Here is a 922746-nt window from a genome sequence, read left to right as displayed (position 1 = left end):
AGACGATGAAGTACTTATTAATCCGCATATTTGCCCTCGTTTCGTGGTTAAGTGCGACAGTTACTTGGGCTGCCCCAGTTTGGCTTGATGTCGATTGGAATATTGTCAGTTCTGAGCCTGAAGCTAGCTATTATCTTGCTGAACCTATGGTTGAAAGTGATGGTGTATGGCCCGTCTCCGTCTATTTCCAAGGTGGTGAAATACTCAATTTCAAAGGTACCTTGAATAGCGCTGATATCTCTACAGGGAAATCGGTGGGTGACTATGAGATCTATCGTGAAAATGGAAACCTACTGACAACGGGTGGCCGCAATGACAAGGGGCAGTACGAAGGGTTAACCCGTTTATATGACGAAAACGGCGTGCTAATTGAAGAAGCTGATTTTCTTGCGGGTAAAAGGCATGGAATAAATAGAAGTTTCTATCCAGATGGTAGCGTTGAAGAAGAGTATACGAATCGTAATGGCATCAAAGAGGGAGAGAACATCCATTACTTCGCAGATGGAACGGTGTCACACCGCTTTCACTTTGTGGATGGGAAATCCGATGGCGTTCAATGGTATTACTACCCGAGTGGTGCCATTCGTTACAAGGTCCACTACAAGATGGATAAAGTGCATGGCGAATACACTAGCTACTATAAAAACGGCCAACTTTCGCATCAGCTCCCGTATGTAAATGACAAGCAAGAAGGGGTGGGTTATTCCTACAACGAAAAGGGGTTCGTGTACTTAGAAACGCCATATAAAAAGGGGAAGAAGCATGGTGTTGTTCGTGGCTGGTATGTAGAAGACAAATTGCGCTATGAAGAAAACTACGTTGCGGGAAAGCAACACGGTGCGGTGACTCACTATTATGAATCGGGCAACCTAGAGCGCGTTAACCACCTCGTTAAAGGAAAACAGCGCGGTACTCAGCGCTTTTATTTCGATCAAACTGATGCTCTGCAAGAAGAATCCATCATAAACGATCATGGCAATGTCACGTCCAAACTTCGATTCAACAAAGATGGTGACATCAACTATGAATATGTGGCCTCTTACCCCAACCAAAGAGAAATCAGCGATGAGAAGAAATATCGCGACGGTGTGCTGATTTCGCGTATTCAAACAAATGCTCAGAAGAAGTGGGAGTTGGAAGAGCGCTTTGACAACAATGGCCAGCTAACTCGTCGCTCGGAAGAGGTTAACGGAAAACGAAACAAGGCTTTTATCCAATTGGATGTCTACACAAACAACATAGAAACGACCCATTACCAACATGGGGTGCGCCATGGCAAGCGCCTTGTTGTTTCGTCAACGGGTGAACCAGTAGAAAGTGGCACTTACCATCAGGGTAAGAAAAGCGGTGCTTGGGTTATGCACTTCGATGGCACCGTACGCACTGAGAACTACAACCGCAAAGGCCAATTACATGGCGAACTGACCCAGGTGAACGCGAGTGGTCAGCAAACCACGTCGGAGCATTACCTCAATGGCAAACGTCATGGCTTGACCGAAAACTATAACAACCAAGGCATGTTACTCGCTAAGGGGAACTATGTTGGTGGTCAAAGAGACGGCCAATGGCAACATCAAGAAGACTATGAGTACGATGTTGTGATTTGGTCAGGCGAATATCAACAGGGCAATAAAGTCGGAAAGTGGTTTGCGCAATCAGCGGCGGGTTATGAATTGGGTCGCCAGCAGTTTGATACTCAAGGTCGTAAGCAAGGAACATTCTACTACTTTGGCGAAAGCGGCGATGTAAAACGCGTTGAGCGTTATGTCGATGGTGAGCTGGATGGCGATGTCGACACTTATGGAACCGATGGTCATATTTACGAGACGCAACGTTATGACATGGGTACATATGTGAAGAACAATGACGAAGACAACTCGTCGTCATTCCTGTTTGGTGACGACAAGTAACCATAGACATAGCACGTGCAATATCTTGGCACCCAAAAGGGTGCCATTTTTAATGTGAAACCCATTTAGTCAAAAGCATAAACGAGGGATTGATGCGCTTTTTTACTCTAATTTCACTCATGATTATATCGTTGAGCATGATTTCACCCGCTTTTGCCGAACGAGTATTACTTGATGCCAATTTAAAGGTAGTGACGGGTGATAAGAAAGCCACGTACTACATGACGGAGTCACTGACAGAGAAAGAAGGAAAGTGGCCTGCGGTGGTCTATTTTATTGACGACGACACTGTCTATTTTAAAGGTGGCTTCAATGGAAAAGAACCTGCGAAAGCAAACATCGTGGGAGACTATGAGTTCTATACATGGCTTGGGGCTATTAAGTTTAAGGGACACAAAAATAGCGAAGGCAAAGAGCACGGATTGAAGCAGACATACTCATCTGGCGATTTAAATAAAGAACAACACTATGTAAACGGTGTTTTGAATGGGGCGCAAAAGGTCTTTTATTCAAATGGTCACGTGTCTGAAGAATTTGAAATGCTGAATGGAAAACAAACGGGTGAAAGTATCAGCTATCAGTATGACGGTTCTGTCAGGTCTTTGACCACATGGCTGGATGGAGAGCAGCATGGGCCAATGTTTAGCTACTACCCAAATGGCAATGTCAATGACGAGATGAACTTTCAACATGATCAGCGCCATGGAAAATACCGAGCGTACTATTTTGACGGTCAGCTAAAGAGTGAAGGTCAATCCGCATTTAGTCAGTATGAAGGTGTGTTTAATCGGTACGACCAAGACGGGAACAAAATTCAACAGCAAAACTACAAGAACAATGTAGAGCACGGTGTGACGCTGAATTGGCATGCCAACGGCCAATTGTCTTCTAAGCAACACTATGTCGCTGGTGAACTACACGGCGCTTCCACTGAATATGACGAAGCCGGAAATACCACGAAAACATTTATTTATGTAAATGGAAAGAAAGTGGGTGAGCAGCGTGTGTTTCACAAGCAAAGCGATATGGTCGAGTTCATTTATGAATACAACACTGACAGTCGTTTGATCGCGAAAAAAGAACTCAATCAACAAGGCGAGAAAACCTTCGATCTTTCTGTGAGTTTCAATGAAAACGGCGAACGCATCAGTGATGAATATCGATATCGAAAGGGTGTTGTCATTTCAAGGCGTCAGGAAGATGAAAGTAAGGCTTGGAAGCTGACTGAGTTTTTTGACGAAGGCGAGCTAACCCATCGCACAGAAACCATTGATGGCAAATACCACAACCTGTATTTCACTCAACTCGTGGATCATAAAGCGAGGAAGCAGCACTATAAACAAGGTGTTCCTCATGGCAAGTTTTCGGTGACGCAGTTTGGCGAAATCATCGAACAAGGTGAATATTTTGAGGGCGCGAAATACGGTTATTGGGAACATGATTGGGATGGTAAGCGCGTCTTTAATTATAACAAGAAGGGCGAATATCATGGTGAAGTTAAAAAATACTACCGATTGGGCGGGTTAGATCGATTGGACACCTATGCCAACGGTATTCAACATGACCCTCAGAGTCATACATGGAAGACGGAACGCTTTGGTCGAAAGGTAACTTCATGGATGGCAAAGAAGAGGGGGAGTGGCAAACCATTATTCCTCGAAAGAGTAAGACTGCAATGTGGACGGGTCTTTATCGCTCAGGTGAGAAAGTGGGTATGTGGACAGGACAATATCCTGATGGGACCGATGCTGGCGAAGTGATGTTTGATAAATGACATCTGGTTTTCTTTGAAGCCTTAATAGGGCTTAACAAATTCTTGTGTGTTTAAAGCCCGACATGGACGTGACCACCCAACATAAACTCACCCGTGCTGGTGGTGAGGTCAAAGGATGTATTGGCTTCAAGCCCAAACGACTAGCACTTAAGCCTTCGGCGATATGCTTGTGCATGTTAATCGCATGCGGAGTGGGCGAGAGCATAATAGTAGGAAGGGCAGTCATGTCAAAATTGAGAAACCGAGTACGGCACAGAGCTCGGTTTTTACGTGCGTTTTATAAACCTGAAATGTCTGCGAAAACCAAATAGTCCTCAATCAACCCATTTTTCACATCTAAGAACGTAGAGAAAACGGCTGAGTATTCACTGCCATCTAATCTCACATAGTCCACGGTACCAAAACAACTGATACGAGTAGAATCCGTATGATCAGAACCTTGAAACATAATGTCATCGATGGTGTGTTTCATGGATTCTATGCTGGAAAAAAACTGGCGATTCCCCTCCAAAATCTGAGCTTTGTTCGTCACTTCTGGGTAGTTACCCAGACGAAAACGACTCTGCTCACTCAGTGCGGCGTTTAGATAATCGACGTCTTTATTGTCTACGGCTTGGTATAAGTTGCGTACTAGGGTGTCGACTTGTTGGTTGTCCATGCTGTTCTACCTCTATTTATGCGTTGGTTGTTATTTTGTTTGTCTGTTTCTTTTCAAGCTCACCACTTTCGCCGCCATACATGTTTTTCTCTGAAGGCTTTTCGCTGTTGTACTGAATAAACTCAAACTGAAAGCCGGCGGGATCGTTGTAATACACCGTTTGTCGGAAAGGATGGTGGCGGCCTTTGATATCAACGCTAAAGCCTTTTAGTGATAAGCGGTCAATGATGCTTTCAAGGTCGTCCACCACAAAACCGATATGTGCGACGCCTGGCTCGATGCCTTTGACACTTCGAATGTTACCGACGGCACTGTCGTTTAGCGTCAGGTAATAATCATCGTCGCCGACGTGCAGCCAATGACGCGTGGAGGCATTGTCACCAAAACCCCACGTCATATCGCCTTCCCCACGCACTCGCCATTGCGGAAATGCAGTGAGTAAGAATGCCAGTGTGGGTTGAATGTCTTCCATAACAAGGTTTACATGTTCTAAGCGCACCATAGGGATCTCCAATTTGCAGCTGGTATGTGCTAAGTCGATGGTGAAACTTTATACCGAGGACCTTGTATTAACAATATGGTTACATGTAGACTCTGGGTTGAGTTTTTCTCAACAATAGAGTGGGTGGATTTTTTGGATACGATTAATGCGATCCCAATTTTTGTCGCAGTCGCGGACAGTGAGGGCTTCTCTCGTGCCGCGCAAGTGCTAGGTGTTTCTAAATCGGCGGTGAGTAAGCGCATCACTCAGTTAGAGGAGCAACTCGGAGCGCGTTTGTTCCACCGAACAACAAGAAAGTTAAGCCTTACCGAGGCGGGGGAGCGATATTATGAATATGCCGCTCAAGCCAACCGTGCAGCGCAGCAAGCCGAAGATGCGGTGGGTGAAATGCAAGGTGAGCCAAAGGGACGATTGAAAATCCTGTTGCCGATGACGATTGGCCAATTGCACATTGCGCCGCTTATTCCTGCATTTCTTGAACAATATCCTCAACTAGACATTGACCTTATTTTGGATGACAGTGAAATTAATCTCGTTGAGCAGGGCTTTGATCTGGCGATACGCACGGGCGGAGAGTTATCAGACTCTACGTTAGTGGCGCGCCGTTTGGTGCCGTTACATAGCGTCGTGTGTGTTTCCCCGTCTTTTTATCAAAAAAATCAACATCAGCTCAAAACGCCTCATCAGCTGGTGGATGTGAATTGTCTTATTTACAGCTATTCCAACAATGCGTATGTATGGCAGTTTAAGTCCGTAACTGGAGATGTGCTTAAAGTGAGGGTGACTGGTAATTATCGCGTGAACAATAGTGCCTCGCTTCGTGATGCAGTGATGGCGGGAACGGGAGCGGGCAGGTTACCTACTTTTGTCGTCGGAGATGCTATCCAAAAGGGCGAGTTAATCGCATTATTTCAAGACTATGAAATGCCCTTTAAAAACCTTTATGCCGTTTACCCAGAACGCCACTATTTACCAGCGAAAGTGAGGGTGTTCCTAGATTTTATTGTCGCAAAATTGGGCAACGGGACTGCACATTGGGATAACTTTCAGTCCAATAGCGTCAAATGAAAAAGCGGTAAGACAGCAGGATAGAAAGCGACCTAAAACGACACAGCATAAAATGAAAGACAACTACTTGGCTTCGCTTTCAACGCGTTCAATCTCTTTCCAAAGCTCTTCTGCTTCTGCGGTTATAAAAGCATAAGCATGCATATCGCCGTTACGCTGTGCTTGCATGGCGCGTTCTAAGGTTGCGTTATAGCGCGTGCGTAGTTTCTTTGTTGGGTCTTTCTTGAATAATGAAAACATAAGTACACCTTTCAATTACGTCATAACAGTGGCTACGTTTGCCAACGGTTACAAGATCACCATAAGATCATTGTAGTCATGATATGCATCGCAATACGACGGTTTGATGGACGCAGTTGCTCAATATGGTAACGATGGTAAATGACATTTATCTTCGATAAATCGTGTTTTTCATCGTGACTTGGGTGTTTTAAACGACTAAATGCGCTTCATTGTTGTTGGTTCTTTACTTCTTTCGTCTGTCCCACTATTGTGCCTCAATCACTGTCGCCCCAAGTGAAAAGCATGTTTGCGGGGTTATTCACGTACGAAGGTGGAATGAAGATACCGACAAGATTATTGCCATTGGTTGAGGATGGCATGGTTGATGAAGTGATTTCTCAGCTAATGAGTGGCAAAGAAGCTGACGTTTTTGTTGTTTCAAGCAACGGAAACATTTGCTGCGCCAAGGTGTATAAAGAGATCGATCAGCGTAGCTTCAAGAAAGCCGCCGCGTATCGTGAAGGACGCAAAGTCCGTGATAGTCGCCGTGAGAGGGCGATGTCTAAAGGCTCTAAATTTGGCCGAGAAGAAGCAGAAAAAGTGTGGCAAAACGCCGAAGTGGATGCGCTGTATGCGCTGTCCGCAGCAGGTGTTCGTGTTCCTACGCCGTACGGTTGTGTTGACGGCGTGCTATTGATGGAACTGGTCACTGATGACCAAGGCAGCGTTGCACCACGCCTGAATGATGTCACCTTAACGAAAGAGCAAGCGTTGAGGGATCACGGTACCGTGATCCAAGATGTTGTTCGAATGCTTTGTGAAGGCATTATTCATGGTGATTTATCGGAATTTAATGTACTGGTTGATCATCTTGGGCCTGTCATTATTGACTTGCCACAAGCGGTCGACGCATCAGCAAACAACAATGCTAAATGGATGCTAGAACGTGATGTGAATAACATGACGAACTATTATGGCCAATATGCGCCTGAGCTTATCGGTACGCAATACGCGAAAGAGATGTGGGCTTTGTATGAAGCTGGCGATCTCACGCCAAATACCGAGTTAACGGGTGTATATGAAGACGATGGCGAGGACGCCGACGTTGATGGTTTGATGGCCGAAATTAATGCTGTGATGGAAGAAGCGAGATTACGAAAAGAGCGTCGGCTGGAAGCAGAATCTGACCAAGAGTAATCTTCTTCTCTGTTTTGAATATATAAAAGACCAGCATTCGTGCTGGTCTTTTTTTGTGCTAGTCAAAGCATGATCACCAAAGTGATGTGTTCTTTGAGACAGCTATTTTTTTGCTTAATCAGCACGCGTGTTTAGCGTGTTGTAACCCGCCCAAATTCGGGTCGCTGTTGTTACCCAACAGAGTGCACCAAACGTCCAAGCAATTTCCGCAAAGTAGTTCGGGAAAAGACAAAACAGGACTAAACACGCAATGGTTTCTGTGCCTTCAGTGAGCCCACCAATGTAATAAAGTGATTTGCTTTTATAAACGGGGTTTTCGATGTTTCGCTTGCTCGCCATGATGGCAAACGCCAGAAAGCTCGAACCTGTCCCCATAAACGAAAACACAAGAAAGGTGGCCGCGACGGCGTTTTGTTCAGGGTTTGCCAAGGCGAATGCAAACGGGATCATGGAATAAAACAGAAAATCGAGCGTGATATCAAGAAACCCGCCTGCATCGGTAATGCCTTGCCGACGCGCTAGCGCACCATCGAGCCCATCAAATACCCGGTTTAGCACAATAAACAAAAGCCCTAACCAATAATGCTCCATCGCAATAGCGGGGAGTGCCAGCATGCCGATCAGAAAGCCGGATACGGTCACCTGATTGGCGGTTAGGCCAATCTTGTCAGGCAGCTTGGCGGCTTGTTTGAGGGGCCAGCGAATAAGGGTAATGGCATAACGATCAAGCATGTTTTTGCTCCGGTCTAAGGAAGCCAACGCGAGGGGATGATGCAGATGGTGCGTTTTCAGGCGCAACGGGCCAATTCAGCAATGTGCTTTCCACGGGGACATCATCTTCATCGTGCGTCACCATCACGGCCGCGATGTTTCTGTTCTTGATTTGTTTAAACACGAAGGCACGAAATGATTTTCGAAGCGGTTTGTCGAGTTTGCTGAAAGGCTCATCCAACAGGATCACTTTTGGGTGTGATAGTAGAGTACGCATTAGGCTGATTCTCGCGCGTTGACCGCCGGAAATCTGATCGGGCGCTTTGTAGGCAATATCTCCCAGTTCGATTTCTTCTAGCGTTGCGAGGGCGCGTTCTTTTTTCTCTGTGGCGCTCATGGTATCGGGTAAACCGAACGCCAAGTTCTGCCACACGCTAAGGTGCGGGAAAAGCAGATCATCTTGAAACAGAATACCGACGGCACGCTTTTCTGCGGGCAATGCCAAAATGCTTTTATCGTTAACGCGAATATCGCCCTGACAACTGAATTCAGGCGAAAGATGACCTGCAACGGCGCTGAGTAATGTTGATTTACCGCAACCACTTGGGCCCATGATCGAGAGAATGTCGCCGTTCTCGACGTCAAAAGACATGGCTTGAAGCAATGTGGATTGCTTAGATTTTATAGTCAGGTTTTGTACGGACAAACTCATTCATTGTGTCTCTTGTTTGTTCTTGCTTTGCAAGGCGACGACGAGGGTCGGCGAATCGGCTGGCAGCGAGTGCAAGGCCAAAAAATACCAGAGGTAGAAAGGCTTGGATTAAGCCATATACCGCGCTGATGCGGCGGTCTTGTCCACTGGCGAGGCTAACGGCCTCTGTGGTTAATGTGGTGATACGTCCTGCACCTAACAGTTGCGTCGGCAAATATTGGGAGAAACTGACGCTAAGACCGACGGCCCATGCGAGTAAAATGGCAGGCAGTACAATGGGTAGTTTCACTGCCCACCATGCTTTTGTGGCACTGTGACCTAAGCTTCTCGCCGTTTGTGTCAGACGTTGATCGAAAGAACGCCATGGGCCATCTAACGCTAAGTACACATACGGGAATGCAAAGAGAATATGCGCCCAAATCGTAGCAGGGACATGCCATTGCCCCGGCAGAATGTAGATCGCGATTTGAATACCAAACAAGATAGACAACTGAGGGATCAACATGGGAATGGCAATGACCAACTGCGGCACTGATTGATGGTATTTGTCTCGATACTCCAAACACCCTACTGCAAAAATCAGCGCGACGGTGGCAGAGACTAAGCCAAGGATCAGGCTGTTTGCCGCGAGCGCTAATAAGTTCGACGCTTCTTGTTCCCAAAAGCGCGTGCTAAGACGTGTCGGCCAAATATCCGGAAAGCGCCAGCGAAATGCAAAAGACCACACCAACAAAATAGGGATCATCAAAAAGGGCAGTACCGCGACCAGCTTGAACAAATGTTTACCGGGAAGATGAAACATTTTGCTGCCGCTAAATTGCCAGTTTTGCCAGCCGCAAATCAATATGAACTCTAGCAGTCGATATATAGACAGTGTGCCAAAGCACAATATAAACAGCGTAATCGCCCCTGCGGCTGCGCGGGGGAGTTCTAGTAGGTCAGGGTCATTGAACCATTGCCACACCAACACAGCGAACGTAGACGGTGAAGAAGGGCCAAGGATCATGGCAACATCAACCACTGACAAGCCGTAAGCCAGCACGGCGTAGATCGGGAAGCGCATTTTGGGTAGCCATTGAGGCAATACCACTTTTAGCCATGCTGCGCTTCGGTTGTAGCCTAAACTTTGCGACGCCGCGAGTAAGCGATCAACCTGCATTTGGCGTAGTACCGACAAGCTCATTAACAGCAAGAAGGGCGTCTCTTTTATCGCAAGGGCGATTACTAGCCCGATACCGTTGCTGTCTTGCACCAAGGACCATGTGTAGGGCGTTGTTTCTTGCGTAAACAGTGCGAAGAAACGAAACAACCAACCAGAAGGGGCGAAGGTGAGGGCAAAGCCAATGGCAAAAGCGACGTGGGGCATGGCGAGCAGAGGCGAGAGCCATTTTTCTATTCGGCTCCATCCTGATGTTCCCCAGCAACGCTGCAATATCAGAAAGGTAATCAGTACCGCTAATAAGGTAGCGGTTACGCCTGTAAAAAGCGTGAGTTGCAGGGCTTTTCCGCTACCCGGCCAAGCCATCATGGCATACCAGCCATCAAGATTGGGTTCGGTTAACCCTAAAACGGGAAGGTAGCTGGTGGCAGAAAGCAACACGCCACCCAGCCCCGGAATTAAGGGTAAACAACACACTGTCAGCGTCATCAGATACAGCAGACGTAACATATTTACCCCTTAGCAATTGATAATGTTTGGTACATTATCGTTACTGGCCGTAACGCTCAAGCCATGCTTTTTCTAGCGCGACTTGCCAGCTTGGGTGCGGTTCAGCCTGAGACTTGAACAGTGGCTTGCTGCCAACGCTGGTTAGCGAAACAACCGCTGGATCGCCCCAGATGTCACTGTTCGCTTTGCGAGACTGTGCTTCTTCACTCATCAAGAAGTTAATCGCAACCAGTGCGCCTTCTTTGGCATTGGCATTCCATGGAATACCCATAAAGTGAATGTTCGACAGTGCGCCGCTATCAAAGGCAAAGGTTTTTGCTGATGGCGCGAGGGTGCCGTTTTTAACCGCCGTTTCTGCCGCGTTCGGGTTGAAGGTAATGGCTAACAGTAATTCACCATCATCAAGCAATTGCATGGTTTCTGTGCTGCCAGCAGGGAATTGTTTGCCATTTCTCCACGCAACCGCATGTAACTCATCCAAATACGCCCAAAGTGGCGCGGTGATGTTGCTAAACTGGGCTTCATCAACCGGTTGATACAGCGGTGTTGTGTCAGTGGCTAACTCAAGCAGAGCGGCTTTTAAAAAGCTTGTACCGTGGAATTGCGGTGGCTTCGGGTAGGAGACTTTCCCCGGGTTGGCTTTTGCCAGACTCAGCATTTCGACAAATGAGGTAGGTGGATTCGCCAGTGTTTTCTCATCATGAATAAACACTAATTGACCCACACCCCATGGTGCTTCAAGGCCTTCTGTGGGTTCTGTGAAGTCTTCTTTTACAGGAAGCGATTTATCGACAATTCGCCAATTAGGAAGCTGCTCTGTAAACGGTCCGAACAATAGACCGTTTGCTTTCATAGATTTGAAGTTCTCACCGTTGATCCAAACCATATCGACACTGCCGCCTTCGGTTTTACCTGCGGCTTTCTCAGCCACTAAACGGTTAACGGTTTCTGCAATGTCGGACACTTTAACGTGTTGAATAGTGACACCGTAACGGATTTCAAGCTCTTCATTTGCCCAGCGTAGGTAGGCATTGATTTCTTGGCTGCCACCCCACGCATTAAAGTAAACCGTTTGCCCCTTGGCATCTTTCTCAATCTGTTCCCAGTTAGACGGGTCAGCAGCCATGCTGACCGAACTAAAAGCGAGCGCACATGCAGTGACGATTGATGTGAAGTTCATTGTGCTTAATCTTCCTTTTTGATTGGTTGTGAGCCATTGCTTTTTGACTCATTACGCATCCAAGCGTGAAATTTCTCTACCCAAACAAGCAAACCCTGCGGCGCATTGTTTTGCTTCCAAACACCTGCTGTGTATTTCGTCGCTTCACTCATGGTGGGATAGGGGTGAACCGTACCAAGAATTTTATTCAAACCGAGGCCATGTCGCATCGCAAGGGTAAATTCTGCGAGCAAGTCCCCAGCATGTGAGCCGACAATGGTCGCGCCGAGAATCTTGTCTTTGCCTTTGGGGGTGATGACCTTAATAAAACCATGATCTTCACCATCAGCAATGGCGCGATCCAAATCGTCAATGCCGTAGTGGGCAATCTCGTAATCAATCCCTTGGGCAATGGCTTCTTTTTCATTAATACCAACACGTGCCACTTCGGGGGCGGTGTAGGTGGCGGCTGGCATGACAGAGTAATCGGCCTTAAATTTCTTAAAGTCACCGAACAGAGCATTCACTGCGGCATACCATGCTTGGTGACCCGCAGCGTGAGTCAGCTGGAATGGGCCTGCAACATCACCCACCGCAAAAATGTTGGGGTAATTGGTTTGCAGATAATCGTTCACCTTGACGGTACCGCGCTCGGTAAGTTCAACACCGATGTCTTCAAGGCCAAAGCCTTTGGTATTTGCAACGCGACCAAGAGCGAGCATAACATGATCAAATTCAACGACGACTTCTTCTCCGTTCTTATCAAGATAAGCGCGTTGCTTGTCGCCATCTTTCTCAAAGCGGGTCGCTTTGTGCCCAAGAAGGATATTTACGCCATCTTCCGTTAGACCTTTGACGACTAACGCTGCGGCGTCCGCGTCTTCACGAATAAGCAGTTGGTCAGCCATTTCTACCAAGGTGACGTTCGAACCAAGGCGAGAGAAACTCTGCGCAAGTTCTGCGCCGATAGGACCACCGCCGAGTACCAAGAGTTTCTTAGGCAGTTCTTGTAGCTCCCACACGTTGTCAGAGGTCAAATAGCTCACCTCTTGTAGGCCAGGGATGCCTGGAACGAGAGGACGAGCACCCGTTGCGATAACAATGTTCCTTGTGGTCAAGCGTTCTCCGTTTACCTCTACTTCCCACGGAGAGAGGATTTTCGCTTCACCTTGAATACATTCCACACCAAGCTTTGAATAACGCTCTACGGAGTCATGAGGTTCGATATCAGCGATCACTTGATGTACTCGACCCATCACTTGTTTGAAATCGACCGTCGGCTCACCCGCATTCACCCCAAACTCTTTGGCGCGGTTGATTTCGTGCACAGAGTGTCCCGCGCGGATCAGGGCTTTGGATGGGACACAACCCGTGTTTAAACAGTCACCGCCCATTTTGTGTTTTTCAATCAAAGTGACTTTGGCTTTCACTGCCGCGCCGATATAGGTCGTGACCAAACCGCCAGCACCCGCGCCAATGGCAATCAGGTTTCGGTCAAAGGTGACGGGCTTTTGCCATTTCGCGTACACACGGCGTTTTTGGATAAAGTTCATAATGACCTTTGCAATAATTGGGAATAAACCGAGCAGCACTAACGACAGCAACACACCGGGAGACACAATGCCGCTCAATGAATCAATTTGTGCCAATTGCGTACCGGCGTTGATGTAAACCGCTGTACCCGGCAACATGCCGATTTGGCTCACAACGTAAAACGTTAGCGTGCGGATTGGCGTTAAGCCCATCAGCAGGTTGATAATGAAAAACGGAAAGACAGGAATTAAACGAAGTGTCAGCAAGTAGAAAGGACCATCATTTTTGATGCCTTCGTTAATGGTCGAAAGCTTGTTGCCAAACTTGTTTTGAATAGAGTCCTTCAATAAGAAACGGCTAACCAAAAACGCGAGTGTTGCGCCAATTGAGCTGGCAAAAGAAACCAGCAGTAATGCCCACCAAAACCCAAACAAAGCCGCACCGAGTAGTGTTGCGATTGCGGCACCGGGCAGAGAAAGGGCAGTCATGGTGATATACACCAGGAAGTAAACCAAACTGGCGGTGAGGAAATTCTGTGAAATGGAGTCTTTCAATGCTTCATGCTGAGCTTTGGCATTGTCGAGTGTAAAAAGTGCACCCAGATCAAAAGCAAACCAAGTTACAAATATGGCTGCAATGACAAAGATAATGCTCAACTTCTGTTTGTTCATTTGAAATCCTTTCGTAATAACGTTGTTCAACACCGTCAGGAATGTTCGTACCCTGTGAAATTAGTCACTGTGTTAACTATGGCAAAAGTTTAAAACTGGATTGAGAAAAAACGTATTATCTCAATGAATTAATACAATTATTTACCGACTCTGTGACCCGACAATGTTCTTGCGACAATCGACAACACGTGACGCATAAGTTTCCGACCGTTCCGTATTTTTGCTTGGTGATAAAGACCTGAGGGCAGAGAAATTAATTACATGCTTCCTCAAATTTTTCGATGCTCGGGGCATTTTTAGGCTGCTCGTCTAGAAGGGAGTGTACGGTAATTTGATGAATATTAATGATTTAACGTTAGGAATGGGCATGACGACAACGAATGCATGTTGGTTGAATTTTCGAGTTATAGCGGTGACTTATCGTTGGTTTAAAGAATGGTCGTCACGACAGCCTGAAAGACGCAGAGAAGCCATAAACTAGAGGCAGTACTTAGAATACTGAACAATAAGCAAAGACAAAGGAACAATGGCTAGGGTAGTTGCACCGCCGATATGGTAGTTCCTGTGCCAATATCGCTGCGCGAAACTGTTCATTTTTAAACCCCATATAACAACGGTCGCGTTAATGCCAAAGAAGACAATGACCAAAATCGTTAAAAATGAAGGGGCAAACATACCCTGTTCAAGGGCTGCATAAAACGAGATCGGCAATAAGAAGCAAAAAAACACTGCCCACTTGAATCGTCTAGGCCATTTGCGAAAATGGTCTCGAAATATTCTGTCTATTTGATCGGGAAACGGCTTGCTGTAATGCATCTCATTGTTGCCATTCATCTATCTTGTCTTTTTGGCTTAGTTCAAATTTCGAACAATTGATAATCAACTGAGTGCATTTGTTGTCATCAATGTGACATGTGTCACATTAATGGTGTTCTTGAGGTTTTTTGGCGGTTTAATACAGATCTGAAGAAATGAGAGTATTTTTGACTGAAAACATAGCTTGTCCCGCAGCCAATAAGCAATGGAACATGATGTTATTTTCGGTTTAGTGAGCCTTATTGTCGTAAAAATGCAGTAGGAAGTGTCATGTTTTGAGTGTGAATACAGTATGGAGTGCGATTAGGTTGGCGTTGATAGGGTACTGGTGACAATTAAAACTGAGAAAATGGATATCTAGACCAGTCAGAACAATCTCAAAAAGGAGTGTTGTACTGACTGGATGAAAGCTGGGTTTTGAGGCGTTACTGGTGCAAGGTTTGCAAAAGTTCGTCACGGCGTTGAGGCGTAATCACTGACCAGTGTTTACCTTCTATCGCGCCTTCCAGTGCCCAAAGTAGCTCAAGGCTAAGCGTGTCTTGGTGTGATTTCTGCAAAGCTCGATAAGCTCTCACGGCGCCCTGTGTTTGCAACTGTTCGACAGAATCGATACCTGCTTTTTTTAGCATTCGCTCTGTGGCGAGTCGCAAGTTTGGCAGATCTTTGATACGCGTTGGCGCCGCCGTCTTTTTTTCTTGCTGATCGTCTCTGGCAATGGTGAGTGCTGTCGTGGCATAGGCCATTAACTCGTCAGATTTTACCCACCAATTTTCAGGCACAGCATAGTATTTAGTCACAACAGGGAAGCCGCGTTTTTTGTAGACGTAAGGGCTCATCGCCAGATGTTTGAATTCAGCTTCATTCGTTTGACCAGCACGAAGGTGAAGCTGATCATTAACAACCAGTGCGAACATCGTCTCATCGCAAAATACACCAAACCCACCAAACATAGAGCGGGATTTGATTTTGCCAAGGCATTCGAAGAACTTCAGTGTGTTTTTTAGCGTTGGTTTATCCATGTGACTAATTCTCAATCAATACGTTCCTGGATGAATGGTCAAGGAGCAACGTAGCAAAGCTAATTCAGAGAATTGTCAACGAACCAGAAATATCCGGTATGTGAATGCTAACGTCATCGGTAGCTCCGCTACCACCAACACATAAAATCAGTGTTGTGAGGCCGGAAGCTTTGCGTCCCACGCTTTCGCGATGGTTTGCCTTTTTCTTGACGGGTTTTAGCTTAACTGAATCGCATCATTTTGTCGTTATTGCTGGTCTCATAAAGTGTGATCTTGGTTCAGATAGAATCTTATTGATGTGATTGATAATATCCGGTTGTCTTTGTAATTGAAGTATTTTTGACCAAGATGACTACTTTATAGCTGGGTTTAAGGGTAGCACTAGAAAACTAGGCAATTTACCCTTTAAGAGGTGAGTCGCAATAATGAGGTTGAGTCAGTCGGAAAACTTGCCAGTTAATAAAAAAAGCCCAACCGCAAAAAGTGGTCGGGCTTTTAGAGAAGTACCGCGAGAGCGCGTATTTTACTCGGCGTTGATATTTTTCACCGAACTGCGAATGATGAGCTCTGGTTGCATAACAAAAATCTGCTGTTCGTTCTCTTTATTGGCGAGACGTTCCAATAACAGTTTGATTGCAGTTTTACCCAGTCGATTTTTCGGCTGATGAATTGTCGTCAACGGTGGTGAGAAAAATGCGGCTAGATCAATGTTATCGTAGCCAATAACAGAAATGTCGTTAGGAATGTCTAACCCGGCCTGACGGAAGGTACTGATTGCAGCCAGTGCCATGATGTCATTAAAGCAAAAAACAGCCGTTGGGCGGTCTTCTTGGGCCAATAATGCTTTTGCCGCTTCAACTGCGGAGTCACACTCAAAATCGGCTTCTACAATCCAGTTCGGATTTTCTTCAATGCCAGCTTCTGCCAACGCAGTTCTAAAGCCTGCCAAGCGCGTCTGACAGGTGAGTTTATCTAACTGACCTGAAATACAGCCGATTTTGGTATGGCCGTTGTCTACAAAGTACTTGGTCGCGATATAGCCACCGAGTTCGGCATTGTCTTGAATGCAGTCGGTGTTGACATGTTGCGTGCCCCAATCCATCACAACCATCGGCAGATCTTTCTTTTTCTCTAATAGAATAAGAAGTTCTTCATTCAAGTCAGAACACATCACCAACAGGCCATCTACGCGTTTTTCTGCCAACATGCGCAGGTAGTCGCGTTGCTTCGCTAAGTTACCTTCGGTGTTACACAAGATAAGCGTGTAGCCTTCTTTGTAGCAGTATTCTTCTACCCCATGTACAACTTCCGCAAAGAACGGATTGGTAGATTTGGTGACCAGCATGCCAATCGTGCGCGTTGAGTTACATTTCAAGCTGCGCGCAACTGCACTCGGTGCATAGTTTAAGTCGTCGACTGCGGCCCATACTTTCTTGGTTGTGTTTTCTGCGACAAAGCGTGTTTTATTGATCACGTGTGAAACGGTTGTCGTAGATACACCAGCCATGCGTGCGACATCTTTAATTGTTGCCATTGGGTAATCTTCTTATCGTTTTCATTAGCAGCTTGAGAAATAGTGGCTGCTCAACATGTTTACGCCGCTATGCTAAGCGGCGTAATGGATTCGTTCTTTCTATAGGCGGAGAGACGGACTCTCATCCCCTTGTCGTCGAGGTTTCATCGACACTGCCAGCAACTTGCTTTCCATCAAGTGTGGGAGAAGGGGGGAACGCTGCGGCGGCACTATGACGAGGCGTTTGTAATGTTACAGAAATTTCTCAATGCCAATCGCTTGCGTTCACAGTTTACTGGCTCATGACCGCGCCCGCAATTATTCAATTGAAGCGACTCGCGTAAGCTTGATGCGTATCAAGCTTGCGAAATAGCGGGTTTTTTCTGTTTTCCAAGCTCAAAAAAAGAAAAAACCGGGCTTGCCCGGCTTCATTTATCATAACCAAACACTTCAAAATGCTTGTTTAGCGAGAATTTGTTTGGGTATAGATAGGCACCTTTTTATTCGCCTTTAAGGAACAAAAGATCCAGTGTGATAAATGCAGTGAGCAATGCACCAGCGGCTTTATAAAAACCGAATTGATCAAACTGGTTTAGCGATTTTTGGAAACTACCTAGCCACGGCATGACCATGGTTTCCAAAAATATTTGCTGTTCTTGCATCATGGATTCTTGTTGGTCTTCTTCGGTTTCCTTGTTGGCAAGAATGACCAAGTTCCCTATGAAATCAAGCACAACCGCAAGATGGTCAAACGGTTCATTGAAATCTTTACGTTGAGCAATGCCGTACTTTTCCATCCATTGACCCATCTCTTGCGCGGGCTTATCGTTCAACAGACCGGTTTCACCAATATAAATAGACGCATAAGGCAATGCGCCTGTTTTTGGTGTACTGAGGAATAAACCACAGAAATCAGCGGCTAGCTCGAGTTGTGCATCTTCGCGGAGCTTTAGCGCGGCAAGCGCGTTGCGAAATTCAACGATCGGTGCTTTCAATTCCTCGGTCATGGCTAACGCGGAAAAATAGTTATCCATGTTGCTGCCGTGGTAATTATTCAAATCATCTTGCGTTAATTCACTGGCGAAAAGGGAAGACATCCACCAGTAAAATTCTGCACGTTGTTCGTTAATGGCAATAAATTCTTGCATTGTCATTCCGTTAGTTGAAAAAAAGCACTTTAAGTCTATCTAACATAGAGCAAAAAAGGGCAGCTAAGCTGCCCTTTTCTTCATACTGTCTCTTATGCGATATCCATCGCCGGGAACAGTGGGTTAACGCCGTCAACGTTGATTGGGCCGTTGAAGCCTGTTACTGCAGGTGCTTCACCAGTGTACTTCTCAATCTCAACCAGTGCTGTATGCGCAGAGGTTGCTTGCGCTAACTTAGAGGTGCCGATGTCTACAGTCAGTACGTTTGGATCGCCGTAAGTACAAAGTGTACCCGGCTTGCCGCCTTCAAGTGGCGCATACCAAGCACCTTCTTCAATACGACATACGCCAGCTTTATAGTCGTCAGTCACGACTGCGCCCGCAAGGACCTGACCACGTTCGTTGAATACACGAACCACATCACCAGAAACAATGCCACGTGCTTTTGCGTCAGCAGCGTTGATGTAGCAAGGCTCACGACCCGCGACTGCGTAAGTGTCACGGAACGCGTCTGACGAACACAATTGCGAGTGCAGACGGTAGTTAGGGTGACAGCTTTGCATGTGCAGCGGGTAGCGCTTTGACTTAGGACCGCCATGGCTACGCTCTACTTTTTCGAACCACATAGGGTGACCCTGACAGTCGTCGTAACCCATGTCTGCGATTGTCTTACAGTAGATCTCGATCAGACCTGATGCTGTGCCCAGTGGCTCAAGATCAGGTTCATTACGGAATGCTTGGTGACGAACCCACTCGGTACCTTGAGGGAAGGCAATAAATTGTTCTTCTTCCCAGAATTTAACGAAGTTTGGCATGCGAACGCCAATACCACGGCCTTGCAGACGTGCACCGTTATAGATCTCTTCGATCCATTCCATTTTGGTTTTGCCACCGGTGAACGCTTCTTCGCGATCAAAACGGGTGCACAGCTCGCGGAAGATATCGAAATCGTCTTTCGCTTCAAACATTGGCTCTACGATTTGTTTCATCGCAATAATGCCTTTGTTCGAGTGGTTACCGAATGACTCGATGTCGTTACGCTCGTAAGTTGTCGTTGCAGGCAGAACGATATCAGCAAAACGGCAGCTCGCAGTCCACTGATGGTCAATAGACACGTAGGTTTCCAAGTTACGCCATGCCTTGATCATTCGGTTACGATCTTGGTGCTGGTGGAACAGGTTACTACCACAAGAAATGGCCATCTTAATGTGCGGGAATTTGACTTTTTGGCCATTGAAATCAATGGTATCGCCTGGGTTTTCAAGGCAGTCAACAATGCGCGCAATCGGGATGAAACTTGAGTAACCGTTGTAGCTACCGTTGTGGATAGGTTCAACGCCTGTTACTGAGTTGAAGCCAGACATTAGCGGGCCAGCTGAAGTCACGGTACCTGCATCGTTATAGTGCCAGCCGAAACCGAAACCACCACCAGGTAGACCAATTTGTCCCAGCATTGCCGACACAACGACGATCATCCATGCATATTGCTCACCGTGCTGCATGCGCTGCAAACACCAACCCGCCATGATCTGTGTACGACCACCTGCCATGATGCGCGCGAGTTCGCGGATTTCATCAGCTTGAATGCCACAGATTTTCTCTGCCCATTCTGGGGTTTTCGCCACGCCGTCTTTCTCACCCAATAGGTAAGGAAGGAACTTGTCGAAACCTGTGGTGTAGTCAGCCAAGAACTGCTCATCGTGCAGCTTCTCGGTATACAGGGTGTGCGCTATTGCTAACATCAGAGGCACGTCAGTTTGTGGGTTAACCGCAATCTGCTTGCCACCGAAGTACTTGTATGAAGAGGTTTTCACAGGGTCAACGTGGATAACGTTGATTTCGCCTGCTTTCACTTTTTCAGCCAGTTGCTGGTAGTAACCGTATACGCTGTGGTCTGGGATCTGCCAGCCAACTTGCAGGTTCTTAACCGGGTCGTTGCCCCAGATCACGATAGTTTTCGCGTTTTCCAGAACGACAGGCCACGATGTTTGCTGCTCGTAAACTTCCATTGCGCCAGCAACGTAAGGTAGAACAACTTGCGCAGAACCCGTTGAGTAGTCACCCATTTTCGCTAGGAAGGAGCCATGCAGACCAATACCACGGTGCATCATGGTACCCGCAACGTTCAGTTTACCGACTGATTGCCAACCAGTATTACCGGCGTACAGTGCGCTAGGGCCATAGGTGTTCTGAACACGCTCAAGCTCGTGATGGAAGAAATCAAGAGCCTGAGACCATGGCACACGGACGAAACGGTTTTCACCGCGTTGTGTCGTGTCTGATTTCCAGCCGTGCTTCAGCCAATCGATGCGTACCATTGGGTACTTCACGCGAGAAGGGTTGTAGACCACTTCGCGAACCGCGTTAAGCATTGCGGTTGGGTGTGGGTCGTGCTCAAACGGCACGGTGTCAATCCAGATGCCGTTTTCTACTTTGGCGCGGAATGCACCCCAGTGAGAACCGTGTATCACGTCGCCAGTGAACGTGGTTTTTACGTCAGTTGCGGCCATTGCTGAACGCGGTGCTAATAGGCTACCGCCGATAACAGCACCCGCACTGGCGGTTAACATGCCAGAGAGAAAACGACGGCGGGTAATGCCTTGTAGTTTTTCAGTCGCCATGTAGGAATCCTTATTCTTTAAAAGTTGGTTGGACAGGTGTCAAAACACCTGTCCATTATTTGTTCTTGATTGCGGACTTGTTCGCGGACAGTCCTTACCGATTAGTGCGCGCCAGCACCGCCGGTGTCGCTACCGTGGTTCTGCAGATATTTCAGCAGAGTACGCTCTTCGGTTTTGCTCAAGCGGTAATACGCGCTCATCGCTTTCAGGCTCGAAATCCAGCCATTCGCTGTGAAGTGGCCTGGTGCAGGTGCTGCGTGGCAAGAGTTACAAGAAGAGGAGTACATTTCAGATGCATAGTCCCAAACAGGATCAATGCTCTCTAACATGCCGTCTTTGGTGATGTAGGCATTCACCGCAACTTGCTTCCAAGCAATATTGGTTGCTGCATCAACTTCTTCTGAAATCACGGTTTCAGTCGTTTTCACGTCACCACGAATGGTCGCTTTGAATACACGTTTACCCATGTACTCGGTCATGACGCGGCCTTTACCGTTGGTTTCGATCCAACCTTGAATGCGCACTTTCAGCATGTCGCCTTCTTCGCCAACGACATCAACTTCAGAAGCCGGCAGCAGTTGACCTTCCACTTTGCCATTTGCATCGGCGGTGGCGAACAGGCTCTTTTCTTCCAGCGAGTAAAGCTTCGTCGCACCAGCAGGGGCAATAGCAGAGGCTGCAAGTGTTTCGAATGTCTTACGGAAGCCACCTGCCATGTTTGGCAGTTCGTGAGCAATACCTTTGTGACATTCAACACATGCCATGTTTTCTTTCGCGGCAGGGATCATCTCTTTCATCGCCTGAACCGACTGTTTGCTGTGATCCATTGCGTCGTAAGAGTGACAAGTCGTACAGGTTTTGTAGTTCTCGTCAGCCATGCGATCCCAGACTTTCTGGGCGAGTTCAAGGCGATGCTCCTCAAACTGTTCGGGAGTATCGATTTTGCCAGTGATAAAGTGGTGATATAGGTCTGTCACTGCGCCCATTTTACGCATGACTTTGCCAGCGAAATCTTTTGGCTGGTGGCAGTCAACACACTCAGCGCGAATACCTTTCGCATTGCTGAAATGGACAGATTGCTTATATTCTTCGTAGTTCTGCTGCATGGTGTGACATGACGTACAAAATTCCGTGGTAGAGAACACCTCAAAGGTTTTGTTCATCGTGACCACACCTGCGACCGCAATGACGGCACCGACCAGAACCAGCGCAATGATTGGATACTTGCGACTCGGCTTCATCAGCTTTTGCAATAGCTTTTTCATAAAAATGGATACACCCATAATGTTCTTGTAGTTAGTGATGGGCCATTCCCTGAAACGTGTTCGGAAACCCAGCCTGCGCACTTTATCTACGTGTTTTGATGCGTTATTTCGAGTGGCGCATAGTAACGATTGGATGTGAATATGGTTACGCACCAAAATGAACGGGTTTGTTCGTATTATGAAAGGATGTGAACGGATGGTTGAAAAGTTTAGTGATGCGAGTGTTATGTGCTTCTAAATCCGCTAAATATGCAGAATATGGTGGGTAACTCGCAAAAAATTAATCACCGACTATTAATCCTGTGCTGATTGCGATCTGAAAAATATGCAACAACCATGAGATAAATCAATTTTAGGGTTACCTTTGCTGGTACAGTGCCCGCCTTCATGACGATTTGTGAACAGGGCTGCATTGAGTTATCACATACTGGTCGTAGATGACGAAGTGGTTACCCGCACTATGGTGGGCGGATACTTCGAAAAACAAGGATATAGTGTCAGTCAGGCCGCTGACGGCAAGGAAATGCATAAGATTATGAATGAACGGCACGTTGACCTTGTCCTTTTGGACATCAACTTGCCGGGTGAAGACGGATTGATGTTAACGCGAGATCTTCGTAGTAAATCCGATGTGGGCATTATTTTGATCACTGCGCGCACCGATAGCATCGATCGTATCGTCGGCTTAGAAATGGGCGCGGATGACTACTGCACCAAACCGTTAGAGCTCAGAGAGCTATTGGTACGGGTGAGGAATTTGCTTTGGCGTATATCTCGCAGCAATACTGCAATGCTTGTCGAGAGTTTGCCGCCAGAAAATGATAAAATCGTTAACTTCAGCGGTTGGACCTTCGACATTGAACGCCGTGCTCTCAGCAGAGAAGACGATACAGTCAAGTTAACCAAGGCCGAATATGAAATGCTGGTGGCGTTTACTGCTAACCCAAATCGGGTATTGAGCCGCGAGCGTATTTTGAACCTTATTAGCCATCGCGTTGATGCGCCGAACGACAGAACCGTTGATGTGCTGGTTCGGCGTCTAAGAAACAAAATAGAAGCAGAACCCAAGAAACCACAGTTGTTTATTACTGTGCATGGTGAAGGTTACATGTTCGCAGGGCGATAAACGTCTCTGCGATCCGAGAGAGCTATGAATTACATTCCCTTTGAAGAATACAAACGTAAGTGGATTTTCACTCATCAGTCGATGCCTGTTGCGGAAGAAGACTACGCCGAAATTAAACCGATGACGGAAGCGCGTGGCGCGCAACTGTGGCGAGATTTCGTGAGTACCGAGAGCCCAACCCCCGATCATTTTGGCAAAGGCGATTGGGCGGCGACACAAAGTGTGTGGGAAAGCAGCGTGAACTGGCAGACACCATGGGAAGATGAAGCGGAACTCCCTGAAGAGTTTCTTGCGCATTTCCCTTGGGAAGACAATGTGGTGGTTTACTTTTGCTATGAAAAAAATAACGTCATCGAAACGCGCTGGAGTGTGTTTAAGAAATATTGGAAGAACTTCCTGTTCTACGATGACAAACCCTTGTTGATTGGACGTAAGAATAAACAAGTGGCGATGTTTGAACAAAATGGCATTGTGAAACTTGGTAACAGACCTTAGTTGCTAGTCAGCTTTTCCCATTTACACATTGTCTATGTCGACTGTTGTTACTGTGACAGAAAACACAGGTGAATGTAGATGAATAGCGGTGCTTAGAAGTGCATAGCGCTAAACAGAAAAAAGCAGAAGCAACGAGGCTTCTGCTTTTTTTGTGCTTAGCATCTTGGTGAGCGACAAATAGGGTGGTCAGGGAAGCGGTTTAAAGCGTAATAATTTCATTCCTAGATAGTTCGCCTCGCTCGAAATACGCCAAGTTCGACAACGTGGTTTCTGCAATATTACCCAAGGCCTCTTCCGTTAAAAAAGCTTGATGTCCCGTAAAAAGCACATTGTGGCAGGCAGAGAGACGCCGAAAGATATCATCCTGAATCACGTCATTCGACTTGTCTTCAAAAAACAGATCCTGTTCATTTTCGTACACATCTATGCCTAGAAAACCAATTCTTCGGCTTTTCAATGCGTCAATGGCGTCTTTAGAGTTCAATAACCCCCCGCGGCTTGTGTTAATGATCATCACACCATCGCGCATTCTTTCAAACGCGGCCTGGTCAAGCATGTGATAGTTTTCATCGGTTAACGGACAGTGCAAGGTAATCACATCTGCTGCGTTATAGAGTTCATCCAATGACACGTATTCTGCACCCAGTGCGATAGCTTTTGGGTTTTCAAAGGGATCATGAACCAAGAGTTTCATGCCCAGCCCTCTGAGAATGCGCAATGTCGCTATGCCGATTTTTCCTGTGCCTATTACGCCAACGGTACGGTTGTGAAAGTTGAAGCCAGTGAGCCCTTCAAGGTTAAAGTTAGCATCACGTGTGCGTTGATAGGCGCGATGAATATGCCGATTAAGGCTTAACATCAGCCCCACCGTATGCTCGGCGATAGATTCTGGGGAATACGCGGGTACACGGACAACTTGTAAGCCGAGCGCTTTAGCTGCTGTAAGGTCGACTTTATCAAAACCTGCACACCGCATCGCAATCACTTTCACGCCATGTTTAACCAGTTCCTCCAATATCTCCGCGTTTAAGTCGTCGTTGACGAATGCGCAAATGGCCTCAAACCCCGCGAGAAGTTGTGCTGTTTGAGTGGTCAACCTGAAATCAAAATAACTGATCTCGTGATGGAAGTTTTCGTTCCATGTGTCGAAAGACTGCTTGTCGTAAGATTTGGTGCTAAAAACGGCCACCCTCATGGTCGGACTCTCTCTTTGCTATTGTGATGTGCTATTTAAAAACCATGGCTGACTCGCGACATTCGTTCAATGCCCGATAATGGGATTTCACTCAATTAGTGCCCAGTTTGTCTTTCACATTTAAATTGCCTTTTGGCGTGAAACTTGCAATTGTTTTTGACATTGCCACAGGCTAAAAACGAATAAGAAAAGGGACTTAGCATGAAGAGGGTACTTGGGGTCGTAACGATATTGTTGGTGTTAAGTGGCTGCTCTTACGTGCCAACGTATGGCGTGCACGGAAAGTTGTTATCGACAGAGCAACAAATTGTTGACTGCCAATACGAAACGGCACTCGATACGTTGCAGCGATTTACCGTGGTGGGCAGTTCGAAAGAAAAAGCGCGGGCATTTGAGTTCATGGGTGTGGTGTATCAAGAAAAAATGGATTTAGAAGCTTTCAACCATACTGTCGACCGTTATTTGTTTAACTCGGTAGGGCGTGGCGAGGATCGTGCTGTTGTTATTCAAAACTGGAATGAAACGCGACGATATATTCGTGAAAAGCGCGTTTATGTACTTGGGCAAGCCGAATGCGCGACCAATTTTGTGACATCGGGCTGATACCAAGATCTCATTTATCTGTGATCTTGTTTCCACCCTTTAATGTGGATCGCATTTTTAATGCATCTCACTAATAGATAAAGGAACTTTATTAATTACCTCACAGTTTTCTTATTCATCAAGTACTAAATTAGTCCTGCGTTCAAAATCAGTCAGTAATGCTGGCCGCCACTTATAGACTGATTTTTAACCACAACGACTTTCATTTCTTTCTGGTTTGGTTGTATAAACTGAAGGAAATAAATGAGAGGGCGGAACTCTAAATCCGCCAGTAAAAACACGAGGAAAACCAGTGTCGGTATTGGCCTATTGACGCTGGTTTTTTTCATTTCTGCCGTTTGTGATTTTCCGAAGCTGAAGCCAAAGAAAAAGCGGCAATGATCAGCCGCTTTTTTGCTCAGATTATCCGATTACGAATTGCGATAGGGCTTACCTGCTTTTTCCATCACACCCGCATACTCTTTGAAGATCTCGACCACGCGTTTGTTACGTGGGCTGGTTTCTGCAACTTCGTCCCAGAACTTGTAAGCTTCAACTTCCACTTGGCGCCACTCTTCATCTGGAATGGTGGTTAGCTGCATTTTAGTGCCTTGGGTTCTAAGCTTGGCTTCGCCGCCCCAGTACCAATGCTGACGATAGTAGTGGGATGTATCCATCATCATATTGAATAATACTTTCAGGTGTTCTGGCAGGGCGTCCCAACGCTCCGAGTTGGCAAAGAACGAGCCGCACCATGCCCCAGAAATATTGTTGGTTAAGAAGTAGTTAGTCACATCTGCCCAGCCGACGGTGTAATCTTCTGTAATGCCTGACCATGCAATGCCGTCCAGTTCGCCTGTTTGTACGGCAACTTCTACGTCTTCCCATGGCAGAGTGACGGGAATAACACCGAAGCGTGACAGGAATCGGCCTGCGGTTGGGAAGGTGAAAATACGTTTACCTTTCAAATCCGCCAGACTGTTAATGGGTTCAACAGTGGCAAAGTGGCAGGGGTCCCAAGAGCCGGCACTTAGCCACGTGACACCTTTCACTTCGTCATAAGCTTCTTTCCAGATCTCCTTTAAACCGTACTCTTCAAAAAGCACAGGCACATCGAGGCTGTATCTTGTTGCGAAGGGGAAATACCCACCAAACACGGCAATGTCCACGGGTGCAGCGATTGAGTCATCGTCACTTTGTACAGCGTCGATGGTTCCTCTTTGCATTGCGCGGAACAACTCACCCGTTGGGACAAGCTGGTCGGCGAAATACAACTCGATCACCATCTCGCCATTGGCTGCAAGGTTAAAGGCATCAACAGCGGGTTTGATTACGTGTTCTGCTAGTGCTGGCCCAGCATAGGTTTGCAAACGCCAACGAATAGGTTCTTTGGCGGAAACTACGGCAGGTGCGCCCAATATTGCCGTTGCACTGCCCGCACTAACTATCCCTGCTTTCTTCAAAAAATCGCGTCTATTGCTCATAGCGGTGTCCTTTTCACGTCTAAGTTAGATGTTGCATTTTTAGGTCTTACATTCTTGCTTGTCTCACTTTTGAGTTTAGAACTGGTTTCAATTATCGGCTGTAATGCCATTCAGGAAGCCACAATGCGACCTGAGGGAAAATCATCACAATGGCTAACGCGCACATCATGATGATGACAAAGGGAATGATGGAGCGATAAATATCAGTGAGCGACACCTCTGGAGGCGCCATTGCTCGCATCAGGAAGAGGTTGTAGCCAAATGGCGGCGTCATGTAGGCAATCTGACAAGTGATGGTGTAAAGCACGCCATACCAAATCAAATCGAAGCCGAGTAGTTTCACCAGAGGCACGTATAGCGGCGCGACAATCACCAGCATGGCGGTGTCATCAAGGAATGTACCCATGATGAGATAAGAAAGTTGCATCAAGATAAGAATTTCCCAAGGCGTTAAACCCAGTCTCTCAACGAACAAACCTTCTATTGCTTTGACTGCACCAAGGCCATCAAACACGGCACCAAAACACAGCGCGGCGAGAATAATCCACATGAACATGCAGCTAATGGCGAGGGTTTTGCGCAGGGTATTTTCTATGACTTCTTTCGTCATGCGACGCTTGATAATGGCCGCGACCGTCGCCGATAACGCACCAACCGCAGAGCTTTCCACCAAGCTGGTGACGCCCATGAGAAAGAGGCCAGTCATGGAGAAGAAAATAGCCAGCGGCAACACACCTGCGCGCAGTAACTTAAGTTTCTCTGCCATGGGTACATTGCGTTCTTCTTCTGAAAGCGCAGGACCAAGTTGGGGTTGAAGCTTGCAGCGGATAACGATGTACAACACGAACATGGCGGCCATGAGTAAACCTGGGAACACGCCTGCCAGCCAAAGCTGCCCAACAGGTTGTCGCGCGATCATGCCATATAGCACCAGTACCACGCTTGGGGGAACGAGTATCCCAAGAGAGCTACCAGCTTGAATAACCCCTGTGACCATGATCTTGTCATAGCCTCGCCGAAGCAGCTCGGGAAGGGCGATACTGGCACCGATGGCCATGCCCGCCACACTTAGGCCATTCATGGCGGAAATGGCGACCATCAACAAAATGGTGCCGATAGCTAGCCCACCATGGATGGGGCCCATCCAAACATGGAACATTTTGTACAAATCTTCTGCGATGCCAGACTCGGACAGCATGTAGCCCATATAGATAAATAGCGGCAATGTGAGCAGCGGATACCACTTCATCAGTTTCATTGCGGCGCCAAAAGCGATTTCAGACCCGCCATCTCCCCACAGAAATAATGCGGCGATTACCGCGACAGAGCCGATGGCGGCAAACACGCGTTGACCTGTTAGCAGCATCAGCATCATGGAAGAAAACATCAGCAGTGCGATTAATTCATAGCTCATTGCGCGTCTCCTTCTGCAGATCGACGGGCGGATCGAGAGGGGCGCGCAGTTTGGCGATGTCTTTGAGCATGACGGCAGTGGCCTGCAAGATCATAAGGAAGATACTCACGCACATAGTGATTTTGATGGGGGACATATAAGGACGCCATGCAGAGTAGCTGCGTTCGCTATATTCCAACGCATACGAGGTGCTGGAAATGCCCCCGTAGAGTAATACGCCAAGATAGAAGAGAAGGAAAAGCACGGTGACACAATCCACCAAAGTTTTAGTGCGAGGCGACCAGCTTCCATAGAGTAAATCCATACGAACGTGGCTATTCAGTTGCATGGAGTAAGGGACACCCAGCATGTAGTAAGCCACCATGACAAACTGTGCCATTTCGAGTGTCCACAGAGATGGGAAAAAGAAGGTTTTGGTGACAGACGAATACACGAGAATGCCGAGCATCAGAAAAATGAGATACATGGCGAATCGACCGACATAGTAGTTAATCGATTCTACAAATCTCACATAAGCCGCCAATGGTGAGGGAAGGTACGCTAGTGTGTCATCGGCTTCTTCGCGGGTAGAGTCCATGAATCATGTCCTTATGATTATCACTCGCTACTGGCTTAATTTTTTGCTGCTTGGTGCAAAAAATTCAATAGCCATCGGGTGACGTTGTCGCTGTCCGACGTTTGGGTCAGTGATGCTTGACCGTTATCGATGACAGCTTCGGGAATGCGATCGCGCCTGGCTTCCATTAAATCGAAGGAGTAGGCACGGCTGAATTCAGGGTGTCCTTGAATGGCAAGAAAGTGGTTGTCCACGGTGAACATACCGATGGGACAAAATTCACTTCCTGCTAGGTTTTTACCTTTGTCTGGCAGAGTGACGACCTGGTCTTGATGGCTGACCACCAAGGAAAAATCGTTGCCGTCTGAATCAATCCAATCTTGTTTTGTATTGAGTTGACTGGTGGCAATACCGACGCCCCAACCCCGTTCAGAACGTGCGACTTCGCCGCCCAATGCTCTGGCCATCATTTGATGACCAAAACAAATGCCCACCGTTGGCTTTCCTTGCGTAAAAAGGGTGCGAACAAAGGCTTCAAAGGTTTTGATCCACGGTAAGTCGTCATAAACGCTATAGCGACTGCCGGAAATAATGTAGCCATCGCAGTCATCAATATTTTTCGGATAATTTCCATCGATGACGCGATAAAATTGCAGCGATAAACTCGGGTCCGCACGCAGCAAAATGGCGGCAAACATATCGGGATAGTTGTTATGTACTGGCTGAAGTTCAGCCTTTACATCGTCACAGAGTAAAATGCCAACCTGCATAAATCCTCGTTATACGCCATTTCCGTTCACAGCATCTGAGAACAACTGGCTGTATTGCGTGGCGGTAAATGAAATGGGGTTGCCGCCCGCTGAAGGATCATGCAATGCCATGCTTCCGACCAACTCGGCGTCTTCATCTGAGAGGCCAATCTCTGCCAATGTGTGAGGAATACCCACAGATTTTCTCAATGCCAGTACCCAATTCAGCACAGTGTCTGTGCCGGATTCTTGTATGTCGAGATCAAGGTAGCGAGCCAGTCGTGTCATTTTTTCTTCGATTTGTTCGCGGTTGGCATTGAGCACATAGGGCATCAAAATGGCGTTCAGCAAACCATGGTGACTGTTATATAGCGCGCCAAGGCTGTGGGCGATGGCGTGCATCGCACCCAGACCTTTTTGAAAGGCCGTCGCTCCCATGCTTGATGCCACTAACATTTGGGTACGGGCTTCTATATCTGCGCCATTTTCGACGGCTATCGGCAAAAAGTTTTTGACCAAGCGAATGCCTTCAATCGCAATCCCTTCTGCCATTGGGTGATAGAACGGCGAACACAAGCCTTCAAGATTGTGAGAGAGGGCGTCCATTCCAGTAGCTGCAGTAATATGTGCAGGCAGACCAACCGTCAGTGTTGGATCCAGAATCACCTGTTGTGGCACCATGGCGGGATGGAAAATGATGATTTTTCTCTTCTCCTGCTCATTGGTGATTACGGACGCGCGGCCGACTTCTGAGCCAGTGCCTGCAGTGGTAGGAATTGCGACCACTGGCGCAATTCTTTCTTCGTTAGCGAGCATCCAGTTATCGCCCACGTCTTCAAAATCCCACAATGAGCGTGATTGCTGCGCAGACAGCGCAATAGCTTTAGCGCAATCGAGTGCGGAACCACCACCAAAGGCGATCACGCCGTCATGATTTCCTTCAATGAATGCGCGATTTCCATCTTCAACATTTTGGCCGGTTGGGTTGCCTTGAATGTCGCTAAACAATGTGGCCTCAAAGCCTGATTGCTGACAAAGCGTCATCACTTGTTTTGTCATGGGTAGAGCGGCAATACCGGGATCGGTGACCAGCAGTGGCCTGCGCATTCCCGCCTTCTGACAGGCGTCCGGCAGATTTTCTAACGCGCCTTCACCAACGACCATGGCGGTTGGGTAATTCCAAGATGAGATGCTCATGGTTTGCTCCTAAACGCGCTTGAAGTGAAAAGATTTTGGCCGAGTCAGTTGCTCGAAGCCTATTTGCGAGAGTGTGCAGCCACGTCCGCTGTTTTTTACGCCAACCCAAGCCAATGCGGGGTCGAGGTAATCACAGCGATTTAAAAATACGGTGCCAGCATCAACGCTATCTGCCCATTGCTCGCCTTGCGCTTCGTCTTGGGTAAAAATTGCTGCCGTTAAGCCAAATTCACTGTCATTCATTAAGCGAATTGCTTCGTCGTCGGTTTTAACTTTCTGTATACCAAGCACGGGGCCGAAGGTTTCTTCCGTCATGACACGCATGGAATGATCAACGTTGATTAACAACTGAGGCGCAAGATAGGGCGTACCCAATTGGTCAGCAGGGAAGTCGGCTGCATCAATCAGTCCTTTCGCGCCTTGGGCAATGGCTTCGGCTGTTTGTCCGCGCACAAAATCTGCGGATGCTGTTCTGACGAGTGGACCTAAGTTGGTTTTTGGGTCATCGGGACGACCAAGTTGGTATTGTTTGACCAGATCAATGGATTGGCTGACGACATCGTCATAAACACTTTCATGAACGTACAAGCGCTCCATGCCACAGCATGATTGACCTGAGTTGAAGAAAGCGCCATCAATCACGGTGTCTACCGCATTTTTGATATCGGCGTCGTGACGAATATATGCAGGGTCTTTGCCACCTAACTCTAGGCCAGTACTGATAAATCGACCTGCAACCGCACGCTCAACCACCTTGCCGCCCGGCACTGAGCCAGTAAATGCAATGTGTCGAATACTTTCTTGTTGCATAACGGTTTCGGTATCTGCGTGGGAGAGATGCAAATATTGGAAGACACCTTCGGGAATGCCTGCTTCTATAAACGCGGCGACCATACGTTCTGCGCACAGTGGTGTTTGTGCAGAATGCTTGAGAACAACGGTATTGCCCGCTAGCAACGCAGGTACAATTGCATTCACCGCGGTGAGATAGGGGTAATTCCAAGGCGCAATCACGAAGACGGTGCCAAGTGGAACGCGCTTGATGTAGCGACGAAACCCTTGTTTTTCTGGGAGCATGATCGGTGCAAGCGCTTCTGGCGCAATCTTGATCATGTGTGTGGCGCGTTCTTCAAAGCCGGCCACTTCGCCCTTGGTGTAGGCAATGGGACGTCCCATCATCCAGCTCACCTCTTCTGCAATCGCATCTTGGTTAGCCACAAAACACGCCACGGCTTTTTGACAAATGGCTTGTCTTGCTTCTAGTGGTAATGATTGCCAGTGCGTTTGCGCCGTTTGCGCTTTGTCTAAAGTATCGTTGATCTGCGCCGAATTCGCGTAAGGGCGTTCGACATACACACTGCCATCAACCGGTGTGATTGTTTGAAAACGTTCCATGTTTAGCACCTAGATAATTTCGAAATAACGGTCTAATTCCCAATCGGTCACGTGTTTGCGGAACTCTCTTTCTTCCCATTCTCGTGAGGCAGCAAAGTGTTCAACAAAGGCTTCTCCTAGCATGGATTTGGCAGCATCTGAGTGTTTGAATGACTGCGCTGCTTCCCAAAGCGTACGAGGGAGCTGAAGTTCCTGTGGATGCGTCATTTCATACGCATTACCGATGATGCGGTCATAAGGTTCGAGTTTGTGTTCAATGCCATACAGACCGGAGGCCAGCGCTGCAGCGAGTGCGAGGTAAGGGTTCGCGTCTGCTGCGCCTAGACGATATTCAATGCGCTGAGATTTTTCAGAACCAGGAATAACACGTAGTGACGTGGTGCGGTTTTCGACGCCCCAGGTTGCATCGGTTGGTGCCCAAAAGCCGGGGATCATGCGTGAATAGCTGTTAATCGAAGGTGCAATCATGCACAAAAACTGTGGCATGAGGCGCTGCTGTCCTGCCAAAAAGTGGCGCTGGATATCACTCATGTTCAGTTCAGCATCTGGCGCATAGAACGCGTTTTTCCCACTGGTTTTGTCTCGCAGCGAAATGTGAATGTGACCGCTTTGACCGGGGTAATCGTTACTCCACTTCGCCATAAAGGTTGCCATCATGTCGTTTTTCTGAGCGAGCACCTTCATGTAGGTTTTGAACAACGCCGCTTTGTCGGCTGCATTGAGTGCGGAGTCATAGGCGAGCGCCGCTTCGATCACGCCAGGACCTGTTTCTGAGTGAATGCCTTCAATGGGGAAATCCATGGATTCACTCATGGCGAGAATGGCTTTATACAAACCGGAATAGGTTGAATTACGAATCATTGAATAGCCGAACCAATCGGGCGTGATGGTTTTGAGGTTTCGGAAGCCTTTCTCACGCACTGATTGAGGCGTTTCATCGAAGATAAAGAATTCGTATTCGAGCGCAGCGTAGGCGTCAAAGCCCATTGCTTCGGCTTTATCGAGTACGCGTCTGAGGGTCGCACGTGGGCACACGGCTTCAGCCGCGCCTGAAAATTCTGCAATAAACAGCACCATGCCGTCTTCGTCGAGCACTTCACGGCAGGTTTCAGGCAAGATCCGTGCAGGGGCATCAGGATAGCCTGTGTGCCAGCCTGTGAATTTCACGTTGTCATAAAGCTGGTCTTTAACATCCCAGCCTAAAACCACATCACAAAAAGCAAAGCCGCCGTCTAAAGATGAGAAGAATTTCTCTTTCGACATGTACTTACCACGCATGACGCCATCGCTATCGAAAAGTCCCACTTTGACATGAGTGAGTTTTCTCTCTTCGACGATGTGCTTTGCGTCAGCGATTGTTTTTACTTCGCGCGCTTCCATTCCCGCTCCTATTTTTGCCAATATCATGCTTGCCGAACGGCTCGATAAACGCTGTTTCGTTACTGAATCCAACTTATGGCTTACTGATCAACGATAGTAGACGCGGCCAGAACCACGGGCTTTACCTTCAGAGTCTGGCGTTCGGTAACGGACTAATGAAATTAAGGTAGGAGAGGATGCAAAGAAACTGCCACAACAATCACGTTAAGTAAGGCAGCACTATAAGCAACACTAATAGTAGGTCGTGGCGTTAGACGGTTGAGTATCGACCAATGCGGATTTTCCCATCCAGCCATGGGTGATCTTGTCGAATTTTGGCTAAGTAGTGCTGGCGAAGTATTTTGCAGCTGTCATTCGCCAATGTTTCTGGAAGATTACCCAATTCGTTTCTACGAGCGATTAAAGTCAGGTATCTGAAAAATGTGTCTTTTTCAGGTAATGGTAAGCACGTGATTTGCTGTCGGAATAGCTCGCCTTGCATCAAACACAATGGGGTAGTGAGCGCCCAACCAAGACCTTGCGCTACGGCGGATAAAACCGCATAAGTATTGTCTAGTTGCATACGGTCGGGAGCGTCTAATCCCTGTTGATGTAGGTAGGTTTCAATCGATTGACCAATAAGGCTTTGTTCGCTGTAGCGAACCATGTCTAAATGTTTGCTCATGGCGGGTAATGAAGTACATAAATCGGGGAATCTTTCGTGAAACTGTCGAGGTATGACTAAAACGAAGGGTTCTTTGAGAATTTGGCAACGTCTGAGGTTATCTTGTTTTTCGAGCACATCATCAGAAATGATAATATCAATACTGCGACTCAGTAGCCCTTGCTGGTGGAGATGGGAGTAACCCGTCATCATGGTCCAGTTTTCAGTGTGCTTTTTAATGACCTCAATCAGCGGTTGTCCGACGGTCGCCGCGAGTGAATCAACCATGGCGATTCTGACCAAATGTAAGCTGTCGAAACTGCCTTTGGTGACTTCATGCTGCGTTTTGTAAGCTTGCTCTAAAAGATGCACGGACTGATCATAAAAGTAACGACCCGCGACAGTAAGCTCTATAGGGCGCACACTGCGATCAAGTAATTTTACCCCAAGGTTGGTTTCTAGGTTGGCCAATATCTGTGATACCGCCGATTGTGACATGTTGAGTTGAGACGCCGTTGCCGTCATGTTGCCGCTTTTTGCCGTAGTGACAAACACATCCAGTGCTTTTAGTTCAAATCCCAGTGGCTGCATCTTCACTTCTCCTGCGTGACTCATTCCTTGTCGTGCTGCTGGATATAAGCGTAGCAATCAAGGCGAAAGCGAGGTGTTTTTTCAGTGAGTTAGCTATCGCAAAAATGAAAAAGCCGCGCAAGGCGGCAATGTCGATTGGTCATTTATCAGTGTTTGAAAACGACGACAATATTAGCCAAGAATACGTCGCGTCATCGCCATCAGTTCTGGGTAGGCAAGAGTGCTTTGTTTGGCGATATCGCGCTGCTCATCGAGTACATCTTGTAAGATCGCTGTTGTTGTGAGCGGGTTAGCCAGTACCACGCGAAATACATGCGTAGAACGTCTATCAAGGTAGTTTGGTGTCAAGGTGGTGCGCGACACAAAATTCTGTCCCGCTTCGCGTTGTCGTTTTTGAATGAAAACCGTCAGATCGTTAAGTCGTTTATGAATGGCATCTTTTTGATCGGGTGTCGCAATAGCGAAAGCGCGGCGAACATCTTCAGGTACATAGCGATAAGTCAGCAAACACAGTTCGGGTTCACTGATCAGCTCAAAGTCAGGCTGCTCCGCAATCAGGTTGGCAAAGTAGTTCGCTTTCTCAACACTTTGGTCGATCAACAATTCATAACCTTGTCGGCCAATAATATTGAGGCTGGCAAATAGCAGCATGGCCATTCCGCCACGCGACCCTTCTAGCGTATGGCTGCCTAAATCTTTTGAGCCTTTGCGCAAGATGTAATCAGCATGGTGTTCAATGGCTGACACCAGTGAAGGGTCTTTGAATATCACCATGCCCGCGCCCATTGGCACGTACATTTGTTTGTGTGCATCAATGGTGACGGAGTCTGCGCGTTCAATGCCGTTTAACTTAGGGCGTTGATTGTTGGACAGCAAGCTCGCACCACCCCAAGCCGCATCAACATGAAAGTGCATACCTTCACGCTCGGCAATATCTGCCATGGCATTTAATGGGTCGATGTTGCCTGTTTCGGTTGTGCCTGCCACGCCAACCAGCGCGAAAGGTTTAATATTCTTCGCTTTCAGCGTTTCAACGGTTTCTTCCAATTTGTCGATACGAATGCGGTTGTGCTCGTCTGTTGGCACTGCGATCAGTGATTCGCGACCGATACCCAACACATCTGCAGATTTTTTCAGGGAGTAATGGCCGCGTTCTGACACGATAATGGCCAGATCGTCATAACCATAGTGCTTTATTGCTCGGAAAAGACCTTCTTCCGCGACACCTTTGAAATCAGCGTTTGCTTTTAGGGCTTCGTTTCGGGCTACCCAAAGTGCCGTGATGTTGGCGATTGTACCGCCTGAACAAAATGCGCCTAACGAGTGTTCGGCGCTGTGCATCCAATTGTCATAGAAAGGCTTGTCACGTTGATAAATAAGGTTATGCAGCATGCCTAGAACTTGGCGCTCTAACGGGGTAAATGCCTTTGACGTTTCAATTTTCACCGTGTTCTGATTGAGCGCAATCATGATCTTGGAGAGCGGCATCAGGAAGTAAGGGAGTGCTGATGTCATATGTCCAATAAAGCGAGGAGAAGACGTATGGACTGATTGCGCAACCAGTTTTTCCAGCAAAAACTCGGTGTGATCGGACACGAATGAAGGTTGTTCAGGCACATTGGCATCACTGAAGTCTTTTTCTATTTCAGTCAGTGAGTAATCGGTAGCAATAATATGATCTTGCAAGAAACGGTTAAGATTTTGCGAGATTGCTTGCTCGATAGTGCCCAAGGTCGAATGGGGGGCTTCCGGCACAGTGAAAATGCGGTGAAGGCTCTTGAGTGACGCTTCTGCCTTCTTTTTCTCATTTACCATTTTGGGATGCTTACTTAAAAATTGATCTACTTGGGTTGCGCGATACTACATGACTGCGAAAACAGGGCGAAACATATTATGAGTATGGCGTTGTATATTCTGGTGTCATTACACAGAAAAGGGAGTTCACATTGAACTGCCTTTTCTGTGGCGCGTGATTAAGACTGCTTATCACATTGGGTTTCCGCCAGATTCTTCATCTCATTGTTGTAGCGTTCAAGCGGTACTTTGATTTCTTTAGGTTGGCTGAGCAAGTCCGCCAATGCAGAACGAAGGTCATAGTTACCTTGGTGAGCTTGTCCTTGACGGAATTCGAACACTTTTTTCGCGGCGTCTGCCAGCACACCGGATGAATTGCTCAATGTTTTGATGTCTTCTTGGGTCAAGTTCAACCAAGATTCCACAGGCGCATCAAAGTTAAGCTTGCTTGGGTCATTCTCTACATAATAATCAAAGGCTTCATCATTTAACATGAAGTGGTTTCGGCGGCCTTCGAGGAACCAGTTTGCAACATCGTCTAGCTTAGGATCTTTCTTGATCGTTAGATCAACCAGACTCTCGTACCATGAAATCGAAGCGTTTACATAGTTATGATATTTCTGAGTAGCGCATAGAGGATCAATCTGATTGATGTCCTTGGCGACAGCAATTCCTGGAAGAAGAGTAGCTAAAAGAAGCAGGGCTGAACGACTCATATCGCAAATCCTTTTTAGTCGAAGGTAATAGCCGTGAAGAACGGCTTATTTTTATAATTGTCATGGTAATGGTATACCCAAACTTCCTCAAGGTGCATGTTTCATCGAGAAAATTTCAAGGCACACTCATTGAGCGACTTGGGTGACATTTTAAACAATATTATCCCCGTACACTGTCGCCATGCGTTTTCTTACCCGCTGAGTGGGTAGTAGGGGGAGTAGCAATGGCACTGTGTTCGCGTTTGTAACGCCAGGTAGGATGCTTAAAGTTTGTCTGCTAACACCGCCGCGCGAATATGACGCATAGTTTCGTCGATATTAACTTCATCGTCATTGTAATAGCGTGAAATAACATCAAAAAGGGCGACTTGAGAGGCTCGCCCTATTGCCATGTTGTGTGACAAACTGGCGACCAAATTATCGGTCGCTGCTGCACGCAAAAATGCTTGCATGGCATCTTGAGCACAGGGATCGAAACGGGTCATGTTGATATCAACACGCACAGGGATTGAACCTTTACTTAGGTTAAATTCCTCTTGAAAGTCGGGTTCTAGGATAAGCTTTGCCAACTCTTTCTGAGACGCTGTTTGTTGTGGGTCACTGCTTTTGAAAAACACAAAGCTGTCGATGTTAAAAGAAAACTGATTGGCAGTGCTGGGCGCGGGTATACACACAAAGTCTTTACCCGAGACTTTGTTGGCGGCGAGGAACTCTCCTTTGGCCCAGTCGCCCATCATCTGCATGGCAGCTTTCCCTTCGATGACCAGTGACGTGGTATCACTCCAATTTCTTCCGGGGCTATCAGCGTCGGTATATTGCTTCATTCGACGCAGCGTCAGCAATGTCTCGCGCATTTTTTCACCCGTGAGCAAGTCCGAATTGTGTTCACTAAATGCTTTGCGGAAATCATCAGTACCCATCACAGCCAAAGCGATGGATTCAAACAAGGTGGTTTCTTGCCAGGCTTCGCTTCCTAGTGCGAGTGGAATGAAGCCTGCTGCTTTGATTTTTTCAGCGGCAATAAAAAATTCATCCATTGATTGTGGTAATTCAGCGCCTGCTTGTGCAAACACGTCAGGGTTCGCCCAAAGCCAATTGACACGATGAATATTGAAAGGGGCAGCAACATAATGACCATCGACTTTCAGGTAGTCAGACACGCGAGCGGGCACCAGTTCATTCCAACGCTGTTCTTCGGCCACATCATCAATGTTAACGAGAAAGCCTAGCTCTCCCCATTCTTGAATTTCAGGGCCTTTAATTTGTGCCACATCCGGTGGGTTGCCTGATAACGCGCGAGTGCGAAGTGTATTGATGGCGCTTTCTCCCGCACGACCTGCGACCGCGAAATCTTTCCACTTATGGCCTTTTTCTTTCATCATATCTTTTAGCGCGTTGACCGCCAGCGCTTCGCCACCACTTGTCCACCAGTGCAGCACTTCCACTTCGTTATTCGTCTTGGAGGGTAGAGCGCTTATATCTGGGGTTTTATTGATATCTTCATGAGTGTCTGAGGCGACAGGGAAAGCGAGGCTCAGTGCGAGTATTAGAGGCAAGAATCTCATTGGTCTACCTTCGGGAACGCGATATCAATTTGAAGGCCGCCAGTGGCGCGGTTGGATAAGATAAGCTCTCCGCCATGCGCACGAATGATATTTTTAGCAATGCCCAAGCCAAGGCCTGTTCCATGAAGGTCTGTATGCAGCCGGAAATACGGGTCAAACACCTTTTTGAGAAACTCCTCGGGAATACCAGGGCCATTGTCGAGCAAGGTGATATCAAGTGACTTGTCATTGTCATGCACGTAGACGATGACTTCGTCGCCATATTTCACCCCGTTGTCGATAAGGTTAGTTAAACAGCGCTTAAACGCGAGCGGTTTGCAACTGAAAGGCCGCTTCTGTTCGCCACGAATAATGACGCGTTGGCGTTGTTGATTATGGATTTCAGCGATACTGGTGATGATTTTCAACACATCGATTTGGGAGACGTTTTCATGGATGTCGGTGTCTTTTACCGTTTGCAACGCACCTTTCACCATGATTTCGAGTTCATCCAAATCTTTATTGATTTTGGCGGCTTGCACTTCGTCATCTATCAGTTCAGCGCGCAGGCGAAGTCGGGTAATTGGCGTTTTTAAATCGTGTGAAATCGCGCCAAATAATTTCTCCCTGTCATGCATGTAGCGTTGCATGCGCTTTTGCATCAGGTTAAAGGCGCGAGTCACTGTGGTGATCTCACTGGCGCCTTCTTCTACCAGCTCAGGTTGTTCTATGTCTGTGCTTAAGCGGTTGGCGGCTTGCGCTAAACGTTTAAGAGGACGGGTCTGGTTGCGAATTAAAGTAAAAGTAAACACCAATAGTAGGGTGGTAATTGCAAACAAGAATACAATTTGGTCGGCGTTGACTAAGTCATTTCCTAGCGTGATATATGGCGCTGGCAACACCGCGGCAATGTAGACCCACTGGTCTTTGGTTAGCTCGATTTGTACCACCAAAATTGGCGGATTCAGCGGCTCCAAGCTTAGGGTATGGTGGGCCCATGATTTAGGAAGATCGGAAAGCAGTAAGCTGTTATTTAGTACGCGGAGCGTTTCAGGACGAGAGAATTCAACATGAATGGCATCGACCTTTGGTAGCTCTTTTCGCAGCACCTCTTCAATTGTTTTCACCGCTTCGCGTTTAGCAAAACTTTCTTCGACAGGCACGATGTGGATTTCTTCCGTGTTAAATGAGACGAAGAAACGCGCCCCCCCCATATTTCGCAGCTGATCGAGAGCAATATGGCGGTATTCAACCGGCAGAGATTGAAAGAATGTTGTCGTGGAGGCAAACATCTGCGCCATGCTTTCTGACGCGGATTTTAAGCCGTCGACTTCGCGTTGCTTCGATTGGGTATACCAGTAAAAACTGGCAATACTCTGCGCGAGGATGACGGACAGCACCGTTAAGATCAGCGTTCGTGAGAGCAGCGAACGCGGCCAGAAGTATTGTTTAAGATTCATACGTGATATCTGCAACGAAAATGTATCCGTTGCCGCGCACCGTTTTTATGATCGTGGATTGACGGCCGTTGTCTTTCAGTCGCTGGCGAAGACGACTGACTTGCACATCAATTCCTCGCTCTTGTGGCTGCGCTTCTCGGCCTCGCGTTGCGTTAGAAATCGCATTGCGATCCAACAGAGTGTGCGGGTTTTCGATAAACAGCATCAGCAGTGCAAAATCGGCAGATGTCATTTCAACATCTTGGCCTGTGACCTGATGGTTGAGACGTTGAGTGACAGGGTCAAGTCGCCATTGCGCAAAGCGAATTGCTTTTGGCTTCGACATTGTTGTTTCTTGTAGCTGCTGTGTGCGGCGAAGCAAGGCACGAATTCGCGCGATAAGCTGTCTTGGACTAAACGGCTTGGCAATGTAATCGTCCGCCCCGAGTTCTAGCCCAATGATCTGATCCATTTCATCGGATACCGCGGTGAGCATAATGATCGGGACACTGGAATCTTGACGAACGTATTTACACAGCGTAAAGCCGTCGTCACCCGGTAGCATGACATCGAGAAGAATAAGGTCGGGATACTGCACAGCAAGCTTGGCTTTCATTTCTTGTCCGTTTTGCGCCGTTGTGACGCTATAGCCGGATTTGGACAAGTATTCCTGAAGCAGTTCGCGGATTTCTAAATCGTCATCCACCACTAGGATCCGCTTCTGATTAACCATTGAAGGTGTACCTCTTATTCTTCTTCGTAAGCCGCGTATTATCTTAGAGAACAGAGGGGAGTGCTAGCGCGAAACACGCAAATTAAGGAGTTAGTGACGAAACAAATCAGGCTTGATGAAGGACTGAGCGGTGATGGGATGTGAAAAAAACGCAGACTTTACGGGCAGATTTAATGGCTTGATGTCTACCAAAAATAAGCTTTTGCCCATTTTTTAACCGACGTAAAAATATTTTTAACATTTTTTATTTCTGGTCATATTCGACCTATTCGCAATATGCATCAGATTGCTCAAAATTACTGGTGATATTTCAATCAATTAGAACACCTATTTTAATGGGTCTCATATTGCCAGGTCATTCCACAAATGAGACTCATATTGCATATTTGGCACATCGGTCTATCGCGTCTAAGTTCTAACCAAGGAAAAAAAGATTAATGACTTTAGGTGGTTTGAATGGCAGATGAGATTGCTTACGGAACGCAAGCTGACGATGTGATTGCAGGCTCTGCGCTCAACGATAAGATCTATGGTGGCTTGGGTGATGACGTGATCACTGCTGGTGGTGGTGACGATGTAGTGATGGGTAACGGCAGTGGCACTGCGCCTTCCCCATCTGACGTTCAGCTATCACATGCGGATGACAGCAGCCTATTCAGCATTCAAGGCGATGGACCCATCAAGCTTGAGTTAAGCAGCATCGTTAGCTCGGCGGGTTTCAAAAGTAGCTTAGGGTACTACGTGCTCGACGAAAATGGGCTCGTACTTGAAGCACAAATTTTGGCAGATAATGTCAAAGAAGTATCTGGCGCTTCGGTGACAATCACACCTGCTTTAAACGCTGATGCTGTCGGTATGTTTCTCGTTCCTAATGGCTACAACGTTGGTTTCGACAACGGATCGGTCGAACTCGATCTTGTTTCTAGCCCCCCTCAAGTTATTCAAGATGGCGTTAGCGCCAATGTCTTTGTATCCAATTCAGAACTTAATGGCGATGGTGGAGACCACGAGCGATTTGATGGTGAAACATCGGGCTGGGAAGACTTATGGGGCTTAGGCGACCGCGATTATGATGATGTTCTGTTTGATGTTTCCGCTATCCAAGCGGTTGTTAGCACGGACAACGACACCATAAAAGCTGGCGATGGTGATGACGTTGTTTATGGCGAAGAAGGCGATGATACGCTGCTTGGACAACGTGGTGATGATCTCCTGAACGGCGGTTCAGGTGATGACGTTCTCAAGGGCGGACGGGGAAGTGACGAATTACAAGGCGGCACGGGTGACGATCAACTCTTCGGTGGACGTGGCGCGGATAGCCTTTTTGGTGGTGACGGTAATGACACCTTAAATGGCGGTCGAGGTAACGATTTACTTCAAGGCGGCAATGGCGATGACACCTTGTCAGGTGGTAAAGGGCAAGATGAGATTTATGGCGCTCAAGGCGACGATATTCTGAATGGTGGCAATGGAGCAGATCGCCTGTTTGGCGGTGATGACAATGACACCGTAAGAGGCGGAAACGGCAATGACTACATCAAAGGTGATGCTGGCGATGATGCGTTGTTCGGTGGTAATGGCAAAGATGAAATGAAAGGTGGTGACGGCAACGACACGCTGAACGGTGGAAGAGGCAGTGATGTTCTCTATGGCGACAATGCTGACAACACTACCCGAGGCGACAACTTGCTCTTCAACGGTGACTTTGAAGCGTGGGGTGACGACGCCGGTGCCAAATGGGGCTTGTTCAATGATGAAGATGTTGCAGGTTGGAGCACGCCAGATAACGTTAAAATGGAACTGCAACAAGGCGGTTTCGGCGGCGGGCCATCTAATGACAACACCAACACGGTGATGGAGTTAGATACCAATAAGAACGCAACGGTGCAGCAGACGATCAATGTTGAGTCTTTTGCTCAAAATGATGAAATCCCTCTTGAGCTGAGTTTCGATTACGCTAATCGCTATAAAGGCAGTGATACTGAAACGAGTCCTTTTTCTGTGACGATCACCGATCAAGGTGGCAATGTCATTTATAACCAATATTTTGATAATACGCAGTCAAATGCGAGCTTTGTGTCTTACGACGCCTTATTTGTTGTGCCCGTTGGCACAGAGAACATTACCGTTACGCTGCAAGGTGAAGGTAAATCGGACGGCTACGGCGCTCTTATCGACGGTATTTCGATTACTGAAATATACGAAACCGTCCAGGTCGATGGCATTGTTTATGAGTTCACTGGCAATGCGGATGTTATCAATGGTGGTAATGGCAATGACCGTATTTTCGGCGAAACGGGTAATGACACTTTAAACGGCGGTCGCGGTGCGGATTACCTGAATGGTGGCATTGGTGATGATGTGCTTGCGGGTGGTCGTGGTAACGACGAATTGCAAGGCGACCTCGGCAATGACGTCCTCAAGGGTGGCCTAGGTGCTGACGCACTTTATGGCGGCGACGGTGACGACAGCTTAAACGGTGGCAAAGGTAAAGATGTGCTCCAAGGCGGTAATGGCGATGACATTGCCCGTGGAGGACAGGGCAACGACGAGGTTTACGGCGGCAGCGGCAATGACCAGCTATACGGTGGCCTCGGCGCTGACCGGCTCTTTGGTGGGGCTGACGATGATGCTATTTATGGCGGTAAAGGCAGTGATTACCTGAAAGGCGATGCTGGCGATGATGTGTTAAACGGTGGTCGTGGCAACGATGAATTGAAAGGTGGTACAGGCGACGATGCACTCTATGGCGGTTTGGGTAATGATCTACTGATTGGCGAATCCGGCGACGATATGCTTGTTGGCGGCAAAGGCGCAGATGAATTGGACGGCGGCGAAGGCAATGACACGTTAAATGGCGGTCGAGGCAATGACGTTATTCACGGTGATGAAGGCAACGATGTCTTGTTGGGTGGTCGTGGTAACGATGAACTCCAAGGCGGTGAAGGAAACGATACACTGAAAGGCGGCCTTGGTGCTGACAAACTCTACGGCGCTGAAGGAAACGACAATATCTCCGGTGGAGATGGTAACGACATTGCTTACGGTGGTGTTGGCAACGACATCGTCAAAGGTGGCAAAGGCGATGATACCTTGTCAGGCAGTGAAGGTGACGATGTTGTCTTTGGTGGTGATGGCAACGATAAATTGTCTGGCGCTAATGACAATGACACACTGGTCGGTGGTCGCGGTAATGACGATATTAATGGCGGTAGCGGTGACGACTTGATGCTAGGTGGTGACGGCAATGACGTTCTGTCTGGCAGCAGCGGCAGTGATATCGCTTATGGTGGTGAAGGAAACAACGCCATCCAGTTAGGCAGCGGCAATAACGTCGTCGCCTATGACGGCAAGGGTAATGATACGGTTGTCGATTTCAGTGCGAGAGATGACAAAATCGTTATACCTCGTTCAATTGGCATGCTGTCACTTGCAGCGCTTGGCTTGGCTCAAGATGGGGTGGATACCGTGCTTACCATTGGTGATTATTCGCTTCGACTGGAAAACGTCGATGTGGAAGACATCACTGAAAGTAATATCGAGTTTGTCAGCGATGAAGACTTTGCTGAGATTCTCAGTGTCGACAGTGTGCTTGCAGTTGAAGAGCAAGCTGTTGTCGCTCAGCTTGACGGCAGTTTCCTTGCAACAGGTAGCCTGCTGAGTGAAGACAATACGATTGGCCACTGGCATATTAAATCCATACAACTTGATAGCACCGTTTATGAAGTGTCAGATTCAACGGTCGTGATTCAAACTGAGCATGGTGAGTTGACTGTGTTTGGTAAAGACGACCCTCGTCACATTGAAGGTGAATACGCCTACCATCTCAATTCTAGTGCCGTAGCAGAAGAAGCGCTGGAGCACTTCGATCTGAAACTGGAAAACGATATTGGTGATATGACAGACGCGACCTTCGATATCGTGGCGGGAGAAGACGCAGACGATGTCCTCAATGACCTCGCATTTGACGCCGTCATCGACGGTACGGCTGGCAACAACTTACTGGTGGGTAACAGCGATGACAATGAGATCAATGGTTTTGCAGGTAACGATATAATTGATGGTGGCCTGGGCAACGACCTGATTTCGGGTGGTGCGGGATCTGACAACATGTATGGTGGTGAAGGATCAGATACCTTCGTCTTCCTCAAACAAGATGGAGGTGAGGGGACTGTTGATGTCATCCAGGATTATTCGCCGTCTCTCGACCTGCTCGATTTCAGTGACTTACTCGATACCATCGAAAGCGAAGACCTCAGCAGTTACCTTGTTGCCTTGGAAAACAACGAGGAAAACGAAGCCACATTGTCTCTCGCATCGAACGGTGAAGATGTTGATCAACAAATCACCTTCAGCAATTTGTCGGTAGCTGATTTGGCTGATGCATTCGACATGCCAGTGAATTCAACAGGACAGGATGTGATCAGTAATATGCTGGAAGAGAATAAGATCCTCATTAACAGCTTCTAGATGTGTCTGTTGAACAATAAAGTGTTCAGCGACATAGTGACACAAATAAAAACCCCGGCGATGTCGCCGGGGTTTGTTTTTCTAAGTGGGGATTATTTGTCCGCTTTCATGGCGATACGAATGCACCATGCAGCGCCACCCCAAGTGATGCCAAAACCTATTAGCATCATAATGATTGCACCTGTTGTCATGCGTTAGCCTCCTGTGCTTCTGCTGAATTTTTAGCAGGCGAAGAAACGATATTGATGATGACACCAACAGCAATCAGTGCCGCCGTTAATCCCCAACCCAACATCAGTAGGTCGCTTTGTGCGTAGCCGCCGTAACCTTCGTTGAACGTGTTCACAAGGTTTGTACCAACGATCCAAGCCAGCATCAGTGGGCTAACAAAGCGAACACACACTTCTAGCCATGCGCCAACAGAGAACTCCGATACCTTATTGACGTAAGCGCGGATGTCAGAAACTTTCACCAACCAGCCGATAATCACCAGCTCAATCAAGCAGCTCGCCAACAACGCCACGTTATTCATGAAGTAATCGACCAGATCCAGCAGCAACAGGCCGCCGTTGGTTGCAAACGCCATGGAAATAACCGCACCGATACCACATACCGAAGAGGCTGCGACTTTACGACTAACGTTTAGCTTATCGATGATGGCAGAGGTCACCGCCTCAATGATAGAGATGTGCGAGCTAAGACCCGCTACAACCAGCGCCAGGAAGAACACAGGGCCAAGGATGTAAGGAGCCGGTAACAGGTTAATCGCTTGCGGCAATGTCACGAACGCCAAACCAACACCACCGCTGACGACTTCGGTCACTGCTTTCCCTTGTTCCAAGGCCATGTAGCCAAGAATAGAGAAGATCAGTACACCCGCAAGGATGGAGAAACCACAGTTGATCAGAACAGTCATGAACGCATTGTTTGTTACGTCAGACTTCTTCGGCAGGTAGCTTGAGTACGCCAACATGATGGCGAAACCAACAGACAGTGTGAAGAAGATCTGGCCGTATGCCGCTGACCATACCTTAGTGTCAGTCAGTTTGCTGAAATCAGGCGTAAACAAGTAGTTTAAGCCATCAACAGCACCCGGTAGGAAAGCAACGCGCAGTACAAGCAGCAGAACCATAACAAACAGTAAAGGCATCATGATCTTGCTAGCACGTTCGATACCGCCTTTCACGCCTGTGAATACAGCCGCAAAGGTGATCGCCCAAGCCAGTGCCATTGGCAAGGCAATGTGCAACTGCCAGTTACCTAAGTTACTTGGTGAGTTATCACCTAGCTTCAGATACTCACTGAAGAAGAAGGCATTGGTATCAGTGCCCCAGCTCTGATCGAATGCAAAGCCAACGTAAGACATTGCCCAACCGATAACCGCTACATAATACACCGCGATGGTGGCGGCAATACCGACTTGGAACCAACCTAACCATTCAAACTTGGTGTTTAGCTTTGAAAATACGACAGGTGCAGAACCGCGAAGTTTATGGCCAAGACCAAACTCCATGATCATAAAGGGAATACCAGCAGTCAGCATCGCAAAAAGGTAAGGAACAAAGAATGCGCCACCGCCGTTTTCATAAGCCATATACGGGAAACGCCAAATATTTCCCAATCCAATTGCAGAGCCCACTGCCGCAAGAATAAAGCCTGCGCGTGAACCCCATTGTTCTCTTTTCATAACGTCTCCTTGTTGTTGAGAACACCAGTCCTTTTTCCCCATGCAGTTGTTTGTTAACGCAAGTGGGAGGTGTTTTGCTTCATGATGCCATTGTGGTTTTTGGTGATTATTTTCCAGAGGCACCAAAAGCAGGTGTGTATCAACGATCTTGTGTTTGTCATCTATTCCCATCACTCAAGACAAAATAATCATCTATTGGTGAGGTTATTAGCAGACTAAGCATTGGTAATAGGTAAATCAATAGCGCATATCTTTTATGTTTGTGCTGTTATCGTCCTAATAATTCCGATTTGGCGGGGAGGGGCAGGTTGATTGACGATGTAAATAAACCATTAGTAGTTTATTGCACTGAAGTTACGATGGGTGTTAGTGGAAAGTTGTTATTTGGTAAAGCTATTTGATTGGTCTAATTTTAACCAAAATTTGAGGTTTGGGTCGAAATTGTTGCTTAGTGCTTAAATAGTAAGCTTATCATCGTTATTTCTTTGGTTTTATCCAGAGGATAAAAATTTATGGTTAAAATTTAATCATCATAACCATCTAAATAATAGCGTGAAAAATTGTAATTATTCAAAATTGTTAACACTATGCATGGTTAATGAAATGTTGCATCAATGGAGGTTTTTATACTCATTCTATATGTGCTCATAGTGCGTTTTTTTGTTGAGTTTAGTCATAAATAGAAAGTAATTATGCATCCCAGTGAGTATTTCAAAACGTTTCATTTAGATGGCTGACATAAAGCGAATTATACTGATTGGGCCATGATATTAAGGGGTTTGCTTTGTGTCACAAATTGAAACAAATGATGCAAGAGAAGGACGATCTGAGATGGGGTTGTGAATATTCTGGCTTGCGCTGTTAAACTGCTTACATTATGAATGTGTAAATTGTGTGTTATCAGTTATTTTTGGCAAGGAGAAGCAGAATGGATATTAACTTGAAAATCGCACTCGCCACCGTCTTCGTTGCACTTGGCGGTATTCTCACTTTTGCTTCGGTAGCAATCGTGTTTTCATAGCGTTTCGTGCCATAAATTGATAGCTCTGTGCGAGTAGCCCTAGGTACAATGTGAGTACCTGATTAAACCTTCTTGTTAGAGGTGATTGTGCAGAGCTCCAAAGACAGTGATCCACAAACGTCTTTCCCGTCTTCATTGGACTACATTCGTACGCCCTCAACGCCGACAGCTGGTCGAAAAAAACGTATAGCCCTTGTTGCTCAAGGCGGGGGTCAGCGTGGCATCTATACGGCGGGTGTTCTCGATAGCTTTCTCGATGCTGGCTTTGACCCTTTTGAAATCTATATCGGTACGTCCGCCGGTGCTTTGAACATCTCTTCTTATCTCACTCGACAGCGTGGCTTTGGCCATCGTTTCATCACCGAGTACACCACGCAAGATCGTTTCTTCAATCTACTTAAATATGTGCGAAGACAACAGTTTATGGATTTAGATTGGGCGCTCGAAATCATGGGGCCAACACACCCCAGTGGTTTAGAGTTCGAGAAAGCGAAGGCCGTGTTAGCAAATCGCTGTGCCTATGCTTGTGTCACGAACACCAAAACGTTGGAGCCTGATTACTTTCATCTTTTTGAAGATGATTGGATAAGCGTATTAAAAGCCACTTGTGCTATTCCGATGCTTTACCCGTCTAGTGTTCAAATCAGTGATCAATATTATGTTGATGGCGGGGTCAGCGGGGCCATTCCGGCGAGAGAAGCGTTTAACCGCGGTGCAGATGTCATCGTGGTAATCAGAACGGAACCCGTTGCTCAAGATAGAACCCACATCAGTTCTACTTTCATTGAAAACATTCGAAGCCGAGTGGAGACTCGATTGCCTGAGTATCTGACTCGTCTCAGCATGGATGATCGGTTTGAGCGGCTATCTGAATTTCATCAGCAACTGTCTTTGCGTTTGGAAGAGGTCAAGCTGCGCTACAAAGAACATTCACATGAGCCACTTTGGGCGAAACTAAAAGAAATGATGCCGAAGAGTGCGCACAAAAACGGAGGAAGGTGGCTTTACGGAGGTGATGCCATCTATCGGTTACACGCCATGTCTGGGCAGAAAGTGAATAGCGATATGTTGGAAATGATGACCAAGCACTTTCATAGCTATCAAGATGCCATTCATTTTATGTCTAATCCTCCACATCGTGCCGAATTGATTCAAATCTGTCCGAGCACACCGCTTGCGAGTAGTGCCTTGTTAAGCAAGCCTTTTCAACTAGAGCATGACTATCAAGATGGGTTAGTTGCGGGGCGTCGTTTTATTGATGAATATGCGTTAACCCTCAATGATGTTTCCACGGTCACACGCTAAAGTAGAAAGATAAACAAAAAATAGTTGTGCGGATATCAAGGAAGATACGTTGACCGAATTTGAAAAAATGCAGCAGGGCAAACCTTATAGCCCTGCTGATACAGAGCTCACCCAATTTCGATATGCCTCACGCAGGCTTTGCCAGCAACTGAATAACATTGATCCCGCCGATGCTGATGCGCAAGACATGGTCGTCACTAAATTGTTTGCCAGGCGCGGTAAAGGGCTTGCTGTTGAAGCGCCTTTTACATGCACCTACGGCATGAATATCCACATCGGAAACAACGTGGCCATTGGGCCAAACTGTACCCTGATTGATAGTGGCCATATTGAAATAGGCAATAACGTATTGATTGGCCCCGGAGTCGGGATTTACTCCATTACACAAAGTTTACTCCCGCTTGATGTACAAAATGGAGAGCATGAAATTTCATTGCCTATAATTATTGGTAACAATGTCGTGATTGGTGGTAACAGTGTTATCAAAGCGGGTGTCTCGATCGGTGAAGGGGTCGTGGTTGAGGCGGGTTCCGTGGTTGATGGCGATATTGAGCCTTTTGCCGTAGTCGCTGGCAATCCAGCCGCCGTTATTCGGCGCTTACGCTGAGATGTTGGCAGTGCTTGGCACTTCTGTTACGATTGCTCGCCACACCATTTGAAGTGTTACATTATAACAATTCTAGGATGATGGTGTTGCAGTATAGGGCAGTACATATTCGGCTAACACCGAAAAAAACAGAGAATTACAGTCGATGGCAAAAATTAGAGCACGAGTCCCGTTGAATGTTGGTATTGGGAGCAATATTCCAGCAGAAATCCTGTCATTTGACGGTCTGAACTCGGATCAAGAGCACGTCGCGATAATCTTCAGTAGTGCTGATCAGCAGCCGATCGCGCCTCTGGTCAGAATGCATTCCGAGTGTCTCACCGGCGATGTCTTTCATTCTTCACGCTGCGATTGTGGCGAACAACTTGAAGAAACCATCCAGAAAATGGGCGAGCAGGGCGGTATTTTGCTGTATCTCCGCCAAGAAGGTCGTGGCATTGGGCTTTACAATAAACTGGATGCGTATGAGCTACAAAGCCAAGGAATGAATACTTACGAAGCCAATAATCATCTTGGTTTTCCCGATGATCTTAGAAGCTTTGAAGATGCCGCTGACATGCTAAAAGCATTGGATACCACCACAGTGCGTCTGATCACAAACAACCCGAAAAAGATAAAAGAGATACAAGAGTTCGGTATCAATCTCGAAGCGGTTGTTGGCACGCAAGCCCATATAAAAGATGGCAATAAAAAATACCTCAAAGCGAAAATTTCACACGGTCACCACAAGTTGTCCATTGATTAAGCAACTCAATGACAATGACCGAATAGTGTATTGATAGAGCGGGTATATAAATTCGTTTGAATGAGCAGCGCATGGCGCTGCTTTTTTTATGTACAGAGTTTGGTTGGATTCTACCCAACGCTATATTGCCCATCGCTGATAAAACAAACGCATTATAAAAACTAATCCTTTCTATGATTTCTTATCGTGTATGAAACACGTTTTTTATGTTGTTTGATTCCGCTCTCACCACTACTATCTGCCAAAAATAAGCGTCGGCAACTGTATTTTCTGAATCCAAAAGTCACTTGGGTATCGCAATATCACTTCTCGAATCGCCGAATCGCATTAAAGAAACTTGTTAATTTTTGCTTGTCACGGGGAGCGCTGGTGATGTCTGCGACAACGCCTATATCTAGAATTCTACTCATGATCATCATTTTGGCTGCGGTCGGACAGATGACACAAACCATGTACATTCCATCAATGGCCTTGATGGCAGACGACTTTCAAGTTTCGCCTGCTATGCTTCAAGCGGTAATGGCGTGTTACTTGATTCCCTATGGCCTATCTCAGTTTGTTTATGGGCCGTTGTCTGATCGTTTTGGCCGAAAACCTATTATTTTGACAGGTCTTGTCATTTATCTGGTTGGTACAGCTATTACATTGGCAGCGTCGTCGTTTGATATGTTCCTTTTGGGCAGTGTGATCCAAGGCGCGGGTATTGGTAGCGGCGGAGCCATGGCGCGCACGTTAACCCGAGATTGCTTCGAAGGCAGCCGTTTACATCGCGCAAATAGCTTGGTCAGTGTCGGGTTGATTTTCTCCCCACTGATTGCTCCTGTGTTGGGTGGCTTCTTGAGTGTCCACTTCCAGTGGCAAGCAAGTTATGTGTTCCTGCTTGTCTTGGCGGCAGTGGTGTATCTGATCATGTCCGTTTACTTTCAAGAGACTTTGCCGCCTGAAGCTCGTCGTCGTGATTCAGTGATCAAAAGCTATCACCATGTCATGAGTAATCGTCAGTTTCAGGGGTATCTAATTTGTCTGATCGCAGTGTTTTCGGGTATCTCGGTATTTGAAGCGGCAGCCGGTGTGATACTTGGCAGTACGCTAGCGCTGAGTGCAACCACAGTGAGTCTGTTGTTTGTCCTTCCTTTGCCTGGCTTTATGTTGGGTTCTTGGTTTTCGACCGTGATTGAAAGCCGCTGGTCGGCTTCGAAATCTCTTTTACTGGGTTCAGTCATACTGCTACTTGGTGCGTTGATTGTATTTGTACCCGGTGTTAACGGTGTTATTACGATTGAAACCTTGATCGGTGGTGCGTTTGTGTACTTCATGGGCTCAGGTATCTTGTTCCCCGCAGCGACCACGGGTGCTGTGTCGCCGTTCCCGAGACATGCCGGCACAGCTGGTGCGGTGTTAGGTGGCGTGCAAAATATGGCGGCAGGCTTCTTTACACTGTTGGCGGCAAAAATGAACGTCAACGACCAGTTTTCACTGGGCGCAATTTTGCTGACCATGGCAGTCGTATCTGGCCTTGGGCTGCTTCTGTGCCGTCGTCAGAAAATGGTGCCAGATTTACCCGTCACTGCTTAACAGCTTATTGCCTTGTTAAATTCACGGGCGATTCAGTTCGTGATCGTGCGTACAAACGGCTCAGGCTAAAACAATAAAAAGCAGGGTATCCCTATGGGATTCCTGCTTTTTTTGTTTTTCGCGAGTATTGTGTAAAAGTAACCACACAAACGGAGATGATTTTTTTGCATGAAATAATTGCGACGCAAATCAAATTCGGGCAGTCTGTACGCCCTGTAGCGGAGTCTGAGAGGAAAAGGAGGTCCATATTCACTCCCGCTGAGTTAATCAGATAGGCGGTAAACACGCAATGAATTCAAACAGACAGTCAGATTGGCTGGGTCACCCTCGCGGCTTGTTCCTTCTGTGCGGCACAGAATTGTGGGAACGTTTCTCTTTCTACGCCATGCGCGCCATTTTGGTGCTTTACCTCACTGATAAAACAATCAACGGCGGTCTCGGATGGACGACACAAGACGCGCTGAATCTCTATGGTATCTATACCGGTTTAGTTTACCTGACCCCTGTGTTGGGTGGATGGCTGGCGGATAACTTCCTCGGTCAGCGCCGCTCGATCATCATTGGTGGTGCACTGATGGCCATCGGGCAGTTCACACTTGCCTTGCCAAATAGCGTTATTGACCCATTTGAATTGCAAGCCTTTTATGTGGGTTTGGGCTTCTTGATTGTCGGGAACGGTTTATTTAAACCCAATATTTCAACCATGGTTGGTCAACTGTATGGGGAAGGAGATAACCGTCGAGACGGCGCGTTCACTATCTTCTACATGGGTATAAACTTGGGTTCGTTGCTGGCCGGGATCATTGCGGGAACAGCATCAATCCATTACGGATGGAAAGCAGGTTTTCTATGCGCAGGCGTAGGTATGCTGCTCTCTCTTGTTGTTCAATTGCTGTTTGCCAATCGTTTATTGGGCAAGATTGGCGTTGAACCTGCGGCAGTGGAACAGCGCCGCCAGTCTGGTTCAACACAAAAGCAACCGCTGACAAAAGTGGAACGTGATCGCCTTAAAGTCATCCTAGTAATGAGCTTGTTTGTGATCATTTTCTGGGCGGGATTTGAACAAGCGGGTGGTTTGATGAATATCTATTCTCAAGACTACACCAACCGAATGCTTGGTAGTTTTGAAGTGCCTGCGGCTTGGTTCCAATCACTGAATCCTATGTTCATCATTGTTTTTGCACCACTTCTGGCGTTGTTTTGGCGTCGACTGGGTGCGAGTGAACCGAGTTCACCGATTAAATTTGCCATGGCAATGGGCTTCTTGTCGTTGGGGTTTGTATGCATGATCGGTGCTGCCCTTCAACAAGGTGCTGACATGTCCATTAAAGCGTCAATGTGGTGGTTAGTCGGAGCCTACTTCTTCCATACACTTGGCGAGTTGTGTTTGTCGCCGATAGGGCTGTCTTTGATCACTAAGCTGGCACCATTGAGACTGATGTCAGTCATGATGGGCACATGGTTCTGCGCGAATGCTGTGGCTAACTATGTGGCGGGGTTTGTTGGAAGCCATGTCGGAGATGCGGGTCCTTTGGCCATTTTCAGTGGTATTGCGATCACGTCAGCCGTGGCCGGTGTTTTACTGATTCTGTGCTCGAACAAGCTTGTTAGTTGGATGCATGGTGCGGAAGGTGCGTTAGCACTAATTGACGAAACCATGACAGAAACAGACAAAACGTTAACAGAAAAACCTGCGGTTGTAGCGTAACCTTATTATTAATTATATAGGCCATCGCCAGATGGCCTATATGTCGACCTCCCCATACATTAAATGGGCAAGGTCACAAATGGCGAGTTATCCATACAGAAATCAGTCATCAGTACTGATTGGACTGCCATGCGTTTCTCATGCTGCCTCAGCCTTTTCTGCTTGCAGGTTAATTTTTCGCCACATCTAGGCCTTATATTCCCATTAAATGCGGCTTCCAGCCTTGCTCCGATCTACTCGATCAACCAATCTGTCATGGAAGTATCTGAGGCGCAATCGAGAAAGTGCATTAAGAGTTTGTGTTAGAGATGTTGTAGGCGCCCACCTAAATACTCACATACGTGAAACTATCAATAGGACAACTATTCGGAGAAAAAGGCCAAACCTGTTGTGAAACAGGGACGGAAAGTTGCGGATCTCTTTGATGTTGAAGATAAAGAGATGGCTGTGCTGCCTCTTGCTTTGGTTAGCAAATAAGAGGAAATAACAATGGCAAATATCATAGGTACTGGCGACATCGACCGACTCAATGGCACACTTGATGATGACTATATCGAGGGGCGAGCGGGAGATGACGTCATTTATGGTGATGTAGGATCTTCTTCAGGAAACGGTTCAACGGGCGCAGTGTTCATCTTGGGTGACGATTTTAGTGCTGCAAGCGGTGATTTCTACTATTTCTCAAATTTCCCCCCAACGCTTAATTTCACAGGTTCGACGACCACTGCTACGTTCAACGATGACGATGCCCAGCTGAATGGCGATGATGCGTGCAATGAGTACTCAGATGACAAATCTCAGACTGTTGAAATTGGCGGTCAAGAGTATGGCGTCAACGTTGATTTCGGCCTGAAATACTGCGATGCATCTGGCAACATTTACACCTTTGCAGTGGTTGATGTTGATACCAATGGCTCTGGCAATCATTGGGGTGAGGTAGGTGAAAGCGGTAAGATGCTGATCCAAGTCGATGGCCCAGAAATTACGGGCAGCACGCAGTTATCTCTTGTTCCAAACTCTTACCACAACATTAGCAGCTTAGATTACTCGTCAATCACTGAACCTGAGCCAGTTGACCCAACAGTTGGTGGTGATGATGTGATCACTGCTGGTGATGGAGATGACACTGTCTATGGTCAGGGCGGAGATGACTACATTGAAGGCGACAACGGTCAAGATTCGCTGTATGGCGGGGAAGGCGACGATGTGATCTACGGCAATACCGCGTCTCCAAACTTTAACGCTGACCCGTGTGTAAATGTATTCCAGATGGGTAATGACTTTACCAAGCCTTCAGGTGGTGAGTTCCATACCTTCTGTTTCCCAGACAAACTCGCGTTTGATGGTAGTTCAACCAAAGTGACTTTCCAAGATGATGATGGAAAGCTAAATGGCGACAACTACTGTAACGAATATTCCGACGACAAGACGCAAACAGTGACCATCGACGGCAATACGTATTCCGTTAACCTCGATTACACGCTGAAATACTGCGATACCGAAGGTAATGTCTACAAGTTTGCAATCATCGACGTTGATCTAGATGGCAATGGTCATCACTACAGCAACCTTAATGAAAACGGTAACCTTCTTCTTCAACTTGAAGGCCCTGAAATCACAGCGTCGACCCAGTTGTCTTTGGTACCCAACTCATACTGCAACATCAATGAGATTGATTATTCATCCATTTCTGAAGAAACGACCCAAATATCTAACGATGAAGATTTCATAGATGGCGGTGCAGGTAATGACACCATCTATGGTCAGTGGGGCGATGATGAGATCCATGGAGGCACCGGCGATGATGTGATATATGGCGGTCAGATTGGTCGTCAAACTCTTGATCTCGACCGTGGCGCTGATGGCTATTGGGATGTAAGTAATGGCGATGCTGTTACGTTAGATCTGTCTAATATCACTTCAAGCGCGTCTTACAGTAACAGTGTTGGTTACTACGTATTGGACGAAAATGGCAATGTGCTGGCGGCATACGTCATGGCTGACAACGCCAAGTTGGATAGTGCGGCGCAGGCAGTTATCGATGTTGAAGGCGCAGCGAAAATCGGCCTATTTATCATTCCAGATGGCGACACGAAAGGCTTTAACGAAGGCGAAGTCACATTGAGCTTTTCCAGCGGTAGCCCTGTGTTTGGTCAAGGTAGCCTCACCGCAGGTGGTTATGTGTCAGAAACCGGTAAAAACGGTGACCGCCTAGATCATGAAATCAATTCTGGTGAAAACTCTTGCTGGGAAGATCTGTGGTGTCTTGGCGACAAAGACTTTAACGACGTTGTGATGAAAGTGAACGCAACGCAGGTCGTTGAAGAAAGTGATGCCGATACGATTTATGGTGAAGAAGGCAACGACACCATTTATGGTGGTGACGACAATGACCACATCATGGGGGGGGTAGGTGACGATATCCTGTACGGCCAAAATGGTGACGATATCATTGAAGGTGGCGAAGGTAACGACCAAATCTTTGGTGGTCCAGGTAAAGACGAGCTTTATGGTGGTGCTGGTGATGACTATTTAGATGGCGGCCCTGGCAGCGATGTGAAAATCGATGGTGGTACAGGTGTTGATGAATACCGTGGTAGTGCGGGTGACGATGTCTTCGTCTTCGGTGAAGATGACTTTGTTGGCCTGACAACCACGAACTCTGCGGGCACTGTGATCAACAAGTCCATGTATAACGCTGACAATGGCTTCGACCAAATGTTGGTTACCGGCGATGCAAACGTCGATTTTACCGGTGTTTCCTACCAGTCTGACTCGTCGATCACGGGTAACGTGATGGCACAAATTGAAGCAGTCATTGGTGACGAAGGTGATCAAGTTATCACTATCAACCCAAATGAAATCTGGTCTCAATCTGACGCACCATTTGGTGAAGACTTGGGTACACCAGACGATTGGGATGGCTTTATCGCGCACCTTGGTGCCGGTGATGACACTTTCAATCTTAATGGTACACCTTGGAGTTATGACGCGAATGGCACGGTGAACGCGCCAATCTCAGCCGAGATGATCAGCATTCTAGGGCTGAGTAATGCACAAGTGGGTGAATTGAATGCCTATGTCCTTACGCATGATTTCGAAGATCGTACTATCACTGTATGGACTGATGCAGAAAACGTTACCTTGAATGGTACTGATATTTTCTAGCTTTGACTGACTAGCTTGTCTTTTGCAAGCGACATAATGAAAAGGGAGGAACAATTGTGTTCCTCCCTTTTTGATCATTCACGATGGCACGGGGTATAGATACTGTCGATACCCGAATTACTATTTCAATCCATTGTCTCGTTTTCCAAATACAGCACGGTGGCGGCAACACGAGAATCAACGTTAAGTTTTTTTAGTAGGTTTTTGAGGTGAACTTTCACCGTTGCCTCTGAAATGTATAGGCTCTCAGCGATCTGTTTGTTACGAAGCCCTTTGGCGACTTGTTGCAGTATTTGTAACTCTCGCTCAGTCAGATGGGTGAGCGGGGAAGCGTTTTGTTCGTTATTAGCGAGGTTGGCTTCTACCTCCTTGCTGAACGCTTTTTTACCCGTCATGGCAACTTTCAGTTTTTCAATCAATTCTTCCGGTTCGCTGTCTTTCAGCAAATATCCATCAGCGCCAGCTTGGACAATGGCATGAATATCATTAGGGCTATCAGATACTGTCAGTATTACGATGGTTGCTGTGCAGCCTTCATACCGTAGGGCTTTCAGAGTATCCAATCCAGACAGGCCTTTCATGTTGAGGTCGAGAACAATTAAGTCGGGCTTTGATCGAGAGACTTCTGCGATGGCATCTGTTCCATTGCTTGCTTCAGACACTGTATTGAACTCAGGCTCAAACTTTAACAGTTGTGATATACCCTTTCGCATCAGTGGGTGGTCATCAACAAGCAGTACATTCCATGTATTCATAAGAACAATCTCCTAGGCGAAGTCAAATGTCAGTACAACACGGCAACCTTGTGAAGGCGCCGAAAGGATTTGGATGTTACCCCCTAGCATGTTAGAGCGCTCTTGCATGATGTTGAGACCATAGTGATTGGGTTTTTCATCAGTAGGGCAAAAGCCTATACCATCATCCATGATTTCGACATAAGCATGGTTGTCGTGTTGATGACAGCGAATCGAGATAGTACTGGCGTCGGCATGTTTAATTGCGTTAATACAAGCCTCGCGAATAATCTGCAGAAGATGCATTTGGTGCTGCACGTCCATGGAAAGTGTGTCCAATGTCGATGACATTGTGATTTCCGCGCTTGTTTGACCTTTCAACGCCATCACCATTTCGTTAAGCGCTAAGCCAAAATCACTGTGCGACAACGATAATCGAAACGCATTGAGTAGTTCTCGCAATTGATCATAAGCAATGCGCAGTTGCTCGCCGATCTCTTCGGCAATGGATTCGCATTCTTTTGCATCGGATCGTTGTAAATGCCGCTTGAGTAAACTGGTCTGAATTTTAAGGTAAGAAAGCGATTGAGCAATGGAATCGTGAAGTTCGCGCGCCAATGTCGCACGCTCTTCCATCACCGCCAAATGCATTGCTTGCTTTTGCGCATGATTGTAATGCACACCGCGCGCGAGAATGGATGCAATATTCTCGAGAAGCACTGAATCAACAACGTCATCTTTACCTTGCCACGTTAATGTTCCAAGCGCTTCGTCGTCCAAAAGCAAAGGCAGGGAGTGCCAATGTTGGTCGTCTGCCTTTCCTGCACGTATTTGCCATTCTGATTGATTGGGGCTTGTCACGGTAAGTGTCAATGCCGAGATGCCATCGGCTTGCATTGAGATATCGAGAATATTTTCGAAGCTTTGTCGTGTCAAAAGACTCGATGAAAGCTGGGTTGAGCAATCATAAAGTACGTTCAGTGAACGATTGGCTTTGGTCAATTTGTGAGTTTTTGACTCAATTCTGGATTCAAGATTGGCATAGAGTTCTTTGAGTTCACTCGCCATGATGGCAAAACTCTTTGATAGCACACCAAGTTCATTGTTTCTTGTTGGTGGTAGTGCGACGTCAAAAATTCCATTCTGAATTCGCTGGCTCGCCGTTACTAGCATGTTCAATGGCTGGACGATGCGTCGTTGTGTGTACTGAATTAAAAACAGCACCAAGGCTAAGATCACGCCCAACCCAATACTGCCAACCAGAGCCAACACTTGAAGCTTATTTTCAGAGTGCTGCTGAAGCGTAAAGACGAACTGATCAATGTCGTTGACGAATAATCCTACTTGCTCAAGGTAAAACGCTCGGTCGGGGCCTTGAAGCTCAGGACGAAGAAGTAGCCAGCGCGAAATCAATGCGTTGTAACGAGCTCGAATTTCCTGAGGAACCGCCGGATTATCGAGCAATTGAAGTTCAGGAGAGAGCAAGGATCGTTGAAAGGATTCAATGTGTTCAGGTAAGCGAGGGGAATCACGCACAATGTCATACGCAATGCGATAACTTTGCATTCGCAGTGAGCCAGAAGTGTTGATGGCCGCGGCGTCATTGAGGCTCGAAGCAAGAGAGATAATGGAGAAACCCGTGATCATCACCGCCAACAAAAGCATGGCGACCAGAGATCGCGCCACGATGGTAGTAACCGATTGTTTAACTGTTATTTCCGTTGTTTCGTTAGGCATAAAATTTCAGTGTCTGAGCGTGATGGTTTAATAATGTGACGCGAGCCATGAGCGAAAATTGATCTAGCGCAATAGACCCCTCTATATACCCCTTTAGGGGTATATAACCTATTCCTAATTATCTCTAACGTGACATCAGAAAGACGTGAAATATTGAAATTACACGTGTTATAGGTTGAAGGTTAAAATGGTAGACCAACGTCGTCGCTTCTTTTTACGAAGCGCTCAGAGTTCCCAGCAACAGCCACTACCTTGGATAAGGGACAGCGAACTGTTTACCGAGCATTGTACGCGATGTGGAGAATGCCAGCGCGCCTGCGAAGAAAATATCATTGTCTCCGGTGATGGTGGATTCCCTTCGATAGATTTCAATAAAGGAGAATGCACGTTTTGTTATGAATGCGCACAGCATTGCCCCGAACCGTTATTTCTTCCTGAAACACACCTCCCTTGGAAGCAAGTCGTCTCGATTAAAGACAGCTGCTTAGCCAAACAGAATATTGAATGTCGCAGTTGCAGCGATGCATGCGATACCCGAGCAATTCGTTTTCAACATCGATTGGGAAGTGTCGCACAACCCGAAATTCAAATTAGCGACTGTAGCGGGTGTGGCGCATGTATTGCGCCATGCCCAGTCAATGCCATCTCCATGGAGCAACACCCATGAACGAATATCACGTTACTAGCCTTGTTGTGCACGCAGCAGCAGATCAAACAGAACAAGTAAAAGTACGCATTGAGGCACTGCCGGGCACCGAAGTGCCTGCCATGAATGAGATTGGGAAATTGGTCGTGGTGGTGGAAGGGGAAAGTCGCGGCGCACTGTTGGACATTTTCGAACAAATTAAAGCGTTGCCGGGTGTCCTTGCAGCAACGTTAGTTTTTCATCAGGTTGAGAATGAATCGCCTGAAAACAAAATTGAAGGAGTCGGGTAATGACACTGACACGCAGGAAGTTTCTTAAAGCGAATGCAGCCGCAGCTGCTGCTACCGCTGCGGGCATCACCATTCCCGTTTCTGTTGCACATGCGGCGGGAAATGATGAGCAAGTTAAATGGGATAAAGCACCGTGCCGCTTTTGTGGTACAGGCTGTGGCATTCTTTTGGGGACCCAAAACGGGCGCATTGTCGCCTCACAAGGTGATCCAGAAGCGCCGGTAAACCGCGGTTTGAGCTGTGTGAAAGGGTATTTTCTTCCAAAAATCATGTATGGAAAAGACCGCCTGACTCAACCATTACTACGCAAAAAAAACGGCGTGTATGACAAAGAAGGTGAGTTCACCCCAGTCAGTTGGGATGAAGCACTGGATTTGATGGCTGAAAAATTCACGACGGCGATTCAGACAAATGGCCCGACTACGGTAGGTATGTTTGGTTCTGGCCAATGGACCGTGTGGGAAGGCTATGCAGCGTCAAAACTGATGAAAGCAGGTTTCTTGACGAACAACATTGACCCGAATGCCCGTCATTGTATGGCATCGGCGGTTGTTGGCTTCATGCGTACTTTCGGTATGGATGAACCAATGGGTTGTTATGACGACATAGAACAAGCCGATGCGTTTGTTTTGTGGGGCTCTAACATGGCAGAAATGCACCCAATCCTTTGGTCTCGCTTAGCTGATCGTCGTTTATCCGCGAATCATGTCAAAGTTGCCGTACTCTCCACCTATGAACACCGCAGTTTTGAGCTGGCTGACAATGGCATGATTTTCACGCCACAAACTGACTTGGCCATTCTTAATTACATTGCCAACTACATCATTCAAAACGACAAAGTCGATAAAGACTTTATCGCGAAGCACGTTAACTTCCGCCAAGGTGCAACAGATATTGGTTATGGCCTTCGCCCGACCAATCCGCTTGAACAGAACGCAAAAAATGCTGGCAGTGGCGCGTCAGATCCGATCGACTTCGATGCGTTTGCCAAATTTGTCGCTGATTACGACGTTGAATCTGTGTCCAAGCTGTCAGGTGTGCCCGAAGACCAACTGATTGCACTCGCAGAGCTTTATGCCGACCCGAAAGTGAACGTAGTGTCCTATTGGACGATGGGCTTTAACCAGCACACACGTGGCGTGTGGGCGAACAACCTTTGCTACAACATTCACCTTCTGACGGGTAAGATTTCTAAGCCAGGTTGTGGCCCATTCTCGCTGACAGGCCAGCCTTCTGCTTGTGGAACAGCGCGTGAAGTGGGTACGTTCTCTCACCGTCTGCCTGCTGACATGGTAGTGAATAATCCCAAGCACCGTGCATTTGCAGAAGCAAAATGGAAACTGCCGGAAGGCACGATCCCACCAAAACCCGGATATCACGCCGTGCTGCAAGATCGCATGTTGAAAGACGGCAAGCTCAACGTGTACTGGGTGATGTGTAACAACAACATGCAGGCAGGCCCAAATATCAATGAAGAGCGTTTGCCGGGTTATCGCGACCCACGCAATTTCATCATTACGTCTGACCCTTATCCAACCGTCACCGCCATGGCGTCTGATTTGATTCTGCCAACAGCGATGTGGGTAGAGAAAGAGGGCGCTTACGGTAACGCCGAACGTCGTACTCAGTTTTGGTATCAACAAGTGAAAGCGCCAGGCGAAGCAAAATCTGATTTGTGGCAATTGGTTGAGCTCTCTAAGCGCATCAAGGTTGCTGATGTTTGGCCTGCAGATTTGATTGCCAAACAACCGGATTTTCAAGATAAAACCTTGTACGACATTTTGTTTGCGAATGGACAAGTCAACCAATATGGGTTGGATGAAATTCCAGCAGACCGCCTGAATGATGACGCTCGCGATGCGGGATTCTATATCCAGAAAGGCTTGTTTGAAGAATATGCGGCATTTGGTCGCGGCAAAGCCCATGACCTTGCACCCTTTGAGGTTTACCACAAAGAGCGCGGTTTACGCTGGCCTGTGGTTGATGGCAAAGAAACGTTGTGGCGCTACGCAGAAGGGCACGACCCGTATGTGAAAGCGGGTGAAGGTTTTGCGTTCTACGGTAAGCCTGATAAAAAAGCCGTTATTTTTGCCTTGCCGTATGAACCTGCGGCAGAAGAGCCTGATGCTGACTATGACCTTTGGCTTTCCACGGGTCGTGTCTTGGAGCACTGGCACACGGGTACCATGACACGACGCGTGCCAGAGCTTTACAAGGCGTTCCCTGATGCGGTTGTCTTCATGCACCCGTTAGATGCCAAGAAGCGCGGATTGCGCCGAGGCGATGCGGTGAAAGTGATCTCACGTCGTGGTGAAGTTGCCACACACGTTGAAACTCGTGGACGTAACCGTGTTCCAGAAGGATTGGTGTTTATGCCATTTTTCGATGCAGGACAACTGGTTAATAAGCTAACACTGGATGCGACAGATCCGCTTTCGAAAGAAACGGATTATAAAAAATGTGCGGTCAAGATCGTCAAGGTTTGATCCCGCAGCCAGTGTGAAACACCCAATAACTGTGCGTGTTGCTAATAGGAACACAGCAACACGTATTAGCAGAATGATTTGATTCCGAAAGGATCCGAGCATGAAAAAGAAAATCACGTTTACGCTGTTACTTGCCGCGCTGATCAGCACAATGGCAGTCGCGCAGGTCACCTCTTTAAGAGGCGATCAAGAGATTGGTGCCAATAACGAGGTGCCAAACATTAAAACCGTTCCAAAAAATCAGGATCGCTTTGCGCTTAACTATGTGAACCAGCCACCTATGGTGCCCCATGCTGTTGATGGCTATCAGGTTAATCAGTCTAATAACGCGTGCCTGCAATGCCACGATGTCGATGTTTATCGTAAAACTGGCGCTCCACGTATTAGTCCTACGCACTTTATGGACCGAGATAATAAAGTGCTGACAGAAGTGTCTGCTCGTCGTTATTTCTGTCTACAGTGCCATGTTCCTCAGGTGCAAACTGACGTGTTGGTAGAGAACGAGTTTGTTCCTGCTGGCAAATTTGGACAGTAGGGGGAGTCGGGATGAAATTACCGGGATTTATCACTAAAGCGTGGAAATGGTTTCGAACACCAAGCCACTTTGCTATTGGCACTGTTCTCATTTTGGGCTTTGTTGCAGGCATCGTGTTCTGGGGTGGTTTTAACACGGGCATGGAGATGACCAACCGAGAAGAGTTCTGTATTGGTTGTCATGAAATGCAAGAGAACGTGTATCAAGAATACGTGGGCACCATTCACTACAGCAACCGCAGTGGCGTGAGGGCAACATGCCCAGATTGTCATGTGCCAAAAGAATGGGGGCCGAAAATGATTCGCAAAATTCAGGCAAGTAAAGAGCTCTATGCCAAAGCGTTTGGCATTGTGTCGACGCCACAGAAATTTGAAGACCACCGTTTGGAAATGGCGACACGTGAGTGGAATCGCATGGAGGCTAATAACTCACAAGAATGCCGAAACTGCCATAACTTTGAATTTATGGATTTTAGCGCGCAAAAATCAGTAGCAGCCAAAGTGCATGATAGAGCTGAAGAAGCAGGACAGACGTGTATTGATTGCCACAAAGGGATTGCGCATAAGTTACCGCGTAATCATGATGCAGGTAAAGAATTCAAATTCTCAGCCTCAGGTAACTAAATCAGTTTTGTGCCCATGTGTTGCGGTGATACGTGACGTTTAGGCATAAAGACAATGCGTATAAAGACAAGAAGGCCAGCGTTATGCTGGCCTTCTTCTTTTGGTCTTAGTTAGGCTGCGCGCTTCCAGAGTAAGTGACAGAATTTCTGCTCTGTGTCGCGACTCACCAACATGCGAACCAGCACATCATTCAATTCGTCTTCATTGGCTAAACCAATGCGAACTTCGACAAAAGTATCGCGATCAACGTCAAACCCGACGTGTTCTTCCCAATCTGCGCTGGCTTCGACCACAATGGCTGCGCCATCTTCGTCGAAACGTGCTTGATAGGCGAGAAGATCGTCATAATCTAGGTTGTCTTCAGCCATTTCATAAAAAATCTCAAAGGCAGTTTCTAGCGTTTCGTCGATAGAAAGTAGGGAAGAGTCCATGGTGATTCCTGGTTGGTATAAACAGGCGGCATTATATACCCAAGCTACCTTAAATTGAACGCGATGAGCGACGCCGAATCCCGCCTTTTGAGCCCGAATGGCGATATCTCAGTGGGATCAAAATATAGTTTCTAGTCGGGACATGATAAATATCGTCTATTTCGTGAGCTAACATCTCGTTTTTGCGGGAAATTAGTGCTGAAACTGGCTATGTTTCAAGGTGCGAAGCGTGCAAACTCGCTTTAAAATACCCACTTTAAATTGTCGTTTACGTGTCTGGTAAATGTTCAGATGAATAAGGAAAGGTACTGGTTTGTATAAGGCGAAACCCCGCAGCGGATTGTTGGCTGAAATAGATCGGAATGCTCCCCTGCAAACTGAGTATGTAGAGCCCATTGCTGCATCAGTGCGTCAAATCCGTGGCGTGCTGGGTGATACGCTTCATAGTCTTTATTTGACGGGCGATGTCGCGCAGCGTTGTGCTGGTGAGAAAGCGGATCTTTCACTGACTCTCGTGACGACACGCGCCTTGAACGTGCAAGAGTTCACGTCGCTTAATACCGTCCGCTGGCGTTTGGAGCAATCAAGTGACGCGGTAAAGCGTGTCGAATTTGATGTCGTGCCGTTCAAAGAAGTGACAACGCTTGCCAATATCTTCCGTTGGGGTTTCTTCATCAAACATTGCGCACTTTGTATCAGCGGTGACAATCTTGCAGATAGCTTTGGTCACTTTGAAGTGAGTTGGGAAGTGTCGAAAGCGATGAATGAAGATCTTGGCGTTAAGCTAAAAGAGCTTCGTAAGAAGATTGCGGTAGCGACCAAGTGGGGAGCGCAGCTTGATGCTTCAGAGGATGCCGCCAAACGACTAATAAGAGCGGCTTTCGGACTGGTTGCTTATAAGGAAAACCGCTGGGAGCAAGATCTTAATATCTGCGCTGAGTATTTTAATAAGCACTACCCAGATAAATCGGTAGAAATGGAGCGGCTTTTCTACTTGATTGAACGAAAACCCGTTAAGAAACGTGCTGTTGTTGCCTTGATGGACAGTTTTGGCCAATGGGTGCAGTCTGAATACGCCAGTATCGACCGAAAAATTGGATAATTATTCATTGGCGTGATTTCAAATAATCCGGCGTTGTGTTCATTTTAACCGGTATAACTCCTTGATATTACTCTCCAGCAGGATAGTCAATGTTACAGTTTTTAACAATTAATGAGTTAAAAATAAACAACATTGGCCTTCGTCTTGGTCATTTGCATTGCCTTGTGCGAATTATTCAAAATAAGTGACTATTTATGGTTTACATGCGCAAAGAGTTAAATTAATCTTGCGCTCAATTAGTCACATATTGTGAATATATATTTCGTTCAACGCATCGCTCAGGAAGTATTGCCATGCAGAAAACTCAAGATTTACCGACAACATCATCGTCGACACGGAACGTGTTGATGTTCCTTATTCCCTCGCTGCTTGGCGTGCTTTTGTTTATGACGCCAGTGATGATTAATGGTGGCTTCACCATTCCTATCGCAGTACTGGCTAAAACACTGCTTGGCTTACTGGGCCAAAGTGCGCCAATCGTGGTGACGTCTATTATCGTCGTGAGCGCATTAGGTTCCGTGTTGGCAGTGGCGACCAAGCCACGCTTTATCACGGAGTCAAAATTCTTATCTGGCCTATTTTTGTCTACCCCTGTTTGGCTGGTTGTGCGTTTGCTGGGCGCGACGTTTGTCTTGATGGCTTACTTTGGTGTTGGCCCAGAACACGTTACGGGCGGCGCAACAGGTGGATTTGTGTTGGGCGATCTGCTGCCAACACTGTTATCTGTGTTTGTATTCGCAGGCCTGTTCCTGCCATTGCTGACTAACTTTGGCTTACTGGAACTGATTGGTACTTTCATGACACGTATTATGCGTCCATTGTTTGGTCTGCCTGGGCGTTCAGCGGTTGATTGTGCAAGCTCTTGGCTGGGTGACGGTAGTGTCGCGATTTTGATGTCGAGTAAACAATATGAGCAAGGCTACTACACCGAGCGTGAAGCGGCGGTTGTGGGTACCACCTTCTCTGTTGTTTCAATCAGCTTTAGTTTGGTGGTTATTGCGCAGGTTGGCTTGGAGCACATGTTTGTGCCTTTCTATGCCACAGTGTGTCTTGCAGGTTTCGTTGCCGCTATTGTTGTGCCGCGACTCCCGCCGCTGTGCTGGAAAAAGAACACGCTGATCAACGGTGAAGAAAAAGGGCTTGAGCATGAAGCGCTGCCAGAAGGCGAGACCTTATTTTCTTACGGCGTTAAATCTGCAGTTAACCGCGCATCGCATATTCGCTCATTGACTGATGTTCTGAAAGAAAACGTTTAGAAAACGCAGCTGACATGGTATTCGGTGTTTTGCCTGTTGTGATGGCGATTGGTACTTCGGCGTTGATTATCGCGGAATACACGCCAGTGTTTACCATTCTAGGTATGCCATTTGTACCTTTGCTTGAGCTTCTGCAAATTCCAGAAGCGGTTGCCGCCTCAGAAACGATGCTGGTGGGCATTGCGGACATGTTTATCCCTGCGGTACTGGCAGCAAACATTGATAATGAAATGACGCGCTTTGTGGTTGCTACGCTGTCTGTCACTCAGTTGATTTACATGTCGGAAGTGGGCGCATTGCTATTGGGTAGCAAGATCCCCGTTAAAGTGTGGGAACTGGTGATGATATTCATCCTGCGTACGCTAGTAACACTGCCTGTTATTGCCGGTGTGGCGCATTTGGTTTTCTAAACGGTCAGATGCCTAAATTCAGGTGTTTGCATTGAAAAAATAGCGACCAGATGGTCGCTATTTTTTTGTGTCATGTGCTCGTTCCTAGTTCCTAATTCTTTCCTGACGTAACTGGGCGAAAGCTAGTTGGTCGTTTTCTCTTTTATATCAGCTTCTAGTGTGCTTTTATCGGCCACTAATGCTTTTTTTGCCGCATCTGTTTGTGCTTCTGAGTCCTTAACCGCTTCACTTTCATCGACTGACGCTTGTTTTTTCGCCGACTTTTCCATGCCATCCATCTTCTGTTCAGCGTCTTGCATCAATACTGCTGATTCAGCCTCTGCTTCTTTTCCAAGGTTTTCGAGTTCTTGAACTCGCGCTTGCTCGACGATTTCTGCTTTTTGTCCTGCGGTCTCATCAGCAGTCGCGTAAAAAGGGAGGGCAAAAGCAATAGAGGAAACCAGCAGTAGGTTATGAGTTTTCATTCATCGTTCTCCTTAGAGAGGTTAACGTAACGTGCGGAAAAAAGGTCACTCTAAAAATACTTATCGGATCACTGATGAACGCGTCTCATCTTCGCAACTCAGAGATGGTTTATGATGTGACTATTAGACTCGACAGGCAGAGGTGTGATTAAACATTATGAAAATCATTCTATTACATGGGCTGTATATGCATGGTGTCGCCATGCTTGTTTTGGCAAAGCGATTAACTGAGTCGGGGCATCAAGTCTTCAACTTGAGTTATAAAACCATCAAGCCTGATCTGGCGCAGATGTTCACTACGATGGATGAGTTCATTGATGGTGAAGACACCGCTATTGTTGCTCATTCTATGGGCGGGGTAATGGCCAAAACCTACTTAGACGTCGACAGCCCAATGAGCCACCATGTGAAAACAGTCATCACTTTGGGAACGCCGCACAAGGGTTCCCAAGTGGCGGCATTCTTTGAAAAACATGGGGTGGGGGATGTGATGTTCCAACGTGCGGCTCAATACTTGATGCCAGATGAAACGCCTCGTTGGTCTTCGGCGGCTGCGCTTTACAGCATCGCAGGTGATTTGGCGATTGGACCCGCATCGGTTTTGCTGCGTGGTCAGAAGTCAGACGGTACTGTGTTGTTAGAAGAAACGATGATTGATGGAATGACGAGTCATGAAGTGTATCCGCTCACCCATACTTCGTTGATTTTTGCTAAACGAGTGAGTGATAGGGTGATTGAAATTTTGAAGTGACCCGCTTAGGTTGTGTTAAGCGGGTCTTTTGTTGTTGTGTCGCGTTCGATTAATTGATCGGAGTCTTCTTATTTAAGTCATTGGCATCATAAATAAAGAATAGATCGAACGGCCTAAAATTTGAGTAGGCTTTCGGATGGCGAAGCTTGCGCCCATCTCGCTACAAATGAACCGTCAGGATCGTATTCCTTTGTTTGTTTCTCCAGGTTAAAATGACGTTGACCGCGTGGGTCTGCGCCCACCCCTGCCAAGTATTGCCAGTTCCCATAGTTGGCAGCCACATCGAAATCAATAAGCTGCTGCTCGAAGTAGGCTGCGCCAAATCGCCAATCAACGCCCAACTCATTCACTAAACAACTCGCCACAATTTGTCGGCCTCGGTTTGACATATAACCGGTTTGGTTGAGCTGCCTCATACAGGCGTTCACGATAGGATATTCGGTGGTGCCTTGCTCCCATGCTTTGAATTTCTCGCAATAAAACGAAGTGAGCGGGCGTTTTTTCTTTATACCATCAAAGGCGAACATACGCGCGCCATGATAGTGCATCATCCATTGGAAATACTCTCGCCAAAGCAGTTCCGCAAACATGGACTGCGAGGATTCATCTTTGCCATGACGATATTCATAATTGTCGAGTTCTGCGACGACCATTCGAGCAGAGATAGACCCATTCGCAAGCCAAGCAGACAACCGAGAAGAAAATTGCCAGCCATCAAAGCCATTTCGTGTTTTCTTATAATTTTTTAGCCCCTGTGACTTCCAAAAAAACTGATTGAGTTGCACAAGCGCGGAATCCTCGCCGCCGTGGTAAGGCGTCAGGTCATAAACAAATTCTTGCCCTCCCCATATGTCGCGACGCTCTTGAATGGCCGCAGGTAAAGAATCCGGTGCGCTTATAGGTATGCAGGGTAGTGTGTTCTGCTGCTCAATATGCTTGCGGAACTGGGTGAAGCTCTGAGGGAATGTTGATTGCTCAAACGGTAATTGGTTACGAAGAAAAAGGGTGAAGCTCTCGCTTACACTCACTTCACACGGCAAGACACGTTTGAGATAGGCGACTTGTTGTCTTTCATAGACACCGGGGTGATCAGTCATGGCAACGTAGTTAATTTGGTGTTGTTTACACAAGGCGGGAATGATTTCCAAAGGGTTGCCCACTTTAACCACAAGGCGTTGTTTTCGTTTTTTGAGTTCTCTTTCTAACGCTCGCAGTGATTGGTACAAAAACTCTTCTCTGAATCGACCAAGATGTCGAGATTGATGACGTGTGGGTTTTAACCATGCGGGGTCTATGACATAAACCATGAGGGCATGAGTACAGCGCCGGGAGAGTGCAACTAATGCGGGATTGTCTGCCAGTCTTAAATCATGTCTAAACCAAATGAGCCCTTTCATGTCGTCTCTCCTTAAAAACGATGATGTTTCGCGAACAAGTTTGGCGTGATTTTCGGTTTGCTGATACACCTCCTTTATAGAGTGGGACGCACCATGTGTAGGTGAAAGGTCAAATTGATATAGACAGTCCATAGTTGTGAGAAAACCGTCTCATCCATAAAGCGTAGCGCAGCATGAGCAAAATCAAGCGTGGCAGGAAATGAAATGTGTGCGAGATCAACTTGATGACAGATAGCCCGCCAAAAAAGCGTTCACAAGGCTGACGAATTGAATGAAAATTTATGTAAATGAACCTGCTTAATACTTCCTATTACTACCTTTGTCCTGCCAATGTGAATAAATATGAGTTCATGCATAAGTCTTGTGTAGACGGAGTGTCAGCCTTTTTTACGGTTTTTGACTCAATGTACTCGTCAAGGGCTTATCTGTGACGTTGGTTTCTCTACTATTGGTTGAGAAATGAGCGTCATAGAGAGAAGACCGTGAGTGACAAACAAATATCAGACTCAGTAAGAAAAGCACTGTTGGGGATTTCGGGTATCCGTGAAGAAATTGACAACCAACGCGTCTATTTCTACCAACATGGCAGGCTATTTAGCATTGTTGATAGCGATGGTTTACAGTTCGTTGTGGGCGAAGAGTGTCTAAAAGAAGCACTAAGGTTGCCAGGGGCAGAATTGGAACAGCCTGGAGGCAAACGCTGCAAGGGAGTGATTCGAGTATCAGCGGAAAGATGTACGGAAACTGATATTGATTTTTGGCTCTTGCTGGCATTGCCCACTATTCAAGGAACCATTGACCCCATTACTTTCCATTAGTGGGGTTCATGAAGAGCGCAGCATCTCTCTGGTTGGCGCTTCTCAACACAATTTGACGCAAGAAAAAAAAGGGCAATTCAGCCCATTTTTTATGTCGATTTTTCCGTGTTTTTTATTCAAGAAGACGTATAAATCGTCCACTTTTTAATCACGCTTTTTTGCTTGTTAACCACACTCGCAGTGACGCGTCGACTCAGTATCTCTGTCTGTTTTTTAGATGTCGTCACAACAGGATCAGATTCGCCAAAACCCATGATCTGAACCCTGTTTGGTGCAATCCCCTTACGCAATAACGCTTTTTCGACCACTTGCGCTCGCAGTTTTGACAGCGCGAGGTTTAACTCCGTACTGCCAACGGGACTGGCATAGCCTTTAAGTTGCACTTTAGTTTGCGGAAATTTATTCATAAACCGTGCGAGATCATCCACTTCACTTCGGAAACTGGGCGGGATTTTAACGGAGTTATTGGCGAAGAGAATATGAAGGTCATCTCTGGCGACTGTTTCCAGTACTTCAGAGCATCCGTTGTTATCGATTACGGCATTGTAGGGCGTGTCTGCGCATTCATCTCGCGCATTGATCACACCGTCATCGTCTGCGTCTAACAGATCGGCGTTTTGCTCAGCCACAGGCGGCTGAGCAACTGACATCGAGCAGCCTGATACCAGGCTGCTTGATGCAAAAAGAGCAAGTAGTATCCACTTAACACTGAACTTGGCCTTGGAGGGCCATACAACGTTCTTCATTGTGTTTCTCCTTCCTTACCGTAAACGGAGGTCTGCCATTCTTCTGGGGTCTCAACGCGTAGTTCAGAAAGCAACAACCCCGTTGCATTTAATACGCGATACTTCGCGAAGATGCCCGCATAGGTGGCATCAATATAAGATTTCCTTGCATCGAAAAGCTCATTTTCAGTGTTCAGCAGATCAAGTAACGTGCGACGACCAATAAGGTATTGCTTCTCATAGGCTTGAAGCGTTTTGGCTGACGCATCTACGTGCTGCTCCAAAAATTGCGTTTGGCTTTCAGCAAGGTGTTTGGCTGTCCATGCAAGGCGCGTGCTTTCATTCAATAAACGGTGAGCGTTATTGCGAATGTTTTTGGCCTTGTTCACTTGATAGGCAGCACTGCGTGATTCAGCCGCATCGCTTCCGCCGTTAAACAGGTTATAGCGCATACGCAGCATGGCTTGGAACTCGTCAGTATCACCAGGCGTACCATCCAACTCTTCGCCCCATTCCTGTGATGCTTCAATGGAAAAAGTGGGATAGAAGTCGCCTTTGGCCTGCTCATACTGGAATCTCGCCGCGTCGACATCATTGAGCGCGACTTGAATCACTGGGTTATTGTCTTTTGCGATGGTCAGCGCTTCGACCAGCGAAGGTGGAATGTACAAGGCATCCACTTCTGGCGTCACCAAGGCTCTCGGCGTTTCGCCCACAATGCGTTCAAACTCAATGATCTTGTCTTCATGATTGCTCTGCGCATTCAGTAAATTGGTGTGCGCTTGCGCAAGACGACCTTGAGCTTGAGATAAATCTGCCGTAGAGCTGATACCAGAATCCGTTCGACGTTTGATATCCGCGTGAAGTTTTTCATGAGTTTTCAAGTTTCGTTGTGAAAGGTCCAGAATCGCTTCCGTTCTTATCACCTCTAAATACGCTTCAGTGACACTTAGGGCTGTGTCTTGAGCGTCTGCAAGCATCTGGAAGCGCTGGGCTTCCGCTTCAGATTTTGTTCTTTTGATATCGTTGTAAGTAATGGCACCGTCCCAGATGAGCTGGCGCAAACTTAAACGAACATCACGAGGATGAAAGGTCCCTTTGGTGCTGTCGTTGTTGTAATCGGAATAACCAATACCAGCATCTACATCCACGGAAGGAAGGTAACCGCCTTGCGAGGCATCTATGTCCGCTTCGCGGCTCTTAAACTCGTTATAGGCTTCTCGAATCAACGGGTTTTGGGAAAGTGTCGCTGCCACGGCCTGCTCTAAAGACTGTGCTTGTGCTAGTTGTGGAAAGCTAAGCACCGCTGCGGCTATCAAGATAGCGTGAAGTTTATTTTTTTTTGCTTCTCCCAATGGAAAAGGTGTGTTGAAAATTCGCAGTCTATTGCGGGTGATACGTTGCTTCATGAATACTCCCTCAAAGCGATGTAGACCGTTTGTAACTCATAATGAAAGGGCCAAAATAAACGGCGATGGGCAAATGTCGCGGCGAATGCATTTACCAAGAAGACAGGTATCCAATTCCTACATTGAATGAGCACCACGGTTGCTCGAATCGATTGGTTGTCTTCACCATCACAAACAGCGAGAAACCCTTGGTTTACCCGCAAATTCAAAAGTAGGGCAAGTTGAGGAAGATTTGACCCCCAAGCACACGCTTTATCGCGTTTCTATTGCAAATGAGACAGGTAGAGGTAAGTAACTAGCGACCAAACTTACCTAAGTACAGAAATTTCGTGAAGTCAGCCAATAATCAACGGGCCAAGCGTCCAGATGTTGATCGCTGACCTCTTGTTGTCGTTTCAGTATGTCTTTGCGTATCCCTGATTCTTTATAAGGTTAAATTGCGCATTTTGAGAGGCTGAGATGCAAGGGTTTCAATGTGTGAGTGATACGGAATGGCTGAAAAAGTAGAAGACAACACGGTTCTTGGCTCGAACGCGTCAAATGCCCAACTTTCTGTAACCGGTGGTCAGGTTTATGTCATTAGAGAAGACGTTGCCACTCCGGTTCCATTTGCTCAATCAGTGAAGCCAGACGATCTCATTGTCGCAGGGGCGGGAGCGTCGTATGTCGTGATGGTAAAGGGTGAACCCGTGCTGGTTCATGAGCCCTGTGCAACCTGTATTCAAATCCGAGACGAAGGCATTGAAGTCATAGGTTTAATCGGGAATGTCGACATTCAACAGAACGTACAAGCCATTACCTTATTAGAAGATGAAATTGCCGCGCTACAAAAAGCCATTGTCACAGGAACCGACCCAACAGAAGTGTTTGAAGAGCCCGCCACTGGCGTGACTGGATTGAGTTCGTCGATATCTGGATTTGCTGTCATTCAATACGACTATACGAGCGTTTTGCCTGAAGCGGGATTTACGACTAGTTATACCTCGCCAGTGCCAATACTTGAGCAGGAAGATGATTTCGCCCTTATTCCGGCTCTGGGTGGAGAAACCCTCGATCTTACGCTGGTCGAAGGTGATTTGGCTCCGCAAGCGGGCGATCAAGCGTATCCCATAACAACCATTTCTTCAGTGCTTATCCCTGCGAGCTCGCTGGCGTTAGATGCAGATAGTTTTGTGATTGAACCAACGTTGCTCTCGGCACTGCTTGCAGAACTCACGGCAGACACTAAAAGCGGTGGGCAAGCGCTGATTTATAATGTGTCAGACGATGGCAAAGTCATCACAGGTAAGATCGGAAATGAAACCATTCTCACGATTTCTGTGGATGGCGAAGCGGCAGGCCGCGGCGTTGAGTTGACGGTCACGGTCACACTCAATGGGCCATTAGATCATCGTTCAGGTGACACCAGTGGGTTGGTCACGGTCAGCCGTGAAGCGATTGACATTGCGCTTGCCGTGCAAGGGCAAGATACCAGTGGTAACCCACTAGATAGACCTATTGATATCAATATCGCCATTCTCGACGGTGCCGCCCCGACCGTTAACCCGCAGAATATTACGCATAACGAAAATATTCTGGATTATGTGTCAGAGCCTATCCCGCTCAATGTCGGCGTAAATAGTGATTTACTCGAGTCAGTGCGTTTTGTCTCTACGCCCGCGCTGGTGGCGCAGCTTGAGAGCATCACCAGTAATGGCGCAGCGACCGTGTATTCCATTAGTGGTGATGAAATCTTAGTGTCACTGGCGTCTGACTCAACAGTCACGGTATTTGCCATCAATTTGGTCGAATTATCCCCTTCAACTGATTCAACGGAAGACCGTGGGGAAGGTGTCGCTGGGTCGTATGGCTATGTCCTGACTCAAAATGCCTCTATCGACCAAAAACGGGGGACTGACACTGAAACCGTGCCTGTGACCGTGGTTGCCATTGACCAAGATGGTGATTCGGTGACTGGCCAGTTTAAAGTGAACTTGGTTGATGGCGACAACGCCAGGGGTGATTCAGCAGAAATCACGGGCGGCTATAAGGTGATTGAAGGCATTTCTGGCGATGTGGCCCAAACTGCCAAAGGGGAAATTACGATAAACGCCGCTTCTGACAAGCTGTTATCGGACACTTTATTTATTTCAAACTTGGATGATAACAATGGCATTCCGGGCTTGATCGCCGAATTAAATCAGCTCACGTCAAATGGCGAATCGATCAGCTTTTCGATTCAAAGTGGCACGGGTTCAAATGTGGTGGAGCTGCTGGGCACCAAGGCCGATGGCACAGAGGTCATTCGCCTGACGTTGACAGCAACAAAAGCGTCAGGGGCGGGGGCAACGGGCGTAAATATTGCCTCAAGCTTTGAATTATACGAGCCGTTGGATGAAACAAATCAGGCGCTGTTCAGCAGCAACCGCTGGGTGAGGCTCGTCAGTAATCGAGATGATGACAAAGAGGTAGAATCATTCCAAATCCAAGTCGAGTTACAGATACGTGATTCTGATAATGACTTACTTGATGCGCCAATTTCGGTGACGTATGCGGTGCAAGATGGCGTAGGGCCTGTTATTCGGGTCAATGATGTGACCATCGACGATCCCGGCTTTGGCGCACCTGCGAATGAAGCCATTGGCAGCTTGGGCTTGGAAACAGGTAGTGACAATATTACATCTGTGGTTTGGGATCTAACGGACGCATTTTTTGCCAGTATTGAGGCGCTGAAAAGTGATGGGAATGCCCTCAAACTTCTATCCAATGTGGGTGAAATTAACGGTACGTCGAATCCGATCGCGGTGGGGTATGTCGACGTAAGCGGCAATACCATTACGGTGCTGTCGATTGCTCTGACACCCGCCTCAAGTGAATATGTAGTGACACTGTCACATGCCATTGACCAACCAGACAGTGAGGCTATCACGCTCGCGCTGGGCGTAAAGGTAACGGACTCTGATGACGACAGCACCTCTAGTGCTTTCAATGTCACCATCAAAGATGGACCAGCCCCAAGTGTTGATCCGGTTGATGCTAGCTTGACGGATCCCGTCATTGGCCAACTGAGTGAACAGACAAACCTCAGCTTGGGGTTAACTCAAGGCTCTGACGCAGTGAAATCCATCGTGTTCACTGCATCACCCGCACTCGACACTGCTCTCGCCAATATCACCAGCAGCGGATACAAAACCACTTACCAACCCGATCCGCTGTCATCCGTGACGGACACGATTAACATCGTGTTGGACGACCCTGCGCTATCTGCCACATCTAAACCTGCGAATGGTGCACAAGTATTGACGATAAAGCTCGACGTGGATACAGAGGGTAATCCAACCGGCAGCTACACAGTGACGCAGTATGCCGCGGTTGATGAAAGTTCCGCGCCATTGGTCTTGCCAATTGGGGTGAAAGTCGTGGATACCGATGGGGATGAAGCTACCGGTCAATTTACTATCACGCTTAACGACGATGATGACACGCCTTCGATTGTCGGTGTTGGTGAAACGATATCTCTGACAGAGCCGGATCTAACGCCGACGGGAAGCCAAACAGGCTATCCCGAATCGTCATCAGGTACAGCGTTTATAAGGGCGATAACCGACAGGCTGCTACCATCAGAGGTGCGTATAGATAGCACGGTAGTGACGGCACTCTTGACGGATCTCAATGCCGTACTGACCAGCGGCGGTGAGCCTGTTGTGTTCACCTATGACGACACAACGGGAACATTGACGGGTAAGGTGAGTAACGAATTGGTTATGACACTGTCACTGTCTGCCGTGCAAAATGCAGATGGATTTGGTCTAGATATCACACCGTCACTGACGTTGCACCAACCGCTTGATCACCTCACCAGTGCGTCAAATAATACTTTGGTGACGTTTGATGGTGATGCGATTGCCATCAATGTTCAGCTCCAAGCACAAGACTCTGACGGCGACGTTCTTCCGTCTGTTGCTACGTTTGACCTTGTCATTCAAGACGGTCAACCGCCTGCGATCACTCAAGCGCCGTCATTGAGCGTGGAAGAAAGCGACATTAACGCCAGCGGCAGCTTACAAACCTACAACCGACCAGGCACGACACCTGGAGGAGTCGGTGATGACCAAGATACCGCAGCAGGTAAACTGGTGATTGATTCTGGTAGTGATGCCATCAAAGATGTTTCACTTGATTTGTCAGCGTTTGCTTCGGTGAACAGCAACAACAGCCAGAACTCATCAGGCAATAGCATTCCCTTAAGCTCTCATGGCGAAGCTGTCACACTCGAACTCACCAAAAACACTGAGGGCACTAAGGTCTATACCGGCATGGCGGAAGAAAGTCGCCCCGTTTTCACGCTCACCGTTCTTGCCGATGGTACATATACATTCGCTTTACTTGGTGCGCTTGATCACCCGCGAGGGGATGATAAAAACAGCTTGGGCATTAACTTTCCCATTGTCGTTACTGATAGTGATGGTGACACCGCAACAAGCAATATTACTGTGAATGTGCTCGACGATGTGCCGTTCTCGCTCGAAACAGACGGTGTTGGTGTTGGCGGGGGAAGCGTCACTGCGGTGGAAGGAGAGTCGTCTTCTCGAGTGACAATTATGCCGTCACGTAATCGTGGCGCCGATGATGCGGCGATCAAATCGGTCACCATCAATGGCGAACAGCATGAGCTGACACAGGGGCTCAATAATCACTTTACCGTCACCCAAGGCCCTGGAGGCCAGGTGCTTGGTATGTTGTTAATACAAAGCAGTGGCAACATTCAATTTACTGCCGCTGAAAACGTTGACCATAGCGGTTCGACGAACAATAGAATCACTGAAACCTTTAGCTATGAAATATTAGATGGTGATGGCGATATCGTTGTGGGTTCAACTGAAATTGTGATCGTTGATAGCTCACCGGTACTGATCGTCAACAACGCGGCGGGCATTGAAGATCAGGGTCGCGAGGGCGACCCAAATGATGATGTTGTCTCGAACCCTGCCGATGGTATTCCTATCGCCATGACCATCAATTCGGGAGATAGCGATCAAGGTGAATCAGTTTTTCGTGTTGTTGTTACCCTACCTGCCAATGCACACGGCACGTTCTACGCTAACGGTGCCGTGCTAGCAATTACCGACAATCAAGTGGTGTTACCCGCCAATTTGTTTTCTCCAAATGCACAGAATCAACTTTGGACGTTGCAAGGCGTCACTTTCGTACCTGACCAAGATTACTCAGCATCTTCAGGTGTGCCGACGTTTTCTGCGACAGGTTATGTCACTAACACTGATGGCTCAGAACGGCAGTTGGGCACGCAAACATTCACTATCACCGTGGAAGGTATTGCCGATGTGCCGCAGTGGGATGACAGCACCGTGTTTTACTACAACATTGACGAGGATAGCGATGGCGCAGCGTTAGATCTTGCCGCGGAACTGCAAGATAACGATGGATCGGAAACGTTAAGTTATATCCTTACCCTTCAAAGCGGTAGCGGGACTTTGGTGTTAAATGACGAGACCTTGACGCCAACTAACGGCCAGTACGTGGTAGCGTCATCTGACATTAATGATGTGGTTGTTAAACCCGATGCGAATTTCTCCGGTGATCTGACGTTAACCGTCACGGCGCAAAGCAAAGAAACCGCCAATTTTGTTTCGGGCGAGCAAACCGCAGATTCAGTTACCCGCACGATTACTGTTGCGGTCAATCCTGTTGCTGATACCACCACCTTGAAAGTCACGCGAGTCAGCGGTGAAGAAGACGAATTGATCAATTTGTCATCTCATATCAGCTTGACCGACACCGCAGACCTGGACGGCTCCGAAGCCTTATTTGTGCGGATCAGTAATGTGCCTCTTGGGGCTAAGCTGCTCCTTGCTGACAACAGCGAAGTGCCTGCAGTGGGAGGCGTATATGAAGTGGCTTACAGCGACATTGGCGGTTTACGCTTGCAGCCGCCACCGCAGAGTAACGTTGATTTCTCGCTGACAGTGACTGGCGTGGTTAAAGACTCTGCCGTTATCTCTAATGCGCAAGGGGTCAGCAGTACCGTTACCCAAGAATTCGAAACCAATCCCAAAACATTGCCAATCGGGTTGAAAGGGGTGGCTGATGTACCTGTTATCAGTGCAGACCTAGGCGATATTTGGCAGCCGATTATCGAGAACGGCGTTGATACAGGCATTGAGACCACCATTGATGAAGACAGCTCCGTGGCTTTGTCTTTCCAACTGAAATCAGGTGAAGAAGGCACGGCATTGCCTGGTGACAATTCTGAGACGCTAACGACGCTGGTAACCAATATCCCGAAAGGTGTCACGCTGCTTGATACCAACGACAATGCGATTAATCTTGTCTACGCAGGTATTGGCGCAAACGGTGAGGCGCAATATCAAGCCAAAGTGGATGGCCTGTCGGACATCAAACTTGTGCCGCCACTTGGCAGCACTGAAGACATTACGTTAACTGTGACTGTGATTGTCACCGAAGATGACGGTGATTCGCTGACCGTCAATAAAGAAGTCCTGGTTCATATTGAACCCAAGATTGATGCGGTCGATTACACCTTGAACAGCCGTGGAAGTGAAGATCAAGATGTGGTCGTTAATTGGCGCCCCGGCACGGATCAAGGTTACACGGACAACAATGAGACGATCACCGCCATCACATTTAACATGGCGACAGATGCAATTTCTGCCGGATATACCCTGACCATTTCAGGGGAATCGTCACCGCTGACGTTCTCGAATGGCAGTGTGGTATTGACGGCGTCTCAAATGACCGCGTTGCTCAATGGTGCCAATCTTTTGCTTCGGGCGCCAGAGAACGTCGATCAGGACGAAAACATCGATCTCTCTGTGAGGCTTACTGTCGTACAAACTGATACGGATTCGAGCGCCACAGACACGGCAGTCATCACAGGCACCCTCGATGTTCGTATTATCGCGGCGGTGGAGGGGGACGGAAAAGTCGAGCTACTGAATAGTTCGAATCAGCCCGTTAGCACTGTGGATGGCGATGGCAGCGGCACTATTTCCTTAGCGTCGGCGGATCATCGTTTGGCGTTTGTTACCCCAGAAGGAATAAATACCGACGGCAGCAGTGCTGAAATCATTACGCAGGTGGTGATTAGCTTTGTAGCGGATGCTAATGGCACGCCGCTGACGGGAGCCGATCAATCCTATTTTGATCAGTTCTACATCGAGGGAGGGATCAACAATGGTGATGGTAGCTGGACAGTGCCTCAAAGTGCATTAGATTCATTGACGATATCCACGACTAAGCCCATCACCGAGCCTGTATTCATTAAAATATCTGCCTTAGTGCAAGATCAAGGTGATGCGGGTGAAGGGGATGCCAGTGGTCAGGTGGAACAAGCGCCACTGATCCTCGAATTAGATTTCGTAGGAAGTGTTAGTAGCACTCAAGAAGCAGGGGCTGTCACGGTCGAAACCCAAGATATCACCGGCGTAGAAGATACCGCACTGAATTTAGGCACCCAGTTGGACGGTTTAATAAAGGTTGATCCCGCGAACGCGAGTTCGGACGAGTTAACCATAGTGATCAACAGCGCATCGTTGTCAGCAATTGGCGCTAGCGTGTCGGGCATGGAATTCAACTACGAGACCAGTGAATACGTCGCCAAAGTCAATGTGTCTGCAGACGGCTCGGTCGATCTATCCGGTATCACCTTAACGATGCCAAAACACTTTGCGGGAGATTTTTTGTTGCCTGTGAAGCTTGTGACAACCGATCAAGTGAGTGGCGACACCAAGGAAACAGATACCACATTGTCTGTTTTGATAGCCCCAGTTGTGGATGGTATTTCTACCACCGTCACGGTAGTTGAAACCAATGGTTTAAACAGCGATGAACAACCTGTCGATGATGAGGCAGAGTGGGTGCCAGTCGCCAATAAAGCGTTGGAAGATGGCATTATAGAACTGGATCTCAGCGCGAAATTGGTGGATACCGACACTGCGGCAAGTTCCGGTGTCGAAAGCATTACCTCAGTAACACTCATCGTTGATAGCGCAGTGGGCTTTTTTGTGGATGCCAATGGAGAAAACCCGCAAAGCAGCATCACAATAAGTGCCGCCGAACTTGGCAGTATTCACTTCAAACCCGTGGAAAATTACAGCGGCCCCGTCACGCTAGATGTGAAAACTACGGTGGTTGATACTGCCGTCAACGATGATACAGGCAAGCCCAATTCAACGGCCACAAACACACTATCCACTGACGTGTCATTTGATGTATTACCTGTCAATGATCCCATCATGTTTAGCGGTAATACTCAGCCTATTACAGGTACGGAAGACGAACATATTGCCTTGACGGGAGTGACGGCGACCTTAAAAGACATTGATGGCTCGGAAGAAATCGTCTCCGCAAAAATCTCCGGTGTGCCGGATGATTTCCAACTGGTTTCGACGGGTAGCCAACTCGTGCAAAGCAGTGGTAACGGAAATTGGAGCATCAGTGTTCCAGCAGGCAGTGAATCGCTTAATCTTGATGATATCTCTTTTATTCCACCTGAAAATTTCAGCGGTACCATGACGGTCGAACTGGTGGTTTACGCCAAAGAAAAAGCACTGACAACGCCAGTGCAATACACAACAAGTGTCACTGTGGTGGTGGATCCCATCGGCGACGGTGTGGACACTGACATTGTCACCTCAGTATCCGGCACTGAGGATGAAAACATCACGTTGTCCCTCGACATCAGTGTGATTGACAACAAACTCACTTACGACGGGTCAGGTTTGTCGGTTACGGAAAATGCCCCTGAGAATATCAAGGTGGTGTTAACCAATGTGCCTGATAGCTCAACCATTAGTTTCCCTCCTGGTGTGACGTCTGACAGTTCTGTCGAGAAACAGTCTGACGGTAGTTGGATTGTGATTGCAGAGCAAACCACGCTTTCATCGCTCATTTTCACGCCCGGTGATGCCAATGAGCTCAATTGGGACGGCAAGCTCAATGTGTCTGTTCGTGCAGTGGATAATGGCGTTGAAGCAGAAAGTTCGTTGTGGGTAAATCAAATCATTGATGTGACCGTGTCGCCTGTCAACGATGCCCCAGATCTGACGGTGCCTGCCACAGCACTGAATACCGAAGAAGAAGCCGTGCTTCTGATTGAATCCATTCAAGTAAAAGATGTCGACGCGAAAGACGCCAGTGGTGGCGTTATCACTGTGCGTTTGAGTGCAGTAGATGGCACGATCAATATCTCCAGTGCATCTCCATTGCCTTCTGGCATTACTGTCTCTGGTACTGGGACAAACACCATGACGCTTGAAGGTGATTTAGACAAGATCAATACGCTGTTGGCATCGGGCGTGACCTATACGGGGATAACCAATTTTTCTGGACAAGACACCATCACTGTGACGGTGAATGACAATGGCAACACAGGCTCGGGTGGCGCGCTGACAGACAGTGAATCAATCACGGTTAATGTCGCGCCCAAACCCGATGTGCCCACGTTATTGTTGAATTCGGCACAAACCGCTTCCGTTGGAGGGAGCATATCAGCGGTTATTCCTTTGCTGGGCTTGGCTGCAGCGTTGACTGATCCATCCGAAACATTGTCAGTGCAAATCCGAAATATTCCCGCTTCGCTCGCGTTTGTGGATGCAGACGGTAATTCTGTCGGTACAGGGCCTACGGGCGGTGTACTGACGATCACGCCTGCCGAGTTGGCACAGCTCTATGTGACAGGCAACGCCGCCGTTACAGCGTCTGTTGAAGTGGTTGCAATTTCAACCACCACCTTGGGTGAAATCGCGCAATCTTCACCCGTCACGTTGGCAATAAACGTGACCAATCCAGATGATGGGCCGATATCGGCGCAAGATACTGATGCAGAAAACACGGTGATATCGGGCGCAGAGGGTGCAACGCTGCAAGGTGGTGCAAACGATGACACTCTAATTGGCGGTTTGGGCGAGGACATTCTCACCGGCGGGGACGGTAACGATACCCTTTGGGGAGGAACACAAGGCGGTAGCGACAGTAACCTCGACAGGTTTACGTGGTCGAGCGCTGATTTGGGTTCGGTTGGGAATCCTGCTGTCGATACCATTGGAGACTTTAACCCTTCAACGGATGTGATCGATCTCAGTGCGGCATTGAGCGTCACTCATCTTGCGAATGTTGACGATCTCACTCAACAGCTATCGCTGACAGAAATCAACGGAAACGCACAACTCAATGTGTTAAATAGTGGCGACGTGCTTCAGGAAATTGTGTTAACCGGCGTAAATTTGGACGCATTGGTTAATGGGTCATCTTCAGGTATGTCACAGTCAGATATGCTCACAGCAGTGATCAATAGCGGGGCGCTGTATCTAGGGGACAACGTCGGCACTGGCGCTGATGATAACCTTGTCACACAATCTTCCGGTGAAAGCCTGTTTGGAATGGACGGCGATGACACGCTGCAAGCAGGACAGGGCAACGATATTCTTACCGGTGGTGAAGGGAATGACCTTTTTGTGTGGCTTGAAGCTTCACTCAGTTCGCCTGCCAATACCGATACAGTGACAGATTTGACGTTAGGTCAAGACAAGCTCGATTTAAGCCAATTACTGCCTGATTTTGGATCGTCACCGACCAGCAATGACCTGCTGCCTTACTTTGATCAAGCATCAGTTGAAAGCGATGGCACGATCAATCTTTCTGTGATTTCTGGTAGTGACACACAGAATATTGTTTTACAGAACATGGACATTTCTAGCTCAGGATTAGACCTCGTATCAGGTGCGCAAACCAGTGAGATAGTGTCTGCACTGTACGAGCAGCAAGTGTTCAAATTGGAATAGCATTGGTGGCAATTGGTTAAAATTGCTGCAAATAATTTCACCTATTGAGTCGATTGTTTTTATATTGAGACTATGCTGATAGAGAACCTTGTCTATTTGGCCTCTAAATGCATCGAGATTTGGCATGAGCACAGAACACAAAACTTCAATCTTGACTGAAAGCGGTACCAATGAGCTTGAAATTATCGAATTTCGACTCGAGAAAACCTTGCCTGATGGCACAAAGAAAGTGTGTTACTACGGAATAAATGTCGCCAAGGTTCGCGAAGTCATTCGTGTTCCAGATACGACGGATTATCCAAACGCACAACCTAATGTCCTTGGCGTATTTTCGCTGCGCGGAAAGTTGATCCCTTTGGTTGATTTAGCTGGATGGCTAGGTGTACCAACTAAAGACGAAATCGACACCAAAGTCGTGATCGTGACGGATTTCAATCGAATGTCGAATGGTTTTCTCGTCGACAGCGTCAGCCGTATTCATCGAATATCTTGGGAGGAGGTGGAATCGCCTAGTTCTTTCTTAGAAGCGTCAGACCAAGATTGTGTGGTTGCCGTGGTTCGACAGGACAGCAACCTCATCATGATTTTGGATTTCGAGAAAATCATTGCTGATATCAACCCAGAGCTCAGCATGGAAAAATACGATGTCACGCAAGACAAGCGCGTGGTTATCGATGACGCCATGGTTGCCAAACGCGAAGCCAAGACCATCATGGTGGTTGATGATTCCGCGTTTATCCGACGTTTGATCGAAAATACTCTTCGTTCAGCGGGTTACAACGTGATCACCGCAAAAGACGGGCAAGAAGCGCTAGACTCGATGATTGAATTCGTCCGCTTGTGTACTGAAGAAAACTTGCCGATCACTGAGTTTGTTGATGGCGTGGTCAGTGATGTTGAAATGCCAAAAATGGATGGCATGTATCTCGTCAAAAAATTGCGGGAAATCGAAGAATATAAGGCCATGCCGATTGTCATGTTCTCGTCACTGATGAGTGATGATAACCGCAAGAAAGCGATGGACCTTGGCGCGAACGACACCATTACCAAACCTGAAATCGGACGTATGGTTGGTTTGATGGACAGCTTTGTTTTGAAAGAATGAATCCTCGCCCTGTCAATCACGCGCGATAAGACAATAAGTACTGAGATGGCGAGTGACGAGAAAAATCGAGAATAAACAAAGAGAAAAGCGCCTTTCAAGGCGCTTTTTGTATTTCTGTTTGACGGATCCCACGGTGTCAGCCGCGCTATGCTTCGCGACGAATTAGGGGTTACCTAGCGGATTGAAAGGGTATTTTCGGTAGGTGTAAAACACCATGGCAAAGAACACTAATGCACTAGCAAGACGAATAACGACATCAAGCCCTGGCCACATCATTAAACCGCCTAAAGCAAAAGCCACAGCACGCAATGGCCAATTGATAGGACCTTCTAAATAGCCTTCTAGCCCTGCTACCAAAGCCCACGTACCAATCACTGCAAACAAGGTGACTTCAAGGACTTGTTGAAGATCGCCGGAAACGAGTGGGGTATAGGCCATCAATAGCGGCACTAAATACAGCCCTTTGGCGATTTTCCACGCTTTGAAGCCTGTCGCCATGGGTGGGGTTTTGGCGATGGTTGCCGCGGCAAACGCCGTCAAACACACTGGCGGTGTAACGTTACTGTCTTGAGATAACCAGAAAATGATCAAGTGCGCTGCCAACAATGACATACCTACCGTTGCTGCACCTAAGCCTTGTTCGAGCAAAGTGGCTTTGAAGTCATCCGGTACTTTGCCAAGTAACTCAATAGCGGCCTCAAAAGACATGGGGGCGCCCAACGCGGCAAATTGCTCTGGTGCAATCAGCATGAAAATGGTTTTCGCTTCTTCGGGTAACTGACCGGTGGTCAGAAGCTCCATTAATTGTTGTTCCGCAATCAAACCATAAATGGCAGGTGCAGAAAGGGTGCCAAGAACAATATACGAGGCCGTCACAGGTAAACCCATACCGAGTATCAGCGATGCAAGGGCCACCAATACCAGCATCATAAACAAGCTACCGTTGGCCCAGTCGTTAATCATGATGGAAAAGGTATTGCCGATCCCCGTGGTGCTGATGACATTCACCACCAAGCCAATGCCCGTCAGCAATACCGCTGTGGTGGCCATGTTTCGTGCGCCTTGCGCTAACGCATCAAAAATATCTGCAATCCCCATACGATTCGGAGAAAGCCAAGAAGCAACCACCACTGAAATGATCGAAATACCTGCTGCATAAGTTGGCGTAAAATCTTGAACTAAGAGCGTGACCAATACCACCAAGGGGATCAGATAATGCCAGCCTGAGGCCAGCACTGACAACATAGATTGGGTTTCCGTTTCGACATGATGTACGCCTGAACGCTTGGCTTCAACGCGCACAAAGAAAGCTACCGAGAGAAAGTAAATCAGCGCAGGTGCAAACGACACAGCAATGATTTCCACGTACGGTATTTGTGTGTAAGACGCCATAATAAAAGCGCCTGCACCCATGACGGGAGGCATCAATTGCCCACCCGTGGAAGCTGCTGCTTCAACCCCAGCGGCGAACTTTGGCGGAAACCCCGCTTTCTTCATGAGAGGTATGGTAATGACACCCGTCGAGACTGTGTTTGCCACACTCGACCCTGATACAGAACCCATTAATCCTGAGCCGAGTACAGCGACGAAACCGGGACCCCCAATGATTTTCCCTGCCGCTGCACGGGAAATATTGATGATGTAGTCGCCTGCACCTGATTTTACTAAAAACGCGCCAAATAGAATGAACATGAAGACATAACTCCATGATATTCGAGATATGGGGCCAAACATGCCCTCTGAACTATAGAAAGCCCGGTACAGAACGGTCTCAGCCGACAAGCCGGGGAAGGAAAAAATGCCGTCAATCCAGCTTCCCCACCAAACCACGTAAGTCAGTGCCACCAAAATCAGGCAGGGGATAAACCAACCCATGGTGCGCCGGATAAGTTCTAGCGCGATCAAAATCGCAATGATTGAAAACACCCAATCAGAAGTCACAAAGGTAACGCCGCGTTCGTATAAGGCGTCTTCGCTAAAAATGATATAAATCAGGCAAGCAATTGCGGCGATAGCAATCCCAATGTCGATAGCCAATGCGAACTTACTTTTGCGCCATTTCGCCGCCGCTGGGTAGGTAAGGGCACACATAGCAGAAAAGCCCGCAAAGTGTGCGGCAGAAACCCAAAGCTCCGGCAGCGTGGCGAGCGTGTTAAACCAAATATGAACCAGTGAAAGCACAATCCCCAGCACGGTGACACATCGTGTCAGAAGTGGAAAATCGGTGCGCTGAGTGAGCTCAAATTGCGATAGAGAACTCTCGAGTTCTGATGAAGTGCTGGAGTCGGAAGAATGGTTAGTCATGTTCCCTCAAACGTGCTGATGATCTGCACGACGTCCTTTGGAGTGGAAGTGTGTTGAGCAATGCTTTGTTAACCCCAAGAGAATAGCGATACAAACTTAGGAACAAAGCGATATAAACCTAGGTACAGAGCGTTAACGGCGATAAATAAAGGCGGTAAAGGCGCGCTGACCGAGAGGCCAGCGCGCAAGACTTAGTTTGCGATCAACTGCGCAGGAATAGTCAGCCCTTGTTCTTTGTAGTAACGCGCTGCACCAGGGTGGAGCGGCACAGGCAGGCCATCAATGGATTTTTGCAAAGACATGGCTTTGGTTGCTTTATGAATACCGTTCAAAAACGCGAGGTTTTCGTAAATGGTTTTCGTCAGCAAGTAAACGTCTTCATCACTGATGTCACTGCGAACAGCAAGGAAGTTAGGTTGTGCAATGGTTTCTACTGCTTTGGTTTGACCCGGATAGGTGTTCGGTTCAATCACGAAGCGTGTCCAAAGGTTATAATCACCATTAGCTTCTTTCATTTCTTCTTCGGTGAAATTCAAGATAGTGATTTTGTCACCTATTGACGCATACGCGCGAGTGACTGCGCTTACTGGCACACCCGCTGGCGTGTTCATTCCATCAACCGTACCATTTTGCATCGCATCCGCACTTGCGCCGTAGCCAAGGTAAGCGAAATCCATTTTGTCGGTATTGATATCTAGACCGCTCAGGATCTGTAAGCCTGAACCTTCTGTACCAGAGTTTTTCTTACCGATAGAGAACTTGTTGCCATCCATTGCTTTCATGTCAGCCATGGTGCCTGTTTTTGCCAAGTCGCTCAGTACCACGAAATGCTCGACGTTTTGCCACAGCATAGAGACAGAGCGCAGTTCTTTCTGTGGACCCGATTGTTTTAGCTTTCCTTCGCCATTCCAAGCCCAAGCGCCATATAAGCCTTGGAGAATGGCAAACTGTGCTTCATTCTCACGCAGAAGCTTAATGTTCTCGCCTGAACCCGCTGAACTAATCGCCGAAAGAGAGAAGTCATATTTAGGCGCGAGTTTTACTTTACTCAATGTTGCCAAGGCGACACCCACGGGGTAATACGTGCCGCCTGTTGAAGCGGTAGCCAAAATGTAGTCGCGGTCTTCTGCTGCCGCACCGTTTATTCCGGTCAACATGATGGCAGTAGATAGCGAAAGCGTTTTAATCAATGCGTTGATTTTCATACAACTCTCCAATGTAAGAAGGATCCTTGGTCTGCATACTTATCAGTGGCGATATTTATTGTGATGGCATCGCCTCTGAGAACGAGAAATAAACACCGAAATGATAGCTGAACTTGTAAAAATTTTGTTAAGTGAGTTCGTTAAACATTAGCGTCCTCTCAGTTTTCCTTCTGAAATCACTGATGCATAAGACTTTAGTCTGCACTGCGCTTTGGCTTATGATGACAGCTAACAAAGAGGGAGTTGAGGATGGCAAAGCCGAATAAAAAGCTACCCACGCGTTCGGTGGACATTGTGTGCGGCAAGTGCAAAGCGTTACTGTTTAAATACAAGAAAGGCGGCAAAGGCGCGTTAGTGAAGTGTTTTAAAGAAAGAATTGTGGTCGATTACACAACCAGCCCATGTACATGTCCAAGCTGCGACATGGTGTTTGCGCGAGAAGCATTGGTGCGCGGAACGCCAGCCTACAAGATCATCGGCAGCAAAGCAGTGTTGAAGTAGCTAAGCAAAAAGGGCAGAAGGAAATAGAGCGCAGGGCAAGATAGAGGTCGTTGGCACTGCGCAAGGGCAGTGCCAACAAAAAGCGTTTAGATACCAGCACGTTTAAACAGGCCAGCCATTAGCTTCGAGTTAGATTTCACACCCGTAGATTTAGACTTGAATTCACCTGCCAGACGCGTATCGCCAATTTCACGTGCGATATGTTGCATCGTCAAATACATGTCTTTCGCTGATTTCATGCGGTTTGAATCGTTCAGCGGTGCCAGCAGCTTCACCATCTCAGCACCAGACATTTTGTTGTCGATGGCGTGCGTTTCAATAGAAGAAAGCAGTTTATCCAAATCCACGGTGGCATCTGAGCTTTCAACGCCTTCTTTCTTCATCGCTTTCAGGTTACGGCGACGGATCTGCTTAATAATGAAAGATGGACGGCTAATCGCTTTGTAGCCCCAGAAACCTGCTGCGATAACAAGTGCGATACCGCCGACCACGTATGGCCAGATAGGGCCAGAAGATTCAGCAACGGTTTGGACTGTAGTCACTACCTCAACGGCAGTAGAAGGTACATCAGACATCTTTTTACCTTAGGGTTCTATTTGATTGGGCGTAGTGTCGCACTGTAGTACGAAAATACACTGTCGTGCTTCACATTAAAGGAAACAGGCACTGCAATGGAAGTCCGTTTGAGGGATTTTTATGCGATTCGAATGTTAACACACTGATAAGACGCAGCTTGCGTTAATTTTGAGTGAATAACGTGCGGTAAAAAATGAATGAATAAGGTTTCATCCATGTTGCTATTGAGCGTACTAATGACGACATCGGGTAGTCGTTCTTCACAAAAGCTATCGCCGACCTTCGTAAACGGAATAGCTGATCATCACCAAGTAGCCGTAACAGCGATGACTTTTGGCCGAGTGACTACTCAATGCCTCTGTCATCCAGCCATTTCTGCCAATCTCGCATTCTTGCGGTGAGGTTAGCGGAAAGTACTGCGAACTTACTGCCGAGTTTCATTCGATCGTTGGCGGTATCTTGATCACCGTCTAATGCCAGTTCTAGGATCGCGCCTGCTTCGCGATGAAAAGCGGCATGCAATTCGACGACTTCACTGAAAAAATCACTTTTCTTATGTTCTTCGTCGATACGATAGTGAAGCCATTTTCCAAATGAACAGTTAATGTCCTGTTTGACCTTGTCTGGTGTCGACTCGCACTCGCCAGTATTGATCGCAGTTCTAAGCTTTTGTTTCCATGCACCATGCGCACCCACTGCGGCATCGATTTCCATTCTAATGGACATGTACTTTTTCTCACACTTGAGGCTGTTTGTTTAAGCATAGTCGTATGACTTTGTTTTGTTTAGGATGCGGTGGCAACTAGATGCACTATAACATCAGCATCATATGTCATTAGCCCGATATAACAGCGGTGCCATATATAAGCAGCACCATTTATCAGCAGCACCATATAACATCGATACTACATGCCACCGAGGCAGATGTACTTGGTGTTGAGATACTCGTCTAGGCCTTGGCGAGCACCTTCACGGCCTATGCCCGATTGTTTCACGCCACCGAAAGGTGCAACTTCTGTCGAAATAATCCCTTCATTAACACCCACCATGCCGTAATCGAGCGCTTCTGCCACGGCGAAGATACGGTTAAAGTCTTTGCTGTAGAAGTAACTTGCCAGACCGTATTCGGTGTCATTCGCCATGTCGATCAACGAGGCATCATCGTGGAAGCGAATAACGGGCGCGATAGGACCGAAAATCTCTTCCTGAACAATGCTCATGGTGTGTTCGACGTGGGTTAAGACGGTTGGTGCGAAAAATTGCCCACCGAGATCGTCGCCACCTGCGGTGATATTCGCCCCTTGTGCCACGGCATCGTTCACTAACGTTTGTACTTTCTTCTTGGCGTTGTCATCAATCAGTGGGCCAATGGTGATGCCATCATCAAGGCCGTTGCCAACACTCAGCTTGGAGACTTCAGCGGCAAACTTGGCGACAAACTCGTCATACACAGAATCGTGAACATAGAAGCGGTTGGCGCACACACACGTTTGACCCGCGTTGCGAAACTTCGATGCGAGTGCACCTTTTACAGCAGCATCAATGTCTGCGTCATCAAACACAATAAACGGCGCATTTCCGCCCAATTCCATTGAAACGCGTTTTACGCTTTCGGCGCTTTGGCGCATCAGAATCCGACCAACGTGGGTAGAGCCGGTAAAGGATATTTTTTGAATTTTTGGGCTGCTACAAAATAGCTCACCTACCATCACGGCATCGCTGCTGGTGACAATGGCTAACAGACCCTCGGGGAGTCCGGCTTGTCGTGCTAATTCAGCCACAGCGTAGGCGCTTAATGGCGTTTGCGCGGCGGGCTTGCCAATAAAGCTGCATCCTGCGGCTAATGCTGGTGCAGCTTTTCGCGTGATCATTGCGATGGGGAAGTTCCAGGGCGTGATAGCAGCTGCGACACCGACCGGTTGGCGAATGGTCATAATGCGGCGGTCAGTCAATGGTGTTGGAATCGTTTCGCCATACGCACGCTTACCTTCTTCGGCAAACCATTGAACAAAAGATGCGCCATAGGCTACTTCACCGCGCGATTCAGCCAGCGGTTTACCTTGCTCAAGCGTCATAATACGCGCCAGGTCTTCTTGGTTATCCATGATGAGCTGATACCAGCGGGAAAGAATTTCAGCGCGCAGTTTCGCCGTGGTTTTCGCCCACGATTTCTGCGCAGTTTCGGCTTTTTCAATGACCTTTTCGATGGCTTCACGGTTGTGAGAAGGGACGTAGCCCAACACATCACCTGTCGCGGGGTTATGGACAGCTATCGCATTGTTCACGTTTTCGCACAGAGAAGAGAGTAGGGAGAGATTTTTTATCTGTTCCATCATTGGCTTCCATTGTTAAACCGAGGGTTTAAATTCTAGCCTAACTGCGTCGCAGTATCGGTGCAATAACCAACGCGAGCCTAAAACTAAAACATAAGAGGAAGGTGTAGATAATGTGAAGTGTGCAATATATCGAACGAATTGCATTTGAACGTGATGGTGCGATTGAGAACACCCGTGGTTGACGAGTAAGGTGCGGGAGATCATCAAAACAAGGCCAGCGATGTCGCTGGCCTGATTAAATTGTTCACTTATGGTTTATTTGGCGACGTTGCCTGCCACATTCATGATGTCCCACGTTCTGGCAAACGGTGGTGCATAGGCAAAATCCATCATACCAAGCTGGCTGGTGGTGACGCCCATAGTGATAGCCACAGCCATTGCGTCGATACGGTGTACCGCGCCTTTGTAACCAATCAACTGTGCGCCAAGAATGCGCTTGGTTTCCGCTTCGTAAATCAGCTTCATGTGCATATCCGACTGACCCGCACAATAATTGGTGTGGCATTTATCTTTGATAGTGAGGGTCTTCACCATGAAGCCAGCATCCGTCGCTTCGCGCTCGGATAGTCCAGTACGGCCTGCTTCTAGCCCCAATACACGCACACAACTGGTGCCGAGTGAGCCTTGGAATTGCAATGGTTCGCCATCGATTTGCGCAATGTTGTCGCCCACCAAGCGGCCTAGCTTGTTTGCGCCAGTTGCCAGCGGGATGTATTGGTTACGTTGCGAAATCGAATTCCAGATAGCGGCGCAATCGCCTGCTGACCACACATCTGGCAAGGAGGTTTTTCCTTCACGATCAACCACGATGGCGCCGTTTGGCAGGGTTTCAATGCCTGTTTCTTGCAAGAATGCAGTGTTCGGTTTCACACCAGTACACACCACCACCAGATCCGTGGCGTATTCGCCTTTGTCTGTTATCACGCCAGAGACTGCGGTATCACCTTCTATTGTCATCAGTGATTCTGACGTAAGAATTTCGACGCCCGCTTTTTCCAGCTCCGTGTGAATATGCACACTGATTTCTGCATCAAAGGCATCAGGGATTAAGCGCTCTGCGCGTTCAATCAAGCGAACCTGCTTACCTTGGTGGAGCATGGCTTCCGCCACTTCCAAACCGATAAAGCCAGAACCAATGATGGTGACGTGTTGGCAGTTAGCGTCTTGAATTGCTGCTTTTAGCGCTATGCCATCGTTCATCACGCGTAGCGTGTGTACGCCGTTTTTTTGTAGGCCTTCAACGGGCGGCAACACTTCACGAGCGCCAGTAGCGATCATTAATCTGTCGTAGTGCGTCACGAACACGTCGCCGTTATGCGAGATTTCGAGTTTTTTGACGTCAGCGTCGACCTTAGTGACGCGATGTCCCGTGTTCACCGTGATGCCACGCTCTGCGAACTGTGCTGGGGTGAATTCCGACATGTAACCGCTGTCACTAAATTCATCCGCCACGTAATAGGGCAGGCCACAAGCACCAAATGAGATGATTTCTGACGCTTCATAAACAATGATTTCAGCGCTTGGATTCACTCGACGAGCTTTGGCTGCAGCGCTCATTCCCGCGGCTTCACCGCCAATGATGATGATTTTCATGTTGCATTCCTCATGGGCATATTGCCCTGAAAACAGGAATTGGGAGCTAACGCTCCCAAAATATTATGTGACGACTAATGAGCCTATCGAGATAGCTACGCGGTAGCGTCTTCACCATCTAGGTTCAGTGGCTTGTCATCGTTGAACACGGCCATATCGGTTTGACCCATCAGTTTGCTGGTCACAGATCCTGCAGTGACAGAACCTGATACGTTAAGCGCGGTACGACCCATATCGATCAGCGGCTCGATAGAGATCAACAGACCTGCAAGCGCGACAGGGAAATCCAACGCGGATAGAACAATCAATGCGGCAAACGTTGCACCGCCACCAATGCCAGCGACACCGAACGAGCTAATGGTGATGATGGCAATCAGCGTGAAGAGAAAGCCAATATCCAGCGGGTTGATGCCCATGGTTGGCGCAATCATTACAGCAAGCATGGCGGGGTAGATACCCGCACAACCGTTTTGACCAATGGTTGAACCGAAAGAAGCGGCAAAGTTGGCGATACCATTTGGAATACCCAATGCTTTTTCTTGTGTTTGAACGTTCATCGGAATTGACGCTGCGCTGCTGCGTGATGTGAAAGCGAACGTCAGAAGAGGCATGATTTTCTTCAAGTGGCGAATCGGGTTTAGGCCGAGCATCGCGATGATCGCTAAGTGAATCGCGAACATGGTAAACAGCGCACCGTATGACGCCATAACAAAGCTTGCTAGGTTAACGATATCCGCGTAGTTAGAGCCAGAAATCACTTTGGTCATTAGCGCCAGAACACCGTAAGGCGTCAAACGCAGTACCAGTGTCACGATGCGCATAACGATAGCTTTTGCCACGCCAACGAAGCTCTCGAACGACGCAAAGACGTCTGGTTGCTTCTTCGCGATACCTGTTGCGGCTATGCCAATAAAGATAGAGAAGATAACGACTGCAATAGTGGATGTTTTACGCGAACCTGTCATATCTAGGAACGGGTTCGCAGGAAGGAATTCTAGGATCATGTTAGCGAAAGACAGGCTTTCTACGCGACCCAGATTGGTTTCTAGCGATTGACCGCGTGCGACTTCCGCCGCGCCAGCCGTTAGGCCTTCTGCAGTAAGACCAAACATCAACGACCAAGCAATACCCACAAGCGCGGCAATCATGGTGGTCACCACCAATACGCCAATGCTCATGCCACTAATCTTGCCGACAGACGAACCGCCTTTGAGCTTGAGGATGGCAGAAATGATCGACACCATCACGAGTGGGATGATGATCATTTGAAGCAGTTTCACGTAGCCTTTACCGACAATGTCGAAGTAGTCGATGCTAGTTTTAATAATGTCGGAGCCTGCACCGTAGTAAAGCTGTAATAAGCCACCAAATACGACACCTAAACCCAAACCAGCAAAAACACGTTTGGTAAACGGTACATGCTTAGCTTGTAGTGTGTACAAAAAATAGATAAGTGCGGTGAATATCGTGAGGTTCAATATAACGCTTAAGGCCATTCTTAAATCCTTAATTTCATTAGCGGGATAAATGTAAAATAAATTCGCCTTTCTTCCTATTCTTTATACTCGAAAGAATATGGAATACTCAGTGAGTGAATATCTTGCTGCTCTTCCGTCTAACCTCTGACGGTGTGCCAGTCTGAATAGCCCTTACGCTGGTTAAGGCCGCGATGATAGGGCAGTCATTCGTGCATATAAAACAAAACCATATAACTAAAAGCTATATGTTATAAAGTGAACAGCATTTGACTGTTTATAACTCAGATGTAATTTTATTATGTGCGATATTGTTATTGAATTGTTTGAAAATTTAATAGCAAAAGTAACATTGTTCGTTTGTCCGATTAATTAAAATTCTCCTAATGGTTAACGTTGTTTTTTCTTTTAGTGATAATTTTGTTTCCTAATTATTTAAGAAGGAATATACGACGGTTTTCGATTGTTTTGCGTGACGACTATCGACAATTTTCCATCCGATATGTGCATGCATTTATTTGCCTATCTTCTTTCAATGATTATCGTTTGTTTTTTCACCACCCTCACTTTCAATCTCGCATTAAATATTAATTAAATCATTAGGTTAGTGTTTGTTGAGGGTTTTGGTTTTAACCCTCTGTGTACGAAGAAAGATTACCGAATTGCGTGGTGTATCACTTACAAAATTCAATGTGATCAAGATCACCTAAACTTGCAATGTTGGGGGGGAGTTTTGAGCTAGATTGTTACTTACACCTTGCATAAAGTCGGGTGATCAGACGGCAGCTATCGATAGGCTGACGGCGAATCTATTGGTAAATAATAAAAATAATTTCGTGAGTGGCGGTGACAGTTAGAGGGTACATCTATGAAAAATTTGCGTTTATCGGCGTTAGCCGTTGTGCTAGTAAGTTCCATCACAGCATGCCAATCCACATCAGAACCTGCTCAGATAGCCAGTGAAACCAATGGGGTTTCACAACAAAGCCAAAATACGCTTCAAATCTACGAAAAAGCGAAATCGGATTACGCCCGTTGGCTAGCCAAAATGGAAGAGAGCAAGGAACTTCGGTTATACAGTAAGGATGCTGTTGAGGATTTGTTTGACGCGTGGGAAGACGCGGTTGATGTCTACGAAGATTTTGATTCAAACCCAGCCAAAGCGACAGAAAACTACTCCGTATTTTCTTCGGGTACTTATGCGCAAACTTTTGATAAACTTATGGTTAAAGTCGCGATGCTCCATGCGGAGTTATTGACCTTAAAAGAAACCGCAGACAGTTTACTGGCGGAAGCCATCGCAGAAATGGCCTATCTTGATACGATCAATGCAGACGTAGTATTTGCATCCCGTTACAGCCGGATAGCCAGAGATTATCGCGCGTTGTTTGAGTATGTGGCTGATAACGATCTCGATGATGCTCAAGTCAAACAAGTGCAGTTTTTAGATAAGGCAAAAGCGTTAGAAGTGGCCGTGGCACTACAAATCAATGTGGTTCCCTTGAATAATGAACTTGTTCTGCTGCGTAGAGAGGGCTTCAAATCTGTTGCGCCCATTAGCTATACCAAAGCTGGAGCGACGTTAGAGCAAGCTGAAGCCGTGGTAACGGCCGATCCGCGAGACATAGCGGCAATTGAAAAAGCGGTGTTGGCGGTCAAGTTTGAGATTGGTCATCTCAAGCATATTGGCTTGGAAGTGAAGCGGTTTAGAAATATCGATGACGGAAAATTTGAACCGTTGATTTTGGATCTCGAAAATCAGCTTCATCGTATTGCTCAAGCGTTTGAAAAAATTGATCTTCGTGATAAGCCGATCAAACAACAAACTGACGCGCTGGCGAGTAAGGCAGAAGCGTTAGCGCAGACATTGAACAAGACACCTGACGTCGACCCTGAATTGAAGCAATTGATGGCGAAGCTTGAGTCGGTCAATACAAATCTGTCTTTAGCGGAGCAAGACAAGGAAACCTTGTCTGCACAAGTCACCACCCTTGAAGCGAAGAAGGCGTCAGATGAAAGTTTGATTGATGACTTACGCATGGTGATCGACACCATCAAGCCTAAAGATGCTAACGCAGCCGCTGCGAGTGATCCCGTTTCTGCGCCGAGCAACGGTACTGACACATCGAGTACAGAGAAACCTAAAGTGTGAGTGTCAGCTCGATGGTAGAAGTAAAACAAGAAAGCGCCCATTGCGGCGCTTTCTTGCTTCTTAGGAACAGGTTATGAGCGGAGGTTATGGTCAGATATTTAAACCATCGGCCTCAAGCAACAAGATAATAGTGATGATTCGCTTTCTTCGCCAAAACACCGTCGTTCATCATATCTTCAAACAAAGTATCCACATCGTCCGTTGGCAGTAAGAAGTGTCTACACACCGCTTTTTTTGAGCAAGTTATCACGCCGTTTTTAACGGCCAATTCTACTCGTTGTGCCAAGGTTAAGTCAGCGTCATCTTGCTGCTTATCATTATCACTGTCCGCGTTGACTACGCTGTCGATAGCTGGCTTGTGCTCTAGATAACCCACAGGTTTACTTATGGTTTCTGGTGTAATGTCAATTTCAGCATGGTGCTGATAAAAACGACGGAAACGTGTTTCTTCACCAATCACACCAACGAAAAATGCGGCGAACAAATCAAGCAGAATAGACAAGAACACCACTAAGCCAAACTGAGCGGTTTGCTGAGAAACTTGAAACGCATTCGCAAGGCTATCAATCAAACCAATTGCGGACCCTTGCGCGACAGGAGGCAGCGAATCACGCTCTTCCGCCAAGAGGATCTGCTCTTCACGCAGGGTGTTGTTTTGTGCCTGAATGCGGCTAACGCCCGTCGCGATACGCTCCATTTGTATGTACTTTTCTGCCGCCAAGTTATTCAAGTCAATTTGCTTTTCAATGGCGTCGATCTGGCGGTTATATGCGTCGACTTTGGCTTGCTCAATCGCGATAACGCTTTGCGCTTTGTTGGTAGCACTATTAATGCCGCCAATACTGCCGCCGATCGAAATGGCGGCCAATACGAGGTAAAACACCAACGCGGTGAAAGAACCCATGTAGTTACGATGGGCACGACGTTCGCCAAATTCGTACCAAGCGTAGAATTTTCCAGCCTCAAAAATGATCGCCAACGTACCGAACAATGCTTTCATCATCGGGCTGTCATCAATCGAAAGGAAAAGCAGTAGTGAAAATACCGTTGAAGTGACCACGGCTGCGCCAGTAAAGCTGTAGACGCTGATCATGGCGAAAGGGCCTTTAGGGTAGCGATACCCGAGCATAGTTTTGTAGTGCATAGTTATCTTTCAAGTCACGGTATGAAGGGCGAGGAGGATACCCCATTGACGCTACACCTTCCGCAACTGTGACCTAACTAACAGTTTGACTGCTTGTTTCACCGCCAAATCGTTAGTGTTTTATACGATTTATACTGCGTGACGACAAACTACACGCAGAAATAGGGCTAGTAACCTTGCTCAGATTGCATCGCCCAAAGGTGTGCGGCAACTAAAGCACGCCAGGGCGAAAACGCGTTAAGCCATACCTGTGTTTCCTTTTCCGACGGTTTTTCTTCGCTGTTGAGTAAGCGTTGTAGGTTTCGGCGCACCGCCACATCGCCATGCAATGAACCATCCAGCCAGCCGAATCCCCGCAACAAGGTATAGCTGACTGTCCATGGCCCTACGCCTTTTATTGCCAGTAGTTCACGCGCGACAACCTCAGGATCTGCGGTCAACGACAAATCTAGTTCGTTGTTCACTAGCATTTGGGCAACGCGCTGGATAGTGGTTGCTTTGCTGTTGGAAAATCCGCAACGGCGATAGGTGTCAATTTCCGTGTTAGCAAGTGTCGCCGCATCGGGTGAACACCAAATGCCGCTGCTGTGTCCTCGTCCGGTTGCTTCAATGAGTCGTCGACGAATAGAAACGGCCGCTTCCACGCTGATTAACTGTCCGGTAATTGCCCATGTAATCGCTTCAAAGGGTGTTGTTGTTTGCGGAATTCGCAAACCACGATGGTGTTTCAGCAAACGCGAAATTTCAGGGTGGGTTTGATAGTGCGCTTCAAACGCGTTGATGTCTTGATTCAGGCCTAGCATGTGAGTAAGCAGAGCGGCTAGTCTGTCATGATCTAGCGAGGAAGCGGAGCTATCCGCGTCTATTTGGAGGGTTGCAGTATCTTTGTTCAAAGAGAGGCTAAGACAACAAGGAATTCCATTAATCAGCATACCTTTCCGGATCAGGTTACCTTCCACTTTTTCTGCAAGCTCGGTTTTATCTCGCTTGTGAAATGCAAGAAAATCACTGTGCCTAAAGTTACTTGGTAGTGACGTTGTCACGCTTTGAGTGGTGGTCATGAGCTTAACTCCTAGAGCAGGGTGAAAACAGCCTAAACCGGGCAATGATACAAGGCGAGATAATTCAGCCTAACGCACTATAACTGAATATAATTTGTTTAATCTCTACAAGCTTGATCACAGAAAGCGGCAAAGACGAGTTGCCAAGCACTGAGTCAGGATTGAGGGGCTTTCCCGTCATCGTTAGATCTATCAGTTTCATTGAATTAACGTAATAATCACGGCTAATTTCTTATTATTGATGAGAAATTAATTTTTTTTGACTGTTATTATTTCCGAATTCTTAACAAGCATCTAGATGTTGCTTGGGTATGTTACGACACGGAGGTTAACGATGAATTATTTCTTACTGGCATTAAAAAACTTTGCGGTATTTTCTGGTAGAGCAAGAAGGAAAGAGTACTGGATGTTTATCCTGTTCTATCTGATTTTCTCTATTGTTCTTACAATTGTTGATCAAATACTGGGGAGTGCGTTCCTCTCTTTGATATTCTCGTTGGCTTTGCTTGTCCCAAGTATCAGTCTTACCGCCAGAAGGCTTCATGATACGGGTCGAAGTGGTTGGTGGCAGTTGATTGCATTGATTCCTTTAGTTGGCGCGATTGTCATGATTGTTTTTCTCGTGCAGGACAGCAAAGAGGACAATGAATACGGTGTAAACCCAAAAGGGACTGAAGCAGGCATTACTGCTTAACAAGCCGATCTATTCGTGACAATTACAAACACTGTCGTTGCTTTTCATATGGCTTTGGCAGTGTTTTTTGTATCAAATGGATTTGTCTAACAGGTGTTTGTGATATGTGGAAAATATTACTGATTGGTTTGATGGCAGTGTATATCTCGGGTTGTGATTTTCCGTCGGAATCCATGGATAAGAAGTTCGGTGAGCAAAATTTTAGTTCTGCGATATCTTTGATTGAGTTGCATAAAGTGCGTAACGGTAGCTATCCACAACGTCTTGATGACCTGGAGTTTCTCGGAGATTGGGATGCTATTTGGCTTTCATCTGTTGATTACAAAAAAACAAAAACTGGGTATAACTTATTTGTTACCAAAGGCTGGATGTCAGAGCCTGAACTAGAATTATCGGTGAGGTTTAAGCAAGGCTTAGGCATCGAAGAATCAAACATTATCTGGGTCAACGATTAACCCCAACCGTTCATGTGGGCTCATCTCCTCAATTATTTCATGCCAATATAACGCCTTTCTGGTCGGCCAACACTGCCGTAATTCACCTGAGCTTCCAGTTCTAAAGTGCTAACCATATATTCAAGATAGCGACGAGCAGTAGTGCGGCTTGCGCCAATCAAGGTGCCGACTTCTTCGGCGTTGAGTGGTTCTTCAGAATCCGCAAATACTGCTCGAATTTTATCCAGCGTGATGACATCAATACCTTTGGGGAGTCGTAGGGAGTGTGTATTGGTTGTGCTATCTGTTGTCGGTGCAGATGTCATGCGCTGAGGCAGAAGGGTGTCGACATCCGTTTGTGCCAATGACTCCATGGCACGAAGCTTCTCTAAGTGCGCCGCGTATTGTGCTATCACTTCTTGCAGGCGCTCAAATACCAAAGGCTTGAGAATGTAGTAGAAAACGCCACTGCGCAGCGCGTCTCGCAATGTATCGACCTCTTTGGCGGCAGTGATCAAAATGACATCCGTGGCGCTGTTGTTCGCACGCAGCTTTCTCAGCAAATCTAGCCCAGTACCGTTGGGGAAATGGTTATCGAGCAGCAGTAATTCGGGTTTGAAAACGTCCACAAGGTCTGCCGCATCTTCCAATGTATGGGCGATGCCAACCAGTTCTACACCGTCTATGCGGTCTAAAAAGCGTTTTTGTATTTCTGCAATCTGAATATCGTCTTCAGCGATAACGACGCGGATGTTTTGGGCCATAGGTACAACTCATTCCTTGTTGGTCTTGCTTATTCCTGTGTACTTAAGTCTAGCTGGCGTTGGGTGTTACATACTCAAACGAATCCTGGATCTTGAGGTTACTCGGGTCTTGCTTTGGGAATGTACACCGTGAATCGACTGCCGACAGTATCTGCGGGTTCGAGCAAAATTGTGCCCCCCAGTTTCTGCAACAGCTTTTCGACGAGATGAAGCCCAAAGCCGTGGCCTTCACCTTTTTTGCTGGTGACGCCCTTACGGAAAATATTCTCTTGGTCTTTTTCCGCAATGCCAGCGCCTTCGTCTTCAATTTCAAAAATAAGGTCGTTACCTAAGTCAGTCATTGATAGTCGGACGTCGAATTTACGGTTTATTAGTGTGGCTTCAAGGGCATTGTCTATCAGATTGCCAATGATACTCACCAATTCTTCACGCGGTATGTGATCGGGGATCTCCTTCATACTGCTTTCTGGGTCAATATCTAGGTTCAAACCCAGTTCCTTGGCGCGATTGTATTTGCCCAGCATACAGCCTGCGAGGATAGGGTCGGGTACGGCCTCCACCAACAATTGAATGAGGGCTTGATGGCTTTGGCTTTCTTGTCCGATCAGCGCTAACGCTTCATCTGTGGCGCCAAGTTGAATGAGTCCGGCAATGGTGTGGAGCTTGTTGGAATACTCGTGAGATTGGCTGCGTAGCGTATCGGCATATTGCTCGATTTGGCTGAGCTTTTTACTGATAGCATCTAGTTCATCTTTACGACGGAAGCTCGATACCACACCCGTAATTTGCCCGTTTTGTAACAACGGTAGCCGGTTCACAATTAAGTTTCTGTCTTGTAGCCACACGTCTTTATCTATTTGCGGTTCGCCAGTTCGTAACACGTCCATCAGGCGGCTGTCTGGTAATACTTCTTCGATTGGACGCCCAGTCAGTTTGGTGTTGGCGTCCAGCCCGAGTGTATCAACAGCGGCACGGTTGAAAGTGGTAATGTTTCCTTGTCCATTCACGGCAATAATGCCTTCGCGAATTGATTCCAGCGTCGCGTTTTGCTCTTGGAAAAGACGCCCAATCTGCTCGGGTTCTAATCCGAAGATGGCTTTTTTGAAATGAGAGGCGAACCAAAGCCCGGTGAGCACGCTGAGCCCAAAACTGAGCAAAATGACAAGGTATAAGGTGTCGCGATAGCGGTTGATCGTATCTTCCACTGACGAGAGCATAAAGCCGACCGAGATAATGCCTACCACGTTTTCGTTGCTGCTATCAAAGATCGGCGCTTTACCGCGCACCGAAGCCCCAAGGCTGCCTGTGGCTTTTTGAATATAGGGCTTACCGTACACCAGAGCGGGTTCGTTGTAATCGCCTTCATCATCGTACATCGGTTTACCGACACGCTTCCATGAGGGGTGCGCGAGACGAATGCCGTTTCTGTCACCAATGACCACAAATCTCGCATCGTTCACTGATGCCAAATCGATAGATATCGGTTGCAACCATTCACTATCACGACTTTCTACGGCTTCAATCACATCGGGCATGGAGGCAATGGTTTTTGCCACGTGCAGCGCGCGTAGGCCAATTTGTTCATCGAGCGATTGGCTTAAATAGACAAGGGCAAAAAAGCCAATAAAGCCCGTTTGTAGAATGGCCATCATGCCGAGAATGAGCATCATGCGGGTTTTGAGTTTTAGCGAACGTAGTGAAAGCATCGGCTTTAAGGTGTCCTTAGTACAACGATGGTGCGTCGCTTTAGCGTGTAGTTTTTAGCTTGGCGCGAACCGCTATTATCTATCCTATTGAAATAGTGATTCTTTGTGGTCTGTCACGCAAGTGAACAATATGAACAAAATGTTTTTAATAGTTTAAAAAAACATTAAATCCACAAGGTTTCCAATATCGGTTCCAGCCAATAGGTTTAAGGGGTAGGACAACAATAATTATCTCGTCCAAAGGACGGAACGACACGAGGAAATACCTATGATTTCACAAATGTTCGGTAAAAAGCGCTCCTTCATCGCAGCCCTTGCGCTGACATCTGCACTGAGTGCGGGTATGGCCAATGCGGCAGTTGAAGAGATTCACTTTCTGATCCCAGGTGGAGCAGGCGGTGGTTGGGATGGTACAGCGCGTGGTACTGGCGAAGCTTTGTCAAAATCGGGTTTGGTTGAAACCGTTTCATTCGAAAACATGTCAGGTGGCGGCGGCGGTAAAGCCATTGCGCATCTTATCGAAGTTGACGGACAAGCCGACAACACACTGATGGTGAACTCGACCCCTATTGTTATCCGCTCTTTGTCGAAAGTGTTCCCTCAGTCTTTCCGCGATCTTAAGCCGATTGCTGCAACAGTGGGTGACTATGCAGCATTTGTAGTGCCCACCAGCTCAAAGTATCAAACATTCCAACAGTTAATGGATGACTACAAAGCTAACCCTCGTTCAGTGGCGGTTGCTGGCGGCTCAGCGCGCGGCAGTATGGACCACTTAGTCGCAGCCATGGCATTCAAAGCCGCTGGCGGTGATCCGAAACGTGTGAAATATGTGGCTTACGATGCAGGTGGCAAAGCGATGGCGGGCATCTTGTCTGGTGAAGCTCACGTGCTGTCCACTGGTTTCAGTGAAGCACTGGCGCTCAAAAACGCAGGTGAAGTACGCATTCTGGCAATGACAGGCGATGAGCGTTCTGCCGCGGCAGCAGATGTACCAACGTTGAAAGAGCTGGGTTATGACGCGAGCTTTATTAACTGGCGTGGATTCTTTGGTTCGCCGGGTTTGTCTGATGCAAAAGCAGACGAGTACGCAGCGGTACTGGAAAAAATGTACAGCACCGATGAATGGACAGTGGTTCGTGACCGCAATGGTTGGACAGAAGTGTTCAAGCCTCGTGCAGAGTTCACGACTTTCCTAGAAGGCCAAGAGCAACAAGTTGGCGACCTAATGCGTGAGCTGGGCTTCCTTCAATAATATAAATATTAACGGGTCGATAATATCGACCCGTTCTTAGACGTTTAAGACGGGCTCGCCCGTCTGTTGTTACATCCAAGGAGTTTTTCATGGTTGTCACTAAAGACCATATCGGTGGTCTCATTTTTCTCAGTCTTTCAGTGGCCTATGGTTATTACGCTCGCCACATCCCAATGTTGCCGGGCGATGAATACGAACCGTTTAACGCACAGACACTGCCTATTGTTCTTTCTTATATGGGCGGCTTGCTAGGTGTGCTTATGCTAGGCACGGCACGTCGTGATACGGCAAGTAAGCTGTCTTTTGCAGGTCTCGATTTCCTGCTTGTATCTAAATTGCTTCTGCTCATCGTTGCGTTTGCATTCGCACTGGAATGGATTGGTTTTGCACTTTCTACCGTTTTCTTTTTGGTGGTCGGTTACTGGATCTTAGGTGAACGACGACCTAAAACACTCTTCATTGCTTCCGTGCCGTTTGCCGTTGGCATCTGGTTTATTCTCGCCAAGCTGCTGGATATCTATCTCGCGCCGGGTCGCTTGTTCATGATGATCTTTGGAGGCCAATAATTATGTGGGACGGAATCACAACAGGGTTAAGCACCGCGATCATGCCTTTCAACATCATGATGGTGGTGGTGGGCTGTTTTGCCGGTACGTTCATTGGCATGCTGCCGGGCTTAGGCCCAATCTCAGCGGTGGCGCTGATGATCCCTATTACATATAGCTTGGACCCAGCGTCTGGCATCATTTTGATGGCAGGTGTTTACTACGGTGCGGTTTTTGGCGGTTCGACATCGTCGATTCTGATCAATGCACCGGGTTGTTCAAGCACCGTTGTTACCGCCTTTGATGGCTACCCAATGGCGCAAAAACGCCAAGCTGGTAAAGCATTGGCGCTGGCAGCGTACTCTTCATTCACTGGCGGTACGATCGGCGCCATCATTCTGCTGTTTGCAGCGCCTGCGTTAGCAACGGTGTCACTCAGTTTCCAGTCTGCCGATTACTTCGCGTTGATGGTACTGGGTTTGACCGCTGTGTCAGCCTTTGCTGGAAAAGGGCAGGTACTGAAAGCGATGGCCATGACCGTGTTCGGTTTGATGATTGCGACCGTAGGTACGGATGTTATCTCTGGTGCGCCTCGCTTTACATTTGGCAACCTCGATTTGGTTGATGGAGTCAGCTTCCTCTTGCTGGCCATGGCGACGTTCGCGCTTGCTGAAGTGGTGATGACGGTACTTAAAGGTCAGCACAAAGAAGAAGAGCCAGACATGGACATGGCGTCGCTGGGTAGCATGAAACTCAGCAAGGAAGAAATTAAAGAAGTCGCACCAACTGTCGCGCGCTCTTCTATTTTCGGCTTTATTGTCGGTGTGTTACCGGGCGCGGGGGCGACCATTGCGTCATTTCTTGCCTATGGCCTTGAACGTAACCTTGCACCGAAGCGTTTAAAAGAGCAGTTCGGTAAAGGGGCATTGCGCGGATTAGCAGCGCCGGAGTCGGCCAACAATGCCGCTTCTACAGGGTCTTTTGTGCCATTGCTCACGCTGGGTATTCCGGGTTCAGGTACAACAGCCATCATGCTGGGTGCGTTGATCGCCTATGGCATACAGCCAGGGCCACGTCTTTTCATTGATAATCCAGACGTGTTTTGGTCGGTGATCATTTCGATGTATTTCGGTAACTTGGTTTTGTTGATATTGAACTTGCCGTTGATTCCGTATATTTCGCGTTTGCTTGTTATTCCTCGTCCTATCTTGATACCCCTGATTTTGTTTTTCTCAATCACAGGCGTGTATCTGGTGAGTTTTAACACCTTTGATATCAATATGATGGTACTGATTACTGTTGTCGCGATATTCCTCAGGCTGTTGGATTTCCCCATGGCACCCATGCTGCTCGGTTTCATTCTGGGCGGGATCATGGAAAACAACCTCAGTCGGTCACTTACCATTTCTGATGGTAGCCTGAGCTTTCTGTGGGAACGTCCAATGACATTGAGCATTATCAGTATTTCAATCTTTGTGCTGATATTGCCATTGATTCGAGTGGTGCTTGAAAAAATGGGCTTCGGCGCGAAGGCTTTGGAAACTAAGGTTCAAGTCGATCGTAACGATGGTTAATTTCGGATAGTAGGCGATACGTTTCTCTACAATGCCATCTCTTAGATGGCATTTTTATTTGATCGATTATGTACAGTGTTTTATTGTTATGGGTGTTGCGTGACAAAGAAGAAGCGGTCATTGTCTAAGCATCGTGGATGTGTGACAATTTTTGACATTGCCGTGTGATTTGACCTGATTGCACTAAGCCGAAAGAACACACTCAGGGCAGCAAGGTTGCTGTTGACGAAACATGAAAGAGGATATCTAGATGAAGCGAATCCAGTGGTTTGTCTTATCAGCACTTTTGAGCCTTCCTTTGGCCGTAAATGCCGAAGAAAGTAGTTGGGACAAAGCGAAAGAATCTGCTGCAGAAGCGTGGGATTCTGCAAAAGAAGCTGGCGGAAGCGCATGGGATGCCACCAAAGAAAAAAGTGGTGAGTTACTTGATAAAGCCGAAGAAGGCAGCAGCAGTCTTTGGGACAGTACCAAAGAAAAAAGTGCAGATGTTTGGGATAAAACAAAAGAAAAAAGCGGTGAACTTGCAGAAGAAGCCAAGAAAAAAGCGGATGAAGTTCTCACCCCTGAAGACAAAGAGCCCGCTCCAATCCCAACCCCCGCACCAGTGAAACCGCTCGAGCCTGACAATGCACCAGATCTTAACCAGTCAGCCTAATGAATAACTGTTAAACATTGCGCTATAAATCAATTAACTAAAGCAGTGTCCTTGCGTTAGTTCGCTATGTGCGTTCAATTGTTAACATCCAGATTATATTTAGGGATATTTCAAGGAGATTGCTTTGTGATTAAACGTGTTGGTAACACCGTGATTCAAGACGTTCACCGCGCAACGTGTCATTGCGGTGGCGTAGAGTTGGCGCTTTCTCTTCCTAACGGCATTGATAAGCCGCGACGTTGTGATTGTTCAATATGCCGACGCAAAGGGGCGATTGTTGCATCGGTTAAACTTGATGGTATTCGTATCGTGAAAGGTGAAGCCTTGCTCAAGCTTTATCAATTCAACACCCAAACCGCAAAGCACTACTTCTGCTCAGAATGCGGGATTTATACGCACCACCAGCGTCGTTCTGACCCAACTGAATATGGTTTCAATGTGGGATGCCTTGAAGGGGTTAATCCATTTGATTTGGGCGACGTAGTGACGAATGACGGTGTAAATCACCCGGCGGACAAACCAGGCTAAATATTTTTCAGAGCAAAAAGGGTGCGAATAAATCGCCCCCTTTTTGCTCACTCACTTCTCATTCACTTTTCATCCACCTTTCAATCATTTATTGCTCGCGCTTCGTTCGATCGTATTACACGTCTTTGGCTGGCGGGAGGCTCTGACCTGATTGCATATGAAGATGTACATCTTGTTGTGGAAAAGGAATGGAAATACCTTCTTTATCAAATCGCACTTTTACTTCTCGGGTTATATCCCAGTAAACGTCCCAGTAATCATCGGTTTTGACCCAAGGGCGAACGATAAAATCGACCGATGAGCTATTCAAAACATGAAGTTTGATCATAGGCTCTGGTGCACGAAGCACAGAAGGGTGGTTGTTCACAATGTCGTTTAGCACTTCTTCAACGTGCGGGATGCTGTCGCTGTAACTCACACCAAATACCATGTCGACCCGACGTACCCGCTCATGCGTCACGTTCTTAATCACATCGCCCCAAATTTTACTATTCGGCACAATGATAATTTGGTTATCAAATGTTTTGATCGTGGTATTCACTAAACTCATGTGGCTGACCTTGCCTTCCACACCGCCAGCAGCGACAAAGTCACCCACATCGAACGGGCGGTAAATAAGTAGCATCATGCCCGCCGCGAAGTTAGATAAGGTGTCTTGCAATGCGAAACCGACAATCACACCGGCAATACCGAAACCAGTGAGTATGGGGGTTAGGTTCAGGCCGATTTGAGACAGAGCGATCAGGATACCAATAAACCAAACCGCTTTACCGGACATGGAAATGAAAAATTCCTGCATGAGCTGCGAGAATTTGAGGTTCTTTGAAACGACGGCGCGCTTAACGACTTTTCGGGTGAGTTTCGCTATCTGCCGCGCAATCAATAAGATGATCAAAAATACGATGAGTTGGAATATGTGCTGCGGTGCATTTTCTATCACCCAGTCCCATAGCTTGCTCGACCACGTTTTGACTATGGACAGCAGCACGTCGCTGCTGAGCAGGTCTTGGGTCACGTTACCCGTCACTTCAAAAAATAGGCGTTTGTATTCTGCAGTGGGTATCCCAACATTGTCCGCCAACTCAATCATGACTTTTAGGCTGCTGGTGGTGATGTCCATTCTTCGCTGGGACATGAGCTTAGAAAGTTGAATGCTGGCTTTCTCAGCTTCAGGCGCCACTTTAAGTTGAGCGTCGTCTGCACTCAGTTGTTGTCTAAGGTATTCGACATTCGCGGCGAGTTGCTCGGCTCTTTGTGTAATGACCTTGGTGAGGTTTTGCTCTTCTTGGGGCTGGAGGGCATCGAGCTTCTTGAGCCATTGAATATTCTGTGATGTTTCTTCGTACATGCTGTCGAGGTATTTACGAGATTCCTCATACTCTGCAAGTAAGGCAAACTTGTCTTCATTTTTGGCGTTATTAAGCTTTTCAGATAACTCAGCAGCACGTTGTGTCAGGTATTTAACCCCATCGTTAGCGTAGGTCTGCTGCTGCCTGATTTGTTCAACAAGAAAAGGCGTATCGATTGACCCACTTTTGACGCCATTGGCGATCAAGTCTCTCAACTGCTCGTTTTTTTGAAACATCTGTAGTTGCAGCGCGAGCTTATCATCACCGCTCACTTGTTTTTGTAGGGTAACAAGCGTGGTGAGTTCTTTATGCAGGGTGTTGATTTGGTCTTCGGCGTTTGCAGCGCGGGTTTCGCTGGCGGTTGCTGGTGCTTCGGTACTTGCTAAGGCAGGTTGAGTGAATGCAAAAAGAATCACGAACAGCGTTGCAGCAACAGAAAGGGGGACGCGTAAGTTCATTGAAACGGCTCCATCGATTCAAAGCGATTAGGTGAGAAGTATGGCATTTTGTATGCCGACTGGCATTGAATCTCCCTCTCATATTTGATTAGTTTGGATATTTGGAGCGTGATCTTGATTTGATAACGTCGCAAGGGCGCTGGGATCAAAAATCAAAGCGTCTAATCGAGAGCCATCTTCACTTTTTGTGTGCAATAGCCTGATAACCTTATGAAACATGATTGTTATTGCAGCCATGTTTCATAACCATGCACAGTTCGCGGTCGTGCTTTTTCAAAACCAATGGAAGGCAGTAAGATGCGACGAATTATTTTTAACCAAAAAGGTGGCGTGGGTAAATCAAGTATTACGGTCAATCTTGCAGCCCTCAGCGCTGCAAGTGGTAAGAAAACCCTGCTGATTGATTTAGATATTCAGGGAAACAGCAGTCACTATCTGGGCATTGATATCAACGGCAAAAATGACAGAAGCGTGGCTGATCTGTTTGATCAAACCGTTTCATGGTTTTCGGTTTCAACGCCTATCAAACAATTCCCTCAACCTACAGCGTATGAAAACCTCGATATTATTCCGTCTAGTCCACGCCTTGCGGCACTTGAGCCTGAGCTTGAACGTCGTTATAAAATATACAAACTGCGTGAAGCTTTAGATGAGCTAGAAAGTGAATACGATAGGATTTATATCGATACACCGCCCAACCTGAATTTCTACAGTAAAGCGGGCCTAATCGCTGCACACAACTTACTGATCCCATTTGATTGCGACACATTCTCGCATCAAGCACTGTTGACCTTGATGGATAACCTTGCAGAGCTTCGTAACGATCACAATCGTAAACTGGCGCTTGAAGGGGTCGTGGTCAATATGTTCAACGCACAGGCTAAGTTTCCGGCTTTAATCATCGAGAACGTGCGTGAACTGGGTTTGCCATTACTTGAGCCGTTTATTCCGCAATCGGTGAAAATGAAAGAATCCCATTATCATCAAAAACCGCTGGTTCATTTTGCACCGCAGCACAAGTTGTCAAAAAGTTTCGCGGAGTTATACGCCAAGCTAGAAGCGCCCATTGAAGAAACGACAACTGAAGAAACGGCCATTTGAGTTATAACCCGTAGAAGTATGTTATCTGTTTTACGAAGTTGATAAGCAAACGGGTATCTCAAGTGATGGATTGACGTAACCTTTGACAAAGTTACATTATGGCGTAACATTTAATTATGTTACTTAATGGTGTAACTCGAGGGTGAGATGAAAAAGCACTATGCAGGGGTGATCACTGGAGACATTGTGGGCTCGACAGACATGAGCGAGTCCACCCGTCAGGCTTGTTTGGCCGCCTTAAAACGCTGCTTTGAAGATTTTGGCGAGCGCGATGTTAGCGGCGAAACGGTCGGCGAGATATATCGTGGCGATGCATTCCAGCTCTACACCAATACCCCAGAACGCGTGTTCGACATGGCGATGACCATTCGCATTGCGCTCAAAAGCATTGATGGTTCTGCTGACGCGAGGTTGTCACTGTCTGTGGCGCCAGCAACGCAAAGAGAACTTCCGGTCAGAATGGCCAATAATTCCGACGCGTTTATATTGTCAGGCCGACGCTTGGATACCATGAAAAGCCAACGCTTGGCATTCACGGCTGATGAGATTGATTTTGCCAGTGACGTGAACTTGGTGGTTTCCCTTCTTGACGATCACATCACGCAACTGACCACTAAGATGGCAGTAGCATTGTCTGTTTGGATGAAAAATCCAACAGCCCAGCACACGGTTCTTGCACAAAAGCTCGGCATAACTCGAAGCGCATTCACAAGAATCATAAACCGAGCCCACTACGCGCGTATTGAAGAAACCAGTAAGTGGTATGCTGATAGACTTTCACGTTATCAGCGTGCTACGGAGGGGTAGGTATGGTATTAACACTGCTACTGGTGTTAGTTGTTGTTCACGTATGTTTTGAGTTCTATCTCTTTCCTGTCATCGCTCGGCGTGCGCGCCACGTTTACCTTTCCGTGCTCATTGAAAGTGTCCTTTCGCTTGTCGTCTTGTACCTGCTTAACATTCCCTTGCTTTGGTCTTTATTGGGTGCGCTGTTCATTGGGTTATCTAGTGTCGCCATTTCAGTTTGGTTCCGCGCGAGCCCAACCGGACTTCGCTATTTGGTGGTTAAACAGCTGTTACATCTTCTTGTTCTGCTTATTGTTGTGCTGTTTGTTGTCGAATCTGAAGAAAGGGTGGCGGCAAAAATCGTGCTTGATCAAACCGATTGGTGGATGTTGTTTTGCTGGGGAACGGCGTATTTATTGGCAATGAAACCATCCTCCGCGGCGATTGCGTTGCTCTTGCAAAACTGGACCGACGAAGTCACAAGCACGGAATCGAGTGGAACCAATAAGCCACTTAAAGATGCGGGTGCGTACATTGGCTATTTTGAGCGCATTCTTATCGTGACCTTTGTTTTATGGGGGCAGTTACCAGGTGTGGCATTGGTGCTAGCGGCAAAATCGGTATTTCGTTTTGGCGATTTAAAAGATCACGGAAGCCGAATGTTTACCGAATATGTCATGTTGGGAACATTCGCCAGCGCACTGTTTGGCATAGGTTGCGGGTTACTCGGCGGGTACTTAAGCAAGTTCTAACGACATTACGAATTGAATGCAGATTGCGTTATTGTTTTCTTTCTCTTTCTCTTTCTGTTTCTCTTTCTGCTCTTCAGAAGTAATACGTTAGCGTGATTTCGCCGTAGCTGTCAGGTTCTAGCCCATAAAAAAAATCGTTGGCTGACATTGCGGATAGATCAAAAAATGTCGCTTCTAGGTCAATATTTTGAGTGAGGCGGCGGGTCAACGTGATTTCAATAATATTGCTGCCATGATCGAGGTCGTGAAGAACGGAAAGGCTGATTTCAGTGGAATCAACGTCATTCAGCGAGGTGTGCACTGCCAGCAACACATCATGTTGGTAGAGTGAAAGCAGATCTTCGCCCAATGTGTTATCACTGTACTCTGCGACCCACCTGAGATCTGCACCGCTATCAAAGACACTAAACACGCTATATTCGCCAGCGATGACATACTGAGTGGTTTCATCAAAGTCGCCGCGAAGAGTAGGGGCATCAGACACATTTAGCACTTCAAATTTAGTCAGCAAATTGCCCATTACCCGCTGCACTTCCATTCCGATTTGTGTTCCTACCGTATAAATGGGTGCAAATTCCCCCGCCTCCACCACAAACGCGGGCTCTCGGTTAATCCCATGGAAGCCCAATAACGCGATATCCATGTCGTCAAAAGAATACGCGTACCGTGCAGCGAATCCTGGGTAATAGGCGTGTTGGCTATCGCGCCATTGAACGTTCTCGCCATCAATATCAAAACCAGCAGAAAGGCGTTCAGAATACTCACGAAAACGTCGTTTGGGCGTATAAGGCAGATAGTAAAATGTTGCTAATCCTTCGCCGACATAGCCGGAAATGTTCACCATTGATTGGCCGAGTGATTGGTCTCCGCTAAAGTCGGTGCCGAGATCTTTTTGATTGAGTATGTTAAGGATCTGCGCGCCTTCACTTGCCCCCCAAAATACAATGTCATATCCCGCGGTAATTTCTACTTGGTCAACGTATGTATTAAAACGGCTTTTGAAGGGGTCAACAAATACGCTTTGATTGTCGTGATTTCGTGCGCGTAACGCGGGCTCTAGTATCAGCGTTGTGTCTTGCAATACATCGAAATCAAAGCGAGGAACAACGTCAATGCCGGTTTGGTTGGAAGGTAAACCATCACGGGACTCCCAAAAATGCCGATAACCCAACAAGATCTCTCCTGTTGGTGACTGCGCCCAACTAACACTGATGTTTAGCGCCGAAATAAGGATGAAACAGAACGAGATAAGGTGGCTGACTCGCGCTAATTGTTGCTTCTCAATATTGAGCGATTGCGTAAAAACCATCCTAGCCCGCCTGACATATCTACAATTCCTGATATATTGAATAATAAGCTGTATGACATGAAAAGTGAAACCCACAGGAGGAGAAATGTATGTCCAGTATTGTCTCAGGGCTGATTAATTTTGGTTATAACCGCACCTTTTTAGAGCCAGTTTGGACCGTCTTTCTACTTGTACTTCTTTCGATTGCTGTGATTGATCCACAGCAGTTGTCGGTCTCGCTGCTGTTTATGGGCGACACGTTTGTGTTGATTGTTCCCTTCATTTTGGCTTCATCATTGATATATGCCTATGTAACGGCAACACAAGCAGACAGCCTGATCGCTGATGCGCTTCAAGGGCGGCCAAGCGTCGTGATCCTCACCGCGGCGATGTTTGGTGCATTGTCGCCGTTCTGTTCTTGTGGTGTCATTCCTCTGATTGCAGCAATGCTTGCGATGGGTGTGCCACTCGCGCCAGTGATGGCCTTTTGGATTGCCAGCCCCATTATTGATCCCGTTATGTATCTTTTGACTGCTGGGATTGTCAGTTGGGAATTCGCGACGATGAAGGCGTTGGGCGCTATCGTATTGGGATTGGTTGCAGGCTGGTCCGTGTATCTGGCGCAAAAGGCAGGCTATCTCGTTAATCCTTTAAAACCTTCCGTGACGGGGGATACGACACCCCTAAGCCACGTGGATAAACCTGTTTGGCGATTCTGGGAAGAAGTGCCGCGTAAAGCGGTATTTATTGAAAAGACCACCAATATCATGACGCTTCTATTGAAATGGCTAGCACTGGCCTTTTTGCTCGAAAGTTTGCTGGTGGCCTATGTGCCTACAGAGTGGGTGACGTCTTCATTTGGTGGAGATACACAAACGCCTATCTTATGGGCGGCGATCATCGGGGTTCCCGCTTACATCAATGGGTATGTCGCTGTCCCGCTTATCGCAGAGCTGATTAACAAAGGCATGCAACCGGGAGCTGGCATGGCGTTCTTGATAGCGGGTGGCATAACATCCATTCCAGCCATGATTGCCGTCGTCGCCGTGGCGCGTATTCAAGTGGTGATATTTTATGTTAGCTTCGCACTTATTGGCTCGTTTGCTTGGGGGCTCATTTACCAATTATGGGTTTAGGTAGCGCTTAAGCAATGAATATTGACTTGGCCACGTTTCTGGCATCATTTGTGGTCCCCACACTGACGACATTGGTTTTCTTTGTGCTTTCAGCTGCACTGAGCCTGCTGTTCGCCGTGATATATGTTCTGTGTGGGAGAAGCCATTCTCTCTTACTTCGTATGACGTCAAACGTTTTGATTGAGGTATCCCGCGGTGTGCCGACGGTGGTATTTGTCCTTTTGATGGGGAACGTAGGGCTGTCCCCCTATTTTTCTGGACTGGATATTGAAGGGGTGATCCCTGGGGTTGCATGGGGATTTAGTGTTGCGGCGACCTTTATTATTGTGGGTCTTGCTTTTTCAAGCTCAGGGCATTTAGCAAAAATCATCGAAGCCGCGATTTCAACCATTAAGCAAGATACCCTCGAGTATATGGCGACGCTTCAACTCGGCACATGGGTGAAAATAAAACTGGTTTTTCTTGAGTGCGCGCCAGCACTTGTACCAACGGTGTCGGCTAGACTCGTCCATCATCTGCACAACACAGCGTTTATTTCGATGTTTCCCATTACCGGTATTTTTGCAGCGATGAGAACGGGCGTGGTTGAAACGGCGCTGGTGATCCCCTACTTAGTGTTTGCGACGATACTTTTTGTACTGCTTGGTTCAGGCGTACACATCACAGGGAATTTGCTCGCTAAGCGGCTACGGCGTCGATCTGACGTCGATCCTACCCTCAGTTTGACTGGTTAAAACCTTTTTGCAGGCTGGTGACCAATTCACTCACCATATCGCTTTCTCCGCCACAGCAGTGTTCGAGTAAAAAGGTGAGAAGTACACCGATCGTCTCCATATTGACGAAATAGCGGATCATTCGACCTTCACGTTTTCGGCGAACCAACTTGGCATTGTGCAGAATAGAAAGGTTGGTGGACATGGTATTTTGTCGAATGTTCAGACTATCAGCCACCTCTCCCGATGATAGGCCTTTTTCCCCAGCTTTAATTAACAGCCTGAATACATCCAGTCTTGTCTCTTGAGCCAATGCGGCGAATATTTTTGCGGATTCTTCAGAATTCATAGTTATAGATATTGCTGTAAAAAATAAACAGACCGTGAGCAGGCGTCACAAGTTACATCCACTTTCACGAAAGCTGTAAACCTTAGCTTTATCAACACATCGGACGTGTGGCTAAGTGAATACTAGCATGCTCGTGCTAAAAACACACAGTTTCACAAACCATTGAACCAACGGGGCATTCTCATTGTTCTTATAATTGATATCAATATATCTGTATATCTAGATATAATGAATATACAAGTATCTAAACATGGTACTTAATGAACTAAACAGTGAGTAGGGGCTTCGGTGTATGGAAGGTGGCTTTGACATAGCTCAGAAGATGTTATTTGGTCTGCCTCATGCGCAGCCTGGCGGCCTCGTTCTGACATGGTGTCTATTTATTACCACGATAAGCATGTCTGTTCCGCTGTCATATTTGCTGGTTTGTGCTTGCAATAAGCGTCATCGATTCGTGGTTACGTCCGATACAAGTTTTGCCTTGCTGAGAGCCATACCGCCGCTGGTGATTATCTTTACCATCGACTTCTTCTTGCCACTAGAGACGTTCGTGAAGGGCATTCTAGCGTTAACACTCTATTCCATGTCGCACCTTGTGCCGATTTTTTCTAAGTACATTCATATGTACCCCGAAAATTTAGAGCGGGTCGAAAACGTGCTCAAACTGGGGCTGCTCGCACGGTATGCACGCCTGAGAGCTCACTGGGTTTTTAAAAAGAGCTTTCCTGCAATTCATACGCATTTTGTCTCACTTTTCAAAGACACAAGTATTGTCATCTTGATCGGGTTGCTTGAGCTGAGCGCGCTGACCAACCTGCTTGCGAGTCGTGCTTATCAATTGTCAGATTGGCTGACCATCTTTGGCATTTGCTCTGCGCTTTATTTCATCAACGTGCAGTTTTTAAACCTTATCGGCGAAAGACTGCGCCTCACGGTTTTTCGGACATCACACCGAATGACTCGAAGCATCAACTAAGGAGAGTTTATGTTCCCCAGAATTGTTTTCGCTATCTGCACATTGCTAACCCTTGTTTTTACCCCTGTTCACGCTGAGGAAACTGGCTCAGTTATCGATAAAGTAAAAGAGCGAGGCGAGGTCGTTGTAGGTATCCGCCAGGATAATCCTCCACACTCTTTCATCAACGAAAAAGGCGATTGGGTGGGGTTTGACGTCGATATTGCAAATGCCGTAGCCGATAAGCTTGGCGTCAAAATGAAACGGATCCCCGTTGATGAAATCACGCGGATAACCTATCTGCAAAATGGGAAGATCGATATCGCGGCGGCATCCATGAGTCATACATGGAAACGTGATGACGCTGTGGATTTCTCGCAAACCTATTTCTGGTCAGCTCAGACGTTTTTAGTGAGGACCGATGGGGCGAAATCGCTTGATGACTTGGTGGGTAAAAAAGTAGGCATGAACCGAGGAAGTCATTCAATTAGTAACTGGAAACATTGGCTAGAGAAAAACGGACATCAGGTCAATGAAGAAGACATCATCGAATTCGGAAACAAGCAAATAGCGATGAATGCGGTACTTGCTGGGAAAATTGATGGCTGGGCAGAAGATGCAGAAGTGCTTGTCAGCTATGCCAATCCTAATCCGGCACTCACGGTATTGAACGGAGAAGCGATTGGCATGAAACAAGATGGTCTCGGCGTGATTCAGAACGACAGCAAAATGCGTGACGCCGTGAATCGGGCTCTACAGGAAATCGAATCAAGCGGGGAGTACCTCACAATATATAACCGTTGGTTTGGACCTGACAGTGAAACCCCTATGCCGCTGGAAAATCGCATTGTGGTCTGGCCGCAAGGTTAGATCGGGAGAATATGAATGTTTTCACGTCAGTCGATACCTGTGCCAAATCTTTCTCAGCCAGCGCTATGCATTGAAGAAGCGAAGGTTAGCGTGACGTCTTCTGCTGCACCGCGGTTTTTTGGTGATTGGTTTTCAAACGCGCCAATTCAAGAAGCGGTGTCAGTGCTTAATGGCGTCAATCTGACTGTGCCGACAGGTGCGTGGTACATGCTGGTTGGCCCCAGTGGTTGCGGTAAGTCGACCCTGCTGAGTGTGCTGAACAACTTAACGCCGCTCAGTGGTGGGCGGGCTCTCAAGTTTGGTGTGCCAGTCGATTGCTGGTGTAAAAAATGGGAGTGTTGTCCGGGTACCCGAACCGGAACGGTTTTTCAGACACCTGCGTTATTTGATCAGCTTACTGCCATTGAAAACGTGTGCATGGGATTTGAATGCCGTGAGAAAAGTACGCTTCACGATAAACAACAAAAAGCGCTATCTGTGATGGAAGAACTGGATGTTGCGCAGTTTGCAAACCGATTCCCCACAGAACTTTCTGGCGGACAGCAGCAGCGGGTATCCATTGCACGAGCGTTGGTCGGAGACCCAGATTTGCTGTTGATGGATGAACCGCTTTCAGCACTAGACGATGCCAATGCACAGAAAGTGAATCAACTCCTCCTCGCAAGACAGCAGTCTGGCACCACGATACTCATGGCGTCTCATCGTCTAGATGGCTGCTTGGAAGCCTGCACCGCCAGAGTCGACATGAACGGCGGCGTTATCACGGAAATTCAAGCGTGTAATCACATGCCTTCAGCAATAAAGAGCGCAGATGCTGTTGCTCAACACCTCGTCATCACAAGGAATCAAAGTGTATGGAATTGAAATCGAAAGATACCCGGTTGTTCGATGTGCAACTGACCTACCAAACAGATTACTTATTCAAGAACGTCGCCAGCGAGCATGGCAACCCTGCAGGGGAGCCTTACATGAGCGACGAACCTGATCCCGTGGGAACGAACAGCGGCCCATCAACGCCGGCGCTGCTCGGCAGTGCAGTTGGACATTGTCTGTCTGCGTCGCTCTTAGAGCATATGCGCTTTCACGGCGCAAAAACCGACGAAGGATGTATCGTCACTGACGCGCAAGTGACTGTGCACAAAGGCGAAGAAGGGTATCCCCGCATCCGCGAAATCAACGTGACGATAAAGGCAAACGATGGCGGTGGTCTGAGCACTCAGAACCGAGCATCCATTGATCGGAACTTTAAGAAGCACTGCACGGTATCCGCTTCTTTATCGCCGGCTTTCCCTATCAACGTCACCGTCCAGTGGACATGAAGGAGAAAAGACGTGTCAAACCTTATGAATGAAACGCAACGCCTTGAAAGTCAGGCGTACAAAGACTTGCTGGCTTATGTCATATCCAACACCATTTCCGGCGAAATTATGGCCGTCAATAACTACACCACCATGGTGCCGCTGATTGACGACGTTGATGAAAAAATCCATGTCGTTAAGCAGGCGAGGGACGAGGGTGGGCATATCAATGCACTGTCGAAGCTCGGCAAACACATTGATTTTCCAACAATGAAAACCATGGTGGAGCCACAGTGGAAAGAGATCGGTCGTTTCGTTAAAGAGCGTGCCAGTGTCGGAGATTTAACCTCTTGCATCATTGCGCAGGACATCATGGTCGAAACCTTCGCCACGGTGGCTTATACCGCGCTACAGCGCAATACGGATAAGTACACCAGCAGTTTGGCGGCGAGTATTCTCGTCGAAGAAATGGCTCACCTACAACATGGCGTGGATGAGATACAGCGCATGCTCGATAACGATGAAGAAGACGTACATCGCGCATTTGCATTGGCGCATAAGGCGGTGATGCCAGCCATGATGAGCATGGTGAATTACAACTGCTTTAGCTTGTGCGATCAGCTCAGTATTAAATGCTCCACCGTTTCGTTGGGCGTTATTGAGCAAGACCTCGATCAATTGCGCATTGATGCCATCGATACCTACATGGAAAAAATCGATCGTATTGGCTTTGATCCAAATCGTGTGGCGCCGTTACTTTCCTCGCTGGTGGATGATGATTCATCCAAATGGCAACCCAAAGACAAAGCAGATATTTCAGGAAACCGCTGTTGTCACTAAGGTGGCAGCCGGGTGAAACATAATGTTTTGCCCGGCCTTAACAAGGAAGGATGCCAATGCGAATTCTCGTGCTCGGTGCGAATGGCTATATTGGACGGTTAGTGGCGGCCGCCATATTGATGGATGCCAGACACCAAATTGTGATTGCGTCCCGAGATCCGGCGACGTTTGATGAACTGCAAGCTGACATTGTAAAACTTGCGCGCGAAACGCTTGAAGCCTCAGGGGCAATACTGCCTTTGAGTGATGACGAGATTGCTGCCCTGTTCGACACCGTTTGCTTTAACGATGACCTCTTTGACTCACCAGAGATCGAAGGTGTTGATACCGTGATAAATTGCATCGGATCCGTGGAATACTTCAACGAAGAAAACCTCAATGCAGTGAATGTGGCGCTCACGGGCTGGATACTTGAGCAGTCAAAAGCGAAAGGAATAGACAGGCACGTATACATTTCGACCGCCTTTGCGCCCGCAGTCAGTGATGGCTTTATTGAAGAGCGGATTTATGGTGACGAGGGCGATGACCCCACCATGTATACCCGCACAAAGCGCAAAGCCGAACGCTTGGTGTCAGAGTCTGGGTTAGATTATCTCATCATCCGCCCTTCGGTGGTGATAGGCGACAGTCGAACAGGGAGCTATGCAGGAAAGCGCTACGGCATATACCAGCTTTGGGATGGCGCAAAACGTTTACTGCCAAACAATATTGATTTGATGCGCCTTGCCTGTCCTGATGCCCAAATGAACTTTGTCCATCAAGACGCGTTCATCTCCGTCATGCGTTACGCATTGTCCCAGCCGTTCCAAGGCAAGATCATTAATGTGGTGTCTGATTCATCACAAGCGCCCACCATGAAAGATTTGTGGTCACTATTGTTTGACGAAATCGGTCAACCCAACACATTGGAATGGGCACCAGATAATGATTCGCTCGATTATCAGGGTCTTTCTCCGCGTGTTCGTGCTTTCAATGCGTTTTGTCGTACCAACCTTGAAATAGCGAGTCGAAATTGGACGTTCGACCGCTCCGCCATCAATGCCATGAAAGCAGACGGTGTGTCTTTTTCTGACGCATTACTACCCAGTATTCGAATCTGCCAAAAGCAATTCATGACATTGTATGACGAGAAAAAAGGGCGGGTGTTTAATGAGTGAGCACAAAAATAAGCCACTGGGCATTGAAAAACGGCTAATTTGCTTGGTTTCATACGTGCTTTCTCATACCAAAACCACCTTGATTGTCGTGTTGGGCGCGATATTTTTGTTGGCGGGAGGTCTCGCTAAACTGGAGGTTAATAATTCCGCTCGGGTTTTTCTCGCTGTCGGTTCACCAGAAAAAGTTGCACTGGATGAGCTTGAGGCGAATTACTCCAAAGATGAAAATGTCATGTTTGTGTTGGTTCCGCCGGAAGGCGAGTCAACTACCAGCCCAAAAACACTGACATTGATACGTGAACTGACGGATGAACTTTGGTTGTCGCCTTACGCTCGTAAAGTCACATCACTGGTGAACTTTATCGATCCCATCGCCGATGCTGATGGCGGCGGCATGATTGTCGATGACCTCATTTTATCTGGCGAAGAACAAAGCCCCGAGACGCAACAAACGCTGGCACGTTTTTTTGAACAACGCCCAGATGTGGTAGGAAATCTGATTGCCAAAGATGGCAATGCAGCAACGGTGTTTTTGACTGTCGCCATGTCGAGTGACGATTTACAGGCTGTGAAAACCGTGGCCCTTCATGCCCGAGAGCTTCAGGCTGCGTATCTAGAGCGATACCCTGACTACCAGATTTACCTCACCGGACTGGTCATGCTCGACTATGCCCTGAATGAAGCAAGCGAAGCGGATTCTGGCTCTTTGGTTCCCGCGATGATATTGCTGGTGTTGATACTCATTGGTGCCTTGTTCCGTGCGTTGGTTCCTTCGCTGACTGTGCTGATGGTGATCCTGCTGAGCATTCTTGGCGCTGTGGGTGCGGTGGCATGGATGGGGTTCCAGTTAAACACCGCATCGGGCGCAGCACCGTTGATTATATTGGTGTTGGCGGTCGCGAATGCTGTCCACATTATTGCCAAAACCTACCAACTACGACACGTGATGCCTAAGGTTGATCCACATAAAGTGGTGCTTGCGGCTATGGCTTACAACGTGGTCCCACTGTCGTTGACTAACTTAACGACGTTTGTTGGGTTTATGAGCCTTAACTTTTCAGATGTCGAACCGTTTGGCGAACTCGGCACCATTGCCGCGCTGGGGGTGTTAACGAGCCTCGTGGTCAACCTGACGTTGACACCACTCGTTTTACTCGCATGGCTACGTCGCCGCAACAAACCATTGCCAGCACTGCCTAAGATTCATTTTGGGAAGATGGCCAAGCGTGTGTGCAACAATGCCAGCTGGATTTTGTTTGTGTTTTCAACCCTAGCGGTGACCGCGCTACTGGGCTTGCAGCTCATCACGTTCAATGACAATTTTGTAAAGTACTTTGATGACAGAAACAGTTTCCGTGTTCAGACTGACTTGGTTCAGGATCATTGGGGTGGAATGGGGCTAATCGAGTATTCCTTCGATGCGCCTGAAGGCAAAACAGTGGCTGATCCGGATTACTTAAAACAAGTGGCCGCGTTTGCTGATTGGCTTCGAGAGCAGCCACATGTGAATGCCGTGATAGCCTTGCCAGACCATCTTGCGCGGTTGCATCAGGCGTTTAACAATACACCGTCAGCCGAGCTGCCAGACGACCCGTATCTTAGTTCTCAACTTCTAACAACCTATGAAATATCAGCGCCTTATGGGCATAGCCTGAGTGATCGCGTTACGCCGGATTATGCCTCGTCTAGGTTGTCGATCATGACAGACAACCTTTCATCTGCTGACACTATCTCTATTGAGCAGGCGGCAGAGGATTGGATGCAACAAAATGCGCCACTCCTCTCGGGTCAGGCCGGCACTGGCCTATCATTGGCCTTTGCGTATGTGTCAGAGCGCAACAGTGTGTCGATGCTTTTGGGTAACCTCACAACCATTGTCACCATTTCAATCTTACTTTCACTCGCTTGGCGGTCTTGGACAATGGGGCTATTTAGCTTAGTGCCGAACTTGCTGCCGATCCTCATTGTGCTTGGAATGTGGGGTTACTTTGTGGGTGAGATTAATCTTGCTGTCTCTGTTGTTGGTGCAATGGTCATGGGTATCGTTGTGGATGATACCGTCTACATTCTTACCAAATATCAAGACTCGCGACGGCAGGGGAACTCTGTTGAACAGGCCGTCGTGGATGTTTATTCAGGCGTAGGGCTGGCACTTATGGTTACCACCCTTGTCATTGCGTTGGGCTTTGCGGTAATGGCAACGTCTAGCTTTGCCATTAATGCCAATCTTGGTTTGTTAGCATTGGGTGTGGTGATCACTGCGCTGCTGTACGATTTTCTGTTTGTTCCCGCACTGCTGATCACAGCAGACCGCATGTTGCGACAACACACTGTTCAGGAGGTTTAATATGCGAAGGTTTACCCCCTTGATGCTTTCGGTGACGCTGCTCCTAATGTCTCCCAATCTATTGGCCAATGATGCCGAGAAGGGAAGGGAAATAGCGGAGAAGATGGATCAGTCCTATAGCGGTTATGGCACTTCAAGTGCTGATGGCGAAATGATCTTATATCTCGGTAATCGCGAGGTTAAGCGGTCGTTTCGTAGTCTGACGCTTGAAGATCTGGGTAACACGCCGAGTGAATACAATGTGCTGGTGTTTGAGTCACCTGGCGACATGCGAGGCATTGCATTGCTCACTCATGCCAGAACTGAGCCTGACGATGATCATCAGTGGCTCTATTTGCCCGCCGCGTCGCGTACTAAACGTATTTCCAGTTCGAATGTCTCTGGCAAGTTTGTTTCTTCGGAATTTTCCTATGAGGATCTCGCCAAACAGGAATTGAATGAATATACCTACAAATGGCTCAGAGCAGAGCCATGCCCAGATAGCACACTGAGCTGCGAAGTCATCGAAAGCTATCCAATGAATGAAAATTCCGGATACAGCAAGCGAGTGATTTGGGTGGACACGGAACACAACCGAGCTCAAAAAGTCATCTTCCATAATCGCCGTGGTGTCCATGAAAAAACGTTACTGTTGTCAGACTATATCTTGCCCGACAAGGGGCGCTGGCGACCGCTCAATTTGGATATGACCAATGAACTTAACGGGAGAAGAACCGTCATGGTTTGGTCGAATTACCAATTTGGTGAACCATTGAATAAGAATGATTTTAGAAGCCAACGTTTGCAGGCCTTGTCGAGATAAGTGAAAGAGGGGAGTTTCAGGCTTGGCAAAAAGGAAATGAAACGGGCTCAGTAATGAGCCCGTTTTCTTTAATCGTATTTCGACTTCTTTTTAACAGACGTTGCCGTGAGAGCATAAAGGCCACGTGGGTTAAGAATGGTTAGAGAGCAACTTTCTCGAGCTGACGTTGCTTCCAAATTGACGCACCGATACCGATTGTCAACGACGCCAAAATGACACCCAGTGACACAGGCGTCGCGATAGCAAATGGCGTTTCAATCAACAGCATCTTCGTACCAATAAAGCACAGCATAAATGCCAACGTATGGTGTAGATACGCGAACTTGTTCAGCATGCCGCCAAGCACGAAATACAGCGAGCGTAAGCCAAGCAAAGCAAACACGTTAGCCGCTAGCACCAAGTACGGCTCTTGCGTTACCGCAAAGATAGCAGGGATAGAATCAAGCGCGAACATCACGTCTGTCATCGCAATCACCATCACAACCACCAGCATTGGGGTTGCCAAAATGCCGAGCGTATCGCGAGTAAACAGCTTGTTGCCGTCGTAATCAGGACTCACGCGCAAGAAGCGCTTCACTAGTCTTACCGCAAAGCTGTCAGAAAACGACTCGTTTTCTTCGCCATGCTGACGCCACATTTGTACGCCCGTCCAGATCAAGAAGAAACCGAACAGGTACAGCACGACGTGGAATTGTGCGATAAGCGGAGCGCCCAGTGAAATCATAAGGCCACGCAGCACTAATGCACCGACGATACCTAGCATCAAGATGCGAGGGACGTGATTTTCTGGCACTTTGAATTGCGCAAAGATCAGGGCAAATACAAACAAGTTATCGACGCTGAGAGATTTCTCCAGCAGATAACCGGTGATAAACGAGGTCGCGGCTTCACCGTTTGTCAGTTCACTGGTTGGCGCCATGTGGGGCCAAAATAGATAAATAGCACCAGCGAAAGCAAACGCAAGAGAGAACCAGAACACACTCCACATTGCTGCGCTGCGAAAACTGATTTTTCCACGTGTGATCAATAAGTCGATGCCAAGCATCAACAAGGTAAGAACTAATAGGCCTTCATAGCCTGAAAAAAGTTCACTTAGGAACATGACACCTCCGGTGCGCGGAGGAAATAGGGGTACGGGAATACCTAACCAACCGCGCAGCTATAAGCAAAATAAGCGAATAAATGGCGTTGGTCTCGTCAAAACACAGCATGGCTATGTTCTCGCGTGCCGGTAGCGGAAGCTACGTGATGACGACAGTGCGACGGAATGACTACTCCCCAAAACGGCGCGATGATAGTGCTTTTTAAGGCAATTGGAAACAAGAATATGTGGCTTAGATTAATATAATTGCAGATTGAGAGCATGCGAGCCCGTGACACTTCCTTCTATCAGATTGTTTGTGATGTGAAGGGCAATGCTGTTGCATTTAATATGATTCAAGATACACCGAGATCTGCTTCATACTGTTCTATGCAGGTTTCGCTTGAAGCACTGAAATCTAGGGTTGGAAACGTGGTGCCGCCAGTGTCATTAACTCAAAGGATTCAGAAACGAGTTGGATGTATTGATGACCGCTAATTCAGATTTCTCACGAAGAGTAACCATTTAACACTATGGGTATAGTGCGTAGTGGTGCGGTCGAAAAGGGTTAGAATCTGGCTCGTTTCTGCCTCTTTTTGAGCTAGAGTAGAAACTCATCAAAATTCCGCGCCACTGAATTTCCCATCTCTCAGCTAATGACCGATAGCGTATCTGTCGTGTTTTAAGTACTGGTTAAAGACTCAAAGGTTTGATGGTGACGGTGCATAATCTTCTATCTCACCGATTTGTCACTTTTTAACAATGTTATTTTTGCAGATCGGATCTTAGTTTTATAAAACATAACGTTACGCTTGATGGTAGAATAGCAGTTTGTTGTTATTGGACTAAATGGCGTGTTTAAACACACCATTTTTGGGTCTAATACACTGTTGTGCGTACTGAGTCCGAAATTTTTTGCACGGTTCATCAATAGGATCGTGGCTTTCGTAGTTTCGGCTTAGTAAGCGTAAATTTCTTCTTTATTGCCTTTTGGTTTTCGTATTATCAGGTTCGGCAAATTAGCCCTTATTTCCCTAAGTTCAGGCGTTTCAGAAGCTAATTTACGTTTCAATTGTTCTTTGGTTATGCCTCATTTTAGTCTGTATCAGTGTTTTCCTCGTAGCATTTTCAATCCCAATTGTGGTTAGGATATTTGGTTTATCAGTTCCAAACTAGCTGAAACCAAGCCGTTCAAATGGTGTAAAAAATGTATCTGTTTTCCATTTACTTTATCTCGCAATTTAAGAACATTTTGTTCGCTTAATTGCCATTGGTAAATTAGAATCAGGATATTAAAAATCTTGGCAGGGCAGTTCTTTACCAAATTGACCAAGCCGAAAGTAAGCACGCACAACAATCGCATCAACACGATTTATTACATTCGGCGTTCTGGGTTTGCCTTGGGTTTTGTGATGAAGGCGGTAAAATTCAGGTTGGTCTGCATGGTAATAAACGTGTTATGCCAGCGTTAGCTCTCAATCTGTAGTTTTAATATTGGAGTAATAAGTGAAGATTTTTTTAGATACGAATGTTTTTTATAACAATTGGTTTGCAAATAACCCTAATTTCAAACTCATGTTTCATTATCTTAATAATGATAGGGAAGATTTACTGCTTTCAGAACTCGTTGTTAAAGAGGTTGAAAATATTAGGAATAGAGAACTAGACGAATCTGTATTAGAGGTAGAAAGATTAGTTAAAAAGATTGAAAAACTGAATCCTAAAAAATTGCAGTTTTCCTCCGATGGGTTGGGTATAGAAACATATAATTTAAATGAAATTTTATCTGCGAAAGTGGATTGGATTAACGAGATTAACTACGACTGTATTCCACAATCTGTTGTTGTAAATAGAGCTCTTAAATCAATAAAGCCTTTCACTGGTCAAGAAAAGGGGTATCGAGATACCTTGATTTGGCTTTCTTTTCTAGAGTATTTGAAAGAAAAAGGTATAGATGATGAAGTTATTTTTATTACAAATAACAAATCTGATTTTTTCGAAATTAAAAATAAAAAAATTGAATTTCATCCAGATCTTAAAAAAGATATCAAAGATTACAAAATAGAAGCAAAGATTACCCCATATCTTAATTTATATGATTTTGTTAATGACAAAATTGATAAAGATGATCATGCAATAGACAAGCTAGCACTGATTAATGAACTTGATGATTTTTTTATAGATGAAACCGATGACTATTTAGAAAGCATGAATAACGCACAACTTTCAGAGTTATTTTCTAGAAATTTATTTTCAGACAGGTTAACAGATGTTTTGGACATTGAAGTTGTTAATTGGGATGGTGTTGAAGACCCAGAAATAAATTCAGTAAGTAAACTATCAGGTGATGATGTTTATATCAGCTGTTATTACGAAATGCGTGGGATCAATATGAAAATTGCGATTGATGAAGTTGAGTATAAACAACATATTGAAGAAATCGAATCTATATATGAGTTTGTTGAGGTTGAGATAGATAAAATTAACGGTATAGCAAACCTTCATTTTGGATTTCGTATTAATATCAACGCAACTTTCATTTATAACATCAAATCAGAAACGCCTAGGGAATTAAGTGTTGAGTATTTCAGTTTGTAAGTAGAGAGCTAACAATTGCATCAACACGATTTGCTACACTCGGCGTTGTCAGTTTGCCTTTAGCTTCAGTGATTAAGGCAGTAAAATTCAGCTAAGTCTGTATCGTAGCAAACGTGTTATGCAGGCGTTGTGCGTACTGAGTCCGAAATTTTTTGCACGGTTCATCAATAGAATCGCGGCTTTCGTAGTTTCGGCTTAGTAAGCGTGAATTTCTTCTTTGGTGCCTTTTGGTTTCCATTTCATCAGGTTCGGCAAATTAGCCCTTATTTCCCTAAGTTCAGGCGTTTCAGAGGCATTTTTACGCTTCAATTGTTCTTTGGTTATGCCTCATTTTATTCTGCATCAGTGTTTTTCTCGCAGCATTTTCAATCCCAGTTGTGGTTAGGATATTTGGTTTATCAGTTCCAAATCTGCTGAAACCAAGCCGTTCAAATGGCGTAAGAAATGTATTTGTTTTCCATTTACTTTATCTCGCAATTTAAAAACATTTTGTTCGCTTAATTGCCATTGGTAAATTAAAATCAACGCTTAGAAAATTTTGGCAGGGCAGTTCTTTACCAAGCTGACCAAGCCGAAAGTAAGCACGCACAACAATCGCATCAACACGATGCTTATTACATTCGGCGTTTTTGGTTTGAAGTGTAATTGGTTTGGTAAAGTTGGTCGTCAGCACGTGTTATGCAAGCGTTGTGCGTACTGAGTCCGAAATTTTTTGTACGGTTCGTCAATAGAATCGAGGCTTTTGTAGTTTCGGCTTAGTAAGCGTCCTTTTCTTCTTTGTTGCCTTTTGGTTTTCGTATCATCAGGTTCGGCAAATTAGCCCTTATTTCCCTAAGTTCAGGCATTTCAGTGGCTAATTTACGCTTCAATTGTTCTTTGGTTATGCCTCATTTTAGTCTTAATCAGTGTTTTCCTCGTAGCATTTTTAATCCCAATTGTGGCAAGGATATTTGGTTTATCAGTTCCAAACTAGCTGAAACCAAGCCGTTCAAATGGCGTAAGAAATGTATCTGTTTTCCATTTACTTTATCTCGCAATTTAAGAACATTTTGTTCGCTTAATTGGCATCGGTAAATTAGAATCAGGGCTTAAAAAATCTTGGCAGGGCAGTTCGTTACCAAGCTAGCCAAGCCGAAAGTAAGCACGCACAACAATCGCATCAACACGATTTATTACATTCGGCGTTCTGGGTTTGCCTTGGGTTTCGTGATTAGGGCGGTTAATTCAGGTTGGTTTGCATAGTAATAAACGTGTTATGCAGGCGTTATACGCTGTAATTTTACTTACATGTAAGCAGTAAATTTGAACCATAAACCACAGTGGTTTTCTCAACAAAAAAGCGGTTTGTTTTTGGATCGCCGCTTACCATTAAAGGTGTGCAAACAAGCCTTTGGTCGCCAGATTAAATCAAACATCCTACGGGCTGTTCGCAAAGGCGAGTAGCGAGGTGTGGCTAATCAAAAGGATAGGGTTGCAGCTTTATAACAAAGGTTTTGAAGGCGGACGAAAAAACTCCCCGCAATTTTTGTTATATCAATTTATGGCGATTAAGGTGGTATTTTCGCGTGAAGCTATCATTTTTCGCCGCTTAAAACGACGTTAGGTTACTTCATGGAAAGGAGTAACCAGTGATTAAAGTTGAATACGTACTTGATGGTACAAAGGGCGAACTTGAGCTAACTAAATTGACGGGGTTTGACGGCCTTGTTGATCAAATCGTTAAGCTAACGAATTGATCCTATTTGATTTTAACGGCCTAACCAGTTGGTTTTCTAACAGGCATACCGAGTCTTATGACTTTGTTCATTGCCTTGACGTTCGCTAACGCTTCTCCGACTTGTGCGTTGTAATCTCTTAACGTCAATTTTGGACTGAGTAACTGCTTATAGCGGTACATCGCCGTTTCTGACAATGACCGTTTGTGATAACCACTTTCTTGTTTCCACGTGGCGAGATCACCCGATTTTAAGGCGCTTACAGCTATGTTTCGAGGATGCCCTTCCTCCCAAAAACCTGCGTTACTTCTCGGAGGAATGGTGGGTGTTATCCCCTTATTTTTCAATACACGATGGCACGCTTTAGTATCATAAGCACCGTCAGCGCTCACTTGTTGAATCTTTCGACGAAGCGGATTCAACAACGTCGGTAAGACTTCATTATCACCAACACTATCCAAGCTCACTTCAGCAGCAATGGTCTCGTGCGTAGCGGCATCAATAGCGAGGTGCAACTTACGCCATACTCGGCGTTTTTCTTTACCATGCTTACGCATTTTCCATTCACCTTCCCCATACACTTTTAGACCAGTGGCATCGATGACGACATGAGCGATAGGCCCACGGCTTGGAGAACGATAGTGAACTTCGACGGTCTTTGCTCGCTTGCTAATACAGCTATAAGAAGGAGACGTCAGTGGAACATCCATGAGCACAAACAGCGAGTTAATGAATCCTTCGAGTGCTCGCAAAGGGAGCTTGAAAACTCCTTTGATCATCAATGCCGTCTCAATCGATGCATCACTAAATTGGAAACCCCGACCACGCTTCCCATGGTGTTTATTGCAGCGCCAAGATTTGATGGCAGCAGCATCAATCCAAAAGGTGACCGAGCCACGATTTTTCAGGGCTTGGTTGTATTCTTTCCAGTTGCTGATCTTGTGCTTGGATTTGCCCATCATCATCTACCTGTTTGAGGTCCTGATGATCTGATCGCGGCTATTGATATTAGTTCAATGATTTAGGAAACAACGCCGGGTTTGACTCTAAAGAGGCGGTTCTCGCTGCTCACGGGCCGGAACGAATCTCCAATAACCTTGACGAAGAGCTTCTAGTGGATGTTATGGCGGTTTTGAAGCCAGCTATAGATTCCTTAGCATCACCAGCGGTTAATGGAGCTTCTAGCGAGCCTAGGCAGCGTGCTGAAAAGTTTGGTTTTACAACGCTCCAAGGTCATATCGAAGACAATGTAATAGTGGTTCTGTAATCAATACTTATGGTTGAATAGCTGAGAACCATTCTCGTATACAGCGTGCTAACACATGTTTGAAGTTGTATATCCAAATGAGAATTAGTTACAGGGCGTCTGATGTTAATTCTCAGCGCCTTTGTTTGGTTTTGGCCTGTTAGATATGGCATATCGTCTTGGTCTTCTCTCAGAGCCTAAATAAGCTCTTAAATTAGCAAGTTTCTCTGTTGATAGAGTCTCCGTATATTTCTCCCTGTCAAATTCACGTTGTTTTAATCTGGTTTGGTTTTCGTAGGTGTATCGATAGAGCACTTTGTTAAGCAGTTTCAAATCAAGTTCGGCAGTCGTGAGAATTTGAATGTAACCGACAGTTCCATAGTTGTACTGAAACTTTAATCTCAATATCCAAATCATGGTTATTTGTTCAAATGCAGCACTGACAGGTTTTTTAATCTTCTGCATTAAATCATTGAACTCAATGGCCTCATCAAAGTTGTTGAAGAAGATAGCAGTTTGGTGAGTTGGCTTGAGAGTTTTGATGTGATTAATCAGCTTTCGCTTAGTCTTATCTTGAGATGATTCAGTCATAATTTAACCTATTGAGAATCACATCCCTCTATATCCTTATAACTACTCAATGGAATGTGACGTAGTCGAGGTTAATCAATCTACATAACATGTTGATTTTATGTATCATTCCGACAGTGATTTTGGTTGCATAAAGTCTGTGAAAGAGAAAGAAACGGATAGTAGTGCGGTGGAAATCACGTTCAGATTAACTAATTGACCTAACAATGTAATCAATCGGACGCTTTGTCGGTGCGGCAGTTTTTTAACGTGTTGTGAATACAAGGTTTAAGTTGTTTGGGTGGTTTGATAAGCGCCCATTATTACGACGTTATACGCTGTAATTTTACTTACATGTAAGCAGCGACTTTGAGCGCCAAACCACAGTGGTTTTCTCAACAAAAAAGCGGTTTGGTTTTGGATCGCCGCTCACCATTAAAAGTGTTGCAAACAAGCCATTAATGGTGAGAAAAGACCAAGCATCCCAAGGGCTGCTTGCAAAGGCAAAAGGCGAGGTTCGGCTATGCAAACAGATTGGGTGGCAGCTTTATAACAAAGGTTTTCAAGGCGGACGCAAAACATTCCCGCAAATTTTGTCATATCAATTTATGGCGTTTACGGTGGCTTTCTTGCGTGAAGTGAATGTTTTACGCCCCTTAAAACGACGTTATACGCTGTAATTTTACTTACATGTAAGCAGCGACTTTGAGCGCCAAACCACAGTGGTTTTCTCAACAAAAAAGCGGTTTGGTTTTGGATCGCCGCTCACCAATGAAAGTGTTACAAACAAGCCATCAATAGCCAGAAAAGACCAAGCATCCCAAGGGCTGCTTGCAAAGGCAAAAGGCGAGGTGTGGCTAGTCAAACAGCTTGGGTGGCAGCTTTATAACAAAGGTTTTGAAGGCGGACGCAAAACATCTCCGCAAATTTTGTTACATCAACTTATGGCGTTTAAGGTGGCATTTTTGCGTGAAGCTAATGTTTTTCGCCCCTTAAAACGACGTTAGCATACAAGGAGGTTCGGTGTTTATCCCTGCAAAGTTCAAGCAAGATAATATTGACGAAATCATCTCTGTCATGTGTGACTATCCATTTGCAACGTTAGTCGCCCAAATTGGTGCTGGTATTGAGGTTGTTCATTTGCCTGTGTCAGTTGAAAGTACAGAAAATGGTATTGTACTGAAAAGTCATATCGCTAAAGCTAACCCTTTCTGGAATATGGTCGAAGAGCACTCGAAAGTGCTGGTTATCTTTAATGGCGCACATAGCTATATTTCCCCTAGTTACTATCCGACAAAAGCCAAACATGGTCGTGCTGTACCTACGTGGAATTACGTTGTGGTTCATGCAAAAGGTGACATTAAATATGTTCATGAGCCACAGGCTGTTTATCAAATACTTGAAACTCTAACTGATGAACAAGAAGCTCAATTTGATTTTCCTTGGTCAATCTCTGATGCACCTAGTGACTTTATTGAAAAGCTACAGACAGCTGTCGTAGGTATTGAAGTGCAAGTGGGATCACTCGAGGGCAAATGGAAAGTGAGCCAAAATCAGCCTGACGAGAATATACAGGGTATTATTGACGGTTTAAAAATGTCTACAAATCCAATGGCAAGTGAAATGGTGTCACTGATTCGTCAGTGCTCTAAAAGTATGCTAACAAGCAAATAAACAGGGACGTTTACTCGTGGCGCATTTTTTCATAGAAACGCTGTGATTTAGGTGCTTCACTCAGCTTAGGCTAGTAAACGCCCGTTATTCGAACGTTATACGCTGTAATTTTACTTACATGTAAGCAGCGTATCTGAACCATAAACCACGGTGGTTTTCTCAACAAAAAAGCGGTTTGGTGTTGGGTCGCCGTCTAGCATTTAAGTGTTGCAAGCAAGCCATCAATAGCCAGAATCAATCAAGCACCCTGCGTGCTGCTCGCAAAGGAAAAAAGGCGAGGTGCGGCTATTCAAAGTGTTTCGGTTGCAGCTTTATAACAAGGGTTTTGAAGGCGGACGAAAAAACTCCCCGCAATTTTTGTTATATCAATTTATGGCGGTTAAGGTGGTGTTTTCGTGTGAAGCTATCGTTTTTCGCCGCTTAAAACGACGTTATGTTTATCAAGGATCGAATCGAATTATGAGTGTAAAATTTATAGAAATCTCACAAGATGCAGCCTGTATTCTTGAAAATAAAAATGATGATTGTTCGGGAGTATTTACTGCTGGGATTCAATCTTGCCTAATTTATATTTTTAAAACTACTGAGGCAGATGTATTGATACATGATTCTGGTCAGCTTCATATTAAAGGCATATACAATCTAGTTAAAAAATATGGTGAATTAAAAAAACTTACAGTTGTTTATGGTGCTGGTGTAAATAGTACAAACCAATCTAGATACCCTAAACTGGTTAAAATGTTGGAAATAGCACCTGATAATATCGATGTTAAATCGTCTGATTACGGTGCGTTCTCTTTATGCTTTGATCGAGAAAATGGTATTAATTTATACCCCGATAATTCTGTACCTGCGGGAGTGACTCCATTACCAGAAAAGACAAAAGTCGAAACAATAATCGAGATAAATAACTTTTTTCTACCAGTTAATGCGCAAAGCCTACCTGTAGATATTCAATATAGAAACTCTAGCTTCACAAATAACACTAAACTAAAATTTCCAATAAAAAAATTATTGAAAACAGTTCAAGAGCAACCGAAATACTTTTTCCAAAATATTGCCTTTTTAAAGAAAGGGCATGATCATAAGTTATATGTCCTCCCCCAGCTATTCTAAATTTAGCCAACAAATACAAAGTATCAAAGTTCATGTTTAGCGCATTAACACCTTTAGATGAAGAGCAACAAACTCAATCGTTTAATGAGTTTGTAAATAAATAAACATAACAAGAAATTGAACAAGGACAAAAAACAGTTGGCTTTTTGTTCACTACGTTCACTTATTTTAGCCAACTATTTTTTGCCTGTTAATTAGGCGTTAAATGTTTAAGGTGGAAAATGAATAAACTATTGATTGATGCTATTAATTTCTCGAATGAGAAAGCGGTATTATTTAAGTTTGAATCAAGAAGTAAGCTAGCAGCTTATTCAATGGGTATATACTGTACGCTAATTGAATTATCGGAGTCTTTTAGCAAGCTGGTAGAATCTCAGTGTTACTCGGGGTCACTATCTGTTTATAGAACATTTTTAGAAAATTATGTAGATTTACAAAATTTAGTTAATAATGAGCATTATGTAAATCAACTTGATTATGATAATTGCCGCCAAAAAAAGCGTAACCTAGAAGCTGCTCAAAATGATAATCCTTATCTAAAGTCAATAAAAAAGTATGCGATTGACGAGCTTCCTAAATTAGATATTGAAATAGCAGAATTGAAAGGAAGTTCAGACTTTAAGGTACTAAGTACAATTAAAGATAAATTTCAATTAGCGGGAATGGATAAAGAGTATTTTGGTTTATACCCGCTATTAAGTGCAGAATCACACTGTAGTTTAGAGGCAATATTTTCTCGACATTTTGAAAAATGTACAGAAAGTGATGAAGTGAAAATTAGTATCAATAACAAAGATAATTTACCTGATTATGATTTTTATCTGATAACAATGACTCGGTATCTAATATTTTCAGGGCAATTGATAGCCGATTTATTAGGTGGGCAGCAGAGAATTGACTTTTTAGAGAAAAGGGAAGAAATAGCGTTATCGGTGAAATAAACATTTAACAAATGCATCAACACGATTTACTACACTCGGCAATCTCAGTTTGCCGAGTGTTTCTCGTTTTAAGGCGTCAATATTAAGTATAATTGCATAGTAGTAAACGTGTTATGCAGGCGCTGAAGGATCCCCTCATAATTCGCCCAACCCTGATGAATGAGTCAGCCTCTGGTATTCGAGCATAGCCCATTGATATTGCTGTTCATTGATGCAATACCGTCGATGCTTTCTTACCTCTCGTCCCAAGCGTGGAATAGAGAGAACACGCCGATGCTTAATGGTGTTGGCTTGAAAGTCGTATTGCCATTTAGCTTTTGTCGCAATGAGACCGTTCCACCACATCAATACCTCTGCAAGCAGCGCAATCAATAACAAGATGTTGAGGCGCTTGATACAACGGGTTCGGTTATGCCGAAGAGCCAGCCCATATGCGGGACTTTTTAAGTCGCGGAACGCTTCCTCTATCTGCATTCTCTTTGCATATAAGCGTGTTATCTGAATCGCGTTTAGCGTGTCATTCGGGATATTAGTCACCAATAGCCACGGCTCGTTTGCGCTTTTGGCAAAGAGACGAGACGCCGTATGCTTCTTGCTGGTACGGGTATGACGTTGCGCTTTCCGTCCTTTCGGTGCCTGTTTAACAAGATGAGCATGACAAGCCAAAGGAGAGCGGCGTGCGAGTTGGCAAGTGCCCAGATAGGCGGGTTTGTTGTTTGCCTTGGGGTAGAGTTCTTTATTGCATTGCCAATCTTGACGGTCGAGTTTAATCGCGACTTCTCCACGGACACGGCCCAGCCAGAACCAACCTTTATCTTGTACTTGCCGGAACCAGGTGTTTCGAAAGCCTGCATCCGACACAATAATGGGTGCGGCGCCGAGAGGGAGAATGTCGTGAAGTTTATCGAGGAAACGTTGATGCGTTTTTGGTGAGTTATATTGTGCGTATTCAAACGCTTGCTCGTAAAGGGTGACAGCACGACCATCGAGAGCGATAGAGGCGCGTAAAGTCATATAGCGAAGCTGCTCTCTCACATCAGACCAATCAACCAAAATCACAGGGCAAGGGTTAGCACGTGTAATAAGGTGGGCATGCCACTTATAGATGTCATCTTTTTCACGGTGTAACTGTGCATTGCCAAGCAATCGGTCGACGCGCTTGATGGCATGTTTAGCGGTGGTCATGACGTTAAGGGAGCGGCCAAGTTTTGTGAGCGTAAGGTCAGCCCCATCAAGTGAGGATTGGGTCGCAAGTATCAGAGACTGAAGCCGTTTTTTATGAATAGTGGGACACTGATTTTGTAGAGTATCTTGTAGAATTTGAATATCGCGCATCGTTCATCCCTTTTGGTGGAATGTGGTTTTTGGCGAAATTCATTAGATCAAAAGGGTCGATGCGCGTCCTTCTCATTGTTTAGAAAAGAGAATTTGAGGGGATTCGCTAGATGCAGGCGTTATGTACTTCAAGGTGTTTCATTATTTATGTCTAAAACTGATGATAAGATTTGGCGTCAATATTACGAAAAATCTTTAGCTAAAAGTCATGCTCCAAGAACAGAGTTCGCGATAAAGCTAAACGATTCAGATGTTAAAGTCGCAATTGATCTCGGTTGCGGAACTGGTTGTGATACTTCATATATTTCACGACTTGGCTATGAGGTTCAAAGCTTTGATAACAATCCTGACTCTATTGCTATTTGTGTAGAGCGTTTCGGTGATGAGCCATTAGTAACCATTCGAGAATCAAGCTTTGAGAATTTTGAGTATCCGAGATGCGGTGTTGTAATTGCCAACTCTAGTTTATATTTTGCAGACCCTGATTTATTTATAGTGACTTGGAAACGTATCGTCGACAGTATTGAGCCTGGCGGAGTCTTTGCCGGAGACTTTATGGGGGTAAAAGACAGCTGGGCTTCTGGTTTTCGTTCTCCTACAACTCCAATGAGTAAACTTGAAGTTGAGGATTTATTTAACAATTTTGAAATAGTACGCTTTCATGAACGTGATGAAATTGGGAAAACAGCAATTGGAAAGACAAAGCACTGGCATACGTTTTCCGTAGTAGCGATAAAACGTACATAACAAATAAGAATAAGTGTCGCGCAGCCGACACTTTATTCGGGTGTTGAACAAGCCCGACGCCTCTTTATTTAGTAAATTGCTCGGATGAGCATAGGATGGATCTACGCCCGTCACTTTTGTCAGGACGCGCGTAGCCATGAAGTTAATAGATAACCATTAACTTCAATGATTTACGTTAGCGGTGCGTGTATTTCTCGGTTCGTCCTCCTCTGAGCCAGTGACGGCCATTCTCCTTATTCTGTTTGCCTTTCGGCTATCTCGGTCGCGAGACTCCGACGCAGACCATCAGGTGTTCACCACAGTGTGGGCAACGTCTTGTTACTGGCTTATTTAACGGTGGTGGCACAGGCAACATCAGACGTGCCATTTGAAGCAGCATGAGCTGAATGCTGTATCGTTTTCGCTTTGCACTGCCATGCAACAAGCCATAGTCCCGCACCCGTTGTAGGTAAGCGGCTAATGAACCGGTGAAGTCCTACTCGATGCCACTGAGATCAACATTCCACGGCATCAGATCCGTCATATCATCGGTAAGCGAACGCGTCGGCAACGCTGTAAACAGATGCCGGAAGTAATAATACGGATTGATGTCATTGGCTCGACACGTCATCACCAGACTGTACAGATTGGCACTGGCTTTCGCTCCACCGACTGAGGTTGAGAACATCCAGTTTTTTCGGCCTGTCGTGAATGGTCGGATATCCCGCTCCGTCACATTATTGTCAATGCTGATGTGGCCATCATCAAGGAAGGTCAGCAGCTTGGACCACTGATTTTGGGCGTAGCTTATCGCTTTACCCAATGCACCTTTGGGCAACACATGCTGACTATCTAGCCACGCTTTAAAATCATTCAGAATGGGCAGACTTTCTTGCACTCTAAGCTGTTGGCGGGCTTCAGCAGACAGTCCTTTCGCTCGCTTTTCAATACCGTAAAGTTTGCCGATGAAGGTCAGGGCTTTCTCCGGTTTCCCTGCTTTCGTTGACGGTGACGCTTTTTGCGCGTCGGTAAATTTACGGCGGACATGCGCCATGCAGGCGGCTTGTGTCACGTCTTTCAGTGTGTCGTAAGCACTATAACCATCTGATAGCAGATAGCCGGTGTAATCACCGAGGAACTCACGCACACAGGTGCCCGCTCGACTCGGATGATAGTCGTAAATCACCACTGGATTGGAGGTAAACTCTCCACTGCGATAGACCCACATGTAGGATTTGGATTGTGCTTGTTTGTCTTCCTCTCTGAGCACTTGCACCGTGGTTTCATCCGCGCAGATGAGTATTTCTTGTAAGAGCTGCGCTTTCATCGTGTCGATGATGACCTGCACTTTGCTGCCAAGCTGCACACACCAGTTGGCCAAGGTGGCGCGGCTGATATCGATGCCGGAGCGGTTGAGGATATCAACCTGACGGTAAAGCGGCAGTGCATCTACGTATTTGGCGGTGACCACGGCAGCGAAGGCCTCCGCACTGCCGAGGCTTTTGGGGATCATGCTCGCTGGCTTCGGTGCGGTGATGACCTTGCTGGTCTCTGCCGTCTGCTCGCACTGACGGCAGGCATATTTGGTGCGCTCATGGCGGATCACACTGACTCGCTGTGGCAGGATTTTCAACGTTTCACTGACTTCTTTGCCGCATTCATGCAAGGGCGCATCACAACAGTCGCAATATGGGGCATTGAGGGTGTGGCTTTGCACCTCACGTTCAAGGTCGGCGGGCAACGGTTTTCGACCCGTCTTACCGCGTTCGGTGGAAGGCTTGGGCAACGCATTCTGTTGCTCGGCTTCGTTGAACGTCCCTTTGGCGACTTTTTCGCTTTGGGAGGCGAAGCGCTTGGATTTACTGAGATTGAGTTGCTCAACCAGTAATTGCACTTGGGTTTTCAGGGCAGCGACTTCCTCCTCTTTGGCCTGCAACAAGGCATCTTTGGCAAGAAGCATGGCTTTAAGTTGTTCAATATCATCGGGAAAGTCGGTCATTGGGCATCATTTTACAGCACTGAATGATGCCCAGTGTGACGTCTAAAACGGATCGTTCAAGCGCAATATGACGATCAGTATCAAGCGTCACACTTCTAGCCCACTGAGGGGGCGATGGGCTTTGTTGTTCTCCAGTGATAACCCAGATAGCAGCCAATAAAGCTGGGGCTTGCTGATGGTAATAACGCCAAGAGGATTGGGATGTGGCCACTTGAAGGTTCCTTTTTCCAATCGACGATAGTAAAGCCAAAAACCGTTGGTATCCCAAAAGAGGATTTTGAGTTTATCTCGTCCCCGATTACAGAAGATAAACCAGGCTTCGCTGAACGGATCCATTTCAAGCTGCTCGGCGACAATCAGCTACAGGCCATCGATAGACTTTCGCATGTCGGTGACACCGGAGACCAGAAAGACCTTGCCAGAGGGGGTCATTGCAAGGCATCCACCCAGTGTTTGATCTGAGCGGCACTCAGTGTTGTTGGTAACTCAGCGCGAATACCATTGGCAAAGGTAATGATCACCGACTCAGCTTGCGTATCTTCATGTTCATTGAAAATGATAGGCTGAAGTGTCTGCGTCGCGTCAGGAGAACGCAATCGCTTAGACCAATAGTAGAAGGTTTGATAACTGATGCCGCTGTCTGCACAGAATTGCTTGATGGATAGCGGGCTTTGTTTTTGTTGCTCAACAACTGCTGCCCAATGGGCGCGTTTTTGCTCTTGGTTCATAGTGCCTCCGATAAAAAAGGCACTATGTCAAAGCACGTGTATTATTGGTATGTGGGGTTTATTAACCGCTTACCGTTGTAGCCCTTTGGGTAACACATGCTGAAGTATCAACATTAGGAACTGTCGGGCAGGCAAAGAGCGTGTCGCCGATTGCAGGGTCTGGCTGTCGGTGTAACGGAAGGTCACCTGATGGTCACTGATATCGATAATATCTTTATCGGGTAATACCCCGCGATACAAGTAGCGAGAGAGGTATTTCAGCGCAGATAAACCCCGACCGCCCGCCCGGCAATCGACGACCCACGTCTGGGGTATGGAAGGCGGTAACGACAACAAAGGGTGTGCGTGAATCGCGGTCAGTAACCTTGCTCGCCAGACTGATGCCAATGCCCTGTGAGAGTAGAGGAACTGCTTGTTGCCGTTGTGCCACTGCTTGCGGCGGGGGTGTAAAAACCTGCAGGCACAATGGCATGTAGGTGTGGGTGGATATCCCGTCGTCGATTATGGGTATGCAGCACCAGCGTAAAGCCACTGTCACCGCCATGTTTGCGTTGGGCAAAATCCTTGAGCGCGGACGCAGCAACAGAGAACATCAGCGAATACAAACACCTCGCGTGTGTGATAGCCATTTTTCTGAGTTCAGCAGGCACGGTGAAAGTGATCATAAAATAGTGTGTCGGCAATAACTTCGCCTCTTGCCGAGCCAGCCATTGCATGGTGTTGGTGTGTTGACACTGCGGACAATGACGGTGCCCACAAGATAGCGGCGTTCGGTCATCATGGTGACACCCCTGACAACCCCATTGCACGTGGCCTAATGCCCCTGTTCGGCAGCGAGACATGGCCATGATGGCACGAGAGATATCCGGGTTAAGCCGCCTCGGCTCGAGTTCAGCGCCATGATGATTGAGCAAGTAAAGAAAGGTGCTCATGCGTCCTCCCACAGTATCGTCAGTCCCGTTGCCAGTTGATTGACAGCCTGATGCACCTCAGCTTGTTTCATCTCAGTGAGTTGTGTGTAGCGCGCGGTGGTATTCAGACTGGCGTGACCCAGCAGGTGTTGTAATGATCGTAAATCCAACCCACGCTCGAGCAGATGGGTGGCATAACAATGGCGTAATGAGTGTGGGCTAATGGCCTTGTTGATCTTCGCGTCACGACAGACTTGCTTCATGGCTTTTTGCACCCCACCGCGGTCCATGTGGGCATCATTGCCGACACCCGGAAAGAGCAAGGTGGGATGGCGATGGGTAGACCAGTGCAGGCGTAAGACCGCGAGTGTTTTATCGGGCAGCGGCACCAAGCGGTCTTTGCCGCCCTTGGCATTGCGCACATGCACCTGATGTTGGTCACTGTCGATATCTGGCACTGACAATCGAAGTCCTTCCCCTAGGCGTAACCCCAGACAATACAAGGTATAGAAGAAGCGTTGGTAGCGAGGTTGTTGGGTGAAGGTGATGAGCAAGCCGACCTCTCTAGGGGTTAAGATATCGGGCAAGCGTTTGACCTGAGGCGGCTTAACGATATCGAGCCATTGCCATTGTTTATTAAGGGTGTAGCGATAGAAGAACTGCAAGCCATTGCGATCGAGTTTGACGGTGCTCCAGGAGTGGGTTCCGATAAGGTTCACGAAGTAGGTTTTGAGCTGTTGCTGAGAGAGATTATCCGGTGGACAATCAAAGAACTGGGCGATGCGGCGGACGGCACGGCTGTAGGCATCAATGGTGGCGGGTCGTTTGCCTTGAAGGGTTAAGTTATTGAGGTGCTGTTGATAAAGCGCATCGAAGCGCTGCTGCTGTTGACGGTTCATGGTGTCTCTCCTGTCCGCTGCCGGATTGGCAGGGTTGGGAGAAACGTAGGCGGTGTGTTGTTATTCTGCCGCATAGCGGCTTCGTTCAACAAGCGAATCAACGAGGGACGTTTACTCGTGGCGCATTTTTCATAGAAACTCTGTGATTTAGGCTTTTCAATCAGTTTGGGTTAGTAAACGCCCGTTATTCGAACGTTATATTTTTGAGGATACATTGGTGGAAAATATTGTACTTGCAGTCTTGGGCTCTGGCGGAATAGCTGCATTTTTTACTATGCTGTTTACCCGAAAGTCCCATGAAGAGAATGTTACGTTAAAATACGTTACAGATGAGCGCCGAAAATGGCGTGAAAATATTAAAGTAATAATGGGTGACTTATGTGATGCAGTTCATGCACCGCGTTTGCATGATGTCCATATCCAGAAAACCCGAAAATTAGCTACATTACTGAAACTGAACTTGAATAATGTGTCATCAGAATCCTTGGATCGAGATATTTTAAGGTTGCTTAATAAACTTTGTAAAAACCCACAATATATCTACTTTCAATGCTTGGAAAAGCAGATTTGCACATTACTCAAGCATGATTGGGAAAGGGCAAAATTAGAGGCTGACACGCGTTCAATATCAATAACCACTATTGGTCTAGCTGCTCTTGTCATTTGGGGTGGGTTTTCCACTTTACTCTTAGACAGTAAACTTGTGGATAAACTACAAAGCTATAGCTTACTAGCTGGTATATACGAAGAATTGTTGATTATTTGCTTACTCTTTGTTGTAGCTGTATTTTTTACGCCAAGATTGATTAAGAAAATACAGTTGAACAAATGTAAAAATAAATACTACAAAACAAAAATATAACAAATAAGAATAAGTGTCGCGTAGCCGACACTTTATTCGGGTGTTGAACAAGCCCGACGCCTCTTTATTTAGTAAATTGCTCGGATGAGCATAGGATGGATCTACGCCCGTCACTTTTGTCAGGACGCGCGTAGCCATGAAGTTAATAGATAACCATTAACTTCAATGATTTACGTTAGCGGTGCGTGTATTTCTCGGTTCGTCCTCCTCTGAGCCAGTGACGGCCATTCTCCTTATTCTGTTTGCCTTTCGGCTATCTCGGTCGCGAGACTCCGACGCAGACCATCAGGTGTTCACCACAGTGTGGGCAACGTCTTGTTACTGGCTTATTTAACGGTGGTGGCACAGGCAACATCAGACGTGCCATTTGAAGCAGCATGAGCTGAATGCTGTATCGTTTTCGCTTTGCACTGCCATGCAACAAGCCATAGTCCCGCACCCGTTGTAGCCCTTTGGGTAACACATGCTGAAGTATTGTAGTGGTCAACTCATTCCGGACAGTAAATTAGGCTGATTTTCAGCTTTCGCAGGTGGAAGACCACCGTTATAACTATGCGGTCTCTTCCAGTTGTAATAGCTCATCAGGTAATGGCTGATATCTTTGGATGCCTCAGCAAAAGATGCATAGCCTGTTGCTGGTATCCATTCAGATTTTAGACTTCTAAATAGCCTTTCCATTGGAGCGTTGTCCCAGCAGTTGCCACGGCGACTCATGCTTTGTGTCATCCGATACCGCCACAGGTGTTGTCGAAACTGGCGACTGCTGTATTGGGAGCCTTGATCCGAATGGAACATCACGCCACTTGGTTTTCCTCGTTGCTCATACGCCATCGACAACGCTTTTGTCACCAATGCCGCATCAGGACTGTCAGACATGGCCCAACCGACAACCCGTCTGCGATACAGATCAATGACAACGGCAAGATAGCACCAACGATGACCCGCCCATATATAGGTAATATCGCCGCACCATACTTGATTTGGGGCGTCGACAGTGAACTGACGATCAAGCTGATTGGGAATATCAGGCCGTTCAACCGTAGCTTGCTTATAGTTATGTGAACCGGGTTGCTTGCTGATGAGTTGTGCCTCTTTCATCAATCGGCGAACCTTGAATCGTCCAATCTTATGTCCGATTTCACACATCATGCCGACCAGAGTGCGACTACCCGCAGAGCTTCTGCTCAGCGTAAACAGTCGGTTGATCTCGCTACGAAGATGCAAACGTTCAGCATCAATATCATGGCGTCGTTGGCAGTGCTCATAGTAAGTCGACGTGGCGATATCGAACACAGTACAGACCAATTCTACCGGTTCTTGCTCTCTCAATTGGTCTATCAGCGCGTACGTTCGAGTTCGTCCGACATCAAGAGAGCAGTAGCCTTTTTTAGAATAGATTTTTCTCGTTCAAGTCGATGGATCCTTGCCTCTAACTCTTGGATTTTCTGCTGCTCTGGCGTTAAGGCTTTGGAAACTGGCGTACTACCGCCGCGCTCTTGTTCAAGTTGTGTGACCCAGCGTCTGAGTCCCGTTTCACCGACGTTTAATGAGCGGCTAGCCTCAGCAATTGAATACCCTTGGTCAAGTACCAAACAGGCTGCTTCTAGTTTAAATTCAGCGGAGAATGAACGACGTTGTCTTGTCATGGAACACCTCTTTCTTTAGTGGTGACTTTACCACCTTAAATGGTGTCCGGGATCATTAAACCACTACATATCAACATTAGGAACTGTCGGGCAGGCAAAGAGCGTGTCGCCGATTGCAGGGTCTGGCTGTCGGTGTAACGGAAGGTCACCTGATGGTCACTGATATCGATAATATCTTTATCGGGTAATACCCCGCGATACAAGTAGCGAGAGAGGTATTTCAGCGCAGATAAACCCCGACCGCCCGCCCGGCAATCGACGACCCACGTCTGGGGTATGGAAGGCGGTAACGACAACAAAGGGTGTGCGTGAATCGCGGTCAGTAACCTTGCTCGCCAGACTGATGCCAATGCCCTGTGAGAGTAGAGGAACTGCTTGTTGCCGTTGTGCCACTGCTTGCGGCGGGGGTGCATTGAATAGCCACCGACTCAGTAGACACATTTGTGCCTTTCTTTGCTCAAACGCAGATTATCCGAACTCATCGGTTTAGATCGCTATCTCTAAGCCGTTTCTGTCCAATAATCAGCTAGCTAAAATCCTACAAACCTGCGATCGGCTGTAGCCGGTCGCTTCTGCCATTTCTCTCAGGCTGAGACCTTTCTCTCTAAAGCTTTCACTTTCTGGTGCAGCACGCGCTAGATATTGAACTTAGCAATAGCCGAAGTGAGTTGCTGGTTAGAAGAAGAAAGTTGCTGCACATTGCTGAGAGTGGCTTCACCACTTACATTGAGTTTCTCGACCATTTCTCGAATGGTTCGAATGCTCTCACTAATTTCTTCTGATGCTTGGCTTTGAGTGCGTGTTACGTCGGTGATGTTACTGTTCAACAGGTTAATTTCTTCTACTGACGCGCTCATGATATCGAGATTGGCATCAACCGTCTTGGTTTGCTCAACATTTTGTAAGCAACTCTTCTTAGTGTTATCGATAGCGCGAACGGCGTTCGCCGTCCCTTCATTCAACTTTTGAAGCATTTCATTAATTTCAGAGGTGCTTTGTTGGGTGCGACTTGCAAGTGCGCGAACTTCATCTGCAACCACAGCAAAGCCTCGTCCTTGCTCACCTGCACGAGCAGCTTCAATGGCTGCGTTTAATGCGAGTAAGTTAGTTTGGTCGGCAATCTCGCCGATGACGGTTAAAACAGAGGCAATTTTCTCTGAGTTTTCACTCATCGCTTGAATGTCACTTTCCATCAGTGTGATTTCACTCAGTAGTGAATTAATCCCCGTAACGGATTGGCTGACTTGTTGTTTGGAGTCGGCGGTTTGTTGTTGCGTTTTTTGGGTGCAGCTCAAAGCGTCAGAGGCGCTTTCTGCCACGGTATTGACTGTCGTACTCATTTTCTCAACGCGAGAAACAACAAGCTGAGTCACTTCGCTGTGGTGGGACAGAACATCATGGTTTTCCATGGTTTTTGTTTTTACTTCTTTAACTTCTGAAGAAATTTTAGATGTCGCTTCAGAAATGCCGCCAACGATGTCCTGTAAGTTCTGAGCAACGTCATTGATGCCTTTGGCGATAACGCTGATTTCATCCTTAGTGTTTACGTCAACACGCGCAGTGAGATCGCCATTGGCGAGTTTCTTCATAGCATGCATGATTTGGGACAATGGTTGAAGCAATTTGCTGACAAGAAAAATGGTTATTCCTGTTACCAATAACACTTGAATGAGCGAAAAAATGAATGAATCTGTTCGATTGGCGACCACGGTATGGAAAGCGTGGTCCTTGTTGATAGCGACTGCGAGATACCAAGGCGTACCTTCTATAGCGGTAATGTTGAATAGATTGGGAATGTTGCCCAGTGTTAGCTCGCTGACAATTGGATTTGCAGCAAGAACGGGTAGGGCTTCAGAAGTCAGTTGAGACGACAGTTCACTTGCTGGCTTAAGCGACATTGAAGGGTCAGCACTGGCAAGTAAGGTGCTTTGTTGTCTAGGAGTATCGCCTGTGTATTTTGGCTACTAATACTGTTGATGTATTCAATGAGCTGTTTGATCTTTATGTCGCCAGCAATAACGGCGTTTTCACCGGAACGTCGAGAGTACTGCTGGGCAATAGTCATGACCAGCTCACCGGTTACAGAATCTTTGTACGGGGCGGTGATCACTCGGGAAGGGCTTGAATTGGCTTCGATATACCAAGGGCGTTTCCTTGGCACTTCGAATGATGTCTAGGCGAGGTTGAATCACTGCATCGTGATTTTGAATTGTAAAGCGAGAGGAAATTGAATTTGAAGGGCTTGATTCCGGGAAGAAGAATGCAAAAAAGCCTGCTCAATGAGCAGGCTTTTTTACTTCTTACGAAAGTGGTGGGCGATACCGGGCTCGAACCAGTGACCCCCTCCTTGTAAGGGAGGTGCTCTCCCAACTGAGCTAATCGCCCGAATAACCGCGACCAATGACTGAAGTCTTCATCCAGCTATTACCCTCCTGTTTCGGGCAATAAATTGCCTACGAATGATCCGCTTCTTGTTTTGAATCGACCATGGTTGTTATTAGGAGCTTTGTCATATAGATGTTGTGCCATTAGGCAACAAGGAAAGGTCAAATGGCTAAAGCTGTAAAAGTTGGTGACACTGGCACTGACCATGATGGTTTCCCTCCAACACCGGTGACGGCAGGCTCACCAGACGTCAAATTTGATGGAGCTCCAGCCGCCAGAGTTGGTGATCCATTAGCTTCGCATGACAAGCCTAAGCACCCTCCTCATGGTAGGGCCATAGCGTCTGGGTCTTCGACTGTTTTTATTAACGGTAAACCTGCTGCTTTAACTGGGGGTAGTGTGACTTGCGGCGGGGTAACCATAGGAAGCGGTACGGTAAATATTGGTGATTCCCCTGTTGCAGGTGAAGCGACACCCGTCAACGTTAAAGTGACCAAAGCCATTACTTCTGTTTACTTCTCGTATGGTTTAAGTCAGCAAAAGCTTTCCAGTGCGTCACGTCACTACACAGACATTAATGTACATGCAAAAACTATCGGCTATTTACCGGGTGAAACAGTTGCTATTACCTTGCAAGGTCCATTAAACAAAACGGTGTCAGGCTATGTTGATGAAAGCGGAGAGGTATGCGTGCTTGATGTATTGAAAGACGTTCATCTTGAATTTGAAGGGAAAGATATATAATGGGAGATCTATTAGCAACGGCGGGGGACTCGTCAACAACCGTCGATTTAAAACGCCCGCGATTTTCCGATCTTTGGACTGCATACTCAGAAGTGGGGTTAAAGCCTGCACCACGAGTGTATGAACTCGTCGGTGGACGTGCTCTAGAGCTATACATTGCAGATAGTATTAACTATGCGAATGCATGTGCATTGCGAATGAGCCGAGGTTTTAACTATGGTGGCTTTCCGGTTCCCAGTGGGACAATTATCGAAACCTATCCGATTTATCGTGTCAGAGGCGGTGATAATAAAGTTTACATTCTACGAGTCAAAGATCTGATTAAGTACATAGAATTTAATTGGGGTGTACCTGAATATGACATGGACCCATCTGATATTTCGGCCATCTCAGGGAAGAAAGGGCTCATCATTATAGAAGTTAGTGGTTGGGGGGACGCCTCTGGACATGCGACGCTGTGGGATGGGTCAAAAACCGGTGACAATAGCCACTACCAAGAGCTTAGCTACTATGCCCAATACGGTGGCAGTGTGGCGCCAAAAAGGATAATGCTTTGGGAATTAAAAGACTAAGTATTTCTGGGCTAACAATGCTGTTAACTTTGTCTTCTGGATGCGCTGTTTCTGGGGAGACATTGAGTGAGCAGACAATTGTAGCCAGAAATAGCCTAAAAGACTATGGTTTGGTTTCCTGTCTCATTGCTATCGACCCAACCAGTATGCTCGCGACAGACCTTGGGTACTCAAAGCGCTCGCTTTCTTTTATGGGAAAGGGAAGCCATATGATTACTCAAAATGAAGAGACCTTCGAAACGAAGAATGACCCGTATTCAGAAACCGTCGAGTTCATGCTGAAAGTGGCCGAAAAATACGAGGGTCATATGAAAAGCGGTGAGACATCAAAAAGCATTGGATGTTTTAATGTGTATCACTCCCAAAGTTTCAATGAATTTATTGCTCAGCAGGATAGGTATATTTCAACGGTGAGATAAAACACATCTGCTTAATAGCCATAGCCCATGTCTTAAAAAAATATACGGCAGAGATTAATCTTGGCTACGCTTATAGTGAAGGAAGCTGAGATGTTTCTCATAGATATTCTCGCTGTTGACGAAAGCTCTACAATCCCCCGTCTAAACTTACTGACAGTGTTGAATCTGGTTTTAACAGGTTGCCTGAACCCCTTTTTACGATAGGGGCTCAGTTACATTAGACTCATCTAAATTAGACTGCTTCGATGGTCGCACAGTGGTCCCAAAATGTAAATTAGCGAAAACTTGGGCAATAAGACTAAACCTTCGCATTAATTTTAATAATCCAAACGCAAAAAAGCCTGCTCAATGAGCAGGCTTTTTTACTTCTTACGAAAGTGGTGGGCGATACCGGGCTCGAACCAGTGACCCCCTCCTTGTAAGGGAGGTGCTCTCCCAACTGAGCTAATCGCCCGAATAATCGCAATTGGGATTCTCTAAAAGAGAGTGCGATTATTGGAATTTGGTGGGTCTAGGCAGACTCGAACTGCCGACCCCTGCCATGTCAAGGCAGTACTCTAACCAACTGAGCTATAGACCCAAATTCTGATTCCATCCTGGTTAGGGAAGGAATGGTGCGTCCGGGCAGACTCGAACTGCCGACCCCTGCCATGTCAAGGCAGTACTCTAACCAACTGAGCTACGGACGCATTACATTGTTATCTTTCGATAACGTTGTTTCTAAGGAGAAGCTTGGTGCGTCTAGGCAGACTCGAACTGCCGACCCCTGCCATGTCAAGGCAGTACTCTAACCAACTGAGCTATAGACGCATACCGTGCTGAACTTCAGCGAAGCTTTCCGTGAAAGCGGGGTGAATATTAGCGAGTAGGAGGAACGCGCGCAAGCGTAAAACCTGACTTTTTTGTGCTTCTGCGTTCGTTTGACGATTTGGTGAACAAATTGGTGCCTCTGTGTGCACGAAAGCTCAAGTATTTGGTTTCTGAGAAGTAAGGCTCAGTCTATTTTTTCGCCTGATTGCCTACTTGTAGCTGACAACGTTTGAAAAGGCTTTGCCAATAGCCGACGTGATTTTTGATGGATAGCTGAAAATCTTGATAATGAGCGCCACCCAGATAGGCATCGCTATACGCTAAAAATGGCGTTGTTTTAGGCAGTTGTCCATCCAATGCCTCAAGAGCCGGTTGTACATCAAGGTATAGACTGTTGATTTTGGAAAGATAGGGCTGTATGTCACCCACGAAAAACGTGTCAAAAACATTTCGCAGATAATTGAGTCGTGTTTTGTCGCGGTTGGCTCCGCAAATCACTTGGCTATCATCGCGCTCAAGTTGCTGTGTGATTGTGTTTAGCCAGCGCTTACTTTCATCCATGGAATAAAACAACGCACCGAGATAGCGCTGTTTTTCGATCGGTTCTTGCATGGCGATGATATTGAGGTTGGAACCGGGCGATATCATCGCATTGGTGTATGCAGTGATGGCGAGCAAGGCATCGCTATGTGGAAGAGGGGCTTCAGGCGGGATCATTGCCGAGCTTGGCGGTGTGAGCTGTTTTCGCCATGCATCACTGGCAATAAAGGTATTCCAATATACGGTTTGTATTTGACGTCGCTTATGCGCCTGAATCTCTTTTAATGTTGCAGTGAGAGTTGGGTCTTCAACCAAGTCTAAACAATGTTCTAATGTGCGGAGCAGTTTCACTTCGTAGTCCAACTGGCGAAACGCATCCTGAACTTTGCCAAGAATCGAATTTCTGTCTGCGACAAGTTGAAACAAGCCGCACTCTCTTAGTTCATAAGCATCCAATAAGCCCATGCGGACATCTTCGAGGGGCAAAACAAGATCCCGTTTTCTGGGGAGCGAAATATCAACGGCTTTATGCAGAGGAAGTCGTTCGGTATCGAGTACATTGGCGAGTCGTTGTTGATAGTTGGAGAAGTTTTCCACCGCCGGATCTGTGCCAAAGCAACCATTCAACGTCGCAACTATCAGGGTATTCACTAAAAGGAATGAGATCTTCAAGCCAGCAGTATTCCATTATTTCAAATCACTATTAACGTTTACGAAGTATATGAAAAGCAGGATCGAAAATCGTGGCACACAAAGAAAAATCCCGACATGACGTCGGGATTTGAGAAATAAGGAAGTGTTACGGTTACTTTTCAGCCATCGCCAACTGATAGGATTCAGGCTGCTTGCGAATCCAATGTAAACGCATTCCTAGCATGATCGCGGCAGACGTTAGGCCAACGATAATACCTATCCAGAAACCGTAGGCGCCCATTGGCTCCACGATCCAGTCGGTCATACCTAAGATGTAGCCCATCGGTACGCCCAGGATCCAATACGCAATGAACGTTCGCTCAAAAATAGCGCGCATGTCTTTGTAACCGCGCAATGCACCCGCAGCGACCACTTGGATGGAATCGGTACATTGGTAAATAGCTGCCAGCAACATCAGATTCGCAGCAATGGTGACAACCTCTGTATTCTTGGTATAGAGGTGAATAATAGGCTCTCGCAACAACACGGTGAGTGCTGCCGTGATCAACGCGGTGCCAAAACCAATCAGAATACCGAGTTTAGCGGCGCGTGCTGCACCCTCTATTGAGCGTTCGCCCAACTGATGACTAACACGAATGCTCACTGCCGTTGCCAAGCTCATTGGCAACATGAACACCATGGATGAAAAGTTGATGGCAACTTGGTGTGCCGCGACAACCATTGAACCTAGAGGCGCAATCAGAAGGGCAACAACGGCAAACAGAGTGACTTCAAAGAAAATGGCAGCGGCAACAGGCAAGCCCATTTTGAAGATACGCCAAAGCGCTGGAACGTCTGGTTTCGAAAATCCATTGAACGCTTCAACACGGTTAAGACGTTTGTTGACCTTGATGTAGATAAGCATTGCTACCAGCATCAGCCAGTACACGATTGCAGTTGCAACACCACAACCGACACCGCCGAGTTCTGGGGCACCGAATTTACCGTAAACGAAAATCCAGTTTAGCGGCACGTTCGCTGCCAAGCCGATAAAGCCAATCACCATTGCTGGGATAGTGAGGGACATGCCTTCGGCTAGGTTTCGTAGTGCTTGGAACAACAAGAACGCGGGTACGGCCCAACTGATGGCATGTAAGTAGCCAATGGTTTTTTCAGCCAGTGCAGGTTCTACGTCCATATAGTTAACGATGTAACCGGCGTTAATCAGCACCAAGATAATAGGCACGGACATGATCAGCGCCATGTAGATGCCTTGTTGCACTTGAAACGGAATCTTACTTTGACGGCCAGATCCATGCAGTTGAGCAATGATTGGAACCATGGCAAGCAAAATGCCGATACCGAACAGTATAGAGGGCAACCAAATGCTGGATGCAACGGCAACCGCAGCCATGTCTGTGGCGCTGACGCCACCTGCCATCACGGTGTCAACGAATCCCATTGAGGTTTGCGCAAGTTGCGCGATAAAGACTGGGATACCCAACTTAATGATGGATTTGGCTTCTAGGCGATAATTTTGCACCTATAACTCCGAAATAGAAAAGAGGCAGGAAAAAGGACAGCGAATTATACGCCTGCCGAGACTTTCGGCAATCAATACAACGGAGAAAGTACTACATATTTATATATGATGTTGACTCAAGACGGTGACACTGGCGTAAGATGTTGTTTAACGAGTTTATTGTTTGCTTTTGCTGATGACGCCGATACGGGCGTACTGTCACTAGGTATCAGTTTTCGCGATAGATAGAATAGACAAAACAGCGCTTTTTATGGGTATCAGGGGACAAACATGTTTACAGGAATCGTTCAGGCTACAGCCGATGTTGTTCATATTGACAAGAAGACAGACTTTCAAAGCCATGCCGTGCGCTTTACCGAAGAGTTATTAAAAGGGATAACTCTCGGCGCGTCGGTCGCACATAACGGCTGTTGCCTGACTGTCACTAAAGTGGATGGCGATCTTGTATGGTTTGATTTAATGCAGGCGACGTTAAACCTGACAAACCTTGGCACTTTGGTTGAGGGTGACAAGATTAACCTAGAAAGAGCCGCCAAGTTTGGCGATGAAATTGGCGGGCACTCCATGTCAGGCCACATTATGTGCACGGCGCAGGTTTCAGATGTGATTGATAGCGAGAACAATCGCCAAGTGTGGATTGAATTGCCTCAGCACATAACAACATATGTGTTTGATAAAGGCTATATAGGCATTGATGGCATCAGCCTTACGATCGGTGAGGTGAGAGATAACTGCTTCTGCGTCAATTTAATCCCAGAAACGATGCAGCGAACAAACATGGGTTGGCGCAAGGTGGGAGACAAGGTAAACATTGAAGTCGACCCGCAAACACAAGCTGTTGTTGACACAGTAGAGCGAGTGTTGGCGGCCCGCATGTAATTGCGTCACTATTTTTTGTTCTATTCAACGTGAAGCACGAGACGTAAAAAAGCCAGCAATGCTGGCTTTTGACGTAACCTATATGTGTTTGGGCAATTTAAAAAATTTGCTCGTCATCCGCGTCGACAAATAAGTTGATCGTCTTGTGCTGCGAGTCGATCTGCAAATTCAGGTGAATAGCGTGGCAGCAAGATGGGCAATCGTCATAGAACTCTTGGTCGCCACCACTTGTATCCAATGTAATGCGAATCTTGTGTCCACAATGCGGACAGTCGATCCCTCTTTCAGTATAATTTTGCATGTCCAACTCCCTATCTGAACCGCGAGCTTCTCAACATGATGGTGAAAAGGTAGCTGTTGCCTGAACCAATCATGTGTTCCCATTCTAAGAAATGAAGAATCTTTGCTCAGTGAAATAAGGTCAAACTATGACCCGAGACCAGAATTCACGCTAAAGCATTCATTTGCATAATGTGTTTGTTCGAAATGATTTTCTGGTTGTTATGGGTTACGTAACTAAACGTTGCTAGGTGTGTGCGGGGATGTCGAATTGCGATCGGCGTTCAGAGAATGGATGAAACAAGGGCGTAAATTGGTGAAAATTACGCCCTTTTCGGTGTTATCGCGTCAATATTTCCGTGGTTAATTCGTTAAGCGACGAAAGTTTGACGTCACTGATCACCCAGCGGGCTTGGTCGGCAACTGCATGTTCTGGCACAACAATGGTTCGCATTTGCGCTGCTTTCGCGGCTAATAAACCCGTAAACGAATCTTCAAGTGCTACGCAATTTTCAGGCGCAATACCGAGGCTGTCTGCGGCATTGAGATACACCTCTGGATGAGGTTTACCGTACTTCAAGTGCTCAGCTGAGTGGCACTGCTCGAACCAGTCTTCCAAATCCAGCGCTTTGAGCGTGGTTTCGATCAATCGAAGCGGAGACGAAGACGCCAGTGCAATACGAAGGTCGGCAGCTTTGCATAGCTCGAGAGCGTGAATCACCCCCGGCATAATGGGCTTGTGAATAGCGACTAGCTCGATCACTTTATCCAAAATCATGTCACACACTTGGTCACATGATGGGCCTTGCCAGCCTTGCGTTTCGAAATAGTGCTTAACGATTTGGTCGATACGGATGCCGGTGGTGTCAATGGTGTCTTGTCGGGTGAGTTGTACACCCAGTTCACTCAGTACAGCTAACTGAGCGTCTTGCCAGAAAGGCTCTGAATTAACGATCAGGCCATCCATATCAAAAATTGCAGCTTGAATCATAGGAAATATCTTCTGTCGGGCGGAAGAAAAAGCGCACTAGATCGAAAAGGGCGCCAACATGCGCCCTCAATCTAATCTAAGTCGATTCGACTCGCAAATGACTTCATTCAGTTAAACCCAGTTTATTGATCAGAGCCTCTGTCTCTTCGAGATAGTGCCCGCCAAACATCAAGCAATGGTTGATCATATGGTAGAGATTGTAGATATCTTTGCGCTGCTCAAAGCCTTCATCAAGCGGGAATACTTCATCGTAACCACGATAGAAGTCTTGCGGGAAACCGCCAAAAAGCTGTGTCGTGGCGACATCGACTTCTCGATCACCCCAATAACAGGCGGGGTCAAAGACAACCGGGCCGTTAATGGTCGCTGATGCGTTGCCTTTCCACAAATCCCCGTGAAGTAAGCTGGCTTTTGGTTGATGGCCGACAAGCCGGTCTTTTACGGCTTCAACGATCGTCTCTACGTCGCCAAACGACATACCACGTTCTTCGGCTAATTTTAGCTGCCAACCAATACGGTGATCCGCAAAAAAGTTAGCCCATTTTCTGTGCCAGCTATTTCGCTGTTCCGTTGTGCCGATGAAGTTATCAATGTCGAAACCGTATTCCAGTTGTTCACCCCACTGATGCAATCGCGCCATGTCTTTACCCAGCAAATAGGCGCTTTCGTCATCAAGCGGTTTCATGGGCAAATAATCCAACACCAATACAGCTTTCTCTTTAATCACGCCCATATAGATAACTTGCGGGACGGAAACCTCTGCACTGTTTGCTAAATGGCGCAAACCCTCTGCTTCCGCTTCATAGATTGGGAGGTTTTCACGTGAATTGATTTTGACGAAGAAACGAATTTCGCCGCTACTGATAGCGTAACATTCATTAATATCGCCACCGTCAATCGGCATTTTTTCTTCGACTTCAAACTGCTGACCGAGAGCGAGTGAAAGCTGAACAGAAAGCGAATGCCACATAGGGAACCTCTGCATTAAGCGTGCAAATTTGGTGTGATAACAAAATAGTAGCGCAATCTGTGCAGAGTGAGGTGTTGCAAAGCTTGCAATATATGATAGATATTCGGTTTTTGTAAAAAAATCAGCGGAGCCTTTACGGTAAAGGCTCCGGTATATGCTCAGTGAGAGCTTAATCAGTGGCTTTTATAATCAAAAATACGGCCATGACTATCTGATGCTTGGCAACAACTGTGCTGGCATGAACTTGTTATGGCTGGCATTTTTGAGATGATTGTTGGCACTTTCTATGTCTGGCGCAAAGTAACGGTCTTTGTCGTAGAAGCTAACATGACTTCTTAGCTCCGCTTTGACCTGCTCTAGCTGTTTTGTGCTTTTTAGTGGCGCGCGGAAATCCAAACCCTGACAGGCTGAAAGCAATTCAATGGCAAGAATACCTCGTGTGTTTTCAGCCATTTCGGTGAGTCGGCGGCCTGCGAAAGTCGCCATGGAAACATGATCTTCTTGGTTGGCAGACGTAGGTAGGCTATCAACTGACGCAGGGTGTGCGAGTGTTTTGTTTTCGCTTGCCAGTGCTGCCGCGGTGACTTGTGCAATCATGAACCCGCTGTTAACGCCGCCATTGTCGACTAAAAATGGTGGAAGCTTGCTCAGACCGCTGTCGATCAGCAATGCCATACGACGCTCAGACAAGCTGCCAATTTCTGCAATGGCGAGGGCGAGATTATCTGCCGCCATTGCGACTGGCTCTGCGTGGAAATTGCCGCCAGAAATAATGTCACCATCGTCGCTAAACACCAAGGGGTTATCGGACACGGAATTAGACTCAATTTCTAGTACGTCGGCTGAATTGCGGATCTGTTGCAAGCAAGCGCCCATCACTTGTGGTTGGCAGCGCAGCGAGTAGGGGTCTTGCACTTTTTCGCACCCTTGATGGCTGTTGCCAATTTCGCTGTCGTTTTCCAATAAATGACGATAAGCCGCGGCGGCGTCTATTTGACTGCGATGCCCGCGTACGCGATGAATGCGCGGATCAAACGGACGGCGACTTCCTAGCGCCGCTTCTACTGACAACGCACCACATGCTGTGGCGGATGCGTAAAGATCTTCCGCTGCAAATAAGCCTTCAAGCGCAAATGCCGTTGAAGCTTGTGTGCCGTTAAGAAGTGCCAGACCTTCTTTAGGGCCAAGGGTGATAGGCTCTAATCCCGCTATTTTCAGTGCAACAGCGCCAGAAATTATCTCGCCTTTATGTCTTGCTTGTCCTTCACCTAGAAGCACCGTGCTCATGTGAGCCAGTGGGGCGAGATCGCCAGATGCACCGACAGAGCCTTTCTTTGGAATACAGGGGTAGACGTCTGCGTTAATCAGCGTTGCCAATGCCTCAACGACGGAAAATCGAATACCGGAATAACCACGAGCGAGACTGTTTATTTTCAACACCATCATCAGACGGACGGTATTATCGTCCATGAAAGTGCCAATGCCAGCAGCGTGTGACAACACAATAGAGCGTTGAAGTGTTTCCAGATCCTCGGCATCAATGCGCGTGTTTGCCAACAAGCCAAAGCCTGTGTTGATACCGTAGACCACGCGCCCTTCGGATAGCACATTGGCGACAGTATCAATGCTTGGCTGCATGTGTTCTTTTACGCCGCTTGTGAAAGAAAGTTGTACGCCTTCGCGGCTGACCGCGCGAAGTTGTTTCAGGGTAAGTTCGCCCGGGGTCAATATTAGTTTGTACATGGTTATTCCTTACTTAATCACGGGCACATTTGGGACATCAAGCAACGGTAAATCCAGTTGCTGTTCTTTGGCGCAGTTGATAGCAATGCCATAGCCTGCGTCTGCATGGCGCATCACACCTGTGGCCGGGTCGTTATGCAGTACCCGTCCGACGCGTTTGGCGGCATCTTCGGTACCGTCACAGACAATGACAACGCCAGAATGTTGCGAGAAACCCATGCCCACGCCGCCACCGTGATGGAGTGACACCCAAGTCGCACCTGAGGCAGTGTTCAAAAGCGCGTTCAAGAGCGGCCAATCTGAGACGGCGTCTGAGCCATCTAACATGCCTTCGGTTTCACGGTTTGGACTGGCGACTGAGCCAGAATCAAGGTGATCTCGACCAATAACGATAGGGGCTTTCAACTCGCCATTTTTGACCATTTCATTAAAAGCTAAACCAAGACGAGCACGATCTTTTAAGCCAACCCAACAGATACGCGCGGGCAAGCCTTGGAACTGAATACGCTCTCTTGCCATGTCTAGCCATTGATGAAGATGCGGATTGTCTGGGATCAGTTCTTTGACTTTTTGATCGGTTTTATAGATGTCTTCTGGGTCGCCAGACAGTGCGACCCAGCGAAAAGGGCCAATGCCTTGGCAGAACAATGGGCGAATGTACGCAGGCACAAATCCGGGGAAATCGAACGCGTTCTCTACACCTTTTTCCAGCGCCATCTGACGGATATTGTTACCGTAATCGAGCGTCGCCGCGCCGCGTTCTTGCAATGTCAGCATGGCATTGACTTGCTCTGCCATGGAAATTTTGGCGGCATTGACTACGCCCGCTTCATCAATTTTGCGCTGTTCGGCGGCGTATTCCATGGTCCAGCCTTTTGGCAGGTAGCCATTGAGTGGATCATGCGCCGAGGTTTGGTCGGTAACCACATCTGGCGTGATACCGCGTTCCACGAGTTCTGCAAAGATGTCCGCAGCATTGCCTAACAAACCAATAGAAATAGGTGTGTTGTCGTCGAGTGATTGCTGAAGCAGGGCTAAGGCACCATCGAGGTCGATGGCCTTTTTGTCGACGTAACCTGTGCGCAGGCGATAATCTATACGGCTTTCATCGCAATCGACGGCGATCATTGAGAAGTTAGCCATGGTGGCAGCGAGGGGCTGTGCACCACCCATGCCACCTAATCCGCCCGTCAGAACCCACCGACCTTTCGCTTCGCCACCAAAATGCTTTTTCGCCACAGCGACGAAGGTTTCGTATGTGCCCTGAACAATGCCCTGTGAACCAATGTATATCCAACTTCCTGCTGTCATCTGGCCATACATCATCAAGCCTTGCTTATCGAGCTCGTTGAAGTGCTCCCAGTTTGCCCAGTGCGGTACCAAGTTCGAGTTAGCGATCAAGACGCGAGGCGCATCTTTGTGGGTAGGGAATACGCCCACAGGCTTACCGGATTGAACCAACAAGGTCTGGTCATCTTCGAGTCGAGTCAGCACGTCAACAATTTTGTCGAAACATTGCCAGTTTCTGGCTGCTCGGCCAATACCGCCGTAAACCACCAGCGCATGCGGGTGTTCAGCTACATCAGGGTGAAGATTGTTCATTAACATTCTCAGCGGCGCTTCGGTAAGCCATGACTTGGCGGTAAGCGTTGTGCCTGTTGGGGCTTCTATAGTCCGCGAGAGATCCAGACGAGGGTCGTTCATTACATCACTCCTTGAGAATGGGTAGGGCCAGAAAGGCTGCGAGCAATTGTCCAAATAAGACGGGCAGCAAGGCGAGCAGTGTGGTTATCAATGTCATATCGCGGATTAAGTTCTGCGATATCGGCAAGGGTAAGTTTCATTGTTCCGTCGCTATTTTCAGCAGACAGAATGTCTTCAATTAATGACTCCACCAGTGGGTAAGCCACGCCATGAACGGCAGGTGCACTGACGCCTGGAGCGGTTGATGCAGGAAACACGTCAATGTCGATGGTGAGGTAAAGCGCATCGACTTGGGACATAAAGCCCTGAAGTTTGTCTCGCACTGTCGATAGCGATTCCGCAGAAATATGCTTGTCTTCAATGGCCAAAACCGACAGTAATTCAGCACGATCAAAAAGGGCTTGAGTATTGCTGGCTCTGCTGACACCTATGCACGCATAGTGAAACGGCCAACCACGATGTTGGCAGAAATCGGCAATCTGTGAAAACGGGGTACCTGAACTGCCTTGAGCGCTTTGCCCTGACGGCGCACGAAGATCAAAATGAGCATCAAAATTGATGATGCCAATACGCGGTGGTGTGGTCGTGTTTTTTTGTAGGCAGTGGTTGGCGAGCCCTTGAAACGTGCCCCATGCGACTTCATGGCCTCCTCCCACTATAATGGGGAAGTGCTTTTGTCTGAGTGCATCGGTAACGTTGTTTGCCAGTAGCTTCTGAGCTTTTGCGAGATCATGATCGTCACAAGGCGTATTGCCGTTGTCGTAAAACGGACATGAGTCGTACCACGGTAGGTTTGCCAACATTTTACGAACTTCATTGGGCGCAGCATATGCGCCGACGCGACCTTTGTTGCGTGAAACACCTTCGTCGCACGCAAAGCCCATCAGCATAATGCCGGGTTCGCTCGCTTTGTCAGCAGGCTGAATTTTTTGATGAAGCCGCGCACCTTTGTCGCCGTCTTCTTCATCAATGCGACCTTGCCAAAGCGACATATCAATGGTCATTGGCTTTTACTCCATTGAGGTAGCGAGCATGGAGGCCTGTCACTCCAATCTGGTAGCTCAGTTCAGCGGGTTCGGAAAGATCCCAAACCGCAAAGTCTGCATCGAATCCGATGGCTAACTGACCTTTGTTTAGTCCCAACGCTTGGGCGGCATGTTTGGTGACGCCATAAAGGGTTTCTTTGGGAGTTAGGCCAAAGAATGTCGACGCCATGTTCATCATCAGTGTCAGGCTGGCAAACGGTGAGGTGCCGGGATTGAAATCGGTGGCTATTGCCATTGGGACGTGATTTTTTCGTAGCAGATCAATAGGCGGCTTTTGAGTCTCCCTTAGAAAGTAAAACGCACCGGGAAGCAAGGTCGCTACGGTGTTGTTAGCGGCGAGGGCTTCCACGCCACTTAAATCTATGTGTTCGATATGATCGACGGAGCGCGCGCCCATTTTGGCAGCAAGAACGCTACCGCCCAGATTGGAAAGTTGCTCAGTATGACCTTTGATTTGCAGGCCATGTGAAAGGGCCGCCTCGAACACACGCTGCATCTGTATCTTGCTAAAACCAATGCCTTCGCAGAACACGTCCACGGCATCGGCTAGATTATCTTCTGCGGCAGCGGGGATCATTTCATTGCACACCAGATCGATATAATCGTTGCCTCTTCCAGCAAACTCAGGAGGAAGTGCATGTGCGCCAAGCAACGTTGTCGTGACGTGGATGTTTGCTTCTCGTCCTACCATTTTTGCGGCGCGAAGCATTTTCAGTTCGTCATTAACCGTTAGGCCATAACCACTCTTGATTTCTACAGTTGTGACGCCGTCACTAATCAACGCTTTTGCACGTGGTAACGCGAGTTCAATGAGGGATTCAAGACTTGCTTTGCGTGTGGCATTAACCGTCGCAAGAATACCGCCACCTTGTGCGGCAATATCTTGGTAAGAAACGCCATTGAGGCGCTGCTCGAATTCGTTAGCGCGATTACCAGCGAAAACCAAATGGGTATGGCAATCAATGAGACCGGGCGTGACAAGTCGATTCTCGAGTGAGACATGTGTGAAGCCGTCTGATGGCAATGACGAACCGAGGGCGCTAATAACGCCATTTTCAACCGCAATCATCATGTTTTCTTGCACTTGGTAACCTTGTTGTTCGGTTACGTCTGTGTGCATTGAGACCAATCGGCAGTGGGTGAACATCCTTCTCATCGCGCACCTCTATTTGTGTATATACAAATGTATAGACAAATGAAGGAGCGTTTTCAAGATGCTAAGTGATCAAGTTGTGACCGCAGGTGTAAATATAAGTGGCCGGAAAGCGTTTTTGTGGCATCAAAACACAGTATTGCAGGGTTAGGTTCGTTGGCAGCGGTAGGCGAGTGGCGTGATCTTGTTTCTTGCTTGGAAAGCTCGGAAGAATGACGTTTGCGCCTTGTAGCCAAGCAGAAACGAAATTTCGGCAAGATCCATTTTCGAGTATTTGAGGTAATACTTTGCTAGGTCGTCTCGCATGCTAGCTAGAACGACATTGTACTGGGTGTTTTCGTCGTTTAATCGACGCTGTAACGTTCGGCGGCTAACAGCGAGATAACGACTGGATGTATCAATAGAGAAATCATCCGCTGGGATTGTTTTTGCTAGAAGACGACGCACTCTGGCAGTAAAGGGTTGGTAGTCACCTTCAAGGATTAGCGCATGCTCGAGCTGCGACTCTAATGATAGCCACATACTGTCGCTGACGGTTAAAAATGGCTTATGAAGATCTGCATGATGAAAGGTGATGCTATTTGTTTTCCCAATTTCTATTGGAACGCCAAAAAATGCCTCGTATTCACAACTATTCATGAGTGGCACGGTCGATTCGATCTTGTGCGGAACAATATGGTCTCGTGTTCCCATTCTCGCCAGATGAACAAAGAATGCCATTTCCAACTCAATAACCGCATCAGGGATAGGTTGATGATCGGGCAGACCTGCAAGTTGAATGCGTGTGGTCATGTCCGATTCTTTTATCTCTAGTGTCATAGGACCAATTAAGGGTTTGAAACGAGCGATTCGATGCAGCGCTTGATAGAGGTTAGCACTGCAAAGTGCGGCATAAAGTGGTGGGCTAAATGTTTCTGGACGAAGATGCGCCACAATGTTAAGGGCATAAGCCGAGGTTGCGTTGTTATTGCGTAGGTTTTCCCAAAACGCATAGTAATGCTCAACGCTCAGCATGATGTTTTCTGATTGACCTGGCGATGTCATAAACGGAAGTGGGTTGAAAGACCCTTCAACATCGTGATTGAGATCTTTGAGAAGCAGTAGCCAATTGATATTGAGTTTAAATCGCTTCATATCGTCTCCTTCGTGAATGACTTTTTTTACTATAGAAGAGAAGACGCAGAATCATGCCGAATCACAGTATCTGTTTGATTCGACATGATGGTTTAGGTAATCCGGCTTTAGTGGGCTTTCAAAAACGTAGCGAGAGCGTTTGCAACGGGTTCGACATTTTCTTTTCGCCAGTAAATATCAAAGTGTCCTTGTCCTTCCAACATTAACAAGGTTTTCGGTTCGGACGCTTTTTCATAGAAATCTTTACTATTGTCTACCGTATAAGCCTCAGAACCTAGAGCCATAAACATTGGGATGTTATCCATCAATGAAATGACGTTGAACGCGGAGAAAGTGAGTATGGCTTCTGCGCCATAAAGGTTGAGTTTGTTTTGCCAATTGGCAGATTCAGCACCGGGGTTACCAGGAAGATAATAGCCTCTCATCCCGTTGGCGATGGGTAGCACTTCGTTGCTATCGCTTTCTGGAACAGGCGAGAAGTATGTGTCGACCCCGTTTTCAAAGAAATCCTGCCTCGCTTTGCTTGTGCCACTGAGATAGTACTCACGAAGATTGGCTACCGTTTTGAACGCCGCGATGTTTTGTTCTGCGGCATTAAGATATGGGCTGATCATACCGACAGCTCTAACACGCGCATCCAATGCGGTGGCGTAATAAGCGTAGCCAGCTCCCATACAAATACCGACATTGAAGAGCCGTTGTGTATCGACTAATGATAATGTCGAGAGGTAAGAGACTGAGTTCTTGATGTCTTCCACCACCGAATAGGGATTTTCGACTTGAAGGTGTGCTCCTTCGCTGTCTCCAAAGCCTCTAGCATCAAAAGCGAGCGTGATAAATCCTCGTTGGCTAAGTGCTTCGGCATATACCTGAGCTGTTTGTTCTTTTACACCCGTGCCCGGTCTTGCAATGACCATGGCTGGAAGTGGAAGATTGCTTTCTGCTTCTTGAGGTATATACAAAAGTGCAGAAAGTGTTTCTCCTTCACTCTGAAAGGAAACAAGGTTTTTGCCTATTTGTAGCTTATCTGCGTTGGTCATACTGCTAACTCCAAACTTACGTTATCGATCCTTCTTCGAGAAAAGGTCTTATTCATGGATGTAAACGTAAGTATTAAAGACTGAAAGAACCACGAGTTTCATTGCGTGCCAAAGTTATTTCAAAGTGCGCCAAAGTGAAGAGCTAGGAATTGGCTAGTAGTTAGGAGTTGGCTAGTAGTAATGTCGATCTTGGCTAAAGACTAACGCTAGCACTGAGTTTGTATCGATTCCCGGGATGAAATAGCAGTGCTGAACTCACTAATTGGTTTTCACTCCACGTTCGTCGATGCAATAACAAGCATGGCTGGTCGGTATCGATTTTCAGCAGTATTGCAATGTGTTTGGGGGGCAAAATGGCTTCTACCGTGTGCTCAATGGTACCAAGTGGACAGTTGGCCATGAGGTACTGATTCGGCGTGATGAGAGAAAAATCTTGATTGAGGTAGTCAGGCGCAAACGCAGGGTTGATCCACCGCAGCTCAACTTGAAGCGGCACGTCATCGGCGTAATGCACAATTTCACTTTTGTATACATCACTGCCAAGCATGATACCTAGCCGCATCGCGACATTTTCGGATGCGCTGACTCGTCTGAGGGTGATGATTTCGCTGTTATGGCGTCCACCTCGCTCAGTGATTTCTTCCGCGATATTGCGGATCTCCATCAGCGGGCTTTCGACTTTTCGTTGGCACACAAAGGTGCCTAAGCGCGGTGTGCGCTCTAGCCAGCCTTCATTAACCAGATCCCTCACCGCTTTGTTAACCGTCATTCGGCTTACTGAAAATTGTTCGCACAATTCCGCCTCAGTAGGAACGCGTGTCCCTACTGGCCATTCTCGTGATTCAATTTTCTTTTTCAGGTAATCCTGAATTTGTTTAAAGCGAGGCGTAGCTGTCATATGAACACCGTGACTATTCGTATATACAAATAAGAATGTATGACTTGGCGGCGAAAATCAAGTGTGGTTTTTTAAGGGGCGAAGAAGTCATGTGCCAAGCAAGTCAGGGTGAAGATGTTGCGATTCAAAGACAAGGCTGAACTTAACATCCAATCGTCAAGCTTTTGTCTCAAATTAGTCATATTGAAAGCACAGAATGCCGTTCGATTACGGTTATATCGCTATTCTTATATCGCAAATGTTATTAGATATCGCACTTTACCCTCTAGGGAGAAAAGACCATGAAAAATATCGTCAGCTTTGGCGTTCTATTTTCGATATTCGCAACAGGCAGTGTGATGGCTGCCGACCCTGTCACTTTAGGGCCTCGTCCTTTTTATCTGGTCGCCGACATGGACAGTGGTCCGCTCAAAGAAAAGCTTGAAGCATGCTTTTCAAATTCACCGAAGAAAAGCACCTTCTCAATTGGTCATCGCGGGGCTTCATTGCAGTTTCCCGAGCACACGAAGGAATCCTATGTGGCTGCAGCGCAAATGGGCGCGGGCATCATAGAGTGTGATGTCACCTTTACCAAAGACAAGCAACTGGTGTGTCGTCATTCTCAAAACGATCTGCACACCACGACGGATGTGTTGGCTTATCCAAAATTAGCCGAAAAATGCACCGTACCATTCACGCCTGCAAATCCTCAAACGGGCGAGAAAGCAACGGCGGAATGCCGCACGTCAGATTTCACTTTGGACGAATTTAGACAACTCAAAGGAAAAATGGATGGGGCGAATCCCATGGCGACAACACCAGAAGAATACATGAAAGGCACGGCAGATTTTCGTACTGACCTGTATGCCAGTCGTGGCACCTTGATGACGCATGCAGAGAGCATTGCACTGTTGAAAAGTTTGGGCGTGAAAATGACACCTGAACTAAAAGAGCCCAAAGTTCCTATGCCCTACAATGGCTTTACGCAGCGCGATTACGCACAAAAAATGATTGATGAATACAAAGAGGCAGGTGTAAAAGCGTCGGACGTTTATCCGCAGTCTTTCAATACTGATGATGTGGATTACTGGGTCGCCAATGAACCTGAATTTGGTCAACAATCCGTCTACTTAGATTCACGTATGTACGATGATGAAAGCTGGAAGTCGTCGTTAGAAGATATGAAAGCGCTGAAAGAGAGCGGTGTGGGATATATATCGCCACCACTTTATGCATTAGTCACCGTCGATGAGAAGGGTAACATTACGCCGTCTGATTATGCTAAACATGCCAAAGCAGCGGGGTTAGGCATCATTACTTGGACGTTGGAGCGTTCTGGTCATCTTGGCAATGGTGGCGGATGGTATTACCAATCAGTGAAAGACGCGATCAATAACGACGGTGATGTCATGACTTTGCTGGACGTATTGGCACAAGATGTTGGGGCAGTGGGGGTATTTTCAGACTGGCCAGCAACCACCACGTTTTACGCAAACTGCATGGGGCTAGAATAAAAAAATGGACCCATGGCGAGTGCCAAGGGTCCGAACTGCAGCATTGCAATATCAAATATACATACGCAGGCAGTCATAGGAATAGTTCACATTTACGAGTGATTGTTTGTATGCCTGACTTAGTCGCCACCATCAATTTCTGACAGTTTCATCGCGTACTTTATATAGGCACGGCGCTCATCACTCGGCAGCTTACGATTTACGGCGAGAAACGAAATGAAGCTATCAACAATAGGCTCTAGCTGGGTTTGAGCGGGTGAAGCGCAATCAATGTACCTTGGCAAAAGCTTATGCATTTGCTCGAGTAGGCTCGGTGTAACCGTATATTGGCGGTCCATTACTTGCGCATTGGCAAGAGCACTAGACATCTTACGAAATGCGTTTTGTTCTCTGTCTTGTTGAGTGACTTGTGTTGAACAGGTCTCTGCAATGAGCTGGCTGTAATGTAAAGAGTGAGAATACAACTCGGTCTCTGCTGTTTGACTGTCAGCAAAAGCAAAGAAAGGAAAAAGTAGCGACAAGAACAGGGGGGAAGTGGACGTTGATGGCATTACAAGAAAATCTCTGTATGACGATTTAGCAAGCGACGTTTATACCATTATTTTATGTCTATTCCTTTCAAAACCCGCGGCTTTTAATCAAAAACATCCCGCCCAAGTGCTTTTTATTGCCTCAATACTTTGGCGTTTCAAAGACTGTTTTTTCCTGAAAACGTTTTTCAAGCAGCAAGGGCTTTCAGAATTCATGTAGAATGTCGCCAATTTAAATTTTGGCGTTATTGGAAAAAATGAAACAAGGTTACAGCTGTATAGGGTTAGTAAACCCAAAATCACCCGAAAATGTCGGTTCTGTTATGCGTGCTGCTGGCTGTTACGGTGTGAATTCCGTGTTTTACACCGGAACCCGTTACGACAGGGCGGCAAAGTTTTGTACCGACACGAAAAACAGAGTGTTAGATACGCCGCTTATTGGTGTTGATGATCTCAAAGCCGTTGTGCCGGTTGGTTGTATTCCAATTGCCGTTGAGTTGGTAGAAGGCGCAAAACCGCTTCCTGACTACAAACATCCTGCACGTGCGTTTTACATCTTTGGCCCAGAAGACAATTCGCTGAAGAAAGAGATCACCGAGTTTTGTGCGGAAACTATCTACATTCCTACGAATGGCTGTATGAACCTGGCCGCTTGCGTCAATGTCATCCTTTATGACCGCATGGCCAAGGGCACGAACTTTTCTGGGCACCTGTAAGGCTTTTAGATACCTGACATGTCAGGACATCTAAGGCCATAAACAACGGTGGCTATTTGTTGATTTGACATAATTGTTCCTTGATACAAATTGATCATCGACAGGGGCGCGGTTACAATCGCGTCTCGCTTCAGGTGCGCCCGTTTTGATTGGTATTAAAATGGGCACCTAACGAAGCACTCTCTAAGACGTCTATTCAATACTCCTCGAGTTCAGACGCCAATAACTAAACAAGTGTTACTTCGTGTGTAACACCACTGTAAATAGGACATAACAATGCCTGTAATTACTCTTCCTGACGGTAGTCAACGTTCTTTTGACAACCCGGTTTCTACTTATGATGTTGCTTTCGACATCGGCCCAGGTCTTGCTAAAGCTTGTATCGCTGGTCGTGTTGACGGAAACCGTGTTGATGCGTGTGATTTGATTGAACACGACGCTAAGCTAGAAATCATCACTGCAAAAGACGCAGACGGTCTCGAAATCATTCGTCACTCTTGTGCTCACTTGCTGGGTCATGCAATCAAGCAACTGTTCCCTGATGCAAAAATGGCGATCGGTCCGACCATCGACAGCGGTTTCTACTATGACTTAGACTTGGATCGCTCGTTGACCCAAGAAGACCTTGATGCGATTGAAAAGCGCATGAAAGATTTGGCAAAAACCAAATATCAGGTCATTAAGAAGAATGTAAGCTGGCAGGAAGCGCGCGATACGTTTGAATCACGTGGCGAGACTTACAAAATTGAAATTCTGGACGAAAACGTTTCTCGAGACGATCGCCCAGGACTTTACCACCATGAAGAATACATCGACATGTGCCGTGGTCCGCACGTGCCGAACATGAGCTTCTGCCAAAACTTCAAGATCTTGAACGTTGCTGGCGCTTACTGGCGTGGTAACAGCGACAACAAGATGCTGCAGCGTATCTACGGCACAGCGTTTTACGATAAGAAAGAATTAAAAGCGCACCTTGTTCGTCTTGAAGAAGCGGCAAAGCGTGACCACCGTAAACTAGGTAAGCAACTTGATCTGTACCACATGCAGCAAGAAGCGCCGGGGATGGTGTTCTGGCACCACAATGGTTGGACTGTTTTCCGTGAACTGGAAACGTTCGTCCGCGAAAAACTGACCGAATATGAATACCAAGAAGTCAAAGGCCCGCTGATCATGGATCGCGTTCTTTGGGAACGTTCTGGTCACTGGGATAAATACGCTGACTACATGTTCACCACGCAATCAGAAAGCCGTGAATATGCGCTTAAGCCGATGAACTGCCCAGGTCACGTACAGATCTTTAACCAAGGTCTTAAGTCATACCGTGATTTGCCGCTGCGTATGGCGGAGTTTGGTAGCTGTCACCGTAACGAGCCATCAGGTGCATTGCACGGTCTGATGCGCGTTCGTGGCTTCACTCAGGATGATGCTCACATCTTCTGTACGCCAAACCAAGTTCAAGAAGAAGTGACATCTTGCATTTCTATGGTTTATGACACTTACAAAACATTCGGTTTTGATGAGATTGTTGTGAAGCTATCTACACGCCCTGAACAGCGTGTTGGTTCTGACGAAATGTGGGACCGTGCAGAGAAGGCATTGGCTGAAGCACTTGAGTCAATGGACATCAAATTTGAGATTTTGGAAGGCGAAGGTGCTTTCTATGGTCCTAAGATTGAATTTACTTTGCATGATTGTTTGGATCGCGCATGGCAGTGTGGTACTGTTCAGCTCGATTTTGCTCTGCCTGAGCGTTTGGGCGCAACGTACGTTGGTGAAGACAACGAACGCCATACCCCAGTCATGATTCACCGTGCGATTTTGGGTTCTCTGGAACGCTTCATTGGCATTTTGATTGAAGAATACGCGGGTCATTTCCCGGTATGGCTGGCTCCTCAGCAAGCGATTGTCATGAATATCACAGACAATCAGGCTGATTATGTTCAGGAAGTAGCAAAAAAACTGCAAAAAGCAGGTTTTAGAGCGTCAGCGGACTTGAGAAACGAGAAGATTGGTTTTAAAATCCGTGAACACACTTTGAAGCGCGTACCTTATATGTTGGTTTGCGGTGACCAAGAAATGGAAGCCGGTGAAATCGCGGTACGTACACGCAAAGGTAAAGATTTGGGTAAATATAAAATTGACGAATTCATTTCTCTGCTCGAGAACGAAGTTCGTACCCGAACGCTCAATATTTTGGAGGAATAAGGTATTAAAGGCGCAACAAGAAAAGTCCCAGTTAAACAAAATGCTCATCGATTGAATGACGAAATTCGCGGTATTAGCGAAGTTCGTTTGACCGGCCTAGACGGCGAAGCCGTTGGCGTAGTTTCAATCGAAGACGCTCTAGCAACTGCTCAAGAGGCAGGTGTGGATCTGGTCGAAATTAGCCCTAATGCCGAACCACCTGTCTGTCGCGTGATGGACTACGGTAAGTTCATTTACGAAAAGAGCAAGGCTACGAAAGAGCAGAAGAAAAAACAAAAGGTTATTCAGGTTAAGGAAATCAAATTCCGTCCTGGTACCGATATTGGCGACTATCAGGTAAAACTACGCAACCTGGTTCGCTTTATTGAAGAGGGTAACAAGGTCAAGGTTACAATCCGATTCCGTGGTCGCGAAATGGCGCACCAAGAAATCGGTGTTGACGTTTTGAATCGCTTGAAAGAAGACACTGCTGAAATTTGTTTGGTAGAAAGCTTCCCAACGCGAATCGAAGGTCGTCAAATGATCATGGTTCTTGCCCCTAAAAAGAAGTAATTTCGGCATACAAGTAACGTAAGAGGCTATGCCTTCGGGTGTAGCCTCTTTGTTCGCCGGATTACATTGTTATTAACATGCAACAATGCGGAGTTATTCATCATGCCTAAGATGAAATCAAACAAAGGTGCAGCTAAGCGTTTCAAGAAAACTGCTGGCGGCTTCAAGTTCAAGCACGCGACTAAACGTCACATCCTGACTAAGCGTACTACTAAGAACAAACGTCAACTGCGTCCAAATGCAATTCTGCCTAAGTGCGAAGTTGCTGCAGTTGCTCGTATGCTTCCATACGCATAATTTTTCTTAGTTTATTAACGATTTAGTTTAGGAGAGAGTCCATGGCTCGCGTAAAACGTGGTGTACAAGCTCGTGCACGTCACAAGAAAGTTCTAAAACAAGCTAAAGGTTATTACGGTGCACGTTCACGTGTTTACCGCGTAGCTTTCCAAGCAGTTACCAAAGCTGGTCAATACGCTTACCGTGACCGTCGTCAGAAGAAACGTCAATTCCGTCAACTTTGGATTGCACGTATCAATGCTGCGGCTCGTCAGAATGGTATGTCTTACAGCCGTTTCATCAACGGTCTGAAGAAAGCGTCTATCGAAATCGATCGTAAGATCCTTGCTGATATCGCTGTATTCGACAAAGCTACTTTCTCTGTACTTGTTGAGAAAGCGAAAGCTGCTCTGTAATTATACAGAATAGATTTTGCAAGAAAGGGGAGCTTAGGCTCCCCTTTTTTACATCTGAAATTTGTATGCCTGATTAATGTTAACTCCAGTATTCTGAGGTTACTCAGGTATAAACCCAGTCTAATTCTCTTCGCTTTACCTCTTCAGCGTCCATTTTCACATGCTCCGATGCGGATAATTGAGTCTTCTCCTTTCATGAAAAGGCCAACTTCTTCGCGATTTACATGATTCAGCCATAAATGTGGTGATGAAATAGGCATGACAAGCACTTGATGTCACTTTCAGTTTGGCTTTAGTTCACGGTTTATTTACTATGTACCGTTACGTCTATACCAATTCTCAGAGCAAAATTCGCCGATGCGAGTCGCGATTGGTTCACGTATTTTGTTACGAGAATTGGTATATCTTTTACTCCGTAAGTAATCGCCTGAAAGGGTGGATGAGGAAACGATGCAACAACTAGAAGACATTCTATCCAGCGCAACGGCAGCTATCGAATCGGCTGACTCTGTTGTGGCTTTGGATGAGGTACGTGTTAAGTACCTAGGTAAGAAAGGCGAGCTAACTACGCAACTTCAAGCATTGGGCAAATTGCCGCATGAAGAACGCCGTGAAGCGGGCGCAAGCATCAATAAAGCTAAGCAGGCTGTTCAGCAAGCGATCTCTGAGCGTAAAAATGCGCTAGAAAGCGCTGAACTTGAAGCGAAGCTGGCTGCTGAATCTATCGATGTGACCCTGCCAGGTCGTCGCATTGAAAATGGTGGCATTCACCCGGTAACTCGTACCATTGAACGCATTGAAAGTTTCTTCGGTGATTTGGGCTTTGACGTAAAAACAGGTCCAGAAATCGAAGATGCATTCCACAACTTCGATGCACTGAACATTGCAGAAGATCATCCAGCACGTACTGATCATGACACCTTCTTCTTTAACCCAGATTTGATGCTTCGTACGCACACTTCAGGTGTTCAGATCCGTACCATGGAAGAGAGCCAGCCACCGCTGCGATTCATCGCGCCTGGCCGCGTTTACCGTAATGATTACGACCAAACGCACACGCCAATGTTCCACCAAGTTGAAGGCATGCTGGTTGACGAAAATGTTAACTTTGCGCAGCTAAAAGGCATCCTTCATGACTTCCTGTGCAACTTCTTTGAAGAAGATCTTGAAGTGCGTTTCCGTCCTTCTTACTTCCCATTCACTGAGCCTTCTGCGGAAGTGGATGTTCGTCGTAAAGACGGTAAGTGGTTGGAAATCCTTGGCTGCGGTATGGTTCACCCGAACGTACTTCGCGCAGTAAATATCGACCCAGAGAAATACTCAGGTTTTGCCTTTGGTATGGGTGTTGAGCGTCTAACCATGCTGCGTTACGGCGTGAATGACCTGCGTGCGTTCTTCGAGAACGATTTGCGTTTCCTGAAACAATTCAAGTAAGCATTGGGGTAATTGAGAAATGAAATTCAGTGAATCCTGGCTTCGCGAGTGGGTTAAGCCTGCTGTCAATAGCGAAGAACTGGCACACCAAATCACCATGGCTGGCCTAGAAGTCGACGACATTGAAGCTGTTGCCGGTGAATTCACCGGCGTAGTCGTTGGTGAAGTGGTTGAATGTGGTCAACACCCTGATGCGGACAAATTACGTGTTACCAAAGTAAACGTCGGTGGCGAAGAGCTGCTGGATATCGTTTGTGGTGCATCAAACTGTCGTTTGGGTATTAAAGTTGCAGTAGCAACCGTTGGTGCGGTTCTGCCTGGCGATTTTAAAATCAAGAAAGCGAAACTTCGTGGTCAACCTTCTCACGGTATGCTGTGCTCGTTCACCGAGCTAGGCATTAACGTTGAATCTGACGGCATCATGGAACTACCTGCAGACGCGGTTTTGGGTACTGACTTCCGCGAGTTCCTTTCGCTAAACGATGTCACCATTGATGTTGATCTGACGGCAAACCGAGCTGATTGCTTGAGCCTTAAAGGCATGGCACGTGAAGTGGGTGTATTGAACCGCGCTGAAGTGTCTGAGCCTGCGTTTGAAAACGTAGCACCGTCAATTGATGACAAGATTTCTGTTGCTATCGAAGCGCCTATCGCGTGTCCACGTTACTTGGGCCGAGTTGTTCGCAACGTGAACGTGAAAGCGGCATCGCCACTTTGGATGCAAGAAAAGCTGCGTCGCAGCGGTATTCGCTCTATTGACCCAATCGTCGACATCACTAACTACGTGATGCTTGAGCAAGGCCAACCTATGCATGCATTCGATCTTTCAAAGATTGAAGGTGGCATCGTTGCGCGTATGGCGAAGCAAGGCGAGAAATTGGTTCTTCTGGACGGTAACGAAGCTGAGCTAAACGACAACACGCTTGTTATTGCTGACCACAACAAAGCACTGGCTATTGCTGGTATCTTTGGTGGTGAGTTCTCGGGTGTGACTACCGAGACGACTGACGTATTGTTAGAAGCTGCATTCTTTGCACCTGATTCAATTCGTGGTCGTGCACGTAGCTACGGCTTGCACACGGATTCATCACACCGCTTTGAGCGTGGTGTTGATTCAAGCCTTCAGTACCACGCCATGGAGCGTGCGACACAACTGCTGATTGATATCTGCGGCGGTGACGCGGGTGAAATCGTCGGTCAAGAATCTGAAGAGAATCTCCCTAAAGCGAAAACCATTTCTCTGCGTCGCAGTAAATTGGATCGCCTTCTGGGCCACGCCATCTCTTCTGACGATGTTGTGGAGATCTTGACGCGTCTGGGTTGTGACGTAGAAACCACAGAAGCAGGTTGGACAGCGAAAGCACCGTCATGGCGTTTTGATCTGGCCATTGAAGAAGACTTGGTTGAAGAAGTAGGGCGTATCTTCGGTTACGACAACATTCCAAACCAAGCGCCTGAAGCGCACCTGACCATGAACGAATATAAAGAGGTCAACCAACCTCTGAAACGCGTTCGTGATTTGCTGGTTGACCGTGGTTACCACGAAGCGATTACTTATAGTTTTGTTGAGCCTTCTCAACAGGCGCTGATCGTGCCAAACGTTGAGCCACTGATCTTGCCACACCCAATCTCTGCTGACATGTCAGCAATGCGTTTGAGCTTGTGGACAGGTCTGCTAAACACAGTGACGTACAACCAGAAACGTCAGCAACCACGTGTGCGTCTGTTTGAAGTAGGTCTGCGTTTTATTCCTGAAGCGACAGCTGAAAACGGCATGCGCCAAGAAATGATGCTGGCAGGTGTGATTGCCGGTGCGCGTTCTGAAGAGCACTGGGACATTGCGACTAACACTGTCGATTTCTTTGACCTTAAAGGCGATCTGGAAGCGGTTCTGGAGCTAACTGCTAATGAGTTGGCATACAGTTTCAAAGCGTCTAAGCATCCGGCGCTGCACCCAGGTCAGAGCGCGGCGATTGAAGTCGACGGCAAGATTGTCGGTCACATTGGTACGGTTCACCCTGAGCTTGAGCGTAAGTTTGGCCTGAATGGTCGTACTATCGTGTTCGAAATCGAGTGGGCTGCTATCAATCAGCGTGTGATTCCGGAAGCGGTTGTGATTTCTAAGTTCCCAGCGAACCGTCGTGACATCGCGGTGATTGTTGCTGATGACGTAGAATCAGAAGTAGTTGTACGCGCATGTTTAGATACCGACAATGCACTTATCAAAGGCTCTAAGCTTTTTGACCTTTATAAAGGCAAAGGCGTTGAAGAAGGTAAGAAGAGTCTGGCTATCGCTCTGACGCTACAATCTACTGAACGTACTTTAGAAGAAAGTGATATTTCTGAGGCGGTTGCGGCAGTTGTTGCAACACTTGGCGAAAAATTCGGTGCTCACCTTCGCGACTAATGCGAAAAGTATCAATAAAAAGCAGCCTTCGGGCTGCTTTTTTTATGTCCAAAAGTTCTAACACCTATCGTTTTGATAAACCTAAGTTTTATCAAAACGATAACATACCTTGGTTTTTAACTGTTTAAAACTCGAATAAAAACATCATCTAAACAGGATTTTGCCATCGTCATGTCTCATTTCTTATGCATGACGCAAGAATGAAATCCTCATAAACAGAGCACTGTTCCAAATAATGATATGGAAAAAAGTTGGCGCAAATCAGCCAGTTGGCTTACACTGTTCGTAAGTTACTGATGCGGAATATGCTGCCCGACAGTGGAGCAAGTGAATATTTCCAATGCAGTGCAATTGGTAGTGAAGATACGATGTATCTCATTTATGTTTAACATTTCTTGAGGGAATGACCTATGGCGCTCACTAAGGCCGATCTGGCTGAGAACCTGTTTGAAAATGTCGGGATGAGCAAGCGGGACGCCAAGGACACCGTCGAAGCATTCTTCGAAGAAGTTCGAAAAGCACTCGAAGGTGGCGAGCAAGTTAAGCTGTCTGGTTTCGGAAACTTTGATCTTCGCGAAAAGAACGAACGTCCAGGCCGCAACCCAAAAACGGGTGAAGATATTCCAATTACTGCTCGTCGAGTAGTAACGTTCCGCCCGGGGCAAAAGCTGAAAGCACGCGTTGAAAACGCAAAAATCGACAAGTAATTGTTGACGTTAATTTTAGAAGAAAGTCTGTTCCGAAGACAGTTACTTCTTAGTTAACTTGCTTCTATGCCCTGGCATGTTAAGAACCGTAGCTTTTTGCTGCGGTTTTTTATTGGGTAAAAATCACGCACCACCTGATAAACATGCCTTTCAATCTCTCAATTCTTACACCACGTAATAACACAAACATGAATCCTAATATTGTTCGGGTATAGTAGTCAGCGAGATACGAAAATAATAAATTAGGAAGTTTTGAAAATGGACAGTCAACTCTCCGGTGGCTTTCTCAAGCACACTTTGTCTTCGCCGATGACATTCAAACCGTATTCATTTCAACTGCCAAATGGTCTCGATATTATTCATCATGACGTTGGCGTATTGGAGGTTTCACCAGAAAACGCGAATCGCGCCATTGTAATTTCTTCTGGTATTCATGGTGATGAAACCGCACCGATTGAGCTGGTTGATGATTTGGTGAGTGAAATACTGAGTGGCGCGTGGGTTCCTCAATCACGCACTCTTTTCATCATTGCGCATCCTGATGCGATTCATGCTCACACGCGTTTTATTGAGGAAAATTTGAACCGTCTCTTTGCTGATGTTAACGCCGATCGCAATGCAGAATGTCAGCTGGCTAATCATCTTCAAGAACATGTTCGCCGCTTCTTTGTCAATACCAAAGGCAATGATGAGAAGTGGCACTTTGACATGCACAGCGCCATTCGTGATTCCAAACACTACATGTTTGCCGTCGTACCTGCCTCAACAAAGACAACCGATGTTCGCCCTCTTATTGGCTTCCTAAAGTCGGCACAGATGGATGCCATGCTGTTAAGCCGCACGCCATCTTCAACATTCAGTTGGTGGAGTGGTGAGAATTTCGGTGCATTGGCCGCAACCTTTGAAATGGGTCGTGTCGCGCCTTTGTATCAAAACGATATGTCAGAATTCGCGCCGCTTAAACACGCGCTGATAAACTTTCTATGTGGTTGTGAAAACGTCGAAGTCGCGATTGAACATGATCTTTCTATCTATAAGGTGACGCGCACCATTACCAAAACCGACGATGCTTTCTCTTTGGCTTTTAGTAATGATGCAGCAAACTTCACTTACTTCAAGGAAGGTGAGCAGCTGGCCGAAGAAAACGGCACGGAATACGTGGCGCAAAAGGGCGGAGAGGCGGTTGTGTTTCCCAATGCCAACGTCGCGGTAGGTCAGCGTGCTTGTTTACTGGTGACACCTTTTGTTCCGGATGAATCGAAACCCCTTTTTGTTTACGTGGGAAGCGAGCCAGGACCGATTGCAATCAGTTAGCACTTTTCATTGTTCTGCGTTCTCTGTATGGTTGGCGGCTATTGACGTTTAAACTATAAAACCATGCATTTACTTCAACTTGTTCAGCGTCGCACTCGGCGCTGGCATACCGCTCTCATTACCGCTGTCGCACTGCTTATTGTGTGCTCATTGCTTTCACTGGCGGCAGGTGAGATCTGGATTTTCCCTTTCCATGTTGATTCTCCTCTAGCGCAACAATTGTTGATGGAGCTTCGTGTCCCGCGCGTTATTGCCGCCATCTTGATTGGCGCCTCTTTGGCGGTGTCTGGTGCGGTGCTGCAGGTGTTACTGGGTAATCCATTGGCAGAGCCCGGCGTGTTAGGCATTTCCGGTGGTGCAAGCCTTGCCCTTGTGCTTGTTATGTTTTTCTTCCCGGCGTTAGCCACTCAGTACGGATTAATGTCTGCTGCGATGCTTGGGGCGCTATCTTTTACTGGCGTACTGGTATGGTTAGCTCGCAAGCGAACTATGTCGACAGCAAGGCTATTACTGATTGGTGTTGCACTGGGTATTCTCTCCGGCGCCATCGTAACGTGGGCATTCTATTTCAGTTCAGACCTTAACCTTCGTCAGCTACTCTACTGGCTGATGGGAAGCCTTTCAGGTGTGCATTGGGCGCAGCTAACGCTTGCCGTGGTGGTTGTGCCTGCTGTGCTTTGGCTGTGTACGCAAGGGCATAACCTGGATCTGATGATGCTGGGTGAAGCGCCAGCGAAGCAGTTAGGATTGAATATTCAAACGCTCAGATGGCAGCTGATCTTGATGGTCAGTGTGCTTGTTGGCGCGTCGGTAGCCATGGCCGGTGTGATTGGCTTTGTCGGCTTAGTGGTTCCGCATTTTTTGCGACTTTGGCTGGGGACAGAAAACAGGTATCTTCTTCCGCTTTCAGCGCTCGCTGGTGCTTCACTGTTGTTAGTGGCTGACACGATAGGGCGTATGGCAATTGCTGAAGCAGAGTTACCTGTAGGTGCAGTGACAACGTCACTTGGTGCGCCTCTATTTATCTGGATGTTATTGAGACGCGCATGATTGAAGCTAAGAATATTGCATTAGGTACGCGTCTTCTTCCGTTAAGTTTTTCTGTTGGGCAAGGCGAGATTGTTCATCTGCTTGGCGCAAACGGAAGCGGGAAAAGCACGTTGTTGGAATTATTGTCTGGTTTAACGGAAGGCCAAGGCAACGTTTCCTTAGATGGCATCGCACTGGCAGATATAGACAGCAAAACCTTAGCAAGACAACGAGCGTATTTGAGCCAACAACAAAAGCCTGCTTTTGCCATCGGCGTTTATCAGTACCTCAGTTTAAGTTTGTCCGCGTTGACCAAAAGTAATCCCATTGAATTAGATGCGGCCGTCAAAGACATATGCTCAACCTTGAGGATTGAAGATAAGCTGAATCGCAATACTGAGCAGCTTTCGGGTGGGGAATGGCAGCGCGTAAGACTTGCCGGTGTGTGCTTACAAATTTGGCCTGATATAAACCCCGATGGAAAACTGCTTATTCTCGACGAACCAGCAAGCGCACTCGACATCGCTCAGCAAAGCGTGATGTACAAGATGATTCGTCGCATTGCTGATCGTGGTATTGCGGTGATCATGTCCAATCATGATATCAATCGAACACTCAGTGATGCAGATAGGGTGATGTTACTTAAAAATGGCCACCTTGTATCTCAAGGTAGTCCTAGGGAAGTGATGCACGTGGACACGCTGGAAGCGGTGTTTGGCACTCGCTTACGTCGAGTAGAAATTGACGGTCAACTGCTGATGTTAAACACCTAGCACGATGTCTCGCACTAGGTTTGATGATCGTTAACTTAGTGCTTGGCGTCGGCTTGCGCTTCAAGTTTTGCTTTGATGAACAATGCGTGGTCGAGATACAACAATTCCGACGTTTTTCGGATCACAGACTCTTCTAGCGGATCGAGCTTACCGTCCGCATACGCGACTTCCCACATCGCTTTGACCAAGCTGAATCGCTGTTGCTGATCTAGCTGGCGCAACTTGTCTGTGTAGTCATAGAGTGACACAGAGTTTGATGCATCGACGCGCGCTTCATTGACGAGTAAATTTGACGCCGCTTCTTCAATCCCTAATAACTCACCAAGCATTCGTGTTTTAGCTGCCTCTTCACGAGGGTCGAGTTCGTTATCGGCACTGGCGACTTCGCACAATAAACCTGCCATCGCACGTTGATAACGGTGTTCGTTTGAAGCGGCACTGCCACCTTCTTCAGTAAAGACTTCTCTTAGAATCGAAGACAGTTTTGAAAACATGTAGGTTACCTAGTGAAGTTTATTGATGAGCTTTATCAGTATGAATCAGCTTTTGAGTACATATGGCATATGGCTGAGTGAAGTCACACCCACCAATACATATAGAATAAGAGCATGAGGGATAATTTGAGAAGTTGTCAGCGACTTGCTGGTGCTTCTTATCTTTCAGACGGTGAAAAAGATGAGAGGTTCACTAAAAATATCGTCTTAGGCTCAATGACCTAGGGCAGAGCAGGGCAACACGTAACAAGAAAGCCAAACCCACAATAAAGTTTGGCTTTTTTTGAAATATTAACGGCGACTAGGACGACGACCGGTTCTTTCTTTATGCGCAGATGCAGCTTTTGCTTGGGAAAGCAAAATAGACTCAACTGTCAGCTCCATCGGCTCTCTCGGCTTTAAACCATGTGCAAAGGTACGTGAGCGAGCTGGCATCTCAAATTCAGCTTCAGACGCTTTAGGCATGCGTTTAAAGCGGTACAGGTAAAAGTTTTCTACTTTCTCTCTTGCCCATTCCGTTTTCTTTAAGTATTTCACGCTGCTAGCGATGCTTGGCTTGGTATTAAAGCAGTTCAAACGCATTGCAGTATCAAGTATTTCCCAACCGTAATGATCAACAAGCTGAGTGAGCATGTCTTCCATTTTTAGGCCATGCAGCGGGTTGTTTTGCTGCAGTTCAATTCTTTCTTGTTCAGTCATGAAGAGTTTCTCCATTACTCGTGGCTGGGATGGTGAGTTAATCCACCCTCCAAGCCACTAAGTGTTTATTCTAACGACAGTTTATGTCGCATGTTTCTACGTTGTACTTTTGCGTCGTACATTGTCAGTTTGTGGTGTTATGCCACTTGAAGCAATTTCTGTTGGTGATCGAGGTACTCATCATAAGTGCCTTGGAAGTTAACCAGCGTCTTGCCTTTCACTTCGATAATAGAAGTGGCAAGAGACGACACAAACTCACGGTCATGACTAACAAAAATAAGCGTACCTTCGTAAACTTTCAATGCATTGTTTAGCGCTTCAATCGCTTCCATGTCCATGTGGTTGGTTGGTTCGTCCATCACAAGCACATTGATGTCTTGCATCATTAACTTACCAAACAACAAGCGGTTCTTTTCACCACCTGAACAGTTCTTCGCTTTCTTGTTCACATCATCGGCAGTGAACAGCAAACGGCCTAAAATACCGCGAACCATCAAATCATCGTGTTTCACTGTGCGCCACTGCGAGATCCAATCAAAGATGCTTAGATCGTTGTCGAAGTCAGCAGTGCTGTCTTGTGGGCAGTAACCAACTGATGCGTTTTCAGACCACTTAACAATGCCGTGGTTTTGTTCGATTTCGTTCACGAGGCAGCGCAACAGTGTTGTCTTACCCACGCCATTCTCGCCAATAACGGCTAAACGAGAACCAGCTTCAAGTAACAAGTTACCTTTTTCAAACAGCAACTCGTCGTCAAAAGAGTGACCTAGATTTTGCAGTTCAAGGGCTTGACGATGCAGTTTCTTGCCTTCACCAAAATTAATAGACGGGCTCATGCGGCTAGACGATTTAACGTCGTCTAACTTAATTTTATCCATCTTCTTCGCACGTGAACTTGCTTGTTTCGCTTTAGATGCGTTCGCACCAAAACGGTTAACAAAGTCCTGCAATTCACTTATCTCAGCCGCTTTTTTCGCGTTACCTGATAAGAGCTGATCGCGGATCAAGCTAGACGCCTCAAGGAAGTACTCGTAGTTACCTGGGTAAATACGTAGCTCACCGTAATCAATGTCTGCCATGTGGGTACATACAGAGTTCAAGAAGTGGCGATCGTGCGAGATGATGATCATCGTACACTTACGCTGGTTCAACTCTTCTGCAAGCCAGTTAATGGTGTGAATATCCAAGTTGTTGGTAGGTTCATCTAGCAACAAGATATCAGGGTTGGCAAACAAGGCTTGTGCAAGTAGCACACGCAGTTTCCAGCCTGGCGCAACGTGTTGCATCAGACCAAAATGCAATTCTTCTTCGATGCCCGCTTGAAGTAGGATGTCACCCGCGCGGCTTTCGGCGGTGTAGCCACCCATTTCGGCGAATTCGCTTTCTAGCTCAGCGACCTTCATACCATCTTCTTCACTCATTTCTGGCAGTGAGTAGATACGCTCGCGCTCTTGTTTAACTTCCCATAGCTTGCGGTCACCCATGATCACGACGTCGATAACGTTGTTTTGTTCAAAGGCAAATTGGTCTTGGCTCAGTACGCCAAGCTTTAACCCAGGGGTGATTGATACGTTGCCCGAGCTTGGCGTCAGCGCACCGCTAAGAATCTTCATGAACGTTGATTTACCACATCCATTAGCTCCGATTAAGCCATAACGATTACCGTTACCGAACTTAGCAGAAATGTTTTCGAATAATGGCTCGGCGCCGAATTGCATGGTGATGTTAGCGGTTGAGATCAAAGAAGTATTCCTAGGTATATAAGATTGGCTAATCGCTGAATGAGAGTTGCCAAATCAACAGAAATTAAAGCACGAATGAATAGGCGGGGAATTATACAGATTTATTTAACAAATAACAGATGTGAGAGCTAAGTCACGTATGGGTATTTAAGACTATGTTTGTGGCGGTTGCATGGTCTATTAGCTATGCGTGTCTAGATTTGAAGTAGGCTGCATGCTGTTTGACGAAGCCCCCCTTCTTTTGCCTTAGTCACAAAGCATCAAAAAAGACGCATTTTTTCTAAAGGTTTAATGGTGTTCTACTGTGTACTAGCTCGTATCGATGTTTTATAGACGTGGTATGAAGCGCTCATCTCAATAATGTCAAAGTGACATTAAGGCACTGAAATTATAAATATTTATTTGCGAGAAATAGACGGCCAACTTGATCGGCTAAGCGAATGGACTCGCAAAGAGCATGCGCTAATCTAAACGTAGTCAACACTTGCTTAACCTCCATTCGTTAACTTTACATCCTGCAACATTGTTGCAACAATTTGAGTGTTGTAGTTGGAAGTGGCTCAAATGAATGCATATTACTCTACGTTAAGTGGTTGGATTATCCCTGTTACTCGAGCAATGAAATCGCTAGATCTCGATCCAGTGAAAACATTGGAGATGTTTGATATCGACCCTGCAGAAGTTAACGATCCGGAAGGGCGGATTTGTGTCGAGAGTCTAGGGAATCTTTTTACCTTCTGTAATAAGCGTGTGGGAAACCGTCAATTCAATATAGAAGTGGCGCGTTCTTTTCACCCTTCGGCGTTGCACGCTTTGGGTTATGCCGTGCAGTCGGCGTTCAGCTTGCAAGAAGCGTTAGAACGTGTGAGCCAGTACAAGCGAGTTGTATCGAATTGCAGCAACATGGACACCTACGAATCGGGCGATGAACTTATCGTTGAACTCGTCGTATATCGCTATACCGATAGCGGTAGATTGGTGCTATCTCCAGACCTTATCGAGTCATTTCTAGCGACACTTGTGCAGCTATCGCGAGATTTGGTAGGTGGCGATATCGACCCTATTAAGATCCAATGCACCTTTGAGCGTTCAAGTGATGATTGCCCTGTAGTTTCTGAGTTCTTCAACTGCCCAATCGAATACGGCTGCGAACGCAATGCTGTAGTGCTTGATTTAGAGCAAGCCAAAGAGCGGGCATTTGGCAATAATCCCGCCATTAATCAGTTGCACATCGAAATACTCAATAAGTTCATGAGCCGAGTGGATAAGACAAACCTGACTTACCTCATCGAAAGTAAAATCCTAGAAGAATTACCCATGGGCGCACCTTCACAAGCCGATGTCGCGAAACAACTTGGGTTGAGTTTGCGTAATTTGCAACGCAAGCTGAGCGAACAGGGCACCTGCTACAAAGAAATTCTGGATAACACCCGTAAACGATTAACACTGAGCTACATTAAACAACCCCACATGAGTATCAGCGAGATTGGCTATTTGGTTGGTTTTTCCAATGTGGCCAACTTTAATCGTGCTTTTCGTCGTTGGGAAGGGTGTGCACCTGGGGAGTATCGTCACAATTATCTTTCGACAAACTCAATGATCGAGCACATCCATCCTAGAGCTTAACGACTCACACTCCCGCCCACTTCAAAGCCAAGTCGACTGGTCTTTGATCCTCTTTTTTTACATTTCCTATCATCGTTTTAATTCTGCATCGTCGCGTGTGGGATAAGTCTTTGGCGCAAATTAACAATCAGATCTGATCTCGAATACTTCATATTGGAACCAAGCGCACTGCCGTGCCAATACAAGGAGTTCCTATGAGTAATGCAGAGCAAATCCCAGATAGTGTGATAGCTGAAAGTTTGGTAGCAACGGCAAAAACGCAAATGGTCAGTTTGTTTGATCGCCAGAAAATGGCTTTTGATAAAGACCGTTTTCCAAGTTACGAACAGAGAGTGCGTGAGCTGAAACAGCTTAAGCAGGCAATTTTGGTCAACAAACAAGATTTGCTTAATGCGCTAGAAATGGATTTTGGTTACCGCAGTCATGATGAAAGCATGTTGGGTGATATTTTCTCTTCTATTTCTTCTGTGGATTACACACTCAAGCACTTACAGCGATGGATGAAGCCACAAAAACGTGCCGTTGGCATCGTGTTTCAGCCGGCACATGCGAAGGTTGTTTATCAACCTAAAGGGGTGGTAGGTATTATTGCGCCTTGGAACTATCCGGTGTTTCTTACCATCGGGCCTTTAGTGGCGGCACTGGCTGCGGGTAATCGCGCCATGATTAAAATGTCCGAATACACGCCAAACACCAATGCTGTATTGGTGAAGTTATTAGCAGGTATCTTTGATTCCAGCAAAGTGGGCGTTACCTTGGGAGAAGCGGAAGTGGCGCAGGCTTTTTCTGGTTTACCGTTTGATCATCTTCTGTTTACAGGATCAACGGAGGTCGGTCGACATGTCATGAGGGCAGCGGCTGAAAATTTGGTTCCGGTAACACTGGAATTGGGGGGTAAATCACCCGTGATTATCGATGACAAAATCCCGCTCGGTGAAGCGGTTAAGCGCTTTATCTATGGGAAAACAATGAATGCAGGTCAAACCTGCGTGTCACCAGATTATGTGTACTGCCCTAAAAGTCGGGTGAATGAATTGGTTGCTGCCATACGGTTGCGACATGAATCGATGTATCCGTCACTTGATGGCTTTTCAAAACGAACACGCATTATCAATCGCCGACAGCATAGCCGATTAGTGGGCTATCTAGAACAAGCCAAATCACTCGGCGCGGAAGTGATCCCTTTGGGGGAAGTACCGACGGACCATGATGAATGTTATATGCCGTTGACCTTGATCATTGGAAGTGATCGAACAATGACAGTGATGCAAGAAGAGATATTTGGGCCCATATTGCCCATTATTGGATACGACGACTTGAGCCAAGTGATTGATAGTATTAATGCCAACTCGCGCCCGCTGGGGCTCTACATTCAAAGTTTCGACAAACACTTTCAGAACACGGTATTGAACAACACCCATGCAGGTGGTGTGTGTATCAATGATGCGGCATTTCATGTGGTGGTGGATGACCTACCTTTTGGGGGAACAGGTGATTCAGGCTTAGGCAGCTATCACGGTGTAGAAGGGTTTCGAACTTTCTCTCATGCGAAGTCCGTGTTCAGTCGCGGTAGGCTGTTCTTCGCTGACATGCTATTTCCACCTTACGGAACGCGACTGCATCAATGGTTTTATCGTTTTTTTGTCCGCTAATCATATGCTCTCTTCGCTAAATTAGAGAGATACCGCTGGCGAGACAGTTGCCCTAGCTTGGGTTTGGTTTGACGAAAAGGAGAATTCCCCGTGTTTCGAACTGACAGTGAAAATAACAGTAAAAACCTAGCGCACTTTATCGTGCAGGCATGTGAAGAGTACGGTGACAAAACAGCGTTCTATTGTGGGCCCGCACAACTTAGCTATCGTGATGTGGAAGAGAGATCCAGAGCGTTAGCGTGCTGGTTGCAAACTCATACCGCGTTGCAACCGGGTGATCGCATCGCCATTCAGCTGCCTAACATTCTTGAGTTTCCTATTGTCGCGTTTGCAGCATTGCGAGCGGGACTCGTGCTGGTGAATACCAATCCTTTATATACACAGCGAGAAATGCTGCACCAATTTTCTGATTCAGGCGCCAAAGCCATTGTGATTTTTTCTCCGTTTGCTGAAAAGCTTTCGGGGATTATTGATCAAACCGATATCGACGTGGTGATTTACACCACCACAGGCGAGTTGCCAAATATTGAATGCCAAAAAGACATTAATCAGACCGATTTAAACAGCGCCTTGGCTGCCTGTGAAGGTGAAACATTAATGCCTGTTATCGTTCCGCCCGATGCCGTGTGCATGTTGCAATACACTGGGGGAACCACAGGAAGGGCAAAGGGCGCTTGCTTGACCCATCACTCTGTACTTAGCAATGCGATGCAATTGTCTGAAAGGTTATCTACCACGATTGAGCCGGGTAAAGAGATCTTTGTCTGTCCGTTGCCGCTTTATCACATTTACGCGTTTGCGGTGAATTTGATCCTGTTTTTCTCTCAGGGTCATGCCAACATCCTGATCCCAAACCCAAGGGATTTGGATAGCTTCGTTGCCTTGATTAAACCCCACAAATTTACAGGTATGGCTGGCATTAATACGTTGTTCGTTGGTTTGTGCCAGCACGCGGGTTTTCGTGAGCTAGATTTTTCGCATTTGAAAATGACGGTATCGGGTGGCACCGCGCTTATCGATAGCGCCAGAATGGCGTGGAAAGAGGCGACGGGCGGGGAGATCACCGAAGGTTATGGCATGTCTGAAACATCGCCAGTGATTAGTATCAATTACCCCGGTAAAGAGCATTATGGGACAGTGGGGCAGGCTCTGATTGGAACACAGGTCGAGATCTGGGATGTAAATGATTCGCCAGTGCCGCAGGGAGATGTGGGGCAAATCGTTGTAAAAGGCCCACAGGTGATGAAAGGCTACTGGAAGAACCCTGAAGAAACCGCAGAGGTTTTAACCGTTGATGGTTACTTTAAAACCGGAGATATGGGAATGATTTTGGATGATAACTGCATTCAAATTGTTGACCGACTCAAGGACATGATTTTGGTGTCCGGTTTTAACGTTTACCCCAGCGAGGTTGAACAAGTGTTGTGTTCACATCCTGACGTTATAGAAGTCGCCGTGGTTGGTGTGCCAGACCCGGTCACTGGCGAAGCCGTCGACGCCTATATCACAGTAAAAGAATCCATTGATATTGGCGAGATCAAGCAATACTGCCGTGAGAATCTGACTGCCTACAAAATACCAAAAAAGATCACTGTCGTTAACGAACTGCCTAAATCAGCCGTGGGTAAGATTTTACGACGTGAGCTGAGGGTGAAACCCAATGCGCTTTGATTAACCAACGCAGCAAATCCTTTCTTTGTCCTTTACTGTTGCTATCGCAACAGTTTTACGCCCCAGCATGAGCCTGTTGGGGCTTTTTTTGTGAATAGTTTTAGTCCATAGAAGGTGGCACATTGAGTACCGAGTTTATGTTTCTTAAAGTGGTTCAGCGGCACATACATCAGAACCATATGTTAACGTAACGGCATAAAAAAGCCCGGTAAACCGGGCTGAGTCAAAGTGGTAACGAGTATTAGAACGGGTGCTAAACGTGTTTTTGGATGTGCTTATATAAAACGCGTATTCAAAAACATCTATTAAAAACGATAGTTCGCTTGAGCCCCAAGGATCACGAGGTAACCTTTGGTTTGATAGTCTTGCTCTCCCACAAATAAACTCGTTTCCGTATAGCTTTCGTTTGATCTATCCATGTATGCAAGGCCAAGATCAAAAGACCATTCAGCGCTGTGTTGGTAATTTAGGCCAGCGGCATACCAAAAGGCGTCTTGATCGGGAATGCTTAATGTAGTCGTGCCTGCCTTTTCATCTAATGCCACACCCGCTCTGAGTTTGATCGCTTGATTGAGCTGATATGTCGCACCAAGGGACCAGCGCCAGCTATCGTCGTACGTTTCTGGTTTGTTAAAACAGGTGCCACCAGTAACAGAACAACCCGTGCCAGTTGCTTTGAATTCGGTGTAATCACTCCATTGTGTCCATAGCGCACTGTAGTGCACAGCGAATGTATGGTTCAGTTGATGAAAGCCGGAAAATTCAACGGTAGCAGGTAAGGGGACGTCAGATTGACTGTCTACAGATCCTCCGCCGGGGATAGCGACTAAGCCAGGGGTATGGTCAGTGAAATCACCACCGAGATCCAGATCAACACCCGCGCGATAAGCCAAGCCAAAGCGATTGTTCTCATCAAGTTCAACCAATGCACCCAAATTCCAGCCTAACGCCCAGTCATCAGCTTCCCAACTAAGAATCTTACTTGAAGGAGACACAGGATTTGCTGCGCCGTAATGGCGGTTAACTTCACCGGTTGCATAGATAAGGCTGACACCTGCACCCACACTAAACATAGGATTGATACGGTAAGAGATTGAAGGATTCAAGTTTACTGACAGCAATGAGGTGTCGCCACCAATGTCACCTGCGGCAAAATCATCTTTTAAATCAGTTCCTAGCCCATAGTTTGAGTAAAAGCCAAGCCCGAAGGCCAGCTGTTCATTGAGAGGTTGGACATAGTAGGTAGAGGGCACAAATTGTGAGGGCACCGTGTCATCGGATGAAAGTGCATCTGAACTTCCTGCGACATCAATATCCGCATCGAAGTAGATCATGGCGCCGGAAATTTCGGCCTGCTTAAACAGTGCCATGAGTGCTGGATTTCGTCCCATGGCAGCCGCAGAGTCGCCAATCGCCGCTTCACCTGCGTACGCGCGTCCTAGCCCGCTGACAGAGTCAAAGGCGATCTGATAGCCAGCCGCGTTTGCATTACCAAAACTTAGTATTGATGCAACGAGCAGTGCCGCTTGTGACAACTTAACTTTAGGGGAGTGTGACATTAACATTTTGACCTCCATGGTTTCGATTAGTTAATGCAAATGCTTTCCGTGTTATAGAAAGGTGCATATTGATGTTAAGTGCCAACTGAATAATCGGTTTGTCTTGGTGTGCCAGAAGACTATCAGCAACCAAAGAATGCCTTTGTAGCGGCAGGTGTAGAGTGCCGAAATAGTGCCAAAAGGTATGATATGACGTGATTTCTTAGCAATTTGCTGCGTAGACCATACACCGTTAATTGGGGAGCATAAAAAGCGGGGAGATCGAAGGTATCGCTCAACGGCGCAAAAAAATGAGGCCATGATGATATGGCCTCATTGTATGTTGGTTCTAACCAATATTAAGCATGGATATAGCGAATAAAATATTCCATCAACTGGAACTCTTGCTGCAAGCCAGCAAAGGCTTTTTTGAAATCAGTGCCAGGTGGGCTGGTTTCAACCATTCCTTTTGCAAATTCCGCTATCTGTTCATCTTTTACTGTTTTTGAGTACGTCAGGTTTTTCTTTATTGCGACGAACACGTCTTGCTCAGGGGACGATAATTCGAACTCCTCAGCCGCAGCAAGCGATTTAGCATTGTCTGTCGTTGACGCTAATGCACGTTTTGGCTGCTTCCAAATGTTGATTTGAGACAGCGCCAGACAAGATCCCCCTGCAATGAGAAGGGTTCGCATCGTTGCTCTTCGTGTTAAATCAATTTGTTTCATATTGGGTCTCCAAAAACTTCAATGTCAAAGCCGTCGTTCCAAGTCATTAATTCCAAGGACTGACCGTGATGGTTGAAGGCATTCTCAAATCATAACTCCAGCGGCGTTCTGAGTTCTTCGCACGTATTTCGTCATCGAGATCCTGAAGTTGTGATTGGAAAACATCGAGTAACGGATAGACGTTGTAATCATGCTTGAACTGGCCTTTGGGGTATTTACCCAAAGAGCGGTGCCAGTCTTCGGGCAGATCCGTAAAGATACGAGAAAAGAAGAACAACCCTGCGCCAACATTCATCGGTGGACATACGTTGAGCCAATCTCTTTCTGAATAAGGGTGAGTCGGCTCTATAGGGTGACCACGATAAAAACCGAGTGCGCCTAACTTCATGAACGATGCCAGACTGGTGAAACCGTGGTTGACGGACATCCAGTAAACAATCCTTGCGACAATATCGACAAGTTCTTCGATTGAATCTGCATTGTCGGGGAAACCGCGAACTCTGCCTTCATGAGTGGTTTCATAAAGGAAAGCTTGAACCTCATTGTCATCACGGACATCTTGGTCAGAGTGATAATACAAGCGAAGGTAGCCATCGACCCATTCATGGATGATGGGCATTAAACGATTGTCATCATGTTGTGGGTAGTCGTCCAATTGAGAGAACGCGGGATCTTCCATTCGATCAAACGGTGTGCTGTGTTCGAAGAAGTGGTAATGGTTTTTCCTTCGCACAGTGGCGTTTAAAAATGTGGTGCTACTGAAACCAGACAGACGCTGAATAGCGCCAGTCAACAGACCGTTATAAGGGTTGCCATAAGGGTCGGCCTCGCCAATAACTTGAACACCTACCTCTTCAAAGATCCCTGTATGGTTATTGGTTACCAGCGCCATCAAGTGCGTGTCCAGCAGTGGACGCAAAGGATGGTGATTGGGGATGTTTCGGAAATAGGCAACAGGAATTGGACCGAGGTAAACGTGCGTAGACAAGTGGTCCACCACCGCGGCCATGGATGTCATTGTCGTGATGCAGTTCTTCGCCATTTGCCATGCCCAGTAGTTATCTGCTGGGGTGATAATTCTTGATGCTGGGGATTTTTGATTGCCATAGCCAAAGATATTGAGGAAGAACCAGTTGTAGTTGTCCCAAAATGAATGGCCGATAGGGGTTTGAGTTGGCTGTATGGCAATTGTTTTTAGTGTGCCTCCGTTCGATGGGATAGCGAACAAAGCAATACCGGCATGTAACCTTGCACCTGAATTATCCCAGTTACGCGGCGCAACGGTTTCATCATGAAAATCTTTGAAATCCAAAATGAACAGTCGGTCTTCTGCCATCGCTTGGTCTAAATCATCAGACTCAAAACCCGCGACGCGTTTGAAATGTTTGTTCGTAACTGGAAAGTTTCTCTGATGTTGTGTGTAAGGCTTCAGATAATTGAACACTGGCGTAGGCGCTGCCGTCATCAACCATCCAACAACATCATCAGAACGAAAATCATTGTCATATGGCGCTTTTGGCCATTGATTAATCCGCTGCTCATACTGTGGGTGCGTGGTACAAAAGTCGGGATAGAAATCCAATTCATCCACGTTGTTGCACTTTCTGCTCGGAAAAGTCAGCAGAATAGGATCCATGATTTCAAAGGTGATACGCCCTGGTCTGTTATCGGCCAGTGAGCTATAGATAACAGTGAGGAGGTTGATAAATTTTGCCGCGATATCCGGAGAAAGCACTATCGTTAAAAAGTTTTTTTCAAGATAGGCAATAGTGCCTTCAAACAGTCGGACGCCTGCAAAGTCAGGGTCAGCATCATTCACACCGAAGTTATACTCAGCTTCTTCTAAGCCACCTCGGTAACGCCACTCATTAGCATCTTGTACGTCAGTCGTGGTGACGTTTCCGTGTATAACAGCACCAGGTAACTTGGCGTATTCAAAAAAGTTATCTATTTTTGCTTGCTCAAGCGCTTGCTGCCTTTCACTCAGCGTAACGCTATCATATTGCGGCAGTGAAACCATGGGGTACGGCGCTAACCATTTCTCGTTCCCGCCAAGCCCAACCTCCGGCCCTCCTTGCACAAAATCTGTGCCGTCGTAACACTGTTTGTTGAAAAATCGAGCAGACCGGGTCAAATTGCTGGTGCTGCTGTCGGACTCTGGGCTTGGTGCATTAATTAGTGCTCTGAGCTCCGCTATTTTATCATCACTCATTGTTTCATCCCTTGATTGCTGGTGGATACGTCACTGATTGATTTCAATCGCAATAGATGGTGACGATGTCGTTTCGCCAATCACCGCAGTTTGGACTGAAAAAAATCACAACCTGTTGTTATGCAGTCATTGCGTCTATCTCAAATAACCACTGCGCAGGTGCACATTCGCAGAGGGGCTGCTTCTTATTGGTGGATATGTAATTAAGAAGCCGCTATGTCACGTTAACAACAGTCACGAAAATACCTGTTATCCAAACACGAAGAACTCTTGTCCGAACAGGCACATTAATGAAACGTTGATTCATTGCTGAATTTCCCAGACCCACATCGAGTGTAAATATTTTTTACAATTTTCATCTCTCAATAATGAGAGTGGCAGGTTAATCGATTACATTTCGTATGGGATTTAAGTGTGGGATGTGTGACTTGCTGGGCGAATAGCGATGGATGTATGTTGTTTATGCTGAACGTAGTAGCTGTCACGGTAAGAAAATATATGCCGAAGACAGGGAGCATGGCATGTTATCGCGCTTTTTTATCGCTCGCCTTGCTCACAGTGAGCAAAGATATCTAAATCTGGCTGATACAGCGCAGTGGAAACAGACATCATGCCAAGTAAGGTATGGAACAAATCATACCGTTCGGTAAAAATTGAGGTGATGGAGACTGAGGGGGCGTGATTCTCAAAAGCTTAACAGAGCAAAACTGGCCGAGGGGATCGGCCAGTGTTTTTAATCGTTTTATTTACGGCGCGAGCGTTGCTTTTCTTTTAGCGATAACTTTTGTGCACGTTTTAAGTTTTTGTGCTTGATGGCGTCAGCGCCGACATGGACTTCACCGCGTTGTTTAGCGAGTTGAACTTGTTTTTCTCGCTCTCTAAACCCTGCTATTTGTTCATCAGTGTGAGTGCCAAAACATTTCGGGCAGCTTACGCCGTGTTCAAACTGAGGACTCTGTTTGTCTTCTTGCGTGATTGGCAGGCGACACGCATTACAAAGCTCATAGTCGCTTTGTTCTAACTGATGATTAACGGCAACGCGACCATCGAAAACATAGCAATCACCATTCCAAAGGCTGTTTTCTTCTGGCACTTCTTCAAGGTATTTCAGAATACCACCTTCAAGGTGATAGACCTCGTCAAACCCTTGCTCTTTCATGTAGGCTGTTGATTTTTCGCAGCGAATACCGCCGGTACAGAACATGGCCACTTTTTTGTGTTTCTTCGGATCCATATTCTCTTTGACATAGTCGGGAAACTCACGGAAGGTTTCAGTGTGTGGGTTAACTGCGCCTTCGAATGTACCGAGCTCAATCTCGTAATCGTTGCGTGTATCAACAACAAATACTTCAGGATCGGCGATCAGCGCGTTCCATTCCGCTGGTTTGACGTAAGTGCCAACCACATGACGGGGGTCGATGCCTTCTATCCCCATGGTGACGATTTCTTTCTTCAATTTCACTTTGCTGCGGTTAAAAGGCTGCTCATCAGAGAACGATTCTTTGAAATTGATACCGGAAAGGCGTGGGTCTGCGTTGAGGTTAGCGAGGAAAATATCAATACTTTCACGAGGCGCAGCAACCGTGCCGTTAACCCCTTCTTGTGCCAGCAGTAACGTGCCTCGTATTTGGTGCTTTTCCATCAACGCCGTTAATGGCGCTTGAAGGTCTTGGTAATCTTTTAATTCAACAAACTTGTATAACGCGCAGACAACAAACTGACTCACAAGGTTTCCTTTCTGTGACTATTTGGTAATTGAGACGCATTGTAGCCGAGGTTATTGTTAACAAACATGTATAAATTGTAGGGACATTGATTAGGTGTACAGTGCAAAGAGGTGGAGGCGTGAAGGAATCAAAAAAGAAAGGCAAACTACAGCCTTTCTTTTTTAGGAAAGGGATTTAGCCGCTATGCGTTGTAGAAAATAAAATCATCATTCGAGAAATCGGTTAGCTGTGCATTGTTAAATGTGACTGCATGCGAATCGGAGAGGTTCAAAACAACGGTTGATCCGACTTGATTGATGTCTAAATCATCAAAATCATCTGCCATATTCAACAAGAACACCATGTCATTGTCTTGCTCAAAATCAACGATACGATCTTGGCTTTGCTCGCCTTCCATTAGCCCAGAGAACATGAAGTAATCTTGCCCGTCACCACCAATATAGAAATCATTGCCACTGGTACCGACGAGATAATCAGTGCCGTCATTTCCGAACAAGCGATCGTTACCAATGCCACCAATCAGAACATCGTTACCAACGCCACCAAGTAAATCATTATTACCAGCCAGACCGATGAGAATATCGTCGCCGCTACCACCTCCTAGGTAATCGTCCCCCGCACCACCATAAACAATGTCATGTCCTGTGCCACCCGTAAGGGTGTCATCACCGCCGAACGAGGCGATGTGATTGAGAAACGCCGGGTTTTCCGCAATGAATTGCTGAACGCTTGAAAGTGCCATGTTCACATCTTCAGGTGATACCCATGAGAAATCTTGCTCTTTGAGCGATTCATACAGCGCACTCAAGGTGTCTTCCAACGCCTCGGCTTCGGCTTCGAAATACTCATCGATGGGAATGTCATCCCCAAATATGACGTCATCGCCGCCAAAACCAATGATCCCGTCGTCTCCGTCCAGCCCATTTAAAAAATCACTGCCGTTCATGCCTTCAAACGTATCGTCTTCGTCAGATCCTAAAGCGACATAATCAAAGTCAATTCCATACACTGTTGTCATTGTTATCTCCATCGTGGTCCAGCTAGGTATGTCGTACGATAAAGTGTAATTGGCATGCAAATTTTGGCTGTCTCACATAGATGATAATCGTCATGATGAAGAGAGTTGATACGACCGTTCTATCGTTAAGATTGTTTCTTTCGCGATTCACTATTCCTGCTGGTAGAGCTAGTGCGGATTGGCGCATAACCCAAATGCGCTAGCGAGGTGATGAAAGCTTAACGATATGCAGTAAATACAGGGCTCTGCTAATTTCATGCTAACGCTTTATTTCAAGTGATATTCATGGATTAGACGAGAGATGAAGTGACAGAGATTGAAGAGGGCGTTTAAGAAGGTCTGTGGTAGAATCGTCGCAATTTTTAAGACGGTATTGCGCACATTTGTTCTGCGACTACGTACCGTGTATGTATCTTCATTATTAACAGCATTTCTTGGATACCGTTTTGACCGCTTCAAATCATCAAAATAACGAAAAAACCCTGTTCGCGGCACTAGACGATTGCATGATCAAAGACAGATTTCGTCTGAGCAAACGCATCAAAGGGGCACAGCGCATTAAGAAAGACGAAGCCCGTCAGGCCGTCTTTGAAGAGCTGGCTTTAGACATTGCGCGTTCAATGCAAGTGCGTATGCAACGCCTGCAATCTATGCCAAAAATTTCCTACCCTGAGCAACTGCCCGTTAGTCAGAAAAAAGATGACATTGCAGAGGCCATTGCCAATCACCAAGTGGTGATCGTGGCGGGTGAAACCGGCTCGGGTAAAACCACCCAGTTGCCGAAAATATGTATGGAGTTGGGGCTGGGTGTCTCTGGTCTGATTGGCCATACGCAGCCAAGACGTCTTGCCGCCCGTACTGTTGCGAATCGTATTGCGGAAGAGCTCGACACTGAGTTGGGCAAAACCGTCGGTTATAAAGTGCGGTTTAACGATCAAGTCTCTGCAGAGTCGAAAGTTAAGCTGATGACAGACGGTATCTTGCTGGCAGAAATACAGCATGATCGCTTTCTGAGTCAGTATGACTGCATCATTATCGATGAAGCACACGAACGTAGTCTGAATATCGATTTCATTCTGGGTTACTTGAAGCAATTGCTGCCGAAGCGCCCAGACTTAAAACTGATTATTACGTCCGCAACCATTGATCCGGAACGTTTTTCTAATCACTTCCGTGGTGCGCCCATCATTGAAGTATCTGGCCGTACCTATCCGGTTGAAGTGCGTTATCGTCCATTGGTTGAAGACAGCGATGATAACGATCGCGATCAACTTCAAGCCATTTTCGATGCCGTGGATGAGTTGCATGACGAAGGGCCGGGCGACATTCTGATCTTTATGAATGGTGAACGAGAAATCAGAGATACTGCGGATGCGTTGGAAAAGCGCAATCTTCGTGGCACTGAAATTTTGCCGCTATACGCACGTTTGTCATCGGGCGAGCAAAATCGCGTGTTCCAGACGCATTCAGGACGCCGAATTGTTCTTGCGACCAATGTGGCGGAAACCTCGCTGACTGTGCCGGGTATCAAGTATGTTATTGACCCGGGTACGGCGCGTATTTCTCGTTATAGCTATCGCACCAAGGTTCAGCGTTTGCCGATTGAAGCCATCTCGCAAGCGAGTGCCAATCAGCGTAAAGGTCGTTGTGGACGTGTGTCTGACGGTATTTGTATTCGTTTATTCTCCGAAGACGATTTCTTGTCGCGTTCAGAATTTACTGATCCAGAGATCCTGCGTACCAATTTGGCGTCCGTTATCCTCCAAATGACCGCGATTGGGCTTGGCGATATTGCGGCTTTCCCATTTGTTCAGCCACCGGATAGCCGAAACATTTCAGATGGCGTGCGTCTGCTAGAAGAGCTTGGTGCACTGAAGCAAGGCAAGAGCCACGATGAACACAAACATCTGACTGAAACGGGTCGTGCACTCGCAAAATTGCCTATCGATCCTCGTTTGGCACGCATGGTGTTGGAATCAGCACGTATGGGTGCGCTGAAAGAAGTCATGGTGATTGCGGCGGCGTTGTCGATTCAAGATCCGCGTGAGCGTCCATCGGATAAGCAGCAAGCGTCTGATGAGAAACACAGTCGATTTAACGACAAAGAATCTGATTTTGTGTCGTTCGTCAACATGTGGGATTACATCGCAGAGCAGCAAAAAGAGCTATCGGGTAATCAGTTCCGCAAGCAGTGTAAGAAAGAATACCTTAACTATTTGCGTGTTCGCGAGTGGCAGGATGTGCATTTCCAAATCCGTCAGGTTGTCCATGAACTTGGTTTTAAAATCAACCAAGAGCCCGCAGATTATCAAGCCGTACACATGTCACTGCTGGCCGGTTTGCTCTCACACATTGGCCTGAAAGATCAAGAGAAGAATGAGTATCAAGGCGCTCGTAATGCGCGTTTCGGTATTTTCCCTGGTTCTGGCATTTTCAAGAAACAGCCAAAATGGGTCATGGTGGCGGAACTGGTTGAAACCTCCAAGTTATGGGGGCGTGTTGCCGCAAAGATCCAACCTGAGTGGGTTGAGCCTCTTGCCAAGCACTTGATCAAGCGCAGCTATAGCGAACCTCATTGGGAGAAGAAGCAAGCGGCTGTCTTTGCTCATGAGAAAGTCATGCTGTATGGCATTCCTATCGTGCCTAATCGTAAGGTGAATTATGGGAACATTGATGCTGTATTGAGCCGCGAGATATTTATACGGTCAGCGCTGGTGGAAGGCGATTGGGACACCAAACACAAGTTTTACCATCAAAACCGTAAGCTGTTAGAAGAAGTCGAAGAGCTTGAGAAAAAATCACGTCGCCGCGATATTTTGGTCGACGATGACACGCTTTATGAATTCTACGACCAGCGTATTGAACATACAGTGGTCTCTGGGCGTCATTTTGATTCCTGGTGGAAGAACGTTAGCCGAGACGAACCTGAAAAGCTGAACTTCGAAAAAGCCATGCTGTTGGCAGGGGATGCCAGCCACATTACAGAGCTGGATTATCCTAATTTCTGGCATCAAGGAAACTTGAAACTCAAGCTTTCTTACCAGTTTGAGCCAGGGGAGGATCACGATGGCGTCACGGTTCATATCCCGTTACCTGTTCTGAATCAGGTTGAACCCGAAGGATTTGACTGGCAAATACCTGGGCTTCGCCATGAATTGGTGGTGGCACTGATTAAATCACTACCCAAGACGTTACGACGTAACTTTGTGCCTGCACCGAACTATGCGTCTGCATTTCTTCAGCGCGTGACACCGATGGAAGCACCGATCCTTGATGCGCTTGAAAAAGAGTTGAAACGCATGACGGGAACAACCGTGCTTCGTGATGCTTGGCAACTCGCACAGCTTCCAGAGCATTTGAAAATCTCTTTCCGCGCGGTTGACCATAAAAACCGCAAACTTAGCGAGAATCAGGATCTGTATGCGCTAAAAGAGAGCCTGAAAGAGAAAGTACAAGAAACCTTGTCACAAGTTGCCGACGATGACATCGAACAGCAGGGGTTGACGACATGGAGCTTTGGTCAACTACCACAGATGTATCAGCAAAAGCGCGGTGGCTTTGAAGTTCGAGCATTCCCAGCAATCATCGATAACAAAGATTCGGTAGGGATTAAGCTGTTCGAAACGGAAGAAGAACAACGTCAGGTCATGCAACAAGGCCAGCGTCGTTTGATCTTGTTGAACGTGCCGTCACCGATCAAATACTTGCATGACAATTTGCCAAATAAATCCAAGCTTGGGTTGTACTTCAACCCATACGGTCGCGTATTGGATTTGATTGATGACTGTATTGCGTGTGGGGTGGATAAGCTGATTGAAGCGCAAGGTGGTCTGAAATGGGAACCTGATGCATTCAACGCGTTGAAGGAATATGTTCGCGCAGAATTGGGTGACACTGTGGTAGATATTGCGAAACAGGTAGAGCAGATTCTGACAACGGCGTTCAACATCAATAAGAAGTTGAAGGGGAAAATTGACTTCACTATGGCGTTTGCACTGTCGGACATCAAGGCACAGGTCGATGGCCTTATCTTTAAAGGTTTCGCGACAGAGTGCGGTTGGAAGCGTTTGCCAGATATCCAACGGTATTTAAATGCGGTTGAACGTCGTTTGGAAAAATTGCCAATTGACCCGAACAAAGACCGTCTGCACATGCTGAAAATTGAATCCATTGCGGGTGAGTACAAAGAGTTACTCAACAAAATACCGAAAGGGCAGAAAATCCCCGAAACGGTCAAAGAAATCCGATGGATGATAGAAGAATTACGCGTAAGTTACTTCGCCCAGCAATTAGGGACTCCTTACCCGATTTCTGATAAGCGGATTAAAAATGCGATCAGCGTCATATAAGGCCTTTACAAGGCTGTTTCATATCAGACGCACCTTACCTTAAAAACAGAAAGCCAGCAGTTATGCTGGCTTTCTCACTTTTTGCCGTTGTGGCAAGATCTTCACGACAGAATGCTGACAAGCGGCAAGTACATGCCTTCAAAGTCGGTTTGATCTGGCTTAAATGATGAATATCAGTCAGCCAGAAAAAATACTAATTCTAACTTATTGAATAAAATAACCATTCGTTGCTATGCCATGGCTGGCACGAATTTTGGTACTCATTGATTACTTCCCAACGTAACAGTGACTTTTGGGAACTCGATATGAATGATGTGCTAATGAATAGGGAATAACATGTTTAGGGCAGTAAAAGCGCTGTTTGCGTTGACTTTATTTGTTTTTTCGGCAAATGCTTTTGCCTCGCATCTTCCTGGTGCGAAGACCATGTATAGCCAGCTAGAGCTATCTCATGACGTCTCTTACGATAAGTTCGAGAAAGCGTATAACCACTTCAAGGCGCACAAAGACGATACGTCAATTTTCACTTTGATTGATTACAGTAAGCCGTCTTCACAAAAGCGCTTTTGGGTGTTTGATGCGGCTAAACGAAAAACGCTTTTTTCATCTTATGTTTCTCACGGGAAAAACAGCGGTAGTCTTTATGCCAAAGATTTTTCAAATCGTGTTAATTCTCGTCAAACCTCAATAGGCGTCTATCGAGCTGCGGAAACGTATTATGGCAAACATGGTTATTCCTTGCGTCTCGATGGGCTATCGAAAGGGCTTAATGACAATGCGCGCAAGCGTGCAATTGTCATCCATGGAGCGGCATATGCTCATCCCAAAGTCATATCGAAAACGGGTCAGCTTGGCAGAAGTTGGGGTTGTCCTGCATTGCCGAGTTACCTGTCGAAGAGAGTGATTAATACCATCAAAAATGGTTCTTACATTTATGCATTTGGCTGAGATCACTCGCTTATAACATCACTAATATTGTCCGAAATTATTTGGCGCAAATCGAGAGAACGCGCCATTTCTTTGCATCAAACTGCAACAACAAATGCCTAACTATATAGGCAGTCCCACAATAATTCATTCAAGTGGCACTTCATCGTTGTATAAAGAAAATGATAAGCAAATTATTGCTTATGGAATGGCGATGAAAAAATATGTCATGGCGGGCGCTATCTCGTCGATATTGAGTTACCAAGCCTGCGTGCTCGCACAAGAGAACCAATCAAAATCGGACTTTTCAAAGCAGAGTTACTTTCTTGATGGTTTTTCTCGCCATAACCTTGACCAAGAGAAGGTTGCACTGTCAACGCATGCTTCACGACTCGTGGTTCAGTTGGCGACGGATTATCAGCAAGGGATGGCAATCGACTGGGCTGATTACCTGTTTAGTGAAAAGCTTGATGGCATTAGGGCGATATGGACTGGCGATCGGCTTATAACCCGTCAGGGAACACCGATTTCTGCACCGTCATGGTTCACTGATGATTTACCTGATTATGCTGTTGAAGGTGAACTATGGGCAGGTAGAAATCGCTTCGAGCATGTGATGTCAGTGGTTATGGATGACAAGCCTGATGACATGGAATGGGGATCCATTCGTTATATGCTGTTTGATCTTCCTAATCAGCCTCATGATTTTGTGACAAGGTTTGACGCCTTGGTTCGCTTTGTTGATCAAACGGCTGCCGAGCATATTCAATATGTGGCGCATTTTCCTGCACTCAGTGAATCTCACGTTCAATCGTTGTTAACGAAGGTTGACCAGAATGGCGGCGAAGGTTTGATGCTCAGAAAGATGACTGGTGGGTATGACTTGGGCCGCAGTGACAACGTATTGAAACTCAAACTTGCCATCGATGCCGAAGCATTGGTGATCGGGCATGTTGAGGGGAAAGGTAAGCATGAAGGGAGAATGGGATCGATTGTGGTGAAAACGGACGATGGAAAGGTGTTTAAAATCGGTACAGGTTTTACGGATAAACAAAGAGGAACCCCGCCTGAAATTGGAAGTCTTGTGACCTATCGTTACAACGGTTACACGAAAAATGGTATTCCTAAATTTGCACGTTATGTGCGTATTGATAAGAGCAAGCAATAGCCAATCATAGAAAAGTGCTGTTAGACAAAGCGATATACCTAAGTAACCTCACACTTTGCATATTAACCGTGGCAAATTTCTGAATGTGTTCAAGAATTTAACCAAGCGAGTATTTTCGTCGTTCGGTTAAGGATTTTGGGTTATGCAAAAAAAACGTCGGCCAACGATGCAAGACGTCGCCGAGATAGTCGGCGTGACAAAGATGACGGTGAGCCGCTACTTGAAATACCCCGACAAAGTGGCCAAATCGACAGGTAATAGTATTCAAATTGCCCTGGATGATGTCGGTTACATTACTAACCGTGTGCCAGGCATCTTGTCGAATCGCAGTAGTCGAACGATTGGTGTTGTTCTTCCTTCCCTTAGTCACCCAGTGTTTCAACACGTGATCAAAGGCATAGAGAAAGTAACGGAAACTGTAAACTATCAAGTGATGGTGGCGCATGGCGGATACGATGTGGATATTGAAGAGCAGCGAATTCAGTCGTTATTGTCTTTTAATGTGGATGGATTGATCCTTGCTGACAGTGAACATTCAGAGCGTGCATTGAAGATGATCGGCACGGCTGGTATTCCGTTTATTGAAGTGTTGGATGCTGATGAAGTCATGAGTACGGAAGACGACGCGAGCACAATGTCTGTTGGCATCGATAATGAGCTTGCTGCTATGTCGATGGTTACTTTGATGATTGAGCGTGGTTACGAGAACATTGTGTGCTTGAGCGCCAAAAAGGGCATTCGCACGCAGAGTAAGCTTCAGGGGTATGTGAATGCGATGGAGCAAGCGGGCTTGCAGGCGAGAAGCTTAACGGCTAAATCAGAGTCTTCCGTTTCCGTTGCAAAAAAGATGGCGCGAAAAGTGATGGAGCGCTATTCGGACACTGATGCATTTTTCTGTACTGATGATGAGTTGGCGGCCGGTGTTTTGCTAGAGTGCCAGCAACTTGATTTACGCGTGCCAGAAGATATAGGTATTGCAGGTATTCACGCATTAGATATCGGTCAGTCTATGATGCCAAGGCTGGCAAGCATCGTCACGCCAGATGTTGAAACGGGCGAGCAAGCAGCGTTGTCACTATTGGCAATGATAGAAGGGCGCAGTTTGTCGACAAAGCCCTTAGCGTTCGAGCTTGATGAAGGCGAGAGCTTACTCTCGCCAACCTAGTTGCCATTCAGGATCAGGTGACGCTGCTTTTTATCCTCGCTGGCTTGTTCGCAGTATGAGCAGTCTGGCGCTTTGTCGACACTTCATCTAATAAATACAAAATGGAACGATACGAAATACCACTGTGATGGGTTAAGCCTATTTCACAGGTTCGGCTGTTACTGAAGCCGCGAGAGCAGCCTTCTGGGATTTGCATCTTCAATGGCGCGACCGCTGCGGCATTGAGCTCAGGGGTGAAGAAGCCTTTATCACCGGCAAATCCACAACATTCGATATGCTCAGGCACGATCACTTCTTTTGCGCAGGCTTTAGCCACTTTCAATAATGTATCTGCAAGTCCCATCTTTCTGGTGCTGCATGTGATGTGTAGCATGACCGTTTCGTCTACGGGCGTGATATTAAGGTCATCAATAGCATGTTCCAGTACGAAGCTGGCTGGCTCGAACACCTCTAAAGGGAAAGTGAACAGTTCTTTGCTCAGTTTTGCGCAGGGACTGGTATCCATCAATATAGGGAGTTTTCCCATCTCGCTGGCTTGCCATAATGTCGCCTCTAAACGATAGCTTTTGTCTTTGCTGATCGTTGTCATCCCTTTGCTGTTATAGGGCATACCGCAACATTGGTTACTGAGATTTTTTGGAATGATGACATGATATCCTGCACGCTCAAGGAGTGACATTGTCACTTCTGTGAGTGGCCGATGCTCGTCACTGCCGATTTCATTGCTCATGCTTCTGCTGGCGCAAGACGGAAAATACACCACTTTTTTAAGGCTGCGCTCCGTACTCGATTTTAGCTTGTAGCGGTTTGCGGTTGGGAAACGATTTTGCCACTCGGGCGTGTTTCCCTTCGTCAGTTTGCGCAGTCCGTTAACGGTTGAACCCAGCGCTTTCTCTCCGATCGTCTTTTGTAACCATTGGTTTGCTGATAGTCCGACGCGCGTGAGTGAGGTTACTGTGGAAAAATGCTTTGCTGTCCAACGTGCAATAGGGGTGAAACGTTTGTATTTTTCAGTGCGCAATTTCTTGATGAGATCGCCAGTATTAATGCCAACCGGGCAACGCTCTGCGCACAATCCGGTAGCGGCACAGGTGTCCACACCGAGGTAATCAAATGCTTTTTGCAATTCAGCTTTTCTGGCAGGTTCATTAACGCCATCAAGACGGCGTAATTCACGATAAATCACAATCCGTTGGCGAGGCGACAAAGACAGCGTGCGTGATGGGCAGACGGCTTCACAGAAACCACACTCGATACATCTGTCCACTAAGTCATCGGCTTTGGGCATGGGTTTAAGGTGGGTGATATGCGCTTTTGGGTTGTCGTTAATAATGACGCCTGGATTTAACAGCCCTAGCGGGTCAAACAGAGACTTGATCCGTCGCATTATCTGGTAGGCGTCTGCCCCCCACTCAAGCTCAACATAGGGTGCCATGTTGCGTCCTGTGCCGTGTTCCGCTTTTAGTGACCCTTGGTATTTAACCGCCACAAGTTGTGTGACGGCATCCATGAATTTCCCATAGCGCTCAACCTCAGTTTCGCTGTCAAATCCTTGAGTGAAAACGAAGTGTAGATTCCCTTCAAGAGCATGACCGAAAATAATGGCTTCATGGTATTGGAACTCACTGAATAGCGCCTGAAGCTCACGAATTCCTCCTGCCAATCTCTCAACGGGAAAAGCGACGTCTTCGATAATCACCGTGGTGCCTGCTTGCCTGACCGCACCGACTGCGGGGAACATACCTTTTCGAATGCCCCATAACGTACCAACGGTTTCTGCTTCCGAGGTGAACGCCACTTGATGCAAAATGTCGTAAGCGGCGAGTGTCGCCATGATGGTTTTACTTTGTGTGTAGAGCGTGTCTTCATCGCTGGCGCGTGTTTCCACCAGCAGGGCACAGTGTTCTAGTGTCAGCACTGGCATGAAATCGGGCATGCCGGGGTTGTTTGCCACGGAACGAAGTGCACGACCGTCCATCATTTCGACGGCCGAAACGGGGGTTTTAGACAATGCGGTCACCGCATTAGATGCGGTTTCAATATCATCAAACACGAGCAGCGCAGAGGCTTTGAAAGGATGTTCTATCACTGTGTGGTAAGTGATTTCTGCTATGAACCCGAGCGTGCCCTCTGAACCCACCATTAAGTGCGTGAGCACGTCGATAGGGTCTTGGTAATCAATTAACGCATTCAGGGCGTAGCCTGTGGTGTTTTTGAGTCGATACTTGTGCGCAATACGTTCTTTCAAGGCGTGATTCTGTTCGACATCGGCACACAGAGATTCAATACCTTGAATCATCTCACGATGGCTGATTTTGAATTCATCGACGGATTGGGCATTTGACGTATCAAGCAAGGTACCATCGTGGAAGACGATTTTCATTGAATCCACGGTTTTGTAGGTGTTTTGCGCCGTACCGCAGCACATGCCGCTAGCATTGTTGGCGGCAATGCCACCAATCTTACAACTGTTGATCGATGCCGGATCTGGGCCGATCTTCCGCATAAATGGTGTTAGGTAACGGTTGGCGTCTGCGCCAATCACACCTGGCTGAAGCCGTATTTTGTACCCATCATCAATAATTTCGTGTTCTCGCCAGTTGTCCGTAAGCGTAATCAACACTGAATCTGAGACGGCTTGTCCAGAAAGGCTGGTGCCCGCGGCACGAAAAGTGAACGGTGCTTTCATTTCAACGCAGCTTTTGAGAATGAAAATGACATCATCGAGATCGTCCGCCTGCACAACCATTTCAGGGATTAATCGATAAAAGCTGGCGTCTGTTCCATAAGCTAACCTACGCGTGTTGTCCGTGATCAAACGCGATGAAGGAATACGTTGGTTGAGTTGATCAAGTAGCTGTGCCTTGGTGTTATTTGCCAGCGTCTGGCTCATGGTTACTCCTTAACCATAAATACGATCAATCGCTTGGGGCCATGTGCGCCGTAAGCGAGCGTTTGTTGAATATCGGCAGTTTTTGATGGCCCAGAGATCAGCAATAGGTTCGTCGGTGGGCAGCTGTCCCATCCTGCTTGTTTCCAGAACGGCGAAGCCATCAAGTCACTGAAGTTAGAAACAATGTCACATTCCCGCAGTATGGCAATATGTGTGGGTGGAACGAGTGACAAAGCTCGCGGTTCTTTTTCACCCGTGATAACGGCAAGAGTACCGGTATCCGCAATAGCGGCTGGAATGACAGTTAGGCTCGCATCAATATGATTGAACAGGTCATTTTTGATCTGATCGATAGACTGGTCGTAGGTTTTGATATCACATTCGATATCGGCGGCCTGCAGAGCCGCCGTGAATGGATTATCTCTGCCCAGCAACACGTTTTTGAAGCTATTGTCACCGAGACAGGCGACCAATTGCGCCAATAAGTTATTTTCCGAGACGCGGATAATTTCTGTGTGAGCAGTCGTCATGCATGTTGCCAAGCGATCAGCGCGAGCCTGAGCGTCGTCATCTTGCCATGCTTGCCATTCTGGTAGCGACGCGTTGACCGTTTGCTTTGGCGCTGCATTGAGTTTGCCAAATATTGCTGTGCGAGCTTGTTGGCTTTGGTTCGTCATTTTTTGCTCCCGTTACGCTTGGCAATTTTTGCTTTCAGTGACGTCGTGGCGAGTTTGGGCTTCACGCGACATTGCGTCCAGTTACCCAAGTGCTTAGGGATTGCGCCGTTCATCTTTCGGGCGATACTCAGCGCATTGTGATACAGCGAGGGATGGCTCGCTGCGAATGCAAAGCCCTTCATGGCTATCTTTTCAATATTGCTGTTGTCGGCGTCTTGACCATTTAACGCTTCATGCCCGTCGTTCGCATTGTGCTTGGCTTCTTGACGCAACCTTTGCAGCAAGGATGGAATAGGGATTCGCACAGGGCAGACTTCTTCACATGCGCCACACATGCTGGATGCGGTAATAATAGATTTGGTACTTTCAAGGCCCATCATGTGAGGGGAGATGATTTTACCGATCGGCCCCGGATAAACCGTACCGTATGCATGACCGCCAATGCGGGTATAAACAGGGCAATGGTTCATACACGCGCCGCAGCGAATGCATTGAAGCGTTTTGCGCAGTTCTTCGTCGTGGTAAGCCTGAGTGCGGCCGTTATCTAGTAAAATCAAATGCACTTCTTTTGGCCCGTCCAATTCGCCGTCTTTACGGGGGCCACTGATCATATTGAAATATGTCGTGATGTTTTGTCCCGTCGCAGAACGCGTGAGGGCGCTGTATAGCGGCGGTATATCCGATAAGAACTCAACCACTTTCTCAATGCCCGTAATGGCGATGTGGACGTCTGGGATGGTGGTGCACATGCGCCCGTTGCCTTCATTTTCCACCAAACACAGTGTGCCCGTTTCAGCCACCGGGAAATTGACCCCTGAAATACCAATTTCTGCATCTTGATAGGCTTGGCGCAGCATTTTACGCCCGGTTTTGATTAGCTCATCGACATCCGTGGTTGGTTTGAAATCACGGATGTTGTGTTCGAACGTGTCAGAAACTTGCTGCTTGTTCTTATGAATTGCCGGCATGATGATATGAGAAGGCGTGTCGCCATCGAGCTGAACAATGTATTCGCCCATGTCGCTTTCAAGGCAATGCACGCCCTGTTTTTCCATGTGGTGATTAAGGCCAATCTCCTCACTCACCATCGATTTACCTTTGACGATAAGCTTTGCTTGATGCTTCTTTGCCAACGCACTAAACAGCGCATTGGCTTCATCAGAGTTCTGCGCCCAATGAACCTGTATGCCGTTTCGTTGGCATTGTATTTCAAGCTTTTCTAGCAGGTCAGGTAGCTTGCTTAAACATCGCTGACGAATCGCTTCTGCACGGTCTCGAACCGCTTTTTCTTCATCTGCATCGGGAAAGGCTTCACGTCGCTTACCACGAAGATAATCCATGGCGCCTCGGAAGTTCTGTCTTAGCTCTTTGTCAGCGAGTGCTTCTTTTGCTTGCTGATGAAAATGCTCTGGTGTGTTATGACTCATGACGCACCTCCGTCAGCGTGTGTGCGTTTCGCCAAAAAACGAGCGATGTGTTGCCCCTTGAATGATTTACCTTGGTATTCCAGCGCGCCGTTAATGTTAAGCATGCACCCCCAATCGGCACTCACGAGTTCAATTGCGCCACTGTTGATCAGGTTGTGGGTTTTGTCTGTGACCATGGCTTCACTGATGTTGGGATGACGCACCGAAAAAGTCCCGCCAAACCCGCAACACTCTTCCTCATATGCTGCTTTTTTAATGTCCACGTTACTGAGTTGACCGAGCAAGTGCGCAGAATAATGGTGTACGTTCATTTCTCGTCTTGCTGCGCAAGAAGTGTGAACAACCACGGCGGTAGGTTCACCTTTGTCTTCGAGTTTTACGCGACACACATTGGTGAGAAATTCGGTGAACTCGAACACCCTTTGCGAAAAGGCCAACGCTTGCTGTTCAATGGGATGACCGGCGAAGAGCTTAGGGTAGTGATGAAGCATCATTCCACCACATGAACCAGAAAGGATCACGATAGGGATAGGGGAGGGAAACAGGGACATTTGATGTTGCGCCACATCGCGTGATTCTTGAGTATAGCCCGAGCTATAAGCGGGTTGTCCGCAACAGGTTTGTTTGTCGACAAATACAACCTCGATGCTTTGCTGCTCAAGGACGGAAATCGCGTCTATCCCTGTGTCTGGGTCAAACATATCGACCAGGCAGGTTGCGTAGAGATAGACTTTTGCCGGTTTCGCTGGGTAAATCCGAGCAGGTTGCATATATCGTCCTCGCAACTGGTATCCATGTATAACGCTAGCTCATCGTTTATCTATGGCTGCGCCTATTTATTAGACATTGAGAATATGCAATTGCCATATATGAATAAATAGCATTAAATGAATTAATTGTTTCCATTATGGATATAATCATGCGTTCAGATGATGTGATCTTGTTTGCGGAAGTGGCGGAGCTCGGGTCTTTTAAGCTAGCAGCAGACAAGCTTGGCTTGGCAAATTCTGTCGTGAGCAAGCGTATTCAGCGGCTTGAGATGGATTTGAAGGTTCAATTACTCCATCGAACCACACGTAAGCTATCCCTGACGGAAGCAGGAATAGCCTTGCTTCCTACTGCAAAACAGATGGTTCAGCTGAACCAAGATGTTACTGACTCTGTGACTCAACTCTCGTCTGAGATTAAAGGGCATCTGCGTGTTTCTGTTCCTACCATATCGGGAGATTTATTGCTGGCCGAAGCTATTGCTGAGTTTGTCAGCCAACACAATGGTTTAAGGATCGATGTCAAACTCAGCAACCGTTTTGTTGATTTGATTGATGAAGGGTTCGACTTAGCCATTCGTACTGGCTACCTTGAAGATTCAAGCTTGATCGCACGTCATATTATCGATTCGCAATGGTTGGTGTGTGCCGCTCCTGTGTATATAACACGGTGGGGCAAGCCGAATTCCCCAGATGCGTTGATAAACCACAATTGTTTACATTACACCTACCAAACGACAGGTGAGGGGGATTGGGAGTTCTTCGTACCTGGAACAGACAATAAACGTATCGTTAAGGTCAGCGGAAACTTTTCGACTAATAATGCAGCCGCGCTGAGAAAAGCGGCATTGGCCGGTCACGGTATTGTGTACGTGCCAAAATGTTTGGTGTATCACGATCTGCAACAGGGCACATTGATTGACTTGTTACCCCATCAAGTTGCTAAGAAACTGGGGATCTATGCTATCTACGCCTATACGCGCCATCCGCCAGAGAAACTGCGTGCATTGATAGAACATATTCGATCGCGGTATCTTGCTATGGCGCACTATTTCTAGCTTGCGGCGAAAAGTTTGATATTTTGAGTTTTTTCAATAGAAATCAGACGAAAAAAAACCGCCAGCATTGGCGGCTATTTGATCTGATGTTGGCTTGTTAGGCGAGGGAACTTGCTAGATCTCTACCAATTCCACGGGTGTTTTCGACCAAGTCTATGAAATCTTCGTTTAAACCCAGCATGCTGTATTCTAGCTGATGGTTAAGCCACGTCTGTTGCGCTTCTCTATCCGCTAACCCTTCCCAGTTGCAATCAATCTTTCTTGATAGATTAATGATGGCGGCTAGTTGTGAAAATTCGTCACCTTGCACTGCAGAGTATTGATGCGAAATTGCATCGATGAGAGTGTCGGCAAATTTCCAATTCTTTGCGAGCATGCCGCCTAACTCAGCACCGTCAGTACTTAGCACAATTTGCTGCGCTTCTGGTTTCGTTTTACCCATATCCATGTGCAGTTCGACTTTTTGCGCCTGATCGGGATAGACCGTATAGATCAACAGATCACCGATGTTGTGGAGCATACCGGCTGTAAATGCTTCGTTTTGGTCTGATTTAAGTTCTTTTGCTATCGCTTTACAAAATGTAGCGACTTCAAACGTTGTTCCCCAAAAAGCATTGAGATCTAAGCCCTCTATTTTGGGAAATGTACTCATCAGTGCAGAAGCCGTCACGAGTGTGCGAATGGGTCCTAATCCAAGACGAATAACCGCGTCGTCCACAGAAGCTACCGTTCGCCCGCGACCAAAATGTGAAGAGTTAGACAACCGTAATACACGGGCACTTATCACTTGGTCCATAGCAATTTTGGTCGAGATTTGATTCATGTCTGAGCCGTCGCTATTAACGAGATCCATGAGTTCTTGGACGACCTTGGGAATCTTAGGGAGTTTGTCTACATGAGAAAGCAACTTGTCAATTGTCATATTCGGCTCCAGTGCGATGACCGTAACTTAAATATAGAACACGGTCTCAAATGTGGCGCGAATATTTATAAGTAAGACATTGACGGGTATAAAAAACCCCGAATAACTCGGGGTCAATATTACGTATTTATTGCCTTCTATAAGATACGCGTATTGACGCGATCTAATGAATTAAACTGGCAGCGCAGATAGGAATACAGATTTTCGGCTATTAAATTTGTCGACGAGTGCATCAACGGCAGAATGTTCAAATGGACGTAGGCCGCTGCAGACCAATTTTTTTCTGCCTTCACCAATGATCTGACCATTTTCTTTGAAGCAAAAGGCCAAACTTACCGTTCCGCGCTTCCCGTTCACTTCCATCACTGAATCCGTCAGCTCAACGGTAGGCGCTGAGAAGTTTAGATGGTGGAAGTTTAGATGCATGCTTTCATAGATAACCAAAGGGCGGTCGGGGTTGATCATCACCCCGCTTTTCTCCATCAAAGGCACCATGATGTGCGGGAAATTCATGCCAGAAAATTTCACATAATGCTCTGCCACGTTAGCAGCGAGTTTTTCATCAACCAAGTTGTCGCCTTCGCGCGTCATGGTCAGATAGCATTTGTCATTCGCATCTAGCACTTCGATTGTACCGAGTGCATCTTCTTTGAACGTCAGGGACATGTTGTCTGAGATCATGCCGCCAAAAGAGATGTGCATTTTTTGGCTGATACCGGCTTTTGCCAGTAAGACAGAGAAAAGGAGATCACCTGGAACACAGAAGCGTTTTGAGTCTTCGTCGTGAATAGGATTAAAATCGCCCGCGACCAATTTAGCAAAATGGCTCGCCTGCTGACGCGTAAATGCAAACTGATTATTGTTCTGACTAAAATAGTTGTTTAACTGCATGAGCTCTACTGTGGTTTTCCACTGTTTATCTTGTAGGGCATTGTAACTGAGTCACAGGCTTGCAATGGTCTAGCCAGTTCACTGTTCAGCAAATTATATAAATAAAATTCATGGTTGTTGCCTATGTGCTTGAGTATCTTTAGCACCTACATAATGTGGCCTTGGTATATGCGGTCAAACTGGCGGGTCTGGAAGGCTTCAACCATGGTTTTTGGAAAGAAAAGCAGACTGGGCAGTCTTTCTAATGGCATCCATATTGTGCCAATCTGATTCTTGTCTGGTTGCGATGGGGCTGCTACATGACGAAAATTTGTCGCCTCAACAAACAGTTCAATTTGGTGAAGATGTTGAGGAAGGAATGTTGTATCTAGCTTATCTGCTATGACTTCTCTGACGAATAACACATCGCCCATGTCTGCTTCACCGCCAGTTTCTTCAAGCAATTCTCTCTTAAAGGCGATGTCGAGTGTTTCGTTATGTTGAATGCCTCCGCCCGGTAAAATATACCAAAGGCCACGCTCGTCTCTATGTTCGGCGAGCAGTAGGGTGTCATCGCGATAGCATACCGCTCTGACTGATACGCGCAATGGATGCATTGTTTCTCCTACGAGCAAGGGACATATTGGATTTAGCCGATAGCGTAACGCTTCTTTTCCGATGATCCAAGGCAGGATTATTTGTTGGCTGGGGCGGCTACTTTCTCTCGTTGATAAAAATGGAAAAAGTTTTTGCCGTTATTTTTGACGTAATACATGGCTTCATCAGCTTGTTCAATCAAAAGTCCAACGGCAGTGTCATTGTCTGGGAAAAGGCTAATCCCAATGCTTGAACCAACGGCAGTAGTCTGTTCATGACCTATTTGGATAGGCTGAGATATTTGGAACTGTAAGTCTGTGGCAATGTCAGAGACCGCGGTATCGTAGTTAGGGTTGTAGGAAAAACCGATCAGAAACTCGTCTCCACCCCAACGGGCGACGACATCTGAACCACGGAAAAATTGTTTAATTCGATGTGATACCTCGATGATCACTTTGTCACCCGCATCATGACCGTAAGTGTCGTTGACATGTTTGAAGCCATCTAAATCAATCATTAAAACGGCAAAGTTACGTTCTTTTTTCTCCGCCTCCATGGTTGAGTTTTCTAGCTTGGTCATGCCTGCTCTGCGATTGAGTAATTGTGTAATTGGGTCGTGTTCTGCTTCGTAAATAATATTCTGTTCACGCTCAGCACGCTCGGTAATGTCATACAGCACCACCTCTAATAAACTGTCATCAGGGTTGTTGATGTCTTCAACTTTGGAGAATAAGCAATGTACCCAACGATCTGCAGCTCTAACTTTATGCTTCAGTTGGATATCTACGGCGCTGAATTGGTTACCTGGTTTGGCCCAGAATTCTTCAATAAACTCTTTTATCACTTGTGGGTCGTTAAAATAGGCCGTGAAGTCAGTTTTGGAGAAGCGTTCGGTATCAACAATGAAGGTTTGCCCCAGGAGTCTCAGCAGCGCGGGGTTTGCGACGATGAGATGATCGGTGGCATCTATCAATCCGATACCAGCACTCGCGCGCTCAAAAATAAAGCGGAATTTCTTTGAAAGGTTCTCGGTTTGCGATCTGAGGTCGCGCTCGTTATCGATCTGATTATTTACCGCATCGAGCATATGGTTGATATCACCAACTAATGCCCCGATTTCATTGTGCTTGTGACCAAAAGGGATCTCAATACGTGTGGAATCACCTGGCGTGATCAAGTGGAATCGATTTGCCACGTTTTTCAATGGTTCGGTGAGGATACGGTTAACGATGACCAGCGTTAAAAAAGCAATGATGATTGAGTAGAGCACAAGCACGATGACTTGGATTTTCGCGAGTGCAATCGCATTGTCTTCGATGTACTGCTGGTTTGGGTAAATCAGCAGGTCTCCGACGATTTCGTTTTCATTGAATGGCGATTTGATTGGAAATATCACGGCGATGTCGGTTTGCTTTAAATCGCCACTACCTTCAAATGATGCCGATAGGCCTTCCTGACTCGTTAGTCGCGCTGCTGAAATAATGTCGTTGGCTTCTAACCCACGCAATACTTCCTCTGCGAGCTCTTTGTTTCCTAGGTACATGGCGATTGAGGCTGTTTGCTCTACCGTCGTGATAACTTGTCGAATTTGATTTCGAGAACGATCGACTTCATCGTGATAAGAAATATAGAACCAGACAATCGATGCAATGACGGAGAATATGAGTGCACCACTTGCTACCCCTGAGGCAACACGAATATGAACTCTTTTATTGAGAATCTTCAAACCGGTATACCACTTTCAGGCCTTGCGAGAGTTCTGCTTCATTGATGTACGCTATGGCGTTTTTATTATTTTTAACGTAATCAGCGGCATTTTCTGTCGACGAGATTGTATAAGGGGGTTCGGATTTACCAGCAAAGAGCAATCGCGCCCAGTACGCATTGATTTGGGCAGCAGACTTTCCAACTAATTGTCGATAAAACGCTTCTCTCTCAGGACTACTGTCTGGCAAGTCAGTGGTCAACACCATCATGCCATCTGGATAATGGCTACTGCGACCCATGTAGAGATCGATAAGCTGGCGACTAGACAGGTTAGCGAGAGGATTCTCTTGATTCACAACGACGACTAGTTCTGCACGGCTAGCAGGTATCCATGCTAAGGAAATGATTGTGAGCATTGCTAATACAAGTATCTTCATATCAGAACACAAACGTTAGGCTGATCGAGTATGTATCAATATAGTCTGGCACAGTGGCATTCAATCCTTCCACCGTGGTCAACCACGCCCCAAAATCTTGGTTGTTCAGCCATGTTCTTTCTATTTGTCCTTTTAGTGCAACCTGAGAGCTGAGATCAATTCGTGCGCCAAAGCCCAATGTTTCTTGGTTGATAACACGAGCATCGAGAAGAGATTTGGTATAGCCATAAGCCGCCGCAATGTCTGGTATTGAAAGCCCCTGTGAATTTGGTGGTGTTAAATCATATATATCTCCAACCGATTTTGTTTTAGATACAAAACCAAATGCGGTGACATTGGAGAAGGTTTTACCGACACTGAGATAACCGGCAGTGAGATCGGGGAAAAATGGCCAGTCTGCGTCTGTATAGCTAAATTCTGATTGTATGTTCCAGTCACCCGTTTCGTAGAGTACACCTAGCGAGTAGTAGTAGAAGCGAGAATCAACAAAACTAAAATCTGACGCAATAGTGCCGACTTCTGGCCAGAAAAACATGAGTGCAGGATCTTGTTCGAGTCCAGCGGTCACGCCAGTAGATGGATCGCCTTGTTTGACTTTGGTGGTTGTTGCTGTCGCTGAAAATAGCCAGTCGGTTACGGAATAGGAGAATTTTGAGCCAATCGTGGGTGACAACGTCACTTCATAAGGTTCAAGCACTGTTTCAATGGTAATGTCTGAATTACCAGCAAATAGGCGAGCTTCAAACTGTCCATTGCCCCAGGGAGTGCGATAGGCAATATCAGCACCATCAATTGAAGCGATAGGAATATTGGCATAGAAGTCAGTGATCGGCTTTGTCCAAAGGTAGGCAAACCCGACATCACGATACTCGGACAACATGTAAAGCGGCGTAGCGATTCGACCAATGCGAAACGTAAGATGTGGCGTTGCGTTGTATCTCAGAAATGCCCAAGTGACGCTTTTATCTAAATCATTTTCAATGCGATCTTGGAAAACACCTTGGACGACGAAGTCAACGTCGTCTGCAATGTTCGCATTGAGTTGAAGCCCGAAGGCTGAACCCGTATCAAACTCCCAGCCACCGTATTGTGCTTCTTTCGTCAGATCGTATTTATAACCAAAGTCATCAGTACCTGATTTAATGTAGGTTGCGTTGCCAAAACCGCTTATTTTCACGCTCTCGCTCGCCGAAACGGCAGGAACCGTCAGCAGGGAAAGTATGGAGATAAATAGGGGTTGTGTAAAACGCCGCAATGGTTAATCTCAATCTCGTATTTAAGGCATAGATTAAATATAAGACAGAATTTTGATTTCATGTGTAAATTCAGTAAATCATGTCAAATTCGACCATGGTCTAGCATGCTGAACCTGTTTTGCTCAATTCAACAATGTTATAAAGGTTAAAGATCAAATCGAGAAAGGATGCTCAATATGCAATTCCCGTATAAAAACATAGTAATACTGACAGGTGCAGGAATTTCCGCTGAGTCGGGTATTCGAACTTTCCGTGCGCAAGATGGATTATGGGAAGAGCACCAAATCGAGGATGTAGCAACGCCTGAGGGCTTTGCGAGAAACCCCGCACTGGTTCAAACTTTTTACAACCAGCGCAGAGAACAGCTTCAATCAGGTGTTGCACCTAACTTGGCGCATGAAGCGCTAGCGCGATTGGAACGCGAACTTGAAGGCAATGTCACTATCGTGACGCAAAACATCGATAACTTACATGAACGTGCAGGTAGTGAAAATGTGATCCACATGCACGGAGAATTGCTTAAGGCGCGTTGTAGCTATTCAAAACAAGTGGTCGATTGGACAGGGGATATTATGATTGATGATGCTTGTCATTGTTGTCAGATGCCATCTCCAATGCGCCCTCATGTTGTTTGGTTTGGTGAAATGCCTATCGCCATGGATAAGATCCATGATGCGTTACTCAGCGCGGATCTGTTTCTTTCAATCGGTACGTCAGGGTCGGTTTACCCGGCAGCGGGATTTGTTCATGAAGCATCGATCGGTGGAGCGAAAACCATAGAAGTCAATCTTGAGCCGAGTGCTGTTGAAAGCGAGTTTGATGAAAAACGTTATGGCAAAGCGAGTGTTCTGGTTCCGCAATTGGTTGAAGAACTACTCGCGCTTCAATCCTAGCGTCCAGATTGGACATATTGGTGCCAATCACTATTATTCGTTTGATTGTTTGCTAAAAAAAAGCGGCTGAGAAGCCGCTTTATGTTTTTGTATTATCTGCAGTCATGGGACCACATGCCAGATTATTGGCCTGCTTTTAGCCGTTGGAAATACTCTTCATACAGCACGTTTGCCGTGCCAACTGAACTTTGCCATTCGCCTTTATCCATCACTTCTTGTGGTGGATAAATGCTTGGGTCGTCTTTGAATGCTTTTGGAAGAAGCGGGTAGGCCGCTTTTACTGGCGTTGGATAGCCAATTTCAATAGCAAGACGCGCCGCAATTTCAGGGCGAAGAAGGAAGTTGATCATTTTGTGCGCAGAATCCGCATTCTTAGCTGTTGCTGGAATGGCAAGATTGTCCATCCAGAAAATCGCGCCTTCTTCTGGCCATACGATATCAACAGGTGCGCCTTCGCTACGAGCGATATAAGCAGAACCGTTCCAAAGCATACCCAGTGCTACTTCACCTGCCATGTAAGGGTTAGCAGGGAAGTCTGAGTTGAATACCAGCACGTTTGGCATGATTTTCTTCAGCTCTTCGTAAGCCTGCTTGATTTCTTCGGGGTTGGTAGTGTTTGCTGAATATCCAAGCTTGGTGAGAGCAATGTGAAAGAACTCTCGAGCGTCATCCATCATCAACAACTGACCTTCGTAGTTAGGACTCCAAAGGTCCGCCCACGAATTTACGCTGTCTTTTTCGACATAGTCGGTGTTGACACCAATACCTGTCGCACCCCAGATGTAAGGGACAGAGTACTCGTTATTTGGATCAAAAGGTTTATTGAGGTTGTTTGGATCCAAACCGTCGAAATGGCTTAGCTTGCTCTTATCGATAGGTTGTAACATGCCTTCATCACGCATTTTCTTCACGTAATACGTGGAAGGAACGACTAAATCGTAACCGTCAGGGTGCGTTTTGAGTTTGGCATACATGCTTTCATTTGACTCATAAGTTGAGTAAATGACTTTGATACCGGTTTCTTCGGTAAACTCTTCAATAACTTCAGTCGGAATATACTCAGACCAGTTATAGAAGTAGAGTTCATTTTCTGCCGAAATAGCAGTGTTTGAGAAAAGAGAGAAGGCTAGAGAGCTTCCCAGCACAAACTTAGACCAGGGTTTCATCAACAACTCCTGTGTTTTTCGTAGGTATTGGTTAGTTAGAATAACGGGTGTACGTCGTCACCCGTGACTGAAAAGTGCGAAAATCGACAGGGCAAGTGTAAGAGGAAGTCCGACACTTGCCCTTTGACGACTATCTCACCTTGTCGCGTGCCAGTAGCTGAGAGCAAATAACCAGCACGAGAGATACGATAAGCATGAGTGTAGCGAGTGCGTTCACTTCAGGCGATACGCCTACCTTGACCATCGAATAAATCTTCAACGGCAAGATTTCGTAACTTGGCCCAGTGACAAACGAGCTGACAATCACGTCATCCAATGAAAGGGTAAAGCTTAATAACCAACCTGCTGCAACCGCTGGGGCTGCAAGGGGCAGAATGATCTTGGTCAGGATAACCCACTCACTTGCTGCTAAATCTTTCGCTGCTTCAAGCATGCGTAAGTCAAAGCCATTTAAGCGGCTGTATACGGTCACCACAACAAATGGTAAGCAAAAGGTGATGTGCGACAGCAATAGGGTAAGAAAGCCCAATTGCGCACCGATCAACACAAATAGCGCCAGTAGCGAAATCGCCATCACAATATCAGGCGACATCATGACCACAAACAGCATGCCATTGACGAACTTTTTGCCACGAAAACGATAGCGATACAGCGCAACTGCGGTCAGGCTACCAATAATGGCCGCTGCCGTTGCTGAAAATACCGCAATAGTCAGTGAGTTACCTGCAGCCTGTACCAAGCTGTCGTTGCTTAGCAGTTGGGTATACCACTTGGTCGTAAAACCTTTCCATTCGATACCGAACTTACTTTCGTTAAAAGAGTTAACGATAAGAATGACGATAGGAATGTACAAGAACGCGTAGACCAGCGACATAAAGCTGGTTTTGAAGAAACGATTCATTCCAGCTCCACCTTCTTGTTCATTAGTTTGCTGACACGCCAGTAGGCCAACAGCATCAGTCCCATCAATACTGTCAGAGAAATACTCGCGGCTGAACCAAACGGCCAATCACGAACATTGAGGATCTGACTCTTGATGACATTACCAATCAAGAGGTTCTTCGCGCCGCCAAGGAGGTCTGACACATAGAACATGCCAAGAGCAGGAAGCAGAACCAATAGACAGCCAGCAATAATACCCGGCATGGTCAGCGGCAAAATAACTTTAACGAACGCTTGAAATTTGCTGGCACCTAGATCTTTCGCTGCTTCAAGGTAGCTGTTATCTAACTTCTCAATGCTTGAATACAACGGCAGGATCATGAAAGGTAGCAGGATATATACCAAACCAATCATGACCGCATATTCGGTGTACATGATGCGAAGCGGTTTCTCAATTATGCCTAGTGTGAGTAAGCCGTCATTGAGTAAGCCACGTGTACCCAAAAAGATTTTTAAACCGTAAGTGCGGATTAGGGAGTTCGTCCAAAACGGAACGATCACCATAAACAACATGAACGGGCGCATATGTTTAGGCATGCGCGCGATAATGTAAGCGAACGGATAACCAATCAATAGGCATAGCGAGGTAGCAATAGCTGCCATGTAAAAGGAATGCCAAACCACTTTCGCATAGAGCGGATCCATCAACTTGGCATAGTTGCTCAAGGTGAAAGTCATCTCTATGAGGTTTGCGTCATCGCGAGTCAGAAAACTGGTGACGATAATCATCAGGTTCGGAATTAATACGAACAGCAGCAACCAACCTACAATGACGCCAATAATGGCGTTTTGGAGATTAAGCTTCTTCATCAGGCAATACCACTTCCCAGCTTTCAACCCAGGTAATCGCCACTTTCTGATCCAATGAGTGGTCAACATCAGGATCGTCTTCGTTGAAGAATTCACTTACCATGACAGACATGCCAGATTCAAGTTCAAGCACTGAATCCAACGTCATGCCTTTGTAGTTACGTTCACGAACATAACCAACAATGCCATTGCTGGACTCTGTTGCGCTGATTTCTTCAATACGAAGATCTTCGGGGCGAAGTAGAACCTTAACTTTGTCACCAGCACCGACATCAAGTTTGCAGTAGACCTGACATTCTTGACCTTCTACGGTTGCCGTAATGCGTTGCTCATCAATGCGTGCAATAACGTGTGCGTCAAATACATTGATCTCGCCAATGAAGCGCGCGACAAACAAGTTCGCAGGTTCTTCGTAGATTTCACGAGGCGTGCCATCTTGAACTACGTCACCTGATTGCATGACGATAATGCGGTCAGACATCGATAATGCTTCTTCTTGATCGTGAGTCACGAAAATGAAGGTGATTCCCAATTTACGCTGGAGCTGTTTAAGCTCGTTCTGCATTTGCTTACGCAGTTTGTAATCCAGCGCCGAGAGGGACTCGTCAAGCAAAAGCACTTTAGGCTTATTCACAACAGCACGAGCAATCGCAACGCGTTGTTGTTGGCCGCCTGACAGCTGATGAGGATTGCGAGGAGCGAATTTCTCAAGTTGAACCATGCGCAGCGCTTCCATGACACGCGGTTCGATTTCACTTTCGGCAACTTTCTGCATGCGCAGACCGAAAGCGACATTTTCGAACACAGTCATGTGAGGGAATAGCGCATAGCTTTGGAATACGGTATTGACGTGACGTTGCTCTGCGGGGATTGCAGTCACATCTTGGTCGTCAATGATAATTTGGCCATCGTCTGCATCTTCAAGACCAGCAATCAAACGAAGTACTGTGGTCTTGCCACAACCGGACGGACCCAGGATTGTCAAAAACTCGCCGTTGTTTATCTCAAGATCAAAATTTGAAATGATCTCTTTACCATCGAAACTCTTACAGAGTCCCTTCAGTTGTACAACGGGTTTTTTCATTGGTTGTGTCGCGTTCAATTCTACTCTCTCTCCTTACACCACGGGCGATTAGCTAGAAAAAATTCCCCTAAAAAGTAGACGGCGCATGATAGACGTGCAAACCATGAAGTTAAAGCGTTTTTTTGTACTTTAGAGGCAAAATCCTGCCCAATAATTGTGTGACAACCGAGATGTGCGGAAACATCAACCAAATTCCGGCATGTGATGCCCATCGCGAAATTTCGTGAAACAGGCGTCCAGTAGTATAGCGCTTTAATTCGTTGCCTAAAAATACATCACTTTGAGACGAGTTGAAAAAATATCACCTATAACTTTATAAAGACGGAAATTTCTTAGGCTAAAGACAAAAGTTACCTTGCTATGAATAAACAACAATTGAGCAACGCACTCCATGTGGGCGGCACGTTAGAAAATGCGCTGACAGGAAACTATACCTTGAGTGCTTCCAGTGTGGTTCAGGAAGCACTCAAATTAACACAAAAGCATTTTTGGCGATTCCTACCCGCGACCTTGTTGCTGGCAGGGGCCAATGTTGCCATCTTTTTTATTGCGCTTTCGATCATGCTGGACTCCCCAGCAGTCTTGTTCGATGCCCTTTTGGGTCAGCAACCGATGACGGAGGATCTTTTGGCTTCAGGTCGAATTGCCATCTTTGCAACGACGGTGCTGAGTGCACCTTTGTATGCCGGTGCCAGTTTGATGGGGTTGAGCCACGCTATTGGTTTTCGAACCAAGCCGCGTCACATCATTAAAGGCATGGCGTATGCACTCGCCGTGACAATGGCCATGTGCTTTATTTCCGCACTGCAAAGTGTCGGTAATCAAATCATCCCGTTGCTTGGCATTTTTCTCGGTATCGCGTTTTCCATGACGATTTTGCTGATATGCGAAAAACGGTTACGTCCTTTAACTGCGATGATTGTTTCTTTTAGAGCGATCACAAAAAAACTGATACCATTGACCTTGGTTTACATCGTCATTGCCGTTCTGTTTGTGTTTTCTTACGCGACAGGCGGGATAGCGTTACTGTTTGCACTGCCGTTTATGTTTAACGTGAAAGGGGTGCTGTATCGCGAGATGTTCGGTGTTGGTATTGAAGTGACCGTGTCACAAGAAGGGGATGATGATTCTTCTTCAGGAGACGGTAACAAAGAGGTTTTCAACGCATAAATGAAGCTTTCCCATGCTGTTTTGGCTTCGGCTCTGTTTATATCTGCGTGTAGCGACGCCCCCCAAACTCAAATCACTAACTTAAATCAACTCCAACCGGCTTCTCCACCACCAGAAATGGTGCAGAAGCCTGATTTTGGTGATTACAAAATTGTTGAAGAAAAGAAAAAGGCATTCGTAGCATTCCTTAAGCCTGGTGTGACTTACATTAATGGCCTGATAGAAAACGCACGAACACGTTTAAGTAGCCTGTCCGGCGCAGCAAGTATTAACCAAGATGATCAGGCGTTCCTTGCCAAGGTCGCTGATCTCTTTAATTTACCTTTACCCGAAAATGGCCCTGATCAAGCGTGGTTTAAAGAGGCGTTAAAGCGTGTCGATATTATTCCGGCTGATCTCGTGCTAAGCCAAGCGGCAAAGGAGTCGGGGTGGGGTACGTCACGCTTTGCTCGTGAAGGTAATAATTACTTTGGACAGTGGTGTTACACTTCTGGCTGCGGCATGGTGCCAAGTGCACGTAGCCAAGGTAAAACACATGAAGTCGCCGTGTTTAAAGATACTTTCCAATCCATCCGTGCTTATTTTCTTAATGTAAACCGTAATAAAGCTTACGCGTCTTTACGTGATATTCGTGCTGACCTTAGAAAAGACGGCAAGCCGGTCACGGGAGTTGCTCTGGCTAATGGATTAGAAAGCTATTCAGAACGCGGTCAGGCATATGTCGAAGAAGTGCAAGGCATGATTCGATATAACGAAGAATATTGGAGCCAAGGATGATCAAAGGACTTACGGCTGCTGTTGTGGCAGCTGTAATTTCACTGCCTGTTGGCGCAGCGCAGATTGAATTTAGCTACAGCAAGCTGTTTACTCAGCTCAAGCATAACAATAGTGATACTCACCCTGATGTGAAAGTGGGCTATTTTATGGTGAAGCCTCAAACGGGAGAGGTTTGCACTATCACAAAAGCTTGGATGACAAAAAAGAAGCACTACGAGGAGTTTGTCATTCCCGCTTCGCAAGAGCTCCCTTTGCCGATCGATAGTAATTTGCGAAGAGTAAACCCTGATGTATTCATCGAAACTGCAGGTGATGCGTTTTGCGATGTGTCATTTCAAGTGATGGCAAAGAATGCCTTTGAGAATGAGATGTCAGTAGACGACGTTAGCGTGCTTGTGCCTCAGATGACGGCAATGATGCAGGATTTAGGCGGTATGTTCTCGTCATGGTTTATGCCAGACGTAGAGGGTGTATCGTTACACTTCGCAGAGCCGCAATCATCACTGGAAACCAGTAAAGGCCGAATTATCAATATGGAAGGCAAAGTGGCCGTTGTGCGACTGGCAGATTTACAAGACGACGAGCGCGTTTTGTTTAGCCAGCAACCAATAAAAGTGACGCCTTGGATACCGCAAAGTTAATCTGTTTTTAACGAATAAATACAACAAAGCCCGCAGTTAGCGGGCTTTGTTATTTAAGCGTTGTGTGAGTCAGCTATTAGCTAACCTGAACAACGTTGAGCGCCAAAGCAGGGTCCACTTCAATCACATCGTCTTGTGATGGGGAAACATCTGTAAATTGCTCTTTATCAAAAGCGGTATCGCCGCCGTTAATGACACCTGAATGTTGGTCAACATTTTTGAAATCAAACAATTCAAAGTCAGCCAGATGTGAAGGAACCACGTTTTGCATTGCTGTAAACATGGTTTCGATACGTCCTGGGAAGCGTCGGTCCCAATCACGCAGCATCTCTTTGATCACTTGGCGTTGCATGTTTGGCTGTGAGCCGCACAGGTTACAAGGAATAATTGGGAATTCTGCCGTTTGCGCGTAGCGCTCAATATCTTTTTCACGGCAATAAGCCAGCGGGCGAATGACCACATGTTCGCCGTTGTCAGAAACCAATTTCGGTGGCATGCCCTTTAGCTTGCCGCCATAGAACATGTTTAAGAACAAGGTTTCTAGAATGTCGTCACGGTGATGGCCAAGGGCAATCTTGGTTGCGCCAATCTCCTTCGCCGTACGATACAAAATGCCACGACGCAGACGCGAACAAAGTGAACAGGTCGTTTTACCTTCCGGTACCTTGTCTTTCACGATCGCGTAAGTGTCTTCTTCTACTATCTTGTATTCGACGCCAAGATTATCAAGATACTCTGGTAACACATGCTCAGGGAAGCCCGGTTGCTTTTGATCGAGGTTAACCGCGATCAGTTCAAATGACACCGGTGCACTTCTCTGCAAGTTTTGCAGAATTTCGAGCATGGTGTAGCTGTCTTTGCCACCACTGAGACAAACCATAATACGGTCGCCTTCTTCGATCATATTGAAGTCAGCAATTGCTTGACCCACATTTCGGCGAAGACGTTTGTTAAGCTTATTCTGGTTGTATTTTTGTGATTTGGTGAGTTCTTGATTTGACATGGTAATACTGAGTGCCTCTGAAATTTCTCTACGCCATCGAATCCGCGACTGGAAAATCGCTGTGGGCAAAAAGCCCGACCCTCGATGCTCAATGCGAAGGTTTGGCGCGTATGATACGGATTTCGGGGCAGGATGCCAGCATGATTAAAAAAGAAAAGCGCCCGCAGGCGCTTATGTACACATGTGAGTAAAGCACTATTCTTCAGACAAGTTTGGTGCCAACGGGCTGACATACCCATCTGGCTTGATGGCAAGAACATCGCAATTTAGCTGATCAATCGTGTGTTCTGCGGTATTACCAATAAAAATGGCAGACAACCCTACACGACCTGTTGTACCCAATATTACCAGTTCCGCATCGAGTTCTTTCGAAACGGCAGGGATAACATCCTCTGGCAGTCCTTCTTGGCAGAAGGTTTGCGACTCGTCTATACCGTGCTTTTGTCGCAATGCCTTCATTTCAAGTAAATGATGACCCCGAACAGCATCGGTATAAGAAGCTGGGTCGAATTCGGGTAACTCAATGGTGACGTTAACAGGTGTAGCAGGGTAGGCATTGACGAGGTTCACCTCAGCGGTGAGAAGTTTAGCCATGGCTTTGGCTTCATCAATCAACTTATCGTTGAGAGGGATGTGCGTTTCATTCTCTGAAGACACATTAACAGCGGTAAGAATTTTTCCGTATTCCGGCCAAGCATGTTCTTTCACCAGTAAAACAGGACAAGGGCATTTACGCAGTAAGTGCCAATCTGTCGGCGTAAAGATCACGGAGCCTAACTTATCGTGTTCGTGTGTGGTTTTAACCAGTAAGTCATGTTTGCTATCAAAAACTTGTGCAATCATGCTTTCGTAAGGTCGATTGTGCCAGACCACATGTGTGGTCACGTCAATGCTCTCCGTGTCATGTTGGGCAACCAAAGATGCCACCCATTCTTCGCGTTGACGAAGTACGCCTGTTCTCATGGCTTGACGCTCTTCTGATGACAGCATTGAGGTCATTTCATAGGAAAAGTCATAGATAGCAAGAAAGAGTGTAATTTTGACATCCGCAGAAGACTTTCTAGCGATGTCCAGCGCACGCGAGAGTGCGGGCTGTTCTTCGTGGTCGGGATCTATAGCCACGAGCAAGTTGGTATATCTGTTCATAACACCTCCAACTTATTGATGCGTTACTTTAATGTAACGCAATCTAGGCGGATGGCGCGATAAATTCAGAAAGATAAACGTAAAAAAAGAGAAATGGCGCGTATAGCGCCATTTCGTATTCAGTCAATTTGTCAGTATTGATTACTTACTGACACCTGCAAGGCGACTTAGCTCATCATGATCAAGAACGGTAATGTACTTACCCTTCACGCTCAACATTTCACTTTTCTGGAAACGACCAAGCAAGCGGCTGATGGTTTCCACCGTCAGACCAAGATAATTGCCAATATCACCACGTGTCATGGTCAAACGAAACTCTTTGGCTGAAAAACCACGCTGAGAGAAGCGCGTAGAAAGGCTATGTAAGAATGCAGCCAAGCGTTCTTCGGCATTTTTCTTCGAGAGCAGCAAAATCATTTCCTGATCACCTTTGATCTCGCTACTCATCAAACGCATGATTTGTTGGCGAAGTTTAGGCATTTTGCCCGAAAGGTCATCAAGGGTTTCAAACGGGATTTCGCACACCATTGAGGTTTCAAGTGCTTGAGCGAAACTTGGATGGGACATGTGATTAATGGCGTCAAAACCAACAAGATCACCGGCAAGATGGAATGCAGTAATTTGCTCATCACCTTGCTCAGTGATGGTATAGCTTTTGATCGTACCTGAACGGATTGCATACAAAGAACGAAGTGGATCACCTGCTTGAAACAGAGGCTGTCCTTTTTGAATTGGCTTCTTACGTTCAATAATTTGGTCAAGCTGATTTAGCTCACTTTCACTCAATGTGAAAGGAATGCAGAGCTGACTGATACTGCAGTCCTGACAATGGATTGCGCATCCGCCTGATTGAACTCTTTTAGTCATTATTTTGTCTTGAATCATGAGCCTGCTTAGCCAAATTGATTTGAGTCAATATTTTACCACTTCCACGTGATAAATCGACCCTTACTACAACTGATTGTATACAGAATAAGCGGTAACTATTCCGTACATTAGCAGTATTAACGATGAGAATCTTCGAAAAATCATGTTGTTAAGTAACTTCTTTAGTGACTCTGCGGAGGTGCCAACAAATAGCATTGCGGGCAGGGTGCCCAAGCCAAATGCGAGCATTATCAATAAACCATGAAACGCATTTCCTGATACAGCTGCCCAACTGAGCGCAGAATAGACAAGTCCGCAAGGTAGCCATCCCCAAACCATACCAAATGGTAAAGCCGCGAAGGGTGATTTTAAAGGAAGTAGTTTTGATGTGAGCGGAGAAATATGCCGCCACAGCCCTTTGCCTAGTCGCTCAACGTAAGACAACCCATTCCAGAATTGACCAATGTACAGCGCAAGTAAAATCATCATGATAGCGGCAGCTAGTCGCAACCAAATCAAACTTTGGCTAACGTGACTAACACCGACAATACCAGAAACAAGACCGCCACCAATTGCACCAATGATACCGTAAGATAAAAGTCTGCCGCCGTTATAGAAAAGAAGGTAAGGCAATTTATTCTGGCTGTTTGGTGTGCCGAATGAAACAGCGGCTGCTACGCCACCGCACATGCTCAGACAATGCCCGGCTCCCAAGATGCCAACCATAAACGCTGCAACAAGATCAGAGATTGGCATTACTTGTTTTCACTTCGCTCTGATGTGGCTGATGTGTTATTTGTTTCTGGCGTAAGCTTTTCATCGTCATCAAGAAGAATATTCATGCCTTGACGTTCTAGATCTTCAAATTGTTCGGATTTGACCGCCCAAATGAAGACGCCAACAGCAACACAAACAAGCATGATGGCGATAGGGATCAGAATATATAGGCTTTCCATAACTACTTGTCCTTGAATCTTTCGATGAGGTCTTTCTGGAACAGGCGCAGAGAGTTCGTGACAACGATAACAGAACTTGCGGACATGCCTGCCACTGCAACATAAGGTGCGACAAATCCCATCACAGCGAGAGGAAGAATGACAAGGTTGTAGCCTAACGCCCAAGCGAGATTCTGACGAATGATTTTTTGAGTGAACGCGGCAAGATGACGAGCATCAAGCAGCTTAGTCAAATCATCTCCGAGAAGAACCATATCAGCAGACGCTTTTGCTACATCTGTGCCGCCACCCATAGCCACAGAAAGATGTGCCCCTGCCAGAACAGGCGCATCGTTAACGCCATCCCCGATCATCATGGTGATTTGATCTTCAGGGAGTGATTTTAAGTAATCGAGCTTACCTTGAGGTGATACGCCTGATACAAGCTCATCAATACCGAGCTGATTTGCCACGGATGTCGCGGTTGCTGAGTTATCACCAGTTAACATGGTGACAGCGATGCCCGCTTCGTGGAATTTATTGATCAAGGTTTGGCTACTTTCGCGAATAGGGTCGACCAATTGAAATGATGCTATCTTTTTGCCACTGCAAGATAGCCAAATTTGATGATTGCTCGTTTCTGCTGCTCGCGTGTCAGAAAGGGCAAACTCAGGCTTACCAATGCGCCATTCCTGAGTTTGATAAGTGCCTTTAATGCCTTCGCCGATAACGTTTTCGACCTGTATCACGCCAGACGCCACGTTGATATTTTTAAATGCATCGGCGATAGGGTGATTCGCATACGATTCTAGGGCTGCTGCGATCGCTAATGCTTCACTCTTCTCTACATCGCTATAAACAGCTGTGTCAGCCAAAGTGACGTTGCCCTCGGTGAGGGTGCCTGTTTTATCGATAATCACACGATTAATCTTGGTCAAGGTTTCAAACACATGACCTCGACGAAGGAGAATCCCAAGCTTTCCGAATGTAGAGGTAGAACAAGTCAATGCAGTTGGTGTTGCCAAAGAAAGTGCACACGGACAAGTGGCGACAAGCACAGACAACATTATCCAAAACGCATCTTCAGGGCGATGGCTTTGCCAATACCACCATGTTAATGCTGAAATGAGCAAAATGACGGCGACAAAGTAACGTGCAACGATATCAGCAATTTCAGCGACACGCGGTTTAGCGAGTTGAGCTGCGTCTTGTAGCTGAACGATATGAGCGATCAAAGAGTCTTTTTTCTCCGCCGTTACTTCAACATTCACATTGCCGTCAATGTTAAGCGTACCAGCATACACCTTGTCGCCAAGCTGTCGTGACTCAGGCATGGATTCACCCGTAAGCATGGACTCATCGACGGTGGTAATACCTTCAACAATGACACCATCTGAAGGGAAGGGGTCGCCGGGGAGGACACGAACGACATGGCCAACGGTGAGAGATTTTGCTGGGATTTGTTCGCCAGAATCTAATGTTGCCAAACGCGGGATGAGTTTAAGCAGGTTTGCACTCGCTGCTGCCGCTGTTCTGCGTGCACGCATCTCAAGAAACCTTCCTACCAGCAGGAAGAACGTAAACATGGCGATAGACTCGAAAAACACTTCGCCTGTGCCGGTCACTGTCGCGTACAAACTGGCAAAATAAGCAAACAACAAAGCGATGGAGACAGGAACATCCATGCCTAACGTTCTTGCTTTTAGATTGCGCCAAGCATTGATGTAAAAAGGCATGGCGGAATACAGCAGAACTGGCGTGGCAAAAATAAGGCTAACCCAGCGAAAATAGTTACGAAATGACTCGTCCATGTCGCCAAATACTTCAAAGTACATGGCAATCGCCAGCATCATCACCTGCATGGTTGCCAATCCTGCAACCCCTAGCTTGTAGAGGTATTGCTTCATGGTGCGGTGATATTGTGCTTCTTGATTATCAGCTTCAAACGGAGCGGCTTTGTATCCTAAAGCATGAATTTTACTCAGAAGGGTGCTTAATTTTGCTTTGGACGGATCCCAGCGTAACGTGGCGCGATTCGTTGTTGTATTGACTTGAATGCGAGAGACGCCGTCTTGCGTGCTAATTTGTTTTTCGATCAACCAAGCACACGCTGCACACGAGACGCCATCGACAGAGAGTACAACTTCATCAATCCCGTTTTCATGACGGACAAATTCTTGCTGCACGTCTTCGTTGTCGTAAAGGCTGAGAGATTGAAGTTCGTCAGGAATAAGGTTGGCTTTTTCTGCTGGCGCGGTGCGATATTCGTAGTAAGAGGTTAGGCCGTTAGCAACGATGGTGGTGGCAACAGCCTCACAACCCGGGCAACACATTGTACGGTTTACGCCCTGGATCTCTACGTTATAAGAGTCGCCAGTAAGCACTGGCTCTCCACAGTGATAACAATCTTTTGTCATTCCTTGCTCTGACCATACAACTTAACTGGGTCTGAAGATGGGAAGTTTGCGCGGCCATTCAGTGCCCAGCTACCATCAAATGCATTGATTTCAACATACCAAGGCCCTTGCAGCGGTTCTACAAGAGCTAGACGATAACGACCGTTTTGGTCTGAGTTCACCATTTTCTCAATATCTTTGTCGGCGAGAGTACGGTGTTGAAAAGTCACTTTGATCGTAGGGAACTGAGCCAGCTCACCTTTGTCTAGGATAACAATGGCGTTGTCATCGGAAAGTGTTAAGCGTGCAGACAGTGACAATGCATCTGCTTGGCGAAGGCGAGAGAGATCTTGATTAATCCCTTTTCCCTCTTTGTAATAGTCTTCGGCGACGAGAGAAACCTGATTTTTACTGAAAAGTGTAAAAGTGAATAAGCTCGCAACGACGACGCTGCCGGGCAAGGCAATCAGGAACCAAGGCCAAAACTGCTTATACCATGGTTTGTTCATATCGCTTTCCTGTGTTTACGAATGTTCTTGGGTAAAAAAGCCCCCGCAAGCGGGGGCCTAACAATGACAACTTATTATTAGTTTTGCGGGTTTCCTAGCTGCCAAACATAAGCTGAAAGAAGCTGGATCTTATCTTCGTCCAGAATGTCTTTCCAAGCTGGCATCACACCTTGACGGCCATATCGAACAGTGTCTTCAACGGCTTTACGTGAACCACCAAACAACCAAATATTGTCTGTTAGATCCGGTGCACCAAATGCTGGGTTACCTTTACCGTCAGTGCCGTGACAAGCTGCACAAACAACGAAGCGTGTTTTACCTTTCGCGGCTTCTTCAGCGTTGACCTTACGACCTGAAAGGCTCAACGCATAGGCAGAAACTTCAGAAACGCCATCTTCGCCAAATGCCGCCAACCATGCAGGCATGTTACCGACGCGGCCGTGCAGAAGGGTAGCCTTAATGGTTTCTGGTTCCCCGCCATACAGCCATGCACTGTCTGTTAGGTTAGGAAAGCCAGATTGACCGCGAGCATCCGAGCCGTGGCATTGTGCACAGTTCTGAATGAATAGGCGTTGGCCAACTTTAACGGCTTCTGGGTTCTTCGCTATTTCAGTGATGTCGAGAAGCTCATCCGTACCCGGCTTGTAAGCCAGCTTGCGGAATGTTTCACCAAACACGGCGTTTGCTGCATTAAGCTCACGTGCGTATTGGTCAATCCCTTGGCTGTTTGCCAAAAGCTCACGAGATTCTTCGATGTTACTGACATTCTGCGCAGAACTCTGCCAACCAAACAAACCCTTATAGTTCCCTAAGCCTGGGTAAAGAGCCAAGTAAACCACGCCAAACACAATAGTGGCCCAAAACATATAGGACCACCATTTCGGTAGCGGGTTGTTCAGCTCACGAATACCGTCGTATTCGTGTCCCATATCCTCACCGTCAGCAATACCTTTTAGGTCTTTACTGCACCATATAACCAGTGCAGCACAACCAATTAGCGTCGCGACGACAATGACAGTGATGAATAGACTCCAAAATGTTGTCATTTGTTATCTTCTCCTGTCTTTTTAAGTCCTTTTTCCTCATCAGCGAAGACAAGGTTTGCAGCTTCGTCAAATTCCGTTTTACGACGACCGCTGTACGCCCAAAGCGCAATCACAATGAAGCACACAAAAATCACAAGTGTCCAGATACTGTGGAACGATACAATTTCCATAACAGTCCCTTACTTCATTGCATGGCCGAGAGATTGTAGATACGCAATCAACGCATCCATCTCTGTTTTTCCTTGAACGTCAGCTTGCGCGTTCGCTATTTGCTCATCCGTGTATGGCACGCCAAACATGTCTCGGAAAACCGTCAGTTTTTTCTCTGTCAGATCCCCAGTTAACACATTTTCAGCTAACCAAGGGAAACCTGGCATGTTTGATTCAGGCACAACCGCACGTGGGTTGATTAGGTGAACGCGATGCCACTCGTCAGAGTAACGTTCGCCAACACGCGCCAAATCTGGACCAGTACGCTTAGAGCCCCACAGGAATGGATGCTCCCAAACGCTTTCACCAGCAACAGAGTAGTGCCCATAGCGCTCTGTTTCGGCACGGAATGGACGGATCATTTGGCTGTGACAAACGTTACAACCTTCTCGGATGTAGATATCACGACCTTCCATTTCCAGAGCCGTGTAAGGGCGCAGGTTGTCGACAGGTTCAGTGGTTTGCTTTTGGTACAGTAGAGGGGTTATTTCCACCAATGCACCCAAGCTGATCGCAATGATCGTTAAGATTGCAAAAAGACCAACGTTCTTCTCTACAATTTCATGACGACTAGAACTCATTCGTTGGTCTCCTTATGCGGGTTCTTCAATGGCTTTCAAGCTAGCTTCCGGCGCAGTGATGGTTTTGTAGGCGTTGTATGCCATCAAAAACATGCCTGAAAGGAAGATAACCCCACCAACAAAGCGAACAAAATAGAACGGGTAAGAAGCTTCCAGCGACTCAACGAAGCTGTAAGTCAATGTTCCGTCAGTATTCACCGCACGCCACATCAGACCTTGCATTACACCTGAAATCCACATCGCGACGATATACAAAACAGTACCGACGGTTGCGAGCCAGAAGTGAACGTTGATTAGGCTCAAAGAGTACATACGCTCTTGACCAAACAATTTAGGAATAAGGTGGTAAACAGCACCAATCGATACCATCGCAACCCAGCCTAAAGCACCTGAGTGTACGTGACCAATGGTCCAGTCAGTGTAGTGGGATAGGGCATTCACTGTCTTAATAGCCATCATTGGCCCTTCGAACGTAGACATACCGTAGAACGACAGAGATACAATCAAGAAGCGAAGGATTGGGTCATAACGAAGTTTATGCCAAGCACCAGATAGCGTCATGATACCGTTGATCATGCCACCCCAAGAAGGAGCAAACAGAATGATCGACATAACCATACCCAAAGACTGAGTCCAGTCTGGAAGTGCGGTGTAGTGCAGGTGGTGAGGACCCGCCCAAATGTAGAGCGATACTAGCGCCCAGAAATGCACAATCGATAGACGGTAGGAATAAACTGGGCGACCTGCTTGCTTAGGGACGAAGTAATACATCATACCCAAGAAGCCAGCGGTCAAAAGAAAACCTACGGCGTTATGTCCGTACCACCACTGAATCATGGCATCAATGGCACCGGCGTAAATCGAATAAGACTTCATGCCTGAAACAGGGATCGCCATACTGTTGACGATATGTAACACCGCAACGGTTAGGATGAAGGCTCCGAAAAACCAGTTCGCGACATAAATATGGGATGTCTTTCGCTTAATCATGGTTCCGAAGAAAACCACAGCGTATGCGACCCATACAACCGCTATTAAGATATCGATTGGCCATTCCAATTCTGCATATTCTTTACTGGTGGTATAACCCAACGGTAACGAAATTGCTGCAGACAGAATAACTGCTTGCCAACCCCAGAAGGTAAACTCAGCCAGCTTGCCTCCGAATAAACGCGTTTGACATGTGCGCTGAACAACGTAGTAAGACGTTGCGAACAATGCACTTGTACCGAAACCAAAGATGACTGCATTGGTATGCAGTGGTCTTAGTCGGCTATATGTCAGGTAAGGAATATCGAAGTTTAGCGCGGGCCATACCAACTGAGATGCAATGAGAACACCAACACCCATGCCCACAATGCCCCACAATATTGTTACTAGGGTAAATTGACGGACAACGCGGTAGTTGTATTCCAGTTCAAGCTGCTTATCTTGGCTCATATTGCATGCTTCCACTTTTTGATTACTACACTCACGTAAAAACAACGTGACTTTTACGTCACAATGCCACCCAGGAGCAATGCAATGCGAATAGTGATTGATTTATACCCACTTGATGCATTCCATTGCTATTTCTTTGTAAAAGTGGCATTTTCGGTATCGATAATACTTCACTTAATCAGTTAAATACAGGCCTCTACCCACAGACGGTTTACCCTTAGGTAACATTTATATTAAAACTTTGAGCTCTGTAACACGGGAAAAGTAAAGATCTTATGGCTGCAGAAAAATTAACCACCGCTCGTTTAATACAAATATTAGTCGTTATGGCTGTACTTATTGCTGCTTTTGTTTGGCGAACCATTGACTATTCTAGTTCAAAAAACACACTTACTTGCACGATGTTGGCGGATAAATGCCAAGTTTCACTGAAAGGTGAAAAGGTTCATATTCAATATGATAAACAAGGGGATGCAGGGGGTTCTGTGGTGGTTTTCTCACCAGCAACACCGTCGTCTTTGCAAGTGAATGTAGATTCAGATAATAGTGTTTTGATTGCGCATGAAGTCGTCGTAATGGGTAATAAACGTGCTTATATTTATGCTTTACCTGACAGTGTTAAATATGGGGCAGCGCATAAATTCATTTTGCACATTGATCAAGATCAAATAGAAATTAACTTTTAACATTAAATTAATGTTTGTGCGATTTAAGTTAACATTTTGGCTATTGGATGACTATTTTGATCGAATTGACTGAATCTAGTAAAAAAGCAGCGACAGATGGCTTTTTTACTGCAAATCAATCTGAGGAATTCTTAAAGTAGAAAGCTTGTCTATGTACCGCTTTAGCCTGCTGTGAGGTCAAGTAGTGTGTTAGATTTGACGCACTCGTTGCAATATCGCTCTGTGTTGTGTCGTTATCCTCTTCGTCCTTGTCATTTAACGACACCAAAACATAGTTGACTCTAAATCCATTACATTTTTCGTCATCATGGGCGCGTGAACACAAAGCCAAATGTAATGCTTTAAGTGAGTCGGGCGCTTGAGGCTTCTGAGCAACAATGACATAAGTAATGCAGAGTTCTTGCCGCGGCTCTTGTGAAAGTTCTGAGGAAGTATTTTGAGGTCGAGCACAAGAAAAAAATCGCTCATCAAGTGGCATCCGAATGTCTTCGATTTCGGACTCTGAGACCATGACCACAATGCCATCGATTAATGATACGCAGCGTTGTGTCCACTCTATTTCTTCTGCAAGCATGGCTTGGTTCTTCGGTGAGCAATAGCGGTAACGCACCCTAGGTTCTTCTGCCGCAATGGCATAGCCTTCTTGATCGTCATCAGTCAGATAGACGACGATATTTCCTTTTTCGGCCAATCGCTTGCTTATACGTTGACCAAGAGGTTGCTGTGTATTAATGACGAGATATAGCTGGCTGTCCATCGCGAGCAAAATTTTGACTTACAATGTCGCAATTCTATCGTCTATTAATAGAGAATTCAGTGATTAAACGAAAAGAATGAAGCGAAAGACTGGTCATAGCAGAAGGGAGAACGCTATTATTAATTTAATTGCCGCAACACTATAGAAATCACCCATGAGAATTGCGACATCGTCGTCTACCGATTTAAATGCCGCTTCTGCCGTCAAGGCCATCAAGGAAGAGATTCGCAAGAAAATCTCGTCTCCTTCGCTAATGCTTGTCTACTACACCGAAACCCAAGACGTCCAAAGCATCAAAAATGAATTTAAGAAGCAATTTCCTGACACCTATATCATTGGGTGTTCGTCATGCCGAGGCACGATGACAGATAAAGGATATGTGGGTGACCACAACATTGCAGCTTGGGCAGTTCAAGATGAATTTGGTGCTTATGGCAGCGCGCTGTGCAATTTATCCTCAGAAAACGACGTGTTTTTGCAAGCTAAGCTAGTGCTCCAACGCGCCATTGATAGTAGTGGGCGTCCTGGAGAGCTCCCTGCGCTTATCACACTTCATACCACGCCAGGACATGAAGAGACCATACTCCGCGCGATCACCAGTGAGTTAGGCGTAAACGTCCCCATTATCGGTGGTACCGCTGCCGATGATGGAGTGAGCGGCAATTGGTCACTGTTTGATAGTGACAACGTCACGAGTAATGGTATAGCCATGGCGGTGTTTTTTCCGTCTGCTCGGGTGAGCTATTCTTTCCATAGTGGGTATGCCTCTCTAGGGGACAGTGCTGTGGCAACACGAATAGACGGCAGAACCTTGTTGGAATTAAACGGTCAGCCTGCCGCAGAGGTTTATGCAAACTGGTTTCAGAACGCGACAGGAAGAGTCATTGATAACGACGATTTGTTCGCTCAGTCAACCTTGTTCCCCTTAGGTCGACAAACGGGAACAATCCATGGCATGCCGTATTACACACTCTCGCATCCTGCGTCTGTGTCGGAGGACGGTGGCATCCAAATGTTCTGTAACCTTGGTGAGGGTGAAACCGTACATTTTATGTCTGGAACCACAGAAATGCTGGTTTCCCGTGCAGGTCGCGTTGTTGATTCTGCCAATGACCATGACAAAAATCCCCGTGATCCAATCGGAGGCATCGCCATTTATTGTGCAGGGTGTATGCTCCACGTAAGAGATTCATTGAACGATGTTGCGGCGAACATGAGTTTGTCTATGCACCAAGCTCCTTTCATCTGCCCATTTACGTTTGGTGAGCAAGGGCAGTTTCTTGGAGGAGAGATTGCTCATGGAAATTTGATGATCTCTGCAGTTTTGTTTCACAAGGATGAGTTATGACAAGCGCTGTATCAGAGAAGTTACAGGAAACGTTATTTGAATTAAATCGCGTTGAAGAACGAGAGCATAAATTCAAAGAAGAGAATCGCGCCATCCTTTCGGCGATCTCTGCGATGTCTGGTGCCAGCAATAAAATTGAAGTGTTCAATACGCTACTTAAAGTGATTGAACGTTATGTCGCGTTTGATAATGCTTTGGTGCTTACGCGTAACAAAGATACCGAAGACAGGTATTCCTGTTTAGTGTCGACGTCTCATGAAGTGGAGAAATTTCATTGGCGAGATGGTGGAACATTTTCACGTTGCGTGAACGGTCAGACTGTCATTTTATATGCCCCGGAGCGTGTTCAAGAATTTAGCTTGTTGGAGCCGATAGATTTTGAATCCTGCCGGTCTACCCTGATCACTGGTATGACAGTCAACGCCAGCGAATCAATACTATTGCTATTTTCTTCCGATAGGGGCGGTTTTGATACCAAAGCGCAGCAAGTTATCGAGCGTTTTCGCCCGTTGATTGAACGCACCATTATTGATATCGACTATCGAGAGCGTTTGCAGTGCCTCGTTTCGGTCAAGACGCAAGAATTGACAGCGAGTCGTCAGCGCTTTAGGGACTTCGCAAAAACAGCCGGTGATTGGTTCTGGGAAATTAATAACAATCTTCAGTTTACGTATCTCTCTTCTCCATCCAACGAATCGTTATCAGCCGAGCCTCAGGCGATCATGGGTCAACTCAATCGACAACCTGACGTCAAAAATAAACTGCTCGATTTAATTCAAGTAGAGGAGCCATTCTCTGAAGTCGAGTGGAAAGTCTACAATCAAGGGGCGGAGCAATGGATAAGCCTTTCTGGTCGCCCTTACTATGATAAACGCGGAAACTGTATGGGTTTTCGGGGCACCGCAAAAGACATCACGATACGGAAGCAGCGTCTGCATGAGCTGCAACAAGCCAGGCAGCAAGCAGAATCTGCTAACGCGGCAAAATCTCAGTTTCTTGCGATGATGAGTCATGAGATCCGCACGCCCCTCAATGCCGTGATGGGGTTGTTGGATGCACTACAACAATCCCCCATCAATGAAGAGCAAGAAACGTGGGTGTTACAAATGGACAAGTCTGCCCAACTGCTTCTGACGATTATCAATGACGTACTCGATTTATCGCGTGTAGAGTCAGATCGGTTTGCTTTGCACCCAGAGAACATCAATCCAAGAGAAAGCGTCACGGTGGTGTTTAATCAACTGAAAGAAGTCTCTTCGGGCAAAGACATCAAGTTGGACGTTGAGGTTGCTGACAACGTGCCCAAGCTCATCTATCAAGATGGGAACCGTTTTACGCAAATATTGTTGAACCTTGTAGGCAATGCAGTCAAGTTTACTGAGACAGGAAAAGTGCAGGTTTTCATGCACGCCGAGGGGAACACACTCAAGCTTGCCGTAAAAGATACGGGCATAGGCATAAGCCATAATAGGAAGAAAGATATCTTCCAGCCTTTTACTCAGGCGGATGGCAGTATCACACGCCGATACGGTGGGACAGGGTTAGGCCTTTCTATCTGTAAGAAACTGGTATCGATGATGAAAGGGTCTATCGACTTTGACAGTCAACCGGGTGTGGGTACGACGTTCTATATTGATATTCCTTTGATCAAACCGTTGCCACAAGAAATCGTACACAAAGACAAGTCGGAAGAGAGCAAATTGAAGCCAATGAAGATATTGGTTGCAGAAGACAGCAAAGCAAACCAAATGGTCGTCAAATTGATGCTGGAAAAAGCGGGTCATCACGTTGTAGTGGCAAACAATGGTCAAGAGGCTATTGATATGATCGACGAGGACAAAACCCAGTTTGATATTATTTTAATGGATATGTCGATGCCAGTGCTTTGCGGCATAGAGGCGACAAAGCAGCTTCGTGCGAAAGGATGTCAATTGCCGATTATTGCACTTACGGCTAATGCCATGAATGAAGATAAAGAGAAGTGTCTTCAAGCAGGGATGGATGATTTCGTTACCAAGCCAATCCGCTCTGTCGTGCTTAGACGGGCGTTACAACGTCACGTGCCTAGTCATGCTACAACCTAAGCGATTCAGTCAGGTTATTTTAGGAATAATTTGAACGCATCTCACCTGTTTATTAGTGACGTTGTCACCTATTTTTGTATTTTAATACATTAAGTTAGGGTTTTTATGATGCTTTTTGGTCTGATGTCACTACAGATCTGGTGCAACCCGCAGTAAGTAATCTCTAAACGCTATCGCAATCGGAGACAGTTTCTTTTCTTTTCGATGCACCAGATACCAGTGCCGTATTATCGGCATATTCTCAACATCAAGTACCTTCAGTCGGTTTGCCTCTAACTCAAGCTCAATGGTATGACTCGACACGATCCCCAAACTCAATCCCGCAGATACTGCCTGCTTAATCGCCTCACTCGCGCTCATTTCTGCCGCGACAATTAACGATAATCCGTGATTGTGGAAAAAACGCTCAATGGAAAAACGTGTTCCTGAACCTTGCTCACGAACGACCATGGGCTCTCTAGCAATGCGTGACAGCGGTATGTTGGTTTCTTGGCAAAGTGGATGATTAACTGGCGCGACAACAACAAGGGGATTTTCCATAAATACCGTCGCGTTCAATTCAAGCTCTTCTGGTGGCTTTCCCATAATGGCTAAATCACAGCCATTGCTCTTGAGATCTTTCAGAAGGTTTTCTCGATTGGTCACTTTGAGACTGAGTTTGATGTCAGGGTGTTGCTGGGAAAACGAAGCGAGTAAACGCGCAGCAAAGTAATTGGCTGTGCTGGCGACGGTAATATTCAACTTGCCAGTAGAAAGCGTCTTCATGCTATCAAAGACATCTTCTGCATCACGCAGTTGCTGAGATATCCGCTCGCAATAGCCAAGCAGTTCTTCGCCGGCTTCCGTCAAAAACAAGGATTTACCTAGCTGCTCAAACAAGGCCAAGCCAATGTTGTCTTCGAGTTGCTTAATCTGCATAGACACAGCGGGTTGCGTGAGATGTAGCTCTTCGGCGGCTCGTGTATAACTAGAGTGCGTTGCTACCGCTTGGAAGATGTTCAGTTGTCGCAGGGTCAGATGCATAATACGTCCTTGTCTTAATCCGCACGTGTTGTTTCAGTCATTCCCTATGTACTGAAAAGAACGCTCTCTAACCCGCTCGCTTGGTAAGAGAGGCAAACAGATTTGGAAGAACATCGGGCAGTTGCGTCACACGATCCACTACAGTGTAATGACCTTGCCCAAAGACCTGACAGACATAATTGTCCGCGTTCGGATCGATCGTCAGGCAATAGGGAATGACGCCCTGACTGCAAAGCTCCTCGACTGCACGTCGGGTATCGGCTTGAAGATAAAGCGGATCACGAACATCAATGTCGGCAGGCTCTCCATCACTTACCAATAACAGTAGTTTCTTACGTTGTGGTTGTTGAGCCAAAAATGTTTTGGCATGACGCAACGCTGCGCCCATGCGTGTCGATAGGCCGCCTTTTATGCCCGCTAGCCGTGATTTGGCAGCATCATCGTATTCATCTTCAAAGTCTTTCACTCTCTGATATTGGACATCATGCCTTCCATTTGATGAAAACCCGTGTATGGCAAACGCATCACCAATACCATCTAGTGCGCTTGCCAACATGACCGTAGCTTCTTGAGCGACATTGAGAATGGTGCGGCTCTCAATGTCGTTGGGGATAGCATCAAGTGTTGATTGTGAAAGGTCGAGTAGTACCAATACAGCGAGGTCTCGTTCTTGGCGTTTAAGGCGCAGATCAATGTTCATGTCTGGCAGTGCGCCACGTCTAAGCTCTTTCATGGCTTCAATGGCCGCGTCTAGGTCCAATCCATCGCCTTCATATTGCTTGCGTAACCGAATTAAGCCTTTAGGTTGCAGCGCTTCAACCATAGCTTTAATTCTTCGTACCAAGATTTGACGTTTGGCAATAATACGGTCGATATCTTCAGCATTACCCTTAGGTACGCGTCTCTCTGTGAGGGTTACCCATGCAGGACGATGCGCGTCTAAACCGTAGTCCCATTCTGGATAGAGAAATGGCGGAGAGGTCCGTTCTTTTGCTTCTTGTTCATTCATGCTGACATTTTCCGGATCGCCATCTCGGAAAAACTCAGATTCCAGCACCCAAATTTCTTGCGCGTTTTCATCTGCCAATTCGCAGTCAATTTCGTTCACCATCTCCATGACAGAGACCGTTCGTTTAACCTGACGTTGGTGTTGGATCTCCCACCGAATGATATCAGCAGTTGTTTGGCGCCAAAGGTATTGATTGTCGTCTCGATAGACGATTAATGGGCGCAATGAGAATGGGGCGACTGACCTTTCACATTCATCTATAACCTTAAGCTCACGAGCCAGCCAGCAGCCTAACTGTTCAATACCTTCAAAGTGCCCATCAGGCATGTCACGCTTCATCAATGCTGTGAATTTTCTGAGTGATAACTCAACGAGCGGGTGAGGGTTTGTTTCTTCAATGTCCATATTGAGTAAAGCGACGCTGATACATTGAAGCGTTAACTTAGGGTTTGAAGACTGTTGTGGAGACTGTCGTATTGAAGGCAGCGGCGAATATTGACGGAGAAGCCCTAACCACAGTGATTTAAGACCCGGGAATATCCGTATCGCCAATGCTTCAACGCGGGCATCTTCAAACAATTCAATGCATACACGTTCAAGGGCGTTGTACTCTTTACTGACACGAGGGCGGCTATATCGAAGATGAGCTGCACAATGGGCTGCCATCGCGCGATACACTTGCTTTTCTGATTTGCGACAAGGCAATGACGGTGAGTTTGAATGGTCATCGCAATCGATAGCATCCGGCAGAAGAATAACGCCATTTTCAATCGTGGCACCAGCGTTGCTAATAACACCCGAATCTACTTTCGCGTTTGTTGAATCTTCAATGGCATATCTATCAATATTGCTAATGGCCGTATAGCAACTGGCAATAGGCCGCATGAAGAATTCTTTACCCCAAACGGCGCGTAAGAAAAACTGTAATTGTCGCTGAATGTCAGAAAATAGTGTCCCACGACGTTGTTGTTGAAACACGGTTTGGCTTTCTGTCGATGATAATGAAAAGTAAGCATCAATAGCCGCAGCATTGTTTGCATGGGCGTTTACCCCAAAATTAGCCCAATACTTGAAACCAGATAAGGGCAACACATCTAACAACATCGGCGCATTGTCCAATAGCGTTTTTAGATTGCGTGGCGCCTTTAAAGCCAACGTTTCAATGAGCGCCAAATATGCAGTGAATTCTTCCCTTGAGTTTACGTGGGGCGCTACCTTCGGTAAGGACTCCAGAAACTGAATCAATCGCTCTGCACTGACCCATTTACCAAGTTCAGACAAGCTATGTAGAACGTTCTTAGTGACATTGTCACTTGTGTCACCATGAGGATATTGATAAACGTTAGGGATAGAACAAACCCAAGCTTGAATGAATATATTTGATTGTTTATTAGCGATAAATTGTTCAGTTTCACTCAAATATTGTCGCAACTCATCAGGACTAAGTAAGCGTTGAGCATTGTCTAGAGCTTCATTTACAAGCGTGTTAAGGGCACCATGGCTTTGCAATATTGCCTTGGTTTGATGAATAGATAAAACTGGCTCGTTTGTCATGGTATTCGCTCCCTCAATCACCCACTTATTCAGTTAGAAGCATCCCGATACGGTCGCATCCAAGGTCTCACGAATATCAGGGTCATCGCTCAATGGACGAACCAGGGCCATATGACACGCTGAAATAGCAGGTATCCCTTGAGAGATCAGTTGAGCGGTGTAAACCAGAAGCCGTGTAGAAATGCCTTCGGTTAACCCATGTCCCACTAAGTTTCTGGCATGATGCGCGATTTGAATGAGCCGACGCGCTGTATCTTGGTCAATGCCGGTTTCGTGACAGACAATCTGCATTTCGGTTTCTTCGTCAGGATAGGTAAATTCCAACGCGGCAAAGCGCTGCTTGGTGGACGTTTTCAGATCTTTCATCAAGGTCTGATAGCCGGGGTTGTAAGAAATCACCAGCTGGAAATCTGGATGAGCGGTTAACAGTTCGCCTTTCTTTTCTAACGATAGCGATCGCCTATAGTCTGTCAGCGAATGAATCGCGACCGTGGTATCTTGCCGAGCTTCAACCACTTCATCGAGATAACAAATTGCGCCTATACGAGCAGCGAGGGTAAGCGGACCGTCTTGCCAATATGTTCCGTTAGCATCAAGCAAGTAGCGGCCAATAAGATCAGAAGCCGTCATGTCTTCATGGCAGGAAATGGTGATTAATGGTCTACCTAAACGCCATGCCATATGTTCAATAAAACGCGTTTTCCCACAGCCTGTAGGACCTTTTAGCATCATAGGAATACGGGACTGATAGGCGGCTTGATAAAGCGTAATTTCGTTACCTGCTTCCTGATAGTAGGGTTCTTTGTCAATGGTGTATTGATGATGCGAAGGCATCGCTTGTATTGGTTGAGTCATTACTGGCCTCCGTGTTGTGATGTCATCTTGGCGGGAAAAAGGACTGGGTCAGAACGGGAGTGGATAGAATGCTCTGCCCAGTCAAAAGGACTTATCATGAAAAAATTGGCTATTCGAAACCAGGGGCCCGATAAATCACCATCGATGCCCCCTGACTTTGCGCCAAGTTGTCGTATCCCACTAATCTCACGTGGTGATCAGGGTTTAAGTTATGGCAAAGCTGTGCCTCGTTGAGAATGGTATCCACATCAGTTTCGCCAAACATCGGCAACTTCCACATATACCAATACGCACCACTGGCTTCCTCTGGCTCCGAATGCTCAATAGCAGGGTTCCAACCTTTGCTGACAATGTATTGCACTTGTCGACGGATCTGCTCGGCGGTCATCCGCGGCAGATAAGAAAACGTTTCAAATTTTCGGCTATGTTTGTCCGTCAAACGCGACGGGTAATCCATCACTTCGCTCATGGTATGGCTCCTTTAATGCTTGGTATTGTCACTCTTCACGTTATGCATAATCGACAGAGGATCAGGCATGAACGACATCCAGCTTGTCGACGGTATCAAATTCAAATTTGACCTCTTTCCATGTTTCCATCGCCGCTTTTAATTCCGGGCTATGTTTGGCGGCGGCGGTAAGAATGTCTTTCCCTTCGCGCTCAAGTTCACGGCCTTCGTTTCTCGCTTGCGTACAGGCTTCTAATGCAACACGGTTTGCCGCTGCACCTGCTGCATTACCCCAAGGGTGACCGAGTGTGCCTCCACCAAATTGGAAGATGGCATCATCACCGAAAATCGACACCAGCGCCGGCATATGCCATACATGGATTCCCCCTGAAGCCACGGGTAATACGCCGGGCATAGAACCAAAATCTTGATCGAAAAAAATACCTCGTGAGCGATCTTCTTTAATAAAACGATCACGCATGATGTCAATCCAACCCAGCGTCGCTTCTCTGTCTCCTTCGAGTTTACCCACCACGGTTCCTGAGTGAAGGTGGTCACCGCCTGATAGACGAAGACATTTCGATAGCACCCGAAAGTGAATACCATGACGCGGATTTCTATCTAATACGGCGTGCATCGCTCGGTGAATGTGCAACAACATGCCATTCTCGCGACACCAGTTAGCTAAACCCGTGTTGGCGGTAAAACCTGCCGTCAGGAAGTCATGCATGATGATGGGCATATCGAGTTCTTTGGCGAACTCGGCACGGCGGTACATTTCTTCTGGTGTAGCGGCGGTAACATTGAGGTAATGTCCTTTGCGTTCGCCAGTTTCTCGCTCAGCGCGATGAATGGCTTCCGCAACATATTCGAATCGATCACGCCAGCGCATAAAGGGTTGAGAGTTAACATTCTCATCATCTTTGGTGAAATCAAGCCCTCCGCGTAGGCCTTCATAGCAAGCTCGTCCGTAGTTCTTGGCGGATAGACCCAGTTTTGGTTTAATCGTGCAGCCAAGCAGGGCGCGTCCATATTTGTTCATTTTGTCGCGCTCAACTTGAATACCATTTGGCGGTCCGCCACAGGTTTTCACATAAGCAATTGGGAAGCGCACGTCTTCTAAGCGCAAACCTCTCAGTGCTTTAAAGCCAAATACGTTACCCACGAGAGAAGTCAGCACATTGACCACTGAGCCTTCTTCGAACAGATCGATGGGGTAAGCCACAAAAGCATAAAAAGCGGTATCGTCTCCTGGCACATCCTCAATGGCATAGGCACGTCCTTTGTAGTAGTCGAGATCGGTAAGTAGATCTGTCCATACCGTTGTCCACGTACCTGTTGATGATTCTGCCGCAACTGCCGCTGCGGCTTCTTCGCGAGGGACACCCGGTTGAGGCTCAATTTTAAAGCAGGCGAGAATATCAGTATCTGCGGGTATGTAGTCAGGCATCCAATATGTATCGCGATAATCCTTTACGCCAGCTTGATAATTTTTAGCCATAAATATTTTCCTTTTATGTATTTGGAGACTGTTTCGCCATCCACTTGTTGGCTTGGTTTAATTGTTAGCGATAAAGAGATTGAAGTGAAATAGCATCTACTTATACCTACGATAAATATTAATATCGAGTAGGGTGGTGATATATATTCTGAGAGGTGCTTATCACTATCTTATTGATTTATATAGGAGGGTTTTTATCATCCCACATTAGACAAAAGTGAATTCCCACTGTGCTGGTGGATTATCAAGTCTTTGATTTTAAGCCATATAAACCCATACCCACATGACTTATAAGTGTAACTTATCCTTATCTTTGTTATTCCTGATTGGTGTGAGTGACGTTTCCCCCTTATTGTGATTTCACTAGGGGAATGCATATTGCTTAAAAGTTTTTATTTTAAACCAGTTCGTCATCTATTCATTAAATATAAAATAAAATCCAAATAAGTTAATAGTAATGATTAATACAATATGACAGAGGCTATTTTCAGATAAAAATTTTCAAATACAGCAGCAAGGAGAGAATAATGGCATTGATCAGCTTAAGGCAATTACTCGACCACGCAGCCGAGCACAGTTACGGTGTTCCGGCGTTCAACGTGAATAACATGGAGCAAGTTCACGCTATCATGCAGGCCGCAGAAGCGTGTGACAGTCCTGTCATTTTGCAAGCATCGGCTGGGGCGCGAACTTATGCTGGCGCAGGCTTTTTACGTCATCTTATGTTGGCGGCTGTTGAGCAATGGCCCTCTATTCCGATTGTGGTACATCAAGATCACGGCGCTTCACTGGCCGTTTGCCTTCAGTCTATTCAGCAAGGATTCACCTCCGTCATGATGGATGGCTCGTTGCTGGAAGACATGAAAACGCCAGCGAGTTATGAATATAACGCCGATATCACGCGTCGAGTCGTTGAGATGTCACACGCTGGTGGTGTGTCAGTAGAAGGTGAGTTGGGTTGTTTGGGATCACTGGAAACCGGCACAGCCGGAGAAGAAGATGGCTCTGGTGCTGAAGGTGTACTTAGTCACGATCAGTTGCTGACCGATCCTGAAGAAGCCTTAATGTTTGTTCAACAAACAAGGGTTGATGCGTTGGCCATTGCCATTGGTACCAGTCATGGCGCATACAAATTTAGCCGACCGCCAACGGGCGATATTCTTGCCATTGACCGAATCAAAGCCATACATGCGATGATCCCCGACACGCACTTGGTCATGCATGGTTCTTCCTCGGTCCCTCAAGATTGGCTAGAAATTATCAACGAACATGGCGGCGAAATGGGAGAAACCTATGGCGTTCCCGTCAGTGAAATTGTTGAAGGCATTAAACATGGCGTGCGAAAGGTCAATATAGATACCGATCTTCGCATGGCAAGCACTGGTGCTGTGCGACGTTTTCTAGCGAACAATCCTAGCAATTTTGATCCGCGTAAGTTTCTGTCCGCCGCAACACAAGCCATGCAAACACTCTGTCAAGAACGCTATGAGGCATTTGGTTGCGCAGGAATGGCATCAAAAATCACGCCAATAAATTTAGAGGTCATGGCATTTCGTTATGCAAATGGCGAGCTAACGCCGTCTTTCCATTGAATCAGGATTAGAGATTGAAAATACGAGAAATACGCCAAGGAGTGCAATTATGTCAGTTAAACATCCTATTGTTGCTGTGACAGGATCATCTGGAGCAGGGACATCGACGGTGAAAAATGCCATGGAGCAAATATTCCGTCGCAATCATTTTGATGCCGCAGTGATTGAGGGCGATAGTTATCACCGCTATGACAGAGTCGAGATGCGCGAGCGGCTAAAACGCGCTTACGAAAAAGGCAAAAATTTGAGTCATTTTGGTTCCGATGGCAATGATTTCGTTGAGCTCGAAAAAACCTTTAAAGCCTATTCTGAATCGGGCACGGCACTTCGTCGATACTACATTCACAATGAAGAAGAAGCATTGCTTCACAGCCAGAAAGTCGGGACGTTTACGCCTTGGACACCCATTCCTGAAGGCTCTGATCTTTTATTCTATGAAGGTTTGCATGGTGGTGTGGTGACAGAGAAAAGCAACGTGGCGCGGTTTGTCGATTTGTTGATCGGTGTGGTACCCATTGTGAATTTAGAATGGATACAGAAAATTCATCGTGACACACATGTGCGGGGTTACAGCCGTGAAGCCGTGACGGACACCATTCTTCGTCGCATGCATGATTATGTGCACTTTATTACGCCACAGTTTTCACTAACGGATATCAATTTTCAGCGTGTTCCTATGGTGGATACCTCTAACCCATTTATCGCCCGTGATATTCCTACGTTGGATGAAAGCATGGTAGTCATTCGCTTTAGAGATCCAAAGAAAACGGGCGTCGATTTTTCGAATCTGCTTAACATGGTTCATGGTTCATTTATGTCACGTCGCAACAACATTGTCGTCCCAGGCGGCAAGATGGGATTAGCGATGGAGTTGATTATGCAGCCACTGATCGAGGAGCTGGTTTTGAACGGTTCAAATCGTGTAAGTGTTGCCACAACCCATGACAGATTCGCCAAACGCGAGCCAGCAATTTAAGGAGTTCAGTATGAGAAAGGGCATCACGTTTACACGCTTTATTATCGAAGAGCAGCGCCGAATTCCAGAATCGACTGGGGAGTTTACTTTGTTACTCAGTGCCATTGTCACCGCGTGCAAAGAAATTTCAGATGACGTAAATCGCGGCCAACTGATTAACGTCCTTGGCAGCGCCGAAACTGAAAACGTTCAAGGTGAGACACAGAAGAAACTCGATATTATCTCTAACGACATCATGTTACGCGCACTGGAATGGTCGGGTCATCTCGCAGGAATGGCCTCGGAAGAAATGGAAGAGGTCTATCCCATCCCCTCGAAATACCCCACGGGAAAATACTTGTTGGTTTTTGATCCGCTGGATGGTTCTTCAAACACCGAGGTTAATGTATCGATAGGTACTATTTTTTCGATTTTACGTTGCCCAGAAAACATTTCTGCGCCACGTGAAGAGCACTTTCTACAACCTGGCGTTCGGCAAGTCTGCGCGGGATATGTGCTTTATGGTCCCGCAACGAATTTGGTGCTCACGACAGGTCAGGGGGTTAACGGGTTCACACTTGACCAAGATATTGGCGAGTTCATCTTGACGCACCCAAAACTGAAAATCCCAGAATCGACCAGTGAATTCGCAATCAATATGTCCAATCAGCGTCACTGGGAACCAGCCGTTAAACGCTACATCGATGAAGTTGTTGCTGGAGCAGATGGTCCACGAGAACGAGATTTCAATACGCGATGGGTAGCATCCATGGTGGCAGAAGTTCACAGAATTCTGATGCGCGGCGGCATTTTCATGTACCCGAGAGACAATAGAGAGAACGTAAAAGAGGGAAGGTTGCGCTTATTGTACGAAGCCAACCCGATGAGTTTTATCATTGAACAAGCGGGCGGTGCTTCAACAACGGGTCGTGAAAGAGTGATGGGAGTTTGCCCGGATAAGCTTCATCAACGTATTCCCGTTATGCTCGGTGCAAAGGAAGAAGTAGGTCGCATTGACCGCTATCACATTGAAATGGATGAAGAAATAGAGTCTGAGTCACCATTTCGACAAGAGGCTAATTGATTCCGATCTTTATGGCGCTGATATCGCACCGGAGGTGTTATGGACTGCCGAACAGAGAGTCAGAGAAACGAAGTACTGACACATGACCACGTAGAGCAGCTACTTAACATGCCAATTGGCACAGCTTGGCAGGTACTGAGAGATATTGTCAGCCAAGCTGCCCAAGACATAATGTTACCTAAGTTTGCTTTGAACGCCTATCAACAAGAGGTTTCACACAAAGAAGATGACTCACTGGTAACGCTTGCTGATAAACAAATGCAGCAGCGTTTGACCGAGACGTTAACGAGTTACTGGCCTCACATTCCTGTATTAGGTGAGGAGCAAACTTCGCAACAGCATGCATCAGTAATAACGTACTTAGACAGCGCAGCTTGGGTGTTAGATCCCATTGATGGAACGGGAAATTTTGCCGCCGGCATCCCGTACTTTTGTACATCTTTGGCGTTGGTGGTTGAAAGCAAGGTGGTGTTGAGTCTGGTGCATGACCCAAATCGAGATGAATCGTTTTTTGCTTTCCAAGGAAGTGGCGCACATCTCAATGGACAAATATTACGACCAAGAGTCATGTTCAACAATTCACTAAATCATGCCTCAGCATTGATAGATTTTAAACGCCTACCGAATAATTTGGCATCGATACTCGCAATAGATCCGCCGTATCGTTCTCAACGAAGTTTCGGTGCAAGCGCACTTGATTGGTGTTGGATAGCGGCCAGTCGGTGTCAGGTTTATCTTCATGGCAGTCAGATGCTTTGGGATTACGCCGCGGGCGAATTGATACTACGAGAAGCAGGTGGGTGTTCATCAAGTTTTGACGGCAAAGCTGTTTTTGAAAAAAGCTTGGCGCCACGAAGTGTCATCGCTGCAATTGATCCGGATTGCTATCGCCAATGGCGAGATTGGCTTAACGGTCGGGGAGACCTACGCTTAAAACTTCAGATCGACTAGTCGAGTTTTGCTTTTCGCGCATGGAGCCCATGAGTCATGATGAGCGCGATAGCCACCCAAAAGCAACCGATTAAAGTATCGAGGAAGCGCCAACTCATCAGTTGTAAATCACCCTTAGGTAACAAGGCGAAGTTTATTGCCACCATCACAGTCACCGTGATGACGAGGCTGAAAAGTAAATAGCTTTTACGCAGACTGTACGGGATCCAAAAAGCAAACAAGGCAACAACGATGGCCAAGCCAATTTGGTCAATATAACGAACCGCAATATAGGCAATCAAAATTCCCAAAAGGGTGCCTAGAATACGATCCCAAAGATGGTGCCATGAAAGTCGATCATCAATGTGCATGACAAATAATATGGTCAAGCCAACCCAACCAGGCTGGGTCACATGCATCCAATCCGCGCTAATGGTAGCGGTCAGTATCGTTAGGGGTAAAGTGAGTCCATATAAAGGTCCATTGGTGTCTCCCTTAATGATTTGGAAAAATTCGTTGTTGGGCGAATGCGCAATCTCATCTGTTTTGTACATCCATCCTTGCAAGAGAATCAGCATTAAGGCTAGCAAGGCGCCGGCAAAATACGCGATGCCAATGGATGCCGAAGCGGGAAAACCTAATTGCGCAAGCAGCAATGCCGTGGCGAGATACTTACCGAGTAATCCCCAATAGGCATGCTCGGGTTTGGGTTGACCGGCAAGGAAGCCAAAGATCATCAGAGCAGCGATGGCAAGTTGAGAATGGCCAACCAAAGTCAAACCTAAAGCGGCAGAGACAATGACGGCGAGCACGCCGATTACGATAGCTGCCATTTGTTTGAGTGCTTGGCTGCGTGGGTCGAGTAACAACGCCAAAAGCGCGCCCAATGTCATAAAGGCAGCTCGCACATAATCTTGAGCGAGAGCGCCATACAAAATCGGCAGACTCATACCCAAAGAAAAAAGTAAGCCTCTGGCTCGCTCATAGGGAAACATATCGAATTCTGTGCTGATGAACGGTGTGATATGAGTATAGAAAGCGTCGAGAAATACGGTTGGTCGAACGTGTTTCACTATCAAGCATCCGCGTGCTTTTCAAAACAACGAGCCGATGGTGTTTGGAAATCATCGGCTCGTTGTCGGTATTGGTAAATACGCTAAAGTTAAGCTGGCAGCTGCTTGCTACTTATAATTATTAGGTGATGAAGAAGTCAGTTGGAACCAGTTTCCAGATGAACTTCTTAATACGCTAGTAATTATATACTTTATGGTAAATAGACAATTACGTTCAATAGACTGAATCTAATGAGTAAAGAGAGGAACTTGATGGCATGAGGGAAGCAGATTTCACGCTACTGCATATCTTATTTAACATAATATACATAATGCGTAGTGAGATGTGATTGATAACATAGTACGGTTTGGCCTGGATCTGGTCTATTGCTCATTCTTTCAGCGACCTTAAACCTTGCCTGTATCATCTTTGTTGGTGTTGTTTTGTTGCTGTTTCTTTTTCGTTTTTGCTGATCGCGATTTTGGTTCTAACTTTGTTGTCATGTTCTTTGGTGTTCACCGATTGATAGTTTTCATGAACTGGGTTCACTGGCTCGCGCTTGGAACTCACTATTCTCTGAACCATTGCTAACAGCATTGGCTGTTTATCAAATAAAATAGATTTTCGTTAAGTGCTTTGAAGGTTACGATATGGCGCCACCCATATCGTAACCTTCAAAGCACGAATGAATTTACGGAACGCAAGCTCGTGAGAACCGCCTGCACCAATTGAAGCGCTCCGCAGCGGCCAACGAATGAAAGCTGCACCGTGGATACCGACGCATGATAAATTGACAATAAAAGCCGGCTATGTGTGGTTCATCGATTCTCTAGATTCATTGAGGTAAAATCACCCCTAAAAAGTGACACGGTAACACTCTTGTTTATCCCGTAAAGTTAACGACTTAACCCGAACCGACACATTCACTCCTCGACTTTCAACTTGTTCGATCTCCTGCCAACCTAATTTCGCGTATAGGCCGCCGTCGAGTTGCTCGGTTTGTAGGTGCAGATGTTGAACGCCATGCGTTAATGCGATTTCTTCTATCTTAGTGACGAGTGCAGATGCGATGTGTTTTCCGCGATAAGCTTGATCAACATATACGCCCCCTATCCAATGCTCTTTGTCTGGATAGATACTCATTTCATGGAAGCGCAAATGCGCTGCACCGACAGCAATTTCTCCGTCCATGACGAGAACAAGTAGTGGGATTTTATCGGTGTTGAGGTAGTCACTGAGCTTGTTCGTGAAATCTTCTAGTGACGCGTTTGATATTACGCCCCATTCATTGAAGTACCACTTGGCGACAAGCAGCAGAAATTCAGGTCTGTCTGCGAGATAAATAAAAGTCATCGTTTTCCAACCAGGTATTTCTCATTAACAAATTATGTTGGTTATAAAAAGAGACGCTCTGTTGGAATGCCCAGATTCAAAACCAAGGCGATAAAATGAAAGCCATCGATTACACATCGTGTTTTTGCTCATACATAGTGGCAGCAACAATGGTTGCTAGTTCTTTCACAGACGTCGAAGTACTGTCGATTTCAAGATCGTATTGAAGATGAAATGCTGATGTGGCAAAACCGTGCCTCACTTCTTCCAATGTGCGATCTTCACGCTGACGAGTGCGGCGTTCGAGTTCGGCCAGTTCGCAATTCACACCAACGTAAAAACGTTCGTGCTGATCAAAGGCCAAATCCATTTGCAGCGCGCGTGTTGGTGTGGAGATCACGGCATCGAAAATGACCTTGTTGCCTGTTTTCAGTAAAGCATCAACACAAGCAAAAGCGCCTGTCATTAAAGCGTTGATATCGACAGATGGCCAATCATTCTCCTGATTGCAGCGCGCCAATACAGACGGCGGCATGGCATAAAGCAAAGTATCGATTGAGAAGTACAACCAATTATCAGGCAGCAATGTTTGTTGCAGTGCTTTTGAGAGCGTTGTTTTTCCAGCCCCTGATGGACCGTCGAGAACAATAAGATTTGGGCGCATAGAATAGACTCTTTTATTATGTTTATTGTTGAATATATGATTTGCCTATAGCCGCCCTTTTGAAAGAAATACTGCGATATGGACCTGAAAAATGCGATCCATATACATGATGTTTCATTAGTGAGTCATCCGTTTCTAGAGATGCCTCACACCTAGTACTCTCGCTAACCGCATGTTTAATAGGCTTAAATTACCAGAATTATCAAAATTAAGTCATTTGATAATCTGTCATGGTTTCAGCATCTTAAGTTGGATTATTTACCTTTAACATCTAAGTTATAGTGCATTAGACGTGTTGTTTTTAAAGCCACAACTTATTAGTGTGATGACGGGTATAAAATTCCGTTGGGGAGAAATCATCTAAGTCGATTTCAGGCTGAATCGGCTTGGCGACGACAATATACCGCATTGGCCCGTTAAATGTTAATGAATCAAACGGATAACATGTGATCAGTGTGATGCGATCATCTGGCGTATTGTCTGCCCACTCTGTTTCCGATTCATGCACGATAGCCACATCCGTCACTTGATAGTAAACCTTAGTGCCAGCGCGCGTTTCTAGGTTGAGTTCGTCCCCTAGAACTATCGAGGACAGCCCCGAGAAATGGGTGTCGTTATGGCCGAATACCACCACGTTCCCTTTTCTACCTGGTGCAGCAGTGTGTGTCTGTAACGTCGGTCCAAACGCGAGGTTTCGCGCATTCGCACCAGAAAGCACCCAACTGAACGTTTGATCTTGTAATGACAACCTCGCTATAGGATATGTATCAGCCCATGGCCAAGGCTTGTGGTTATTGCCAGTGAGTTTTTGTTGCTCCCACGCATGGCTGATAAGCAATTGCGCAAACTGCGCTTTGGCTTTGATATAGAGTCCATTGGCCATCAGCGTCACTCCACATAAAATCGCAGCTATCAGTAAACACTGAGTAGGTGTTTGTGGCAAAAAGCGGCGAATACCCTTCTTCAATATTTGTGGGTTCATGATGCTCGCCCTTCCTCGCTGAAAATGTGAAGCTTTCTATTTCCCATCATTGGCCATGCAATAACACTAAGTAATATCATGCACAAACCGAGTAGCAATAGACCCGTGCTTCCCAATCCACTTTGTAGCAATGGCTGAGAATTTTTAGGCTGATGCGGAGCGATTTGATGAGGTTTCGCCGTCTCGCTCATTGGTCGAATTGGGGTTTTATCAACGGCAACAAGGCTAGTGTGTTGGGTGACGATGTGATGATCTAATCCCAGTTGCGTGATGCGTGATTTTTTCACTTCATCTGTCAGAGATTGATTGAGCGAGATGCTTTCTATTTGGTTACGCGCCCAAAGCACGTCAATGCCATTGGCCTTTCCGGCGTTGATGTCAGCAAGACTGATCTCATACGTCCATTTCTCATCATTCAGTTGACCCGTTAACGTAAGTTTCTCGGCATCGTCGGGGATAACAAACGCCAAGGTTAGCGGTTGGCTTTGGTAAAGATCGGAAATCGGCGAAGGCCAAGCATCAAGGGGCTTTCCGTTTTGCCATTTCACGTTGATATCTTTCATGATGGGGCTTGATAGCTTATCAAACAGTGGCTTCATCACGGCGTTAACCTCACTCAAACTGCTGACGTGCGTAAACGTCCCTTTGCCACTGACAGCCGCGCGCTGCATAAACGCACTGTTAGGGGCAGAGCCAATGCCGACCGTGAATAAGCGTCGGTCTCCTCGCCCTTGGTCGATCAGTCGATAGAGTTCGTCTTCGTTGCCAATCGCCCCGTCGGTAATAAACACGACTTGATTGAGGAAGCCTTCTAGTGACGCAGAATCGTAAGCCAACGTGATGGCATCAACCATTTCCGTGCCGCCATCCGCTTGCAAACGTCGCACGCCGCTAATCACGTTTTGGATGTTGTCACTTGTCGCGGGTAGCGCATCGGCTGACAAACGTTTAGCTTTGTCGTTAAATACAATCAGATTGAAATAGTCGTCAGCGTCTAAGCGGCTCAGGGCATAGATCACCGATTCTTTGGCTTGGTCCATCGCATCACCATACATAGAACCCGAAGTATCCAGTACTAAGGTGATGTTTTGGGGGATCGGGTTAGACGTTTTTGATTGCGGCGGCATCGCCATTAGCAGGCCATAGTTCTCATTGTCGCCGTGTTGAACAAACATCGCAGCCACTGGTTCTGCCCCTGCTAACGGACGCCATGACAGTTCGAAATCTCGATCTGCAATCGCCATTTCACTGAGAGTGACCGAATAGCGACCGGCCGTAACTTCAACAACGTTGATGTTTCCTGTTTGGCTTTCGATTAACCCGACAGGCAACCCCATGTTGAGGTCAATATCGAGATTAAATGCGATAGCGTCATCGATTAATGGATCTCTGTATTCAGAGGTTATTTCGTTGGCATCGGTCACTTGAGCCGTTGCAACTGCCCAGCCGTTTTGAAGTTCTGCCAATGCTGATGAAGCCGGCTTAATGGTTTCACTGGCTTGCTCTCGTCGCGTCTCGTCAAGATTAGGTGCAGGATTTTCCGATACTGAAGACAGTGGCAACCCAGGTATATAGCGCTGCGTAAACGTGGTTGGAAAGCGAAGGCTGAATTCTCCATCTTCGTAGTGAAGCGTTTCTTGATATTCAATCTCAACGATAATGGTCTCGTTCGGTGCAATGTTTGCCATCTGCGTTGAAAACAGATTTGAACGGTGTTGTTCAATCAATGATGCTTTCTTGCCGGTGGCTGCCGCTTGATTGAAGATCTCTCGGGCTTTCTGCTTTTCTTGAATTTCGCCTTCGATAACACGCTCACCGACGCGAATTCTTAACCGATCAACGGCGGCATTTTGTGGCAACGGGAATAGATACCGCGCGTTGACCCAATCCTCGGTTGGATTAGAAAATACCTGCCTAACGGTCACACGATTGATCAGCCCATTAATCACCATGCTGGCATCGGTTGAAAACTGGGGTGCTTCTGTCCACAACGTCGATTCACTATTTGCTGACTGAATGTATAAGCCTCCTTCTTCTTCTGCAGCGAAAGCCAGTGCAGGCATGAGAAAGATGAGTAGTGCGGTGAGCAGCCAATCAGAGGTTGGCCCTTGAAAGTGAGTTCGAATGAATGTCAGGGTTAACATTGCCACGTCCTGTATCGTTTTTGATGGGCTTATTACATCAAAACAATCTGTCACTTTCGGGCGGCAATTAAGGATGAATAAAGAACAAATGTGGCAAGATTATGGCAAGCCAACACTCTAAGTTATAGTGCGCTAAGTGTTCTACTAATAACGAATTACTGGCTATATTGCTAAGTGAACAAACAAACCCGAGTAGGCATTAACACCTTGAAAGTATGCAATATTTGATACTACCTCAACGACGTTTAGTCACTAAATCTAGCGTTCTATGCATGCCACCTTGTCTTTTACCCGAAGATTTTCTAACCATGGCACATAACTATTCACAATGTCATTAATAAATCATTGTTCTGCTTTCCCTTTATTATATCGTCTACTGTTTGCCTACGACTAACTCGGTGTACCCAGTCCCGCCGTCAAACTCACGTGTAAAAGACATATTCGGAAACGAGAACAAACATACTTCGGCAGTGTGGCTGACGATACTGCCTTCCATTAAATGCCCGCCTACCATTTCGCCCTGCTTGTTTGCGACAGCAATATGAAGGTGCACATGATCGGGCGTAAGCGTGCCTGACACTGAGATAATTTCAACATCTTCATGAATGTCGATAGTGGATTTTCCGTCTGCAGTTCTGATCACAAGTCGCGATAAACACCCCACAACGGAGGCTACACACCCTGCTGGAATATTATGATATTTAATGGCGTCGAGAATTGACAGTTTGAGGTCAGCCCCTCGCGTTAAACGAAAGGCTTGAGGTGTAACGGCATGCATTATTTGAAAGACTTATAAGGGAAGACGTTGCGAATTCGTTGCTGCGCTTTGTTATCGATACTTTTCGATATGACCAATTTAACGGGTTTAAATCGATTACGATAAACTTTCACTGTTCCGGTAATCGGATTGCGCTTGGCAATCTCTGCGCAGTCGTGCAAGAGTCCGTGAGGGATTTTACCTCGTGTCTTTATGATCTCACCGTCTTTGAATTTGATGAGAAGAATGGGACGATCAATGGCGATAAACACAAACAGCGCGATAAAACTCCCCGCCAGAAAGTACTCCATGAATTCACCTTACAAATCTAACAAACTATTCAAATCTTTCTTCAACGCATCAACTTTCTTGTTGGCGTTTTGCGAACGATTAGCTTCACCAATCAAATACTCTATCGTATCTGACAATGTGGCATCGAGTTCTTGCGCTTTCACAGACAGTTTTTCCCACACACGAAAATCGAGGTCAATAGACTTCTTGCGCGTGTGCTCTTGTTCTGCATTAAAGTGACGTTTCCGCTTAGCGCGAATGGCTTGCTTGAGCTTAATATCGAGCGCCGGTGACATATGCTCACCAATCCATTCGATCACTCGAGTGGGTTCGTGTTCAAGTGCCAGAAGAGATTTAATCGATACATCTATCTCGCTGGTATCGACATAGCGGGATACATTGAAGCCCTCTTTGTGCTTCTTAACCAGATAACTCCATTTCCATCCGGCTTCGAGATTTTCAAGTTGTTGATATTTCATATTATTAATTTTTTATTGTGAGAGCTAAAGTGATGTGAAATTACAGTTACAGCGTAACAGTAGATTACTTTTTAATCAAATTTTACCTGTTATATCTTATTGATATTTTCGTCGCTTCGCTCACAAAGTGAGCCTTTATTTTTAATTATTTTCTCGAATCATGACAAGCGGTTATCTTCGCTACTTTGCAGGGTCTTATTCCTTTATAATGGATATATCTAAATCTCCAAAGGCAGAAACCCAGACGTATGCAAGAAGTTACCTGGCAGTCCGTTGTTCCCCAGTTCTCTCACGTAGAGCAGCACATTGAAAATTACGCTTCGATAGACGCCGTTGCGCCCAGTGCTCTGCAACCTCGACTGAAAAACAGCATTCAACGGCTTGTCCATGAGTCGCACTTCCCTCGCCTTTTGCTGGTCACCGCGGCCGATGTTCATGACTACTTTACGCTAACGGAGAAGATGGTGGTTGACCACCTTCCCAAACCGGACATGCCTGTTGTTATTGCTGAAAACTTTGATGAAACTCAGTTATTTGGTGCAGTTTATCCTAACAACGACAGCGTGACAACGTCACAAAAAATGGAAGGTTTACTCCATAAAGCGAATGGTGGCGTGCTGATTATTTCGCTAACCGGCATTATCAGTCAGGCCAATATTTGGAATCGACTGAAAAACGTCATTGCGACAAATACGTTGCATTGGAAAAGCGCCAAGCGAGATACCTATTGCGAATTGCCAGATCCTGAAACCATCTCTGTCAGTGTCATCGTTATTGGTGATCGTGGATTAATGGCAGACTTCGCAAGTGGCGAACCAGAGCTACACGGTATTGCGAGCTATTGTGAATACGAGCAAGACATACACCTTTCAGAAGAAAACATTGATACCTACCTTGCTGTGGTTAAAGGCTTCCAGCAGCAATTCGGCGTAAAACCTCTGACCACCGGTGCAATCAAACGCTTTATGCAGGCTGGTGCGCGTCACGCTGAAGACCAAGAGCGCATGCCCCTTTGCCCGTTGTGGGTTCAAACTATTTTGCGTGAAGCTGATTATCAATCAGTGACAGACGTCATCACTGATGAAGACTTAGATGCGGCGATTTCAGCCAAATACTTCCGTGAGTCTTATCTGCCACTTCGTGCCGTTGATGACATTCACAAAGGCCAAGTATTTATTGATACTGAAGGCGAACATATTGGGCAGGTAAACGGCCTGACCGTGGTTGAGATGCCTGGACATCCAATGGCGTATGGCGAACCGGCACGTATCTCTTGTGTCGTGCATTTCGGTGACGGTGACATTGCTGACGTAGAACGCAAAGCAGAACTGGGTGGCAATATCCACGCGAAAGGCATGATGATCATGCAAGCTTTCGTGAGTGCTGCACTGGATTTGGACGAGCCATTGCCTTACTCCGCCTCTATCGTATTCGAGCAGTCTTACTGTGAAGTGGACGGTGACAGCGCATCGTTGGCTGAACTATGCGCCTTTGTGAGTGCTCTATCTCAACAGCCGATCAACCAGAGCATTGCCATCACGGGCGCTGTAGACCAATTCGGTCGTGTACAAGCAGTTGGCGGTATCAATGAGAAAATTGAAGGCTTCTATCACATCTGTGAGCATCGCGGCTTATCCGGCTCTCAAGGTGTCATTTTGCCAATGACAAACCTCAACGCACTCTGCCTTAGTAAGGACGTCACCGAAGCCATTCGTGATGGTAAGTTCCACATCTGGGCCGTTGAAAATGTTGAAGAAGCATTCCCATTGATCACCGGTGTGCCATTTAGTGGCGAAGAGGACGATGAAGAAACCGAAACACTGCTCGATAAAATCGCGCTGCGAATCGAACTCTTCCACCATGGTGAGCATCGTCACACATCACTAATAAATAAGCTTAAAAACATGTTCAGCCGACACTGATCAGAGTTGTCTAGCGTACACGTGTACGCTAGAATAATGACATCTTTTTGCAGGAGCAGTACAATACTAATGAAACGTCACTCATATGATCGCGACGACCTAATTGCCTCAAGTCAGGGCGAGCTTTTTGGCCCTGGCCGTCCTCAGTTGCCAGCTCCAAACATGCTGATGATGGACCGAATTGCAAACATCACTGATGAAGGTGGTGATTTCGGTAAAGGTTTTATTGTTGCTGAACTCGACATCACACCTGACCTTTGGTTTTTTGATTGCCACTTCCCTGGTGACCCAGTAATGCCTGGTTGTTTGGGCTTGGATGCAATGTGGCAGCTGGTTGGTTTCTTCCTTGGCTGGATGGGCGGCGAAGGTAAAGGCCGAGCTCTGGGTGTAGGCGAAGTGAAATTCACTGGTCAAATCCTCCCTACTGCGAAAAAAGTGACGTATGAAATTCAGATGAAGCGTGTCATTAACCGTAAATTGGTAATGGGCGTTGCTGATGGCCGTGTACTGGTAGATGGCAAAGAAATCTACGCTGCGAAAGATTTGAAAGTAGGTTTATTTCAAGATACCTCTTCATTCTAAACATGCGCCAGTCTTTCATTAAACCGCCCCTGTGGCGGTTTTTTTTTGTTTAGTGCTGCAGATTCCCTCTCTTCTCGCGTTTGTCCGTTCTGGTCCGAATCAGCTTCATTCACACGGATTCCACCCACAGACTTAAGTAGAGATATCGACATCTCCAATCCTGTATTGAACAATAATTTAAACCCAATATAGTTATAGTGCATTAAACGAGTAAGAAAAAGCCCCGAATTCGGGGCTTATTTGGATGGATTGCAAGAAAGAGATTATTTCATTGACGTCGCTTTAGTATCTCGACCATCACGCCAACCGCCTAGCCATTGGCTGCGTGCGTCCGTGGCTTGATAAGGACATGTTTCAGAGGATCGACCGCTTACGCCGGCTTGATAGCCTTTAGCTTGTGCTCGCTCTAAACGATCTCGCTTCTGTCTTTTCATATTTCCGCCCTCTTATCCTTCGACAAATGTATCTTTGCGATGCGGCTTAACAGGGTCACTGTTAATGAACCGCACCATTTAAGATTCATTCAAGGTTAATAAATAATCAAGCATCGACTGGCTCATCCGACAAATATTTGTGAGGACGAGCCAAAAATGAACATTACTTTCTACGTCTCAACAGTCCACCTAGACCAAGAAGAGCAAGGCTTAGCACACCAAAACCACCACCGCTGCGAGTGATCGTATTTGTTTCGTAAGGACGAGGTGTAATATCACCGCTTTCACGTGTCAGTTTCACGGCCACCAGCGCTTCTTCGCCATCACATTTTGCGTCATGGGCTGTTGAACTATAGCCACCAGCACAATAGAAAGCAGACGCTGCAATATCACCATTTACTGCAATATCATAAGCTTCAGCGATACGGTAAGCATTCGCTCCCGTTGCACCATTGGTCAGATCATCCAACAACCAACCGCGCGTATTGTCGAAATCGGCCAAATTTGGCGCAGAGCCATGCAGGTATACATAGCCACGCTGGCGTCGAGCGCGATCACGGGAGGATTCAGTGTCTACTTTGCCTACCAACTCATTATTGTCGTTAATCGCCGCCGCAGTCGCGTTGTAGCCATTAAAGAACAATGAACTTTGAGCAGTGGTTAAAAGTGTCGTTGATGTGCCTTCATTAACAAACACATTTTCCGCGTATGCACCGTTGTTCAGCCTGTAGTTCTTAGCCACACCTACAACGACATTGTTTGCATTAATGTCGTTGGCTTCGGTGTAACTATAGATAATATCGCCATCTTGGCGGATTTCTATGCCAGGAATAAGCGACATACCCCAGCAAGTGCTAGCGGATGAATCTAGTTTTAGTGTCGCAAAACACGCATCAAAATCGGCGGTTGGCGTAAACTTCACGGCACGAGCATAAAAGTCACTATCATCATAAGTGCTAAAGCCAACCATTGTCGGCGCAGTGTCCGCCCCTACAAGCGCGGCAGCACGAACACTTGCCTGAGCGGTATCGTCTGTATTGCCAGTTGCACCATTCGGGAAGCCAGCAATAACTCGTGCATTATTGGCATCAGTCGCGCCGAGCAACCAAACAGATGCCTGATTAGCAAACTGATAGTACTGACAAGCACGGTTGCTATAGTCAACAGAGCTTGAGCAGCTATTTAAATCGGATAGACCAGAATCCTCTGGAGCCTTGTTGCTATTGTTTGGTTCTGCCATGTTATTCGTTGAGGCCGAACCAAACACAATCGTCGTGCCGTTAGCATCTATTGAGCCATTGGCATTGGTTTGACCGATTTGTGGAATAACACCTGTTGCGCTTGATGGAGGAAGAAGTTCTGTGCTTCCCGAAAAGCCTCGACGAACAAATGCACGAGCGTTATAGCTACCTTCGTCGAAATAAGGACTGCTGGAAGCCCCCATCGCCTCCCCAGAATCAGTCACCGCATTAACGACAACATTGGTAGAATCAGCATTTGGGTTTGTTAGCGTTGTACCGGAAACACCTGAACCAAACGGATTAACCTGAGAGCCATCTAAAGTAGCGACACTATTGCTGGTATAACCTGCATGCCAAGCATCAATTTCTTTGTTCAAGCCGCCAGTACAAATATTGGCATCATAGTCTTCACTATCACACACTTCACCAGATGCTTTAATGCCATACCATTGCTCATTCGCCCACGTATCGCAGGTGTTGTAGCCAAGGTAGTTAAAACAGTAACTATCCAAGTCATTATAGCTATTAATGAAATGCTCTACGTCTACCATGTAAGGCAGCTCTTGAGAGTAGTTAAGTCCCACAGGACCACTTAACACCTCAACCGCAACTTTACCGCCATTAGGCGAAATAGCAGTAGCAGCCGCTGACTGGCTTGTGGATGCGTTATCCACACGGTCGACAGAATACAATGCCGCATTGGCTGCGATTGGAAAACCAGCCATCGCAAGCGCGACAGCTGAAAGTTTAAATTTGTTGAACTGCATTACTATTCCTTCTGCATCTCTTCGAGTTCTTCCCATCGCTCAAACGCCGTTTCCAATTCAACTTCAACATCGCTCAAACGCTGCAAAATTGGCTGAGTTTCTTCGGTGCTTTTCTGGAAGAACGCAGGATCGTTCACCGATTCCTGTAACTGCGAGATTTCATTCTCTAAGTTTTCAAGAAGCTGTGGAAGCGCTTCTAGCTCTCTTTGCAACTTATAAGACAGTTTTTTGCCTGGCTTATTGTTTTCAGCTTGTTTTATAGGCGCTTCTTCTTGTGAAGCTTCCTGTTTCTTTTGTTTCTCTTGAGGTTTATCTGCACCAATCGTCTGACGATAATTGTCACGCTGCTGCATCGCATCGTGATAACCACCGACGAATTTGTGAATAACACCCTCACCTTCAAACACCCAGCTATGAGTCACTGTGTTATCGACAAACTGACGATCGTGGCTCACTAACAGCAAAGTACCCTGATAGTTGGCAAGCAATTCTTCCAAAAGTTCCAACGTTTCGATATCCAAATCGTTGGTTGGTTCATCGAGAACCAATAAATTACAAGGCTTAAGGAAGATACGCGCGAGCAGAAGGCGGTTCTTCTCACCACCAGATAAGGCTTTTACTGGCGTTCGTGCACGACGTGGGTGGAACAAGAAATCTTGCAGGTAGCCAAGCACATGGCGCTTACGCCCACCCACTTCGACTTCCATCTTGCCTTCCGCAAGGTTATCGACCACGGTTTTCTCTGGATCGAGCTTCTCTCGGTATTGGTCAAAATAAGCCACTTCGAGCTTAGTGCCGACATGAAAATTACCCGTGTCTGATGTCAGATTTCCCAACATCAGCTTGAGCAGTGTACTTTTGCCACAGCCGTTTGGCCCTATCAATGCAATACGATCACCGCGCATCACATTAAAGCTAAAGTCTTCGATTAAGTTCTTTCCATCAAACTTAAAGCTAATGTCTTTCGCTTCGAAAACAATCTTTCCTGACTTAACCGCTTCATCAACCAAAATGTTGGCATTCCCCAACACTTCTACACGTTCTGAACGCTCACGACGAAGTTGTTTCAGTGCGCGCACTCGACCTTCATTACGCGTACGACGGGCTTTAATTCCCTGTCGAATCCAGGTCTCTTCTTGGGCTAGCTTCTTATCGAATTCAGCATTTTGATCCGCCTCGACCCGAAGCGCTTCTTCTTTGCCATCTAGGTATTTTTCGTAATCACCCGGCCATGAGCTCAACTGACCACGGTCTAGATCAACGATGCGTGTTGCCATAGAACGAATAAATGCGCGGTCGTGCGAGATAAAGATGATCGCGCCTTTGAAATCTTTTAGAAAATTCTCCAACCACAAGATCGTCGCAACGTCTAAGTGGTTTGTTGGCTCATCCAGAAGCAGAACATCTGGCTCACAAACCAGTGCACGCGCTAAAGCGGCTTTACGCTGCCAACCGCCGGACAATTCAGACAGTTTCTTAGAACCGTCCAATTTCAGCGCATCAAGTACCATGGTCAGTTGATTTTCAAAATGCCAAGCGCCCGAGTGGTCGAGTTGATCTTGAACTCTCGCCAATCGATTTATGGTCTTTTCACTTGAGTCAGTTTCAATCAGTGTTAGCAATTCATGGTATTGCTTTAACAATGCCCCCGCTTCTGCTAGGCCTTCAGACACATAATCAACCACTGTGCCTTCAGCATCACGTGGAGGATCTTGCTCTAAACGAGAGACTTTTAAGTCTTGCTGACGGTTAATGCTGCCGTCATCAAGTTGCACTGTGCCGTGAATCACTTTCATTAATGTCGATTTACCTGCGCCATTACGGCCGACAAGACAAACGCGCTCATTAGGTTGCAAAGCAAATTCTGCGTGATCGAGTAATGGATTGTCGCCATATGCAAGCTGGGCGTTTGTGATGTTAATCAATGCCATGTTTAACTAACCATGTTGTTAATGCGAAAGAATCGAAAGGCCAGCTCAGTTCGTCGATCACTGAGCCGTCTTGAGTTTGATGTGAGATAACAGGAATAGTGACACCGTAACGAGAAAACAGTGTGTCGTTAAACGCAATGTCTATGACGTTCAAAGCAGCGGAGTTATCCGCTGCTTGATACAAAGCCATTGCCTCTTCACAAAGGTGACACCCTTCCGTGCTGTAGAGGATTAAGGCCATTAACCTTCCTTGTGGGTAATAATCCAACAGTTATGAATCTGCTTGTTACGTTCAAAATCCAATGGAATTGAACGATGAGTAATGTTTTGTGCTGACAAACCCAGTTCGCCGAGCGCTTCGAGATCCATCTTGAAGTTACGTTTGTTGTTAGAGAACACAATCTCGCCGTCAGTTCGAAGTAGACGTTTCAGATCAGCCATCAATTTGATGTGGTCGCGTTGCACATCAAAATTGTCTTCCATGCGCTTCGAGTTAGAAAACGTTGGCGGATCGATAAAAATCAGATCGTACTGTCCTTGATCGGACTCGAGCCACTTTAGGCAGTCCGCATGGATGTATTGATGCTGACTCCCCGCTTTACGATTCAATTCCATGTTGCGCTCAGCCCACGCGAGATAGGTTTTAGACATATCTACGGTGGTTGTTGACTTCGCGCCACCCACAGCGGCATGAACCGTTGCTGTACCGGTGTAAGCAAACAAATTGAGGAAGTCTTTACCTTTCGCTTTTTCACCCAACATTTTGCGGGTGTTACGGTGGTCTAGGAACAAACCTGTATCAAGGTAGTCTTGAAGATTAACTTCCAACGTCACGTTGTATTCGTGAACCTTCATAAAACGCTTGGCTTCTCCCAGCTTCTGATACTGGTTAGTGCCTTTTTGCTTCTCTCGGGTTTTCAAGATGACGTTGTTTGCGTTAACACCAGTCACGGCAATAGTCGCACGCACAGTGTCCATCAAACGACGACGGGCAGTCTCTTCCGGGATTGTTTTAGGCGGCGCGTATTCTTGAATAACGATATTGTCGTTATAACGGTCAATCGCCACGTTGTAATCGGGTAAATCAGCGTCGTACAAGCGATAACATTCTACGCCCTGCTGTTTCGCCCACTTCTCTAGTTTCTTGAGGTTCTTGCGTAAACGGTTAGAAAACTCTGGGGCAACATCCGGCATTTGCACTTGCACTTGGCCATCTGGTGACGTTGTCACCTCACCACGGGCAGTGATCTGGTACGTCTTCATTTCACAATCAAGTGCACCGTTACGCAGGTTATAGGTGCTCTCAGCACGCATGCGAATGCAGCTCAGGAGTTCGTTAGAACCTGAGTAGATGTGTGCGACGGAACCTTTGAATTGCGTTTTAAGCTGCACACCCAGCTGGGTGTAAAGCGCAATAAGACCCGGAGTAGTACCAAGACGCTCGCCATATGGCGGGTTACAAATGATGTGACCCGTGCCAAACCCTTCTGGGTTTTGCAGCGTAGTTGCGTCTGCTTCTTCAAACTGAATAAGGCTACCAACACCTGCGCGGTTCGCATTCGCTTTTGCCGTTTCAAGCACACGACGGTCGTTATCAAAACCAAAGAAGCGCGTTTCGCACCTTGCAGGGCCTTTCTTGGACTTAACGGTAACTTCCGCATGCACTTCCATCCACTCTTCGCGGTTGAAAGATTTCAGTGATTCAAAGCCCCAACGTTTACGTTTCAATCCTGGCGCAACTTGTGCTGCCATCATTGCTGCTTCAATCAATAACGTGCCTGAACCACACATAGGGTCAAGCAAGGGTTGCTCTGATGTCCAACCGCTTTTCATCACCAATGCCGCGGCATTGGTTTCACGCAAAGGAGCCATACCTGCTTCGGTACGGTAACCACGCTGGTGCAAGCCACTACCTACCATATCGATACCCAGCAGGCCATCTTCACGAGACAAGCGCATGTGAATACGAAGGTCAGGTTGCTCACGGTCAATGCTTGGACGCTCACGATCCGCCTTAATAAAGCGGTCTACGATGGCATCTTTAACTTTCAGCGCACCGTACTGACTGTTGCGAATTTCACGGTTAGTACCGTTGAAATCAACAGCAATTCGCTTTTTCTCGCTGAAGTATTCTGGCCAGTTAATGGCAGTTGCACCCAGATACAGGTCCATGTCATCACGTACGGCAAATTCGCTGAGTACAAGAATAAATCGTGATGCTGTGCGGCTCCATAAACAGCACTTGTAAAGGGTTTTCTCATCGGCAAGGAAACGTACGCCGGCATTAACCGCTTTAACGCTGCTTGCGCCGAGTTGTTCGAGTTCTTCTGCAAGCAGGTTTTCGAGACCGCGAGAGGTAATAGCTAAATATTGATTCATGGAAATGTATTCTGAGGGATTTTGCGCGCGATTATACCTGATTTCGTGACGTAGCGCTCTATTGGCAGCCATTTCTTTTCCATTCAATTTAGCCAAAGAGCAAGGTCTTGTAGCGCCAAGCTATACCTATTACTTATCTCAAAGCGCCATCTAAAAGCGCTATTTCAAAAGACGGCTTTTATTACACTCAACGCCTCATCTTCCCCTCACTTTCGCGTTATCCACAACGAAGAAAACTGTTTCCCACAAGAAACCATAATCACAATATGCTTTATCGTGCTGGATGGGGATTACAACCCAGCTTCAAGCCAGATTGTTAATCTATATATGTACAAATAGTAAGCGCACACTTATCCACAACATCAATGAATATGTAGAATGAAAAATAGTCTTAACGCCCCATTCATTCCTAACAAGAAAGTTACCATTCAAGCCAAATCTGGTATATACCACCGTGATAAATCAATGGCTTCTCTTTCGATAAATGGGGAAATTTAGTTATTATCGTTTCTAAAATAAACCTGTTTTCGCCAATTTATAGCGATAATTGAAAGCGGATAAACATTGTATTGATGCAAATTGCGTGAGATAGATCACTTTTATTGGTGGGAGGATTCTCGTTGATTTGAAGGGACTTTCTCACAATTGCATATAAATGAGACAGCCCTTCTTTTTCATTGATAGATGAAAGCAGGTGAATCAAAGCCTGAGATAAGGGTATTCAGACAGAGTATTTCTGTATGGCTTGTATTGAATCAATGCGAGCAAGGCTAACTCACCCCTGGTCGATACGCCATAGAGGCGCCAGCGCGAGATACAAGCTCAAAAGGATATGGGATCAGTCTTTATATCGGGGATTTTACGTGTTAAGTGGCCATTTAGCCTGTTACAGGTAGAAGTTAGAATGCTTGATGGATGATTGAGGTTTTAAGAATGGAAAGAAAAGAGGCTGATAGAACGGTTCTATCAGCCTACTAACGCATAATGACCACTGCCGTTATCGTATTGTTGTTGGTATATTGATAACCGATCATTCATTACTTTTATAGCTTCACAGAACCGCATTTGTTTTGTATCGGTCAGCGCCAATGGTGACTCGCCTGCATGCATACACAATGAAGCGATGCCTGCGTTTTCAATCACTAAAAAGGATTCACTGCCGTGCTCAGTTTTCAATGTCACAAGAGAGCCAGCTTCTGCGGCTGAGTAACCTTCTTGTTCCTGGAAAAACCAGCTTTTTGGTAGTAGCGGTTTATGGAAGCGATTTGCTGCCACTGCGTTCAAAACGAGTTCGGCCTTGCGAGGGCCTGATAGAGAAAGCGCATCTACTGCATCAAAATACGCTTGGAAAAGTGATGCGTCATCAACTGAAAATGGGGTTTCAGCAAACGCATCGGGGATGAGCTGTTTGCATTCTATGGCCACTTGGAAAACCATGTCTTCACCTAAATCCAGCATCAATGCTTGTGCTTCTTTATCGAAGTACCACTTCCATGCGTTATTAGGTTTCAACATCGTGCTCGCTCCTGCGCTTGCAGAGAATCGGTCCGTGACCACTGAATAAATTGTGCTTTGGGGAAGTGTAATCGGCTTGAGATAAAAAAAAAGGGGAAGTCATCCTCCCCCTTTACTGCACATTCTTAATTTTTTTGGTTAAATATTTCGTACGATATCTTTAACCAAACGCGGACCGTGGTAAATAAAGCCAGAGTAAACTTGAACGAGCTCAGCGCCTGCCATCATTTTCTCTTTTGCCGCCATCACTGAGTCAACGCCACCTACACCGATAATCGGTAGTTTGCCATTAAGCTCCTGATGAAGACGGCGAATCACTTCCGTGCTTTTGTTTTGAACTGGACGACCGCTCAACCCACCCGCCTCATGTGCATGAGGCATACCTTCGACCAAAGAACGATCCAAGGTTGTGTTAGTTGCAATAACACCATCGATGTTATAACGCACTAGCGCATCGGCCACTTGCACCAATTCATCTTCGGTCATATCAGGTGCAATCTTCAAAGCAACTGGAACATATTTACCGCGACTTTTCGCAAGTTCGTTCTGGCGCACTTTCAATGCAGAAAGCAAATCGTCCAGTGCGTCACCGTATTGCAGTGATCGTAATCCAGGTGTATTTGGCGAAGAAATGTTAACCGCTATATACCCTGCATGGTCATAAACTTTGTCCATGCAGATCAGGTAATCATCTTTGCCATTTTCCAATGGTGTGTCTTTGTTCTTTCCGATGTTGATGCCAATCACGCCTTCATACTTGGCCTTCTTAACATTCTCCACCAGCGCATCCACACCGTGGTTGTTGAAACCCATGCGGTTGATAATACCTTCCGCAGGAATAACACGGAACAGACGTGGTTTGTCGTTACCATCTTGTGGGCGCGGTGTGACCGTCCCTACTTCAATAGAGCCGAAACCCATTGCACCAAATGCATCAATGCATTCGCCGTTTTTATCCAAGCCAGCTGCAAGGCCTACTGGGTTTTTGAAATGCAATCCCATGACTTGAACGGGACGAGGAGGAAGATTTTGACGATAAAATACATCAAGAGGAGTGCCAGTGAAGCGAGAAAGATTCTTGATTGCCAGATCATGTGCATGCTCTGGGTCTAACTGAAAGATTGCCGATCTGGCGAGGCGGTACATCATGTAACCTCCAAAAAAAAGCCCCGAATAAACGGGGCTGTATTATCAACACTTTGTTAGCTTAATTCAAATTTAAAAGTGTAAGTTCCCGCAATGCAACGGAGAATTTAGCAAATTCATGCACTGTGCCCACTTTAAACTCGGCCACAATGCTTTCCCAGCGCCCGAGACTCACTGCATGTTCAACCATCCAGGACTCTAAACCCAACTCCGCTGACTCTCCTTTATTCATGCCTTCAAGGATATGTGCCGTCAATAAGCGTTGCTGCCAATCCAGATCTTCACGGAAAGAAGCACGTGCCAACGCTTGCCAATGGTTTTCCACGGGTTGGTTGGTAATTTGCTTGAGGAACCAGTGCAGAGAAAGTGTGTCACCCAGTACAAAGTACAAACGTGCGACCACATCGTAAGGCTTGTTCATCTGCTCTGACACCTGTGCCAGGTCGAGGCCTGCGAACAAACTACTTAAACGCGCGACTTTATTTGCAATCTCTTTTGGTACACCTAGAACAATGAACTCACTCGCCTGTTCTTCATGCTCCTCTATTTCAGCCGGAACCAAATAGGTTTCAAGATTATCAGCCAGATTCTTCACTGCAGGTTTGTAGAACGCGACTTGCTCCTCAATGCCTTTCGCTTTCATCGGATTACGAAGAATCCAACGAGATGCACGACGAAGCATACGACGACAGCGAAACATGACTGCGTACTGAATTTGTGCAGGAATTACGTTATCTAAAGCGCGAATGTCTTCGAAGGTTTTATCAAAATCAAACACTTCATTCACAATGGCGTAGGCCGACGCAATGTCTCCAACGCTCGCCCCGGTTTCATCTTGCATTCGCGTGACAAAGTTGAAGCCCATGACGTTGGACATTTGATTTGCCAAGGAAGTCGCAATGATTTCAGCACGCAATGGGTGTGTTTCCATTGCGTCGCGATAGTTACGCTGTAACTCTTGTGGAAAATATTGTGGCAGAAGTTTTCCAAAGTGCGGATCTTGGGTAATTTGCTCTACCACTAACTGCTCTTTGAGTACCATCTTGCCGTATGCCACCAGCACGGCAATTTCGGGCCTTGTCAGCCCTTTACCGTGCAGTTGACGCTCTGCAAGGGTTTCATCGTCTGGCAAATATTCTAGCTGACGATCCAGTTTGCCCTCTTTTTCCAAATAATGGATAAAGCGAATTTGTTCTTTCAACAGAGCGGCTTTCTGATTATTGGTGACAGAAATAGACTCGCTTTGACAGTAAGCATCATCCAGAACAATGTCACCGACTTCATCTTCCATGCGCTCAAGCAACTCGTTACGCTGCTTGTAGGTGAGATCCCCAGCCGCTACCAAGCCATTGAGTAAGATCTTGATGTTCACTTCATTGTCTGAACAATCCACGCCACCGACGTTATCAATGAAGTCCGTATTGACCAGACCACCATTCATAGCGAATTCGATGCGACCAAGCTGGGTCATACCTAGGTTACCACCCTCACCAATAATCTTGGCGCCAAGCTCGCTACCGTTTAGACGAAGACCGTCGTTAGCGCGATCGCCAACATCTGTATGCGTCTCAGACTCGGCTTTCACATACGTACCGATACCGCCATTCCAGAGAAGATCCACGTTGGATTTTAAGATCTGTTTGATCAACTCATTTGGTGCCATGCTCTGTTTACGTACACCGAGCATTTTCTGAATCTCAGGGGTCAATTCAATAGACTTCGCTTTACGCGAGAATATACCGCCGCCTTTAGAGATAAGCTTGGTGTTGTAATCTTCCCAGCTTGAACGAGGAAGTTTGAACAAACGATCTCGCTCTACCCATGTTTTCGCTGAATCTGGGGTCGGGTCGATAAAGATATGCATGTGGTTAAACGCAGCCACTAATCGAATGTGCTTCGATAGCAACATGCCATTACCGAATACGTCACCCGCCATATCGCCAATAGCTACACAGGTGAAATCCGTTTCCTGGCAATCAATACCAATTTCGCGGAAGTGACGCTTCACCGATTCCCAACCACCTTTGGCCGTAATACCCATGGCTTTGTGGTCATAACCGTTTGAGCCACCCGATGCAAATGCATCGCCTAGCCAGAAGTTATATTCTTCTGATACTGAATTGGCCAAATCTGAGAAAGTCGCTGTGCCTTTATCCGCAGCAACAACCAAATACGGGTCGTCCTCATCATGACGAACCACATTCACTGGTGGCGTTAATTCGCCTTCAATGATGTTATCCGTGATATCGAGCAAACCGCGAATGAAGATACGATAGCAACGCTGACCTTCCGCAAAAATTTCGTCGCGGCCGCTTAGCGAGTGCTGCTTCTTACAAACGAATCCGCCTTTCGCCCCCACAGGAACAATAACCGTATTCTTAACCTGTTGCGCTTTAACCAATCCAAGGACTTCGGTACGGAAATCTTCTTGTCTGTCTGACCAACGAAGGCCACCACGTGCGACTTTTCCACCGCGAAGGTGCACACCTTCAACGTCTGGCGAATAGACGAAAATTTCAAAGAAAGGAACGGGTTTGGGTATTTCCGGAATTTGAGAAGGTTGAAGTTTCAATGACAGATAGTCTTTAAATTCACCCGTCTCTTTGTCTTTTTGGAAATAGTTCGTGCGCAACGTTGCGAGGATCATTTCCATGTATCGACGAATAATACGGTCATCATCAAGGCTCTCTACTTTTTCAAGCTCGCCTTCAATTTGACTGATGATACGTGTTTGGTCTTTCTGACTATTCTTTGAGCCACCAAAACGCTTATCAAATAACGTCACCAAGCATTGCGCCAAATCTGCATGCGAAGTTAATGTCTCTTCGATATAAGCTTGACTGAACGGGAACGCGACTTGACGCATATATCGTGCATAAGAACGTAAAATAGTCACTTCACGCCCAGTAAGACCCGCATTTAGCACCAAACGGTTGAAGCCATCACTTTCTAGCTTACCATGCCAAATCGCACCAAAAGCCTCTTGGAAACGTTCACGTGCTTCAGACAGATCAAACCCGTTGCCGGCACTGTGAAGCATGGAGAAATCGAGGATCCAAAACACATCACCCGTCGTCGTCTGTACCTTGTAAGGTGACTCACCAATCACGCGTAAACCCAAGTTTTCGAGCATAGGCATTACGTCGGAAAGGTGGATCGCCTCATCTTTCTGAAACAACTTGAGACGGACTGAGCGAGACGTGGCGGGCTCTTCCTGAGGCCGATAAAAAAGCATATCTAGCTTATTATCTTCGCTTAGGTTTTCTAATCGCTCGATATCAGCCACCGCTGATCCCGGAAGCGTGGCTTCTTTATATGAACGAGGGAAAGCACGAAGATATCGCTTCGCTATCGGTGTACCACTGTTCTCGCCAAAGTTCGCGATCACGGATTCTTGCAAACGATCGTCCCAAGATGAGGCGGCTTCAGTCAGGTTCTGCTCCAATTTCTTCACATCAATGTCAAAGTTGTTGTTTTCAACACGCACAATGTAATGCGTTCGTGCCAGCGGACTTTCGGAGAAGAATGTATTGAATTCAACTTCTTGTTCTGAGCCGAAATAATTCTTCAATATACGTTGTGTCACGCGGCGGAATTCAGTGTTGTAGCGCTCACGGGCGACATACACCATGCACGAGAAGAAACGTCCGAACGGGTCGCGACGAACAAAGACCCGCAACATATCGCGGTCTTGTACCTGAACGATACCCATGCCGATATCCAGCATCTCAGCTTCAGAGGCTTGGAATAATTCATCGCGTGGAAAGTTTTCAATGATATTCGCCAGCGCCTTCCACGAATGTGATCCTTTGTAATAGCCGCTGATCTCGAGGATCCGCTGCACTTTGTTACGCAGAACTGGAATTGTGTTTGTCGCTTGGTTGTATGCCGCGGATGCATAAAGACCATGGAAGCGATGCTCGCCTATCACATTCCCTTTTTTGTCGAAGCTCTTCACTCCGATATAGTCCATATAAGCTGGACGGTGAACGCGAGATTTACTGCTGCCTTTGTTGATGATCAACAATTCTTTGCGAAGCGCCGTTGCTCGTGCCGATTCCGGCATTTCTGACAATTTAACGCCGGGACGAGTCAAATCCAACTTCTTGGCGGCCAAGGCCTACCTCTTTTGATGCCTTAAGCTCGTGATCACCTTCAATGGCATTAAGCTCGTAGTACTTGTAGCCCATGAAGGTGAAATTGTGCGATGCAATCCACTGAAGAAACTCTATGGCTTCTTCTTGGCGTTCTTTATCAACCGGTGGCGTGTCTTTTTTGAGTGCCGCGATCAGCGAATGCATTCGTTTTTGCATCGGCTGCCAATCATTCACGATCAGAGCAACATCCGTCAGCGTTTCTGTCAGCTCTTTTTCAAGTGCTGCCATTTCTTTCTTGCTGCTCATGCGGTCGATTTCTAGATGAAAGACAGTTTGTCGCACACCCTTTTCACCACCAATTTCAACAACATCACCTTTGGTATCTTTAACAACATGCAGCGGACCGTTGAGCATAAGGTGCGATGCAATATCAAGGCGGTTTAACGCCATTCGAACAGAGTCAACGAGGAAAGGTGCATCAGGAGTGACGATTTCAACAATCGTGTGGGTAGACTGCCAGCCATTGCCACTCAGTGTAGGGTTGAAGACCTTAACGAAAATGTTGTCTTGCTCAAAGGTGTTTAAATGATGCCACAGGCTGATAACAGCGCCGTAGAGGTCGGATTCATTCCTTTCCTGCAAATCATCATCAGAAATGGGACCCAAAATCCTTTTTGCCAAAGTTTCTACGAGTGGTTGTTGTTTCTTGTCCAGTTTTTCAGCAATGAGGTGATAAACTTTCTCAAGCAACACCGGCACAATAGGGTCACGCGCGGTCATGGTTTACTCCATATATTTTTTATGTAATCGCTATGAGTATAGAAGTTAATTAGTCTTTGCGACGTATGGAGTAGTTTACGACTTAGTTAATAAATTCGTTACATCAAATAACGTTAATTGTATTTGAGTTTTTGGATATGTGATTGACGTACGGTTTAGACTATTTGTTCGAGGGATTTAAAACGATTCGCCTCGTCTACAACCAGCCTAAAACGGCCTTTTAGACCTAATTGGCTTAGATATGGACGCAAGCGCGATGCAGGCAGTTGCAGTGTTAAACCATTGTCTGTTTTGACGACAACCGTTGATGCCACACCGGCATAATGTTGCTGAAAGGTGTGATAAGAGATATCAAGGGTAAATAAGTACACATTCGATTTCATAAAAAAAGCCGTCTCCTCTTAGACGGCTTTAAATTACTTATTCCAACAGTTTTCGCAAGTGTTGTGTTTACACTTCGAGTGCTTTGTTGATTTTCTCATAAAGATCTTTCGCGAGATTATCAAGCAAGGCCAATCGCTCAAGTTGATCTCGCATTAGCGCCTGACGATCTTGATCGAATCGCTTAAATTTCAGCAAAGGATCTATAAGCCTTGACGCGACCTGAGGGTTGGATTCATTTAGTTGAATCAAAATGTCAGACAGGAACTCATAACCAGCCCCATCTTTGGCATGGAAGTTTACCGGGTTGTTGTTGCAGAAAGCACCAACCAATGAACGGATGCGGTTCGGGTTTTTGAGACTAAACGCCGGATGAGACATCTGCGCTTTCACATTATCCAATGCACCTTGTGCTGGATTGCCCCCCTGCAACATGAACCATTTGTCCATCACCAGACCATCATGTTGCCATTTATCACTAAATGCTTGCATCAAGGTCGCTCGGCAAGCCAGTTCTGCATGATTCGCTGCTGCCAATGCCGCTGCGGTATCTGTCATGTTGTTAGAGTCGGTGTAATGCGCGGAAACGATGTCATCCCCTTGCTCAGTCAGTGCCAAATAAGCCAAACACATATTGCGCAGGCTGCGTTGACCTATCGCATCATGCGCAATGCTGTATTCCATTTGCTTCAGAGAGTGATAGATCGCGCTGAATTCATCCGCCAACTCATTAGCAAAATGCTGTTTAGTGGCACCACGAACTGCGTTAATGGCATCGACGTCAACAACGTCAAACCAGCCACCGATTTCATTTTCACTCGGCAACTGCATCACTTCTGCAATCAGTGCCGCATCAAGCTGATCACTCAACAAGACACCGCGGAATGCATCAACGACTTCTTCAGGAATGTGAACGGCTTCGCCAGCCTGCACACGAATGACATTTGCTTTGATGTGCTTTGCCAAAAGCATCTGACCTGCATCCCAACGTGCAAATTCATTACGTGCATGCACCATCAAAAACGCGAGCTCTTCATCACTGTAGGCATAATGAAGTGTGACGGGCGCAGAGAACTCACGCAGCATTGAGATAACGGGTTGTTCGCCTACATTGTCAAAGACAAAGGTCTGCTCAGACTCAGTAACGTGCAAGACATTGCTGACAACTTCTCCGTTACACTGTAACTCAATGACGTTACCATCTGAAGCATATAGCTCTACATCGAATGGGATCATCAGAGGTTGCTTATCTTTCTGATCCGCAGTCGATGGCGTGTGTTGTTTTACACGCAATGTCAGCGTGTTGCTTTCATCATCATAAACACTGGTTACATCAAGCACAGGTGTTCCAGACTGGCTATACCAAAGACGGAATTGCTTCAAATCGATTCCAGATGCATCTTCCATTGCTTTGACAAAGTCTTCACAAGTGGCCGCGGTGCCATCGTGACGTTCAAAGTAAAGCTTGATGCCTTTCTGGAACTTCACTTCTCCTAGAAGGGTATGCATCATACGGATCACTTCACTGCCCTTTTCATACACGGTCAATGTGTAGAAGTTATTCATTTCGATAACTTTGTCAGGGCGGATTGGGTGTGCCATTGGGCTGCGGTCTTCTGCAAATTGAGGACCGCGCATGGTACGCACATTGCCAATACGGTTTACTGCTCGTGAACCGAGATCTGAAGAGAACTCTTGGTCACGGAAAACCGTCAGACCTTCTTTAAGGCTTAACTGAAACCAATCACGACAGGTCACACGGTTGCCTGTCCAGTTATGGAAATATTCGTGACCTATCACCGCTTCAATACCCAGGTAGTCAGTATCGGTGGCGGTGTCTGAATTCGCGAGAACATACTTGGAGTTAAAGACATTTAAGCCTTTGTTTTCCATTGCTCCCATGTTGAAGAAATCAACGGCAACGATCATGTAGATATCAAGATCGTATTCAAGATCAAAACGATCCTCATCCCACTTCATCGAGTTTTTCAGTGATGTCATTGCATGGGTTGCACGATCTAAGTTGCCTTTGTCGACGAAAATCTCCAAGGCAACATCGCGACCACTGCGTGTGGTGAAACTGTCTGCAAGTCGATCAAAATCGCCCGCTACTAGCGCAAACAAGTAACTTGGCTTTGCATACGGGTCTTGCCACTGTACCCAGTGACGACCACTCTCTAATTCTCCAGAGCCGACTTTGTTGCCGTTACTTAGTAGAAATGGAAAGGCAGATTTATCGGCGGCAATTTTTGTGGTGAACTTGGCCAGCACGTCAGGACGGTCAAGATAGTAAGTAATTCGACGGAAGCCCTCTGCTTCACATTGTGTGCAGTATGCCCCATCGGATAAATACAAACCTTCCAATGAACTGTTTGCAGCGGGATCAATGTGTGTCTCTATCAAGAGTTCAAATTCTGTTGGCAATTGCGTTAGAACTAGCCCTTCTGACGTTTCTTCAAAATGCGGCCACGCTTCACCGTTTATCTCTACACGCTTTAGAGACAGACCATCACCATCCAAAAACATAGAATCTGAACCAATAACCTGCTGCTTCACTCGGCTTTTAGCAATAACTTGTGTGTGTGAAGCTTGAAGGTCAAAATCCAAGTCAAGATGAGTTATCGTAAAGTCAGGAGCCTTGTAATCTTTACGGTACTTGGCCTGAGGTTGTTGCGTCATGTCAGATTCCTTTTATTGCATAACGATTGACAGGCTGTTAGTCAATTCCACCAGCAGCCTGTTAAAAAATCAGAGTATTCACCTAAGATACTCACTAAGCCAGTGTATTGCTATAGCTTGGCTGAGCAGCAAATAACCAAACGCACTTTAACGTTTAGAAGAATAGATGGAGATCATATTATCTATAGGTTGACTAGACTGCCTAGTTTGACGTTAAATTTGCACCCTTAAATAAAACTGCCTGGCGCAACTGGGCGAGAATTGCCAACGTTCAGCCAACACCCGATTCGAGGTATAAAATCAGGCATGCACACACCCATTATTTCGTCATTATTAGACACGGATGCCTACAAACTAAATATGCAGCAGGCGATCTTTCATCACTACCCTGATGTTGTTGCCACTGCTGAGTTCCATTGCCGTAGCGATGAAAGTCTTGTTACATTAAAAACTCGATTGGAATTTGAAATTCAATCACTTGCGAATCTGTCTTTTACAGAGAGTGATGTGACATTTCTTTCAACTCTTGGGCTTTATCAATCTGATTATCTTACATTTCTTTCAACGTTCTCACTCAGTGCGGACCATGTCACCGTGTCGATTGAAGACAAGCAACTTGCTATTCGTATCGAAGGTAAATGGCTCGATATCATCCTATGGGAAGTGCCATTACTGGCTATAATTTGCGAGTTACGTTGTCACGAAAAATACCCAGACACACACGCCACACATGCTGTTGAATTACTCAATAATAAGTTAAACATCCTCTCGGCGCACAGTGCCTTTTCCAATGCAGACAAAGCGTTTCAGTTTGTCGATTTTGGTACTCGTCGCCGCTTTTCGAAAGCGGTGCATCATGCCATCGTGGATCATCTGGTGCATCATTCGATCCACTTTGCTGGGACATCGAACCTTTTGTTGGCTGCAAAGCATGGTATTCCCGCCGTGGGTACGCAAGCCCATGAATGGTTCCAGGCACATCAACAACTGGCGGGCGATTTAGCCGATTCACAACAAATTGCACTTAACCGATGGTTACAGGAATACCCGACAAAACTCGGCATCGCACTCACTGATTGCATTAATATGGACGCTTTTCTTAAAGACTTCACGCCGTATTTGAGTCAACAGTTTTCGGGACTACGTCATGACAGTGGAGACCCGATTACTTGGGGTGAGAAAGCGATCGCGCATTATCAAGGTCTAGATATCAATCCGATGGAAAAAACGCTGATTTTTTCTGATGGACTGACCCTAGAAAAAGCGCTCGATATCCATCACCATTTCTCAGGCCGTATTAATACGTCGTTTGGGATCGGTACGCAGCTGACTTGTCACTTACCTGAAGTAGAAACACTTAACATTGTAATTAAGCTTGTCACTTGCAATGGTAAACCTGTTGCGAAAATTTCGGATGAGCCAGGAAAATCAATCTGTCGAGACAGCAATTATCTCAACGCATTGAAGAAAGCCTTCAATATTTAATTCCTCTCATTCGTAAAAAGGGCGCTGAGAACAGCGCCCTTTCTTTTTCATTCTTTTCACTTGAATCACATCAACCACCGTACTTTACTTTGATGGATGTTCCGCTCTACTCTCATTGACGTCTTAATATCGCTTCCATACCAAAATCAGTGTTCGTTAATGTCAGCGTATTTGAATCCAATTGAAATTCTGAATCTTGCTGACCACCTCGATAGATAAGAACAAGATGGTCATTCTCTAAAAAGTAGACGCCACGATGTGTAACTTGCTGCCCTTGTTTTCCAGATACTCTCACTGAAAACAAGAAATCAGGACGTAACATCAGTGCGAGCTTTTCGACTTGCTCATCAACATCTTTACCTTTAATCACTTCGCTAAACCATGCGCCGGACAAATTGTGTGGCAAAATTTTGGTGAACCGAGCACCTTTGAGCATCAATTGATTGTGATTAAGTTGGTATTCATGGTGTTGAGAATCACCGTATTCGTCGTTCAGTACTAATGTAGAATCATCAAGATCGTAAAAACCTTTAGCTTCTTCAACACTTCCATCGCTATTCAGTAACTTCACATTGAACTGGTAGTCTGAGCTGAATGTGATATTAATCGCTTTGTATTTTACGTCCGGATCCGTTCCCGTACCTTCTTGCTGATCGGGACTAAACCAGTACCAATCGCCAATCAACAATGGGAAGTCAAATTGAGTGAGGTCTTGTGCTTTGATTGGCATTGATACAGAGAGAATTACAATAAATAGACTGATGAACTTTGTCATTGGCTTCCCCTTCGCTTGATAGCATCACTTTAATTTTAGACACATATCACTATTAGGGGCTCATTTTGTTAACGTTTCCGTTACTTCTTCTATTGAAAAAGCGGGCATAAGCCCGCTTTTCGATTGGTTACTATGAGAATCACACTAACTGTTTAGTTTTTTTGCCAAATCAAGCGTAATTAAAGCGGCTTCATCGAGGTAAGCATCCGGCTCTTCATAATCTGTTGGTACATCGTCCAACGATTTGAATGGTGGTTTATCAAGTTCCACCTGACGCTCATTCAAACGAGAAAGGCGTTTGGTATCGGCATTTTCTTGTTCGATAACACGTGCTTTTTCATTGAGTGAAATAGCATTATCGTCCTTCAAAGCCTTATATTCTGCAATGTCGCTCAGAATATAGCCAAACTCAGTGTCCGTTTTAATGCGCTCTTGGTGTGCCTTGTCCAAATTAGAGAACAAGGAATTCAATTCACCAACCTTTTTATAAGCAGCAGGATTAATGCTATCCCACGGCAATGCGTTGTCTTCAACACTTTCACCGGTTTCTTCCGGATCAACCGCTGTTGGGAATGAAATATCAGGTACAACACCTAAGTGCTGCGTACTTCCACCATTAATGCGATAGAATTTTTGGATCGTGTATTGAACATGACCTAAAGGTTTATCGCCCAAGTCATAGATCTTCTGCAGCGTGCGATGTTGCTGAACGGTCCCTTTACCAAAGGATTGCTCACCAATAATCACTGCGCGACCGTAATCTTGAAGTGCAGCAGCAAAGATTTCTGAAGCAGAAGCTGAATAACGGTTAATCAACACTGTGACTGGGCCGTCATAATAAATCTTGCTATCACTATCGCCGTTTACTTTGACGCGACCATAGCTGTCACGAACCTGTACAACAGGACCACCCTTAATAAACAAACCTGTTAGTGCCGATGCTTCGCTAAGCGCACCGCCGCCATTATTTCTCAGATCAATAACAATACCGCTTACGTTATCTTTCTTCAGGTTTGCTATTTCTTTTTTGGTATCTTCAGCGAGACCAACATAAAAGCTCGGGACAGATATAACGCCGACTTTCGCGCTTCCCTGCTCAATCACTTCAGATTTAACAGCGCGGTCTTCAAGGCGAATTTTGTCTCGCACAAGAGTGACGTTGTAACTCTTGGCGTTAGCACCTTCAGGCAAGATTTGCAGCTCAACCTTGCTTCCCTTCGGCCCTTTGATCAGCTGAACAACATCATCTAATCGCCAGCCGATTACATCTATAATCTGCTCATCATCTTGAGCAACACCAATGATGCGATCACCAGGAGAAAGTTTTTTCGATTTCGATGCGGGTCCACCAGCAACAAGCGAACGAATAACAGTAAAGTCATCATCTACTTGCAGCACGGCGCCAATACCTTCAAGAGAGAGATTCATCTCTGATTGGAATTGTTCAGCGTTTCGTGGCGAAAGGTAACTGGTATGTGGATCAACCTCACGAGAGAAAGCATTCAGATAAACCTGAAAAACATCTTCACTCTTGGTTTGAATCAATCGTTTAAGTGCGCTGTTGTAGCGCTTTGACAAGGTTTCCTGAATTTCAGGCCACGCCTTACCGGCAAGCTTAAGGTTCAACGCGTCATTCTTAACACGCTTACGCCAAAGCTCATTCAATTCGTCAGTGTTTTTTGCCCATGGCTCTTCACTGCGATCAATCAACATCTCTTCTTCTGCATCAAACGTAATTTCGTTATCCAGCAAAGCAAGCGCGTACTGATAACGCTCAAAACGTTTTTTCAATGCAGTATTGAAAATGTCATAAGCTGCGGAAGTGTCGCCAGAGCGCAATTGATCATCGATGCTCGTACGCCATTTAGACATCGCATCCACTTCTACCTGAGTCAGGAAGAGGCGATTGAAGTCTAGCGTTTCAAGATAGCGATCGAACACGTTAGAAGAAAAATCGTCATTTAGCTGGAATTGCTTGTAATGCGACGTTTCAAAACTACTCGTTATCCGCACGCTGGCAGCTTTATGCTGAGGTTCTGAAACCAGAGTAGGCAGCTCAGCGGTGGCGTAATTAGCCTCTAAGGCTTGGGTGGACGCCACCAGCATTAAGCTGGCAGCAATCACGGAAAAGCGGAATCGACAGATCATGCGTCGAAGGATCTCCTTTACGAACTGAGGTGCTCCGCTTTTACTAGCATGGTCAGACCATTGCTCAAACGAACGCGAACCTCGTCCTTGTTAAGTTCTACAATCGTAGCGGGCATGTTGCCATTACCCATATTAACGTTTACGTCCTTACCTACGACAATGTCTTCAGCCTTGAGTTCACGACGTGGCTCAACTGGCTTCTTAACTAGCTTAGTATTTTTTGCCTTAGCTGGTCGAGAATTTGCTGGGTTAGCTGTTGATTTATTTGATTTTGGCGCTCTTTTCTCTTTCGAGCTGGCTTTTTTATCGCCATTTTTCGCTGCTTGCTCTTTACGACGCTCAGCTGCACGCGTTTTGCTTTCAGCTAACGCAGTTTGCGCGTGGTCAACGTGCTCTTGCTCAAGCTCACCACAATCGTTGCCGTCAAGATCAACACGAATAGCGCCGGCTTTTACGCCGTAAAGGTAACGCCAGGAAGATGTATATTGGCGAAGTGCCGCGCGAAGTTGAGTTTTACTGACTTTAGCATCATCAGCAAGACGTTCAGCCAAGTCTTGGAATATGCCTATTTTCAGTGGGCGGGCTTCACCTTCAAGGGTAAAGCATGCAGGGAAACGTTCAGCGATATAGGCAATAACTTGCTTGCTGTTGGCTAATTTTTCAGTGTTTTCCATTTTTCTTCCTGTCTCATTGCGCAACGGCGACAACAGAGATCGTGTACGAGTTAACAAATTTAGTGCTGCGTATTATAGATACCTGTGTCCGAAAAACCACAGAGAACCTTAAATTTAGAGGTGTTTTTGCAATTCATTGACCAATAAAGTGAGTCCGGTTTCATCATGGTGATCAAATCTTGCTATTTTTGGCGAATCTATGTCCAACACACCCAACAATTTTTCGCCTTTATACAAAGGTAAAACAATTTCTGAATTACTTTGTGCATCACAAGCGATATGCCCATCAAAAAGATGTACATCTGCAATTCGTTCAACACGTTTGTGACTGAACGCACTTCCGCAAACGCCTTTTTGGTAAGGAATACGCACACACGCCGTGTTGCCTTGGAATGGTCCTAGCACCAATTCCTCGCCATCATCCAGATAGAACCCAGCCCAGTTAATGTCATCTAATGACTGAAACAGGAGTGCACTAACGTTAGCAAGGTTAGCAATAAGGTTCGATTCATTCTCAATAAGAGACACAGCTTGGCGGGAAAGCAGCGCGTAAAATTCTGTTTTACTATCCATATGTGACTACATCCAGTTGGATCAAATTGGACCAAGTTAGATAAGATAAAGATTATTGAGCAAGGGTTCAATGTTGTCACGCTAAGATGGTGCGTTAATCCAGTTATCACTTGTGTGATTGAGTGTTCTCGAAAATATGAAGCCACTCAATTTGTCTCGACGCTATACCAATGTTTTATCAAAAATTACGTGTTCTTGAATAACAGATTGATTAAGATGCACATTTGCAGCATACATGTATACCAAAGCAGCCCATGGACAGGGTCTCGATATCAACACCGCAATATTTGCCGTGTTGGGTGATAAACTATACCCAATCTATGGGTAATTCGAACGACCTTAGGGGAATAAACCGCTATGCGCGTGCTTAAATGCACCTCCTGTGATCTGCTATTGCAAGAGATCCCTGTTCAGCGGGGTTTCAGTGCTCGTTGCCCAACCTGTGACTCTCGTGTCATTAAAAACTCCTCGCTTAGTCGGTCTGGAGAAGTGGCTATTGCATTCGCCGCACTTGCTCTGTTCTTCCCAGCGCAATTGTTCCCACTGCTTTCTATTAACTTGGTGGGTGTCCCACTATCCACAACGGTAACCAGTGGTGCCATTACCTTAATGGATTCCTTCCCTTTTGTTGGCCTGCTCGTCATCTTTTGTACAGCCTTTGCCCCATTGCTTTTTCTTGTTTCCATCTTAGGCGCAAACTTGGCTTTGTCTTTCCATCATGCCAAATCTCTTTTTGTGGCCACTTATTGCCTAAAAGTCATTAAACATTGGGTCATGATCGATGTGTTTCTCGTCAGCTTGGCGGTTGCCGGCTTCAAGGTGATTGAGATTGCGGAGATATCCGTAGGGCCAGCGTTGCTTAGCTTTGTGATGTTACAAGTGCTAGTCGCCTTTTTGTTGTCTCGCATCTCCCCAAAACGCTATTGGGATGCCTACAGTAGCAACAATGAAGCGTTGCAAGATTTTGAGATGAATAAACCTAGCAATCACGTTGGCAATCGCACGTTTAAAACTGAAACGCTGATCCGCTGCCAACATTGTGGGTTAACGCAAGAGAGCAATCATCAACATTGCTTCCGATGCAGTGCAAAGCTGGAATCTCGCGTTTTTCAAAGCGTCCAAAAAACGTGGGCATCTCTGCTTGCCGCCGTCATATTTATCTTTCCTGCTAACTTCTATCCTATTTCTATTCTGTTGAGTAACGGAAAACGGTTTGAAGACACCATTTTTTCAGGCGTAGCAGGTCTGATAAAGCAAGGAATGTATGGCATTGCCATTATCATTTTCACTGCCAGTATCATCGTGCCTGTCGCAAAGATAGTTGGCCTCCTATACATCTTAATTTGTATCCACCTCAAGGTGGCAATAGGTCGCAGGCAGCGAATGCAAATGTATCGTTTCGTCAAGTGGATTGGTAAATGGTCAATGATGGACCTCTGTGTTATTGCCATCATGGTTTCACTGATTGACCGTGGCAACCTACTTGATTTTACTCCTGGGCCTGGCGCCATCGCCTTTGGGCTGGTCGTGGTGTTAACCATGATTTCGGCTGAAAGCCTCGACTCTCGACTTATTTGGGACAAACATGAGCAACGTTGAAGATTCTCAAGTGACTGAACCACAATTGAAAAAAGATAAAAGCATTTCACCTCTGTGGATATTCACCGCCCTCGCCTTCATGCTTGCGGGCTGGCTTTTGTACAAATCGGTCAATGAAGCCGGTGAGCGTATCGAAATCCACTTTACTGATGCCCAAGGCATTGAGGCTGGAAGAACCACAATTCGCTATCAAGGCCTAGAAGTCGGGATCGTTAGAAAAGTGAGGCTCTCTGACGACCTAAAAAGCATTTCAGCTCAAGCTGACATCTACCCAGAAGCAACAAAAATCCTGCGTCAGAACACTGTTTTTTGGGTTGTTAGACCAAAAGCATCAATCACAGGCATTACGGGGCTAGATGCCCTTGTGACTGGCAACTACATTGCAGTTAAGCCAGGAATTGGTGAAGTGCGAACCACTTTTGTTGCCGCAGAAGAGCCTCCTGTTAATGCCTCTGGCGATGGTAATTTACACATTCAACTGCAAGCACCGGATTTGGGGTCATTAAATATTGGTTCAGGTATTTACTATAAAAAAATCCGAGTGGGCGAAGTGGTTGACTATCGTTTAACCTCTGATAATCAAGGTGTGACAGTGTCACTCAGTGTTCAGAAAGAATACGCCAAGCTAGTGACAAAAAGCACTAAATTCTGGAATGTCAGTGGTGTCAGCGCAGACATTGGCTTAGGTGGTATTGACGTTAACGTTGAAAACCTTGCATCAGTACTCGCTGGCGGTATTGCCTTTGACTCTCCCAAAAATGCTGAACCTGCCGTTCCTTTAGACGTTTTCACACTGTACAGCTCGATTAACGATACTGACCGTGGCCTTCCTATCACTATTGTTCTGCCCAAGAACCACGGGATAACCAACTCAAACTCCCCCATTCTTTACCAAGGCTTGGAGATTGGCCGCCTTAATGGCATCCATTTTAATGACAACTTCTCTGGCACTATCGCCAAGGCCAATATTAACCCTTCAATGGCATGGACATTAACAGCGGGCACTGCGTTTATTATCGATAAGCCAGAGCTGTCTTTGAGTGGTGTGAAACACCTAGCAAACCTAGTCACTGGAAACACATTATCGTTACAACCGGGCGAAGGTGAAGAAAGTCATGAGTTCACGGCAAAGACCAGCGTAAGCATGATCGCTAACGATCCTGGTGCACTCGTTCTGACACTGAGTTCTGACAATGTTTGGGGGCTAAAAACAGGCACCAAGCTGATTTATCGTGGTATTCAAGTAGGGTTCGTCAGCAACACACAACTGAACGCTGACGACGTTTCTCTCAGCCTTGTTGTTTATCCAGACTATGCACATCTCATAAAAAGCCATTCTCGCTTCTTTGTTTTAGGCGGTATTAACGGAAATGTGAGTGCCGAAGGGATTGAATTCAGTGTTCCAACCTTCGCTCAGATGGTGGACAAAACCATTAGCTTTACCAGCGAAGGGAATAGCAAAGCAAAAACTGAATATCTCTTGTTTGAATCAGAAATTCTTGCTCGTAACGCCAAAGAAGCACTTCGAGGATTCAAGCGAATAACACTGACGGCAAACAAATTGCCGTCAGTGTCTGAAGGTAGCCCGGTGATGTACAAAAACTTCACCGTGGGAAAGGTTGAGCGTTTTGAATTGGCACAAGATAAAGTGAAAGTCTCGCTACAGATCGACAACCGTTACCATCATCTGATCACACCACACACTGTGTTTTGGAATCATTCAGGTGTGGACATCAAAGCAGGACTCTCCGGTGTTGAGATTGACACTGGTTCGCTTAAATCTATCGTCGCGGGCGGGATCTCTTTTGGTGACATCAAAGGTATCGACAACAAAACCGGTACCCATTGGAAGTTATATAACAGCTTTACCGCCGCTCAAAATTACGGATTAAAACTCACATTCACCGCTGACGATGCCAGCGGTCTCTCATCAGGAAGTAAGATACGCTACCAAGGTGTTGATGTTGGTGAAGTTAACAAGCTATCTCCTGCGTTTAAAGATGGTGGTGTCATTGTAAATGCGACAATCTATCCAGAGTTTTCAGAGCAGTTAGCACGCGCAACCAGCTACTTTTGGGTTGCTCAACCAACACTTAGCTTAACGAAAACAGAGAATCTTGATTCATTGTTTGGTGCTTACATTTCTGTCGTGCCTGGTAAAGGTGCGAAGCGTGAGTCCTTCCAGCTTCACAAAGCTGCCGAATATGCGGGCGGGTTGACGCTCATTTTGGAAAGCGAAAATCGCGATTCCGTTAATGTTGGTACCCCCATATTGTTTCGTGACTTCGAAGTCGGCGCAGTCACTGATGTGAGTTTGGGTCGCTTTGCCGACCGTGTCTTAATTGAAGTGAAGATCAGTGATGACTATAAACACCTAATAAGGAACAACACGGTTTTCTGGAACCAATCCGGTGTCGACGTTTCCATTGGTCTGACTGGCGCGACGGTTCGAAGTGGTACCCTAGAAAGTATTATAAAAGGCGGAATATCCTTCGCTACACCGGAAGGTGACAAACTGGCGAAACCCGCAAGATCCGATCAGCACTTCCTTCTTAACAAGCAACCAAAAGAAGAATGGACATCTTGGCGAACCGCTATCCCTTATTTCTAATTATCGACTAATAAATACGGGCATAAAGGCGTGGACTCCCTTGGATTCGCGCCTTTTTCTTTAACAGCAAGCGCTTCGTCTGGCGTCTCAGCCGCTTTCCTTTTACACTTCGCAGTTCAGAAATTCCAACGAGAGACCGCTCCGGTGCATCCAAATATCGACATGCCAGCATTGTTCTTGAACCAGATAGAGCAAATCCTGCCTTCCCATCTTTCCATGACGGACTTTGTTGACGCCTGTAAGCGCCCTTTGCGCCGAAGCATTCGCGTCAACACCCTTAAAACGTCGATCGAAGATTTCCAACGACGCGCGTCAGAGAAAGGCTGGACCCTCACTCCGGTTCCATGGTGTGATAACGGCTTCTGGATCGACCAGGATGAGAACGATACGGTTCCTCTCGGCAATACTGCCGAGCACATGGCAGGGCTTTTCTATATTCAGGAAGCAAGCTCGATGCTGCCTGTGACAGCCCTGTTTGAAAATGGGCTCCCACTGGAACGCGTTCTTGATATGGCTGCTGCGCCAGGGTCTAAAACAACACAGATCGCTGCTGAGATGAACAATAACGGCTTGCTCGTTGCCAACGAGTATTCAGCAAGTCGTGTGAAAGTCCTTCACGCCAACCTGTTGCGCTGTGGTGTGCACAATGCAGCGCTCACAAAATACGATGGACGCGTGTTCGGGGAATGGCTACCAGAGACCTTTGACGCCATTTTACTTGATGCCCCCTGCTCAGGCGAAGGGACTATCCGTAAAGATGCTGATGCATTTGCGAACTGGAGCTTAGAAGCGGTTAACGACATTGCGAATACGCAAAAAGATCTGATTGTCAGTGCATTCCATGCCCTGAAGCCCGGCGGCACGATGGTTTACTCCACGTGTACCCTGAGCCACGAAGAAAACCAGCATGTCTGTTACTTCCTCAAAGAAACCTTTGGTGATGCGGTTGAGTTTGAGCCACTAAACACTTTGTTTGATGGCGCAGACGCGGCTTGCACAAAAGAAGGTTTCTTGCACGTCTTCCCTCAGATCTTTGACAGTGAAGGCTTCTTCGTGGCGCGCTTGAAAAAGACCACGAGTGTTGGCAGCGAAATGATCAAAAAACGCCCTCGCAAGTTCCCATTCCTAAAAGCCAAGCCAAATGACGCAGATGCAGTGTGTGTAGCGCTGAAAGAAACATTGGGGTTAGATGCCCCCATCTCTTCCAACGTTTGGCTTCGCGATAAAGAAGTGTGGATATTCCCAGCGGCGATTGAAGCTTTGCTTCCTGAAATTAAATTCGACCGTATTGGCTTGAAACTCGCAGAGTCACATAAAAACGGATTCCGCTGGCAGCATGAAACCATCATGGCGCTGGCTAATGGCTCAGAACCGTCCTGCGTTGAACTAACAGCACAAGATGCTAAAGAATGGTATATGGGAAGAGATATCCGTCCAAGTGACGGCGTTGGGAAAGGTGAAGTGATTGTATGCTATCGAAACCAGCCAATTGGTATTGGTAAATGGGTAGGCAATCGCATCAAAAATGGCCTTCCTAGAGAGCTAGTTAGAGACATTAATCTTTTTATCGACTAGTTGATTGCAAAAGTCTCAATGATGAAACGGCACGACAGCCTTGCACAGACTAAATTTTGAAGTGTTATTAATCTCCATTAAAACCAGTTAGCGCAAGGCTCTAACGAGCCATTCCCCTAAGTCCGGAACAGGAATCGTTCCGGACTCTTTTTATCTCACGGTTCTCGTCTTTTTCAGACATACCTCATCCGCGTAAAGTCACAAACACACAGGCACAAAAAAAGCCGCCGAAGCAGCTTTTTCTAGTATCAATATCGTCTAACAAAAATCATTTGGTGAGGTGAATCCCATCTTGTTCAATGCGAATTCGACGCTCTTTGTAAAGGCTACCAATGGTTTTCTTAAACGTCGCTTTACTGGTGCGGAACAACTCAAAGATCTCGTCAGGGCTGCTCTTATCATTGACTGGCAAGAATCCGCCTTTTAGCTCTAACGTGTGCAGCACTTTCTCAGAAAGGTCATCCAGCTTACCGCGACCAAGCTTTTGCAGAGACAGGTCGATTTTACCGTCTTCACGCATTTGCTTCACATACGCTCTCAAGCTCTTACCGACGAACAATTTACCAAACACTTCCGATTTAAACAGTAAACCTGAATGTGCATCGTTGATGGCGCACTTGTAACCCAGATCAGTTTCTTCCACGATGGTGACATGAACCTGTTCGCCTTTCTCGTAGCGAGCTGGCGTTTTATCGAGAAACTTATTGAACTTGGTCGTACCAACAATACGGCCTGATGCGTTATCCATGTACAAAAACACCAAATATGATCGGCCTTCCTGCAAAGGAATACGCTGCTCGCTAAATGGGACCAACAGATCTTTCGGCAGCCCCCAATTGAGAAACGCGCCCACAGGCGTTGTGCTGATGCAATTTAGCTTCGCAAACTGCCCCACATGAGCCAGCGGCTTTTCGGTCGTCGCAATGATTTCATCTTGTGAATCAAAATAAATGAATACCTCAATTTCATCGCCAAGTCGTGTGCCTTTCGGGACGTATCGCTTAGGCAGCAAGATATTGCCGAAGTCCTCGCCACCATCGACAAACACGCCGAAATCAACTTCTTTAACAACAGTAAGAGTGTTCAACTGACCAATTTTAATCATCGAGGTTTTGCTCATTCATTTTGACTATCGCGCAGTATACGAGATTTATGCGAGCGACGGTTGTAGTAATTTGAATCCACATGCTGATTGATTCTTTATTGGGCGGTTTTACGGTGATTTATCTGTCCGACCAGCATCAAGATGCGAATTTTTAAACACAAAAAGACTGCTAACAAGAAAATAAAACAACTGTTGCTTTCCAAAACGACAAACGCCACGACAAGCGGTGGCGATTGTCGTGGCGTCTAAATGCAGCAAGTAAGCTTGGTTACTGGTAAACCAACTCCACATTGGCCGCTTCTGCAAGCTCAATGATCGAAGTATCCGTCTCTTGAGTGAGCACTTGAATCGGCTTCTCTGCCAATTGCGTTTTACGAATGGTATCTAAAATCAAACTGCGTATGGCTTCATTGTTTTTATTGAATGCATGAGGCAAAGAGGTGTCTGAAAAATCCACACCTAAAGTGAATGCAGCCAAATTGTCGACGTCGACGACGAAGCCGTCGAAATACGCCAAAAGGGGCTCGGCAAGCACAGCATTGGAAGGTAGTTGGCAAGCCACCAGCACTTTCAAGCCATTCGCGCCACGACATAGTCCCTGCTCTGCCAATAAATCAATAATGGTTGCCGCTTCGCTCGACGTACGAACAAAAGGAACAACAATTTCTACAGGTAGGTTTTTATCGCGAATGGCACTTTTAAGCACATCGCACTCCAACACGAAACCCGGTTTTCCAACCGCACTGGCAAAGCGAGAAACACCGCGTAACCCCATTGCAGGGTTTGCTTCCCTCGGCTCAGACTCGCCGCCTTTAAGGTCACGTAAAGCCAACGTGCTTTGCTCATTAAGCATGACACGGAGTGGGCGGTCAGGATTACACTGATACGTTTTATCAAGCAAGGCTACCAGGGTTTCAACAGCTTGGGATTTATCGTCCAACGAAGCAGGATGCACGCCAACAGCATTGTTGAAAAGTGGCCCTAATGCCACCAAGCCAATTGCCTGTTCGGGATTATCAAGTTGAGCGGGAGATTTAAGAACGTAAGAATAAGTCAAATCCATTTGAGACATAGTGCACCAATACTGCCTTGTAAAAATCAACGTGCCATAACGGCATAAAATAGATAGCGAACGTTTGACAGCGTATTTTTGCAACCGCCTGATTTTCGAACGTCTAATACAAAACATACCCAGACTACTGAGACGTTACAAGTGAAAAAACAAAATTGTCTTTTGTTTTACATGTTAGCGAAAGCCACAGCACAAGTTACCTGCAGATTTCCTCTGAATAGGCGAAATCTGCGGCAATAAGCAGAATAAATCGCTGAAACATAAACTCCTTGCTTTTCTAAGTACAAAATTTTGATATCTTACTGGCTTCGCAACAACGATGAAGTAAGGAAGGCAGTTTCCATGCCGATTAAAACCGACGAACTAAGAACACAACCTGTTGACACTTTGCCAACGCCAGCAGAAGTGGAAGCGGCTTCCCCACTTTCTGATACTGTTGCACTGCATATCGCGGAAGCGCGTCAACAAGCAGAAGAAATTTTAGCAGGACGCGATAACCGCCTGCTCGTCGTGGTAGGTCCATGTTCGATTCACGACCCCGATGCTGGGCTTGATTACGCAAAACGCTTGAAAGCATTTGCAGACACCCATCGCGACACGCTTCATATCATCATGCGTACCTATTTTGAAAAGCCACGCACCGTTGTTGGCTGGAAAGGCATGATCAATGATCCTCGCTTAGATGGCAGTTGTAACCTACGTGAAGGCCTATTCAAGGCGCGTAAGTTCTTACTGGATGTTAATACGTTAGGCATGCCGACAGCCACTGAGTTTCTTGACATGATCACCGGTCAATACATTGCCGACTTGGTCTCTTGGGGGGCGATTGGTGCACGTACCACTGAATCGCAAATCCACCGAGAAATGGCATCAGCACTGTCTTGCCCTGTTGGCTTTAAGAATGGCACTGACGGCAATATCAAAATCGCCATTGACGCAATCCGTTCAAGCCAAACCTCTCACTTGTTCTGCTCGCCTGACAAGCAAGGTGTCATGACTATCTATCGCACCAGCGGTAATCCTTACGGTCACGTTATTCTGCGTGGTGGTCATCAACCCAATTATCACCGTCAAGATGTGGTAAGTGCTGCTGATGATCTTAATACGTTCGATTTAGTACCGCGATTGGTCGTTGACTTCAGCCATGCAAACTGCGAAAAACAACACAAACGCCAGATCGATGTTGCAGCCGATATTTGTCAGCAGATTGTTGATGGTGACACGCACATCGCAGGGATCATGGCAGAAAGCTTTATCGAAGAAGGTAATCAAGCTGTCGATAAAGACAAGATTGATAGCCTAACTTATGGTCAGTCGATTACTGACCCATGCTTAAGCTGGGACGATACAACAACAATGCTGCAAATGCTGTCGGATGCGGTTGCCAAGCGCAATAGTTAACACCCAGCAATGCAGAATCGTCACTTTTTTATTCATTAGATAAACATCAGGAACACACTATGCCTGCTTTTGATATCGTCTCGGAGATTGACAACGTTGAGCTTAAAAACGCGGTAGACAACGCTAAACGCGAGCTTTTAACCCGTTTTGACTTTCGTAATGTGGACGCAAGTTTTGAACTCAACAAAGAAGTCGTCAAGGTTTCTGCAGAATCCGATTTTCAAGTGAATCAGATGATGGACATTCTTCGTGGCAACCTCGCTAAACGAGGCGTCGATGCCCGTGCGATGGAACCAAAAGACATGATTCACTCAGGAAAAACCTTTTTCAGCGATGTACATTTTAAAAACGGCATTGAAGCCTTAATCGCGAAGAAGCTCGTTAAGTTGATCAAAGACGCCAAGATTAAAGTGCAAACTCAAATCCAGGGCGATCAACTTCGTGTCACCGGAAAGAATCGTGATGATCTACAAGCTGTCATGAAATTGGTTCGCGAAGCGGATATGGGTCAACCATTCCAGTTCGATAACTTCCGCGACTAATCCCGCTTTCTTGCTGAATTGAGAAGCCATTTACTAATCGAGTGAATGGCTTTTTTGTTTTTTTAAACCTGTTCTAGGAAAAAACCAATGACTAACATCGTTTATATTGCCACAAGCTTGGATGGCTACATTGCCGACAAAAACGGCGGTATTGAATGGCTTCACAGCATTCCTAATCCTGAGGGCTTGGATTTTGGGTGGGCTGAGTTCATGCAAAGTGTTGATGCATTGGTGATGGGCAGAAATACTTTCGAAACCGTCTGTGGATTTGGTATTGACTGGCCCTACTCCAAGCCCGTTTTCGTCATAAGTCATACCCTCAAGTGCATTCCCAAAGCCTACGAAGACAAAGTGTTTCTTGTATCTGGAGATATCAAAGAGATTGTCACCAATCTCAACGAGCAAGGCTATAAAACGCTTTACATCGACGGCGGTAAAACCGTTCAGAGTTTTGTAGAACAAGATCTGATTGACGAACTAATTGTTACTCAAATCCCTACGTTACTCGGTGGCGGCGCACCACTGTTTGGTCTGCTTGAGCAACCTCAACAATATACGTTGGTAAAAAGCGAAGTGTTGTTGAACGCCATGGTGAAAAATCACTATCGCCGCGTGCGTTAATCAAACACCTAAAATTAAGCGAATTCGATTTGACGAGTTCGCTTTTTCAACATTACATCAGAGTAAATTGCTTCACATCCGCTTGCCTACTCAATCTCAGATGCGGCTACTTAACATCGACAATACGGCTCGCTTTTTTGTACTTAACCCGCCATCCATTCCACGAAGGTAACTCCCACCGCTTTGGCCCATCCTTTCGATTACCTTTAACATAGTGAACAACGACCATGCGTTTTGACCTAGCGTATTCGACGTCGAGCCTTAGTTCAGCCAAGGTGACCTGTAACGGGTATGTCCGAACAAAGTCGTCAAACTCCCAGGATGGAATGCCATCAAACTGAATGTCGCTTGGGTCGATCAAGTCCATGTCATCAACTGTTTCAACACCAAGCTCAGAAAGCGTCTGCTCGAGCCAAACCAAGACATCAACTGCCGGCTGTGGTTTTTCAGCAACCAAGGTTTGGAATAAATTCCAGTAAGTGATCTGATGGGATAGGTGCTCGCCAACACCATTCATCAATTCGCCGTCTAGAATCTGCTTGGCTATCGCGAGAAGTAAACTCGCGCCCTCGGCTTCACGTTCACATTGTTCGATGATTCTCCCCGCATATACGCGCTGAACCACATCAAACACTTTGCCCGCTTTTTCAATCTGCTCGGCTATTTCCAGCTCGCCCAAGTCGGCATGCGCAAGCCATAAAAAGGGCAACGGAGCCATACAGGTGGCGTACGATGTGGTTTGCTTTGCGCCTCGGCCAGCTAAGTGGAACTGATCAAATACAAGCGCCGCTTGCGGCTCTGCAAGGAAATCACTATCACGGCTGAGTACCACTACTTCACTGTCACCATTTCCAAACGCCTGTTGACGCTTCTCTCGCCTTACAAAGGCAAGCTCTGGTGCAATGTCGATGACATTGCGCAAGAAGTTTTCTCGCTGAAATCGACTGGCAGCATCCCATTGCGGCAACACCATGGCCTCTCTCAAAGACGCAGATAAACGTCTTGCTTCATCACGTGCAAGCAGATCCACATCAATGTCTTCTGACTGCTCACCGCGTAGCACAGCGATAGAAGTGACAACGTCACACTGATGCGTATTCCATGCCTTGTCGTTCTCTAACGCCATTTCACCGGGTAGACGCTTCCAAACGGTCATTGGCGTTTGCAGTATGGCGGCCAAATCACACATAGCCTCTTTGTTCGGCCTAGACGTCATACCGGATATCAAGTGGGCAAACAGAGAATCAATCGGGAGCGGATAAAGCAATTTACCATGCTCGGTCACTACGCCATTGTTATCAATTGCCCCCATAGCAATGAGTCTTGTGCGTGCGGATAGCAGAGACTTGTCGGGTAAAGGAGAAAGAAACACGAGTTGGTCTAATGTAAAACCACTACACGCTGCAGCAAGCATGGTTTCAATCAAATCTTCGCGTTCAAGCTCTGGCGGTGTAAAAGCTTCAAGCGGCGCATGTTGACCATAAAGTCGTTCACAATACCCTGCTGCTATTCGCCCAGCACGCCCTGCCCGCTGCTTGGCGCTCGCCTTGGAGATAGTGTGGAGCGCCAACGCTGTTCGACCATTGCGTTGATGGGTGCGCCTTTCCATTCCCGTATCAATAACTGTCACGATGCCAGGAATGGTTAATGAGGTTTCCGCTACATTGGTCGCCAACACAATACGTTGATTGTCGCTTTGGTTCAGTGCGTGTTTTCGATCAAGATCGGACACCGATGCATGAAGTGGAATAACATCAGCGCCGAGTCCACTCAACGCCGAACGGCACAGATTAATTTCCTTTTTCCCTGGCAGAAACACCAGTAAATCACCGCCGCGTTCCAACGCACGCTCAACCACAGGCTTTAGTCGTGATTCTATGTGCTTGCCCGATGGCATCACTTGACTGTCTGAGGCATGATAAGAAACCGTGACACCGTAACTCTTAGCGTCCGCTTTAAGTATCTCCGCATGAAAATATTGGCTAAGTTTGTCACTGTCTAACGTAGCAGACGTGATGATCAATCGGTGCTTGTTCAGTTTATTTAGTAGCGCTGCCAGCAAATCGGTTTCTGCACGTCGTTCGTGGAATTCATCAATCATCACCACATCAAACTTAGAAAGCTTATCTTCACTGAACCAACGAAGCACAACGCCTGGGGTCGCAAACACAATCTGAGTGTCATCACTAAAACGATAATCAAACTTGATGGCATACCCGACTTGCTCACCAATCTTTGCGCCTATACTTTCTGCGACAAAGCCCGTCAGTGATGTACAAGCCACACGACGAGGCTCAATCACAAGCACTCGACCAAGTTTCGATGCCCAAACAGGCAAGCGCGTGGACTTACCTGTTCCGGTGTCTGATTGAATAATCACATTGCGCTTGGCTAACGCGATTTCGACAGATGCTTGAATAGCGTCAATGGGTAGCTGAAGGGTTGATTTGATCATGGATTCATTGTGTAGGCGTTTGAATTTCAATGCGCCTAGTGTACCTCAGAACAGTGCCCAAACAGCGCCAAACGTTTCTTGATTTTCTATACACAACGAGATGAGTGGATATCCACCCGAGTTGTTTGTAGCAGGTCACTGTTTAAGGTTCAGGTGGTCGCTTTGTTTAAAATGATCTTGAACGTGCAAGGTCAACACCACTACACTGCTTAAACGGGAAGTAAATTCCCGTTTCTCTAAACACTTACCCTATTTTAATCATGTCTTCTGAAAGAATTGAGTTGTCTTCTTCATGCATAATCAAAAACGTCCACTCTACATTCCATACGCTGGCCCAGCGTTGCTTGAAACGCCGCTGCTTAACAAAGGCAGTGCGTTCTCTGTTGAAGAGCGGATGTTCTTCAATCTGGAAGGCCTACTTCCAGAAGCTATTGAGTCAATAGAAGAACAGGCAGAACGTGCCTACAAACAATATCAGCGTTTCGAAAACGATATGGATAAGCACATTTATTTGCGCAATATCCAAGATACTAACGAAACCCTGTTTTATCGCTTAGTGAATAGCCATATCAGCGAAATGATGCCGATAATCTACACCCCGACTGTCGGTGCAGCCTGTGAAAATTTCTCTGAAATTTATCGTCGTGGCCGTGGCTTGTTTATCTCTTACCCGAACCGCTACCGCATTGACGACATGCTTAACAATGCTTCTCGCCACAACGTTAAAGTTATCGTGGTGACTGACGGTGAACGTATTCTTGGTCTGGGTGACCAAGGTATCGGTGGCATGGGTATTCCTATTGGCAAGCTTTCGCTTTATACCGCATGTGGTGGTATCAGCCCCGCTTATACATTGCCAATCGTATTGGATGTGGGTACCAATAACCCACAGCGATTGTCTGACCCTATGTACATGGGTTGGAGGCATACGCGTATCACAGGCCAAGATTACGATGATTTTATCGAAGAATTCATCCAAGCCGTTCAGCATCGCTGGCCAGATGCACTGATCCAGTTTGAGGATTTCGCACAAAAGAACGCAATGCCAATCCTTGAGCGCTACAAAGATCGCGTCTGCTGTTTTAATGACGACATTCAAGGTACCGCTGCTGTTACCGTGGGATCTTTGATTGCCGCCTGTAAAGCTGCAGGCACCAAGCTATCCGACCAACGTATCACCTTCCTTGGTGCGGGCTCTGCTGGCTGTGGTATCGCTGAAGCAATTATTGCCCAAATGGTTTCCGAAGGGATCAGCGACAAAGAAGCGCGACAACACGTCTTCATGGTTGATCGCTGGGGTCTATTGATTGATGCCATGCCAAACCTGCTCGACTTCCAACAGAAGTTGGTTCAGAAATCGTCAGCAATTAAGAATTGGGAACTCGCTGACCAAAACATCTCCCTGTTAGACGTGGTGAAGAATGCTAAGCCTACGGTCTTGATTGGTGTCTCTGGTGCACCAGGCTTGTTCAGCGAAGATGTGATAAAAGCGATGCATGAACATTGCGAACGCCCGATTGTATTTCCACTGTCAAATCCAACAAGCCGCGTGGAAGCCACGCCGTTTGATATTCTGCGTTGGACCAACGGCGAAGCATTAGTGGCGACGGGAAGCCCGTTTGATCCCGTTGTTCTGGATGGCGGTAAAACCTATACCATCGCGCAGTGTAACAACAGCTACATCTTCCCTGGCATTGGTCTCGGTGTGCTGGCAACAGACGCGAAACGCGTGACTGATGGCATGTTGATGGAATCAAGCCGCGCATTGGCCGAATGTTCTCCGTTAGCAAAATATGGTCGAGGCCCACTGCTACCGCCTCTAGAAGAGATTCAGTCGGTATCGCGATACATTGCTCTCGCTGTGGCAAAGAAAGCCATTGAAGACGGTGTTGCGCTGGAACTGACCGACGACGTGTTACAAGAACGCATTGATGCGATCTTCTGGGAACCGAAGTACCGTCAGTACAAACGCACGTCGTTCTAACGCTGAATCATTAAATAATTTGAACAAGAACCGCCGTTTTCCGTAATGAAACGGCGGTTCTTTTTGTTTTTTTTCATTTTTTAGTTTAACCTTCTGGTTCCTCACTGGTTTTAGTACCTTTCTAATTGTGATGTCATTTCGAAAAGCGTCGACTGCTGTCTTTATTCTTTTTATTATCTCGCTACTCAGTATTGCGGCGATGGATCTCTGGGTCTCTTATCAAGCAAAAGATCGCATTTACGATTCGATCGCTGAAACGCCTGCTCGTCATGTTGGCTTGGTATTGGGCACCAGCAAATACATTGGAAAGACCCTTAACCCTTTTTATACCTACCGAATAGAAGCGGCTCAACGCCTTTATCTGAACAACAAAGTCGATGTATTGCTGCTCAGTGGTGACAACGCGCATCGCTCTTATAACGAACCATGGACGATGAAAAGAGATATGCTAAAAGCAGGTATTCCTGATGACCGTATCTTTCTTGATTACGCAGGATTTAGAACGCTTGATTCCATCGTACGAGCCAAAAAAGTCTTTGATGCAGACGAATTCACGCTAGTCACTCAAGCATTTCACTGTGAACGCGCCCTCTTCATTGCAGACTATTACGAAATTGATGCTATTTGTCTGGCCGTGCCAAGTCCAAAAGGGCTGGCGGGTTTGAAAATACGCGCTCGTGAAATACTTGCACGAGTAAAAGCCGTGCTGGATATCTATGTTCTAAACGAGCAGCCCAAATTCCTCGGACCCAAAGAAACCATCCCGACCGAAACACTTTCTCTTCCTGAGTAACACTCTGTCACACCCTCTCAAATCTGGTGGGTGGAAACCTACCCATTTAAAATTCACGCCATCCCAGTTTTAAACATTCAAGCAACATCTTGTTAATGATGTGGTTTAGCGCTCTCTACGAAATCATTTAGGTAGGCAATAATGCAGTTGAATTCAATTCAAACAATAAAAACCACCCTACATATTCTTAGAGGAAGTCGATATGACAGCATTAACCCTTGCTTTCAAAGATTGGCTGTTTAACAAAAATAGCCTAATTCTTATAGCCAACGTTGCACTGTTCACCCTTATGATGACCTTCCTTCCTTTCGAGAAGGACGTTGTCGTCGGTCTAAGCCTGCTTGTTTTCATCGCCGTACTTTGGCTTACCGAAGCGCTAAACGTCAGTATTACTGCGCTGCTTGTTCCGGTACTTGCCGTCGGTTTAGGGGTCTTTAACACCTCTACAGCGCTGTCAAATTTTTCCAATCCCATTATCTTTCTCTTTCTGGGTGGCTTTGCGCTAGCGGCTGCGCTTCATACCCAAAAACTTGATCAGGCCATTGCCGACAAAGTGCTGGTCATTGCCAAAGGCAAAATGAGCGTTGCTGTGATGATGTTGTTTGGTGTTACTGCTGGCCTTTCAATGTGGATATCAAACACAGCAACAACGGCAATGATGCTGCCATTGGTTCTTGGCGTACTCAGCAAGGTCAATGCAAAATCTGACCGTGGTACCTACGTGTTTGTACTTCTAGGTATCGCATATTGCGCGAGCATTGGTGGTATCGCGACAATTGTTGGTAGCCCTCCCAACGCCATTGCAGCGGCAGAAGTTAACTTAAACTTTATAGAGTGGATGAAACTAGGCCTGCCAATTACCGTCACGTTGTTACCGATCACCATTGCCGTTCTTTATTTCTTGACCAAGCCCAATTTGAACCACACCTTCGAACTGGATCACAAGCCTATTGAGTGGACCAATGCGCGTCGTCTTACTCTGGCTATTTTTGCACTGACGGTGTTCTGTTGGATCTTCAGTAAGCCAATCAACCAAATGCTGGGTGGCTTAAGTAAATTTGATTCCCTTGTCGCTATCTCTGCCATTATCCTTCTTGGCGCATCACGCGTGGTTAACTGGAAAGATATCGAGAAAACAACAGACTGGGGTGTATTACTGCTGTTTGGTGGTGGCTTGTGTTTGAGCAATGTGTTGAAAGCGACCGGGACCAGTGTGTTCTTGGCCGAATCGCTAAGCAGCTTCCTTTCATCAGCAGGCATCTTCTTTACCTTGCTGGCTGTTGTGGCGTTTGTCGTGTTTCTGACGGAATTTGCCAGTAACACCGCGAGTGCTGCTCTTCTCGTACCTGTATTCGCCACGGTTGCTGAAGCACTTGGGGTTTCACCCGTAATTCTGTCGGCATTGATTGCCATTGCAGCCTCCTGTGCCTTTATGTTGCCTGTCGCCACGCCGCCAAATGCCATTGTTTTCGCATCAGGTCACATCAAACAATCAGAGATGATGCGTGCAGGAATTTACTTGAATGTGGTTGCCATTACTGTTCTCGCAATATTTGCTTGGTTGTTTTGGTAACAGAGCCTCGCTTTCAAGGCGCAATCAACACGTAAACCATGTGGCCTTCGGGCCACTTTTGGTTTCAGTATCCTTGCTCAGGAATATGTCGCTATTGTTCACAGCGCACAGCACGCTATTTGTTTCAACAATATAACAGCGGTACACTGGCAACAGTTAAAACAAAACAAGAGACTCTCATGCCATTTGCCGAAATTACTGGCTGGGGAAAATGCTTACCTCAGGCAGAACTCACCAACAACGACATAAGCACCATCATTGACACTTCAGACGAATGGATTTCTTCTCGAACCGGTATCAGTGCTCGCCGCATCAGCCACGTCAACACATCAGACATGGCAACAATTGCCGCAAAACATGCGCTGGCAACGGCGGGGGTTGAAGGTGCTGATGTTGATCTCATCATTGTCGCCACTTGCTCTCCAGATACGCTAATTCCGAACATTGCCTCGAAAGTACAACTTGAAATTGGCGCTAAGAAAGCGGCTGCGTTCGATTTAAACGCAGCGTGTACCGGATTTTTGTATGCGCTTGAAACAGCGACGAGAATGATTCAGGCTGGCGCGTATCAACATGCCGTCGTTATTGGTGCGGAGCGCTTGAGCTGGTATCTCGATTGGAGCAAACGTGATACTGCCGTTTTGTTTGGTGATGGCGCAGGCGCCGTTGTGCTGAGTAAAACAGATAAAGAAGTAGGATTACTCGAAGCCCAACTTGGCTGTGATTCCGAAGGAAGAGATGTGCTCGCTATCCCTGCATTTGGCACCGCCATGCAGCGCTTTGAAGAAGACAGCGGCTATTTCAGCTTTAACTTCGTTGGCCGTGAAATTTTCAGACGTGCCGTAAAAGGCATGGGGGCTGCTGCAAGTGCCGTTCTCGGACGCGCTAATGCAACGGAAAGTGATATTGACTTGGTGATCCCACATCAAGCTAACAAGCGCATTATCGAAGCACTTTGCGATCACGCAAAGATCCCGTTGGATAAAGCGTTTATTAATATCCACAAGTATGGCAATACTTCGGCTGCAACCATTCCAATCGCGTTGTGTGAAGCCGTTGAAGAAGGCCGAGTGACACCAAACAGCACATTGTTGATGGCAGCATTTGGTGCAGGCCTGACTTGGGGTGCGGGCGTGATACGTTGGGGTGATCGCACTTCGCCAATTAACGTGTCGGACGCCGCACTTCCTGAGCCAGAAACATCGGCTCTGGGCTTGCTAGAAAATGCGGTTAAACACTGCAAAGCAAACGCCGAAAAAACACAGCTGTAAACTGCGCACCGCATAGAAACAAAAATGAAATTTGAAAAAAGCAGCTTATCAACGCTGCTTTTTTTTGTTTAAACCGTCATCAGTGTTTCAGCAAACACTTCCACCCGATTTCTTCCGAGTTGTTTGGCTCGATAAAGAGCGTCATCAGCATCTGCGATCATTGCAGCGATACTGGCTTCGCGCATCGATGACACACCAATACTGCATGTTAGCAATTCGCCATGAGACCATGCTGTAGACTCAAACGCGGATCGAATTCTTTCGGCTAAGAACGATGCTTGAGCTAAGTTACGCTTAGGACAGAAAATCACAAACTCTTCTCCCCCCCAACGGACAATGACATCGCTAGTGCTTGCTGATTCTCGCATGATTTTCGCCGTACTCACGAGTAGTTTGTCACCCATGTCATGACCGTAGGTGTCATTGACATACTTAAAGTGGTCAATGTCCAAACACAACACCGTGCAGCTTCTATCGTCCATCGAAGTAATATGTTTTTCGAGTTCCTGATAGATACCCAAGCGATTTCTCAACCCTGTGAGTGCATCAGTATTGGCAAGCACAGACAAGGTTTCACTTTTTTGCTTTAACGCCAAGTTAATCACTTTCAAACGGTCTGCTCGTGAACGCTCCAGATTATAGATACGCCGGCTTTGCGTGTATTTAACCGTCAATAGCGTCATGATAGTGGCAAGCCAAACAAACGTTATTCCACGAAAAAGCTGAGACTCTGAGAGCATCAGTCCCTCAAAGCGAATACCTCTGATAACAAGCTCATGCTCACCCAATATTGGCGCACTACCCGTTGCTATCTCTATCAATGAGACATTACTCAATTCTGGCCCAGCATGCTCCAGCGGTATATCTAGATCAGAGATCCACCAAGAGATAACCTGAAACGCTTTTAAAGGCAGCACGTACTCAGACATCGATCCACTCGGGTTGTATTCAAGCCCATTAAATTTCAGCGAAACAGGGTCATCAATACGAGAGTATGCCGAATTGAAGTTTCTCAGATACACGCGTAAGCGCTGATTCGGCTCAGGCGTATCGTAAGCAGCCTCAATGACCATAGAATGATAGTGCGTTAAATCAATCCCGTTTGCAGCATACGCGCTTAAACTGATCGCCACTTCACAGAAGGTCATCGGTGCGCTTTACCCAGATTGCAGTTAAGAACAACGTATCCATCGCCATCAACGGTAACACTTCCTTGTGTATCTCCCCCCATTGGGGTGTCATCAATATATTCAACCTTAAACTCTGTTGGAGAGACCGTGTAGGTTGAACGCGCACCACCAGCATAAAACCAAAAAATGGCGACGACAGACAAGAATAAAAGCACAAGGAGTACGAAAAGAGTTCGCGAAGTGTTCTGTTTCAAAATCACCTGATCAACTTATCCAATTCTTATTGATACAACTCAGATAGCTGAGGAATTATTTCACACATAACGCCGAATAGATCAGCGGTACATGAAGCCAATTTAATGTTTTGGTATGAGAAAAGGCACCTTTCACTCAGGTGCCTTTCGTTTCCAAGCGTCTCAGCTAAGACTTTAGCGCTGGATATTCAAAAATGCAGCGCCACGGACTCCGCCGGAGTCTCCGTGCTTGGCTTTGATGATTTTTGGAGGGTGAGCAATGGAAAGTAAATGCTTAGGAAGACGTTTAGGCATTTCTTCATAGATGGCATCGAAATTCGACAGTCCACCACCTAACACCACCACATCGGGATCAATACCGGTAAACAAACCAGCAAAGACCATCGCTAGCATTTCCATATAGATGTCGACGAACTCAACATCACGAGATTCACCTGCTTTAAAATCCGCAATAATATTGACCGCTTTTTTCTCTTCACCATGAAAATGCGTGTACAGCATTTCAAATCCGCGACCAGAGAGATAGTTGTCGATACAGCCTTTTTTCTCACAACCACATTCAAAAATTGGCGCATTTTTACCAAGGTGCAGCCAAGCGTCAATCGGCATGCGCATGTGTCCGAGCTCACCCGCGACATTATTCTTACCAGAAACAATCTTGCCATCCAGCACAATGCCACCGCCGAACCCTGTGCCCAGAATCAAGCCAAGGACAACCTTTTCACCTTGAAGCTCTTCATCCCACGCTTCAGACAGCGCGAAGCAGTTGGCATCATTGTTAAGCGCAACCGCTCGGCCAATTTTTGCTTCAAGATCTGCACGAAGCGTTCTACCTTTCGCAGCTGGCACATTGACCGTTAACACTGTGCCATCTTCAGCCTTTTCAATGCCGGGAATACCAAGCCCGACCGTGCCTTCACAACCAAATTTTTGGTCGTATTTCGCCACTAAGCCCGCTAGCGTTTCAACCAACAGCTCATAGTTGTCTCCGGGGGTAGGCACGCGCTCTGTTGCCTGACGCTTTAGATCATTGTCAAATGCGCCAAACTCAATTTTGGTGCCACCTACATCAAAGCCGTAATACATCCTTTACTCCGTTGTTCCTAATAGCAAAATCGTCAATCTGTTTGAATTATCCCTGTTTCAAACGGTTCTTAATGTGACTAAAGACAAAGTAACTCTTTGTGTCGTCTTTTCAGCGCTACAACTATGCGAAGTGAATCGCAAACCGTTGTTAAATTAGAGGGTTCGAAGCTCTCTATATTTATCAAGCGCAGCCGGGTCTGGGAGATTACGCTGTTTTTTCCCTGTCAAATAGTACTCACGGAACACATCAAACCATGCATCCAAACATTGGGACGCTTTGATATCCCCCGCAAGTGCCAGCACTTGTGCGGCCACCTCTGCTGTTGCAAGCTGACCTTCACCGTTCGCTTCTCTCATTTGATAACGCGATTGCGTATCGACCTTGATGCTTAGAACGGGTACCTCATCTAACCAAGGGCTCTTGCGGAATATTTTTTTCGCTTCCTGCCAAGTGCCATCAATCATGATGAAAAGAGGACGTTTTCCCGCTTTTATCACTGGCTGACTAACAACGCGGTCTTCGCTGGCATACTGTGCAGGGAAAACAACGAATGGCTGCCATATTGGGTCATTGACCAACGCCACCATCTCTTCATTGGGCGTTTTACGCGACCAAATATACGCGTAGGTATCTTCAACCGTATCCGCGATAAGACGCCCAGTATTACTCGGCTTTAATACCTCATCATCATACATAACGAGCAAAAATCCGGCGTTCGTCGTCAAGGTTTGCCTTTCTTCACAAATACATAACCTTTCAACGACCATGCAGTGAATACAGCGAACAACACTGGCCCCTCGCGCACGAAATGGCTTAGTCGATTGCGCAAGCCTTTGATCGTAGAGTTTGTGAATGGCGTGAGGTTTCATGGGATGCGCCTTAAAAGAATAAAGGCGCATTTTAATCAGAGCAGAGAGCAGTGCAACCACTTGTTTGCGCTAAGGTGCGATATGCGTGAACTTAGCGCCATCCTGGCATTACCACCAGAGGTTTAAACACACTCAGAAACAGCAGCATCAAACAGGTTTTTTACCAGACCAATATACTCTTCAAGCACGTTAATCTGAGCAAACGTAGGTTTCTGATTCCAAACCGAGCTCAATATCTCTTCTAAATCTGCAACCACTTTATCCGCTTCGCTCATCACCGCAAAGCGCAGAGGTAGTGGCATGTCTTTGTTCTGCTCGCAAATAACCATAAGTTGGCTTGCGACCAGTTCGTGGACAAGATCATCGATTGTTTCAGAACCAACCTTGTCACCTGACGCAGCGAACGCGGCCAAGTTTTCTACGAAATATTCAATTAGAGCCGCATATCCATCTGACTCAACGACCATTTAATACCTCCAATGCGTGACTTCCTACGCCCAATTTTATTGCTCTGACATGAAAATTGATACCAATTAATTAGCCATATGTCACTTATTTGAGTCATAGTACTCACAAGAGAGTCCAGTGTTACTACATTATAAGTTCGATGACGCAAGCGTAGCACTTTAACGCGTCTTTTCATGGCGAAATAAGTTGGCACCATCCTATAAAAGTTAATGCCTAAATCACGCTAAAAATGTCACCACCTGCACTTACTGGACGAAAGTGTCACTCATCAAGGATTCGTGATGTCAGAAAACCAAATCCAGCGCGATAATCAATTCCCCTTTTCCAAAAGTATCGTGGGGAAAGTGGGATTTATTATGGCAATGATGACACTTTGCGCCATGCTGCTCTCTGTATCCACCTATGTCATGCATGATACCGCCAGCACTGACACCACGAATACCCGCCAGTTAGAAATCCCACGCGCCCTACTTTCAGTCTCTATGCTACGTTTCGTCGGTGAAATGAACCGCAATATGCTTAGCTATGCCTTAGGCGAAAGCGCCTCACTCGACACCTATTTCAAGAACAAGAACCAATTTGAAGTTTCACTGAAAGAGCTGAATAAGATTCATGGTGATAACGCCAGTAAACTTCATCGTATTGAAAGTAATTACAAAGCGTTCGAAACGAAAATCGAAAGTGAGGTACTCAGACAATACGACCCACAAAGAGAAAAGTGGGCAATGAATGAAAAGAAACTGATCAAGAAAGACCTTGCACCAGAATTGAATCGTGCCATTCAAGCGCTGTTAGGGTTAGATGTTAGCAACGATACTGAGACAAACGTTGAGAACCATCAAGTCATATGGCTCATGAGAGAGGATGCAGAAGATATGATGTCTTCTGTGTATTTCTATCTCAACGGTGAAGATAACCAAATTCAACATTTCCATGAAAATGCTGCTTTCTTTTCCAATTATCTCCAGCAGTTACGGGCGATGTCCACTAACGAACAATACACGCTAAATCTTGACGAAATTGAACGAATCATCAACGACCTAGTGACACGCACCGAACGAATCTTTAGCGAGTATGACCCGCTCAAAAAGAATGAAGCCATTCATGCCCTTAAAACCATCAACAACAACGAATACAAAACACTGGAAACATCGTTAACAGAGTTTTCACGCGAGACCAGTTTCAGTGCGGCCAACTCCATGGCCAGCCTGCATAAGGTATTGAAAAACAATCAGATATCTTTTTTCGGATTGTTTGCCATCATGACACTAGTCAGTATTGCACTGACCGTTTATATCTATAAAAAAATCACGCAGCCTATCGCTAGGCTCGCTGATACCATGCGCAACCTCGCTGATGGTAATACCGAGATTCCAATCCTTTACAAAAACAGACCTGACGAAGTGGGCCAAATCTCTCACGCACTTAGCTCCTTTCGCGACCACATCATTTCGCGAAATCAGGCAAGAGAACAACTTCTCTATCAGAAAGAATTGGCAGAGGCGGCTTCAAAAACCAAAGCACAGTTTTTGGCGGCAATGAGCCATGAAATACGTACGCCAATGAACGGCGTCATTGGCATGATTGATATTTTGCGGCGCTCAAAGTTGGACGCGACACAAATGGGCGTGGCCACAACGGTTCGTGATTCGGCGTTATCACTTCTTTCTATCATCAACGATATTCTCGATTTTTCTCGTATTGAAGCAGGAAAGATGCGAATTGATGATGTTCCACTGTCATTGCGCAACATCGCGGAACAGGTGATGGACAATTTGGCAACAGAGGCGACAGACAAAAACGTATCCTTAACGCTTTACATATCTCCCTCCGTCCCAACGTGTCTCAGTGGTGATCCCACCCGCATTCGGCAAGTACTGTTTAACCTTATTGGTAACGGAATTAAATTCTCAGGTGGTCAACCACATCGTGGAGAAGTGCAAGTTTGGATAAAAAATCAACCTGAACACAACAACCACTCATCCATATCCATCGAGATTCGTGATAACGGTATTGGTATCAGCCAAGACAAACTTGAAGCGATTTTCAAACCATTTACCCAAGCTGAGTATTCAACGACTCGTCGCTACGGTGGCTCAGGCTTAGGCCTCGCAATCAGTCAGAACATTGTTTCTCTTATGGGGGGAAGTATTCGCGCTGAAAGTGAGGAAGGCATAGGCTCAATATTTACCGTAAGTTTTGAACTGCCTGTCGCTGACAACATCAACATTCCAGAAAATTGCAAAATTGACTTGCTGCGTGAGTCTGCGCAGACGCTTAGCAGCGTGATCTGCGTCAACACACTAGAAAACGGTGCCCTAAAAACTAGCATCGATAACTATCTGCAACAGTTAAATATTTCCTGTCACAGCACGTCAGTCGAATTGCTGCATCAGCAAAAATTTGAGCGAAGCGATGTGAAATACGTCGTCATCTGTCGCGATTATCTGCAAACCAAACAGCTCATGCCGCCATTTCTTTCGTCTAGTGTCGAAATTCGCTATCTCGAACTCGACATGCAACTCCCTGTCCATCGTTATGGTGGTATTGATGTGTTTGCTGTCTATGCTTCGCCATTGAAATTATCGATGCTACTCAGCGGCTTGCGTATCTGTGTTGGGCTTGAAAGCCCTGACTATCCCGCGCTTGACACCAGCACAAGAGAAGCATTCATTGAACGTACTGATCAAGAGCAAGGAACCATTCTTGTCGCAGAAGACAATGTCACCAACCAAACAGTGATCAATAAACAGCTTACTTATCTCGGCTACAAGGTGGTCATGACAGGTGATGGCTTAGAGGCTTTGCGCGCTTACCGTAAACAGGCATTCACTCTTGTGTTGACCGATTGCCACATGCCTAACATGGACGGTTATGAACTCACTCATGCCATACGTGCTATTCAAAAAGAACGAAATGAATTTGTCCCAATTATTGCGCTAACTGCCAATGCACTTGTTGGCGAGGCTGAACGTTGCATTGAGACAGGCATGAACGACTTTATAGCGAAACCCGTTGAAATTGATGTTATCCAAAAAGTACTGAGTAAATGGTGCTCTAAGAGCAAGCCCTTCGAGGAAATATCCTCTCCGACCAGTGTCGCATTAAACGTCTCTGATCCCTTGATCCACGAGACAGCGCTGCACGAGGTAGCGAACACCGAAACCGCGCGGTCTGAAAATATGATCCAAGAGACTGCTCTGCCGCAGCTAGAGGTGGAACTCGAAGCCAGTGTGCTTCAAAAGCTGTTCTGGGGAGATAAAGAAACCTACGCAGACGTTCTCGGAGAATTCATCAAGCACTGTGTGCCGGAATTAACCGACTTGGCGATGACACATGCCCCTTATGATTTTGACCAAATAAAAGCCTCTGCACACAAACTAAAAACATCATCTCGCAGCATTGGGGCATTCGCCCTTTCAGACTTGTGTATTTCGCTTGAACAAAGTGCTGATGCAAAAAGTAACGACATAGAATCGTTGATTTTCACTTTGAATGAACAACTCGATGGAACCATTTCAGCAGTTAAATCCAAACGCATTGCATTAACACATGAACTCGATCATGGAAAAGTCAGCACACCTGATGCTTGAGAACTCGGCACTTTTTCCAATTTAGTGCCACAATTGACGAGATAATTTTAAAAAAAAGAACGAGCGAGTTATTTATGAGAAAAACTAAAGTTGTGACCACGGAAGACATCCTACTGAAGCTTTGTAAGTCTGTTACTTCCGTGCTTTCGAAAGCAACAGATTCACCTGTTCACTACTCTGCCATGGTTCAGAAAATCACTAAAACCAGTTTGAAGCCTGATTTTGGCTGCTTCGTTCTCTTTGACGGCGGTTTTTCTGGTCTTGTGGTCATTAATTTCGACGCGAAAGCGGCACTTGAGCTCTACACCAAGTACATGTCGCACATGGGTATTCCAGAGGAAGAATTAGCCACTCTTCATACGTCTGACGAGGTAGCTGATGTGCTTGGCGAGTTAATGAATCAAATGGTGGGTGACTTCACGGGTAAAATAAAACGTTCGCTTCAAACCAACATTACCCAAAATCAGCCAAAAATGATGGCAATCAACAAAAACATTAATGTCACTGTTGATAGCAATATCGATCGCCCTCAGGCTCGCAGAGTGAGCTTTAGCACCGAAGATAACAATATTTTCTACCTCGAGCTTTCCATGGAGAGAACGGAGTTCATCCAACTCGAAGAATTTGAAGAAGCGGAAGAACTCAACCCTGACGATATTCTCGAGACAGAAATTGCCAAACAGCTAGAAGGCAAAGATTCAAAGAAATCCAATAGTAAGCCGCAGCAAGAAACCAATTCATTGATGGATGACCTCGGCATTTAATCTATTCACAACGGCGCAATTTGTCGTTGTGATGATTGATTGCCCATGCTCCTCAACGAGCCAAGGAGCGAGCAAATGGACGCAGCAAACATTTGGTTAGAAGATATCAAGTCATGGTATAGCGAAGGTAAAAGTTCCGGTGTCAATGGGTTGGCAAACCTCATTACGAATACGCCCTCAGTCCTTTTCGCTCCACCGATTAGCCAAACACAAAGCGATGCCATCGCTTATTTTGTCGATGGCTGTGAAAAACTACAGCGTCTTCATCAAAGCGAAGGCCGCATAGATGAAGCTTATAATTATTTGCAGTTTTGCTATGCGAAACTTCAAAGTTTGGCTTCTCATGCTGATGTCGAAAAAGAGGTTAAACGCTGGAGCCTAAAGAAACTCGACACGCTCATTGTGGGAATGATGGAATTTTGCCAACAACAGCAAGATAACGCTTGGATAAAAGAAAGTGAGGTATTGGTCGAGCTTCATGTTGCTTTTATGCAAGGACAAAACGGCCTCAACCTTTATCAATCTCACCGCTCATTTCGCTAGCAAATTGTCAGATTTGCTCGCGTAAATTGCGCGGAAAATAGATATATACAAAAAGAGTCGGCACATTGGCCGACTCTTTTATTTCCCGCTTTAACTATCTGTCAGATATTAAGCTTGTTGAGCGACAACCTGCGGCTCTTCACTGCGTTTCAGCACGGCATACAGAACACCAGTTACCACAGTACCGGCGGCGATAGCACCTAAATACAGGAGTACAGGGGTAATCGCATTCGGGATAAACAGAACAAATATTCCGCCGTGTGGTGCCATCAGTTTTGCCCCAACCAGCATCGACAAAGCACCCGTCAATGCCCCACCCGCCATACACGCTGGAATCACTCGCATGGGATCACGCGCGGCAAACGGAATGGCACCTTCAGAGATAAAGCACATTCCGAGGACAAATGACGCTTTGCCCGCTTCTCGCTCTTGCGCTGAAAATCGGCTTCTTGCTAACCACGTCGCAAGGCCCATCCCCATTGCCGGCACCATACCTGCCGCCATCACTGCCGCCATCGGCGTATACGTTTGAGACGCCAGCAGACCCACACCAAAAGTGTATGCTGCCTTGTTAACCGGGCCACCCAAGTCAAAGCACATCATCGCGCCAAGAATCACACCCAATAGCACGGCGTTAGTGGAACCCATACTGTTTAAAAATTCGGTCAGGCTATTCATGATGCCAGCAACAGGACCACCGACAACGAAGATCATCACAAGGCCAGTGATCAAGCTCGCCACCAATGGAATAATCAGTATTGGCTTCAATGCCGCCATGGAATCAGGTAGTTCGAGTTTGTCAGCGATGAACTTTGCCGTGTAACCCGCCAAGAAGCCTGCAACAATACCGCCTAGGAAACCGGCACCTGTTGAACTTGCAAGCATACCGCCAATCAAACCCGGCGCTAAGCCCGGACGGTCTGCAATCGAGAATGCAATGAAACCGGCCAGCACAGGCACCATCAATGCAAACGCACTTGCGCCACCAATTTCCATTAACGCCGCAGCCAACGTACCTTGCTCTTTAAACGCTTCGATGCCAAACACAAACGAAAGCGCAATACACAAACCACCCGCTACAACCAATGGCAGCATGTGAGATACACCTGTCATCAAGTGTTTGTAAGCGCCAGTGCGCTCATTCTTATTGGCGCTATCAGATTTCGTGCCACCGTGCTTATACACTGCCGCTTGATCAAAGGCGTTAGCCAGTTCTTGTTTGGTCTTTTTTAAGGCCGCACTGGTACTGGTGCGATATACGCGTTTGCCATCAAAGCGGGCCATGTCCACTTCGATATCTGCGCCAATAAACACCAAATCTGCCTGCGCAATTTCTTCATCGGTCAGTTGGTTTTTGGCGCCAACAGAGCCACGGGTTTCAATTTTCACCCACATGCTCTGCGCTTTGGCTTCTTCCTCAATGGCTTCAGCGGCCATAAAAGTATGCGCTACACCGGTTGGACACGCCGTAATGCCGACGATACGAATTTTTGCAGAGGCAACCTTGTCAGCATCAGTCGCTGGCGCAATATCTTTATGTGCGTAAACTTTCGCATTTGACGCTGCATTTTCTATCAATTGCGTTGAACTGCTATAGCATTCGTCAAGTGAGGCCTGATAAACCTTCTTGCCATTAAAGCGTGCCATGTCAGAAACAGGACCGACTGCGATGATTAAGTCTGCGGACTCAATATCCGATGCAGAGGCCTTCTGTACTGCTTTCACTGTGTTTTGGCATTCTATCGTTGCTTTCCACTTCAGCGCTGCCGCTGCTTTTTCCAGCATGCCTGCCGCGATGATAGTGTTTGCAATACCGCTTGGGCACGATGTAATAATGACTGCTTTCATCTTTCTACCCCTGTTTCATGATTTGCTTCTAACCGTTTTACGCTTATCTCGTTTTGCAGCGCTTCTACTTGATAAATATCCGACACGCCGACATTAATCTGTGTCACGGCGAGCGCGGATAGCGCCGTTGCAAAACTGAGTGCCTGTTCTTTTTCCCATTGATTAAGCTCAGCCCAGCACAGTCCTGCAACTAAGGTGTCCCCGGCACCGACGGTGCTGACAACCTCCATTCGAGGAGGCTGACTAGCAAACCATTCGCCCTCGCTACACCACAACACACCGTCTGCCCCGCGAGAAATGACCACATTTTGAATGCCTGTTGCCGCCAATGCAGAGCCTGCATCCTGCAGGGATTGGTAATCATTGAGTTCTCGTCCTGCCCACTGTGAAAGCTCTTCATCATTCGGTTTCACCAACCATGGAGACGCTTTCAGCCCCTCAACAAGTGCTGCATTGCTGCTGTCAAAGAACACTTTTTTGCCTTTCTCTCGCAGGGCGGCAATCCAGCCATGTAAATGAGCTGGAGTGACGCCAACAGGAAGGCTGCCAGCAATCACGAAGAGATCATTGGTTTTAGCCAATTCAAACAAGGTATTTTCGAATGCCTGCAATGAGGCCAGATCAACCGTGACTCCTGGGAAGTTCAAGTCCGTCACTCGTCCAGTGTCTTCAACTAGCTTCACGTTGATACGCGATGCGCCTGACACACGAATAAATCTGTCTTCAATGCCGAGTTGTTCAAACAAATGTGCGAAAGGGTCTTGGTTGTCATCGCCTAAGAAGCCCGTTACCGTGACTTTCGCGCCAAGCTCTGCAAGCACCTTAGCGACATTCACGCCTTTGCCGCCTGGGTTGAGGTTTGATGAATTGATTAAGTTAACGAATCCCGCTTTGAGTGTTCCCATGCTTCCGGTCATATCCAGTGCAGGGTTAAGCGTTACGGTTACCACGCCATTGTTTTTCATTTATCAGCCCTCACCCAAACCATTAGCTATCGCTTCGCCAATCGCATCTATTGCTTGCAGGGCATCAACGCCATCAGCCGTAAACTCAAGGTCATGCCCGTGCTTAACGCCTAACGCGATGACTTTCATCAAGCTTTTAGCGTTGACTTGCTTACTTTCAGAACTGACATTGGCCACCCAAATTTGTGAATCGAATTTTTTAGCGACACTCACCAACATTGCGCCAGGTCGCGCATGCAAACCGTGGGCGTTTTTAATCTTGAACGTATGACTGATACCCGCCTGACGCACTTCCGTCAGTGCTTTAATCACATCTTCAGCAGTGCTCGCAAACAGATCGTTGGTTTTTCCATTGAACAAAAGTGCACTGAGGTTATTCAATATTTCAACGTGTGCTGCACCTGACGCCGCAATAGCAATCAGCCCTTTCACCGGTTTGCTTTCCACGTCAAATGGCATGTGTACCGAAATGAAAGACAAGGCAGGTCGGTTTACGCCATTTTCGGATGAAGCGAGCCATAGCCCCTGCCCTAAATACGTGGCAGGTTTTACGAGCAAATCTGCAATGTAATCTTCATTCACCGCGTTTGCGTGCTTAAGTTTGCCCGCCGTGACCGCGAGTAATGAAATCAGGTCAGAGCCAGGAAAATCAACAGTGACCACAGAGTCATCAAAAAGAAGTCCTTTTTGCCCTTCACCGTTTAATATCGCCAGCACATCAGCCGCAGACACCGCGCTCTTCAGCGCATCTTCAACACTATCTGCAGACAACACATGGGTAAGTTGTTTCAAAATGCCTAAGTGCTCATCCGATTTCGCAGCAATACCAATAGCAAGATAAACCGTGTTGCCATCGCCCCAATCAACACCTTCGGCAAAATGATGAATCTGTACGCCAGTTTCCTTCACCAAGTCTCGCGTGTCTGTGGTGCCGTGCGGAATCGCAATGCCATTGCCGAGAAACGTCGAATTTTGCGCTTCTCGCGCAAGCATGCCTACATCGTAGCCTTCAGCAACAAGACCTTTATTTACCAAGTCTTTTGCAATATTACTGATCGCTTTTTGTTTATTATTCGCCTGCTTACCCAGGAGAATATCGCTTGGTGTGAGTTCCAACATTTTGCCTACCTCTGCCGTTAGGTGAATCATGCTCACCGGCTTTTACATACCTTGTTTATCCTTTCTCACCCACAAGCTGAATCGTTTCAGCAAGCAGGTCAAAAAAAGGGCTCCGCGCACATTTTTAAACATGCTGAAACCTTTCAGCTATTGATGCTGAATCCTTTCAGCTTATAATGCAAAGAATGATTATGATCCAATTTGCGTTTTTTTGATCACGCGCACAGAGTACGGAAATGAAAAACAATGAAGCTAGATGAAATTGCAAAGTTGGCAGGCGTTTCTCGTACCACGGCAAGCTATGTGATCAATGGAAAATCGGCCAAGTACCGCATTAGCGAACGCACACAGCAAAAGGTCATGGCGGTTGTGAATGAACATAACTATCGCCCAGACCATGCAGCCAGTGCATTACGCGCAGGAACCAGCCGTTCTTTTGGCCTTGTGATCCCCGATTTAGAGAACACCAGTTACGCCAAAATTGCCAAACTTCTAGAGCGAGACGCTAGGCAGGCAGGCTATCAACTTATCATTAGTTGCTCTGACGACAACCCTACAACAGAAATGCAGGTAGCCAACACGCTGCTCAGTCGAAAGATTGATGCCTTGATTGTTGCCTCCTCATTGCCTGCGGACAATGACTTCTACCCTGCCATTCAATCTTCAGGCACACCTGTCATCGCCATTGACCGAGCATTGGATGATGAATATTTCGCCTGTGTCATTAGCGAAGATCTCGAAGGGGCATTCGCCCTGACAGAAAAATTGATGGAAGAGAACGTTAAATCGATTGGCTTGATTGGTGCAGTCCCAGAGTTGGGCGTATCGAAGGAGCGCGAACAGGGCTTTCTCTCCGCGGCAAGTCAAGCAGGTGTTGCCACACAAGTGATTCACGGAGACCATTTCAGCCAAGAAGAAGGTAAGCGTTTGATGCTGTGCTGGTACGAGAATAACCTGTTACCCGATGCCGTGGTTACTACCTCTTATGCACTATTTGAAGGTGTACTTGATGCTATTCTCGTTCATCCCGACATTGCTAATCACACGAAATTTGCCACTTTTGGTGACAACCGCATGCTCGATTTCATCCCGATGAAAGTGCAATCTTTGCCACAGCAGTTTGAATTGATCAGTGAACATGCATTAGAACTCACCCTCAATGCCATTGCAGGCCGCTACCAACAAGGTGTGGAAGTAGTACCAAGAAAGCCGAAGTGGCGCATATGAGCCAAAAGGCAAAGAAATAGCGGCGGAAGAGGCTTAAGATCACATTTATTGAAAAAGACAAAACACTTACTGGTATACTCTTCCGCATTAAACAAAAGACAGATCAACGTCCTAAAACAGACCTTTCTTTAAAGGCATCTGAAAAGGCATGTTCAAAAAAGGCAGAGCCATGAATTTAAAAACCACAATACAAGAAGACAATAAGCAGCTTGATTTTTGTCGCCGTCACCTAGAAGTGGCCAACTTGACAAAAAACCACGAAGAAATTTCGAAACTGACTAATGAAATCAACACATTAACGCTTAAGATTTCCGAAGCTAAGTCGCAGCAACAAACTCATCTAAGTGCAAAAGCACAAAAAATCGTTGCTTTGAACTTCAATCGTGTTTTATCAAAAACCGAACAAGCCGACATGGGCAAATTGAAGAAATCTGTACGCGGCCTAATGGTTGTGCATCCAATGACTGCATTGGGTAAAGAAATCGGTGTTACAGAAGTAACAGGCTACGCACACAAGCCATTCTAATCGACCCATTATTTGCAGTGAGAATCCATCGTGCGACGCTGGGTTCTCGCTCTCTTGGCTCGTTGAAACTAATAATCCAACTCAAACAACGCGATCTTTTCAGCATCACTGTCTTCGCGACACCCTCGAAAATCAACAACGCATCCAAACAAAAAAAGCGCCAACTCTCGTCAACGCTTTTCAAAAGCTTGTGTAGCTATAGATCATTTACTTGGCGATGTTAAAGAAAGCACCGTCCTTACAAGTAAAGGTATAGTATTTCTCGCGTTCCATGTACTTCTCGAAGCCTTGACCTTCACAGTAGGTGGCGTTCAGGTCTGTCGAAATGTTCAATCGACTGTCAACAACACGTTGATCAGGGTTTGGCATAGATTCTGCCGTTTCAATCGAAGAGCAACCTGCCATTGACGCGGCAATGACCGCCATCACCATTATTTTTTTCATTGTTATTCTCGCTTTATAAAACGTAATTGGAACCATCGCTACAAGAGAGTTTCACTTCGCCAGCTTCGCTCGACACAAAATCACGAATGCCCATGCTTGAACAATACACCCTGTCCATTTCGACTATGTCATCCAGAGAAATGTCACCACGAATGATGTATGAACTTCCGCTATGACACATTACACGCAGGCCATCAACGGTTTGTGAAAACGCTTTGGCGCTGTCGCTATGACAAAGCTTTATCGCTGCTTCAATACGTTCGTCTACAGGATCCGGTGACGAAGTGCAGGCCGCAAGCGACAAAGCAAACCCTAAGGTTAGAATTGGCTTAATCATTAGACTATTTCCATGTTTACTTTATTGTCAGCCGTGACGACATCACAACATATTCAACACATTAGCACAGCCTAACTGACGGATGTAGCCCTGCACCCTATATATCCCTGAGTAACGTTAAGATCGGGGTTGAGCACCCTCTCACTGAGGAAGAAGCAACTGAAGGTTGGACTTAAGCCTGCCCGGCGTTGACGCTGCCGTGACGGGGGTTATGCCGTAGTCAGCAATGGTTTTCAGCACCAAGGCTGAAGGCGTTGAACCATATTCTTCAGCTTGCGCTTGAATGTCGTCAAGCATGGCACAATTCAACAAATTGTCGTAATTCTCAGGGAGATCATCTGCGGAGAATTCATAGCATCCATCCAGTAATGGGCTGTAGCCAATAATCTCTGGTTTAAAGTCTAGCGACTTTAATGTGCCAAAAAGATGTTCATTGAGGATCACTTGCGGACCAAAATTCGCCCCCGGATTAGGCGAAATGATCGAGTATCGATATTGAGCATAATCGAATGGCCTAAGTTGATGTTGTTCAATCACATCAACGAGCTCTAACACCCGCAATTCTTTATAGTTTGAAATGCCCAACTGTCTGACAATCCCTTCGTCCACCAAGGATGACAGTGTTTTCCAAGTATCGAGTAATGGCACGTTTAAGTCATCCACGTGCGCGTACAACACATCAAGATAATCGGTGTTGAGTCGTGTTAGTGTTTTGTCCAATGAGCGTTTGATATTGTCGGGAGAAAGACCGTCTAATTTGTCATAAGTGAATCCATCGACGGATTGAGCCCCTATTTTCGTCATCAACTCAACACGCTTTCTGTCTTTGACTTGCAGCCATTGTCCTAATACGGTTTCGCTTTCGTCCCCTTTCCCATCGGGGTGCCAACACGCATAATTATTGGCAGTATCTAAGCGACTGCCCCCCATTTCCAGAAAAGCATCAAGTACCGCGAAGCTGTCGTCTTTATTTGTGTAGGTACCGAATTTGGCCGTACCTAAAATAATGGGAAACATTCTGCCACATCCTCCACAGCCCATACTCACAGTGAACATTGAGATAGGCATGTTGCACTATTGTTAAATTGCTTTATAACAATAGCCTTTGTCTGTGTTTACAACCATTGAACGAGTCGATATTCATTCTAATCTCCGTCTAAAACAACAGATAAACGCGATAAAGAGTGATATTCAGATGATGATGACGTGGTTAAATATGAGGGATGAACTGCGCGATTCTTGAGATCATATATTGGAAGATAACTGCGCGCTGCTTAGCGCACACCTGCATGCTAATAGCCCGTTGCTTCCATGAACCCGACGCCTGTCGAAGAGCCCGCTACATTAATGGGGCCTTCCCAGTATGGAAAGGCGAACGGCAACCAATTGTTAGCGTTCACCGGAGACGTGGTTATTGTCATGTCTTCGTCCGCTATCTGAATTTGCCACTCGGTTGGCAAATGGCGTCCGGTAGGCATTTTTGAGAACGACGTAGGCACCATGTTGATGTCATCATGATCCAAAGTACGCGTGCTACCATCAGCGGCAGTTAGTGAGCCAAAACGATACGGTCCCTGCTCACTTCGTACCTGTACCACCATCAACGACTGGCCATCGTCCAACTGGAGTGAAAACCAATCCCAGCCTCGCTGATCGTCACTTAGGGCTTGTGTGCTCCACTCGCGATCTACCCAGCCTTTTCCGCTGACCTCGATATTCTCGCCATTAATGGTCACTGTGCCCTCAAATGCCACAGCAGGAACACTGAAGTAGTAGGAAGCGACATCTTTTGTCGCATGCTTTCGGCTATAACCTTGGTCGCCTTGCATGATTTCAGCTTGGCTCTGAACCATATTAAGATTAAAGCTGAAATCATTGTCTTGTGCGGTGAGCTCTGCAGGAAAAGGGGCGGCTGTTTGACTGCGCCATTCCCAGTTATCGAGCCAAGCATTGAACGGTTTGCTCGTCACACCTGTTTGACCAATGCCCCCTCGCGCAAATCGCTCAGCGGCAAACGTCTCAGTTTTTGTCGTCAATACCGCATGGGCCATAAACACATGTGTGTTATCCCATCTATCGCCTTGCTGTGCTGACAGCGCCGTGCGAAACAATGTCCACTGGACACCGTATTGGTTACCTTGCTTGTCACTTACGTTCGCTGTGACATACCACCATTCTTGTCTAAAATCGTCATGCTTGCCGTAGTCAGTTGGAAATGACAGACGATGCCCCGGTTTAACCGTTGAAAAACCGTCGCCGTCGCTCGCCACCAGCATATCAACCGCCAAACTATTTGGCACTTCGTCGTGAAGGAGTACAGAGCCAAACAATGCTAGTACACACAGTAAAACCACCGAACTCCAGCCGATGATTGTCAGCATAAAAGGTTGAGGTTTATCATCATCCCGCATTACTGTGCGTCCCTGAATGAGAGAATGGCAGACCGCTTGATGAGGCGCCAAACTGGCCACCCTCCAGCGACGAGAAGCGTTAACAACGCCCCGCCAAGTGTGGTCATATAACTAAACGGAAAATAGGACACTGACATTGTCCAGCCAAATGAATACTTCAGCACAATGTTGATCAATACCTCTGCGATAAGCAGACCCAACGGCAAGGCAAACAACGCAGAGAACAAGCCAATTAACATTAACTGGCCTCCACCTAAGAACGCCAATTCTCGGCCAGAAATTCCCATGTATCGTAGAAGCGAGTATTGACGCTGTCGTGACAGTTCGGTGGCTAGCGTGGAGAAGAACAGGCCACAAATAGCAATGATCAATGTCAGGGTACATAGCGTGTCCGTGACAAGGAACGTTCTATCGAAAATACGCATGACCCTTGCCAAAATTTCACGCTGATTACTTACCTGCGTTTCCTGCAACCCAAATTGGTTTCGCATGTTTTCGACCAACTGTGTTTCATCAACACCGTCTTTAAGCAGCGCTGCAACGCCAACCCGCCCTTCTTCATGCATCCAAGGAATTAGTGACGATCGGTTTGAAATCATCACTTGGCTGTATGGGTTACCGTAATCAAAATAGATACCTGCAACCTTCCAACCGTCACCAAATGGCGTTGGCAAGTTAATGCTATCGCCAGGGTGAACATCGAATTTCATCGCCAACGATTCACTCAACAGAATTCGTTTACTTTGATGCAGATGAGCCCAGTAATCCGGTATTGCTACTTTCAGTGCAAGCGCTTCACGTTCTTCCTTGCTGGTGCCAATAGAGTAAATTTCTACTACACCTTGAGCGGTATCAATTTCATGTCGCCACTGCACCAAGCTTTGATCAACATCCTCTTGGGCTTCTAGCCACTCAGACAGTTGTTCTGCGACCACTTTATCGGGGCGGATATAGATATCAGCAGCTAGACGTTGCTGTAACCAGCCTTCAGTTGTACTCCGAAAGCTGCCCACCATGGTTTCCATACCAATATTGGTCGCAATGGCCATCATAAATGCCATGGCAGCAATACCACGATAAGTGAGGCTTGCTGATGCATCCGATAAGAACCACCGTAGTCGGGCAATCTTGATTTTTTCAGAGATCAGTACGAAGGTTTTCCACATCAAAAATGGCAACAACAAACCGCCACTAATGAGGATTAACGCTATTAGCGTAAAACCTTGAGCCTGACTTTGAGGGGCACTATAAACCCCCATCGCCACGACGATGAAAATGGCGGCAACAATGGCTTGCCAACGGAATTCAGCGTTGGAAAAACGCACCAATGACATACGCTTAGAAAGACGAGCAGGCGGCGTGGTTAGCAAGCGATATAACGGCCAGCCTGAGGCCAGAATGAAGCCGCAAACACCTAGAAGGAAGCTATAGAAGCCCCACTCCCATTGCCAATTCAATGTGAGGTCAACGTTAGCACCATAAAGATCGCTCAGTGTCGTTGCAACGGTGGGGATAAGCTTTTGAGCAAGAAATAATCCAACAATGTTACCGCTGATCAAGCCCAGCATTAACCAAACGAGCATTTCCCCGGCAACGACCCAAGCCAGTGATTTTCTACCAACACCTAGTTGGCGCATAATGCCAACCAAAGGCTGACGCTGTGCCATCGACAACGATATTGCTTGATAGAATATAAACAAACCTACCACGAATGCTAACAACCCCATGGCAAACAAATTAAGGTGGAACGCCCGCGTTAATGGGCCAAGCTCGGCGGTTTCGGTACGAGAGAGCGTCATGGTTGGCAGCAAGAATTCACGCAATTCATCACGCTTGGCTTTGTCCATTTCACCGCAGTAAATCAGCGCAAAACCCGAGTGATCAGATAACTGGCGAATAACCGAGATATCACCAAAAAGCCGTGTACCTGCACCGATTTGGCCGCCGTCCATCATTTTAAGGGGGCCAATTTCCTTGCCGTCTTGCAAGACCAGCTTCTGGCCTTCAGTCCAACCAAAGTGATTCGCCAATTCACTGCTTACCCATTGCACACCCAATCCTTCACTAAGAGGTAAGGCACTCAAGGAAGACGTTGGATTGGCGGCATTGAAAGCAAACATCGCAATGGTATCGACGCCCATTAGTTGAATGTCTTGGTCATCCTCTGTGGACGTTCTATGAAGATCGACGGGTACACATTGATTGAACCCTTCTTTTCGCATTGAAATGTAGAGTTGTTCATCAATGCGTTTTCCACGCTCGCGGTGATGCAACACATACGGGAAAGGATTGGTAAAAAGGTTAGCGCCTTTTTTGTAACTGGTCTGTGCATGCTGGTTTATCGACATGACGCCCACCAACAAAGCGACGCCTAGGGTTAGCCCTAGCCATACCAATAAAACCTGAAACGGATGACGGCGATAATGCCCTATGAGTGCTTTAGCTACGGGTACGTACATTCAACACGCCCCCTTGCAGCGTGACACGCTGCCCTAAATAATCCGCCACTTTTTCACTGTGGGTGACCACCAATAACGTGCAATCCAGTGTTTTGGTAAGAGTCGTAAGAAGGCGCATTACTGCATCGGCGTTGCGTTCATCCAAGCTGCCGGTAGGTTCATCAGCCAGCAAAATTTTAGGTTCCATGTACAAAGCACGGGCTATTGCCGCGCGTTGCTGCTGACCACCGGAGATTTCTTCAGGATAACGCCCCAACAAGGGCATAAGATCTAGCGCTGAAATGATTTGACGCCAAAGACTGTCGTCTTCATGCAGGCCTTTTAATTGACGACAAAAGCGAATGTTATCCGCTACCGTCAAGGTAGGAAGAAGGTTGTATTGTTGGAATACCATACCGATGTAGTGACGCCGGTAACGTGTACGTTCGCTTTCTGACAAAGCATGAATGGCTGCGTTATCAATCCAGACTTGTCCCGAGTCGGGGTTGTCTAAACCACCAATCAGGTTAAGCAAGGTACTTTTCCCCGATCCACTTTCGCCCATCAGCGCAACTTGGTCGTTGTTCGCTAAAGACAACTCAGCGCCTTGCAAAACAGGATGGAACTCTCCCCCATCAAGGTATCCTTTGCAAAGTCCAAAAAGCTCTAACATTTAAACCCCTAACAATGTCCATTTATCGACACACGGACGAGACCCGCAACGATTGGTCAAGCAATTTACCCCAATATCAATCGTCAAGAAAGTTATTTGAATCAAGTGCTCACTTTGACAAACAAACTCTCACACAGATCGAACAGTTTCATTCAACATTCTTTCAATGCCCCTTCCTGCCTGCGTTTAGGGCAATGAAGCGCTGCCACGTCTCGTTTGCGAGGCAATTGAATGATATGGTTATTTCCCTGACACTGCTCTGACATTACCGAGTAACAAAGGAAAATAGTCACTTCTCATATCAAATGAGAAATATTTTTTGACATTCCAACACTAAGACTAGGGGTAGCATGCAAGCGGTCACGGGAAAAATTCTGGTTCTTGGTGCAACGGGGTACATTGGCCGTCATTTAGTCTCGGCACTACTCAGTCAACAATACCCTGTCGTAGCAACAAGTCGTGATTTATCGAGTCTGCAAAATCTTCCATGGTCTGGACACCCCAATCTCGAACTGCATCAAGTAGACCTGCATGATGGCGGCGATCTTTCATCGGTATTAAGCGACGTATCTACCGTGTTTTATCTGGTACACGGCATGGCATCTGGCTCTGATTTTTATCAGTATGAGTTAGACATGGCGCACCACATGTCACGTGCCGTCAGTAAAAGTGATGTTGAGCGGGTGATTTACCTCGGAGCGACCCAGCCAGACAACGTATCATCCAGTCACCTTGCCGCGCGAAAAGCGACGGGAAACATACTCAGAGACTCAGGCAAACAAGTTGTTGAACTTCGGGCGGGGATCATAATTGGTTCAGGCTCTGCGGCATTTGAAGTAATGCGAGATATTGTCTCTCACCTCCCTGTCGTCACGGCTCCTGCATCAATTCGTTCAGCATCATGCCCTATTGCGCGCGAAACCATGATTGGTTATCTGACCAAGCTGGTATCTCTTCCCGTTGATGGCTCTCCGACATTTGATGCCCGAGGGCCTGAAACAATCAGCTACGAAGATCAAATGCGCCGATTTGCGCGTATCATTAATAAACGCGTCGCCATCTTCAAAGTGCCTCTTTTGACGCCACGTATTGCGACGCATTGGTTGAGCTTAGTCACCACAGTTCCTAAGCCGATTGCCCAATCGTTAATACATGGTTTGGATTACGACTTGGTGCCGACTGGCGAAGACATATCTTCCATCATTCATTTACCTCAGATCAGCTTTGAGCGTGCTGTCGAGTCGGCGTTGGCAGAGGAAAGTGATGTCGTGAAAAACGACCTCTGGGGCTTCGACCCTGATGCTGTTGCTCGCTGGCACAAAGGTTATGGCTACTACCCAAAACAAGCAGGATTCACTGTCGACACGGATGCATCGGCACACGCTTTATGGCAAAAAATCTGTCATGTAGGCGGCGATGAAGGCTATTTCTTTGGGGATGCCTTATGGACGCTGCGCGCTTACATGGATGCCGCTATCAGGGGCGATGCCCTCAAAAAACGACGCCCTGATGCGGCAACACTAAAAACCGGCGACTACATCGACAGCTGGAAAGTCATCAAGTGCGAAGACAATCGTCACTTGTCACTTTTGTTTGGCATGAAAGCTCCCGGACTTGGCAGGCTCGAGTTTACGATTGTCGATCACGCGGAACACCGAAGCTTGGATATTCGTGCGTGGTGGCACCCTGCCGGTTTTAGCGGCTTGCTTTACTGGTTCGCCATGATGCCCGCCCACCTGTTTATCTTTCGCGGTATGGCGTTTGCGTTAGCAAAGAAAAGCGGCGCAAAGGTGACAACACCTTCACGCCGCTAATTTCGCCTTTTCTAGTTTCTAGTTTCTAGTTTCTAGTTTCTACAAGATTAAGGCTTCAAGCTTTCTGGCAACACCACTAAACAATCGGCCTGATTTCGAGGCCAGATCTTATATTCACCGTGATATTTGATGATCGATTTGTAATCGGTCACCTTAGTGGCGAGCAAGCCGTTAGCCAAAAATGCTTCAATGAACCAAGCTTCTGGACCGCGGACATAGAGGCTCATCGGCTTCACTAGTTCCCCTGCTTCGTTAAAGCTTTTTTCCACTGCAGCACTATTTGCCACAAAGGAATGCTGCCCATCAGAAATGACCCGCATCTTGCGGCTTATCTCTTGATCCGTATGCACCATCCAATCATTCTTTTCCAGCTCGGTAAGCAAATTATCAAACTGACCAATCGTGACAGCAACATGCTCATCGCCGTCTGGAAATTGATGATGATATACCGAAGCAATATGCAGCATTTGGCCTTTAAGATTGGCGTGTTTACCCATACTGCGACCTTGCTGAACCCAACGCGTCAGATCTTTCAGCACAACGTTGTCAAAACGCTGTTTCTTGATCGACTGCGCCACCCAGCGACAAAGAAAAGAATCTTCACTCACTGGGTTGTTTTGTATTTTTCCTGCCGCTTTCGCGTCGTTAAGTTCGCTTAACGCTGAATCCACTACGGATTTGATTTCTTTTATGTAACTCATGTTCTTATTTTTTCGCTAAACCCCAGTAAAACAGGGCGGATAAAATCGCACATGCAGCCATAGCACCGGTCATGGGCCACGCTGAATGCACAGGAATGGAGGCGACTATACCACCAACAATAGTACCGATACCAAATCTCATTGTGCCTGCTAACGAAGAGGCTGTACCTGCCAACTCAGGGTAAGCACTCAGCACACAGGCCATGGAATTACTGCCAACAATGGAAATCGTTCCGACAAAGAGCATTACCGGAATCACTGTTCCCCATAAGCCCAAACCGAAAACCTGACCGACGATCAACCCAATGCCAGCGAAGAGTTGGATCATCAAACCGATTTTCAGCATATTCTCGCTGCCCACTTTGCGCACAAACTTGCCATTCAGCATGGTAAACAGAATCAAGCACACCACGTTAAGGCCAAACAGGTAACCGAAGTTTTGGGTGCTGACACCGTAGTAATCGATGTAGACAAAAGAACCTGCCGTTAAAAAAGAGAACATGCCTGCAAACGAAAAACCAGAAGCCACGATGTAGCCAACAGATTGCTTGGTGCGCAGAATTTTCGCGTAATTACGCAAGGTCGAACCGATACGTAGCGGCGGGCGGCGATCAAGCGCCAACGTTTCAGGGATCATTGTCACCACGAGCACAATCACCAGTGCGGCGAAACCTGCCAGTACCCAAAAAATCGAACGCCATCCAAACCAAACCGCCAGATATCCCCCCATCATAGGCGCGGCCAAAGGTGCCACCGTCATGACCAAGGTAATAAACGACATGGTGCGGGCGAAATCTTCTTTATCGAACATGTCGCGAACCAGCGCTTGAATCACGACGGCAGCAGCAGCACCACAGAAACCTTGCGCAGCACGAATATAAGTCAGAGTTTCAATATCAGTGGCGTTGGCACTCACCACTGCGCCGATCAAGAACATGATGACGCCGACGATCAATACAGGACGACGACCATAACTGTCTGAAATTGGGCCGTGAATCAACTGGCCCAGAGCAAAACCCGCGGTATACGCCGCGAGTGTACGCTGAACAAGCCCCGGCGCGACACCCAACTCCCTCGCGATATCAGGCATGGCGGGTAAATACATATCGATAGCCAACGGCGTCAACGCCGCAATCGCGCCAAGGACGAGGATCAAAAGAAAGGTCAGCTGTTGAGCTGGCTGATGTACCGCATTCGTTGTCATGTACGCCTTAGAAAGAAAAGGTGAAGAAAAAAGATGCACAGTTCAAAACTGTGTCTGGCTCACATAGTAGCACTATGATTAATTCCCTTGAGGAAATAATGACTTTCTATTCAGACACAAACGGAATCGCTAGTAAATTGCAGATAATTAAGCATAAAAATTCATCGTGACAATAAAATATCTCGTCTATCGGCTTGTAGCATCCATACATGAGACTTCACCGTCGGGAAACCGAGCACAAAAAAACGCCGCGGAACAAATGCCCGCGGCGTTTTCAATCAAGATGGTTTAGTTGAACGTGCTGACTAGCGCACTTCTCGTCTAAGACATCCGATTTCGATATGACTATTTGCGAGGCATAAAGAGTGCGATTTCTTGTGCGGTTAGTGCACGGTATTGCCCAGGCTCCAGTGAATCGTCTAGCACTAATTCACCCACTGATTCACGGTGAAGGCCGACGACTCTATTGCCGACAGCAGCAAACATACGCTTCACTTGATGGTATTTACCCTCGTGAATCGTCAGCAGTGCTTCCTTCTCGCTCACTTGCTCTAGCTGTGCTGGTAGCGTGTCTGTTTTTTCTCCACGAAGCAGAAGACCTTCAGAGAACACATCCGCCGTCTCTTCTGAAATCGGATCATCCAGCACAACACGATACACTTTATCGCACTTGTGTTTAGGCGATGTCACACGGTGAGACCATTGACCGTCATCAGTCAGCAGAAGCAAGCCTGTTGTGTCACAATCTAGGCGACCTGCAATGTGCAATTTATCCGCACCGACTTCGTCTACTAGGATAAACACGGTCGGATTATGCCCGTCTTCATGAGAGCATACATAGCCCTCAGGCTTATTCATCATGATGTAACGCGGGCCAGACAAATGCAGTGAAGCACCATCGAATTCGACATCAGCATCTTCTGCAATTTTCAATGAGCCGCTCTTAACGATGTCACCATTAACTGTCACGCGTTTTTCTTTGAGTAATCTTGTTGCTTGGGTGCGGGTAACACCTACCGTTTCACAAAGAAATTTGTCTAGCCTGATCATTGTATTTTGTCCGTGATGTTCTCGATGGGCGCATTATAGGAAGTTCACGTTAAAGGTACAGCGAAAAACGTTTTATCAATCTCATATTGAACCGATGAAATTGCACTCTCGTTTCTCATGTCTATAACTAAGAGATGGCGAACTTAACAAATTCGTTACAGTCTAAACCTGTGCCCTTGGATTTATGATTATAATCTCGCACTGGTTAACATGTTGATTAGGGAAGCATTTATGAATATTACGCTGCAATCACCTTCCATAGAGTCAATGCCGCGTCTCCTCGAACTATCAAAGCAACTGCATGATCACGAGGCACTTTCTTTTGATGTGGCACATGTGACGTCTGCGTTCAATTTCTTGATTGCCCATCCCGCACATGGCGATGTGTTTCTCATCGAGCTTGATAAAAGTGAGGAACAAGAGGCGATCGGCTTTGTTGTGCTTTGCTACAGCTTTAGCATTGAACTGGGTGGACGCATCGCAGTCATCGACCAGATATACTTGTCACATGATTGGCGACGCCAAGGGGTAGGTTCTTATGTCCTACCCAATATCGAATCTCATGCACAAGCAAGAGATTGTCACGCAGTTATTCTTGAAGTAAACATCGGCAATAGCGGCGCACGTGAGTTCTATGAACAATTCGATTACATGCCTCGACGTCAACACTGCTTAATGACCAAGCGATTGTTGCGCTAATGAACTAGCCCGCTAGCTAATTATTCTGTGCCTCGCTACACTGGGCGGCCTTAAACGGCTGCCTTATTGATCGCATGTATACCCTTCGACCTTACCAAACAGACACGGTGAAAGCCGTCGTTCACTATTTCCGTCGCCATTCTACGCCCGCCGTTGCTGTACTGCCTACTGGCGCAGGTAAAAGCTTGGTCATCGCTGAGCTAGCAAAACTTGCCCGAGGGCGAGTTTTGGTGCTAGCCCACGTTAAAGAGTTGGTGGAGCAAAACCACGAAAAATACGAAGGGTACGGCCTAAAAGGCGGTATTTTCTCAGCCGGCTTAGGCCGCAAAGAAAGCGCAGATAAAGTCGTGTTCGCCTCGGTGCAATCCATGGTGCGAAATCTTGATGAATTCAACGATCAGTTTTCCTTGCTCGTTATCGACGAATGCCACCGTGTACCAGACAACGCAGACAGCAGCTACCGTAAAGTTATCTCTCATCTACAGCAGGTTAACCCCGGCATTAAAGTGCTTGGTTTGACCGCAACACCCTATCGCCTCGGCATGGGTTGGATTTATCAGTTTCATACCGCAGGTCGTGTGCGAAGTGAAAAGCCGCGCTTCTTCCATGACTGTATTTTTGAACTTCCGATCCGATTTTTGCTTGATGAAGGCTTTCTCACTGAAGCCAAGGTGCTGGATGCACCAGTGCTGAGTTATGACTTCTCGCAGCTCAAAGCCTCAACGACAGGGTTTTACAAAGAAGCTGACTTAGACCGTGTTATCGAAAATGCCCCTCGCGCGACGCCACAGATCGTCGATCAAGTCATGCAATACGCGAAAGACCGTCACGGCGTGATGATTTTCGCCGCCACGGTGAGACACGCTCAGGAAATTCTTGGACTTTTGCCACCCACTGAATCCGCGCTGGTGATTGGCGAAACCGCGCTGGACGAACGAGACAGCATTATCCAGCGCTTTAAAAAGCGAGAAATAAAATATCTGGTTAACGTATCTGTGCTAACTACCGGATTTGATGCGCCGCATGTTGACCTGATCGCCATTTTACGACCAACTGAATCAGTTAGCCTGTATCAGCAAATTGCAGGACGAGGCTTAAGACTCTCCCCAGGCAAGAAGGATTGCCTGATATTAGATTACGCTGGCAACGTTTACGATTTGTATCAGCCTGAAATTGGCGACCCTAAACCTGACAGCGACAGTGAAATCGTAACAGTTCCCTGCCCCGCATGCGGCTTCAATAACAATTTCTGGGGTAAACTAGACGACAATGCATTTCTGATTGAGCATTACGGACGTCGTTGCCAGGGCTTTTTTGAAGACGAGGATGGCGAACGAGAAATCTGTGGTTATCGTTTTCGCGCCAAGTATTGCAGCGAATGTGGCGCAGACAATGACATTGCTGCTCGTCGTTGCCATCAGTGCGACCATACCCTTGTCGACCCTGACAAAAAGCTACGAGATGCATTAAAGCTCAAAGACGCCATGATCATGGCATGCGCCGACATGCGCTTGGAAGCGGGTAAAAACAAATTCGACAAGCCACAACTTAAAGTGACTTTTGTGGGACACGACGGCGCCGAGATCCACGAAGTCTGGCCGCTTTCCACTAAACGACAGAAAGATGATTTTCTCGCAAAATTCATCAACCCGCATTTGGTTGACCGTCATCGCCCGTTTACCGATACCGCACCTTCCAAGGTCGTCAGAGCTGAGCATCGCTTACGATTGCCAGATTTTGTCGTGGCGAGGAAGAACGGTCGATTCTGGGCGATCCGCGATAAAATCTTCGACCTCGACCAATTTGCGTCACAGCAAGAAGTGAGCGACATGATCAACAGCGCAGCGTGAAACAACGTGGAACCAAAACTTGTAAATTGATTGCCACAACGTGCATAACGAACAGTAATCACTCAACGAGCCACCAAATGACGTATAACGTACCAGTTTCACTTGTGATCCCACTATCTGGGTGGTAGTATCCGCGCTCGATTTACTCGTATCTAGATTGGTCGCATTCTGGATACATATTCTCAACTCTCTATTTTAAAGAGTATATATTATGAAATTCGAAGCAGTAGTACGTACTGAGCAGGGTAAGGGTGCGAGCCGCCGCCTGCGTTTGACTGACCACTTCCCAGCTGTAGTTTACGGTGGCGAAGCCGCTCCAGTTGCTATCTCTCTTGAGCACGCTAAAGTGATCACTCAGATGGATAAGCCTGAGTTCTACGAAGCGATTACTCTAGTAATCGACGGTCAAGAAGTGAACGTTAAGCCACAAGACATCCAACGTCACCCGTTCAAACCAAAAGTTATGCACATGGATTTCATCCGCGTATAATTGCTTTTGCAGTTTGACGGCTCTTCGCTTCGCTAAGAAGTGAATGAGACGAAAAAAAGCGCCGACTATCGGCGCTTTTTTTGTGTCTGTTATTTTAGGTATTATTCTTTCAATGCCAAACTTGGCTCATATTCATCACCAAGCTCACCTATTTCCAATCTTTCTGGTTCTAGTCTCTTTTGGTTTTAGTCTTCATCACCAAACAAGGATTGTTGAGGATTGGTTTCTTCGACAGCTTGCATGGCTTCTTTCGCCAATTTCGCCTTCATAACACGCGTATAGCGCTGCTTACATAACCGCACGACATTGCGTCGCTGTTCGCTGCTAAAGTCATTCCAATGGAAACGCTCATCCCTGCTGCGTAAGCAACCTTTGCAATACCCCTTATTGTTCACCTGACAAACACCAATACAGGGGCTGGGCACCGTAAAAAAATCAAGTTGCTCCAACTTTGCACCTCATTGCCGTTAAGCTATTCATTTCATTCAAGCGACTTTCCGATCGAAAAGCAAATTTCAGCAGATATCAAACGGGATCAAGTAACAGAGTGAGTAATCGTTCCATGCGAATACCGCCCGCTACATTCACTTATCTACCTCTTTTTATGACAACCACATAGTAGGTGAATTCACCTACATAAAAGAAATATCATTGCGTTTAGTGGTCTGAATTTGTTACTTTTACCACATAACCTTTCGGGTTATCGTCATGAATCGGAATAAGTGACGAGAAGAAATGAGTAATAAAAAGGAGTAGTTATGTCGTTTTTTGTACCCGCTGCAGAATCCCAAGAACACGCAGAATCTATTTATACTGCGATAGCCAAGCATATTGATGCTCCCATCAACGACGCACGTATTGCAGCCCTGACATGGAAACATGAAGGTCAGGAAGTCATTGCCAAGGTAGGACAGGCCCTGCCAACGTGTTTTGGCTCAGACGATGAAGTTATTCTCGCCATATTTGACTGTGGTGATGTATTTAAAGTCTGCACCCCAAACCGTGGTGCGGTCTGTTTTGACCCAGTAGTCGCTTCACGCACCAACGTTTCGAACGTTGATCTCTTCTAGTACCGACGAATTTTCCAATAAAAATACCGGGGAATACCCCGGCATTTTTTCTCTGGATAAAACTTAGAACAACCCCAACTGTGGCATCGACAAAGCATCAAAGCTTTTGCCGACAAACGGTAAAATACCGTCTGCAATAGGTTTTAACTGCTTATCAACGTAATGCTGGTAATCATATTGGCTAACCAATGCTTCTAATGGCTCAGGGCCATTTAGCGTGATCACATACTCAATCCAACCGCCATGCTGGTATTGCAGCGCTCGACCGAGTTTTTCATTCACAGCATCGGCCTTACGGGCAGCTCTTACATGCGGCGGAACATTTTTCTCGTAATCAGACAGCTTGCGACGCAGCCTCTTTCGGTAAATCAACTTTTCATTATTGTGACCGCGTAACGTATCTTCGACCATGGTACGAACATAATCATCAATGTCTTCACCATCGAAAACCCGTTGATACAAGGTCTGCTGAAACTCCTGCGCCAGCGGCGTCCAGTCGGTTCTGACTGTTTCTAACCCTTTGTAAACAATGTGTCGCTCACCTTGCTTGTCGACCAAGCCGGCATAACGCTTTTTGCTGCCGGTATCTTGGCCTCGAATCGTCGGCATCAAAAATTTCTGATAATGCGTTTCATACTCAATTTCGAGCGCCGAAGGGATCTGATATTCATCCAGAAGGTGCTGATCCCACCACTGATTGATATGTGCCACCAGCAATTGCCCTACTGCGTCCGCTTCTTCGTGACTGTATTGACGCCCTAACGACACAAAGGTCGAATCAGTATCGCCATAAATAACCTTGTAGCCTTTGGCTTCAATCAAATCACGTGTCAGCTTCATGATTTCATGCCCGCGCATAGTGATTGACGACGCTAAACGGTGGTCGAAGAAACGACAACCCGATGAGCCCAGCACACCATAAAAAGAGTTCATGATGATTTTTATTGCCTGCGAAAATGCTTTTTCGCCCTGCCGTTTGGCTTCATCGCGCGCTTTCCAAAGGTTTTCAATCATGGCAGGAAGAAAGTGCGTCTCACGGTGAAAAACACCACCACGAAAACCCGGCACAGTCAGGCTTGGATCGTCCTGTTTCAGACCTTCGATCAAACCCAGCGGGTCAATCAAAAACGTACGGATAATCGACGGGTACAGCGATTTGAAATCGAGCACCAACACAGAGTCATACAAGCCAGGCTTACTGTCCATGACATAACCGCCGGGGCTGGCAATCCAGTTTTCACTGGTCAGTGTCGGCGCGACATAGCCAGCTCGGTGCAACCTAGGCATATACAGGTTGGTAAACGCTGCAACCGATCCGCCAATGCGATCTAGCTCAATGCCAGTTAAGCGGGTGCGTTGGATCAGAAACTCCATCAAATGGGTGTCCGCAAAAATACGATTCACCAACACACAATCTTGTAGGTTGTATTTCGCCAATGCGGGCTTGTCGTCCCGAAACATGCGATTGATTGAATCCATACGATCATAGGGATTATCAATCGCTTTCCCTTCACCAAACATTTCTCGCGACACCGACTCCAACGACCAAGAACGAAAACTGTATGTCGCCGTTTTCAAGCCATCAATGCCGTCAATCACCACCCTTCCCGGTAACGTAATAAAGCCTTGGCGACTGTTGTTGGAATCACGCCAATGCGCTTTTTCAGCACCTCGGCCCAAGCGCAAATCGATTTTGTTAAATGCCGCGCGTTTAATCAGTAAGCGAAAATCGAAATCGACAACGCTCCAACCCACGATCACATCGGGATCAAAGCGAATAAACCATGCATTAAGAGCTTTCAATAGCTCGAGTTCGTTATCGACCCAGTCAATCCAAGGCATCTCATCTGCATTATCAGGCGTTGGTCCAACCATGATGACGCGGCTGTCCATCTCACCGTCTAAGCCAATGGAATACAAAACGCCCTTTTCAGAACACTCAATATCCAATGAAACACGCGACAATGAAGTCGAATAGTCAGACGCTTTGGCTTTCACATTACGGTATTCGACAAAACCATTTTTCTGCTTTGCTGTACCCGTAAAGGTTAACCCGCCGCAAATAAAGCGTTCCATCAAGTAACGGTCGGTTAATCGCACGTCTGCTTCATAGGGTTCAAACTCTTCGGCTTGCAACAATCGACTCGCGCGAGTGGCATCAGAAATGGTATTGAAGTAGAACCCCGTCATCTTACGATGCAGAAAATCACACAACGCGAGTGCTTTGCAGTGAAAACGAAAGTCAGCCTCGGTCAGAGTTTGTTGCGCTGCGGACACCAGTTCGTTGGTAACAAAGAAAACTGGTTTCTCGCCTGTTATCACCAATTTTGCAGGGCCAGTATTTGTCTGCACCCAAAAAACAAGTTCGGTGACATCACCGATATCTCGGCCATGGCGGCTGATGATGAATCCTTCTTGATATTGCAAGGCGGCCTCAGAGGTTAAATTGACGCTGGCAGTATACCCAAACTCGAGCATCATCCGTTAGGTATGCTTTCGCAGACAAAGCACTGTTGAGGCCACACTCTTGGTCGATCCTCCTTGCTTTGAACTTGTTATTGCTAGACTCATTATCTATTGATAGAAATACCAACAATCAAGGATGAACCATGAATAGTCGCGTCTCTCACATTGTGGTCGTTGATGATGAACATGATGTTAGGACAGTTTTGACCGATGCATTACGCCAAATAGGTTACACCGTCACGCCCGTATCCACTGGTGAAGAGCTCTACGCGGCAGACAATGTCGATCTTGCTGTTATTGACCTGCGCCTTAACAACGAAGATGGTCTTCAACTTGCCCGGCAACTTCGCGAAAACAGTGACATACCGATCATGATGTTGACGGGAAAAGGCGACGAAACAGACAGAATCATCGGCCTCGAAGTGGCTGCTGATGACTACATGATGAAGCCGTTTAATCTTCGTGAGTTCACGGCTCGCATTAATGCGCTTTTACGTCGAAGTCAAAACGCCGGCACAAAACGAGTGTCCGTTGAAACAAACGAAACGGTTTACCAGTTTGACGATTGGACGTTATATCTCTCGCGGCGATTGCTTCAGCATGCCGATGGGCGCACACCAGAGCTCACTTATGGCGAGTTTTCGTTGCTAGAAGCCTTTATCTCCTCGCCGCAGCGGGTATTGACGAGGGAACATTTGATGGAACGAACTCATGGCTATGATTCTGACTCTCTCGATCGCACCATAGACGTGCTTGTGGTGCGTCTTCGCCGCAAAATCGAATCCAACCCTCGAATCCCTCGACTCATCAAGACCGAACGCGGATTGGGGTATTGCTTCGATGCTTCCGTCACCAAACTCGTTCCACAACCTCACTGAGCCATCCCATGAACGGAAACAGCATTCGCCCTCACTTAATGTTGACGCTTTCCGTCTTGCTTGCGCTGACCACACTCATGGCTGGCTTTTCTCTGTTCACGCTGTGGCAGAACCAATATCTGCTCGACAGAGTCACACAAACTACGCTCGCAGATACTCAGACCGCATTGAATTTATCCCAAGGTGTTGCCCAGATTGCCGCGTTGGCACCTTATACGGCCGCTTCAGCAAGGCCTCACCAAATCCAAAACGAGAAGAAACAACTTCAAGCGAGAGCAGCAACGTTGAACGACGACGCCCTAAAGCTCACCACACCTTCATACGCCCACGAGTTGGGTCAGCGGATTGGCCAAGTTGACGTGACCCTGCAAAAACTCATGTCGAACGTTGAGCGAGAATTGTATATCCGAGAAGATTTGATGGCACAGCAGTTTGCACTTGATGAGCTAGACGCCTACCCATTTGGCGCCCTTTTTATTCACGCTTTTGCGAAAGACCCTACCCGCATTTCGCAAGGCTGGATTGACCAAATCACCAATATGCTAACGAGTGACCCAGTCGCAAACGAACGAATCGCCCATGATGTAATGCCTGTTTTAGCGTCATTGACTCGAAGTAATACACATATCAACGTCCTGCGTTCAGAAAATGCCTTCCTGCTTGCTTCAATCCGCGCACAATCAGATCGCATGACCGACTATGTGCGTGAAATCGTCGCTATTCATCAGCAGGAGGTTAGCGAGCAACAACGCCTAGCTAAATCAGCGATTAATCGTGTGATGCTACTGATGGCTATGATTCTACTTTCTTTGGTGGCGGGCGTTTACTACCTCTACCGATTCAACGATAAAATGGCCAAAGATCTCCTAAGCGTAACGGATGAGATGCTAAATCTAGCTCAAGGCAACACCGAGCAAGCGCCCGTTAAGCTCGAACGACAAGATGAAATCGGAAAACTGGCCACCGCATTCTCGGCATTTCAGCTAAATGCCATAGAAAAAGAGCGCGCGACACAGGATCTTTTCCAGCAAAACGTACTCCTTGAAACCATTTTCCATGAAATGCAGGATGGCCTAAGTGCCTTTGATGCCGACAACCGCTTGCTCGCGTGGAACAGCAAATATGCGTTCCTATTAGGTATTGATGAAAACCAACTGGCGTTCGGCATGACCATTGAAGATGTGCAGGAAAAGCTTTCACTTCGTCTTCAGTCTTCCGCTGAACATGCACAGCAAAATGAAACCTACACCTCGCTAAGGCACCTTCAGCCCTTGCTGTTTGAAAGACAGTTCAAAGATGGGCGTATTATCGAATATCGTAGCCAGCCCATTCCTTCTGGCGGATTTATCACCTTGTATCGCGACCTAACAGAAAAGCGCCAAATCGATCTCGCGCTCAAACAAGCACAAAAAATGGAAACACTGGGACAACTCACTGGCGGGATAGCACATGATTTCAATAATCTACTCTCTGCCTTGAGTGGGAATTTAGAGTTATTGGATATGACAAGCACGCTCGATGACACCAGCAGGACCTATTTAAACCGCGCACTCTCTGTGACCGAAAAAGGCAGCCAGTTGATTGAGCGCCTGCTTGCTTTTAGCCGGACCCAACCTCTCCACCCCGAACCTGTCAACGTCGAGCAAACCTTGGATGAGTTGTCCGATCTCATGGAGTACTCGTTAGACGGCACAAGTCAGTTACTGATGCATGCCTCGCCACAAGACGCGCTTATCTTTGCGGATAAAAGTGGGCTAGAAAATGCGTTGATGAATTTACTTCTCAATGCCAATGCCGCCATGACACAAGCAGGAAGAGTTATCGTCACGACACGCAAATGCTGCCTACTTCACGACAAGAAAGCAGCTGTAATTATTGAGGTTGAAGACTCAGGCAGTGGTATTCACCCTGATGACATCGATAAAGTGATGGAGCCATTTTTCTCGACCAAAGAAAAGGGCAAAGGCAGCGGATTGGGTTTGAGCATGGTATATGGGTTTGTGGAGCAATCTAAAGGCGAGATTGTGATTGATTCAACTGTGGGCAAAGGCACGGCTATCAGCATGATCCTTCCTTGTTACGAGCCTGAACACCTCGCTTCAACCACGGAAAAAACCTCAATGTCTTTTATCCCAGATGCTACCAATACAACTGCACCTGCTGCCACCAGCACTATGCAAGCGCTTCACCTTGAAGGCATCACCATTTTGCTGGTTGATGACGACAATGATGTCGCGCTACCGATAAAGCAAATGCTAGAAACGCAAGGTGCTTCAGTTACGCTTGCGACTTCAGCCAAAGAAGCCATCAAGCTCAGTGAAGCGACAAAGCCGAACTATGTCATCAGTGATATTAACCTTGGCAACAAAGAAACTGGCGTCTGGCTCAAAAACACGCTGCACGTTATACAACCTAAAATACCTGTGATCTTGATGTCAGGATTACCCAAAGAACAGCTTAGTCAGCAGTTTGGCTATCAGTCAGATTGGGACTTGATCACAAAACCCGTCACTCGTCATGCGCTGTCAGCGGCACTGCTTCGCGTTATATCAATCGGTTAGCGCCTTTGTTTCAATTGTGAATGAAATATCTTTCCGTTTGAAACCGACCATTCGTTTTTGTTTGTCATTCTGTAGATGTCAATTCACAAGGAGATTTGCTATGAATTCGCTTTTACGGAAATCGCTCTTAAAAAAATCACTGCTGGCCGCCATGATTGCATCGCTACCGATGGCGCAAGCCACAGCAGAAGAAGTGCTCATCGGTCTCATCACGAAAACTAACACCAACCCTTTCTTCGTGAAGATGAAGGAAGGCGCACAAGAAAAAGCCACGGAGCTTGGCGCAAAAGTGAGTTCTTTTGCCGGCCGTTTTGATGGCGATACAGATTCACAAGTTCAGGCCATTGAGAACCTCGTGGCGGCTGGCGCGAAAGGCATACTGATCACACCGAGTGACCCACAAGCACTCGCGCCTTCGGTCAAACGTGCTCAAGATGCAGGTGTATTGGTGATTGCGCTGGACACCCCTTTCACACCACCCAATGTGGCTGACGCCACCTTCGCGACTGATAACTTCAAAGCCGGTGAATTAATTGGCGAATGGGCGAAAGCGAAAATGGGCGATGCGGCCAAAAATGCCAAAATTGCACTGCTTGATTTGAGCACAGCCAATATCTCTGTCGATGTTGCACGTAACCAAGGTTTCCTGACAGGCTTTGGCATCGACACCAAAAACCCTAACATTAACCGCGATGAAGACGACCCTCGCATTGTGGGTAACGACGTGACACAAGGTTCTGAAGAAGGTGGCCGTCGCGCCATGGAAAACTTGCTGCAAAAAGATCCCAGCATCAACCTCGTATACACCATCAACGAACCCGCTGCTGCAGGCGCGTATGAAGCGTTGAAAGCACTAGGCCGACAAGATGATGTGATGATTGTTTCTGTTGATGGTGGCTGCCCAGGGGTCGATAACGTTGAAGCAGGCGTCATTGGTGCAACCTCTATGCAGTTCCCTTTGCAGATGGCTGCGCTTGGCGTAGAAGCAGTCGTTGAATACGCGAAATCTGGCGTCAAACCAGGCGCTACACCGGGTAAAGCATTCTTCGATACGGGCGTAGAGCTGATCACTGATGAGCCCGCAACTGGCGTGGCTTCATCAACATCTAAGCAAGGTAAAACTAAGTGCTGGGGCTAATCCTCTAATGCTATAGAGAGGGCGAGATGCCCTCTCTCACTTTCTTGCGAGCACGGACGCACTCGGGAGCGCGTAATGTCATCACCACAAAATCCCTCACCTAGCGGCAACAGGCTCGCGGGTGACCAGCTTTCGAACGAAACCTTTAGTCTCGTTCAGCGCATTCAGCTTTATCTTCACAATCACCCCACAGCAGTACCCTGCCTGGTGCTGATACTTGCGGTCGCTTTTTTCTCTACCTTGGTTGGCGATAGATTTTTCCATCCGTTCAACCTGTCATTAGTGCTCCAGCAAGTGACGATTATTGGCGTGATTGGTATTGCCCAAACGCTGATTATTTTAACGGCAGGTATAGATCTTTCTGTCGGTGCTATTATGGTGCTGACCTCTGTTGTAATGGGCCGATTTGCTATCGACTTTGGGCTGCCCGCCCCTGTCGCGCTCTTTGCCGGGCTGCTTGTGGGCGCGTTGGCAGGCCTAATAAATGGCCTATTGGTGGCAAAAATCAAGCTTCCCCCGTTCATTGCGACCTTGGGGACTTGGAACATCTTTTTTGCTCTTAATCTGTGGTATTCAAACAGTCAAACCATTCGTTCTCAAGTCATCGACCAGCAAGCGCCGCTGTTACAGTGGCTTGGTAATACCGTCGAAGTGTTTGGCGCTCGCATCGCCTACAGTTCCCTATTTATGTTCGTTTTGTTCATCGTGTTTTGGTATGCACTCAATTGGACGGCTTGGGGTCGACATGTTTATGCCACAGGCGATGATCCTGATGCAGCGCGCCTCGCAGGCATTAGAACTAAACGAATTCTGCTGTCGGTGTATATCACCGCGGGCGTAGTTTGTGCCTTAGCCGCGTGGGTATTAATCGGTCGCATCGGCTCTGTCAGCCCGCAAGCAGGCTATACCGCCAATCTCGATTCCATAACCGCAGTGGTCATCGGTGGCACCAGTCTTTTCGGCGGGCGTGGCTCCATTTTTGGCACACTTATCGGCGCCCTGATCGTGGGAATATTCCGAAATGGCCTTGCGCTAATGGGCGTAGACGTGTTGTGGCAGGAGTTTACTGTCGGCGTATTAATCATTGTTGCGGTCAGTATCGACCAATGGCTGCGGAGGGTATCGTCATGAGTGAGTCAAACCAAGTACCTGTTCTACAAGCGCGAGGATTGGTTAAACGCTATGGGCGAGTCACCGCGCTAGACGGTGCAGATTTCGACTTAATGCCAGGTGAGATACTCGCCGTCATTGGAGACAACGGCGCGGGAAAATCTAGCTTAATCAAAGCACTTTCTGGCGCACTGATCCCCGATGCAGGAGTAATTACCCTTCACGGTAAGCGCGTGAATTTCAACAACCCGATGCAAGCGCGAGAAGCAGGTATTGAAACCGTATACCAAAACCTTGCTGTTGCCCCTGCTCTAAACATTGCTGATAACCTGTTTTTGGGCAGGGAGATAAGACACAATGACTGGCGCGGTAAATGGTTTCGTATGCTGGACAAAAAAGCCATGCGAGACAAAGCCAAAGAGAAACTCACTGAATTAGGATTAATGACCATTCAAGATATTACGCAGGCCGTCGAAACCCTATCAGGCGGTCAACGCCAAGGGGTAGCGGTCGCTCGCTCAGCGTTATTTGGGTCTAAAGTTGTGATCATGGATGAGCCCACCGCGGCACTTGGCGTTAAAGAGTCACGGAAAGTACTCGATTTGATCCTTGAGGTGAGAAATCGCGGCATGCCAGTGGTACTGATCAGCCATAACATGCCTCATGTATTTGAAGTGGCCGATCGGGTTCATATTCATCGCTTGGGTCAACGTGTGGATATTATCTCACCCAGCACCCACACCATGTCAGATGCTGTTGCCATCATGACGGGCGCCATGGAGCCCGGCACTTCAGAGTCTGGTACTTCAGAGCAAGCAGAAGCCCAAGCATGAAAACACTGAATGCCCTGACACTTTACCTCGTCTGCTTGTTTCCTTCATGGTCTCAGGCAGCCATCACGGCAGGTGTCAGCGTGTCAGATCTCACCAACCCCTACTTTGTCACCATGGTGCGAAGCCTTCGCGATGAACTACAAATAACGTTTGGCGATGATGTTCGCCTACTGGTTCGTTCCAGCGCTTATGATCACCCTCGCCAAGTGAGACAGCTTGAAGAATTTGTCGCCGAAAAGGTTGACGTTATTTTCCTCGTTGCGTCCGACGAACACAGAATCGGCCCTACGGTTGAACGTATCGTGACACATGGAACACCCATTTTTGCTATTGATGTGCGCGCCAAAGGAGCAACTGCGACCATTACGACTGACAATGTTCAGGCCGGACGCATTGCTTGCAAGGGGTTAGCAGAATCACTGAATGCCCAGGGAAATGTACTCATCATTAACGGACCCCAAGTTTCTTCTGTCATCGAGCGTGTGACCGGATGCAAACAAGCGCTGGTGCACTTTCCCAAGATAGTGCTCATCAGTGATCAATTGAACGGCACGGCAAGTATTGAAGGCGGATTGGAGAGCATGGCGTATGCATTACAAGCATACTCAGGGATTGATGGCGTATTTGCGATTAACGACCCGACAGCTCTTGGCGCAGAGCAAGCCATCGTACAAGCCAACGCCAACGCGCTGATCATGTCTGTAGATGGAAGCCCTGCTGGACGTGATGCCCTACTTCAAAGGCGAAAAGGCTGGATAGGCACAGCAACTCAGTTTCCAGATGCCATGAGTCGCGAAGCTGTCAAAATCGCTGATAAATGGCTCGATGAACATAAAGTCGATAGCGCAGAAGTGTTAATACCCACAAAGCTAATGAATCAAGACAATGCCGCTTCATTTAGCGCATGGTGAACAGTGACGACGAATAAGGACATGGCTCGGCGCTTTACACAAATAGTGAGGTGTCGTGTGTTAGGCGCTATGTGCTAGGGTCGATGTAAACAAGAGAAAAGCACTGAACCGATGCTTAGAGCGTTACGCTTCGTTTCAACCAGACCTAAGCGGTACTCATTCTGACCTAAGTCACTGGCGACTGTTTTCTATCCCTGCCAACGAACGTCACTGCAATACCAAGTAATATCACAGACGCAGAAATCATCATTCGCATCGAAATAGACTCAGACATCAAAAGGTGCCCCGCAAATGCTGCCATCACAGGAACTGACAGCTGCATCACCCCTGCTTGTGTCGCTTTAAAGTGCTGTATCACGCCGTACCATATGGCGTAGCCAATCGCGGAAGCAACCGCACCAGAAGCAATGGCCAGCCAAACACCCTCTTGAGAAAGCGTATTCATTGGAATATTGAGTAAGAAAAATGGAATAACAAAGAAAAGACTTAGTCTAAAGTTAATACAGTTAGCTTTGAGTTGTGGCACTTTCATTTCTTTACCCAGCACGCTATACGCGCCCCACGCCACACCTGAAATCGCCATCAATATACATCCCCACACATTTGGAGAATTTACACCAGGTGAAACAAGGTAGCCCAAACCACAAATGGCCGTTAACGCACCAATGTATTCCATGCCACTTGCGCCACCTTCGCGATAGTGACCGTAAGCAAACATGGTTAATTGAACAAAGGCAAACAAGATAAGTGCCCCCATTCCGGTATCAAGGTAGAGGTAAGCAAACGAAAACGTGGCGGCGTACAGAAACAGCATCGCTGCCGCTAACCAATGCTCAATCGCACTATGGAGCAATTGGCAATTGTCTTCCGGCGTTTTGCGCTTTGCTGTGACTAAAGAAGAAAGCAAAAACAACATCGCGGCACCAGAAACCAGCCGGATTGAAGTAAATGAAGCGGGATCGATATCCGTGTCAGACAAGGCCATACGGCAAAGCACAGAGTTTGCTGCGAAGAAAATCAACGCGAGAATCGCCATTGTTATGTTTTTAATAGAAAAAGATTCTGCTCGCAACATAGTTCCATTCACTGTAGTGACACGTGCCAATATTGACCGTGTAGCTTCTACATATCTTTCACACCTTTGAGAAAAATCAGATTTTTTGTTTGGTATGTTGAACTTTGTCAAGACTCATAGAATGAATATAATGGGCAATATCTCAACAATGTCGTTTGGAAATTCGACGTTGAGAAGGTAAAATATCGCTCCTGATTTTTAGTGGTGAAGTGAATGTCTGACGCTAAACGCAAAGCGCTTAAGAAGATTGCAAAATGTTTGGAGTTGAGTAACTCATCCAACATCAATGAAGCTGCCGCAGCGATAAAAATGGCACAGAGCCTGATGAAGAAATACGGCTTGGATCAAGACGATATTGATTTCATCCGTATGGGAAAAACCACATCAGCCACCCTGCTACCCACCTCGATCAGCGACGCTGTTCTCAAAATAATTCGAGGTATTAATACCCGCTTTGGCGTCGAATGTGTACTAACGAATCACAAAGGGCTTAAAAAAGCGGAATTCATTGGCGATGCCGATCGCGCCATTTTCGCCGCCTTCGCGTTTGATATTGTCTATCGTGAAATGAATGAACACATTGGTCAATTCCGCAATAGCTTCCAAGGTTCAGGCACCTCGCAAACAGAGATCACTCGCAGAATTGGTTCGTTCACGTTTGGCTGGCTTGATGGCGCATTAGCAAAACTGCCTAACATCGCGCCTGATGGCGATGCAGACAAAAAAATCAAAGACTATATCGACAGCCAGTTCAAGAACATCGACCGTGAAACCTTTAAGCAACAATTGAGAGATGCGATGAAGGGGATCACAGACGATTATGAGAAAGGCATGAAAAAAGGAAAACAGATTTCCGTCAGCCGCCCAGTATCTGGCAAACAAGCAGCAAAGCGCCTCTATTAGGCGCTTTTTCATTTAATCCCAACACTGCGACAACGTCACTTACCCTCCATATATCCCCTGTTAATTTCACGCAAGCCACTGAATTAACAATAATCTAACAAAAAACCTCTTTTTTTGAACAGTGTTGTATTAAAAAAGCCTGAATTTCTGTCCTGCCTATTGTATTGCGCGCTTTCCCCGCCTAGCCTAGCTTATTAAATCACCACATCAGTTGGTGGTTGAGAAGATTTGCGAAAAGCAAACTTGTGGTGGTGACTTGTTACGTAGTACTGAAGTCTCTCTTACCAAACCCTCTCTAGAAGGAATGGAGAAAACAAATGAAAAAAGCAGTGATAAGCCTTGGATTGATTGTGGCCATAAGTCCATTGGCAAGTGTATACGCTCAAGATGATTCAAACTTTTACCTCGGTGCTCGCGTCGGTTCTTCAACACTTTCAGACGCTTGCCAAGTTGGCAGTTGTGACGACAACGAAGTCGGCGGCGGCTTGATTGGTGGTTACGACTTCGGTAACGGTTTCTCAATTGAATCAACCTATGATTACCTAGGTCACTTCGACGCAAGCTATAGCCCAACACCTGGCGCTATTAGTGGTGATCTGACCGCATTGACCTTGGCGCCAAAACTGGGCTTCGGTATTACTGACCAAACTGAGCTTTACGGTAAAATTGGTGCCGCTTGGTGGGATTGGAACAGCAACGCAGGCGACCAAGACGATATTTCTCTGCTAGGTGCAGTAGGTCTTGATCACCGTGCAAGCGATCTGGTTAATGTTCGACTTGAATACCAATACATCCACGACATGGATGAAGGTTACTTCAACGCCGACAATCACCTGATCAGTGCTGGTTTGACGTTCCACTTCGGTCGTACCTCTGAGCCAGAACCAGTTGTCATGGTAGTCGAAGAAGTTGTTATTGTTGAAACAGTCGCAGAGCCTAAGAGATACGTTTTCTCTGAAGCCGATGACGTAGAACTGTTTGCGTTTGGTAAAGCAACCTTGTCAGATGGTGCTTCACAGCAACTAGGCCCGATGCTTAAACGCCTACAAGATTTTGATACCTCAACGGCTATCATCGTCGGTCACACTGACAGTGTCGGTTCAGAAGCATTCAACCAAACGTTGTCAGAAGAACGCGCACAGACTGTTGCGAACTACTTCGTCGATAATGGCATCAGTGCAGACCGTCTGAGCGTTGTTGGTGCAGGCGAAAGCGATCCTGTAGCGTCTAACGACTCTTCAGAAGGCCGTGCTAAAAACCGCCGCGTTGAAATTGAATCACCTGAGTTTTTTTACGAAGAGTAATCACACCGAGTGATGACACGCCAATGACCAGAGCCACGTTGTAATGACGTGGCTTTTTTAGTTCATGTGGTCAGAATCAAACGCCAGCAGTTGGTTCCCAGCCAACAAGCAAAGCATCAATAACCGGACGATCTTCGCTTCGCACACCCGCAACGCGCTGATAAAGCGGACGAGAACGATCATTCAAACGGGGATATTGCCAACCGTGGGTGGTTGTAACAAATGTCTGGGCGAAATCCGCAGAGTACCGCAGGCAACCTGCCATCACAGTATCAACGTAACTCTGCACCACTGGCTGAACGGTACACGGCGTAATCACCTCTTCTGTCACGTATACATAAACAGGCCCACCAATAACAAACGCATCGTCCAATACCTTAACGCGTTCACTGTCTAACAATATCCGCTTGTAACCTGCCTCACGAATATCAAAAACATCGAGCGCCGAGTCGTCAATGTGAATCAATACGCCATTGCAATAACCACTCCCTTCACGAACAACAAGTGGAGACATCTTGGCTGTACTCACTTTACTCCAATGACGTTGCAAGCCAGACACCAGCGCTGGAAACGCTTTCCCAGTCTCACCCGTCAATCGTCTAGATTCGTCATTAATCAAACTGCCATAACCAAAAATGTACATAAACCCACTTCTTCTTTGTATTTCCTACAGAATACTCGACAAACGCGTGCTAATGTCAAACGAACGAGGACATCGCTTGGCACTAAACAAGAGTAAAACACCTCAAGCGCCCTCTCAATCGACGCTTTTTCAACCAGATAACGTTTGATTGCGTCATCATCATCGAAAAATTTAAGCTCAAGAATAACAACGCCCGACAACAGCATTATCATCGTCCTGATGAGCCTACCATGTTGAAATGGTAAGAATGGAATCATTCACAGCTCACGGTTGAGATACGAGATGGAATAACACTATGAAAGCGATAGAAAAAATCGAAAAACAGTTTCAAAAGCTCTCCAGCTATTCGCATTTAGCCGCGATTTGCGGCTGGGACCAAGCTACGATGATGCCAGACGGCGGCAACGACGCACGCTCAAAAGCCATGAGCGACCTCGCTGTGCTTTGCCACGAAACACTTACAGACTCACGCATGGGTGAATGGATAACAACAGCAGAAAGTGATACGTCACTCACTAACGAACAACGAACTAACCTTCGTGAAATTAAACGCGCTTGGACTCAAGCCACGCAATTACCGTCAGAGCTGGTTGAGAAGAAATCTCTGCTTGGTTCAAAGTGCGAACATGAATGGCGCAGCCAACGCGGCAAAAATGATTGGTCTGGATTCGCAGAGAACCTGAAAAAAGTCGTAGAGGCGTCTCGAGAAGAAGCTAATACCCGCGCCATTCAAACGGGTGTCCGCCCTTATGACGCCATGCTCGACCTTTATGAACCTGGCATGACCACCGAAAAACTCGACATACTGTTTAGCGATCTTAAATCATGGCTGCCAAACCTGATTCAGAAAGTGCTCGAAAAGCAAAAATCGACGGTAATCACCGAGCCAAAAGGCCCTTTTGACACCGACAAACAAGCAGCTCTCGGCAAGCAGATGATGGAAATCCTCGGATTTAATTTCAATCACGGACGACTCGATGTCAGTGTTCACCCGTTCTGCGGGGGCGTACCTTCAGATGTTCGTATTACCACCCGTTACGACGAGCAAGATTTCACGTCTGCGATAATGGGCGTGGTTCATGAAACCGGACATGCCCGTTACGAGCAAGGCCTACCGAAAGCCTATCACGGGTTCCCAGCAGGCGAAGCCCGTTCAATGGGCATCCATGAAAGCCAAAGCTTGTTCTTTGAAATGCAGCTAGGCAGAAACTCACTGTTCGTTGACCACCTCGCCACACTATCCGCAGAAGCCTTCGACAAACAAGACGACGCTGCATTTGGCAGAGAAAACATCAACGCCCTCTACCAGCGCGTCCGACCTGGCTATATCCGTGTTGATGCAGACGAAGTGACCTACCCAGCACACGTCATTCTTCGCTTTGAAATTGAGCGCGACCTAATAGAAGGCAAGATCGAAGTTGACGATATTCCCACCCTGTGGAATGAGAAAATGCAGGAATACTTGGGCTTATCAACTGACGGCGAATACACCAACGGCTGCATGCAGGATATTCACTGGACCGACGGAAGTTTCGGATATTTTCCAAGCTACACACTAGGTGCTATGTATGCCGCGCAATTCATGGCTGCAATGCGTAAAACCGTTGATGTCGATACATGTTTAAAGACCCTCAACTTCGCGCCGATGAGTGCTTGGCTCGAAGCAAATGTTTGGTCGAAAGGCTCAACGCTGTCTACTGAAGAACTCGTAATTCAAGCGACGGGTGAACCGCTGAATCCCGAATACTTTAAGCAGCATTTGATAGCGCGTTACTTAAACAATTGATGAAATCCACCAGCTCGGCCAATGATTGCGCTGGTGAATTCTTTCAAATGGGGCTTAAAAACAGAAAAGAGGTTCAATTCATCATACACCGATGGCTGAGGCACGTTTGCACTCTATTACTGATAAATTGAAGGGAAAAAACGCTCCATAAAAATCTCTGGCTTAGAAAGTTCGGCGAACCCAATTTTTCTGTACAGGTTTTGGCCTTCAGGCGTGGCTGCCAAGGTCCACCGTCTTAACCCTTGTAGATCTGGGTGTTCAACAATGCAGTTAAGCAACCAGGTCGCTATACCTTGGTGGCGGTAATCAGGCAACACAAAAACATCAACCAGATTTGCAAACGTTGCACAGTCGGAGATCACTCTGGCAAAGCCAATTTGTCGATTCTGACTATAGATACCAAAGTTGACTGAGCGCGAGAGCGATTTTTCTACCGTTTGGAGAGGGATACCTTTGGCCCATCTTGATTCTTCACATAGAAACTGATGGATCAAAGAAACATTTAACCTCTCGATGTTGGTGTCTATCTCAAGTGCATCTTTTTGCCATTTCATGGCCACCTCCTTATTCGTATCAATGTTGAATTCCATTTCACTTAAAAACCGTAGTAGAAGCTTCAGTAAGTTCTGAGCGAAGCGCAGTCCAAAAGAGTATTGCACAGAGGAAGAACCCTCTCTTCAATTTCATCAATGACCTCTTCATAGAGCATGTCATATCCCCTTCCTACGCTATCCGCATCAATGATCTTCCTTGTGTCAATCATTGGGTCTTCGATGCCTCGTCTTCGCTCAGAAGATTGCCAACTATTTAACATGCAATCTTCAAAACTCTCACCGATTGAGTGCATGAGCCTTGTGAGGTTTGCCTTTGGATCAAACACGAGATCTTCATACCTGATGACATGTATGTTCGAACCATTTTGAAGGCGCTCTATGATGGTCTTCAGATCAGTCATGTACCATTCCATCTTTGCATCAAATGATTCTGGAACACTGTGTTTGAACTCAATTTCGGCCAAAGAAGCCAATGTATCTACAGGGTGTCGTTGGATGTAAACAATGTCGTAGCAGTCTCTCCCGAGAAGATCATCCCATTGAGGGAGATAACGAATTGAGTCAGGGTTTTTGTCCGCCCAACGCTGCTTTTGGTATTTTTTGCACAACAAATCATAGGTTTTAAGCAGCGCCTCTCCCCAAAATGGAAGAAATTCCTGCGTAGCCAATCCCTGATCTTCCAACGTGCGAAAAAGTCGATTACTCGCTAACGGATCATCAAAGCTATCTCCAAATACATTTGAAAAAAACTTTATCTGAGGTCCACAGTAAATGCGGCTGTGAGCGTCAAGCAACCGTCTCAACAGTGTTGTCCCAGACCGGTAGAAACCAGTGACTATAATCGGCGTGTTTCTCATTCAGTTGTACTCTTTATGAATGTGTACTTTGTACGGCCTTTCTAGAACTCAATGACAGAAAAATCACAGTTAAGAGAGACAATATGCTGCATGTGCCCCAGAGTAATTGCGTATTCAGACCATATAAGTATCCACCTGCAATACTGCCAACACCGCTTCCAAGCAACGAGAAAATGCCGAGTAGGCCGTACGCACTTCCTAAACTGTTGCCATCAACGCTTTGCTTTACCTGTGCATCGATATTGGGGTCTATCGTTATCTCTCCGATGGTATAAATCATAATCATGATTAGAAAAACAAACAGTGGCGGAGAAAAAAACAAACCTGCAAAAGCAATACTTGAAGAAAGGAATCCCACCTTAATGACACCGATAAATGTGGTACGTTTAGATAAGTATATATTGATGGGAATTTGCAGTAACAAAACAACGACTGAGTTGATAACAAACAGCATACTAACTGCTTGCTTTGAATATAACTCCGATGCATACATAGGCAAGCTCATTTCTAGCTGCACATAAATAACACTGAACGCAAAATAGACAGAACCAATATAAACATACTGCTTATTTCTTAAAAGATCCTTAATATTAGCAGTGAGCAGCTTTTTTTCTTCCTGTTTTTTATCCGGAATTATTACATTCTTTCTCTTTAGGTAGATAAAAACAAGTATTGGTATACAAAGGACATGAATAGCAGAGGAAACAAAAAACACAAAGAAAGCTGATAAATCAATGAGAAAACCACCAGCAACCCCGCCAATAGCGACACCTAAATTATTCACTGCACTGCGAACAGAAAAAAGTAACACTGCATTCTCTGTGGTGGAATACTCAGAAATAAGGGCCTTGGCTGACGGCACAAATAACGCAGAACTGATACCCAACAAGACCATAGAAGTAAAAACTCCCAAATGCGTAGTAGAGTACAAAAAGCCCAAATAGCTTAAAATACGCACGAGTAAAGCGAATAGCATAATGGGCAAGGGCCCGTACTTATCACTCCATACACCACCAAAGTACATAAACCCGCGCTGGCTGATAAGTTTAATGGCAAACAAAACACCAACAGACTCTATTCCAATTCTGATGACCTCAACCAAATAAATTGCCAAAAAAGGGATAACAATAAAAGAGCCGACACACACAATAAACTGCAGAAGAAATATGCATTTAGCTTCTAATGGAAGCTCCTTTATTTCAGACAGCATCTTCACTCAATCACCACATTTATTGATTGCTCAGCTTTAGACTTAAGCTTTCTAAGCGTATCTTTGCTATCTGCTCGAATTATAAAAAATCCATGACGTTCTTGAGAGTGACTAAATGCCTTAATTGTCGTGCCTTCTTTAACGTTAAACTGATATCGAAATACTTCTGAAACACTATCCAACGTGTGATTTGCGGCAATCACCAACCCCGGTTTAAAGTTTAAATAATGAATCGCAACGTGGTATTTGTCTTGGGTATGAGGTAACGTTTTTTTTCCTTCAACAAACCAGCGTGCCGTCGCAACAATTTGATTAACTTGCGTTGCGAGATCGACTAACTCCCATATTCTGTCTCCTCCCGGACGCACATGTGTTTCTATTAAGTGGCACTTACCATCTGCATCTATTTTCAATTCGGTATGACTTGCTCCATTACAAATCCCCAGCTCGGACAGCACTTCTTGAACAAAATCACCCACCTTCACTTTTGTATCAGTATGATCGATGCCGGGTACTTGATGGCCTATTTCAACAAGGCCTGTACTGCCACCAACAAATTTCTTTGTGATAGCAATAACATGGTGCTCACCATCATAACTTAGGCATTCGCAGCTATATTCATCACCATCTATAAAGGCTTCTGCAAGAACAGGGAAAGCGACACTGTTAATCTGATCAAGATGTGTAACATGAAGCACATCCTGACTACCCGTACCATTGATAGGCTTCACTATCACGCCATCTTTGTGGTTAGCAAAGAAGGCCTGAAGCTCTGCTTTGGTCGAACATACAAGGAAAGAAACAGTCCCCAGACTCGTTCCTGCTAAGTGTTCACGCATCATTATTTTGTTGCGTGTCAACATAGCCTCTTGAAGTGCTGGGCCTTTGCAGTTAAGAAAGGCGTTGTTTCCTAAATCATTGAACTAATCCCAATAGCCGCGATCAGATCATCAGGACCTCAAACAGGTAGATGATGATGGGCAAATCCAAGCACAAGATCAGCAACTGGAAAGAATACAACCAAGCCCTGAAAAATCGTGGCTCGGTCACCTTTTGGATTGATGCTGCTGCCATCAAATCTTGGCGCTGCAATAAACACCATGGGAAGCGCGGTCGGGGTTTTCAATTCAGTGATGCATCGATCGAGACGGCATTGATGATCAAAGGAGTTTTCAAGCTCCCTTTGCGAGCACTCGAAGGATTCATTAACTCGCTGTTTGTGCTCATGGATGTTCCACTGACGTCTCCTTCTTATAGCTGTATTAGCAAGCGAGCAAAGACCGTCGAAGTTCACTATCGTTCTCCAAGCCGTGGGCCTATCGCTCATGTCGTCATCGATGCCACTGGTCTAAAAGTGTATGGGGAAGGTGAATGGAAAATGCGTAAGCATGGTAAAGAAAAACGCCGAGTATGGCGTAAGTTGCACCTCGCTATTGATGCCGCTACGCACGAGACCATTGCTGCTGAAGTGAGCTTGGATAGTGTTGGTGATAATGAAGTCTTACCGACGTTGTTGAATCCGCTTCGTCGAAAGGTTCAACAAGTGAGCGCTGACGGTGCTTATGATACTAAAGCGTGCCATCGTGTATTGAAAAATAAGGGGATAACACCCACCATTCCTCCGAGAAGTAACGCAGGTTTTTGGGAGGAAGGGCATCCTCGAAACATAGCTGTAAGCGCCTTAAAATCGGGTGATCTCGCCACGTGGAAACAAGAAAGTGGTTATCACAAACGGTCATTGTCAGAAACGGCGATGTACCGCTATAAGCAGTTACTCAGTCCAAAATTGACGTTAAGAGATTACAACGCACAAGTCGGAGAAGCGTTAGCGAACGTCAAGGCAATGAACAAAGTCATAAGACTCGGTATGCCTGTTAGAAAACCAACTGGTTAGGCCGTTAAAATCAAATAGGATCAATTCGTTAGCTTAACGATTTGATCAACAAGGCCGTTAAGAAACGTTGAAATGAGAGCGGCAGGCAAGGTCCCATATTCGGTAAACGTTAATACGGCATCTACCTTCTTAAACTGATCAATTCGACTGGAAAGAAAAAGAAGTGCTTCTATGTCTGAAAATGCGCAAACATTGCCTTCAGCAAGTATTGCTTTTTGGGTGGATGTAATTCGGTGTTCTTCTTGAATCACCGTGACTGAATAGCCAAGGTTTTGAACTAATAAAAAATAGTCATCCGTTGGAGCGAGCAAAATAACATGGTGGCAAGACGTATCGTTAAGTGTGAGGAAAGGTTTCAACGAGAGCCTCCAAAGCCGATTCAAACAAAGACAGAAAAGTATCCACGTGTTCCAAAGTGAGTGTCAGTGGCGGTGTGAGCTTTAAGGTGTTGGGGCAATTTGCACACATGTTGACAAGCACGCGATTGCAAAAAAGAAAATTAAATAGGTAATAGGCTAATACGTCAGAATCAGCGCCTTTGACTGAAATGTAATGCAAAGCCCCAAAAGAGGCGGTGCTCTCTATCATGTGCGGATAGTTCTTTTTTAACGCTTTGAGTTTCTCTGCCAAATAGTGATGTGTCGTTAATCCCTTAGAAAGCACATCGTGCTCTTCCATATACGTCATTAGACTTAATGCACTGCTAACCGCAATACTGTTCCCACAAAAGGTGGAACCATGAGCTTTCTCAAAACCTGCCCTTCCAAAAAAGTGGCGATATTCGGACGAAGAAGAAAGCAAAATAGACAGAGGGCTAAAACCAGCGGTGAGATTTTTAGAAAGTACAAGATGGTCAGGTTCGATTGACCAGTTGAGAGATTGGCTTGCAAGGAAACGTCCGGTTCGCCAAACACCGGTCATGACTTCATCGACAATTAAACGCGTACCTGCTTGCTCACAGGCGGATTTAATTTTTTCTATCTGCTCTGCACTCCAGTACTGTCCTCCTCCCATCCCCTCTATAGGTTCTGTGACATAAGCAGCAAATTTTCTCGTGGAAATTTTTTCTAACGTCAGTGCCAAATCACCGCAGTGGGTATAATCAATGTGATCACACACAAAATTGGGTAACCCCTGCCGCCAATGCGCGTTGCCTGTCAGGTTCACATTGTGGATGCTCAAACCATGAAACCCGGTGCGATTGCACAGCAGGTTACTTCGCTGCGTGCTAACTTGAGCGACCTTCACCGCACACTCAATCGCTTCTGCGCCTGTGGTCATGATCCAACATTGGTGATTATGCAACGCGCTTTTCTCAATCACTTTGGAACATAAGGCGGCACTGCCTGGGGCTATACCGAAAGGCGTGATTATGGGTAAATCTTTGCAAATGTCCTCGAGAAAATTCGCCCGAATCTCTTGAGGGTTATGTCCTAAAAGTGCAGAGCCGTACCCCATAACGAAATCGAGCCATGTATCACCTTTGTCATCGGTTAAATAGCTTCCTTTCGCCTCATTAAAAACAGGACAGTGATCTAACGCTTCCAGAGCACCTACCCAGTAAGGATTAACACAGTTCCTGTATTCTTGAATAAACCTCTGCATACGACTAATTCTCAGTGGTAAAAAACGCACGCATTGACATCGGGCATAAAGGACGTTTTTCCTCGACATGGTGTCTATAAAGCTCATCCCATGCTCTGCAGTTTAACTCGAGTACAAGGAGGAAGAGCTTGATGGCTCTCTCTTGTTCTGCTTCCGATACGTAGCCAATTTGAGACAACACTAAACGAGAGATCATTTGATGATTCAGTTCATCGTTTAAATCTTCGTGTTCAAGCGATGCCCGATTTACATCATCCGGAAAAATAGACGAACTGGCCAATACGCTATTAATGATGTTCTTCTCACCGGGCAAACCTTCAGTGATCACAATCGAAAGGAAATAAGCCAATACCTCCTCATTAGCCAGCCACGTGAACACATCACAAAACGCCTGAGTCAAAGGAAGGGGGATCATGCTATCCAGATCTGTGCAATTTACGCCAAGCGTGATGCAAGTTTGCCTTTCGAAGGCCTCATGCCCTATCTCTTCCGCGTAGTAACGTCTAAACAGTGCTTTTAAGGGAAGAGGGAGTTTCTTGGCGATCGCCGGTGCAATTATTTCCACAAAGCGTTCATTAATAAAATACTCTTGGATGTAAGTCGCCCGAGCGAGTACTGCCTGATATTCAGGTTGATACAGAGCTTCCATATAGGGAGAGCTACTCACGGCAGCAAGGCAATCTCTAGCTAACTTTTCAGATGTTATACCGAGATTCAAACCCGTGTCAGCAAATTCAATCAGGATGTCCTCTCGGAAAAAATGCCGTTCGCTATCCTTACCCTGAGAACGACATACGCACCAAACAAAACTCGTCACACACTCCTGAATTTCTTTAAATTGTTCTTTAAAGACGAATCCAATTTCTAAAGTATGATTCCCGACATCTTTATTTAAAACTTCATCGAGGATTCGAGATACCACCTCCAACACAAACGAATTAGAGTACTTCCAGGAGCAAAATAGCCCCTTCAGAATCGCCAGGTAAAAATTACGCTCATTGACGACTTCATTAGAGGAAAACTCTCCTTTTCTAACGTTGTTCAGATCTATCCATATTGATTCAAGTATCTTTTCATCTATCTCTTCATCATGCTGATTTAATATCTCTAATGCTTCAAAAACAAGACTGTCAACACGTCGTCTAAACGTCTGCAAGTGGTCGAGTGATTGGTTCTCTTCTCGAATAATCCCCAGCTCATCCATTTGTTCAACGAGGTCACCCAGTTCGCTTTCTTTTTTCCCACTTAATAGCAGCTGCCAACATTCATCACGTGGATTAATTAGCCTTAAAATATCACATCCATCTAAACTCGATGCTTGAATTTCGAATGACTCACCTTGGCTTGTTATTTCAAAACACTCACCTTGTGAGGAAACTTCCGCATCTAAATAGGGGTTTTCGTATTGATGTATTGACCAACTTTCCAAAGCACTTATCCTCTTCACTGAATTTTCATGAAAATATTCTAAGCGTGTTTTCGGTATTTGAGTAATATTCAGAAATTTGACGATCTTGCCAATACATCGTTTCCACTAGTGCATGGATATTTATCTTAATTACATTCTGTTCATGATGAGATATTGCCGTATAGGGTTCCAGCAGTTCTTCTGTAATATTTTGGTGCTCACCGGACTCATTGATATCCGCATGGCGAGCAATGGGTTCGAAAAACGTTTCCGGCAACCCCAATCGATGACATGAGTCGACAAATGCACTGTTAAAACTTGGATATGGTTCTTCAAATAGAAAAAGGCATGAACAAAAACTGAGAAAGTGCTGCCTTGCTAACGTCTCTAAAGTACTGTACAACGCAAAAGTTGCAGGAAGCGGCGCTGTTGCATCAAGCTGATTTTTCGTAATCCCGATTGAAGCTGCTGTGCTATATAAAAGTTGATCGTGGTCATGTTCATCGATAAATAGCTCCATGAGAGCACGCCGTGTGCTATTTGGACATTGCTTTGAAAGTGCAGGCCCTAAAGCCATAGGAGCATTCCTGACAATGTGGAAGTATTCGAGTGCGTACCCGACAAGTTCCTGTTTAGTGACTTGCTCGGAAACCATGCGGTCATAAAGTACAGAATTACCCTTTTTATTCATCAACGCTGTAACCATGCGTTGCAGGTCTTTAACAAACTCCATTCCCGACATTACCTTATCTGGCAACGTCGGTACGGCTTCGGTCAATAGCGACAACCTGTCAAGTTCTCTAATAAGATCAGGTATATGGGATGACAACGCCGGATACTTTGCAGGCAATTCTCTCTCTGCAATCACTCCTTCCGATAAATCAGCCAAGACATTGGGAAGTTCTACAAAATCAGAAGTAGAGATTTCACATCCTTGATCTCTGTAGTTTATATGTACTGTATCTTCACTCTTGGTAATAGATACACCCTTTCGGAAAATTGGCGTGTCAAACAGGCTATCAGACATGTTCATGAATTATGTACCTCAGGATTAAACCTCAGAAAGTCGACGAAGTAGTGGCATATTTGGATCAGAGTAATATTTCCAAACCGCAGAATGAAAATCATCGTATAGTTCCACAAAAAGATGTGTTTCTCTGCGAAAACGGATCATGTCTTCTTGCGTGACAAGCGGTATCTCTTTGAATATTTCTCTCGTCAAGGCACCATGCTCCCCATTTAAATTTATAAGAGCATGATCTCTAATCGACTTAATAAAACCCTCTGGAATATCAGGTCTTGATTCCATTGCTAGAACATACGAATCAATTTTTATATCCTTCCCTTCCAATACTCCCAGCGTTGTAAAGAAAAAGAGAGGGTCATTGGATGCCCAATGCGCGAGCGCATTGCAAAGGGCCAATGTCTCTGGAAGTGGAATCGTTTCCGCCAAGTCACTTCTTGTGCAGCCTAATTCGTTTAAAGCTTTGAGGATTAATTCATCATGCCCATATTCCTCAGCGTAAAACTCATTGATCAACAATCTCGCTTTTGTACTTCCCTGATATGAAAGAACAGGGGAATCAAACCAACTCTCTCTATATAAAAAGTGGTAATTTTCAACTGCCATACCGTGAAAAATACTAACAGGTACATTCTCTGGGTTTAAACAAGCTTTCCAGAAAGGATTATTATAAAGCGTTTCATAAAGCAATTTAGATTGTATGTCTTCAATTTCCATTAGCGCTTCAATACCGCTAACATATTGACTCGCTGAATTACATGAACTCACAAGCTTTGAATCATCCAAACTTTGTACCATATCAACAATGGTCTCTTCACCTAATTCAGAAAAGTTTTTTGCGATGGTTCGAATACTTTTATTACCATCAAATTCCGATAGTAATTGATGAAGAACCTCAGAATCTATCCCTTCAAATTCAAGTTCGAACTCAGTGTTCATGGCATGAAAACAATTACCGCCATCAGGTAGGGTCATGTGTAGACTGATACATGTATTTGCATCGATCATCTTGGTCACTCCTTGATAATAATCAATTAATAGCCCTTTAGATAAGGGCTAGAGTTTTGGAGTTTTTCAACCTATAGATGACATGTAGTGGTTTAATGATCCCGGACACCATTTAAGGTGGTAAAGTCACCACTAAAGAAAGAGGTGTTCCATGACAAGACAACGTCGTTCATTCTCCGCTGAATTTAAACTAGAAGCAGCCTGTTTGGTACTTGACCAAGGGTATTCAATTGCTGAGGCTAGCCGCTCATTAAACGTCGGTGAAACGGGACTCAGACGCTGGGTCACACAACTTGAACAAGAGCGCGGCGGTAGTACGCCAGTTTCCAAAGCCTTAACGCCAGAGCAGCAGAAAATCCAAGAGTTAGAGGCAAGGATCCATCGACTTGAACGAGAAAAATCTATTCTAAAAAAGGCTACTGCTCTCTTGATGTCGGACGAACTCGAACGTACGCGCTGATAGACCAATTGAGAGAGCAAGAACCGGTAGAATTGGTCTGTACTGTGTTCGATATCGCCACGTCGACTTACTATGAGCACTGCCAACGACGCCATGATATTGATGCTGAACGTTTGCATCTTCGTAGCGAGATCAACCGACTGTTTACGCTGAGCAGAAGCTCTGCGGGTAGTCGCACTCTGGTCGGCATGATGTGTGAAATCGGACATAAGATTGGACGATTCAAGGTTCGCCGATTGATGAAAGAGGCACAACTCATCAGCAAGCAACCCGGTTCACATAACTATAAGCAAGCTACGGTTGAACGGCCTGATATTCCCAATCAGCTTGATCGTCAGTTCACTGTCGACGCCCCAAATCAAGTATGGTGCGGCGATATTACCTATATATGGGCGGGTCATCGTTGGTGCTATCTTGCCGTTGTCATTGATCTGTATCGCAGACGGGTTGTCGGTTGGGCCATGTCTGACAGTCCTGATGCGGCATTGGTGACAAAAGCGTTGTCGATGGCGTATGAGCAACGAGGAAAACCAAGTGGCGTGATGTTCCATTCGGATCAAGGCTCCCAATACAGCAGTCGCCAGTTTCGACAACACCTGTGGCGGTATCGGATGACACAAAGCATGAGTCGCCGTGGCAACTGCTGGGACAACGCTCCAATGGAAAGGCTATTTAGAAGTCTAAAATCTGAATGGATACCAGCAACAGGCTATGCATCTTTTGCTGAGGCATCCAAAGATATCAGCCATTACCTGATGAGCTATTACAACTGGAAGAGACCGCATAGTTATAACGGTGGTCTTCCACCTGCGAAAGCTGAAAATCAGCCTAATTTACTGTCCGGAATGAGTTGACCACTACAACACGCCATTAAAACTGGGCGATCTTTTTTAGGTTTGATGACTATACGTGGTTTAGCTTTCTGCTTATTACTCATATATATATCCTTCAGTAACTTCCAAATCACTTCCAAAAACTTATGGATCCAGTTCAATAGATCCTTTTACATGCAAACAGTAATTTAATACAGAAATTCATACAGCATGCGCAAACAAGACTACATGCCGTTACTCACATGAAGTGTCTAATTATTAATACTATTAGTGAATTTTATTTTTGTAGCGTTCACTGCCACGGAAGCGATTTTCTTCGAACTTGAACTGCATGGGCGACTGCGCCTCCCCCCACCTTAAACAAGGCTTTTCAGGGCCCGATAGTTCTCCTCTTTCTGCATTCGCCTCTGGTAGAGTTTGATCAGGTGAACCTGCAGTGTTCAACTCACTCCAGCAATTCCTGTCGAGTTGTAAACCAAGCCGTTATTCGCGTTGATGACGGTGATACTTTTTCCAGTTAGTTCTTCGAACTGATGCAAGGCTTCCAAGGGCTTGTCACGGCCCAGACCATCAAAAGAATCAACAATCAGAATTGAACCACGCTCAACGAGCCCCTCTTCAGGGCTTTGATGAAGATCCCTAATGCTCCGCGGGAAACATGATCGGCATGGAAGGCTGACAGACCTTCATCTGTCATCACAAGCTTTTCATTGAGCGTTAGACCATACTCTTCGCCTATCTGATTGGCGTAGTCATTCTGCCTTTCAATCGAGCCTCCAAACTTCTGCTGAGGGCTCGAAAAACTACGATAAGAATATACCTGCGCGACCAATGTCCACCTCCAAGTGTTTAATATTCAACCACTTTACCTGTAGTAGACATTTTAGGCTAGACCGATGGAAGCTTTGGGTACTTTCCTAGCTACACACTAGGCGCCATGTATGCCGCACAATTCATGCATGCCATGCGTAAAACCGTCGATGTGGATGCATGCTTAAAGAACCTCGATTTGGCGCCGATCAGTACATGGTTAGAAGAGAACATTTGGTCAAAAGGATCAACGCTTACGACTGAGGAATTAGTGATTCAAGCTACTGGGGAAACTCTCAACCCAAACCACTTCAAACAACACCTAACCAATCGATACTTAAAAGACTAAACATGGCCGCCAGCAGACAATAAAATCATGTCGTGCTGGCTCATTTTCATACACTTTCACGCTACGTGATAAACGCCATACAGCTCTCGTCTACATTAAAATTTTTCCATGATATTTATACAAGGTGCGAAACATCAACTGATTCACTTTGTATTTCCACCGTGATTCGAGACTTTGGCAAAGCTCTAATAATATACTTCGCGATGTGTTCCATAGGCGATCCCAATACAACTTTAACCTCTTCCAACCAATATATATCCAGCAGTAAGCGAATGTCATCAATCAAGTGGCCTACTTCAATTTGATTGAAAATTCCGATTTGCAGCGGCCAAGCTGTCGAAATATCTAGTACGATTAATCGCTGCTCGCAATGTGGCGAGTAGGTCTTCGTTAATGAATCTAACTCGCTCGCCGCCGTGACGATCAACGCGCACTCACCTTCACCCAAATCACATATTCGATAGCGCCTGTTGTTGAGAATCAAGCTTTGATCCATATGTCCTCTCACATAGTGGTTATCGTTATGCTCATTATTCACATAAGGCAAAAGCAAAAAAGGAATTTAAGAAATTCAATTTTGAACGCCGCCTTAACTCCATATATGAATTTGTCTAATTCATGGTTTGAATAGCCACTAAACCTTACTGTTACATTCATAGATTGCTGAACCGGAATCAGTCACTTAATTTATTTACTCTCGCTTTCTCGTTAAAGGATCATAACGAGCTATTGAGAACACTAAAAAGGGTCATCATGCTCAAGTTAATCAAACAAGAATATGTGCTGATCATCGGTATTATCGCGATTCTCTTCTTTAAATTGCTTGGTGATAACCTACTCGTAAGCGGTCTGTCATCAATTCCCTATATCCTACTCACCGCAGTATTGTTCTATGTGGTCATGACCGCCATTTTCGCCGTTGTTCGCCACTCTGATGCACTGGCGATTAAACTTGGTGATCCCTACGGCACATTAATACTGACGCTTTCCGTAGTATTACTTGAAGTCATTATGGTGTCATCCATCATGCTAACTGGTGAATCAAACTCGGTGCTCGCGCGCGATACTATGTTTGCTGTCGTCATGGCCGTACTAAACGGTTTTGTCGGTATTACTCTACTGATTGGTGGCCTGAAGTATCACACTCAAACCTATAACCTCGATGGTATCAAGGCTTACTTAGTCGCTATTATTCCGCTTGCAATGCTTTGTCTTGTGCTACCAAATTTTACGAGCGTAGACGCTTTCGGCAACATGTCATCCGGCTTAATGTGGATCTTAGTGCTCGCGTCTGTCGCGTTATATGCCGTGTTCTTATTCATTCAAACTCGTAGCCATACCGATTACTTTATTGACGCTGATAACGAGGACCACCACGACCATCACGGTCACTGCAAAGCAACTTATTCCACTCCATTATGCTGGTTGGTTATCTAATCGTTGTCATTCTACTGGCAAAAAGTCTCGCGCTACCGATTAACGATGGCATTTCCACAATGGGTGCTCCAGTAGCATTGGGCGGCTTAATTGTAGCGTTAATCATCCTTGCTCCTGAAGCGGTGGGCGCTGTCAAAGCGGCATTTACCAATCAACTACAACGGGCGATGAACCTCTTCTTTGGCTCTGTATTGGCGACAATAGCCCTGACCGTGCCAGCTGTACTGATGATCTCTAATATCATGAATGAGCCAATTCGCCTTGGTCTAGATCCTGCCGAAATGGTGCTGCTCGTCGCAACCCTATTAATGACCAGTGTCAGTTTCAGTAGCGGTAGAACCAACCCGCTCAATGGAGCCACGCATCTGGTCTTATTCTTCGTTTATATTATTTTAATGTTCGACTAAGCCGCACGCTAATTTCAGTACAAATAGTTTGGCTTTATATATTTACAGTCTTAGAAAACATGAACCACTGTAATTCTTAGTGTATCAATCAAGCAATAAGTAGGATTCACCTGTCGCCAATTACTAGTACTCTACCTATAACAACAATTAACACCTTGCCATCAATTATATTTAAATTCCACCACTAAACCTCCAACTCGGAGTTGTGAATTCAACAAACACGGATTTTAGTTTGTTTACCGGACTTCACTCAATCACCATATTAAAAACACGGCGCCACTTATATAAACAAAAGAGATTTCAATGAAAAATTTATTAGCTCTAGTCACTCTTTGCTCAGTGTCAGTATATACATTGGCAGATAAAACAAAAGGTGTGGATATGTCTGACCCTATGGCAATTTATTGAATGACTGGTGATACCGTGGTCAACTTTGCTCGAGATTGCACAGGCTTAACTAACTGCATTCCTACAGATGATGATAAGTTTGAAGTAACTTGGCGTATGTATGGGCCACAAGAATATCTACTGGCTAATGAGTGGTCTGATCCGAAACTTAATATTATTAATTAGACAGGCTATCCGCCTCTAGCGGGTCATTTTATATTTATAACCCTAGCAACTATGAATTGCGATAATTCATGCCGCGTTAGCCTAGTCATAACTCCAGTCAAATCAACAATATCTTAATGTAACAAGGACGTTACTCCCCTTTCTACTTACACGACAAAGCATCAACTGATGCTTACTGTGCCCCTGTCATCACTTTAGAATGTGAAGCGAGCTCCATATTCTTTATGTCCTATGACTTTTAAGTGCTTGAACAAAGAACGATATCCCTTATTCTTAACCTACGTTTGCGCACTAAAGTTGTAAAAGGTAACCAATGAAAGAACTTCAAGACCTAGACCTAAATTTGCTTAAGTTATTAAAGGCGGTTGTCGAAACCCGCAATACCCATAGCGCCGCGGACAAGCTTGGAATATCACAAGCAAGCGTAAGCAGAGGAATGGCAAAGTTAAGAGAGACCTTTGGTGACCAGCTATTTATTCGTAAAGCGCACGGGGTTGAGCCTTCAGAGCTAGCAGAAAAACTGGCTGAAGCGGCCGACGAAATGTTTATCCCCTTAATCAAAGTGGTCGAGTCTTATCAGAACTTTGAACCAGAAAAGTTCACGGGTGAAATCACCATCGCAATGAATATTTTCTTGCTGGATCAATATGGGGAAGGCCTATTTTCCGCTTTGAGAGAAGCTCTACCCAATGCGAACTTCAAAATGGTCTATTGGCAAGAACAAACACTCACTGACATGCTCAACGGTCAGATTGATTACATGCTGCATTTTTCCACGTTCCCTCTTCCACAAGAGATTTACCAACACAAGCTAAAAGAGATAAAGCTCAGCCTCATCGCGCGTAAAGATCATCCGGTTCTTAGCCACTCCAGTGAATGGGAAGAGATCCATCACCTGCCCATCACTCGCATATTGGTTGATGGTATCAACTCAAAAAGAGCGCCAATCGAAGATTTGTATTTAGCCAAAGGCTATAAGGCAAATATTGTTTTGTCGACACATAGCGTGACGGTTCTGCTCAACAAATTAAAAAACTCTGATGCCTTCTCCTTTGGCAGTAGTTTCATGACTGAACATGAGCCTGAGTTGAGCTGTTATCCGTTACCCGTAATCCCAAAAGAAATGCGTCAGATTCAGGTGAATGGTGGCTATTTGCAATCTAAGCGTGGCTTTCCGTTGAATCAACTCATCCATCAAACACTACAACGTTACTTTGATACTGTAATTCAACCGGAAAATAAGTAACTCGCACAAGGTACGAGTTACTCGCTTCACTAACGACCGGAGTCTTGATGAACTGCTGAGGTTTTGGTTGGGTACATGATGGTATCTTTAATTTCATACTTGTATTCGTAGCTAAAGTCAGGGAATGGAAAGGCTTGATCTTCATGCCACTGTGCCACCACTTGAGCGGCTTTTAGCTTCTGCTCAAGATTGTCATTCTGTTGTTTATCAACCAGTTGATACTGAGTCGAGTGCGCAATGGTCGCCCCAGCTTGGTCTACATAAGCTAATGCAGAAAACAAGATGTCCTCTTGTACTGCCATGAATTCTTCATGATCACGACAGCAAATATAAGCCATCATATTAATGTTGATTGAGTATTCTCCAATACCCATCAGCCTCACTCGCACTGGCTCTTTATCTGACATAGGGTGCCGAAGCAATAGCCTGCGTAGATTTACAATGAGCACTCGAAGCTGATCTAACGTTGCTTCAGGACGCAATCTTAATACATGGTCCATTCTGCGTTTGTCTCGCCGCTCGAGGTTATCAATCTCCATATTGGCAAACTCTGAATTGGGTATTGTGATCAGGGAACGCTCGAGCGTTCGAATACGTGTTGAGCGCAACCCAATACTTTCAATGGTGCCGAAGTTACTGCCATAACGGCAGAACTCTCCAATTTTCACGCCCCCATCAGCATACAGTGTGAGGCCATTAATCACATTTTCTAGTACCGGACGAATCGCTAGCGCGACGGCTAAACCACCGACACCTAGACCCGTCAAAATAGGAGAAATTGAAAACCCCATGAATTCGATGACATAAATGCCAAGAATGACAATGGTTAAACCGCCAAAAATACGGGCAAGCACAGTAATCAATGATGAATCTACGTGTTTGCCTTGATATTTTTTAAATACGTAGATATCAGCAAAGTAATTAAAAATTGCCATGATTAGCCAAGAGACATAGAAGAACTGGGCCAATAAGAATGACGTCGAGAAAAACTGATAAATCGCACCGGTTATCCAGATACCATCGTCTATCAATTTCCTCGCTAACAATAACAGTATCACAGTACAAACGAGCGAGATGATCCGCCCCGTGCGCCATTTACGCCCGCGATTTTCCCAGCGAGTGTTCCATTGAGAACCTAATAGAAAGCTCAATTTCACCAGCGCTGAGCATAAAACTAGCACGCCAGTTAACGCTAGCCACTGCCATAAAGGCAAAGGCCCATACAGCTGATTGAATGAGCGAGGCAATGATTGAATCAATTGCTTGGAAAATAATGGCCCAGGACTGAGCACAAATTCTTGGTAGTAATCACTGCGGTTTTCTACCTGATAATCAACCGTAGATATCGTTCGGTACCATCGAGGTAAACTCTGAATCGTGCCGGTGCTAAATAGAAACTGCTCAGCGTTGTCTCCCGACATTTGTTTTGATAAAACAATATCGGTATTGGCAAGACGCCAATGAGTCAACTCATCATCACTAACCTGTTGCGAATCGGGTGCACTGCTGTGTATTCCACTATCTAGCCGGTCGATAATTTCGCGTAATAACAGAATTCGTTCCATCACAACCACCGTTCGACTGCGATTAGGTAATAGTGATAAATCCATCGTGCGCATCACTTGCGAGTATGCATGCTGCGCCTCGGGCAGATGCAGCTGTTCACTTCTCCAATGATCGATCACCACCTCTGATGAAGCCATAAAGCTCACGAGAGTCTGGCTTGGGCTCGAGGTATCAGCAAATTCAAGAGAGCCACTAGCGAATACACTGGAACTAAACCAAGACAAACACATCATGAGTAATAGACGGGGTGCGTTGCTAAGCACAGTCATCACCTCCTGAGGATTGATTTCCTTTGGGCGGTTGCGGTTTATTGTCGTCATTCAGATCACGTATCGGCGCAAACCAAAGCAAAGAAGAGTAACCATGATCAGAGAGCAATTGCTGCCGGGAAGAGTGATGGTTTGCGTTCAATAACGTCGATATACAGGGAAACAATGAAGAAAATAGATGAGTCATAACAGTCTCCCTAGTAAAGAAGACACGTCCCTGTGAATTAGTAATTAATTTATGTGCGTATTGAAGAATTGCCCTAACTCTTTTAATGCATCATCTGATTCTGGCATATCAACAAAAATACCGTTCATATAATCACCATGCGACTGACCATCATAAATATGCAGCTCTGATTCGATATCAGCACCACGCAGCAAACGGTGCATACGTACAGTATCGCTGAGTAATAAGTCTCGTGTCCCAGAGACAAAAATCGTTGGCGGGAAATCATCGATTTGCGCATAAATTGGCGATAGCAGCGGGTTATCTAAAGACGCCTCACCTGCGTACAATTCAAACGTACCTTGAATGAATCCTTCACGCTGTCCAAGCGCATCAAGCCCTTCTAATGTATGCCATGAGTCAGATGTCTCTTTGAGATCAACCGCTGGTGTTCCAACGAATAGTGCCCCCGGCGTTGGAAGACCTAGTTCTTGAAGCTTAAGGGTTGTCGCCAACGTTAAGTTACCGCCAGCGGAAGTACCAAATATAGCCGTAGATTCAGCAGCCTGTGTTTTGGTTAGCTCTTTCCATACCGCGACAGCATCATCGATTGCGGCAGGGAACGGGTGCAATGGCGGCTGACGATAATCAACTGAGATAACTTGCGCACCTAGCCCATTAGCTACCCATACCGCTTCTCGTAACGCAGACTCGCCACCACCAAAGACAAACGCCCCACCATGAATATGTACTAACCATTTATCTTTATATTCAGGTGCAATATTTTTTGGCGTAACAAAGAAAGTATCGACTCCTGCAAACTGCTTCGCTTCGTAAGTCACCCCTAGCCGCTCTATTGCTTGCTGCGCCATCTCAATACCTGGAGCGTCAAATACTGTTTGTAATGCGAGCCATTCTTCCGTTGTGGATGGTACTGGAAGTGGTGGCGCGATTGTTCGATGTTCAATGATCTGCGCCAGCTCGGATGATATGCCAGCAGGGGTTGGAATTGTGCGCTCCGCCATCGTCATGTTGGCGAAGACTGCCGTGCTAGATAAGCCTAACAATAGTGCCGGAATAACGGTGCGTAATGGTTTCAATTTCATAATAACTCCAGTGGTGGATTTCAAAGCCGTTGCTGGCTAACTGAGGTCATTATTGCTGCCGAAATGCATAGATACGATGAATTAGAGAAATTCAAATTTGCCAACTAAGAACCGCCAACAATGCATTTCTCTAATTCATATTTTTTGCAGCAGATAAGTGAGATAACTCCCTCAACAAAAAAAGGAGGATGTATGAAATATTTACCCGTTTGTATAGTGTTTTTGGGCTATCTGCTATTTTCCATCACCTTGATTTCTAGCCTGGCTCTTTAATTATGCGAATTGTTCACTGAGCTGTAGTAGACATTCCATACTGGACCGATGGAAGCTTTGGGTACTTTCCGAGCTACACCTTAGGCGCCATGTATGCCGCACAATTCATGCATGCCATACGTAAACCGTCGATGTGGATGCATGCTTAAAGAACCTAGATTTGGCGCCGCTCAGTACATGGTTGGAAGAGAAAATTTGGTCAAAAGGATCAACGCTTACGATTGAGGAATTAGTGATTCAGGCGACGGGTGAACCGCTCAATCCGGAGTATTTCAAACAGCACCTTATTGAACGTTACTTGAACAACTAATGGAACCGTCCACCAGCGCGACCAAGAAGTTGCGCTGGCTTACTTTTGACAGAAGCGGCTTAGAGCTAGCGATCTAAACCGATAATTTCGGTTAAGCTGGGTTTGGGCAAAGAACTATTGAATGTGTCTACTGAATCGCCACCTTATAACAGTCCACGCGACGGAGCAGCTCTAGATCCTCGGTGCAATGTCACATTGCGTTTCTGCACTGAGATACTGATTCCGAGCCAAAAGATCGATGCCCTGTTGATAGAAAAAGTGCAGCAAATCGATAAATACCCAGTTTTCAGCCAATTTATCGCCGTCACGTCGATAGACATCAATCACACGCATATCGAAGAACTTGTCACTGGCAGGTAAGCCCATAAATCCACCGGAAGGTTTTAGCGAGAGGTTAGGCCAACCAAAAAATCCACCAAACTCCCCTTCCGCAAATTTACACACATGACCATTAAAAACACGCTCAGAGAAGCTAGACCTGAACACCCCTGAGTGTTGTTTGGCATAGCGCTCGATCGTATAGCTCGCGCCGATGCCTGTCGGCCCCCACCAGATCATGTCGTCATGCCAACTCAAGGCCAGCTCTTCTTCAAGGCTCAAGTCATGATCCCAGTTGCCTAAGTCAGTGATCATTTGATTAATCACCGACAGTGTTTTGTCTGATTTTTCGGTGTTTTGTTCATCAAACATCAAACCCGAATGGTTCATCGGTCCCGGTTGAATGAGTTGCGAACCGGTTTGTGGCATGAACGGATTCACGCCTGCTTGAACCATTAAACCGGGAATATCCATGAACATGGCTGACTGCGTGATCTTGCCTTCTTGCACTTGAGTAAATTCACAATAGCGAAGAAAACCCATGCGACCAGTTCTGGGGATACCCAGCCAATCGTTATCAAACAGCCCCATAAGATGGCCCATAGACACAACCCACATCGAACCATCAGGTGCCAAGCTGTTCTCTCCCGCCATGAAAATATCCTGACGGCGTTGCAGTTTCTTCAAGCTGGTTTTCAGCGGTTGCCAGAGTTGCTCATTGACGGCTTTTTGCCCCTCCAACTCATTGAAGGGGTGGCAACCACGCCATTGATAGTCAGCACTGCAGTGAACTTCCAGCACACTTGCCACATCTTGAACACTTGCGTCATCAAGCGTTTGATAAAACGCCAATACGCACTGCTTAGCATCTTGTAACGCTTGCGGCATCAATTACCCCTTCACCGCGCCTGCGGTTAAACCCGAAACGATTTGTTTTTGGAAGAACAGAACAAGGAAGAACAGCGGGATCATCGCAGAGACTACTGCTGCAACCGCAAACATCACGTTCCCTTCAACCTGTGTTGTCCCCAAGAAACTCGCGATTTTCGGTACCATGGTTTGGTTATCTTGGCTCAGCAGCATGCCTGTTACGGCGAAATCGTTGTAAGCGAGCAAGAAACTAAACAGGCCTGTGGTGATTACCCCAGGCCACATGACAGGGATGATCACATGTCGGAATGCTTGGAATCGCGTGCAGCCATCCACCATCGCGCTCTCATCCATGTCTTTCGGAATATTCAAAAAGAAGGAGTGCAGCATCCAGAGAGTGAATGGTTGGTTAATCGCGACCAACACAATGATTGTTGTGCCTAGGTGCCCCCATAAATTCCATTCGAAAAAGGGCAACATATAACCGGATACCAAGGTGATGTGCGGCATCGCGCGCAGCACCAAGGCAATCATCAAAATCCACAGAGAGTATCGAAAACCAGAACGGGCCAACGCATACCCACCTAGAGTGCCTATGGTGAGTGAAATAATGACAACAGAAAACACCACCACGAATGTATTGATCCCTGCAAGCCAAAAGTCTTGCTCAATCCACGCGCCGTAATACCCCTGCCCTGTAAATTCACCGCCGGTTTCGAGCAAGGTTTTCACCCCGTAAATCGCGTTCATCCAATCAGATTTCGAGAAAAAATCCGCCTGAACCTTAAACGAGCCCCATGCGGTCCAAAGGAACGGGCCGGCTGCTATTAATAGCCAAACAATCACGAACCCTATCGACAATGTTTTAAGCCAAATAGGCCTTCTACGTACTTCTTCCATGATGAACTCCTACGCCGACTTACGGTTGAAATCGCGCCATGTTCGTATAAATACAGGCATAAGTAAGATAGCCACACCGAGAATAGTGAGCATGGAGGTCGCCCCTGCGGAGCCAAATAATTGCGAATCTGTGCCGCGAAGATCGTTGAAGATCAACCAACTTAACGACGTTGCATGAGCCTCGGCCGCAAAGCCCACAATGGGCTCGAACACGCGAAAGTTATCCATCAGCTGCATCAAAGCCACAAAGGTCACCAGTGGTGCCATGTGCGGCATGACGACATATCGAATGGTTTCCCAACGTGATGCACCGTCTATCATTGAGGCTTCCAAGGTGTCTGTTGGCACCGTTTGTAATCCGGCGTAAAAGACAATGAAAGAGAATGGAATAGATGACCAAATGCCATACACAAACAGCGTTATCCATGTCAGTGCGGGTGATGCTTTTAGCGACAAGCTGTCATCTTGGAACCAGTTCTGGATGGTCGCTCCAATGACACCATCGGCATCGATCATCCAAAACAAAATTAGTGAGCCAATCAACGGCGTCACTATCATCGGGAGAAGCGATAAGAAAATCGTGGGACCTTTTATCAACTTGGGCAATGCATTCACACACAGGGCGACCACCATGCCAAAGAAAATCACACAGGGTGTAACGATAAAGGTGTATGCCAAAGTGAAAGCCAGTGCCTTGTAGAAAGGCAGATTCATCAAACCGTTTACGAAACCGCCGAGCGAATTCGTCGCACTCCACGCTTCCGACACATTTTCAAAGGCCAAATGGCTTCGATTTGTATAGGTATCTAGCCCGTTAAAGCGCCCTAGAGGTTCTTCTTCACGCAACTTCTCCGTGGCTTCTCTATCAACGGATACCGTTTTCTTACAGCCAAACGGTCCGCAGTTTTCCGTCTCAAGCACTATCTGCTCATGCTCTACATGCAATGACTGAACGAACACCGACACGATAGGCAATGCGATAAGCAAAAACATGACCAATAAAGACGGCCACATAAACTTCATAAACGTACGATGTGGCATGGACCCACTCCTTTGCCGTTAGAAAACCCCGATTCCTCTCGGGGCAACAAAATTAAAGGAAGCCCTGCTCGCGCGCAGACGTCATGTAAGCATCTTCGACATCTTTAAGTGCTTGTTCAGCGGATTCATTACCAAGTAGGAAATCGGGAAGTTCAGCACCGAGTGCAGAATGTAACAGCCCCATGTAGGGCAACATCGGATAAGGGTTGGCTTGTCGTTGTACCGTGCTGATCACGCCCATTGCCGACGCGTCTGGTTCATAACCTTCAATCAACCACACCGCTTTTTGGGCGTTTTCCTTCATCATGTCAGGGGAGATTGCTTGCACCATCACTTTGAATGTTGCCTCAGCATCTTGATCTGACAGATTACTGGCGATCGTCCAGCCGTCCCACCACAAGGTCGCGCCAGGGGTGCCATCAGCAGTAAACGCAGGCGTATTGGTTAAGACCGTTGAGCCAATAATCTCTGGCGTCGATCCTTCTCCATCTAAAATTGCAGTACCTCGAGAACCCCACATCAACGCGAAGGCGACTTTGCCTTCTTCCCAAAGGGCTTGGGTGCTATTGGAATCAAACGTCAGGAAATCAGGGTTAGACAATTCGGTCAGCGCTTTCAGCGTATTCAGCGCTTTTATTCCCTCGGCATTGTTCAGATTAGGCACTGCACTGCCAGGCTTAAAGAAACCCGTTCCAGTAGCACTGAATACGTTGATAAATTCTTCCCCAAGGTTCCAGCCTGTTTTGGTATTCAGAGCAATGGGGTATTTCATCAAACCGTCTTTTTGTATTTTCTTCGCTGTCGCGATCAATTCGTCATAGGTTTTAGGCGGCTGCGCACCGACTTTCTCTAAAACGTCTTTACGGTAAAAAAGATGTTGGGAGTTGGCCATGAAAGCCACTGCCATCACGCTGCCATCAATTTTAATCAACTGCGTCGGCTGCAAACTCTGACCATATTTCGCCACCAAATCATCAAGGGGTTGAATCAGCCCTTCATTGAGTAACGGAACAATCGAGCTGGTAGAAACAATCGCAGTAGAATATTTCGAGGGCTTGGCCTTCAGGGCAGCGGATTGAATGTCACGATGATCTTTAGACTGGTTTTTGGTCACAACAACCTTGTCTGTCGCACATCGCTCAGCCATCGCGGCGACAGCATGCAATGCCGGAAAATCATTAGACAGAATACTCACGTTTCCAACATCAACACCGCAGTCAATTTGTTCTGCACTCAGTGTATGGCTGAACAAGGTGACCAAACCCGCCGCAAATGTCCTTATCAGTTTGACTTTCATTTTCCTCTCCAACTTCTCAAGAAGGGTTTTCGTCTTACAGTAAAAAGCACTCTAAGCACGACACACTTGAAGCCAGATCTCCCTGAGACCACGACAACAAGAACTATTTTTGATTACGTATGCAAAAATAATTATGCCTAATCCAATTATTGGCAAGTAACAAAAATCATGAAATTAACCTTGCGTTAACATGGGTTAGTTACGTCGTTACCCTCTGATTATTAGATAATAAATAATAAAATCACCCTGAAGAATCAATTTATAACTGCCTGATTAACTTGAATTTCTTGGGTTTGAGAAACAAACGCATACGGATTTATTTATGTGATCACACTCAAACATACAGCATAAGCATGTTTGCTGATGCGCATTTGACTGTTTATTTTGAATACGTACCCAATCACCAAAATTCAGAATGTGTTGGAACATGGAGAGCAGTCATGGCAGAAGTGCAATTACGTCATATCGACAAGCGATGGGGAGATTTCGTCGGGGTTAAAGATTTCGACTTAACCATTCCCGATAAGGAATTTCTCGTATTGCTTGGCCCATCGGGTTGTGGAAAAAGTACCACGATGCGTATGATTGCTGGCCTAGAAGAAGCCACCAGCGGCGACATACTGATTGGCGGCAAAGTTGTGAATGACTTGGAGCCAAAGGATCGCGACGTCGCCATGGTGTTCCAAAGCTATGCGCTCTATCCCAACATGAGCGTGTATGAAAACATTCGCTTTCCACTCAAGGTAAGACATATCGACCCCGCGACGCATGATGAAAAAGTCATGCGGGCAGCGAAAATGGTCGAACTGACAGACTTTCTTCATCGTCGCCCTGCTGATCTCTCGGGCGGACAACGTCAACGGGTCGCATTAGCACGCGCTATTGTCCGCGAACCCAATGTGTTTTTAATGGACGAACCGTTATCAAACCTTGATGCAAAACTCAGAGTCTCGACACGCGCCCAAATCAAGAACCTGTCGCACGAACTACAAATCACCACCATTTATGTCACGCATGATCAGATTGAAGCCATGACTTTGGCGGATCGTGTCGTCGTCATGAGCGCGGGTAATGTGCAGCAAGTCGGCACGCCGACAGAAATCTACAACTATCCGGCAAATACTTTTGTGGCGAGCTTCATCGGCTCCCCTGCCATGAACCTTGTCAAAGGCAAGATTCATGATGGTGTGTTTACCGCTGAAAACATGACGATTAGAGGGCTAGATACCTCTTTATCTGGGGATATCACGCTGGGTTTTCGCGCAGAAGATGCCACGGTGAATCCAGTCGGTAACTCATCAGACACCACCCAAATCAGTGGTATCAGCGCCAATGTTTTCTCCATTGAATTGCTCGGTGAAGCCACGATGATCACCGTAAAAATAGGTGATGCACTCGTAGCAGTTAAAGCAAGTAAAGACTATTCCACTGAGATTGGTCATGTGTTTTCGACAAACATCCCCGCCTCTATTTGCCACCTTTTTGATGCAAGCACAGGTGAAAGACTCAACAACGGGAGCCCATCAGAATGAGAGGCTCAAGACCCGAACAAGCCAGTTTGACGAAAGGCACTGATTTGAGCCAAACCGACGAAACACGTCGCGTTATCGAATCCATGGTTGATGGACTCAATGATCATCGAATCGGTGATATCGGCGAGTTTTTCTCTGAAAGCTTTCGGTGGTTTGGCAATCGAGGATGTGGAACAAAAATTGGCCTAGAAGCCTTTCAACGCAACTGGCAAAAGCCCTTTCAAGCTGCATTTTCAGACAAAACTTGCATTGATGAAGCCCGTCTCTACATGGGCGAATGGGCCGCGGCGTTCGGGCATCAGACCGCCAAACACACTGGCACGTTTATGGGTGTCGAACCCACCAATCAAACCGTTGAAATCCGCTACATGGATTTCTGGAAAGTACAAAACGGAAAGATTGTAGATAACTGGGTGATGGTAGATTTCCCCCACGTTCTTCATCAGCTTGGCGTGGATGTATTTGATAACGAAGGCTGGGAGGCGTTCGATACCCATCAAAAAACACCACCCACACCCGCTCAATCACTTTGAATCTCTCCATTTGCTCCGTTAATGGGGAAACACGATCAATAGGAACACATAGATGGCTATTACGTACCTTAAAACGGGAAAATCTGAATCAGACAAAGTCAGCGATAACGAAAAAGTCGTTCAGATCGTTTCAGACACGTTAAAGAAAATTGAGAGCGAAGGTGACGCTGCGGTCAGAGAACTGGCCATTAAGTTCGACAATTACGCACCAGCATCCTTCCTTCTTTCAGAGCAAGATATTGCGGACTTGATTGCGAAGGTATCGCCAGAAGACATGGCGGATATTCGCTTTGCTAATGAGCAAGTGACCAATTTTGCCCAGATTCAGCGTGACTCGATGACCGACGTTGAAGTCGAAACCCTGCCAGGCGTCATTCTGGGCCACAAAAACATCCCCGTTCAAAGCGTGGGTTGTTACGTTCCAGGTGGGAAATTCCCCATGGTCGCTTCGGCACATATGTCCGTCGCCACCGCCAAAGTAGCGGGTGTGCCCCGCGTGATTGCCTGCACTCCCCCTTTTAAAGGTGAACCTAACCCTGCGGTGGTGGCAGCCATGCATCTGGGTGGCGCCGATGAAATCTATGTGCTGGGTGGAATTCAGGCCGTCGGTGCCATGGCGTTAGGAACGGAAACGATCGATCCCGTTCATTTATTAGTTGGCCCCGGAAATGCATTTGTTGCCGAAGCGAAACGTCAGCTATTTGGTCGTGTCGGGATCGATTTGTTTGCAGGCCCGACTGAAACCATGGTCATTGCAGATGACACCGTCGATGCAGAAATGTGCGCCACAGACTTACTAGGGCAAGCAGAACACGGCTACAACTCCCCTGCCGCATTAGTCACCAACAGCGAAAAGCTCGCTAAAGACACCCTTTTAGAAATCGACCGTTTACTGGAAATACTGCCCACTGCCGATACCGCCAAGGTGAGTTGGGAGGATTACGGCGAAATCATCGTGTGCGACACCTATGAAGAGATGCTCCAAGTGTCAGAAGAAAAAGCCTATGAGCATGTTCAAGTGATGACTGATCGCGATGATTGGTTCCTTGAAAACATGACTTGTTACGGCGGCTTATTCCTTGGCCCACGTACCAACGTGTCCAATGGTGACAAGGTGATTGGCACGAACCACACCCTGCCCACTCAAAAAGCGGGTCGCTACACGGGCGGTCTCTGGGTGGGAAAATACCTCAAAACCCACAGCTACCAAAAGATCACAACAGACGAAGCAGCAACAACCATAGGTGAATATGGCTCTCGTCTGTGCATATTAGAAGGCTTCGTTGGCCATGCAGAGCAATGTAATGTTCGTGTAAGACGCTACGGGAAGAAAGACGTTCCCTACGGTCAACCGGCACCACGAGGCTGATGTTTAATGACCAACGCGGCTTGCATAGCATCATGGATGAACGAGCTTACCCGCTGGCGCGAAAGCCAGCGGCGCATCAATGTCATTTCACTTCATGATATTGCGTCTGACATGTTTAGCGAAAATGCCAGCATTCACATGTGCTATCCCTTTGGCGATCAACACGGGGCCAGCGCATGGATAAACAGCAGTTATCACGCTCTCGTCACCGCTATTCCTGATGCAGAACGGCGCGACACAATTGTGATTTCCGGGCAAGACCAACAAGGAAATCACTGGGTAGGTTGTTGCGGCTATTACTGCGGCACCTTCGTTGCCCCGTTTTTAGACATTCCGCCAACGGGACAATTTGTACATATGCGATATCACGAGTTTTATCGCATTACCCCGAATGGCATCGAAGAAGTTCAGGCTATTTGGGACATCGTTGAAGTCATGACGCAAGCGAACGCATGGCCGATGGCTCCGTCGCTTGGCCGGGAAGGCTTAGTGCCCGCTCCTGCTACCCTCGACGGGATCAAGCGTGCGAACAGCGAGCAAAATGGTGATGACAGCCTTGAGATTGTCATTCGCATGCTCGAAAACCTTGGGCGTCATCCTTCTCAAGGCACCCCAGGTGTTATGAAACTGCCAGAGGCTTGGCATGATGATTTAACCTGGTATGGCCCATCAGGAATAGGCACATGTCGCGGTTTTTCTGGTTTTCGCCAATGGCACCAAATCCCGTTTTTAAACGCAATGCCCGATAGAGGCTTAGACAATGAAAACATCACACTGCATTTCTTTGCTCAGGATAACTACGTCGCGGTAACAGGTTGGCCAAACATGAGCCAAACCCTGTCTGGTGATGGATGGTTAGGCCTTGCACCAACGAATCAGAAAATCACCTTACGCAGCCTTGATTTTTGGCGCATCGAAGATAAGAAAATCAAAGAAAACTGGGTGCTTATCGATCTATTAGACATTTATGCGCAACTTGGTGTCGATGTTTTTGCGAGACTAAAAGCATTCAACACATCGAGACCGACGGGATCCGTCGTTTTGCCAAAGGAAAGGCTATGACCATATCGCTACCCATCACACCCTCTTTCGATCTCTCGAACAAACGTGCGCTTATCTCTGGTGCTTCTTCCGGCATTGGTCTTGCATGCGCAACTGCACTTGCCCGAGCCGGTGCCCATGTCACCTTGATTGCTCGACGAGAAGAAAAACTCATAGAGCTAAAAGAAGCCCTCGACCAAGAAGGCTACCAATCCGATATTTTGGTGTTGGATATCACTCAACTCGACGCGCTTGAACAAGCACTGAATCAACGAGAGCCCTACGACATCATCTTAAATTCTGCGGGCCTTGCTATTCACTCTCCCGCGCTGGAGACACAACAAAACGACTTCGACACCGTTTTCAATTTGAATGTCAAAGCCGCTTATTTCTTATTCCAATTTGCCGCTCGTCGTCTGATGGAAGCACAAAAGCCCGGCAGTTTTATTAGCATTTCGAGCCAAATGGCGCACGTTGGCGGCATCGACCGTGCCGTGTATTGCGCCAGTAAACACGCTGTTGAAGGTTTTACGAAAGCCATGGCCATTGAATGGGGCAAACAAAACATTCGCATCAATACGATTTGCCCCACGTTCATAAAAACCGAACTCACCGCAAAAACATTCGCAGATCCGGAAAAATTGGCCTGGCTGCAAAGCAGCATTAAGTTAGATCGTGTCGGTGAAGTCGAAGATTTAATGGGTGCAGTGCTTTACCTCGCTTCTGACGCATCTGGAATGGTCACAGGTACCTCACTCAAAGTCGACGGCGGTTGGACAGCAGAATAATGGCGAACGATAAGATCACCTCAGTAGATGTAGCAAAACATGCCGGTGTCAGTCAATCCGCCGTCAGCCGTGTTTTTACGCCCGGCGGTTCAGCGTCAAAAAAAACCATTGAGAAAGTCAAAAATGCAGCCGAAGAATTAGGGTATCGACCAAATGTACTCGCTCGTGCCATGGTCTCAGGAAAAAGCCGTGTGATTGGGCTAGTGGTTGCTTATCTCAACAATCAGTTTTACCCCGACGCATTGGAAAAGCTTTCAAACTTGCTACAAGAACAGGGCTATCACGTTCTGATTTTCATGGCGAACAATGTCGACAGCGTGGTTGATGAAGTCATTGAAGAAATTCTAGATTATCAAGTTGACGGCATCATTGCTGCTTCCGTAGAACTGTCCTCAGAATTAGCCGTAAGATGTCGTTCAGTGGGCGTACCTATCGTGCTGTTCAACCGTGCTCAACAAGGTGGTGAGTTCTCCTCAGTAACGTCTGATAACTTTAGCGGCGGCATGGCAGCAGCAGAATTTCTGGTGGCAGGCGGACATGAAAAGATTAGCTACATCGCGGGGCTTGAGTGCACATCAACACAGCGCGACCGAGAAATTGGCTTTCGCGCTGGCTTACAGCAAGCCGGAGTGGAATTGCACTCACGTGGCGAAGGCATGTTCGATATGGCAAAAGCCAGCGCGGCAACCAGAGCCATGTTTCAGGACGACCCGCCTGATGCCGTCTTCGTCGCCAATGATCACATGGCACTTGCCGTGATGGATACCCTGCGCTTCGAACTAGGACTGCGTATTCCCGACGATGTTTCCGTGGTGGGATATGACGATGTGTCTGCCGCAAGCTGGCCCAGCTACGGCCTCACCACCCTCGCCCAGCACGCCGATATCATGGTCAATGAAACGGTGCGTATTCTGTTGCAACAAATCAGCCATGAAAACGATACGCCGCAAAAAGTGGCTATCGGATCACCGCTCGTCGTTCGCACCTCCGCAAGAATCCCCAAAGGTTGGAAATCATGAAAGGCTTTGATAGCAAGTTCACTGACTTCCCCGATTACATTTTGTCCATCACGGAAGAGATTTGGGAAGGAAGAAACATCCACTCGCTGCATGACTACTATTCGTCAGACATTGTCGTGAGAACCCCCGCAGGTATTTCTGTTGGTAACAAGGACGTCATCGCGCAAACCAGCGCTGTACTGAACGAACTCCCCGATCGCGTGTTACTGGGTGAGGACGTCATTTGGTCAGGATCACCGGAAGAAGGCATGCTGTCTTCTCACCGCATTTTGTCACAAGCCACCCACTCTCGTGACGGGCAATTTGGGAAAGCTACAGGCAAAAAACTTTGCTACCAAGTGATTGCCGACTGCCATGCCATCAACAATCAAATCAATGATGAATGGTTGATTCGAGACCAAGGATCGATTGTTAAGCAGCTCGGTCATGATCCCAAACAATTTGCTATCAACCAAATTGATGCCGAAGGCGGTGCAGATAACTGCAATAAGCCTTTTACGCCAGAACAAGACACGTTGGGTCCCTACCTTGGTAAAGGTAATGACAACGTATGGGGTGAAGCTTACGCAGAAACCCTGAAACGTTTAATGAACGCTGAATATTCCTGCATTCCAGAGGATTATGATCGTGCGTGTCAGGTCGTACACCCCAGTGGTGAATCTGGTTATTCATGGTCTGCCGTTGAAGCCTTTTGGCTTGGCTTACGTGCAAGCTTTCCTAACGCCGACTTCGCCATTGAGCATCAAATTGGCCGAGAAGATCCGTTAATGCCACCGCGTGCCGCCATTCGCTTTTCTCTTTATGGAAAACACGACGGCTGGGGGCGTTTTGGGCAACCGGCAGGTGCGAATGTCTACGTCATGGGTGCCGCACATGTGGAGTTTGGCCCACGTGGCATTCGACGAGAGTTTGTCGTTTTCGACGAAACCGCCATTTGGAAGCAAATCGCCCTTCATACGGGATAAATATACATAAGTTCAAACAACGTCAAGAAGCAGGATTCAGAGCAGCTTATTGGGTTCAACTGAGGTTGCTAGGACAAACAAGGAGTACTAAATGAAACAACCGCAATGGGTAAGGTTTGGAGAACTCATACCGTGTCGTTCTGCATTTATCGACGCGCATACACCGGGTTCTGATCAGAAAGAAAACTTTACCATCATTGGTGGTGGTGTTTCAGAAAGTCCCGACCAACACGTTCATATTCAAGCGACACCGGGTTTTAACATTGGCGCTGCTGGCCAACCGCCGCGTTGCTTCAATTCTCTTCACTCTCACAACACAGCAGAAGTCTTTTTTGTGCTCAAAGGCCGTTGGCGCTTCTTTTGGGGAGAAACCGGAGAAGACGGTGAGGTTGTGCTTGAAGAAGGCGACATCTTTAACATTCCTACCCGCATGTTCCGTGGATTTGAAAATATTGGCAGCGATTACGGCATGATCATGTCGATCTTAGGTGGCGATAATGCAGGTGGCGGCGTCATTTGGGCTCCTCACGTCCGAGCCGCAGCCGATGCCCATGGGTTGGTGTTAGGTGAAAGTGGTCGTTTGTACGACACAGAAAAAAATGAAGCCTTGCCAACGGGCGAAAATGAAATGCCTTTACCAGAGACGGAATGGCTTAACGGTCTGCTTAAACCCGATGCAGCGACAGTGGTGAAGCATTACGTTGCGCGCTATTGGGATATGGTCGCCATGGCCGCAAAACAGCCTGTGGACGTGATTGGCGAAAAGGGATTGGTCAAAGATAGACCAGGATTCGAGGTGGATTTTCTTACCCGCACTTCAATCAACCAGCAGGCACAAACTGCCGAAAAAGATGTGGTGTTAATGGTGATGCGCGGGCATTGGGTGCTCGCTTGGGAAGACGAATCACTGACCCTCAACACAGGCGACACGGTTTGGCTGCCGGAAGGAACAGATTACAACCTTGACGTGAAGGTGTCTGGTGAAGCGAGTCTTTTCCGCGTAACACGGACTCAGGATGCTGCAGGGTTAACGTGGATGGGTGACGCATAATGAATGCTACCTCTCTTGAGCCTTTGGTGTTTCTGCCCGGCATGATGTGTGACGCACAATTATTCGCGCCACAGGTTAAATCATTCCAATCAGAGAGAAACACTATCGTGATGGATATTTTCTCTGAAAAATCAATGACATTGCTTGCCAAGGAAGTGCTCGACACTGCACCTCAACGGTTTGCGCTGGCGGGCCTTTCAATGGGCGGCATCTTGGCGATGGAAGTCTATCGACAAGCGCCCGATCGCATCAGTAAATTGGCGTTCATGGACACCAACCCTTGGGCAGAAATCGACGACGTAAAAGCGGGAAGACAGATTCATCTTGATCGTGTCGCCAACGGGGAGCTTCTGAGTGTTATGCAAGAGGTGATGATCCCCAAATACCTTCACCGAGAGCACCCCAACCCCGATATTGAAGCGTGTTGTCTTCACATGGCCAAAAGCCTCGGCGAAGCGGCCTTCGTCAACCAATCATTGGCATTGCGAGACAGGCCTGATCAACAAGAAACGCTCAAGCATGTTGATGTTCCCACCTTGATTTTAATGGGTGAAGACGATCAGCTATGCCCAAAAGACAGACATGATGCCATCAAGGCACTCATCCCTCACGCAGATTATGTGGTCATCGCACATGCTGGCCATCTTCCTACACTCGAACAACCGGAGGCAACCACGCGCGCCCTAGCGGCATGGTTGAACAGTTAATGGATAAAACGCTCTATGAATTACTGATCAGTGTGGATACACCTACTGTGTGTAACGCCATCGAAGTCGCCCAAGGAAAACGCGGATTCAATGATTTCACACGGGGAACACTGCAAGCGTCAGCGCCCGAAAGTCCTGCCATTGTGGGTTACGCAAAAACCGCGCAAATAGCGGCACTAGAACCGTCAAGATTGGCCGCAGATGAAGTGAAGAAGCTGCGAATGGACTACTACCGATACATGTCGGAAGCCCCATTCCCTTCCCTTGCCGTCATAGAAGATTTGGATTTCCCTGAGGCCATCGGCGCATTTTGGGGGGAAATAAACACCAATGTCCACAAAGGGTTTGGGCTAAGCGGCGTTTTGACCAATGGTGTGATGCGTGATCTCGGTGACTTGCCCGATGAATTTCTCGTTCTTGCTGGCTCTGTTGGCCCAAGCCATGGGTTTGTGCATATCGAAAGCATTGGCGATCCCGTCAGCGTTTTCGGTTTAAGCGTGTCACACGGAGACCTAATACATGCTGACCGACATGGCGCAGTGGTGATCCCAACAGACATCATTCCTTTGCTCGCTGACGCCATCGAAACCTTGCTCAGGAACGAACAAATTATTTTAAAAGCAGCAAGAGAAGAAAGCTTCGATTTTGAACGTTTTGAACAAGCATGGGCTGAGTTCGAACGAGTAAGAACCTAGCACTTTAATCGACACACGGTTTATTCATTAGACCAAAAGAAAATAAAACGCTCGAACACGGATACCGACAATACGAACACGAACATGGATTCGGAAACAACAACACACTGTTCATACCAAGCAGTGAAAATCATTCTACGGCTGAACAAAAGGAGTACACCATGAAACTTTCATTGATGATGACCGTCATAGCCGGATTACTCTCCACCAGCGCATCTTATGCAGATACCACCATTCGCATCGGTCACGCCACGCCAGAAGTTTCCCCTATTCATCAATCGCTTCTTTATTTTGAGGAAGAATTGGAGAAACGTTCTAACGGGGATATCGACGTTGAAATCTATCCCGGCGGTCAACTCGGCAGCGTGAGGGAAATGACCGAGCTCGTTCAATCCGGAAACATCACCATGGCAACCGGCGCGTCTGTTCATTTATCTTCCACAGTGAATGAGTTAGCTGTGCTCGACCAATTCTTGTTGTTTGCGGACGAAGACACTGCACGAAATGTGCTTGATGGCGAAGCAGGAAAATCGTTGGGAAGCGCCATGGAAAAACGTGGTTTGAAATCCATGGGTTTCATGGAATTGGGTTTCAGAAGCTTTACTAACAATCGCGCACCGCTTGATAGTTACGAGGCATTTGCAGGGTTGCGTATGCGTTCCGCCGATAACCCTATCGCAATCAGTGCATGGCGCTCCGTTGATGCAGTGCCCATCCCGCTGGCATGGGGAGAGATCTATTCATCCCTGCAGCAAAACCTGATTTTTGGACAAGAAAGTGCCCTCTCTTCCATGCTTGTTGAGCGCTTTTTTGAAGTACAGGAATACGTATCGTTGACCAATCACATTTACTGGCCTGAACTCTGGATGGCAAATCTTGAATGGTACAACGACCTCGACGAAAAAGACCGTCAATTGATTGATGAAGTGGCAAGGGAAACCATACTGCTTCAACGCGACTTAACCTTGAAGGCAAACAACGAAACGTTGGCGGCATTGAAAGAAAAAGGGTTGAAGGTAAATAGCCTACCGCTAGAAGACCGCGAACGGTTGGGCAAAACCATGAACACAGCGATTGAAGCGGACATTCGTAAAAAGGTTGGCAGCGATTTCTACGACCAGTTTATGTCGAACGTTCAACCTTAGTGGCGACACAACAAAACAACTCGTAGCAAAAATAATTCGCTCACACAGCACTTAAGGCATAGCGCATAGGGTCTCTCAAAAATTGAGACGCCCTATGCCTAACCTGTGCCGATATCGTTTCAAATTGGTTGTCATGGAGACTCATCCACCATGTTTCGGATAATCGAAAAGTACTTCGAACCTACCATCATCGTCACCAGCCTCTTCGCAATCATTGTGTTGGTGTTTGCTGATGTGATTGCACGCTTTGCCTTCTCAACCTCTATCGTTATCGCGAATGAAATCGCAAGGCTGTGCTTCGTCTACCTCATTTACTTTGGTATCAGTTACGCCATTCGTGAACACCGCCACATGCGAGTCACTTACTTTGTCGACAAGTTCTCGACGGAGAAAAAACGTATTGTGATGTTTATCAGCGAATCCATCTTCCTCATCTACTCGGTCACGGTTTGCTACTTAGGTGTACAAATCACACAGCAAGCCATCGAGCGCGGGAAAACCCTATCAGCAACACAATGGTCAACGTCTGTGCTTTATGCTGCCATCATCTTTTCGGGGTTACTGTGTAGCTTGCGACTGCTCTATTCGTTATACCACATTGGTGTTCGTGGTGATCTGAGCCTGTATAACAGCGAGGAGAAAACATCATGACCTCTCTGATTCTCTTCACCGGTTTCTTTGGCATGTTGCTCATCGGCGTGCCTATTGGCATTGCTCTTGGCTCTGCATCTCTTCTCGCCATTATGTACATCCCTTTTCTAAAACCTGACTTGTATGCATTGGGGCTCGTCAGTGGCATCAACAGCTTTACCTTGATTGCTGTTGTACTGTTTACCCTCGCAGGCAATATCATGAGCAAAGGCGGAATTTCGAAACGTTTGATCGCCGTTGCCGATACCTTGTTTGGTCGCGCACCAGGAGATTTGGGTACCGTCACGATCATGGCTTGCCTATTCTTCGCTGCTATTTCTGGCACTGGCTCTGCCACCGTGGCGGCTGTAGGTTTAGCGATGATCCCCGCTCTCGTTCAGCGAGGGTATGACCGTGCTTATGCTGGCGCAATGGTAGCCAGTGCTGGCGGATTAGGGGTAATGATCCCACCTTCCGTGGTGATGATTGTGTATGCTGTCGCGGCAGGCGTATCCGTAACCGCATTGTTTATGGCCGGCATTCTACCCGGTATCGTGATTGCTATTACCTTGATCACTTACAACTATTTTCATCGCAGACAAAGTCCTCATGCGCATATGGGACGGAGCCGCGAACCCGCAACTTACAAAGAAATATTCCATGCTCTTAATGAGGCAAAACTCGCGCTCATCATGCCCATTGTCATCCTTGGCGGTATCTATGGCGGCATTGTCACCCCAACGGAGTCATCCGCCGTGGCCGTGGTGTATGCCTTGGTTGTTTCATGCTTGGTGTATCGTGAACTTCCGATGAAGACATTGCCTAAAATCATGCTGGAATCCGCCATGCTGGTTTCCGCAGTACTCGTGATCATCGGGGCATCTGTGGCGTTTGGTCGCATCATCGCACTAGAGAAGATCCCAACAGAACTTGCTCAGTTCGTTCTATCGAGCACTGAAAACAAATATTTCGTCCTCATCGCGATACTCGTATTGCTCCTGATCATCGGGACCTTCTTGGAAACACTCGCTTCGATTGTCATTCTGACACCCGTGTTACTGCCTATTCTCACCAAACTCGACGTTGATTTGGTGCATTTCGGTATCGTGATGATCGTGGCCCTTGCCATCGGTTTCGTGACACCACCCCTTGGCGCAAATCTCTTTATGGCGGCCCAAGTTGGAGAGATACCTTTCGAGAAAATAGCCAAGCGAATACTACCTTGGGTTATCACCTTGATTGGTGCGCTTCTTCTTATCACTTTTATTCCGCAAATATCTCTATTTTTGCCGGAGTACTTTCTTGGGTACAAATAGCCTAAGCTATCGGGTGAAAGTATTGAAAATTGGAATAATAAAAATACACCACAGCGTCACAAGCAAATATAAGATCAAGCACATAAAAGCAGATCAGCAACAACTATAATAAATACCATTATTAAGAGTGACACTTTGGTTATGTCCATTTTTATTTACTCAACGCATGCATAACTGGTAAGCATTGGAATTGTTGATGAGTTCTTTTAAAACAGTATTCGGTATCGACTTACGTACATTGGCATTGTTCCGTATCGGTCTCGCCTTAATGATTCTGGTTGATCTGATCAGTAGAGCGCGTGATATCTCTGCGTTCTATACTGATGACGGGCTGCTTAGTCGCACTGCATCCATGGCGCTTTCCTCAGAGTATCGACTTTCACTTTATTGGATGAATGGTAGTGACTGGTTCGTCACGTTACTTTTTGTCATTGCTGCGTTCGTCGCTATCTTGCTCCTCGTTGGCTACAAATCCAGAACCATGGCGTTCATTAGTTGGATTTTTCTTTTCTCTATCTTGAATCGAAACAGCGTGATTGTAACCGGTGGTGACGTACTGCTCGTGGTTATGTGTTTTTGGGCAATCCTGTTACCTATTGGTGCAAGATTTTCAATAGATAGCTCGCTAAATCGTCGATATAAAACAGACGCAAATGCAGTACCTGATGACCACAGATACTTTTCGATTGTATCGGTCGCCGTTCTTCTTCAGGTGATGTATTTGTATTTTTTCACCGCATTATTAAAAACCTCAGATGACTGGCAAGTCACCATGGATGCCGCATACTACGCCGTTCATATCGAACAACTCGCCACTGTATTTGCCGTTTGGATGAGAGGTTTTCCTGAACTGTTAACCTTTGGTACTTACTTTGTTTGGTATCTAGAAATCATTGCGATATTTCTGGTTTTCTCTCCTATCTTCCACGTTCAATTGCGATTATTCACACTTGCACTGTTGATCGTCATGCACAGCGCCTTCTTTCTGTCTCTCCACATCGTGCTTTTCCCATTTATCGACTTTATGTCGCTGAGTTTACTCATTCCGGGAGTGTGTTGGGACTGGTTAGCCAAATTTAATGCCAAACCTAAGCGGAGAGACATCGTTATTTTCTATGATGAAGGCTGCGGATTCTGCAAGAAAACCTGCCTAATACTAAGAAACTTTCTTCTCCCAGACAGTGTGAAAATACACCCTGCGCAGCAGAATCCAGACATTTATCCGATCATGGAACGGGAAAACAGTTGGGTACTTCGCGATCATCAAGGTGGCTTACACACTCACTGGAATGGCGTTCAATATCTGTTTAGGGTATCACTACTATTTAGACCCATCGGCGTTGTGATGGGATGGAAACCCCTGTTAGAGATTGGAAATAAACTCTACCGTTGGATAGCCGACAATCGACACATGATGGGGCGAATAACGGAACGATTGCTGCCTTATAACGACCAAAAAGATCATGCTGGGTACGTGGAAAATTGCGTGGCCTTGGGTGCACTTTATATTGTGACTTACTACAACGTTAGCGGTGTTCAGCAGTTTCAAATTAAACGCCCTCAACATGTATCAATACCCGCTAAAGTACTTCGCATTGATCAACACTGGGGTATGTTTGCTCCTTCCCCCCTCAAATTCTCTTCGATGCCCGTCATAGAAGGTAAAACCCGAGGTGGAGTCGTGGTTGACGTTTGGAATATGAACTTTGAGCCACCTAGCCGTGTGATACCTGAACATCTATCTACTGAGTTCAAAAATTATCGTTGGCGCAAATACTTTGGAAGGCTGCATTCAAATCGTAACAAGCTCGCACTAGCAGGTTATGGCGGCTACCTATGCGAACAATGGAATAAGCAAGTATTACCCAAAGAAAAGCAGTTGGCATCTTTCACAGTTGAGTTTGAACGACTGAGAACCATGCCAAATTATAGGCCGCGTAAACCCTCAACATTAAGGGTGTGGACCCATTGGTGCTTCAAAGAATACGCAAAGAAATAGGTTCATCTGTTGCAGCAACATCTGTAATAGACGTTTTAGGCTAGACCGATGGATCATTTTGGGTACTTACCAAACTACACACTAGGTGCAAGGTAAGCTGAGCAGTGCACTGCATGGTTGGAAGCAAACATTTGGTCAAAAGGTTCGACGTTCTCCACCGATGAGTTGATGATTCATGCGACGAGTGAAGCGCTCAACCCTGAAGACTTTAATTACCCCAGAACATATCTTTCCATCAATGATACTGGCAAGTGCCAACTCCTTGCTCGCTCAACATCTCACCAACGGTACATCGCCCCAACACGTCGTATACTGGGGCGACAAAAATTCACGCCGCATACCCCACTTCGGATCGATTCCCTGTGCGCCCATAAACACCGCGCCAGTACCATAGCGTTGATTTAGACCATCAAACGCCTGCATCAACGCTGGGTTACCGGGCTGCGAGTTAAACAAGTCAGGCTGCACGTGCTTCGCATTTACCAAATCAAGCAATCCGACACCTACCTTGTAATAGCGCACGCCCTCTTGAAACAACTGCGGTACCATCGTTGCCACCGCAGAAGTGATCACCGCAGTGTCATCCGCCGGAAACGAGAAATGCTGCATCTGCTTAAAGCTCTTGGGCCTTTCATCAAACGGCGAATTTCCCGCGAACACCATCAATACAGAACAGAGCGAGCCTTGTGCTCGAAGTTTGGCAGCAGCGATTCCCGCGTGTTTACACAAAGCTTGGCGGAGCGATTCTTGATCCTGTATCCGTTCCCCCATCGAACGTGTCGAAAAGATCTGCTTTTTGTCCGCTCTGGCGACGTCCCACCCTTTGCAGACTTCGCCGTTTAACTCCCTGACCGTTCGCTCCACTTCAACGTTAAATTCCTTACGCGCAAGGCCAAGTGGCATGCGAGACAATTGCAGGGCGGTATTCACTCCTTGTAACTTCAACCTCGCGGCAATTTTTCGGCCAATGCCCCACACATCCCCCGCTTCCATGTGCGAAAGCACCGCAATACGCTCTGTTTCCGAGTCCAACACGCAGACACCGTTGTAACCCTGTAACTTTTTCGCTGCATGGTTAGCCGCTTTGGCCAAGGTCAAGGTTGCCCCCATACCTACGCCGACCGCCAACCGACACTCTTTCCATACTGCATGGCGCAGTTCCTGCCCTTGCGCACGTAAATCAAGCACCGCACTGCACCGATGAAACGACAGGAACGATTCATCGATCGAGTAGACATGCTGCTCAGGCGCAAAGCGCCCGATCACCTGCATCATGCGATCAGACAAATCGCCATAAAGCTCATAGTTCGACGAACACACAATCACCCCTGCCGCCTCACAACGGGCACGAACCTGAAAGTACGGTTTGAATTTCTCTATGCCTGCCTCTTTCGCCTGTCGGTTCGCCGCGACGACACAACCATCGTTATTAGAAAGCACAATGACTGGCTTGCCACGCCAATCAGGCCTAAACACCTGCTCGGCACTGCAATAAAAGGAATTGGCATCCACTAACGCGAACACAAAAGCGGACTCTGGCGGTGACAGCGGATAGAGCGGATCACAACACCCTCAATGGTAAAGGTGTCGTGTTGAGTGATGGCCACAGAGGAATACTTGTCATTGGCCGAGAGCAGAAGGCGACGCGAAACATCAAGTAGCTTACAGATAAACTCGCCGTTTAAGTTTGCCACAATCACATCACCATCCCTGGCGGTAACGTGCCGATCGACGATTAAAATGTCGCCATCGAAGATGCCCACGCCCTGCATGGAATCACCCGACGCTTTACCAATAAAGGTCGCGCTTGGATGCTCGACAAGCAGCTCATCAAGGCTCAAAGGCAATTGGCGATAATCGCCCGCTGGCGACTCAAAGCCAGTAATACCGGCACTAGCAAGAATAGGGATAATGGTCATAAAATATACTGTTTATATATACAGTATTCATTTTAGCGCTTTTCGTCTTACAAGCAAGATCCCACGTTTCTGACAGCCGGAAATTTGAACAGGACTAAAACGCAGCAGGGGCACAATCACGCAAAGACAGTTGAGACCGTAAATGCCATTGAAGCAGCTGAGGCTGCTTGGAAGGCGGCAAGAGACACCAACCGTTAAAGCCACAGGCAATGACAAAATCAGCGACAATCAACCCTATACAGAACGGCATCAGAACGTGAAAAACCACAGAGAGAGGAAAGACAACACCTAAACCGTTTGAGTAGACATCAAGAACCGCTTAGCGCGTGGATCTTGGATTCATGCTCGGCATGCCCATCATGTGGCGCCATCTTGACCTGAAAATTGTGCGCCTTAATTCCCGCAGCCTGAAAACGTATTGCGATTCCAGTACGAATATCACTGGCGAGATTCCAAGCTCTGGAAGCCGAATTAGTCCAACCCGCCACCCAGCATTGATAAACATCTTTATCAAGATCCATGACCCAGAATGCGGGCGCATCCTGTGAAATAAAATGCTGACTGTCTTCCACTGCCTCAATAGCCATCTGTCGTACTTGCGCTAAATCATTTTCGTAAGAAGTATAAAACTCCACATGAATCCAAATGTAAGGATCGTTGTAAGAGAAGCTCTCCAACTCCAGAGACAGCATTTTGTTGCTGGGAATGATCAACCGCTTCCAGTTCCAGAGCTTAATGATCGTGTGGTTTAGGCTGATGTCCTCCACGGTACCGTATTGGTTATCAACCATGACGGTATCCCCCACCCGGATAGCCTTAGAAAGGGAAAGCACGACAACGCGATACCAAAGACAACAAAGATGAAGAAAAAGGCTATCTTGCTGATACCGTCTCGTCCATACTCTTACGAGCCAATGACGCTTTACAACATGCAGAAAATTTCCAAGCTGTCTTTCACTTTTCCGAAACTGAGCATGAATTTTCACAGACAACATTGAAAACACAACTGGAGGAAGCCGTTAATAGCGAAGCCTTCAGTTTGATGGTTCAGCCCATCCTGTCCAAATCGTCACATCAAACCCAACACTATGAAGTGTACGCTCATATTCAACTGAACAATAAATCTATTCCTGCATCGAATTTAATTTCAGACCTTTCACGATTTTCGCTTTCTACTACGTTTGACCAATCTGTCATATTACTCGCAATAGACATATTGAAAAATGACGAAACCCTTCCACCACTTTCAATCAATTTGACGCCCAGCAGCGTCAAAGATCTGAAGGTAATATCATGGACAATCAACAACGTTCGAAAAAAAAACTCAAAGACCGTATCTACTTTGAATTTGCCGAGGTATTGGTTTGTCTGCATCTAAACGACTGTGAAAAAGCGTGTGCGATGATGAAACAAGAAGGCATCCGCTTCGGGATAGACCGGTTCGGGCAACACTTGTCCTCGATCAGTTACCTGAGATCTTTGAAACCTGATTTCATCAAGTTAGATCACTCATTTTTAGAACACAGTAACGACGACAACAACCATCTTCTACTTAAACTTATGATAAAAATGGCATCGAGTCTTGGGATAGACGTGATTGTGTCAGCCGTAGAATATCAGCAGCAATTGAAGTTGTTCTCCGACACAAACATCGATGGTTATTTTGGGTATATCTCTCCCCCAACCCCCATTGAGGAATTATCCTCTCACGTTGCCAAAAGTGCGTAACGGTGAACAGTCACGCTGCATACTATAAGCCCTGTTGTGCAGGGCTTTCTTTGCAATGCATCCAATATTAATGTCGCAGCCGCCAAGCCGTCAGTACACATTTACTTGAAAAATGAATATTCAGGAAATTCGTGTGCATCTGCAAAATGAAAAATGAAAAATCATATTATATAAAGTAGCAACCCGTATTCCGACCACTAAAAATGGGCAACAATGCTGACTTTAAGATTTTCGCATTGCTATTTTAAATATTGGCTGTTTTTAAAATTTCTTAGGTAGGTACTTACACTATTTCAGAGCTAATGAGTTTTACGGACAGAGGTTAGATGAGTAATTAGCCCACTAACAACGTTTTCTCAATATAGCGTCACAAGCCAACAACGACAAATAGCCGCTATACATAGATCGTACACTTATCTGGACTTCAACAATCAATGTCGAGGATTTCAGTATGTACGACACTATGGCGACACAAACCCCTGCAACTTCAAAACTGTCAGTTCAATGCCAACTTGAGAAGATGGCAACGCTTTCGCCTTCTGAGCAAAACAATCATGCCTTTTTGGAGCTGGTTAATGACTATATGTTTTCTACCAATCAATTCGATCTCTTCGAGAGAATCGTTTCATATCGCTCAAACGAAATCACTAAAGCACTGCCAAGTACTCAATCGAGAGGGAACCTTTTCACGACGTTGACATGCGACACAGCGAGATCCATCACTGGCGTCACACCGTTTCGTAACCTTCCCGAGATATTCCTCTCCATCGAGAGAATTGCCCTTGCTTTTTATGGCGACATCCTAGGTTGTTGGGCAGCATTTAAAGTATCCCAGCTTATTTCAGAAGCAGAAAACCATCTCGTAAAGCACTCTTCTATGCTAAGGGGGAAATCGCACACAGCGCCAGACAATGATCGCTATCGATACGAAGTGGTTACGGATATTCGAGATGATCAACGTCTATTCCTGACCAATTATTCTCCTGTTCCAATGAAGCTATCATTGGCTAACGTACTGATAAATTTAGAGACTTTTGTCAAACAGCAACACTGGTACGAGATGCTTTACTACCTTGATGTCTCTGCATACGGTGAGCACTTCATTCTTTATCAAGAGAATGACAATTCCCCCCCCTTACTCCTTTCAACAGCACTTATTCAACGATGGCAACACCGAGATAACTGGCTAACATTCGATCCATTTTTCCAAACAGAAAGTTGGACACTGATCGCATCTAATGAGAAAATCCAAACATTGGAGAGATCAGGGATATTCCTTAAGCCACTGAAAAACAAAATAAACCTTGGCTCTATTGCAGCGTTTGATTATTCGCTATTGCAAACCATCACACAAAAGCGATCAGTGTGTGAAATCATCCGAATGGCGATCGGGGGTCCACGAGAGAAATTGAATCACATTCTCTATTTAACCCTTAAATATCTGACAGTTAAATTGGCTGACATCGGTTTAGAAGCGGCTTATACCATTGTTGAACAGCCATCGATATTGGCTTTCTATGGTTCGGTTAACAACGACAGTAAAGGGACACTGCCTTACGTCTCTATATGTCAGCAAAAGGTCGAGGGAACAGAACTTACAACATATCAAGGAATCGTTTTTACAGGGCCAATGAGCCAAGCCTTTGAACACTGTAGCTTCAGAGACTACAACAAGAGAATTATAAAAATGCGTAGACAGGCGAGAACGGCGGAAAATGCCTAACCTCATCAACATAATGTCTAACAACTTCATTGCGATATTTCTCGTCGCAATTGCTGTTGTCGTTATGCTTTGGGCGGTCCACTTTGCCAGAGCATTAACGAAAAATCGGTCGGGTGTATCCCGACAGATTTACCTTCCCTATACGCTTTACACTGTTTTCATTTCGTTATGGATACTGTCTAACGCCTACTTTCAATCAGATCTATTAGTCGCTTTGGGAAGCGGAACAGCTACTATCATGGCGCTGTTAGCCAATTTGTTCTCTGGGCTTGCCTTTGCCTTCGCGTTCCTATTTTCATGTCGATTAGTATCAGAGCGTAACGCATTTCAGCTGAGTACTTGGCAATGGATACTCTTTGGTATTGCCTGCGCCATTACATTAGCCACCAATGCCATTCCAGGAATGAATGTGAGAACGGTTGATGTCTCTGGCATTGGCGATTTTGTCATTCACTTTGGTCCAGCCAGTGGCGCTTTTTTTGGCATCCTATTGCTTCTTGTTGTGCTCACACTGGTCAATTTCATTCGATCCAGCAGAAGTACAATTCGACTCAAACAGGTCAAGGCCACTTACATGGTATTGGGTATGGTTGGATTTATTCTTTCAACCTTCCTTGCGCATTTTTTGATCCCAATATTGCTCAATGATTTCTCCAAAGCATGGTTACCACCTGCACTATCAATCATTGAAGCCGTTCTTGTGGGTTATGCACTGCTTCACAATCGCTTTTATAGCAGCCGCTATATAGTACTGATCAGTTTCAGTTTTATTGCTAACGCAGCGCTTTATATCACCCCTATCGTAGTGATTAGCATTCAGGACGCTTCGATAACATCTTTGCTGTTTGCTCTTTGGACGCTGGTTACCGGTATTTTCTGGAATAAATCTCATGCAATGATTCGCCGAGGGGCTAACCGACTTCTATATAGCGAAAAAGGCAACCCGGTCGAAAGTATCTGTAACTTGATAGGCGAATTTCGCTACTCGACCGACGAAGCAGTGGTGAAACTCAATCATGTGTTGAATGCCAAATCAGGTCGCATACAAAAAGTCGCTAACAACGTGGAAACGAACGTGTATTTGTCATGTTTTGAAGGCGACCGCTCTGTTCTTGTTAAGGAAGAACTTGAGTATCAACTTAAGCACGACCGCCCAGAAGATCCGGAATGCCTTCGATCTGTCGCTCGCGAAATGATTAGCGCGGGTACATCGCTCGTATTGCCCATCACCAATGATAAAAGTGAAGTCACTCACCTCTACATGGTGTCCAAAGAAAACGAGAGCGACCTGTTTTCCAGCGAAGAAATCATGGGCTTGCAACGCCTGTTCGACGAAGCAAACCGTTTTATCGTCACCGAAGACAAAATTCGTAAATCACAGGTTCTGGCTGGCTCCATTGCCCATGAAATTCGTAACCCACTCACCAAAATCAAGTACCACTTCGAGCGTATTGACGCCGATATGTTTGGTGTGGAAAACGCCTCTCTCAGCCCCTTTGCGTCTCAAGATATGAAAAAAATCTACCAAGAGCTGGCGGAAGGGAAAAAAGCCGTGCAGCTCGGAACACGATTTATAGACGCCATACTCGATGAACTGCGCGGAGATGGGATCAGTACCGAACTCTTTGAACACTACTCTGCCGTTGAATTAACGGTGCAGGCGCTAAGAGATTTCAGCTTTTACAGCGACAATCACAGAAACAGGATTAATATCAATACGCACGATGATTTCCTTTTTCGTGGCAGCGACACACTTTACAGTTTTGTCTTGTTCAACTTGCTAAAAAATGCGATTCATTACTTTGATGCGTTCCCGAATAGCCGTGTGAATATTCATTTTCGAAAATCTACGGACTATAACGAAATTCATCTAATTGATACGGGACCGGTATTTCAACAGAGCACCAAGCACACATTTTTGATGAGCTCTACACCAAAGGCAAAGATCAGGGTAACGGGCTGGGGCTTTCTTACTGTAAGCGAGTTATGCAGTCTTTTGGTGGTGACATTACTTGCCGATCGTTAGCCGGAAAATTCACAGAGTTTGTTCTCTCTTTCCCTTCGATCGACCAACAAGTCCATGATGATAAATCCGTGGCAATACTTATCGATTATATGATGGGTAAATCGTGTCTTGTTATTGGCAACATACAATCACAGGCTTGGCTCACTGCAGCGTTAGAAATACTCGGTGCAGACGTCATTCTCGCGCAAAACATCAAACCTGGATTTAGTAATCTTAGTCAGCAACCTGTTGATTTCATCATGATGGAGCGCATGTTACTCGAGCAAGACATCGACTTGGTCAAGGCACTCAGAGCAGGAGAGTTTGGCTACCAAGCCCAAGTTACCCCAATTTTGATCTACAACACCCCAGAGAATGAAGACTCTGAACCGCCAACAGGTATCTATGCGTCCAATTTGGTTCAAGGGCATTTAGACGGCATTAACCAAAAGCCGACATTCCATCGATCACTCGCGGCATTGATCGATGAAGGCAGCTTGGTGAAATTGGGAAGTTTGATTGGAAAGCGAGTATTGGTAGTTGACGATATGCAAGTTAACCGCTTGCTGGTTCAAGCTTATCTCACCACCGAAGGGGTTACAGTTGTTCAGGCGGCATCTGGCGAAGAAGCCATTCAAAAGATCACCAACGAGCCTTTTGATCTAATCGTGATGGATATTCACATGCCAGGAATGGGTGGTATTGAGGCCACAAAGGAAATACGACGACTACGACATGACATTCCAGTCGTGGCACTTTCCGGTGAGTACAGTGAAGATGCAATCATCGAGATTCAAGAGACCATGCACGATCACCTCGTTAAACCAATCACTAAACAGCAATTAATCAAGATGCTGAAAACTTGGTTAGTGCAAGACACATCAAGTAATAAAAGAGCCAAGACGCTGAACTAAATGTATCAGCGCTCATGACGCTAGCTTTACTCAAGATTTTATAAGCAAATCGACGGTTACCCAGGCTTTATCTGCTCACAAATCGCTTTAACGTCGGCAAACGGATAGTGACCAAACTTACCAAAACCTGCTGTTTTACCTAAACGAAGCCGCCCTGTCAGTGGCGTCGCGATGCCGCATAGGTATCTCGCAATGGCGTGAGAAGTGACAGCGTCATCTTCCGCAGCATTGAGTAACGGCTGGCTTGCACGTTGGAGATCAGATAACTCCAATGGCAACAATGCTGAAGCACTCGGTAGCGTCGCAATGTGGCCTCGGCACACAGAGCAATGTCCGCATTGCTTCGGCGCATGCTCATCTGCAAAGTAACTTGCCAGTCGATGACTCAAGCAGGTCGTGGTTTCAAACAGTTCGAGCATGGCATGAACACGCTGAATCTCACTGTGCTCCTTGGCCTGAAACATATCGTGTATTTTATCGCTTAGCTCAGCAGCGGGTGTTCCCGTCAATGCCTCAGGACGACACACACGGAAAACGTCTGTCATTTGTTTGCTTTCTAGCTCAATCCAGCCCTTGTCGGCAAAGTAATCCAACGCCGTGACTGCACGGTTACGGTCAGCATGAAACCCCTGCCAAAGCGCCTCAAAATCAACCGTATGCCAAGTGCGAGATTTTGGCGATGCTGCAAACACGGCTTCGACAAACTGCTTCCGCTCGCCATCAAAATGCCCGATGATTTGCTCAACACTTAATAACGTTTTAAATCGATAGTCCGCAAAATAGCTGTATTGAGGCTCAATCACCCCTTCTAATTCGAGGTAAACCAGCAAGGTTTTCAGAGGAAGCTGTCGAATGTTACTGTCACGTGAAAGGCGATTCAACATCACTTCCCAAGAACTACCTAACGGTGTTTTGCCAACCTCTTCAATCACCGAATAAATAGCGGCGCGGTCTGGTGTGTCACCATAAACAAAGTTTTCCAGTACGCTCAGCGATTCTCGGTTGGCAAGCACCGAGCACGTCGACGTTTGACCATCGCGCCCTGCCCGACCAATTTCCTGGCTGTAGTTTTCTATCGATTTAGGCAAATCGTAATGTATTACTGCGCGAATATCTGACTTATCAACACCCATACCAAAAGCAATCGTCGCGACAATGCAGTTGATCTCACCTTGCATAAAACGGTTTTGAATTTTCTGTCGTTCATCATTTGGCATACCCGCGTGATAGGCATGAGCAGGCAGCCCTTCACTTCGCAAAAGGCCTGCGACCGTGTCAGCCGTGTTTTGCAAGGTGACGTAAATAATGGTCGGGGCTTGTGATGCATTTTTTAGCTGGGTAAGTAAGGTGGCCGCTTTATCCTGCTCAGGGCATGCAACCACGTTGAGATCCAAATTGCTGCGATAGAAACCGGTTACCACAATGTCTTGCGAAGCAATACCGAACTTGGTTCCCATGTCTGCAATGACTTGGGGTGTTGCGGTAGCCGTCAGCAATAGTACTTGGGGGATATTGAGTTGCTTACAATAAACGGGCAACTTCAGGTAATCTGGGCGGAAATTATGCCCCCATTCCGATATACAGTGCGCCTCATCCACCACGAGAAGCGACAAAGAAACGGATGAAATGAACTGTCTGAATCGTTCATTTTTAAGGCGTTCGACTGAAATCATCAAGATTTTCGTCTCACCCGCTTTTACTGCTCTCATTACTTCTCGTGACTCATCATAGGTCAACGTAGAATCAAGAGACGCGGCGGGTATCCCTTTGCTTTTGAGAAAATCGAGCTGATCTTTCATCAATGCCAGTAAAGGCGATATCACGAGTGTTAAGTGAGGAAGATGAAGCGCGGGAAGCTGATAACACAATGATTTACCCGATCCAGTAGGAAATATCGCCGCCGAGGAGTGCCCCGAAAGCACTCTCTCAACCACTTGCTGCTGACCACCTCGTAAGCCTTCAAATCCGAAAACCTGTTTCAACGTCTGTAAATAGGTGGTATCAGTGCTCATTTCCGCCTCGGCAAATCAATAAAATCAAATGATGCTGAAGTCTACACGTCTGTTAGACAAGCGACGAGCGTAAAGCAAGCGAAACTCGGAAATCCCGCGAAATTAAGTAAGTATGGGGTTGCTCAACATTGACCAACACGACCGTCCAAAAACAGCAAGGCGTGGGTGTTACTAGGTATTAATTGAAAAATGGTGCGTTTTGCCATCAGAAGCCCTGAATCATTCGTAGCTGATAAAATGCAGTAGTTCGATTTACACGCAGCAAAATATGATATGGCTCCGGCAAAAAAGATTCAAATGGAAGAACACCTTAATCTCTTTACCCGCACAGTAAACGCTGAATAAAAAAACCATAGAAAATTTGAAATAAACTAAAAACCAGTCAATTTTAAATCAAAAAACCTCCAATACATTGATAATTATTTTCACACCTAAACCTCGCCACTATACGCCACCAATTGAACATGTCGGAATTAGATCTGGATATAACCGAAACTATCAATCAAAAACATCACAAACCTTGTTTAAACACGTTATGAAAGAAGTGCACTTTTCTTTGATCACCACAACATAAGCGCGCAGCGTGAAACGACACACCTCATTGCGCTTAATCTTATTTCACTAGTTAATTCAGAAAGATACTACCAATTAGCAGTCTTATCTAGTAAATAAGTTTTAATACTTTAGATGTACACCCACTCACTAAATTAGATATCCATCAATATATAAGTAATCCCATGTCTGCTACAAGTCATGAGTAGCAATACAGCTAATGTCACTAGTATGCCGAACAATATCCTTGTCACTTTCAATTGATATGCATATTCATTAAATACCACTCAGCAGTGACTGACAAAACCATATAATTACATAAACAAAAGGGTTATTACTGTGGCCGCATCCCGTAGAGATTCATCAAGAGACAAACAACAAAATACCAAGCAATGTATTAACCATACAGACAAAGGGAAATCGATAAGAAAGCGATTGCTTACTCTTGGCATTTTCATGTTAACTGCTTTTTTTGTTGTGGGAGCACTTCAATCAGGCCACTCTCTATCGGCTGCCAATACGGCTAAAGGCTTATCACCGCTGATCGCAATCAACGATGACGGCGCGGTTCAATCAAGCCCAAATATATCGAGTGCACCCGCATCGACAAGCATTCCATTTGAAGAAAGCCTTGCCGGTCATGGCATTAAAAGCGATCCGAATGCCGAGCGCCCCTGGTTGAATGAGTCACTTGAAAAACGTCCTTTTAGTGATTATTGGCGCAAGCAAGTTGAGTATCACCTTGCCCAGCCTCGCACACCGGGTTGGGTAAAATTCGAAAGCTATCATTTCAACAAACGCCGAGACCCTCTCCAGCTCCCCACTTTCGCTCGTATGGTTGAATCTAAACATGTACCTGACGTACTCACAGTTCGCATTGTTGATGGCATAGATTTTAACACCGCACTTTCAGATGTCGGCTTTAATCACAAGCTATCGCTTGACCCAGCGGCTAAAAATTCACGCGTTCATGTCTATCAGATCCCTTCAGAGATGGCATTTGAGCTCGCGATCGAAACCGTCAATGCGCACCCTAACGTCGAATTTGGTGAGCCAGATTATTTGATTGAATGGGCACTTGCTCCCAATGAATCCAATGGTGGTATTAGCAATGGCACCGCTTGGTGGCTAAATCAACTGAATGCCTATGAAGCATGGGAAACCACCACCGATGCAACCGCCATTGGTCCGATTGCTGTTTATGACCAAGGTGTACTTCGCAGCCACGAAGATCTGCGGGAAAACTTTTGGGTCAACCCCGACGAAATCGCAGGAAATGGTGTCGATGACGATAACAATGGCATTATTGATGACATAAATGGTCGCACCAACACAGTATTTGGCTCCCATGGCACACCCGTGGCAGGAACCATCTGTGGAGAAGGTAATAACGGCATTGGGTATGTCGGCAGTGCATGGAAGTGTCAATTAATGGATACCGGTGGCCCACTGAGTTTTGCCGCCGCCGTATCAGATGCAATGGCATCTTTGCGTTATGCGACGTCAAAAGGTTCTCGGATTTCGAACCACAGTTGGGGTATCAGCGGTGACTACAGTCAAGCCTTCAAAGATGTGATCACGGACATTGAGAGTGATGACCACTTAATGGTGATTGCATCACACAACTTTAATTCCAATATCGACAACAGCCCCGTCTACCCTGCTTCTTACGACAACGACAACATTTTAAGTATCGCGGCATCCAATCAAAGCGAAGGCCGGATCAGCTATTCAAACTATGGCGCAGTCAGTGTTGATATTGCGGCACCAACCGAATTTATCACGGCCAATTCCTCGGGAGGATATTCAGGCTTTAGTGGCACATCACAAGCAACGCCTGTTGTGACTGGTGTGGTTGCGCTTGCTTGGGCGATGGACCCGTCCATGAATTTCAGAGAAATAAAACAATTAGTCATGGACACTGCTCGCCGTGTTCCAGCTTGGAATGGCTTGACCGTTTCTGGCGGGATTATCGACATGAAAAATCTAGTGGAATCGGTGATCGTCGATACAGATGGTGATGGCATTCTCGACGATGTCGATCCCGATGATGACAACGATGGCGTATTAGATGAAGACGATGCCTTCCCTAAAGACGCGACTGAGACAGTAGATACTGACGGCGATGGTATCGGCAATAACGCCGACAATGATGATGACGGCGATGGCGTCAACGATGAAGACGATTGGCGTCCACTTGATCCTAACGAACAATATGACACCGACGGTGATGGTGTAGGCAACAGTCAGGATGATGACGATGACAATGATGGCGTTTTAGATATTGACGACGCCTTCCCGCTAGATAATACAGAGACCACGGACACGGACGGCGATGGTGTCGGTGATAACAGCGACCAATTCGTCAATAACCCGAATGAATGGATAGACTCAGATGGCGATGGTGTCGGTGACAACGGTGATATCGACCGTGATAACGACGGCTTAAGTGACGATCTGGAATCACGCACATCTGCGCTAGTCACCAATTGGCCGACGTTAACGGGTAGTGCTGTCTTTACCGATGGCGTCTTAACGGCGAACGGCGGTAGCTGGGGACAGCAAGCCAATTCCGATAGTTTCTCTCAATATGGATTTAGCGACAACTATCGCTTGAGCTTCACCATTGACGCACTTGGCACCTACAACATGATTGGGCTAGGCAGTGTCGAAAGCTCAGCCAGCTATACCGACATTGATTACGCCTTCTACTTGACGGGCGGCTCTCTGAGCGTTTACGAAAGCGGTGCTAGCAGAGGTAGTGTGGGCAGTGTTTCCGTAGGCGACACGCTGACTATTGAAGTCAATTCAAACACCATTCGCTATCTCCGAAACAACACCGAGCTTCGCGAAGTCACCTACAGCGGCGATACCCCTGACTTCTACGTTGACTCCAGCTTCTATAGCGGGGCGATCCGCCTTAGTAACATCGAATTGACGCCGCTCTCGGGCGCAGGCTTGTCGGCCGATGCAGATAACGATGGAGTGACCAACGATGTCGATCTCGACTCGGATAACGACACCATCCCGGACGTGATTGAAGCCGGTCTGGCAGACAGCGATGGCAGCTTAACCGTCGACAGTATCGATTTACAAGCCAGCGTTGATCCCGCCCCCGATTCTGACGGTGACGGCATTCCTGATTACCTCGACTTGGAAAGCCAAAACGCAGAGAACGACGGCACGGCCTTTGACATGGCCGCCAGCGACTTTGCGGCGTTTGATTCCAATGGCGATGGCATGCTCGATGGCAATGACGAACTGGGCGGTAACGACGTCAACAACAACGGGGTCGATGATCGCGCCGAAGATGCAGACGGCGACGGCCTCTCGAACCCGAACGATGACGATGACGACAACGACGGCACGCTCGACGTGGATGATGCCTTCCCGTTCGATCCTTTGGAAGACACCGACACCGACGGTGATGGCGTCGGTGACAACGGCGATGCTTTCCCAACAGATGGCTCTGAAACAACAGATACAGACGGCGATGGCGTGGGCGATAACAGTGATGCCTTCCCTGAAGATGCGTCGGAGACCACCGACACGGACGGTGACGGCGTCGGCGATAACAGTGACGCTTTCCCTGAAGACGCCACCGAGACCACCGATTCCGACAATGACGGCGTGGGTGACAACAGCGACATTGACCGTGATAACGACGGCTTAAGTGACGATTTAGAATCACGCACAAAAGCTGACATCACAGACTGGCCGACGCTTTATGGCGCCAGCTTCACGGATGGCGTACTCAGTGCCAACGGCGGCAGCTGGACTTATCAAGCCAATTCAGCCCGCTTCTCCACCTATGGCTTTAACGACAACTACCGTTTCTCGTTCAAAGTCGATGCGCTGGGCAGTAACAACATGATGGGTCTGGGCAGCGTGGAAAGCTCCGCCAGCTATACCGACATCGACCATGCTTTCTACGTGGTTGGCACCTCGGTATATCTCTATGAGAACGGTGGCTACCCGAGCGGTTACAACGGCACATTCTCCATCGCAACCGGCGACACCTTAGCACTCGAAGTGAATGCAGGCACCGTGGTCTATCTGCATAACGGTAACGTGGTTCACACCACCACCCACAGCGGCAACACCCCAGATTTCTACGTCGACTCTAGTTTTTACAGTGGCGCGATCCGCCTGAGCGAACTGGCGGTCACTCCCCTGTCTGGCGCGGGTTTATCGGCCGATGCAGATAACGATGGCGTGACCAACGATGTCGATCTCGACTCGGATAACGACACCATCCCGGATGTGATTGAAGCAGGCTTGGCCGATAACGACGGCGATCTCAAGGTCGATAGCATTGACCTGCAAGCCAGCGTTGATCCCGCGCCGGATTCTGACGGTGACGGCATTCCTGATTACCTCGACTTGGAAAGCCAAAACGCAGAGAACGACGGCACGGCCTTTGACATGGCCGCCAGTGACTTTGCGGCGTTTGATTCCAATGGCGATGGCATGCTCGATGGCAATGACGAACTGGGCGGTAACGACGTCAACAACAACGGGGTCGATGATCGCGCCGAAGATGCAGACGGCGACGGCCTCTCGAACCCGAACGATGACGACGATGACAACGACGGCACGCTCGACGTGGATGATGCCTTCCCGTTCGATCCTTTGGAAGACACCGACACCGACAGTGACGGCGTCGGTGACAACGGCGATGCTTTCCCAACAGATGAAACGGAGACCACAGACACCGATGGCGATGGCGTGGGCGATAACAGTGATGCCTTCCCTGAAGATGCGTCGGAGACCACCGACACGGACGGTGACGGCGTCGGCGATAACAGTGACGCTTTCCCTGAAGACGCCACCGAGACCACCGATTCCGACAATGACGGCGTGGGTGACAACAGCGACATTGACCGTGATAACGACGGCTTAAGTGACGATTTAGAATCACGCACAAAAGCTGACATCACAGACTGGCCGACGCTTTACGGCGCCAGCTTCACGGATGGCGTACTCAGTGCCAACGGTGGCAGCTGGACTTATCAAGCCAATTCAGCCCGCTTCTCCACCTATGGCTTTAACGACAACTACCGTTTCTCGTTCAAAGTCGATGCGCTGGGCAGTAACAACATGATGGGTCTGGGCAGCGTGGAAAGCTCCGCCAGCTATACCGACATCGACCATGCTTTCTACGTGGTTGGCACCTCGGTATATCTCTATGAGAACGGTGGCTACCCGAGCGGTTACAACGGCACATTCTCCATCGCAACCGGCGACACCTTAGCACTCGAAGTGAATGCAGGCACCGTGGTCTATCTGCATAACGGTAACGTGGTTCACACCACCACCCGCAGCGGCAACACCCCAGATTTCTACGTCGACTCTAGTTTTTACAGTGGCGCGATCCGCCTGAGCGAACTGGCGGTCACTCCCCTGTCTGGCGCAGGCTTATCCGCCGATGCGGATAACGATGGCGTGACCAACGATGTCGATCTCGACTCGGATAACGACACCATCCCGGACGTGATTGAAGCCGGTCTGGCAGACAGCGATGGCAGCTTAACCGTCGACAGTATCGATTTACAAGCCAGCGTTGATCCCGCCCCCGATTCTGACGGTGACGGCATTCCTGATTACCTCGACTTGGAAAGCCAAAACGCAGAGAACGACGGCACGGCCTTTGACATGGCCGCCAGCGACTTTGCGGCGTTTGATTCCAATGGCGATGGCATGCTCGATGGCAATGACGAACTGGGCGGTAACGACGTCAACAACAACGGGGTCGATGATCGCGCCGAAGATGCAGACGGCGACGGCCTCTCGAACCCGAACGATGACGATGACGACAACGACGGCACGCTCGACGTGGATGATGCCTTCCCGTTCGATCCTTTGGAAGACACCGACACCGACGGTGATGGCGTCGGTGACAACGGCGATGCTTTCCCAACAGATGGCTCTGAAACAACAGATACAGACGGCGATGGCGTGGGCGATAACAGTGATGCGTTCCCAACGGATGCGTCGGAGACCACCGACACGGACGGCGATGGCGTCGGCGATAACAGCGACGCTTTCCCTGAAGACGCCTCTGAAACCACCGATTCCGACAATGACGGTGTCGGTGACAACAGCGACATTGACCGTGATAACGACGGCTTAAGTGACGATTTAGAATCACGCACAAAAGCTGACATCACAGACTGGCCGACGCTTTACGGCGCCAGCTTCACGGATGGCGTACTCAGTGCCAACGGCGGCAGCTGGACTTATCAAGCCAATTCAGCCCGCTTCTCCACCTATGGCTTTAACGACAACTACCGTTTCTCGTTCAAAGTCGATGCGCTGGGCAGTAACAACATGATGGGTCTGGGCAGCGTGGAAAGCTCCGCCAGCTATACCGACATTGATTACGCCTTCTACCTCGTGGGCTCCACACTGTACATCTATGAAAATGGGGCGTATGGCACCAACTTTGGCGTGGGCAGTGTCTCTGTGGGAGACACAATGACCATCCAAGTCAATGCGGGCACGGTCACCTACTTGCGCAACGACACGGTGCTTCGTGAAATTGCTTACTCCGGCAACACCCCAGATTTCTACGTCGATTCCAGCTTCCACAGCGGCGCGATCCGCCTGAGCGAACTGGCGGTCACTCCCCTGTCTGGCGCAGGCTTGTCGGCCGATGCGGATAACGATGGCGTGACCAACGATGTCGATTTGGACAGCGATAACGACACCATCCCGGATGTGATTGAGGCCGGCTTGGCGGACAGCGACGGCGATCTCAAGGTCGATAGCATTGACCTGCAAGCCAGCGTTGATCCCGCGCCGGATTCTGACGGTGACGGCATTCCTGATTACCTCGACTTGGAAAGCCAAAACGCAGAGAACGACGGCACGGCCTTTGACATGGCCGCCAGCGACTTTGCGGCGTTTGATTCCAATGGCGATGGCATGCTCGATGGCAATGACGAACTGGGCGGTAACGACGTCAACAACAACGGGGTCGATGATCGCGCCGAAGATGCAGACGGCGACGGCCTCTCGAACCCGAACGATGACGACGATGACAACGACGGCACGCTCGACGTGGATGATGCCTTCCCGTTCGATCCAAATGAAGACACCGACACCGACGGTGATGGCGTCGGTGACAACGGCGATGCTTTCCCAACAGATGGCTCTGAAACAACAGATACAGACGGCGATGGCGTGGGCGATAACAGTGATGCCTTCCCAACGGATGCGTCGGAGACCACCGACACGGACGGTGACGGCGTCGGCGATAACAGTGACGCTTTCCCTGAAGACGCCTCTGAAACCACCGATTCCGACAATGACGGCGTGGGTGACAACAGCGACATCGACCGTGATAACGACGGCTTAAGTGACGATTTAGAATCACGCACAAAAGCTGATGTCACAGATTGGCCGACGCTTTACGGCGCGAGCTTCACGGATGGCGTGCTCAGTGCCAACGGCGGCAGCTGGACCTATCAAGCCAATTCAGCCCGCTTCTCCACCTATGGCTTTAACGACAACTACCGTTTCTCGTTCCGAGTCGATGCGCTGGGCAGTAACAACATGATGGGTCTGGGCAGTGTCGAAAGCTCCGCCAGTTATACCGACATTGATTACGCCTTCTACCTCGTGGGCTCCACACTGTACATCTATGAAAATGGGGCGTATCGCACCAACTTTGGCGCGGGCAGTGTCTCTGTGGGAGACACAATGACCATCCAAGTCAATGCGGGCACGGTCACCTACTTGCGCAACGACACGGTGCTTCGTGAAATTGCTTACTCCGGCAACACCCCAGATTTCTACGTCGATTCCAGCTTCCACAGCGGCGCGATCCGCCTGAGCGAACTGGCGGTCACTCCCCTGTCTGGCGCGGGTTTGTCGGCCGATGCGGATAACGATGGCGTGACCAACGATGTCGATCTCGACTCGGATAACGACACCATCCCGGATGTGATTGAAGCAGGCTTGGCCGATAACGACGGCGATCTCAAGGTCGATAGCATTGACCTGCAAGCCAGCGTTGATCCCGCGCCGGATTCTGACGGTGACGGCATTCCTGATTACCTCGATTTGGAAAGCCAAAACGCAGAGAACGACGGCACGGCCTTTGACATGGCCGCCAGTGACTTTGCGGCGTTTGATTCCAATGGCGATGGCATGCTCGATGGCAATGACGAACTCGGCGGTAACGACGTCAACAACAACGGGGTCGATGATCGCGCCGAAGATGCAGACGGCGACGGCCTCTCGAACCCGAACGATGACGACGATGACAACGACGGCACGCTCGACGTGGATGATGCCTTCCCGTTCAATCCAAATGAAGACACCGACACCGACGGTGATGGCGTCGGTGACAACGGCGATGCCTTCCCAACAGATGGCTCTGAAACAACAGATACAGACGGCGATGGCGTGGGCGATAACAGTGATGCCTTCCCAACGGATGCGTCGGAGACCACCGACACGGACGGTGACGGCGTCGGCGATAACAGTGACGCTTTCCCTGAAGACGCCTCTGAAACCACCGATTCCGACAATGACGGCGTGGGTGACAACAGCGACATCGACCGTGATAACGACGGCTTAAGTGACGATTTAGAATCACGCACAAAAGCTGATGTCACAGATTGGCCGACGCTTTACGGCGCGAGCTTCACGGATGGCGTGCTCAGTGCCAACGGCGGCAGCTGGACCTATCAAGCCAATTCAGCGCGTTTCTCCACCTATGGCTTTAACGACAACTACCGTTTCTCGTTCCGAGTCGATGCGCTGGGCAGTAACAACATGATGGGTCTGGGCAGTGTCGAAAGCTCCGCCAGTTATACCGACATTGATTACGCCTTCTACCTCGTGGGCTCCACACTGTACATCTATGAAAATGGGGCGTATGGCACCAACTTTGGCGTGGGCAGTGTCTCTGTGGGAGACACAATGACCATCCAAGTCAATGCGGGCACGGTCACCTACTTGCGCAACGACACGGTGCTTCGTGAAATTGCTTACTCCGGCAACACCCCAGATTTCTACGTCGATTCCAGCTTCCACAGCGGCGCGATCCGCCTGAGCGAACTGGCGGTCACTCCCCTGTCTGGCGCAGGCTTGTCGGCCGATGCGGATAACGATGGCGTGACCAACGATGTCGATTTGGACAGCGATAACGACACCATCCCGGATGTGATTGAGGCCGGCTTGGCGGACAGCGACGGCGATCTCAAGGTCGATAGCATTGACCTGCAAGCCAGCGTTGATCCCGCGCCGGATTCTGACGGTGACGGCATTCCTGATTACCTCGACTTGGAAAGCCAAAACGCAGAGAACGACGGCACGGCCTTTGACATGGCCGCCAGCGACTTTGCGGCGTTTGATTCCAATGGCGATGGCATGCTCGATGGCAATGACGAACTGGGCGGTAACGACGTCAACAACAACGGGGTCGATGATCGCGCCGAAGATGCAGACGGCGACGGCCTCTCGAACCCGAACGATGACGACGATGACAACGACGGCACGCTCGACGTGGATGATGCCTTCCCGTTCGATCCAAATGAAGACACCGACACCGACGGTGATGGCGTCGGTGACAACGGCGATGCTTTCCCAACAGATGGCTCTGAAACAACAGATACAGACGGCGATGGCGTGGGCGATAACAGTGATGCCTTCCCAACGGATGCGTCGGAGACCACCGACACGGACGGTGACGGCGTCGGCGATAACAGTGACGCTTTCCCTGAAGACGCCTCTGAAACCACCGATTCCGACAATGACGGCGTGGGTGACAACAGCGACATCGACCGTGATAACGACGGCTTAAGTGACGATTTAGAATCACGCACAAAAGCTGATGTCACAGATTGGCCGACGCTTTACGGCGCGAGCTTCACGGATGGCGTGCTCAGTGCCAACGGCGGCAGCTGGACCTATCAAGCCAATTCAGCGCGTTTCTCCACCTATGGCTTTAACGACAACTACCGTTTCTCGTTCCGAGTCGATGCGCTGGGCAGTAACAACATGATGGGTCTGGGCAGTGTCGAAAGCTCCGCCAGTTATACCGACATTGATTACGCCTTCTACCTCGTGGGCTCCACACTGTACATCTATGAAAATGGGGCGTATCGCACCAACTTTGGCGCGGGCAGTGTCTCTGTGGGAGACACAATGACCATCCAAGTCAATGCGGGCACGGTCACCTACTTGCGCAACGACACGGTGCTTCGTGAAATTGCTTACTCCGGCAACACCCCAGATTTCTACGTCGATTCCAGCTTCCACAGCGGCGCGATCCGCCTGAGCGAACTGGCGGTCACTCCCCTGTCTGGCGCGGGTTTATCGGCCGATGCAGATAACGATGGCGTGACCAACGATGTCGATCTCGACTCGGATAACGACACCATCCCGGATGTGATTGAAGCAGGCTTGGCCGATAACGACGGCGATCTCAAGGTCGATAGCATTGACCTGCAAGCCAGCGTTGATCCCGCGCCGGATTCTGACGGTGACGGCATTCCTGATTACCTCGATTTGGAAAGCCAAAACGCAGAGAACGACGGCACGGCCTTTGACATGGCCGCCAGTGACTTTGCGGCGTTTGATTCCAATGGCGATGGCATGCTCGATGGCAATGACGAACTCGGCGGTAACGACGTCAACAACAACGGGGTCGATGATCGCGCCGAAGATGCAGACGGCGACGGCCTCTCGAACCCGAACGATGACGACGATGACAACGACGGCACGCTCGACGTGGATGATGCCTTCCCGTTCAATCCAAATGAAGACACCGACACCGACGGTGATGGCGTCGGTGACAACGGCGATGCTTTCCCAACAGATGGCTCTGAAACAACAGATACAGACGGCGATGGCGTGGGCGATAACCAAGATATTGACCGTGATAACGATGGCCTAACCAACGACGGTGAGTTGAGAGTGCCTGAGGCTGTATTAGATTGGCCTTTACTCACTGGGAACAGTAACGTCTCCAATGGTCTACTCAATGCCAATGGCGGCTCGTGGACTTGGCAGGCTAATTCCTCACGTTTTTCTACCTACGGTTTTGAAGACAATTACCGCCTGAGCTTCAACGTTAAATCGTTGGGGACTTACAACATGATTGGTCTTGGAAACGTTGAGTCTTCTGCCAGCTACACTGATATTGACTATGCCTTCTATATCGTGGGGTCATCGTTAAGCATCTATGAGAATGGGTCGAGTCAGGGAACCTTTGGCACGGTTTCCATTGGAGACACATTGACGGTTGATGTTCTGCAAGGGGTCATTGTTTATCGTAACAACGGCAACATACTCAGAACAACCACCTACAACGGAGGAACGCCAGACTTCTACATTGATACCAGCTTTTACAGTGGTGCATTGAGTTTGGGAGACTTCCAGCTGATCCCGTTGTCACCCATGGCCAGTGTTGCTTTCACCATTGACACCGATGGCGATGGCTACTCAAATGACGTAGATTTGGATAGTGACAATGACACCATTCCAGATGTCATTGAGATTGGCCTGACAGATAACGATGGTAACTTACTGGTGGATAACCCTGGCTTCCAAGGACTCATCGCGTTCGCCCTCGACTCAGACAATGACGGCCTCCCTAACTATCTAGATTTAGAAAGCCAAAATGCCGCTAATGACGGAACAGCTTTTGACATGAGTGCTAGCAATTTTGCTTCTTTCGATACAAATGGAGATGGCCAATTAAACGGAGAGGATGAGTTTGGCGGAAATGACGCAAACGGAAATGGTGCGGACGATCTGATCGAACCCTCAGGAGCGTCCTTATAGCAAATAGAGAGTTTGCAGATGGCCACGATTCTGTGAATTAAGCAAAGAGGTAAGTCAAATGACTTGCCTCTTTTTCCTTTGACAAATTCAATCAAAAACACCCCTATAAAGTGGCGAATTTTGAAACAATTGCTGATCACTATGTGCGCCAATATTTAACAGATCGCATTCACAACGACACCCTTCGAAATAGAATCGTCAAATTCGAAAATTAGACCTTTAATATCATGATGTTACAAATCAACCCCCCAAATAGTTCACGTGGTTATCCACAGATTCTGTTGATAGGTTTACGACAGGCCAAATGTAATTTTTATCATTTAAAACATAATGTTAAGACAGTAAAATCAAAATAATAAATTTTTCTTGACCTGTTAGTAAATTACGATGTCATTACCCCATGAAATAATATGAAAATTATTGGTGCATTAAGAGTGAATAAACAGTAAGCACATCACTACGTTACACAAGAGTGTCTGCTTGATAAGCAACTGTGATTTGAGGACTCAAACGGATGGAAAAAGGTAGGAAAGGACGATTCGTTGCATAACGTTAAGATCAGATAAACCAGCGGCCCGCCGCTTCAAAAAGCAAACGATCTTCACCAGGATGAGCAAGCAGAGAAACTCCCATGGGCGTGCCATTGACGTTCAAAAAAGGTAGCGTGAGTTGTGCTAGGCCTGCCACTTCAGCAATGGCATATAAACGACGTTGATTTAAAAGAAACGTGTCATCAAGAAACATATCGTCAGGCGGTTGCCCAGGTGAAGTTGGAATCATTAACAGCTCACCGCTAGAAAAAAAGCCTTGGATGCTGTCACTAAATAGTTCTCTTTTTTTCTTCGTTTCAACAAATTCTTTAAAGCTATTCCCTCGAATACGGCTCAAAAACTCTGCGGTTTCATCTGAAAATTTAGGCTTGTGAACATCAAACCATTGACCATACTGCAGATCAATTTCTCGTCCCAATATCACGGTGTGTATATTATGGGCTTGAGTTAGTGCAAGCCTGCCAAAATTTGGCACATCTTGGCTACGAATTTTCGAATCATTCATCGCCACCTCCCATTCCAGCATCGCTTCAATGGGTAACAATTCTTGAAACAAGGTCGATGCATATTTTAAAGCTTTGAAACGGACAGCTTTAGGCGGTTTCGTCCAACATTTCTCTGCTATTTGCTGCAGTATAGGGAGCTTTTTGGACATAAAACCAACGGCATCAAATGATGGTGATAGTGCCGAAATGCCTCTCAAATCGACCATACCCTGTGAAGGTCGATAACCATAGAGATGACTGTAAGACGCGGGAATGAGTACGCCACCACAACAATCGTTTCCAATCGCAATGGTTGCTGCACCTTTAGCTACCGCTACCGCCGCTCCGGATGATGAACCACCAAGACGAGCGTCCGGTGCAATGGGGTTTTTCAATGTCGCAAGGAAAGGATTCTGCCCACTGATACTGGTACCAAAATCATCCATTTGCGCTTTGCCGATAAGACGACAACCTGAATGCATCAAAGCAGAAACCACGCTTGCATCATTCTTAGCGGGTTCATTGCCATCAGACCAATCTGGGACACCTATTCCCGTGACCAGCCCTTTTATGCTAACAGAATCGCTCACGACGAGACGCTGTCGCGTCAATACACCAGCCGGAATATCCTGCCGTTCAGGCTTTATCGCTGTGAGAAGGTAATTTTCCTCTATCATCGATACTATTGACCTTTTTTCCGTCCAATATTCATAAGGTTATATCTAAACTAAAGATCCTGCGTATTACAGCATCATTTTTTGACATTGATTGACTAATGCAACACGACTCGTTCTGAAAGATTTACTCGTAAACAGCTCTTCATTGATTTCGAGTTTTCGGCTTTGCAACCAGCTCTCAGGTGACGAGCCTTGACCATAAGGAATTTTATAAACATGAAAATGCTGATTCTGATGCTGATAAATTAAGTTTGCAGCAACACGAAGTGGCTTTAATGGCTCGTTGAGATATAAGCGAAAATCGCCAGTACAATCATTGACGATGTATGACCCATTGTCGCTGCGAATAGCGATATAGGGTTTATCAGATTCAGTATAGGATGCTAGCGCCCATACACCTGTTTTCTGAGTCAGCTTAAGGAACGGTAAGCTGCTAGTACTGGTGTTATCGTCTTGGGCTTCCTGTGCATCACGTTCTATTTTCTGTACCTCTTTTTCGCTGGGTTTAGCATGAACGACGCGTACTCTAGGTGGTGCAACTTCTGGTGACGTATCATCAAGCCAGCCAGTAACGAATGACCAATCCAACATTTTCATACCCAAAGCAACGACAACAACAAGCGACGACATCGCCATTGCAGGCAGCCAAAACTTCTGTGCCCAAAGAAGTAATCCCGGTGTCTTCACACCGGATTTTCTATCGAGCTCTGTTTCCATCACCTCGTTATCGGAGAGCGCGCGTCGTAATTCTCCCGCCAATTTATGCTGTTCGGCAATGGCGCTGTCTTTTTGGTTGGAGAGTCTGTTACGTTCTTCTTTAAGTAACACCAACTCCCCCTCCAACTGCGCAATTTTTCTCGAAAAGTCTGCGCCAGATGCGCTACTTGTGTTCGCACCTACGCTTTTGCCTTTTTGTGCCTGACTGAGTTGGACTTTAAGTAACTGATTTAATGCGGTGAGCTCATCTCGCTCTTTCTTTGTCTTGAGCAGTTCTCGCTCTAACGCGCCACCGTCACTGAAACTCGCAGACGCCGGTATAGACAACGCGTTTTCACCGCGTCCTTTAATGGTGTTGTCATAAGCGTGACGCACAAGTTGCATCAGGGCTTTAGACCCACCTTTGTCTGGGTGTACGCGCGTAGAGAGCAGTTTATATCTCTGCTTTACGGTCGATTCAGCGTCACCTGGCTTTGTGCCTAAGAGTTCATTAAACGTCGTCATTTCTTATAGGTTATTTACTAATTGGTTAATTTATAAGATGAAGATTTATCGGCGGAAATAGGGAAAACTTGAATGCAGATGACTCACTAGTTCTCTGCATCTATCACGAGCTCATGTGTATCATAAATAAGATAGTAACCTGTGGTACTTTCTGCCTCACGAATTGTTGACGTTTTGTACTGCATCTCCTTTTAATGTATCAATGTAACCACATCCAGTTAACACACCCTGCCAATTTCACCTTGTTTAAGTTCAAATTCGCCTAAGAGCCTTATTTATCATTGCATTCGTATTTCTGTGATCTATGATGCTTTCGACAATTTGACGTTCCGTTGAAGACAGCAGGAGAGAGATGGCATTGCCATCCGCCGAAGAAGTAAATCTTTCAGGCACCCAATATGTGCATTTGCACGTGGGTATGGACTGTTGTTGGAGGAGCCTCTGGAGAGATCCGTTAAATCGGGCGCCGAAGGAGCAAGCTTGCGTATTCGAGTACATCCACTGTGATATCGAATAACTTCAAGTGAAACTCTCAGGCAAAAGGACAGAGGAGATAACCGCAATAAAGTACCCACTTTACTGCTGCTTTTTGCGGCTATTCTCCTCCTTTTAATCAAAGTCTGCTTTTTCTTACGTTTACTCAAGAAAAGTGGATATTAAAGGGGGATAAATGAACTATTCACTACACAACCTACTTGAGATCATCGATAACCTCGTTTGGGGTCCACCACTTTTATTACTGCTAGTTGGCACGGGTGTATATTTCACATTTCGCCTCGGTGCAATCCAGTTTCTTAAACTCCCTTTAGCACTGACGTATCTTTTCACCAAAGAGAAAAACGTAAAAGACAAAGGCGATGTATCCAGTTTTGCCGCATTGTGCACTGCCCTCTCCGCCACCATTGGTACAGGCAACATCGTCGGTGTAGCCACTGCCATCAAACTTGGCGGCCCCGGTGCGCTTTTTTGGATGTGGATGGCAGCCTTATTTGGTATGGCGACGAAATATGCCGAATGTCTACTCGCGGTGAAATACCGTGAACAGGATGCCAACGGTAATATGCTGGGCGGTCCAATGCTTTACCTTGAAAAAGGTGCGGGGCAAAAATGGCTCGCTCGCCTATTTGCATTCTTCACTATCGGTGTGGCGTGTTTCGGTATTGGTACCTTTCCACAAGTGAATGCCATTGTGGACGCGGGACATATCGCATTTAACATTCCCCATGAAGTCACTGCCATTGTGCTGACCTTGTTAGTCGCAGCAGTCACTATCGGTGGCATCAAATCAATTGCCGGCATGGCGAGTAAGATCATCCCAACCATGACGGTCATTTACGTCACGGCGTGTGTGGTGATTTTATTCAATAATGCCAGCGCGATTCCTTCGGCAATGAGTTTGATTGTTAACTCAGCATTTACTGGCGCAGCGGCAACAGGCGGTTTTGTTGGTGCGACCATCATGCTCGCAATTCAGTCGGGTGTGGCGCGAGGGGTATTTTCAAATGAATCAGGCCTTGGCAGTGCGCCTATGGCAGCAGCTTCTGCCCAAACGAACTCCTGTGTTCGTCAAGGTTTGATCTCTATGGTCGGTACTTTCCTTGATACTATTGTGATCTGCTCTATGACGGGTCTTGCTCTGGTTCTAACCGGCGTATGGTCAATGGACATAGAAGGCGCGAGAATGACCACCGAAGCCTTCTCTTTGGGACTTAACCAAAGCTATGGCCCGATGGTAGTCGCCATAGGACTCATGTTCTTTGCCTTTACGACTATTCTGGGCTGGAACTACTACGGCGAGCGCTGCGTGGTGTATTTGTTTGGACAACGCGCAGTGCTGGCTTACAAAATTGTGTTCTTAGCGCTTGTGCTGTCGGGGGCTTTTATTAAGCTGGACATGATTTGGTTAATTGCAGACATTGTTAACGGATTAATGGCAGTGCCTAACTTGATCGGCCTGATCTTACTGCGCCATGTCGTTGCTGATGAAACGAAAGCTTATTTTGATTCCCTGAAGCAAAAGCTGAGCGAAGAATCTACACATGTGAACGCATAATTCCGCCCACCAACTCATGATAACTACACAAGTAAAAACAGCGCCAGATGGCGCTGTTTTTACTTTAAATCATGATGGAAAAATCAGGCTGATTTAGCATTTAACATGTTAATTAGCCCAAGTTTTCCGAAAATAGCATCATAATGAACGAAGTTAGGAATCCGCGTGTGGTGCTGTACTTTTGTTCCCACCGCAACAAATTCATACCCTAACGTATTCGTCGCCATCTTGTCCCACTCACCATCACCAAAATACACGCGACGGCTAAACACGGCGCCAGTATCTTGCTTGGCGCGAAACGCGGCCAGTGCCATTATCTCACTGCGCGTCATCGCATCCGAGCACGAAGCAAAGCTAACACCACTCACGTCAAAACCTGCGGCTTTGAGCTTCATTCGTGCAGACTCTTCCCAGCCGCCCGTCGCAATAGCGAGCACGACATTTGGATGAGACTTCATATCGTTCACAAATTTAATGGCACCAGGCGTTGCTACCAGTTCATTCGCATTTGACGTGATGTAAGCACGCAGTTTATTCAGAAATAAGCTTTTTACCTCACGAAGAATTCGCATTCTTTCGTGACGCATACCTTGCTGTTCAATCAGTTCTTCTAAAATGCCTACGTCAGTCACATTGGTGAACGCGCCCCAGTCTTCTGTTAACTGCAGACCTAGCACTTCTTCGACGGCTGATCGAAAGCAGTCGGAGTCGAAATCATAACTATCGATGAGCGTACCATCGACATCTAGCATAAACAGGTTCATTCGCGCCTTTCCTCAAATCTTATCATTACTCTGTACTCAAGGCTGATTTGATATCGCGCTTGGCTTTTTCCATACAGCAAACGAAACATTGTATTTACATTCGCAATCTATTAGCAACATTATTTGTTGGCTTCTAGAGATAGTAGACCTTCATCAAACACGATGCACCGTGTATTAGAAACTTGTGAATAGACAGAAGGTTGCGTTTTAATAAGGCAAAATTAACCAAAAACCAAATGTTTTGAGCTTTGCCCTGTCATCACGTGGAAAACACTCTACTTTTTGTGATTTTGACGGAAGAGTCGCAAGAGAATTACCACAAAATTCGTCGCGTTAACCAAAAAGCTCTCCTCTTTCGGCCTTTCACCTTGGTGCTTCTGACCTGACGAATATGGCTAATTTCCGGACATTGTCTCTCTAATTGGTTTCATGATCAGAACAGTTTGAACACACAACATACTATACCGTAAAGAGAAGTAAAATTTGTTCCATAAACTCTGCTTGTCAAGACTTGAAGATCACACGATATAGTGGTTTGATCTGCGCCCTTGCCAATCAGAGACACAATATAGTGTCTTTGGCCAAGCTTCGCTCAACAAGTCGGCATTACTCTCGAGGTGCAATTCATAATGGCCAAAACCAAGTCAGCTTCTGAAATCGAACCTACTGGTGTTCTAGCAATTCCATACCAAGATACGTCTATGGAAATCTGGGACAGCAAGTACCGCTTAAAAAGCAAACACGGTGAAGCAATCGATGTCACACTCGATGACACATTCAAGCGTGTTGCTCGTGCACTTGCCGATCTCGAAGAGAAATCGGTACAAGACAAATGGTACCAAGAATTTTTGTGGGCACTTCGTCACGGTGCAATCCCGGCAGGACGCATCACGTCTAACGCTGGCGCTTTCGAGCACAAGCCTGCAACGTCTACCATCAACTGCACGGTAAGTGGCACCATTGAAGATTCAATGGATGACATTCTAGGTAAAGTTCATGAAGCAGGCCTGACCCTAAAAGCGGGTTGTGGTATTGGCTACGATTTCTCTACCTTACGTCCACGTGGCGCGTTTGTATCAGGCGCTGGTGCGTACACATCAGGCCCACTGTCGTTCATGGATATCTACGACAAGATGTGCTTTACCGTGTCGTCTGCAGGTGGTCGTCGTGGCGCACAAATGGGTACCATGGACATTCGTCACCCTGACGTGATGGAATTCATCCGTGCCAAGCGTGAAAATGGCCGTCTGCGTCAATTCAACTTGTCACTACTGATCAACGAAGAATTCATTGAAGCAGTGAAGAACGACGGCGAATGGCAGTTAATCTTCCCTGTCACTGAAAAAGAAGCACGTCAGGATAAAACTGATCTGCACAACGATGACAGCATCGTGTGGGCAGACTGGCCAAGCAGCGAAGGATTTGTTGAAGACGAAATCGGCCGCATTGCGTGCAAGATCTACCGCACCATGCCAGCGCGCAATCTTTGGAACGTCATCATGACGTCAACCTACGATTATGCTGAACCAGGCTTCATTCTGATCGACAAAGTTAACCAGATGAACAACAACTGGTTCTGTGAAGAGATCCGTGCAACGAACCCTTGTGGTGAGCAGCCTCTTCCACCGTATGGTGCGTGCCTACTAGGTTCAGTGAACCTGACCAAATTCGTTCGTGACCCATTCACAGAGAAAGCACGTTTCGATTGGGAAATGTATCGTAAGGTTGTCGCGACTTTCACCCGTATGTTGGACAACGTGGTGGAGATCAACCAACTGCCGCTAGCAAAACAGCGTGAAGAGATCGAAACCAAACGCCGTCACGGTATGGGTTTCCTTGGTTTGGGCTCTACGCTGACGATGCTTCGCCACAAATACGGCAGCGCGGCGTCTATCGCGTTCACTGAGCAAGTTTCTCAGGAAATGGCGATCACCGGTTGGGAACAAGCTGTTGCACTTGCCGAAGAGAAAGGCGTTGCACCTGTGATGGACCAAGAATTCGTTGTTACCGCTAAAATGCTCCGTCTACGCCCAGAGATGGCAACGGACGGCATTAAGATTGGTGACAAGGTAAAAGGCAAAGTGCTTCACGCCAAATACAGCCGTTACATGCAGCAAATTGGCGATATTCGCCCAGATTTGATTGCGAAGCTGGTTGAGAAAGGCGGTCGCTTTACGCACCACAGTTCAATTGCACCAACAGGAACAATTTCACTGTCGCTAGCGAATAACGCGAGTAATGGTATCGAGCCAAGCTTTGCGCATCACTACACGCGTAACGTGATTAAACCGGGTAAGAAATCGAAAGAAAGCGTCGACGTGTATAGCTTTGAGTTGCTTGCCTACCGCGAGATTATCAACACCAAAGCGATGCCATACAGCACCAAAGAAGACGAGCAATTACCTGAGTATTTCATCACCGCCGACGACATTACACCAAGTCAGCACGTAGAAGTTCAGGCTGCTGCGCAACGTTGGATAGACTCTTCAATCTCGAAAACCGCCAATGTGCCAACCGACTTCCCGTTTGAAGACTTCAAGAACATCTACATGGATGCGTATGATAAAGGTTTGAAAGGCTGTACGACCTTCCGCTTCAACCCAGAAGTGTTCCAAGGTGTATTGGTGAAAGATGAAGATCTTGAGAAAACCACGTACGTGTTTACGCTGGAAGACGGCTCTACCTTCGAAGCCAAAGGCAACGAGAAGATTGAGTACGACGGCGAAATTCACTCAGCAGCAAACCTTTACGATGCGCTGAAAGAAGGCTACTACGGTAAGTTTTAATCCTATCCCCGAGTAACCTCAAGATACTCGGGGATACACATTGTCAGGATGGCTTGCAATCAAGCTGTCCACTCTGAAGAAGTAATTCGTTATGACACGTAAAATCGAAAGCAAAATTGTTTCTTATAAAGTAAAAAGCAAAGACGTCGTTCAAGAATCACCGGTTAAATTGGTAGAAGACGTCGCGCCAGTGCTAGAAACCATGCATGAAGAAATGCCACGTCCAGAGGTTTTGCTGGGTACCACCTACAAGCTGAAAACCCCTGAGCACGTTTCTGAGCATTCTCTGTTCATCACCATCAACGATGTCGTGTTGAACGAAGGCACCGATCATGCAATGCGTCAGCCATTTGAGATTTTCATCAACAGTAAGAGCCTTGAGCATTACCAGTGGATTGTGGCGTTAACGCGCATTATCTCTGCCGTATTCCGTAAAGGTGGCGATTGTACATTCTTGGTTGAAGAGCTTCGCTCAGTGTTCGATCCAAAAGGCGGTTACTGGAATAAAGGCAAATATGTGCCTTCGTTGATTGCAGAAATCGGCAACGTTATTGAACAACATCTGATGCAAATCGGCATGCTGGATAATCCAGAAATGGATGAACACCAAAAAGCATTCCTTGAAGCGAAGCGTGCTGAAAATACAGCGAAAGTGGAACCAAAAGCAGAAGAAGAAGTGAACACAGGCTTCCCGCCAAGTGCGACGCTTTGCTATAAGTGCCACAACAAAGCGGTTGTTGTAAAAGACGGCTGCCAGACTTGCCTAAACTGCGGCGATTCTAAGTGCGGTTAAACGCATAATTGCTCGAGAAAGGCTTCCTGTAGGAAGCCTTTTTTATAGGTTCACATTCAGCAAGCTTTATCTCATTCAATATTTTCGAACACTACCCCCAGATTTTTCCGCTTTTTTGCCTGCTACCCTTTCTCTATAGTTGTTATCACAATAAGACACAGTAAACACGAATATTAATGGGGCATGAAATGGCAAATGTACTGGTTCTAAAATCAAGTATTCTTGGCGAGTATTCTTCTTCAACAAAATTGATTGATGGAATGGTTGACCAACTTGGCCGCGACAATTTCATTATTGAGCGTGATTTGGCCGCGCACCCCGTTCCCGTCCTGGATGGTGAACTTGCGACAGGTTTACGTGGAGCGAAAAAACCCACTCAGAAACAGCAAGATGCGCTAGCGCTGTCGGACCAATTAATTAACGAAATCCAAGCCAGTGATACGTTGGTTATCGCTGCGCCAATGTACAACTTTTCCATTCCAACACAGCTAAAAAACTGGTTCGATTTTATTGCACGTGCGGGAGTGACATTTGCATATACAGAGCAAGGCCCGCAAGGTCTATTGACTGGCAAGAAAGCCATCATAGTGACAACGCGAGGCGGCATTCACAAAGACACTGAAAACGACCATGTCGTCGGCTACCTCAAAACGGTACTTAGCTTTGTTGGTATTACCGACATTGAATTTGTTTACAGCGAAGCTTTAGCAATGGGTGATGAACCTGCCAAGGCTTCAATGGAGCAAGCTGCAAAAGACTTACTAGGCTTAGTTTCCTAGCCCGCGAGTCCAATTCATTGCAAATATATTGCCAACATCAAACGCGAGAAGTAGCCAACACTTGGTCACGTTTCGCGCTTTGATTTTCTTTATTTGGGCTCCCTGAGCCCCTTTTTTTACCTTATCCCCGAGCAACCTCTCAGCCTTGTTTATCTCCCATTTTCTTTTGTCCTTAAATCCCGTTTTATAAGCCATCAGCGAATTCATACTGTTGGAGTCATAAATGATTAAAAGCAATCCATTTTTAGATAAAGATACCGATCGCGCAGAAATTTGGGACATGCTCGTCGCCAAAGATATTCAGGCTTACACCCAAGCGGATTGGTCAATGGTGGAAAACGATTTTTTAGAGCATGAATTTTTTGCCGTGAATGCAGGATTCGATCAAGACCCGGGGAAATGGAACTTGGCATTTTCATGTTTCGGAGACTACCGAGACTCATGGTTAGAAGCTGCGCGTGCAAGTCTTGATACGGAATACGCAGAGCCACTAGAAGATGCTATTCATAAGCTCACCACGCTTGAACAAATCGAAGTGAAAGACGGCAAAGCCATCGCGCGTAAGCAGTTTGATGGCACCATTCAGGTTGTCGGTAAAGAGCCTGAGGTGCTGAAGTGGCAAACGCTGTATTACCTGAAGCAAACCGAATCAGGCTGGAAAATTGTAGGCTTCACGGGTTACCTTCCTTACACTGCCTAACTAACAAACATAAAGAAGCGGGCCCTAAAGCCCGCTTCTTTGTTCATCAGATTGACCATCGCATACATTCCAACGCGTAGGTGCCAGCTTCTTAGTTTAGAAGTCCATCTGCAAGTAAATCGTGTTGTAGTTACTGCCACCTTTGATTCGACCAAACTGGCTCGCTTTCTCAAAAATCGCCGAACGGTGATGAATTGAATAACCCAACCACAGATTGTTCAATTTCTTCTGACCAATCAAATCACCGACATTCACATCAACAGAAAGATCAATGTAGTTAAGCAAATGGCTTGGCTCATAACCTTTGCGCTCCATTTCAGAGCTTTCTACATAGGTGATGTTATTTACGTATGACAAACCTTCTGCCGCACCGATCCGCCATTCTGTCGGCCAATCGAACGTGTAATACGCCTTAATCGCCATCACAAATTCAGGCGACGAGGCTTGTACCTCAGAACTCCAGTGCCAAACAACGCCCGGCGTCAGGTAGATATCCAGTGGAACGCCAAACAGAGAGTCAGTCAACGGATGCCCATAAAACACCGAGGTTAACGTATTACCATAGGGGTCTTTTTCCGTGCCACCTGCAATGATCTCACCAATGTTAGAAGGCGTTGCCCAACCATACGCTAATCGCCAATATGGACGAGTCGAAATCTCTCGTTCGCCATCGCGTTTGTGATCATTGAAGAAACCGAAACCAGCGAAAACCTCCCCTTGCCAATTCTTGTCGATGGTAGCCGCATGGCGAACATTCTTATCAAAATACGTCGCGTATGCCGCCCCGACGAGATAAAGATTGGAATAGACGTGGTAACGCCCTTTCATGCCCGCTTTGAGATCAACGCCAGCTCCAATGTGCACCCCTTCATTTCGGTATTCTGACAACCCGTAATAGAAGCTATTGAAGTCTGCATCTTTGTAACGTGCAGAAACCGTCGCGTCGAGGTCAAAATCCTCTGTATGAATTGTTTTACCGAGCGTGGCAACACTGTGGAAACGATAATCTTTATCCGATAACACATCGAGATCTGCATACCAGCCATCACCAAGTTGGCGTTTTAGTTGGAAACCAAAGTCGCCGGTATCACCGCCGATATCGTTCTGCACGGCCGTCGGCAAATCAATAAATCGCATGCGAAGGATAGCATTGACCCGCCACTCATCTTCTTCCCAAAGACGGATGCCGCCTTCTGTTCCATTGATGAAAAACGCTTCATCTTGGTAGAACATCATAGGGACGAAGCTGGAGACATTCGCGCTGCCACCTTCGGCGTAAGGAACACCAGCAGAACGTAACGTGGCGGCTATGCCCCAGTTTTCGCTTCGCTTAAGGCGCAGTGTTTCGACAGTATCGACGTCAGGCTTCTTTGTCTCTATCGCCACATCGAGACTCGTTTCAGTGGTATCAGTGGCGTCAACAACTTCAGCCCAACACACAGGGGTTAATAAGGTTGCTGCTAGAGCGAGGTATTTGGGAGTATTCAACATTAAAGGCGCGGTTTATTAGTTCATATTGCGACCAGTTTAACTTAAGGACAAGTAACTGTGTGATTTTAAAGATAAGAATAAGCAAAATTATGGTTGATTCCCTTCGGGTCAAGGCTAGCAAAACTCATCATTTCACTAGCCCTAACTCGAGAAGGCATCAACGTTCGCGCGCCGTCAACACAAACAAGTCAACATGTCCCAGCAAGGAAGGGTTAACAGGCCGGATCGGATTTGCGTTGTGCCAAACGGCATGATCGTCGAGCAGCGCCACATCTCCGTCGTTCATTGCCAGCGAAAAGAACGGCTGCTCGGCTTTGTCTTTGTACACCAAAATTTCCCCGCCTTGCACGTTTTTCCGGTGAATTGCCGCAATCGCAATATGATCAAAGCCATCCTGATGCACTCCTTCTGGCGACACGGGTGTGATGTCATTTAGGGTAATCACTCTCATTTGATGGATCTCGATGTCCTGCTGATCGTCCAGTTCATTGTTGTCTTTAAACAATCGACAAAGCTCAAAGAACCCTTCCGAATGAAGAACATTCGGCGACAAGTCTTCAAAATGGCGAATAACACCGCCTTGGTGTTGGTTAATGGATCGGCTTTGCACAAAGGTGTGTTGGGGCATTTGGCGTACAGCGCCAGCATCACACTGCACGATGGAATAGCGTCTTAATCTGTATTGACCATCGGCGTGTGCGGTAGTTGGCAAATGGTCAAACGTCGGTTCGAGTTCTTGTACTGCTAGGTCGCTGATATGACATAGCTGCATAAGATAATCTGGATGATACATGTTACGTCCTCCATATCGATCTCTTAACGGGCATCTCTGGGTAAGAAACACACGATAACTGTCATTACATTAAGTTAACGTCACCGCATCAATTTTGACAAACATTCACAGAGTGATTAATTACGTCAAATGCCATATACGCACAGTTAGTCCATCCAAACGTTAATATGCAGAATAATATTTTGCATTATTTGAACTTCGCCCAACAGTCAGACACAGTTTGAGACGTCAGGCGCGAACATAACCCTTTCATTCAGCTAACATTCATCTTCAGTCGATATGATGAAGTTGTAGTCACTCACAGGACGCTAACCGAGTGACCCTCAACCAACAGAGGTATTTAGATGGGAAGAATGTTTAAAGCGCTGATTATCGTTCCAATTCTGGTGATTCGTGTGCCGGCTTATGCTGAGCAACTCGACGTAAAAGCCCCGCCTTGCAGCCAGAGTATTTCTTATCAGCAGCCACAAGCAGACCACGACACCACTCTCTCCGAGTTGTTCTCTATCCCTTCATTCCGTGCCAAAGAAATCAAACAGCCTTACAGCGATCTTGCCGAGCTTTATGACGCAGCACCACAGGCACAACAAGAACTCGAAAATATTGCTCAGACGATTGCGAAGAAAGCCAACGGCAGTGTTTTGTCTGCCGGCTTGAAAGGACAAGAGCGCGCTGAAGAAAAAGTGGAGAAGGAACTGGATGGCGATGTCACTCGCTTGACAGATATCGTGCGTATCACCGTGGAAACGGATTCAGTAGATGGGTTGAACAACGCTTATGCGCAACTGGCTGCTTCAACGAAAACGATGGAAGTCATCAACCGTTTTCACACACCTCGCCCATCGGGGTATCGCGACATAAAAGTGCTGGTTTCATTGCCTGAAAGCCAAATAATCGCGGAAGTTCAGCTGCACCTGAAAGCCATTTCAGCCATAAAGAACGGGAAGGAGCATGCTAACTACGAACAAATCCAGAAGATCGAACGTGAAGCGGCAATGGATGATCGCCCACTCAGTCATTACGAAACAGCAAAAATTGAAAAGTTACGCAGAGAATCTCGTGCACTCTATGACAATGCGTGGAAGCGATACCTACCGTTGAATATTGCGGTTTAATGAATCACGGAGGGCGAAATCTCCGCCCTCTCTTCAACGTCACTTCTGAAGTCTATTATCAGAGCCTTGGTTCTTAGGTGAGTGCTTAAATGAGTACTTAAATGAGCAGTTAGGTAGATGAATGCATCACAAATTCAGTCACACTAACTTGCTCACCAACAAGTTCAACGAAGCTTTGAGCTGGCACCTTGTTCCACCCTTCTCTGTCTAGCTCGAAGGGCTCTGAGGCCAGCACTACGCCACTGTCGACCATTTTATAGAACATGGTGGGAGGCACACCAAACGTCGCATATCGTAGCGCCCAATACTGCTTACCATCACTGATACACAATGCAGCCTTGAACGGCTGGTCAATGCCTTTTTCCCGCATTTCCGCTTCAATGTCTTTAATCACACGAACCAGCGCAGTCTTGGGGCATTGTTCAAGACCGTATTGCATCAGCAGCAAAAAGATCAGTTCGCTGTCCGTTGTACCTTTGCGCTTCAAATAGCAGGCTTCATCCAACTGACGCTCTAATTTGTAGCGCATCAATTCAAAATCGGGGATCTGCCCATTGTGCATAAAGAGCCAATTTTTAACGTTGAACGGATGGCAATTCTCTCGAGATGTGTTTGCACCTGTTGATGCCCTCACATGTGCCATGAAGCGATGAGATTTAGTATGTTGGGCGAGAGAACGTAGATTGGCATCAGACCAAGCAGGTAACACTTCACGATACAACGCAGGCGTTGATTTTTCGCCATACCAGGTCGCACCAAAGCCATCAGCGTTGACCGCCGTCACTGCTTTCGACGCTTCCATGCTCTGCATCACCAATGAATGGTTAGGTTGATGTAGCATTTCATCTAAGAAACACGGTTTTCCCTGATACGCTAACCATCTGCACACGCCGATTACTCCCTTGATTACTCATTGATACTATTGCTATTAGTATGGCGTAACGGCTGATAATTGCAGTGCGACGTGCCACAGAACATTGACGTGCCGTAGATTTCTCAATAGCCGCTACCCTGGGTGCCCGTCTACGCGCGCCCTAATCAGCATCGGACCGAAACAAACAACAAAGCCACCAAAAGCCATACTCCAACCTATTCCCGCGATAACGACCCATGTTTGCAAATGTTCAGGCCAGACTATTGGTCCCAACACTCGCACCAGCGTCGCCAATACCAACGAAAAATACGCAAAGCTAAATGATGCGCCTTGATAAATCGCCCTGCCAGTATGCCCCATACTCACACGCGCAATCATTGCCAGAACAACACCCGCCAGTGTGCCCATCGCAAAAAGGTGAATCAATGAATGTGAAATCCATGCATTACCAATAAACAACGCTTTCGCAATCAAGCCGACAGGCAGCGCAAGATAAAACAGGTGCAATGACCAAACGAGAGGCTCACCGAATGATCGGACTCCTTGCCAACGGTATAAACGAATACACTGAGTGATACCCGCTACCCATAGTAACGACGCGTTAAACCACGTTGGCACCAAAGGGAAAAATGAGATAACAGCAAGCATCACAAGAGGAAGTATGGCCAACACCTCGAGCCATAATATGGGCTTGGGTGCTTCAAGCTGGAAACGCTTAGCGGTGAAAAATGGTATCACTCGCCCCCCCATGATGGAGATAAGAATCATGAACCACCACAACATCGCCTGCCAAAGCGCATTAGCGGAAAATGGTGGCATGCCCTTTACAGTGGCATAACTCGCCAAATTCGCACTGATTGCCACCAGCAACATCGGAATAAAAAACAGATTTCGCCAGCGTTTAGTGATCACCACTCGATAACCGACCTCCCACCCTGTCAGCACAAGAAATGCCGTATCAACTAATGCGATGATAGATAAAGGCGTGTCCGTCCAAAACAGAACCCTCGCTGCAATCCACAGCATCACAATAAAGGCCAGCCGCCCACCGGAGGTGCCTTTCATACCCGTCCACGTCTGCACAGCGGTCATGAGAAATCCCGCGACAACAGCCATCGCAACACCAAACAACATTTCATGGGCATGCCACCAGATCGCAGGCACGTTAAGCGGCGATCGGCTTCCAGAGGTAAACAACCATACCCAAGTGCAGATCGAAAAAACGGCATAAATACCCGCCAGCAGAAAGAGCGGCCTAAAGCCAAGACGAAGTATGGGCGGGATTCTCTCTTCTTTTTCTTTATCAACAATATTGATCATCATGGGCACCTAGAAAGTATTGAAACTATAACATGCATAATATTTACATGTTTAAGGGTGATTAGAAAGAAGAGGCTGCAATTCGAGTACAAATCATTTCGACGAGAAGACTTAGGTGGGAAGATATATCTCGCTAACAGTCTGAATAAAAAGAAAAGCCAGCATTCGCTGGCTTTTTATTGAGTTTGAAAATCAGTTACCCGATTTAGGATCGAGCGCGTCTTGCAACGCATCACCGAGGAAGTTAAACGCCATAACGGTCACCAAAATGGCGATACCGGGATAGATCGCCAACCCTGGAGATTGCCAGATGACTTCTTGCGCATTTTGCAGCATGTTGCCCCATGAAGGCATCGGCGGTTGAATGCCTAGACCTAAAAATGACAACGCACTTTCCAGCAAAATCACACCACCCAGCGCCATGGTGGTTGCAATGATCACGGGCGACAACACATTCGGCAATACATGACGACGAATGATACGCCAAGGCGAAGCGCCATAACCGACAGCCGCTTTCACATAGTCACGCTCTCGCAATGACAACGTACCAGAGCGCACCAAACGCGCTGTCGTTGGCCAGCCAAACAAGGCGACAATCACAATGATGCGAATGAAGCTAGCGTTCTCACCTTGCGCCCAGCTTTCAGGCAGACCCAGTTTACTTAGGTCGACCGCCGCCATCACGATCATCAAAGGTAATGTCGGCAGCGACAGCGTGAAATCAGCAATACGCATTAGTACAGCGTCAAGCTTACCGCCAAAGTAACCCGCAAAGACGCCAACTAAGGTGCCTAGTATTGCCGTCATCAAGGCTGCAACCGCACCGACTGATAGCGACACTTGACCACCATAGAGTAAACGGAGGAATACATCTCGACCTAGCTCATCGGCGCCCAACCAGTGAGCATCACTCGCAGGCTCAAACCGCGCAAAGAAATCCACTTCAAATGGGTCGTGTCCAAACCAACTCGCAAGCAGTGGTGCGCTAAAGCAAAGTATCGCAAACAGTATGATAAATACCGCACTCACCAAGCCGGCTTTGTGTTGACAGAACCGGTGCCACACAAGTACCCATGGCGAAGAAGCTTGGCGCTTCGGTGCTGCAACGGGAGCAGCATTGGAAACATGTTGTGTCATGCGGATGCCCCTTTTGTCAGACTGATTCGTGGGTCAAGTTTTGCATAGGCAATATCTGCAAGCAGGTTACCCAATAGCGCAGTAAAAGTGATCACCATGAGTCCCAACAGAGCAAGGTTATAGTCATTCCCCATGATGGCATCGAAGATCAGCTTACCCATACCCGGCCACGCAAACACGGTTTCCGTGATCAATGCACCAGACAGTAAGAAGCCAATGTCCAACGCAATAATGGTCACTAAAGGGATCATCGCATTACGCAATGCGTGGTGAAAAATCACACGGGTTTTTGACGCCCCTTTCGCAATCGCTGTTCGAATGTAATCCTGACGCATGACTTCTAGCATGGTGCCGCGAACATAGCGGGAATGACTCGCCACATTCAAAACAGTCAGCGATATCACTGGAAGGATAAGGTGTTGCAGTTCCACCCAAAAACCACCCCCTTCGGCCTCACCCGTGCCACCAGCTGGCAGCCAGCCAAGTGTGACTGAGAAGACAAGAATTAGCATTAGCGCTAGCCAAAACGCAGGTGTTGAGAAACCCACAAAGGCACCAAAGCTGATCACGTAGTCCACCCAAGTACGATGTTTCAATGCAGCAATCACCCCAACAGGAATAGCGATCAGCAGTGAAAGCAAAGTCGCAATGCCCACCAGCTTTACCGTATTCCACACAGCCGGAATCAACACGTCTTCCGCAGGTTGGTAATACAGGCGCGAATAACCAAAGTCACCCTGAACGGCGGCAGATAGCCAGTGCCAGTAACGTTCAATCAACGGTTGGTCTAATCCCTGAAGGGCTTTGAGTCTCGCGACATCTGCTGCTGTCATTGTCGGATCTGACGTTGCCATCAAATCAATCGGGTCTCCGGGCATGAGACCAATCAGCGCGTAAGAAACAAATGAAACTAAAAACAGGACAAATATACTCTGTAGTGTGCGGCCAATAATGAAACGCGTCATACCGTGGCCTCCTTACAATCAAACTTTTTTGCGTCAATCACTTCACTGGGGAAGTGGCAAGCAACAATATGCTTTTCATCACCGCCATACATCAACGCCTTAGGCGCTTCAGACTTGCATCGATCCGTCGCTTTCGCACAGCGCGGATGAAACGCACAGCCACTGGGCGGGTCTATCGGGCTTGGCACATCGCCTTGTAACGATAACCCTCGCTTGCGTTTCCCTCGCCCCACCTCAGGTACAGCGGCGAGCAGTGCCTGACTATATGGGTGAGCAGGGTTAGCAAAAAACGCATCGCGCGGTGCTTGCTCAACAATCTGACCGAGATACATCACAACAATGGTATCGGCGAGATAGTCCACCACGGCCATGTCATGGCTAATGAAGAAAAAAGACAGGTTTCGTTCGCGCTGTAACTCCGCAAACAAATTCAACACTTGGCTTTGCACCGACACATCGAGTGCCGACAGGGGTTCATCAGCAATGATCAACGAAGGTTCGAGCACCAAAGCGCGAGCGATACAGATACGCTGACGCTGACCACCGGAAAACTCATGCGGATAGCGATCGAGTGCGTCTTCACTCAAACCCACAGCGATTAATGCATCAATTACCTTGGCTTTGCGCGAGGCTTTGTCGCCAACGTTATAAACATCAAGCGGCTCCCCCACCAGCTCAGAAACTGGCATGCGCGGATTCAGTGCAGAGTACGGGTCTTGAAATACTAACCCAAGTTTACGGCGCAACGCTTTAAGCGCCTCGCCTTTCAAGCCCGCGGTTTTCACACCGGCAAGTTCAACCGTGCCTTCAGCTGGCGCTTCTAGTAATGCGACCATTCGACCTAACGTCGATTTCCCGCAGCCAGATTCGCCAACAATCGCTATGGTCTCCCCTTCATTCAATGACAGGGATATCTTGGTCACCGCTTTCAGTTCTTGCGCAGGTTTTCCAAACCAACCTTTTTGACCAATGGGATAGCGCTGACAGACATTGTCTAGTTTTAATAATGTCATAAAGTCCGTCCTTATGTATGGTGGCACGCCACCGTGTGAACGGTGTTGAGTTCAACCGATTCAGGCATTGCAGACACACAGGTCGGCGTCGCTTTGCTGCATCGATCGGCGAACGGACAACCAGAACCGCGTAAATCGAGCGGGGGCACGGCACCTGGAATCGCAGGCAACACATCACGTGCAGCGCCAATTTTTGGCAATGTCGCCAGTAGCCCTTGCGTATAAGGGTGCTGAGGATTAGCGAACAGTTCTTCAGCGGTTGCTTGCTCAACAATGCGCCCCGCGTACATTACGATGACGCGCTCAGCAAGCTGAGAGACAACACCCAAATTGTGACTGATGAATTGAACCGCTGTGCCTGTGGTATCACGAAGCTCTTCCAGCAAATCGAGAACCTGAGCTTGTACCGTGACGTCCAATGCCGTCGTGGGTTCGTCAGCGATAATCAGTTCAGGTTCACATGCCAGCGCCATGGCGATCATGACACGCTGCCGCATCCCACCAGAGAGCTCATGTGGGTAAGCAGTTGCACGTCGAACTGGATCGGGAATGTGCACCCTTTCGAGCATGTCAATCGCGCGCTCTTTCGCTTCCGCTTTATTGTTACCACGGTGAAGTTCAAACATCTCCGCAATTTGATCCCCGACCGTCACAACAGGGTTAAGCGCAGTCATGGGTTCTTGAAAGATCATGGCGATACCTTCACCGCGCACTTTCTGCCAATCCGCATCGCTGTTGCTTAGCAGGTTTTCACCACGAAAGACCACTTCACCACTGGCTTTCATGACGTTTGGTTGAAGCCCCATTAGCGTCAACGCAGCAAGGCTTTTGCCACACCCTGATTCACCGACAACGCCAAGGATCTCGCCTTTGTTGATATGAAAGCTGATATCGTTAACCGCAGGGTAGCCTTTAAGGTCACCCGCAGACGACGAACATCAAGTATCTTGTCGTCCATGTACGGCTCCTACTTCTTAGTGGTGTACCACTCTTCAACCCAGTTGGTGGATGGGAACATATGGCCCGTCGGTGTCACACCTTCCAACCATTTCGGCATCACGAAGCTGTCTGCACGGAAATACAGAGGCAGTGCTGGCAGGTCTTCCGCATAGATATTCTGAATTTCATGGAAGATCTTCTTACGCTTTTCGGTGTCCAGTTCTGCTTCTACCTTGTTTAGCAAATCATCCATCGCAGGGTTTTGGTAACCAATGTAGTTTTGACCAGACCAACCGTTTTCTTCCGTTGGGATGTTAGTAGAAAGCAGCGTGGTACGCGGTGGACTCTCAGGTGATGAGTACCATGCAAACATGGCTAGGCCTTTGTGCTTGCGCTTGTTTAACGTTTCACCGAAATAGACACGCGCTGGCTGGTTATTGATGCTCACCTTCACACCAATCTGTTTCCACTGGGATTGAAGAACTTGCTGCACCAGCTCACGGGTTTTGTTACCCGCTGTCGTCATTAATTCGATGCGTAGCTCATTACCTTCCGAATCAACCATCTCGCCATTTTTTAACGTAAATCCAGCACCTTCGAGCAACTGCTTGGCTTTTTCAGGATTATATTCGTAGCGTTTTACGTCAGCAAAAAAGGTCGTATCACGTGGGCTCACGTTCGTATCTGCGACTGGCTGCTTACCAGCGAAAAGCTTATCCACCAATTGCTCTCGATTCGCGCCATAAAGAAGCGCCTGACGAACTTCCTTAATCGCCAGATGCGGGTTGTTCATTGTGGTGTCTAAGTGCTCGTAAAGCAGACCAGGCTCGTAGTGAACCTTGTATTTATCTCCGTGACGCTTTTCAAGTTGCAGCACTTGATCCAATGAAAGGCCGAGTTCACCGGGCAAATAGTCCACAGAGCCAGAAAGAAGATGCGCTTCTAGTGCTGAGGTGTTTTCAATGGCTTTAAATATGATTTCGTCAATGACAGGAGACTTACCTTTCCAATGCGGGTTTTTCTGAGCGGTGATGAAGCTTCCTGCATTGACTTTCGAAATCACAAAAGGACCGAAATACAAACCAGGGTTTGTTGGTTCAGTGGCGTACTTGGTGGTTTTTGAATAACTCGTTGGATCCTTGCTATACACATCGCCTTCCACATGAGCAGGCATAGCAGTAGGAATGAACGTATTGTATTTGAATGTGATTTTGTTCAGAACGACTTCAAAGTTCTTGTCATCAAGTACAACCAGTTTTTCCATGGTCTTGGCTTCTTGAAGACCTGGGTTGCCGACACGCTCATCGGTTTCAATCGCGTAACCAAGCGCGATATCTTTGGTGGTGACAGGAACACCGTCCCCCCAAAACAAATCATTTGGAATTTGCACTTTGAGTTTGATGCCTTCACGACCATCATCAAGCACTATTCGCTCTGCTAATCCGTTTTCAAAGCTGGGCACGTCGACACACGCGTTACATTGTAACAACCAGTCTTTGCCATAAATCACCGTGCCGCGGTGCGCTGTACTCAGAATGTATGATGCCGCGACGTTCGAAACGAGGATCGGGTGAAGGTCCTCTGGGTATTGAGACATCCCAATTTTTAACGTTTCAGCGCTTGCTGATGCAGCCGAAAGAGCCAGTGGCGCAGCCATCGCCAACGCGAGGATTGTTGTTTTCATTTTGTCAGTTCCTTTGTATGCAACAGGGGCAGTTCCGTTACCCAAAAACTATGCGCAATAAAGATGGTTTTCTTAGCCCCAAAACTAAATGCAGCGAAAAATTGCGCATATTCATCCAATGTTAAACATATGTTTCATACAAAGTCGACAGCATACTGTTTAGTATTTATGCGGAAGGATAAAATAAATAGCCGAAATGCTTGGCTGAGTCGCATTTCAACATATTTAACATTTTTTATACTTATTATTCAGTAGGTTACAAATTGAAACAAAGCAAATTATTGAATATAAACCCATACGATACGCCTTTTTACCCAACACTAGATTTCAACATGTTATGCCGAGAGACACACGCAACTGGCGTTAGCCCTTCTATAAAAGGGGGTATAAAGGGAATAAAGAAGAAAACGTCGACAGATAGACAGGAAAGCATGGTGCATAGATAGGCTGAACACACAGCAATAACACTTCTCGAGTTTTAGCATCACCTTCTACATTAATGTTATCAGGCAGCACATCCCTCTTAGCTCTCTGATGTAAGACGTCGTTTCACCCACCCTATTTGTCACATAAACAAGGATTCTAAGGAGCGATAAGCCCCCTAGAAAAGAAAGACCATCAAATGCAGCGCTTAAGTAACGGGATACGTGATAAGCACCATGCAGCAATGAGCGAACCGAGGTAAACGACGAAAGTAATAACAGGAATGGAAATCAAAGGTGTGAACGACATTGCGCCGATTCCTGCAAAATTGAGTATTTCTAGAACCATCGGATGGATCAGGTAAACGCCTAGCGTCAACGAAGCGAGCGCTTTGGTAACATCAGTAGTCCAAAGCGGTCGGTTTTTTCGCTTAAACATAAACATCACACTGATCGACATGGGAATGACAGAAAGACTCAAGTAATCGTAGAAATAGAGACCTATTTTTACAGATGAAGCGGATGCCAAGAGAAAGAAGCCTAGTGATGTAACAACAAATGTAGTCACAAACACGCCGACAATCATGCAAAATGGCGGATAGCGTTCTGTTTGGCGTAACAAATAGCCCAAAAAGAAATAGGGCACATATAACAAAAACCAATTGATGAACAAACCCGCGTCTTGCCCATTCAGCTTTTCAACACCTGAATTAATCGCAGCGATCGACATACCCGCAACAACGAGCACCCAAAGCGCATTTTCAGAGGCTTGCATGACAACCATTCGAAAAAATGGTGTAAACAGATACAGCCCTACGATCATGTAGAGAAACCACATATGATAATAAGGTGTACCGTTCAACACACTAAGAAGAAGCGAAGACACAGATTCAGGCTGATTTTTAACCACCCCTTTAACAACCTGCCATCCTAGATAGACCACCGTCCAAAACACTAACGGGATAAGCAGCCTTGAGACGCGCTTTTTGTAGAAATCTTGCAGGGATTCCGTTTTAGAAGGGTCAAGTAACAAAGCGCCACTTATCATGACAAAAACAGGCACGCACCACCTTACTGCGCTGTCATACACATTTCCTATCCACCAAGAGATGCTACCCAGTTGTGCATCAAACACAAAGTCTGCCGCGACATGCAACATCACGACCGCCAGAATCGCGAGGATCCTAGCGTTATCTAACCAAACCATTTACTTGTCCTTGCTAACCAATAAAAAATAGCGAGCTTCGCCAACCGATTTTGGGTATGTTTTTTTTGATTAACTATAGCCCAATATTTACGCTATTTTTCCAAGGGTTAGAGAGACAATAAAATTCTGTGTACACACTTACTGACTCTGTGTGTTCACAACGTGCTGTAAGCCTTAGGCTCATCGCCTTTTACGACGACACGATGCAATCTTCTTGGTTCGTCACCGTAATCGGTAACAGCGAAATGTTGAGTACAGCGATTATCCCAAATGGCGATACTTCCTGTTTGCCAGCGAAAACGTACCTGAAATTCTTCAACATGACTAGATGAAAATAGCGACGATAATAATTCTTCACCCTTTTCTAAGTCTTCGTCATCGACACGCTGGCAAAATTGCTCGTTGATATAGAGGCTAGGTTTTCCTGTTTCTGGGTGTACTGTCACTAAAGGATGATGAATATCCTTTATCCCGCTTGAAATGTTACTTACTTTGCTCTCGCCCTGCGCATCCACTTCATCAAATCGACTCCCTGCAAATCCATGCACCGCATGGGTTGCTGTTCTGCCGCGTAGTGACTGTTTCAACGCATCGGGCAGTGCTCGGTAAACCGCTTCCATAGAAAGCCAGATAGTATCTCCCCCAGCAGAAGGAAGATGCTGCGCGCAGAGCACCGAGCATTTGGGTGGTGCTTTCTGCCACGTCATGTCCGTGTGCCAGAAGCTTTTCCCCGGCGGGTTGCCAGGTGTGGTCTCAATCACACTGATTTGCGGGAAATCATCGACATGGGGGAAAAATGGATGCGGTGCTTCCAATTCACCAAAGCGTGCCGCAAGCAAAAGTTGATCTTGCGGTGAAAGGTGTTGTTCGTGAAAAAAAATGACTTTGTGCGTTAAGAAAGCGTTGTAGATCAGCGAAAATTCTTTGTCAGTGCAACTCGCCAGGCAAACTTCCTCAATACTGGCACCAATATGTTGTGTCAGCGGCGTTATTTTCATCGTGTTCCCTTCATTTGCTTTATTGCCATCTTGGCATTCATTCACGTTATCTAATTAGAACGTACAACACTGGCATTTCATTCATCCATGATACCTTTCCCTGAAGCATAAAGAGACGCTGAGCGAATCACAGGCTCATCATCTGGTGAAAGTAATGCGCAATCATGCTCAGCCTTTACAACCTATAAACGCAAGGCTAGTCCTCAATAGGGAATAACGCTTGTTAGCGCCTGTACATCAGGTCGTTTTCTTTTGCATTGCAAGATTTCTCACTAAATTTGCGGTAACATCCCCACGTCTTTCAAACCCTTGGATACCACCGTGGCAAACACCAATGAACCAACTTTTTTCTTCTTTGATTACGAAACCTTTGGCATCAGCCCTGCTCTAGATCGACCTTGTCAGTTTGCAGGCGTAAGAACAGACAAAGACTTCAATATCATCGGTGAACCGTTGGTCATTTATTGCCAGCCACCCAATGACTATTTGCCTCAACCAGAAGCGTGTTTGATTACCGGAATTACGCCTCAAACTGCCGTTTCTCGCGGATTGCCTGAGCCTGAGTTCATTGCCAAAATTCATGAGCAACTCTCTATGCCAGGGACATGTTCAGTGGGCTACAACAATATTCGATTTGATGATGAAGTATCGCGCTATACGCTTTATCGCAATTTCTTTGACCCTTACGGGTGGAGTTGGCAAAACGGTAATTCAAGGTGGGATTTGTTGGATGCAATGCGTGCCGCGTATGCACTTCGCCCTGAAGGCATTGAGTGGCCAATAAACGCTGAGGGTGCCACCAGCTTTAAGTTGGAACATCTTTCCGTTGCCAATGGTATTGAGCACGCGAACGCGCACGATGCAATGGCAGATGTGATTGCCACCATCGAAATGGCGAAGAAATTCAAACAAGCCCAACCTCGTTTGTTTGATTACCTGTATACACATCGCAATAAAAATAAGCTAACAGCATTGATCGACATCGTCGCGATGAAACCGCTTGTGCATGTTTCAGGCATGTTTGGCACTGAGCGCGGTAACACCAGTTGGATTGTTCCCGTTGCGTGGCACCCAGACAACAAAAACGCCGTTATCGCCATTGATCTTGCGCTCGACCCGTCCCCATTGTTTGACTTAGACGCAACGGCACTTCGTGAACGTTTATATACAAAGCGTGCCGACCTCGCACCTGATGAGTTACCTGCTCCTATCAAACTCATTCACATCAATAAATGTCCTGTCTTAGCTGAAGCAAAAACCTTGCGTCCAGAAGATGCTGAAAGATTGGGTATTGATCGCCAACGCTGTCTTGATCACTTGAAGAAACTTCAGGCACACCCACAGGTAAGAGAAAAACTGGTCGAGCTTTACGCTGAAAAGCCCCAGTATGGCGATGCTAACAATGTGGATGCGGCCCTCTATGATGGTTTCTTCTCGCCGTCTGATCGCTCCACCATGGATATCATTCGTCAAACCAAACCGGAAAATCTCGCGGCGCTTGAAATCAATGTCGCTGACAAGCGTATTCATCCGCTGTTGTTTCGCTACCGTGCCCGCAACTATTCTTGGACGCTGACTGACAGCGAGCAAAAGAAATGGCACCTTCATCGCCGAGATTATTTCGAAACACACTTACCTGAATACATGGCGCGATTGGAAGATCTCGCTGAAGAAAATCAAAGCGACACAAAAAAATTAGCGATTCTTAAATCCATTTATCACTACGTCGAATCGCTTGTATCTTAGTGATTATCACCAACCTTTGCTGAATACCGCGTGATGTACGCTATACACCCCCAAAGAAACAGAGGTGTTACATTTGAATTTCCGTGATTTGAGTCCACACTTTTCTAATAAGAGATAGTGAGGTGGATGAGAAAATGGTAACCAAAGTAAACAGTCGGTGCTACCGCTTTTCTAACGTCGATTTTGAACCAGAAAGCCGTTCCTTGTTTTGGCAAGACAGTACAGTAAGCACACTCACCTATGAAGAGTGTCGCTTACTAGAAATGCTTTGCTACCATGCTGGAGAAGTGCTGTCTGCTCGTATTCTGTATGCTTCTACATCGTTACCCGACTCTTCTTTTTCTCAGCACCAAAATAGCCTGTGCTCACTGCTGGCTAAATCTTATCGCCATGGCGAAAAAATACTTCCGTTAGATGTGGTGGGCGATCATGGCTACCGCGTTGCGTTGCCTCAAAAAACCTATCAACGACAAGCTGAAGTGATACCCAATCCCTCAGAACCTGACCCTCTTGACATTCACATCGATGAACCCGTACAAGAATTGAAAACACAACGTAACGTTGTGCCCATCATTACAGGTACGCTTCTTTCTGTGCTCAGTGCTGCTGCAGCGATTATCTATCTGATGTAACGCCCTTCACGTTGCCTAACTATTGTGCAATGGTGGGAATTACCATGTTTTGAACAAGATTTTCATAGCGAGCTCAGTCTAGAATAGTTTCACGACTGTCTATCAGGGTCTTCGACGTGAAATATCTTCTTGGTTTCGCACTCATAGCGATTTATACCCTTGTGGGTAGCTTACTGACTCAACTGTTACACCTTCCAATACCCAGCAGTATCATTAGCATGCTGTTGCTTTTCGTGAGCCTAACAACGGGCATCGTACCGGGACGTTGGGTAAAAGATGCCTGCACGGTACTGATTACCATCATGCCACTGTTCTTTATCCCTGCCAGCATGGGGCTAATGGATCACTTTCATCTGTTGATCACCGATTCGATGCCTCTTTTGGGCGCCACAATATTGAGCTCTACGGTGGTGCTGATTGTTATGGCAAAAATTCTGGATAAATATCAAGGGGAAGATAACTAATGTGGCTTATTGCAACCCTTGTGGTGTACTTCATCGCCCGTCATATTGCCTTAAAACTACGTCATCCTATTTTCAATCCTTTGCTGATCAGCTTACTTGTACTGATGCCAATGGTGATTTATTCAGGCAATACCTACAAAGAATACTTTGACCAGAACAAAACCATAAATTTCATGCTTGGCCCTGCAGTAATTGCATTGGCGTATCCTTTATACGAGCAAATGCACGTGATTAAACGACACTGGAAAACCATCTTATTGGCATGTCTTGGCGCGAGTTTGCTCTCAATGACTCTTGGCACCACATTCGCGTTGCTGGCGGGCGGAGATCTCCAGATAGCAGCATCTGTGTTGCCAAAATCTATCTCAACGCCTTTTGCCTTGGGCACGGCTGAACATATAGGCGGTATTCCTGCGGTCACGGCTGCACTCGTGGTGGTTGCAGGGCTTTTCGGTGCACTGATTGGCTATCCGCTACTGAACATCATGAAGATTAAATCCTCTCTTGCTAGAGGCCTTTCAATCGGCGCGGTGTCTCACGCCATAGGCACGGCAAAAGCAGCTGAAACTCACTATCAGGAGGGCGCATTAAGTTCATTAGCGTTAGTGATATGTGGGATCATGACAGCCATTCTTGCCCCGTTTGTTTTTCATGTCATTGAGTTCTTTGTTAATTGCAGCCCAATCTCGACCTGTATCAAATGAAATCGAATTCATGTGAGGTCACTTATATTTATGAAATGATACGTCTCATTGCACCATTTAAGTGATCAAAATCACATTAATAGGCAGGCGTTTGCTCTTAAAATGATTCCCCATACAACAACACTTGGAGCAAGCATGCGAGTTAGCATTCAAGACGCGATTGCAGCCCTACCCTCACCACTCAAAGAGGCTATGGAACAACTCTGCACCTCGCCAGATTTTGACGCGACAATCAGTGCCCAAGACTATGAAAACCTACTCAAGCTAACGGGCTTAGCAGACAAAGACCTGCGTGTTGCCATGCTGCCTATCGCTGCGGCTTACTCTATCGCCCCTATTTCAAAGTTCTATGTTGGCGCGATTGCTCGTGGCGCGTCGGGTCGTCTCTATTTTGGTGCGAACATGGAATTTGAAGGTGTGCAGCTCAATCAAGCGGTACATGCCGAACAATCTGCCATTAGCCACGCTTGGTTGAAGGGGGAATCTGCGCTTAAAGACATCACCATCAACTACAGCCCATGTGGTCACTGCCGTCAGTTTATGAATGAGATCAACGGCGCGGATACACTAAACATTCAACTTCCCGATCGTGAAGCCAAGTTATTACACGAATATCTGCCAGAGCCTTTTGGTCCGATTGATCTCGGTATCGACCAGCCACTGCTGGCTCCTGTTAACCATGGTTTAACGGCCGAGGAAGACGATGCACTTATTCAGGCTGCTGTCAGCGCAACGAATCGCAGTCATGCACCGTATTCACACAATTTGAGCGGTGTGGCTATCCGTGACAATAACGGGCAGATCTTCTCAGGTATGTACGCAGAAAATGCCGCGTTCAACCCTAGTCTTCCCCCGTTGCAAGTCGCGCTCATCGCCATGAACTTGGCAGAAGTGGCATTAAAAGACATCCAAGAAGTTGTTTTGGTGGAAAAAGCCAACGCCGTGATCAGCCACTTGCAAGATACACAAGCGGTTCTAGAGGCCCTAAACCCAGATATTCCTTTGGGTTATTTGGCCATTTAATGCCCAGTTGATGCGTTTATCGTCATAACATTGAAAAACGCTGTGTAACACCGGCGTTTTCGTTATACCCCGCAGACAAAGTTCGCTACTATCACGTCACTTTTCCTCATTTCTGTACACGCATGAGCCAATCTCACAACCCCGTTCTTGGCGCTTCTTGGATGCTCACCGCTGGCGTATGCTTTGCGATGATCAATAGCCTTGCGCAATATGTCAGCTTCAAAATGCAACTACCTTCCACCACGGTTGCGTTTGTTCAGTACTTTATTGCGCTGATTGTGATGATCCCTTGGCTGAGAAGCATGGGCATTCGCCAAGCACTTAAGACCGACCATCTCGGCATGCACTGTTTACGCGTTTTCTTCTCAGTCATTGGTATCCAACTTTGGCTATGGGCACTCGCTTATCCCGTTCCGATTTGGCAAGGCATTGCGTTACTGATGACCTCCCCACTGTTTGCCACAATTGGTTCAGGCCTATTTCTGGGTGAGCGAGTAGGCCCTGCCCGCTGGCTTGCTACATTGAGCGGTTTTGTGGGCGCAATGATCATTCTAGAGCCTTGGTCAGACGATTTTAGCTGGGCAACCATGCTACCTATCGGTGCTGCGTTCTTCTGGGCAACTTATTCCTTGATGGTTAAGAAACTGTCGCACAACGACTCTCCCACCACCATGGTCGTTTACCTGCTATTGCTCATCACGCCGTTTAACATCTTGCTAGCGATACCAGATTGGACAATGCCAAAAGGAGAAATGGTGTGGCTTATTCTGCTTGGTGCAGGCCTGCTCACTGCTGTTGCTCAATGGGCTATCGCCAAAGCGTATGCCGCTGCGGATGCGTCATTCGTTCAGCCTTTTGACAATGCCAAACTGCCTTTGAATGTGTTGTTCGGATTTTTGGTGTTTGGTTGGGTCCCGCCGGGTCGCCTTTGGTTGGGCGCTGCGATCATCGTCGCTGCGGTGTTCTTTATTACCCACTGGGAAACCCGTAAAGCTAAAAATAGCTAATACGACTTTTTGTCGTTTTCCGCCGCCTTTTTAGGCGGCGGTACTTCTATCGACCACTTATCACTGCTAAGCATTAATCAACCCGCCATCGTCAACCCGTCGCCAATAAACACTCACTTAGTTCAGTCTTCCTAAAACCTTACAAACCACAAAGGCAAACGCTTGCGCAAACGATTGCTTAAGGTAAAATCACCAGCAGTTATTTGCATTGATGGAAGATAATCATGATTGGAACAGCAACTCGTCCGGGCGCCACGCGCGTCCTGCTGTTGGGCTCTGGTGAGCTAGGTAAAGAAGTAGCGATTGAATGTCAGCGTCTTGGTATTGAAGTCATCGCGTGTGACCGTTATGCGGATGCGCCCGCGATGCAGGTTGCGCATCGTAGCCATGTCGTCGATATGCTCGATGGCGATGCGCTTGCAGCCATCATTGCCCAAGAGAAACCAGATTACGTGGTGCCAGAAATCGAAGCCATTGCCACTGATCGCCTCGTTGAGCTTGAGAAATCCGGCGTGAATATCGTCCCTACCGCTCGCGCAACCCAACTCACCATGAACCGAGAAGGCATTCGTCGTCTTGCCGCAGAAGAACTTGGTGTGGCAACCTCCCCGTATGCCTTTGCTGATACCTCAGAAGCGTTTCACGCGGCAATTGAATCTGTTGGTATGCCGTGTGTGGTTAAACCTGTTATGAGCTCTTCAGGCAAAGGCCAGAGTGTTGTGAAGACCAATGCTGACATCGAAAAAGCGTGGAACTATGCACAAGAAGGCGGTCGTGCTGGGCGTGGTCGCGTTATCGTCGAAGGCTTTGTTGATTTTGACTATGAAATCACCCTTCTTACCGTCAGTGCCATAGATGGCATTCATTTCTGTGCACCCATTGGCCATCGCCAAGAAGATGGTGACTACCGCGAATCATGGCAACCTCAAGCGATGAGCGTAAAAGCGCGTCAGGCAGCCGAAGAACTCGCAAAAAAAGTGGTGGCGGCATTAGGCGGCTATGGCTTATTTGGCGTGGAATTATTCGTAAAAGGCGATGATGTGCTGTTCAGCGAGGTGTCCCCTCGTCCACACGATACCGGAATGGTAACGCTGATTTCGCAAGACCTTTCTGAGTTTGCTCTTCACGTTCGCGCGTTCTTAGGTTTACCTATCAATGCGATTAACTTGTATGGCCCTTCGGCATCTGCCGTGGTGTTAGGAGAAGGCAGCTCAAACAACATTGGTTTTGATGGTATTGCACAAGCACTACGTTACCCAGATACCCAAGTCCGTCTGTTTGGTAAACCGGACATTGATGGCCGTCGCCGTCTTGGTGTGGCATTGGCAAGAGACACAGATACCAATTCAGCAGTGCGTAAAGCCGTTACCGCAGCATCTGCCATTCAGATTGATTTTTGATCTCGATTAATCTGTTTAGCGCTACATCTAATCGGACAAAACGAACCTAGATTGGCGCTGCCGAAATAAACCAGCCACCCAATGGGTGGCTGGTTTTCAATGAGAGAACGTCAAGTTTTCTTGTTTTATTTCGACTCGATCATCCACACTTCTTCTACGAAATACGAAGCCGCTTGCCCTTTCGGTGGGCGATCGCTGTTTTCATCTCGTGCTAACTGCGTAATTTTATAGCCGTCATACAGTGACATCACCTCTTCCGCCGTCACACTAAAAGGAGGGCCATCCATCTGATCTTGTGGGTAATCCAATGTCACTAACAATATTCGACCACCTGGTTGCAGCAAAGAAAGAAGCCTATCAACATATCGCTGTCGCATGCTTTGGGGCATAGCAATCAGTGCTGCGCGATCGTAAATCAACGGATAGGTGTCTAACGGCGCGGTAAAATAATCACCGCTGTAAATGGAGACCTCATCAAACTGATAAAGCTTCATGATAGGGCTGATCGCCGTCACCAGCGGCGTATAAAGGTGCTCTGAGAAAAACGCACGCACGGCGATCTCACTCAATTCCACACCCACCACGTCATCATGTTTTGTCGCCAGCCAGCCAAGATCCACTGACTTTCCGCACAGAGGGACAAATACCGCTTCTTCGCGTTTTGGGGTTAATGCTGCCCAATATTTTGTCAGCAGAGGGTTCGTGTCGGTAAGGTGAAAACCAATACGATTCTCCGCCCAGCGGCTATGCCAGAATTCCTGATCCATATCCAGATCTCATTATGTATTTCCATTGTGAGGCCATTTTAACAACGCCGTCAGGCCACATAAACTGATTTTTAAACCGATAAGATCATCAATATTCGTGATCACCGTCTCGATGTTCTCTTCATTCCTATTGTTTTTTGATAAATATATAACTACTGTATGCCTATACAGTATTGGATATACACACAGGACTTTGAGATGAAACAATCATATGCAACGCTTCATGCGGTATCTCATTCAGACCATTCTCGCTCTGCGGTTCGCCAGCATTACGCACGTATTGCGGCAGGCTCTAGGAGTTTTCATGAAGCTGACTCAAGTACCCTATCGGCTAGCAGCACAACGTCGGGAAACCTGGTGCCAGTTAGCGTATATCAAAACAATATGAGTGAATTGGCCTACCTGCTTCGTTTGTTGAAAACGCATAGCAGCAGCCAAAAATGGATCACCTTGATTGCACCGCCTTCAAATTTTTGTTTATCCCTTTTTCAGCAGGCTGGCATTCAAGCATCTCAAATCCGTATTGCAAGACCAACAGCCACTTATGATGCGGCAGCGCTGATGCAAAAAGCGATGGCGTCAGACACATCATCCGCGGTTATCGCATTTGGTGATTTTCACGATTTCGAACAAGCTTCAATGCGCAGCGAGGATCAACGAGATTCGGCGAAAAGTATGTTTGCACAAGGTTTCGTGATTAACGGATTGCCCGAACACCTGCACTAAAGCTGTCTTCAAAAATTACTGCCTCGCGGTATTTTGTGCATTAAATGCACTCAATGCCGCGAAACCTTTCCTATTTCAAGACATCTTGTGATTCTTCAATCGCATCCAATAAATTAGCAATCATTAATCCCATTTCTGAACAAATGCTCCCTATAAGTTCTTAACTATAATGACCCACTTCTGAAGTAGATTTTGTGGGCATTATTTTGGGCAAAAAACTGGACTTGAAAGCGCTAACGGCGCTAGTGATTGGCTCAATGATTGGCGCTGGTGTATTTAGCTTGCCGCAGAACATGGCTGCTATTGCAAGCCCTGCGGCCGTCACGCTAGGCTGGGCAATCACAGGTTTTGGCATGGTGTGTTTGGCTCTGACGTTTCAAGAACTCATCGTCAACAAGCCTGAAGTGACGGGGGGGGTATTTGGTTATGCCCAAGCCGGTTTTGGTGATTTATGTGGGTTCTTCTCTGCTTGGGGCTACTGGCTCAGTGCCGCCGTGGCGAATGTGTCTTATTTGGTGATAGTTTTCAGTACGCTGGGGCTTTTCTTCGACACCAGTTCGTTAACCCTATTTGGAAATGGCAACACGCTACTTTCCATTGGCTTGTCATCAATACTCATCTGGCTTGTACACACCTTAGTGTTACGCGGGGTGCAAACCGCAGCTATCGTCAATTATGTCACCACTATCGCCAAACTTATTCCCATCATCATTTTTATCGTCGCCGCACTGATTGCTTTCAAATGGCATACCTTTACGTTCGATTTCAGCGGCAGACAAATCGCCAATGAGCCCAGCTTATTTGATCAAGTCAAACAAACCATGCTGATCACTGTGTGGGTATTTATCGGTGTGGAGGGTGCGGTAGTGGTATCCAGCCGCGCTAAAAACCGAAAAGACGTTGGTCGTGCCACCATCCTTGGGTTACTCACCTGTTTGTTCCTCTATGTGTCTGTCACTTTGCTCGCTATGGGTGTGGTATCGACGCCAGAACTCGCTAAATACCCAAACCCTTCTACGGCAAAAATACTCGAAGCGCTGATCGGCAAGACTGGGGTTGTGATTATTGGAGCAGGTTTGATTATATCTGTGTGCGGGGCTTATCTAAGTTGGACCTTACTGGCCACAGAAACGCCTTATAGTGCGGCAAAAGAAGGTATGTTCCCCAAGTGCTTTGCTGAAACCAACAGTAATGGCGCGCCAACACGTTCACTATGGCTAACCAGCTCTGTCGTACAACTTTGCCTGATTTTTATGTATCTCATTGGTGGCGGGTATGACGATCTCCTCACCATCGCGTCGGAAATGATTCTGGTGCCCTATTTACTGGTTGGCAGCTATTTGTTCAAGCTCTCTTATTCAGAACTAAGCAGTACGAGAGTACGGATTATATCAACACTGGCGACGGTTTATGGCGTGTGGTTGCTTTATGCCTCTGGCTTGCACCACCTATTGTTAGCGGCGCTTTTGTATCTTCCTGGCATCGCATTTTACATCTATGCAAAACGTGAAGCAGGCCAGCCCGCGTTTGAAGGAAGGAATAGAATTCTATTAGCGTTGGTGATTGCAGCAGGTATGGTGGCCGTTTATCTGCTCATGCAAGGGGTAACACTGTAACTGCTGAATGTTCAAATAATGTGTTTCAGGCAATACGGTTTTGCTTGTTGTGCTGATTTCTCAAACTACGCCATCTTTTCAGTAAGAGATGGCGTTTTTGTCTTCTAGAAAATAGCCTGAAGCTAGAGAGTAACCTGCAAAATGTCTCGCTCTTCTTGGAATTGAACGATCTCTACCTGTGTTTTCCGACGAATTTTTTCTAGCTCATTGGCATCGAGGGCATATGGCAGCATGATATTAAGCGCTTCAATACGCTGCTTTTTGGCTTCTTCAATCAAGGTGATAAGGTTTGAAACATCGCTGTAAAGCGATGACAGTGAGTGACTAACCTCGACAGTAAATGCCTCGCTAGGAAAGCGGCAACCTTCATCACTGATTACACTTGTGTTTCGACGACGCCAGCGTGCAACTTGCACCCTCATCGCTTGAAAAAATGTCCAGTGTTCACGACTAGACTCGCAGAGAAAGTGGGTATAATCAAAATTCACTACGCTGCTGGTTTGATTTTCACTACCGCCAAAATATCCTGTCATCGCAAATCCTGCTGCTTTGTTTTATTGGATACATTCCCAGATAACGCCGAGACCGCAACTCTGTCACCACCAACTTTCAGCATCTAGATGACTGTTTAAACACTTTAAACAGTCATCTAGATTTGCAGACAACATGACGAAAAATCGTCGAATACTGCGACAATGAAATTCGTTGGTGCATGTTCAAATTACCACCCACTATATGCATTTTTCGAGATTAGTCTCGCAAATAAAGTAGAAGTTTGGGTTGGATCAGCGTTTCATTTTAGCTGCCTAGAAATACATCTAAAATCGGCTACACCGTTGTAACAGGCGATTAAATTCTGGCTATTTTTGACTACAAAAAAACCAGCTCGAAAGCTGGCTCCAAAAACTCGTGAAACGCAGAGAAACTTACCGTGCTTTGTAGAGCACTTTGCTTCCCATTTGTAGGCGTTCAACCACACCTTCTTCAGCCAGTTTCTTAAGACCAGCAGAAGCCCAAGATGCTGCCTTAGATTCTTCCTGACCTGCTACCAAGCCAATTCCTTTCGGATTGATACCTTCAGCATTCTGACGAACGATGTCGAGAATTTGCTGTTGTTTTGGCGTCAGCGAAGCGTTTACAACCGCTTTGGGTGCGGCGTCGGTTTTTGGTTCAACGACTGCTTTCGCCGCTGCGACGACTTTCACTGGCTTTTCTTTTTTCAAAGACGCCACTGAAGCAGACTTCACTGCTTTAATGTGTTTTTGAAGTTTGCCTTGAACTTTACGTTTATGAGAGATTTTCATTAAATCGTCCTACTCCGATGCACTGCGTTAAGCATCCCCTGAATACAGCAGGGTGAAAAACAAAGCGCGTTTTATACCAAAATCCGGATGGGTTTTATAGCGCTAACCGTGTTTTCGGGCAAAAGTTGCGCCAACTGTCGGAAAGTGTTTATCTTTTTGTTTGAAATATAAACAGCGCGTTTATCGCACTCCCGTTACCAAACGGCGTATTATGTTAAGCAACCGTTCATCAAGTGATCGCACTATGCTTTGAATATGTATCGATAGGAGGAAGCACAACAAGGTGAAAAGACAATTGCTTATCTATCCTCCCCACCAACATATTGGTAAGTACTTTACGATCGCTGTCGTTGCGCTGGTGATGATTGTGCTTGCAGTTGTTATTTTGAACCCTCAGATTAACCTTGCCCCAGCCTTACTTGGTCTGAGCTTGATTGGCGGCCTCGGGGTGTACATTTCGCGGATTATTGACCAACAAAATCTGTCGTTTTCGTTATCCGAGATGCACCTCCAACATCACACGCCAAAAGGCGGGTGGAGCGTTAGATGGAGAGACATTCGAGAAATTGGAATCCCCTCTGTTTCTCAAGAAGGCTGGCATCAACCTATGCCTTGGATTGGTATTCGGCTAAAAGACTACGAACCCCTGCTGGACGGCATCAGTTTTCGACTGGCCAGTCAGATTATTATGGAGCAACGCAGTTTACTGTTGGTGGCCTATCGCCGATCAGAGTCTCCGCCCAACACCAAACTTGAAGACATGATGTTTGACGATACGCCCTATGTCAGCGCGAGTGGGAAAGTCTACAAAGGCTTAGTGGCAATGCTCGCTAACAGAATGAAATATACCCGCGAGTTATTGGGTTTTGATGTCTTTGTAAGTGAAGACCTGTTGGATAGACCGTTGGAGGATTTTGTTGGGTTAACACGACAGTATTTGGCTTCTGCGGGCAGAATGCCCACAGAGACCACAAAGATAGAACGGTGATTACTTACCAAATAGGCATGCTGTCTGCAACGTAAGGGTTTTGCTGGCGCTCAACACCAAAGGTAGATGTTGGACCATGACCAGGAACGAAACGAATGTCATTGCCCAGCGGGAACAGTTTGTCTTTGATCGAACTGATCAGTGTCGCGTGATCGCCTTTGGGGAAATCCGTTCGACCAATGCTGCCGTTAAACAACACGTCACCAACCCAAGCCAGACGATCTTCATCGCTCACAAATACCACATGACCCGGTGTATGGCCTGGTGTGTGAACCACATTCAATGTGCTATCACCAATAGTTACGCTGTCGCCATCATTTAGCCATTGATCGGGCTCGAACGACTCGGTGCGCGCAAATCCAAACATTTCACTTTGCTTCGGTAATCCCTGCAGCCAAAACGCATCCTGTTTTTCTGGGCCAATCACAGGCACTTTATAAGCTTCTGCAATATCAACCGTGCCACCGACATGATCAAGATGACCATGGGTAAGCAGAACCTTGGTGACTTGCACACCCAGCTCATCAACTTTGGCAATCAATTTAGCCACATCACCACCGGGATCAACCAACGCTGCTTCTTTGGTTTTATCACACCAGATAATTGAACAATTTTGTTGGAAAGCGGTAACAGGAACAATCTCGAACTTCAAAGCCATAATACAATCCGTATAAATGCGAAAACGCCCAAAGCATACCACGCTCTCCTGCGGATTTTCACGCTCTCGTCATGGTCGCCTCGCAAATAGCATGCCCATAATTCGGTACTCACTCACTGGCACTAAACGCCTATTGTCATTCCCTTGCCATCAATATGACATCGGGATGTCACCGTATTGACAACATTCTTTCATCCAAGCCCAGTAGCCTAGCTTACGTAGAGTGACTTATTTTGATCATTAGACGGAAGACTATGACTCCAATCTCAGTGCGTACTCTGTGGATTTCAGATCTCCACTTGGGCAACAAAGATTGCAAGGCTCAATATCTGTTAGATTTTCTGCAAAGACATGAAGCAGAAACTATCGTTTTAGTTGGCGACATCGTGGATTTCTATTCGATGAAATCAAGCCGACATTGGCCAGAAAGCCACAGTGAGATTCTCTCACTCCTCATCCATCGGGCTCATACAGGTTGCAGGTTGATTTATGTTCCGGGTAACCATGATGCGGCCATCCGAGACTATCTTAAATTCGATTTTGGCCGTATTGAAGTTCGTGCACGATTTATCCATGAAACCGTTACCGGAAAACGAATTATCGCCGTACATGGCGATGAATTTGATAGCGCAGTTTGTCATAGCCGTTTAACCGAGATAGCGGGCTATATCGGCTACGACTTTCTGCTATTTCTCAACCGAGGATGGGCATGGACAAGACGTAAGCTTGGCTTTCCCTATTGGTCGCTCGCTTCTTACATCAAATCGAAAGTTCAATCCGCCAATATCGCCATTGCGCGCTTTGAACATGCTGCAGTGCAATATGCACAGAGGAAAAACGCTGATGCCGTTGTATGTGGACACATTCATCACCCAGACATTAAAACACTGAATGGAACGCTATATCTCAATGACGGTGACTGGATTGAAAGCTGCACTGCGTTAATTGAACAACATGAAGGCACGATTCAGCTTATTCGATGGACAGAAAAGCCCGAATTACTGGCGGAATCAACAGCGTTCGCTGACCACACTAAATGGACCATAAATACAACAAACGGGGACGCCTCAGATCGAGATACCGAAGCCGCGTAGTCACATACAGTAAGGACGCCCATGTTTAATATTGACGATGTTATCACCCATCATTACCCCACCTTGGCGGAAAAGCCATGGATCGCCCGACCGGTTTCATCCACACTTCGACGCTTACTCCACCAGCAAGCTTTTCATGATTTCGGCCACAAATACCCTTACCTCAAGGGCTTTGAGTTTATCGAACAGGTCTTGGATTATTTTCACTTTAGTTATTTCACCAGCGACCGAGAAAAAGAGCGCATTCCCGACTCTGGACGAGTGATTATCATTGCCAACCACCCTATCGGTTCGCTTGATGGATTAGCGCTACTCAAGCTGGTGAGAGAAATCCGCCCTGACGTTAAAGCCGTCGCCAATAACCTGTTAATGCAAATTGGTCCTCTTCACAATTGCCTGCTTCCGGTTAATAACATGTCGGGTAAAACGCCAAAAGAAAACTTACGCAAAATTGATGAATGGCTAAACAATGAGGGTGCATTGATCATCTTCCCCGCTGGCGAAGTATCGAGACTGGGCCCAACCGGTGTTAAAGACATCGACTGGCACAGTGGCTTCTTAAGAATGGCGACAAAAGCTAAGGCGCCGATCCTTCCCATTCACGTTGATGGCCGAAATTCTGCGGTTTTTTATGGCGCGTCGATGGTTTATAAGCCGCTATCAACGCTATTGTTGGTCAATGAAATGTTTGGGCAAGAGAACAACAACATCACCTTTACCATTGGCGAAACCATCCCTTTTTCAAGCTACAGTACCAGCGCAAATTTACCGTACAAAACACGAGTAAAGCTTTTTAAGAAGCACCTTTATAACCTCGGCAAAGGGAAAGCCGGTCTCTTTCCCACGGAGTCTGCCATTGCCTCGCCAGAACCTCGTCTCACGCTAAGAAAAGAACTTGGAAACAGTGAGCGGCTTGGCGTTACGCCTGACGGTAAAGAAATCTACCTGTATCGCTACAAAGATGAATCTTCCGTGATGCGAGAAATCGGCCGATTGCGAGAAATAGCATTTCGCGCCGTCGGTGAAGGAACCGGTCAGCGGCGTGACATCGATAAATATGACGAGCACTACTTTCATTTGGTGCTTTGGGACCCTATCGTGATGGACATTGTTGGCGCTTACCGTTTTTGTGATACCCAAGCGGTCATTGCCCAGCAAGGTATTGAGTGCTTATACACCCACACTTTGTTTGACTATGACCAAGGCATGACGCCCTTCCTTGATGCTGGGTTAGAACTGGGGCGAAGTTTTGTTCAGCCTAAGTATTGGGGCAAACGCAGTTTGGAATATTTGTGGCTGGGGATCGGCGCATTTTTGACTAAGCATCCCCACTATCGCTACTTGTTTGGCCCTGTTTCCATCAGCAATGCCATGCCACATGCTGCCAAGGAGCTTCTCATCTTCTTCTATCGCACCTATTTTGGTGCCACGAACAAGGTCGCACAGTCTAAACAGCCATTCAATTTGGACACCCAAAAAGAGCATGAATTGCTAAGTCATTTTTGCGGTAACAACTATCAACAAGATTTGAAAACATTGAAAGTGTTGCTCGATAACCTCGGCACAAGCATTCCCACACTTTACAAGCAATATGGTGAGCTTTGCGAACCCGGTGGAGTGCAGTTCCTGGATTTCGGTATCGATCCTGACTTCGGGAATTGTATCGACGGATTAGTGATGGTGGACATGACCAAACTCAAAGAGAAAAAGCGCCAGCGCTATATCCGCGCTGACCAGGTCATATCGAAATCAAAAGCAAAAGAAGCAAAAGCACAAGCACAAGCAATAAACGTCTAGCCGAAAAAAAAGGCGCTAGCTCGAAAGATGCGCCTTAATCTTTCACTGAGTAGCCTTCACAGAGGCTTGTTCAGGAAAATCTATTACCACGTTCTTACTGGACCAGTATCAATGTGGACAAACCCACTATTGGGGTAAAAGCCAACGCCGCCCGCTTTGAGCGATCGCGCCGCATTTCGAATATCTGCCAATGGCACGCCTTCAATATAAAAATCGAGAGCCTGCCCCGTCATGTGGTAACTTTTCTTCGCTTGACCGCCACCATTTTTACGCAGCATTTCATTCGTCGCCGGTGAACGATACCCTGAGATCATGGTAATCGGATTCTTCGCGCCGACCTGCTGATAAATCGCGGTTAGCTGATCGTATAACTTCTCATCCATATCTGTAGAAACGTTTCTGCGGTGATCACGACACAAATTGTTCAGCAGTTTCAGTTCATCTTCTAGATACTTTTGGCCATTAAAATAGCAAACATTAAGGTGTTCGCCGGTGTTTATGCTTGTCATTGCCAATTCGCGTGACTCACCAGACGCCAAAGGCAACGCGAATGCAGTTTTTGGCAGCGAAGCCGCCACAATACACGCCGCACCGCCCAGCAAAAAGCGGCGACGTTTAGTATCCAAACCGTCCATAAAGCCCACTATTTCCCAAAATAAAAACTCAAAAAAAAGCCGCTCTCTGCTTTGACTCAGCAGTTCAGAGCGCTTCAAACATTTTGGAATTTAACGGCAGAAGAAGCAGGAATCAAACGGTCAAGTGTCTCTAAAATGAGCGAAACGCTGTAAAAATCTCCGCTTCATGCTGATTTTAAGTTGGTTTTTATCTTTGTCAGCGAAGTGTAAAAATATGTAATTGTGGCGTAGGTCTCAACTGACCTACGCTATCACACGGGTTCGTATTACCCGCTTTTCAATTCGCTAGGTAGGGTTACAGGTTTTTTGCGGTTAATGATGCTGAAAGTGGCGTGCTGCGCTTGGGTCGTGCGTCATAATGATAGACATCATTACGAAACTGCACTTCCCCATCTTCGTTAACCCATGCGGTTTGATAAATGGTGTGTACCGCGATTTTTTGTCTAAGTGATACCCACTTGGTTTCTGGGATCCGGCGATAATAGTCATAGTCACCAAATTCGAGTCCGGATCGGTTCAATAGTACTTGCGCTAATATCTCCGCTTTTTGAACCCGAATACAACCAGAGCTAAATGCTCGGCTTTCTTTGTTAAACAAGCTTTTAGCTGGCGTATCATGCAGATAAATCGCATTCCCATTTGGCGTATTAAACTTGTAGCGACCCAAGGCATTAAAATTGCCAGGAGATTGTTGCAATCGATAAGGGAAGTTTCTCGCGGTCACGTTTTCCCAATCAATGTCTTCATGAGGGATCACGCTTCCATTTACCCAACTGCTTAACACTGTGTAACTGTGCTTTGCCAAATACTCATTATCTTGGCGTGCCTTAGGCAGAATGTCCTTTCGCATGATAGTCACAGGGACATTCCAACTTGGGTTAAACACAACGGAATCTAAGCGAGAATCAAACAAAGGTGTGCGTCGACTAGGGCGACCAACCACGACTTTGCTGTCGAGGATCATTTCGCTATCAATCCAAAGTTCCATTTCATAATTTGGAATATTCACAAGGATGATTTTCTGCCTTTCAGTCGGCCACAACCGCAAGCGCTCCATGTTCAGCGCAAGGATTTGAATCCGACTAATAGCCGATTTATTCAACCAGCGGCGTGTTTTGTCTCCAATCACCCCGTCTTCTTTTAAGCCATGGCGAGCTTGGAAACGCTTAACGGCCTGAGAAAGAACAGCGTTATAAAAACTGACCTGTTCGATTTTCAAGCGCTGCGCTTCAGTGACACTCAGCACCCCTTGTCGCTCAAGGTTTGTGATCAAACTATCTGCGTTATCTAACTTGTCACCCGGACGGATCAAACCACGCTGAATGAGCTTAGGCCAATACGTTTCTTCGTCATCTTGGAGTTTGACGATGACCTTAGCCATCTGCTTGTACTGTGAGGTGCTAGGGCGCAGCTCAAAGACGAAGCGATAAAGCTTATTCCGGCTAGCAAACGCAATAAGCTTGTTGGTTTGCGTCACCGTCGGCGAGGGAAGCGATTCTGTGATATCAGTACCGAAAAACCAGCTTTTGCCATTATCTGGGATCGATTCTATGTAGCTGATCAAGGCAAGCAAGCTGTCGGTTGCAAACACATCATACGCACGCCAATCACCGCTGCTTCTTAGATCTCTAAGCACGACGGCACGCCATTCAAAGTTTTCACTTAGGCCTGCAAGAGAAATGATATTGATCTGTGTTTCGAGCTCATCTTTTGCACGATAATCATGCCAGATAGGTGAGAAAGAAAAATACTCATAAATATTCGCAAGCTCATTCGTGTTAGAAACCAATCCAACGTCTGACTCTGCTTGTTTTACCCAAGTGACTGCCGCCAATGAAGGCTTTTTTTGCATATCAGAAGGCTCTGATGCGCATAACGACGGTGCCCACAAAAACATTGGAATGAGTGCTGTTACCCACAATGTCTTGAAAAGCGTACGAGCTGAAAACATGCGCTACCTCCCATTTGAGATCTTAGTATGGCAAAGGACGCGGCTTTCGTTAGCGGATTTTTTATGATTCTAGAAAAACAAAGGGTTAGAAAAATGTCATTCTAAAGCATGACCCAATGATTATCCCAAGTCACCTCAGATGTCTGAAAAGTAATACTTTTTCTCGGTTCTTGTATTACCACTCTTCCTGTTCCCGCACTGATCGCGAAGCCTTCCCGTTGCGCTGACGCACCAGAAGCATCCATCAATGAAGAGATCGCCTGAAGCTCACCCGTTTCTATGTCCCATATTCCAAAGCAATTTCCACAAGGAGAAGTTGCAATAACCTGCGACCCCGTGCATGCCACACTGCCAATGTACTGCTGAAAACGCGTCCAGTGTTCAGTACCCGCCTTTAGTGCAGTAAAGTCACCATTATTTCGTTTTATCGCTAACAAAGGTGCGATGTGGTCAGGGTCACCTTTATATTGCTGCGCAATCACCACGTCCTGATTAGGGCTAACAGCAAGATGACGAATGCTAAGTTGGTTGTCTGTAAGTTGATGCTTTTCAACAATGCGGCCTGATGGAATGTCTATCAACACCAGTGACGGCGACATCGAATCAAGGTTTGTCGCTGTTCGATTATCGGTACGAATACCACCAACAGCGACAGCTAACGTCGTTTCGTTAACCACTTTTATCTCATGCGGCCCGATCCCAAACCCCGCTATTTCACGCTCTTTTTTAAGCACGCCATCTGGGTGAATGTGATAGACGCCGATAATACCTTCACTCGTCCCCTTAACGCCTTCGGTGGTAAACAAAGTATTTCCGAGCACATCACCATGACCATAGAAATATCGATTAATATCGGAAAGATAGGTCGAGATTGTTTGTCCCGTATCAATAGATAGCACTTGGACAAATGCCCCGGGTCGACGTGCGAACACAAAGCCGAACCGAGTGAGAGGATCGACCACCAGCCCATGCCCCCGAGAAGGCAGTGGCGAGGTATAACACACCTCCCCCGAATCACTCATTGCCATCACGGCGAACGTCCCATCGCTTTGCCGAGCACAGCCAATATAGGCGGGCGAGGATTGTGCAGCTGGCGTTCCGCGAAGGGTTACCCCGCCCGCTATACTCGCTGTTGCCATCACGCCAAGCGCAGACAGCATTACTCTTCGGCGCTTTTGGCTTACTTCTGTTTGCTCTTCATTGTTCGGGCGCACGAGCTAATCACCATCCGTCGAATTAAAACCAACCACCATGCCAAGTGCGGGTGCCGCTTCATCGGCCAACGCGATCTTCAGGTACTCCAAATTGTTCGAAAGCGTCATTAATTGGCGATAACCCGTTTGGTTGGTCAGAATGGGTTTCATGCCATTACCTGTCGGCACACTCTCTTGCGCGGCCTTCCAATGCTTAGTTAATCTATCAGCTAACTCAGACTGGTCCCTATCACGAAGAAGCGTATCGAGAGTGACAATATAACGCGCATTCAACGCTTCAATACTGCTACGCAGCAAAGCCAATGATTGCGATGAACGCCAGGCTTGCGCTTGATACGGCTTAGGAAAACCTGGTTTCCCCATAGGGAGGGACAACGTTTTGATGGTGGCGTCTAGCTGCCCCGCCAAAATGCTGAGTGCAGCTTTCTCACGTTGATCTTGTGACGAAGTTTCCCAAGGATTAGTTTGCCAGATAGCCTCCATTTCAAGGGTTGATTGCTTCAAACGTGCCGCTACCGCTTGCATCACTTCGCAACGGGTGGCCAAAGCAGAAACATTTGCTTCTTCAAACAACAACCATTCCAACGCACCAAGCCCCTGAACCGCAACACTGCTGCCGGCTAAACTCTCTGGCGTGACGTCACCAGCGCTATCAAGTAGCTGCGTAAGCTGTCTACCTGTGGTGTTTTTCTTGTCAGGATAGAATTGGATTTGCCAGCTCAAAGACATGGCGGCTTCATGACCAAAATTGGCGCCTGCTAACGGTTGCCACGCCCTCATGGTTTCCGTCCATTGCGCTTGTGCGTTCACTAACGTCTCTGGTGTTGCTGTTTTACACAAAGACGACACGTCTGCTTCTAGCTTTTTGGCGTGCAAAGCAAACGTTAACGCAGACTGTTTTTGCATATCCCAAAGCAAACTTGAGGATATTCCAGAATTCGCTGGATTATCACAACCCAAAAAAAGTGACAGCGTCACAATCAAAGCGAGCCACTTGGTACCATCCGTGTATCCGTTCATCAAAAAACTCTTCATCATTCGTTCCTATAACGACTTTAGAAACGCAATCAAAGCTTCGCGCTGTTGTGCGTTAAATCCCAACACGGCTTGCTTGCTAGCTTGCGCTTCACCGCCATGCCAAAGAATCGCTTCTAATTCATTTCTGGCTCGACCGTCGTGCAAGTACTCAGTATGACCGTTCACTTCTTCGGTGTAGCCAATACCCCATAGCGGCGCGGTTCGCCATTCGCGGCCATTCGCAATGAACTCACCGCGGTTATCTGCCAAACCCTCGCCCATGTCGTGCAAAAGCAAATCCGTATAAGGATGAATGATCTGATCACTCAGGGCTGGTCTGTCTTTTCGCTCACCGGTTTTTAATGAAGATTGATGACAGCTTGCACACCCTGCACCTAGAAATAGTGCCTCCCCTTCGATGACACGCGGATCATCGATATTTCTGCGCATGGGTACAGCGAGGTGTTGAGAATAAAACTCGACGAAATTGAGAATTTTCTCACTGACTTCTGGCTCTCCACCATTGGGGAGCCGCTCACAAAGATCTTGTGACGCTGAGCAATTTTCTTCTGGGAATAATGTGCTGGTTAAGCCTAAATCACCATTGAATGCAGCGGCATTTTGTTGCATTAATGACGGTTGACCCGCTTTCCAGCCAAAGCGTCCGATCACAGTCTTAGATTTTTCCACATCCCAAACGTAGTTGGGTCGACCCGACACACCTTTGCCCGCGTCTTCTTGCGCCAAAGCTATCGCCAGTAGCGTCGAATCAGGAATGGATTCCAACAATCCCAACCCAATCATCGGTGGAGCAATGCGAGCCGACATTTCAGTGTCTGGGTCCATTTCACCGTAGTTTAAATCTTGAATACTAATAATTGGCTTACGCAACGTGACAGCGTGACCATCTTTAAAGGTTTCGGTGTGGTATTCGTAGTCAACCACAATACGGCCTTCTGGCTTTTCACCAGAAAGCGCAAAATCTTGAAGCTGACCGCCATAAATAGGCTCAGGGATGTTTCCGGTCATAATCAGCTGTTTTTTCTGCGCATTGGTGATTGCCGGAATACTCAAGCGGATCAACAAGGAAACCGCATTCTGATCGCCCACCTGCGGCAGGTGTCCGCGACCATCTTTTATGTGACAGTTCTGGCATCCGTTGGTATTGAACAGCGGGCCAAGTCCATCTCTTGCATCGGTAGATGCAGGTGAACTCACCCAAGGGTTGCGAAAGAAACTGTTACCGACACTGAAATCAATGCGCTCACTCATCGGTAAATTAGTCGCGGGTTGGGAAAAGGCATTCGCGCCTTGTTTGTTCGTCGTGGTATCGCCGCCAGTTTTAATCGCACTCGCCGCTGACGAAAAAGAGAATGATGAAAAGACAACGAAAGTGAGGAGTAAAAGCGAATATTTCATAACTACAATCCATACAAATAAGCGCGCAGCCAACACAACAGATACTTTGCGTTGGCGACGCCCTAATTGGCCTTACTAAAACTGATGATCAGCGCTGTCTGGGTTTAAGTTGCTAATCTCTAGCAAGCCAGCGATAGACTCAATGCCTCGCGTTTGCTGCACTAACGCGGCAATCGCGTCATTGATCATTTGATGTCCAGCCGTGTTGTTTGAAGCAATCAGTTGGTCAAAATGAACATTGTTCACTTCAGCTGATTCCACCAACTTAAACACAGCGCTTCGGGCTGAATCAAAATCTGATTTAATCGCATTCGCTTTTTCTGGATTGGATTGTTTAACCATGTCGAACAATGAAGGGCCGTTCAAGGTCGAACCATCTGCACGGGAATATGTCCCCGTGAAGACGTTATAAATGCCTTGTTCGTTGTAGTAGTGAGAGTTATGCGTATTGTCAGAAAAGCAATCATGCTCATCTTCAGTCGAGTTCGCTTCTAACGCGACTTTCATACGCTCACCCGCCAATTCGCCTAACGAAAGTGAGCCCATACCAAACAACATCTTACGCAGGCCGTTTTCACTGCTTTCACTCAATAATGTTTGACGATAATTATTCGACACGCCCTCTGCCCATTGATTTTCCATCCATGCCAAGTCCGTGATCAGCAATTCTGAAGCGGCCTTTAAATACGCTCTGCGACGGTCACAGTTATCATTTGTGCATGACGCTTCGTAAGCAAAATCAGTATATGAGCGATTGCCCGCGCCGCTGTTTGTACCGTTAAGGTCTTGCCCCCAAAGTAGAAATTCGATGGCGTGATAACCCGAGGCTACATTGGCTTCAGACCCACCCAATTCGTTTAAGGAAGCAATCAACTCCGGCGTTATCTGCTTAACATCCAGCACGTCATGACCAATGCGAAGCGAATCACTCGCCACAATGTTCGCAACGGCGCCGTCATTACCGAGTTCATATTGATAATCCTGTGCAACATAATCGATTAGCCCTTCATCAAGGGGCCAAGCATTTAATTGCCCCTCCCAATCGTCCACGATAGCGTTGCCAAAGCGAAACACTTCAGATTGCTGATACGGCACGCGCGCCGCAAGCCATGCCAATTTTGCTGTCGCTAAAGTCTGCGCTGAAGGTTGCTCAATGAGCGCATCGATAGCGACATCGAGTTGAATCGCTGTTGTGTGTGAATCACTGTAAACAGCATGGGCAACATCTGCATAATGCTCGACAACCTGTTCGGGCGTTGCAGCCGCGGCATTGAATGAAACAAATGAAAGTGAACATACGGAAAAGGCAAAAGCCCGTGATGAAGGCGTCATAATCTATCCTTGATGAGTGATGTGTAACAAGTTATTGCGAATGAGAGTAATTATTACACTCAACAACACATCAGTTCAAATGATAATGAGATAAAAAATCATTTAGATACGCATTTGGCGACAAGAAAACACCAACAACTCTTTATCAAAACGGATAATTCGACATCAAAATAGATTCTTTGACGTAGCAACATCGCATCTTTGGTTTCCGGTGTGTAAGGTTGTTTAAAAAGCCTTTTAATATTTGCTTTTTACACAGATAATTTCGCGGAATTTCACACACTGCTACAAGGTTAAGGAGACGCTTCGATGGAGAAGCACGAAGAGGTACTGGTTGCGCTTAGGCAAATTATTCGAGCCATCGACCTGCATTCACGTAAGCTCAACAAAGTCGCTGGTCTCACCGGCCCTCAACTCGTGTTAATGCGAGCGATTCATGATTTGGATGAAGTGACTATTCGTCAATTGTCGAATCACACCAATATGAGCCAAGCCACTGCAACAACCATTCTCGATCGCCTTGCTAGTCGTAACCTTATCGTGCGTGTAAGAAGTAATCTTGATAAGCGAAAAGTGCATGCGCACCTCACACCAGAAGGCGAAAAAGCGCTTGAGCAAGCGCCAAAGCCATTGCAGGAAAGTTTCATCTCTCGCTTTCAATCGTTGGAAGAGTGGGAACAATCTTTGCTGATTTCTTCGGTGCAGCGTATTTCATCAATGATGAATGCGGAAAATATTGATGCTGCTCCTCTCTTGGAGGTTTCAGCACTGACCACCGCCGAGTCAGAGAAAGCCGAATAAATATTTTTCTTTAAGTCATGAAACCATGATTTTCTCAACATGCTTATCTAAAACAAAGAGCCCTTTTAGGGCTCTTTGTTTTTTTGAACTCTCTTACTTTTTCTTATCAATCTAACTTAAACTCCGCATCGGCACTTCGTCGTCTAAATACTTTTGGCCGCTTTCCTGCCTTTTAACATCGCCGTAGCCAGTGCCGTACCTGAGAAGATGGCTAACGCCCCGATCAGCATTCTTACCGTGATGGTTTCATCGAGGAACATTGCCCCCCAAACGGCCGCAAATAGCGGTATGAGAAAGGTCACCGTAATGGTATTCGCGGGCCCAACACGGCTAATCAATCGGAAAAAGATCACATACGCAAAACCTGTCGACGCAAAACCAAGTACCATGGCAGACATCCAGCCAGCAGCACTTGGCATTGTCTCAGGCCAAAACAGAACACCGAATGGCAACAACACCAGTGTTGAACCCAACTGACTGCCCGTTGCGGTAACAAGTGGCGGAACACCCGTCAAAAAGCGTTTCGTGTAGCTTGCCGAAATACCATACATTAGCGTTGCCCCTAATACTGCGAGAACCGGCCACCCTAGACCTTGGTCACCAAAATCCAACTTACCCCACACCAAAATCACAACACCGACCACACCCATGAGAAGACCAAGTATCCGGTTTGTCGTCATGGATTCGCCAAGCCAAAAATAAGCAATAATCGCCCCCCATATTGGCGTTCCCGCATTCACAATCGACGCAAAACTACCTGACACACTGATCATTGCATATGCGAATAGCAAGAAAGGAAAGGCCGAACTGAACAATCCAACAACACAAGCATGAAACCAATGTGTTTTGAATTCACCTAATTGCCCTTTCACGATAAGAATGGGTAAAAGCAGCAACGTCGCTAAACCAACGCGAACCAATATCAGTGAAAATGGACCAAATGATGCCACGGCATAACGAATCAGAATAAAAGAACCACCCCAAAGTGCGGCTAAAAGCACTAAGTCAAAAACATCTTTCCGTTCCATTTCCATTATGTATCCTGCATTTGATTGTTACTTGTCTTGAAGTCACTCGGTGTAATTACCACTAATGTAATCGCTCAGATGAATATCATTCGCCGAAATCGGCCATTGCAGCGAGATCAATGAGCTTAATGAAAATTTACACATTTTTTGGATGAGTGACTGAGCGCTAAGCGCATCAAACAAATCAATAAATCACAATTTTTGCCACTATGTCGGTTTTTTCGGATGAGCGATAGATTGTAAATTGATGGGAAGCATCTAGTTTTAACATTGAGACATATTTTTAGGAAAATGAGATGAGCAAAGCTAGACGTATTTTGATCGTTGATGACTCGACCGCCATTTTAGAGTTGATTGATGGCATGCTTAATGACCTTGGATACAAGGATGTCACTCGCTTCTCATCATCAGTCGATGCAATAAATGAAGTGCGTCGGTTTCCTGCTAAATATGACATTGTACTCACCGACCTAAACATGCCAGACATTGATGGAATGGGCGTGATCCGAGAGCTCGGCAATATGAGTTTCAAAGGTGGCGTTTGCATCATCTCCGACCTTGATATACGAATTATAGAACTCGCGGCCGAGGTTGCCCGCCAACAGCATATCTGCCTACTCGGTAATGTTTCCAAGCCGATAAACATTGACGCTTTACAACTGATCCTCGACAGGATGGACAAAATCGAGGAGCGAAGATTTATCAACTTTAAAAAGATGAGTAAAAAAGAGTTGCTCGACTGCATCATGCGTCATCAAGTCATTCCCTACTATCAGCCTAAATTGAATCCTCAAAATAATCGCGTCGAAAGCCTCGAAGTCCTCGCACGCATTCGACTACCGGGCGAAGCAGATGCCGTGCTGCCTGGTCGTTTTATTCCAACCGCGATAAAATATGATCTGATGGACTTAATGACAATGCAACTGGCTGAAACAACCGCCAAGGATATGACCAAGCTGTCAGAAATCTTCGGAGACAAGGTCAAAATCAGTATCAATTTGTCTGCGCAGCAATTGGCCGACTTAGAGATCCCCAACCGCCTCGAAAGCCTATTTGAAGCAAGAAACATTGATAAGACACGTGTCGTACTGGAGATTACTGAAGAATACGCGCTGAAAACATCCGAGCAGATGGAGTCACTCAATCGACTTCGCATAAGAGGATATGGCTTGTCGATGGATGATTTCGGCACGGGCTTTACCAATATTCAACAGTTACGCAGTTTGCCCTTTACGGAAGTTAAAATTGATAGAACGCTAATTAATCACATCCATCAGGACCCATTCAGTCAAGTGATCGTCCAGTCACTGGCTGAAATCACTGACTCATTTGATGTCGATTTAGTGGCTGAGGGCATTGAGCATTTTGAAGACTTAGATTATCTCTATTCCCGATATCCCGACATTTTGCTACAAGGCTTTTTGATTTGTCGGCCCAAGCCCATTGAAAGCTTAAATAGCTGGTACCGCAATTGGCTAAAAGGTGTTGGTGCAACTATCGCAACCAATGGAACAAGCAGCTAAGCCCTTTAAGCTAAACACTGATTGTTCCGGATAATCACGAATCAATCCATCGTCATCTATCAATGCAATATATCGGCGCAATCTCTTTCAGCGTTTATGGCACACCAAACCCTTTGCTGGCGACCCAAATGCGATACCACTGTTCGCGACTAAGCACCAAAGACATCGCTTCCAACGCCGATTTCACTCGCTCAATTTTACCAGACCCTACGATCGGCAATGGTTTGCTTGGTAAGCGATGTACAAATGCGTAGATCACCTGCTCTAGCGTGGCATCCAATTCTTGAGCAATCTCACTCAACGTCTCTCTCAAGCGAACGGCCTGTTCTGACTTGGAATGGAAAATTTCACCGCCCGCCAAACAAGACCATGCCATTGGCCTTACCCGCAATTGCTGCATCAAATCCAAGGTGCCATCGTGGGCGACATCAAAGTTGATGGGGTTTATTTCCACTTGGTTAGTCACCAATGGCTTATCTAGTCGCGACTGAAGCAGTGAAAACTGACTTGGCGTGAAATTTGACACACCAAAGTGTTTCACCTTGCCAGCAAGGTGCAGCTTTTCAAACGTTTCAGCCACTTCATCAGCATCCATCAAACAATCTGGGCGATGAATGAGCAGTACATCGAGGCTTTCCACGCCAAGGCGTGACAAGCTATTGTTCACCGACTGAGTGATATGAAATTCACTGGTGTCATAGTGATTAATCTTACGCTCGGGCGCCGTTTTACTCACTAAATGTATATCGCATTTAGAGACGATTTCCATTTTATCGCGTAGGCTTGGCTCCAGTTTTAACGCCTCGCCAAACAAAGTTTCACAGCGATAATCACCATAGATATCAGCATGATCGACAGTGGTAATACCCATGTCTAGGTGCTGCTTAATAAATGTGAGTCTTTCTTGAGCTGACATGTTCCACTCAGCCAAACGCCAGTAACCCTGAACCAACGCAGACAGCTCTGGTCCATTCGGTGCAATGACTACCCTTTCCATTTTCGCCACACTGAACACTCCTACATTGACCTACAAACCTAGGTCCAAAAAAACAACGCATTGTCGAGAAAAATGCTATCGGATACGTTTCGCAGACTATCAGTGTCTTTTCGGAAATTATATGGTACTTACTACGAAGTGTGAGCTTCATAATCACACTCGAGCAAGGAATCATCAAGGGTTCGCCTAAGCAGAACATAGGGACGCGCACAATGAAAATAATTGGTTTGATAGGCGGCATGAGTTGGGAGTCGACCGCGACCTATTATCGACTCCTCAATCAAATGACCAAAGACGCACTGGGTGGCCATCATTCGTCGAAAATAGTGCTCAGCAGTGTCGATTTCGCAGAAATTGAAGCACTTCAGCGCGCAGGAGATTGGGATGCTTCCGCTCAGATTTTGGCGAAAGAAGCGCAAAAACTAGAAGCTGCTGGTGCTGAGTTTGTCATGATTGGCACCAACACAATGCACAAAGTTGCGCCTGCCGTGCAAGAAGCCATTACTGTTCCCTTACTGCACATCGCCGACGCAACCGCGGACAGGCTAAAAATCGACGGCATTCAACATGTAGGATTGCTTGGCACACGATTTACGATGTCTCAGCCTTTTTATAAAGAGCGGCTCATTGCGCAAGGGATTAAAGTCACGGTGCCACCGGAGTGGCATCAAGACATCGTTCACGAGATCATCTACCAAGAACTTTGCCAAGGTAAGGTATCAGCGCACTCGCGCAAGCAGTACTTGTCTGTGATGGATGACCTAAAAGCGCAAGGGGTTGAAGCCGTCATTTTGGGTTGCACAGAAATTGGCTTGTTAGTACAACAAAAACACACCTCAATGCCGCTTTATGACACGACCGAATTACATGCAGCAGCGGCTGTAAAGCTTGCGCTAAAAGAACGCTAAGGGAGTAAGAACGTGACAATTAGAAATGCGACTATTACCGATCTCGACGCGATTAACGCGATTTACAACCACTATGTGTTAGAGACTGCCATTACGTTTGACTATGACACTTGGTCACCAGAACGACGATTAGCGTGGTTTGAAAAGCTTACGCATAGCGATGGCTATTACCATGTATTAGTGAAGGAAGATCCTGAAGGTGAGGTTATCGGGTTTGCATATAACGGCGAATTTCGTGAAAAACTGGCATACAAAATCAGCAGCGAAATAACTATTTACCTCCACCATGAATGTCGTGCGAAAGGGTCAGGTTCTGAGTTAATGACAGCATTGCTGGAAAAAATGGATGCCTCACCTATTCGCCGTAAATTTTATTCAGTGATTACCCTCCCCAACCCTGCTTCCCTGCGTTTGCATGAAAAGTTTGGCTTTAAACAAGTGGGATTATTAACCGACACTGGTTATAAATTTGAGCAATATTACTCTGTCGCAATATTAGAGAAATCGACACATCATCAGTAAGTTAATTCCGGCTTGTTTTAATCTCTTTTATTTCATCAGGCACGTACACTGTAACGTGCCTATTTTAATTGACGACACCGCCCAGGCTTATTGACAAGCACAACCCGTCCTAAAAAATGACAAACTCATATTATTTGTCATTTAAATTCTCATATTGCAATTTTAAAACTCTCACTCATAAAAATAAAAACCATGTAATTCATTTGGTTAAATTTCTTCTGTAAGAAAAACCATTGAATCAACAATTTTGGGGTAAAAGTTCCCTACAATTACAGAGTGTCACATCTGCAATTTTTGTTTAATTATTAGGGCATGGCAGCATGAACATATCCACAAAAATTAAAACCGCTTTTGTCGCCATGAGCGCTGCAGCCGTCATTGCAACGGCAGCATTACTAACAATTACGGCAAGCGAAACATCAAGCGCTGCGCTTGAACATCAAATCAAAAATCAATTGATGTCCGCTCGTGAAGTAAAAAAATCGGAAATAGAACGCTACTTCAACACCATCTCTCAGCAGCTAACTAACCTCGCGAATTCCACCATGACAGAAGACGCGATGATTCAGTTTTCGACGAGTTTTCAAAGCGTCACAACCGAAGCCGAATTAGTGCCAGATCAAGCCGATACACTTAAAAATTATTATGTGAATGGCTTCGGTAGTACCTTCACAGAGACGAACAGTAAGCCGTCTAATGCACTTGCAAATCTAGGTGCTATTGGTCTCAATGGGAAGCTGCTTCAACAAGCTTATATCGGACTAAATTCGCACCCTCTAGGTAACAAGCATTTACTGGACAAAGCTGCTGACGGTACGACGTATAGTGAAGTTCATGATGTTTTCCACTCCAATTACCGCACCTTCCTTGAATCTTTCGGTTACTACGATATTTTCATGGTCGACAATTCGGGCAATGTCGTTTATTCGGTGTTTAAAGAACTCGACTACGCCACCAATCTTATTGATGGCCCATACAAAACCAGTGGATTAGCAGAAGCCTTTACAGGAGCAAAACATCTTGAAAAAGGTGCATTCAACTTTATCGACTATGCACCTTACTACCCTTCATATGACAGCCCGGCTTCGTTCATCGCCACCCCAGTTGTTCGAAATGGCACAAACATTGGTGTGCTGATATTCCAAATGCCTATCGACAACATTAACGCCATCATGACCTACGACGGTAATTGGGAACTCGACGGTATGGGAACGACTGGTGAAAGCTTCATTGTTGGTCCAGATAATTTAATGCGCTCGCAAGCTCGAATGCTGGTAGAGAACAAAGAAAGCTATCTCGACATGCTCCGTACTACAGGTGTTCCTGCGGAGACTGTTAATCGCATCGGTTTAACTGGATCTTCCTCCGGGCAACAAAGCATCCGCTCAGACCATACCAATGCTGCTTTACAAGGCGAATCAGGCTTTATTTCAGGTCTAAATCACGCAGGAAAACATGTATTCGCTGCTTATCGTCCTATATCGATACTAGGGAAAAACTGGGCGCTAGTAGCTGAAATCGAAACGGCGGAAGCCCTCTCTAGAGTCAAAGAATTGCATACGTCATTAGAGAGAATCGCATTGATGGTTGGAACAGCATTGATACTGTTTTCTCTCATCATTGCCTGGATGATTTCAGGAAGTATTAGCAAGCCGATTACCGAACTCACCGAGCGCATTTCACACATTACGAAGACTCACGATTTGACGATTCGACTGAAGGAAACAGGAAAAGATGAAATTGCTGAGTTGTCGAAATCCATGAATATGATGTTGGAAGACTTTCTCGGCGTCATTAAAGGCGCTGATACCGCAGTCAAAGCCCTAGGGATGGCTTCAGATAACATTCAGAATAACATCAATACCATGCAAAAAGAGGTAGACCTACAAGCCGCTAACTCAAATCAGGTCGCGACAGCCGCCACACAAATGAGCGCGTCGATTACCGAGGTGGCCAGTTTTGCCAATAACGCCTCTGAATCATCAGAAAACGTGGTTCAATCAGTTCGTCAAAGTGCCGATGTGGGCCAGCAATTAGTCAGTGAGATTTCGCAGCTATCTAATCGCATGGGTGATGCGACTGAGTCCATGGAGCAACTGTCGGCGGAAAGTAACTCTATCGGGTCTGTGCTCGATGTGATCCAGGGAATCGCAGAGCAGACAAATCTTCTTGCTTTGAATGCAGCAATCGAAGCCGCCCGCGCCGGCGAACAAGGCAGAGGGTTTGCTGTGGTGGCTGACGAAGTGCGCTCATTAGCCATTCGGACACAGACATCAACAGAAGAGATACGCGCAAAGGTCGAATCGTTGCAGAAAGAAACCAACAAAGTGGTTACTGGCATTAGTGGCGCCAATCAGTTTGTCGCAAGCAGTGTAGACAACTGCAATAAAAACAACAATATGCTGGAAGAAATTGCGAGTATGATGACGGGCATTAATGACATGAACACGCAAATTGCCACTGCTGCCAATGAGCAATCTACGGTCACGGAAGACATCACGATTAACGTGAATAATATCGCGCGTTCTGCGGAGTCCGTCTCTGACCGAACCCACGACACCGATAACACCGCTCAAAGCATTAACACGCAGGCGCACAAGTTAACTGAGCAGATTGGTATGTTTAAAATTGCTTAGTCTGAACTAAACATAAAAAGGCCAGCATTAATGCTGGCCTTTTGATTTTCAGAGGTTTATTCAACCGTTTCCAAGGTTTCTTGAATTGGCGAGTTCAACTTAGATACCTCACCAAAACCGCGCAGACCTACCACATGTACATGTTCTTTATCGTTAAAGATCTTACGTACCAATTTGTACGTTGTACCTTGCTCTGGGCTGATGTTTTCAGGTGCTGCGATAAGAAGCTGCATGTCTAGACGATGGCATAGCTCGAACAGGGTCGAGATAGACTTCGCATCCAAACGTGCTGCTTCATCAAGGAACAGCAAGCGACAAGGGATCACATCTTTACCGCGTAGACGGCGAGATTCCTCTTCCCAACTCTGCACCACCATCAACAAGATCGCCTGACCCGTACCAATCGCTTCACCGGTCGATAACGCGCCAGATTCGGCACGTAACCAACCATCAGTGCCGCGGTTAACTTCAATACCTAGCTCAAGATAGTTACGGTAATCCAGCAACTCTTCGCCTAAGATCTGCGGGGAACGCTGACCCATATCGATATGCGGATTCAAACGCTGGAACAACTTCGCCATCGCTTCCGAGAAAGTCAAACGGTTGTTGCCGAACAAATCTTGATGCTGCTCGGCATTTTCAGCCAATCCAGCAAGGAGTTGTGCGTGAGTATCACGAATGGATACGTTAAGACGTACACCTTTGACCTGACCAAAACCTATGTTCGACAAACCTTGGTTCAACAAACGAATGCGGTTCTGTTCACGCTGAATGGTTTTACGAATAATGTTCGCCACCGATTCAGAGCTGATCGCCAAGCGCTTCTCGCGCTGAGTCAGTTCTTCAGTAAGGCGACCCAGTTCCACTTCCATTTCTTCGATCGCTTCTACAGGATCGTCTGTACGGATAATGTCGTGGCGAATGCGCTCACGAAGATGCTGATAAACCGCCACGTAGAACAACACTTTTCGCTCAGGACGTGCCATGTCTTCCGACGCGCGCAATGCATCACGCAGTGTTTCATTATCTGCAACAGCTAGACGCAAAGCACCGAGTGATTTATCTGACAATGAACGCAGTTCATCGGCTGACATGTAAGCCATTTCACGACGGTTAAGTTGCTTTTCAACGCCGCTGCTACGCGCAATTTTAAGTACTTCCACCCAACCCGCTTTGGCATTAACCACGAAAGTACGCAAGTCAGAATACTCTTTGCTCACTTTCTTCAGCGTTTTGAGCAGCGACTTCATTTCCAGTTCAATGGAAGTGAGGCCTTTTTCAAGTTCACTCTTACGCTGACGAGACTGAGACAATTGCGCATTCAATTCGTCACGACGAATGCGGGCACGTTCTTCTGCTTCAACATCGGCGCGAACACCAAGTTCAACCAATTCACGCTTGAATTCTGCAACCGTTTCTTGCTTCGCTTGATGAGAGCTTTTCAGTGATGCTAGCAGTTGGTTGTATTGGTTAACTTGATCGCGAACCTGTTTAACGTGTTCACGTGAACGAGCACGCGCACGTTCAGCATCAATCAATTTCGCTTTCAGCTGTTCATTCAGCTCACTGCTCTTATCAAGCAGTGCGACGGCATCTTGATAACCGAAGTGATGACGACGCTCGACCAAATCAGACAGTGCAAACAACTTCTTCTTGAGAAGTTGCAACGCCTGATCAGCCTGCAAATACGATTGATTCAGTGCATCAAATTGTTCTGGGTCAGCGTCCAGTGCCGATACTAACGGTTCCAGCTCAGCCAGAGCTTTACCGTGTTCACGGGTAAAGTGACGCGCTTCGTCCGCTTGCGACAAACGCAGTACCACTTCTTCAAGACGCGATTCAATCGTTTCGTCTTCCAGTGCATTCACCACATGCTGAAGCTTGTTCAGCAGCGCGATGGCTTCTTTTGCACCAGTTAGCTGACTACGAACCTGTTGTTCGTTATCACGCAGTTGACCTAATTGACGCTGAACGCTGTTGCGTTGTTCGCGCAATGCTTTCAATGCGGCTTCTGGATCTTCGTTAAACGCCACGTTCATGTGGTGAGAAACGAACTGGTTAAAACTTTGGCTCAAACGCTGTAGCTTCTGCGCATCAAAAGAGGCTTTTGCGTAGTCTTCTACCAACTCTTCACGCTTCTCGCGCAGATTCTCTAGGCGATGTTCACGCGCAGCGCGACCAAACAACGGCACTTTCGGGAAACGAGAATAGCGAAGCTGGCGGTCATTAAGGTGAACGCAAACCGCCCCATCCATTTCGTCTGCATCAAAAACGTTATCGTCAAAACCGTCAGTCTCACCTTCAATCACATAAAGATCATCTGGGCAATCATCGATATCAACCAGTTTCTCTTTAATGCCCTTCAGGTCAGGAACAACAATGGCGTGACGAGCTGGGCCGTACAACGCAGAAAAATACGGTGCATCTTCCATCGTGATGTCATCGTAAATCTCAGAAAGCAGCGTACCACCCAGGGTGTCGGCCAGTGATTGCAAACGCGCATCGCCGCTACCACCCGGTTGTGCCAAACGTTCGATTTCCGCTTCTAGCGCTTGTTTCTCTGCGGCCAGCTTGTCGCGGGTATCTAATGTTTGACGCTCTTTCACCATCACTTTTTGCATGGTGTCGAGAACCGCTTGGTTGTCGTACAAGGTTTCGCCAGCCTGATCCGCAAGCTTTTCTAAAGCTTCCTGCGCTGCGATCCATGCAGGCGCGACTTTTTCGAAATCAGCGACTTTGACGTTAATTTCGTTCTCGTTTCGTTGCAGTTCTCGTACTTTTTCAGCTTGTTCGCCAACCGCTTCTTCAGCTGTCTCTAGACGCGCTTGCTGACGCGCCATTTCCAACTCGGCCAACTCTTCTGACTCAACCGCCGTATTAAACTGACGCTGATATTGCTCAGACAGTGTTTTTGCCTGCTGGAAGCTACCCATTTGACGCTCAAGGTCGCGATGCTGTGCGCTCAACTGATCGGTATTGTTAGCAAGGTTTGCAAACTCACGGCCTTTTGTGATCACTTCACGGGCTTTGATACCCGCATCTTGACGTGATACATCACCCGCAATGCTGCGTACCAATGCTAAACCACGTTCAAATTGTTTTGCTGCCGCCGATGACAAATCCAGCTTGTGTTTCAAGCTAAGCAGTTCGCTGGTTTGCGTTTCTTCGTCGGCTTTAAGTGCACCCAGTATTTCAGCGGCATTGTGCTGTTCAAGTGCATCATTGCCTGTCAAATCTTGCGCTTTCTCGAGCGCTTTAACAGCCTGTTGATACTGAAGCGCACGGGTTTGCTGCATATCCAGCGCTTGTTGATAATCCGCCAGTTGCGTTTTTAGGCTATCAACTTCTTCTTCGCTGAGATGGGCTTGCTCTTCGGCGATCGCCAGTTGTTCAGTGGCTTCTTCCACCACCATCATTTGTTCTTCAAGACGAACCGCAAGCTCTTCCAAATCTTCTTGGTAGCGCTCGACTTTCTCTTGTTGGCGAACGGCTGTCTGAACCAATTGCAGGTGATCAGACGCCGCTTGATAATCTTGCTCTAAGTGAGCTTGACCGTCTGTTAACACATCAAGTTCGTCGGTCATGCGACCAAACGTGCCTTGAAAATCATTAAGCTGACGACGAGAACCCAGTAGCTCACCACGACGTTGCAATGCCAGCTCGAGTTTCTTACGACGCTCGTTGGCATGACGCATGTAGTCAGACGCCACATAGTTGGTCGATTCAGTGATCAGGTGCTTGAACAAATCACGGTCACGTTGCGTCAGCTTGATGGCTTCTAGCGTCATGCGGTTTTCGCGAAGCGCCACTTCCATATCTTGGAACGCTTTCTTCACACCACCGTTTTGCGGCAACAGATAATCACGCAGTGATTTGGTGATCGCACTTGAGATACCACCATAAAGCGAGGCTTCAATGAGGCGATAGAACTTAGAACGGTCGGTTTGATTACGCAGCTTTTTCGGCAATGCGCCAAGCTCAAACATTTGCGCGTGATAATCGGTCACAGACGTAAACGCTTTGTAGTGGGCGGTTTCGTATTCTGCTAACGAATCTTTGACGTCGTTTAACTGGCGCACACGCACCTGATTAGCAGACACGTTCTCAATCAAAATGTCGGTTGGCTTAACGTGTGAAGGCAAGCCTTGAATGATGAAAGGTTTAATATCGACCTTTTTGTCACGACCCGCTACTTGCTGCAAACGCACACCAAACAGAACGCGTTGATTGCGTGAGTTCACCACATCAAGCGCTGCGTAACAGGCACCCGGTTTGAGTTTGCCGTGTAAGCCTTTATCACGAGACGCCGTTGAACTGCCCGCTTCCGTGGTGTTACGGAAGTGAAGCAGGCTTTGGTCTGGGATCATGGCTGTGATAAATGCGGCCATAGTGGTCGATTTACCGGCACCGTTACCCCCTGACAGCGTGGTGACCAGATTATCAATGTCAAAGGTGCGGGCAAAGAAGCCGTTCCAGTTGACCATGGTCAGCGATTGAAATTTACCGCGCTGGATCATGCTTGAACCTCCTGATCATCGATTGTTGATTCGTCGACTTCAAACTCATCGTTCTCTTCATCATTGAGCAGGCTCGACTGCGCATGCTCTTGCAAGTGAACAACGGCTTCGCCATCTCGAATCAAACGCAATTGCGCTTCACGAGCATCATCGCCAGAACGTACGTCTGCACCAAAGCGGAATGTGGCTTCACTAACACGGAATTTTCCGTTCTCACCAATTGGCACAATCATGCCGAGGCGACGAAGACGGCGCAGTGCCGTTTTCACCTTGTCATACAACTTGTCACGGTCAAGGTCTGAACCGCTGGCGCGCAATGTCACCAACTTCATCAGTTTTTTCTCATCCGCCAAGCTGAGGAGTTCATCAAACAACTCTTGGGTGGTGAAGATACCTTCCTGCGCCAAACGTTCAGGGCTCAGGTAAAGGAAACACAACACCTTACCCACCAGCATGTCTAGCTCAGACAGAACACTCCGGCCTATCAATGAAGTAGAACGAGGACGCAGGTAGAAAAAACCTTCTGGCGCACGCACTAATTCAGCGTTGTAGCGCTGATAAAAATGCTGCAGCGGCATTTCAAACTCAATCAGATAAGCGTGGTTATCCAAATCTTCGCTGGCAATATGGCGGCCAGCACGCAGCGCGCTATCCAATGTAGGAAACAAAGGATTGGCAATTGCTTTTGCCAGTTCCTCTGGCATAAATTCTTCAATATTTATCGATGACATTCGCTTGTACCTTGGCTCCATATTCGTTGATTGCCTGCCAATCCGGTTGGATCGCGTTTAGATCAGATTGTGAATAACCCAGACGTACGGCCTGATTAATCACGATTCGAGCCAAGTCAAAATGGCGTGCTTGTGGGTGTTGAGCCAGATAGTTTTTCAAAACAACGCCCAAATCGATGCCTTCGCCTGTCGTACGATGGCGAGATAACATGTCACCGATTTGATCGCCCAATTGGTCGCTAACCACAGTGAGTTCTTCAAACTCGACCTCTGCGGGCATTTCGCCCATCACTTCGTCATCACGAAGCACTAACGCCTCATCACGCATATCACGTAGGCGCTCGGCATCCGCATAGGTCAGGAACCACGGGCTATCGAAGTATTCTGTCACCGACTGACGTAAACGCTGGCTAAACGCGCGATTTTTGTCCATGTCGATGGCATTACGAATAAATTTGTGTACGTGGCGGTCGTAACCGATCCACAGGTCAATCGCTTGCTGGCCCCAGTTAATAATGCGATCTAGCTTCATTTGCAGGTTGTAGAGCATGGCATCAACGAAATCGAGATCGTCGCGACCGAGCACTTGTTCCTGAATATTCAGAAGCTGGGTTTGCAATTGATCACCCGCAGATTGCAAGGTGTCTTGCAGTTCACGCAGCGTGCTGGAGGTTTCATTCAGCAATTGCTCACAGTTGGCAATGGCGGCTTGCCAGTCTTGGTTTAACAGCTCAGCAATATCGCTTTTTACTTTCTGCTGCTGTTCGTCCATGGTGCGCTGATTCAAGTCGATACGGTCGAAAATCTCGGCCACAGAGTACTTGAGCACGCCATAAACATTTTTGCGCCAAAAGTCTGCATCGCCATCTTCAGAAGCCGCCGACAATGCTTTGTCGATCTCGTCTGCAACCATTGAAAGCTGAATGGACAGCTTCAATGAACTGTATTCGCGATGACGCGCGTAATAGTCGCTGATACCCAGTGCAAGCGGTGTAAGACGATAGATGCTCGCACCGTCTGTCAGTTCGCTGGTGAAGCGACTGATCAGGCGGCTACGCACCAAATCGTTAATGGCATTGTTCGCGCGAAAGGCAATCGTTTCGCTAGCTTGATCGAATTGGTCACTCACAATGCGAAATGCATCGACAAGTTCCCCTTCCCCTAGCTCCTCCTCATATCGCTCGCTGCTTAAGACTGCAACGGCAAGGAGAAATGCCAGCCGTTCCGGCGGCAGATTGAGAGAGAAGTCGTTCTGTTTCACCCAACCAACCAACTCAGGAACAGTCTGAGAGAATTCGCTCATCCGTAATCCTTGTTGTCTATTTCTAATTATTTATCGAGAGGTCTTTGCGCCCAAACATGGATGTAGCGACCTAACGATATAAAAGGTTCCTGACGGCAGAGCTTTTGCTCCATCGCCACAACCTGTTCAAAGGTGTATTCGCCCATTCTTGTGTCTTTCATATAGTCATGGAACGTGCGTACACCGCTTTTTCCCAAAATAGTAAACCCAGCCTCTTCTATCCACTGGTAAACATCTTCAGGTGGAAGACCTTTTTGAGGCTGAAGCTTGAAGCGTTTTCTGTGCGGCATACCCTCTTCCACATGGGTGAGGTTGCCGCAAATCAAATTCTTGAACAGCAGGCCATTTTGGTTGTAGAACATCACTGACGCAATGCCACCAGGCTTTACTTGCGAAAGTATGACATTCAGCGCTTCATGCGGATCAGCCAACCATTCCATCACTGCATGAAAAAGCACCAAGTCAGCCTTTTTATCCATATGCTGTGCGATTTCCTGCACGGGCGCATGAACGAAGCGATAGTGCGGCAGAAGCCCTGCCGCATCGATATCTTTTTCCGCCAACTCGAGCATCTGTGAAGAAAGATCACACAAGGTGACGTGATGGCCGCGTTTGGCGACTTGCTGTGAAAGCTGCGCCAGCCCGCCTCCAGCATCCAAAATGTCCAGTGGTTTGGATTCACCCAGCCGTCTTAAAATTGATTCGAGATCTTGCCAAACAACGGCTTGGCGGATTTCTCCCTTGCCGGAACCGTAAATGTTTTTAACAAATTTGTGGGCAATGTCGTCGAAATTTCTATCCTCAGTCACAGCGCCTTCGTTATCATATTCAGTAAGGGGGTTATTTTCGCATAAGACTGCCGTTAATAAAGGTTTGTTGTACTTATTGGCCCCTGTTTGACTATATTTCGGGCGACATTTCATGTTTGAACTAAAAAAACTCGTATCAACTTTACTGATGCCCCTGCCTGCGCTACTGCTTATCGGATTTTTTGGCCTTTTTTTGATTTGGTTCACGCAGCGTAAAGGGTTCGGCTCGTTCTTAGTATTTGTTTCACTATTGTTAATCGGACTGGTGTCTTTCCAGCCATTATCTTCATCGCTGTTAATGAAGTTAGAAAGACAACACACCCAGTTTCTCGCCCCAGAAGAACCTGTCGAATACGTCATGGTGCTGGGACACGGACATGTTGTAGATGATGAGATACCGCCAACGTCAGAATTGTCACGTGTGGCACTGATGCGTTTGGTGGAAGGTATTCGTATTCACTTTATGTACCCAACGTCAAAACTGATCCTATCTGGCTATGATGGCGGATATGAAGTGAGCCATGCTCGTATGCTGGCCCGCGTTGCGATGGCAATGGGTGTGAATAAGAACAATATTCTCTTGCTGGAAACCGCAAAAGACACGTGGGAGGAGGCATTTCAAGCAGCGTCGGTGGTCGGTCAAAGCAATTTGGTGCTAGTGACATCCGCGAGCCATATGCCTCGTGCACTGTATGACTTTCAAACTGCAGGTCTCGATCCTATTCCGGCGCCAACAAATTACATGGCACAGAAAGAGATTCAGCAACCTTGGATAAAATACAGTCCTCGTGCGCAGTATCTCGAACAATTTGAACGCTTCTGGCATGAGCGCTTAGGGCAGTTATGGCAACGTCTACGCGATAAAGTCGCGCAGCAGCAAGATGAGTTTCAGGGTGACCCTGTGACCTCTCCAGAGCCTGCTCCTGACCTTCAACTTGAATCCGTACCAGCGAACTAAATGGTTATAACAAGCTGTAAACGAAAAAAAGAGCTGCCCTGAGGCAGCTCTTTTTTATTGTTAGTCTTTCTTGTGGCTGGCGCGTTTTTACGTGTCACACGTTACCCGAAACCTGTTACCCGAAACCTCTGCTGCAGTCAGCCTCTAAAGGTTTGCAACGAACTCACGCACTGCTTCAAGATCTTCTGGCGTATCTACCCCTGCTGGCGGCACTTCAATCGCGACATCAACGTGGATTTTTTCGCCATACCAAAGTACACGCAGTTGCTCCAAACACTCAATGTGCTCAATCGGGCTCGGTGCCCAGTTGATGTAGGTGTTAATAAAGCCTGCACGATAACCGTAGATACCAATATGGCGTTTGAGATTATGGTGAATTTCAGCAGGCACTTTGGCGAAATTATCGCGATCCCATGGGATAGACGCACGGCTGAAATACAATGCATAGCCGTCTTTGTCCGTCACCACTTTCACCGCATTCGGATTGAACACGTCATCGGCGTGATCAATGTTCACGGCAAGTGTGGCCATCGGTGCTTCGCTTTTGGCAAGGTTCTCTGCAACCTGGCGAATCACGCTCGGCGGAATGAGTGGCTCATCGCCCTGAACATTGATAATGATCTCGTTCGCATCGAGATTGTATTTTTCAATAACTTCAGCAAGACGCTCAGTACCAGATTGGTGATCTTCACGGGTCATGCACACTTCTGCACCAAAGGCATTTGCAGCATCAACAATACGCTGATCATCGGTTGCGATAATCACTTTGTCGGCACCCGACTTCATGGCTTGCTCGTAAACCCATTGGATCATGGGTTTTCCGCCAATATCTACCAGCGGCTTTGCAGGTAAACGACTGGACGCATACCGAGCAGGGATCACCACGGTGAATTTCATTGCTTAACCTCGTCCGATGACATTTCACGCGCTTCCGTCGTTAGCATCACAGGAATGCCATCGCAGATCGGATACGCCAAACGGTCAAACTTACAAACCAACTCATTCTTTTCTTTGTTGTAGTTGAGCTTTCCCTTACACGCAGGGCAAGCGACGATTTCAAGCAGTCGGTGATCCATATCCATCCTTCACTTTCTTAATGGTATTTATTACGTTGGCAGTATCGTCCGCATTGAAACTCGCATCAACGGGCAAATACCACCAATTCTCAATTTCTGGGTGCTGTTGCAACATTGCGCGGCATTTGACGGCATCTTTTTCTGTCATCAGTAAATGCTCGCCTTTCTGCGCTAACGCCGCGAGTTGATCAAACTCAAAGGCTTTGTGGTCTGCGAACGGCTCACAATGAATAGGTGTCAGCCCTAGCTCGTTAAGCGTATTGAAAAATCGTTGAGGGTTACCAATACCTGCCATCGCCACCGCATTATTGATACTGCTGGCGACGATGCGTTGACCCGTTTTCAGGTTAACCAACTCGCAGGGGGCTAACGTCATGGCTATTTCACCAGACGATACCGAAGTGCCATTGCAAATGACAAAGTCTACCTCGTTTAGACGATCAGTTTGCTCTCGCAGTGGTCCAAGCGGCATGTAGTAACCATTGCCGAAGCGTCTCTCGCCATCGACAACCACAAACTCAATGTCTCGCGCCAATTTATAGTGTTGAAGCCCGTCATCAGTGATCACGATATCAACACCAAGAGGCAGCAGCGCTTTAACGGCATCACTACGAACAGGTGAAATTGCAACCGGTGCGCCAGTGCGTTGATAGATCAACACAGGCTCATCGCCGGCGATATCGGTGCTGGTTTTATCATTGAGCACTAATGGATAATGCGTTGCTTTGCCGCCATAGCCACGAGACACCACGCCCGGATTCATTCCCAAGGCTTTTAGTTGCTCCACCAGCCAAATAACAACAGGGGTTTTTCCATTGCCACCGACTGTGATGTTGCCCACCACGATGACAGGAACCGGGGCTTTATAAGCGCCATTGCTATCATCAAGAAATGCCTTGCGACGCTGACGAGCAATGGCACCAAACACCTTGCTCAGCGGCCACAGCAGTGGCGCGCCAATCCATCCTAGCGGGTGGTTTTCAAACCAAATTTTCTCTACCAAACCCGCCAAGCGTTAATCTCCAAACTGGATTCGGTATAGTTGCGCATAAGCACCGTCTTTTTCCATCAACGCGGTATGGTTACCGCGTTCAACAATTTCGCCTTCATCGACCACCAAAATTTCATCGGCGTTTTCAATGGTCGACAAACGGTGTGCAATGACCAATACGGTGCGATCTTTTTGCAGCTCGTCAAGGGCTGCCTGAATCGCGCGTTCAGATTCCGTATCCAGTGCTGAGGTCGCTTCATCGAGGATCAGTACAGGTGCATCGCGTAACAAGGCACGTGCAATCGCAATGCGCTGACGCTGACCACCAGATAAGCTCACCCCGTTTTCACCAATAACCGTATCAAAACCTTGTTCCATGTTTTGAATAAAATCACTCGCGTAAGCCAGCTCTGCGGCGCGTTCTATTTCTTCCCGCGTGTATTCGCCTGCTGCGGCATACGCGATATTATTGGCGATGCTATCGTTAAACAAGTGAACATTTTGAGAAACAATGGCTACCTGATCACGAAGGTTATTCAGGGTGTAATCCTCAATTCGCACGTTATCAATCGTGATATCGCCGCCATTAATATCATAAAAACGCGTCAGCAAATTGGCGATGGTACTTTTGCCTGAACCTGAGCGCCCAACTAGGGCTAAAGTTTTGCCGGCTTCCAGCTCAAAACTCACTTTGTTCAATGCTGGGGTATCTTTGGTTGGATAAGTAAACACCACATCTTTGACATGGATGTCCCCTTTCACACGTGCAACTTCATGGCTACCGTTGTCTTTCTCAGTTTCCATTTCCATCAATTCAAACAAGCTGTTACACGCCGCCATACCGCGTTGGAACTGTGATGTCACATTGGTCAGTGCCTTCAAAGGGCGCATCAAACCAAACATCGCACCAAACACCACTGCAAATGTACCCGCAGTCAGCTCTGAGCGAATAGCCTCAGTGTTTGCCAGCATGAGAACCACAACAAGCGCAAAAGAGGCGATAAGCTGGATAACAGGGTTAGCAATGGCCTGCGCTGACACCAACTTCATGGTTTGCTGACGCATACCATTACTGACATCTTCAAAGCGTGCTTTTTCAACTTCCTGACCGCCAAAGCTCAATACCACTTTGTGGCCTTTCAGCATTTGCTCTGCTGACGAGGTCACTGACCCCATGGCTTCTTGCATATTGGATGAAATTTTACGGAAGCGTTTTGATACAAAACCAATCGCCCACGCTACCACAGGTGCGATGACGAGTAAGATCGCCGAAAGTTCCCAGCTGTAGCAGAACATCAGGGTCATCAAACCAATGATTGACGCACCTTCACGAACAAGACTGACCAATGCGCCACTGGTGGCGTTAGCAACTTGTTCTGAGTCATAAGTGATGCGCGACAGCAATGCACCGGAAGATTCTTTATCGAAGAAGCTCACAGGCATCTTCATAAAATGGTTAAACATGCGACGGCGCATCACCATCACGACGTTACCGGACACCCAAGAAAGACCATAGGTGGAAACGAAACTGGATGCACCTCGTATGAGCATTAGGCCAACAAGATAAAAAGGCATCATCTTAAGGAAATCACCATCAACGCTGTCGTAGGTAAAGCCTTCATCGAGCAACGGCTTTATCATAGAGAGCATCAAGGTGTCACTTGCCGCGTTGATCACCAACGCGATAATGGCAACCACCAACCCTAGTTTGTAATTGGCAATATAGGGCCACAGTGCTTTGAACGTTTCCCGAGTGGTTTTATCTTGGTAATTTGACATTTTATTTGCTTATATTTCTGCAAGTAGCGGGCATTCTACTCTTTTCTTTTGGGTGCTCCAAACTTCTTACGGTACCAATATGGCTCCAGATCAAGACGATGACTAAGAACACGCCAACCCTTGCTGGAAAAACGCACACTCACCTGACCATGCTTACCTGTTTCGTACCACGCGATATTTCGCTGATGATAGCGGGCGACAACGTCAGGATTTGGCAAATTCCAGGGTGTATATCGCCCCGTCGAAGCAATAGCTGCGTTTGGGCGAACATGGTCAATGAATAATGCTGAAGAAGAGGTTTTGCTACCGTGGTGGGGAACGATGAGGACTTGAGCATCCAGGTCATCATTTTGCTCAACCAAATAGTCCTCACCTTTGGCCGGTAAATCTCCCGTCAACAAAACTGCGTTCTCCCCATCCGAGACACGAATAACACAGGAGTCGGGATTTCTCGCCTCATCGACAAGCATCAGTGGATACAACACGTCGAAATCCAGCCCTTTCCAACGCCATGTCTCTCCACGTTTACAAGGCAGAAACGCCGCGTTATTTTCACTGGCTCTCACCCATTGAGGGCCCATTTGAGCGATCACCCATTCAGCACCGCCCGCATGGTCATTATCACGGTGACTAAGAATAAGCCCCACCAACGCGCTTCCTCGGGATTGCAGAACGGAATAAACAACACTTTCTGCGATGCTGCTCGATGTCCATGCCGCGCCTGTGTCATACAGAATTGCCTCGCCGTCTTTTTCAATCAATACCGCCAAGCCATGACCAACATCAAGTACATCGACGCGCCAATCAGCATTGTTGTTAGTGCTTCTGCCCCATGTCAGCAGAATCATGGCGACAACGCCCAATAGGACCAAAGACCGTCTCACGTTAAACATCGTGACTAACGCAACAAAGAGAATAACAACCATCAACCACATACCTGACAGTCGCCCAATCTCCAGCCATCCCAAGGCGACAGTATCTAAAGCCAACAACAAAGGAGACAAAGAAAGGTCAGCCGCAGTCCATACCCAAGTGGCAGGCATAAACGGCGAAAGTATCAGCGCTATCAAAATAAGAGGAACAGTGACCAAGCTAACGAGAGGCACTGCGATCAGGTTGTAAACAATGGCAGTCATGCTTATGCCACCAAACCATGCCCACATAAACGGCAACATGCCTAGCGTGAGAAAAACCTGCATGCGCCACAGCAAAAGAAAATAGCGTTTAATCAACGCACACGATGTTGCTAACCCCCCGCCTTTGCTTCCATCGAGGTCCTCACCTGTCATATCTGTATCTTCACGTCTCTCGCCAGTCAGAGACATGATACAAAGCACAAACACTGCGCCAAAAGAAAGCCAAAAGCTGGCAGAAAAAATCGATAGCGGATCGGAAACTAATACCACCGTCAGCACAATCAAGAAGGTGTTAAAAGGACTGACGCTGAACCCGGTCTGACGAACCAGTGAAAAGGTCACTAGCGCAATCAATGCGCGCTGTGCCGTCATAGTAAAACCGGCCACCCATGCATATCCGAATGCACACAATAGCCCCACCAATGCGGCTAACCACAGCGCATTGTCACGACGACGGACTATCGGCAATAACAGCTTAGTGACCCTGTCACCAAAAAAGTACGCCAGTCCAATATGGAGGCCAGAAATAGCCAACAGGTGCGCAAGCCCTGTATCTCTGAGTTGTGTCCAATCAACGCGTTGAAGCAACGAGCGCTCACCAAATGCAAGTGCCACCAAATATCGCGACGACGGTAAATTCCCTAACTCAATTTGTATTTTTTCAAATAGCTGCTGCCGATATGAGGAAGTATCGTCTATGATCTGTGCGGTGAGCACGGTGCCTTTGGAATGAATGTGTCGAGACAAAAAATAGGTCTCTGCATCAAAGCCTGCTTCGTTCAAGCGTCCATACGGCTCTCGCAATCTTGCCGTGATTTCCCAGCGCTGTCCTTGCTTTACAGGTTCTTCACTTCGCCAGTAAAGTCGCACCCGAAACGTCTCAAAAGTGGTCAGTTTGCGTCCATTCACTGTGTCCACATCAAAGATTACACTTGTTTGCAATTTTTCAGCGGTAAAAAGGCTGCCAACTTTTCCTGCTATGGTAGTATTCTGAGCCACTGTCAGAGCGGAAATGGTTTTGTATTTAAACAGTGCCGCAGAGCTGGATGCCACTAGACAGCCAAGGGTGAGACCAATGAAAAACACGGAAACGTGCTTTCTTAGGGCGAGCAGAATGACAAGTAAAAAGAAAGAAGCCACCGCCAAGGTGCTGATTTCTGGAATGTCTGGCCACCATTTGAGCGTGACTATAGCCACCACGATACCGAGCAATACTTTCATGCTGGTATCGATTCCGTGTGAAAAGAATACCTATGCCAAGAAAAATATTTAAAAAGTTTCTTCCCAGACACGACGTGATTCGCAAACAAAAAGCGCTCGCGGTCTTTGGCAATCTGCTTTATGACCCGAACCTTTGGTGCTTGAATCGACGCTCGGCATCCGGTGCATTCGCCGTTGGCCTTTTTATGGCTTTTATTCCCCTTCCCAGCCAAATGATCATGGCGGCAGGTCTTGCCATCATGTTTGGGGTTAACTTGCCCCTGTCGATTGCGTTGGTTTGGATCACCAACCCCATCACCATGCCTGTGATTTTTTATGGCTCGTACAAGGTGGGAGCATGGTTGCTGGGAACACCCAATATTCATTTTCATTTTGAACTGACGTGGGATTTCCTGTTTAGTCAAATGAATCAGATTGGCCCTCCATTCCTGCTCGGTTGTTTAGTCTGTGGGATTTTCTTTGCCATCGTTGGTTACTTTGGTGTTCAAGGGCTTTGGCGTTATTCAGTCGTAAGAAGCTGGCAAAAACGCCGCTTGCGATTACCAAAAATTAAATCACTAAAGAGAAAGAGCCGAGACATACCTGAGTAACCTCACAGTCAATGAGCACTCAGCAGCAGATACAAAAATACCCCGCAATGGCGGGGTATTTTTTTAATTATTCATCGGCTGCGACAGATTAGACGCTGTTATATCTATTCTCTGTAACTTGATGATATATCAATGGGATATCATCGAAGTAATCAAAAGACTTGGTGCATAATCTATTCACTAAACACTATCTCGCACTCAATACCGATGCCGGTTGTAGTTTACAGGCACGTTGAGCCGGATACCACGTCGCCAAAAGACTCAACACCACCGCTGTCACAGACACCATCAACACATCGCTGTAATGCAGTTCAGTCGGCAAGAAGTCCACAAAGTAGATGTCGCCTGAGAGAAAGTCTTGCCCCGTTAAGCGTTCAATGCCGCCCACGATAGTGGTGAGATTAAGCGCAATCAAGCACCCTGCCACCGAGCCAATCAAGCTACCAAACAAACCAGACAGCAAGCCATGCCAGACGAAAATGGAGCGAATCAATCCATCTTTTGCGCCCATGGTACGCAACACAGCCACGTCTGCTGCGCGGTCTTTCACCGCCATCATGAGCGTCGAAACAATGTTAAAACAGGCGACGCCGATCACGAGCACCATGACCAGATACATAATGGCTCGCACCATTTGGATATCGCGATAAAGGAAGCCGTATTCCTGCGTCCAGTTTTTAAGGTACACATACTCTTTCAGCGTTTGGCCCACCTCACGCACAATGCTTCTGGCATCCAGAGGATCGCTCAGTTTCAACGCCACGCCAGATACCGCTTCACCCATGCCAAGGTATTGCTGTGCATCTTGAATTGGAATTAAGGCCAGCCCGTGATCGACCTGTCCTCCCAAGCTCAGAATCCCCGATACTTGGAGGCGAATGCGTTTTGGCGCTCGCAGCTTAAGCTCAGGGTCAGGAGAAGGCACCAGCGCGGTGAGCCAGTCGCCTTTTTTAACCTTCAACGCATCAGCAATGCCTTTACCCAGCACAACTGAATTATTTCCTGCCGTGAGTGACGCCCAACCATCCCCCAGTACATAGTCGCTAATACTGCTGACGCTGGCTTCTTGTGACGGATCGATTCCACGGAGCTGAACGGGCTTAAGGTTTACGCCTTTTTCCAACAGCGCAGTCAAGGTGACATAAGGCGCTCCCGCCACCACTCGTGGATTCGCAACGGCGGTTTCTTGCATTTCTTTCCATGCATTGACGGGTGTATTCACGCCCTCAAGTTGCGCATGTGGGATCACGGCTAACACACGATTATTCAGCTCGCGCTCAAAACCATTCATGGCTGACAGTCCAACAATGATCACCATCACGCCCACCGAGATACCAATCATGGAAGACACAGAGATAAATGACACCAGCTTGTTGCGGCGCTTCGCTTTACTGAATCGACGCCCAATAAACAGCGCTAAGGGTTCAATCATGGTGCGACGGCCTCTGGCTGTTGCTGCTCAACAAACTGACCATCCAACATCGATAACTGCCGGTCCATCTTGCTCGCCAGTTCCTTATCGTGCGTGACCACCAAGAATGCCGTATTAAATTCACGATTTAGCTGACGCATCAAATCATAAATATCTAACGCCGTTTTATGATCGAGATTGCCGGTCGGCTCATCAGCCAACACCAACGCAGGACGATTAACCACGGCGCGCGCAATCGCAACACGCTGGCGCTCACCGCCAGACAGTTCGGAAGGTCTGTGCTCTGCGCGATGCGCCATACTCACCGCTTCCAGAATCTCCAATGCACGGCGCTTTGCTTCCACCGGTTTTTCTCCGCCAATCATCAACGGCATCGCCACGTTTTCCAACGCGGTAAAATCCGCCAAAAGATGATGGAACTGGTAAATAAAACCGATATTACGGTTGCGCAGCGTGGCCTGCTCAGAGGCGCGCATTTTGATCAAATCTTTCCCATCAAAATGCACCGTACCTTCAGTCAAGGTATCCAGTGCACCCAATATGTGGAGCAAGGTGCTCTTACCTGAGCCAGACGCACCCACAATCGCTACCAGTTCGCCTTTATCAATCGAGAAAGACACACCTTTCAACACCTGAGTATTCAACTCGCCTTCTTGATAGGTTTTAACGACGTTTGAACAGGTTAACAATGCATTACTCATAGCGAAGCGCCTCAGCTGGACGAACAGAAGCCGCCTTAAATGACGGGAACAAAGTAGCAAGAAGACTGAGCACAATCGCGCCCAAGACAACAGATAGAATCTGTTCAGGTTTCACAACAACAGGCAGTGCTATGCCGTTACCTAGCAAGCTAACATTAAAAAGGTGCATAATTTCATTGATGTTGATGGCCAACAGCGTGCCGGACAGACCACCAAGCATGGCGCCAATCACACCACTGCTCGCCCCCTGTACCACGAAAAGCGCCACGATGTTTTTCTGGGTCATACCCTGTGTTTTCAATATGGCGACCTCAGATTGCTTTTCCATCACCACCATGATCAACGCAGAAATGATGTTAAATGCCGCCACCAAGATGATCAGGCTTAGCATTAAGCCCATCATGTTTTTTTCCATCTTCACCGCTTGGAATAACTCGCCGCGCAGTTCTCGCCAATCTGACCATTCATAACCCATGGTTTCTGCCACTTGCTTAAGAGTCGGCACGTCGAATGGGTCTGTGATGAAAAGACGAAGATCGGCGGGTTGTGAGCGAGGTAGGCGCATCAATCTCGCCACATCATTCAAGTTGGCAAACATAAGTTGACCGTCAACATCCGTTGCAGTGTCATAGATACCAGTGACAGTAAAATTTCGCTGAGAAGGGATACGCCCCACAGGCGTAAACTGGCTTGCACTTGTGATCATCACACGGACCTTATCGCCGACTGAAACGTCAAGCGAGCGCGCGGTTTTTCGCCCCAGCACAAGGTTATAACTGCCCGGAAGCAACTGATCAAATGAGCCTCGAACCATAAACTCTCGAATAGGTTCAGGACTACCAGGGTCAACACCCAACAAGCGTCCTGCTCCGATAGATACAGGGCTTTGCACCACCGCATCCGTGCTCACGATGGGCGCAGTATCAACCACACTCTCCCACTTAGCGATCGTATTAACATCCGGCGCTAATTCTGAGTCACCAGAAATAACCGCTTGAGGAATGACCCCCAAAATACGGTGTTTCAGTTGCCCTTCGAAGCCATTCATCACGGATAACACAGTGATCAACGCCATCACACCAATTGTGATACCTGCGGTCGACATGTACGACACAAACCGCCCAAACTTATCACCTGATCGCCCGCGCAGATAACGCAGACCAATAAACACCGATAACGGGTGAAACATAAATTGAATTCTCAACGAGTGATTCAGTCTGCTTGGTAGACACCCAAGTATAAACACCGCAGCAGACCGTTAAATTTCGAGTGTAATGAGTTGCAAGAATACCTTTTAGGTCAGCGGATTGCCACGAAACGCCGACTCACAATCAGCGGTTAGGCGCTTTTTCGGGCAAATCGTTCCATTCTTCTTAAACCTTTGACCCCATCCGCTCTTGCGAAACAAAACGAAAGCGGCATATACCCGATTTCTTCCCTCAAAACTGGAAACGGCGTTATTCGCGTAGAAACATGCATAATGGGTCAGTTTGGGTATAATCAACAGATTACAAAGCATTAGGATACATCATGAGTCAAGAGCAATACTTTTCCGTGCATGCGCACCTAAAAATCAATGTTGAAGAATTAGGTGACGGCGAGCAGGTGCCTTCAGAGGTAGAGTTTGGTCGTGAAATCCCCGTTGCGTTTCGTATCGCCAGCCAATGTGGCGACATTGACAGTAGCGTCGAAAAGGAAATTCACGCGCTACGCCATGATGATGGCCATGCACTGAGTAAATATCTTATTGCTCAGAATGAAAAAATTAATTTGCTCCTCGGTTTTATGCTGGCTCAGCAAGATAATCCAAAACTGCGCTATCAAACCGAAACCTTCGGTGCGAGCAGCCTGACTTTCATTGCAAAGAAAGCTTTTCAAAAAGGCCAACATATTCGCCTTAAGCTCTTTCTTGAGAACCCACCCTCAGCAATTTACTGTTACGGTAGCGTTTATGGCTGCAAAGAGAAAAATGGTAAATACGCCGTGGGCATGAAATACATTCGCCTTCAAGAAGAAGACAGAGATGTGCTGATACGTGCTGCATTGCATCAACAGCAGAAACTCCTCCGACAGCGCGCATTAGAACGAGATAATTAAGCCCCGACTCATGACAGACAACGCTTTATTTGATTTGCCTGCACCAACCAAAGCAGGTGACACACGTGTTATTGCCAATCTTCTTGGCGCTTCACTGCCTTTAACCATTGCCAATCTGGCTGACCAGCAGCATAGGTTCATGCTGCTCGTTGTACCAGATAACCAAACGGCCCTTAGATTACAGCCCGAAATCCAACAATTCACCGGGCAAGCGTGCCATGTGTTCCCCGATTGGGAAACGCTGCCTTATGACAATTTCTCGCCGCATCAAGACATTATTTCAGATCGTATCGCACGCCTTTATCAATTGTCCCAGCAAACCGCTGGCATATTGATTATTCCCGTTTCCACTTTGCTGCAACGCGTTATGCCACGCTCTTTCTTGGTTCAACATGCGCTCATGGTGAAAAAAGGCGATGTACTTTCTCTTGAGAAATTGCGCTATAAGCTCGAGCTTTCTGGCTATCGCCACGTTGACCAAGTAATCCAGCACGGCGAATATGCAAGCCGCGGTTCGATACTTGACCTGTTCCCGATGGGCTCAAACCAACCGTATCGTATCGATTTCTTTGATGATGAAATCGACACCATTCGAGAGTTCGATCCTGAGAATCAGCGTTCGACGCAAGAGCTTGAGCACATTAACTTACTTCCCGCTCACGAATTCCCAACCGATGACGACGCCGTTGAGCAATTCCGTGTGCGTTGGCGAGAGCGTTTTGAAGCGCGACGCGAACCCGAATCTATCTATCAACAAGTCAGCAAGAAAACATGGCCCGCAGGTATCGAATACTGGCAACCTTTGTTTTTTGAACAAACAGAAACGCTGTTTGATTATCTGCCTGACGATACGCTACTGCTCACCAAAGGTGACCTAGAAGCTGCAACAAAACAATTCCTGACCGACGCCGAGTATCGTTTCGATCAACGTCGCGTTGATCCGCTTCGCCCTTTGCTTCCGCCGATCGATATTTGGCAAAACGTTGAAGAATTGTTTGGTGCGTTTAAAGCCTACCCCCGTATCAAACTCGACATGGGTACAACAGAGCAAAAAGCTGGTCGGTTTAATGCCCCGGTAAAACTGCTGCCAGAACTGACCGTCAATCAGCAACTCAAAGAGCCATTGGGTACACTGCGTAAGTTCACAGAAGATTTCAAAGGCAAGATTGTGTTCTCAGTGGAAACGGAGGGACGCCGTGAAGCCATGCTGGATCTGCTCGCGCGGATCAAAGTTCGCCCACTGGTTTGTACAACATTAGACGAAGCGCTCAATGCGCCAACGTCTTACGCCATGATTGTCGGCCCTGCCGAAATAGGCTTTGTCGCTGAAAGTCCTGATTTTGCGCTGATTTGTGAAAGTAACCTGCTGGGTGAACGCGTCATTCAACAGCGTCGCCGTGGCGACAAAAAAACCACTACCAACAATGACACCATGATCCGAAATCTAGCAGAATTGCAGATCGGACAGCCAGTTGTTCACCTTGAACACGGTGTTGGGCGCTACTTAGGCTTACAAACACTCGAAGCGGGCGGCATTGAAACCGAATACGTCACGTTGGAATACCAGCAAAGCGCGAAACTTTACGTGCCTGTCGCTTCATTGCACCTGATCAGCCGCTACAGTGGTGGCGCAGAAGAAACCGCCCCACTGCATCGCCTTGGTGGCGAAGTATGGGAAAAAGCACGGAAAAAAGCAGCAGAGAAAGTCAGAGATGTCGCCGCAGAGCTTCTCGATGTTTATGCCAAGCGCGCGACCAAAGTCGGTTTTGCCTTTAAACATGATCGTGAAGCCTATTTAGATTTCTGTACCGGCTTCCCATTTGAAGAAACGCCCGATCAAACCCAAGCGATAAATGCTGTTTTATCAGACATGTGCCAACCTCTTGCCATGGATCGCTTAGTGTGTGGTGATGTCGGCTTTGGTAAAACCGAAGTCGCAATGCGTGCAACTTTTCTCGCCGTGAATAACGCCAAACAAGTCGCTATTCTCGTGCCGACTACCCTGCTCGCTCAGCAGCATTTTGAAAACTTCCGTGACCGCTTCGCTAACCAGCCCGTTCGTGTCGAAGTGCTTTCGCGCTTTAAATCCGCGAAAGAGCAAAAAGCGATCATGGCAGATTGTGCAGAAGGCAAAGTCGACATCCTGATCGGCACACACAAGCTCCTACAAAGTGATGTGAAATATAACGATCTGGGTTTACTGATTGTCGATGAAGAACATCGATTCGGTGTGCGTCAAAAAGAAAAAGTGAAAGCGATGCGCGCAGATGTCGATATCTTAACGCTCACCGCCACGCCAATCCCTCGCACCTTAAACATGGCCATGAGCGGCATGCGTGATTTGTCGATCATCGCCACACCACCGTCACGCCGACTGGCGATCAAAACCTTTGTTCGTGAGCGGGACAACGCCACGATCAGAGAATCGCTGCTTCGCGAAATCATGCGTGGTGGCCAAGTTTATTTCCTTCACAATGATGTCGACAGTATTGAAAAAACCGCCGACGAACTTGCAGAACTCGTACCAGAAGCACGCATTACCGTGGCACATGGCCAAATGCGTGAACGCGAACTCGAGCGCATCATGTCGGATTTCTACCACCAGCGTTTCAATGTATTGGTGTGTACCACCATCATCGAAACGGGTATTGACGTCCCGACAGCGAACACCATTTTGATGGATCGCGCAGACCGTTTAGGCCTCGCGCAGTTGCACCAATTGCGCGGGCGTGTCGGTCGTTCACACCATCAGGCCTATGCTTACCTGCTCACCCCGCATCCAAAACGCATGACGAAAGATGCTGTTAAGCGTCTAGAAGCCATTTCATCGTTGGAAGATTTGGGCGCAGGTTTCACCTTGGCAACCCATGATTTAGAAATTCGTGGGGCTGGTGAATTACTGGGTGAAGAACAAAGCGGACAAATTCACTCGGTAGGTTTCACGCTATACATGGAGATGCTGGAGCAAGCGGTAGAAGCACTCAAAGATGGCAAAGAACCGTCTTTAGAAGATTTACTGAACCAACAAACCGATGTTGAATTACGCCTACCTGCGTTACTACCCGACAGCTATATTCCTGATATCAATACCCGACTGTCGCTTTACAAGCGAATTGCAGGAACACGCTCTCAGGATGACGTTGAAGAATTGCGCGTTGAACTGATCGACCGTTTTGGTCTTCTACCGGATGCCGCATCGAACCTATTAAAGGTGCAGCAAATCAAACTAGATGCAGCGAAACTGGGTGTACGTAAGATAGATGCCCACGACAAAGGCGGTGTGATCGAGTTTAACCAAAACGCCCAAATTGATCCCGGCTTCCTAGTGGGTCTGTTACAATCGCACCCAACTCGATATCGCTTCGACGGACCTACCAAGCTCAAAATTGTCGAATCATTGACTGATCGCAGAGCACGGGTCGAGTTTGTCGAAACACTACTGATTCAATTTGCTGACAACCTATTGGTCGCCTGAGAACAGGCGACGAGATGCTATTAACGGAGTAATGCTTTGAAAAAGCTAATTTTCCTGCTGCTGTGCACCATTAGCTGGCCATCAATCGCAGAACGTTGGTTTGACGTTGAAGTGATTGTATTTAAACGCAACCAGAGCCCTGATAACGTTCAGGAAAACTGGCCGGATTCGCAACCTAACATCAATTTCTCTAATGCGGTTTCTGTGTTCGACTCGGCCACACTATCGGCAAGAGGGATCCAATTGCTGCCAAAGAGTGATTGGCAATTGAATGCGGAATACAACAGATTAGCCAATCATGCTGGTTTCAAACCTCTCTTGCATACCGCTTGGCGTCAGAATGACGGCAGCAAGAATGCCATGCCAAAGTTGCGTTTCACCGCAGGCAAAAACTATGGCAAGGAATACTACACTGATGGCACAGCCAAAGATGCGCCGCTAAACACCACTACTGGCTACGCGGGCGAAGAAAAACAAAGCGGCTCGATGTATGAGCTAGACGGTTTTATTCGTGTTTACGTTCAGCATTATCTGTTCATTGAAACCGACCTCGTGCTTCGCGAGCCTGGTGAGCGAAAAGTCCTGCAAGATGTCAGCGAAGTGGCTGCACCGCTAGCAAACCAGCCAGAAACTGAGTTGGACGGCATCATGACTGATGGCACTCAAATCACCGAAACGGGTGATGCCAGCCAATTCGCTGGCTTCCAGAAGCTTGAGCGTACTTATGCAATTGAAAAATATCTCAAGCCCTATTCCTTCGAACAAAAGCGCAGAATGCGCAGTGGTGAAATCCACTACCTTGATCACCCACTTATGGGGCTAATTATTCAAGTTACTCGCGCCGAATAAACACCGTTAACAACGCCCTCTCATGAGGGCGTTGTTTTAAAGCACCAATCTATACTGATCTATCTCTGCTTTAACTTGGACTCTCCATTGACCATAGATGACTGCGATATACACCATGCAAGCTAACTTGGAATTTCAAACAGAGCGCCTTCTTCTGCGTGCGCTAAATCGAATCGATGTCATTGCTTTGCGCGATGCGATTAGCCAATCTTCAGATACCGTGGGGCCTTGGCTTGATTGGTGCTATGAAGGGTTTGATGATTTAGATGCTGAAGCTTGGATAAACCGAAGCCGTCAAGGTTGGCTCACGGGCAGCAGCTTCGAACTGGCTGCATTTGAAATAGAGACAGGCACTTTCGTTGGTTGCATTTACATCTCGAGCATAGACAGCGTCGCGAACATGGCAAATTTAGGATATTGGATAGCAACCGCTTCTCAAGGTCCGAGGCTATGCACATGAAGCCTCTGAAATTGCTGCAACCCTCGCCTTTAGCCATTTGTTGTTAACCCGACTCGAACTCGTGATGGACCCTGCTAACCAAGCCAGTATCCGTATTGCAGAAAAGCTTGGTGCGACTTACGAATGCAAAGCAAGAAATCGTTACATGTATGACGGGTCGCCTAAAGAAGGCTTGGTGTATAGCTTGATACCCGAAGACATTTTGTGTTCTCACTAAATCTCATTTGCGCTTTAACCTTCTATCGTGCCAATCAACATATCCCCTTCTATTAATATCTAAGGATTCTCGGGCATTGCGCTTCATCGCAACTTCTCACTACAACGTCCAAAGCGTGATACATCGCCCCCTCCAGAATTATTTACAATGCACTGATTTATATAAATAAAAAATAGAAAAATAGAAAAGTGGAAAACGCTGTCACGTAACTGAAATCATATCTGAACGAAACTGTCACAGTGATTCTTATAATTGAGAGTATCAGCACCACTTGGTTCATGTTCGATGAAAAATATATTCTCTAAAAAGCTTCACTGGATCATCTGCGCTATCGGCACCGTTATCGCCATATGCAGTGGCATTTCAGTCAACTATCTTGAAGCCGAAAAACGTCAAAGTACGTTCAATACATTGATAGAGCAAAAGCTCAAAGTACTCGAGAAAGCGTTTTTCTCCTTTAATGAACTGCAGTTAACCGCACAGTTGTACTTCCAGAGCAGTGAAAGTCTAGATAAAGAAAAATTCCAGCAATTCCTTGCCAGCAGCACCCGAGAAGGGTCTGGCATTCATTCGGTTTTCTGGCTTCCGAAGGTGGCCAAGGTTTCCAGCTCCCAATTTGAAGACCAAGTGATAAACACAGAAGGCCAAAGTTACGTCGGGTACAAACTGTTCCCCCAAACCACCGACAATTGTTCATGGTCTCTGAACGATTTCACCTTCCCAGTGTTGTATGTTTCACCGCAAAATCAGGCAGAAAACTACATAGGTTGGCGAGCAGAATCTACGTGTCAATTTGCTTATGCGATGGAAAGAGCTTTCTTTCAGCGACGACCTGAAGCCAGTTTTTTTGTTCAGGACACGGGAAGCGGTGTTCGTCTTTTTTCCGCGGTAATGAACAACGAGAAACTACGTGGCTACCTTGTTACTTCCATCTACTTTGATTCATTCTTTGCCGCCATCTGGCCTGACTATAAGACACTGGATAATCTACATATTTCGGTGATGCCTCAATTTAGCGCTAAAGGTGACACATCTTCGCTTCTCTTTTCATCCGGCGATGAGTCAACATCATCTCCGGATCTTCATACCGAAACCGTGCGTCATTTGGTTAAAATCCCCGGCAGTGAAGAGGGACTTTGGATTGCCTTCGCACATACCAATCAGAACTTCATGGGGTATCGATACAGCATTATCATGACAGTACTTGGTATCCTATTAACGTTTGCGACGAGTGTTTGTGTATGGTCGTATTCCAGCCGACTTGAACTGGCAAATCGATTGGTTAAGGAGCAAACCAAAAAACTGCGTTTTCAGGCCTATCACGATAACCTCACTTCACTCAACAACAGACTCGCACTTGAAAAGAGACTCAAGCAGGAACAATTGCAGCTACAACTTGGTGAAAGTGACGGCTTTTCAATCCTTTTCATCGACCTTGATAGGTTCAAACAGGTGAACGACTCTCTTGGGCATCTTATCGGTGATAAGCTTTTGCAGGCGGTGGCAGAAAGAATTTATTTTGCAACGCCAGAAAAGCATCGCAGTTTCCGTTTTGGTGGGGACGAGTTTGTTGTTTGTTTAAGTGGCATCGTCGACCAAGAAAGCGCCCGTCGTTTCGCCAACACATACCGTGACGCGCTCGATCAGCCCTACATGATTGACGGACATAACATTCAGGTCGGTGCAAGTATCGGCATCTCAAGAATTACCGAATATCGATTTACCTTGTTGGACATTATTCAACAAGCGGATATCGCGATGTATCACGCGAAAGCAAGTGGTGAAGCTATCACCTTTTATAACGAAAAGATGCTCAAGCGCATTCAAACTCGTTTCAATATTGAACAAGAACTCTCTTATGCCATCGATAACAAACAGTTTTCTCTCGTCTTCCAGCCAATATGTAGAGGGGATAATGTCGCCCATTTTGAGGCACTACTTCGATGGAACCACCCAACGCTTGGCAATATCTCTCCGATGGATTTCATCTCAATTGCCGAAGACACTAACCAAATTCATGCGCTTGGTCGCTGGGTACTGAACAACGTTTGTGGCTTGTTGGCCCAATGGAAAAAAATCGCCGAAAATGATCACTTTCCAGGGATCACGGTGAACGTATCGCCAAAACAACTCAATGACCCTACATTTATTGGCTTCGTTAAGACATTGCTGGAAACACATGCGATACCCCATCAAAAGCTGGGCATTGAGATTACCGAATCCATATTGATGGAAGATGGAAAAACCACTGCTGCGTCGCTATCTGAGCTAAAACATATCGGAATACGCCTTTATCTTGACGACTTCGGCACTGGGTACTCGTCTCTCGCGGTGCTACAACAATATGCATTTGATGTACTGAAGATAGACAGGCACTTTATTACCAGCATCCACGGAGAAGAAGATAAATCATCCACCTTATGTGCCGCTATTATCCAGTTGTCGCGAGTATTGGGACTAGAGGTCGTTGCCGAAGGCGTTGAAACTGACGAACAGTTGACTTGGCTCAACGCGCAAGGCTGTGAGTATATCCAAGGCTACATTAAATCCAAACCATTGCCTGTTGAAAAATTATCCGCATGGCACTCAGCATGCCAAGCAATAGAACCTAGCAGTCTAAAAATCAGTCGCCCAACACACCCACGCTTAACATCGCTGAACCCAGCCAACAATCAGGTATAAAAAAAGCGGCTAATCAGCCGCTTAATATTCAATATTAGATTTTAGTGCAGTTTCAACGACGGTCGAAGCACGCGGTTAATTCGACTCACAACCATCATCAATCCGGTTTTTAACACCCCATGAAGCGCGATTTGATGCATGCGATATAGCGAAATGTATACCAGACGCGCAAGCCGCCCCTCAACCATCATTGAGCCACTAGTCAGGTTACCCATCAAGCTACCCACGGTAGAAAAACGACTGAGTGACACTAAAGACCCATGATCTTTGTAGATATAAGGTTTCAACTCACGGTCGGTGATTTTCGCTACGATGTTTGAGAAACAACGACTGGCCATCTGGTGCGCTGACTGAGCGCGCGGAGGCACCATGGTGCCATCAGCTTGCTCGCATGCTGCACAATCCCCTAACACGAAGATATCGTCGTCACGCGTAGTTTGCAGTGTAGGTTTCACCACTAACTGATTAATACGGTTAGTTTCAAGCCCTGCAATCTCTTTCAGAAAATCTGGCGCTTTAATGCCTGCTGCCCATACCATGATTTGCGCTGAGATCTTGTCGCCATCTTTGGTCGTCAAACCATCTTCTTCCGCTTTCACAACCATGGTCGCGGTGCGCACATTTACACCTAACTTGATCAATTCTTGCTGCGCTGCACCTGAAATCCGCGGTGGCAATGCAGGAAGAATGCGCTCGCCCGCCTCCACCAAGGTCACGTTCAGCTTAGAACTGTCTAAGTCTTTGAAGCCATAGTTGTGCAGTTCTTTAATCGCATTGTGAAGTTCTGCTGAGAGCTCAACACCCGTCGCGCCACCACCAACAATCGCGATATCCACAGAGCCATTGCCAGATTTTGCATGAAGTTTTAAGAACTCGTTGTTCATTTCATTTCGGAAACGACGTGCTTGTTCTGGACTGTCTAGGAAAATGCAGTGATCACGAACACCTTCCGTGTTGAAGTCATTGGATGTAGAGCCAATCGCCATCACAAGAATGTCATAACTTAACTCACGCTCAGGCATCAACAGTTCGCCATCTTCGTCATCGTGCAACGCTGCCAATTGAATGGTTTTATTGTCACGATCGATGTTAGCCAAACTGCCTAACTGAAAGTCAAAGTAATGGTTTCTCGCGTGTGCACGATAGCTGATCGCATCCACGCCTTCATCCAATGAACCAGTCGCTACTTCATGCAACAGAGGCTTCCATAAATGGCTTGCCTTACGATCAACAAGAGTGACCTTGGCGCGTCCCTTACGTCCAAGTGTGCGGCCTAGTTTGGTTGCCAATTCCAGGCCACCGGCACCGCCACCGACTACGATAATTTTGGTCACGATTACTTCCTCACCATGATTTTAATACGAAAAAATTGTGCTACATCCCGCGTTAGTGACGCGTGATGAAAGAAAAGGTGTATGTAGGAGGTGAGGTAAAATCTTGATCGCATGAGGTGGTGTGAGTAACAGATTTTTTATTCATTTTGGTTCTGTTCTCGCGCTATTTGTTTTTAGTGTTTTGCGCTCAACGTCACGATCAATAAGTCGAATCCATTATACAGATCACTTGATCTCAATCAATTTTTATATCTGTGAATGCATGCCAAATGCAGTGAAAACGTTCAATTCAGTTGGGATTAACGATGTTTGATAACGTGATGAAAACACAAAGGACATGAGCTGTAACAACTCAAGTCCTTTGTGTGAAGGTCCCAAAAGTAAACCTGAATATTAAGCTTGCTCTTTAAACGCTTTTATTGCCTGAAGATGATGAGAAATACTCTTGAATTTGTGCCCCTGCACTTCATCCCAAATAATTTCATAATATGGACTAAGTGTGGATTTGCTGCGTGAATTATCCAGTAACTCGTCGTTTGTCGATAAAACGACTAAACAACGACCTGCATTTTTAACACGGAAATCTTCAACACATTTTGTGCCGATATCAGCATACTCTTCGGGCCTATCAATTCGGCCTTCCATGTTCTCTTGTGGGAACAGGTTTGGGTTGAATATCACCTGCTTTAAACCAGTAAGAAAACCAATACGTTCAGACCAATAACCACCAAGACCCACGCCGCATATTATCGGATGCTTGTCGTCAGACAGTTCAATGTGCTTGCTGACTTCTTTGAGCAAATGCTGCATATCGTGTTTGGGATGAAGTGTGCTGTAGCTAATGAAACGAACATCTGGGTCAATGAACTGAAGTTGCATGACCTTTTCGTGGTTTCCTGGGCTTGTTGAATCAAAGCCATGAAGATAGATAATCACTGAAACTCCTTCTCACACTCGTATGGCAAACGCCAGTTTCTGCCTTGCTGATATCACAATCTATCACGCATTCACACACATTAGTTAAGGTTAAAGATCAAAGCCTCGAGAGGGTCAATAAATTCGTCATGCATTGGTTAAGGTTTCGTCACGCTGGCGATATCATCACTGAGCGAAGTCAATTTTGCCCTTAACGCCTTCCGCTGCTTATCGGTGAGATTACGATCGATTCGCTGAAGCAATTCATAACGTCGCCCTATATAGATAGCCATATCATTCTGATATTCATCACTCTGAAAATGTATCAGCCGAGTGAAATAGGCATTGAGCCGCTGCGCTAGATCTGGTGCTTTTCGGTTGGTGATAATATTGGCGAATTCCGCCACCAGCTCGTCACGAATGTCATAAAACACCGGACGCATTTCTATCTGATAGGTTGCCATTTCAAGCAACTGAAGCTGCTGCTTTTTGTTGACCGTATCAACCCAAAATTCCACACGCTCCACTAAGCGATTTTGTCGCCGCTCTCGTTGTTCTCCCAACGTTCCCTTCTTCGCTTCTTCTACACCTTCGTCAATTTTGTCATTCATTGTGCTCAGCCACTGAGCGGCCTGCTCATCACTCAATGAACGAATAAGATTAACGAGCGCAGGCGTTAAGCCTTCTACTGATGCATTGACCCTTTCATTCGCGCGCTGATGGTATGCGCCTATCTGCGAATAAGACAGCGGCTTGACCGTGTCGCGCCTCAGTTGATTCAGTAATGCTTGAATTTGTGGCAATTCAGTCTGACGGTGCCATTCATGGAAAGCGTCCAGATCTTGATCGAGCTGTTTTTGCTGAGAAGATGTCATGTCCACATAGTCAGACAGATAGTAGTCAATCCAAAACGGCAGCGTGTTGTAGGCAAACTGATTGGTACAGGCAGCAAGAGAAAACGCAGCAAGAGCAGCGAAAAACAGATTTCGGATTGGATGATGTCGTCGTTTCATCTGTACCTCTTTGGTGCGCGTTTACTGTAATAGACTGTCTTTCAATACAGAGGTAAAACGCAACGCTCGGTCTTGATAAAGGGGCTGTCCATATAATTGGTAGCCCAGTGAAAACCACAGTACGCCTAGATAATATGCCACAGGTAGCCAGCGGGCACAGGTTTCCTGCCATAGCGCCACGTTATCCATACGTCGTATTCGACAATAATGATTCACCAAGGTTTCAAGTTCGATATCATTGGCCAGCGAAGTCATCACCAAATCTAGAGCAGGATCGCCTAATGCTGCGTATTCCCAATCAATAATTTTTAGTTCACCTGCTGGGCATTTAATCAGATTGTAATAGCCCAAATCGTAATGACAGGTAGTCAGCGCAAGTTCACTTTTGAATGCATGATGCTGAAAGTGACAATGAATAGCCTTGATGTCGTCTGACATCAACGTGGGGGAAAGATGACTGAAGTAGTGGAGACCTTTCTCAAAGGGGTCGAATCGATTGGCTAGCAGCGGGAGATCGTGGACCTTTGCCTGCAATATTGCTATTGAATCCAGCGCAATGCCATCAAGCACCTCACCTTGTACCCAAGCATTAAGCAAACCATCCGAATACAGCGCGATGGGCGATGCGGCAAGCCCACTTTCGGACGCAATCAGCAAAGCGTCATGCTCATGCTGACGGCTCAAACCAAACACCTTGGTGGCTTCGCTTTTTGGCCGCCAAACAAACTGCCGACCATCTGACGCAGAAAGTTTCATACAACGGTTACTCAGCCCACCATCAAGCAATTGGGCGTCGTGAATAATAAAATCAGGCCGCAGTCTTTGAATAACTGCGGCCTTTTCTTGTTCAGCGTAAAGCGACAAGGACTACCATCCAATCAAAGACTTTGACTGTTTTTTACGGATTTCTGTCTCGTCAGCCCATTCGATCAAGCCAGACTCAAGATCCATCAAACGCATGGTCATCTTGTAATAAACATCTTGGTCGCTACCCGCGCTCTTATTGATGCTGGATAGATTGCCGTACAGCATGTATTGCGCGCCGACCATTTTACCAAACTGAATCGCCGTACCTGGGTTTACCAGAGCATCGTTATTCTGGAAATCAAGCTGGTCACGAACCGCTTCAACACGTGTCATATCAACAAAACGGAACTTGCCCGACTTCAACATACGCGTGCTGATAGAATCAGTGATGGATTCCGTGTCGATGTGCTCGGCCGTTTTGTTCTTAATAGATTCGACAAACACAATCGGTCGGCTATCACGCGTAATCGCTGCAACCGCACCAGAAGTCAGCATGCTGTCTGTCATTTCTACGGCGATTTTTTGCAGATCTGTCGAACCAAACTCAATGGTGGTTGTTTCCACTTCTTGAGCATCACCGTAGCTCACCTTTTGTGAACACCCACCCATGATGAGTGCAACACCCATCAGCGCAATCACGCTTTTATTCATTCTACTTACCTGTCAATTTGATTAATGGACGTTTCACTGCACGTTACGCAATGACACGCGAAAATTCTTCGCATCAGGGTTCAATGCCACACCTTGAAGTGTGATCGAATCACCACCGTAAATGGTGAACTGTCGCCACGGCGATTTACCGCTGTCGACTTCCAAGCCTTGTGCGTCATACCAGTTAAAACGGTATTGAAGATTCTGAGCATCACCGCTTTTGTTGGTCACCTTTACCTGTGCCAATAAGCGCTCGTTCACTTCGCTGGTTTTAGCATTGCCAAATTCCAGTGATTTACCCAGCACAGCGTTACCCAAAACCACATTCTGGTTACTGCTATCTATGCTGATTCCGGATGTATTAGCTGCACACCCTGACAATACTAACGCCGCTGATAGCAACATCACCGCATATCGCATCATATTCCTCCTAAAATCCCTTGCCAATGAACCACTTTCCCACCCTGTCGGGACAGCCATACCAAGGTTGTTTTACCCGGTTGAAGCGAGACTTCGATAGATTGACCATCAACCGTCAAAGCATGTTTGCCGGCCGAATACATGCCACTGTATACACCCGCACTTTCAGGCAACGTTTGCCAACTGCGCGTATCCGGTTGCTCACTCAACACATTAAAAATGTTAGCGACCAAATTGCCAACACCACTTTCGTCCTTTTCAGACAGAGACTTGCGCATTTCGTTTTTCGCCACAACCCGCAAAATCTGTCGAACACTCATTGCAGGCATCGCTTCATTCAAGGCTTGTTGAGCCATGGCATTTACATTGACCACCGCCTCTGGCATCACATCTGATTCATCAATGTGAAATGACTTCTGAGGCCTAGCACTAAAAGAAGTGTAATACGGAAGTGCCAAGCTGTAGGTTTCTAGGTTGCCATTTCGGTCTGAAAACCAGATAGGTAAACGCCAATCCTGACGAGCATTAACAATCCCTTGCTCATTAATCACCACGAGTTGAGATTGGCTATTCAAAGGCCGTTGGTATTTCCCATAACGTTGTTCGAGCAGTTTAAGGTCGTTTTTACGCCCCTGCTTGAACGCAACACGCATAGCGGCACTGGCGACAAATTGATTGTCAGGTGCAACTGCCAACGCTCGGCTGAAATCAATGAACGCGCCGTTAAGGTTCCCTTCCGCTTCATACAACAATGCTGACAGATAAAAAAGATACCCATTTTGCACTGCACCAAGCATTGAGCCAGCATCAGGATAGCGAGATAACACTGCGCCAACATTATCAGAAATGCCGTTTTTCTGGGCCGAAGCCGTCGCATTCTTCAATTCTGACTCTCGAAGTTTACGCGCGTCTTCTTGAACCTGATTAGCACGACGAGCTTCCACCAACGCTGCCGTTAAATCACCTTGCTGCACATAGCCCAGCATCATATACAGATGCAAGAACCCCAGCTCGTAATCCGGCGGTGAATACGTCAACATATTGTCGTTGGTCAGCAGTGACCCCGCTTGATTAAACCCTTCAGAAATTTGAATCATCGCTTGCTGTTGTTGCTCTCTCGCCGCGAGATCTGCTTGGTCAAATCCACCTTTACTAGCAGCACTATCCCCTGCGAGCAAGGCCAATCGACCGCGCTCCATACCATCCAACAGTTCACCATCGACGGACTCTGGCAGGGTTTCCAACGCTTGCGCATATTCCCCTTGAGAAGCCAATAGATGAGTTTGCTTTAAGCCGGCAGAGTAATGACTGAACAAGCCTTGGACTGACAAATTGGCACAGCCAATTAGCCCAACACTTAGTAGGCCAACCAAAATATGTTTTTTATTCAATGCGCTAAGAGCCCTGCGCAATACAACAGGGGCTTGCAAAATTCGATGATTCATTAGCCGAGAAGCAACGGGCCTAATGGACGACCGCCTAGTAGGTGCATATGAATATGATACACCTCCTGACCACCGTGATTATTACAGTTCATGATGAGGCGATAGCCATTTTCAGCAATGCCTTCTTCTTCTGCTAGCTTGCGAGCCACGGTAAACATACGACCCATTGCCGCTTCGTCATCCGCTTCGATATCGTTCACGGTTGGGATCAGTTTGTTTGGGATAATAAGCATATGGCTTGGCGCGCGGGGATTGATGTCACGGAAGGCCGTAACGAGATCGTCCTGATAAACGATGTCTGCTGGGATTTCCCTACGGATAATTTTACTGAATATTGTTTCTTCAGCCACGGGCAGCTCCAAATGAATGATTTCATGAAGATGTCAGTATGCTAGAGACAAACACATTGAGCAATAATGAACAGTGTTTTTATCCAATTCAATCGAGGCGTCTGTCCCGATTTTTACTTTTCGTTACAAAACGGCGTGATTTGATGATGGGTAGCTAAATGCACCTATCAATCATCAGTCACTTATTAACCACTTTCTCAACAAATTTGCGTCGCACTTCAAAGACTCGAAATGCCGACACATTTTAATCATAAAGTTTTTGAAATACTTGCGGATGATAAGAATAGCGATGTGTTAGAAGTCATCAATCAACTTTTTTAGTAATGGAAGAAAGTATGGTTAGCGACCATCAATCACCTTCTGTTGTAACACTTTAGCGGCTCGCAATGTTGGGCAGCATTTCTGGGAGACATTAGCCTGTGGCTAGTGGGAGGAAACAAATGGCTAAAAAACGACAGAGTTCTGTCATTCGTCGAATGTATGCAGGTTTCGCGGTACTGGTCGTCAGCTTAATCGCAACCAATACATTGAACCTAAACAGTTCTCAAAATATTCACGAACAACTCGAGGTCGTCACTTCGAAAGCCTTGCCCTTAGTTTCAATGTCGAACGAAGCCAGCGTTAGCCTTCTCGCCGCAGACAAGGTTTTTAAAGACTACCTAACCAGTGGCAATAAAACCGATAGTCAGCAAGTGCTCGACAAATTTGAAGCCGCCAGACAAAAATTCGGTGTGGCACTTGGTAACCTGTATCAAGCAACCTCAAGCCAACAAGGATTGGGCGACCAACTCGAAACTCTACGTGAGATTGAAAAACGCTACTTTGCTGAAGCGTCTCTGGCTATGAGTAACTTTCAGCGCCAACAAGCGGCAAAAGAAAACGGTATAAAAGCGGCTCGACAATTCCAGCGAATGAACACAGCCCTTGCGCTTGGTATGCAAGACTTTGTCGCAAACAATGGTTCAACCACCCTAAAGATCATTTCAAAAACGTACTTCAAGAAACTACAAGAAACTGAAACTCATACCTCAGATGCGCTAGCAAGTAACAAGTTAAACGATGTCACCAAAGCCATTTCAGGCAACAAACGTAGTGTGAAACAGCTCAACTACTCGTTCAAATCCCTGACGTCTCAATTGCCAGATCTCAAGGAGAAATTCCAAAAAGACCTCGATGCATTTACTTATGACGTCAGCCGTGAAGGCGGCGTGTTGGATCAACATTATGCCTATTTGGTGGCAACCAATGAGCTTTACGACAACATCGGTAACTTAGCCCTTGAAGTTGATAATGCCATGTCCATTCTCGACCAATTTCGTGAACAAGCCGACGGCGTAATGCTCTCTTCTATCGAACAGGCCAACGCTTCGTTCCAAAACGGCGTACGACAAACCATCTTTATCGGTGTGTTGATTCTAGCTATTACCTTCTTTATCGGCTGGCATATTGCCCGAAGCGTTCGTAAACCACTGAGCAGCACGCTAGCCGTTCTAGAAGCCATCACTGAAGGCGACATGACCCAACGCATCGAAGTGAAAGAACACAATGAGTTTGGCCAACTAGCGGATCACATCAATACTTTGGCGGCGAACCTTCAAGGCATCTTGAAACAACTGAGGGATGCGGCAGAAGATCAAGCGCAAGTGGCGGCGGAGAACCAATCCACCACCCAAACAGCCAAGGCACAACTCAACGAGCAACGCCAACAAACTACGGCCGTTGCGGCAGCGATGACACAAATGGAACACTCCGTTCGAGATGTGGCAAGTAGCGCGCAACAAACCATGGACAAAGTGATGGAAGTGAGTGATGCCGCTGCGAAAGGTCGTGAAATCATGACGCGCAGTATCAGCACCACTCACCAGCTTTCAACTCGCTTAGATGACTCGGTGAACGTCGTTTCTTCTTTGCAAGAGATGACATCCAATATCGAAACCATCTTGGATGTCATCAGCAACATTGCTGACCAAACTAACTTGTTGGCCCTTAACGCCGCCATTGAAGCAGCGCGAGCCGGTGAGCAAGGGCGAGGCTTTGCCGTTGTTGCCGATGAAGTACGTGTGCTTGCTAAACGAACATCAGACTCCACGTCTGAAATCGAGGAGATGATTAGCAAGCTACAAACACAATCAAGTGAAGCCGTCGCCGTAATGCAGGAATGTGTCGATGAGATGAGCCACAGCGTGACACAGGCTTCAGATGCTAACTCTGCCATGGAAGAAATTGAATCTATCATCATGATGATCAGTGACATGAGTAGCCAGATTGCACAAGCTGCAACAGAGCAGCGCACGACGTCTGCAGATATCGCACGTAACGTGGAACACATCAGCTTCATTGCCGATAGCAGTTACAGCGCCATGCAAAACGTTGCGGGGGCCAGTGAGCGATTGGATAAACAAGCCGTTAGCCAGAATGAACTGGTGCATAAGTTTACGGTGTAGCATTTATAGCGGGCATGGAAACGTGCCCGTTCTTTTCGCATTAAATTCCCTTTCTCCCCTTTCATTGAAATAAATTGAACTGTCTGCCATTCATCTCAACAACTTCGTTCACACACTAAACAAATACAAGTCCAATATTCGCGTTAGCCAATCTCATCTTTGTATAGATACCTCATCATTTCGGTCAGTTAGCTGTGCATAGAAACCCGCTATTTTTGATGATTTTCTAAGCGCTTTTCTGCATAAAATTCACCGCTGCACCGCCACAATTAACTCTATGTTTTTCAAGCATTTTCACCAATACATATGCACCCAAACACTTACCAGCAAACGTTAACATCAATAAAACAACAAATGTGATCCATGTTTACCTTCGCAATATTGTTGGTTGTGTTATGTGCAGCTTGTGGCAAAAATCAAAAAGAAAGCGCTTTCTTTTGCTGTTCTAATGCAACACGTTGAATTGCTCATAAGATAAAATCTGCGCGTAAAGAAAACATAAGTCGCTGAAAAATAATGCGATATTAACAGTAGGATAGCGATATCCAGAGGGAGTCAGACAGTGTCCAGCAGAATCAGCCACCTTTCGTATCACAACAGCGATGGGTTAATTGAGTTGAAAAAGAAAACGCGCCAGATCGTGGATAACAAAATTCATGGTATTTCCTTCAGTCCATACATCGATGGACAAGGTCCGGGTTCTGAGATCAGCGAAGCGCAGATCCACGAAAGATTGAAAATTATTGTTCCCCATGTGAATTGGGTGCGTTCATTTTCCTGCACGGAAGGACACGAGAACATTCCCAAGATCGCCAAAGAATATGGTCTAAAAACCATGGTCGGCGTATGGATTGATCACGACAAAGAAAAGAACGAAATTGAATTTATTAACGCGATTGAAGTAGCGAAAGCGGGTCATGTTGATGTTTTAGCCATCGGCAATGAAGTGTTGTTGCGCGGTGACCTGTCAGAAGACGATTTGATTGATTACATCAACCGTGCAAAAGAAGCACTGCCCAATGTAGAAGTGGGATATGTCGACGCCTACTTCCTGTTTGAAAACCACCCCCGCGTGACTGACGCTTGTCAGGTGGTCATGACCAATTGCTACCCTTTCTGGGAAGGCTGTCCGGCAGACTTTGCTGTGCCTTACATGAAAGAGATGTACCACCGCGCAATGAAAGTTGGAAATGGCAAACGCGTCATTGTCTCTGAGACAGGTTGGCCAAATCAAGGTGTAGCTGAACGTGGCGCCATTCCATCCGAAATGAATGCAATGAAATACTTTATCGACACCTTTGCTTGGGCAGAGGAAGAAAACATCGAAGTCTTCTATTTCTCATCTTTTGACGAAGCATGGAAAGTTGAAGACGAAGGTGCAGTCGGTGCCTATTGGGGGCTTTGGGACAAAGACGGCAATTTTAAGTACAACGCTTAATCAATGCATTCTCCGAATCGTCTTGTTCTATCTAACTATAAGTAATAAGAGAAAAGGTAAAATGCTATGGAATACAGAAACGCTATTTGTTATTCAGGATATCGTGAAGGGCAAAACCCGCGCGAAGGGATTTACCCGTCGTATAACCAAGTGAAGGAAGACTTGTTAATTCTCTCAAAGAACTGGTCTGCCCTACGCCTTTATGACTGCAGCACACATGCGCGCTTAGTCTTAGATGTTATTCAAAACGAAGGTCTGGATTTTAAAGTCATGCTGGGCGCAGATGTCGCCGCAGAGATGAATAATCCAGGTTGCCCTTGGGGAGCGCAATTCAGCGAAGAAGAATTGCAAGCAAACCGCGAAGCCAACGAACAAGAGATTGAACGACTGATCGATCTTGCTAACGCTTACCCAGATACCGTTGGCTACGTGTCTGTCGGCAATGAGGCGAGCGTCGAGTGGACAGACCATTTGATTTCAGTAGAGAAGCTGGTTGAACACGTAAAGCGTGTGAAAGCTGAAATTTCACAGCCTGTCACTTTCTGCGAAAACTATGTTCCTTGGACATACAAACTGGATGAGCTAGTTGCAGAGTTGGATTTTATCTCCCTGCACACTTATCCGGTTTGGGAATACAAAACCATCGATGATGCGCTGGGATACACAAAGGATAACTACTTTGCTGTTGCAAACCGCTACCCTGACAAGCCAGTGATCATCACAGAAGCAGGTTGGGCGACTGCCTCTAATGGCCGTGGTATAGAGGCATGGAATGCATCTGAGGAAATTCAAGCCGCTTACTATGAGCAATTATTGGATTGGACACGAAGCGAAAAGATCCTGACTTTCGTGTTTGAAGCTTTCGATGAACCATGGAAAGGCGATGCACACCCTGAAGAGCCTGAAAAGCATTGGGGTTTGTTCAAAGAAGACCGCACGCCTAAGTTGGTCATGCAAGGGCTGTTTGGCTAAATACACGGCTTACAGCTGCAACTAAGCGACATATTAAAATGGGCAGATTATTCTGCCCATTATTTTTGCGCCTATTTGTTGCGACTATCAATGCGTGTAATTCGGCCTGGCTTTTAAACCTGCGCAAAGGACATCGACACTATAGAGAATCCAGTTCTGCTCTTTCGTCTCTGCATTCCCAAGAACCCATTTCAAACTCTCGACAAATCCACGGGCGATTTTCATAAATCGTGCACATATATGTCTCGCGGTCTAATGCTGAACACCAGCCATCATCCAAGCGCAACATCGTTTCACCCCCCCATTTATCGAAAGCAATATGCTCTTCAGGAACGCCCGTGTCAGTGATGATCATGACCTCCAAGCGACAGCAACAAGCTCGACAGTTTGAACAGGAAACTTCGGGGGGATTAACGTTCTTAATTGGTATAGTCGTGGACATGGACATGGACATCTTCGTACAACTCAATTACGGCATAATACTCCAAAATCGAGCCCATTTTTCGAAATTCGTGGTTCAGCAGCACTAGTAACAATAAGTGCATGAAAAAAATGATTATTTAGTCAGTGCAAGTAACCTCATTCTACTTTCAGCATCTAATTTCTCGATTGCATAGCGAATGGTTGGCCTTGTTATTTTGGCAAAATTGTTCTCGATATATGTGATGACATCATCTTTATGGTGCATAGATGTCACCTTAAGCAACCATCCAACGCTTTTTTGAACAAAAACATCGTCATCGCTAAGTAACAGATCACACTGCTGAAAGATAAGATCTTTATCTAAGCAGTAAACAGACTTACCCACCTTCCGCTTAACAAACTTCACCCAAGCCACATTACTTGCACGTCTACACCAAGATACGTTCGAATGCGCCCAACGCTGTGTTGTCACAATCAAATGCGGCCGAGCTAGCATGAACTGGTAAAGCGTTTTAATGCACAGATCATCGACGTGAGACCAGTTTGAGGCGTAGTTTTCTAGCCAAAATTCAAAACGTAATATCAGATCGTCGTCATAATTTTTCTTGACGAATTTGTTGATCAACCCAAAAGCCACTAACACGTCTTCACTGTACTCTGCGTTTTCTAACAAATACTCAGTAACACACAGTACTTCCGCCGCACTCAACGCCTTATGCTCAACGTGAAAATCATCAATAACACGCTTTATGTCTGATGCAGACGCCCCGATGCAATGAATTCCTTCGGGGAAATAGCGGCGACTTGATTCCGCTTTTTCAGGCGAACTTAAGCATTTGAGCGCACTCTTTAATTCTTCTACATATGACAGATACGGATTCTTCATTTCTTAAAGGCAAACCATCAAATTAATTCCTAGCAGTAGGCAACATTTTCAGGCTAACGAATGGTCAATACTCAGAGCCTTTCCGCCCATCTGCCATTGTTATCTCTGCTGCAATTCTCTTCCGTATCATATGCGATAAAGTTAGTGCCAACATTGATACCAGCACCAGTCAGACTCTTTTGAATCAGAGCATTAAAGCGTTGAAAATGGTTGCTCTGCTCAAAATCATTTAGGCTACTGTTTGTATCGAATACACAGACCACCTTCAGGCTTTTAGGGAAATTTGAGTAATCCACCAAATGCGTTAACCACTGAAACCCCGCCAATTCTTGAAGTGCGGTGTCACACACACGGTAGATTTCAAGGTAGTTGACCAGATTTTCTAATTAAGCGGCTCTTTTTTGACCGCCATGTTCGTTATTGTCTGTGCTTTTGGGGTTGAGTGTTACCGAACCAACGGGTGACCAGTCGCGAGTCTCCCTTGCCCAACGTTCAGGATGCTTGGCTTTCGCCTGCTGATACACGGCATGCCGCTTCGCCAGCACTGTTGTATCTAAGTTTCTGTGTCTTTCTGCTGGAGTGACGAACTTAATCGCACTGTGGTGATGCTCGTTGTTGTACCAGTTTACAAAATTCAGCATCCATTCACGTGCCTCTGCCAGCGTTTCGAAGCCATGCTCCGGATAGTTAGGCCGGTACTTGGCTGTACGGAACAATGACTCTGAATAGGCATTGTCATTACTAACGCCCGGACGATTGAAGGATGTTCGGATGCCCATTTCATCAAGCTTTGCACGCAAGGTGAGTGACCTCATTGGGGCCCCGTTGTCAGAATGTAAATAATGAGGCTTCACGAAGCAGCGTTCACTGAAGGTGGCTCGCTCAATCAGCTGAGAAGCAAGGGTTCCGCATTCGCAGTCATGGACTTCCCAACCCACAATTTTGCGACTGTAGATATCAATGACCATATAAAGATACCAGTACAGACCACGAACCTTCGCGGGCAGATAACTGATATCCCAAGTCCAGATCTCATTGGGCTTTGTCGCCACATGAGAAGCGGGCTCCGTCGTAGGCTGTGGCGGTTTCGCCCGTCCTCGATGGTGCAGTTGGTCGTTAGCTTTCAGCACACGATATATGCTTGACTCACTGGCCATATATTCTCCCTGATCGGCCAGTTTCGGCACGATTTGACTGGGCGGTAAATTGGCATAGTCAGCCTCATTGCAGACATTCAGAATATGTTGGCGCTCTTGCTCTGACAGCTTGTTTTTCGGCTCTGGTCTGATAGCCAGAGGACGAAGATCGGGCAACACATGACCCTGTGACGTACGCCAGCGGCGCAACGTTCGCTGTGGAACTTGCATGAGGTCTGCAGCCTTGTACTGAGGCGCGCCATTAGCAACCGCTTCATCAAAAAGCGCCAGCAATGTCTCGCGCATATCGAGAGGAGTCAGTCCTCCTCGCTGTCGCTCCCGTACAAGGCCTTGAGCTTTTTTGACAGCACCAATAGCGCCGCCGTTTCTGCCAGGGCTTTGTCTTTACGATGCAGCTCTGCTTCCAATTTTCGGATACGCTTTTTATCCGCTCTACGCTCTGTCTGCTCTGCTTTCTTAGATTGCTCTGCTTGACCCGCACCGCTGATACAAGCGAGTTTCCACGCTTTAACTTGTTCAGGGTACAAACCTTTCTGGCGACAATACTGGCTAAGCTCAGTTTCTGACAAACTGGCGGTTTCGATGACGGTGGCGAACTTGGCTTCAGCTGACCAATGTTCAGAATTTTTTTGATTACCTGGCACAGGTTTACCTTCGGAGCGGAGTTTATTACGCCAATTGTATAACGTTGCTTCGCTGATGTGATCCTCCGCAGCAACTTCTGGAATGGTTTTGTTATGCGGTGGCAGTAGCTTCTTCAAGATGGCAGCTTTTCTTTCTTCGGAATATCTCGGCATAGTGTCCTTCGTTAGCCCTCCATTGCTGGATTTTTGGGCGTTCTAAGATCTGGACAACTATCCTGACACCGGGGGCACATTGGTCAGCACTTCCCTAATCTGATTATCTAATTTTTTGTCGGTTTTACGCATATCTACATCATGACCTTACGCAATTGAAAGAGTTATACCTAAGCAACGTCAACCTGCTTGCTCAGCGAGAGGTTGTTTGGGTATAACACCTCATGATTTTATCTATTTCACCTACCCGGCACTCGTCATTCAGAGGGGTTGGAACAGCTTCTTGATGAAGATGATCCCAGACCAAATTGCGAACAAAACCCGCAGCCAGAAAGCAATGCGCAAGATTGCGATTGTGGACGCAATTGATAGCCTTAACCCTCAACGCATCTTCAGGTATTAGCTTGACTCTTTTCTTCGCAAACAAACGAAACTCACCCAAATGACAACGATATCAAACAGGACAACTTTAACACGAAAACAAGCAATCATCTGTGCGCTGAGAGTAACAAGATAACCTCAAAGTGCACCATTCAGCGTCGTTCATCTCGCTCAAAACTTAGTAACGCGATGCATCCGTTAATTGTGTTGTCATCCATTGTGAGTACAACGAAACGACAGTGTCTATATCCTTCGTGGTATAAAATCTTTTTTCAACATCATCTAATACACATTCCAATTCGTTTGCTCGACACAGATGTAGCGTCCAGAAGTAGGCGAATTTTCTCACATGAGGTTCAATGACATTTTCCACTGATAAATTAGATACCGTATATTCATTTTTCGATTCTTCAAACTTTATATCGGTGGCTTTCTCATAATAATCAAAACGATTTTTGAAATTCCCCTGATAGTAAAATTCAACCCTTTGACTGAGAGACATACCCCCGTCTATCGGTTGGTGAAAAACGCCATATCCATCAACATCACCATATAAATCAGACCCACTAGAATAGCCATGAAAGTATTGTTGCAACGAATCGAAATGAGGTCTCGTTTTGAGGCCATATTCTGATAAGACACTACCAATATCACCAACCCAACTAATTGAATCTGCGACAGAAATACCACTTAAATCATCAATACCTGTATCAATTGATGGATATGATAATGCGTTAATTAGTGCCCATACATGCGTGACATCAATAGCGTTGCCGTGGGATCCTGAAAACAATGTTCCCTTTCTTCAAGATGCTGATCACAGAAGGCGAAACCCCCTTATCAACTGATGCTGGTTCTATGTCAATGGAACCAATGAGTAGAAGGTCCCATAACTTACTGTTGTAATGTGTTTTTCTCAGCCGTGCAGCAGTTACTTTCCAATCGTCATCAGGATAAGCACTTTCAACCGCCTTAATGAGATCAATAACCTCTTCAAGTGATTTAGTTTCAGGAGCACTCATAAGGTGTGCTTTGCTATCGCTAGGCATCCCCCAAACTCTATCTATTGCGTTATGATTATGCGTGTTACTCCCTTTAACTTGACTCTGAATTTTCTCATCAGCATTAACACTTGTTACTACTAGATATATCAATGTAATGATGACTCGTCTTGTTAACACACGAACCGTGCTTCTATTTGTCATCACCATTATTTACTCCTTGAGTTTTTACGCTAATAGATTTAACGCATCTATGTACAAACAATGACTGTCACAATACTTCAATCATGGGTGTCATGCTGCCTACCGAAATCGTATTCAATGGCACACTTAAAACTTGACGTTACGTGCTACTTTTGTAAGCGAATATACCGCAAAATTGCACGCTGGAAGCAAATAGAATGCCACCGTACTTAACCTCTTCCGATACAGATGGAATCGTTTTGTTAATGCGTTTTCTAACAGACTCAACCGTAGCGTATTGGTCGCCGTCTTCAAGGCGAATATCATCCAATAGTGCTTGAACACTCTTTGTCGTCATGGTGCGGCCCACTCTAACGAAAATCCAACAGTAGACGATAACTTAAAGATAGCTAAAAGGCTGACACTCACGCTGGACCTAAGCATTGGTAACATGCCCTGAACGCTTTGACATACTCACTTTTCTAAAGACAGCACAACTTGCAGGACGACGGTTTCGGGTTGCTCTTCAAAAACTGTCCGAAGTGATTTGTTTACTTGCTCTTCAAGCGATGAAATGGTTTGGCTACCAACATCTGAAGCACTGACATTCACGGTGACTTGTTGAAGCACGTCATTGCGAATATTCCAACCGACCTGAGCCTTCCAGCCATAATTGCTTTGTATAAGACGCTCTAGCTGGGCCTGCTTTTGTGACATTTCTTGTACATGCTTCGCAAGATCGCATCCAGATAAAGCCAATATGAGCATTAGAACCATTGAAGTTTTCTTCATGTGAAATCCTTTTGAACACAACGTCGCTTTAGGGGCGAAAAATGCTAGCTCCATTCTGAAAAGCCACTTTAAACGCCAAAGGTTGAAATGAAAAATTGCGGGGGTGACACCGTTCATCTTGAAAACATGGTCATGAGCATGGTTGATTTGACTGACTTATACCTAACTCTTGCTGTTTACGCTTACTTAGACCGCTAGCAACAATCCGGTAAGATTCTGATAGGTAGTACTTCAAATCGTCGTCTAGCTCACCAGATATTTCTGTCTGCTGTATCCACTTCATGCCCCGGCTAGCAAAATAAGGCGCAGGTCGATACCCATCGTAATGACTCAGAAATTCGTAGTTCAAGTTTGATGTTTTAAAGGTGAACGCTGCTTGAGAGTTGCCACTCCAACCACCGACAGCGAATACTTTATCACCCACCTTCCATACATCCGAATTACCCCATTGAACAACATGACTCGTCCCTGCGAATGAGCCACAAAAATGGTTGAATTCATCATAGTTCATTCCAACTTCCCTCTATAAGCACATAACTTTGTTTTATCGCGACCTTAAAGACACCGTTAAGCATACTTTGATACTCATTGGTCCATGCCCGCCAGTTTAACCCGCTGGCTTAACTGGAAAGTGAACAACCAAGTTGCTGACACCTAGTCTGGCCCTGCCACATGAATGGCAGGCGACGGTGAGACCGCAGTAAGAGACCCTCTATATGTGTTTGCCGTAAGCAACGACTTAATGGCTCAAATAACAACGCAAAGTAGATGACTTTGTTGTTCGAAAGCAGTGACTGCTTACGCAGTCATAAAGACAGCTATGCCTCTTGACCGGAGAGGGGCTCATATGTGTTAGGTGTAATCACTCAGACTCCCAAGGTGAACAAATGTCAATTAGGCAACCATTTGGGTCTTTTACCAGAAAGCGGCGTTGCCCGTAAAATTCATTGCGAGGTTCTTGCAAAATAGGTAACCCCATAGTTAATGCATTCTGGTAAGTGGCATCAACATCCTTTACTACGAAAGTGACGTACATACCGGTTGGGGGTTTTTGATAATCTCTGGGTACAAGATCGTGATTCCTCTGAATAATTCCATATTCAATTTCCGAATCTTCTGGCGAGCAAAGTTGCACATACCAATCGCTGTCGTACTTCACATTGAAGCCAAGTAGCTCAACATAAAATTCTTTGCTTATTTGTAAATCGTCAGAGCATATATTTGTCAGTATTCTCATAACTATCCTTTGACAGCTAACGTTGTGATCTAGCGAATCCCCTCATAATTCCTTTTCTAAACAATGAGAAAGACGCGCATCGACCCTTTTGATCTAATGAATTTCGCCAAAACCACATTCCAATAAAAGGAATGAACAATGCGCGATATTCAAATTCTACAAGATACTCTACAAAATCAGTGTCCCACTATTCATAAAAAACGACTTCACTCTCTGATACTTGCGAGTCGACCGATTGCTTGGTAATGCCATAAAGAACTCTATCCCAATGCAAACAACAAACCCGCCTATCTGGCACTTGCCAACTTGCACGCCGCTCTCCACTGGCTTGTCATGCTCATCATGTTAAACAGGCACCGAAAGGACGGACAGCGCAACGTCATACCCGTACCAGCAAGAAGCATAGGCGTCTCGTCTGTTTGCCAAAAGCGCAAACGCGCCGTGGCTGCTGGTGACTAATATCCCCAATGACACGCTAAACGCGATTCAGATAACACGCTTATATGCAAAGAGAATGCAGATAGAGGAAGCGTTCCGCGACTTAAAAAGTCCCGCATATGGACTGACTCTACGGCACAACCGAACGCGTTGTATCAAGCGTCAACATCTTGTTATTGATTGCGCTGCTGACAGAGGTACTGATGTGGTGGAAAGGTCTCATTGCAACAAAAGCTAAATGACGATACGACTTTCAAGCTAATACCATCAAATCGGCGTGTTCTTTCTATTCCACGCTTGGGGTGAGAGGTGCGAAACCACCGACAATATTGCATCAATGAGCAGCAATACCAATGTTCTATGCACGAATATCAGGGTTGGAATAATTATGAGGGGATCTTTCAGCGCCTGCGTAACATGTTTACTACCATGTAAATCAAGCTGAATTTTACGGCCACAAACAGCGAAATAAAGACAAACCTACAATGCCGGATGTCGTTCATCGTGTTGATGCATTTGTTAGATTCACTCTTACGTCTAAGTGAATACCTGACCGACTGTTTTCATTGGAATGAACATTCTTACACGACCATTGATTTCACAAAGAACTTCGAAGCCATATTTTGCATAAAATGACTCAGCTTGTTCAGTTAGACAATCAACAACAATCGCATAAGCTCTCATGTGAGAGTTAATTTCCCACAGGTATTCGAGAGCTTTGATTAAACTAACCTTACCTAGCCCACTTCCATGAAACTCTTTATGAACTGCGAGTTGAGCTAAAAGGAAAACAGGAATTGGATAGCGTGGTAATTTTTTAGCTATCGCTTGTGGCAACGTATCACGGCCAATTGAACTTGGCGCAATACTATAAAACGAGCAAATTGGATATTTTTGATTTGGTAATTGCACTGATGCAGGTAAAACCATGGTTCGGCTAATACCTGCTTGCATATGTTTAGCTGCTTGAGTTTGGATAAAATCGTTTAGCTCTTTTTCGCCACAGTCAAATGATGCTCTATCGTGCTGTGATTTATCCAATTCCTTAAAATTCTTAGAATAACTCACTTAAACTCACCACTTTTAGTAAATGTGGCAGCCTCAATCAATGCGTTATTCGGAGCCTTAGCCTCGTCACAAGCAATCATGAATTGGTCAAATACGTTTGCTTCAACAGTGATGCCTTCATGTTCAGAAATCACCTGAGTTGCATCTTCGTCCATTAGACGAACAACATATTCAGTTAAGCTTTTTAAACCAAGTAAAGCTGATGCTTTCTCAGCCTTAGCTTTGATTTCTTCATCCAAACGGATATCAAGTCTTGCAGTAGCCATAAAACCTCCAATCGTACGGAGTAATTCCGTAACCAGACCGAGTATAAGATTTATACAACCAAAGTGCAATTTGTACGGAACCAATACGGATTTAATTTTAAGCTGTGTGAATATAACGTTGCGATAACGGGTGCTTACAAAATCACCAAAACTGCTTTAATCCTTTGTATTCAGATACTTTGAAAAGCTTCCGTAGTAACAAGCATCTGTCTACTTCCCCTATGCTGAGACAGTCTAAACTGGAGTTTTCTGCCACAGAAAAAGCAGGAGAGCACCATGAAGAAGTCACGGTTTACTGAATCACAGATTGTCACGATCCTCAAAGAAGCCGACGCAGGCATGAAAGTTGACGATATTTGCCGTCAACATGGCATCAGTAGCGCAACTTATTACAATTGGAAAGCCAAGTATGGTGGGCTTGATGCGTCTGAACTGAAGCGTATCAAGGAACTAGAGGCAGAAAATGCCAAGCTCAAAAAAATGTTTGCCGACGTCAGTTTGGAAAACCATGCCATGAAGGAGCTGTTCGCAAAAAAGGGTTGGTAGTGTGTGAGAAACGAGATTGTACACGCACGTTAGTTGCCGCTGGTCTGAGTGTTCTTCGTGCATGCCGGCTCACGGCACTGGGGCGCGCGAGTTACTTGTAGTGGTCAACTCATTCCGGACAGTAAATTAGGCTGATTTTCAGCTTTCGCAGGTGGAAGACCACCGTTATAACTATGCGGTCTCTTCCAGTTGTAATAGCTCATCAGGTAATGGCTGATATCTTTGGATGCCTCAGCAAAAGATGCATAGCCTGTTGCTGGTATCCATTCAGATTTTAGACTTCTAAATAGCCTTTCCATTGGAGCGTTGTCCCAGCAGTTGCCACGGCGACTCATGCTTTGTGTCATCCGATACCGCCACAGGTGTTGTCGAAACTGGCGACTGCTGTATTGGGAGCCTTGATCCGAATGGAACATCACGCCACTTGGTTTTCCTCGTTGCTCATACGCCATCGACAACGCTTTTGTCACCAATGCCGCATCAGGACTGTCAGACATGGCCCAACCGACAACCCGTCTGCGATACAGATCAATGACAACGGCAAGATAGCACCAACGATGACCCGCCCATATATAGGTAATATCGCCGCACCATACTTGATTTGGGGCGTCGACAGTGAACTGACGATCAAGCTGATTGGGAATATCAGGCCGTTCAACCGTAGCTTGCTTATAGTTATGTGAACCGGGTTGCTTGCTGATGAGTTGTGCCTCTTTCATCAATCGGCGAACCTTGAATCGTCCAATCTTATGTCCGATTTCACACATCATGCCGACCAGAGTGCGACTACCCGCAGAGCTTCTGCTCAGCGTAAACAGTCGGTTGATCTCGCTACGAAGATGCAAACGTTCAGCATCAATATCATGGCGTCGTTGGCAGTGCTCATAGTAAGTCGACGTGGCGATATCGAACACAGTACAGACCAATTCTACCGGTTCTTGCTCTCTCAATTGGTCTATCAGCGCGTACGTTCGAGTTCGTCCGACATCAAGAGAGCAGTAGCCTTTTTTAGAATAGATTTTTCTCGTTCAAGTCGATGGATCCTTGCCTCTAACTCTTGGATTTTCTGCTGCTCTGGCGTTAAGGCTTTGGAAACTGGCGTACTACCGCCGCGCTCTTGTTCAAGTTGTGTGACCCAGCGTCTGAGTCCCGTTTCACCGACGTTTAATGAGCGGCTAGCCTCAGCAATTGAATACCCTTGGTCAAGTACCAAACAGGCTGCTTCTAGTTTAAATTCAGCGGAGAATGAACGACGTTGTCTTGTCATGGAACACCTCTTTCTTTAGTGGTGACTTTACCACCTTAAATGGTGTCCGGGATCATTAAACCACTACAATACTTGTTGAGGAACGAAACAAAGCCAACTGTTTTTGTTCCGTTTAAAGTGCTTGTTAGCTGAAAAACTCCGCAGGATACGAGTCATTTTCAGCATAAAAAATTAAACTATGACAAGCTTCACTATTAGTTGGAAGACAACCTTTGTGATTAGTTGCCCAATCCTCAATGAACTCTTTAACCAGAAAAACTTCTAAAAAGTAATACTTTCCAGGGCAACGAGATTCACAAACTTCAGCTGTTGGTAATTGAAGTTCCTCATCAGTCATTTCAAAAACCACTGCTTGAGAAACAGGATCAAATTTACCGCCAATTTTCTCAACAAAAATTGTGTCTTCATCATCAAATGAATTAATTGATGCAATAACTTCGACTAACTCCATAATACCCTTTGCAGCTAACGTCGCGATAACAGGCGCATATCAAACCGCCCAATATCGCTTAAACCGTTGTATTCACGATGTTTTGAAAAACACCGAACCGAAATTGCGTCCTGTTGATAGCCTTGTTAGCGCAAGATTCGATTGTTCGCGGCTTGCCGCCAACCACCCTTTTGAACAAAAAGAATGACTTAAACACAAACCAAATCACTTGAGTGAACCACCAAGAAAAAGCCCTTTGATTTGAATTCTGCGCTTCAACCGATAAAACAAACACTTTAACCAACAGACGATTTGAAATCTAAAGTCAGACCCATTTAAACCACCTGCTATAAAAAGCAGGTTTAGCTACCAAACTTTGTACCAAGTACATCAAGAAAGAACAGGCAGCTAACGTCGTTTTAAGGGGCGAAAAACATTAGCTTCACGTACAAAAGCCACCATAAACGCCATAAGTTGATATAAAAAAATTTGCGGGAATGTTTTGCGTCCGCCTTGAAAACCTTTGTTATAAAGCTGCCACCCAATCTGTTTGAATAGCCGAACCTCGCCTTCTTCCTTTGCAAGCAGCCCTTGGGATGCTTGGTCTTTTCTGGCCATTGATGGCTTGTTTGCAACACTTTCAATGGTGAGCGGCGATCAAAAACCAAACCGCTTTTTTGTTGAGAAAACCACTGTGGTTTGGCGCTAAAAGTCGCTGCTTACATGTAAGCAAAATTACAGCGTATAACGTCGTTTTAAGGGGCGTAAAACATTAGCTTCACGCAAGAAAGCCACCATAAACGCCATAAGTTGATATAACAAAATTTGCGGGAATGTTTTGCGTCCGCCTTGAAAACCTTTGTTATAAAGCTGCCACCCAAGCTGTTTGACTAGCTACACCTCGCCTTTTTCCTTTGCAAGCAGCCCTTGGGATGCTTGGTCTTTTCTGGTCATTGATGGCTTGTTTGCAACACTTTCAATGGTGAGCGGCGATCCAAAACTAAACCGCTTTTTTGTTGAGAAAACTACTGTGGTTTGGCGCTCAAAGTCGCTGCTTACATGTAAGTAAAATTACAGCGTATAACGTCAGCATAACGGGCGTTTATTAGCACAAATTGATTGAAACGGCTAAATCACCGTTTTTGAAAAATGCGCCACGAGTAAACGTCCCGTTCATGCTCTTGTTATGTAATGATTTTTCGCCCACGATCGAGCACCCAGCAACGCTCATTTCTTGTGTAACCAAGCTGCTCGTAATATTCATTGGCTGTTGGTGCGGCGATTAGGAACAGTTTGCAAGTAGACTGTATTTGCTCTTGCGTTTGAATCTGTAACTGCTTCCCAATACCTAACCTTTGATATTTTTCATCAACCGCTAGATCTGATAAATAGCAACAATAATGGAAATCTGTAACTGAACGGGCAACACCTACCAGCTTACTACTATCCCAAGCAGTGACGATGAGATTGCTATTATCCAGCATCCCTCTAATACAGTTGGTATTTTCTACTGGGCGACGTTCTCCAAGAGTCGTTCGCTTAAGCAGGTCAATAAATAGTTCAGCAGAAATTTGCTGATTAACCTTATACTCAATCTTCAGTGTGACCTCCTTGTCATATAACGTCGTTTTAAGCGGCGAAAAACATTAGCTTCACGCAAAAAAGCCACCGTAAACGCCATAAATTGATATAACAAAATTTGCGGGAATGTTTTGCGTCCGCCTTGAAAACCTTTGTTATAAAGCTGCCACCCAATCTGTTTGAATAGCCGAACCTCGCCTTCTTCCTTTGCAAGCAGCCCTTGGGATGCTTGGTCTTTTCTGGCCATTGATGGCTTGTTTGCAACACTTTCAATGGTGAGCAGCGATCCCAAAACCAAACCGCTTTTTTGTTGAGAAAACCACTGTGGTCTGGCGCTCAAAGTCGCTGCTTACATGTAAGTAAAATTACAGCGTATAACGTCGTTTTAAGCGGCGAAAAACATTAGCTTCATGCAAGAAAGCCACCGTAAACGCCATAAGTTGATATAACAAAATTTGCGGAGATGTTTTGCGTCCGCCTTGAAAACCTTTGTTATAAAGCTGCCACCCAATCTGTTTGAATAGCCGAACCTCGCCTTTTGCCTTTGCAAGCAGCCCTTGGGATGCTTGGTCTTTTCTGGCCATTGATGGCTTGTTTGCAACACTTTCAATGGTGAGCGGCGATCCAAAACCAAACCGCTTTTTTGTTGAGAAAACCACTGTGGTTTGGCGCTCAAAGTCGCTGCTTACGTGTAAGTAAAATTGCAGCGTATAACGCCCACTTAAGCGGACAAAAATTGTTGGCTATACTTGTTGAGGAACGAAACAAAGCCAACTGTTTTTGTTCCGTTTAAAGTGCTTGTTATGCTGACATTTCGGGGATATCAAACAAAAAATCTGTAGCCCCAATGTCATACCCCATTTGATTTAATAACGTTGAAACTTGGCCTCTATGATGAGTTTGATGGTTAAATAAATGGCTAACCAATTCGCCAAAGTTACGCGAACTTTTAATGCCTGCTGTATTTGAATACTCTAGGTTACGATTAAAGTCAGACACATCTATATCTATATTTAGCCAATTTATTACAGCTGAATCCACCACTTTCCTAGCTTCTTTATATAACTGTAAATCTGGGTATAAAACATCACTTAGACTATGGGGCTTAGGTAATTCGGTGACACATTTAAGTGATATGTAACTTTCAGAGTGAAGACTAAAACGAGATAACCAGATAATATCACCGACAAGAATATGATTTAACGTACCAATGATAGATTTGAAATACGCACCTTTATTTTCAGTTAAATCTATGGGATTTAGACTTTCAACAACGCTTAATATTTGATTGTTCATTCTGTCATTATACTTAGCCATCATTTGAAAGTGATTCTCAACGTACATATTTACTCCAATCGTTTGTTCAGCATAACGTCGTTTTAAGCGGCGTAAAACATTAGCTTCACGCAAAAAAGCCACCGTAAACGCCATAAATTGATATAACAAAATTTGCGGGAATGTTTTGCGTCCGCCTTGAAAACCTTTGTTATAAAGCTGCCACCCAATCTGTTTGAATAGCCGAACCTCGCCTTCTTACTTTGCAAGCAGCCCTTGGGATGCTTGGTCTTTTCTGGTCATTGATGGCTTGTTTGCAACACTTTCAATGGTGAGCGGCGATCCAAAACCAAACCGCTTTTTTGTTGAGAAAACCACTGTGGTTTGGTGCTCAAAGTCGCTGCTTACATGTAAGCAAAATTACAGCGTATAACGTCGCGATAACAGGCGCATATCAAACCGCCCAATACCACTTAAACCATTGTATTCACGATATTTTGAAAAACACCGAACCGAAATTGCGTCCTGTTGATAGCCTTGTTAGCGCAAGACTCGATTGTGCGCGGCTTGCCGCCAACCACCCTTTTGAACAAGAAAAATGACTTAAACACAAAGCAAATGACTTAAGCGAACCACCAAGAAAAAGCCCTTTGATTTGAATTCTGCGCTTCAACCGATAAAACAAACACTTTAACCAACAGACGATTTGAAATGTAAAGTCAGACTCATTTAAACCACCTGCTATGAAAAGCCGGTTTAGCTACCAAATTTCGTACCAAGTACATCAAGAAAGAACAGGCAGCTAACGCCTGCATAACACGTTTGCTACGATACAGACCTAGCTGAATTTTACTGCCTTAATCACTGAAACTAAAGGCAAACTGACAACGCCGAGTGTAGCAAATCGTGTTGATGCATTTGTTATATGCGTTCTAAAATTGATTAAAAACAGCTTCTATTTTGTTGCAATCTAAATCCAGAACATAGGCTGCATAATAACCTTCACCATATTCAGGTCTTAAATTAGGCTTACCAGAACAAGTAGCTCCATTTTCAATTGCTACCTTATAGAAATTATCGACGGCTTCAGTATTTGAGGCATTAAAGGCGACATGAGAGCCATTACCATTAGTCGGACTATTTTCACAAGGACAACCAATCCAAAATTCAAAGCTATCACCATAAGCTGCTGCAATTCCATCAATATAATGGGAGCGTTTTATTGATAGCGTTTCAAATACCGCATCATAAAATGCCACTGCCGCTACTACGTCTTTTGTACCAATAGAAATATGATTAATGATCACGTCAATCTCCTTATTAATTTTTAATCCTTTCAAGCATATAACATTTTAATAGACATCAAAGTGGTGCATTTAAACACCCCAACATGTCCCATAATAACGGATGCCCACTTTTTCTTAGTGAGCAACATATTGTTTTCAAAAACCTTATCGCGCACATCTCAAAGTTCGCAAGAGGAAACACCCCAATACGGCGTCGGTGAATATTATGCACCGTCATTAGCTAAACTGGATGCATTCACAGTATCCAAAAGGCAGTAAAACAACAATGACGTCCCCCTTTCTTCAAATGATAAGCGAGAAAATGTATGTTCAACGCTACGCGAAGCGGACCATACAAGCGTACCTTCATTGGATCTCAACTTACATCCGGTTTCATCAAATGCGTCACCCTTCAACAATGGGCGATAAAGAAGTCGAAGAGTTCCTCAATGATCTCGTTAACATAAAAGATGTTGCGGCAAACACCCAAGCACTGGCACTAAACGCCTTGGTCTTTCTTTACAAAGACATCCTTGATAGTCCGCTATCTCTTAAGCTGAATTTCGTATCAAGCCAAAAAAAGCAAAAGCTTCCTGAAGTGCTCACCCAGAGTGAAATAAAAAGGTTCTTAGAATACTGCCCGACAAAGCATCATCTTGCCTGCTCGCTCATGTACGGCAGTGGGCTACGCCTAATGGAAACCGTACGTCTACGTGTTAAACATGTTGATTTTGATTTTCGCTGCATCAAGGTTATCGACGGCAAAGGCGGTAAAAACCGAGTAGTGACACTCGCCCCCGAGCTATTCAATGCCCTTCGAGCCCAAATTCAACAAGTCGATTATGTGTTGAACCTAGATAATAACAATCCGCGTTTCTCCGGCGTATGGATGCCACACAGGCTTCGAGAAAAATACCAAACCCAATCCCGAGCATTGCCATGGCAATACCTGTTCCCGTCCCAAAATCTCAGCGAAGACCCTGAAAGTGGTCTCGTTCGCCGCCATCACATTGACGAAAAGCAGGTGCAACGAGCCGTACGAACAACCACAAAATTGGCCGACATACAAAAGCACGTCACGCCACACACGTTAAGGCATTCATTCGCGACGCACTTACTGCAATCAGGGGCAGATATTCGCACTGTCCAAGCCCAACTAGGTCATTCTGATGTGCGAACCACACAAATCTATACGCATATTCTACAGAACGGTGCGCAGGGTGTGACCAGCCCACTCTCTCGTATATAGCCCTATATTTTGCCACGCTACCGCCCCTGAATAGACCTTCAGTAATGGGTAGTTAGACAATGTAATAATGTTATCGCCATGTGAGTAAGAATGGAGCACAGGGAAGTATTTTTGCAGGGGAGGTCTTAAATATGAGGCACACTGTTAAATGTTGACTCAGTAAGCCTTTGCATTGACAGGTAATGATTATAGAAAGAAGCCGCAACACTCGCTGCGGCTTTGACACTAAATATTGATGGCGTTAACCGTCCATTTCGGCGATTTTTACTTTCCATGTATCCGGGCCAATTTGGTGCGCGTTGTCTCCGCGCGAATCAACCGCCACGGTCACTGGCATGTCTTCCACGTCAAACTCGTAAATGGCTTCCATTCCCAAGTCTTCAAACGCGACTACGCGCGCTTTTTTGATTGCCTTAGCAACCAAATAAGCCGCACCACCAACTGCCATCAAATACACCGCTTTATGCTGCTTGATAGATTCAACCGTCGCGGGGCCGCGCTCGGCTTTACCGATCATGCCCATTAGGCCAGTGTCACCTAGCATCATCTCGGTGAACTTATCCATGCGCGTTGAGGTTGTTGGGCCTGCAGGGCCTACCGCTTCGTCGCCCACAGCATCAACAGGACCAACGTAATAGATGAAGCGACCGTTGAAGTCCACACCTTCTGGCAGGCCTTCACCGTTGTTCAACATTTCTTGAATACGTTTATGCGCGGCATCGCGACCGGTTAAGATCTTGCCAGACAGAAGCACAGTTTCGCCGGTTTTCCACTCTTGGATGTCATCTTTGGTGATATTGTCTAGGTTCACACGACGAACATTTTCGCCCACTTCCCACGTCACTTCTGGCCATTCTTCTAGCTTTGGTGGCACCAATTCCGCAGGGCCTGAGCCGTCAAGGGTGAAATGCACGTGGCGCGTTGCCGCACAGTTCGGTATCAAACAAACGGGTTTAGACGCCGCATGGGTCGGGGCGGTTTTGATCTTCACATCAACCACGGTGGTCAAGCCACCAAGGCCTTGTGCGCCAATACCGAGTCGATTTACACGGTCAAAAATATCTAAACGAAGTTCTTCTTCCGCATTTTGCGGGCCGCGATCGATAAGCTCTTGAATGTCGATGTGTTCCATCAACGATTCTTTCGCCATTACTGCCGCTTTCTCAGCCGTACCGCCAATGCCTATACCCAGCATACCCGGTGGACACCAACCCGCCCCCATGGTTGGCAGCGTTTTTTCTACCCACGCCGCTACATCGTCAGAAGGGTTCAGCATTACCATTTTGGTTTTGTTTTCTGAACCGCCGCCCTTGGCTGCAATTTGAATTTCTACCGTGTTACCTGGCACCATATTGATGTGCACAACCGCTGGCGTATTGTCTTTGGTATTAAGACGTTTACCTGCAGGGTCAGCAACCACAGACGCACGCAGAGGGTTATCGGAATTGTTGTAAGCGCGGCGTACACCTTCATCGACCATTTGCTGCACGGTCATGTCGCCTTCCCACTGAACATTCATACCAATGTTCACGAAACACGTTACGATGCCGGTGTCCTGACAAATAGGACGTTTTCCTTCAGCGGACATACGCGAGTTGATTAGAATTTGCGCGATGGCGTCTTTAGCTGCTTGGCTTTGCTCTTTGTTGTAGGCCTTTTCAAGGGCTTGAACAAAATCGATAGGGTGATAGTAAGAAATATACTGCAGGGCGTCAGCGACACTGTCGATAACGTCTTCCTTACGAATGACGGTCATAGTTGCCTCTTTCATTGTTATGATTCCTTGGCGCTGTCTGCTCGCTTATTGGTGCGGGCTAAACAGAGCTTCCAGTAAAGCGTTCTTATAGTCAAAGCGTAGGCCGCTTTTGGGGGAGCGACCTAACTGTATCTTTGTATGTGTCAAACACATGATAGACAGGCATCATGCCCGAAACCGTTCGTGTGTTTTGCTTTCCACGTTGTGCTAAATGCAAAAACTGCCTGTTGGCGGCTTGAGTATAAACCCCGCGAATATGATACTCTTACGACCCAATCAGCGCCAATTGACGCATCAATGCCGATCACAAAAACACGAAAATGACAGAATCCAGACGAACGCCTATCTCTTTGCAGTTTCTTGAGTACTCTCCGTCAGCGCTCACGTCCTTATTTTCTCGAATCGAACATTTGCCTTGGGCCATGCTGCTGCAATCTGCTGCGCAGTCACACCCCGACAATCGATTCGACATTCTCGTTGCCGATCCCATTGCCACTTTGTGCAACGAAAACGGCATTAACCTAATTCGCTATCGTGATGGACGAACATCTGCCAGCGAGACAGATCCGTTTGAAGAACTTCACGCACTGCAAACAGCACTGCTTCCGAAACTTGACCATATCGCCCCTTGGCCTTTCTTAGGCGGCGCGTTAGGGTATTTCAGTTACGATTTAGGGCGTCAGGTCGAAACACTGCCAGCATTGGCCATGCGGGACATCGATATCCCCGATCTAGCAATCGGCATTTATGATTGGGCGATCATTGCTGATCATCAGGAAAAGAAAATGGTTGTCATTCAGCCTGAAGGTGAGCAGCGTTTGGTTTGGCTGAATAAACAATGTGCGCCTGAGCAACAAGACTTTACGCTTGAAGGGCAATGGCAAGCGAACATGACGCCGCAAAGCTATACCGAGAAGTTCAATTGCGTACAGGCATACCTCACATCCGGGGACTGCTATCAAATTAACTTAGCACAACGTTTTGAAGCCTCTTATCTTGGCAGCGAATGGGAAGCGTATCAGCGTCTTGCCCACATTAATGGGGCGCCATTTTCTGGGTTTATGCGCATGGAAGACTGCACCATTCTTTCTGTGTCGCCAGAACGTTTCTTGCAACTGCATGACCAAGCCATCGAAACCAAACCGATTAAAGGCACACGTCCTCGAAGCGACGACCTAAAAGTAGATGCAGATAACATCCACTGCTTACAACATGCAGAGAAAGATCGCGCAGAAAACCTGATGATCGTCGACCTGCTTCGTAATGATATTGGCCGTGTTGCCTCGCCAGGTTCAGTAAATGTGCCTAAACTTTTTAATATTGAGACATTCCCAGCCGTTCACCACATGGTCAGTACAGTAACGGGAACGCTCTCGAAAGGAAAACATGCCACGGATTTGCTCCGCGCGTGCTTCCCTGGCGGTTCCATTACCGGCGCACCAAAGGTCAGAGCAATGGAAATCATTGAAGAACTCGAACCTCACCGTCGAAGCATTTATTGTGGCAGCATGGGATATATCAGCCGTTGCGGCACGATGGACACAAGCATCACGATTCGCACGCTTGTTTGCCATAAACAACGTATCTATGCATGGGCAGGCGGTGGCGTTGTTGCAGACAGTGAAGCCGCATCGGAATATCAAGAAACATTAGACAAACTCAGCAAAATCCTGCCGACCTTGTCTAAGTAAAATAGCTTTCGTCAGTATGGTCTTCCCATACGTAGCCTTCATACACAGTATTGGCAAACACAGTCTTAGCAAGCACCTAGGAAGTACGCATGGAAAATGCAGCAAGGATGAACAGCACAATCACGTTGAATCAATCTGCTATTTTGGCGCCTCAGACGCGCCAAAGCCCCATGCGCCCCCTTTCTCGAAACTGGCTGGTTCAACGCTTTAGCCTCAGCCCCAGCCACAATTACGACGAGCGCGTGATACAACGCGCTACCGACGCCATGAAACGCCAGGTAGGGAGTGAGTTACGCCCTGCAGCCGTGATGATTGCGCTGGCAGAGAGAAACGGTGAATTGCATGTCTTGCTAACCAAGCGCGCCACGCATTTGAAGCATCACCCCGGCCAAATTAGTTTCCCTGGCGGCAAAGTCGAAAATTCAGACCAAGACATCGTTGAAACGGCGATCAGAGAAATGGAAGAAGAGATCGGTGTCTGCACAAATCGCGATGATCTTCTCGGCTGTTTGGCGTCATTACCTACCGTCAGTGGGTATCTCGTCACACCGGTTATCGCTTTTGTTGATCCTTCTTACACCCCCGTCATCGATTCCAACGAAGTCGATACGCTCTTTGAAGTACCACTCGCTCAGTTTTTGAGACGAAAAGCCATTCGCAAGCAACCCTTCCTCGTTCGCGGGAATACCTACGATATCTATGCCATGAGTTACCAAGAACACCTGATTTGGGGGGTCACCGCACAAATCCTTCATGCGCTCAGTCGGCAACTTTCTCTAAACTAATTTTGATTTAATCAATTATTTTTAGTGTGTTTAAACATAGTTTTTAAACCATAAAAATTGACGAAGGGGTTAGATCAATTAAATTCGTTGCACGAATTATTATTGCTACAAAAAGTGATCTTCATCACTTTATCGTATGCAAAAATGTAAATAATACGCATCAGATTCAGATCCGTTCCGTATTATTTTGGTGACTAATTGATGAATACTCACTCCACCGTAACTTCCAGCGCAGACAAAATGAAGTGGTCAGCGCAAGACACAACTTGGATGCTATCGCTGTTCGGAACAGCTGTAGGTGCAGGTATCCTCTTTCTTCCAATCAATGCAGGCTTAAACGGATTCTGGCCGCTGGTTGCTCTAGCTGTTCTGGTAGGTCCTATGACTTATCTGGCTCACCGTGGTTTGGCACGTTTTGTACTGTCATCTAAAAAACCAGGTAGCGACATTACTGAAGTTGTTGAAGAGCACTTCGGCGCGACAGCGGGTAAACTCATCACTTTGCTATACTTTTTCGCGATTTACCCAATCGTTCTGATTTACGGCGTTGGTATTACCAACACCGTTGACTCTTTCATGGTTAACCAGCTAGGCATGGAATCACTTCCACGCGCTGTACTTTCAATTGTTCTTATCCTTGGCATGATGTCTGTCATGCTGGCGGGTGAGAAACTGATGTTGAAAGTGACTCAGTTCTTGGTTTACCCGCTAGTGACCATCCTACTGTTCATGTCTGTTTACCTTATCCCTGATTGGAACATGTCTGCACTGCAGCAAGTGCCTTCAGCCGGTGACTTCATGACCACCATCTGGATTTCTATTCCTGTATTGGTCTTCGCGTTTAACCACAGCCCTGCAATTTCTGCATTCTCTATGGCACAAACGCGCAACTACGGTGACGACGCAGAACGTAAAGCGAAACAAATCCTGATTCGCACGTCTGGTATGTTGCTTGGCTTCGTTATGTTGTTCGTGTTCTCTTGCGTACTAAGCCTAACGCCTGCTGACCTTGCAGAAGCAAAAGCTCAAAACTTGGCGGTTCTGTCTTACCTTGCGAACAAGCACGACAGCCCATTCATTTCTTACTTGGGTCCTGTTGTTGCGTTCGTTGCTATCGTCTCTTCTTTCTTCGGTCACTACATGGGTGCACGTGAAGGTCTGAACGGTCTCATCATCAAGCAACTGCGTTCACGCAACAAAACAGTTAACTTGAAGAAAATCGACATGTTCACCGTGACGTTCGTTATCATCACTAGCTGGATTGTAGCAACCATCAACCCAAGCATTCTGGGCATGATCGAGTCACTGGGTGGCCCAATCATCGCAACGATTCTGTTCATCATGCCGATGTACGCAATCAAGAAAGTACCCGCGATGCAAAAGTACGGTGGTAAGGCGAGCAACATCTTCGTCACCTTCATGGGTCTAGTAGCAATTTCAGCGATTATGTACAGTTTCGTATCGTAATAAATCGTGTAGAATAGCCACGAATTATAGAGCAGGATGCTTTTCACGCATCTTGCTCTTTTTGCTTTCTAAATCAGTAACCCCAGACTTCTCCTACGGTACTGATTTACGTCGCCTCCATGGATGGATAAACGAAAAACTAAATCCAAATGTTCGCTTTATGTAAAACGCGGGCATTGACTGAGGTATGACTAATGATCAGCGTTTTTGACATCTTCAAGATAGGTGTAGGCCCTTCAAGCTCTCACACTGTCGGCCCAATGAAAGCCGGCAAATCTTTCATCGACGATTTGCGTAGCAAAGAAATGCTCCGTGACACAACCAAAATCACCGTTGATGTCTATGGCTCACTCTCTCTTACAGGTAAAGGCCACCATACCGATGTCGCGATCATCATGGGTTTGGCGGGTAACACCCCTGAACATGTAGATATCGATAGCATTCCGGGCTTTATCGCACGTGTTGAAGAAACCGAACGTATGCCGGTTGGCATGCATTGCCATACGGTGGATTTCCCACGTAATGGTGGCATGAACTTCCACAACACCAATTTGCCATTGCACGAAAACGGCATGCAAATTCATGCGTGGAACGGCGAAGAGAAAATCTACACCAAAACGTATTACTCTATCGGCGGTGGTTTCATCGTTGATGAAGAAAACTTCGGCAAAGAAGACGCCAACAAAATCAAAGTCCCTTACGATTTCAACAGCGCTGAAGAACTGCTGAGTCATTGTAAAGAAACCGGATTGTCGATCAGTGCCGTTGTCATGGCTAACATGCACGCCATGCACTCTGAAGAAGAGATCCAAACCTATTTCGGTAACATTTGGCGCACCATGCGCGAGTGTTTAGATCGCGGCATGAGCAACGAAGGTGTTCTACCTGGCCCACTGCGCGTTCCACGTCGAGCTGCAGCGTTGCGTCAACAGCTTATCTCGTCTGAGAAATTCTCAAACGATCCGATGGCAGTGATCGACTGGGTAAACATGTTCGCGTTTGCGGTTAACGAAGAAAACGCAGCGGGCGGTCGCGTAGTCACAGCACCAACAAACGGCGCATGTGGCATCATCCCTGCGGTTTTGGCGTACTACGACAAGTTCATCCAGAACGTTGGCCCACGTGAATATATTCGCTACTTTGCAGTAACTGGCGCGATTGGTGGCCTTTACAAGCAAAACGCGTCTATTTCAGGTGCGGAAGTTGGTTGTCAGGGTGAAGTGGGTGTTGCTTGTTCTATGGCTGCAGCCGGTCTTGCTGAACTGATGGGCGGTAGCGCACAACAGGTGTGTATTGCTGCTGAAATCGGCATGGAACACAACCTTGGTCTAACGTGTGACCCTGTCGCTGGCCAAGTACAAGTGCCTTGTATCGAGCGCAACGGCATTGCTGCAATGAAAGCGATCAACTCAACGCGTATGGCGCTTCGCCGTTCGTCTGAGCCTCGTGTTTCTTTGGACAAGGTTATTGAGACCATGCTGGAAACCGGCAAAGACATGAACGCGAAATACCGCGAAACGTCTCAAGGCGGTCTAGCCATTAAAGTGATTTGCTAACACTCTCAGATCTGCCAACGCGCGTATTGCTAGGCTGAATGAAACAAGAAAACCGCCAATTTGGCGGTTTTCTTTTATTAATGGTAAACGTTTAATGTCTCTCGCTTTATATACCTGAGTGACCTCGATATACAGAATCACCCGCATGTTGAGGTTACTCGGGTATAAATCTACTATCACGCAATCGCGAGCAGCCCCTCTTCTCTCACCACATGTTTCTCAGCCGCATCAATCGCTCGGTATAAACGCATTTTCGTTGCGCTTAACCCCAGCCCCAATACATTGCTGATCTCTTCCAACGACAAGTCATGCTCAAACCGGAGCACAAGAATTTCCTGCGCCGTTTTCGCTAACGATTTCACCGTATGTGAAATGCCATCTTCTGTTGTGACCGGACATTTTTCTTCACTGCCCGCTTCTTCTTGTGTCTCGTCGGAGACAAAGCGCTGTGCATGAGTAGCGCGCTTTTTTAAATAGCTTCTGCACTGGTTGTCTGCAATTGCATATAGCCAGCTTCTGAATGCTGCTTCGCCGCGGTAGGCATGGATGTAGCGGTAACTCCGCACTAAGGTTTCCTGCAATACGTCATCCGCATCATAAGGACACCCCAACCAAGCCATGCATCGACGATGTAATGGTGACAAATAGCAAGCGACCAGCTGGTCAAAGTAATTGCGGGCTAAGGGATGCCCCGCCTGAATCTTGTCTATTTGTTCACGCTCACTGTTCACACAGGTTGAATCCACTGAATGCATGTTAATACCCTCCTGGTATTCGGTGGTGAACACAACCTAGCCAATGCGGGATCAACAATCAAACGCTGTTTTCTATTCAGGCGTATCTAAAAAAACATACAAAAAACCGACAGGTCTAACCACCCTTAATGAACACTGTTTTATTTTCAGTGACTTACTGATGTCTATATAGAACGGTGTTCAATTACACTAAAGAATGTAGGTATTTATCATGTCTCATTAATTCTCATGGGTGGAACACAATATTAGAATCGAACACTGGTCAGACCATAAATTCAACCCTTCTAAATACTGACAAAATGCTGGAAATGGGGAGAAAGCATAAGAAAAAGGTTAGAGGGGACAATCAAGTGTTGAGGGGGAAAGACGCGAAGTTCTTGGTCAATGAGACATTCTTCAGGCATTAAAAAACCCGCTCAATGAGCGGGTTCTTCGAAACGTATTAACGTCTGCCGTTACGCGGCAACTTGCTGTTCTTGTGTTTCCGTCGCTTTCACTGGTTTAGTGATAACTGACAGAACAACCGCAACACCCAGCATAACGGCACAAACAGTGTAAGCCATCACGTAGTTACCGGTCATGTCTACTGCAGTTGCAGCAACAACAGGACCAATGAAGCCACTCACACCCCAAGCGGTGTAAAGCACGCCATAGTTACCACCGTAGTTTTTCAAACCGTAGTAATCAGCAGTGATAGATGGGAATACCGCCAGAAGCGTACCGTAACCAACACCGGCAACAGCAGCGCCAACCATCAGGGTGAACTCAGTGTTGTAGGTTGCAAACATCATCATGTTGATGCCTTGCATGATGAACGCCAGCATCAGGGTTTTTAGACCGCCGATTTTGTCAGACAAGATACCTGCTGCAACACGGCCACCAGAGTTAAAGATAGCCAGAACAACAACCAGGAAGGCGACTTGCGTCAAATCAGATTGGTTGATCGCGATAGAGGTAATGTTACCAATGACCATCAGACCCGCAGAAGACGCCAATGCGTACATCAGCCACAGTGAGTAAAACTGTGGCGTCTTAACCATCTCACGCCAACCTACGTTCATATCACCCGCGCCTTTCTTAGCCACGTAGCCAGCAGGTGCTTCTGGGGTGTAATCCGCAGGTGGGTTGTTAATAGTGCAAGCCAATGGCACAGCAAGAACCAAAATACCCACACCGAGGATCAAGAAACTGGTGTTAACACCGTAGTTAGTGATCAGAGTCGATGTCAGTGGCGCAAGGTAAACCGCAGCCAAACCAAAACCCGCAGCAATCAGGCCATTAACCAGACCTTTCTTCGAAGGGTGGAACCACTTCATTGCAGCAGGAGCAAGACACGCGTAACCGAAGCCGATACCACAACCTGTGATAACACCAAAGCTCAGCAGTAGCGTCATTGGCGTGGTAGCAAAGCTAGAAACGATCATGCCGATACCAACCATAACAACACCCAAGATCAACACTTTACGTGGACCCATACGGTCTTGAAGGTTACCCGCTACCAACAAAGAAATGGCGAAACAGATGGTTGCAACGGTGTAAGGCATTGATGCATCGGCGTTTGACCAACCCTGCTCTACCAAAGACTGTTTGAAAACAGACCATGCGTACAGAATACCAATACACATATTGATAAAGAAACCGGCAGCAAGAACGCCCGTAGCTTTGTTCAGTTTTTTCATGTTACAACTCAATAAAATCACGACTAAAAGGTGTCGCTGGAAAAACCCAAGTTCCAAGACCTAACTGCGTCACCTATAACAACAACCAAACCGTGTTAACGCTATGACTAATAAAGACATACGGCTAAAAATGGTTCAATTCCATAAATTATTTTTGGCATTTCTCAAATCGAGTGAGAACAACCAAAGCGCGCGGAGTCTATCAGGGATTCATAACGTGATCAAAATCTACTTTTATTTAACGCGAAAAAAGATTTTAGAATGATGAAGAAGTAGACAATAAATGTAACATATACAGCTTTACTACGATGCGCAAAACAAACACAAGCCATTGTTTTAATAAAATTAATATGCAAAATATTTTGTTACACCCTGACACATGTTAATGCCATTCGCACATAAAGTTACCGTATCGTAACAAGCAAAATGACTACTTAACGGCGAAGCCTTTACTGTGTAAAAAATCACGCATAAATGGGCGTGATTCTTTGTCCAACGTAGCTGAAATCTGTTCACTCCAGCTCATCGTTCTATTGCCACCAGTGCGCGTTGAATAGTATTCACGAACCACGTCGTCGTATTCGGCTAAGCGTGTTTTATCCATCGGCTGATATTTATCTTCGTGGACCATCAAATCAACAGGCAAACGGGGTTTAACTTCTGGGTCTTGCGCCGGATAACCTAAACACAAACCAAACAAAGGGACGACTTGTTCAGGAAGTTTAAGAAGATCACTGACTTTGTCAGGATTATTACGAAGCCCACCAATATATACGCCTCCCAACCCCATCGACTCTGCAGCAACCAATGCATTTTGCGCCATTAGCGCAGCATCCACCGCCCCGATTAACATTTGCTCCGCAAATCCGACTTTGGCATCCGGCTTTATCTGTAAGTGGCGATTGTAATCCGCACAGAAAACAAAGAATTCAGCCGCCTCCATCACATAGGCTTGATTGCCCGCATACTGAGCAAGCAAGCGACGTTTCTCTTTATCTACGACTCGAATGATGCTGGTGCACTGAATGAAACTCGATGTCGATGCTGCACGCGCACAGTCAATAATCGTGCAACGCTGTTCATCTGAAATTGGCGTGCTCTCAAATTGACGAATCGAACGATGGGCTAAAAGCGTCTCTATGGCAGCATTCATGTTCTCATCCTTATCATTAGGGTCGGTATTATTCTAATCCGGTTCGGTCCTTACTATACCCAAACACGCAACCTCAAGATGCTTGTTTACGTATACCTGCGTGTTTCTCGCCATCGAACGGTCAAAATTTCATTGATAGCTTTCTCCGATTGGAATAAAAGTTAAAACCTTCTTTTATCTTACAATCGCATCAGGCATAGTTTGCACAAGTCAGATGATGAAGCCGCATGGATGTGTTTGGCACCATCACTAAAAGTTTATAAATAATAGGATCGTAGATTATGTTCGTAGTTATTTTTGGTCGTCCTGGTTGCCCATTCTGTGTGCGCGCGAAAGATCTGGCAGACAAATTGAAAGAAGAACGTGATGATTTCAACTACCGCTATGTTGATATCCACGCGGAAGGCATCAGCAAGGCCGACCTAGAGCAAACCGTCGGTAAGCCTGTTGATACAGTGCCACAGATTTTCGTAGACCAAGATCACGTCGGCGGCTTTACTGAGTTCGAAGCCTACGCAAAAGCAAACCTAGGCTTGTACGACTAATCAATCGACACGCTTCTGGCTGAGCAACCTCAAAATGCTCCGCTATATCGCTTTCAAAAGCCAGCCACGCGCTGGCTTTTTGTTGTTCAAAATCAGCAAAATAGCCACACACATCTTTCACCTCACACTATTCTGTTCAAATTCTGACAAGCACCTGAAATAAAATGCCATTTTTCTCACAACTTTAAATTACATTTGATGGCAAATGCGTATAATGCCCGCCAAGAAATCCCCCTTCCTCCCGCTGCGGATAATGGTTCAGTGAACATAGACGTCAACAACCTGCTCGTTCAAAACGATATACTCCTCCTATTCGTCGTACTGGCGATTGGCCTTGGTATCGGAAAAATCCGAATCGGTAGCTTTCAATTTGGAAACTCTATTGGCGTGCTGGTCACCGCACTTAGCTTTGGGCATGCAGGTTTCTCTTTTAGCCCTGAAGCACTGAATATCGGCTTTATGCTGTTTATCTTTTGCGTGGGCATTGAAGCGGGGCCGAACTTTTTCGGGATCTTCTTCCGTGACGGTAAATCCTATTTAGTCCTCGCTCTGACGGTATTGATCGCGTCGGTAGGCATCACCTTATTGATGCGTTATCAATTCGGTTTAGACAGCAGTATCGCAACAGGCATGATGGCAGGGGCGTTGACAGCAACACCCGTTTTAGTTGGCGCAAAAGACGCACTGAATGCGGGACTTGCAGGGGTAAATTACTCACCGCAAGAAATAGCCGCCATGATTGATAACCTAAGTGTTGGCTATGCCTTGGCCTATTTGGTGGGTTTGGTTAGCCTCATCGTGCTTGCCAACCTAATGCCGAAATTGCAAAAAGAAAACCTCGAACATTCTGCGCAACAAATCGCCATGGAACGTGGTTTGGGGGGCTCGTCACAGCGTAAAGTCTATTTGCCTATTATTCGCGCCTACCGTGTCGGCCCCGAACTCATTAACTGGGTCGATGGGCGTAACTTGCGTGAACTCGGTATTTACCGCCAAACAGGTTGTTACATCGAACGCATTCGCCGCAATGGCATATTGGCCAACCCTGATGGTGATGCCATTTTGCAAGAAGGTGACGAAATCGCGCTAGTGGGCTACCCCGATAGCCACGCACGTCTTGATCCTTCTTTCCGAAACGGCAAAGAGGTATTCGACCGCGACTTGCTCGACCTACGCGTAGTGGAAGAAGAGATTGTGGTGAAAAATGACGCCATCATCGGCAAGCGCCTGTCAGATCTGAATCTGTCAGAATACGGCTGCTTCTTAAACCGTGTCGTACGCGCACAAATTGAAATGCCCATGGACCACAATATTTTGCTATCAAAAGGTGATGTATTGCAGGTCAGTGGAGAAAAACGACGCGTACTGGGTTTAGCGGAGCGAATCGGCTTTATCTCTATTCATAGCCAGGTTTCGGACATGCTGGCGTTCTGCTCGTTTTTCATATTCGGTTTGATTTTTGGTCTAGTCACGATGACTTTCGGCCAAATGACACTAGGTCTGGGTAATGCGTCAGGCTTACTTATCGCAGGTATTTTGCTTGGCTTCCTTCGTGCCAACCACCCAACCTTTGGTTATGTGCCGCAAGGTGCAATCAACATGGTGAAAGAGCTTGGCCTGATGACCTTCATGGTCGGCGTGGGCCTAAGCGCGGGTGGCAACCTTTGGGAATACCTCCAACAAATGGGTTTCACCATTATGTTAGGCGCATTGGCCATCAGTGTTATTCCAGTGATTCTCGCCTATCTTGTAGGCGCCTATATCCTAAAAATGAACCGTGCTTTGTTGTTCGGGGCGATCATCGGTGCGCGTACCTGCGCACCTGCGATGGACATGATCAACCAACATGCTCGCAGTACCATTCCTGCACTAGGCTATGCTGGAACTTATGCCATTGCGAACGTTCTACTGACATTTGCAGGTACCCTGCTGGTCATACTCACCTAATTCGCTCGCATTCTCAGCCTGCGAGTCAGCTCAGATTCAGCGAACAGCGTTACACTGTTCGCTGGGTCGGCTATCAATTCTCACGCATTTCCCTGCTGACCCTTAATCTGTTGCCAAATATAGCTCTAGAGCAAAACGACGAACGGCATTGCCATGCTTCGTTTTGCCGCGAATAAAAAAGGTGCCTCGTTATGCGAATCCTGATTGTCGAAGATGACCCCTTGTTGAGTCATCACCTGAAAACAGAACTGCAAGAGCTTGGCAATCAAGCACATTGCGCCGCTACTGCCACCGAAGGCCTCTATATGGCCAAGGACTATCCGAACGATATTGCGATTGTCGACCTAGGTTTACCTGACCGTGATGGTGTTAGTCTCATCAAAGACATTCGCCATGCAGGTATTCGTATGCCCATTCTCGTGCTCACCGCTCGTGCTAACTGGCAAGACAAAGTCTCTGCATTGGATGCAGGTGGTGACGACTATTTGGTTAAACCATTCCAAAAAGAAGAACTGGTTGCTCGCTTGAACGCCCTCGTTCGTCGCAGCGCAGGCTTTATCAAACCGGAAATCAAAGCAGATAAAATCGTGGTGGATCTACTGGCAAAGAAAGTGACCGTCGACAACAATCCACTCGACTTGACGGCCTTCGAATATGATTTACTCGAATATCTTGTCCGCCATAACCGTCAAGTGGTTTCTAAGCAGCGACTGCTTGACGTGCTTTATCAAGATCAGGAAGGCGACCCAAATACCATTGAAGTCATGATGAGTCGTTTGCGCAAGAAGCTAACACAAGCAGGACAAGACAACCCCATTTCCACCATTCGTGGTCAAGGGTACATTTTTGAAGTGCAGGTCAACTAACCGTTACACAACATAAAGCGGCGCGTGTTAAACAAACATATTGAGGATACTCGGATATATGGCCACCAAAATAACACCACCGATCCATAAACGGGTCATTTCTACGTCAATCGCTATTATTCTGGTGTTTTCTGTGGCGTTTGGATTGTTGCTCAATCAGCTCTACATCAATAGCTATATTGCGATCTATTCCGCCGATTTAGTCTCCGCCGTCCCTAATATTTTTAGTGAATTACGACGAGATAGAATTTTAGATCTCGATAAAGACGATCCATCAGATACGTTGTTAGCAAAGGATGCTAACTCAAATTATCTTGCATTTATCTGCGAAAAAGACAAACGCATGTTCTGGATGTCATCGGAAGCGAAACGCGACGGCATGGGCGATATCTGCGCCCAGATCCCTTATGAAATGGGTGAGCCCGATCTTATCACCTATCGCGACAAGCCTTATGTGGTCCATTTCATCTCAGATGCAACCTACAACGACAGCAAACACTTCTTTTTACTGCGGGAAGTCTCGACACAACTTAACAGCTTGTCAGCGCTAAAACGTAAAACTTGGCTTTATGTTGCCTTGCTGTTTATAGGTGCAACGGGTTTACTTTATGCGGCATCCTACTGGAGCTTCAGCCCACTGCGTAAACTCGCTGATGAACTCAATGAAATTGCAGAGTCTCGACGGGAAAAACTCAACCAAGATTACCCCTCTGAACTTGAAGACGTCACTGAAGCGCTAAACCGAATGATCACACTTCGCAAAGAGCAAACGCTTCGTTATCGCCATGCCATGGATGATCTTGCACACAGTTTAAAAAGTCGCCTAGCGGCTACCAATGCGCTTTTGGATGACTCTACACTAGCGCGTGATGTGATGAGTAAACGCATCGTCGAACAAGTCAGCCAAATGGATGACATGGTGCAGTATCAACTAAAACGTGCCTTGTTAGGTCAACAAGGTCTCGTGCGAGAAAGTACTTTATTACAACCTCAAGTTGATAGCCTGACGGGCATGTTCATCAAAATCTATAATGACAAATCTGTCACTGTTACTACTGAGTTTACAGGGTTACCTTCCCTGCCACTGAACAAAGACGATCTGACTGAATTACTGGGTAACTTATTGGAGAATGCATTTCGATATTGCATCAGCCAAGTTCGTATTCGAACGATGGAAACCTCTGACAGTTATCTGCTAATCATCGAAGATGATGGCCCTGGCGTAGCTGATGCGTTCCGCGATTCCATCTTTCAGCGCGGCGTGCGTGCTGATCAATTGAATCCAGGCACAGGTATTGGTCTTGCCGTGTGTGATGACATTGTCCAAAGCTACGAAGGCTCAATCACTGTCAGCACATCAGATCTTCAAGGCGCCGCATTTGCTCTGTCGTTTCCAAAGCATCATTAATATGGACCGAGATAGTCTGCTTTACGTTCTAGGTTCTAGTCGCTAGCTTCATACAAAAAAAGGCCGCATCATCATGCGGCCTTTCTTATTGAATCTCGGTTTAGTTCTAAATGCGCTGTTAATCTGCGTTCACTAGATCATCTTTCGCCGCCAGTAAATACTGATACATCGACCAATACGTCAAACCCGTTGCAACATACAGTGCTGCGTAACCAATATAGGTAATGATTTCATTGTCATGCCAAAGCAGCATCGTCAGCGCAAACATTTGAGCTGCTGTCTTGAATTTACCCACCCACGAAACTGCAACGCTAGCGCGTTTACCCAGCTCTGCCATCCATTCTCGCAATGCTGAAATGATCACTTCTCGCGCAATCATAGTCGCAGCAGGAATTGTCACCCAGAACGAATGGTAATGCTCTGCAATAAGGACCAATGCAATCGCCACCATCACCTTGTCTGCAACAGGGTCAAGAAACGCACCAAACCGCGTGGTTTGGTTGAGCGTTCTCGCCAGAAAGCCATCAAGCCAATCAGTGAAGCCCGCGATAACAAAAATAAGTGCAGCAGCAAACGCCGACCACTCATAGGGTAAGTAAAACGCGACAACAAAAACGGGAATTAATGCGATGCGTAGTAGAGTCAGGATAATGGGGATATTCAGTCGCATACTTGTAATAATTTGTGAGTGTCGGCGTTATGGTGCTTGAAAGTCACTGCTGTTGCAATGAGGAATGAATTTTCTCTGCCAAAACTCGGCTAATTCCTGGCACTTTGGCTATTTCTTCAACAGATGCACGCTTAAGTTCCTGAATTCCGCCCAAGTATTTGAGCAAAGCTTGTCGACGCTTCGGCCCAACACCTTCGATTTCTTGCAACACACTGCTTTTTCGCACTTTCGCGCGCTTGGCTCTGTGCCCAGAAATCGCATGGTTATGACTTTCGTCGCGAATATGCTGAATCAGGTGCAGTGCGGGCGAATCCGATGGCATAGAAAACTCTTCGCCGCTAACTTTTATCAACGTCTCGAGCCCAGGGCGGCGTGTGGTGCCTTTTGCGACCCCTAACAGTAGCGGATGCCTTGGCCAATCATCTAGAAGCGGTCTAACGACCTCCCACGCTTTATTCAGTTGCCCTTTACCACCATCAATAAGAATGATATCTGGGATTTTGTCAGGATCGGTTTGCTTACTGTAACGACGCTCAAGCACCTGCGCCATAGCAGCGTAATCATCGCCACCCGTGATGCCGGTGATGTTATAACGACGATATTCTGGTTTTACTGGGCCGTCTTGATTAAATACTACGCAAGATGCCACTGTCTGCTCACCCATGGTGTGGCTGATATCAAAACATTCCATCCGTTTGATCGGTTCAAGATCTAGCGCATCCGCCAGCACGGAGAAACGATTATGTATCGTCATCTTCTGGTTGATCTTAGTCGTTAACGCCGTGGCGGCATTGGTTTGTGCTAGCTTCAAAAAACGTGCGCGCGCACCTCGAGGCTTGCTCTGCAAATGCACTTTTCGACCTGCGATCTCCGACAAGGCAGTGGCAAGGGATTCTATCTCGTCACCTAAATCCTGCCCTATCAAAATGCTGGTAGGAATAGTGCGCCCTTCTGCTTGATTAAAATAAAACTGACTAACGAAACTCGACACCAGTTCATTGATATCAGTATTGGCGGGCATTTTCGGAAAATAGCTACGGCTACCAAGCACTTTACCTTGGCGCAAAAACAACACGTGGATACACGCAATGCCATTCTCAATAGACACGCCAATCGCATCCAAGTCATCTTCACTGTTTTGAGAAACAAATTGTTGTTCCTGAACACGACGAAGCGCCTGAATTTGATCTCGGTATTGGGCGGCTTTTTCAAACGCCAACTCTTTGCTGGCCAGCTCCATTTTTTCCACCAGCGTAGAGAAAACCTGTTGGTCTTTGCCTTGCAAAAATAAGCGCGTGAAGTTGACCAACTCTGCGTAGTCGTCATCGGAAATAATGCCACTCACGCAAGGTCCTGCACATCGCCCAATTTGATACATCAAGCAAGGTCGTGAACGGTTGGCATACACCGAGTCTTCACATTGGCGAACAGGAAATATTTTCTGGAGAAGATAAAGACTTTGTCTTACGGCACCCGCATCAGGGAACGGACCAAAATATTCACCTTTTCGCTTTTTCGCACCACGGTGAATCGACAAGCGAGGATGCTTGCTGGCAGACAGGAAAATATAGGGATATGACTTATCATCACGCAGCAATACGTTGTAGCGCGGTAAGTGCTGCTTGATAAGATTATGCTCAAGAATGAGCGCTTCGGTTTCGCTGTGAGTGATCGTCACTTCTACATTGGTGATGTTTTTCACCAATGCACGCGTTTTCTCCCCCACCACATTTGTGCGAAAGTAGCTAGAAAGTCGCTTTTTCAGCGACTTTGCTTTACCGACGTAAATGATCTCTCCGGAAGCGTCCATCATGCGATAGACGCCCGGTTTGTCAGAGACGGTTTTTAAGAAATTTTTGGCATCAAACACAGCGAACAGTTTTGGTTAGAGAGCTTCTGTGTCTAGCATACCATGGCGAATTGCCAAATGGGTCAGTTCAACATCACCATTAATCGCTAACTTGCTGAACAAGCGGTACCGGTAGCTGTTAACTGTTTTAGGGCTAAGGTTCAATTGCTCAGAAATATCTGTCACCTTCTGCCCTTTCGTAATCATCATCATAATCTGCAGCTCGCGCTCAGAAAGATTCTTAAAAGGGTTCTCTGCATCCGGTGTAAATTGACTCAACGCCATTTGTTGTGCGATTTCTGGTGAAATATAGCGTTGACCGCTATTCACCGCGCGTATCGCATTCACCATTTCGTTCGCCCCCGCCCCTTTGGTCAGGTAACCTGCGGCACCGGCCTGCATGACTTTGGTCGGAAATGGATTTTCTGTATGAATAGTAAGAACAATAATCTTCACATCGGGGTTATAACGCAGAAGCTTTCGTGTCGCTTCTAAACCTCCAATACCAGGCATGTTCATGTCCATCAAGATAATGTCTGCATGATTACTACGACACCACTTGACTGCTTCCTCACCGCTTTCGGCTTCCCCTACCACTTTTACACCACGTTCATCTTCGAGAAGACGACGTATCCCTGTGCGAACCAGCTCGTGATCATCTACAAGGAAAACACTAATCAAGCTTGTTTCTCCACTATGATTTTGGTTCGCCATGCGTCAGTATGACGCTCGACTTTGTGCTGCATCTTACTTGAGTTTAACCTAACAATAAAAGACCGAACAGATTGATTATGTGCAAGAGAGCATGTTTTTGGATCCAATGAGTCATAAATTAACCAGCAAAGTCGTTAAAATTGGTCTCACCAAAAAATACAACATAAAAAACTCATCAATGACAAACAGTTAGAATGTGAAACCATTAATTGAGTGAATCAGTATATATCTAGTAATCAGTACACTGACTTATACTCAAAAGACATAATATATGCTTAGTCTACTGTGAGTACTATTCATTGGAATGCCATAACGAGCAAGGAGCGCGGATAAGGTTATGAAACTTGGCATCTTGTTGTGTGACGATCACTACCCCGAGTCCATTCCAACTTATGGTCACTACGACGATGCGTTCAAGCGTCTTTTTCAGGATAGCGCGATCAATAGCTATTCGACCTTTCGCTGCTTTGAAGAAGAGTATCCAAATAGCCCTGACGATTGCGATATCTGGCTTGTCACAGGCAGTAAATGGGGAGTCTACGACCCAGATTCGTGGATCAAAGCCGTCAGTGACTTCGTAAGACGCTGCGATGAAGCAAAACGCCCTTTGCTCGGCGTATGCTTCGGCCACCAGCTCATTCACCAAGCACTTGGTGGACGAGCAGATAAATCGAACAAAGGCTGGGGGATGGGTGTTTATCCCATCGAAAGCATGAACCGTGATCAAGGCTCCATGTCTGCACTGCCTGCCGCACTCAATCTGATCGCTTGCCATCAAGATCAGGTGCAATCTCCTGCACCTGACTTTAGTGTCATCGCGGGATCCACATTTTGCCCGTTTGCGATAACAGCAAAAGAGAACCACATTCTAACGATGCAGTGCCATCCGGAATTCACGCCTGACTTTTTAATCCAGCTAGTTGAGCGATTAAGAGAAAAAGCAGGCGATAAGGTTGTCGATAATGCCATTCGCTCTATCAAAGAACATGGCGGCGGTGATCGTGACTATGTCATCGCGTCAATGTTTGCTTTTGTCGAACATCAAACGCTTGAGCAATAATCGATTTCTGCGACATTTGCGTTTTCAATTTGCAACTCAAGTTGCCATGCCGCACAGCACCTAGTAACAAATCCTTGATTCTACTGGCATAGATCACTGGCATCTAAATTGCTCCTTCTTAGGTAACCCGTTGAAGGAGCATCAAAATGAACGACACCACATCTGCGTTAAATAAACCGCTGATTTTTGTTGGCCCACCTCGATCTGGGGTAACCTTCATTTCTGATCTCATCTTTCATCATCGCGATCTGTGCTGGCTCGATAAGAACTTTGAAAAACACCCACGATCTGATTGGCAACATCGACTCTTTCACCATGCGTCGGGTTGGCGAAACCATGCGGCACAATCATCTTCTCTTCTTGGAAGCCTTGCGAAAGAGTTTTCACCGGTGCCTTCTGAAGCGATTTCTTTTTGGGACGAATCAACCCGTGACGACATTGACTTTGATCGCGGTTTTCTGCGTGGCAAACACGCCACGCCGATGGAAATTACAACCATCAAAGACGTATTGGCGAAACGCTTAATCCTTTCACAAAAAGCGCAACTCGGTTTGCGTTTTACCGGCCCCGCCAGACTCTGCTTTTTGCACAGCATTTTTCCCGACGCTAAATTCGTCAATATCGTGCGTGATCCCGCCTCCACAGTGCACTCAATGATTTCGACGGAAGAATGGGAGTATTTAGGCAGACATTTACTCTGGTGGCGAGGCGCATACTCTTTGCAGGAGCTGGCGCAATACGACATGCTGCGCGACCATGCCGTCGCAGGCACTGCTTTTCAATTAAACAAGTTAATGCAAACCACCAAGCAGGAAGTACAAGAGCTTGATCTCGATTTAATCACCATCAATTACGAAGATTTCGTCAAGCAGCCGCAAGACGCTGTCTCGCAGATTTTGTCTCATGCAGGACTGCCCGCCAGCAAAACGATTGATGCGGCGCTAAAACAAAACGAGATCCGTGGCAGCAACAAGGTCCTAAAAATGCCCGCAACCGACATCAATACGGTTTATACCTGGTGCCCCGCATCCTAGATTCCTCGTTCAAGAGTATTTAGTCATCGAACAAACAAAAACGCCTTCTCTTTTAGGGAAGGCGTTTTTCATTGATCTCAATTACAGCGCATCAGATTTGATGCAAAGCACGTGGTATTTACCGTGTTCTTTCTCAGCCCCTTCGGTTTCATGTTCAAAACCTGGGAACTCGTCATCCCATGCCTCAAGGGCTTTGAGGTATTGAATTTGCGGGCTGCTTTCGTTACCGAAGTTCTCACCACCCATCAGCATTGGGATACCTGGTGGGTAAGGGATCACTGAGTTCGCTGCAACGCGATCTTCTAGTTTATCTGAAGGCACCAATTCCACTTCGTTTGCCACTATGTGGTGGTAAGCCGTGCGTGGTTTCAGCTCAACATCCGGTAAATTTGAGTACGCTTCGTTCAATACTTGTGCTGGGTTATGACGCACGAGGTATTGGAACATACGGTCACCCAAATCACGAAGACCAAGGCCTTTGTAGATCTCTGGCGCACTTTCTACCAATTCAGGCAGCATGGTTTCCAAAGACACGTTTGCATCGTAGTGACGTTTGAACGACAACAAGGTGTTGATCAGCGTATCGCGTTTACCTTTGGTGATACCCATTGAGAACAAGAACATCACTTGGAAATCTGTCGTACGGGTTGGCACAATACCAAAACGACCAAGATAAGCGCTTACCAATGCCGCCGGCACGCCTTTTTCAAGGAACTGGCCGTTGTCATCCAAGCCAGGGGTTAACAAGCTCACTTTGATTGGATCCAGCATGCACCAGTTGTCGTCCATATGCTCGAAGCCGTGCCATTTGTCTTCTGGATGCAGAACCCAGTTGTCTTGCACTGTCATGAGTGATTCGACAGACGCATCTTCAAACTTTACTTTCTCGCCGTTGGTGTCGGTAACGACTTCCGCATTCCAAGGCTTGAAGAACCAATCGCCATCAGTGGTGTAATCGTTAAACAGTTTGCGCACGCTTTGACGGAAGATAACCGCTTCACGGATCACTTCGTTAGTCAGTGATAAGCCGCTCTCCCCTTTCATCATGTTTGCTGCCACGTCGTTAGACGCACAGATCGCATAGAGCGGTGATGTGGAGGTGTGCATCATGTACGCTTGGTTGAAGCGGTCGAAGTCAATCGCATCTTCGCCATTGCGCACATGGATGTAAGACGCTTGGGACAAGGCATTCAACAGTTTGTGGGTTGAATGGGTCGCAAACACGGTTGGGCCTTGGTGTTCGTTGGCATTACCACGCATGGCAAAGTGACCTTTGTAAACGGGGTTGAATCGGGCGTAACCAAACCACGCTTCATCCATGTGAATACGGTGAGAGCTTTCAGAAAGCAACGCTTCAGCGCGTTCTGAATTGTAGCAAAGGCCATCATAGGTGCAGTTGGTGACCACTGCGTAGCGTGGTGATTTACCCACGTACTCTTTCGTTAGTTTACCATCTGCAATTTTTTGTTTGATGGATGCCGCCGACATGGTGGCTTGGCTGATTGGACCAATGATGCCGTAGCAGTTTCGACTTGGTGCCATATACACAGGACGAGCGCCCGTTAGGATCAAGCCCTGCTCGATAGATTTGTGGCAGTTGCGGTCGATAATCGCAATGTCATCATCTTTCAAACATGCTTGCATGATCGTGCGGTTAGAACCTGACGTACCCACAATCCCTGAATACGATTGGTGCGCACCGAAGATTTTTGATGCTTCTTCTTCACTGTCTTTAAATGCACCAGTGTGATCTAACAATGAACCTAACGCGGCACGCTCAATGCCCATGTCAGAGCGGAACAGGTTCTCGCCGTAGAATTGGTAGAACTGGTTCCCCGCTGGGGTTTTAGTAAAGCCGATGCCCCCTTGGTGACCAGGCGCAGACCACGAGTATTCGTGAATGTCGTTGTATTGCATCATCGCTTTCATCAGCGGTGGCAGGACATGTGAACGGTAGCGTTTCATGGCGGCAACAATACGGCCTGCAACGAAGTCTGCGGTGTCTTCCAATACGGAATAACACTCATCCACACGTTCCATCAGTTTACGGTTCGCAAGAATCGAAGTACGGGCACGCTCTGCGAGCAAGAAAACAGGCACTTCTGACTGACGGTCTTTTAACGTATTTAGCAGTTCAATTTCTTCGTTTGAATGAAGGATCTGCTCTTCTGATTTATCGAGTGTCAGCACAAGGCTGTCGATGTGTGTTGCAAGAATAACGGCCTTGGCATCTTCATAAGAATTTGCTGTGACGATTTCGACAGTGCGTGCATGCAGTTCTGTAATCAAAGATTGTGTGGTGCGTGCAGCGTAACTGCTTGGATCAATATTTTGCGGCTCTACAACCAGAGTGCGCATTTTGCTGACGTAGTTGCTCATAATAATTACCTAATCTACAAGGTGTATTTCAGCGTCAACGCTTTGGATGGCTTGTGTATGCAATACAAATAAGTCAGGCAGAGTGGTTAACGTTAATTTAAATACGTTCTTACTAACAATGAAATAAAACCATGATGTTTAATTTAATAAAAAATCGATAGTAAGGGCCATTTGCTGGCATAGCGTTTAGATGAAAAAATGAAAATAGCCAACCCCAATAACTGGAGAGAAAATGAGGCTAACTATTTAATGCTTAATTTTTTGGTTCCACTGACAATGCTATTCTTTTTTACGCGTTGACTTCTTTTTCAATGACGTTAGTTTTGCCCTCGTCAGTATTAATATCGCGTGCTGCGATGAAGCCGTAGAAAATATAACCAAACAGGGTCAATATGGTGCCGCCGAATACGGCTTCCGCACCACAGGCATACACACCGTAGATGCTGTAAACCACGCCAAGCGTACCCACTGTCGCCCCCAGTTTGTATTGTCTGGGTGTGACTTTGTTTTTTCGCAGCATCACTTCCAATCCTGTCATGGAGAGGATGTAAGGCACCATGTTCACGAACACTGCAAGGTTGAGCAATGCGTTGAATTGACTCACCAAATTTGGAGAGATGGTCATCAGGGCTAGCACCAACTCAGCCGCCAACATAATGAACATGCCAAAGATTGGCGCACCCGCTTTGTTCGTTTTCGCGAAGATTTTAGGGAACAAGCCTTCTTCAGCGGCAGATTTTGATACCTGCGCATTGGTGAACTGCCAACCGAGTAGTGAACCAATACACGCGATAACCGCTGCGATGGTGACGATGTTACCGACGGTTGGGTTGAACATATGGCTAAACACAAGACCGAACGGTGCGGTTGAATTTGCCAGTTCTGCGTTAGGAATAATACCTTGGATCACTGTGGTAGAAAGGATGTATACCACCGCGGCGAAACCGGTACCAAACAGCACGGCCAGCGGTACGTTACGCTCAGGGTTTTCAACCGCATCCGAGTTAGCACCCGCAGATTCAATGCCGAGGAATGCCCACAACGTCAGTGCGATACCTGAAGATACTGAGTGCATAGTGGTGTCGTGGTGTGGGTTCCATGCAGAGATAAAGGTTTGTGGATCAAACCACCACCAGCCAAGCACTGACAAACCTAATACTGGGAGGATAATGCCCCACACGGTCAAAGATGAAATCTGACCGGTAATTTTAGGGCCACCAAAGTTTGCCAGCATGGTCACGATAAGGATGGCGACAACACCGAAGAAGGTGTGCATTGGGGTATCAAGCCATGGCATGAAGGGTTTGAGATAACCCACTGCTGAAACTGCGATCGCGACACAGCTAATAACAAGGCAAACATAGTAGGTATAAGACGCGATAAAGAAAGACGATTTACCATGCGCTTCTTCTGAATACGCTGACATACCACCAGAACGTTTACAAATCGCACCGCATTTCGCAAAAGTATACGCAATACACATTGCACCTAGGGCAGTAATAACCCAAGAAAGTAACGAGATGGTTCCGACTTGTGCCAAGCTCGAAGGTAACATAATAATACCCGAGCCCATCATATTTACTGCGACGAGAACGGTTAAACCAACCAATCCCATTTTTTTACTATTGGCATCTGAAGACATCACTTAAACCCTTAATTCAGACGAGAAAGAATAATAGATTAATTTCAGGCAGCCAGATCCATGGCGACTGTATGTATCCAGCCTAGTCATTTCAGGTTAAATACATTTAAGGGCGGCATTTTGATATTGGTGATAATCAGAAATAACGAATGTGCTCTTATTACAGCAATATTTACATGGGTGTTATGCCATGCAAATACATCCATTAATGAATATGCCCTTTTTAAGAAAAGCATATTCATTAAATCGTTTAGACAGTTTAACTCTTAGGCAGCTTAGCTGCTCTTAGACAACATAGCTCTATTCGATGAGGCGTATTCTTCTCCGATTTCGATTTTTTTAAACCCCCAAAAATGCAATCTAGCATTGCAAAAATGGTTTTTGGCCCGTGATCTAAATCACTATTCAGTTGACGAAATCCGGGAAACTGGGGGATGTCTCGCGTCCAGAATATTCGTGATGCACATCACGCTTTCATGTTAATTCAATCAGTTAGCGCCGATTTCTACGGGTTTCTTTTCTTTCAAACCTGCCAGAATTGGCGTCGACGCCAACACGATCCAGTCAATAACCATTCACAAAAATCGTGACTCCATTTGCCGTAATTTTTCTCTTCATGGCAAACGTTTATGAAAAAATATGCTTATCACCAAGTCACCTAAACCGCGCGATTTCAGGTTTCAAGGTTATGTTTCAACGCACACCGTCTTAAACAACGCCAAGGTTCGTACCACCAAATTCGCCAATTTTCATCGTGCCTCATCTTTTCTTGATTCAATGGGTTCATTCGCCATGCATTTTATGCATGACCTTTTTGCGTTCAATTCATTTGCTTCATAGTCTTGATGCCACTACTCTACGCGCCTTTCAATCTCTGGGATCGACATGAACTCGCAATCACTTTCCGCCCAGTTAACACGTTGGCTAGCTGTGCTGATTATTACCCTGATCGGTGTTCATCATTGTGCGCCACTACAACGTGCGCTCTCAGATTACGCCGTGGATGGTGGCTGTCACCAGCGACACCACATGGAATCACCAGAGTAAGCTGAACAACCGCCCTTGATATCAAACACTTTTATTAACACCCACTTTTTATACTCAATTTTAAGGTACATCTATGAGCATTTTCCGGTTCCCACTAATGGTATGGCTGGGGATAGGGATTTTGATTATCAGCCTAGGGATCAGGCAATCTTTCGGCATTTTCATGATGCCTATCAGCGACACGTTCCAATCAGGACGTGAATTTTTTAGCCTTGCCATTGCCGTGCAAAACCTCATGTTTGGCATGTTCCAACCTTTTATCGGTATGGCAGCAGATCGCTTCGGCGCTAAACGCATTGTCGCCTTAGGCGGTATTGCCTACGCTCTGGGTCTGTATCTCACATCTATCGCCACCAGCTCTGGCGTTTTGTTCTTGTCTATCGGTGTTTTAGTCGGTCTTGGCCTGAGTGCAACCAGCTATGTGATCGTATTAGGTGCAGTGGCGAAAGTCGTGCCGGCAGAGCACACAGCCAAAGCGTTTGGTCTGACAACCGCGGCAGGTTCGTTCGGCATGTTTGCCGTGATCCCCGGCGCACAAAGCATGCTGGCAAACTACGATTGGCAAACGGCCATGCAAGTATTCGCCGTGCTCTGTACGGTGATCATCGCCTTTTCAGTATTCATGAAGAGTGCAACAAGTGAAGGACAATCACAAACCACGGCAGACACCCAAACCTTGCGTCAAGCGCTGGCAGAAGCTTTTCGCCATCCGGGCTATTGGTTTATCCATGCAGGCTTCTTTGTATGTGGTTTTCAGGTGATGTTTATTGCCACCCACTTGCCTAGCTACATTGCGGATAAAGGGTTACCGGGCAATACCGCAGCGATGGCATTGGCTTATGTGGGAATATTCAATATTTTTGGCTCCTATTTTTGGGGCGTGATGGGTGACAGATTCAACAAGCGCTATGTGATGACGAGCCTTTATCTGATGCGAGCCGTTGTGCTTTCTTTGTTTGTGACACTGCCACTGACAACAGAAACCGCGATCGTATTTGGCGCGGCTATCGGTTTTTGCTGGTTAGGCACAGTGCCGTTAACCTCTGGCCTAGTCAGACAAATCTTCGGCCCGCGTTACATGTCTACCCTCTATGGTTTGGTGTTCTTTACCCACCAAATTGGCAGCTTCTTGGGTGCGTGGGCAGGTGGCCGTATATACGACTTCTATGGTTCGTATACGCCAATCTGGTGGGCAACGGTTGTGCTAGCGCTTGCTGCAGCACTGCTTCACCTTCCAATCAACGACAAACCGTTGGTTCGCGCGTCGCTGCAACCAGCGTAACTGCTGTAGGGGTTGGCTATAATTTGTGCCAACCCCTTACTTAATGCCTCAAACACACCTCCCGTAATAAACTGACTTGCCAATCTGTGCGTCAACAAGCAAAACACAAAAACGAACATGTTATGCTCTTTTTTGCTTACATTTTATTCAGCGACACGTTAGAAAAATGCCTTACGGAATGCTAAGTTTTTAATATGGCGCGAACAAATGTGCTGCGCCCGTTTCAGGGAATTTTGACACAGAGATAGACGTATTGAGATGATTTCGGTATTTCGGTCGAAGTAAGAAACAGAGGTGATAACGCATGGGAAAATTGACGACACATGTTCTCGATACCGCGAGAGGTGTGCCAGCAAAGGGCATCAAAATTTCACTCTACCGTATCGGTGATGACGGGCTTCAGCCGCTGGTTTCAACCGTGACCAATGATGATGGCAGAACAGATGCACCCCTGCTAATCGATGATGACTGTACCCCAGGTCTTTACCAGCTTGTCTTTTCAACTGCCGCTTATTTTCGTTCGACGAATACGCCTCTTGAACCCATTCCTTTTCTGGACGACATCGTGATCCGATTTGGTGTATCCGATGCCACGAAACACTTTCATGTTCCTTTGCTGGTGTCGCCATATGGCTATTCCACATACCGAGGAAGTTAAAAAACCAGCCAGGGTGGCTGGTTTTTGTCATATAGGTGGATGTTAATCACTCAAGATGGGGTACGCCTCGGTATAGATCCAATCCTTATCTTTCGCAGGAATGTGGCAACCCAAACAATCCGTTTTATAATTTGTAGACGCATTTTGGGTCAAGTCGTCTGTTTTGAATAACGCCCAACCCCAGCCGTCCCCCCAAGAGCCATTATCAGAGAAACGACCGGTACTGTCTTTGACCATCACAAACCACTGCTTTAACGCCGCCGTTTCATGACTCACATTTGTTCCTGTTGTGTAATCACCACTATTGTGAGCACGCAACGCTTTTACAAGCGTCGCCCCGTCTGGGAATTCGCCCGTCTTGCGATAAGCATCAACGGTCGCTTTTTCCGTGTATACGCCATGAAAACCGCTTGCGCCCCCTTCTGGAACAAACCAAGATCCGAGATGTACCATCTGCGTTCGAAAATCCTGAGGGAAGCTGATCGTTCCTTTATCATCGACGTACGGCGATAAATCCTCATTTGCCGATGCCGCGTGAATGTTTGCTGTCACTGCTGACATCATCAACAACGCGATTGAGTACTTCTTCATCTTATGAATTTCCTTATTTCAACGTTGAAGAATGACCACCCGTTGCAAGCTTACCGGAGCCTTTGCCCGCTCGAAGTACAGGGTAGTACTGTGTAAACACGAAGTCATCGGCAGCCGCCGCCGCGTGGCATGCGTTACATGACGCAGCAGGAAACGCTTTCGCGGTTTCAGTTAGTGACGAGTGATCCGGTGTTGAAAAGCTGTAGTAAGACCAATTACCCGGCTCATTAGGGTTCAACGATGCGCTTTTGATGGTTGCTTCTAAGCCGATAAAATCCCCTTGGAAATAACCATTACCGCTCACCGCAGCTTTGCTGCCCACACTCACCAATTCTTTAACGATGATAGTGCCATCACGAAACTTACCTGTTTCCTTCCAAGCCGCCCAACTGGTGGGGTCGATATATACATTATGATGTTCAGGAAATGCAGCTTTCCCATTGTTCATATCGTTAGGTGTCACAGGCGTCCCTACATAAACCCACTCTCGGTAACCGGTTGGTCTCTGTAATTCTCCATCTGTAACTTTGAAATAGTCTTCCGCTATCGCCAGCGTTGATGAAGCCACTCCACCAAGTAAGATTAAAGCCACACGCGCAGAGCGACCCAACGTCTTGGCGCTAATTTTATTTCTGTCCATTTTCTCACCTCACTGACAGTTTGAACGCTCAAACCTTAAGCGCTCGGATACAGTCTAAGATAAAGTAAGAAAACCGGTGTCGCTGAGGGAATCAGATCTGTGTCTAAAGGAATCAAAGACCTAAAAACGTTCAATTTTTTCACCGATGTCGTTGAAACACTTAAGTTTCGAGGGACAATTTTCTTCAGTTCTGATCTCAGTCAACCGTGGGGAATATCATTAGAAAAACGCAGTTATCCACGCTTCCACATCGCGCTTAAAGGAGAGTGCTATGTCGGTGCGGACAACGCGAAAAACATCAAAGCCAATGAAATGGACATATTCATGCTCCCCAAGGGAGACAGTCATTGGATAGCAGATAACCCAAAGAATAAAATGCTACCGAGCAACCAAGCAGTTAATGCTTGCGAGCTAGGCTCACCGCTATTTCAGGTAGGGGCAACCACACACAGATTGATGTGCGGTCTCGTCGAATTTGATGAGGGGTTAACCCACCCCATTTTGGATGCATTACCGTCGGTTATTCATGTTCAAAACATCGGTCACGACAGCATCATCTGGCGGCTCGTTATGCTGATTGATCAGGAGATCAGAGAAAATGGTTTCCACAAGAATCCTAGCGTAGACAAGCTAACAGAAATTCTGTTTTTGAAGATTCTGATTCATTTTGTTAGCGAACATACTGAAAACTACGGTTTCTTACGCGCAATTCATGACAAACGCATTCGTCAGGCTCTGTCATTGATACATGATAGCCCTGGAAAAGATTGGACACTCGAAGACCTAGGAAACCAAGTTGGCATGTCAAAAGCCACCTTGGTTCGTCATTTTCAAGATGCACTTGGGATGGCCCAATCGCTTACTTGAATCATTGGCGTCGTCTGAAGGCTTATAATGCAATCCGCTACACCAATGACTCAATGGATAAAATCGCCCTATCATTCGGCTTTACCTCAGGCAGAACCCTCAGCCGAGCACTGGTACGAGAATTAGGTATGACACCAGCGGAAATTCGTCAAAAAAGAAAAGACTGAATCTACAAAAATTCAATAATTAGAAAAAAATAAAGAAGGCATCTCTGCCTTCTTTATTATTTTTACACTGCTCTATGATTGTTCCAGAGACTGCTTATGCAGAATCTTGCCCTAGGGCTTCAGTTTTGTCTTTGCATCACTAACCTTGGTAACCCATGGTACGTGGTAAGTACAACACCAAATCCGGCAATAGGATCATGATCAACAGTGCCACCAGCAGCACGCAGATAAACGGAATAACCTGCTTGATAATGCCCGCGAGAGGGATCTTGGTTGTGCCATTAATCACAAACAACAATACCCCATAAGGCGGCGTGATTAGGCCAATCATTAGGTTAACAATGGTCACAACACCAAAGTGAACGAGATCAATCCCTAATTCCCGACATGCGGGGATAAACAAGGGTACGATCACCAGAATCACAGTCGTGGCATCCAACAAGAAGCCAAGCAGCAAATAAATCAGATTCACCAGCAACAAGAATTCAAGTTGTGACAAATTGGCCTGATTAATCAGCTCTGCAATCGCCGTCGGTACATTTTCCGTCGCAATGATGTAGTTGAAGATTAGCGCTGAGCCAATCACCAAACCCACTGATGCTGATGAAAACGCACTTTCCTTCAGCGCAGCATAAAGTTCCTTCAACGTAATAGAGCGGTAAACTACCGCCGCAAGTATCAACGCATACGCTGCTGCAACTGCTGCTGCTTCCGTTGGTGTCGTCACACCACCATAAATACCAAACAACAGAATACCTGGCATTAAGAGTGTTGGTAACGCACGGAAAGTGATCCCAGGAATGTCTTTCGTTGGTGTTTTAGGCTCTCTAGGAATATTCATTTTGGTCGCAAGATAGGTGTTCATTCCCATCAATACAGCGCCCATCAATAAACCCGGTAACAAGCCTGCGATAAACAAATAGCCAATCGAGGTATCCGACACCAAGGCATAAATCACCATCGGGATCGAAGGCGGGATAATAGGACCTATCGTCGCAGAAGCCGCCGTCACCGCAGCGGCATAAGCTGGCGGATAGCGTCCATCTTTGGTCATCATGTTAATGATAACTCGCCCGACTCCTGCCGCATCTGCGACCGCAGAGCCAGACATACCCGAAAAAATCAAACTGGAAACGATATTCACGTGACCCAGTCCACCTCGGAAATGCCCCACCATTGCCACACAGAATTGAAGCAGTCGATCCGTAATACTGCCCGCATTCATGATATTGGCAGCGGCAATAAACAGAGGAACCGCCAACAGGATAAAGCTGTTGTAGAAACCTTGAATAATCTGCTCACCAGCCAGTGCTAAATCTTGACCGCTCACCAAGAGATAAACGATAGCACCAATGATCATTGAAAATGATACTGGCGTACCGAATGCCGCCAAAAGCAACACAGTGACCAAGCATAGTGTTAACGCCAAACTCATTCTTCCACCTGCTCGTCCTTGTCATCGTCTTGCACCTTGTAATTCGGATTCAAATACTGAATCAGTGCAATACCGTAGCGGAGAATAATGACGCCCAGAAATACCCCGTAAATGCTGAATACATAGTCGAGGCGCCATTTTAAGATCGCGCTCTTCTTGATCTTATAGAAAGTGATGTAGTCCCATGTCGGCAGAAAGCTAATGCCAAAACCGATGATGATGCCCAATGCAGACAAAATAAGAAAAATACGTTGTACCTTTCCCGGAACACTTAAAAAGAGAAGATCAAAGCGAATATGATCTTTGTTACGCAAACAAAATGCGCCCGTCCAAAAAATCACCCACAGCCAAAGTGTCAGCAGAAGCTCTGAAGACCAGCCAATAGGAGCATTAAGGACATATCGGGAGAATATTTGCGCACAAAAAATCAGGAACATTGCGGCCAACATAATGACCGCAACCCCATCTGCTATTCGCTGAAACCAAAGCAGAATAGTTTTCACGCGTTAAACCTCACAGGTTGTTGATGTTTTCCACCATGCCTTCCGGCCAGCTTTCAGAAAACTCAGACTCAAGGTACGCTTTTTGAACGTGTGAACGGAAAGCCTCTAGATTAGGCTCATACACTTTCAGGCCTTGCTCGCGGAAGAAATCCACCAACTCAGCTTCCAATGCCAGTTGGTTTTTGCGCCCATAAGCCGCAGCATCATCAGCCGCTTTCTGCATTTGGGTTTGCTGTTCCGGCGTTAAGCCATCCCACACTTTTTTCGATACCGCTAAATAGTTCAAATCCACCAAGTGATTCGTCAATACAATCTGCTTAGTCACTTCGTAGAACTTGGCATCTTTATCGGTTGGCAATGGGTTGTCTTGTCCGTCAACCGCGCCAGTTTGCAAAGCGGTATACACTTCGGTAAAGGCCATTGGTGTTGGGTTTGCGCCCAGCGCTTTACCCAAGAACTGCCATGAATCTGAACCTGGCATACGCAGTTTCACACCCGCCAAATCTGCCGGTGTTTTCACTTCCTCATCAGTACGAAGGTTCAACTGACGACGACCTAGATAAATCACGCTAAGCAGTTTCACGCCCAGCAGATCTTCCACTTCTTCTTTCAAAGGGTCCATGGCATCAGAATTAAACACCGCGACCTGATGGTCCGCATCACGGTGCATGTAGCCCGCTGCGAAAATAGAAAAGGCAGGAATGAATTCGGCCAATTCTTGCGCCGATGCCATCGCCATATCAAGGTTGCCACGAGCAATGGCTTCTAGTTCTGTGCCTTGCTTAAACAATGAAGCATTCCAGTGCGGTTCAAACTCCGCAAAACTCGCTACGCCTGGCCCAAACACTTCCGTTAATGCAATTGCACGTTGGTCAGTTTCCGAACTTGGCGCCGATAAGCGCAACTTCATATCCGCAGCACTAGCAGCCGTTACAGAAAGCATCGCAATCGCCAACGTTGTTGCTTTCGTGACGTTGCTCAGCCAGCTTGCCGAGGATCTGGACAACAATTTCATACACCACTCCTTTGTATGGGCCCTTGTGATTCAAGTACCCAGCATTTGGTTTGCTTAATGACCCCCTTGGTCAAAAAATCAGCGCACCGTTTAACATGAACATAGCGTAGACGATCCGATTACGTCGTTGTTACCCAAATGTGTCTCATTTGTTAAAACATCACCCATTATTCATTTTGAGGGACATTATTTGACTTATAGTGAATTCATAAAAATAAGACATATTCTTCGTTTTATTAGGACGAGAATGTGGATGTAGGTTAATCCAACGCTTGAGGCCAGAGGCAATGAACCTCTATGAAACGTTAAGAACAGATTTATTAAGAGGCGACTATAAACCCGGAAGCCGTCTGCGTATGGAGTCGCTAAAAACACGCTATGGCAGCGGTGTGAACTTATTACGCGAATGCCTGACGCGACTAGCCAGCGATGGTTTAGTGATTGCTGAAGGGCAAAAAGGGTTTCACGTCGCTAGCTTCTCAACCAAGAAGATGGAAGAGCTGACGCGGCTGCGCATTCTTCTTGAATCCAATGGCGCAGAGCAATCTTTTGTTAATGGCGATATGGAATGGGAAAGCAATCTGGTTGCTGCCCACCACAAGCTTGAGCATGTAGAGAGCAAAATGCGCAACAACATTGAAGACAACTTCATGATGTGGCATCGCTGTGATTACGAGTTCCATGCGGCATTGATTGGTGCCTGCGATTCGGAATTACACATGCACTACCATCGACAGATCTACGATCAGTTCCGACAGTTTGTGATGATGGAACTGCGCACTAATGGCTTTCGAGGCACACATATTATTGACGAACATCAGGTGATTTTAGAGGCCGCACTAAATCGTGACCTTCTGGCCTGTGTTCACGCATTGGAATCGCACTTAGGTGGATTTGTTGAGCGCTTACGTGAGTTTGGTGAACAACGCTAACTCGTCTTCATCTGCGACACGCTCCCTGCATATCGCTATTAACTAATAAGGATATTCGCCCCACATGGAACCATTAAACCTTGCTGTCGTTGGTGCTGGTCTGATTGGCAAAAATCACATTCAGCTCATCCAAAGCAGCGAAGTCTGTCAGCTTGCAGCCATTGTCGACCCTTTTGAAGCCAGCATTGAACTCGCACAAAAATGTGGCGTCCCGCACTTCTCTGATCTGAACGACATGCTTGCTACTTTACGTGTTGATGGCGTTATCCTTGCCACCCCTAACAACATGCATGTCGAGCAAACCAAAGTGTGCATGGAATACAAGGTTCCCGTCTTGATTGAAAAGCCCGTGGCACATTCAGTGGCAGAAGCGACGGAATTACTCAACATTGCAATGCGCTCTCCGGGTATTTGGGACACCCTATTGGTTGGACACCATCGTATGCACAGCCCCATCATCAAGCGGACACGAGAGCTAATTGACTCCGACGTGCTGGGAGCCTTGGTCGCCGTACAAGGTTGCGCACTGTTCTGTAAACCCGATGATTACTTTGACGCCGCACCATGGCGCACCAAAGAAGGCGGCGGCCCTATTCTGATTAATCTAATCCATGAAATTGGCAACCTTCGCTATTTATGCGGCGAAATTGTTGCGGTACAGGCCATGGCATCAAACCGTCGCCGCAATTTTGATGTGGAAGACACGGTGTCGATTAACCTCAGCTTTGCCAATGGCGCGTTGGGGACATTTTTACTCTCAGACACGGCAGCTTCTGGCTCTAGCTGGGAGCAAACCTCGCAAGAAAACAAAGCGTACGCTACGAGCACTGATGAAAATTGCTACCACATTGCAGGCACTGACGGCTCTATTTCAGTGCCTACCATGCGCCTTAAACATTATCCGATAAAAGCTGATCGTTCTTGGTGGAAACCCTTTACCAGCGAAACCATTACCCTTGAGCGCAAAGATCCTTTGGTTGAGCAGCTTAATCATTTTTGTCGAGTGATACGCAAGCAAGAAAAACCCTTGGTAACAGTGCGAGATGGACTTCAGAACCTTCGTGTCACCGAAGCCGTTTTAGAGGCCGTGAAAACGGGAAGAACCGTATATATCGATGATATTGGGTAATATTTTCGGATTGGACAAGGAGGTAAATGATGAAATCAATACTGATAATGAATGGCCCAAATCTCAACTTGTTAGGCCAACGTGAACCCGGCCTGTACGGCAACACAACGCTCGCGGATGTCGAAACACTCTGTCACGACGCCGCCCAAAAACACGGCGTGACGATTGAGTTTATGCAAAGCAACCATGAAGGTGTACTGATTGATGCTATGCATGACGCGGGAAGAAAAATCGCAAACGGTGACATGATCGGCGTGGTGTTTAATGCCGGTGCGTTCACCCATACGTCAGTGGCCTTACAAGATGCCATTAAAGGCGCACAAGTCCCTGTCATTGAAATTCACATTTCCAATGTCCATGCCCGTGAGGAATTTCGTCATCATTCTTATCTTTCCCCCGTTGCAGCAGGCATTGTTGTTGGGTTTGGCGTAAAAGGTTATGCACTGGCCATCGACGGACTCATGGCGACATACGGAGACGAGGCATGATCTACTCCATTGCAACTGTATGTTTGTCAGGCACCTTTCGTGAACGTATTGAAGCTATCGCAAAAGCCGGCTTTCGTGGCATCGAAATTTTCGAAAGTGATCTGATCACCCACAACGGTTCTGTGAAAGAAATCCGCCGTATGTTGGACGATCACGGTTTAGAAGTGGTGACCTATCAGCCCTTTCGAGACTTTGAAGGTTTACCTGCTCCTTATCGCCAAAAAGCCTTTGATCGCGCTGAGCGAAAATTCGACCTAATGGAAGCGTTGGGTACGGATCTGTTAATGGTCTGCAGCAATACATCACCGCATGCATTGGGTGGTATTCAACGAGCAGCCGATGATTTTCATGAGTTAGGCGAGCGTGCATCGAAGCGTAATATGCGGATTGCTTATGAAGCGCTGGCATGGGGGAAGTACGTCTATGACTATCGCGACTCGTGGGAAATCGTGCGTCGAGCGAACCATGATGCCGTTGGGCTGTGCCTAGACACCTTTCACATCTTCTCACGCCAAACTGAGCTTGATACCATGCTCAACATTCCCGGTGACAGAATATTTCTCGTGCAAGTTGCGGATGCGCCAAGTTTGTCAATGGATCACCTAAGCTGGAGCCGACATTACCGTTGTTTCCCCGGCCAAGGCGATCTGCCACTCGATAAGTTCGTCACCAACATGCATGCAACAGGCTATGACGGCCCTTTCTCGCTGGAAATATTCAACGACCAGTTTCGTGCGGGATCAGCAGAGAAAACAGCGCGTGATGGATATCGTTCATTAGTGTTCGCCAACCACGCTGCGGAAAAAACACCCCACGAGGACGCAACGTCTATCCCCGTCGTGTCGCCACCTCGTGACATCGAATTCATTGAGTTTGCACTGAACGATACAGAGAAGAAAAGTCTCACCAAGCTGCTTTCTCAACTGGGTTTCAGCCACGCAGCGACACACAAAAAGAAACATGTTGAGTTGTGGCGACAAGGCAATATCAATCTGGTGATGAACATGGAGCCAGATAGTTTTGCACAGAACTTCCACCAGCATCACGGTGTTTCAGTCTGTGCGGTCGGCATGACCTGCGATAACGTGAAAGACATGGTGGAGCGCGCCAAGAAACTGGAATTCACCCCCGTGTATGGCAACCCAAACACCGACACACACGGTATTCCTGCCATTTATGGCCCAGGTGAAAGCTTGCTTTATATGGTGGATGGGTCAGAAAAACCGGCTCATTGGGAGCGTGAATTTCAGTGGCATAGCGATATTGAGGCGCAGGCTTTTTTGAATAAAGTCGATCATATTGCGCTCTCGATGAGCTACGAAGAAATGCTCCACTCTGTGCTGGTGTTCCGTTCGATGTTCAGCATGAGAACCATGCCAACCGTGAATGTCACCGATCCCGGCGGTCTGATTCGAAGCCAAGCCCTGCAAACGCCTGATCGCGGCGTGAGCTTTACCTTAAACAGCAGCCAAGCTTCACGCACGGTATCTAGCCGTATCCTCGATCAATACGCAGGCACCGGCGTGAACCATATTGCGCTCTCCACCAAAGATATTTTCGCGACGGCCGCGTTTATGGATGCCCAACAAACCAAAACCTTACCGGCAACGGTGAATTACTACGACGATTTAGCGGCACGATTCGCGCTGTCAAATGAAACTATTGCCAAGCTCAAGCGCTTTAATATCTTGTATGACGAAGATGAAAACGGCAGTTTCTACCAACTCTATACCACTTTGTTTGCAGGCAGATTCTGTTTTGAGATTGTCCAACGCAATGGATACACAGGGTTTGGTGCGGCAAATAGCCAAATGCGCCTCGCCATGCAAGCAGGAGAAATGGCCAAATAGTGTCGTTTGGGGATAAATACATAAAAAATCAAAAAGGGAGCCATTTGGCTCCCTTGGTTTTAGGTTCTAGGTTTTAGGTTTTACTACTTAATCAGCTTTACTGTATTCACTTTGTTGCACTAACAAACGCGATCCAGTCTATCTGCTGACTATTCGCGGTCTTGGTCGAAATCACCATGGAAGTGACCATGATCAGACACTTCACGCGATGCTGATTTAATTTTCTGACCAATACGATGTTGATTGCTAGATTCTTGCACCGACAAAGAACGCAGCAGAGTGCGCTGTTCAGGCTCATCTTCACGTCCATCCGCATAGAGATCATCACTCATCGCATAGAAGGTCGCCACGTAAGCTAGCGCTTTCGAGTTCACTCTTAACGCTTTGTTGCTCACGTTATTGAGATCATCACAGGCTTGGTGATAGCACTTGTCGTAAGCGACATCTACGTCACCGCCAAATTGCTCGGCTTCCTCTGCGGATTTGATTTGCTCAGCCCCTGTAAACAGACCACCAAACGCAATTCCCCAATCGGCAAAGCCCGAGTAATCCGAACGTTTTGATAAGGCTTGCGGCACAGTGGATTCATCTTTATCAGTAAAGAACTCGTTGAACAGACCTTCGATGTGCGACGTACCTTCTGGTGGCTCAAAGTCACCTGGGTATGCATTGTCTGGGCTGTCTTTGGTATCTGACAAATCACCATCCATCACACCAAACACATAGTTTGGCGAGCCGATCATGTCGAAGTTGAGGTACATTTTGATCGGATTAATTTCAAGATAACGCGCATCGACCAATTCACGCTGTGCCGCGGTGAGGTCTGCCGGATCAGTGACACCTTCCTCTTCCATGATTTGTGCTTGTGCATCGTTGTAATAACCGCCTAACACCTCTTCGGTGTAGTAGTTAGAACCGACCAAGCCAGCTTCTTCTGCCGCCCACCAAGCGAAACGAACTTTGTTCTTTTGGTTAACCGGAAGTTGCCTCATTTTCTTCTCTAGGCGAATCGCGTATTCCAAGATCCCCGCACTACCGGAACCGTTATCGTTAATGCCCGGTCCTTCTTGCACAGAATCCAAATGTGCGCCCAGCATCACGATCTGATCAGGGTTACCTTTTTTGGTTTCTGCTAGGAGGTTTTGTGTCACAACAACTTCGTCTTCAACACCGATATTCAACGCCGCAGCGACCGCATTCGATTGCGCAAGGTCATACCAAGCTTTACCGAGATCATAGCGAGCACCAAACGCAGGTATACCCGCTTCACTGTCACTGCCCAAGGTGCCGTTGACCACGGCTTTACGACCGTCATTGTTACCTTGGTTAAACACAATAGCGCCAACCGCACCTGCGTTTTCCGCATTCACGACTTTCGCATTGAATGTACAGCCACCACGCTGGATAACCGCCACTTTTCCGGTCACGTCTACGCCATCAAAATCGGCGGCTTCACAACCATCAGTATCATCGTAGTCTGGGGATTCAAAATCAAAATCGGGCGTCACAAAGGCAATGTCAGCGTTCAACGCGCCATCAGAACCACCAGAGTAAGACATGGCAGCATAGTCCGCCGGAATATCGTCCGTTGCATCACGTACATGAACAAGCGCTTGCCCATTGACGCTTAACGTTGTGCCATCTTGTTCAGACCAGCTTCTAAAATCGAAAGGTTGGAATGTGACATCGTAGCCATTCGCTTCAAGCGTGGCTTTGATATAATCCGCGGAATTAGCGTAACCTTCAGTCCCCGCAGCGCGTGTTGTTGAACTGCCATCAGGCGTTGGCACGGCCGCTACCTCCATGGCCTCAAGATGATCAACAAGATTCTTTTCCTTGATTGCCTTGCTAACTTTATTTGCAACCCACCTTGGATCTTCACAGCCTGCAAAACCCGTCAGCAATGCGGCACTCATTGCCACGACCAACAGCTTTCTACCACTAACGTTGAATGTGTTCATAGATGTCGTCCTTTTTATTTGACTAGATCAGTCAAACACTCAGGACTATATTCTTCCACACAATGTAAATGTAAATATTTGTTAACGGAAACAGGATCACAGTTTATTAAAGGAAAGATCCTTGGTGTTAAATGGAATTAAATGACTCACCCAAGAGACGATATCTCAATTCGAAATATCCAATGTAAAAGAAAATAAGAGGGTTTTAAATTTAGAATATTTATTAATACAAGAAACCAATATTAACCAACACAGGCAGATGATCAACAGAAAATATAAACATAAGACTGAATAGGCATTCACTTTACGTGTTTTCTGGGGCCTTGTTGATCAAATCGTTAAGCTAACGAATTGATCCTATTTGATTTTAACGGCCTAACCAGTTGGTTTTCTAACAGGCATACCGAGTCTTATGACTTTGTTCATTGCCTTGACGTTCGCTAACGCTTCTCCGACTTGTGCGTTGTAATCTCTTAACGTCAATTTTGGACTGAGTAACTGCTTATAGCGGTACATCGCCGTTTCTGACAATGACCGTTTGTGATAACCACTTTCTTGTTTCCACGTGGCGAGATCACCCGATTTTAAGGCGCTTACAGCTATGTTTCGAGGATGCCCTTCCTCCCAAAAACCTGCGTTACTTCTCGGAGGAATGGTGGGTGTTATCCCCTTATTTTTCAATACACGATGGCACGCTTTAGTATCATAAGCACCGTCAGCGCTCACTTGTTGAATCTTTCGACGAAGCGGATTCAACAACGTCGGTAAGACTTCATTATCACCAACACTATCCAAGCTCACTTCAGCAGCAATGGTCTCGTGCGTAGCGGCATCAATAGCGAGGTGCAACTTACGCCATACTCGGCGTTTTTCTTTACCATGCTTACGCATTTTCCATTCACCTTCCCCATACACTTTTAGACCAGTGGCATCGATGACGACATGAGCGATAGGCCCACGGCTTGGAGAACGATAGTGAACTTCGACGGTCTTTGCTCGCTTGCTAATACAGCTATAAGAAGGAGACGTCAGTGGAACATCCATGAGCACAAACAGCGAGTTAATGAATCCTTCGAGTGCTCGCAAAGGGAGCTTGAAAACTCCTTTGATCATCAATGCCGTCTCAATCGATGCATCACTAAATTGGAAACCCCGACCACGCTTCCCATGGTGTTTATTGCAGCGCCAAGATTTGATGGCAGCAGCATCAATCCAAAAGGTGACCGAGCCACGATTTTTCAGGGCTTGGTTGTATTCTTTCCAGTTGCTGATCTTGTGCTTGGATTTGCCCATCATCATCTACCTGTTTGAGGTCCTGATGATCTGATCGCGGCTATTGATATTAGTTCAATGATTTAGGAAACAACGCCGTTTTCTGGTGCTAGATCTCAAGCCTCATAATGTGCTGTGGGCCATTGGGTCCACCAAGATAGCGCTCATGTGTGTCTTCAAAGCCACCCTTGAGATAACACTGATATGCAACTGTATTTTTGCAGTTCACGGTCAAGTACAACCAATCTGCTTCTGGGAAATGCTCCTTCGCCATCTTCCCCAACAATAAGACCGCGGCTTTGCCTAATCCTTTCCCTTGCTGATTTACATCAATCGCAAATTTCCTAAGCCCAACAGTATTCTCATCACAAGCATTACGTTGAGTAGAAAAATCTCGTTCAATTTTAAAGTACCCAACGACAACGCCATCAAGCATGACAACAAAATGTTCGGCGCTTCCTCTATCACCAGAAAGAAACGCATCAGGAAGGGCTGTATATTTCGCTTGTTCATCACCAAGTGTGATTTTCCGTATTTCATTTTCATGATCAGGTTTTAATTTTTCCAGACTTACCATAACCTCTCCTAATTTAACGAATAGTTATTGCCATTAGAATTCAATAGGAATGTTATACACCCTAGCAAACCATGACAGTAAGAGCCTATCCAATTTAAAATAAAAAGTCATTTCAAAGACACAGAAAAGTACATTTTTGCTATTCATCCACCAAAATCAAACCCTAGGTCGAAAAAGCAAAACTATTGATACCCAAGTCATTGCTATTCCATTAATAAGAATGCTGTCAAAAAGCCAAGAGATAGCGCTATCACTTCCTGATGAGACCAAGGTTTAGTGCCATCTCATGGTACTATTTCGGTGAAAAACCAGCCCCAATCATTGTTCAATTTGCAAAGCAGAAAGCACGGCTCTCACCGTGTCTATTTATCACTTCTGCATGCTTGAAACTGTCTGAATTGATGACATTTGCGTTTAGAAATTAAGTCTACGCTTAAATTGGAAGAGCCTGACGACATACGGATATGAAAACAAATATATTTTGGCGTATACGCCCCATCCTTTTTACCATTTTTGGCTTTGCCATCAGCCATAACCTTTTCTTCATCATGCTCCCTATACGCATGAAGGAAACAGGCTATGAGACCTCAAATATTGGTCTCGCCATGAGTATGTTTGCCGTAGGCGCAATTTGTGCGGGGCTATTTGGCTCACGTGCCGTGCTGCGTGCAGGTCATATTCGGGCATTTGCATCCATGGCAGCGACGTTGTCGATTGTGTCCGTGATCCACAGTTACACCACGGACATTTGGCTCACTGGCGCGCTTAGGATGATCGCTGGGTTTTGCTATGTCACCTCGTTTATCACGCTGGAAAGCTGGCTCAACGTTTTAAGTGACCGAAGCAATCGAGGACGCGTTTACGGCACGTATCAGATTTGTTTTGCGATTGGTTTTGGTACTGCGCCCTTTCTGTTCAGTATGTTCAACGAGCAAGATCCACGCTTGTTCGGTTTGATCTCTGTTTTTCTGTGTTTCTCGCTCATCATCATGTCCATGAGCCGTTTACCGGCACCTGAATTGCCCGCGAGAAGCACGCCCATTACGCTAAAAAAACTCTGGGATTATTCCCCCTCGGGAACACTTTTGTGTTTTTGTGCGGGTTTGATTAACGCGTCAAGCGTGTCACTCATTTCGTTGTACGCGTACAGCAAAGGTATTTCTGGGATTTGGCTATCGCTTATTTTGGGTTCTTATCAAATGGGCGGGTTGCTTACGCAGTTTCCCACCGGATGGTTAGCGGACAGGTATGACAAACGCGTCATCGCATCAGGGCTAATGGTGATGGGCGTGGTCAGCAACAGTTTGATCGTATTCGATAACTTCCATCCCTACCCAATAGAGTTATTGGCGGTACTGTTCTGGATTTCCGGTGGTTCTGGCGTGGCATTGTTTCCGTTAGCAGTGACACAAGTGTTTGACCACATCGATCCAAAAGAAGCGATGCCCGTTACCAGCACTATGCAAATATTATTGGGCGCTGGCGGAGTGATTGGCCCGATTGTCGCCAGTTCTTTGATGAGCGAATTTAGCGTGGTGTGGCTCTATTACTACATCATCACGGTTCATGTTTTTGTGTTTGTGTTCCTCATGATCCGGAAGCTTTATGTCCGCACAGAAAAAATACCCTCGACCAACACGTTCAAGGTCAGTGTCCAACCGATTGCTTCGACAGATTTTGACCCCATGCTGGATTTTAAAGACACCAACACCACTAACCCAGAGCTGAAACTCCTACTTGCAGCGTTGGGTCAAAACCCCACCGACCCCGGTTTGCTGATCAAGCTGGCGTTGCAAGGCTCTGCATTGAATGCGAATGATGTAGCAAAGAACATTGTGCTTGCGTATCCAAAACGTTCTGGAGAAATGCTGACTCACTTGATTGAACAATTTCCAAAACGCCGTTTGGAAATCGCTTACTCGTTACATGACTTGTTTAATTTAAGGAAAGAGCGAATAAACAGCCTATTGCACAAAGCCCTGTTAGATGGCGCAACGCTTGAAGAAACGCAAAAGATCAGTGAGCTTGTTGCGTCAATTTCCGCTCAACAGGCTGAAGAAGATAAAGACAAGCCATTACACAACCCCCAATGAGCCCATTTTAGTCGGGGTGAATCATCAACGGGCGGGATTCCGAGGTTGGCTTCGCGCTATTTTTCATCATCTGCTATCAATATTTTACGGCATATCAATAAATAGGCGACATTGCTCGCTTTTCCAGCAAACAATCAATAATACGGGAAATATGAGATTAATTGATTGACTTGTTTTTAGGTAATCTCTAGTATCCGCGCCCAGCAAGAGAAGTCCCGCTGCGGGCTATCTTTTCAGAGGCTTAGTCGCCTTATATCAGCTGATCTCGGTCAGTTGTCTTTCTATTTTTATAAAGAGAGAGACAACAAAAAACGGGACTCGGCATGACCACTCAAACACACGCTTCAAACACTCAATCCTGGCAAAACAAAGCTATTCTTAGCGTCGCATTTTTGATGGCGACAACGTCTGTTGGCCCCGGCTTTCTAACCCAAACCGCTGTTTTCACCAATATCTATAAAATCGACATGGCGTTTCCTGTATTCGCATCGATGTTTATCACCTTCGGTATTGTGATGAACCTTTGGCGCATCGTGGGTGTGTCTGGTCTGCGTATTCAAGATATCGCCAACAAAATTGCACCGGGTGCAGGTTACTTCATCGGCATTTTGCTCGCGCTTGGCGCAGTGGCGTTTAACTTTGGTAATGTCAGCGGCGCGGCATTGGGCATCAATGTCCTCACTGGCGTAGATACAACATGGGGCGCGTTGTTCACTGGCGTGGTCGGCTGTTTGTTGTTTGTGGTTCACAACGCCTCGAAGCGCATGGACCAGATGGCGCGTTATCTCGGCCTGTTCATGATTGTGTTGATCGCTTACGTAGCCATGACCAGTCTGCCGCCAATCGGCGAAACCCTCACCGCTGCTGTCATGCCAAGTGACGTCGGAAGCTTACTACTGCCAACTCTGACCATCGTCGGTGGTGCTGTTGGCGGTTACTACACTGGCGCACAGCGCTTGGTCGACATCGGCTTGCAAGGCAAAGAAAACGCAGCCGCGATTAAAACCGCCGCATGGGCAGGTATTTCGATTGCGGTGGTCATTCGTATTCTGCTGTTCTTCGCCGTGTTTGGTGTGATTGCTGCGGGCGCGGTACTGGATACTTCAAACCCTGCTGCGGATGCCTTCCGTCAAGGCGCTGGGGACGTCGGCTACTTCATCTTCGGCCTGGTGCTGTTTGTTGCCTCTATCACTTCAGTGGTCGGCAATTCCTACATGGCGATTTCACTGATTAAAACCCTATTCCCTGTCGTCGCACGTAACGAAAAACGCTGGTGTATTGCTTTCATTATCATCACCAGCGTCGGTACGGTGTTGATGAACATGCCTATCTTGCTGCTGATGCTGGCAGGTCTGGTCAACAGTATTATCCTGCCTGTGGTATTAGGATTCGTGCTTGCTGCAACACGCCGTAAAGACATTGTGGGTGACTATAAACACCCTGTGTATTTGTCGGTCATGGGCGTACTGATTGTGGTGGTCATGGCTGGCGCAAGCTTTGGCAATATTACGAACTTTGTCGGTAAATTTATCGGTTGATGGGCAAGCAGGTTGATAGATTGACAAGTTGCTCTTCAAGTTCAGTCATCAGTAATCAGTAATCAGTAATCAGTAATCAAGCTTACCAAAACGACAAAGCCGTCTGCATTCAGACGGCTTTTAGGGTCAAATCTTTTGTGCCACTGCCAACACATTACACCCTAGTTTCTGTCTCGCTCAGAGTCCATGACTTTCATTTGCCTGTCGTTGTAACGCGTGCCTATGACCTTATCATCGTCAATCAAGCTCGACACATATTCAGCCACATCAAGCGGTAAGTTCACATTCATTGCCGCGATATTTTCACGCATGTACGCAATATGTTTGGTGCCAGGAATCGGTATGAGCGTTTGCTTACCTGCTCGGTTTGGTAACGCAATAATCCACGCTAACGCCAGCTGTGCCAACGAGCAGTTGAATTCTTGCGCCACTTCTCTAAGCGGTTCGAGCAGTTTACTGTTTTGGGCAAACGCGTCTGCTTCAAACCGCGGACGCGCATTGCTGGTGCGAATATCTCCCTCTGTTAAACACGACGCTTCTTGGGCTTTACCCGTCAAAAATTGACGACCAAGGGGTGAAAAAGGCACAAAGGTGGTTCCTAAGCTTTCACACACATCGAGCATTTTAATTTCTGGTAGACGTGTCCACAGGGAATATTCAGATTGCACCGCCGCAATGGGATGAATGTCGTGCGCGCGACGCAAAGTATCTGCGGAGACTTCAGACAAGCCAATTTCACGGATCTTTCCTTCGCGGACCAAATTCGCTAAGGCACCCACGCTTTCTTCAATCGGCACTTTTGGGTCGAGTCGATGTAAGTAGTAAAGATCAATCACATCTGTTTTCAATCGTTGCAGGCTCGCTTCACACTGCGCTTTGATGGTCTCTGCTCTACCGTCAATCGTCGGCTTACCGTCTTGGGAAAACAAGGCGCATTTACTCGCCAGCACGTATTCCTGTCGGCGCGTTTTTAGCGCTTTTGCCAGCAGTTCTTCGTTTCTTCCGCCCCCGTACATGGTGGCGGTATCGAGGAAGTCATAGCCCACATCGAGCGCTTCATTGAGCAGCTGAATCGACGTTTTTTCATCGCTTGGCCCATAGCCATGAGACATGCTCATGCAGCCCAACCCAATCGGTGACACGCTTAGCGATCCAATGTTGCGCTTTTCCATGTAATGACATTCCCCTTAATAGTACCTAACGAATGAAAATGATGACCTATAGGAAGCTAGTGACCCAGCACTTGTTCAATTTTATCAAGCACTTTCATCGCTGCCAACGCTTGGCGCACACTGGCATTAGGTTCGCGCCCTTCACGAATGGCGGCAATGAACTCTCTGTCTTGCAACTCGATGCCATTCATTGACACATCGACGGTGCTGACATCAATCGGATTCTCACGTCCATCAACCAAATCGTCATAACGCGCCATGTAGGTGCCGTTATCGCAAATATAACGAAAGAACGTGCCGAGAGGGCCATCGTTGTTGAACGACAAAGACAGCGTACACAAAGCACCAGACGCCGTTTTCAACCCAATGCTCATGTCCATAGCAATGCCAAGCTCAGGGTGCTTTGGCCCTTCCATGGCTTGCACTTGCACAATGTCTTCGCCCGTTTGATACGCAAATAAGTCCACCGTATGACACGCGTGATGCCACAACAGATGATCCGTCCAACTACGCGGTTGTCCCAAGGCATTGAGATTCTGGCGGCGGAAGAAATAAGTCTGCACATCCATTTGCTGAATCGTCAGTTCACCTGCGCGAAACTTCTTGTTCAAGTATTGATGGCTCGGATTGAAACGGCGAGTGTGCCCTGCCATCGCGACCAACCCGGTGGCACGTTGTACCGTGCAAATCGATTCTGCATCGGCCAAAGAATCGGCCATTGGGATTTCGATCATCACATGCTTGCCTGCTTCCATCACATCAATGGCCTGCGCGGCATGAATCGGTGTTGGCGACGTGATAATGGCCGCTTCAACGCCCGGTTGCGACAAGGCTTCTTGAAGGTCTAGCGTCCAATGCGGAATGCCGTATTTCTCTGCGGTCTCGCGGGTGCTTTCTTCCACACCACCCGCAATAGAGACCACTTCCACATCATCAATATTTTTCAACGCATCGAGGTGCTTGTGTCCGAACGCGCCCTCACCCACCATGACTATTTTCATTCTTCACTCCTTGAATGTGAGCACATCTGACGTGACCCTGTCACATTTGTTTTCTAACAATGTCAAACCATAATGGGAGTTCGACACTGGGGCGTGAGTAAATCGATACACTTCATCGACCTTTTCATCCATCGCGCCGCGCATCACCAGCCACATGATGGCCTCGATACCTTCTGATCCGGCTTCACGAATATATTCGGTGTGGGAAATGTCTTTCACCGCCATTGGGTCTTCGACCATTTTGTCGAGCCAGTTGCAATCATATTCGGTATTAATCAGCCCAGCGCGTTCGCCTTGCAGCTGATGTGATAACCCGCCCGTCCCAAAAATCGCGACCGTGATATCGTCAGGAAAGGATTCCACCGCTTTACGAATCGCTTTGCCCAGATTGAAACAGCGGTTGCCCGTGGGTTGAGGATATTGCACCACGTTGACCGCCAGCGGGATCACTTTACACGGCCATTCACTCGGCTGCCCATACATCACAGACAGGGGCACGGTGAGGCCATGATCCACATCCATCTGATTGACGATGGTCATGTCGAACTCATCAAGGATCAACGATTCCGCAATGTGCCACGCAAATTCACTGTGTCCTTTACAGGAAGGTACCTGACGCGGGCCGTAACCTTCATCAGCAGGGTGAAACTCTGGGGCGACACCAATCGAGAATGTCGCGACAGATTCAAGCGAAAAGGCAGACGCATGGTCATTAAATACAATCAAACACACATCGGGTTTGACCGTTTCCATCCAATCGCGGGCGACCTGAACACCGCCCACGAAACGCTGCCAATATTCGCCATGCATACTGCCGTTATCCATGGCAGCGCCAATCAATGGAATATGCGATGTGCCAATCCCTGCAACCACTTTAGCCATTTGCTTCATCCTTGTTTTCCGGACGCGCGTAATATTCCGCCCATTCCGCTTTACTGCGATTACCTTCAATGGAACGACCACCCGACAGCATCATTTGACGAAAATCATCCACTGTCATGCCATTTCCCGACATGCCTGCGCCTGCATCTTGCATGGTCAACCCATCAAAAATGGCGAGTTTGAAGGTGTAATAGATATTGCCACCCAAACGCAACATGCCCAGCCAATCTCGCGCCAATACCGCTTGGCGCTGTGCCTCCGTCATGGGGTATTTGTCGAGGTAGTCAGCTTCGCTCTCACGAAACACATCGCGATTTTCAGCTTTGTTTAGCGACATGCAAAACATGTTGAGGTGATACCCTTGGCGCGACTTTTGTCCATCAAACACGTAGGTGCCGGGAATGTCGTCATAATCTCTTTTTTCACGCATTATTTACTCCTTAAATAACGCTCAAATAACGCTCAAATATCGCACATTAAATCAAACCGACTTCTTTCAGTCTGGCATCTAATCGAGAGAATACTCGGCGCGTATTTCCATTGAAAATCTTGGCTTTGTCTTCATCGCTCAGTGTTGAACCATCGATGTAACGTTTGGTGTCGTCAAAGAAGTGACCCGTTTGCGAGTCTATCCCACGCACCGCGCCAATCATCTCAGAGGCAAACAGAATGTTTTCCGTTGGCACGACTTCAAGCAGCAAATCGATACCTTCTTGGTGGTAGACACAAGTATCAAAGAAGATGTTGTTTTCCATGATGTCATTCAGTGCTGGCAAGCCGAACATGTCGCACAGACCACGGAAACGTCCCCAGTGATACGGCACAGCGCCGCCACCATGCGGCACAATGAACTTCAACTCAGGGAAATCTTTGAACAAGGTTTTCGACATCATCAACTGTTGGAATGCCGTGGTGTCAGCACCAAGGTAATGAGAGCCCGTGGTGTGGAAACACGGGTGACAGCATCCACTGACGTGGATCATTGCCGGTACATCCAGCTCGCACATTTTCTCGTAAATGGGGTAGTAGTATTTGTCATCCAACGGCGGCGCGGTCCAGTAGCCGCCTGATGGGTCAGGGCTTAAGTTGCAACCGACAAAACCAAACTCTTTCACGCAACGCTCAAGCTCTGCTGCACTCACGGTTAAGTCTGCCTCAGGCGATTGTGGCAATTGCGCCGCACCAATGAAATTCTGTGGATACAGCTCTGCAATACGATGAATCAGTTCATTGCAGTGCTCAGTCCAATATTTGCTCGTGGTTTGGTTACCAATGTGGTGCCCCATCCAACTTGCACGCGGCGAGAAAATGGTCACGTCCGTGCCGCGCTCGTTTTGTAGTTTCAGTTGCGCACCTTCAAGGCTGTCACGGATTTGGTCATCGGAAATGTTCACCACGCCTTTGACGTGGTCGAACAGAGGATCGGTTGCCAGTTCGGCTTTCTGTTGATCACGGTATTCACCCAGCGCATTCGGTGCTGTGGTGTAATGACCATGACAATCAATAATCAGCGTATCCTTGCTCATTCCAAATCCTCCAGTACATCTACATAGCGAAAGCCGGCTTGATCCAACTTAGGGCGCATGTTGTACATGTCTAACCCCAAAATGCCGCTCTCAAGCATTTGTCGTTTTTCTTCTTCTAACGCCACACGTGATCTCGCTGCGGCTAGAACCGTTTCTGCATGGTCTCTTGGCACCACACACACGCCGTCGTCATCTGCCACAATCACATCACCGGCATAAATCGGTTGATTGCCACAAACCACGGGCACGTTCACCGACCCCAATGTCGCTTTCACTGTGCCTTTGATAGACACCGCTTTTGACCACACGGGGAAATTCATTTCTGTTAGATCTTTGGTGTCACGTACACCCGCGTCAATGATCAGCCCTTGCACGCCACGCGCTTGGGCAGACGTTGCTAACAAATCACCGAAATAGCCGTCTGTGCACGGCGAGGTGGTTGCGATCACCAGCACATCGCCGGGCTGACACAACTCAATCGCTACGTGCACCATCCAGTTGTCGCCAGGTTGTGCCAACACCGTCACGGCACTGCCCGCGATTTGCGCACCAGAATAAATAGGACGCAGGTTAGGGTTAAGGTTGCCTGTGCGCGCTTGGGCTTCATGCACAGTCGCGCTGCCGCATTCGGCGAGCCCTTCCAATACCGCGTTGTCAGCACGTTCAATGTGTCGAACGGCGACGCCTTGGATTGTTCTCATAGACATACTGCTTTCCTTACTCGTCAAAACCGTAAAGGCGTGCTGGGTTATCCACCAAAATCTTCTTCTGCGTGGCTTCGTCACGCGCAATCAATGGCACGAGATCCAACAAATCCGCATCATTTGGCATGTGCTTTTTGATGTTCGGGTGCGGGTAATCCGTTCCCCATAGAATGCGATCAGGGGCGACTTCTACTAGCCCTTGTGCATATGGCACAGCATCATAAAAAGGCGGCGCGATAGCGATGCGCTCAGAGCCGCACACTTTGACCCACCAGTTATCACGCTGCATAAAATCGAGAAGAATTTGATACGCTTTTTGACCGACACCTTCAGAGGTTGGCACGCGCCCCATGTGATCAACCACGATGTCCATGTCGAATCGGTTGAAGAACGCCTCGTAACGAATAATGTCTTCTGCGTTGACGTGAATAACCAAATGCCAACCAAACGGCTTCACTCGGTTCAACACACGTTCCATCATTTCAAGGTTGGGTGCGCCACCAAGATGGGTCACGAAATTGAAGCGAATACCGCGAACGCCGCCTTCATGAAGATCCTGAAAGTCATTTTCTGTAAACGTATCGTCAGCCATGCACACGCCACGGTAAGCACCGTTACTGGTCGCAATCGCATCCATCATGGCGCGGTTATCACGCCCGTGGCAGCTCGCTTGCACCAACACAGCGCGGGAAATACCCAGCGTGTCATGCACACGTTTCAGCGCATCTTTGCCCGCATCAGGCGGCCAATACGTGGCCGTATCTGCATATGGGAACTGCGCATGAGGGCCGAACACATGGCAATGGGCATCGCAGGCATTGGCGGGTGCCACAAATCGCGGTGTGCGCGTGTTGTTATCCGGTGGCATACAACTGGGTTTGGTCATTCCGTGACTCCTGTGCAGCACTTAAAAAAGCTGCGTTTTCGTTATTAATTAAGGCGCTTATGTATTAAAACGCTGGCTTTGATGCGCTAACTGTCAGCGCCTAGCTAAATGACTGTCTTGGGCAAATAAAGCTCACCTTTCGCGAGCAAACGCGCCGTCCTGACCAATCCAGCACTCTGCACTGCGCCAGATTGGTCAAACGTCAACGTCATGGAGAATTCCCCTGAAGGATGTTCAACGGACAAAGTTTTCACCAAGCCATCAGGGATGGAGGCAATGCCTTCAGCAATAGAGCCGGATAAGGCGCACGCCGTCGCAACGGAAACCGCGCCGAGCACGCCAATGGCAGAGTGACAAACATGAGGAATAAAGGTGCGAGTAGACACATTGCCACCAGCAACGGGCGGGGCAATCAGGCACATTTTGGGCACGACTTTGTCAGTCACATCACCGAGGTTCATCGCAACACCCGCTTTTAAACGCACCGCTTCGATACGTGCTTTCAACTCAACATGGTTGTTCAGTTCATCTGCACTTTCGTACCCTGTCACACCGAAATCTTCTGCACGCAGCACAACAACCGGCATGCCGTTATCAATGCTGGTGACTTCGTATTGACCGTCGAGGCCTTCAAACGTATCGCGGGTATTGCCCGTGGGCAGTAATGCACCAGTGATCGAGCCTGCAATGTCTTGGTAATGACAAATGACGGGAGACGCCGTGCCGGGCACGCCATCAATCGCAGCATCGCCGTCATATTTCACGTGACCGTTAGGTGTTTCGATTTCCAAGTCACAGCGATTGCCGCTATTGGTCATCAACACGCGAACGAGGGTTTTGGGATGGGTTGCCTGTACGAGGCCGGATTCAATGGCAAAGGCACCCACGCCCGCCAAAATGTTTCCGCAATTGGGTGTGGTATCAACGCGATTGTCACCGACAACGACTTGAACAAACAGGTAGTCAACATCGTAATCAGCATGTGCAGAAGCAGACACCACCGCCGCTTTACTCGTTAACGGGTTTGCACCACCCAACCCATCGATTTGTCTCGCATCACGACCAACAGCACCAAGAATGATCTGGTTTCTTTCTTCAGCATCGTCCGGCAAGTCACTTGCAAGAAAATAGATGCCTTTGGAGCTTCCGCCTCTGAGCTGCATATAAGGGATCGAAACCATGTCTTTCTGACCTTCGCATGAGAATTAGGATCAGAATAGTCATGATGTCGCTCGCAATAAATTCAACTTTTTTACATTTTGTTGTACATTTTTAACATTACTAACTTTTGAAGCGCGAGTGTGATGTCAAACATCCCCCATTACTTTCTTTACGGTGAAGAACAGCCAGAAGACTCACCAGATTACATGCACATCGCGCGGCTTGAGCAATCTCTGCCAAAACATAACTGGGAAATTCACCCACACCGACACGATGATTTGCATCAGTTGATGATTCTTGAGTCTGGCTCAATGACGGCTCAAATCAGAGAGAGCAGCGCCGAATATCGAGGGGGTTGTGTCCTTTCCATTCCCGCTAAAGAGGTGCATGGCTTCATCCACCAGCCTGGGGTGACAGGGTTTATTCTGTCGATCTCCCAACCTTTCATATTGAGCTTATTCAACGAAACCGAGCGACAAGCACTCTCTTCACTGTTTCGTGAACCCATGGTGCTCCCCATTACAGATGGGCGAAATGTTGTGGAGTTGAAGTTCTTAGGCGAACGCTTATTGGCAGAATACCAAGGGCGCGCTGTGGGGCAAGCATCTATGATTGGCGCGTACTTGAAGATAGTGTTCGTGCTGCTTAATAGACAGATGAAGCACAGAGAATCTTCGCAAGTGTTAGACGCTAAGACCATCTTGTTCGAAAAATTCACGGCTTTGGTGGAACAACATTACAACCAGCACTGGAGTGTGAGTGAATACGCAGCCGCATTGGGCTTAAGCCAAGGACAACTCAACCGCACATGCCAGCGCAGCGCTGATCAGCAAGCGTTAGAGATTATTCACGGACGGATTATCGATGAAGCCAAGCGATTGCTGATTTTCACCCAACTCTCATCGAAAGAAATTGGCTATCAACTCGGTTTTAAAGACCCTGGCTATTTTTCTCGCTTCTTTACTCGCCATGTGGGTCAAGCCCCCAAGCAATTCCAACAACAATTGCTAAGTGAGCAAGTACAGTAACGAGTAAAAAAGCAGCTTGTTTTGGGGGGCGGAGTAAACAGGATAACGGTGGGCTAGATCCAAGCAACAGCCGCAATCGCGGTGGAAAGGCCGACGCACAGCCCTACGATGACGTCACGCCAGTGGTGCTTTAAGGCTTTTACTCGACCTAGCCCCACCAGCATGGCCAATCCGTAAGAAAGTAAACCGATGATCCAGCCATAACTCATGGCAAGCACGGTCGACGCAGCAAAGGCATTGGCGGTGTGATTCGAAGGGAAACTATCATTGCCGCTTTTATCAGGGCGTTTAGCATCAATCAGCAATTTACCGATTAAGCCAATACCAGAAGCCATCGCGATGATGTACCCCGCGAACTTAAACTCGCCCCATTCACCATGAAACACAGGAAAAGCCACTGCGGTGGCGACCAAACCATACACACCGACATCACTCACCATCTGCCAGTTCAACGAACTAGAGAAGTGAACAAAAAAGCACACCCACAGGGTAACCAGCAGCAGAGCAGGATAGAGAATTGTCATTAGCGCGTCAGTTTGTCCTAAACACATCAAATAATGGACATTGAGTATCTCAGACTCTGGTCGCCATTAGCCATACAGAATGTAAGTAAATATTGCATTTGACCGCGATTAACGGGAAAAGCCCTACAAATTAACGTGATAACACTTGGTCTGAACAGTCTCGGTATCATCGCGCGCGACATGCTGTAAACAAGGTGTGATTCTAAATCACAACGCAGACAGCGAAAAACCCAACGCCGCATAAGTTGACCGAACGGTCAGTAACCACTAATTTTTATAAAGGTATGCATACGGAATACATGCGCCATCTTCTTTCCATCAACCAGCATTGAACGCCAAGGCTGCGGCCAGTGTGGCAACAACGGTCGCCGTACAAATCGTCATATCGCACTGGCAATGTGAAAGCACCACCTCTCTGGTGACGAGAAACCACCCAACGTGTAAGGGAGAATCTTATGGAAGACTTTATCCGACACTTACCCAAAGTAGAGCTACACCTTCATATTGAAGGCTCATTGGAACCAGAACTGATGTTCGAGTTGGCGGAGCGCAATGGTATCACCCAGCCCTACGCCAATGTTCAGGAGGCGCGCGCGGCTTACCATTTCAATGATCTTCAGTCTTTTCTCGATATCTATTACCAAGGCGCCAACGTACTGATCACTGAGCGAGATTTTTTCGATCTGACTTGGGCCTATTTGATGCGCTGCAAAGCGGACAACGTGATGCACACGGAGATCTTTTTTGACCCACAAACTCACACTGACCGTGGTATCGCGTTTGATACCGTGATCAACGGCATATACCATGCGCTGCGTCAGGGAGAGAAAGAACTCGGTATCACCAGCAAGCTCATTATGTGTTTCCTACGCCACCTTTCTGAAGAAGCGGCGTTTGAAACGTTAGAACAAGCAAAACCCCACCTGCACCGTCTTATCGCAGTTGGACTGGATTCTTCCGAGCTTGGGCATCCACCTGAAAAATTCGCGCGCGTCTTCGCTCAAGCACGTGCACTGGGATTGAAAGCCGTCGCACACGCAGGCGAAGAAGGCCCAGCAAGCAATATTTGGGATGCGATTCACTTGCTCTATGTGAATCGAATCGACCACGGCGTTCAATGCGTGCAAGACCCTACACTAATGATAGAACTGGCAGAAACACGTATGCCACTGACGGTATGCCCGCTTTCCAATATCAAACTGCGGGTATTCGACCGTATGGAAGATCACAACATTCTCAATCTTCTGGACGAAGGGCTTTGCGTGACAGTGAACTCCGACGATCCCGCATTTTTTGGCGGCTACATGAATGACAACTTCCTTGCGCTGAATCAGGCACTTTCCCCTAACAAAGCACAATTAGTGCAATTCACACGAAATGCTATTGAGGCCGCTTTTTTAACAGACGATGAACGTCATCAATTGCTTCAAAATCTAGACGACTTCTGGGCGAGCCACGGCATACACTAGAGATGACAAGCGGGCTTGAACCGCTTTTTTCTTTATTGAAGGAGCCACTATGAAAGCCTCGTTGTTGACGCTGACGGCACTCGCCGCTTCCTTTCCTGCGCTTGCAGATAGCCCCCCTAAAATGCCCTTTGCAGACACCATTTATCACAATGCGCAGGTCATCACGGTCAACGATAAACAACCTGACGCCAACGCTGTGGCGATACTCAATGGCAAAATCCTTGCCGTTGGCGACAACGAAGACGTACTTAAGTTAGCCAGTAAAAGTACCCACGTGGTCGATTTGAAAGGCATGACCATGATTCCGGGCTTTATCGATGCCCATGGCCATGTCATGAATACCGGTCTTCAAGCGGTGTCTGCTAACTTATTGTCACCGCCAGATGGCCCCGTGACCGACATCGCCAGTTTGCAAACCGCGCTACGCCAGTGGGCCGAAAAACCGATCAACAAAGCACAGGATTTCATCATCGGTTTTGGTTATGACGATTCTCAGCTAAAAGAGCAACTTCACCCGACGCGTTATGACTTAGATGCCGTATCCACTGACGTGCCCATCCTGATCATTCACCAATCAGGACACCTCGCGGTATTGAACAGCAAAGCGCTCGATATGCTGGGTTTCACCGCCAGTAGCAAGAACCCTCCGGGTGGCGTGATCCGCCGACTACCTGACAGTGATGTACCCAATGGGGTATTAGAAGAATCCGCGTTTTTCGGTGCTCTGATCCCTTTATTTACGCAAATCAGTCCCGACGAGAACGAATTGCTGTTTCAGGCAGGCATGGAGTTGTACGCCAAATATGGCTACACCACGGCGCAAGAAGGCCGCACCATGTCTGACAGTGTCAAAACCATGTACGACATTGCGCAGAAAAAGAAACTGCTGCTGGACGTGGTGGCCTACACGGATATTCAGCTCGGCACAGACATCATGAAGCCGCCCTACCTTAGCCAAAGCTACAACAATGGTTTCCGTGTCGGCGGCGTCAAACTGACGCTAGATGGTTCGCCACAAGGCAAAACCGCATGGCTAACCAAACCCTATCTTATCCCCCCTGAAGGCCAGAAAGCAGGCTATCTCGGTTACCCCATTATGCCGGATGAAGAAGCGGAGAAATATGTCGGTATGGCGATGGAAAACGGCTGGCAATTACTCACACATGCTAACGGTGATGCTGCCATCGACCAATATATCCGCGCCGTTAAAAACGCGACGAAGAAATATGGTGAAGGCGAGCGACGCTTTGTCGCCATTCACGCGCAAACCGCCCGAGAAGATCAGGTGCAGTCGTTTAAAGAACTCAACGTTATGCCGTCTTTCTTCCCTATGCACACCTTCTATTGGGGTGATTGGCATGCACAATCTGTACTCGGCGATGAACGGGCTGAAAATATTTCACCCACTGGCTGGGCATTGGATCGCGACATGATATTTACTTCTCACCACGATGCGCCCGTTGCGTTTCCTAATTCGATGCGGGTCTATTCCGCCACCGTTAACCGGATCACTCGAAGTGGACGCGTGTTAGGCAAAGACCAGCGCGTGCCATCTATGACGGCGTTGAAAGCACAGACCATCTGGGCCGCGTATCAGCACTTTGAAGAGAAGACCAAAGGCTCGATTGAAACAGGCAAAGTGGCCGATTTGGTCTTGTTGTCTGACAATCCATTGAAGGTTAACCCAATGGAGCTTGCTGACATCACCGTGGTTTCAACCATTAAAGACGGGGAAGTGATATATACCCAGCAAGCCGCTATTGCCGACAACAGTTGCGCGGCGTCCAGAAAATGTCAGGCACTGGCGACACACACCTTTATGATTGCCGGATTGATTCCGCACCGTCACTGAATCTCTAAGTCGTTAAATCGCCAAATTAGTCACTATAAAACAACAGAGTGCATTATGCGCTCTGTTGCATTTCTTCTACACTCATTCATAGGGGATTGAATAGCCGGGCCTTTTGTCGCCGTGCTTCGGCATGAACACTGTTTGAGGACCGCTATGCGTTTTTTTACTGCGTCATTTGATAAGTCTGCGTCTTTGCAAAAAGGGTGGCATCTACTCTTATGCTCGTCATCTTTCTTATTTTCACTCGTCTTCATCTACTGTGCTTATCGCCTGTTCCAAACCTACGATTGGGGACATCCGTTCACCAAGTTTCTCTGTTTCAGCGGCTTGTTTGCGCTGATCCTGACCCTTTTCAATCACAGAACACAGTCTGATGATATCGGTAAGACGATGCTGATTACTGAAGCTGTTTTTGCCATGGCGGTGCTGGCCTTGATTTTTGCCCGCATGGTGCCCGCTTATGGTGACTTCATCTTTGCTGCACCCACGGTCGATATTGGCTACACCACTGAACATGCCGCCAAGCTGCTATTTCTTCAGGGTGAAAACCCCTATCTAAGTGAAAGTATCAATATTCGCCCTGAACTCGCGCCTGAACACCGCGGCTTTCACTATGGTCCTGGCATGATATTGGGGTACGCCGCCTCAGCCTACTTCCCGGGCATCGGCTATAAGTTAACGAGTGTTGCCTTTCTTGCTATTACAGCCCTTGCGCTGTGTTCGTTGGTGGCGGGTTGTTTAACTTCACGCAGCCAGATTGAAACCAACGGATGGCAAGTTCGAAGCGCTGTGTTGGCGTCGATGGTATTGCTATTTCTACCTGAGAGGCTGTGGTACGAAGTGTTTCACGTCGGCGCGAACGATATTTACCCTGTCGCGCTGCTATTAGTGGGTTTGGTGTGTGTTCAAAAAGAAAAGTGGTTGCTCGCGGGTGTGTTAATGGGCCTCTCATTCGCGACCAAATTCTCTCCTGCCGCCTTCCTGCTCGCGATGTTTTTGCGCAAAGATATTCGGCTGAATTTTTTGATTGGTTGCGCCATTGGTGCATCACCCTTACTGATTTTCCTCGCATGGGATCATCAAAGCATGATTGAGAACGTATTCATTCTGCGCTTTAGCCTGAATTTCGATTCCACCAGCCTCTACTCCATCACGCCAGACGTACTGCATGTGCTGTTCCCCCTCACCCAGCTTTGCGCTCTGATCTACTTTTTGGTGCGCAACGCCAACAGAACCTTGTCCATTGAAGAAACGGTGGTGTGCTTTACCTTGCTGTTGATCATCATTGAAGTCACCTTTAAGGAAATTCACGCTAACCATTTGATTTGGTTTTATCCCCTGATCGCTTTTACGGTAGCTCTTTACCGACACAAACTCTTTCCAACCAAATAGCCGCGACGCATAGCGACAAAGTACGAGAGAAAAATCTCATGGTGACGAAGCGTATTGACGTTTGCGTCACCTTTCCGCCCTCATTGTTAAATTCGCGACAGCCATTCCTATCAATTACTTCTTAAGCTTTTCTCAACGCGACCAAACGATTCAGGGTGTGTGGCATAGAAACATAACCACAGTGGGATCAGGTCAAAATCAGACAAAAAGTGGTTAAAATGCCCTCGAAAGTGAATATATTTTCACTTAGGTACTGTGTTTAACGCGCACAATATGAGATAACGTCGCCCTTGCAGCCAATCTGCATACTCGGCGAAGGATGCCGACGTCACTCTTTTAGCTCCATATCCATAAAATCAAAGAACAATTTTCGCTCAAACATTAAGGAGGATGTTGAGGCTTAAGAGGCTTTATGAATCAATTAATTTCTGTTGGTGCGCTTGAATCATTTCTGATCGCCATTTTTGTGCTGTTTCTCGGCCACTTCATCAACGCACGAATTCCTGTACTCAAAAAATTTAATATCCCAGAGCCGATTGTCGGCGGTTTAGTTGTCGCCAGCGCGATCACGGTTTTACACTTCAGAGGCATAGAACTCGAGTTCCACTTGCCCCTACAACACACCTTTATGCTGATGTTTTTCGCCACTGTGGGCTTGGCAGCTAACTACACGCAACTCATCAAAGGCGGTGCAAAGGTATTCATCTTCCTGGGTGTGGCCTCGCTCTACATCATGATCCAAAACGGGATTGGCGTATCTTTGGCTACCGTGCTTGGCCTTGACCCGCTAATGGGGCTGATTGCGGGTTCTATTACTCTGTCTGGCGGACACGGTACTGGCGCTGCGTGGGCGCAAACCTTCCAAGACGTTTATGGTATGAATAACGTGCTGGAAATCGCGATGGCCTCTGCCACCTTCGGTTTGATCATGGGAGGTATTATCGGCAGCCCTGTCGCGCAGCGTTTGATTGATAAAAACAAGCTGCAATCGCAATACGGCGCGACCAACAAAACCCATGACCAATTCCCTGAGTTGGTGACCTACAGCGAGAACGAAGAAGATAACGTGACGGCGAAAAAGGTCATTGAAACCCTATTCATTTTGCTGATCTGTGTCACTGGCGCTAAGTACCTCGAACAATGGGTAAGCAGCTTCGACATCAAATGGCTGATGATCCCTGATTTTGTGTATGCACTCTTCATTGGTGTGGTGATCACCAACTTCGTTGAAGTGAGCAAAGCAAAGAAACTGGACGTGGACACCGTGGATATTCTCGGCACTGTGTCACTCGCGCTGTTTCTCGCCATGGCCTTGATGAGCCTAAAGCTTTGGAACATTCTCGATCTGGCTGTGCCTTTCCTCATCATCCTGATTGTGCAATCTATGATGTTGGCGATGTTCACTTACTTTGTGACTTACCGAGTGATGGGGCGTAACTACGACGCCGCCGTAATAGCCAGTGGTCACTGTGGCTTTGGCTTGGGGGCAACCCCAACAGCCGTGATGAACATGGGCTCGGTGGTCAATCGCTTCGGTCCATCACCACAAGCTTTCATGGTAGTGCCAATTGTCGGCGCGTTCTTCATTGATATCGTTAACTTGATTATCTTGCAGGCCACGCTCAGCATTATTGGTTAATGCGTGCTTGTTGCCGCTCTCTCTGGTTGGGAGAGCGGTGATGCTCCTATCCTCCACCTCAATCCCTCGACTCCCTTTCGAAATACTCTCTTCAAACATCTTTCCATCGCCACCTAAGAACACATACTTGTTTATGTGCACTTACACTCGCATCGTAATTAATTTACTGACCAATTTATCAATCACATAGCCTGTAGGGTGTCGAAAACTGGAGGGCAGTAGCTTGGGGAATTAAGTGCATCGGTTTAATGGTGGCGGTGCATAATCTTCAATCCCACCGATTGGCCACTTTGTAACAATGTAGGTTATGCGAGCATGATCTTAATCATATAAAACATGATGTTATACGCGATGTTAGAATGGCGGTTGCTGTTATGGGAGAACATGGTGTGTTTAAACACACCATTTTGAGATCTAATACACTGTTGTAAACAAGGATAGTTGAATAGGCACCATTTGGTGCCTCTTCATGTCTAAAGTCTAGTTATTTCACTGACTCTCATTACGCAGTTTGGTTAGGCTTTCCAAACGTTGCGCATATTCCTTCTGAAACACTTCTGGGTTGATATCTTCTGACACCTGAGCAAAGACTCGCATTTTGTTACCACCATAGATCTTCGCCAGATCTTCATTGGTGTAACCTCGAGCCCATAGGTCATCCGTAATTGCTGCCAGTATTTTAGATAGCTCTCCGTTACCCGTCGCTCCTTTATCAAAAGCTTTGATCATATAACCGCCATCGTTATACATGTCCGCATTCTTAGTCGCGAAATCGAGGACGCCTTCAGTTGAGAACATGTCATCAGTTGCTATACCAACATGATCCACACCCACTAGCTTGACATAGTAATCGATCATATCTGCCGCTTGTTTTGGCGAAATATCATCTGGCCAAATACCATCCATCATCCATTCGGTGAAGGTCGGAGAAACATAACCACCAGACTTCGCAGCACGAATCGCTTCTTCATCAGGAATCGCTCGGTAGCAACCTCTCAATGTTGCATCAGGTTCGCTCTTGTAAAGACCTGCAGGTACTGAGTGAGAGTAGATAAACGGCGTGCCTGGGTGATTTTTTTCCATATACTCCATAGCATCAGTCGCTGTTTTTGAACCCGTATGGCTTAAATCTAATATGACATCATATTTAACCATTTCATCAATGACCGATTCTCCCCAAGGCGTTAAACCTATATCACGACCATTATATGCAGCTAACTGGCCAGAACCTGTACGGAAAATATCATTGTATGCAAGTATCATCGTCTTTAAGCCCATGTCCTTTAGGAGTGCCATGCGCGTGACATCTTCATCAAGAATAGTGGCAGTTTGACTGTTCCAAAGAACGGCTGTTTTTCTTTCTACATGTGCAGTCTCGATATCCTTGTTCGAATGAGCGACGATAAAGTTATCGGGTTCTTTCGCCATAGCTGAACGATGCTTATGGTGATGAAATAGGAAATCATCAAAGTTATGATCGGCTGCAGTAATTGTGTATTCGTGACCAGTAATTCCGTTATCACGCGCGGCTTGGAAGTAATCTAGAAGCTGTTTATCATCAGTCCAGCCAGCACCATACGGGCTTGCCAACATACCTATTACAATGGTGTCTTGAACAAAGGACTTAGCCTTGTCGGAAGCTGGCCAAGTTTTACTTTCCACACTTGCGTTGGCTACGCCCATTGACAAAGAAACAGCCAATGCTGCCATTGAAATCCTTTTTATCATACTAACCTCTTGATATTTTTTTGTGCCTATACGGTATGTGATTAAAAATTACGATCTTAGTGAGCTATATCCGTTATAAATGAAAGTTTGATAAGCATTACTATTCACTCACCATCATGAAATGAAGAAAGCAAGAAAACGAATCAAAAAAATATGACTATATCTTCACACCTGCTCATATCGAAAAAATCAACACGAGAAGAAATCAACAGATCACACTATGTCATATTCGACAGAGATTATCTTAATTTTGACATAACCCGCACAATTGATAACTTTCATTAGATAAATCGAAATTAAAATTCACAACCTTCATACCATTCCACTTAAAATCAGAACTTTGGAATGCGATTTAACAAGGAAAATTTATCACACCAAACGATTTATTTGCATAGATGGGTATCATTTGGCGACACCTTTTACTGTGATTTTTTAACTTAATAGAGACAAATACGTTGAACTCCATTTACCAAGTATCTTCAGGTCAACTGACACCATTTATTAATACCTTTTCATACTTAGGATCACCAATCGACTCGCTACTGGGATCAGTAGGTCTTTCTAGCAAAATCTTGGAGGACCCTTCCTTAATGATTCCCGAGTTCGCAGCTTGGAAAATGGTCAGCGTCGTTTCTCAGAAAGAGGGCATTGATGATTTGGGAGTTCTTGTTGCCTCGATAGAACAGCAGACCTGTTTTGGTGAGCTTGGACAGGCAATGGTTCAGTCGCCAAGTTTGTTTACGGCGTTAGGCTGCCTAGTAACTCAACTACTGAAGCACGCCAATTACAAAAACTACTGGTTAAGTGAGACCGACCGCTACATCTATTTATGTCGCGTTGGGACGCCGGGTATTGATGTTGGCGTATGGCAAATGGAACAGTATGTATTAAGCTATTTTCTCTCTGTGATAAGAGGCTATTTGGGAGCGAACTGGGCGCCAGACTTCATTCATGTGCAATCCGCTGCTCCAATTAACCAGAAAAACGTTTTTGGAAATACTGACGTTGAATACTCAAAACCCTATGGGGCAATACCCATTGATAAAAAGCTGCTTGTAACAGACCTCGATCAGTCGCTAATTCGTCGTTCTTTACACCGACAAACTTCAGGCAGGCATGTCTCGGAACTACTTTCCGAGCTGATAACTAGCCAAGTGTTCGAAAATCATTCAAGTTTTGACAATGTTTCCAACGCACTTGGAATAAATAATAGGCAACTTCAACGAATTCTTGAAAGAGAGGGAACCAATTTCCGTGAATTGAAAGGCCATGCGATGACGAAAATAGCTTGCGAGCTATTATTGAATGACTCACTAAGTATCTTAGATATTTCAATTGAATTAGGATATAAAAACCCCAAAAATTTCACACGTGCATTTAAGATAATAACAGGCATAACACCGAGTGAATACCGATCTACATCCTTCAATTGATACCAATATACATTTAGGGCATCTGACTAAACGTTTGCAACTAACGGCACAACTAACGGGACATACACTTTTAAAATGACAGATGACCACTGTAGTGGTCAACTCATTCCGGACAGTAAATTAGGCTGATTTTCAGCTTTCGCAGGTGGAAGACCACCGTTATAACTATGCGGTCTCTTCCAGTTGTAATAGCTCATCAGGTAATGGCTGATATCTTTGGATGCCTCAGCAAAAGATGCATAGCCTGTTGCTGGTATCCATTCAGATTTTAGACTTCTAAATAGCCTTTCCATTGGAGCGTTGTCCCAGCAGTTGCCACGGCGACTCATGCTTTGTGTCATCCGATACCGCCACAGGTGTTGTCGAAACTGGCGACTGCTGTATTGGGAGCCTTGATCCGAATGGAACATCACGCCACTTGGTTTTCCTCGTTGCTCATACGCCATCGACAACGCTTTTGTCACCAATGCCGCATCAGGACTGTCAGACATGGCCCAACCGACAACCCGTCTGCGATACAGATCAATGACAACGGCAAGATAGCACCAACGATGACCCGCCCATATATAGGTAATATCGCCGCACCATACTTGATTTGGGGCGTCGACAGTGAACTGACGATCAAGCTGATTGGGAATATCAGGCCGTTCAACCGTAGCTTGCTTATAGTTATGTGAACCGGGTTGCTTGCTGATGAGTTGTGCCTCTTTCATCAATCGGCGAACCTTGAATCGTCCAATCTTATGTCCGATTTCACACATCATGCCGACCAGAGTGCGACTACCCGCAGAGCTTCTGCTCAGCGTAAACAGTCGGTTGATCTCGCTACGAAGATGCAAACGTTCAGCATCAATATCATGGCGTCGTTGGCAGTGCTCATAGTAAGTCGACGTGGCGATATCGAACACAGTACAGACCAATTCTACCGGTTCTTGCTCTCTCAATTGGTCTATCAGCGCGTACGTTCGAGTTCGTCCGACATCAAGAGAGCAGTAGCCTTTTTTAGAATAGATTTTTCTCGTTCAAGTCGATGGATCCTTGCCTCTAACTCTTGGATTTTCTGCTGCTCTGGCGTTAAGGCTTTGGAAACTGGCGTACTACCGCCGCGCTCTTGTTCAAGTTGTGTGACCCAGCGTCTGAGTCCCGTTTCACCGACGTTTAATGAGCGGCTAGCCTCAGCAATTGAATACCCTTGGTCAAGTACCAAACAGGCTGCTTCTAGTTTAAATTCAGCGGAGAATGAACGACGTTGTCTTGTCATGGAACACCTCTTTCTTTAGTGGTGACTTTACCACCTTAAATGGTGTCCGGGATCATTAAACCACTACACACATCACTCATTCTTCTACCATTCCCCCCACCAACGACGCCCGATCCCCTAGGTCTTGAGCAGGAAAGAAGTAACTAACGGGACACACACCCTAAAAATGGTAGAAGACCACCCCATCAATCTTTCTACCATTTTACCCAATAACGCCCCCCACCCTGAGCTTTGAGCTTTGAGCTTTGAGCTGAAAAGTAGAAAAACTCGCTGAAATTATTGGGAATTGCTGTATTACAGAAAGGCGAAAGCCACCGAGAAGGTGGTTATTCAAAAATGGGGGGCGGTTTGGAGGCGCTAGCTAGCAGGGAGTCTAAATCCGCAAAGTCGCTTTCTCCCTAGTAAGGATAACGCGCTCTTAATGGATGATTCTGTGCCAATGAGAGTTCCCTTTTCGGCATGTTTATAGGCATCAAGCCATTCAGTAGAATCAAATCCTAACCGGTTGAGCATTGGAGGCGTTCGGCCATCAATATGACCGCGCTTATCCTCTCGGCATTGGCGGCCTGTCCAATCGACAAGTTCTAGATAATCCATCAGCCGAAAAGGAATACCCTCTGGGATGTTTTCTTTCGGGTCCCCAACGAACGGGAACAATCCTTCTGCGTGGATTTTATCATTTTCGATTGCGTTAATTCGCGCTTTGACACTCGTGAAATCGGACGTTTCTGGGGTAACGGCAATCGCTGCCCTCACTGGGTTCAAATCCACATAGGCCATCGCCGCCGCGAGGGCTTTTTCATCGAGCAATGCTTGGCTTTTAAACCGCCCTTCCCAAAAATGACCAGTGCATTTGTCTTCTCGGTTGGCTTCTGAGGCAACGTGCTGATTCAATAGCCGCATAAACCAACTGATTGATGTCAACCGCTCTCGCCAACCCTCTATTATCTCACCACATCGCTCCTTCTCCGCTTCTGAGAGTTTATCGCCATGAATGAAGCGTTGGATAAGTGAAGGCCCTTGATGAAACGCTAACCAACGTTCGACAATATCATGCTCAGTCAGGCTTTTAGCTTTATCTGCATTGATATGGAGCACCACGTGATAATGGTTACTCATGATGGCATAGGCGCAAAGATCAATACAAAATGAACCAGCCAACGTTAGCAACCGCTTTTCAATCCATGCTCGACGGTGTTCGTAGCTTTGTTGAGCCTGTTCGTCGTAACCACAAAGAAACGAGCGACGAACGCAACGTGAAACGCAGTGGTAATAGGGCGTGGCATCGATACTGATAAGGGATGAACGTGCTTTTGTCATCGTGATTCAAGACGGTCGATAATTGAACAATGCAAAAAGCATATCGCCCAAACTCCAACCATTCACCTTTACGCAACGTTTTTGAGCCTCGAAACACAACACATTGAAACTGAGTAGATTGTGATTTTCTTCGAGTGTGTGTCCCGCTTAGTATGGTGATTTTCTTCGAGTGTGTGTCTCGCTTAGTACTTACCGCTTAGTATGCATCCCGTTTAATACATGTTTAACGCGCCTTAGAAACAAAACAGAAGCCATTGGCTAATGACTAAGTTGGAATATGGTAGTGAGGATGTAACAACACCTTCAGGAGACTCTATTGAAGGTGATGTTGAACTTAAAGCCGAAATCGGTATGAAATGGTTCTTCTAAGAAGTTAATGATCATCCGCTTTTACGAAAATAAACTGCACTCTCTTCATATACGACGCTTAAAACGATCATTGTGAATCGACTGAGTGAATGATTTTGATTGAGGTGCAGTTTTTTATTCTTTAAAAACACCCCGAATAGGGAGTATCTTCGTTAGGCCATCATGTCTAACCAATTTGCTTACCACGCGGTAATTCCCACGCTCTTTCATTCCTCTCGAAGCCTACCTTAGGATAATATTCACTCGCCGCTGGCGCTGAAATCAGTAGCAGTTTGCAATGATGCCCAAGCTGGTCATTGGTTAACTGCATCAGCTTTTTGCCAATGCCCATCCCTTGGTATGTCTCTTTCACCGCCAAGTCGGAGAGATAGCAAGCATAATGAAAATCAGTAATCGAGCGAGACACCCCCACCAGCACGTCGCCATCCCATGCTGTTACTGTCAAATCCGCGTTTTTTACCATCCCTTCCATTGTTTCCACATCATCAAGCGGACGACGAGCACCAAGGCTTGAGTGCGCAAGCACCTCAATGAATTCAGCCGCAGTAATCGCACGGTTAACGTCATAAGTGATCGTCATTGATGTTCCCTCTCTTTATGTCTTGTCTGGGTTAGCCTACTGGGCTATCTAGCGTGATTTAACCATGGCGGCTTAACCAACATCTTCTTTGTCGCGAAAATGATTACATACTTATCACACCCATCCGTCTGCCACGCAAATCCATTGTTACACCCAGATCACATAAAGAGATTGAGTCTGGCGTTCAAATGCTGAAGTGAAGTAAAGACGAGAACAATATCGCTCTGTGTCTATGGCCCTATGTATCGCTCAGATTTAGCGTTCACACCACCCCAATCAATTGAGACGCCTAGATCCAAACGCGACCATCTTGAATGCCCCCTCCTTAAGTGAATCGCATTGCTTGCCAGACATCTCTCAAATTCAAATGTTGAATTCGTATTACTTGATGACTTTTAAGGTAATTTCAATGTGTTACATGTTCACCTTTTGAGAAACCAAGCGCGCATTTCATAGGGTGACTTTTGTTAGTAATCTAGTTTGGTTTATTATTAGCTGCTTACATGTTACTAATTGATGTTACGTCGGAACATCTGTAAACCGTATTGACCAAATGCTACCTCAAAGAAATGCTAACGGCATTCTGCAGGTAGTACAGAATGAAAACTAGAGAAAAGGCTTACTGACAAAAAGTTGGAGGCTTGCATCTTTATTATTTTGACGCACAGCGTCGAGCCAAACTAGAGGGAACACTATGACCTGGCAATTGAATGATCTGCAAACACTGCTGGCTGAACATGATGGTTGGAGTGTCGCTGAAGCTGGAGAGTCCTTATGTTTAACCAATGAGGATGGTATCGAAGCATTTCTGGCCGTTGCCGGAGAGCAAATTCTTGTAGAGGCCCTACTGTTTCCACAAGACGCAGTAAAAGACGTTTCTGGTTTAAATGACACCATACTACGTACCCACAAAATGTTCCCTCTCAGCACTATCGGTATAAACGAAATCGGCGGAGACAGTTATTACACCGCATTTGGTTCGCTTTCATCACAATCAAAAGCAGAGACTGTCGTGATTGAAGTCGCCACACTGTTTCGTAATATCGAAGCATTTCTCGAACTGTACCAAGATTACCTATAAGGAAGCACCACGATGAGCGTATGGAAAAAGTTATTTACGGCGATTAAAGGTGGCGCAACCGAAGCAGCAGAATCAGTTGCAGACAATCAAGCATTGCGCATCTTAGATCAAGAAATCCGCGATGCAAAAGAAGAGTTACGACGCTCAGACAATGCTCTGGTCGGCATTATTGCCAAGCGAAAACTCTCTGCTCAAAAAGTCGCAGGCTTTGAAAGCAGTATTACCGAATATGAAGGTCATGCACGCGCTGCCATGGAGAAGGGTCAGCAAGATCTGGCGCTCGAATGTGCAACTCGCGTCGCCACACTTCGTAACGAACAAGATGCCGAAAACACCTATCTGCAACAGTTCACGCAATCAGAAAAGTCGCTAAAAACCAACATTGCTCAGGCCAAAGATAAATTGCGTCAACTTGAGCAACAAGTGGATGTGGTTAAGGCCAATGAATCAGTTCAGCGTGCCCAAGCGGCAGTGTCGAATACAAACTTAGGTGCGAACGCAAAAATGCACACTGCGGTTGAATCGTTGGAGCGAATCAAAAATCGCCAACAAGAGCGTCAAGCACAATTCGAAGCCGCGACAGAACTCGAACAAGAACAATCTGGCAGTAGCTTGGATAAGAAACTGTCCCAAGCAGGTATCACGGGAAGTCAAAGTGCATCTGCCGAAGATGAGCTTGCTCGTATTTTAGGGAAAAAATAACCCTTACCAAGGAAGGCTATGCCTCTTTGGCTACTTTTGCGATGGTGACTGTCCAAGCAGTTCAGTCACCTCTTGGCTTACATACAATGATGACTATCAGTAGCCTCGCTTTGCAGAGTAGTAGCAATCAATCACTAAATGGGTGATACGCTCACCCATTTATGTACCCTGACTCTCGGAACTGTATATGTTTAGTTGGTTGAAGAAGAACAAAGTAACTCCCCCACCAGAAGACAGCGCACCTGAAGTGCTCGGGTTGAGGCTAGGTGGAGCGATAGAGCTCGACGACCTGAAATTTAGATTAATGGAGCCTGTATTAACCATTGAGCAGGCTTCACGCACCCAAATAATCAAAGCCGTTGGCGAAGTAAAACTGGACGCCCATACTCGATTGCTCAGGTTCTATACCGATGACGACGGGTACTTTCAGGTATTGCAATCCGGCACCAGTGACGCCGATGTGAGTGAAGTGAAACTGTTTTATTTTTACGAATCAAAACCTGTCGATACCGACGCAGCGTGGAATGATTGGATAAACAATAAAATTGTCCAACCGCATTGGGAACTCGACGGCATGACTTACGAGAAAGTCTGGGACAACACACAGCCAGTAGCGATGACGGAAAAAACCTGGGCCGAAGATGGCAGCACATCAACAACCGACCAGTTCATCATGGTTTATGAGCGGGAAGCTGGCGAAGATATCTTCGAATCCTTGCTCGTCTCTGGCGAAGAAATCATTTCAGGTGGTCGTGCTGAACATGCCGTTGTCCTAAGCACGGGTATTCAGCTCTCTCCTACCGACTTTACCGTGGCGGGCTAACCCCACCGCCATTTATCACATTCAGAAAGGAACTCTTATGTCTCAACTCGAACTTTCATTAGCAAACCTAGGCTCATTTGCTCTCTATCTTGGCCTGTCGATTTTGTTTTTGATGATCTTCAAGTTCGTCTATATCCGCATCACACCTTATGACGAATGGCAGTTGCTAAAAGAAGAAAATAATATCGCAGCCGCTCTTACCCTGTCGGGTGCATTTATCGGATACAGCTTAGCCATCGCTAGTGCCGCGAGTAATTCAGTCAACCTCTTGGATTTTGCCATTTGGGGCGTTGTTGCACTTGTCGCCCAAATTCTTGCATTCTTGATTGTCAGATACGGCTTCATGCCAAAACTGGTAGAACGTATTCAGAATAATGAGATCCCAGCAGGTATTGTTATGGGTTCGATGTCCATCTCCATTGGCCTGCTTAACGCGGCTTGTATGACTTACTAGGAGACGGTGACATGAAAAGAAGCCAACAGGTCATTAAACCTCGCCTGCGCAAAAGCTGGCGACCTGCAGTACCGAGCGTTACCGTCGCCGCCATTGTGTTGGTGTCAGGTTGCAGTGACAACGGCAAAGAAATGGACATTTACGCCAACGTCACGGATTGTATTGACGCGAACCCAAGTTACACCAATGAATGCCGTGCTGCCTATCAAGATGCTGTGGATGACGCCGCCAGCACAGCGCCGAAATACGCCACTCGCAATGATTGCGCCAGTGAATTCGGCTACGATAACTGTGTTCGTGCGCCACAAAACAATTGGTTCATGCCCGCCATGGCCGGTTTCATGTTCGGTCGAGCCATCAATAACCGCCCTTATTACCAGCAACCTATGTTCAGTTCCACTTTTCCTGGTAGCCGTTATTATGGTGACTGGACCTCTTCGGATGGCTACTCTTACGGCAAGAAAAGTCGATCATCAAAAGTCTACGTCCCTCAAGATCACCTCAAGCAGAAACCCGCTGTCAGCAAAACAATCTCTCGTGGCGGTTTTGGTTCTAAGGTTGCAGCAAAATCGAGCTGGAGCCGCTCTAGCAGCAAAGGTTGGGGCGGTTAACGCAACTTCTCCCTGTCTGTGGCCACAGTGATTCTGTTGGCCACGATTTCCCACCACTTTTTCTCTTTCGCGTTCTCACAAGCACGTATTAGCCAACACCAAGAACTTATGGATATCGTTGATGTTTAGAGTTAGCAGTACCCCTCGCCCCAATTGGAAAAAGCTCGCAGATGAATACGGGTTCGGCTTTCACACCATGTATGGCGAACCGTATTGGGACGAATCCGCTTACTACCAGTTCACCTTAAAGCAAATTGAAGAAGACCTTGAAACGCCAACAGAAGAATTGCACCAAATGTGTTTGGACGTCGTCGATCATGTTGTCAAAGACGAATACTGGCTAAAACGGTTTCAGATCCCACAAACACGTTGGCAAGGTATCTTGGATTCTTGGACGGCACGTGAACCCTCACTTTATTCAAGGCTTGATCTTGCTTACAACGGCAGTGGTCACGCCAAGCTATACGAAAACAATGCGGACACGCCAACCTCGGTATTCGAAACGGGTTTTTGGCAATGGGTTTGGTTAGAAGAAATGGTCAACAGTGGCAAAATCCGCCGTGATGCCGACCAGTTCAACTTGCTACAAGACCTTTTGATTAACCGCTTCAGAGACCTGGGACGTCGATTCCCAGGAAAAACCCTGCATTTCTCCTGCTGTCGTGACACAGAAGAAGATCGAGGAACCGTGCAATATATGGAAGATTGCGCGAAAGAGGCGGGGCTTGCTTCAGCCTTCGTTTTTATCGAAGACATTGGTGTTGATGCAAAAGGACAGTTTACGGATAGCCAAGATAGAATCATCGACTGGATGTTCAAACTGTATCCTTGGGAGTTTATGTTCGATGAAGAATATGAGAAGCACCTAGATACAGCTAATGTTAACTGGATGGAGCCGATGTGGAAGAGCGTAATTTCTAACAAAGCGCTTCTGCCTATGCTTTGGAAGTTATTCCCCAATCACCCTAACCTGCTCGCGTCTTACTTTGCTGACGACCCTGCTCGTAAAAGCCTCAGTAACTTCGTTGTTAAGCCACTCTTCTCCCGAGAAGGCGCAAACATATCCATCTTTAAGGATGGCAAAGAAACCATGGCGGTTGATGGCCCATACGGTGAAGAAGGTATGATTGTTCAGGCGTATCATCCGCTACCAAAATTTGGTGACAACTATACGCTGATTGGCAGTTGGCTGGTTGACGACAAAGCCGCTGGCATTTCGATACGCGAAGATGCTTCGCTGATCACTCAAGATTTATCGCGTTATTTACCGCATATCATTCTGGAATAAAGAACGAAAATGAAGCCACTCCCCCGCCACTGCGCGTGCGAGTGGCTAGATCTCCATGGCTTTCGACCGATTTCACCTATAACCCTTGTTGGCTTTTTGTTTGTCGCACTTTTCGTCATACGCGCCATGACTCGTTATATATGCTTAAAGCACCAAAAACCAAGCTTGGCGCTACCATGACGCAATACCCCACTTTTGCCCTGCAACACGCCCGTCTGCTCTACATGGTCAGAGTCACCATTGTGATGGGTTTCATTTTACTCATCGTCCGAGCTTTCGATGTGCCCTACGGCTATTGGGCATTAATCACCGCAGTGACCATATTGGGAGCCATTCCCTTTGTGGGTGGTGTACTTTCCAAAGCAAAACAACGCGTATTAGGGACGATCGCTGGAGGTATGGCTGGTCTCGCATTGTTTCTTATCCCCCCGCAATATCACTGGATACATCATTTCGCGTTTTTCGCTTTGCTGATAGGTGCTATGTATTTCACACAGGAACGTTACGCCTATGCTGCATTGATGGCTGCCGTTACCATCGTCATCGTTGCAGGTGGTGGTCCTGCCGATTTTGAAGCGGCAGGCTGGCGGATCATGAATGTGCTGTGGGCTGGCGTCGTGGCTGTTTTGGTTAGCTTGTATATCTTCCCTTCAAGAGCCACAGATCAATTCATTTTCTTACTCGAAAAATTCCTTCAAGAGTTTAACCGTTACTACACCCAACACATTGAAGACGCGAAACAAGGCATTTTTGAACCTTCGCATGCCGACAAACTCAACGAGCTTGTAGATAAACAACAAAGCATACTGCCTCACGCACTCAAAGAATCTGGTATTAACAAGAATGTTCTCAATTCTATATTGCTGATTGAAAAGCGGCTCTACGCCGAACTTGAAGCGCTGATCAGCACCCAGTGGGATGCCCAACAAGGTAAAGATGAAATCAGCGAAATGGATGGGCTTATCGAAACGCAATATGCGCTCTCCAACCATTTCGAAGACCTCGCCCACCAGATAGTCAATAAAGACGTCACTGCCATGAGCCTTGAACAGATTAGTATCTTGAATCTCTCCTCTGACACCATTGCCCACCCAAAAGGCGATACCCGAGATATCAGTTATTTTGGCTATCTTTGGCTCAATCGAGAAATGGCGAGGCAATTTGTGCAACTGACGGTCGTCACCAAGAAAGTGTTTGCTTATCAATAGTTGTATTGATGCTAGTTTGGATAAGAATGTGCTGAGGGGTGCCCATCATTCCGATAACAGTAGACTTATCGACCTGAACACGTATGATCTCGGGTAACGTTACAAGAAAATAGCCTAACCAGCTGTTTAAAAAGAAGATTTATAATCGATTATGATAAGAGATACGACACTCGCTCCGTACAGTAAATGGACCAAACCTTTTGTGTCAGAAGTTGCAGAGGTGATTAACCTACTGAAAGACAACGGATACGATTCAAATCAATTGGTTAGCGTGACGGGTATTCAGCAAAAGAATGTGAATGCATGGACGGCGCGTTATAAAAACGAACCTGACAATGTTTCGACGATTCCTTACCCATGTTGGTGCTTCTTGTCTGCACTCGCTGGAAAGCCGAACATCCAAAGCGATGGGGAAGTGATTGAGGTTAACGTGAGAAAGGTACTTTCTTACTTCAAACCCACGGCTTTCAGACCGAATGACAAATTCGTGTGTCCGACCAGCGAGCAATTCAGCAATCTGATCGATAACGACAATTACGAAGCGCTGACCACAGAAAAGCTATCAGAGGTTTTTCACTGGAATGCCACTAACTTTTCACACGGTATTTCGCAAGGTTCGTTGCCATTTCTGAATTGGAGCCTGATCGTGATGACCTTGGGCATCGATATTCAGAAAATGATCCTGAAAGAGCTACAAGCCCCAGTGTCTATCGACTAACAAAATTGCTAGCGTCAAATTATTGAAAAAGCCGACAGTTTGTCGGCTTTTTTTAACCTGTCGTAAACTTTCAACCTCAGCTTGCCAGACCGCTGTCAAATTGCGTTGAGATTATCCGCGTTTTTTCAAAAGAAACATCTGATAGCCAAATTGACCAAGATAGTTGCGGTAGATATCGCTTTCTCTCGCGATGTCTTGTAATGCTTGAGTACCTTTCATTTCTGGTTCTAGTTCTTTAACGCGCGCTATTAATGGCTCGTAATAGTTTTCCCACGCTTTGCGACTTAGCGTAAAGCTGGTAAGAACATCATAACCAGCAGATTCCACCTGCTTTAGGCGGGTATCAATCGCTTGCATGTCAGGGTATTCCTGCCGCCAAAATTCGATAGCCTCTTCACTTGGCGCATCCGTCAACCAAACCAAATCGCTAACCATCAACACACCACCGTCTTTGAGCAGCGGTTTCCATTGTGATAGCGCGTTGGTCACACCCATAATATAGGCACTACCTTCAGACCATAACAAATCAAAACTTTCATTGCCAAATGGAAGCTCAGTCATACTGGCACAGACAGTCGTAAGACGGTCAACTAAGCCTTCATCATCAAGGCGATCGCTGAGTCTTGCTAATGCTGATTGTTCATTATCCACAACGGTAATAGACGCATTGGTATTGTTCGCCAACACCGAGGTGGCGAGCCCTTTGCCACATCCGATTTCAAGAATAGCGTTTGGTTGCTCTGGCAAAAGTAGCAGTGCTTTTAAAGTTTCACTCTCGCTGCCTGGGGACCATCGCTCAAGCGACGCAAAGACCTTGATAAAATCAGCCATATATTGTTCGTGTTCGTTCATATCTTTTGATAACCATTTCAATCGCAGCGCTTCTTTTTCGCTGAAGCCCTGCTTCATCAACCAATCTAAATGTGCATCAGGTGCTAATTTGTTTGCATTCTCATGCCACTCTTTGAGATTTCCCTCACCAAGTATCGCGGCAAGAAAATGCCTCGATTGTTGTTTTTGGGTTATTTCTTCATCCAATAAATTCAGTCTTTTTTGTAAAAGCTGACGATCGATTTTTGCCTCAAGGCACGCTTTGCACTCTTTGAGGGTTAACCCTCCAGTCTGAAGTTGCTGGATCAAACGAATGCGTTGAAGATCATTGTCATCGTAGACTCGATAGCCATTACTCAATCTTCGACCTTGTATAAGCCCCTGCTTTTCATAATAAAGAAGCGCTGTGCGTGACAGCCCAACTTCGACTGCGAGTTCAGAGATTTGATACATCATTTAACTCAATTCCATTGGTGAATAACGGCACTTTAAACTATGAAGCTATAGACAGGTCAACGACATATTTATACATTTTTTAGGTGGGAGTGGCGATATATATGCCCAAGTGACTTCTCGTGCCTATCGCGCGCGTTGGTTAAAAAGCCAAACAGCTCAGAGTAGTTACGGTAGATAGTAATAAGTAATGTCAGCGTCGATGCCACGAATAACTCAAACATCCAAGGCACAAATATTCAATTGTTTGGGGAGTTAGGAAGCGATGGACTTAGTGCACTGAATTCTTACAATGCTGACGATGCAACTTGAGTTTTATTTGTTTGAACACAGATATTGTCATGATAATAAGCCGTTGTCATATTTGCACTAATACCCTTTGAGGTAGTCTTGTGCTTACATATAAGCCCGTTTTCGACAGTCTGGAAAGTAGATAGATTGTGTTGTTTTAACGCTATCAGTTATCCAGACATCAGTGACAATCGCTTTATCTATTTGTATGTACGAAAATGTAAAATACGGGGCGGCGAAAGCCCTCCTTTGATGTCCATGTTATGTCTTTGCAGCCATTAGGATGCCGCAGGTCACCAAAAAGCCGCCTGACAGTTTGTTTAGTCGTTTTCTCGCATTACTACCTGTAAACACGAAACTAGCCTTTGATGCCGCACAGGCATAGACAGCTAAAACGCCGCCCACTGAAAAGGTCGAAATAAACAATATACTCACGACATCAATTGCAGTCGTAGCACTTAAATCAACAAATGCAGGAAAGAACCCCATATAAAACAAAACTGCTTTAGGGTTGGAGATTGTCATTAAAAGGCCAAAAATTAAGCTTGATGTTCTTGAGGCAGTTTTGGACTCACTGGTTATTGAATTACTCACATCTGAAGTCCAAGTCACGTAGGCTAACCAAAATAGATATGTCACCCCAACATATTTAATGATGATAGCAAATTCACCCATCAAACCCGCCACTACCGTTAAACCAGATATCGCTAGAAATATAAAGATATAATCGGCAAGTAGTACACCCATGACAACAAGTAATCCCTGCGCCCATCCGTGGGATATAGATCTAGAGACCACGGCGAGAACGCTTGGGCCGGGAATTGCAGCAGATAGAACCATTGCAAAGAATAATGCTATTCCTGATGTGATTGTGACCGTCTCTCCTTAGACATAGTTGCAGTTAAGCACCCACATGATGCTGGTTAAGCGATAGTTTGTTGGCGACCTGCCAGACATTAGGCACTAAGTTCGATTGGCTTCAGGAACATCAAGCTTCCCACTCCCGCCCGTGACTAAAAACAACTCAGAAAAATCATGCTTATGTACCGCGAAATCACAATGATGATGCCCATCAAGGTAGCGAATTTTAGATGGCTGTGTTTTTGATGTGATCTAAGTAGATAAGACGACAATCACGTCGCTAGATTCCTTATATTGCTCGCCATTTTGGTAGTTATACGTGCAACGCGAGTATACTATTTCTCTTCAATGACGTGAATTTTCACCCGTATTTTCAACGACATTATCCAGTTTTCTTGTCAGAATGATGATGTCGATACCAATACTCAACGGTTGTGTGATTGTATATGAACAAACAAGAAATCAATGATGCACAAAGACACCTCGCCTCAGTCAGCCGACAAGCTGCCGCTGAAGGCGTCGTACTCTTAAAAAACACTGACTCGGTTTTACCCTTGAAAGAAAAGGATGTGGTGTCCTTGTTTGGGCGTTGCCAAATTGACACCTATCGAAGTGGCACGGGGTCAGGGGGTGCGGTGAATGTTCCCTATGCCATCAGCGTTCTAGAAGGATTTAGAGCCAACAGCGCGATAACCATCAATGAAGACTTGGTGGCTGTGTATCAAGAGTGGATCGCCAACAACCCGTTCGATGATGGTGGCGGCGCATGGGCTGCCGAACCTTGGTTCCAACAAGAAATGCCTTTGTCAGATGAACTTGTCACCAGTGCTTCGGCCTGCTCGAATAAAGCAATGGTGTTTATCGGACGAACCGCAGGCGAAGATCAAGACAACGCCGATGAACAAGGCAGTTACCGCTTAACGGATTGTGAAATCGACATGATCACCAAAGTGGCGAGTCACTTTTCGGACGTTATCGTGGTCATGAATGTCACGAACATCATGGACATGTCGTGGTTAAACACGCTGGAACACAAACAATCGCTCAAAGCCGTGCTTTATAGCTGGGCTGCGGGAATGGAAGGCGGTCATGCGCTTGCTGATATCGTCTCTGGTCAACAGTCCCCAAGTGGTCGCTTAACCGACACCATTGCACATCAGCTCTCTGACTACCCATCATCCGCCAATTTCGGACGTAAAGACCGTAACCTTTACGTTGAAGACATCTATGTTGGCTACCGATATTTTGAAACCTTCCAACCCGATTCTGTTCAATTTGAGTTTGGCGCGGGTTTATCCTATACCGCGTTTACTCGTGAGCTCGTTGATTTCTCACTTCACGGTGAAGGCGCAAAAGCCTTGCTAATTTTTGATATCAAAGTGAGTAACATTGGCAGTCATTACGCCAGTAAAGAAGTGGTGCAGCTTTATGTTGAAGCGCCACAAGGTCGATTGGGTAAACCCGTTAAAGTGTTAATTGGTTTCGCTAAGACAAAGGTCATTGAGCCAAGCGACAGTGATTCTGTGAGAATTTCCGTACCTGCAAGCATGCTGGCTTCGTATGATGATAGTGGCGTGACAGGTAGCCGCAACAGCTATGTCATTGAGTCAGGTAACTACCAATTTTTCATGGGCGATAGCATTCGCCATGCAAAACATATCGCTGCGGATTATCACGTAGACTCGTTAGTTTTGGTTGAGTCCCTAAGTGAAGCTTGCGCGCCCACTTATTCTTTTGAACGCATCAAACCCGCTAAGAAAACACCGAGCGGCGTTTACGAATCTTGCCTTGAAACGGTGCCCGTTCGCACCATCTCTTTAGCCGAGCGTATTCAAGAAAACATGCCAACACCTCTTGATATAGTGGGTGACCAAGGCATTAAATTAATCGATGTTAAACAGGGAAAAGCGAGCTTAAGCGATTTTGTTGCTCAAATGACACCTGAACAACTCGCCATGATTGTACGTGGTGAAGGCATGTGCAGTCCTAAAGTCACACCGGGCACGGCCTCTGCGTTTGGCGGGCTATCCGATGGTTTATTTAACTTAGGAATTCCCGTTGCGGCTGCCGCCGATGGTCCTTCTGGCATTCGCATGGATAGTGGTCACAAAGCCACTCAGGTGCCTATCGGTACATTACTTGGCTGCACTTGGAATCTTGCATTAAACGAAAAGCTCTTTTACTTAATTGGTAAAGAACTACGTGCCAACCACATTGATACCTTATTAGGGCCTGGTATCAACATTCATCGACATCCACTGAATGGTCGTAATTTTGAGTATTTCTCTGAAGACCCGCTTCTCACCGGTGTCATGGCTGCGGCACAAACTCGGGGTCTCGCTAATGCTGGCGTCTCTGGGACAATCAAGCATTTTGCTGGCAATGACCAAGAAACTGCGCGTGTAGATGTTGATAGCATTCTTTCTGAACGTGCACTTAGAGAGATCCACATTAAGCCTTTCGAGATCGCCGTCAAGGAAGGCAAGACCTCAACCATTATGACCTCATACAATCCTGTTAATGGTCACTGGGCAGCGTCCAACTACGATCTGAACACAACCATCCTTCGAAATGAATGGGGCTTCACAGGCATTGTGATGACAGATTGGTGGGCAAAAATGAACGACCCGATAAACGCGGGGCAAGAAAGTAAAACGTTCACTTCTTTCATGATACGCGCTCAAAACGATCTGTATATGGTGGTAGAACACAACGGCGCAGAATCAAATATCATGGGTGACGACACGTTAGAAGCGTTAGCAAATAACACGTTAACCCTCGGTGAGTTGCAACGCAGCGCGATGAACATCTGTCGATTTCTTATGGCAACACCGGCGATGGAACGCCCACTTGACGCCTATGAGCCGATTAAATCCTTTGCTGCTTTAGACCAAGCACCCGAAGGTTCAATTCATCGCGCCGAGCAGACGTTGAGCCTACACACCAAACTGAACACGTCAGTGACACTTGAGGTAAACGAAACGGCCAGTTATCAATTCCAAGGTGTTATGCACTTTGACCGAGATTCGCTCGCGCAATCAGCATGTAGCTTATTTCTTAACGGCGAATTTGGTATGACGTTACCAACAAATGGCACAGATGGTGAACGTGTGGCGGTTGAAGGGCTGCAAGTTAAGCTTCAACCGGGCTTCTACGTGCTAGATATTGATTTCGTTAAGCCGGGTCTAATGCTAGAAGAGATCGTTATTTCCAAGGCGTGATCAATGAACTGATTGACGAAAATTCGCTCTCATCTAAGTCTGTTGAAATGCAAAAAGGCCGCTGATTTATCAGCAGCCTTTTTTAATTCGGCGGCACCAGATAGAGGTCTAGAGGGATTTCAAAATCCCGAGACCATATAAGCAGATCCCAGATACGAAAAAGCCCGCTCAATGAGCGGGCTTTTTCAAATTTGGCGGAGAAATAGGGATTTGAACCCTAGGAGGGCTATAAACCCTCGCCGGTTTTCAAGACCGGTGCTTTAAACCACTCAGCCATCTCTCCGTGAGTGGTACGTATAATAATGTTCAGAAGTCGCTTTGTAAACCCACTAATTATGCATTTTTGTTCAATCGGACACATTTAAGCCACTATGCGCATATCGCGCTCGAACGGCGATTTACATTCGACCGCTTATCAATAATTTAAAGTCTTGCCAGATTTACATATGCATAAGCATCTAATCAAAAAGCACATAATATTCTAGTCATTGCGAAACACGCAGAAACAAACCGAAGTGCTCAATATGGCGGTAGGTTGCATATTCATTGATACACATGCTGTACGAGTCGCATAAAAACAATGTGTTACAAACACCTCGCCTTCACATTTTATAGTAAATAATGCCTCAAATTTGCCAAGATCATTGCCTAGGTCACACCTCTTACTTGTTCAATTTGCAGCCAAGACATCTGGCCCTATACTGGATTTGTTAACCGAGTGTTAATTTCGGTTTCAGTGTTAATAAATGGTTTTACGAGTTTCTCATTACTGTTGGGCTAATTGCCTTAGATGTAACTCGTCCATGAGTAAGACCCAGTTATAACCAATAAAGGATTAATAGGTATGGTTTCTAAAAAGTCGACATTTGGACTTGCAGTTGTCTCAGCACTGCTTTTCTCGACCGGTGCAAGTGCCGAAGGGGATAGCACCTTGGATAAAGTCAAAAAGGCTGGCGTTGTTAGCTGTGGTGTCAGCACCGGGCTTCCTGGCTTCTCTAACCCAAATGCAGAAGGTCAATGGGAAGGTATCGACGTTGAGTTCTGTCAGGCAATGGCTGCTGCCGTTCTGGGTGACAAGAACAAAGTCAAATATGTTCCGCTGACAGCGAAAGAGCGCTTCACTGCCCTGCAATCAGGCGAAATCGATATTCTTTCTCGTAACACAACGTGGACACTGCAACGTGACGGTACTTTGGGTCTGAACTTCGTTGGCGTTAACTATTACGATGGTCAAGGCTTCATGGTGAAAAAAGACCTCGGCCTGACCAGTGCATTAGAGCTTGATGGCGCTTCAGTTTGTGTTCAATCCGGTACAACGACTGAGCTGAACCTTTCTGACTACTTCCGTGCTAACGGAATCTCATTCAAGCCAGTTGTTTACGATACGTATGACGCGACCGTTAAAGGTTTTGAGTCTGGTCGTTGTGACACCTTAACCACTGACCAATCTGGCCTGTATGCATCACGCATCAAACTGGCGGATCCTAAGAGTGCTGTGGTATTGCCAGAAATCATTTCTAAAGAGCCTTTGGGCCCTGTTGTTCGCCAAGGCGATGACAACTGGTTCAACATTGCTAAGTGGACGTTGAACACCATGATCAATGCTGAAGAGTTTGGCATTACTTCTGCCAATGCTGATGAAATGCTGAAATCTAAAGATCCAAACATCCGCCGTATTCTTGGACAAGATGGTCCTAAAGGTAAGGGGCTGGGTCTGAATGATGATTGGGGTTACCAAGTAGTCAAGCAAGTTGGTAACTACGATGAGAGCTTCCAACGTACTGTAGGTAGCGACTCTCCGCTTAACATTCAACGCGGCGTTAATGCCCTTTGGAATGACGGCGGTATCCTCTACGCGCCACCTATCCGTTAAGTTAAGTAGTTATCTACTTATAGCACTTGTGGGGCACAGCATCTGTGCCCCTTATTTCAACGTGAAAGGATAGGGGTGCGGTTGTATGGCATCTAAAGAGAATATGCTTAGCTCATCGGCTCCTCGCCCTGAGAAAAAGCAAAGCCTGATATACAATCCAACGTTTCGCTCTGTAGTTTTCCAAGCGATTGCAATTTGTGCCTTGGTATTGTTTGTTTACAACATTGTAGATAATGCACTCACCAACTTAGACGCTCGCGGTATTGCAACAGGGTTTGGCTTTATGAGCCAAGAAGCGGGGTTTGGTATTGGATTAACGCTCATTGATTACGATGAAACCTACTCCTATGGTCGAACATTTTTTGTCGGTCTATTAAATACGGCGTTGGTTTCTGTTTTAGGGATTGTATTAGCAACCATTATTGGTTTTTTGGTTGGTATTGCGAGACTTTCAAGAAACTGGTTATTGAATCGTTTTGCCGCGATTTATATCGAAATCTTTCGAAATATCCCTCTTCTGCTTCAAATCTTTTTCTGGTACTTCGCCGTGTTGCAAGCCCTGCCCTCTCCTCGGCAGAGCTTAAGCTTGGGTGAATCCGTCTTCTTAAACGTTCGTGGTTTGTTTTTCACTCGCCCCGTTTTTGAAGAAGGTTCAGTATTGATTTCAATCGCCCTTGTTATCGCCCTGGTGTTTAGCTTTGGCTTGGCTCGATTTGCGAAGAAGAAACAACAAAAAACAGGCGAACAAACGCCAGTATTTGCGATATCGATTACCGCGATCATTGGTTTACCTCTACTGGCTTTCTTTGTCGCAGGCATGCCAGTGTCACTGGAATATCCTCAATTGAAAGGATTCAACTTCCAGGGTGGCTTCTCAATTATTCCTGAGCTCGCGGCACTCACGCTCGCACTGTCTATTTATACTGCGTCATTTATCGCAGAGATTGTGCGTTCGGGTATTAACGCCGTCAGCCATGGGCAAACAGAAGCGGCTATGGCGTTGGGGCTTCCTCGTAACAGAACGCTTCGCTTGGTGGTGATCCCACAAGCCATGCGAATCATAATTCCTCCACTCACCAGTCAATACCTAAACCTAACGAAGAACTCTTCGTTGGCGATGGCTATCGGCTACCCCGATTTGGTCTCTGTATTTGCAGGCACAACGCTCAACCAAACAGGGCAAGCCATTGAGATTATTGCAATGACGATGGGTGTTTATCTGACGTTGAGTTTATTGACTTCACTGTTAATGAATATCTACAACGCCAAAGTCGCACTGGTAGAGAGGTAACCCATGGCAAAACATGAGTTTCAACCAGATTTGCCGGCACCACCAAATACAGTTGGTGCGGTAGGATGGATGCGCAAAAACTTGTTTTCATCGCCTCTCAACTCAGTCATGACCGTGATTTTGGCATTTCTTGCCATGAAAGGATTGTGGGCTGTTGTTGAGTGGGCATTTCTTAATGCAGATTGGATCGGCACATCACGCGACGATTGTTCGCGAGAAGGCGCATGTTGGGTATTTATCAACGTACGTTTTGACCAGTTTATGTTCGGCTTCTATCCACAGGAAGAGCTTTGGCGTCCTCAGTTGTTCTATGCGATTTTGGCCATTATCACCGGTCTGTTGATCTATGAACGCACACCAAAGCGTGGTTGGATTCTGCTGTTATTCATCGTTGCCTTCCCGCTCATGGCTGTGTTCTTGATTTTCGGTGACGTAGCAGGTTTGCCAAAGGTGGAAACTCACCTTTGGGGTGGGCTGCTTATCACGATGATCATCGCCATTGTCGGTATTGTCGTTTCACTGCCTATTGGCGTGATGCTGGCATTGGGTCGACGCTCTGATATGCCGATAATTCGCAGTTTATGTACTGTGTATATCGAAGTGTGGCGCGGTGTTCCGTTAATTACCGTATTGTTCATGGCGTCAGTTATGTTGCCATTGTTCATGTCTGGTGAGTCGGAAACTAACAAGCTCGTTCGCGCTTTGATCGGTGTCGTCATGTTCTCGGCTGCCTACATGGCAGAAGTCGTGCGTGGTGGTTTGCAGGCGATTCCAAAAGGTCAGTATGAAGCTGCCGATGCATTAGGCCTCAGTTATTGGAAGAAAATGGGATTCATCATTCTGCCTCAGGCACTGAAAATCACCATTCCTTCGATTGTGAATACCTTTATTGGTCTGTTCAAAGACACCAGTCTCGTTCTTATCATTGGTATGTTTGACGTGCTGGGTATTGGTCAGTCGGCGAATACCGACCCGAATTGGCTAGGTTTCGCAACGGAAAGCTATGTGTTTGTGGCATTGGTGTTCTGGATTTTCTGTTTCGGCATGTCCCGCTACAGTATTTATCTTGAAAACAAACTCCACACTGGTCACAAGCGATAGAGAACAAGGATAGTATTATGACGCAACAAGACGCCCCTGTTATCCAACTGACCGATGTGAATAAATGGTACGGTCAGTTTCACGTGCTTAAAAACATTAATCTTTCCGTTTCAAAAGGCGAAAAGATCGTAATTTGCGGCCCTTCCGGTTCAGGTAAATCAACCATGATCCGCTGCATCAACCGTCTTGAAGAACATCAACAAGGTTCCATTATTGTTGGCGGTACTGAGCTAACCGACGATTTGAAAAACATTGAACTGGTGAGAAAAGAAGTGGGCATGTGTTTCCAGCACTTTAACCTCTTCCCTCACCTCACTGTGTTGGAGAATTGTACGCTAGCACCGATTTGGGTAAAGAAAATGCCCAAGGATGAAGCGGAAGAAGTCGCGATGAAGTTTCTGGAGCGCGTAAAGATTCCAGAGCAAGCGGGTAAATACCCAGGTCAGCTTTCAGGCGGTCAGCAGCAGCGTGTAGCAATTGCGCGTTCGTTATGCATGAACCCAAATGTGATGCTTTTCGATGAACCAACCTCTGCACTCGATCCAGAAATGGTGCGCGAAGTGCTGGATGTAATGGTAGAGTTAGCTGAAGAAGGCATGACTATGTTGTGTGTAACGCACGAAATGGGCTTTGCAAAAGAGGTCGCGGATCGCGTTATCTTTATGGATGCAGGTGAAATCATTGAAGAAAATGTCCCACAGGAATTCTTCAATAATCCGCAATCTGACCGAACTCAGTTGTTCTTGAGTCAGATTTTGCATCACTAGTACGTGAGTGCAAATAAGTAATAGCTTTCGGGTTAACCACTCGTTAACATTTGCTTACAAGATCAAACAGGCTTAGCTGGAGGGATATATTAGTATTCTCAAAGGCTAAGCTGTTTTATTATCAGTAATGCGACAATTGTGACTTGAAAAGTTGAGCCAAAGGCGCAATAAATGTCGTATAGAAATAAATGTCTGTACCCCATCGGGAGAAAGCTATGAATGATCGTTTCGTTGCTCGCGAGTACTCGCAAGAGAGCCAGTTAGCAACCAACAAGGTGTTACGCAACACCTATTTCCTATTGTCACTAACCCTTGTGTGGTCAGCATTGGTTGCTGGTGTGTCAATGGCGATGAACATGCCATACCCTGGCATAATCATTACTTTGGTTGGTTTCTACGGTTTACTTTTCCTAACCGAAAAGAACAAAAATAACTCAATGGGCATAGTGCTAACTTTCGCGCTAACTGGCTTCATGGGTTACACCTTAGGTCCAATCCTAAACATGTACGTAGGCGCTGGTCTCGGTTGGGCAATTGCACCGGCACTGGGCGGTACCGCACTGACCTTTATGGCGTGTTCTGCTTATGCACTGACCACCAAACGCGACCTATCGTTCCTTAACGGTATGTTGATGGCAGGTTTTGTTGTGATCATCGTCGGTATGATTGCAAACATCTTCCTGCAAATGCCAATGATTTCAGTGGCAATTAGCGGTGCGTTCGTTCTGTTCTCTACTGGTGTGATTTTGCTGACGACTCAGTCAATCATTCGTGGTGGTGAAACCAACTACATCTCAGCGACCGTTGGTCTGTATGTGGCAATTTACAACCTGTTCCTAAGCCTGCTGCAACTGCTTGGCATCTTCGGCGGCGACGATTAATCGAACAGTGTTAACATGATTTAGAAAAGCTCCTTCGGGAGCTTTTTTCTTTTTTGCTATTGCCGAATAACATGATCTTGAAGCCTCTCTCACAAGTCGATATGCTTTGCGCGATCGAAACACGAGGTAATCCATGTTGGAATTAAACGGCAAGCAAATTGAAACCGATGCCCAAGGTTATTTGAAAAATTTCTCTGAGTGGGATGAAGCGCTAGTGCCGCTTCTTGCTGAGCAAGAAAACATTACGCTGACTGAAGCGCACTGGGAAGTGGTTTACTTTGTGCAAGCGTTTTATAAGGAGTACAACACTTCTCCTGCTGTTCGCATGCTGGTGAAATCCATGGAGAAGAAATACGGCCCCGAAAAAGGCAGCAGTAGATATCTTTATAAACTGTTCCCTAAAGGCCCAGCAAAACAAGCCACCAAGCTTGCGGGTCTTCCTAAGCCTGTTAAATGCATTTGAAAAAAGAGGCGCTGATCAGCGCCTCTTTTTTTCTTTTTTGGTGCGTCTATTGAATCGAAAAACCGTCTATCGCATGCCAATCAACTTGCTCTTTTGTCAGTCCAGTCACATTGGCAGTCTGAGGACCATGCTCCAACCACACCAAAAGCGCGTTGATATTTTTCTCATCGCCGCACATTAACACGGTCACTGTGCCATCAGTTTCATTTCGCGCAAAACCGGATAAAGACAGTTTCAATCCTTCGTGGGCAGTGTGAAACCGAAACCCAACTCCCTGAACCCGCCCAGAGACACTGGCCCTGATACATATTTGAGACATGTATCACACCTCTATGATTGGTTTTTACCGTATGCAACAGTGTAATATCCCCCTACCCGAGTAACCTCAAGCTGTAGGATTTATTCAAGATGAAAGAAACGCCGTTCCGTTGGATTGACCAATACCTCATCCGACTCAGCCTAAAAGGAAAATTTCATTTCCTTTACGTGTTCATGTTTTCGCTGACCATTGCCACTGGTGTTGTATTTCATTCAGCATCAACCTCGCAAATGGCCGACGTTCAAGACAAACATAGCGCAGCGTTAAACGCCGTGTTGTCTCACTACGATGTCAGCGCTGATGAAGCGGCTTCCATCATCGCCGCCACTGGCGTAAAGGCAACCCAGTCAAACAACAAATGGGGCCAGTCTTCTCAGACCACATACCAAGTGCTAGACAGCAGCTTTTGGTCTCACATTCGTACAAGTTCACTCGGCATCATGGCCGCCCTGTTCATTCTTGGACTCATGGCATCACACTATGTCTCTAGCTTCATTGGCGGCGCAATGTACACCATGAACACCGCACTTCAACGCATGCTAGACGGCGACCTTACCAGTCGTATGAATTTCTTCCCCGTAAGAGATGAATTTAGCATCATCGCGACCACTGTCGACAATGTTGCCGATCGCGAACAAAGCCTAGTCAAAGCCATTAAAAATGCATCTAACCTAATGGGGCAACTTTCTGCAGATTTGGGTCATCGCAGCATTGAAAGTGAAAATCTTTCAACCGACCAACGTACTTACCTTGATTCATTAGCCAGTGCGACTGAAGAAATGGCAGGTTCTATCCGTGACGTTGCAACGCACGCTGAGCAAACGTCAGGGGAAATTATGGTTGCTGGTGAAGCGTCAGAACAAAGCCGCCAACAGGTCAACCAAACCCTGCATGCCATTCAAGCACTGAGTGCCGAAATTGAAGCGGCCTCAAAAGCAGTCTCCTCACTGGAGCAGAATTCCAATGAGATTGGTAGTATGGTTTCGACTATCAGCGCCATTTCAGAACAAACCAATCTGCTTGCATTGAACGCCGCTATTGAAGCCGCACGCGCTGGCGAACAAGGTCGTGGTTTTGCTGTTGTTGCCGATGAAGTCCGCACACTGGCAGGTCGCACGCAACAAGCGACCGTTGAAATCCAGCGAATGATTCAAGACCTAGAAAGCAACACCGCGCACCTTCGAGGCGTCATGCAAGGCACCGTCGATAATGCAGCGGCAAGTGAATCCTTGATGAAGAACATCGACCTTGAGATTGGTCACATTTCGGAACGTAGTCAGCGTATTACAGACCGAAGCACTGAAATTGCAACAGCTGCAAACCAACAAGGCAGCGTTGCAGGCACCATTTCGTCTGACGTCGAGCGTGTGCGCCAACAAGCATGGCAAGTTAGCGAGATGATTCAGCAAACAGCAAAAGACGTGACTGACTTACAAAAGCAATCCACTAGCCTGACATCTCTTGTTGACGGCTTGCGTACCGAATAACTTTGCTAAAAAACAGCCGCAGAGCCTGCGGCTGTTTGCATTCTTGCCCTTCTTCTCTGACAATACACCCCCAATTTATAGGCCGCTGTATGCTGTTGCAGTGAGTCAGACATCTGAATTTAGGAAAAACCAATGAATCCGTCTGTTTATCTGGTTAAAGGCCGTGAAAAGTCACTACGCCGTCGCCACCCATGGATTTTCTCACGTGGTATTCAGCGTGTAGAGGGCAAACCCGCTCTCGGTCAAACAGTGGATGTTTATGATCATCAAGGCCAATGGCTAGCGCGTGGCGCATTTTCTCCTAATTCTCAGATCCGCGTGCGAGTCTGGTCGTTTGAGCAAGAAGAAATCGACGTCGAATTCTTCAAAAAACGTCTTCAAGAAGCACAAGGCCTACGTGACACACTCGCCGTTCGAGATGGCCTAACGGGCTACCGTTTGATTGCGGCTGAATCTGATGGCCTCCCAGGCATCACCATTGACCGGTATCAAGACTTCATGGTTTGCCAGTTACTCAGCGCAGGCGCTGAAGCACAAAAGCAAAACCTCGTTGATGCACTCGTGGCACTTCACCCTGAGTGCAGCATCTACGAACGTTCAGACGTATCAGTGCGTAAGAAAGAAGGCTTGAAAGAGCGCACAGGCGTGCTGCATGGCGACATGCCACCTGCTTCTTTGGTGATTGAAGAAAACGGCGTGAAGATCAGTGTTGATATCGTTGGTGGACACAAAACAGGCTTCTACCTTGACCAACGTGATAGCCGCGAAGCTTCCGTGAAATACATCAACGGTAAACGCGTGCTGAACTGCTTCTGTTACACCGGAGGCTTCGGCCTGTATGCCCTAAAAGGCGGCGCGTCAGAAGTTATCAATGTTGACGTGTCTCAGCCTGCGCTAGACATTGCGAAAGCCAATGCTGAAATAAACGGCTATGACCTGTCAAAAGCACAGTTTGTGAATGCAGACGTGTTTAAATTGCTACGCGAATACCGTGACCGTGGTGAGCGCTTTGACGTTGTCATCATGGACCCACCTAAGTTTGCAGAGTCAAAATCTCAGCTAAATGGTGCATGTCGTGGTTACAAAGACATCAACATGGTGGCGATGCAAATCCTGAAACCGGGTGGCACGCTGCTTACCTATTCTTGCTCAGGTTTGATGGACAACGCGCTGTTCCAAAAAATTCTTGCTGACGCAGCGCTTGATGCTCAACGTCAGGTTCAATTTATTGAACGTTTTGAACAAGCCGCAGATCACCCTCTCGATAGTGCTTACCCAGAAGGCTTCTATCTGAAAGGTTTCGCCTGTCACGTAAAATAACCACTATTTGGCCCACCACTTTTGTGTGGGCCCATTTTTAGATTTAAGGGATCACAATGAGAAGAAACCTGTTTCTCGCGTCTGTACTTGCAACGATGCTGCCATTGTCAGTGGCTGCGGAAGTGACACTTCACGCTAACAACAATGTTGAACTTTTGACTTACAACGGCCAATCGCACAAGTCTTCTATGTTTGGAAAGCAAGAGCCGGTAATACTGGAAAACGGGACACAACAAGTCGCGTTTCGCTATGTTGAAAGCTTCGAAGAAGGTAAAGACATCTCTTTCATCAAATCTGATGTACTGGTTGTGACATTTGATGCCAATGACAAAGATGTTTACTTTGCGTTTCCAAAGCACAAGAACAAACGTCAGGCTCGCGCATTTAACGACAACCCAAATTTTAAGCTCGTTGATGAAACAAATTCATCCATTGCGTTTGAACAAAATAAACTAATGAAAAGCGGCTTTCAGTTAAGTCGTGACTATTTGGCCGAGCTTTCACGCTTCAATCAAACCGATGCACCAGCTTCATTGCAACTGACTGCAGCGCCATCGACGACGGTGTCACGCACCTCTCATGTCGTGGTGGGTAGCAAATCAATAGACGAAATAGATTATCAGCTGCACTACTGGTTCGAGAAAGCGAGCCCAGAAGCAAAAGCACGCTTTAAAGCCTACGTGAACACCCAATAACATTGAGAACAGGCCACCGATTTAGGTGGCCTGCTTGTTTCTTCTGCTTATCCCCATTCCGCGCTAACTTAATCTTTCAGTTAATGCGTGAATGTCCGGATAAAACGTGGCTAATATCATCAAGGCTTGCGGGATCATCAATGGTTGAAGGCACCGAATAACTTTCACCGTCCGCAATCTGACGGATAATACGACGCAGAATTTTTCCAGAGCGTGTTTTTGGCAATCGGTCGACGACAATCGCACGTTGAAAACAAGCAACAGGGCCAATTTCGCTGCGCACTTTCGCTACCAATGCTTTTTCAATATCGCCGTCATTCGAGTAATACCCGTCTTTGAGTACCACCAAGCCAAGTGGCAGTTGCCCTTTGATTTCGTCATAAACACCCACAACAGCGCACTCAGCAACGGCTTCATGCGCCCCCACGACTTCTTCCATTTCTCCCGTGGATAAACGATGGCCTGACACATTAATCACGTCGTCAATGCGCCCCATGACAAACAAATAGCCGTCTTCATCCACATAACCGCCATCCCCAGACACGTAGTAACCGGGAAACTGTTGTAAATAGCCTGATTCAAATCGGTCATGATTCCGCCATACCGTCGACAGACAACTCGGTGGCAATGGTCGTTTGATGGCAATAAATCCTTGTTGATTTGTTTCGGCAGGCTGGCCTAGCTCATTCAAAATTTGCACATTGAAACCAGGCGTTGGTTTGGTTGATGACCCAGGTTTCGTCATGAAGCTTTCCAAACCAATGGGGTTGCAGGAAATCGCCCAGCCCGTTTCTGTTTGCCACCAATGATCAATAACCGGACGTCCAGTGTGAAGCTCCACCCATTCCAACGTGGGCGGGTCTAAACGCTCACCCGCCATGAAAATCGTGCGAAGCGATGCCATCGGATAGTCACCAATCAGCTTACCGTCTGGATCTTCTTTTTTGATTGCGCGAAAGGCCGTGGGTGCAGAAAACAATACCGAGACATTGTATTCATCACAAACACGCCAAAACGCGGCAGGATCTGGCGTTCGCACGGGCTTTCCTTCAAACATAATGCTGGTGCAACCATGAATCAGCGGCGCGTAAACAATGTAGGAATGCCCCACCACCCAACCGACATCAGAAGCCGCCCAAAACACTTCTCCAGGTTCCATGTTATACACGGTCGACATGCTGTATTTCATGGCGACAGCATGACCGCCATTGTCTCGAACCACACCCTTTGGCTTTCCGGTAGTTCCCGATGTATAGAGAATATATAAAGGATCGGTTGAATTAACGGGAACGCAGTCATGTGGCAAGGCGCGTTCAAATAAGGTCGCCCAATCTGCATCACGCTCATGGTCTAGTGCAGCAGGTTGTTCGGGCCGTTGATAAACCACCACTTTGTCGGGCTTCCAACGACTGTCCATTACTGCTTGGTCGACCATCGGCTTATAAGGGATCACTTTGCACACTTCGATGCCACACGATGCAGTCAGCAACACTTTGGGTTCCGCATCTTCTAGCCTAACGGCCAGCTCATTAGGCGCAAAGCCGCCAAATACCACCGAATGAATAGCACCTAGTCGCGCACAGGCCAGCATTGAAATAGCGGCTTGCGGGATCATGGGCATGTAGATAACAACACGATCCCCTTTGTTCACACCAAGGGCTGCCAACATACCAGCACACTTGGCCACTTGATCACGAAGCACTGCATAGCTGTATTGCGCTTTTTTACCGGTGACTGGCGAGTCATAGATCAACGCCGTCTGATCGCCTCGTCCGTTCTCGACGTGATAATCGAGCGCGAGATACGATGTATTAAGCTCACCATCAGGAAACCAACGTTCAATGCCGTTGGCATCATTTTCTAGTGCGACAGTTGGTGGTGTAAACCACTGAATATTCTTTGCTTGTTGCAACCAGAAAGTATCTGGGCTGGCGACGGATTGCTGATAGGCGTTTTGATAGGCTGACATTGTCATGCTCCTTGCCTCTTGCTGAGGTTTGCTTCTCTACCAGCACCGTTGAGTCGCCAATGGCACTCAGTCAGGTAAAAAAGCTTGGCAGCAAACGGATGTCGTTGCTTACTGCCAAGTAACTGCTGTTTCTCAAGCCTTATGTTGGCTTGTTGATGAAACACTAATTAATGGTAAGCATCTCCATAAAGGTATTTACCGGCGTCTTCATCAAGGTGTCTTGATCTAAACAAAGCGTATAAATCTTATCTGCTTGCGCCGCCGGAAAACGCGTGAGGAGGTTACGTTTGAATTTGTCCTCAAGCACGGGAATCCCTTCTTCACGGCGACGACGATGACCAATCGGATATTCCACTTCTACCTTCTCGGTCGACGACCCATCAGTGAAGAAAACCTGTACCGCATTCGCAATCGAACGTTTCTCTGGGTCGAGATATTCTTCGCTGTAGCGCGTGTCTTCAACAATCGTCATTTTCTCGCGCAGCGCATCAATTCGGCTGTCGCCTCGGTGAAAACTGTCTTCATAATGCTCGGCCACTAAATCGCCGTGAATCAAAGGCACAGCAAGCATGTATTGCAAGCAATGGTCGCGATCGGCGGGGTTCGCCAAATCGCCCACTTTGGAGATAATACGAATCGCAGACTCATGCGTGGTCACTTCAATACGATCAATCTCATCGAGGCGACTCGCCACTTGCGGGTGCAAGGTCACGGCACATTCCACTGCCGTTTGTGCATGAAATTCCGCAGGGAATGAAATCTTAAACAGAACATTTTCCATCACATAGGCATCAAAAGGCTGGTTCACGCGGAATGATTCACCTTTGAACAGCACATCATAAAAGCCCCACTTCTCAGCGGTCAGTACAGACGGTAAGCCCATTTCACCTTTCATGGTGATCATGGCCAATCGAACCGCACGCGAGGTCGCATCGCCCGCTGCCCAAGATTTACGTGAGCCTGCATTCGGAGCATGACGATAAGTACGCAGCGAACAACCATCCACCCACGCTTGTGACAATGCATCAATGACTTGATCGCGGTTACCACCCAACATTCGTGTAACCACGCCTGTCGACGCAACACGCACCAAAAGGACGTGATCAAGACCAACGCGGTTGTAGCTGTTTTCTAGTGCCAACACACCTTGAATTTCATGGGCTTTAATCATCGCCGTTAGCACGTCGTGCATGGTCAAAGCAGGTTTACCTTCTGACACAGCAATACGGCTAAGATAATCTGCGGTGGCAAGAATGCCGCCCAGGTTATCTGATGGGTGTCCCCACTCGGCGGCGAGCCAAGTATCGTTAAAATCCAGCCAGCGAATCATGCAGCCGATGTTAAATGCAGCTGTGATCGGATCGAGTTCATGGGAAGTGCCCGGCACGCGCGCACCGTTTCTTACTGTTGTGCCCGGAACCAGTGGTCCCATATGCTTAGTGCACTCTGGAAAGCGTAACGCCAACAACCCGCACCCAAGGGTATCGATCAGGCAATTGCGCGCGGTGTTGTACGCCTCCGTAGAAGTGATCTCTTTATCGCACACATAATCGGCAATGGTTTGTAGCAGTGCATCAGGCTCGGGACGCTGGTTTACATCGACATTCATTGACATGTTTAGATTCCTTTCCTTAATCACTTATTGGCGTTTTTCGATTGGCAACCAGTCTTGATGCTCTGGCCCAATGTAGTCCGCACTTGGTCGAATAATTCGGTTGTTGGCACGTTGCTCAAAGACATGAGCACACCAGCCTGTAACGCGGCTCATCACAAATATGGGCGTGAATAGCTTGGTGGGGATCCCCATGAAGTGATACGCCGAGGCATGGAAGAAATCAGCGTTAGGGAACAGATCTTTTTCACGTTTCATTACCTGCTCGACACGCTCCGATACGTCATACAATGCCGCTTCAGACGAAGACTCAGACAGCTGTTTTGACCATGCTTTTATCAGCGCGTTTCTCGGGTCGGACTCACGATAAATCGCGTGCCCAAACCCCATCACTTTTTCTTTGTTCGCCAGCATTCCCATTAGCGTGGTTTCTGCTTGATCGGGTGTGGTCCAGTTTTCAATCATCGCCATTGCGGCCTCGTTCGCGCCGCCATGCAACGGCCCACGTAAGGTGCCAATGGCGGCAGTCACGCACGAATGAATATCCGACAAGGTAGAAGCACACACCCGAGCTGCAAAGGTGGACGCATTGAATTCATGTTCAGCGTACAAAACTAACGAGCAATGCATGACGCGGATATGCAGATCAGATGGCGTGTCGTCAGACAACATGTCGAGGAAATAGCCCGCAATGCTGTTTTGATCGCTCGCGGCGGTATCAATGCGTACGCCATCATGTGAGAAGCGATACCAATAGCAAATCATGGCGGGAAGGTGCGCGAGAATGGTGTCGGATTTGTCTGACTGCTCTGAGAAATCCAATTCGGTATCAAGGTTACCCAACATGGAGCAACCGGTGCGCATCACATCCATGGGGTGAGCATCAGCAGGAATACTTTCTAGTACGCTACACAAAGCCGAAGGTAAGCCCCTTTTGTGGACCAAGGTTTGCTTGTAATCTTTCAATTCTTGCGCGTTCGGTAGCTTGCCTTTCAACAGGAGATACGCGACTTCCTCAAACTCAGCGTGATTAGCAAGATCCGTAATGTCGTAACCTCGGTAGGTTAATCCCGTGCCCGATTTTCCGACCGTACACAAAGCCGTGCTGCCCGCACTTTGACCTCGTAGTCCTTCTCCGCTCAACGGCTTGTTTTTGTCCGTCATGGTATGCTCCTTGTCGTTGACTAATTCATTGTTTTTATGTGTTTCCCTACTGCTTTTTCTGCTTCAATATCTTGTTTCATCTTTGTGCTTCAAGCTTTCTGTTTCAGCGTTTCTATTTCAACGCGAACTCATTCTTTCTCAGCAAACAGGTTGTCGAGCTGCTGTTCGTAATTGTGGTAACCGAGGTAGTGATACAACTCATCACGCGTCTGCATCGTGTCGACAACATTGCGTTGATGACCATCGGCTTTCACTTGCTGATAAACGTTCAGTGCCGCCTGATTCATGGCACGAAATGCTGAGAGCGGATACAGCACGAGATCAACCCCAACTTCGTCCAATTCACTGACCGAGAACAGAGGCGTTTGACCAAATTCCGTAATGTTTGCCAGCACAGGGACGTTAAGCGCTTGCGTGAAAATTTTGTACTGTTCGAGGGTATTAATGGCTTCTGGAAAAATCATGTCCGCACCGGCTTCAACACAAGCTTGAGCACGTTCCAAGGCAGAGTCTAACCCCTCAACCGCCAATGCATCGGTACGCGCCATGATGACGAAATTCGGGTCCGTTCTTGCATCTACTGCCGCTTTGACGCGGTCAATCATTTCAGCTTGGCTCACAATGGCTTTGTTTGGTCGATGCCCACAGCGTTTTTGTGAAACCTGATCTTCAAGATGCACCGCCGCCACACCCGCTCGTTCCATCTCACGCACCGTGCGAGCAATGCTGAATGCCCCCCCGAAACCCGTGTCGATGTCCACCAGCAATGGCAAGCTTGATGCATCCGTAATACGGCGCGCATCTTCGAGCACATCGTTGAGTGTGGTGATCCCCAAATCGGGTAAGCCAAAAGAGGCGTTTGCGACACCACCGCCAGACAGGTAAATAGCCTGATGGCCGGTTTGCTCCGCTAACATCGCGGTATAGGCATTGATCGTCCCCATCACTTGTAACGGCCTACTGTTTGCTACTGCGTCGCGAAATTTTTTCCCTGCGCTCATGAGGCTTTCTCCCTGTCTGAATTAAGTTGCTTCGCTGCCAATTCACCGCTTCGTCGTATGTGTCTTCGCATCAATATTTCTGCCAGTTCTGCATCTCTTTCTTCTAATGCACTTAAGATCTGAACATGCTCCTCTAACGCGCGCTCTGGGCGAGACTGAGTGCGTGTTGATTGGGTGCGATACATACGCACCAAGTGATAGAGCTCACCGCACAGCAAGCTGATTAGTTTGTTATTCCTGCTGGCTTGGATAATGCGATAGTGAAAGTCAAAATCACCCTGCTGATGAAAATATGTCGCGCCATCAACATCGTCGATATGCTGTTGGTGACGATGAAGTAACTTTTTTAATGCCTCGATTTCTTGCGTTGTAATATGTTGGCAGGCCTGACGAATCGCCATGCCTTCTAAGGCTTCACGCACGGCATAAATATCGGAAAGCTGCGCGGCACTGATCGCCACAACACGTGCGCCAACATGTGGCACGCGCTCTACCAACCCCATCGATTCCAAGCGCATCATGGCTTCACGAAGTGGGCCACGACTGACACCTAATTCACGGGATAATTCAGGTTCTGAAATTTTACTGCCCGACGCAAATTTCCCACTAACAATGGCTTCGATTAGCCATTCGGTCATCCCTTCAGATTTGGTGACATCTTTCATTGTGCAATTCCTTTGGTGTCGACAATGTCTTTGGATACTGAATCGCAGAAGCCGCCAGATTGTCGACAACATTTCGCTATAGATTAATTATTAGCCACAAACAGCCCACATATCAACCAAGATTGTCAACAATCCTGATTAGACATTGGTCTACCATACGGTAATCCTGTTCAATTATTCACCGCACATAATTCATGCATTTGATGAATATATGTCAGTTGAAACTGTGAATCGCCGCCAGAAGCGAAAAGCTTTTTTCTTCAGATACTGACTAAAGATCTAACTCTGACCAAAACAGACGTGTCTCATAATTGCAACTCCACTACTTTATTTATTACGCGATTTAAGTCGCGCTAATTACAAATAGATCAATAACTAGTTAACTTTTCGAGGTAATTCCATGGATGTGAAACGTAAGAGCAAAGGCTTCGCGCTGTCGGCTACCGCCGTCGCGTGTATGTTTGCTTTCAACGCGCAAGCAGCAACCGATTGCTCCAATATTCAAAAATGGCAAGACAATGTCGCTTATGGCGGCGGCTCTACCGTTCAGCAAGATAACCATGTCTATAAAGCGAACTGGTGGACAATGGGTAACAGCCCTGCCACCTCATCTGGCGCTTATCAAGAATGGAAAAAGATCGACCAGTGCGACACTGGCGGCGTAGTCACTCCACCAGAAAACCAAGCACCTACCACATCGCTGGTTTCTCCAACTGCAACCGATAAGATCACTAGCGGTGACGTGGTCGCGCTAAGTGCTGCCGCAGCAGATACTGATGGCTCTGTGACTAAAGTCGAATTCTTCGTTGATGGCGCGTCAGTCGGTTCAGACACTTCTTCTCCCTACTCTGTAAACTGGACTGCCGCTGAAGGTGCCCACACGATCACGGTTAAAGCAACCGATGATAAAGGTGCCATCACTGAATCAACAACGCTCAGCGTGACTGTCAACGCAGGCACTGTTGAGCCTGGCAATGAAGCACCAACTGTTTCAGTTGCAACTTCAGCAACAGCCGTTGACCAAGGTGCCGTCGTCACACTCACTGCGGATGCCGCCGATGCAGATGGCACAATCGCGAAAGTTGATTTCTACGTCGCCGGCCAATTGAAAGGTTCGGCTGATACGGCACCGTACACGTTTGATTGGATGACGGACAAAGCCGGTTCAGTGTCTGTCTATGCAAAAGCGACAGATGACAAAGGCGCATCAACCGATTCTGCTCTAATTAGCGTCAGCGTTACTGGCACGCCAACCGTTTCAAACTGTCGCCCTGAAGGTCTCTATCAAACAGCGGGACTAAACGTTCCTTACTGTACGATTTATGACGCAGATGGCCGTGAAGATATGGGTGTCGACCACCCTCGTCGAATCATTGGTTACTTCACAAGCTGGCGTTCGGGTGATGACCCGCAAGCCTCTTACCTGGTTAACGATATTCCATGGGAACAACTCACCCATATCAACTATGCATTCGTGAGCATTGGCTCCGACGGCAACGTGAATATTGGTGATGTTAACGACCCAACAAACGCCGCTGTTGGTAAAGAATGGCCTGGCGTTGAAATTGACCCCGCACTGGGCTTCAAAGGCCACTTCGGTGCACTCGCTACTTACAAGAAAAAACATGACGTTAAAACACTGATTTCAATCGGTGGTTGGGCGGAAACAGGCGGTCACTTTGGCGCCGATGGTAAACGTGTCGCAGACGGCGGTTTCTACACCATGACCACCAATGCTGACGGTTCTATCAACCATGCAGGCATCGAAAAATTCGCTACCTCAGCCGTTGAAATGATCCGTAAGTACAAATTTGACGGTGTGGATATCGATTACGAATACCCAACCTCTATGGCAGGTGCGGGCAACCCAGATGACAAAAACTTCATGGAGCCGCGTCGTGCGTATCTATGGGCGTCTTATCAAGAGCTGATGCGCGTACTGCGTGAGAAACTCGATCAGGCATCGGTTGATGACAATATTCACTACATGTTGACCATTGCGTCGCCGTCATCAGGTTACTTGCTGCGTGGCATGGAAACCTTCGATGTCACTAAATACCTCGATTACGTCAACATCATGTCTTACGACTTGCATGGTGCGTGGAATGACCACGTTGGTCACAACTCAGCATTGTACGATACAGGTAAAGATTCAGAACTCGCTGCATGGAATGTCTATGGCACTAGCCAGTATGGCGGCATGGGCTATCTGAACACCGACTGGGCATACCACTACTTCCGTGGTTCTATGCCTGCTGGTCGTATCAACATTGGTGTGCCGTATTACACCCGTGGTTGGCAAGATGTCACCGGTGGCGAGAATGGTCTGTGGGGCAAAGCCGCCCTTCCAAACCAAGCTGAGTGTTTAGCGGGTACCGGTGAAGGCGAGAAGAACAATTGTGGTAACGGCGCTGTAGGTATCGACAACATGTGGCACGATACCGATCCTAAAGGCAACGAAATGGGTGCAGGCTCCAACCCAATGTGGCACGCAAAGAACCTTGAAAACGGTATCTTTGGTTCGTACGCGACGGCATATAAGCTTGACCCAGCGAACGACCCACAGGACGTATTGACAGGCACCTACGAGCGTAACTACGACAGCGTTGCAGTTGCACCTTGGTTGTGGAACGCAGAGAAGAAAGTCTTCCTGTCTACCGAAGATGAAGCGTCTGTCGGCGTGAAATCTGACTACATCATCGACAAAGGTATCGGCGGCGTAATGTTCTGGGAATTAGCAGGTGACTATAACTGCTACCTGTTCGACGCAAACGGTAACCGTACAACGAACGTCGATGACACAGAAAATGCATGTAAGACGGGCAACGGTGAATTCCACATGGGTAACACCATGACCAAAGCGATCTACAACAAGTTCGCGGCGGCCACGCCATATGGAAACAAGCTGTCTGATAACCCAATGCCATTGGAAGCCGTGGATATCACTGTTTCAATCGGTGGTTTCAAAGTGGGCGATCAGAACTACCCAATCAACCCTAAGATCACCTTCACCAACAACACTGGCACTGATTTGCCGGGCGGAACGGAATTCCAATTCGACATTCCAACCTCTTCGCCGGACAACGCAAAAGATCAGTCTGGTGGCGGTCTGAAAGTGATTGTTTCAGGTCACACCAAGTCTAACAACATTGGTGGCCTTGAGGGTAACATGCACCGCGCTGCGTTCTCGCTACCAGCATGGAAAGCACTGCCAGCAGGTGATAGCTATGAATTGGATATGGTTTACTACCTGCCAATCTCTGGTCCCGCTAACTACACCGTTAACATCAACGGTGTCGATTACGCGTTCGCGTTTGAGTACAGTGATTTGCCTTTGGCTGACCTGTCCGGTTCTACCGGTCCAACAGATCCAGGCAACCCAGACCCAGGCACTTGTGATACGACGGGTCTGAGTGTTTACCCAGACTTACCACAAACTGACTGGCAGGGTAATCCAAGCCATGCTAACACGGGCGACAAGGTCGTTAATGACGGCAAAGTCTACCAAGCCAACTGGTGGACAGCGTCCGCACCAGGAAGCGACGGTAGCTGGTCTAAAGTGTGTGGCTAACGCCAATAGCGCCAGATAACGTTTTAATCTAACCAGAGCCGGCTGAAATCAGCCGGCTTTTTTAGAACAGCCTGATTCCCACGCTAAACATCAAACGATGCAGTTCTGGATCGTTATTCACCAGATCTTTGACCAGATTGTATTCCACCCCAACAAACGCTAACTCAGCGATACTAAAGCGCAGTCCCGCATTGCCCATCACGCCGGCTCCAAATTTATCTTGCCCTGCGGTTGGATTGAGATCGCCGTTAGTCGCGCCTGTTTCGAGATACAACTCAGGCAACCAGACTTTTTGAGTGTTTAGCTCCAAACCAAACCCCGCAGATCCCGCTTTGACTGGGCTGCTTATCTCTGCTCGCCCCATGCCATATAAACGCAGCTTAGTGCCAAGTAGCGAATAAAACTGATGACGGTATTTTAAATCTAACATCGCCTCCTGATGACAGGCTGTAAGTATCTCAACCGTCTAAATTTGGCTTAACTCTAGTTGATGTGTCCTCCACTGCACTGCACTGCATACGTGAAAGAAGTCATACATTCTTTACAAGGCTATAAAAAAACCTGACAACAGAGAGATGACGTCCACTTAAGGAAATTGAATCTAAAACTGAATGATTTTTCATACAAATAGAGTGCTATTCTTCCCCGCAGAGTCGTATCATGGGGTCAACTTCTGCCGATAACTTCCTATCGCCGATCATTACTCTGTATTCCGAAGGTTCCATGATTTACAAACTCTTTGAGCGTGTCACTAGGGCATTTCCCCCTGAACAACCAGAGCAGCCACCCAATACTTTGCTCGCCTTTTGCCGTCACTACACCAAGGGTTTTGAAAGACCATTGGTCGCAATGTCGTTTCTGACTGCGCTAATCGCGATTGCAGAAGTCTCTCTATTTGGTTTCATGGGCAAACTGGTTGACTGGCTGACCCACCAAGACAAAGCGACGTTTCTCGCACACGAAGGCAATACGCTGATCTGGATGGGTGTTTTGGTCCTTATTGTTATGCCCCTGCTGGTCTCCTTACACTCGCTTGTTTTACACCAGTCGTTGCTTGGCAATTACCCCATGTCTATCCGCTGGCTGGCACACCGCTATTTACTCAAACAAAGTATCGGGTTTTACCAAAATGACTTCGCAGGACGCATTGCCACTAAAGTGATGCAAACCGCCTTGTCGATACGTGAAACCGTGATGAAATTACTCGATGTCGCGGTTTATATCGCGGTGTATTTCACCACCATGCTCGTCATGGTGGGACAAGCAGACATCCGCTTGATGATCCCGCTTATCATCTGGCTCATGGCGTATATCTGTATTCAGATGTACTTCGTGCCACGATTGAAAGCCGTTTCGACAGAACAGGCCGACGCGCGCTCGCTCATGACCGGACGCATTGTTGACAGCTACACCAACATTGCCACCGTTAAACTCTTCTCACACACAGACAGAGAAACCGCGTACGCAGAAGAAGGCATGGATACCTTCCTTGATACCGTTTATCGCCAAATGCGCTTAGCGACAGGCTTTAATATCGCCGTTGAAATCATTAACTATGCCTTGGTTTTCGCCATCAGTGCGATTTCAATATGGCTATGGCTTGATTCAGCCATCTCCATTGGTGCCATCGCCATCGCTGTCAGTCTTGCGCTGCGAATCAATGGCATGTCCAAGTGGATCATGTGGGAGATCGGCGCGCTGTTCGAGAACATAGGGACAGTGGTTGATGGCATGACCACATTGGCGAAGCCTGTAGAAGTTACTGATGCACCAAATGCACCCGTACTGACAGTGCCGAACGGTGAGATTTCATTCAGTGATGTCAGCTTCCACTATGGTGAAGGCAAAGGCGTGATTGAGAAGCTGAACCTCACCATCAAGCCGGGTGAAAAAGTTGGTCTGGTCGGGCGCTCTGGTGCGGGCAAGTCAACCATGGTGAACCTGCTGATGCGTTTTCATGATGTCGAAGGCGGTAAAATCAAAATCGACGGTCAGACTATCTCCGCGGTTACACAAGATTCATTACGCGCGAACATTGGCATGGTGACACAAGACACCTCGCTGCTGCATCGCTCGATTCGAGACAACATTTTGTACGGCAACCCCGATGCAAGTGAAGAAGCCATGCTGGATGCGAGTAGAAAAGCGCAGGCGCATGATTTCATCGAACAGCTTAGCGACACGCACGGTAACCATGGCTATGACTCTCAAGTTGGCGAGCGCGGTGTGAAACTGTCGGGCGGTCAACGTCAACGCGTGGCGATTTCTCGTGTGTTGTTAAAAGACGCGCCTATTTTGATTTTGGACGAAGCCACTGCAGCGTTGGATTCCGAAGTTGAAGCCGCGATTCAAGAAAGCCTCTACGAACTAATGCAAGGCAAAACCGTGATTGCGATTGCTCACCGATTGTCGACGATTGCAGCGATGGACCGACTCATCGTGCTCGATAACGGTGAAATTGCCGAAGAGGGGACGCACCAAGAATTGATTGCCAGCGGCGGGATTTACGCGCAGCTTTGGCGACATCAAACGGGTGGGTTTATTGGCGATTAATCTTTGCCAATCTCCAATAACAACCAAGATAACGGGTGCGAATCGCACCCGTTTTTTTAACTATCGCACACACGCTTTCGCATTTATGAGACTCCTCTCCTACCCTTAATTTGAAATCATACTGATTAAAGGAAGGACACATGTCATTGAGCAAGCTTGCCGCAAAATCTACATTTATCGCCCTACTCGCATTTGGTCTGAATGCATGTTCAGGCCATGACCCTGTCCCAGAAAGCGAATGCGGCAAAGTCGTTAGCCATGCGCAAAAAGTGCTTGGCGCGATGGCACCATCAGCGGGAGAATTAATGGGTCAGTGCAAGTCAGCGTCTGACAGCGAGCGCGGATGTGTGCTTGCCGCCACCAAAAAAGGTCAACTGGCGCAGTGCCTATAGCGGTGAAATATATCGTATAATGGCCCCGTTATTTTAGCGGGAGCCATTTATGCAACGTTCCACCCTCGTCGGCTTGAAAGTCGGCTTGATCGCCCTTTTTATCTTTGTCGCCATGATAGGCATGAGTACTAACGCGCCTGCGACAGAATGGCTAAAAGAAGCATTCCTTGGTATCAGTTTTGCGTTCGCATTTGGGCTAGGTGCGCCAGAAGCACTGGCTTACGCGTTGGGAGCCGTCGTCTTTGTTGCGGTCTTCTGTGCGGGTTACTTTGTTGGAAAAAAAGCCTCTGCGAAACTAGATAAATAACCAAGTCCACTCTAAAGCGAGCTGCACAGATACCCTTTGTGCTAGCTCGCTTTTGTCCCAATGCGGTTTATGGCGATCACTCTAAACCGTTTATGCCCCATTGTCATTTAGAGTCAGTACTCCGCACTACTCTAGTGATCAGAACTTGACCAAGTTTTCATAATGAATCAATATGCGTTTGGTTGATTAATTTAATAATTAGTCAGCTCGTTGATCACGGCTTAATTATTCATTATTCAAGAGAGAGAGCATGTTAAATTGTATACCCAATTAACTTGAAGGTGCAGATTTTAGAGTCTGGAAATTATCATTTATTCGAGACGTTAGTGAGCCAGCGATCTCTGGAAGAGTTACCGCGAAAAATGTCTCAATTGCATCTCTGAATGCCCGTTTATTTTTGAAGTAAACGTTATTCCTTGAATGCTCGTTCATCACCTTCCAAAGCCGTTCTATTGGATTCAGATTGGGGCTATAAGGTGGAAGATAATGCAGTTCAATATTAAGGACAAACGCCGCATCTTTGACTAAGTCACTGCGGTGATATCCCGCACCATCTAAGATGATGTGGAGCTTGTTACTTAATGGATAACGCTCTCTGATTTGGCAGAAGAAACGGACGATACTTTCACTATTTATGGTCTCGTAATCATTAATGATAGTGCCGCCAATATCGGCAAGATTCAAAGCGCCAATCAGGTTGAGACGACTTCGACTTCCCGTTGTTTCAACCGATTTATCTTGCCCTGTTCGTATCCAACCATGAGATATTTTGGTCGCTTGAGTAGGATGAACGGCATCGATAAATAGAATCGACTCATCCTTGCTACAGCTTGCTTTGAGCGCTTCATAAGCCTCAATAAAGGCTTTCTGTTTGGCTTCATCAAACTTATGAGGTACACCTTTGGGCATCTTGTAGCTGAAACCATTGTGATGCAGCCATTTGTTCATTCCAGGAACCGAGTATTGAACACCAAACTGTTTAATAACATAGCCGATGACTTGATGTGTGTGATGGTATGTATGTTCGGTCAGATGCTCTATCAACGCCATGGTTTGAATCACCGTTAGATAGCCTGATGAACCGCCATTTAAAGGCGTTAGTTTTGCCGATAATGTGTAATCAACAAGGTGGCGATGCACAGTTGTTTCGTGGATACGCAGAGCTTGTGAAATCATTGCGGCACTCCAACCTTCAGATGCAAGAAGTACCGCTTTAATGCGGTCACGCACTCGACCATCACGAGTTTTATCATGTTGGATTTCGAGTTCTTTTTTCTGATTATCGGTTAGAGATATTTTCATGGTCTGTAGCATGATCCTGAACGTTTAAAAAATCAAGCATCTTCAATGATCACGGGTATATATATTGTAATAATGGAAAATTTGAGCAGGGAAAAGGATCCGAAGAACATGCAATTTTATCTTCATTAGGTGGACGAAAAATCTCTCAAAATATTTGCTGTACCGCCTGTAATAACCGCTTAGGTAAAACTATCGATGAGGGTTTATCTTCACAACTCAGCATCCTTTCGACCTTATTAAATATAAAAACAGGACGCAACAAGAGTGCTCCAATGCAACGGGATGTTGTTAAGTTAAATGGTAAGTCTTATAACTTGCTACCTTCGGGTGAAATGCTTATGGGTACAGTTGAAAAGCAGTGGAAATCAGAAGATGGAGAAACAAAATTTCGTGTGGTTGCTAATACCGAAGAGCAGGCATTAAGAATCATTGAAGGTAAATTGAAGACGCATGACAAATCCACTAAAAAATTAAAAATGGGAACAGTAACTGAAGTTTCCGAGTATGGGGCTGAAATTAGTGGGACATTATCATTTTGTGAAAATGATCGAAGAGCAATAGCAAAAATGTCCCTAACAATGCTGGCAACTAAGGTTTCTCCAGAAAGATTACGTAGTGGAGAATTTAGCAATGTTATTGAATACATTAATGGAAGTGACTTAAACATAGAAGACATAGTATTTTCAGATACAAACACCACTTTTTCAACACAATATAAAGTTTCAGATATTAATCATCGTGTCTTTATATACACATCTCAAGTTGATGCTTTAGCCATATCTTTAGTTGAATTATATGGTGGATTTAGATTCACCGTACTGCTTTCCAGACAATGGTCTGGACCCAGGGCAACCGCACGAGTGTTTAGTTTTTCGCCAACGAGCTCAAGCCAGCCCTTAATACACCCTCTAGCATTGATGTATTCATCATGCAGCGCTTTTGTTTTCCAATAATACTCAGCTTAGTTTGCTCTGTTCGAAGCATATTTAAGCTCATATGACGCAAGCAAGATAAATTCTCTGCACCGTGGGCTTTGTATATCTGGCAGGCATCTTCATTCATACTGACATCAAGCACCCAATGCATCGATTCTATGCCCCAGTGCTCTCTCACAGCCATGGCAGCTTGCTCTGTGCTAAGCGTCTTAGAACTGATGTAATAACGATACTCTAAGTCGATGCCTTTCTCTTTAATAAAACGGATATTTTCAACCATCACGATGCTTTTTAATGCTTTCCATCGTGAAAAATCACCTTCAAGCTTCTTGCTGTCAAAAACATAGCACTGGCGAGATTCGATACGGCCATGACCCTTTTCGAATGAGATGCTATCCGCTGCACTTGCACGCTCGGAGCTGAAAGCTTTTTCTATAGCTTGACGCAGTTTCCCTTGGTTATTTTTAACCGCAAGCAAGTAATCTCCGCCTTGTTCTACAATGGCTTTGGCTATCTTAGTTTGGCAGGCCATTGCATCAATGGTTACTAGCGCACCCTTGATATCGAGCATCTTTATTAGCTCAGGGATCGCCGTGATTTCATTGCTTTTCTGCTCGGTTTTAAGCTGACCCAGCACTAGCTTATTCGATGATGCGTAGGCACTGACCATATGAATGGTACTGGCTCTGTCTTCACGGTTGTATGAACCTCGAAGTGTTTTACCATCGATAGCAACTACTTGGCCTTCTGTAAGCGTATGTATTGATGACATCCAGCTGACGAAGCACTCATGAAATTGTTCGGGTTCGATCGTTGATATGATACGCGCAATCGTGTCATCCGCAGGGACACGATTCACGAAAAGTTTATTGCGTTTAAACCAGTCATGGTGTCCGAGGATATATTCACGAATATCAAACCAACCTTTAGCGCCGCCAATCACCGCACACAGGGAGCCAAACAGCACTTCAAAGAGGCAATAGGTGACCTTGGCACTTTGGCGTTGGTCGGTAATTATTTGAAAATGGTCTTTGAAGTGATCAACGTGCATGAGGCTATCCCGTAAAAGGGAGTATAAGATCACAACCAGTTCTGATCGTCAAATCGATCATTTAATGGCCAAAAAACGTTCGCGATCTTGCCCTGGGTCTGGACCTAGTTTTTCTTGCTGCTACGTAATCGACCCAATCACGCAAGAAAAAATTGATTGCAATGTTGATTCTAACCTTAATCTAAAATCTGTAATTGCCAATCGAGGTTGCATTCAATCCAAAGCGATTGAACAATTAAAACCTTTGTTTGACCAAATTAGTGCATTAGACATACAGCGCGAACAGCAACGCATTATCAATTCTATAATGGCAAAATATAACCTAGATGTCTTAAATGAGGATCGTGATGAAATGGTTTTCCGTGAAATAGCCAAGGCTCTGACTGATATGTACTTAAAAAGGTCTAGTCGTCGGAGTAGAGCATTGCTCTAACAAGTATCTAAGCTAAGATTTCAAGTTACTTTCCTTAGCTCAATATATACTTATTTGAGCAATATATCTAAATCACTTTTGTCCAATACCGTTGCATTCGGCACTTTCTTCCACAAAGTGCCATTTTTTTATATAGTGATGTCAATACTCTGGTGGATTCAGTGTTTCGCCTTAGCTTCTACTCAGTTACTTCCGTTGAGAACAATATATGAGTCGATGACATTGCTGACTATTTTATCATTTGAAGACTCAATTACCCCTTTGGTCAAAACCACGTCAGCTAGAACCCAAAGAATCCCAACAACAAAGATGACAGACACAAACTGGAGAATACCCAACATAGTTTGACCTGCATACAATCTATGGGCACCAAAAGCACCAAATATTGCTCCAAGCACATATGCAACGGTCATATCTTTCAGTTTAGATTCTGCTTCCATTTTCAAACGGTGCGCCACGTCTTTATTACCATCAGCAATTTCTTGAATTTTGGATAATTGGTGAAGAGTTAATGAGGCTGCCATGATACGTTATCCTTTCGAATTGAATTTATTCAGCGAACAAACCAAAAATTCGCCTTGCTACCCATTGATATTAATGGGTTTTTACTATAATTCATATTTATTAGCAGTCAAAATACATAGTGATATTTATGTATGATTCCTCGACATTACTCACGAAGTAGATGAATTATAAAAACCTATCTACTACCCTCCTTAACTTTTAACCTTCGAGTTTTTGGTTTACTCATCCGAAGTTAGCTGCTTTGAGATTTGTAGTGGTCAACTCATTCCGGACAGTAAATTAGGCTGATTTTCAGCTTTCGCAGGTGGAAGACCACCGTTATAACTATGCGGTCTCTTCCAGTTGTAATAGCTCATCAGGTAATGGCTGATATCTTTGGATGCCTCAGCAAAAGATGCATAGCCTGTTGCTGGTATCCATTCAGATTTTAGACTTCTAAATAGCCTTTCCATTGGAGCGTTGTCCCAGCAGTTGCCACGGCGACTCATGCTTTGTGTCATCCGATACCGCCACAGGTGTTGTCGAAACTGGCGACTGCTGTATTGGGAGCCTTGATCCGAATGGAACATCACGCCACTTGGTTTTCCTCGTTGCTCATACGCCATCGACAACGCTTTTGTCACCAATGCCGCATCAGGACTGTCAGACATGGCCCAACCGACAACCCGTCTGCGATACAGATCAATGACAACGGCAAGATAGCACCAACGATGACCCGCCCATATATAGGTAATATCGCCGCACCATACTTGATTTGGGGCGTCGACAGTGAACTGACGATCAAGCTGATTGGGAATATCAGGCCGTTCAACCGTAGCTTGCTTATAGTTATGTGAACCGGGTTGCTTGCTGATGAGTTGTGCCTCTTTCATCAATCGGCGAACCTTGAATCGTCCAATCTTATGTCCGATTTCACACATCATGCCGACCAGAGTGCGACTACCCGCAGAGCTTCTGCTCAGCGTAAACAGTCGGTTGATCTCGCTACGAAGATGCAAACGTTCAGCATCAATATCATGGCGTCGTTGGCAGTGCTCATAGTAAGTCGACGTGGCGATATCGAACACAGTACAGACCAATTCTACCGGTTCTTGCTCTCTCAATTGGTCTATCAGCGCGTACGTTCGAGTTCGTCCGACATCAAGAGAGCAGTAGCCTTTTTTAGAATAGATTTTTCTCGTTCAAGTCGATGGATCCTTGCCTCTAACTCTTGGATTTTCTGCTGCTCTGGCGTTAAGGCTTTGGAAACTGGCGTACTACCGCCGCGCTCTTGTTCAAGTTGTGTGACCCAGCGTCTGAGTCCCGTTTCACCGACGTTTAATGAGCGGCTAGCCTCAGCAATTGAATACCCTTGGTCAAGTACCAAACAGGCTGCTTCTAGTTTAAATTCAGCGGAGAATGAACGACGTTGTCTTGTCATGGAACACCTCTTTCTTTAGTGGTGACTTTACCACCTTAAATGGTGTCCGGGATCATTAAACCACTACAATTTACCCCTAACACGGAATTGCCCAAAAGCGGTTAAGGGGTTGCGCTCACTTTCAAACCACCGATCTCCACTCTCATCTAAGCAACACCACAAACGGCTTCCTACACGGTGGCGGTTTGCATCAATCATCGCTTTATCCCAATCGCCAAAAATCGCTCCATACAGATTGCTGCGCAAGTCCACACTGCACCGCTGAAACCCGTCGTTACCTTCGGTTGTTGCCAAGGATTGTCGCCTTTGACTGGTGTTTTTGCTGCTACGGAGGCTCAAAACCACACTTAGTGCAGTGATAGTTTGTAACAGACGGTAACGCGGTTGAACGGTAAATAGCGTGTTGGGAAGGCTTTGCTTGCTGCTAACGTGGTGTATTCATGCGGTGGTGATGGTCGGTTGCCCACCCTGTCTCACTTTCTTTGCAAGGTGCAATGTGAGTATTCACTAGACTAAATCGTTATCGCGGAAATATACTGCGCGTCCTGTTATTACGTTAGGAATACTTTGTGGACCCCAACTCTCGTCGATTGTGTCGCCCCTTACTGGCTTTATGTTATCAAGGGAGGACACGAGCATGATTGAGCCCCTCATTACCCTTCTGTTCGGCATTTTATTTATTTTGGCAATTATTGCGGCAAACGGCTATTTCGTTGCGCAAGAATTCGCATACATGGCGGTTGACCGAGCGAGACTCGCAACCTTAGCCGCGACTGGCGATGAAGCCGCAAAACGCGCGCTAAAAATCACTAAACGCACCAGTTTTATGCTGTCAGGTGCGCAGCTTGGCATCACGGTCACAGGCTTAGTCTTGGGCTTCGCTGCTGAACCTCTTGTCGGCCAATCTATGGGCGTCTTATTGCAAGGCTTTGGGTTGTCGCTTGAGGCTGGCATCGCTATCGGCACGGTTATCACTTTGGTCGTTGCGATGGTGGTTCAAATGATCATGGGTGAGCTTTACCCCAAAAACCTGGCGATTGCGAACGCTGAGTCAATGTCTCGCATGTTGTCTCGCTCCACCTTGATTTACATGTCTGTGTTTGGTTTGCTCATCAGCTTCTTCGACAAGTCCGCCAACTTGCTTCTGCGCGCGGTTCGCATTGAGCCCGTGCACGATCTCGACGTCAGCGCATCAGAGGAAGATTTACACCATATTATCGCTAACTCACGCGATAGCGGTGACTTGCCTGTAGAACTATCACTGATGATGGACCGCATCCTTGATTTCCCTGAACGCGATGTGGAACACGCTATGGTGCCCCGTTCGCAAGTGGATTGGGTTGAACCAGAAACCACATTGACTGAACTCGTGTCGCTGATGGCGCAAGCGCATACCCGCTATCCAGTGGTTAACGACGATGACGCTCCGGTTGGTGTGGTTCATCTCGCGGATGTGCTGGCGCGTATCGATGCTGGCCATGCTGACGACACTGCAGAATCAGTGATGCGCCCTGCTACTGTGCTGCCAACGCTGATGCGACTGCCCAACGCGCTTGATCAGCTTGTAACCTCTACCCACCAACTGGCCTGTGTCATCGACGAATACGGCGGTTTTGCCGGCGTGTTGACGATTGAAGATTTGGCGATGGAAATTGTGGGCGAAATCACCGACGAGCACGACGCAGATAGCGCCGATGCTGTGGTGCCTGAAGGCAACAATGTCTGGTTGATGGAAGGTGATGTTCACGTAGACGAAGTAGAACGTGCGATTGGTTATGATTTACCGCGAGGAGATGTAGAAACCATCGCCGGTATCTTGATTGCTGAGCGAGGCGCTCTCCCTGCTGAGGGAGAGACGGTGAATATTGCGCTTCCTATTGATCCTTCCGAGCTCGCGTCTGGTGAGCCGATCATGCGACATCTCGAGATCGAGGTATTGCGTATCGAGCGACACGTGCCAACAGAGGTGCGCGTAAAACTGGTGGAACAGCAAATCGTGGAGGGTGAAGAATGACCGATCCTTTGATCGTCACTATCGTGACACTTGCCCTTATTGTTTTAAGTGGTTTTTTCGTCATTATCGAATTTGCTTTGATGGGGGCGCGTCGACACCGCCTTGAAGAAGTAGCCGTAGAAAGTGCATCGGCTCGCGCTGCGCTACGCGGTATGAACGACCTGACGCTAATGTTGGCAGGTGCCCAACTCGGCATCACCTTCTGTACATTTGCGCTTGGTGCGGTGACAAAGCCTGCGGTCGATCATTGGGTTGGCCCGGTGTTTCTCGCCATGGGCTTACCAGCATGGGCGGCTGATGGTGCTGCCTTCGGTTTTGCGCTGTTTGTTGTGACGTTCCTGCACTTAGTCGTGGGCGAGATGGCGCCGAAATCTTGGTCCATTGCACACCCAGAAAAATCAGCACTTGCCATTGGTATTGCTGCTAGAGCCTACGTTTGGCCGCTGCGTCCGCTACTAAAAGCGATAAACAGCATTGCCAACCGACTGGTCAAAGCGTCTGGCGTTGAACCCGTTGAAAGCGCAGCTGTCGGTGGGCAAGACGTAAGTACCATTCGCCAACTGGTTGAACATTCTGGCAAGACAGGCACGCTGAAACCGAATATTCAGCGACAACTGTCAGGTCTTATTGATCTAAGCTCCATCCCTGTTGAAACCTTGGTGACGGAAGGTCAGGTGATGGCGCATGTCGATAAAAACGCCACCGTTGCTGACGTGCGTGCCGCGGCGATGAAATCAGGGCATTTACGCATTCTGGTGTTTGGGAAAAGCGGCCTTAAACCACTGGTGGTTCATGTGCGTGATACGTTACTTGAACCCGCAGACAAACCCGCTCGAGACGTTGCGCGTAACGCATATGTGCTTGACTCAAAAATGCCAATATATGAAGCGCTCGCTCGCATGCGTGAAGCCAGCGTTCAATTGGCGGTAGTCAGCAAGGATGGAAAAATGGTAGGTGTCGTGACACTGGCCGATATTCTTAAACGTGTTCTACCCACGACCGCCAGCAACGCATAACGCAAGTTCGCTTTGTCGTCGTCACACCCGCTTTACCGCTGGTGTCTGAACAAACAACGCCACCCTTTCGGTGGCGTTTTTGCTTCAATTTAACCTAAGCCAACCTAATCAAACCAAAGCTAATCAAATCAAATCAAATCAAGCCAATCAAACCCAGCTAATCAAACGTTAGCGCTCTTTCTCGTAAGGCCGCCCAATAGATTTCGGTGCAACCGCTTTACCAATGAACCCCGCCAGCAATACCACGGTTAACACATACGGCAAGGCAGAGAACACTTGGGTTGGCAACACGCCCACAAACGGAATGTCTACGCCTTGCATCCGCGTTTCCAGTGCGGACAAAAAGCCAAACAGCAAACACGCCAATAAGGCATTTCTTGGTTGCCATTTACCAAAAATAACCGCCGCCAGCGCGATGTAGCCCTGCCCTGCTGTCATCTCTTTACCAAACGCGGCGTTTTGCGCTGTCGACAAATACGCGCCAGCCAAACCACACAGTAAGCCTGCAATTAATACGGCGCGGTAGCGAAGCCAAACAACCGAGATACCCGCGGTGTCGATGGCGTTAGGCTCTTCACCCACCGCACGAAGACGCAGCCCAAAACGGGTTCTGAACAATACCCACCAGGTCACTATCACTGCGACAAACGCCAGATATACCAGCACATTGTGTCCTGAGACCACATCGCGATAAAACGGACCTAGCACGGGCACAACATCGCCCATCCACTCTGCGCCCGGCAGTTGAGCCGGTAAAAAGCGTTGTTCTCCACTTAACGATGGTGTTTGACCGCCACGCTCAAACCACGCATGGCCGAGTGTGATTGTCATCCCCGAGGCGAAGAAATTCACCGCAAGGCCAGAAATGATCTGATCGCCTTTCTGAGTAATTGAGGCGTACCCGTGGATCAGCGCCAACATCATTGATGCCAAAATAGCAGCGGTTAAACCCAACCAAGGGTTGCCCGTCACGTAAGATACCGCTGCAGCCACAAAGGCTGAAAACAGCATTTTGCCTTCAAGACCAATATCCACCACACCAGCACGCTCAGAGAATATCCCTGCCATTGCAGCGAAAATAAGCGGTACGGCCAAGCGAAGCGTGGAGTCAGCAGAGGACAAAATCCAGCTAAACAGTTCCATTGGCAACCTCCTCACCTTTCGCGCCGCGGCGCATAAAGAAGCCTTCAACCGGTTTACGAATGAGTCTATCTAACGCACCCGTGAAGAAAATCACCAACCCTTGGATCACCATGATCAGCTCTGGGTTCAGGCTTGGCATTTCGAACTGCAACTCCGTGCCGCCTTGGTATAACGCGCCAAATAACAACGCAGCAACCAAGATACCAATCGGGTGATTACGCCCCATCAACGCAACAGCGATCCCGATGAAGCCAAAGCCGCCTGTGAAGTTGAGAATAAGGCGGTTTTGAGCGCCAAAGACCTCATTGACCGCCATCAATCCGGCTAATGCGCCAGAGATTGTCATGGCAATAATAATGATTTTCTTCGCATCAATGCCGGCATATTCTGCCGCTTCGGCGTTTTGTCCAACCACACGAATGGCATAGCCCAATCGCGTTCTGAACAGCAACAACCACACCAAATACGCAACGACGAGAGCAAGGAGGATAGACGGGTTAAGAAGTGAAAATGGCAGTTCATATCCCCAACTTGCGGCTAACTCGTAAAGTTTTGGGAATACCGCGTCAGGATTGAAGTAACGTGAATCGGTCGAGTTACCGCCATATTTGGCGATGTGCTCCACCAGCGCGTAACCCATTACCGAGAAAGCAATGAAGTTAAACATGATGGTCGTTACCACGATGTGCGAGCCGCGCTTGGCTTGAAGGTAGCCTGGAATCGCCCCCCACAATGCGCCAAAGGCCGCAGCAATAATGATGGCGAGTGGTGCCATAAGCCACATGGATAACACATCGTCCAACACCAGCATCAGAATGCCGATGCCTAACCCTGCGATATACGCTTGACCTTCACCGCCAATATTGAACAACCCCGCATGGAACGCGACAGCCACGGCTAAACCTGTAAACACAAAGTTTGTGGCGTAATACAGGGTGTTGCTTAAGCCACCATATTCTAAGTTTGTCGCCCCTTGGATCATCACACTGAACGCGGCTGTCGGGCTTTCACCGACCATCAGTACCACTAAGCTAGAGATCACCAGCGCCACGGTCAGTTGCAGTGCGGGAACCAGAAATACTTTTACCCACGCAGGGGCACTTTGCTGAGCCACACTCATGCTGCACCCTCCTCTTGCGCGGCATTCGCCATCAAAATACCGAGTTGGCGTTCATTGGTGTCTTTGGCAATCACGTCACCCGTGATTTCGCCATCCGCCAATACAATGATGCGATCAGACAAAGACATGATTTCTTCAAGTTCTGTCGACACTAACAATATCGCTGCACCCGCATCGCGCGCTGCAATCAGGTTGCGGTGAATAAACTCAATCGCACCAATATCAACGCCACGGGTTGGCTGCCCGACAAGCAACACATCCGGCTCTCGCAGCATTTCACGCGCAATAATCAATTTCTGTTGGTTACCGCCGGAGAAGTTGGCGGATTTCAGATGAGGATCCGCTGGGCGAACATCGTATTTTCCCATCATGTTGCGTGTTGCCGCTTCAATCGCCGCTGGGTTCAATAAGCCTTTGCCGTAGGCAATATCATGCTGGAAACCCAATATGGCGCTTTCAGATGCCGGCATGGCTTTCACTAACCCTTGGCGAATACGATCTTCTGGTATATGCCCCACGCTAAGTTGACGCATGAGCCCAGCATTACGCTTGGTTTTAGGTGAAAACGTTTGCTCACCTTTCCCCGTTTTTAGCGTTATCTCGCCTTCTTGTGGCGTCGTCACGCCAGACAACACTGACAACAGTTCCGACTGACCATTCCCAGACACCCCCGCAACACCAAGAATTTCGCCAGCTCGCAGGCTGAAATTTAGGTTCTTGAGACGTTTAACACCTCGGCTGTCTTTCCATGAGACGCTTTCAACGCGAAGACGCTCTTCACCGGGTGTGGCCTTGCCTTTATCAACACGAAGCAGGACTTTCCGGCCCACCATGAGCTCTGCCAATTCGTCGACACTGGTCTCTGCTGTGGTGCGATGAGCGACCATCGCACCTTGACGCATTACCGACACCGAGTCAGTGACCGCCATGATTTCTTTCAGTTTGTGCGTGATCAGAATGATGGTCACACCCTGAGATTTTAGGGTGTTGAGGATATCGAAGAACTGTTCGATTTCTTGCGGTGTCAGCACACCCGTAGGCTCATCCAGAATAAGAATGCGTGCGCCGCGATACAGCGCTTTCAAGATTTCAACCCGTTGCTGAATGCCCACCGCCAACTCGCCAACAATGGCGTCTGGATTAACGGTTAGGCCATAATCACTTTCGATTTTTTTCAATGCGGCACGCACATTGGTCGACGCCACATTGAGTAAGCTGTGCCCTTCAGCACCTAACATCACGTTTTCTAACACGGTGAACGTTTCCACTAACATAAAATGTTGGTGCACCATGCCAATACCATGAGAAATGGCGTTTTGGGAGTCTTTGATTTTAACGATGGAACCATCCACTTCGATGGTGCCGGAGTCGGCTTGATAAAAGCCATAGAGAATAGACATCAGGGTGGATTTTCCCGCCCCATTTTCCCCGACAATACCGTGAATAGTGCCAGGCATCACTTTGAGGTCGATGTCTTTGTTTGCGTGGACTGCACCAAAGCGTTTGTTGATATCACGCAGTTCTATTGCGGGGTTTGCCATGCCTGCTCCTTGGCAATTAATACCAACCAGAATAAGTATTCAGTCATTCTTGCTGGTTAAAACCCTCAATGGCGGCGTCAGAGATTTTGTAGGTAGAATAACTACTTACTTCACTCTCTTCCTTGCTCTTGACGATTTTTCCTGCGCAAATTTATGACCGCTTACTTAATCCGATTGGAAAAGAAGGTACAACGAAGGCTAGCGATACAAAACGCCCCCTGATAGGCATAAGCCAAATCAAGGGGCGAATGAGGTCGCTAAATTAATACTCGCAAGAATCTGTGCTGAAGTAATCGTGAACCACGATCTTGCCAGCAATGATATCGTCGCGGATCTGCTTAACACGCGCTTCCATTTCAGGCGTGACCAGATCTTTGTTGTACTCATCCAATGACCAGTCAACACCGCCTTCTTTCAAGCCAAGTGCTTGCAAGCCAGGGGTGAACTCACCATTTTGCGCATCGTTGAACGCATCTTGAACCGCTACATCAACACGCTTGACCATAGAGGTTAGCATCACACCTGGGTGCAAATAGTTTTGGTTAGAATCAACGCCAACAGCGTATTTACCTTCATCAACAGCGGCTTGATAAACACCAACACCGGTGCCGCCCGCTGCTGCGTAAACCACGTCTACGCCTTTATCGAACTGCGATTTTGCTAGCTCAGCACCTTTGGTTGGGTTATTCCAAGCCGCAGGCGTTGAGCCCGTCATGTTCTGAACAACGTCCGCGTCAGCCGCTTGGAATTTCGCGCCTTGCTCATAACCACAAGCAAATTTACGGATCAGCGGGATATCCATACCGCCAATGAAACCGACTTTGTCGCTTTCACTTTTCATCACCGCCAGTGCGCCAACAAGGAATGAGCCTTCGTGTTCTTTAAACACAACAGAACGCACGTTGGGGAGATCAACCACAGCATCGATGATGACAAATTGGGTTTTAGGGAATTGCTTCGCCACTTTTTCTACGATCGGAGCTTGTTGAAAGCCAACCGCTACGATTGGGCTAAAGCCACGTTGCGCCATGCGCAGCATCGCTTGTTCACGCTGGGCTTCATTAGTGATTTCAAACTCACCGTAGCTAACACCTGTTTCCGCTTTAAATGCTTCTGCACCGGTGTAGGCGGCTTGGTTGAACGATTTATCGAACTTACCACCCATGTCAAAAATCACAGAAGGCTTAAATGCCGCGGCTGACGCTGATGCTGACATCAGGCCTAAGGTAATCGCGGCTGCCAGTGAGGTGATCGTTTTCATCCTTGCTACTCCATCTATTGAACAGATCCATAGTTACTCGACCACGTTAACATTTAAGTCACAATGCGCAGAACGTTATCTTCAGCAAAGCGATGAAATCTTGAACGCTTTCACACACCGCCTTAGTTTTCAGCAGAAAACTCACCAAGTGCTAGCACAACACTCTCTAACTCAGGCAAATGTCAGCCCAAACCAGACGGTGATCTGATGTGGCAGAAGCACGAAATTTGCCAACGTCATCCAATAAAAGTGTCAATAGCTGGTCATCTGGCGCAGGCCAGAACACCCCCGTTTCTTTTACTTGCAAATCCTTCGATGGCAACACGTAGTCCAAACGCAAGCCGCGCTGATGAGTGGCTTGGTTTTTGTTTCGTACATGACGCCCACGCACAAAGTGCGCCGCTCCGCCACTTTGGGGGATAGGAAAAGGCTGAATACGCGTATCACCGATCAATTGGGCAATCACCGCTTTGTCACCCTCACCGTTTGTTGGGTCGGCATTCAAATCCCCCATCACCACAAATGATGAGCCTTCGGCCAAACCGCCTACTAAGCCCTTATCATCAACCAAATAGGGTTCATTTTTCAGGATATCGTGCAATAAGCGAATTTCATCAGCATTGCGTTTGAGGTTTCGCTTTTCTGCACCGTCGAAGACAGGTGGCGTGGGATGACACGCCACAACATGCACGGTATGTTCACCGACGATCACTGGGATCGCAACATGATTTTTGGATGACAAACGTAGCCTTTGTTCCACGGCATGATCGAAGTAATGTCGTGGCATACGGGTATTGGGCATGCTCTGCCAGAGAAACGATTGCCAACTGCGCGCATTATCGATGTCCAACGGATACTTGCTCAGCAGGATGAAACCATATTGCCCGTGGTGTCGCCCAAAGCCATGAGCACGTTCAGGCGCGGAAGAAATCTCTTCACCGTCAAACAGCGGTAACCCTGTATTGGTAGGAGGAAGGTACTGAAAGGGATACGTGATGGGGCATTGCCCATATTGCGATTGGTTTAAGTAGTGGGACTGAAAATACGCCAGCATGCCATCATCACCCCCTTCACCGTGATGATCGAACTCGCACAGAAGCAACACATCCGGTTGGCAATGTTGAATGATGGCAGCAATACGATTGAATCGCTCACTGTCGGCGTTTCTTAGCGAGCTGAATACCTGATCAGGTTGATCAGCAGACATCGCGACATTAAACGTCGCAAATCGAAGTGTGGTTTGAGGCGTTACCATTTGATTTCAATCTTCACTACACAATCAGATAGCAAAGGGTAACGCACTCAGAGTCACTTACGAACAGCTTTGACGATTAAGCACCATCGATAAGGCTTCTCTAATGTGTTTCGCGTCCGCTTCTGCCCGATGTGGAGCAGGCCCAAGCGATGCCAACGCACTCAAAAAATCCTGCCTGTCGATACCATCATGACGGTGAAGCCAGTGCCCCACCTCCGTCAAAGTAAACGTTGGCCGCATGTGCGCGGCTTTATACAATCTCCCAAGCCAGAACAAATCCCATTGGCTATCACACAATACATCGTCGAAATAACACAAGGTGTTGTTCAAATGGGTACAGACATCAAACACGGATAAGCCATTTATTTTCAAATACTCACGACTAACGCCATGTATTTCAATTTCCGCATAATCATCCCAATACTGCCATGATTCAGGAGAAGACGCTGGGTCGATCAGTAGGCTAACAGCTGCGCCATCGGGCAAGCTGTAACCAACTTCTATCGGGTATGAAGCTTCTGTAAGGCCAGATGCTTCAAAATCGAGGGTAACCCACATATTATCGCTCCGTGATAATTTAGTGTTTTCGATAGTTAGAGAAGGCTATTTGGCTGCGACAGCACAACGGGTACATCCTTATCTTACCCTGCGCTTGGTCACGTGATGCTGCCAACCAGACTCTCTTCAAATTTAGCTTTAATATGCAACGGCAGGAATGCCAACGCTAACTGTAGTGTGTCTACGTCACTGTGCACGTAATAATGTAGTACGTAATCATGTTTATTTTTGTCTTTATCACTTTTTAGAAAGTAGGCGTTAACATCATGCAATGCAACCAACCTACCCCTGTGCTTGGCTTTGCTGGCTTCAGTGGCTCAGGAAAAACAACCTTACTTGAAGCAGTTATCCCGCAACTTAAAGCTGTTGGCCTCCGTGTAGGACTCGTCAAACATAGTCATCATGACATAGAGCCGGACTCGCCGCGTAAAGACAGTTACCGTCTTCGTTACGCAGGTAGCGATCAATTACTTCTCGCGACGGCAAAACGTCACATGCTTTTTTTCGAATATCACGACAATGTAGACAGAGAACCTTCTTTGCAAGAATGTCTAAACCAGTTGGATCACTCACGACTGGATATTGTGCTGGTTGAAGGTTTCCGCGATGCGGTACTGACCAAAGTCGAAGTGCACCGACCCGCGCACGGAAAGCCGACACTGTTTAGCCATGACAGCAACATCATTGCCATCGCATGTGATGAACCATTAGCGTCATTGACAAGTGAAAGCATCACTTCGTTGGATCTCAACAATGCCGATGAGGTTGCCTGCTATATCAGACATTGGTTAAGCCATGCTCCTGACACAGAAAAATATCTGCCATATCGCGCCAAGTAACACGCAGCTTGGATTAGCACAATAAGACGATTAACCCAACGAGAGTTATCACAAAGGCCCGTTTGAACGCGACGATGTTCCATATTTAACGATCAATGTCTGGAAATGATGATTATCGTGTCGCTCAAACCAGCCAAAATCACCAGAATAAGCCTTCGTCCATAAAATGAATAAGAAGTTAGAAATGAAATCAACCAATCGTACGGTCAGCAAAAGCAAACAAATCGCACTCGTTGCACATGATCACCGCAAAACCGACCTTTTACGCTGGGTTGAAGAAAATAAAGACGCACTCTCCCACCACCAACTGTTCGCGACGGGAACCACAGGTACGATTTTGAGCCGAGAAACAGGCCTCAATATCACATCACTGATGAGTGGCCCAATGGGCGGTGATCAGCAATTGGGTGCCATGATTTGCGAAAAGAAAATCGACGTTTTGGTGTTCTTTTGGGACCCACTCAGCTCAGTGCCCCATGACCCCGATGTGAAAGCGTTACTGCGTATTGCGGCCGTGTGGAATATTCCTGTCGCCATTAATCGTGCCACCGCCCGTTATTTGATCACGTCTCCAATGATGAGCGAAGAAGTGCAGGTCGATATACCCGATTACGAAGCCTATTTAGCGGAAAGACTGTAACTATGATTCTCCAGCCTCAAATTCAGGGCGTCATCGCCCGTAATTGTCATCCTTACGGGTGTCAGGCTGCGATTAACGAGCAAATTGAGCAGGCACTGTTGCAGTCCCCGACCTCGGACATGCCCAAGAACGTGCTGATCCTCGGTGCGTCATCTGGATTTGGGTTGGCTTCTCGCATTGCACTGACCTTTGGCCCCGCGAACGCTTCAACCATTGGCGTGTCCTTCGAGCGCGGCATGTCAGACAAAGGCATTGGCAGCGCAGGTTGGTATAACAATATTTTTGTCAAAGACGCTGCGATCAAAGCAGGCCGCACCACGTCCAATATCGTCGGCGATGCTTTTTCTGATCAAACCCGTCAAATGGTGGCTGACACCATACGCACCCAAAGCGGCGGGAAGGTCGATCTGGTTGTGTACTCATTGGCAACAGGCATACGCCCTAACCCCGAAACGGGCGAGTTTTGGCGTTCATCTATCAAACCTATCGGCGAAACTGTCGAAGGTTATGCCATGGATTTCGAAAAAAACCGTCTGAATAGCGTCACGTTATCTCCCGCCAGTGAGCAAGAGATCAATGACACCGTGAAAGTGATGGGCGGTGAAGACTGGCTAAGCTGGATGCAGTTTCTCGGTCAGAACGATTTGTTGGCGGAAGGTTGTCGCACTGTCGCCTACTCTTACATTGGCCCAGAACACACGCATGCGATTTACCACAAAGGCACGCTAGGTTTAGCCAAAACGCATCTTCATCAGACCCGACATGACATTGATGCGCTGCTGTCAGGCATTAATGGACAAGCTGATATCGCGGTGTGCAAGGCGCTCGTGACCAAAGCCAGTGTGTTTATCCCAGGGCTAACCCCTTACCTATTGGCGCTTTACCGAGTGATGAAAGCCAAAGGCCTGCAAGAGGGTTGTATTGAGCAAATGGATCGGTTGTTCTATTCCAAATGGAACGACCACACAGACAGAGACGGCGAAGGGTTAATCCGCTTAGATGACTGGGAACTCAAACCGGATGTGCAAGATGACGTCGACGCACTTCTCGCAACCATGACGCCAGAGAACTTTACACAAATCAGTGATTATGACGGCGTGAAAAGTGCATTTCTTCAGTTGAATGGATTTGGTTTTTCGAGCATAGATTACGATAAGCCAGTCGATATCGACCCGTTGAAATCGCTCACACCTTAATCCTCTTTATTCCAAGTGCCGCTAGCAATCTGTTAGCGGTATTTCCCACAACAACCTAGATCCTTTTCCTTGTGCTATTTTCTAAAGAGCACAAAATGACGTTTAAATAACAACATCTTAAACAGTACGCTATGTTTTTTCGTTTTCCCGATAGCGGAGAACGGGTTAAGGGTTCCTATGTCTAGTATCTCCACTACACCTTTGTTCAGACGACTGAGCATGAAAGCCAAAATTGGCATTGTAATTGCGCTGTTGATTAGCGCAATTTCTTACCTGATGGTAGCAACTATACAAGAGAAGTTCGCTACCATTCAGCATAATGAAAAGGAACTCAAAGGCCTCACCCTCATTTGGCCCATTTACGAATTGATCACGCCAATACAAAAAGTACGCGGTAATACCAACCGTTATTTGAACGGCGATGAAAGCGTATTGTCTGATATTCGAGCCGCACAAAGTGACGTAGACAAGCGATTGATCAACATCATCCAGCTTGCAAATTCAGAAGCCATAAAACCGTACGTGGATATCACCAACGAGTTAAACCTTTTCAACATCCAGTGGGAAAACCTCAAAAGTATTGAGTTTTCCGGCAAACCTCATGATGTTTTTCAACGTTATACCGACGCAGTAAAAGAACTGCGCCAACTGCTGACTAGCTTATCAAATAAATCCAATCTGTCGTTTGATACTGAAATCACCAGTTCGTATCTCATTACATTTGCAATCAATTTTGCCCTTCATCAACAAGAACTCATCGGCATTACAAGAGGGTTAGGATCAGGCATGCTCGCAAAACTGGAGTCCGGCTCAGACGTGAGTTACCAGACCAGAAATAACTTGACCAAGGTGGCTGCTGGAATAGGGATGAATGAAGTATCTTACCAACTAAAGCAAGTGTTTCTGGCTGATTCACGAATAGACATTGCGCTACGCAATTACGCCAACACCACAGAAGAATCCATTAATCAGTTTTCTAGCAATATGCTGATATTTCTTTCTAGTGGCGAAACAGTTATTACATCAGAGATGGCTTGGGACCAAGGCACCAAGGCTATTTCAGATATACGAACGTTGGTATCAAGCTCGCTGCCGTGGATTAATACCGTTATCAACGAACGCATTGCACGCCAATACCAGCAATTTTTTTGGTTAATATTGACATCTAGCTTGGCGGTCATTCTCGCCTTATCTTTCGCTGCGTGGATATTGAGAGACCTCACCGTAAAATATGAAGAAGAGAAAGAGGCCGCAAAGCGTCTCACTCAAATCAAGCAAGCCTTAGACAATGTTAAAACCAATGTCATGTTGGCAGATCAGAATCATGAAATTATTTATCTCAATAATTCGGCTCAATCGCTTTTTAAACATAACGAAATGGTAATAAGAAATGCCGTTGTTGATTTCGACGCCAACCATTTAATTGGGACAAACGTGTCCCAATTTCAGAGTGCAGATTGCCTCAAAAGCGCCTTTTTAACGTCGTTATTACAGGCTCACTCGGCCGATATTCAAATAGAGGGCTTATTCATCAATCTCACGGTGACCCCCGTTGTCGACGATGAGATGCAGCGTATTGGTACTGTGATTGAGTGGCTTGATATCACTAACGAGCGTATTTCTGAGCAAGAAATTAAGCACCTTATCGACAACGCTAAATGCGGTGGTTTAAGTTCCCTTATCGAGACCGGAGACAAAGAAGGCTTTTTCCTTTATGTCACCAATGGGTTGAATCAACTCATGGAGATCATCAACAGTGCGTTGATAGAAACGGGGCGTGTTTTTGACTCTCTTTCCAACGGAAAACTGAACGTCGAAATTGAAGGCAATTACCAAGGAACCTTTGAAAAGCTGCAAAAGGATGCCAACCAAACCACCCAAAAGCTGGATCAGGTCGTGACCAATTTACGCGATTCAGCCGACAGTGTCTCGTCTGGTGCTCAAGAAATTGCAATCGCCAACCAAGATCTCAGTAAGCGTACCGAGGAACAAGCGTCAAACCTTGAAGAAACGGCAGCCAATATGGAGCAAGTCACGGCAACGCTATCAGCCAGCTCTGAAAAAGCTGAATATGCCTGCATTCAGGCTCAAAATGCCAATGAAAAAGCCAATGCGGGTGGAAAAGTGGTGGCTGCCGCCATAAAAGCCATGGGAGATATCAACCGTTCTAGTCGAAGAATTTCAGAAATCATCAGCGTGATTGATATCTTAGCATTTCAGACCAACCTCCTCGCCCTAAACGCCTCAGTTGAAGCGGCAAGAGCGGGTGAACAAGGCCGAGGATTTGCCGTTGTTGCAGGTGAAGTTCGCTCGCTTTCGCAAAGGTGTGCCACTGCCGCGAAAGAAATAAAAACGCTGATCGAAGACAGTGTTCATAATGTCGAGTCTGGCTCAGAGCTCATCAACCGCTCAGGCGAAACATTGGAGGAAATTCAAAAATCCGTTAATGATGTCAACAACATCATCATCCAACTTTCGGAAAATGCCCGTGAACAGGCAATCGGTATTCAGCAGGTTAATACTGCCGTTTCGCAAATGGATGTCATGACACAGCAAAATGCTGCCATGGTTGAACAGACGGCGACAGCAAGTGCAACCATGGCCTCTCAGGCGAAATATATGTTGTCACTTTTGTCCTTTTTCTCCACCAAAAACGCGCGGATTGCTTCACACGACGGCGTGTCACAGCCCATTAAAAGACGGCGAAAAAAGAATAGTAAAGAGGACGATTTGGAGTGGGACGAGTTCTAGTTTTCCGCACAGGGGTAGTCAAGCAAAGCACGTATAACGTGAACATTCTTGACCACCCAATCAGGATTAATGGCACCCCAATTGTTAATACGATAGCCACCGTTTTTGCTCGCACCTACAAATTCGGCGTCAATATCGAGCTCGGCTAAAGCATCAATCGTGTCTTGCGCGGTGCGTCTTGGCATGCCTGTTTCTTTGATGATAGCGGGTACCGTATTCACCCCTTGATCAATAAGATGCGACACCAGTAAACGGCGATAAAAACTGGTTTTGGTTTTACTTGGTTTACTCAAAAGGCGTTCTCCTTGGCGATGAATGCCAAGTGTAAACTTTCGGCTAAGGGTATACACAGCTTTCACTCGTTTTAAGCTGTTTTAAGCCAAATAGTGCGTAGTATTTCACGCCGCGTAACGCCTTGTTGAAGGCCGAACCAATATCACGCTCTTTGAAATCCGCCTTTCACGCCTCATTAAATAACACTTACCGATCTCAGCATTGACACGTGATTACCCCTTCAACAATGGCAGATGCATGCCAGACTTCTTGATGAATTTCTTCTCAGGAGAACTGCCATGGCGCAACAAAAAACCAAAGTATCCACTCATGAAACCATGGAACATGCCTATGGTGACGACGTAGAGCACAAGCACAATAAAGACCATATGGAATATCGTGATCATGAGCCAAGCCACGGGCACCACCTCCACGGCGGTGTTGATACCCACAAAGGCACACACCATCATCACCGCACCACACACCACCACCATCATTACTATGGCCCTGTCACCATTGTGATGGGCTCGGAAGAAGACGAAGAATAACCTTGTAGCAAAACAGGTGAGAAACTAGATACACAGCCCGTCACATTTGGCGGGCTGTTGCTTTTGTTGATAAAGAATCTTTTGTGATACACGTGGTGATCAAGACGTCCACTACCCTTTATTCCAATTAGCCAATAGACGGGGAAAGCAATGATGGACGGCGAACATTCCAACGTTATTTTTCACTTCATTGATGTGTTCTTCAACATGATATGGCAAATCTACTGGCCGTTGGCGTTTGGGTTGATTCTCTCTTCGTTTATACGCAATTGGCTTCCTGTGGAAACCGTCGCCAAGCACTTGGGTAGCACTAGCGCAAAAAGCCTCGCTTTCACCACCTTGCTCGGTGTCGTCTCGTCGTCTTGCTCTTATGCCGCCGCTTCGCTTTCTCACACCTTGATGATAAAAAAGTCCACCATCGCCAATGCAATGGCCTTTCTGGTGTCGAGCACCAATTTGATCGTGGAAATGTTTATTGTCTTGGTCGCCTTGCTCGGTTGGACATTCTTTTGGGGGGAAATCATCGGTGGGCTTATTTTGATTATGACCGTCGCCTTTTTGTTTGAGCGCTTTTTCCCCAAAGATGTTGAAGCCGAACTCCGTCAGAAATTAGAGGATGACCAAAAACCAAAATCCAGCGAAGCAACAACAACCATGAGTGACTGTGGCATGGATATGTCAGCGATGAAGCACGAAGGCCATGAACACATGGACATGGACAAGCCCGCTGACAAACATGCAGAAAGCGACTGCGGCATGGACATGTCTAACATGAAGCACGAAGGCCGCAAGCACATGGATATGGACATGGACATGGATTCCATGCCGTCCCACGCCCCGTTATCGCCCACCATGGCGAAAATCAGTAAATCGGCAGGCTTTTTTCATATGGATCTGGCCATGATTGGCAAAGAGATTCTGATTGGCGTGGTGGTGTCTTCAGTGCTTATCGCCATTGTGCCGCTTGACGGTTGGCGCGCTTTGTTTATCAGCAGCGATGTGAATATGCCTGCATGGCTGCATTCCTTCCTTGATGTGATTATTGGTATTTTCGTCGCCATGATCGCGTATGTCTGCTCTGTCGGTAACTTGTTGCTGGCGGCGGCGCTTTGGCATGGCGGCATTTCGTTCGGTGGGGTTATCGGCTTTATTTTGGCAGATGTGCTGACCATCCCTATGATGCGGGTATACCAAAAATACTATGGCACTCGCCCCACCAAGTGGATGGTCGGGCTACTCTTTGTCGGTATCTTATTTACCGGTTTGAGCATCGATGCGATCTTTTCTGGATTTGGTGTTGCGGTATCGAGTGAAACACTCAGACCACTGATCCAAGATGGTTTCGGCCTGAATTTCACCACCATCATGAACCTCATTTTCATTCCTCTTTCTATTTGGTATTACCAAGTCGGAAAGAAAGCCAACGCAGGCATGGGAATGAACATGTAAAAACATTATTCAGCAAAAAGCGGCAGGCACTCTTACTCTTGCCGCTCACCGTTAAACCTTCAATCATTTATTCAGCAAATCACGTCAGTCTTAGTCGATGTAGAGTTGTGATTGCAACAGCATCGCATCCAAAAGCATGTTACTCACTTCGCCATCTGTTTTACCCACAGTGTCCAATGAATAGGCCGATGTCATGTCAGACACACTAAGGTTGTCGATAACAATCTGCTGGTCAATGTTTCCATCACCTTCACTTGAAACATTAATCAGCACGTGACCTGCGCCGTCATCCAACACCGAGAGGTAAGCGTCTAATGACGTTTCACTTTCATCCTGAAGGAGGTCAGACAGATCGATGGCATCAACCAATACATCAAAATCAGTAATATGATCGATACTTGTGCCCGTCTGTCCCTCAATGTCGGCATGAAGAAAACTAAACGTATCTGCACCGCCGCCGCCAGAGAGTATGTCGTCGCCTTTGCCCCCGACGAGTAAATCATCACCGAGCCCACCATCCAGAACGTCCGCTCCGCCGCCACCGAAAATCGTCTCATCCGCTACGCTGCCGGTAAAGCTGTCGTCCGTATCCAAACCCGCGAACGATATAATTGGATCATCCACAATGCTGACGGTGACTACCGCATTGACTGATTCTGAACCGTTGGAAACCGTGTATGAAAACACCTCCGTTTCGTTGCTACCATTACTCGCAGACGTCAGTTGAAATTGATATTCGCCTGCACGGTGAACGCCAAAATCTTCGGTATAAAGCGTGAATTCACCATTATCTGTGCCAATGGCAATGATCCCTGATGCATTCGGCGTATACGTTGACCCATCCCACACGACAGAATCTACTTGAGCATCGCCCGTAATACCCAGATCGTTCTCCAGCACGTTGCCCACGCGGTAATGAAGGTCTGCCCCGTATTCTGAGCCGTAGCTCAAACTCGATTCATAAACAGAGACGACATCAGCAACCGCGGTCATTGAGGCATCGTGTGTAATAGAAAGTACCGCAGTGTCAGAATCACCATCGTCATCACCGAGCGTGTAGGTAAACAGCTCGTTAGCAAATGGCCCGCCACCAGATGCAGATGACTCAAAGCTGTAACTACCGTCAGGGCTAATAATCAATGTACCGAGCGCCGCAGCAATGGTGGTTGGGCCGCTCACAAAATAGGTGGTACCGTCATACAATACTGACGTGACTTTTGCGTCGGAGCTTGCCGAATCTTCGCCACCCGTATCAGAAATCACATTGCCGTAAATTAAGCCCAGTTCACCAACGCTATCGCTGTCGTCAATGGCGTCGACATTCTGATCGGTAACATCAAGAGCAACTTGAGTCCAAGCGCCATCGCCAACGCGATAATAGAAGCTGTCTTGTTGCGTTTCAGACGCCGTATGATCTAACAAAGGCGCTTGGTAGGTGAAAGAACCATCGGGATTCACCGTCACCGAACCGCCTAGGGTTGTCACGAATGTGGTCGCACCATTTACTGTTGCCGCCCCCGTCCCTGACGCATCGGTCGCCACGTCAATGGAATTGTTGGTGTCTCCCGTATCGTTCGCAAGCAGACCTGAAGAGGCATCAACAGTGAGTGTGTTTTCTTCACTCACTGTGTAAGTGTCCGCCACCGCCGTGAAATCATCCGTGAGCGTAATACCAAACGTATTGATTGAAACATGCCCTGACGAATCAACCGCTCGCACCGTGACAGTAGGATAAGGGTCGGTTTCAAAATCCAGCTTAGAATTATCTCTGATTGTCACTTGGCCGTTTGTCGAATTTATCTGAAATGCGCCGTTGTGATCATCAATAAGCGAATAAGACACTGAGTCTTTATTCGTTGAAAATGAAATGGGGTAATTAGACGAAAAATCTTGGAAGTGAAGGCCACTGGATACATTAGATGTTTGTCCATCATAGGTCACCTTAGCCCATACGTCCGTCCCATTCGATATAGGTTGATTATAGTTAGAGCCAGTGGCATAAACCGTTCCGCCAGTGGCCACGACGGTCGATATCACTGTCCCTCCAAGATAAAATGTAACGGTCGCCCCAGAAGGTATACCATTGGCATGAATCCCAGTGACATGGCTGCCACCATGTCCATGCCAACGAACCTGTGTACTATCAATCCAGCTTCCAATACCTTCCGGATCGGCGTACGCCGTTAACCCGACATAGGTTCCGTTTGCCGCACTTTCACTCACTGAATTGGAACTTCCGTTAGAATCGGTGACTGCGCCTATACCCGAGCCATCCGTTTCCGCAGTGACATCAATGGTATATTCTTTGGCGACTGAACTGCCGTCCGCTGAGGTTGCAGTCACTTCAATCGTGACTTGGGGCTCTGTCGACGCATTCAACAAGTTATGATTCGCCACAGACACTTGCCCAGTCGATGAGTTAATACTAAACGCACCGCCATGGTTGTCACTCAAGCTATAAGTGACGGTGTCACCATCACCATCAACTGCTTGCGCTCTGAGGTACACATATCCATTACTGGCATCACCTGTGAGATTTTGCATGTTATCAATGTCGGTGAGTTCGCCAATTCCGCCATCAATCACATTGATGTCAAAATCTCTTGTGCTGCTACTGCCATCGCTTGAAGTGGCGAGTACGCTGACGGTTTGGGTCGTACCCGTCAGTGCACTCAGGTCTGCCGCGACGGTCACGACACCCGTTGATGGATCAACCGTAAACAGTCCACCAGCATTATCCGTTAATGAATAAACAATGTTGTCACCGTCCGCATCAATAGCGGAAAGGTCGATGCCAACCGTTGAACCTATGTTGGCAACGTCTGAAACCTGATCCGTATCAGTATCCGTGTCAGTGATGCTACCGACGCTCGCGTCTGTATCCCCATCTACGGCATTGGCATTAAGCACATCAATGACATAAGACTGGCTGCTAACACTGCCATCGGTAGACGTCGCCTGAACCACAATGGTGTGTTGTTGTGCTGTTTCGTAATCTAAGTTCCCCGCAACGGTAACAACACCGCTGGTAGGGTGAATCGTAAACAAGCCGCTTGCGTTGTTACTTAATGAATAACTGACGGTGTCTGTGGCATCACTGTCCGTTGCATTTAACGTCAACCCAACGGTTGAACCAATCCCTGCGTTCTCCGATATTTCACTGTTTGTGGCATCCGAATCAGTAATAGCCGTAACAGAGAACTCGCTTTTATCATCCGTTAGGTTAATGGTCATTGTGTGCGTTGTGCTGCTGCCATCACTCGACGTGGCTTGCACCGTGATGTTATGGCTCGTCGCTGTTTCATAATCCAATGCACCGGCCACCGTGACTTCGCCCGAGTCGGGGTCGATGGTGAACAGACCCCCTGCATTATCAGTTAGGGTAAACGTGATGCTATCTGAGCCATCACCATCGACCGAGTTGAAGGTCACCCCCACGCTGTCGCCTATCGCTGCACTTTCCGAGACAGTGTCTGCCGCTGCGTCCGTGTCGGTGATCGCCGTCGCAGTGAACTCCGACTTGTCGTCGGTCAAACTGATGATGTAGCTCTGGTTTGAGGTAGAGCCGTCTGTCGACGTCGCCACCACGGAGATCGTATGACTCGTGGCGGTTTCATAATCCAGTGCCGCCGCTACAGTCACAATGCCGCTGCTGGGATCAATCGTGAACAAGCCGCCTGCGTTATTACTCAAGGAATAACTCACCGTGTCACTGCCATCACTGTCGGTGGCGTCTAAGTCCAGCCCCACGGTGGTGCCAACAGTGACACTCTCTGACACCACACTGTTGGTGGCGTCAGTATCGGTGATCCCCGTGACCGAAAACTCACCTTTGTTATCGATCAAATTGATGGTCATGGTATGGGTCGTGCTACTGCCATCAGTCGACGTGGCTTGCACCGTGATGTTATGGCTCGTGGCAGTTTCGTAATCCAACGCGCCTGCCACCGTCACTTTGCCCGAGTCGGGGTCGATGGTGAACAGACCCCCTGCATTATCAGTTAGGGTAAACGTGATGCTATCTGAGCCATCACCATCGACCGAGTTGAAGGTCACCCCCACGCTGTCGCCGATTGCTGCACTTTCCGAGACAGTGTCTGCCGCTGCGTCCGTGTCGGTGATCGCCGTCGCAGTGAACTCCGACTTGTCGTCGGTCAAACTGATGATGTAGCTCTGGTTTGAGGTAGAGCCGTCTGTCGACGTCGCCACCACGGAGATCGTATGACTCGTGGCGGTTTCATAATCCAGTGCCGCCGCTACAGTCACAATGCCGCTGCTGGGATCAATCGTGAACAAGCCGCCTGCGTTATTACTCAAGGAATAACTCACCGTGTCACTGCCATCACTGTCGGTGGCGTCTAAGTCCAGCCCCACGGTGGTGCCAACAGTGACACTCTCTGACACCACACTGTTGGTGGCGTCAGTATCGGTGATCCCCGTGACCGAAAACTCACCTTTGTTATCGATCAAATTGATGGTCATGGTATGGGTCGTGCTACTGCCATCAGTCGACGTGGCTTGCACCGTGATGTTATGGCTCGTGGCAGTTTCGTAATCCAACGCGCCTGCCACCGTCACTTTGCCCGAGTCGGGGTCGATAGTGAACAGCCCCCCTGCATTATCAGTTAGGGTAAACGTGATGCTATCTGAGCCATCACCATCGACCGAATTGAAGGTCACCCCCACGCTGTCGCCGATTGCTGCACTTTCAGAGACAGTATCTGCCGCTGCGTCTGTCTCGGTGATCGCCGTCGCAGTGAACTCCGACTTGTCGTCGGTCAAACTGATGATGTAGCTCTGGTTTGAGGTAGAGCCGTCTGTCGACGTCGCCACCACGGAGATCGTATGACTCGTGGCGGTTTCATAATCCAGTGCCGCCGCTACAGTCACAATGCCGCTGCTGGGATCAATCGTGAACAAGCCGCCTGCGTTATTACTCAAGGAATAACTCACCGTGTCACTGCCATCACTGTCGGTGGCGTCTAAGTCCAGCCCCACGGTGGTGCCAACAGTGACACTCTCTGACACCACACTGTTGGTGGCGTCAGTATCGGTGATCCCCGTGACCGAAAACTCACCTTTGTTATCGATCAAATTGATGGTCATGGTATGGGTCGTGCTACTGCCATCAGTCGACGTGGCTTGCACCGTGATGTTATGGCTCGTTGCTGTTTCGTAATCCAACGCGCCTGCCACCGTCACTTTGCCCGAGTCGGGGTCGATGGTGAACAGCCCCCCTGCATTATCAGTTAGGGTAAACGTGATGCTATCGGTACCATCACCATCGACCGAATTGAAGGTCACCCCCACGCTGTCGCCTATCGCTGCACTTTCAGAGACAGTATCTGCGGCTGCGTCCGTGTCGGTGATCGCCGTCGCAGTGAACTCCGACTTGTCGTCGGTCAAACTGATGATGTAGCTCTGGTTTGAGGTAGAGCCGTCTGTCGACGTCGCCACCACGGAGATCGTATGACTCGTGGCGGTTTCATAATCCAGTGCCGCCGCTACAGTCACAATGCCGCTGCTGGGATCAATCGTAAACAAGCCGCCTGCGTTATTACTCAAGGAATAACTCACCGTGTCACTGCCATCACTGTCGGTGGCGTCTAAGTCCAGCCCCACGGTGGTGCCAACAGTGACACTCTCTGACACCACACTGTTGGTGGCGTCAGTATCGGTGATCCCCGTGACCGAAAACTCACCTTTGTTATCGATCAAATTGATGGTCATGGTATGGGTCGTGCTACTGCCATCAGTCGACGTGGCTTGCACCGTGATGTTATGGCTCGTGGCGGTTTCATAATCCAATGCACCGGCCACCGTGACTTCGCCCGAGTCGGGGTCGATGGTGAACAGCCCCCCTGCATTATCAGTTAGGGTAAACGTGATGCTATCTGAGCCATCACCATCGACCGAGTTGAAGGTCACCCCCACGCTGTCACCGATTGCTGCACTTTCCGAGACGGTGTCTGCCGCTGCGTCCGTGTCGGTAATCGCGGTTGCAGAAAACTCCGACGTATCATCCGTAAGCGCAATATTAAAGGTTTGGCTTGAAGTCGTGCCATCCGTGGACGTCGCGATTACTGTAATGTTGTGATTCGTTGCGCTTTCATAATCCAACGCACCAGCGACCGTCACTTCACCTGTCTCCGGATCAACAGTAAACAAGCCTCCAGCATCGTCAGACAATGCATAGCTAATGGTATCTGAACCATCGCCATCGGTTGCTGAGAACGTTATCCCAACCGATGTGCCAATCACTGAACTTTCAGAAAGAATATTCGCTGCCGTATCCGAGTCTGACACGGAAGAAATACTAAATTCCGTGTTGTCATCAGTGAGGGCAATGGTGAATGTCTGCGTTGATGTGCTGCCATCTGTCGATGTGGCCGTCACTTCGATGGTTTGTGATTGCGCGGTTTCGTAATCAAGCAGTGAGCTATCAACAACCGTAACCTCACCGGTTTCACCATCAATGGCAAATGCGCCATTTGCATTGTCAGTCAGCGTGTAAGTAACGATATCGCCATCTTCATCGGTTGCTGATACAAACAAACCGGTGGATTCGCCGTTGGTTGCGCTCTCGAAAATGCTGCCTTGACCGCCATCGGCTGCACTGATGGAAGAGAGGGCATTATCCGTGTCCCCTTCTTCCGGTGAACTGTCGGTGATATTAATCGTGAAGGTTTTGGTGGTGACTTGGTTATCTTCTGAAGTGGCTGCCACTTCTATGGTGTAGCCAGTGGCAGTTTCGTAATCCAAATTTCCCGCAACGGTGACAACACCCGTGTCAGGATCAATCGCAAACAATCCACCTGCATCATCCACCAGCGTAAAAGTGACGTCGCCGTGCCCATCGGCAAACTCCTTGGCCACTGTAATGCCGACTTCATCCCCAATTTGGGCGTTTTCACTCACTGTATTTTCGCCGCTGTCCTCATCCATCACTTCGGACAGCGGGGCCATTCCTTCTAACAAGGCAAGTTGCGCAGCTGAAAGCCCGCCGCTACCTGAAGTGTCAAAGCCGGCCATTTCTGATGCCCACATGCCCCGCTCTAAACAGCCCTCGATGATGGAAAGAGGAAATCGTGTCGACCCGTCTGGCGCAATTTGTTCACTATTTTCGCCTGAACTCGGAGACGTTTTAGCCATCATCTCATCGACATTTTTAAAACCAAATGTTGAACCTATCGCATCAAAGGCTTCTTCAGCAGGGGAAGTTAAAATGGGGGATGGACCAGACTCTTCAAGGACAAATACAGTTGCTAGACTGCCCGACTGTATATAATTGCTGCTAATGTTCGAAGCGAGCATGTTGCCATCATGAAAAGCAACCACCACATCTCCGACGTTTCCAAAATCGCTTTCACTCACAACACGAAGTTCACCTTCGGGGGAAACTGCAAACATACTTTCATCTCCTAACTACAACTCAGCGTATCGCTAATTAGCAGGCGCAATTGCGCTTAAAATATATACTGCCAACATTAAAAATAGCACACTGGATTCACTATTGAGAATATTGTCAATTTGACCGACAGGGATCTAACGATGACATAGCGATTCGGCGATGTTTCTGCAAAAAAGAAAAACCACTCACTGCTTCTAATGACCACTGAGCACGCCATAGCACCACTTAACTATTCATCCGATGCACGATTGCACATGTGGCCGTATTGTTGGCAGCGTGAATTAATTCAATAAGGATGATTGCAATGATTTGGTTTCTCACCTGCGTCGCCGCGTTAATCGGTGGCTACTTCATTTACGGCGCGTTTGTTGAAAAAGTATTTGGTATCAATGAACACCGTAAAACCCCCGCCCACACAAAAACCGATGGCGTCGACTTTGTTCCTATGTCTACCCCTAAGGTTTACCTTGTTCAATTGCTGAACATTGCAGGTGTTGGCCCAATCTTCGGCCCTATCATGGGTGCGCTTTATGGCCCCGCGGCCATGTTGTGGATTGTGGTGGGTTGTGTCTTCGCAGGTGCGGTACACGATTATTTCTCAGGCATGCTTTCTGTTCGGAATGGTGGCGCGTCTGTTCCTACCATCACAGGCCGCTACTTGGGCAATGGCGCAAAACATTTTATGAACATCTTTGCCATTGTTCTTTTGCTTTTGGTCGGTGTGGTCTTTGTTTCAGCGCCTGCGGGCATGATTACAAACCTCATCAACGACCAAACTAGCTTGACCGTTAGCATGACCACCATGGTTGTTATCATCTTTGCTTACTACATCATTGCGACGATTGTGCCGGTTGATAAAATCATCGGTCGCTTCTATCCGTTCTTTGGTGCGCTGCTGATTTTCATGTCTGTGGGCTTGATGACGGCCATTGGCCTGTCGGATGAACACACTGTGATGGGCGGTTTTGAAGTCAAAGACATGTTATCCAACTTAAATCCGAATGACATGCCGCTTTGGCCTGCGCTATTTATCACCATCGCCTGTGGCGCTATCTCTGGCTTCCATGCTACCCAGTCACCGCTAATGGCTCGCTGCATGGAAAACGAAAAGAACGGCCGCTTTGTGTTCTACGGGGCAATGATTGGTGAAGGCATCATCGCGCTGATTTGGTGTGCAATTGCCCTATCGTTCTTCGGTTCACTTGAATCACTGCAAGACGCGGTAGCAAACGGTGGCCCGGGCAATGTGGTTTACGGTGCATCCTTTGGTCTGCTGGGTGTGTTTGGCGGTATTCTTGCCTTCCTGGGTGTGGTTATTTTGCCAATCACTTCTGGTGACACGGCGTTCCGCTCTAGCCGCTTGATTTTGGCTGAATACTTCAACATGGAACAGAAAACACTGCGTAATCGTCTGCTGATGGCGCTGCCTCTGTTTGTGCTTGGTGGCGTGCTAACACAAGTGGATTTTGGGATTATCTGGCGCTACTTCGGCTTTGCTAACCAAACCACAGCAGTAATGATGCTTTGGACCGCTTCTGCTTACTTGCTTCGCCATAACAAACTGCATTGGATCGCGACGGTGCCAGCCATGTTCATGACCACAGTGTGTGCGACTTTCATTCTCAACAACAACGCACTGGGCTTTGGCTTACCAATGAACATCTCCACGACCGCAGGCATCGTGTTTACCTTGTTCGTGACGGGCTATGTGATTAAAAAATCGAAAGGTAAAGGTGACATTGACTTAGCTGACGAAGAAGAAACCGACGTCGTCACCAAAACAGCGTAAAGCGGTTAAACAGAACTGCCGAAATAACGTTAAATCAAGAGCCTGCATTGTCAGGCTCTTGTTGTTTGCAAGCCAAGCCTGAGTACAATACAGACAAAACAAAATAAGAAGGCTCACCATGGAACTGGTTCTTTCGCTCTTGCAGCAAATGTGTGTGTATTTGGTGCTGGCTTACATGCTCAGCAAAACGCCGATCATTTTGCCTTTGCTCAACATTTCCTCGCGCTTAAGCCATCGTCTTATTTGTTACGTTCTCTTTTCTGGCTTTTGTATTCTCGGCACGTATTTTGGTTTACAGATCAATGATGCGATAGCCAATACGCGAGCCATTGGCGCAGTAATGGGCGGCTTATTTGGCGGGCCTGTGGTGGGCTTTTTCGTTGGTCTGACCGGTGGCATTCACCGGTATACCCTTGGCGGATTTACCGACCTCGCCTGTGCTATTTCGACGACGGCAGAGGGCTTAATTGGTGGCCTATTGCATGTGTACTTGGTGAAGCGTCGCCGCGTCAGCCAATTGTTTAATCCCGCCGTGGTGTTTGGCATCACTTTCGTTGCCGAAATCGTGCAAATGACGATTCTGTTGATTGTCGCCAAGCCATTCGATCAAGCCTATACGCTGGTTTCCGCTATTGCCGCACCGATGATCATTGCCAATTCGGTGGGTGCAGCCTTGTTCATGAGCATTCTTCAAGACCGCAAAACCATTTTCGAAAAATACTCCGCCACCTTTTCACGACGCGCACTCACCATCGCAAAACGTTGCGTGGGCATTTTGCACAGCGGCTTTAACAATGAAAGTGCGACAAAAATTGCTCGTATCATTTACGAAGAAACACAAGTTGGTGCAGTGGCTATCAGCGACAAAGAAAAGATCCTCGCGTTTGTAGGCATTGGTGATGACCACCATCTGCCAGAAACGAAGATCTCATCACAAAGCACACTGGATGCCATGAGCAAGGACACCATCATTTATCTGGATGGTGCAGAACATCCTTATCAGTGCACCCTGTCGCCTGACTGTAAACTGGGCTCTGCCCTGATCATTCCGCTGCGCTCAGGCGATGATGTGGTCGGCACGATTAAGCTTTATGAGCGCAAACATAAGCTGTTTTCCACCATCAATATGTCGATGGCAGAAGGCATTGCCCAACTGCTTTCCAGCCAAATTCTGTTTAGTGGTTACTTGCAGCAAAAGTCGTTGTTAACGCAGGCTGAAATCAAGCTGCTGCAAGCCCAAGTGAATCCGCATTTTTTGTTTAATGCGCTCAATACCATTAGCGCGGTTGTCCGTCGTGACCCCAACAAAGCAAGAGAGCTGATCCAAAACCTGTCGCAGTTTTTCCGAAGTAACCTTAAGCAGAACATCAACACCGTTTCTTTGCGTGAAGAGCTGGCGCACGTTAACGCTTACCTCAGCATCGAGAAAGCGCGCTTCACTGACAGGCTCCATGTCGACATCTCGATTGATGACGCCCTGCTTGATATTCAGATCCCCAGTTTCACTTTGCAACCTCTGGTTGAAAATGCCATCAAGCACGGTATTTCGACTCTGTTAGAAGGAGGCAATGTTATGGTCTACAGCCAATCAGTGCCTCAAGGCCATGCAATCACCGTGGAAGATAATGCGGGTTGTTATCAGCCTCCCGCCAACAATCATCAAGGTTTGGGATTGGAAATTGTCACGAAAAGGCTAGAAAACCAATTTGGGCGTGATTCACAGCTAAAAATCGACAGCGAACACAACCAATTTACCCGAATGACGTTTATTATCCCGGCCGCTGAAATGAAGAAAGGTGCATAAGTAGGATGTTAGCTGCACTCGTTATTGACGACGAACAATTCGCCCGTGAAGAACTGGCTGATCTTCTCAATGAATCCGGGGATATTACCGTGGTTGGGGAAGCGCCAAATGCCATTATTGGGCTGAAAAAAATCAATGAACTGCGCCCCGATGTGGTGTTCGTGGATATTCAAATGCCGCAAGTCACAGGGCTAGATCTGCTTTCTATGCTCGACCCTGACAACATGCCTTACGTGGTTTTTGTCACCGCTTACGATCAATATGCGATTCAAGCATTTGAAGACAACGCGTTTGATTATTTGCTTAAACCCGTCGAACCTCAACGGTTAACCAAAACCGTGCAAAAGCTGGTGCGAAATGCACAAAAGGATACGCTTCAGCAAAATGTCGCCGCGATTGCCAGCGAGTCTCTGGCGCAAATTCCTTGCGTTGGGCACAACCGTATCGTGCTGCTCCCGACCCATCTAGTGGAGAGCGTGTATTCCGATCTCAGTGGCGTACATGTGCGTTCGTCCACTCAAACCGCGAGTACCCAATTGACGTTAAAAACACTGGAAGAGAAAACGCCGTTACTGCGTTGTCATCGCCAGTATTTGGTCAATGTTCAGCATATTCGCGAAATTAAGCTGCTGGAAAACGGACTGGCGGAAGTGGTGACTATCAGCGATTTCACTATCCCGATAAGCCGCCGTTACCTCAAAATACTCAAAGAAGCGATAGGACTAACGGGGAACGGATAGATTCCTTCCCTTTGTCACAGATACGCGGCAACGCCTTCATTTTCGATGAACTATCGTGCTAGTTACGCTTTATTTTTATTGCTGGCTAGCTGTAGGGAGCTTCGATGACAGACCCCACCGTTTCGCACCACCGTCACATCAGTCTATGGGGCGTTGTCGCGTTGGGCATTGGCTCTATGGTTGGCGCGGGGGTATTCGCACTGCTCGGTCAAATTGCTGTTAATGTGCGTGGAGACACGTGGATTGTCTTTGTTTTAGCAGGCATCGCAGCGCTTTTCTCCGGATATTCTTACGCAAGGCTCAGTGCTAAATTCCCATCCCGTGGCGGAGTGACAGATTTTTTCGCCTTAGGAATGGGCTCACCAAGAATAGAGCGCGCATTAGCCTGTTTGTACCTCATCACACTTGTGCTCACCCTCGCACTCGTTGCGAAAGCCTTCGGCGCTTATGCTGCACGTGTTGTTCATCAGCCAGATCACAGCGACTGGGTTAACCTCTACGCCACTGGGATTATGATCCTCCTCACCATCGTTAATCTTATGGGATCTAAAGCGGTAGGACGCATCGAAATGTTCCTTGTGGCAATCAAGTTGACGATCCTCGCTCTCTTTATCGGCGTTGGCGCCGTTACCCTGAAGCCCGCCATGCTTGAAGTGCACAACGACGTGCCAGCCTCGTTAATGTTTTCAAGTATTGGGCTCGCGTTCTTTGCCTATTCAGGGTTTGGCATGATGGTCACCGCAGCCGCGGATGTCACCAAGCCAGAAAAAACCATGCCACGAGCATTCATGATCGCTGTTAGCGTCGTGATGGTGCTGTATGTGGTGCTTGCGTTGGTGGTACTCGGCAATGTGGCGCCGGAAGATTTAGTGAAATATACCGACACCGCGGTGGCACAAGCTGCGGAGCCGATTTTGGGTAATTGGGGCTTCATTTTAGTTTCGCTCGCGGCTTTGTTTGCTACCGCTTCTTCTATCGTCGCGAACATTTTCTCCATGCTCAATGTCTCTAAGCAAATGGGGAGTAGCGGGATCTTGCCGCAGATATTTCGTATCCAGTCTTTTGCTGGCGGAACCCGAGGCTTTTACAGCCTGATCGCCATTGTCATTGTGCTCACCAATTTCTTTGATTTGTCTTCCATTGCCAACGTCGCCAGTGCAACGTTTCTGGCCTGCTATATCGCTGTTTTTATTGTTTGTTGGCGCAGACGAAAAGATTGCCATGCCAACCCGTTAATTATCTCCATGGGGTTTGTTTTCATGACGGCGATATTTGTCACCTTTATCGGCGAAATGATTATTGAAAAGCTCTGGTTAGAATGTCTCACGTTGGCTGCCGCTGCGCTCTTCAGCCTCCTGATTGGCTGGCGCACACCTGATATCGACAACCAACAACCTGACAATGCAAACAGTGAGCAACAATGAATTTAATTTCCAATACCTTCAGTCGATTTCAAGGTGAAGCCAGAGGGCGCTTGTTCACACTGCTTGGGGTCATGATTTTAAGCTTTGACAGCCTGTTAGTGCGCCTGATTGACAGTGATGAATGGACACTGATTTTCTGGCGAGGCCTGCTACCTGCTGTGGTGTTTTTCTTGGTGCAATGGAAAATGGATCGACAAGTATTGGAGGAGCATTTGTTTCATCCCAAAATCAGCACCTTACTCACAGCCGTCCTTTTCTCCGCGTCCACCATTTGTTTTGTATTTTCACTCGATCATACGGAAGTCACCAGCACACTGGTGATCACAAATACGGCACCTTTGATCACTGCTGTACTGGGATTTTTCTTTCTCGGAGAAAAGCTGAGTCGCTCAACCATGATTGCGATACTTATTTCCGTGGGAGGGATATGGCTAGTGTTTGGCTATCAGCCCAACCCCGCTGAGTTGGAAGGGGATTCATTGGCAATGGTGACAGCGATTTCAATGTCGGTGTATCTGATCATGCTGCGTAAAACACACGCCCGCTATGCCACAGTATTCTTGATTTACTCAGGGATATTCACCGCAGTGGTTGCCTTGCTCGCCGGCGCGAAGCCCTTCTCGCTGCCACCGATTAAAGACCTCTACATTGTGCTGCTATGCGGCGTGGTTCTGCCTTGTTCGTTTCTGTTAATCAACATCGGGCCACGCTATCTTCCTGCCGCAGAAGCGAGCTTAATATTGCTGCTCGAAGTGCTGTTTGGTCCATTACTCGTCTGGCTCATTATTGGCGAAACACCCGCGCCTGCCGTCGCGCTCGGTGCGGGGATCATTGTTGTGACGCTGGCTGGTCATACGATCATAAGTCAGCGAAAACACACTTAGATTGGCTTTACGTGTTAAAGAAATGGACGTTAAGCTTTCTTGTCGGTTTCACTGCCAGCGTTGCTACTATCGGGTTTGTCACCGGCGTCAGAGTCACTCGATACGTCATTTTTGACCAAGCCCTGCCCTGAACGAAGTAACATGTTGAGCAGCATTTCATTATCGATCGTTTCACCAGACAAAATACTCGCCAATATTTCACTGCCAAATAGCTGAGGTGATAACAATACATCCGCTTTTACCTGCTTCACCTTGCTCATGTTCTTCGCGTCATTCACCGCGACGACGGTGCGAACATCGGGGTTCAGTTCCTTCACCGACAAGACAATAAATGCGTTTGTCGCATCATCATCAGTCAGCGCCAATATGGCATGACATTGCCCAATACCTGCGGTTTTCAGCAAAGTATTATCGGTGCAATCTCCCGAGAGAATATCCAGCTTCACCCCTATTTTTTGCTCAATCAGCGGGAATTTATCTTCGTCTTCCGAGGTCAACACGGTGACATCCAAGCCACGCTGTTTCAGCTGCAAAATTGTGCTGCTCGCCAGCACAGAAACGCCACAAACAATGTAGTGATTTTTTCTGTTCATTTTCTTGGGAGTTCCTTTTACAAGCTTGTTCAATCCGCCCCAGATCAGCGGGCCAAACACAGTGGTCAATGAAGTAGCAAATACCGTGATACCGGCGATGATGACAGAAACAGTAAACAACCGAGCACTTTCTGACATTGGAATGATGTCGCCATACCCTACCGTGGTCATGGTGACCATGGAGAAATAAAATGCCGTCATCAAATCGTGAATTGGCGGGTGAAAACCGCCGCCAAAATACAATGCGCCGTACGTGGAGTAGAACAGTAGAACAATGAAACTAATGAGAGCGGCAATCCCGCCTGCTGTCGCACTTGAACGATGGAAATCACGGCTGAGCGCCAATAATAAAGACAGCGCGCCACCAGACCAATAAAGATGCAATTTAAGATGAGGGAAAAAGTGCCAAGTAAACACCAAGGCTATCGTCAGCAAAATAATACTTACCGCCCATGCAATGCGGGCTCGATAGAGCAGTCCGATAGCATTGAGCATCAAGAAGATCCCTAACAAGAACCACGGCCCGTTGGCGACATCTACCCAGTTAATACCAGTGAAGGTCTTAATATTAAACACATTGAGAACGTCAGCAGACTGTCCCCAAACCGACAAGAAGATAAATGCGCCGTTAGCAAAAACCACCATCGCCACGAGAATATGTCGAATATAGACCCACACTGAGACCAAGCGACGCCAAAACTGCCGAAGTATGCTCAAACTTTTCCCTCAATGCGTTGATAACCCACGCAGTATAGATGGCTAGACCAACGTGAATGTGCTTCATTCCTAGGGCATGACGCAACTATCCACAAATGTCTCGATAAGCCGAAATCGAAGCATTGAATAACAAATAGGAAGGAGAGGTAAGAAGGGCGAACAGAAAACACTGCCGTTTTTCAGCCAAAAACAAAGAAGCCGCGAAAACATCGAAAAGATTAAGATGTTTGCACGGCTTCATTATTCACTGTTTTGGGTAGTGATATAGTGTTACTCCCCACCCATAATCACGACGGGGTTGGAGCTAAACAGATAGCCATCAAAGTTAGGATCATCAATATCCGACAGTTCAATCAGCCTTTGTTTTACGTTTTCAAGGTGTTGCCACATAGCACTCTTTGCAGCGATGGGATCTTTTCTCTGCATGGCTGCAAGAATCCGTGCATGGTCGTCTAGCCATTCCCCCCGATAGTCTTGCGTCGATATTCGTGAATGCAGTTTTTTCCACATTGGGCTTTGCTCACGTCGATCCCAAGACTGCTTCAGCATATCAACAAGTACTGAGTTTTGCGTCGCAGCGGCTATGGACATATGGAAATCTTCATCGCCACCATAACCCGTGACACCACTGGACAATTCACGACGCTCTAACTCAAGCGCAGAACGCATCTTTACAATATCACCGGGAGTAACTTGGGTGGCGGCGAACTCGGCAATATTGCTTTCCAGCAATTGACGAGCTTGTAGCATTTCAAACGGACCCGCTTCATCACTTACCGCATTATCACGCAAGTTAGAAACACTTGGAATATTCAGGATATACACGCCAGAGCCTTTCTTAACTTCAACTAAGTTTTCTAGCTCTAACATGATGATAGCTTCACGCACTACAGTGCGACTGACATCGAGACGTTCTGCAATATCACGCTCAGGAGGCAACCTATCACCGACCTTATATTGGCCATCGCTAAGCTCGTTTCTTAGTATTAGACCTATCTCTTGATAGGGTCTTTTTGGTTCAAAAGATTTCATAACGATAGTATTTCTATGTCCGTTTGCTTTCTTGTCCCATCATAGCGACCAATATAAATTGGTCAACCTAAATTCATACCGCAAAATTAATTCATTGTTTTTATTGGACTAAATTGTCATAAAACGCCACACCACCACTTTAATGCTTTCAACCAATTCATTCGGTTCGTAGATAGACTTACCCAACACTAGATGATTTGAGTTTTCGCAAGTAAAGCATGAAGTGCTTTTTTGTTGCTAGCCATTTAGTCTAAATTGCCTTCAACCTTTAGCTAAGTAATGACGCTAAGCGCTCTGATTTAATCATTCGATATACTGTAATTAAACCTAAAAGCAACAGAATGCATTCAAGCACTGCACCACCTATTGAGCCGATGACTACCGCATTTGAAATTCCGAAGAAACATGAAAAAATCAATACGAGGCGCATTTTAATACCTTTGAGAGTAACGATCGCAATTGTATTGATAACAGCGCCAATCACTGCAAGTAAATCAATCGGATTTGACATCACAAGAACACCCACAACCAAATAGAAAGCTGAAAATATTAATGCGATCCAAAAAGAATTATACCTAATAGAAACAACGTTCCTTACAGCCCCTATAGTGAGCGTACATGCAGTAACAAGTGACTGTAGCATAACGTAATGAGATGCCAACAATATATAACCTATGGTCATCCAAACTTTCAACTTGATATCATTTGTTTGTAGCATCGCTATTATCGCGGTAGATAATGCCAAATAACCAAGAATCTGAGGGGGTGAAAATAATTCGTTCACATTAATTTCCCAAGAAAAGACAAAAAGAAAGGAGAGATTAATATTGCATCGAAAAGAGAAGGCTAAAAGCTCTGTTTATGTTCTAACTGAGAAATGCAGTTCATACTCACCACCTTGCTTATCACATCTGAATTGATGAGATTTGTTAAGCAAAAATCTAGTTTTCAGCAATGAGAGTGCGCTTTCTATCCGCATGATTGCTATTTCAATCCAAAAATAACAACGTAAGTCAATGCTTATTGATACTCCATATAAAAAGCGGTCAAATGACCGCTTTTTAATCTAAGGACAATTAACTATTTTTGGTTAAAGTCTTTAACTTCCGCCCAACGTGCACGCAAATGGTGTGCTGCCATCTTCGGCTGACGGTCACGGGTGAATGCACCTTTCTTGTTCCCGTTAACACGAATGATACCTTGCCCGGTATTGAAATCATGCATGTTCCAGCAGTGCTCTCCAACTACTGCGTCACAGCTATCAAATGCCGCAAAATTCTGATCTAAGTACTCGTTATAATACTCTTCAGTGAACATAGTTGATGGCAGGGCATGGAAGCCTGAAACTGTGTCTGCACCAAATTCAGTGATGATGATTGGTTTACCTTCAGTCGCCCAGCCAGCAAGCTCTTTTGCGAATTGGTCGCCAGCATTTGGTAGGTCAGCACCGTTAGTCACATACCAACCGTAATAACGGTTTAGACACACAACATCAGCGAACTGAGAGGCTTTGCAGTTGCCATAAGCAGCCAGCATGAAGTTAACCATTGTCATTGGGCGGTCTTGTACATCTAGACCATCACGAGCAAACGCAAAGATTTCTTTAAAGTAAGCTTCAGATGATTCTTGAGATGAATCAGGCTCGTTCGATAGCGACCACATAACAACACAAGGGTGGTTCTTATCACGCGCGATTAGCTTAGTGATAGCATCTTTGTGATTAACCATGCCTACAGTTTGAACATCTTCACGATCGAAGTGCTTAACAGGGACTGTATTAGACCCCCCCATACCCGCTTGAGAAACATCTGTCATGTTCCAAGCACCAACGTGTGAAACTTCATCGATGATGACCAAACCACGGCGGTCAGCAAGTTGCATGAACTCTTCTGGGTAAGGGTAATGCGATGTACGCAAAGAGTTAGCGTGAATCCAATCTAAACACTCAAGATCGCGTAGGTTCATAATATCGCTGTGACCACGACCAATGGTGTGCGCGTCGATGTGGTGACCAAAACCTTTGAAGTAAAACGGTTCGTTGTTGATTAAGAACTGAGTTCCTTCAACTTTCACAGTACGAACACCAACAGGTAGAGTGTAAATATCGACAAGATCATCACCTTCAACGATCGTCGCCACTAGGTCGTATAAATACCCTTTGCGTGGCTGCCAAAGAATGACGTTTTCAATGGTTAACGTTCCATCAAGACCGTTACCCGTTGCGACAACTTCTCCTTCGGCGTTAAGCAGAGAAACGTTAACCTCTTGGCCTGCATTTAGCGCTGACTCAATTTTATACTCAACTTTGCCTGTCGATCCTTCGAAATCTGTCACTACAGTGATGTCATTAACACGCGTCTTAGGCACCGCGACCAAGCGAACTGATGAATGAATACCCGCATAGTTAAAGAAGTCGAATGCAGGAGTGCATTCTTTCACGCCGTTATCATGAGTCTTCACGGAGCCAACAGGGATAGTGACCTTAGATAGCTCGTTGTTAACAACGACGACAACTGTGTTTTTCTGTCCGAATTTAGCAACATCATTAAGGTTGCCACCGAAAGGCGTGAAACCACCCTCATGTGACACTAGTTCAACACCATTTACGAAAACTGTTGCGCGATGTGTCGCTGAGCCAAAGCGAATCATTGTATCCAGCACTTCGAATTCAGAAGGAATATAAAAGTCTGTTTGATACCAAACATCACCACAGAAATCTCGTTTTGCTGCTTCCGTGAAGATGTCGTTGTATGAGCTTGGTACAACCATTTCGATTGTGTCGGTAAGACCGTCTTTCCAATTTTCGTTACGACCTACACCTTGAGTATCAAACTTAAATTTCCAAATACCATCAAGTGAAATTACACGACGTTTTTCGTTATCTAGCGGGTACATGAATACAGACATTTTTATTCCTTTGATTTAATATTTTTAATTAAAATAGCTTATTTTAAATTCTATTCAGTGACCGGAATCACCATTATTAATAAAATACTTAATTGTAACTATTAATGATTACAAAGCGTTCAAACAGGTATCAAAATGAAACTACTGAAAGAAATTGAAATCGTACTGAGCAGCGAATTTAATATCGTAGTAGTCCAGCTTTCCTTCTTTTTCGCCAAATTGGTCTTCTTCGGCCTTGTTAAGAACCAGTGAAGATTTCAATCCTTTAAGTTGACCTGAAGTAAATTTGTGTGAAATGGTTAAATTCGCTCCAATCCCGTCTACCACTGTTTCTTCATATGAATCCAAATCACCATCAGTTTTCACTAAGAATAATCCGGAAGACCAGTTTTCATTAAAATTGTAACCGCCACCTACTTGCCACGACGTAGTATTATGTCCGTTTCGCGCTATTGACATATCGAATGGGAACACAATATCGGTATCGATTGAGGATCCTGTGAGCTTGTCGCCGACTTGACCAAAGCTGGCAACACCAAACGCCTTACCTTTAGCAACGGTTATTTGCGTCGATGCGACATACGTATTTTCTACATTATTTAACTGATTTTCTTTCGTGTAGCCGATAGTTTGACCGTAGAAAATACGACCATCGAATTTCACAAAAAATTCATTATCCGTAATAAATGCGTAATCCAAGTTCGTTTGTAATTGATAAGCGTCATCTTCTTGATAGCGCGCACCAAATGATGCGGCGTACATTGGCGCATCGAAAACTACGCCAGCATGATAACGTGGCGTATGTTTCCCGTTGATTGCGTCATCTTTCCATGCGGTATCAAAACCACCCGCTGTTTTTGTCGTCACCGCACCATAAAAATTAAGCGTATCGGTTGCTTCATAATGAACTAACCCACCTTCTTTCATCGATGGCATTGTACGAACTGATGAGTACTCCAATAGTGGAACGATATGATCCATAGAGCCATAAGCGTAATCTGTCCCCCAACGACCCAATTTGATTTCTAGTCCGTCGATAGGCTTTAGGTTGACTGAACCACCAAGAAAACTAAATGACTCATCATTTGCATCAAGGTATGCACGTGACGTTGCGTTGTCACCCACGTCCATTAATTTATGAATTGAATATGAATAAGCTTCCACATCGAACCATTTACTGAAGTTAGATGTTTCATAATCAACCATTGCACCCTGTACCCAGGCTTCTACATTTCCGTATTTACAGTCTTGAGCATCCGGTTCGCTACCACACGCACTAGGGCGATCGGCCATGCGTAGTTCATTTCGCAAGCGAAGACGCAAATCTTGTTTAAATTCGTCGGAAGTGGCACCTGAAACAACTTCAGATGCAGTGACACCACCAGATAACGATAAGGTAATAGCAGATACTAATAACCCCAAATTGAATTTATTATTTCTCATGGAATATCCTTTCGATTTTCATTATGGTTTTAAGTTTTTATAAGTAACGACATCATCGGTGTTACATTTTTTTATTATTTAACTTCGGCACCAAGCTTCATCATTGCTTGGTTGTGTAAAACCATTTTTTCACGTTTTTCAGGTGTGATATTCCACATGAACTTGAAGATTAAGAACATTGCAATTGATGCAACAGCTGGAAGCAAGAAGATCATTGCATGCAATCCATTTTGCGTTTCAATAGTCTGAGTCGCAAGCGATGGGTCATAGCCAATAACACCAATACCGACACCTGCTAACGCACCCGCTAAAGCGCCAGCCACTTTACGAGAAAGGGAATACGACGCGTATATTACACCGGCTTCACGTTTGCCACTTTTATATTGATTGTATTCAATACAGTCGGATACCAGACACCACATAATCGCGACAGTAAACATACTGAAGAGTTTTTCAGATGTGTAGAAAGCAAGGTATTGCATTGGGGTTTCCACGAAGAAATAACCCATCGTACATAGTATTAATGTCATCAATGAACAAAGCATGATGATATTTCTCACCCCAAAACGGGCGGTTAGCTTTGGCGTAACAAGAAGAATCACAATCATTGCACCTAGGTCGATAATACCTGTGTATGCAAGGATCTCGAGTGCGTTATCCATGTTACTCTTAATCCAAAAAATCAGCGTAGCACCTACACCATAAAGTGCAGTTAAACAACAAAGGCCAGCCAGACTCACTGCAATTAAGGGACGGTTTGATGCTAGGGATTTTAACTGTTGTGTAAGTGGTGTCATCGGCGCTGGTTCAGGTTTAATATTTTCTTTAGTAGAGAACACCGCAATCATGTGACATGTAATGCCAAATAAACCGAGTGCAACCATCGCGAACAAGTAACCTTTTCCTATATCGTCAGCAAACAGGGTTAACATAATAGGAACAACAAATTTAACCATTGTTGACCCGACAATAGCGCCTAATGTTCTGAATGTTGACAAACTAGCTTGTTCAGCTGCATCTTGAGTCATTGAACTTGCAAGCGAGCCGTAACTTATATTACATATCGTGTAGCACATTCCCCAGGTAATATACGTTAGGTAAACCCACGCTAGTTTCTGCCCTTCTGACAATGATTCTGGAACGATGAACATCAATATTGCAGAGGCCGCTAAAGTAAATGAACCCCATTTAATAAACGGTCTAAATTTGTCCGCTGTTGGATTGTTAAGTTTCGCATACCGAAACTCAGCAAGCGTACCCATCATAGGGTCATTAATCCCATCCCAAACTCTAGCCAATAAAAAAAGCGTACCTACTGCAGCTGCAGATATTCCAATTACATCAACATAAAATGCGAGCAAGAATGTTGATGACATAGCGAATGACATATTGTTGCCTATATCACCAAACATGTAACCCACTTTGTTTCGTAGCGTTAACATCTTCATTGTTATTATTCCATGCTATTGGATTTGACTAGGTGGCCAAGACATTTTGACCACCAAAAAACTCATATTAATTAAAATTACTTATTGAAAATGGCTCGTTTTATTCCTAGCTCTAAGCCGCGGACTTCTGCGAGCCCTTTTAGTCGACCTATGCAGGAATAACCTGGGTTAGTTTTTTTCTTTAGGTCATCAATCATTTGATGCCCATGATCAGGTCTCATAGGTATTAAACGCATATCGCCTTTTGCAATACGTTTCTCTTCTTGAGTAATTAGAGCTTTAACAACCTCATACATATCGACATCACCTTCTAAGTGAGCCGCTTCGTGAAAACTTGATTGGTTTTCTTCACGTTGCGTTGAACGCAAGTGAGTGAAGTAAATACGATCACCATGTTTATTAATCATATTCACGAGATCGTTGTCCCCGCGGACACCATAAGAGCCCGTGCACATGGTGATACCGTTCATCATGCTTGGCACAGCATTAGTCAGCCAATCAATGTCTTCAATGGTTGAGACAATTCGAGGGAGGCCAAGAATTGGGCGCGGTGGATCATCGGGGTGAACAGCGAGTTTCAATCCATATTGCTCACAAACAGGCACTAGCTCTCGTAAGAAATACGCCATATTTTCACGCAAAATATCTTTGGTAATATCGTTGTAGCGATCGAGTTGAGATTGAAAATCTTCTAACGTATAACCTTCCTCTGCTCCGGGTAATCCAGCGATAATATTAGAAGTAAGCTTTTTCAAGTCAGCTTCTGACATTGCATTGAAATAATCACTCGCTTGGGAAATTTCTTCTTCGCTATATTCTTTTTCAGCGCCTGGGCGTTTTAATATAAAAATCTCAAACGCCGCAAAAGCTATAGAATCAAAACGCAGCGCTTTAGAGCCATCACTCATTTCAAATTCAAGATCAGTTCTCGTCCAATCCAAAACCGGCATGAAGTTGTAGCACACTGTGTCGATACCACATTCCGCTAGATTGATAATGCTTTGTTTGTAATTCTCAATCCATTCGCTGTAGTTACCAGAACGCGTTTTGATTTCTTCATGTACCGGAATGCTTTCAACAACAGACCAAGTCATTCCCATGTTTTCGATGGTTTCTTTGCGTTTCAATATTTCAGAAACCGGCCATGTCTGCCCATTGGGAATATGATGAAGAGCCGTAACAATACCTGTCGCGCCAGCTTGTTTGATATCAGATAAGCCTACTGGGTCAGAGTCCCCATACCATCGCCACGTTTGTTCCATAATTTCCTCTATTTCTTTATTTTTCGTTGTAAGAGCGTTTGTTTGTTGAAATCGACAACATGGGAGTGTTTTTAATCAATCAATCGACTTGAGGCAATTGAGAATGATCAATTGGTTGACCAAACCTACAATAAAATTTAATTTTGGTTTGCCAACATCTGTTCTGTGATGAACATCTGAGATTAAGAGAGGTTTTTCAATTACATCGACGTGTAATTACGGGTGTTAGAAGGAGGTGGAGATACGCACTAAGCCATGAAAACCCTAGGATTTTTGTCTATTCATACTCTCACTCATCGACTATATCGTTAGCCTACTCAGAAGAGAAACACATCATAACCTGCTTTTTTACAACAAGTTTTTTACATACTCTTTCATTCCATTCACCGATTAGTGCTACGTATCCGTAAAGGCACAGTGACAGTCGCTTTCGACTCATATATCAGAATGACTACAATTGATTGACCAAAATCACAGATAACAGCACAATATTGGTCAACCAAAGCAAATGTGATCATACTCACTATCAAGCCCAACCCCCTGTTTTATACTCCGATTAATCTTGAAACATGATGCTAAATTGAAGCAATAAAACCGCAATCATTGGTCTACCAATACAGATTTTCGCATCAATATGGCTCAGTAAAATCAATAACAATCACTGATCGGTTATATAGGACACCATCATGAAAACCATCTATAACTCAATGCTCAACGACTATGTGCAGCTCCCCGACTACGACCGATCTGTACTGAAAAGCCGTATTGTTCACTTAGGCTTTGGCGCTTTTCATCGAGCGCACCAAGCGTTAATCACCAACGAAATGCTCAATAGAACCGGTTGCGACTGGGGCATTTGTGAGGTCAATTTATTTGGCGGTGAAGCGTTGATCGAATCACTTCGCGCACAAGACCATCTTTACACCGTGGCGGAAAAAGGGGCAGATTCAACCACTGTAAAAGTGATTGGTTCAGTAACCGAATCACTGCACCCTAGCCTCGATGGTATTCAAGCAGTCTTAGAGAAGATGGCAGAGCCTCAAGTCGCTATCGTATCCATGACTATCACAGAGAAAGGCTACTGTGCAGACCCAGCAACAGGGACACTCGACAAGAACAACCCACTGGTCGTTGCCGACCTTGCAAACCCTACAGAGCCAAAATCAGCACTGGGTTACATCGTTCAAGCGCTACTACTGCGTCGTGAGCGTGGCTTGTCTCCATTCACTGTTATGTCTTGCGATAACGTGCAAGAGAACGGGCATGTTGCAAAGGCTGCCATTCTTGAGTTCGCTCAATTGCTTGACCCAGAGCTCGCGGCTTGGATTGAAACTCACGTAACGTTCCCATGCACCATGGTTGACCGCATCGTTCCCGCCGCGACTGAAGAAACGCTGGCTGAAATCTCTGAACTACTTGGATGTGAAGACCCTTGTGCCATTGCCTGTGAACCGTTCCGTCAGTGGGTCATTGAAGACAACTTTGTTGCAGGTCGTCCAAATTGGAATATGGCTGGCGCTCAGTTCGTGGCAGACGTGGTGCCTTATGAAGAAATGAAGCTGCGCATGCTCAATGGCAGCCACTCTTTCTTAGCCTATTTGGGTTACCTCGGTGGTTATGCACATATCTCTGACACCATGACCGACGAAGGTTATCGAAAAGCAGCATTCAACATGATGATGCAGGCTCAAGCACCGTCTCTGACTATGCCGGAAGACACTGATTTAGAGGGCTACGCCACGCTACTTATCAACCGTTTCACCAACCCAAGCTTGAAACACAAAACGTGGCAAATCGCGATGGATGGTAGCCAGAAGATCCCGCAACGTATGGCGGGAAGCTTGCAGTTCCACCTTTCACAAGGCTCTTCATTCTCTTGGCTAGCAACGGCCATTGCCGGCTGGATGCGCTATGTGTCTGGCGTGGATGAACAAGGCAACGAAATCGATGTTCGTGACCCAATGGCTGAAACCTTGCGCGCTATTTGTGACCAACACGGTCAAAGTCCTTCTGTCGTGCCCGCTTTGCTTAACATCGAAGCGATCTTCCCTGCCGAACTGGGCGAGAATCCATATGTGGTTGACGCAGTCAGCACCGCTTATCAATCTCTGATTGATCATGGCGCTCGCGCTACCGTTGCAGCATTGTAAGAGACATTTTCTATGAAGAATTTCCTGTGTGATGACTTCCTACTTTCAAACGAAACCGCCCGTCGTCTTTACCACGAACACGCGAGCCATCAGCCAATTTATGACTTTCACTGCCATCTCAATCCGGCGGAAGTTGCAAAAGACCGCCAATTCGAAAACATCAGTAAAATTTGGCTTGAAGGTGATCATTATAAGTGGCGTGGTATGCGCTCGGCGGGGATTGATGAGCGCTTAATCACTGGTGATGCCAGCGACAAAGACAAATTTATGGCATGGGCAAAAACTGTTCCTCAGACCGTCGGTAATCCCCTATACCACTGGACTCATCTCGAACTTCGCCGTCCGTTTGGCATCACAAGCACGCTATTTGACCCAAACACGGCTGACCAAATATGGCATCACTGCAATGCGCTGTTAGCAACGCCTGAATTCTCTGCTCGCGGCATCATGAAGCAGATGAATGTGGTGATGGCGGGCACAACCGACGACCCTATTGATTCCTTAGAACACCACAAAACAATTTCTGCCGACACCACGTTTGATATTCAAGTGTTACCAAGCTGGCGTCCAGATAAAGCATTCAAAATAGAACTGGATGCGTTTGCTGATTACCTGCAAAAACTGGGCGAAGTCGCTGATGTAAACATTCGTTGTTTCGACGATCTACTGACTGCCTTAGATAAGCGCTTGGCTCACTTTGAGGCACACGGCTGTCGCGCAGCAGATCACGGGATCGAAGTGGTTCGCTACGCGCCAATCCCGAGCGAAGCTGATTTAAATACCCTTCTGACACGTCGTCTTGCAGGTGAAGTGCTAACAGAACAAGAATGCGCACAGTTTTCGACCGCTGTTCAAGTATGGCTGGGCAAGCGTTACGCAAAAATGGGCTGGGTCATGCAGCTTCATATCGGTGCACAACGCAATAACAACACGCGCATGTTCCAACGTTTGGGCGCAGATGCCGGCTTTGACTCGATTGGCGATGCCAACTTCGCGTTTGAGTTAGCTCACCTATTAGACGAGATGGACCAAAGTAACGAACTGCCGCGCACGATTCTTTACTGCCTAAACCCACGAGACAACGAAATGATGGCCACCATGATTGGTAACTTCCAAGGTGGTGGCATCGCAGGCAAAGTTCAATTTGGTTCGGGTTGGTGGTTCAACGATCAAAAAGACGGCATGCAGCGTCAAATGGAACAGCTTTCTTCACTTGGTCTTCTTAGCCAGTTTGTTGGCATGTTGACAGACTCACGCAGTTTCTTGTCATACACCCGTCACGAATATTTCCGCCGCATATTGTGTGACATGGTCGGTCGCTGGGTCGAGAATGGCGAAGCACCAAATGATATGTCACTGCTTGGCCCTATGATTGAAAACATCTGCTTTGGCAACGCCAAACGTTATTTTGAAGAGAGGGTTTAACTGATGAAACACATCGCCATTATTGGTGAATGTATGATTGAGCTGAATGGAAAACCCTTCGGCTCTATGCATCAAACGTTCGGCGGCGACACGCTCAATGCAGCTGCGTATTTACGACGTGGCAGCGAAGCCAATAACAATCCAGATGACATCAAAGTCTCTTACGTGACGGCATTGGGCACTGACGCTATCAGCAAAGGAATGCTCACCCGATGGCAACAAGAAGGTATCTCCACTGAATTGGTGCTTCACGACGAAACACGTACGCCGGGGCTTTACCTGATCCAATTGGATGATCAAGGTGAACGAACGTTCTTGTACTGGCGCAGCCAATCTGCTGCGCGATACCTGCTTCAACATCCGAAATTTGACACGATCAAACACGCGTTAATCGACGTTGATATGGTGTTTTTGAGTGGGATTACGCTAGCTATTTTGCCTCGCGAAGATCGCATTGCCTTGCTGCATTTGTTGGCAGAACTTAAAGCCCAAGGCGTCGAAATTGCCTTTGATAGCAACTTCCGCCCCGCGTTGTGGCCGCAAGATAACAATCACACAGTCAAGAATGCATACCAATCGATGTATCAACTAACGGATGTTGCATTGGTCACTTTTGATGATGAACAACTCCTTTGGGGAGACACATCACCTGAGCAGACTATTGAGCGCCTCACATCGCTTGGTGTCACTAAGTGCATCGTCAAACTGGGCGAAGATGGCTGCTTAATTAAAGATTTCGGCGCGGCTTCGGCTCCACGGGCCGTGCCAACTCATCCCGTCGCTGAAGTTGTTGATACCACTTCTGCAGGCGACTCATTTAATGGTGGATTTCTGTCTGCCTACCTAGCAGATACCGACCTTATATCGGCCTGCCAGCGCGGCAACGCCATGGCGGGTGTCGTCATTCAACATCGTGGCGCCATCATTGCGAAACATCTTACTCTATCGGTCATCAAGCCCATTTAAGGATTACCAATGCCTAGCATTAAAGAACAACTGAAAGCCCTGAAAGTTATCCCTGTTATCGCGATCGACAACGCTGAAGACATTATTCCTTTGGGTAAAGTGTTGGCAGAAAATGGCTTGCCTGCTGCTGAAATTACCTTCCGTTCGGACGCCGCTGTCGAAGCAATTCGCCTGCTACGTGCTTCGCAACCGGACATGCTGATTGGCGCGGGTACTGTGTTGAACCGCGAACAAGCCATCGCGGCAAAAGAAGCCGGTGCTACCTTCGTCGTTTCCCCTGGATTTAACCCAAATACCGTGAGAGCTTGCCAGGAAATTGGTATCGATATCGTCCCTGGCGTGAACAACCCAAGCACCGTCGAAGCAGCATTAGAAATGGGCCTCACCCTGCTCAAGTTCTTCCCTGCAGAAGCATCAGGCGGTATCAACATGGTGAAATCACTACTGGCGCCTTACACCCACGTAGAGCTTATGCCTACAGGCGGCATTAACCCAGCCAACGTGAATGACTACCTCGCTATTCCTCGCGTCGTGGCCTGCGGCGGTACATGGATGGTTGATAAAAAGCTGATCGAAGAAGGTAACTGGGATGAGCTGGCTCGCCTAACCCGCGAAGCCGCAGCACTGGTGAACTGAGCCTATTCAGCGTACTAAACGGCCCTAGATATCAGGGCCGTTTTTTTTGCAGCAAGATGGAGTAACAACATGGAAATGTGGTTCACGCAGTGGGTTGGTGGCGTCGCCTGTCTGGTGGGTATTTCTGCATTTTGGCAAAAAGACGACTTACGCTTTCGCTATCAGATGATGGCATTTTGCTTCGTCATGAGCCTTCACTTTGCGCTCATGGGCGCAGTTGTCGCCGCAACGGGTGTCGCCATTAACGGCCTACGCAGCTTTGCTTCCGCCAAAACCCGCTCTCGCATCGTCATGTTGTTTTTCATTGCTTTGATGTGGGCGATGACCCTCAGCAATATTGCCCACTTTTATGAATTGATGGCTGTGGTTGGATCAACCGTTGCGACGTGGGCATTGTTCACACAGAGTGGCATCGTGTTGCGCTCTCTGATCTTGTTCAACTCTTCATGCTGGCTAGCACACAACCTGTGGCTAGGTTCCATTGGTGGAACAATTGTCGAATCCGCCTTTATCATCACCAATATCTTGACGATTTATCGGTTGTATTCGTCTCAAAGTACGCTTAAGAAAACCAAGCCACTTTCCTAACGCAATAATCTGAAGCGTGATACAACAAAGCCCGCTCGCTCTATATTAGGAGCAGGCGGGCTTAATCTCATGTGGCGGGAATCAAAATGATGAAAAGCGGAATTTACTCGGTCGCTGCGCTCGGCTGAAGACTAGGCGTCCCCCCCCTCCTAGGATTCTGCATCCCTCTTTATAAATGCTTATTCCAGATACGAAAAAGCCCGCTCACTGAGCGGGCTTAATCTAATTTGGCGGAGAAATAGGGATTTGAACCCTAGGAGGGCTATAAACCCTCGCCGGTTTTCAAGACCGGTGCTTTAAACCACTCAGCCATCTCTCCGTGAGCGGGGCGAATATTAAGGGCGAAACGAAATTCTGTAAAGCCCTTTTCTTCTCCAACTCGTTCAAGTGCGGCTTTTTTGAACAAAACAATCTATTTCACAGTGATCTAGCGGTGTTCTTCGTGATTTAGCCACTCAAATACCGCTTCGTGCGAATCATTACCCTCCGCTTCTTGATCAGTTTCTCAACTATGTGACTACACTGATAAAAAAGCCTTGCGCTATTGATAGGTAAATCAATTTGGTTTACCTAGGGACGACGGTTCTCGCTTCTGCTATTTGCAGTGCTGTTCTTGGATCTGCCGACATCCTTGTTACGCGTGCTTGGCCCCAATGCTAACGAGACGAGATACGAGAACCCTTTTATGAAAACATCTGATCTGTTTGTTAAAGCGCTAGAAAACGAAGGTGTGGAATATATCTACGGTATTCCCGGCGAAGAAAACCTCGATTTCCTCAATTCACTCAAAGCCTCCGACATCAAACTTGTCCTAACTCGGCACGAGCAAGCTGCTGGGTTTATGGCTGCCACCTATGGCCGTTTAACCGGTAAACCCGGCGTCTGTCTTTCTACCCTCGGCCCTGGTGCAACCAACTTCGTGACGTCGGCTGCGTATGCGCAGTTGGGGGCAATGCCAATGGTGATGCTTGGTGGGCAGAAACCCATCAGGAAAAGTAAGCAAGGCCGTTTTCAGATTGTCGATGTCGTCAATCTCATGAAACCCATCACCAAATATTCCGAACAGATTGTCGATGGAAACAACGTGCCTGCCATGGTGCGTGAGGCTTTTCGCCTTTGTTCAGAAGAACGCCCTGGTGCAGGCTATCTAGAATTGCCAGAAGATATCGCCGATGAAGATTCGGGGGCTTCCATCTTCGATGTGGTCAATCACCGTCGCCCAGATGCGAATCATCAGTGTGTTGATCAAGCCGCTGAAATGGTCAAAAAAGCCAAAATGCCTTTGCTACTGATCGGCGCAGGTGCGAATCGCAAACGTTCTAGCTTGGCACTGAAAAAATTCATCGACGACACAGGTATCTACTTCTTCAACACCCAAATGGGTAAAGGTGTTGTCGACGAGCGTCATGAGCGCTTCATTGGCACAGCCGCACTTTCTAGCCATGACTTTCTTCACTGCGCCATCGAAAAAGCCGACCTCATCATCAACGTTGGCCATGACGTGATTGAGAAACCCCCTTTCTTTATGGAGAAAGGCGGCACCAAAGTCATTCATGTGAATTTCTTTGCGGCACGTACCGATGAAGTCTATTTCCCGCAAGTCAACGTGGTGGGTGACATCTGTTCCTCTGTGAATCGACTGACAGAGAAAGTCGGCAAACTCGAACAAGACATGAGCTTCTTCGGGCGCGTAAAACAAAACGTGGATGAACGCACTACCAAGTACTTTGAAGACCGCCGCTTCCCGATGTTGCCGCAGAGACTGGTCAAAGTTATCCGTGATCAGTTAGATGATGAAGACATTGTTACGCTGGATAACGGCGTCTATAAAATCTGGTTTGCGCGCAACTATCTGTGCCATTCCAATAACACTTTGCTGCTCGATAATGCACTGGCAACCATGGGGGCTGGCTTACCTTCGGCGATGGTGGCAAAACAGCTTAATCCTGACAAGAAAGTGGTCTCAGTAAATGGGGATGGCGGCTTCATGATGAACTCGCAAGAGATCGAAACCGCCGTGCGTATGGGGTTGGACATGGTCGTTATCATCTTGAATGACAGCGCCTACGGCATGATCAAATGGAAACAAGAAGGCATGAACTTTGACAACTACGGGCTAGATTTTGGTAACCCTGATTTCGTCAAATATGCCAACAGTTTTGGTGCCATTGGTCATCGTCCAGATAGCCATGATGAGTTCCAGTCCATACTCAAAACGGCATTAAATTCGAAAGGCGTTCATGTGATTGATCTTCCGGTCGACTATTCGCTCAACCACTCGATATTGAATGTGTTGATCAAAGAAAGTCGCTCGATCAGTTAAATACGGAGACGGGATTTCCATGGCAGAACTCAATGTTTATCGCCCATTTGATGGTGGGCTGATCCGTTCCATTCCTCTACAAAGCGCCAATGACGTTGAAACCGCTATTGCCACCGCACATAGCCTGTTCGAAGACAGGCAAGCGTGGCTTGCGCCTCATCAACGTATCGAGATCCTCGAGCGTGTGGTCGAGATTATGTCGTCACAGGTGGAGGTGCTCACTCGCCTTGCCGCAGAGGAAGGTGGAAAACCCTACACCGATTCAAAAGTTGAAGTGTTACGGGCTATCAACGGCGTGAAACTGGCCGTTGAACATATTCCCCAGATTAAAGGCGAGCAAATCCCGATGGGCCAAACGGCTGCATCGGTGAATCGACTCGCCTTTACGATTCGCGAACCGATCGGCGTCGTGTCTTCTATCAGCGCCTTTAATCATCCGCTCAATTTGATTGTGCATCAGGTGATCCCCGCACTGGCGGTGGGCTGTCCGGTCATTATCAAACCGGCACTCACCACGCCCCTTTCTTGTCTTCGTTTAGTAGAAGTCCTGCACGAAGCGGGATTACCCAAAGGTTGGTGTCAGGCCATTGTGTGTGAGAACGAAGCTGCCAGTAAGCTGGTGACTGATCCACGCATCAACTTTTTGTCTTTCATTGGCTCATCGAAGGTCGGCTGGGCGCTGCGATCGCAACTGGCTCCCGGCACGCGCTGTGCGCTTGAGCATGGCGGTGCAGCTCCCGTGATTGTTGATACCAGCGCCAATATAGAAGAAGTGGTTCCTAGCCTTGCTAAAGGTGGGTTTTATCACGCTGGGCAAGTGTGTGTTTCCGTCCAACGTGTTTATGCGCATCAATCATTTTGTCGTGAACTGGCGGTGAGGATTGCTGAAGCTGGCGAGAACATGAAAGTTGGCGACCCACTCAATCCCAATACCGAAATTGGCCCGTTGATCCTTCCTCGAGAAGTCGATCGCGTTGACGATTGGGTTCAGGAGGCGATTGAAGCGGGCGCGGAACTTCTGAGCGGGGGCAAGCGCATCTCAGACACCTGCTATGCACCAACCGTGCTGCTCAACCCGCCTGAAAACGTGCGCGTTTCTCAAATGGAAATCTTCGGCCCGGTAATATGCGTCTATTCCTACGGCGAGAAAGAAGACGCGATAAGACGCGCTAACGCTCTGCCCTTTGCATTCCAAGCCGCCGTGTTCACCAACAATTTAGAGAATGCTCTTCACATCACGCAAAGGCTCAAAGCGACGGCAGTCATGGTGAACGACCACACGGCGTTTCGCGTTGATTGGATGCCCTTCGGCGGTCGAGATTCATCGGGTGTCGGCTTAGGTGGCATTCAATACTCCATGCATGAAATGACACGAGACAAAATGCTGGTGTTTAAGAGCCCGAGTCTTTAGACGTTTAGCAAGACTCGAACCAAATAAGCACAAAGTGACAGTGACTTTGTGCTTTTTTTTAAAACCCTCTGTTTGACATCGATTACATCGATTATCCGCACTTTCTCGTGTGATTCATGTGGCTAAAAACTAACCATTCATATAGAATCGCCGGCTCTTAGGTAACATGACTTACCTTGACCTTTCAGACAGTGCATCAGGAGACCGTTTCTGTCTGCGTTTACACAAGCACAGGCAATACTTCATGCACATTCTTAAACTTAGCGGCACACTCGCAGTAGCCACGCTTTGTATCCAGCTGGTTAACATGATCAGTGTCCGCTACCTTGATGCATCAAACGTTTTGATGTCGGCAGCGAAGATTTGTCTTCTCGCCATCCCATTTATGTATATCGGCAGTGTCGGCTTCTCCGTTTATTACGGCAGTGGCGCACAAAAATTCCCGTATGTTTCACTGGTGCTGATGGCGGCGGGTTTTTCTACTTTGTTCGGCATTGTTCTGACGCTATTTTTTCAGAAAGTCATCCCCACTCCCCAGCAGCTACTTGGCTGTGTGCTACTACTGGCAGGAATTGGTGTCACTGTGCTGGGTAAAAACGCATGATAATCTTGTTTACCTGAATTTCAGATACAACCAAGTTTATTGTGTCATTACTGAGGGAGCATGACAGGATAAATACCAACCGATTCTGTCATGCTCTTACATACTAGTTCTCATATTATTTATTTTCCTCATACTTCTATATTCATTGATTGAGAGTGCTTGATTCTAAGCTCTCTTGTATTTGTCCACTCCCCATTTGGGATTTTCCATGCATCTAATGAATGCCCGCCTCCAGAGTAACCACATTTTTTATAAGGCTATCATGGTGTGAACCAAAAGCGAGAACGAGAAAATACGAATAAATGGGATGTTCCTACACACCTCTCGTTTGGCATAAGAAAGTCTATCGAAAACACTTGAGATGAGACTAATGGGATTTGTATTGTGAAACACGTTTTGGAGCATAAACAGCTTAACTAGCCTCCCCCTCGCCCTCACGCGCCACCCTCCGCTTTCTCTGTCCTATTGAAAAAGACCTCTGACCAATCCGCGCAAGTGATCTCCGTTATTGACAACTGCCACCGTCAAAGTGTTATGTTATAACATAACACTTTGGCACGAATGCCCTGATGTAAATGGACGAAATGAATCAACCCATAATTTCTGCTCGAGGGCTATGTGCTGATGGCGCTGCCGGCTGGCGAGCCGTCACAGATGTGACCTTTGATGTTTTCAACGGTGAGTGCGCCGCCATTATTGGCCCCAATGGCAGTGGTAAATCCAGTCTGCTGAAAGCCATTACAGGTGAATACCGCACCGTAATGGGCGAGTTGACGATCGCGGGCATCACCGTGAATGCAGTGCCTAGACAACAAATGGCAAAGACTGTGGCTGTTGTTGCGCAGCATGAACATGTTGACCCTCGGTTAAGTGTCAGCGAATACGTTTGGCTAGGGCGAGTGCCTCATACCTTTTGCTGCAGTAAAAAGGAGCATAAAAGGGCTGTTCAGCAAGCACTTGAAGATGTCAGCCTGTCACACAAAACCGACCAACCTTTTGGCACCTTGTCAGGGGGAGAGCAGCAACGCGCAAGTATCGCTCGGGCATTCGCGCAAGAACCCAAACTCTTGCTGTTAGATGAGCCTACAAACCACCTGGATCACCTCGCCCGCCTTGAACTGCTGACATTGGTGAAACAAAGAGGCATTGCCTCCATTGCTGTCTTGCATGATTTACCTCTTGTCGCACCGTTTGCGGACAAAGTCATTCTCATGTCGAATCAAAGGATGGTGGCCTGCGCATCACCCGATGTGGTCATGCAAAATACATTCATGACACCCGTTTTTGGCTTGAACGTTATTCAAATCAATCACCCGAAAATCAATAGCACGGTTCATCATTTTGAAGCGGCGCAAGCGCGTTTTCATTCACCCATACATTCACCCGCAATAGGAACCCTTCAATGAAGTTGTCTGTCATCTCTACGCTGTTCTTCTTTCTCTCACCACTTGCAACAGCAAACGCCACAAGCACGGATTACCCCGTGACCGTCGATAACTGCGGCACTTCACTGACCATTGAGAAGAAACCAGAGCGTGCGGTTTTTCACGATATCAACATGACAGAAATGGCGTTTGCGCTGGGGCTTCAGGAAAACGTGATCGGCGTGACGGGTATTTCTGGCTGGTACAAGATGTCACCAGCCTTTGAACAGCGATTGGGAGATATCCCTGAACTCGCGCCCAAATATCCCTCTTTGGAAACGCTTCTCGCCGCCAATACCGATTTCTTTTTCGCCGGATGGAATTACGGCATGAAGGTGGGGGGAGACGTAACGCCACAAACGCTAAAACCGTATGGCATCGAGACGTTAGTGCTAACGGAAAGCTGCATTCATACTGGCGATCAACGTGAACCAGCCAGCATGGAACTGCTTTATGGTGACGTCATAAAACTGGGGATCATTTTTGATAAGCAGGATAAAGCAGAAGCACTCGTCACGAAGTGGAAAACAAAATTGCGCACCTTGGCGAACAAACAAGCACGTGCAGGTGCCCCTGCGCCGAACGTCTTCTTGTTTGACTCGGGCGAAGACAAACCCTTTACGGCGGGTAAATACGCCATGCCCAATGCCATGATTGAGGTGGCAGGCGGGCGTAACGTTACTGACGACATGCCGACAAGCTGGGCGCGAACATCATGGGAAAACGTGGCGCGCGCCAATCCTGATGTGATCATCCTTCTCGATTATCAAACGGCAAGCGGCGCGGATTCCTTGAAACGCTTTCTGGAACAACATCCGCTCATGAAACACACGAATGCCGTGATTTCTGAGCGTTATGTAACGTTGCGTTACGAAGAACTAACACCAGGGCCGGCCAACATCGACGCCATCGAAACGCTCTCCGATACTTTCTTTCCGCAGTAACGTGAAGGCAGCTTAACGCCGAATGAAAATCAAAAAATACCGGATGGCATGGCTGGTTGGCATCGCAGCCATGCTGTTTGCGTTCTCAATGAATGTGCGCTTTGGTGCTGTTCCGTTGTCGCTTAATGACGCGCTTGTTGGCTTGCTCTCTTTCCATGATCAAGAGATAAGCATGGCAAGCCGTATTTTCATTGATTTGAGGTTGCCAAGAGCCTTACTTGCTGTGATCGCAGGGGCAGGTTTGGCCATGGTGGGCGCGCTGCTTCAAACCGCCACACGCAACGATCTCGCCGATCCGTTCTTATTTGGTTTGTCATCAGGCGCATCAGCGGGGGCGGTATTAGTGATCACGCAAGTGGGAGACGCCCTTGGCGTGTGGTCATTACCGATTGCGGCTTTCTGCGGCGGAATCATCTCCGCATCTGCGGTGCTTTTTTTGTTTTCGATGCAGAAAAAACGGGGCGACAATAACCTTGTTTTGTGTGGCTTAGCGATATCCTTTTTGTTTGGAGCGGTCACCAGTTTTCTGATTTATTCCGGCGACCAGCGCGCGGCAAGTTCTATCTTGTTCTGGACAATGGGGGGCTTGGGGTTGGCCCGTTGGGATAACCTTGTTTTCGCCGCTGTTGGGGTGTTGTGTTTGGTGGTACTGCTGCTGAAACGGTATCGCGAACTCGACACCTTACTGGTGAGCGAACAAACCACCCACTCTCTCGGCATCAATGTGCATCGCCTGCAAAGCGAGGTATTTCTGTGCTGCGCCTTTTGCACTGCCTCGATTGTTTCACTGACGGGAGTAATTGGCTTTATCGGGTTAATGGTGCCTCACCTTGTTCGCCCCTTTTCAGGTATGACGCACAAGCTGGCACTTCCCTTAATTGCGCTATGGGGAGCCGTGATTTTGTTGCTGGGTGATGTTGTCAGTCGCACCGTGTTAGCGCCTCAAGAACTGCCTGTTGGCATTGTCACTGCTGCATTAGGCGGCGTGTTTGTTCTCTATCTGGTTTGGCGAAAGCCGCTTGATCGCCGATAAAAAACAACAGCCCCAAACGGGGCTGCGTGCAGCGTTATTTGATCCTATCAATCCGCAAAATCGAGCGTCAAAAGCAGTCGGCTTTGGTCTGGATCATGCGTGGGGGATCGGTGTACAAGGCCCGCTTCTTCGTTTCCTTCCCAGCTTTCCCCTTTGAGTAAGGCAACGTCAAAGCACTTGAGCTGACGAATGTCTTCCTCACAGTCGTACAAGCCTGATTCGTTGTCCGGTTTGCCGCCGCTTCCCATGCCTAACTTAGATTGGTCAGCCACATTGTGCGGCAGCCATTCTGTCGCCACGTTTTGATAGGTGGTGACCAAGCGACAAGGGACTTTATCCGTGTGGAAACGCGGGCACATGGCGTTATCAATCACGGTTAATCGTAAACCGGCACGCTTGAGATCGAACAAGCAGCAAAACATGTTCACCAGCAATTCAATGTCATTGATCAGTGTGTGATGCACAACCAGATCGAGCGACTCTTCCAAGCTTTCACGCACGTTTTCTGGCGTGACGTTCATGGAAGCTCGGTAATGGGGCTTTTCCATGATCAACGCGCTGACAGCATTTCGCGCAGCTTCAGGAAGCTCTCGCTCCCAAATCGCGATGTTTGTGTCGTCTCGGTAGATATCACCTAGCACGGTAGGATCCGATCCTATCGCTTCTCTGCGTATCAAAACCTCAGCTGGGCGATGTTCGGTGTGGCGAGTTTGAGTAGGGGAAATATCAGAATACATGTGGTCACTCCGCGTTGATGAATGGGTCGGTTACGCCTTGCCAGTGTGCGTGACCTAAAGAAAGTTCATCGTCGTTTAATAAGCACGCATCAAGGTCAGCAATCATTTGGGTTTGATCTAACCCTTGGCCGATAAAAACAAGCTCCTGACGCTTATCGCCGAAAGGTTCTACCCATTGCTTTTGAATGGATTCAAGGTAATCGCTATCTGTTGGCCACTCTTCCTTTGGAACGGCTTTCCAAAAAAGCCCGACTGCGCCGTATCTCGCCATGCCACCCGCTTGGCTCCATTGCCAGGCGAAATCAGGGTGAGAAGCTAGCCAGAAATACCCTTTTGAACGCAGCAACTTCCCGTATTTTTCGGTGCGATGCAGGAATTGATGGAATTTTTCAGGGTGAAAAGGACGACGCGCCAAGTAGCTAAAACTGCCAATGTTGTACTCTTCCGTTTCCGGTATGTGTTCGCCGCGCATTTCTTTTAACCAACCCGGAGCTTGTTGGGCGCGATCGAAATCAAAGAGGCGGGTGTTCAAGATAGCATCTGTGTCTACCTTGCCTTCTGCTATCGGGATGATCTTGGCTTCGGTATTGAGGCTCTTGAGGATGGCGATTAAGCGCTGCAGCTCATCGGGTGAGGTCACATCGGTTTTGCTGATCAGAATGACATCGGCGAACTCCACTTGATCAACGAGGAGGTCAGCGACACTTCGCTCGTCCTCTTCGCCCAGCGATTCTGCTGTCTCGGTGAGATCTTTCGCTTCGTCAAAATCCTTCAAAAAGTTGACGGCATCAACCACGGTAACCATGGTATCGAGTTCTGCGACATCAGACAGTGACACGCCATTGTCATCCGTGAATGTGAAGGTTTCAGCAACAGGAAGGGGTTCAGAAATGCCCGTGGATTCAATCACGAGATAATCAAACTTTCCGCTGTTGGCAAGCGCAGACACTTCAATCAGTAAATCTTCTCGCAGCGTACAACAGATACAGCCGTTACTCATTTCAACGAGTTTTTCTTGGCTGTGATTCAGCGATACTTGGTCTTTCACTATCGCGGCATCAATGTTGATTTCGCTCATGTCATTCACGATGACGGCGATTTTCTTTCCGTCTACGTTGTTGAGTAGGTGACTGAGGATGGTGGTTTTCCCAGCACCGAGAAAGCCAGACAACACGGTGACTGGCAGCTTATTTTGCACACTTGACGACATTGCTAGCGTCTCTTTCTCATTATTAGTTATGTTATAACATAACATAACAAGACAGGCGGATCATCGGCACTCGCTGATCGACACTCAACAAAGCACGATAAGTATCAACGGTGAGCAACAGAACGAAAAAAGCCATCTTTTCAGATGGCTTTTGGTTAGTCGGCATTCGCTCAGTGAACGGAATGCCTCAGGTTTTTAACTAAATAAATAGGACGTTATCTTCGTTAAACGAACCCACAAATGTATTTTCAAATGCGAGTGTTACTTCAGGTGTGTCCTTGTGCTGGATGTAGGTTGTCGCATCAGGCCTACTTCTGAATAGCAAAAGGTCATCAAAGTTATGATAGTTTTCACTCACATCAATATGGATCACATCAGAACTTGCATCGAAATCTTTTACGATTGAAGTACCCCATACATTGGTGTCTCTGATATTTCGAAGACAAAGGTGTCTGCCCCACTTCCCCCAGAGATGACGTCAATATCGCCGCCCTCATGATCTGATGAACTTTCCGAAACAACGCGAATAACAGTATTGCCATTATCCATAGAGAGTTGGATGTTGTTATCAGCACCATTGGTAGGCACGTAGACAATGTCTAGACCATCATTTTCAGTCTCGAAATCCTCAATGACATTGTGACCCGATTCGCCACTGATGGAGAAAATGTCATCGCCTGCTCCACCCGTTAATGTATCGTTGCCATTGCCACTTTCTATAAGGTCAGATGCGTCACTACCAACCAGTTGGTTGTCTTCATCATTCCCTATAATGTGCTCTCCAATCCCCTGTTGAACAGTGAATGTGAACTGTTCTGACGATTAGTTTTCCGCCTGATAATCAAGCAACGTAATACTTGATGTCGGTTCATAAACTGAAGGCAGCATGACCACGGTGTTGGCGCCTTCTTGCGTAATGATCAAATCATCGGACTAATCCCAATAGCCGCGATCAAATCATCAGGGCCTCAAACAGGTAGATGATGATGGGCAAATCCAAACACAAGATCAGTCACTGGAAAGAATACAACCAAGCCCTGAAAAATCGTGGCTCGGTCACCTTCTGGATTGATGCTGCTGCCATCAAATCTTGGCACTTCAATAAACACCATGGGAAGCGCGGTCGGAGTTTTCAATTCAGTGATGCATCGATCGAGACGGCATTGATGATCAAAGGGATTTCAAGCTCCCTTTACGAGCCCTCGAAGGATTTATTAACTCCGCTTTTTATGCTCATGGATGTGCCGCTAACGTCGCCTGCTTATAGCTGTATTAGTAAGCGACAAAGACCGTTGAGGTTCACTATCGCTCTCCAAGTCGCGGATCCATCGCTCATGTCGTCATCGATGCCACAGGTCTAAAAGTGTATGGGGAAGGCGAAGACAAAAACAACAAGAAATAAATATAGTGAAGAAATATTTAACGGCCCTTTACTGCTATTCCTAAATCACATTTCACTAAATATGCTCAACAAGACAACTGTTTTTTATGGTGTCATATCAAGTTAATGATCCACTGACTTGATTAACACCTCATACTGCCATTGACTCTCTCTAAAGCATTAAACCTAAAAATATAAACTTTCACATAGAATCCAACCCATTTTAATAAATTAAATTTAAAATTTTATAGCAATTTAAAATATCATCATGGTAATGACTTTCATTCAGCCTCACCCTTTTATACAACCACCGCGTAAAATATCCAGTTGCCGCATAAAACGTAGGGATTACGAAAATATTAATATTTAAATACACACCCAAGATGTACTGTAAATAGACATCAGTGAGCATATAATCATCGCTCAAAACATGGCCTATAACGGTCAGTGAATCATCTCTAACACTTATTAGGTACATTCATGATTAAGGATATACCCGTGATCATTGAAGATGCTTGATTTTTTAAACGTTCAGGATCATGCTACAGACCATGAAAATATCTCTAACCGATAATCAGAAAAAAGAACTCGAAATCCAACATGATAAAACTCGTGATGGTCGAGTGCGTGACCGCATTAAAGCGGTACTTCTTGCATCTGAAGGTTGGAGTGCCGCAATGATTTCACAAGCTCTGCGTATCCACGAAACAACTGTGCATCGCCACCTTGTTGATTACACATTATCGGCAAAACTAACGCCTTTAAATGGCGGTTCATCAGGCTATCTAACGGTGATTCAAACCATGGCGTTGATAGAGCATCTGACCGAACATACATACCATCACACACATCAAGTCATCGGCTATGTTATTAAACAGTTTGGTGTTCAATACTCGGTTCCTGGAATGAACAAATGGCTGCATCACAATGGTTTCAGCTACAAGATGCCCAAAGGTGTACCTCATAAGTTTGATGAAGCCAAACAGAAAGCCTTTATTGAGGCTTATGAAGCGCTCAAAGCAAGCTGTAGCAAGGATGAGTCGATTCTATTTATCGATGCCGTTCATCCTACTCAAGCGACCAAAATATCTCATGGTTGGATACGAACAGGGCAAGATAAATCGGTTGAAACAACGGGAAGTCGAAGTCGTCTCAACCTGATTGGCGCTTTGAATCTTGCCGATATTGGCGGCACTATCATTAATGATTACGAGACCATAAATAGTGAAAGTATCGTCCGTTTCTTCTGCCAAATCAGAGAGCGTTATCCATTAAGTAACAAGCTCCACATCATCTTAGATGGTGCGGGATATCACCGCAGTGACTTAGTCAAAGATGCGGCGTTTGTCCTTAATATTGAACTGCATTATCTTCCACCTTATAGCCCCAATCTGAATCCAATAGAACGGCTTTGGAAGGTGATGAACGAGCATTCAAGGAATAACGTTTACTTCAAAAATAAACGGGCATTCAGAGATGCAATTGAGACATTTTTCGCGGTAACTCTTCCAGAGATCGCTGGCTCACTAACGTCTCGAATAAATGATAATTTCCAGACTCTAAAATCTGCACCTTCAAGTTAATTGGGTATATATGTATTATTGGAGCAGGGTTTGCCGGTTTAACATCTGCAAGAGTATTTAGTGCACTAAACTACAACGTTACCCTATATGAAAAGGAGGCTGATGTTGGCGGCGTCTGGTCGGCTTCTAGGCGCTACCCGGGATTAACCACTCAAAATACCCGAACAACCTACGAGCTATCAGATTTTCCAATGCCTTCTAGTTATCCTGAGTGGCCAAGCGGCGAGCAGGTTCAGCATTACATGCAATCTTACGTCAACCATTTTGGGCTCAATAATAATATCCATCTTAACACGACCGTGACGAGTTCATCCTATAACAGTAATACAGAAAAATGGACGGTCACTGTCGAACAAAAAAGTGCTGATGGATCTGTGAAACAGCATTCCAGTGAGTTCGATTTTCTTATTGTGGGTAATGGTATTTTCTCCATTCCTTCAGTACCAACATATGAAGGAATTGATAGCTTTAAAGAAGCAGGAGGCACACTTTGCCATACCAGTGAGTTCATCGATAGGGAGATGGCAAGAGGCAAGAACGTACTGATCATCGGCTATGGTAAATCGTCCTGCGATGTCGCTAGTGCTATCCATGATATTACTAAAAATACCGATATCGTGGCCCGTAACCTGATCTGGAAAATCCCAAAACTCATCGCTAACAAGCTAAATTACAAACACCTGTTCCTATCCAGAATGAGCGAGGCACTTTTTCGTTACATCCACCTTAGAGGTGTTGACAAATTCTTTCACACCGTAGGAAATCCCATCCGAAAATCAATGCTGAACTCTGTCGAGTTTGTTGTTGAACGGCAACTTGGTCTACGCCGCCTAGGACTTCACCCCAATAAACCACTGGAAAGCATCGCTAGAAGTACTGTGAGTCTAGTCAGTGATAACTTTTACGAAAATATTGAGAAAGGAAAGATAGGAATAAAGAAAAATACAGTCATTACCGAACTGAAAGGCCGTCAGGCGACCTTATCAAATGGTGACGTCGTACCTGTAGACCTCATTATATGTGGTACTGGTTGGAAACAGGTTTGCCCTTTTTTAGATGAACAGACGCTCTCAAAAGTGACAGATAAAGACGGTAATTTCAGGCTTTACCGTTCAATACTTCCAATCGGTGCAGAGCGGCTGGCATTTAACGGTTACAACTCATCATTTTTTAGTCAGTTAAATTGTGAAATTGGTGCTTTGTGGCTCGCAGACTACATGAATGGAGGCTTTTCCTTACCTACCGAAGCTGAGCAAAACAAGATTGTCGATGAACGCTTAGCCTGGATGGAACAACGCACCGATGGAAAACACTCCAAAGGCACCAATATTATCCCTTTCTCAATACATCACATAGACGAACTTCTTGGCGATATGAATATGAATGTCAGCAGTTTCACGCGCTTTAAGCAGTGGATGGGTGCTCTACATCCTTGTGTTTATTCTACGATTTTACCCAAGCTACAAAAAAAATATAACAGGTTATAAAGTAAAATTTAAAGCGTGATCTTTCCAAGGCAAGGAGATCTACCTCCTCCGCCTTGGAAAAGACATCCGCGACCAGAACATGTCAACATGGTCGAGGTGTAACAGGTATTTATCGATTTGAGAACACCCGCTTGCTCCGACCCACGGAGGTACGCAGTGAGCAAACCACCTATATCTTCCCCTATCAAACCTAGTGACAGTCAGAATCCAATTCAGCCCAGCATAATACACCATCGCAATAAGCCGCTAGGTTTTCTACTCAACCGTTAAAGAACACGATTTCTTGCCAATTTCGGACATTAAATGCAGATAATGGATAGCAACGCCAAAGTGTTAATGTATTGTTAATATAAATGATATCATTTGGTTTCATTCAAACCACGAATGAAATTTTCAGTAGGAACACTTTAGTGTATTGAGGATAAAAGTGATGTATACCTCAAAAACAGACGGTATGTTTTACCAGCAACTACAACGAGAAATAGGCACACCCAAAAGGCTGATCTTTGCCTCAAAGAAAACGGACGAAGTTCGCGAAGCGGTTGGTAGGGTCATGAAGCCACACTCACTACAAGTCATTGATAATGTTCTTCCTCTCAACGCTAAGATGTACCACCTGAAGGTTGGAGATGTATCGGTAAGCCGACTTCAGTACGGTTCACGTGTCACTATAGATCCCGGGAATTTGGATGATTTCTATTTGGTACAAATGCCATTGAGTGGGCTAGCTGACATCGATAACTCTTATGAGAAAATTTGCTCAGACCCTCTTCAAGCATCAGTCTTGAGCCCTGACTCAGCAATAAAGATGGAATGGCATACAAGTGTGGATCAGTTGTTGGTAAAAATCCCCAAGTCACTTATCGAACGTACAATGGTCGGTATTTTAGGGTATCAGATAGAGCACCCGTTAAGATTCGATCTCGGTTTCGATTGGCAAAGTAAACCTCAATGGGGAAGCATACTACCAAGCATCATCAACTTAGCTTCAAATATCGAAGTGACTGACAATCACAACAAACTTATTACTTCACAACTCGATCAGCTAATCACTACTTGTCTGTTAAGCGCTCACCACCACAACTATACTTCCCAAAGTTCTGAGCTGAAAACAACCACCGTGCGCCCTCGGCACGTTCGTTTTGTCCAAGATTATATCGAGGCTCATATTAGTGAGAGTCTATCGCCTGAACTACTCGCAACCGTCGCAGGTGTTAGTCTGCGCAGCCTTTATTCAGGATTTAAGGATTTTCTCGGGATCAGCCCGATGCAATATCTTCGCGATGTTCGAATGGATAAAGCTCGTAGTGAAATATTGAGTGACCAAGCACAGAGTGTTACTGGAGTAGCCATGAAGTGGGGATTCACACATATGGGGCGGTTTAGCTGTGAATATAAAAAGCGTTATGAAGAAACACCACGCGAAACATTGCAACGTTTATAAAAGCGTGAACTCATCAAAGCTCAGGTTTTCTATTTTCCGCTCACTTTCTAACATTTATCCGCCGCTACCACGTTCCTGAATTGATAATATACAGGTTTGTTACCCTCATGCTGCAATACATTAGCAGTATTCATTTATCGAGTAACACTTGTTAATTAAAATTCTCACCATCGAATCACTGCCAATAAAATCTTGAAATAAATTTTAGTGATTAAAAAAAGTTTGGGTGAAGAAGAGATGATACACACCCAAACAAAAGAAAAGAAAAGAAAGGTCGTGACGTATTAATTTGTCAGTTTTTTGGCCACCAAATACCCAGAGGTCGCACCCAATCCCGGCCCAGGATGTGTGCTCGCGCCAATATGATGTAAGTTAGGGATATGTGTATTGTGGGCCCGCGTTTTTTTATTGGGTGCAAACGGTCGCAGCCAGAAAAACTGATCAGGGCTACAAATGCCAGAATAAGGATCACCTCCTACCAAATTACAATTAAGACGCTCCAAATCAACAGGGCAATAGGATTTTCTCCCGACAATTATTTTAGACAATCCGGGCATCACGTTTTCTAATCGCGACTGAACACGGTCAGCGACTGCCTCTTTGACAACGTCATTCCACTTGCCATTTTCAGGTATTGGGATCTCATTCAGTGCATCACCCTTGATGAATGAGGGAAGCTCCTGCATCTGTATCCAAAGGATCCATCCACCATCAGGTGCCCTGCTGGGATCAACAGCAGTCGGTTGCCCTATGCCAAGGGTTGGTCGAGCGGGTATTAAGCCATTATTAGCCTCAGTGACCGATAGGCAAACCTGCTCCATACTTTCGGTAAGGTGAACGAGTGGAACATTGACTAGCTCTGGCGTTCTCCATGGCGGTGGACTTGAGAGGGCAAAATGAATCTGCATCCCCCCCCGCCCAAATTGATAACCTTTGGCTTTGGTAAGCAAATCCTCTGTCACTGAAACGTCTTTATCAAGCAACCCTTGGTACAGTTTTTCTGGTGTCACGTTACAAATAACGTCTCGCTTCGCCCTATAACAGGCATTATTGGTCTTAACGCCCAGTGCCCGCGGCTTGGATTTCTGCTCGTTAGTGATGATCCCAGTGACGTCAGCATCACACAGAGCTTTACCGCCATGCGCTGTAATCACTTTCAGCAGAGCTTCAACGATACGGGCGCTGCCACCTTTGACCACTGGCATACCTCCTGCAACAACAGCAGCAAAAGTCAGTTTTCCTATCAGTGCAGAACAGGCCTCGTCTGGGCCAAGGCCAGTGTGAAGTACCCAAGGAGCAATAAGTGCTTTATTTTTGTCTTCTTTAAGCTCTCTGTTCGCCCATTTTCGGCAGGATTCCAGAGAGTCAGCAGCAAAAGACATCATGCCTTGCATGCCTCGCGCCCGCCATTCTTTGTATAGCAACTTGACCAACGGCCAGCTGTAAGGGTTCATGCCCAACAGCCCAAAAGTTAATGACGCATCCTCGCTAAATAATTTAGCCGCCATTTGTCCGAAAGCCTTACCGTCTCCTGGGTGGATAGCCTCCATGCGTGCTATGGTATCGTCTACATCGTTTTTAATAGCCAGCCCGTTACCGTCAGGAAACACAATGCCGGTTGAGTACGCATTTTGCTCAAACTCCAGACCGGCTTTATCAAGCTCACTCTTCAGCTCAGCATAACCAGGGCTTCCAACAAATAAGGGATACCAACTCGACATTATATCGTGGTGATATCCCGGGAATAGCTCCTCAGTACGGATGCACCCACCAAACACTGAGTTTCGTTCAAGCAGCAGTACCGATTTTCCTTTGACCGCCAGCAGCGCTGCGCAAACTAATGAATTGATGCCACTGCCAACAACGATGAAGTCTGCCTCCAAATCGTATTTTTCCATCATTCCTCCTTCAGGTTCCACCCGCTGAGCGATTGCTTATTCCAATAAAAGAGAGATAGCTTGCGCGGCCTGCTCAGGTCCCATCGCTGAATAACCACCATCTACGGCGTAATCTGATCCCGTGACAAAACTGGAAAGTTCAGACAGCAAAAATGCGACTACCTGCGCCACCTCTTCTGGGTTTGCAACCCGTTTTAGCAGATGAAAATTCGCCGCTACGTTATTGGTTTTTTCTCGGTTTCCGTTCGTTAGCTCATCCATTATGCGCGACCACGTCCAACCGGGAGACACTGAGTTGACACGAATATTATCTGCGGCAAAATCCATCGCCATACTGCGGGTCACCTGCAATAACGCCGCCTTTGATGCGGGATACAGCCATCGACCTGTCTGGGCAACAGATGAAGAAATACTGGTGAAATTAACAATGGCACCGCCACCCGATTTGATCAGGTATGGGCGCACCATATTTGACACCATCACGGCGCTCACGAGGTTTACGTTTAAGGCTGACAGCCAGTCATCTCTGGAGGAGGCCATTCCCTCATCAAGGTAGGTAGCCGCTAAATTAACGAGAAAGTCTATCCGACCTTCAGCCTCTTCCACGCCATTAATTGCCTGACTGAGCGCATTGTCGTCCGTAATATCAAGCTGCACATAATTCACATCCGATTGAGCGTCCTGTTCTGGGCAAGGTTCGATATCAAACACGATCACCTTGACGCCTTGACCGGACAATACCTCAACAACTGACTGACCTATTATTGTCACGCCACCGGTGACAATAGCGACTCTTCCTTCTAGTCCATCCATTATTTACTCCCTGACTCTGTGGGTTCATGCACATAACGCGCACCTTCAACTTAATCAAGGTGGTAAAAATCATCTATCCAGTTAGAGGTGGGGTTATCCGAGCAGTGCGATTATGACTTTGTCACTGTGCTTTACGTGTCATCGATCGTTTCTCGTTTGTAATAGCCGTCGATTGGCTAACAAACAGAGTCGTTTGAAAGAGGAGGAAGCGTTGGTGATGGCGTTTAGAGCGTCTTGTTTGGTCTTAATACTCTGATGAGAGCATACGTTACCTTCAATAACCAAAGAAATTGGCTGAACTTAACGCCAGCCAATACCCGTTTTCCTGTGATTTCTCTCGTACTTGAAGACGTTCTAGTACTTTCCAGACAATAAGCTGCCATACCCGGGAACTTCAGCCTTAATATTCATCGCTTTCATCATCCTATAAGCAGTTGCCACGGAGGATGAAATAACGGGGATGCCCAGTCTATCCTCTATCGGTTGTATAGATGGAAGTGATGGCATTTGAACGCAAGCGGAGGCTACCACCACATCAACATTGTCGGTTTTCAGCCGCTTAGTAATTCCAATAGGCGCGAGGGGATCTTGCGAACCGACTTCCAGATTGTCGGCAATTTCCAGCGAGATACTGTCGACAACTTCGATACCCTCACTTTCTATATACTCCACAACAAGACGTGTCAGCGGTTTCATGTAGGGAGCGAGCAGCGATATTCGTTTGGCCCCCATTATTTTCAGAGCGTCCACAAGCGCACCCGCACTGGTTACGATAGGGCAGGCTGATCCATTGTCGGCGGCCACTTGACCCAAACGACACTCTGATTCTCTGTGATAGCCTAATCCCATGCTCATAATGGCAACTAAGCAGGCATACCCCATGACGTCGACCTTTGCGTCGGACAGTTCAAGTGCGCACCGTAAGCTATCATCATCCATTTTTTCCAACTCTTCTTTAGTCACTTTTTTCATTCGCATACGGGAAGAGTGAAAAGTGAAACGCTCCGGAAGCACCTTCTCTCTTGCCCGAAAAATAGCGGGAACCTCAGTCTCCATTGTGATGTTTGAAGAAGGGACAATCTGACCAATCCGGAAGTATGTAGATACTGTCATAGATTAAGCTCCTGTTGAGCTGAGAGTAATACTGTCGACTCACTGTCTTGCTGAGTGTTTTCTAAATCTGTGCCGGGACGAATGTCCAGAGGCTGAATTGCGCGTTGGTTAAGCTGCAGTTGAAACACATCAAACCGGTTATAATGTCCCGTAATATCGTGCATTTGTCTGGGCTGGATGCACTTATTCAAGTCGATATCGGCATAAACAATGCCTTCTTCATCAATCAGCGGTTTACCAATGACACGACCGTCAGGGCCAATAAACCCACTGAACGCACTGCTTTTTCGGGATAGCAGTGCCTCCGATTCAGGGTGGCTTTCCTTAAATACATCAATCATTTCCTGTGAAATGGTTGAACAAGACACCACGGTGAACACTTTGCCCTCAAAGGAATGAGCAGCAGAGCGTAATTGTATGGCTTCTGCCATGTTGTAATCTGCTGGGGCAACAGGCAAGGAAATATAGTTGGCGACATGAATAAGTTCACCCTGTGCAAGAAGAGCAAACCGCGCCAATGTGTTGGTGTTTTCACCACACGCCAGTGTGCCGAGAGGCCCAACTGATGTGTCGTGTACCTTAAGCTGAGAACCATCCCCCGGTGCCCAGGTCAATTTTTCTGCCCAAGTCGGTACCAGCTTTCTGTGTCTGCCAATAATGTGCCCAGAATCATTTATAATGACCACGGTGTTGAAAAGTGTCCCAACGCCTGTTGGGCTGCGCTCATTGACTCCTATCACCACATTTACTTTATGACGTGCTGCGGTTTTTGCTATCTTGTCAATTTCTGGCCCCGGTATTTCAATGGCGCTCTTACAAAGCTCTTCAAACCAGCGGCTCCCCTCTGGCGGCGTCATTATCCAGTTCCAGTAGGGATATCCAGGAATAAAGACTTCTGGAAAAGCAATAAGCTCAGCCCCCTCTGCTGCCGCTTCTTCTATTAAGTCACAGGCCTTATCGATGGTCGCATCAGTATTCAGAAAAACAGGTGATGCCTGAATCGCCGCTGCTCTAAAGGCTTTCAATTTCAATGAAGGCATAAATCCCCCTAATTCACTGAGACAACAGGATGTCTGAGCGAACCAATATCTTGCAACACCGCTTCCACAACATCACCAGGCCATAACCACTCTTGCGGGCTTCTACCCGCCCCCACACCTTCAGGTGTCCCCGTTGCAATAATATCGCCAGGTTCCAGAGTTATCCCCTTACTGATATCTTCGATAAGCTCATTCACCTTAAACAACATGTGACGTGTATTAGAATGTTGCTTGACCTCCTTGTTGACCATAAGACTGAGATCCAGATTCTGAGGGTCGATCAGCTCGTCAGCAGTAACAATACAAGGGCCAAATGGCGCAAAAGTGTCTTGCCCTTTCGAATAGATCCACTGCCCTGACCGACGACAGTCCCGCGCACTCATATCAATCATCAGGCTGTAGCCAAAGACATAGTCTAGCGCCGAGGTTTTGGATACTTTCTTCGCTCTCGTGCCAATAATGACGGCAAGTTCAACTTCCCAGTCCAGTTGCTGAGTGATCGCTGCGTTATGCTCTATGGCATCACCCGGGCCGATCACCGTCGTGGGGGGTTTAGAAAAAATAACGGGTTGTGTCGGCAGCTCTTTCGCCGTATCCAAAGTACGACTGGATTCTTCAACATGCTCCATGTAGTTAAGACCTATGCCAAAAATATTCTTTCTGGGGCGAGGAATAGGCGCCAGCAGTTTTACATTGTCAAGCGGTAGGCATGTACCCGACGGCCATCTCAGGTGGTATTCTGCTAGCAGCTCTGTGGCAACACGGATCGCATCTGGGCCCATATCGATAAACGCCAGCATACATCTCGGCAACGCTGTGTTTCCTTTCTCGCCAAGCTTTGAAAGATCAATCACACTACCGTCTACAATGGCTCCCAGTCGAGATTCAGAATCAAAAGTCGGCCTATAAGTTACGAGTCTCATAATTTGTCCTTATTATGTGTTTAGTTACTGTGGTTGATGCCCATTGTTTTCTGCCAACGCTTCTTCTCGGTAAAGCCCAAGGCTCTCGATCGTTGGCAGGTCGCTAAAGCAGAAAAGGCACGCGTCGTCGGTCGTTGAGTTATTCACATGTTCATGAAAAGCCCATGATGGAACACAGAAAATGTCATTCTTTTGCCAATCGAACCGCTTGCCATTAATCACTGAGTAGCCCTCTCCTTTGGCCACGTGATAGATGTAACTCCCCGTGTGACGGTGTGCCTTGCCCTTGAAACCGGGGCGAAGCATTTGCATGCTCGCACCCATGGTTTTCATCACATGGCCCCCCGTTACAGGGTTGGTGTAATGCATCAGAATATCGTCGTAAGGGGACCCATCTGACACCGCCGCCATTTTTAACAGGGCTTTATAGGTCTGCTCCCATTGGTATTTAAACAACGGGGAGTAGGGTTTATTCCAAGTAAGGTTCTGTGGCCTGAGAGCCTGTCCGGACCAGAGACCAATACAGGTATCTACCGGCTGGGTAATCGCCTGATTTAAGTCAGGGTGCACTTTATAAAACCCAGCCTCAAAGGCATTGACCAAAGGGATATCCAGACCATCTTGCCAGATACACGGCGTACCGGATTTCTCAATACCATGTTCATGCCAAGTCCCATTGGGAGTGAGGACTAAATCATTTTCGCCTAGAAGCATCTTCTGCCCATCAACGATGGTATAAGCCCCTCTCCCCTCCACAATGAACCTCAAAGCAGACGAAGAATGCGCATGTGCACTGGCGGCTTCACCTGGGAACATCACTTGCAATCCTGAATACAACCAACCAACCGCAGCCGCCACATCTTGACGCCCGGGATTGCTCAGATAAACAACACGTCTGCCCGCTTGCTCCGGCGTCACAAGTTCAACCGACTTGAGCACCTTGCTACGCAGATCTTTGTAGCGCCATAAGACAGGGACGGACTCTGACTTCGGCTCCCACGGTTCGATTTTGTTGGCAACAGTCCACAGCGCCCCCGTGTCGAGAGACTTCAGTTCTTTGTAATAAGAAACCAACTCAGGCGTATCACTGACATTTGCACGGCCAATGACGTCCTCAGCATAATCATCGAAGTTTTCATCAGGCATCATTCTTATCCTTTTGAACAGGCTGCTCGGTATGACGAATTAATGAACTGCCTTTAGGGAGGGCCGCCAGATAGGGCGTAGAAAGGGGGAGAGGCCATTGCATTCGCTTGCATTCCTCTATTAACCAATTCGGATTAAGCATGAAGGGGCGGGCTAAAGCACAGAGATCCGCGCGACCAGAAGCAATAATGCCATTCACTTGATCCCCCTCGGTGATATTGCCAACTGCCATCGTAGCAATGCCGGCTTCGTTGCGGATCCGATCAGACATCGGTGTTTGATACATCCTTCCATAAACGGGTTTTTGCGCTGGTGTGACTTCGCCACTCGACACTACGATCATGTCAGCCCCCGCTTCTTTGAAATGGCAAGAAAGCTCCACGGCTTCATCCACTGTCGTGCCACCCTCCTGCCAGTCAGTGGCTGAAATCCTCACCGAGATAGGTTTATCTTGTGGCCAGACATTTCGGATAGCATTGAACACTTCGAGTGGGAAACGAAGGCGGTTTGATAACGATCCCCCGTATTCATCGGTTCGATGGTTGGTCAGTGGCGAGATAAAGCTGGACAACAGATAGCCCTGACCAGCCTGTAGTTCTAGCCAGTCAAAACCGGCCACTGCCGATCGCTTCGCCGCATCGGCAAAATCGTGAAGAATAATGACCATGTCTTCACGAGAAACCTCCCTTGGCACAGGGCTAATATCGGGATGGTAGGGTAGCGAGGAGGCGGAAAGAGTCATCCAATTTCCATCCTCCAAAGGCTGGTCATAATGCTCCCAAGTTGCTTGCGTAGAACCACGTCTTCCGGCATGACCCAACTGAATGCCGATACAGGCATCAGATTCACGATGAACAAAATTAACGATGTCTTTCCATGCCTGTTGTTGCTGGTCGTTCCATAAACCCGCACAACCGGGAGTCACTCTCGCATTCTTGGATACCGCGACCATCTCTGTCATCACAAGACCTGCGCCACCCATAGCTCGAGCACCAACATGCGTCATATGCATACTGTTAGGCATGCCATCCTCGGCGCAATACAATAGCGTCGGTGAAACAACAACACGGTTTGCCAGTTGTACATCTCGCACCTTTAATGGCGCGAAAAGAGGTAAGTTCTGACTTGTCGTTCCGCGGGTTTGTTGATTAAACCATTGCTCATACTGCTGCATCCAATTTGCATCTCGGAGCCTGAGGTTCTCGTGAGAAATGCGCTGAGATCTTGTCAGCAAAGAATAAGTGAATTGCTCCGGTGAGAAGTCTGAGTATCGCTGAATATTCTCAAACCATTCTGTGGAATTTCTCGCAGCATTCTGGATTTTTAGGACTTCTATACTGCGCATTTTTTCGTAGTGTTTGAGGCCTTCCCGTAGGTCAGAGTTGGACTGTCTAAGGCACTGAACCAACTCAATCGCATCTTCCAACGCCAACTTAGTGCCAGAACCGATTGAGAAGTGCGCGGTATGCGCAGCATCCCCCATCAACACAATCGGGACCTGTTTGTCCGTCGCTTCATCGCCAGTGACCCAATGCACCCAGTTCTCACAGATCACTCGCGGGAATTGGATCCAGATGGCACTACCACGGAGATGGGTGGCGTTAGAAATCAGTTTGTTGCCATCCAACCAAGGGGCGAACAACTGCTCACAATAGGCAATCCCTTCTTCCTGACTCATTTTGTCAATACCCGACTTTTGCCAAGTTTCATCTGTGGTTTCGACAATGAAAGTAGAGCGACCATCTTCAAATTGATACGCATGAACCTGAAACCAACCGTGTTCTGTCGGGACAAAAAGGAAAGTAAAGGCATCAAAGATCTTTTCTGTGCCAAGCCAAACAAACCGACATTTTCTGACGTCAACGTCCGGTTTAAACTCTGTCTTGTATTTGGTTCTGATTGCACTGTTGAGACCATCGGAGGCGATGATCAAATCCGCGTCATACTCTCTGATGAGATCCCGTTCATTATCAACATTGGTTTCAAACACCAGCTCTACGTCCAACTCCTGACAACGCGCCTGCAGAATATTCAGTAATCTTTTACGGCCAATACCAATGAAACCATGACCAGAACTGCGAACACACTGGCCTTTAAAGTGAACGTCAATGTCGTCCCACTTACTTAACTCAGACTCAATGACCGCGGAAGAAACAGGATCTGCTTTTTGTAGGTTTTCTCTTGTCGCATCCGAAAACACCACGCCCCAACCAAAGGTGTCATATGGTCGGTTACGCTCAACAACGATGATTCGATTTTCTGGGTTTTCGAGTTTCATTAATAACCCGAAATAGAGCCCCGCCGGTCCTCCTCCAATACATACAATTTTCATGCTTCACTCCCCAAATAGCCTGATTGTTCCCCGCTAATGGGGGCTAAGAAATGCTCAATGGCAGACCGCAACGCTGCGGGTATTTCAATGGATTGATGGGAATCGAGAGACGTAGTGACTAATGTTTGCTGAACGCGCATTCTCAGGTCATCGTCCTGACCGACACATCGATACTCAAGGCTGATAGATTTGGTACCCAGACGCTGCACGTCCAACTCAAGCTGAACGTCATCTCCCATCTTGCTGACGGCCACAAAATCGGCCTCCAACTTCACAATGGGCATGCCAAACCTTGATTTACCAACGTAACCAGAGAAACCGCCGTCGAGGATCTCATCAACCCAAGCCTCCAATAAGTCATTGAACATGACAAAGTACTGGGGGTAAAAAACAATACCGGCTGGATCACAGTCCGAAAATCGCACTCTGTAAGCCATTGAAAAGATAGTCGTCATGATGATCCCTCTTCAGTCAGTGAATATTGCTTTTGAAGCTCACGGAGGCGGTTACCGTTTTCATCTGCCAGCGCCGCCTCACGAAACTCTTTTAAAATGTTGGGTGTAATGACCGCTGAATGACGATCTGCAATGGACATCAATTGGCTAAAATTACGCATCCCTCGCTTATGCGTTTCGCCATAGCCCTTAACAAGACGCTGGCAAAGAGCAATTTCTTTTGAAATCGCTGAATTGGTTCTGGCTGTTTGTTTTATCCTTGCCATCCAACTTGCGATTTCACGATGTTCATTTTTGTACCTCAACGTTACCCGTCGGTATGACCGCCAACTCGCGAGCAAATAAAGCAGTAAAAAGCCAGACAAGGAACTGGTGCAGATCTTCTTTCCATCTTGCGTTCGCTTCCGGATAAACCGTGACAGTGTGGTTGAGCGCTTTACAAAGCGGCCAAGGCCTGCAGGCAGAGAGTCACAAATTTCATCCAGGCCGGGATGCAAATACTCCTCAATGTGAAGCAGTTGGTTTTCTCTTGCGCCCACTTCCTCCTGTACACGCGTAAACCTAGATGACCTGACTTTTAGGTCCGCGACCCGCATGACATCCTCAAAGCTGAGCCAGAGTGCAAGGTGACGGGCAACGGTATCGAGCAGTTGCGGAGAACCATTGAGTTCAAGGCCCTTCAGCATGTCGACATATTGTTCGGCATAGCGACTATCTTGATAGTCCATCAATCGGTTAATACCGAGGGAAATGGTGGCCTGGCACAACGTAGGAAAAGCCGTCGCCAACTTATGGATCGCTGTTGTCTGGGACGTATCCGAAGCCTTGTCATCCTGATCCGGCGCTTGCGATACTTGCAGGCAGGCCGCATCAAACGCTGCCAAACTTTCTTTGACACCAATGCCACCGCTTACAATGGTTTGCTCAAACTGATCCCTTGAGAACGGAAGCACGCCAGATTCACTGAGCGCTCCGAACAAGGCAGAACTGATCACGCTTTTATTTCGAGCAGCGACCTGAGCCATATCAAAATGAATCAGGCGCTTGGAGGACTTGGCCGCATGGGCGATAAGCGACGTAGTGTCGACCCGGCCATCTCCCATAGATGATCGTTCCTGATAGGTGTAAACCCGGTGCGTCGAAGTGATTAACAGTGTCTGCTCTGGCGTGACAAAACCTCTCTGAACGGCACGTCCCGCTTCCATCAATTCTGAGGTGAGAACAATGTCCACATCTTCTGGTATAGGCATAAGAGCAAGCACCGGATCGCCATGGTTCTCTGCAGCAACCCGCGCCGAAAAAAGCTCAACATAATAAATGGTGGCACCTGTGCGTTGAGCAACACCCGGCACGGATGTGCTTTGCGCGATGTAGTGGTTTGACTCAGCCAACTGCACAATCCAGTCAGCCAATACACCGCCCCCTTCACCGCCCATAGCCATAATGGCTATTTTTATTGGTTTATTCGGATTCATAACACGCCTTTATGTCATCTGCTGTTGTGTCTTACGGTGATAGAGGTCTTGTAGCCAACAGATGATTCTGTTCTGCAGCCGATACATGAAGGACTCAAATCGAGTTGGATGGGTGACGATTCTCGCTTTATAAAAAGAGGGGCAAAGCACAGCCGCATGGGACACTTCACCACACAGTCCGCACCCTACACAGCTGTTCAGCACACTGGCGACTGGGTCTTGTCTCAAGGGATCAGGATTAGGTTTTATGGTTAATGACGGGCATCCAGAAAGACGGATACAGGAATGATCCCCGGTACAGGTATCGTGATCGATACCGAAACGCTCCCTCACATTCCGTTGCCCGCTGTCCAACGCTTTTTTTGCGCTTCGCTTCATTCTGCGTTGCTTGTTGAGCATGCACTCACTCTGCGCAATCACCACTTTGGGGCCTGTCTGTTTGGTCGTGAGCGCTTCGCGAAGGGTGCCAACCATCCGCTTGAGATCGTAAGTGTGGTCAACGGTTTTAACCCACTTCACTCCCACGCCTTTAACGGCATTTTCAATATCATGGCCCGTACTTCTTGAGTCGTTGGTTGCCGTTGACGACAAGATGTCCTGCCCCCCCGTGGCAGCGGTATAACGATTGTCAACAATAACCGTCACATGGTCGCTTTTATTAAAGACAGCATTGGCGATACCGCTTGTCAGGCCGTTATGCCAGAAACCACCGTCCCCCATAATGGCAATTGCGCGTTTGGAATATTCGGTATGAAACGCCGAAACGCCAGCGCCACCCAACCCATAACCCATGGTGGTATTACCAATATTGAACGGCGGTAATATTGAGAACAGGTGACAACCGATATCTGCGCTGACATGGTGTTGTTCGCCAGTTTCTTTTTCTAACAGCTTGAGAGCTGTGAATATTGGCCTCTCTGGACACCCCGTACAAAAGCCTGGTGGACGAGGATTGATCAGGGTATCTAGCGGTGCAATTTCCTCGATCTCTCGATAGTGTTTATTGTCTTCAATTGGCTCGCTCGGCGAATAGAGCTCTACCACAGGAATAGTCTGAGCGACGGGAGATTTAGCTACCTGATGTTTAATCTTGTATTGCTTGAGGAATGCGGAAACCCCTTTAATCAGGGTATTGGCGTCATACTCACCAGCCAGTGGAAGATGATCTTTGCCGTGGAGTTTTGTGGCGATCCTCTGCTGGTTAAAAATACTGGCCACGTTTTGCTCTATAAAATTTGGCTGACCTTGTTCAATCACCAGCACCGCATCTTTGTCCTGACAGAATTGATCCAACTCGTCATCAATGAGCGGATAAGTCACATTGAGAACATAAAGGGGAATGTCTGACTTGCCAAAAATATCGCTAACACCGAGTTTTTCCAGCGCTCTGACCACATTGTTGTAGCAGCCACCCTGTAAGATCAGGCCCACATTTTTTTCATCGGCAGAAAAAAATTCGTTAATCTTGTTCTCTTTGATGAACTTAACGGCAGCAGGCCAGCGCTTAGCGACTTTTTCTTTTTCATGGAGAAAACTGGCAGGCGGCAGCACAATTCGGTCTAAATCTCTATACGGATTTTCTATCGCGTCTTTGGTGGTGAACTTAGCCCTGACATTGTCTGACGTTTCAAACTGGCCGTGAAGGTGGCAGGAACGAATGCCAATTTGCAGCATAACTGGCGTGTTACTCGCTTCAGATAGCTCAAAACCCACTTTTACCGCATCAACAATCGACGGGATGTTTGGCCGGGGATCCAGCAGCCAAATCTGTGACTTCATCGCAAACGCATGACTTCTCTCCTGCATGATCGATGAGCCTTCGCCATAATCCTCGCCAACAATGACCATCGCACCACCTGTGACACCACCAGATGACAGGTTCGCAAGTGCATCACTGGCAACATTAGTGCCCACTGTAGATTTAAAGGTAATGGCACCTCTGAGCGGATAATTTACTGAGGCAGACAAGGTTGCGGCTGCAGTCGCTTCGCTCGCGCTATTTTCAAAACGCACCCCGTATTCGGTCAAAATGTCCTGCGCATCAGCCAATACATCTAATAAATGCGAGATGGGGGCACCTTGATAGCCCGCAACATAACCCACACCAGACTCCAGCAGTGCTTTGGTGACGGCAAGAATCCCCTCACCATTAAAGGTGTCTCCTTTTTTTAAGCGGAGTTTACCCATCTCATTGACAAAAGAACGTTCTGCCATATTTATCCTCGACTTTCCTTGTTGATCGATTAATATCCATTACAGAGCAGAAGAACTGCTTATTCAATGGAAATAAGAAGGTGGGAACAGGTAAAATGCTGACTTTGGATAAGCACTGCAGGGAGCGGATAAAGAAAAAACATCAAGCTAGAAAACAGATAAACATCCATCAAAATATAATAATAAAAATCACTTGCCTTTCACCACCAAAAAAATAAACAGTAACAAACACCACCAAATATTAGCTTCTGGCAGTGCTTTTAAATATGGTTATCATAAGAACAATATTTAACTGTCGTTTACTAGGCGAGATTTCTTGCTATTCGACCAGTGCCAAAACGCGAAGAGGGCTACCTGAACCACCTTCAATTTTCAGTGGTGCAGCAATTATCATAGCGCCTGTCGGCGGTAAATAATCGAGATTTTTTAGGCATTGCAGGCCGTATTTATTAGCTCCATGCATCAGAGTATGGCAAGGCAAAGGCATTGACCAACCAAACGATTGACCGGCGTCAGTGTTAATCGTCTCAACGCCAAAACCCAACACATTCCTCTCGTTGATCATCCATTCGACTGCATCTTGATTGGGTCCGGCGTATGTGTTCCATCCTCTTTCATGTTCACGAAGGCTGCTGGATCTGAAATACGTTTTGACCAGTCAGTGCGAAAGAGCACCCATGCGCCTTCAGGGATCATTCCGTGTTCACTTTCCCATGATTCTAGAAAATCAACGGTTAACAGCCAATCAGGGTCGTTTGAAACTTCTTTACTGGCATCGACAACAACCGCAGGAGCAACAAACGTTTCAACAGGAATACTATCCACCGTATTGTTAGAATGATCTTTACCGCTGATCCAGTGAGCAGGAGCATCGAAATGTGTACCCGTATGTTCACCACAGCTAAAGTTATTCCAGTACCAGCCAGGCCCCTGTTCGTCATATTGAGAAATCGTTTCTTTTTTAAACCCCCAAACCTGACCAAACTCCTCTGGAAGTTGCAAGGAGGGGAACTCCTCATTTAATGTCTGGGTAAGATCAACAATTTTTATTCCACCGCTTTTCAGGGTTGATGCAAATGCTGACATCGCTGCTTTCGTCATGAATTTCTCCTTTTTAACATAATTCCCTTCCGTTTAATTAACAGTCAATCACCTGTCATTAATATTAACCTGTTCAATTTAAACTAACAGTCAATAAAACCATTAGCGGGTTTAACATAAGAGCAACTTACAATGACACAACGGTCATCAATTTATAAATAACTTTTATTTTTATTATTATCTATCCAATTATTGAAATTAATATCCGAATGGTGCAATGATTGGCGTGTTATTAAATAAGAATACAACTGTGGTAAGAATTATCTTATGGTGGTCAACTCATTCCGGACAGTAAATTAGGTCAATTTTCATCTTTCGCAGGTGGAAGCCCACCGTTATAACTATACGGTCTCTTCCCGTTGTAATAACTCATCAGGTAATGGCTGATATCTTTGGATGCCTCAGCGAAAGATAGGTAGCCTGTCGCTGGTATCCATTCAGATTTTAAACTTCTAAATAGCCTTTCCATCGGAGCGTTGTCCCAGCAGTTGCCACGGCGACTCATGCTTTGTGTCATCCGATACCGCCACAGGTGTTGTCGAAACTGCCGACTGCCGTATTGAGACCCCTGATCCGAATGGAACATCACGTCACTTGGTTTCCCTCGTTGCTCATACGTCATCGACAACGCTTTGTCACCAATGTTGCATCAGGACTGTCAGACATGGCCCAACCGACAACCCGTCTGTGGTACAAGTCAATGACAACAGCAAGGTAACACCAACGTTGACCCGCCCATATATAGGTAATATCACCGCACCAGACTTGATCTGGGGCGTCGACAGTGAACTGACGATCAAGCTGATTGGGAATACCAGTCCGTTCAATCGAGGCTTGCTTCAGCAATTGAATACCGTTGGTCAAGCACCAAACAGGCGGCTTCCAGTTTGAATTCAGCGGAAAATGAACGACGCTGTCTTGTCATGGAGCACCTCTTTCTTTAGTGGTGACTTTACCACCTTAAATGGTGTCCGGGATCATTAAACCACTACAACTTAAATTTCAGATACAAAAAAGCCCCGCTATTTCTAGCGAGGCTTCGTTGTGTTGGCGGAGCGGACGGGACTCGAACCCGCGACCCCCGGCGTGACAGGCCGGTATTCTAACCAACTGAACTACCGCTCCAATTCTGTATGAAATCCGGTTTTACAACCCAACTTCTAGAATTTGGCGGAGAAATAGGGATTTGAACCCTGTCACAACCATTATCTTCTACATTAAAATCTTTGAATTCAGCTGGGTATCTTCGCACCAAGAATTGCCGCTGGTACATTTGACCGTTACATATTTAACGGTAGTAGACGAATAAATCCCTGTCAAACCTTGATCGATGTTCCCCGTGGACACGGGGAACACTATGCTGCGAGCATAAGCACTCACTCATCTCGCGGTTCATCCCCGTGGACTCGGGGAACACCCCACGGTCACCTCTGACGGGGTGGCGTTTTCCGGTTCATCCCCGTGGGCACGGGGAACACTTGTTGGCAAAAATGAAGGTATTCTGAATGCGCGGTTCATCCCCGTGGGCACGGGGAACACACAGGACCAGACAATAATCCACCGCCATCAAACGGTTCATCCCCGTGGGCACGGGGAACACCATTGTGTCACTCTTAGCCGCTGGCAGTTTGACGGTTCATCCCCGTGGGCACGGGGAACACCATCAGCGAACTTGTTTATGTATTCACCTGCGCGGTTCATCCCCGTGGGCACGGGGAACACTTTATTCCTTTGCTAGTGTTTATGTATTGACCCGGTTCATCCCCGTGGGCACGGGGAACACTTCATTGGCCTAAGCTGCGAATTCGCTAAGCGCGGTTCATCCCCGTGGGCACGGGGAACACTCACCGACCGACACCCCCATGTTGGGGTTGGCCGGTTCATCCCCGTGGGCACGGGGAACACATAGAAAACCTCATCCCCCTGATCGGTGATCACGGTTCATCCCCGTGGGCACGGGGAACACACAACGTGATCGCCACGCTCAAAGCGGGCGGCCGGTTCATCCCCGTGGGCACGGGGAACACTTATAGCGGCATGACCGGGTATGACGGACTGGCGGTTCATCCCCGTGGGCACGGGGAACACATTGTTGGGTCACGTCGTTTTTGCGGCCTGTCCGGTTCATCCCCGTGGGCACGGGGAACACGGTTACTTTTTATTATCCAACAAAACGAATTACGGTTCATCCCCGTGGGCACGGGGAACACACGAGCTATAAGGAAGAGCAGAAAAACATTAACGGTTCATCCCCGTGGGCACGGGGAACACTTTCAAGTAGGCCATTACGCCTGTCAGTTCCACGGTTCATCCCCGTGGGCACGGGGAACACTTTCACTGCCGCACGTTGAAACACAATATTGCCGGTTCATCCCCGTGGGCACGGGGAACACACTCACTCTGCACGAAAGACATACGCCAGATTCGGTTCATCCCCGTGGGCACGGGGAACACTTTGGAACGTCGTAATGAGGAAACCAGTTAGCCGGTTCATCCCCGTGGGCACGGGGAACACCATGATACAAATAACGAACAATATTAAGCTAACGGTTCATCCCCGTGGGCACGGGGAACACTCAGTAACATGACAGGTAAACTCAGTTGCACCCGGTTCATCCCCGTGGGCACGGGGAACACGTATGTGTTGTATGTGGTCATCTCATCTCTCACGGTTCATCCCCGTGGGCACGGGGAACACACCACATCAGTGATTATCTTCCGGTATGCACCCGGTTCATCCCCGTGGGCACGGGGAACACGATCAGCCGCACCACGTAGTCGTTATTTCTGGCGGTTCATCCCCGTGGGCACGGGGAACACTCCGTTGGATTTATTCCAGTAAGCGGTCGTATCGGTTCATCCCCGTGGGCACGGGGAACACTCAAAGTTGAATACGATTGTGCGCTGCGCATTCGGTTCATCCCCGTGGGCACGGGGAACACCTTAGAATAAAGCTGCCCACTGAAACACCAACCGGTTCATCCCCGTGGGCACGGGGAACACGCGGCGATAAATGACAACTACAGCGCCGGGGGCGGTTCATCCCCGTGGGCACGGGGAACACGCTAGGTCTGTTTGAGACGTAAACACGTACTGCGGTTCATCCCCGTGGGCACGGGGAACACTAAGTGCCACCTCCCGATACACCGACAACAACCGGTTCATCCCCGTGGGCACGGGGAACACCTCCATTCGCCTGACCACTCACCTTGCGGCGGCGGTTCATCCCCGTGGGCACGGGGAACACCAATTTGCCCAGCGTGTTTTTCAGTTCATTCACGGTTCATCCCCGTGGGCACGGGGAACACATGATGTCGGGTCGGTTTGTTCGATGCAAATGCGGTTCATCCCCGTGGGCACGGGGAACACGTTGCTGGCGTTATCGCTCTCGCTGCGTTGGGCGGTTCATCCCCGTGGGCACGGGGAACACCACGACGTGCCGCTGTTGGTTGACCGTGAACGCGGTTCATCCCCGTGGGCACGGGGAACACAGCAAGTCACCGCCGACGTTCTCCGTCGTATTCGGTTCATCCCCGTGGGCACGGGGAACACTCACACTCAGTTCACCGGACTATCTAAACCAGCGGTTCATCCCCGTGGGCACGGGGAACACGATCGGGAAATGACAGTAACCCGCGCCCGGCTCGGTTCATCCCCGTGGGCACGGGGAACACGCGACGCGCCCAGCGCACCATGTCTGCACACTCGGTTCATCCCCGTGGGCACGGGGAACACGTCATCGAGTGTGGCAAGGTAATCAAGTAATCCGGTTCATCCCCGTGGGCACGGGGAACACCTCGTCAAAGCTACGCATGAATGCAATGCCATCGGTTCATCCCCGTGGGCACGGGGAACACAAACTACCTCCCGCAAAGCGGCGCGGATCATACGGTTCATCCCCGTGGGCACGGGGAACACTGAGAACGTGCTGTACATGCACACTCGACGCGCGGTTCATCCCCGTGGGCACGGGGAACACAGTGATGGCGTCTTCATCATTGAGTTGTAGTGCGGTTCATCCCCGTGGGCACGGGGAACACGCTCGGTTGTCTTCAATGAAAACCAAAACACGCGGTTCATCCCCGTGGGCACGGGGAACACTCTTTTGCTGCCGCGAGACTGTCATAGGTAGCCGGTTCATCCCCGTGGGCACGGGGAACACGAATGTCACACGATCCGACTGGCGTTAAATCACGGTTCATCCCCGTGGGCACGGGGAACACGCAAGTCGGGTTTTGTTAACCTCTTCCGGTCGCGGTTCATCCCCGTGGGCACGGGGAACACTTGATTTAGTTGAGTCTGTTCGGGCGTACTCACGGTTCATCCCCGTGGGCACGGGGAACACTCTGGGATAGTCAGATCGACAATGAGGTTTAGCGGTTCATCCCCGTGGGCACGGGGAACACGTTTTTTCAGTTGATGGCTCTTTCCACTCTCGCGGTTCATCCCCGTGGGCACGGGGAACACGCAGTAATGCACGTTAGCCGTGACCCATTCTCCGGTTCATCCCCGTGGGCACGGGGAACACCAGGTAATCATTCATCGCCATCAGATCAACGTCGGTTCATCCCCGTGGGCACGGGGAACACACGTACAATCTGAAATCAACACACATCGCCAGCGGTTCATCCCCGTGGGCACGGGGAACACTAACGTTTAAGCATTTTAAAAACGGCATGAACCGGTTCATCCCCGTGGGCACGGGGAACACCCAATCGGCGCGTCACAATGCCTTTGCAATTGCGGTTCATCCCCGTGGGCACGGGGAACACCTTGGCGTGATTGCCCGCAAGCTGTGCCTGTGCGGTTCATCCCCGTGGGCACGGGGAACACGGGTTGAACATATAGAAAGCATGGTGTTCAAACGGTTCATCCCCGTGGGCACGGGGAACACTTGCTCAACTTCTCAGCCAGCAATTTGTGATTCGGTTCATCCCCGTGGGCACGGGGAACACCAACGCATCCGGTGGATCGATACGTGACAGCCCGGTTCATCCCCGTGGGCACGGGGAACACATACAAACAATATTTTCATTTCTTGGTGTCTCCGGTTCATCCCCGTGGGCACGGGGAACACGCGCGCGAAATAAACCCCGTGACGTGTCACAACGGTTCATCCCCGTGGGCACGGGGAACACAATCAAGTATGGGTTTGGACCAATCCGGTGCGCGGTTCATCCCCGTGGGCACGGGGAACACCATAGAGCTACCCCTCACCCGGAGCGCAAATGCGGTTCATCCCCGTGGGCACGGGGAACACTTTTGGGTGCCGATTTACATCAAAACCCTGCGCGGTTCATCCCCGTGGGCACGGGGAACACCATGCTGCGGCCTTGTCGCTTAGCCCCGCACGCGGTTCATCCCCGTGGGCACGGGGAACACATTTACAATGTCACCCGCATGTCGAGTGATGACGGTTCATCCCCGTGGGCACGGGGAACACGGTTAAACGGTCAACCACTTGGTTCATGAAATCGGTTCATCCCCGTGGGCACGGGGAACACATCTGGCTTCTCGCAGCAAGGAAACACATCAACGGTTCATCCCCGTGGGCACGGGGAACACGGCCGCAATGCGCTTGTTGATGCGCGCAGTCACGGTTCATCCCCGTGGGCACGGGGAACACAGCAGGGCGATCACACAGAGGGAATCCAGCGACGGTTCATCCCCGTGGGCACGGGGAACACGCTAGAACACATCACTGCAGGTGATCAAATCCACGGTTCATCCCCGTGGGCACGGGGAACACTACTTCGTCTGTTGTCAAAAAATCCATTTCATCGGTTCATCCCCGTGGGCACGGGGAACACTCTAAATGGATCCTATTGATTTATAGGAACTAAATAGGCGCGGTGCAATCTACCAACTTTTTAAAGAGCCGTAAACACCTAATCCCCTGTAGATTCCGACTTGAATTTCACTAGCCTTAATCCATCGAAATCAACCGGTTCTCGCCTGTTTTCTCCGTAGGTTTGAAAATCAAAACCTGATTCGGTGTTTGTTGCCCATGCCATGACGACGTTGCCATCTTCTGCTAACGCATCTATTTGAGTCCAAATCATTTCTCGGATTTTTCTTGATACTTCGCCAACATAAACACCTGCCCGTACTTCCAATAACCAAATGGCTAACCGTCCGCGAAGGCGAGGAGGTACAGCTTCGGTGACAACAACCAGCATACTCATGGCTATTTACTCCTATGCCCTGAATCACCAAATGATGTTGGCTCAGGGATGGCAGGAGGCTGAGAATCCGCAGGTGGCTCTGGCGGTGAAATATCGCCCGCTGAAAGCACTTCCTCAATTAGCGGAATCAACTTCTTGAGTGTTTGGCTTTTTCGAAACTCTTCCCTGCACGCTTGCCTGACTTTTCTGTCTGGGGACGTTGGACGATAAGACGCGACTTTGAAAGCAACCGGGATGACAGTGTCAAATTTAATGATGTCTGCGATGTCGTAAACAAATGATAATGGTTTGCCTGTATGCAAAAAACCTATGGCTGGCGCATAACCTGCCGCCAAAATAGCGGCTTCGGTTACTCCATATAAACAAGCTGTTGCGGCACTTATGCACTGGTTAACGACATCCCCTTTATCCCAATCTTTCGGGTCATAACGTCTACCATGCCATTCGACATCATATTGTTTCGCCAGCATTTGGTAGGTTTTTCTTACTCTGGCTCCTTCGATCCCTCGAAGCTGATCAACACTACGCCGTTGTGGGGCTGCTTCGCCAAAACGCAGTTCGAACATTTTTCTAACCACTTTCAAGCGGAGTTCTTCATCTAAGGCTAATTTGGCTTGATAAAGTAACCGGTCTGAACGTGCCCCGCCGGGTTGACCCACTGAATATAAGCGTACTCCAGCCTCCCCCACCCAGATAAGTAACGTTCCTGTTGTGGATGCCAGTTTGACGGCTGCATGGCTAATCCTTGTGCCGGGTTCAAGTAAAATGCACGCAACGGACCCTACCGGGATATGCATACGTTCGCCGTTAACTTCATCTATCACCACGAATGCGCCATCACGAACGTCTATCCGTCCCATGGCGACAAAAATCATCGAATTTCTGTGTTTGATCGGGATGGGTTTAAGCGGAATAAAGGCCATTACACTGGCCTTATCAACATTAACCCGCAACCTAACGCTTTTGCTCGACCGAAGCCGGTGACATATTGCGCCAAGAATTTAGCCGGATCGGCAATAGTGAGTACTCCCTGAAAATCCACGCTCGAAAACTGTACCTGATGGCCCGATTTTTTCTTACTGCGATGCTGGGTATACGCTTCGATATCCGGTAGACTGTCAAGTTTCACCCCCCAAGACGCCAGACGCTTTTCATCACAAATCCATTGGTGGGCGGCTTGATCCATGCAGCGTTTAATATCAACGTCAGAAAGACTATCGCCTTTCAATTGGCGTTTGGCGTGCATTAATACATCATGCCTTTTGCTTTTGCTGTTTTCATCAGTGACGCAAATCGTCGGGTTTACCCTGAGCTTGAACGCTAACCGCTGGCCTTCTTGCAATGCGGGTTCAAATACTTTGGTTTGTATCTGAAACATCTCGCTCTGTTTATCTGGTTCATTGGCGGATAACACAAAAAAAACAGGCAGCCCATTCGGGGACGTTTCTTGGCGGAAAATGAATGTTCGCTCGCTTTCTTCGGTAAACAGTTGCCACAACATTTGGTGCGATGAATACGCCCCGTTACGATCCAGTTTCAACAAGATCTCTGCCATATTTGCACTGGGCGCAATCGTGATTTTAGACAGGTACATTATTCACCTCCCTGAGTCGAACGGACGCACATTGTTACTTGGTGCATCGGCCTTTGTTTAAACTGCCATCGCGCACGGTTTTCAGGCTCATCCCACGGGTGAGTAGTTAATACGTTTTGTACACCCAGTTCATTTTTATCACCCTGCCAGTAGTACGTTACCCAACCATCACTGCCCAACCAGAACCCGTCATTTTTTTCGCTGCCCGTTCTTTCATCACCCATTAATGCGGGGAAAGCGGTATCTAATGCCGATTTAAGATCGCATGGCGACAACAGTTTTGGCATTAACGGTGCAGCCAACGGACACGATTTACGGCCGAGGCTTAACGGGTACACCGGCGCTAGCAATGCAGAATGCAACGTCTCAAGCGTTAAGCTGGCGTTGTCCGTTAACGATACGGCAATGATCCAAAGCCCGTCGCAGCGGTAATCCCGGCTCGATAAAATCGTGTTGAGCTTGTTAGGCTCTGAAAGCTCACTTTTACGGCTGTGGTGAACAACTTTGTTACTGCTAGAAGGCACTTGGGTTGTGTGATAATCGCGGATCAAGGAACTCGGGGTCATCTGCTTTACTGCAAATTTCACGCTTTGTTGTAAGGCGGCTAACCCCTTTTCATTGTCACGTTTGATCCCTATCGCTGCGCCTAACAAACCGAGTAGTGCGGAACGCGATGGCTGGACGGCGGTTTGCCTGTCTCCTCCCACCGCGGGAAGGCCCCAACTCGCCATGGGCCCATATAAACGGAATACCAAATACGGTTTCATGTCCTACCCTTATTCGGCTACAAACTGCATCAATTCAGAAAATGACCCTACTCCGGCCATTGCGTTCAAGCTGTAACGGCTATCGACACACGGGCCATATACTTTGTCGAAATTCCCAGCTTGATTTTCCAACGCACTGATTGCGGCATCACCCATATCGGTATCTTGTATTGGTTTAAGATAGGCAACCGAAAGCGAACGGGGTTGTTGGCTGCCTTTCTCTGCCATCACATAACTGGCATAAGCACGAGATCCAAAGCTATTTTGCTTGCCCGTTGGCGACACTTTTACTGCCGCTTCAGTCAGTGCCTGAATAGCTTTATTTGCCAAGACTTCATCACCATCAAGGCTTTCAACCAGTTGGGTTTTGTTAATGCAGATGTAGCTATAAAAAAGAGCGGCAGCAAAACCGGCTTCGCCAATGTGTGCCGAGCCGGCATCTGTTTTACCGTCATTCAAATCATCTACTGCTGTGAAATAGTCATCTTCAACCACCACGCTATGAACACTGATTGCATGAGCAACTTGGCATGCAGCTTCAACGTTGAACTCAGGTGAAGAAGCTAACATCCGCCCAAACAAGGCTATATCAACGCCCGTTTGTTGGCACTTTAGCTGCTTTAATTCGTCGGCAGTCGGGGCGCGATCTTCACTCGCCAGCACTGCGACCAATGAAAGGGCGACATCTTTTTCCGCAGGGCTGATGTGTGCCAATTGTTCGATATCGAGGCTACCTTTTTTCAGTTTGCCATATTCCCCTGCCATCTCTACCGCCCACTTTTGGGCTGACTTCTCTTTTACTCCGGCTTCAACCAAGGCATCAAATAGAGTTTGGCCAAAACGCTTAGTTCGGCAGCCCAGCTTACCTGCCATCGCTTCTTCAAAAAGTTCGGAGGTGCGCCAGTGGCGTTTTAGGCTTTGGGAGCTGACACGCAGGCGCTCAAAGCCGCCCATTTTCGCAGTTTTCGGGCGGCCCAAATCGTCGCGGTTCAAGTTAGACGGTGCATAAGAGGTGAGTAGGTGAAGCTGAATAAACTGGCTCATGGTTAACGTTTCCTTAAAAATTAAATTCAGTATTAATACAAATGATGAGTATAAAATTATTGTTTTTTGGCTGCCGCAGCACGGTAATAATCCATTGCCCACTTTACGCAAATCCGATTGTCGGCTTTGCGGGGTCGAAATGCGTTTTGCTCTAAAAACCACTGTTCTATATCTTGAGCCAACGTGACGACAGCCACTTTGCCCTTCACTTGCAGCAAGATCCGGCGTAAACGGCGCAGGAATTCATCCGGCGTTTTTGCATTCTGAAGCTGGGCAAAGCGCATTTCACTCACCACAGATTTATCGCCACCCTCTTTTGAGCCAGCGGCGAAAGCCATTTTTACATCACTCACTTGCTGCACGTATACCAGTGCGGCGGCTATCGCTGCCCATCGTTCTACATCTTGTGGTTTTGCTTGCTCGGTCAGTTCGTTCGGCAGGCTTTGCCACAAAGCTCGAAACCCTTCTGTCATCATGGCGGCATCTACCGAATCGCAGCGTTTCAACTGCGCTTTCATGCCACTTGATGCCGGTGGGATGTTTTCCTCTTTCAGCTCTTCTGCCGATAGCATCATGCTTTGCCACCAGCGGCGCAGTGAGGATTTCACTGTTTCACTGTTACGTATCGTCGTTGAACCGTGGTTGCTTTGTTCCATTACGCCACATCCTTCTTGTCGGGTATTTTGTAGTCGCTTGAGAAGTTCTTGATGTCTTTCCCGCCAAATAGCCATCCCGTCAGGGCTTGTCGCGCCTTGATCCGTTTGGTCATTGAGCGTGGGTCGCCAAGTTCAGACAAGGCATATTCATCGAAGAGATCAGTACAAACCCCGCGAAGTGCATTTAGCCATTCAGCTGCTTGCTGCGGGTTCAAATAGCAATCTTGTTTGGTTTGGGTGGTGATGTACTCTACCGCCTTAAAAAAGGCCGCTTCACTGCGTTGCCAAAACGCCAAGTCAATGAATGAGGTATCCCCTTTGGCATCGCCGGGTTTATCGAACCACGCGGCCTTAATTTGTGAGCGGGTATGCCACAGGGCATTGTTAGCTAGGTGCTGTAACCGCTTCACTTCACTGACAGTTTGATCGTTACAATCTGCATCAACGTGGAAGATTGGCATGGTGGTTGAGTACCAGCCACGGGCTTTCATGTTATCCATATCGTAACCGAACGCCCATAAACGCGGCTGCTCTGTGTCGCCAATTTCATTGAAAACGTTTTGGTAATGCTCAATCACACTGGCACAGTACTGACCATTTTCTGTACTGGTGAAGGTAAGCACATCCCACGTTTTATAATTTATGCCACCAGGCTGTCCCTTGATGGAAAGGTGCTCTTCTTGCTTCTTTGGGTCCCATTTATAAGGAGTCAATGGATGTGCCCATGTGCCGCTATAGTTACCACCATAATTTTTGGTTAGGTAACTTTTGACTGTTTGACTTGCAACCATGCCACTGATTTTGCACTCATCTTCAGTGTCTTCGACCAAGAGCCTGATTCGGCGAGGCATTGCCCAATACATATGAAGTGGATGGACATCTTTTTGATAAATTTCGGTGCCTTTTTTTGCGCTTTCTTTTGTAGCGGCAAGCCAAGGAAAAATACTTCCATTAGCTAGATCCTCGGTTGTGATCTCCCATTGGCTATCCAGTGACTCCCGATTCATCACATTCAGCCATAGCTTTTGCCACAAGCTTGCAGTATCAGATAGCGGCATCACCAAGGTGGTCAGAGGCCCTCCCCCGCGCAATCCAACACGGTGACCCGCACCACCTGCAGGTGCATTACTTTGCATGGTAAACAAGGCCAGCACCGCCATTTCAAGCGACATCACATCACCAACACCTCGCTTAATAAAGTGGTCAGTGTTCTGTTTAATGCCATTTGCACCGGGCGCTTCAATCAGCAACCCTGCAACGGTCGTTGGTTTTTGATCGTCCAGCGGTTCAAAATCCTGCATAAACAAGGGGCCGTCACCCACGGTATTGAACGCATGTGCGACGGTGTCAAACGCCTGTTGCAGTTCATCAACTTCCGGCGGCGTGTGATACGTTTCACCCCACTCTTCGTCGTCTTCTGGCGCAAAAACGGTTTGCAACAAACCAATGGCAAACTGGTAAGCCGCCCCCTGAAAATCGGCGCGGGGAAGAGAGAAATCCAAAACATCACGGTTGCAGATGTTGGCCAGAGGCAACACTTTCTCACTGCCATCTTTCATGCGAAACGGGAGCCAAGGTTCTTGAACAATATTCATCACACCTCCTGCTTTTGCTGCTCACAAAAGCCTGTTGTTGTGTCGTAAGTAAATAGCGGGTCTTGCTCGGGTAACCATAATTGCAGATATATCGACTGCGGATAGGCCCGATGCACGGTGTCTGTTTGAGTTTCGGTTAGCGCTGCGAGCTTGTCGGCGTATTTGTTTTTCGATACTTTCACTGTACTTAGTGCCACAGCAAATTCCGGGGCATCAACCCACGGAACGTAAACCCCAGCGTCATTCTGTTTCAGCAACATAACGCTCACTGTTTCGATGTCGCTATAACGGGTACTGATGTCGGTGTGGTCTTCGGCCCAGTATTTTGAGCTTTTGTCGCTATAGCCCTTATCGAACTGCAATAGTTGAGAGGCGGCTTTCGCGGCTTTGGCGCGTTGCTCGCCAATCAAGCCATTCTCTTTATCCATCAAAGGAGCGGGTATTTTTTCATATGCTTCATCGCTATATACCGCTTCAATGAGTTGTCGCGCTTCTGTCGGCATTCGAATAGCACCGAGCTTCAGCAATTCGCGCAACCCAAGCCATAATCGACCCGGCGAGCGGTAGACATATTCGGTTTGTTGGAATTGGCGGCTTAACCAATCGGCTTTTGGGTTTTCTTCCCATTTAGGGGCATGCACATAAAGTACGGGTGCTGATCGTTGGTCTTTTAGCCCTGCTTGATAACTCCCTTCCGCATTGCGCGTATGGCGGTGCAAGCGGCCCGCTCGCTGGATCAAATCGTCAATAGGACAAATATCTGAAATCATTACATCGGCATCGGCATCTAGGCTTTCTTGAAAAACCTGCGTTGCAATAAGTACTTTTCCTCTGCGCTGATCGCCTGAACACGTCTTGCCAAACGTATCGAGCACTCGGTTTTCAATGCGCTTGCGATCAGCCAAAACAAAGCGACTGTGGAACAACAAACAATCATCCGGATCGCCAAGCGCATTTTTCACCAAGGTGTAGGCTGCAAGTGCATCATTGACCGTGTTACGTATCCACACCACGCACTTCCCTTTTTCTACGGCTTTCAAAACCGTTTCAAGACAGGCCTGTTCACTGTGGATAACCGAAACTTCGACCTCACGGCTGACATCAGCGCGACTGGCCAACGGCGTTTCTTTTAAGGGTTGTGCCGGATCGACGGTAATGTGTGTCGCTAAAGGAAACGCGGTTTCTTGAAGAGTGACAGAAGGGATTGCGGCAGCATTAAGCCAAATATTAGATAAACGCTGACGCTGCTTTTGCGACAAGGTGGCGGTAAGTAAAATCACAGAACCGCCTTGATGTAGGTGTAATTTCAACAAGTGTTCAAGCAACTCGAACATGTATTCATCGGCTGCATGCACTTCATCAAAAATAAGTACTTTACGGTTTAAACCCAGCAACCTTAACGATTGATGTCGGCGTGGAAGCACGGCTAACAAGGCTTGATCTAACGTGCCTACACCCACCGGAGCTAGCAATGCTTTTTTACGAGAATCCCCCAGCCATTCGTTACACTGTGCGGTGGCTGTGGTATCTGATTTGGCATATCGCCTATCTTGTGGGCCGGAGTCTAACTTGGCTTGCCGAAAACGATCATTCATCTCTCTCGCACCATGAGCCAGCACAATACTTGGCTGGAATTCTCCCTTTCCGATCAGCATTTTTTGATAGTGATCTGCTATGCGAGCAAACATGGCATTCGATGTCGCCATGGTCGGCAAACCGAAATAAAATCCTTCCGCTGCTCCCGCAGCCATTAAACGATGCGTCAATGTCAACGCAGCCTCTGTTTTCCCAGCTCCGGTGACATCTTCAAGGATAAATAATTGAGGCGAATCGTTTACTTCAACCTTTTCAGCCCACGCTTGCAGTGGAGTGGGTTCGAAACCAAAGTGATGTTTTACTGACACAAAAGAAGCGACTAAGGGGACCTGGCCTAGATCAGCAGCTTGAAGTGCTTTTTTCGCTTGAACTTGTGCAGTCAGCCAATAGTCCCTTAACGTTTGGTGCTGGCTTTGATAGGGGAAAAAATCCTGATTCGACCCTATCCAGTCAGACAACACCGCCAAACCCGCAAATTGCCAGCTCACTTGCTCTAATCGACTTCGCCAGTTTTTGTCACAAAATTTCGCCAACGGAAAGACGGGCTTTACCAGTTCATAGACATCGTTTAGGAATTGTCTAGCAGCCTCTAAATTGCGCGACTCGGTATAGGGTTTTATTCCCTTTACATCTTTCGTGTCAATTGGCTGACCGTGATGGCCAAGCACGCAGTGCATTAACACCATCACTGATTTTTTGAATGCCCTTACTTCTTTGACTGAACACCCGTGTTGAATGGCTAGCTGCTCATAAAATTGGGGCTCGATGTCTTGCCAAAAAAACAATCCCATTCTGTCATGGCGATATTTTGCGCCATCGTATACCCGGCTACTAGGTGTAATAAGTTCACTGCTATGTGATCGGTATAGCCCTTGAAACGCAGAGGAGAACTTGCCTAAATCATGCAGAGCCAACATGAAAACAAACATGCTGTTTAGCTGCATTGGTGATACTTCTAAAAATTCGCTCAAATCCTTAGTGATCGGTTTATGCGGTTCAAGTAAGAGCTTGCCGACAGCTGCCACATCTAAGCTGTGATATGGAAGAAGGTGATAGCTTGAGTGAGCTTCAGTTCGCTGGCTCGCTTTCCCCCAATAAGAAAAATACTCTTGAAATAAGCTCATCTTCATGAAAACACACAAGTAATTTCCACAAATATATCAAACTTAGTGCATGCTTGGTATGAGTTATTATGAAAGAAGAGAAGTGGGTTTAAACTGCGCAAAGATCAAGCAAGCTACGCGCTATGGAAATGATTCTGACAAAGAATCAAAAGCAAATACTTGAAAGCCGGTACGATACGACGCGTGACAATATAAAAGCTATACTGCTTGCTCCGTAAAGTTGGAGTGTATTTCCCGTTCTGCTTCTCTGAAACGACGATTTGTTGCCTTGCATGGCACGCAGTAAAACGAATAGCACCAAAACAACTGAAGTCGCACCGACCTGTTAACTGCATAGCGAGATTCACGCTTGTACGTACAAGTCCGCCGCGTTAAATCCAGGGCTGTGCCCTGCGACCCCTCACTCAGAAAATGCAGATAGTGGTGACGCGGTAACAACATCATATCGGGTCTAAGATGCTTTTAGACATACCCGGGCCACAACCGTTCGACCTGACACGAGTAGAGACAAAAGTTCATCTCGAACTCCAAATTGAAGGACTCGAATAACCTGAGATTTAGTCAAAAAGGTGCGCCTATACTGACTAACATTCAGTTCTTAGTTGATTAGGCAGCCGCCATACTGCCTGGGGTCATTTCGCAAAACGGGAGGAACGCGATGAGAGTGCAAGTTAAGACCGATAAAGGCGGCGAACCTTTCATCGACATACCCGATGAGTGGCTCAAAGAACTGGGCTGGCAAGAAGGTGATGAACTGCAATGGTTCAAAAACGATGACGGTTCATTGTCACTGGCCAAGCTGACCTAACACACTTTTAGCATCAAAGTGTCAGTTCACAGCTTCCTGATATGCACTGGGGTCTCGTTGACACTGTCTACTTATCTGCCCACACCACCACTCTGACGAAGAGAAAATAAATACTGTATAAAAATACAGTTAACGTGATCTAGATCGCTAGACTTCCGACCTTTGCCTCGATAATAATAACCGAGTCGCAAAAATAATAATAAACCGATAGGAGTGAATATGTTTATTCACAGGTATTTTATTATGGTCTGACGACACCGTACGGCTCCCGTCAGGCCTGATTAAGGGAGAAACCGTATGGAAAAATACGGCACAGAATTACGAGTGTTTATTGAACAGTCAAAGAAACACTACGCAGCAACCGCAGGCCACAACACAAAACCAACATTGTTGGCCCGCCTCAATAAAATTAACCAACTTATCGGGCACTGGCACATCGAGAGTACCAGTCGTGCGATGCTGGAAGAGTTCTTCCAGTCACTTCTGGAAAATTTAAAACTCAAAACGGTTATCGACTACCGGACCCTTGTCATTAACGTCTTTGAACGGGCTGTCGATGAAGGTGTGATTGACATTAACTTTGCCAGGAAGGTAAAGCTCTCTCGTCCAAAATCCGACAAACCTGATCCCTTCACGCTTGCTGAGATAAAGCAGGTAACCAGTACGCCCAAGGTCTGTCCGATGATGCGTCTGATTTTCATCGTCGGGATCTCGACGGGCCTCAGGGTGGGTGAGTTGCTTGGGCTGGCGTGGGAGCAGGTGGATTTTAAAAACCGCAGGATGACGGTCTATATCTCGCGTTTCCGACGCGGGTACAAGTACACCAAAAACGATGGCAGTGAGCGTGTGATTGCACTGAATGACACGGCGATGAAGGCAATGCAGAAGCTCTTCACTCTTACTGGCAACGCCCCTGCCGTACCGGTCCTGCTTTATACCGATAACGGTCAGCACCCTATCGAAAAACAATGTCGGTTTGTATTCCGACGCCCCGGCACAGACAAGCCTTACGCCGATGACCGTCAGCTCAGTAAGGCCTTCAAATGTTATCTGGCTGAATGTTGCGTGAAGTACCGCCCGCCAAAAACCTTGCGTCAGACGTTTACTTCGCAAAGCCTGCTGGCGGGTGTCAATAAAATCCACGTTGCACAAGACCTTGGCCATGCCACCACGGAAATGATTGACCGGCACTATTTCCAGTATATTCCGGCCGATGCACCTCACTATCAGCGCAGTTTTGATGCGCACATTGAGCAGGCAAAACCCAAAAAGCGTAAACCGTGGTATCACCACAAGCGTCCTATCGGTGTGTTATTAACGCGCCTTTGTATGCCACAACCTAACGTGGAGGACTGGTAATGAGAAAGCAAAATAGCAAAAAGCCAGTCCGAGTCAGAAAAGACCAAGTCCGGGAAGACAAACCTCTACCTGCGGCGGCGCTCAATGTACTCGCCGAAAAAGTCGCGAATGTCTATCGCCGCCATCCACAGATCGCCGCCAAGAAGCGACTTGCCAAGTTATTTAGCGGGCCGAGAACTGGCGCCTCATTGGAATGGATTAATGCCCGCTTTCACAGCAAAAAGCTCACTGAACGGATGAGTATCCGGCTGACACTGAAAGACCGGCTGACGCTAAAAGTCGCATCAATACTGTCTGGCGAATCAGAGAGTGACATTGTGATAAAGCGCGCATTTGGCCGCTCTCTGAATGTCGAAAAGCTGGCGAGATATCGCCGTCAGGACATTGATTACCGCGCGGTCCAACGAACCTTGTCGCGATATGGCAACAACTTCAATCAACTCGTGCGGGCAGTCAACAGACAAAATCCAGGCTTAACACAAGAGGGGTTGCTGTACTCCCTTCTGACATTTGAAGCTGCGCTGCGTGCACTTACCCTTGAGCTGGCCGAAACCTATGGTGATAAAAGCGCCGATGACACATCGGCAACACTATCTCCTGATGACATTCTGGCGCAGATGGACGTTACCTTCGGAGGCGCCGATGACCATTAATATCCTTATGGGAGACAGCGGAAAAAGCCACCGCGGACCGGATTTTTCGCGGCGCCTTCTGGAATACCTGGAGGGTGACAATCCGCGTTTGTCAAAAATGCAAGTGAAAGCGCTGATCAAAGAGCGGGGCCTGAGGGATCGCAAAGCCTTGCTCAGCGAGGATGACATCGAGTCAGATGGCGCCGGTGTAGTGCGCCGCAAACGCGCAATGCCGCCATTGATATTGAACCCTCACATGCGTGAGCTGGTAAGGAGTGCTATCAACACCTCCCCACATCGACATAAATATATCACCGGAGCGCTGTGCTGGAGCATCGAGGAAAACCCGATACTTACTGAAAATCCGCACCTCGCCAGTGAGCTGATGGCGCGGTTTGAAGCATACGTGTTCGCGGGCATGAGTCTTGAAGACCAGTTGATCTATTGGGTGCAACATACCGACAAAGGCCGACTGGAGTACAACTATGTTATTCCTCAGATTTGCCCGTCGAGCGGCCATCACTGGAATCCGCTGCATCCCGGCAAAGAGTATGAATTCAACCTCATCCGAGACCACTTTAACCTCGAGTTTGGCCTCAACAGCCCAGACGACCAAAGATATCTGAAAGAAGGGCGTAAACGGGCCTTTGTCCCACAAAAGTCCAAATTCTTCCTTCCTGTGCCTCCCTTCAAGGGTAAGCCTGAAGCGCGCAGTAAGGCCATTGATTATCTGTACGCGAAGATCCAGTCCTTTGACATTACGTGTTTTGAGGATGTCTACCGAACAATGGGCTCAGACGCATTTACGAAGAACACTGGACTTCGTCTTGCGCCTGGCCAGCGATGGTCCCTGGGGTCGAGCCGTCATGGTGCATACGTCACTTTGCTGAACGCAGATAACAAACCGATAAGACTCAAAGGGTTTGCATTCAGTCGTCGCTTTACCTCGGACACACTGTTTACCAGCCGAGTGCAGGACGCCAGGTATGATAAAGAGACGACCATGCGGGTACTGCGCGAGATGCAATGGGAAATACGGAATATGCTGATGCAACGCGCCTACACGCAGCGCCAGCGTTGTTACCCGAATGAAAAACACAACAAGCCAACGTTTCGCTATCGCAAACCACCTCCCGAAGCAGAGGTTAGCCCCGCATCGATTTCCCACATGCTCAGTCAGATGCTGTCAGTGACGATAGATACGCCAATCGTCATACCAAAATTCTCCGACAACATGACACACGCTGAATTCGAACAGGCATTCCTCACTCTTCTCGAAGTGCTGGCCGCCTTGCAACGTCGGGCAATAGACAAGGACGTCAAGGCGTACCTGGAGCGACTCGAGGCCATCAATTTTCATTTCAACAAGGAGCAACCACATGCACACCATTCAGGCGGTTCACGCACAGCTACTTCGCTATCACAAACACATCAAGGCACTCGAAGCGCAGCTCGAGCAACAGGCGTTAAACCACCAGCAAGCGAACCAACACATGCAACGCCGTCTCGACAGCATCGAGCAGCAGATGAAGAAGCTGGAGACCGCATTGTCGACGCTATCCGGCATTGCAGAGACCGACTTAAACAATTTGGTCAACATCTTCAAAGAGACACTGACATCGTTCAACGAATTGCAGAATCCGCACACGCCGCATCTCTTCACATTGATGCAGGGCATGAACGAGAGGCTGGAAAGGCTCGAACAGCTTCAGAGTCCACACACCGGTCAGCCAGAAAATCCGGCGTGACGGGGCGCAAAGTCCCCGGCGATTAGTGCATGTCATCCTTCATCTGCTTGATATGTAAAATCAGGTGCTGGCGGCTTTGGGGATGGTGGAATTCCAGCAAGGCCTGTCCGTGCATGTTCGAAAGAACAAAACCTAACGGTGCCAGTCCCCGATGCATCGCCGTCAACGCTCGGGCGAATGTGTCAGGCTGTTGGGTATCCCCCTTCCCTGCCCACTGGTACCTTTGACTTGCCTCACGGCACGCGATAAGACACTTGAAGTTATCCAGAGAGCCAAACCAGCGGACTTGTGCTGCATGGGAAATGTTGTAGGATTCCAACTCCTCAACCGTCAGTCCCTCACCACTTATGATGGCATCCCAGATCGTGTAGATATCCTGAATGTCGTTCATCTCCAGTCCATTGACCTGAAAGCGGCGCAACGTGTCTTCGGATGTATCATGCCCCAGTGCAATCTGCTCAAAGACTTCAAGCAAATCACACAGCATCAACAGGTTAAGCGCTGGCATACGCACCTCCTGCTGACGACAGCGTCATGGTGTTGATTGCAGCCTGCATCTGGGCTAATGGCGTGCGTTTTCCATATCTTCCGTAGGTCAGCGACGGCACTGAATGACCCACAATATCGGCGACGACGGCCTCACTGATACCCGCTTGTTTGAGACAATCCACAAAGGTGTGTCGAAGCCCGTAGGCCGTGGGTCTCGCGCCTGCCTGAAAGCCCAGGGTGTCGAGTAGCTGACCAAATCGCACCAGAAAAGGTCTTGACCAGTCAACTTCCCCTTGAGGTACTTCGTGATAAAGGTGTGTCCGCTTTGCACTCTGCATCCAGTCAACAAAACCTTGCTCCAGCAAAGCAGTATGGAGAGGAATGTCGCGCACCGCATGGGGCGATTTCACGCGCATGTACATCCCAGCATCTGTCACCCGCACAAAGGCGATCCCCTCCTTTTCGACGATATCCTGAGGGCGCAACTGACACGCTTCGGCCGGACGCATCCCCATCAATACCACCAGCAATGACACCCATCGAAAGGCATCGCTTTCCGATGCCCAGACCTCACTGCCAAGAAGCAACGCAAGTTGGGGCGCCGTCCAACGTTCGCGGCTGTCACGCGCTAACTTTTCCGCCTTGAACTGTACTGAGAGTCCAGACGCAGGATTCACTTTGAGCAGCGCCCTCTCTGTACACCAACTGAGCCACTGCTTGACCGCCGCCACGTATTCTTTGTTGGTCTTGGCACTGCGCCCCTCACGGACGAGTTCACTGACATAGGCATGCAGATGTGACCGCGTAATGCTCGCCAGCACATTATTGTCACTGAAAGCCACAAAGTGGCCGATGCGCTGCGACAGTTGCGTCACTGTGAGCGTGCGCAGTCCTGCCTGAGATTTATCGTCGATAAAACGATCCAGCGCATCCTGCATTGAGCAGAGCCTGCTGTAGGTTGCATGCACCTGACCGCTTACTGGAGCGGTCACACGCACTAACCCCGATGCACAATAGTCTCGGCGAAGAGCATCCACCCGGCTGTCGAGTTCAATTTTAAAGGTTGGAAACTGAGTGTTGGAGCATTGCATAAGCAAGTCATGAACGACTTTGGCAATATCCAAATTGCGGGTAATGGCAAGCGACCGATCTTTGGTCAACAGGCTGATTTTGATATGGCAGGGGTAACCGATCCCTGTCAAATCCCGAGGCATGGCTTTACGGAAATGGAAGACGCCCGAAGGCATTTTTTGCAGGTACATATGTCTCACCTCTTTGTGTGGGTGCGACATTTCTTGGCAGGGATACAAAAAAAGCCTTTGAAATTCAAAGGCTTTTTAAGAAAGAATTTGGCGGAGAAATAGGGATTTGAACCCTAGGAGGGCTATAAACCCTCGCCGGTTTTCAAGACCGGTGCTTTAAACCACTCAGCCATCTCTCCGTTGTTGCCGCGAATATTAACGGCCAACACAGGGTGTGTAAACCCCTTTTCTACTACAAATAACTCAACCGCTCAAAAAGCCAGCAAAACCACGTCACTTCTCTCTATATGTGCCAAAAACCAACATCTTAAAGATAAAAAATTAACGAATTGATCAGAATGAAAATCTGTTCAGGCATCGATTTCATGACTCCGCTACAATAGCCACCTCGGGAACCCTTTAAGAGCATTCAGATGCATCATTACCTTCTTGTCGCTTTACTGTCACTTTTGACGCTTTCCACCTCGTTTGCCCAAGAAACGGATAAAACGATAAAAGGGGCGGCTTGCCTAGTCTCTGATGACCAAGGGCGCGTGTTGGTCACCCGAGATATTCTGAATAATCGCATTGCTATTCCAGGAGGCTATGTGGACAGTGACAACCCCGCTGATGCTGCCATTCGGGAAACCCTAGAAGAAACGGGAATAGAAGTCGAAGCCATTGGTGAAATCGCCAGAATGGGTAAAGCCGTATTGTTTGATTGCCGCGCGACCTCCCCCATTCCTGTACTCAACACAACAGCTGAAGCAGAAAAAGCCGCAGTGGCAGCTTGGCAGGCTGAACACTTCGCCCGCGAAGTTCGCTCGGTCTTCTTGATGAAGCCCAATCAAGAAATGCTAGACAATGCTCGCTTCCCGGAACAAGTCGAAATGTTCCCTGCTTTACTGAAAAGCGCCACGCACAGCCCTATTCAAGAGTTCGATGATTTTAGCGCCCTCGCCTCACCTTTTGATGTGTGGAATGCAGGCATCAACCAACGTTTTCAAAATGCCATTCACGCGTTACCCAAGCCAATCACCAAAACAATGGCCACGCTGCTCGATTACACTTCCGCACTTGGCAATGGCGTCTTGTTCTTTGTGTTGATCCCCATCGCGATGGCAACAGGCGGATTAAAGCGTGTCGCCGAAGTGTTACTGGTGACAATACTTGTCACCGTCGTGGTGTCATTCGGCAAACTGTTCTTTGGCGTCCCACGTCCGTTTTATGTCTTCCCTGAATTACAATTAGGCGCTGCATCCGGTTTCGCTTTTCCTAGTGGGCATACTGCCACTGCCTTTGCTGTATGGGGTTTGGTGTCCACATGGCTTAATCGAGCACGAAAAACAACACTCGTGATTTGGCTCGTACCCGCCGTTCTCGTTGCCTTAAGCCGTGTTTATCTTGGTGTGCACTATGTCACCGACGTTATCGCTGGGGCGGTTATTGGCGTATTGGTGGTACTTGTCGCGCAGCATCTTGCACTTCGTATACTCTCAGTTCGACTTTGGTTTGGGTTAGGCGCAATCATCATTCCTTTTGCTTTAACCCAAATTCAGCCAACGTTTCTTTATTGCGCTGCTTTTTCATTCACGTTTTCAGCAGTACTTTGTCTTGCCAGACACCAACAAGAGCGTCTCACTGCGCCGATGGGTATAAAAGGCTTTCTCCTGACGCTTGCGGGTATGTCAGCGTTGGCAGCAATCATTTTAGGGGTGGGTCAGATATCCAACTCCAGTATAGAAATATTGGCCTCATACACACTCAGTACTGCCTTGTTGGCGATTTGGCTAGGTTGGGCAGTGCCCAAATGGGGAGCGATACAAGGAAAGTGAGAGACGATTTAATTCAAATTCTCCGCCAATTAAGCACAAAAAAAAGAGCGCCTATGGGCGCTCTTTGATTAAAACGTGTTTACGTTAGTCTTTAGCAGCAGATGCTAGCTCTTTCTCAGCGTCATGATCAATTTCAACGTCGAAAACAGCGCCTGCGTTTGGATCGTTGAAGATAGACTCGTCAAGCTTGCCTTCGCTTTTCGCGACAATACAGCTCACGGTCGCATCACCGGTGACGTTCACCGCAGTACGAACCATATCGAGCAGACGGTCAACACCAAGGATCAAACCAATACCTTCCAGAGGTAGACCCACTTGGGCGAATACCATCGAAAGCATAATCAAGCCAACGCCCGGCACACCCGCCGTACCGATTGAGGCCAATACTGCCATCACGATCACAGTGAGGTAACCTGCAATACCAAGGTCAACGCCATAAATGTTCGCAATGAACACGGTTGCAACACCTTGCATGATCGCCGTGCCATCCATGTTAATGGTGGCGCCGAAAGGAACGGTAAATGACCCTACAGAGTTCTTCACACCTAAACGCTGAGTCACTGTACGCAGTGTCACAGGAATCGTGGCGTTAGAACTCGCGGTACTGAATGCGAACACTTGCATGCTGCGCACTTTCTTCATGAAGGTCATGATGTTCAGACCAGTGAATATTTTGAGGAAAGTCGGCAGAACAACAAAGAGGTGAATCATCAGTACGCCGATCAGCACAACAACATAACCAATCAATTCAGCGAAGAGTGCCAAACCTAGGCTTGCCATGGCTTTTGCGATCAAACAGAAAACTGCGTAAGGCGCGATTTCCATGATGACGGTAACCATCTTCATCATCACTTCGTTCAAAACTTCGATAAGTTCGACGACTTTTTTAGCCGGCTTACCGACCATCAAAATACAAACGCCCATCAATATAGCGAAGAAGATGATTTGAAGCATTTCACCTTCTGACAACGCACTGATTGGGTTATTTGGAATGATATCGATCAGGACTTGTGAAAGCGGTGGCGCATCTTTACCCGTAAAGGCAACGTCAGCAACCATGTTCATGCCAGAGCCGATACCACTGAGTGCAGACACACCAATCGCAAGTGCAATTGCGATGGCAGTTGTTAGCAGGTAGAGACCGAAGGACTTACTCCCCACACGGCCAAGCATTTTTATGTCGCCAATCCCGCACACACCACAAATCAAAGAGAAAAGGACGAGCGGAACTACCATCATTTTTAACGCGTTCACAAACATTTTGCCCACAACGTGGAACAAACCGTTTGTAATATAGGTATCGACGAACCCACCAGCAGGATTCAGCCCTAGAATATTAATTGCCAAACCAAGAATAATACCGGCGACCAAGCCGATAACAACCTTGGCAGTCAGGCTCATTTTGCCATCACCATTTGTTGTTGCATTTACCATATTGCCTCCATGACTATGTATAAATTCCAGTCATGAAACCCCTTTCTTTTGTCTTACTAATGGCAATAAGCGTTTGCTAACGAGCCGACCTTTGAATAATTAGTCACTATGGAGCGATATTCCATTCACTACATAACAAAGAGGCGAGATCAGCTTAAAAATTAACCAAATATAGAGACTAATGTCAGGACCTTTCATAACAGGCAATATATATATCCTGAATTGAAAAACGACGTTGTCTCAATATTGATTCATTCGACATATTTTGTTAATGAAAGGTTAAATCAGGTCTATGTATCCCATCAAAACTCAGCCCAAATATGAAACAACTAATGCCGCGATGGGACAAGATGATTACGGTTTATTGCGTTACAATGGCTCTCTTTTCCAAACTGCATAGTCGTCATGAGCCATTGTCCTAAGTGCGGAGACGCACTTTCTTGCACTGCTAACTCCGGCAGCTGCTGGTGTATGCAATACCCCAACATCGTTCCGGTTAGCAATACCGCTGATCTGTCTTGCCTTTGCGCTGCTTGTCTGGCGAAGAAAATAAACACCCAGCTCGGTGAGATATATCAAACCTACAGCACTAACGAACTCATTCGACTAGCCAAACCTTACGCAAATAGCCCTAATCTCATCGAAGAACTCGACTACACGATGGAAAACGGCTTTATGGTGTTTTCCGCTTGGTACCACTTAAAGCGCGGAACCTGCTGTGGCAATGGCTGTCGGCATTGTCCATTCGGCAAATCGTCCGAATCGCCTATCAACCATGAAGATCGTTATAACAACGTGGGCTAAGTCACTGACGGAAAGGATTTCTTCGACGACAATTCGCGTCCTTTTGCTTTATTCACTTTTCACTCAAAAAACGCCGAAATAATCATAATGAAGATAGTCGCTGTCACCGCCTGCCCGACAGGCATTGCCCACACTTACATGGCCGCCGCTGAGCTAAAAAAAGCCGCGCTGCAATCGAGTATTCATATCAATGTGGAGACTCAAGGCGCCATGGGCATTGAGAACCCACTCAGTATTCAAGATATTGCCCGCGCCGATGTCGTGCTGATCGCATCAGACATCGAGATTGAAGATCGCGCCCGATTTTCAGGAAGCAAAATCCACTGTGTGACGATTGAAGAAGTGCTGACTGACCCAATCTCTGTGTTGGAGCGCTGCAAACGTTTATGATCACCCGACGGATCACCTTCTTTATTGGTGAAGAAGGACTGCCAGCATGGAGGCTGAACCGCTTGAGAACCTTGGCGGGGCATTTTCGATCGGTCACTATTTTTGTCAACTTGTCGCAACGTAAATCCGCCAACGCCGAACAGCCAATGCACATCCTCAGCCTAAGTGCATTACCCAGTGATTTGTGCCAGCTACAAATTGAAGGTAACGATGCCGAACTTGCTTCCATGGTATTGACCGATTTTATTGACGAACATGCCTCGCTGATATCCGGCGGAAAGTCATCCGCGCCAATCACACCATCCGATCATCAGTCACTGCCCTTTGATTTTGTCACCCATCGGCTACGAGACACTGAACTCGACAAACATGGCCTACTGGCACAGTTTGCTTTGATGGTCGCCAAGCATGAGAACTGCAATCAAGAAACCTTATTTGATGCCTTGTATAAGCGGGAAAGTGTTTCTTCGACGAGCATGGGAAATGGCGTTGCTTTACCTCATATAATGACCCCCGAGGTGAAACACGCGCATTTGCTGATAGCGACTACGCACGCTCCCTTAAATTGGGCGTCTCAACGGGGGACTGTCTCTTGTGTGATTGGATTGATGCTGCCAACACCGCCCGTACGTGAATCTATAGTGGCCTTCTCTGGCTTTTCTCAGCAACTTCTTGAGGCAGATTTCTGCGCGTATCTGACCGAAAACAACAGCGCTGATATTCTTGAACTCTTGATCTTAAACGCCCTTAACGTTCCGTTTCGCTAGCCCATTGAATCACTAATTCGCCCCGCGATACTCTGACGGCGTCATGCCCGTTTTCGATTTAAAGACGCGATAGAAATAATTCACATCCTGAAAGCCGCAACGCGTAGCCACCTCGTTCAAGCGAAAATCGTAACGCTTAAGCATAAACTTAGCGCGATCAATCCTCACCCACGTAATGTAATCCGCCATACGCATATGCCCTTGTTGACGAAACAAACGTGATAGATGGTTTGGCGTCATGTTAAAGCGCTGCGCAATGGATTCTCGGGTGACCTGACGGTGAAAGTTTTCCTGAATGTAGATACAAATACCTTGATAGAGATCTTCCACGCGGTTGCGTGTTCCCGCCACGGGCGAGGCCAACATTAACTGACAATAACTCAACAAAGCATGCAGCAAGTGTTCATCCATCGGCTTGCGAACAGGCTCTGTCGCCAGTGTATTTAACGCACTGAGGATATGATCGATGGCGTGTCCGGTACGGGTTTGAATACTGAATTTCTGCACATCATAAAAGCCGGGCTGATTTTTAGCTTTACTGACCAGGCTAAAACCGAGTTGTCGCTGACCAAACAGTAAGCTCAACACAGAGCAATCCGTGTCCCAATTTGGCTTGTTCCAGCTATTGGGTGGCACAAATAACGCATCACCCGCCAACAGTTTCACTTCCCCAATGGTCTTGTCTGGGTTTTCAAGTTGGTTGGGGTATTCCCCACTGATCACTAACTCTAAACGTGGGAAATTCACCTGATAGCTGAATGGCGGCGGAGTGACTTGATCACTCGCAAACCAAATTCGATTGAAGTGCTCACGCTCTGATAACAAATTTTCCAAAAGCAGATGAAAAACCTGGCTCATCTTTTCCCCTCGTTCCCACACCAATAACGCGGCGATTATGCTGCCTCACTGTCAGTGCCGCTAACCATTCCCTAAGTCACGACTCAATAGCGTGAACCAGCTCAACAAAAAACGCGTCACCACGTTAGATCAAGCGTTACTTATTTCTAGCAAAATCACTCATCGCAGGAATTTACTGACTAATGCGGACATTGAAAACTATCAATAACTTATTGTATTTACATATTTAATGTAAAAATAACTCACATAATCCACATCATCTCTTAATGAGAATAAGATCACAGCCTGCATTCTATGTTACAAATATCCAGCAAATGCCTTTTCTTTCCTCTATCTGACAAACAGTGATTCATCAGAAAATAGTCTCATCGGCTAACGCCATCATACGAACAATTCATTTAGGGGTGACTTCATGATTACTAAGCTAATCAATGAAAATTTGATTTGCCTGAACCTGAGTGCGACAACCAAAGACGCAGTGTTCATCGAGATGATCGAACTGCTTCATGCTCAAGGCAGAGTCAACGACAAGCAGCAATTTCTTGCCGATATCTATGCACGTGAAGAGTTGGGTAACACAGGATTTGAAGACGGCGTTGCGCTCCCTCACGCGAAAAGCGCTTCTGTTATCGAGCCAGCTGTTGCCATCGGCATCAGTCGTCAAGGCATTGAATACGGTGCAGAAGACGGTCAGCCATCCAAACTCTTTTTCATGATTGCATCACCTGATGGCGGCGCAAATCACCACATTGAAGTGCTGGCGGAACTTTCTTCGAAACTGATTGAAGACGGTTTTATCGATCAGTTCATGCAAACAGAAAGCTCACAACAAGCACTGGCCTTGCTGCTAGAGAAAAAAGCCCAAGAAGACTCACCAGAAGCGAACAAAGGCCTGTTAATTGGCGTGACAGGCTGCCCTGCTGGCGTCGCACACACCTACCTTGCGGCGGAAGCGCTGGAAAAAGGCGCGGCGGCACTTGGCTTTGAAATGAAAGTAGAAACCAACGGTTCGATTGGCGTAAAAAACAGCCCTACCGATGAAGAGATTGCCCGCGCCGAAGCGATTATTGTCAGCTGTGACAAGCAAGTCGACATGGCACGCTTTGCGGGTAAACGTCTGATCAAGACGGGTGTAAAAGCCCCAATTAAAGACGCCAAGGGCTTGATCAACCAAGCACTAGAAGCGCCAAAATATGTCGCATCTGCTGACGATACCAGTGCGAACTCAGGCGAGAGCAAAGCCTCTCAAGCCCGTTCTGATTTGTACCGCTACCTGATGAATGGCGTGTCTCACATGATCCCGTTCGTGGTGACAGGTGGTCTGTTGATTGCTCTGGCACTGGCTATTGGCGGACAACCGACCGAAGCAGGCATGGCGATACCCGCGGGCAGCCTTTGGAACAAAGTGCTCGATGTCGGTGTGGTTGCCTTCACCTTGATGATCCCTATCTTGTCCGGTTACATCGCGTATGCCATTGCTGACCGCCCTGGTTTGGCGCCAGGCTTGATTGGTGGTTGGATTGCGAACAACGGCTCATTCTACGGTGCAGAAGCCGGTACTGGCTTTATTGGTGCAATCGTTGCGGGTTTGTTGGTGGGTTACTTCGTGAAATGGATTGCCACACGCAACTATCACAAGTTCGTTCAACCTCTCGTACCGATTATGATTGCCCCTATTGCAGGTAGCTTGTTTATTGCGAGTTTGTTCATCTTCGTTATCGGCGCGCCTATTGCGGGTCTAATGGAAGGCTTGAACACCATGCTGACTAACATGAGTTCAGGCAACGTGATCCTACTTGGTATCGTTCTTGGTGGCATGGCAGGCTTTGATATGGGTGGCCCATTCAACAAAGTGGCCTTCCTGTTCTCTGTTGGCATGATTGCCAGCGGTCAAACACAATTTATGGGTGCTATGGCTTGTGCTATCCCTGTTGCACCTCTCGGTATGGCGCTAGCCACTGTGATTGGTCGCAAGTTCAACATCTTTGAAGACTCTGAAATTGAAGCAGGTAAAGCGTCGGGCGCGATGGGTCTGGTGGGTATCTCTGAAGGTGCGATTCCATTCGCGGCGCAAGACCCAATGTCTGTTATCCCAGCGAACGTAGTCGGCTCAATGGTTGCTGCAGTGATGGCATTCTCCTTCGGCATTACCAACAGTGTTGCTCACGGTGGCCCAGTTGTTGCTCTGCTCGGTGCGATGAACAAACCCGTACTTGCCCTTGCCTGTATGGCCGCAGGTGCCATTGTGACTGCTCTGGTTGCCGTTTCACTGAAGAAGATGCGTCAAGCAAAAGCACAGAAAGACGGTGTGACGGTTGCTGCTGCATAATCAAAGAATCTCTCGCTCCCTCTTATTCAGGGAGCGATTTTTTTGCGCTGACGCATCAATCCCCGTTTCACTTCTGGTAAACTTTCCGCCAGTTGAATGAAGGCTCGAAGAAGAAAAATGACTGCATACTTTTATCCATTGAATAACGTGATCCAAGACTACGCTTGGGGTAGCTATACCTCGCTGAATACGCTTTTTGGCATTGCAAACCCAGACAACAAACCGCAAGCAGAAATCTGGATGGGCGCACATTCAAACGGCTGCGCCAAGATCACTGTCGATGGAAAAGAAACCCTGCTTTCTGATTTCATCAACAAAGACATGTCAGCCGTCATTGGTGCTGAAACTGCAGAAACATTTGGCGAACTGCCTTATTTGTTCAAGGTACTGTGCGCAGAAAAAGCACTCTCAGTGCAAGTTCACCCAAGCAAAGCACAAGCAGAAACGGGCTTTGCCAAAGAAGAAGCGGCCGGTATTCCTCTTTCTGCTGGCATTCGTAATTACAAAGATCCCAACCACAAGCCTGAACTGGTTTATGCGCTAACGTCATACACGGCGATGAATGGTTTTCGTGATTATGCGGAGATCTTAGCCTTCTTCCACAAACTGAATATTGATGAGCTTTCTATATTGGTTGCGGCACTGGATGCTAACCAAAATGAGCAAGGCTTAAGCGCATTCTTTGAAGCGCTGCTTTCGTTGGAAGGAGAGCAAAAAGACGCAGCGGTGACCAAGTTGCTCGCATTTGCTTCAGAGTACCAATCCGATGAATTGTTCGCGTTACTACTGACTTTGGCAGAACAATACCCAGGCGACATTGGCTTGTTCTCTCCGTTGATTCTGAACACCCTGACCTTAGCGCCAGGTGAAGCCATGTTCCTGCATGCTTGTACGCCACACGCATACATCAAAGGCACAGGGCTTGAGATCATGGCGAACTCAGACAATGTATTACGCGCAGGTTTAACCCCTAAACATATGGACGTGGCCGAGTTGATTTCTTGTACCCGCTGCGTGCCAATGCCGAAAGACACCATTCTTCTTGCGCCAGAAATCAGCGGCAAAGCACTGCTTTACCCTATTCCAGTGCCTGATTTTAACTTCGGCGTTTATCAAGACACCGAGAACGAAACACTCCAGACCACCAGCGCAGAAATTTTGTTCGCGATTGACGCCCCATTGACCGTTTCACACGCCAGTGGCGAGGCCGTAACGCTGCAAAAAGGTGAATCTGTGTTTATTCCTGCGTTCGTGGGTGATTACGCAGTGACATGCAGCGGCACATTTGCTCGCGCATTTAACTGAATAGCTCATCGTGATGAATATCGGTCTGCTTACTCCCTCTAAGCAGGCCAACCCAACACCTTAAGTGCTAAAGAAGCTCCGGTTTAGGCTGGGCTTCTTTATTTTTGGTCTCTCGTCATACCCGTTTCTCATTGGTGTCTCTCCCTTCGTCACCCAGTCATCACCCTGCCCTTGTGTCCTTTTTGTTTACGACAAGAAAAACGCCATCCCGGTTTGAGTTCATATTTACCTTATGCTTTGGGTGTTTAATTTAACACCCGTATTCCCTTTATTGAGAAAGTGTTGCGCGGAACATATACGCTAAGATGTTTCGCACTTTTACTATATTTAATGTATGAATTTGCCCCTACTCTTTGTCCAGAGTTCTGGCGTGTGGCCGTAAAACGCATACGTAGCCGAACAAACGACGTACTCGAGGGATATATTCAGGCCAATAAGAAAGCGCTTTCGTATTTGGCTGAATATTGAGTACACGGTTGCAAGACAAATGAGAACCCTCGGAGGGGCAATATGCTCAAAGGAAAAATCATCGTGTCAGGAATGACTTCGCTGGCAATTCTGTCTGGCTGCTTTTTAGAATCAAAAGTGCCTTACTTCCCAGACTGGCCACAAATAAACAGTGCGATTCCCAAAGATCCGGAAATTGAAAGCCGTGTCTCGGAAATTCTTGCGCAAATGACGCTAGAAGAAAAAGTCGGACAAATGATCCAGCCCGATCTTCGCAGCGTGACACCGCAAGAAGCCGCAGAATATAAGATCGGCTCGATTCTCAATGGTGGCGGCGCATGGCCTAATGGCAACAAATACGCCAGTGCACAAGATTGGGTAGACGAGGCCGACAAATACTATCTCGCTCTCGAAGATGCTTATGCCGATCGCGGTTTTCGCATTCCATTTATGTGGGCGACCGATGCTGTTCATGGTCACAACAATGTGTTCCGTGCAACAGTCTTTCCGCATAACATCGGCCTCGGTGCGGCAAACAATCCGAAACTGATCAAACAGATTGGTAGTGCGACTGCCCTTGAAGTTGCCGCCACTGGCCTTGATTGGACATTCGCCCCGACCGTTGCCGCACCCCGCGACTACCGCTGGGGACGTGTGTATGAAGGCTACTCTGAAGATCCAGAAATCATCTATCAGTACGCTGGCAAAATGGTGGAAGGCTTACAAGGTGGCGCAAGTGGCCTGAAAAGCGAAAGCCATGTCATTTCTAACGTGAAGCACTGGCTTGGCGATGGCGGCACCAGCCTAGGCGTTGACCGCGGTAAGAATCAGTACACCGAAGAATACCTGCGAAATATTCACGCAACGGGTTACTTTTCTGGCCTCGATGCGGGCGCACAAGTCGTCATGACCTCATTCAACTCGTGGAACGATGATGCCAACTACGACGTGATGGGCACAGATAACTACAACAAGAAGCTTCATGGCAGTAAGTACATTGTTAATGACGTACTGAAAGACAAAATGGGCTTTGATGGCTTAGTGGTCACAGACTGGAACGGTCACAGCGAGATCAATGGCTGTACTGCTGGCAACTGCCCACAAGCCGTGTTGGCAGGCAATGACATCTTTATGGTCACCGCGCGCAAAGACTGGCAAGCGTTCTATAACAATGTCATTGCACAAGTTAACGATGGCACCATCCCTATGTCTCGTATCGACGATGCGGTCACCCGTATTCTTCGCGTCAAAATGCGTGCAAACTTATGGGATAAACCTCAGCCATCGCTGCGACGCCTTGCGGGCAAACAAGACGTTCTTGGCTCTGATGCTCATCGCGAATTAGCACGAGATGCCGTTAGCCAATCCTTGGTACTACTGAAAAACAACGACAAGGTACTTCCTCTGTCTAGCGACCAACCTTATCTCGTGGTTGGTAGCGCCGCACACAATATTCAGAAGCAAACAGGTGGCTGGTCACTCACGTGGCAAGGCACAGAAAACACCCTTGAAGATGACTTCCCCGGTGCAACGACCATGCTAATGGCGATGCAACAACACGTGGGTGAGGAAAACGTGTATACCGACGCGAATGCCGCGCCTGAAAACGCGATTGCCGTGGTCGTCATGGGTGAAGACCCGTATGCCGAAATGTTTGGTGACATCAATCCCACCAAAACACTCGAATACGCCACCTTGAAATCGTCTTATGGCGCTGATCTTCGTTTGATCAAATCGTTAAAAGAAAAAGGCTTCAAAGTGGTTTCCGTATTCTATTCTGGCCGTCCATTGTATGTGAACGAAGAGATCAATCATTCTGATGCCTTCATCGCGGCATGGCTGCCGGGTACGGAAGCTGGCGGCATCACAGATGTGTTGTTTGGCGAAGGAAAATCAGATTTTCGCGGTCGTCTTTCGTTCTCTTGGCCGGGCACAAAGTGCGCCACAACAATCAACCGTAAAGCCCCTAACCTGATGGACTATGAAACACCAGACATGGAGCAAGACATTGAAGGCGAACATGCGCCCTTGTTTGCTTACGGTTATGGCCTGTCCTACAACAAGAAAAAAAGCAGCAAGCTCAAGACTGATCTCGACAACTTGCCGCTCGACCCGCGTGAATATGGCTGCGGCCTTGATGCACCAGACGACGGTATGGCAACCACTAACCTCGAAATTTACGGTCGTTCCGCGTCCGATGAATTTGTGCCGCGCATTGCCGGTTCATCTAACGGTTGGGTGGGTGTCACTATCTCCAACGGCACACCCACCAGCATTGGTTCGATCACTACAACACCGATTGATCACCTGCATCAACAAGATGCGATCAATGTGAAATTCACCGGCGAAGCACCTGCACAGGTGTATATGCAAACACCGCAGCAACAGGTTGTCGATAAGCAAGGCTACCTCAATGCTGATGCGACCTTGCAGTTTGATATCGACATGAAATCACAAGCGCCACAAAGCATGGTGCTCGCGACGCATTGTGAATGGCCATGTTTAGGGCAAGTGGCAATCAACAAAGTGCTTCCTGCGCCAACAGCGCAAGATGAAACCCAGTGGACCACAATCAAAATTCCGCTTCAGTGTTTCGCCGACGAAGGCATGGCATTCTCTATTCTGAATACGTCATTCCTGATCTACGCCGATGAAGCCGTGGAATTTAACCTCGGTGAGATCCGCTATGTGCCGCACAGTGTGGACCCTGCCGACGATGCCATCAGTTGCGATGCACTTAAAGCGCCGACACTGCCACCATTGTTAGGTGACACCGTCGATGTGTGGGAGATCTGGGAGCCAAACCTTGTCACATGGCAAGCCAGAACAGATACATGGGCAAACATTGAAGATCACCTTGTTCTCACGGGGAATGACCCGTCTGATGACACCCATGAATTCACTGTGACTTATGACGCTGCCAGCCCAGAGTTTTTCAAAGGCGTAGCCTTAGTGCAGGGGAAAACGCAGAACTTGATTAACTTCACGTCTGGCAACCTGACCTTCGAGATCTATATCGAAAGCTATGGTTCACCTGCGAGTCCCGGTGAAACGCAAAGTGAAAACGTGGTCGTGAAGATGGAATCCCCTACGGGTTCGGGTAACGATTACCCCATTGGCAACCTAGCAACAGGCCAATGGCATCAAGTCTCTGTGCCAGTGTCGGAACTCAATACGGGCGCGTTAGACATCACCAAAGTGAACAAACCCTTCGCCACACTCGCGGAATGGGATGCTTCCCAAGCGGGTGTTGTTTACCGAGTGAGAAATATCAAGCTGGAGATGTAATACCGACGCGATAACGCAACGGTTTATGTTTTACCAACACGCAAAGGCGGCCGATATCATGGTCGCCTTTTCTTTGTCTGGCAGATCTTAACTGTGCGGCGGTACAAGTTACCAGAGAGTGAACGCTGCTTTTGAGAGGATGAGAGCTGAGAAATCAACGGCATTCAGGTAACATTTCACGCATTGCTTTGAGCTCATTCGGCTGAATGCGACAGATCAAAACGTGGTACTCACGAAAACGAGGCTTTTGTTAAAGCATCGCTTTGCGAAGGACAGGATGCAGATAAAAAGGATGATACATGCCATTTGATACCATGACGTTTTGCTATCCGTGGCGTCCCTATCAACACCGCGTACTTAACGCGGTGCATGAACACCTCAGTGACAAACGTCTGCATATCGTCGCCGCTCCCGGTGCAGGAAAAACGACGCTCGGTCTCGAAGTCTTTCGCATCCTCAGAAAACCGACATTGGTGCTTTCACCAACACGCATCATTCGCGATCAGTGGATAGACAGGCTGAAAGATTTTTGCGCCACTGATGATGCGCAGTCCCTCGATTGGGTGAGTCGTTCGATTCACCATCCCAAAACCCTTACATCCATCACCTATCAAGCGCTACACGCCAAAGTTGCTGACGCGCTGGGAACGGATGCGTTAACTGGCGAAGAGAACGACGAAGCCGAGCGACTAGACAATGACAACGGATTGAAAGACGATGAGCTAAACAGCTTCATTCAACTGCTTGAGCAGCACAACATTGAAGTGCTTATCCTTGATGAAGCCCACCACTTAAGAAACGAATGGTGGCGAGCATTAGAAAAAGTCTGCGAGCATTTCCCCAACATCACATTGGTGTCACTCACCGCCACCCCGCCTTACGATTCGCAAGGCCATGAGTGGGCGAGATATGAGAAGCTTTGCGGCCCAATTGATGAAGAAATTTCCGTCCCCGAACTCGTCAAAGCGGGCACGTTATGCGCGCATCAAGATTACCTGTGGGCATGTAACGCCACGTCATCAGAACAGCAACAAGTTGAGGAATATGACCAGCGCGTATCCACACTCTGCCATACCTTGATGGCGAGTGAGGCTTTTGAAAGCGCGGTTTTATCTCACCCTTGGTTACACCAAGACGACATTGAACAAGCGTTGATCAAAGAGCCCGAAATCGCCATTGCGATCCTCAGCTTTATGAAAGCAAAGCAACGTCCTGATAATCAAAAACTCATGCAGTTGCTCGACCTCAGGCATGACGACATTCCCGAGCTAGGGAGACATCGTTGGCAAGTGTTGATTGCGGCGCTGCTGTTTTCAAAAACCTACCCGCACGAAAACGAACACCTGCTGTTTGTTGAGCAATTAAAGAAACAACTGAATACCTCTGAGTTGCTCAACAAACGTGAACTTTCGTTAGAGCGTTCAAGAAGAATTGAACGATCTCTGTCATTAAGCGCCTCAAAAATTGAAGGTTGCTGCGAGATCCACCAGCTCGAGCTCAAACAACGCGGCAATGACCTTCGCCAAGTGATTTTAACGGATTACATCCGAGACGAAGCCCTTGCATCAGGAATGGACACTGGCGAAGTGAACCTCGGGGCATGGCCAATATTCAAAGCCATCACCACGTCATCTCCCGTATCTGGTCAAATTGCATTATTAACAGGCCGTTTAAGTATTATTCCAACGGCCTTGCTACCCGCTTTGCTCACCCATATCAGTAGCAACAACGTCAAAACTGAACCAATGGGAAGCCAACAGCAATACCAAAAAGTCTCTGCGCCACTCAATCAATTAACGGGGGCTTTTACTGCCTTGTTGATGAACGGTGACATCAACGTGCTGATTGGCACGCGATCACTGCTTGGTGAAGGCTGGGATGCCCCCGCCATAAATTCACTGATCCTCGCAAGCTCAGTGGGCTCATTCATGCTCACCAACCAAATGCGTGGACGCGCCATTCGCATTGACCCCGCCAACAAAGACAAAATTAGCGCTATATGGCATTTGGCTGCCATCAATGCCAAATCTTTTGCTGGCTGGTCCGATTTTTACAGCCTCAAACAACGCTTTGAAACCTTTGTCGGACTCTCCGAAAAAACGCTGACCATTGAAAGCGGTTTTGACCGCATGAAAGCAACAGCCATTGATTCGCCTATGAATGTCGAAATGGCTTCGCCGATTACCGCCAATAACCGCCAAATGACGCGTCGTTTTCACAAAATAAGGATTGTTGCGACGCGCTGGCATCAGGCGCTTTCTTTGGAAGAAACCGCCCGAGTGGTTCCATCAGTCAAAACCAACAAGCTGCCTGCCATTCGTGGCTATCTACTCAAGCGCTCTTTCGGCTATTTGGCGATTCAACTCGCTGGCGCAATCACTAGCGGCGTACTGGCTGCGATGAGCACCTTGAAACATTCCCCCTCAACCATACTGCCGGTTTTGGCCTTGGTTATCGCTGGTACTTTGATTTATAAGCTGCCGAAAACAATTTTTACGCTTAAAGTCGTACTCCGTTACCTGCCTGTTGACGGTGCGTTGAAACAAATTGGCGTTGCGTTGGCCGAAGCACTTTGTCAGGCTGGCTTTGTCGAAACATCGATTCGGCAAATGAAAGTCAACGTCATAAAAACCCATGAAGGCGCTTTCTTCTTGTCGCTGTCAGGTTGCACCTTCTATGAATCTTCCCTGTTTGCAGACTGCCTACACGAAATTCTCGCACCGATTGGTAACCCAAGATATTTGGTGATTCGAGAAGGGAAATTCCTCGGAATGACGCGAGATGATTATCATGCGGTTCCGCTTAGGTTTGGTGCCAAGAAAGACACCGCGATGATTTTCTACAAATCTTGGTGCAAGAACGTCAGCCTGTCAGAACTGATATATACCCGCACACCGGATGGCAGAAAAAGGCTACTCAAAGGAAAAATGAAAGCCTTCTCCTCGAACTTCAGCGATGAAGTTAAACGCCAAGACCGCTGGAGCTGACCACCATTCGTAAAGGAGCGCGGTGACTCATAGGGTCCGGTCGCCTCCTGCCCCCACCGATTTGCTTCATGTCTCGTCTATCATTTGAGAACGAATGCGTTGCCACAAATGATAGAGTCAAATCTCTCTGTTTGACTGTTCTCGTTCTCCCCCATGAACTCGGCGCTTCGCCTGTGGTTGCGCGTAGATCCAAAGAAGGAATGCAACATGAACCCAAAACTACAAAACGCGACGAATTTGTACATGGAAGGCATTCGTGATGGCAATGCTCGCCAAGCCGTCACTCAATACACCGGCGACCGTTACATTCAGCACAGCACGGGTGTCAAAAATGGCATTGAAGGTTTCGTTGAATTTTTTGAATCTTTCCTTCTACGTTGCCCTGTCAGAGACATTCGTGTTATCCGCTCTGTCGTCGACGGACAATATGTTTTTGCTCAGGTGTTCCAAGACATCAATAACGGTGAAGCAAAATGGGTGACAACGGATCTGTTCGATACCGACAGCAACGATAAAATCATCGAGCATTGGGATGTCATCTCCGCCTATGAAGGTAACGAATCCGACGATGTTAATCAGCTCAATGGTCACATTGGTATTGAAGATGAAGACGCCACAGAAGCTAACAAAGCGCGTGTTCGCGAATTCATGTGCGACGTCATGGTATTGGGACAAGCTGACAAACTGCACGCCTTCGTCGACACCGCTTCTTTAGTGACTCACCAGGGCTCAGATGTTGCATCACTTGAACAGTGCATTGGCAGTTACGATCAAGTCTTTAAACTGATCGGGCAAGGCAACGTTGTGGTGACCTACAGCCGAGTCATGAAAGGCGGTATCGAAACCGCGCGTTTCGACATGTTCCGATTGGAAAGCGGAAAAATTGTCGAGCTGTGGATCAATGAAGAAATCGTACCGCCAAAACATGAATGGACCAATGGCGGTAAGTTCTAATAGCAAAAAAGGAATTGTCTCTATACATGGAAAACAGCCTAAGCATTCGTTCATACACCCGCCAGCGGCAAAGTCACGCGCATGACTATCACCAGTTGGTCTTGCCAATACAAGGCACGATTCATATCGAACTGACCGATTACAACGGTGGCGTCGGGGTGGGCGAATGCGTGGTGATCGAATCTGGCGTGCAACATCACTTTACAGCTGACGAAGCAGCGCGTTTTATCATTGCTGATCTTTCATCGCTACCAGACAATCTTCATACATCTAACCTCGCGGTATTTTCCATCACGCCACCGCTCCTTAGTTTTCTCTACTTTGTCGAAAAACAATTAGAGTTTCAGCTGGATGATAAGCTTGAAAAATCGCTAGTCGATGTCTTTATGTTGTTACTGCAACAGCAAAGCGGCAACCCACTTGTCGACCCGCGTATTCGCGCGGCGCAAACATGCATTATTGAACATCTAGAAACTAACCTGACCATTGAAAGTCTAGCGAAAGTCGCCTGCCTCAGCCCAACCCAATTTAAGAAGCGATTCAAAGAAGCCTTGGGCGTCAGTGCCTATCAATACATTACCGAGCAGAGAATGGAAAAAGCCAAGGCTTTGCTCATACACACCGACTTGCCTGTTCAATTAGTCGCTGAACGCGTTGGCTACACTGATGTCTCTGCGTTTAGCCGTCGCTTCTCCGCCAGTTTTGGCCTCTCTCCCAGAGATTTTTCTCGCTAATACATCACCACACACAATTTATCATCGACATACTGGATGAATAGAAAAGCGCCCTCTCGGCGTAGTAATGCGTCCTTTCTGCAAAGTCTTCTTCAGCTATTTCCGTTAGGATTATTGTCAGCTTAAAGGATTAGACAGGGCACGCAGCACGATGAAACGCACCTTCTTGAACATGGACTCCGCATTGCAAGCCAGCTTGGTCATCCTGTTGTCCTCCGTGCTTTGGGGAACAACGGGTACGGTAGCGAACTTCGCCCCACAAATTAGTTCACTGGCGATTGGCGCTTTCGCCACAGGTATTGGCGGCCTATTACTGGCCATCACTGCACGTAAATCGCTACGAAAAGATGGGCAGTTGCTGCTGCAACACCGCACGACATTGCTCATTGGAGCCATTGCACTTGCGGTATATCCGTTGGCGTTTTACTCCTCAATGCGTTTGGCGGGCGTCGCCGTCGGCACGGTGGTTTCTATTGCCTGCGCCCCTTTCATGGCCGTTATCATTGAGCGTCTTTTTGGCAAAGCTAGTGCGATTACGCCGCGTTGGTTACTTAGTGTTGTTCTGGGGACAATTGGAATTGTCATGCTTACCTTTGCAGAGTCATCACATGCGCAAACCGCAACGCAACAATCTGACAAGCTTTTTGGCGTCATGCTTGGGCTACTTGCCGCGCTGACCTACGCCATTTATGCATGGGTTGCAAAACGTTTAATTGAAAACGGCGTGCAGTCTGAATCGGCGATGGGGGGCATTTTCGGCTTGGGTGCCATGCTGCTACTCCCTACCCTGATGTTCACCGGCGAACATCTATTTTCAAGCCTCAGTAACACTCTCGTTGTTACCTATATGGCATTGATCCCGATGTTTTTGGGTTACTTGATTTTTGGTTTTGGGCTTAGACATGTGAACGCCAGCAAAGCGACACTACTCACTCTGTTTGAACCTGTGGTCGCGGCCTGTTTTGCGGTTTGGATTGTTGGCGAAATTATCCCTATGCAAGGTTGGGTTGGCATGGGGCTAATCATGGTATGCCTTGTGATACAGGCCAGTGAAAAAGGCTCGACGCACAGAGTCCAAGTAACCGACTAGGGCTGTAAACCTTTTCGCAACCAAGCACCTAGCACCTAGCACCTAGCACCTAGCAAGGCACGTTGGCAAAGAAGCTATGAGCTATGAGCTATGAGCTATGAAGCCAAATGCTGACGGATTTTTTGACTTAAAGAAATCATGGTATCAGCTTCACTTTCTGTCAGCCCCGTTGCACAAAGTGCCTGTTTCGCCACCTTCTTTCCCGCCCTAGCGAGTTTCTTGCCTTCGTCGGTTAACGCGACCGATTTTTGCCTTTCATTGCCCTCAACAAGCGTCTTCGTGACATAACCAACGCTCTGTAAGCGCTTAATAATAGGTGTGACGGTCGCCTTGGATAAACCAACAGATTGTGCAAGTCCGGTCACCGATACATCCTGTTCTTGCCACAATGACATCATCACAACAAACTGCGGATAAGTGAGTTTAAAGGGTTCAAGCAATGGCTTGTAAGCCTGAGTGATCATGCTGGACGTCGAATATAAGTTGAAGCAAATTTGATCGATATGCTTGGGTCCCATGGGCTAATCCTTGTCCTTTTTATCTTTATTATTTCGTCACTATGGCAAAACCGGCCACTATCATCAACCCAAACAATTTGTGCACTAACAGTTTGGCCACCTTCATTTTATGAATCAAGCAATAAGCCTTAGCCATATCTATCTGATATAGAAAATCTATTTTATGACATTGTTAAAACTCTCAGGATAGAGACTGCCAATCGTTGATTTTTTCTACAAGTCAGACCAACATATTAACGCAATTGTTCGCACGCAAACTATTAACTAACGAACTGTTTATTGAAAATAATTTGTCTGGTTATTCAGCAAGGAGAGATCAATGAATAAGTCTATTCTATGCGCCGCAGCGCTTGGACTCGTCGCGTCACCCACTATTGCTTCAACCAACCCAAACCTCGCCGTGGATAGCGTGGATGTGTTTGAATCAATATTTGGTATTACCGAAGGAAAACGCAGAAACCATACCAAAGGTTTTTGTTTTGAAGGGCGATTTGAACCTATCGCCACAAACATCACCCGTTACACCAACAGCCCATTGTTCCAAGCATCAACGAAAGTGATAGGTCGACTTTCGCACAAAGGCGGCAATATCGATGCGCCTGACGATGTACCTAGCGATTATGGTCTCGGACTGTCTATGCAAGACGTAAACGGTGGGATCACTCGAATGGCGGTAAACACGCTAGATTTCTTCCCTGTTTCAACACCTGAAGCCTTTCTGGAACTCAATCAAGCAACGCTCAAAGGCAAAGAGGCACTCGCCGCCGTCAAAGAGAAGTACCCAGAAATAAAAGCGTTCAAGGCGCACATGGCAAAAAGAGACAACACACTAAAGCCTTATGAAGACATGAGCTACAACAGTGTGAACAGCTTCTACTTGGTGAACGACCAAGGAGAAAAAGTCGCGTTCAGGTTTGCCTTTGTGCCGACCAGCAAACACGACATATCGGTAGAAACAGGAAGCGATTTCTACTTTGAGAATCTGCAAAAAAGCCTAGAAAGCGGAGAAGTGAGTTGGAACATGGTCGTCACGATTGCCAACCCACAAGACATGGTCGACGACGCGGCAAAGCGCTGGGAAGGTGAGCATGTTACGTTCAACGCGGCACGTTTGGTCATTGAATCTATTACCCCCGAAGGGAAATGCGAAGATATCACCTTTGACCCGACCATGCTCAGCGACGGTATCGAGCCGTCTAATGATCCCCTACTGCAAACGCGAAGCTCGTCTTATGCTGTTGGATTAGGTCGTAGACTCAGTGAGAAATCGCAATAGCGAGCATCTTATGTACACGGTCTCGCGTAGAGCAATCCTTATACAACTTAGACAAACTGCTAGGCAAAAAGAAGGCGAGACTCATGTCTCGCCTGCTTCGTGATTGATTCGCACACTACCGTGATTTTTTCCGCATAAAATCACGCAGCGGTTGGGTTCCGCGATAAACCAACAGCGACAATAAAATCAACGCACAGCCTGCAATTTTATGCGCAGGCATTGATTCGTGATACCACACCACGCTCAGGATCACCGTCCAAACAGGTTCAAGGATCATAATAATGGCCGCATTTGCAGCGCTTGCTCCCTTCTGGCCAAGCGTCTGCATTAAGTAACGCAAACTTGTTGCCACCAGCACACTCAGCGTAAACCAGCCCCACACTGTCGGAGGTATGGTGTCGGGCCATGTTTCGGTCAGCAACGAAGCGATGGTCGCAACCACACCCGTAGAGAACAGTTGCACACAAGTCAGCACCAAGGTCGGAATACGCTGTGCATAGCGGTTGTTCAAATTAAAGTGAACAGCGAGAAACAACGCCGCCAGCAAGAACCAAATCTGACTTGGCGAGAGCTGCCAGCCCACACCACCCAGTGAGAGCAACGCCAAACCCACCACGGCAATCGGCATCGAAAACCAGAATATCCTCGGCGGCGCTTGCTTATACAGCAACCACGCGACGGGCGGCACAATCAGCATGGAAAGGCTCATGATAAACGCGCCTTCCCCCAGCGAGGTGCTGACAGACATGGCGAAAATCCAGAACAAAATCGCACATGCCAGCACGCAGCCCACTCCTGCTGCTCGCGTCAAATCGCCCCTATCAACGACTTTCAGTTTGCCAAAGCAAAACGGCAGGATACACAAGGATGCCAAAATGAAGCGCAGGCCGATAAACCCAAACGGCGGCATACCCTGAATCGCCTCTTTCGAGAAAATCCATCCCCAGGCAGCCAACACAGTAGCAACAAGTAAAATCAAAGAAGCACGTCTTTCGACCAACATTAAACACCAACAAAAAAGGAACAGAAAAAGGCGTGGACATTATTCCACTGGATGGAGGGATTGAATATCTAAGATTTTGGAATTGATTTGATTCAACGTTAAGCGTCGGCTCCGTGCTAACAGTCTTTTCAAGCGAAGTCGACGGAGCCAAGGTTAAATGTCTTGAACACGAAAAGATGCCGCAATGCTTTTTCCTCCGACGATTCAGACTTCACTTAACAAGCTACTGAGAACAAGATCAATAGCTTAAAATACATACGCTGGTATCACATAATGTCGTACATCAGTTTTTAGGGGCAGCACTCCAGTCAATTTAGAATAGGTCTCGTAAACGCTTTTTTTAGGAAACTCCGCTGCAACAAAAAAATTGGCGAGGCGAAAAAAAATTGCGGACTCATTCCGAGCCCGCAATCTTTTATAACAACCTAAACCGAGTGCCTTTGTTTACCCTAACAGTAACTCAATTTCGTGTTGTGCACGCCGAGGTGATTAAGGTAATAAGCGAGATTACGGCACAATTTGCCCGCGAATTTCACCAGAAGGGTTGGCTGGCGTATGCACATTGACATAGTTACCCGCCGACACGAAATCCTCTTTCTGATTGTCATCAAGTGTCGTGCTGTCTGGTGTCATCCAAGCAGCCACGTTGTCAGCGCTTTGTTCTAGCCCAATAACAACGCCACCATTGGCACCCGCTTCGCCTTTGTGAATATGCGCAGCAACGGCATCATCCACGCCGGACGTCACGACTTTTAGATCCAGTGAGCCGCTTTTTGTGTTCAGTAAGGCATAACCATTACCCGAGGCAGAAGTGGTGACGGTTGGCACTTCCTGACTGCCACTCAATGGGAAGGTAAACAAAGAATAATCCGCCGAGAATACTTGCCCACGGATCTCCCCGCCTGTATTCGCAGGCGTGTGGAAATTAGCGTAATACCCGCCAGAAAGCATGTCTTCAAACGTGTCGCTGTCTACTGCAGTGTCCACAGGCGCTGTCCAAACGTTAGGATCTTCGCCATCCTGATCTAGCGCCACCAGCACACCGCCCGTTGTGCCGACACGGCCGCTGTGGATGTGCGCGGCGATCGCATCATCAATCCCCTGTGTATTGACTCGCATATTTAGCGCTTTCTCGACGCTGTCATATTTTAGGTACCCTTGCCCACTTGCATCTGTTGTGACAACAGGGACTTCCTGACTCCCATCAACCATAAATGAAAGGATCGTGGTGGTTTTCGGCACCACTTGCGCGCGCAGTTCTCCCGAAGGGTAGGCTTGTGTATGTACATTGACATACCAATCGCCATTGCGCAGCGCTTCCATGTCCGAATAACTTAGGTGGTTAACTTCAACAACAAGATACTTTTTATGCTTTGAATCCGTCTTTGACTCCCATGGTCTCCTTTTGGGCTCTTCGAAGGTGAACTCAACAGGCCCAGTTTGCCCAATGCCGCCTAAATGTATGTGTGAGAACAAATATCCATCAACATCATTAACGTAAAGCCTCGCTCTCAGTCTTTTGCGTTTTTCATCAAGCTCCACTTTCGCATTGGCTGTTTGCTCAGAGGCATTCAAAGGCACAGCCTGTTGACTACTCAACGTAACTTTGTAGGTTTTGGTCGCCTCAAATCCGCAAGCAGATAGAAGGAAAAGGGATAACACTACGATTAGTTTTTTCATCAATACTTCCTCAATGGTTCCATTTGATACGAGTTTTAGCCCGGTAAATCCGCGTTCCGCTAGAGACTAGATAAGCGCGTTGAAGAACCGCTCATTGAGGATATTAGTGCGGCTAAAGAGTGGCTTTAGGTATTAACCCGGCGTTGTTTCCTAAATCATTGAACTAATATCAATAGCCGCGATCAGATCATCAGGACCTCAAACAGGTAGATGATGATGGGCAAATCCAAGCACAAGATCAGCAACTGGAAAGAATACAACCAAGCCCTGAAAAATCGTGGCTCGGTCACCTTTTGGATTGATGCTGCTGCCATCAAATCTTGGCGCTGCAATAAACACCATGGGAAGCGTGGTCGGGGTTTCCAATTTAGTGATGCATCGATTGAGACGGCATTGATGATCAAAGGAGTTTTCAAGCTCCCTTTGCGAGCACTCGAAGGATTCATTAACTCGCTGTTTGTGCTCATGGATGTTCCACTGACGTCTCCTTCTTATAGCTGTATTAGCAAGCGAGCAAAGACCGTCGAAGTTCACTATCGTTCTCCAAGCCGTGGGCCTATCGCTCATGTCGTCATCGATGCCACTGGTCTAAAAGTGTATGGGGAAGGTGAATGGAAAATGCGTAAGCATGGTAAAGAAAAACGCCGAGTATGGCGTAAGTTGCACCTCGCTATTGATGCCGCTACGCACGAGACCATTGCTGCTGAAGTGAGCTTGGATAGTGTTGGTGATAATGAAGTCTTACCGACGTTGTTGAATCCGCTTCGTCGAAAGATTCAACAAGTGAGCGCTGACGGTGCTTATGATACTAAAGCGTGCCATCGTGTATTGAAAAATAAGGGGATAACACCCACCATTCCTCCGAGAAGTAACGCAGGTTTTTGGGAGGAAGGGCATCCTCGAAACATAGCTGTAAGCGCCTTAAAATCGGGTGATCTCGCCACGTGGAAACAAGAAAGTGGTTATCACAAACGGTCATTGTCAGAAACGGCGATGTACCGCTATAAGCAGTTACTCAGTCCAAAATTGACGTTAAGAGATTACAACGCACAAGTCGGAGAAGCGTTAGCGAACGTCAAGGCAATGAACAAAGTCATAAGACTCGGTATGCCTGTTAGAAAACCAACTGGTTAGGCCGTTAAAATCAAATAGGATCAATTCGTTAGCTTAACGATTTGATCAACAAGGCCTATTAACCCCTAAAACAGCCATACATCTTAAAAAAAAGATGCATCAATGTAATGGAATCCTAGATCCCTCCGGCTTCAACACAGATGAATGCACTAAGTAAGGGGAATAATTCCACAAATAAATCTATAAGATAAAACTCATATGGAACATCTCGTTCTTTCACCACTCAATTATTTTTCGGTTTTTGCTCCTCAATGCAGGCGACGCGATAGCGAACCTGCCATGGTCTTCTTTGATGTGTTCAATCCAGTGCTTAGACGAATCGAGCGTGGTATCACGTATCAATGCCTTATCGGCGTCATTGGGCGCGTTTTCGACGTGGCTTTACTATGTGTCCATCCACAAAATCGGGGCGACAATAGCCATGGGGTTGGATATCACTTACGGGGTCTGGGCGGAGATCATTCAGAGCATTCTTCATCCACACAACGCGGGGTTAAAGCTGCTGGTCTCTTCCATCATCATTACGCTCGGGGTAACTTTGACCATCAGCCGAGATAAAGACAAAAAGCCTGAACGACAAGCAATGTGGCTGAAAATTTAGAACATGAAATGATAAAGGGCCAGCATGTTCGCATGCTAGCCCTCTTTGAGTCACTCAATCACAGGGTGAATAAGACACTGACAATTAACTTTCAGCTGGCATCACGTACATTGCGCATATTTTATTGCCCGATGGATCAAGTAAGTAAGCCAAATACAGGCTCATTCTGCTATTTGCGCGAACACCCGGCGGTTCTTCACATGGAGTGCCACCATTCGCGATACCCGCTTCATGCCATGCCTTCGCCTGCTCAGGGCTACTCGCCTTAAAACCAATGGTCATACCGTTACCGTGTGACGCTGACTCGCCATTGATCGGTTTAGTAATCCCAAGCACCCCATCTTGGGTTAGATAGAAACAGCGACCTTTTTCATCAATCATCCCTTCTGAGTAACCCAACACTGCCAACGTTGCATCATAGAAAGCTTTTGATTTTTCCATGTCATTGGAACCAATCATTACATGACTAAACATCTCTCTTCCTTTCTGGTTATTGGTATGGTCATGACTGTGCAGGATAGGCGTTGTTTTGTCTAGATAAAGCAATCTAAAAACAAATTATGTAAAATAACTTAATAATCAAATTTTTATTTTTAAAACCAAAAAATGTCTTAAATAAAAAACAACCATCCGTCTCGACGCTATAATACACTATGAACATGACGAATAAGAAGGCAGTAAAATGGTCATGTATACAATTTATAGATCAAATGAAGAAATGAAACTGAAGTCTATATCCGAGAACCTAGGAATAGACCACAAAGAACTATTAAAAATAAACAAACAAATTGAAAGCAGAGACTTTGCATTTAGGTCAGAACCAATAAATATCCCATTTAGAACTGAAGAATCCAGCTTACTAAAAACACCCACAAGAAATGAACTACCATCATGGTATCTCATTGCCCAGGAGGAGATGGAGTCAATTATAAACGAATGGGAAGGTAGTGAGCATAACCCACGAATAATTGAGTACCACAAAACAACCACTCTTTCTGCCACTGATGATGAAACTCCGTGGTGTTCTAGTTTCGTTAATTGGTGCGTTATTAATAGCGGGCATGACGGAACGAACTCAGCAGCAGCGCGGTCATGGCTAAACTGGGGCAAAATAACTGAAACTCCGACCATTGGCTGCATAACAATTTTAAAGAGAGGAACTAAGCCATGGCAAGGACATGTTGGGTTCTTTGTCGGCGCAGAAGGTTCACAGGTTCTATTGCTTGGTGGAAACCAATGCAATTCAGTAAATATAACATCTTACCCTTCGTCAAAAGTAATTGGATATAGAACCATTACATAATCTTCAGGTGTTAATCCAATGAGTTATATATTAAAATCACTTATTCTTGTTTTTTTCGTGATATCCTTTAGTGCATGCTCAGTCATTGAAGGCACTCCAAATCGATCTGGAAATATTGATGATGAGTTGAAGTCTCTTAATTTATATTTTTCTCCAAAAATTATCACAACCTTTGAAAACACTCCAAACAACAAAAAACACCTATTACGCAATGAAATAACCTATGGGAGGATTCGAGCAATAGATCTTCATTTCAATCAGTTTTTGAAATCAATAACATCGGAAAATTCTAAATTAGGAATAACAACAGATTCTGCAATTCTACTACTTAGTTCAGCAGGCGCATTGTCAACTGTTTCAAGTACTCAAGCAATCCTTGCTGCAACTTCAGCAACCATCACTGGCGTTAAAGCATCAATAGATAAGAATGCATATTTTGATGCGTCATTAGGGGCCATTGTGTCGCAAATGCAGGCAAATAGAAAAATGGTACTTTTACAAATACTCCAAGGCCTTTCTTTAGATCAGACTGTTTATCCACTACAAAAAGCGCTACTTGATGTAGAAGAGTATTTTCAAGCAGGAACTATTCTTCGCGCAGTGTCTTCATTTAATGAGTCGGCAGCAGAAGAAAATAAAGCCGTTGGCTTAACTCTCAATAACTTCAACCCTGTCAGTTATAGAAAAAGTTTGAAATAAGGGTAACTAATCACTACAACCTCCCTCAAACCGCCCGTCTCTTCAGACGGGCGTTGATCATCTCCTCCAGCAACCTCTGCTCTTTTCTCGCTTTCTCATAGCGCTGCTTGGCTTTCCAGCGATCTAACGCTTTTTCTAGCCCTTGAACACGGGCGTGCCGTTGTTCCAGTTCCTTTTGCACAGAAGAACATTGCGCCTGCAATACCGCTTGCTCATGTTCGCAGTGAACCAATAGCTTTTGTAGCATTTGATCGACGCGGGAGAGGTTCATCAGCGCGGCGCTGTTGAAAGTTGCTTGCTGAGTAGCGGTTTGTAGAGTGGCAGATTGATTGGCGTGGGTTTTAAGTTCAGACAATAGCCCGAGTTTACCTTCAAGGTGAGCGTGGCGCGCGCGCATGGATTCAAGCTGCTGGCCGACACGGTCGCGGCGCTTTTCTTCTACTTGTTGTAGTTTGCCACACGCTTTGATTTTTGCGTCCATACGCTGTCTCCTTGATCGCGCTTGCGAACGTTAATGCGATGAGTACTACGCCTACTGCTGCTGAAACATCTGCGCGAGATCAGTCAGACTGCTTGAGTAATCGGCGGATTCATCCGCGCCTTGCAACAGATAGCCTTTGAGCTGCGGATACATGGCAACAGCGCGATCAAGCTCTGGGTCTTGCCCCGGTTGATACCCCCCCAAAGGCAGCAGTTCTTTTACTTGCAGGTAGTTGGAATACAAGGTGCGAAACTGATTGGCGATGGTGGTGTGTGCTGGCTGCGTGCAACCCGACATGCAACGGCTAATCGACGCATTGATATCAATCGCAGGGTAATGTCCCTGTTCGGCCAATTGGCGCGACAATATGACGTGACCATCCAAAATCGCGCGAGCGGAATCCACCACAGGATCTTGTTGATCGTCTCCTTCTGCCAACACGGTATAAATGGCCGTTAAGCTGCCATGTTGGTTTTCACTGTTACCTGCACGTTCAAGCAACTGCGGCAACAAACTAAAGACAGATGGCGGATAACCACGCGAGGCGGGCGGCTCGCCGAGGGAAAGGGCAATTTCACGCTGCGCCATGGCATAACGCGTGAGTGAATCCATCAGCAGCAAGACATCTTTGCCTTGGTCGCGGAAATACTCTGCAACACGGTGACAAAGCAAGGTAGCGCGAAGGCGCATCAGCGGCGATTCATCCGCGGGTGCGGCTACCACAATGGCGCGTTTACGGGCTTCTGGCGTTAGGTTACGTTCAATGAACTCACGTACTTCACGTCCGCGTTCGCCAATCAATCCGACCACAATCACGTCAGCTTCGGTGTTTTGGGAAATCATGCCCATCAAGACACTTTTACCCACGCCGCTGCCTGCCATAAGGCCAATGCGCTGGCCTTTACCAACAGTCAACAAGCCGTTAATCGCGCGCACACCCATGTTGAGTGGGGTATCTACCGGGCGGCGTTTTAGTGGGTTGATCGGTTTAGGTTCGAGGGAAACACGCTCGCCGCCTTTCAGCTCTGGGCCATCATCAATGGCTTCGCCCTGCCCGTTCACTACGCGTCCTAGCCAGTTCGCGCCAAGTTGCACGGTGCTGTCGCCTTCCAGCGGTATCACTTTCGCGCCTGCGAACAACCCGCCAAGGCGACGGATGGGCATCAGGTACGCCACGTTGTGGTCAAAACCCACGACTTGCGCTTCAATCATGTCGCCTTCAGCCGTTTCGACCAAGCAACGCTGTTCGAGTTTGAAACGGCAGCCAACGGCTTGCAGCATCAACCCGTTCACTTTGACTAAGCGACCCGTCACTCGGGCAATCGGTACCGAATCGAGCGACGCGATTGCATCGCTCAAACGCTCTGACAGTAAAACGTGCGCAGAGGTGCTATTCATCACGACTTCAGTCATTCACAGCCTCAAGCTGTTGTGAGTCTGTGGTACTGCTTGATTCCTTGTTAAAAGGTTGTGACACTGTCACCTCATCAAGCAAATGCTGCTTAACGTTATCCATGCAGGTTTGCAGGCGCGAATCGCAGCTGGCGTCGGCTTCTGCATCTTCTGTCACCAGATGACAGCCGCCCACAGGCAGTTCATTGTTCGCCACCAACTTCCATGTTGCAGGAAGATCGGCATTGATGTTTTTGATCCGCTCCAGATCTTGAGGGTTCAAATGCACCGTGACTTTTTCTGATTTGCCCGGTAACGCGTCGATGGTTTCATCCACCAGCGTCAGGATTTGCTGTGGCATCAGAGTTAGCTCTGCGCGGATAACTTGCTGCGCGACTTTCTGAACCAGTTCACAAATCATATGGCGCTGCTGTTGCTCGCGCTCTTTTTGCCAATGCGACAATGTATGGAACAGCTCGTTAACGGGTTTAGCCGCATCAAGAAATGCTTGTCGCCCTGCTTGTTCGCCAGACACAAAGCCTTTCTGAAAGCCCTCTTTTTGACCGTCTAGCAAGCCTTGCTGTATGCCCTGCTCTGTACCCTGGCGGAAACCTTCTTGATGGCCTTGCTCTAATCCTTGCTGAAAACCCGCTTCGAGTTTTTGCTGCAAGTCTGCCTGAACATCATTCCAGTTCTGCTCTGCACCGAATTCGTCTTCCACCATAACCACTGGCTTTGCCAGCGGAGGAAAACGGTGAACACGGTAGCCAGATGGCGGGATTTTCATGAATTTTCCTGTCATGGTTTACTCCACCGTGGCTTCTTCGTATAGCACCAGTTCAATCTCGCCCGAATCACTCAGGGCACGAACAATCTGCATGATTTCAGCACGCGCACTTTCTACACGGCTCAAAGGCACCGCACCGCGCAGTTGCATGTCATCTTCCAATGCTTTCGCCATACGCTGTGGCATGGAACGCTTGATGGTTTGCTGCAAGGTGATTTCTGCACCTTTCAATGCCACAGACCATAGTTCGGCTGGGATTTGCTGCACCAGTTTGTCCAATGTGTCCTCACGCTGACGGCTCAGTACCATGAAGTCGAACATGTTCTGTTCAATCTCATTGGCAATATCTTCGTCATGCAGTTTGAGCATTTCCATCAAGGTGGCGCGATCACCTTCAAAGCGGTTAATGATGTCGGCCACTTGCTTCACACCAGACAGCGGCGCGGATTGGTTAACAGACACTTGCGCGATACAGCGTTCAATCAGATCGTTGAGATCGTGCACCACTTGATGGTCAATATCCTGTAACCGAGCAATGCGATAAAGCAGTTCATCGTGGTAATCCGCCGGCAAGTGTTTCAGCACCAGCGAGGAACTATCTGCTGGCAGGTAAGCCAAGAAAATCGCCTGCATCTGTGGGTGTTCGCTAGTGATGAATCGCGCCAGCACTTCGGCTTCTACCCATTGCAAACGCTGCATGTTGTTGCGAATTTCATCGCCGTAAAGGTTATTCAACAAACCTTTGGCTAAATCGTTACCCAGTGCTTTGCGCAAGGTATTCGATAAGTACTCTTTCGATGCTCCGCGAATACCACTGTGCAGACGAAAATCTTCAAAGAAATGTTGAATCACGCTTTTAGCGCTGTCGCTTTGAATGCCGCTAAGATGCGCCATGGCGCGAGTCACGCGTTGGGTTTCTTCGCGGCTGAAGTGTTGCAGCACTTTTGCCGCGGCATCTTCACCCATGCCAAGCAGTACCAATGCGGTCTGCTCGACATGATTAAGCGGTTGTTTCTGCTTTGACTGTGCTGTATTCATTCACGTTTATCCATTGTTTCAAAATTTCTGCCACGCGCGCTGGTTCTTCGTTAGCAATCAGCTGCAAGTGCTTCAATTGAATTTCTAGCGGCGATCCCGGTGGGGGTAGCATTTCATTGCCAACATCCAGCCCTGAACTCACTGCAATACCTTTTTCAGACAGACGACGGTTGAGCACTTCTTCGCGCTCGCGCTCTTCTCGCGTTTGCAGGTTGTCGTAGGTCATCTCTTCTTGCGGATCCGCAAATTCCAGTTCTTGTGCACGGCGATCTGCGCCTGTCAGGTGCATGATCAGAGGTCGTAGCACAAAGAAGATCATCGCCATGCCCAACATGCCGCCAATCACGTAACGAAGCGGTTGCTGCACTGCCGAATCTTGCCACCATGGCAAAGCTGGCGGTGCGCTGATTTCAATTGGCGTGAAGTTAAAGCTCATCAAACTCAAGCTGTCGCCACGGGTTTCTGAAATGCCAACAGCATCCATCACCATGGTGGAGATCTGCGTTTTCTCAGCGTCTGTCCACGCGGTGCCGTTTGGCGCTGCGCCTGTGTTAAGCAACACGGATACGCTCAAGTTTTGGATCTGACCTTGCTGGTATTGGGTGCGACGCACACTGCTGCCCACTGCGTACTGGCGGTTAATTTCAGAGCGCGCATTGGCGTTGGTGCTGTCTTCGGTTGGGACTTCACCAGTCACAGGCGGTTGGTTACTCAACGCGCCCGGCATGCCCAACGCGATTTGATCGATGGAGTTGTTTTGAATGGTGTGTTCGTTGCGCACGACAGGATTTGCATCAAGAATTTCCTGCGTTTCTTCCACTTGGCTAAAGTTCATGTTGGCGGCGACTTGAACGCGGAAGTTACTTGGCCCCACAATCGGTGTCAGCATGTCGGACGCGCGCTGAATAATCTGCTTCTCGACGTTTTTTTGATAGTCGAGGTATTTGGCATTCACCTTACCCGATTCGGTCGAAGCAACATCGGCACTCAACAGGCGACCATATTGGTCAATCACCGACACTTGTTCAGACTTCATGCCTGTCACACTGCCCACGATCAGGTTAATGATCGCTTCTACTTGCTCCGGTTTCAGATCTTCGCCTGCTTTGAGTTCAAGCATCACAGACGCCGACGGATTTTCTGCGTTCTGACGAACAAACAAGGTTTGGCGCGGAATGGCTAAGTGAACGCGTGCGTTAGACACGGCGTTAAGAGAAATGATAGTGCGGACTAACTCCCCTTCTAAACCATGACGATAACGGGCCGTTTCCATAAACTGGCTTGTGCCGAGTGAGCTATCGTTTTTCAGTGAGTCTAATCCGGTAGGTAGCTGCGCTTTTACGCCTTTTGCCGCAAGCAACATACGGATTTTGGCCACTTCACCTTCGGGCACGAGCACTTGGCCGTTTTGTTCTTGCAGACGATAGGCAATGCCTTCGGTTTCAAGCACAGACACAATCTCGCCAATATCAAAACGTTCTTGCTGGCTGTAAAGCGGACGAAATGTTTGAGAAGAACTCCACAGCGCGACCACAATAATGGCGGCGACGATGGCAGCCATCACGGCAGATAACACCAGATTGCGCTGGCTGCTCGACCACAGTTGTTTCACTTTGTGGCTTAATTCATCCATGCCGCCAGAAGAAGCAATGCCATTAGACGAAGCCGTGCGACCCGCATTGACTGTTGTCCCGCCGGCCAATTGAGTAGATATATCAGACATGGTTACACCGGCATCTTCATGATGTCATCAAACGAACTGACGACCTTATTGCGCACTTGCATCAAGGCATTAAACGATAAGCTCGCTTTTTGGCTTGCGACCATTGCTCCCACTAAATCATCACTTTTCCCAAGCTCAACAGCCGTAATTTTCTGACTCGCTGTCGATTGATGCTGGTTCACCGTATCGAGGACGTTGGTGATGGCTTGTGAAAAAGACATCGGCTGATTGGTGGTGGCGTTAACCGCGTTCACATCCAAGGGGTTAGCGCTAACAATAAAATCCGGCTGCGCCTGTACACGCATGGCATCCATTTTGGTCAGCATGAGCTGTTCGGCGCTCATTGCGCTGTTCATCGATGGGTTGATTGAGTGATTAGCCATGTTTCACCTTTAATAGGGTTAAGCAGATTGAGATTAAGCAGCCGAGCCAAGTAACGACTGTAAATCAATGCCTTGTTCACGCATTGCAGCCAACTTGTAACGCAACGCGCGGGTTGAGACGCCAAGGGCATCTGCTGTTTTCGTTCGGTTGCCACCAAACTGTCGTAATTTGTCGAGAATGAACTGAAATTCTGCGTGCTTTTTCGCTTCCACATGGCCGAAACGCTCTGTTTGCATCATGGGAATATTCACGCTATTTAGCTCAACAGGCAGCATCAGATCTTGCGCGGTAATGTAATCACCGTGGCGCATTACCAGCGCACGTTGAATCACGTTCTCAAGCTCTCGAATATTGCCCGGCCATTGGTATTGGCTAAGAGCGGAAATGGCATCGGCGGACAGGCGGCATTGACTGCTGTCTTGATACTTCCCGATAAAGAAATGACTGATAGGTAGAATGTCTTCACTGCGCTCACGCAATGGTGGCCAGTGAAGGGGTAATACGTCGAGGCGGTAGTACAAATCTTCGCGAAAATTACCCTTTTGCACTTCTTCACGTAAATCTTTGTTAGTGGCTGCTATCACGCGGATATCAAGTTTGATCGTCTTGTGGCTGCCCACTCGTTCGACTTCACGCTCTTGTAGCACACGCAGTAATTTGGCTTGCACCGCAGGGGACATTTCACCGATTTCATCCAACAAAATCGTGCCGCCGTTCGCTTCTTCAAACTTGCCGCTTTGCGATTGCAGCGCGCCAGTAAATGCCCCTTTCACATGACCAAATAACACCGCTTCGAGCATAGATTCGGGAATCGCTGCACAGTTAACCGCCACAAACGCTTCGTCGGTACGAGAAGAATGTTCGTGAACGTAACGCGCCAGCACTTCTTTACCTGTGCCAGATTCACCCGTAATTAACACACTGGCACTGGTGCAGGCTGCGCGATGCGCCAGTTGCAGCACCTGCTTGCTACGCCAAGACTCTGCGACGATATTCGCCATGGGTTTGCCCAGCGCTTCAACACGGCGCAGCAGGTTAAGCAATTGCTTTGATTCAAAAGGACGAAGCAGGTAATCCGTGGCGCCCGCTTTCATGGTTTCAGCGGCCAGAATGCCTTCATCTTGCTCAACAATGGCAATCGCCACGCCACCATGACGTTGTTTTTGATGACAGGCGACCCATTCGCGAATGCCCATATCAGACAGACTCGAGCTGACCAAGGTGACCGCGGCAGGCTCGTTGAGTAACGCACTGCGCCCTGTTCTTGCGTGTCTGACCTTGTAACCAGCGTCTTTCAACACATCGATGACGGGGAGCGCAACCGTTTCATTTGGCTCGACCAACAAAATTTCCATATTCTTCATGATTGAACCTTGGTTGTTTCAGGGCTGGCTTCGCTGAATACTTTCGGGGCAGTTTTCGTGCCGCTTTGGGTGGTGTTTTGGTTATTGCTACTTGGTGCTTGTTTCTCTTCTAACTGTTGTGCAGGCAAGAGTAAGGGCACAACGCGTTCACTGTCTCGAACCAATCTCACCGTGACACGGCGATTTTTCGCCTGCCCTTTTTGCGTGACGTTGTCGGCAATCGGGTAACGTTCGCCGTGGGCGCGAATATCAATACGTGTGTCGGCCACGCCAAGCGTTTGCAGCGCACTCGCGACGTTCTCTGCGCGTTGGCGCGATGTGTTGAGATTAACCACCGATGAACCGATATTGTCAGTGTGGCCGTCAATCAAAATTCGGGAAATAGACGCGTCAACCGCAAGATAACTCGATAGCGCTTTTAGCTTGTTCTGTTGTGCGAAAGTCAGTGACCGTTGCCCAAACGCGAAGGGAAGCTCCAATGTTCGCGCTTCTTCAACGCTCATGCCTGGTAGATTGGCGCGACAACGGTTAAATGCGGTCAGACTTGGTTGAATTCGGATCGTGGGAAGCGTGATGCTTTTCGTGGCGGAAGGTGCGCTTCCGCTGTAGGCCACATTGACCCACTGGCTGGCAGCCATCGCTTTGAGCAGTTCAGGGATCTGGTGTTGGAAACGTACGATGCTGTTTGCCGTAATGTTGACGTCTTCCAGTTTGCGTTCACGGGCATCAGGCAACCATGGCGGCGCGACCTGATACAACGTCGCCACGTTGAGTCCGGTATTATTTCCATTCCATTCTGATTCAAAACTTAATTGCTCACCCGGCAGTGCACGGAAGTAAAACTTCCCCTGCGGCACTTTCGCATGAATTAATTGGCACTCAAATTTACCACCTTGATATTTCCAATATGATAAATCCATAGGAACTACAACCTCATTCTTTGCGAATGCAGAACCTGAAATAAGCAATGTAAAAATTAATGAAAAGGATGTATTTACATTCACCTTACAGCGGTAAATATAATCGTGAATTCCCTTCAACATAGATAACCTATTAGCCAATTAAAACTTCCCAAACCATGGAACGATGATCACTTTTACCACTAGACACTCTAAGAAATAATCCCATTTAAAAAAGGGATTATCATTAAAAACCCCAGTTCAAAAACCGAACAGTAAGTGACAGAAGCAAACGTAAATTCAACGACATAATCTTGAGAAAGTGTCGCACTGCATGTCAGTGGACAATATTTAATCGAGCAAGTTAAAAAACATACAAATCTATATTAATATATTTATTAGATTAATTTTTAACCACTCACTTTTATTAGAAATGCAAACTACCTTTATTCTCTATTCTTTTAAATAAGACATATAAATTAAAATCCAACATGTGAACGAAAGTCACATAGTTTAAAAATCAAACTAAAGCGTAATAAAAAAGTCTGTGTAGACTAGCGGGAATGATGAGCGACACGCTCCGATGTATTTATATGCGGTAAAAATAAATGAAAACGACAGCGCCTAAGCCGAATTCAGAATTGCCGGCTGTCAGTGTCGAATTGCTGGGAAAGCCCATCCACGCGGTACGTGATAATTTGCAACACATCCTTCAATCGTCCTGCCACACCTTAAGCAACGCACTGCAAAGCTGGCTCAAAACCAATCAGATCGATGTCAAATTGGAGTGTATCGACCTTCACACCCTACGTTTAAGTGACATCGATAAAAACGCGACCACCACCCTCCGTCATCAAGATGGCGGGTTGGCATACATGACGATTGATGCACCGATGCTGGTGAAGTTGGCAGACCGTTTCTACAGCGCGGCCATTGAACGCACAATACCGACGCTAACCAGCAGCGATGTGCGCTTACAAGAGCGTATCGCAAAATTGGTCGCGGCTTGGATTGCGCCCGACGACATGTGGTCGCCGTGCGAGGTCGAGTTAGGTCAAGGCATGGGGCTTCGTTCCGTGTTTGAAATCCATTTCGGCGACACGGTTGGCACGCTGAGCCTTGATATTGAAGGCAACCTTATCCAAACGCTGATCGAACAATTGGGGCTGCACCGTACCCAAGATCTGTCAGCTTCGTTTGCGCAGTCACTGACTGCAACGCCTGTTCGGTTAAACGTGCTTCTGAGTAAGAAAACCCTCCCATTAAGCGATGTGCTTAGCCTTGCCCCAAACGACATTCTGCCGATTGAATTGCTTGCGACCGTGCCTGTCAGCATTGGCAATCAACAACTCTTTACTGGCCGTGTCGCCGAGCAAGACGGACAACTCGTACTGATTTTGAACCACGAATAAGGAATTCCAACGTGAGTGCATCCCCTGATACCGCCACCTTCAATGGTGAAGACTTGAATTTCGACGACTTTCAACTGGAAGATTTCGATACCCCAACCATCGCTGAGCCTTTAGCCATGCCTGAGCGTGATCTGAGCTTTTTCAAAAAGATCCCTGTGACGGTCACTTTGGAAGTCGCCAGCAAAGAAATCGCGCTAGGCGATCTGATGAAAGCCGGCGAAGGCAGTGTGATCGAGTTAGATAAGCTCAATGGCGAACCCTTAGATGTAAAAGTAAACGGTTCCTTGATGGGCCATGCCGAAGTGGTTGTTGTCAACGACAAATATGGCCTGCGCCTGATTGATGTGCTGGACTCTGCACTGGCAGGCGTTACCCAATAAGTCGCTGACTCTGTGACTGATTACAAGAGCAAAAGGCAATATCCTCAATGTTGATGTTTCGTTCTCTCAAATCCTGTTTGCCTGGACTGATTGCCGCCATTGCTCTGTTTGCAATGCCCGCATTGGCTGCCGACAACGGGCTGACTTTCCTCTCTGTCACCGATGGCGATACCCAGCAGGAATACAGCGTAAAACTGCAAATCCTGCTGTTGATGACAGCGCTAGGTTTTCTGCCTGCCTTCATTTTGATGGGAACGAGCTTCACTCGCATTATCGTGGTGTTGGCGATTTTGCGTCAGGCACTTGGTCTTCAACAAAGCCCGCCAAACCGCGTGCTCGTCGGGATTGCGTTGTCACTGACCATTTTGATCATGCGCCCCGTTTGGACGGATGTTTACGAGAATGCTTTCAAGCCTTATGACGCAGGTGACATCACCCTGATGCAAGCGTTCACGGTGGCAGAAACGCCAGTTCGAAACTTCATGTTGGCGCAAACGCATCAAAGCGCCTTGGAGCAAATGCTACGCATTGCCAATGAACCACTGAACCAAAACGTGGACGACATTTCATTTGCCGTGGTGCTACCTGCCTTTGTGATCAGCGAACTGAAAACGGCATTTCAGATCGGATTTATGTTGTTTATCCCTTTTTTGGTCATCGATTTGGTGGTCGCCAGTGTCTTGATGGCAATGGGTATGATGATGCTTTCCCCCCTCATCATCTCATTGCCATTCAAGCTCGTGGTGTTCGTATTGGTCGACGGTTGGGCCATGACCGTTGGCACCTTATCCGCCAGTTTTGGGTAGCCCAGCATGACACCTGAACTTGTTGTTACCCTCTTTTCCAACGCGGTCTGGCTGATCATCTTAATGGTTGCTGTGCTTGTCGTGCCGGGGCTGATTGTTGGCCTTGGTATTGCGATTTTTCAAGCCGCCACACAAATCAATGAACAGACACTGAGTTTTCTGCCCCGCTTAATGACCACCCTGTTGATGGTGATTTTCGCTGGACACTGGATGCTGCGAAAGATCATGGATCTGTTCGATTATCTGTTCCACAACATTCCCGGCATGATCGGCTAATGGCGATCACCTTCGCGGAACTCTCCGTCATGCTCGGTCAACTTTGGTGGCCGTTTTTCCGTGTTGGCGCCGTATTTATATCCATGCCATTTTTCGGTGATGCATTAATCCCCGTTTGGGTGCGTAGCCTGTTGGCGCTCTCAATTGTTGTGATCACCGCGCCTTTAATGCCCGCTATGCCCGCTGTTGAACTTTTTTCCATGACCTCTTTGTTTCTGGCTTTTGAGCAAGCCATGTGGGGGTTGTTCTTTGGTTTAATCCTGCACATGTTCTTTGGCATTTTTACCATGTTAGGCCAAATCGTCTCATTGCAGATGGGACTTGGTATGGCGGTGATGAATGACCCTGTTAACGGTCAATCTGTGGCGGTATTGGCGAGAATTTTTTTGCTGTTCTGCACCTTGCTATTTTTATCCCTCGAAGGACATTTGTTGATCATCGATATTCTGATCCAAAGCTTTGTCATTTGGCCTGTGGGCTCTGGTCTAACCGGGATGTCACTGCAAGGCGTGGTCAATATCTTCGGTTGGATGTTTGCATCTGGTCTCGCATTGGCCTTGCCTGCCATTGTTTCTATGTTGCTGGCAAACATCAGTTTTGGTGTGATGAACCGCGCCGCGCCGTCATTGAATGTGTACGCCCTTGGTTTTCCCATGACCATGTTACTTGGCCTATTCAGTGTTTTACTGTCTATTTCCGGGGTGCCCGATAAATACACTGAACTCGTGCATGACACCCTTCACCATCTGAATACCTTTATGGTGGGGGGCGCATGAGCGAACAATCGTCACAAGACAAATCCGAACAGGCTTCCGACCAGAAGATCAAAAAGGCAAGGGGCGAAGGCCAAATCCCCCGCGCCAAAGAATTCACCACGGCGGTTATCTTTCTTGCGGTTTCAGCGTATTTCTACAGCCAATTACCCGCAATTTGGGAAGCCATTTCGGGTGTGTTTCGCTTCAATATGTCGCTGACCAAAGCCGATCTTGAAAACCCCTTACAAGCGATTGAACACGTCGGTCACAGCCTTGGTATTTTGATTGAACTGCTACTGCCCATGTTCCTGTTGATCATTGTCACCACCGTTTTAAGTTCGCTGATCTTAGGTGGCTGGATGTTTCGACCTGCCAATGTCTTGCCCAAGCTCAGTAAGCTCGACCCGATCAAAGGGATTGGGCGCATGTTCTCAACCCGCTCGCTTGTCGAGCTGATCAAATCCACCTTGAAAGTGGCAGTGATTGCCAGCGTACTTTACGGCTTTTTGGATAACAAACTTCAACCTTTGCTGGGTATGCAAAACCTGCCGTTGAACCAGGGTGTGGTGATGATCATGAACATCTTGTTTGAAGGCATGTTGCTTATGGGTTTTGCGCTGCTGCTGTTCGGGGTCATTGATATCCCTTATCAGCGCTGGGAGCACATGAAAGAGCTTCGCATGACTAAACAGGAGCAAAAAGAAGAGTACAAGAACAACGAAGGCCGTCCCGAAGTGAAGCAGCGTATTCGTCAAATTCAACAGCAATTTTCGCGTCGGCGTATCGACAAAACCGTGCCCAGTGCCGATGTGGTCATCGTGAATCCAACCCACTATGCCGTGGCGCTAAAATACGATACCTCGCTGTCTGATGCACCGTTTGTCGTCGCAAAAGGCGTGGATGAAACCGCCATGCACATTCAGCGTATTGCGCGAGAAAACAATGTCGAAATTATCCATTCCGCGCCACTGACCCGATCGATTTATCACACCACGGCGATTGAACAGGCTGTACCCAGTCAGCTTTATATCGCGGTGGCGCATATTCTGACGTACGTGTTACAGGTGAAAGCCTTTCGCGAAGGGCGTGGCGACAAGCCTATGTCGTTGCCTCATTTTTCGATCCCGAATCATTTGCAGCATTAACACTATGGCATTCAGCTCTGTGTCATCAAGATCTCTGTCATCAAACTTATTTCACGCATTCGTACAAGCTTGCACTCACCGCTGTCACACCAAGGAACAGACACTATGCTTAATCGGTTAAGAGATTTTCAACAATCAGCGAAGGGGCGAATTGGTATTCCTGTCGTGTTGCTGATGCTGCTCGCAATGGTGATTTTGCCATTGCCACCGCTACTGCTCGATGCTCTGTTTACTTTCAATATCGTGTTGGCAATCTTGGTGTTGCTGGTCAGCACTAGCGCAAAACGGCCGCTCGATTTCTCCATTTTCCCAACGATATTGCTGATCGCCACCCTTCTTCGCCTTGCGCTAAACGTGGCATCTACCCGTATTGTATTGCTTGAAGGTCACAACGGAGGCGATGCCGCCGGTAAGGTCATTCAAGCCTTTGGTGAGGTGGTAATTGGCGGTAACTACCTAATTGGTATGGTGGTGTTCGTCATATTGATGATCATTAACTTTGTGGTCATCACCAAAGGTGGCGAGCGGATATCCGAGGTCTCCGCCCGCTTTACCTTGGATGCCCTGCCGGGCAAACAAATGGCGATTGATGCGGATCTCAACGCGGGATTAATCGACCAAGAAACGGCTCGATTACGCCGTAAAGAAGTCGCCAATGAAGCGGATTTCCACGGCTCAATGGACGGCGCGTCTAAGTTTGTACGCGGCGATGCCATCGCAAGCATGCTAATCCTGTTTATCAACTTAATTGGTGGTATCAGCATTGGTGTGTTTGACCATGGCCTAACCGGTTCAGAAGCACTAAAAACCTATGCCCTACTGACCATTGGTGATGGTTTGGTGGCGCAAATTCCGTCGCTATTGCTGGCAACCGCAGCAGCGATCATTGTTACCCGCATTAATGACTCAGACAGCGGCATGGCGGAAACCATGCGCAAGCAAATGCTCGCCACCCCAGCAACGCTCTATACCGTTGCGGGCATCATGGTGGTGATTGGTATTGTTCCCGGCATGCCGCATCTGGCTTTTTTCAGCTTTGCGGGCGCCTTGGCTTTTGCGGGCTGGCGACAGAGCAAAGCGCCAGACAATGATTCGCAATTGGACGACGTTGAGGCTATTTCTCATGTGATGCAGCATGAGGAATCGCCGTTGTCTTGGGATGATATTCCCCACGTTCACACGCTGTCACTCGCGCTAGGCTATCGTCTCGTGCATTTGGTCAACAAAGAGCAAGGCGCACCACTCACACAACGTATTCGTGGCGTTCGCCGCAATCTGTCTGAGCAGATCGGTTTTTTGCTCCCTGAAGTGCGTATTCGCGACAATTTAAGCCTGAAACCTAACCAGTACACCTTGTCGCTAAATGGCGAAGTGATTGAGCAAGGCTTTATCGAACCAGATCGCTTGATGGCTATTGCGGTGGGTGAAACCTACGGCGAAATCGACGGTATTTTGGGAAGCGACCCTGCCTACCAATTGCCTGCGGTATGGATTGAACACACGGACAAAGCCAAAGCACTCAACATGGGCTATCAGGTGGTGGATGACAGTACCGTGATCGCGACCCACATCAGCAAAATCATCAAATCGAATCTGGCGGAGTTGTTTACCCACGACGACGTAGAAGCCATGAACCAACGTTTGACACAGCAAGCACCAAAGCTCGCGCAAGCATTGGGCGCAGCCCTGACACCTGCACAACAGCTGAAGGTTTACCGTCAATTGCTGCTTGATCAAGTGCCACTAAAAGACATTCGCACCATTGCCAACACCATGTTGGATTCATCCGAAAACAGCAAAGACCCGATATTGCTGGCCGCCGATGTTCGCTGTACCTTGCGACGCACGCTGTTTAACCTCATCGCCGGACAAAAGAACGAGTTGAATGTGTACGCCCTTTCCGACGAATTGGAAAAGATGTTGCTAACGTCGTTACAGCAAGCACAAGCCAGTGGCCCAGTGATGCTTGATAGCTTCCCCATTGAGCCGAATATTTTGGGGCAGTTCCAACAGAACCTGCCATTAATTCGACAACAGCTTAAGCAACAAGGCATGGTACCCATCCTGCTAGTGATGCCACAGTTACGGCCGCTACTTGCACGTTATGCACGCACCTTTACCCAAGGATTGGCGGTGTTGTCATACAACGAAGTGCCCGAGAATAAGCAAATTAACGTGGTAGGAAACCTTGGCTAATTTTACGTTTCACCAGGTGATGCATCAAACTTTACGTCACCTCATCGAGCAGCATGTCGTTACGGATGACGATGCGCTGATCCTCGCCGCTTTTTTACAAAACGATATTCGCCATGTGTGTCAGGCCATTCGTGATGTACGTTCTGGTGTGGTGGTTTATCAACATGTGACACTGCGCTTTGGCAGTCGTGGAGAGCAAAGCGTTTACAGCTTTGATTTGTCTGACGGTATGCGTTTTAGTCTTGACCTTTACAGCTTGTATTTGGCGCTACGCCAAAGCCGCTTTCAAATTGATACCTTTCACCCTGATTTGGTCAGCGATGTCGTGGTGCCCGTTGATGCCAATGCGCTGATCTGGTCAACGGGGCAGCATGCTCTCACCCAGATGCTGCAACTGGACAAAGCCGCCTTTTCGTTTCTTATTCCTTCGTTGCAGATCAATGTCAGTGACGAGGCACAGCCCCGTCTTGTTAGCTTGCTGGCGACATTACGCGCGCGATCAGCTGCACTTTGGTTTGATATATCCATTCCCTGTCACCACATTGAATTAATGAAACGTCACCGTCCAGACAGGGTGAAATTGGCCATTACTTTAGCCAGTAAACAGGATCGTAGCGGCTTATTGCCCTTGATTCGCTTTTTTCGATCTCATCGATTGCCTTGGGTGGCAGGACGTATTTCCAGCCAAAGTGAGCTGAATCAGTTTCGCCTACTGGGCGCATCACACTACTTTGGCTATGTCAGCGACATTCCAATGTCTTTATCCTTTAAGGGCTTCGACAACCCTGACATCCGCCAAAACGTGGAATAGAGATCACCAAAATGCTTATAAATCCGCGATTTCGCGGATTTTTTTCATTCTGAGATTAATTCTGTGCAACAAGCGTCCGCCTCTAGTTAGTGAGCAGGGAGCATCCCTCGCAACCAATGACTGTGAACCAAGGAGTTTAAGATGGCTTTATCAATGCACACTAACTACGCGTCGCTTGTTACTCAGAATACACTGAATGGCACCAGCAACCTTTTGAACACTGCAATGGAGCGCTTGAGCACCGGTTACCGCATTAACTCTGCGGCGGACGATGCAGCTGGCCTACAAATTTCTAATCGTCTGGAAGCACAAACACGCGGCATGTCAGTAGCAATGCGTAACGCACAAGATGGTATGTCAATGCTGCAAACCGCGGAAGGTGCGTTTGACGAGTCGACCAACATTCTTTACCGCATGAACGACCTAGCGACACAAGCATCGAACGGCACCAACACCGATGCAGACAAAGACGCACTGCAAAAAGAATTCAGTGAGCTAGGTGCAGAGCTTACCAACATCATGACCAATACCAAATACGCGGGTGATGCACTTATCACCGCCGATGGTATTAAAACAGGCGGTCTAACGCTGCAAATCGGCGCTTCTTCTGCTGAAACGCTTGACCTAGCAACAACGGTTGATACTGATGTTATCGCCGCACACACTGCGCTTTCAGCCACTGTCCCAGCGCTAGATATTGGTTCTGCGGGTGATTCAGGTGCTGCAATGGACGCTCTGGCGACGGCGCTGGATGAAGTGGGTGCCGCGCGTGCCGGTTTGGGTGCGACAATTAACCGTCTAGACCATACCGTTGTTAACTTGGGCAACATGTCAGAAAACACTGCTGCAGCGAAAGGCCGTATCACGGATGCAGACTTTGCCGTTGAATCATCAAACATGACGAAAAACCAAATGCTGATGCAAGCAGGCACCACCGTTCTGTCTCAGACTAACCAGCTGCCTGGCATGGCGATGTCACTGCTGCGTTAATCGCCACACCATTTCTCCTTTATCCTCCCTTGGATATTTTTCTCAACCTCCTTCGGGAGGTTTTTTTGTGGAAATTCCGAGAGGCGGTTTTATTCCCAAACACACCGAAAGCTCAGTTTTTTTGGGGATATTTTTTCAGACCTTAACATCCACGAATTATCCATCGAGAGGTCTATATCTGGCCGCTAACAAGCGAGAAGGTCTATCGAAATGCTAATGAGGGCCATCGGATAATGTTAATGCCAAGTCCCACAAGGATTCAGGAACATCGACCTCCGTCAACTCGTTGATAAACTGGCCCGGTAAACGCGTTCCCTCGTCTTGAGAAACCAGATCGCCAACTTGTTTACAGCGTTCATAAAATGATTCGGAATTGGCAGGGTCAATCACCAAGAAATATTGACCCAAATCATGAGGGTCGCCCTGTGTCGCTTTTAGGGGTTTGACGAACTGCGATGCAATTCCCCCTGTTAACCCTGCCGTCAACAACTCCGCCATTAAGCCAAACCCCCAGCCTTTGTACCCACCAGCAGAGACCAATGAACCGGCTAGTGCTTTGTGTGGGTCAGTGGTTGGATTGCCAAGTTCATCAAGCGCCCAGCCTTCAGGAATGCTTTCACCTGCTTCTTTCGCCATCGTGATTTTTCCAAGGGCGACAACCGTGGTGGATTGATCAAACTGCATGGCTATGCCGCCTTCACCATCTGGGACAGAAAAGGCCACTGGGTTAGTGCCAATGGTGCGGATTTTCCCGCCGGGCGGCGCGACAATAGGAGAAGAGTTCGTAAAACCGAGAGCGATAAAGCCACGACGGGCAAACTGTTCGGTGAAATATCCTAATGACGTACACGTATGACTATGACCAATCGCTAATGCAGCGAGACCATTCTCAGAGGCGGCAGTTAACGCGGATGGAAAAGCGCGAACAAAAGCCGCTTGTGCAAACCCGAATTTGGCATCGACTTGAACAACACCAGGCTTGGGTGTCGTGATTAACGGTTCGGCGTCTTTTGATACACGCCCTGACACAAGTTGCTCGCAATAACTTTGTAAATAGTACAAGCCGCAGATTCGGTTTTGTCTGGACTCGTTTTTTGCGACAGCAAGCGCGACAGATTCTGCGATCCACGGTAAAGCGCCATGTTTTTCTAACGCTGTTTTACACACCTCATGAATCTCGGAAATGGCAATAACTGGCATACATACTCCTTTAGAATTTGTCACTAAAATCAGGTGTTATTAATTGTCTGAGAATCTCTCTTTGTCGGTTGTCTGTTGAAACTCCAAAGCGGCATCTTCAAGCGCATGCCATAAATAGTCCGCACTTGAAATATCACTCAAAATGAAGAAACGGGTTTGTTTAAAAGCGGACTGTGATGTGTTGACGACGACAGAAGAAACACGCGCCACGGATGTTTGGGCGATATAACCGGGCGTAAATACATCGGGTTGAAAATCAACCGCACACACTTTCGCAAACATCTGCGGGCAAGCATCGCCCGTGACAACAAACATCGCCGAACTGTGTTGGCAATATAATCGAGTCACTTGGCTGGCGTTAAGCGCGGCTTTTTCCAGTTCCAGAATGGCTTCAGTGTGTTGATGTTCCACATCAAGAACCCAAAACTCCGTGAGACTAAGCCTTAGCACCCATAAACCGTTGCGCATTTCGACGGCGTTGTTAGGCTGGGGCGGTATTTCAAGCCCCTGCTGCTCTATAAAAGAAGCAGCGTGTTGACCTCTGAACCCAACACGGTTTGAGGTGGTTGCATCAAAAAACGAAATTGAAGACAGACAATATGTTTGCTCAATATCGCTGTATCTCAATGCTGGCTGTGTGCTGACTAAAAATGAAAACATGCTAAATGACCTCCTGTCGCGCACCTTCCGGATCATAAAAAGGTAACTTGACCACTTCCGGCCATACTTCTTTGCCGTCGACCCTGATAGGGAACAACGTACCGGGTTCTTGTTGATCAATGCCGACAAACGCCAGACCAATATAGGCATCTAACGTTGCCGAAAAATCACAAGACGTCACATTTCCCGTGATGCTTGAATCCTGACCCGCTTTATCCAACACAAGGTGGCCTTCTTCTGGCTTCGCAGACGATTTATCGAGTGTAAAACCAACCAGTTTTCGGGTTTGCTCGCGGCGCATCACTATCTCAACAGAGCGTGAACCCACATAGAAAGGCTTGGCTTTCGCGATGGCCCATCCCAAGGACAATTCACCGGGGTGTGACATACCATCGGTGTCTTGCCCAACGATAATGTGGCCTTTTTCCAGACGAAGAAGCCGCTGTGCTTCTACGCCAAAGGGACGCATCTCAAATTCTTCTCCGGCGGATATCAGTAAATCCCAAACCTTGAGCGCGAACAGTGTGGGCATGTGGATCTCATACCCGAGTTCCCCAACAAAACCGACGCGCATCAATCGAACTGGCATGCCGCTAATATGTCCCTCTCGGTAGGCCAAATAGGGGAACGCCTCCGGGGTGAAATCGACGTCTTCACACACTTTCTCGAGGACTTTCCTCGCGTTTGGCCCGGCGACATTCACCGCTGAAAATGCGGAGGTCACATTGGCAATATCGACATCTAATCGCCATTGGGCATTCCACTTTTTCATTTCACGATAAACCGCATCAACGCCGCTCGTTGTCGCGGTCACGTAATAATGGTCGTCTGCAATACGACACGCGACGCCGTCATCCACCACCACGCCTTGCTCATTGGTCAACACGGCATAACGCGTTTTACCAACGGGCAGCTTAACAAACGCAAAGGTATACATTCGATTCAAAAACTCTGGCGCATCTGGCCCATAAACTTCGATACCACCCAATGTGCTGACATCAACGATGCCGACATTTTGTCGCACAGCTAACGCTTCTTGCTGAATGCGTTCATGTCGATGTTCAGGGTCGCCGTAATAAGCGGGACGACGCCATGCGCCCGCAGGCATGAACTGTGCGCCCAGCTCTTCATGCCTTGAATGCATGGGCGTGAGGCGAACAGGGTTAAAAATTCGACCCGCTAAATAGGCGAGCTTTTCGGGGATAAACGGCGGACGCGCAGTGGTTACGCCCGTTTCACTGACCGTTCTGCCTGTGGCCTCGGCAACCAATCTCGCGCTGGCCAAGGCGGAATGGCGTCCCTGAGAGGGGCCCATGCCAACAGTCGAAAAACGTTTAACCAGTTGAATGTCTCGATAACCTAAACGCGTGGCATTCACGATATCTTTTGATTGAAGATCTTCATCAAAATCGACAAAGTCTTTCCCTTTAGGGTGAGGAAAGATAGGCCAAGGGAAATTGGTTGAAAGATCGCACTCAACCCTGTCACTGACAACATCAGACAGCCCGAGTGTAGTTAAACAGGTTTGCGCCGCGTTTTGTCCATCTGCCAGCACTTTATCAAGGTCATGAATGCCATTAACAGAGCCCGCAATGTGCAGATTGTCGGGTAGGTTTTTAAGCGTAAAACGTGCGTTGCTGTCGTCATAGCTGAGTTGCGCACCAGCTTGACATAACAACTGATAAGTCGGCATATAACCGGCTGACACACAAAGCAGATCGCAGGGAATTGACGAGATTTTTTGTGTGACCTTGTATTGGTCGTCGATAGAATAGATCTCGACCGATGAAAGGTGGTGGTTGCGTGCTTGCGCTTCATAAACCGTCGCCCCAAATATGACGGGGATACCCAGGGTTTGAACCGCATCGACCAGATCAGCGCGCCTCTGGCTTATACGCATGTCGACGACGGAAACAACATCTATGCCCTGTTTAGTCAGTTCGATGGCGGTTAAATAGCCATCGTCATTGCCCGTTAGTACCACCGATTTTTTGCCCGGTTTGATGGCGTAGTGTTTCATTAGTCGCATTGCGGCGCTGCATAAAACGATGCCGGGAATGTCATTGTTTCTAAATACGACGTGCTGCTCGAATTCGCCTGACGCAACAATGCACTGTTTAGCCCTGACCTTATACATGCGATTGGCGGTGAGCACGGGCAGGTAATTATCGGTGAACCACGCATTACAAACCGCATCGGTTAAGACGCGGATCTTGGGGTGATTGGAGACGCTAGATCTGAGTTTGGCGAGTACGTCATCTGCCACATCACCCTTGATATCGAATCGATGATAAGTCAGTGCGCCACCGAGTTGCTTGTTTTCGTCAACTAACAGTACGTTTGCACCGTGTTGCGCGGCGGTAATGGCCGCATTCAGTCCTGCTGGCCCCGCGCCGACCACCATCACATCACAAAACAGATAAGCTTTGTCATGATACGTGGGGTCAAAATCTAGGTTGGCTTTCCCCAATCCCGCTTTTTTGCGAATCAGCGGCTCCCACTTATCCCAGACGCCCTTGGGCTTATAAAATGCGCGATAATAGAAACCGACGGGCATAAACCGTCCGACTTTTTCTAACAACGCATCTTTGTCGTTTTCCAGCGAGCCATTGTAATTTTGCCCCATCACCATTGGGGCTTGTGAAATATCAATGCGATCCGCTAATACATTGGCTTCGTCTGGCAATTGAACGAGGGTATTAGCATCTTGACCTGCCATCGTTAGCGGGCCACGAGGGCGGTGATATTTGAAGGAGCGTGACATCAGCCACTGCTGATTGGCAATAAGGGCGCTGGCGACGGTATCGCCTTCAAAACCCCTGTAGCGCGTTCCTTCAAATTCAAAGCTGATTGTCTTATCTCGATAAATCAAAGAACCCATCGGCGGTGATAATCGTTTCTCATCACTCATGGTTGCGCTCCTTTTCCTTCGTCGGCGTCAGCATCGAAAGAGACTTTCTGCGTAAATATTTCGCTGGGATCATAAGTTCGAATAATCTCATCTGAGGCCGTGTGCCTTTCCGCGATAAACCAATAGCTAGATGCACTGTGAAACCACCATTCTTGAACCACTTTGACGGTGTTGTCTGAGTAAAAGACATAGTCAGCCCATTCTTTGTCAGTGCAGTTTTTATGATCGGGCATGGCTTTCACTTCACCACCGTAGACAAACTCATTGATGTTTCTTGGGCCATTCAAGGGACAACGCATTATCTTCATATCAATACTCCTAATGGCTCGCGGCTGTGGCGCCCATCTCATTGACTTGTCGGAACGCATCAAACCTGTCCATCGAAAATGGGGCGATAAGATCTGGGACGTGTCCGCCAGATGCCACCAGTGCAGCCATTGTTTTGCCGCAAATGGGCGTTGCCTTGAAGCCCCATGTGCCCCAGCCTGCATCCAAATAGTAATTGTCAACGGGGCTGAGTCCCATGATTGGGCTGTAGTCGCTGGTCATGTCTGTGGTCCCTGCCCATTGGCGCAGTAATTTGAAATTGGCCATGAAAGGGAACATTTCGATTGCGCTGGCAATGAGGCTTTCTTTGAGATCAAGCGTCGAACGTGTGTTGTAGAGCGGGTAAGGGTCTGACCCACCACCAAAGACGATTTCTCCTCGACCGGTTTGCTGCACGTAACAATGAAGCGCAGACGAACTGACGAGCGGATCGAGGAAAGGTTTAACGGGGGTGGTGACCATGGCTTGCAACGGGTAACTGGTGAGTGGCATTCGAAATCCCGCCATGGCAGCAACAATCGAGCTATGGCCGGCCACCGCTTGCACTACCGCGCCACAGCCGACAGTGCCACGATTGGTCTCGACGGACACGACCTTTCCGTTCTCGATATTAACGTTGGTGACTTCCGTCAATTGATGGAGCTCTACGCCGCGCTGTGTTGCGCCTTTTGCGTAACCCCAAGCCACGGCGTCATGCCTTGCCGTTGCGCCATCCATATGCCAAAGGCCAGCGAGAATTGGCATGTCGGCAGGATTCATGTTGAGGGTAGGAACCAGTTCTCGTATTTGCTGCGGGTCAATCAGCTCTGTGCGCCCACCAAAATGTTTATTCACTTCGGTGCGTTGACGAAAAGAGCGAACAGCGGCATCCGTATGCGCAAGCGTCAGCTGACCTCGCGAGGAATACATGATATTGAAATCAAATTCGTTCGATAGATTTTGGAATAATTTGACGGATTCGCTGTAAAACTTAACGCCCTCAGACGTTAAATAATTCGAACGAATAACCGCGGTATTTCGCGCCGTGTTGCCCCCGCCAAGGTACCCTTTTTCCAAAATCGCCACATTGGTGATGCCGTGGTATTTGGCAAGGTAATACGCCGTGGCAACACCGTGTCCACCGCCACCGATAATGACAACATCGTAATTGCGTTTGAGATCGCGAGGGATCGGCAAATCCATGTCGTTCTCAAAGGGATAGTCATTCGTCAGACCATATTTTAAAAGTGAAAAAGGCACAGTACGTTCCCCGCGTTACAATAGTGAATCAATGGTTTTGCTTTGTTTAAAACAGCTTTTTACTGACCGTTGCATGCTTTAGAGAAGCTTTGCTTAGCCTCGTTTTTCACCTCAGTTTTGCTTTGCCGCAACTAAGGTATTTTTGATTAAGCAGGCAATCGTCATGGGACCGACACCACCAGGCACGGGTGTGATCGCCTGACATTTATCGAAAACATCATCGAAATTGACATCACCGACTAACTTGCGCTTGCCATCACATTCAGTCGCATTGATGCCCACATCAATCACCACTGCCCCCGGTTTCACCCAGTGCCTATCCACTAATTCAGGAACGCCAACAGCGACGACCAGAATATCGGCTTGTTGACACAACTTGGCAGCATCAACGGATTTTGAATGAACGACACTCACGGTGCAGTGAGCTTGGAGTAAAAGGTTCGCCATCGGTTTCCCGACGATATTGGATCGCCCAACAACAACGGCATGTTTGCCTGAGAGATCCCCCATTTCTCTTTTGAGGATTTCAAGGCAACCCAATGGTGTGCAAGGAATGAGCGAGGCTTGACCTGATGACAGTAGACCCACATTGACAGGGTGAAAACCATCCACATCTTTACTTGGTTTAATAAGATTAATAATGCGTTCTTCAGACAGATGCTCAGGCAAAGGCAGCTGAACCAAAATGCCATGAATGTCATCACGCTCATTCAGTTCGTTCACCACGTCTTCTAATTCTTGCTGAGTGCACGTTTCATCGAGGCGCGTGACCACTGAAAATAGCCCCGCTTTTTCAGCGCAGCGTATTTTGTTGCGAACATAAATGGTGCTGGCTGGATCTTCACCCACCAAGACCACAGCAAGCCCAGGCTGTTGATGCCCTTGCGCCATTCTTACCTTAACTTCTTGCGCCATCTCTTCAATCAACAGATCGGATAGTTGCCGACCATCGATAATATTTACTGGCATCCTTACCTCTGTTAATTATTGAAATACGACGGTTTTATTTCCGTACATAAAGACTCTGTGCTCCAAATGAAGCCTGACTGCTTGCGCAAGGGCGATGGTTTCCGTGTCACGCCCAACGGCGACCAACCTTTCTGACGAATAAGTGTGACCGACGGGTTGCACACTCTGTTGAATAATAGGCCCTTCATCGAGATCTGATGTGACGTAGTGCGCAGTCGCACCAATGAGTTTCACGCCACGAGCATGGGCTTGGTGATAGGGCTTTGCGCCTTTGAAGCTCGGCAAAAATGAGTGATGAATATTGATCGCTTTGCCGTGCAATTTTTGACATAAATCATCGGAAAGAATCTGCATATAACGGGCTAAAACAACCAACTCCGTTTGTGTTTCTGCCATCACATCGAGGAGTGCAGCTTCCTGCTGAGGTTTGTTTTGCACGGTCATTGGCAACCAAATAAAGCGGATGCCAGCGCGTTCAACCATGGGTCTCAAATCTTTGTGGTTGGACACCACGGCGGTGATGTCCATTGGCAGCTCGCCATTTTCATGGCGGTACAACAAATCTTTTAGGCAGTGATCGAACTTGCTCACCATGATCAATACGCGCATAGGTGCGCGGGAATCAAAAAATTGCCAATCCATATTGAAACGACTCACTTGCGCTTCAAAACCCGCTTTGATGGTGTCTAGGTCCACATCGGGAGACTCAATGCGACACACCGCTCGCATGAAGAAATTTTCATTCTCTTCGTCATCGAATTGGTGCAACTCAGAGATGTAGCAACTCAAGCCAGCCAGATAGGAAGTGACCGCTGCAAGAATCCCGCTTGATGCATCGCATGTTGCTTTGAGAATAAATTCCTTTGAATCTGGCATGTTCCTTCCTGTTGGTTGTTGTTGATGCTTTTCACTTTAATAAGCGAAATCACAAAGAATTAACATTCAAGATGGACATGAACACAAAATAAACACATATTTTATTCACATATGAATTTTACATTTACAGATGAGTAAATCATGAGCAAGGCAGACTATCAGGTTCAATCGTTAGCAAGAGGGCTGGAAATCATCGAAATGTATGACGCGGAGCATCGTATTCTCAGTACGAATGACTTTGCTGACCAGTTGGGTGTCAGCCAATCTTCTATTTATCGAATTGTACAAACCTTACTCGATAAAAATTACCTTCGAAAAGTCGCACGAAATGCCTATGCCATTGGCCCACAAGTTGTTTCTCGCGGGTTCTCCTATCTTGCGGGTCAACATCTGGTGGATGTCGCCGCCCCGCACTTGCAGCGCTTAAGAGATGAAACCAGTATTTCGTGCCATTTAGCGGTAAGGGACAGACTCGAAACCTTATACATCTATCGTGCCCAAGCGTCTCAACGGCTATCGGTCAATATCCCACTAGGAACGAGGTTGCCGTGTCATACCAATGCGATGGGGAGAATTTTGCTGCAACAGCTAAGTGACATCGAACTTAGCGCGGTATACCAAACAATCCAGCTTGATATGTATTCCAAACCACACCCGCAAACGCTACCAGAACTGAAGCATCGCATCGCTACTGAGAGAAAGCAGGGGTTTGCGTTTAATCGGTCAGACAATGCAACGGCCATCGCGGTACCCATCACGGATTATTTGGGCAACATCATTGCGGCCATCAATATATCGGGGGCGGAGCAAATCATGGATAAACAGCATCAATTTGAGGCCGCAAAAACCAGCCTGCTGAACACGGCCAAAGCGATTTCAAGCGAAGCGCCGACCTAGTCCAACAGGTGTCAACAACGCCAAGCCGCGCTGAGTGAAAAATTCAAATACAGGTTTCTATCCCCAATAAAGAAATGGGGTTGTTGATGCCTGTCACTCATCGTTTCCGTTAAATACACGCCTACCTTCAATACCACTCAGCTTGATGATTTGCTGGTTTGACTCAAGATCACCTTTCGTTACCAATATCTCCTTAATCTCCCACTCTTTTACGTCGCCTTTATTTCTTAGGAAGCCTGCGCATTAAGCAGGAAATAACGGAAGGTCTCTAAAGGAAACGTCTCTTCCGCTTCATTAATATAATGGCGCTAATCCCTTGTTTTTATTAGCGCCAATCAATGGCACACATCTTGCGATTTATTCATGTCGATGCAAACAAATAATGGTATCGACACAACCAAATCGACCTGATGGACAGGGAGCAAACCAATGAGTTCGTTAGACCCAATAACGATGGCAACGCAACTGGCGACGTATGATGTTCAGCCTTTTCAGATCCGCTACCAAATGCAAGCCGACAAGTACCAAGGCCAAATCACTGCGCTTGGAAAAGTAGAAAGCGCCCTGCGTGATTTTCGCACCGCTGTGAACGAAATGAACGGCAGCAACAGCAGCGTCATTAAAAACACCGCGACGGTATCGCAAGACGGTTTCTTCACAGCCAATGCCAACGCCAATGCGCTTGCGGGTAGCTATCAGGTTTTTGTTGAACAGGTCGCGACAGCGCATCAGGCCTCTGCGGGTATGCCAGCAGACCTTGATGCCAACACGCAAATCCCAACCACGGGCACACTGTCGTTTACCGTTAACGGCGAGAAGATGGACATTGATTTGTCCAACGTCGACACGGACGGTGACGGCAAAGCCACCATGTCTGATTTGGTCAAATCCATCAATGGTGACAGCACTAACCCAGGCGTGAATGCCACGCTGGTGCGTTCCAATGGTCAAACCCATCTCATGCTTTCCAGCACAGAAACGGGTGAAGCAAACCGTGTTCAGGTCAGTGCATCTGGAACGGGGGCAGCCTGGTTTGAAGATGGCTTTACCAACCTCAATGAAATCACCGCGCCGAAAGACGCCGTGATTTGGCTCGGTGCGAAAGATTCCGGCCTAAAACTCACCAACAGTAGCAACACCTTTGAAGGCGTGATTGATGGCGTGGACATCACTGTCACCAAAGCGCAAGACGCTGGTGATGCGGCTATTGGCATGGATGTGGGTGCTGACAGCGAATCAACCAAAGAGCAAGTCACCAAGTTTATTGATGCCTACAACTCGCTGGTTGGCGCATTAGATGCGCACACCTCAATCGGTGGTGATGGCGTGTCTCGTGGTGTGCTTGCAAACGATCCGACACTTCGCTCAATCGAAAGCCAACTTTCGAGTATTTTGCGCGCAGATTTTGGCGGTATGAACCTAAGCGAAGCCGGTATTTCCATTGACCGTGAAGGCAAGATGAAACTGGATGCCGACAAATTTGCTGAGGCACAAAAAAGCAATGGTGCTGCTCTGGAGCAAATGTTTAACGGCGAGGGCAATCTGCTCGATTCAATCGACGGCATGATGGAACCCTACCTCAAGTTTTCGTCTGGTTTGCTCACTAGCCGCAAAGACTCCTTACAACAGAACATTGAACGCATTGACGACAAGCAAACGCAGCTTGAGCGCAAATATGAAATGTCATACGACCGCTACCTCAAACAATTTACTCAAATGAATCAAATCATGGCTCAGATGAACCAAACCATGTCGATGTTTGGTTAGGAGATATTTTTATGCTTATGGACTCAGGCTACGACTCGTATCAGCAAGTGGATTTGGATGCTCAGGCCGCGGCGGCATCCCCTCACCAATTGGTGGTCATGCTCATTGATGGCCTTCTTGATGAAGTAGAACGTGCACGCGGACACATCGAGGCTGGTCGATTGGCGCAAAAAGGCGCAAGCATCAGCAAATCCATGAATATTCTGATTGGCTTAGACAGTGCCTTAGACGAAAAAAATGGCGGTGAAATCGCAGAGAATCTCCATCAGCTTTATGACTTTTGTCAGATGGAACTGTATCAAGCAAGCCTGCATAACGACGTCGAAAAACTCTCCAATGTGGCCGGCGTGATGAGCAACATTCGTGAAGGATGGGTAAGTTTTGGTCAACAGGCTTAACGTGACCCCGACGTTGCTGAATCAACTGGCACAGCGTATTCAACAAGCGACGGCATCCCGTGACTGGCAGACGCTGAAAGCGCTCGATCTTAAAGTGAGAGAACTGTTGCTACGCCACCCTGAATGCCTGAAAAGCGCGGCCTGTGCTGCCGCGATTTCTCAGCTTAAAGCCACACATCAGGTCGCGGTGCTCGCCCTTAGCGAGTCGCTCACCGAAATGGAAACCGAGTTGGATGTGATGCAAGCACAAAATGAACGTGCAATGGCCTATCAACTCGCAATGACGATGGAGTACTGATGATGATTTCGACGTCATTGACACAGACAAGCGCTGCGAAAGCATCTTCGAACAACGGTGCAATTCCCCGCGAATCCGGCGGCACGATTCAACCTGCGGTTGGGTTTGGTGATAAGCCTGAAAATGCCCAGCCGTTTCAGCTGGGTTCGCTGAAAGAAGGTTCGCGTCAACTGAACCAAATTGAACAGGACTTGCCTTCTGACGCGACGACGCTGCCTTTTACAACGCTAAACGCCAGCACTGACACGCCACAAACGCAGCAAGCAGGATTCACGCTACCCACGCTGTCGGTCGGCAATGCCAATGCCAATGCCAATGCCAATGCCAAGCAAGACGCTGCCGTAAACATGGCGTCTTTGCTGACCCACGGACAGCTTACCCAAGGACAATTTACTCAAGGAGAAGGCACTCAAGGGACAGCCACCAGCGATATCACTCGCCCCTCTCTGTTGACGTCCAGTTCGCTTGAATCCTCTCAGCTAAACATCTCTCAACTTAACACGTCTCAACTGCTGCAAGTCGCATTAAACGGTATTTCAACGGGCGCAGGCCCAGCGACTCAACCGCCCGCGCAACTCCCCGCTGCCGCAGCGTTAACTGCGTCACACGGTCCGGAATGGGCTGCCGTGCGCGTCGATACCAGCGCAGGAAAATGGGGTGAGCAAATGATGCAAGTGCTGCAAGACAGAGTGACATTGCAAGCACAGCAAAACGTGCAAGAAGCCCGCATTCGTCTCGACCCCCCTGATCTTGGCAAGCTGGATTTACTGGTACGCGTTGAAGGCGATCGCTTAAGTGTGCAAATCAATGCCAATTCCGCGGCGACCCGTGAAGCCTTGATGCAAGTGTCTGAGCGCCTACGCGCCGAGCTTCAAGACCAAAACTTCCTGCATGTCGATGTGAATGTAGGCTCGGATCACGCAGGGAAAGAGCGGCACGCGAAGCAAGATAATGATGACTTCTCTGTGTTTGCCGCCCGTGATTTTCACGATGACGCGACGCCATCATCGTCTCACGCCGAGCACTGGCTGAGCACACAAGCCTGATAAACCCACGAGGAAAAACAATGAACAAAAAACAACTACTCGTCTTCTCTGGCGCCATGATCATCACCAGCGCGTTAGTGTCTGCGGGCGTCACCTTGGGTGGGCTTTGGTACATGCAGAACGCGCAAAAGATATCGGCAGCAGAAACCCCATCATTCGAGGGCTTCTCCCTGCCATTTTTGTTTGAACAAGAAACCATAAAAAATGGCCCGAGCTTTCACGCGCTTGAGAAAATCGTCTTGTCCGTCAAGGGTAATCGTCAAACCCATTTTGTGATGCTGGAACTCGCGGTTGAAACCCGTCATCCCGAACGCATCGAAGCCATTGATGAATACATGCCGATGGTGCAAAACGCCTTACTCAAATTGTTCGCCAACAAGCACTACGACGATCTGCAAAAAGACGGCGCAGTTGAAACCTTGCAGGAAGAAGTTAAACAAACCCTACTGCTGGCCTTTGCGAAAACCGACATTGTCCGCGACATCGATGACGTATTGCTGACCAAATATGTGGTGCAATAAGGAGTGGCTTCATGTTGGACATGAATTTCCAAGACGGTTACGTCGATACGGAAGTGAGCACAGCTCCCTCCCAGCCTATCGATGAAAACCGCTTATTGGCGCAACATCAAATCTTAGTCAAACGCGTCGTCAATCAACTGCGGGTACATGCTAATCAACATTGCAGCATCGAAGATATGCAGCAGATCGGTTTGATTGGCTTGCTAGAAGCAGGACGCCGCTATGGCAATGTCGACGACCCTCAATTTCCGGCCTTTGCCGTTTGCCGTATTCGCGGCTCCATTCTCGATGAACTGCGCAGACTGGATTGGCGCTCACGCAAAACTCGCCAACAAGCCCATGAGCTTAACGATATCACCCGTGATTTAACCCGTGCCCTTGGCCGACAACCCACAGATACGGAAATCATCAAAGCACTCGGTACTGACGAGCGCGACTACCACACGCGGTTAAGTGCAACGCTTGCTGGGGAAATGCAGAGCCTCGATCAACTACTTGAAAACGGCGCTGAAAGTCAGTTCGACGGGCACTACGACGGAACAATCCACGAGCAAATGCGTATGAGCCTTGAAACCGCGCTCAGTCAGCTTTCCAAACGCGACCAGCTGTTACTGACGCTGTTTTATCAACACGATTTAAACCTGCATGAAATCGCGCTTGTGTTGGATCTGACACCACCACGCATCTGTCAGCTTCATAAACAGGCGCTCAAACAACTCAATCACTATTTGTCATCCTAGGAGTCTCAGATGCAAAAATTACTCGGCGCCATCATTATTTTGGTGGGTGTATTTGGCGGCTACATGATGGCAGGTGGCAAGCTTGGCGCAATATGGCAGCCCGCGGAATTTCTGATCATCATCGGTGCAGCAGTCGGTTCCTTGATCGTCGGTAACCCACCTCAAGTGCTCAAAGAAATGCGCTTGCAGTTCATGCGCGTCCTGCGTCGTCCGCGTCACGAAAAAGAACACTACATGGAGCTGATGGCACTATTGCAGATGCTTCTCGAAACCGTGCGCAGCGGCGGCTTTAAATCCCTCGACAAACACATTGAAAACCCTGCCGAAAGCACACTTTTTGCGCGTTACCCACTGGTTGCGAAAGATTATCGCCTTGTTTCCTTCATTACTGACAATTTGCGTTTAATGGCAATGGGTCAAATGTCGCCTCATGAATTAGAGGGATTACTCGAACAAGAAATCGATGCCATTGAAACCGATTTGCTTTTGCCTTCGCGTTCATTGCAACGCACAGCAGAAGCCTTGCCCGGATTCGGTATTTTGGCGGCAGTTGGCGGCATCATCATTACCATGAGTGCCATTGACGGTTCCATCGCCATGATTGGCTATCACGTTGCGGCTGCCCTCGTCGGAACATTTTTGGGGATCTTCGGTTGTTATTGCTTCTTAGATCCCGCCAGTAACGCCATGGCTCAGCGCGTAAAACGCGAGATGACCGCTTATGAATGTGTACGTGCCACCTTGGTGGCTTACGTCGCTAAAAAGCCAACACTGCTCGCGATTGACGCCGGCCGCAAACATATTCAGCTAGACATCAAACCCACCTTTAACCAAATGGAGAAGTGGCTGGCTGAACAGGAGGGATAATGCAAAGACAAGAACACGTGGTATTCAAGCGAGCAAAAAATAAATCGCATGAAGAATCCCATGGCGGTGCATGGAAGGTGGCGTTTGCTGACTTCATGATTGCACTGATGGCACTGTTCCTCGTGCTCTGGGTTATGCAGGTGGCAGATAAAGAAGAGCGCAAAGCCATTATGGCGAATCTGCATTCCGCCAGCGTGTTCGACAAAAGCTTTGGTAATCCCTTCGATTCTTCACAAAGCCTTTCCCCAATTGATTTGGCATCAGATTCTTCGGTGCCAAGTCAACACAACGCCAACCAGACCGTGAGTTCTTTCTTTCAAGGCGACGGCGATGGCCCTGAAACGGATTCCTTGATCCGCGGCACGTTCGACACTCAAGAACGCTTGTTGGCGCTGGCCCAGGTGGTTGAAGAAATGGCGCGTCAGGTGAAAGCATCAGGCAATGTGAATGTGACCGTCACACCACAAGGGCTAAGGATTGTGTTGCAAGATGATTTCAGACAACACATGTTCAGCCGAGGCGGAGCGGATCTCACACCGTTTTTTGAAGATCTTTTGCTGGCTCTATCCCCGGTTTTTGACCGCGTTGAAAACCCACTGATCATCAGCGGTCATACGGACGCGACTCGTTTTCGCAGTGGTTTTGGAACCACGTCTAACTGGGAACTCTCCGCCAACCGCGCAAATCAGGCACGCAAAACTTTGGTGGCAGGCGGAATGCCCGACACTCGCGTGTGGCAAGTAACAGGCATGTCAGATCGCGCCTTACTTAATCATGACGATCCTGAATCGTCTGAAAATAGGCGTATTGAGCTTTTCATCCTCACCACGCCTGCGGCTGAAGTGTTGGAAACCTTGTTCGGTAGCCAAACAGGTAACGAGTTGGAGCAAGCGCGTGAGAAAGCCAGATTTAACCAACCGGTTATCCGCCATGACATGATCAACTACTCGGTTGATGATGAAAACGAAGACACGTCGCTCCGCGATTTGTAACCGTTTAATGTCGGGAGACGAGTCTGGTCTTTTCTGTTTATCTAGACCACGTCCCGACATTTTTTTTCTACCTTGATTGCCGATATTTACCCATACGTTAATTCGATCATTTTCCGCTTTACTGCATTGATGAGCCCACTATGCATACTCACGCTGACGCGCCACACAAAGACCCTCTGAAAAAAGCCTTACTTTGGCTGGTTGTGCTTGATTACGTGCTGTTGACGCTGTTTTTGTTTCTGCTACCCAATTTAACGCTCAATGGTGGTACCTTGATCAGTACGCTTTTGATGCTCTACAACTTGTTGCTTTCGGTGCTTTGCTTTCAACGAACCTCACATCAAGATGGCTACATCATCTACCCCACCTTGTCGGCGACTTTGCTGGCATTTGTCTGCTTTTTGTATTTCTTCTTTCTCATCTAAACACGCTGTTTTCAGCTCTATTTCGTTCACCACCATCGCTATTTTGTTCGTTATCTCAATAGTTTGACCTATCCCAATCCGCATTGCTGTTACGCTCAAAGTCACATCAATCACTGCAAGGGAAACGCGATGAAGAAAATGTTACTTGTTGCCACCATGGCGCTGTCTGCGTTCGCGCAAGCAGATCAGTTGGAAGACATTGAGAAAGCGGGTGTCATTCGCGTCGGAACCACGGGCGACTATAAGCCTTTTTCGTTCTTTGATGGCACCAACTATTCCGGGTATGACATCGATGTGGCACAACATGTCGCTGATCAGTTAGGGGTAAAACTCGAAATCGTTCCCACCACGTGGAAAGGGCTGGTCAGTCATCTACAAGAAGATAAATACGATATTGCGATGGGCGGCATCACGCGCCGAATGTCTCGCCAACTGTCGGCAGAACAAACGCAGGGATACATGATATTCGGCAAGTGCTTCCTCGTTGCAAAAGGGAACGTCGATAAATTCGATACCTTGGAAGAGGTGAATAAGCCTTCAGTGCGCGTCGGCGTGAACATTGGCGGAACCAACGAAAAATTCGCCGAGAAGCATCTACCCAACGCGACGTTTGCTAAGTTCGAGAACAACCTCGATGTACCAAAAGCCGTTGCTGGCGGTGATATTGATGTGATGGTGACAGAAACGCCTGAAGGTATTTTCTATGAAGTGACGGATGATCGCCTAGAGGCTTCTCGCTGCGATGAACCTTTCACTCGCAGCCAGTTTGGCTACCTCATTCCTGAAGGCGAGCAACGCTTGCTCAACACTGTCAATTTCATCATGGATGAGATGGTGCTCAAGGGTGTGCAAAACGAACTAATGCAGAAAAACAACCTGAAATAGACACAACAGCGGCGCTCGTGTTGCTGCGAATTGGCATGCGACACAGCGTCTGTGCTTGTTTGGGTGTTTTCTTTCTAGTGTGACGCGCTGACAACAATCACCTGTCTATCTTGAAACTCTCGACGTTATAAACACACACTGAAGTACGCATTCTTTTTCTGCGGCCGCACATTTAGTTCGGTGTTGCCGTTTTTCGGAACAGTTAAGGGGTCGATATGCTGCGCTTCTTCACCATCGAATCAGGGGTGATCATTGAGATTCACGCCTATGACTATGAAGACATCAACCACCTTATCGCCAAAGCGTCATGGATTGATGCACACGACCCTTCCGATCACGAACGTGACGTGGTCAGTTCGCTATTGAAGATTGAATTGCCTGAATCTGATGATGTGGAAGAAATTGAGTCCTCAGCTCGCTTTTTCGTCGACAGACGCGGCCTACATGTTCACTCATTGTTTTTGGCGAAAAGTGAAGGCAAGTACAACACAGTTTCTGTCGCCAGCATTTTGCAAAGCCAACGCTTGATCACGATTCGTGATGGAGACATTGCAGACTTCCGCCTACTGCGACTCCGCGCACGTCGTGGTCAGGTTCACTGCAAAGACATCGAAACCCTGTTGCTGACTATCTTGGAACAGAAAGTTGAAAACCACGCTGACATGCTGGAGGACCTTCATCGCGAGTTGGAGAAAATCAGTCACGCCGTACTGGAAGACGATGATTCAGATCTGGAAGAATGCATTAGCAAATTGGCCAGACAGGAAGACAGTAACGGTAAGGTACGCTTGTGCTTAATGGACACCCAGCGTGCTATTTCTTTTTTACTGCGTCATTTACAGTCTCGTGGTGAACATCGTGAAGATTTGAATGAAATCGTGCGAGACATCGACGCCCTGCTCTCTCACACCACCTTTTTGTTCGACAAGATCAACTTCTTGATGGACTCGACGCAAGGCTTTATCAACATTGAACAAAACCAGATCATCAAGATCTTCTCAATCGCCGCCGTCGTCTTCCTCCCCCCTACAGTAATCGCAAGTATCTACGGCATGAACTTCGAAAACATGCCCTTACTCTCCTGGCACTACGGCTATCCCTTCGCGCTCGGGTTGATGGTTGCGTCAGGTTTCGCGCCACTGTTTTATTTCAAGAAGAAGGGTTGGTTGTAATGCTCGTTATTTCAACAACGCCACCACACTATGTCGTTTCACGTTAGCTTGGGCATTCAGTGCTTCAAAAGTTTTGGTAAATTGACCTGACGATGCGTGAAGCTGGGCGAGTTTTTGGTTCACATCGTCGATTTTTATCGCGGGTTCTTGTTGGCGTAGGGCGTTCATTTGGGTGGAGAGTTCGTTGTGAAAGGTGCGCGCGTCTTCTAGGCCCGCGTGGACCTGTCGAATGTGCTGATTCACACGCGCGATGGTCTTTTTGATGCCGTCACGTCCACTTAAATCAAAGCTCAGTTCTGCGATGCCTTCTGGGTCAGGTTTCAATGTAAGCGTATTCGGTTGCCCCGCCGGAAAACGATAGCCCTGCCCTGTCACCATGACTTTTTGTTGCATCTGGCTGTAGGCCGATTCTTGCGCTTCAAACAAGATGGTTCCGTCGTTGGCCAGTGACGCTCGCATGCCCATTGGGATCAGGCTGCGATCCAATATTTTGATGGTTTTGTTGCCGTCTGACACCCCATCAAATGGGATCATCACAGATTGACCTTGCGGAAAATCGAGACGAATTTGTTCTGCGCGCTCGCTGAGGCGGTTCACATTCAGCCCTGGGATTGAAAAGCGGCGAATGTCCGCGCTATCAAGCTTCACGCGCAGTTCATTGTCCACCACGCGTTTGCCGTCAAAACGGGCTTGCTGGAGCGTATTTTCGATACTCTTTTTGCTTTGCGCGAGCGTGTCTTTCAGGGTTGGTGTATTTTGCACGCCGTGTGTCATGGCCTGTGTCAGACCGCTTTTCATCTTGCTGAGTTCTTTGCCCACCTGTTGCAACGATTTAGATGCAATCTGCACCGACGTGGCATGCTGTTGGCCTTGCGCCAAGCGCATTGTAGAAACGGAATAGGCTGACGTAGTGTCAGCCTTGGTGTTTGGATATTGCTGGGGTTGAATACTGCCTTGGTCTGGCGAGCGTGACGGGGTGATGGATGCCTGCTCATGGCCGGTTAGCCGTATACCATGAGGTCTCACCTCTACCGTACTCATTGCCATAAATCGTTTTCCTAGCGTTAGATGCGATCAAACAAGTTGAGATCGTTGATCTTCACATAGCTTGCTTGTGTGGCTTGAAGTGCTGCCATGTAGTTACTCAGGCGTACCGAGGCTTCGCCGTAATCCAGCGCAGAAATGTCACTGTTCACCTTATCAACGAAGAGCTTATTTTCGCCGTGAGTGCGGTCCATCAAATCAAGGTTATTCAGACGACCACCTATCTCGGTCATTGCGCCTAAGACGTTACCAGACGTTGCATCAATGGTGCTGATGGTCGCTTCAACCTGATTTCTGAAATCTGCGGTTGGGTTTTTGAACTCTTCAATCAGGGAATCGATTTGATTTAATACATTGGTGCCGCCCACATCCATGATGTCTTTGGCGGTCATGTTTGATTCCATGATGACACCTTTGGCGACCGTGACGACGCGTTTGTCGCTGTTACCTTCCACCACATAATCGCCCGTGGCAGTGGAAATGGCGGCTGTATCCGTCTGTGTGCCCGAGAACAGGTAGTGGCCTTCCTCGTCCTGTGCGTTGAACGACGATGCCACAGAATCACGTAGGCTCTCCAATTCGGTGATCATGCCTGCGCGATCTTCGTCAGTCAGCGTACCATTCGCGCCCCAAAGCACCAGGTCACGCATGCTTTTCATGCTTTCATTCACCGAATCCAAATACACTTCCTGACTGGAAAGCGTGGTTTTCACGTTGGCAATATTGGTCTGATACTGAGAAATCGCCGCACCTTCACGTTCAAGGTTCAGCAGTTTGATCGAGGCCATTGGATCGTCGGACAATTTGGTAAGGCGGTCTGACGTTGCCATTTGTTGAAGTACAGTGCCTAGCCCTGCATTGTTCATTTGCAGGCTCTGAAGCATCATTTGACTGAATTGGGTATCACTGACTCTCATACTCTTCTCCTAAACCTAAACCGTTAGAACAACTGCAAGACTGAATTGAACAGCTCGTTGGCGGTGCTGATCACTTTCATGTTGGCGTTATGGGCATTGGCGAACGTCATCACGTTGCCCGCTTCTTCATCGCTACTGACTGCGCTGAGGTTGTTGCGTTGCGCCAGTGCTTGCTGGTTCATGTCTAATTTGGCTTCATAATCCGAATGCGCCTGACGTGCTTTTATCGCGGTTTCACCCACCATGGCGGTGAATGCATCGTTCAAGGACACATTGCCAAATCCCGTCACATCAACAGGCTTATTGCTGATTTCAATCAAACGCTTCAACACATCACTGTTACCCGGCGTGCCGTCGCTAGACAGCGCCAATTCACTCGAGGTGATATCGGTGATCGTGAGACTCGCGGCAGGATTAGACGGGTCGTAACTAAATAGCGGTGTCCCTGCATCGCCATTTAAATCCGTGCCAGTTGCTAGCACAGTATTGAATTCATCAGCCAATGCGCGCGCCATGTCGTTGATGGCAACTTGATTGGGTTTAAGTACCTCGGTTTGGTAATCATTGAGTGCGCCGAGCTGGCCACCTACTGAGCCACTGATAGCAAAGCTCTGCTTACCAAATTCAACCTGCAAACTGGCCATGTAGCTGTCATTCGGATCGGGGATCGCTTTTAGCTGACCCGCCTCACCTCCCATCACCAAAGGTTGGCCTGATGCTAATGTCACTTGAACCGTGCCATCTCCTTGTTCGGTGGTTTTCACTTCCATGACGGTAGAAAGCTCACCAATCAGCAGATCTCGGGTATCCAGTAACTGCGCGGAATTACCGCCCGCACCTTTCATTTCCATGATTTGCTGATTAACCGCAGCAATATTACCGAGCAAGCTGTTGGCATGCGAAACCGCGGCGGTGCGCTGGTCACTCATGTCTTTGTGTTGATTATGCTGGGCATCGTTGAGTGCATTGAAGCGTCGAGATAAGGCTTCAGCTTCGTTGATGATTTGCTGACGCAAGGGCTGAGATTCTGGTTTGGTGGTAGCGTCATTCAGTGCCGCGAACATCGAATCCAAGCCCGTCGACAGACTAAAGCCATCTGCACCTAACGTGTTCTCCAGATGCCCCATGCTCGTGGTGTAACCTGCTGCATAAGACGCGGAGCTGTTGGTTGACCAAAGCTGTTTGACCAAAAATCCGTCTGTGACACGGCGAATGCTGGTGACTTCCACGCCCATGCCCGCACTTAGCGAATCTTGTTTAGCACCGCCGATTGATGCGGTCAGTGCTTGCTGACGGCTATATCCCGGTGTGTTGATGTTAGCCACGTTTTGCGCCGTCACTTCCAACGCCACTCGGTTGGCATTCAGACCCGTCATCGCGATATTAATGAGGTTCATCTACAGCTCCATTTTTCTTATTAGCGGCTGTGAAAACGCGGTGGTTGTGCCCACGTCGTTGCGCTGTTGGTTAACTGAGGCGACGTTTACATCAGCATTGTTAAGGCTGTTACAGCGATTAAAATTGGGCGCAATGTGAGCTTGTGATCTTGCTTCCGCCCTGATGACACAAAACTCGTCGTTGGCGGCCAAATTGTGTGTTTCTTTCATGCCGTCGCTATTAATGCCGCTCTTTGATAACGCTATCACGTTGGCATCTGCCTTCGTCTTAGCAGCTCGTTGTTCAACACTGCCTTGCAACGAAACACCATTGGCTTGCATGGCAGCAGGGCCAAGCTGTTTGACTAACATGTCCGCGATACCGGCACTTTGTTTTCTCGACATTTCAATCGCGAGCTGACCGTCGTACATATCGCGAAACACGCCGTATTGCTGGCTCGAAAATGGGCTGTCTTCGTCTGCCAATACATCGCTACTGCTGCGCATCTGGCGTAACACCAGTTGCAAGAACATAGCTTCAAACTGCCCTGCCACTTCTTTTAGTGCCCCTTGCTGATCGGCACTGTGTTTGATTTTCGCCAAGGCACTGTTGTCGTGATAAAGCATTGCGCTCATTCGTGTCTGATCGTGCAACCCTTCTACTTTCATTATCGGCTCCTTAAATCACGACCAGTTCAGCACTGAGCGCACCCGCTTCGTGCAATGCTTGCAGAATGGACATCAGATCAGTCGGGGTCGCGCCGAGACTGTTCACAGCACCCACGATGGTATTGAGATCCGTGCCTGGCGGCCAAATCACCATTTGCGCCTGATCTTCATTGATATCAATTTCAGAGTTATCCACCGTGACCGTTTCGCCATCGGCAAAAGCATTGGGCTGGCTTACCTGTTGGGTTTCTGAAATGGTCACCGTCAGGTTGCCGTGACTCACCGCCGCTTCGCCAACTTTCACGTTTTGACCGATCACCACTGTGCCCGTGCGAGAGTTGAATACCACGCGTGCGGGCTTGCGACCTTGTGCCACGCTCATTTCCTCTAGCATGGACAGCATGATCACGCGCTGCTGCGTGTCTTTGGGCGCACGCATTTCCACGCGTGCATTGTTGATGGCCATCGCCACATCTGGACCAAACGTGGTGTTGATTTCTCGAGCGATATTTTTAGCCGTGGTGAAGCTTGCTTTGCGCAGGTTCAACGTCACTTTTTCACGTTCGTTAAAATCAGACGGTATTTCACGTTCCATGGTGGCGCCGTTTGGAATACGGCCAGTGGTTGGGGTATTAACCGTGGTTTTCGAACCGCTGCGCCCTTCTGCTGTCACGCCTCCCACCACCACGTTGCCTTGTGCCACGGCGTACACCTCGCCATCAACGCCACGCAATGGCGTGAGAAGCAAGGTGCCACCACGAAGGCTTTTGGCATCGCCAATTGAGGAGACGACAATGTTGATCGCCTGACCTGAGCCTACATTTGGGTCGACGACGGCAGTGACACTCACTGAGGCCACATTGCGCAGTTTCGGATCGGTATTGGCATCAATTTGCACACCAAACTGGCGCAGCATGTTAGTAATGGATTGAGACGTGAATTTGACCTGGTTACGGTCACCCTGCCCGTCTAAGCCCACCACTAAGCCATAACCAACCAATTGGTTTTGACGAATGCCCTGAATATCGACCAAATCCATGATCGGGGTTTTGATTTCCGTTTTTCCGCCTTCTGTATTGCCGTTTTGAGCAAACTTAACATCTTGAGCAAAGGTCATTGCCGAGATGCCCAGAGACAAAAACAGTAGCAGAGACGAAAATATCGTATTGCGTTGATTCATTAGAACGGCACCCATGGCGAGTTGAAGAATTGCGTCATCCAGCCAGAAGCATTGCTATCAGCCAATGCACCACGTCCCGCATAGGTAATGCGAGCATCACCGATTCGCAGGGAGGAAATCTGATTGCTGCGGTTGATATCATCCACACGAACAATGCCCGTCAGGCGAATAAACTCGTCGCCTTGATTTAAGCGCAGCCACTTTTCGCCATTAATGCGAAGTACACCGTTGGGCATGACCTCATGCACCGTCACCGTGATCGCTCCTTGCAATTTATTGCCTTGAGAACTCGATGCACTGCCATCAAAGTTTCGGTCTGCATCAATATTCACCGCCGCACCATCGAGAGTATTAGAGCCAAAGATAGGCGCAGCAAAACCCACACCCGCGCTTTTTCCGAAGCTGGTGTCGGCTTTTTTGCGCGACTCGGTTTCTTCCGACAGCAAGACAGTCAAGATGTCGCCGACGCGATAAGCGCGGCGATCCTGAAACAGCGTCATGCTGTATTGATGACGATAAAGGCTGCCGTCTTTCGCTTCGGGTAACGAGTAATCCAATACTGGCGGGGCGTACTCTTCCGCATCCGGTTTTGGTGGCGTGAATTCCTGACGGCCTGCACAACCTGTCAGCAATATCATCACCAGCAACCCACTCATAGAAAGCCATTTCATTGCGCTATCCTTCATCATCACCACTCTTTCTGTTTCACCGTTCGCGCGCTTTTCTTTTATTGACGCGATTGCTAATGCGCTTGTTAACGTAATAGCTAGTGAGATTGCTGTCCTAACTGACTAAATCGACTGCGCAACAAACTTGAGCATGTCGTCTGCGGCCGACACCACTTTGGCGTTCATCTCATATGCACGTTGCGTCGTGATCATGTCGACCATCTCTTCCACCACTTGCACGTTTGAACCTTCCAGTGCGCCTTGCTTGATGCTGCCCGCGCCGTCTTCACCCGCGATCAGTTCTTCCGCTAAACCACTGGCTTCGGTTTCACGAAACAAGTTGCCGCCGACTGCTTCTAGACCGGCTGGGTTAATGAATTTGGCCAACGTGATTTGACCGATATTTTGTGGCGCAGGATCGCCCGCGGTGGTGACTGACACGTTGCCATCGACACCGACGGATACAGAGACCGCGTTATCTGGGATCTGTACTTGTGGTTCTAATGGCAAACCCTGACTGTTCACCATCAAACCTTCAGAATTAACGTGAAACTGGCCGTTTCGGGAATACGTGATCTGGCCGTCTGAGTTTTCAATCTGGAAAAACCCTTGACCCATCACAGCCAAATCCAGTTCCTGACTGGTGTTTTGTGTGTTGCCTTGAGTGAAGACTTTTTGCGTCCCCACCACGCGCACACCGCTGCCCAACTGCACACCTGTCGGCAGTTGGTTAATGTCGTCCACTTGCGCGCCGGGCTGACGTTGAATGCTGTAGAACAGATCTTCAAACACCACGCGATCACGCTTAAAGCCGACCGTATTGACGTTTGCCAAGTTGTTAGAAATGGCAGTCATCTTGGTGTCCTGCGCCGCCATCCCCGTTTTACTTACCCATAATGATGAGTGCATTGCTTTCTCTCCTATCGCGGCGTGAGTTAACGCGCCGCCATCAATTTGTTGCCAGCCTGCGCCAATGTTTCTGCGGTTTTCATCATGCGTATTTGCATCTCGAAGTTACGCGTCAGCGACATAACCCCAACCAGTTCATCAATGGCAGACACGTTACTGCCTTCGATGTGTTCAGATGCCACTTGCACCCTTGGGTCAACATCAAACGGCGCACCATCAATGCTGTGCAACAAGCTGTCGCTTTCTTTTTGAATCTGTCTGATATCAGGGTTGACCAGTTTCAGTGCGCCCACTTGAATCTCCGCACCGCCACCCGGCGGCACGACTGAGACCAAACCGCGCTCACTGATCTGAACTTTCTGATAATCCGGCAATACCAATGCGCCGCCCCCCGCATCCAGCACCGGACAACCGTTAACGCTCAATGCGCCAAAGTTATCGACCTTAATGTTGCCCGCGCGGGTATAGGCTTCGTTACCTGCTGGCGTTTGCACCGCCATAAAGCCATCACCCATGATCGCCACGTCGAGCGAACGTCCGGTTTTGGTTACATCTCCAGAATCAAAGCGCGTCATGGCGGAGTTAGTGACCGCCAAGGTGCGACCATCAAATCCCGCGCCTTTTACTTCGACACTTTGCATACGCTCCATGTCAGCGCGAAAGCCTGCGGTATCGGCATTCGACAAGTTGTTAGAGCGAACCTGCTGCGCTTTCAACACACGGCTTGCGCCTGAGGTTGCGGTAAATAGCAAACTATCCATGCTGCGCTCCGTTAAATCGCGTTAAACAGCGCTTGGGTCAGTTTGTCGTTGGTCGAAATCGTTTTCGCGTTCGCCTGATAATTGCGCTGAGCGGTCATCAAGCTCACCAATTCTGTCGTCAGATCGACGTTCGAGCCTTCAAGTGCACCCGGTGTTAACCCGCCCAAGGTGCCTGAGCCCGGAACGCCGATGATCGGAGCGCCTGAGCCATAGCTTTGCGTCCACGCTGTACCGCTCACCGTTGCCAAACCTTGTGGGTTAGCAAAATCTGCTAACACAACCTGACCTTGAAGCTGCGACTGACCATTGGTGTAAGTCGCGTAGATCATGCCGTTGTCTTCCACACGCACGCCCGCCAATTCACCGGAGGTGTAACCGTTCGGATTGTTGGTGCTGACACCGAACGCCGCACCAAACTGAGTGCTACCAGCAAGGCTAATATCAATGCTGACCGGATTCGCGCCCGCCGCAGGGAATGCAACGTTAAACGTGCCCGTTGGTGAAGCCAGCGTGCCGTCTTCATTAAAATCTACCGCGACGGTTTGAACTGGGGCGGTGCTGCCATCGACTTGTACGTTGACCTGCCACTGGTTATCGGCGGTTTTAGTGAAGTACTGGGTGACGGTGTGGGCGTTACCCAGCGAATCGTAGGCCTTGGAGGTGTAAGAAGAGTGAAAACTGTTTGGGTTGCTGGGGTCAAACGCAACAGCAGTATCATCGTAATCCGGATTAGGTTTCATCTCCCCCGGGTTATCAGGATCCGGAATTTCTTTTTCCAGGGATATGTGCCCTTTCGACACCACGTTGATGTCCTTTGCACTGGCATCAAAGTTAGCCACGAAATCGAGTTTATTTGTGGCTTGGGCAGCCAGAGATGATGTCGAAATTTGCACATCCCCTACCGATCCCGAAAGCAAATTTCCGGCGCCATCGACACTGTAGCCTTGAAGCTTGGCACCTGCATTGGACACGACATAGTTATCTTTGTCCGTGCCAAATACGCCTGAGCGGGTATATAAATTCTGGCCTGCGCTGTCTTTGGTGACAAAGAAACCCGAGCCGTTGATCGCCAAATCCATGGCGCGACCCGTACCTGTCACTGAGCCGTTCTTATCAAAGTTTTGCGAGATTGACGCCACTTCCACACCGCCCGGTTGCATGCCGTTGTACACCGCAGAAAACTCAGTACGCGCCCCTTTGAATCCATACGTTGAAGCGTTGGCAATGTTATGGCTGATGGTGTTCAGTTCTGCGTTGGTCGCGTCCAGACCACTCAATGCAATATTAAAACTCATGGTTATCCTCTTATCCTTGTTTGATGGTCATGGCTTGGTTATGCGCCAAACTGCGTGATTTGATAGAAAGGAACACTGCCGACACCGGTAATGTTGACCAGTGCTGCGCCGCCAGTGCTTGGAATGCGAACTTGTTCAACTTGCCCGGCCAACAAGACGTTAGGGCTAGCTTGTCCGTCTTGAACGTTGACTGATACGGTGTATTCACCCGCTTTCAATCCGAGCTTTTCTGGGTCGATAGAGAAATCAACATCGCCAGCTTGGTGCGCACCCAACGGCACTTCTGTTTTCTGTCCGTAGGCATCTTTTACCACCAAGGTGACTTGATTGGATGCGTGGGCAAGCTCCACTTTTCCGTTCTGAATGCCCTCACCAAGCTCAAACTCATTGCCTGATACATACACGGTTTGACCAACCAAGCCCGCGGTTGAAAGCACCTGCATGTTGTCGAGCAGCACCATGCTGTTTTGCATGGTTCCCGACATATTTTCCATGCTTTGTACTTGTGAGAACTGTGCAAGCTGACTGACATATTCGGTGCCATCAAGCGGGTTAAGCGGATCCTGATTCTGGATTTGCGCCACCATCAAGGTGATGAATTCGTTTTCCAACGAGCTGGCGCTATTTGTATCAAGAGGGTTACTAGATACAGTGGCATCTTCGCTTCTCGCGGTGATTGGTGCGTCCGCAGACATGGCGGTGTAGTGTGCAATACTCATTTAGCTACCTTGTCCCAATTTCAGCAGACCCTGCTGCATGCTTTTCACATTCGCCATCACTTCGACGTTCGTTTCGAAGCTACGCGTCGCAGACATCATGTCGGCCATTTCTGACACCACATCAATACCTGGGTAGTAGACATAACCTTCATCGTTTGCGAGCGGACTGTTCGGCTCGAAGCGTTTTTCAGCCTGATTTTGCGCTTGCACCACATCGACAATGCGCACTTCCGCATTCGGATACATGTTTTCGCCCGCGACCAATTGGGTGTTGCTGTACACCGTCGCGAAAACCGGCTTAAGCGCTTTGTAAGCATCATCCGGATTGGCCGACACTGAATCGGCGTTAGCGAGGTTGCTGGCCACGGTATTCAAGCGCACGGTTTGCGCATTCATCGCCGAGCCTGCAATGGTGTAAATATCGGTAAATGACATGGTTAGCGTCCTTCAATCACTTTTGCCAAGCCGGAAAACTTCATGTTCAGAAAGGTCAGGCTGGTTTGAAAATCCATGTTGTTTTGAGTGAATTTGGCTTGCTCTACCCCAAGCTCGACAGTGTTTCCGTCTTTGCTGTTCTGATAAGGGATCGCGTACTGAGCGCCAATTTTCATGCTTGGGATTTGTTTAGTGACACTTCCCGACGACATTTGACTCATCACAGTGGTAAAGCTCAGGTCTTTTGCGAGGTATCCCGGCGTATCAACATTCGCTAGGTTACTCGCAAGGACTTTGGTACGCTGAACGCGAAAATTCAGCGCGTCCGGGTGCACACCCAAGGCTTGTTCAAACGTGATTGCCATGCCTCTCTCCTTAAATTCATTTCGAATACCCACAGGTAGTTACAAGATGCATGCCAGAAATATAATTATTGAAAATCAATGAGATATAAAAACAAAGGGAAAGCCAACTTCCGCCTATCGGAAGTATTACTTAGCAAAGGGAAGTCCATGGTTCCTGTCGTTCGTTCTGTGTTTTTTTCCCTGTTCGTTTTGAGCGCACTAGGCGTTTCAACAGCGTTTGCAAAGGAGAAGTCGCAGTCAGAAATCATGTTGTCAGAAGCCACGATCACAGACGTAGTGGGTCGTTCTTATCAAGACGAAGTGGCACACATCGCTCAGTCTCGTCACTGGCCTGATTACACCCTGACATTTGATATTCGCGTGCCGCGTGCCGTCAGCCACCTGCCGCCATGTCAGTCTTCGCTTGTGATTGAAGGTCGCGACCATCAATCACTGCCGATTGGTCATCTCAAACGTTCCGTGCGTTGCGAAGATCTCAACAACCCGTGGAGAATGAACGTGTCGATCAAAGGCGCGATCACCCTGCCAGTAGTGGTCACCCTAACGGCCCTTCAGCGGGGCGACACGGTGATTGCAAAAGCGTTGAAATTGGAAGCTCGAACACTGACCCGAGACGATGCCTTTTTCACATCCATAGCCGATGCCACGGATCATCAAACTCAACGCCGTGTTCGCGCGGGTTATGTCTTAAACCCCGCTAAATTAAGCGCGATTCCATTAGTGAAAAAAGGCAATGAAGTCGTGGTAATTGCCAGCAAAAATGGCTTTACCGCCAGCACCAAAGGGGTGGCGCTAGAAAATGGGAAGAAGGGCCAGCAAATTGATGTGCAAAATCTGTCATCAGAGAAAGTAGTTCGTGCACTGGTGACAGGTTTAAATCAGGTTCATACACAGTTTTAATTGAATTTTTCACCAAAAAGCTCATTTCATGTGCCATTTGGTTTCACATTGAGCCATTCTGTAGCGAATGCTCAAGCGGTGGTTGATATTCTCGTTCTCACAGATTGCAAAGGAGAGCCACCATGAAAACCATATTTTTAGTCCCATTCATCGCCGCCGTGTCTTTTGGTAGCCAAGCACTGACGTTAACCAGCCAAGATATTCAAGAAGGGACTCGCATGGCTGAGACCTTCGCCTTTCAAGGCTTTGGTTGCACAGGTGATAACCTGTCACCACAACTGAGCTGGAAGGATGCACCGAAAGGGACAAAAAGCTTTGCCATTACTGCCTATGATCCCGACGCCCCGACAGGCAGCGGATGGTGGCACTGGGTCGCGTTAGATATTCCATCATCGCAACAAAGCGTTGAACGCGGCATATCGGGCAAACTGAAAGACGCCCGAGAAATGGGCAACGATTATGGCGCAATTGGCTTTGGCGGTGCTTGCCCACCAAAAGGTCATGGCATGCACCGTTATCAGTTTACCATTTGGGCATTACCAACTGAAAAGCTTGAACTGCCAGATAACCCGTCCAACGCCCTGATTGGCTACATGCTAAATGCATCGGCACTGGACAAAGCGACACTCACTGCAACCTATGTGAGCGAATAAGTAAAAGCAAAAACGGAGGGTACGGATGACGAAGACTTTGGTGCAGGCAGGGCAGTTTCGCGGTGTGACTTCGCAGCCGCTTCGCAATGTGTTGATTTACGCACCAACTATTATCTGGGTGAACCGAGGCTACAAAAAGCTTTGGTGGCAAGATGATCCTCGTCATTACACGCAAGAAGACTGGCTGGTTGTGCCCGCCAGTCATTATCTTACGTTTGTGAATGAACCGTCACAGACAACATTTTATTCCCGTACCCTCACCTTCCTAGAACCACCGCCCTCTGAATGGCTAGAAGATTTATCGAGCAGCGCAGCTTCAGCATCAAACGCTGTCAATAGCGAACCGCGCGTCAGCGTGACGCCACAACTCGCTTACTGTTTCGACACACTCTACGAGATGGCAGAGAAAAACTTGGCTGCTGACACGCAGCGTCAGTTCCTTCACGGGTTTTATGCTGAACTAAAAGCCGCGGGGTCTCTGCATCTTTTGTTTCCAAGCAAAGAAGGGGCGTTGAAAGAACAACTCGCGAGTTATCTCAGCCTCAATCCCGGCGATGCGCACAGCATCGATACGGTTGCCACGCACTTTTCCATGAGCCCAGCGACACTGAAACGTAAGCTTGCCTCTGAAGAGACCTCTTTTAGGCAAGTGCTCACTAACATCAGAATGGTATATGCCCTTTCTTTGATGCAAAAATCACGTACTCAGCTCAATATCGCACTCGCTTGTGGCTACCAATCTGAAGTCCGTTTCGCCAGTCGTTTCAAGGATGTGTTTGGAGTAACGCCAAAGCAATATGTGCAAACGCTGTAACGTTTTCGACCACTTTCGATTGGCGACAAATTCATCAAATTAACGAAAAAATTGGACTGAGCTTGGCAAATCTCGGTTAAAAAGCTCGAAATCACCAGTGACCCGAGTAACTCTCTCCAACAAACCATCACTTTTCATCAAAAATGCGTTTCGTATTTAATCCTGTCATCAAGATGGTCGCATTTATCCTATAAGTGATGAACAAGGACATTAAACATGAAAATCGATAAAGTTGCGGGCGGCCACATTCAGCAAAGCTCACTGAATCAAACGGCCACCAAATCGGCTGAAACGCCTGTTCGCTCATCAGTTGTTGAAACACAACTCAACACCAATACGGCGGCAATCAATAAAGCCCAGCAAGAATTGGCCTCTATGCCGAATATTGACATGGCAAAGGTAGAACAAATTCGTACTGCCCTTCAGCGTGGCGAATTGAGTTTAGACATGCAGGCGCTATCACAGGCCGTCATGCAGTTTCACACAGGCCACGAATAACACACCTTATTTGAGGGGACGGACATGGCATCGACTGCCACCCAACATATTCAACGATTTCTGCGTACCATTAGCAGTGACATAAAACAATACAACCAATTACTGCCTTTGATCATCGCGCAACGTGGCCTTTATTTACAGTTTGATGCGCCAGCGCTTCAAACCAACATTCGCAAACAGTTACCCATCATTGAGCAGGTAAAGTGCACTGCCATTGAGCGCTCGCAGTGCCTGGCAAATATTGGCGTAACGGCAGACGATGCAGGTACAAAAAAATTGCTGAACGCTCTTCCGCCCAGCATTGCTCCGCAAGCAAGAAAGCAGTGGATGATACTGAAAGACTTGATCACGCAATGTCAGCAATACAATGCGGAAAACGGCCAGACTTCCGCCAGTTTCCATGAAATGTTGAACCAGTTAAATCAATCGGAAAACCACACCTATCACGAGCAGATTAGTCAACCGTGATACGCTCCACGCTGACGTACGCTACAGCACGCATAACCCTTATCTTTGCGTGTTCTTTGGTTGTTTCTCTTCCACTTAGCGCCGCTCCAACGCAAAGCCAAATAGAACAAGAATTCCGCGTTCTCGCCCCTTATAAAACGCAAATTCTCAGCCAGTTTGATTCATATTCTCCATTGGTGAACCACATTCTCGGTGAACTCCGTTCCCAAGGTTTACCTAGCGCGTTTGTTCTCATCCCAATGCTGGAATCCTCATACAACCCTTCCGCCGTTTCCTCAGCGAGTGCAAGTGGCCTGTGGCAGTTAATGCCTGCCACCGCAAAGCGATTTGGATTAACGGTTGAAAGCGACAAAGACGAGCGATTTGACGCCTATGCCAGTACCGATGCGGCCATCAAATATCTGAAATTTTTGCATCACAAGTTTGATGGTGATTTAGCCCTCACACTCGCCGCGTATAACGCAGGAGAAGGACGGATTTCCCGGGCAATAAAGCGCGCTGGAACAAACGTATTTTCATCGCTCAAATTACCTAAAGAAACCACTCAGTACGTGAGCCGATTTTATGGGTTGAATGAACTGGTGAATGTGAAAGCACTTGATAACGAACATTTCGAACCAATGCTGTTGTTCGCGGGCGAAGCACGTTTGGCTAAAAGGCCGCTGATTGATTTTGCGGCTCTGCCACCGCTGGTGTCGCTATAGCGTGTAGAGAGAGGCTGGAAGGAGAATGCCGAAGTGGAGATACGAAAAAGCCCGCTCACTGAGCGGGCTTAAACTAATTTGGCGGAGAAATAGGGATTTACTCGGTCGCTGCGCTCCCTTGCCCTTCGGGCCGTCGCCTTTCCGACTTCGTCGAGGCAACGTTGTCTCGCTTCGCTCGGCTGAAGACTAGGCGTCCCCCCCTCCTAGGATTCTGCATCCCTATTTATAAATGCTTATTCCAGATACGAAAAAGCCCGCTCACTGAGCGGGCTTAATCTAATTTGGCGGAGAAATAGGGATTTACTCGGTCGCTGCGCTCCCTTGCCCTTCGGGCCGTCGCCTTTCCGACTTCGTCGAGGCAACGTTGTCTCGCTTCGCTCGGCTGAACCCAAGCCTAGGATTCTGCATCCCTATTTATAAATGCTTATTCCAGATACGAAAAAGCCCGCTCACTGAGCGGGCTTAATCTAATTTGGCGGAGAAATAGGGATTTGAACCCTAGGAGGGCTATAAACCCTCGCCGGTTTTCAAGACCGGTGCTTTAAACCACTCAGCCATCTCTCCGTTGTTGCCGCGAATATTAACGACCTCCTCGGCACCTGTAAACATTTTTTTGGATTACTTTGCTTGTTCGTTGTTTTTAAAAGCACTTTGATGATTATCTCAGCAAAAACGCTTCTCATGTACCATTCAGAAGTAATATTTCACTTCTTTTTTTTATCACTCTGATTGACTCAGAACTTACGAAACCACAGTAATATCGGTGACAGCCCTTCCCTTTCTCGCCTCATCCTGATAGAAGTAATAATAATGGACACGCCACGTACAGTTTTTCGCGCAAATGACCCAATATCACAGTGAAAATATGGCTTTAATTATGCGTATCCGAACCCGTGACGCTTAATGATAATTAGGATAGAAATGCAACTTAACAACTTTTTGCTAAAACTCACCAACACACCTGAGCTTATCGAATTTGAAGATACCATGGCGGTGATTGATGGCTTGTACGACTTTTCCCCGAGCCAATTCGTCAATGGGAACTTAACCAACAAAGCTGGGCAGAACTCTGGGTCGTGTAAGATTCTCGCTTTTGGGAAGTTACATGGGCTTGATGAACGGTCAGTGGTTGCTTGTTTCGGTCGCTACTATAGAGAGGATGTTCTCGGTCACCCTGGTGGCAGTGATCACCAGAATATTCGGAATTTTGTGGTGAGCGGATGGAAGGGCGTTTCTTTTGATCGGTTACCATTAACGCCAAAATTTTCGAGCCTGTAACAGATTCTGTGGCATAGTCTTTCAGCGACTTAATCACTTTTGCGTTGCTTCAATGAATAACGACACAGGCTCTTTCAGTACGAGGCTGTGTCGTCAAACTCTCAAGCTTGAGTATTACCCATCTTGATTGATTCTTACAATAAGCTCATCTTGCACCCGCGCTGCATTTTCATTAGGCACTTGGCAAGTCCCCGCATTCTCATGTCCGCCACCATTATAGCTCAGCATTAATTCGCCGATGTTCGTTGTCGACGTACGATCAAATATTGATTTTCCACAGGCAAACACAGTGTTTTGCTTTTTCAGCCCCCAAAGCACATGGACTGAGATGTTGCATTGTGGGAACACTGCGTATATTTCGAATCGATTACCTGCCCAAATCGGATCTTCATGGCGAAGGTCAAGAATGACAAGATTGCCACATACCGACGCGCAGCGTCGAAGTTGTTCCTGAAACTTTTCTCTATGACTAAAGTATACGTCGACACGCTCTTTAACGTCTGGAAGCTCCATGATCTCTGCGATAGACTTATCTCGGCAATGTTCGATCAAATCCATCATCAGCTCGTAATTCGATATCCGAAACTCTCGAAAACGTCCCAACCCCGTGCGTGCATCCATAATGAAGTTTAGGAGACCCCACGCTTTTGGGTACAACACTTCATCTTTTGTGTATTGGGCAGAATCACCTTTATCCACCTCTTCCATCATCTCGTCCCATTCATTTGGGAAGGTGTTTTCACCGCCAAAATGCTTCCACACAACACGTGCTGCAGATGGTGCATCAGCGTCAATGATGTAATTGGCATTGAGATCCTGATTGCGAATTAACTCTGATGCATGGTGGTCGATGCAAAGATGTGCATTGGCGTTATAGGGTAGATTTGTGGTGATGTCATATTCATTAATTTCAACCACGCCATCTTGCATATCTTTTGGGTGCACAAACTTTATCTCATCAATCAGATCAATGTGTTTGAGAAGTACCGCACACACTAACCCGTCGAAATCACTTCGGGTGATAAGACGGTATCGTCTTTCGGACATAACATTGCTCCTGTAAAGAGATTGGGCAAACCCCTTTTCACTAAATCGTATTTGTTCTTTGTTTAACACTCTCTTAAGAATAAGACGAATACCCAATTGTGCAACTTGTGAGGAGGATGTTATTCACGCAGATGATTGGAGGAAAAGAAAAAAAGCCGCATCGCGGCTTCTATTGAGGAAGGAAATTCTCGGCGAGCATGCACCTAACGCTGCCTCCTCCGATGGTTTCGATGGTGGACACGTCTATTGGCACCAGTTTTCCGTGCTTACGCAGTACTCGCTTTTGTTCCAACGTAAACGCGTTATAGGCAGACAGTGACATCGCGATCAATCGTTCACCTTTATCGCTTTGCAGCTGAAGTATGTTACCGCAAAAATGTCCCATTTGTTCTTCAGTAATCGAGACCACATCTTTGGTCTTTTGCAGCGAGCCAAGCACTCGGCGACGTTCAAACTCTTCAATGATTTCATCACAGATCACTGCAAAACCTTCACCTACCGCCATCATCACATTTGTGTGATAAACAGGCGCACCAGATGACATTTGGGTATCAAAGAAAATAACATCGCGAAAACCTGCTCTATCGGCATACTCTTGAAGCAGTTTACGGTCGCAGCGAACTGAAAGGGCTGCGTAAACCGTGCCGTTGGTATGATCCATGATCATCACGCCAGTACTCTCTAAAAATGCATCAGGCGAACTCAGACTGCCAATTTCGAGTACCACTGGCGCATTAAAACCGGAAGTAACAAGTGCTTCCGTCAGCGTTTCTGGGCGGATTTCTCTACGGCGATTTTCACAAGCCATCGGAAATAAGTACAAATCTCCATTTGGCAGGGTTGAAAACCAGTTATTCGGAAAAACGGCATCGGGTGTTTCACCTTCGCTTGGCGAATAGTTCATCACAGTAACGTTAACGCCATGACCTCTCAGCAGCTCAACCATTTGATTGAATTCCTGCAAAGCTTTTCCACGCACCTGAACATCCGACAATGCCAATGATTTTTGGAATTCATTATCAGCACTGGTTTCAGTATTAAATTTAAAATCAACGGGTGGCACCATCACAACGGCATTGGTTGTATGTACCGCTTGGTTTTGAGAGTGGATCGTATCTCTCAGAATGGGTGCGATCATAAGAACACCTCAACATTTTATTAACATTATTGTTATGAGGTTCATTTTAGTCAGGGAATCGTGGGGAAGTTACCTAAATGAGACGATAATTCTCGTCTCTGCTGGGGGTATTACCTCTAAAAAAGTCGATATACCGAAATAATAACCATGAGGCACAGACATTGCCCGTTACTTTGTCTTAACGTTTCGAGTTCAAGACAAAGAAATCAACTCAGGGTTAATCCCTGCACTTCGCTTGTACTCGGCAATAACAATTTCACTTCGCGTTTGAATCACACCAGGGAGCTGGATGATTCGAGTAGACATAAATTGCTGATAGGCTTTGATATTCTTAACACGCACTTTGACCATGGCATCAAAGTCACCAGACAAGGAATAACACTCTTCGATCTCTGGAATTAACAATGCCGATTTAGCGAACTTATCAAAGATAGACAGGTTGGTCTGGTCCAAACGCATATGAATAAACACAACAACATCTAAGCCAAGCTTTTCTGCGGAAATATCCGCATGATAGCCGGAGATATAGCCCTCTCTTTCAAGCCGTTTGACGCGTTCGGAACACGGTGTAGTTGTAAGGTTTACACGCTTCGCGAGTTCCACAACAGGCAAGCGACCGTTTGTCTGAAGAATACGGAGGATTTCGATGTCGGTGCGGTCTAACGAGACCACATTAGAAACTGCCATGCTACAACGTCCTTGTGCGAGAAATTACCTATCTGTGCTCTAACTATTAGGCGTTTTCACTGCAGCATAACGCTTTTACAACAATTGACAAAGTATTGCTGAAATCTAGTAGATACAAAAAAGCCCAGTCAAATGACTGGGCTTTCGAATTTGGTTGCGAGAACTGGGTTTGAACGGGCAAACCCTTTGCAACGGCCTGAGGGTTATGACAAAAACTTGCTATAACCACCGAGCTTAAATTTGGTTGCGGGAGCTGGATTTGAACCAACGACCTTCGGGTTATGAGCCCGACGAGCTACCAGACTGCTCCATCCCGCGTCCGATTAATCGTTCAAAGTACGATGTCAACTTGCCATGTCTAACATGGCTTCACTTTCGATAATATCGACAATGAAAATTTGGAGCGACACATCGGGTTCGAACCGATGACCTCAACCTTGGCAAGGTTGCGCTCTACCAGCTGAGCTAGTGTCGCAATATCAACCGTTTTTCAACGATTAATAAAATGTGGTTGCGGGAGCTGGATTTGAACCAACGACCTTCGGGTTATGAGCCCGACGAGCTACCAGACTGCTCCATCCCGCGTCCGATTAATCGTTCAAAGTACGATGTCAACTTGCCATGTCTAACATGGCTTCACTTTCGATAATATCGATAATGAAAATTTGGAGCGACACATCGGGTTCGAACCGATGACCTCAACCTTGGCAAGGTTGCGCTCTACCAGCTGAGCTAGTGTCGCAATATCAACCGTTTTTCAACGACTAATAAAATGTGGTTGCGGGAGCTGGATTTGAACCAACGACCTTCGGGTTATGAGCCCGACGAGCTACCAGACTGCTCCATCCCGCGTCCGATTAATCGTTCAAAGTACGATGTCAACTTGCCATGTCTAACATGGCTTCACTTTCGATAATATCGACAATGAAAATTTGGAGCGACACATCGGGTTCGAACCGATGACCTCAACCTTGGCAAGGTTGCGCTCTACCAGCTGAGCTAGTGTCGCAATATCAACCGTTTTTCAACGACTAATAAAATGTGGTTGCGGGAGCTGGATTTGAACCAACGACCTTCGGGTTATGAGCCCGACGAGCTACCAGACTGCTCCATCCCGCGTCCGATTAATCGTTCAAAGTACGATGTCAACTTGCCATATCTAATATGGCTTCACTTTCGATAATATCGACAATGAAAATTTGGAGCGACACATCGGGTTCGAACCGATGACCTCAACCTTGGCAAGGTTGCGCTCTACCAGCTGAGCTAGTGTCGCAATATCAACCGTTTTTCAACGACTAATAAAATGTGGTTGCGGGAGCTGGATTTGAACCAACGACCTTCGGGTTATGAGCCCGACGAGCTACCAGACTGCTCCATCCCGCGTCCGATTAACCGTTCAAAGTACGGCGTAGACTTACTCTTCTTCAGAGTATTATCTTCCGACGTATCAGAAGACAAAATTTGGAGCGACACATCGGGTTCGAACCGATGACCTCAACCTTGGCAAGGTTGCGCTCTACCAGCTGAGCTAGTGTCGCAATATGGAGGCGCGTCCCGGAGTCGAACCGAGGTACACGGATTTGCAATCCGCTGCATAGCCACTCTGCCAACGCGCCTTTGTCCATTCGCATCTGGAAATTTCTTCCTGCTGCGGTATGGGTGGGCATTCTACGGATTCACGTGATCTAGTCAACACTATTTGATAAAAAAAAGTTCGTTCGCTCAAAATCACGGCAAAGACGACATAAATCAACCATTTCGAGCCTTTATTAGGCTGAATTTGGCCGACTAAATAATATTGCGGAAGGTGAGATTAACTCTGGGGCCTTTCATTTTCGCGGTTTTCGGGAGCGTATGCTGCCAATAACTCTGAGTTTTACCTGCCATTATGAGTAAGGAGCCTGATCCTAATTCAAACTCTCGCTTTTCTCCGGTATGAATATGCTTCAACACAAAACGGCGAGCCTCTCCGAACGTGAGTGAAGCAATACTTGGTTCAACCCCTAATTCAGGTTCATTGTCCTGATGCCATCCCATATAGTCTTGACCATCGCGATAGAGATTTGCCAATACCGAATTAAACACGGTGCCAGAAACGCGCTCACATCTGGATTTTAGTTGTTCGATAAGAGGGGGAAATCGAGCTGGGGAAAGCGCAAGGCCGGAATAGGTATAACCGCAGTCACCAAACCACGCCTGTAAACGCGGTTGTAGCACTTCACGCCCATACATTTTGATTGGGAGTTGTTGCCACGGCAATGTTGAAAGTAACGCATCAAAGAGTGTACTTGCTTCTGATTCATCCACGAAATCAGGCTGCCAGTAAAGTTTGCCATCAGGCAATGAAATCCAACCCGTCTGTTCAAAAAGATCGTTCTGATGCATTTCGCTCAACACTCGCCCTGCAGTTCATCAATACTGTAGCGAAAAGAAGCAGAAACAGCCACGTCTGTTCGCACGGTTCCAAGGCACTCATCAAAAGGACATATCATTTATTGTGCATGGTGATACTAACGCGAAGCCACTAAAGCTTTGCCATTAAAAAGGGAAGCAACGCTCCCCCTTCTCTATGACACACAAAATAACACGCAAAACTAAAGTTATTTCGCCAGAGCGTCTTCCAGTTGTGATTTCCAAATCGCAAGCGCTAGCGCAGGTTTACGCAAGACTTCTGGCGTCGGAATCCAACCTTGTTTGATACGTGAAAACACGTCGAAGCGCCCTGCTTGACCCGCCATTGCTTCTGCAACAACACGTCCAGCAATGTTAGTTAAGCCTACGCCGTGGCCAGTGTAACCATGGGCGGTATATATATCGTTACCCAGATGTGTGATTTCGGGCATGTAGCTGCGCGTCACAGCGAACAATCCGCCCCAATGGTATTCCATTTTCACATCAGACAATTGCGGGAACACTTTGAGCATGCGTTGACGCAAACGTTCCTGACTATCCGAATACTCACCATTGAACGGATGATTAACACCACCAAACAAAATTCGTCCATCCGCAGTCGGTCGGAGGTAGTCCAAACAATTATTCAGATCCGACATCGCCATCTGATTAGCAATAGGTTGACGGTCTCCAAGCGGTTCAGTCACGGCTATATAAGAGGCAACCGGTAAGACTTTAGATTGCGCTTTGCGGTTCAAACCATTGAGGTAGGCATTACAGGCAAGCAAAACCTGTTTGGCTTTTACACTACCCGTGGCGGTTTTAACTGTGTTGATTCCCGCCCCTTTTTCAATCTTGATGACAGGGCTATTTTCGTAAATTTCCGCACCTGAAGAAATTGCCGCTTGTGCAAGGCCAAGGGTGTAATTCAGGGTGTGAACATGCCCACTATTTGGATCGAACAAACCACCAAGATATCGACGCGTGTTCGCCACTTGTTCGATTTTGTCCGTATCCCACCACTGAGCGACAGGATAGTTATAGCGTCCATGTTTCAGCGCATGCCACGATTTCAGTTCTTCTTCTTGGCCTTTGTTCAGCGCCAGTTCGATGTAACCTTGTTGAAAGTCACAATCAATGTTGAACTCTTGGATACGCTCACGAATGATATCGATGGATTCAACGGAAAGATCCCACAGCTGCTTACCCCATTCTGGGCCATAAGTTTCATCAACTTCACGCAGACCAAGGCAATAGCCAACAAGCGCCTGTCCACCATTACGCCCAGAACCGCCAAATGCAATGCGTTGCCCTTCTAGCACAACGACGCTCATTCCCTTCTTACGAAGTTCGATCGCCGCATTCGTGCCTGTCAGCCCTCCGCCAATAATGCAAACATCCGCTTGGATATCGTTAGTCAATGTTGGCTGTTCAGGCAATACATTTGCCGTCGCTTGGTAGTAGCTGTCGATATACCCGTTTTCTGTTGCCATCTTGTGACTCAATCCTGCATGAGTAGAAAAAAAAGACGGCGAATAGTCGCACTCCTCCACAGCACTAGCAAGGAGATTTGCTGCCGTTGGTAAGAAACAGAAATTGTTACTTTTTAAACTGATTTCTGATTGACACTGGTGGCAATACTTTTGATGATGCGCGTTCAAATTTCGGCTTGGTATAGCCTTACAGGGAAACACAATGAACCTAAATCTTAAAGGGGTGAAAGCGGCGAGCATCGCACTTACCGCAACTGTATCTTTCGGCGTTTCAGCAAACAACGAAGTACTTAACATCTACAACTGGGCAGAATACATGCCCATGGAAGTCATTGCGGCTTTTGAAAAGGAATACGGTGTTAGGGTTAACTATTCAACGTTTGAAAACAATGAATCCATGTATACCAAGCTAAAATTGCTTAACGGTAAAGGCTACGATCTCGCATTTGCGTCGACGTACTTTATCGAGCGCATGAGCAACGAAGGCATGCTGGCAAAAATCGACAAATCTAAAATCCCGCATGTTATAGACATCATTCCTGGCTTAATGGGTCAGCCTTTCGATAAGAACAACGATTATTCACTGCCATATATTTGGGGCGTCACGGGTATCAGCTACAACGGTGACATTGTTGATGGCAGCAACGTCACTAAATGGACGGATTTGTGGAAGCCTGAGTTTTCCGGTCAAATCATGCTGCTTGATGATGTACGTGACGTGTTTGGCATGGCTTTGAAAGCCAAAGGTTACAGCATCAACACCACCAACGAAGCTGAAATCAAAGAAGCTTTCGAGATGCTAAAAGACCTTCGTCCAAGCGTCGTTGTTTACAATTCAGATGCGCCTCACGTGCCGTTTGTCACGGGCGAAGTGGGCATTGGTCAGCAATGGAACGGCAATGCCTACATGGCCCAAGCTGAAATGGATAACATCGAGTTTGTGTATCCTGAAGAAGGGTCAATTTTGTGGATGGATAACTTCATTATTCCAAAAGGCGCGGAGAAGATAGATCTGGCTCATCAGTTTATTGATTTTCTGTATCGTCCAGAGAACCAAGCAGCCATGGTCGAAGAACTTGGCTACCCTGCTCCAAGTAAACGCGCGAAAGAAAAACTGTCCGCTGAATACACAGAGAACAATGTTATCTTCCCAACGGATAGTGATGTGGAGAAAGGTGAATTCACCAATGACGTTGGCGATGCCGTACGCATTTACAACCGCTACTGGCAACAGCTAAAAAGCTAATCCCCTGGCGTCAGTGACGTCTGGTTACGTAAATAGTGAAGCTCAAAGCATGCACGAATAAAAACCGCAGTTTAGGCTGCGGTTTTTGTTTATCTGTATCTGTTTGTCTGCTTCGAGTTACTGCTTATTGAGACTTGAAAAAAAGCAGATGTGCCGCGCTAAGTGATATTGCACACCGAACGATGACTTTAAGTTGATCCGCTGAAATCTTCGCAAAAACTTTGTAGCCAATAAACATGCCCACAAATAATGCAGGCAAACCCACTGCACTGGCTTCGAGCGTTTCCATGTTCACAAGCCCAAGGCTGATCAAACCCACCATCTTAAGTATATTCAGCGTCAAAAACGCCCAAACACGGGTGGCAACGTAAGCGTGTTTTTCCATTTTCTGCTCGAGCAAAAACAACCCCATCAATGGCCCAGCTGCATTGGCAAGCACACCGACAAATCCACAAAGGCCACCAGCAACACCTGCGGCATATCGATGGGAGAATATCGGTAAAGGATGGTAATCAAGCCAAAGTGACAGACCAAGCAAAGAAAATATGAGCACGCCAAGCATGGTCATAAAGGTGCTCGAATCAATGCTCCCCAATACATAGGTACCAAGCATCACACCAATGGCGCCAAAAGGCAGTAATTTCGCCAGCACACCCCAATTGATATTTTTGCGGTAAGTCATCACAGCAACGAAGTCAGTGAGAAGATATAGCGGGACGATCACCCCAAGTGCTTCAGGCCCAGGGAAGGCCAGCATCATGAGAGGAAGAATAATCAGGCCAAGCCCACCTATGGAAAATTTAGAAAAACCTGTCACCAAACACGCGAGCGAGATAAATAGCCACGACATCTCCATTGTTGTTCCTTTTAATGCCTTCCGTTATGCCAATCAACATCAAATATTGAATGGCTCAACATATAGACGTGGGCGAAATTCGCTATGTTTTGTAATTACTTTTTGAGCGATCAGGAGTAGTCTTGTCGTTCGATCATAGTAGTAATCAGGATAGTTTGGAATGATTGATTTTCGCTCAGATACAGTAACCCAACCGGACCAAAAAATGCGTGATGCCATGGCGAATGCGCCAGTGGGTGACGACGTTTATGGTGATGACCCAACAGTCAACGAATTAGAACGTTGGGCAGCAGAACGACACGGTTTCGAGTCTGCGGTTTTTACGTCTTCTGGCACACAAGCAAACTTGCTCGGTATTCTTGCACACTGTGATCGTGGTGACGAATACCTGTGCGGGCAACAAGCACACAATTACAAATATGAAGCAGGTGGTGCAGCTGTGCTTGGTTCTGTCCAGCCTCAGCCTATCGAAAACAACAAAGATGGCACTCTTTGCTTTGAAAAACTGGCATCAGCCGTCAAACCGGACGATGTCCACTTTGCACGCACAACATTGTTGAGTCTTGAAAACACCATCGGCGGAAAAGTTCTCCCGATGAGCTATTTGGCACAAGCACGTGAGTTTGCCAACCAGCACAAGCTTAAGCTGCATTTGGATGGTGCCCGTGTTTATAACGCCTCTGTTGCGCTTGAAGTCGATATCAAAGAAATCAGTCAACATTTCGATTCTATGACCATCTGCCTCTCTAAAGGCTTAGGTGCGCCAATCGGCTCGCTTCTTCTAGGTGATGCGGATTACATTCAGCGCGCGCGTCGTCTGCGTAAAATGGTCGGTGGCGGTATGCGACAAGCGGGTATTCTTGCGGCGGCGGGCATGATTGCATTGACCGAAAACGTTGAACGTCTCAAAGATGACCATGACAACGCGCGATACCTGTCGGAGAATCTAGGGGCAATTCAGGGTTTCAATACCTTTATCTATCCCGTGCAAACGAACATTGTCTATGCTGATGTTGCGTCTCACATTGATATTCATGCCATTGCGAGCCAACTGAAAGAACACGGTATCTTGGTGTCGCCAGCGCACAAAGCGATGCGTTTTGTTACGCATAAAGACGTAACAAAAGCAGATATCGACAAACTGCTATCAGCCATCGAGCAGCAATTGTAACGCTCTTGATGCGGTAACAATGTATACCCAAACAAGTGACAACAAACTAGAGGCGGTTTTCCGCCTCTAATCATATGTGATGAGGAGACATCCCATGGCTGGAGCTAGCCTGCTTACATTGCTCGATGACATTGCGACCATCCTTGATGATGTCGCACTCATGAGCAAAATGGCCGTAAAGAAAACGGCGGGTGTCTTGGGTGACGACTTGGCATTGAATGCAGAGCAAGTCTCGGGGGTAAAAGCAGACCGAGAATTGCCTGTGGTTTGGGCGGTCGCCAAAGGGTCCCTTCTCAATAAACTTATTTTGGTACCTGCTGCCCTCGCAATCAGTGCGATCGCCCCGTGGCTTATCACTCCGCTATTGATGCTAGGTGGATTGTTTCTTTGCTTTGAAGGCGCAGAAAAGATTATTCACACCTTTTTCCATAAGAAGGACAAAGATAAAGCACACACAACGCCACCTGAAGATACCGATTTTAACACTGCCACATTAAACGCCGCCGAGTACGAAGCACAAAAGGTCAAAGGTGCCATTCGCACTGATTTTATCTTATCAGCCGAAATTATCGTCATCACCTTAGGCGTCGTTTCCGGCAGTGATTTCCCTACCCAAGTGATCACACTGTTTGGCATCGCCTTTATCATCACGATTGGCGTCTATGGTTTGGTGGCGATCATCGTCAAAATCGACGACGCGGGTTTATATCTGAGCAAAAAAAGCGGCGCAATTATCCAAGCGATTGGCCGTGGCTTGTTAGGATTCGCTCCAATATTAATGAAGGGCCTCTCTATAGTGGGCACTATTGCGATGTTTTTGGTGGGTGGTGGCATTCTGACACATGGCGTGCATTTACTGTCTGAATGGATCGGTGATGCCGCGCAGGAAACCGCGTTAATCCCTTCATTAGGCAATATCATTTCCGCGGTGCTGCCAACGTTACTTCATGGCCTTATCGGGTTAATCGCAGGTGTGATCGTGGTGGGTATTGTTTCGCTGATCGGCAAACTAAAACCCAGTAAAGCCCATTAAAAAATCAGCAAAATCTCCAATTTCCTGCAGCCATTGCGTAATACTGCGGATTGACGCTGTCGTGACTCGCGCTTAGTTTAAATAGATTATCTAACGTTATGGAGAACACGGATGGCAGCAAAACATGTTTTTATCACCGGTGGCGCAAGCGGTATTGGCTTTGGTATGGCGCAAGGTTTTGCACAGGCGGGTTACCGCGTCACCCTCTCTGATATCAACACCAGCGCACTAAGCGAAGCGGTTGATACGCTCAAGCGCGATTTTGATGCGCCCGTGCACGGCATTACACTCGATGTCACCGATCCCAAGCACATTGCGAGCGCACCCGATCGTGCGGGTGAGCCTGTCGACATACTGATCAACAATGCAGGCATTCAGTTTGTATCGGCATTGGAGACATTTCCAGAAGATAAATGGCGACTGATTATCGACATATTACTCACGGGTCCTGCGATGTTAACCAAGGCTTTTCTACCGCAAATGTACGAGCAAAATTTTGGACGGATTATCAACGTAGGTTCCATTCACAGCTTAGTCGCCTCCCCCTATAAATCCGCGTATGTGTCGGCTAAACATGGCCTGCTGGGCTTTTCAAAAACCATCGCTCTTGAAAGCGCAGAGCGTGACGTTACTATCAATACGCTTTGCCCTTCTTATGTCAAAACACCCTTGGTTGAAAACCAAATCCTCGCACAGGCACAGACTCACCAAATCAGCGAAGAAGACGTCATTAATACCATCATGCTTAAGCCCATGCCCAAAAAAGCATTTATTGCCCTTCGCGAGTTAACCGATACCGCTCTTTTCCTCAGCTCACCAAGTGCCAAAAACATCACAGCACAAGCCATTGCTATCGACGGTGGATGGACGGCGCATTAACTTTCGATAACAAAAAACGCACAACCTAACTATCCAAACGCCATCAGCAAGAACGTTTTTTGCGCACTTGTTCACCTTATACAGGTGAATAAAGTGCGCCAGCCCACATTGCCAACACGTCCTCCCTTCTTTATCTCAAAATCAGTAAGTTAACAGCGCTACACTGGTTCTATACAAAGAAATCAGTGTAAGGAGAGCGCTATGACACACTCACCACTAACCAGTGACAAGCTCTATCGCACTTCACAGCTCAACCGACTCAACGTTTCTTCTACTAAGCATCTTGAGCCATTGGACGAAATCGTTGGCCAAGATCGGGCACGTCAAGCCGTTGAGTTCGCGATGTCGATTCAAGAAAAGGGCTACAACATCTATGCGGTAGGTCAGAATGGCCTTGGCAAACGCACCATGGTGATGCGTTATCTTGGTCGCCATTGGCAATATAGCCACCCTGTTTACGATTGGTGTTATGTCGCCAACTTTCAGGATTCACGCATGCCAAGCGTACTGCAATTACCTGCAGGCAGGGGCTTGAAGCTCAAGAAAGACATTGAGAAGCTCATGGCAAGGCTGAGTAACTCCCTGCCAATGGCCTTCGACAATGAGATGTACTACTCACGCGCCGACATCCTAAAAAATCGCTTAGCCGAGCAGCAAGAAGGCGCGTTGGAAGAACTGAGCGAAAGTGCAAAAACGCAAAACATTAGCCTTTCTATCACGGCCACAGGTGACTATCAGTTCATTGCATTAGACGGTGAAGAGCCGCATACCGAAGAAACCTTTGATGCCTTGCCAGAAAAAGAGCAAGCGCAGTTCGATACCGTGATCCGTGAGCTGGAAGTACAGCTTCGTGGGTTAGTGCGTAAGCTGACCGAATGGGAAGAGCAATACGCCGAGAAGCAGCTCAAACTGGATGAAGAAGTCGCCACAGACGTCGTTTCTCACGTGTTTAAGAAAATTGTCGATGTCTATCAAGATTTGCCTCAGGTGAAAAAATACCTCAAGGCAATGCAAGGTGATATCGTCGAAAATCTCGATATTTTCCTGCAAGAAAGTGAAGAGCAAGCAGGGTTGGCTTATGCCGCACTGGATAAAAAGCTTCCCCGTCGCTACCAAGTCAACGTGTTGGTCGATCAAGATGAAGATGTGCCTCCTATTATCGTTGAAGACAGCCCTACGTATCACAATATTTTCGGTTACGTGGAAAATGCCACTTACAAAGGCACAGTGTTTACTGACTTCTCCTTAATTCGCCCGGGAAGTATCCATCGCGCGAATGGCGGTGTTTTACTTATCGATGCCGTAAAAGTGTTGGAACGCCCTTATGTGTGGGACGGCTTAAAGCGTGCTTTAAGCTCGCGTAAAGTCAGCCTGAGCTCACTGGAACGAGAAATCACCCTCAGTGGCACCATCTCTCTCGAACCAGAGCCGATTCCACTGAACGTCAAAATCATTCTGTTTGGCGATTACAAAACGTACGCGCTACTACAACATTACGACCCGGAATTCAGCGAACTGTTCCGTGTGACGGCAGACTTTGAAGACGACATGCCGCGAAACGATGACAGCGAACTAAAATACGCAAAGTTCATCTCCAGCATATGCCACGATAATAGCCTCCTGCATTGCGATCAGGGCGCGATTGGTCGCATTATCGAGCACAGTTCTCGTCAATCTGGCGATCAGGACAAACTGTCTCTGCACTCATCAGACATTGCCAACTTACTGCGTGAATCTAACTACCAAGCACGCAGCGGTAAATCCAACCTTATCCGTGCATCTCATGTCGAAAAAGCACTGGCGAGCCGCGATATGCGTGTTAGTCGTCTGCGCGATTACGTGATGGAAGGCTTTACGACAGGCACAACCCTGATAGACACCCACGGGTCGAAAGTCGGCCAAGTGAATGCACTGTCGGTGCTCACTACCAACGATTTCAGTTTTGGCGCACCGAACCGCATTACGGCAACGACATCGTTTGGCGAGGGTGACGTACTGGACATAGAGCGAAGCGTGAAGCTAGGTGGCAATATTCACTCCAAAGGGGTCATGATCCTCACCGCTTATCTTTCGTCATTATTAGGTAAAACAGCAAAAATCCCACTGACTACGCGAATCACGTTTGAGCAATCTTATGGTGGTGTCGATGGTGACAGTGCATCAATGGCGGAGTTCTGTGCCGTGGTTTCTGCCATTTCTGGCGTGCCATTACGACAGGATTTATCCATTACCGGTTCCATGAACCAATTTGGTCAATCGCAGCCCATCGGTGGCGTGAACGAGAAAATCGAAGGCTTCTTCGATGTTTGCACCCTCAAAGGCCCGAAAGCCACTCAAGGTGTGATCATTCCTCGCTCTAACGCGCATAACTTAATGCTACGTAAAGACATCATCCATGCCGTCGAAAAAGGCCAGTTCCACATCTATGTCATTGAACATGTGAGTGAAGCCATCGAATTGTTCACGGGGATGCCCGCAGGTAAGTTAGATCCAAAAGGCAAGTTCAAATCAGGTACCGTGCTTCACGAAGCGTTCAAACAACTCGAAGCACTACGAAGTGATGACTAGCTCAACGCTGTCATTAAAATAGCTAAACGCTAACCGAAAAAGAGGCCGACATCATGTCGGCCTCTTTTATTGGATTATCCACCTACCTATATTGTCGTCAGCACAGTGTGATTACCCATAGGCAATTGATGGTAACCAAAGTATCAAATTGGGCCACATCACCAAGACCACCAAGGCAATTAGCTGAAGAATGATAAAAGGTACGACGCCTTTATAGATATCCATCAGCTTCACTTCCGGCGGACACACCCCTTTTAGGTAAAACAAAGCAAACCCAACGGGCGGTGTCAGAAAGCTGGTTTGCAATGCCATCGCAACCAACATCACGAACCATACCAGCTCAGCATTATCCAACCCCGGATACGTACCGATATCCAGATCGAGACCCATCACGACAGGTGCCAGTAATGGCAACACAATCAAGGTGATTTCAATCCAATCGAGAAAGAAGCCGAGCAGGAAAATGACCAATAGAATGAAAGCGACAATGCCATAGGGGCCAAAGGGTAAGGCCTCAAACGCTTGCTCGATAAATTCATCCCCACCCAATTCACGAAGCACCAGTGCAAAACACGTTGCACCGATAAATATCGCAAAAATGTAAGCCGTGGTTTTGTAGCTATCCAGCAAAACATCTTTCAGCACAGCCAGCGAGAAACGCTTGTAATACATCGCGAGTAAAATCGCACCAAACGCCCCAACACCAGACGCTTCTGTCGGCGTCGCAATACCTGCGAAAATCGACCCCAGTACTGCAATGATCAGTGCAAAGGTTGGCACAATCGCTTTGGCCACATCTTTGATCACCTCCCAATCAGCGCGTTTTGCGTTTTCTGGCAGTGGCGCAGATTGCGGTTTCAACACACCAATCAGGAGCAAATAGACAATGTAGATTGCACCCAGCATCAGACCTGGGAACATCGCGCCCATGAACAAATCACCCACAGACAAGCCAAGCTGATCTGCCATGATCACTAACATGATCGATGGAGGTAACAAGATCCCCAGAGTTCCCGCAGAAGCAACCGTACCCAGTGCCAAAGGCAAACTGTAACCTTGCTTGATCATGGCCGGTAAAGACATGGTCGCCAGCAATACGACCGACGCACCGATGATCCCTGTTGAAGCCGCAAGGATAATACCAATCGCCATCACGGAAATCGCCAACCCACCTCGGACACGACCAAACAATGCTTGCATCGCTTGCATCAATCGGTCTGCGACACCGGATCTGTCGAGCATATTCCCCATAAAGATAAACATGGGTAGCGCCACCAATATCCAGTTATCCATGATTTTGAATAAACGGTTAACCACCAAACCCAGCGTGGTGAAATCTAAGCCCGTCCATGTATCAAAATACAGGTCACTGTAGTAACCAATGATGGCAAATGCGACGCCTACCCCGCCCAAGACCCAAGCAACAGGAATACCGATAAAAAGGAGCAAAATAAAACTACCGAACATCGCCAGAATAAGAATTTCATTTGCTTCCATGCGAGCCTCCCTGACGCAACAAGGCGACAGCGCGAAGTAGCCGAGCAAAACTGGCGAATGCCAACAGCGCAACACTAAATGGAATGGCAGATTTGATTAGCCAGCGCCACGGTAATCCTGACGGTGCATTAGATCGTTCATCGACACGCCATGCTTCATAAACAAAGTCGAGTGAAGGAATGAAAATCACGTAGGCGAATGACCAAACAAAAAACAGAACGGTGATGATTTCAACCCACGCTTTCTTTCTTGCCGAAAAGCGGTGATAGAAGATATCGACCCTCACATGAGTGCCGGTGATTTCGGCGTAAGACAACCCGAATAAAACGCCAATGGCGTAGAGATGCCATTGCAGTTCTTCTAAGGCAATCTGGCCGTTATTAAAGACCTTACGAAGCACTACCTGCGTGATGATAACCGCAATCAATAACAGATAGCTCCAAGCAAAAGTGCGCCCGACGATACGAACGACTTGCTCAATGCTGTCTGCAAGCGGTGAAGCAGGAAGCGAGTGAGAAGGCTGGGTCATGATGTGCTCCTTCACCCAGGTTAAAACGAATAAACGGGCAGCGTCCTGCTGCCCGAAACCACAGGGGTCTTAATTGCGAGGAAGGAAACCTTTTGATGCCCAGATTTGGTAGTTCTGGCGGAAGTCAGACATATCTTTCCACACCTTGTTGAAGTAAGGATCCGCTTTTTGCTCCTCTACCACGTCTAGCCATGTGGTTTGGAACAGGTCCAGCATGTCGTCATTCCAATAGCGAAGTTCAACGCCCTGCTCTTGGGCTTTTTGCATCGCTTCAAACTGCATTGACTCACCTTCAGCAATGGAGTTGGTCATCGATGCTAGGCACAACGTTTCAATCCCGGCTTGTTGGTCTTCATCCATCTTATTCCACGTATCTTTGTTGATCAGAAGCTCAAAGACAGTGGCTTGCTGGTGCCAACCGGGGAAATAGTTATATTTGACGATTTTATGAAAGCCTAGACGTTGGTCAATGGCTGGCTGAGAAAACTCGCTGGCATCAATGGCTCCTTTCTCTAACGCACCAAAGATCTCACCGCCCGGCAACTGCACCGTACCTACACCCAGTTTCTCCATGACTTGACCGCCAAGACCAAAGAAACGCATGGTTAACCCTTTTAGATCTTCCGGTTTGTCGATTGGCTTTTTGAACCAGCCCGAGGTCTCTGGCGAGATAATGGCGCACGGCAGCACTTTCACGTTATAGCCTGCTTCGTCATACATGCCTTGATAGAGCTTCAAGCCATTACCGTAAAACAACCACGCCATATATTCCGGTGCTTCAGGACCAAAAGGCACTGCAGAAAACAACGCTGCCGCCGGCATTTTTCCTTGCCAATAGCCAGCGGTCGCATACCCAGAATTCACTTTACCACTGGAAACTGCATCAAGAATTTCTAGCGGTGCAACCAGTTTACCCGGCTCATACACTTTCATCTTGATGGTGTTTCCAGTGACAGGCTGAATACGTTCAGACACCCATTTGATCGGCGTACCGAGTGCCGGCAAATGCGTACCAAACGCAATCGGGGTTTTCAGCAATATTTTGTCTGCCAATGCAGAACCTGAAACGCAAAGTGTCGCGATGGCAATAGCTTTTAAAGTCGTCGAGATTGGCCTATTCATTGTCCACTCCTTGGTGCGCAGCATCACTGTTTAGGATGTATTGTGTTGCTGCTTTTCTGGTTGAGGTTTACAGCACATTGAGACTGTTAATAATTTGTTACCGTCTAGACTATCCCTGCAACTTAGAAAAAAATATCAGTTAGAAAACGGACTTACTGTCCATAGGATTGCGTAATAGGGCTACGTAGTTTCACGTAGCCGAGTGAAAACCTAACAACAAACGGAATTATGTTGACGACGTTATCAGGCATGAGCATGCCCATTCGGATCAAAATATTGATTCTGGCGATGCTGCCGTTGCTATTGATGTTTGGGCTAATTATTGGATTAGTGGTGATCCAATCTGACACCCTGTCTAAAAATCAGGCGAATTTAATCCGTTCTGAAACCTTATTGTCTAAGAAACAAGAACTGCTCAAATACGTCGAACTGGCTCGTGCTTCTATTGCACCAATTTATGACAGCGCTAACGAAAATGATGACAACGCCAAGCAAGCTGTCATCGATATATTGAATAATCTCACTTTCGGAGAAGACGGGTACTTCTTCGCTTACACCTATGATGGCACCAACCTTGTGTTGCCTTATCAACCTGAAATGGTGGGTCAAAACATCTGGGATGTGGAAGACAATCGCGGTTTCAAATTGCTACAAGCCTTAATACTCAGCGCCCAACAAGGGGGTGGTTTTGTCGAGTACTACTGGCATAAGCCATCAAGAAAAGAACAAGTCAAAAAGCTGAGTTATGCGATTGGGCTGGATAAGTGGGGCTGGATGGTTGGCACGGGTGTATACATTGATGATATCGACACCCAGGTCACATCGGTACATGGAAAAATAGACGAAACCATCAGCAAGACCTTCATTGGTCTCGGTATTGCGCTGATTATCACCATCGGTATTGTGGCCAGCCTTGCCACCAGTATTCATATTAGTGCGCGCGAATTGGCGGACCAAAAGCTACAAGCTTTGAATCGGCAACTGATTGAATCTCAAGAAGAGGAAAGAACACGGGTTGCCCGCGAACTGCATGATGGCATCAACCAAATTCTGGTCTCAGTGAAATACCGTCTAGACAGCATTAAAGATGCGAAAACCAATGAAGAACGAAATCAAAATGTCGCGCTGGACCAAGCCACGCTCAATGAAGCCGTCAGAGAACTCAGACGCATCTCAAAAGATTTACGCCCCGCCCTGTTGGACGACTTGGGCTTACTCGCGGCTTTGGACGATCTGGCCAAAGAAGTGACTGAACGTTCAGGAATGCATGTGATTTTTGAACATCATCTCAATATGGACGAGGTGTCAAAGTCTACCGAAATCACCCTCTATCGTGTGGCTCAGGAAGCACTGCACAATGCCGAAAAGCATGCACACGCAAAAGCCGTCGACATTATCCTTCAACAAGAGGAAGGTGAAATTGTATTGACCATTGCAGATGACGGTGTTGGCTTTGAAGACATCAAGGTGAGCCATAATGCGCAATCAATGGGATTGAAAAATATGCGCGAACGTATTGAGAATTTGGATGGGATTTTTTCTATCAGCAGCCTAATCCATCAAGGTACTGAAGTCAGAGCCATTCTTCCCATTGCACATTAGAGGCGCTCGCAAGGATTGCTAAGGAAGAAAAGATGGCAAATCAACAAGGAGAGAACCAATGACCACGCTTTTACTCGCAGATGATCATGTGCTGCTTCAGGATGGACTGATAGAACGCCTGTCCAAGCAACCTCAGTTCAGCATACTCGGGGCAGCTAACGACGGCGATAGTGCCATTGATAAAGCCCTCTCTCTCAAGCCAGACATACTCCTCACGGATATTTCCATGCCCCATAAATCAGGACTGGAAGTGCTCTCCGTATTGAGAGACAAAGCGCCTGAGATCAAAGTGGTGATCCTCAGCATGCACAACAACAAAGAGTACATCATGACCGCAATGCGTGGTGGCGCAAAAGGTTATGTATTGAAAGACGTATCCTCACAGGAGCTGGTACAAGCTCTCGATATTATCGCCAATGGCGGTTCTTATTTTAGTGCTGGAGTGTCAGAAACTCTCATGGAAAGCATGAGCGAATTAGAGAATAAAGATCACGATGACATCCTTCCTACCCCCCGAGAAAAAGATGTACTGATCCTCATCGCCAATGGTGCCTGCAACAAAACCATTGCCCGAGAATTAGACATCAGTGTTCGAACGGTTGAAACCCACCGTCTTCGCGTCAAAAAGAAACTTGGGGTCACATCAACCGCAGGGTTAGTCAAATACGCGTTTGAACAAGGCTGGGTAAATCAAAGCGGAAATGATTGAGGCATAGCAACATGGCAAGCAAACTTGCTCACTATTGCCCAGAAAATAATAGCGATAGAATGCATAAGGCATTTCTATTGCTCACAAAAAACACGCGATTATTTTTCGTTTTATTGATATGAAATAACAACTTTCTTACAAAAATGGGTATCGTGTAACGTATCACGAGCACATTGAAGGAGAGTTGTTATGCATCAGGAACAATTCCCTGTCCCTGAATATCCAGACATGGAATTTATAGGCGTTTCATTTCACACGCTCAACCAACAAACACCTGACTTTGTAGCGACATCTAAGTGGTATGCGCGGTTAGGGATCTCTATGGCCTTCCTGCTGTTTGCCGCGATCACCACCGCCTCGTGTTACTACTTCGGATTAACGGACGACACCTTTTTTATTGCCACACTTAGCGTCACACTGCTGCTTTATCTCGTCTCTATGCCCATGCTCACCAGTGCTTACATTGCGTCCGAACGAATGAACCGGAAAATTGTGCTAGAAAAACAACGTTTTTTCGTAAAAACGCTCGCCAATACGCCACTGGAGGAACGCTTACAAGTTGCAAACCGCATTTGGACTGCGCTTCGAGGCGAACAATGGACAGAATGCATCAATCTTGCACACGCATTAGACAAACCTCGAACCGTATATTCTTGCCAGCAAGTTGGCAAAATTGCGTCTAACTTGACCCATACCGACCCGGAAATTTTCTGCGATGCTATGCTTAAAACAATGAATAATCAAAGAGGTAGCATTAACTACTTCTTCGATATTATTTCAATGCTTGGCGAGCAGCAATTTTACGATGAACACGAAGAACAGAGAAAAGTCCGCGGAACAAAGAAGTTAATGCTGGATGATATTTTCACGCACCGCTAGCCAAGCGCCCTCTTACTCCAACCGGAGCGCGCATGAAAATAGTCCTTGTCACCGGAGGCAGCAGTGGTATTGGCCTCCACACAGTTCTCGCCTTTCACCAAGCTGGCTTTAAAGTCATTACCTGCTCACGTAACGAAGATAAGTGGAACAAGGTATTGGCTCGTCATCCTCAACTATCGTCAATCGACTACCTGCCCGTTGATCTAAAAGACGTTCAGCAAGTCGATCGTTTCTTTGGCTACATCAGAGAAAATTACGGTCACTTAGATGTTGCCGTCAACAATGCCTCACCAAAGCTAGAATCTCGTGGTGACTTTGCTAACGTGCCCATTGATGCGCTATATAGCACCATGATTGGTGATTTTTGGTTGCACGCAGTGTGCTTGCGCTATGAGCTCAACTTGATGCCCGAAGGTAGCGCAATCATCAATGTGAGTTCTGTTAATGGTGTTCGCCCGACCCCAAATGCAGCGATGTACTCTGCCACCAAACACGGTATTGAAGGCCTCACTCGCTCAGTCGCAGTGGAAGCAATTAGAAGTGGTATTCGCGTGAATGCCGTTGCACCTGGTGTGACTTGGACACCGCGATGGGAAGAACATCAGGCCGACATGGGTGCGGCATTGAGAGAAACGGTTTCCAAGCAAGTGCCAAACGGAAGATTCGCCATTCCAGAAGAAATCGCTAAAGCGATATTTTGGCTCAGTTCAGAACAAGCAAGTTATGTTGTTGGTCACACTTTGGTGATGGATGGTGGCTTGAGCTTAACCTAACAAGGCATGGTTCGGCCGTGTAAATACGTGAAACACAAGCCAATGTTTTTTATAAAAAATAGAAACAGGCTTGATGAACAAATGATGAAAATCGGATGTTAAAACAAAGAAAATTTAGGATTTAGTTTGGAGATAGAAGGATTGGAACAAGATATTTACAGGAGGGTATTTCGAAGATTTTTGGTAGTGCAGATAAAAAAGTAGCGCAAATGGCATGGCCATCTGCGCTGTCTTTCGAAATTACAGAGCTACTACGTTAGCAGCTTGTGGGCCTTTTTGGCCTTGCTCAACTTCGAAAGATACTTTTTGGCCTTCAGACAAAGTCTTGAAGCCTTCAGAAGCGATTGCACGGAAGTGAACGAATACGTCAGCGCCGCCGTTGTCTTGAGTGATGAAACCGAAACCTTTATCTTCGTTAAACCACTTTACTAGACCAGTTGTTTTGTTAGACATTTTGTGTCCCTTATATTTGAATTCATAAAATATTCGCATTAATGCGACGCACTGTGCTGGAATTATTTAATGTGACGATGAAGCTAAGGGAAACACAGAGAACTACAACTAGTGACGAAATCTGAGGTTTTACTTTTACTTTACGCTTTATTAATAACTCTGACTTACAGAGCGAGGCCAATATTACTCTAGTCAGAGCTATTGTAAAGACTTATTTTGAATTTTTTTGCATGAAAAATTTGCGTCCCTGTAGATACAGCCGTCATATCGTCGGAAATCAGATGACTAAGTGACGCACCCGCCTTTGTTTTTGCGTGGTATTTTTCATGCCAAAGGCAAAAGCGACAAGGCAGATCCCATCAGCCTTGTCTCTTATTTTCAATTAATTAGCGACACTAGTGTTCTTTCTTCACCATCACATGTCTGCCTCCAAACACGAACGCCAGCACGACAAATACCAGCCAATTCACACTACCACCGCCACTGCCACCGCTTCCACCACCAGAGTGTGTCGGTGTCGGTTGGCTAAACATAGGCTGACTAGAATCTGCCCTTGTCGGTTGAACATACTCAGCGCTACGCTTTTCACGAGCCAGCTGCTCAGCGGTAACACGGGCGCGATTGTTTCGGTCAATGCCTAGCTCTTGGAAAGCTTGCTCTTCAACCACCAGCAGCGAGGTGTAGTCGGTCAGCAATCCATATTCCACCGCGATGTCTTCAATGGCTTGTTCTTTATCGCCATCTTTTTGCTCTAGATAATCCATCTGCGCCTGCAAATCACGAATGGCAGAGAACGCCCACATTCTTTCCAGTTCAGGATTGCGTAACGCCGTCTCTGGCAATGTAACCTTAGTGATATAACGTCGCGTTTCACCACCAACATCCATGCTCAATGTCACTTTCGCCGTGCCTGCCTTAAAGTAGTGGCCGAACACTACCAACTGCTCACCTCGGTACAGGCTACTGATCTGCTCTGGCGTGATGTCACTAACCTTTACCCCGTCAATATCCAACTCAATATTACGGTAAGCCTGATGTGTCAACTTACTGGTGACACTCATTAGATGGCCGATAATGTCGTCAGCATTCGACACCGAGGTGGCAATGCCATTCGATAGCTTTGTCATCGGCACAAGCAGCGGCGTATTGGCGCTGTTTCCCATAATGAAAGTGAACAGTCGAACATCATGTTTTTCCATCAACGTAAAGAACTGACGCTTTTCCGTCACGCCTACGTTAGCCACGCCATCAGTCACCAGCACGACACCAGTGGGACGATCTTTATCCAGACTTTTCAACGCTGCATGCAAACCTTCATAAAGATTGGTTCCATTGTCAGGTTCAACCCTCTCAATCGCTTTTAGAGCCTGTTCTGCATTGGCTTTTGTCGCTGACACAAAACCTTTGGTGATATCATGGGTTGTGTTGTCAAACATCAATACGCGGAAGCGATCTTCTTGTGGCAACCTATCAAGCCCTTGGCGTACACCCTCTACCAACGTTGAGTACTTCCCGCTCATCGAGCCAGACTTATCTAACACAAACACCCAATCTCGCCCCTGAGTAACAGGGACTAAATCATCTCCTGGCGTGAAAGTTAGCTTTACGGTACCGCGCTGAGATGAAGCAGGGTCGCGGTGCGCCGCCAAGTCCAATCGACCCGGCAAGCCATCTTGTAAACGCCAGTAAAACACGATGTCTTGTTCCAAACGGTAAACTGGCGCAGTTTGTGATGATGCAGTGCCTTCCTCTTCGAGCACGGCTGCAGATTGATTGGCTACTTGCGCCTTCCAAATCGTGTGCTCACCTAACGCTTCTTGTGTGAGTGCGGCATTGGGATGCGAAGGCAAACGCACACCGTCAACGGGATACGCGGATTTCAGCGTGACGTTAAACGAGAAATCTTGCTCGACCGCATCATTACGCGTCCAAAAGGAGGCTTTTTCCTCGTCAACACCGCCCTCTTCCATCGGGTACACATACCGTCCAACGCCATGATCGAGCAACGCATCTTGCAGATACACCAGTTTTACTTTGACACTTTGCTGAGGTAACACCGGGAATACCCGCATTTCGAACGTTTTGTATTCGTCTTTTTCTGTGATTGCCGCAGCGCGACCCTGAACTTTCTGATCTTGATAGATCTCTCTGGCTTTATCTTTGGCAACCGCTTCTGCAATCACCGGTTTGCCATCTATCCAATAGATAAACTCCCCCACAACCGCCTGCTGGGGAACAGGGAAAGAATAGTGCGCTTCAAGTGCATCATTGTTTGGGTTGAAGAATTCTTGTTCGATGGACGTTGTGGCGTAGCCGTCTTCGATAACGACATCCACACGGTGGGTTTCGATGGTGAGGTCTTGATGTTGGCCGTTTGTCGGTTTCAACAAACCGCTCGCCATTGCGGTGGGTGCAAACCAGCCTAATACCAACGTGAGAAATACCATTCCCCACGTCGTGAATCTTTGCGTCATTTGCTGTTGGTTTAGCATCGTGTGCCTCCATTGCGTTGCTTCATTGAGATTCGTTCTCTCATGTGCAGGGAGCGGAGGTTAGCGTTAATCGCGCCTTTAACTCTCTGCGTTTTCAGAAGCTTGCAACAAGACAGTGCCAGTCAAAAGCACAATGTCCGAAGTGACAATATACGTAACGGTAGGTCGCATGAGGTGACACCTTTACGCCGAAATGACGCATCGGCATACGTTGGCTGATACTTTTTAGCAGACTTTATTGGCTTATAGATTGGCCGAACGTTATCAACGATAAAACTGCCCATGAAAACATGTCGGAATGGTGCAAAATCATGTCGGCTGGGTGTCACGAAAATCGTTGATTCTCATTATAAGATGACTCAAAGCATCACCCTCTTTTATTGGGATATTTACGAGGAAAGCACGATGACAGTCGCCGACACGCATACAGAAATTGCATCCTTTACACCGTATCCGATCAAACATATTCCCGTTCGAGTCGACTTGGGCAGCGAGTCGCTTGTGATTGAATGGGATAACGGGCATGAGAGTGAATACCATTACCTGTGGCTAAGAGATAACTGTCATTGTGCGGAATGTATCGCCACGCTCACTCGGGAACAAGTCTTTGAGATTTGTGATGTCCCCGAAACGATTAAACCGCAAGAAGCCTATCTGTCTGAAGACAATAGACTTGTCATCGAGTGGGATCACGCTGATCACTGTGGCCAATATCATCCCGGTTGGTTGTTCAGCCATTGTTACAGCGAAAGCGCACTTTCAGCCAAACAATGGCATGCGAAAGTGTGGGATAAAGAGGCCATAAACCAAGTCCTGCCAACAAACACCTACCAAAACATCATGCAAAGTGATCAACACCTTTTAGCGTGGCTAAAGGATTTAAGGGACTATGGAATCGCGCTGATTAAAGACGTCAATACAGACCCAAATACGCTGATTAACGTCGCGAATCGCATCTCTTTTATCAGAGAAACAAACTTTGGCACCATTTTTAATGTGCAGGCTAAAGCGGATGCAAACAGCTCGGCGTATACCGATTTACGATTACCTCTGCATACCGATTTACCCACACGAGAACTCCAACCCGGCCTGCAGTTTTTGCATTGTTTGGTCAATGATGCCACGGGGGGAGAATCTATTTTGGTCGATGGATTTAAAATCGCCGAACACATGCGCGGGCATTACCCCGAAGAGTTTAAAAGCTTATCCAGCATACCGATGGCCTTTTACAACAAGGACAAACACAGTGACTATCGCTTTCGTGGCAAAGCCATTGTGGTTGATGAAAACAACCAGGTTGTTGAAGTTCGCCTCGCTAACTTTCTCAGGGGCCCCATTGATGTACCAGCGCATCAGACCCTCGCGCTATACAAAGCGTATCGCTGTTTTATTCGATTAACGAGAGAAGAAAGGTTTCAGTTTTTTCATCGCCTTAATGGCGGAGAACTGATCGTCTTTGATAATCGCCGCGTCTTACACGCACGCAATGCGTTTGACCTAAAAACAGGCTCAAGACACTTACAAGGCTGTTATATCGACAGAGATGAACTCTTATCTCGAATAAGAGTGCTCGAAAGAGACGCGCTTTAGTTAAACCAATATTTAGCGACTGTTAGGCAGCCACTTAGACCTATTGTGGTCGCTATTGAATACCAGAACGATATTGGCTGGCAGTCGTGCCATAAAGCGCACGATAGCGACGGCTAAAATGCGCGGTAGAGCTAAAGCCACACGCTAGGGCTATATCGGCAATACTGAGTCCAGAATCTGACAAAAGATACCGTGCATGCTCCACTCTCAATTGCACATAATAAGTGGAAGGAGAACAGGCCAAATGCTGTAAGAACAACCTTTCCAGTTGCCTTACGGAAATTGACAGCCTGTCTGCCAGATCCGATGTGGCTAAAGGCGTTTCAATGTGAGAGGCCATTAACGCTAGGGCTTTTACCATTTTAGGGTGGTGTAATTTGAGCTTTTCGGCTTGGCTGGCTCTTTGATGGTCAGTTTGGTTTCTCGCCGTACTCTTGATTAATTGCTCACACACAAGTATCGCGAGTTCTGGCTCAAAATAGGCGTCGATTAAATACAACATCATGTCGGTTGCCGCAGTGCCACCGGCACAGGTGATGCGTTTACCCTGAATTTCAAATAGTTCGTCACTGATTTCAAGTTCAGGGTAACGCTCTTGAAAGGAAGGCTTCGCTTCCCAATGCAAGGTGACTTGATAGCCTTCTAATAACTGGGCTTTGGCTAGCAAATAACAGCCCGTATCGAGCGCACCGACCATGAAGCCGAGCCGATGCAACTCACGCAGCCATTTTATCGATGTTTCTGACATGTATTTTTCTGGACGGAAACTCGCATTCACAAAAAGGTTACGAGGTTTTTCACTAGCATGTATCGATAGAGCGTCTTGCAGCGCTAGACCATTACTGGCTAAAACAGGCTCTCCATCTTCACTCAAACATTGCCATCGAAATAAGGTTTTGCCTGCCAAACGGTTCGCTATTCTTAACGGCTCGATCGCAGAAAGCAGTGACACCATCGCGTATTCAGGTAACAGAAAAAAAGATAAAGTGAAAACACCATCATCGTCTGCAATTAATGGCTTTTGCGCCTTTCGGGATGAGAGTTTGAGTGGCGTGGTTTGCATCGAATCTCCTAAAAAAGATACGACCTTTGTTATTCAGCCGTATCTTCTTGGTTTTTGCCAATAAGCTAAAGATGATTAGTCTTTTACCTCTCGCTTATCACTATCGCCTCCAGTTCCCACTCCTGAGCCACTCACTTCGCTAAAGAGTGATTTGAGCACCCCTAACGTCATCACAATAATAATCAGGCTTAGGGGCAAAGCCGCTGCGATATTGGCTGTTTGCAAAGCGCTCAAACCGCCCGCAACTAACAAGGCTGACGCGACTAGCCCGATAACAACCCCCCAAAAGACACGGAATGTTTTTGGCGGTTCTTCATTCCCTAAAGATAGGATAGTTGTTAATACCACGATGCCTGAATCCGAAGACGTGACAAACCAACTCATGAGTAGAAATACCATCATGGCAGAAACGACCCAACCTAGGGCGCCGGTTCCAAAGATACCATCGGCACTGGCGAACAAAGCCTCTGGCAAGTTCCAAGCGTTAACAAGTTCAATGAGCCCAGCACTGCCTACCCCACCACTGGCTGTCAACTCTTGAAAAAGTGCCGTGCCACCAAAGATACCCAACCACACAAAGATGATGGTCGTCGGCACGAGCAGAACGCCAACCACAAACTCTCTTAAGGTTCGACCACGAGAAATACGCGCGATAAATAATCCAACAAAAGGCGCCCAACCTAACCACCAGCCCCAATAGAACACAGTCCAGCCATTTTGCCATTTAGCAGGGCCATCTTCTTCCGGAAACCAAAGCCCCATTTGAACAAAATTTGCGAGATAATCCCCTACTGCGACACCAAAAATGCTTAACACCCAGGTTGTGGGCCCACCAAACAAAAACAGAGCCACCACGACAATTGAAACAATAATATTCCATTGGGAAATGATCCGAATACCGCGGCCAACCCCAGATAATGCTGATAAAACAGAAACAATCGTAATTAACACAATCAGGGTAATTTGCGTTGGCACACCAGAATCAACACCAATAAGTCGTTCAAGCCCGACAGACATCTGACTGACGCCCAACCCTAGCGAGGTTGCCACACCAAAAACACAACCTAACACACCGAAAATATCGACAATGTGCCCAATAGGCCCATAAATACGATCACCAATAAAAGGATATAACGCAGAACGGAGCGCGAGTGGGAGTTTTTTACGGTAAGCAAAATAGGCCAATGACATGCCGACAATCACATAGACGGCCCAGCCATGAAAACCCCAATGGAAGAAAGTCACTCTCAGTGCGTCTACGGCACGCTCGTAACCAATGGCTCCTGCACCCGCCATGTCGGCGTAAGGGTTATTCGGGTAACCAAATGCACCGCTGTTATCAAGGTAGAAAATAGGCTCAGCAACACCAAAGAACAAGATCCCAATACCGATACCCGCTGAAAAAAGCATCGAGAACCAAGCGAAATTAGTAAAATCAGGCCGGCTATCGTCATCACCTAAACGCACGCTACCGAACCGACTAAAAACGATAAAAGTACATACCGCGATTAAGAAGACAATGGTGACCATGTAATACCAACCAAACGTCACTTCAATCCAGGTGCGAATGCTGCCAAATAGCTCTCCTGCTAGCTCTGTATTCGCCCCTGTGAATAACACGAACACGAGCACCAAGAGTGACGAAGCTATCGTCATGCCTTTGTGCATACCTTTAAACAGCCCTGACTGGGCAAGCTTTTCAGCTTTAAACACCGTCGATTCTGCGGCTTCGAAGCCTTCCCGAGGAGTTGATGACATCAGTACATTCTCCATTGCTATGATTTTGAGTGAGTGAGCTTTCTTTCTCGCTTTTACACTTTCATTTCCACCTCTTTTAGACCCATGCCAAAACAGTCATCCCGAACGCTTAGGTTTCAAACATTCAGCGTTTTATCCCTTTTTCTTCGCGATACTCGTTAAGCGTTTGCATAATACGAATAAGGCAATCATCGCGCTCTTGTACAAGCTCATCAATGGACGCGCCATTGGCTTGCGTCAAGCAACCTGACACCATGTCATCTTTCAATTCTTGCGTGAGTTTTGGCGCTTTTAGACGTGTCCAAGGTTCTTCTAACGCATCCTCAAAGTGATCCAATAAATGCGCCATCCCCCCTTGCCCGCCGCCTAAATGGAAGGTTAAGCAGTGCCCCATGATGGCCCAGCGCAAACCCGGCCCATAAGCAATCGCTTTGTCGATATCTTCGACGGAGCATTCTTTGTTCGCCACCATATGGAGGGCTTCCCGCCATAGCGCTTCTTGTAAACGATTACCGATAAAGCCCGGCAGTTCTTTGTCCATTTTGGCGACTTGCTTTTCCGTTGCTTCATAAAAGGCAGCGGTCCAATCAACCACCTCTTGGCTGGTTCTTTCTCCGCCACAGACTTCACAAAAAGGCACGAGATAAGGCGGATTAAACGGATGACCAACCACAAACCTATCAGGCTGAGACTCAAGCTCACGAGCCATGTCTGTCATGGCAAACCCTGATGTACTGGAAATAATCACCACATCAGCGGGTACGATGCGGTCAAGTTCCGCAAACAAACCTCGCTTGGCATCCATTCGCTCGGGTGTGCTTTCTTGGATGACCTCGACCTGATTAGCCAAGGCATCTAGGGAATCAACAAAACGCAATTTGTCTTTGCTTGCGCCTTCTCTCAAGCCCAGCTTTTCAATGGTGGGCCAAATATTGTCGACCATGGTCAGAAGCTTTTCTTTTGCGTTGGGGCCGGGGTCGTAGGCGACCACATCCATACCCATACGAAGGAAATGCAGAGCCCAAGCACCACCAATAACACCTGTGCCGATCACACCCACCTTTGAAACTTGTTCCGGATTAGGACGTGCCATCATCTTTCTCCTATTGGGTGCCACGTAGGCGCAATTTTTCACGGGCTTGAGCTGGGCTCAAAATACACGCCCCCATGTTTTCGATAATATTGACGGCGCGTTCGACCAATTGCCCGTTGGTCGCCAATACCCCTTTACCAAGGTATAAGTTGTCTTCTAAGCCAACCCGCACATGGCCGCCTAACAAGGCTGACTGCGCCGCCCAAGGCAACTGGTTACGACCTAAAGCAAACGCTGTCCATTGGCTATGATTTGGCAACATGTCCACCATGCCTTTCAATAGCGTAAAGTCTGGTGGCGTCCCCCAAGGAATGCCCTGACACAGCTGAAACATTGCATTGTCATCAAGCAAACCTTCTTTCATCATTTGCAGAGCAAACCAAAGATTACCCGTATCAAAAATCTCTAACTCAACCGTGACACCAAGTTCTTGAATACGCGCAGCGCCACGCCTGAGCATGTCTGGCGTTGAGACATAAACAAGATTGTTATCGCCGAAATTTACTGAGCCGCAATCGAGGGTACAAATTTCAGGTTTGAGTGCTTCAATATGAACAAGACGCTCAAGCCCACCCACGAGATCCGTTTCTGGACAAAATTCCGTTGGGTTTTCTTCCGGCCCGATATAGAGATCGCCCCCCATGCCCGCCGTCAGGTTAATGACAACATCACAATTAGACGCGCGCAAACGCTCACAGACTTCTGCGTACAATTCGACGCGTCTAGAGCCTTGTTTTGTCTCAGGGTCTCGAACATGAATATGGGCAATTGCCGCTCCCGCATTCCATGCTTCTATCGCTGAGTTGGCAATTTGTTCTGGTGTGATCGGCACATTTGGATTTTTATCCGCGGTATCCCCTGCACCATTAATGGCGCAAGTAATAATGACGTCTTGATTCATCGTAAGGGCTCTTTTTATAGATTAAATAAAAACAAGAGACACGTTCGCATGCCCCGTTCTCTTTATCGCGCACTATCAAAGTTACACATTAGAAATGGATGTTTTTGCCTAAAGTCGATGCTTAATAATCTAAAAAAGACACAAATGAAGGGGTGTCGCAAAATGGGTCTCTTTTCTTACGACATGTTGATTAACGTATCTTGCCTAGAAACTACCTTTCTCGACTGGGACGTTTGGAGAATTGTTCTTGATAACAACGGGTGAAATGGGAAAGGGAAACAAAGCCACAAGCTGTCGCCACCGAGGTGACGCTGTCGTTGGTTTGTTGCAGCATCCAACGGGCTTTTTCTAGCCTAAGTTGACGATAAAACGCTTTAGGGGTTTGCGCCAAGTGTCGTTTAAATAGACGCTCCAACTCCCTATCTGAAATACCTATAAACGCAGACAACTCTGCAATTAACAGCGGCTCTTCTATATTTTTCTCCATTAATTGAACGGCTTCAATCAGATGGGGATTACGGCTATCTAAGCGGATTTGTAAGGAGCGACGCTGAGGTTCACTGTGTTCTCTTTGGTGGGTATAAACAAGTTCATCAGCCACGAGGGTTGCCAGCTCCTGCCCATGCTGTGTTCTGATCAGATAGAGCATCATATCCAAGCCAGATAAAGCCCCTGGGCAAGAAAAACGTTTTCTGTCGATGACCAGCAACTCTTGAACGAGCGTGACATTCGGGAAAGCCTCCTGCGTCGTTTCATGATTTTCCCAGTGCATAGTTGCACGATAACCATCCAAGATACCCGCAGCTGCTGCAATATATGCCCCCGTATCCTGACACCCTATATCGGCACCAAAGTGACTCTGCTGACGAATAAAGCCTAACAGCGCCGGCGTGTTCACCAAATCAGGATCACTGCCAGTGCAAATAATTAATGTTTCACATTTTTCAACCGCGTTAAGGTGGGTATGCGTCATTATCTCAATACTGTCGCTACTTGAGATCAACCCCCCGTTTTCTGAAATAAGCTGCCACTCATATAACTCTTCACCTTGCGTGCGATTGGCATGGCGCAAAGGGTCTAACATGGCCGTTAACCCAAATAAAGAGAAGCCAGGTAACAACAGAAAGTGAATCTTTTGAACTTTCGACCTTGAAGGATCACCAAACACCTTTCATCTCCTCACCGCAGGGACGCGTCGAAAATAATCAAGTTATATACGATTTTAATCAATAGCATCGGTATTTTATGCCTAGCATAGAAGCCGAGCATCAGTTTTGCCTGAACGAGGAGTAAAAATGCCAAACCACGCGGATCGGATTCAGTTAATCGAAAGCCCCGTTTTACCTGAATGGATTGATTATAACGGGCACATGAATGATGCCTATTATGTGGTCGCTTTCAGTCAGGCGATTGACGCCTTTATGCTGCATATTGGACTGGATGAGACATTTAGAGAAGCGCAATGCGTTTCCCTCTATACCCTACAGAGCATGGTGACTTACCGAAAAGAAGTCGCAGAAGATGAGCCTATTAGTATCCAAGGGCAATTGCTAGAAAGTGATAACAAGAAGCTAAGACTGTTTATGACGATGTATCACGCGCAAACGCATGATGAACTAGCAACGATGGAGACCTTATTGTTACATATGGATATGCAAGCACATAAGGCTGCGCCTTTCTTAGCGCAGACCCAAGCATTGGTTGACGAAATACAAGCGGCTCATCACTTACTGGAAACACCGACCAATGCGGGTAGCGCCATCGCGATTAAGCGTCCCAAGTTTTAATTGATATGTAGCTTAGAACGATGAGTGGCGTGATGTCTGTTTCGCTACTCGCTATTCACTATTCGTATTCATCGAAAAGCGGGAACGTCCAGCGACGCATCGCAACAACCATCGACGTACCATGGCGCTCTTGCATCGTCAGATCCGTATCTTGGTTACATGCATCGTAAAACTCACTCACCAGACGTTGAATACGCTGCTGAAACTTGTAGTTGGTCGGCAATGACATCAGCCCCGTAGACATGACCAGTTTCTCTTCATCGCCCGCAAAGCGAGATTGGAAGAACGCACTGATCACTTGTTGTTGGAAGAACTGCTGGATAGGCCCACCAGCAACCCATGAAAATGAGGGCGAAATTTTGAGTTTAATGCGATTTTCGGGTTGAAGCTCAATCAGATTCAAGCGGTCTAAATGCGCCATTTTCTGGATCAATACGGTCTCAGGTATGTTGTATTGCTCAAGGATTTGGTCAAAGCGATACCCATTCGTGATACACACAGCCACCAGCAGCAAAGCTTTGTCAGCCACCAATTCTTCTTCTTGCTGCCACGTTAATTCCGTAATCTGATTGCAGCTTTCAGATGAGAGCTTAAACAACTCCCCCATTTCCATATCAATTAGCTGACATACCGCCGACAAGCGCTCTAAACTCAAGCTTCCGCCATTCGCAAAAAGCCGCTTTACCGAGCCCTCACTGAGAGACAATGCACTCGCGACATCTTGATAATTCACTCCACGTGCTTTGAGCTGCTTTTTTAACGTTTGAACCACTTGATCACATTCAGCCATGTTTCCTCCTTGAAACCACTGAACAGTAAACCGTAACCGCGTTGGCTTTTCCAGTGCTATCGCCGTCGCAGGAGCAAACATGGCGTTAGTACTACGACAAAAGAGTATGTAGTCGGGGTGTTCTGAAAATCCCCTCAGAATCAAAATGATTTGATGCAGATAGTCCTACCAAAAAGACAGTTCAGTTTGCTTTATGTCTGATGAGTTTTAAATGAACAAAGAGAAAACCGCAAAGAAAACAGGGATGCTAAGAGCAACTAAGAATATTGAGACAAAATAATGGCCAGCGAGGGTTTTCCCTGTGCATTTTTCTTTTTTGGCAAAACTAAGGCATAGGTGCGCAATAAAAAACAGGAAAAATCCAGGCCACAGCGAGTAAAGATAGGATATCAATCCCCAATCCATAGGATTTCCGTTTTCCAGCAGGCCAACCAAAGGAAGGTTTTGTATAGCAGCATGCGTGAAAAAAATTCAGTGGGTTAAATAGGGCTAACACAATGATCCATTTGAGATTTGAAATCCTATCGCTCATGACTTCCCGATCAGTTAAACGCATCATCCCTGCTGTCTAACAGCTTCTTATACAGCCGTATTTATCAACGTCTCTGTCAGCGCGTTAACAAAAAAGGGGGGCCACCCAATGCCACTAAACAATATCTAAATGGCGTATTAAACACTGCGATATAGTTGGAAGAAAATACAAAAATTGAGAATTGACTTCGCCAAATCATTCAGAAATTACGCTTTCAAATTGTGCCCCTATCGCCTCGATACTTTAAATCAGTGCAAACATTTCGGACAAAAAACAAGTTCAATTTGTTCAGAGCGTAATGAATTGTAGGCAAAAAAAACCACCCAAATGGGTGGCATTTTTATATGTTATATTGAATTTTATTCTTTACCGAACACGTTGTTTTCTTGTTCTTGTACACGAATAAACGTGGTGCGTTTTGTCAGTTCTTTTAGCTGAGCCGCGCCAACGTATGTACATGTTGAACGTACGCCGCCAAGAATGTCTGAAATGGTGTCGTTTACTGTGCCACGGAATGGCAGCAGTACGGTTTTACCTTCTGCCGCGCGGTATTTTGCAACACCACCAGAGTGTTTCGCCATCGCGCTTTCAGAAGACATGCCGTAGAACTTCATGAACTGTTTGCCGTCTTGCTCAATCACTTCACCACCGCTTTCTGTGTGACCCGCCAGCATACCGCCAAGCATCACGAAATCAGCGCCGCCACCGAAAGCTTTTGATACGTCACCAGCACAAGAACAACCACCGTCACCAATAATACGTCCGCCTAGGCCATGTGCGGCATCCGCGCATTCGATAATCGCAGAAAGTTGCGGGTAACCCACGCCAGTTTTCACGCGAGTGGTACATACTGAACCTGGGCCGATACCCACTTTCACGATATCCGCACCAGCAAGGATAAGCTCTTCAACCATGTCCCCAGTAACCACGTTGCCCGCACTGATCACTTTGTCTGGGAATGCAGCACGTACACGCTGAACATACTCAACAAGGTGCTCTGAGTAACCATTAGCAATGTCGATACAGATAAATACCAATTCATCAGACAATGCCATGATGTCTTGCGTTTTTTGGAAATCAGCATCAGATGTACCGGTAGACACCATCACATTGTTCAGTGTCTTAGTCTCTGATTCAGCAACGAATGCCGCCCAATCAGCCACGGTGTAATGCTTGTGAATTGCCGTCAGACAACCATGCTCAGCAAGCACCTTGCCCATTTTGAATGAGCCAACTGAATCCATGTTCGCTGCGATGACTGGTACACCAGACCATTGACGACCACTGTGCTTGAATGTAAAATCGCGGGTTAATTCAACTTGAGAGCGGCTTTTAAGGTTAGAACGTTTCGGGCGAAACAGTACATCTTTGAAACCCAACTTCAAGTCTTGTTCGATACGCATGTGTCTTTTCCTTACTGATTAAGACGATGCCCTTTCGGACATTGCTCATGAATGCGCACTATTTGCAGATAGCGCAAACATTCACCGATGAGCAGGCACAAAAAAACCGGAGCGTTTGCAGACGCTCCGGTTTTCAGCATTATAGGAGTAGAAATATTATTAACAAGACTGATATTAGTAATTTTTTTATGATACCTTTTGCAAGATTACACCCTCGAAAACTCACTTTCCACACGTATCAACACTTCACCACCACACCACTAAGCCTCAGATAAATAACAAAAAAACCGCACATCCTCGTAGGATGCACGGCTTTGATTCTATTGTATTTTAGCGTTTATGCCTTCTTCCAAGGCCCCCATTGCTTGTTAGCCGCTGGATCATCACCCTGCGTCCAGTACTTTGCCTGGTAACGAACACCGTCAATAATAACTTGTTCGCCCGCTGTATATGCTTTGTCAGCTAGCCACGTAGACGATCCCGTATCAGGCGTTGGCTCCGTCACTGGCGGCGTCGGCTCCGTTACTGGCGGCGTCGACTCCGTCACTGGTGGCGTCGGCTCCGTCACTGGTGGCGTCGGCTCTGTTACTGGTGGTGTCACTTGACCTGATACAACGGTCCATGCGCCCCACTCCCCTGCAGTTACGGGGTTAACAGCTTGATTCCAATACTTAGCTTCATAAGTGACGCCATTCACGACAACTTGGTCACCCGTGTTATAGACCTTGGTTTCGCTCCAGCCGTTTGGTTCTGTAGGTGTTTCGCCATTTCCATTGTCTGTGCCGCCATCCGGGTTCGTGATATCAGCATCAGGAACAACACGCACCGTTGGCCAGCCCGCATGTGAACCGTAGAAATTAGTCACACATTTCTCATAGTCACCTTTTTCAAGCGCAGAGTAAGCCGTTTGGTAACCGACCAATTCACACTCAAACGAATAGCCACCTGGACGGTCTGAGTAATACTTCCAGTTTCCATCCCAGTTGGTATACAGCACATCTGTCGCACCTTGAAGGTTCAAACTACCAAAAGGCAATTGCTGCCAACAGGTGTTGACTTCGTCTGCTTCAATCGGGATTTCATAATGAGCAGCAAGCCCTTCCCAATAGCGAATACGGTTAACGGGCTGACCTTTGGTTTTGTTTTGTTCGCCACATTCAATGCCACCATTGATGATGTTGATTGTGGTACCAAAGCCATAACCGATACCCGCATCAAGTTCGCGCTGTGAAGGTTTCCACGTGCGATCAATCACATGAAGCATTGCAGGTTTCGGCGCTTGAGGGGTGAGGAAGAACCAAATAGCAGACGCCAAGTTGAGCCATGAGTCTGCAACCAACGCCGGTTCATTCAACAGCTTAGTGGCATCACCCGCATACATCACCTCCGAAAACGCACCGTAGTTAAAGTGATAAGAAAGCTGTTTTGCACCGCGACCGAAATAGCCTTGCCCTGCTGAACATGGCCAGCGTTTGTTCTGCCAGTCATCCTGACCACACCCTGTGGTGTAACCTTCTTGACCTTCAATCCAGCCCATTTCACGCACGTGCACCAAGGCCTGTTGCCATTCTTCCAGTGCTAATGGGTTATCCGAAATGTTGTCTTTGGAAATGTGCCCGCCTGTTTCTTGCGAAAAATGGGCAAACGCGGTGATGATGGATTTTTTACAAATCGCATCGGAATCCCGTCCATCGGTGTAGTCTCCACAGAAAGCGGGGAACTTACCAATGGCGCGGAGAAAACGTGTGTAAGTGTATTCAGGTGCAGCCATATGGGTTAAGAAATCCCAATCAGATCGCGGGAATACACGCTCTACGCGTTTGACGTTAATCGGGTTGGTTGCGATTCCTTCGTCGATGGCTTCAACGGTCGCATTAGGGCGAGTTTCAAGCGCCTGAGACCAAATGGCGTACATAGGGTCAGAGGTTTGTGCTGCCTCGGCCGCCGCTATTTCCGACTGCGAGACGATGTATCCGGCCGCATTATCTGGGTCCGGTTGTGGGGTCATTGTAATAGCGCTGTGAGCAAAAAAGCTCGCGCCAAACAATGCGGTAAATAAAGCCGTGTGTTTCATCTCTGAATTTCCTTATCAAAATTATTGGTAAGGCTGTCGCTATCGAAGCGTGCTCTTTGCGAGCTACAACGACATTAGGTGCACTCTTTGTTTTTTTACCGCTGTTATCTCGAAATACGTATCGAAAATAACGCGTGAGTGCTTTTTATATTCAACGCAGCCAACCCAACTATATGCACGAGTTGAATATCAACTCGACATATATCATTTGCAGAGATGTAAGACTGGACGTGAGTTAGCTAAATTTTGATAAGGAGTAATACGTTGTAGAGTTATTTTTTGAAGTGAAACAAGCTAATGCAAAGAAAACCACCATGATGCCCTAGTTTTCATACAATTCGGCAATATTAAAAACTGAGAATTAGCTCAAACAGTTATATAAGATTTCATGGTAGGTCATAGTCTTCAGTGTCATAAAGCGCTGATTTCTCTTTCTATTGTGTAGCTTTTATCAGTCACGATTTTTTCTAGCACTTCAACGCGTGATTTTAAGGCTGCAACTTCTACAGCCAAATCGCTTTGATTGCTTTTACTGTGGTTAATTTCGAATTCACGCAATTGTGCTTTGTAGGCCAAATAACTTTTCAGTGTTTTTGCACCAACGACAACTGCCACAACGACAGTGACAAATAGCAACGCATCCATGTTTCTATCCTCATCCTGATATTTTTAAGTCTCTGCGATACCGATATAGCCAAGCAACCTAAAGATGCCTGGCTATACACTTATATTTGAATGTGGAAGGAAACTCCAAGAGCACGTGATAACACTCTGACTAACTTCAAAAAAAAGAAGGAACGATAATCGCTCCTTCTTTCTGTTAGTGGCTCATTAGCTTATTTGTCTGCCTGCTAACAAGCAGGCCAATCAATGCACAGACCACTGTGACAAGGTGCGTTTGAAATCTTGATAATCAAATTCATTCAGAAGCTGAATATCACCGCCACTACGTTGGCAATACACAGACGGCATGCGAAGGCCATTGAACCAGTTCAGTTTGACCATGGTGTACCCTGCACTGTCGAGAATGTGCAGACGCTGTCCGATCTTCAATGGCTCGTCAAAGTTAGCCACACAAAACTGGTCACCCGCCAAACACGAGCAGCTACCAATCACATACGTGTGTTCACCGTTATCGCTCGCTTCCCCGATAGATGCAGGCTCGTTGTATATCAACGTATCTAAGCGGTGCGCTTCGGTCGCACTATCAACGATGGCGGTTTTCATATCGTTTTCAACGATATCGACCACAGTCACCACCAAATCCGTGGTTTGGGTGATAATTGCTTCACCCGGCTCTAAATACAACTGCACATCGTGACGCTCACCAAAGGCTTTTAACGCAGCGGCTAACTTTTCAATGTCATAGCCCGGCCATGTAAAGAACACGCCACCGCCTAAGCTCACCCATTCCAGCGCATCAAGGTAACTGCCGAATTTGTCAGAGATAGCATCCAGCAACGCAACAAAGGCATCGACATCTTTGTTCTCACAATTCATGTGGAACATCACGCCATTGAGTGATGCAAATACCTCGGGATCGATTTTGTCAGCATGCACACCTAAGCGAGAAAATTTACGCGCCGGATTCGCCAAGTCTTGTCCGGCGTAACTCACTCCCGGATTTAAACGCAGCCCCAACGACGCTTTCCCTTCGACAAGGTGACGATAAGCCGTCAGTTGAGATTGGCTGTTGAAGATCATTTTGTCGCAGATATCCGCCACTTCACGCACATCATCTTCGCTATAACCCACGCTATAAGCGTGCGTCTCGCCGCCAAATTTTTCATGACCGAGTTTCACCTCAAACGGGCCGCTACTGGTGGTGCCATCAAGGTAAGGTTTGATGATGTCGAAAACGCCCCACGTCGAGAAACATTTCAGCGCCAGTACCAGCTTCACGCCAGACAATGTTTTTAGTTGTTTTGCTTTCTCGAGGTTTTCGATCAGTTTGTTTTCATCAATCAGAAAATACGGAGTTTTTAATTGCGCAGAATTCATGTCACTACTCGATAGAACAAGCTCGTCGATAGAAAAGCTCGCCTGTCAGTGACAAGCGAGCCCAATGGCAGAGATTACTTCAAGATATTAATAACAGGCTCAGACGGGGTTAGCTCTTCCACGCCCCAATCAAGGCCAATTGACGGCATCAATTCGAGGAACGGGTCTGGGTCAAGTTGCTCCATGTTGAACACGCCTTCACCTTTCCATGCACCCTTAAAGTAAAGCAGCGCAGCGGTGATAGCAGGCACGCCCGTGGTGTAAGCAATCGCTTGATGCTCAACATCTTTGTACGCCACTTCATGATCCGCATTGTTATAAATCAATACGCTACGTGCTTTGCCGTCTTTATTACCTTGCACCCACGTGGCGATACACGTTTTTCCTGTGTAACCCGGTGCAAGTGATGTTGGATCAGGCAACAGTGCTTTAAGCACTTTCAGCGGTTCAACCACAGTGCCATCTTGCAAGGTGATCGGGTTTGGGCTCAGTAGGCCAATGTCACGCATACAGTTGAAGTAATTCAGGTAGGCATCCCCAAAGCCCATCCAAAACTCAATGCGCTTTGCAGGGATGAACTCTTTCATCGAACGCACTTCATCATGGGCCATTGAGTAGACTTTATGGCTACCTACTAGCGGGAAGTCGAACTCCATCATACGGGTGTGACAAGGTACTTTTTTCCACTCATCGCTTTCCCAGTAGAACGAATCGCCCTGAATCTCGAGCATGTTGGTTTCAGGGTCAAAGTTGGTCGCGAACTTCTTACCGTGATCGCCAGCGTTCACATCCATCACATCAATGGTGTCGATCTCATCGAACAAATGCTTCACTGCATAAGCCGCGAAAACACTGACCACGCCCGGATCAAAACCCGCACCAAGAATACCTGTGATGCCCGCTTGTTCGAATTTTTCACGAAATGCCCATTGTGGGTCATACGCTTCTGGCACTTCTTGCCCTTCAGAGCAAAGATCTACGGCAACAGACGTATCAAGATAAGAGACTTTTGCTTGGTAGCAGGCTTCCATGATCGCCACGTTTACCCACGGAGGACCCGCGTTAATCACCAGATCAGGTTGAACGTCTTTGATCAGCGCCACCAGCGCCTCAACGTCATCTGCATTTACCGCGCGAGATTCTAGTTTACGGCTCTCGTCTTTAAGGTTGTTACGGCCTTTTATGGACGCAATGATGGCGTCGCACTTGCTCACTGTGCGAGATGCGATAGTAATATCACCCAATACATCGTTATTTTGTGCCGCTTTGTGTGCAATAACCCAACCAACGCCGCCTGCACCAATTTGTAAAATAGCCATTTTAAATCCTTTCGAAAACAATACGCTCTAAAGCAACATTGAACGTAAAATTAAACACCAGCCTGCTTAACGATTTCGTCTGCAAGACTTTCTAATTCAGTCAGTAACTGCTCGAGATCTGCCAAAGACAGGCACGGATTAAGCAGCGTAAATTTCAGTGCGACGTGTCCATCCACAACGGTTTCACCCACAACGGCTTTCCCTTGCACTAGGGCATCTAGACGGATTTGCTTATTCAGCGCATCCAAATCCATCCGTTTGTTTGAACCCTTGTAGCGGAACAACACGGTCGACAAACATGGCGCTGCCAACAACTCAAAGTTGGAGCGATTGTTGAGCATATCCGCAACACGCTGCGTTTGGTTCAACAGGTGATCAACCATAGAGCCGATAGCCTGAGGACCGACGTTCTGCAGCGTCATCCACACTTTCAGCGCATCGAAGCGGCGCGTGGTCGCAATGGATTTATCGACCAGGTTAGGCAACACGTCTTCTTCACGGTTGAGATAGTCCGCATGGTGACGAATGAAGCCAAAGTGGTTTTTATCTTTGAGTATCACTGCGCCACAACTGATTGGCTGGAAGAACATTTTGTGGAAATCGATTGTCACAGAATCCGCACGCTCGATGCCTTCCAAACGTGCATGGTGACGGCTAAGCATCAACGCGCCGCCATAGGCAGCGTCAACGTGCATCCACATGCCATGTTTTTGTGCCAAGTCAGCAACGTCATCCAAATCGTCAACCGCACCGTGATCGGTGGTTCCCGCAGTTCCGGTGATCGCAAATGGGATCAGACCTTCCGCTTTCAGCGCAGTAATCGCTTCTTCAGCAGATTCAATGCTGATCGTGCCATCGCTGTAGGTCTCGACACAGACAACCGCGTGCTCACCCAAGCCAAGTAAAGACGCTGATTTTTGCATGGTAAAATGAGAGTTTTTCGAGCACACAACACGCAGCTTATCAGCATAATCTGGCAAGCCGTCTTTCTGCACGTTATGACCACTGATGGTATTGATAATGTGGTCACGCGCCATCAACAAGCCCATCAAGTTGCTTTGTGTGCCGCCACTGGTGAACACGCCATCGGCTTTGTCATCAAAACCAAAGCGTTGGCAAAGCCAATCCGTCACTTCTTGCTCAACAAAGGTTGCAGCACTGGCTTGATCCCACGAGTCCATTGACTGGTTCAACGCGGTGATAAACGCTTCTGCCGCCACGGCTGGTAACATGGGCGGGGTATGAAGGTGCGCAATACAATGAGGATGCTGAACAATGATTGAGTTCTTACCAATCAGCTCGCTGGTTTCTTCAATCACGTTAGCAAGAGGCTGAGGGTTCTCGCCTAGCTGCGCACGACGAATTTGTGAATGCAGCACGGTAGGATCGAGACCTGAATACGGAGACTCAGTCGATTCAAACAGCTTCTTCAACGCTTGCGTGCTTTGGTTCATCGCAGCTTCGAAGCCGTCTGCACCATCTTTACCCACGTGGATAAAGTGATCACGCCAGTTTGCTTGCAGCGTATCCGCAGGCTGCACCACAGGTTTCGGCTCAACCAAAGATTCAATCGCGTCTTGCAGCGCTTTCAATACAAAGTCGATTTGCTCAAAAGTAATGATGATTGGCGGCAGGAATCGCAACACCGACCCTTCTCGTCCACCTTTTTCGATGATCAAGCCACGCTCAAGGGCTGCACGTTGGATAGCAATGGTGAGCTCAGGTGCAGCTAGCGGTTCACCGAATGCGTTCTTATTGCCTTCAGGGTCACAAATCTCAGCACCCAACATCAGGCCTTGCCCTCGCACTTCGGCGATACAGCTGGTTTTCTCAGCGATTTTTTCCAGGCCACGGCGCAGGTATTCACCTGTCACTGCCGCTTTGTGTGCCAAATTGTCGCGACGAATAATTTCCATCGCTTTCGCGCCAGAAACCATGGCTAATTGATTGCCACGGAATGTGCCCGTGTGCTCGCCCGGCCTCCACGTATCGATAGATTTGTTGAACACCAATAAAGACATCGGCAAACCACCACCGACCGCTTTCGATAGACACAAAATATCCGGTGTGACGCCCGCTTCTTCAAACGCGAAATGCGTGCCCGTTTTACCGATACCACACTGAATTTCATCAAAAATCAGCAGGATGCCGTGTTCTTCCGTGATACGACGTAATTCTTGTAGCCAGAATGCAGGGGCTGGAATGACACCGCCTTCGCCTTGAACAGGCTCAACAATGATGGCTGCTGGTTTCTGAACGCCGCTTTCATCATCTGCCAACATGCGTTCGATATAGCGCAAACCTTGTCGAGCACCCTGCTCGCCATGCAAACCAAACGGGCAGCGCAAACTGTAAGGGAAAGGCAAGAAGTGCACGTCTGCCATCAGACCTTGACGGCGCTCTTTGGTACCGAGGTTGCCCATTAGCGCCATGGTGCCGTTTGTCATGCCATGGTATGCACCATGAAACGCAGCCATGGTATTGCGACCCGTGGTTTGCTTCGCCAATTTAATCGCCGCTTCAACGGCATCTGCACCCGAAGGACCACAGAATTGAATTTTGGCGTTTTCAGCGAAATCTTGTGGCAAGAATGCCATCAACTCACGGATGAAATGATCTTTAGCAGGCGTCGTGATATCGAGCGTTTGGTAAGGAATACCGGCATTGAGCTGTTCAATCAGTGCTTGATTGATTTCAGGGTGGTTATACCCCAATGCTAACGTACCCGCACCAGCGAGGCAGTCGAGATAGACCTGACCGCGGCTGTCTTCCACCATCACGCCTGATGCTTTCGCAATGGCGAGAGGTAATCGACGCGGGTAAGAGCGAACCTCGGATTCATAATGTTCCTGACTCAGCAAAAGCTCATCAGGCGTAAGATCATGTAAACCGTCTAAAACGGGCACGTTTTGGGTTGCTTTTGTGTCTTGGATGTCAGTGGTGAAGCTAATCATTTTTCTTGATCTTCCATGTTCCACTCCCTGCATTCTGTTTAATCGACGTACACGGTTCCCAAGTACTTTTTGTAAGCGATGAGGAAAGCAAACGTCAGAATGTAGGTCGCGCACACCCCCGAAAAATTCGGGAAATACCCGTGATCAACGCATCATGCGTCGTCATCGGAAACCAAAGTGTGTGTTGAAACGCGAGTTCAGGTACGCCGAGCAGCACGGTCATGCCGTGGGGAACCACTCAAACGATAAGAATGCGTCTCAATCGATCGGAAAGATCAAGGCTCAGTAATAATACTGCAGTTGGGTAAGACAAAGCTGAAATGAGTATATGACTTAATCACAGTTGGGTTCCTCAATATGCCCCAAGCCTTTTTCAGGCCGGACAGCACTATTAATGCCCTTCTATTGGAGAACTATTCTCCAATACCTACTTGCGACAACTACGTGTGAAATGGGTATCAAACCAAGGCGTTAATCACCGTGTCGCGTGTGTCTCGAAAAGCGCGATGTTCGAGATTGTTGCGAAAAATAACAAAGCTACTTTTTGAACACAAGTGAATTTTTTGTCTCGGCAATAAAAAGTTAAACACAATTGAAACAAAGTGCATTTGAAAGCGGGTACGACAGGCCTTTCCTGCGAATGGTGAGTGGATAGAAAGAGAGAAGAAATGTCTAATTTCCAGTACTCGACAAACGCTGAAAATTCACAAGATCGGACGTTTCTTATGATGCTAGTACCAGAGGTAAAAGGTACTATACCCCAGCCTCTTGAGGTTGCTTGGGTATGTCACTCGCGTATCAATATCGGAAAGTTTTATATGTCTCGTGCCGACACCGAAAATCAAAACCAAAACCAAAACCACACTATCGTCGATAACTTTGTTGCCCCTGTTTGCGAAGGCTTCATAGAGATCTTGTATCAAGATGACGATATCTTGCTGATCAACAAACCTAGCGGCCTATTCAGCTTATCGGGAAAAAACCCGCTTAATTGGGATTCGGTTCACTACCGTTTGGTGAATGGTCAGGAGGGAAAAACGCCCGCATTTCCAGAAGCAATGCTCCCACATCGATTAGATTTCGGCACATCAGGCATTATGGTTGTGGGGTTACACGCTTCTGCGGGGCAGCATCTCAATAAGCAGTTTCAAGCGCGCACGATTCAAAAGCGCTATATCGCCATGCTAGAAGGTTGGGTGGCTGACGATCATGGGCAAGTGACTGCGCCAATCGCGAAAGACAAGGTGCTATTCCCTTGCGTGAAGATTTGTCCTATCACTGGCAAAGCTTCCACCAGTGAGTACTCAGTGTTGCAACGATTTGAGCACCCGCGTCGAAGCTTAGTGCAATACACTCCCCTGACAGGGCGCACGCATCAGTTACGCATTCACAGCCAGTATATGGGACACCCCATTCTTGGCTGCGACCTCTATAGCAGTGAGTCGAGTGAACAACTGGCGGACCGTTTGCAATTGCACGCCAGTGATTTGTTTTTCGAGCATCCGATTCGCCATGAGCCTTTCCATGGCGAATGTCCGTGTCCGTTTTCTGTTTAAGCGTTATTCAACAAGTGCTACGGCTTCGCGGATCAAGTGACTCAGCGCCGCCCAATCACCTTGCTTCATGAGCTGGCCAGGCACCATCCACGTACCGCCGCAACATGCAACGCGATCAAGACTCAAATAGTCCTTCACATTCGCAGGGCTTATCCCCCCAGTTGGCATCATTTGAATATCTCGGTAAGGCGCCAAAAGCGCTTTTACCATGGCGATACCACCTGAAGCCTCGGCGGGGAAAAACTTCACAAAGGTCATGCCAAGCTCTAACGCTTGTTCAATTTGGCTCGGGTTGTTTATCCCTGACACCATCGGCAAACCGATTTTCTGACAATACTTGACGATGTTCGGGTTTAGCCCCGGCGCCACGGCAAACATCGCCCCTGCTGCCAATGCTGCGTCGGCTTGCTTTGTGGTTAACACGGTTCCCGCACCCACCAGCAGATCGGGTTGGCTTTCTCTCATGATCTTAATGGCTTGCGCGGCGACATCCGTGCGAAACGTCACTTCTGCGACCGGCAGTCCATTTTCCACCAAGGCATCTGCCAACGGCTTCGCATGATGAATGTCATCAATTTGAATCACGGGCACAATTTTGTGTTTCGCCACTTGGCTAAAAATATTCTCGCTCGACGGTTGGCTCATGGGAGGCTCCTAAATCATTCCAGTTAACGTTAAATCAATGTGGCCGCTATTAGGTTGTCGCTGGCGGCTTCATTTTGGGCAGAACAGCTGTAATTTGGGCATCACCGTTTTCGGGATCACCGCCCCAGGGTATTGGATGACGGTCGAGGCAAGCTTATGGGCCAATGCCACGCGTGCTTCAACAGGCCATTGATTGATATACCCAGCGAGATAGCCCGCAGCGAAAGAATCCCCCGCGGCGCAGGTATCCACAACATTCGCGACCCGTTCTCCCGCAACAAGAAAATGCTCGGCTTGGGTTTGTTGTAAACCGCTGATCACCGTACACGGCTGCGACCCCCGTTTAATCACCACCTCTTGGCAGCCAAACTCACGACAACGCTGTTCAATATCGATGTCGCCCCATACGGCCAAGTCGTCATCTTCGGTCATCAAGGCAAGGTCGGTTAGGCGCAAACAATCTGCGTACCACGCTTTTGCGTCGCCATCAGGCCACAAACGCGGTCTGTAGTTGTTATCGAAGACTATCGTGGTGCCTTGCTGTTTCGCTTTTTGGACCAGGGTGAGTAATTTCCGACGGTTCTCTGCGGGCAAAATAGCGATGCTGATGCCGCTGAAGTACAAGAGATCCAAACCCGTTTCTTGGACAAAATGCTCGAGAGGAGAAACCGCATCAAAGTAATGTTTCGCTGCGCTGTCATTACGCCAATAGTGAAACGTTCGCTCACCGTCGGCATCAGTTTCGACCAAATATAACCCCGGCATTTTTCCAGAAATACGCGAGACCAGCTGCGTATTAATGCCTTCGTTTTGCCAATGCGCGAGCATTTCCTCGCTGATCGAATCATCCCCCAAACCCGTCGCATAGCGAATGTTCACATTTGACTCAGCGAGTAATCGGCTGAGGTAAAGCGCGGTGTTAAGGGTGTCGCCACCATAGGTTCGCGTCAACGGAAGCCCACTGAGTTCCACCATGCATTCACCCACTAAAGCGACCTGATAGGTATCCATTTTCGTCTCAATTCACTCTGTCATGCCAAATGAACGTTAAACGCGATCTGCGCGATAACACGTCACGTCGACTTCTACTTTCACATCCACCACCAAATCACACACCATACAAATACGGGCAGGTGGGTGTTCGCCAAAGTACTCTTTAAAGACTTTATTGAACGACTGGAAGTAGCGCGAATCTGTCAGTACCACTTTCACATGCACCACGTCAGCAAGGCCGTATCCTGCTTCTTCCATGATGTCGACGCAGTTTTGAATCGCCAAACGTGACTGTTCAACTACGCCACCTTCAACCACTTCTCCGTCAATCATTGGCGTTTGACCCGACACATACAAAAAGCCGCCGGCTTCAGTTGCACGAGAAAAAGGTAAATGTTGTCCGCCAGTACCCGTACCGCCTTCGGCACCATATCGTTTGATTGTCATGAGTTTGTCTCCATTACTGAATGAGTGTCGGCGTTATCATCGGGCAGTTTGGCGTCATTTCTTGATAAAAATCGACCATGCCTTCCCTGAACACCGATAGATTGCTGATAACTGATTTTCCCGTTGACCCACACGGTGTGAATGCCGGTGGCGGCCTGAATCGGCTTTTGAAAGCTGGCGCTGTCATTGACAGTTTCTGGATTAAACAGCACCAGGTCGGCATAGTGACCGACTTTGATTTCGCCTCGTCTCGCCAAATTGAAACGCTTTGCCGATAACCCTGTCATCTTGTAAATCGCTGTCTTGAGAGGAAATAAACCCCGGTCACGGCTGTAATAGCCCAAGACTCGCGGAAATGCTCCCCACAAGCGAGGATGGGGATGTGGGTCGTTCGGCAATCCGTCAGACCCTATCATGGTGAGCGGATATTGAAGCACTCGCTCAACATCCTGCGCATCCATATTGTGGTATACCGCCCCCGCAGGTTGAAGGGACTTTGCCGCTTCCATGAGGCTCACGTTAAGCTCGTCAGCGATGTCAGAGAGCATGCGTCCGGCAAGTGTGGGATGGTGTGTCGACCAGGTGATGAAAATCGGAAATTCATCGGTGACCTGGTTCAAATCTAATGTGGAAGAGCTTGCCGTGTAGGGGTAGCAATCACAGCCAATGTCTTGTAACTTTCGGGTGTGATCCATCTTTTCCAGCACTTCCGTCGTCCTTCCCCAGTTGCCTGCTCCCGCACATTTTAAATGGGAGATAACCACAGGGACTTTCGCGCGCTGCCCCACCCGAAATGCTTCATCCATGGCATCCAAAATACCTTCAAACTCTGTTCGCATGTGCGTGGTATAGATGGCATTGGCTTGGGTGAGTGCTTCGCTTAATGACAGAACTTCCGCTTCATCACACGATTTTGCACTGGCGTATGCCAAGCCGGTGCTTAAGCCTAACGCGCCATCATCGAGTGCTTGTGTTAGCTGTGCTCGCATCACGGCAATTTCGTCTTGCGTAGCCGTGCGATACAGGTCGTCCATAACATTGTTTCGCAATGTCGTATGACCCACCAACGCGGCAACATTGACCGCTGGCTGCGCTTCTCGCACCGCGGCCGCATAGCTTGCGAAGGTAGGGTATTGAAAATCTTGTTGCTCACCGAGCAGATTCATCGGATCAGGTGGTGCGTTATGAAGCACCGCAGGTGACGCGCTAATACCGCAATTGCCAACAATGGTGGTTGTCACGCCTTGAGATATCTTCGGCAGGCATTCGGGCATTCTGATGACATTGGTATCATCATGAGTATGAACATCAATAAAGCCGGGACTCAGCACTAAACCTTTTGCATCGACGACAGTGTCAGCGTCGGACGCATTCAATTGACCCACCGCGACGATGACATCATCAATCACTGCCACGTCAGCTTGGAAAGGCTCGCTATCTAGACCATCAATGACGGTGGCTCCAGCAATTAGCATGTCGTATCTCATAACGATCTCATTGTTGACGGTTAATCTCCCAGAGGCTGTCTGTCGCCCCCGCCTCGGTAAGAATCCAAAGCAAGTTTTAATCTTCTTAATCGGTCACGAGAACGGCGCTTATGTGTCACTGCCAATTGCATCGCTAATACATCAACCAAGGCCAACATCGCGTAGCGGGATGCGGAAGGTTTATAAATAAAATCGGTTTCCTGCGTGGCTATCGGCAAGGTCAAATCACTGATTTCAGCCAACGGCGATTGTGCTTGGGTTATTGCAATCACCTTCAAACCATATTGTTTGGCTAATTGCGCGACATCCAAAACGCCAGGGGTGTAACCGGTCACCGACAAAATAACCATGACATCGCTGCTGTCTGCGGTTGCGGCTACCATGCGTGTCAACAACCCATCGTGGTACGTCGACACGGCGTAACCTAAACGGAACAAACGAAACTGCAATTCTTGCGCAACCATGGTAGAGCCGCCGCCCATGCCAATACCGATGATCTGCCGAGCGTTGTGTAGCCAATTGACGGCAGTTTCAATGTCTTTTTCATCCAACAGCTTTCGGTTCAAATCCATGGATTGTTTGATGGATTCATACACGCCGTGAACGCCTGTCTGCTCAACAGGTTCATTGATAAATCGTTGCCCGACCGCCAAAGATTGCGCTAATTTCATTTTCAAATCGCGCACGTTTTTACAGCCGACGGCTTTGGCAAAACGTGTAATCGTCGCTTCACTCACTTGCGCTTCTTCCGCAAGCTCAGTAATGCTTGAACTTGCCGCGCCCGCTAAATTGTCCATGACACATTTAGCGACTTTCTTCTCAGCGTCTCGCAAAGCATCAAACCGTTGTGAGATTTGAGAAAGGATATCTACTTCCATCGTCATTCCGATTACCTCTGGCATTATCGTAGCGAGTCGAGTGTGGCGATAAAGTGATAACGCGCACATTTAGACTTTAATTGTTTGATAGTTTCCAACATGGTAAGCATTGTATATTATTCTAAAACCCTATTCCACGCGCAATCCATTGCATGTTAGGAGCGTCAACTCATGTCGGACAAAGAAGTGAAATTTGATAGTTATTATCACCCAACGGACTCCCTACCATTTGAACAGGGGGCGAAAGGTGTGCCATTGACACTCAAACCAAACGGTCGATATTCCTTACTATCTGACTTACCACTGCCTGCCGCTGTCGTGTCTGAATCAGCGTTGATTCATAACGCGCAATGGATGCAAAACTTCTCCGATCAGAGCGGCGTGAACCTTTGCCCCCACGGCAAAACCACCATGTCACCGCAGTTGTTCAACATGCAGTTAGAACAAGGTGCTTGGGGAATATCTGTAGCAAGCCCCGCACAAGCTCAGGTTGCTGTAGAAGCGGGCGCAAAACGCATTATCATTCCTAACCAAATCGTGGGATTAGTGAACATCAACGCCGTATTGGATCTCATTGAACACAAAGGCGTAGACATCTACCCCTGTGTGGATAGCCAATATTTGGTCGAACAATGGCAAGAGGCGGCATCACGTCGGCAATTGACCGTCCCGCTTTTGGTTGAACTGGGCATCGCTGGAGGCCGCTGCGGTTGTCGTAGTCACCAGCAAGTAAAAGCGTTGGCAGAAGACATCGCCAAGGCGACCCACTTACGCTTTGCGGGTGTTGAGTTTTATGAAGGTGTGATTCATGGCGACCACGGAGAAGATAACGCTGAACACCTAGTCAGAACGTTTGTGAAAGGTGCTGTCGCGCTTGCCGAGTCGTTGATAGATTTATCTGAGCTCGATAAACCGATTGTCACGGGTGCAGGCTCCGCATGGTACGACGTGGTGGCAGAAGAGTTTGCCAACACCCAGGATCTGACAACCATTATCCGACCGGGTTGCTACCTCATTCATGACGACGGCATATACCAAGACGCGCAAAACGCGGTCATGGCGAGATCTCAACGGGATACAAGCACGGCCTGCCGTATTGGCGGTGATTTAATTTCAGCATTAGTGCTTTATGCCCACGTTATTTCTGTTCCAGAAACCGGCAAGGCCATCATTGGTCTAGGTAAACGTGACGCCGCTTTTGATGCAGGGCTACCTCGCGCAGTCAGGCTTTACCGAGATGGTGAACAACATCCGCTTCCGTCGCTAGTCAGCACTAACATCATGGACCAACACCTTTTTGTCGAGTTTGAACAGGCAGGCGCGTTAAAAGTTGGTGATGTCATCGCCTTTTCAACGTCGCACCCTTGCCTGACGTTCGACAAATGGCGCTATATTGGGGTTGAAGAAGAAACGGGCTTTGTCACCAAATGGCTAGATACCTATTTTTAGTATTAGCTTGGTTTTAGTATTTGCTTGGTTTTAGTATTTGCTTGGTTCTAGTTTTTGCTTGACCGTTAATGTCGGTTTAGCTTTTCACTAACCAGCGAATCAGATTTCAAAGGGCGCAACGCGCCCTTTTCTTTGGTTGAATGTCGCGATGCCATCGCCCCCACATTGACACCAAATTGCCGCCAAGCAACCCTTCACACCCTCTTAGCCTGATTGATCGCAATCACACTTCCTGCACAAATATCACCGCCTACACGGTGTTACTTTCTATCTACACAAGCCCCTAAACATCTTGTCTTCACCATGCTTTCTGGCATTCCACGTATGTTACTTTTCAAACACCCTTTGCCCCCTGCCAACACAGTGAAAATTAAATAACCACAATAAAACAACAGCTTATTGAAATTTCTCTTTTGCTAATGTTAGAAACTATCACACATTGGGCGATTCGCGATCGGGATCACGGTTAATTCTGTGCCACAGGATTAAGGTTTTGCTCATTAAACAGTCAAAAACTGACGCCTTAAATCATGAATTGGGATACATCATGAACAGTACCGACGTCTTATTAAAAAACATCAAAGCGATAAAGCGCTCATTGAACAAGGTCAACCAAATCGTGGTCGCTATTCTCATGACGCTGCTGATATTGGATGTCTGGCTAGGCGTACTGGATCGCTATTGGCTCAGGCTGCAATTGGTCTGGGTAGAAGAGATGGCGCGTTACATCATGATATGGGCCATTCTCATGGCAGTGCCTTGCTGCACCGCCAATCGAGAGCACATGGGATTAGAGTTTGTTACCAAGCACTTCCCCGAAAAAGTGAAAAGCGCCCTCAAACTCCTGATCGGTGTCCTCACGGTCAGTTTCTTTGCTTATATCGCCTACCTCGGCATCGCCTTTACCGAAAAAGGTGCGAGCCAACTTTCAACCGTGTTTGGCATGCCAATGGCTTACGCCTATGCCGCCATTCCTGTGACATTCGGACTATCCGCTGTACAAGCATTCCTGAACTTATTGGACGATGCACTTTCGCTTTCCAACGGTCCTGATAAAAACCCACTCGCCCCGCAAGAGGAGAACATCTGATGGTTGGTGCATTATTCTTTATCTTGATGCTAATAGGTGCACCCATTGCCATCGCTTTAGGCGTTGCTGGGCTACTGGGCATGTACGAAATCGGCGGTACGCATTTTACGTCATTGGCGCCCAGTAAAATTTTTAACGGGCTAAACATCTTTCCATTTCTTGCCATGCCGTTTTTCATTCTCGCCGGTGAAATAATGAATCACACCGGCATCACTAGCCGCTTGGTTCATTTGGCACAAGCCTTAGTCGGGCATTTTCGAGGTGGCGTTCTGCCCATTCAAACATGTTGGCGTCGGTCTTTTTCTCAGGGATCACCGGATCTGCTACCGCTGACGCAGCTGCCTTTGGCCGTACCTTAGTGCCAGCAATGGAAAAAGAAGGCTACACCAAAGACTATGCATGTGCCGTTACCGCCGCAGGTTCCATCATAGGGCCAACGATACCGCCCTCAGGCATTATGGTGGTCTACGGCTCGTTAATGGGTGTATCTATTGGAGGCTTATTTGCCACAGGTATTTTGCCCGGGCTCTTGGTGTGTTTTGTTTGTATGGCCATCATTGCAGCAACGGGAAAACGTAAGAACCTACCCAAGAGCCAACAACACGCTTCGTTAATGCAGGTGTTGCATTTGTTCCGCAAATCCAGCCTTGCGTTGCTTATGCCCATCATCATCTTAGGTGGCATTGTCTTCGGTATTGTTACACCGACAGAAGCAGCCTCGATTGCTGTCGCTTACGCATTAATCATCGGTACCTTTGTTTACCGCAACCTTAGCTTGAGTGCCTTGTACCACATGATTGTGCGTACTGCGCAAATCTCAGGGGTGATTTACCTCATCATTGGCTCGGCATCGATATTGGGTTGGTGGCTGAGTTTCAATCAGATCCCACAAATGATCGCGGATGTGTTTGTGTCTTTTTCAGATAACCCACACGTCATTCTCGCACTGATCATCGTATTACTGCTGACCGTTGGCATGCTGATGGATATCAACGTTATGTTGATCATCCTCGCCCCTATCTTGATCCCACTCACGGTCGAAATTGGCATGGACCCACTGCATGCAGGCATTGTTTTTGTGCTGGCACTCAATATATCCCTGATGACGCCTCCCATTGGTGCCTGCCTCTTTGTGCTTTCTTCCGTCACTGGCGCAAAAATTGAAGGGATCGCTAAAGAACTCATGCCGTTTTTGATCGGCCAACTCCTGTTGCTGTTCTTTATCGCTTACACACCAGACGTGGTGCTCTTCATCCCTCGTCTGCTTGGCTACTAATCAACACGTTTACGTTTGTTCTCTAACCCCTATAGGCTTCACAAAGCGCGACGCACCACGCGAGCGCTATTGGAAGCAAGCATAACAATGGAGTGATTATGAAAACCATCAACAAATCCCTGATCGCAGCAGCGCTCGCCACTACCTTATTGTCAGCACCTTTTGCTATGGCTGAGAAAGTGCTTCGTATCGGTCATGACAACAAAGCGGACATGATGGAAAACCCGGCGCACGCGTTCACGGGTGTATTCAAAAATATTGTCGAAGTGGCCACTAACGGCGAAATTAAAGTACAGGTTTTCCCGAGCAACCAACTTGGTACGGCGAAAGAACACATCCAAATGGTTCGTGATGGTCAGTTGCAGGGAACATTGGCACCTGTCGGCCCACTTGCAGGTTATTACCCACGAATCGGTGTACTGGATGTCCCTTTTGCTTTCACCAGCAACGCGTCCACTTATGAAGTCCTGGATGGGAAATTTGGTCAGGCATTAGCACGAGATATTGAGAGCGAGCTAAAAGATGTCAAAGTGTTGGGCTTCCCCGATACAGGCGGCTTTTTCTCCGTCACCAACTCCAAGCGCCCGCTTGAATCGCTTGATGATTTTAAAGGGCTACGCATTCGTACCATGACACTGCCAACTCATCAGAAGATCATTCAATCTCTGGGTGCTGAGGCGTACCCTTTGTCTTGGGGTGAAGTTTACTCGTCACTGCAAACGGGCGTGATCGACGGACAAATGAACCCAATCCCGACGGTTTCGTTTGCCAAATTTAATGAAGTGCAAGGTTACCTAACGCTGACAAATCACTTGTTTGCACCTTACACCTTCATGATCAACAAAGACTTTTATGACGGCCTTACCGCTGAACAACAGAAAATTGTCTCTGATGCCGTCGAAATCGCATTAAGCTCAAACCGTGGCTTGTCCCGTCTGATCGAAGCGTCTAGCGACCGTGGCATTGAAGGTCTGAAATCGAAAATGAAGATCAACGCCCTCACCGCGACAGCACGTCAGAAAATGAGCGACGCCACGCAGCCTGGCGTGATTGAGTACATTAAAGAAACCCATGGCGAGAAAGGCACAGAACTGTTGAATTTGTTTTTAACCGAAGTGGATAAAGCCAACGAGTCCGTTTATCTGCAATAGGCTTTTCCGTAAATAATCCGCAAATAAAAACGGCTCACAGGCATAAGCGTGTGAGCCGTTTTTATGTGTTTTCTGTGCAAAAGAAAATCGATTTCCTCGGTCAGGTAAAGCGACCGACTATGGCCTGAATGCTCGATCAAGTCTGTTGAATTGAATCGACTCAGATATTTCGTTAGCGAATTTTTCTGAGCTAAGTTTTGCCAGTCATTCAAATGCTGCCTGATAGCTAACTGGTCCGCCATTTGGTTAACGTGTTAGCTGACTGTTTTATATGGCTTAACTAAACACTTTCTTTGTGAAAATACTTAGTGACAGGTGCCGACGAAAAGAATGCTGCCAACTCACCTAGTACGCCATTTTGCTGAATGTAACCTATGTATGCTTGATGCTTTTCAATGCTTAACCACTCTTCTTCTAACAGCATTTCCTCGCCTTTTTCATCAAAATAGACGTCCACACTCAAGCAGCCATCAAACCCCCTCACATTCGGTAAGTTCTTATCTAGAAAAGGCAATAACGTTTCATGCTGACCTGCTTTAACGTTGCAATTAAGGGTGACTCTTACGCTCATTGTCTCTCTCCATTGATTAACTGATGCTGAATATTTAATCACGTGGGAAAAAAGAAACTGCTCAAAAACCCTCAAAAGTAACGTTTTTCAATCAATTCTCTTTTTAAATATGCCAAGCGTGAACAACGGCCCTATTAGGCCGTTTTAACTTTGCTCGCCGTGAACAACACTTAATCCGTTAGCGTTGTTCATCGGCTGGTATAGACGTTATCTTGAGGGAAAATATTTAGTCAATTTGTCCTCGGATCTCGCCTCCCGCATTTGCAGGGGTATGGACATTCACATAGTTCCCACCGGACACAAACGTGGTCAATGCCGACGCATTTAACTCCGTGTTCGCCGGAGCATTCCAGATATTTGCATCACCCGTCTCTTGTTCTAATGCAACCAACACACCACCGTTTGAACCGCTCGCACCAGAGTGAACATGCGCGGCGGTAGCATCCGCAACACCTGTCGTTATCACCTTTAAGGTCAACGCACCGCTGTTTTTATCAACCAACGCATAACCATCACCTTTAGCCGCTATCGTCACGGCAGGTACTTCTTGGCTGCCTGACAATGGGAACGTCAATAACACGTGGTTGTCTGCCAGCACTTGCCCACGGATTTCACCCCCAGGGTTCGCTGGTGTGTGGAAGTTGGTGTAATAACCACCCGCGTTCAACACGGCCAAGGTAGCGGCATCAATTTCCGTGTTTTCAGGTGCTGTCCACACGCTGCTGTCTTCCGCATCTTGATCGAGAACGACCAGCACACCGCCATTGCTCCCGACATCGCCAGTGTGAATGTGCGCGGCTGTCGCATCGTCAATTCCATCTGTGTTAACACGCAAATTCAACACCTTGCTCTCGCTGTCATATTCCGCATAACCATCGCCCGTCGCCGCACTCGTCACAGCTGGAACCTCCTGTTCGCTATCCACCTCGAAGGTGTAAATCGTGGTGGTATTCGGCACAATTTGCGCTCGCACTTCGCCCGATGGAACAAGCGTTGTATGCAGATTGATATACCAATCACCACTTAGCAGGGTTTGAAGCTGCTCATCGGTCAGGTCGCTCACATCAATACTGGCTAACCCATTTGAATCCGGCGTATTAAATGGAAAGACAACGCCGCCTGTTTCACCAATATCACCGGCATGAATATGCGCTGCGGTGAATTCTGGCAAATTAGCGGTGTCGAGGGTTGCTTGCAGTTGTTGGGTGTTTTCATCCAGCTGCACCGTTGAACTTGCCGTGCGTATAGAGTCATTCATGGGCACCGCTTGGCGTCCGTTGAGCGCTAACACATAGGTTTTAGTGGCAGTAAATTCAGGGGAAGGAGGAGTCGGTGTTACTGCATGATTGTCATCATGGCACGCCACGAGTGCTACCAAGGTCGCCGCAGCAATTATGTACTTCATATTATCGTCCTATTGATTAACCCAGCCCTTGGAGCACGTAAACGCCCACGTATATCGTTCGAAAACCAGACCATCGACAAAGGTTTCTAAGCGGGAAATTCCAAATTTCTGGTTTCGTGTTTGGGGAAACACTTAGTCGGGACGATAGAGAAGTGCCGCTAGATTCAGCTAATTCGCGTAAGACAGCATTTAATTAGCGTTTCTCAAGGACGCGACAGTTCACATCAGTTTTATTTATCGCTACGCGTAAAAAGAAGGAATTGGACGAAAACACGCCGCTCTGCAACATTAAAACGCCACGGATGACCCGCATAAGGAAACGCGAAAATGATCAGCAAGCAGCAAAACGCCGTCACCATGTATGTGCTCGCCAAAGACAACAACAAACCACATTTGATGAGAAACGTATTCACAGAAGAGGCCGTTTTATCGATGAAGGTCGACTCGAGCAACATCGCCTTTCCTCCTCGCACAGAGGGCTTAGAAAAAATAACGGACACGCTATGTCGCGATTTCAACGCCAACAATGAAAACATCTACACCTTTTGCCTGACCGACACACTGAAACAGACAAAAGACTCACTGCATTGCGGCTGGTTAGTGGGCATGAAAAACAAAACGTCAGGGCAGATAAAAGTGGGCTTTGGTGATTACGCTTGGTGTTTTGACAACAATACCCCTGGCGGGGCTAAGCAATTAACTATAGAGATTCACGACATGAGTGTGTTACCCAACGACGTAGAATCCACACTGTTTGATTGGCTCGCTAAACTTCCCTACCCGTGGGTAAGCCACTCAGATGTACTGGGAACTATGCCTGCCGCGCTTTCATCAACGGCTATCAGCATGCACTTAGCAGGATTGAGAGTCGGTCATCAGTCTGGATGCTGACAACCAGAGCGTTCGGGACTGCCGATTATTACCAAATAATATTACGCAAATAAAAACGGCTCACAAGCGTAAGCTTGTAAGCCGTTGTTATGGATGGTGCCCCGGGCCGGACTTGAACCGGCACAACGCGAACGTCGAGGGATTTTAAATCCCTTGTGTCTACCAATTCCACCACCAGGGCACGCAATTCTTGATTGCGATGATAGGCACCATCTTCGTATGTATTTCTACATACTTACTTTCGACGAATCGAAAGTCAAAATTTGGAGCGACACATCGGGTTCGAACCGATGACCTCAACCTTGGCAAGGTTGCGCTCTACCAGCTGAGCTAGTGTCGCAGTATTAACCGTTTTTCAACGATTAATAAAATGTGGTTGCGGGAGCCGGATTTGAACCAACGACCTTCGGGTTATGAGCCCGACGAGCTACCAGACTGCTCCATCCCGCGTCCGATTAATCGTTCAAAGTACGATGTCAACTTGCCATGTCTAACATGGCTTCACTCTCGATAATATCGACAATGAAAATTTGGAGCGACACATCGGGTTCGAACCGATGACCTCAACCTTGGCAAGGTTGCGCTCTACCAGCTGAGCTAGTGTCGCAAATATGGAGGCGCGTCCCGGAGTCGAACCGAGGTACACGGATTTGCAATCCGCTGCATAGCCACTCTGCCAACGCGCCTTTGTTTCCATCCGCTTCTAGGAATTGATTCCCGCTGCGGTATGGGTTGGCATTCTACATAACTTTTTGAGGCTGTCACGCATAAATTTAGGGGTTTTAGTTCGTTTGCTTCTTTATCAACCAAATATGATAAATATCAGCCACATTGATCAAATTTTTAGCAATTTTTTCTGGTAATTTTCGTCACAGCCCATATAGGACGTGGTCTCAAGATTTGAGATACAAAAAAGCCAGCAAGGTTTTGCTGGCTTTTCAATAACAAACTAACGGGAGATCCGTCGCTCGTTAGATAGCTTGAACGTTAAATTCAATTTCTGTGTTGACGTCTACGTCGTAATCCACACCGTCGATACCGAAACCAAACAGTTTCAGGAACTCTTCTTTGTACTCAACGTAGTCGGTGAGTTCTTTCAAGTTCTCTGAGGTGATTTGAGGCCACAGCTCACGACAGTACTGTTGAATGTCATCACGCAGTTCCCAATCGTCTAAACGTAAGCGGTTTTCGCTGTCCACTTCTGGTGCCGTGCCATCTGCTTTGTACAGGCGTTGGTTGAACATGCGGTTGATTTGCTCAATACAGCCTTCGTGCACGCCTTCTTCACGCATTTTCTTAAACACCATCGCGATGTACAGTGGCATCACTGGGATCGCTGAAGATGCTTGTGTCACGACACTTTTCAGTACAGCAACGTTCGCGCTGCCACCGGTCGCAGACAGTTTCTCATTCAGCGCAGTCGCAGCACGATCAAGATCCATCTTCGCGCGGCCTAGCGCGCCGTCCCAGTAGATTGGCCAAGTTAGCTCAGTACCGATGTAGCTATAAGCAACGGTTTTACAGCCGTCTGCCAATACGCCAGCATCACCCAATGCTTTGATCCATAGTTCCCAATCTTCGCCGCCCATCACGGTGATGGTGTCTTTGATTTCTTCTTCGGTGGCTGGATCAACACTGGCAGAGATGATTTCATCTTTGTTGGTATCAACCGCTGTTGAGGTGTACACCTCACCGATTGGCTTCAGTGAAGAGCGCACCACTTCACCCGTTTTTGGCAACTTACGGACTGGCGATGCCAGTGAGTAAACCACCATATCAATCTGACCGAGGTCTTCTTTAATTAGCTCGATGGCTTTCTTTTTAGCTTCATCAGAGAAGGCATCACCGTTCAAACTCTTCGAGTACAGGCCTTCTTCTTTAGCGAATTTGTCGAATGCGGCAGTGTTGTACCAACCTGCTGTGCCTGGCTTTTTCTCTGTGCCCGGCTTCTCGAAAAACACACCGATGGTCGCTGCACCGCCGCCAAACGCTGCAGTGATGCGCGATGACAGGCCATAGCCACTAGATGAACCGACTACCAGTACACGCTTTGGTGCATTTGCAATGGGACCCTGAGCCTTGGTGTATTCGATTTGCTCTTTTACGTTGGCCTCACATCCTACTGGATGAGTGGTCGTACAGATAAATCCGCGAATTTTCGGTTTGATGATCATATTCAATGTTCCTTTCAAAGATGGGCTTAGGATAAATACTTCATCTTGTTTTAGCACTCGTTTTTGTCGCAAAAGGCGGGATTCAGCCAGTGGTTGGAGGTGTTGACGAAAAAAAACGCCGCAATTGCGGCGTTTTTGTCGATAAGATCGCGATGTTAAGCCGCTTTTCCTTTTTTGCTACGAGACGCCGCAGATTTCGTCGTATCGGCAAACCAAGACGGGTCAAAGTTATCAACCTGTATGGCTTTGGAGCGCAGTGCATCAGCCTGTTTGATTTGCTCGACTTCGTCTTTGGTCAGCACATTAAGTTCCAGTGCTTTCTCGAGTCGCTCTGCCAGAATGCCCTTCGCAGGCAACTGACCTTTTTTCGCAGCGACAGCCAGTTTCTTCTCAAGCGGTTTAATGCCTTGCATGGCGTCAAATGCCCTTTCCATAATCGCGATTGGGTCGCTTTCTTTCGTGCCCACATAACAAAGGTGCGTTAAGCGTTCACGATGTGCGCCCGGCGTCATCAGTAGGTCTGCAATTTGATTTGCCACAACATCTGACGGCGCATCGTAGTGCATGCCAATGGGGAACAATAAGGTTCTTAGCGTGCGACCCACGCCTTTGCGAGGGAAGTTGTTAAACGCGCCATCAAATGCGTTAGCACACTGGTGCAAGCAATGTTGCAGCGAGTAGTGAACAAACGGCAAATCAGCTTGCTGACGGCCTTCATCTTCAAATCGCTTCAATACTGCGGACGCCAAATACAGATGGCTGAGCACATCACCTAAACGCGCTGATAGCATTTCGCGGCGTTTTAGTTCGCCACCAAGCGACAGCATGGATACGTCTGCGGTAACAGCCAGCGCACGGCTCATGCGTGATAGTTGACGATAATAGTCAGCGGTTTCACCAGACACTGGTGAGCCATTAAAACGTGAACGGGTAAACGCATTGGTCACCGCCATCATCACGTTTTTGGTTGCGAAGCCGATGTGCTTCATCAATAAGCCATCAAACTCTTCTGCGCCTTTCGCTGAATCAGGGTTAGCCGCCGCTTCCATTTCCTGAAGGACATAAGGGTGGCATCGTGTCGCGCCCTGACCGAAGATCATCAAGTTGCGCGTGAGGATATTTGCGCCTTCTACCGTGATGGCAACAGGCATCCCGAAGTAGTGGTGGCCGATATAGTTCATTGGCCCCAATTGGATCGCGCGCCCGGCATGAATATCCATTGAATCATTCAAGATGGTTCGTGCCAGCTCTGTCATGTGATATTTCGCAATAGCCGTGACAATGCCCGGTTTTTCTTTCATATCTAATGACGTGGTTGTCAGTGTACGCGCCGCTTCGAGCATGTAGGTGTAACCACCAATACGTCCCATGGCCTCTGCGACACCTTCAAATTTACCAATATGCATACCGAACTGTTTGCGCACGTAAGCATAAGCGCCTGTGGTGCGAGCGGTTAAGTGGCCCACAGCCGTGCCTAGTGCAGGCAATGAGATACCACGCCCGGCTGACAAACATTCCACCAGCATACGCCAGCCTTTGCCAACATAGTCTTGTCCACCGATGACCCAATCCATTGGGATAAACACATCTTGGCCACGAGTTGGCCCATTCATAAATGAAAGCCCGAGTGGGTTATGGCGTTCGCCAATTTCAACCCCTTTGTGATCCGCAGGGATCAGCGCACAGGTAATACCTAGTGGCGACTCTTCACCCAGTAAGCCGTCGGGATCTTGCAGTTTGAACGCCAAGCCCAATACCGTGGCGACGGGCGCCAAGGTGATATAACGCTTGTTCCACGTGAGGCTAATGCCCAGCACTTCTTTGCCTTCAAACTCTCCCATGCAAACCACACCCATATCTGGGATAGAGCCTGCATCAGAGCCCGCTTCCGGACCTGTCAGTGCGAAACAAGGGACATCGTCGCCGTTTGCCAAACGTGGCAACCAGTAGTTTTTCTGATCTTCTGTGCCGTAGTGAGTCAGCAGCTCGCCAGGGCCCAAAGAGTTAGGAACCATGACCGTTACTGCCGCACTCAAGCTGCGCGTTGCGATGCGAGAAACGATGGTTGAGTTTGCGTAAGCAGAAAACGCCAAACCGCCGAATTCTTTAGGAATAATGAGTGAAAAGAATTTCTCTCTTTTCATGAATTCCCACACTTCAGGTGGTAAGTCTTTGCGCTCTTGAACAATGTCGAAATCGTCCAGCATACCCAGTAGGGTTTCTAACTGGTTATCAAGAAAGTCTTGCTCGTCTGACGAGAGACGTGGTTTCGGGTAATGCAGCAACGTGCTCCAATCTGGATTGCCTGCAAACAACTCGCCGTCCCACCAAACACTACCCGCTTCCATGGCTTCTCGTTCCGTGATCGAAAGCGGTGGCAGAACTTTCTTAAAAAACTTAAATGCAGGGTCGCTGATGTAGCGTCTTCTTAGTGATGGTTGAGAGCTCATGATTCAGATCCTTTTGTTTCGTCAGACGTTAATGTTTTTTTATTCTTATTGTTTTCTTACCCTGCACTGCGCGATGAATCGCTCGGCACAAGTGATAATTCCTTACCTGCTGGTGCATCTACGCCTGCAGCCAAGTAAGGGATCAGTCTGTCCACAATGTCTTCTGTTGACACATTGTGGCCAAAATCGTTTTCGGCTATTTCACTCAAAGCAACGTTAGAAGCCATGGTGAAAATGACCGCACCCAAGGTAAAGTGCAGACGCCAAAACACATGTTCTGGTTTTAGCGATGGGTTCGCTTTAATCACCGCTTGCGTGAACAGCTTGAGTACACTGTCGTAACGGGTTGTGATGAACCAACGCAAGTGACCTTGAACATCGGTGTAGCCTCGACCGATAAGCTGCATGAAGACAGACGCACCGTGACGACGGAACGTATCTAAACCCAGCAACGGTTTTTTGGTGCACGCGAACACGTCTTCCATCGAAATATCGTCTTTCACCATCAGTAACTTCAGCTCTTGCTCAAGCAATGGCATGAACTCTTCGAGATAACGCGCTAACACCGCACGCACCAAGGATTTTTTGTCGCCAAAGTGATAGTTAACCGATGCGAGATTCACCCCAGCTTTGCTCGTGATCGTGCGAAGAGAGGTGTCTTTAAACCCATGTTCTGCAAAAAGTTGCTCTGCGGCATCAAGGATTTTGCCTTTGGTTTCGCCTTTCCCTGCCATATTCACTCACCTGTATTAAACAACCGTTTAACTTTACATCTCGTTAGCATTAATAACAACCCTAAAACATTTATCGGCGATTTTTCTCTCCGACATGAAAAAAAGAGCGATTAATAACCAACTGTTTAATAAGACATTAAGAGAATTCAAAAGATAAAAACGCTCATTTTTGAGAAAAAAATCACGTTTTTCGGGAACAAAGTCTGGTTACTCAGGTCACATATAATGCCACTGCTTTTTTTTAGAATTATTGATCTTCTAGTGCCCGCATCAGATATTGAGAGCGGGCTTTTTTTCGTCTGGAGACAAGAGAAGTGTGCCGATCGAGGGGTCAATGAAGCGCAACGAAAATCAGAAAGAGAAAAATTTCACTTTTTTTGAACTTATTGAAATACACAGCGTCTGAATAACTGTAGATAAATGATAAGTGCCTTTAAATGTATCGCTGGCCGCCACACATGAATTTCAACTTATCACTAAATACTGCTGCTTTTTCTTACTCCTAATTACAAACATTTTTGTTGCCCGCTTCTTCTGAAGCGGGCTTTTTTTATCTGTACTATTTGGTGAGCAAACAAGATCAGTAAACAAGGTGACAAAAAGGCTGGCTTGTGCAGGGTGTTCTAGCTGTCTAATGCAGGCAGCGGCATGTCATATGGCGATGGATAACGCAGCGTCAAACCTAAGCGCTGAAGGGTAACATCTGATGATATCCACTTCCCTTCTCCACCATCTTCAATAAATTCTGGCTGGGGTAGCCCCATTGCCTGTGCCGCCCATCGATAAAAATCACTGCGAGTTGGATGGTCTAGCGCACTCAAGTGCAGCGTTTCACCGCCAAGATGTTGTTTCATGATGGCTGAAATAGCGCGAATGCAATCATCACGATGAATCAAGTTCACGGGGTCTTTGCCACCTGTAATACCGGTTCGGCCTGCCATGTGCTTTGCCGGGTGTCTGGATGCGCCCACTAGTCCTGAAAGCCTCAACACCACACCACCGTTCGGAAACGCCTCTAGGATATAGCGTTCTATTTCTCGATGAGCAATGCCCGATTCTGTATTCGGATGGCACACGCTATCTTCAGAAATTTTGCCTTGGGCTTGCCCATATACCGATGTCGTACTGATGAAGATAAACTGTTGCGTGCCGCCTGCTTTTGCGCGATCAACCAAGGATTTCATGGCAACGACAAATTCAGTGCGATCGAATGTGCGTCTGCCTGGTGGAATGTTGGCGACAAAGACATCGCTACCAAAAAGCGACGAACTGTTCGCTTCGCTGATCTCCCCACTATGTCGGTTTTGATCATAGATATCAAAAACCACACCGTGAATGCCCTTTTTTGACAGATCAAAAGCGGCTTCTTTCGAGCGCTTGGTTCCTTGTACATCAATGCCATCTTTGACTAGATTTTCTGCCAGCGCTAAACCCAGCCACCCGCATCCGCATACTGACACTGTTTTATATGGTTTCGGCATCGAAAGCCCCCTGTAATCCATTTTCACTTATACGAAAAAACCAGCGAACACGTGCCACAAGATCGGAATGCAACGCATGAACGATGAAAAAAAACACCGCTTTTGTGTAATTAAGCAACTAAAAGCGTGAATGAATACAAATTTTTTAACGTCAATTCTTGGTTAAAATGTCTTTCAGTGAATGTACCCGTTAGACTCAACTATAACATTGTTGAACTTAGATTTATTTCACCCAAGAGGTCAGCGACGACCGACTCATCATGTCGACAACACTTGCTGATAATTTAGACAGCGGAAGCCACGCGGTAATCTGAATGAACACGCTAGAAAAAATACAAAAAAATATTGAACATTTTAGTAAGTCGGAACGAAAGGTGGCAGAAGTTATTATCGCTTCGCCCCAAACGGCTATCCACTCAAGTATTGCTACTTTGGCAAAACTGGCGGATGTCAGCGAACCGACGGTCAATCGCTTTTGTCGTCGTCTCGATACCAAGGGCTTTCCCGACTTTAAACTTCACCTTGCGCAAAGCCTTGCCAATGGCACTCCATACGTTAACCGCAACGTCGAAGAACACGACAGCGCTGATGCCTACACCGCCAAGATTTTCGAATCGACCATGGCGTGCTTAGATGTGGCGAAAAATAGCATTGATACCCTCCAAATCAATCGTGCGGTCGATTTGCTGACGCAAGCTAAGAAAATTTCCTTCTTTGGCCTAGGTGCATCTGCCTCTGTGGCACACGATGCACAGAATAAATTCTTCCGCTTCAATATTCCCATTGTTTGCTTCAATGACATTGTTATGCAGCGTATGAGTTGCATTAACTGCAGCGACGGTGATGTTGTTGTTGTTATTTCCCACACGGGACGCACCAAGTCATTGGTTGACGTAGCAACATTGGCAAAAGAAAACGGTGCGACCGTTATCGGTATCACCGAAAAGAATTCACCGCTAGACAGAGTCTGCTCCCTGACCATCACGCTAGATGTGCCAGAAGACACGGACATCTATATGCCAATGGCAAGTCGTGTCGTGCAAATGACCGTGATTGATGTTCTGGCGACGGGCTTTACGCTGCGCCGTGGCCCAGGGTTTAGAGAAAACTTAAAACGCGTGAAAGAAGCCATTAAAGATTCGCGATTCAACAAAGAAGCGCTGACATAAAACAGCGTAGGCAATTGAAAGGGTAGACAGAATGTCTGCCCTTTTTCTTTCTCTGCCACTCTCTCGGCTACACTTGTCTTATAGATTCAATTATCAATAGCTCTTGCCCATATCAATAATAACTATCTTATCTTCAGGGGACTTTCATGACTGACCCAATGCGACGGACAAAAATCGTAACAACGTTAGGACCTGCGACTGACAAAGAGGGCGTGTTAGAAGCGCTTATCGCGAGCGGCGCTAATGTCGTACGAATGAACTTCTCGCACGGCAGTGCAGAAGACCATATTGAGCGTGCCAACCAAGTTCGTGCCATTGCGGCAAAACTCGGCACACACATTGGTATTCTCGGTGACTTGCAAGGCCCCAAAATTCGCGTTTCGACGTTTGCAGACGGAAAGATAAATCTCGCGATTGGCGATCGTTTTATCCTCGACAGCGATTTACCTGCGGGCAAAGGCGATAAAGCGCGCGTGGGTCTTGATTATAAAGATTTGCCAAAAGATGTGGGCCCTGGAGATTTGTTGCTTCTTGATGATGGTCGTGTGCAACTCAAAGTTGTTTCTGTTGAGGGCACCTGTGTACATACCGACGTAACGGTCGGTGGCCCACTTTCTAACAACAAAGGCATCAACAAAAAAGGGGGAGGCCTTTCAGCTCCCGCACTGACAGACAAAGACAAACAAGACATTTTAACCGCGGCGAAAATTGGCGTGGATTACCTTGCTATCTCCTTCCCTCGTAACGGCGAAGATATGCGCCTTGCCCGCTCTTTAGCGCGCGATGCGGGTTTGGACGCTCGCTTGGTGGCCAAAGTGGAACGAGCGGAAACGGTCGCGACTGACGAAAATATCGATGACATTATCGAAGCGTCCGATGTCGTCATGGTGGCACGTGGTGACCTCGGGGTAGAAATTGGTGACCCTGAATTGGTCGGCGTACAGAAAAAATTGATCCGCCGTGCACGTGCTCTCAACCGCTGCGTGATTACTGCGACACAAATGATGGAGTCAATGATAAAAGCGCCGATGCCAACACGCGCAGAAGTCATGGACGTGGCGAATGCCGTTCTTGATGGTACCGATGCGGTGATGCTATCGGCAGAGACCGCCGCGGGGGATTACCCGCTTGAAACCGTTAAAGCCATGGCAGAAGTGTGCATTGGTGCGGAGAAAATGCCGTCTATCAACGTGTCCAATCACCGACTCAATAAAGAGTTCGAGTTGATTGAAGAAACGGTATCGATGGCAAGTATGTATGCTGCCAACCATATGCCAAAGGTAAAAGCGATGGTATCGCTGACCGAATCAGGCAAAACCGCATTGATGATGTCTCGTATCAGTTCTGGCAAACCGATTTTTGCTTTGTCTCAACATGAAGCGACACTGCGTCGCGCTGCGCTTTATCGTGGTGTCACACCTATCTATTTCCAAAGTGATACAGGCGCAGGACCTGATGTGGCACACAAGGCAATCACACTATTGAAAGAGCAAGGCTTTCTGCAGCCTTGGGATGTGGTGATTTTCACACAAGGTGATGTCATGGGTTATGTGGGTACAACCAACACCATGCGAATGATTACTGTGACCTAAGCGCTAGAAGCTAGAAATAAAAAGCCCCGCTGCATGGCGGGGCTCTTTATTGAGGGAAGTGACTCAGTTTTTCTATTTCACACTTGCGGCATACGACTTACTGCTAATCGTTCGACTGACACTGACTACTCGTTAATCGATGCCACCCAATCGGGGTTAATCACGGACGTCAAAATGTGGTCTTCCCACTGACCGTTGATCAGCAAATAATCTTTGGCTTCACCTTCTTTGGTAAAACCCGCCTCCAGTAATACCGCTTCACTTCGCGTGTTCCTCGGCATGTAGGACGCCATAATGCGGTGTAAGTTAAGATTATCAAACAGCCATTGGTTGGTGATTTTTAATGACCGACGCATCAGCCCTTTTCCCTGTGATGATTCCGCCAGAGAGTATCCAACGTTACAGGCGTGAAAAGGGAACTGCATAATATTGTTGTAGGTGATCACACCCGCGACATCATCACTGCCTTTTTCAAAGATCAGAAAGTAGTACGCCAGCCCATGACGTTGCAATTCGGCGAGCTGAACAACGCGTCTTTCCCATCCTTCATAGGTGAAAAAGCCATCTGGTCTCAGCGGTTCCCAGGGCGACAGAAATGTGCGATTCACCTGAAAATATCGAACCACTCTTGCGACATCGGCTTTTTGTATCGCGCGGATGACTAGATTATCAACGCTTAAACTAGGGAAAGGGTTTATAATTTCGACTGACAACTCGCCTCCTGTCTAATTTTTTGTGTTGGACCTATGTACTACGATAGCTTTGATTCCCCATTAGGGAAAATCCACATGTTGGCGGATGAATCCGGACTTAGGCAACTTTCGCTATGTCTTTATCATCCCTTCGAGCAAAGCCTTGAGTGGAAACACTCTCCCTCGCAGATCGCGCCGTATAAAAAACAGCTGCTCGAATTTCTCTCCGGTAAACGCACTCAATTCGATATTCCATTAGCCCCGGAAGGCACAGAATTTCAGCGCCAAGTCTGGCAGGCGTTGGCCCGTATTCCTTATGGTGAAACGAGAACCTACAGCCAGATTGCCGAAGACATTGGTAACCCTCAAGCATATCGTGCGGTGGGAATGGCGAATAATGTCAATCCCATTCCGCTTATCGTACCTTGCCATCGCGTGATTGGCAGTGACGGTAAGCTAACAGGTTATCGTTATGGGCTGGAGATCAAACAGAGGCTGCTAACTCTTGAAGAAAAAGCGGCAAACTAGCCGCTTTTCGTCACTTTTTCGTTAAGCTTTTTTGCCAATCGCGTATTCACGCAATTTGTTCGCTATCGCTGTATGCGACACGCTCAGGCGTTTTGCTAGCTTACGTGTCGACGGATAACTACGATATAAGTTCGACAAAATACCCGACTCGTAACGCTTCATAATGTCATCTAACGAGCCTTCCATTGTCTCTTCTGTCAAAAACGCCGCTTGCTCAGTTTCTGGCAATTGGATGTCGTCTTTGGTCAAGCAACCCTCTTCAATCTGGGTCATCGCACGGAACAGTACATTGCGCAATTGGCGAATGTTCCCCGGCCAAGAATATTGGGAAAGAAACTCAGGAATGCCTTGCTGAAGCGCTGGCTTTTCCTGTCCCAACTCTGCCGAGAACTGATTGAGGAACAACTCAGCCAAAGGCTGCACGTCGGATGGACGCTCACGAAGTGGCGGCACGGTTAGCGACAATACGTTGAGTCGATAGAACAAATCTTCTCTAAACTGTCCCGCAGCGACACGCTCTGCCAAGTTCTTTTGTGTTGAGCAGATCACGCGAACATCGACTTTGATTTCACGCTCTTCCCCAACGCGGCGGAATGTGCCGTCTTGCATAAAGCGCAGCAGCTTAATTTGCAAATGCGGACTCATTTCTCCCACTTCGTAAAGGAAAACGGTACCGCCATCGGCCTGCTCAAATTGCCCTTTTTTGCCATCATGGTCCAAACCCGGCGCACAACCAAACAGTTCGGTTTCAGCGGCATCATCTGGCATCGACACGCAGTTAACCAACAAAAATGGTTGCTCTGCACGATGCGAGCGCTGGTGACAGGCTTTCGCTAACAGCTCTTTACCTGTGCCCGTTTCGCCTTGAATAAGCAAAGGAGCATCCAACATCGCAAATTTCTTGGCCTGATTAACCAGTGCACGGAACTTGCTCGACTGACCCACCAAGTGCTCGAAACCATGCTCGCCTGCCGTACGATACAGCGTGGTCGGCAAGTGACTCATCGACACTTGTTTCAACTGAATCACCGCACTGGCAAGTACGTCTTTGTCTTCGTTGTCTGTGACATACACGGGCATCACTTCCATCAGGTAGTCCATACCTGAAAGAACAACTTGACGACACATTTGTCCGGCGTTATCGCGCTCTAACCAATGGGTAAAGTTGAAGTCTGGGAACAGGTTGTTCGCGATTTCACCAATAACATCAGCCTCTTTACAATCCATCAGGCGAAACGCGGCTTTATTTGCCATATCGACTTTGCCGTTAAGGTTAACGGAAAAAACGGGATCGCTTAGGGTTTCAAGTAGCGCGCGAAGTTCGCGGTGCTCTCGCTCTGCAGGGAGAAATTGGATTTTCCGTACGTCAGTTACGCCGCTTATCAGACGAATTTCCGACATTAATTGTCGAAATTCGTCGAACTCTATTTCGGGGCAGTTGAGGTAAATAATCCCGACTTGGTCGATCTCGATGCCACGCAAGTCGATACTGCGTCTGGCCAGAATATCGAGTAACTCGCGGGTTAAGCCAAGTCGATCTTCGCAAAAGACCTGTAGTCTCACGGTGATGTCCTGCTAGCAATAAGGTCGATATCGTCCAATATTTCTATGTACCGATGCCGACCATGTTGATGTGAAGGGTGCGTTAATTCGAGGTCACAGTGCGCCAGATTAAATCCGCACACCAAGTGTCATGAATTGTTGACAGTTTTCGAAGTTTGCGCCCGAAGCCTGTATGAGTCAAGCAGCACAGTGTAAAACGTGAGAATGAAAAGAGATGAGCGGGATGAAAAAAAGGAGCAGTTGATATCCCCTGCCCCTTATCTATGACGAGCCAACATCTATGATTCGTCGTCTTTTAACTGCAAAACGTTTAGCTTCGGTTATTGTCAGCGCTCTTGTTGCCTGACGTCAGCCTGCCGAGCAGTTGCTTACGCATATCTGACAATTTCGGTGCTTTAGTCCCGACATAAGGCAGCGGTCGCATCACCGCCATGGCTCTGTAACCAAGTCTCGCTGTCAGCAAACCGACACCTAGACCCTGCGCAGCACGCGCAGACAGTTTACCCGCCAAATCAACAGAAAGTAGATCGGTGCCAATGTCGGTGAGCGCTTCACTGGCGCCCGCAAATGCCATATTAGCCAGCACCAAGCGCAGCAAACGAATACGAGACCAATACCCGAGTTTGACGCCATACACAGTAGATATTTGCTCGAGCAGACGGAAGTTACGCCATGCCACCAGCAACATGTCGGCAATCGCTAAAGGACTCAATGTCACCATTAAGGCTGCTTCAGACGCGTATTTAGTGACCATTTTCTTCGCACGAACATCTTGTTCGGTCACCACCATATGGTCATACAACTCAAACACTTCTTTGTCGTTGTGTGTAGCAGCCAACGAGGTTTGCCACTTGTCATAACCCGCCGTCATTTGCGTGCCCGCTTGTTTCGCAAGCTTTTCACACACGCCTTTGGCTTTACCAATGCCGTCAGCATCTATGATCGCTAATACCTGATCGCGCTCATCTTGCCGCCCTTTTAAGCGACGTAATGCCATGAATTCCCGGCCAATAGCAGCCACGCCTAATGCGGCAATACCGGCGACAAAGCCACTCCAGCCCACCGTCAGCCAATCACCGCCTTGTACGGCTGTCCAAACACTGTCGACGGTTTGCCAGCACACCAAGCCAATGCCTGCTGCGGCTAACGCACGCATACCCCAACGCTTTTTCTTTGGCTTCAGCGCAGCTTCAAGCCTTTGCTCGGCGTCAGTTTCTTCTTCAATTTGAGCAACGGAGAAGGTTGCCGCGCCAGCATCAAACTGGCGCTGTGCCGTCAACTTTGGCGCTTCTTCTGGTTTTTCAGTGTCTTCAAACACAATCGCTTTTTTATAATCACTCATGTCGTACCTTTATCTGAGTTTGTCACCCAGCAAATACTGCAGTGCTTTATCCACCCGAATGTGAGGCAATGGCTCATCAACATCGTTGGGCATGGGTCTGAACTGTCGAAATTCAAAGTGGCTGTTTTGCCAGAATGCATCATTCGGTAGTCGCGGAGGCACGTCTCCCGGATACATCAACATTGGCTCACCCGTTTCGAGTGTGCCGCGAAGCGCCGAAACTGACTCGCCTTTGTGATCAACCATTCCCGGTTCTGTCGCCTGAATGGATGCCAAACTGATGCACTCCATATCAATACCTTCAAACGCGGCAGTTTGCCAAGCTTCGTGAATAAGCTGCTGCAACAAGGAAACAAGGTTTGGATGCTGATCGGGCGTCACGTGATCCGCTTTGGTGGCAGCAAACAATATTTTGTCGATACTCGGTGCAAAGAGACGACGCAACAAGCCACTTTTGCCATACCGAAAGCTTTGCATCAATTGCTCTAAGGCCAAACGCATGTCATTGAATGACTCTGGCCCTGCGTTTAAGGGCTGTAAGGTATCCACCAGCACAATTTGTCTATCCACTTTTGAAAAGTGATCTTGATAGAAGCCTTTTATGATGTGCTGACAGTAATAGTCGTAGCGCTGTTTGAGTATTGCATAGTTGCTGCTAGGCGAGGCTTGCGCCAACTGGCTCTCACCATACTTTTCATTCACTAAAGGGAAGAATTGCAGCACCGGAGCGCCAGCATATTCACCGGGTAACACGAATCTCCCTGGCTGAACCCAGTGCAAGCCCGCTTCGTCTTTGCAGGCATGCAAATAGGCGGTGAATTTTTCAGACAATTCCGCAATGCGCACTTCGTCTGCTTCCGCCAGCGGGTCAAACGTTTCTAAAGACGCAAGCCAATCTTCTGCGAGCGCTTTACGTTTGCCGATTAAAATACCGGATTGTTTTCTCGACCACTCATCAAAACTCATGGAAAGCAGCGGTAAATCCAATAACCACTCGCCTGGGTAATCCACAATATCCACATACAAGGTTGCCGTTTCTTGCAGCAATTTCATTGCGCCGCTATCAGGACGATAACGAATGGCTAATCGAATTTCGCTCACATCGCGTGTTGGCGACGGCCAGCGAGGTGGCTGCGAACGCAATGCTTGTATGCCCTGATCGTAATCAAACGCTGGAATGTGTAACTGCGTTTGTTGAACCCGACGTGCGCCTAGCACGCGCCCTTCTCGCACGGGCTGAAAAAGCGGCATCCGCGGATTTGTGGCGCTATGAAGAAGTTGATTGATGAGCGACGTGATAAAAGCCGTTTTACCGGCTCTGGATAACCCTGTTACGGCAAGGCGAACATGACGGTCAAGCCCGCGGCTTACCCATTTATTAACATGACTTTTCACAGATTTCATGGACGGCAGCAGCTCCTCTTATAACAAGAAATCCCCCGCTATTTGAGCGAGGGATGAGGATAACAGCTTAAAAAATTATAGCTTTTTAAACTGGCGATTAAGATCGAATTCGCTCGAGGTCACATAGGCTTCCATTTTGGCAACCCCTTGCTCCATCTGCATCATTTCCTGATCAATATTGGCCAGTAAGTTACTCGCTGATTTACCTTGTTGCCAAGGTTTTTGTTTGACCTGATGTTCTCGGAAATGGTTAGTTTTCTTTGCTTCTTCCGGCGGCATTTTTTCGAGAATCAACGTCGCAGCAATGTATGCCACAATCACGAAAAAGCCCAGACCAATCAGAAAAGCCGACACGGTAATGATCCTTACCAACCAAATTTCTACACCCAAGTAATCGGCGATACCTGCACAAACGCCGCCGAGCTTCCCATTTACAGGATCACGATACAACGTTTTGCTCATTCTTTATGTCTCCAATTTGGTGCTTCTTCATCAAGAATTCTCTCTAATGAATGAATACGGTCTTGCAGCGCTTCTGCGCGATCTGCCAGTGTTTGCAACTGCTCGTACTCATCACCACTCAAGCCTTGACCCACTTGACGCTTGCTGCGGTAATGAAGCCACAGCCACAGGGGTGCGACGAAAACGAGAAACACCACCAACGGGATGGATAAAAACGCCATTGACATGCCAACTCCTTACCTTGTTAGGTTTTATTCTTTGTCCTTGAGTTCCGCTTTCATACGAGCGAGTTCTTTTTCAATTTCATCTTGCGCTTGAAGATCGGCAAATTCGTCTTCGAGATGCTTTCCTTTGCCAATGCTGTAGCTGTCTGCTTCCGCTTCAAGTTCATCGATGCGGCGCTCGTACTGCTCAAACTTAGCCAACGCTTCATCGGTGCGGCCGGTGTCTAGCTGACGACGTACGTCACGACGCTTGCCTGCGGTTTCACGGCGGATCACCAACGCTTGTTGACGTGCGCGGGTTTCCGCTAATTTGGTTTCCAGTTCAGCGACTTCATTGCCAAGCTTACCAATGGTTTCTTCTACCAAATGGAACTCTTCTTTTAGCGTCAGCAAGATATCGTGCACTTTCTGCTTTTCAATTAACGCGGCGCGAGCCAGATCTTCGCGAGATTTTTGCAACGCCAGCGTCGCTTTTTCCTGCCAATCTGTCATTTGACGTTCGATGCCGTCAATCTTACGCGCCAATTCTTTTTTGTCAGCCAGTGCACGGGCAGATGAAGTGCGCACTTCGACTAACGTGTCTTCCATCTCTTGAATGATCAAGCGAACCATTTTTTGTGGATCTTCTGCTTTGTCCAACAGTGAGTTGACATTAGCGTTAACGATGTCTGCAAAGCGAGAGAAAATACCCATTGTGATGCTCCTTATGCCGAATGCGCTCTGTGCGCCTACCGATTGAGGGAATACCTCATTTGGTAATGTCTATATCAAGCAACGTGCCAACTTTTATTATCAATACATATCAATAGGTTAAATAATTTAGTGAATTGTAGGGTGATAAGCGTATGATAAAATAAACTAACAGTTGGTAAATTTAGCCATGCAAAAGCCTGACAACCTTATCGGCGAGTCTGACCACTTTCTCTCGGTACTCGATCATGTCTCCCGAATCGCGCCATTAAACAGACCCGTGCTGCTGCTTGGCGAACGAGGAACGGGTAAGGAGCTGATTGCGAAACGGCTTCATTATTTGTCACGACGTTGGGATGGCCCCTTGGTGAGCCTAAACTGCGCAGCCCTTAGCGAAGGCTTAATTGATTCAGAGCTATTTGGTCATGAAGCGGGGTCATTCAGCGGTGCCAAAGGCCGCCACAAAGGACGCTTCGAGCGGGCCGAAGGCGGAACACTGTTTTTGGATGAACTGGCGACGTCACCACTAGGTGTACAAGAAAAGCTGCTTCGCGTGATTGAATATGGCGAGTATGAACGCGTCGGTGGCAGCGATATGTTAAGCGCTGATGTCCGGCTCATTTGTGCCACCAACGAAAACTTGCCACAACTGGCTGCTGACGGTGAATTTCGCGCAGATCTGCTCGATCGCCTCGCGTTTGATGTGATTCATCTTCCCCCGCTTCGCGAACGTCACGGGGATATTTTGCTGCTGGCGGAATACTACGCATTGAAGATGTGCCGAGAGCTTGGGTATCACTATTTCTCTGGTTTTACCTCTGGCGCAATACAAGCCCTTAACGACTATCATTGGCCAGGCAATGTGCGCGAATTAAAGAACGTGGTTGAACGTGCAATCTATCGTCATGCAGACGAGGACAGCCCTGTCGATGCCATACTGTTAGACCCTTACAAAGCACCTTGGGCAGCAATGCCAACGTCAGAAGTGAAAGCAACACCTCAGTTTGTGCTGCCTATGGATTTGCGGCAGTGGCAACAAGACCAAGAAAAAGAAATCGTTGAATTTGCGATGACACATGCCAAGTTCAATCAAAGACGCGCCGCAGAGCTGTTGGGGTTAAGCTACCATCAAGTAAGAGGGTTATTGCGAAAATACAATCTGGTTGGTGATGAAAACATCGATTCAGACTGAGTTTTCAGTTTGTTATTCTGAAATTACCCTCTTATTTACACCGTGACTTGGTGACTTTGTTGCTTCAGTGGTAAATTAACATCTTAACTTTATTACCTAATCATTGGCTTATGAGCGCGTTAAGCCGCTTGCTGATTGCAAGCGTAACCATTCTCCTTCTGGCAGGATGTGAAGATCCGTTCTCAGACAACTCTGCGCGAAATCGCGGGTTTATCTATTGTGGACCGGGTCAGCCAAATACATTCAATCCGCAGCTAACCGACGGCGGCTTAACCGCTGACGCCCTTTCTAGCCAATTATTCGATCGCCTATTGCAGTTGGACCCCAATACCTATCAGCCCAAGCCGATGCTTGCGCAGAGTTGGGAAGTCAGCCCAGATGGCAAGGAATACACCTTCAATCTGAGAAAAAGCGCGACGTTTCAAGTGACAGATTGGTTTATTCCACACCGCGGATTGACGGCAGAAGATGTGGTGTTCAGTTTCGAGCGACTGATTGATCCTGACCATCCTTTTCATAAGGTGTCCGGCGGCGAATACCCTTGGTTTGACAGCATGGATTTCCGAGGTCTTGTCGATAATGTCGCCGCCATCGGTAAATATCAGGTGAGATTCACTTTGTCTCGACCTGATGTGTCGTTCCTTTCTACACTCGCCACAACTTATGCTGTTGTTCATTCTGCGGAGTACGCCAAGCATCTACTCACATCAGGCACACCGGGACGTATTGATACGCATCCCGTGGGTTCCGGCGCATTCTATTTGGATGAGTACCAACCTCACCGCTATATCCGATTGAAACGCCATTGGGGGTATTGGAATGGTGCAGCGCCAATGGAGCAAGTTATCTTTGACATCAGTACACGCGGAACGGGGACATTTACCAAGCTGATCACACGTGAGTGTGACGTGTTGTCGTCGCCTATCGCCAGTCAGTTATCTGTCATCGAGAAAAACCCTGATTTTGTTCTCGCGTCACAAACCGGTATGAACGTCGCCTTTCTTGCGTTGAATACTCGCCACCCTGCGTTATCAGAACTTGAAGTGCGTCAAGCCATTAGCTTGGCTATCAACCGCGATGCGCTCATTCAATCGGTTTACTACGGCACTGGCACAAGCGCAACAGGCATGCTTCCTCCCATGTCTTGGGCTTACGACAGTGAAAGCACCACGGCGTTTGATCCTCAACTTGCGCTTGGACTGATGGCTAAAGCAGGCTATCGACATGGCTTTACGGTAGAACTTTTGGTGCCGCTGACGCCCAAGTCCTATAACCCAAGCCCGAGAAAAGCCGCGGAGCTTATTCAATCGAACCTTGCTGCAATTGGCATTACCGTTAATATCGTTGCTCAAGAGGACATTAACCGTAAGCAGCTAAAGCAAGACCCGAGTAATTTAGATATGGTCCTAACCGGTTGGATTGCTGATAACGGTGACCCCGACAACTTCCTTCGCCCACTTCTTTCTTGCAATGCGAAATTTACGGGCTGGAATCTATCTAATTGGTGTAACCGCTATTTTGACCGCCATTTAGATAGCGCTATCGCAACCGATGTTCGTGAAGATCGCAGAGAAATTTACTTACAAGCTCAAGCTATTCTTCAAGATCGCATGCCACTTATCCCTCTCGCGCATGGCGTTCATTATCAAGCTCGAAATGCCAAATTGCAGGGCATTACTCTTAGTCCTTTCGGAGACAAATCTTTTGCCAATGTTTCTAGGAGCCAGTGATCTATGTTGATCTATGTAATACGCCGGCTCAATCTCTTCATCATCACTTTGCTCATCCTGACTTTGATCGGCTACAACATTGTTCGTCTCGACGATTTTTCCATCTATAACCAACAAGAGTTTTGGGCTGGATGGGTGCAATATTTACGTCAATTGATGCAAGGTAACCTGGGGGTTGCAGCCAACGGCCTTCCGGTGACCGAATCTCTCTCCTTAGTGTTTCCCGCTACCATGGAGTTATGTTTCTTCGCCTTTTTACTGGCGCTGATCATCGGTATTCCGTTTGGCACGCTTGCTGGAATTCGCCGCGGCTCTGTCGCTGACGTGATGATTTCTTCTATTACATTGCTAACGTTTTCCATGCCCATCTTCTGGATGGCAATACTAATGATCATGGTGTTTTCGTTGTACCTTGGTTGGCTGCCGGTTTCAGGCCGGTATAACTTGTTGTTTGAGATCCCAACGGTCACCGGTTTCGCGTTAGTGGATGTATTGCTATCTAATCACCCTCAGCGAAGCCAAGCTATTGAAGACATAATTCGACACCTTATCATGCCAACCTTGGTGTTGGCCGTTGCCCCCACTACAGAAATTATCAAGCTATTGCGCGATTCTGTGGCAGACGTGATGAGCCAAAATTACATCAAGGCGGCCGCGACGAAAGGCTTATCAAAGTCTGAAATCGTCATGCGCCATGTGCTTAAAAATGCGCTACCTCCAATTATTCCAAAATTTGGCATTCAAATTTCTACCATGATGACATTCGCTATTATTACCGAATCAATATTTAACTGGCCAGGTATCGGCACGTGGTTGCTGGATGCACTCAGCTTCCAAGATTATGTGACAGTTCAAGCAGGTGTGCTGGCGGTTGGCAGCGTTGTATTGCTTGCCAACATATTTTCCGACTTAGCAGGTGCTGCAATAAGCCCTCTAGCAAGGAAGGAATGGTATGCCCTCAAATAGCGTTTACGTTGAACAGCATATTCCTACGCAGCTGGAGCGCTCTTGGAGTGCTTTTCGTGAGAACACTTTGGCCGTGTTTGGCTTCTGGTGCCTTTGCTTGCTCGTGCTCATCACATTACTGGCGCCTTGGATATCACCTTATGATCCGCAATTTCAAACGGGGCATCTTCTGCAGCCCCCTTCATGGGATAACAAAGGTACCGTTGATTATTTCTTAGGAACCGATGATTTAACACGAGACATGTTATCTCGCCTTATTGCTGGTTCCCGCTTAACCTTCGGTTATGCGATTCTAGTGGCACTGGCGGCGGGTGTCTTGGGCGTGTTGATTGGTATTTTGGCAGGCATGACATCAGGCCTAAAATCCAGTTTTCTTAATCACTTGCTTGATACCATACTGTCGATTCCATCGCTGTTGCTGGCTATCGTCGTGGTCGCATTTAAAGGCCCCGGGGAAATGAATATCTTGCTGGCTGTATGGCTAGCACTGATCCCTCGTTTCATTAGGGCGGTTTACACCGCCGTTCACGCCGAAATGGAAAAAGAATACATTCTGGCAGCACGCCTTGATGGCGCTAACAGCTTCTATCTTCTTTATCACTCTGTGCTACCAAACATCCTTGTTGTGTTGAATACAGAACTGACGCGCGCGATTTCTGTGGCTATTCTGGACATTGCAGCTCTGGGGTTTCTCGGGTTGGGCGCACAAGCGCCTTCCCCAGAATGGGGAGCCATGTTGGGTGATTCCATTGAGTTGGTATTTACAGCACCGTGGACGGTCACACTGCCAGGGCTGGCTATCATGATAAGCGTACTGGTGGTCAACCTTGTGGGTGATGGCGTCAGTCAGGCAATAAACGCGGGGACAGAATAATGCCGCTGTTAGATATTAGACACCTGACCATTGAAATTGATACGCCTCAAGGCCCCGTTAAAGCGGTAGACCGAATGAGTCTGACTATCAATGAAGGCGAAATTCGCGGTCTGGTAGGCGAATCAGGTTCAGGGAAAAGCTTGGTGGCGAAAGCCATTTGTGGCGTCACCAAAGACAATTGGCGAGTCAGCGCTGACCGTATGCGCTTAGGCAATATTGATTTGCTCTCGCTACCGGCGCGCGAACGCCGCCATTTAGTTGGCAAAGACATTGCGATGATTTTCCAAGAACCTTCGACGTGTCTCGATCCATCAGAAGAGGTGGGGTATCAACTTGAAGAGGCGATTCCTTCTAGCTCATTTAGCGGCAGTTGGTGGCAGCGTCTATCTTGGCGTAAGCAGCAATCCGTCGCGCTGTTACACAAAGTAGGGATTAAAGATCACAAGCGTGTAATGAAAAGCTACCCCTATGAATTAACCGACGGCGAATGCCAAAAAGTGATGATCGCAATGGCGATCGCGAATCGCCCTCGCCTTTTGATTGCTGATGAACCGACTGCCGATTTGGATCCGATCACTCAGGCTCAGATCTTCCGACTGCTCAGTCGAACGAATCAGATCGCCAACACTACCATTTTGTTGATCAGTCACGACCTAACAACCGTGACACAATGGGCTGACCGTATCACGGTCATGTATTGTGGCCAATCCGTTGAATCTGCGGGGCGAAAGCAAATTATAGAGGCGCCGCATCACCCTTATACTGATGCCTTGCTTCGCGCGATGCCAGACTTTAGCAAAAATATACCGCACAAGAGCAAGCTCGCCGCACTGCCCGGCTCTATTCCCCCATTGCAGCATTTGCCGATCGGTTGCCGACTGGGACCACGTTGCCCTTATGCACAACGTAAATGCGTAGAAGTACCGCGTACTCGCAAGGTGAAAAATCACAAGTTTGCGTGTCATTTCCCTCTCAATATGGAAGTCAAAAAGCATGACCGCACTGCTTGAAGTTGAAGGCTTAAGAAAAGACTATCAATATCGCACCGGGCTCTTTACCAAACGTGTGATTGAGGCGGTTAAGCCCGTTTCTTTTTCATTGGATGCGGGTGAAACATTAGCGCTGATTGGCGAAAACGGTTCAGGTAAGTCTACGCTTGCTAAAATGTTGGCTGGCGTCGTCATGCCATCAGGTGGAGATGTGCGTGTTAATGGTGAAGTGCTGAGACCGAACGATTACAAAACGCGTTGCAAACTGATCCGCATGATTTTTCAAGACCCCAATACCTCGCTCAATCCACGTAATCAGATTGGCCAGATTTTGGAAAGTCCCCTAAAAAGAAACACCAATATGACGCCGCAAGAGCGTGAACGCCGAGTGATAGATACGCTGCGTCAGGTCGGTTTGCTTCCAGAGCATGCCTATTTCTATCCGCAGATGTTAGCCACGGGGCAAAAACAACGCATTTCGTTAGCTCGCGCATTGATCCTACAACCTTGTGTGATTGTTGCCGATGAAGCTTTGAATGGATTGGATATGTCCATGCGCTCTCAAATCCTAAATCTTCTTCTCGAACTGCAGGAGCTGATGGGGTTGTCTTATATCTATGTGTCTCAGCACATGGGGGTGGTCAAGCACGTGGCCGACAAAGTGATGGTGATGCAAAACGGTGAGGTCGTAGAGTCAGGCAGTACACAAACTGTTTTCTCTGAACCCAAACACGCACTGACACAGCGCTTGATTGAAAGCCATTTCACGGCGCCAACGCTCGACAGGCGCTCTCGCTACAACATGGCTTAAAAGAAATAGAGCGACCAAGATGGTCGCTCTATTTCTTTGTCTTCAACGTCTGTTTTCAACGCGTTAGATGGGTGTCTACCCAAGCGCGAATAGTGAATCTAAACATTATATCTACAGGCTATTACGCCAACGATGCGTTGATCTCAGCCAGCACAGCTGACGGGTTGGCAGCTTGCGTGATAGGACGACCAATCACCAAATAATCGGATCCTGCACTCACCGCTTCCACTGGGGTCATGATACGGCGCTGGTCGCCAGCATCACTGCCTGCAGGGCGAATGCCAGGGGTGACCAGTTTGAAATCCTGACCAAGGGATGTTTTTAGCATGCTTGATTCGTGTGCCGAACACACTACGCCATCTAGACCACTGTTACGGGTTAGCGTCGCCAGCGATAAAACATGCCCTTGTGGTTCACGGCTAATGCCAACACCTGCCAGATCACTCTGATCCATACTGGTCAGCACAGTCACACCAATCAACAATGGCTTGTCTTTGCCATACGGTTCCAACGCTTCACGCGCAGCAACCATCATTCGCTCACCGCCGCTGGCGTGAACGTTCACCATCCACACGCCAAGCTCAGCTGCCGCTGCAACTGCTCGCGCACAAGTATTTGGAATATCGTGAAATTTCAGATCCAGAAAAACGGTATGACCACGTTCATTAAGCTTGCGTACATAGTCAGGACCGTAAAGGGTGAACATCTCTTTACCCACTTTCAAGTGACAACTGCCTGGCTCGATACGATCAACAAACGCAAGCGCTTGATCAATGTTTGGGTAATCTAATGCAACAATAACTTTTGGATCCTGCATTTCCAATTATTCTCCGTCTAGGCCTCTGATGGGTTTTATCGAACCCCATCCTTTGCATGATGGACAATGCCAATACAAAGAATGGGTGGAGAAACCGCACTTCCTGCAACGGTAATGCGGCTTCACTTTTAGTTGTTCTGCAACCAAGTGCTTCAGGGTTGTCAGGCTCATTTTCGCCCTCCCTTCTTCAGCTTGTTCGACATGAAGCTCCATGAGTTTGTGGAAGCCTTTCATGGTCGGATTCTTGGTCAATTGGCGTGTTAAGAAACTTTGCGCCATAGCGGGGTTTTCGTGGTCGCTGATTATATCTGACATCATCAACTCTGCCGACGCGCCAGTATTTTTCTCAATGCAATGCTTTAGAAAGCGCACCAACGACATCTCTTTGTCCATGTGTTGGTAGCACTGCTCTAATAAAGGTAATGCTTCACTGACAAAGTCAGGATCTTGTTCAAGCACCTGCTCAAGCCCTTTGGTGGCATCTTTGTAATCTTGGTTTTGAATATCAATACGCGCCAGCATCAGGGAAGCGCGCACACATCCTTTATCAATCGATAGCGCTTTACGCAGCAGTTGCCTGGTGGTTTTCTCGTCACTCTCGGCCAACGATTGCGTAGCAAGCTCGCAGTAAAAGTGGGAAATATCACGTTTTAGCTTCGTTTTCCCCGATTTAACCAGACGACTGGCGATGTCGATAGCTTTATCCCATTCGCGGGTTTGCTGATAAATGGCGAGTAACTGTTGCAGGGCGAATTGTTTGTAATCAGGTTCATCAATCAACTGATGGAAGATTTTCTCTGCGCGGTCAAAAAAGCCTGCCACCATATAATCTTTGGCGAGTTGTTGCAGTGCGAGGTTACGTTGATCGAGCGTGAGATTAGGACGGGCGATGAGATTTTGGTGAATGCGAATCGCTCGGTCTACTTCCCCGCGAGAGCGGAAAAGGTTGCCGAGTGCTAAGTGTGTATCAATCGTCTCGTTATCGACTTGCAACAGTTCTATAAATAGGTCGACGGCTTTATCTGATTGGTCAGACAAAAGAAGGTTCAGGTCCGCGACATATTGTCTCGATAGATGATGAGACTGATCCTGTTTGCGATGACGAGCATTCCTATTGCCCATATACCAACCGTAACCAGCGGCGATTGGCAGCAACAGAAACAACAGCTCAAGCATGTACGATTATTCCTTAACTGGGTCGATTCGCAGTTTATCTAACTCCTGACGCTGTTTGTTGACTTGCTTTTTCAGCATGGCGGCAGACATTCTGGCTTTCAGGTAAAGCATACCGCAAATTAGCCAGCCGAGGGCAAACCCGGTGCCAAATACAACGCCCAGAAGTAACGACAATCTAAACTCACCTTGTGCTACCAGATAGTTGAAGTGAACCACTTCCTGATTTTGCGCACCAAGGGCGAGTGTGATTAGAAAACACAAGACGAGTAAAACGATACCAATAATCTTCACAGTCACTCCCTCTCTATTATTTCCAACGGAAGATAAGAATAGACGTCTAACGTCCAGATTCAGTTGTTGGACTAATTATACCTAAGCCGCCTCAAAATCTGACCATCAGAAGTGGCTTGGGTATACCTGTGATTATGCAGTAATTTGGCTTGTCAGACCATTGTAATAGACATAAAAAAAACGGCACACTTAACGCATGCCGTTTTTTGTTCGAAAGCGAATCAATCTTAAAGATTAACTCGGTCGCGAAGCTCCTTGCCCGGTTTAAAGTGAGGAACGTATTTACCGTCCAACTCAACCTTATCGCCTGTCTTTGGATTGCGTCCAACGCGAGGAGCGCGATAATGCAAAGAGAAACTACCAAAACCACGAATCTCGATTCTGTCGCCATCCTCGAGTGTAGTGGCCATGTGTTCAAGGATTTCCTTGATGGCATCTTCTACCTGTTTGGCAGAAAGATGGGTTTGTTGACTGCATAGCCTTTCGATTAGCTCAGACTTGGTCATGTACACCCCGCTTTTAGTATGTTTCTCAACAGTATAACTGTAGAGGGGGAAATTTTCCCCCTCAGTTCACATTAATTATTCGCTTTTCGCAGCTTTGAAAGCATCTGCCATTGCATTACCGAACGCGCCTTCTTCAGCTTTGTTCAGAGTTGCCATAGCTTCTTGCTCATCAGCTTCGTCTTTCGCACGAACAGACAAGTTGATTACGCGGTTCTTACGGTCAACACCGGTGTACTTCGCTTCAACTTCGTCGCCAACAGCAAGAACAAGAGTTGCATCTTCAACGCGGTCACGTGATGCTTCAGAAGCACGTAGGTAACCTTCAACGCCTTCGATCAGCTCAACGGTTGCGCCTTTAGCGTCAACTGCAGTTACTTTACCCTTAACAATAGTACCTTTCTTGAAGTCAGCCAGGTAGTTGTTGAACGGGTCTTCTTCCATTTGCTTAACGCCAAGTGAGATACGCTCACGCTCAGCATCAACCTGAAGAACTACTGCAGAGATCTCGTCGCCTTTCTTGAAGTCGCGAACAGCGTCTTCGCCTGCAACATTCCAAGAAATGTCAGACAGGTGAACTAGGCCGTCGATACCGCCGTCAAGACCGATAAAGATACCGAAGTCAGTAATAGACTTGATCTTACCAGTTACGCGATCGCCTTTGTTTTGCATTTCTGCAAATACTTGCCATGGGTTGTTCTTACATTGCTTCAGACCCAGGCTGATACGGCGACGCTCTTCGTCGATGTCCAGAACCATAACTTCAACTTCGTCACCCACGTTAACAACTTTAGATGGGTGAATGTTTTTGTTAGTCCAGTCCATTTCAGAAACGTGTACTAGACCTTCAACGCCTTCTTCGATTTCTACGAAGCAGCCGTAATCAGTTAGGTTAGTTACACGACCAGTCAGTTTGTGACCTTCTGGGTAACGGTTAGCGATTGCTACCCATGGATCTTCGCCAAGCTGCTTAAGGCCTAGTGATACGCGAGTGCGGTCACGGTCGAACTTAAGAACTTTAACCAGGATCTCGTCACCAACGTTAACGATTTCTGATGGGTGTTTAACGCGTTTCCAAGCCATGTCAGTGATGTGAAGCAGGCCGTCAACACCGCCTAGATCTACGAATGCACCGTAGTCAGTCAGGTTCTTAACGATACCTTTAACTTCCATACCTTCTTGCAGAGAAGCAAGCAGTTCATCACGCTCAACGCTGTTTTCAGATTCGATAACAGCACGACGAGAAACAACAACGTTGTTGCGCTTCTGGTCTAGCTTGATAACTTTGAACTCCAGCTCTTTGCCTTCCAGGTGAGCAGTGTCACGTACTGGACGAACGTCAACCAGTGAACCAGGTAGGAACGCACGGATGCCGTTCAGCTCAACAGTGAAGCCGCCTTTAACTTTACCGTTGATAACACCGATAACAGTTTCAGCTTCTTCGTAAGCTTTCTCAAGTTGGATCCAAGCTTCGTGACGTTTTGCTTTTTCACGAGACAGTTGAGTCTCACCGAAGCCGTCTTCGATAGCGTCTAGCGCTACGTCAACTTCAGCGCCAACTTCAACTTCTAGTTCGCCAGCTGCGTTTTTGAATTGCTCAGCAGGGATAGAAGACTCTGATTTCAGGCCAGCATCAACAAGAACGTAACCGTTCGCGATAGCTACAACAGTACCTTTAACGATGGCACCTGGGCGAGTTTCAATCGTTTTTAGCGATTCTTCAAAGAGTGAAGCAAAAGATTCAGTCATTAATTTGATCTTCAATTATTTAAACGTCCACGGGTATCCTACCACGTGGGGTTGATATTAATGTCGGTCATCATCCTTGCGACCAACGGCTTTGCCGCTACTTCAAGAAGTAACGGTAAATTTGCTTTCAATATAGGACAATGCTAGCTCGAGCACCTGCTCAATGTTAAGAGAAGTTGAATCTAGCAATAGTGCATCGTCCGCGGGACGTAATGGCGCGACTGCGCGGTTGCGATCTCGATCATCACGTTCCTGAATTTCGTTCAAAAGGCGGTCAAAGTTAACATCTAACCCCTTTAGTTGCAACTGGTTCATGCGGCGATTGGCGCGCTCTTCAGCGCTTGCGTCTAGGAAGATTTTCACTTCTGCTTTTGGAAAAACAACCGTGCCCATGTCTCGACCGTCAGCAACCAATCCTGGCGCCTCGGCAAATGCGCGTTGTCGACGCAATAATGCTTCACGCACTCGAGGCAATGCCGCAACTTTAGATGCCGCCATACCCGTTTCTTCTTTACGCAGCTCACTGGAAACATCTTCGCCTTCCAGAATCACTTTAACCAACTCGCCTTCAGCTTTGAACTGCACATCAAGGTGTGCAGCGAGCGGAACTAACGCATCCTCAGATTCAGGATCAACACCGTGATGAATGGCTGCTAGCGCAAGAACACGATAAATCGCGCCAGAGTCGAGCAAATGCCAGCCCAGCCTTGCAGCTATTAGCATGCAAAGGGTCCCTTTTCCGGCACCACTTGGGCCATCAACAGTAATTACGGGCGCGAGCGTAGACATATACTTCTCCAAATCGTTTACGATCAGAGCACCATTAAAGGCAGACGATTGGTGAATCACCAAACGTTTAGGCACTCTGAGGAATCGGGGACGTATTATAGGGAATTTCGACCAAAAAAAATAGGCCGGCGATGTGCAGACCTATTTTTGTTATGTCGATATCTTGTATGCGTGTTGTGGCGTTATCTTTCCGCTAGTGCGTCCAGTTTATCGAAATAGTCTGGGAATGTTTTCGATGTGCATTTAGGGTCATTGATGGTGACGGGCGTATCGCTCAGCGCAATCAATGAAAAGCACATTGCCATACGGTGATCGTCATACGTATCAATGGCGGCATGCTTAAGGTTCGCCGTCGGTGTAATGGTGATGTAATCTTCACCTTCTTCGACTTCTGCACCGACTTTTCGCAATTCAGTGGCCATGGCTGACAGGCGATCTGTTTCCTTCACACGCCAGTTGTACACGTTGCGAATGGAAGTCGTGCCTTTTGCAAACAATGCAGTTGTGGCGATGGTCATCGCAGCATCAGGAATATGGTTGAAGTCGAGATCGACTGCGTTTAACTCACCACGTCGAGCAATGACGTAATCATCACCCCACTCGATTTCCGCTCCCATTGCTGCCAACGCATCAGCAAACTGTACATCACCTTGAATGCTTTTCTTGCCAATACCCGTCACTTTCACTTCTCCGCCTTTAATCGCGGCAGCGGCAAGGAAGTATGATGCTGAAGAAGCATCACCTTCCACCAGGAAGTCACCTGGTGCTGTGTAGGTTTGGTTCCCTTTCACAAAGAAGACTTGGTAATTGTCGTGCTCAACCGAGATACCAAACTGCGACATGATGTGCAGCGTGATATCAATGTAAGGCTTAGACACCAAATCACCCTTGATGCGGATTTCTGTGTCACCGCTAAACAGCGGTGCGGTCATCAAAAATGCCGTCAAGAACTGGCTCGAAATCGTGCCATCGATTTCTACCGAACCACCCGCGATATCAGCGCTAATGATTTTTAGCGGCGGATAATCTTGATTCTCAAGATAGGTGACATCTGCACCCACATCACGAAGCGCGTCCACCAAATGGCCGATCGGGCGCTCTTTCATACGTGGCTCACCGGTGAGTACGTATTCTCCTTTGCCCAAACACAATGCAGCAGCCAACGGTCGCATTGCTGTGCCTGCATTCCCAAGGAAGAGTTCTGTCGGTTCAGATGTTTGAAACGCACCGCCAAGACCTTCAACTTCGCAGACCGTTTTGTCGTCTGACAAACGATAGGTAACACCCAGTTTCGCGAGTGCATTGAGCATGTGGCGAATGTCATCACTATCTAGCAAGTTGGTTAAGCGAGTTGTGCCTTTTGCCAGCGCGGCTAACAGCAAAGCACGATTTGACACGCTTTTTGAACCAGGGAGGTTCACTTCACCGTTAATTTTGGAAATAGGTTGTAACGTCAATTGCTCCATCTGAACTACTTGGGATCCTTAATTTTTCGTACCCCGAGAGTAACGAAAAAGCAGCGGTTCGGCTAGTCCCCCGCTGCTTTGATGTTTTTTAGCCCGTTTTTTGATATTCAGAGTGTTAACGTGTCATTTTCTTCACAAATACAACAACAAATAGGGCAATGGTGAAACTACCAGTGAATGCTTCTGTCGCAGCCACTAATCTCGACATTCCGATCGGTATGTAGTCACCATAACCAAGCGTGGTAAACGTCACCACACTGTAATAAAGGCACTCTGCAAACGCTTGAGCATTCCCCCCAATCCCCTGACTCTCTGAATATCCCACAGGTTCACCTGAAAACTGTATCCCGGTGAAAAAATATAGCATCGCACTGATGACGATGAGCGCAAGTGAGAAAAAAACAACCCGAATCGGGCTTTCGCCATAGCCGCAAAAAAGATCCACCGTTTTTGACATGGCTCGTTGAGTGGAAAATAGAGGCATTTGATAACGGCGCATCGTCAGTTCTTTTTGTAAGAAATAGCCTGCCATGGTGAAAATGCCATTCGCTTCCGACGCCTTACGTAAATCTCGATATATTTCTTCAGACTGCTCATACAGGTCTAACGCTTTTTCCATGTCACGATGCTTTTCTGCGATACGCCCCTCCGCTTCTTGTTGCAGCGTGTGGCCTATCTTAATGTTGTCAATTTTGGTGTCAGTTAACTTCACACCCAACAAGTTACAGTTGATAAAGCTGGCGCAGTGAATATTGGCGTCATGTAAGTCTGCTTTCATCAAGCTGCCGTGATCGAATTTGGCATTGAAAAGGTGAGCGCAGGTCATGTTTGAGCGATAGAAATTAGCATGGCTGAGATCATAACCACCACCTGAGCCATGCCTAACGAGGTTCACGTCTTTAAGGTCCCCACGCTTGACGATGATACCTCTCAACTGGCCGCCGCTTTTGGCATAGGCTTCGAGCTTCTCTTTAACACCAGGAACTTCTTTCGAAAGATTCTCGTCATGCCAGTAACAAAAACCTGACTCTTCCGCTGGCTCATGGCAACTATGTTTCTCGCCATCGGGATCACAGTATCGGCAAATGGCTTGCTGAATGTCGTCGTTAACGATTGATGAGGATGATTCGGAAACAGTATCTGCGCCTTCAATGTGCGCGGACTCAGAGCTATTTGACATAACGGCACCTCCAATTTCTCAGTATAGAGACTGAAATGAAAAAGTGAGAGACGGTTATTTTTCATAGAGGTAGTGACGTAGAGGGAGGGCGAAAGAGAAAAAGGATCCAAAGAGGTAAGAGGTAAAGAGGTAAAGAGGTAAGGTAGCGACCGTGATCCTATGTAGTCGCTACCCTCTGTTCTTAACAAAGCGTGTTATTTCGCTTCTTGTCTCTCTTCGTGTTTTTCTTCGCGCTTGTCTTCTATTGGCAGCACAAGATTCAGAATGATTGCCGTCAAGCCACCCGCCGCCATACCTGAAGAAAGGATATTTCTGATCCAATCTGGCATGAATTGCAGGATCTCTGGTTTTTGCGCAATACCCAACCCCATGGAGAAGGACAGTGCCATGATGAGAATAGCTCGGCGGTTCAAATCACAACGCGAGATAATGCGAATGCCTGAAGCTGCAATCGTGCCAAACATAACAATCGTTGCGCCGCCCAACACAGGCTCCGGAATCAATTGAACCAAAGTTGCAACGCCCGGAAGTAAGCCAAGAATGACCAACATTCCCGCGACGAAGTAACCAATGTAACGACTCGCCACACCCGTTAATTGAATGACGCCGTTGTTTTGACTAAACGTTGAATTCGGAAAGCTATTCAAAACCGCAGCCAAAGCAGAGTTAACACCATCCGCCAACACGCCACCTTTAATGCGTTTCATGTAGATAGGACCTGATACTGGTTGCTCTGAGGTTTCAGACGTTGCAGTAATGTCCCCAATGGCTTCCAATGACGTGACTAAGAAGACAATCACAAGAGGCACAAGTAAGGTGAAATCGAACGACAAGCCATATTGCATCGGCTGAGGGATAGCAACCCACTCAATATCTTGTGCTGGTGCTGTATTTATCATACCGAGCACATAGGCAAGCAGTGTCCCCACGGTCATGGCGATAACAATCGAGGACATACGTAAATAAGGGTTATTGATACGATTAAGCAACACGATGACCACGAGTACGGAGCCCGCGAGTAATAGATTCTTTAATTCACCAAACGTACCGTTCTCAATCGCCGCATAGCCGCCCCCCATAGAAGTCAGACCCACTTGGATCAGCGTCAAACCAATGAGTGTCACAACAATCCCCGACACCAATGGCGTGATCACACGTTGAGCATGCTCCAGCACACGAGATAGGAATACTTCCGTTAGTGAAGCAATCATGATGGTACCAAATATCGCTGCCATCATGGTTTCGGTATCTGCACCGCCCGCTTTCATCGCAAGACCCGCACCGATAATTGGCCCCAAGAAGTTGAAGCTGGTTCCCTGAATTGAGAGTAAACCCGACCCTAATGGCCCAATGGTTCGAATTTGAATAAGAGATGCCAGGCCAGAAGCAAAGAGAGACATACTGACAATGGTATTCGTGTCACTGGCAGGTAAGCCCAGAGCCTGACAAATGATCAATGAAGGGGTCACTACCGCAACAAACATCGCGAGCAAATGTTGTAGCGCAGCAAAAAGCGTCTGCGGAAGGGGCGGGCGATCATCAAGGCGATAAATCAACTCTGATGGACGAACAGTATCCGAATTTGAAGAAAGACTCATTGCGTACTACCTACGTTAAATGCACTTACTTCATCACGCTGAATGGGTGAAGAAGTTACCTGAATACATGTTCTGTGATTGCTGTTACTCAGAGCAATCAGGTAGCTAAGTGGCTGTTGTGGGGGGGTGATTTGCGCGCCATTTTATACAGCGAAAAATGAAAAGCAAACGTTTGCGCAATGCGGTTGAACTGTATGGCTACAGAGTGAGCACATTTAACAAGTTGCAAACAAAACAGATGGTAACGAAAGACAACTCGCGATATTTTAAATAAAAAAAACCGCCACATTGGGCGGTTTCTTCAATCGGTGAAAACAACATATTAGGTGTTTTTCGCTTCAAACTCTTTCATGAAAGTAACCAGCGCTTGAACACCTTCCAATGGCATTGCATTGTAAATGGAAGCGCGCATGCCACCGACATCACGGTGTCCCTTTAGTGCTTTCAAGCCTAGTGCATCAGATTCAGTAAGAAATGCGTCGTCTAGTTCTGGGTTAACCAGTTGGAATGGCACATTCATCAATGAACGGTTGTCAGCATGAATTTGGTTCACGTAGAAGTCAGACGAATCAATGAAGCCGTATAGCAATGCGGCTTTTTCTTCATTCTTCGCTTGCATCACTTCAAGCCCACCCTGCTCTTTTAGCCACTTGTAGACTTCACCCGCCAGATACCAACCAAACGTTGGCGGTGTGTTGAACATGGAGTCTTTTTCCACCAAGGTTGTGTAATTAAGTACGTTTGGCAAAAATTCTTTTGCACGCCCCAACAAATCGTCACGAACAATCACCAAGGTGATCCCAGCAGGGCCAATATTTTTCTGTGCACCCGCATAGATGACACCGTATTTCGACACATCGATAGGACGTGACAAAATCGTAGATGACATATCAGCCACAATAGGTTTGTCCGTTTCTGGAAGATCGCGAATTTCGATACCATCTATCGTTTCGTTCGGGCAAAAATGCACAAATGCCGCGTCACCGCTCAGCTTCCAATTTTTTGCAGGCTGTACGGCGCGCTTACCATCAATATCAGTCAATACATTGACGACGTTTGGTGTGCAATATTTCTTTGCTTCTTTCACCGCACTCGTCGCCCAATAGCCTCCATCGACGTAGTCAGCAATCGTTTTATTGCCCAATAGATTCATCGGTACAGCGGCAAACTGAGCGCGAGCGCCACCCTGACAGTAAAGGACATGATAGTTATCTGGGATGGATAGCAATTCACGGAGGTTTTTCTCAGCCTCATCCACAACCGCTAGAAACGCTTTGCTGCGATGAGAGATCTCCATGACCGAAGAACCAGTGCCGTTCCAGTCAATCAGTTCAGCCTGAACTTTTGCTAGAACAGCTTCCGGTAACATCGCGGGACCCGCTGAGAAGTTATGTACCTTTTCCATGATTTATCAATGCTCCTGCGTTTAATCGCTTAATAGTGACTTTCGACCTGTGAGTCGGATGATTTTTTTGCCGACAGCGCCCTGTATCAGGTGAGAAAGAAAGCCAAAAAAAATTCGTATTGGTTTTGTTTTATCACCTTTTTTAAGGGATTGGAACGGGAAATATGCTCGACTTTCTTTGTCCTTTAGAAAGAAGATAAAAAAAACGCAGCCTAAGCTGCGTTTTTCTATGACAGAGGATGAAAGGAAAGATTATTCCTCTTCAGTTCCTTCGTCTTCAGGCTTGTCTGTAGGTGTTTCTACTGTCGCATCGTCAGATGTTTCTTCTGATGCTTCAGCAGGTGCTTGCTCTACAACTTCGCCGTTTTCATCCAGAATTAGTTCTTCTTCTGGCTCATCGATGCGTTGGAGACCAACCACTTTCTCGTCTTCGCTGGTGCGGATCAGAGTGACACCTTGGGTATTTCGACCCACTTGGCTGACTTCAGCAACACGAGTACGAACTAGCGTACCTGCGTTGGTGATCATCATAAACTCATCACCGTCGGTCGCTTGGACAGCGCCAACCACACAACCATTTCGCTCAGAAACCTTGATAGACACAACGCCTTGAGTCGCACGGCTCTTCGCTGGGTATTGGCCAAGTTCAGTACGCTTGCCGTAACCGTTTTCGGTCACAGTCAGTACATCGCCTTCGTTTTTCGGAACGATAAGTGAAACCACTTTATCGCCTTCAGCCAACTTAATACCGCGAACACCAGCCGCTGTACGGCCCATGCCACGAACACCACCTTTCGCATTGCCTTCTTCATCATAAACAGGGCTTTCGTAGAAACGAACAACCTTGCCATACGAAGAGAACAACATGATGTCACGCGTGCCATCGGTGATATCAACACCAATTAGCGAATCACCTTCACGAAGGTTAACAGCAATGATACCTGCGCTACGTGGACGGCTGAAATCAGTCAACGGCGTTTTCTTCACAGTACCGTCACCGGTTGCCATGAAGACAAACTTGTCTTCTGAGTACTCTTTAACAGGCAGAATCGCAGTAATGCGTTCATTCGGCTCAAGAGGAAGTAGGTTAACAATTGGCTTGCCACGTGCAGTACGTGATGCCAATGGAAGCTGATAAACCTTCAACCAGTACATGCGACCACGGCTTGAGAAGCACAAAATGGTGTCATGAGTATTCGCGACGAGAAGACGTTCAATGTAGTCTTCTTCTTTCATGCGTGTTGCTGACTTACCTTTACCACCACGACGCTGCGCTTCGTAATCAGACAGAACCTGATACTTCACATAGCCCGCATGAGAAAGTGTGACAACAACATCTTCTTGATTGATCAGATCTTCAATATCGATGTCATGGCTTGCTGCAGTGATTTCAGTGCGACGCTCGTCACCATATTCATCACGTACCGCTTCAAGCTCTTCACGAATGACTTCCATCAAACGATCTGGATTAGACAGGATATACATTAGCTCGCCAATCAATGTCAGCAGCTCTTTGTATTCATCCAGGATCTTTCCATGCTCTAGACCAGTCAATTTGTGCAGACGCAGATCTAGAATTGCTTGGGCTTGTTGTTCTGTCAGGAAGTACATTCCATCACGAACACCAAACTCATCTTCAAGCCATTCAGGACGAGCCGAGTCAACACCAGTCGCTTCAAGCATTACCGCTACTGTACCCAAATCCCAACCACGTAGTTGCAGTTGTTCGCGGGCAATAGCTGGCGTTTGTGCGTTACGAACCATTTCGATGATTTCATCGATGTTCGCAAGGGCAATCGCCAAACCTTCCAAGATATGTGCACGATCACGCGCTTTGCGCAGTTCGTAAATAGTACGACGTGTTACCACCTCACGGCGGTGATTCACGAAGCACTTCAGCATATCTTTCAGGCCGAACAGGCGTGGCTGGTTATTGTCCAGCGCGACCATGTTGATACCAAAAGAGGTTTGCAGTTGCGTTTGTGAGTAAAGGTTGTTGAGAATAACCTCGCCGACCGCATCACGTTTACATTCAATCACGATACGCATGCCGTCTTTATCAGACTCATCACGTAGCGCACTGATGCCTTCGATCTTCTTATCTTTAACCAGCTCGGCAATCTTCTCGATCAAACGTGCTTTGTTAACTTGATAAGGGATTTCAGAAACAATGATGGTTTCTTTACCGTTCTTCTCGACTTCGATTGCCGCGCGAGAGCGCAGATAAATCTTGCCGCGACCAGTACGGTAAGCATCTTCAATGCCTTTACGGCCATTGATCATTGCTGACGTCGGGAAGTCAGGACCTGGAATGTGTGTCATCAGCTCTTCAATGCTGATTTCTTCATTCTCAATGTATGCCAAACAACCGTTAACCACTTCAGTCAGGTTATGCGGAGGAATATTGGTCGCCATACCTACTGCGATACCGGACGAACCGTTCACAAGCAAGTTTGGAATACGCGTTGGCATCACGTCTGGAATTTGTTCAGTACCGTCGTAGTTTGGAACGTAATCGACAGTATCTTTATCCAAATCAGCCAGCAGTTCGTGGGCGATTTTTGACATGCGAACTTCGGTATAACGCATTGCCGCCGCTGAATCGCCGTCAATAGAACCGAAGTTGCCTTGTCCATCAACCAGCATGTAACGCAGCGAGAAAGGCTGTGCCATACGAACGATGGTGTCATAAACAGCGCTGTCACCGTGTGGGTGGTATTTACCGATCACATCGCCGACAACACGGGCAGATTTTTTATATGCTTTGTTCCAGTCGTTGCCTAATACATTCATCGCGAAAAGAACGCGACGGTGTACTGGCTTCAGACCATCACGCACGTCAGGAAGAGCACGACCAACGATAACGGACATCGCATAGTCGAGATATGAGCTTTTCAGCTCATCTTCAATGTTGACGGGCGTGATCTCTTTAGCAAGATCGCTCATGGAGCCAATATCCCTCAGGTAAGTATGTCAAAAATGACTACGTGCAAGACGGTGAGAATACCACAAAAACAGTCCAAGAGTCACAGCCTAAACCCGAGATAAATCACGAATTACTCTTAATCTGGCGCTCTAACGCACGACAGGGCGAAAAAATGCTCGGTGACAAGGTGGAGCTAGAAAAAATTGTCAGAATCGCTCACAGAAGCGTAGGCGTATATTTTACTGTCATCTGGATATTTAAGGATCGAGCACGATCAACATTCGTTAGCTCACGATTTGTCATGTAATAAAAGAAAGAAAATCAGAGTGGGAAGCGTCTCTCAATATCCCTTCTCTTAGTAAGGAAAGATAGGGGCTAACACAATCAAGTGTTTGCAAGGAGGCGCTATGTTACATCAAGCAATCAATGCGGTGGGTATGGCAATAATTATCGGTAAATACACTTTATTGGCCCTACTGGCAGCCGTTGCCGTGACCAACGCAGCTTAACTTTCTTACCGAGAAATCATGTAGCTTCAACATTCACTCCGGGGGTCAACGCCTCCGGCTTTCAAGTTGCCCTCTCCCCTAATTTCTAATATCTGCTCCATTTCTTTGTTGATGTTTTTAATCTTTATAAAGCGGTTATAATGAAAAAAAATTTAGGGATAACTGCGCAATGACGACCCAACTCAATGTCGATCCAGCCGAAATAAAAAAATTTGAAGACATGGCCTCTCGTTGGTGGGATTTCGACGGCGAATTTAAACCGCTTCACCAGATAAATCCTCTTCGTCTGAATTATGTGATTGAACGCAGCGCCGGTGTCTTCGGTAAAAAAGTACTGGATGTCGGTTGTGGCGGAGGCATTCTGGCAGAAAGCATGGCACGCGAAGGTGCTGAAGTGACTGGCCTCGACATGGGTAAAGAGCCTCTTACTGTCGCGCGATTACATGCCTTGGAAACAGGCACTACTTTATCTTACATTCAGTCTACCGCTGAAGAACATGCAGAAACCCATGCCAATTACTATGACATTGTCACCTGCATGGAAATGCTTGAGCATGTTCCTGACCCAGCATCAGTGATTGCCGCTTGCGCAAAAATGGTGAAGCCTGGCGGTCATGTCTTTTTCTCGACACTAAATCGCAACACAAAATCTTGGTTGTTTGCCATTGTCGGCGCAGAGCACCTGATGAAGATTGTTCCTAAGGGTACCCATGACCACAATAAATTCATTCGACCATCAGAATTGTTAAAGTTGATTGATGCCACACCGCTTACTGAGCAGCACATGACAGGCCTCCACTACAACCCGCTGACAGACAAATACTGGCTCTCGCCTCGTAATGTAGACGTCAATTACATCGTACATACTCATAGCCCGGAATAACCGGGCGTTTTTTTGTTCGGGAATTGACTTCCCTAATTTGTAAGTAGCGATCAACGATTAAAGGATGAATCGATGAAAGGAACGATCAAAGCTGTGTTGTTTGATTTGGATGGCACACTACTTGATACCGCGCCCGATATGGCAAATGCCGCTAACTGTGTCCTGCGTGACTACGGTCTTCCTCCTTTAAATGACGCACAAATTCAAGCTAACACCAGTCACGGGGCGCGCGGCCTATTACGTGCAGGGTTTGGAGAATCTCTAGAGGGTAGAGACATTGATTCTCTCCGGCTGTCATTTCTTGACCACTATGAGAAAAACATCTGCACTGACACCAAGTTTTACGAGGGCGTTACCGATCTCATTGCGCAACTCTCAGCGCGCAATATCCCATGGGGTATTGTCACTAATAAGCCTGGCTTTCTTACTGAAATGTTACTCCCCTACTTTCCCGAACTCGAACAAACACAAGCACTCGTGTGTGCCGACACGCTCAGCCGAGCGAAGCCGCATCCTGACCCACTTATCTTCGCTGCAGGCTTACTGTCTATGCTGCCATCAGAGTGTTTATATGTCGGTGATATCAAAAACGACATTGTCGCCGCTAAAGCTGCGGATATGCATTCTGCTGTTGCTGCTTGGGGTTACATCGGCGCGGAGCAAAATCCTATCGAGTGGGATGCAGATCTTATTTTTAACAAAGCTGTAGGAATTCTGTCATTATTCTGATCCTCGTCACAAGCATGGAGAACATAAAATAACCACTTTTCAGTTAGTTAACTTGAAACACTGTTTGCATTCCTAGGCAAGGATAATATTTTTTTTTATTTGATTCCGTACCCTAAAAATCGTTGCATTTCTCTATGCCATTGCATCTTATGGGACAAAACAGTTAGTAAGCACTAACATGGCAATCTTCATCCCCAAGATATCCACAGAAGTCACAATTTACTCAACTTGCAATATCATCAGTGCACCACTATCTTGTTACTCAAGTAAGGCCTACCCCCTACATATAGTGTTTGAGTGTGTACGCCATTAGTTTAATATTGATCACAAATCTTCCTTGCAATTTGTGAAATGTTTCAAAAACACGTCTTCAAGCAAGGAAATACCGGGAACGAGATAAATGAACCAACAACTTACCGTCCAAAAGCGCAGTGGCGCGAAGGAAAACATTGATCTAGACAAAATCCACCGCGTTATCGAGTGGGCAGCTAAAGATCTAGATAATGTCTCAGTATCACAAGTCGAACTCCGCTCTCACATCCAATTTTACGACGGTATTAAAACTGAAGACATCCACGAGACCATCATCAAAGCGGCTGCCGATCTAATATCTGAACAGACGCCTGACTACCAATACCTATCGGCACGTCTTGCCATCTTTCACTTGCGCAAGAAAGCCTATGGACAGTTTGAGCCACCAAAACTGGTTGAACATATCCGCAAAATGGTCGACATGGGTAAGTACGACAAACACATATTGGAAGACTACACAGAAGAAGAGTTAAACATTCTCGACGGTTATATCGACCACTGGCGTGATATGAATTTTTCTTACGCTGCCGTTAAGCAGTTAGAAGGCAAATACTTGGTACAGAACCGTGTTACTGGTGAAATCTACGAAAGTGCACAGTTTTTGTACATCATGGTTGCTGCTTGTCTGTTTGCTAACTATCCCAAAGAAACGCGCCTGGCTTATATTCGCCGTTTCTACGATGCAGTGTCACAATTCAAAATCTCACTGCCAACGCCAATCATGTCTGGTGTTCGTACGCCGACTCGACAATTCAGCTCGTGTGTACTGATCGAATGTGATGACAGCCTAGACTCTATCAACGCAACGGCCAGCGCTATAGTGCGCTATGTTAGCCAGCGTGCTGGTATCGGCATCAATGCAGGTCGCATTCGCGCACTTGGTAGCCCAATTCGTGGCGGCGAAGCTTTCCACACCGGTTGTATCCCGTTTTATAAGTACTTCCAAACAGCCGTTAAGTGCTGTTCCCAAGGCGGTGTACGCGGTGGCGCAGCGACATTGTTCTACCCAATGTGGCACCGCGAAGTAGAGAACCTACTGGTCCTGAAGAACAACCGTGGTGTTGAAGAGAACCGCGTCCGTCACATGGACTACGGTGTGCAAATCAACAAACTGATGTACACCCGACTCATCAAGGGTGGAAACATCTCTTTGTTCTCTCCATCGGATGTCCCAGGTCTCTATGACTCATTCTTTGCTGATCAAGAAGAGTTCGAACGTCTTTACGTTCAGTATGAACAAGATGCATCAATCCAACGTGAAACAGTGAAAGCTGTTGAGCTGTTCTCTTTGATGATGCAAGAGCGAGCATCAACAGGTCGTATCTATATTCAGAACGTTGACCATTGCAACACACACAGCCCGTTCGACCCAAAAGTTGCGCCAATTCGTCAGTCAAATCTATGTTTGGAAATCGCATTGCCGACCAAACCGCTGACCAATGTTGAAGACGACAATGGCGAAATTGCGCTTTGTACCCTGTCTGCATTTAACTTGGGTGCAATTAAAGAGTTGGATGAACTGGAAGACTTGGCCGACCTGACTATCCGCGCATTGGATTCTCTACTTGATTACCAAGACTACCCGCTGCCAGCGGCACGCAAAGCGACGATGAACCGCCGTACTCTAGGTGTGGGCGTGATCAACTTCGCTTACTATCTGGCGAAAAATGGTGTGCGCTACTCTGACGGAAGCGCGAATGGCCTAACACACCGCACCTTCGAAGCGATTCAGTATTACCTGCTGAAAGCCTCTTTGGGTTTAGCAAAAGAAAAAGGCGCTTGCCCGTCGTTCAACGAAACAACCTACTCGCAAGGTGTGCTGCCTATCGACACTTATAAGCGCGATTTAGACAAGGTTTGTGAAGAGCCACTTCACTACGATTGGGAAACCTTACGTGGTGAAATCGTTGAGCATGGCCTTCGCAACTCGACGCTGTCTGCATTAATGCCGTCAGAAACGTCGTCACAAATCTCGAACGCAACCAATGGCATCGAGCCACCGCGTGGTTTTGTTTCAGTCAAAGCATCGAAAGACGGCATTCTGAAGCAGGTTGTTCCTGAGTACGACAAGTACAAAGAAAACTACGAACTGCTATGGAACATCGGATCTAATGATGGATACCTACAGTTAGTCGGTATCATGCAGAAGTTTGTAGACCAAGCGATCTCAGCAAACACCAACTATGACCCAAGCAAACAAGCTGGCGGTAAAACGCCGATGAAACTGCTGTTGAAAGATTTGCTTTCAGCGTACAAGCTGGGTGTGAAAACCTTGTATTATCACAACACCCGAGACGGTGCGGATGATGCGCAGCAAGATCTAGCAGTACAAGACGATGACTGCGCAGGCGGCGCTTGTAAAATCTAATACCCAAACGGGAGGGAGCACACGCTTCCTCTTTGAGGTTTCATTCTACACGGTATATTGAAAGCAATGGCTTACAGCACTTTTTCAAAAGAAAACAACAATGCACTCAAAGAACCAATGTTCTTTGGTCAATCTGTTAACGTCGCGCGATACGACCAACAGAAATATGAAATTTTCGAAAGACTGATCGAAAAGCAACTTAGCTTTTTCTGGCGTCCCGAAGAAGTTGATGTATCAGGCGATCGCATCGACTACAACAAGCTACCAGAACATGAAAAGCATATTTTCATCAGTAACTTGAAATATCAAACACTGTTGGACTCCATTCAAGGCCGAAGCCCGAATGTCGCTCTGCTGCCATTGGTGTCTATTCCTGAACTAGAAACGTGGATTGAAACATGGTCTTTTTCTGAAACCATTCACTCTCGTTCTTACACGCATATCATTCGTAATATCGTCAACAATCCATCCGTGGTGTTTGATGACATCGTTGCCAACGAGCAGATCATCAAGCGTGCGAATGACATTGCTAAGTATTATGACGACTTAATCCTGGCCACCAGTGACTATCACCGTTTAGGCGAAGGTGAACACACAGTAAACGGCGAAACCGTGGTTGTGTCGTTACGTGAACTGAAGAAAAAGCTTTATGTGTGCCTGATGTCAGTTAATGCGCTTGAAGCCATTCGCTTTTATGTCAGCTTTGCTTGTTCATTTGCGTTCGCAGAGCGTGAGTTGATGGAAGGCAACGCAAAAATCATCAAGCTAATCGCACGTGATGAGTCTTTGCACCTGACAAGCACACAGCACATGCTGAACATTCTTCGCAGCGGCGATGACGACCCAGAAATGGCTGAAATCGCAAAAGAATGCGAGCAGGAGTGTTTTGCGCTGTTCAAAGAAGCCGCCGAGCAAGAAAAAGAATGGGCAGAATACCTATTCAAAGATGGCTCTATGATTGGTTTGAACAAAGACATTCTTTGTCAGTACGTCGAGTACATTACCAATCTGCGCATGGCAGCGGTCGGCCTAAAATCAGCCTATCCGGGTGCATCGCAAAACCCAATTCCTTGGATTAATGCGTGGCTTTCTTCTGACAACGTGCAAGTCGCACCGCAAGAAGCTGAAATCAGCTCTTATCTGGTTGGCCAAATCGACAACGATGTTGATATGGACGATCTGGGTGACTTCGAACTATGAGTCGAATCACTATCACAGTGAACGGACAAGCGCTGGTGGGAAATACCCACCAGCCTCTGCTTGAGCAAATCGAGCAGGCTGGGTTGCAACCTGAGTTTCAATGCAGAAATGGTGTTTGTGGCGCGTGTCGTTGCAAGTTGGACAAAGGTGAGGTTGCTCAAGAAGATGCCATGGCTTACCTTGCGGCAGGTGAAATTCTGACATGTCGTTCAACGCCGCTCGAAAGCGTGGAGCTAGAGTTTGATTACCACGTTTCGTTGGTCGCTAAAAAAGCCGCGAATCTATAAACCCGCCTTCGCGGCACCACTTCATTAACCTTAAAAACTTAACATTCAAGCAGATAGCGAAATCGCCCCACACCATCAACGACAATCACTACTTCTTCACACTCTCTAGAACAACAATCTCCACGCACAAAACTACATACTATTGACTTAAAAATGCCTGAACATGTATTTACAGGTGCTTCCGCCGCAACACATTTACGAAAAAAATCACCTTATCCGTTTCAAATATGTTCATTTGAAAATAAATTGAGACATCTAAAATCGCCTTATCAAGCCTTGATACACGTTGCTTCTTCAACAAGGGAAGCGCTTTCCATTTGGCTTTGTTACGGAGATCACAGCATTCGAATGAACATTTATATGTTCATGTGAAAGCCACTCCAATTGCTATATCTTGCACCATGGTTCGTTACATTTTCGCAACAAACATCGCGGTTGCATATAAAATCAATGAGAGAAAGTGGACTTTCACCAATAAAGAAGGGAACGATTGAAATGAAAAAGCTATTACTAGGAACCGTACTTTCTGCCACAACCTTGTTTGGGTTTGGTATGGCGTCGACTGCAGCGCTCGCCAGTGATACCGACCCAGTGAAAATCAACATGAGTCTCGTTTTCACCCAAAATGAACTCCTCACTCAAGAGTTGATTAAAGTTGCTGATAAGATCAAAGAACGCACTGACGGCGGCGTAAACATCAAAGTTTTCCCTGGTGGCCAACTCCCAGTATACAAAGATAACCTTGAACAAGTTGTTAACGGCGCAAACTGGATTGCGGTAGAAGATTTAAGCTACCTCGGCGATTACGTCCCTGATTTCGCCGCATTAGCAGGCCCAATGCTTTACACCTCTTATGATGAATATCTGGCGATGATGGATTCTGACTATGTGGCTAATCTGACTGAGCAAGTCGAGAAGAAAGGCATCAAAGTTCTGAGCGCGGATTACATCTTTGGTTTCCGCCACATGATCACCAATAAAGAAATCAAGACACCAGAAGACATGGACGGAATGCGTATTCGCGTACCAGGTAGCCAACTCTTCATCAATACACTGTCTTCAATGGGCGCATCTCCAGCCGCATTGCCGTTCCCAGAAACCTACGCAGGCGTTCAGCAAGGCGTGGTTGATGGGCTGGAAGGTTCAATCCTGACCATGTATTCGACCAAAATTTATGAAGTGGCGAAGAACATGTCTAAAACGGGCCACTTCCTCGGCACCGTTGGCCTTTACATCTCTCCGAGTGTTTGGGACAAACTGACCGCAGAACAACAAAAAATCGTGATGGAAGAAATCAATGCCGGTGCAGTATCAAACACCGAACAATTGGTGAAGCTTGACGCTGAGTACGAGCAAAAGCTTAAAGAACAGGGTGTGACGTTCAACGACGTGGATACCGCCGCGTTCAACAAGCTAACCGCTGATGTCTATAATCAATTCCCTGCATGGAGCGAAGGTGTTCACGGCACCATCAACGCAGAATTGGAAAAAATCCGCGCTACTAAGTAAGCCTCTGCCCCAGCGCATCTGATGCTGGGGCTAGATCTTTTCAGCCTTACTGTCTTGGAGTCACCATGCGGTTTCTAGCTAACTTCGAAGAAATCTTGGCCTCAATCGCCATTTCCATCACAGTCGTGGTGGTTATCATTAATGTATTTCTCCGCTATTGCTTTGGGTTTGTTGTGCCTTGGAGTGAAGAGCTTTCAGTGATCTGTTTTACATGGTCCGTCTACTTCGGCATTAGCTCTTGCTACAAGCATAAGCTGCATATGGGTGTCGATGTCATCTTGAGCTTCATCCCCCAGAGTGGACAGCGATATTTCAGACTTTTCATCTCGTTTTTCCTATTGGTACTCAACGTTACGATGGTCTACCTCAGCGTCAGCTACACCATGCTTTCGACAAAGGTCACCCCAGTGATGGGCATGTCTTACTTTCCAATTAACAGCGTTCTTGTTGTCTGCTTTTCTTTGATGGCGTTTCACACCATCAGATTCATCATCGATGATTTGAAGCCGTCAGATAACGACACGCTCAACAAAGCGCAATAGGTGGCTGCTGTGGATATCTATATACCTATTATTCTTTTATTTGTGTTGTTCCTTCTCAACATACCCATTGCTTTTTCCTTGATCGCTTCATCGATGTTTTACTTCCTATTCATCAATGACTCTATCCCAGTAAGTTTGGTCATGCAGCGGTTTATCTCTACGGTTTCTTCCTTCCCACTTCTTGCTATCCCTTTCTTTATCATGGTTGGCTCAATCATGAACTACGCGGGAATAAGCCGAAATCTACTGGCATTTGCAGACTCACTCATCGGACATAAAGTCGGTGGATTAGCACATGTGAATGTGTTGCTCAGTACCTTGATGGGCGGAATTTCTGGGTCTGCGAATGCGGATGCTGCCATGCAGTCAAAGATACTCGCACCAGAGATGACAAAACGCGGCTACGACTTGCCTTTCACCGCCGCTGTCACTGCGGCGTCGTCAAGCATCAGTCCTGTCATACCACCGGGTATCAACCTGATCATTTTCGCTTTGCTTGCCAATGTGTCCGTGCATTCCATGTTTATCGCTGGGTATGTCCCTGCGTTTATGATGGCTGCAGCCTTGATGATCACTATTGCTTTCATTTCCAAAAAACGTAAATACAAGCCTTCACGGGAGCACCCTGCGAGCGGAAAAGAAAGGCTCGGCTACTTCGGCAAAGCGATACCTGCGTTGCTGATCCCGTTTGGCATCATATTAGGCATGCGCTTTGGTCTCTTTACCCCGACGGAAGCTGGCGCTATTGCCGTATTGCTCTGTACCATCATTGGTTTTGCTATCTATCGCGAGTTAAAGATCCATCATTTTGCGGCCATTTTGCGCGAAACCATTCAGGGCACCAGCAGCGTCATGTTCATCATTATTGGTGCAATGGTCTTTGGGTATTACATGACGTTGGAGCAAATACCTCAAGACGTTGCGTCAATGCTAATTAGCCTGACGGATGACAAAGCCGTGTTGCTGCTCATCATCAATATTCTTCTGATCGTTGTTGGTATGTTCATTGAGGGTGGCGCAGCGATGATTATCCTGACACCACTGCTGTTGCCCGCCGTACTCAATCTCGGCGTCAACCCAGTTCACTTCGGTATCATTATCATCGTCAATATCATGATTGGTGGTGTCACTCCACCGTTTGGTTCAATGATGTTTACCGTTTGCTCCATTCTTCGGGTAAGGATGGTTGATTTTGTGCGAGAAGTAGCGCCGTTACTGGCAGCACTACTGACTGTATTAATGATTCTGACTTACTGGGAAGGGCTGGTGATGTTCTTACCAAACCTTTTTTAATTGATTCATCGTTTCAACAAGATGCCATCGCATATCTTGTTGCCAAAAAAAGCCGCAAAACGCTTATTCAGGTTCTGCGGCGTTTTTTTCACTCCCATCGTCAAGATACATTGCCTGCAATTTTATCCACTGATCTCTCGCTAATATCTCGACTCTTCGTGCTATTACATTGATAGAAACTCACACCCCGCATTGCGATGTCCAAAAAACCGTCTTTTTTACTGTTATCATCTCATTTATTGATCACTTCTTTTTCTCTGCCTTTCCAATACTGATAGCTGGACGAAATCATTCGTCAGAGAACACTTTTTCTCAACCATTTCCAGCGCGTCAGGAGACACAAAATGGGATTGCATTTCACCAAACAACAAGACCCTCAAAATGAAGATTTCTATGAAGAGGCTCTTTCCCGCACTCAATTACCTAAGCATGCCATACCAGCCAATAGCCAATCTCCAGAGTTGATTGCTCAGTTGTTACGTGATGAATTGTTGATGGATGGAAACGCCAGACAAAATCTCGCCACATTTTGTTCAACATGGATGGAGCCGAGTGTTCACGAGTTGATGGACGCGTGTATCGACAAGAACATGATTGATAAAGACGAGTATCCGCAGACTGCGGAAATTGAATCTCGCTGCGTACATATTCTCGCCAAACTTTGGAATAGCCCGGAAAGTGACACCACCGTCGGCTGCTCAACCACGGGTTCGTCAGAAGCTGCCATGCTCGGTGGCCTTGCTATGAAGTGGAACTGGCGCAAAAAACGCGAAGCCTTAGGCCTTGCGACTGATAAGCCCAATATTGTCTGCGGCCCTGTACAAATCTGCTGGCATAAGTTCGCCCGCTACTTCGATGTAGAAATGCGTGAAATCCCACTCGACGGCGATGAAGTGGGAATGAACCCAGACAAGCTCTCTCAATACGTAGATGAAAATACGATAGGCGTCGTGCCTACCTTAGGTGTGACCTACACCTGCGTGTACGAACCCGTTGAAACCATTTCACAAAAACTCGATGAGCTTCAAGCACAAACCGGACTCGATGTGCCCATTCACGTTGATGGTGCTTCGGGCGGCTTTATTGCGCCGTTTGTTACCCCGGAATTGAAGTGGGATTTCCGGCTACCTCGCGTTGTCTCCATCAACAGTTCTGGTCATAAGTACGGACTGGCGCCTCTTGGCGTGGGCTGGATAGTATGGCGAGATAAAGCGCATCTGCCCGAGGAACTCGTGTTTGATGTCGATTACCTCGGCGGGCATATGCCAACATTCGCACTCAATTTTTCTCGTCCCGGCGGTCAAATCGTCGCGCAATACTACAACTTTCTGCGTCTTGGTTTTGAAGGCTACAAAGGCATTCACGAATCGTGTTTCAGCACAGCACAATGGCTAGCAGATGAAATTGCCAAAATTGGTCCTTTCGATCTCTTCTACGATGGCCGTGGTGGACTTCCTGCACTCAGCTACAGCCTAAAAGAAGGCGATTGGGGCTTCACTCTGTATGACTTATCCGATCGGATGCGAATGCGAGGATGGCAAATCGCTTCTTATCCCCTACCAAGCAACCGCCAAGACACCGTCATACAGCGCATCATGATCCGTCATGGCGTTAGCTTAGACATGGTTGCGATGCTGTTAGAGGACCTTAAGCGGTGTATCGACTACTTCAAGCAATACCCGCAAACAAAATCCGGTACCACTTCTTCGTTCCATCACGGCTGATACTGAGCATCACAGCGTCGATGAATCGTTCAATTTAGTCCAAAGGCCACAAACAAACCGTGGCCTTCATATCTAAGGATTAAAAGATGGATAAGAAAATCAGTGCCTCATCAGTCGGCAAAATCAGCGTTTTCACCTTTGCCATTATGAATGTTGTGGCCGTGGTGAGTCTGCGTGGCTTACCCGCTGAAGCAGAATACGGGCTCAGCTCTGTATTTTATTATGCGTTTGCCGCCGTATTTTTCCTCGTGCCGGTTTCACTGGTGGCTGCGGAACTTGCTACTGGGTGGCCAGAAAAAGGAGGGATCTTCCGTTGGGTCGGAGAAGCCTTTGGTCCAAGGTTAGCCTTTATGGCCATGTTCCTGCTGTTCGTTCAAGTGTGTGTATGGTTTCCCACAGCACTGACGTTTGGTGCTGTATCGCTGGCCTTCATTGGCCCCGACCAAACCTTTGATGCAGCCCTGTCACAAAATAAATTCTTTGTACTGGCCATTGTACTGGCTATCTATTGGTTTGCCACTTTCATCGCTTTTCGTGGTGTTTCAGCATTTACTTTGCTGTCCAAATGGGGTGGGATCATCGGCACCATCATCCCCGCTATCATCCTTATTTTGCTTGGTTTTGCTTTTCTGTTCAGCGGCGAGAAAATCCAAATAGAGATGGCGTGGAAAGACGTTATCCCCGACTTTTCTAACTTCAATAACGTGGTACTCGCGGCCAGTATTTTCCTGTTTTATGCGGGGATGGAAATGAATGCGATTCACGTGAAAGACCTAGATAATCCAACGCGCTCCTACCCGATCGCCATAGGTATTGCTGCGCTAGGTACCGTCGTGATCTTTGTGCTCGGTACACTTGCCATCGCCTTTGTTATACCCAGTACCGACATCAATCTCACACAAAGTCTGCTTGTGGCCTATTTTGATATGTTCCGCTGGGCGGGCCTGAGTTTTCTCGGGCCTATTATGGCTATTTGCCTCGCCATTGGCGTGCTCGCCGGTATTGTGACTTGGGTAGCGGGTCCCTCGACCGGTTTACTTGAAGTGGCAAAAGCGGGTTATATGCCGCGGTTTTGGCAAGAGACCAACAAAAACGGAATGGCGACCCATATCCTTTTGGTGCAAGGCATCATCGTAAGCTTTCTCGCGGTAACCTTTGTCGTACTGCCCTCCGTTGAAGCGGCTTACCAAATTCTGAGTCAACTGGCCGCGGTGATTTACCTAACCCTATATATGCTGATGTTTTCAGCCGCGATTTATCTGCGCTTTAGTCAGCCTAATCGTCCGCGCCCGTACAATGTTCCCGGTGGGAAAAAAGGCTTATATCTTTTTGCTGGCGTTGGTTTCACAAGCTCTGCCATTGCCTTTGCTTTTAGCTTTATCCCACCAAGCCAGATTGCTGTTGGCAGCCCAACCGTGTTCATGTCAATACTGGTAGGGTTAAGCCTTGTCTTTATCACGATTCCCTTTGTTATCTATGCCATTCGCAAACCGCATTGGCGAGACGAGAACTCAGATTTTGCGCCGTTTACTTGGCAAATTGAAGGCGTTCACCCTGGCCTTAAAAACGAATCTGTCACACACACTGAAGCCGTAACGGCGATTCATCGTGAAGGTAAAGGAGAAGCATCATGAGTGCATTACCGTCTCCCGAAGCCCTGCAAATGTTAGTGGATGAAACTTATGCTCAATTTCGAGCATTACCAGGGGGTGAAAACGCAAGCTATATCCCATACCTCGCTTCTGTGCCTTCCGATCTTGCGGCATTGGTGATTGTCACTGCAGATGGTGACATTTATCAGGCAGGCGATAGCAGTTATGGTTTCGCGATTGAATCCATCTCGAAGGTGCCGACATTGGCTTTACTGATGGAGGATGTTGGCCCAGAAATGGTGCGTGAAAAAATTGGCGCAGAGCCTACCGGGTTGCCTTTCAATTCTGTTGTGGCACTTTGTGAACATCAGGACAAACCATTGTCACCTCTCGTTAACGCGGGGGCGATGGCGAGTGTCAGCTTGCTCACCGCCTCTGATCCTGAAACACGATGGGCACGTATTCTAGACATGCAGCAACGGATCACCGCAGGGAATATTGTGCTTTCTAATGACATCAATGACTCTGAGCAAACCACCAACTTTCACAATCGCGGTATTGCATGGATTCTGTATGCGGCGGGCAACTGTTTCTGCGACCCAATGGAAGCTGTTGATGTCTACACGCGGCAATGCTCAACCCTGGTCACGTGCAAAGATCTCGCGGTGCTGAGTGCAACATTATCGAATCGCGGCAAGAATCCTATCTCTGGAGAGCAAGTCATTTCAGCGGGCAATATTGCCCCAATACTGGCAGAAATGACGATGGAAGGTCTGTATGACTACTCAGGGGATTGGGCATTTGAAGTCGGCATGCCCGGTAAAAGCGGGGTGGGTGGTGGTGTGTTGGCGGTCGCCCCTGGCAAGCTGGGTATTGCAGCCTTCTCCCCACCCTTGGATGAGTCCGGCAATAGTGTTCGCGCGCAACGGATGATTTCTCATGTTGCTAAAACACTGAATCTCAACTTGTATGCTTCGTAACGGCTTTTAGCGAATCAAAAAAACGCCTGACAATGTCAGGCGTTTTTCTCTAAATACTTCAGTGGGTATCAATTCGCATCGTCAGATTCGACAGGAATGTGCAGCGATTCTAGCGTCACCAACGAAGCGATATCTGGGAACATCGTGTACCCAGAAAGATAACGCCTTAACATATCAAGCAACATGGTCGCCGTGTAACAGCGAAAGTTCTCGTTGGACTGAGAACGACGAGGCTTCACTATAATACCCCAATCACCATCTGCAGCAGAAAGCCCAAGAGCAACACGCCCTGCCTCCATGTTTCCACATGCCAATCCGATGTTTACACCTGCATTTTCGCGAGACGCTGTTGCCATCGCTAAGACCGCCGCGAGCGGGTTATACTCACTATCCGTAATCAGTGTCGAGTCACTGAGCACCCACCCTTGAACGAACGCCTCTTTCGTTTCCTCTGCCTGATTTAGCCAATTAGCCAAATACCCGCCAGAGAATTTTTCAGCCACTGCAATGGTTGTATTTTCCTGCGACAGCAACCCACCGACAGTTTCAAGCATCGGCACACCATCACCCACTAAGCGATCACCCAACACATTTCGTATCGCATCGGTGATCAACGAAATATCGGAGTGTTGACGCGGAGAGAACAACTTTACCTCAATAAAAGGTAACGACGAACGGTATCCCAGTTCAAAATCATCTGGCAGTGCGAGCGCTTCTAACTTGTCGTTAAGAAGGGACTCGGAAAAACCGAAGGTGTACAGACGTTGAATTTCTTGCTTTTTCGTATTAGGAAATCGTGTTTGAAGACGTGACACAATTTCATTCTCAAACATGTGCTTGAATTCACTTGGTACACCCGGCGTGAAGAAGAACAGACAATTATTAAGGGTCGCGGCAAATCCACACGCACTGCCCACTGGATTATCCACTAGTTCGGCACCTTCAGGGAGCATTGCCTGCTTAATGTTGCTTTTCGGCATGGCTTTACCGTTTTTTTCAAACCGCTCTTTGAGCTCGGTTAGCCAGTGATTATTTAATTCAAGGTCAACGTTCATGGCCATCGCCATGGCTTCAGTGGTCAGATCATCTGTGGTTGGCCCAAGCCCACCATTCACGATCACCACATCGGAAACTTGACTGCATCTCACCAATTCAATGGCAATATCATCTACCGCATCACCGACAGTGACGCGACGATGCAAAGCAAAGCCTTCCTCAAAACAGCGTCTCGATAACCAAGCTGCATTGGTATCGGTGATATCACCGTGCAGCACTTCCTCGCCAGTACTTAACATTGCGACCCGAAGTTTGCTCTGTCCCACCGATATCTCCTTGTATGCCATGACGTAAATCCATTATGCCCAGACACTTACCGCTATCGCAACCCGCGATATCTTTTATTAGCATGAATCGTAGTATGCCGTTTTTTCCTTAGGAAACTTCATGCTTCGAACCCGCTAGGCGAACTGGGTTTAGGTTGATTTTCTCGTCAGACTTCCCACTTAAAGAGTAATAAGTGCTAATGGTAAAAATGAAAGTGGGATGCGGCTCAAGTTTTTGGTGGAAATATAGGCCTTTCCATTGCTATGATTAGCGGCTTAATTGTGACTGCCTCACAATTGGTACGCGGTATCGGTTATGTGCCCTCCGTATCGGTGTTGTTATCATGGATGTATTTCGCTGAACACCGACTGAATAACACCTTATTACTAAACACTTTTTTTGCCAGGCCTCACCAGCACAACACATTGCTGAATGGTTTGGCATTTTGTTGTGTGGGAGATCCTACGTGCGCTATCGCTCAACCGTGGCTGCGGCCGCTCTGTTCTGTGCTCAATCGGCCTTTGCTTTTGATGCATCTACCCTCGATTTCGAGCAGCAAGCTTATAACTATTCGAGCAACTATGGCTTCGACACGCTTGCATTGAACCAGGCGCAAACACAACCCCAAGACAATGCGCTTCGTTTTAACGAAGCTCCAGCGCACCGTCTACCAAAATATTTGTCTACGGCCCCAGAAAAAGACTGGGACTACCTGATGGGTCAAACCTATACCATTTTGGGTTTAAGTGTCGCGACCGTCGGCTTGATGACATTACTGCCTGAAAGCGTCACTAACTGGACAGCAGAAGATCGCGACTTTAGTAACCTTTCCAGCAAATGGTGGGACAATGTGTCTGCGGGCCCAGTCTGGGATCAGGACGACCATTACCTGAACTACGTGATGCACCCTTACTTTGGCGGTGTTTACTATACGGCTGCGCGTCACTCTGGTTTCAATGAGTTTGAGTCTTTCTTGTACTCATTCACCATGTCGACATTTTTCTGGGAATACGGTGTAGAAAGTTTCGCTGAAGTGCCGTCTATCCAAGATATCATCGTGACACCATTATTTGGTGCAGCTGTCGGTGAATGGATGTACCTCACTGAGCAAGATATTGTCGCTAACGGCGGCGAAGTCATGGGCTCAGACACAATGGGTGGCGTCAGCTTGTTCTTCCTTAACCCTGTCGGACATATCCACCACTGGATAACCGACATGTGGCAGGGTAACACTGACGTGCGCATGAATTATGACCCTTGGTTCAACAACCAAGAAGCCGCACGGTATGCAGCAGATGCGGGCGCACCTTACGACAGCCAGTTTATTAGTATGCAAGTCAGCTTGAAGTTTTAATAACGACCAGCTTGACGTTTTAATAACGAATAGTTTGATACTGCACACTGATATGTGCTGGTAAGAAAAAGCCGACATGATGTATGTCGGCTTTTTTTTGATTCAGGAAAAACCACGTACGAATGTTGTCACACCAGCAAACGAGCATAGAATCAGCAAGCCGTGTCTTACCCATTCAGCACGAACACGCGGTGCCACTTTAAACGCTACCCACGAACAAAGAAATACAACAGGCAACGACATAACACCGACTTTGACATGCCACCATTCGAAATAGCCAGTCATTCCCTGCACAACAAGAGATATGGCACAGCTAAAAATAAAGTAACCCGCCAAGTTTGCTCTTAGCTTAACAATGTCCATTTTCTGCAAAACCAATGCCATTGGTGGACCACCAATACTGGTTGTTGTGCCCATAACCGCAGCAGCAAAGCCCGCCCAAAACATATTCTTATTGCTCGGCTCCACAGAAAACTTGAACACACTAGCGACAACCGCAAACAAAACAGCTAGCCCCATGATAATTTCTAACGCATTGATTGAGAGATACAACAGCAATGCGCCAGCAACAAAGGTGCCAGGGATACGGCCAACAAAAGCCCAACCAATACCGCGCAATGACAGTTGACGGCGATATTGCCACGTATTCACCATGGCAAGAAACAAGGTTACCAACGTGACGGTCGCTGGTACCAGCGAAGGTTCGATCATCATAAGGAGGGGTGCGCCAACAATCGCCAGCCCAAAGCCAATAATGCTTTGAACAAACGAGCCCAAACCCAATGCCAACATCACCATGATGAGCTGTTCATAGCTCAGTTCCATTTAGCCCTTCCTTGTGGCTTGAATAAGAAGATTTCTCGGCGTCAACTCACGCGCACAGAATGTAGTTACGTCGACATCAAAACCGTTTTCGCTCAGAAACAGCGCTCTATCGAGAACCAGCCACATCTCTAATGGTCGGCGAAACAGCGTACGTATGGTTTCCATTTTTTCAACGATCGAAAACCTTTGCTCTCCCTGCGAGAGAAAAGCTGCAAAGTCTGTGTTATCTGGAATGGAAATACCTTTTTTATCAGCAGCCCATCGGCAAAATGCCTCAAAGCCTTCATTTAACAAAGACTTTTGTATATTGGGTACAGGCAGATAACTGTCACTATGGCCTAGAGCACGCTGCAAGCTATCAAAGCCCAAGCGAAAACTCACTTCAACAATACGCTTGTTTCGCACCGTTTTCCCTGCGGTGACGGTTTCTTGCAGTGGCAGCTTTAGATCATGACGACTCAAGGACAGTAAAGAGCCCGTCGCCACAATGGACAATGGCTGATAGTAGACTTCATTGATCAGATGATAACAACAAGGTGAGACAGAAAGACTTTGCGGTTTGGCTTTCACACTATGGCGTAACAGTGTCACGTGCAAGTCACCACAGGCATGCAACGCTACCGCATGATCACAATGACTGACCAGTAATTCACTCTCGGGGGAAAATGCATCACCTTGGACAAAATGCATCGGTAACTGATGTTGATTGGCATAAGCCTGGCCGTCTTGGCACAGCGCTTCCTGCCATTCTAGACTGGTGACACCAACCTGACGTGTAGCCGAAATGACACGCCCTAAATACCCTTTCCCTGCGCACCACTCCAACCAGGCACCCTTGCTAGATAGTGGTATCGCACTGTTGAAAGCAGTTATCTGCGACCACTTTCGACCTGGGATACCTGTAGCAATATGGCTGTCGCAATGTATCTCTGGCCCATTTTGGGGTTCTACTTCAGTGCCACATAATGATACCAACTTAGCCGCCTCAGGCAGCCACGCTTTCACCGTCTCTGCTAACCGCTCTGGCGATTCCTTATACGCTTGCAGTTCTTTTAGACACAGCAAATCTAACCATTGGCATAGCTCAGGATGAGAAGCTCTCCACGGCAGATCAAGACAATCAAAAGGCATTCCTTGCCATAGCGAAACATGACGCTGCAGTAAGGCATCAATTTGCAGAAAACGCTCTTTTTGAACGAGGAAGGATTGAGACAAGGTGAATTCCAACTATCAGCCGACACAAACGGTGTATACCCGAGTATATAGCACCGTAAAAGCGGCAAAAACACCTAAATCTGCACGAATAGCAGAGCACTTACAATATGGTACACCGCGTCTAACGCTATCTAATAGGGAGCTTAAACGGTGTAAAGAAGCTATCTAACTCGCTGGGATCTTTAATCTGCATGGCGGTATCAATGGTATTCCTATCAAGGTGCGGCGCAAAACTCTCGATAAAGTCATACATGTAATTACGCAGCACCGTGCCACGCCTAAAACCAATGCGTGTCGTGCTTGCATCAAAGATGTGGCTGGCATCAATAGCGACCAAATCTTCATCCAAGTCTTTATCATAGGCCATGCTCGCCATCACCCCAATACCGATGCCAAGGCGAACATACGTTTTGATAACGTCTGCATCTGTTGCTGTAAACACAATATTCGGCTTTAGCTTGGCGTTATTGAACGCACTGTCAAGACAAGAGCGTCCAGTAAAGCCAAAGACATAAGTAACCAATGGAAAACGCGCGATATCATGAATGGTCACGGCAGAACGTCGCGCCAAAGGATGGTCTTTTCTCACAATCAGAGACCGTGTCCAGTGATAGCAAGGCAGCATGACCAAATCTTCATAGAGATGGGACGCCTCTGTCGCGATAGCAAAATCGGACTTTCCTTTCAGAACCAAATCGGCGATCTGACTTGGCGCGCCCTGATGCATGTGCAAAGAAACATTCGGATAGCGCTTCACAAAACGAGATATGACATCAGGCAACGCATACCTTGCTTGAGTATGGGTTGTTGCGATGTTGAGTTTACCTTTATCGGGTGTGGTGTATTCGTAAGCTACTGACTTGATACTATCCACACGAGATAAGATATCTCTAGCAATATCAACAATTTGTTCTCCTGCGGGTGTCAGCTTGGTTAAGTGTTTTCCACTGCGACCAAATATTTGCACCCCCAGTTCGTCTTCCAACGCGCGAACTTGCTTACTGATCCCCGGCTGCGAGGTGTAAAGACTTTCCGCCGTCGAAGAAACATTGAGGTCGTGATTGACCACTTCAACGATGTATTTAAGTTGTTGTAATTTCATAAGGTTGTAGTAATCGTGAATGATTATACATATGTTATATCGTGTATTGGCAAGCGGACGAAGTGCTGAGATGCATAACCATTACACAGCGCCCAAAATACCGCCAAACTGGCTGCAGTGTTGCTGATATTAATCCAGGCTGACACACCAAATAATGCCATCATAACTTCGCAAATAAACGTGCAGTGAAACGCACTAAATCATAGAAAAGCAATACGACACGCCAGAATTTAGCTAAGATCGAAAATAGTACTAACAAACTATGACCATACTTGCAGATCGTGTATCTTAGGCCGTCTTAGTTTTAACAGGGATTATCGACGCTCGCTTATGAATATCGTCTTAGTGGTTGGCTTATGCGTCATCCTGCTCGGTCTCATTGTTGGCTACAACATTATGGCTCAGCAGCGTCAACGTGTAGAGTCATCAAAGCGCCAGGAAATGGCAAAATATATTGCAGTTATTGATGCCACTGAAGAGCTGATCGGTAATGCACACAACCTGCCTTATAGCGGCACCCTGCTGGTATGTCTTAACCAGAAAATTCTAGATGCATTGAAGACAATGCATGATATTGATAAGACTGATCGCTCACTTCCACAGCGAATTTCGGACGTGCAAGCACAGATCAATCAAATCAAACAAACTTACCAAAACAAAGAATCGACGTCTTTTCGTGTCCCTGACAGCGATCGTGAAGCCATCTCAATGCTTAAATTGGTAAAACGTTTGAGAGCAGTAATCAAAGCTGAGCACACCAAAGGTCGTTTGCCTACACAAGCATTTGTGTCTGAAAATTCGCGCTTGGAACAGATGCAGATGAAGATCAATATCGAAAACGTTCTCAAACGCGTTAACGATGCGAAGATCAAAGGCCAGATGGGTACAGCTCAACAATTGCTGAAAAAGGCATTAGATGTGGTTAGCAGTAAAAGTGACCCGTATTGCCAATCTGCAAAAGAAAATCTTTCTGCCATGCTTGAAGAAGTCAACACATCACTGAGCAAAGGTCACGAAGCCAACAGGCCTAAAAATGATGAAAACAAAGAGCTAGACGAGCTGTTTGCACCGAAGAAGAAATGGTAATTTCACACATTCTGTAAAGCCCCTTCTGGGGCTTTTTTTATGCCAAAAAAGCATCCTTCATTACCCCCCTCACTCAACGCCCAATGCCCATTTGAAACAGTGTGACATTCGTTCCGCATTTAATTCGTCATGTAAAATATTAGTGTGGATAATCAATTTTTCATTAAAGAAATGACTTATGGGTGCCGATACCCCTGATTGATGTCACAATCTCTGGCATTTTTCGCCGCTTTTTAAATAGTTATTTTCAAGCGTGAAATTAGAGCCCAGCAAGACTTTTAGTCTTTATCTTTCAAGACTGTTGTAGAGTGAGAGAACAATGAAGTTGTCCGTCGTTCAGAGAACAATCGCCGGTTTTGCCTTGATGTTTGTGTTAATGGCAATACTTAGCAGTATCAGTTTGTTCAATGCCAAAACACTGCAAGGAAAAGTAGAACAAATTACCAACCAATCCACACCAATGGTCGTCGCCTCGGGTGATTTGATCACCCAATTGATGCGAACCAGCCTTCTTATTCGCACGTTTCAAAACGATCCGACAAACGCTAACCGTGTTGACCAACAATTTGATCGTCAAAAGCAAAGCTTCTTTCAAACGTTAAGCCAGGCTCAACAAAACGCACAGCACGACGACGAACGTAGACAAGTTAATGCTATCCATCAGGCTTCAACCCGATACTTTGAACAAGCCCGCACGCTTATCAACCTACAAAAGCAATCAGATACACTGATTGCTCAACGTCAAACGCTGGATCTGCAATTTCTTCGCCTTGAAGACACTTATCAGTGGGCAGCGAATCTTTTACTACAAAAAGCCGCAGTAAAACGTTCACTGCATAACCGCGCCGAACTCATTACCAGTGGTATCGCACGAGACATGAAAATGTTGCGTCGTGCCGAGCAAGATACTGACCTCAACCAACTGAGGTCAGCATTGGCGAAAGATATCGAGATTGCATTCAAACGTCTTGAGCGCATTTCGGTTGAAGACGATGTTAAAGCGCGTTATTCGCGGAATCTGAAAAAGGTAGAGCAGCTGACTTTAGCTGAAAGTGGCGTATTGGATGTGATGAGCCGCCAACAGCAAGTTAACGCCCAGCTTCAGCGTGAAAGCATGCAGACAGACAAGCAGATGAACGACATTCAATCTCGCCTGCAAGCTTACGCAGACTATGCACAACAATTGGCGCAGACCAGCCGAGATGACGCTGAAACCGCAGTGAGTGAAGCCTTGCTTTACATCATTGTGATGACCTCTGTCGCCGCGGCCATTAGCTTGTGGGTTGGCGTTAGCACAACGCGCAGCATTCAAAAGCCGCTCGCACTTATCACCAACGTCTTACACAAAATGACCGACGGTGACATGCGTACACGCGCTAACTATCACGCCAACGATGAATTCGGCGAGCTAAGTCGCTCTATCGATATGCTGGCAGACACCATGTCACGCACCTTGGCGAAATTTGGTGATGGAGCGAAGCATTTGCTTAGTGAAGCGAGCCGTGCAGCCCTCGTCAGTGACAGCGCCATGACCCGAGTTGAAGACCAGAAATCCCGTACCGACCAAGTGGCCGCGGCGATTTCAGAAATGGAAGTCAGTGCCAAAGAAATTTCTCGTTCGACAGAACTTACCGTCGCAGAAGTCGAAAACACCAACCAAACAGCGAACAGTGGGCGTGCGCAAGTGTCTCTTAGCCGTCAACTGACTGAGCAGCTTTCGAGTAATATCGGCGAAGCCGTATCTAATACTCAGCAGTTGAACCAATATTCCAACAATATCGGCTCAATTTTGCATGTCATTCAAGATATTGCCGAGCAAACTAACTTGCTTGCCCTAAATGCCGCCATTGAAGCTGCACGCGCAGGCTCTCACGGTCGCGGTTTTGCCGTGGTTGCCGATGAAGTACGCGCACTGGCAACACGCACACAGCAGTCCACTGAAGAAATTCAGCAGATGATCAATAACCTGCAAGGCAACGCATCACGTATGGCTGAAACCATGAGTGCTAGCCAGAAGCAAATGGATGATTGTTTACTCCAAACGCGGTTAACCGATGAAACTTTGCAAGACATTGTGGCGCGTATGGAAGCGATACAAGATATGGCCGTGCATGTCGCCCAAGCAACCGAAGAACAGATCAAAGTCAGCCATGAAGTAGCAGAACACATTAATGGCATTGCCCACGTTGCTTATCAAGCAGAAAAAGATGCCCGTGAGTCAGCATCAAGCAGCGAGTCTTTGGCCAATCTGGCTCAAGATCAGCAAAACCTAATATCAAACTTCCGCGTTTAAGGAATTGAGAATGAAACATATAGTCAAACTATCTCTCGCGGCCTTAGCGCTTACCGTCACATCATTTGCACATGCTCAAACGACACTGGTGATTGATTCTTGGCGCAGCGACGACGCGGTATGGAACGAGAAAATCATCCCTGCTTTCAACAAGCATTATCCGAACATCAAGGTTGAATACCGCTCACCTTCAGATATGGATGCATCAACGTGGAACAGCGATATGGAGCAACGCTTCGAGCAAGGTTCCTCGGGTGACTTGATAGCTTGCCGCCCGTTTGATGGGTCGCAAGCACTTTTCCAACGAGGCTTGCTCAAAGAAGTTACTGAAATGGAAGGGATGGAAAACTTCCCGAGTTTTGCCCTTGCTCCGTGGCAAACCGACTCTGGTGCACAAACTTTCTGCCTGCCGATGGCCTCCGTCATTCATGGATTTTTCTATAACAAAGATATTTTCAAAGAATTAGGGGTGAACGAACCTGTAACCAATGCGGATTTTTACTGGGCATTAGAGAAAGCCAAGCGTGCTGGATATTTGCCACTGGCAATGGGAACAAAAGACAAATGGGAAGCCGCAACCATGGGCTTCCAGAATATCGGCCCTACCTATTGGAAAGGTGAAGATGGCCGAGACGCCCTGCTTACAGGCAAAGAGCGTATGGATAGCAAACCCTATCGCCAAACCCTGAGTGAGCTAGCCAAGTGGTCGAAGTACATGGGTGAAGATTTTGAACAGCGCAGCTACGCTGACTCAATTTCGGCATTTGCTAACGGTAAAGCTGCTATCTACCCTGCAGGGTCGTGGGACATCATGACCTTCGCCGGCAAAATTGACATGGGAGTGTTTCCGCCGCCTGTTGAAAAGAAAGGTGATGCTTGCTACTTCAGTGATCACACAGATTTGGGCATGGGTATTTATTCGAAATCCAAAAATCCTGAGGCCGCAGAACTATTCCTGAAATGGATGACCACGGCAGAGTTTGCCGAGCTTCTGACCAATGAAATTTCAGGATTCTTCTCGCTTTCTAACCACTTTTTCGATGTGAAAGACCCTATTGCGCAAGAGATGATCTCTTGGCGCGATCAGTGTGATTCTACCATTCGTAATTCTGCACAAGTGCTATCCCGTGGTGAGCCAAACTTGGAGCTGGAGATTTGGGAAACGTCGGTCGGCGTCATGGCGGGACAAATGTCACCCGCACAGGCTGCCAATCAATTGCAAAAAGGCCTAGAAAGCTGGTATTTGCCGCAAAGAAACAGCACCAAGTCTGTGTCTAATGCTGCATGTAACTGCTCGCCAGTGATTCAATAACGTTCAATCAAACCAAAGTAGCTCGTACCTCAAACCCGACCTCGCGTCGGGTTTTTCGTATCCAGCAGGTAAGCATTGCACTGACTGGCACTTGTTGCAGTTAGGTGTCAGCGGGTTACCACTGTTGCGCCTAGGCGCTAAAGACCAACACAATACACACCAAAGTCATCGTCTTTTTACCTAAAAATAACCCTTAATTCCGTAAGGGAATAAGATATTTAGTTTTCATCTAATGACTCACAGCAACAGTTGATCTCATGCACGTTTCGTTTTTCGGGCCTCTCTATAATCAGCCTCGATTTCAACTTTTAATGATGATGACCTATGAACACAGAAGAAAACAAGAGCGGCCAAGCTCGCGTTGTAATGACAAGTGTTATCGCTGTATCGGCGCTGATTTTCATTTCTCAGTTTATTATTGGCACCCAAAAAATTGATATGGGATTCGCCACCATTTCCATACTCCCTATGCTGTTTGCCGTCATGCTTGGTATGGCTCTATCAGTGAATTGGACCAAAACAAAAATCAAAGCATGGGGCAAGGTCTTTACTGCTAAAGAAGAAGGTTTCTGCGGCAAAATGGTGGGTTACTGCCTGCTGGTTCTTGGCACCCAATATGCGGGAATGATCATTCCTAACCTGGACATGATCATCGATGCTGGCGTACCTCTCCTTTTCCAAGAGTTGGGCAACCTACTTCCTATCCTCATTGCCGTTCCGCTCGCTGTTAAGTTCGGCTTTGGCCGCAAAACCATTGGCGCATGTTCATCAATCAGCCGCGAGCCTTCTATTGCGGTGGTTCAAGGTAAATTTGGCACAGGTAGTCCTGAGTACGTTGGCGTATTGGCGATTTACTTGTGTGGTTCGGTTATCGGTACCTTGTGGTTCAGCGTACTAGGCAGTATTGCCCCACTTACAGGTCTTCACCCACTCGCACTGGCTGCGGGGTCAGGCGTGGGTAGTGGCTCAATGCTGAGTGCTGCATCTGGCGCATTGGTTTCGGGCTTGGAGCCTGAAATGGCGAAGCAAGTACTGAGTATTGCTGCTGCATCGAACCTACTTTCTTCTGTACTTGGCGCACTGTCACTGACCTTCTTGGGTCTGCCGCTTGCTGAGTTCGTTTACAAAATCTGCAACAAAGGTAAATAAGCCATGAAAGTCATTCTGAATGATATGAAGCTGGTCTCTCTCGCGATTGTACTAGCCGGTTTTACCCAGTTCCTGACTAACGGCACAGCACCACTAGAAATGGTAAACAGCTTTATTGCCATGTCTGTGATTGTTTTCTTATCACTCGTGGCAAAGAAGTTTATTCCGTCGTCGCTACCCACGTTTGCCTACGCAACCATTATCGGCATTTTAATCTGTCTGCCTGACACCGTTATCCGTACTTACTTCCTTGAGTCAGTCGGTAAGATCCAATTCCTATCAGTGTGTGTGCCACTGCTAGCATTTGCAGGTCTGTCTGTTGGCGGCCAAATGGAAGAACTGAAGAAAATGTCTTGGAAGGTTATCGTTATCTTCCTTATCGTTGCGACGAGCTGCTTCTTTGGCGCGTCGATGATTGCGCAGATCGGCTTTGAAATGAAAGGAATCATCTAATGTCAGCGAAATACAGCCAATTTAATCTAGACAGCAAACTGCTCGAACTACATGCTTTCAGCGTGAACACTCGCCGTGATTTGCACCAGATCCCAGAAGCATCAGGCCAAGAATTTAAAACCACCGCATACTGCCAAGCGTTGATGACTGAGCTCGGCTACGCACTTACCACTTACGAAGGTTTTACCGGCTTTATCGCGGACCTAGCTATCGACGAGAGCTTGGGTCGAGTGGCTTTCCGTGCTGACATGGATGCACTGGAAATGGACGACATGACAGAGAACGACTACCGCTCTCAGCATGAAGGCCGTTCACACAACTGTGGTCACGACACCCACATGGCAATCATTCTGACCACCGCTAAGTACTTGTCAGAAAACAAGGATTCACTGAAACACAACGTTCGCTTTGTGTTCCAAATGGCGGAAGAAGACATGCGTGTTCCAGGCGCCAGTAAAATGGTAGAGCTTGGTTGCATGGAAGGTGTTGCAGAAGTGTATGCCCTGCATAACGACGCGGCACTGGAATATGGCATGGTGAAAATCAACAACGGCATTATGTCGTCTTACGGTTCTGCGTGGACACTGGATGTTCACGGCGTCTCTGCACATGGTTCAACCCCGCAGAAAGGCCTAGATGCGATCCGCGAAGCGAGCCGCATCATTATGGACATGGATTACATCGTTGCGAAACGTACCAATCCATTCAGCCCTGCGGTATTTGGTTGTGGCATGTTCAATGGCGGCAGTATTCCTAACGCTATCCCTGACTATGTGCAAGCACGAGGCACCATTCGTGCCATGGATGCAGAAACCGATCAGATCCTGAAAGACAGCTTTGGCAGCATCGTGAAAGAAAGCGAAATCCGTGGCTTCAAAACCACCATGGTTTGTGAAGGCTATCCTGCGGTGATTAACCACGCCGATGCGTATCAGCGTGTTATCGATGCAGCGCGTGACACCGTGCCTGCAGACCGCCTAGATCCAAACGGCAATCCAATGACGGGTTCAGAGGATTTCAGCTTGATGGTAAACGCGGCTGAAAACCAAAAAGGTGCAATGTTCTTCCTAGGAAGCGGTAACAAAGATGCGGGTATCTGTAACTACCTGCATTCGAACCCTTACTATGTTGATGATGATTTCCTTCTTGTAGGTGCTCAGATCTTTATTCGTATCGCCTGTTCATAACACCAAAATCGTTATGGTATTGGCTGCGTAAAGAAAGGTTTCGCTGATACAAAGAAACACAAATAAAAAAGAAGGCCTGATGTCTCCATCAGACGTCTTCTTCATTTTTTGCACCCACTAAGGCTGTCTAAATCTCAGCAAAGGCTCAAACGTTCTTAACACACATGACGTGGTAAATGCCGTCGTGCAACTCGGTACCTTCCGTCTCCTTCTCGAAGCCAGGGAACTCTTCATCCCACACTTCTAGACTCTTAAGGTACTTGATCTGCGGACTTGTCTCGTCGCCAAAGCTTTCTCCAGACATCAACATTGGGATACCCGGTGGATACGGAATGACCGCATTTGCTGCTACACGTCCAACCAATTGAGAGGATGGGACCATTTCCACGTTATCAGCAACAATCGCT

The 922746-nt window shown here is 47.1% G+C and carries 767 protein-coding genes, 26 tRNA genes, 1 other RNA gene, 18 pseudogenes, 1 CRISPR repeat array and 3 riboswitches (2 of these 816 running past the window's edge); of the genes and pseudogenes, 360 read left to right on the top strand and 452 right to left on the bottom strand.

Going from position 1 to position 922746, the window contains the following annotated elements; genetic code table 11:
* From AC3CIC_RS09090 to AC3CIC_RS09080, 3 genes are all read left to right on the top strand, one after another.
* Position 1 carries a 1-nt sliver of a hypothetical protein gene (locus tag AC3CIC_RS09090; RefSeq protein WP_488514389.1) on the top strand. 2276 nt of this gene lie to the left of the window's left edge, so only 1 of the gene's 2277 nt is visible here; its start codon lies beyond the left edge, outside the window; the stop codon is cut by the window's left edge — 1 of its three bases falls inside, at position 1.
* 4 nt (positions 2–5) lie between these two features.
* Complete coding sequence (locus AC3CIC_RS09085; protein ID WP_488514388.1) at positions 6–1910, top strand: toxin-antitoxin system YwqK family antitoxin; 1905 nt, start codon at positions 6–8, stop codon at positions 1908–1910.
* Positions 1911–2002: 92 nt separating this feature from the next.
* On the top strand, positions 2003–3670 hold the full coding sequence (locus tag AC3CIC_RS09080; protein WP_488514387.1) for a toxin-antitoxin system YwqK family antitoxin: 1668 nt from the start codon (positions 2003–2005) through the stop codon (positions 3668–3670).
* 291 nt (positions 3671–3961) lie between these two features.
* Here the strand turns inward: AC3CIC_RS09080 and AC3CIC_RS09075 are convergent, their stop codons facing one another.
* Positions 3962–4342: a nuclear transport factor 2 family protein gene (locus AC3CIC_RS09075; RefSeq protein WP_488514386.1), complete on the bottom strand. Its 381-nt coding sequence runs from the start codon at positions 4340–4342 to the stop codon at positions 3962–3964.
* Between the two features lie 16 nt (positions 4343–4358).
* Positions 4359–4844, bottom strand: a complete 486-nt coding sequence (locus AC3CIC_RS09070; protein ID WP_488514385.1) for a VOC family protein — start codon at positions 4842–4844, stop codon at positions 4359–4361.
* A gap of 132 nt (positions 4845–4976) precedes the next feature.
* Between AC3CIC_RS09070 and AC3CIC_RS09065 the strand changes: the two genes are divergently transcribed.
* Positions 4977–5912, top strand: a complete 936-nt coding sequence (locus AC3CIC_RS09065) for a LysR family transcriptional regulator (protein WP_488514384.1) — start codon at positions 4977–4979, stop codon at positions 5910–5912.
* 63 nt (positions 5913–5975) lie between these two features.
* On the opposite strand, the gene AC3CIC_RS09060 is transcribed toward AC3CIC_RS09065, so the two are convergent.
* A complete protein-coding gene (locus AC3CIC_RS09060; RefSeq protein ID WP_017004013.1) occupies positions 5976–6152 on the bottom strand; it encodes a DUF6435 family protein in 177 nt (58 codons plus the stop codon).
* A 318-nt stretch (positions 6153–6470) separates the two neighbouring features.
* Here AC3CIC_RS09060 and AC3CIC_RS09055 point away from each other — a divergent pair, with 318 nt between their 5' ends.
* The gene (locus tag AC3CIC_RS09055) at positions 6471–7331 is read left to right on the top strand and encodes a PA4780 family RIO1-like protein kinase (protein ID WP_026023945.1); all 861 of its coding nucleotides are present in this window, start codon (positions 6471–6473) and stop codon (positions 7329–7331) included.
* A gap of 114 nt (positions 7332–7445) precedes the next feature.
* Here AC3CIC_RS09055 and AC3CIC_RS09050 read toward each other — a convergent pair whose 3' ends face one another.
* From AC3CIC_RS09050 to torC, 10 genes are all read right to left on the bottom strand, one after another.
* A complete protein-coding gene (locus tag AC3CIC_RS09050) occupies positions 7446–8063 on the bottom strand; it encodes a CDP-alcohol phosphatidyltransferase family protein (protein WP_488514383.1) in 618 nt (205 codons plus the stop codon).
* Complete coding sequence (locus AC3CIC_RS09045; protein ID WP_488514382.1) at positions 8056–8754, bottom strand: ATP-binding cassette domain-containing protein; 699 nt, start codon at positions 8752–8754, stop codon at positions 8056–8058. Before AC3CIC_RS09045 ends, AC3CIC_RS09050 begins: the two co-directional genes overlap by 8 nt.
* Positions 8717–10423, bottom strand: coding sequence for an ABC transporter permease (locus AC3CIC_RS09040; protein WP_488514381.1), 1707 nt, complete (start codon positions 10421–10423; stop codon positions 8717–8719). The genes AC3CIC_RS09045 and AC3CIC_RS09040 overlap by 38 nt, the downstream gene beginning before the upstream one ends.
* A gap of 40 nt (positions 10424–10463) precedes the next feature.
* On the bottom strand, positions 10464–11603 hold the full coding sequence (locus AC3CIC_RS09035; protein WP_488514380.1) for an ABC transporter substrate-binding protein: 1140 nt from the start codon (positions 11601–11603) through the stop codon (positions 10464–10466).
* A gap of 5 nt (positions 11604–11608) precedes the next feature.
* Positions 11609–13786: a dihydrolipoyl dehydrogenase gene (gene lpdA, locus AC3CIC_RS09030; RefSeq protein ID WP_488514379.1), complete on the bottom strand. Its 2178-nt coding sequence runs from the start codon at positions 13784–13786 to the stop codon at positions 11609–11611.
* Positions 13787–15027: 1241 nt separating this feature from the next.
* The gene (locus tag AC3CIC_RS09025; RefSeq protein ID WP_488514378.1) at positions 15028–15621 is read right to left on the bottom strand and encodes a TfoX/Sxy family DNA transformation protein; all 594 of its coding nucleotides are present in this window, start codon (positions 15619–15621) and stop codon (positions 15028–15030) included.
* A gap of 115 nt (positions 15622–15736) precedes the next feature.
* Positions 15737–15831: riboswitch (cyclic di-GMP riboswitch) on the bottom strand.
* Positions 15832–16144: 313 nt separating this feature from the next.
* The gene (purR, locus tag AC3CIC_RS09020) at positions 16145–17155 is read right to left on the bottom strand and encodes an HTH-type transcriptional repressor PurR (RefSeq protein ID WP_488514377.1); all 1011 of its coding nucleotides are present in this window, start codon (positions 17153–17155) and stop codon (positions 16145–16147) included.
* A 479-nt stretch (positions 17156–17634) separates the two neighbouring features.
* Positions 17635–18282 carry a molecular chaperone TorD gene (gene torD, locus AC3CIC_RS09015; protein WP_488514376.1) on the bottom strand — a complete coding sequence of 216 codons (648 nt, stop codon included), beginning with the start codon at positions 18280–18282 and terminating at the stop codon, positions 17635–17637.
* 92 nt (positions 18283–18374) lie between these two features.
* Positions 18375–20903: a trimethylamine-N-oxide reductase TorA gene (torA, locus tag AC3CIC_RS09010; protein WP_488514375.1), complete on the bottom strand. Its 2529-nt coding sequence runs from the start codon at positions 20901–20903 to the stop codon at positions 18375–18377.
* A 101-nt stretch (positions 20904–21004) separates the two neighbouring features.
* Positions 21005–22168, bottom strand: coding sequence for a pentaheme c-type cytochrome TorC (gene torC, locus AC3CIC_RS09005; protein ID WP_463471149.1), 1164 nt, complete (start codon positions 22166–22168; stop codon positions 21005–21007).
* Positions 22169–22580: 412 nt separating this feature from the next.
* Here torC and torR point away from each other — a divergent pair, with 412 nt between their 5' ends.
* Together torR and AC3CIC_RS08995 are read left to right on the top strand one after the other, a co-directional pair.
* Positions 22581–23294: a two-component system response regulator TorR gene (gene torR, locus AC3CIC_RS09000; RefSeq protein WP_026023943.1), complete on the top strand. Its 714-nt coding sequence runs from the start codon at positions 22581–22583 to the stop codon at positions 23292–23294.
* Positions 23295–23318: 24 nt separating this feature from the next.
* A complete protein-coding gene (locus AC3CIC_RS08995) occupies positions 23319–23789 on the top strand; it encodes a DUF2947 domain-containing protein (protein WP_394210251.1) in 471 nt (156 codons plus the stop codon).
* 199 nt (positions 23790–23988) lie between these two features.
* On the opposite strand, the gene AC3CIC_RS08990 is transcribed toward AC3CIC_RS08995, so the two are convergent.
* Positions 23989–24984, bottom strand: coding sequence for a 2-hydroxyacid dehydrogenase (locus tag AC3CIC_RS08990; protein WP_488514374.1), 996 nt, complete (start codon positions 24982–24984; stop codon positions 23989–23991).
* 201 nt (positions 24985–25185) lie between these two features.
* Here AC3CIC_RS08990 and AC3CIC_RS08985 point away from each other — a divergent pair, with 201 nt between their 5' ends.
* A complete protein-coding gene (locus tag AC3CIC_RS08985; RefSeq protein WP_016958265.1) occupies positions 25186–25587 on the top strand; it encodes a hypothetical protein in 402 nt (133 codons plus the stop codon).
* A 410-nt stretch (positions 25588–25997) separates the two neighbouring features.
* Here the strand turns inward: AC3CIC_RS08985 and AC3CIC_RS08980 are convergent, their stop codons facing one another.
* From AC3CIC_RS08980 to AC3CIC_RS08920, 13 genes are all read right to left on the bottom strand, one after another.
* The gene (locus AC3CIC_RS08980) at positions 25998–27050 is read right to left on the bottom strand and encodes a TRAP transporter substrate-binding protein (protein WP_016958263.1); all 1053 of its coding nucleotides are present in this window, start codon (positions 27048–27050) and stop codon (positions 25998–26000) included.
* Between the two features lie 91 nt (positions 27051–27141).
* A complete protein-coding gene (locus AC3CIC_RS08975) occupies positions 27142–28464 on the bottom strand; it encodes a TRAP transporter large permease (protein WP_016958262.1) in 1323 nt (440 codons plus the stop codon).
* Complete coding sequence (locus AC3CIC_RS08970; RefSeq protein WP_488514373.1) at positions 28454–29041, bottom strand: TRAP transporter small permease subunit; 588 nt, start codon at positions 29039–29041, stop codon at positions 28454–28456. The genes AC3CIC_RS08975 and AC3CIC_RS08970 overlap by 11 nt, the downstream gene beginning before the upstream one ends.
* A 35-nt stretch (positions 29042–29076) precedes the next feature.
* A complete protein-coding gene (locus AC3CIC_RS08965) occupies positions 29077–29790 on the bottom strand; it encodes a glutamine amidotransferase-related protein (RefSeq protein ID WP_394210259.1) in 714 nt (237 codons plus the stop codon).
* Positions 29791–29799: 9 nt separating this feature from the next.
* On the bottom strand, positions 29800–30966 hold the full coding sequence (locus AC3CIC_RS08960) for an iron-containing alcohol dehydrogenase (RefSeq protein ID WP_488514372.1): 1167 nt from the start codon (positions 30964–30966) through the stop codon (positions 29800–29802).
* Between the two features lie 9 nt (positions 30967–30975).
* Positions 30976–32361: an aldehyde dehydrogenase family protein gene (locus AC3CIC_RS08955; RefSeq protein ID WP_488514371.1), complete on the bottom strand. Its 1386-nt coding sequence runs from the start codon at positions 32359–32361 to the stop codon at positions 30976–30978.
* Between the two features lie 9 nt (positions 32362–32370).
* The gene (locus AC3CIC_RS08950) at positions 32371–33741 is read right to left on the bottom strand and encodes a glutamine synthetase family protein (RefSeq protein ID WP_488514370.1); all 1371 of its coding nucleotides are present in this window, start codon (positions 33739–33741) and stop codon (positions 32371–32373) included.
* Between the two features lie 250 nt (positions 33742–33991).
* On the bottom strand, positions 33992–34999 hold the full coding sequence (locus tag AC3CIC_RS08945) for a LysR family transcriptional regulator (protein WP_241823386.1): 1008 nt from the start codon (positions 34997–34999) through the stop codon (positions 33992–33994).
* Between the two features lie 147 nt (positions 35000–35146).
* Positions 35147–36790: a pyridoxal-dependent aspartate 1-decarboxylase PanP gene (gene panP / locus AC3CIC_RS08940; protein WP_488514369.1), complete on the bottom strand. Its 1644-nt coding sequence runs from the start codon at positions 36788–36790 to the stop codon at positions 35147–35149.
* Between the two features lie 158 nt (positions 36791–36948).
* Positions 36949–37485 (bottom strand): hypothetical protein, encoded by a 537-nt coding sequence (locus AC3CIC_RS08935; RefSeq protein ID WP_016958254.1) that lies wholly within the window; start codon positions 37483–37485, stop codon positions 36949–36951.
* Between the two features lie 263 nt (positions 37486–37748).
* Positions 37749–39050, bottom strand: a complete 1302-nt coding sequence (locus tag AC3CIC_RS08930; RefSeq protein ID WP_488514368.1) for an ABC transporter substrate-binding protein — start codon at positions 39048–39050, stop codon at positions 37749–37751.
* Positions 39047–40489 carry an ATP-binding protein gene (locus AC3CIC_RS08925; protein WP_488514367.1) on the bottom strand — a complete coding sequence of 481 codons (1443 nt, stop codon included), beginning with the start codon at positions 40487–40489 and terminating at the stop codon, positions 39047–39049. The genes AC3CIC_RS08930 and AC3CIC_RS08925 overlap by 4 nt, the downstream gene beginning before the upstream one ends.
* Positions 40479–41201, bottom strand: a complete 723-nt coding sequence (locus tag AC3CIC_RS08920) for a response regulator (protein WP_394210273.1) — start codon at positions 41199–41201, stop codon at positions 40479–40481. The genes AC3CIC_RS08925 and AC3CIC_RS08920 overlap by 11 nt, the downstream gene beginning before the upstream one ends.
* A 456-nt stretch (positions 41202–41657) precedes the next feature.
* Between AC3CIC_RS08920 and AC3CIC_RS08915 the strand changes: the two genes are divergently transcribed.
* Positions 41658–45671, top strand: coding sequence for a DUF4114 domain-containing protein (locus AC3CIC_RS08915; protein WP_488514366.1), 4014 nt, complete (start codon positions 41658–41660; stop codon positions 45669–45671).
* Between the two features lie 92 nt (positions 45672–45763).
* On the opposite strand, the gene AC3CIC_RS08910 is transcribed toward AC3CIC_RS08915, so the two are convergent.
* Positions 45764–45862, bottom strand: a complete 99-nt coding sequence (locus AC3CIC_RS08910) for a MetS family NSS transporter small subunit (protein ID WP_016958249.1) — start codon at positions 45860–45862, stop codon at positions 45764–45766.
* Entirely contained in the window at positions 45859–47358 is a 1500-nt protein-coding gene (locus AC3CIC_RS08905; protein WP_016958248.1) for a sodium-dependent transporter, read from the bottom strand. Before AC3CIC_RS08905 ends, AC3CIC_RS08910 begins: the two co-directional genes overlap by 4 nt.
* Before the next feature lie 928 nt (positions 47359–48286).
* Between AC3CIC_RS08905 and cydH the strand changes: the two genes are divergently transcribed.
* The 7 genes from cydH (at position 48287) to AC3CIC_RS08870 (ending at position 57487) form a co-directional block, all read left to right on the top strand.
* Positions 48287–48379 carry a cytochrome bd-I oxidase subunit CydH gene (cydH, locus tag AC3CIC_RS08900; protein WP_016958247.1) on the top strand — a complete coding sequence of 31 codons (93 nt, stop codon included), beginning with the start codon at positions 48287–48289 and terminating at the stop codon, positions 48377–48379.
* An 87-nt stretch (positions 48380–48466) separates the two neighbouring features.
* Positions 48467–49684, top strand: a complete 1218-nt coding sequence (locus tag AC3CIC_RS08895; RefSeq protein WP_394210278.1) for a patatin-like phospholipase family protein — start codon at positions 48467–48469, stop codon at positions 49682–49684.
* A 49-nt stretch (positions 49685–49733) separates the two neighbouring features.
* Positions 49734–50291, top strand: coding sequence for a sugar O-acetyltransferase (locus AC3CIC_RS08890; protein WP_488514365.1), 558 nt, complete (start codon positions 49734–49736; stop codon positions 50289–50291).
* Positions 50292–50436: 145 nt separating this feature from the next.
* Positions 50437–51036, top strand: coding sequence for a GTP cyclohydrolase II (locus AC3CIC_RS08885; RefSeq protein ID WP_488514364.1), 600 nt, complete (start codon positions 50437–50439; stop codon positions 51034–51036).
* A 372-nt stretch (positions 51037–51408) separates the two neighbouring features.
* A complete protein-coding gene (gene emrD, locus AC3CIC_RS08880; protein WP_488514363.1) occupies positions 51409–52611 on the top strand; it encodes a multidrug efflux MFS transporter EmrD in 1203 nt (400 codons plus the stop codon).
* Positions 52612–52900: 289 nt separating this feature from the next.
* On the top strand, positions 52901–54319 hold the full coding sequence (locus AC3CIC_RS08875; RefSeq protein ID WP_488514362.1) for a peptide MFS transporter: 1419 nt from the start codon (positions 52901–52903) through the stop codon (positions 54317–54319).
* Between the two features lie 368 nt (positions 54320–54687).
* A riboswitch (cyclic di-GMP riboswitch) is annotated at positions 54688–54777 on the top strand.
* A 31-nt stretch (positions 54778–54808) separates the two neighbouring features.
* A complete protein-coding gene (locus AC3CIC_RS08870) occupies positions 54809–57487 on the top strand; it encodes a calcium-binding protein (protein ID WP_488514361.1) in 2679 nt (892 codons plus the stop codon).
* A gap of 125 nt (positions 57488–57612) precedes the next feature.
* Here AC3CIC_RS08870 and AC3CIC_RS08865 read toward each other — a convergent pair whose 3' ends face one another.
* Both AC3CIC_RS08865 and narQ read right to left on the bottom strand, forming a co-directional pair.
* The gene (locus AC3CIC_RS08865) at positions 57613–58242 is read right to left on the bottom strand and encodes a response regulator (protein ID WP_394210289.1); all 630 of its coding nucleotides are present in this window, start codon (positions 58240–58242) and stop codon (positions 57613–57615) included.
* Between the two features lie 12 nt (positions 58243–58254).
* A complete protein-coding gene (narQ, locus tag AC3CIC_RS08860) occupies positions 58255–59958 on the bottom strand; it encodes a nitrate/nitrite two-component system sensor histidine kinase NarQ (RefSeq protein WP_488514360.1) in 1704 nt (567 codons plus the stop codon).
* Between the two features lie 187 nt (positions 59959–60145).
* On the opposite strand from narQ, the gene napF reads away from it, so the two are divergent.
* From napF to napC, 5 genes are all read left to right on the top strand, one after another.
* Entirely contained in the window at positions 60146–60625 is a 480-nt protein-coding gene (gene napF, locus AC3CIC_RS08855) for a ferredoxin-type protein NapF (RefSeq protein WP_394210293.1), read from the top strand.
* On the top strand, positions 60622–60894 hold the full coding sequence (locus AC3CIC_RS08850; protein ID WP_394210295.1) for a chaperone NapD: 273 nt from the start codon (positions 60622–60624) through the stop codon (positions 60892–60894). Before napF ends, AC3CIC_RS08850 begins: the two co-directional genes overlap by 4 nt.
* Positions 60894–63380 carry a nitrate reductase catalytic subunit NapA gene (gene napA, locus AC3CIC_RS08845; RefSeq protein ID WP_488514359.1) on the top strand — a complete coding sequence of 829 codons (2487 nt, stop codon included), beginning with the start codon at positions 60894–60896 and terminating at the stop codon, positions 63378–63380. The genes AC3CIC_RS08850 and napA overlap by 1 nt, the downstream gene beginning before the upstream one ends.
* Positions 63381–63480: 100 nt before the next feature.
* Positions 63481–63915 carry a nitrate reductase cytochrome c-type subunit gene (locus tag AC3CIC_RS08840; RefSeq protein WP_016958234.1) on the top strand — a complete coding sequence of 145 codons (435 nt, stop codon included), beginning with the start codon at positions 63481–63483 and terminating at the stop codon, positions 63913–63915.
* A gap of 11 nt (positions 63916–63926) precedes the next feature.
* Positions 63927–64538 (top strand): cytochrome c-type protein NapC, encoded by a 612-nt coding sequence (napC, locus tag AC3CIC_RS08835; RefSeq protein ID WP_016958233.1) that lies wholly within the window; start codon positions 63927–63929, stop codon positions 64536–64538.
* 110 nt (positions 64539–64648) lie between these two features.
* On the opposite strand, the gene AC3CIC_RS08830 is transcribed toward napC, so the two are convergent.
* Positions 64649–64969, bottom strand: a complete 321-nt coding sequence (locus AC3CIC_RS08830; protein ID WP_394210299.1) for an HI1450 family dsDNA-mimic protein — start codon at positions 64967–64969, stop codon at positions 64649–64651.
* A gap of 313 nt (positions 64970–65282) precedes the next feature.
* Here AC3CIC_RS08830 and AC3CIC_RS08825 point away from each other — a divergent pair, with 313 nt between their 5' ends.
* Together AC3CIC_RS08825 and AC3CIC_RS08820 are read left to right on the top strand one after the other, a co-directional pair.
* Positions 65283–66071, top strand: coding sequence for a hypothetical protein (locus AC3CIC_RS08825; protein WP_488514358.1), 789 nt, complete (start codon positions 65283–65285; stop codon positions 66069–66071).
* Positions 66072–66364: 293 nt separating this feature from the next.
* Positions 66365–67737, top strand: a pseudogene (locus AC3CIC_RS08820) (YjiH family protein).
* Between the two features lie 122 nt (positions 67738–67859).
* Here the strand turns inward: AC3CIC_RS08820 and AC3CIC_RS08815 are convergent.
* Positions 67860–68201 (bottom strand): hypothetical protein, encoded by a 342-nt coding sequence (locus AC3CIC_RS08815; RefSeq protein WP_488514357.1) that lies wholly within the window; start codon positions 68199–68201, stop codon positions 67860–67862.
* A 157-nt stretch (positions 68202–68358) separates the two neighbouring features.
* On the opposite strand from AC3CIC_RS08815, the gene AC3CIC_RS08810 reads away from it, so the two are divergent.
* On the top strand, positions 68359–68952 hold the full coding sequence (locus AC3CIC_RS08810; RefSeq protein ID WP_488514356.1) for a lipase family alpha/beta hydrolase: 594 nt from the start codon (positions 68359–68361) through the stop codon (positions 68950–68952).
* A gap of 113 nt (positions 68953–69065) precedes the next feature.
* Here the strand turns inward: AC3CIC_RS08810 and AC3CIC_RS08805 are convergent, their stop codons facing one another.
* Entirely contained in the window at positions 69066–70349 is a 1284-nt protein-coding gene (locus AC3CIC_RS08805; protein WP_488514355.1) for a DASH family cryptochrome, read from the bottom strand.
* A gap of 482 nt (positions 70350–70831) precedes the next feature.
* Between AC3CIC_RS08805 and AC3CIC_RS08800 the strand changes: the two genes are divergently transcribed.
* Positions 70832–71167 carry a hypothetical protein gene (locus AC3CIC_RS08800; RefSeq protein WP_488514354.1) on the top strand — a complete coding sequence of 112 codons (336 nt, stop codon included), beginning with the start codon at positions 70832–70834 and terminating at the stop codon, positions 71165–71167.
* Positions 71168–71283: 116 nt separating this feature from the next.
* Here AC3CIC_RS08800 and AC3CIC_RS08795 read toward each other — a convergent pair whose 3' ends face one another.
* Positions 71284–71913, bottom strand: coding sequence for an OmpA family protein (locus AC3CIC_RS08795; RefSeq protein ID WP_488514353.1), 630 nt, complete (start codon positions 71911–71913; stop codon positions 71284–71286).
* Positions 71910–73301, bottom strand: a complete 1392-nt coding sequence (locus tag AC3CIC_RS08790) for a TolC family outer membrane protein (RefSeq protein ID WP_488514352.1) — start codon at positions 73299–73301, stop codon at positions 71910–71912. The genes AC3CIC_RS08795 and AC3CIC_RS08790 overlap by 4 nt, the downstream gene beginning before the upstream one ends.
* A 491-nt stretch (positions 73302–73792) precedes the next feature.
* Here AC3CIC_RS08790 and AC3CIC_RS08785 point away from each other — a divergent pair, with 491 nt between their 5' ends.
* Positions 73793–84100 carry a retention module-containing protein gene (locus AC3CIC_RS08785; RefSeq protein ID WP_488514351.1) on the top strand — a complete coding sequence of 3436 codons (10308 nt, stop codon included), beginning with the start codon at positions 73793–73795 and terminating at the stop codon, positions 84098–84100.
* A gap of 124 nt (positions 84101–84224) precedes the next feature.
* Positions 84225–85205: a chemotaxis protein gene (locus AC3CIC_RS08780; protein WP_016958221.1), complete on the top strand. Its 981-nt coding sequence runs from the start codon at positions 84225–84227 to the stop codon at positions 85203–85205.
* A gap of 162 nt (positions 85206–85367) precedes the next feature.
* Here the strand turns inward: AC3CIC_RS08780 and AC3CIC_RS08775 are convergent, their stop codons facing one another.
* Both AC3CIC_RS08775 and AC3CIC_RS08770 read right to left on the bottom strand, forming a co-directional pair.
* Entirely contained in the window at positions 85368–87509 is a 2142-nt protein-coding gene (locus AC3CIC_RS08775) for a TRAP transporter permease (RefSeq protein WP_488514350.1), read from the bottom strand.
* A 191-nt stretch (positions 87510–87700) separates the two neighbouring features.
* The gene (locus AC3CIC_RS08770; protein WP_488514349.1) at positions 87701–88714 is read right to left on the bottom strand and encodes a TAXI family TRAP transporter solute-binding subunit; all 1014 of its coding nucleotides are present in this window, start codon (positions 88712–88714) and stop codon (positions 87701–87703) included.
* 249 nt (positions 88715–88963) lie between these two features.
* Between AC3CIC_RS08770 and AC3CIC_RS08765 the strand changes: the two genes are divergently transcribed.
* Positions 88964–89215 (top strand): hypothetical protein, encoded by a 252-nt coding sequence (locus AC3CIC_RS08765; protein ID WP_017003979.1) that lies wholly within the window; start codon positions 88964–88966, stop codon positions 89213–89215.
* 86 nt (positions 89216–89301) lie between these two features.
* Here the strand turns inward: AC3CIC_RS08765 and AC3CIC_RS08760 are convergent, their stop codons facing one another.
* The 5 genes from AC3CIC_RS08760 to AC3CIC_RS08740 form a co-directional block, all read right to left on the bottom strand.
* A complete protein-coding gene (locus tag AC3CIC_RS08760; protein ID WP_488514348.1) occupies positions 89302–89790 on the bottom strand; it encodes a hypothetical protein in 489 nt (162 codons plus the stop codon).
* A 346-nt stretch (positions 89791–90136) separates the two neighbouring features.
* The gene (locus AC3CIC_RS08755) at positions 90137–90517 is read right to left on the bottom strand and encodes a CZB domain-containing protein (RefSeq protein WP_488514347.1); all 381 of its coding nucleotides are present in this window, start codon (positions 90515–90517) and stop codon (positions 90137–90139) included.
* A gap of 179 nt (positions 90518–90696) precedes the next feature.
* Complete coding sequence (locus AC3CIC_RS08750) at positions 90697–92124, bottom strand: NAD-dependent succinate-semialdehyde dehydrogenase (protein WP_488515894.1); 1428 nt, start codon at positions 92122–92124, stop codon at positions 90697–90699.
* A gap of 258 nt (positions 92125–92382) precedes the next feature.
* The gene (locus AC3CIC_RS08745; RefSeq protein WP_488514346.1) at positions 92383–93720 is read right to left on the bottom strand and encodes a CoA-disulfide reductase; all 1338 of its coding nucleotides are present in this window, start codon (positions 93718–93720) and stop codon (positions 92383–92385) included.
* Positions 93721–93815: 95 nt separating this feature from the next.
* Positions 93816–95216, bottom strand: a complete 1401-nt coding sequence (locus AC3CIC_RS08740) for an L-cystine transporter (RefSeq protein WP_394210322.1) — start codon at positions 95214–95216, stop codon at positions 93816–93818.
* Positions 95217–96063: 847 nt separating this feature from the next.
* Between AC3CIC_RS08740 and AC3CIC_RS08735 the strand changes: the two genes are divergently transcribed.
* The gene (locus AC3CIC_RS08735; protein ID WP_488514345.1) at positions 96064–97347 is read left to right on the top strand and encodes a hypothetical protein; all 1284 of its coding nucleotides are present in this window, start codon (positions 96064–96066) and stop codon (positions 97345–97347) included.
* Between the two features lie 112 nt (positions 97348–97459).
* On the opposite strand, the gene AC3CIC_RS08730 is transcribed toward AC3CIC_RS08735, so the two are convergent.
* Both AC3CIC_RS08730 and AC3CIC_RS08725 read right to left on the bottom strand, forming a co-directional pair.
* On the bottom strand, positions 97460–98491 hold the full coding sequence (locus AC3CIC_RS08730) for a Preprotein translocase subunit SecY (RefSeq protein WP_488514344.1): 1032 nt from the start codon (positions 98489–98491) through the stop codon (positions 97460–97462).
* A gap of 167 nt (positions 98492–98658) precedes the next feature.
* On the bottom strand, positions 98659–99552 hold the full coding sequence (locus tag AC3CIC_RS08725) for a DNA-3-methyladenine glycosylase family protein (RefSeq protein ID WP_488514343.1): 894 nt from the start codon (positions 99550–99552) through the stop codon (positions 98659–98661).
* Between the two features lie 334 nt (positions 99553–99886).
* Here AC3CIC_RS08725 and AC3CIC_RS08720 point away from each other — a divergent pair, with 334 nt between their 5' ends.
* Positions 99887–100246, top strand: coding sequence for a DUF805 domain-containing protein (locus tag AC3CIC_RS08720; protein WP_394210329.1), 360 nt, complete (start codon positions 99887–99889; stop codon positions 100244–100246).
* Between the two features lie 104 nt (positions 100247–100350).
* On the top strand, positions 100351–100701 hold the full coding sequence (locus AC3CIC_RS08715) for a hypothetical protein (RefSeq protein ID WP_488514342.1): 351 nt from the start codon (positions 100351–100353) through the stop codon (positions 100699–100701).
* 32 nt (positions 100702–100733) lie between these two features.
* Here the strand turns inward: AC3CIC_RS08715 and AC3CIC_RS08710 are convergent, their stop codons facing one another.
* Together AC3CIC_RS08710 and AC3CIC_RS08705 are read right to left on the bottom strand one after the other, a co-directional pair.
* Positions 100734–101444: a response regulator gene (locus AC3CIC_RS08710; protein WP_488514341.1), complete on the bottom strand. Its 711-nt coding sequence runs from the start codon at positions 101442–101444 to the stop codon at positions 100734–100736.
* A 98-nt stretch (positions 101445–101542) separates the two neighbouring features.
* Complete coding sequence (locus AC3CIC_RS08705; protein ID WP_488514340.1) at positions 101543–103150, bottom strand: ATP-binding protein; 1608 nt, start codon at positions 103148–103150, stop codon at positions 101543–101545.
* 280 nt (positions 103151–103430) lie between these two features.
* On the opposite strand from AC3CIC_RS08705, the gene AC3CIC_RS08700 reads away from it, so the two are divergent.
* The 5 genes from AC3CIC_RS08700 (at position 103431) to AC3CIC_RS08680 (ending at position 107704) form a co-directional block, all read left to right on the top strand.
* Positions 103431–104402, top strand: coding sequence for a tripartite tricarboxylate transporter substrate binding protein (locus AC3CIC_RS08700; RefSeq protein ID WP_371733347.1), 972 nt, complete (start codon positions 103431–103433; stop codon positions 104400–104402).
* Between the two features lie 89 nt (positions 104403–104491).
* Positions 104492–104968 carry a tripartite tricarboxylate transporter TctB family protein gene (locus AC3CIC_RS08695; protein WP_016958205.1) on the top strand — a complete coding sequence of 159 codons (477 nt, stop codon included), beginning with the start codon at positions 104492–104494 and terminating at the stop codon, positions 104966–104968.
* A gap of 2 nt (positions 104969–104970) precedes the next feature.
* Entirely contained in the window at positions 104971–106521 is a 1551-nt protein-coding gene (locus tag AC3CIC_RS08690) for a tripartite tricarboxylate transporter permease (RefSeq protein ID WP_488514339.1), read from the top strand.
* Positions 106522–106771: 250 nt separating this feature from the next.
* Positions 106772–107176 carry a hypothetical protein gene (locus AC3CIC_RS08685; protein ID WP_488514338.1) on the top strand — a complete coding sequence of 135 codons (405 nt, stop codon included), beginning with the start codon at positions 106772–106774 and terminating at the stop codon, positions 107174–107176.
* A gap of 126 nt (positions 107177–107302) precedes the next feature.
* Complete coding sequence (locus AC3CIC_RS08680) at positions 107303–107704, top strand: GFA family protein (RefSeq protein WP_016958201.1); 402 nt, start codon at positions 107303–107305, stop codon at positions 107702–107704.
* A gap of 115 nt (positions 107705–107819) precedes the next feature.
* On the opposite strand, the gene AC3CIC_RS08675 is transcribed toward AC3CIC_RS08680, so the two are convergent.
* Positions 107820–109511 (bottom strand): mechanosensitive ion channel domain-containing protein, encoded by a 1692-nt coding sequence (locus AC3CIC_RS08675; protein WP_488514337.1) that lies wholly within the window; start codon positions 109509–109511, stop codon positions 107820–107822.
* Between the two features lie 297 nt (positions 109512–109808).
* On the opposite strand from AC3CIC_RS08675, the gene AC3CIC_RS08670 reads away from it, so the two are divergent.
* From AC3CIC_RS08670 to AC3CIC_RS08660, 3 genes are all read left to right on the top strand, one after another.
* Complete coding sequence (locus AC3CIC_RS08670) at positions 109809–110612, top strand: ParA family protein (protein WP_488514336.1); 804 nt, start codon at positions 109809–109811, stop codon at positions 110610–110612.
* 147 nt (positions 110613–110759) lie between these two features.
* Positions 110760–111419 carry a winged helix-turn-helix domain-containing protein gene (locus AC3CIC_RS08665; protein WP_488514335.1) on the top strand — a complete coding sequence of 220 codons (660 nt, stop codon included), beginning with the start codon at positions 110760–110762 and terminating at the stop codon, positions 111417–111419.
* A 2-nt stretch (positions 111420–111421) separates the two neighbouring features.
* Positions 111422–112150 carry a DUF3307 domain-containing protein gene (locus AC3CIC_RS08660; protein ID WP_488514334.1) on the top strand — a complete coding sequence of 243 codons (729 nt, stop codon included), beginning with the start codon at positions 111422–111424 and terminating at the stop codon, positions 112148–112150.
* 73 nt (positions 112151–112223) lie between these two features.
* Here AC3CIC_RS08660 and AC3CIC_RS08655 read toward each other — a convergent pair whose 3' ends face one another.
* On the bottom strand, positions 112224–113459 hold the full coding sequence (locus tag AC3CIC_RS08655) for a hypothetical protein (RefSeq protein WP_488514333.1): 1236 nt from the start codon (positions 113457–113459) through the stop codon (positions 112224–112226).
* 89 nt (positions 113460–113548) lie between these two features.
* Between AC3CIC_RS08655 and AC3CIC_RS08650 the strand changes: the two genes are divergently transcribed.
* Positions 113549–114574 (top strand): permease, encoded by a 1026-nt coding sequence (locus tag AC3CIC_RS08650; RefSeq protein WP_488514332.1) that lies wholly within the window; start codon positions 113549–113551, stop codon positions 114572–114574.
* A gap of 14 nt (positions 114575–114588) precedes the next feature.
* Entirely contained in the window at positions 114589–115308 is a 720-nt protein-coding gene (locus AC3CIC_RS08645) for an ABC transporter permease (RefSeq protein WP_016958193.1), read from the top strand.
* On the opposite strand, the gene AC3CIC_RS08640 is transcribed toward AC3CIC_RS08645, so the two are convergent.
* Complete coding sequence (locus AC3CIC_RS08640; protein ID WP_016958192.1) at positions 115292–115636, bottom strand: ArsR/SmtB family transcription factor; 345 nt, start codon at positions 115634–115636, stop codon at positions 115292–115294. The genes AC3CIC_RS08645 and AC3CIC_RS08640 overlap by 17 nt on opposite strands.
* A gap of 292 nt (positions 115637–115928) precedes the next feature.
* On the opposite strand from AC3CIC_RS08640, the gene AC3CIC_RS08635 reads away from it, so the two are divergent.
* The 8 genes from AC3CIC_RS08635 to AC3CIC_RS08600 all read left to right on the top strand — a co-directional run bounded on the left by AC3CIC_RS08635 (position 115929) and on the right by AC3CIC_RS08600 (position 123905).
* Positions 115929–116612, top strand: a complete 684-nt coding sequence (locus AC3CIC_RS08635) for a hypothetical protein (protein ID WP_017003959.1) — start codon at positions 115929–115931, stop codon at positions 116610–116612.
* A 9-nt stretch (positions 116613–116621) separates the two neighbouring features.
* Positions 116622–117461 carry a transporter substrate-binding domain-containing protein gene (locus AC3CIC_RS08630; RefSeq protein WP_488514331.1) on the top strand — a complete coding sequence of 280 codons (840 nt, stop codon included), beginning with the start codon at positions 116622–116624 and terminating at the stop codon, positions 117459–117461.
* Positions 117462–117476: 15 nt separating this feature from the next.
* The gene (locus tag AC3CIC_RS08625) at positions 117477–118325 is read left to right on the top strand and encodes an ATP-binding cassette domain-containing protein (RefSeq protein ID WP_488514330.1); all 849 of its coding nucleotides are present in this window, start codon (positions 117477–117479) and stop codon (positions 118323–118325) included.
* Between the two features lie 104 nt (positions 118326–118429).
* Positions 118430–118780, top strand: coding sequence for an OsmC family protein (locus AC3CIC_RS08620; RefSeq protein WP_241819172.1), 351 nt, complete (start codon positions 118430–118432; stop codon positions 118778–118780).
* Between the two features lie 12 nt (positions 118781–118792).
* Positions 118793–119599 (top strand): ferritin-like domain-containing protein, encoded by an 807-nt coding sequence (locus AC3CIC_RS08615; protein ID WP_016958187.1) that lies wholly within the window; start codon positions 118793–118795, stop codon positions 119597–119599.
* A gap of 56 nt (positions 119600–119655) precedes the next feature.
* On the top strand, positions 119656–120756 hold the full coding sequence (locus AC3CIC_RS08610; protein WP_394210354.1) for an NAD-dependent epimerase/dehydratase family protein: 1101 nt from the start codon (positions 119656–119658) through the stop codon (positions 120754–120756).
* A complete protein-coding gene (locus tag AC3CIC_RS08605) occupies positions 120749–123103 on the top strand; it encodes an efflux RND transporter permease subunit (RefSeq protein ID WP_488514329.1) in 2355 nt (784 codons plus the stop codon). Before AC3CIC_RS08610 ends, AC3CIC_RS08605 begins: the two co-directional genes overlap by 8 nt.
* A 1-nt stretch (position 123104) precedes the next feature.
* Positions 123105–123905, top strand: a complete 801-nt coding sequence (locus tag AC3CIC_RS08600; protein WP_488514328.1) for an outer membrane lipoprotein-sorting protein — start codon at positions 123105–123107, stop codon at positions 123903–123905.
* Between the two features lie 139 nt (positions 123906–124044).
* Here the strand turns inward: AC3CIC_RS08600 and AC3CIC_RS08595 are convergent, their stop codons facing one another.
* Complete coding sequence (locus tag AC3CIC_RS08595) at positions 124045–125007, bottom strand: TerC/Alx family metal homeostasis membrane protein (RefSeq protein WP_016958930.1); 963 nt, start codon at positions 125005–125007, stop codon at positions 124045–124047.
* A 1485-nt stretch (positions 125008–126492) separates the two neighbouring features.
* Here AC3CIC_RS08595 and AC3CIC_RS08590 point away from each other — a divergent pair.
* Complete coding sequence (locus tag AC3CIC_RS08590) at positions 126493–127584, top strand: PIN domain-containing protein (protein WP_488514327.1); 1092 nt, start codon at positions 126493–126495, stop codon at positions 127582–127584.
* A gap of 1756 nt (positions 127585–129340) precedes the next feature.
* Here the strand turns inward: AC3CIC_RS08590 and AC3CIC_RS08585 are convergent.
* Complete coding sequence (locus tag AC3CIC_RS08585) at positions 129341–130258, bottom strand: IS5 family transposase (RefSeq protein ID WP_488515876.1); 918 nt, start codon at positions 130256–130258, stop codon at positions 129341–129343.
* A 413-nt stretch (positions 130259–130671) separates the two neighbouring features.
* A complete protein-coding gene (locus AC3CIC_RS08580; RefSeq protein ID WP_488514326.1) occupies positions 130672–131136 on the bottom strand; it encodes a hypothetical protein in 465 nt (154 codons plus the stop codon).
* Between the two features lie 365 nt (positions 131137–131501).
* Here AC3CIC_RS08580 and AC3CIC_RS08575 point away from each other — a divergent pair, with 365 nt between their 5' ends.
* The 5 genes from AC3CIC_RS08575 to AC3CIC_RS08555 all read left to right on the top strand — a co-directional run bounded on the left by AC3CIC_RS08575 (position 131502) and on the right by AC3CIC_RS08555 (position 134846).
* Positions 131502–131795, top strand: a complete 294-nt coding sequence (locus tag AC3CIC_RS08575; RefSeq protein WP_488514325.1) for a hypothetical protein — start codon at positions 131502–131504, stop codon at positions 131793–131795.
* A gap of 42 nt (positions 131796–131837) precedes the next feature.
* Positions 131838–132122: a hypothetical protein gene (locus AC3CIC_RS08570; RefSeq protein ID WP_488514324.1), complete on the top strand. Its 285-nt coding sequence runs from the start codon at positions 131838–131840 to the stop codon at positions 132120–132122.
* Positions 132123–132138: 16 nt separating this feature from the next.
* On the top strand, positions 132139–132789 hold the full coding sequence (locus tag AC3CIC_RS08565) for an FMN-binding negative transcriptional regulator (protein WP_274167118.1): 651 nt from the start codon (positions 132139–132141) through the stop codon (positions 132787–132789).
* Between the two features lie 303 nt (positions 132790–133092).
* Positions 133093–133905, top strand: coding sequence for a hypothetical protein (locus AC3CIC_RS08560; RefSeq protein WP_488514323.1), 813 nt, complete (start codon positions 133093–133095; stop codon positions 133903–133905).
* Between the two features lie 221 nt (positions 133906–134126).
* A complete protein-coding gene (locus AC3CIC_RS08555) occupies positions 134127–134846 on the top strand; it encodes a DUF5677 domain-containing protein (protein WP_488514322.1) in 720 nt (239 codons plus the stop codon).
* Positions 134847–134981: 135 nt separating this feature from the next.
* Here the strand turns inward: AC3CIC_RS08555 and AC3CIC_RS08550 are convergent, their stop codons facing one another.
* Positions 134982–136181 (bottom strand): IS4 family transposase, encoded by a 1200-nt coding sequence (locus AC3CIC_RS08550; protein WP_488514321.1) that lies wholly within the window; start codon positions 136179–136181, stop codon positions 134982–134984.
* A 147-nt stretch (positions 136182–136328) separates the two neighbouring features.
* Here AC3CIC_RS08550 and AC3CIC_RS08545 point away from each other — a divergent pair, with 147 nt between their 5' ends.
* On the top strand, positions 136329–136928 hold the full coding sequence (locus tag AC3CIC_RS08545) for a class I SAM-dependent methyltransferase (protein WP_488514320.1): 600 nt from the start codon (positions 136329–136331) through the stop codon (positions 136926–136928).
* Positions 136929–137181: 253 nt separating this feature from the next.
* On the opposite strand, the pseudogene AC3CIC_RS08540 reads toward AC3CIC_RS08545, so the two are convergent.
* The 6 genes and pseudogenes from AC3CIC_RS08540 to AC3CIC_RS08515 form a co-directional block, all read right to left on the bottom strand.
* Positions 137182–137376: pseudogene (locus tag AC3CIC_RS08540) on the bottom strand (IS91 family transposase); the annotation flags it as partial.
* A 27-nt stretch (positions 137377–137403) separates the two neighbouring features.
* The gene (tnpC, locus tag AC3CIC_RS08535; RefSeq protein ID WP_488514319.1) at positions 137404–138906 is read right to left on the bottom strand and encodes an IS66 family transposase; all 1503 of its coding nucleotides are present in this window, start codon (positions 138904–138906) and stop codon (positions 137404–137406) included.
* A gap of 87 nt (positions 138907–138993) precedes the next feature.
* Complete coding sequence (gene tnpB / locus AC3CIC_RS08530; RefSeq protein WP_488515893.1) at positions 138994–139263, bottom strand: IS66 family insertion sequence element accessory protein TnpB; 270 nt, start codon at positions 139261–139263, stop codon at positions 138994–138996.
* Positions 139264–139334: 71 nt separating this feature from the next.
* The gene (gene tnpA, locus AC3CIC_RS08525) at positions 139335–139634 is read right to left on the bottom strand and encodes an IS66 family insertion sequence element accessory protein TnpA (RefSeq protein ID WP_407330990.1); all 300 of its coding nucleotides are present in this window, start codon (positions 139632–139634) and stop codon (positions 139335–139337) included.
* A 72-nt stretch (positions 139635–139706) separates the two neighbouring features.
* Positions 139707–140566, bottom strand: a pseudogene (locus AC3CIC_RS08520) (IS91 family transposase); the annotation flags it as partial.
* On the bottom strand, positions 140563–141444 hold the full coding sequence (locus tag AC3CIC_RS08515) for a site-specific integrase (RefSeq protein ID WP_488514318.1): 882 nt from the start codon (positions 141442–141444) through the stop codon (positions 140563–140565). The gene AC3CIC_RS08515 and the pseudogene AC3CIC_RS08520, both read right to left, overlap by 4 nt.
* Before the next feature lie 217 nt (positions 141445–141661).
* Between AC3CIC_RS08515 and AC3CIC_RS08510 the strand changes: the two genes are divergently transcribed.
* On the top strand, positions 141662–142306 hold the full coding sequence (locus AC3CIC_RS08510) for a hypothetical protein (protein ID WP_488514317.1): 645 nt from the start codon (positions 141662–141664) through the stop codon (positions 142304–142306).
* Positions 142307–142559: 253 nt separating this feature from the next.
* On the opposite strand, the pseudogene AC3CIC_RS08505 reads toward AC3CIC_RS08510, so the two are convergent.
* The 6 genes and pseudogenes from AC3CIC_RS08505 to AC3CIC_RS08480 all read right to left on the bottom strand — a co-directional run.
* A pseudogene (locus tag AC3CIC_RS08505) lies at positions 142560–142781 on the bottom strand (transposase); the annotation flags it as partial.
* An 8-nt stretch (positions 142782–142789) separates the two neighbouring features.
* A protein-coding gene (locus AC3CIC_RS08500; RefSeq protein WP_488514316.1) for an IS3 family transposase occupies positions 142790–143952 on the bottom strand; the annotation gives its coding sequence in 2 pieces (ribosomal slippage) (positions 142790–143697 and positions 143697–143952; 1164 coding nt in all).
* A 68-nt stretch (positions 143953–144020) separates the two neighbouring features.
* A pseudogene (locus AC3CIC_RS08495) lies at positions 144021–144362 on the bottom strand (transposase); the annotation flags it as partial.
* 112 nt (positions 144363–144474) lie between these two features.
* Positions 144475–144543, bottom strand: a pseudogene (locus AC3CIC_RS08490) (recombinase family protein); the annotation flags it as partial.
* 44 nt (positions 144544–144587) lie between these two features.
* Positions 144588–146110, bottom strand: a pseudogene (locus tag AC3CIC_RS08485) (methyl-accepting chemotaxis protein); the annotation flags it as partial.
* Positions 146111–146261: 151 nt separating this feature from the next.
* A tRNA-Val gene (locus tag AC3CIC_RS08480) sits at positions 146262–146337 on the bottom strand.
* Positions 146338–146502: 165 nt separating this feature from the next.
* Between AC3CIC_RS08480 and AC3CIC_RS08475 the strand changes: the two genes are divergently transcribed.
* The 3 genes from AC3CIC_RS08475 to AC3CIC_RS08465 are packed head-to-tail and all read left to right on the top strand — an operon-like array spanning position 146503 to position 148072.
* Positions 146503–147081 (top strand): type VI secretion system PAAR protein, encoded by a 579-nt coding sequence (locus AC3CIC_RS08475; protein WP_488514315.1) that lies wholly within the window; start codon positions 146503–146505, stop codon positions 147079–147081.
* Entirely contained in the window at positions 147081–147653 is a 573-nt protein-coding gene (locus AC3CIC_RS08470; RefSeq protein ID WP_488514314.1) for a type VI secretion system amidase effector protein Tae4, read from the top strand. Before AC3CIC_RS08475 ends, AC3CIC_RS08470 begins: the two co-directional genes overlap by 1 nt.
* Positions 147635–148072 carry a hypothetical protein gene (locus AC3CIC_RS08465; RefSeq protein WP_488514313.1) on the top strand — a complete coding sequence of 146 codons (438 nt, stop codon included), beginning with the start codon at positions 147635–147637 and terminating at the stop codon, positions 148070–148072. Before AC3CIC_RS08470 ends, AC3CIC_RS08465 begins: the two co-directional genes overlap by 19 nt.
* Positions 148073–148450: 378 nt before the next feature.
* Here AC3CIC_RS08465 and AC3CIC_RS08460 read toward each other — a convergent pair.
* From AC3CIC_RS08460 to AC3CIC_RS08435, 6 genes are all read right to left on the bottom strand, one after another.
* Positions 148451–148526, bottom strand: a tRNA-Val gene (locus AC3CIC_RS08460).
* A 49-nt stretch (positions 148527–148575) separates the two neighbouring features.
* Positions 148576–148652: transfer RNA gene (locus tag AC3CIC_RS08455), tRNA-Val, on the bottom strand.
* Positions 148653–148684: 32 nt separating this feature from the next.
* Positions 148685–148761, bottom strand: a tRNA-Val gene (locus AC3CIC_RS08450).
* Between the two features lie 44 nt (positions 148762–148805).
* A tRNA-Val gene (locus tag AC3CIC_RS08445) sits at positions 148806–148882 on the bottom strand.
* A gap of 189 nt (positions 148883–149071) precedes the next feature.
* Complete coding sequence (locus tag AC3CIC_RS08440; protein WP_488514312.1) at positions 149072–150094, bottom strand: DUF3080 domain-containing protein; 1023 nt, start codon at positions 150092–150094, stop codon at positions 149072–149074.
* A gap of 133 nt (positions 150095–150227) precedes the next feature.
* Entirely contained in the window at positions 150228–151598 is a 1371-nt protein-coding gene (locus AC3CIC_RS08435) for an MATE family efflux transporter (protein ID WP_016962063.1), read from the bottom strand.
* Positions 151599–151868: 270 nt separating this feature from the next.
* Here AC3CIC_RS08435 and AC3CIC_RS08430 point away from each other — a divergent pair, with 270 nt between their 5' ends.
* Positions 151869–152477, top strand: a complete 609-nt coding sequence (locus AC3CIC_RS08430) for a riboflavin synthase subunit alpha (RefSeq protein WP_488514311.1) — start codon at positions 151869–151871, stop codon at positions 152475–152477.
* 97 nt (positions 152478–152574) lie between these two features.
* Here the strand turns inward: AC3CIC_RS08430 and AC3CIC_RS08425 are convergent, their stop codons facing one another.
* The 10 genes from AC3CIC_RS08425 to hutC form a co-directional block, all read right to left on the bottom strand.
* Positions 152575–152778, bottom strand: a complete 204-nt coding sequence (locus AC3CIC_RS08425; protein ID WP_016962065.1) for a CPXCG motif-containing cysteine-rich protein — start codon at positions 152776–152778, stop codon at positions 152575–152577.
* A gap of 318 nt (positions 152779–153096) precedes the next feature.
* Positions 153097–153747, bottom strand: coding sequence for a hexitol phosphatase HxpB (gene hxpB, locus AC3CIC_RS08420; RefSeq protein ID WP_488514310.1), 651 nt, complete (start codon positions 153745–153747; stop codon positions 153097–153099).
* A 103-nt stretch (positions 153748–153850) separates the two neighbouring features.
* Entirely contained in the window at positions 153851–154717 is an 867-nt protein-coding gene (locus tag AC3CIC_RS08415) for a fructosamine kinase family protein (RefSeq protein ID WP_488514309.1), read from the bottom strand.
* Positions 154718–154924: 207 nt separating this feature from the next.
* Positions 154925–156460 carry a histidine ammonia-lyase gene (gene hutH / locus AC3CIC_RS08410; RefSeq protein WP_488514308.1) on the bottom strand — a complete coding sequence of 512 codons (1536 nt, stop codon included), beginning with the start codon at positions 156458–156460 and terminating at the stop codon, positions 154925–154927.
* A 9-nt stretch (positions 156461–156469) separates the two neighbouring features.
* Positions 156470–158164, bottom strand: a complete 1695-nt coding sequence (hutU, locus tag AC3CIC_RS08405) for a urocanate hydratase (protein ID WP_488514307.1) — start codon at positions 158162–158164, stop codon at positions 156470–156472.
* On the bottom strand, positions 158164–159168 hold the full coding sequence (hutG, locus tag AC3CIC_RS08400; protein WP_488514306.1) for a formimidoylglutamase: 1005 nt from the start codon (positions 159166–159168) through the stop codon (positions 158164–158166). Before hutG ends, hutU begins: the two co-directional genes overlap by 1 nt.
* Positions 159158–160366 carry an imidazolonepropionase gene (gene hutI / locus AC3CIC_RS08395; RefSeq protein ID WP_488514305.1) on the bottom strand — a complete coding sequence of 403 codons (1209 nt, stop codon included), beginning with the start codon at positions 160364–160366 and terminating at the stop codon, positions 159158–159160. Before hutI ends, hutG begins: the two co-directional genes overlap by 11 nt.
* 144 nt (positions 160367–160510) lie before the next feature.
* Positions 160511–161497 (bottom strand): AraC family transcriptional regulator, encoded by a 987-nt coding sequence (locus tag AC3CIC_RS08390; protein WP_488514304.1) that lies wholly within the window; start codon positions 161495–161497, stop codon positions 160511–160513.
* Between the two features lie 107 nt (positions 161498–161604).
* Positions 161605–162537, bottom strand: coding sequence for an alpha/beta hydrolase (locus AC3CIC_RS08385; protein WP_488514303.1), 933 nt, complete (start codon positions 162535–162537; stop codon positions 161605–161607).
* Between the two features lie 193 nt (positions 162538–162730).
* Complete coding sequence (gene hutC / locus AC3CIC_RS08380; protein ID WP_488514302.1) at positions 162731–163435, bottom strand: histidine utilization transcriptional repressor HutC; 705 nt, start codon at positions 163433–163435, stop codon at positions 162731–162733.
* A gap of 281 nt (positions 163436–163716) precedes the next feature.
* On the opposite strand from hutC, the gene AC3CIC_RS08375 reads away from it, so the two are divergent.
* Positions 163717–164928, top strand: a complete 1212-nt coding sequence (locus AC3CIC_RS08375; RefSeq protein WP_488514301.1) for a glycerophosphodiester phosphodiesterase family protein — start codon at positions 163717–163719, stop codon at positions 164926–164928.
* A gap of 119 nt (positions 164929–165047) precedes the next feature.
* Here AC3CIC_RS08375 and AC3CIC_RS08370 read toward each other — a convergent pair whose 3' ends face one another.
* Positions 165048–165479 carry a hypothetical protein gene (locus tag AC3CIC_RS08370; protein ID WP_488514300.1) on the bottom strand — a complete coding sequence of 144 codons (432 nt, stop codon included), beginning with the start codon at positions 165477–165479 and terminating at the stop codon, positions 165048–165050.
* A 236-nt stretch (positions 165480–165715) separates the two neighbouring features.
* On the opposite strand from AC3CIC_RS08370, the gene AC3CIC_RS08365 reads away from it, so the two are divergent.
* The 11 genes from AC3CIC_RS08365 to btuD all read left to right on the top strand — a co-directional run bounded on the left by AC3CIC_RS08365 (position 165716) and on the right by btuD (position 177287).
* On the top strand, positions 165716–166174 hold the full coding sequence (locus tag AC3CIC_RS08365; RefSeq protein ID WP_016962077.1) for an RNA methyltransferase: 459 nt from the start codon (positions 165716–165718) through the stop codon (positions 166172–166174).
* A gap of 276 nt (positions 166175–166450) precedes the next feature.
* A complete protein-coding gene (gene thrS, locus AC3CIC_RS08360) occupies positions 166451–168379 on the top strand; it encodes a threonine--tRNA ligase (protein WP_371733216.1) in 1929 nt (642 codons plus the stop codon).
* Positions 168380–168382: 3 nt separating this feature from the next.
* Entirely contained in the window at positions 168383–168931 is a 549-nt protein-coding gene (gene infC, locus AC3CIC_RS08355; protein ID WP_083248043.1) for a translation initiation factor IF-3, read from the top strand.
* Positions 168932–169033: 102 nt separating this feature from the next.
* The gene (rpmI, locus tag AC3CIC_RS08350; protein WP_016962080.1) at positions 169034–169228 is read left to right on the top strand and encodes a 50S ribosomal protein L35; all 195 of its coding nucleotides are present in this window, start codon (positions 169034–169036) and stop codon (positions 169226–169228) included.
* Positions 169229–169269: 41 nt separating this feature from the next.
* Positions 169270–169623 carry a 50S ribosomal protein L20 gene (rplT, locus tag AC3CIC_RS08345; RefSeq protein WP_016962081.1) on the top strand — a complete coding sequence of 118 codons (354 nt, stop codon included), beginning with the start codon at positions 169270–169272 and terminating at the stop codon, positions 169621–169623.
* A gap of 450 nt (positions 169624–170073) precedes the next feature.
* The gene (pheS, locus tag AC3CIC_RS08340) at positions 170074–171057 is read left to right on the top strand and encodes a phenylalanine--tRNA ligase subunit alpha (protein ID WP_016962082.1); all 984 of its coding nucleotides are present in this window, start codon (positions 170074–170076) and stop codon (positions 171055–171057) included.
* A 19-nt stretch (positions 171058–171076) separates the two neighbouring features.
* Positions 171077–173464 carry a phenylalanine--tRNA ligase subunit beta gene (gene pheT, locus AC3CIC_RS08335; RefSeq protein WP_488514299.1) on the top strand — a complete coding sequence of 796 codons (2388 nt, stop codon included), beginning with the start codon at positions 171077–171079 and terminating at the stop codon, positions 173462–173464.
* A 410-nt stretch (positions 173465–173874) separates the two neighbouring features.
* Positions 173875–174171, top strand: coding sequence for an integration host factor subunit alpha (gene ihfA / locus AC3CIC_RS08330; RefSeq protein ID WP_016962084.1), 297 nt, complete (start codon positions 173875–173877; stop codon positions 174169–174171).
* Between the two features lie 258 nt (positions 174172–174429).
* Positions 174430–175485: a succinylglutamate desuccinylase gene (locus AC3CIC_RS08325; protein ID WP_488514298.1), complete on the top strand. Its 1056-nt coding sequence runs from the start codon at positions 174430–174432 to the stop codon at positions 175483–175485.
* A 63-nt stretch (positions 175486–175548) separates the two neighbouring features.
* A complete protein-coding gene (gene btuC, locus AC3CIC_RS08320) occupies positions 175549–176535 on the top strand; it encodes a vitamin B12 ABC transporter permease BtuC (RefSeq protein WP_016962086.1) in 987 nt (328 codons plus the stop codon).
* Positions 176532–177287: a vitamin B12 ABC transporter ATP-binding protein BtuD gene (btuD, locus tag AC3CIC_RS08315; RefSeq protein WP_488514297.1), complete on the top strand. Its 756-nt coding sequence runs from the start codon at positions 176532–176534 to the stop codon at positions 177285–177287. Before btuC ends, btuD begins: the two co-directional genes overlap by 4 nt.
* A 35-nt stretch (positions 177288–177322) precedes the next feature.
* On the opposite strand, the gene AC3CIC_RS08310 is transcribed toward btuD, so the two are convergent.
* The 3 genes from AC3CIC_RS08310 to AC3CIC_RS08300 all read right to left on the bottom strand — a co-directional run bounded on the left by AC3CIC_RS08310 (position 177323) and on the right by AC3CIC_RS08300 (position 180222).
* Positions 177323–177781: a tellurite resistance TerB family protein gene (locus AC3CIC_RS08310; protein ID WP_488514296.1), complete on the bottom strand. Its 459-nt coding sequence runs from the start codon at positions 177779–177781 to the stop codon at positions 177323–177325.
* A 291-nt stretch (positions 177782–178072) separates the two neighbouring features.
* A complete protein-coding gene (locus tag AC3CIC_RS08305; protein WP_016962089.1) occupies positions 178073–178480 on the bottom strand; it encodes a VF530 family protein in 408 nt (135 codons plus the stop codon).
* A gap of 137 nt (positions 178481–178617) precedes the next feature.
* Positions 178618–180222: an ABC-F family ATPase gene (locus tag AC3CIC_RS08300; RefSeq protein WP_394211406.1), complete on the bottom strand. Its 1605-nt coding sequence runs from the start codon at positions 180220–180222 to the stop codon at positions 178618–178620.
* A 564-nt stretch (positions 180223–180786) separates the two neighbouring features.
* On the opposite strand from AC3CIC_RS08300, the gene AC3CIC_RS08295 reads away from it, so the two are divergent.
* From AC3CIC_RS08295 to AC3CIC_RS08285, 3 genes are all read left to right on the top strand, one after another.
* Positions 180787–181848, top strand: a complete 1062-nt coding sequence (locus AC3CIC_RS08295) for an AraC family transcriptional regulator (RefSeq protein WP_017002728.1) — start codon at positions 180787–180789, stop codon at positions 181846–181848.
* Positions 181849–182042: 194 nt separating this feature from the next.
* Complete coding sequence (locus AC3CIC_RS08290) at positions 182043–183500, top strand: coniferyl aldehyde dehydrogenase (protein ID WP_016962092.1); 1458 nt, start codon at positions 182043–182045, stop codon at positions 183498–183500.
* Between the two features lie 90 nt (positions 183501–183590).
* Positions 183591–185171, top strand: coding sequence for an AMP-binding protein (locus AC3CIC_RS08285; protein WP_488514295.1), 1581 nt, complete (start codon positions 183591–183593; stop codon positions 185169–185171).
* 305 nt (positions 185172–185476) lie between these two features.
* Here the strand turns inward: AC3CIC_RS08285 and AC3CIC_RS08280 are convergent, their stop codons facing one another.
* The 5 genes from AC3CIC_RS08280 to AC3CIC_RS08260 all read right to left on the bottom strand — a co-directional run bounded on the left by AC3CIC_RS08280 (position 185477) and on the right by AC3CIC_RS08260 (position 192394).
* Positions 185477–186736, bottom strand: coding sequence for an outer membrane protein transport protein (locus AC3CIC_RS08280; protein WP_488514294.1), 1260 nt, complete (start codon positions 186734–186736; stop codon positions 185477–185479).
* Between the two features lie 332 nt (positions 186737–187068).
* Entirely contained in the window at positions 187069–187437 is a 369-nt protein-coding gene (locus tag AC3CIC_RS08275; RefSeq protein ID WP_016962095.1) for a hypothetical protein, read from the bottom strand.
* 46 nt (positions 187438–187483) lie between these two features.
* On the bottom strand, positions 187484–189649 hold the full coding sequence (locus AC3CIC_RS08270) for a lipoxygenase family protein (RefSeq protein ID WP_488514293.1): 2166 nt from the start codon (positions 189647–189649) through the stop codon (positions 187484–187486).
* A 742-nt stretch (positions 189650–190391) separates the two neighbouring features.
* Complete coding sequence (trhO, locus tag AC3CIC_RS08265; RefSeq protein ID WP_016962097.1) at positions 190392–191375, bottom strand: oxygen-dependent tRNA uridine(34) hydroxylase TrhO; 984 nt, start codon at positions 191373–191375, stop codon at positions 190392–190394.
* Positions 191376–191557: 182 nt separating this feature from the next.
* Positions 191558–192394, bottom strand: coding sequence for a calcium-binding protein (locus AC3CIC_RS08260; RefSeq protein WP_488514292.1), 837 nt, complete (start codon positions 192392–192394; stop codon positions 191558–191560).
* 446 nt (positions 192395–192840) lie between these two features.
* On the opposite strand from AC3CIC_RS08260, the gene hrpA reads away from it, so the two are divergent.
* The 4 genes from hrpA (at position 192841) to AC3CIC_RS08240 (ending at position 200003) form a co-directional block, all read left to right on the top strand.
* Entirely contained in the window at positions 192841–196743 is a 3903-nt protein-coding gene (gene hrpA, locus AC3CIC_RS08255) for an ATP-dependent RNA helicase HrpA (protein WP_488514291.1), read from the top strand.
* Positions 196744–197079: 336 nt separating this feature from the next.
* Positions 197080–197691: a murein L,D-transpeptidase catalytic domain family protein gene (locus tag AC3CIC_RS08250; RefSeq protein ID WP_488514290.1), complete on the top strand. Its 612-nt coding sequence runs from the start codon at positions 197080–197082 to the stop codon at positions 197689–197691.
* A 193-nt stretch (positions 197692–197884) separates the two neighbouring features.
* Complete coding sequence (locus AC3CIC_RS08245) at positions 197885–198838, top strand: DNA ligase (RefSeq protein ID WP_488514289.1); 954 nt, start codon at positions 197885–197887, stop codon at positions 198836–198838.
* A gap of 142 nt (positions 198839–198980) precedes the next feature.
* Positions 198981–200003 (top strand): substrate-binding domain-containing protein, encoded by a 1023-nt coding sequence (locus AC3CIC_RS08240; RefSeq protein WP_016962103.1) that lies wholly within the window; start codon positions 198981–198983, stop codon positions 200001–200003.
* Positions 200004–200016: 13 nt separating this feature from the next.
* Here AC3CIC_RS08240 and AC3CIC_RS08235 read toward each other — a convergent pair whose 3' ends face one another.
* The 4 genes from AC3CIC_RS08235 to AC3CIC_RS08220 are packed head-to-tail and all read right to left on the bottom strand — an operon-like array spanning position 200017 to position 205770.
* Positions 200017–202896 (bottom strand): FAD-binding and (Fe-S)-binding domain-containing protein, encoded by a 2880-nt coding sequence (locus AC3CIC_RS08235; protein ID WP_488514288.1) that lies wholly within the window; start codon positions 202894–202896, stop codon positions 200017–200019.
* 2 nt (positions 202897–202898) lie between these two features.
* Entirely contained in the window at positions 202899–203573 is a 675-nt protein-coding gene (locus tag AC3CIC_RS08230) for a LutC/YkgG family protein (protein ID WP_488514287.1), read from the bottom strand.
* On the bottom strand, positions 203570–205000 hold the full coding sequence (locus AC3CIC_RS08225) for a LutB/LldF family L-lactate oxidation iron-sulfur protein (RefSeq protein WP_488514286.1): 1431 nt from the start codon (positions 204998–205000) through the stop codon (positions 203570–203572). The genes AC3CIC_RS08230 and AC3CIC_RS08225 overlap by 4 nt, the downstream gene beginning before the upstream one ends.
* The gene (locus AC3CIC_RS08220; protein WP_488514285.1) at positions 204997–205770 is read right to left on the bottom strand and encodes a (Fe-S)-binding protein; all 774 of its coding nucleotides are present in this window, start codon (positions 205768–205770) and stop codon (positions 204997–204999) included. Before AC3CIC_RS08220 ends, AC3CIC_RS08225 begins: the two co-directional genes overlap by 4 nt.
* Positions 205771–205919: 149 nt before the next feature.
* Between AC3CIC_RS08220 and AC3CIC_RS08215 the strand changes: the two genes are divergently transcribed.
* Positions 205920–206825: a LysR family transcriptional regulator gene (locus tag AC3CIC_RS08215; RefSeq protein ID WP_488514284.1), complete on the top strand. Its 906-nt coding sequence runs from the start codon at positions 205920–205922 to the stop codon at positions 206823–206825.
* A 97-nt stretch (positions 206826–206922) separates the two neighbouring features.
* Here AC3CIC_RS08215 and AC3CIC_RS08210 read toward each other — a convergent pair whose 3' ends face one another.
* The 6 genes from AC3CIC_RS08210 to AC3CIC_RS08185 all read right to left on the bottom strand — a co-directional run bounded on the left by AC3CIC_RS08210 (position 206923) and on the right by AC3CIC_RS08185 (position 212535).
* A complete protein-coding gene (locus AC3CIC_RS08210; RefSeq protein ID WP_488514283.1) occupies positions 206923–207747 on the bottom strand; it encodes an HDOD domain-containing protein in 825 nt (274 codons plus the stop codon).
* Between the two features lie 171 nt (positions 207748–207918).
* Positions 207919–208638 carry a DUF3581 family protein gene (locus tag AC3CIC_RS08205; protein ID WP_488514282.1) on the bottom strand — a complete coding sequence of 240 codons (720 nt, stop codon included), beginning with the start codon at positions 208636–208638 and terminating at the stop codon, positions 207919–207921.
* Positions 208639–208784: 146 nt separating this feature from the next.
* The gene (locus AC3CIC_RS08200; RefSeq protein WP_488514281.1) at positions 208785–209234 is read right to left on the bottom strand and encodes an NUDIX domain-containing protein; all 450 of its coding nucleotides are present in this window, start codon (positions 209232–209234) and stop codon (positions 208785–208787) included.
* 77 nt (positions 209235–209311) lie between these two features.
* On the bottom strand, positions 209312–210940 hold the full coding sequence (locus AC3CIC_RS08195; protein ID WP_488514280.1) for a diguanylate cyclase domain-containing protein: 1629 nt from the start codon (positions 210938–210940) through the stop codon (positions 209312–209314).
* The gene (locus AC3CIC_RS08190; RefSeq protein WP_241823970.1) at positions 210924–211358 is read right to left on the bottom strand and encodes a type 2 periplasmic-binding domain-containing protein; all 435 of its coding nucleotides are present in this window, start codon (positions 211356–211358) and stop codon (positions 210924–210926) included. Before AC3CIC_RS08190 ends, AC3CIC_RS08195 begins: the two co-directional genes overlap by 17 nt.
* 1 nt (position 211359) lies before the next feature.
* A complete protein-coding gene (locus AC3CIC_RS08185; RefSeq protein ID WP_488514279.1) occupies positions 211360–212535 on the bottom strand; it encodes a hypothetical protein in 1176 nt (391 codons plus the stop codon).
* 255 nt (positions 212536–212790) lie between these two features.
* Here AC3CIC_RS08185 and cobB point away from each other — a divergent pair, with 255 nt between their 5' ends.
* Positions 212791–213507 carry a Sir2 family NAD+-dependent deacetylase gene (gene cobB / locus AC3CIC_RS08180; protein ID WP_488514278.1) on the top strand — a complete coding sequence of 239 codons (717 nt, stop codon included), beginning with the start codon at positions 212791–212793 and terminating at the stop codon, positions 213505–213507.
* A gap of 122 nt (positions 213508–213629) precedes the next feature.
* Here the strand turns inward: cobB and AC3CIC_RS08175 are convergent, their stop codons facing one another.
* The 4 genes from AC3CIC_RS08175 to potA all read right to left on the bottom strand — a co-directional run bounded on the left by AC3CIC_RS08175 (position 213630) and on the right by potA (position 217509).
* The gene (locus AC3CIC_RS08175) at positions 213630–214673 is read right to left on the bottom strand and encodes an extracellular solute-binding protein (protein WP_488514277.1); all 1044 of its coding nucleotides are present in this window, start codon (positions 214671–214673) and stop codon (positions 213630–213632) included.
* Positions 214674–214803: 130 nt separating this feature from the next.
* Positions 214804–215574: a spermidine/putrescine ABC transporter permease PotC gene (potC, locus tag AC3CIC_RS08170; RefSeq protein ID WP_016962117.1), complete on the bottom strand. Its 771-nt coding sequence runs from the start codon at positions 215572–215574 to the stop codon at positions 214804–214806.
* Complete coding sequence (gene potB / locus AC3CIC_RS08165) at positions 215571–216425, bottom strand: spermidine/putrescine ABC transporter permease PotB (protein WP_017002743.1); 855 nt, start codon at positions 216423–216425, stop codon at positions 215571–215573. Before potB ends, potC begins: the two co-directional genes overlap by 4 nt.
* Positions 216412–217509 carry a spermidine/putrescine ABC transporter ATP-binding protein PotA gene (potA, locus tag AC3CIC_RS08160; protein ID WP_394211470.1) on the bottom strand — a complete coding sequence of 366 codons (1098 nt, stop codon included), beginning with the start codon at positions 217507–217509 and terminating at the stop codon, positions 216412–216414. The genes potB and potA overlap by 14 nt, the downstream gene beginning before the upstream one ends.
* Before the next feature lie 360 nt (positions 217510–217869).
* Between potA and AC3CIC_RS08155 the strand changes: the two genes are divergently transcribed.
* The 3 genes from AC3CIC_RS08155 to AC3CIC_RS08145 are packed head-to-tail and all read left to right on the top strand — an operon-like array spanning position 217870 to position 220097.
* Positions 217870–218679: a DUF2189 domain-containing protein gene (locus AC3CIC_RS08155; RefSeq protein WP_488514276.1), complete on the top strand. Its 810-nt coding sequence runs from the start codon at positions 217870–217872 to the stop codon at positions 218677–218679.
* Positions 218680–219456 carry a glucosaminidase domain-containing protein gene (locus AC3CIC_RS08150; protein WP_394211359.1) on the top strand — a complete coding sequence of 259 codons (777 nt, stop codon included), beginning with the start codon at positions 218680–218682 and terminating at the stop codon, positions 219454–219456. It begins immediately after the preceding gene.
* Positions 219453–220097 (top strand): DUF2987 domain-containing protein, encoded by a 645-nt coding sequence (locus tag AC3CIC_RS08145; protein ID WP_488514275.1) that lies wholly within the window; start codon positions 219453–219455, stop codon positions 220095–220097. Before AC3CIC_RS08150 ends, AC3CIC_RS08145 begins: the two co-directional genes overlap by 4 nt.
* 76 nt (positions 220098–220173) lie before the next feature.
* Here the strand turns inward: AC3CIC_RS08145 and ttcA are convergent, their stop codons facing one another.
* From ttcA to ccoN, 11 genes are all read right to left on the bottom strand, one after another.
* Positions 220174–221106: a tRNA 2-thiocytidine(32) synthetase TtcA gene (gene ttcA, locus AC3CIC_RS08140; protein ID WP_026023780.1), complete on the bottom strand. Its 933-nt coding sequence runs from the start codon at positions 221104–221106 to the stop codon at positions 220174–220176.
* A 189-nt stretch (positions 221107–221295) separates the two neighbouring features.
* On the bottom strand, positions 221296–222246 hold the full coding sequence (uspE, locus tag AC3CIC_RS08135) for a universal stress protein UspE (RefSeq protein WP_016962125.1): 951 nt from the start codon (positions 222244–222246) through the stop codon (positions 221296–221298).
* A 141-nt stretch (positions 222247–222387) separates the two neighbouring features.
* The gene (fnr, locus tag AC3CIC_RS08130; RefSeq protein WP_026023781.1) at positions 222388–223131 is read right to left on the bottom strand and encodes a fumarate/nitrate reduction transcriptional regulator Fnr; all 744 of its coding nucleotides are present in this window, start codon (positions 223129–223131) and stop codon (positions 222388–222390) included.
* Positions 223132–223197: 66 nt separating this feature from the next.
* Positions 223198–223869, bottom strand: coding sequence for a sulfite exporter TauE/SafE family protein (locus AC3CIC_RS08125; RefSeq protein ID WP_488514274.1), 672 nt, complete (start codon positions 223867–223869; stop codon positions 223198–223200).
* The gene (gene ccoS, locus AC3CIC_RS08120) at positions 223869–224069 is read right to left on the bottom strand and encodes a cbb3-type cytochrome oxidase assembly protein CcoS (RefSeq protein ID WP_488514273.1); all 201 of its coding nucleotides are present in this window, start codon (positions 224067–224069) and stop codon (positions 223869–223871) included. The genes AC3CIC_RS08125 and ccoS overlap by 1 nt, the downstream gene beginning before the upstream one ends.
* Before the next feature lie 2 nt (positions 224070–224071).
* Complete coding sequence (locus AC3CIC_RS08115; RefSeq protein WP_488514272.1) at positions 224072–226465, bottom strand: heavy metal translocating P-type ATPase; 2394 nt, start codon at positions 226463–226465, stop codon at positions 224072–224074.
* Entirely contained in the window at positions 226462–226953 is a 492-nt protein-coding gene (locus AC3CIC_RS08110) for a FixH family protein (RefSeq protein ID WP_016962130.1), read from the bottom strand. The genes AC3CIC_RS08115 and AC3CIC_RS08110 overlap by 4 nt, the downstream gene beginning before the upstream one ends.
* Positions 226954–227030: 77 nt before the next feature.
* Positions 227031–227999, bottom strand: a complete 969-nt coding sequence (gene ccoP, locus AC3CIC_RS08105; protein ID WP_488514271.1) for a cytochrome-c oxidase, cbb3-type subunit III — start codon at positions 227997–227999, stop codon at positions 227031–227033.
* Positions 227996–228169, bottom strand: a complete 174-nt coding sequence (locus AC3CIC_RS08100; RefSeq protein ID WP_016962132.1) for a CcoQ/FixQ family Cbb3-type cytochrome c oxidase assembly chaperone — start codon at positions 228167–228169, stop codon at positions 227996–227998. Before AC3CIC_RS08100 ends, ccoP begins: the two co-directional genes overlap by 4 nt.
* A gap of 9 nt (positions 228170–228178) precedes the next feature.
* Positions 228179–228790 carry a cytochrome-c oxidase, cbb3-type subunit II gene (ccoO, locus tag AC3CIC_RS08095; RefSeq protein WP_016962133.1) on the bottom strand — a complete coding sequence of 204 codons (612 nt, stop codon included), beginning with the start codon at positions 228788–228790 and terminating at the stop codon, positions 228179–228181.
* Between the two features lie 12 nt (positions 228791–228802).
* Positions 228803–230230: a cytochrome-c oxidase, cbb3-type subunit I gene (ccoN, locus tag AC3CIC_RS08090; RefSeq protein ID WP_016962134.1), complete on the bottom strand. Its 1428-nt coding sequence runs from the start codon at positions 230228–230230 to the stop codon at positions 228803–228805.
* A 275-nt stretch (positions 230231–230505) separates the two neighbouring features.
* On the opposite strand from ccoN, the gene AC3CIC_RS08085 reads away from it, so the two are divergent.
* Positions 230506–230916: a hypothetical protein gene (locus AC3CIC_RS08085; RefSeq protein WP_488514270.1), complete on the top strand. Its 411-nt coding sequence runs from the start codon at positions 230506–230508 to the stop codon at positions 230914–230916.
* Positions 230917–231031: 115 nt separating this feature from the next.
* On the opposite strand, the gene AC3CIC_RS08080 is transcribed toward AC3CIC_RS08085, so the two are convergent.
* Positions 231032–231607: a hypothetical protein gene (locus AC3CIC_RS08080; protein WP_488514269.1), complete on the bottom strand. Its 576-nt coding sequence runs from the start codon at positions 231605–231607 to the stop codon at positions 231032–231034.
* Between the two features lie 220 nt (positions 231608–231827).
* Here AC3CIC_RS08080 and AC3CIC_RS08075 point away from each other — a divergent pair, with 220 nt between their 5' ends.
* Positions 231828–233021 (top strand): FIST signal transduction protein, encoded by a 1194-nt coding sequence (locus AC3CIC_RS08075; RefSeq protein WP_488514268.1) that lies wholly within the window; start codon positions 231828–231830, stop codon positions 233019–233021.
* Positions 233018–235105, top strand: coding sequence for an ATP-binding protein (locus AC3CIC_RS08070; protein WP_488514267.1), 2088 nt, complete (start codon positions 233018–233020; stop codon positions 235103–235105). The genes AC3CIC_RS08075 and AC3CIC_RS08070 overlap by 4 nt, the downstream gene beginning before the upstream one ends.
* A gap of 129 nt (positions 235106–235234) precedes the next feature.
* Here AC3CIC_RS08070 and AC3CIC_RS08065 read toward each other — a convergent pair whose 3' ends face one another.
* From AC3CIC_RS08065 to AC3CIC_RS08045, 5 genes are all read right to left on the bottom strand, one after another.
* The gene (locus tag AC3CIC_RS08065) at positions 235235–236128 is read right to left on the bottom strand and encodes a LysR family transcriptional regulator (RefSeq protein ID WP_016962140.1); all 894 of its coding nucleotides are present in this window, start codon (positions 236126–236128) and stop codon (positions 235235–235237) included.
* 67 nt (positions 236129–236195) lie between these two features.
* Complete coding sequence (locus AC3CIC_RS08060) at positions 236196–238691, bottom strand: nitric oxide reductase activation protein NorD (RefSeq protein WP_488514266.1); 2496 nt, start codon at positions 238689–238691, stop codon at positions 236196–236198.
* 33 nt (positions 238692–238724) lie between these two features.
* Positions 238725–239546 (bottom strand): CbbQ/NirQ/NorQ domain-containing protein, encoded by an 822-nt coding sequence (locus AC3CIC_RS08055; RefSeq protein ID WP_488514265.1) that lies wholly within the window; start codon positions 239544–239546, stop codon positions 238725–238727.
* Positions 239547–239655: 109 nt separating this feature from the next.
* Positions 239656–240015: a ribulose bisphosphate carboxylase small subunit gene (locus AC3CIC_RS08050; protein ID WP_016962143.1), complete on the bottom strand. Its 360-nt coding sequence runs from the start codon at positions 240013–240015 to the stop codon at positions 239656–239658.
* A 61-nt stretch (positions 240016–240076) separates the two neighbouring features.
* Complete coding sequence (locus tag AC3CIC_RS08045; protein WP_488514264.1) at positions 240077–241495, bottom strand: form I ribulose bisphosphate carboxylase large subunit; 1419 nt, start codon at positions 241493–241495, stop codon at positions 240077–240079.
* Between the two features lie 527 nt (positions 241496–242022).
* Here AC3CIC_RS08045 and fba point away from each other — a divergent pair.
* From fba to AC3CIC_RS08025, 4 genes are read left to right on the top strand one after another with little or no spacing between them, the layout of a single operon-like run.
* A complete protein-coding gene (fba, locus tag AC3CIC_RS08040) occupies positions 242023–243087 on the top strand; it encodes a class II fructose-bisphosphate aldolase (RefSeq protein ID WP_488514263.1) in 1065 nt (354 codons plus the stop codon).
* A 49-nt stretch (positions 243088–243136) separates the two neighbouring features.
* Positions 243137–244063 (top strand): phosphoribulokinase, encoded by a 927-nt coding sequence (locus AC3CIC_RS08035; RefSeq protein ID WP_017002759.1) that lies wholly within the window; start codon positions 243137–243139, stop codon positions 244061–244063.
* 10 nt (positions 244064–244073) lie between these two features.
* Entirely contained in the window at positions 244074–245126 is a 1053-nt protein-coding gene (locus tag AC3CIC_RS08030) for a class 1 fructose-bisphosphatase (RefSeq protein WP_488514262.1), read from the top strand.
* Positions 245127–245165: 39 nt separating this feature from the next.
* Positions 245166–246077 (top strand): inositol monophosphatase family protein, encoded by a 912-nt coding sequence (locus AC3CIC_RS08025; RefSeq protein WP_488514261.1) that lies wholly within the window; start codon positions 245166–245168, stop codon positions 246075–246077.
* Here the strand turns inward: AC3CIC_RS08025 and AC3CIC_RS08020 are convergent.
* The 8 genes from AC3CIC_RS08020 to matP form a co-directional block, all read right to left on the bottom strand.
* The gene (locus AC3CIC_RS08020; protein ID WP_488514260.1) at positions 246074–247129 is read right to left on the bottom strand and encodes an FUSC family protein; all 1056 of its coding nucleotides are present in this window, start codon (positions 247127–247129) and stop codon (positions 246074–246076) included. The genes AC3CIC_RS08025 and AC3CIC_RS08020 overlap by 4 nt on opposite strands.
* Positions 247130–247964: 835 nt before the next feature.
* Complete coding sequence (locus AC3CIC_RS08015) at positions 247965–248462, bottom strand: GNAT family N-acetyltransferase (protein ID WP_488514259.1); 498 nt, start codon at positions 248460–248462, stop codon at positions 247965–247967.
* A gap of 109 nt (positions 248463–248571) precedes the next feature.
* Positions 248572–249105, bottom strand: a complete 534-nt coding sequence (locus AC3CIC_RS08010) for a phosphotransferase-like protein (RefSeq protein ID WP_488514258.1) — start codon at positions 249103–249105, stop codon at positions 248572–248574.
* Positions 249106–249406: 301 nt separating this feature from the next.
* Positions 249407–250087 carry a class GN sortase gene (locus tag AC3CIC_RS08005; RefSeq protein WP_488514257.1) on the bottom strand — a complete coding sequence of 227 codons (681 nt, stop codon included), beginning with the start codon at positions 250085–250087 and terminating at the stop codon, positions 249407–249409.
* Positions 250084–252231: a marine proteobacterial sortase target protein gene (locus tag AC3CIC_RS08000; protein ID WP_488514256.1), complete on the bottom strand. Its 2148-nt coding sequence runs from the start codon at positions 252229–252231 to the stop codon at positions 250084–250086. The genes AC3CIC_RS08005 and AC3CIC_RS08000 overlap by 4 nt, the downstream gene beginning before the upstream one ends.
* Positions 252232–252604: 373 nt before the next feature.
* A complete protein-coding gene (locus tag AC3CIC_RS07995) occupies positions 252605–253009 on the bottom strand; it encodes a PPC domain-containing DNA-binding protein (RefSeq protein ID WP_017002769.1) in 405 nt (134 codons plus the stop codon).
* The gene (locus AC3CIC_RS07990) at positions 253009–253299 is read right to left on the bottom strand and encodes a DUF3634 family protein (protein ID WP_016962156.1); all 291 of its coding nucleotides are present in this window, start codon (positions 253297–253299) and stop codon (positions 253009–253011) included. The genes AC3CIC_RS07995 and AC3CIC_RS07990 overlap by 1 nt, the downstream gene beginning before the upstream one ends.
* Before the next feature lie 9 nt (positions 253300–253308).
* On the bottom strand, positions 253309–253758 hold the full coding sequence (gene matP / locus AC3CIC_RS07985) for a macrodomain Ter protein MatP (protein ID WP_016962157.1): 450 nt from the start codon (positions 253756–253758) through the stop codon (positions 253309–253311).
* A gap of 248 nt (positions 253759–254006) precedes the next feature.
* Between matP and AC3CIC_RS07980 the strand changes: the two genes are divergently transcribed.
* Together AC3CIC_RS07980 and fabA are read left to right on the top strand one after the other, a co-directional pair.
* Complete coding sequence (locus tag AC3CIC_RS07980; RefSeq protein WP_488514255.1) at positions 254007–255680, top strand: AAA family ATPase; 1674 nt, start codon at positions 254007–254009, stop codon at positions 255678–255680.
* A 63-nt stretch (positions 255681–255743) separates the two neighbouring features.
* Positions 255744–256262 carry a bifunctional 3-hydroxydecanoyl-ACP dehydratase/trans-2-decenoyl-ACP isomerase gene (gene fabA / locus AC3CIC_RS07975; protein ID WP_026023782.1) on the top strand — a complete coding sequence of 173 codons (519 nt, stop codon included), beginning with the start codon at positions 255744–255746 and terminating at the stop codon, positions 256260–256262.
* A gap of 263 nt (positions 256263–256525) precedes the next feature.
* Here fabA and rmf read toward each other — a convergent pair whose 3' ends face one another.
* From rmf to pepN, 10 genes and pseudogenes are all read right to left on the bottom strand, one after another.
* The gene (gene rmf / locus AC3CIC_RS07970; protein WP_016962160.1) at positions 256526–256696 is read right to left on the bottom strand and encodes a ribosome modulation factor; all 171 of its coding nucleotides are present in this window, start codon (positions 256694–256696) and stop codon (positions 256526–256528) included.
* A gap of 163 nt (positions 256697–256859) precedes the next feature.
* Entirely contained in the window at positions 256860–258704 is a 1845-nt protein-coding gene (locus AC3CIC_RS07965; protein ID WP_488514254.1) for a DUF3466 family protein, read from the bottom strand.
* A gap of 2 nt (positions 258705–258706) precedes the next feature.
* Positions 258707–260635, bottom strand: coding sequence for an ATP-binding cassette ATPase Uup (uup, locus tag AC3CIC_RS07960; protein ID WP_016962162.1), 1929 nt, complete (start codon positions 260633–260635; stop codon positions 258707–258709).
* Entirely contained in the window at positions 260622–260876 is a 255-nt protein-coding gene (locus AC3CIC_RS07955; RefSeq protein ID WP_016962163.1) for a glutaredoxin family protein, read from the bottom strand. The genes uup and AC3CIC_RS07955 overlap by 14 nt, the downstream gene beginning before the upstream one ends.
* On the bottom strand, positions 260876–263014 hold the full coding sequence (rlmKL, locus tag AC3CIC_RS07950; RefSeq protein WP_488514253.1) for a bifunctional 23S rRNA (guanine(2069)-N(7))-methyltransferase RlmK/23S rRNA (guanine(2445)-N(2))-methyltransferase RlmL: 2139 nt from the start codon (positions 263012–263014) through the stop codon (positions 260876–260878). Before rlmKL ends, AC3CIC_RS07955 begins: the two co-directional genes overlap by 1 nt.
* Before the next feature lie 966 nt (positions 263015–263980).
* A complete protein-coding gene (locus AC3CIC_RS07945; RefSeq protein WP_016962165.1) occupies positions 263981–264529 on the bottom strand; it encodes a cell division protein ZapC in 549 nt (182 codons plus the stop codon).
* A 138-nt stretch (positions 264530–264667) separates the two neighbouring features.
* On the bottom strand, positions 264668–265678 hold the full coding sequence (gene pyrD / locus AC3CIC_RS07940; protein WP_016962166.1) for a quinone-dependent dihydroorotate dehydrogenase: 1011 nt from the start codon (positions 265676–265678) through the stop codon (positions 264668–264670).
* A gap of 58 nt (positions 265679–265736) precedes the next feature.
* Positions 265737–270552, bottom strand: a pseudogene (locus AC3CIC_RS07935) (NAD-glutamate dehydrogenase).
* Between the two features lie 155 nt (positions 270553–270707).
* The gene (locus AC3CIC_RS07930; protein ID WP_371733249.1) at positions 270708–270935 is read right to left on the bottom strand and encodes a DUF2835 domain-containing protein; all 228 of its coding nucleotides are present in this window, start codon (positions 270933–270935) and stop codon (positions 270708–270710) included.
* A 67-nt stretch (positions 270936–271002) separates the two neighbouring features.
* Complete coding sequence (gene pepN / locus AC3CIC_RS07925) at positions 271003–273612, bottom strand: aminopeptidase N (protein ID WP_488515853.1); 2610 nt, start codon at positions 273610–273612, stop codon at positions 271003–271005.
* Between the two features lie 306 nt (positions 273613–273918).
* Between pepN and pncB the strand changes: the two genes are divergently transcribed.
* The gene (pncB, locus tag AC3CIC_RS07920) at positions 273919–275097 is read left to right on the top strand and encodes a nicotinate phosphoribosyltransferase (RefSeq protein WP_488515852.1); all 1179 of its coding nucleotides are present in this window, start codon (positions 273919–273921) and stop codon (positions 275095–275097) included.
* Positions 275098–275209: 112 nt separating this feature from the next.
* Here the strand turns inward: pncB and AC3CIC_RS07915 are convergent, their stop codons facing one another.
* From AC3CIC_RS07915 to AC3CIC_RS07900, 4 genes are all read right to left on the bottom strand, one after another.
* Positions 275210–275872: a hypothetical protein gene (locus tag AC3CIC_RS07915; protein ID WP_016962171.1), complete on the bottom strand. Its 663-nt coding sequence runs from the start codon at positions 275870–275872 to the stop codon at positions 275210–275212.
* 144 nt (positions 275873–276016) lie between these two features.
* The gene (gene prc, locus AC3CIC_RS07910; protein ID WP_488515851.1) at positions 276017–278020 is read right to left on the bottom strand and encodes a carboxy terminal-processing peptidase; all 2004 of its coding nucleotides are present in this window, start codon (positions 278018–278020) and stop codon (positions 276017–276019) included.
* A gap of 17 nt (positions 278021–278037) precedes the next feature.
* Positions 278038–278694, bottom strand: coding sequence for an RNA chaperone ProQ (gene proQ, locus AC3CIC_RS07905; protein WP_017002782.1), 657 nt, complete (start codon positions 278692–278694; stop codon positions 278038–278040).
* Positions 278695–278808: 114 nt separating this feature from the next.
* Positions 278809–279267 carry a GAF domain-containing protein gene (locus tag AC3CIC_RS07900; RefSeq protein ID WP_016962174.1) on the bottom strand — a complete coding sequence of 153 codons (459 nt, stop codon included), beginning with the start codon at positions 279265–279267 and terminating at the stop codon, positions 278809–278811.
* Between the two features lie 357 nt (positions 279268–279624).
* Between AC3CIC_RS07900 and AC3CIC_RS07895 the strand changes: the two genes are divergently transcribed.
* The 3 genes from AC3CIC_RS07895 (at position 279625) to rsmF (ending at position 285052) form a co-directional block, all read left to right on the top strand.
* On the top strand, positions 279625–280866 hold the full coding sequence (locus AC3CIC_RS07895; RefSeq protein ID WP_488515850.1) for a paraquat-inducible protein A: 1242 nt from the start codon (positions 279625–279627) through the stop codon (positions 280864–280866).
* Positions 280853–283477, top strand: a complete 2625-nt coding sequence (locus AC3CIC_RS07890) for a PqiB family protein (protein ID WP_488515849.1) — start codon at positions 280853–280855, stop codon at positions 283475–283477. The genes AC3CIC_RS07895 and AC3CIC_RS07890 overlap by 14 nt, the downstream gene beginning before the upstream one ends.
* A 144-nt stretch (positions 283478–283621) precedes the next feature.
* Entirely contained in the window at positions 283622–285052 is a 1431-nt protein-coding gene (gene rsmF / locus AC3CIC_RS07885) for a 16S rRNA (cytosine(1407)-C(5))-methyltransferase RsmF (RefSeq protein WP_488515848.1), read from the top strand.
* Positions 285053–285320: 268 nt separating this feature from the next.
* On the opposite strand, the gene AC3CIC_RS07880 is transcribed toward rsmF, so the two are convergent.
* Entirely contained in the window at positions 285321–286157 is an 837-nt protein-coding gene (locus AC3CIC_RS07880; RefSeq protein ID WP_016962178.1) for a CvfB family protein, read from the bottom strand.
* A gap of 268 nt (positions 286158–286425) precedes the next feature.
* Positions 286426–287229 (bottom strand): putative PEP-binding protein, encoded by an 804-nt coding sequence (locus AC3CIC_RS07875; RefSeq protein ID WP_016962179.1) that lies wholly within the window; start codon positions 287227–287229, stop codon positions 286426–286428.
* Between the two features lie 342 nt (positions 287230–287571).
* Here AC3CIC_RS07875 and AC3CIC_RS07870 point away from each other — a divergent pair, with 342 nt between their 5' ends.
* From AC3CIC_RS07870 to AC3CIC_RS07860, 3 genes are all read left to right on the top strand, one after another.
* Positions 287572–288630 carry a 3-deoxy-7-phosphoheptulonate synthase gene (locus AC3CIC_RS07870; RefSeq protein ID WP_016962180.1) on the top strand — a complete coding sequence of 353 codons (1059 nt, stop codon included), beginning with the start codon at positions 287572–287574 and terminating at the stop codon, positions 288628–288630.
* Between the two features lie 59 nt (positions 288631–288689).
* Complete coding sequence (locus AC3CIC_RS07865; RefSeq protein ID WP_016962181.1) at positions 288690–289172, top strand: YajQ family cyclic di-GMP-binding protein; 483 nt, start codon at positions 288690–288692, stop codon at positions 289170–289172.
* A gap of 87 nt (positions 289173–289259) precedes the next feature.
* Positions 289260–289793 (top strand): dihydrofolate reductase family protein, encoded by a 534-nt coding sequence (locus AC3CIC_RS07860; RefSeq protein WP_488515847.1) that lies wholly within the window; start codon positions 289260–289262, stop codon positions 289791–289793.
* Positions 289794–289899: 106 nt separating this feature from the next.
* Here the strand turns inward: AC3CIC_RS07860 and AC3CIC_RS07855 are convergent, their stop codons facing one another.
* Entirely contained in the window at positions 289900–292248 is a 2349-nt protein-coding gene (locus AC3CIC_RS07855) for a helicase-related protein (protein WP_488515846.1), read from the bottom strand.
* A gap of 292 nt (positions 292249–292540) precedes the next feature.
* Between AC3CIC_RS07855 and AC3CIC_RS07850 the strand changes: the two genes are divergently transcribed.
* From AC3CIC_RS07850 to AC3CIC_RS07835, 4 genes are all read left to right on the top strand, one after another.
* Positions 292541–294232 carry an NAD-dependent malic enzyme gene (locus AC3CIC_RS07850; protein ID WP_394211290.1) on the top strand — a complete coding sequence of 564 codons (1692 nt, stop codon included), beginning with the start codon at positions 292541–292543 and terminating at the stop codon, positions 294230–294232.
* Between the two features lie 130 nt (positions 294233–294362).
* Positions 294363–295025, top strand: coding sequence for a SanA/YdcF family protein (locus AC3CIC_RS07845; protein ID WP_017002787.1), 663 nt, complete (start codon positions 294363–294365; stop codon positions 295023–295025).
* Positions 295026–295227: 202 nt separating this feature from the next.
* Positions 295228–296598 (top strand): SLC13 family permease, encoded by a 1371-nt coding sequence (locus AC3CIC_RS07840; protein WP_488515845.1) that lies wholly within the window; start codon positions 295228–295230, stop codon positions 296596–296598.
* Positions 296599–296777: 179 nt separating this feature from the next.
* Entirely contained in the window at positions 296778–297869 is a 1092-nt protein-coding gene (locus AC3CIC_RS07835) for a beta-ketoacyl-ACP synthase 3 (protein ID WP_488515844.1), read from the top strand.
* Between the two features lie 68 nt (positions 297870–297937).
* On the opposite strand, the gene AC3CIC_RS07830 is transcribed toward AC3CIC_RS07835, so the two are convergent.
* The 5 genes from AC3CIC_RS07830 to AC3CIC_RS07810 all read right to left on the bottom strand — a co-directional run bounded on the left by AC3CIC_RS07830 (position 297938) and on the right by AC3CIC_RS07810 (position 301676).
* Positions 297938–299017 (bottom strand): GGDEF domain-containing protein, encoded by a 1080-nt coding sequence (locus AC3CIC_RS07830; RefSeq protein WP_488515843.1) that lies wholly within the window; start codon positions 299015–299017, stop codon positions 297938–297940.
* On the bottom strand, positions 299014–299214 hold the full coding sequence (locus AC3CIC_RS07825; RefSeq protein WP_488515842.1) for a hypothetical protein: 201 nt from the start codon (positions 299212–299214) through the stop codon (positions 299014–299016). Before AC3CIC_RS07825 ends, AC3CIC_RS07830 begins: the two co-directional genes overlap by 4 nt.
* A gap of 213 nt (positions 299215–299427) precedes the next feature.
* Positions 299428–300339, bottom strand: coding sequence for an N-acetylglucosamine kinase (gene nagK / locus AC3CIC_RS07820; RefSeq protein WP_016962189.1), 912 nt, complete (start codon positions 300337–300339; stop codon positions 299428–299430).
* Between the two features lie 153 nt (positions 300340–300492).
* Positions 300493–301209 (bottom strand): tRNA-uridine aminocarboxypropyltransferase, encoded by a 717-nt coding sequence (locus tag AC3CIC_RS07815; RefSeq protein ID WP_016962190.1) that lies wholly within the window; start codon positions 301207–301209, stop codon positions 300493–300495.
* A 122-nt stretch (positions 301210–301331) separates the two neighbouring features.
* Positions 301332–301676: a DUF3802 family protein gene (locus tag AC3CIC_RS07810; RefSeq protein WP_488515841.1), complete on the bottom strand. Its 345-nt coding sequence runs from the start codon at positions 301674–301676 to the stop codon at positions 301332–301334.
* A gap of 282 nt (positions 301677–301958) precedes the next feature.
* Between AC3CIC_RS07810 and AC3CIC_RS07805 the strand changes: the two genes are divergently transcribed.
* The 3 genes from AC3CIC_RS07805 to AC3CIC_RS07795 all read left to right on the top strand — a co-directional run bounded on the left by AC3CIC_RS07805 (position 301959) and on the right by AC3CIC_RS07795 (position 306577).
* A complete protein-coding gene (locus tag AC3CIC_RS07805; RefSeq protein WP_488515840.1) occupies positions 301959–305270 on the top strand; it encodes an ATP-binding protein in 3312 nt (1103 codons plus the stop codon).
* Positions 305271–305344: 74 nt separating this feature from the next.
* Positions 305345–306034, top strand: coding sequence for a DUF3334 family protein (locus AC3CIC_RS07800; protein WP_016962193.1), 690 nt, complete (start codon positions 305345–305347; stop codon positions 306032–306034).
* Between the two features lie 75 nt (positions 306035–306109).
* Entirely contained in the window at positions 306110–306577 is a 468-nt protein-coding gene (locus AC3CIC_RS07795) for a hypothetical protein (RefSeq protein ID WP_488515839.1), read from the top strand.
* Positions 306578–306685: 108 nt separating this feature from the next.
* Here the strand turns inward: AC3CIC_RS07795 and fruA are convergent, their stop codons facing one another.
* The 3 genes from fruA to fruB are packed head-to-tail and all read right to left on the bottom strand — an operon-like array spanning position 306686 to position 310509.
* Entirely contained in the window at positions 306686–308425 is a 1740-nt protein-coding gene (gene fruA / locus AC3CIC_RS07790; protein ID WP_488515838.1) for a PTS fructose transporter subunit IIBC, read from the bottom strand.
* Entirely contained in the window at positions 308422–309390 is a 969-nt protein-coding gene (gene pfkB / locus AC3CIC_RS07785; protein ID WP_371733254.1) for a 1-phosphofructokinase, read from the bottom strand. The genes fruA and pfkB overlap by 4 nt, the downstream gene beginning before the upstream one ends.
* A 3-nt stretch (positions 309391–309393) precedes the next feature.
* Positions 309394–310509 carry a fused PTS fructose transporter subunit IIA/HPr protein gene (gene fruB, locus AC3CIC_RS07780; RefSeq protein ID WP_488515837.1) on the bottom strand — a complete coding sequence of 372 codons (1116 nt, stop codon included), beginning with the start codon at positions 310507–310509 and terminating at the stop codon, positions 309394–309396.
* A 246-nt stretch (positions 310510–310755) separates the two neighbouring features.
* On the opposite strand from fruB, the gene cra reads away from it, so the two are divergent.
* Positions 310756–311736 carry a catabolite repressor/activator gene (gene cra / locus AC3CIC_RS07775; protein WP_394211269.1) on the top strand — a complete coding sequence of 327 codons (981 nt, stop codon included), beginning with the start codon at positions 310756–310758 and terminating at the stop codon, positions 311734–311736.
* 169 nt (positions 311737–311905) lie between these two features.
* Positions 311906–312262 carry a YibL family ribosome-associated protein gene (locus AC3CIC_RS07770; protein ID WP_488515836.1) on the top strand — a complete coding sequence of 119 codons (357 nt, stop codon included), beginning with the start codon at positions 311906–311908 and terminating at the stop codon, positions 312260–312262.
* A gap of 207 nt (positions 312263–312469) precedes the next feature.
* On the opposite strand, the gene AC3CIC_RS07765 is transcribed toward AC3CIC_RS07770, so the two are convergent.
* The 6 genes from AC3CIC_RS07765 to AC3CIC_RS07740 form a co-directional block, all read right to left on the bottom strand.
* A complete protein-coding gene (locus AC3CIC_RS07765) occupies positions 312470–312706 on the bottom strand; it encodes a hypothetical protein (RefSeq protein ID WP_488515835.1) in 237 nt (78 codons plus the stop codon).
* A 13-nt stretch (positions 312707–312719) separates the two neighbouring features.
* The gene (locus AC3CIC_RS07760) at positions 312720–313043 is read right to left on the bottom strand and encodes a hypothetical protein (RefSeq protein WP_017002872.1); all 324 of its coding nucleotides are present in this window, start codon (positions 313041–313043) and stop codon (positions 312720–312722) included.
* A 141-nt stretch (positions 313044–313184) separates the two neighbouring features.
* Positions 313185–314060, bottom strand: a complete 876-nt coding sequence (locus AC3CIC_RS07755) for an aldo/keto reductase (protein ID WP_488515834.1) — start codon at positions 314058–314060, stop codon at positions 313185–313187.
* A gap of 275 nt (positions 314061–314335) precedes the next feature.
* Positions 314336–315454, bottom strand: coding sequence for a lipocalin-like domain-containing protein (locus tag AC3CIC_RS07750; RefSeq protein WP_488515833.1), 1119 nt, complete (start codon positions 315452–315454; stop codon positions 314336–314338).
* Complete coding sequence (locus AC3CIC_RS07745; protein ID WP_488515832.1) at positions 315454–317913, bottom strand: ABC transporter permease; 2460 nt, start codon at positions 317911–317913, stop codon at positions 315454–315456. Before AC3CIC_RS07745 ends, AC3CIC_RS07750 begins: the two co-directional genes overlap by 1 nt.
* Positions 317894–318565: an ABC transporter ATP-binding protein gene (locus tag AC3CIC_RS07740; RefSeq protein ID WP_016962212.1), complete on the bottom strand. Its 672-nt coding sequence runs from the start codon at positions 318563–318565 to the stop codon at positions 317894–317896. Before AC3CIC_RS07740 ends, AC3CIC_RS07745 begins: the two co-directional genes overlap by 20 nt.
* Before the next feature lie 350 nt (positions 318566–318915).
* Here AC3CIC_RS07740 and AC3CIC_RS07735 point away from each other — a divergent pair, with 350 nt between their 5' ends.
* Complete coding sequence (locus AC3CIC_RS07735; protein ID WP_488515831.1) at positions 318916–320379, top strand: DUF2867 domain-containing protein; 1464 nt, start codon at positions 318916–318918, stop codon at positions 320377–320379.
* 47 nt (positions 320380–320426) lie between these two features.
* Here the strand turns inward: AC3CIC_RS07735 and AC3CIC_RS07730 are convergent, their stop codons facing one another.
* From AC3CIC_RS07730 to rsuA, 3 genes are all read right to left on the bottom strand, one after another.
* Entirely contained in the window at positions 320427–321080 is a 654-nt protein-coding gene (locus tag AC3CIC_RS07730) for a DUF2913 family protein (RefSeq protein WP_488515830.1), read from the bottom strand.
* A gap of 4 nt (positions 321081–321084) precedes the next feature.
* A complete protein-coding gene (locus tag AC3CIC_RS07725) occupies positions 321085–322284 on the bottom strand; it encodes a Bcr/CflA family multidrug efflux MFS transporter (RefSeq protein WP_016962215.1) in 1200 nt (399 codons plus the stop codon).
* A gap of 345 nt (positions 322285–322629) precedes the next feature.
* A complete protein-coding gene (rsuA, locus tag AC3CIC_RS07720; RefSeq protein WP_371733616.1) occupies positions 322630–323334 on the bottom strand; it encodes a 16S rRNA pseudouridine(516) synthase RsuA in 705 nt (234 codons plus the stop codon).
* A 231-nt stretch (positions 323335–323565) separates the two neighbouring features.
* On the opposite strand from rsuA, the gene AC3CIC_RS07715 reads away from it, so the two are divergent.
* From AC3CIC_RS07715 to rplY, 3 genes are all read left to right on the top strand, one after another.
* Complete coding sequence (locus AC3CIC_RS07715; protein WP_488515829.1) at positions 323566–324033, top strand: GNAT family N-acetyltransferase; 468 nt, start codon at positions 323566–323568, stop codon at positions 324031–324033.
* Positions 324034–324107: 74 nt separating this feature from the next.
* On the top strand, positions 324108–325883 hold the full coding sequence (gene radD, locus AC3CIC_RS07710; RefSeq protein WP_488515828.1) for a DNA repair helicase RadD: 1776 nt from the start codon (positions 324108–324110) through the stop codon (positions 325881–325883).
* A gap of 211 nt (positions 325884–326094) precedes the next feature.
* Entirely contained in the window at positions 326095–326373 is a 279-nt protein-coding gene (gene rplY / locus AC3CIC_RS07705) for a 50S ribosomal protein L25 (protein ID WP_016962219.1), read from the top strand.
* Positions 326374–326558: 185 nt separating this feature from the next.
* Here rplY and AC3CIC_RS07700 read toward each other — a convergent pair whose 3' ends face one another.
* Positions 326559–326822, bottom strand: a complete 264-nt coding sequence (locus AC3CIC_RS07700; RefSeq protein WP_016962221.1) for a DUF1289 domain-containing protein — start codon at positions 326820–326822, stop codon at positions 326559–326561.
* 309 nt (positions 326823–327131) lie between these two features.
* On the opposite strand from AC3CIC_RS07700, the gene AC3CIC_RS07695 reads away from it, so the two are divergent.
* Complete coding sequence (locus AC3CIC_RS07695) at positions 327132–327443, top strand: hypothetical protein (protein ID WP_017002878.1); 312 nt, start codon at positions 327132–327134, stop codon at positions 327441–327443.
* Between the two features lie 63 nt (positions 327444–327506).
* Here the strand turns inward: AC3CIC_RS07695 and AC3CIC_RS07690 are convergent, their stop codons facing one another.
* Positions 327507–329870 (bottom strand): DNA polymerase II, encoded by a 2364-nt coding sequence (locus AC3CIC_RS07690; RefSeq protein ID WP_488515892.1) that lies wholly within the window; start codon positions 329868–329870, stop codon positions 327507–327509.
* A gap of 182 nt (positions 329871–330052) precedes the next feature.
* Between AC3CIC_RS07690 and AC3CIC_RS07685 the strand changes: the two genes are divergently transcribed.
* From AC3CIC_RS07685 to AC3CIC_RS07660, 6 genes are all read left to right on the top strand, one after another.
* Positions 330053–330787, top strand: a complete 735-nt coding sequence (locus AC3CIC_RS07685) for a winged helix-turn-helix domain-containing protein (RefSeq protein WP_488515827.1) — start codon at positions 330053–330055, stop codon at positions 330785–330787.
* A gap of 8 nt (positions 330788–330795) precedes the next feature.
* Positions 330796–333348, top strand: a complete 2553-nt coding sequence (locus AC3CIC_RS07680) for a hybrid sensor histidine kinase/response regulator (protein WP_488515826.1) — start codon at positions 330796–330798, stop codon at positions 333346–333348.
* Positions 333349–333448: 100 nt separating this feature from the next.
* A complete protein-coding gene (locus tag AC3CIC_RS07675) occupies positions 333449–334486 on the top strand; it encodes a substrate-binding domain-containing protein (protein ID WP_488515825.1) in 1038 nt (345 codons plus the stop codon).
* Positions 334487–334561: 75 nt separating this feature from the next.
* A complete protein-coding gene (locus tag AC3CIC_RS07670) occupies positions 334562–335617 on the top strand; it encodes an ABC transporter permease (protein WP_016962228.1) in 1056 nt (351 codons plus the stop codon).
* A complete protein-coding gene (locus tag AC3CIC_RS07665; RefSeq protein ID WP_488515824.1) occupies positions 335614–336429 on the top strand; it encodes an ATP-binding cassette domain-containing protein in 816 nt (271 codons plus the stop codon). The genes AC3CIC_RS07670 and AC3CIC_RS07665 overlap by 4 nt, the downstream gene beginning before the upstream one ends.
* Positions 336426–337340, top strand: a complete 915-nt coding sequence (locus AC3CIC_RS07660) for a substrate-binding domain-containing protein (RefSeq protein ID WP_488515823.1) — start codon at positions 336426–336428, stop codon at positions 337338–337340. Before AC3CIC_RS07665 ends, AC3CIC_RS07660 begins: the two co-directional genes overlap by 4 nt.
* 166 nt (positions 337341–337506) lie before the next feature.
* On the opposite strand, the gene AC3CIC_RS07655 is transcribed toward AC3CIC_RS07660, so the two are convergent.
* Positions 337507–338415, bottom strand: a complete 909-nt coding sequence (locus AC3CIC_RS07655) for a DMT family transporter (protein WP_488515822.1) — start codon at positions 338413–338415, stop codon at positions 337507–337509.
* A gap of 213 nt (positions 338416–338628) precedes the next feature.
* Here AC3CIC_RS07655 and AC3CIC_RS07650 point away from each other — a divergent pair, with 213 nt between their 5' ends.
* Positions 338629–339318: a DUF2786 domain-containing protein gene (locus tag AC3CIC_RS07650; protein ID WP_488515821.1), complete on the top strand. Its 690-nt coding sequence runs from the start codon at positions 338629–338631 to the stop codon at positions 339316–339318.
* Positions 339319–339635: 317 nt separating this feature from the next.
* Entirely contained in the window at positions 339636–340622 is a 987-nt protein-coding gene (locus AC3CIC_RS07645) for an OmpA family protein (protein WP_488515820.1), read from the top strand.
* Between the two features lie 76 nt (positions 340623–340698).
* On the opposite strand, the gene AC3CIC_RS07640 is transcribed toward AC3CIC_RS07645, so the two are convergent.
* Positions 340699–341265, bottom strand: coding sequence for a gamma-glutamylcyclotransferase family protein (locus tag AC3CIC_RS07640; RefSeq protein ID WP_488515819.1), 567 nt, complete (start codon positions 341263–341265; stop codon positions 340699–340701).
* A gap of 295 nt (positions 341266–341560) precedes the next feature.
* Here AC3CIC_RS07640 and AC3CIC_RS07635 point away from each other — a divergent pair, with 295 nt between their 5' ends.
* Positions 341561–343051 (top strand): carboxypeptidase M32, encoded by a 1491-nt coding sequence (locus tag AC3CIC_RS07635; RefSeq protein ID WP_488515818.1) that lies wholly within the window; start codon positions 341561–341563, stop codon positions 343049–343051.
* Positions 343052–343167: 116 nt separating this feature from the next.
* On the opposite strand, the gene AC3CIC_RS07630 is transcribed toward AC3CIC_RS07635, so the two are convergent.
* The 4 genes from AC3CIC_RS07630 to AC3CIC_RS07615 form a co-directional block, all read right to left on the bottom strand.
* A complete protein-coding gene (locus AC3CIC_RS07630) occupies positions 343168–343605 on the bottom strand; it encodes a GNAT family N-acetyltransferase (RefSeq protein WP_488515817.1) in 438 nt (145 codons plus the stop codon).
* A gap of 62 nt (positions 343606–343667) precedes the next feature.
* Positions 343668–344462 (bottom strand): sulfotransferase family protein, encoded by a 795-nt coding sequence (locus AC3CIC_RS07625; protein ID WP_488515816.1) that lies wholly within the window; start codon positions 344460–344462, stop codon positions 343668–343670.
* Between the two features lie 13 nt (positions 344463–344475).
* Positions 344476–345672, bottom strand: coding sequence for an MFS transporter (locus tag AC3CIC_RS07620; RefSeq protein WP_488515891.1), 1197 nt, complete (start codon positions 345670–345672; stop codon positions 344476–344478).
* A gap of 2 nt (positions 345673–345674) precedes the next feature.
* On the bottom strand, positions 345675–346535 hold the full coding sequence (locus AC3CIC_RS07615) for an ATP-grasp domain-containing protein (RefSeq protein WP_488515815.1): 861 nt from the start codon (positions 346533–346535) through the stop codon (positions 345675–345677).
* A 113-nt stretch (positions 346536–346648) separates the two neighbouring features.
* Here AC3CIC_RS07615 and AC3CIC_RS07610 point away from each other — a divergent pair, with 113 nt between their 5' ends.
* Positions 346649–347566 (top strand): IS5 family transposase, encoded by a 918-nt coding sequence (locus AC3CIC_RS07610; RefSeq protein WP_488515890.1) that lies wholly within the window; start codon positions 346649–346651, stop codon positions 347564–347566.
* A 20-nt stretch (positions 347567–347586) separates the two neighbouring features.
* Here the strand turns inward: AC3CIC_RS07610 and AC3CIC_RS07605 are convergent, their stop codons facing one another.
* Genes AC3CIC_RS07605 through AC3CIC_RS07585 form a run of 5 tightly spaced genes read right to left on the bottom strand, consistent with a single transcriptional unit; the run spans position 347587 to position 352611 of the window.
* On the bottom strand, positions 347587–347925 hold the full coding sequence (locus AC3CIC_RS07605) for a hypothetical protein (protein ID WP_488515814.1): 339 nt from the start codon (positions 347923–347925) through the stop codon (positions 347587–347589).
* Positions 347903–349171 carry an aminotransferase class III-fold pyridoxal phosphate-dependent enzyme gene (locus AC3CIC_RS07600; RefSeq protein WP_488515813.1) on the bottom strand — a complete coding sequence of 423 codons (1269 nt, stop codon included), beginning with the start codon at positions 349169–349171 and terminating at the stop codon, positions 347903–347905. The genes AC3CIC_RS07605 and AC3CIC_RS07600 overlap by 23 nt, the downstream gene beginning before the upstream one ends.
* A 4-nt stretch (positions 349172–349175) precedes the next feature.
* Positions 349176–350600, bottom strand: a complete 1425-nt coding sequence (locus AC3CIC_RS07595; protein WP_488515812.1) for a hypothetical protein — start codon at positions 350598–350600, stop codon at positions 349176–349178.
* Between the two features lie 25 nt (positions 350601–350625).
* Entirely contained in the window at positions 350626–351612 is a 987-nt protein-coding gene (locus AC3CIC_RS07590) for an iron-containing redox enzyme family protein (protein WP_488515811.1), read from the bottom strand.
* An 18-nt stretch (positions 351613–351630) separates the two neighbouring features.
* A complete protein-coding gene (locus AC3CIC_RS07585; RefSeq protein ID WP_488515810.1) occupies positions 351631–352611 on the bottom strand; it encodes a thiaminase II/PqqC family protein in 981 nt (326 codons plus the stop codon).
* A 151-nt stretch (positions 352612–352762) separates the two neighbouring features.
* Here AC3CIC_RS07585 and AC3CIC_RS07580 point away from each other — a divergent pair.
* Positions 352763–353925, top strand: a protein-coding gene (locus AC3CIC_RS07580; RefSeq protein ID WP_488514316.1) for an IS3 family transposase whose coding sequence is annotated in 2 segments (ribosomal slippage) — positions 352763–353018 and positions 353018–353925 — 1164 coding nt in all. Because the reading frame shifts where the segments join, the coding sequence is not laid out codon by codon here.
* An 871-nt stretch (positions 353926–354796) separates the two neighbouring features.
* Positions 354797–355063: pseudogene (locus AC3CIC_RS07575) on the top strand (carboxypeptidase M32); the annotation flags it as partial.
* A 115-nt stretch (positions 355064–355178) separates the two neighbouring features.
* On the opposite strand, the gene AC3CIC_RS07570 reads toward AC3CIC_RS07575, so the two are convergent.
* The gene (locus AC3CIC_RS07570; protein ID WP_488515809.1) at positions 355179–355559 is read right to left on the bottom strand and encodes a hypothetical protein; all 381 of its coding nucleotides are present in this window, start codon (positions 355557–355559) and stop codon (positions 355179–355181) included.
* A 257-nt stretch (positions 355560–355816) separates the two neighbouring features.
* Here AC3CIC_RS07570 and AC3CIC_RS07565 point away from each other — a divergent pair.
* Both AC3CIC_RS07565 and AC3CIC_RS07560 read left to right on the top strand, forming a co-directional pair.
* A pseudogene (locus tag AC3CIC_RS07565) lies at positions 355817–356907 on the top strand (calcium:cation antiporter).
* Positions 356908–357793: 886 nt separating this feature from the next.
* Positions 357794–358726 (top strand): LysR family transcriptional regulator, encoded by a 933-nt coding sequence (locus tag AC3CIC_RS07560; protein WP_488515808.1) that lies wholly within the window; start codon positions 357794–357796, stop codon positions 358724–358726.
* Positions 358727–358755: 29 nt separating this feature from the next.
* Here the strand turns inward: AC3CIC_RS07560 and AC3CIC_RS07555 are convergent, their stop codons facing one another.
* Both AC3CIC_RS07555 and AC3CIC_RS07550 read right to left on the bottom strand, forming a co-directional pair.
* Positions 358756–360561 carry a mechanosensitive ion channel family protein gene (locus tag AC3CIC_RS07555; RefSeq protein WP_488515807.1) on the bottom strand — a complete coding sequence of 602 codons (1806 nt, stop codon included), beginning with the start codon at positions 360559–360561 and terminating at the stop codon, positions 358756–358758.
* 231 nt (positions 360562–360792) lie between these two features.
* Positions 360793–361833: an alpha/beta hydrolase gene (locus AC3CIC_RS07550; RefSeq protein ID WP_488515806.1), complete on the bottom strand. Its 1041-nt coding sequence runs from the start codon at positions 361831–361833 to the stop codon at positions 360793–360795.
* Between the two features lie 311 nt (positions 361834–362144).
* Between AC3CIC_RS07550 and AC3CIC_RS07545 the strand changes: the two are divergent.
* A pseudogene (locus AC3CIC_RS07545) lies at positions 362145–362416 on the top strand (carboxypeptidase); the annotation flags it as partial.
* Between the two features lie 171 nt (positions 362417–362587).
* Here the strand turns inward: AC3CIC_RS07545 and AC3CIC_RS07540 are convergent.
* Genes AC3CIC_RS07540 through AC3CIC_RS07525 form a run of 4 tightly spaced genes read right to left on the bottom strand, consistent with a single transcriptional unit; the run spans position 362588 to position 366842 of the window.
* Positions 362588–363622, bottom strand: coding sequence for a nuclear transport factor 2 family protein (locus AC3CIC_RS07540; RefSeq protein ID WP_488515805.1), 1035 nt, complete (start codon positions 363620–363622; stop codon positions 362588–362590).
* Positions 363623–363625: 3 nt separating this feature from the next.
* Positions 363626–364504, bottom strand: a complete 879-nt coding sequence (locus AC3CIC_RS07535) for a carbohydrate ABC transporter permease (RefSeq protein WP_488515804.1) — start codon at positions 364502–364504, stop codon at positions 363626–363628.
* 9 nt (positions 364505–364513) lie between these two features.
* Positions 364514–365545: a carbohydrate ABC transporter permease gene (locus AC3CIC_RS07530; RefSeq protein WP_488515803.1), complete on the bottom strand. Its 1032-nt coding sequence runs from the start codon at positions 365543–365545 to the stop codon at positions 364514–364516.
* Between the two features lie 52 nt (positions 365546–365597).
* Complete coding sequence (locus AC3CIC_RS07525) at positions 365598–366842, bottom strand: ABC transporter substrate-binding protein (protein WP_488515802.1); 1245 nt, start codon at positions 366840–366842, stop codon at positions 365598–365600.
* Positions 366843–367282: 440 nt separating this feature from the next.
* Here AC3CIC_RS07525 and AC3CIC_RS07520 point away from each other — a divergent pair, with 440 nt between their 5' ends.
* From AC3CIC_RS07520 to AC3CIC_RS07450, 15 genes and pseudogenes are all read left to right on the top strand, one after another.
* On the top strand, positions 367283–368374 hold the full coding sequence (locus AC3CIC_RS07520) for an ABC transporter ATP-binding protein (protein WP_488515801.1): 1092 nt from the start codon (positions 367283–367285) through the stop codon (positions 368372–368374).
* Positions 368371–368907 carry an ester cyclase gene (locus AC3CIC_RS07515; protein ID WP_488515800.1) on the top strand — a complete coding sequence of 179 codons (537 nt, stop codon included), beginning with the start codon at positions 368371–368373 and terminating at the stop codon, positions 368905–368907. The genes AC3CIC_RS07520 and AC3CIC_RS07515 overlap by 4 nt, the downstream gene beginning before the upstream one ends.
* A gap of 52 nt (positions 368908–368959) precedes the next feature.
* Positions 368960–370276 (top strand): histidinol dehydrogenase, encoded by a 1317-nt coding sequence (gene hisD, locus AC3CIC_RS07510; protein WP_488515799.1) that lies wholly within the window; start codon positions 368960–368962, stop codon positions 370274–370276.
* A 36-nt stretch (positions 370277–370312) separates the two neighbouring features.
* A complete protein-coding gene (locus tag AC3CIC_RS07505) occupies positions 370313–371338 on the top strand; it encodes an ester cyclase (protein WP_488515798.1) in 1026 nt (341 codons plus the stop codon).
* The gene (locus AC3CIC_RS07500; RefSeq protein ID WP_488515797.1) at positions 371335–372105 is read left to right on the top strand and encodes an SDR family NAD(P)-dependent oxidoreductase; all 771 of its coding nucleotides are present in this window, start codon (positions 371335–371337) and stop codon (positions 372103–372105) included. The genes AC3CIC_RS07505 and AC3CIC_RS07500 overlap by 4 nt, the downstream gene beginning before the upstream one ends.
* Positions 372105–373124, top strand: a complete 1020-nt coding sequence (locus AC3CIC_RS07495) for a LacI family DNA-binding transcriptional regulator (protein ID WP_488515796.1) — start codon at positions 372105–372107, stop codon at positions 373122–373124. Before AC3CIC_RS07500 ends, AC3CIC_RS07495 begins: the two co-directional genes overlap by 1 nt.
* Entirely contained in the window at positions 373121–374089 is a 969-nt protein-coding gene (locus AC3CIC_RS07490; protein WP_488515795.1) for a nuclear transport factor 2 family protein, read from the top strand. The genes AC3CIC_RS07495 and AC3CIC_RS07490 overlap by 4 nt, the downstream gene beginning before the upstream one ends.
* 91 nt (positions 374090–374180) lie before the next feature.
* Positions 374181–375140: a cupin domain-containing protein gene (locus AC3CIC_RS07485; protein WP_488515794.1), complete on the top strand. Its 960-nt coding sequence runs from the start codon at positions 374181–374183 to the stop codon at positions 375138–375140.
* Entirely contained in the window at positions 375140–375847 is a 708-nt protein-coding gene (locus AC3CIC_RS07480) for an alpha/beta fold hydrolase (protein WP_488515793.1), read from the top strand. Before AC3CIC_RS07485 ends, AC3CIC_RS07480 begins: the two co-directional genes overlap by 1 nt.
* On the top strand, positions 375847–376542 hold the full coding sequence (locus AC3CIC_RS07475; protein WP_488515792.1) for an RraA family protein: 696 nt from the start codon (positions 375847–375849) through the stop codon (positions 376540–376542). Before AC3CIC_RS07480 ends, AC3CIC_RS07475 begins: the two co-directional genes overlap by 1 nt.
* A 161-nt stretch (positions 376543–376703) precedes the next feature.
* Entirely contained in the window at positions 376704–377687 is a 984-nt protein-coding gene (locus AC3CIC_RS07470; protein ID WP_488515791.1) for a TRAP transporter substrate-binding protein, read from the top strand.
* A 150-nt stretch (positions 377688–377837) separates the two neighbouring features.
* Complete coding sequence (locus AC3CIC_RS07465) at positions 377838–378338, top strand: TRAP transporter small permease (protein WP_488515790.1); 501 nt, start codon at positions 377838–377840, stop codon at positions 378336–378338.
* On the top strand, positions 378335–379633 hold the full coding sequence (locus AC3CIC_RS07460) for a TRAP transporter large permease (RefSeq protein ID WP_488515789.1): 1299 nt from the start codon (positions 378335–378337) through the stop codon (positions 379631–379633). The genes AC3CIC_RS07465 and AC3CIC_RS07460 overlap by 4 nt, the downstream gene beginning before the upstream one ends.
* Before the next feature lie 196 nt (positions 379634–379829).
* The gene (locus AC3CIC_RS07455; RefSeq protein WP_488515788.1) at positions 379830–381632 is read left to right on the top strand and encodes a DCC1-like thiol-disulfide oxidoreductase family protein; all 1803 of its coding nucleotides are present in this window, start codon (positions 379830–379832) and stop codon (positions 381630–381632) included.
* A 57-nt stretch (positions 381633–381689) separates the two neighbouring features.
* Positions 381690–381842: pseudogene (locus tag AC3CIC_RS07450) on the top strand (carboxypeptidase); the annotation flags it as partial.
* A 60-nt stretch (positions 381843–381902) separates the two neighbouring features.
* On the opposite strand, the gene AC3CIC_RS07445 reads toward AC3CIC_RS07450, so the two are convergent.
* From AC3CIC_RS07445 to AC3CIC_RS07435, 3 genes are all read right to left on the bottom strand, one after another.
* Positions 381903–383156 (bottom strand): Y-family DNA polymerase, encoded by a 1254-nt coding sequence (locus tag AC3CIC_RS07445; protein WP_488515787.1) that lies wholly within the window; start codon positions 383154–383156, stop codon positions 381903–381905.
* Complete coding sequence (locus AC3CIC_RS07440) at positions 383144–383551, bottom strand: LexA family protein (RefSeq protein WP_371733623.1); 408 nt, start codon at positions 383549–383551, stop codon at positions 383144–383146. The genes AC3CIC_RS07445 and AC3CIC_RS07440 overlap by 13 nt, the downstream gene beginning before the upstream one ends.
* A 308-nt stretch (positions 383552–383859) precedes the next feature.
* Positions 383860–384342 (bottom strand): hypothetical protein, encoded by a 483-nt coding sequence (locus AC3CIC_RS07435; RefSeq protein WP_488515786.1) that lies wholly within the window; start codon positions 384340–384342, stop codon positions 383860–383862.
* Positions 384343–384593: 251 nt separating this feature from the next.
* On the opposite strand from AC3CIC_RS07435, the pseudogene AC3CIC_RS07430 reads away from it, so the two are divergent.
* From AC3CIC_RS07430 to AC3CIC_RS07415, 4 genes and pseudogenes are all read left to right on the top strand, one after another.
* Positions 384594–385279: pseudogene (locus AC3CIC_RS07430) on the top strand (EAL domain-containing protein).
* Between the two features lie 451 nt (positions 385280–385730).
* Positions 385731–387002: an acyl-homoserine-lactone synthase gene (locus tag AC3CIC_RS07425; RefSeq protein WP_488515785.1), complete on the top strand. Its 1272-nt coding sequence runs from the start codon at positions 385731–385733 to the stop codon at positions 387000–387002.
* 238 nt (positions 387003–387240) lie between these two features.
* Positions 387241–389028, top strand: a complete 1788-nt coding sequence (locus AC3CIC_RS07420) for a sensor histidine kinase (RefSeq protein WP_488515784.1) — start codon at positions 387241–387243, stop codon at positions 389026–389028.
* Complete coding sequence (locus AC3CIC_RS07415) at positions 388917–389921, top strand: response regulator (RefSeq protein ID WP_488515889.1); 1005 nt, start codon at positions 388917–388919, stop codon at positions 389919–389921. Before AC3CIC_RS07420 ends, AC3CIC_RS07415 begins: the two co-directional genes overlap by 112 nt.
* Positions 389922–389977: 56 nt before the next feature.
* Here the strand turns inward: AC3CIC_RS07415 and AC3CIC_RS07410 are convergent, their stop codons facing one another.
* Positions 389978–391933 (bottom strand): RecQ family ATP-dependent DNA helicase, encoded by a 1956-nt coding sequence (locus tag AC3CIC_RS07410; RefSeq protein WP_488515783.1) that lies wholly within the window; start codon positions 391931–391933, stop codon positions 389978–389980.
* 1008 nt (positions 391934–392941) lie between these two features.
* Between AC3CIC_RS07410 and AC3CIC_RS07405 the strand changes: the two genes are divergently transcribed.
* Positions 392942–404284 (top strand): S8 family serine peptidase, encoded by an 11343-nt coding sequence (locus AC3CIC_RS07405; protein ID WP_488515782.1) that lies wholly within the window; start codon positions 392942–392944, stop codon positions 404282–404284.
* Positions 404285–404842: 558 nt separating this feature from the next.
* Here AC3CIC_RS07405 and AC3CIC_RS07400 read toward each other — a convergent pair.
* Positions 404843–405997, bottom strand: coding sequence for an amidase family protein (locus AC3CIC_RS07400; RefSeq protein WP_488515781.1), 1155 nt, complete (start codon positions 405995–405997; stop codon positions 404843–404845).
* A 66-nt stretch (positions 405998–406063) separates the two neighbouring features.
* Entirely contained in the window at positions 406064–407218 is a 1155-nt protein-coding gene (locus AC3CIC_RS07395) for a hypothetical protein (RefSeq protein ID WP_488515780.1), read from the bottom strand.
* 431 nt (positions 407219–407649) lie between these two features.
* Positions 407650–407776, top strand: a riboswitch (glycine riboswitch).
* A gap of 112 nt (positions 407777–407888) precedes the next feature.
* Between AC3CIC_RS07395 and AC3CIC_RS07390 the strand changes: the two genes are divergently transcribed.
* The gene (locus AC3CIC_RS07390; protein ID WP_488515779.1) at positions 407889–409271 is read left to right on the top strand and encodes an alanine/glycine:cation symporter family protein; all 1383 of its coding nucleotides are present in this window, start codon (positions 407889–407891) and stop codon (positions 409269–409271) included.
* An 83-nt stretch (positions 409272–409354) separates the two neighbouring features.
* Here AC3CIC_RS07390 and AC3CIC_RS07385 read toward each other — a convergent pair whose 3' ends face one another.
* Positions 409355–410035, bottom strand: coding sequence for an HAD family hydrolase (locus AC3CIC_RS07385; RefSeq protein WP_016962282.1), 681 nt, complete (start codon positions 410033–410035; stop codon positions 409355–409357).
* A 629-nt stretch (positions 410036–410664) separates the two neighbouring features.
* On the opposite strand from AC3CIC_RS07385, the gene AC3CIC_RS07380 reads away from it, so the two are divergent.
* From AC3CIC_RS07380 to AC3CIC_RS07365, 4 genes are all read left to right on the top strand, one after another.
* Positions 410665–412821 carry an adenosylcobalamin-dependent ribonucleoside-diphosphate reductase gene (locus AC3CIC_RS07380; RefSeq protein ID WP_488515778.1) on the top strand — a complete coding sequence of 719 codons (2157 nt, stop codon included), beginning with the start codon at positions 410665–410667 and terminating at the stop codon, positions 412819–412821.
* A gap of 91 nt (positions 412822–412912) precedes the next feature.
* The gene (locus AC3CIC_RS07375; protein WP_016962286.1) at positions 412913–413614 is read left to right on the top strand and encodes a TSCPD domain-containing protein; all 702 of its coding nucleotides are present in this window, start codon (positions 412913–412915) and stop codon (positions 413612–413614) included.
* Between the two features lie 188 nt (positions 413615–413802).
* Positions 413803–414393, top strand: coding sequence for an FMN-dependent NADH-azoreductase (locus AC3CIC_RS07370; RefSeq protein ID WP_488515777.1), 591 nt, complete (start codon positions 413803–413805; stop codon positions 414391–414393).
* 223 nt (positions 414394–414616) lie between these two features.
* Positions 414617–415093: a hypothetical protein gene (locus AC3CIC_RS07365; RefSeq protein WP_488515776.1), complete on the top strand. Its 477-nt coding sequence runs from the start codon at positions 414617–414619 to the stop codon at positions 415091–415093.
* A 96-nt stretch (positions 415094–415189) separates the two neighbouring features.
* On the opposite strand, the gene AC3CIC_RS07360 is transcribed toward AC3CIC_RS07365, so the two are convergent.
* Positions 415190–416584 (bottom strand): MipA/OmpV family protein, encoded by a 1395-nt coding sequence (locus AC3CIC_RS07360; protein ID WP_488515775.1) that lies wholly within the window; start codon positions 416582–416584, stop codon positions 415190–415192.
* A gap of 157 nt (positions 416585–416741) precedes the next feature.
* Positions 416742–417377 (bottom strand): 2OG-Fe dioxygenase family protein, encoded by a 636-nt coding sequence (locus AC3CIC_RS07355; protein WP_394213007.1) that lies wholly within the window; start codon positions 417375–417377, stop codon positions 416742–416744.
* A 344-nt stretch (positions 417378–417721) separates the two neighbouring features.
* On the opposite strand from AC3CIC_RS07355, the gene AC3CIC_RS07350 reads away from it, so the two are divergent.
* The gene (locus AC3CIC_RS07350; RefSeq protein WP_488515774.1) at positions 417722–418492 is read left to right on the top strand and encodes a nucleotidyltransferase family protein; all 771 of its coding nucleotides are present in this window, start codon (positions 417722–417724) and stop codon (positions 418490–418492) included.
* A gap of 109 nt (positions 418493–418601) precedes the next feature.
* Here the strand turns inward: AC3CIC_RS07350 and AC3CIC_RS07345 are convergent, their stop codons facing one another.
* The 9 genes and pseudogenes from AC3CIC_RS07345 to AC3CIC_RS07305 all read right to left on the bottom strand — a co-directional run bounded on the left by AC3CIC_RS07345 (position 418602) and on the right by AC3CIC_RS07305 (position 429051).
* Positions 418602–419381: a class II glutamine amidotransferase gene (locus AC3CIC_RS07345; RefSeq protein WP_488515773.1), complete on the bottom strand. Its 780-nt coding sequence runs from the start codon at positions 419379–419381 to the stop codon at positions 418602–418604.
* 117 nt (positions 419382–419498) lie between these two features.
* Entirely contained in the window at positions 419499–420686 is a 1188-nt protein-coding gene (locus AC3CIC_RS07340; RefSeq protein ID WP_488515888.1) for an NnrS family protein, read from the bottom strand.
* A 192-nt stretch (positions 420687–420878) separates the two neighbouring features.
* On the bottom strand, positions 420879–421823 hold the full coding sequence (locus tag AC3CIC_RS07335; protein WP_016962304.1) for an ABC transporter permease: 945 nt from the start codon (positions 421821–421823) through the stop codon (positions 420879–420881).
* Complete coding sequence (locus tag AC3CIC_RS07330) at positions 421820–422788, bottom strand: ABC transporter permease (RefSeq protein WP_488515772.1); 969 nt, start codon at positions 422786–422788, stop codon at positions 421820–421822. The genes AC3CIC_RS07335 and AC3CIC_RS07330 overlap by 4 nt, the downstream gene beginning before the upstream one ends.
* A complete protein-coding gene (locus AC3CIC_RS07325; RefSeq protein ID WP_488515771.1) occupies positions 422785–423801 on the bottom strand; it encodes an ABC transporter ATP-binding protein in 1017 nt (338 codons plus the stop codon). The genes AC3CIC_RS07330 and AC3CIC_RS07325 overlap by 4 nt, the downstream gene beginning before the upstream one ends.
* Before the next feature lie 11 nt (positions 423802–423812).
* Positions 423813–424759 (bottom strand): annotated as a pseudogene (locus AC3CIC_RS07320) (ABC transporter ATP-binding protein).
* Positions 424760–424768: 9 nt separating this feature from the next.
* Entirely contained in the window at positions 424769–426424 is a 1656-nt protein-coding gene (locus AC3CIC_RS07315) for a peptide ABC transporter substrate-binding protein (protein WP_488515770.1), read from the bottom strand.
* A gap of 618 nt (positions 426425–427042) precedes the next feature.
* Positions 427043–428053: an acyltransferase gene (locus AC3CIC_RS07310; RefSeq protein ID WP_488515769.1), complete on the bottom strand. Its 1011-nt coding sequence runs from the start codon at positions 428051–428053 to the stop codon at positions 427043–427045.
* Positions 428054–428208: 155 nt separating this feature from the next.
* Complete coding sequence (locus AC3CIC_RS07305) at positions 428209–429051, bottom strand: TauD/TfdA dioxygenase family protein (RefSeq protein ID WP_488515768.1); 843 nt, start codon at positions 429049–429051, stop codon at positions 428209–428211.
* Between the two features lie 321 nt (positions 429052–429372).
* Between AC3CIC_RS07305 and sbcB the strand changes: the two genes are divergently transcribed.
* From sbcB to purT, 7 genes are all read left to right on the top strand, one after another.
* Complete coding sequence (sbcB, locus tag AC3CIC_RS07300; RefSeq protein ID WP_488515767.1) at positions 429373–430797, top strand: exodeoxyribonuclease I; 1425 nt, start codon at positions 429373–429375, stop codon at positions 430795–430797.
* Positions 430798–430919: 122 nt separating this feature from the next.
* The gene (locus AC3CIC_RS07295) at positions 430920–431429 is read left to right on the top strand and encodes a hypothetical protein (protein WP_488515766.1); all 510 of its coding nucleotides are present in this window, start codon (positions 430920–430922) and stop codon (positions 431427–431429) included.
* A 116-nt stretch (positions 431430–431545) separates the two neighbouring features.
* Positions 431546–431893, top strand: coding sequence for a CidA/LrgA family protein (locus AC3CIC_RS07290; RefSeq protein WP_016962314.1), 348 nt, complete (start codon positions 431546–431548; stop codon positions 431891–431893).
* Positions 431893–432597 (top strand): CidB/LrgB family autolysis modulator, encoded by a 705-nt coding sequence (locus AC3CIC_RS07285; protein WP_488515765.1) that lies wholly within the window; start codon positions 431893–431895, stop codon positions 432595–432597. Before AC3CIC_RS07290 ends, AC3CIC_RS07285 begins: the two co-directional genes overlap by 1 nt.
* 135 nt (positions 432598–432732) lie before the next feature.
* The gene (gene cdd, locus AC3CIC_RS07280; protein WP_488515764.1) at positions 432733–433620 is read left to right on the top strand and encodes a cytidine deaminase; all 888 of its coding nucleotides are present in this window, start codon (positions 432733–432735) and stop codon (positions 433618–433620) included.
* 122 nt (positions 433621–433742) lie between these two features.
* The gene (locus AC3CIC_RS07275; protein ID WP_488515763.1) at positions 433743–434627 is read left to right on the top strand and encodes a DMT family transporter; all 885 of its coding nucleotides are present in this window, start codon (positions 433743–433745) and stop codon (positions 434625–434627) included.
* A 224-nt stretch (positions 434628–434851) separates the two neighbouring features.
* Positions 434852–436027, top strand: a complete 1176-nt coding sequence (purT, locus tag AC3CIC_RS07270; RefSeq protein WP_488515762.1) for a formate-dependent phosphoribosylglycinamide formyltransferase — start codon at positions 434852–434854, stop codon at positions 436025–436027.
* A gap of 125 nt (positions 436028–436152) precedes the next feature.
* On the opposite strand, the gene AC3CIC_RS07265 is transcribed toward purT, so the two are convergent.
* Entirely contained in the window at positions 436153–436794 is a 642-nt protein-coding gene (locus tag AC3CIC_RS07265; protein WP_017002925.1) for a thiopurine S-methyltransferase, read from the bottom strand.
* A 198-nt stretch (positions 436795–436992) separates the two neighbouring features.
* Between AC3CIC_RS07265 and AC3CIC_RS07260 the strand changes: the two genes are divergently transcribed.
* Together AC3CIC_RS07260 and AC3CIC_RS07255 are read left to right on the top strand one after the other, a co-directional pair.
* Positions 436993–437520, top strand: coding sequence for a hypothetical protein (locus AC3CIC_RS07260; protein ID WP_016962322.1), 528 nt, complete (start codon positions 436993–436995; stop codon positions 437518–437520).
* A 194-nt stretch (positions 437521–437714) separates the two neighbouring features.
* Positions 437715–439136: a basic amino acid/polyamine antiporter gene (locus tag AC3CIC_RS07255; RefSeq protein ID WP_488515761.1), complete on the top strand. Its 1422-nt coding sequence runs from the start codon at positions 437715–437717 to the stop codon at positions 439134–439136.
* Positions 439137–439258: 122 nt separating this feature from the next.
* Here AC3CIC_RS07255 and AC3CIC_RS07250 read toward each other — a convergent pair whose 3' ends face one another.
* Together AC3CIC_RS07250 and AC3CIC_RS07245 are read right to left on the bottom strand one after the other, a co-directional pair.
* The gene (locus AC3CIC_RS07250; protein ID WP_488515760.1) at positions 439259–439669 is read right to left on the bottom strand and encodes a hypothetical protein; all 411 of its coding nucleotides are present in this window, start codon (positions 439667–439669) and stop codon (positions 439259–439261) included.
* Positions 439670–440062: 393 nt separating this feature from the next.
* Positions 440063–440440 (bottom strand): MarR family transcriptional regulator, encoded by a 378-nt coding sequence (locus AC3CIC_RS07245; protein WP_394212970.1) that lies wholly within the window; start codon positions 440438–440440, stop codon positions 440063–440065.
* A gap of 283 nt (positions 440441–440723) precedes the next feature.
* Here AC3CIC_RS07245 and AC3CIC_RS07240 point away from each other — a divergent pair, with 283 nt between their 5' ends.
* On the top strand, positions 440724–441428 hold the full coding sequence (locus tag AC3CIC_RS07240; protein ID WP_394212968.1) for a DUF2982 domain-containing protein: 705 nt from the start codon (positions 440724–440726) through the stop codon (positions 441426–441428).
* 4 nt (positions 441429–441432) lie between these two features.
* Here the strand turns inward: AC3CIC_RS07240 and AC3CIC_RS07235 are convergent, their stop codons facing one another.
* Complete coding sequence (locus AC3CIC_RS07235; protein ID WP_017002930.1) at positions 441433–442086, bottom strand: MBL fold metallo-hydrolase; 654 nt, start codon at positions 442084–442086, stop codon at positions 441433–441435.
* A 254-nt stretch (positions 442087–442340) separates the two neighbouring features.
* Here AC3CIC_RS07235 and AC3CIC_RS07230 point away from each other — a divergent pair, with 254 nt between their 5' ends.
* Positions 442341–443180, top strand: coding sequence for a UDP-2,3-diacylglucosamine diphosphatase (locus AC3CIC_RS07230; protein ID WP_488515759.1), 840 nt, complete (start codon positions 442341–442343; stop codon positions 443178–443180).
* Between the two features lie 21 nt (positions 443181–443201).
* Positions 443202–444977, top strand: coding sequence for a bifunctional ornithine lipid synthase OlsF (olsF, locus tag AC3CIC_RS07225; protein ID WP_488515758.1), 1776 nt, complete (start codon positions 443202–443204; stop codon positions 444975–444977).
* 83 nt (positions 444978–445060) lie between these two features.
* Here the strand turns inward: olsF and mepK are convergent, their stop codons facing one another.
* The 6 genes from mepK to AC3CIC_RS07195 form a co-directional block, all read right to left on the bottom strand.
* Positions 445061–445612 (bottom strand): peptidoglycan L,D-endopeptidase MepK, encoded by a 552-nt coding sequence (gene mepK / locus AC3CIC_RS07220; protein WP_488515757.1) that lies wholly within the window; start codon positions 445610–445612, stop codon positions 445061–445063.
* A 295-nt stretch (positions 445613–445907) separates the two neighbouring features.
* Positions 445908–447563: a L,D-transpeptidase family protein gene (locus tag AC3CIC_RS07215; RefSeq protein WP_488515756.1), complete on the bottom strand. Its 1656-nt coding sequence runs from the start codon at positions 447561–447563 to the stop codon at positions 445908–445910.
* A 101-nt stretch (positions 447564–447664) separates the two neighbouring features.
* Entirely contained in the window at positions 447665–448777 is a 1113-nt protein-coding gene (locus AC3CIC_RS07210; RefSeq protein ID WP_488515755.1) for a DUF1513 domain-containing protein, read from the bottom strand.
* 3 nt (positions 448778–448780) lie between these two features.
* Complete coding sequence (locus tag AC3CIC_RS07205) at positions 448781–449815, bottom strand: imelysin family protein (protein ID WP_488515754.1); 1035 nt, start codon at positions 449813–449815, stop codon at positions 448781–448783.
* A gap of 6 nt (positions 449816–449821) precedes the next feature.
* Complete coding sequence (locus AC3CIC_RS07200; RefSeq protein ID WP_488515753.1) at positions 449822–451213, bottom strand: di-heme oxidoreductase family protein; 1392 nt, start codon at positions 451211–451213, stop codon at positions 449822–449824.
* A 75-nt stretch (positions 451214–451288) separates the two neighbouring features.
* Positions 451289–452545 (bottom strand): imelysin family protein, encoded by a 1257-nt coding sequence (locus tag AC3CIC_RS07195; RefSeq protein ID WP_488515752.1) that lies wholly within the window; start codon positions 452543–452545, stop codon positions 451289–451291.
* A gap of 309 nt (positions 452546–452854) precedes the next feature.
* Between AC3CIC_RS07195 and AC3CIC_RS07190 the strand changes: the two genes are divergently transcribed.
* Positions 452855–453346 carry a MarR family winged helix-turn-helix transcriptional regulator gene (locus tag AC3CIC_RS07190; protein ID WP_016962342.1) on the top strand — a complete coding sequence of 164 codons (492 nt, stop codon included), beginning with the start codon at positions 452855–452857 and terminating at the stop codon, positions 453344–453346.
* Positions 453347–453489: 143 nt separating this feature from the next.
* Here AC3CIC_RS07190 and AC3CIC_RS07185 read toward each other — a convergent pair whose 3' ends face one another.
* Positions 453490–454380 (bottom strand): DMT family transporter, encoded by an 891-nt coding sequence (locus tag AC3CIC_RS07185; protein WP_488515751.1) that lies wholly within the window; start codon positions 454378–454380, stop codon positions 453490–453492.
* A gap of 290 nt (positions 454381–454670) precedes the next feature.
* Here AC3CIC_RS07185 and AC3CIC_RS07180 point away from each other — a divergent pair, with 290 nt between their 5' ends.
* Positions 454671–455897 carry an EAL domain-containing response regulator gene (locus AC3CIC_RS07180; protein ID WP_488515750.1) on the top strand — a complete coding sequence of 409 codons (1227 nt, stop codon included), beginning with the start codon at positions 454671–454673 and terminating at the stop codon, positions 455895–455897.
* A 94-nt stretch (positions 455898–455991) separates the two neighbouring features.
* Here AC3CIC_RS07180 and AC3CIC_RS07175 read toward each other — a convergent pair whose 3' ends face one another.
* The gene (locus tag AC3CIC_RS07175; protein WP_488515887.1) at positions 455992–456894 is read right to left on the bottom strand and encodes an aldo/keto reductase; all 903 of its coding nucleotides are present in this window, start codon (positions 456892–456894) and stop codon (positions 455992–455994) included.
* Positions 456895–457106: 212 nt separating this feature from the next.
* On the opposite strand from AC3CIC_RS07175, the gene AC3CIC_RS07170 reads away from it, so the two are divergent.
* From AC3CIC_RS07170 to AC3CIC_RS07160, 3 genes are all read left to right on the top strand, one after another.
* Complete coding sequence (locus AC3CIC_RS07170; protein ID WP_488515749.1) at positions 457107–457802, top strand: aspartate/glutamate racemase family protein; 696 nt, start codon at positions 457107–457109, stop codon at positions 457800–457802.
* Between the two features lie 12 nt (positions 457803–457814).
* Positions 457815–458324, top strand: a complete 510-nt coding sequence (locus tag AC3CIC_RS07165) for a GNAT family N-acetyltransferase (protein ID WP_488515748.1) — start codon at positions 457815–457817, stop codon at positions 458322–458324.
* A gap of 320 nt (positions 458325–458644) precedes the next feature.
* Positions 458645–460960: a methyl-accepting chemotaxis protein gene (locus AC3CIC_RS07160; protein ID WP_488515747.1), complete on the top strand. Its 2316-nt coding sequence runs from the start codon at positions 458645–458647 to the stop codon at positions 460958–460960.
* Between the two features lie 56 nt (positions 460961–461016).
* Here AC3CIC_RS07160 and mukB read toward each other — a convergent pair whose 3' ends face one another.
* The 4 genes from mukB to cmoM are packed head-to-tail and all read right to left on the bottom strand — an operon-like array spanning position 461017 to position 468320.
* Positions 461017–465477, bottom strand: a complete 4461-nt coding sequence (gene mukB / locus AC3CIC_RS07155; protein ID WP_488515746.1) for a chromosome partition protein MukB — start codon at positions 465475–465477, stop codon at positions 461017–461019.
* Positions 465474–466208, bottom strand: a complete 735-nt coding sequence (mukE, locus tag AC3CIC_RS07150; RefSeq protein ID WP_488515745.1) for a chromosome partition protein MukE — start codon at positions 466206–466208, stop codon at positions 465474–465476. The genes mukB and mukE overlap by 4 nt, the downstream gene beginning before the upstream one ends.
* Entirely contained in the window at positions 466189–467511 is a 1323-nt protein-coding gene (mukF, locus tag AC3CIC_RS07145; RefSeq protein WP_016962353.1) for a chromosome partition protein MukF, read from the bottom strand. The genes mukE and mukF overlap by 20 nt, the downstream gene beginning before the upstream one ends.
* Positions 467512–467537: 26 nt before the next feature.
* Positions 467538–468320, bottom strand: coding sequence for a tRNA uridine 5-oxyacetic acid(34) methyltransferase CmoM (gene cmoM / locus AC3CIC_RS07140; RefSeq protein ID WP_488515744.1), 783 nt, complete (start codon positions 468318–468320; stop codon positions 467538–467540).
* A 112-nt stretch (positions 468321–468432) separates the two neighbouring features.
* On the opposite strand from cmoM, the gene elyC reads away from it, so the two are divergent.
* On the top strand, positions 468433–469278 hold the full coding sequence (gene elyC / locus AC3CIC_RS07135) for an envelope biogenesis factor ElyC (RefSeq protein WP_488515743.1): 846 nt from the start codon (positions 468433–468435) through the stop codon (positions 469276–469278).
* A gap of 144 nt (positions 469279–469422) precedes the next feature.
* On the opposite strand, the gene kdsB is transcribed toward elyC, so the two are convergent.
* Genes kdsB through AC3CIC_RS07110 form a run of 5 tightly spaced genes read right to left on the bottom strand, consistent with a single transcriptional unit; the run spans position 469423 to position 475481 of the window.
* Positions 469423–470175 carry a 3-deoxy-manno-octulosonate cytidylyltransferase gene (kdsB, locus tag AC3CIC_RS07130; RefSeq protein ID WP_488515742.1) on the bottom strand — a complete coding sequence of 251 codons (753 nt, stop codon included), beginning with the start codon at positions 470173–470175 and terminating at the stop codon, positions 469423–469425.
* Positions 470172–470354 (bottom strand): Trm112 family protein, encoded by a 183-nt coding sequence (locus AC3CIC_RS07125; RefSeq protein WP_016962359.1) that lies wholly within the window; start codon positions 470352–470354, stop codon positions 470172–470174. The genes kdsB and AC3CIC_RS07125 overlap by 4 nt, the downstream gene beginning before the upstream one ends.
* Positions 470335–471366 carry a tetraacyldisaccharide 4'-kinase gene (lpxK, locus tag AC3CIC_RS07120; RefSeq protein ID WP_394212927.1) on the bottom strand — a complete coding sequence of 344 codons (1032 nt, stop codon included), beginning with the start codon at positions 471364–471366 and terminating at the stop codon, positions 470335–470337. Before lpxK ends, AC3CIC_RS07125 begins: the two co-directional genes overlap by 20 nt.
* A gap of 3 nt (positions 471367–471369) precedes the next feature.
* Positions 471370–473124, bottom strand: a complete 1755-nt coding sequence (gene msbA / locus AC3CIC_RS07115) for a lipid A ABC transporter ATP-binding protein/permease MsbA (RefSeq protein ID WP_488515741.1) — start codon at positions 473122–473124, stop codon at positions 471370–471372.
* 35 nt (positions 473125–473159) lie between these two features.
* Complete coding sequence (locus AC3CIC_RS07110; RefSeq protein ID WP_488515740.1) at positions 473160–475481, bottom strand: DNA internalization-related competence protein ComEC/Rec2; 2322 nt, start codon at positions 475479–475481, stop codon at positions 473160–473162.
* A gap of 32 nt (positions 475482–475513) precedes the next feature.
* Between AC3CIC_RS07110 and AC3CIC_RS07105 the strand changes: the two genes are divergently transcribed.
* On the top strand, positions 475514–476071 hold the full coding sequence (locus AC3CIC_RS07105) for a DUF2062 domain-containing protein (RefSeq protein ID WP_394212920.1): 558 nt from the start codon (positions 475514–475516) through the stop codon (positions 476069–476071).
* 187 nt (positions 476072–476258) lie between these two features.
* On the opposite strand, the gene lolE is transcribed toward AC3CIC_RS07105, so the two are convergent.
* From lolE to lolC, 3 genes are read right to left on the bottom strand one after another with little or no spacing between them, the layout of a single operon-like run.
* Positions 476259–477503 (bottom strand): lipoprotein-releasing ABC transporter permease subunit LolE, encoded by a 1245-nt coding sequence (gene lolE / locus AC3CIC_RS07100; RefSeq protein WP_488515739.1) that lies wholly within the window; start codon positions 477501–477503, stop codon positions 476259–476261.
* Positions 477500–478204, bottom strand: a complete 705-nt coding sequence (gene lolD, locus AC3CIC_RS07095) for a lipoprotein-releasing ABC transporter ATP-binding protein LolD (RefSeq protein WP_016962366.1) — start codon at positions 478202–478204, stop codon at positions 477500–477502. Before lolD ends, lolE begins: the two co-directional genes overlap by 4 nt.
* Positions 478197–479393 (bottom strand): lipoprotein-releasing ABC transporter permease subunit LolC, encoded by a 1197-nt coding sequence (gene lolC / locus AC3CIC_RS07090; RefSeq protein ID WP_016962367.1) that lies wholly within the window; start codon positions 479391–479393, stop codon positions 478197–478199. Before lolC ends, lolD begins: the two co-directional genes overlap by 8 nt.
* 341 nt (positions 479394–479734) lie before the next feature.
* Here lolC and AC3CIC_RS07085 point away from each other — a divergent pair, with 341 nt between their 5' ends.
* From AC3CIC_RS07085 to AC3CIC_RS07060, 6 genes are all read left to right on the top strand, one after another.
* A complete protein-coding gene (locus AC3CIC_RS07085) occupies positions 479735–480301 on the top strand; it encodes a PilZ domain-containing protein (protein ID WP_016962368.1) in 567 nt (188 codons plus the stop codon).
* A gap of 10 nt (positions 480302–480311) precedes the next feature.
* A complete protein-coding gene (mfd, locus tag AC3CIC_RS07080) occupies positions 480312–483776 on the top strand; it encodes a transcription-repair coupling factor (RefSeq protein ID WP_488515738.1) in 3465 nt (1154 codons plus the stop codon).
* Between the two features lie 36 nt (positions 483777–483812).
* Positions 483813–484625: a peptidoglycan binding protein CsiV gene (locus tag AC3CIC_RS07075; RefSeq protein ID WP_488515737.1), complete on the top strand. Its 813-nt coding sequence runs from the start codon at positions 483813–483815 to the stop codon at positions 484623–484625.
* A gap of 97 nt (positions 484626–484722) precedes the next feature.
* Positions 484723–485085, top strand: a complete 363-nt coding sequence (locus tag AC3CIC_RS07070; protein WP_488515736.1) for a GNAT family N-acetyltransferase — start codon at positions 484723–484725, stop codon at positions 485083–485085.
* A gap of 64 nt (positions 485086–485149) precedes the next feature.
* Positions 485150–485302, top strand: a complete 153-nt coding sequence (locus AC3CIC_RS07065; protein WP_488515930.1) for a GNAT family N-acetyltransferase — start codon at positions 485150–485152, stop codon at positions 485300–485302.
* A 285-nt stretch (positions 485303–485587) separates the two neighbouring features.
* Complete coding sequence (locus AC3CIC_RS07060; RefSeq protein WP_488515735.1) at positions 485588–487984, top strand: bifunctional diguanylate cyclase/phosphodiesterase; 2397 nt, start codon at positions 485588–485590, stop codon at positions 487982–487984.
* 41 nt (positions 487985–488025) lie between these two features.
* Here AC3CIC_RS07060 and AC3CIC_RS07055 read toward each other — a convergent pair whose 3' ends face one another.
* The 8 genes from AC3CIC_RS07055 to hinT form a co-directional block, all read right to left on the bottom strand.
* On the bottom strand, positions 488026–489318 hold the full coding sequence (locus tag AC3CIC_RS07055; RefSeq protein WP_016962373.1) for an NAD(P)/FAD-dependent oxidoreductase: 1293 nt from the start codon (positions 489316–489318) through the stop codon (positions 488026–488028).
* 393 nt (positions 489319–489711) lie between these two features.
* Entirely contained in the window at positions 489712–490254 is a 543-nt protein-coding gene (gene ycfP, locus AC3CIC_RS07050; protein ID WP_017002949.1) for an alpha/beta hydrolase YcfP, read from the bottom strand.
* Positions 490255–490391: 137 nt separating this feature from the next.
* Positions 490392–491246 (bottom strand): DUF6279 family lipoprotein, encoded by an 855-nt coding sequence (locus tag AC3CIC_RS07045; RefSeq protein WP_488515734.1) that lies wholly within the window; start codon positions 491244–491246, stop codon positions 490392–490394.
* Between the two features lie 21 nt (positions 491247–491267).
* Positions 491268–492110 carry a phosphotransferase gene (locus tag AC3CIC_RS07040; protein ID WP_371733527.1) on the bottom strand — a complete coding sequence of 281 codons (843 nt, stop codon included), beginning with the start codon at positions 492108–492110 and terminating at the stop codon, positions 491268–491270.
* A gap of 3 nt (positions 492111–492113) precedes the next feature.
* Positions 492114–492704, bottom strand: coding sequence for a penicillin-binding protein activator LpoB (gene lpoB, locus AC3CIC_RS07035; RefSeq protein ID WP_016962377.1), 591 nt, complete (start codon positions 492702–492704; stop codon positions 492114–492116).
* Between the two features lie 33 nt (positions 492705–492737).
* Positions 492738–493124, bottom strand: a complete 387-nt coding sequence (locus AC3CIC_RS07030; RefSeq protein WP_016962378.1) for a YcfL family putative periplasmic lipoprotein — start codon at positions 493122–493124, stop codon at positions 492738–492740.
* Complete coding sequence (locus AC3CIC_RS07025; protein ID WP_488515733.1) at positions 493124–494569, bottom strand: COG3014 family protein; 1446 nt, start codon at positions 494567–494569, stop codon at positions 493124–493126. The genes AC3CIC_RS07030 and AC3CIC_RS07025 overlap by 1 nt, the downstream gene beginning before the upstream one ends.
* A complete protein-coding gene (gene hinT, locus AC3CIC_RS07020; RefSeq protein ID WP_016962380.1) occupies positions 494569–494919 on the bottom strand; it encodes a purine nucleoside phosphoramidase in 351 nt (116 codons plus the stop codon). The genes AC3CIC_RS07025 and hinT overlap by 1 nt, the downstream gene beginning before the upstream one ends.
* A 440-nt stretch (positions 494920–495359) precedes the next feature.
* Between hinT and AC3CIC_RS07015 the strand changes: the two genes are divergently transcribed.
* The 3 genes from AC3CIC_RS07015 (at position 495360) to AC3CIC_RS07005 (ending at position 499773) form a co-directional block, all read left to right on the top strand.
* A complete protein-coding gene (locus AC3CIC_RS07015; RefSeq protein ID WP_488515732.1) occupies positions 495360–497363 on the top strand; it encodes a methyl-accepting chemotaxis protein in 2004 nt (667 codons plus the stop codon).
* Between the two features lie 562 nt (positions 497364–497925).
* Positions 497926–498801, top strand: coding sequence for a glycoside hydrolase family 17 protein (locus tag AC3CIC_RS07010; RefSeq protein WP_488515731.1), 876 nt, complete (start codon positions 497926–497928; stop codon positions 498799–498801).
* A 66-nt stretch (positions 498802–498867) separates the two neighbouring features.
* The gene (locus AC3CIC_RS07005) at positions 498868–499773 is read left to right on the top strand and encodes a glycoside hydrolase family 17 protein (RefSeq protein WP_016962384.1); all 906 of its coding nucleotides are present in this window, start codon (positions 498868–498870) and stop codon (positions 499771–499773) included.
* A 139-nt stretch (positions 499774–499912) separates the two neighbouring features.
* On the opposite strand, the gene AC3CIC_RS07000 is transcribed toward AC3CIC_RS07005, so the two are convergent.
* The 10 genes from AC3CIC_RS07000 to AC3CIC_RS06955 form a co-directional block, all read right to left on the bottom strand.
* Entirely contained in the window at positions 499913–500215 is a 303-nt protein-coding gene (locus tag AC3CIC_RS07000) for a YkgJ family cysteine cluster protein (RefSeq protein ID WP_083248057.1), read from the bottom strand.
* A 114-nt stretch (positions 500216–500329) separates the two neighbouring features.
* Positions 500330–501082, bottom strand: a complete 753-nt coding sequence (locus tag AC3CIC_RS06995; protein ID WP_488515730.1) for a DNA alkylation repair protein — start codon at positions 501080–501082, stop codon at positions 500330–500332.
* Between the two features lie 386 nt (positions 501083–501468).
* Positions 501469–503036, bottom strand: a protein-coding gene (locus AC3CIC_RS06990) for an IS3 family transposase (protein WP_488514672.1) whose coding sequence is annotated in 2 segments (ribosomal slippage) — positions 501469–502583 and positions 502583–503036 — 1569 coding nt in all. Because the reading frame shifts where the segments join, the coding sequence is not laid out codon by codon here.
* 193 nt (positions 503037–503229) lie between these two features.
* Entirely contained in the window at positions 503230–503421 is a 192-nt protein-coding gene (locus AC3CIC_RS06985) for a nucleotidyltransferase family protein (RefSeq protein WP_488515886.1), read from the bottom strand.
* A gap of 174 nt (positions 503422–503595) precedes the next feature.
* The gene (locus tag AC3CIC_RS06980; RefSeq protein WP_488515729.1) at positions 503596–504210 is read right to left on the bottom strand and encodes a hypothetical protein; all 615 of its coding nucleotides are present in this window, start codon (positions 504208–504210) and stop codon (positions 503596–503598) included.
* Positions 504179–504628: a hypothetical protein gene (locus tag AC3CIC_RS06975; protein WP_488515728.1), complete on the bottom strand. Its 450-nt coding sequence runs from the start codon at positions 504626–504628 to the stop codon at positions 504179–504181. The genes AC3CIC_RS06980 and AC3CIC_RS06975 overlap by 32 nt, the downstream gene beginning before the upstream one ends.
* Before the next feature lie 133 nt (positions 504629–504761).
* Positions 504762–504959: a hypothetical protein gene (locus tag AC3CIC_RS06970; RefSeq protein ID WP_488515727.1), complete on the bottom strand. Its 198-nt coding sequence runs from the start codon at positions 504957–504959 to the stop codon at positions 504762–504764.
* A gap of 116 nt (positions 504960–505075) precedes the next feature.
* Entirely contained in the window at positions 505076–505393 is a 318-nt protein-coding gene (locus AC3CIC_RS06965) for a hypothetical protein (protein WP_488515726.1), read from the bottom strand.
* A 130-nt stretch (positions 505394–505523) separates the two neighbouring features.
* Positions 505524–505904, bottom strand: coding sequence for an MmcQ/YjbR family DNA-binding protein (locus AC3CIC_RS06960; protein WP_488515725.1), 381 nt, complete (start codon positions 505902–505904; stop codon positions 505524–505526).
* A gap of 351 nt (positions 505905–506255) precedes the next feature.
* Positions 506256–506630 (bottom strand): VOC family protein, encoded by a 375-nt coding sequence (locus AC3CIC_RS06955; protein ID WP_488515724.1) that lies wholly within the window; start codon positions 506628–506630, stop codon positions 506256–506258.
* A 451-nt stretch (positions 506631–507081) separates the two neighbouring features.
* Here AC3CIC_RS06955 and AC3CIC_RS06950 point away from each other — a divergent pair, with 451 nt between their 5' ends.
* Positions 507082–507306 (top strand): transposase, encoded by a 225-nt coding sequence (locus AC3CIC_RS06950; protein WP_488515723.1) that lies wholly within the window; start codon positions 507082–507084, stop codon positions 507304–507306.
* Positions 507307–507605: 299 nt separating this feature from the next.
* On the opposite strand, the gene AC3CIC_RS06945 is transcribed toward AC3CIC_RS06950, so the two are convergent.
* Entirely contained in the window at positions 507606–508136 is a 531-nt protein-coding gene (locus AC3CIC_RS06945; protein ID WP_488515722.1) for a GNAT family N-acetyltransferase, read from the bottom strand.
* A complete protein-coding gene (locus tag AC3CIC_RS06940) occupies positions 508133–508402 on the bottom strand; it encodes a type II toxin-antitoxin system TacA family antitoxin (RefSeq protein WP_016962483.1) in 270 nt (89 codons plus the stop codon). The genes AC3CIC_RS06945 and AC3CIC_RS06940 overlap by 4 nt, the downstream gene beginning before the upstream one ends.
* 276 nt (positions 508403–508678) lie before the next feature.
* On the opposite strand from AC3CIC_RS06940, the pseudogene AC3CIC_RS06935 reads away from it, so the two are divergent.
* A pseudogene (locus AC3CIC_RS06935) lies at positions 508679–509043 on the top strand (transposase); the annotation flags it as partial.
* A gap of 9 nt (positions 509044–509052) precedes the next feature.
* Here AC3CIC_RS06935 and AC3CIC_RS06930 read toward each other — a convergent pair.
* From AC3CIC_RS06930 to AC3CIC_RS06895, 8 genes are all read right to left on the bottom strand, one after another.
* Positions 509053–510215 (bottom strand): IS3 family transposase gene (locus tag AC3CIC_RS06930; RefSeq protein ID WP_488514316.1). Its coding sequence is split into 2 segments (ribosomal slippage): positions 509053–509960 and positions 509960–510215, totalling 1164 coding nucleotides; the frame shifts between segments, so codons are not numbered across the junction.
* A gap of 124 nt (positions 510216–510339) precedes the next feature.
* Complete coding sequence (locus AC3CIC_RS06925; RefSeq protein WP_488515721.1) at positions 510340–510666, bottom strand: hypothetical protein; 327 nt, start codon at positions 510664–510666, stop codon at positions 510340–510342.
* A 387-nt stretch (positions 510667–511053) separates the two neighbouring features.
* The gene (locus tag AC3CIC_RS06920; RefSeq protein WP_488515720.1) at positions 511054–511263 is read right to left on the bottom strand and encodes a hypothetical protein; all 210 of its coding nucleotides are present in this window, start codon (positions 511261–511263) and stop codon (positions 511054–511056) included.
* 566 nt (positions 511264–511829) lie between these two features.
* The gene (locus tag AC3CIC_RS06915; RefSeq protein WP_488515885.1) at positions 511830–512246 is read right to left on the bottom strand and encodes a GNAT family N-acetyltransferase; all 417 of its coding nucleotides are present in this window, start codon (positions 512244–512246) and stop codon (positions 511830–511832) included.
* Positions 512243–512566: a hypothetical protein gene (locus AC3CIC_RS06910; protein WP_488515719.1), complete on the bottom strand. Its 324-nt coding sequence runs from the start codon at positions 512564–512566 to the stop codon at positions 512243–512245. The genes AC3CIC_RS06915 and AC3CIC_RS06910 overlap by 4 nt, the downstream gene beginning before the upstream one ends.
* A 25-nt stretch (positions 512567–512591) precedes the next feature.
* Positions 512592–512885, bottom strand: a complete 294-nt coding sequence (locus AC3CIC_RS06905; RefSeq protein WP_488515718.1) for a hypothetical protein — start codon at positions 512883–512885, stop codon at positions 512592–512594.
* 142 nt (positions 512886–513027) lie between these two features.
* The gene (locus tag AC3CIC_RS06900) at positions 513028–513645 is read right to left on the bottom strand and encodes a DinB family protein (RefSeq protein ID WP_488515717.1); all 618 of its coding nucleotides are present in this window, start codon (positions 513643–513645) and stop codon (positions 513028–513030) included.
* A gap of 788 nt (positions 513646–514433) precedes the next feature.
* Positions 514434–514808 (bottom strand): VOC family protein, encoded by a 375-nt coding sequence (locus AC3CIC_RS06895; protein ID WP_488515716.1) that lies wholly within the window; start codon positions 514806–514808, stop codon positions 514434–514436.
* A gap of 265 nt (positions 514809–515073) precedes the next feature.
* Here AC3CIC_RS06895 and AC3CIC_RS06890 point away from each other — a divergent pair, with 265 nt between their 5' ends.
* Positions 515074–516036, top strand: coding sequence for an integron integrase (locus AC3CIC_RS06890; RefSeq protein WP_488515715.1), 963 nt, complete (start codon positions 515074–515076; stop codon positions 516034–516036).
* A gap of 241 nt (positions 516037–516277) precedes the next feature.
* On the opposite strand, the gene AC3CIC_RS06885 is transcribed toward AC3CIC_RS06890, so the two are convergent.
* Entirely contained in the window at positions 516278–517792 is a 1515-nt protein-coding gene (locus AC3CIC_RS06885; protein ID WP_488515884.1) for a fumarate hydratase, read from the bottom strand.
* 320 nt (positions 517793–518112) lie between these two features.
* Here AC3CIC_RS06885 and pabB point away from each other — a divergent pair, with 320 nt between their 5' ends.
* The 4 genes from pabB to AC3CIC_RS06865 all read left to right on the top strand — a co-directional run bounded on the left by pabB (position 518113) and on the right by AC3CIC_RS06865 (position 523291).
* Positions 518113–519483, top strand: a complete 1371-nt coding sequence (pabB, locus tag AC3CIC_RS06880) for an aminodeoxychorismate synthase component I (RefSeq protein ID WP_488515714.1) — start codon at positions 518113–518115, stop codon at positions 519481–519483.
* A gap of 89 nt (positions 519484–519572) precedes the next feature.
* Positions 519573–520268, top strand: coding sequence for a CoA pyrophosphatase (locus AC3CIC_RS06875; RefSeq protein WP_016958050.1), 696 nt, complete (start codon positions 519573–519575; stop codon positions 520266–520268).
* Positions 520269–520469: 201 nt separating this feature from the next.
* Positions 520470–521735, top strand: a complete 1266-nt coding sequence (locus tag AC3CIC_RS06870) for an HAAAP family serine/threonine permease (RefSeq protein WP_016958051.1) — start codon at positions 520470–520472, stop codon at positions 521733–521735.
* Between the two features lie 194 nt (positions 521736–521929).
* Entirely contained in the window at positions 521930–523291 is a 1362-nt protein-coding gene (locus AC3CIC_RS06865) for an L-serine ammonia-lyase (RefSeq protein ID WP_017007571.1), read from the top strand.
* 176 nt (positions 523292–523467) lie between these two features.
* Here the strand turns inward: AC3CIC_RS06865 and AC3CIC_RS06860 are convergent, their stop codons facing one another.
* The 3 genes from AC3CIC_RS06860 to nfsA form a co-directional block, all read right to left on the bottom strand.
* The gene (locus AC3CIC_RS06860) at positions 523468–524046 is read right to left on the bottom strand and encodes an RNA polymerase sigma factor (RefSeq protein ID WP_016958053.1); all 579 of its coding nucleotides are present in this window, start codon (positions 524044–524046) and stop codon (positions 523468–523470) included.
* Between the two features lie 455 nt (positions 524047–524501).
* A complete protein-coding gene (locus AC3CIC_RS06855) occupies positions 524502–525725 on the bottom strand; it encodes an L-lactate MFS transporter (RefSeq protein ID WP_016958054.1) in 1224 nt (407 codons plus the stop codon).
* Positions 525726–526155: 430 nt separating this feature from the next.
* Positions 526156–526878: an oxygen-insensitive NADPH nitroreductase gene (nfsA, locus tag AC3CIC_RS06850; protein WP_394212090.1), complete on the bottom strand. Its 723-nt coding sequence runs from the start codon at positions 526876–526878 to the stop codon at positions 526156–526158.
* A 281-nt stretch (positions 526879–527159) separates the two neighbouring features.
* Between nfsA and AC3CIC_RS06845 the strand changes: the two genes are divergently transcribed.
* The 4 genes from AC3CIC_RS06845 (at position 527160) to AC3CIC_RS06830 (ending at position 531644) form a co-directional block, all read left to right on the top strand.
* Positions 527160–527423 (top strand): GrxA family glutaredoxin, encoded by a 264-nt coding sequence (locus AC3CIC_RS06845; protein WP_016958056.1) that lies wholly within the window; start codon positions 527160–527162, stop codon positions 527421–527423.
* Between the two features lie 261 nt (positions 527424–527684).
* Positions 527685–529370, top strand: coding sequence for an aspartate:alanine antiporter (locus AC3CIC_RS06840; RefSeq protein WP_026023805.1), 1686 nt, complete (start codon positions 527685–527687; stop codon positions 529368–529370).
* A gap of 191 nt (positions 529371–529561) precedes the next feature.
* A complete protein-coding gene (locus tag AC3CIC_RS06835; RefSeq protein ID WP_394212087.1) occupies positions 529562–530236 on the top strand; it encodes a response regulator in 675 nt (224 codons plus the stop codon).
* A gap of 58 nt (positions 530237–530294) precedes the next feature.
* Positions 530295–531644: an ATP-binding protein gene (locus tag AC3CIC_RS06830; RefSeq protein WP_488515713.1), complete on the top strand. Its 1350-nt coding sequence runs from the start codon at positions 530295–530297 to the stop codon at positions 531642–531644.
* Between the two features lie 118 nt (positions 531645–531762).
* Here AC3CIC_RS06830 and pgsA read toward each other — a convergent pair whose 3' ends face one another.
* From pgsA to uvrY, 3 genes are read right to left on the bottom strand one after another with little or no spacing between them, the layout of a single operon-like run.
* Positions 531763–532314: a CDP-diacylglycerol--glycerol-3-phosphate 3-phosphatidyltransferase gene (gene pgsA, locus AC3CIC_RS06825; RefSeq protein ID WP_488515712.1), complete on the bottom strand. Its 552-nt coding sequence runs from the start codon at positions 532312–532314 to the stop codon at positions 531763–531765.
* A gap of 43 nt (positions 532315–532357) precedes the next feature.
* Entirely contained in the window at positions 532358–534193 is a 1836-nt protein-coding gene (gene uvrC, locus AC3CIC_RS06820; protein ID WP_277814531.1) for an excinuclease ABC subunit UvrC, read from the bottom strand.
* Positions 534194–534199: 6 nt separating this feature from the next.
* Complete coding sequence (gene uvrY / locus AC3CIC_RS06815) at positions 534200–534844, bottom strand: UvrY/SirA/GacA family response regulator transcription factor (protein ID WP_026023806.1); 645 nt, start codon at positions 534842–534844, stop codon at positions 534200–534202.
* Positions 534845–535214: 370 nt separating this feature from the next.
* Between uvrY and AC3CIC_RS06810 the strand changes: the two genes are divergently transcribed.
* Both AC3CIC_RS06810 and AC3CIC_RS06805 read left to right on the top strand, forming a co-directional pair.
* Positions 535215–535937: a glutamine amidotransferase-related protein gene (locus AC3CIC_RS06810; protein ID WP_488515711.1), complete on the top strand. Its 723-nt coding sequence runs from the start codon at positions 535215–535217 to the stop codon at positions 535935–535937.
* Between the two features lie 146 nt (positions 535938–536083).
* Positions 536084–536971, top strand: coding sequence for a sulfotransferase family protein (locus tag AC3CIC_RS06805; RefSeq protein WP_488515710.1), 888 nt, complete (start codon positions 536084–536086; stop codon positions 536969–536971).
* Positions 536972–537052: 81 nt separating this feature from the next.
* On the opposite strand, the gene adiA (AC3CIC_RS06800) is transcribed toward AC3CIC_RS06805, so the two are convergent.
* Together adiA (AC3CIC_RS06800) and potE are read right to left on the bottom strand one after the other, a co-directional pair.
* A complete protein-coding gene (gene adiA, locus AC3CIC_RS06800) occupies positions 537053–539350 on the bottom strand; it encodes an arginine decarboxylase (protein WP_488515709.1) in 2298 nt (765 codons plus the stop codon).
* A gap of 289 nt (positions 539351–539639) precedes the next feature.
* On the bottom strand, positions 539640–540992 hold the full coding sequence (potE, locus tag AC3CIC_RS06795; protein WP_488515708.1) for a putrescine-ornithine antiporter: 1353 nt from the start codon (positions 540990–540992) through the stop codon (positions 539640–539642).
* Positions 540993–541877: 885 nt separating this feature from the next.
* Here potE and AC3CIC_RS06790 point away from each other — a divergent pair.
* The 3 genes from AC3CIC_RS06790 (at position 541878) to uraH (ending at position 543979) form a co-directional block, all read left to right on the top strand.
* Positions 541878–542039, top strand: a complete 162-nt coding sequence (locus AC3CIC_RS06790; RefSeq protein WP_016958065.1) for a hypothetical protein — start codon at positions 541878–541880, stop codon at positions 542037–542039.
* Positions 542040–542112: 73 nt separating this feature from the next.
* Complete coding sequence (locus AC3CIC_RS06785; protein WP_017002977.1) at positions 542113–543321, top strand: MFS transporter; 1209 nt, start codon at positions 542113–542115, stop codon at positions 543319–543321.
* 304 nt (positions 543322–543625) lie between these two features.
* Positions 543626–543979, top strand: coding sequence for a hydroxyisourate hydrolase (gene uraH / locus AC3CIC_RS06780; RefSeq protein WP_394212073.1), 354 nt, complete (start codon positions 543626–543628; stop codon positions 543977–543979).
* Positions 543980–544021: 42 nt separating this feature from the next.
* On the opposite strand, the gene AC3CIC_RS06775 is transcribed toward uraH, so the two are convergent.
* Both AC3CIC_RS06775 and AC3CIC_RS06770 read right to left on the bottom strand, forming a co-directional pair.
* Complete coding sequence (locus AC3CIC_RS06775) at positions 544022–544570, bottom strand: cytochrome P460 family protein (RefSeq protein ID WP_488515707.1); 549 nt, start codon at positions 544568–544570, stop codon at positions 544022–544024.
* Positions 544571–544583: 13 nt separating this feature from the next.
* The gene (locus AC3CIC_RS06770; protein ID WP_488515706.1) at positions 544584–545210 is read right to left on the bottom strand and encodes a cytochrome P460 family protein; all 627 of its coding nucleotides are present in this window, start codon (positions 545208–545210) and stop codon (positions 544584–544586) included.
* A gap of 99 nt (positions 545211–545309) precedes the next feature.
* Between AC3CIC_RS06770 and AC3CIC_RS06765 the strand changes: the two genes are divergently transcribed.
* Both AC3CIC_RS06765 and AC3CIC_RS06760 read left to right on the top strand, forming a co-directional pair.
* Positions 545310–546077, top strand: a complete 768-nt coding sequence (locus AC3CIC_RS06765; RefSeq protein ID WP_488515705.1) for a cupin domain-containing protein — start codon at positions 545310–545312, stop codon at positions 546075–546077.
* Positions 545978–546244, top strand: a complete 267-nt coding sequence (locus tag AC3CIC_RS06760) for a helix-turn-helix domain-containing protein (protein ID WP_488515704.1) — start codon at positions 545978–545980, stop codon at positions 546242–546244. Before AC3CIC_RS06765 ends, AC3CIC_RS06760 begins: the two co-directional genes overlap by 100 nt.
* A gap of 139 nt (positions 546245–546383) precedes the next feature.
* Here the strand turns inward: AC3CIC_RS06760 and AC3CIC_RS06755 are convergent, their stop codons facing one another.
* From AC3CIC_RS06755 to AC3CIC_RS06745, 3 genes are read right to left on the bottom strand one after another with little or no spacing between them, the layout of a single operon-like run.
* Positions 546384–547679, bottom strand: coding sequence for a TRAP transporter large permease (locus AC3CIC_RS06755; protein ID WP_394212066.1), 1296 nt, complete (start codon positions 547677–547679; stop codon positions 546384–546386).
* On the bottom strand, positions 547676–548182 hold the full coding sequence (locus AC3CIC_RS06750; protein WP_016958069.1) for a TRAP transporter small permease: 507 nt from the start codon (positions 548180–548182) through the stop codon (positions 547676–547678). Before AC3CIC_RS06750 ends, AC3CIC_RS06755 begins: the two co-directional genes overlap by 4 nt.
* Before the next feature lie 10 nt (positions 548183–548192).
* Positions 548193–549197 (bottom strand): sialic acid TRAP transporter substrate-binding protein SiaP, encoded by a 1005-nt coding sequence (locus tag AC3CIC_RS06745; protein WP_488515703.1) that lies wholly within the window; start codon positions 549195–549197, stop codon positions 548193–548195.
* Positions 549198–549484: 287 nt separating this feature from the next.
* Here AC3CIC_RS06745 and AC3CIC_RS06740 point away from each other — a divergent pair, with 287 nt between their 5' ends.
* The 4 genes from AC3CIC_RS06740 to AC3CIC_RS06725 all read left to right on the top strand — a co-directional run bounded on the left by AC3CIC_RS06740 (position 549485) and on the right by AC3CIC_RS06725 (position 553596).
* The gene (locus AC3CIC_RS06740) at positions 549485–550129 is read left to right on the top strand and encodes a GntR family transcriptional regulator (RefSeq protein ID WP_394212064.1); all 645 of its coding nucleotides are present in this window, start codon (positions 549485–549487) and stop codon (positions 550127–550129) included.
* A gap of 64 nt (positions 550130–550193) precedes the next feature.
* Positions 550194–551258, top strand: a complete 1065-nt coding sequence (locus AC3CIC_RS06735) for a Gfo/Idh/MocA family protein (RefSeq protein ID WP_394212062.1) — start codon at positions 550194–550196, stop codon at positions 551256–551258.
* Positions 551259–551287: 29 nt separating this feature from the next.
* Complete coding sequence (aroQ, locus tag AC3CIC_RS06730; protein WP_488515883.1) at positions 551288–551746, top strand: type II 3-dehydroquinate dehydratase; 459 nt, start codon at positions 551288–551290, stop codon at positions 551744–551746.
* Positions 551743–553596 carry a bifunctional sugar phosphate isomerase/epimerase/4-hydroxyphenylpyruvate dioxygenase family protein gene (locus tag AC3CIC_RS06725; protein ID WP_488515702.1) on the top strand — a complete coding sequence of 618 codons (1854 nt, stop codon included), beginning with the start codon at positions 551743–551745 and terminating at the stop codon, positions 553594–553596. Before aroQ ends, AC3CIC_RS06725 begins: the two co-directional genes overlap by 4 nt.
* 149 nt (positions 553597–553745) lie before the next feature.
* Here AC3CIC_RS06725 and AC3CIC_RS06720 read toward each other — a convergent pair whose 3' ends face one another.
* From AC3CIC_RS06720 to AC3CIC_RS06710, 3 genes are all read right to left on the bottom strand, one after another.
* On the bottom strand, positions 553746–555557 hold the full coding sequence (locus AC3CIC_RS06720) for a M28 family metallopeptidase (protein WP_017002983.1): 1812 nt from the start codon (positions 555555–555557) through the stop codon (positions 553746–553748).
* 375 nt (positions 555558–555932) lie between these two features.
* A complete protein-coding gene (locus AC3CIC_RS06715; RefSeq protein ID WP_488515876.1) occupies positions 555933–556850 on the bottom strand; it encodes an IS5 family transposase in 918 nt (305 codons plus the stop codon).
* Positions 556851–556938: 88 nt separating this feature from the next.
* Positions 556939–557406 (bottom strand): GNAT family N-acetyltransferase, encoded by a 468-nt coding sequence (locus AC3CIC_RS06710; RefSeq protein WP_488515701.1) that lies wholly within the window; start codon positions 557404–557406, stop codon positions 556939–556941.
* A 464-nt stretch (positions 557407–557870) separates the two neighbouring features.
* On the opposite strand from AC3CIC_RS06710, the gene AC3CIC_RS06705 reads away from it, so the two are divergent.
* Entirely contained in the window at positions 557871–559499 is a 1629-nt protein-coding gene (locus tag AC3CIC_RS06705; protein ID WP_488515700.1) for an MFS transporter, read from the top strand.
* A 323-nt stretch (positions 559500–559822) separates the two neighbouring features.
* Complete coding sequence (locus tag AC3CIC_RS06700; protein WP_488515699.1) at positions 559823–561037, top strand: NRAMP family divalent metal transporter; 1215 nt, start codon at positions 559823–559825, stop codon at positions 561035–561037.
* Between the two features lie 161 nt (positions 561038–561198).
* On the opposite strand, the gene AC3CIC_RS06695 is transcribed toward AC3CIC_RS06700, so the two are convergent.
* The 8 genes from AC3CIC_RS06695 to AC3CIC_RS06660 form a co-directional block, all read right to left on the bottom strand.
* On the bottom strand, positions 561199–562209 hold the full coding sequence (locus AC3CIC_RS06695; RefSeq protein WP_488515698.1) for an aldo/keto reductase: 1011 nt from the start codon (positions 562207–562209) through the stop codon (positions 561199–561201).
* A gap of 56 nt (positions 562210–562265) precedes the next feature.
* The gene (locus AC3CIC_RS06690; protein WP_488515697.1) at positions 562266–563210 is read right to left on the bottom strand and encodes a Gfo/Idh/MocA family oxidoreductase; all 945 of its coding nucleotides are present in this window, start codon (positions 563208–563210) and stop codon (positions 562266–562268) included.
* Positions 563211–563213: 3 nt separating this feature from the next.
* A complete protein-coding gene (locus AC3CIC_RS06685; protein WP_394212046.1) occupies positions 563214–564092 on the bottom strand; it encodes a class III extradiol dioxygenase subunit beta in 879 nt (292 codons plus the stop codon).
* Complete coding sequence (ligA, locus tag AC3CIC_RS06680) at positions 564085–564522, bottom strand: protocatechuate 4,5-dioxygenase subunit alpha (protein WP_488515696.1); 438 nt, start codon at positions 564520–564522, stop codon at positions 564085–564087. The genes AC3CIC_RS06685 and ligA overlap by 8 nt, the downstream gene beginning before the upstream one ends.
* Before the next feature lie 46 nt (positions 564523–564568).
* A complete protein-coding gene (locus tag AC3CIC_RS06675; protein ID WP_016958085.1) occupies positions 564569–565618 on the bottom strand; it encodes an amidohydrolase family protein in 1050 nt (349 codons plus the stop codon).
* Complete coding sequence (locus AC3CIC_RS06670; RefSeq protein ID WP_488515695.1) at positions 565615–566325, bottom strand: 4-carboxy-4-hydroxy-2-oxoadipate aldolase/oxaloacetate decarboxylase; 711 nt, start codon at positions 566323–566325, stop codon at positions 565615–565617. The genes AC3CIC_RS06675 and AC3CIC_RS06670 overlap by 4 nt, the downstream gene beginning before the upstream one ends.
* Before the next feature lie 10 nt (positions 566326–566335).
* Complete coding sequence (locus AC3CIC_RS06665) at positions 566336–567208, bottom strand: amidohydrolase family protein (RefSeq protein WP_488515694.1); 873 nt, start codon at positions 567206–567208, stop codon at positions 566336–566338.
* 104 nt (positions 567209–567312) lie between these two features.
* A complete protein-coding gene (locus AC3CIC_RS06660) occupies positions 567313–568389 on the bottom strand; it encodes a 4-oxalomesaconate tautomerase (RefSeq protein ID WP_488515693.1) in 1077 nt (358 codons plus the stop codon).
* A gap of 123 nt (positions 568390–568512) precedes the next feature.
* On the opposite strand from AC3CIC_RS06660, the gene AC3CIC_RS06655 reads away from it, so the two are divergent.
* Entirely contained in the window at positions 568513–569397 is an 885-nt protein-coding gene (locus tag AC3CIC_RS06655; protein WP_394212035.1) for a helix-turn-helix domain-containing protein, read from the top strand.
* A 53-nt stretch (positions 569398–569450) separates the two neighbouring features.
* Here AC3CIC_RS06655 and AC3CIC_RS06650 read toward each other — a convergent pair whose 3' ends face one another.
* Positions 569451–569921 carry a phosphatase PAP2 family protein gene (locus AC3CIC_RS06650; RefSeq protein ID WP_017002989.1) on the bottom strand — a complete coding sequence of 157 codons (471 nt, stop codon included), beginning with the start codon at positions 569919–569921 and terminating at the stop codon, positions 569451–569453.
* Between the two features lie 455 nt (positions 569922–570376).
* Between AC3CIC_RS06650 and AC3CIC_RS06645 the strand changes: the two genes are divergently transcribed.
* The 4 genes from AC3CIC_RS06645 to gltS all read left to right on the top strand — a co-directional run bounded on the left by AC3CIC_RS06645 (position 570377) and on the right by gltS (position 576273).
* Positions 570377–571390: an adenosine deaminase gene (locus AC3CIC_RS06645; protein ID WP_488515692.1), complete on the top strand. Its 1014-nt coding sequence runs from the start codon at positions 570377–570379 to the stop codon at positions 571388–571390.
* Between the two features lie 49 nt (positions 571391–571439).
* Positions 571440–573242, top strand: a complete 1803-nt coding sequence (locus AC3CIC_RS06640; RefSeq protein WP_488515691.1) for an amidohydrolase — start codon at positions 571440–571442, stop codon at positions 573240–573242.
* Positions 573243–573395: 153 nt separating this feature from the next.
* Positions 573396–574634 carry a glycosyltransferase 87 family protein gene (locus AC3CIC_RS06635; RefSeq protein WP_488515690.1) on the top strand — a complete coding sequence of 413 codons (1239 nt, stop codon included), beginning with the start codon at positions 573396–573398 and terminating at the stop codon, positions 574632–574634.
* 412 nt (positions 574635–575046) lie between these two features.
* Positions 575047–576273: a sodium/glutamate symporter gene (gltS, locus tag AC3CIC_RS06630; protein ID WP_488515689.1), complete on the top strand. Its 1227-nt coding sequence runs from the start codon at positions 575047–575049 to the stop codon at positions 576271–576273.
* Between the two features lie 489 nt (positions 576274–576762).
* Here the strand turns inward: gltS and AC3CIC_RS06625 are convergent, their stop codons facing one another.
* On the bottom strand, positions 576763–578001 hold the full coding sequence (locus tag AC3CIC_RS06625) for a membrane dipeptidase (RefSeq protein ID WP_488515688.1): 1239 nt from the start codon (positions 577999–578001) through the stop codon (positions 576763–576765).
* 455 nt (positions 578002–578456) lie between these two features.
* Between AC3CIC_RS06625 and AC3CIC_RS06620 the strand changes: the two genes are divergently transcribed.
* Positions 578457–579434 carry an AraC family transcriptional regulator gene (locus AC3CIC_RS06620; RefSeq protein WP_488515687.1) on the top strand — a complete coding sequence of 326 codons (978 nt, stop codon included), beginning with the start codon at positions 578457–578459 and terminating at the stop codon, positions 579432–579434.
* Positions 579435–579532: 98 nt separating this feature from the next.
* On the opposite strand, the gene AC3CIC_RS06615 is transcribed toward AC3CIC_RS06620, so the two are convergent.
* The 3 genes from AC3CIC_RS06615 to AC3CIC_RS06605 all read right to left on the bottom strand — a co-directional run bounded on the left by AC3CIC_RS06615 (position 579533) and on the right by AC3CIC_RS06605 (position 582964).
* Positions 579533–580695 (bottom strand): IS3 family transposase gene (locus AC3CIC_RS06615; RefSeq protein ID WP_488514316.1). Its coding sequence is split into 2 segments (ribosomal slippage): positions 579533–580440 and positions 580440–580695, totalling 1164 coding nucleotides; the frame shifts between segments, so codons are not numbered across the junction.
* A gap of 357 nt (positions 580696–581052) precedes the next feature.
* Positions 581053–582015, bottom strand: coding sequence for a transposase (locus AC3CIC_RS06610; protein ID WP_488515686.1), 963 nt, complete (start codon positions 582013–582015; stop codon positions 581053–581055).
* 535 nt (positions 582016–582550) lie between these two features.
* Entirely contained in the window at positions 582551–582964 is a 414-nt protein-coding gene (locus tag AC3CIC_RS06605) for a GNAT family N-acetyltransferase (RefSeq protein ID WP_394212012.1), read from the bottom strand.
* A 694-nt stretch (positions 582965–583658) separates the two neighbouring features.
* Here AC3CIC_RS06605 and AC3CIC_RS06600 point away from each other — a divergent pair.
* The 8 genes from AC3CIC_RS06600 to AC3CIC_RS06565 all read left to right on the top strand — a co-directional run bounded on the left by AC3CIC_RS06600 (position 583659) and on the right by AC3CIC_RS06565 (position 589849).
* Positions 583659–584045: a DUF2170 family protein gene (locus tag AC3CIC_RS06600; protein WP_016958097.1), complete on the top strand. Its 387-nt coding sequence runs from the start codon at positions 583659–583661 to the stop codon at positions 584043–584045.
* 12 nt (positions 584046–584057) lie between these two features.
* Positions 584058–584747, top strand: a complete 690-nt coding sequence (locus tag AC3CIC_RS06595; protein WP_394212009.1) for a PspA/IM30 family protein — start codon at positions 584058–584060, stop codon at positions 584745–584747.
* 187 nt (positions 584748–584934) lie between these two features.
* Positions 584935–585570: a YjfK family protein gene (locus AC3CIC_RS06590; protein ID WP_394212007.1), complete on the top strand. Its 636-nt coding sequence runs from the start codon at positions 584935–584937 to the stop codon at positions 585568–585570.
* 37 nt (positions 585571–585607) lie between these two features.
* Positions 585608–586024, top strand: coding sequence for a DUF350 domain-containing protein (locus AC3CIC_RS06585; protein WP_488515685.1), 417 nt, complete (start codon positions 585608–585610; stop codon positions 586022–586024).
* Positions 586025–586035: 11 nt separating this feature from the next.
* Positions 586036–586635 carry a DUF1190 domain-containing protein gene (locus tag AC3CIC_RS06580; protein WP_017006196.1) on the top strand — a complete coding sequence of 200 codons (600 nt, stop codon included), beginning with the start codon at positions 586036–586038 and terminating at the stop codon, positions 586633–586635.
* A 121-nt stretch (positions 586636–586756) separates the two neighbouring features.
* Positions 586757–587923, top strand: coding sequence for a glutathionylspermidine synthase family protein (locus AC3CIC_RS06575; protein ID WP_488515684.1), 1167 nt, complete (start codon positions 586757–586759; stop codon positions 587921–587923).
* 140 nt (positions 587924–588063) lie between these two features.
* Complete coding sequence (locus AC3CIC_RS06570; protein ID WP_016958103.1) at positions 588064–589131, top strand: FUSC family protein; 1068 nt, start codon at positions 588064–588066, stop codon at positions 589129–589131.
* Between the two features lie 151 nt (positions 589132–589282).
* Positions 589283–589849, top strand: coding sequence for a hypothetical protein (locus AC3CIC_RS06565; protein WP_488515683.1), 567 nt, complete (start codon positions 589283–589285; stop codon positions 589847–589849).
* Positions 589850–589960: 111 nt separating this feature from the next.
* Here AC3CIC_RS06565 and AC3CIC_RS06560 read toward each other — a convergent pair whose 3' ends face one another.
* The 3 genes and pseudogenes from AC3CIC_RS06560 to AC3CIC_RS06550 form a co-directional block, all read right to left on the bottom strand.
* Positions 589961–591133 (bottom strand): MerR family transcriptional regulator, encoded by a 1173-nt coding sequence (locus AC3CIC_RS06560; protein ID WP_488515882.1) that lies wholly within the window; start codon positions 591131–591133, stop codon positions 589961–589963.
* 552 nt (positions 591134–591685) lie between these two features.
* Positions 591686–592264, bottom strand: coding sequence for a LysE family translocator (locus AC3CIC_RS06555; RefSeq protein WP_488515682.1), 579 nt, complete (start codon positions 592262–592264; stop codon positions 591686–591688).
* A 153-nt stretch (positions 592265–592417) separates the two neighbouring features.
* Positions 592418–592557 (bottom strand): annotated as a pseudogene (locus AC3CIC_RS06550) (helix-turn-helix domain-containing protein); the annotation flags it as partial.
* 174 nt (positions 592558–592731) lie between these two features.
* Here AC3CIC_RS06550 and AC3CIC_RS06545 point away from each other — a divergent pair.
* Positions 592732–595506, top strand: a complete 2775-nt coding sequence (locus AC3CIC_RS06545; protein ID WP_488515681.1) for a glycoside hydrolase family 3 protein — start codon at positions 592732–592734, stop codon at positions 595504–595506.
* Positions 595507–595698: 192 nt separating this feature from the next.
* Here the strand turns inward: AC3CIC_RS06545 and AC3CIC_RS06540 are convergent.
* A tRNA-Ser gene (locus AC3CIC_RS06540) sits at positions 595699–595789 on the bottom strand.
* Between the two features lie 561 nt (positions 595790–596350).
* On the opposite strand from AC3CIC_RS06540, the gene AC3CIC_RS06535 reads away from it, so the two are divergent.
* The 6 genes from AC3CIC_RS06535 to AC3CIC_RS06510 all read left to right on the top strand — a co-directional run bounded on the left by AC3CIC_RS06535 (position 596351) and on the right by AC3CIC_RS06510 (position 601882).
* Positions 596351–597379, top strand: a complete 1029-nt coding sequence (locus AC3CIC_RS06535) for an amino acid ABC transporter substrate-binding protein (protein ID WP_488515680.1) — start codon at positions 596351–596353, stop codon at positions 597377–597379.
* Between the two features lie 85 nt (positions 597380–597464).
* Positions 597465–598670: an amino acid ABC transporter permease gene (locus AC3CIC_RS06530; protein WP_488515679.1), complete on the top strand. Its 1206-nt coding sequence runs from the start codon at positions 597465–597467 to the stop codon at positions 598668–598670.
* A 3-nt stretch (positions 598671–598673) separates the two neighbouring features.
* Positions 598674–599771 (top strand): amino acid ABC transporter permease, encoded by a 1098-nt coding sequence (locus AC3CIC_RS06525; RefSeq protein WP_394211960.1) that lies wholly within the window; start codon positions 598674–598676, stop codon positions 599769–599771.
* 17 nt (positions 599772–599788) lie between these two features.
* Positions 599789–600538 (top strand): amino acid ABC transporter ATP-binding protein, encoded by a 750-nt coding sequence (locus AC3CIC_RS06520; RefSeq protein WP_016958111.1) that lies wholly within the window; start codon positions 599789–599791, stop codon positions 600536–600538.
* A gap of 215 nt (positions 600539–600753) precedes the next feature.
* On the top strand, positions 600754–601419 hold the full coding sequence (locus tag AC3CIC_RS06515) for a Bax inhibitor-1/YccA family protein (RefSeq protein ID WP_016958112.1): 666 nt from the start codon (positions 600754–600756) through the stop codon (positions 601417–601419).
* A 133-nt stretch (positions 601420–601552) separates the two neighbouring features.
* Entirely contained in the window at positions 601553–601882 is a 330-nt protein-coding gene (locus tag AC3CIC_RS06510; RefSeq protein ID WP_394211958.1) for a TusE/DsrC/DsvC family sulfur relay protein, read from the top strand.
* A gap of 46 nt (positions 601883–601928) precedes the next feature.
* Here the strand turns inward: AC3CIC_RS06510 and yccX are convergent, their stop codons facing one another.
* Positions 601929–602201, bottom strand: coding sequence for an acylphosphatase (gene yccX / locus AC3CIC_RS06505; protein ID WP_488515678.1), 273 nt, complete (start codon positions 602199–602201; stop codon positions 601929–601931).
* 89 nt (positions 602202–602290) lie between these two features.
* Between yccX and AC3CIC_RS06500 the strand changes: the two genes are divergently transcribed.
* The 3 genes from AC3CIC_RS06500 to AC3CIC_RS06490 all read left to right on the top strand — a co-directional run bounded on the left by AC3CIC_RS06500 (position 602291) and on the right by AC3CIC_RS06490 (position 605703).
* Positions 602291–603688 carry a methyl-accepting chemotaxis protein gene (locus AC3CIC_RS06500; RefSeq protein WP_488515677.1) on the top strand — a complete coding sequence of 466 codons (1398 nt, stop codon included), beginning with the start codon at positions 602291–602293 and terminating at the stop codon, positions 603686–603688.
* 132 nt (positions 603689–603820) lie between these two features.
* Positions 603821–605008, top strand: a complete 1188-nt coding sequence (locus tag AC3CIC_RS06495; RefSeq protein WP_016958116.1) for a class I SAM-dependent methyltransferase — start codon at positions 603821–603823, stop codon at positions 605006–605008.
* 56 nt (positions 605009–605064) lie between these two features.
* Positions 605065–605703 (top strand): YccT family protein, encoded by a 639-nt coding sequence (locus AC3CIC_RS06490; RefSeq protein WP_488515676.1) that lies wholly within the window; start codon positions 605065–605067, stop codon positions 605701–605703.
* Between the two features lie 76 nt (positions 605704–605779).
* On the opposite strand, the gene AC3CIC_RS06485 is transcribed toward AC3CIC_RS06490, so the two are convergent.
* From AC3CIC_RS06485 to AC3CIC_RS06465, 5 genes are all read right to left on the bottom strand, one after another.
* Positions 605780–607678 (bottom strand): propionyl-CoA synthetase, encoded by a 1899-nt coding sequence (locus tag AC3CIC_RS06485; protein WP_488515675.1) that lies wholly within the window; start codon positions 607676–607678, stop codon positions 605780–605782.
* 157 nt (positions 607679–607835) lie between these two features.
* Positions 607836–609287, bottom strand: a complete 1452-nt coding sequence (locus tag AC3CIC_RS06480; protein ID WP_488515674.1) for a bifunctional 2-methylcitrate dehydratase/aconitate hydratase — start codon at positions 609285–609287, stop codon at positions 607836–607838.
* A gap of 24 nt (positions 609288–609311) precedes the next feature.
* Positions 609312–610448 (bottom strand): bifunctional 2-methylcitrate synthase/citrate synthase, encoded by a 1137-nt coding sequence (gene prpC, locus AC3CIC_RS06475; RefSeq protein WP_394211948.1) that lies wholly within the window; start codon positions 610446–610448, stop codon positions 609312–609314.
* Positions 610449–610576: 128 nt separating this feature from the next.
* Positions 610577–611449: a methylisocitrate lyase gene (prpB, locus tag AC3CIC_RS06470; protein ID WP_488515673.1), complete on the bottom strand. Its 873-nt coding sequence runs from the start codon at positions 611447–611449 to the stop codon at positions 610577–610579.
* The gene (locus AC3CIC_RS06465; RefSeq protein WP_488515672.1) at positions 611446–612114 is read right to left on the bottom strand and encodes a GntR family transcriptional regulator; all 669 of its coding nucleotides are present in this window, start codon (positions 612112–612114) and stop codon (positions 611446–611448) included. The genes prpB and AC3CIC_RS06465 overlap by 4 nt, the downstream gene beginning before the upstream one ends.
* A gap of 400 nt (positions 612115–612514) precedes the next feature.
* On the opposite strand from AC3CIC_RS06465, the gene AC3CIC_RS06460 reads away from it, so the two are divergent.
* Complete coding sequence (locus tag AC3CIC_RS06460; RefSeq protein ID WP_488515671.1) at positions 612515–615685, top strand: chitinase C-terminal domain-containing protein; 3171 nt, start codon at positions 612515–612517, stop codon at positions 615683–615685.
* Positions 615686–615746: 61 nt separating this feature from the next.
* Here AC3CIC_RS06460 and AC3CIC_RS06455 read toward each other — a convergent pair whose 3' ends face one another.
* A complete protein-coding gene (locus AC3CIC_RS06455; protein ID WP_488515670.1) occupies positions 615747–616115 on the bottom strand; it encodes a hypothetical protein in 369 nt (122 codons plus the stop codon).
* Positions 616116–616411: 296 nt separating this feature from the next.
* Between AC3CIC_RS06455 and AC3CIC_RS06450 the strand changes: the two genes are divergently transcribed.
* From AC3CIC_RS06450 to AC3CIC_RS06440, 3 genes are all read left to right on the top strand, one after another.
* Complete coding sequence (locus AC3CIC_RS06450) at positions 616412–618238, top strand: ABC transporter ATP-binding protein (protein WP_488515881.1); 1827 nt, start codon at positions 616412–616414, stop codon at positions 618236–618238.
* Positions 618239–618378: 140 nt separating this feature from the next.
* A complete protein-coding gene (locus AC3CIC_RS06445) occupies positions 618379–618630 on the top strand; it encodes a hypothetical protein (RefSeq protein WP_016958126.1) in 252 nt (83 codons plus the stop codon).
* A 49-nt stretch (positions 618631–618679) separates the two neighbouring features.
* Positions 618680–618937: a hypothetical protein gene (locus AC3CIC_RS06440; protein ID WP_016958127.1), complete on the top strand. Its 258-nt coding sequence runs from the start codon at positions 618680–618682 to the stop codon at positions 618935–618937.
* 270 nt (positions 618938–619207) lie between these two features.
* On the opposite strand, the gene AC3CIC_RS06435 is transcribed toward AC3CIC_RS06440, so the two are convergent.
* A complete protein-coding gene (locus AC3CIC_RS06435; RefSeq protein ID WP_488515638.1) occupies positions 619208–620239 on the bottom strand; it encodes an IS630 family transposase in 1032 nt (343 codons plus the stop codon).
* A gap of 38 nt (positions 620240–620277) precedes the next feature.
* On the opposite strand from AC3CIC_RS06435, the pseudogene AC3CIC_RS06430 reads away from it, so the two are divergent.
* Both AC3CIC_RS06430 and AC3CIC_RS06425 read left to right on the top strand, forming a co-directional pair.
* Positions 620278–620445: pseudogene (locus tag AC3CIC_RS06430) on the top strand (HNH endonuclease); the annotation flags it as partial.
* Between the two features lie 66 nt (positions 620446–620511).
* On the top strand, positions 620512–621192 hold the full coding sequence (locus AC3CIC_RS06425; RefSeq protein ID WP_488515669.1) for a hypothetical protein: 681 nt from the start codon (positions 620512–620514) through the stop codon (positions 621190–621192).
* Here AC3CIC_RS06425 and AC3CIC_RS06420 read toward each other — a convergent pair.
* Entirely contained in the window at positions 621104–622225 is a 1122-nt protein-coding gene (locus AC3CIC_RS06420; protein ID WP_479637551.1) for an ISAs1 family transposase, read from the bottom strand. The two genes, AC3CIC_RS06425 and AC3CIC_RS06420, sit on opposite strands and share 89 nt — an antisense overlap.
* Before the next feature lie 64 nt (positions 622226–622289).
* Between AC3CIC_RS06420 and AC3CIC_RS06415 the strand changes: the two genes are divergently transcribed.
* Positions 622290–622658, top strand: a complete 369-nt coding sequence (locus AC3CIC_RS06415) for a hypothetical protein (RefSeq protein WP_488515668.1) — start codon at positions 622290–622292, stop codon at positions 622656–622658.
* 182 nt (positions 622659–622840) lie between these two features.
* Here the strand turns inward: AC3CIC_RS06415 and AC3CIC_RS06410 are convergent, their stop codons facing one another.
* A complete protein-coding gene (locus AC3CIC_RS06410; RefSeq protein ID WP_488515667.1) occupies positions 622841–623182 on the bottom strand; it encodes a TM2 domain-containing protein in 342 nt (113 codons plus the stop codon).
* Between the two features lie 258 nt (positions 623183–623440).
* Positions 623441–624603, bottom strand: a protein-coding gene (locus AC3CIC_RS06405) for an IS3 family transposase (RefSeq protein ID WP_488514316.1) whose coding sequence is annotated in 2 segments (ribosomal slippage) — positions 623441–624348 and positions 624348–624603 — 1164 coding nt in all. Because the reading frame shifts where the segments join, the coding sequence is not laid out codon by codon here.
* Between the two features lie 637 nt (positions 624604–625240).
* Between AC3CIC_RS06405 and AC3CIC_RS06400 the strand changes: the two genes are divergently transcribed.
* Together AC3CIC_RS06400 and AC3CIC_RS06395 are read left to right on the top strand one after the other, a co-directional pair.
* On the top strand, positions 625241–626617 hold the full coding sequence (locus AC3CIC_RS06400; protein ID WP_488515666.1) for a hemolysin family protein: 1377 nt from the start codon (positions 625241–625243) through the stop codon (positions 626615–626617).
* Positions 626614–627633 (top strand): CNNM domain-containing protein, encoded by a 1020-nt coding sequence (locus tag AC3CIC_RS06395; RefSeq protein WP_394211934.1) that lies wholly within the window; start codon positions 626614–626616, stop codon positions 627631–627633. The genes AC3CIC_RS06400 and AC3CIC_RS06395 overlap by 4 nt, the downstream gene beginning before the upstream one ends.
* 168 nt (positions 627634–627801) lie before the next feature.
* Here AC3CIC_RS06395 and AC3CIC_RS06390 read toward each other — a convergent pair whose 3' ends face one another.
* The 6 genes from AC3CIC_RS06390 to AC3CIC_RS06365 form a co-directional block, all read right to left on the bottom strand.
* A complete protein-coding gene (locus AC3CIC_RS06390; protein ID WP_016958137.1) occupies positions 627802–628776 on the bottom strand; it encodes an ABC transporter permease in 975 nt (324 codons plus the stop codon).
* Positions 628763–629896, bottom strand: coding sequence for an ABC transporter permease (locus AC3CIC_RS06385; protein WP_488515665.1), 1134 nt, complete (start codon positions 629894–629896; stop codon positions 628763–628765). Before AC3CIC_RS06385 ends, AC3CIC_RS06390 begins: the two co-directional genes overlap by 14 nt.
* Positions 629893–631437, bottom strand: coding sequence for an ABC transporter ATP-binding protein (locus AC3CIC_RS06380; protein WP_488515664.1), 1545 nt, complete (start codon positions 631435–631437; stop codon positions 629893–629895). The genes AC3CIC_RS06385 and AC3CIC_RS06380 overlap by 4 nt, the downstream gene beginning before the upstream one ends.
* 262 nt (positions 631438–631699) lie before the next feature.
* Positions 631700–632698, bottom strand: a complete 999-nt coding sequence (locus tag AC3CIC_RS06375; protein WP_488515663.1) for a BMP family lipoprotein — start codon at positions 632696–632698, stop codon at positions 631700–631702.
* Between the two features lie 166 nt (positions 632699–632864).
* A complete protein-coding gene (locus AC3CIC_RS06370; RefSeq protein ID WP_488515662.1) occupies positions 632865–633953 on the bottom strand; it encodes an endonuclease/exonuclease/phosphatase family protein in 1089 nt (362 codons plus the stop codon).
* Between the two features lie 57 nt (positions 633954–634010).
* Positions 634011–634511 (bottom strand): hypothetical protein, encoded by a 501-nt coding sequence (locus tag AC3CIC_RS06365; protein ID WP_488515661.1) that lies wholly within the window; start codon positions 634509–634511, stop codon positions 634011–634013.
* A gap of 266 nt (positions 634512–634777) precedes the next feature.
* Here AC3CIC_RS06365 and mobB point away from each other — a divergent pair, with 266 nt between their 5' ends.
* From mobB to AC3CIC_RS06345, 4 genes are all read left to right on the top strand, one after another.
* Positions 634778–635350 carry a molybdopterin-guanine dinucleotide biosynthesis protein B gene (mobB, locus tag AC3CIC_RS06360; RefSeq protein ID WP_488515660.1) on the top strand — a complete coding sequence of 191 codons (573 nt, stop codon included), beginning with the start codon at positions 634778–634780 and terminating at the stop codon, positions 635348–635350.
* Between the two features lie 184 nt (positions 635351–635534).
* Positions 635535–635990 carry a methylglyoxal synthase gene (locus tag AC3CIC_RS06355; RefSeq protein WP_016958145.1) on the top strand — a complete coding sequence of 152 codons (456 nt, stop codon included), beginning with the start codon at positions 635535–635537 and terminating at the stop codon, positions 635988–635990.
* Positions 635991–635992: 2 nt separating this feature from the next.
* Entirely contained in the window at positions 635993–637186 is a 1194-nt protein-coding gene (gene fabV / locus AC3CIC_RS06350) for an enoyl-ACP reductase FabV (protein ID WP_488515659.1), read from the top strand.
* A 219-nt stretch (positions 637187–637405) separates the two neighbouring features.
* The gene (locus AC3CIC_RS06345) at positions 637406–639937 is read left to right on the top strand and encodes a methyl-accepting chemotaxis protein (RefSeq protein ID WP_488515658.1); all 2532 of its coding nucleotides are present in this window, start codon (positions 637406–637408) and stop codon (positions 639935–639937) included.
* Here AC3CIC_RS06345 and AC3CIC_RS06340 read toward each other — a convergent pair.
* Positions 639934–640230 carry a helix-turn-helix domain-containing protein gene (locus AC3CIC_RS06340; RefSeq protein WP_488515657.1) on the bottom strand — a complete coding sequence of 99 codons (297 nt, stop codon included), beginning with the start codon at positions 640228–640230 and terminating at the stop codon, positions 639934–639936. The genes AC3CIC_RS06345 and AC3CIC_RS06340 overlap by 4 nt on opposite strands.
* Before the next feature lie 279 nt (positions 640231–640509).
* Between AC3CIC_RS06340 and AC3CIC_RS06335 the strand changes: the two genes are divergently transcribed.
* Both AC3CIC_RS06335 and AC3CIC_RS06330 read left to right on the top strand, forming a co-directional pair.
* On the top strand, positions 640510–640758 hold the full coding sequence (locus AC3CIC_RS06335) for a hypothetical protein (RefSeq protein ID WP_016958148.1): 249 nt from the start codon (positions 640510–640512) through the stop codon (positions 640756–640758).
* A gap of 153 nt (positions 640759–640911) precedes the next feature.
* Positions 640912–642207: a permease gene (locus AC3CIC_RS06330; protein ID WP_488515880.1), complete on the top strand. Its 1296-nt coding sequence runs from the start codon at positions 640912–640914 to the stop codon at positions 642205–642207.
* Between the two features lie 90 nt (positions 642208–642297).
* Here the strand turns inward: AC3CIC_RS06330 and AC3CIC_RS06325 are convergent, their stop codons facing one another.
* Positions 642298–649617, bottom strand: a complete 7320-nt coding sequence (locus tag AC3CIC_RS06325) for a cadherin domain-containing protein (protein WP_488515656.1) — start codon at positions 649615–649617, stop codon at positions 642298–642300.
* Positions 649618–649922: 305 nt separating this feature from the next.
* Here AC3CIC_RS06325 and AC3CIC_RS06320 point away from each other — a divergent pair, with 305 nt between their 5' ends.
* The 5 genes from AC3CIC_RS06320 (at position 649923) to AC3CIC_RS06300 (ending at position 656259) form a co-directional block, all read left to right on the top strand.
* The gene (locus tag AC3CIC_RS06320) at positions 649923–651407 is read left to right on the top strand and encodes a carbon starvation CstA family protein (RefSeq protein ID WP_488515655.1); all 1485 of its coding nucleotides are present in this window, start codon (positions 649923–649925) and stop codon (positions 651405–651407) included.
* Positions 651408–651525: 118 nt separating this feature from the next.
* Positions 651526–653211 carry a LytS/YhcK type 5TM receptor domain-containing protein gene (locus AC3CIC_RS06315; RefSeq protein WP_488515654.1) on the top strand — a complete coding sequence of 562 codons (1686 nt, stop codon included), beginning with the start codon at positions 651526–651528 and terminating at the stop codon, positions 653209–653211.
* Positions 653212–653216: 5 nt separating this feature from the next.
* On the top strand, positions 653217–653951 hold the full coding sequence (btsR, locus tag AC3CIC_RS06310) for a two-component system response regulator BtsR (protein WP_394211897.1): 735 nt from the start codon (positions 653217–653219) through the stop codon (positions 653949–653951).
* 104 nt (positions 653952–654055) lie between these two features.
* Positions 654056–655375: an APC family permease gene (locus tag AC3CIC_RS06305; protein ID WP_488515653.1), complete on the top strand. Its 1320-nt coding sequence runs from the start codon at positions 654056–654058 to the stop codon at positions 655373–655375.
* Entirely contained in the window at positions 655372–656259 is an 888-nt protein-coding gene (locus AC3CIC_RS06300) for a DMT family transporter (RefSeq protein ID WP_016958807.1), read from the top strand. The genes AC3CIC_RS06305 and AC3CIC_RS06300 overlap by 4 nt, the downstream gene beginning before the upstream one ends.
* A 29-nt stretch (positions 656260–656288) precedes the next feature.
* Here AC3CIC_RS06300 and kch read toward each other — a convergent pair whose 3' ends face one another.
* The 7 genes from kch to uxuA form a co-directional block, all read right to left on the bottom strand.
* A complete protein-coding gene (gene kch, locus AC3CIC_RS06295) occupies positions 656289–657569 on the bottom strand; it encodes a voltage-gated potassium channel protein (RefSeq protein ID WP_488515652.1) in 1281 nt (426 codons plus the stop codon).
* A 270-nt stretch (positions 657570–657839) separates the two neighbouring features.
* Complete coding sequence (locus AC3CIC_RS06290) at positions 657840–658601, bottom strand: FCD domain-containing protein (RefSeq protein ID WP_016958805.1); 762 nt, start codon at positions 658599–658601, stop codon at positions 657840–657842.
* A gap of 268 nt (positions 658602–658869) precedes the next feature.
* On the bottom strand, positions 658870–659385 hold the full coding sequence (locus AC3CIC_RS06285) for a YgjV family protein (protein WP_488515651.1): 516 nt from the start codon (positions 659383–659385) through the stop codon (positions 658870–658872).
* Between the two features lie 296 nt (positions 659386–659681).
* Positions 659682–661508, bottom strand: a complete 1827-nt coding sequence (gene uidA / locus AC3CIC_RS06280; protein ID WP_488515650.1) for a beta-glucuronidase — start codon at positions 661506–661508, stop codon at positions 659682–659684.
* A 141-nt stretch (positions 661509–661649) separates the two neighbouring features.
* A complete protein-coding gene (locus AC3CIC_RS06275) occupies positions 661650–662951 on the bottom strand; it encodes an OprD family porin (RefSeq protein WP_488515649.1) in 1302 nt (433 codons plus the stop codon).
* A 74-nt stretch (positions 662952–663025) separates the two neighbouring features.
* Positions 663026–664399: a glycoside-pentoside-hexuronide (GPH):cation symporter gene (locus AC3CIC_RS06270; protein ID WP_488515648.1), complete on the bottom strand. Its 1374-nt coding sequence runs from the start codon at positions 664397–664399 to the stop codon at positions 663026–663028.
* Positions 664400–664476: 77 nt separating this feature from the next.
* The gene (gene uxuA / locus AC3CIC_RS06265) at positions 664477–665661 is read right to left on the bottom strand and encodes a mannonate dehydratase (RefSeq protein ID WP_488515647.1); all 1185 of its coding nucleotides are present in this window, start codon (positions 665659–665661) and stop codon (positions 664477–664479) included.
* A 686-nt stretch (positions 665662–666347) separates the two neighbouring features.
* Here uxuA and AC3CIC_RS06260 point away from each other — a divergent pair.
* The 5 genes from AC3CIC_RS06260 to AC3CIC_RS06240 all read left to right on the top strand — a co-directional run bounded on the left by AC3CIC_RS06260 (position 666348) and on the right by AC3CIC_RS06240 (position 671426).
* Positions 666348–667811, top strand: a complete 1464-nt coding sequence (locus AC3CIC_RS06260; protein ID WP_394211882.1) for a fructuronate reductase — start codon at positions 666348–666350, stop codon at positions 667809–667811.
* Positions 667812–667823: 12 nt separating this feature from the next.
* Positions 667824–669236 carry a glucuronate isomerase gene (gene uxaC, locus AC3CIC_RS06255; protein ID WP_488515646.1) on the top strand — a complete coding sequence of 471 codons (1413 nt, stop codon included), beginning with the start codon at positions 667824–667826 and terminating at the stop codon, positions 669234–669236.
* Positions 669237–669239: 3 nt separating this feature from the next.
* Entirely contained in the window at positions 669240–670202 is a 963-nt protein-coding gene (locus AC3CIC_RS06250; RefSeq protein WP_488515645.1) for a sugar kinase, read from the top strand.
* A gap of 9 nt (positions 670203–670211) precedes the next feature.
* Complete coding sequence (locus tag AC3CIC_RS06245) at positions 670212–670838, top strand: bifunctional 4-hydroxy-2-oxoglutarate aldolase/2-dehydro-3-deoxy-phosphogluconate aldolase (protein ID WP_394211876.1); 627 nt, start codon at positions 670212–670214, stop codon at positions 670836–670838.
* A gap of 69 nt (positions 670839–670907) precedes the next feature.
* On the top strand, positions 670908–671426 hold the full coding sequence (locus tag AC3CIC_RS06240; protein WP_394211874.1) for a YgjV family protein: 519 nt from the start codon (positions 670908–670910) through the stop codon (positions 671424–671426).
* 228 nt (positions 671427–671654) lie between these two features.
* On the opposite strand, the gene AC3CIC_RS06235 is transcribed toward AC3CIC_RS06240, so the two are convergent.
* A tRNA-Ser gene (locus AC3CIC_RS06235) sits at positions 671655–671745 on the bottom strand.
* A 366-nt stretch (positions 671746–672111) separates the two neighbouring features.
* On the opposite strand from AC3CIC_RS06235, the gene AC3CIC_RS06230 reads away from it, so the two are divergent.
* From AC3CIC_RS06230 to AC3CIC_RS06205, 6 genes are all read left to right on the top strand, one after another.
* On the top strand, positions 672112–673749 hold the full coding sequence (locus AC3CIC_RS06230; protein WP_016959205.1) for an acetolactate synthase large subunit: 1638 nt from the start codon (positions 672112–672114) through the stop codon (positions 673747–673749).
* Positions 673750–673768: 19 nt separating this feature from the next.
* Entirely contained in the window at positions 673769–675160 is a 1392-nt protein-coding gene (locus AC3CIC_RS06225; RefSeq protein WP_488515644.1) for an aldehyde dehydrogenase family protein, read from the top strand.
* 244 nt (positions 675161–675404) lie between these two features.
* Positions 675405–675764: a hypothetical protein gene (locus AC3CIC_RS06220; RefSeq protein ID WP_016959207.1), complete on the top strand. Its 360-nt coding sequence runs from the start codon at positions 675405–675407 to the stop codon at positions 675762–675764.
* A 575-nt stretch (positions 675765–676339) separates the two neighbouring features.
* A complete protein-coding gene (locus tag AC3CIC_RS06215) occupies positions 676340–677170 on the top strand; it encodes an ABC transporter ATP-binding protein (RefSeq protein WP_488515643.1) in 831 nt (276 codons plus the stop codon).
* Positions 677167–678132 (top strand): ABC transporter substrate-binding protein, encoded by a 966-nt coding sequence (locus AC3CIC_RS06210; protein WP_488515642.1) that lies wholly within the window; start codon positions 677167–677169, stop codon positions 678130–678132. Before AC3CIC_RS06215 ends, AC3CIC_RS06210 begins: the two co-directional genes overlap by 4 nt.
* 70 nt (positions 678133–678202) lie before the next feature.
* Positions 678203–679165 (top strand): FecCD family ABC transporter permease, encoded by a 963-nt coding sequence (locus AC3CIC_RS06205; protein ID WP_488515879.1) that lies wholly within the window; start codon positions 678203–678205, stop codon positions 679163–679165.
* A gap of 47 nt (positions 679166–679212) precedes the next feature.
* Here AC3CIC_RS06205 and AC3CIC_RS06200 read toward each other — a convergent pair whose 3' ends face one another.
* The 3 genes from AC3CIC_RS06200 to AC3CIC_RS06190 form a co-directional block, all read right to left on the bottom strand.
* Complete coding sequence (locus tag AC3CIC_RS06200) at positions 679213–679902, bottom strand: DUF1826 domain-containing protein (protein WP_488515641.1); 690 nt, start codon at positions 679900–679902, stop codon at positions 679213–679215.
* 4 nt (positions 679903–679906) lie between these two features.
* On the bottom strand, positions 679907–681112 hold the full coding sequence (gene zigA, locus AC3CIC_RS06195; RefSeq protein ID WP_488515640.1) for a zinc metallochaperone GTPase ZigA: 1206 nt from the start codon (positions 681110–681112) through the stop codon (positions 679907–679909).
* Positions 681113–681508: 396 nt separating this feature from the next.
* On the bottom strand, positions 681509–681883 hold the full coding sequence (locus AC3CIC_RS06190) for a hypothetical protein (protein ID WP_488515878.1): 375 nt from the start codon (positions 681881–681883) through the stop codon (positions 681509–681511).
* Positions 681884–682092: 209 nt separating this feature from the next.
* On the opposite strand from AC3CIC_RS06190, the gene AC3CIC_RS06185 reads away from it, so the two are divergent.
* From AC3CIC_RS06185 to AC3CIC_RS06170, 4 genes are all read left to right on the top strand, one after another.
* Positions 682093–682473 (top strand): transposase, encoded by a 381-nt coding sequence (locus tag AC3CIC_RS06185; RefSeq protein WP_488515639.1) that lies wholly within the window; start codon positions 682093–682095, stop codon positions 682471–682473.
* A 571-nt stretch (positions 682474–683044) separates the two neighbouring features.
* Positions 683045–684076: an IS630 family transposase gene (locus tag AC3CIC_RS06180; protein ID WP_488515638.1), complete on the top strand. Its 1032-nt coding sequence runs from the start codon at positions 683045–683047 to the stop codon at positions 684074–684076.
* Entirely contained in the window at positions 684058–685563 is a 1506-nt protein-coding gene (locus tag AC3CIC_RS06175; RefSeq protein WP_488515877.1) for a flavin-containing monooxygenase, read from the top strand. Before AC3CIC_RS06180 ends, AC3CIC_RS06175 begins: the two co-directional genes overlap by 19 nt.
* Positions 685564–685993: 430 nt before the next feature.
* A complete protein-coding gene (locus AC3CIC_RS06170) occupies positions 685994–687007 on the top strand; it encodes an AraC family transcriptional regulator (RefSeq protein WP_488515637.1) in 1014 nt (337 codons plus the stop codon).
* Between the two features lie 284 nt (positions 687008–687291).
* Here AC3CIC_RS06170 and AC3CIC_RS06165 read toward each other — a convergent pair whose 3' ends face one another.
* The 23 genes and pseudogenes from AC3CIC_RS06165 to cas3 form a co-directional block, all read right to left on the bottom strand.
* Entirely contained in the window at positions 687292–688905 is a 1614-nt protein-coding gene (locus AC3CIC_RS06165; RefSeq protein WP_488515636.1) for a phytoene desaturase family protein, read from the bottom strand.
* 36 nt (positions 688906–688941) lie between these two features.
* Positions 688942–689718: an SDR family oxidoreductase gene (locus AC3CIC_RS06160; protein ID WP_488515635.1), complete on the bottom strand. Its 777-nt coding sequence runs from the start codon at positions 689716–689718 to the stop codon at positions 688942–688944.
* Between the two features lie 354 nt (positions 689719–690072).
* On the bottom strand, positions 690073–690831 hold the full coding sequence (locus AC3CIC_RS06155) for a maleate cis-trans isomerase family protein (protein ID WP_488515634.1): 759 nt from the start codon (positions 690829–690831) through the stop codon (positions 690073–690075).
* Positions 690828–691871: a carbon-nitrogen hydrolase family protein gene (locus tag AC3CIC_RS06150; RefSeq protein ID WP_488515633.1), complete on the bottom strand. Its 1044-nt coding sequence runs from the start codon at positions 691869–691871 to the stop codon at positions 690828–690830. The genes AC3CIC_RS06155 and AC3CIC_RS06150 overlap by 4 nt, the downstream gene beginning before the upstream one ends.
* Positions 691872–691879: 8 nt before the next feature.
* Positions 691880–692794 (bottom strand): fumarylacetoacetate hydrolase family protein, encoded by a 915-nt coding sequence (locus tag AC3CIC_RS06145; protein ID WP_488515632.1) that lies wholly within the window; start codon positions 692792–692794, stop codon positions 691880–691882.
* Between the two features lie 24 nt (positions 692795–692818).
* The gene (locus AC3CIC_RS06140) at positions 692819–693943 is read right to left on the bottom strand and encodes a cupin domain-containing protein (RefSeq protein ID WP_488515631.1); all 1125 of its coding nucleotides are present in this window, start codon (positions 693941–693943) and stop codon (positions 692819–692821) included.
* On the bottom strand, positions 693933–696272 hold the full coding sequence (locus AC3CIC_RS06135) for a bifunctional salicylyl-CoA 5-hydroxylase/oxidoreductase (RefSeq protein ID WP_488515630.1): 2340 nt from the start codon (positions 696270–696272) through the stop codon (positions 693933–693935). Before AC3CIC_RS06135 ends, AC3CIC_RS06140 begins: the two co-directional genes overlap by 11 nt.
* Entirely contained in the window at positions 696269–696727 is a 459-nt protein-coding gene (locus AC3CIC_RS06130; RefSeq protein ID WP_488515629.1) for an acyl-CoA thioesterase, read from the bottom strand. The genes AC3CIC_RS06135 and AC3CIC_RS06130 overlap by 4 nt, the downstream gene beginning before the upstream one ends.
* Positions 696724–698202 (bottom strand): indolepyruvate oxidoreductase subunit beta family protein, encoded by a 1479-nt coding sequence (locus AC3CIC_RS06125; RefSeq protein WP_488515628.1) that lies wholly within the window; start codon positions 698200–698202, stop codon positions 696724–696726. Before AC3CIC_RS06125 ends, AC3CIC_RS06130 begins: the two co-directional genes overlap by 4 nt.
* Before the next feature lie 9 nt (positions 698203–698211).
* The gene (locus AC3CIC_RS06120; RefSeq protein ID WP_488515627.1) at positions 698212–700416 is read right to left on the bottom strand and encodes a thiamine pyrophosphate-dependent enzyme; all 2205 of its coding nucleotides are present in this window, start codon (positions 700414–700416) and stop codon (positions 698212–698214) included.
* A 319-nt stretch (positions 700417–700735) separates the two neighbouring features.
* Positions 700736–700981 (bottom strand): cyclase family protein, encoded by a 246-nt coding sequence (locus AC3CIC_RS06115; protein ID WP_488515626.1) that lies wholly within the window; start codon positions 700979–700981, stop codon positions 700736–700738.
* The gene (locus AC3CIC_RS06110; RefSeq protein WP_488515625.1) at positions 700978–701517 is read right to left on the bottom strand and encodes a cyclase family protein; all 540 of its coding nucleotides are present in this window, start codon (positions 701515–701517) and stop codon (positions 700978–700980) included. The genes AC3CIC_RS06115 and AC3CIC_RS06110 overlap by 4 nt, the downstream gene beginning before the upstream one ends.
* A gap of 301 nt (positions 701518–701818) precedes the next feature.
* A pseudogene (locus AC3CIC_RS06105) lies at positions 701819–702357 on the bottom strand (IS3 family transposase); the annotation flags it as partial.
* Positions 702341–702442, bottom strand: coding sequence for a transposase (locus AC3CIC_RS06100; protein ID WP_488515624.1), 102 nt, complete (start codon positions 702440–702442; stop codon positions 702341–702343). The pseudogene AC3CIC_RS06105 and the gene AC3CIC_RS06100, both read right to left, overlap by 17 nt.
* A gap of 123 nt (positions 702443–702565) precedes the next feature.
* A tRNA-Asp gene (locus AC3CIC_RS06095) sits at positions 702566–702642 on the bottom strand.
* A 263-nt stretch (positions 702643–702905) separates the two neighbouring features.
* Positions 702906–707327: direct repeats of the CRISPR family, unit length 29 nt; unit sequence CGGTTCATCCCCGTGGGCACGGGGAACAC.
* Between the two features lie 78 nt (positions 707328–707405).
* Positions 707406–707702: a type I-E CRISPR-associated endoribonuclease Cas2e gene (gene cas2e / locus AC3CIC_RS06090; RefSeq protein ID WP_488515623.1), complete on the bottom strand. Its 297-nt coding sequence runs from the start codon at positions 707700–707702 to the stop codon at positions 707406–707408.
* Positions 707703–707704: 2 nt separating this feature from the next.
* Positions 707705–708625 carry a type I-E CRISPR-associated endonuclease Cas1e gene (gene cas1e, locus AC3CIC_RS06085; protein WP_488515622.1) on the bottom strand — a complete coding sequence of 307 codons (921 nt, stop codon included), beginning with the start codon at positions 708623–708625 and terminating at the stop codon, positions 707705–707707.
* Positions 708625–709296, bottom strand: coding sequence for a type I-E CRISPR-associated protein Cas6/Cse3/CasE (cas6e, locus tag AC3CIC_RS06080; RefSeq protein ID WP_488515621.1), 672 nt, complete (start codon positions 709294–709296; stop codon positions 708625–708627). The genes cas1e and cas6e overlap by 1 nt, the downstream gene beginning before the upstream one ends.
* A complete protein-coding gene (gene cas5e / locus AC3CIC_RS06075; protein ID WP_488515620.1) occupies positions 709296–710063 on the bottom strand; it encodes a type I-E CRISPR-associated protein Cas5/CasD in 768 nt (255 codons plus the stop codon). Before cas5e ends, cas6e begins: the two co-directional genes overlap by 1 nt.
* A gap of 9 nt (positions 710064–710072) precedes the next feature.
* Positions 710073–711107: a type I-E CRISPR-associated protein Cas7/Cse4/CasC gene (gene cas7e, locus AC3CIC_RS06070; RefSeq protein WP_488515619.1), complete on the bottom strand. Its 1035-nt coding sequence runs from the start codon at positions 711105–711107 to the stop codon at positions 710073–710075.
* Between the two features lie 56 nt (positions 711108–711163).
* A complete protein-coding gene (gene casB, locus AC3CIC_RS06065; protein WP_488515618.1) occupies positions 711164–711763 on the bottom strand; it encodes a type I-E CRISPR-associated protein Cse2/CasB in 600 nt (199 codons plus the stop codon).
* Positions 711763–713358 (bottom strand): type I-E CRISPR-associated protein Cse1/CasA, encoded by a 1596-nt coding sequence (gene casA, locus AC3CIC_RS06060; protein ID WP_488515617.1) that lies wholly within the window; start codon positions 713356–713358, stop codon positions 711763–711765. The genes casB and casA overlap by 1 nt, the downstream gene beginning before the upstream one ends.
* Positions 713358–716084: a CRISPR-associated helicase Cas3' gene (cas3, locus tag AC3CIC_RS06055; protein WP_488515616.1), complete on the bottom strand. Its 2727-nt coding sequence runs from the start codon at positions 716082–716084 to the stop codon at positions 713358–713360. The genes casA and cas3 overlap by 1 nt, the downstream gene beginning before the upstream one ends.
* 652 nt (positions 716085–716736) lie before the next feature.
* Here cas3 and AC3CIC_RS06050 point away from each other — a divergent pair.
* The 4 genes from AC3CIC_RS06050 (at position 716737) to AC3CIC_RS06035 (ending at position 720651) form a co-directional block, all read left to right on the top strand.
* Entirely contained in the window at positions 716737–716886 is a 150-nt protein-coding gene (locus AC3CIC_RS06050; RefSeq protein WP_488515615.1) for an AbrB/MazE/SpoVT family DNA-binding domain-containing protein, read from the top strand.
* 297 nt (positions 716887–717183) lie between these two features.
* Complete coding sequence (locus tag AC3CIC_RS06045; protein ID WP_488515614.1) at positions 717184–718245, top strand: tyrosine-type recombinase/integrase; 1062 nt, start codon at positions 717184–717186, stop codon at positions 718243–718245.
* Positions 718245–718898, top strand: a complete 654-nt coding sequence (locus AC3CIC_RS06040; RefSeq protein WP_488515613.1) for a hypothetical protein — start codon at positions 718245–718247, stop codon at positions 718896–718898. Before AC3CIC_RS06045 ends, AC3CIC_RS06040 begins: the two co-directional genes overlap by 1 nt.
* Positions 718888–720651 carry a relaxase family protein gene (locus tag AC3CIC_RS06035; RefSeq protein ID WP_488515612.1) on the top strand — a complete coding sequence of 588 codons (1764 nt, stop codon included), beginning with the start codon at positions 718888–718890 and terminating at the stop codon, positions 720649–720651. Before AC3CIC_RS06040 ends, AC3CIC_RS06035 begins: the two co-directional genes overlap by 11 nt.
* On the opposite strand, the gene AC3CIC_RS06030 is transcribed toward AC3CIC_RS06035, so the two are convergent.
* The 3 genes from AC3CIC_RS06030 to AC3CIC_RS06020 form a co-directional block, all read right to left on the bottom strand.
* Entirely contained in the window at positions 720648–721133 is a 486-nt protein-coding gene (locus AC3CIC_RS06030; RefSeq protein WP_488515611.1) for a hypothetical protein, read from the bottom strand. The two genes, AC3CIC_RS06035 and AC3CIC_RS06030, sit on opposite strands and share 4 nt — an antisense overlap.
* Positions 721120–722376, bottom strand: a complete 1257-nt coding sequence (locus AC3CIC_RS06025; protein WP_488515610.1) for a tyrosine-type recombinase/integrase — start codon at positions 722374–722376, stop codon at positions 721120–721122. The genes AC3CIC_RS06030 and AC3CIC_RS06025 overlap by 14 nt, the downstream gene beginning before the upstream one ends.
* A gap of 88 nt (positions 722377–722464) precedes the next feature.
* A tRNA-Ser gene (locus AC3CIC_RS06020) sits at positions 722465–722555 on the bottom strand.
* Positions 722556–722789: 234 nt separating this feature from the next.
* Between AC3CIC_RS06020 and AC3CIC_RS06015 the strand changes: the two genes are divergently transcribed.
* Positions 722790–724190, top strand: a complete 1401-nt coding sequence (locus AC3CIC_RS06015; protein ID WP_488515609.1) for a bifunctional NUDIX hydrolase/phosphatase PAP2 family protein — start codon at positions 722790–722792, stop codon at positions 724188–724190.
* An 84-nt stretch (positions 724191–724274) separates the two neighbouring features.
* Here the strand turns inward: AC3CIC_RS06015 and AC3CIC_RS06010 are convergent, their stop codons facing one another.
* Positions 724275–725624, bottom strand: coding sequence for a dicarboxylate/amino acid:cation symporter (locus AC3CIC_RS06010; RefSeq protein ID WP_488515608.1), 1350 nt, complete (start codon positions 725622–725624; stop codon positions 724275–724277).
* A 471-nt stretch (positions 725625–726095) separates the two neighbouring features.
* Here AC3CIC_RS06010 and AC3CIC_RS06005 point away from each other — a divergent pair, with 471 nt between their 5' ends.
* From AC3CIC_RS06005 to AC3CIC_RS05995, 3 genes are all read left to right on the top strand, one after another.
* The gene (locus tag AC3CIC_RS06005) at positions 726096–726428 is read left to right on the top strand and encodes a C1orf53 family protein (RefSeq protein WP_488515607.1); all 333 of its coding nucleotides are present in this window, start codon (positions 726096–726098) and stop codon (positions 726426–726428) included.
* Positions 726429–726515: 87 nt separating this feature from the next.
* Positions 726516–726818, top strand: a complete 303-nt coding sequence (locus AC3CIC_RS06000; RefSeq protein ID WP_026024063.1) for a PTS fructose transporter subunit IIB — start codon at positions 726516–726518, stop codon at positions 726816–726818.
* Positions 726815–727585, top strand: coding sequence for a PTS sugar transporter subunit IIA (locus AC3CIC_RS05995; RefSeq protein WP_488515606.1), 771 nt, complete (start codon positions 726815–726817; stop codon positions 727583–727585). Before AC3CIC_RS06000 ends, AC3CIC_RS05995 begins: the two co-directional genes overlap by 4 nt.
* A 12-nt stretch (positions 727586–727597) precedes the next feature.
* Here AC3CIC_RS05995 and AC3CIC_RS05990 read toward each other — a convergent pair whose 3' ends face one another.
* Positions 727598–728443 carry a helix-turn-helix transcriptional regulator gene (locus AC3CIC_RS05990; protein WP_016959221.1) on the bottom strand — a complete coding sequence of 282 codons (846 nt, stop codon included), beginning with the start codon at positions 728441–728443 and terminating at the stop codon, positions 727598–727600.
* A 412-nt stretch (positions 728444–728855) separates the two neighbouring features.
* On the opposite strand from AC3CIC_RS05990, the gene AC3CIC_RS05985 reads away from it, so the two are divergent.
* The 7 genes from AC3CIC_RS05985 to AC3CIC_RS05955 all read left to right on the top strand — a co-directional run bounded on the left by AC3CIC_RS05985 (position 728856) and on the right by AC3CIC_RS05955 (position 741577).
* Entirely contained in the window at positions 728856–730772 is a 1917-nt protein-coding gene (locus AC3CIC_RS05985; protein WP_488515605.1) for a PTS fructose transporter subunit IIABC, read from the top strand.
* A 117-nt stretch (positions 730773–730889) separates the two neighbouring features.
* Entirely contained in the window at positions 730890–732077 is a 1188-nt protein-coding gene (manA, locus tag AC3CIC_RS05980; RefSeq protein ID WP_488515604.1) for a mannose-6-phosphate isomerase, class I, read from the top strand.
* Between the two features lie 510 nt (positions 732078–732587).
* A complete protein-coding gene (locus AC3CIC_RS05975) occupies positions 732588–735812 on the top strand; it encodes a glycoside hydrolase family 3 protein (protein ID WP_488515603.1) in 3225 nt (1074 codons plus the stop codon).
* A gap of 299 nt (positions 735813–736111) precedes the next feature.
* Positions 736112–738799 (top strand): DEAD/DEAH box helicase family protein, encoded by a 2688-nt coding sequence (locus AC3CIC_RS05970; RefSeq protein WP_488515602.1) that lies wholly within the window; start codon positions 736112–736114, stop codon positions 738797–738799.
* Positions 738800–739006: 207 nt separating this feature from the next.
* The gene (locus tag AC3CIC_RS05965; protein WP_488515601.1) at positions 739007–739753 is read left to right on the top strand and encodes a nuclear transport factor 2 family protein; all 747 of its coding nucleotides are present in this window, start codon (positions 739007–739009) and stop codon (positions 739751–739753) included.
* Between the two features lie 26 nt (positions 739754–739779).
* On the top strand, positions 739780–740487 hold the full coding sequence (locus tag AC3CIC_RS05960; protein WP_488515600.1) for a helix-turn-helix domain-containing protein: 708 nt from the start codon (positions 739780–739782) through the stop codon (positions 740485–740487).
* Positions 740488–740638: 151 nt separating this feature from the next.
* Complete coding sequence (locus AC3CIC_RS05955) at positions 740639–741577, top strand: DMT family transporter (protein ID WP_488515599.1); 939 nt, start codon at positions 740639–740641, stop codon at positions 741575–741577.
* A gap of 95 nt (positions 741578–741672) precedes the next feature.
* Here AC3CIC_RS05955 and AC3CIC_RS05950 read toward each other — a convergent pair whose 3' ends face one another.
* The gene (locus AC3CIC_RS05950) at positions 741673–742095 is read right to left on the bottom strand and encodes a MarR family winged helix-turn-helix transcriptional regulator (protein ID WP_488515598.1); all 423 of its coding nucleotides are present in this window, start codon (positions 742093–742095) and stop codon (positions 741673–741675) included.
* 319 nt (positions 742096–742414) lie between these two features.
* Here AC3CIC_RS05950 and AC3CIC_RS05945 point away from each other — a divergent pair, with 319 nt between their 5' ends.
* Entirely contained in the window at positions 742415–743371 is a 957-nt protein-coding gene (locus AC3CIC_RS05945; RefSeq protein ID WP_488515597.1) for a catalase, read from the top strand.
* Positions 743372–743486: 115 nt separating this feature from the next.
* Here AC3CIC_RS05945 and AC3CIC_RS05940 read toward each other — a convergent pair whose 3' ends face one another.
* Together AC3CIC_RS05940 and AC3CIC_RS05935 are read right to left on the bottom strand one after the other, a co-directional pair.
* A complete protein-coding gene (locus AC3CIC_RS05940; RefSeq protein ID WP_016959232.1) occupies positions 743487–744374 on the bottom strand; it encodes a DMT family transporter in 888 nt (295 codons plus the stop codon).
* A 507-nt stretch (positions 744375–744881) separates the two neighbouring features.
* A complete protein-coding gene (locus tag AC3CIC_RS05935) occupies positions 744882–746054 on the bottom strand; it encodes a CHRD domain-containing protein (RefSeq protein ID WP_488515596.1) in 1173 nt (390 codons plus the stop codon).
* 216 nt (positions 746055–746270) lie between these two features.
* Between AC3CIC_RS05935 and AC3CIC_RS05930 the strand changes: the two genes are divergently transcribed.
* Together AC3CIC_RS05930 and AC3CIC_RS05925 are read left to right on the top strand one after the other, a co-directional pair.
* A complete protein-coding gene (locus AC3CIC_RS05930; protein ID WP_488515876.1) occupies positions 746271–747188 on the top strand; it encodes an IS5 family transposase in 918 nt (305 codons plus the stop codon).
* A gap of 292 nt (positions 747189–747480) precedes the next feature.
* Positions 747481–747789 carry a hypothetical protein gene (locus tag AC3CIC_RS05925; RefSeq protein WP_488515595.1) on the top strand — a complete coding sequence of 103 codons (309 nt, stop codon included), beginning with the start codon at positions 747481–747483 and terminating at the stop codon, positions 747787–747789.
* An 84-nt stretch (positions 747790–747873) separates the two neighbouring features.
* Here the strand turns inward: AC3CIC_RS05925 and AC3CIC_RS05920 are convergent, their stop codons facing one another.
* Entirely contained in the window at positions 747874–748263 is a 390-nt protein-coding gene (locus tag AC3CIC_RS05920) for a VOC family protein (RefSeq protein ID WP_016959233.1), read from the bottom strand.
* 208 nt (positions 748264–748471) lie between these two features.
* Between AC3CIC_RS05920 and AC3CIC_RS05915 the strand changes: the two genes are divergently transcribed.
* Positions 748472–749092, top strand: coding sequence for a TIGR02594 family protein (locus AC3CIC_RS05915; protein WP_488515594.1), 621 nt, complete (start codon positions 748472–748474; stop codon positions 749090–749092).
* 18 nt (positions 749093–749110) lie between these two features.
* The gene (locus AC3CIC_RS05910) at positions 749111–749791 is read left to right on the top strand and encodes a hypothetical protein (RefSeq protein ID WP_488515593.1); all 681 of its coding nucleotides are present in this window, start codon (positions 749111–749113) and stop codon (positions 749789–749791) included.
* A 25-nt stretch (positions 749792–749816) separates the two neighbouring features.
* On the opposite strand, the gene fliJ is transcribed toward AC3CIC_RS05910, so the two are convergent.
* Genes fliJ through AC3CIC_RS05870 form a run of 8 tightly spaced genes read right to left on the bottom strand, consistent with a single transcriptional unit; the run spans position 749817 to position 757880 of the window.
* The gene (fliJ, locus tag AC3CIC_RS05905) at positions 749817–750272 is read right to left on the bottom strand and encodes a flagellar export protein FliJ (RefSeq protein WP_488515592.1); all 456 of its coding nucleotides are present in this window, start codon (positions 750270–750272) and stop codon (positions 749817–749819) included.
* A gap of 51 nt (positions 750273–750323) precedes the next feature.
* Positions 750324–751670, bottom strand: a complete 1347-nt coding sequence (gene fliI, locus AC3CIC_RS05900; RefSeq protein ID WP_488515875.1) for a flagellar protein export ATPase FliI — start codon at positions 751668–751670, stop codon at positions 750324–750326.
* Between the two features lie 7 nt (positions 751671–751677).
* A complete protein-coding gene (gene fliH / locus AC3CIC_RS05895; RefSeq protein WP_488515874.1) occupies positions 751678–752451 on the bottom strand; it encodes a flagellar assembly protein FliH in 774 nt (257 codons plus the stop codon).
* 18 nt (positions 752452–752469) lie between these two features.
* A complete protein-coding gene (locus tag AC3CIC_RS05890) occupies positions 752470–753489 on the bottom strand; it encodes a flagellar motor switch protein FliG (protein ID WP_016959237.1) in 1020 nt (339 codons plus the stop codon).
* Complete coding sequence (gene fliF, locus AC3CIC_RS05885; protein WP_488515591.1) at positions 753452–755212, bottom strand: flagellar basal-body MS-ring/collar protein FliF; 1761 nt, start codon at positions 755210–755212, stop codon at positions 753452–753454. Before fliF ends, AC3CIC_RS05890 begins: the two co-directional genes overlap by 38 nt.
* 2 nt (positions 755213–755214) lie before the next feature.
* Positions 755215–755595 carry a flagellar hook-basal body complex protein FliE gene (gene fliE, locus AC3CIC_RS05880; RefSeq protein ID WP_016959239.1) on the bottom strand — a complete coding sequence of 127 codons (381 nt, stop codon included), beginning with the start codon at positions 755593–755595 and terminating at the stop codon, positions 755215–755217.
* Positions 755596–755628: 33 nt separating this feature from the next.
* Complete coding sequence (locus tag AC3CIC_RS05875) at positions 755629–756960, bottom strand: sigma-54-dependent transcriptional regulator (protein WP_488515590.1); 1332 nt, start codon at positions 756958–756960, stop codon at positions 755629–755631.
* On the bottom strand, positions 756957–757880 hold the full coding sequence (locus AC3CIC_RS05870) for a MotY family protein (RefSeq protein WP_488515589.1): 924 nt from the start codon (positions 757878–757880) through the stop codon (positions 756957–756959). The genes AC3CIC_RS05875 and AC3CIC_RS05870 overlap by 4 nt, the downstream gene beginning before the upstream one ends.
* A 587-nt stretch (positions 757881–758467) precedes the next feature.
* Here AC3CIC_RS05870 and AC3CIC_RS05865 point away from each other — a divergent pair.
* The 9 genes from AC3CIC_RS05865 to lafA all read left to right on the top strand — a co-directional run bounded on the left by AC3CIC_RS05865 (position 758468) and on the right by lafA (position 766630).
* Positions 758468–759271 carry a FliM/FliN family flagellar motor switch protein gene (locus AC3CIC_RS05865; RefSeq protein ID WP_488515588.1) on the top strand — a complete coding sequence of 268 codons (804 nt, stop codon included), beginning with the start codon at positions 758468–758470 and terminating at the stop codon, positions 759269–759271.
* Between the two features lie 11 nt (positions 759272–759282).
* Complete coding sequence (gene fliN, locus AC3CIC_RS05860; protein ID WP_371733461.1) at positions 759283–759651, top strand: flagellar motor switch protein FliN; 369 nt, start codon at positions 759283–759285, stop codon at positions 759649–759651.
* Between the two features lie 47 nt (positions 759652–759698).
* Positions 759699–760457 carry a flagellar type III secretion system pore protein FliP gene (gene fliP, locus AC3CIC_RS05855; RefSeq protein ID WP_488515587.1) on the top strand — a complete coding sequence of 253 codons (759 nt, stop codon included), beginning with the start codon at positions 759699–759701 and terminating at the stop codon, positions 760455–760457.
* A 6-nt stretch (positions 760458–760463) separates the two neighbouring features.
* Positions 760464–760733, top strand: coding sequence for a flagellar biosynthesis protein FliQ (gene fliQ, locus AC3CIC_RS05850; RefSeq protein ID WP_016959245.1), 270 nt, complete (start codon positions 760464–760466; stop codon positions 760731–760733).
* Positions 760733–761509, top strand: a complete 777-nt coding sequence (fliR, locus tag AC3CIC_RS05845) for a flagellar biosynthetic protein FliR (RefSeq protein ID WP_016959246.1) — start codon at positions 760733–760735, stop codon at positions 761507–761509. Before fliQ ends, fliR begins: the two co-directional genes overlap by 1 nt.
* Positions 761506–762633, top strand: a complete 1128-nt coding sequence (gene flhB, locus AC3CIC_RS05840) for a flagellar biosynthesis protein FlhB (protein WP_016959247.1) — start codon at positions 761506–761508, stop codon at positions 762631–762633. Before fliR ends, flhB begins: the two co-directional genes overlap by 4 nt.
* Positions 762634–762738: 105 nt before the next feature.
* On the top strand, positions 762739–764829 hold the full coding sequence (flhA, locus tag AC3CIC_RS05835) for a flagellar biosynthesis protein FlhA (protein WP_016959248.1): 2091 nt from the start codon (positions 762739–762741) through the stop codon (positions 764827–764829).
* 19 nt (positions 764830–764848) lie between these two features.
* A complete protein-coding gene (locus AC3CIC_RS05830) occupies positions 764849–765640 on the top strand; it encodes a diguanylate phosphodiesterase (RefSeq protein ID WP_488515873.1) in 792 nt (263 codons plus the stop codon).
* Between the two features lie 141 nt (positions 765641–765781).
* Positions 765782–766630: a lateral flagellin LafA gene (lafA, locus tag AC3CIC_RS05825; protein WP_488515586.1), complete on the top strand. Its 849-nt coding sequence runs from the start codon at positions 765782–765784 to the stop codon at positions 766628–766630.
* Between the two features lie 213 nt (positions 766631–766843).
* Here lafA and AC3CIC_RS05820 read toward each other — a convergent pair whose 3' ends face one another.
* The 7 genes from AC3CIC_RS05820 to purU form a co-directional block, all read right to left on the bottom strand.
* Positions 766844–767830 carry an Ldh family oxidoreductase gene (locus tag AC3CIC_RS05820; protein ID WP_488515585.1) on the bottom strand — a complete coding sequence of 329 codons (987 nt, stop codon included), beginning with the start codon at positions 767828–767830 and terminating at the stop codon, positions 766844–766846.
* A 39-nt stretch (positions 767831–767869) separates the two neighbouring features.
* Positions 767870–768490: a hypothetical protein gene (locus tag AC3CIC_RS05815; RefSeq protein WP_488515584.1), complete on the bottom strand. Its 621-nt coding sequence runs from the start codon at positions 768488–768490 to the stop codon at positions 767870–767872.
* 1 nt (position 768491) lies between these two features.
* Complete coding sequence (locus tag AC3CIC_RS05810) at positions 768492–771401, bottom strand: FAD-dependent oxidoreductase (protein WP_488515583.1); 2910 nt, start codon at positions 771399–771401, stop codon at positions 768492–768494.
* Positions 771398–771709 (bottom strand): sarcosine oxidase subunit delta, encoded by a 312-nt coding sequence (locus AC3CIC_RS05805; protein ID WP_016959254.1) that lies wholly within the window; start codon positions 771707–771709, stop codon positions 771398–771400. The genes AC3CIC_RS05810 and AC3CIC_RS05805 overlap by 4 nt, the downstream gene beginning before the upstream one ends.
* Before the next feature lie 10 nt (positions 771710–771719).
* Positions 771720–772967, bottom strand: a complete 1248-nt coding sequence (locus AC3CIC_RS05800; RefSeq protein WP_017005824.1) for an FAD-dependent oxidoreductase — start codon at positions 772965–772967, stop codon at positions 771720–771722.
* A 111-nt stretch (positions 772968–773078) separates the two neighbouring features.
* Positions 773079–773936: a bifunctional 5,10-methylenetetrahydrofolate dehydrogenase/5,10-methenyltetrahydrofolate cyclohydrolase gene (locus AC3CIC_RS05795; protein WP_394211813.1), complete on the bottom strand. Its 858-nt coding sequence runs from the start codon at positions 773934–773936 to the stop codon at positions 773079–773081.
* Positions 773937–773951: 15 nt separating this feature from the next.
* On the bottom strand, positions 773952–774812 hold the full coding sequence (purU, locus tag AC3CIC_RS05790; protein ID WP_016959257.1) for a formyltetrahydrofolate deformylase: 861 nt from the start codon (positions 774810–774812) through the stop codon (positions 773952–773954).
* A 141-nt stretch (positions 774813–774953) separates the two neighbouring features.
* On the opposite strand from purU, the gene AC3CIC_RS05785 reads away from it, so the two are divergent.
* The 12 genes from AC3CIC_RS05785 to corA all read left to right on the top strand — a co-directional run bounded on the left by AC3CIC_RS05785 (position 774954) and on the right by corA (position 784820).
* On the top strand, positions 774954–775709 hold the full coding sequence (locus AC3CIC_RS05785; protein WP_488515582.1) for an IclR family transcriptional regulator: 756 nt from the start codon (positions 774954–774956) through the stop codon (positions 775707–775709).
* A gap of 429 nt (positions 775710–776138) precedes the next feature.
* On the top strand, positions 776139–777476 hold the full coding sequence (gene fliD, locus AC3CIC_RS05780) for a flagellar filament capping protein FliD (protein WP_016959259.1): 1338 nt from the start codon (positions 776139–776141) through the stop codon (positions 777474–777476).
* 11 nt (positions 777477–777487) lie between these two features.
* On the top strand, positions 777488–777874 hold the full coding sequence (gene fliS / locus AC3CIC_RS05775) for a flagellar export chaperone FliS (RefSeq protein ID WP_017004941.1): 387 nt from the start codon (positions 777488–777490) through the stop codon (positions 777872–777874).
* 1 nt (position 777875) lies between these two features.
* Entirely contained in the window at positions 777876–778172 is a 297-nt protein-coding gene (locus AC3CIC_RS05770; RefSeq protein WP_488515581.1) for a hypothetical protein, read from the top strand.
* Entirely contained in the window at positions 778172–779218 is a 1047-nt protein-coding gene (locus AC3CIC_RS05765; protein ID WP_488515580.1) for a flagellar hook-length control protein FliK, read from the top strand. Before AC3CIC_RS05770 ends, AC3CIC_RS05765 begins: the two co-directional genes overlap by 1 nt.
* 20 nt (positions 779219–779238) lie before the next feature.
* Positions 779239–779739, top strand: coding sequence for a flagellar basal body-associated FliL family protein (locus AC3CIC_RS05760; RefSeq protein ID WP_017007277.1), 501 nt, complete (start codon positions 779239–779241; stop codon positions 779737–779739).
* An 11-nt stretch (positions 779740–779750) separates the two neighbouring features.
* Entirely contained in the window at positions 779751–780479 is a 729-nt protein-coding gene (locus AC3CIC_RS05755; protein ID WP_016959264.1) for a FliA/WhiG family RNA polymerase sigma factor, read from the top strand.
* Positions 780480–780488: 9 nt separating this feature from the next.
* Positions 780489–781346 (top strand): flagellar motor stator protein MotA, encoded by an 858-nt coding sequence (gene motA / locus AC3CIC_RS05750; RefSeq protein WP_016959265.1) that lies wholly within the window; start codon positions 780489–780491, stop codon positions 781344–781346.
* Positions 781346–782338, top strand: a complete 993-nt coding sequence (locus AC3CIC_RS05745; RefSeq protein WP_488515579.1) for a flagellar motor protein MotB — start codon at positions 781346–781348, stop codon at positions 782336–782338. The genes motA and AC3CIC_RS05745 overlap by 1 nt, the downstream gene beginning before the upstream one ends.
* A 140-nt stretch (positions 782339–782478) precedes the next feature.
* Positions 782479–782763 carry a hypothetical protein gene (locus AC3CIC_RS05740; protein ID WP_016959267.1) on the top strand — a complete coding sequence of 95 codons (285 nt, stop codon included), beginning with the start codon at positions 782479–782481 and terminating at the stop codon, positions 782761–782763.
* Between the two features lie 129 nt (positions 782764–782892).
* Complete coding sequence (locus AC3CIC_RS05735) at positions 782893–783648, top strand: transporter substrate-binding domain-containing protein (RefSeq protein WP_394211801.1); 756 nt, start codon at positions 782893–782895, stop codon at positions 783646–783648.
* 215 nt (positions 783649–783863) lie between these two features.
* Positions 783864–784820 carry a magnesium/cobalt transporter CorA gene (gene corA / locus AC3CIC_RS05730; RefSeq protein WP_016959269.1) on the top strand — a complete coding sequence of 319 codons (957 nt, stop codon included), beginning with the start codon at positions 783864–783866 and terminating at the stop codon, positions 784818–784820.
* 6 nt (positions 784821–784826) lie between these two features.
* On the opposite strand, the gene AC3CIC_RS05725 is transcribed toward corA, so the two are convergent.
* The 12 genes from AC3CIC_RS05725 to flgB form a co-directional block, all read right to left on the bottom strand.
* Complete coding sequence (locus tag AC3CIC_RS05725; protein WP_488515578.1) at positions 784827–785867, bottom strand: flagellin; 1041 nt, start codon at positions 785865–785867, stop codon at positions 784827–784829.
* A 17-nt stretch (positions 785868–785884) separates the two neighbouring features.
* Positions 785885–786781 (bottom strand): flagellar hook-associated protein FlgL, encoded by an 897-nt coding sequence (gene flgL / locus AC3CIC_RS05720; RefSeq protein WP_488515577.1) that lies wholly within the window; start codon positions 786779–786781, stop codon positions 785885–785887.
* Positions 786782–786804: 23 nt separating this feature from the next.
* A complete protein-coding gene (gene flgK, locus AC3CIC_RS05715; protein WP_488515576.1) occupies positions 786805–788178 on the bottom strand; it encodes a flagellar hook-associated protein FlgK in 1374 nt (457 codons plus the stop codon).
* Entirely contained in the window at positions 788179–788826 is a 648-nt protein-coding gene (locus AC3CIC_RS05710) for a rod-binding protein (RefSeq protein WP_488515575.1), read from the bottom strand. It abuts the gene before it with no gap.
* 10 nt (positions 788827–788836) lie between these two features.
* The gene (locus AC3CIC_RS05705) at positions 788837–790006 is read right to left on the bottom strand and encodes a flagellar basal body P-ring protein FlgI (RefSeq protein ID WP_016959274.1); all 1170 of its coding nucleotides are present in this window, start codon (positions 790004–790006) and stop codon (positions 788837–788839) included.
* A complete protein-coding gene (flgH, locus tag AC3CIC_RS05700) occupies positions 790006–790677 on the bottom strand; it encodes a flagellar basal body L-ring protein FlgH (RefSeq protein WP_017004951.1) in 672 nt (223 codons plus the stop codon). The genes AC3CIC_RS05705 and flgH overlap by 1 nt, the downstream gene beginning before the upstream one ends.
* A gap of 120 nt (positions 790678–790797) precedes the next feature.
* Positions 790798–791583: a flagellar basal-body rod protein FlgG gene (gene flgG / locus AC3CIC_RS05695; protein WP_016959276.1), complete on the bottom strand. Its 786-nt coding sequence runs from the start codon at positions 791581–791583 to the stop codon at positions 790798–790800.
* 26 nt (positions 791584–791609) lie between these two features.
* Entirely contained in the window at positions 791610–792344 is a 735-nt protein-coding gene (gene flgF / locus AC3CIC_RS05690; RefSeq protein WP_488515574.1) for a flagellar basal-body rod protein FlgF, read from the bottom strand.
* An 11-nt stretch (positions 792345–792355) separates the two neighbouring features.
* Positions 792356–793639, bottom strand: a complete 1284-nt coding sequence (locus AC3CIC_RS05685) for a flagellar hook protein FlgE (protein ID WP_488515573.1) — start codon at positions 793637–793639, stop codon at positions 792356–792358.
* Between the two features lie 38 nt (positions 793640–793677).
* Positions 793678–794358: a flagellar hook assembly protein FlgD gene (gene flgD, locus AC3CIC_RS05680; protein WP_016959279.1), complete on the bottom strand. Its 681-nt coding sequence runs from the start codon at positions 794356–794358 to the stop codon at positions 793678–793680.
* Positions 794359–794793 carry a flagellar basal body rod protein FlgC gene (flgC, locus tag AC3CIC_RS05675; protein ID WP_016959280.1) on the bottom strand — a complete coding sequence of 145 codons (435 nt, stop codon included), beginning with the start codon at positions 794791–794793 and terminating at the stop codon, positions 794359–794361. It abuts the gene before it with no gap.
* A 2-nt stretch (positions 794794–794795) separates the two neighbouring features.
* A complete protein-coding gene (gene flgB, locus AC3CIC_RS05670; RefSeq protein WP_016959281.1) occupies positions 794796–795158 on the bottom strand; it encodes a flagellar basal body rod protein FlgB in 363 nt (120 codons plus the stop codon).
* A 147-nt stretch (positions 795159–795305) separates the two neighbouring features.
* Here flgB and flgA point away from each other — a divergent pair, with 147 nt between their 5' ends.
* From flgA to AC3CIC_RS05640, 6 genes are all read left to right on the top strand, one after another.
* Complete coding sequence (gene flgA / locus AC3CIC_RS05665; RefSeq protein ID WP_488515872.1) at positions 795306–796058, top strand: flagellar basal body P-ring formation chaperone FlgA; 753 nt, start codon at positions 795306–795308, stop codon at positions 796056–796058.
* 122 nt (positions 796059–796180) lie between these two features.
* A complete protein-coding gene (locus tag AC3CIC_RS05660; protein WP_017004957.1) occupies positions 796181–796711 on the top strand; it encodes a YbhB/YbcL family Raf kinase inhibitor-like protein in 531 nt (176 codons plus the stop codon).
* A 25-nt stretch (positions 796712–796736) separates the two neighbouring features.
* Positions 796737–797525: a helix-turn-helix transcriptional regulator gene (locus AC3CIC_RS05655; protein ID WP_488515572.1), complete on the top strand. Its 789-nt coding sequence runs from the start codon at positions 796737–796739 to the stop codon at positions 797523–797525.
* A 216-nt stretch (positions 797526–797741) separates the two neighbouring features.
* On the top strand, positions 797742–798023 hold the full coding sequence (gene flgM / locus AC3CIC_RS05650) for a flagellar biosynthesis anti-sigma factor FlgM (RefSeq protein WP_016959285.1): 282 nt from the start codon (positions 797742–797744) through the stop codon (positions 798021–798023).
* A gap of 24 nt (positions 798024–798047) precedes the next feature.
* A complete protein-coding gene (locus tag AC3CIC_RS05645) occupies positions 798048–798491 on the top strand; it encodes a flagellar protein FlgN (protein WP_488515571.1) in 444 nt (147 codons plus the stop codon).
* Positions 798488–799195: a lytic transglycosylase domain-containing protein gene (locus tag AC3CIC_RS05640; RefSeq protein WP_488515570.1), complete on the top strand. Its 708-nt coding sequence runs from the start codon at positions 798488–798490 to the stop codon at positions 799193–799195. The genes AC3CIC_RS05645 and AC3CIC_RS05640 overlap by 4 nt, the downstream gene beginning before the upstream one ends.
* A 282-nt stretch (positions 799196–799477) precedes the next feature.
* On the opposite strand, the gene AC3CIC_RS05635 is transcribed toward AC3CIC_RS05640, so the two are convergent.
* Positions 799478–799624: non-coding RNA, RtT sRNA (locus tag AC3CIC_RS05635), on the bottom strand.
* Between the two features lie 44 nt (positions 799625–799668).
* Positions 799669–799759: transfer RNA gene (locus tag AC3CIC_RS05630), tRNA-Ser, on the bottom strand.
* Positions 799760–800116: 357 nt separating this feature from the next.
* Between AC3CIC_RS05630 and AC3CIC_RS05625 the strand changes: the two genes are divergently transcribed.
* Positions 800117–800473: a HopJ type III effector protein gene (locus tag AC3CIC_RS05625; protein ID WP_488515569.1), complete on the top strand. Its 357-nt coding sequence runs from the start codon at positions 800117–800119 to the stop codon at positions 800471–800473.
* 114 nt (positions 800474–800587) lie between these two features.
* On the opposite strand, the gene AC3CIC_RS05620 is transcribed toward AC3CIC_RS05625, so the two are convergent.
* From AC3CIC_RS05620 to AC3CIC_RS05545, 16 genes are all read right to left on the bottom strand, one after another.
* Positions 800588–801520: a DHH family phosphoesterase gene (locus AC3CIC_RS05620; protein ID WP_488515568.1), complete on the bottom strand. Its 933-nt coding sequence runs from the start codon at positions 801518–801520 to the stop codon at positions 800588–800590.
* 169 nt (positions 801521–801689) lie between these two features.
* Positions 801690–802658, bottom strand: coding sequence for an arginine deiminase-related protein (locus AC3CIC_RS05615; protein WP_016958881.1), 969 nt, complete (start codon positions 802656–802658; stop codon positions 801690–801692).
* Between the two features lie 192 nt (positions 802659–802850).
* A complete protein-coding gene (locus AC3CIC_RS05610) occupies positions 802851–803345 on the bottom strand; it encodes an Lrp/AsnC family transcriptional regulator (protein WP_016958882.1) in 495 nt (164 codons plus the stop codon).
* Positions 803346–803586: 241 nt separating this feature from the next.
* Positions 803587–803663, bottom strand: a tRNA-Met gene (locus tag AC3CIC_RS05605).
* 81 nt (positions 803664–803744) lie between these two features.
* Positions 803745–803820 (bottom strand) — tRNA-Gly (locus AC3CIC_RS05600).
* 33 nt (positions 803821–803853) lie between these two features.
* A tRNA-Met gene (locus tag AC3CIC_RS05595) sits at positions 803854–803930 on the bottom strand.
* Between the two features lie 81 nt (positions 803931–804011).
* A tRNA-Gly gene (locus tag AC3CIC_RS05590) sits at positions 804012–804087 on the bottom strand.
* Between the two features lie 33 nt (positions 804088–804120).
* A tRNA-Met gene (locus AC3CIC_RS05585) sits at positions 804121–804197 on the bottom strand.
* Positions 804198–804278: 81 nt separating this feature from the next.
* A tRNA-Gly gene (locus AC3CIC_RS05580) sits at positions 804279–804354 on the bottom strand.
* A gap of 33 nt (positions 804355–804387) precedes the next feature.
* A tRNA-Met gene (locus AC3CIC_RS05575) sits at positions 804388–804464 on the bottom strand.
* A gap of 81 nt (positions 804465–804545) precedes the next feature.
* Positions 804546–804621 (bottom strand) — tRNA-Gly (locus tag AC3CIC_RS05570).
* Positions 804622–804654: 33 nt separating this feature from the next.
* A tRNA-Met gene (locus tag AC3CIC_RS05565) sits at positions 804655–804731 on the bottom strand.
* Positions 804732–804810: 79 nt separating this feature from the next.
* Positions 804811–804886: transfer RNA gene (locus tag AC3CIC_RS05560), tRNA-Gly, on the bottom strand.
* 4 nt (positions 804887–804890) lie between these two features.
* Positions 804891–804964, bottom strand: a tRNA-Cys gene (locus AC3CIC_RS05555).
* A 172-nt stretch (positions 804965–805136) separates the two neighbouring features.
* Positions 805137–805733: an alpha-ketoglutarate-dependent dioxygenase AlkB family protein gene (locus tag AC3CIC_RS05550; RefSeq protein WP_488515567.1), complete on the bottom strand. Its 597-nt coding sequence runs from the start codon at positions 805731–805733 to the stop codon at positions 805137–805139.
* A gap of 215 nt (positions 805734–805948) precedes the next feature.
* The gene (locus tag AC3CIC_RS05545; RefSeq protein ID WP_488515566.1) at positions 805949–807232 is read right to left on the bottom strand and encodes an NAD(P)/FAD-dependent oxidoreductase; all 1284 of its coding nucleotides are present in this window, start codon (positions 807230–807232) and stop codon (positions 805949–805951) included.
* A gap of 202 nt (positions 807233–807434) precedes the next feature.
* Between AC3CIC_RS05545 and AC3CIC_RS05540 the strand changes: the two genes are divergently transcribed.
* A complete protein-coding gene (locus AC3CIC_RS05540; RefSeq protein WP_488515565.1) occupies positions 807435–808478 on the top strand; it encodes an ABC transporter substrate-binding protein in 1044 nt (347 codons plus the stop codon).
* Between the two features lie 124 nt (positions 808479–808602).
* Here the strand turns inward: AC3CIC_RS05540 and AC3CIC_RS05535 are convergent, their stop codons facing one another.
* Positions 808603–809334, bottom strand: a complete 732-nt coding sequence (locus tag AC3CIC_RS05535; protein WP_488515564.1) for a sulfite exporter TauE/SafE family protein — start codon at positions 809332–809334, stop codon at positions 808603–808605.
* 160 nt (positions 809335–809494) lie between these two features.
* Here AC3CIC_RS05535 and ltaE point away from each other — a divergent pair, with 160 nt between their 5' ends.
* The 4 genes from ltaE to AC3CIC_RS05515 all read left to right on the top strand — a co-directional run bounded on the left by ltaE (position 809495) and on the right by AC3CIC_RS05515 (position 814985).
* Entirely contained in the window at positions 809495–810505 is a 1011-nt protein-coding gene (ltaE, locus tag AC3CIC_RS05530; protein ID WP_016958887.1) for a low-specificity L-threonine aldolase, read from the top strand.
* Positions 810506–810599: 94 nt separating this feature from the next.
* On the top strand, positions 810600–811538 hold the full coding sequence (locus AC3CIC_RS05525) for a DUF808 domain-containing protein (RefSeq protein ID WP_488515563.1): 939 nt from the start codon (positions 810600–810602) through the stop codon (positions 811536–811538).
* Between the two features lie 111 nt (positions 811539–811649).
* Positions 811650–812417 carry a 3-hydroxybutyrate dehydrogenase gene (locus tag AC3CIC_RS05520; RefSeq protein WP_488515562.1) on the top strand — a complete coding sequence of 256 codons (768 nt, stop codon included), beginning with the start codon at positions 811650–811652 and terminating at the stop codon, positions 812415–812417.
* A gap of 201 nt (positions 812418–812618) precedes the next feature.
* Positions 812619–814985 carry a Lon protease family protein gene (locus AC3CIC_RS05515; RefSeq protein WP_016958890.1) on the top strand — a complete coding sequence of 789 codons (2367 nt, stop codon included), beginning with the start codon at positions 812619–812621 and terminating at the stop codon, positions 814983–814985.
* A gap of 111 nt (positions 814986–815096) precedes the next feature.
* Here AC3CIC_RS05515 and AC3CIC_RS05510 read toward each other — a convergent pair whose 3' ends face one another.
* The 3 genes from AC3CIC_RS05510 to AC3CIC_RS05500 all read right to left on the bottom strand — a co-directional run bounded on the left by AC3CIC_RS05510 (position 815097) and on the right by AC3CIC_RS05500 (position 818133).
* The gene (locus AC3CIC_RS05510; protein WP_394213271.1) at positions 815097–816482 is read right to left on the bottom strand and encodes a TRAP transporter large permease; all 1386 of its coding nucleotides are present in this window, start codon (positions 816480–816482) and stop codon (positions 815097–815099) included.
* On the bottom strand, positions 816469–817011 hold the full coding sequence (locus AC3CIC_RS05505) for a TRAP transporter small permease subunit (RefSeq protein WP_488515561.1): 543 nt from the start codon (positions 817009–817011) through the stop codon (positions 816469–816471). The genes AC3CIC_RS05510 and AC3CIC_RS05505 overlap by 14 nt, the downstream gene beginning before the upstream one ends.
* A 69-nt stretch (positions 817012–817080) precedes the next feature.
* The gene (locus AC3CIC_RS05500) at positions 817081–818133 is read right to left on the bottom strand and encodes a TRAP transporter substrate-binding protein (protein ID WP_488515560.1); all 1053 of its coding nucleotides are present in this window, start codon (positions 818131–818133) and stop codon (positions 817081–817083) included.
* Between the two features lie 228 nt (positions 818134–818361).
* Here AC3CIC_RS05500 and AC3CIC_RS05495 point away from each other — a divergent pair, with 228 nt between their 5' ends.
* From AC3CIC_RS05495 to AC3CIC_RS05480, 4 genes are all read left to right on the top strand, one after another.
* Positions 818362–819735, top strand: a complete 1374-nt coding sequence (locus AC3CIC_RS05495; protein WP_488515559.1) for a cache domain-containing protein — start codon at positions 818362–818364, stop codon at positions 819733–819735.
* 58 nt (positions 819736–819793) lie between these two features.
* A complete protein-coding gene (locus AC3CIC_RS05490) occupies positions 819794–820444 on the top strand; it encodes a response regulator (RefSeq protein ID WP_394213276.1) in 651 nt (216 codons plus the stop codon).
* A gap of 189 nt (positions 820445–820633) precedes the next feature.
* On the top strand, positions 820634–821323 hold the full coding sequence (locus AC3CIC_RS05485) for a hypothetical protein (protein WP_488515558.1): 690 nt from the start codon (positions 820634–820636) through the stop codon (positions 821321–821323).
* A 32-nt stretch (positions 821324–821355) separates the two neighbouring features.
* Positions 821356–822096: an SDR family NAD(P)-dependent oxidoreductase gene (locus AC3CIC_RS05480; protein ID WP_016958897.1), complete on the top strand. Its 741-nt coding sequence runs from the start codon at positions 821356–821358 to the stop codon at positions 822094–822096.
* Positions 822097–822336: 240 nt separating this feature from the next.
* On the opposite strand, the gene cspE is transcribed toward AC3CIC_RS05480, so the two are convergent.
* Together cspE and AC3CIC_RS05470 are read right to left on the bottom strand one after the other, a co-directional pair.
* Complete coding sequence (gene cspE, locus AC3CIC_RS05475; protein ID WP_016958898.1) at positions 822337–822549, bottom strand: transcription antiterminator/RNA stability regulator CspE; 213 nt, start codon at positions 822547–822549, stop codon at positions 822337–822339.
* Between the two features lie 395 nt (positions 822550–822944).
* Positions 822945–825041: a VIT and vWA domain-containing protein gene (locus tag AC3CIC_RS05470; RefSeq protein WP_488515557.1), complete on the bottom strand. Its 2097-nt coding sequence runs from the start codon at positions 825039–825041 to the stop codon at positions 822945–822947.
* A gap of 405 nt (positions 825042–825446) precedes the next feature.
* On the opposite strand from AC3CIC_RS05470, the gene AC3CIC_RS05465 reads away from it, so the two are divergent.
* Positions 825447–826631 (top strand): TauD/TfdA family dioxygenase, encoded by a 1185-nt coding sequence (locus AC3CIC_RS05465; protein ID WP_488515556.1) that lies wholly within the window; start codon positions 825447–825449, stop codon positions 826629–826631.
* A gap of 52 nt (positions 826632–826683) precedes the next feature.
* Here AC3CIC_RS05465 and AC3CIC_RS05460 read toward each other — a convergent pair whose 3' ends face one another.
* The 5 genes from AC3CIC_RS05460 to AC3CIC_RS05440 form a co-directional block, all read right to left on the bottom strand.
* On the bottom strand, positions 826684–827694 hold the full coding sequence (locus tag AC3CIC_RS05460; protein ID WP_488515555.1) for a GlxA family transcriptional regulator: 1011 nt from the start codon (positions 827692–827694) through the stop codon (positions 826684–826686).
* Positions 827695–827769: 75 nt separating this feature from the next.
* A complete protein-coding gene (locus AC3CIC_RS05455; protein WP_394213287.1) occupies positions 827770–829452 on the bottom strand; it encodes a BCCT family transporter in 1683 nt (560 codons plus the stop codon).
* A 124-nt stretch (positions 829453–829576) separates the two neighbouring features.
* Positions 829577–830548 (bottom strand): 3-hydroxyacyl-CoA dehydrogenase NAD-binding domain-containing protein, encoded by a 972-nt coding sequence (locus AC3CIC_RS05450; protein WP_488515554.1) that lies wholly within the window; start codon positions 830546–830548, stop codon positions 829577–829579.
* Between the two features lie 7 nt (positions 830549–830555).
* Complete coding sequence (locus tag AC3CIC_RS05445) at positions 830556–831446, bottom strand: beta-keto acid cleavage family enzyme (RefSeq protein ID WP_488515553.1); 891 nt, start codon at positions 831444–831446, stop codon at positions 830556–830558.
* A gap of 211 nt (positions 831447–831657) precedes the next feature.
* Positions 831658–832530 (bottom strand): GlxA family transcriptional regulator, encoded by an 873-nt coding sequence (locus AC3CIC_RS05440; RefSeq protein ID WP_488515552.1) that lies wholly within the window; start codon positions 832528–832530, stop codon positions 831658–831660.
* A gap of 211 nt (positions 832531–832741) precedes the next feature.
* Here AC3CIC_RS05440 and AC3CIC_RS05435 point away from each other — a divergent pair, with 211 nt between their 5' ends.
* Positions 832742–833233, top strand: a complete 492-nt coding sequence (locus AC3CIC_RS05435; RefSeq protein ID WP_394213294.1) for a thioesterase family protein — start codon at positions 832742–832744, stop codon at positions 833231–833233.
* Between the two features lie 58 nt (positions 833234–833291).
* Here the strand turns inward: AC3CIC_RS05435 and AC3CIC_RS05430 are convergent, their stop codons facing one another.
* The 7 genes from AC3CIC_RS05430 to AC3CIC_RS05400 form a co-directional block, all read right to left on the bottom strand.
* Positions 833292–834023: a helix-turn-helix domain-containing protein gene (locus AC3CIC_RS05430; RefSeq protein WP_488515551.1), complete on the bottom strand. Its 732-nt coding sequence runs from the start codon at positions 834021–834023 to the stop codon at positions 833292–833294.
* Positions 834024–834914: 891 nt separating this feature from the next.
* The gene (locus AC3CIC_RS05425; RefSeq protein WP_017004886.1) at positions 834915–835958 is read right to left on the bottom strand and encodes a GMP reductase; all 1044 of its coding nucleotides are present in this window, start codon (positions 835956–835958) and stop codon (positions 834915–834917) included.
* Positions 835959–836295: 337 nt separating this feature from the next.
* Positions 836296–838032 (bottom strand): chitinase, encoded by a 1737-nt coding sequence (locus AC3CIC_RS05420; protein WP_488515550.1) that lies wholly within the window; start codon positions 838030–838032, stop codon positions 836296–836298.
* Positions 838033–838443: 411 nt separating this feature from the next.
* Positions 838444–838677, bottom strand: a complete 234-nt coding sequence (locus AC3CIC_RS05415; protein ID WP_488515549.1) for a hypothetical protein — start codon at positions 838675–838677, stop codon at positions 838444–838446.
* Positions 838678–838899: 222 nt separating this feature from the next.
* Entirely contained in the window at positions 838900–840033 is a 1134-nt protein-coding gene (nspC, locus tag AC3CIC_RS05410) for a carboxynorspermidine decarboxylase (RefSeq protein WP_394213305.1), read from the bottom strand.
* Between the two features lie 74 nt (positions 840034–840107).
* Complete coding sequence (locus AC3CIC_RS05405) at positions 840108–841352, bottom strand: carboxynorspermidine synthase (protein WP_488515548.1); 1245 nt, start codon at positions 841350–841352, stop codon at positions 840108–840110.
* A gap of 50 nt (positions 841353–841402) precedes the next feature.
* A complete protein-coding gene (locus AC3CIC_RS05400; protein ID WP_488515547.1) occupies positions 841403–844306 on the bottom strand; it encodes a diaminobutyrate--2-oxoglutarate transaminase family protein in 2904 nt (967 codons plus the stop codon).
* An 818-nt stretch (positions 844307–845124) separates the two neighbouring features.
* Here AC3CIC_RS05400 and AC3CIC_RS05395 point away from each other — a divergent pair.
* Positions 845125–845862, top strand: coding sequence for an RluA family pseudouridine synthase (locus AC3CIC_RS05395; protein ID WP_488515871.1), 738 nt, complete (start codon positions 845125–845127; stop codon positions 845860–845862).
* 3 nt (positions 845863–845865) lie between these two features.
* On the opposite strand, the gene AC3CIC_RS05390 is transcribed toward AC3CIC_RS05395, so the two are convergent.
* From AC3CIC_RS05390 to AC3CIC_RS05370, 5 genes are all read right to left on the bottom strand, one after another.
* Positions 845866–846507 carry a bifunctional 4-hydroxy-2-oxoglutarate aldolase/2-dehydro-3-deoxy-phosphogluconate aldolase gene (locus tag AC3CIC_RS05390; protein WP_488515546.1) on the bottom strand — a complete coding sequence of 214 codons (642 nt, stop codon included), beginning with the start codon at positions 846505–846507 and terminating at the stop codon, positions 845866–845868.
* A gap of 69 nt (positions 846508–846576) precedes the next feature.
* The gene (locus tag AC3CIC_RS05385) at positions 846577–847518 is read right to left on the bottom strand and encodes a sugar kinase (protein WP_488515545.1); all 942 of its coding nucleotides are present in this window, start codon (positions 847516–847518) and stop codon (positions 846577–846579) included.
* Positions 847519–847554: 36 nt separating this feature from the next.
* Positions 847555–847947: a RidA family protein gene (locus AC3CIC_RS05380; protein WP_016958912.1), complete on the bottom strand. Its 393-nt coding sequence runs from the start codon at positions 847945–847947 to the stop codon at positions 847555–847557.
* Complete coding sequence (locus AC3CIC_RS05375; protein ID WP_488515544.1) at positions 847944–849434, bottom strand: N-acyl-D-amino-acid deacylase family protein; 1491 nt, start codon at positions 849432–849434, stop codon at positions 847944–847946. The genes AC3CIC_RS05380 and AC3CIC_RS05375 overlap by 4 nt, the downstream gene beginning before the upstream one ends.
* Before the next feature lie 20 nt (positions 849435–849454).
* Positions 849455–850318, bottom strand: a complete 864-nt coding sequence (locus AC3CIC_RS05370) for a MurR/RpiR family transcriptional regulator (RefSeq protein WP_026024061.1) — start codon at positions 850316–850318, stop codon at positions 849455–849457.
* A 165-nt stretch (positions 850319–850483) separates the two neighbouring features.
* On the opposite strand from AC3CIC_RS05370, the gene AC3CIC_RS05365 reads away from it, so the two are divergent.
* The 5 genes from AC3CIC_RS05365 to AC3CIC_RS05345 all read left to right on the top strand — a co-directional run bounded on the left by AC3CIC_RS05365 (position 850484) and on the right by AC3CIC_RS05345 (position 855278).
* The gene (locus AC3CIC_RS05365) at positions 850484–851761 is read left to right on the top strand and encodes an amino acid deaminase (RefSeq protein ID WP_488515543.1); all 1278 of its coding nucleotides are present in this window, start codon (positions 850484–850486) and stop codon (positions 851759–851761) included.
* 547 nt (positions 851762–852308) lie between these two features.
* Positions 852309–852851 (top strand): TRAP transporter small permease, encoded by a 543-nt coding sequence (locus tag AC3CIC_RS05360; RefSeq protein WP_241819047.1) that lies wholly within the window; start codon positions 852309–852311, stop codon positions 852849–852851.
* Complete coding sequence (locus tag AC3CIC_RS05355) at positions 852851–853210, top strand: TRAP transporter large permease subunit (RefSeq protein WP_488515542.1); 360 nt, start codon at positions 852851–852853, stop codon at positions 853208–853210. Before AC3CIC_RS05360 ends, AC3CIC_RS05355 begins: the two co-directional genes overlap by 1 nt.
* Positions 853135–854127 (top strand): TRAP transporter large permease, encoded by a 993-nt coding sequence (locus tag AC3CIC_RS05350; protein ID WP_488515541.1) that lies wholly within the window; start codon positions 853135–853137, stop codon positions 854125–854127. The genes AC3CIC_RS05355 and AC3CIC_RS05350 overlap by 76 nt, the downstream gene beginning before the upstream one ends.
* 98 nt (positions 854128–854225) lie before the next feature.
* On the top strand, positions 854226–855278 hold the full coding sequence (locus AC3CIC_RS05345) for a TRAP transporter substrate-binding protein (protein WP_017004863.1): 1053 nt from the start codon (positions 854226–854228) through the stop codon (positions 855276–855278).
* Between the two features lie 280 nt (positions 855279–855558).
* On the opposite strand, the gene AC3CIC_RS05340 is transcribed toward AC3CIC_RS05345, so the two are convergent.
* A complete protein-coding gene (locus AC3CIC_RS05340; protein WP_488515540.1) occupies positions 855559–855849 on the bottom strand; it encodes an antibiotic biosynthesis monooxygenase in 291 nt (96 codons plus the stop codon).
* 226 nt (positions 855850–856075) lie between these two features.
* The gene (locus tag AC3CIC_RS05335) at positions 856076–857254 is read right to left on the bottom strand and encodes a CHRD domain-containing protein (RefSeq protein WP_488515539.1); all 1179 of its coding nucleotides are present in this window, start codon (positions 857252–857254) and stop codon (positions 856076–856078) included.
* Positions 857255–857581: 327 nt separating this feature from the next.
* Between AC3CIC_RS05335 and AC3CIC_RS05330 the strand changes: the two genes are divergently transcribed.
* Positions 857582–858145 (top strand): hypothetical protein, encoded by a 564-nt coding sequence (locus AC3CIC_RS05330; protein ID WP_488515538.1) that lies wholly within the window; start codon positions 857582–857584, stop codon positions 858143–858145.
* A gap of 94 nt (positions 858146–858239) precedes the next feature.
* Here the strand turns inward: AC3CIC_RS05330 and AC3CIC_RS05325 are convergent.
* The 9 genes from AC3CIC_RS05325 to AC3CIC_RS05285 all read right to left on the bottom strand — a co-directional run bounded on the left by AC3CIC_RS05325 (position 858240) and on the right by AC3CIC_RS05285 (position 864984).
* A tRNA-Leu gene (locus AC3CIC_RS05325) sits at positions 858240–858326 on the bottom strand.
* 83 nt (positions 858327–858409) lie between these two features.
* A tRNA-Gly gene (locus AC3CIC_RS05320) sits at positions 858410–858485 on the bottom strand.
* Between the two features lie 33 nt (positions 858486–858518).
* Positions 858519–858595: transfer RNA gene (locus tag AC3CIC_RS05315), tRNA-Met, on the bottom strand.
* An 81-nt stretch (positions 858596–858676) separates the two neighbouring features.
* Positions 858677–858752: transfer RNA gene (locus AC3CIC_RS05310), tRNA-Gly, on the bottom strand.
* A 5-nt stretch (positions 858753–858757) separates the two neighbouring features.
* Positions 858758–858831: transfer RNA gene (locus AC3CIC_RS05305), tRNA-Cys, on the bottom strand.
* 285 nt (positions 858832–859116) lie between these two features.
* The gene (gene fabV, locus AC3CIC_RS05300; protein ID WP_016960473.1) at positions 859117–860319 is read right to left on the bottom strand and encodes an enoyl-ACP reductase FabV; all 1203 of its coding nucleotides are present in this window, start codon (positions 860317–860319) and stop codon (positions 859117–859119) included.
* 155 nt (positions 860320–860474) lie between these two features.
* Positions 860475–862769: an acyl-CoA dehydrogenase gene (locus tag AC3CIC_RS05295; RefSeq protein ID WP_017004847.1), complete on the bottom strand. Its 2295-nt coding sequence runs from the start codon at positions 862767–862769 to the stop codon at positions 860475–860477.
* Positions 862770–862825: 56 nt separating this feature from the next.
* Positions 862826–863503, bottom strand: coding sequence for a TetR family transcriptional repressor PsrA (psrA, locus tag AC3CIC_RS05290; protein WP_016960475.1), 678 nt, complete (start codon positions 863501–863503; stop codon positions 862826–862828).
* 623 nt (positions 863504–864126) lie between these two features.
* Positions 864127–864984: an SDR family oxidoreductase gene (locus AC3CIC_RS05285; protein ID WP_488515537.1), complete on the bottom strand. Its 858-nt coding sequence runs from the start codon at positions 864982–864984 to the stop codon at positions 864127–864129.
* Positions 864985–865298: 314 nt separating this feature from the next.
* Between AC3CIC_RS05285 and AC3CIC_RS05280 the strand changes: the two genes are divergently transcribed.
* Positions 865299–866153 carry a MurR/RpiR family transcriptional regulator gene (locus AC3CIC_RS05280; RefSeq protein WP_488515536.1) on the top strand — a complete coding sequence of 285 codons (855 nt, stop codon included), beginning with the start codon at positions 865299–865301 and terminating at the stop codon, positions 866151–866153.
* Positions 866154–866299: 146 nt separating this feature from the next.
* Complete coding sequence (pyk, locus tag AC3CIC_RS05275; protein WP_016960478.1) at positions 866300–867745, top strand: pyruvate kinase; 1446 nt, start codon at positions 866300–866302, stop codon at positions 867743–867745.
* A 125-nt stretch (positions 867746–867870) separates the two neighbouring features.
* On the opposite strand, the gene rimJ is transcribed toward pyk, so the two are convergent.
* Positions 867871–868458, bottom strand: a complete 588-nt coding sequence (rimJ, locus tag AC3CIC_RS05270; protein WP_016960479.1) for a ribosomal protein S5-alanine N-acetyltransferase — start codon at positions 868456–868458, stop codon at positions 867871–867873.
* Positions 868459–868491: 33 nt separating this feature from the next.
* On the opposite strand from rimJ, the gene AC3CIC_RS05265 reads away from it, so the two are divergent.
* A complete protein-coding gene (locus tag AC3CIC_RS05265) occupies positions 868492–868965 on the top strand; it encodes a methylated-DNA--[protein]-cysteine S-methyltransferase (protein WP_026024058.1) in 474 nt (157 codons plus the stop codon).
* Positions 868966–868986: 21 nt separating this feature from the next.
* Here the strand turns inward: AC3CIC_RS05265 and tyrR are convergent, their stop codons facing one another.
* The 6 genes from tyrR to pspA form a co-directional block, all read right to left on the bottom strand.
* Positions 868987–870528, bottom strand: coding sequence for a transcriptional regulator TyrR (tyrR, locus tag AC3CIC_RS05260; RefSeq protein ID WP_488515535.1), 1542 nt, complete (start codon positions 870526–870528; stop codon positions 868987–868989).
* A 310-nt stretch (positions 870529–870838) separates the two neighbouring features.
* Complete coding sequence (locus AC3CIC_RS05255; protein ID WP_488515534.1) at positions 870839–871870, bottom strand: YcjF family protein; 1032 nt, start codon at positions 871868–871870, stop codon at positions 870839–870841.
* Positions 871871–871879: 9 nt separating this feature from the next.
* Positions 871880–873274, bottom strand: coding sequence for a YcjX family GTP-binding protein (locus tag AC3CIC_RS05250; RefSeq protein ID WP_394212765.1), 1395 nt, complete (start codon positions 873272–873274; stop codon positions 871880–871882).
* A 75-nt stretch (positions 873275–873349) separates the two neighbouring features.
* Complete coding sequence (gene pspC / locus AC3CIC_RS05245) at positions 873350–873736, bottom strand: envelope stress response membrane protein PspC (RefSeq protein WP_488515533.1); 387 nt, start codon at positions 873734–873736, stop codon at positions 873350–873352.
* Complete coding sequence (gene pspB / locus AC3CIC_RS05240) at positions 873733–873963, bottom strand: envelope stress response membrane protein PspB (RefSeq protein ID WP_016960485.1); 231 nt, start codon at positions 873961–873963, stop codon at positions 873733–873735. Before pspB ends, pspC begins: the two co-directional genes overlap by 4 nt.
* Positions 873964–873987: 24 nt before the next feature.
* Positions 873988–874653: a phage shock protein PspA gene (gene pspA, locus AC3CIC_RS05235; protein ID WP_016960486.1), complete on the bottom strand. Its 666-nt coding sequence runs from the start codon at positions 874651–874653 to the stop codon at positions 873988–873990.
* A gap of 187 nt (positions 874654–874840) precedes the next feature.
* Between pspA and pspF the strand changes: the two genes are divergently transcribed.
* From pspF to AC3CIC_RS05205, 6 genes are all read left to right on the top strand, one after another.
* Positions 874841–875842: a phage shock protein operon transcriptional activator gene (gene pspF, locus AC3CIC_RS05230; RefSeq protein ID WP_017004845.1), complete on the top strand. Its 1002-nt coding sequence runs from the start codon at positions 874841–874843 to the stop codon at positions 875840–875842.
* A 110-nt stretch (positions 875843–875952) separates the two neighbouring features.
* On the top strand, positions 875953–877572 hold the full coding sequence (sapA, locus tag AC3CIC_RS05225) for an ABC transporter substrate-binding protein SapA (protein ID WP_488515532.1): 1620 nt from the start codon (positions 875953–875955) through the stop codon (positions 877570–877572).
* 3 nt (positions 877573–877575) lie between these two features.
* On the top strand, positions 877576–878538 hold the full coding sequence (locus tag AC3CIC_RS05220) for an ABC transporter permease (protein ID WP_016960489.1): 963 nt from the start codon (positions 877576–877578) through the stop codon (positions 878536–878538).
* Positions 878525–879412 (top strand): putrescine export ABC transporter permease SapC, encoded by an 888-nt coding sequence (gene sapC / locus AC3CIC_RS05215; RefSeq protein ID WP_016960490.1) that lies wholly within the window; start codon positions 878525–878527, stop codon positions 879410–879412. Before AC3CIC_RS05220 ends, sapC begins: the two co-directional genes overlap by 14 nt.
* The gene (locus tag AC3CIC_RS05210) at positions 879412–880422 is read left to right on the top strand and encodes a peptide ABC transporter ATP-binding protein (RefSeq protein WP_488515531.1); all 1011 of its coding nucleotides are present in this window, start codon (positions 879412–879414) and stop codon (positions 880420–880422) included. The genes sapC and AC3CIC_RS05210 overlap by 1 nt, the downstream gene beginning before the upstream one ends.
* Positions 880406–881212, top strand: a complete 807-nt coding sequence (locus AC3CIC_RS05205; protein WP_016960492.1) for a peptide ABC transporter ATP-binding protein — start codon at positions 880406–880408, stop codon at positions 881210–881212. Before AC3CIC_RS05210 ends, AC3CIC_RS05205 begins: the two co-directional genes overlap by 17 nt.
* Before the next feature lie 121 nt (positions 881213–881333).
* On the opposite strand, the gene pyrF is transcribed toward AC3CIC_RS05205, so the two are convergent.
* From pyrF to gyrA, 11 genes are all read right to left on the bottom strand, one after another.
* Positions 881334–882029 carry an orotidine-5'-phosphate decarboxylase gene (gene pyrF / locus AC3CIC_RS05200; RefSeq protein ID WP_488515530.1) on the bottom strand — a complete coding sequence of 232 codons (696 nt, stop codon included), beginning with the start codon at positions 882027–882029 and terminating at the stop codon, positions 881334–881336.
* A gap of 6 nt (positions 882030–882035) precedes the next feature.
* On the bottom strand, positions 882036–883205 hold the full coding sequence (gene lapB / locus AC3CIC_RS05195) for a lipopolysaccharide assembly protein LapB (RefSeq protein ID WP_488515529.1): 1170 nt from the start codon (positions 883203–883205) through the stop codon (positions 882036–882038).
* Positions 883206–883211: 6 nt separating this feature from the next.
* Positions 883212–883496 (bottom strand): LapA family protein, encoded by a 285-nt coding sequence (locus AC3CIC_RS05190; protein ID WP_016960495.1) that lies wholly within the window; start codon positions 883494–883496, stop codon positions 883212–883214.
* A 227-nt stretch (positions 883497–883723) separates the two neighbouring features.
* Positions 883724–884002 (bottom strand): integration host factor subunit beta, encoded by a 279-nt coding sequence (gene ihfB / locus AC3CIC_RS05185; protein WP_016960496.1) that lies wholly within the window; start codon positions 884000–884002, stop codon positions 883724–883726.
* Between the two features lie 75 nt (positions 884003–884077).
* Positions 884078–885748: a 30S ribosomal protein S1 gene (gene rpsA, locus AC3CIC_RS05180; RefSeq protein WP_016960497.1), complete on the bottom strand. Its 1671-nt coding sequence runs from the start codon at positions 885746–885748 to the stop codon at positions 884078–884080.
* 102 nt (positions 885749–885850) lie between these two features.
* Entirely contained in the window at positions 885851–886537 is a 687-nt protein-coding gene (gene cmk / locus AC3CIC_RS05175) for a (d)CMP kinase (protein WP_016960498.1), read from the bottom strand.
* A 182-nt stretch (positions 886538–886719) separates the two neighbouring features.
* A complete protein-coding gene (aroA, locus tag AC3CIC_RS05170) occupies positions 886720–888003 on the bottom strand; it encodes a 3-phosphoshikimate 1-carboxyvinyltransferase (protein ID WP_016960499.1) in 1284 nt (427 codons plus the stop codon).
* Positions 888004–888118: 115 nt separating this feature from the next.
* Positions 888119–889183 carry an ion channel gene (locus AC3CIC_RS05165; RefSeq protein WP_394212780.1) on the bottom strand — a complete coding sequence of 355 codons (1065 nt, stop codon included), beginning with the start codon at positions 889181–889183 and terminating at the stop codon, positions 888119–888121.
* Positions 889184–889377: 194 nt separating this feature from the next.
* On the bottom strand, positions 889378–890781 hold the full coding sequence (locus AC3CIC_RS05160) for a uracil-xanthine permease family protein (RefSeq protein ID WP_016960501.1): 1404 nt from the start codon (positions 890779–890781) through the stop codon (positions 889378–889380).
* Between the two features lie 322 nt (positions 890782–891103).
* Entirely contained in the window at positions 891104–892186 is a 1083-nt protein-coding gene (gene serC / locus AC3CIC_RS05155) for a 3-phosphoserine/phosphohydroxythreonine transaminase (protein ID WP_017004842.1), read from the bottom strand.
* A 252-nt stretch (positions 892187–892438) separates the two neighbouring features.
* Positions 892439–895132 (bottom strand): DNA topoisomerase (ATP-hydrolyzing) subunit A, encoded by a 2694-nt coding sequence (gyrA, locus tag AC3CIC_RS05150; protein ID WP_016960503.1) that lies wholly within the window; start codon positions 895130–895132, stop codon positions 892439–892441.
* Between the two features lie 658 nt (positions 895133–895790).
* Here gyrA and ubiG point away from each other — a divergent pair.
* The 11 genes from ubiG to glsA all read left to right on the top strand — a co-directional run bounded on the left by ubiG (position 895791) and on the right by glsA (position 909040).
* Positions 895791–896504, top strand: a complete 714-nt coding sequence (gene ubiG, locus AC3CIC_RS05145; protein ID WP_488515528.1) for a bifunctional 2-polyprenyl-6-hydroxyphenol methylase/3-demethylubiquinol 3-O-methyltransferase UbiG — start codon at positions 895791–895793, stop codon at positions 896502–896504.
* A 72-nt stretch (positions 896505–896576) separates the two neighbouring features.
* Positions 896577–897233: an HAD family hydrolase gene (locus AC3CIC_RS05140; protein ID WP_488515527.1), complete on the top strand. Its 657-nt coding sequence runs from the start codon at positions 896577–896579 to the stop codon at positions 897231–897233.
* Positions 897234–897633: 400 nt separating this feature from the next.
* The gene (gene nrdA / locus AC3CIC_RS05135; protein WP_016960508.1) at positions 897634–899913 is read left to right on the top strand and encodes a class 1a ribonucleoside-diphosphate reductase subunit alpha; all 2280 of its coding nucleotides are present in this window, start codon (positions 897634–897636) and stop codon (positions 899911–899913) included.
* A 66-nt stretch (positions 899914–899979) separates the two neighbouring features.
* Positions 899980–901113, top strand: coding sequence for a class Ia ribonucleoside-diphosphate reductase subunit beta (gene nrdB, locus AC3CIC_RS05130; protein WP_016960509.1), 1134 nt, complete (start codon positions 899980–899982; stop codon positions 901111–901113).
* On the top strand, positions 901110–901400 hold the full coding sequence (locus tag AC3CIC_RS05125; protein ID WP_488515526.1) for a 2Fe-2S iron-sulfur cluster-binding protein: 291 nt from the start codon (positions 901110–901112) through the stop codon (positions 901398–901400). The genes nrdB and AC3CIC_RS05125 overlap by 4 nt, the downstream gene beginning before the upstream one ends.
* A 495-nt stretch (positions 901401–901895) precedes the next feature.
* Positions 901896–902909, top strand: a complete 1014-nt coding sequence (locus AC3CIC_RS05120; protein ID WP_488515525.1) for a C4-dicarboxylate TRAP transporter substrate-binding protein — start codon at positions 901896–901898, stop codon at positions 902907–902909.
* Positions 902910–902974: 65 nt separating this feature from the next.
* Positions 902975–903451 (top strand): TRAP transporter small permease, encoded by a 477-nt coding sequence (locus tag AC3CIC_RS05115; RefSeq protein ID WP_488515524.1) that lies wholly within the window; start codon positions 902975–902977, stop codon positions 903449–903451.
* 9 nt (positions 903452–903460) lie between these two features.
* Positions 903461–904744 (top strand): TRAP transporter large permease, encoded by a 1284-nt coding sequence (locus tag AC3CIC_RS05110; protein WP_026024056.1) that lies wholly within the window; start codon positions 903461–903463, stop codon positions 904742–904744.
* Positions 904745–905088: 344 nt separating this feature from the next.
* Complete coding sequence (gene gad / locus AC3CIC_RS05105; RefSeq protein WP_488515523.1) at positions 905089–906468, top strand: glutamate decarboxylase; 1380 nt, start codon at positions 905089–905091, stop codon at positions 906466–906468.
* A gap of 86 nt (positions 906469–906554) precedes the next feature.
* Positions 906555–908102 (top strand): glutamine/gamma-aminobutyrate antiporter GadC, encoded by a 1548-nt coding sequence (gene gadC / locus AC3CIC_RS05100; protein WP_488515522.1) that lies wholly within the window; start codon positions 906555–906557, stop codon positions 908100–908102.
* Positions 908099–909040 carry a glutaminase A gene (glsA, locus tag AC3CIC_RS05095; protein WP_488515521.1) on the top strand — a complete coding sequence of 314 codons (942 nt, stop codon included), beginning with the start codon at positions 908099–908101 and terminating at the stop codon, positions 909038–909040. Before gadC ends, glsA begins: the two co-directional genes overlap by 4 nt.
* A 68-nt stretch (positions 909041–909108) precedes the next feature.
* On the opposite strand, the gene AC3CIC_RS05090 is transcribed toward glsA, so the two are convergent.
* On the bottom strand, positions 909109–910362 hold the full coding sequence (locus AC3CIC_RS05090; protein WP_488515520.1) for a CinA family nicotinamide mononucleotide deamidase-related protein: 1254 nt from the start codon (positions 910360–910362) through the stop codon (positions 909109–909111).
* A 467-nt stretch (positions 910363–910829) separates the two neighbouring features.
* Here AC3CIC_RS05090 and AC3CIC_RS05085 point away from each other — a divergent pair, with 467 nt between their 5' ends.
* Positions 910830–911717, top strand: coding sequence for a DUF3943 domain-containing protein (locus AC3CIC_RS05085; protein WP_488515519.1), 888 nt, complete (start codon positions 910830–910832; stop codon positions 911715–911717).
* Positions 911718–911819: 102 nt separating this feature from the next.
* Here AC3CIC_RS05085 and AC3CIC_RS05080 read toward each other — a convergent pair whose 3' ends face one another.
* The 3 genes from AC3CIC_RS05080 to cysB form a co-directional block, all read right to left on the bottom strand.
* Positions 911820–912542, bottom strand: a complete 723-nt coding sequence (locus AC3CIC_RS05080; protein WP_488515518.1) for a sulfite exporter TauE/SafE family protein — start codon at positions 912540–912542, stop codon at positions 911820–911822.
* Positions 912543–913757 carry a methyltransferase gene (locus AC3CIC_RS05075; protein ID WP_488515517.1) on the bottom strand — a complete coding sequence of 405 codons (1215 nt, stop codon included), beginning with the start codon at positions 913755–913757 and terminating at the stop codon, positions 912543–912545.
* A gap of 127 nt (positions 913758–913884) precedes the next feature.
* A complete protein-coding gene (cysB, locus tag AC3CIC_RS05070) occupies positions 913885–914859 on the bottom strand; it encodes an HTH-type transcriptional regulator CysB (RefSeq protein ID WP_488515516.1) in 975 nt (324 codons plus the stop codon).
* A gap of 330 nt (positions 914860–915189) precedes the next feature.
* Between cysB and AC3CIC_RS05065 the strand changes: the two genes are divergently transcribed.
* The 6 genes from AC3CIC_RS05065 (at position 915190) to AC3CIC_RS05040 (ending at position 922339) form a co-directional block, all read left to right on the top strand.
* Positions 915190–915945: a DNA repair protein gene (locus AC3CIC_RS05065; RefSeq protein WP_488515515.1), complete on the top strand. Its 756-nt coding sequence runs from the start codon at positions 915190–915192 to the stop codon at positions 915943–915945.
* 319 nt (positions 915946–916264) lie between these two features.
* Positions 916265–918238, top strand: a complete 1974-nt coding sequence (locus tag AC3CIC_RS05060) for a methyl-accepting chemotaxis protein (RefSeq protein WP_488515514.1) — start codon at positions 916265–916267, stop codon at positions 918236–918238.
* A gap of 10 nt (positions 918239–918248) precedes the next feature.
* The gene (locus AC3CIC_RS05055; protein ID WP_488515513.1) at positions 918249–919550 is read left to right on the top strand and encodes an ABC transporter substrate-binding protein; all 1302 of its coding nucleotides are present in this window, start codon (positions 918249–918251) and stop codon (positions 919548–919550) included.
* A 324-nt stretch (positions 919551–919874) separates the two neighbouring features.
* Positions 919875–920699 carry a DUF3100 domain-containing protein gene (locus AC3CIC_RS05050; protein WP_488515512.1) on the top strand — a complete coding sequence of 275 codons (825 nt, stop codon included), beginning with the start codon at positions 919875–919877 and terminating at the stop codon, positions 920697–920699.
* A 3-nt stretch (positions 920700–920702) separates the two neighbouring features.
* Complete coding sequence (locus AC3CIC_RS05045) at positions 920703–921152, top strand: hypothetical protein (RefSeq protein WP_017004833.1); 450 nt, start codon at positions 920703–920705, stop codon at positions 921150–921152.
* Positions 921152–922339, top strand: a complete 1188-nt coding sequence (locus tag AC3CIC_RS05040; RefSeq protein ID WP_488515511.1) for a M20 metallopeptidase family protein — start codon at positions 921152–921154, stop codon at positions 922337–922339. Before AC3CIC_RS05045 ends, AC3CIC_RS05040 begins: the two co-directional genes overlap by 1 nt.
* Positions 922340–922484: 145 nt before the next feature.
* Here AC3CIC_RS05040 and adiA (AC3CIC_RS05035) read toward each other — a convergent pair whose 3' ends face one another.
* Positions 922485–922746 carry the final stretch of an arginine decarboxylase gene (adiA, locus tag AC3CIC_RS05035; protein WP_488515510.1) on the bottom strand. Its footprint extends 2033 nt past the window's final position, so only the last 262 of its 2295 coding nucleotides appear in the window; its start codon lies off the right edge, out of view; its stop codon occupies positions 922485–922487.

This window comes from Enterovibrio sp. QJM3NY_24 (assembly GCF_057786035.1).
The sequence above is the reverse complement of the archived record's forward strand: the minus strand, read 5'-3'. Positions and strand labels throughout refer to the sequence as shown.

What these genes read in the sequence shown, in the direction of transcription:
- AC3CIC_RS05045 (WP_017004833.1), top strand. Translation starts at nt 920,703, where the DNA reads ATGAAAGTCATTCTGAATGATATGAAGCTGGTCTCTCTCGCGATTGTA.
- AC3CIC_RS05255 (WP_488515534.1), bottom strand. Translation starts at nt 871,870, where the DNA reads ATGAGTGATTATAAAAAAGCGATTGTGTTTGAAGACACTGAAAAACCA.
- AC3CIC_RS07755 (WP_488515834.1), bottom strand. Translation starts at nt 314,060, where the DNA reads ATGTTTCCCATTATTTTAGGTACGGCCAAATTCGGTACCTACACAAAT.
- AC3CIC_RS06590 (WP_394212007.1), top strand. Translation starts at nt 584,935, where the DNA reads ATGTTTAGTTGGTTGAAGAAGAACAAAGTAACTCCCCCACCAGAAGAC.
- AC3CIC_RS07620 (WP_488515891.1), bottom strand. Translation starts at nt 345,672, where the DNA reads ATGCTGTCTGAAATAAAGGAGCTTCCATTAGAAGCTAAATGCATATTT.
- AC3CIC_RS05425 (WP_017004886.1), bottom strand. Translation starts at nt 835,958, where the DNA reads ATGCGTATCGAACAAGACTTGAAGTTGGGTTTCAAAGATGTACTGTTT.
- AC3CIC_RS07405 (WP_488515782.1), top strand. Translation starts at nt 392,942, where the DNA reads ATGTTAACTGCTTTTTTTGTTGTGGGAGCACTTCAATCAGGCCACTCT.
- AC3CIC_RS07015 (WP_488515732.1), top strand. Translation starts at nt 495,360, where the DNA reads ATGGCTAAAAAACGACAGAGTTCTGTCATTCGTCGAATGTATGCAGGT.
- AC3CIC_RS07805 (WP_488515840.1), top strand. Translation starts at nt 301,959, where the DNA reads ATGTCAGAAAACCAAATCCAGCGCGATAATCAATTCCCCTTTTCCAAA.
- rpmI (WP_016962080.1), top strand. Translation starts at nt 169,034, where the DNA reads ATGCCTAAGATGAAATCAAACAAAGGTGCAGCTAAGCGTTTCAAGAAA.
- AC3CIC_RS07590 (WP_488515811.1), bottom strand. Translation starts at nt 351,612, where the DNA reads ATGAACATGTCTGATAGCCTGTTTGACACGCCAATTTTCCGAAAGGGT.
- rplY (WP_016962219.1), top strand. Translation starts at nt 326,095, where the DNA reads ATGAAATTCGAAGCAGTAGTACGTACTGAGCAGGGTAAGGGTGCGAGC.
- ccoS (WP_488514273.1), bottom strand. Translation starts at nt 224,069, where the DNA reads ATGGAAAGCCTATATATTCTGATCCCTATCGCCATCATGCTTGTTTGT.
- AC3CIC_RS08780 (WP_016958221.1), top strand. Translation starts at nt 84,225, where the DNA reads ATGAGCACAGAACACAAAACTTCAATCTTGACTGAAAGCGGTACCAAT.
- AC3CIC_RS05040 (WP_488515511.1), top strand. Translation starts at nt 921,152, where the DNA reads ATGTCAGCGAAATACAGCCAATTTAATCTAGACAGCAAACTGCTCGAA.
- AC3CIC_RS08870 (WP_488514361.1), top strand. Translation starts at nt 54,809, where the DNA reads ATGGCAAATATCATAGGTACTGGCGACATCGACCGACTCAATGGCACA.
- AC3CIC_RS08175 (WP_488514277.1), bottom strand. Translation starts at nt 214,673, where the DNA reads ATGAAACCCTGGTCTAAGTTTGTGCTGGGAAGCTCTCTAGCCTTCTCT.
- aroQ (WP_488515883.1), top strand. Translation starts at nt 551,288, where the DNA reads ATGAAATCAATACTGATAATGAATGGCCCAAATCTCAACTTGTTAGGC.
- AC3CIC_RS06135 (WP_488515630.1), bottom strand. Translation starts at nt 696,272, where the DNA reads ATGAAAATTGTATGTATTGGAGGAGGACCGGCGGGGCTCTATTTCGGG.
- AC3CIC_RS07675 (WP_488515825.1), top strand. Translation starts at nt 333,449, where the DNA reads ATGAATTCGCTTTTACGGAAATCGCTCTTAAAAAAATCACTGCTGGCC.
- AC3CIC_RS07380 (WP_488515778.1), top strand. Translation starts at nt 410,665, where the DNA reads ATGGCCAAAACCAAGTCAGCTTCTGAAATCGAACCTACTGGTGTTCTA.
- flgK (WP_488515576.1), bottom strand. Translation starts at nt 788,178, where the DNA reads ATGAACCTCATTAATATCGCGATGACGGGTCTGAATGCCAACCGAGTG.
- AC3CIC_RS05915 (WP_488515594.1), top strand. Translation starts at nt 748,472, where the DNA reads ATGGTCATGTATACAATTTATAGATCAAATGAAGAAATGAAACTGAAG.
- AC3CIC_RS07340 (WP_488515888.1), bottom strand. Translation starts at nt 420,686, where the DNA reads ATGATCAATATTGTTGATAAAGAAAAAGAAGAGAGAATCCCGCCCATA.
- AC3CIC_RS06490 (WP_488515676.1), top strand. Translation starts at nt 605,065, where the DNA reads ATGAGAAGAAACCTGTTTCTCGCGTCTGTACTTGCAACGATGCTGCCA.
- AC3CIC_RS07555 (WP_488515807.1), bottom strand. Translation starts at nt 360,561, where the DNA reads ATGACTGTGCTTAGCAACGCACCCCGTCTATTACTCATGATGTGTTTG.
- AC3CIC_RS05760 (WP_017007277.1), top strand. Translation starts at nt 779,239, where the DNA reads ATGAACAAAAAACAACTACTCGTCTTCTCTGGCGCCATGATCATCACC.
- AC3CIC_RS06200 (WP_488515641.1), bottom strand. Translation starts at nt 679,902, where the DNA reads ATGTATTCTGATATTTCCCCTACTCAAACTCGCCACACCGAACATCGC.
- AC3CIC_RS05830 (WP_488515873.1), top strand. Translation starts at nt 764,849, where the DNA reads ATGCATCAAACTTTACGTCACCTCATCGAGCAGCATGTCGTTACGGAT.
- AC3CIC_RS06030 (WP_488515611.1), bottom strand. Translation starts at nt 721,133, where the DNA reads ATGCCAGCGCTTAACCTGTTGATGCTGTGTGATTTGCTTGAAGTCTTT.
- AC3CIC_RS08210 (WP_488514283.1), bottom strand. Translation starts at nt 207,747, where the DNA reads ATGACAATTGACAAGTTGCTTTCTCATGTAGACAAACTCCCTAAGATT.
- AC3CIC_RS08390 (WP_488514304.1), bottom strand. Translation starts at nt 161,497, where the DNA reads ATGAAGCGATTTAAACTCAATATCAATTGGCTACTGCTTCTCAAAGAT.
- AC3CIC_RS07655 (WP_488515822.1), bottom strand. Translation starts at nt 338,415, where the DNA reads ATGTTGCGAGCAGAATCTTTTTCTATTAAAAACATAACAATGGCGATT.
- AC3CIC_RS08150 (WP_394211359.1), top strand. Translation starts at nt 218,680, where the DNA reads ATGAAGCTTTCCCATGCTGTTTTGGCTTCGGCTCTGTTTATATCTGCG.
- fliH (WP_488515874.1), bottom strand. Translation starts at nt 752,451, where the DNA reads ATGAAAATCCCGCCATCTGGCTACCGTGTTCACCGTTTTCCTCCGCTG.
- AC3CIC_RS07485 (WP_488515794.1), top strand. Translation starts at nt 374,181, where the DNA reads ATGAAACAACCGCAATGGGTAAGGTTTGGAGAACTCATACCGTGTCGT.
- AC3CIC_RS08720 (WP_394210329.1), top strand. Translation starts at nt 99,887, where the DNA reads ATGAATTATTTCTTACTGGCATTAAAAAACTTTGCGGTATTTTCTGGT.
- AC3CIC_RS08000 (WP_488514256.1), bottom strand. Translation starts at nt 252,231, where the DNA reads ATGTTAACCCTGACATTCATTCGAACTCACTTTCAAGGGCCAACCTCT.
- rplT (WP_016962081.1), top strand. Translation starts at nt 169,270, where the DNA reads ATGGCTCGCGTAAAACGTGGTGTACAAGCTCGTGCACGTCACAAGAAA.
- AC3CIC_RS08710 (WP_488514341.1), bottom strand. Translation starts at nt 101,444, where the DNA reads ATGGCCCAAAACATCCGCGTCGTTATCGCTGAAGACGATATTCAGATT.
- AC3CIC_RS05350 (WP_488515541.1), top strand. Translation starts at nt 853,135, where the DNA reads ATGTTGGCGTCGGTCTTTTTCTCAGGGATCACCGGATCTGCTACCGCT.
- AC3CIC_RS08295 (WP_017002728.1), top strand. Translation starts at nt 180,787, where the DNA reads ATGAATGCATATTACTCTACGTTAAGTGGTTGGATTATCCCTGTTACT.
- AC3CIC_RS06685 (WP_394212046.1), bottom strand. Translation starts at nt 564,092, where the DNA reads ATGGCTAAAGTGGTTGCAGGGATTGGCACATCGCATATTCCATTGATT.
- AC3CIC_RS06370 (WP_488515662.1), bottom strand. Translation starts at nt 633,953, where the DNA reads ATGGTAACGCCTCAAACCACACTTCGATTTGCGACGTTTAATGTCGCG.
- AC3CIC_RS08625 (WP_488514330.1), top strand. Translation starts at nt 117,477, where the DNA reads ATGTTTTCACGTCAGTCGATACCTGTGCCAAATCTTTCTCAGCCAGCG.
- gltS (WP_488515689.1), top strand. Translation starts at nt 575,047, where the DNA reads ATGAATCAATTAATTTCTGTTGGTGCGCTTGAATCATTTCTGATCGCC.
- fba (WP_488514263.1), top strand. Translation starts at nt 242,023, where the DNA reads ATGGCATTGATCAGCTTAAGGCAATTACTCGACCACGCAGCCGAGCAC.
- AC3CIC_RS05930 (WP_488515876.1), top strand. Translation starts at nt 746,271, where the DNA reads ATGGGCAAATCCAAGCACAAGATCAGCAACTGGAAAGAATACAACCAA.
- AC3CIC_RS07685 (WP_488515827.1), top strand. Translation starts at nt 330,053, where the DNA reads ATGAATAGTCGCGTCTCTCACATTGTGGTCGTTGATGATGAACATGAT.
- AC3CIC_RS06600 (WP_016958097.1), top strand. Translation starts at nt 583,659, where the DNA reads ATGACCTGGCAATTGAATGATCTGCAAACACTGCTGGCTGAACATGAT.
- AC3CIC_RS06855 (WP_016958054.1), bottom strand. Translation starts at nt 525,725, where the DNA reads ATGAAAAAACTGAACAAAGCTACGGGCGTTCTTGCTGCCGGTTTCTTT.
- AC3CIC_RS07265 (WP_017002925.1), bottom strand. Translation starts at nt 436,794, where the DNA reads ATGGATCAGGAATTCTGGCATAGCCGCTGGGCGGAGAATCGTATTGGT.
- AC3CIC_RS07085 (WP_016962368.1), top strand. Translation starts at nt 479,735, where the DNA reads ATGAGTCAAGAGCAATACTTTTCCGTGCATGCGCACCTAAAAATCAAT.
- AC3CIC_RS08650 (WP_488514332.1), top strand. Translation starts at nt 113,549, where the DNA reads ATGTCCAGTATTGTCTCAGGGCTGATTAATTTTGGTTATAACCGCACC.
- AC3CIC_RS07600 (WP_488515813.1), bottom strand. Translation starts at nt 349,171, where the DNA reads ATGCAGAGGTTTATTCAAGAATACAGGAACTGTGTTAATCCTTACTGG.
- cas3 (WP_488515616.1), bottom strand. Translation starts at nt 716,084, where the DNA reads ATGAAGATGAGCTTATTTCAAGAGTATTTTTCTTATTGGGGGAAAGCG.
- lolC (WP_016962367.1), bottom strand. Translation starts at nt 479,393, where the DNA reads ATGTTTCACCCGTTATCGGTGTTTATTGGTCTGCGTTATCTGCGCGGG.
- AC3CIC_RS06705 (WP_488515700.1), top strand. Translation starts at nt 557,871, where the DNA reads ATGAAAACAAATATATTTTGGCGTATACGCCCCATCCTTTTTACCATT.
- AC3CIC_RS07205 (WP_488515754.1), bottom strand. Translation starts at nt 449,815, where the DNA reads ATGATGAAGAGTTTTTTGATGAACGGATACACGGATGGTACCAAGTGG.
- AC3CIC_RS08995 (WP_394210251.1), top strand. Translation starts at nt 23,319, where the DNA reads ATGAATTACATTCCCTTTGAAGAATACAAACGTAAGTGGATTTTCACT.
- ihfA (WP_016962084.1), top strand. Translation starts at nt 173,875, where the DNA reads ATGGCGCTCACTAAGGCCGATCTGGCTGAGAACCTGTTTGAAAATGTC.
- AC3CIC_RS07650 (WP_488515821.1), top strand. Translation starts at nt 338,629, where the DNA reads ATGTCTGACGCTAAACGCAAAGCGCTTAAGAAGATTGCAAAATGTTTG.
- AC3CIC_RS07615 (WP_488515815.1), bottom strand. Translation starts at nt 346,535, where the DNA reads ATGTTGACACGCAACAAAATAATGATGCGTGAACACTTAGCAGGAACG.
- AC3CIC_RS05890 (WP_016959237.1), bottom strand. Translation starts at nt 753,489, where the DNA reads ATGAATACAGCACAGTCAAAGCAGAAACAACCGCTTAATCATGTCGAG.
- AC3CIC_RS08205 (WP_488514282.1), bottom strand. Translation starts at nt 208,638, where the DNA reads ATGCAGTTAAACAACTATTTTAGTCAGAACAATAATCAGTTTGCATTT.
- AC3CIC_RS05520 (WP_488515562.1), top strand. Translation starts at nt 811,650, where the DNA reads ATGGCAGCAAAACATGTTTTTATCACCGGTGGCGCAAGCGGTATTGGC.
- AC3CIC_RS05385 (WP_488515545.1), bottom strand. Translation starts at nt 847,518, where the DNA reads ATGGATACCTATCAGGTCGCTTTAGTGGGTGAATGCATGGTGGAACTC.
- pyrF (WP_488515530.1), bottom strand. Translation starts at nt 882,029, where the DNA reads ATGCAGGATCCAAAAGTTATTGTTGCATTAGATTACCCAAACATTGAT.
- msbA (WP_488515741.1), bottom strand. Translation starts at nt 473,124, where the DNA reads ATGTCAAATTACCAAGATAAAACCACTCGGGAAACGTTCAAAGCACTG.
- lpoB (WP_016962377.1), bottom strand. Translation starts at nt 492,704, where the DNA reads ATGAATAAAAGCGTGATTGCGCTGATGGGTGTTGCACTCATCATGGGT.
- AC3CIC_RS09055 (WP_026023945.1), top strand. Translation starts at nt 6,471, where the DNA reads ATGAAGATACCGACAAGATTATTGCCATTGGTTGAGGATGGCATGGTT.
- AC3CIC_RS08770 (WP_488514349.1), bottom strand. Translation starts at nt 88,714, where the DNA reads ATGAAAATCAACGCATTGATTAAAACGCTTTCGCTATCTACTGCCATC.
- AC3CIC_RS07060 (WP_488515735.1), top strand. Translation starts at nt 485,588, where the DNA reads ATGAAAAATATATTCTCTAAAAAGCTTCACTGGATCATCTGCGCTATC.
- AC3CIC_RS06575 (WP_488515684.1), top strand. Translation starts at nt 586,757, where the DNA reads ATGTTTAGAGTTAGCAGTACCCCTCGCCCCAATTGGAAAAAGCTCGCA.
- AC3CIC_RS08545 (WP_488514320.1), top strand. Translation starts at nt 136,329, where the DNA reads ATGTCTAAAACTGATGATAAGATTTGGCGTCAATATTACGAAAAATCT.
- fruB (WP_488515837.1), bottom strand. Translation starts at nt 310,509, where the DNA reads ATGTTGGAACTCACACCAAGCGATATTCTCCTGGGTAAGCAGGCGAAT.
- AC3CIC_RS07505 (WP_488515798.1), top strand. Translation starts at nt 370,313, where the DNA reads ATGAACGAGCTTACCCGCTGGCGCGAAAGCCAGCGGCGCATCAATGTC.
- emrD (WP_488514363.1), top strand. Translation starts at nt 51,409, where the DNA reads ATGTCTGCGACAACGCCTATATCTAGAATTCTACTCATGATCATCATT.
- AC3CIC_RS05815 (WP_488515584.1), bottom strand. Translation starts at nt 768,490, where the DNA reads ATGTTTTCATTTTTAGTCAGCACACAGCCAGCATTGAGATACAGCGAT.
- AC3CIC_RS07800 (WP_016962193.1), top strand. Translation starts at nt 305,345, where the DNA reads ATGAGAAAAACTAAAGTTGTGACCACGGAAGACATCCTACTGAAGCTT.
- AC3CIC_RS05430 (WP_488515551.1), bottom strand. Translation starts at nt 834,023, where the DNA reads ATGGCTGAATGTGATCAAGTGGTTCAAACGTTAAAAAAGCAGCTCAAA.
- AC3CIC_RS07670 (WP_016962228.1), top strand. Translation starts at nt 334,562, where the DNA reads ATGTCATCACCACAAAATCCCTCACCTAGCGGCAACAGGCTCGCGGGT.
- AC3CIC_RS06995 (WP_488515730.1), bottom strand. Translation starts at nt 501,082, where the DNA reads ATGAAGAATCCGTATCTGTCATATGTAGAAGAATTAAAGAGTGCGCTC.
- AC3CIC_RS05805 (WP_016959254.1), bottom strand. Translation starts at nt 771,709, where the DNA reads ATGAAGATAATGCGTTGTCCCTTGAATGGCCCAAGAAACATCAATGAG.
- AC3CIC_RS05645 (WP_488515571.1), top strand. Translation starts at nt 798,048, where the DNA reads ATGGCATCGACTGCCACCCAACATATTCAACGATTTCTGCGTACCATT.
- AC3CIC_RS06665 (WP_488515694.1), bottom strand. Translation starts at nt 567,208, where the DNA reads ATGACCAAACCCAGTTGTATGCCACCGGATAACAACACGCGCACACCG.
- AC3CIC_RS06775 (WP_488515707.1), bottom strand. Translation starts at nt 544,570, where the DNA reads ATGAAGAAGTACTCAATCGCGTTGTTGATGATGTCAGCAGTGACAGCA.
- AC3CIC_RS06580 (WP_017006196.1), top strand. Translation starts at nt 586,036, where the DNA reads ATGAAAAGAAGCCAACAGGTCATTAAACCTCGCCTGCGCAAAAGCTGG.
- psrA (WP_016960475.1), bottom strand. Translation starts at nt 863,503, where the DNA reads ATGGCAGGGAAAGGCGAAACCAAAGGCAAAATCCTTGATGCCGCAGAG.
- AC3CIC_RS07105 (WP_394212920.1), top strand. Translation starts at nt 475,514, where the DNA reads ATGCCAAGAAAAATATTTAAAAAGTTTCTTCCCAGACACGACGTGATT.
- uxaC (WP_488515646.1), top strand. Translation starts at nt 667,824, where the DNA reads ATGAAGAATTTCCTGTGTGATGACTTCCTACTTTCAAACGAAACCGCC.
- AC3CIC_RS06365 (WP_488515661.1), bottom strand. Translation starts at nt 634,511, where the DNA reads ATGTGGGTTACCCTCGATTTTGAAGCATCTGGCCTTACAGAAGCTTCA.
- AC3CIC_RS07530 (WP_488515803.1), bottom strand. Translation starts at nt 365,545, where the DNA reads ATGCCACATCGTACGTTTATGAAGTTTATGTGGCCGTCTTTATTGGTC.
- AC3CIC_RS06485 (WP_488515675.1), bottom strand. Translation starts at nt 607,678, where the DNA reads ATGACAATGTCAGCCTATCAAAACGCCTATCAGCAATCCGTCGCCAGC.
- AC3CIC_RS09050 (WP_488514383.1), bottom strand. Translation starts at nt 8,063, where the DNA reads ATGCTTGATCGTTATGCCATTACCCTTATTCGCTGGCCCCTCAAACAA.
- AC3CIC_RS05460 (WP_488515555.1), bottom strand. Translation starts at nt 827,694, where the DNA reads ATGCAAACCACGCCACTCAAACTCTCATCCCGAAAGGCGCAAAAGCCA.
- AC3CIC_RS06970 (WP_488515727.1), bottom strand. Translation starts at nt 504,959, where the DNA reads ATGACGACAAAGAGTGTTCAAGCACTATTGGATGATATTCGCCTTGAA.
- AC3CIC_RS09025 (WP_488514378.1), bottom strand. Translation starts at nt 15,621, where the DNA reads ATGGATAAACCAACGCTAAAAAACACACTGAAGTTCTTCGAATGCCTT.
- AC3CIC_RS06005 (WP_488515607.1), top strand. Translation starts at nt 726,096, where the DNA reads ATGCAATACCCCAACATCGTTCCGGTTAGCAATACCGCTGATCTGTCT.
- AC3CIC_RS07520 (WP_488515801.1), top strand. Translation starts at nt 367,283, where the DNA reads ATGGCAGAAGTGCAATTACGTCATATCGACAAGCGATGGGGAGATTTC.
- AC3CIC_RS07160 (WP_488515747.1), top strand. Translation starts at nt 458,645, where the DNA reads ATGAACATATCCACAAAAATTAAAACCGCTTTTGTCGCCATGAGCGCT.
- AC3CIC_RS08805 (WP_488514355.1), bottom strand. Translation starts at nt 70,349, where the DNA reads ATGAAAGGGCTCATTTGGTTTAGACATGATTTAAGACTGGCAGACAAT.
- pyrD (WP_016962166.1), bottom strand. Translation starts at nt 265,678, where the DNA reads ATGATGTACCGCCTCGCCAGATCGGCAATCTTTCAGTTAGACCCAGAG.
- AC3CIC_RS08865 (WP_394210289.1), bottom strand. Translation starts at nt 58,242, where the DNA reads ATGAATACATGGAATGTACTGCTTGTTGATGACCACCCACTGATGCGA.
- flgB (WP_016959281.1), bottom strand. Translation starts at nt 795,158, where the DNA reads ATGGCAATCACGTTTGAACAAGCCTTGGGTGTGCACCCGGACGCGCTG.
- AC3CIC_RS05390 (WP_488515546.1), bottom strand. Translation starts at nt 846,507, where the DNA reads ATGAGCCAACCGTCGAGCGAGAATATTTTTAGCCAAGTGGCGAAACAC.
- AC3CIC_RS05710 (WP_488515575.1), bottom strand. Translation starts at nt 788,826, where the DNA reads ATGAAAGTAGAAGGGTTGCACGATCAGACACGAATGAGCGCAATGCTT.
- cydH (WP_016958247.1), top strand. Translation starts at nt 48,287, where the DNA reads ATGGATATTAACTTGAAAATCGCACTCGCCACCGTCTTCGTTGCACTT.
- AC3CIC_RS08950 (WP_488514370.1), bottom strand. Translation starts at nt 33,741, where the DNA reads ATGGAAGCGCGCGAAGTAAAAACAATCGCTGACGCAAAGCACATCGTC.
- AC3CIC_RS08310 (WP_488514296.1), bottom strand. Translation starts at nt 177,781, where the DNA reads ATGTTTTCAAAACTGTCTTCGATTCTAAGAGAAGTCTTTACTGAAGAA.
- AC3CIC_RS07915 (WP_016962171.1), bottom strand. Translation starts at nt 275,872, where the DNA reads ATGACAAAGTTCATCAGTCTATTTATTGTAATTCTCTCTGTATCAATG.
- AC3CIC_RS05685 (WP_488515573.1), bottom strand. Translation starts at nt 793,639, where the DNA reads ATGAGTTTTAATATTGCATTGAGTGGTCTGGACGCGACCAACGCAGAA.
- AC3CIC_RS09060 (WP_017004013.1), bottom strand. Translation starts at nt 6,152, where the DNA reads ATGTTTTCATTATTCAAGAAAGACCCAACAAAGAAACTACGCACGCGC.
- uidA (WP_488515650.1), bottom strand. Translation starts at nt 661,508, where the DNA reads ATGTCTGTATTCATGTACCCGCTAGATAACGAAAAACGTCGTGTAATT.
- serC (WP_017004842.1), bottom strand. Translation starts at nt 892,186, where the DNA reads ATGGAAAAGGTACATAACTTCTCAGCGGGTCCCGCGATGTTACCGGAA.
- AC3CIC_RS06205 (WP_488515879.1), top strand. Translation starts at nt 678,203, where the DNA reads ATGCTGTTTGCGTTCTCAATGAATGTGCGCTTTGGTGCTGTTCCGTTG.
- AC3CIC_RS09085 (WP_488514388.1), top strand. Translation starts at nt 6, where the DNA reads ATGAAGTACTTATTAATCCGCATATTTGCCCTCGTTTCGTGGTTAAGT.
- AC3CIC_RS06675 (WP_016958085.1), bottom strand. Translation starts at nt 565,618, where the DNA reads ATGAGCAAGGATACGCTGATTATTGATTGTCATGGTCATTACACCACA.
- AC3CIC_RS09045 (WP_488514382.1), bottom strand. Translation starts at nt 8,754, where the DNA reads ATGAGTTTGTCCGTACAAAACCTGACTATAAAATCTAAGCAATCCACA.
- AC3CIC_RS06920 (WP_488515720.1), bottom strand. Translation starts at nt 511,263, where the DNA reads ATGGCCAGAAAAGACCAAGCATCCCAAGGGCTGCTTGCAAAGGAAGAA.
- AC3CIC_RS08065 (WP_016962140.1), bottom strand. Translation starts at nt 236,128, where the DNA reads ATGCATCTGACCCTGCGACAACTGAACATCTTCCAAGCGGTAGCAACG.
- AC3CIC_RS05205 (WP_016960492.1), top strand. Translation starts at nt 880,406, where the DNA reads ATGACCGCACTGCTTGAAGTTGAAGGCTTAAGAAAAGACTATCAATAT.
- AC3CIC_RS08705 (WP_488514340.1), bottom strand. Translation starts at nt 103,150, where the DNA reads ATGCTTTCACTACGTTCGCTAAAACTCAAAACCCGCATGATGCTCATT.
- fabV (WP_488515659.1), top strand. Translation starts at nt 635,993, where the DNA reads ATGATTCTCCAGCCTCAAATTCAGGGCGTCATCGCCCGTAATTGTCAT.
- AC3CIC_RS05375 (WP_488515544.1), bottom strand. Translation starts at nt 849,434, where the DNA reads ATGAGATACGACATGCTAATTGCTGGAGCCACCGTCATTGATGGTCTA.
- AC3CIC_RS06040 (WP_488515613.1), top strand. Translation starts at nt 718,245, where the DNA reads ATGAGAAAGCAAAATAGCAAAAAGCCAGTCCGAGTCAGAAAAGACCAA.
- AC3CIC_RS05485 (WP_488515558.1), top strand. Translation starts at nt 820,634, where the DNA reads ATGCATCAGGAACAATTCCCTGTCCCTGAATATCCAGACATGGAATTT.
- AC3CIC_RS05480 (WP_016958897.1), top strand. Translation starts at nt 821,356, where the DNA reads ATGAAAATAGTCCTTGTCACCGGAGGCAGCAGTGGTATTGGCCTCCAC.
- mukF (WP_016962353.1), bottom strand. Translation starts at nt 467,511, where the DNA reads ATGAGCGAATTCTCTCAGACTGTTCCTGAGTTGGTTGGTTGGGTGAAA.
- AC3CIC_RS08850 (WP_394210295.1), top strand. Translation starts at nt 60,622, where the DNA reads ATGAACGAATATCACGTTACTAGCCTTGTTGTGCACGCAGCAGCAGAT.
- tnpA (WP_407330990.1), bottom strand. Translation starts at nt 139,634, where the DNA reads ATGAACCAAGAGCAAAAACGCGCCCATTGGGCAGCAGTTGTTGAGCAA.
- AC3CIC_RS08250 (WP_488514290.1), top strand. Translation starts at nt 197,080, where the DNA reads ATGTTTAGGGCAGTAAAAGCGCTGTTTGCGTTGACTTTATTTGTTTTT.
- AC3CIC_RS07275 (WP_488515763.1), top strand. Translation starts at nt 433,743, where the DNA reads ATGAGCCAATCTCACAACCCCGTTCTTGGCGCTTCTTGGATGCTCACC.
- AC3CIC_RS07375 (WP_016962286.1), top strand. Translation starts at nt 412,913, where the DNA reads ATGACACGTAAAATCGAAAGCAAAATTGTTTCTTATAAAGTAAAAAGC.
- AC3CIC_RS05865 (WP_488515588.1), top strand. Translation starts at nt 758,468, where the DNA reads ATGAAAACGACAGCGCCTAAGCCGAATTCAGAATTGCCGGCTGTCAGT.
- AC3CIC_RS07245 (WP_394212970.1), bottom strand. Translation starts at nt 440,440, where the DNA reads ATGAAAATCTCTCATAAACGTAAAGTTCAAGGCAAACTTCAAAAACAC.
- nrdA (WP_016960508.1), top strand. Translation starts at nt 897,634, where the DNA reads ATGAACCAACAACTTACCGTCCAAAAGCGCAGTGGCGCGAAGGAAAAC.
- AC3CIC_RS07770 (WP_488515836.1), top strand. Translation starts at nt 311,906, where the DNA reads ATGAATTTAAAAACCACAATACAAGAAGACAATAAGCAGCTTGATTTT.
- AC3CIC_RS06610 (WP_488515686.1), bottom strand. Translation starts at nt 582,015, where the DNA reads ATGACAAAAGCACGTTCATCCCTTATCAGTATCGATGCCACGCCCTAT.
- AC3CIC_RS08635 (WP_017003959.1), top strand. Translation starts at nt 115,929, where the DNA reads ATGGAAGGTGGCTTTGACATAGCTCAGAAGATGTTATTTGGTCTGCCT.
- ccoN (WP_016962134.1), bottom strand. Translation starts at nt 230,230, where the DNA reads ATGAGCCAAGATAAGCAGCTTGAACTGGAATACAACTACCGCGTTGTC.
- AC3CIC_RS07850 (WP_394211290.1), top strand. Translation starts at nt 292,541, where the DNA reads ATGCATAATCAAAAACGTCCACTCTACATTCCATACGCTGGCCCAGCG.
- AC3CIC_RS07980 (WP_488514255.1), top strand. Translation starts at nt 254,007, where the DNA reads ATGCAAGAAGTTACCTGGCAGTCCGTTGTTCCCCAGTTCTCTCACGTA.
- AC3CIC_RS05435 (WP_394213294.1), top strand. Translation starts at nt 832,742, where the DNA reads ATGCCAAACCACGCGGATCGGATTCAGTTAATCGAAAGCCCCGTTTTA.
- AC3CIC_RS06720 (WP_017002983.1), bottom strand. Translation starts at nt 555,557, where the DNA reads ATGAACACATTCAACGTTAGTGGTAGAAAGCTGTTGGTCGTGGCAATG.
- AC3CIC_RS07570 (WP_488515809.1), bottom strand. Translation starts at nt 355,559, where the DNA reads ATGGATCAAAGCTTGATTCTCAACAACAGGCGCTATCGAATATGTGAT.
- AC3CIC_RS07870 (WP_016962180.1), top strand. Translation starts at nt 287,572, where the DNA reads ATGCCGATTAAAACCGACGAACTAAGAACACAACCTGTTGACACTTTG.
- mobB (WP_488515660.1), top strand. Translation starts at nt 634,778, where the DNA reads ATGCAATGCAACCAACCTACCCCTGTGCTTGGCTTTGCTGGCTTCAGT.
- AC3CIC_RS08945 (WP_241823386.1), bottom strand. Translation starts at nt 34,999, where the DNA reads ATGAGTCACGCAGGAGAAGTGAAGATGCAGCCACTGGGATTTGAACTA.
- AC3CIC_RS06130 (WP_488515629.1), bottom strand. Translation starts at nt 696,727, where the DNA reads ATGACGACTATCTTTTCAATGGCTTACAGAGTGCGATTTTCGGACTGT.
- AC3CIC_RS05970 (WP_488515602.1), top strand. Translation starts at nt 736,112, where the DNA reads ATGCCATTTGATACCATGACGTTTTGCTATCCGTGGCGTCCCTATCAA.
- AC3CIC_RS08605 (WP_488514329.1), top strand. Translation starts at nt 120,749, where the DNA reads ATGAGTGAGCACAAAAATAAGCCACTGGGCATTGAAAAACGGCTAATT.
- AC3CIC_RS08885 (WP_488514364.1), top strand. Translation starts at nt 50,437, where the DNA reads ATGGCAAAAATTAGAGCACGAGTCCCGTTGAATGTTGGTATTGGGAGC.
- AC3CIC_RS07880 (WP_016962178.1), bottom strand. Translation starts at nt 286,157, where the DNA reads ATGATTAAAATTGGTCAGTTGAACACTCTTACTGTTGTTAAAGAAGTT.
- AC3CIC_RS08965 (WP_394210259.1), bottom strand. Translation starts at nt 29,790, where the DNA reads ATGCAGGTTGGCATTTTACTCTGTGACGATGTAAAGGCTGAACTTCAG.
- nspC (WP_394213305.1), bottom strand. Translation starts at nt 840,033, where the DNA reads ATGAATTCTGCGCAATTAAAAACTCCGTATTTTCTGATTGATGAAAAC.
- AC3CIC_RS08675 (WP_488514337.1), bottom strand. Translation starts at nt 109,511, where the DNA reads ATGAACTTACGCGTCCCCCTTTCTGTTGCTGCAACGCTGTTCGTGATT.
- flgD (WP_016959279.1), bottom strand. Translation starts at nt 794,358, where the DNA reads ATGAGTATTGCACACTACACCGCCATGTCTGCGGACGCACCAATCACC.
- AC3CIC_RS07765 (WP_488515835.1), bottom strand. Translation starts at nt 312,706, where the DNA reads ATGAAAAAAATAATGGTGATGGCGGTCATTGCCGCGTCAATGGCAGGT.
- AC3CIC_RS07420 (WP_488515784.1), top strand. Translation starts at nt 387,241, where the DNA reads ATGGCGCTGTTAGCCAATTTGTTCTCTGGGCTTGCCTTTGCCTTCGCG.
- AC3CIC_RS08305 (WP_016962089.1), bottom strand. Translation starts at nt 178,480, where the DNA reads ATGACTGAACAAGAAAGAATTGAACTGCAGCAAAACAACCCGCTGCAT.
- AC3CIC_RS06655 (WP_394212035.1), top strand. Translation starts at nt 568,513, where the DNA reads ATGTCAAACATCCCCCATTACTTTCTTTACGGTGAAGAACAGCCAGAA.
- AC3CIC_RS06455 (WP_488515670.1), bottom strand. Translation starts at nt 616,115, where the DNA reads ATGTTAGATTTAAAATACCGTCATCAGTTTTATTCGCTACTTGGCACT.
- pfkB (WP_371733254.1), bottom strand. Translation starts at nt 309,390, where the DNA reads ATGAAAAACAATGGCGTGGTAACCGTAACGCTTAACCCTGCACTGGAT.
- AC3CIC_RS07695 (WP_017002878.1), top strand. Translation starts at nt 327,132, where the DNA reads ATGTCGTTTTTTGTACCCGCTGCAGAATCCCAAGAACACGCAGAATCT.
- AC3CIC_RS07610 (WP_488515890.1), top strand. Translation starts at nt 346,649, where the DNA reads ATGGGCAAATCCAAGCACAAGATCAGCAACTGGAAAGAATACAACCAA.
- AC3CIC_RS07285 (WP_488515765.1), top strand. Translation starts at nt 431,893, where the DNA reads ATGTGGCTTATTGCAACCCTTGTGGTGTACTTCATCGCCCGTCATATT.
- AC3CIC_RS08695 (WP_016958205.1), top strand. Translation starts at nt 104,492, where the DNA reads ATGGTTGTCACTAAAGACCATATCGGTGGTCTCATTTTTCTCAGTCTT.
- AC3CIC_RS05655 (WP_488515572.1), top strand. Translation starts at nt 796,737, where the DNA reads ATGACGAAGACTTTGGTGCAGGCAGGGCAGTTTCGCGGTGTGACTTCG.
- flgF (WP_488515574.1), bottom strand. Translation starts at nt 792,344, where the DNA reads ATGGATAGTTTGCTATTTACCGCAACCTCAGGCGCAAGCCGTGTGTTG.
- AC3CIC_RS06640 (WP_488515691.1), top strand. Translation starts at nt 571,440, where the DNA reads ATGAAAGCCTCGTTGTTGACGCTGACGGCACTCGCCGCTTCCTTTCCT.
- AC3CIC_RS08750 (WP_488515894.1), bottom strand. Translation starts at nt 92,124, where the DNA reads ATGGAACAGATAAAAAATCTCTCCCTACTCTCTTCTCTGTGCGAAAAC.
- AC3CIC_RS05160 (WP_016960501.1), bottom strand. Translation starts at nt 890,781, where the DNA reads ATGAGTCTTTCTTCAAATTCGGATACTGTTCGTCCATCAGAGTTGATT.
- AC3CIC_RS05995 (WP_488515606.1), top strand. Translation starts at nt 726,815, where the DNA reads ATGATCACCCGACGGATCACCTTCTTTATTGGTGAAGAAGGACTGCCA.
- AC3CIC_RS07235 (WP_017002930.1), bottom strand. Translation starts at nt 442,086, where the DNA reads ATGGCTTTGAAGTTCGAGATTGTTCCTGTTACCGCTTTCCAACAAAAT.
- AC3CIC_RS07455 (WP_488515788.1), top strand. Translation starts at nt 379,830, where the DNA reads ATGAGTTCTTTTAAAACAGTATTCGGTATCGACTTACGTACATTGGCA.
- AC3CIC_RS06690 (WP_488515697.1), bottom strand. Translation starts at nt 563,210, where the DNA reads ATGAAAATAGTCATGGTGGGTGAGGGCGCGTTCGGACACAAGCACCTC.
- AC3CIC_RS08060 (WP_488514266.1), bottom strand. Translation starts at nt 238,691, where the DNA reads ATGACAAACGAGCCAGTTTTATCTATTCATCAAACCAAGGCAATATTG.
- fliD (WP_016959259.1), top strand. Translation starts at nt 776,139, where the DNA reads ATGAGTTCGTTAGACCCAATAACGATGGCAACGCAACTGGCGACGTAT.
- AC3CIC_RS06660 (WP_488515693.1), bottom strand. Translation starts at nt 568,389, where the DNA reads ATGGTTTCGATCCCTTATATGCAGCTCAGAGGCGGAAGCTCCAAAGGC.
- AC3CIC_RS08085 (WP_488514270.1), top strand. Translation starts at nt 230,506, where the DNA reads ATGGCTGCAGAAAAATTAACCACCGCTCGTTTAATACAAATATTAGTC.
- AC3CIC_RS08585 (WP_488515876.1), bottom strand. Translation starts at nt 130,258, where the DNA reads ATGGGCAAATCCAAGCACAAGATCAGCAACTGGAAAGAATACAACCAA.
- btsR (WP_394211897.1), top strand. Translation starts at nt 653,217, where the DNA reads ATGTTAGCTGCACTCGTTATTGACGACGAACAATTCGCCCGTGAAGAA.
- AC3CIC_RS06110 (WP_488515625.1), bottom strand. Translation starts at nt 701,517, where the DNA reads ATGACGAAAGCAGCGATGTCAGCATTTGCATCAACCCTGAAAAGCGGT.
- AC3CIC_RS06290 (WP_016958805.1), bottom strand. Translation starts at nt 658,601, where the DNA reads ATGAAATCTTTTGAACCAAAAAGACCCTATCAAGAGATAGGTCTAATA.
- AC3CIC_RS05360 (WP_241819047.1), top strand. Translation starts at nt 852,309, where the DNA reads ATGAACAGTACCGACGTCTTATTAAAAAACATCAAAGCGATAAAGCGC.
- AC3CIC_RS07560 (WP_488515808.1), top strand. Translation starts at nt 357,794, where the DNA reads ATGAAAGAACTTCAAGACCTAGACCTAAATTTGCTTAAGTTATTAAAG.
- AC3CIC_RS07845 (WP_017002787.1), top strand. Translation starts at nt 294,363, where the DNA reads ATGTCATTTCGAAAAGCGTCGACTGCTGTCTTTATTCTTTTTATTATC.
- AC3CIC_RS05125 (WP_488515526.1), top strand. Translation starts at nt 901,110, where the DNA reads ATGAGTCGAATCACTATCACAGTGAACGGACAAGCGCTGGTGGGAAAT.
- fliR (WP_016959246.1), top strand. Translation starts at nt 760,733, where the DNA reads ATGGCGATCACCTTCGCGGAACTCTCCGTCATGCTCGGTCAACTTTGG.
- hutU (WP_488514307.1), bottom strand. Translation starts at nt 158,164, where the DNA reads ATGAACGACCCTCGTCTGGATCTCTCGCGGACTATAGAAGCCCCAACA.
- AC3CIC_RS05415 (WP_488515549.1), bottom strand. Translation starts at nt 838,677, where the DNA reads ATGGATGCGTTGCTATTTGTCACTGTCGTTGTGGCAGTTGTCGTTGGT.
- AC3CIC_RS05960 (WP_488515600.1), top strand. Translation starts at nt 739,780, where the DNA reads ATGGAAAACAGCCTAAGCATTCGTTCATACACCCGCCAGCGGCAAAGT.
- AC3CIC_RS08810 (WP_488514356.1), top strand. Translation starts at nt 68,359, where the DNA reads ATGAAAATCATTCTATTACATGGGCTGTATATGCATGGTGTCGCCATG.
- AC3CIC_RS05950 (WP_488515598.1), bottom strand. Translation starts at nt 742,095, where the DNA reads ATGGGACCCAAGCATATCGATCAAATTTGCTTCAACTTATATTCGACG.
- AC3CIC_RS05285 (WP_488515537.1), bottom strand. Translation starts at nt 864,984, where the DNA reads ATGCCGAAACCATATAAAACAGTGTCAGTATGCGGATGCGGGTGGCTG.
- AC3CIC_RS06480 (WP_488515674.1), bottom strand. Translation starts at nt 609,287, where the DNA reads ATGTCAATGAATGTCGATGTAAACCAGCGTCCCGAGCCTGATGCACTG.
- AC3CIC_RS08660 (WP_488514334.1), top strand. Translation starts at nt 111,422, where the DNA reads ATGGTATTAACACTGCTACTGGTGTTAGTTGTTGTTCACGTATGTTTT.
- AC3CIC_RS05510 (WP_394213271.1), bottom strand. Translation starts at nt 816,482, where the DNA reads ATGGAAGCAAATGAAATTCTTATTCTGGCGATGTTCGGTAGTTTTATT.
- AC3CIC_RS06515 (WP_016958112.1), top strand. Translation starts at nt 600,754, where the DNA reads ATGAATGATCGTTTCGTTGCTCGCGAGTACTCGCAAGAGAGCCAGTTA.
- AC3CIC_RS07190 (WP_016962342.1), top strand. Translation starts at nt 452,855, where the DNA reads ATGGAGAAGCACGAAGAGGTACTGGTTGCGCTTAGGCAAATTATTCGA.
- AC3CIC_RS08935 (WP_016958254.1), bottom strand. Translation starts at nt 37,485, where the DNA reads ATGAGTCGTTCAGCCCTGCTTCTTTTAGCTACTCTTCTTCCAGGAATT.
- AC3CIC_RS08515 (WP_488514318.1), bottom strand. Translation starts at nt 141,444, where the DNA reads ATGAACCGTCAACAGCAGCAGCGCTTCGATGCGCTTTATCAACAGCAC.
- AC3CIC_RS08980 (WP_016958263.1), bottom strand. Translation starts at nt 27,050, where the DNA reads ATGAGCAATAGACGCGATTTTTTGAAGAAAGCAGGGATAGTTAGTGCG.
- AC3CIC_RS06465 (WP_488515672.1), bottom strand. Translation starts at nt 612,114, where the DNA reads ATGAAAGATGTCACCAAATCTGAAGGGATGACCGAATGGCTAATCGAA.
- AC3CIC_RS08975 (WP_016958262.1), bottom strand. Translation starts at nt 28,464, where the DNA reads ATGAGCTATGAATTAATCGCACTGCTGATGTTTTCTTCCATGATGCTG.
- AC3CIC_RS05945 (WP_488515597.1), top strand. Translation starts at nt 742,415, where the DNA reads ATGAATAAGTCTATTCTATGCGCCGCAGCGCTTGGACTCGTCGCGTCA.
- AC3CIC_RS08290 (WP_016962092.1), top strand. Translation starts at nt 182,043, where the DNA reads ATGAGTAATGCAGAGCAAATCCCAGATAGTGTGATAGCTGAAAGTTTG.
- AC3CIC_RS06530 (WP_488515679.1), top strand. Translation starts at nt 597,465, where the DNA reads ATGGCATCTAAAGAGAATATGCTTAGCTCATCGGCTCCTCGCCCTGAG.
- AC3CIC_RS06345 (WP_488515658.1), top strand. Translation starts at nt 637,406, where the DNA reads ATGAAAGCCAAAATTGGCATTGTAATTGCGCTGTTGATTAGCGCAATT.
- AC3CIC_RS08325 (WP_488514298.1), top strand. Translation starts at nt 174,430, where the DNA reads ATGGACAGTCAACTCTCCGGTGGCTTTCTCAAGCACACTTTGTCTTCG.
- AC3CIC_RS06120 (WP_488515627.1), bottom strand. Translation starts at nt 700,416, where the DNA reads ATGGCAGAACGTTCTTTTGTCAATGAGATGGGTAAACTCCGCTTAAAA.
- AC3CIC_RS06790 (WP_016958065.1), top strand. Translation starts at nt 541,878, where the DNA reads ATGAACTCGCAATCACTTTCCGCCCAGTTAACACGTTGGCTAGCTGTG.
- AC3CIC_RS06670 (WP_488515695.1), bottom strand. Translation starts at nt 566,325, where the DNA reads ATGTCTATGAGAACAATCCAAGGCGTCGCCGTTCGACACATTGAACGT.
- AC3CIC_RS07740 (WP_016962212.1), bottom strand. Translation starts at nt 318,565, where the DNA reads ATGTTAGAGCTTTTTGGACTTTGCAAAGGATACCTTGATGGGGGAGAG.
- AC3CIC_RS05615 (WP_016958881.1), bottom strand. Translation starts at nt 802,658, where the DNA reads ATGATCGCACCCATTCTGAGAGATACGATCCACTCTCAAAACCAAGCG.
- AC3CIC_RS05795 (WP_394211813.1), bottom strand. Translation starts at nt 773,936, where the DNA reads ATGCCAGTAAATATTATCGATGGTCGGCAACTATCCGATCTGTTGATT.
- AC3CIC_RS06245 (WP_394211876.1), top strand. Translation starts at nt 670,212, where the DNA reads ATGCCTAGCATTAAAGAACAACTGAAAGCCCTGAAAGTTATCCCTGTT.
- AC3CIC_RS08375 (WP_488514301.1), top strand. Translation starts at nt 163,717, where the DNA reads ATGAAAAATATCGTCAGCTTTGGCGTTCTATTTTCGATATTCGCAACA.
- AC3CIC_RS06210 (WP_488515642.1), top strand. Translation starts at nt 677,167, where the DNA reads ATGAAGTTGTCTGTCATCTCTACGCTGTTCTTCTTTCTCTCACCACTT.
- AC3CIC_RS07990 (WP_016962156.1), bottom strand. Translation starts at nt 253,299, where the DNA reads ATGGAGTACTTTCTGGCGGGGAGTTTTATCGCGCTGTTTGTGTTTATC.
- AC3CIC_RS05470 (WP_488515557.1), bottom strand. Translation starts at nt 825,041, where the DNA reads ATGCTAAACCAACAGCAAATGACGCAAAGATTCACGACGTGGGGAATG.
- uraH (WP_394212073.1), top strand. Translation starts at nt 543,626, where the DNA reads ATGGGAAAATTGACGACACATGTTCTCGATACCGCGAGAGGTGTGCCA.
- nagK (WP_016962189.1), bottom strand. Translation starts at nt 300,339, where the DNA reads ATGTATTACGGCTTTGATGTAGGTGGCACCAAAATTGAGTTTGGCGCA.
- purU (WP_016959257.1), bottom strand. Translation starts at nt 774,812, where the DNA reads ATGCCAGATTCAAAGGAATTTATTCTCAAAGCAACATGCGATGCATCA.
- AC3CIC_RS06125 (WP_488515628.1), bottom strand. Translation starts at nt 698,202, where the DNA reads ATGAATCCGAATAAACCAATAAAAATAGCCATTATGGCTATGGGCGGT.
- AC3CIC_RS06810 (WP_488515711.1), top strand. Translation starts at nt 535,215, where the DNA reads ATGAAACTTGGCATCTTGTTGTGTGACGATCACTACCCCGAGTCCATT.
- AC3CIC_RS05920 (WP_016959233.1), bottom strand. Translation starts at nt 748,263, where the DNA reads ATGTTTAGTCATGTAATGATTGGTTCCAATGACATGGAAAAATCAAAA.
- AC3CIC_RS07315 (WP_488515770.1), bottom strand. Translation starts at nt 426,424, where the DNA reads ATGAAAACAACAATCCTCGCGTTGGCGATGGCTGCGCCACTGGCTCTT.
- AC3CIC_RS06725 (WP_488515702.1), top strand. Translation starts at nt 551,743, where the DNA reads ATGATCTACTCCATTGCAACTGTATGTTTGTCAGGCACCTTTCGTGAA.
- AC3CIC_RS06845 (WP_016958056.1), top strand. Translation starts at nt 527,160, where the DNA reads ATGTTCGTAGTTATTTTTGGTCGTCCTGGTTGCCCATTCTGTGTGCGC.
- elyC (WP_488515743.1), top strand. Translation starts at nt 468,433, where the DNA reads ATGTTTGAACTAAAAAAACTCGTATCAACTTTACTGATGCCCCTGCCT.
- zigA (WP_488515640.1), bottom strand. Translation starts at nt 681,112, where the DNA reads ATGTCGTCAAGTGTGCAAAATAAGCTGCCAGTCACCGTGTTGTCTGGC.
- AC3CIC_RS05055 (WP_488515513.1), top strand. Translation starts at nt 918,249, where the DNA reads ATGAAACATATAGTCAAACTATCTCTCGCGGCCTTAGCGCTTACCGTC.
- AC3CIC_RS08915 (WP_488514366.1), top strand. Translation starts at nt 41,658, where the DNA reads ATGGCAGATGAGATTGCTTACGGAACGCAAGCTGACGATGTGATTGCA.
- AC3CIC_RS07365 (WP_488515776.1), top strand. Translation starts at nt 414,617, where the DNA reads ATGATTAAAAGCAATCCATTTTTAGATAAAGATACCGATCGCGCAGAA.
- AC3CIC_RS08985 (WP_016958265.1), top strand. Translation starts at nt 25,186, where the DNA reads ATGAAGAGGGTACTTGGGGTCGTAACGATATTGTTGGTGTTAAGTGGC.
- AC3CIC_RS07385 (WP_016962282.1), bottom strand. Translation starts at nt 410,035, where the DNA reads ATGAACCTGTTTATGCTAGATGTCGATGGTACGCTCATCGATAGTTAT.
- AC3CIC_RS05465 (WP_488515556.1), top strand. Translation starts at nt 825,447, where the DNA reads ATGACAGTCGCCGACACGCATACAGAAATTGCATCCTTTACACCGTAT.
- pepN (WP_488515853.1), bottom strand. Translation starts at nt 273,612, where the DNA reads ATGACGCAACAACCTCAGGCCAAGTACCGTAAAGATTACAAGGCTCCT.
- AC3CIC_RS05625 (WP_488515569.1), top strand. Translation starts at nt 800,117, where the DNA reads ATGCAACTTAACAACTTTTTGCTAAAACTCACCAACACACCTGAGCTT.
- cas2e (WP_488515623.1), bottom strand. Translation starts at nt 707,702, where the DNA reads ATGAGTATGCTGGTTGTTGTCACCGAAGCTGTACCTCCTCGCCTTCGC.
- pspB (WP_016960485.1), bottom strand. Translation starts at nt 873,963, where the DNA reads ATGTCAATGGCGTTTTTATCCATCCCGTTGGTGGTGTTTCTCGTTTTC.
- AC3CIC_RS06140 (WP_488515631.1), bottom strand. Translation starts at nt 693,943, where the DNA reads ATGATGCCTGATGAAAACTTCGATGATTATGCTGAGGACGTCATTGGC.
- AC3CIC_RS05140 (WP_488515527.1), top strand. Translation starts at nt 896,577, where the DNA reads ATGAAAGGAACGATCAAAGCTGTGTTGTTTGATTTGGATGGCACACTA.
- AC3CIC_RS06380 (WP_488515664.1), bottom strand. Translation starts at nt 631,437, where the DNA reads ATGGCAAACCCCGCAATAGAACTGCGTGATATCAACAAACGCTTTGGT.
- AC3CIC_RS07350 (WP_488515774.1), top strand. Translation starts at nt 417,722, where the DNA reads ATGGGAAGAATGTTTAAAGCGCTGATTATCGTTCCAATTCTGGTGATT.
- AC3CIC_RS08070 (WP_488514267.1), top strand. Translation starts at nt 233,018, where the DNA reads ATGACAAGCGCTGTATCAGAGAAGTTACAGGAAACGTTATTTGAATTA.
- AC3CIC_RS07745 (WP_488515832.1), bottom strand. Translation starts at nt 317,913, where the DNA reads ATGTACGTACCCGTAGCTAAAGCACTCATAGGGCATTATCGCCGTCAT.
- ubiG (WP_488515528.1), top strand. Translation starts at nt 895,791, where the DNA reads ATGACGACCCAACTCAATGTCGATCCAGCCGAAATAAAAAAATTTGAA.
- AC3CIC_RS06735 (WP_394212062.1), top strand. Translation starts at nt 550,194, where the DNA reads ATGGAACCATTAAACCTTGCTGTCGTTGGTGCTGGTCTGATTGGCAAA.
- AC3CIC_RS06605 (WP_394212012.1), bottom strand. Translation starts at nt 582,964, where the DNA reads ATGACGATCACTTATGACGTTAACCGTGCGATTACTGCGGCTGAATTC.
- mukE (WP_488515745.1), bottom strand. Translation starts at nt 466,208, where the DNA reads ATGTCATCGATAAATATTGAAGAATTTATGCCAGAGGAACTGGCAAAA.
- AC3CIC_RS05505 (WP_488515561.1), bottom strand. Translation starts at nt 817,011, where the DNA reads ATGACCCAGCCTTCTCACTCGCTTCCTGCTTCACCGCTTGCAGACAGC.
- AC3CIC_RS07480 (WP_488515793.1), top strand. Translation starts at nt 375,140, where the DNA reads ATGAATGCTACCTCTCTTGAGCCTTTGGTGTTTCTGCCCGGCATGATG.
- AC3CIC_RS05870 (WP_488515589.1), bottom strand. Translation starts at nt 757,880, where the DNA reads ATGGATTTATCATATTGGAAATATCAAGGTGGTAAATTTGAGTGCCAA.
- gad (WP_488515523.1), top strand. Translation starts at nt 905,089, where the DNA reads ATGGGATTGCATTTCACCAAACAACAAGACCCTCAAAATGAAGATTTC.
- potC (WP_016962117.1), bottom strand. Translation starts at nt 215,574, where the DNA reads ATGAATCGTTTCTTCAAAACCAGCTTTATGTCGCTGGTCTACGCGTTC.
- AC3CIC_RS08475 (WP_488514315.1), top strand. Translation starts at nt 146,503, where the DNA reads ATGGCTAAAGCTGTAAAAGTTGGTGACACTGGCACTGACCATGATGGT.
- AC3CIC_RS08115 (WP_488514272.1), bottom strand. Translation starts at nt 226,465, where the DNA reads ATGACAAAAGATTGTTATCACTGTGGAGAGCCAGTGCTTACTGGCGAC.
- AC3CIC_RS08110 (WP_016962130.1), bottom strand. Translation starts at nt 226,953, where the DNA reads ATGAACAAACCATGGTATAAGCAGTTTTGGCCTTGGTTCCTGATTGCC.
- AC3CIC_RS06160 (WP_488515635.1), bottom strand. Translation starts at nt 689,718, where the DNA reads ATGGATGGACTAGAAGGAAGAGTCGCTATTGTCACCGGTGGCGTGACA.
- pgsA (WP_488515712.1), bottom strand. Translation starts at nt 532,314, where the DNA reads ATGCGACTGAATATCCCCATTATCCTGACTCTACTACGCATCGCATTA.
- AC3CIC_RS08425 (WP_016962065.1), bottom strand. Translation starts at nt 152,778, where the DNA reads ATGCAAAATTATACTGAAAGAGGGATCGACTGTCCGCATTGTGGACAC.
- AC3CIC_RS07750 (WP_488515833.1), bottom strand. Translation starts at nt 315,454, where the DNA reads ATGCGGGATGATGATAAACCTCAACCTTTTATGCTGACAATCATCGGC.
- AC3CIC_RS05975 (WP_488515603.1), top strand. Translation starts at nt 732,588, where the DNA reads ATGCTCAAAGGAAAAATCATCGTGTCAGGAATGACTTCGCTGGCAATT.
- flgG (WP_016959276.1), bottom strand. Translation starts at nt 791,583, where the DNA reads ATGCACTCATCATTATGGGTAAGTAAAACGGGGATGGCGGCGCAGGAC.
- AC3CIC_RS06390 (WP_016958137.1), bottom strand. Translation starts at nt 628,776, where the DNA reads ATGGAACTGTTTAGCTGGATTTTGTCCTCTGCTGACTCCACGCTTCGC.
- AC3CIC_RS06015 (WP_488515609.1), top strand. Translation starts at nt 722,790, where the DNA reads ATGCATCATTACCTTCTTGTCGCTTTACTGTCACTTTTGACGCTTTCC.
- btuC (WP_016962086.1), top strand. Translation starts at nt 175,549, where the DNA reads ATGCATTTACTTCAACTTGTTCAGCGTCGCACTCGGCGCTGGCATACC.
- AC3CIC_RS06555 (WP_488515682.1), bottom strand. Translation starts at nt 592,264, where the DNA reads ATGGTTCTATCTGCTGCAATTCCCGGCCCAAGCGTTCTCGCCGTGGTC.
- AC3CIC_RS06425 (WP_488515669.1), top strand. Translation starts at nt 620,512, where the DNA reads ATGCAACGGGATGTTGTTAAGTTAAATGGTAAGTCTTATAACTTGCTA.
- AC3CIC_RS07370 (WP_488515777.1), top strand. Translation starts at nt 413,803, where the DNA reads ATGGCAAATGTACTGGTTCTAAAATCAAGTATTCTTGGCGAGTATTCT.
- hisD (WP_488515799.1), top strand. Translation starts at nt 368,960, where the DNA reads ATGGCTATTACGTACCTTAAAACGGGAAAATCTGAATCAGACAAAGTC.
- AC3CIC_RS07965 (WP_488514254.1), bottom strand. Translation starts at nt 258,704, where the DNA reads ATGCAGTTCAACAAATTTAAACTTTCAGCTGTCGCGCTTGCGATGGCT.
- AC3CIC_RS06740 (WP_394212064.1), top strand. Translation starts at nt 549,485, where the DNA reads ATGAACCTCTATGAAACGTTAAGAACAGATTTATTAAGAGGCGACTAT.
- casB (WP_488515618.1), bottom strand. Translation starts at nt 711,763, where the DNA reads ATGGAACAAAGCAACCACGGTTCAACGACGATACGTAACAGTGAAACA.
- AC3CIC_RS07390 (WP_488515779.1), top strand. Translation starts at nt 407,889, where the DNA reads ATGAACTATTCACTACACAACCTACTTGAGATCATCGATAACCTCGTT.
- ltaE (WP_016958887.1), top strand. Translation starts at nt 809,495, where the DNA reads ATGATTGATTTTCGCTCAGATACAGTAACCCAACCGGACCAAAAAATG.
- rlmKL (WP_488514253.1), bottom strand. Translation starts at nt 263,014, where the DNA reads ATGAATCAATATTTAGCTATTACCTCTCGCGGTCTCGAAAACCTGCTT.
- AC3CIC_RS07030 (WP_016962378.1), bottom strand. Translation starts at nt 493,124, where the DNA reads ATGCGATATGCGGTGATGTTGCTATCAGCGGCGTTAGTATTGTCAGGG.
- AC3CIC_RS07195 (WP_488515752.1), bottom strand. Translation starts at nt 452,545, where the DNA reads ATGACGCCTTCATCACGGGCTTTTGCCTTTTCCGTATGTTCACTTTCA.
- AC3CIC_RS08655 (WP_488514333.1), bottom strand. Translation starts at nt 113,459, where the DNA reads ATGGTTTTTACGCAATCGCTCAATATTGAGAAGCAACAATTAGCGCGA.
- AC3CIC_RS07875 (WP_016962179.1), bottom strand. Translation starts at nt 287,229, where the DNA reads ATGTCTCAAATGGATTTGACTTATTCTTACGTTCTTAAATCTCCCGCT.
- AC3CIC_RS06395 (WP_394211934.1), top strand. Translation starts at nt 626,614, where the DNA reads ATGACCGATCCTTTGATCGTCACTATCGTGACACTTGCCCTTATTGTT.
- AC3CIC_RS06535 (WP_488515680.1), top strand. Translation starts at nt 596,351, where the DNA reads ATGGTTTCTAAAAAGTCGACATTTGGACTTGCAGTTGTCTCAGCACTG.
- potB (WP_017002743.1), bottom strand. Translation starts at nt 216,425, where the DNA reads ATGAAGAAGCTTAATCTCCAAAACGCCATTATTGGCGTCATTGTAGGT.
- casA (WP_488515617.1), bottom strand. Translation starts at nt 713,358, where the DNA reads ATGAATATTGTTCAAGAACCTTGGCTCCCGTTTCGCATGAAAGATGGC.
- AC3CIC_RS06745 (WP_488515703.1), bottom strand. Translation starts at nt 549,197, where the DNA reads ATGAAATTGTTGTCCAGATCCTCGGCAAGCTGGCTGAGCAACGTCACG.
- AC3CIC_RS08775 (WP_488514350.1), bottom strand. Translation starts at nt 87,509, where the DNA reads ATGACTAACCATTCTTCCGACTCCAGCACTTCATCAGAACTCGAGAGT.
- AC3CIC_RS05535 (WP_488515564.1), bottom strand. Translation starts at nt 809,334, where the DNA reads ATGGAGATGTCGTGGCTATTTATCTCGCTCGCGTGTTTGGTGACAGGT.
- rsuA (WP_371733616.1), bottom strand. Translation starts at nt 323,334, where the DNA reads ATGATCAGGCTAGACAAATTTCTTTGTGAAACGGTAGGTGTTACCCGC.
- AC3CIC_RS07260 (WP_016962322.1), top strand. Translation starts at nt 436,993, where the DNA reads ATGAAACAATCATATGCAACGCTTCATGCGGTATCTCATTCAGACCAT.
- AC3CIC_RS07230 (WP_488515759.1), top strand. Translation starts at nt 442,341, where the DNA reads ATGACTCCAATCTCAGTGCGTACTCTGTGGATTTCAGATCTCCACTTG.
- AC3CIC_RS08005 (WP_488514257.1), bottom strand. Translation starts at nt 250,087, where the DNA reads ATGAACCCACAAATATTGAAGAAGGGTATTCGCCGCTTTTTGCCACAA.
- AC3CIC_RS05395 (WP_488515871.1), top strand. Translation starts at nt 845,125, where the DNA reads ATGTCTCGTGCCGACACCGAAAATCAAAACCAAAACCAAAACCACACT.
- AC3CIC_RS08700 (WP_371733347.1), top strand. Translation starts at nt 103,431, where the DNA reads ATGTTCGGTAAAAAGCGCTCCTTCATCGCAGCCCTTGCGCTGACATCT.
- AC3CIC_RS06420 (WP_479637551.1), bottom strand. Translation starts at nt 622,225, where the DNA reads ATGCACGTTGATCACTTCAAAGACCATTTTCAAATAATTACCGACCAA.
- AC3CIC_RS06150 (WP_488515633.1), bottom strand. Translation starts at nt 691,871, where the DNA reads ATGCCTTCATTGAAATTGAAAGCCTTTAGAGCAGCGGCGATTCAGGCA.
- AC3CIC_RS06965 (WP_488515726.1), bottom strand. Translation starts at nt 505,393, where the DNA reads ATGAAGAAAACTTCAATGGTTCTAATGCTCATATTGGCTTTATCTGGA.
- pheS (WP_016962082.1), top strand. Translation starts at nt 170,074, where the DNA reads ATGCAACAACTAGAAGACATTCTATCCAGCGCAACGGCAGCTATCGAA.
- AC3CIC_RS06315 (WP_488515654.1), top strand. Translation starts at nt 651,526, where the DNA reads ATGGAACTGGTTCTTTCGCTCTTGCAGCAAATGTGTGTGTATTTGGTG.
- AC3CIC_RS08010 (WP_488514258.1), bottom strand. Translation starts at nt 249,105, where the DNA reads ATGCGCCCAAATCTTATTGTTCTCGACGGTCCATCAGGGGCTGGAAAA.
- AC3CIC_RS06975 (WP_488515728.1), bottom strand. Translation starts at nt 504,628, where the DNA reads ATGGTGATGACAAATAGAAGCACGGTTCGTGTGTTAACAAGACGAGTC.
- napF (WP_394210293.1), top strand. Translation starts at nt 60,146, where the DNA reads ATGGTAGACCAACGTCGTCGCTTCTTTTTACGAAGCGCTCAGAGTTCC.
- AC3CIC_RS06270 (WP_488515648.1), bottom strand. Translation starts at nt 664,399, where the DNA reads ATGAAGATGTTAACGCTACGAAACAAAGTGGGTTACATGTTTGGTGAT.
- AC3CIC_RS06400 (WP_488515666.1), top strand. Translation starts at nt 625,241, where the DNA reads ATGATTGAGCCCCTCATTACCCTTCTGTTCGGCATTTTATTTATTTTG.
- AC3CIC_RS07500 (WP_488515797.1), top strand. Translation starts at nt 371,335, where the DNA reads ATGACCATATCGCTACCCATCACACCCTCTTTCGATCTCTCGAACAAA.
- AC3CIC_RS06445 (WP_016958126.1), top strand. Translation starts at nt 618,379, where the DNA reads ATGTCATTGAGCAAGCTTGCCGCAAAATCTACATTTATCGCCCTACTC.
- AC3CIC_RS06035 (WP_488515612.1), top strand. Translation starts at nt 718,888, where the DNA reads ATGACCATTAATATCCTTATGGGAGACAGCGGAAAAAGCCACCGCGGA.
- AC3CIC_RS06355 (WP_016958145.1), top strand. Translation starts at nt 635,535, where the DNA reads ATGAAATCAACCAATCGTACGGTCAGCAAAAGCAAACAAATCGCACTC.
- AC3CIC_RS06560 (WP_488515882.1), bottom strand. Translation starts at nt 591,133, where the DNA reads ATGTATCAAATCTCTGAACTCGCAGTCGAAGTTGGGCTGTCACGCACA.
- matP (WP_016962157.1), bottom strand. Translation starts at nt 253,758, where the DNA reads ATGAAATATCAACAACTTGAAAATCTCGAAGCCGGATGGAAATGGAGT.
- AC3CIC_RS06180 (WP_488515638.1), top strand. Translation starts at nt 683,045, where the DNA reads ATGAAAATATCTCTAACCGATAATCAGAAAAAAGAACTCGAAATCCAA.
- AC3CIC_RS06625 (WP_488515688.1), bottom strand. Translation starts at nt 578,001, where the DNA reads ATGATAAAAAGGATTTCAATGGCAGCATTGGCTGTTTCTTTGTCAATG.
- AC3CIC_RS08190 (WP_241823970.1), bottom strand. Translation starts at nt 211,358, where the DNA reads ATGAAGATACTTGTATTAGCAATGCTCACAATCATTTCCTTAGCATGG.
- AC3CIC_RS07660 (WP_488515823.1), top strand. Translation starts at nt 336,426, where the DNA reads ATGAAAACACTGAATGCCCTGACACTTTACCTCGTCTGCTTGTTTCCT.
- fliP (WP_488515587.1), top strand. Translation starts at nt 759,699, where the DNA reads ATGTTGATGTTTCGTTCTCTCAAATCCTGTTTGCCTGGACTGATTGCC.
- AC3CIC_RS05935 (WP_488515596.1), bottom strand. Translation starts at nt 746,054, where the DNA reads ATGAAAAAACTAATCGTAGTGTTATCCCTTTTCCTTCTATCTGCTTGC.
- AC3CIC_RS08225 (WP_488514286.1), bottom strand. Translation starts at nt 205,000, where the DNA reads ATGAGTCATAACACACCAGAGCATTTTCATCAGCAAGCAAAAGAAGCA.
- cas5e (WP_488515620.1), bottom strand. Translation starts at nt 710,063, where the DNA reads ATGAAACCGTATTTGGTATTCCGTTTATATGGGCCCATGGCGAGTTGG.
- AC3CIC_RS07640 (WP_488515819.1), bottom strand. Translation starts at nt 341,265, where the DNA reads ATGTACATTTTTGGTTATGGCAGTTTGATTAATGACGAATCTAGACGA.
- ccoO (WP_016962133.1), bottom strand. Translation starts at nt 228,790, where the DNA reads ATGAGTTCTAGTCGTCATGAAATTGTAGAGAAGAACGTTGGTCTTTTT.
- AC3CIC_RS08905 (WP_016958248.1), bottom strand. Translation starts at nt 47,358, where the DNA reads ATGAAAAGAGAACAATGGGGTTCACGCGCAGGCTTTATTCTTGCGGCA.
- AC3CIC_RS06865 (WP_017007571.1), top strand. Translation starts at nt 521,930, where the DNA reads ATGATCAGCGTTTTTGACATCTTCAAGATAGGTGTAGGCCCTTCAAGC.
- AC3CIC_RS08415 (WP_488514309.1), bottom strand. Translation starts at nt 154,717, where the DNA reads ATGTGGCATTCGCTTTCTGTTCAGCTTTCACTCGCTCTCGGTCAGCAG.
- AC3CIC_RS06595 (WP_394212009.1), top strand. Translation starts at nt 584,058, where the DNA reads ATGAGCGTATGGAAAAAGTTATTTACGGCGATTAAAGGTGGCGCAACC.
- AC3CIC_RS08240 (WP_016962103.1), top strand. Translation starts at nt 198,981, where the DNA reads ATGCAAAAAAAACGTCGGCCAACGATGCAAGACGTCGCCGAGATAGTC.
- uxuA (WP_488515647.1), bottom strand. Translation starts at nt 665,661, where the DNA reads ATGGAACAAACGTGGCGATGGTATGGGGACTCTGACCCAGTAGGCTTA.
- fliE (WP_016959239.1), bottom strand. Translation starts at nt 755,595, where the DNA reads ATGGCTAATCACTCAATCAACCCATCGATGAACAGCGCAATGAGCGCC.
- flgM (WP_016959285.1), top strand. Translation starts at nt 797,742, where the DNA reads ATGAAAATCGATAAAGTTGCGGGCGGCCACATTCAGCAAAGCTCACTG.
- AC3CIC_RS06045 (WP_488515614.1), top strand. Translation starts at nt 717,184, where the DNA reads ATGGAAAAATACGGCACAGAATTACGAGTGTTTATTGAACAGTCAAAG.
- AC3CIC_RS05365 (WP_488515543.1), top strand. Translation starts at nt 850,484, where the DNA reads ATGTCGGACAAAGAAGTGAAATTTGATAGTTATTATCACCCAACGGAC.
- AC3CIC_RS06000 (WP_026024063.1), top strand. Translation starts at nt 726,516, where the DNA reads ATGAAGATAGTCGCTGTCACCGCCTGCCCGACAGGCATTGCCCACACT.
- AC3CIC_RS07005 (WP_016962384.1), top strand. Translation starts at nt 498,868, where the DNA reads ATGGAATACAGAAACGCTATTTGTTATTCAGGATATCGTGAAGGGCAA.
- AC3CIC_RS06440 (WP_016958127.1), top strand. Translation starts at nt 618,680, where the DNA reads ATGCAACGTTCCACCCTCGTCGGCTTGAAAGTCGGCTTGATCGCCCTT.
- AC3CIC_RS08640 (WP_016958192.1), bottom strand. Translation starts at nt 115,636, where the DNA reads ATGAATTCTGAAGAATCCGCAAAAATATTCGCCGCATTGGCTCAAGAG.
- prpC (WP_394211948.1), bottom strand. Translation starts at nt 610,448, where the DNA reads ATGACGGACAAAAACAAGCCGTTGAGCGGAGAAGGACTACGAGGTCAA.
- napC (WP_016958233.1), top strand. Translation starts at nt 63,927, where the DNA reads ATGAAATTACCGGGATTTATCACTAAAGCGTGGAAATGGTTTCGAACA.
- AC3CIC_RS05405 (WP_488515548.1), bottom strand. Translation starts at nt 841,352, where the DNA reads ATGGCTATTTTACAAATTGGTGCAGGCGGCGTTGGTTGGGTTATTGCA.
- AC3CIC_RS05165 (WP_394212780.1), bottom strand. Translation starts at nt 889,183, where the DNA reads ATGTCAAATAGCTCTGAGTCCGCGCACATTGAAGGCGCAGATACTGTT.
- AC3CIC_RS08055 (WP_488514265.1), bottom strand. Translation starts at nt 239,546, where the DNA reads ATGACTCAACCAATACAAGCGATGCCTTCGCATCATCAATACACCATT.
- cspE (WP_016958898.1), bottom strand. Translation starts at nt 822,549, where the DNA reads ATGTCTAACAAAACAACTGGTCTAGTAAAGTGGTTTAACGAAGATAAA.
- AC3CIC_RS08155 (WP_488514276.1), top strand. Translation starts at nt 217,870, where the DNA reads ATGAATAAACAACAATTGAGCAACGCACTCCATGTGGGCGGCACGTTA.
- hutI (WP_488514305.1), bottom strand. Translation starts at nt 160,366, where the DNA reads ATGAGAAGGATGTTCACCCACTGCCGATTGGTCTCAATGCACACAGAC.
- AC3CIC_RS08990 (WP_488514374.1), bottom strand. Translation starts at nt 24,984, where the DNA reads ATGAGGGTGGCCGTTTTTAGCACCAAATCTTACGACAAGCAGTCTTTC.
- AC3CIC_RS08910 (WP_016958249.1), bottom strand. Translation starts at nt 45,862, where the DNA reads ATGACAACAGGTGCAATCATTATGATGCTAATAGGTTTTGGCATCACT.
- fliJ (WP_488515592.1), bottom strand. Translation starts at nt 750,272, where the DNA reads ATGGACGCAAAAATCAAAGCGTGTGGCAAACTACAACAAGTAGAAGAA.
- AC3CIC_RS08970 (WP_488514373.1), bottom strand. Translation starts at nt 29,041, where the DNA reads ATGGACTCTACCCGCGAAGAAGCCGATGACACACTAGCGTACCTTCCC.
- hutH (WP_488514308.1), bottom strand. Translation starts at nt 156,460, where the DNA reads ATGTACAAACTAATATTGACCCCGGGCGAACTTACCCTGAAACAACTT.
- AC3CIC_RS08385 (WP_488514303.1), bottom strand. Translation starts at nt 162,537, where the DNA reads ATGACCAACGCAGATAAGCTACAAATAGGCAAAAACCTTGTTTCCTTT.
- AC3CIC_RS05060 (WP_488515514.1), top strand. Translation starts at nt 916,265, where the DNA reads ATGAAGTTGTCCGTCGTTCAGAGAACAATCGCCGGTTTTGCCTTGATG.
- pheT (WP_488514299.1), top strand. Translation starts at nt 171,077, where the DNA reads ATGAAATTCAGTGAATCCTGGCTTCGCGAGTGGGTTAAGCCTGCTGTC.
- AC3CIC_RS07325 (WP_488515771.1), bottom strand. Translation starts at nt 423,801, where the DNA reads ATGACATTATTAAAACTAGACAATGTCTGTCAGCGCTATCCCATTGGT.
- AC3CIC_RS06700 (WP_488515699.1), top strand. Translation starts at nt 559,823, where the DNA reads ATGACCACTCAAACACACGCTTCAAACACTCAATCCTGGCAAAACAAA.
- AC3CIC_RS08600 (WP_488514328.1), top strand. Translation starts at nt 123,105, where the DNA reads ATGCGAAGGTTTACCCCCTTGATGCTTTCGGTGACGCTGCTCCTAATG.
- AC3CIC_RS08830 (WP_394210299.1), bottom strand. Translation starts at nt 64,969, where the DNA reads ATGGACTCTTCCCTACTTTCTATCGACGAAACGCTAGAAACTGCCTTT.
- AC3CIC_RS07715 (WP_488515829.1), top strand. Translation starts at nt 323,566, where the DNA reads ATGAATATTACGCTGCAATCACCTTCCATAGAGTCAATGCCGCGTCTC.
- AC3CIC_RS05080 (WP_488515518.1), bottom strand. Translation starts at nt 912,542, where the DNA reads ATGGAACTGAGCTATGAACAGCTCATCATGGTGATGTTGGCATTGGGT.
- AC3CIC_RS05540 (WP_488515565.1), top strand. Translation starts at nt 807,435, where the DNA reads ATGAACCTAAATCTTAAAGGGGTGAAAGCGGCGAGCATCGCACTTACC.
- AC3CIC_RS08270 (WP_488514293.1), bottom strand. Translation starts at nt 189,649, where the DNA reads ATGAGTGATGATAAAATAGCGGAGCTCAGAGCACTAATTAATGCACCA.
- AC3CIC_RS09080 (WP_488514387.1), top strand. Translation starts at nt 2,003, where the DNA reads ATGCGCTTTTTTACTCTAATTTCACTCATGATTATATCGTTGAGCATG.
- lpdA (WP_488514379.1), bottom strand. Translation starts at nt 13,786, where the DNA reads ATGAACAAACAGAAGTTGAGCATTATCTTTGTCATTGCAGCCATATTT.
- flhB (WP_016959247.1), top strand. Translation starts at nt 761,506, where the DNA reads ATGAGCGAACAATCGTCACAAGACAAATCCGAACAGGCTTCCGACCAG.
- AC3CIC_RS06545 (WP_488515681.1), top strand. Translation starts at nt 592,732, where the DNA reads ATGAACAAACAAGAAATCAATGATGCACAAAGACACCTCGCCTCAGTC.
- AC3CIC_RS07125 (WP_016962359.1), bottom strand. Translation starts at nt 470,354, where the DNA reads ATGGATCACCGACTGCTTGAAATCGTCGCTTGCCCTGCGTGTAAGGGA.
- AC3CIC_RS05500 (WP_488515560.1), bottom strand. Translation starts at nt 818,133, where the DNA reads ATGAATAGGCCAATCTCGACGACTTTAAAAGCTATTGCCATCGCGACA.
- AC3CIC_RS06170 (WP_488515637.1), top strand. Translation starts at nt 685,994, where the DNA reads ATGTATACCTCAAAAACAGACGGTATGTTTTACCAGCAACTACAACGA.
- cas1e (WP_488515622.1), bottom strand. Translation starts at nt 708,625, where the DNA reads ATGGCCTTTATTCCGCTTAAACCCATCCCGATCAAACACAGAAATTCG.
- AC3CIC_RS06115 (WP_488515626.1), bottom strand. Translation starts at nt 700,981, where the DNA reads ATGATCAACGAGAGGAATGTGTTGGGTTTTGGCGTTGAGACGATTAAC.
- AC3CIC_RS07170 (WP_488515749.1), top strand. Translation starts at nt 457,107, where the DNA reads ATGAAAATAATTGGTTTGATAGGCGGCATGAGTTGGGAGTCGACCGCG.
- AC3CIC_RS06375 (WP_488515663.1), bottom strand. Translation starts at nt 632,698, where the DNA reads ATGAAAACGATCACCTCACTGGCAGCCGCGATTACCTTAGGCCTGATG.
- AC3CIC_RS07735 (WP_488515831.1), top strand. Translation starts at nt 318,916, where the DNA reads ATGCAAGCGGTCACGGGAAAAATTCTGGTTCTTGGTGCAACGGGGTAC.
- AC3CIC_RS08215 (WP_488514284.1), top strand. Translation starts at nt 205,920, where the DNA reads ATGCGTTCAGATGATGTGATCTTGTTTGCGGAAGTGGCGGAGCTCGGG.
- fliQ (WP_016959245.1), top strand. Translation starts at nt 760,464, where the DNA reads ATGACACCTGAACTTGTTGTTACCCTCTTTTCCAACGCGGTCTGGCTG.
- AC3CIC_RS06385 (WP_488515665.1), bottom strand. Translation starts at nt 629,896, where the DNA reads ATGAGTGTGGCTCAGCAAAGTGCCCCTGCGTGGGTAAAAGTATTTCTG.
- AC3CIC_RS07180 (WP_488515750.1), top strand. Translation starts at nt 454,671, where the DNA reads ATGAGCAAAGCTAGACGTATTTTGATCGTTGATGACTCGACCGCCATT.
- AC3CIC_RS05420 (WP_488515550.1), bottom strand. Translation starts at nt 838,032, where the DNA reads ATGAAACACACGGCTTTATTTACCGCATTGTTTGGCGCGAGCTTTTTT.
- panP (WP_488514369.1), bottom strand. Translation starts at nt 36,790, where the DNA reads ATGGTAAATGAGAAAAAGAAGGCAGAAGCGTCACTCAAGAGCCTTCAC.
- AC3CIC_RS05525 (WP_488515563.1), top strand. Translation starts at nt 810,600, where the DNA reads ATGGCTGGAGCTAGCCTGCTTACATTGCTCGATGACATTGCGACCATC.
- fliF (WP_488515591.1), bottom strand. Translation starts at nt 755,212, where the DNA reads ATGTCTGATATATCTACTCAATTGGCCGGCGGGACAACAGTCAATGCG.
- AC3CIC_RS08745 (WP_488514346.1), bottom strand. Translation starts at nt 93,720, where the DNA reads ATGAAAATCATCATCATTGGCGGTGAAGCCGCGGGAATGAGCGCTGCA.
- AC3CIC_RS06435 (WP_488515638.1), bottom strand. Translation starts at nt 620,239, where the DNA reads ATGAAAATATCTCTAACCGATAATCAGAAAAAAGAACTCGAAATCCAA.
- AC3CIC_RS08755 (WP_488514347.1), bottom strand. Translation starts at nt 90,517, where the DNA reads ATGTCCATTAGAATGGAAATCGATGCCGCAGTGGGTGCGCATGGTGCA.
- AC3CIC_RS07635 (WP_488515818.1), top strand. Translation starts at nt 341,561, where the DNA reads ATGAAAGCGATAGAAAAAATCGAAAAACAGTTTCAAAAGCTCTCCAGC.
- AC3CIC_RS05440 (WP_488515552.1), bottom strand. Translation starts at nt 832,530, where the DNA reads ATGTTAGACCCTTTGCGCCATGCCAATCGCACGCAAGGTGAAGAGTTA.
- AC3CIC_RS05545 (WP_488515566.1), bottom strand. Translation starts at nt 807,232, where the DNA reads ATGGCAACAGAAAACGGGTATATCGACAGCTACTACCAAGCGACGGCA.
- AC3CIC_RS06240 (WP_394211874.1), top strand. Translation starts at nt 670,908, where the DNA reads ATGGAAATGTGGTTCACGCAGTGGGTTGGTGGCGTCGCCTGTCTGGTG.
- AC3CIC_RS08875 (WP_488514362.1), top strand. Translation starts at nt 52,901, where the DNA reads ATGAATTCAAACAGACAGTCAGATTGGCTGGGTCACCCTCGCGGCTTG.
- AC3CIC_RS06695 (WP_488515698.1), bottom strand. Translation starts at nt 562,209, where the DNA reads ATGGAAAAGCGCAACATTGGATCGCTAAGCGTGTCACCGATTGGGTTG.
- AC3CIC_RS05265 (WP_026024058.1), top strand. Translation starts at nt 868,492, where the DNA reads ATGTACTACGATAGCTTTGATTCCCCATTAGGGAAAATCCACATGTTG.
- AC3CIC_RS08790 (WP_488514352.1), bottom strand. Translation starts at nt 73,301, where the DNA reads ATGAAGCAACGTATCACCCGCAATAGACTGCGAATTTTCAACACACCT.
- AC3CIC_RS06335 (WP_016958148.1), top strand. Translation starts at nt 640,510, where the DNA reads ATGGCGCAACAAAAAACCAAAGTATCCACTCATGAAACCATGGAACAT.
- fliS (WP_017004941.1), top strand. Translation starts at nt 777,488, where the DNA reads ATGCTTATGGACTCAGGCTACGACTCGTATCAGCAAGTGGATTTGGAT.
- AC3CIC_RS07200 (WP_488515753.1), bottom strand. Translation starts at nt 451,213, where the DNA reads ATGAAATATTCGCTTTTACTCCTCACTTTCGTTGTCTTTTCATCATTC.
- lolD (WP_016962366.1), bottom strand. Translation starts at nt 478,204, where the DNA reads ATGAGTAATGCATTGTTAACCTGTTCAAACGTCGTTAAAACCTATCAA.
- AC3CIC_RS07175 (WP_488515887.1), bottom strand. Translation starts at nt 456,894, where the DNA reads ATGGAAAGGGTAGTCATTGCACCGAATGGACCAGAGCTGTCTGCGTTG.
- mfd (WP_488515738.1), top strand. Translation starts at nt 480,312, where the DNA reads ATGACAGACAACGCTTTATTTGATTTGCCTGCACCAACCAAAGCAGGT.
- AC3CIC_RS06260 (WP_394211882.1), top strand. Translation starts at nt 666,348, where the DNA reads ATGAAAACCATCTATAACTCAATGCTCAACGACTATGTGCAGCTCCCC.
- AC3CIC_RS08260 (WP_488514292.1), bottom strand. Translation starts at nt 192,394, where the DNA reads ATGACAACAGTGTATGGAATTGACTTTGATTATGTCGCTTTAGGATCT.
- AC3CIC_RS08275 (WP_016962095.1), bottom strand. Translation starts at nt 187,437, where the DNA reads ATGAAACAAATTGATTTAACACGAAGAGCAACGATGCGAACCCTTCTC.
- AC3CIC_RS08620 (WP_241819172.1), top strand. Translation starts at nt 118,430, where the DNA reads ATGAGCGACGAACCTGATCCCGTGGGAACGAACAGCGGCCCATCAACG.
- aroA (WP_016960499.1), bottom strand. Translation starts at nt 888,003, where the DNA reads ATGGAGCAATTGACGTTACAACCTATTTCCAAAATTAACGGTGAAGTG.
- rpsA (WP_016960497.1), bottom strand. Translation starts at nt 885,748, where the DNA reads ATGACTGAATCTTTTGCTTCACTCTTTGAAGAATCGCTAAAAACGATT.
- purT (WP_488515762.1), top strand. Translation starts at nt 434,852, where the DNA reads ATGATTGGAACAGCAACTCGTCCGGGCGCCACGCGCGTCCTGCTGTTG.
- nfsA (WP_394212090.1), bottom strand. Translation starts at nt 526,878, where the DNA reads ATGAATGCTGCCATAGAGACGCTTTTAGCCCATCGTTCGATTCGTCAA.
- mukB (WP_488515746.1), bottom strand. Translation starts at nt 465,477, where the DNA reads ATGATCCAGCGCGGTAAATTTCAATCGCTGACCATGGTCAACTGGAAC.
- AC3CIC_RS06715 (WP_488515876.1), bottom strand. Translation starts at nt 556,850, where the DNA reads ATGGGCAAATCCAAGCACAAGATCAGCAACTGGAAAGAATACAACCAA.
- AC3CIC_RS08145 (WP_488514275.1), top strand. Translation starts at nt 219,453, where the DNA reads ATGATCAAAGGACTTACGGCTGCTGTTGTGGCAGCTGTAATTTCACTG.
- AC3CIC_RS06320 (WP_488515655.1), top strand. Translation starts at nt 649,923, where the DNA reads ATGATTTGGTTTCTCACCTGCGTCGCCGCGTTAATCGGTGGCTACTTC.
- AC3CIC_RS08920 (WP_394210273.1), bottom strand. Translation starts at nt 41,201, where the DNA reads ATGGTTAATCAGAAGCGGATCCTAGTGGTGGATGACGATTTAGAAATC.
- fliI (WP_488515875.1), bottom strand. Translation starts at nt 751,670, where the DNA reads ATGAATAGCACCTCTGCGCACGTTTTACTGTCAGAGCGTTTGAGCGAT.
- AC3CIC_RS07515 (WP_488515800.1), top strand. Translation starts at nt 368,371, where the DNA reads ATGAGAGGCTCAAGACCCGAACAAGCCAGTTTGACGAAAGGCACTGAT.
- AC3CIC_RS09035 (WP_488514380.1), bottom strand. Translation starts at nt 11,603, where the DNA reads ATGAACTTCACATCAATCGTCACTGCATGTGCGCTCGCTTTTAGTTCG.
- AC3CIC_RS06785 (WP_017002977.1), top strand. Translation starts at nt 542,113, where the DNA reads ATGAGCATTTTCCGGTTCCCACTAATGGTATGGCTGGGGATAGGGATT.
- cysB (WP_488515516.1), bottom strand. Translation starts at nt 914,859, where the DNA reads ATGAAATTACAACAACTTAAATACATCGTTGAAGTGGTCAATCACGAC.
- AC3CIC_RS06830 (WP_488515713.1), top strand. Translation starts at nt 530,295, where the DNA reads ATGGCCACCAAAATAACACCACCGATCCATAAACGGGTCATTTCTACG.
- fnr (WP_026023781.1), bottom strand. Translation starts at nt 223,131, where the DNA reads ATGATTCAAGACAAAATAATGACTAAAAGAGTTCAATCAGGCGGATGC.
- AC3CIC_RS07310 (WP_488515769.1), bottom strand. Translation starts at nt 428,053, where the DNA reads ATGGTTTGGTTAGATAACGCTAGGATCCTCGCGATTCTGGCGGTCGTG.
- AC3CIC_RS05955 (WP_488515599.1), top strand. Translation starts at nt 740,639, where the DNA reads ATGAAACGCACCTTCTTGAACATGGACTCCGCATTGCAAGCCAGCTTG.
- AC3CIC_RS05705 (WP_016959274.1), bottom strand. Translation starts at nt 790,006, where the DNA reads ATGAATCAACGCAATACGATATTTTCGTCTCTGCTACTGTTTTTGTCT.
- AC3CIC_RS07355 (WP_394213007.1), bottom strand. Translation starts at nt 417,377, where the DNA reads ATGTATCATCCAGATTATCTTATGCAGCTATGTCATATCAGCGACCTA.
- AC3CIC_RS08840 (WP_016958234.1), top strand. Translation starts at nt 63,481, where the DNA reads ATGAAAAAGAAAATCACGTTTACGCTGTTACTTGCCGCGCTGATCAGC.
- AC3CIC_RS08125 (WP_488514274.1), bottom strand. Translation starts at nt 223,869, where the DNA reads ATGCCAATCTCTGATCTTGTTGCAGCGTTTATGGTTGGCATCTTGGGA.
- AC3CIC_RS08715 (WP_488514342.1), top strand. Translation starts at nt 100,351, where the DNA reads ATGTGGAAAATATTACTGATTGGTTTGATGGCAGTGTATATCTCGGGT.
- ccoP (WP_488514271.1), bottom strand. Translation starts at nt 227,999, where the DNA reads ATGACAACATTTTGGAGTCTATTCATCACTGTCATTGTCGTCGCGACG.
- fruA (WP_488515838.1), bottom strand. Translation starts at nt 308,425, where the DNA reads ATGAAAGCAGTCATTATTACATCGTGCCCAAGCGGTATTGCAAACACT.
- flgH (WP_017004951.1), bottom strand. Translation starts at nt 790,677, where the DNA reads ATGAAATGGCTTTCTATGAGTGGGTTGCTGGTGATGATATTGCTGACA.
- AC3CIC_RS06185 (WP_488515639.1), top strand. Translation starts at nt 682,093, where the DNA reads ATGATGATGGGCAAATCCAAACACAAGATCAGTCACTGGAAAGAATAC.
- AC3CIC_RS07440 (WP_371733623.1), bottom strand. Translation starts at nt 383,551, where the DNA reads ATGACCATTATCCCTATTCTTGCTAGTGCCGGTATTACTGGCTTTGAG.
- AC3CIC_RS07815 (WP_016962190.1), bottom strand. Translation starts at nt 301,209, where the DNA reads ATGAAACCTCACGCCATTCACAAACTCTACGATCAAAGGCTTGCGCAA.
- AC3CIC_RS07495 (WP_488515796.1), top strand. Translation starts at nt 372,105, where the DNA reads ATGGCGAACGATAAGATCACCTCAGTAGATGTAGCAAAACATGCCGGT.
- AC3CIC_RS06165 (WP_488515636.1), bottom strand. Translation starts at nt 688,905, where the DNA reads ATGGAAAAATACGATTTGGAGGCAGACTTCATCGTTGTTGGCAGTGGC.
- ihfB (WP_016960496.1), bottom strand. Translation starts at nt 884,002, where the DNA reads ATGACCAAGTCTGAGCTAATCGAAAGGCTATGCAGTCAACAAACCCAT.
- sapA (WP_488515532.1), top strand. Translation starts at nt 875,953, where the DNA reads ATGAGCGCGTTAAGCCGCTTGCTGATTGCAAGCGTAACCATTCTCCTT.
- AC3CIC_RS07890 (WP_488515849.1), top strand. Translation starts at nt 280,853, where the DNA reads ATGAGCAACGTTGAAGATTCTCAAGTGACTGAACCACAATTGAAAAAA.
- AC3CIC_RS07425 (WP_488515785.1), top strand. Translation starts at nt 385,731, where the DNA reads ATGTACGACACTATGGCGACACAAACCCCTGCAACTTCAAAACTGTCA.
- AC3CIC_RS07835 (WP_488515844.1), top strand. Translation starts at nt 296,778, where the DNA reads ATGCCATTTGCCGAAATTACTGGCTGGGGAAAATGCTTACCTCAGGCA.
- AC3CIC_RS05490 (WP_394213276.1), top strand. Translation starts at nt 819,794, where the DNA reads ATGACCACGCTTTTACTCGCAGATGATCATGTGCTGCTTCAGGATGGA.
- AC3CIC_RS08030 (WP_488514262.1), top strand. Translation starts at nt 244,074, where the DNA reads ATGAGAAAGGGCATCACGTTTACACGCTTTATTATCGAAGAGCAGCGC.
- btuD (WP_488514297.1), top strand. Translation starts at nt 176,532, where the DNA reads ATGATTGAAGCTAAGAATATTGCATTAGGTACGCGTCTTCTTCCGTTA.
- pabB (WP_488515714.1), top strand. Translation starts at nt 518,113, where the DNA reads ATGACAGAATCCAGACGAACGCCTATCTCTTTGCAGTTTCTTGAGTAC.
- AC3CIC_RS06300 (WP_016958807.1), top strand. Translation starts at nt 655,372, where the DNA reads ATGAATTTAATTTCCAATACCTTCAGTCGATTTCAAGGTGAAGCCAGA.
- adiA (WP_488515709.1), bottom strand. Translation starts at nt 539,350, where the DNA reads ATGAGCAACTACGTCAGCAAAATGCGCACTCTGGTTGTAGAGCCGCAA.
- AC3CIC_RS08690 (WP_488514339.1), top strand. Translation starts at nt 104,971, where the DNA reads ATGTGGGACGGAATCACAACAGGGTTAAGCACCGCGATCATGCCTTTC.
- lolE (WP_488515739.1), bottom strand. Translation starts at nt 477,503, where the DNA reads ATGATTGAACCCTTAGCGCTGTTTATTGGGCGTCGATTCAGTAAAGCG.
- AC3CIC_RS07460 (WP_488515789.1), top strand. Translation starts at nt 378,335, where the DNA reads ATGACCTCTCTGATTCTCTTCACCGGTTTCTTTGGCATGTTGCTCATC.
- AC3CIC_RS08365 (WP_016962077.1), top strand. Translation starts at nt 165,716, where the DNA reads ATGAAACAAGGTTACAGCTGTATAGGGTTAGTAAACCCAAAATCACCC.
- AC3CIC_RS08730 (WP_488514344.1), bottom strand. Translation starts at nt 98,491, where the DNA reads ATGCACTACAAAACTATGCTCGGGTATCGCTACCCTAAAGGCCCTTTC.
- AC3CIC_RS05765 (WP_488515580.1), top strand. Translation starts at nt 778,172, where the DNA reads ATGATGATTTCGACGTCATTGACACAGACAAGCGCTGCGAAAGCATCT.
- AC3CIC_RS05330 (WP_488515538.1), top strand. Translation starts at nt 857,582, where the DNA reads ATGATCAGCAAGCAGCAAAACGCCGTCACCATGTATGTGCTCGCCAAA.
- uspE (WP_016962125.1), bottom strand. Translation starts at nt 222,246, where the DNA reads ATGAACAGATATACCAACTTGCTCGTGGCTATAGATCCCGACCACGAA.
- AC3CIC_RS07895 (WP_488515850.1), top strand. Translation starts at nt 279,625, where the DNA reads ATGCGCGTGCTTAAATGCACCTCCTGTGATCTGCTATTGCAAGAGATC.
- narQ (WP_488514360.1), bottom strand. Translation starts at nt 59,958, where the DNA reads ATGCCTAACGAAACAACGGAAATAACAGTTAAACAATCGGTTACTACC.
- AC3CIC_RS07810 (WP_488515841.1), bottom strand. Translation starts at nt 301,676, where the DNA reads ATGGTCGTTGAGTCAGATGGATATGCGGCTCTAATTGAATATTTCGTA.
- AC3CIC_RS07330 (WP_488515772.1), bottom strand. Translation starts at nt 422,788, where the DNA reads ATGACGCGTTTCATTATTGGCCGCACACTACAGAGTATATTTGTCCTG.
- sapC (WP_016960490.1), top strand. Translation starts at nt 878,525, where the DNA reads ATGCCCTCAAATAGCGTTTACGTTGAACAGCATATTCCTACGCAGCTG.
- torC (WP_463471149.1), bottom strand. Translation starts at nt 22,168, where the DNA reads ATGAAAAAGCTATTGCAAAAGCTGATGAAGCCGAGTCGCAAGTATCCA.
- flhA (WP_016959248.1), top strand. Translation starts at nt 762,739, where the DNA reads ATGCTTAATCGGTTAAGAGATTTTCAACAATCAGCGAAGGGGCGAATT.
- AC3CIC_RS06220 (WP_016959207.1), top strand. Translation starts at nt 675,405, where the DNA reads ATGCACATTCTTAAACTTAGCGGCACACTCGCAGTAGCCACGCTTTGT.
- AC3CIC_RS07760 (WP_017002872.1), bottom strand. Translation starts at nt 313,043, where the DNA reads ATGATTAAGCCAATTCTAACCTTAGGGTTTGCTTTGTCGCTTGCGGCC.
- radD (WP_488515828.1), top strand. Translation starts at nt 324,108, where the DNA reads ATGTATACCCTTCGACCTTACCAAACAGACACGGTGAAAGCCGTCGTT.
- AC3CIC_RS06770 (WP_488515706.1), bottom strand. Translation starts at nt 545,210, where the DNA reads ATGGACAGAAATAAAATTAGCGCCAAGACGTTGGGTCGCTCTGCGCGT.
- AC3CIC_RS05940 (WP_016959232.1), bottom strand. Translation starts at nt 744,374, where the DNA reads ATGTTGGTCGAAAGACGTGCTTCTTTGATTTTACTTGTTGCTACTGTG.
- AC3CIC_RS08200 (WP_488514281.1), bottom strand. Translation starts at nt 209,234, where the DNA reads ATGCATCCATTGCGCGTATCAGTCAGAGCGGTATGCTATCGCGATGAC.
- AC3CIC_RS05610 (WP_016958882.1), bottom strand. Translation starts at nt 803,345, where the DNA reads ATGGCAGTTTCTAATGTGGTCTCGTTAGACCGCACCGACATCGAAATC.
- AC3CIC_RS08100 (WP_016962132.1), bottom strand. Translation starts at nt 228,169, where the DNA reads ATGGAAATTGTATCGTTCCACAGTATCTGGACACTTGTGATTTTTGTG.
- AC3CIC_RS07465 (WP_488515790.1), top strand. Translation starts at nt 377,838, where the DNA reads ATGTTTCGGATAATCGAAAAGTACTTCGAACCTACCATCATCGTCACC.
- AC3CIC_RS08685 (WP_488514338.1), top strand. Translation starts at nt 106,772, where the DNA reads ATGAAGCGAATCCAGTGGTTTGTCTTATCAGCACTTTTGAGCCTTCCT.
- AC3CIC_RS07945 (WP_016962165.1), bottom strand. Translation starts at nt 264,529, where the DNA reads ATGTTGAAACCTAATAACGCATGGAAGTGGTACTTCGATAAAGAAGCA.
- AC3CIC_RS06025 (WP_488515610.1), bottom strand. Translation starts at nt 722,376, where the DNA reads ATGTACCTGCAAAAAATGCCTTCGGGCGTCTTCCATTTCCGTAAAGCC.
- AC3CIC_RS07070 (WP_488515736.1), top strand. Translation starts at nt 484,723, where the DNA reads ATGACTGCGATATACACCATGCAAGCTAACTTGGAATTTCAAACAGAG.
- thrS (WP_371733216.1), top strand. Translation starts at nt 166,451, where the DNA reads ATGCCTGTAATTACTCTTCCTGACGGTAGTCAACGTTCTTTTGACAAC.
- AC3CIC_RS05445 (WP_488515553.1), bottom strand. Translation starts at nt 831,446, where the DNA reads ATGAATCAAGACGTCATTATTACTTGCGCCATTAATGGTGCAGGGGAT.
- proQ (WP_017002782.1), bottom strand. Translation starts at nt 278,694, where the DNA reads ATGGAAAACACTGAAAAATTAGCCAACAGCAAGCAAGTTATTGCCTAT.
- AC3CIC_RS06520 (WP_016958111.1), top strand. Translation starts at nt 599,789, where the DNA reads ATGACGCAACAAGACGCCCCTGTTATCCAACTGACCGATGTGAATAAA.
- AC3CIC_RS07585 (WP_488515810.1), bottom strand. Translation starts at nt 352,611, where the DNA reads ATGATCGATGCAAATACATGTATCAGTCTACACATGACCCTACCTGAT.
- tnpC (WP_488514319.1), bottom strand. Translation starts at nt 138,906, where the DNA reads ATGACCGACTTTCCCGATGATATTGAACAACTTAAAGCCATGCTTCTT.
- AC3CIC_RS05210 (WP_488515531.1), top strand. Translation starts at nt 879,412, where the DNA reads ATGCCGCTGTTAGATATTAGACACCTGACCATTGAAATTGATACGCCT.
- AC3CIC_RS07855 (WP_488515846.1), bottom strand. Translation starts at nt 292,248, where the DNA reads ATGATCAAATCAACCCTTCAGCTACCCATTGACGCTATTCAAGCATCT.
- motA (WP_016959265.1), top strand. Translation starts at nt 780,489, where the DNA reads ATGCAAAAATTACTCGGCGCCATCATTATTTTGGTGGGTGTATTTGGC.
- mepK (WP_488515757.1), bottom strand. Translation starts at nt 445,612, where the DNA reads ATGGACGGTTTGGATACTAAACGTCGCCGCTTTTTGCTGGGCGGTGCG.
- glsA (WP_488515521.1), top strand. Translation starts at nt 908,099, where the DNA reads ATGAGTGCATTACCGTCTCCCGAAGCCCTGCAAATGTTAGTGGATGAA.
- potE (WP_488515708.1), bottom strand. Translation starts at nt 540,992, where the DNA reads ATGTCTTCAGATGCCAATAGTAAAAAAATGGGATTGGTTGGTTTAACC.
- AC3CIC_RS06010 (WP_488515608.1), bottom strand. Translation starts at nt 725,624, where the DNA reads ATGGTAAATGCAACAACAAATGGTGATGGCAAAATGAGCCTGACTGCC.
- AC3CIC_RS08550 (WP_488514321.1), bottom strand. Translation starts at nt 136,181, where the DNA reads ATGCGCGATATTCAAATTCTACAAGATACTCTACAAAATCAGTGTCCC.
- AC3CIC_RS06525 (WP_394211960.1), top strand. Translation starts at nt 598,674, where the DNA reads ATGGCAAAACATGAGTTTCAACCAGATTTGCCGGCACCACCAAATACA.
- AC3CIC_RS08785 (WP_488514351.1), top strand. Translation starts at nt 73,793, where the DNA reads ATGGCTGAAAAAGTAGAAGACAACACGGTTCTTGGCTCGAACGCGTCA.
- AC3CIC_RS06650 (WP_017002989.1), bottom strand. Translation starts at nt 569,921, where the DNA reads ATGACAATTCTCTATCCTGCTCTGCTGCTGGTTACCCTGTGGGTGTGC.
- AC3CIC_RS08795 (WP_488514353.1), bottom strand. Translation starts at nt 71,913, where the DNA reads ATGAAGAACGTTGTATGGCCCTCCAAGGCCAAGTTCAGTGTTAAGTGG.
- pyk (WP_016960478.1), top strand. Translation starts at nt 866,300, where the DNA reads ATGACTGACCCAATGCGACGGACAAAAATCGTAACAACGTTAGGACCT.
- AC3CIC_RS05340 (WP_488515540.1), bottom strand. Translation starts at nt 855,849, where the DNA reads ATGAGCGTAAGAGTCACCCTTAATTGCAACGTTAAAGCAGGTCAGCAT.
- AC3CIC_RS06565 (WP_488515683.1), top strand. Translation starts at nt 589,283, where the DNA reads ATGATAAGAGATACGACACTCGCTCCGTACAGTAAATGGACCAAACCT.
- AC3CIC_RS05745 (WP_488515579.1), top strand. Translation starts at nt 781,346, where the DNA reads ATGCAAAGACAAGAACACGTGGTATTCAAGCGAGCAAAAAATAAATCG.
- AC3CIC_RS07625 (WP_488515816.1), bottom strand. Translation starts at nt 344,462, where the DNA reads ATGAGAAACACGCCGATTATAGTCACTGGTTTCTACCGGTCTGGGACA.
- torD (WP_488514376.1), bottom strand. Translation starts at nt 18,282, where the DNA reads ATGCAAGAATTTATTGCCATTAACGAACAACGTGCAGAATTTTACTGG.
- AC3CIC_RS05455 (WP_394213287.1), bottom strand. Translation starts at nt 829,452, where the DNA reads ATGTCATCAACTCCTCGGGAAGGCTTCGAAGCCGCAGAATCGACGGTG.
- AC3CIC_RS08610 (WP_394210354.1), top strand. Translation starts at nt 119,656, where the DNA reads ATGCGAATTCTCGTGCTCGGTGCGAATGGCTATATTGGACGGTTAGTG.
- AC3CIC_RS08760 (WP_488514348.1), bottom strand. Translation starts at nt 89,790, where the DNA reads ATGTCTGATGTACCTTCTACTGCCGTTGAGGTAGTGACTACAGTCCAA.
- uup (WP_016962162.1), bottom strand. Translation starts at nt 260,635, where the DNA reads ATGGCATTGATTAACATCACAAACGCCCAGCTTGCATATGGCGACAAT.
- kdsB (WP_488515742.1), bottom strand. Translation starts at nt 470,175, where the DNA reads ATGAAATTCACCGTGGTGATCCCTGCTCGGTATGCGTCCAGTCGTTTA.
- AC3CIC_RS06415 (WP_488515668.1), top strand. Translation starts at nt 622,290, where the DNA reads ATGGCCAAAAAACGTTCGCGATCTTGCCCTGGGTCTGGACCTAGTTTT.
- cdd (WP_488515764.1), top strand. Translation starts at nt 432,733, where the DNA reads ATGCGAGTTAGCATTCAAGACGCGATTGCAGCCCTACCCTCACCACTC.
- AC3CIC_RS07305 (WP_488515768.1), bottom strand. Translation starts at nt 429,051, where the DNA reads ATGAAAATAACGCCGCTGACACAACATATTGGTGCCAGTATTGAGGAA.
- AC3CIC_RS08370 (WP_488514300.1), bottom strand. Translation starts at nt 165,479, where the DNA reads ATGCCATCAACGTCCACTTCCCCCCTGTTCTTGTCGCTACTTTTTCCT.
- AC3CIC_RS05620 (WP_488515568.1), bottom strand. Translation starts at nt 801,520, where the DNA reads ATGTCCGAAAGACGATACCGTCTTATCACCCGAAGTGATTTCGACGGG.
- potA (WP_394211470.1), bottom strand. Translation starts at nt 217,509, where the DNA reads ATGAAAAAACCCGTTGTACAACTGAAGGGACTCTGTAAGAGTTTCGAT.
- AC3CIC_RS06145 (WP_488515632.1), bottom strand. Translation starts at nt 692,794, where the DNA reads ATGAGACTCGTAACTTATAGGCCGACTTTTGATTCTGAATCTCGACTG.
- AC3CIC_RS06460 (WP_488515671.1), top strand. Translation starts at nt 612,515, where the DNA reads ATGGATGTGAAACGTAAGAGCAAAGGCTTCGCGCTGTCGGCTACCGCC.
- AC3CIC_RS05755 (WP_016959264.1), top strand. Translation starts at nt 779,751, where the DNA reads ATGTTGGACATGAATTTCCAAGACGGTTACGTCGATACGGAAGTGAGC.
- AC3CIC_RS06960 (WP_488515725.1), bottom strand. Translation starts at nt 505,904, where the DNA reads ATGAACTATGATGAATTCAACCATTTTTGTGGCTCATTCGCAGGGACG.
- AC3CIC_RS08015 (WP_488514259.1), bottom strand. Translation starts at nt 248,462, where the DNA reads ATGACTTTTATTTATCTCGCAGACAGACCTGAATTTCTGCTGCTTGTC.
- gadC (WP_488515522.1), top strand. Translation starts at nt 906,555, where the DNA reads ATGGATAAGAAAATCAGTGCCTCATCAGTCGGCAAAATCAGCGTTTTC.
- ligA (WP_488515696.1), bottom strand. Translation starts at nt 564,522, where the DNA reads ATGCGTGAAAAAAGAGATTATGACGACATTCCCGGCACCTACGTGTTT.
- AC3CIC_RS07400 (WP_488515781.1), bottom strand. Translation starts at nt 405,997, where the DNA reads ATGATAGAGGAAAATTACCTTCTCACAGCGATAAAGCCTGAACGGCAG.
- AC3CIC_RS06645 (WP_488515692.1), top strand. Translation starts at nt 570,377, where the DNA reads ATGGAAGACTTTATCCGACACTTACCCAAAGTAGAGCTACACCTTCAT.
- AC3CIC_RS08740 (WP_394210322.1), bottom strand. Translation starts at nt 95,216, where the DNA reads ATGGCCTTAAGCGTTATATTGAACCTCACGATATTCACCGCACTTATC.
- AC3CIC_RS08050 (WP_016962143.1), bottom strand. Translation starts at nt 240,015, where the DNA reads ATGAGCGAAGTGATGGATTACCCGTCGCGTTTGACGGACAAACATAGC.
- AC3CIC_RS05280 (WP_488515536.1), top strand. Translation starts at nt 865,299, where the DNA reads ATGAACACGCTAGAAAAAATACAAAAAAATATTGAACATTTTAGTAAG.
- AC3CIC_RS07250 (WP_488515760.1), bottom strand. Translation starts at nt 439,669, where the DNA reads ATGACAGGATATTTTGGCGGTAGTGAAAATCAAACCAGCAGCGTAGTG.
- lapB (WP_488515529.1), bottom strand. Translation starts at nt 883,205, where the DNA reads ATGCTTGAGCTGTTGTTTCTGTTGCTGCCAATCGCCGCTGGTTACGGT.
- pspA (WP_016960486.1), bottom strand. Translation starts at nt 874,653, where the DNA reads ATGGGTATTTTCTCTCGCTTTGCAGACATCGTTAACGCTAATGTCAAC.
- AC3CIC_RS08045 (WP_488514264.1), bottom strand. Translation starts at nt 241,495, where the DNA reads ATGGCTAAAAATTATCAAGCTGGCGTAAAGGATTATCGCGATACATAT.
- AC3CIC_RS07680 (WP_488515826.1), top strand. Translation starts at nt 330,796, where the DNA reads ATGAACGGAAACAGCATTCGCCCTCACTTAATGTTGACGCTTTCCGTC.
- AC3CIC_RS05380 (WP_016958912.1), bottom strand. Translation starts at nt 847,947, where the DNA reads ATGACAATCAAACGATATGGTGCCGAAGGCGGTACGGGTACTGGCGGA.
- AC3CIC_RS08280 (WP_488514294.1), bottom strand. Translation starts at nt 186,736, where the DNA reads ATGTTAATGTCACACTCCCCTAAAGTTAAGTTGTCACAAGCGGCACTG.
- AC3CIC_RS07395 (WP_488515780.1), bottom strand. Translation starts at nt 407,218, where the DNA reads ATGACGACGTTTAATGAACTCTTAGGCACAAAGCCAGGTGACGCTGAA.
- flgA (WP_488515872.1), top strand. Translation starts at nt 795,306, where the DNA reads ATGGTTCCTGTCGTTCGTTCTGTGTTTTTTTCCCTGTTCGTTTTGAGC.
- AC3CIC_RS06925 (WP_488515721.1), bottom strand. Translation starts at nt 510,666, where the DNA reads ATGGAGTTAGTCGAAGTTATTGCATCAATTAATTCATTTGATGATGAA.
- AC3CIC_RS05450 (WP_488515554.1), bottom strand. Translation starts at nt 830,548, where the DNA reads ATGATGGCACGTCCTAATCCGGAACAAGTTTCAAAGGTGGGTGTGATC.
- torA (WP_488514375.1), bottom strand. Translation starts at nt 20,903, where the DNA reads ATGGCGACTGAAAAACTACAAGGCATTACCCGCCGTCGTTTTCTCTCT.
- AC3CIC_RS07830 (WP_488515843.1), bottom strand. Translation starts at nt 299,017, where the DNA reads ATGACCTTCTGTGAAGTGGCGATCAGTTTAAGCGCGTATGCTGCAAAC.
- AC3CIC_RS07215 (WP_488515756.1), bottom strand. Translation starts at nt 447,563, where the DNA reads ATGTTTTCAGCTCGTACGCTTTTCAAGACATTGTGGGTAACAGCACTC.
- AC3CIC_RS05515 (WP_016958890.1), top strand. Translation starts at nt 812,619, where the DNA reads ATGACACACTCACCACTAACCAGTGACAAGCTCTATCGCACTTCACAG.
- AC3CIC_RS06755 (WP_394212066.1), bottom strand. Translation starts at nt 547,679, where the DNA reads ATGAGTTTGGCGTTAACACTATGCTTGGTCACTGTGTTGCTTTTGGCG.
- AC3CIC_RS07730 (WP_488515830.1), bottom strand. Translation starts at nt 321,080, where the DNA reads ATGAGTTACATAAAAGAAATCAAATCCGTAGTGGATTCAGCGTTAAGC.
- hutC (WP_488514302.1), bottom strand. Translation starts at nt 163,435, where the DNA reads ATGACAGCTACGCCTCGCTTTAAACAAATTCAGGATTACCTGAAAAAG.
- AC3CIC_RS08220 (WP_488514285.1), bottom strand. Translation starts at nt 205,770, where the DNA reads ATGCAACCTGCTCGGATTTACCCAGCGAAACCGGCAAAAGTCTATCTC.
- AC3CIC_RS05120 (WP_488515525.1), top strand. Translation starts at nt 901,896, where the DNA reads ATGAAAAAGCTATTACTAGGAACCGTACTTTCTGCCACAACCTTGTTT.
- AC3CIC_RS05400 (WP_488515547.1), bottom strand. Translation starts at nt 844,306, where the DNA reads ATGATTAGCTTCACCACTGACATCCAAGACACAAAAGCAACCCAAAAC.
- fabV (WP_016960473.1), bottom strand. Translation starts at nt 860,319, where the DNA reads ATGATCATCAAACCGAAAATTCGCGGATTTATCTGTACGACCACTCAT.
- AC3CIC_RS07725 (WP_016962215.1), bottom strand. Translation starts at nt 322,284, where the DNA reads ATGACAACGAATGCGGTACATCAGCCAGCTCAACAGCTGACCTTTCTT.
- AC3CIC_RS08075 (WP_488514268.1), top strand. Translation starts at nt 231,828, where the DNA reads ATGAGAATTGCGACATCGTCGTCTACCGATTTAAATGCCGCTTCTGCC.
- AC3CIC_RS06870 (WP_016958051.1), top strand. Translation starts at nt 520,470, where the DNA reads ATGAATACTCACTCCACCGTAACTTCCAGCGCAGACAAAATGAAGTGG.
- AC3CIC_RS07840 (WP_488515845.1), top strand. Translation starts at nt 295,228, where the DNA reads ATGACAGCATTAACCCTTGCTTTCAAAGATTGGCTGTTTAACAAAAAT.
- AC3CIC_RS07900 (WP_016962174.1), bottom strand. Translation starts at nt 279,267, where the DNA reads ATGGATAGTAAAACAGAATTTTACGCGCTGCTTTCCCGCCAAGCTGTG.
- olsF (WP_488515758.1), top strand. Translation starts at nt 443,202, where the DNA reads ATGTTTAATATTGACGATGTTATCACCCATCATTACCCCACCTTGGCG.
- cas6e (WP_488515621.1), bottom strand. Translation starts at nt 709,296, where the DNA reads ATGTACCTGTCTAAAATCACGATTGCGCCCAGTGCAAATATGGCAGAG.
- AC3CIC_RS05735 (WP_394211801.1), top strand. Translation starts at nt 782,893, where the DNA reads ATGAAGAAAATGTTACTTGTTGCCACCATGGCGCTGTCTGCGTTCGCG.
- AC3CIC_RS08555 (WP_488514322.1), top strand. Translation starts at nt 134,127, where the DNA reads ATGAATAAACTATTGATTGATGCTATTAATTTCTCGAATGAGAAAGCG.
- AC3CIC_RS08035 (WP_017002759.1), top strand. Translation starts at nt 243,137, where the DNA reads ATGTCAGTTAAACATCCTATTGTTGCTGTGACAGGATCATCTGGAGCA.
- AC3CIC_RS07435 (WP_488515786.1), bottom strand. Translation starts at nt 384,342, where the DNA reads ATGGTTGATAACCAATACGGTACCGTGGAGGACATCAGCCTAAACCAC.
- AC3CIC_RS06225 (WP_488515644.1), top strand. Translation starts at nt 673,769, where the DNA reads ATGGCAGAACTCAATGTTTATCGCCCATTTGATGGTGGGCTGATCCGT.
- napA (WP_488514359.1), top strand. Translation starts at nt 60,894, where the DNA reads ATGACACTGACACGCAGGAAGTTTCTTAAAGCGAATGCAGCCGCAGCT.
- AC3CIC_RS05295 (WP_017004847.1), bottom strand. Translation starts at nt 862,769, where the DNA reads ATGAGCTCTCAACCATCACTAAGAAGACGCTACATCAGCGACCCTGCA.
- AC3CIC_RS05115 (WP_488515524.1), top strand. Translation starts at nt 902,975, where the DNA reads ATGCGGTTTCTAGCTAACTTCGAAGAAATCTTGGCCTCAATCGCCATT.
- AC3CIC_RS07360 (WP_488515775.1), bottom strand. Translation starts at nt 416,584, where the DNA reads ATGTTGAATACTCCCAAATACCTCGCTCTAGCAGCAACCTTATTAACC.
- AC3CIC_RS09040 (WP_488514381.1), bottom strand. Translation starts at nt 10,423, where the DNA reads ATGTTACGTCTGCTGTATCTGATGACGCTGACAGTGTGTTGTTTACCC.
- AC3CIC_RS07995 (WP_017002769.1), bottom strand. Translation starts at nt 253,009, where the DNA reads ATGCATGCCGTTACACCTCAAGCCTTTCGTTTAACGCGAGGGGCTGAC.
- AC3CIC_RS08595 (WP_016958930.1), bottom strand. Translation starts at nt 125,007, where the DNA reads ATGTTCCTAAGTGAACTTTTTTCAGGCTATGAAGGCCTATTAGTTCTT.
- AC3CIC_RS07470 (WP_488515791.1), top strand. Translation starts at nt 376,704, where the DNA reads ATGAAACTTTCATTGATGATGACCGTCATAGCCGGATTACTCTCCACC.
- AC3CIC_RS08670 (WP_488514336.1), top strand. Translation starts at nt 109,809, where the DNA reads ATGCGACGAATTATTTTTAACCAAAAAGGTGGCGTGGGTAAATCAAGT.
- AC3CIC_RS07025 (WP_488515733.1), bottom strand. Translation starts at nt 494,569, where the DNA reads ATGAATCATCGAATTTTGCAAGCCCCTGTTGTATTGCGCAGGGCTCTT.
- AC3CIC_RS06305 (WP_488515653.1), top strand. Translation starts at nt 654,056, where the DNA reads ATGACAGACCCCACCGTTTCGCACCACCGTCACATCAGTCTATGGGGC.
- AC3CIC_RS07490 (WP_488515795.1), top strand. Translation starts at nt 373,121, where the DNA reads ATGAAAGGCTTTGATAGCAAGTTCACTGACTTCCCCGATTACATTTTG.
- AC3CIC_RS07000 (WP_083248057.1), bottom strand. Translation starts at nt 500,215, where the DNA reads ATGTCCACGACTATACCAATTAAGAACGTTAATCCCCCCGAAGTTTCC.
- AC3CIC_RS06275 (WP_488515649.1), bottom strand. Translation starts at nt 662,951, where the DNA reads ATGAGAAATAATAAATTCAATTTGGGGTTATTAGTATCTGCTATTACC.
- AC3CIC_RS07410 (WP_488515783.1), bottom strand. Translation starts at nt 391,933, where the DNA reads ATGAGCACTGATACCACCTATTTACAGACGTTGAAACAGGTTTTCGGA.
- AC3CIC_RS05990 (WP_016959221.1), bottom strand. Translation starts at nt 728,443, where the DNA reads ATGAGCCAGGTTTTTCATCTGCTTTTGGAAAATTTGTTATCAGAGCGT.
- AC3CIC_RS06050 (WP_488515615.1), top strand. Translation starts at nt 716,737, where the DNA reads ATGAGAGTGCAAGTTAAGACCGATAAAGGCGGCGAACCTTTCATCGAC.
- pncB (WP_488515852.1), top strand. Translation starts at nt 273,919, where the DNA reads ATGCACACACCCATTATTTCGTCATTATTAGACACGGATGCCTACAAA.
- AC3CIC_RS08245 (WP_488514289.1), top strand. Translation starts at nt 197,885, where the DNA reads ATGAAAAAATATGTCATGGCGGGCGCTATCTCGTCGATATTGAGTTAC.
- AC3CIC_RS05250 (WP_394212765.1), bottom strand. Translation starts at nt 873,274, where the DNA reads ATGAAATCTGTGAAAAGTCATGTTAATAAATGGGTAAGCCGCGGGCTT.
- AC3CIC_RS06875 (WP_016958050.1), top strand. Translation starts at nt 519,573, where the DNA reads ATGGAAAATGCAGCAAGGATGAACAGCACAATCACGTTGAATCAATCT.
- AC3CIC_RS08960 (WP_488514372.1), bottom strand. Translation starts at nt 30,966, where the DNA reads ATGAGCATCTCATCTTGGAATTACCCAACCGCCATGGTCGTTGGTGAA.
- AC3CIC_RS07865 (WP_016962181.1), top strand. Translation starts at nt 288,690, where the DNA reads ATGCCTGCTTTTGATATCGTCTCGGAGATTGACAACGTTGAGCTTAAA.
- AC3CIC_RS08955 (WP_488514371.1), bottom strand. Translation starts at nt 32,361, where the DNA reads ATGGAACGTTTTCAAACAATCACACCGGTTGATGGCAGTGTGTATGTC.
- pspF (WP_017004845.1), top strand. Translation starts at nt 874,841, where the DNA reads ATGCAAAAGCCTGACAACCTTATCGGCGAGTCTGACCACTTTCTCTCG.
- AC3CIC_RS06635 (WP_488515690.1), top strand. Translation starts at nt 573,396, where the DNA reads ATGCGTTTTTTTACTGCGTCATTTGATAAGTCTGCGTCTTTGCAAAAA.
- lafA (WP_488515586.1), top strand. Translation starts at nt 765,782, where the DNA reads ATGGCTTTATCAATGCACACTAACTACGCGTCGCTTGTTACTCAGAAT.
- gyrA (WP_016960503.1), bottom strand. Translation starts at nt 895,132, where the DNA reads ATGAGCGATCTTGCTAAAGAGATCACGCCCGTCAACATTGAAGATGAG.
- nrdB (WP_016960509.1), top strand. Translation starts at nt 899,980, where the DNA reads ATGGCTTACAGCACTTTTTCAAAAGAAAACAACAATGCACTCAAAGAA.
- AC3CIC_RS08230 (WP_488514287.1), bottom strand. Translation starts at nt 203,573, where the DNA reads ATGACGAACCAAAGCCAACAAGCTCGCACAGCAATATTTGGCAAACTC.
- AC3CIC_RS05345 (WP_017004863.1), top strand. Translation starts at nt 854,226, where the DNA reads ATGAAAACCATCAACAAATCCCTGATCGCAGCAGCGCTCGCCACTACC.
- purR (WP_488514377.1), bottom strand. Translation starts at nt 17,155, where the DNA reads ATGGCAACAATTAAAGATGTCGCACGCATGGCTGGTGTATCTACGACA.
- flgL (WP_488515577.1), bottom strand. Translation starts at nt 786,781, where the DNA reads ATGAGAGTCAGTGATACCCAATTCAGTCAAATGATGCTTCAGAGCCTG.
- AC3CIC_RS08735 (WP_488514345.1), top strand. Translation starts at nt 96,064, where the DNA reads ATGAAAAATTTGCGTTTATCGGCGTTAGCCGTTGTGCTAGTAAGTTCC.
- AC3CIC_RS08925 (WP_488514367.1), bottom strand. Translation starts at nt 40,489, where the DNA reads ATGAATCTTAAACAATACTTCTGGCCGCGTTCGCTGCTCTCACGAACG.
- cas7e (WP_488515619.1), bottom strand. Translation starts at nt 711,107, where the DNA reads ATGAGCCAGTTTATTCAGCTTCACCTACTCACCTCTTATGCACCGTCT.
- AC3CIC_RS07665 (WP_488515824.1), top strand. Translation starts at nt 335,614, where the DNA reads ATGAGTGAGTCAAACCAAGTACCTGTTCTACAAGCGCGAGGATTGGTT.
- prc (WP_488515851.1), bottom strand. Translation starts at nt 278,020, where the DNA reads ATGATCTGTCGATTCCGCTTTTCCGTGATTGCTGCCAGCTTAATGCTG.
- AC3CIC_RS06250 (WP_488515645.1), top strand. Translation starts at nt 669,240, where the DNA reads ATGAAACACATCGCCATTATTGGTGAATGTATGATTGAGCTGAATGGA.
- AC3CIC_RS08725 (WP_488514343.1), bottom strand. Translation starts at nt 99,552, where the DNA reads ATGACCACCACTCAAAGCGTGACAACGTCACTACCAAGTAACTTTAGG.
- hutG (WP_488514306.1), bottom strand. Translation starts at nt 159,168, where the DNA reads ATGACCATTGATATGTCGCTTTGGCAAGGTCGCATTGATGAAGAAGAC.
- AC3CIC_RS07540 (WP_488515805.1), bottom strand. Translation starts at nt 363,622, where the DNA reads ATGCCGCAAGCGTTACAAGATGCTAAGCAGTGCGTATTGGCGTTTTAT.
- AC3CIC_RS07860 (WP_488515847.1), top strand. Translation starts at nt 289,260, where the DNA reads ATGACTAACATCGTTTATATTGCCACAAGCTTGGATGGCTACATTGCC.
- AC3CIC_RS08930 (WP_488514368.1), bottom strand. Translation starts at nt 39,050, where the DNA reads ATGAGATTCTTGCCTCTAATACTCGCACTGAGCCTCGCTTTCCCTGTC.
- manA (WP_488515604.1), top strand. Translation starts at nt 730,890, where the DNA reads ATGACTGCATACTTTTATCCATTGAATAACGTGATCCAAGACTACGCT.
- AC3CIC_RS06155 (WP_488515634.1), bottom strand. Translation starts at nt 690,831, where the DNA reads ATGACAGTATCTACATACTTCCGGATTGGTCAGATTGTCCCTTCTTCA.
- AC3CIC_RS06585 (WP_488515685.1), top strand. Translation starts at nt 585,608, where the DNA reads ATGTCTCAACTCGAACTTTCATTAGCAAACCTAGGCTCATTTGCTCTC.
- AC3CIC_RS08430 (WP_488514311.1), top strand. Translation starts at nt 151,869, where the DNA reads ATGTTTACAGGAATCGTTCAGGCTACAGCCGATGTTGTTCATATTGAC.
- AC3CIC_RS05875 (WP_488515590.1), bottom strand. Translation starts at nt 756,960, where the DNA reads ATGAAGAATATGGAAATTTTGTTGGTCGAGCCAAATGAAACGGTTGCG.
- AC3CIC_RS08815 (WP_488514357.1), bottom strand. Translation starts at nt 68,201, where the DNA reads ATGAAAACTCATAACCTACTGCTGGTTTCCTCTATTGCTTTTGCCCTC.
- AC3CIC_RS05810 (WP_488515583.1), bottom strand. Translation starts at nt 771,401, where the DNA reads ATGAGTGATGAGAAACGATTATCACCGCCGATGGGTTCTTTGATTTAT.
- AC3CIC_RS06100 (WP_488515624.1), bottom strand. Translation starts at nt 702,442, where the DNA reads ATGACAAGACAGCGTCGTTCATTTTCCGCTGAATTCAAACTGGAAGCC.
- AC3CIC_RS06835 (WP_394212087.1), top strand. Translation starts at nt 529,562, where the DNA reads ATGCGAATCCTGATTGTCGAAGATGACCCCTTGTTGAGTCATCACCTG.
- AC3CIC_RS06570 (WP_016958103.1), top strand. Translation starts at nt 588,064, where the DNA reads ATGCTTAAAGCACCAAAAACCAAGCTTGGCGCTACCATGACGCAATAC.
- AC3CIC_RS06805 (WP_488515710.1), top strand. Translation starts at nt 536,084, where the DNA reads ATGAACGACACCACATCTGCGTTAAATAAACCGCTGATTTTTGTTGGC.
- AC3CIC_RS05965 (WP_488515601.1), top strand. Translation starts at nt 739,007, where the DNA reads ATGAACCCAAAACTACAAAACGCGACGAATTTGTACATGGAAGGCATT.
- AC3CIC_RS05220 (WP_016960489.1), top strand. Translation starts at nt 877,576, where the DNA reads ATGTTGATCTATGTAATACGCCGGCTCAATCTCTTCATCATCACTTTG.
- AC3CIC_RS08470 (WP_488514314.1), top strand. Translation starts at nt 147,081, where the DNA reads ATGGGAGATCTATTAGCAACGGCGGGGGACTCGTCAACAACCGTCGAT.
- AC3CIC_RS07110 (WP_488515740.1), bottom strand. Translation starts at nt 475,481, where the DNA reads ATGAAAGTATTGCTCGGTATCGTGGTGGCTATAGTCACGCTCAAATGG.
- AC3CIC_RS06495 (WP_016958116.1), top strand. Translation starts at nt 603,821, where the DNA reads ATGAATCCGTCTGTTTATCTGGTTAAAGGCCGTGAAAAGTCACTACGC.
- AC3CIC_RS06860 (WP_016958053.1), bottom strand. Translation starts at nt 524,046, where the DNA reads ATGCATTCAGTGGATTCAACCTGTGTGAACAGTGAGCGTGAACAAATA.
- AC3CIC_RS07045 (WP_488515734.1), bottom strand. Translation starts at nt 491,246, where the DNA reads ATGAAACGACGACATCATCCAATCCGAAATCTGTTTTTCGCTGCTCTT.
- AC3CIC_RS05925 (WP_488515595.1), top strand. Translation starts at nt 747,481, where the DNA reads ATGTGTTCAATCCAGTGCTTAGACGAATCGAGCGTGGTATCACGTATC.
- AC3CIC_RS09070 (WP_488514385.1), bottom strand. Translation starts at nt 4,844, where the DNA reads ATGGTGCGCTTAGAACATGTAAACCTTGTTATGGAAGACATTCAACCC.
- AC3CIC_RS07065 (WP_488515930.1), top strand. Translation starts at nt 485,150, where the DNA reads ATGGACCCTGCTAACCAAGCCAGTATCCGTATTGCAGAAAAGCTTGGT.
- AC3CIC_RS06325 (WP_488515656.1), bottom strand. Translation starts at nt 649,617, where the DNA reads ATGTTTGCAGTTTCCCCCGAAGGTGAACTTCGTGTTGTGAGTGAAAGC.
- AC3CIC_RS08665 (WP_488514335.1), top strand. Translation starts at nt 110,760, where the DNA reads ATGAAAAAGCACTATGCAGGGGTGATCACTGGAGACATTGTGGGCTCG.
- pspC (WP_488515533.1), bottom strand. Translation starts at nt 873,736, where the DNA reads ATGAGCAAAACGTTGTATCGTGATCCTGTAAATGGGAAGCTCGGCGGC.
- AC3CIC_RS06215 (WP_488515643.1), top strand. Translation starts at nt 676,340, where the DNA reads ATGGACGAAATGAATCAACCCATAATTTCTGCTCGAGGGCTATGTGCT.
- AC3CIC_RS05550 (WP_488515567.1), bottom strand. Translation starts at nt 805,733, where the DNA reads ATGCATCAGAACGATCTTTTTGAACAGACGGGTTGGATTTCATTGCCT.
- AC3CIC_RS08235 (WP_488514288.1), bottom strand. Translation starts at nt 202,896, where the DNA reads ATGAGCCAGACGCTGGCAAATAACACCAAGGCACAGCTACTTGATCAA.
- AC3CIC_RS08580 (WP_488514326.1), bottom strand. Translation starts at nt 131,136, where the DNA reads ATGACTGAATCATCTCAAGATAAGACTAAGCGAAAGCTGATTAATCAC.
- AC3CIC_RS06500 (WP_488515677.1), top strand. Translation starts at nt 602,291, where the DNA reads ATGAAAGAAACGCCGTTCCGTTGGATTGACCAATACCTCATCCGACTC.
- AC3CIC_RS06955 (WP_488515724.1), bottom strand. Translation starts at nt 506,630, where the DNA reads ATGAGAATACTGACAAATATATGCTCTGACGATTTACAAATAAGCAAA.
- AC3CIC_RS05820 (WP_488515585.1), bottom strand. Translation starts at nt 767,830, where the DNA reads ATGCCAGTTATTGCCATTTCCGAGATTCATGAGGTGTGTAAAACAGCG.
- rmf (WP_016962160.1), bottom strand. Translation starts at nt 256,696, where the DNA reads ATGAAAAGACAGAAGCGAGATCGTTTAGAGCGAGCACAAGCTAAAGGC.
- AC3CIC_RS06330 (WP_488515880.1), top strand. Translation starts at nt 640,912, where the DNA reads ATGGACGGCGAACATTCCAACGTTATTTTTCACTTCATTGATGTGTTC.
- AC3CIC_RS07955 (WP_016962163.1), bottom strand. Translation starts at nt 260,876, where the DNA reads ATGGCCTTAATCCTCTACAGCACGGAAGGGTGTCACCTTTGTGAAGAG.
- cobB (WP_488514278.1), top strand. Translation starts at nt 212,791, where the DNA reads ATGCAATTCCCGTATAAAAACATAGTAATACTGACAGGTGCAGGAATT.
- AC3CIC_RS05740 (WP_016959267.1), top strand. Translation starts at nt 782,479, where the DNA reads ATGCATACTCACGCTGACGCGCCACACAAAGACCCTCTGAAAAAAGCC.
- AC3CIC_RS05910 (WP_488515593.1), top strand. Translation starts at nt 749,111, where the DNA reads ATGAGTTATATATTAAAATCACTTATTCTTGTTTTTTTCGTGATATCC.
- AC3CIC_RS05050 (WP_488515512.1), top strand. Translation starts at nt 919,875, where the DNA reads ATGAACACAGAAGAAAACAAGAGCGGCCAAGCTCGCGTTGTAATGACA.
- hxpB (WP_488514310.1), bottom strand. Translation starts at nt 153,747, where the DNA reads ATGATTCAAGCTGCAATTTTTGATATGGATGGCCTGATCGTTAATTCA.
- AC3CIC_RS06410 (WP_488515667.1), bottom strand. Translation starts at nt 623,182, where the DNA reads ATGGCAGCCTCATTAACTCTTCACCAATTATCCAAAATTCAAGAAATT.
- AC3CIC_RS07185 (WP_488515751.1), bottom strand. Translation starts at nt 454,380, where the DNA reads ATGGAAATGGAACGGAAAGATGTTTTTGACTTAGTGCTTTTAGCCGCA.
- AC3CIC_RS07795 (WP_488515839.1), top strand. Translation starts at nt 306,110, where the DNA reads ATGGACGCAGCAAACATTTGGTTAGAAGATATCAAGTCATGGTATAGC.
- corA (WP_016959269.1), top strand. Translation starts at nt 783,864, where the DNA reads ATGCTGCGCTTCTTCACCATCGAATCAGGGGTGATCATTGAGATTCAC.
- AC3CIC_RS06510 (WP_394211958.1), top strand. Translation starts at nt 601,553, where the DNA reads ATGTTGGAATTAAACGGCAAGCAAATTGAAACCGATGCCCAAGGTTAT.
- AC3CIC_RS07335 (WP_016962304.1), bottom strand. Translation starts at nt 421,823, where the DNA reads ATGACACAACATGTTTCCAATGCTGCTCCCGTTGCAGCACCGAAGCGC.
- AC3CIC_RS05495 (WP_488515559.1), top strand. Translation starts at nt 818,362, where the DNA reads ATGTTGACGACGTTATCAGGCATGAGCATGCCCATTCGGATCAAAATA.
- AC3CIC_RS05355 (WP_488515542.1), top strand. Translation starts at nt 852,851, where the DNA reads ATGGTTGGTGCATTATTCTTTATCTTGATGCTAATAGGTGCACCCATT.
- yccX (WP_488515678.1), bottom strand. Translation starts at nt 602,201, where the DNA reads ATGTCTCAAATATGTATCAGGGCCAGTGTCTCTGGGCGGGTTCAGGGA.
- AC3CIC_RS05985 (WP_488515605.1), top strand. Translation starts at nt 728,856, where the DNA reads ATGATTACTAAGCTAATCAATGAAAATTTGATTTGCCTGAACCTGAGT.
- prpB (WP_488515673.1), bottom strand. Translation starts at nt 611,449, where the DNA reads ATGAGCGCAGGGAAAAAATTTCGCGACGCAGTAGCAAACAGTAGGCCG.
- AC3CIC_RS07475 (WP_488515792.1), top strand. Translation starts at nt 375,847, where the DNA reads ATGGATAAAACGCTCTATGAATTACTGATCAGTGTGGATACACCTACT.
- AC3CIC_RS05725 (WP_488515578.1), bottom strand. Translation starts at nt 785,867, where the DNA reads ATGGCAATGAGTACGGTAGAGGTGAGACCTCATGGTATACGGCTAACC.
- AC3CIC_RS06710 (WP_488515701.1), bottom strand. Translation starts at nt 557,406, where the DNA reads ATGGTAAGTCTGGAAAAATTAAAACCTGATCATGAAAATGAAATACGG.
- AC3CIC_RS06890 (WP_488515715.1), top strand. Translation starts at nt 515,074, where the DNA reads ATGACGTCCCCCTTTCTTCAAATGATAAGCGAGAAAATGTATGTTCAA.
- AC3CIC_RS06885 (WP_488515884.1), bottom strand. Translation starts at nt 517,792, where the DNA reads ATGACCGTCATTCGTAAGGAAGACGTTATCGACAGTGTCGCTGACGCC.
- AC3CIC_RS07630 (WP_488515817.1), bottom strand. Translation starts at nt 343,605, where the DNA reads ATGAAATGGCAAAAAGATGCACTTGAGATAGACACCAACATCGAGAGG.
- flgC (WP_016959280.1), bottom strand. Translation starts at nt 794,793, where the DNA reads ATGTCATTTACCGATATTTACACCATTGCAGGCTCGGCGATGAATGCG.
- AC3CIC_RS05785 (WP_488515582.1), top strand. Translation starts at nt 774,954, where the DNA reads ATGAGCAAGGCAGACTATCAGGTTCAATCGTTAGCAAGAGGGCTGGAA.
- AC3CIC_RS08765 (WP_017003979.1), top strand. Translation starts at nt 88,964, where the DNA reads ATGGCAAAGCCGAATAAAAAGCTACCCACGCGTTCGGTGGACATTGTG.
- AC3CIC_RS05370 (WP_026024061.1), bottom strand. Translation starts at nt 850,318, where the DNA reads ATGACGATGGAAGTAGATATCCTTTCTCAAATCTCACAACGGTTTGAT.
- AC3CIC_RS08645 (WP_016958193.1), top strand. Translation starts at nt 114,589, where the DNA reads ATGAATATTGACTTGGCCACGTTTCTGGCATCATTTGTGGTCCCCACA.
- cra (WP_394211269.1), top strand. Translation starts at nt 310,756, where the DNA reads ATGAAGCTAGATGAAATTGCAAAGTTGGCAGGCGTTTCTCGTACCACG.
- AC3CIC_RS08630 (WP_488514331.1), top strand. Translation starts at nt 116,622, where the DNA reads ATGTTCCCCAGAATTGTTTTCGCTATCTGCACATTGCTAACCCTTGTT.
- AC3CIC_RS07550 (WP_488515806.1), bottom strand. Translation starts at nt 361,833, where the DNA reads ATGAAATTGAAACCATTACGCACCGTTATTCCGGCACTATTGTTAGGC.
- AC3CIC_RS07525 (WP_488515802.1), bottom strand. Translation starts at nt 366,842, where the DNA reads ATGAAAGTCAAACTGATAAGGACATTTGCGGCGGGTTTGGTCACCTTG.
- cmk (WP_016960498.1), bottom strand. Translation starts at nt 886,537, where the DNA reads ATGTCTACGCTCGCGCCCGTAATTACTGTTGATGGCCCAAGTGGTGCC.
- AC3CIC_RS06230 (WP_016959205.1), top strand. Translation starts at nt 672,112, where the DNA reads ATGAAAACATCTGATCTGTTTGTTAAAGCGCTAGAAAACGAAGGTGTG.
- AC3CIC_RS05335 (WP_488515539.1), bottom strand. Translation starts at nt 857,254, where the DNA reads ATGAAGTACATAATTGCTGCGGCGACCTTGGTAGCACTCGTGGCGTGC.
- AC3CIC_RS05660 (WP_017004957.1), top strand. Translation starts at nt 796,181, where the DNA reads ATGAAAACCATATTTTTAGTCCCATTCATCGCCGCCGTGTCTTTTGGT.
- AC3CIC_RS07535 (WP_488515804.1), bottom strand. Translation starts at nt 364,504, where the DNA reads ATGGAAGAAGTACGTAGAAGGCCTATTTGGCTTAAAACATTGTCGATA.
- AC3CIC_RS05065 (WP_488515515.1), top strand. Translation starts at nt 915,190, where the DNA reads ATGAATATCGTCTTAGTGGTTGGCTTATGCGTCATCCTGCTCGGTCTC.
- AC3CIC_RS08025 (WP_488514261.1), top strand. Translation starts at nt 245,166, where the DNA reads ATGGACTGCCGAACAGAGAGTCAGAGAAACGAAGTACTGACACATGAC.
- AC3CIC_RS07645 (WP_488515820.1), top strand. Translation starts at nt 339,636, where the DNA reads ATGAAAAAAGCAGTGATAAGCCTTGGATTGATTGTGGCCATAAGTCCA.
- AC3CIC_RS07930 (WP_371733249.1), bottom strand. Translation starts at nt 270,935, where the DNA reads ATGAAATCGAATGTGTACTTATTTACCCTTGATATCTCTTATCACACC.
- AC3CIC_RS06940 (WP_016962483.1), bottom strand. Translation starts at nt 508,402, where the DNA reads ATGGCTACTGCAAGACTTGATATCCGTTTGGATGAAGAAATCAAAGCT.
- AC3CIC_RS09075 (WP_488514386.1), bottom strand. Translation starts at nt 4,342, where the DNA reads ATGGACAACCAACAAGTCGACACCCTAGTACGCAACTTATACCAAGCC.